Annotated in this window: 757 protein-coding genes, 1 tRNA gene, 1 other RNA gene and 42 pseudogenes (1 of these 801 only partly in view); 373 read left to right on the top strand and 428 right to left on the bottom strand. The window is 70.8% G+C overall.

The genetic code is table 11. The features are described from left to right. On the top strand, positions 1 to 402 hold the 3' portion of the coding sequence (locus ACIBK3_RS14545; RefSeq protein ID WP_399365375.1) for a CoA transferase subunit B. It extends 273 nt beyond the left edge of the window; the window shows 402 of its 675 coding nt (coding positions 274-675); its start codon lies beyond the left edge, outside the window; its stop codon occupies positions 400 to 402. A gap of 1186 nt (positions 403 to 1588) precedes the next feature. Here ACIBK3_RS14545 and ACIBK3_RS14540 read toward each other — a convergent pair. Both ACIBK3_RS14540 and ACIBK3_RS14535 read right to left on the bottom strand, forming a co-directional pair. After that, positions 1589 to 1800 (bottom strand): annotated as a pseudogene (locus tag ACIBK3_RS14540) (sugar ABC transporter ATP-binding protein); the annotation flags it as partial. Positions 1801 to 2092: 292 nt separating this feature from the next. Next, positions 2093 to 2220, bottom strand: a pseudogene (locus tag ACIBK3_RS14535) (sugar kinase); the annotation flags it as partial. Between the two features lie 735 nt (positions 2221 to 2955). On the opposite strand from ACIBK3_RS14535, the gene ACIBK3_RS14530 reads away from it, so the two are divergent. The 7 genes from ACIBK3_RS14530 (at position 2956) to ACIBK3_RS14500 (ending at position 8656) form a co-directional block, all read left to right on the top strand. Then, the gene (locus ACIBK3_RS14530) at positions 2956 to 4023 is read left to right on the top strand and encodes a Rieske 2Fe-2S domain-containing protein (RefSeq protein ID WP_399365373.1); all 1068 of its coding nucleotides are present in this window, start codon (positions 2956 to 2958) and stop codon (positions 4021 to 4023) included. Then, positions 4020 to 4190 carry a hypothetical protein gene (locus tag ACIBK3_RS14525; RefSeq protein ID WP_399365371.1) on the top strand — a complete coding sequence of 57 codons (171 nt, stop codon included), beginning with the start codon at positions 4020 to 4022 and terminating at the stop codon, positions 4188 to 4190. The genes ACIBK3_RS14530 and ACIBK3_RS14525 overlap by 4 nt, the downstream gene beginning before the upstream one ends. Next, complete coding sequence (locus ACIBK3_RS14520; protein WP_399365369.1) at positions 4187 to 5122, top strand: PDR/VanB family oxidoreductase; 936 nt, start codon at positions 4187 to 4189, stop codon at positions 5120 to 5122. The genes ACIBK3_RS14525 and ACIBK3_RS14520 overlap by 4 nt, the downstream gene beginning before the upstream one ends. A 192-nt stretch (positions 5123 to 5314) precedes the next feature. Then, a complete protein-coding gene (locus tag ACIBK3_RS14515; RefSeq protein WP_399365367.1) occupies positions 5315 to 6286 on the top strand; it encodes an ABC transporter substrate-binding protein in 972 nt (323 codons plus the stop codon). Beyond that, positions 6283 to 7056 (top strand): ABC transporter permease, encoded by a 774-nt coding sequence (locus tag ACIBK3_RS14510; protein WP_399365365.1) that lies wholly within the window; start codon positions 6283 to 6285, stop codon positions 7054 to 7056. Before ACIBK3_RS14515 ends, ACIBK3_RS14510 begins: the two co-directional genes overlap by 4 nt. Then, positions 7053 to 7832 carry an ABC transporter permease gene (locus ACIBK3_RS14505; protein WP_399365363.1) on the top strand — a complete coding sequence of 260 codons (780 nt, stop codon included), beginning with the start codon at positions 7053 to 7055 and terminating at the stop codon, positions 7830 to 7832. Before ACIBK3_RS14510 ends, ACIBK3_RS14505 begins: the two co-directional genes overlap by 4 nt. 20 nt (positions 7833 to 7852) lie before the next feature. Beyond that, complete coding sequence (locus ACIBK3_RS14500; protein WP_399365361.1) at positions 7853 to 8656, top strand: ABC transporter ATP-binding protein; 804 nt, start codon at positions 7853 to 7855, stop codon at positions 8654 to 8656. Positions 8657 to 8689: 33 nt separating this feature from the next. Here the strand turns inward: ACIBK3_RS14500 and ACIBK3_RS14495 are convergent, their stop codons facing one another. From ACIBK3_RS14495 to ACIBK3_RS14465, 7 genes are all read right to left on the bottom strand, one after another. Continuing rightward, positions 8690 to 9382, bottom strand: a complete 693-nt coding sequence (locus ACIBK3_RS14495) for a GntR family transcriptional regulator (protein ID WP_399365359.1) — start codon at positions 9380 to 9382, stop codon at positions 8690 to 8692. A 117-nt stretch (positions 9383 to 9499) separates the two neighbouring features. After that, positions 9500 to 10501: a proline racemase family protein gene (locus ACIBK3_RS14490; RefSeq protein ID WP_399365357.1), complete on the bottom strand. Its 1002-nt coding sequence runs from the start codon at positions 10499 to 10501 to the stop codon at positions 9500 to 9502. 86 nt (positions 10502 to 10587) lie between these two features. Next, positions 10588 to 11484, bottom strand: a complete 897-nt coding sequence (locus ACIBK3_RS14485; protein WP_399365605.1) for a dihydrodipicolinate synthase family protein — start codon at positions 11482 to 11484, stop codon at positions 10588 to 10590. A gap of 58 nt (positions 11485 to 11542) precedes the next feature. Then, positions 11543 to 12952, bottom strand: coding sequence for an FAD-dependent oxidoreductase (locus ACIBK3_RS14480; RefSeq protein ID WP_399365355.1), 1410 nt, complete (start codon positions 12950 to 12952; stop codon positions 11543 to 11545). Further along, a complete protein-coding gene (locus ACIBK3_RS14475) occupies positions 12945 to 13247 on the bottom strand; it encodes a (2Fe-2S)-binding protein (protein WP_399365353.1) in 303 nt (100 codons plus the stop codon). The genes ACIBK3_RS14480 and ACIBK3_RS14475 overlap by 8 nt, the downstream gene beginning before the upstream one ends. Further along, positions 13244 to 14395 carry an NAD(P)/FAD-dependent oxidoreductase gene (locus tag ACIBK3_RS14470; RefSeq protein ID WP_399365351.1) on the bottom strand — a complete coding sequence of 384 codons (1152 nt, stop codon included), beginning with the start codon at positions 14393 to 14395 and terminating at the stop codon, positions 13244 to 13246. The genes ACIBK3_RS14475 and ACIBK3_RS14470 overlap by 4 nt, the downstream gene beginning before the upstream one ends. 162 nt (positions 14396 to 14557) lie before the next feature. Beyond that, on the bottom strand, positions 14558 to 15229 hold the full coding sequence (locus tag ACIBK3_RS14465; protein ID WP_399365349.1) for a hypothetical protein: 672 nt from the start codon (positions 15227 to 15229) through the stop codon (positions 14558 to 14560). 238 nt (positions 15230 to 15467) lie between these two features. On the opposite strand from ACIBK3_RS14465, the gene ACIBK3_RS14460 reads away from it, so the two are divergent. Together ACIBK3_RS14460 and ACIBK3_RS14455 are read left to right on the top strand one after the other, a co-directional pair. Next, entirely contained in the window at positions 15468 to 16118 is a 651-nt protein-coding gene (locus tag ACIBK3_RS14460; protein ID WP_399365347.1) for a helix-turn-helix domain-containing protein, read from the top strand. A gap of 32 nt (positions 16119 to 16150) precedes the next feature. Further along, on the top strand, positions 16151 to 16690 hold the full coding sequence (locus ACIBK3_RS14455; protein WP_399365603.1) for a toxin-antitoxin system, toxin component: 540 nt from the start codon (positions 16151 to 16153) through the stop codon (positions 16688 to 16690). A 59-nt stretch (positions 16691 to 16749) separates the two neighbouring features. On the opposite strand, the gene ACIBK3_RS14450 is transcribed toward ACIBK3_RS14455, so the two are convergent. Continuing rightward, positions 16750 to 17787 (bottom strand): alpha/beta fold hydrolase, encoded by a 1038-nt coding sequence (locus ACIBK3_RS14450; RefSeq protein WP_399365345.1) that lies wholly within the window; start codon positions 17785 to 17787, stop codon positions 16750 to 16752. 212 nt (positions 17788 to 17999) lie between these two features. Here ACIBK3_RS14450 and ACIBK3_RS14445 point away from each other — a divergent pair, with 212 nt between their 5' ends. Continuing rightward, on the top strand, positions 18000 to 18239 hold the full coding sequence (locus ACIBK3_RS14445) for a hypothetical protein (protein ID WP_399365343.1): 240 nt from the start codon (positions 18000 to 18002) through the stop codon (positions 18237 to 18239). 34 nt (positions 18240 to 18273) lie between these two features. On the opposite strand, the gene ACIBK3_RS14440 is transcribed toward ACIBK3_RS14445, so the two are convergent. Together ACIBK3_RS14440 and ACIBK3_RS14435 are read right to left on the bottom strand one after the other, a co-directional pair. After that, positions 18274 to 18954 carry a 4'-phosphopantetheinyl transferase gene (locus ACIBK3_RS14440; protein WP_399365342.1) on the bottom strand — a complete coding sequence of 227 codons (681 nt, stop codon included), beginning with the start codon at positions 18952 to 18954 and terminating at the stop codon, positions 18274 to 18276. Beyond that, the gene (locus ACIBK3_RS14435) at positions 18951 to 19811 is read right to left on the bottom strand and encodes a metallophosphoesterase family protein (protein WP_399365340.1); all 861 of its coding nucleotides are present in this window, start codon (positions 19809 to 19811) and stop codon (positions 18951 to 18953) included. The genes ACIBK3_RS14440 and ACIBK3_RS14435 overlap by 4 nt, the downstream gene beginning before the upstream one ends. Positions 19812 to 20161: 350 nt before the next feature. Between ACIBK3_RS14435 and ACIBK3_RS14430 the strand changes: the two genes are divergently transcribed. After that, positions 20162 to 21289, top strand: coding sequence for an ATP-grasp domain-containing protein (locus ACIBK3_RS14430; RefSeq protein ID WP_399365338.1), 1128 nt, complete (start codon positions 20162 to 20164; stop codon positions 21287 to 21289). A 107-nt stretch (positions 21290 to 21396) separates the two neighbouring features. Here ACIBK3_RS14430 and ACIBK3_RS14425 read toward each other — a convergent pair whose 3' ends face one another. The 5 genes from ACIBK3_RS14425 to ACIBK3_RS14405 all read right to left on the bottom strand — a co-directional run bounded on the left by ACIBK3_RS14425 (position 21397) and on the right by ACIBK3_RS14405 (position 28558). Beyond that, positions 21397 to 21930, bottom strand: coding sequence for a cupin domain-containing protein (locus ACIBK3_RS14425; protein WP_399365336.1), 534 nt, complete (start codon positions 21928 to 21930; stop codon positions 21397 to 21399). A gap of 136 nt (positions 21931 to 22066) precedes the next feature. Further along, positions 22067 to 23317 (bottom strand): alpha-L-fucosidase, encoded by a 1251-nt coding sequence (locus ACIBK3_RS14420; protein WP_399365334.1) that lies wholly within the window; start codon positions 23315 to 23317, stop codon positions 22067 to 22069. A 3-nt stretch (positions 23318 to 23320) separates the two neighbouring features. Continuing rightward, the gene (locus tag ACIBK3_RS14415; protein ID WP_399365332.1) at positions 23321 to 26368 is read right to left on the bottom strand and encodes an alpha-mannosidase; all 3048 of its coding nucleotides are present in this window, start codon (positions 26366 to 26368) and stop codon (positions 23321 to 23323) included. Between the two features lie 70 nt (positions 26369 to 26438). Further along, positions 26439 to 27776 (bottom strand): 6-phospho-beta-glucosidase, encoded by a 1338-nt coding sequence (locus tag ACIBK3_RS14410; protein WP_399365330.1) that lies wholly within the window; start codon positions 27774 to 27776, stop codon positions 26439 to 26441. Next, entirely contained in the window at positions 27773 to 28558 is a 786-nt protein-coding gene (locus tag ACIBK3_RS14405; RefSeq protein ID WP_399365328.1) for a DeoR/GlpR family DNA-binding transcription regulator, read from the bottom strand. Before ACIBK3_RS14405 ends, ACIBK3_RS14410 begins: the two co-directional genes overlap by 4 nt. Before the next feature lie 127 nt (positions 28559 to 28685). Between ACIBK3_RS14405 and ACIBK3_RS14400 the strand changes: the two genes are divergently transcribed. The 7 genes from ACIBK3_RS14400 (at position 28686) to ACIBK3_RS14370 (ending at position 39428) form a co-directional block, all read left to right on the top strand. Next, complete coding sequence (locus tag ACIBK3_RS14400) at positions 28686 to 29705, top strand: carbohydrate kinase family protein (protein WP_399365326.1); 1020 nt, start codon at positions 28686 to 28688, stop codon at positions 29703 to 29705. 95 nt (positions 29706 to 29800) lie between these two features. Then, complete coding sequence (locus tag ACIBK3_RS14395; RefSeq protein ID WP_399365324.1) at positions 29801 to 31087, top strand: ABC transporter substrate-binding protein; 1287 nt, start codon at positions 29801 to 29803, stop codon at positions 31085 to 31087. Beyond that, the gene (locus ACIBK3_RS14390) at positions 31087 to 32049 is read left to right on the top strand and encodes a carbohydrate ABC transporter permease (protein WP_399365322.1); all 963 of its coding nucleotides are present in this window, start codon (positions 31087 to 31089) and stop codon (positions 32047 to 32049) included. Before ACIBK3_RS14395 ends, ACIBK3_RS14390 begins: the two co-directional genes overlap by 1 nt. Before the next feature lie 15 nt (positions 32050 to 32064). Continuing rightward, positions 32065 to 32928, top strand: coding sequence for a carbohydrate ABC transporter permease (locus ACIBK3_RS14385; protein ID WP_399365320.1), 864 nt, complete (start codon positions 32065 to 32067; stop codon positions 32926 to 32928). After that, entirely contained in the window at positions 32928 to 35849 is a 2922-nt protein-coding gene (locus ACIBK3_RS14380) for a glycoside hydrolase family 2 TIM barrel-domain containing protein (RefSeq protein WP_399365318.1), read from the top strand. The genes ACIBK3_RS14385 and ACIBK3_RS14380 overlap by 1 nt, the downstream gene beginning before the upstream one ends. Before the next feature lie 52 nt (positions 35850 to 35901). Further along, the gene (locus ACIBK3_RS14375) at positions 35902 to 37728 is read left to right on the top strand and encodes a LamG-like jellyroll fold domain-containing protein (RefSeq protein WP_399365317.1); all 1827 of its coding nucleotides are present in this window, start codon (positions 35902 to 35904) and stop codon (positions 37726 to 37728) included. A gap of 29 nt (positions 37729 to 37757) precedes the next feature. Then, on the top strand, positions 37758 to 39428 hold the full coding sequence (locus ACIBK3_RS14370) for a PHP domain-containing protein (RefSeq protein ID WP_399365315.1): 1671 nt from the start codon (positions 37758 to 37760) through the stop codon (positions 39426 to 39428). Between the two features lie 28 nt (positions 39429 to 39456). Here the strand turns inward: ACIBK3_RS14370 and ACIBK3_RS14365 are convergent, their stop codons facing one another. Genes ACIBK3_RS14365 through ACIBK3_RS14350 form a run of 4 tightly spaced genes read right to left on the bottom strand, consistent with a single transcriptional unit; the run spans position 39457 to position 43270 of the window. Then, positions 39457 to 39912 carry a MaoC family dehydratase gene (locus ACIBK3_RS14365; RefSeq protein ID WP_399365313.1) on the bottom strand — a complete coding sequence of 152 codons (456 nt, stop codon included), beginning with the start codon at positions 39910 to 39912 and terminating at the stop codon, positions 39457 to 39459. A 37-nt stretch (positions 39913 to 39949) separates the two neighbouring features. Beyond that, positions 39950 to 41455: a long-chain fatty acid--CoA ligase gene (locus ACIBK3_RS14360; RefSeq protein WP_399365311.1), complete on the bottom strand. Its 1506-nt coding sequence runs from the start codon at positions 41453 to 41455 to the stop codon at positions 39950 to 39952. A gap of 10 nt (positions 41456 to 41465) precedes the next feature. Beyond that, complete coding sequence (locus ACIBK3_RS14355; protein ID WP_399365309.1) at positions 41466 to 42350, bottom strand: amidohydrolase family protein; 885 nt, start codon at positions 42348 to 42350, stop codon at positions 41466 to 41468. Between the two features lie 2 nt (positions 42351 to 42352). Next, positions 42353 to 43270: an SDR family NAD(P)-dependent oxidoreductase gene (locus ACIBK3_RS14350; protein ID WP_399365307.1), complete on the bottom strand. Its 918-nt coding sequence runs from the start codon at positions 43268 to 43270 to the stop codon at positions 42353 to 42355. Between the two features lie 295 nt (positions 43271 to 43565). Here ACIBK3_RS14350 and ACIBK3_RS14345 point away from each other — a divergent pair, with 295 nt between their 5' ends. The 3 genes from ACIBK3_RS14345 (at position 43566) to ACIBK3_RS14335 (ending at position 46619) form a co-directional block, all read left to right on the top strand. Further along, entirely contained in the window at positions 43566 to 43991 is a 426-nt protein-coding gene (locus ACIBK3_RS14345) for a MarR family winged helix-turn-helix transcriptional regulator (RefSeq protein WP_399365305.1), read from the top strand. 10 nt (positions 43992 to 44001) lie between these two features. Next, a complete protein-coding gene (locus ACIBK3_RS14340) occupies positions 44002 to 44826 on the top strand; it encodes an IclR family transcriptional regulator (RefSeq protein WP_399365601.1) in 825 nt (274 codons plus the stop codon). A gap of 392 nt (positions 44827 to 45218) precedes the next feature. Beyond that, positions 45219 to 46619 carry a glycoside hydrolase family 16 protein gene (locus ACIBK3_RS14335; RefSeq protein WP_399365303.1) on the top strand — a complete coding sequence of 467 codons (1401 nt, stop codon included), beginning with the start codon at positions 45219 to 45221 and terminating at the stop codon, positions 46617 to 46619. A 61-nt stretch (positions 46620 to 46680) separates the two neighbouring features. On the opposite strand, the gene ACIBK3_RS14330 is transcribed toward ACIBK3_RS14335, so the two are convergent. After that, positions 46681 to 47586, bottom strand: coding sequence for a helix-turn-helix domain-containing protein (locus ACIBK3_RS14330; RefSeq protein ID WP_399365301.1), 906 nt, complete (start codon positions 47584 to 47586; stop codon positions 46681 to 46683). 155 nt (positions 47587 to 47741) lie between these two features. Between ACIBK3_RS14330 and tkt the strand changes: the two genes are divergently transcribed. Genes tkt through ACIBK3_RS14295 form a run of 7 tightly spaced genes read left to right on the top strand, consistent with a single transcriptional unit; the run spans position 47742 to position 56644 of the window. Next, entirely contained in the window at positions 47742 to 49817 is a 2076-nt protein-coding gene (gene tkt / locus ACIBK3_RS14325; RefSeq protein WP_399365299.1) for a transketolase, read from the top strand. Between the two features lie 19 nt (positions 49818 to 49836). Then, entirely contained in the window at positions 49837 to 50982 is a 1146-nt protein-coding gene (tal, locus tag ACIBK3_RS14320; protein ID WP_399365297.1) for a transaldolase, read from the top strand. After that, positions 50979 to 52586: a glucose-6-phosphate dehydrogenase gene (zwf, locus tag ACIBK3_RS14315; RefSeq protein WP_399365295.1), complete on the top strand. Its 1608-nt coding sequence runs from the start codon at positions 50979 to 50981 to the stop codon at positions 52584 to 52586. Before tal ends, zwf begins: the two co-directional genes overlap by 4 nt. Continuing rightward, on the top strand, positions 52583 to 53518 hold the full coding sequence (gene opcA, locus ACIBK3_RS14310) for a glucose-6-phosphate dehydrogenase assembly protein OpcA (protein ID WP_399365293.1): 936 nt from the start codon (positions 52583 to 52585) through the stop codon (positions 53516 to 53518). Before zwf ends, opcA begins: the two co-directional genes overlap by 4 nt. Then, positions 53511 to 55166 carry a glucose-6-phosphate isomerase gene (gene pgi / locus ACIBK3_RS14305; RefSeq protein ID WP_399365291.1) on the top strand — a complete coding sequence of 552 codons (1656 nt, stop codon included), beginning with the start codon at positions 53511 to 53513 and terminating at the stop codon, positions 55164 to 55166. Before opcA ends, pgi begins: the two co-directional genes overlap by 8 nt. Position 55167: 1 nt before the next feature. Continuing rightward, the gene (gene gnd / locus ACIBK3_RS14300; RefSeq protein ID WP_399365289.1) at positions 55168 to 56049 is read left to right on the top strand and encodes a phosphogluconate dehydrogenase (NAD(+)-dependent, decarboxylating); all 882 of its coding nucleotides are present in this window, start codon (positions 55168 to 55170) and stop codon (positions 56047 to 56049) included. A 7-nt stretch (positions 56050 to 56056) separates the two neighbouring features. Further along, positions 56057 to 56644: a histidine phosphatase family protein gene (locus tag ACIBK3_RS14295; protein WP_399365287.1), complete on the top strand. Its 588-nt coding sequence runs from the start codon at positions 56057 to 56059 to the stop codon at positions 56642 to 56644. A 121-nt stretch (positions 56645 to 56765) separates the two neighbouring features. Here the strand turns inward: ACIBK3_RS14295 and ACIBK3_RS14290 are convergent, their stop codons facing one another. Together ACIBK3_RS14290 and ACIBK3_RS14285 are read right to left on the bottom strand one after the other, a co-directional pair. Further along, on the bottom strand, positions 56766 to 58571 hold the full coding sequence (locus ACIBK3_RS14290) for a bifunctional sugar phosphate isomerase/epimerase/4-hydroxyphenylpyruvate dioxygenase family protein (protein WP_399365285.1): 1806 nt from the start codon (positions 58569 to 58571) through the stop codon (positions 56766 to 56768). A 49-nt stretch (positions 58572 to 58620) separates the two neighbouring features. Continuing rightward, a complete protein-coding gene (locus tag ACIBK3_RS14285; protein ID WP_399365283.1) occupies positions 58621 to 59517 on the bottom strand; it encodes a shikimate dehydrogenase in 897 nt (298 codons plus the stop codon). 156 nt (positions 59518 to 59673) lie between these two features. Here ACIBK3_RS14285 and ACIBK3_RS14280 point away from each other — a divergent pair, with 156 nt between their 5' ends. Then, on the top strand, positions 59674 to 60339 hold the full coding sequence (locus ACIBK3_RS14280; RefSeq protein WP_399365281.1) for a TetR/AcrR family transcriptional regulator: 666 nt from the start codon (positions 59674 to 59676) through the stop codon (positions 60337 to 60339). A gap of 227 nt (positions 60340 to 60566) precedes the next feature. Then, positions 60567 to 61907, top strand: coding sequence for an MFS transporter (locus tag ACIBK3_RS14275; protein ID WP_399365279.1), 1341 nt, complete (start codon positions 60567 to 60569; stop codon positions 61905 to 61907). A 74-nt stretch (positions 61908 to 61981) separates the two neighbouring features. On the opposite strand, the gene ACIBK3_RS14270 is transcribed toward ACIBK3_RS14275, so the two are convergent. Next, a complete protein-coding gene (locus tag ACIBK3_RS14270; RefSeq protein WP_399365277.1) occupies positions 61982 to 62419 on the bottom strand; it encodes a VOC family protein in 438 nt (145 codons plus the stop codon). Positions 62420 to 62539: 120 nt separating this feature from the next. Then, entirely contained in the window at positions 62540 to 63127 is a 588-nt protein-coding gene (locus ACIBK3_RS14265; RefSeq protein ID WP_399365275.1) for a TetR/AcrR family transcriptional regulator, read from the bottom strand. A gap of 86 nt (positions 63128 to 63213) precedes the next feature. Between ACIBK3_RS14265 and ACIBK3_RS14260 the strand changes: the two are divergent. Then, positions 63214 to 64119: pseudogene (locus ACIBK3_RS14260) on the top strand (NAD(P)-dependent oxidoreductase); the annotation flags it as partial. A gap of 23 nt (positions 64120 to 64142) precedes the next feature. On the opposite strand, the gene ACIBK3_RS14255 reads toward ACIBK3_RS14260, so the two are convergent. Further along, complete coding sequence (locus ACIBK3_RS14255) at positions 64143 to 64610, bottom strand: PPOX class F420-dependent oxidoreductase (protein ID WP_399365274.1); 468 nt, start codon at positions 64608 to 64610, stop codon at positions 64143 to 64145. A gap of 73 nt (positions 64611 to 64683) precedes the next feature. On the opposite strand from ACIBK3_RS14255, the gene ACIBK3_RS14250 reads away from it, so the two are divergent. The 3 genes from ACIBK3_RS14250 to ACIBK3_RS14240 all read left to right on the top strand — a co-directional run bounded on the left by ACIBK3_RS14250 (position 64684) and on the right by ACIBK3_RS14240 (position 68033). Further along, complete coding sequence (locus tag ACIBK3_RS14250; protein ID WP_399365272.1) at positions 64684 to 65259, top strand: TetR/AcrR family transcriptional regulator; 576 nt, start codon at positions 64684 to 64686, stop codon at positions 65257 to 65259. A 6-nt stretch (positions 65260 to 65265) separates the two neighbouring features. Beyond that, positions 65266 to 66738, top strand: coding sequence for an MFS transporter (locus tag ACIBK3_RS14245; protein WP_399365270.1), 1473 nt, complete (start codon positions 65266 to 65268; stop codon positions 66736 to 66738). A gap of 65 nt (positions 66739 to 66803) precedes the next feature. Beyond that, entirely contained in the window at positions 66804 to 68033 is a 1230-nt protein-coding gene (locus ACIBK3_RS14240) for a serine hydrolase domain-containing protein (RefSeq protein WP_399365268.1), read from the top strand. Positions 68034 to 68207: 174 nt separating this feature from the next. On the opposite strand, the gene ACIBK3_RS14235 is transcribed toward ACIBK3_RS14240, so the two are convergent. Further along, positions 68208 to 69278: an ornithine cyclodeaminase family protein gene (locus ACIBK3_RS14235; RefSeq protein WP_399365266.1), complete on the bottom strand. Its 1071-nt coding sequence runs from the start codon at positions 69276 to 69278 to the stop codon at positions 68208 to 68210. A gap of 171 nt (positions 69279 to 69449) precedes the next feature. Continuing rightward, positions 69450 to 70109, bottom strand: a complete 660-nt coding sequence (gene ribA, locus ACIBK3_RS14230; protein WP_030662623.1) for a GTP cyclohydrolase II — start codon at positions 70107 to 70109, stop codon at positions 69450 to 69452. A gap of 38 nt (positions 70110 to 70147) precedes the next feature. Between ribA and ACIBK3_RS14225 the strand changes: the two genes are divergently transcribed. Beyond that, positions 70148 to 70936, top strand: coding sequence for a creatininase family protein (locus tag ACIBK3_RS14225; RefSeq protein WP_399365264.1), 789 nt, complete (start codon positions 70148 to 70150; stop codon positions 70934 to 70936). Between the two features lie 191 nt (positions 70937 to 71127). On the opposite strand, the pseudogene ACIBK3_RS14220 reads toward ACIBK3_RS14225, so the two are convergent. The 5 genes and pseudogenes from ACIBK3_RS14220 to ACIBK3_RS14200 all read right to left on the bottom strand — a co-directional run. Then, positions 71128 to 71874, bottom strand: a pseudogene (locus tag ACIBK3_RS14220) (lysylphosphatidylglycerol synthase transmembrane domain-containing protein); the annotation flags it as partial. A 557-nt stretch (positions 71875 to 72431) separates the two neighbouring features. Beyond that, the gene (locus ACIBK3_RS14215; RefSeq protein ID WP_399365262.1) at positions 72432 to 73421 is read right to left on the bottom strand and encodes a class I SAM-dependent methyltransferase; all 990 of its coding nucleotides are present in this window, start codon (positions 73419 to 73421) and stop codon (positions 72432 to 72434) included. After that, positions 73418 to 74587, bottom strand: coding sequence for a glycosyltransferase family 4 protein (locus tag ACIBK3_RS14210; protein ID WP_399365600.1), 1170 nt, complete (start codon positions 74585 to 74587; stop codon positions 73418 to 73420). The genes ACIBK3_RS14215 and ACIBK3_RS14210 overlap by 4 nt, the downstream gene beginning before the upstream one ends. An 11-nt stretch (positions 74588 to 74598) precedes the next feature. Next, entirely contained in the window at positions 74599 to 74997 is a 399-nt protein-coding gene (locus tag ACIBK3_RS14205) for a 6-carboxytetrahydropterin synthase (RefSeq protein WP_030662610.1), read from the bottom strand. 116 nt (positions 74998 to 75113) lie between these two features. Beyond that, positions 75114 to 76103, bottom strand: coding sequence for a zinc-binding alcohol dehydrogenase (locus ACIBK3_RS14200; RefSeq protein WP_399365260.1), 990 nt, complete (start codon positions 76101 to 76103; stop codon positions 75114 to 75116). 108 nt (positions 76104 to 76211) lie between these two features. Here ACIBK3_RS14200 and ACIBK3_RS14195 point away from each other — a divergent pair, with 108 nt between their 5' ends. After that, positions 76212 to 77069, top strand: coding sequence for a CDP-alcohol phosphatidyltransferase family protein (locus ACIBK3_RS14195; RefSeq protein WP_399365598.1), 858 nt, complete (start codon positions 76212 to 76214; stop codon positions 77067 to 77069). 87 nt (positions 77070 to 77156) lie between these two features. On the opposite strand, the gene ACIBK3_RS14190 is transcribed toward ACIBK3_RS14195, so the two are convergent. From ACIBK3_RS14190 to ACIBK3_RS14170, 5 genes are read right to left on the bottom strand one after another with little or no spacing between them, the layout of a single operon-like run. Beyond that, a complete protein-coding gene (locus ACIBK3_RS14190) occupies positions 77157 to 77603 on the bottom strand; it encodes a GNAT family N-acetyltransferase (protein WP_399365258.1) in 447 nt (148 codons plus the stop codon). A gap of 10 nt (positions 77604 to 77613) precedes the next feature. Beyond that, positions 77614 to 78843 carry an MDR family MFS transporter gene (locus tag ACIBK3_RS14185; RefSeq protein WP_399365256.1) on the bottom strand — a complete coding sequence of 410 codons (1230 nt, stop codon included), beginning with the start codon at positions 78841 to 78843 and terminating at the stop codon, positions 77614 to 77616. Then, on the bottom strand, positions 78840 to 80633 hold the full coding sequence (locus ACIBK3_RS14180; RefSeq protein WP_399365254.1) for an ABC transporter permease subunit: 1794 nt from the start codon (positions 80631 to 80633) through the stop codon (positions 78840 to 78842). Before ACIBK3_RS14180 ends, ACIBK3_RS14185 begins: the two co-directional genes overlap by 4 nt. Before the next feature lie 15 nt (positions 80634 to 80648). After that, positions 80649 to 82139, bottom strand: a complete 1491-nt coding sequence (locus tag ACIBK3_RS14175; protein ID WP_399365596.1) for an ABC transporter substrate-binding protein — start codon at positions 82137 to 82139, stop codon at positions 80649 to 80651. A gap of 8 nt (positions 82140 to 82147) precedes the next feature. Next, entirely contained in the window at positions 82148 to 82684 is a 537-nt protein-coding gene (locus tag ACIBK3_RS14170; RefSeq protein ID WP_399365252.1) for a GNAT family N-acetyltransferase, read from the bottom strand. Between the two features lie 130 nt (positions 82685 to 82814). Between ACIBK3_RS14170 and ACIBK3_RS14165 the strand changes: the two are divergent. Continuing rightward, positions 82815 to 83473 (top strand): annotated as a pseudogene (locus ACIBK3_RS14165) (ATP-binding protein); the annotation flags it as partial. Positions 83474 to 83475: 2 nt separating this feature from the next. On the opposite strand, the pseudogene ACIBK3_RS14160 reads toward ACIBK3_RS14165, so the two are convergent. Together ACIBK3_RS14160 and ACIBK3_RS14155 are read right to left on the bottom strand one after the other, a co-directional pair. Further along, positions 83476 to 83856 (bottom strand): annotated as a pseudogene (locus ACIBK3_RS14160) (transposase); the annotation flags it as partial. A 22-nt stretch (positions 83857 to 83878) separates the two neighbouring features. Continuing rightward, entirely contained in the window at positions 83879 to 84466 is a 588-nt protein-coding gene (locus ACIBK3_RS14155) for an NADPH-dependent FMN reductase (RefSeq protein ID WP_399365250.1), read from the bottom strand. An 87-nt stretch (positions 84467 to 84553) separates the two neighbouring features. Here ACIBK3_RS14155 and ACIBK3_RS14150 point away from each other — a divergent pair, with 87 nt between their 5' ends. Both ACIBK3_RS14150 and ACIBK3_RS14145 read left to right on the top strand, forming a co-directional pair. After that, entirely contained in the window at positions 84554 to 85042 is a 489-nt protein-coding gene (locus tag ACIBK3_RS14150) for a MarR family winged helix-turn-helix transcriptional regulator (protein ID WP_399365248.1), read from the top strand. A 105-nt stretch (positions 85043 to 85147) separates the two neighbouring features. Then, positions 85148 to 85882, top strand: a complete 735-nt coding sequence (locus ACIBK3_RS14145) for a hypothetical protein (protein WP_399365246.1) — start codon at positions 85148 to 85150, stop codon at positions 85880 to 85882. A 44-nt stretch (positions 85883 to 85926) separates the two neighbouring features. Here the strand turns inward: ACIBK3_RS14145 and fusA are convergent, their stop codons facing one another. The 3 genes from fusA to ACIBK3_RS14130 form a co-directional block, all read right to left on the bottom strand. Continuing rightward, positions 85927 to 87996, bottom strand: a complete 2070-nt coding sequence (gene fusA, locus ACIBK3_RS14140) for an elongation factor G (RefSeq protein WP_399365244.1) — start codon at positions 87994 to 87996, stop codon at positions 85927 to 85929. 377 nt (positions 87997 to 88373) lie between these two features. Further along, positions 88374 to 88982: an AAA family ATPase gene (locus tag ACIBK3_RS14135; protein WP_399365242.1), complete on the bottom strand. Its 609-nt coding sequence runs from the start codon at positions 88980 to 88982 to the stop codon at positions 88374 to 88376. Positions 88983 to 89284: 302 nt separating this feature from the next. Next, positions 89285 to 89821, bottom strand: a complete 537-nt coding sequence (locus ACIBK3_RS14130; protein WP_399365240.1) for a TetR/AcrR family transcriptional regulator — start codon at positions 89819 to 89821, stop codon at positions 89285 to 89287. A 215-nt stretch (positions 89822 to 90036) separates the two neighbouring features. Between ACIBK3_RS14130 and ACIBK3_RS14125 the strand changes: the two genes are divergently transcribed. The 4 genes from ACIBK3_RS14125 (at position 90037) to ACIBK3_RS14110 (ending at position 93682) form a co-directional block, all read left to right on the top strand. Continuing rightward, positions 90037 to 90792, top strand: coding sequence for an MBL fold metallo-hydrolase (locus ACIBK3_RS14125; RefSeq protein WP_399365238.1), 756 nt, complete (start codon positions 90037 to 90039; stop codon positions 90790 to 90792). A 664-nt stretch (positions 90793 to 91456) separates the two neighbouring features. Further along, positions 91457 to 92155, top strand: coding sequence for an SDR family oxidoreductase (locus ACIBK3_RS14120; RefSeq protein ID WP_399365236.1), 699 nt, complete (start codon positions 91457 to 91459; stop codon positions 92153 to 92155). Positions 92156 to 92251: 96 nt separating this feature from the next. Further along, positions 92252 to 92767 carry a transposase gene (locus tag ACIBK3_RS14115; RefSeq protein WP_399365234.1) on the top strand — a complete coding sequence of 172 codons (516 nt, stop codon included), beginning with the start codon at positions 92252 to 92254 and terminating at the stop codon, positions 92765 to 92767. 219 nt (positions 92768 to 92986) lie between these two features. Then, positions 92987 to 93682 carry a SpdA protein gene (locus ACIBK3_RS14110; RefSeq protein ID WP_399365232.1) on the top strand — a complete coding sequence of 232 codons (696 nt, stop codon included), beginning with the start codon at positions 92987 to 92989 and terminating at the stop codon, positions 93680 to 93682. Between the two features lie 195 nt (positions 93683 to 93877). Here the strand turns inward: ACIBK3_RS14110 and ACIBK3_RS14105 are convergent, their stop codons facing one another. The 9 genes from ACIBK3_RS14105 to ACIBK3_RS14065 all read right to left on the bottom strand — a co-directional run bounded on the left by ACIBK3_RS14105 (position 93878) and on the right by ACIBK3_RS14065 (position 100177). Then, positions 93878 to 94717 carry a class III extradiol dioxygenase subunit beta gene (locus ACIBK3_RS14105; RefSeq protein ID WP_399365594.1) on the bottom strand — a complete coding sequence of 280 codons (840 nt, stop codon included), beginning with the start codon at positions 94715 to 94717 and terminating at the stop codon, positions 93878 to 93880. A gap of 1 nt (position 94718) precedes the next feature. After that, complete coding sequence (gene ligA, locus ACIBK3_RS14100; protein WP_399365230.1) at positions 94719 to 95075, bottom strand: protocatechuate 4,5-dioxygenase subunit alpha; 357 nt, start codon at positions 95073 to 95075, stop codon at positions 94719 to 94721. Between the two features lie 32 nt (positions 95076 to 95107). Beyond that, positions 95108 to 95851 carry an SDR family oxidoreductase gene (locus ACIBK3_RS14095; RefSeq protein ID WP_319767684.1) on the bottom strand — a complete coding sequence of 248 codons (744 nt, stop codon included), beginning with the start codon at positions 95849 to 95851 and terminating at the stop codon, positions 95108 to 95110. Continuing rightward, on the bottom strand, positions 95848 to 96129 hold the full coding sequence (locus tag ACIBK3_RS14090) for a muconolactone Delta-isomerase family protein (RefSeq protein ID WP_399365228.1): 282 nt from the start codon (positions 96127 to 96129) through the stop codon (positions 95848 to 95850). Before ACIBK3_RS14090 ends, ACIBK3_RS14095 begins: the two co-directional genes overlap by 4 nt. Before the next feature lie 18 nt (positions 96130 to 96147). Further along, the gene (locus ACIBK3_RS14085; protein ID WP_399365226.1) at positions 96148 to 96864 is read right to left on the bottom strand and encodes an alpha/beta hydrolase; all 717 of its coding nucleotides are present in this window, start codon (positions 96862 to 96864) and stop codon (positions 96148 to 96150) included. Next, positions 96861 to 97904: a Rieske 2Fe-2S domain-containing protein gene (locus tag ACIBK3_RS14080; RefSeq protein ID WP_399365224.1), complete on the bottom strand. Its 1044-nt coding sequence runs from the start codon at positions 97902 to 97904 to the stop codon at positions 96861 to 96863. The genes ACIBK3_RS14085 and ACIBK3_RS14080 overlap by 4 nt, the downstream gene beginning before the upstream one ends. A gap of 28 nt (positions 97905 to 97932) precedes the next feature. Next, positions 97933 to 98979, bottom strand: a complete 1047-nt coding sequence (locus tag ACIBK3_RS14075) for a PDR/VanB family oxidoreductase (RefSeq protein ID WP_399365222.1) — start codon at positions 98977 to 98979, stop codon at positions 97933 to 97935. Positions 98980 to 99047: 68 nt separating this feature from the next. Continuing rightward, positions 99048 to 99431: a hypothetical protein gene (locus tag ACIBK3_RS14070; protein WP_399365220.1), complete on the bottom strand. Its 384-nt coding sequence runs from the start codon at positions 99429 to 99431 to the stop codon at positions 99048 to 99050. Continuing rightward, positions 99428 to 100177 (bottom strand): PIG-L deacetylase family protein, encoded by a 750-nt coding sequence (locus tag ACIBK3_RS14065; protein ID WP_399365218.1) that lies wholly within the window; start codon positions 100175 to 100177, stop codon positions 99428 to 99430. The genes ACIBK3_RS14070 and ACIBK3_RS14065 overlap by 4 nt, the downstream gene beginning before the upstream one ends. Positions 100178 to 100379: 202 nt before the next feature. Here ACIBK3_RS14065 and ACIBK3_RS14060 point away from each other — a divergent pair, with 202 nt between their 5' ends. Further along, the gene (locus ACIBK3_RS14060) at positions 100380 to 101063 is read left to right on the top strand and encodes a 4-carboxy-4-hydroxy-2-oxoadipate aldolase/oxaloacetate decarboxylase (RefSeq protein WP_399365216.1); all 684 of its coding nucleotides are present in this window, start codon (positions 100380 to 100382) and stop codon (positions 101061 to 101063) included. 48 nt (positions 101064 to 101111) lie between these two features. Beyond that, on the top strand, positions 101112 to 101765 hold the full coding sequence (locus ACIBK3_RS14055; protein WP_399365214.1) for a GntR family transcriptional regulator: 654 nt from the start codon (positions 101112 to 101114) through the stop codon (positions 101763 to 101765). Between the two features lie 71 nt (positions 101766 to 101836). Here ACIBK3_RS14055 and ACIBK3_RS14050 read toward each other — a convergent pair whose 3' ends face one another. Beyond that, positions 101837 to 103477 carry an AMP-binding protein gene (locus ACIBK3_RS14050; protein ID WP_399365212.1) on the bottom strand — a complete coding sequence of 547 codons (1641 nt, stop codon included), beginning with the start codon at positions 103475 to 103477 and terminating at the stop codon, positions 101837 to 101839. Between the two features lie 363 nt (positions 103478 to 103840). Here ACIBK3_RS14050 and ACIBK3_RS14045 point away from each other — a divergent pair, with 363 nt between their 5' ends. From ACIBK3_RS14045 to ACIBK3_RS14035, 3 genes are all read left to right on the top strand, one after another. Next, positions 103841 to 105493, top strand: coding sequence for a histidine kinase (locus ACIBK3_RS14045; RefSeq protein ID WP_399365210.1), 1653 nt, complete (start codon positions 103841 to 103843; stop codon positions 105491 to 105493). Then, positions 105481 to 106128, top strand: a complete 648-nt coding sequence (locus tag ACIBK3_RS14040; RefSeq protein ID WP_399365592.1) for a response regulator — start codon at positions 105481 to 105483, stop codon at positions 106126 to 106128. The genes ACIBK3_RS14045 and ACIBK3_RS14040 overlap by 13 nt, the downstream gene beginning before the upstream one ends. A 462-nt stretch (positions 106129 to 106590) precedes the next feature. Next, entirely contained in the window at positions 106591 to 107862 is a 1272-nt protein-coding gene (locus tag ACIBK3_RS14035) for an MFS transporter (protein ID WP_399365208.1), read from the top strand. A 147-nt stretch (positions 107863 to 108009) separates the two neighbouring features. Here ACIBK3_RS14035 and ACIBK3_RS14030 read toward each other — a convergent pair whose 3' ends face one another. Further along, on the bottom strand, positions 108010 to 108975 hold the full coding sequence (locus ACIBK3_RS14030; RefSeq protein ID WP_399365207.1) for a LysR family transcriptional regulator: 966 nt from the start codon (positions 108973 to 108975) through the stop codon (positions 108010 to 108012). A 122-nt stretch (positions 108976 to 109097) separates the two neighbouring features. On the opposite strand from ACIBK3_RS14030, the gene ACIBK3_RS14025 reads away from it, so the two are divergent. From ACIBK3_RS14025 to ACIBK3_RS13985, 9 genes are all read left to right on the top strand, one after another. After that, positions 109098 to 110078 carry a fumarylacetoacetate hydrolase family protein gene (locus ACIBK3_RS14025; protein WP_399365205.1) on the top strand — a complete coding sequence of 327 codons (981 nt, stop codon included), beginning with the start codon at positions 109098 to 109100 and terminating at the stop codon, positions 110076 to 110078. Further along, complete coding sequence (locus ACIBK3_RS14020) at positions 110075 to 111046, top strand: cyclase family protein (RefSeq protein WP_399365203.1); 972 nt, start codon at positions 110075 to 110077, stop codon at positions 111044 to 111046. Before ACIBK3_RS14025 ends, ACIBK3_RS14020 begins: the two co-directional genes overlap by 4 nt. Positions 111047 to 111213: 167 nt before the next feature. After that, entirely contained in the window at positions 111214 to 112377 is a 1164-nt protein-coding gene (locus ACIBK3_RS14015) for an FAD-dependent oxidoreductase (protein WP_399365201.1), read from the top strand. Continuing rightward, positions 112374 to 113399, top strand: a complete 1026-nt coding sequence (locus tag ACIBK3_RS14010) for an amidohydrolase family protein (RefSeq protein ID WP_399365199.1) — start codon at positions 112374 to 112376, stop codon at positions 113397 to 113399. The genes ACIBK3_RS14015 and ACIBK3_RS14010 overlap by 4 nt, the downstream gene beginning before the upstream one ends. 12 nt (positions 113400 to 113411) lie before the next feature. After that, positions 113412 to 114350: a VOC family protein gene (locus ACIBK3_RS14005; protein WP_399365197.1), complete on the top strand. Its 939-nt coding sequence runs from the start codon at positions 113412 to 113414 to the stop codon at positions 114348 to 114350. Between the two features lie 163 nt (positions 114351 to 114513). Then, a complete protein-coding gene (locus ACIBK3_RS14000) occupies positions 114514 to 115485 on the top strand; it encodes a fumarylacetoacetate hydrolase family protein (RefSeq protein WP_399365195.1) in 972 nt (323 codons plus the stop codon). Then, complete coding sequence (locus tag ACIBK3_RS13995) at positions 115482 to 116231, top strand: SDR family NAD(P)-dependent oxidoreductase (RefSeq protein WP_399365193.1); 750 nt, start codon at positions 115482 to 115484, stop codon at positions 116229 to 116231. Before ACIBK3_RS14000 ends, ACIBK3_RS13995 begins: the two co-directional genes overlap by 4 nt. A 28-nt stretch (positions 116232 to 116259) precedes the next feature. Then, positions 116260 to 117042 carry a CoA transferase subunit A gene (locus tag ACIBK3_RS13990; protein ID WP_399365191.1) on the top strand — a complete coding sequence of 261 codons (783 nt, stop codon included), beginning with the start codon at positions 116260 to 116262 and terminating at the stop codon, positions 117040 to 117042. Continuing rightward, positions 117039 to 117698: a CoA transferase subunit B gene (locus tag ACIBK3_RS13985; protein ID WP_399365189.1), complete on the top strand. Its 660-nt coding sequence runs from the start codon at positions 117039 to 117041 to the stop codon at positions 117696 to 117698. The genes ACIBK3_RS13990 and ACIBK3_RS13985 overlap by 4 nt, the downstream gene beginning before the upstream one ends. A gap of 172 nt (positions 117699 to 117870) precedes the next feature. Here ACIBK3_RS13985 and ACIBK3_RS13980 read toward each other — a convergent pair whose 3' ends face one another. The 8 genes from ACIBK3_RS13980 to sucC all read right to left on the bottom strand — a co-directional run bounded on the left by ACIBK3_RS13980 (position 117871) and on the right by sucC (position 125399). Next, positions 117871 to 118287 (bottom strand): roadblock/LC7 domain-containing protein, encoded by a 417-nt coding sequence (locus ACIBK3_RS13980; protein ID WP_399365187.1) that lies wholly within the window; start codon positions 118285 to 118287, stop codon positions 117871 to 117873. Then, positions 118284 to 120194 carry a nitrate- and nitrite sensing domain-containing protein gene (locus ACIBK3_RS13975; protein WP_399365590.1) on the bottom strand — a complete coding sequence of 637 codons (1911 nt, stop codon included), beginning with the start codon at positions 120192 to 120194 and terminating at the stop codon, positions 118284 to 118286. The genes ACIBK3_RS13980 and ACIBK3_RS13975 overlap by 4 nt, the downstream gene beginning before the upstream one ends. A 666-nt stretch (positions 120195 to 120860) precedes the next feature. After that, positions 120861 to 120998, bottom strand: coding sequence for a hypothetical protein (locus tag ACIBK3_RS13970; protein WP_399365185.1), 138 nt, complete (start codon positions 120996 to 120998; stop codon positions 120861 to 120863). A gap of 19 nt (positions 120999 to 121017) precedes the next feature. Next, a tRNA-Leu gene (locus ACIBK3_RS13965) sits at positions 121018 to 121102 on the bottom strand. Positions 121103 to 121242: 140 nt separating this feature from the next. Beyond that, positions 121243 to 121386: a hypothetical protein gene (locus tag ACIBK3_RS13960; protein WP_399365183.1), complete on the bottom strand. Its 144-nt coding sequence runs from the start codon at positions 121384 to 121386 to the stop codon at positions 121243 to 121245. Between the two features lie 283 nt (positions 121387 to 121669). Next, complete coding sequence (locus ACIBK3_RS13955) at positions 121670 to 123229, bottom strand: aldehyde dehydrogenase family protein (RefSeq protein ID WP_399365181.1); 1560 nt, start codon at positions 123227 to 123229, stop codon at positions 121670 to 121672. Between the two features lie 113 nt (positions 123230 to 123342). After that, positions 123343 to 124254 (bottom strand): succinate--CoA ligase subunit alpha, encoded by a 912-nt coding sequence (gene sucD, locus ACIBK3_RS13950; RefSeq protein ID WP_399365179.1) that lies wholly within the window; start codon positions 124252 to 124254, stop codon positions 123343 to 123345. Between the two features lie 14 nt (positions 124255 to 124268). Next, positions 124269 to 125399 (bottom strand): ADP-forming succinate--CoA ligase subunit beta, encoded by a 1131-nt coding sequence (gene sucC, locus ACIBK3_RS13945; RefSeq protein ID WP_399365588.1) that lies wholly within the window; start codon positions 125397 to 125399, stop codon positions 124269 to 124271. Between the two features lie 176 nt (positions 125400 to 125575). On the opposite strand from sucC, the gene ACIBK3_RS13940 reads away from it, so the two are divergent. From ACIBK3_RS13940 to ACIBK3_RS13920, 5 genes are all read left to right on the top strand, one after another. Beyond that, positions 125576 to 127258 (top strand): thiamine pyrophosphate-binding protein, encoded by a 1683-nt coding sequence (locus ACIBK3_RS13940; RefSeq protein WP_399365177.1) that lies wholly within the window; start codon positions 125576 to 125578, stop codon positions 127256 to 127258. Positions 127259 to 127268: 10 nt separating this feature from the next. Beyond that, positions 127269 to 128510, top strand: a complete 1242-nt coding sequence (gene frc / locus ACIBK3_RS13935) for a formyl-CoA transferase (RefSeq protein ID WP_399365175.1) — start codon at positions 127269 to 127271, stop codon at positions 128508 to 128510. Between the two features lie 4 nt (positions 128511 to 128514). After that, positions 128515 to 130710: an acetate--CoA ligase family protein gene (locus ACIBK3_RS13930; RefSeq protein WP_399365586.1), complete on the top strand. Its 2196-nt coding sequence runs from the start codon at positions 128515 to 128517 to the stop codon at positions 130708 to 130710. Positions 130711 to 130833: 123 nt separating this feature from the next. After that, positions 130834 to 132225: an OFA family MFS transporter gene (locus ACIBK3_RS13925; protein WP_399365173.1), complete on the top strand. Its 1392-nt coding sequence runs from the start codon at positions 130834 to 130836 to the stop codon at positions 132223 to 132225. 1 nt (position 132226) lies between these two features. After that, complete coding sequence (locus tag ACIBK3_RS13920) at positions 132227 to 133618, top strand: OFA family MFS transporter (protein WP_399365171.1); 1392 nt, start codon at positions 132227 to 132229, stop codon at positions 133616 to 133618. 70 nt (positions 133619 to 133688) lie between these two features. Here ACIBK3_RS13920 and ACIBK3_RS13915 read toward each other — a convergent pair whose 3' ends face one another. The 20 genes from ACIBK3_RS13915 to ACIBK3_RS13820 form a co-directional block, all read right to left on the bottom strand. Beyond that, the gene (locus tag ACIBK3_RS13915; RefSeq protein ID WP_399365169.1) at positions 133689 to 134729 is read right to left on the bottom strand and encodes a sugar phosphate isomerase/epimerase family protein; all 1041 of its coding nucleotides are present in this window, start codon (positions 134727 to 134729) and stop codon (positions 133689 to 133691) included. 104 nt (positions 134730 to 134833) lie between these two features. Continuing rightward, complete coding sequence (locus ACIBK3_RS13910; RefSeq protein ID WP_399365167.1) at positions 134834 to 136228, bottom strand: nucleotide pyrophosphatase/phosphodiesterase family protein; 1395 nt, start codon at positions 136226 to 136228, stop codon at positions 134834 to 134836. After that, positions 136225 to 137394: a metabolite traffic protein EboE gene (eboE, locus tag ACIBK3_RS13905; protein WP_399365165.1), complete on the bottom strand. Its 1170-nt coding sequence runs from the start codon at positions 137392 to 137394 to the stop codon at positions 136225 to 136227. Before eboE ends, ACIBK3_RS13910 begins: the two co-directional genes overlap by 4 nt. Before the next feature lie 3 nt (positions 137395 to 137397). Continuing rightward, complete coding sequence (locus tag ACIBK3_RS13900) at positions 137398 to 138246, bottom strand: TatD family hydrolase (RefSeq protein WP_399365163.1); 849 nt, start codon at positions 138244 to 138246, stop codon at positions 137398 to 137400. Continuing rightward, positions 138246 to 138959 carry an EboA domain-containing protein gene (locus ACIBK3_RS13895; RefSeq protein ID WP_399365161.1) on the bottom strand — a complete coding sequence of 238 codons (714 nt, stop codon included), beginning with the start codon at positions 138957 to 138959 and terminating at the stop codon, positions 138246 to 138248. Before ACIBK3_RS13895 ends, ACIBK3_RS13900 begins: the two co-directional genes overlap by 1 nt. Then, complete coding sequence (locus tag ACIBK3_RS13890; RefSeq protein WP_399365584.1) at positions 138956 to 139879, bottom strand: sugar phosphate isomerase/epimerase family protein; 924 nt, start codon at positions 139877 to 139879, stop codon at positions 138956 to 138958. Before ACIBK3_RS13890 ends, ACIBK3_RS13895 begins: the two co-directional genes overlap by 4 nt. 44 nt (positions 139880 to 139923) lie before the next feature. Further along, positions 139924 to 140859, bottom strand: coding sequence for an SCO3242 family prenyltransferase (locus ACIBK3_RS13885; protein WP_399365159.1), 936 nt, complete (start codon positions 140857 to 140859; stop codon positions 139924 to 139926). Continuing rightward, entirely contained in the window at positions 140856 to 142010 is a 1155-nt protein-coding gene (locus ACIBK3_RS13880) for an inositol-3-phosphate synthase (protein ID WP_399365157.1), read from the bottom strand. Before ACIBK3_RS13880 ends, ACIBK3_RS13885 begins: the two co-directional genes overlap by 4 nt. A 201-nt stretch (positions 142011 to 142211) precedes the next feature. After that, complete coding sequence (locus ACIBK3_RS13875; RefSeq protein ID WP_399365155.1) at positions 142212 to 143579, bottom strand: ThuA domain-containing protein; 1368 nt, start codon at positions 143577 to 143579, stop codon at positions 142212 to 142214. 15 nt (positions 143580 to 143594) lie between these two features. Continuing rightward, a complete protein-coding gene (locus tag ACIBK3_RS13870) occupies positions 143595 to 146147 on the bottom strand; it encodes a PQQ-dependent sugar dehydrogenase (protein ID WP_399365153.1) in 2553 nt (850 codons plus the stop codon). 108 nt (positions 146148 to 146255) lie between these two features. Continuing rightward, positions 146256 to 147260, bottom strand: a complete 1005-nt coding sequence (locus tag ACIBK3_RS13865; RefSeq protein WP_399365151.1) for a sugar phosphate isomerase/epimerase family protein — start codon at positions 147258 to 147260, stop codon at positions 146256 to 146258. Positions 147261 to 147274: 14 nt separating this feature from the next. Then, positions 147275 to 148423, bottom strand: a complete 1149-nt coding sequence (locus tag ACIBK3_RS13860; protein WP_399365582.1) for a Gfo/Idh/MocA family protein — start codon at positions 148421 to 148423, stop codon at positions 147275 to 147277. Positions 148424 to 148730: 307 nt separating this feature from the next. Further along, the gene (locus ACIBK3_RS13855) at positions 148731 to 149777 is read right to left on the bottom strand and encodes a substrate-binding domain-containing protein (RefSeq protein WP_399365149.1); all 1047 of its coding nucleotides are present in this window, start codon (positions 149775 to 149777) and stop codon (positions 148731 to 148733) included. 17 nt (positions 149778 to 149794) lie between these two features. Further along, complete coding sequence (locus tag ACIBK3_RS13850) at positions 149795 to 150814, bottom strand: ABC transporter permease (RefSeq protein WP_399365147.1); 1020 nt, start codon at positions 150812 to 150814, stop codon at positions 149795 to 149797. Continuing rightward, complete coding sequence (locus tag ACIBK3_RS13845; protein ID WP_399365145.1) at positions 150811 to 152328, bottom strand: sugar ABC transporter ATP-binding protein; 1518 nt, start codon at positions 152326 to 152328, stop codon at positions 150811 to 150813. Before ACIBK3_RS13845 ends, ACIBK3_RS13850 begins: the two co-directional genes overlap by 4 nt. A 134-nt stretch (positions 152329 to 152462) precedes the next feature. Continuing rightward, a complete protein-coding gene (locus ACIBK3_RS13840; RefSeq protein WP_399365143.1) occupies positions 152463 to 153644 on the bottom strand; it encodes an ROK family protein in 1182 nt (393 codons plus the stop codon). 491 nt (positions 153645 to 154135) lie between these two features. Beyond that, positions 154136 to 154813 carry a GntR family transcriptional regulator gene (locus ACIBK3_RS13835; RefSeq protein WP_399365141.1) on the bottom strand — a complete coding sequence of 226 codons (678 nt, stop codon included), beginning with the start codon at positions 154811 to 154813 and terminating at the stop codon, positions 154136 to 154138. Between the two features lie 162 nt (positions 154814 to 154975). Then, positions 154976 to 155923, bottom strand: a complete 948-nt coding sequence (locus ACIBK3_RS13830; protein ID WP_399365139.1) for a beta-ketoacyl-ACP synthase III — start codon at positions 155921 to 155923, stop codon at positions 154976 to 154978. A 246-nt stretch (positions 155924 to 156169) separates the two neighbouring features. Continuing rightward, the gene (locus ACIBK3_RS13825; protein ID WP_399365137.1) at positions 156170 to 156304 is read right to left on the bottom strand and encodes a hypothetical protein; all 135 of its coding nucleotides are present in this window, start codon (positions 156302 to 156304) and stop codon (positions 156170 to 156172) included. Next, on the bottom strand, positions 156273 to 157607 hold the full coding sequence (locus ACIBK3_RS13820) for an OFA family MFS transporter (RefSeq protein ID WP_399365135.1): 1335 nt from the start codon (positions 157605 to 157607) through the stop codon (positions 156273 to 156275). Before ACIBK3_RS13820 ends, ACIBK3_RS13825 begins: the two co-directional genes overlap by 32 nt. Positions 157608 to 157849: 242 nt before the next feature. Between ACIBK3_RS13820 and ACIBK3_RS13815 the strand changes: the two genes are divergently transcribed. From ACIBK3_RS13815 to fdhD, 5 genes are all read left to right on the top strand, one after another. Further along, entirely contained in the window at positions 157850 to 158821 is a 972-nt protein-coding gene (locus tag ACIBK3_RS13815) for a 2-dehydropantoate 2-reductase (RefSeq protein ID WP_399365133.1), read from the top strand. A gap of 99 nt (positions 158822 to 158920) precedes the next feature. After that, on the top strand, positions 158921 to 160846 hold the full coding sequence (locus ACIBK3_RS13810) for a molybdopterin oxidoreductase family protein (RefSeq protein ID WP_399365131.1): 1926 nt from the start codon (positions 158921 to 158923) through the stop codon (positions 160844 to 160846). A gap of 34 nt (positions 160847 to 160880) precedes the next feature. After that, complete coding sequence (locus tag ACIBK3_RS13805) at positions 160881 to 162713, top strand: NAD(P)H-dependent oxidoreductase subunit E (protein ID WP_399365129.1); 1833 nt, start codon at positions 160881 to 160883, stop codon at positions 162711 to 162713. A 28-nt stretch (positions 162714 to 162741) separates the two neighbouring features. After that, on the top strand, positions 162742 to 163602 hold the full coding sequence (locus ACIBK3_RS13800; RefSeq protein ID WP_399365127.1) for a 2Fe-2S iron-sulfur cluster-binding protein: 861 nt from the start codon (positions 162742 to 162744) through the stop codon (positions 163600 to 163602). Between the two features lie 7 nt (positions 163603 to 163609). Then, complete coding sequence (gene fdhD / locus ACIBK3_RS13795; protein WP_399365125.1) at positions 163610 to 164458, top strand: formate dehydrogenase accessory sulfurtransferase FdhD; 849 nt, start codon at positions 163610 to 163612, stop codon at positions 164456 to 164458. Positions 164459 to 164605: 147 nt separating this feature from the next. Here fdhD and ACIBK3_RS13790 read toward each other — a convergent pair whose 3' ends face one another. Together ACIBK3_RS13790 and ACIBK3_RS13785 are read right to left on the bottom strand one after the other, a co-directional pair. Then, positions 164606 to 165145 (bottom strand): isochorismatase family protein, encoded by a 540-nt coding sequence (locus ACIBK3_RS13790; protein WP_399365123.1) that lies wholly within the window; start codon positions 165143 to 165145, stop codon positions 164606 to 164608. A 19-nt stretch (positions 165146 to 165164) separates the two neighbouring features. Next, a complete protein-coding gene (locus ACIBK3_RS13785) occupies positions 165165 to 165602 on the bottom strand; it encodes a MarR family winged helix-turn-helix transcriptional regulator (RefSeq protein WP_399365121.1) in 438 nt (145 codons plus the stop codon). Positions 165603 to 165733: 131 nt separating this feature from the next. On the opposite strand from ACIBK3_RS13785, the gene ACIBK3_RS13780 reads away from it, so the two are divergent. The 3 genes from ACIBK3_RS13780 (at position 165734) to ACIBK3_RS13770 (ending at position 169852) form a co-directional block, all read left to right on the top strand. After that, positions 165734 to 166651, top strand: coding sequence for a zinc-binding alcohol dehydrogenase family protein (locus ACIBK3_RS13780; protein WP_399365119.1), 918 nt, complete (start codon positions 165734 to 165736; stop codon positions 166649 to 166651). 85 nt (positions 166652 to 166736) lie between these two features. Further along, positions 166737 to 168611 (top strand): exo-alpha-sialidase, encoded by a 1875-nt coding sequence (locus tag ACIBK3_RS13775; protein ID WP_399365117.1) that lies wholly within the window; start codon positions 166737 to 166739, stop codon positions 168609 to 168611. Between the two features lie 11 nt (positions 168612 to 168622). After that, complete coding sequence (locus tag ACIBK3_RS13770; RefSeq protein ID WP_399365115.1) at positions 168623 to 169852, top strand: DUF4185 domain-containing protein; 1230 nt, start codon at positions 168623 to 168625, stop codon at positions 169850 to 169852. Here ACIBK3_RS13770 and ACIBK3_RS13765 read toward each other — a convergent pair. Further along, positions 169788 to 170810, bottom strand: coding sequence for a bile acid:sodium symporter family protein (locus ACIBK3_RS13765; RefSeq protein WP_399365580.1), 1023 nt, complete (start codon positions 170808 to 170810; stop codon positions 169788 to 169790). The two genes, ACIBK3_RS13770 and ACIBK3_RS13765, sit on opposite strands and share 65 nt — an antisense overlap. Before the next feature lie 204 nt (positions 170811 to 171014). On the opposite strand from ACIBK3_RS13765, the gene ACIBK3_RS13760 reads away from it, so the two are divergent. Next, entirely contained in the window at positions 171015 to 171878 is an 864-nt protein-coding gene (locus ACIBK3_RS13760) for a LysR substrate-binding domain-containing protein (RefSeq protein ID WP_399365113.1), read from the top strand. Positions 171879 to 172205: 327 nt separating this feature from the next. Then, positions 172206 to 174032, top strand: a complete 1827-nt coding sequence (locus tag ACIBK3_RS13755; RefSeq protein ID WP_399365111.1) for an AMP-dependent synthetase/ligase — start codon at positions 172206 to 172208, stop codon at positions 174030 to 174032. A 6-nt stretch (positions 174033 to 174038) separates the two neighbouring features. On the opposite strand, the gene ACIBK3_RS13750 is transcribed toward ACIBK3_RS13755, so the two are convergent. From ACIBK3_RS13750 to ACIBK3_RS13730, 5 genes are read right to left on the bottom strand one after another with little or no spacing between them, the layout of a single operon-like run. Continuing rightward, positions 174039 to 175688 carry a PQQ-dependent sugar dehydrogenase gene (locus tag ACIBK3_RS13750; RefSeq protein WP_399365109.1) on the bottom strand — a complete coding sequence of 550 codons (1650 nt, stop codon included), beginning with the start codon at positions 175686 to 175688 and terminating at the stop codon, positions 174039 to 174041. A 10-nt stretch (positions 175689 to 175698) separates the two neighbouring features. Beyond that, on the bottom strand, positions 175699 to 177975 hold the full coding sequence (locus ACIBK3_RS13745) for an alpha-galactosidase (protein ID WP_399365107.1): 2277 nt from the start codon (positions 177973 to 177975) through the stop codon (positions 175699 to 175701). Continuing rightward, positions 177972 to 179837, bottom strand: a complete 1866-nt coding sequence (locus ACIBK3_RS13740; RefSeq protein WP_399365105.1) for a discoidin domain-containing protein — start codon at positions 179835 to 179837, stop codon at positions 177972 to 177974. Before ACIBK3_RS13740 ends, ACIBK3_RS13745 begins: the two co-directional genes overlap by 4 nt. A gap of 11 nt (positions 179838 to 179848) precedes the next feature. Next, entirely contained in the window at positions 179849 to 180658 is an 810-nt protein-coding gene (locus tag ACIBK3_RS13735; protein ID WP_399365103.1) for a heparin lyase I family protein, read from the bottom strand. 4 nt (positions 180659 to 180662) lie between these two features. Then, positions 180663 to 181862 carry a glycoside hydrolase family 105 protein gene (locus tag ACIBK3_RS13730; protein ID WP_399365101.1) on the bottom strand — a complete coding sequence of 400 codons (1200 nt, stop codon included), beginning with the start codon at positions 181860 to 181862 and terminating at the stop codon, positions 180663 to 180665. Positions 181863 to 182343: 481 nt separating this feature from the next. Here ACIBK3_RS13730 and ACIBK3_RS13725 point away from each other — a divergent pair, with 481 nt between their 5' ends. Together ACIBK3_RS13725 and ACIBK3_RS13720 are read left to right on the top strand one after the other, a co-directional pair. Beyond that, positions 182344 to 183180 carry an aldo/keto reductase gene (locus ACIBK3_RS13725; protein WP_399365099.1) on the top strand — a complete coding sequence of 279 codons (837 nt, stop codon included), beginning with the start codon at positions 182344 to 182346 and terminating at the stop codon, positions 183178 to 183180. A gap of 219 nt (positions 183181 to 183399) precedes the next feature. Continuing rightward, a complete protein-coding gene (locus ACIBK3_RS13720) occupies positions 183400 to 184095 on the top strand; it encodes a glycoside hydrolase family 75 protein (RefSeq protein ID WP_399365097.1) in 696 nt (231 codons plus the stop codon). Positions 184096 to 184108: 13 nt separating this feature from the next. On the opposite strand, the gene ACIBK3_RS13715 is transcribed toward ACIBK3_RS13720, so the two are convergent. From ACIBK3_RS13715 to ACIBK3_RS13695, 5 genes and pseudogenes are all read right to left on the bottom strand, one after another. After that, positions 184109 to 184819: an SDR family oxidoreductase gene (locus ACIBK3_RS13715; protein WP_399365095.1), complete on the bottom strand. Its 711-nt coding sequence runs from the start codon at positions 184817 to 184819 to the stop codon at positions 184109 to 184111. A gap of 140 nt (positions 184820 to 184959) precedes the next feature. Next, entirely contained in the window at positions 184960 to 185865 is a 906-nt protein-coding gene (locus ACIBK3_RS13710) for a class I SAM-dependent methyltransferase (protein ID WP_399365093.1), read from the bottom strand. A gap of 112 nt (positions 185866 to 185977) precedes the next feature. Next, complete coding sequence (locus tag ACIBK3_RS13705) at positions 185978 to 186157, bottom strand: hypothetical protein (RefSeq protein WP_399365091.1); 180 nt, start codon at positions 186155 to 186157, stop codon at positions 185978 to 185980. 20 nt (positions 186158 to 186177) lie between these two features. Beyond that, positions 186178 to 187902, bottom strand: coding sequence for a glycoside hydrolase family 6 protein (locus tag ACIBK3_RS13700; protein ID WP_399365089.1), 1725 nt, complete (start codon positions 187900 to 187902; stop codon positions 186178 to 186180). A gap of 184 nt (positions 187903 to 188086) precedes the next feature. Then, a pseudogene (locus ACIBK3_RS13695) lies at positions 188087 to 188768 on the bottom strand (cellulose binding domain-containing protein); the annotation flags it as partial. Between the two features lie 251 nt (positions 188769 to 189019). On the opposite strand from ACIBK3_RS13695, the gene ACIBK3_RS13690 reads away from it, so the two are divergent. Both ACIBK3_RS13690 and ACIBK3_RS13685 read left to right on the top strand, forming a co-directional pair. After that, positions 189020 to 191938 carry a glycoside hydrolase family 48 protein gene (locus ACIBK3_RS13690; protein WP_399365087.1) on the top strand — a complete coding sequence of 973 codons (2919 nt, stop codon included), beginning with the start codon at positions 189020 to 189022 and terminating at the stop codon, positions 191936 to 191938. Positions 191939 to 192195: 257 nt separating this feature from the next. Then, positions 192196 to 194859: a cellulose binding domain-containing protein gene (locus tag ACIBK3_RS13685; protein WP_399365085.1), complete on the top strand. Its 2664-nt coding sequence runs from the start codon at positions 192196 to 192198 to the stop codon at positions 194857 to 194859. 50 nt (positions 194860 to 194909) lie between these two features. Here the strand turns inward: ACIBK3_RS13685 and ACIBK3_RS13680 are convergent, their stop codons facing one another. From ACIBK3_RS13680 to ACIBK3_RS13670, 3 genes are all read right to left on the bottom strand, one after another. Continuing rightward, complete coding sequence (locus tag ACIBK3_RS13680) at positions 194910 to 196853, bottom strand: rhamnogalacturonan lyase (protein ID WP_399365083.1); 1944 nt, start codon at positions 196851 to 196853, stop codon at positions 194910 to 194912. Between the two features lie 125 nt (positions 196854 to 196978). After that, positions 196979 to 197731, bottom strand: coding sequence for a class I SAM-dependent methyltransferase (locus ACIBK3_RS13675; RefSeq protein WP_399365081.1), 753 nt, complete (start codon positions 197729 to 197731; stop codon positions 196979 to 196981). 99 nt (positions 197732 to 197830) lie between these two features. Beyond that, positions 197831 to 198136, bottom strand: coding sequence for a 4a-hydroxytetrahydrobiopterin dehydratase (locus tag ACIBK3_RS13670; RefSeq protein WP_399365079.1), 306 nt, complete (start codon positions 198134 to 198136; stop codon positions 197831 to 197833). A 187-nt stretch (positions 198137 to 198323) separates the two neighbouring features. Here ACIBK3_RS13670 and ACIBK3_RS13665 point away from each other — a divergent pair, with 187 nt between their 5' ends. From ACIBK3_RS13665 to ACIBK3_RS13655, 3 genes are all read left to right on the top strand, one after another. Beyond that, positions 198324 to 199163: a helix-turn-helix domain-containing protein gene (locus ACIBK3_RS13665; protein ID WP_399365077.1), complete on the top strand. Its 840-nt coding sequence runs from the start codon at positions 198324 to 198326 to the stop codon at positions 199161 to 199163. Positions 199164 to 199335: 172 nt separating this feature from the next. Next, positions 199336 to 200199 carry a helix-turn-helix domain-containing protein gene (locus tag ACIBK3_RS13660; protein WP_399365075.1) on the top strand — a complete coding sequence of 288 codons (864 nt, stop codon included), beginning with the start codon at positions 199336 to 199338 and terminating at the stop codon, positions 200197 to 200199. 131 nt (positions 200200 to 200330) lie between these two features. Next, positions 200331 to 200792, top strand: coding sequence for a nitrate reductase molybdenum cofactor assembly chaperone (locus tag ACIBK3_RS13655; protein ID WP_399365073.1), 462 nt, complete (start codon positions 200331 to 200333; stop codon positions 200790 to 200792). A gap of 29 nt (positions 200793 to 200821) precedes the next feature. Here ACIBK3_RS13655 and dnaK (ACIBK3_RS13650) read toward each other — a convergent pair whose 3' ends face one another. From dnaK (ACIBK3_RS13650) to ACIBK3_RS13625, 6 genes are all read right to left on the bottom strand, one after another. Next, on the bottom strand, positions 200822 to 202699 hold the full coding sequence (gene dnaK / locus ACIBK3_RS13650) for a molecular chaperone DnaK (protein WP_399365071.1): 1878 nt from the start codon (positions 202697 to 202699) through the stop codon (positions 200822 to 200824). 118 nt (positions 202700 to 202817) lie between these two features. Continuing rightward, the gene (locus ACIBK3_RS13645) at positions 202818 to 203576 is read right to left on the bottom strand and encodes a glycerophosphodiester phosphodiesterase family protein (protein WP_399365070.1); all 759 of its coding nucleotides are present in this window, start codon (positions 203574 to 203576) and stop codon (positions 202818 to 202820) included. Between the two features lie 7 nt (positions 203577 to 203583). Further along, positions 203584 to 204972, bottom strand: coding sequence for a hypothetical protein (locus ACIBK3_RS13640; RefSeq protein WP_399365068.1), 1389 nt, complete (start codon positions 204970 to 204972; stop codon positions 203584 to 203586). 123 nt (positions 204973 to 205095) lie between these two features. Next, a complete protein-coding gene (locus ACIBK3_RS13635; RefSeq protein WP_399365066.1) occupies positions 205096 to 205524 on the bottom strand; it encodes an OsmC family peroxiredoxin in 429 nt (142 codons plus the stop codon). Between the two features lie 275 nt (positions 205525 to 205799). Further along, positions 205800 to 207992, bottom strand: coding sequence for a phage holin family protein (locus ACIBK3_RS13630; protein WP_399365064.1), 2193 nt, complete (start codon positions 207990 to 207992; stop codon positions 205800 to 205802). 128 nt (positions 207993 to 208120) lie between these two features. Then, positions 208121 to 208552, bottom strand: coding sequence for a hypothetical protein (locus ACIBK3_RS13625; protein WP_399365063.1), 432 nt, complete (start codon positions 208550 to 208552; stop codon positions 208121 to 208123). An 84-nt stretch (positions 208553 to 208636) separates the two neighbouring features. Between ACIBK3_RS13625 and ACIBK3_RS13620 the strand changes: the two genes are divergently transcribed. Further along, positions 208637 to 209410: an MBL fold metallo-hydrolase gene (locus ACIBK3_RS13620; RefSeq protein ID WP_399365061.1), complete on the top strand. Its 774-nt coding sequence runs from the start codon at positions 208637 to 208639 to the stop codon at positions 209408 to 209410. After that, a complete protein-coding gene (locus ACIBK3_RS13615) occupies positions 209407 to 210027 on the top strand; it encodes a DedA family protein (protein ID WP_399365059.1) in 621 nt (206 codons plus the stop codon). The genes ACIBK3_RS13620 and ACIBK3_RS13615 overlap by 4 nt, the downstream gene beginning before the upstream one ends. Positions 210028 to 210108: 81 nt before the next feature. Here the strand turns inward: ACIBK3_RS13615 and ACIBK3_RS13610 are convergent, their stop codons facing one another. The 4 genes from ACIBK3_RS13610 to ACIBK3_RS13595 all read right to left on the bottom strand — a co-directional run bounded on the left by ACIBK3_RS13610 (position 210109) and on the right by ACIBK3_RS13595 (position 215191). Beyond that, positions 210109 to 211185 carry an MBL fold metallo-hydrolase gene (locus tag ACIBK3_RS13610; RefSeq protein WP_399365057.1) on the bottom strand — a complete coding sequence of 359 codons (1077 nt, stop codon included), beginning with the start codon at positions 211183 to 211185 and terminating at the stop codon, positions 210109 to 210111. After that, the gene (locus ACIBK3_RS13605) at positions 211182 to 212465 is read right to left on the bottom strand and encodes an aminotransferase class I/II-fold pyridoxal phosphate-dependent enzyme (RefSeq protein ID WP_399365056.1); all 1284 of its coding nucleotides are present in this window, start codon (positions 212463 to 212465) and stop codon (positions 211182 to 211184) included. Before ACIBK3_RS13605 ends, ACIBK3_RS13610 begins: the two co-directional genes overlap by 4 nt. A 170-nt stretch (positions 212466 to 212635) precedes the next feature. Further along, positions 212636 to 213658: a hypothetical protein gene (locus ACIBK3_RS13600; RefSeq protein ID WP_399365054.1), complete on the bottom strand. Its 1023-nt coding sequence runs from the start codon at positions 213656 to 213658 to the stop codon at positions 212636 to 212638. 738 nt (positions 213659 to 214396) lie between these two features. Beyond that, positions 214397 to 215191 (bottom strand): RNA polymerase sigma factor SigF, encoded by a 795-nt coding sequence (locus ACIBK3_RS13595; RefSeq protein ID WP_399365052.1) that lies wholly within the window; start codon positions 215189 to 215191, stop codon positions 214397 to 214399. 243 nt (positions 215192 to 215434) lie between these two features. Here ACIBK3_RS13595 and ACIBK3_RS13590 point away from each other — a divergent pair, with 243 nt between their 5' ends. Then, entirely contained in the window at positions 215435 to 217231 is a 1797-nt protein-coding gene (locus tag ACIBK3_RS13590) for a thiamine pyrophosphate-requiring protein (protein WP_399365050.1), read from the top strand. 660 nt (positions 217232 to 217891) lie between these two features. On the opposite strand, the gene ACIBK3_RS13585 is transcribed toward ACIBK3_RS13590, so the two are convergent. The 6 genes from ACIBK3_RS13585 to ACIBK3_RS13560 form a co-directional block, all read right to left on the bottom strand. After that, on the bottom strand, positions 217892 to 218086 hold the full coding sequence (locus ACIBK3_RS13585; protein ID WP_399365048.1) for a hypothetical protein: 195 nt from the start codon (positions 218084 to 218086) through the stop codon (positions 217892 to 217894). Further along, complete coding sequence (locus ACIBK3_RS13580) at positions 218083 to 218877, bottom strand: hypothetical protein (protein WP_399365046.1); 795 nt, start codon at positions 218875 to 218877, stop codon at positions 218083 to 218085. The genes ACIBK3_RS13585 and ACIBK3_RS13580 overlap by 4 nt, the downstream gene beginning before the upstream one ends. Further along, positions 218874 to 220940, bottom strand: coding sequence for a hypothetical protein (locus tag ACIBK3_RS13575; RefSeq protein ID WP_399365045.1), 2067 nt, complete (start codon positions 220938 to 220940; stop codon positions 218874 to 218876). Before ACIBK3_RS13575 ends, ACIBK3_RS13580 begins: the two co-directional genes overlap by 4 nt. Next, positions 220940 to 221725 (bottom strand): hypothetical protein, encoded by a 786-nt coding sequence (locus ACIBK3_RS13570; RefSeq protein ID WP_399365043.1) that lies wholly within the window; start codon positions 221723 to 221725, stop codon positions 220940 to 220942. The genes ACIBK3_RS13575 and ACIBK3_RS13570 overlap by 1 nt, the downstream gene beginning before the upstream one ends. Positions 221726 to 221835: 110 nt before the next feature. Continuing rightward, positions 221836 to 222543, bottom strand: a complete 708-nt coding sequence (locus ACIBK3_RS13565; RefSeq protein WP_399365578.1) for a Crp/Fnr family transcriptional regulator — start codon at positions 222541 to 222543, stop codon at positions 221836 to 221838. Between the two features lie 23 nt (positions 222544 to 222566). Then, positions 222567 to 223061 carry a Pycsar system effector family protein gene (locus ACIBK3_RS13560; protein WP_399365041.1) on the bottom strand — a complete coding sequence of 165 codons (495 nt, stop codon included), beginning with the start codon at positions 223059 to 223061 and terminating at the stop codon, positions 222567 to 222569. Positions 223062 to 224240: 1179 nt separating this feature from the next. On the opposite strand from ACIBK3_RS13560, the gene ACIBK3_RS13555 reads away from it, so the two are divergent. From ACIBK3_RS13555 to ACIBK3_RS13545, 3 genes are all read left to right on the top strand, one after another. Beyond that, a complete protein-coding gene (locus ACIBK3_RS13555) occupies positions 224241 to 224939 on the top strand; it encodes an alpha/beta hydrolase (protein WP_399365039.1) in 699 nt (232 codons plus the stop codon). Between the two features lie 410 nt (positions 224940 to 225349). After that, positions 225350 to 226462, top strand: coding sequence for an IS110 family transposase (locus ACIBK3_RS13550; protein ID WP_399365037.1), 1113 nt, complete (start codon positions 225350 to 225352; stop codon positions 226460 to 226462). A gap of 61 nt (positions 226463 to 226523) precedes the next feature. Beyond that, positions 226524 to 226703, top strand: coding sequence for an integrase core domain-containing protein (locus tag ACIBK3_RS13545; RefSeq protein WP_399365576.1), 180 nt, complete (start codon positions 226524 to 226526; stop codon positions 226701 to 226703). A gap of 62 nt (positions 226704 to 226765) precedes the next feature. Here the strand turns inward: ACIBK3_RS13545 and ACIBK3_RS13540 are convergent, their stop codons facing one another. From ACIBK3_RS13540 to ACIBK3_RS13530, 3 genes are all read right to left on the bottom strand, one after another. After that, complete coding sequence (locus ACIBK3_RS13540) at positions 226766 to 227380, bottom strand: cysteine hydrolase family protein (protein WP_399365036.1); 615 nt, start codon at positions 227378 to 227380, stop codon at positions 226766 to 226768. A gap of 64 nt (positions 227381 to 227444) precedes the next feature. Then, complete coding sequence (locus tag ACIBK3_RS13535; protein WP_399365034.1) at positions 227445 to 228521, bottom strand: LLM class flavin-dependent oxidoreductase; 1077 nt, start codon at positions 228519 to 228521, stop codon at positions 227445 to 227447. Then, a complete protein-coding gene (locus tag ACIBK3_RS13530; RefSeq protein WP_399365033.1) occupies positions 228521 to 230221 on the bottom strand; it encodes an acetolactate synthase catalytic subunit in 1701 nt (566 codons plus the stop codon). Before ACIBK3_RS13530 ends, ACIBK3_RS13535 begins: the two co-directional genes overlap by 1 nt. A 120-nt stretch (positions 230222 to 230341) precedes the next feature. Here ACIBK3_RS13530 and ACIBK3_RS13525 point away from each other — a divergent pair, with 120 nt between their 5' ends. The 6 genes and pseudogenes from ACIBK3_RS13525 to ACIBK3_RS13500 all read left to right on the top strand — a co-directional run bounded on the left by ACIBK3_RS13525 (position 230342) and on the right by ACIBK3_RS13500 (position 235236). Further along, entirely contained in the window at positions 230342 to 230608 is a 267-nt protein-coding gene (locus ACIBK3_RS13525) for a LysR family transcriptional regulator (RefSeq protein ID WP_399365031.1), read from the top strand. Then, positions 230605 to 231065 (top strand): annotated as a pseudogene (locus tag ACIBK3_RS13520) (LysR substrate-binding domain-containing protein). The gene ACIBK3_RS13525 and the pseudogene ACIBK3_RS13520 overlap by 4 nt, the downstream one beginning before the upstream one ends. Positions 231066 to 231174: 109 nt before the next feature. Continuing rightward, positions 231175 to 232143, top strand: coding sequence for an NAD-dependent epimerase/dehydratase family protein (locus ACIBK3_RS13515; RefSeq protein ID WP_399365029.1), 969 nt, complete (start codon positions 231175 to 231177; stop codon positions 232141 to 232143). Then, positions 232140 to 232940: an alpha/beta fold hydrolase gene (locus ACIBK3_RS13510; protein WP_399365027.1), complete on the top strand. Its 801-nt coding sequence runs from the start codon at positions 232140 to 232142 to the stop codon at positions 232938 to 232940. Before ACIBK3_RS13515 ends, ACIBK3_RS13510 begins: the two co-directional genes overlap by 4 nt. Further along, positions 232928 to 234346 (top strand): aldehyde dehydrogenase (NADP(+)), encoded by a 1419-nt coding sequence (locus ACIBK3_RS13505; protein WP_399365025.1) that lies wholly within the window; start codon positions 232928 to 232930, stop codon positions 234344 to 234346. The genes ACIBK3_RS13510 and ACIBK3_RS13505 overlap by 13 nt, the downstream gene beginning before the upstream one ends. Beyond that, the gene (locus tag ACIBK3_RS13500; RefSeq protein ID WP_399365023.1) at positions 234343 to 235236 is read left to right on the top strand and encodes a 3-carboxyethylcatechol 2,3-dioxygenase; all 894 of its coding nucleotides are present in this window, start codon (positions 234343 to 234345) and stop codon (positions 235234 to 235236) included. The genes ACIBK3_RS13505 and ACIBK3_RS13500 overlap by 4 nt, the downstream gene beginning before the upstream one ends. 73 nt (positions 235237 to 235309) lie before the next feature. Here ACIBK3_RS13500 and ACIBK3_RS13495 read toward each other — a convergent pair whose 3' ends face one another. The 4 genes from ACIBK3_RS13495 to mhpD form a co-directional block, all read right to left on the bottom strand. Next, positions 235310 to 235666 (bottom strand): hypothetical protein, encoded by a 357-nt coding sequence (locus ACIBK3_RS13495; protein ID WP_399365021.1) that lies wholly within the window; start codon positions 235664 to 235666, stop codon positions 235310 to 235312. 121 nt (positions 235667 to 235787) lie between these two features. Beyond that, positions 235788 to 236804: a 4-hydroxy-2-oxovalerate aldolase gene (gene dmpG, locus ACIBK3_RS13490; RefSeq protein ID WP_399365020.1), complete on the bottom strand. Its 1017-nt coding sequence runs from the start codon at positions 236802 to 236804 to the stop codon at positions 235788 to 235790. After that, complete coding sequence (locus ACIBK3_RS13485; RefSeq protein WP_399365018.1) at positions 236801 to 237799, bottom strand: acetaldehyde dehydrogenase (acetylating); 999 nt, start codon at positions 237797 to 237799, stop codon at positions 236801 to 236803. Before ACIBK3_RS13485 ends, dmpG begins: the two co-directional genes overlap by 4 nt. After that, positions 237796 to 238632 carry a 2-keto-4-pentenoate hydratase gene (gene mhpD / locus ACIBK3_RS13480; protein WP_399365016.1) on the bottom strand — a complete coding sequence of 279 codons (837 nt, stop codon included), beginning with the start codon at positions 238630 to 238632 and terminating at the stop codon, positions 237796 to 237798. Before mhpD ends, ACIBK3_RS13485 begins: the two co-directional genes overlap by 4 nt. Before the next feature lie 102 nt (positions 238633 to 238734). Here mhpD and ACIBK3_RS13475 point away from each other — a divergent pair, with 102 nt between their 5' ends. The 4 genes from ACIBK3_RS13475 (at position 238735) to ACIBK3_RS13460 (ending at position 243239) form a co-directional block, all read left to right on the top strand. Next, positions 238735 to 239460, top strand: a complete 726-nt coding sequence (locus tag ACIBK3_RS13475; RefSeq protein WP_399365574.1) for an IclR family transcriptional regulator — start codon at positions 238735 to 238737, stop codon at positions 239458 to 239460. 161 nt (positions 239461 to 239621) lie between these two features. Then, the gene (locus ACIBK3_RS13470; protein ID WP_399365014.1) at positions 239622 to 241403 is read left to right on the top strand and encodes an FAD-dependent oxidoreductase; all 1782 of its coding nucleotides are present in this window, start codon (positions 239622 to 239624) and stop codon (positions 241401 to 241403) included. After that, positions 241400 to 242281 (top strand): alpha/beta fold hydrolase, encoded by an 882-nt coding sequence (locus ACIBK3_RS13465; protein ID WP_399365012.1) that lies wholly within the window; start codon positions 241400 to 241402, stop codon positions 242279 to 242281. The genes ACIBK3_RS13470 and ACIBK3_RS13465 overlap by 4 nt, the downstream gene beginning before the upstream one ends. 13 nt (positions 242282 to 242294) lie before the next feature. Then, on the top strand, positions 242295 to 243239 hold the full coding sequence (locus ACIBK3_RS13460; protein WP_399365009.1) for a 3-carboxyethylcatechol 2,3-dioxygenase: 945 nt from the start codon (positions 242295 to 242297) through the stop codon (positions 243237 to 243239). A gap of 86 nt (positions 243240 to 243325) precedes the next feature. Here ACIBK3_RS13460 and ACIBK3_RS13455 read toward each other — a convergent pair whose 3' ends face one another. Further along, on the bottom strand, positions 243326 to 244075 hold the full coding sequence (locus ACIBK3_RS13455) for a GntR family transcriptional regulator (protein WP_399365007.1): 750 nt from the start codon (positions 244073 to 244075) through the stop codon (positions 243326 to 243328). Between the two features lie 241 nt (positions 244076 to 244316). Here ACIBK3_RS13455 and ACIBK3_RS13450 point away from each other — a divergent pair, with 241 nt between their 5' ends. Further along, positions 244317 to 244928: a cysteine hydrolase family protein gene (locus ACIBK3_RS13450; protein ID WP_399365004.1), complete on the top strand. Its 612-nt coding sequence runs from the start codon at positions 244317 to 244319 to the stop codon at positions 244926 to 244928. A gap of 65 nt (positions 244929 to 244993) precedes the next feature. Beyond that, positions 244994 to 246100, top strand: coding sequence for an alcohol dehydrogenase catalytic domain-containing protein (locus tag ACIBK3_RS13445; protein ID WP_399365002.1), 1107 nt, complete (start codon positions 244994 to 244996; stop codon positions 246098 to 246100). A 254-nt stretch (positions 246101 to 246354) separates the two neighbouring features. Here ACIBK3_RS13445 and ACIBK3_RS13440 read toward each other — a convergent pair. The 3 genes and pseudogenes from ACIBK3_RS13440 to ACIBK3_RS13430 all read right to left on the bottom strand — a co-directional run. Next, positions 246355 to 246543, bottom strand: a pseudogene (locus ACIBK3_RS13440) (hypothetical protein); the annotation flags it as partial. Positions 246544 to 246709: 166 nt separating this feature from the next. Further along, a pseudogene (locus ACIBK3_RS13435) lies at positions 246710 to 246901 on the bottom strand (NAD-dependent epimerase/dehydratase family protein); the annotation flags it as partial. A 114-nt stretch (positions 246902 to 247015) separates the two neighbouring features. Further along, positions 247016 to 247927 (bottom strand): LysR family transcriptional regulator, encoded by a 912-nt coding sequence (locus ACIBK3_RS13430; RefSeq protein ID WP_399364999.1) that lies wholly within the window; start codon positions 247925 to 247927, stop codon positions 247016 to 247018. Positions 247928 to 248044: 117 nt separating this feature from the next. On the opposite strand from ACIBK3_RS13430, the pseudogene ACIBK3_RS13425 reads away from it, so the two are divergent. Together ACIBK3_RS13425 and ACIBK3_RS13420 are read left to right on the top strand one after the other, a co-directional pair. Beyond that, positions 248045 to 248371, top strand: a pseudogene (locus tag ACIBK3_RS13425) (hypothetical protein); the annotation flags it as partial. 477 nt (positions 248372 to 248848) lie between these two features. Beyond that, a pseudogene (locus ACIBK3_RS13420) lies at positions 248849 to 249157 on the top strand (transposase); the annotation flags it as partial. Between the two features lie 9 nt (positions 249158 to 249166). Here the strand turns inward: ACIBK3_RS13420 and ACIBK3_RS13415 are convergent. From ACIBK3_RS13415 to ACIBK3_RS13405, 3 genes and pseudogenes are all read right to left on the bottom strand, one after another. After that, a pseudogene (locus ACIBK3_RS13415) lies at positions 249167 to 249360 on the bottom strand (hypothetical protein); the annotation flags it as partial. A 22-nt stretch (positions 249361 to 249382) separates the two neighbouring features. Beyond that, positions 249383 to 250117: a TetR/AcrR family transcriptional regulator gene (locus ACIBK3_RS13410; protein ID WP_399364997.1), complete on the bottom strand. Its 735-nt coding sequence runs from the start codon at positions 250115 to 250117 to the stop codon at positions 249383 to 249385. A 25-nt stretch (positions 250118 to 250142) separates the two neighbouring features. After that, positions 250143 to 251348 carry a serine hydrolase domain-containing protein gene (locus ACIBK3_RS13405; RefSeq protein ID WP_399364995.1) on the bottom strand — a complete coding sequence of 402 codons (1206 nt, stop codon included), beginning with the start codon at positions 251346 to 251348 and terminating at the stop codon, positions 250143 to 250145. A 283-nt stretch (positions 251349 to 251631) separates the two neighbouring features. Here ACIBK3_RS13405 and ACIBK3_RS13400 point away from each other — a divergent pair, with 283 nt between their 5' ends. The 3 genes from ACIBK3_RS13400 to ACIBK3_RS13390 all read left to right on the top strand — a co-directional run bounded on the left by ACIBK3_RS13400 (position 251632) and on the right by ACIBK3_RS13390 (position 256408). Next, entirely contained in the window at positions 251632 to 252459 is an 828-nt protein-coding gene (locus ACIBK3_RS13400; protein ID WP_399364993.1) for an SDR family NAD(P)-dependent oxidoreductase, read from the top strand. Positions 252460 to 252869: 410 nt separating this feature from the next. Continuing rightward, positions 252870 to 254114, top strand: a complete 1245-nt coding sequence (locus ACIBK3_RS13395; RefSeq protein ID WP_399364991.1) for an MFS transporter — start codon at positions 252870 to 252872, stop codon at positions 254112 to 254114. Positions 254115 to 254530: 416 nt separating this feature from the next. Next, the gene (locus tag ACIBK3_RS13390) at positions 254531 to 256408 is read left to right on the top strand and encodes a CocE/NonD family hydrolase (protein WP_399364989.1); all 1878 of its coding nucleotides are present in this window, start codon (positions 254531 to 254533) and stop codon (positions 256406 to 256408) included. Here ACIBK3_RS13390 and ACIBK3_RS13385 read toward each other — a convergent pair. From ACIBK3_RS13385 to ACIBK3_RS13370, 4 genes and pseudogenes are all read right to left on the bottom strand, one after another. Beyond that, a complete protein-coding gene (locus tag ACIBK3_RS13385) occupies positions 256353 to 256970 on the bottom strand; it encodes a helix-turn-helix transcriptional regulator (protein WP_399364987.1) in 618 nt (205 codons plus the stop codon). The genes ACIBK3_RS13390 and ACIBK3_RS13385 overlap by 56 nt on opposite strands. 184 nt (positions 256971 to 257154) lie before the next feature. Continuing rightward, a pseudogene (locus ACIBK3_RS13380) lies at positions 257155 to 257202 on the bottom strand (hypothetical protein); the annotation flags it as partial. Between the two features lie 176 nt (positions 257203 to 257378). Then, entirely contained in the window at positions 257379 to 257642 is a 264-nt protein-coding gene (locus ACIBK3_RS13375; RefSeq protein ID WP_399364985.1) for a hypothetical protein, read from the bottom strand. A 75-nt stretch (positions 257643 to 257717) separates the two neighbouring features. Next, entirely contained in the window at positions 257718 to 258410 is a 693-nt protein-coding gene (locus ACIBK3_RS13370; RefSeq protein WP_399364983.1) for a TetR/AcrR family transcriptional regulator, read from the bottom strand. Positions 258411 to 258483: 73 nt separating this feature from the next. On the opposite strand from ACIBK3_RS13370, the gene ACIBK3_RS13365 reads away from it, so the two are divergent. Next, a complete protein-coding gene (locus ACIBK3_RS13365) occupies positions 258484 to 259473 on the top strand; it encodes an SMP-30/gluconolactonase/LRE family protein (RefSeq protein WP_399364980.1) in 990 nt (329 codons plus the stop codon). Between the two features lie 629 nt (positions 259474 to 260102). Here the strand turns inward: ACIBK3_RS13365 and ACIBK3_RS13360 are convergent. Together ACIBK3_RS13360 and ACIBK3_RS13355 are read right to left on the bottom strand one after the other, a co-directional pair. After that, a complete protein-coding gene (locus tag ACIBK3_RS13360) occupies positions 260103 to 260453 on the bottom strand; it encodes a DUF2637 domain-containing protein (protein WP_399364978.1) in 351 nt (116 codons plus the stop codon). Between the two features lie 342 nt (positions 260454 to 260795). After that, positions 260796 to 261128 (bottom strand): type II toxin-antitoxin system PemK/MazF family toxin, encoded by a 333-nt coding sequence (locus ACIBK3_RS13355; protein ID WP_399364975.1) that lies wholly within the window; start codon positions 261126 to 261128, stop codon positions 260796 to 260798. A gap of 210 nt (positions 261129 to 261338) precedes the next feature. Between ACIBK3_RS13355 and ACIBK3_RS13350 the strand changes: the two are divergent. After that, positions 261339 to 262565: pseudogene (locus tag ACIBK3_RS13350) on the top strand (IS701 family transposase); the annotation flags it as partial. Here ACIBK3_RS13350 and rnpB read toward each other — a convergent pair. The 5 genes from rnpB to ACIBK3_RS13325 form a co-directional block, all read right to left on the bottom strand. Continuing rightward, an RNA gene (rnpB, locus tag ACIBK3_RS13345) (RNase P RNA component class A) lies at positions 262560 to 262931 on the bottom strand. The pseudogene ACIBK3_RS13350 and the gene rnpB overlap by 6 nt on opposite strands. A gap of 51 nt (positions 262932 to 262982) precedes the next feature. Further along, positions 262983 to 263405, bottom strand: coding sequence for a hypothetical protein (locus ACIBK3_RS13340; RefSeq protein WP_399364972.1), 423 nt, complete (start codon positions 263403 to 263405; stop codon positions 262983 to 262985). A gap of 164 nt (positions 263406 to 263569) precedes the next feature. Further along, positions 263570 to 264619, bottom strand: a complete 1050-nt coding sequence (locus ACIBK3_RS13335) for a zinc-ribbon domain-containing protein (protein WP_399364970.1) — start codon at positions 264617 to 264619, stop codon at positions 263570 to 263572. A gap of 450 nt (positions 264620 to 265069) precedes the next feature. Then, complete coding sequence (locus tag ACIBK3_RS13330) at positions 265070 to 267757, bottom strand: RICIN domain-containing protein (protein WP_399364968.1); 2688 nt, start codon at positions 267755 to 267757, stop codon at positions 265070 to 265072. 41 nt (positions 267758 to 267798) lie between these two features. Continuing rightward, positions 267799 to 268413, bottom strand: a complete 615-nt coding sequence (locus ACIBK3_RS13325; RefSeq protein ID WP_399364966.1) for a transposase family protein — start codon at positions 268411 to 268413, stop codon at positions 267799 to 267801. Between the two features lie 618 nt (positions 268414 to 269031). Between ACIBK3_RS13325 and ACIBK3_RS13320 the strand changes: the two genes are divergently transcribed. Genes ACIBK3_RS13320 through ACIBK3_RS13300 form a run of 5 tightly spaced genes read left to right on the top strand, consistent with a single transcriptional unit; the run spans position 269032 to position 273210 of the window. Next, positions 269032 to 269415 (top strand): DUF2795 domain-containing protein, encoded by a 384-nt coding sequence (locus ACIBK3_RS13320; protein ID WP_399364964.1) that lies wholly within the window; start codon positions 269032 to 269034, stop codon positions 269413 to 269415. Beyond that, positions 269412 to 269864 carry a CBS domain-containing protein gene (locus tag ACIBK3_RS13315; RefSeq protein ID WP_399364963.1) on the top strand — a complete coding sequence of 151 codons (453 nt, stop codon included), beginning with the start codon at positions 269412 to 269414 and terminating at the stop codon, positions 269862 to 269864. The genes ACIBK3_RS13320 and ACIBK3_RS13315 overlap by 4 nt, the downstream gene beginning before the upstream one ends. 2 nt (positions 269865 to 269866) lie before the next feature. Continuing rightward, positions 269867 to 270562: a diguanylate cyclase gene (locus tag ACIBK3_RS13310; protein ID WP_399365572.1), complete on the top strand. Its 696-nt coding sequence runs from the start codon at positions 269867 to 269869 to the stop codon at positions 270560 to 270562. A gap of 6 nt (positions 270563 to 270568) precedes the next feature. Next, the gene (locus ACIBK3_RS13305) at positions 270569 to 271111 is read left to right on the top strand and encodes a type 1 glutamine amidotransferase domain-containing protein (RefSeq protein ID WP_399364961.1); all 543 of its coding nucleotides are present in this window, start codon (positions 270569 to 270571) and stop codon (positions 271109 to 271111) included. Next, entirely contained in the window at positions 271111 to 273210 is a 2100-nt protein-coding gene (locus ACIBK3_RS13300; protein WP_399364959.1) for a catalase, read from the top strand. The genes ACIBK3_RS13305 and ACIBK3_RS13300 overlap by 1 nt, the downstream gene beginning before the upstream one ends. 28 nt (positions 273211 to 273238) lie before the next feature. On the opposite strand, the gene ACIBK3_RS13295 is transcribed toward ACIBK3_RS13300, so the two are convergent. Then, positions 273239 to 273517 carry a DUF6158 family protein gene (locus tag ACIBK3_RS13295; RefSeq protein WP_399364957.1) on the bottom strand — a complete coding sequence of 93 codons (279 nt, stop codon included), beginning with the start codon at positions 273515 to 273517 and terminating at the stop codon, positions 273239 to 273241. A gap of 57 nt (positions 273518 to 273574) precedes the next feature. Here ACIBK3_RS13295 and ACIBK3_RS13290 point away from each other — a divergent pair, with 57 nt between their 5' ends. Further along, positions 273575 to 274690 (top strand): Vms1/Ankzf1 family peptidyl-tRNA hydrolase, encoded by a 1116-nt coding sequence (locus ACIBK3_RS13290; protein WP_399364955.1) that lies wholly within the window; start codon positions 273575 to 273577, stop codon positions 274688 to 274690. Between the two features lie 34 nt (positions 274691 to 274724). Here the strand turns inward: ACIBK3_RS13290 and ACIBK3_RS13285 are convergent, their stop codons facing one another. After that, positions 274725 to 276344: an ABC-F family ATP-binding cassette domain-containing protein gene (locus tag ACIBK3_RS13285; RefSeq protein ID WP_399364953.1), complete on the bottom strand. Its 1620-nt coding sequence runs from the start codon at positions 276342 to 276344 to the stop codon at positions 274725 to 274727. Between the two features lie 119 nt (positions 276345 to 276463). On the opposite strand from ACIBK3_RS13285, the gene ACIBK3_RS13280 reads away from it, so the two are divergent. From ACIBK3_RS13280 to ACIBK3_RS13270, 3 genes are all read left to right on the top strand, one after another. Next, positions 276464 to 277993, top strand: a complete 1530-nt coding sequence (locus ACIBK3_RS13280) for a bifunctional phosphatase PAP2/diacylglycerol kinase family protein (protein WP_399364951.1) — start codon at positions 276464 to 276466, stop codon at positions 277991 to 277993. Positions 277994 to 278116: 123 nt separating this feature from the next. Further along, on the top strand, positions 278117 to 278932 hold the full coding sequence (locus ACIBK3_RS13275) for a class I SAM-dependent methyltransferase (RefSeq protein ID WP_399364949.1): 816 nt from the start codon (positions 278117 to 278119) through the stop codon (positions 278930 to 278932). 48 nt (positions 278933 to 278980) lie between these two features. Beyond that, the gene (locus ACIBK3_RS13270; RefSeq protein WP_399364946.1) at positions 278981 to 279151 is read left to right on the top strand and encodes a hydrophobic protein; all 171 of its coding nucleotides are present in this window, start codon (positions 278981 to 278983) and stop codon (positions 279149 to 279151) included. A 66-nt stretch (positions 279152 to 279217) separates the two neighbouring features. Here the strand turns inward: ACIBK3_RS13270 and ACIBK3_RS13265 are convergent, their stop codons facing one another. The 13 genes from ACIBK3_RS13265 to ACIBK3_RS13205 all read right to left on the bottom strand — a co-directional run bounded on the left by ACIBK3_RS13265 (position 279218) and on the right by ACIBK3_RS13205 (position 289172). Next, a complete protein-coding gene (locus tag ACIBK3_RS13265) occupies positions 279218 to 279502 on the bottom strand; it encodes a gas vesicle protein K (protein ID WP_030662213.1) in 285 nt (94 codons plus the stop codon). Positions 279503 to 279526: 24 nt separating this feature from the next. Continuing rightward, complete coding sequence (locus ACIBK3_RS13260; protein ID WP_030662210.1) at positions 279527 to 279709, bottom strand: gas vesicle protein; 183 nt, start codon at positions 279707 to 279709, stop codon at positions 279527 to 279529. Next, positions 279706 to 280476 carry a GvpL/GvpF family gas vesicle protein gene (locus ACIBK3_RS13255; protein ID WP_399364943.1) on the bottom strand — a complete coding sequence of 257 codons (771 nt, stop codon included), beginning with the start codon at positions 280474 to 280476 and terminating at the stop codon, positions 279706 to 279708. Before ACIBK3_RS13255 ends, ACIBK3_RS13260 begins: the two co-directional genes overlap by 4 nt. Then, positions 280473 to 280808 (bottom strand): gas vesicle protein, encoded by a 336-nt coding sequence (locus tag ACIBK3_RS13250; protein WP_030662204.1) that lies wholly within the window; start codon positions 280806 to 280808, stop codon positions 280473 to 280475. Before ACIBK3_RS13250 ends, ACIBK3_RS13255 begins: the two co-directional genes overlap by 4 nt. Continuing rightward, complete coding sequence (locus tag ACIBK3_RS13245; protein ID WP_399364940.1) at positions 280805 to 281983, bottom strand: SRPBCC family protein; 1179 nt, start codon at positions 281981 to 281983, stop codon at positions 280805 to 280807. Before ACIBK3_RS13245 ends, ACIBK3_RS13250 begins: the two co-directional genes overlap by 4 nt. Beyond that, positions 281983 to 282648: a DNA primase gene (locus ACIBK3_RS13240; RefSeq protein WP_399364938.1), complete on the bottom strand. Its 666-nt coding sequence runs from the start codon at positions 282646 to 282648 to the stop codon at positions 281983 to 281985. The genes ACIBK3_RS13245 and ACIBK3_RS13240 overlap by 1 nt, the downstream gene beginning before the upstream one ends. Further along, positions 282645 to 282908, bottom strand: coding sequence for a gas vesicle protein GvpG (locus ACIBK3_RS13235; RefSeq protein ID WP_030662192.1), 264 nt, complete (start codon positions 282906 to 282908; stop codon positions 282645 to 282647). Before ACIBK3_RS13235 ends, ACIBK3_RS13240 begins: the two co-directional genes overlap by 4 nt. Positions 282909 to 282915: 7 nt before the next feature. After that, positions 282916 to 283716, bottom strand: coding sequence for a GvpL/GvpF family gas vesicle protein (locus tag ACIBK3_RS13230; protein ID WP_399364936.1), 801 nt, complete (start codon positions 283714 to 283716; stop codon positions 282916 to 282918). Continuing rightward, the gene (locus ACIBK3_RS13225) at positions 283713 to 284138 is read right to left on the bottom strand and encodes a gas vesicle structural protein GvpA (RefSeq protein ID WP_399364935.1); all 426 of its coding nucleotides are present in this window, start codon (positions 284136 to 284138) and stop codon (positions 283713 to 283715) included. Before ACIBK3_RS13225 ends, ACIBK3_RS13230 begins: the two co-directional genes overlap by 4 nt. 56 nt (positions 284139 to 284194) lie before the next feature. Then, on the bottom strand, positions 284195 to 284560 hold the full coding sequence (locus ACIBK3_RS13220) for a gas vesicle protein (protein ID WP_399364933.1): 366 nt from the start codon (positions 284558 to 284560) through the stop codon (positions 284195 to 284197). A 45-nt stretch (positions 284561 to 284605) separates the two neighbouring features. Then, positions 284606 to 285520: a non-homologous end-joining DNA ligase gene (gene ligD / locus ACIBK3_RS13215; RefSeq protein WP_399365570.1), complete on the bottom strand. Its 915-nt coding sequence runs from the start codon at positions 285518 to 285520 to the stop codon at positions 284606 to 284608. A gap of 125 nt (positions 285521 to 285645) precedes the next feature. Further along, positions 285646 to 287514: a transketolase gene (locus tag ACIBK3_RS13210; RefSeq protein WP_399364931.1), complete on the bottom strand. Its 1869-nt coding sequence runs from the start codon at positions 287512 to 287514 to the stop codon at positions 285646 to 285648. Continuing rightward, entirely contained in the window at positions 287511 to 289172 is a 1662-nt protein-coding gene (locus ACIBK3_RS13205) for an FAD-dependent oxidoreductase (RefSeq protein ID WP_399364929.1), read from the bottom strand. The genes ACIBK3_RS13210 and ACIBK3_RS13205 overlap by 4 nt, the downstream gene beginning before the upstream one ends. A 162-nt stretch (positions 289173 to 289334) precedes the next feature. Between ACIBK3_RS13205 and ACIBK3_RS13200 the strand changes: the two genes are divergently transcribed. Further along, entirely contained in the window at positions 289335 to 290297 is a 963-nt protein-coding gene (locus ACIBK3_RS13200; RefSeq protein ID WP_399364927.1) for an LLM class F420-dependent oxidoreductase, read from the top strand. A 16-nt stretch (positions 290298 to 290313) separates the two neighbouring features. Beyond that, positions 290314 to 291405, top strand: coding sequence for an enolase C-terminal domain-like protein (locus tag ACIBK3_RS13195; protein ID WP_399364926.1), 1092 nt, complete (start codon positions 290314 to 290316; stop codon positions 291403 to 291405). 128 nt (positions 291406 to 291533) lie between these two features. On the opposite strand, the gene ACIBK3_RS13190 is transcribed toward ACIBK3_RS13195, so the two are convergent. Together ACIBK3_RS13190 and ACIBK3_RS13185 are read right to left on the bottom strand one after the other, a co-directional pair. Continuing rightward, positions 291534 to 292607, bottom strand: a complete 1074-nt coding sequence (locus ACIBK3_RS13190; protein ID WP_399364924.1) for an SDR family oxidoreductase — start codon at positions 292605 to 292607, stop codon at positions 291534 to 291536. Between the two features lie 6 nt (positions 292608 to 292613). Next, positions 292614 to 293078 carry a phage holin family protein gene (locus tag ACIBK3_RS13185; protein WP_399364922.1) on the bottom strand — a complete coding sequence of 155 codons (465 nt, stop codon included), beginning with the start codon at positions 293076 to 293078 and terminating at the stop codon, positions 292614 to 292616. 135 nt (positions 293079 to 293213) lie between these two features. Between ACIBK3_RS13185 and ACIBK3_RS13180 the strand changes: the two genes are divergently transcribed. Continuing rightward, the gene (locus ACIBK3_RS13180) at positions 293214 to 293564 is read left to right on the top strand and encodes a VOC family protein (RefSeq protein ID WP_399364920.1); all 351 of its coding nucleotides are present in this window, start codon (positions 293214 to 293216) and stop codon (positions 293562 to 293564) included. Positions 293565 to 293600: 36 nt separating this feature from the next. Here the strand turns inward: ACIBK3_RS13180 and ACIBK3_RS13175 are convergent, their stop codons facing one another. From ACIBK3_RS13175 to ACIBK3_RS13135, 9 genes are all read right to left on the bottom strand, one after another. Next, complete coding sequence (locus ACIBK3_RS13175; protein ID WP_399364918.1) at positions 293601 to 294167, bottom strand: GNAT family N-acetyltransferase; 567 nt, start codon at positions 294165 to 294167, stop codon at positions 293601 to 293603. Between the two features lie 167 nt (positions 294168 to 294334). Further along, positions 294335 to 295258, bottom strand: a complete 924-nt coding sequence (locus ACIBK3_RS13170; RefSeq protein ID WP_399364916.1) for an LD-carboxypeptidase — start codon at positions 295256 to 295258, stop codon at positions 294335 to 294337. Continuing rightward, the gene (locus tag ACIBK3_RS13165) at positions 295255 to 297207 is read right to left on the bottom strand and encodes a prolyl oligopeptidase family serine peptidase (protein ID WP_399364914.1); all 1953 of its coding nucleotides are present in this window, start codon (positions 297205 to 297207) and stop codon (positions 295255 to 295257) included. Before ACIBK3_RS13165 ends, ACIBK3_RS13170 begins: the two co-directional genes overlap by 4 nt. Before the next feature lie 17 nt (positions 297208 to 297224). Beyond that, complete coding sequence (locus ACIBK3_RS13160) at positions 297225 to 298529, bottom strand: M20/M25/M40 family metallo-hydrolase (RefSeq protein WP_399364912.1); 1305 nt, start codon at positions 298527 to 298529, stop codon at positions 297225 to 297227. Continuing rightward, entirely contained in the window at positions 298522 to 299355 is an 834-nt protein-coding gene (locus ACIBK3_RS13155; protein WP_399364911.1) for a M55 family metallopeptidase, read from the bottom strand. The genes ACIBK3_RS13160 and ACIBK3_RS13155 overlap by 8 nt, the downstream gene beginning before the upstream one ends. Positions 299356 to 299432: 77 nt before the next feature. After that, on the bottom strand, positions 299433 to 300158 hold the full coding sequence (locus ACIBK3_RS13150) for a class I SAM-dependent methyltransferase (protein ID WP_399364909.1): 726 nt from the start codon (positions 300156 to 300158) through the stop codon (positions 299433 to 299435). Positions 300159 to 300462: 304 nt separating this feature from the next. Beyond that, positions 300463 to 302979, bottom strand: a complete 2517-nt coding sequence (locus ACIBK3_RS13145; RefSeq protein ID WP_399364907.1) for a SpoIIE family protein phosphatase — start codon at positions 302977 to 302979, stop codon at positions 300463 to 300465. Positions 302980 to 303163: 184 nt separating this feature from the next. Continuing rightward, the gene (locus ACIBK3_RS13140; protein WP_399364905.1) at positions 303164 to 305608 is read right to left on the bottom strand and encodes an MFS transporter; all 2445 of its coding nucleotides are present in this window, start codon (positions 305606 to 305608) and stop codon (positions 303164 to 303166) included. A gap of 152 nt (positions 305609 to 305760) precedes the next feature. After that, complete coding sequence (locus ACIBK3_RS13135; RefSeq protein ID WP_399364903.1) at positions 305761 to 306204, bottom strand: SRPBCC family protein; 444 nt, start codon at positions 306202 to 306204, stop codon at positions 305761 to 305763. A gap of 189 nt (positions 306205 to 306393) precedes the next feature. Here ACIBK3_RS13135 and ACIBK3_RS13130 point away from each other — a divergent pair, with 189 nt between their 5' ends. From ACIBK3_RS13130 to ACIBK3_RS13120, 3 genes and pseudogenes are all read left to right on the top strand, one after another. Continuing rightward, positions 306394 to 307446, top strand: coding sequence for an Rv2578c family radical SAM protein (locus ACIBK3_RS13130; protein WP_399364901.1), 1053 nt, complete (start codon positions 306394 to 306396; stop codon positions 307444 to 307446). A gap of 133 nt (positions 307447 to 307579) precedes the next feature. Beyond that, the gene (locus tag ACIBK3_RS13125; RefSeq protein ID WP_399364899.1) at positions 307580 to 309160 is read left to right on the top strand and encodes an alpha/beta hydrolase; all 1581 of its coding nucleotides are present in this window, start codon (positions 307580 to 307582) and stop codon (positions 309158 to 309160) included. A gap of 140 nt (positions 309161 to 309300) precedes the next feature. Then, a pseudogene (locus ACIBK3_RS13120) lies at positions 309301 to 309462 on the top strand (GNAT family N-acetyltransferase); the annotation flags it as partial. 4 nt (positions 309463 to 309466) lie between these two features. On the opposite strand, the gene ACIBK3_RS13115 reads toward ACIBK3_RS13120, so the two are convergent. Continuing rightward, positions 309467 to 310042 (bottom strand): adenylosuccinate lyase, encoded by a 576-nt coding sequence (locus tag ACIBK3_RS13115; protein WP_399364897.1) that lies wholly within the window; start codon positions 310040 to 310042, stop codon positions 309467 to 309469. Positions 310043 to 310435: 393 nt separating this feature from the next. Here ACIBK3_RS13115 and ACIBK3_RS13110 point away from each other — a divergent pair, with 393 nt between their 5' ends. From ACIBK3_RS13110 to pssA, 9 genes are all read left to right on the top strand, one after another. Beyond that, positions 310436 to 312241 (top strand): 3-hydroxyacyl-CoA dehydrogenase family protein, encoded by a 1806-nt coding sequence (locus ACIBK3_RS13110; protein WP_399364896.1) that lies wholly within the window; start codon positions 310436 to 310438, stop codon positions 312239 to 312241. A gap of 160 nt (positions 312242 to 312401) precedes the next feature. Then, positions 312402 to 313211 (top strand): TetR family transcriptional regulator, encoded by an 810-nt coding sequence (locus ACIBK3_RS13105; RefSeq protein ID WP_399365568.1) that lies wholly within the window; start codon positions 312402 to 312404, stop codon positions 313209 to 313211. A 438-nt stretch (positions 313212 to 313649) separates the two neighbouring features. Continuing rightward, positions 313650 to 314993, top strand: a complete 1344-nt coding sequence (gene ccrA, locus ACIBK3_RS13100; protein ID WP_399364894.1) for a crotonyl-CoA carboxylase/reductase — start codon at positions 313650 to 313652, stop codon at positions 314991 to 314993. 18 nt (positions 314994 to 315011) lie between these two features. Next, complete coding sequence (locus tag ACIBK3_RS13095) at positions 315012 to 317039, top strand: protein meaA (RefSeq protein WP_399364892.1); 2028 nt, start codon at positions 315012 to 315014, stop codon at positions 317037 to 317039. Beyond that, positions 317036 to 318001: an HpcH/HpaI aldolase/citrate lyase family protein gene (locus tag ACIBK3_RS13090; RefSeq protein WP_399364890.1), complete on the top strand. Its 966-nt coding sequence runs from the start codon at positions 317036 to 317038 to the stop codon at positions 317999 to 318001. Before ACIBK3_RS13095 ends, ACIBK3_RS13090 begins: the two co-directional genes overlap by 4 nt. Before the next feature lie 16 nt (positions 318002 to 318017). Continuing rightward, positions 318018 to 318530, top strand: coding sequence for a MaoC family dehydratase (locus tag ACIBK3_RS13085; protein WP_399365566.1), 513 nt, complete (start codon positions 318018 to 318020; stop codon positions 318528 to 318530). Between the two features lie 2 nt (positions 318531 to 318532). Beyond that, positions 318533 to 319738, top strand: a complete 1206-nt coding sequence (locus tag ACIBK3_RS13080; protein ID WP_399364889.1) for an acyl-CoA dehydrogenase family protein — start codon at positions 318533 to 318535, stop codon at positions 319736 to 319738. Positions 319739 to 319909: 171 nt separating this feature from the next. Beyond that, the gene (locus ACIBK3_RS13075; RefSeq protein WP_399364887.1) at positions 319910 to 320566 is read left to right on the top strand and encodes a phosphatidylserine decarboxylase; all 657 of its coding nucleotides are present in this window, start codon (positions 319910 to 319912) and stop codon (positions 320564 to 320566) included. A gap of 22 nt (positions 320567 to 320588) precedes the next feature. Then, complete coding sequence (pssA, locus tag ACIBK3_RS13070) at positions 320589 to 321407, top strand: CDP-diacylglycerol--serine O-phosphatidyltransferase (RefSeq protein WP_399365564.1); 819 nt, start codon at positions 320589 to 320591, stop codon at positions 321405 to 321407. A gap of 298 nt (positions 321408 to 321705) precedes the next feature. On the opposite strand, the gene ACIBK3_RS13065 is transcribed toward pssA, so the two are convergent. Next, positions 321706 to 322824, bottom strand: coding sequence for a glycerate kinase (locus tag ACIBK3_RS13065; protein ID WP_399364885.1), 1119 nt, complete (start codon positions 322822 to 322824; stop codon positions 321706 to 321708). A 214-nt stretch (positions 322825 to 323038) separates the two neighbouring features. Here ACIBK3_RS13065 and ACIBK3_RS13060 point away from each other — a divergent pair, with 214 nt between their 5' ends. The 4 genes from ACIBK3_RS13060 (at position 323039) to ACIBK3_RS13045 (ending at position 325836) form a co-directional block, all read left to right on the top strand. Then, positions 323039 to 324112, top strand: a complete 1074-nt coding sequence (locus tag ACIBK3_RS13060) for an ADP-ribosylglycohydrolase family protein (protein WP_399364883.1) — start codon at positions 323039 to 323041, stop codon at positions 324110 to 324112. Positions 324113 to 324160: 48 nt separating this feature from the next. Continuing rightward, positions 324161 to 324655, top strand: a complete 495-nt coding sequence (locus ACIBK3_RS13055; protein ID WP_399364882.1) for an NUDIX domain-containing protein — start codon at positions 324161 to 324163, stop codon at positions 324653 to 324655. A gap of 654 nt (positions 324656 to 325309) precedes the next feature. Then, positions 325310 to 325582: a type II toxin-antitoxin system Phd/YefM family antitoxin gene (locus ACIBK3_RS13050; protein WP_399364880.1), complete on the top strand. Its 273-nt coding sequence runs from the start codon at positions 325310 to 325312 to the stop codon at positions 325580 to 325582. Continuing rightward, entirely contained in the window at positions 325579 to 325836 is a 258-nt protein-coding gene (locus ACIBK3_RS13045; RefSeq protein WP_399364878.1) for a Txe/YoeB family addiction module toxin, read from the top strand. Before ACIBK3_RS13050 ends, ACIBK3_RS13045 begins: the two co-directional genes overlap by 4 nt. Before the next feature lie 35 nt (positions 325837 to 325871). On the opposite strand, the gene ACIBK3_RS13040 is transcribed toward ACIBK3_RS13045, so the two are convergent. Together ACIBK3_RS13040 and ACIBK3_RS13035 are read right to left on the bottom strand one after the other, a co-directional pair. Continuing rightward, entirely contained in the window at positions 325872 to 326045 is a 174-nt protein-coding gene (locus tag ACIBK3_RS13040; RefSeq protein WP_399364876.1) for a hypothetical protein, read from the bottom strand. 51 nt (positions 326046 to 326096) lie between these two features. After that, positions 326097 to 326287: pseudogene (locus ACIBK3_RS13035) on the bottom strand (helix-turn-helix domain-containing protein); the annotation flags it as partial. Between the two features lie 309 nt (positions 326288 to 326596). Between ACIBK3_RS13035 and ACIBK3_RS13030 the strand changes: the two are divergent. Continuing rightward, positions 326597 to 328066: a heme peroxidase family protein gene (locus ACIBK3_RS13030; RefSeq protein ID WP_399364874.1), complete on the top strand. Its 1470-nt coding sequence runs from the start codon at positions 326597 to 326599 to the stop codon at positions 328064 to 328066. Between the two features lie 101 nt (positions 328067 to 328167). On the opposite strand, the gene ACIBK3_RS13025 is transcribed toward ACIBK3_RS13030, so the two are convergent. The 3 genes from ACIBK3_RS13025 to ACIBK3_RS13015 all read right to left on the bottom strand — a co-directional run bounded on the left by ACIBK3_RS13025 (position 328168) and on the right by ACIBK3_RS13015 (position 334296). Continuing rightward, on the bottom strand, positions 328168 to 328650 hold the full coding sequence (locus ACIBK3_RS13025; RefSeq protein WP_399364872.1) for a methylated-DNA--[protein]-cysteine S-methyltransferase: 483 nt from the start codon (positions 328648 to 328650) through the stop codon (positions 328168 to 328170). 9 nt (positions 328651 to 328659) lie between these two features. Next, a complete protein-coding gene (locus ACIBK3_RS13020) occupies positions 328660 to 330144 on the bottom strand; it encodes an AlkA N-terminal domain-containing protein (RefSeq protein WP_399364870.1) in 1485 nt (494 codons plus the stop codon). 249 nt (positions 330145 to 330393) lie between these two features. After that, positions 330394 to 334296: a glycoside hydrolase family 2 TIM barrel-domain containing protein gene (locus tag ACIBK3_RS13015; RefSeq protein WP_399364868.1), complete on the bottom strand. Its 3903-nt coding sequence runs from the start codon at positions 334294 to 334296 to the stop codon at positions 330394 to 330396. A 292-nt stretch (positions 334297 to 334588) separates the two neighbouring features. Between ACIBK3_RS13015 and ACIBK3_RS13010 the strand changes: the two genes are divergently transcribed. Further along, complete coding sequence (locus tag ACIBK3_RS13010; protein ID WP_399364866.1) at positions 334589 to 335302, top strand: LuxR C-terminal-related transcriptional regulator; 714 nt, start codon at positions 334589 to 334591, stop codon at positions 335300 to 335302. A gap of 92 nt (positions 335303 to 335394) precedes the next feature. On the opposite strand, the gene ACIBK3_RS13005 is transcribed toward ACIBK3_RS13010, so the two are convergent. From ACIBK3_RS13005 to ACIBK3_RS12985, 5 genes and pseudogenes are all read right to left on the bottom strand, one after another. Continuing rightward, positions 335395 to 335904 carry an O-acetyl-ADP-ribose deacetylase gene (locus tag ACIBK3_RS13005; RefSeq protein WP_399364864.1) on the bottom strand — a complete coding sequence of 170 codons (510 nt, stop codon included), beginning with the start codon at positions 335902 to 335904 and terminating at the stop codon, positions 335395 to 335397. Beyond that, positions 335901 to 337310 (bottom strand): phytoene desaturase family protein, encoded by a 1410-nt coding sequence (locus ACIBK3_RS13000; RefSeq protein WP_399364862.1) that lies wholly within the window; start codon positions 337308 to 337310, stop codon positions 335901 to 335903. Before ACIBK3_RS13000 ends, ACIBK3_RS13005 begins: the two co-directional genes overlap by 4 nt. A 188-nt stretch (positions 337311 to 337498) precedes the next feature. Next, positions 337499 to 338377 (bottom strand): inositol monophosphatase family protein, encoded by an 879-nt coding sequence (locus ACIBK3_RS12995; protein WP_399364860.1) that lies wholly within the window; start codon positions 338375 to 338377, stop codon positions 337499 to 337501. A 128-nt stretch (positions 338378 to 338505) separates the two neighbouring features. After that, entirely contained in the window at positions 338506 to 340371 is a 1866-nt protein-coding gene (locus tag ACIBK3_RS12990) for a gamma-glutamyltransferase family protein (protein ID WP_399364858.1), read from the bottom strand. A 130-nt stretch (positions 340372 to 340501) separates the two neighbouring features. After that, positions 340502 to 341045 (bottom strand): annotated as a pseudogene (locus tag ACIBK3_RS12985) (Uma2 family endonuclease). An 815-nt stretch (positions 341046 to 341860) separates the two neighbouring features. Between ACIBK3_RS12985 and ACIBK3_RS12980 the strand changes: the two are divergent. From ACIBK3_RS12980 to ACIBK3_RS12970, 3 genes are all read left to right on the top strand, one after another. Further along, positions 341861 to 343120, top strand: a complete 1260-nt coding sequence (locus tag ACIBK3_RS12980) for a nucleotide sugar dehydrogenase (protein WP_399364856.1) — start codon at positions 341861 to 341863, stop codon at positions 343118 to 343120. 260 nt (positions 343121 to 343380) lie between these two features. After that, positions 343381 to 343554: a hypothetical protein gene (locus tag ACIBK3_RS12975; protein WP_158726974.1), complete on the top strand. Its 174-nt coding sequence runs from the start codon at positions 343381 to 343383 to the stop codon at positions 343552 to 343554. Continuing rightward, positions 343551 to 344870 (top strand): glycosyltransferase, encoded by a 1320-nt coding sequence (locus ACIBK3_RS12970; protein WP_399364854.1) that lies wholly within the window; start codon positions 343551 to 343553, stop codon positions 344868 to 344870. Before ACIBK3_RS12975 ends, ACIBK3_RS12970 begins: the two co-directional genes overlap by 4 nt. A gap of 148 nt (positions 344871 to 345018) precedes the next feature. On the opposite strand, the gene ACIBK3_RS12965 is transcribed toward ACIBK3_RS12970, so the two are convergent. Then, on the bottom strand, positions 345019 to 345843 hold the full coding sequence (locus ACIBK3_RS12965) for a class I SAM-dependent methyltransferase (RefSeq protein WP_399364852.1): 825 nt from the start codon (positions 345841 to 345843) through the stop codon (positions 345019 to 345021). A 63-nt stretch (positions 345844 to 345906) separates the two neighbouring features. On the opposite strand from ACIBK3_RS12965, the pseudogene ACIBK3_RS12960 reads away from it, so the two are divergent. After that, positions 345907 to 346122 (top strand): annotated as a pseudogene (locus ACIBK3_RS12960) (DNA-binding protein); the annotation flags it as partial. A 148-nt stretch (positions 346123 to 346270) separates the two neighbouring features. Continuing rightward, positions 346271 to 346945 (top strand): hypothetical protein, encoded by a 675-nt coding sequence (locus ACIBK3_RS12955; protein ID WP_399364850.1) that lies wholly within the window; start codon positions 346271 to 346273, stop codon positions 346943 to 346945. Between the two features lie 26 nt (positions 346946 to 346971). Here the strand turns inward: ACIBK3_RS12955 and ACIBK3_RS12950 are convergent, their stop codons facing one another. The 9 genes and pseudogenes from ACIBK3_RS12950 to ACIBK3_RS12910 form a co-directional block, all read right to left on the bottom strand. Beyond that, positions 346972 to 348513 carry an NCS1 family nucleobase:cation symporter-1 gene (locus ACIBK3_RS12950; RefSeq protein ID WP_399364848.1) on the bottom strand — a complete coding sequence of 514 codons (1542 nt, stop codon included), beginning with the start codon at positions 348511 to 348513 and terminating at the stop codon, positions 346972 to 346974. Between the two features lie 124 nt (positions 348514 to 348637). Further along, positions 348638 to 349657: a TIGR03842 family LLM class F420-dependent oxidoreductase gene (locus ACIBK3_RS12945; protein WP_399364846.1), complete on the bottom strand. Its 1020-nt coding sequence runs from the start codon at positions 349655 to 349657 to the stop codon at positions 348638 to 348640. Positions 349658 to 349668: 11 nt separating this feature from the next. Beyond that, on the bottom strand, positions 349669 to 351072 hold the full coding sequence (gene hydA / locus ACIBK3_RS12940; protein WP_030662038.1) for a dihydropyrimidinase: 1404 nt from the start codon (positions 351070 to 351072) through the stop codon (positions 349669 to 349671). Between the two features lie 100 nt (positions 351073 to 351172). Next, positions 351173 to 352015: a nitrilase-related carbon-nitrogen hydrolase gene (locus tag ACIBK3_RS12935; protein WP_399364844.1), complete on the bottom strand. Its 843-nt coding sequence runs from the start codon at positions 352013 to 352015 to the stop codon at positions 351173 to 351175. A 179-nt stretch (positions 352016 to 352194) separates the two neighbouring features. Continuing rightward, the gene (locus ACIBK3_RS12930) at positions 352195 to 353772 is read right to left on the bottom strand and encodes a PucR family transcriptional regulator (RefSeq protein ID WP_399364842.1); all 1578 of its coding nucleotides are present in this window, start codon (positions 353770 to 353772) and stop codon (positions 352195 to 352197) included. Positions 353773 to 353824: 52 nt separating this feature from the next. Continuing rightward, complete coding sequence (locus ACIBK3_RS12925) at positions 353825 to 355111, bottom strand: aspartate aminotransferase family protein (RefSeq protein WP_399364840.1); 1287 nt, start codon at positions 355109 to 355111, stop codon at positions 353825 to 353827. Then, complete coding sequence (locus ACIBK3_RS12920) at positions 355108 to 355950, bottom strand: nitrilase-related carbon-nitrogen hydrolase (protein WP_399364838.1); 843 nt, start codon at positions 355948 to 355950, stop codon at positions 355108 to 355110. Before ACIBK3_RS12920 ends, ACIBK3_RS12925 begins: the two co-directional genes overlap by 4 nt. Before the next feature lie 195 nt (positions 355951 to 356145). Beyond that, complete coding sequence (locus ACIBK3_RS12915) at positions 356146 to 358356, bottom strand: hypothetical protein (RefSeq protein ID WP_399364836.1); 2211 nt, start codon at positions 358354 to 358356, stop codon at positions 356146 to 356148. A 174-nt stretch (positions 358357 to 358530) separates the two neighbouring features. Then, a pseudogene (locus ACIBK3_RS12910) lies at positions 358531 to 358683 on the bottom strand (XRE family transcriptional regulator); the annotation flags it as partial. Between the two features lie 267 nt (positions 358684 to 358950). Between ACIBK3_RS12910 and ACIBK3_RS12905 the strand changes: the two are divergent. Then, positions 358951 to 361494, top strand: a complete 2544-nt coding sequence (locus ACIBK3_RS12905) for an ATP-dependent Clp protease ATP-binding subunit (RefSeq protein WP_399364834.1) — start codon at positions 358951 to 358953, stop codon at positions 361492 to 361494. Between the two features lie 16 nt (positions 361495 to 361510). Here the strand turns inward: ACIBK3_RS12905 and ggt are convergent, their stop codons facing one another. Continuing rightward, positions 361511 to 363319 carry a gamma-glutamyltransferase gene (gene ggt, locus ACIBK3_RS12900; RefSeq protein WP_399364832.1) on the bottom strand — a complete coding sequence of 603 codons (1809 nt, stop codon included), beginning with the start codon at positions 363317 to 363319 and terminating at the stop codon, positions 361511 to 361513. A gap of 119 nt (positions 363320 to 363438) precedes the next feature. Here ggt and ACIBK3_RS12895 point away from each other — a divergent pair, with 119 nt between their 5' ends. Then, a complete protein-coding gene (locus tag ACIBK3_RS12895) occupies positions 363439 to 364197 on the top strand; it encodes a hypothetical protein (protein WP_399364830.1) in 759 nt (252 codons plus the stop codon). A 116-nt stretch (positions 364198 to 364313) separates the two neighbouring features. Then, entirely contained in the window at positions 364314 to 365885 is a 1572-nt protein-coding gene (locus tag ACIBK3_RS12890; protein WP_399364828.1) for an alpha/beta fold hydrolase, read from the top strand. Positions 365886 to 366437: 552 nt separating this feature from the next. Here the strand turns inward: ACIBK3_RS12890 and ACIBK3_RS12885 are convergent. The 7 genes from ACIBK3_RS12885 to ACIBK3_RS12855 all read right to left on the bottom strand — a co-directional run bounded on the left by ACIBK3_RS12885 (position 366438) and on the right by ACIBK3_RS12855 (position 372985). Next, positions 366438 to 366845: a DUF6278 family protein gene (locus tag ACIBK3_RS12885; protein ID WP_399364826.1), complete on the bottom strand. Its 408-nt coding sequence runs from the start codon at positions 366843 to 366845 to the stop codon at positions 366438 to 366440. Between the two features lie 122 nt (positions 366846 to 366967). Then, positions 366968 to 367747, bottom strand: coding sequence for an exodeoxyribonuclease III (locus ACIBK3_RS12880; protein WP_399364824.1), 780 nt, complete (start codon positions 367745 to 367747; stop codon positions 366968 to 366970). 221 nt (positions 367748 to 367968) lie between these two features. Further along, the gene (locus tag ACIBK3_RS12875) at positions 367969 to 368604 is read right to left on the bottom strand and encodes an MBL fold metallo-hydrolase (RefSeq protein ID WP_399364822.1); all 636 of its coding nucleotides are present in this window, start codon (positions 368602 to 368604) and stop codon (positions 367969 to 367971) included. 32 nt (positions 368605 to 368636) lie between these two features. Further along, positions 368637 to 369938: a 4-carboxymuconolactone decarboxylase gene (gene pcaC / locus ACIBK3_RS12870; RefSeq protein ID WP_399364820.1), complete on the bottom strand. Its 1302-nt coding sequence runs from the start codon at positions 369936 to 369938 to the stop codon at positions 368637 to 368639. A gap of 574 nt (positions 369939 to 370512) precedes the next feature. Further along, positions 370513 to 371100, bottom strand: a complete 588-nt coding sequence (locus ACIBK3_RS12865; protein ID WP_399364818.1) for a hypothetical protein — start codon at positions 371098 to 371100, stop codon at positions 370513 to 370515. Continuing rightward, positions 371094 to 371942, bottom strand: coding sequence for a hypothetical protein (locus ACIBK3_RS12860; protein WP_399364816.1), 849 nt, complete (start codon positions 371940 to 371942; stop codon positions 371094 to 371096). The genes ACIBK3_RS12865 and ACIBK3_RS12860 overlap by 7 nt, the downstream gene beginning before the upstream one ends. Before the next feature lie 638 nt (positions 371943 to 372580). Further along, on the bottom strand, positions 372581 to 372985 hold the full coding sequence (locus ACIBK3_RS12855) for an ArsR/SmtB family transcription factor (protein ID WP_399364814.1): 405 nt from the start codon (positions 372983 to 372985) through the stop codon (positions 372581 to 372583). 108 nt (positions 372986 to 373093) lie between these two features. Here ACIBK3_RS12855 and ACIBK3_RS12850 point away from each other — a divergent pair, with 108 nt between their 5' ends. Beyond that, positions 373094 to 375076, top strand: a complete 1983-nt coding sequence (locus tag ACIBK3_RS12850; protein ID WP_399364812.1) for a heavy metal translocating P-type ATPase — start codon at positions 373094 to 373096, stop codon at positions 375074 to 375076. Positions 375077 to 375098: 22 nt separating this feature from the next. Then, positions 375099 to 375488, top strand: a pseudogene (locus tag ACIBK3_RS12845) ((2Fe-2S) ferredoxin domain-containing protein); the annotation flags it as partial. A 34-nt stretch (positions 375489 to 375522) separates the two neighbouring features. On the opposite strand, the gene ACIBK3_RS12840 reads toward ACIBK3_RS12845, so the two are convergent. Continuing rightward, positions 375523 to 375897, bottom strand: a complete 375-nt coding sequence (locus tag ACIBK3_RS12840) for a hypothetical protein (protein ID WP_399364810.1) — start codon at positions 375895 to 375897, stop codon at positions 375523 to 375525. Positions 375898 to 376061: 164 nt separating this feature from the next. Between ACIBK3_RS12840 and ACIBK3_RS12835 the strand changes: the two genes are divergently transcribed. The 3 genes from ACIBK3_RS12835 to ACIBK3_RS12825 all read left to right on the top strand — a co-directional run bounded on the left by ACIBK3_RS12835 (position 376062) and on the right by ACIBK3_RS12825 (position 377845). Further along, positions 376062 to 377027: an ATP-binding protein gene (locus tag ACIBK3_RS12835; protein ID WP_399364808.1), complete on the top strand. Its 966-nt coding sequence runs from the start codon at positions 376062 to 376064 to the stop codon at positions 377025 to 377027. A 39-nt stretch (positions 377028 to 377066) separates the two neighbouring features. Further along, the gene (locus ACIBK3_RS12830) at positions 377067 to 377459 is read left to right on the top strand and encodes an SCO5389 family protein (RefSeq protein WP_399364806.1); all 393 of its coding nucleotides are present in this window, start codon (positions 377067 to 377069) and stop codon (positions 377457 to 377459) included. Positions 377460 to 377659: 200 nt separating this feature from the next. Then, the gene (locus ACIBK3_RS12825; protein WP_399365562.1) at positions 377660 to 377845 is read left to right on the top strand and encodes a bL28 family ribosomal protein; all 186 of its coding nucleotides are present in this window, start codon (positions 377660 to 377662) and stop codon (positions 377843 to 377845) included. 4 nt (positions 377846 to 377849) lie between these two features. Here the strand turns inward: ACIBK3_RS12825 and ACIBK3_RS12820 are convergent, their stop codons facing one another. From ACIBK3_RS12820 to ACIBK3_RS12810, 3 genes are all read right to left on the bottom strand, one after another. After that, a complete protein-coding gene (locus ACIBK3_RS12820; RefSeq protein WP_399364804.1) occupies positions 377850 to 378578 on the bottom strand; it encodes a TIGR03943 family putative permease subunit in 729 nt (242 codons plus the stop codon). Further along, on the bottom strand, positions 378575 to 379594 hold the full coding sequence (locus ACIBK3_RS12815) for a permease (RefSeq protein ID WP_399364803.1): 1020 nt from the start codon (positions 379592 to 379594) through the stop codon (positions 378575 to 378577). The genes ACIBK3_RS12820 and ACIBK3_RS12815 overlap by 4 nt, the downstream gene beginning before the upstream one ends. A gap of 263 nt (positions 379595 to 379857) precedes the next feature. Then, positions 379858 to 381927 (bottom strand): putative Ig domain-containing protein, encoded by a 2070-nt coding sequence (locus ACIBK3_RS12810; protein ID WP_399364801.1) that lies wholly within the window; start codon positions 381925 to 381927, stop codon positions 379858 to 379860. A gap of 543 nt (positions 381928 to 382470) precedes the next feature. Here ACIBK3_RS12810 and ACIBK3_RS12805 point away from each other — a divergent pair. After that, positions 382471 to 384057 carry a YibE/F family protein gene (locus ACIBK3_RS12805; RefSeq protein ID WP_399364799.1) on the top strand — a complete coding sequence of 529 codons (1587 nt, stop codon included), beginning with the start codon at positions 382471 to 382473 and terminating at the stop codon, positions 384055 to 384057. Positions 384058 to 384468: 411 nt separating this feature from the next. Here the strand turns inward: ACIBK3_RS12805 and ACIBK3_RS12800 are convergent, their stop codons facing one another. Next, the gene (locus ACIBK3_RS12800; protein WP_399364798.1) at positions 384469 to 384684 is read right to left on the bottom strand and encodes a hypothetical protein; all 216 of its coding nucleotides are present in this window, start codon (positions 384682 to 384684) and stop codon (positions 384469 to 384471) included. A 558-nt stretch (positions 384685 to 385242) separates the two neighbouring features. Here ACIBK3_RS12800 and ACIBK3_RS12795 point away from each other — a divergent pair. Then, positions 385243 to 386265, top strand: a complete 1023-nt coding sequence (locus tag ACIBK3_RS12795; protein ID WP_399364796.1) for a DNA-directed RNA polymerase subunit alpha — start codon at positions 385243 to 385245, stop codon at positions 386263 to 386265. Between the two features lie 242 nt (positions 386266 to 386507). Further along, the gene (locus ACIBK3_RS12790) at positions 386508 to 388193 is read left to right on the top strand and encodes a ribonuclease J (protein ID WP_399364795.1); all 1686 of its coding nucleotides are present in this window, start codon (positions 386508 to 386510) and stop codon (positions 388191 to 388193) included. A gap of 287 nt (positions 388194 to 388480) precedes the next feature. Here ACIBK3_RS12790 and ACIBK3_RS12785 read toward each other — a convergent pair. Both ACIBK3_RS12785 and ACIBK3_RS12780 read right to left on the bottom strand, forming a co-directional pair. Next, positions 388481 to 389263: pseudogene (locus tag ACIBK3_RS12785) on the bottom strand (DUF418 domain-containing protein); the annotation flags it as partial. A 29-nt stretch (positions 389264 to 389292) separates the two neighbouring features. Further along, entirely contained in the window at positions 389293 to 390090 is a 798-nt protein-coding gene (locus tag ACIBK3_RS12780; protein WP_399364793.1) for a FadR/GntR family transcriptional regulator, read from the bottom strand. Between the two features lie 374 nt (positions 390091 to 390464). Here ACIBK3_RS12780 and ACIBK3_RS12775 point away from each other — a divergent pair, with 374 nt between their 5' ends. The 9 genes from ACIBK3_RS12775 to ACIBK3_RS12735 all read left to right on the top strand — a co-directional run bounded on the left by ACIBK3_RS12775 (position 390465) and on the right by ACIBK3_RS12735 (position 403720). Beyond that, positions 390465 to 391829, top strand: a complete 1365-nt coding sequence (locus ACIBK3_RS12775; RefSeq protein WP_399364791.1) for an ABC transporter substrate-binding protein — start codon at positions 390465 to 390467, stop codon at positions 391827 to 391829. Beyond that, positions 391826 to 392740, top strand: coding sequence for a carbohydrate ABC transporter permease (locus tag ACIBK3_RS12770; protein WP_399364789.1), 915 nt, complete (start codon positions 391826 to 391828; stop codon positions 392738 to 392740). The genes ACIBK3_RS12775 and ACIBK3_RS12770 overlap by 4 nt, the downstream gene beginning before the upstream one ends. Before the next feature lie 124 nt (positions 392741 to 392864). Further along, positions 392865 to 393707, top strand: coding sequence for a carbohydrate ABC transporter permease (locus ACIBK3_RS12765; protein WP_399365560.1), 843 nt, complete (start codon positions 392865 to 392867; stop codon positions 393705 to 393707). A gap of 100 nt (positions 393708 to 393807) precedes the next feature. Then, complete coding sequence (locus ACIBK3_RS12760) at positions 393808 to 395823, top strand: hypothetical protein (protein ID WP_399364787.1); 2016 nt, start codon at positions 393808 to 393810, stop codon at positions 395821 to 395823. After that, entirely contained in the window at positions 395820 to 396167 is a 348-nt protein-coding gene (locus tag ACIBK3_RS12755) for an L-rhamnose mutarotase (protein ID WP_399364786.1), read from the top strand. Before ACIBK3_RS12760 ends, ACIBK3_RS12755 begins: the two co-directional genes overlap by 4 nt. Positions 396168 to 396205: 38 nt before the next feature. After that, positions 396206 to 397084, top strand: a complete 879-nt coding sequence (locus ACIBK3_RS12750; RefSeq protein WP_399364784.1) for an amidohydrolase family protein — start codon at positions 396206 to 396208, stop codon at positions 397082 to 397084. 42 nt (positions 397085 to 397126) lie between these two features. Then, on the top strand, positions 397127 to 398155 hold the full coding sequence (locus ACIBK3_RS12745) for an aldo/keto reductase (protein WP_399364782.1): 1029 nt from the start codon (positions 397127 to 397129) through the stop codon (positions 398153 to 398155). Positions 398156 to 398351: 196 nt separating this feature from the next. After that, entirely contained in the window at positions 398352 to 401465 is a 3114-nt protein-coding gene (locus tag ACIBK3_RS12740; protein ID WP_399364780.1) for an RICIN domain-containing protein, read from the top strand. Between the two features lie 203 nt (positions 401466 to 401668). Next, entirely contained in the window at positions 401669 to 403720 is a 2052-nt protein-coding gene (locus tag ACIBK3_RS12735) for a family 43 glycosylhydrolase (RefSeq protein ID WP_399364779.1), read from the top strand. Positions 403721 to 403962: 242 nt separating this feature from the next. Here the strand turns inward: ACIBK3_RS12735 and ACIBK3_RS12730 are convergent, their stop codons facing one another. From ACIBK3_RS12730 to ACIBK3_RS12710, 5 genes are all read right to left on the bottom strand, one after another. Beyond that, positions 403963 to 406251, bottom strand: a complete 2289-nt coding sequence (locus tag ACIBK3_RS12730; RefSeq protein WP_399364777.1) for an SWIM zinc finger family protein — start codon at positions 406249 to 406251, stop codon at positions 403963 to 403965. 473 nt (positions 406252 to 406724) lie between these two features. After that, positions 406725 to 409592: an SNF2-related protein gene (locus tag ACIBK3_RS12725; protein ID WP_399364775.1), complete on the bottom strand. Its 2868-nt coding sequence runs from the start codon at positions 409590 to 409592 to the stop codon at positions 406725 to 406727. 97 nt (positions 409593 to 409689) lie between these two features. Continuing rightward, positions 409690 to 410274, bottom strand: a complete 585-nt coding sequence (locus ACIBK3_RS12720; protein ID WP_399364773.1) for a sugar kinase — start codon at positions 410272 to 410274, stop codon at positions 409690 to 409692. After that, positions 410271 to 411419, bottom strand: coding sequence for an ROK family glucokinase (locus ACIBK3_RS12715; protein WP_399364771.1), 1149 nt, complete (start codon positions 411417 to 411419; stop codon positions 410271 to 410273). The genes ACIBK3_RS12720 and ACIBK3_RS12715 overlap by 4 nt, the downstream gene beginning before the upstream one ends. Before the next feature lie 164 nt (positions 411420 to 411583). Further along, complete coding sequence (locus ACIBK3_RS12710) at positions 411584 to 412321, bottom strand: GntR family transcriptional regulator (protein WP_399365558.1); 738 nt, start codon at positions 412319 to 412321, stop codon at positions 411584 to 411586. Between the two features lie 130 nt (positions 412322 to 412451). Here ACIBK3_RS12710 and ACIBK3_RS12705 point away from each other — a divergent pair, with 130 nt between their 5' ends. Next, entirely contained in the window at positions 412452 to 413474 is a 1023-nt protein-coding gene (locus tag ACIBK3_RS12705) for a Gfo/Idh/MocA family oxidoreductase (RefSeq protein WP_399364769.1), read from the top strand. 36 nt (positions 413475 to 413510) lie between these two features. On the opposite strand, the gene ACIBK3_RS12700 is transcribed toward ACIBK3_RS12705, so the two are convergent. The 3 genes from ACIBK3_RS12700 to ACIBK3_RS12690 all read right to left on the bottom strand — a co-directional run bounded on the left by ACIBK3_RS12700 (position 413511) and on the right by ACIBK3_RS12690 (position 416850). Beyond that, positions 413511 to 414695: a cytochrome P450 gene (locus ACIBK3_RS12700; protein ID WP_399364767.1), complete on the bottom strand. Its 1185-nt coding sequence runs from the start codon at positions 414693 to 414695 to the stop codon at positions 413511 to 413513. 41 nt (positions 414696 to 414736) lie between these two features. After that, complete coding sequence (locus ACIBK3_RS12695; protein ID WP_399364765.1) at positions 414737 to 415426, bottom strand: response regulator; 690 nt, start codon at positions 415424 to 415426, stop codon at positions 414737 to 414739. 164 nt (positions 415427 to 415590) lie between these two features. Beyond that, positions 415591 to 416850, bottom strand: a complete 1260-nt coding sequence (locus ACIBK3_RS12690) for a sensor histidine kinase (protein WP_399364763.1) — start codon at positions 416848 to 416850, stop codon at positions 415591 to 415593. Between the two features lie 170 nt (positions 416851 to 417020). On the opposite strand from ACIBK3_RS12690, the gene ACIBK3_RS12685 reads away from it, so the two are divergent. Further along, entirely contained in the window at positions 417021 to 417221 is a 201-nt protein-coding gene (locus ACIBK3_RS12685; RefSeq protein WP_399364762.1) for a hypothetical protein, read from the top strand. A 107-nt stretch (positions 417222 to 417328) separates the two neighbouring features. On the opposite strand, the gene ACIBK3_RS12680 is transcribed toward ACIBK3_RS12685, so the two are convergent. Further along, a complete protein-coding gene (locus ACIBK3_RS12680; protein WP_399365556.1) occupies positions 417329 to 417778 on the bottom strand; it encodes a DUF5709 domain-containing protein in 450 nt (149 codons plus the stop codon). 278 nt (positions 417779 to 418056) lie between these two features. On the opposite strand from ACIBK3_RS12680, the gene ACIBK3_RS12675 reads away from it, so the two are divergent. Then, positions 418057 to 418824: an SDR family oxidoreductase gene (locus tag ACIBK3_RS12675; RefSeq protein ID WP_399364760.1), complete on the top strand. Its 768-nt coding sequence runs from the start codon at positions 418057 to 418059 to the stop codon at positions 418822 to 418824. Between the two features lie 80 nt (positions 418825 to 418904). Here ACIBK3_RS12675 and alc read toward each other — a convergent pair whose 3' ends face one another. Continuing rightward, on the bottom strand, positions 418905 to 420074 hold the full coding sequence (alc, locus tag ACIBK3_RS12670) for an allantoicase (RefSeq protein WP_399364758.1): 1170 nt from the start codon (positions 420072 to 420074) through the stop codon (positions 418905 to 418907). A 47-nt stretch (positions 420075 to 420121) separates the two neighbouring features. Continuing rightward, complete coding sequence (gene allB / locus ACIBK3_RS12665; protein ID WP_399364756.1) at positions 420122 to 421459, bottom strand: allantoinase AllB; 1338 nt, start codon at positions 421457 to 421459, stop codon at positions 420122 to 420124. Between the two features lie 250 nt (positions 421460 to 421709). Here allB and ACIBK3_RS12660 point away from each other — a divergent pair, with 250 nt between their 5' ends. Further along, entirely contained in the window at positions 421710 to 422504 is a 795-nt protein-coding gene (locus ACIBK3_RS12660; RefSeq protein WP_399364754.1) for an IclR family transcriptional regulator, read from the top strand. A 28-nt stretch (positions 422505 to 422532) separates the two neighbouring features. On the opposite strand, the gene ACIBK3_RS12655 is transcribed toward ACIBK3_RS12660, so the two are convergent. Then, positions 422533 to 422967 (bottom strand): DUF2809 domain-containing protein, encoded by a 435-nt coding sequence (locus ACIBK3_RS12655; protein WP_399364753.1) that lies wholly within the window; start codon positions 422965 to 422967, stop codon positions 422533 to 422535. Positions 422968 to 423281: 314 nt separating this feature from the next. Here ACIBK3_RS12655 and ACIBK3_RS12650 point away from each other — a divergent pair, with 314 nt between their 5' ends. After that, positions 423282 to 424313, top strand: a complete 1032-nt coding sequence (locus tag ACIBK3_RS12650) for a hypothetical protein (RefSeq protein WP_399364751.1) — start codon at positions 423282 to 423284, stop codon at positions 424311 to 424313. 108 nt (positions 424314 to 424421) lie between these two features. Here the strand turns inward: ACIBK3_RS12650 and ACIBK3_RS12645 are convergent, their stop codons facing one another. Continuing rightward, on the bottom strand, positions 424422 to 424739 hold the full coding sequence (locus ACIBK3_RS12645; protein WP_399364749.1) for a DUF5955 family protein: 318 nt from the start codon (positions 424737 to 424739) through the stop codon (positions 424422 to 424424). Between the two features lie 215 nt (positions 424740 to 424954). On the opposite strand from ACIBK3_RS12645, the gene ACIBK3_RS12640 reads away from it, so the two are divergent. Together ACIBK3_RS12640 and aceB are read left to right on the top strand one after the other, a co-directional pair. After that, the gene (locus ACIBK3_RS12640; RefSeq protein ID WP_399364748.1) at positions 424955 to 425566 is read left to right on the top strand and encodes an NTP transferase domain-containing protein; all 612 of its coding nucleotides are present in this window, start codon (positions 424955 to 424957) and stop codon (positions 425564 to 425566) included. A gap of 214 nt (positions 425567 to 425780) precedes the next feature. After that, entirely contained in the window at positions 425781 to 427415 is a 1635-nt protein-coding gene (gene aceB, locus ACIBK3_RS12635) for a malate synthase A (RefSeq protein ID WP_399364746.1), read from the top strand. A 4-nt stretch (positions 427416 to 427419) separates the two neighbouring features. Here aceB and ACIBK3_RS12630 read toward each other — a convergent pair whose 3' ends face one another. Genes ACIBK3_RS12630 through ACIBK3_RS12620 form a run of 3 tightly spaced genes read right to left on the bottom strand, consistent with a single transcriptional unit; the run spans position 427420 to position 430278 of the window. After that, positions 427420 to 427731, bottom strand: a complete 312-nt coding sequence (locus ACIBK3_RS12630) for a SelT/SelW/SelH family protein (RefSeq protein ID WP_399364744.1) — start codon at positions 427729 to 427731, stop codon at positions 427420 to 427422. Then, the gene (locus ACIBK3_RS12625) at positions 427728 to 428642 is read right to left on the bottom strand and encodes a HipA family kinase (protein WP_399364742.1); all 915 of its coding nucleotides are present in this window, start codon (positions 428640 to 428642) and stop codon (positions 427728 to 427730) included. The genes ACIBK3_RS12630 and ACIBK3_RS12625 overlap by 4 nt, the downstream gene beginning before the upstream one ends. Before the next feature lie 19 nt (positions 428643 to 428661). Next, the gene (locus tag ACIBK3_RS12620) at positions 428662 to 430278 is read right to left on the bottom strand and encodes an IucA/IucC family protein (RefSeq protein WP_399364740.1); all 1617 of its coding nucleotides are present in this window, start codon (positions 430276 to 430278) and stop codon (positions 428662 to 428664) included. A gap of 92 nt (positions 430279 to 430370) precedes the next feature. Here ACIBK3_RS12620 and ACIBK3_RS12615 point away from each other — a divergent pair, with 92 nt between their 5' ends. From ACIBK3_RS12615 to ACIBK3_RS12605, 3 genes are all read left to right on the top strand, one after another. After that, complete coding sequence (locus ACIBK3_RS12615) at positions 430371 to 431870, top strand: IucA/IucC family protein (protein WP_399364739.1); 1500 nt, start codon at positions 430371 to 430373, stop codon at positions 431868 to 431870. An 89-nt stretch (positions 431871 to 431959) separates the two neighbouring features. Continuing rightward, on the top strand, positions 431960 to 433255 hold the full coding sequence (locus tag ACIBK3_RS12610) for a VWA domain-containing protein (protein WP_399364738.1): 1296 nt from the start codon (positions 431960 to 431962) through the stop codon (positions 433253 to 433255). Next, positions 433255 to 434106 carry a hypothetical protein gene (locus ACIBK3_RS12605; RefSeq protein ID WP_399364736.1) on the top strand — a complete coding sequence of 284 codons (852 nt, stop codon included), beginning with the start codon at positions 433255 to 433257 and terminating at the stop codon, positions 434104 to 434106. Before ACIBK3_RS12610 ends, ACIBK3_RS12605 begins: the two co-directional genes overlap by 1 nt. A 163-nt stretch (positions 434107 to 434269) precedes the next feature. Here the strand turns inward: ACIBK3_RS12605 and ACIBK3_RS12600 are convergent, their stop codons facing one another. Continuing rightward, entirely contained in the window at positions 434270 to 434896 is a 627-nt protein-coding gene (locus tag ACIBK3_RS12600; protein WP_399364734.1) for a winged helix-turn-helix transcriptional regulator, read from the bottom strand. Positions 434897 to 434982: 86 nt separating this feature from the next. Here ACIBK3_RS12600 and ACIBK3_RS12595 point away from each other — a divergent pair, with 86 nt between their 5' ends. The 4 genes from ACIBK3_RS12595 to ACIBK3_RS12580 are packed head-to-tail and all read left to right on the top strand — an operon-like array spanning position 434983 to position 437991. Next, the gene (locus tag ACIBK3_RS12595; RefSeq protein WP_399364733.1) at positions 434983 to 436191 is read left to right on the top strand and encodes a pyridoxal phosphate-dependent aminotransferase; all 1209 of its coding nucleotides are present in this window, start codon (positions 434983 to 434985) and stop codon (positions 436189 to 436191) included. A gap of 21 nt (positions 436192 to 436212) precedes the next feature. After that, positions 436213 to 436812 (top strand): histidine phosphatase family protein, encoded by a 600-nt coding sequence (locus tag ACIBK3_RS12590; protein ID WP_399364731.1) that lies wholly within the window; start codon positions 436213 to 436215, stop codon positions 436810 to 436812. Between the two features lie 50 nt (positions 436813 to 436862). Continuing rightward, on the top strand, positions 436863 to 437516 hold the full coding sequence (locus tag ACIBK3_RS12585; protein WP_399364729.1) for a hypothetical protein: 654 nt from the start codon (positions 436863 to 436865) through the stop codon (positions 437514 to 437516). Between the two features lie 52 nt (positions 437517 to 437568). Further along, positions 437569 to 437991 carry an acyl-CoA thioesterase gene (locus ACIBK3_RS12580; RefSeq protein WP_399364727.1) on the top strand — a complete coding sequence of 141 codons (423 nt, stop codon included), beginning with the start codon at positions 437569 to 437571 and terminating at the stop codon, positions 437989 to 437991. A gap of 145 nt (positions 437992 to 438136) precedes the next feature. Here ACIBK3_RS12580 and ACIBK3_RS12575 read toward each other — a convergent pair whose 3' ends face one another. Further along, positions 438137 to 438991, bottom strand: a complete 855-nt coding sequence (locus tag ACIBK3_RS12575; RefSeq protein WP_399364725.1) for an NAD(P)H-binding protein — start codon at positions 438989 to 438991, stop codon at positions 438137 to 438139. A 96-nt stretch (positions 438992 to 439087) separates the two neighbouring features. Here ACIBK3_RS12575 and ACIBK3_RS12570 point away from each other — a divergent pair, with 96 nt between their 5' ends. Further along, on the top strand, positions 439088 to 439885 hold the full coding sequence (locus tag ACIBK3_RS12570) for a helix-turn-helix domain-containing protein (protein WP_399364723.1): 798 nt from the start codon (positions 439088 to 439090) through the stop codon (positions 439883 to 439885). 69 nt (positions 439886 to 439954) lie between these two features. Here the strand turns inward: ACIBK3_RS12570 and ACIBK3_RS12565 are convergent, their stop codons facing one another. The 13 genes from ACIBK3_RS12565 to ACIBK3_RS12505 all read right to left on the bottom strand — a co-directional run bounded on the left by ACIBK3_RS12565 (position 439955) and on the right by ACIBK3_RS12505 (position 452233). Further along, complete coding sequence (locus ACIBK3_RS12565) at positions 439955 to 441331, bottom strand: 8-oxoguanine deaminase (protein ID WP_399364721.1); 1377 nt, start codon at positions 441329 to 441331, stop codon at positions 439955 to 439957. A 108-nt stretch (positions 441332 to 441439) separates the two neighbouring features. Further along, positions 441440 to 442369: a factor-independent urate hydroxylase gene (gene pucL, locus ACIBK3_RS12560; RefSeq protein WP_399364720.1), complete on the bottom strand. Its 930-nt coding sequence runs from the start codon at positions 442367 to 442369 to the stop codon at positions 441440 to 441442. Positions 442370 to 442375: 6 nt separating this feature from the next. Continuing rightward, a complete protein-coding gene (locus ACIBK3_RS12555; RefSeq protein WP_399364718.1) occupies positions 442376 to 442825 on the bottom strand; it encodes a hydroxyisourate hydrolase in 450 nt (149 codons plus the stop codon). Between the two features lie 2 nt (positions 442826 to 442827). Next, positions 442828 to 443340, bottom strand: coding sequence for a 2-oxo-4-hydroxy-4-carboxy-5-ureidoimidazoline decarboxylase (gene uraD / locus ACIBK3_RS12550; protein ID WP_399364716.1), 513 nt, complete (start codon positions 443338 to 443340; stop codon positions 442828 to 442830). Between the two features lie 124 nt (positions 443341 to 443464). Further along, positions 443465 to 443830: a helix-turn-helix domain-containing protein gene (locus tag ACIBK3_RS12545; protein WP_399364714.1), complete on the bottom strand. Its 366-nt coding sequence runs from the start codon at positions 443828 to 443830 to the stop codon at positions 443465 to 443467. Continuing rightward, complete coding sequence (locus ACIBK3_RS12540; RefSeq protein WP_399364712.1) at positions 443827 to 444093, bottom strand: hypothetical protein; 267 nt, start codon at positions 444091 to 444093, stop codon at positions 443827 to 443829. The genes ACIBK3_RS12545 and ACIBK3_RS12540 overlap by 4 nt, the downstream gene beginning before the upstream one ends. 226 nt (positions 444094 to 444319) lie before the next feature. Beyond that, entirely contained in the window at positions 444320 to 445021 is a 702-nt protein-coding gene (locus tag ACIBK3_RS12535; RefSeq protein ID WP_399364710.1) for a response regulator, read from the bottom strand. Continuing rightward, entirely contained in the window at positions 445018 to 446916 is a 1899-nt protein-coding gene (locus ACIBK3_RS12530; protein WP_399364709.1) for a PAS domain S-box protein, read from the bottom strand. The genes ACIBK3_RS12535 and ACIBK3_RS12530 overlap by 4 nt, the downstream gene beginning before the upstream one ends. Next, a complete protein-coding gene (locus tag ACIBK3_RS12525; protein ID WP_399364707.1) occupies positions 446913 to 447350 on the bottom strand; it encodes a hypothetical protein in 438 nt (145 codons plus the stop codon). The genes ACIBK3_RS12530 and ACIBK3_RS12525 overlap by 4 nt, the downstream gene beginning before the upstream one ends. 65 nt (positions 447351 to 447415) lie before the next feature. Continuing rightward, positions 447416 to 448879 carry a hypothetical protein gene (locus ACIBK3_RS12520; protein WP_399364705.1) on the bottom strand — a complete coding sequence of 488 codons (1464 nt, stop codon included), beginning with the start codon at positions 448877 to 448879 and terminating at the stop codon, positions 447416 to 447418. Positions 448880 to 448903: 24 nt separating this feature from the next. Next, positions 448904 to 450577, bottom strand: a complete 1674-nt coding sequence (locus tag ACIBK3_RS12515; RefSeq protein ID WP_399364703.1) for an ArnT family glycosyltransferase — start codon at positions 450575 to 450577, stop codon at positions 448904 to 448906. Continuing rightward, entirely contained in the window at positions 450567 to 451862 is a 1296-nt protein-coding gene (locus ACIBK3_RS12510; RefSeq protein ID WP_399364701.1) for a glycosyltransferase, read from the bottom strand. Before ACIBK3_RS12510 ends, ACIBK3_RS12515 begins: the two co-directional genes overlap by 11 nt. Continuing rightward, positions 451859 to 452233: a GtrA family protein gene (locus ACIBK3_RS12505; protein WP_399364699.1), complete on the bottom strand. Its 375-nt coding sequence runs from the start codon at positions 452231 to 452233 to the stop codon at positions 451859 to 451861. Before ACIBK3_RS12505 ends, ACIBK3_RS12510 begins: the two co-directional genes overlap by 4 nt. Positions 452234 to 452701: 468 nt before the next feature. On the opposite strand from ACIBK3_RS12505, the gene ACIBK3_RS12500 reads away from it, so the two are divergent. The 3 genes from ACIBK3_RS12500 to ACIBK3_RS12490 all read left to right on the top strand — a co-directional run bounded on the left by ACIBK3_RS12500 (position 452702) and on the right by ACIBK3_RS12490 (position 456181). Further along, on the top strand, positions 452702 to 453889 hold the full coding sequence (locus ACIBK3_RS12500) for a S8 family serine peptidase (RefSeq protein ID WP_399364697.1): 1188 nt from the start codon (positions 452702 to 452704) through the stop codon (positions 453887 to 453889). A 688-nt stretch (positions 453890 to 454577) separates the two neighbouring features. Beyond that, positions 454578 to 454919 (top strand): response regulator transcription factor, encoded by a 342-nt coding sequence (locus ACIBK3_RS12495; protein WP_399364694.1) that lies wholly within the window; start codon positions 454578 to 454580, stop codon positions 454917 to 454919. Between the two features lie 8 nt (positions 454920 to 454927). Continuing rightward, positions 454928 to 456181: a glycoside hydrolase family 5 protein gene (locus ACIBK3_RS12490; RefSeq protein ID WP_399364693.1), complete on the top strand. Its 1254-nt coding sequence runs from the start codon at positions 454928 to 454930 to the stop codon at positions 456179 to 456181. Between the two features lie 155 nt (positions 456182 to 456336). Here ACIBK3_RS12490 and ACIBK3_RS12485 read toward each other — a convergent pair whose 3' ends face one another. The 5 genes from ACIBK3_RS12485 to ACIBK3_RS12465 all read right to left on the bottom strand — a co-directional run bounded on the left by ACIBK3_RS12485 (position 456337) and on the right by ACIBK3_RS12465 (position 461010). Continuing rightward, positions 456337 to 458601 (bottom strand): GAF domain-containing protein, encoded by a 2265-nt coding sequence (locus ACIBK3_RS12485; protein ID WP_399364691.1) that lies wholly within the window; start codon positions 458599 to 458601, stop codon positions 456337 to 456339. Beyond that, positions 458598 to 459278: a response regulator gene (locus ACIBK3_RS12480; protein ID WP_399364689.1), complete on the bottom strand. Its 681-nt coding sequence runs from the start codon at positions 459276 to 459278 to the stop codon at positions 458598 to 458600. Before ACIBK3_RS12480 ends, ACIBK3_RS12485 begins: the two co-directional genes overlap by 4 nt. Before the next feature lie 462 nt (positions 459279 to 459740). Further along, positions 459741 to 460046 (bottom strand): anti-sigma factor family protein, encoded by a 306-nt coding sequence (locus ACIBK3_RS12475; RefSeq protein ID WP_399364687.1) that lies wholly within the window; start codon positions 460044 to 460046, stop codon positions 459741 to 459743. Then, the gene (locus ACIBK3_RS12470) at positions 460043 to 460597 is read right to left on the bottom strand and encodes an RNA polymerase sigma factor (protein WP_399364685.1); all 555 of its coding nucleotides are present in this window, start codon (positions 460595 to 460597) and stop codon (positions 460043 to 460045) included. Before ACIBK3_RS12470 ends, ACIBK3_RS12475 begins: the two co-directional genes overlap by 4 nt. Before the next feature lie 110 nt (positions 460598 to 460707). Next, entirely contained in the window at positions 460708 to 461010 is a 303-nt protein-coding gene (locus ACIBK3_RS12465) for an anti-sigma factor family protein (RefSeq protein WP_399364683.1), read from the bottom strand. A gap of 339 nt (positions 461011 to 461349) precedes the next feature. On the opposite strand from ACIBK3_RS12465, the gene ACIBK3_RS12460 reads away from it, so the two are divergent. The 5 genes from ACIBK3_RS12460 to ACIBK3_RS12440 all read left to right on the top strand — a co-directional run bounded on the left by ACIBK3_RS12460 (position 461350) and on the right by ACIBK3_RS12440 (position 465475). Continuing rightward, a complete protein-coding gene (locus ACIBK3_RS12460) occupies positions 461350 to 462177 on the top strand; it encodes a ZIP family metal transporter (protein ID WP_399364681.1) in 828 nt (275 codons plus the stop codon). A 241-nt stretch (positions 462178 to 462418) separates the two neighbouring features. Beyond that, on the top strand, positions 462419 to 463267 hold the full coding sequence (locus ACIBK3_RS12455) for a TIM barrel protein (protein ID WP_399364679.1): 849 nt from the start codon (positions 462419 to 462421) through the stop codon (positions 463265 to 463267). A 30-nt stretch (positions 463268 to 463297) separates the two neighbouring features. Further along, complete coding sequence (locus tag ACIBK3_RS12450; RefSeq protein ID WP_399364678.1) at positions 463298 to 464188, top strand: 2-hydroxy-3-oxopropionate reductase; 891 nt, start codon at positions 463298 to 463300, stop codon at positions 464186 to 464188. Between the two features lie 283 nt (positions 464189 to 464471). Further along, positions 464472 to 464738: a hypothetical protein gene (locus ACIBK3_RS12445; protein WP_399364676.1), complete on the top strand. Its 267-nt coding sequence runs from the start codon at positions 464472 to 464474 to the stop codon at positions 464736 to 464738. A 107-nt stretch (positions 464739 to 464845) separates the two neighbouring features. Next, the gene (locus tag ACIBK3_RS12440; RefSeq protein WP_399364674.1) at positions 464846 to 465475 is read left to right on the top strand and encodes a TIGR04222 domain-containing membrane protein; all 630 of its coding nucleotides are present in this window, start codon (positions 464846 to 464848) and stop codon (positions 465473 to 465475) included. A 127-nt stretch (positions 465476 to 465602) separates the two neighbouring features. On the opposite strand, the gene gcl is transcribed toward ACIBK3_RS12440, so the two are convergent. Beyond that, on the bottom strand, positions 465603 to 467387 hold the full coding sequence (gene gcl / locus ACIBK3_RS12435; protein ID WP_399364672.1) for a glyoxylate carboligase: 1785 nt from the start codon (positions 467385 to 467387) through the stop codon (positions 465603 to 465605). A 156-nt stretch (positions 467388 to 467543) separates the two neighbouring features. Here gcl and ACIBK3_RS12430 point away from each other — a divergent pair, with 156 nt between their 5' ends. Further along, a complete protein-coding gene (locus tag ACIBK3_RS12430; RefSeq protein WP_399364670.1) occupies positions 467544 to 468290 on the top strand; it encodes a hypothetical protein in 747 nt (248 codons plus the stop codon). 50 nt (positions 468291 to 468340) lie between these two features. Further along, complete coding sequence (locus ACIBK3_RS12425; RefSeq protein ID WP_399364668.1) at positions 468341 to 468844, top strand: GNAT family N-acetyltransferase; 504 nt, start codon at positions 468341 to 468343, stop codon at positions 468842 to 468844. On the opposite strand, the gene ACIBK3_RS12420 is transcribed toward ACIBK3_RS12425, so the two are convergent. Further along, positions 468841 to 470463 carry an AMP-binding protein gene (locus ACIBK3_RS12420; RefSeq protein ID WP_399364666.1) on the bottom strand — a complete coding sequence of 541 codons (1623 nt, stop codon included), beginning with the start codon at positions 470461 to 470463 and terminating at the stop codon, positions 468841 to 468843. The two genes, ACIBK3_RS12425 and ACIBK3_RS12420, sit on opposite strands and share 4 nt — an antisense overlap. Then, complete coding sequence (locus ACIBK3_RS12415; RefSeq protein ID WP_399364664.1) at positions 470460 to 472130, bottom strand: AMP-binding protein; 1671 nt, start codon at positions 472128 to 472130, stop codon at positions 470460 to 470462. The genes ACIBK3_RS12420 and ACIBK3_RS12415 overlap by 4 nt, the downstream gene beginning before the upstream one ends. A gap of 175 nt (positions 472131 to 472305) precedes the next feature. Here ACIBK3_RS12415 and ACIBK3_RS12410 point away from each other — a divergent pair, with 175 nt between their 5' ends. From ACIBK3_RS12410 to ACIBK3_RS12400, 3 genes are all read left to right on the top strand, one after another. Further along, positions 472306 to 473169, top strand: a complete 864-nt coding sequence (locus ACIBK3_RS12410; RefSeq protein WP_399365554.1) for a LuxR C-terminal-related transcriptional regulator — start codon at positions 472306 to 472308, stop codon at positions 473167 to 473169. 165 nt (positions 473170 to 473334) lie between these two features. Further along, complete coding sequence (locus ACIBK3_RS12405; RefSeq protein WP_399364662.1) at positions 473335 to 476145, top strand: AAA family ATPase; 2811 nt, start codon at positions 473335 to 473337, stop codon at positions 476143 to 476145. A 273-nt stretch (positions 476146 to 476418) separates the two neighbouring features. Then, a complete protein-coding gene (locus tag ACIBK3_RS12400) occupies positions 476419 to 477210 on the top strand; it encodes a S1 family peptidase (RefSeq protein WP_399364660.1) in 792 nt (263 codons plus the stop codon). Positions 477211 to 477391: 181 nt separating this feature from the next. On the opposite strand, the pseudogene ACIBK3_RS12395 reads toward ACIBK3_RS12400, so the two are convergent. The 3 genes and pseudogenes from ACIBK3_RS12395 to ACIBK3_RS12385 all read right to left on the bottom strand — a co-directional run. Then, a pseudogene (locus tag ACIBK3_RS12395) lies at positions 477392 to 477804 on the bottom strand (LysR family transcriptional regulator); the annotation flags it as partial. A gap of 245 nt (positions 477805 to 478049) precedes the next feature. Next, the gene (locus tag ACIBK3_RS12390) at positions 478050 to 479609 is read right to left on the bottom strand and encodes an alpha-L-arabinofuranosidase B (RefSeq protein WP_399364659.1); all 1560 of its coding nucleotides are present in this window, start codon (positions 479607 to 479609) and stop codon (positions 478050 to 478052) included. Between the two features lie 84 nt (positions 479610 to 479693). Continuing rightward, complete coding sequence (locus ACIBK3_RS12385) at positions 479694 to 481250, bottom strand: alpha-L-arabinofuranosidase B (RefSeq protein ID WP_399364657.1); 1557 nt, start codon at positions 481248 to 481250, stop codon at positions 479694 to 479696. Positions 481251 to 481862: 612 nt separating this feature from the next. Between ACIBK3_RS12385 and ACIBK3_RS12380 the strand changes: the two genes are divergently transcribed. Further along, positions 481863 to 483647: an RICIN domain-containing protein gene (locus ACIBK3_RS12380; RefSeq protein WP_399364655.1), complete on the top strand. Its 1785-nt coding sequence runs from the start codon at positions 481863 to 481865 to the stop codon at positions 483645 to 483647. Between the two features lie 53 nt (positions 483648 to 483700). Here ACIBK3_RS12380 and ACIBK3_RS12375 read toward each other — a convergent pair whose 3' ends face one another. The 3 genes from ACIBK3_RS12375 to ACIBK3_RS12365 all read right to left on the bottom strand — a co-directional run bounded on the left by ACIBK3_RS12375 (position 483701) and on the right by ACIBK3_RS12365 (position 485739). After that, positions 483701 to 483997 (bottom strand): hypothetical protein, encoded by a 297-nt coding sequence (locus tag ACIBK3_RS12375; protein ID WP_399364653.1) that lies wholly within the window; start codon positions 483995 to 483997, stop codon positions 483701 to 483703. Between the two features lie 73 nt (positions 483998 to 484070). Further along, positions 484071 to 484889 carry an SAM-dependent methyltransferase gene (locus tag ACIBK3_RS12370; protein WP_399364651.1) on the bottom strand — a complete coding sequence of 273 codons (819 nt, stop codon included), beginning with the start codon at positions 484887 to 484889 and terminating at the stop codon, positions 484071 to 484073. A gap of 253 nt (positions 484890 to 485142) precedes the next feature. Beyond that, positions 485143 to 485739: an HAD-IIIA family hydrolase gene (locus ACIBK3_RS12365; protein ID WP_399364649.1), complete on the bottom strand. Its 597-nt coding sequence runs from the start codon at positions 485737 to 485739 to the stop codon at positions 485143 to 485145. Between the two features lie 251 nt (positions 485740 to 485990). On the opposite strand from ACIBK3_RS12365, the gene ACIBK3_RS12360 reads away from it, so the two are divergent. Continuing rightward, entirely contained in the window at positions 485991 to 486431 is a 441-nt protein-coding gene (locus ACIBK3_RS12360) for an SRPBCC family protein (protein ID WP_399364647.1), read from the top strand. A gap of 50 nt (positions 486432 to 486481) precedes the next feature. Here the strand turns inward: ACIBK3_RS12360 and ACIBK3_RS12355 are convergent, their stop codons facing one another. From ACIBK3_RS12355 to ACIBK3_RS12340, 4 genes are all read right to left on the bottom strand, one after another. Then, positions 486482 to 487636: an XdhC family protein gene (locus ACIBK3_RS12355; RefSeq protein ID WP_399364645.1), complete on the bottom strand. Its 1155-nt coding sequence runs from the start codon at positions 487634 to 487636 to the stop codon at positions 486482 to 486484. Positions 487637 to 487726: 90 nt separating this feature from the next. After that, on the bottom strand, positions 487727 to 490174 hold the full coding sequence (locus ACIBK3_RS12350; RefSeq protein WP_399364643.1) for a xanthine dehydrogenase family protein molybdopterin-binding subunit: 2448 nt from the start codon (positions 490172 to 490174) through the stop codon (positions 487727 to 487729). A gap of 2 nt (positions 490175 to 490176) precedes the next feature. Then, positions 490177 to 490749, bottom strand: coding sequence for a (2Fe-2S)-binding protein (locus tag ACIBK3_RS12345; protein ID WP_399364641.1), 573 nt, complete (start codon positions 490747 to 490749; stop codon positions 490177 to 490179). Beyond that, positions 490749 to 491648, bottom strand: coding sequence for an FAD binding domain-containing protein (locus ACIBK3_RS12340; RefSeq protein ID WP_399364640.1), 900 nt, complete (start codon positions 491646 to 491648; stop codon positions 490749 to 490751). The genes ACIBK3_RS12345 and ACIBK3_RS12340 overlap by 1 nt, the downstream gene beginning before the upstream one ends. A gap of 366 nt (positions 491649 to 492014) precedes the next feature. On the opposite strand from ACIBK3_RS12340, the gene ACIBK3_RS12335 reads away from it, so the two are divergent. Both ACIBK3_RS12335 and ACIBK3_RS12330 read left to right on the top strand, forming a co-directional pair. Further along, complete coding sequence (locus ACIBK3_RS12335) at positions 492015 to 493688, top strand: PucR family transcriptional regulator (RefSeq protein WP_399364638.1); 1674 nt, start codon at positions 492015 to 492017, stop codon at positions 493686 to 493688. A 127-nt stretch (positions 493689 to 493815) separates the two neighbouring features. Further along, positions 493816 to 494598, top strand: a complete 783-nt coding sequence (locus ACIBK3_RS12330; RefSeq protein WP_399364636.1) for a hypothetical protein — start codon at positions 493816 to 493818, stop codon at positions 494596 to 494598. Between the two features lie 39 nt (positions 494599 to 494637). Here the strand turns inward: ACIBK3_RS12330 and ACIBK3_RS12325 are convergent, their stop codons facing one another. Further along, on the bottom strand, positions 494638 to 495438 hold the full coding sequence (locus ACIBK3_RS12325) for a GntR family transcriptional regulator (protein ID WP_399364634.1): 801 nt from the start codon (positions 495436 to 495438) through the stop codon (positions 494638 to 494640). A gap of 168 nt (positions 495439 to 495606) precedes the next feature. Between ACIBK3_RS12325 and ACIBK3_RS12320 the strand changes: the two genes are divergently transcribed. Both ACIBK3_RS12320 and ACIBK3_RS12315 read left to right on the top strand, forming a co-directional pair. Further along, positions 495607 to 496452 carry a (2Fe-2S)-binding protein gene (locus ACIBK3_RS12320; protein WP_399364632.1) on the top strand — a complete coding sequence of 282 codons (846 nt, stop codon included), beginning with the start codon at positions 495607 to 495609 and terminating at the stop codon, positions 496450 to 496452. 303 nt (positions 496453 to 496755) lie between these two features. After that, positions 496756 to 497802 carry a DUF2637 domain-containing protein gene (locus tag ACIBK3_RS12315; protein WP_399364631.1) on the top strand — a complete coding sequence of 349 codons (1047 nt, stop codon included), beginning with the start codon at positions 496756 to 496758 and terminating at the stop codon, positions 497800 to 497802. 110 nt (positions 497803 to 497912) lie between these two features. On the opposite strand, the gene ACIBK3_RS12310 is transcribed toward ACIBK3_RS12315, so the two are convergent. The 3 genes and pseudogenes from ACIBK3_RS12310 to ACIBK3_RS12300 all read right to left on the bottom strand — a co-directional run bounded on the left by ACIBK3_RS12310 (position 497913) and on the right by ACIBK3_RS12300 (position 501170). Then, complete coding sequence (locus ACIBK3_RS12310; RefSeq protein WP_399364629.1) at positions 497913 to 498374, bottom strand: ATP-binding protein; 462 nt, start codon at positions 498372 to 498374, stop codon at positions 497913 to 497915. Positions 498375 to 498661: 287 nt separating this feature from the next. Continuing rightward, a pseudogene (locus tag ACIBK3_RS12305) lies at positions 498662 to 499127 on the bottom strand (thiamine pyrophosphate-dependent enzyme); the annotation flags it as partial. A gap of 63 nt (positions 499128 to 499190) precedes the next feature. Then, a complete protein-coding gene (locus tag ACIBK3_RS12300; RefSeq protein WP_399364627.1) occupies positions 499191 to 501170 on the bottom strand; it encodes a protein phosphatase 2C domain-containing protein in 1980 nt (659 codons plus the stop codon). Positions 501171 to 501381: 211 nt separating this feature from the next. On the opposite strand from ACIBK3_RS12300, the gene ACIBK3_RS12295 reads away from it, so the two are divergent. Further along, on the top strand, positions 501382 to 501864 hold the full coding sequence (locus ACIBK3_RS12295) for a DUF456 domain-containing protein (protein WP_399364625.1): 483 nt from the start codon (positions 501382 to 501384) through the stop codon (positions 501862 to 501864). Positions 501865 to 501955: 91 nt separating this feature from the next. Further along, the gene (locus ACIBK3_RS12290; RefSeq protein WP_399364623.1) at positions 501956 to 502333 is read left to right on the top strand and encodes a PPOX class F420-dependent oxidoreductase; all 378 of its coding nucleotides are present in this window, start codon (positions 501956 to 501958) and stop codon (positions 502331 to 502333) included. Positions 502334 to 502348: 15 nt separating this feature from the next. On the opposite strand, the gene ACIBK3_RS12285 is transcribed toward ACIBK3_RS12290, so the two are convergent. From ACIBK3_RS12285 to ACIBK3_RS12265, 5 genes are all read right to left on the bottom strand, one after another. Continuing rightward, the gene (locus ACIBK3_RS12285; RefSeq protein WP_399364621.1) at positions 502349 to 502840 is read right to left on the bottom strand and encodes a methylated-DNA--[protein]-cysteine S-methyltransferase; all 492 of its coding nucleotides are present in this window, start codon (positions 502838 to 502840) and stop codon (positions 502349 to 502351) included. A 2-nt stretch (positions 502841 to 502842) separates the two neighbouring features. Next, positions 502843 to 504240: a DNA-3-methyladenine glycosylase 2 family protein gene (locus tag ACIBK3_RS12280; protein ID WP_399365552.1), complete on the bottom strand. Its 1398-nt coding sequence runs from the start codon at positions 504238 to 504240 to the stop codon at positions 502843 to 502845. Positions 504241 to 504312: 72 nt separating this feature from the next. Next, positions 504313 to 505413, bottom strand: a complete 1101-nt coding sequence (gene rsgA, locus ACIBK3_RS12275) for a ribosome small subunit-dependent GTPase A (RefSeq protein WP_399364620.1) — start codon at positions 505411 to 505413, stop codon at positions 504313 to 504315. 420 nt (positions 505414 to 505833) lie between these two features. Further along, positions 505834 to 507312 (bottom strand): cellulose binding domain-containing protein, encoded by a 1479-nt coding sequence (locus tag ACIBK3_RS12270; protein WP_399364618.1) that lies wholly within the window; start codon positions 507310 to 507312, stop codon positions 505834 to 505836. Positions 507313 to 507627: 315 nt separating this feature from the next. Then, positions 507628 to 508947 (bottom strand): radical SAM protein, encoded by a 1320-nt coding sequence (locus ACIBK3_RS12265; protein WP_399364616.1) that lies wholly within the window; start codon positions 508945 to 508947, stop codon positions 507628 to 507630. Between the two features lie 260 nt (positions 508948 to 509207). On the opposite strand from ACIBK3_RS12265, the gene ACIBK3_RS12260 reads away from it, so the two are divergent. From ACIBK3_RS12260 to ACIBK3_RS12215, 10 genes are all read left to right on the top strand, one after another. After that, positions 509208 to 510461, top strand: a complete 1254-nt coding sequence (locus ACIBK3_RS12260; protein WP_399364614.1) for an FAD-binding protein — start codon at positions 509208 to 509210, stop codon at positions 510459 to 510461. 114 nt (positions 510462 to 510575) lie between these two features. Then, entirely contained in the window at positions 510576 to 511820 is a 1245-nt protein-coding gene (locus tag ACIBK3_RS12255) for an ROK family transcriptional regulator (RefSeq protein ID WP_399364612.1), read from the top strand. 485 nt (positions 511821 to 512305) lie between these two features. Then, complete coding sequence (locus tag ACIBK3_RS12250) at positions 512306 to 513568, top strand: ABC transporter substrate-binding protein (protein WP_399364610.1); 1263 nt, start codon at positions 512306 to 512308, stop codon at positions 513566 to 513568. Between the two features lie 22 nt (positions 513569 to 513590). Further along, on the top strand, positions 513591 to 514559 hold the full coding sequence (locus ACIBK3_RS12245; protein WP_399364608.1) for a carbohydrate ABC transporter permease: 969 nt from the start codon (positions 513591 to 513593) through the stop codon (positions 514557 to 514559). Further along, entirely contained in the window at positions 514556 to 515422 is an 867-nt protein-coding gene (locus ACIBK3_RS12240; protein WP_399364606.1) for a carbohydrate ABC transporter permease, read from the top strand. Before ACIBK3_RS12245 ends, ACIBK3_RS12240 begins: the two co-directional genes overlap by 4 nt. Before the next feature lie 12 nt (positions 515423 to 515434). Next, positions 515435 to 518329 (top strand): glycoside hydrolase family 2 TIM barrel-domain containing protein, encoded by a 2895-nt coding sequence (locus ACIBK3_RS12235; protein WP_399364604.1) that lies wholly within the window; start codon positions 515435 to 515437, stop codon positions 518327 to 518329. A gap of 215 nt (positions 518330 to 518544) precedes the next feature. Continuing rightward, positions 518545 to 519540, top strand: coding sequence for an ATP-binding cassette domain-containing protein (locus ACIBK3_RS12230; protein ID WP_399364602.1), 996 nt, complete (start codon positions 518545 to 518547; stop codon positions 519538 to 519540). After that, positions 519540 to 520343 (top strand): ABC transporter permease, encoded by an 804-nt coding sequence (locus ACIBK3_RS12225; RefSeq protein WP_399364600.1) that lies wholly within the window; start codon positions 519540 to 519542, stop codon positions 520341 to 520343. Before ACIBK3_RS12230 ends, ACIBK3_RS12225 begins: the two co-directional genes overlap by 1 nt. 5 nt (positions 520344 to 520348) lie before the next feature. Beyond that, positions 520349 to 521149, top strand: coding sequence for an ABC transporter permease (locus tag ACIBK3_RS12220; protein ID WP_399365550.1), 801 nt, complete (start codon positions 520349 to 520351; stop codon positions 521147 to 521149). Beyond that, the gene (locus ACIBK3_RS12215; RefSeq protein WP_399364598.1) at positions 521146 to 521277 is read left to right on the top strand and encodes a hypothetical protein; all 132 of its coding nucleotides are present in this window, start codon (positions 521146 to 521148) and stop codon (positions 521275 to 521277) included. The genes ACIBK3_RS12220 and ACIBK3_RS12215 overlap by 4 nt, the downstream gene beginning before the upstream one ends. Here ACIBK3_RS12215 and ACIBK3_RS12210 read toward each other — a convergent pair. Both ACIBK3_RS12210 and ACIBK3_RS12205 read right to left on the bottom strand, forming a co-directional pair. Further along, a pseudogene (locus ACIBK3_RS12210) lies at positions 521246 to 521464 on the bottom strand (MFS transporter); the annotation flags it as partial. The gene ACIBK3_RS12215 and the pseudogene ACIBK3_RS12210 sit on opposite strands and share 32 nt — an antisense overlap. 37 nt (positions 521465 to 521501) lie before the next feature. Beyond that, positions 521502 to 522701, bottom strand: a complete 1200-nt coding sequence (locus ACIBK3_RS12205) for an RNA-guided endonuclease InsQ/TnpB family protein (protein WP_399365548.1) — start codon at positions 522699 to 522701, stop codon at positions 521502 to 521504. A gap of 50 nt (positions 522702 to 522751) precedes the next feature. On the opposite strand from ACIBK3_RS12205, the gene tnpA reads away from it, so the two are divergent. Continuing rightward, on the top strand, positions 522752 to 523180 hold the full coding sequence (gene tnpA / locus ACIBK3_RS12200) for an IS200/IS605 family transposase (RefSeq protein WP_399364596.1): 429 nt from the start codon (positions 522752 to 522754) through the stop codon (positions 523178 to 523180). A gap of 104 nt (positions 523181 to 523284) precedes the next feature. After that, positions 523285 to 523670: pseudogene (locus ACIBK3_RS12195) on the top strand (M4 family metallopeptidase); the annotation flags it as partial. A gap of 96 nt (positions 523671 to 523766) precedes the next feature. Here ACIBK3_RS12195 and ACIBK3_RS12190 read toward each other — a convergent pair. Both ACIBK3_RS12190 and ACIBK3_RS12185 read right to left on the bottom strand, forming a co-directional pair. Next, entirely contained in the window at positions 523767 to 524285 is a 519-nt protein-coding gene (locus tag ACIBK3_RS12190) for a hypothetical protein (protein WP_399364594.1), read from the bottom strand. Then, positions 524282 to 525997 (bottom strand): PHP domain-containing protein, encoded by a 1716-nt coding sequence (locus tag ACIBK3_RS12185; RefSeq protein WP_399364592.1) that lies wholly within the window; start codon positions 525995 to 525997, stop codon positions 524282 to 524284. The genes ACIBK3_RS12190 and ACIBK3_RS12185 overlap by 4 nt, the downstream gene beginning before the upstream one ends. Before the next feature lie 226 nt (positions 525998 to 526223). Here ACIBK3_RS12185 and ACIBK3_RS12180 point away from each other — a divergent pair, with 226 nt between their 5' ends. Next, a complete protein-coding gene (locus ACIBK3_RS12180) occupies positions 526224 to 527546 on the top strand; it encodes a jacalin-like lectin (protein ID WP_399364590.1) in 1323 nt (440 codons plus the stop codon). 157 nt (positions 527547 to 527703) lie between these two features. Here the strand turns inward: ACIBK3_RS12180 and ACIBK3_RS12175 are convergent, their stop codons facing one another. Both ACIBK3_RS12175 and ACIBK3_RS12170 read right to left on the bottom strand, forming a co-directional pair. Continuing rightward, positions 527704 to 529500 carry an alpha-L-fucosidase gene (locus ACIBK3_RS12175; protein WP_399364588.1) on the bottom strand — a complete coding sequence of 599 codons (1797 nt, stop codon included), beginning with the start codon at positions 529498 to 529500 and terminating at the stop codon, positions 527704 to 527706. 90 nt (positions 529501 to 529590) lie between these two features. After that, positions 529591 to 531030, bottom strand: a complete 1440-nt coding sequence (locus ACIBK3_RS12170; protein ID WP_399364586.1) for an RICIN domain-containing protein — start codon at positions 531028 to 531030, stop codon at positions 529591 to 529593. A gap of 400 nt (positions 531031 to 531430) precedes the next feature. On the opposite strand from ACIBK3_RS12170, the gene ACIBK3_RS12165 reads away from it, so the two are divergent. The 3 genes from ACIBK3_RS12165 to ACIBK3_RS12155 all read left to right on the top strand — a co-directional run bounded on the left by ACIBK3_RS12165 (position 531431) and on the right by ACIBK3_RS12155 (position 535019). Further along, positions 531431 to 533767, top strand: coding sequence for an alpha-L-fucosidase (locus tag ACIBK3_RS12165; protein ID WP_399364584.1), 2337 nt, complete (start codon positions 531431 to 531433; stop codon positions 533765 to 533767). Positions 533768 to 533989: 222 nt separating this feature from the next. Then, positions 533990 to 534601, top strand: a complete 612-nt coding sequence (locus tag ACIBK3_RS12160; RefSeq protein ID WP_399364583.1) for a TetR/AcrR family transcriptional regulator — start codon at positions 533990 to 533992, stop codon at positions 534599 to 534601. A 43-nt stretch (positions 534602 to 534644) separates the two neighbouring features. Further along, complete coding sequence (locus ACIBK3_RS12155) at positions 534645 to 535019, top strand: VOC family protein (RefSeq protein ID WP_399364581.1); 375 nt, start codon at positions 534645 to 534647, stop codon at positions 535017 to 535019. A gap of 87 nt (positions 535020 to 535106) precedes the next feature. Here ACIBK3_RS12155 and ACIBK3_RS12150 read toward each other — a convergent pair whose 3' ends face one another. Next, a complete protein-coding gene (locus ACIBK3_RS12150) occupies positions 535107 to 536150 on the bottom strand; it encodes a rhamnogalacturonan acetylesterase (RefSeq protein ID WP_399364579.1) in 1044 nt (347 codons plus the stop codon). A 205-nt stretch (positions 536151 to 536355) separates the two neighbouring features. On the opposite strand from ACIBK3_RS12150, the gene ACIBK3_RS12145 reads away from it, so the two are divergent. After that, positions 536356 to 538035 carry a rhamnogalacturonan lyase B N-terminal domain-containing protein gene (locus ACIBK3_RS12145; RefSeq protein ID WP_399364577.1) on the top strand — a complete coding sequence of 560 codons (1680 nt, stop codon included), beginning with the start codon at positions 536356 to 536358 and terminating at the stop codon, positions 538033 to 538035. A gap of 12 nt (positions 538036 to 538047) precedes the next feature. Here the strand turns inward: ACIBK3_RS12145 and ACIBK3_RS12140 are convergent, their stop codons facing one another. Together ACIBK3_RS12140 and ACIBK3_RS12135 are read right to left on the bottom strand one after the other, a co-directional pair. Next, on the bottom strand, positions 538048 to 539460 hold the full coding sequence (locus tag ACIBK3_RS12140) for an RICIN domain-containing protein (protein ID WP_399364576.1): 1413 nt from the start codon (positions 539458 to 539460) through the stop codon (positions 538048 to 538050). Position 539461: 1 nt separating this feature from the next. Beyond that, positions 539462 to 540550, bottom strand: a complete 1089-nt coding sequence (locus ACIBK3_RS12135; protein ID WP_399364574.1) for a family 43 glycosylhydrolase — start codon at positions 540548 to 540550, stop codon at positions 539462 to 539464. A gap of 178 nt (positions 540551 to 540728) precedes the next feature. Between ACIBK3_RS12135 and ACIBK3_RS12130 the strand changes: the two genes are divergently transcribed. The 3 genes from ACIBK3_RS12130 (at position 540729) to ACIBK3_RS12120 (ending at position 545075) form a co-directional block, all read left to right on the top strand. Then, entirely contained in the window at positions 540729 to 542825 is a 2097-nt protein-coding gene (locus ACIBK3_RS12130) for an autotransporter (protein WP_399364572.1), read from the top strand. A gap of 86 nt (positions 542826 to 542911) precedes the next feature. Continuing rightward, on the top strand, positions 542912 to 543841 hold the full coding sequence (mmuM, locus tag ACIBK3_RS12125; RefSeq protein WP_399364570.1) for a homocysteine S-methyltransferase: 930 nt from the start codon (positions 542912 to 542914) through the stop codon (positions 543839 to 543841). 175 nt (positions 543842 to 544016) lie between these two features. Further along, the gene (locus tag ACIBK3_RS12120) at positions 544017 to 545075 is read left to right on the top strand and encodes a LacI family DNA-binding transcriptional regulator (RefSeq protein WP_399364568.1); all 1059 of its coding nucleotides are present in this window, start codon (positions 544017 to 544019) and stop codon (positions 545073 to 545075) included. Positions 545076 to 545133: 58 nt separating this feature from the next. Here the strand turns inward: ACIBK3_RS12120 and ACIBK3_RS12115 are convergent, their stop codons facing one another. The 7 genes from ACIBK3_RS12115 to ACIBK3_RS12085 all read right to left on the bottom strand — a co-directional run bounded on the left by ACIBK3_RS12115 (position 545134) and on the right by ACIBK3_RS12085 (position 556395). Beyond that, positions 545134 to 546801: a carboxylesterase/lipase family protein gene (locus ACIBK3_RS12115; protein ID WP_399364566.1), complete on the bottom strand. Its 1668-nt coding sequence runs from the start codon at positions 546799 to 546801 to the stop codon at positions 545134 to 545136. A gap of 167 nt (positions 546802 to 546968) precedes the next feature. Next, a complete protein-coding gene (locus tag ACIBK3_RS12110) occupies positions 546969 to 548219 on the bottom strand; it encodes an alginate lyase family protein (RefSeq protein ID WP_399364564.1) in 1251 nt (416 codons plus the stop codon). A gap of 37 nt (positions 548220 to 548256) precedes the next feature. After that, a complete protein-coding gene (locus ACIBK3_RS12105; protein ID WP_399364562.1) occupies positions 548257 to 551589 on the bottom strand; it encodes an alginate lyase family protein in 3333 nt (1110 codons plus the stop codon). Continuing rightward, entirely contained in the window at positions 551586 to 553112 is a 1527-nt protein-coding gene (locus ACIBK3_RS12100; RefSeq protein ID WP_399364561.1) for a glycosyl hydrolase family 28 protein, read from the bottom strand. Before ACIBK3_RS12100 ends, ACIBK3_RS12105 begins: the two co-directional genes overlap by 4 nt. A 33-nt stretch (positions 553113 to 553145) precedes the next feature. Further along, positions 553146 to 553979 (bottom strand): carbohydrate ABC transporter permease, encoded by an 834-nt coding sequence (locus tag ACIBK3_RS12095; protein WP_399365546.1) that lies wholly within the window; start codon positions 553977 to 553979, stop codon positions 553146 to 553148. Between the two features lie 68 nt (positions 553980 to 554047). After that, entirely contained in the window at positions 554048 to 555049 is a 1002-nt protein-coding gene (locus ACIBK3_RS12090; protein ID WP_399364559.1) for a carbohydrate ABC transporter permease, read from the bottom strand. Further along, positions 555046 to 556395 (bottom strand): extracellular solute-binding protein, encoded by a 1350-nt coding sequence (locus ACIBK3_RS12085; RefSeq protein WP_399364557.1) that lies wholly within the window; start codon positions 556393 to 556395, stop codon positions 555046 to 555048. The genes ACIBK3_RS12090 and ACIBK3_RS12085 overlap by 4 nt, the downstream gene beginning before the upstream one ends. Positions 556396 to 556853: 458 nt before the next feature. Between ACIBK3_RS12085 and ACIBK3_RS12080 the strand changes: the two genes are divergently transcribed. From ACIBK3_RS12080 to ACIBK3_RS12050, 7 genes are all read left to right on the top strand, one after another. Further along, positions 556854 to 557867 carry a hydroxyacid dehydrogenase gene (locus tag ACIBK3_RS12080; protein WP_399364555.1) on the top strand — a complete coding sequence of 338 codons (1014 nt, stop codon included), beginning with the start codon at positions 556854 to 556856 and terminating at the stop codon, positions 557865 to 557867. A gap of 163 nt (positions 557868 to 558030) precedes the next feature. Beyond that, a complete protein-coding gene (locus ACIBK3_RS12075) occupies positions 558031 to 559116 on the top strand; it encodes a LacI family DNA-binding transcriptional regulator (RefSeq protein ID WP_399364553.1) in 1086 nt (361 codons plus the stop codon). A 248-nt stretch (positions 559117 to 559364) separates the two neighbouring features. Then, complete coding sequence (locus tag ACIBK3_RS12070) at positions 559365 to 560699, top strand: ABC transporter substrate-binding protein (RefSeq protein WP_399364551.1); 1335 nt, start codon at positions 559365 to 559367, stop codon at positions 560697 to 560699. 11 nt (positions 560700 to 560710) lie between these two features. Then, a complete protein-coding gene (locus ACIBK3_RS12065) occupies positions 560711 to 561595 on the top strand; it encodes a carbohydrate ABC transporter permease (protein ID WP_399364550.1) in 885 nt (294 codons plus the stop codon). A gap of 5 nt (positions 561596 to 561600) precedes the next feature. After that, positions 561601 to 562506, top strand: coding sequence for a carbohydrate ABC transporter permease (locus ACIBK3_RS12060; protein WP_399365544.1), 906 nt, complete (start codon positions 561601 to 561603; stop codon positions 562504 to 562506). A gap of 48 nt (positions 562507 to 562554) precedes the next feature. Continuing rightward, positions 562555 to 564264: a family 43 glycosylhydrolase gene (locus ACIBK3_RS12055; protein ID WP_399364548.1), complete on the top strand. Its 1710-nt coding sequence runs from the start codon at positions 562555 to 562557 to the stop codon at positions 564262 to 564264. 164 nt (positions 564265 to 564428) lie between these two features. Then, the gene (locus ACIBK3_RS12050) at positions 564429 to 565496 is read left to right on the top strand and encodes a LacI family DNA-binding transcriptional regulator (protein ID WP_399364546.1); all 1068 of its coding nucleotides are present in this window, start codon (positions 564429 to 564431) and stop codon (positions 565494 to 565496) included. A 494-nt stretch (positions 565497 to 565990) separates the two neighbouring features. Here ACIBK3_RS12050 and ACIBK3_RS12045 read toward each other — a convergent pair whose 3' ends face one another. Then, positions 565991 to 566533, bottom strand: a complete 543-nt coding sequence (locus tag ACIBK3_RS12045; RefSeq protein WP_175331384.1) for a helix-turn-helix domain-containing protein — start codon at positions 566531 to 566533, stop codon at positions 565991 to 565993. Between the two features lie 84 nt (positions 566534 to 566617). On the opposite strand from ACIBK3_RS12045, the gene ACIBK3_RS12040 reads away from it, so the two are divergent. Next, complete coding sequence (locus tag ACIBK3_RS12040) at positions 566618 to 567475, top strand: class I SAM-dependent methyltransferase (protein ID WP_399364544.1); 858 nt, start codon at positions 566618 to 566620, stop codon at positions 567473 to 567475. Between the two features lie 419 nt (positions 567476 to 567894). Here the strand turns inward: ACIBK3_RS12040 and ACIBK3_RS12035 are convergent, their stop codons facing one another. Continuing rightward, on the bottom strand, positions 567895 to 568800 hold the full coding sequence (locus tag ACIBK3_RS12035; RefSeq protein ID WP_399364542.1) for a LysR family transcriptional regulator: 906 nt from the start codon (positions 568798 to 568800) through the stop codon (positions 567895 to 567897). Positions 568801 to 568938: 138 nt separating this feature from the next. On the opposite strand from ACIBK3_RS12035, the gene ACIBK3_RS12030 reads away from it, so the two are divergent. Next, complete coding sequence (locus tag ACIBK3_RS12030) at positions 568939 to 569757, top strand: 3'(2'),5'-bisphosphate nucleotidase CysQ (protein ID WP_399364540.1); 819 nt, start codon at positions 568939 to 568941, stop codon at positions 569755 to 569757. Positions 569758 to 569798: 41 nt separating this feature from the next. After that, positions 569799 to 570395: an NADPH-dependent F420 reductase gene (locus ACIBK3_RS12025; RefSeq protein ID WP_399364538.1), complete on the top strand. Its 597-nt coding sequence runs from the start codon at positions 569799 to 569801 to the stop codon at positions 570393 to 570395. Between the two features lie 217 nt (positions 570396 to 570612). Here ACIBK3_RS12025 and ACIBK3_RS12020 read toward each other — a convergent pair whose 3' ends face one another. The 3 genes from ACIBK3_RS12020 to ACIBK3_RS12010 form a co-directional block, all read right to left on the bottom strand. Then, positions 570613 to 570888: a transposase family protein gene (locus tag ACIBK3_RS12020; RefSeq protein WP_399364536.1), complete on the bottom strand. Its 276-nt coding sequence runs from the start codon at positions 570886 to 570888 to the stop codon at positions 570613 to 570615. 226 nt (positions 570889 to 571114) lie between these two features. Next, entirely contained in the window at positions 571115 to 571780 is a 666-nt protein-coding gene (locus tag ACIBK3_RS12015; protein WP_399364534.1) for a DUF4304 domain-containing protein, read from the bottom strand. 304 nt (positions 571781 to 572084) lie between these two features. Continuing rightward, on the bottom strand, positions 572085 to 572744 hold the full coding sequence (locus tag ACIBK3_RS12010; RefSeq protein WP_399364532.1) for a hypothetical protein: 660 nt from the start codon (positions 572742 to 572744) through the stop codon (positions 572085 to 572087). Positions 572745 to 572915: 171 nt separating this feature from the next. Between ACIBK3_RS12010 and ACIBK3_RS12005 the strand changes: the two are divergent. Continuing rightward, a pseudogene (locus tag ACIBK3_RS12005) lies at positions 572916 to 573104 on the top strand (dehydrogenase); the annotation flags it as partial. Positions 573105 to 573182: 78 nt separating this feature from the next. Here ACIBK3_RS12005 and ACIBK3_RS12000 read toward each other — a convergent pair. Together ACIBK3_RS12000 and ACIBK3_RS11995 are read right to left on the bottom strand one after the other, a co-directional pair. Continuing rightward, positions 573183 to 573836 (bottom strand): ThuA domain-containing protein, encoded by a 654-nt coding sequence (locus tag ACIBK3_RS12000; protein ID WP_399364530.1) that lies wholly within the window; start codon positions 573834 to 573836, stop codon positions 573183 to 573185. Between the two features lie 53 nt (positions 573837 to 573889). Further along, positions 573890 to 574156: a helix-turn-helix transcriptional regulator gene (locus tag ACIBK3_RS11995; RefSeq protein ID WP_399364528.1), complete on the bottom strand. Its 267-nt coding sequence runs from the start codon at positions 574154 to 574156 to the stop codon at positions 573890 to 573892. A gap of 95 nt (positions 574157 to 574251) precedes the next feature. On the opposite strand from ACIBK3_RS11995, the gene map reads away from it, so the two are divergent. The 3 genes from map (at position 574252) to ACIBK3_RS11980 (ending at position 579804) form a co-directional block, all read left to right on the top strand. Then, positions 574252 to 575070: a type I methionyl aminopeptidase gene (gene map / locus ACIBK3_RS11990; RefSeq protein WP_399364526.1), complete on the top strand. Its 819-nt coding sequence runs from the start codon at positions 574252 to 574254 to the stop codon at positions 575068 to 575070. Between the two features lie 566 nt (positions 575071 to 575636). Beyond that, complete coding sequence (locus tag ACIBK3_RS11985; protein ID WP_399364524.1) at positions 575637 to 579443, top strand: hypothetical protein; 3807 nt, start codon at positions 575637 to 575639, stop codon at positions 579441 to 579443. After that, positions 579433 to 579804, top strand: a complete 372-nt coding sequence (locus ACIBK3_RS11980) for a hypothetical protein (RefSeq protein WP_399364523.1) — start codon at positions 579433 to 579435, stop codon at positions 579802 to 579804. Before ACIBK3_RS11985 ends, ACIBK3_RS11980 begins: the two co-directional genes overlap by 11 nt. 35 nt (positions 579805 to 579839) lie before the next feature. On the opposite strand, the gene ACIBK3_RS11975 is transcribed toward ACIBK3_RS11980, so the two are convergent. Both ACIBK3_RS11975 and ACIBK3_RS11970 read right to left on the bottom strand, forming a co-directional pair. Continuing rightward, complete coding sequence (locus ACIBK3_RS11975; RefSeq protein ID WP_399364521.1) at positions 579840 to 581051, bottom strand: RNA-guided endonuclease InsQ/TnpB family protein; 1212 nt, start codon at positions 581049 to 581051, stop codon at positions 579840 to 579842. A gap of 577 nt (positions 581052 to 581628) precedes the next feature. Next, a complete protein-coding gene (locus ACIBK3_RS11970) occupies positions 581629 to 582060 on the bottom strand; it encodes an ATP-binding protein (protein ID WP_399364519.1) in 432 nt (143 codons plus the stop codon). Positions 582061 to 582172: 112 nt separating this feature from the next. On the opposite strand from ACIBK3_RS11970, the gene ACIBK3_RS11965 reads away from it, so the two are divergent. The 3 genes and pseudogenes from ACIBK3_RS11965 (at position 582173) to ACIBK3_RS11955 (ending at position 583493) form a co-directional block, all read left to right on the top strand. Then, the gene (locus tag ACIBK3_RS11965) at positions 582173 to 583000 is read left to right on the top strand and encodes a Scr1 family TA system antitoxin-like transcriptional regulator (protein ID WP_399364517.1); all 828 of its coding nucleotides are present in this window, start codon (positions 582173 to 582175) and stop codon (positions 582998 to 583000) included. After that, positions 582997 to 583185, top strand: a complete 189-nt coding sequence (locus tag ACIBK3_RS11960; RefSeq protein WP_399364515.1) for a DUF397 domain-containing protein — start codon at positions 582997 to 582999, stop codon at positions 583183 to 583185. Before ACIBK3_RS11965 ends, ACIBK3_RS11960 begins: the two co-directional genes overlap by 4 nt. A gap of 60 nt (positions 583186 to 583245) precedes the next feature. Continuing rightward, a pseudogene (locus tag ACIBK3_RS11955) lies at positions 583246 to 583493 on the top strand (hypothetical protein). Between the two features lie 131 nt (positions 583494 to 583624). Here ACIBK3_RS11955 and ACIBK3_RS11950 read toward each other — a convergent pair. Continuing rightward, positions 583625 to 584329, bottom strand: a complete 705-nt coding sequence (locus tag ACIBK3_RS11950; RefSeq protein WP_399364513.1) for a hypothetical protein — start codon at positions 584327 to 584329, stop codon at positions 583625 to 583627. 61 nt (positions 584330 to 584390) lie between these two features. Between ACIBK3_RS11950 and ACIBK3_RS11945 the strand changes: the two genes are divergently transcribed. Next, positions 584391 to 584516, top strand: coding sequence for a hypothetical protein (locus tag ACIBK3_RS11945; RefSeq protein WP_399364511.1), 126 nt, complete (start codon positions 584391 to 584393; stop codon positions 584514 to 584516). Here the strand turns inward: ACIBK3_RS11945 and ACIBK3_RS11940 are convergent. The 3 genes and pseudogenes from ACIBK3_RS11940 to ACIBK3_RS11930 form a co-directional block, all read right to left on the bottom strand. Beyond that, positions 584496 to 584642, bottom strand: a pseudogene (locus ACIBK3_RS11940) (AraC family transcriptional regulator); the annotation flags it as partial. The gene ACIBK3_RS11945 and the pseudogene ACIBK3_RS11940 sit on opposite strands and share 21 nt — an antisense overlap. Before the next feature lie 21 nt (positions 584643 to 584663). Beyond that, positions 584664 to 585110 carry a hypothetical protein gene (locus tag ACIBK3_RS11935; RefSeq protein WP_399364509.1) on the bottom strand — a complete coding sequence of 149 codons (447 nt, stop codon included), beginning with the start codon at positions 585108 to 585110 and terminating at the stop codon, positions 584664 to 584666. A 153-nt stretch (positions 585111 to 585263) separates the two neighbouring features. Then, positions 585264 to 586412 (bottom strand): YihY/virulence factor BrkB family protein, encoded by a 1149-nt coding sequence (locus tag ACIBK3_RS11930; protein ID WP_399364507.1) that lies wholly within the window; start codon positions 586410 to 586412, stop codon positions 585264 to 585266. A 145-nt stretch (positions 586413 to 586557) separates the two neighbouring features. On the opposite strand from ACIBK3_RS11930, the gene ACIBK3_RS11925 reads away from it, so the two are divergent. The 22 genes from ACIBK3_RS11925 (at position 586558) to ACIBK3_RS11820 (ending at position 612884) form a co-directional block, all read left to right on the top strand. Then, positions 586558 to 588192: an acyl-CoA dehydrogenase family protein gene (locus ACIBK3_RS11925; protein ID WP_399364505.1), complete on the top strand. Its 1635-nt coding sequence runs from the start codon at positions 586558 to 586560 to the stop codon at positions 588190 to 588192. A 318-nt stretch (positions 588193 to 588510) separates the two neighbouring features. Then, on the top strand, positions 588511 to 589797 hold the full coding sequence (locus ACIBK3_RS11920; RefSeq protein ID WP_399364503.1) for a GAF domain-containing protein: 1287 nt from the start codon (positions 588511 to 588513) through the stop codon (positions 589795 to 589797). A 235-nt stretch (positions 589798 to 590032) separates the two neighbouring features. Then, complete coding sequence (locus ACIBK3_RS11915) at positions 590033 to 591325, top strand: hypothetical protein (protein WP_399364501.1); 1293 nt, start codon at positions 590033 to 590035, stop codon at positions 591323 to 591325. 142 nt (positions 591326 to 591467) lie between these two features. Beyond that, on the top strand, positions 591468 to 592040 hold the full coding sequence (locus ACIBK3_RS11910) for a GNAT family N-acetyltransferase (protein ID WP_399364499.1): 573 nt from the start codon (positions 591468 to 591470) through the stop codon (positions 592038 to 592040). A 137-nt stretch (positions 592041 to 592177) separates the two neighbouring features. Next, entirely contained in the window at positions 592178 to 592261 is an 84-nt protein-coding gene (locus ACIBK3_RS11905) for a putative leader peptide (RefSeq protein ID WP_309486338.1), read from the top strand. 180 nt (positions 592262 to 592441) lie between these two features. Then, positions 592442 to 594139, top strand: a complete 1698-nt coding sequence (locus tag ACIBK3_RS11900) for a nitrite/sulfite reductase (protein ID WP_399364496.1) — start codon at positions 592442 to 592444, stop codon at positions 594137 to 594139. After that, on the top strand, positions 594136 to 594324 hold the full coding sequence (locus tag ACIBK3_RS11895) for a hypothetical protein (RefSeq protein WP_399364494.1): 189 nt from the start codon (positions 594136 to 594138) through the stop codon (positions 594322 to 594324). Before ACIBK3_RS11900 ends, ACIBK3_RS11895 begins: the two co-directional genes overlap by 4 nt. Beyond that, the gene (locus ACIBK3_RS11890) at positions 594321 to 595040 is read left to right on the top strand and encodes a phosphoadenylyl-sulfate reductase (RefSeq protein ID WP_399364492.1); all 720 of its coding nucleotides are present in this window, start codon (positions 594321 to 594323) and stop codon (positions 595038 to 595040) included. Before ACIBK3_RS11895 ends, ACIBK3_RS11890 begins: the two co-directional genes overlap by 4 nt. Beyond that, complete coding sequence (gene cysC, locus ACIBK3_RS11885) at positions 595037 to 595621, top strand: adenylyl-sulfate kinase (protein ID WP_399364490.1); 585 nt, start codon at positions 595037 to 595039, stop codon at positions 595619 to 595621. Before ACIBK3_RS11890 ends, cysC begins: the two co-directional genes overlap by 4 nt. Further along, on the top strand, positions 595618 to 596556 hold the full coding sequence (cysD, locus tag ACIBK3_RS11880) for a sulfate adenylyltransferase subunit CysD (protein ID WP_399364489.1): 939 nt from the start codon (positions 595618 to 595620) through the stop codon (positions 596554 to 596556). The genes cysC and cysD overlap by 4 nt, the downstream gene beginning before the upstream one ends. A 2-nt stretch (positions 596557 to 596558) precedes the next feature. Further along, positions 596559 to 597914, top strand: coding sequence for a sulfate adenylyltransferase subunit 1 (locus ACIBK3_RS11875; protein ID WP_399364487.1), 1356 nt, complete (start codon positions 596559 to 596561; stop codon positions 597912 to 597914). Between the two features lie 222 nt (positions 597915 to 598136). Then, positions 598137 to 599240: an aliphatic sulfonate ABC transporter substrate-binding protein gene (locus ACIBK3_RS11870; RefSeq protein WP_399364485.1), complete on the top strand. Its 1104-nt coding sequence runs from the start codon at positions 598137 to 598139 to the stop codon at positions 599238 to 599240. A gap of 36 nt (positions 599241 to 599276) precedes the next feature. Next, positions 599277 to 600062, top strand: a complete 786-nt coding sequence (locus ACIBK3_RS11865) for an ABC transporter ATP-binding protein (RefSeq protein WP_399364483.1) — start codon at positions 599277 to 599279, stop codon at positions 600060 to 600062. Next, complete coding sequence (locus ACIBK3_RS11860; RefSeq protein WP_399364481.1) at positions 600049 to 600927, top strand: ABC transporter permease; 879 nt, start codon at positions 600049 to 600051, stop codon at positions 600925 to 600927. The genes ACIBK3_RS11865 and ACIBK3_RS11860 overlap by 14 nt, the downstream gene beginning before the upstream one ends. 4 nt (positions 600928 to 600931) lie before the next feature. Further along, positions 600932 to 601666 (top strand): sirohydrochlorin chelatase, encoded by a 735-nt coding sequence (locus ACIBK3_RS11855; RefSeq protein ID WP_399364479.1) that lies wholly within the window; start codon positions 600932 to 600934, stop codon positions 601664 to 601666. Between the two features lie 112 nt (positions 601667 to 601778). Next, positions 601779 to 603986 carry a hypothetical protein gene (locus ACIBK3_RS11850; protein ID WP_399364477.1) on the top strand — a complete coding sequence of 736 codons (2208 nt, stop codon included), beginning with the start codon at positions 601779 to 601781 and terminating at the stop codon, positions 603984 to 603986. A 3-nt stretch (positions 603987 to 603989) separates the two neighbouring features. After that, positions 603990 to 605246 (top strand): hypothetical protein, encoded by a 1257-nt coding sequence (locus ACIBK3_RS11845; RefSeq protein WP_399364475.1) that lies wholly within the window; start codon positions 603990 to 603992, stop codon positions 605244 to 605246. Next, entirely contained in the window at positions 605243 to 608161 is a 2919-nt protein-coding gene (locus tag ACIBK3_RS11840; protein WP_399364473.1) for a GTPase-associated protein 1-related protein, read from the top strand. The genes ACIBK3_RS11845 and ACIBK3_RS11840 overlap by 4 nt, the downstream gene beginning before the upstream one ends. Then, positions 608158 to 609828, top strand: a complete 1671-nt coding sequence (locus ACIBK3_RS11835; protein ID WP_399364471.1) for a hypothetical protein — start codon at positions 608158 to 608160, stop codon at positions 609826 to 609828. The genes ACIBK3_RS11840 and ACIBK3_RS11835 overlap by 4 nt, the downstream gene beginning before the upstream one ends. 168 nt (positions 609829 to 609996) lie before the next feature. After that, positions 609997 to 610659 (top strand): tellurium resistance protein, encoded by a 663-nt coding sequence (locus tag ACIBK3_RS11830; RefSeq protein ID WP_399365542.1) that lies wholly within the window; start codon positions 609997 to 609999, stop codon positions 610657 to 610659. After that, entirely contained in the window at positions 610653 to 611546 is an 894-nt protein-coding gene (locus ACIBK3_RS11825; protein ID WP_399364469.1) for a protein phosphatase 2C domain-containing protein, read from the top strand. The genes ACIBK3_RS11830 and ACIBK3_RS11825 overlap by 7 nt, the downstream gene beginning before the upstream one ends. Further along, on the top strand, positions 611547 to 612884 hold the full coding sequence (locus tag ACIBK3_RS11820) for a protein kinase (RefSeq protein WP_399364467.1): 1338 nt from the start codon (positions 611547 to 611549) through the stop codon (positions 612882 to 612884). It begins immediately after the preceding gene. 225 nt (positions 612885 to 613109) lie between these two features. On the opposite strand, the gene ACIBK3_RS11815 is transcribed toward ACIBK3_RS11820, so the two are convergent. Further along, positions 613110 to 614060: an alpha/beta hydrolase family protein gene (locus ACIBK3_RS11815; RefSeq protein WP_399364465.1), complete on the bottom strand. Its 951-nt coding sequence runs from the start codon at positions 614058 to 614060 to the stop codon at positions 613110 to 613112. Between the two features lie 174 nt (positions 614061 to 614234). On the opposite strand from ACIBK3_RS11815, the gene ACIBK3_RS11810 reads away from it, so the two are divergent. Continuing rightward, a complete protein-coding gene (locus ACIBK3_RS11810) occupies positions 614235 to 614843 on the top strand; it encodes a TetR/AcrR family transcriptional regulator (protein ID WP_399364464.1) in 609 nt (202 codons plus the stop codon). Between the two features lie 148 nt (positions 614844 to 614991). On the opposite strand, the gene ACIBK3_RS11805 is transcribed toward ACIBK3_RS11810, so the two are convergent. From ACIBK3_RS11805 to ACIBK3_RS11790, 4 genes are all read right to left on the bottom strand, one after another. Then, positions 614992 to 615357, bottom strand: coding sequence for a hypothetical protein (locus tag ACIBK3_RS11805; protein WP_399364462.1), 366 nt, complete (start codon positions 615355 to 615357; stop codon positions 614992 to 614994). A 134-nt stretch (positions 615358 to 615491) separates the two neighbouring features. Then, positions 615492 to 615815, bottom strand: a complete 324-nt coding sequence (locus ACIBK3_RS11800; RefSeq protein WP_399364460.1) for a hypothetical protein — start codon at positions 615813 to 615815, stop codon at positions 615492 to 615494. 26 nt (positions 615816 to 615841) lie between these two features. After that, positions 615842 to 617326, bottom strand: coding sequence for a hypothetical protein (locus tag ACIBK3_RS11795; protein ID WP_399364458.1), 1485 nt, complete (start codon positions 617324 to 617326; stop codon positions 615842 to 615844). Between the two features lie 223 nt (positions 617327 to 617549). Next, complete coding sequence (locus tag ACIBK3_RS11790; protein WP_399364456.1) at positions 617550 to 618098, bottom strand: DUF1697 domain-containing protein; 549 nt, start codon at positions 618096 to 618098, stop codon at positions 617550 to 617552. A 247-nt stretch (positions 618099 to 618345) separates the two neighbouring features. Here ACIBK3_RS11790 and ACIBK3_RS11785 point away from each other — a divergent pair, with 247 nt between their 5' ends. After that, positions 618346 to 620601: an MMPL family transporter gene (locus ACIBK3_RS11785; RefSeq protein WP_399364454.1), complete on the top strand. Its 2256-nt coding sequence runs from the start codon at positions 618346 to 618348 to the stop codon at positions 620599 to 620601. A gap of 95 nt (positions 620602 to 620696) precedes the next feature. On the opposite strand, the pseudogene mgt reads toward ACIBK3_RS11785, so the two are convergent. The 4 genes and pseudogenes from mgt to ACIBK3_RS11765 all read right to left on the bottom strand — a co-directional run bounded on the left by mgt (position 620697) and on the right by ACIBK3_RS11765 (position 624779). Beyond that, positions 620697 to 621933, bottom strand: a pseudogene (gene mgt, locus ACIBK3_RS11780) (macrolide-inactivating glycosyltransferase). A 34-nt stretch (positions 621934 to 621967) separates the two neighbouring features. Beyond that, positions 621968 to 622549, bottom strand: a complete 582-nt coding sequence (locus ACIBK3_RS11775; RefSeq protein WP_399364452.1) for a hypothetical protein — start codon at positions 622547 to 622549, stop codon at positions 621968 to 621970. Then, positions 622546 to 624048 carry a sensor histidine kinase gene (locus ACIBK3_RS11770; protein WP_399365540.1) on the bottom strand — a complete coding sequence of 501 codons (1503 nt, stop codon included), beginning with the start codon at positions 624046 to 624048 and terminating at the stop codon, positions 622546 to 622548. Before ACIBK3_RS11770 ends, ACIBK3_RS11775 begins: the two co-directional genes overlap by 4 nt. Positions 624049 to 624086: 38 nt before the next feature. Further along, positions 624087 to 624779: a response regulator transcription factor gene (locus ACIBK3_RS11765; RefSeq protein ID WP_399364450.1), complete on the bottom strand. Its 693-nt coding sequence runs from the start codon at positions 624777 to 624779 to the stop codon at positions 624087 to 624089. Positions 624780 to 624919: 140 nt separating this feature from the next. Between ACIBK3_RS11765 and ACIBK3_RS11760 the strand changes: the two genes are divergently transcribed. After that, positions 624920 to 625843 carry a DUF3152 domain-containing protein gene (locus ACIBK3_RS11760; RefSeq protein WP_399364448.1) on the top strand — a complete coding sequence of 308 codons (924 nt, stop codon included), beginning with the start codon at positions 624920 to 624922 and terminating at the stop codon, positions 625841 to 625843. A 36-nt stretch (positions 625844 to 625879) separates the two neighbouring features. Here the strand turns inward: ACIBK3_RS11760 and ACIBK3_RS11755 are convergent, their stop codons facing one another. From ACIBK3_RS11755 to ACIBK3_RS11745, 3 genes are read right to left on the bottom strand one after another with little or no spacing between them, the layout of a single operon-like run. Next, complete coding sequence (locus ACIBK3_RS11755; protein ID WP_399364446.1) at positions 625880 to 627163, bottom strand: ABC transporter substrate-binding protein; 1284 nt, start codon at positions 627161 to 627163, stop codon at positions 625880 to 625882. Then, on the bottom strand, positions 627163 to 627996 hold the full coding sequence (locus ACIBK3_RS11750) for a carbohydrate ABC transporter permease (RefSeq protein ID WP_399364444.1): 834 nt from the start codon (positions 627994 to 627996) through the stop codon (positions 627163 to 627165). The genes ACIBK3_RS11755 and ACIBK3_RS11750 overlap by 1 nt, the downstream gene beginning before the upstream one ends. Further along, complete coding sequence (locus ACIBK3_RS11745; RefSeq protein WP_399364442.1) at positions 627993 to 628928, bottom strand: carbohydrate ABC transporter permease; 936 nt, start codon at positions 628926 to 628928, stop codon at positions 627993 to 627995. Before ACIBK3_RS11745 ends, ACIBK3_RS11750 begins: the two co-directional genes overlap by 4 nt. 255 nt (positions 628929 to 629183) lie before the next feature. On the opposite strand from ACIBK3_RS11745, the gene ACIBK3_RS11740 reads away from it, so the two are divergent. Next, entirely contained in the window at positions 629184 to 630065 is an 882-nt protein-coding gene (locus tag ACIBK3_RS11740) for a phosphotransferase enzyme family protein (RefSeq protein WP_399364440.1), read from the top strand. Positions 630066 to 630080: 15 nt separating this feature from the next. On the opposite strand, the gene ACIBK3_RS11735 is transcribed toward ACIBK3_RS11740, so the two are convergent. Next, entirely contained in the window at positions 630081 to 631007 is a 927-nt protein-coding gene (locus ACIBK3_RS11735; protein WP_399364439.1) for a LysR family transcriptional regulator, read from the bottom strand. A gap of 94 nt (positions 631008 to 631101) precedes the next feature. Between ACIBK3_RS11735 and ACIBK3_RS11730 the strand changes: the two genes are divergently transcribed. Continuing rightward, complete coding sequence (locus tag ACIBK3_RS11730; RefSeq protein WP_399364437.1) at positions 631102 to 632112, top strand: DMT family transporter; 1011 nt, start codon at positions 631102 to 631104, stop codon at positions 632110 to 632112. Positions 632113 to 632313: 201 nt separating this feature from the next. On the opposite strand, the gene ACIBK3_RS11725 is transcribed toward ACIBK3_RS11730, so the two are convergent. The 4 genes from ACIBK3_RS11725 to ACIBK3_RS11710 all read right to left on the bottom strand — a co-directional run bounded on the left by ACIBK3_RS11725 (position 632314) and on the right by ACIBK3_RS11710 (position 636710). Continuing rightward, positions 632314 to 633036 (bottom strand): 3'-5' exonuclease, encoded by a 723-nt coding sequence (locus tag ACIBK3_RS11725; RefSeq protein WP_399364435.1) that lies wholly within the window; start codon positions 633034 to 633036, stop codon positions 632314 to 632316. Positions 633037 to 633154: 118 nt separating this feature from the next. Beyond that, on the bottom strand, positions 633155 to 634393 hold the full coding sequence (locus ACIBK3_RS11720; RefSeq protein WP_399365538.1) for an SAV2148 family HEPN domain-containing protein: 1239 nt from the start codon (positions 634391 to 634393) through the stop codon (positions 633155 to 633157). A gap of 102 nt (positions 634394 to 634495) precedes the next feature. Then, complete coding sequence (locus ACIBK3_RS11715) at positions 634496 to 635833, bottom strand: copper amine oxidase (protein WP_399364433.1); 1338 nt, start codon at positions 635831 to 635833, stop codon at positions 634496 to 634498. Between the two features lie 55 nt (positions 635834 to 635888). Beyond that, positions 635889 to 636710 (bottom strand): Tat pathway signal sequence domain protein, encoded by an 822-nt coding sequence (locus ACIBK3_RS11710; protein WP_399364431.1) that lies wholly within the window; start codon positions 636708 to 636710, stop codon positions 635889 to 635891. Positions 636711 to 636906: 196 nt separating this feature from the next. Between ACIBK3_RS11710 and glgX the strand changes: the two genes are divergently transcribed. Further along, a complete protein-coding gene (gene glgX, locus ACIBK3_RS11705) occupies positions 636907 to 639024 on the top strand; it encodes a glycogen debranching protein GlgX (RefSeq protein ID WP_399364429.1) in 2118 nt (705 codons plus the stop codon). 215 nt (positions 639025 to 639239) lie between these two features. Further along, positions 639240 to 641588, top strand: a complete 2349-nt coding sequence (gene treY / locus ACIBK3_RS11700; RefSeq protein WP_399364427.1) for a malto-oligosyltrehalose synthase — start codon at positions 639240 to 639242, stop codon at positions 641586 to 641588. A 303-nt stretch (positions 641589 to 641891) separates the two neighbouring features. Here treY and ACIBK3_RS11695 read toward each other — a convergent pair whose 3' ends face one another. The 3 genes from ACIBK3_RS11695 to ACIBK3_RS11685 form a co-directional block, all read right to left on the bottom strand. Further along, positions 641892 to 642311 carry an SSI family serine proteinase inhibitor gene (locus ACIBK3_RS11695; RefSeq protein ID WP_399364426.1) on the bottom strand — a complete coding sequence of 140 codons (420 nt, stop codon included), beginning with the start codon at positions 642309 to 642311 and terminating at the stop codon, positions 641892 to 641894. Continuing rightward, complete coding sequence (locus ACIBK3_RS11690; protein WP_399364424.1) at positions 642308 to 643672, bottom strand: M14 family zinc carboxypeptidase; 1365 nt, start codon at positions 643670 to 643672, stop codon at positions 642308 to 642310. Before ACIBK3_RS11690 ends, ACIBK3_RS11695 begins: the two co-directional genes overlap by 4 nt. A 138-nt stretch (positions 643673 to 643810) precedes the next feature. Further along, a complete protein-coding gene (locus tag ACIBK3_RS11685; RefSeq protein WP_399364422.1) occupies positions 643811 to 644362 on the bottom strand; it encodes an FHA domain-containing protein in 552 nt (183 codons plus the stop codon). Positions 644363 to 644536: 174 nt separating this feature from the next. Between ACIBK3_RS11685 and treZ the strand changes: the two genes are divergently transcribed. Further along, on the top strand, positions 644537 to 646282 hold the full coding sequence (gene treZ, locus ACIBK3_RS11680) for a malto-oligosyltrehalose trehalohydrolase (protein ID WP_399364420.1): 1746 nt from the start codon (positions 644537 to 644539) through the stop codon (positions 646280 to 646282). 391 nt (positions 646283 to 646673) lie between these two features. On the opposite strand, the gene ACIBK3_RS11675 is transcribed toward treZ, so the two are convergent. Continuing rightward, positions 646674 to 647261, bottom strand: coding sequence for a TetR/AcrR family transcriptional regulator (locus ACIBK3_RS11675; protein WP_399364418.1), 588 nt, complete (start codon positions 647259 to 647261; stop codon positions 646674 to 646676). A gap of 111 nt (positions 647262 to 647372) precedes the next feature. Here ACIBK3_RS11675 and ACIBK3_RS11670 point away from each other — a divergent pair. Both ACIBK3_RS11670 and ACIBK3_RS11665 read left to right on the top strand, forming a co-directional pair. After that, positions 647373 to 647561 (top strand): annotated as a pseudogene (locus tag ACIBK3_RS11670) (NADP-dependent oxidoreductase); the annotation flags it as partial. Continuing rightward, a complete protein-coding gene (locus tag ACIBK3_RS11665; protein WP_399365536.1) occupies positions 647516 to 647716 on the top strand; it encodes a zinc-binding dehydrogenase in 201 nt (66 codons plus the stop codon). The pseudogene ACIBK3_RS11670 and the gene ACIBK3_RS11665, both read left to right, overlap by 46 nt. A 201-nt stretch (positions 647717 to 647917) precedes the next feature. On the opposite strand, the gene ACIBK3_RS11660 is transcribed toward ACIBK3_RS11665, so the two are convergent. From ACIBK3_RS11660 to ACIBK3_RS11605, 12 genes are all read right to left on the bottom strand, one after another. Further along, positions 647918 to 648874: an aminoglycoside phosphotransferase family protein gene (locus ACIBK3_RS11660; protein WP_399364416.1), complete on the bottom strand. Its 957-nt coding sequence runs from the start codon at positions 648872 to 648874 to the stop codon at positions 647918 to 647920. Between the two features lie 45 nt (positions 648875 to 648919). Further along, complete coding sequence (locus tag ACIBK3_RS11655) at positions 648920 to 650047, bottom strand: aminopeptidase P family protein (RefSeq protein ID WP_399364414.1); 1128 nt, start codon at positions 650045 to 650047, stop codon at positions 648920 to 648922. 206 nt (positions 650048 to 650253) lie between these two features. Beyond that, entirely contained in the window at positions 650254 to 650850 is a 597-nt protein-coding gene (locus ACIBK3_RS11650; RefSeq protein WP_399364412.1) for a PDZ domain-containing protein, read from the bottom strand. A gap of 390 nt (positions 650851 to 651240) precedes the next feature. Then, on the bottom strand, positions 651241 to 653400 hold the full coding sequence (gene cyc2 / locus ACIBK3_RS11645; protein ID WP_399364411.1) for a germacradienol/geosmin synthase Cyc2: 2160 nt from the start codon (positions 653398 to 653400) through the stop codon (positions 651241 to 651243). 115 nt (positions 653401 to 653515) lie between these two features. Further along, positions 653516 to 654271 (bottom strand): ABC transporter ATP-binding protein, encoded by a 756-nt coding sequence (locus ACIBK3_RS11640; protein WP_399364409.1) that lies wholly within the window; start codon positions 654269 to 654271, stop codon positions 653516 to 653518. A gap of 6 nt (positions 654272 to 654277) precedes the next feature. Next, positions 654278 to 655894 (bottom strand): benzoylformate decarboxylase, encoded by a 1617-nt coding sequence (gene mdlC / locus ACIBK3_RS11635; protein WP_399364406.1) that lies wholly within the window; start codon positions 655892 to 655894, stop codon positions 654278 to 654280. Between the two features lie 67 nt (positions 655895 to 655961). Continuing rightward, positions 655962 to 656975: an ABC transporter permease gene (locus tag ACIBK3_RS11630; RefSeq protein ID WP_399364404.1), complete on the bottom strand. Its 1014-nt coding sequence runs from the start codon at positions 656973 to 656975 to the stop codon at positions 655962 to 655964. Further along, complete coding sequence (locus tag ACIBK3_RS11625; protein ID WP_399364402.1) at positions 656972 to 657790, bottom strand: ABC transporter permease; 819 nt, start codon at positions 657788 to 657790, stop codon at positions 656972 to 656974. Before ACIBK3_RS11625 ends, ACIBK3_RS11630 begins: the two co-directional genes overlap by 4 nt. A gap of 43 nt (positions 657791 to 657833) precedes the next feature. Next, complete coding sequence (locus ACIBK3_RS11620) at positions 657834 to 658811, bottom strand: ABC transporter substrate-binding protein (protein WP_399364400.1); 978 nt, start codon at positions 658809 to 658811, stop codon at positions 657834 to 657836. A gap of 83 nt (positions 658812 to 658894) precedes the next feature. Further along, positions 658895 to 660112, bottom strand: a complete 1218-nt coding sequence (locus ACIBK3_RS11615) for a damage-control phosphatase ARMT1 family protein (protein ID WP_399364398.1) — start codon at positions 660110 to 660112, stop codon at positions 658895 to 658897. A gap of 120 nt (positions 660113 to 660232) precedes the next feature. Further along, positions 660233 to 660880, bottom strand: a complete 648-nt coding sequence (locus tag ACIBK3_RS11610; RefSeq protein WP_399364396.1) for a ScbR family autoregulator-binding transcription factor — start codon at positions 660878 to 660880, stop codon at positions 660233 to 660235. Positions 660881 to 661045: 165 nt separating this feature from the next. Beyond that, positions 661046 to 661366: a hypothetical protein gene (locus ACIBK3_RS11605; RefSeq protein WP_399364394.1), complete on the bottom strand. Its 321-nt coding sequence runs from the start codon at positions 661364 to 661366 to the stop codon at positions 661046 to 661048. Between the two features lie 239 nt (positions 661367 to 661605). Here ACIBK3_RS11605 and ACIBK3_RS11600 point away from each other — a divergent pair, with 239 nt between their 5' ends. Both ACIBK3_RS11600 and ACIBK3_RS11595 read left to right on the top strand, forming a co-directional pair. Beyond that, on the top strand, positions 661606 to 662247 hold the full coding sequence (locus tag ACIBK3_RS11600; RefSeq protein WP_399364392.1) for a ScbR family autoregulator-binding transcription factor: 642 nt from the start codon (positions 661606 to 661608) through the stop codon (positions 662245 to 662247). Between the two features lie 400 nt (positions 662248 to 662647). Next, the gene (locus ACIBK3_RS11595; RefSeq protein WP_399364390.1) at positions 662648 to 663637 is read left to right on the top strand and encodes a lytic polysaccharide monooxygenase; all 990 of its coding nucleotides are present in this window, start codon (positions 662648 to 662650) and stop codon (positions 663635 to 663637) included. Positions 663638 to 663699: 62 nt separating this feature from the next. On the opposite strand, the gene ACIBK3_RS11590 is transcribed toward ACIBK3_RS11595, so the two are convergent. Then, a complete protein-coding gene (locus tag ACIBK3_RS11590) occupies positions 663700 to 664353 on the bottom strand; it encodes a Tat pathway signal sequence domain protein (RefSeq protein ID WP_399364388.1) in 654 nt (217 codons plus the stop codon). Positions 664354 to 665036: 683 nt separating this feature from the next. Between ACIBK3_RS11590 and ACIBK3_RS11585 the strand changes: the two genes are divergently transcribed. Both ACIBK3_RS11585 and ACIBK3_RS11580 read left to right on the top strand, forming a co-directional pair. Next, entirely contained in the window at positions 665037 to 665729 is a 693-nt protein-coding gene (locus tag ACIBK3_RS11585) for a DUF6230 family protein (protein ID WP_399364386.1), read from the top strand. Continuing rightward, a complete protein-coding gene (locus ACIBK3_RS11580; protein ID WP_399364384.1) occupies positions 665729 to 666283 on the top strand; it encodes a DUF6114 domain-containing protein in 555 nt (184 codons plus the stop codon). The genes ACIBK3_RS11585 and ACIBK3_RS11580 overlap by 1 nt, the downstream gene beginning before the upstream one ends. 126 nt (positions 666284 to 666409) lie before the next feature. Here ACIBK3_RS11580 and tatA read toward each other — a convergent pair whose 3' ends face one another. Continuing rightward, positions 666410 to 666685, bottom strand: coding sequence for a Sec-independent protein translocase subunit TatA (tatA, locus tag ACIBK3_RS11575; protein WP_399364382.1), 276 nt, complete (start codon positions 666683 to 666685; stop codon positions 666410 to 666412). A gap of 95 nt (positions 666686 to 666780) precedes the next feature. On the opposite strand from tatA, the gene ACIBK3_RS11570 reads away from it, so the two are divergent. Continuing rightward, positions 666781 to 668316, top strand: a complete 1536-nt coding sequence (locus ACIBK3_RS11570) for an LCP family protein (protein WP_399364380.1) — start codon at positions 666781 to 666783, stop codon at positions 668314 to 668316. Here ACIBK3_RS11570 and ACIBK3_RS11565 read toward each other — a convergent pair. Beyond that, positions 668307 to 671060 carry an HAD-IC family P-type ATPase gene (locus ACIBK3_RS11565; protein ID WP_399364378.1) on the bottom strand — a complete coding sequence of 918 codons (2754 nt, stop codon included), beginning with the start codon at positions 671058 to 671060 and terminating at the stop codon, positions 668307 to 668309. The genes ACIBK3_RS11570 and ACIBK3_RS11565 overlap by 10 nt on opposite strands. Positions 671061 to 671073: 13 nt before the next feature. After that, positions 671074 to 671418: a metalloregulator ArsR/SmtB family transcription factor gene (locus ACIBK3_RS11560; protein ID WP_030681461.1), complete on the bottom strand. Its 345-nt coding sequence runs from the start codon at positions 671416 to 671418 to the stop codon at positions 671074 to 671076. 144 nt (positions 671419 to 671562) lie between these two features. Here ACIBK3_RS11560 and ACIBK3_RS11555 point away from each other — a divergent pair, with 144 nt between their 5' ends. From ACIBK3_RS11555 to ACIBK3_RS11530, 6 genes are all read left to right on the top strand, one after another. Further along, positions 671563 to 672360, top strand: a complete 798-nt coding sequence (locus ACIBK3_RS11555; protein ID WP_399364375.1) for an SAM-dependent methyltransferase — start codon at positions 671563 to 671565, stop codon at positions 672358 to 672360. A 239-nt stretch (positions 672361 to 672599) separates the two neighbouring features. Further along, the gene (locus ACIBK3_RS11550) at positions 672600 to 673619 is read left to right on the top strand and encodes a sugar ABC transporter substrate-binding protein (protein WP_399364374.1); all 1020 of its coding nucleotides are present in this window, start codon (positions 672600 to 672602) and stop codon (positions 673617 to 673619) included. A gap of 165 nt (positions 673620 to 673784) precedes the next feature. Then, on the top strand, positions 673785 to 676304 hold the full coding sequence (locus ACIBK3_RS11545) for a nitrate- and nitrite sensing domain-containing protein (RefSeq protein WP_399364372.1): 2520 nt from the start codon (positions 673785 to 673787) through the stop codon (positions 676302 to 676304). Between the two features lie 11 nt (positions 676305 to 676315). Then, positions 676316 to 676747, top strand: coding sequence for a roadblock/LC7 domain-containing protein (locus ACIBK3_RS11540; RefSeq protein WP_399364370.1), 432 nt, complete (start codon positions 676316 to 676318; stop codon positions 676745 to 676747). Between the two features lies 1 nt (position 676748). Beyond that, positions 676749 to 677108: a DUF742 domain-containing protein gene (locus ACIBK3_RS11535; RefSeq protein ID WP_399364369.1), complete on the top strand. Its 360-nt coding sequence runs from the start codon at positions 676749 to 676751 to the stop codon at positions 677106 to 677108. Further along, positions 677095 to 677706: a GTP-binding protein gene (locus ACIBK3_RS11530; protein WP_399364367.1), complete on the top strand. Its 612-nt coding sequence runs from the start codon at positions 677095 to 677097 to the stop codon at positions 677704 to 677706. Before ACIBK3_RS11535 ends, ACIBK3_RS11530 begins: the two co-directional genes overlap by 14 nt. Here the strand turns inward: ACIBK3_RS11530 and ACIBK3_RS11525 are convergent. Continuing rightward, positions 677687 to 679189, bottom strand: a complete 1503-nt coding sequence (locus ACIBK3_RS11525) for a M81 family metallopeptidase (RefSeq protein ID WP_399364365.1) — start codon at positions 679187 to 679189, stop codon at positions 677687 to 677689. The genes ACIBK3_RS11530 and ACIBK3_RS11525 overlap by 20 nt on opposite strands. Positions 679190 to 679291: 102 nt before the next feature. Continuing rightward, entirely contained in the window at positions 679292 to 680485 is a 1194-nt protein-coding gene (locus tag ACIBK3_RS11520) for an ROK family protein (RefSeq protein WP_399364363.1), read from the bottom strand. Between the two features lie 189 nt (positions 680486 to 680674). Between ACIBK3_RS11520 and ACIBK3_RS11515 the strand changes: the two genes are divergently transcribed. Genes ACIBK3_RS11515 through ACIBK3_RS11495 form a run of 5 tightly spaced genes read left to right on the top strand, consistent with a single transcriptional unit; the run spans position 680675 to position 686972 of the window. Then, positions 680675 to 682414: a peptide ABC transporter substrate-binding protein gene (locus ACIBK3_RS11515; RefSeq protein ID WP_399364361.1), complete on the top strand. Its 1740-nt coding sequence runs from the start codon at positions 680675 to 680677 to the stop codon at positions 682412 to 682414. Between the two features lie 10 nt (positions 682415 to 682424). After that, complete coding sequence (locus tag ACIBK3_RS11510; RefSeq protein WP_399364359.1) at positions 682425 to 683384, top strand: ABC transporter permease; 960 nt, start codon at positions 682425 to 682427, stop codon at positions 683382 to 683384. Next, positions 683381 to 684262 carry an ABC transporter permease gene (locus tag ACIBK3_RS11505; protein ID WP_399364357.1) on the top strand — a complete coding sequence of 294 codons (882 nt, stop codon included), beginning with the start codon at positions 683381 to 683383 and terminating at the stop codon, positions 684260 to 684262. Before ACIBK3_RS11510 ends, ACIBK3_RS11505 begins: the two co-directional genes overlap by 4 nt. Beyond that, positions 684259 to 686049, top strand: a complete 1791-nt coding sequence (locus ACIBK3_RS11500; protein ID WP_399364355.1) for a dipeptide ABC transporter ATP-binding protein — start codon at positions 684259 to 684261, stop codon at positions 686047 to 686049. The genes ACIBK3_RS11505 and ACIBK3_RS11500 overlap by 4 nt, the downstream gene beginning before the upstream one ends. Further along, positions 686046 to 686972 carry an ROK family protein gene (locus ACIBK3_RS11495; RefSeq protein ID WP_399364353.1) on the top strand — a complete coding sequence of 309 codons (927 nt, stop codon included), beginning with the start codon at positions 686046 to 686048 and terminating at the stop codon, positions 686970 to 686972. The genes ACIBK3_RS11500 and ACIBK3_RS11495 overlap by 4 nt, the downstream gene beginning before the upstream one ends. Positions 686973 to 687062: 90 nt before the next feature. On the opposite strand, the gene ACIBK3_RS11490 is transcribed toward ACIBK3_RS11495, so the two are convergent. Then, complete coding sequence (locus ACIBK3_RS11490) at positions 687063 to 688556, bottom strand: aromatic amino acid ammonia-lyase (RefSeq protein WP_399364351.1); 1494 nt, start codon at positions 688554 to 688556, stop codon at positions 687063 to 687065. Positions 688557 to 688566: 10 nt separating this feature from the next. Then, positions 688567 to 689526 (bottom strand): ABC transporter substrate-binding protein, encoded by a 960-nt coding sequence (locus ACIBK3_RS11485; protein ID WP_399364349.1) that lies wholly within the window; start codon positions 689524 to 689526, stop codon positions 688567 to 688569. A 417-nt stretch (positions 689527 to 689943) separates the two neighbouring features. On the opposite strand from ACIBK3_RS11485, the gene ACIBK3_RS11480 reads away from it, so the two are divergent. The 4 genes from ACIBK3_RS11480 to ACIBK3_RS11465 are packed head-to-tail and all read left to right on the top strand — an operon-like array spanning position 689944 to position 694473. Then, the gene (locus ACIBK3_RS11480) at positions 689944 to 692967 is read left to right on the top strand and encodes an ATP-binding protein (protein WP_399364347.1); all 3024 of its coding nucleotides are present in this window, start codon (positions 689944 to 689946) and stop codon (positions 692965 to 692967) included. Continuing rightward, positions 692964 to 693440 (top strand): roadblock/LC7 domain-containing protein, encoded by a 477-nt coding sequence (locus tag ACIBK3_RS11475; protein ID WP_399364345.1) that lies wholly within the window; start codon positions 692964 to 692966, stop codon positions 693438 to 693440. The genes ACIBK3_RS11480 and ACIBK3_RS11475 overlap by 4 nt, the downstream gene beginning before the upstream one ends. Positions 693441 to 693476: 36 nt before the next feature. Further along, on the top strand, positions 693477 to 693887 hold the full coding sequence (locus ACIBK3_RS11470) for a DUF742 domain-containing protein (RefSeq protein WP_399364343.1): 411 nt from the start codon (positions 693477 to 693479) through the stop codon (positions 693885 to 693887). Beyond that, positions 693874 to 694473 (top strand): GTP-binding protein, encoded by a 600-nt coding sequence (locus ACIBK3_RS11465; RefSeq protein WP_399364341.1) that lies wholly within the window; start codon positions 693874 to 693876, stop codon positions 694471 to 694473. The genes ACIBK3_RS11470 and ACIBK3_RS11465 overlap by 14 nt, the downstream gene beginning before the upstream one ends. A 61-nt stretch (positions 694474 to 694534) precedes the next feature. Here ACIBK3_RS11465 and ACIBK3_RS11460 read toward each other — a convergent pair whose 3' ends face one another. The 9 genes and pseudogenes from ACIBK3_RS11460 to ACIBK3_RS11420 form a co-directional block, all read right to left on the bottom strand. After that, entirely contained in the window at positions 694535 to 695203 is a 669-nt protein-coding gene (locus ACIBK3_RS11460; protein ID WP_399364339.1) for an ABC transporter permease, read from the bottom strand. Further along, a complete protein-coding gene (locus tag ACIBK3_RS11455; protein WP_399364337.1) occupies positions 695200 to 695916 on the bottom strand; it encodes an ABC transporter permease in 717 nt (238 codons plus the stop codon). Before ACIBK3_RS11455 ends, ACIBK3_RS11460 begins: the two co-directional genes overlap by 4 nt. Further along, complete coding sequence (locus ACIBK3_RS11450; protein WP_399364335.1) at positions 695913 to 697070, bottom strand: ABC transporter ATP-binding protein; 1158 nt, start codon at positions 697068 to 697070, stop codon at positions 695913 to 695915. The genes ACIBK3_RS11455 and ACIBK3_RS11450 overlap by 4 nt, the downstream gene beginning before the upstream one ends. Positions 697071 to 697656: 586 nt before the next feature. Beyond that, positions 697657 to 697892: pseudogene (locus ACIBK3_RS11445) on the bottom strand (transposase); the annotation flags it as partial. Between the two features lie 53 nt (positions 697893 to 697945). Beyond that, positions 697946 to 698461: a DinB family protein gene (locus ACIBK3_RS11440; protein ID WP_399364333.1), complete on the bottom strand. Its 516-nt coding sequence runs from the start codon at positions 698459 to 698461 to the stop codon at positions 697946 to 697948. Between the two features lie 630 nt (positions 698462 to 699091). Next, positions 699092 to 699415, bottom strand: a complete 324-nt coding sequence (locus ACIBK3_RS11435; RefSeq protein WP_399364331.1) for a helix-turn-helix domain-containing protein — start codon at positions 699413 to 699415, stop codon at positions 699092 to 699094. Next, positions 699415 to 699783, bottom strand: a pseudogene (locus ACIBK3_RS11430) (type II toxin-antitoxin system RelE/ParE family toxin). Before ACIBK3_RS11430 ends, ACIBK3_RS11435 begins: the two are co-directional and overlap by 1 nt. 375 nt (positions 699784 to 700158) lie before the next feature. Then, entirely contained in the window at positions 700159 to 700893 is a 735-nt protein-coding gene (locus ACIBK3_RS11425) for an FAD:protein FMN transferase (RefSeq protein ID WP_399364329.1), read from the bottom strand. A gap of 5 nt (positions 700894 to 700898) precedes the next feature. Further along, a complete protein-coding gene (locus ACIBK3_RS11420) occupies positions 700899 to 701132 on the bottom strand; it encodes an FMN-binding protein (protein WP_399364327.1) in 234 nt (77 codons plus the stop codon). Here ACIBK3_RS11420 and ACIBK3_RS11415 point away from each other — a divergent pair. Next, positions 701125 to 701271, top strand: coding sequence for a hypothetical protein (locus ACIBK3_RS11415; RefSeq protein ID WP_399364325.1), 147 nt, complete (start codon positions 701125 to 701127; stop codon positions 701269 to 701271). The genes ACIBK3_RS11420 and ACIBK3_RS11415 overlap by 8 nt on opposite strands. 108 nt (positions 701272 to 701379) lie before the next feature. Here ACIBK3_RS11415 and ACIBK3_RS11410 read toward each other — a convergent pair whose 3' ends face one another. Further along, entirely contained in the window at positions 701380 to 702717 is a 1338-nt protein-coding gene (locus ACIBK3_RS11410; protein WP_399364323.1) for a ferric reductase-like transmembrane domain-containing protein, read from the bottom strand. A gap of 103 nt (positions 702718 to 702820) precedes the next feature. On the opposite strand from ACIBK3_RS11410, the gene ACIBK3_RS11405 reads away from it, so the two are divergent. The 3 genes from ACIBK3_RS11405 to ACIBK3_RS11395 are packed head-to-tail and all read left to right on the top strand — an operon-like array spanning position 702821 to position 706106. Then, positions 702821 to 703588: a response regulator transcription factor gene (locus ACIBK3_RS11405; RefSeq protein ID WP_399364321.1), complete on the top strand. Its 768-nt coding sequence runs from the start codon at positions 702821 to 702823 to the stop codon at positions 703586 to 703588. Then, positions 703585 to 705042: a sensor histidine kinase gene (locus ACIBK3_RS11400; RefSeq protein WP_399364319.1), complete on the top strand. Its 1458-nt coding sequence runs from the start codon at positions 703585 to 703587 to the stop codon at positions 705040 to 705042. The genes ACIBK3_RS11405 and ACIBK3_RS11400 overlap by 4 nt, the downstream gene beginning before the upstream one ends. 53 nt (positions 705043 to 705095) lie before the next feature. Beyond that, positions 705096 to 706106: an NAD-dependent epimerase/dehydratase family protein gene (locus ACIBK3_RS11395; protein WP_399364317.1), complete on the top strand. Its 1011-nt coding sequence runs from the start codon at positions 705096 to 705098 to the stop codon at positions 706104 to 706106. A gap of 204 nt (positions 706107 to 706310) precedes the next feature. Here the strand turns inward: ACIBK3_RS11395 and ACIBK3_RS11390 are convergent, their stop codons facing one another. Continuing rightward, positions 706311 to 707423 carry a sensor histidine kinase gene (locus tag ACIBK3_RS11390; protein WP_399364315.1) on the bottom strand — a complete coding sequence of 371 codons (1113 nt, stop codon included), beginning with the start codon at positions 707421 to 707423 and terminating at the stop codon, positions 706311 to 706313. A 2-nt stretch (positions 707424 to 707425) separates the two neighbouring features. Next, positions 707426 to 708130 carry a response regulator transcription factor gene (locus ACIBK3_RS11385; RefSeq protein WP_399364313.1) on the bottom strand — a complete coding sequence of 235 codons (705 nt, stop codon included), beginning with the start codon at positions 708128 to 708130 and terminating at the stop codon, positions 707426 to 707428. Positions 708131 to 708233: 103 nt separating this feature from the next. Here ACIBK3_RS11385 and ACIBK3_RS11380 point away from each other — a divergent pair, with 103 nt between their 5' ends. The 3 genes from ACIBK3_RS11380 to ACIBK3_RS11370 are packed head-to-tail and all read left to right on the top strand — an operon-like array spanning position 708234 to position 710364. Then, positions 708234 to 708959, top strand: coding sequence for a glycosyltransferase family 2 protein (locus tag ACIBK3_RS11380; RefSeq protein WP_399364311.1), 726 nt, complete (start codon positions 708234 to 708236; stop codon positions 708957 to 708959). Continuing rightward, positions 708956 to 709567, top strand: a complete 612-nt coding sequence (locus ACIBK3_RS11375; RefSeq protein WP_399364309.1) for a DUF2064 domain-containing protein — start codon at positions 708956 to 708958, stop codon at positions 709565 to 709567. Before ACIBK3_RS11380 ends, ACIBK3_RS11375 begins: the two co-directional genes overlap by 4 nt. Continuing rightward, positions 709564 to 710364, top strand: a complete 801-nt coding sequence (locus tag ACIBK3_RS11370; RefSeq protein WP_399364306.1) for a methyltransferase domain-containing protein — start codon at positions 709564 to 709566, stop codon at positions 710362 to 710364. Before ACIBK3_RS11375 ends, ACIBK3_RS11370 begins: the two co-directional genes overlap by 4 nt. 313 nt (positions 710365 to 710677) lie before the next feature. Here the strand turns inward: ACIBK3_RS11370 and ACIBK3_RS11365 are convergent, their stop codons facing one another. Next, positions 710678 to 711931 carry a molybdopterin-dependent oxidoreductase gene (locus ACIBK3_RS11365; RefSeq protein WP_399364304.1) on the bottom strand — a complete coding sequence of 418 codons (1254 nt, stop codon included), beginning with the start codon at positions 711929 to 711931 and terminating at the stop codon, positions 710678 to 710680. A gap of 113 nt (positions 711932 to 712044) precedes the next feature. Here ACIBK3_RS11365 and ACIBK3_RS11360 point away from each other — a divergent pair, with 113 nt between their 5' ends. Continuing rightward, on the top strand, positions 712045 to 713391 hold the full coding sequence (locus ACIBK3_RS11360) for a hypothetical protein (RefSeq protein WP_399364302.1): 1347 nt from the start codon (positions 712045 to 712047) through the stop codon (positions 713389 to 713391). A gap of 156 nt (positions 713392 to 713547) precedes the next feature. Here ACIBK3_RS11360 and ACIBK3_RS11355 read toward each other — a convergent pair whose 3' ends face one another. Beyond that, positions 713548 to 714312 (bottom strand): sugar isomerase domain-containing protein, encoded by a 765-nt coding sequence (locus ACIBK3_RS11355; protein WP_399364300.1) that lies wholly within the window; start codon positions 714310 to 714312, stop codon positions 713548 to 713550. A 119-nt stretch (positions 714313 to 714431) separates the two neighbouring features. On the opposite strand from ACIBK3_RS11355, the gene ACIBK3_RS11350 reads away from it, so the two are divergent. The 6 genes from ACIBK3_RS11350 to ACIBK3_RS11325 all read left to right on the top strand — a co-directional run bounded on the left by ACIBK3_RS11350 (position 714432) and on the right by ACIBK3_RS11325 (position 723745). Further along, positions 714432 to 715316, top strand: a complete 885-nt coding sequence (locus ACIBK3_RS11350; protein WP_399364298.1) for a MurR/RpiR family transcriptional regulator — start codon at positions 714432 to 714434, stop codon at positions 715314 to 715316. 111 nt (positions 715317 to 715427) lie between these two features. Then, a complete protein-coding gene (locus ACIBK3_RS11345; protein WP_399364296.1) occupies positions 715428 to 719657 on the top strand; it encodes an NEW3 domain-containing protein in 4230 nt (1409 codons plus the stop codon). Next, positions 719654 to 720289, top strand: coding sequence for a peptidyl-prolyl cis-trans isomerase (locus ACIBK3_RS11340; RefSeq protein ID WP_399364294.1), 636 nt, complete (start codon positions 719654 to 719656; stop codon positions 720287 to 720289). Before ACIBK3_RS11345 ends, ACIBK3_RS11340 begins: the two co-directional genes overlap by 4 nt. A gap of 173 nt (positions 720290 to 720462) precedes the next feature. Further along, on the top strand, positions 720463 to 721833 hold the full coding sequence (locus ACIBK3_RS11335) for an extracellular solute-binding protein (RefSeq protein WP_399364292.1): 1371 nt from the start codon (positions 720463 to 720465) through the stop codon (positions 721831 to 721833). Then, complete coding sequence (locus ACIBK3_RS11330) at positions 721833 to 722870, top strand: carbohydrate ABC transporter permease (protein WP_399364290.1); 1038 nt, start codon at positions 721833 to 721835, stop codon at positions 722868 to 722870. Before ACIBK3_RS11335 ends, ACIBK3_RS11330 begins: the two co-directional genes overlap by 1 nt. Further along, the gene (locus ACIBK3_RS11325) at positions 722867 to 723745 is read left to right on the top strand and encodes a carbohydrate ABC transporter permease (protein ID WP_399364288.1); all 879 of its coding nucleotides are present in this window, start codon (positions 722867 to 722869) and stop codon (positions 723743 to 723745) included. Before ACIBK3_RS11330 ends, ACIBK3_RS11325 begins: the two co-directional genes overlap by 4 nt. Here ACIBK3_RS11325 and ACIBK3_RS11320 read toward each other — a convergent pair. Together ACIBK3_RS11320 and ACIBK3_RS11315 are read right to left on the bottom strand one after the other, a co-directional pair. Continuing rightward, entirely contained in the window at positions 723709 to 726018 is a 2310-nt protein-coding gene (locus ACIBK3_RS11320; protein ID WP_399365534.1) for a glycoside hydrolase family 3 N-terminal domain-containing protein, read from the bottom strand. The genes ACIBK3_RS11325 and ACIBK3_RS11320 overlap by 37 nt on opposite strands. A 136-nt stretch (positions 726019 to 726154) precedes the next feature. Then, on the bottom strand, positions 726155 to 727165 hold the full coding sequence (locus tag ACIBK3_RS11315; RefSeq protein WP_399364286.1) for an N-acetylglucosamine kinase: 1011 nt from the start codon (positions 727163 to 727165) through the stop codon (positions 726155 to 726157). Positions 727166 to 727173: 8 nt separating this feature from the next. On the opposite strand from ACIBK3_RS11315, the gene ACIBK3_RS11310 reads away from it, so the two are divergent. Next, positions 727174 to 728454, top strand: coding sequence for a glycosyl hydrolase (locus tag ACIBK3_RS11310; RefSeq protein WP_399364284.1), 1281 nt, complete (start codon positions 727174 to 727176; stop codon positions 728452 to 728454). Positions 728455 to 728559: 105 nt separating this feature from the next. Here ACIBK3_RS11310 and ACIBK3_RS11305 read toward each other — a convergent pair whose 3' ends face one another. Continuing rightward, positions 728560 to 730041, bottom strand: coding sequence for a glycoside hydrolase family 3 N-terminal domain-containing protein (locus tag ACIBK3_RS11305; protein WP_399365532.1), 1482 nt, complete (start codon positions 730039 to 730041; stop codon positions 728560 to 728562). A gap of 150 nt (positions 730042 to 730191) precedes the next feature. Here ACIBK3_RS11305 and ACIBK3_RS11300 point away from each other — a divergent pair, with 150 nt between their 5' ends. Genes ACIBK3_RS11300 through ACIBK3_RS11290 form a run of 3 tightly spaced genes read left to right on the top strand, consistent with a single transcriptional unit; the run spans position 730192 to position 734995 of the window. Then, positions 730192 to 732507 (top strand): tetratricopeptide repeat protein, encoded by a 2316-nt coding sequence (locus tag ACIBK3_RS11300; protein WP_399364282.1) that lies wholly within the window; start codon positions 730192 to 730194, stop codon positions 732505 to 732507. Next, positions 732504 to 733718: a hypothetical protein gene (locus ACIBK3_RS11295; protein ID WP_399364280.1), complete on the top strand. Its 1215-nt coding sequence runs from the start codon at positions 732504 to 732506 to the stop codon at positions 733716 to 733718. Before ACIBK3_RS11300 ends, ACIBK3_RS11295 begins: the two co-directional genes overlap by 4 nt. Next, complete coding sequence (locus ACIBK3_RS11290) at positions 733715 to 734995, top strand: ABC transporter substrate-binding protein (protein ID WP_399364278.1); 1281 nt, start codon at positions 733715 to 733717, stop codon at positions 734993 to 734995. The genes ACIBK3_RS11295 and ACIBK3_RS11290 overlap by 4 nt, the downstream gene beginning before the upstream one ends. 74 nt (positions 734996 to 735069) lie before the next feature. Here ACIBK3_RS11290 and msrB read toward each other — a convergent pair whose 3' ends face one another. From msrB to ACIBK3_RS11270, 4 genes are all read right to left on the bottom strand, one after another. Beyond that, positions 735070 to 735477, bottom strand: coding sequence for a peptide-methionine (R)-S-oxide reductase MsrB (msrB, locus tag ACIBK3_RS11285; RefSeq protein ID WP_399364276.1), 408 nt, complete (start codon positions 735475 to 735477; stop codon positions 735070 to 735072). A 14-nt stretch (positions 735478 to 735491) separates the two neighbouring features. After that, positions 735492 to 736886: a UDP-N-acetylmuramate--L-alanine ligase gene (murC, locus tag ACIBK3_RS11280; protein ID WP_399364274.1), complete on the bottom strand. Its 1395-nt coding sequence runs from the start codon at positions 736884 to 736886 to the stop codon at positions 735492 to 735494. 252 nt (positions 736887 to 737138) lie between these two features. Then, the gene (locus ACIBK3_RS11275) at positions 737139 to 737612 is read right to left on the bottom strand and encodes an indole-3-glycerol phosphate synthase (protein WP_399364272.1); all 474 of its coding nucleotides are present in this window, start codon (positions 737610 to 737612) and stop codon (positions 737139 to 737141) included. A 290-nt stretch (positions 737613 to 737902) separates the two neighbouring features. Further along, positions 737903 to 738748 (bottom strand): pyrimidine reductase family protein, encoded by an 846-nt coding sequence (locus tag ACIBK3_RS11270; protein ID WP_399364270.1) that lies wholly within the window; start codon positions 738746 to 738748, stop codon positions 737903 to 737905. Here ACIBK3_RS11270 and zapE point away from each other — a divergent pair. The 10 genes from zapE to ACIBK3_RS11220 all read left to right on the top strand — a co-directional run bounded on the left by zapE (position 738747) and on the right by ACIBK3_RS11220 (position 748777). Beyond that, positions 738747 to 739931 carry a cell division protein ZapE gene (gene zapE / locus ACIBK3_RS11265; protein WP_399364268.1) on the top strand — a complete coding sequence of 395 codons (1185 nt, stop codon included), beginning with the start codon at positions 738747 to 738749 and terminating at the stop codon, positions 739929 to 739931. The genes ACIBK3_RS11270 and zapE overlap by 2 nt on opposite strands. Before the next feature lie 251 nt (positions 739932 to 740182). Further along, complete coding sequence (locus ACIBK3_RS11260) at positions 740183 to 740575, top strand: hypothetical protein (RefSeq protein ID WP_399364266.1); 393 nt, start codon at positions 740183 to 740185, stop codon at positions 740573 to 740575. Positions 740576 to 740649: 74 nt separating this feature from the next. Then, on the top strand, positions 740650 to 741228 hold the full coding sequence (locus ACIBK3_RS11255; protein ID WP_399364264.1) for a carbonic anhydrase: 579 nt from the start codon (positions 740650 to 740652) through the stop codon (positions 741226 to 741228). Between the two features lie 8 nt (positions 741229 to 741236). After that, a complete protein-coding gene (locus ACIBK3_RS11250) occupies positions 741237 to 742745 on the top strand; it encodes a SulP family inorganic anion transporter (protein WP_399364261.1) in 1509 nt (502 codons plus the stop codon). Between the two features lie 103 nt (positions 742746 to 742848). Further along, complete coding sequence (locus ACIBK3_RS11245) at positions 742849 to 743625, top strand: slipin family protein (RefSeq protein ID WP_399364259.1); 777 nt, start codon at positions 742849 to 742851, stop codon at positions 743623 to 743625. Between the two features lie 92 nt (positions 743626 to 743717). Continuing rightward, positions 743718 to 745121: a PhoX family protein gene (locus tag ACIBK3_RS11240; protein WP_399364257.1), complete on the top strand. Its 1404-nt coding sequence runs from the start codon at positions 743718 to 743720 to the stop codon at positions 745119 to 745121. A 20-nt stretch (positions 745122 to 745141) separates the two neighbouring features. Next, on the top strand, positions 745142 to 746032 hold the full coding sequence (locus ACIBK3_RS11235) for a PPK2 family polyphosphate kinase (RefSeq protein ID WP_399364255.1): 891 nt from the start codon (positions 745142 to 745144) through the stop codon (positions 746030 to 746032). 29 nt (positions 746033 to 746061) lie between these two features. Beyond that, positions 746062 to 747576 carry an FAD-dependent oxidoreductase gene (locus ACIBK3_RS11230; RefSeq protein WP_399364253.1) on the top strand — a complete coding sequence of 505 codons (1515 nt, stop codon included), beginning with the start codon at positions 746062 to 746064 and terminating at the stop codon, positions 747574 to 747576. Positions 747577 to 747726: 150 nt separating this feature from the next. Further along, positions 747727 to 748578 (top strand): polysaccharide deacetylase family protein, encoded by an 852-nt coding sequence (locus tag ACIBK3_RS11225; RefSeq protein ID WP_399364252.1) that lies wholly within the window; start codon positions 747727 to 747729, stop codon positions 748576 to 748578. Positions 748579 to 748597: 19 nt separating this feature from the next. Then, positions 748598 to 748777: a hypothetical protein gene (locus ACIBK3_RS11220; protein ID WP_399364250.1), complete on the top strand. Its 180-nt coding sequence runs from the start codon at positions 748598 to 748600 to the stop codon at positions 748775 to 748777. Between the two features lie 9 nt (positions 748778 to 748786). Here the strand turns inward: ACIBK3_RS11220 and ACIBK3_RS11215 are convergent, their stop codons facing one another. Both ACIBK3_RS11215 and ACIBK3_RS11210 read right to left on the bottom strand, forming a co-directional pair. After that, positions 748787 to 749458 carry an ABC transporter gene (locus tag ACIBK3_RS11215; protein ID WP_399364248.1) on the bottom strand — a complete coding sequence of 224 codons (672 nt, stop codon included), beginning with the start codon at positions 749456 to 749458 and terminating at the stop codon, positions 748787 to 748789. Beyond that, positions 749455 to 750327, bottom strand: coding sequence for an ATP-binding cassette domain-containing protein (locus ACIBK3_RS11210; protein WP_399364246.1), 873 nt, complete (start codon positions 750325 to 750327; stop codon positions 749455 to 749457). The genes ACIBK3_RS11215 and ACIBK3_RS11210 overlap by 4 nt, the downstream gene beginning before the upstream one ends. Before the next feature lie 80 nt (positions 750328 to 750407). Here ACIBK3_RS11210 and ACIBK3_RS11205 point away from each other — a divergent pair, with 80 nt between their 5' ends. The 5 genes from ACIBK3_RS11205 to ACIBK3_RS11185 all read left to right on the top strand — a co-directional run bounded on the left by ACIBK3_RS11205 (position 750408) and on the right by ACIBK3_RS11185 (position 756609). Next, positions 750408 to 751103: an aminoacyl-tRNA hydrolase gene (locus tag ACIBK3_RS11205; RefSeq protein ID WP_399364244.1), complete on the top strand. Its 696-nt coding sequence runs from the start codon at positions 750408 to 750410 to the stop codon at positions 751101 to 751103. 376 nt (positions 751104 to 751479) lie between these two features. After that, positions 751480 to 752814 (top strand): DUF692 domain-containing protein, encoded by a 1335-nt coding sequence (locus ACIBK3_RS11200; RefSeq protein ID WP_399364242.1) that lies wholly within the window; start codon positions 751480 to 751482, stop codon positions 752812 to 752814. 305 nt (positions 752815 to 753119) lie between these two features. Continuing rightward, entirely contained in the window at positions 753120 to 753908 is a 789-nt protein-coding gene (locus ACIBK3_RS11195) for a DUF4142 domain-containing protein (RefSeq protein ID WP_399364240.1), read from the top strand. Between the two features lie 95 nt (positions 753909 to 754003). Further along, positions 754004 to 754810, top strand: coding sequence for a TIGR04222 domain-containing membrane protein (locus ACIBK3_RS11190; RefSeq protein ID WP_399364237.1), 807 nt, complete (start codon positions 754004 to 754006; stop codon positions 754808 to 754810). Positions 754811 to 754995: 185 nt separating this feature from the next. After that, a complete protein-coding gene (locus ACIBK3_RS11185) occupies positions 754996 to 756609 on the top strand; it encodes an alpha/beta hydrolase (protein ID WP_399364235.1) in 1614 nt (537 codons plus the stop codon). Here the strand turns inward: ACIBK3_RS11185 and hemQ are convergent, their stop codons facing one another. Further along, positions 756610 to 757347 carry a hydrogen peroxide-dependent heme synthase gene (gene hemQ, locus ACIBK3_RS11180; RefSeq protein ID WP_399364234.1) on the bottom strand — a complete coding sequence of 246 codons (738 nt, stop codon included), beginning with the start codon at positions 757345 to 757347 and terminating at the stop codon, positions 756610 to 756612. Between the two features lie 5 nt (positions 757348 to 757352). Further along, on the bottom strand, positions 757353 to 758822 hold the full coding sequence (hemG, locus tag ACIBK3_RS11175) for a protoporphyrinogen oxidase (protein ID WP_399364231.1): 1470 nt from the start codon (positions 758820 to 758822) through the stop codon (positions 757353 to 757355). Between the two features lie 171 nt (positions 758823 to 758993). Here hemG and ACIBK3_RS11170 point away from each other — a divergent pair, with 171 nt between their 5' ends. Both ACIBK3_RS11170 and ACIBK3_RS11165 read left to right on the top strand, forming a co-directional pair. Further along, complete coding sequence (locus tag ACIBK3_RS11170) at positions 758994 to 759989, top strand: DUF4349 domain-containing protein (RefSeq protein WP_399364229.1); 996 nt, start codon at positions 758994 to 758996, stop codon at positions 759987 to 759989. A 55-nt stretch (positions 759990 to 760044) separates the two neighbouring features. Continuing rightward, positions 760045 to 761463: an FAD-dependent oxidoreductase gene (locus tag ACIBK3_RS11165; RefSeq protein ID WP_399364227.1), complete on the top strand. Its 1419-nt coding sequence runs from the start codon at positions 760045 to 760047 to the stop codon at positions 761461 to 761463. 33 nt (positions 761464 to 761496) lie between these two features. Here ACIBK3_RS11165 and ACIBK3_RS11160 read toward each other — a convergent pair whose 3' ends face one another. Further along, on the bottom strand, positions 761497 to 761829 hold the full coding sequence (locus ACIBK3_RS11160; protein ID WP_030942193.1) for a hypothetical protein: 333 nt from the start codon (positions 761827 to 761829) through the stop codon (positions 761497 to 761499). A gap of 125 nt (positions 761830 to 761954) precedes the next feature. On the opposite strand from ACIBK3_RS11160, the gene ACIBK3_RS11155 reads away from it, so the two are divergent. Further along, positions 761955 to 762779 (top strand): rhomboid family intramembrane serine protease, encoded by an 825-nt coding sequence (locus ACIBK3_RS11155; RefSeq protein ID WP_399364225.1) that lies wholly within the window; start codon positions 761955 to 761957, stop codon positions 762777 to 762779. 1 nt (position 762780) lies between these two features. Here ACIBK3_RS11155 and hemE read toward each other — a convergent pair whose 3' ends face one another. Further along, on the bottom strand, positions 762781 to 763872 hold the full coding sequence (gene hemE, locus ACIBK3_RS11150; RefSeq protein WP_399364223.1) for a uroporphyrinogen decarboxylase: 1092 nt from the start codon (positions 763870 to 763872) through the stop codon (positions 762781 to 762783). A 108-nt stretch (positions 763873 to 763980) separates the two neighbouring features. On the opposite strand from hemE, the gene ACIBK3_RS11145 reads away from it, so the two are divergent. The 3 genes from ACIBK3_RS11145 to ACIBK3_RS11135 all read left to right on the top strand — a co-directional run bounded on the left by ACIBK3_RS11145 (position 763981) and on the right by ACIBK3_RS11135 (position 767034). Continuing rightward, positions 763981 to 764658, top strand: coding sequence for a DUF3000 domain-containing protein (locus tag ACIBK3_RS11145; RefSeq protein WP_399364222.1), 678 nt, complete (start codon positions 763981 to 763983; stop codon positions 764656 to 764658). 240 nt (positions 764659 to 764898) lie between these two features. Then, positions 764899 to 765561, top strand: a complete 663-nt coding sequence (locus ACIBK3_RS11140) for a response regulator transcription factor (RefSeq protein ID WP_030663340.1) — start codon at positions 764899 to 764901, stop codon at positions 765559 to 765561. A gap of 168 nt (positions 765562 to 765729) precedes the next feature. Continuing rightward, the gene (locus ACIBK3_RS11135; RefSeq protein ID WP_399364219.1) at positions 765730 to 767034 is read left to right on the top strand and encodes an HRDC domain-containing protein; all 1305 of its coding nucleotides are present in this window, start codon (positions 765730 to 765732) and stop codon (positions 767032 to 767034) included. A 24-nt stretch (positions 767035 to 767058) separates the two neighbouring features. On the opposite strand, the pseudogene ACIBK3_RS11130 reads toward ACIBK3_RS11135, so the two are convergent. Then, positions 767059 to 767235 (bottom strand): annotated as a pseudogene (locus ACIBK3_RS11130) (carbohydrate ABC transporter permease); the annotation flags it as partial. 99 nt (positions 767236 to 767334) lie between these two features. On the opposite strand from ACIBK3_RS11130, the pseudogene ACIBK3_RS11125 reads away from it, so the two are divergent. The 5 genes and pseudogenes from ACIBK3_RS11125 to ACIBK3_RS11105 form a co-directional block, all read left to right on the top strand. Continuing rightward, positions 767335 to 767577: pseudogene (locus ACIBK3_RS11125) on the top strand (substrate-binding domain-containing protein); the annotation flags it as partial. 117 nt (positions 767578 to 767694) lie between these two features. Next, positions 767695 to 768912 (top strand): thiolase family protein, encoded by a 1218-nt coding sequence (locus tag ACIBK3_RS11120; RefSeq protein WP_399364217.1) that lies wholly within the window; start codon positions 767695 to 767697, stop codon positions 768910 to 768912. Beyond that, positions 768909 to 771038 carry a 3-hydroxyacyl-CoA dehydrogenase NAD-binding domain-containing protein gene (locus ACIBK3_RS11115; RefSeq protein ID WP_399364215.1) on the top strand — a complete coding sequence of 710 codons (2130 nt, stop codon included), beginning with the start codon at positions 768909 to 768911 and terminating at the stop codon, positions 771036 to 771038. Before ACIBK3_RS11120 ends, ACIBK3_RS11115 begins: the two co-directional genes overlap by 4 nt. A 173-nt stretch (positions 771039 to 771211) precedes the next feature. Further along, positions 771212 to 772648 carry a cellulose binding domain-containing protein gene (locus tag ACIBK3_RS11110; protein ID WP_399364213.1) on the top strand — a complete coding sequence of 479 codons (1437 nt, stop codon included), beginning with the start codon at positions 771212 to 771214 and terminating at the stop codon, positions 772646 to 772648. Then, positions 772645 to 774108 (top strand): polysaccharide deacetylase family protein, encoded by a 1464-nt coding sequence (locus ACIBK3_RS11105; RefSeq protein ID WP_399364211.1) that lies wholly within the window; start codon positions 772645 to 772647, stop codon positions 774106 to 774108. The genes ACIBK3_RS11110 and ACIBK3_RS11105 overlap by 4 nt, the downstream gene beginning before the upstream one ends. 60 nt (positions 774109 to 774168) lie before the next feature. On the opposite strand, the gene ACIBK3_RS11100 is transcribed toward ACIBK3_RS11105, so the two are convergent. From ACIBK3_RS11100 to ACIBK3_RS11090, 3 genes are all read right to left on the bottom strand, one after another. Continuing rightward, positions 774169 to 775911, bottom strand: coding sequence for a glycosyltransferase (locus ACIBK3_RS11100; protein WP_399364209.1), 1743 nt, complete (start codon positions 775909 to 775911; stop codon positions 774169 to 774171). Beyond that, the gene (locus tag ACIBK3_RS11095) at positions 775908 to 777179 is read right to left on the bottom strand and encodes a nucleotide sugar dehydrogenase (RefSeq protein ID WP_399364207.1); all 1272 of its coding nucleotides are present in this window, start codon (positions 777177 to 777179) and stop codon (positions 775908 to 775910) included. Before ACIBK3_RS11095 ends, ACIBK3_RS11100 begins: the two co-directional genes overlap by 4 nt. A gap of 223 nt (positions 777180 to 777402) precedes the next feature. Beyond that, positions 777403 to 778419, bottom strand: coding sequence for a hypothetical protein (locus tag ACIBK3_RS11090; RefSeq protein WP_399364205.1), 1017 nt, complete (start codon positions 778417 to 778419; stop codon positions 777403 to 777405). 258 nt (positions 778420 to 778677) lie between these two features. Here ACIBK3_RS11090 and ACIBK3_RS11085 point away from each other — a divergent pair, with 258 nt between their 5' ends. Then, on the top strand, positions 778678 to 779568 hold the full coding sequence (locus ACIBK3_RS11085) for an NAD(P)-dependent oxidoreductase (protein ID WP_399364203.1): 891 nt from the start codon (positions 778678 to 778680) through the stop codon (positions 779566 to 779568). A gap of 46 nt (positions 779569 to 779614) precedes the next feature. Further along, entirely contained in the window at positions 779615 to 779989 is a 375-nt protein-coding gene (locus ACIBK3_RS11080; RefSeq protein ID WP_399364201.1) for an NTP pyrophosphohydrolase, read from the top strand. Positions 779990 to 780116: 127 nt separating this feature from the next. On the opposite strand, the gene ACIBK3_RS11075 is transcribed toward ACIBK3_RS11080, so the two are convergent. Next, complete coding sequence (locus ACIBK3_RS11075) at positions 780117 to 780689, bottom strand: hypothetical protein (RefSeq protein ID WP_399364199.1); 573 nt, start codon at positions 780687 to 780689, stop codon at positions 780117 to 780119. A 13-nt stretch (positions 780690 to 780702) separates the two neighbouring features. Then, positions 780703 to 782868: a DUF3289 family protein gene (locus tag ACIBK3_RS11070; protein ID WP_399364198.1), complete on the bottom strand. Its 2166-nt coding sequence runs from the start codon at positions 782866 to 782868 to the stop codon at positions 780703 to 780705. A gap of 163 nt (positions 782869 to 783031) precedes the next feature. Here ACIBK3_RS11070 and ACIBK3_RS11065 point away from each other — a divergent pair, with 163 nt between their 5' ends. Beyond that, complete coding sequence (locus tag ACIBK3_RS11065; protein ID WP_399364196.1) at positions 783032 to 783454, top strand: hypothetical protein; 423 nt, start codon at positions 783032 to 783034, stop codon at positions 783452 to 783454. A gap of 339 nt (positions 783455 to 783793) precedes the next feature. Here ACIBK3_RS11065 and ACIBK3_RS11060 read toward each other — a convergent pair whose 3' ends face one another. The 12 genes from ACIBK3_RS11060 to ngcE form a co-directional block, all read right to left on the bottom strand. Next, positions 783794 to 784816: an ABC transporter permease gene (locus tag ACIBK3_RS11060; protein ID WP_399364194.1), complete on the bottom strand. Its 1023-nt coding sequence runs from the start codon at positions 784814 to 784816 to the stop codon at positions 783794 to 783796. Continuing rightward, entirely contained in the window at positions 784813 to 785757 is a 945-nt protein-coding gene (locus tag ACIBK3_RS11055; protein ID WP_399364192.1) for an ABC transporter ATP-binding protein, read from the bottom strand. The genes ACIBK3_RS11060 and ACIBK3_RS11055 overlap by 4 nt, the downstream gene beginning before the upstream one ends. Then, positions 785754 to 786212 (bottom strand): GntR family transcriptional regulator, encoded by a 459-nt coding sequence (locus ACIBK3_RS11050; RefSeq protein WP_399364190.1) that lies wholly within the window; start codon positions 786210 to 786212, stop codon positions 785754 to 785756. Before ACIBK3_RS11050 ends, ACIBK3_RS11055 begins: the two co-directional genes overlap by 4 nt. Before the next feature lie 280 nt (positions 786213 to 786492). Next, positions 786493 to 788010 carry an amino acid permease gene (locus ACIBK3_RS11045; RefSeq protein WP_399364188.1) on the bottom strand — a complete coding sequence of 506 codons (1518 nt, stop codon included), beginning with the start codon at positions 788008 to 788010 and terminating at the stop codon, positions 786493 to 786495. Between the two features lie 187 nt (positions 788011 to 788197). Further along, complete coding sequence (gene dxs / locus ACIBK3_RS11040) at positions 788198 to 790162, bottom strand: 1-deoxy-D-xylulose-5-phosphate synthase (RefSeq protein ID WP_399364186.1); 1965 nt, start codon at positions 790160 to 790162, stop codon at positions 788198 to 788200. Between the two features lie 188 nt (positions 790163 to 790350). Beyond that, positions 790351 to 791643, bottom strand: a complete 1293-nt coding sequence (locus tag ACIBK3_RS11035; protein ID WP_399364184.1) for a sugar ABC transporter permease — start codon at positions 791641 to 791643, stop codon at positions 790351 to 790353. Further along, the gene (locus tag ACIBK3_RS11030) at positions 791640 to 792440 is read right to left on the bottom strand and encodes an ATP-binding cassette domain-containing protein (protein WP_399364182.1); all 801 of its coding nucleotides are present in this window, start codon (positions 792438 to 792440) and stop codon (positions 791640 to 791642) included. Before ACIBK3_RS11030 ends, ACIBK3_RS11035 begins: the two co-directional genes overlap by 4 nt. Positions 792441 to 792641: 201 nt before the next feature. After that, the gene (locus ACIBK3_RS11025; protein ID WP_399365530.1) at positions 792642 to 793742 is read right to left on the bottom strand and encodes a substrate-binding domain-containing protein; all 1101 of its coding nucleotides are present in this window, start codon (positions 793740 to 793742) and stop codon (positions 792642 to 792644) included. A 133-nt stretch (positions 793743 to 793875) separates the two neighbouring features. Continuing rightward, a complete protein-coding gene (locus ACIBK3_RS11020) occupies positions 793876 to 795075 on the bottom strand; it encodes an ROK family protein (RefSeq protein WP_399364180.1) in 1200 nt (399 codons plus the stop codon). A 183-nt stretch (positions 795076 to 795258) separates the two neighbouring features. Next, positions 795259 to 796182 carry a carbohydrate ABC transporter permease gene (locus ACIBK3_RS11015; RefSeq protein ID WP_399364178.1) on the bottom strand — a complete coding sequence of 308 codons (924 nt, stop codon included), beginning with the start codon at positions 796180 to 796182 and terminating at the stop codon, positions 795259 to 795261. Between the two features lie 2 nt (positions 796183 to 796184). Next, positions 796185 to 797111, bottom strand: coding sequence for a carbohydrate ABC transporter permease (locus ACIBK3_RS11010; protein ID WP_399364176.1), 927 nt, complete (start codon positions 797109 to 797111; stop codon positions 796185 to 796187). Positions 797112 to 797127: 16 nt separating this feature from the next. Continuing rightward, positions 797128 to 798582, bottom strand: a complete 1455-nt coding sequence (ngcE, locus tag ACIBK3_RS11005) for an N-acetylglucosamine/diacetylchitobiose ABC transporter substrate-binding protein (RefSeq protein WP_399364174.1) — start codon at positions 798580 to 798582, stop codon at positions 797128 to 797130. Positions 798583 to 798933: 351 nt separating this feature from the next. Between ngcE and ACIBK3_RS11000 the strand changes: the two genes are divergently transcribed. Continuing rightward, positions 798934 to 802767 carry a GH92 family glycosyl hydrolase gene (locus tag ACIBK3_RS11000; RefSeq protein ID WP_399364172.1) on the top strand — a complete coding sequence of 1278 codons (3834 nt, stop codon included), beginning with the start codon at positions 798934 to 798936 and terminating at the stop codon, positions 802765 to 802767. A gap of 382 nt (positions 802768 to 803149) precedes the next feature. Here the strand turns inward: ACIBK3_RS11000 and ACIBK3_RS10995 are convergent, their stop codons facing one another. The 3 genes and pseudogenes from ACIBK3_RS10995 to ACIBK3_RS10985 form a co-directional block, all read right to left on the bottom strand. After that, positions 803150 to 804661 (bottom strand): xylan 1,4-beta-xylosidase, encoded by a 1512-nt coding sequence (locus ACIBK3_RS10995; RefSeq protein ID WP_399364170.1) that lies wholly within the window; start codon positions 804659 to 804661, stop codon positions 803150 to 803152. Further along, positions 804658 to 804876 (bottom strand): annotated as a pseudogene (locus tag ACIBK3_RS10990) (hypothetical protein); the annotation flags it as partial. The pseudogene ACIBK3_RS10990 and the gene ACIBK3_RS10995, both read right to left, overlap by 4 nt. Before the next feature lie 3 nt (positions 804877 to 804879). Next, a pseudogene (locus tag ACIBK3_RS10985) lies at positions 804880 to 805190 on the bottom strand (sugar ABC transporter permease); the annotation flags it as partial. A gap of 677 nt (positions 805191 to 805867) precedes the next feature. On the opposite strand from ACIBK3_RS10985, the pseudogene ACIBK3_RS10980 reads away from it, so the two are divergent. Further along, positions 805868 to 805999 (top strand): annotated as a pseudogene (locus tag ACIBK3_RS10980) (acetylxylan esterase); the annotation flags it as partial. 59 nt (positions 806000 to 806058) lie between these two features. On the opposite strand, the gene ACIBK3_RS10975 reads toward ACIBK3_RS10980, so the two are convergent. Together ACIBK3_RS10975 and ACIBK3_RS10970 are read right to left on the bottom strand one after the other, a co-directional pair. Further along, the gene (locus ACIBK3_RS10975) at positions 806059 to 807153 is read right to left on the bottom strand and encodes a lytic polysaccharide monooxygenase (RefSeq protein WP_399364168.1); all 1095 of its coding nucleotides are present in this window, start codon (positions 807151 to 807153) and stop codon (positions 806059 to 806061) included. A gap of 106 nt (positions 807154 to 807259) precedes the next feature. Beyond that, positions 807260 to 808189 (bottom strand): hypothetical protein, encoded by a 930-nt coding sequence (locus ACIBK3_RS10970; RefSeq protein WP_399364166.1) that lies wholly within the window; start codon positions 808187 to 808189, stop codon positions 807260 to 807262. A gap of 118 nt (positions 808190 to 808307) precedes the next feature. Between ACIBK3_RS10970 and ACIBK3_RS10965 the strand changes: the two genes are divergently transcribed. Continuing rightward, complete coding sequence (locus ACIBK3_RS10965; RefSeq protein ID WP_399364164.1) at positions 808308 to 811982, top strand: S8 family serine peptidase; 3675 nt, start codon at positions 808308 to 808310, stop codon at positions 811980 to 811982. A 128-nt stretch (positions 811983 to 812110) separates the two neighbouring features. Continuing rightward, positions 812111 to 813112: a response regulator transcription factor gene (locus tag ACIBK3_RS10960; RefSeq protein WP_399364162.1), complete on the top strand. Its 1002-nt coding sequence runs from the start codon at positions 812111 to 812113 to the stop codon at positions 813110 to 813112. A 58-nt stretch (positions 813113 to 813170) separates the two neighbouring features. Here ACIBK3_RS10960 and acnA read toward each other — a convergent pair whose 3' ends face one another. Both acnA and ACIBK3_RS10950 read right to left on the bottom strand, forming a co-directional pair. After that, complete coding sequence (gene acnA / locus ACIBK3_RS10955) at positions 813171 to 815888, bottom strand: aconitate hydratase AcnA (RefSeq protein ID WP_399364160.1); 2718 nt, start codon at positions 815886 to 815888, stop codon at positions 813171 to 813173. Positions 815889 to 816137: 249 nt separating this feature from the next. Beyond that, on the bottom strand, positions 816138 to 817028 hold the full coding sequence (locus ACIBK3_RS10950; RefSeq protein ID WP_399364158.1) for an aminoglycoside phosphotransferase family protein: 891 nt from the start codon (positions 817026 to 817028) through the stop codon (positions 816138 to 816140). Positions 817029 to 817542: 514 nt separating this feature from the next. On the opposite strand from ACIBK3_RS10950, the gene ACIBK3_RS10945 reads away from it, so the two are divergent. Beyond that, complete coding sequence (locus tag ACIBK3_RS10945; protein WP_399364156.1) at positions 817543 to 817740, top strand: DUF4236 domain-containing protein; 198 nt, start codon at positions 817543 to 817545, stop codon at positions 817738 to 817740. 64 nt (positions 817741 to 817804) lie between these two features. Next, positions 817805 to 819334, top strand: coding sequence for a helix-turn-helix domain-containing protein (locus tag ACIBK3_RS10940; protein ID WP_399364154.1), 1530 nt, complete (start codon positions 817805 to 817807; stop codon positions 819332 to 819334). A 51-nt stretch (positions 819335 to 819385) separates the two neighbouring features. Here ACIBK3_RS10940 and ACIBK3_RS10935 read toward each other — a convergent pair whose 3' ends face one another. After that, the gene (locus ACIBK3_RS10935; protein WP_399364152.1) at positions 819386 to 820009 is read right to left on the bottom strand and encodes a hypothetical protein; all 624 of its coding nucleotides are present in this window, start codon (positions 820007 to 820009) and stop codon (positions 819386 to 819388) included. A 200-nt stretch (positions 820010 to 820209) separates the two neighbouring features. On the opposite strand from ACIBK3_RS10935, the gene ACIBK3_RS10930 reads away from it, so the two are divergent. The 6 genes from ACIBK3_RS10930 (at position 820210) to ACIBK3_RS10905 (ending at position 825072) form a co-directional block, all read left to right on the top strand. Then, positions 820210 to 821661: an amidase gene (locus tag ACIBK3_RS10930; RefSeq protein WP_399364150.1), complete on the top strand. Its 1452-nt coding sequence runs from the start codon at positions 820210 to 820212 to the stop codon at positions 821659 to 821661. A 381-nt stretch (positions 821662 to 822042) separates the two neighbouring features. Then, positions 822043 to 822576 (top strand): TerD family protein, encoded by a 534-nt coding sequence (locus tag ACIBK3_RS10925; protein ID WP_399364148.1) that lies wholly within the window; start codon positions 822043 to 822045, stop codon positions 822574 to 822576. Between the two features lie 17 nt (positions 822577 to 822593). Next, entirely contained in the window at positions 822594 to 823046 is a 453-nt protein-coding gene (locus ACIBK3_RS10920) for a flavodoxin family protein (protein WP_399364146.1), read from the top strand. 191 nt (positions 823047 to 823237) lie between these two features. Then, positions 823238 to 823432 carry a DUF5999 family protein gene (locus ACIBK3_RS10915; protein ID WP_030945334.1) on the top strand — a complete coding sequence of 65 codons (195 nt, stop codon included), beginning with the start codon at positions 823238 to 823240 and terminating at the stop codon, positions 823430 to 823432. A 131-nt stretch (positions 823433 to 823563) separates the two neighbouring features. Beyond that, on the top strand, positions 823564 to 824415 hold the full coding sequence (locus ACIBK3_RS10910; protein ID WP_399364144.1) for a PaaX family transcriptional regulator C-terminal domain-containing protein: 852 nt from the start codon (positions 823564 to 823566) through the stop codon (positions 824413 to 824415). 204 nt (positions 824416 to 824619) lie between these two features. Continuing rightward, positions 824620 to 825072, top strand: a complete 453-nt coding sequence (locus ACIBK3_RS10905) for an ATP-binding protein (RefSeq protein ID WP_399364143.1) — start codon at positions 824620 to 824622, stop codon at positions 825070 to 825072. 88 nt (positions 825073 to 825160) lie between these two features. On the opposite strand, the gene argF is transcribed toward ACIBK3_RS10905, so the two are convergent. From argF to ACIBK3_RS10820, 17 genes are all read right to left on the bottom strand, one after another. Next, on the bottom strand, positions 825161 to 826168 hold the full coding sequence (gene argF / locus ACIBK3_RS10900) for an ornithine carbamoyltransferase (protein ID WP_399364141.1): 1008 nt from the start codon (positions 826166 to 826168) through the stop codon (positions 825161 to 825163). 101 nt (positions 826169 to 826269) lie between these two features. Continuing rightward, a complete protein-coding gene (locus ACIBK3_RS10895; protein ID WP_399364139.1) occupies positions 826270 to 827493 on the bottom strand; it encodes an arginine deiminase in 1224 nt (407 codons plus the stop codon). Between the two features lie 121 nt (positions 827494 to 827614). After that, the gene (locus ACIBK3_RS10890; protein WP_399364137.1) at positions 827615 to 828754 is read right to left on the bottom strand and encodes a caspase family protein; all 1140 of its coding nucleotides are present in this window, start codon (positions 828752 to 828754) and stop codon (positions 827615 to 827617) included. After that, complete coding sequence (locus ACIBK3_RS10885) at positions 828751 to 829935, bottom strand: hypothetical protein (protein ID WP_399364135.1); 1185 nt, start codon at positions 829933 to 829935, stop codon at positions 828751 to 828753. The genes ACIBK3_RS10890 and ACIBK3_RS10885 overlap by 4 nt, the downstream gene beginning before the upstream one ends. 230 nt (positions 829936 to 830165) lie before the next feature. Further along, complete coding sequence (locus ACIBK3_RS10880; protein ID WP_399364133.1) at positions 830166 to 831863, bottom strand: HEXXH motif domain-containing protein; 1698 nt, start codon at positions 831861 to 831863, stop codon at positions 830166 to 830168. Between the two features lie 71 nt (positions 831864 to 831934). Next, complete coding sequence (locus tag ACIBK3_RS10875; protein ID WP_399364132.1) at positions 831935 to 832378, bottom strand: hypothetical protein; 444 nt, start codon at positions 832376 to 832378, stop codon at positions 831935 to 831937. Positions 832379 to 832406: 28 nt separating this feature from the next. After that, on the bottom strand, positions 832407 to 836654 hold the full coding sequence (fxsT, locus tag ACIBK3_RS10870) for an FxSxx-COOH system tetratricopeptide repeat protein (RefSeq protein WP_399364129.1): 4248 nt from the start codon (positions 836652 to 836654) through the stop codon (positions 832407 to 832409). Beyond that, positions 836654 to 837712 carry an AAA family ATPase gene (locus tag ACIBK3_RS10865; RefSeq protein ID WP_399364127.1) on the bottom strand — a complete coding sequence of 353 codons (1059 nt, stop codon included), beginning with the start codon at positions 837710 to 837712 and terminating at the stop codon, positions 836654 to 836656. Before ACIBK3_RS10865 ends, fxsT begins: the two co-directional genes overlap by 1 nt. Next, the gene (locus ACIBK3_RS10860; protein ID WP_399364125.1) at positions 837709 to 839295 is read right to left on the bottom strand and encodes a hypothetical protein; all 1587 of its coding nucleotides are present in this window, start codon (positions 839293 to 839295) and stop codon (positions 837709 to 837711) included. Before ACIBK3_RS10860 ends, ACIBK3_RS10865 begins: the two co-directional genes overlap by 4 nt. 130 nt (positions 839296 to 839425) lie before the next feature. Next, complete coding sequence (locus ACIBK3_RS10855; RefSeq protein WP_399364123.1) at positions 839426 to 841993, bottom strand: polynucleotide kinase-phosphatase; 2568 nt, start codon at positions 841991 to 841993, stop codon at positions 839426 to 839428. Continuing rightward, positions 841990 to 843474 (bottom strand): 3' terminal RNA ribose 2'-O-methyltransferase Hen1, encoded by a 1485-nt coding sequence (locus ACIBK3_RS10850; RefSeq protein WP_399364121.1) that lies wholly within the window; start codon positions 843472 to 843474, stop codon positions 841990 to 841992. Before ACIBK3_RS10850 ends, ACIBK3_RS10855 begins: the two co-directional genes overlap by 4 nt. A gap of 136 nt (positions 843475 to 843610) precedes the next feature. Further along, entirely contained in the window at positions 843611 to 844498 is an 888-nt protein-coding gene (locus ACIBK3_RS10845; protein ID WP_399364119.1) for a DUF4232 domain-containing protein, read from the bottom strand. 68 nt (positions 844499 to 844566) lie between these two features. Continuing rightward, a complete protein-coding gene (locus ACIBK3_RS10840) occupies positions 844567 to 845487 on the bottom strand; it encodes an LLM class F420-dependent oxidoreductase (protein WP_399364117.1) in 921 nt (306 codons plus the stop codon). 281 nt (positions 845488 to 845768) lie between these two features. Next, a complete protein-coding gene (locus ACIBK3_RS10835; protein ID WP_399364115.1) occupies positions 845769 to 846227 on the bottom strand; it encodes a DUF6099 family protein in 459 nt (152 codons plus the stop codon). A gap of 205 nt (positions 846228 to 846432) precedes the next feature. Continuing rightward, positions 846433 to 846759, bottom strand: a complete 327-nt coding sequence (locus ACIBK3_RS10830; protein WP_399364113.1) for a nucleotide pyrophosphohydrolase — start codon at positions 846757 to 846759, stop codon at positions 846433 to 846435. Next, the gene (locus ACIBK3_RS10825; RefSeq protein ID WP_399364111.1) at positions 846756 to 847943 is read right to left on the bottom strand and encodes an AAA family ATPase; all 1188 of its coding nucleotides are present in this window, start codon (positions 847941 to 847943) and stop codon (positions 846756 to 846758) included. Before ACIBK3_RS10825 ends, ACIBK3_RS10830 begins: the two co-directional genes overlap by 4 nt. A gap of 184 nt (positions 847944 to 848127) precedes the next feature. Beyond that, positions 848128 to 848523 (bottom strand): cell division protein SepF, encoded by a 396-nt coding sequence (locus ACIBK3_RS10820; protein ID WP_399364109.1) that lies wholly within the window; start codon positions 848521 to 848523, stop codon positions 848128 to 848130. A gap of 297 nt (positions 848524 to 848820) precedes the next feature. Here ACIBK3_RS10820 and ACIBK3_RS10815 point away from each other — a divergent pair, with 297 nt between their 5' ends. Both ACIBK3_RS10815 and ACIBK3_RS10810 read left to right on the top strand, forming a co-directional pair. Beyond that, positions 848821 to 852903, top strand: a complete 4083-nt coding sequence (locus ACIBK3_RS10815) for a molybdopterin-dependent oxidoreductase (RefSeq protein ID WP_399364107.1) — start codon at positions 848821 to 848823, stop codon at positions 852901 to 852903. A 219-nt stretch (positions 852904 to 853122) separates the two neighbouring features. Then, entirely contained in the window at positions 853123 to 854796 is a 1674-nt protein-coding gene (locus tag ACIBK3_RS10810; RefSeq protein ID WP_399365528.1) for a hypothetical protein, read from the top strand. On the opposite strand, the gene ACIBK3_RS10805 is transcribed toward ACIBK3_RS10810, so the two are convergent. Next, positions 854777 to 855292 carry a YceI family protein gene (locus ACIBK3_RS10805; protein WP_399364105.1) on the bottom strand — a complete coding sequence of 172 codons (516 nt, stop codon included), beginning with the start codon at positions 855290 to 855292 and terminating at the stop codon, positions 854777 to 854779. The genes ACIBK3_RS10810 and ACIBK3_RS10805 overlap by 20 nt on opposite strands. 110 nt (positions 855293 to 855402) lie before the next feature. Here ACIBK3_RS10805 and ACIBK3_RS10800 point away from each other — a divergent pair, with 110 nt between their 5' ends. Continuing rightward, positions 855403 to 855855, top strand: coding sequence for a MarR family winged helix-turn-helix transcriptional regulator (locus ACIBK3_RS10800; protein WP_399364103.1), 453 nt, complete (start codon positions 855403 to 855405; stop codon positions 855853 to 855855). A 162-nt stretch (positions 855856 to 856017) separates the two neighbouring features. Continuing rightward, positions 856018 to 859209, top strand: coding sequence for an FAD-binding and (Fe-S)-binding domain-containing protein (locus ACIBK3_RS10795; protein ID WP_399364101.1), 3192 nt, complete (start codon positions 856018 to 856020; stop codon positions 859207 to 859209). Between the two features lie 76 nt (positions 859210 to 859285). Here ACIBK3_RS10795 and ACIBK3_RS10790 read toward each other — a convergent pair whose 3' ends face one another. The 6 genes from ACIBK3_RS10790 to ACIBK3_RS10765 all read right to left on the bottom strand — a co-directional run bounded on the left by ACIBK3_RS10790 (position 859286) and on the right by ACIBK3_RS10765 (position 863603). Continuing rightward, on the bottom strand, positions 859286 to 859900 hold the full coding sequence (locus ACIBK3_RS10790; RefSeq protein ID WP_399364099.1) for a sigma-70 family RNA polymerase sigma factor: 615 nt from the start codon (positions 859898 to 859900) through the stop codon (positions 859286 to 859288). 159 nt (positions 859901 to 860059) lie between these two features. Then, positions 860060 to 860686: a hypothetical protein gene (locus ACIBK3_RS10785; RefSeq protein ID WP_399364097.1), complete on the bottom strand. Its 627-nt coding sequence runs from the start codon at positions 860684 to 860686 to the stop codon at positions 860060 to 860062. 59 nt (positions 860687 to 860745) lie between these two features. Further along, positions 860746 to 861504: a YcnI family protein gene (locus ACIBK3_RS10780; RefSeq protein WP_399365526.1), complete on the bottom strand. Its 759-nt coding sequence runs from the start codon at positions 861502 to 861504 to the stop codon at positions 860746 to 860748. Positions 861505 to 861577: 73 nt separating this feature from the next. After that, positions 861578 to 862309 carry a hypothetical protein gene (locus ACIBK3_RS10775; RefSeq protein ID WP_399364095.1) on the bottom strand — a complete coding sequence of 244 codons (732 nt, stop codon included), beginning with the start codon at positions 862307 to 862309 and terminating at the stop codon, positions 861578 to 861580. 80 nt (positions 862310 to 862389) lie between these two features. Beyond that, positions 862390 to 863112: a DUF6766 family protein gene (locus ACIBK3_RS10770; RefSeq protein WP_399364093.1), complete on the bottom strand. Its 723-nt coding sequence runs from the start codon at positions 863110 to 863112 to the stop codon at positions 862390 to 862392. A gap of 83 nt (positions 863113 to 863195) precedes the next feature. Next, positions 863196 to 863603, bottom strand: coding sequence for a hypothetical protein (locus ACIBK3_RS10765; protein ID WP_399364091.1), 408 nt, complete (start codon positions 863601 to 863603; stop codon positions 863196 to 863198). A gap of 242 nt (positions 863604 to 863845) precedes the next feature. Here ACIBK3_RS10765 and ACIBK3_RS10760 point away from each other — a divergent pair, with 242 nt between their 5' ends. Then, a complete protein-coding gene (locus tag ACIBK3_RS10760; RefSeq protein ID WP_399364089.1) occupies positions 863846 to 864283 on the top strand; it encodes a Fur family transcriptional regulator in 438 nt (145 codons plus the stop codon). Positions 864284 to 864318: 35 nt separating this feature from the next. Beyond that, entirely contained in the window at positions 864319 to 866535 is a 2217-nt protein-coding gene (gene katG, locus ACIBK3_RS10755; protein ID WP_399364087.1) for a catalase/peroxidase HPI, read from the top strand. A gap of 240 nt (positions 866536 to 866775) precedes the next feature. Here katG and ACIBK3_RS10750 read toward each other — a convergent pair whose 3' ends face one another. Further along, positions 866776 to 867609: an alpha/beta fold hydrolase gene (locus tag ACIBK3_RS10750; protein WP_399364085.1), complete on the bottom strand. Its 834-nt coding sequence runs from the start codon at positions 867607 to 867609 to the stop codon at positions 866776 to 866778. A gap of 196 nt (positions 867610 to 867805) precedes the next feature. Beyond that, positions 867806 to 867982 (bottom strand): hypothetical protein, encoded by a 177-nt coding sequence (locus tag ACIBK3_RS10745; protein ID WP_399364083.1) that lies wholly within the window; start codon positions 867980 to 867982, stop codon positions 867806 to 867808. Between the two features lie 228 nt (positions 867983 to 868210). On the opposite strand from ACIBK3_RS10745, the gene ACIBK3_RS10740 reads away from it, so the two are divergent. The 3 genes from ACIBK3_RS10740 to grpE all read left to right on the top strand — a co-directional run bounded on the left by ACIBK3_RS10740 (position 868211) and on the right by grpE (position 871048). Continuing rightward, positions 868211 to 868561, top strand: coding sequence for a J domain-containing protein (locus ACIBK3_RS10740; RefSeq protein WP_399364081.1), 351 nt, complete (start codon positions 868211 to 868213; stop codon positions 868559 to 868561). Positions 868562 to 868659: 98 nt separating this feature from the next. Then, positions 868660 to 870537 (top strand): molecular chaperone DnaK, encoded by a 1878-nt coding sequence (gene dnaK, locus ACIBK3_RS10735; RefSeq protein ID WP_399364079.1) that lies wholly within the window; start codon positions 868660 to 868662, stop codon positions 870535 to 870537. 1 nt (position 870538) lies between these two features. Further along, on the top strand, positions 870539 to 871048 hold the full coding sequence (gene grpE / locus ACIBK3_RS10730; RefSeq protein WP_399364077.1) for a nucleotide exchange factor GrpE: 510 nt from the start codon (positions 870539 to 870541) through the stop codon (positions 871046 to 871048). A 124-nt stretch (positions 871049 to 871172) separates the two neighbouring features. Here grpE and ACIBK3_RS10725 read toward each other — a convergent pair whose 3' ends face one another. The 4 genes from ACIBK3_RS10725 to ACIBK3_RS10710 form a co-directional block, all read right to left on the bottom strand. Continuing rightward, the gene (locus ACIBK3_RS10725; protein ID WP_399364074.1) at positions 871173 to 872921 is read right to left on the bottom strand and encodes a hypothetical protein; all 1749 of its coding nucleotides are present in this window, start codon (positions 872919 to 872921) and stop codon (positions 871173 to 871175) included. A gap of 178 nt (positions 872922 to 873099) precedes the next feature. After that, positions 873100 to 874188, bottom strand: a complete 1089-nt coding sequence (locus ACIBK3_RS10720; RefSeq protein ID WP_399364072.1) for an ABC transporter substrate-binding protein — start codon at positions 874186 to 874188, stop codon at positions 873100 to 873102. Between the two features lie 91 nt (positions 874189 to 874279). Beyond that, on the bottom strand, positions 874280 to 875161 hold the full coding sequence (locus ACIBK3_RS10715) for an ABC transporter permease (RefSeq protein WP_399364070.1): 882 nt from the start codon (positions 875159 to 875161) through the stop codon (positions 874280 to 874282). Further along, positions 875158 to 876018 (bottom strand): ABC transporter ATP-binding protein, encoded by an 861-nt coding sequence (locus tag ACIBK3_RS10710; RefSeq protein WP_399364068.1) that lies wholly within the window; start codon positions 876016 to 876018, stop codon positions 875158 to 875160. The genes ACIBK3_RS10715 and ACIBK3_RS10710 overlap by 4 nt, the downstream gene beginning before the upstream one ends. 313 nt (positions 876019 to 876331) lie before the next feature. On the opposite strand from ACIBK3_RS10710, the gene ACIBK3_RS10705 reads away from it, so the two are divergent. The 3 genes from ACIBK3_RS10705 (at position 876332) to ACIBK3_RS10695 (ending at position 880482) form a co-directional block, all read left to right on the top strand. Beyond that, positions 876332 to 878254 carry an ATP-binding protein gene (locus tag ACIBK3_RS10705; protein ID WP_399364066.1) on the top strand — a complete coding sequence of 641 codons (1923 nt, stop codon included), beginning with the start codon at positions 876332 to 876334 and terminating at the stop codon, positions 878252 to 878254. Next, positions 878251 to 878940: a response regulator gene (locus ACIBK3_RS10700; RefSeq protein ID WP_399364064.1), complete on the top strand. Its 690-nt coding sequence runs from the start codon at positions 878251 to 878253 to the stop codon at positions 878938 to 878940. Before ACIBK3_RS10705 ends, ACIBK3_RS10700 begins: the two co-directional genes overlap by 4 nt. A 300-nt stretch (positions 878941 to 879240) precedes the next feature. Then, positions 879241 to 880482 carry a PP2C family protein-serine/threonine phosphatase gene (locus tag ACIBK3_RS10695; protein WP_399364062.1) on the top strand — a complete coding sequence of 414 codons (1242 nt, stop codon included), beginning with the start codon at positions 879241 to 879243 and terminating at the stop codon, positions 880480 to 880482. A gap of 228 nt (positions 880483 to 880710) precedes the next feature. Here ACIBK3_RS10695 and ACIBK3_RS10690 read toward each other — a convergent pair whose 3' ends face one another. Both ACIBK3_RS10690 and ACIBK3_RS10685 read right to left on the bottom strand, forming a co-directional pair. After that, complete coding sequence (locus tag ACIBK3_RS10690; RefSeq protein ID WP_399364060.1) at positions 880711 to 882693, bottom strand: amino acid transporter; 1983 nt, start codon at positions 882691 to 882693, stop codon at positions 880711 to 880713. 272 nt (positions 882694 to 882965) lie between these two features. After that, positions 882966 to 884342 (bottom strand): FAD-binding oxidoreductase, encoded by a 1377-nt coding sequence (locus tag ACIBK3_RS10685; RefSeq protein WP_399364058.1) that lies wholly within the window; start codon positions 884340 to 884342, stop codon positions 882966 to 882968. A gap of 263 nt (positions 884343 to 884605) precedes the next feature. On the opposite strand from ACIBK3_RS10685, the gene ACIBK3_RS10680 reads away from it, so the two are divergent. After that, positions 884606 to 884749 carry a zinc-binding dehydrogenase gene (locus ACIBK3_RS10680; RefSeq protein WP_399365524.1) on the top strand — a complete coding sequence of 48 codons (144 nt, stop codon included), beginning with the start codon at positions 884606 to 884608 and terminating at the stop codon, positions 884747 to 884749. Here the strand turns inward: ACIBK3_RS10680 and ACIBK3_RS10675 are convergent. Next, a complete protein-coding gene (locus ACIBK3_RS10675) occupies positions 884739 to 885707 on the bottom strand; it encodes an antibiotic biosynthesis monooxygenase (protein WP_399364056.1) in 969 nt (322 codons plus the stop codon). The two genes, ACIBK3_RS10680 and ACIBK3_RS10675, sit on opposite strands and share 11 nt — an antisense overlap. A 128-nt stretch (positions 885708 to 885835) precedes the next feature. Between ACIBK3_RS10675 and ACIBK3_RS10670 the strand changes: the two genes are divergently transcribed. Then, a complete protein-coding gene (locus ACIBK3_RS10670; RefSeq protein ID WP_399364054.1) occupies positions 885836 to 886402 on the top strand; it encodes a nucleoside deaminase in 567 nt (188 codons plus the stop codon). 82 nt (positions 886403 to 886484) lie between these two features. Here the strand turns inward: ACIBK3_RS10670 and ACIBK3_RS10665 are convergent, their stop codons facing one another. The 8 genes from ACIBK3_RS10665 to ACIBK3_RS10630 all read right to left on the bottom strand — a co-directional run bounded on the left by ACIBK3_RS10665 (position 886485) and on the right by ACIBK3_RS10630 (position 897034). Next, positions 886485 to 887525 carry a LacI family DNA-binding transcriptional regulator gene (locus tag ACIBK3_RS10665; RefSeq protein ID WP_399364052.1) on the bottom strand — a complete coding sequence of 347 codons (1041 nt, stop codon included), beginning with the start codon at positions 887523 to 887525 and terminating at the stop codon, positions 886485 to 886487. Positions 887526 to 887619: 94 nt separating this feature from the next. After that, on the bottom strand, positions 887620 to 889671 hold the full coding sequence (locus tag ACIBK3_RS10660; protein WP_399364050.1) for an alpha-L-fucosidase: 2052 nt from the start codon (positions 889669 to 889671) through the stop codon (positions 887620 to 887622). Positions 889672 to 889695: 24 nt separating this feature from the next. After that, entirely contained in the window at positions 889696 to 891270 is a 1575-nt protein-coding gene (locus ACIBK3_RS10655) for a GxGYxYP domain-containing protein (RefSeq protein WP_399364049.1), read from the bottom strand. Further along, positions 891267 to 892331, bottom strand: a complete 1065-nt coding sequence (locus ACIBK3_RS10650) for an ABC transporter ATP-binding protein (protein ID WP_399364047.1) — start codon at positions 892329 to 892331, stop codon at positions 891267 to 891269. Before ACIBK3_RS10650 ends, ACIBK3_RS10655 begins: the two co-directional genes overlap by 4 nt. Continuing rightward, a complete protein-coding gene (locus ACIBK3_RS10645; protein WP_399364045.1) occupies positions 892315 to 893394 on the bottom strand; it encodes an ABC transporter ATP-binding protein in 1080 nt (359 codons plus the stop codon). Before ACIBK3_RS10645 ends, ACIBK3_RS10650 begins: the two co-directional genes overlap by 17 nt. Next, positions 893384 to 894292, bottom strand: a complete 909-nt coding sequence (locus tag ACIBK3_RS10640) for an ABC transporter permease (protein WP_399364043.1) — start codon at positions 894290 to 894292, stop codon at positions 893384 to 893386. Before ACIBK3_RS10640 ends, ACIBK3_RS10645 begins: the two co-directional genes overlap by 11 nt. 7 nt (positions 894293 to 894299) lie before the next feature. Continuing rightward, positions 894300 to 895382 (bottom strand): ABC transporter permease, encoded by a 1083-nt coding sequence (locus ACIBK3_RS10635; protein WP_399364041.1) that lies wholly within the window; start codon positions 895380 to 895382, stop codon positions 894300 to 894302. A gap of 11 nt (positions 895383 to 895393) precedes the next feature. After that, positions 895394 to 897034, bottom strand: a complete 1641-nt coding sequence (locus ACIBK3_RS10630) for an ABC transporter substrate-binding protein (protein WP_399364039.1) — start codon at positions 897032 to 897034, stop codon at positions 895394 to 895396. A 391-nt stretch (positions 897035 to 897425) separates the two neighbouring features. Here ACIBK3_RS10630 and ACIBK3_RS10625 point away from each other — a divergent pair, with 391 nt between their 5' ends. The 7 genes and pseudogenes from ACIBK3_RS10625 (at position 897426) to ACIBK3_RS10595 (ending at position 908740) form a co-directional block, all read left to right on the top strand. Beyond that, positions 897426 to 900488 (top strand): alpha-mannosidase, encoded by a 3063-nt coding sequence (locus tag ACIBK3_RS10625; RefSeq protein ID WP_399364037.1) that lies wholly within the window; start codon positions 897426 to 897428, stop codon positions 900486 to 900488. A gap of 376 nt (positions 900489 to 900864) precedes the next feature. Further along, a complete protein-coding gene (locus ACIBK3_RS10620) occupies positions 900865 to 903843 on the top strand; it encodes a glycoside hydrolase family 2 TIM barrel-domain containing protein (protein ID WP_399364035.1) in 2979 nt (992 codons plus the stop codon). Between the two features lie 103 nt (positions 903844 to 903946). Further along, positions 903947 to 904213, top strand: a pseudogene (locus ACIBK3_RS10615) (hypothetical protein); the annotation flags it as partial. A gap of 35 nt (positions 904214 to 904248) precedes the next feature. After that, positions 904249 to 904504, top strand: a pseudogene (locus ACIBK3_RS10610) (nucleotidyl transferase AbiEii/AbiGii toxin family protein); the annotation flags it as partial. A 545-nt stretch (positions 904505 to 905049) separates the two neighbouring features. After that, positions 905050 to 907002, top strand: a complete 1953-nt coding sequence (locus ACIBK3_RS10605; protein WP_399364034.1) for an alpha-L-fucosidase — start codon at positions 905050 to 905052, stop codon at positions 907000 to 907002. A 254-nt stretch (positions 907003 to 907256) separates the two neighbouring features. Further along, complete coding sequence (locus ACIBK3_RS10600) at positions 907257 to 908405, top strand: ricin-type beta-trefoil lectin domain protein (RefSeq protein WP_399365522.1); 1149 nt, start codon at positions 907257 to 907259, stop codon at positions 908403 to 908405. Continuing rightward, entirely contained in the window at positions 908402 to 908740 is a 339-nt protein-coding gene (locus ACIBK3_RS10595) for a hypothetical protein (RefSeq protein WP_399364032.1), read from the top strand. The genes ACIBK3_RS10600 and ACIBK3_RS10595 overlap by 4 nt, the downstream gene beginning before the upstream one ends. A 118-nt stretch (positions 908741 to 908858) precedes the next feature. Here the strand turns inward: ACIBK3_RS10595 and ACIBK3_RS10590 are convergent, their stop codons facing one another. Then, entirely contained in the window at positions 908859 to 910277 is a 1419-nt protein-coding gene (locus ACIBK3_RS10590; protein ID WP_399364030.1) for an ATP-binding protein, read from the bottom strand. Between the two features lie 417 nt (positions 910278 to 910694). On the opposite strand from ACIBK3_RS10590, the gene ACIBK3_RS10585 reads away from it, so the two are divergent. The 4 genes and pseudogenes from ACIBK3_RS10585 to ACIBK3_RS10570 all read left to right on the top strand — a co-directional run. Beyond that, a complete protein-coding gene (locus tag ACIBK3_RS10585; RefSeq protein ID WP_399364028.1) occupies positions 910695 to 911822 on the top strand; it encodes a cellulose binding domain-containing protein in 1128 nt (375 codons plus the stop codon). A gap of 317 nt (positions 911823 to 912139) precedes the next feature. Further along, positions 912140 to 913327 (top strand): cellulose binding domain-containing protein, encoded by a 1188-nt coding sequence (locus ACIBK3_RS10580; RefSeq protein WP_399364026.1) that lies wholly within the window; start codon positions 912140 to 912142, stop codon positions 913325 to 913327. Between the two features lie 403 nt (positions 913328 to 913730). Next, positions 913731 to 915209 carry an endo-1,4-beta-xylanase gene (locus tag ACIBK3_RS10575; RefSeq protein ID WP_399364024.1) on the top strand — a complete coding sequence of 493 codons (1479 nt, stop codon included), beginning with the start codon at positions 913731 to 913733 and terminating at the stop codon, positions 915207 to 915209. Between the two features lie 667 nt (positions 915210 to 915876). Next, a pseudogene (locus ACIBK3_RS10570) lies at positions 915877 to 916563 on the top strand (lytic polysaccharide monooxygenase); the annotation flags it as partial. A 234-nt stretch (positions 916564 to 916797) separates the two neighbouring features. On the opposite strand, the gene ACIBK3_RS10565 reads toward ACIBK3_RS10570, so the two are convergent. Beyond that, positions 916798 to 917190 (bottom strand): hypothetical protein, encoded by a 393-nt coding sequence (locus ACIBK3_RS10565; RefSeq protein WP_399364022.1) that lies wholly within the window; start codon positions 917188 to 917190, stop codon positions 916798 to 916800. Between the two features lie 135 nt (positions 917191 to 917325). On the opposite strand from ACIBK3_RS10565, the gene ACIBK3_RS10560 reads away from it, so the two are divergent. The 3 genes and pseudogenes from ACIBK3_RS10560 (at position 917326) to ACIBK3_RS10550 (ending at position 921666) form a co-directional block, all read left to right on the top strand. After that, a complete protein-coding gene (locus tag ACIBK3_RS10560) occupies positions 917326 to 918198 on the top strand; it encodes an endo alpha-1,4 polygalactosaminidase (RefSeq protein WP_399364020.1) in 873 nt (290 codons plus the stop codon). Positions 918199 to 918428: 230 nt separating this feature from the next. Beyond that, complete coding sequence (locus ACIBK3_RS10555; RefSeq protein WP_399364018.1) at positions 918429 to 919586, top strand: cellulose-binding domain-containing protein; 1158 nt, start codon at positions 918429 to 918431, stop codon at positions 919584 to 919586. A gap of 1021 nt (positions 919587 to 920607) precedes the next feature. After that, positions 920608 to 921666 (top strand): annotated as a pseudogene (locus tag ACIBK3_RS10550) (IS5 family transposase). Here ACIBK3_RS10550 and ACIBK3_RS10545 read toward each other — a convergent pair. Further along, positions 921650 to 922417, bottom strand: a complete 768-nt coding sequence (locus tag ACIBK3_RS10545; protein WP_399364016.1) for an alpha/beta hydrolase — start codon at positions 922415 to 922417, stop codon at positions 921650 to 921652. The pseudogene ACIBK3_RS10550 and the gene ACIBK3_RS10545 overlap by 17 nt on opposite strands. Positions 922418 to 922746: the final 329 nt, after the last annotated feature.

Genomic DNA, 922746 nt, shown 5'->3' with positions numbered 1-922746 from the left:
GACTCGGCCATGTCCTTCGGCATGATCCGCGGCGGTCACATCGACACCGCGGTGCTGGGCGCCATGCAGGTGTCGGAACGCGGTGACCTGGCCAACTGGATGATCCCCGGAAAGATGGTCAAGGGCATGGGCGGGGCGATGGACCTGGTCCACGGCGCCCGCCGGGTCATCGTCCTGATGGAGCACACCGCCAAGGACGGCAGCCCGAAGATCCTCACCGAGTGCACCCTGCCGCTCACCGGCGAACGGTGCGTCCACCGCGTCATCACCGACCTCGGCGTCCTCGACGTCACACCCGACGGCCTCGCCGTCGTCGAGACCGCACCCGGCATCACCCTCGACGAGATCACCGCGAAGACGGCCGCGCCCCTGCGGACCGACTCCGTCACCGCTGCCTGCTGAACGCGGTCGTCCACGACCCCGCTCGCAGGTTCGGGCAGCGGCCCGTCACCACTGCCCGAACGCGGCCGACCCGCTAGGTCTCGGGCATGCCCGCAACCGCGGTCCGCTCCCGCCCGAACCGCTTGAGCGAAACCGGCACCGATCGGTTTGGCTGCGGCTTTCCTCACGCCGGATGAGATCTTCGGGGCAGCGTTGTCTGCTGACTACACCGTGCGACAGTTGCAGCGTGTTCCCGTGGAGGTAGTTCTGCGCTTCTGTGGGACCTGGTGTTCAGCGAGCCGGTCCGTAGCCGTGTTCTCAACCCGCTCAATTGGCGACTGTCACCGGCGACCTGTGGATGGTCACCACCTCCGGCCCACCGGCACGGGCGGCTCTGGTGCACGCGGATGGCTCGTCCGGAGGCTCCGCATCGATGCTCCTCGACAGCGGGTCGTTCCCGCGATCTCGTGAGCTGCCGACGCCGCAAGCAACGTCACCTATCCCGGCCCGGGCACGGCTCGCTGGAGGACGCGCCATCGGTGTTCAGGTTCAACCAGAGCAGGCTGGCACGGAGACACCTCGTACATGTACTTACGAGCACATCAGAATCCGAGATGTCTGCTCCAGATCGGCCCTGGACTGCACTTAACACCCAGAATGCCCGGATTTGCCGCACAGGCTGCAGACAGAAACGACAATACCCACAGCCCGAATTCGACCCGGATTCGACCCCGAGGGTTTGTTCAATCAGCAAACATGGCATCTGACCTGCGGAAATGTGGAGCGGCAGACGAGTCGGGCTGTACGCCGGGTTCTGTTCGAGATGGAGAAGACCCGCGTTCGGTATCCGTCAACTATCCGGGCGCTACACATCGGGCGGAACACAACCTGGCCGCTTCGCGTCACGCGTGTCGCGCTCGGGTAGGCGGCACGAACGGACGCTGCTGGGGCGTAGCCCTCCCCCTCGACCAGAACGCGCCGCTGCCGGGTTGCACGCCCTGTAGATCACTTCCGGATCTCAGACCGAAGCCGGTAGTCGACGATCCTGGAGAAACCACGACCTCAACGGAATAGAGAGTGAGATCCAGGGGTCTGGTCACTGTGTGGCATAGTCCGTGAACTTCGAGCCCCAGTGCGCCGCGAAGTGGTATGGCCCGGGGAGATGTATTCGACGATACCCCCGATCATCAGCGTGACGACATCGCCCGTCAGGGTCGAGCGCGGCGGACTGTTCGACCACCACGATGAGCCGTGCATCGTGGCAGAGTCCCGCGCTCTGGACACGATCTACTGCTGAGCCGCCGACAATTCGCCCACGAACCGTACCGGGGGGAATACCGGGTTCCCAAGTTGCTCGACTGGTGACGTTGTTGACACTTGGGCGGTCTTTCCGCGTACGACGAAAGACCAGGCCGACGGCGTGGTTGCCGCCCTCGCGGATCAGATCCAGCGCGATGTCGTCACTGGCGCCCATCAGGATGCCATACGCCTTGTACCGCGAGGTGAATTCCGTCGACCAGCCCTGCTCGGCCGCCTCCCCCCCCTGAAGCGGGCTTCCAAGCTGCCCGTTCGCCGCGGGCGCACGGGCGTCTGCCACCCCGCGCGGCAGTGCCGACCTGACACAGAAGATGTGCCCCCAACTGCCCAGCCATGAGCAGGACTTACATGCGCGCCACTCAAGGGGCCTCGCGGACCATGAACTCGTCGAGGTACCAAGATTTTCCAGTTCGGTGTTGGTGATGGCGAGCCAACCGAGGCTGTGCTGATGTCGACGCCGAGGCCTCGCAGTTCCGGGGTGTACCGGATGTTACGAGAGTGCCGGCTGCCGCGCGAGGCGGCGGGCCTCTGCCACATGGCCCGACCACCGCGCGGCTCCTGGACGGCCCCTGAAACGCTCGGCAGGTCGGTCTCGGCCAGGAACCAGCAAGCTCAGGCAGTCACGCATCAGCCGTCCCGTCTGAAGACATTTCCGCAGGACATGATCGCACCACCAGCAGCGAAGAATCCGCTTGTGGGCCCCCCGCCGCTGACGTCCGACCACCGCCACTCAGTGCCTCTTCAGCGGCTCATCGGCCCGACTGCTCGCCGCGCCACCCTCATCCGCAAGGCGAACCAGCACGCGACCTCACACCACCCTGACCAGCGGCAACACGCTCGACAACCTAAAAGGGTGCGGATTCGACCCGGATTCGACCCGAGGGCCCCAGAACCCAAAACGAACAGTAGTTGACCTGCAGTGATGCTGATTCTTGCCGCTGTACCGAGCATCCACCGACAGAGGAGTCCAACAATTGAAACTAAGTAGACATTTTTGGGCGATTAACGCCGCGTAGTGAGTAGTCGCACTCGCCGTCGCCGCCTACGCCTCCCCCGAGCACGAACCGATTGACCGCACCACGCGGCCCTCCACTCTGGCGACTAGGGACTGACAGAACAGGGCTGTGACCAGCCTCTTTACAGAAGTTCTTCCGCCTGACAGAAGCCGTCTTGCCGAGCCGATGCAAGCCTCACGACCCTGTTTCTAACCACGGCTCGCGGGGTGATGGAGCCCCGCCGACAGGGACGGGAACTGCCATGCCGCACATCACCGCTTTCGCCAAGAACCAGTGGTACGTCGCCGCCTACAGCCACGAGGTCGGCCGCGAGGCACTGCTCGGACGGACGATTCTCGGTGAGCCGCTCGTGTTCTACCGGACCGAGGAGGACGGCACGCCCGTCGTCCTCCACGACCGCTGTGTGCACCGCCGCTATCCGCTCTCCGAGAGCCGGCTCGACGGCGACCGGATCGTGTGCGGGTACCACGGGTTCACCTACGACACGACCGGCACCTGCGTGTACGTGCCGGGGCAGAAGCGCATACCGCGCACCGCCCGCGTCACCTCGTACCCGGTGGTCGAGCAGGACTCCCTGGTGTGGGTGTGGATCGGTGACCCGACCCTCGCGGACCCGCAGACCATCCCGCGCGCCCGGCACCTGGACTCCCCCGGCTGGACGACCGTCCGCGGCATGGAGCCGATCGACGCCGACTACGGCCTCCTCGTCGACAACCTCCTCGACCTCTCCCACGAGACATATCTGCACGGCGGGTACATCGGCACTCCCGAGGTCGCCGAGACGCCGATCACCACCGAGGTGGACGAGGGCGCCGGGATCGTCCGGGTGAGCCGGCACATGGACGACGCGGCCTGCCCGCCGTTCTACGCCAAGTCCACCGGTATCGAGGGCCGGATCACCCGCTGGCAGGACATCGAGTACCACGCGCCCTGCCTGTATCTGCTGCACAGCCGCATCGCGCCGGTCGGGGTGCTGCCCGAGGCCGACGGCAGCGACCCGAACGGGTTCCACACCGAGATCACGTACGCCATCACGCCGTCCGCCGACGGCAAGGTGTACGACTTCTGGATGGTCTCGCGGGACTGGGCGACCGAGGACGCCGAGGTCACCGAGTTCCTGCGGGGCAACAACCACACGGTCGTCATGCAGGACGTCGACGCGCTCAACCTGCTGCAGAAGACGCTAGACACCGAGCGGACCGGCTACCAGGAGCTGAGCATCAACATCGACACCGGCGGCCTGGCCGCCCGCCGTATCCTCGCCCGGCTGGTCGAGGAGGGCGACAAGCCCATGGAGAAGGTCCAGTGACGAGCCCGACCGGAGAGATCTACCGCATCGACTGGCTGCCGGGCACCGACGTGCTGCACGGCACCTGTCACTGCGGTGCCGAGCACCGCTCCCAGGACCCGGTCGAGATGTGGGAGTGGATGCTCGGCCACCCGGAAGGCCATCAGCCGCGAGGAAGCGACTCATGACTGTCTACGAATCCGAACTCGTCGTCGAGGAGCGGGAGTTCGCCGCGGATGGCGTGCTCGCCCTGACCCTGCGGCATCCGCTGGGCGAGGAGCTGCCGGTCTGGGAGCCGGGCGCCCATGTCGACGTGGTCCTCGGGCCGGACCTGGAGCGGCAGTACTCGTTGTGCGGGGATCCGGCGGACCGGACGGCCTGGCGGATCGCGGTGCTGCGCGAGCCGGACGGGCGCGGCGGATCGGCGTACGTGCATGAGCGGTTGGGGCAGGGCGACAAGGTGCGGGTGCGCGGTCCGCGCAACCACTTCGCGCTGCGGCCCGCGCCGCGCTACCGGTTCGTCGCGGGCGGCATCGGCATCACGCCCATCCTGCCGATGCTGGCCGCGGCCGAGGCGGCGGGCGCCGAGTGGAGCCTGCTGTACGGCGGTCGGACCCGTCAGTCCATGGCGTTCACCGAGGAGTTGAGGGGGTACGGCGACCGCGTCACGATCGCCCCCCAGGACGAGACCGGACTGCTGGACCTCGCCTCGGTGCTGGACGGCCTGCCCGAGGGCACCCTCGTCTACTGCTGCGGCCCCGGGCCGCTGCTGGACGCGGTGGAGGCACGCTGCCCTGCCGGGGCGCTGCACGTCGAGCGGTTCGAGCCGAAGGTCCAGGAGGTGGGCGGCAACACCGAGTTCGAGGTCGAGCTGGCCCGCAGCGGTCGTACGCTCACCGTGCCCGCGGACGTGTCGGTGCTGGACGCCGTACGGGGCGCCGGCGTGGAGGTGCTGTTCTCCTGCACGGAGGGGACCTGCGGCACCTGCGAGACGGACGTGCTGGAGGGCGACCCGGATCACAGGGACTCGGTCCTCTCGGACGAGGAACGGGAGGCCGGCGAGACCATGCTCATCTGTGTGTCCCGTTGCCGGGGGAAGCGGCTGGTGCTGGACCTGTGACCCGAGGCCGGCACCACGCCCTGCCCTCCTCCTCGCCTTCCCCCTCACCCCCCTGACTGTCAACCCCGTTGCCTGTCAGGCCCGTTGACCGTGACGGATGGCTGCCTCCACGTTCCCCCGCACACCGGCTGACCACTACTGTGCGGGGTGCGCACAACCTGTCGGAACACCGTTGTCTGCACAGGAGGAGCCATGCGTCGTCTTTTAGCCGGTCTCACGGCCGGTGCCATTCTTCTCGCCACGGCGGCCTGTGGCTCGTCCGACGACTCCGGTACGTCGGGCAAGGCCGCCTCGTCCGACGGCACCACCACGGTCAAGCTGGGACTCATCCCCATCGTGGACGTGGCGCCCGTCTATCTCGGCCAGAAGAAGGGCTTCTACGAAAAGCACGGACTGAAGCTGACCATCTCGACCGCGCAGGGCGGCGCGGCGATCGTGCCGGGTGTCGTGAGTGGTCAGTTCCAGTTCGGGTTCAGCAACGTGACCTCGTTGATGGTGGCCCAGTCCAACAACGTGCCCGTCAAGGCCGTCGTCAACGGCATCGCCTCGACCGGCGTACGGGGCAAGGACTTCAACGCCCTCATGGTGAAGAAGGGCAGTGCCATCAAGTCGCCCAAGGACCTTGAGGGCAAGAAGGTCGCCATCAACACGCTCAAGAACATCAATGAGACCGCCGTGCGCGCGGCGGTGCGCAATGCCGGCGGCGACCCCGACGGGGTGAGGTTCGTGGAGCTCGCCTTCGACCAGATGCCCGCGGCCCTCGACCAGGGGCAGGTCGACGCGGTGAGCGTGGTCGAGCCGGCGCAGGCCACCGTCAAGAGCCAGGGCGGCGTGGAGATCGCCTCGCCTTTGATCGACATCGCCCCGGACCTCACCGTCGCCATGTACTTCACCTCGCTCCCGTACGAGCAGCGGAACCCGGACGTGGTGAAGAAGTTCCGGGAGGCCACCGCGGAGTCCCTCGCGTACGCCGACGCCCACCCGGACGAGGTCCGCGCCATCGTCACGTCGTACACGAAGATCCCGGCCGCGGTGCTGGAGCGGGTGACGCTGCCGAAGTGGCCGGCCGAGGCCAACCGCGCCTCCATCGAGGCGCTGCGGAAGCTGGGCCAGGAGGACGGCCTCTTCAAGACGGAGCCCGACCTGGACAAGCTGCTGCCGTGAGGGGCGCGAACCTCGCACTCGGTGCGGCCGGGCTCGCGGTCTTCCTCGCCCTGGGCGAGGCGGTGCCGCGGCTCGGCCTGGTCAAGGAGGCGTACTTCCCGCCCACCAGCGAGATCGCCGACGCCTTGGCCGGTGAACTCGCCGACTCGGCTTTCTGGACGGCGCTCGGCGACACGCTCACCGGCTGGGCGGTGGGCCTGGCGGTGGCGGCCTGCGCGGGGATCGTCGTGGGGGTGGTCGTCTCCGTCGTGCCGTATCTGCGGGAGGCGACCGCCTCGACGATCGAGTTCCTGCGCCCGATCCCCTCGGTCGCGCTGATCCCGCTGGCGGTCCTGCTGTACGGCAACGAACTGCGCTCGGTGCTCCTGCTGGTGGTGTACGCCTCGTTCTGGCAGGTGCTGATCCAGACGCTGTACGGCGTCCGGGACGTCGACCCGGTCGCCGAGGAGACGGCACGGTCGTACGGTCTGGGCACCTGGGCCCGGGTCCGGTACGTGCTGTGGCCGACGGCGCTGCCGTACGTCATGACGGGCCTGAGGCTGGCGGCGGCCGTCGCCCTCATCCTCACCGTCACCGCCGAACTCGTCATCGGCTCCCCGGGGCTGGGCGCCAGGATCGCGGTCGCGCAGAACTCGCAGGCCGTGCCGGACATGTACGCGTTGATCGTCGTGACCGGACTGCTGGGCCTGTTGATCAATGTGGGCGCGAGGTCGGTCGAGCGGCGGGCGCTGGCCTGGCACCAGTCGGTGCGCGGGGAGGTGACGGTGTGAGGGGCTTTCTGCTGCGGCTGGTGTTCGTGGTCGGGTTGCCCGTCGTCCTGCTCGCCGTGTGGTGGCTGGCCTCCGACGACAGCACCGACGTGTACTGGCCGCCCCTGCGCACGATCCTGAAGACCTTCCCGGACGTCTGGACGGCGGAGCGGCTGCGCACGGACGCCCTGCCCAGCGTGCTGAGACTGGCGGCCGGTTACGCCACCGCGGCCGTGGTGGGCGTGGCCCTCGGCACGGTGATCGGTTCCTACCGGCGGGTGCGGGCGGTGTGCGAGCCGGTCATGGAGTTCCTGCGGGCGGTGCCGCCTCCCGTGCTGATCCCGGTCATCATGCTGTTCGCGGGCATCGGCGACACGATGAAGGTGGCCGTGATCGCGAGCGGCTGCGTGTGGCCGGTCCTGCTCAACACCGTCGAGGGCGTACGGGCGGTGGACTCCGTCATGGCGGAGACAGCCCGGTCGTACGGCATCACGGGCGCCGCACGCCTCAGGCACGTGGTGCTGCGCTCGGCCGGCCCGCAGATCTTCGCGGGGCTGCGCCAGGCGCTGTCCATTGGCATCATCCTCATGGTCATCAGCGAGATGTTCGCGGCCAGCAGCGGCCTCGGCTTCACCGTCGTGCAGTTCCAGCGCGGTTTCGCGATCCCCGACATGTGGACCGGGATCCTCGTGCTGGGCCTGCTGGGCTTTCTGCTGTCGGTGCTGTTCCAGCTGGTCGAGCGGCGAGTGCTCGGCTGGTACCACGGTCTGCGCGCCTCCACCCGGCGGTCCCGGTGACGTCCGAGAAAGGGCAGGGCATGCTCGACGTACGCGGCCTGAAGAAGGTCTACGAGGGCTCCGGACGGCGGGTGGAGGCGGTCCGCGACCTCACCTTCACCGTCGGCGCGGGCGAACTCGTCTGTCTCGTCGGCCCGTCGGGCTGCGGCAAGACGACCCTGCTGAAGTGCGTGGGCGGGCTGCTCGCGCCGACGGCGGGCGAAGTCCTTCTGGAGGGGCGGCAGGTGACCGGACCGCCGCCCGGGACGGCCTTCGTCTTCCAGGAGTACGGCCGCAGCCTGTTCCCGTGGATGCGGGTTCGCGAGAACGTCGAACTCCCGCTGAAGCAGAAGGACTTGAGCAAGGCCCGGCGCCGGGAGCTGGTGACGGACGCGCTGCGGTCGGTGGGCCTCGCGGACGCGGCCGGGGCCTACCCCTGGCAGCTGTCCGGGGGCATGCAGCAGCGGGTGGCCATCGCCCGGGCACTGGCGTACGAGCCCCGGGTGCTGCTGATGGACGAGCCGTTCGCGGCGGTGGACGCCCAGACCCGGGCCGACCTGGAGGACCTGGTAAGGCGGCTGTGGCGGGAGCGCGGGATCACGATCCTGTTCGTCACCCACGACATCGACGAAGCCGTCTACCTCGGGGAGCGGGTGGTCGTGCTGTCCGCCTCCCCCACCGTCGTGCGGGAACAGCTCAAGGTCGATCTGCCGGACGAGCGGGACCAGTTGCACACGCGCGTTGCCCCGCGCTTCGCCGAACTGCGGACCCATGTGTACGAACAGATCCAGGCGGCGAAGCGCGGAAGCGGGATGACCGAGTCGGACGCGCCTTGGCCGCTGTGAGCCGGGCGGCGGAACCGGCCGGCGCCGTACGGGCTACTTGGCGGCCCACAGACTCCGTACGTGTCCGAGGTGGCGGGTCATCACCTCATGGACCGCGTCGCCGTCCCGGGCCGTCAGCGCGTCGAGGAGTTCGAGGTGCTCCTCGGCGGAGGACAGCAGACGGCCCGCCTCCAGGAGGGCGGTGAGCCCGTAGAGGCGGGAGCGCTTACGGAGGTCGCCGACGACCTCCACGAGGTGCGCGTTGCCGGCGAGGGCGAGCAGTCCGAGGTGGAAGCGGGTGTCGGCCTCGACGTACGCGATGAGGTCGCCGGCCACCGCGGCCCGCACGATCTCCCGGGCGGCCGGGCGCAGCGCCTCCAGCGAGAGGGGGTCGGCGGTCTTGGCCAGGTCGACCACCGTGGGGATCTCGATGAGGGCGCGGATGTGGGTGTACTCGTCGAGCTGCTTCTCGGAGACGGCGGTGACCCGGAAGCCCTTGTTGGGGACCGTGTCGACCAGGCCCTCCTTGACGAGGTCCAGCATGGCCTCGCGCACCGGCGTCGCCGAGACGCCGAAGCGGGCGGCGAGCGTCGGCGCGGAGTAGACCTCCCCCGGGCGCAGTTCGCCGGCGATCAGCGCGGCCCGCAGGGCGTCGGCGACCCGCTCCCGGTAGCTGCTCTTCTTGCCGCCCAGCGAGGGCAGGGCCGGGGCAACCGCGGCGGGGGCGCTGGTGTGCTGGGCGGCCATGGGACGTCTCCTAGCTGTGCAATGTCATGCGGTACCCGTCTGGTGCGGTACCCGTCCGGGGCGGTCCCGTCATCGTGCGGTCCCGTCATCGTGCGGTCCCGTCATTATGGTCGGCGCCTACAGGACGAATCCCGCCGGGAACGGGTCGGTCGGATCGAGCAGGTACTGGGCGGTGCCGGTGATCCAGGCACGGCCGGTGAAGCTGGGCAGGACGGCGGGGCGGCCGGCCACCTCGGTGGTGCCGAGGAGACGGCCGGTGAAGTGCGTGCCGATGAAGGACTCGTTCACGAACTCGGTGTGCAGGGGCAGTTCACCGCGGGCGTGCAGTTGTGCCATGCGCGCGCTGGTCCCGGTGCCGCAGGGCGAGCGGTCGAACCAGCCGGGGTGGATCGCCATGGCGTGCCGTGAGTGGCGGGCGGTGGAGCCGGGGGCGAGCAGGTGGACGTGGTGGCAGCCGCGGATGGTGGGGTCCTCGGGGTGGACGGGCTCCTCCTCGGCGTTGATCGCCTCCATGAGGGACAGACCGGCGTTCAGGATGTCGTCCTTGCGGGCGCGGTCGAACGGCAGCCCGAACTGCTCCAGCGGCAGGATCGCGTAGAAGTTGCCGCCGTAGGCCATGTCATAGGTCACCGTCCGCCCGTCGGCCAGTGCGATCTTGCGGTCCAGGGCGACGGAGAAGGACGGGACGTTGGCGAGGGTGACGGCCGTCGCGGCGCCGTTCTCCACCGCGACCTCGGCGACCACCACCCCGGCGGGGGTGTCGAGCCGGATCGTGGTGACCGGCTCGACGACCTCGACCATCCCGGTCTCCACCAGCACGGTCGCCACCCCGATGGTGCCGTGCCCGCACATCGGCAGATAGCCGGAGACCTCGATGTAGACGACACCCCAGTCGCAGTCGGGACGGGCGGGCGGCTGGAGGAGGGCACCGCTCATCGCCGAGTGACCGCGCGGCTCGTTCATCAGGAGCTGCTTGATGTCGTCGCGGTGCTCACGGAAGTACAGGCGCCGCTCGTTCATGGTCGCGCCGGGGATCGTGCCGATGCCGCCGGTGATCACCCGGGTGGGCATGCCCTCGGTGTGCGAGTCGACGGCGTGCAGGACGAGCTTGCTGCGCATGACGCTCCTGGTGATTCGATACGGGGGGACACTGGAAGCCGGGTGCAGTGGTGCCGGGTGCCGTCGTGCCGTGGTGTCCCGAAGGTCTACCCGAGTCCGGCGGCGAGGGCCCTCTCGGTCGCGGCCCGGACGACCGCCTCCTGCTCCGGCAGCAGCGGGACGCGCGGCGGGCGCACCGGTCCGCCGTAGCGCCCCACCAGGTCCATGGACATCTTGATGGCCTGCACGAACTCGACCTGGGAGTCCCAGCGCAGGAGGGGGTGCAGTTGCTCGTACAGCTTCTTGGCCGTGGCCAGGTCGCCGTCGACGGCAGCGCGGTACAGCGCGACGCTCGCGGCGGGCAGCGCGTTCGGGTAGCCGGCCACCCAGCCCTTGGCACCCGCGACGGCGAGCTCCAGCAGGACGTCGTCGGCGCCGATCAACAGGTCCAGTTCCGGGGCGAGTTCGGAAAGCCGGTAGGCGCGGCGGACGTCGCCGGAGAACTCCTTGACCGCGTGGACGAAGCCCTCGCCGTGCAGCGTGGCGAGCAGCTCCGGCACGAGGTCGACCTTGGTGTCGACGGGGTTGTTGTACGCGACGATCGGAACGCCCGCCTTCGCCACCTCCGCGTAGTGGGCGAGGACGGACCGCTCGTCGGCACGGTAGGCGTTGGGCGGCAGCAGCATCACTGACCGGCAGCCCGCGTCGCGTGCCTGCTCGGCCCAGCGGCGGGCCTCGGCGGAGCCGTAGGCGGCGACGCCGGGCATCACCCGCGCGCCGCCGACGGCGGCCACGGCCGTCTCGACGACCCTGGCCCGCTCCTCGGGGGTGAGCACCTGGTATTCGCCGAGCGAGCCGTTCGGCACGACGCCGTCGCAGCCGTTGTCGACCAGCCAGGCGCAGTGCTCGGCGTACCTGTCGTAGTCGACGGAGAGGTCCTCGCGCAGCGGAAGCGCGGTGGCGACGAGTACGCCGCGCCAGGGGCGGATCTCGGTGGCGGTCATCTCGGATCCCATCTCAATAGGGTGTGACGTTTCACTGACCGGCAAAAGGTGTGGGCCGTCAGTCGTCCTCGGACTCCCCGGCGTGCGCCAGCACTCCCAGCGGTACCGGCCGGGCGAACGGCCGCCGGGACGGTGTGAGCTCGCACCCGGCGAGCCCGGCGACCGCGGGCCCGCACATCCGCCCCTGGCACCAGCCCATCCCGGCCCGGGTTAGCAGCTTCACGGTCCGCGGGTCGCCGGCGCCCAGTTCCGTCACGGCCGCCCGGATCGCGCCGCCGGTGACCTCCTCGCAGCGGCAGACGACGGTGTCGTCGGTGACCTGCTCGGCCCAGTGGGCGGGCGGTGCGTACACGCTGTCCAGCGCGGCGGAGAACTCCCGCAGCCGGGTACGGGCCTGCGCGGCCGCCGCCCACGCGCGCGGGTCGGGTGCGGTGCCGTGCAGGCGGGCCGCGGCACAGTGGCCGGCGATGTGTCCCTCGGCGAGGGACAGGGCCGCGCCGCCGATGCCGGTGGTCTCACCGGCGGCCCAGACGCCGGGGACGTCGGTGCGCTGTTCGTCGTCGACGTGGACGTGCGGCCCGTCGAGGCGGCAGCCGAGGGTCTCGGCGAGGTCGGTGTGCGGGAGCATGCCGTGGCCGACGGCGAGGGTGTCGCAGGGGATACGGCGCTCGGTGCCGGGCTCGACCCTCCCCGTGGCGTCGAGCGCGGCGACCGTCACGGCCTCCAGCCGGTCGGTGCCGTGCGCCTCGACGACGGTGTGGTGGACCAGAGTGCGCACCCGGTGCCGGAGCAGCCGGGCCGCGTACCGGGCGCCTTCGGCGAGCTTGCCGGGCTGCGCCGACAGTGCGCGGGACCGCCGTACGAACTCCTTCGGGTCGGCGGACTCGACGAGCGCGGCCACCTCGACGCCGGCCGCGGCGAGCCCGGTCGCCACCGGCAGCAGCAGCGGCCCGGTCCCGGCGACCACCGCCATACGGCCGGACACCGCGAGGGCGCCCTTCAGCATGGCCTGGGCGCCGCCCGCGGTGACGACGCCGGGGAGGGTCCAGCCGGGGAAGGGCAGGACCTTCTCGTAGCCGCCGGTCGCGAGGAGCACCGCGTCGGCGGGCACCTCGACGGGCTCCTCCTGCTCGGGCCCGAGGAGGGCGTGCACGGTGAGGCGCCGGGCGTCCTGCGCCGGCCCGCGCTCGACGAGCCAGACGTGATGGTCAGTCAGATGTCTTACGCTGCCTGCCCGTACGTGGGTCCGCAGGCCGTCCCGCAAGTGCTCCCAGGTACGCCACTCGTGGTGCAGGGCCTGCGGGCGGGCGGCGCGCAGTTCGGCGGCGGGCTGCCGGTAGAACTGCCCGCCCGCCTCCGCCGCCGAGTCCAGGAGCGTGACGCGTACCCCGAGGGCCGCCGCGGCGAGGGTCGCGGCGAGTCCCGCCGGGCCGGCGCCGATCACCGCGAGATGCGGTCGCTCAGTCATCGTGTCCGGTCCCCTCCTGTGTGCGGATCGCGTCACCCGGGTGCAAGGGCACCAGGCAGGCGCGCTGGTTGGGACGGTCGTTGACGGTCACCAGGCAGTCGAAGCAGACGCCGATCCCGCAGAAGATCCCGCGCGGACGGCCTGCGCCCCGGGTGGTGCGCCAGGAGGTGATCCCTGCCGTCCAGAGCGCGGCGGCGACGGTCTGACCAGGCAGCGCCTCGATCTCACGGCCGTCCAGTGTGACCGTGAAGGCGGGGCCCGGCCGGGCCTGCGCCAGGTCGAGGGGAGTGTTCACGCGGCCTCCTCGGTGAAGCGGTCCGGGCGGAACGGGGCCAGGTCCAGGTCGGGGGTCTTCGCGGTCAGGGCCTGGGCGATGAGATGCCCGGTGCCGGTGGCGAGTCCGATGCCCGCACCCTCGTGGCCGCAGGCGTGGTGGAGGCCGGGGACGCGCGGGTCGGGCCCGATGGCGGGCAGGTGGTCGGGCATGTACGGGCGGAAGCCGAGGTAGGCGCGCATGGCGTGGACCTCGGCGAGGAAGGGGAACAGCCGGGTGGCCCCGGCCGCCAGGGCTCTGACGGCGGGCAACGAGAACGTCCGGTCGAAGCCCACGCGTTCGCGGCTCGCGCCGATCAGGACCGGCCCGGCCGCCGTGCCCTCGACGACCGGCGAGGTCTGCAGCGCGGCCGAGTCGCTGGCCACGTCGGCCACGTAGTCGGCGGCGTACACCTTGTGGCGGACCATGCGCGGGAGCGGTTCGGTGACCAGGACGAAGCCGCGGCGCGGGAGAACGGGCAGCCAGGTGCCGGCGAGGGCGGCCAGTTCGCCGCCCCAGGTGCCCGCCGCGTTGACCACCGCCGGGGCGAGGAGGTCGCCCCCGTCGGTGCGCACTCCGCGCACCGCTCCGGCCGGCGTGCGCAGGACGTCGGTCACGGTCCGGCCGGTGAGCAGGCGGGCGCCGGAGGCGCGGACGAGGTGGGCGGCGGCCAGGGCGGGCATCACCTGGCTGTCCTGCGGGTAGTGGACGGCGCCCGGCAGGCCGGGGGCGAGATGGGGTTCGAGGGCGTACAGCGTGTCGCCGGCGACCGGTTCGGCGACGACTCCGGCGGCGCGCTGTCCGGCGGCGAACCTCTCCAGCGCGGCGAGTGCGCCGGGCGAGGAGGCCACGACGACTCCGCCCTTGGCCTCGTACTCGACGAACGTACCGAATTCGTGGGCGAGTTCGTCCCACAGGCGGCCGGACAGAAGGGCGAGGTCCAGTTCGGGCCCGGGCTCCTTGTCGGAGACGAGGAGGTTGCCCTCACCGGCGCCGGTCGTGCCGCCGGCCACCGGGCCGCGGTCCACCACAACGACGTCCAGACCCGCGCGCGCCGCGTACAGGGCGCAGGCCGCGCCCACCATTCCGGCCCCTACGACCACGACATCGCAGGTCAGTGACTTGGTCACGGCAGTACTATGTCACATGTCGCTGTGTCAGGGAATGCTCCCGCGGCCGTGCGCCACGGGGGGCGTTGGCGGGACGCGACCGCAAGTCGAAGGCAAACCGTGGGTCAACGGGAAAGGGAGCTGACAAGGCGCCGTCGGCGACCTGAACGCCGACGGTGCCTGTCAGGCCTCGGGGACGGGCACCACGCTGAGGTGGCCCGCCGTTCGGCGGGGACGTACCGTCCTGCGCGCCGCGGGTGCCGGACGGCGCACGGGGCGCAGGACCAGCGTCAGCCGGGTGTAGCCCAGGTCCCTCAGGGTCCGGGGGGTCTCTTCGACGATCCGGCAGTCGGTGGCGCCCCAGCGCGGGTCGGGGTGCACCAGCGGGCGGACCGCGCCGTCGTGCTCGACGGCCCGCTCGCCCACCGCGCGGATCCAGTGCGGCAGGCCCTGCCGGTAGGCGGCCTCCATGAGCGGGTCCTGGGCGATGTCCCGGCGGATGGCCTGCAGGCCGTGGTCCTGGCCGTGCCGCTCCACGGCGGCGGCGAAGTGCGCCAGGGTCGGCAGGCACCAGCGCGACTCGTGCTCGGCGAGGACCGTGCTCGCGTCCGGGTGGAACAGCACGAACCTGAGGAGGTTGTCGCCCGGCATGGCCGTCGGGTGAGGGCCCACACCCCGGAAAAGTGACGCGAAAGCGGTGTTCGCGAGCACGACGTCCCAGCGGTGGTCGAGGACGACGGACGGGAAGCTGACGGCTTCCAGAAGGGCTGCGTAGTCCTGGAGATAGGCCTGGGCCTCGGGACTTTCGGGGACGGGTCGTGGTACGGGCCGCTGCCCACCTGCCTGATATGCCATCGGGAGGTCACCCCTCTTGCCTATGCGGCCTTCACGCGGCGCCCTTGATCCTGCTTCCCCGACGCGAGCGGTGTCAACTATCGTGGCATTTCGTGCCGGTTGACGGCTGAAATAGGCCACAGTTGTGGCGAGACCTGGATGTGAGTTCGAACAACGGGCTACTCTCCGGGAAGTTCACGGCAACCGCTTGTGAGAAGCCTGTGAGAAGCCAGTGAGAGAAGACGTAGGAGATCTGTCGGTGTCGGTTGGCTTCGAGGATCCCGGCGACGCGGCGTCGGCTGTGCTGTCCGCCGTCGTCGCCCGCGTCGTCGCACTGGCCGACCGGCTCGGCGTACCGCACGCGGAGGTCTTCCACACCGCCGGTCTGTCCGTCGCCTCCGGTGTTCCCGAGCCCGTGGTCAAGGCCCTGCTGAGCGGCCGGCCCGCCGGGGAGCCCGATGTACAGGCGCGGTTCCTGCAGCGCCTGGACCTGCTGCGGCGCACGCGGCTCAAGCCGAACGGGCGCCGGTACACCCAGCAGGAGATCGCCGACGGCGCGGGCATGTCCCGGCAGCAGGCCGGAGCGCTGATCAACGGCGACCGGCGGCCCACGATGGAGCACTGCGACGCCCTCCAGCGCTTCTTCCGGGTGCACGCCGGGTTCCTGACGGCCGAGGATCCCGAGGCGCTCGCGGGTGCCCTCCAGCGCACCGAGCAGGAGTTGCTGCAGAAGCTCGCCGAACGCGAGGCGGCCGCGGCGCTCGACGACCCGCTGGAGCGGCTGCTGCAGGACCACGGCGTCCGCGGGATCGCCTGGCGGGCCGCGCAGCTGCCCACCGACCAGCACCGTGACAAGGTCGCGGAGTGGCTGGACATGCTCCTGGAGAGCGTCAAGCGGCCCGAGTCCTGATCCGGGGGAGAACTGTGGGCATCGGCAGGGAAATGCGCCGCCTGTGCGGCGAGTTGGTGGAAGAGCTGTCCCTTCCCGCACCGGCGCGGCCCGCCGACCTGTACGGCGCGCTGTGCGACGGGATGAGCAGACGCCGCGGCCGCCCGGTCCTGTACCGTACGGCCGCCTTCCCGCCCGGCACCGCCAGCGGACTGTGGCTCGACATGGCCGACCAGGACCTCGTCGTGATCGAGGAACGTACCGCTCCCGACCACCAGTTGGTGATCCTCGGCCACGAACTGTGGCACATGAAGGCCGGCCACCGCGGCCATCACGTCGAGGGCGCCGCGGTCGCGGCCCGGTTGCTGCACGACGAGCACGACGAGGCAGACCTGAGCGCGACCGTCCTCCAGGTCGCCGCCCGCAGCCGTTTCGACCGCGCCGACGAGCAGGAGGCCGAGAGCTTCGGCCTGCTGCTGGCGAGCAAGTGCCGTACGTGGCTGTCGGGTTCGTCGTCGCGAGGACCGGTGCCCCGCGATCATCTGGCCGGCCGGATCGAGGCTTCGCTCGGCTATCTGGGGCCGCAGGGCTGAGTTCATCGCGGCTTCCGACGCCGTAACGCATTGCGGTGCCGAGCCCACCGCGGTGCGCGTCAGGTCGCGCTGCGTTCGCTCGCCTCGCGCAGGTCGCGGTCCCGCGCGCGGTTGTGGGCGCTGTCCGGGCGGCCCGCGGCGGGACGCCCCTCGCACAGCAGGTCGCGCCAGTGCTCGCGGCTCCAGTCGGCGGGGTCGGTGGTGGCGGTGAACTCCTCGACGAGGGCCACGAACCGGGCCGGGTCGTTGTGGAACGGGAAGTGACCGGCGCCCTCGAAGATCTCCAGTCGGCTGCCCGGCATCGCCTCGTGCGCACCGAACGCGTGCCGCACCGGCACCACGCTGTCCCGGTCGCCCCACAGCAGCATGGTCGGCATGCCCTCGGTGAGGTAGCAGCGGTCGAGCATGGTCACGACCTGTCCGCGCCAGTCGACGACCGCGCGCAGGGTACGGATGAAGGCGTTGCGGGAGGTCTCGTCGGGCAGCGCGTCGACGAGCGTGAGCAACTCCGGGGCGTCCTGGCCGAGGTCGGTGTCGAGGAGCCTCATCAGCCGTACCGCCAGGCCGACCTGGAGCCGCATACCGGGCAGCCGCAGGGTGGACAGCATCAGATGGGCGCCGGGCAGCGAGACCAGCCGCAGCACGGGGTTGACCTCACGGCCCACGCCGCCCGCGCTGACCAGGATGAGCCGCTCGGTGCGCTCGGGGAACTGGTAGGCGAACTGCATGGCCACTCCCCCGCCCAGCGAGTGGCCGACCAGGGTCGCGGACTCGATGCCGAGGGTGGTGAGCAGGTCGCGCACCCCGTTGGCGTAGGCGGCCACCGAGTAGTCGGCGCGGGGTTTGTCGGAGGCGCCGTGGCCGAGGAGGTCGGGGGCGATGACGGTGTGGGTGCGGGCGAGGTCGGGAATCAGTTCGGCCCAGGTCGCGGAGGAGTCCCCGATGCCGTGGATGAGGACGAGCGGCGGGCCCTGGCCGGCCATCCGGAAGGCGCGGCGGTAGCCGTGCACGACGCGGTGCTGGAGCTGGAGTTCCGCCTCTCCCACGGAGCGCAGCCGCACGGTGCGCGCCGGGCGCCGTCGCGGGGCGTCGGCCATGTGCCCCCCTCCTGTTCCGTCGGCCGCGAGGGGTCGGCCGAAAACCCTTCTCCCCAGCGTAGAGCGGCATTTCCCCGGGGGATTTCGGCGAGGTTTCACCTCCGCTAAGGGGGCGCGCCGACGTGCGGTGGGACGCGGCGGGACCGGATTGTCAGTGGTGGGCGGCAAGCTGGATGGGCAACGCACGACCACGACCCGGGGAGAGCCGCCCGATGCCCACCGCCGTACTGACCGACCGCGAGCGCACCGCCGTCCAGGCCTATCTGAGGCTGCTGCACACGGTGCGGGCCGCGTTCGACGTGGCGTCCGGTCCGCCGGACGCCGGCCGACCACCTGTCGTACCGCCCGCCGTACTCGCCGAGGCCGAACAGGCCCTGGCCGAGGCGGGACTGACGGGCAACGAGGAGGCGTTCTTCCGGCTGCTTGCCACCTGGTGCCCACCGGAGCCGTAACGGCCGCGCGGCATGGGCCGTGCCGTGCCGTACGTCAGTCGTGCGGCACGGTGACGGACGTCGCCACCAGTCCGCTCCCGGTGGTCCAGCGGCCGTCGAAGTGCCCGAGCCGACGGGAGCCGACCAATGGTCCGGGCACGAGGAGTTCGGCACGGAAGGAGCCCTGCGGCTTCTCCGCGTCGTCCACGCGGATGTCGATGTCGGCCTCGGAGAAGTCCAGCCACTGCGCGGTCAGGGGGAACCACGCCTTGTAGACGGACTCCTTGGCGCTGAACAGGAGCCGGTCCCAGTGGGTTCCGGGTCGGACATCGGCGAGCCGGAGCAGGCGCGCGCGTTCCGCGGGCAGCGACACCGCGTTCAGGACGCCCTCCGGGAGCGGCCCGTCGGGTTCGGCGTCGATGCCGAGGGAGGCCAGGTCGGTGGCGCGGACCAGGGCGGCGGCGCAGTATCCGTCGCAGTGGGTCATGCTGCCGGTCAGTCCCGCGGGCCACCGCGGGGCGCCGCGCTCCCCGGGCAGGATGGGCTGTGGCGGCACGCCGAGCTTCTCCATGGCCCGGCGGGCGCAGGAGCGGACGGCGGTGAACTCACGGCGGCGCTTGGAGACCGCCCGCGCCACGACGGCCTCTTCCTCGGGGTACAGGCCCGTGGTCCCGGGCTCGTCGTGGCCGTACGCCTCCACGGTCACCACGGAGGCCGGCAGCAGTTCCTCGATCACCGCGCCCCGGCCTCCTGGGGCAGGATGCGGCGCAGCCGCCCCGGCGGCTCGGTGCGTTTGCTCCACTCCCGGGGGTAGCCCACCGACACCTCCTCGAAGCGGACGCCCTCGTGCCAGGTGGTGCGCGGGATGTGCAGATGGCCGTAGACCATGGTCTCGACGCGGAACCTGCGGTGCCAGTCGGCGGTGAGCCGGGTGCCGCACCACATGGCGAACTCGGGGTACCACAGGACGTCCGTGGGATGCCGGTCCAGCGGGTAGTGGTTGACGAGGACCGCGGGCAGGTGGTCGGGCAGCGCGGTGAGCCGGCGCTCGGTCTCGGCCACCCGGGCCCGGCACCAGGCCTCGCGGGACGGGTAGGGGTCGGGGTGCAGCAGGAACTCGTCGTTGCAGACGATGCCCGTGCCGTGCGCGTACTCCAGCCCCTCCTCCTTGGTGGCGCAGCCGGCCGGCAGGAAGGAGTAGTCGTACAGCAGGAACAGGGGGGCCACCGCGACCGGGCCGCCCAACCCGTTCCAGATCGGGTAGGGGTCCTCGGGTGTGGTCACGCCGAGGTCCCTGCACAGGTCGACGAGGTGTTCGTAGCGGGCGAGGCCACGCAGGGTGACGGTGTCGTTCGGGTGGGTCCACAGTTCGTGGTTGCCCGGGACCCAGATGACCTTGTGGAAGCGGCCCGCGAGCGTCTTGAGGGCCCAGTGGATGTCGGCCACGGTCTCCGCGACGTCACCGGCCACCAGCAGCCAGTCGTCGTCCGTCTCCGGCCGCATCCGTTCGACCAGCGCGCGGTTCTCCTCGTAGCCGATGTGCAGGTCGCTGATGGCCAGCAGCCGCCCGGCACCGCCGGCCGTCGATGTCACCTGTCGCCCCCTCCGTACTCACGAACGCCATCACGAGAACATACCCGCGGCCCCGAGGACAAGGGCATATCCCGTCGGCCGGTCTTCGCCACGTCGCCCGTCGCGCCCCGCGCCGGGAGGGTGCGGACCACCGCGGAAACCGGGTCCGCGTGATCGTGGAATCAGCGTCCACATGATCGGGGAATCCGTAACACGCACGTTGCACGCGAGGCCCTTGGGAAGCCGTATGATCGCCCCAACACCACCGCCATGACGTCCCTTCGCACGGGGGCGGTTCGGTGTACCTCCCACCACCCTGCCCGGGCACGGGCCTGCTTCGCCCTGCCCGCGAACCTTGAAAGGCGGCCTGCATGGTCTCTCGCGTACGCGTCTGGCTCAACCGCACGTACGCGGAGAACGTGTTCTTCATGGATCAGCTGCGGAGAAATCCCAGCGACCGCGCCGTCGAGATCCATGCGACACACGGTGACGCCGACTCCCCCGTACTGGCCGCCGCGGACACCGCCGACCTGGAGCCGGAGGGCCTGTCCCCGGCCGCGTACGTCGAATACGCGTTGGACCAGTGCGTACGACGCGGAATCGACGTGTTCGTGCCCCGGCTGCACCAGGCGGCGATCGTGGCGCACCGCGCCGACTTCGAGGCGGCCGGTACGGCACTCCTGGCGCCGCCGCCGGAGGCCGTGGCCGTCTTCCACGACAAGGTGATCGCCTACGAGGCCGTCCAGGCGATCGGGACTCCCGTACCGCCGTGGTGGCGGGTGCGGTCGGCGGACGAACTCGTCGCCGCTGTCGAGGAGTTGGAGGCGGACGGACACAAGGCGTGCTTCAAGCCGGCGTCCGGCGCGGGCGGGGTGGGCTTCCGTGTGATCACGCGGTCCCCCTTCTCGCTCATGCAGCTCAACGGCTTCCCGAGTCCGTACGTCCCGCTCGACCTGGTGCTCGAAGCGCTGAAGCAGGCCGAGGAGGCGGTGGACTGGCTGGTCATGCCGCGCCTGGAGCAGCCGGAGGTGTCGGTGGACTGTCTCACCGGCCCCGACAACCGGATCCGTATGGCCATCGGCCGCACCAAGAACGGCCGGCGCCGCGGGTTCACGCTCTCCGCGCAGTGGCTGGAGCCGGCGCGGCGGATCGCGGAGGGCTTCGGACTGCACTACCTGTCCAACATCCAGTTCCGGATGTTCGGTGACACGCCGGTCCTGATGGACGTCAACACGCGTCCGGCGGGCGGGCTGCACCAGCTGTCGCTGTGCGGGGTCAACGCACCTTGGGCGGCTGTACAGTTGGCGCTCGGCGAGGATCCCGGCGAGGTGACTCCGCCGTTCCTGGGACAGGACTACACGGTGGTGTCGGGTCCTCGGCAGCTGCGGGCGGTGTCGCTGCCGTCCCAGCCGGCGCCTCCGGCGGTGGAGCGGGCACATGTGGACGCGGCTCCGGTTGCCCCGATGAGGACAGAGGCGGCGACCGTTCTGCCGCTTTAGGTCGTCGGCCGACTGCCGGCTTTCTGTGGTGGCGCGCGCCCACGCGGCGGACCGCGTATTTGGCACAGCCCGCCCCCACGCCCCGCGCCCCGGCACGGCCCACACCCTCAGCCCCGTGCCGCGAGTGCCTCGCGCCACACCGGACTGTCGACATAGTGGTTGTCGAACCGCTCCGAGGAGTCCTTGATCTCCTGCGGATCTGCCTCGCCGCGCATCACCCGGCCGAGCAGCCGCAGGTAGTCGAAGCGGCCCGCGCCCGGGGTGAAGACGAACAGGACGTCTGCCGTCCTGCCGGGCGCGGCGGCGAAGGCGTGCGGGGTGTGCGGCGGCACGACGAGGAAGTCGCCCGCCTCCAGAACGGCGATCTCCTCCCCCACCAGCACCTGAAGCGCTCCGTCGATCACGAAGAACATCTCGGACGCCCTGGTGTGCAGATGGGCGGGCGCGCCGGCCGCGCCCTCGGCGAACGTCGACCGGTAGCCGGTGAGCCGCCCGCCGGTGTGCTCGGAGTCCGCGAGGAGCGTCATCACACTGCTGGGGTCGCGGGTCGTCTCGGCGTCGGCGGCGCGGGTGAGGACCGGGGCGAAGTCCGTGGTGAGGTCCGTGGTCTGCTCGGTCTCGTTCTTCTTCGTCGTCGTCATGACTACGACCCTAGGGAGCGGATCGACCGGTGGCAGGGGGCATTCCCGGGTCGGAATCATGGGTCAATTCATCCGACCCGGTGCCCCTGCCTCACCCGTTTCCCGAGCGGAGTCGGCAGCCCTCGCGTGAGGAACCTCAGAACCGTCCCGATCCCCGGTACAGCTCCAGCTCCCCGTCCAGTTCGACCGCGAGCACGGTGGCGTGGGGGTCGAGGTCCCCCTCGGCGGGCGGGTCGATCCACAGCACGCCGACGGCCTCGTGCAGTCCGCCGACGACCCGGTGGGCGAGTTCGGTGCCGGTGCCCAGGACGGTGACCCTGCTGACCGGGGTGACCAGCCCGCGGACGCCGATCTCGGCGCGCGGGATGTCGTACAGGGTCAGGTAGAGGGTGCGGCGGTCGGCGGAGAGGGTGCTGGGCCCGTAGTGGTGCCCGGCCGGGAGGCCGCGCACCGTTCCGTAGACCGCTTCGGAGTGCTTGCGGATCCACTCCCCCAGGCCTTCGAGGCGCTCGACCTGCGGCTCGGGGATGGTGCCGTCCTCCATCGGGCCGACGTCGAGCAGCAGGTTGCCGCCCCCGCCGATGGTCTCGGTGAAGTAGCGGATCAGCTGGCTGAGCGACTTGTGGTTGTGGTCGTGGTGCTGGTACCCCCACGAGTCGTTGATCGTCAGGCACAACTCCCAGGGCCCGTCGGGCGGTTCGATGGGGGCGCCCTGTTCCGGGGTGGCGTAGTCGCCCTCGCTGAGCATGCGGGCGTTGAAGACGACGTCGGGCGAGTAGGAGCGGATGAGCGCGGCCAGTTCGGGGATGCGCCACTGCTCCTCGCTGCGGTCCCACTCGCCGTCGAACCACATCAGGTCGGGCCGGAAGCGGGAGGCGAGTTCGCGGATCTGGCCGTCGCGGTAGGCGATGAACCGCTCCCAGGCCTGAAGGTCCTCGAACTCGGCCGCGACCTCGGAGTAGCGGTTGTCCTCCTGCTCCGGCGGGCGGCCCGGCTTGCGGGTGGAGGCGTAGTCGGGGTGGTTCCAGTCGGAGTGGGAGTAGTAGAGGCCGACCTTGAGCCCCTTCTCGCGCAGGGCGTCGGTGTACGGGCCGATGTAGTCGCGGCCGAGGTTGAGGTCGCCGTACTCGGTGTCCCACAGGGCGACGCCGTCATGGTGACGGCTGGTGAGGACGGCGTACTTGGCGCCGGCCCGGGCGAACAGGTCCGCCCAGGCCTTCGGGTCGTACTTGGCGCCGGTGAAGCGGTCCAGCTGGGACATGTACCGGTCGTGGGGGACGATGTCGTCGTAGAACGACCAGGACTCCTGGACGCCGTCGACGGCGTAGATGCCCCAGTGGATGAAGATCCCCAACTTGGCGTCGGTGAACCAGGGTTGCATGGGCACGGGTCAGCTCACCTCGGCGCGCCGCAGACGCAGGGTCAGGACCTGGAAGGGGCGCAGCGACACCGCGACCCCGCCGTCCACCTCGGCCTCTTCGAGCGGTCGCTCCAGCAGGTCGGTGATCTGGGCGCCGGCCAGCGGGAAGCCGGTGCGCAGGACGCCCTGGGCACGGCCGCCGCGGGACTCGTAGAGCCGTACGACCACGTCGCCGGACTCGTCGTCGGCGAGCTTGACGGCCTCGACGGTGACGCCGTCGCCGTCCACGGAGACGACCGGCCCGGGCGCGCCGGCCGCGTCCGTGACCCGCAGGGGCAGGTTCAGGGCGTAGCCCTCGGCGACCGCGTCCTCGATGCTCGCGCCGGGCAGCAGCGAGTAGGTGAAGTGGTGCTTGCCCTGGTCGGCCTCGGGGTCGGGGATGCGCGGAGCGCGGACCAGGCTGAGGGCGACCGTGGTGGTGGTACCGCCGTCCTCGCGGACCGTGCGGGTGACGTCGTGGCCGTAGGTCGAGTCGTTGATGACCGCGACGCCGTAGCCGGGTTCGGCGATGTGGACCCAGCGGTGGCCGGAGACCTCGAAGCGGGCCGCCTCCCAGCTGGTGTTGGTGTGGGTGGGGCGCTGGATGTGGCCGAACTGGATCTCCGCGGAGGAGTGCGCGGCCCGGACGTCCACCGGGAAGCCGGCCTTGAGGATCTTCTCGGCCTCGTGCCAGTCGATCTCGGTCTCGAAGTCGATCCGGGGGCTGCCGGCACGCAGGGTGATGGTCTGCGTGAGGGTGGAGCCCTTGCCGAAGGAGCGGGTGACGCGGATCGCGCCGACCAGGGGGTCCTCCTCGACGACGGTCACCGACTCCGTTTCCAGCAGGTCCGTGTAGCGGTTGCGGTAGTGCTTGTCGATGTCCCAGGCGTCCCAGTAGTTCGGGAGGTCGGTGTGCAGGCGCAGCAGGTTGCCCTTGCCGGCGAGGACTTCGCGGTTCGCGCGCAGGTCGAGCACGGACGCCAGCGTGCCGTCCTCGGCCACCTCCACCCGGACCAGGCCGTTGTCGAGGACCCGTCCCCCGGCCTTCACCGGCTGCGGGGGCTGCGCGTCGGTCAGGGGCGCGCTGCCGCTCGCGGGGACCTCGACGTACGCGGGTGCGCCGTCGGTCGTACGGACCACCTCGGCGCGGTCGTAGGGGCTGGTGTTGAACACCCGGGTGCCGCCGGCGCCCAGCGCCGCGACCGCCTCGGCCGTCAGCGCCTCCAACTCCTGGGCGACGCGGGCGTATTCGGCCTCCGCCTCGCGGTGCACCCAGGCGATCGAGGACCCGGGGAGGATGTCGTGGAACTGGTGGAGGAGAACCGTCTTCCACAGGCGGTCGAGCTTCTCGTACGGGTAGGCGTAGCCCGGCGCGTGCAGGGCGGCCGTCGTCGCCCACAACTCCGTCTCGCGCAGCTTGTGTTCGCTGCGGCGGTTGCCCTGCTTGGTGCGGGCCTGGGAGGTGTAGGTGGCGCGGTGCAGCTCCAGGTAGAGCTCGCCGTTCCACACGGGGGCGTCCGGGTATTCCTCGCGGGCGGTCTTGAAGAAGTCGTCGGGGTGTTCCACGACGACCTTCGGCGAGCCCTCCAGGTCGGCGAGCCTGCGCGCCCGTTCCATGATCTCCCGGGTGGGGCCGCCGCCGCCGTCGCCCCAGCCGAAGGGGGCGAGGGAGCGCTTGCCGCCGCCCTTCTCCGAGTAGTTGCGGACGGCGCGGTCCATCTCCTCGCCGCTGAAGCGGGCGTTGTAGGTGTCGACGGGCGGGAAGTGCGTGAAGACGCGGGTGCCGTCGATGCCCTCCCACCAGAAGGTGTGGTGGGGGAACTTGTTGGTCTGGTTCCAGGAGATCTTCTGGGTGAGGAACCACTCGTTGCCGGCGAGCTTGGCGAGCTGCGGGTAGGCGGCGGTGTAGCCGAAGGAGTCCGGCAGCCAGACGCCCTTGGTCTCGACGCCGAAGTGCTCGATGAAGAACCGCTTGCCGTGGATGAGCTGGCGGGCCATGGCCTCGCCGCCGGGCAGGTTGCCGTCGGCCTCGACCCACATGCCGCCGACCGGCGCCCACTGGCCCTTCTTCACGGCGTCCTGGATGCGTGCCCAGACGTGGGGGTAGTTGTCGCGCACCCACTCGTACTGCTGGGCCTGGGAGCAGGCGAAGATGAAGTCGTCGTACTCGTCGGCCAGCGACGTGACGTTGGAGAAGGTGCGGGACGTCTTGCGCTTGGTCTCGCGGATCGGCCACAGCCAGGCGGAGTCGATGTGGGCGTGGCCGACGCCGGAGACCGTGTGGGCGCTGGCATGGGCCGGCTTGGCCAGGACGGGGGCGAGCACCGCGCGGACGGCGGGGGCGCTGCCGGAGACGTCGTCCAGGTCGAGGGCGTCCATGGCCCGGTCGAGGGCGTGCAGGATCTCGTGGCGGCGCGGCTCGTGCTCGCCGAGGTGGACCATGAGTTCGCGCAGCACCTGGAGGTCGAGGTCGAGGTGCCAGACCTCCTCGTCGAGGATCGCGAGGTCGGCACGCTGGAAGGTGTACAGCGGCTTGTCGCCGGCGGTGAGGACGTCGCCGAGGCTGGTCGGGGCCGAGAAGTTGTTCGCGAGGATGTCGGGGTTGGAGGCGGCCTCGACGAGGTAGTCGATCTGCTCGCCGCCCGTTGCCGGGTTGGCGATCGGGACGTACTGGTTGAGCGGGTTGACCGCCTTCAGGGGCCGTCCGTCGGGCAGATGCACCAGCGCCTCGGCCTGGTTGCCCGGCCAGTCGCCCACGAAGCCGAGGTCGATGACGGCCTCGACGCGCTTTCCGGCCCACTCGGCGGGCACCTGGCCGCGCATCCGGAACCAGGTGGTGCCCCAGGGCGGGCCCCAGGGGGTGTCCATGGCGAAGGGCTCGTACCGCGCGGTGGCGGCCTCCTCGAACGAGACCGGCTCGCCCGGCGCGTGCCAGGCCTCGACCTCGAAGGGAACGGTGGCCGCGTAGATCGCGGGCTGGATGCGCTGGGTGTGGACGCGCTCGACGCGCTCCTCGATCCGGCGGCGTTCGTCGTGCATGGGGATCTCCAGGAAACCGGGAAGCCAGGGCGGGGTGGCCCGAAGGCCGGGAAGCGCTTACTAGCGGGGCTTACTTAAGGTACGCGAGGCCCGGGTGGACGTCGGTGTAGCCCTCGACCAGCCTGCGGGCCACGTTGACCGAGTCGACCAGCGGGTGCAGCGCGAACGCCTTCACCGCCGTCGTACGGGAGCCCGACTCGGCGGCGGCCAGCACCTCGCGCTCGACCGCCTTGACGGAGCAGACCAGACCGGTGGCGTGGTCGGGCAGCGGGGCGACGGCGACCGGGTGGGCGCCGTTGGCGTCGACCAGGCAGGGCACCTCGATGACGGCGTCCGCGTCGAGCACCGAGAGGGTGCCCTGGTTGCGGACGTTGAGGATCAGGGTGGTGCGCTCGTCGCGGGCGATGGCCCGCATCAGGGCGAGGGCCACCTTCTCGTAGCCGCCGGAGAGGTCGTCGGCGTCGCGCTCGCCGGCGCCGGCGGTCTCCCGGTTCTCGGACATGTAGGTGGCCTCGCGTTCGGCGCGGGTACGGTCCCAGGCGGTCAGGGCGGCCGCGTCGGGGCGCTTCATCTCTTCGTAGAAGCGGGCCTGCTGGTCGGCCAGGAAGGCGCCGCGGGTCTTCTCGGCCTGCTGGTAGGAGCGGACCGTCTCCCGGTTGAAGTAGTAGTAGTGCAGGTACTCGTTCGGGATCGCGCCGAGGGACCGGAGCCAGTCGACGCCGAAGAGCTTGCCCTCCTCGAAGGAGCCGAGCAGGTCCGGGTCGGCGAGCAGGCGGGGCAGCTCGTCGCGGCCGGCGACCCTGAGGCCGCGGACCCAGCCGAGGTGGTTGAGGCCGACGTAGTCGATCCACGCCTCGCCCGGGTTCGCGCCGAGCACCCGGGCGATCCGGCGGCCGAGGCCGACCGGCGAGTCGCAGATACCGATGACGCGGTCGCCGAGATGGCGGGACATGGCCTCGGTGACCAGCCCTGCCGGGTTGGTGAAGTTGATGACCCAGGCGTCGGGGGCCAGGCGGGCCACCCGCCGGGCGATGTCGACGGCGACCGGCACCGTCCGCAGGCCGTAGGCGATGCCGCCCGCGCCGACCGTCTCCTGGCCCAGCACACCCTCCGCCAGTGCCACCCGCTCGTCCTCGGCCCGGCCCTCCAGACCGCCGACGCGGATCGCGGAGAAGACGAAGTCGGCACCGCGCAGGGCCTCGTCCAGGTCGGTGGTGGCGCTCACCTCGGGCGCGTCGGGCACCTTGGCGGCCTGCTCGGCGAGCACCCGGGTCACCGCGGACAGCCGCTCGGGGTCCAGGTCGTGCAGCACGACATGCGTGACGCGGCCCTCCGCGCGGTCCCCGAGGAGCGCCCCGTACACCAGCGGCACCCGGAATCCTCCGCCGCCCAGAATCGTCAGCTTCACGCCGCGCCCGCCTTTCCTTGATCTCCTGCTGTGCCCGCCAGCACCACGTCGACGCCCGCCTCCTCGAAGGAGGCCCGCGTGGCCTGGTTCACCGGCGCGTCGGTCACCACCGCGTCCAGGTCCTCGGGACCGCAGACCTTCGCCATGCCCGTACCGGGGAACTTCGCCGAGTCGGCGAGCAGGACGACCTTGTCACTGGCGTTGATCATGGCCCGTTTCACCGGGACCTCGACGACGGTCGTGTCCATCACCTGCCCACCGGGGCGCACTCCACTGGTGCCGAGGAAGAGCCAGTCGGCGTGCAGCTGGCGCAGGTTGTCCTCGGTGAGGAAGCCGACCAGGGAGCGGTACTCGCGGCGGACCATGCCGCCGAGCAGCACCAGCTCGATGCCCTCGTCGTCGGCGAGTTCCTCGTAGACCACCAGGTTGCTGGTGATCACGGTGAGGCGGCGGCCGTGCAGCTGCCGGGCCAGGCGGTAGGCGGTGGTGCCGATGTCGAGCAGGACCGACTGGCCGTCGGAGACCATGGCGGCGGCGTGCGCGGCTATGGCGTCCTTCTCGGCCACGCGCACCTCGGCGACCTCTTCGAAGGGCTGGTCGCCCTCCTCCGCGACCGCACCGCCGTGCACACGGGTGAGCAGCCCGTCCTCCTCCAGCTTGACGAGGTCACGCCGGATGGTGGCGGGGCTCACGTTGAGCTGCTCGGAGAGGTCGGTCACAGCCGCCGGGCCGCCCGAGCGCAGGGCCCTCAGGATGAGTTGGTGTCGTCGTTCTGCCAGCACGACGTGAACAGTACTCGTCATTGTCAGTCATTTCCATGCTCAGTTCTGCACAGGTATTGACCAATGTCGTCGAGCAGCGCACGATTCCGGCATCGAAAGTGAAGACTTTTGACGAAAGGATGCCCGCGTGGACGACGACCGGCCCGAGGTCCTGCTGACCGGGCTGCTCTTCTACGACCTCGTCCTCACGGGTCTGGGCGGGCCGCCGACGCCGGGCGAGGAGATCTGGACGGCCGGCATGGGCTGCGGCCCCGGCGGCATCGCCAACCTGGCGGTCGCGGCCGCCCGCTTCGGCCTGCGCACCTCCCTCGCCACCGTCTTCGGCGACGACTTCTACGGCGCCTACTGCCAGGAGATCCTCGCCGGACAGGAGGGCGTCGACCTCACGCTCTCCCGCGTCGCGGACGACTGGCACACCCCGGTCACCGTCGCCCTCGCACACGGGCAGGACCGCGCCCTGGTCACCCACGGCCAGGAGCCGCCGTACTCGCAGGACGCCCTGATGGGCGATCCGCCCGAGGCGCGCACGGCCCTCGTGCACCTGGAGGCGGAGCCGCGCGCCTGGCTGGCCAAGGCGGCGGCGAACGGCACGCAGATCTACGCCGACGTCGGCTGGGACCCCACCCAGGAGTGGTCCCGCGACCTCCTGGACCAGCTCGCCCTGTGCCACGCCTTCCTGCCCAACGAGACCGAGGCGATGGCGTACACCCGCACAGACAGCGCGGTCGCGGCCCTCGGCACGCTCTCCGAACTGGTGCCGGTGGCCGTGGTGACGCGGGGCAGCGACGGCGCGGTCGCCGTCGACCAGACCACGGGCGAGTACGCCGACGTACCCGCCCTGGACATCGACGTCCTCGACGCCACCGGCGCCGGGGACGTCTTCGGCGCGAGCTTCGTCGCGGCCTCGCTCGCCGGCTGGCCGCTTCAGGAGCGGCTGCGGTTCGCGGTCCTGGCCGCCGGTCTGTCCGTCCAGCACCACGGCGGCGCCCTCGCGGCCCCCGGCTGGTACGGCGTCGACCGCTGGTGGCACTCCCTGACGGACCCCGACCTGAAGCGGACGTACGGGTTCCTGGCGGAACGGCTGCCGTCGGACCCCGGACCTCCGGTGCGGTACGCCCCCGTCACCCCGCCCGCACCGCGGCACTGACCTCGTCCTCCAGCGAAATCCCCAGCCAAAACCCCCACGACATCCCCCACGGACGTCTGCGACGTCATGAACAGATCCGAAAGGCGGTGGGAGCTGTGCGGCTCTCACGAAGGGGCCTGCTGCGCGCGGGGCTGGCCGGTACGGCCGCCACGGCGCTCGGCGGCCTGGCGGCCGGCTGTGCCGTTCCGACCGGCTCGACCGGCCGGAACATGGTCCTGTGGTACTGGGACGGCGGCCTCGGCGACACGGTGATCGGCAAGGCCAGGGCCCGGTACAACAGCACGGTCGACCTCAAGGCCGTCAAGATCGGCGGCTACTACCGGTCCAAGCTGATCACCACGATGGCCGGCCGCGCCCACGTCCCCGACATCGCGGGCCTCAAGGGCGAGGACATGGCGTCCTACCTGCCCAACGCGGACCAGTTCGTGGACCTGCGGACGCTGGGCGCGGACAAGTACAAGAGCCAGTACCTGCCGTGGAAGTGGCAGCAGGGCATCGCCGACGACGGCACGATGATCGGCTTCCCGATCGACTGCGGTCCGGTCGCGCACTTCTATCAGTACGAGGTCTTCCGCAAGGCAGGACTGCCGTACGAGCCCGCCGACGTCTCCCGCGAGCTGGACACCTGGGAGAAGTTCTTCGCGGCGGGCGAGCGGCTCCGGAAGCGGATACCGGGAACCTCCCTGCTGACCGACGTCAGCAGCGTCTTCGAGAACGTGGTCCAGCAGGGCAGCAGGCGGTACGTCGACAAGGACCGCAACTTCATCGGCGACCAGGAGCATGTGCGGGCCGCCTGGGCGCTCGCCGTGGAGGCCAAGCGGCGCGGGATCGTCTCCAACCTGGTCACCGGCACCCCGGACCAGATCTCGGCGGTGGATTCGGGCAAGCTGCCCAGCCAGCTGGGGGCTTCCTGGGCGACGTACGACATCAAGAACGGAAACCCGAAGACCAAGGGCAAATGGCGGATCGCCGACATGCCGGTGCGGCCCTCCAACAACGGCGGCTCCTTCCTGTCGATCACCAAGGCGTGCCGCGAGCCCGAGCGGGCCTTCGAGATCATCGCGTGGATGCTCGACGCGGCCAACCAGGCCTCGGGCTACGTGGACGCGGGCCTGTTCCCCTCCACCCCCGCCTCGTACGGCCTGAAGCAGCTGCGCGAGCCCGACCCCTTCTTCGGCGGCCAGGTGACGACGGACGTCTTCGGGCCGGCCGCGCAGAAGATCGTCGTCGCCTACAACAGCCCGTACGACGTGGCGCTGGGGCAGCCCATCAAGGACGAGATCAAGAACGTCGGCGTCCTCGGCAAGGACCCGAAGAAGGCCTGGAGTGACGCCATGGGCAAGTGCCGGCGGATCGCGAAGCACCTGGGGGTGAGCTACTGATGGCCACCGCCCCCGCAGTCGAGAAGCCCCCCGTGATCGTCGCGGACACGCCCGTCGCCGGGCCGAAGAAGGGATTCCGCAAGCACTGGCACCTGTATGCCGCGATCTCCCCGTTCTATCTGCTGTTCCTCGCGTTCGGGCTGATCCCCGTCGGCTTCTCGCTCTACCTCTCCTTCCACCGCTGGGACGGCCTCGGCTCGATGGAGTGGGCGGGCCTGTCGCAGTACCGGTACCTGGTGAGCGACAGCGACTTCTGGAGCTCGATCGGCAACACCATCATCATCTGGGCGCTGGCCACCTTCCCGATGATCTTCCTGGCGATGGTCACCGCCGTGATGCTCAACTCGGCGGTCCGCTTCAAGAACGTCTACCGCTTCGCCTACTTCCTGCCGAACGTCACCTCGGTGGTGGCGATCGCGATCGTCTTCGGCTCGGTGTTCTCCACCAACTTCGGCCTGGTGAACGCCCTGTTGCGGGCCGTCGGCCTGGACCAGGTGGCCTGGCTGAACACACCGTGGGGCATCAAGGTCGCCATCGCGACGCTGATGACCTGGCAGTGGGTCGGCTACAACGCGATCATCTTCCTCGCGGGACTGCAGACCATCCCGGGCGAGCTGTACGAGGCAGCGCGCATGGACGGCGCCGGCCCCCTGCAGACCTTCTTCCGGATCACGCTGCCGATGCTGCGGCCGACCCTGCTGTTCGTGCTCGTGGTGTCCACGGTCACCGGTCTGCAGAGCTTCACCGAGGCGCAGGTCCTGCTGCAGAACACCTCGAACGACTCGACGTTCTCCGGCGGTCCGGACCACGCGGGCCGGACGATGGTCCTCTACTTCTTCCAGCAGACCTTCGACAACAACGACTTCGGCTACGGCGCCGCCGTGGCGTGGGGCATCTTCCTCGTCGTCGTCATCTTCTCGATCATCAACTGGCGCCTGGTGCAGCGCCGGGACGAAGACTAGGGAGGCCGGCACACCATGGCATCCGTCCAGGACACCAAAAGCTCCAAGGGCATCCAGGGAGTCCGGCGCCGGGGCATCGCGCTGCACGCGGTCCTCGTCATCGGGCTGCTGCTGTCGGCCTTCCCGTTCTACTGGGCCATCATCATGTCGACGCACACGTCGACCGAGATCTTCTCCTACCCGCCGAAGCTGCTGCCCGGCTCGCACTTCCCGCAGAACCTGCGCAGCCTCTTCGACAACATCGACTTCTTCGGCTCGATGTTCAACTCGCTGCTGGTGGCGTGTGCGGTGACCTTCCTGGTCCTGCTCTTCGACTCGCTGGCCGCGTTCGTGTTCGCCAAGTTCGAGTTCCCGGGCCGCAGGGCGCTGTTCGTCGTACTGATGGCGATCTTCATGGTGCCGACGCAGATGGCGATCATCCCGCAGTTCGTGATCATGGCGAAGATCGGCTGGATCGGCTCGATGACGGCGCTGATCGTGCCGGCCGCGGCCAACGCGTTCGGCATCTTCTGGATGCGCCAGTACATGCAGAGCGCGATCCACGACGAACTGCTGGACGCCTCGAAGATCGACGGGGCGAGCTTCCTGCGCCAGTACTGGCACGTGGCGCTTCCCGTGGTCCGCCCGGGCCTCGCCTTCCTCGGCATCTTCACCTTCATGGCCCAGTGGAACGACTACGCCTGGCCCCTGATCGCCCTGACCAACCCCGACAACGTCACCCTCCAGGTCGCGCTGTCCCAGCTCAACGGCGTCCACGGCACCACCGACTACGGCATGGTGATGACCGGCGCGCTGCTCGCGCTGATCCCGCTGCTGATCGTGTTCGCGATCGGCGCCAAGCAGATCATCGGCGACCTCGGCAAGGGGGCCATCCGCTGATGGACCCTCTCCTGGCACTGAGCCCGTGGCAAGCACCCGAGGTGACCGCCTGGGGGCGACTGCCGATGAACTCCGTCGACCGCCGCGCCGGGGCACGGAAGCTGGACGGCGACTGGCGCTTCCAGCTGCTCCCGGCGCCCGACGCGCCGCTCGCGGACGTCTGGTCGTCGTCGTACGTCCCCGGTGTCTGGACGCTGCAGGGCACCGACGACCTGCCGCAGTACACCAACGTCCGCATGCCGTTCGCCGAGTTCCCGCCCGCCTCGCCCGCGGCCAACCCGACCGGCGTGTACGAGCGCGAGGTGGACGTGCCCGCCGAGTGGGCCGGGCGGCGGATCGTGCTCCAGGTCGGGGCCGCCGAGAGCGTGCTGCTGGTGCATGTGGACGGGCGGCCCGTCGGCATCTCCAAGGACTCCCATCTGGCCGCCGAGTTCGACCTGAGCGAGGTGGTGAACCCGGGCGGGCGGGCCGTCGTACGGCTGACCGTGGTGAAGTGGTCGGACGCCTCGCACATCGAGGACCAGGACCAGTGGTGGCACGGCGGCATCACGCGGTCGGTGCTGCTGTACGCCACGGATCCGCTGCACCTCGCCGACGTCACCGTGCGGGCCGGGCGGTACGGCGATCTGCGGGTGGACTGCCGGGTGCGGGACGCGGGCGGTGCGCTGCCGGAGGGCTGGTACGTCAGCGGCGAGCTGGACGGCCATCTCCTCACCCAGGACACGGAGTTCGACCGGGCCAACGCCGAGGACGACCGGGTCTCCGACTTCCTCGGCGAGGCACGGCTGCTGACCACCGTCGCGGACGTACGCGCCTGGAACGCGGAGACGCCCGAGCTGTACGACCTCACGGTGCGCTTGCACCGCGCGGACGGCACGGTCGCCGACGCCTCGCACCACCGGGTCGGCTTCCGGGACGTCGAGATCGTGGGCCGGGACCTGCTGGTCAACGGCGAGCGGGTGTTCATCCGCGGCGTCAACCGGCACGACTTCCACCCGCTGACCGGACGCACGGTGTCGTACGACGACCTGCGCGCGGACCTCGTCCTCCTCAAGCGCTTCGGCTTCAACGCGATCCGCACCTCCCACTACCCGAACGACCCGGCGCTGTACGACCTGGCCGACGAACTCGGCTTCTACGTCGTCGACGAGGCGGACATCGAGTCCCACGACCACGCCCACGAGATCGCCGACGACCCGCGCTATCTGAACGCCTTCGTCGACCGGGTCGCGCGGATGGTGCTGCGGGACAAGAACCACCCCTCGATCATCATCTGGTCGCTGGGCAACGAGTCCGACTACGGCGCCAACCACGACGCGGCGGCGGGCTGGGTGCGCCGGCACGACCCGACCCGGCCCCTCCAGTACGAGGGGGCGGCCAAGCTCGACTGGGCGGCGACCGACGACGCCTCCGACATCGCCTGTCCCATGTACGCGCCCATCGAGGACTGCGTGGCCCACGCCCTGTCGGGCCGGCAGACCAGGCCGCTCATCCAGTGCGAGTACTCCCACGCCATGGGCAACAGCAACGGCACGCTGGCCGACCACTGGGCCGCCATCGAGTCCACCCCGGGTCTTCAGGGCGGCTTCATCTGGGAGTTCTGGGACCACGGCATCCTTCAGCACGTGAACGACGGAAGACCGGTCGGGCGAGGGGGCGCCGGGCTCTACGACAACGGTGTCGCCGCACCCGGCCACCGCTGGGCGTACGGCGGCGACTTCGGCGAGACCCTCCACGACGGCGCCTTCATCGCCGACGGCGTGGTCTTCCCCGACCGCACGCCCAAGCCGGTGATGTCCGAGCACCGGGAGATCGCGGCACCCGTGCGCCTGGAGTGCTTCCGGCACGAGGGCATCGTCATCGGCAACCACCAGCACTTCCGCGGCCTGGACTGGCTGTCCGCCCAGTGGCGGCTGTCGCTGGCCGACGGCGGCACGCTCACCGCGCCCGCCGAACTGCCCGATCTGCGTCCCGGTGAGTCGGCGGCGGTGCCGCTGCCGTTCGAACTGCCCGAGGACGGCGGTGAGGCGTGGCTGACGCTGCGGGTGACGACGGCCGGCGACGAGCCGTGGGCGCCGCGCGGCACGTTGGTGTGCATGCCGCAGGTACGGCTGCGGGCGGCCGCTCCTCGGACTCCTCCCCCGCCTGTGCGGAATCGTTTCGTCGAGGTCGACGGTGACGGCCTGCTCGTCCACCCCCTGCTCACCTCGGCGCCCACGCTGTCGCTGTGGCGGGCCCCCACCGACAACGACGAACTCGGCGGCATGGCGGTGAACTGGCGGGGCTGGGGCCTCGACACGCTGGTGCGCAAGGTCGTCGACGTACGCCGGACGGACGGCCGCCTCACCGTGTCCGCGGAGTACGCCACGGCGGCCGGTGTCGTCCGGCACACACAGGTGCTCACCGCGGTCGAGGGCGGCATCCATGTCGAGGAGTCCGCCGAGTTGCCGGACGCGCTCACCGATGTGGCGCGGGTCGGCTCCGTGTTCGAGACGGTGCCGGGGCTCGACCTGATGGAGTGGTACGGGCAGGGCCCCTGGGAGTCGTATCCGGACCGCGCCTTCGGGGCGCCGGTCGGTCACCACTCCGTACCCGTGGACGAGCTGTTCACCCCCTATCTGCGTCCGCAGGAGAGCGGCGGCCGGCACGGAGTGCGGCGCTTCACCCTTTCGGCACCGGACGCCACCGGCCTGACGGTGGCGCTCGACGAGCCGCGCCAGGTCTCGGTGACCCGCTACCGCGCCGAGGACCTCACCTCAGTGGCCCACCACGACGAACTCGTTCCACGGTCCGGCTGCGTCGTCCACCTCGACGCCGCCCACCGGGGCCTGGGCACCGCCTCATGCGGCCCGGACACCTCACCCTCCTACCTCATCACACCGGGCACGCATCGCTGGAGCTGGACCCTGCGCGCCCTCTGAAACCCCCCGCACCTCCTCTGTCACCACCCTTACGCAGTGTTACGGAGCACACGTGTGCGTTTCGCATGAGCAGGATCAGGGCGAGGCCCCGCAGGCCGGTGCCGGAAGACGCGGCTTCCTCCGGGCTACCGCGCTGCTGGGCGCCGCCGCCGCGGCGGGGATCGCCTTGCCGTCCGTGGCGGAGGCCACGGACAGCGGCTGGCAGCCCGACCCCGACAGCCGCCGCTTCACGCTCGCCGTCATGCCCGACACGCAGTACCTCTTCGACGGTCCGAGCATCGACAAGACGCCGTTCGAGGCGTCCCTGCGGTACCTCCTGGAGCACGGGCAGGACGAGAACATCGTCTTCCTGTCCCACCTCGGCGACCTCACGGAGAACGGCGCGGCGGCCGAAGTCACCGCGATCAGCGAGGCGTTCGAACTTCTGGACCAGCGCGGCGTCGGCTACAGCGTCCTGGCCGGCAACCACGACGTGAGGTCGTCGACCGACGACCAGCGGGGCTCGACGCCGTACCTGAAGGCCTTCGGGCCGCAGCGGTTCCAGGGCAAGCCGACGTTCGGCGGCGCCTCCCCGGACGGCTACAACAGCTTCCACCTCTTCAAGGCGGCCGGCCGGGAGTGGATGGTGCTCGCGCTGGACTGGCGGCTGTCGGCGAAGGGGTACGCCTGGGCCGAGGACGTCCTGGCCAAGCACCCGAAGACGCCGGTCGTCCTCACCACGCACGAGCTGGTCGTCGAGGACGACAGCCTGTCGGCGTACGGACAGCAGCTGTGGGACCAGCTGATCGAAGACCACGACCAGATCTTCCTCACCCTCAACGGGCACTACTGGCCGGCCGGCCGGGCCACGCGCAAGAACGTGGCGGGCAACGACGTCCACCTGCATCTGACGAACTACCAGAACCGGTACTTCGGCGGCGCCGCGATGATCCGCCTCTACCACTTCGACCTGGACCGGAACGTCATCGACGTGGAGACGGTCTCCCCCTGGATCCTCGGCCGGGCCTCGGAGGGGCTCAACGAGCTGGAGCGGCAGGAGATGGAACTGAGCGGCGACGCCGACCGGTTCTCCGTCGACATCGACTTCGCGGACCGCTTCTCCGGTTTCGCCCCGGTGCCCCCGCGCCCGGCCCGCCCCGTCTCCCAGATGCTGGTCCCGGGCACGGTCGCGTACTGGCGCTTCGAGGCGCCCGTGTCCGGCACCGTCCGTGACCTGTCCGGCCGCGGCAACGACCTCACCCTGGTGTCGGTGGGCGGCAACCGCACGCTGGACTGGTCGGCGGACCACCACCCCGACCAGCCCGGCCACGGCAGCCTGGAGTTCCAGGGCTACAAGTCCCCGCTGAAGGGCGCCTACCTGCGAACGGTCGACGCGGCGCCCCTCAACTCGGCGACCTTCAAGGCCGGTTACACCATCGAGGCCTTCTACCGCCTCCCCGCCGACTGGGACCCCTCCCACAACGCCTGGTCCGGGCTCGTCAGCCGCACCGGCACCGGCGGCGCCGCCGGCAAGACCGCCGACGATCCCGACGAGCCGCTGGCCACGCTCTCCCTGTCGGACGGCCCCGGCCCGCAGTGGGCGGTCCGCCCGCTCAACCAGCAGGGCATCGCGACGAACTGGGGCGACGAGACGGCCCGGGAGGTGTGGTGGCACCTCGCCGTCGTCAACGACGGCTCGCACACCACGATGTACGTCCAGGGCTGCCCCGTCGCCCGCAATCCCCACGCCACCGCCGTCGGCATCACCTCCGTCGGACTGCCGTGGCTGCTGGGCGGTTACGAGTACGGCGGGAAGATCGACCAGATCCTCTACGGACGGCTCGGTGATGTCCGCATCGTCGGACGGGCGCTGCCCGTCACCTCGTTCATGAACCACTGAATTCACCGAATCCGTAGAGGACAGACACCATGACCGTGCAGCAACTTCCCTCCTGGGCCGACCCGTCCGTCTCCCCCGCCGACCTCGACGCCCAGGGCGTCTCCCGACGCGGGCTCCTGCGCCGCGCGGGCCTGTTCGGCGCCGCCTTCGCCCTCGGGTCGGCGGCGACCCCCGCGCTCGCCGCCGGCCAGCCGGCCTTCGGCGGCGACGATCCCCGCCTCGCCTACCTCGTCGGCGACCACCACATCCACTCCGTCTACAGCCACGACGCGAAGTACACGTTCTCCCAACTGGCCACCGCGGCCGCCAAGTACGGCCTCGACTGGATGGTCTTCAACGAGCACTCCAACTTCGGGCACGCCTCCTACGGGGCGAAGCTGGAGCACCAGGAGATCCTCAAGGCCCGAGCGGAGAACCCGCGCCAGCTGATCTTCCAGGGCCTGGAGTGGTACATCCCGGCCGCCGAGCACTGCACGGTGTTCGCGGCGCCGGGACCGAACGAGGTCGACGTGCTCACGCAGTTCGAGCTCGCCTACGACGGCAAGCTGCTCGGCTACACCGACGGCGCGGCCGACAACCCGAACACGGCCCGCAACGAGGCCCACGCCGTGAAGGCCATCAAGTGGCTTGCCGACCAACGCCGTTCGGGCTACGTCGACGACGTGCTGGTCCTCGCCAACCACCCGCTGCGGCTGGGCATCGACTCACCGCACGAGATGCGCAACTGGCGGGACGCGGCGCCCGAGATCATGATCGGGATGGAGGGGGCGCCCGGCGCACAGGGCGGGGGCATCCCCGGCTGGGAGGGACCCACCTCACAGCGCGGCGAGTACACCAACAAGCCGTCCGTGAACTCCTGGCCCGGCTACCCGGAGAACGCGTACGTCCTGTACGGCGGCTTCGACTGGATGACGGCGACCGTCGGCGGCATGTGGGACGCGATGCTCGCCGAGGGCAAGCTGTTCACCATCACCACCAACTCGGACGTGCACCGCGTCGTCTTCGACACCTGGAAGAACGGCGACTGGCTGCCCGGGCAGAACTTCGACAACACCGGCCACATCCCCGACCCGGTGAACACCGACACCCCTCAGCCCGGCGGTGATTTCTGGCCGGGTCAGTTCAGCCGCACCCACGTGGGCGTGACCCGCTACGGCTACCGCTCGGTGATGGCGGGCCTGCGCGCGGGCCGGGTCTGGCTGGACCACGGGCATCTGCTCGACGGGCTCGACGTACGCCTCAAGCGGGACGTCGACCACGGACCGGGCGTCACCCTGGGCGGCCGGCTGCACGTCCGCAAGGGCGAGAAACTCACGCTGAACGTCACCGTGACGACCACCTCCCGACCCAACACACAGGGGATCCTGCCCGAGTTGGCCCATGTCGACGTGATCCGTGGCGCGGTGCGCGGTCCGGCGGCCGATCGTGACGAGTGGCGGGCGCCCGACACCCGGGTCGTGAGCACGACGGACGTGTCCGGCCGCAAGGGGACGTACACCCTGCGCATCCCGCTGACCGCCGGGGACGAGTCCTTCTATGTCCGGTTGCGCGGCAGCGACGGGAAGCGCAACGGCACGGGCTACCTCGGCGCCTCCGTCGACCCGCACGGGCCGATTCCCCACGTGCCCGGGGACGGGGACCCGTGGGCCGACACGTGGTTCTACTCCAACCCCGTCTTCGTCGACGTGGCCGGAGCCTGAGGCAGCGTCAGGCCCCGGCGGCAGCGGACTACACGTAGAACCGGGACAGGCTCTGCAGCACTGCCGCGGGCTTGGCGCCGCCCTCGATCTCGATCGTCCCGTCCACGACGATCTGCACGCCGCCCTTCACCTCCTCGACCTCGGCCAGCTTCCCGACCAGCCGGATGCGGGAGCCGACCTTGACCGGGGAGGGGAAGCGCACCTTGTTCAGGCCGTAGTTGACCTTCGTCGTGACGCCCTGGACGTCCAGCAGCTCGGTGAACAAGGGGATGAAGAGGGAGAGGGTGAGGTAGCCGTGGGCGATCGGGGCGCCGAAGGGGCCCTCCTTCGCGCGCTCCGGGTCCACGTGGATCCACTGGTGGTCGCCCGTGGCGTCGGCGAAGGTGTCGATCCGCTCCTGAGTGACGTCGATCCACTCGCTGGTGCCGAGGTCGCTGCCGGCGAGCTTCTTCAGTTCGTCGAGGCCGTTGACGGTGATGCCCATGTGGCTTTCCTTAGCTATGAGTTGAACGCGTTGGACGTCAGGAGTCGGTTCCGAAGCGCTTGCGCACCCGGGCCTTGAGGAGCTTCCCCGAGGCGGTGCGCGGGAGTTCGTCCGCGAGGACGACCGACTTCGGGATCTTGTACTTGGCGAGCCGCCCGGCCAGCGCGGCCAGGACCTCGTCGGGATCCAGCGAGGCGCCCTCGCGCGGTACGACGACCGCGCGCGGCACCTCGCCCCACTTGTCGTCGGGCACGCCGATGACCGCGCACTCGACGATGTCCGGGTGGGCGAGGAGCAGGTCCTCGATCTCGGCGGGGTAGATGTTCTCCCCGCCGGAGATGATCATGTCCTTGATGCGGTCGACGATGAAGACATAGCCGTCCTCGTCGATGCGGGCCGCGTCTCCGCTGCGGAACCAGCCGTCGGCGAAGGCGGCGGCCGTCTCCTCGGGCAGGCCCCAGTAGCCGGGCATGACATGCGGTCCGCGCACCACGACCTCGCCGGTCTCGCCGACGGCGGCCGGAGCGAGGTCGGGCCGCACGACCCGTACGTCGCTGAAGAAGTGCTGCACCCCGGCCGAGCCCGCCTTGCTCACGGCGTGCTCGGCGTCCAGGAAGAGCGTGCCGGGGGACGCTTCCGTCATGCCGTAGCCCTGGAGGAAGGTCAGGCCGCGCTCCTGGTAGGCGGCGATCAGCGGGGTCGACACCGGGGAGCCGCCGCAGGTGAGGATGCGCAGGGAGGACAGGTCGGCGCCCTGCCAGCGCGGATGGCGGGCGATCTGGTCGAACATGGTCGGCACCCCGAACATGAAGGTGATCCGGTGCCGTTCGATCAGGTCGAAGGTGGCCGCCGGGTCGAAGGCCTCGACCAGTACGCAGGTGCCGCCCTTCAGCAGCACCGGCAGGGTGAGCATGTTCAGGCCGGCCGTGTGGAACAACGGGGCGGAGACCAGGGCGCGTTCGTCGGCGATCAGGTCGGTGTCGACGAGGACGTTGATGGCGTTCCAGGTGAGGTTGCCGTGGGTGAGCATCGCGCCCTTGGGGCGGCCGGTGGTGCCCGAGGTGTACATGATGATGCAGGTGTCGTCGGGCACCACCGGCTCGTCGACGGGGTCGGCGCCGGCCTCGGCGAGCGCCTCCTCGTACTCGGCGCCGACCTCGACGTAGGCGCGTACGTCCGTGGTGCCGGGCAGTCCGGCGACCAGGCCCTGGAACGAGGGGCCGTAGACGAGGGCCCTGGCTCCGGAGTCGGCGAGCTGGTAGGCGATCTCCGGGCCGGCCAGGCGGGTGTTGAGGGGGACGAAGACCGCGCCGAGGGTGCCCGCCGCGAACAGGGTCTCCAGGTAGGAGGGGTGGTTGGGGCCGAGGTAGGCGATCCGGTCGCCGCGCCGGACGCCCCGGGCGCGCAGGGCGTGCGCGAGGCGGGTGGTGCGGTCGTACAGCTCGGCGTACGTGCGGCTGGTGTCGCCGTGGATCAGGGCGGTGCGGTGCGGGGTCTTGCGGGCCCGGCGTGCGGGCCACGACCCCAGTCCCTCGTTGCGCATGTCCGGCCCCTTACGGCTTCGTCAGCCCGAGCAGGCGGGCGGCGTTCTCCTTGAGGATCTTCGGCTTGACCTCGTCCTTGATCGACAGCTTCGCGAAGTCCGCGAGCCAGCGGTCGGGGGTGAGGACGGGGAAGTCGGAGCCGAAGAGGACCTTGTCCTTGAGGAGCGTGTTGGCGTACTGCACCAGCTGCGGCGGGAAGTACTTCGGCGACCAGCCGGACAGGTCGATGTGGACGCCCGGCTTGTGCGTGGCGACGGCGAGGGCCTCGTCCTGCCAGGGGAAGGACGGGTGCGCCAGGATGATCTTCAGGTGCGGGAAGTCGGCCGCCACGTCGTCCACGTGCAGCGGGTTGGAGTACTTCAGCCGGATCCCGCCCCCGCCGGGCACGCCGGCGCCGATGCCGGTCTGGCCGGTGTGGAAGAGGGCGATGGTGCCTGTCTCCTCGATCACCTCGTAGAGGTCGTACGCCACGGCGCGGTCGTTGGGGAAGAAACCCTGGATGCTGGGGTGGAACTTGAAGCCCTTCACCCCGTACTCCTCGACCAGGCGCCGGGCCTGCTTCACGCCCGCCTTACCCCTGAACGGGTCGATGGACGCGAAGGGGATGAGGACGTCCGCGTTGGCGGCCGCCGCCTCGGCGACCTCCTCGTTGGGGACGGGGGCCGTTCCGGTCGCGGACTCGGCGTCCACCGTGAAGATCACGGCGGCCATCTTCCGCTCGCGGTAGTAGGCCGCGGTCTCCTCAAGGGTCGGCTTCCGCTTGCCCTCGACCTTGAAGTAGGCGGAGGAGGCGTCGTGCAGGTCGTCGTCCAGGGAGGAGTGGCCCTTGGAGGACACCTCCGCGTGGGTGTGGACGTCGATCGCGACGAGATCCTCGACGTTGAGGGTCGTCATGGTCAGGCCTCCGGAAACTTGGGCGCCGGGATGCCGACCGTCTGGAGCTCCGCGCCGACCGACGTGGGGAAGGCGTCGGCCAGGGTCTCGGGGGTCCAGCCGCCGTCGGCGTAGGCCGCGCTGATCTCCTGCGGATGCGACCAGAGTGCCACTTTGTCGCCGCCGATGCCGATGGCCTGCCCGGTGATGCCCCGGGCGGCCTCGGAGGCGAGGAAGGGGACCAGGGCCGCGCAGTCCTCGGGGGTGCCGAAGCCCTCGCCCTTGCGCAGGAAGTCCGGCAGGGGCTCGCCGTTCTTCATGGCCTCGACGTACGGGGCGAAGGCGGGGATGGTCTCGGTCATCGCGGTAGCGGCCACCGGCACGATCGCGTTGACCGTGATGTTCGCGCGGCCCAGCTCCATCGACCAGGTGCGGGCCATGGCGGCGATGCCGGCCTTGGCGGCGGCGTAGTTCGTCTGGCCGAAGTTGCCGCGCTGCCCGGCGGGTGAGCCGACCAGGATCAGGCTGCCGCCCTCGCCCTGCTCGCGCATGCGGACGGCGGCGGCGCGGGCACAGGTGAAGGTGCCCTTGAGGTGGGTGGTGATCACCGCGTCGAAGTCGTCGTCGGTCATCTTCCACAGCACCTTGTCGCGCAGGATGCCCGCGTTGGTGACCAGGACGTCCAGCCGCCCGAACTCCTCGACAGCGCGGTTGACCAGCCGGTCCGCGGCCTCGGCCGTGCCGACCGGGACCACCTCGGCGACGGCCTTGCCGCCCGCCGCGGTGATGGACTTCACGGCCTGCTCGGCCACGGCCTCGTCGATGTCGTTGACGACCACGAAGGCGCCGTGGGCGGCGAGGGCGTGCGCGTAGGCGAGGCCGAGGCCCCGGCCGCTGCCGGTGACGACGGCGGCCTTGCCGGTGAGATCGATGCTGGGCACGGGCGGGTCCCTTCACAAACTGACAAGAACTGACAATTGACAAGTACAGGCACAAACTGACGCGAACTTGCACAAGTGACGCGGCTGCGGGAGCACAGCTTGCTCCGAGATCGAAGCTAAGAGCAATAATTGTTGACGTCAATAGTTGTTGCCGACCCGTCGGTGCGCCAGACTGGAAGCAGCACGCACCACCGCCCCGCCCGGGGCCCCGAACAGGGAGACCGTCATCGCCCGCCAGCCGCACCCGACGCCCGCTGCCGCGGGCCCCGCTCCGATCGACGCGTACGAGCCGTGGATGCGCGGACTGCACGCGGACACCGGCTACCTCCTGTACCGGCTGGGCCTGCGCTCCGGACAGCTGTTCAACGCCTTCCTCCAGGAGTCCGGCCTGCGCCTGCGCCACTACGCGCTGCTGCGCTTCCTCGCCACGGCGGACGGCGCCCTGCAGCGCGAGCTCAGCACCTCCCTCGGATACGACCCGAGCGCGATCGTGGGCCTGGTCGACGACCTGGAGAAGCTGGGCTTCGCCGAGCGCCGCCCGTCCCCCGACGACCGGCGCAGCCGCATCGTCGTGCTCACCGCGGACGGCCGTACCTTCCTGCGCGACACCGACGAGGCGGGACTGCGCGTGACGAACGAGCTGCTCCAGCCCCTCGACCCCGCCGAGCGCGATGTGCTCCACTCGCTGTTGCAGAGAGTCGCCGAGACGGGGCTGGGGTGAGGCCATGCCGATGACCACCGACGCCGGTCTGCCGCAGGCCGTGCGGTCCGCGCCCGACCGACTGCTGTCCGTCCTCGCCGCGTTCGACCACGACCACCCCGCGCTGTGCCTCACGGACATCAGCCGCCGGGCCGGGCTGAGCCTGACCACCACGCACCGGCTCGTGGGCGCCCTGACCGAGTGGGGCGCGCTGGAACGCGACGAGTCGGGCGTCTACCACGTCGGGCTGCGTCTGTGGGAGGTCGCGGCGCTCGCGCCCCGCGGGCTCGCGCTGCGGCAGGCCGCGCTGCCGTACCTGGAGGACCTGTACGAAGCCACGCACGAGAACGTGCAGTTGGCGGTGCGCGACGGCTCGGAGGTCGTCTACATCGAGTGGATCTCGGGGCGTTCGGCGGTCGGCGTGCACATCCGGGTCGGCGCCCGCTGGCCGCTGCACGTCACCGGCGTCGGTCTCGTGCTCCTGGCGTACGGCGACGCGGAACTCCAGCAGGAGTACTGCGCGGGCCCGCTCGCCTCCTTCACCCCGTACACCCTCACCGACGCCGGGCAGTTGCGCCGGGTGCTGGCCGAAGTGCGGCGCTCCGGCGTGGCGGTGAGTGACCGTCAGGTGACCGAGGACGCCCTGTCGGTGGCCGCGCCGGTGCGCGGGCCGGACGGTGACCTGGTCGCGGCCGTGTCCGTGGTGGTGCCCGAGGCCGGAGCCCAGGTCCCGGTGCTGATCCCGGCGGTGCGGCTCGCGGCGCGCGGGATCTCGCGGGCGCTGGGATGGCAGCCGGAGGGCAGCCGGGCCGGGAGCGGGTCCCGGCGGGCCGGGGGACATCCCTCGCACCGGTGAGGGCAGCACACCTAGGGCCTGTCGTTTGGATCAGGCCGGCTGTGAGGTGCGGTGCGTTTCGGCCTACCCGAGCGGGGCCTGGTGCGTGCAGCTGCAAGGCGGAGGAGGGAGTCGACGCGGAGCGTCGGCGAGTGACGACAACGCGGCAGATGTGCGTGCCAGGCCCCGCGACGCCGGGATGATCCAAACGACGGGCCCTAGGCGCGCGGGGCGGTTCCGGCGGTTCTGGTTGAACTCACCTGCGGGGTAAGCACTTTCTCTGCTTCAACTCTTGACGACCGGGGTGACGAGGAGCACATTGGCCGCGCTGAGAGCGCTCTCAAGACGTCGGAGCAAGGCTCTCGAAGGCACCCCCGCACCCGCAGGCACCCCGTACCCCGAGAGGCACCCCCATGAGTGACACCTCCGGCACACCCCACAGACGGCGACGCCCGCTGCGGCGGGCGCTCGTCGCCGTCGTCAGCACCCTCGGCCTCGCGGCGGCGGCCGCCACCGTCGCCTCCCCCTCCGCGAGCGCCTCCGCCCCCACACCCCCGGCGGGCTGGACGCAGGTCTTCCTCGACGACTTCAACGGCTCGGCGGGCACCGGCGTCAACGCCTCCGACTGGCAGTACTCCACCGGGACTTCGTATCCGGGCGGGCCCGCCAACTGGGGTACCGGCGAGGTCGAGACGATGACCAACAGCACGAGCAACGTCTCGCTCGACGGCAACGGCAACCTCCGCATCACCCCGCTGCGCGACGCGGCCGGCCGCTGGACCTCGGGCCGTATCGAGACCAACCGCACCGACTTCCAGCCCCCGTCCGGCGGCAAGCTGCGCGTCGAGGCCCGCCTGCAGATGCCGAACGTCACGGGCACCGCCGCCGAGGGCTACTGGCCCGCGTTCTGGATGCTGGGCGCACCTTACCGGGGCAACTACCAGAACTGGCCGGGCGTCGGCGAGCTGGACATCATGGAGAACGTCCAGGGACGCGACACCGTGTGGGCGACGATGCACTGCGGCACCAGTCCGGGCGGCCCGTGCAACGAGACGACGGGCATCGGCAACTCCACGGCCTGCCCCGGGAACACCTGCCAGTCCGCCTTCCACACCTACACGATGGAGTGGGACCGCTCGGCGAGCCCGGAGGCGATCCGTTTCTACGTCGACGGCGTCAACTACCACACCGTCACGGCGAATCAGGTGGACGCGGCCACCTGGTCGAACGCCACGAACCACGGTTTCTTCATCATCCTGAACGTCGCGATGGGCGGCGCGTTCCCGGACGCGTTCGGCGGCGGCCTGGACGCGGACACCCGCTCGGGTGTGCCGATGACCGTCGACTACGTCCAGGTGCTGTCGTCCGGTGGGGGCGGTACCACTCCCCCGCCGTCCGGCAACCGTGACGCCTACGGCACCGTCCAGGCCGAGTCCTACGACAACCAGTCCGGCACGACCACCGAGACCACCTCCGACACCGGCGGCGGTCAGAACATCGGCTCCTTGTCGAACGGCGACTGGGCCCTCTACAAGGGCGTCGACTTCGGGTCCACGGCGGCCAGGCAGTTCTCCGCCCGGGTGGCGAGCGGCGCGGCGGCCGGTGTCAGCGGACTGGTCGAGGTCCGCCTGGACAGCCGTACCGCCACCCCGGTCGGCAGCTTCTCGATCGCCGGCACGGGCGGCTGGCAGTCCTGGAGAACGGTCCCGGCCAACATCACCTCGGTGACCGGAACCCACGACGTGTACCTCACCTTCACGAGCGGCCAGCCGGCGGACTTCGTGAACGTGAACTGGTTCACCTTCGGTCACTGACCCTCGGCACGGGAATGGGGCTCCACGCGCGCGTGGAGCCCCATTCCCGTGCCGAGGGCGCTCAGCGCAGCTCCGCCCGGAACCCCGCCGGCGTCATCTCCGTGTGCTGCTGGAAGAACTTGGAGAAGTTCGCCGCGTCCGGGAAGCCCACCGCCGCGCCGATCCGGCCGATGGGCATGTCCGTGTGGGCCAGGAGGCGCTTGGCCTCCAGGATGACGCGTTTGTCGATGAAGCCCTTGGGCGTCTCGCCGGTGGCGGCGCGGACCGCGCGGACGAGGGTGCGGCGGGAGTAGCCGAGGGCGTCGGCGTAGGCGCTGACGCTGTGGTTGGTGGCGAAGCCCTTCTCGACCGCGTCCCGGAAGAGGGTGAAGGTGGTGTCCGACTGCCGCCGGGCGGCTTCCGCGGAGCTGGCCGCCAGATGCGCCAGGCGGATCAGGAACGCCGAGAGCGAGTGCCGCAGGACCGCCGTGTGCAGGCTCAGCGGGAGCGTCGCCGTGTCCTCGTACTCGCGCTGGAGTTGGGCGAGGGCCGAGCGGAGGCCGGCGAGCCGGGGTTCGTCGGGACGCAGCAGGGGCGGCAGGTCGTAGCGGTACAGGCCGGTGGCCTCGACCGTCGAGCGGGGCAGGAAGCCGGGTTGCATGGTCAGCACGGTTCCGCGGTACTCGCTCGTACGCGAGAAGCGGTGGACCTGCCCCGGGCGGATCCACAGCAGGTCGCCGGCCGTCGCCTCGTACTCGGCGAAGTCGATCATGTGCGGTACGGGGCCGTCGTCGAAGAGCATCACGACGTGGAAGTCGATGCGGTGGACGCGGTGCAGGGGCGCGTCGGCGTGCCAGGTGCGGCCGGTTCCCATGGGGCCGACCTGCATGCCGACGCCGCCGACGCTCAGCTCGACCGGGAAGGGGAACGTTCTGATCGCGTCAATGCCGCCGTCACCGTCTCCGGCTTGGATGGTTCTGTCCACCATGTCCTTCTCGTGCCGCCTCGATCGCCCGCCCGGTGTCCCACTTTCACCACAGGCTGACACACCGCGACCTTCCCCCGTAAAAGTCAGACTTTTAAGTTTGAACACGTCAGACCAGAAGACCAGCCACCACCGCTCCGATCGAGGATTTCTTGAAGATGAGCACGCACACACCGGACAGCTTCGAATGGACCGAACTCGACCGGCGTGCCGTCGACACCGCCCGCCTTCTGGCGGCGGATGCCGTACAGCGGGTGGGCAACGGCCACCCCGGCACCGCGATGAGCCTGGCCCCGGCCGCGTACACGATCTTTCAGAAGGTGATGCGCCACGACCCGGCCGACCCGGAGTGGACCGGCCGTGACCGCTTCGTGCTCTCCCCCGGGCACACCTCGCTCACCCTCTACACGCAGCTGTACCTCTCCGGGTACGAGCTGGAGCTCGACGACCTGAAGGCCTTCAGGACCCATGGTTCGAAGACGCCCGGGCATCCCGAGTACGGCCACACGGCCGGTGTCGAGACGACGACCGGGCCGCTCGGCCAGGGCGTCGCCAACGCGGTGGGCATGGCGATGGCCGCCCGCTACGAGCGCGGTCTGTTCGACCCGGAGGCCCCCGAGGGCGCCTCCCCCTTCGACCACACCATCTGGGGCATCGTCTCCGACGGCGACCTGGAGGAGGGGATCTCCGCCGAGGCGTCCTCGCTGGCCGGCCACCAGAAGCTCGGCAACCTCGTCTTCGTCTACGACGACAACCACATCTCCATCGAGGGCGACACCGCGACCGCGTTCTCCGAGGACGTGCTGAAGCGGTACGAGGCGTACGGCTGGCACGTGCAGCGGATCGAGCCCGGCGAGGACGGCGACATCGACGTCCACGCCCTGTACGCGGCGCTGAAGGCCGCGCAGGCCGAGACCGGGCGGCCGTCGATCATCGCGATGCGCACGATCATCGCCTGGCCGGCGCCGAACGCCAAGAACACCGAGGCCGCGCACGGCTCCGCGCTCGGCGCGGACGAGGTCGCCGCCACCAAGCGCGTCCTCGGCTTCGACCCCGAGAAGAGCTTCGAGGTCGCCGACGAGGTCCTCGCCCACACCCGCCAGGCCCTGGACCGGGGTGCCGAGGCGCACGCGGCCTGGGACAAGCAGATCGACAAGTGGCGCGGTGCCCAGCCGGAGCGGGCGAAGCTGTTCGACCGGATCGTCGCCGGTCAGCTGCCCGAGGGCTGGGAGGAGAAGGTCCCGGTCTTCGAGGAGGGCAAGGCGGTCGCCACCCGTGCCGCCTCCGGCAAGGTGCTGCAGGCGCTCGGCGCGATCGTCCCCGAGCTGTGGGGCGGCTCCGCCGACCTGGCCGGCTCGAACAACACCACCATCGACAAGACGAGTTCGTTCCTGCCGAAGGGCAACCCGCTGCCGGAGGCCGACCCTTACGGCCGCACCATCCACTTCGGCATCCGCGAGCACTCCATGGCCGCGGAGATGAACGGCATCGCCCTGCACGGCAACACCCGCGTCTACGGCGGCACCTTCCTGGTGTTCTCCGACTACATGCGCAACGCCGTCCGCCTGTCCGCGCTGATGCAGCTGCCCGTGACGTACGTCTGGACGCACGACTCCATCGGTCTCGGCGAGGACGGCCCGACCCACCAGCCCGTCGAGCACCTGGCCTCGCTGCGCGCCATCCCGGGCCTGAACATCGTCCGTCCGGCCGACGCCAACGAGACCGCGATCGCCTGGGCCGAGATCCTCAAGCGGCACGCCACCGACCCGGCTCCGCACGGCCTCGCCCTCACCCGCCAGGGCGTGCCGACGTACGCGCCCAACCCGGATGCGGCCAAGGGCGGTTACGTCCTGGAGGACTCCTCGACCGAGGTCCCGGACGTCGTCCTCATCGCCACCGGCTCCGAGGTGCAGCTCGCCGTCGCCGCCCGTCAGGCGCTGGAGGCCGAGGGAGTCGGTACCCGCGTGGTGTCGATGCCGTCCGTGGAGTGGTTCGAGCAGCAGTCGCGGGAGTACCGCGAGAGCGTCCTTCCGCCGGCCGTGAAGGCCCGCGTCGCGGTCGAGGCCGGGATCGGTCTGACGTGGTACCGGTTCGTGGGTGACGCGGGACGCATCGTCTCCCTCGAACACTTCGGCGCCTCCGCCGACGCGAAGGTCCTGTTCGCCGAGTTCGGCTTCACCCCCGAGAACGTCGCCGCCGCGGCCCGGGAATCCCTGGCCGCCGCCCGCGGTTGATCCGATCGCCCGAAAGAAGATGATCACAGTGTCCGAAGCAACCGCGACCGCGGGAGCACTCAAGCGCCTGTCCGACGAGGGCGTCTCCATCTGGCTGGACGACCTGTCACGCAGCCGGATCGAGTCCGGCAACCTCGCCGAACTCGTCGCGACGAAGCACGTGGTGGGTGTCACCACCAACCCGTCCATCTTCCAGGCCGCCATCGGCTCGGGAGAGGGTTACGAGGAGCAGCTCACCGACCTCGCCGTGCGAGGCGTCACGGTCGACGAGGCCGTCCGCATGATGACCACCGCCGATGTCCGCGCCGCCGCCGACATCCTGCGGCCCGTGTACGACGCGACCGGCGGCCGGGACGGCCGGGTCTCCATCGAGGTCGACCCGCGCCTCGCCCACGACACGGCGGCGACGATCGCCGAGGCGAAGCAGCTGTCCTGGCTGGTCGACCGTCCCAACGTCATGATCAAGATCCCGGCGACGAAGGCCGGCCTCCCGGCGATCACCGAGGTCATCGGCCTCGGCATCAGCGTCAACGTCACCCTGATCTTCTCCCTGGAGCGCTACGGCGAGGTCATGGACGCCTACCTCGCGGGCCTGGAGAAGGCGCGGAAGGCGGGGCTGGACCTCTCGCGGATCCACTCCGTGGCCTCCTTCTTCGTCTCCCGCGTCGACTCCGAGATCGACAAGCGGCTGACGCTGCTCGGCACGGACGAGGCCCTCGCCCTGAAGGGGAAGGCGGCCCTCGCCAACGCGCGGCTCGCCTACGAGGCGTACGAGAGCGTCTTCGCCGGTGAGCGCTGGACGGCCCTCGCCGGTACCCGGGCCACCAAGCAGCGTCCGCTGTGGGCCTCCACCGGCGTGAAGGACCCGGCGTACAAGGACACGCTGTACGTCGACGAGCTGGTCGCGCCCGGCACGGTCAACACGATGCCGGAGGCCACGCTGAACGCCGCCGCCGACCACGGCGACATCACCGGCGACACCGTGACCGGCGGCTACGCACAGGCCCGCGCCGACCTCGCGGCCGTGGAGCGGCTCGGGATCTCCTACGACGAGGTCGTCCAGCAGCTGGAGGACGAGGGCGTCGCCAAGTTCGAGGCGGCCTGGCAGGACCTGCTGAACACCGTGACGAAGTCCCTGAACAGCAAGGGGGTTGACGGGGAATGAGCAAGAAGCGCTCCGAGACGACCACCGAGGGGACCTCGGCAGAACCCGCGGCGGAGGTGACCGTCCCCGTCCTCCCGGCGGCCGACTGGTCCAACCCCCTGCGCCACCCCCAGGACCGCCGGCTCCCCCGGATCGCCGGCCCGTCGGGTCTGGTCATCTTCGGCGTCACCGGCGACCTGTCCCGCAAGAAGCTGATGCCGGCCGTCTACGACCTCGCCAACCGCGGTCTGCTGCCGCCGGGCTTCTCGCTCCTCGGGTTCGCCCGCCGGGACTGGGAGGACCAGGACTTCGCGCAGGTCGTGCACGACGCGGTCCGTGAGTACGCGCGCACCGAGTTCCGCGAGGAGGTCTGGCAGCAGCTCGCCGAGGGCATGCGGTTCATCCCCGGCGACTTCGACGACGACACCGCGTTCAAGCAACTGCGGTCCGCTGTCGATGAGCTGGACGCGTCGCGCGGTACGAGCGGCAACTACGCGTTCTATCTCTCCGTACCGCCGAAGTTCTTCCCGAAGGTCGTCCAGCAGCTGAAGAAGCACGGGCTCGCCAGCGCCCCGGAGGGGTCCTGGCGGCGCGCGGTGATCGAGAAGCCCTTCGGGCGGGACCTGGCCAGCGCCCGTGAGCTGAACGCGCTCGTGCACGACGTGTTCGAGCCGGACCAGGTGTTCCGCATCGACCACTACCTCGGCAAGGAGACCGTCCAGAACATCCTGGCGCTCCGCTTCGCCAACCAGATGTACGAGCCGATCTGGAACCGGTCGTACGTCGACCACGTACAGATCACCATGGCCGAGGACATCGGCATCGGCGGCCGGGCCGGCTACTACGACGGCATCGGCGCCGCCCGTGACGTCATCCAGAACCACCTGCTCCAGCTCATGGCCCTCACCGCCATGGAGGAGCCGATCGCCTTCGACGCCGAGTCGCTGCTCACCGAGAAGCTCAAGGTGCTCAAGTCGGTGCGGCTGCCGGAGAGCATCGGCGAGCACACCGTGCTGGCGCAGTACGCGGAGGGCTGGCAGGGCGGCGCGAAGGTGCCCGGGTACCTCCAGGAGGAGGGCATCGACCCGCAGTCCAAGACGGACACGTACGCGGCCATCAAGCTGGAGGTGGACAACCGCCGCTGGGCGGGCATCCCCTTCTACCTGCGCACCGGCAAGCGGCTGGGCCGCCGGGTCACCGAGATCGCGGTGGTCTTCAAGCGGGCCCCGCACTCCCCCTTCGACTCCACCGCCACCGAGGAGCTCGGCCAGAACGCGATCGTCATCCGGGTCCAGCCGGACGAGGGCATGACGGTCCGTTTCGGCTCCAAGGTGCCGGGCACGTCGATGGAGATCCGGGACGTGTCGATGGACTTCGCCTACGGCGAGTCGTTCACGGAGTCCAGCCCGGAGGCGTACGAGCGCCTCATCCTGGACGTCCTCCTCGGCGACGCCAACCTGTTCCCCCGCCACCAGGAAGTGGAAGAGTCCTGGAAGATCCTCGACCCGATCGAGGAGTACTGGGCGAACCACGGCAGGCCGGCGCAGTACGCGTCGGGCACCTGGGGACCCGAGGAAGCCGACGAGATGCTCGCACGAGACGGACGGAGCTGGCGCAGGCCATGAAGATCGACCTGACCGACACCACGGCAAGCAAGATCAACAAGGCGCTGGTGCAGGGTCGCCGCGCCATCGGCACACCGGCCGTGGGCATGGTCCTGACGATGGTGATCGTCACGGACGAGGAGAACGCCTACGACGCGATCAAGGCGGCCGAGGAGGCCTCGCACGAGCACCCCTCGCGCACCCTGGTCGTCATCAAGCGGCTGGCCCGCACCCCGCGTGACCGTACCCAGTCCCGCCTCGACGCCGAGGTACGGGTGGGCGCCGACGCCGGCACCGGCGAGACGGTGATCCTGCGGACCTACGGCGAGGTGTCCGACCACGCCGACTCCGTCGTCCTGCCGCTGCTGCTGCCGGACGCCCCGGTCGTCGTGTGGTGGCCGGTGGACGCCCCGGAGAACCCGGCCAAGGACCCGCTGGGCGCGCTGGCCCAGCGCCGGATCACCGACCTGTACGCCGTCGGGAACCCCCTCCAGGTGCTGGAGACCCGGGTCCGCTCCTACGCGCCCGGCGACACCGACCTCGCCTGGACCCGGCTGACCCCGTGGCGCTCGATGCTGGCCGCCGCCCTGGACCAGGCACGGGTGAAGGTGACCTCGGCGGCGGTGGAGGCCGAGGAGGAGAACCCGGCCGCCGAACTGCTGGCCCGCTGGCTGGAGGCCCGCCTCGGCGTCACCGTCGACCGGATCGTCACCGCGGGACCGGTGGTCACGGCCGTGCGTCTGGGCACCGCGAACGGCGAGATCGTCATCGACCGCCCCGAGGGCCCGCTGGCCACGCTGTCCCTGCCGGGCCAGCCCTCGCGCACCCTCGCGCTGAAGGTCCGCACCACCTCCGAACTCATCGCCGAGGAGCTGCGGCGCCTCGACGCGGACGAGATGTACGCCGTCGCCCTGCAGGGCGAGGGCACCAAGGAGATCCCCGCTCATGTCTGACTCCGTTTCCGATTCCCCCAAGCTCACCCGCAGGCCTCAGTGGGCCGCCCTGGAGGACCACCGCGCCGAGTGGCACGCGCATCTGCGTGACCTGTTCGCGGCGGACCCCGGGCGTGCGGAACGGTATGTCGTACGCGTCGGAGACCTGCGTATCGACTACTCGAAGAACCTGGTCACCGACGAGACGCTGGCGCTGCTGCAGGAACTGGCCACCGCCACCGACGTGTTCGGGCTGCGGGACGCCATGTTCCGCGGCGAGAAGATCAACATCACCGAGGACCGGGCCGTCCTGCACACCGCGCTGCGTGCCCCCGCGAACGCGGTGATCGAGGTCGACGGCGAGAACGTCGTCCCCAGGGTCCACGCGGTCCTCGACCAGATGAGCGACTTCGCCCGGCGGGTGCGCTCCGGCGAGTGGACCGGCCACACCGGCAAGCGGATCCGCAACGTCGTCAACATCGGCATCGGCGGCTCCGACCTGGGCCCGGCGATGGCCTACGAGGCGCTGCGGGCGTACACCGACCGCTCGCTGACCTTCCGGTTCGTGTCCAACGTGGACGGCGCCGACCTGCACGAGGCCGTGCGTGACCTGGACCCGGCGGAGACCCTGTTCATCGTCGCGTCCAAGACGTTCACCACGATCGAGACGATCACCAACGCCACCTCGGCGCGCACCTGGCTCCTCAAGGGGCTCAGCGACGAGAAGGCGGTCGCCCGGCACTTCGTCGCGCTGTCGACGAACGCCGAGAAGGTCACCGAGTTCGGTATCGACCCGGACAACATGTTCCAGTTCTGGGACTGGGTCGGCGGGCGCTACTCCTACGACTCGGCGATCGGCCTGTCCCTGATGATCGCCATCGGCCCGGACCGCTTCCGGGAGATGCTCGACGGTTTCCGGATCGTCGACGAGCACTTCCGCAACGCGCCCGCCGAGGCCAACGCCCCGCTGCTGCTGGGCCTGTTGGGCGTCTGGTACGGCAACTTCTTCGACGCGCAGTCGCACGCCGTGCTGCCGTACAGCCACTACCTGTCCAAGTTCACCGCGTACCTGCAGCAGCTGGACATGGAGTCCAACGGCAAGTCGGTGGACCGTGACGGCCACCCGGTGCAGTGGCAGACCGGGCCGGTGGTGTGGGGTACGCCTGGCACCAACGGGCAGCACGCCTACTACCAGTTGATCCACCAGGGCACCAAGCTCATCCCGGCCGACCTGATCGGCTTCGCCCGTCCCATTGACGAGCTGAGCGACGAACTCAAGGCGCAGCACGACCTGTTGATGGCCAACCTGTTCGCGCAGGGGCAGGCGCTGGCCTTCGGCAAGACCGCCGACGAGGTGCGCGCGGAGGGCGTGGCCGAGGAGCAGGTCCCGCACCGCACGTTCAAGGGCAACCACCCGACGACCACGATCCTGGCGAAGGACCTCACCCCCTCGGTCCTCGGCCAGCTGATCGCCCTCTACGAGCACAAGGTGTTCGTGCAGGGCGCGATCTGGAACATCGACTCCTTCGACCAGTGGGGCGTGGAACTCGGCAAGGTCCTCGCCAAGCGCGTGGAACCCGCCCTCACCGAGGGCGCGGACGTTCCCGGTCTCGACTCCTCCACCGCCGCTCTCGTGGCCACGTATCGTGAACTGAAGGAAGTGCACTGACATGCAGCTCGGTCTCATCGGCCTCGGCAAGATGGGCGGCAACATGCGGGAGCGGATCCGCCTCGCCGGCCACACCGTCATCGGCTACGACCGCAACCCCGAACTCTCCGACGTGAGCAGCCTGGCCGAACTGGTCGACAAGCTGGCAGCGCCGCGCACGGTCTGGGTGATGGTCCCGGCGGGCGCCCCCACCCAGTCCGTCGTCGACGAACTCGGCGGCCTCCTCTCCGCCGGCGACACCGTGGTCGACGGCGGCAACTCCCGCTGGACCGACGACGAGAAGCACGCCGAGGAGCTCGGTGCCAAGGGCATCGGCTTCGTCGACGCGGGCGTCTCCGGCGGTGTGTGGGGACTGAAGAACGGCTACGCCCTGATGGTCGGCGGCGAGAAGGAGCACGTCGACCGGCTCCAGCCGATCTTCGACGCGCTCAAGCCCGAGGGCCACTACGGCTACGTCCACGCCGGCAAGGTCGGCGCCGGGCACTTCTCCAAGATGGTCCACAACGGCATCGAGTACGCCATGATGCAGGCGTACGCCGAGGGCTGGGAGCTGCTGGAGAAGGTCCACTCCGTGACCGACGTACGCGAGGTCTTCCGCTCCTGGCAGGAGGGCACGGTCATCCGCTCCTGGCTGCTCGACCTGGCCGTCAACGCCCTGGACGACGACGAGCACCTGGAGAAGCTGCGCGGCTTCGCCCAGGACTCCGGCGAGGGCCGCTGGACCGTCGAGGCCGCCATCGACAACGCGGTGCCGCTGCCCGCGATCACCGCCTCTCTCTTCGCGCGGTTCGCGTCCCGCCAGGACGACTCCCCGCAGATGAAGATGGTCGCGGCGCTGCGCAACCAGTTCGGCGGCCACGCCGTCGAGTCGGCGAAGGAGTAGTCCGGCCGTGGGGGACCTCCTTCTGGTCCGCCACGGTGAGACGGAGTGGAGCGTGTCGGGCCAGCACACCAGCTGGACCGACCTGCCCCTCACCCAGCACGGCGAGGAACAGGCCAAGTCCCTCGCTCCGCTCCTCTCCTCGCGGACCTTCGCCCTCGCGCTGGCCAGCCCGCTGAACCGCGCGATACGCACCGCCGAACTGGCGGGCATCAACGGGGTCGTACCGGACCCCGACCTGCAAGAGTGGGACTACGGCGGCTACGAGGGCGTCACCACCGTCGACATCCACCGCACCCGCCCCGACTGGTACCTGTGGACCGACGGCGTGCCGCCCGGCCCACAGGGCCACCCCGGAGAGTCGCCCGAGCAGGTGGGGCAGCGCGCCGACCGGCTGCTCGCCCGTGTGGACTCCGCCCTGCCGGACGGCGACGTGATCCTGGTGGCCCACGGCCACTTCCTGCGGGTGCTGACGGCACGCCGGCTGGGGCTGCCTCCGGCCGACGGACGGCTGTTCCAGCTCGCGACCGGAACGGTCAGCCGGCTTTCGACGGAGCACGACCGGCCGGTCATCGCGGAGTGGAACACCCGGCCGTAGCACAGCCGGAGTGACAGATGCCGGCCCGAGTGCGTACTCGGGCCGGTTTCTTGTCGGTTGACAAGCCCCGTCAGCCGACCGGTGCCTGGCCACGACGGTCTTCGCCGGCGTGCCCGGACGGTCAGCCGCCGGCGAGCCGCTTGACCGCGTGCTGGGCCGCCAGCCGCACCGGGGCGTTCGAGGCGCCGTAGCCCCGGTAGCCGCCGTCGCGCTGGACCAGTTCGAAGAAGACCTGGCCGACGGTGTGGGTGTAGCAATGGCGGAAGGTGCCGTGCGCGTCCCGGTCGTAGAGGATGCCGAGTGCGCGGTACGTCTCCAGCTCGCCGTCGGCCAACTCGTACCGGGCGGCGAGGTCGTCGTAGTAGTTGGCCGGTATCGGCAGCAGCCGGCCGCCGGCCGCGAGGAAGCGGCGGGCCGCGGTGACCACGTCGCCGGTGGCGAGCGCGATGTGCTGGGCGTGGACCGTGTCGTCGGTGGGTGCCGCGCCGACCGAGAGGGCGATGCGCACGCTGCCGTCGGCGGTGGTGACGGCGCGGCTGCGCAGCAGACCGTACGGGTCGGCGACATCGACGCTCTCCTGGGCCTTCAGGCCGAGCACACTGCGGTGGAAGAGGGCTGCCTCGTCGAAGTGATGCCAGGGCTGGGTGAGGGCGAGGTGGTCGATGCCGGACACGTCCCCGGCGGCGGACGGAACCTCGACGTCCTCGAAGTCGGCCCGCCAGTCGGGGAGTCCGGGGCGGTTCGTGGCGCAGAAGAACAGTTCCGTGCCGTCGGGGGCGGCGACCGCGTCGAGCAGGGAGTCCTCGGGGGCGCGGCGGCGTGGCAGGACGGGGGCGAGCAGGGCCTCGGCGCGGCGGGCGGCGGCGGCCGGGTCCGGTGACTCCAGGCCGATGGCGGCGAGGTGGGTACCGTCCCGGCGTACGGCCGTCCCGGTGTTGACCAGGACGCGGGCCGCGCCCTGCTGCCACAGGTCAACGGGCTTGCTGCGGTGCCGTGCGGTGCGGGCGAAGCCCAGGGCGCCGAGCAGGGTGGAGAGGGGGTCGGCGTCCGGGGTGACGAGTTCGGCGAACGCGATGCCCCTGGGGACGACCGGCGCGGGCGGTGCGGCGGCACCCACCGCCTCCTGGAGGACCAGCAGGGAGCGGCGGGCGTCGACGGCGGTGGGCCCGGCCTCGGCCTGCCGGAAGACGTCGTTGAAGATCTCCAGGGAGAGCGGACCGTCGTATCCGGTGCGCAGCACATGGCCGAGGAGCGCGGCCACGTCGAAGCCGCCCTGGCCGGGGAAGCAGCGGTAATGGCGGCTCCACTGCAGGACGTCCATCGCGAGCAACGGGGCGTCGGCGAGCTGGAGGAAGAAGATCTTCCCGCCGGGGATGGCCTCGATGCCTTTGAGGTCCTCGGGGTCGGAGCTTCGGGACAGGATGTGGAAGCTGTCCAGGCAGGTCCCGAGCGCGGGGTGGCCGGCCGTCTCGACGATGTGCCAGGCGTGGTCGTACGTGCTGACGTGCCGTCCCCAGGCGAGCGCCTCGTAGGCGACCCGGATGCCGAAGTCCTGGGCCAGGTCGGCCAGTTCGCTGAGCTGCTCGGCGGCGAGGGCGTCGTCGTCGACTGCGTACGGGGAGACGCTGGAGCAGACGAGGACGGTGTCGGCGCCGAGCCGGCCCATCAGCTCGAACTTGTGCCGGGCGCGCCGCAGGTTGCGGGTGAACCCGTCCGGCGGCACGGCCTCGATGTCGCGCATCGGCTGGTAGAGGTCGACGGTGAGGCCGAGGTCGGCGCAGCGGGCCCGGATCTCCTCGGGGGTGAGGGGACTGGCGAGCAGGTCGTTCTCGAAGATCTCGACGCCGTCGAAGCCGGCCCGGGAGGCGGCCGTCAGCTTCTCGGTGAGGGATCCGCTGAGGGAGACGGTGGCGATGGACGTACGCACATCTGTACCTCTGTTTCTCTGAAGGTCCCTGGTTCGTGGACTCCGTGGGCTATTGACGGGCTCCCACGGCCCCGGACAGCTCGGCGAAGTCGGCCAGCATCGCCGCGCTGTCGGGTTCCCGGCCGGTGAACAGCCGGAACGCGTCCGCGGCCTGGAAGACGGCCATGCCGCCGCCGTCGAGGGTGGCGCAGCCGAGCTCGCGGGCGGTGCGCAGCAGGTCCGTCTCCAGCGGGCGGTAGACCACCTCGGCGATCCACAGCCCGGGGCTCAGCAGGTCGGCCGGGAGGGGCAGGCCGGGGTGGGCGGCCATGCCGGTCGGGGTGGCGTGCACCAGGCCGCCGAGGCCGTCGGCCTGCGCGAGCAGCTCCGCGAGCCGGTCGGGGGTGGCAGGGGCGGCGCGGCCGTCGCCGAAGTGCCGGTTCAGCGAGTCGGCGAGAGCGGCGGCCCGCTCGGGCAGCGGGTCGACGACGGTGACCCGTTCGGCGCCGAGGGTGAGCGTGGCGTGCGCGACGGCCGCGCCCGCGCCGCCGGCCCCCAGCTGTACGACCCTCTCCAGCGGTACGTCGGGCAGGCCGCGCGCGAAGGAGGCGGCGAAACCGGTCACGTCGGTGTTGTGGCCGACGGCCCGGCCGCCTCGTTCGAAGACGACGGTGTTGACCGCGCCGAGGGCCTCGGCCTGCGGGGCGAGCTCGTCGAGGTGCCGGATGACGTGCTGCTTGCACGGATGCGTGATGTTGAGCCCGTCGAAGCCCAGGTCACGGGCGGTCCGCAACAGATCGCCGACGGCCTCGGGCCGGACGCCGAGGGTGTCGATGTCGAGGAGCCGGTACAGATAGCGCAGCCCCTGACGGTCGGCCTCCCGCTCGTGCAGCGCCGGGCTGAGCGAGGGGCCGATGCCGGAACCGATCAGTCCGACGAGATACGAGTCCTTGTCCTGGGACGGCACCGAGGTCCTCCTGAGCGGCTCACTAATGTACGGACTAGTACGTTAGCTATATCAGCGCGCAGAGGCCACGGGAAGCCCTCGGCGGGGAATCCCGGACCTGCGCGACGGCCCGCCTCATACAATCTCCGGCACTGGCCCCTTGCCCGAAGGAACCCGATGACCAGCGTCGAAGAACCGGCACGACCGAACGGGCGGATCCGTGACGCCGCCCGCACCCAGGCCGAGATCCTCGACGTGGCCACGCAGGAGTTCGCCCGGGCCGGCTTCGACGGGGCCCGGGTGGACGAGATCGCCGCCCGCACCCGCACCACGAAGCGGATGATCTACTACTACTTCGGCGGCAAGGAGCAGTTGTTCACGGCCGTCCTGGAGCGGGCGTACGCCGTGATCCGCGAGGCCGAGCAGCAGCTCGACGTGGAGCATCTGGACCCGGTCGCGGCCATCCGGCGGCTGGCCGAGGTCACCTTCGACCACCACGAGCGGCATCCGGACTTCATCCGCCTGGTCAGCATCGAGAACATCCACGGGGCGGAGCACATCGCGGCCTCGGAGAAGCTGGGCAAGATCGGCTCACCCGCGCTCGACGTGATCGGCCGGATCCTGGCCTCGGGGCAGGAGTCGGGGCTGTTCACGGCCGATGTGGACGCGGTCGACCTGCACGCGATGATCAGCTCTTTCTGCTTCTTCCGGGTCGCCAACCGGCATACGTTCGGCGCCCTGTTCGGCCGTGACCTGGTCGATCCCGCGCAGCGCGAGCACTACCGCGCGATGCTCGGCGACATGGTGATCGCGTATCTGACGGCGGAGCGCGCGGCGGACTGAGACGCGCTCCGGAGGAACGGGCTCCTTCGGCACGACCCCTTGACACCCGAGAAACGTCGGCGCAACATCCCACCCACCGCCACTAACTACCCAGTGGGTTAATTAGCCGCGAACCGGCCTGCCTCCCCTCCGCTCTCCCTTCCCCCCCGCGCTCTCTCCTGTCCGCTCCCCCTCCGCCCTCCCTCCGCTCACTCCCCTACGGTGGAGTCCTCCCGAAGGAGCACGCCGTGCCCGTCCCCGCCACACCTGTCGGCCAGCCGAGAAAAGCCGCCCTGGCGGCCTGGATCGGCAGCGCCCTGGAGTACTACGACTTCTTCATCTACGGCAGCGCCGCGGCGCTGATCTTCCCCGACGTCTTCTTCGACGAGTCCGACCCGGCCACCGCGACCCTGCTCTCGCTGGCCACGTTCGGCGTGGCGTACGCGGCCCGGCCGGTGGGCGCGCTCTTCCTCGGGCACTTCGGCGACAAGCTCGGCCGCAAGAAGATCATGGTCTTCACGCTGATCCTGATGGGCCTGTCGACGTTCCTCATCGGCTGTCTGCCCACCCGCGGCCAGGTCGGCACGCTCGCCCCGGTCCTGCTGGTGCTGTGCCGGGTGCTGCAGGGCATCTCGGCGGCCGGCGAACAGGCCAGCGCCAACTCCATGACGCTGGAGCACGCGCCGCCGAGCCGGCGCGGCTTCTTCACCAGCTTCACCCTCAGCGGCACGCAGGGCGGGCAGCTGCTCGCCACCCTCGTCTTCATCCCCGTCGCCGCGCTGCCCGACGACCAGCTGCTGTCCTGGGGCTGGCGGGTGCCGTTCTGGATGAGCGTCGCGGTCGCCGTGGCCGGCTTCGTCATCCGCCGCCGCCTGGAGGAGACCCCGGCCTTCACGCGGCAGGCCGCCTCGGAGGGAGTCGTCCGGCTGCCCCTGATGATCCTCATGCGCGAGCACTGGGCGGACGTCCTGCGGGTGATCGCGGGCGCCCTCGTCGCCTCGGTCAGCACGATCTTCACGGTGTGGGCGCTGTCGTACGCCACCAGCGACTCGGTCGGCATGTCCCGGTCCTCGATGCTTTGGGTGGGCGCCCTGGCCAACGTGGTCGCGCTCGCCGCGATCCCCCTGTGGGCCACGCTGTCGGACCGCATCGGCCGCCGCCCGGTGTACCTGATCGGCGCGGCCGGCAGCGCCGTGGCGATGTTCGCCTACCTCTGGGCGATCTCCACCGGCAACTACGCCCTGACCCTCGTCCTGGGCATCGTGGCCTTCGGCGTCGTCTACAGCGCCGCGAACGGTGTGTGGCCGTCCTTCTACGGCGAGATGTTCACGACCCGGGTCCGGCTGTCCGGCATGGCCATCGGCACCCAGATCGGCTTCGCCGTGGCCGGCTTCGCGGTGACCTTCGCGGCGCAGATCGCGGGCCCCGACGGCGACGACTGGTCGGCGGTCGCGCTGTTCACGGCGGCCCTGTGCGTGCCGCCGGTGATCGCGGTGCTCTCGGCCCGGGAGACCCACAAGGTGCCGACGGAACGGCTCGGCGAGCACGGCTCCCGTGCGGCGGCCCAGCCGGAGACGGTGTCGGCCTGAGCGCTGTCCCGCGCGTGCCCCGGGCTGCCACGACGGCGCCCGGGGCACAGACGGGAAGGCCGCGCCCCTGCCGATCAGGAACGGGACGCCGCCGCCACGCAGAACTCGTTGCCCTCCGGGTCGGCCATCACGACGTGGTGCCCGTCGACCTCCTCCAGGACGGCACCGCCCGCCTTCACCAGCCGCCCGGACTCCGCTCTGATCCGCGCCCACCGCTCCTCGGGACTGCCGTGGCCCGGTACGCGGATGTCGATGTGCAGGCGGTTCTTGGCCGTCTTGGGCTCGGGAACCTTCAGGATGGACAGGCGGGGGCCGACGCCGTCGGGATCGCAGAGCCAGGCACCGTCGTCCACCGAGTCGTCCTCCGGCAGAGCCAAACTGGCGAACCACTCCTCGCGGGTCCGGAAGGGAGCCGGTGGCGGTTCGTCGACGTATCCCAGGGCGGTCTTCCAGAAGGCGGCGAGGAGCCGCGCGTCCGCGCCGTCGAGGGTGAGATCGATTCGGGCAGCCATGTCAGGACCGTACTGGACACCACTGACAATCCAGTCGTCATGGAGTCCTCATGGCGGCCTCATCGAGTCCTGGGCCTGGGATTCAGGGTCTGCGGACCGCCCCCCTTCCGCCCCCTCCGCCTACGTCGCCGCCGCATCCAGCAGCGGCCCCAGCTCCCGTGTCACGGCCGTCAAGGCCCGCACATCCCGCTCGGCACGGGCGATCAGGATCGCTCCCTCCAGTGCGCTGATCATCAGCGTGGCGAGGGGTTCCGCGCGGTCGGACGGGACGCCCATGTCGGTGAGGGCCCGGGCGACCGGTCCGGTCCATGTGGCGAAGGCGGCGGCCGCGGCCTCGCGGGTGGAGGCGACGGACTCGGCGCAGTCGACGGTCGCCGCGGCGACCGGGCAGCCCGCGGCGAAACCCTCCGCGCCGTACTCGTCGGTCCACTGCCGCACCATCGCCGCGAACAGCCCGCTGGGCGTGGGCGTCGCAAGCCCCGCCAGGAAGCGGGCGACGCGCTTGCCGGCGTAGCGGCCCGCCCAGTCGACGGCCTCGTTGACGAGCTGTTCCTTGCCGCCGGGGAAGTAGTGCTGGAGGGAGCCCCGGGGCGCCCCGGCGCTCGCGGCGACGTCCCGCATGCCCGTCGCGGTGACGCCGTCGCGGCGGATGAGCTGGGCTGCGCTGAAGACCATCCGCTCGCGCGGCCCGTGGGTGGACTCCGCCATCCTCTACCTCCTCGCACCGACCTGCACCACCACCCTATGACAACTGTCATAACGCACACTACTATGACCGCTGTCATAAGCAGCGCCCCACCTCGGACAGGCGGTACGCCGTGCGGCACGTCGGCTTCATCGGACTCGGTGTCATGGGACAGCCCATGGCACTGCGACTGGCCCGTTCCGGCACACCCCTGACGGTGTGGAACCGCACGCCCACCCGCTCCGAGCCGCTGCGCGCGGCCGGTGCCGAGGTGGTGGACGGACCCGCCGAGGTGTTCGCGCGGACGGACGTCGTCCTCCTCATGCTGGCCGACGGCCGCGCCGTCGACACCGTCCTGGGCCGCGGGACCCCGGACTTCGCCGAGCGGGTCTGCGGACGCGTCATCGTCCACATGGGCACGACCTCACCCGAGTACTCACAGGCCCTGGAGTCCGACATCCGTGCGGCGGGCGGACGCTACGTCGAGGCACCCGTCTCCGGCTCCCGACTACCGGCGCAGAACGGTCAGCTGGTGGGGATGCTGGCCGGAGCGCAGGACGCGGTGACGGTCGTACGCCCGCTGCTCGCACCCGTGTGCCGGGAGACGTTCATCTGCGGACCCGCGCCGAACGCCCTGCTCATGAAGTTGTCAGTGAACCTCTTCCTGATCACGCAGGTCACCGGCCTCACCGAGGCGTTCCACTTCGCCGAAGGACAGGGCCTGGACCGACGGCTGTTCCTGGACGTCCTGGACGCGGGCCCGATGGCCAGCGCCGTCTCCCGGATGAAGGCTCCCAAGCTGCTGGACCGCGACTTCACGGTGCAGGCCGCCGCCCACGACGTACTGAAGAACAACCGGCTGATCGCCGAGGCCGCCCGCAGGACCGGCCTCGCCTCACCACTGCTCGACGTGTGCCACGCGCTGTTCGAGGAGACCGTGGCGTCGGGGCACGGCGGCGAGGACATGGCGGCGGTCCTGCGGGCGATCGAGGCACGCACCGGGAACGGGTCCTAGGTCCGAACGCAGTCGTTCAGGGCTCAGTCGGCACCCTTGGGAATTCCGTACGCCCTGTCCACCCTCAGCCGCAGCACCAGCCGTCGGTCGCGGATCATGGCGGCCCGGTAGTCGTCCCAGTCCGGGTGCTCGCCCTGCACGTCACGGTAGAGCCGGACGAGTTCCTCCACGGTCTCGTCGTACGGCTCCTTCGCCACGGGCGAGAGGTCGGCCGTACCCTCGGCGACCGTGTACGCCCACCGGTCGGCGGTGGTCACGTGGTACGAGGCGCGCGGGTCACGGCGCAGATTGCGGGTCTTGGCGCGGTCGTCGGTGAGGGAGACCCGGATGATCCGCTCATCCGGGTAGTAGGCGTGACTGACGTTCGACAGCTGGGGCCGGCCGTCGCGCTTGAGGGTGACCAGCACCCCGCCGTGGCCCTGGGAGAGCAGCTGGAGCAGTGCGTCCTGCGTCGCGTCATGCGTCGGATCCTGAGTCGCGTCCTGAGTCATGCCTGGATCAACCTGCGTGAGGACCGGGCACATTCCCGTAGACAGTGTCTACGGACGGTGGTAGACACTGTCTATGCATCTGGACGAAACCGAGCCCGGGCTGCGCGGCCGCCTGGTCGACGTCGGCGTGGAGCTGGTCAGCCAGGAGGGCGCCCAGGCGCTCACCCTGCGGGAGATCGCGCGGCGGGCGGGCGTCTCGCACGGGGCACCGCGCCGCTACTTCCCCACCCATCTGGAGCTGCTGTCGGCCATCGCCCGCCGCGGCTTCGACGCCCTCGCGGCCCGGGTGGCGGAGACGATCGGCGACGGTACGACGAGCCCGCGCACGCAGCTGGCGGCGCTGGCGCGCTGCTACCTGGAGTTCGCGCTGGACAACCGCGGCATGTACGAGCTGATGTTCCGTCATGATCTGCTGGAGAGCGGTCATCTGGGGCTACGGGACACCAGCCTGCCGCTGTTCGGGCGCCTGGTGGAACTGGTCGGCCGGGTGCGTCCGGACGCCGAAGCCCGGTTGGCCGCCGGGGCGTTGTGGGCGAACCTGCACGGCGTCGCCCAGCTGTGGGGCTGGGGCAGCCTCCCCCTCGCCACCGGCACGGACGACTTCGTACCGTTGCTGCGGTCCGCTCTGGACGCGCATCTCGGTCCGTAGGGCCGTATGACCGGACACCGGCGTCTCACCCTCGCGAGCAGTGTGGTCGGCGCCGTGATCGTCGCGATGGACGGCACGGTCCTCACCGTCGCACAGCCGACCCTGCAACGCGATCTGGGCGCGTCCTTCGCCCAGGTCCAGTGGACCAGCACCGGTTACCTCATCGCAATGGCAAGCCTGTTGGTGTTCGCGGGGCGGCTCGGCGACCGATACGGACACCGGCGGCTCTTCGCCGTCGGGATGCTCGGCTTCGGTGTCACCTCGGCGGGCATCGGAGTGGCGCCCGGGACCGGCTGGGTGATCGGACTGCGGGTCGTCCAGGGAGTGTTCGGGGCGCTGTCGCAGCCCGCCACCCTGGGGATGCTGCGTGCCGCGTTCCCGCCCGACCGCCTGCGGGGACCGATCGCGGTGCGCACGGCCGCGATCGGGGTGGCGGCCGCCGTGGGGCCCTTGGTGGGCGGCGCGCTGGTGGCCGGCCCAGGCTGGCGGGCCGTGTTCTTCCTCCACGTGATCCCCGCCGTGGTGTTCGGCGCGCTCGCCCTGGTGATGCCAGGGCGGGGGCGGAAGCAGGCAGGGGCGGAACAGATCGTCCCCAGCCCCGCCCCGCTTGACCTGCAGCAGACCGTCCCCCGCCCAACCCCCCTCGACCTGCCCGGCGCCCTGTTGCTCGCGGTGACCCTGGCGGGCCTCGTCCATGTCCTCGCCGGCCTCGCCGGCCTCGCCGTCACCGCCACGCTTCCGAGCCCCGGCTGGACGACTCTGGGCGAGATCGGGCTGGTGATCGGCGCGGGTGTCGGCTTCGTCCGGCACGAGCGGCGGACGCGGAGCCCGCTGATTCCGCCGGACATCGTCGGCTCGACGGCCGTCGGAACGGCGCTCGGCATCCTGGCCGCCGCCTCGGCTGCCCTGTCGGGCACGCTGTTCGTCTCCACGTACCTCCTGCAGTACACGATCGGTCTCGACTCGTTCCACAGTGCCCTGCGCAGCCTGCCGTTGGCGGTCCTGATGGTGCTCGCCGCGCCCACGTGTGCCGTACTGCTGCGGCGGGCCGGCGCCCGTCGGACGAGCGTGGCGGCGATGCTCGTCCTCGCCCTCGGGATCCTGCTGCTCGCCCGGGCCTCGGGCACGTTCGCGCTGTGCGCCGGCTTCGGGCTGCTGGGGGCCGGGTTCGGCACGGTGATGGTGGCGGCGACCCATGTCGTCGTACGGCACAGCGCGGTCGAGGCGGCCGGGTTGGCGGGCGGCCTCCAGCAGACGGCGATGAACGTCGGGCCGACGCTCGGCGTGGCGGCCGCGACCGTGCTCATGGGGCCGGACGGCGGGCGGCAGCTGCCGCTCACCGTCCTCGCCGGCGTGGCTCTGGCCGGCGCGGTGGCGGCCGGCGCGCTGCCGGGCCGTTCCGCCGGGGCGCTCGACGATCGACGTGACGACGATCATGGTGTCACGGGGGTCCGCTCATCTGTTCCTGCGCGACGATGATGTCTGAGGTCCTCCCGGCGGGGTATGCCGGACCGCACCTCGACGAACGGCGACGGAGGAGAACGATGGCACAGCTGCGGCAAGAGGTGGACCCGGGTGAGGTCGGGCTGGACGCGAAGGCACTGGACCGCCTGGACCAGCACGTCGCCCACTACGTGGACGAGGGCCGCCTGCCCGGTTACCTGGTGTCCGTCGCCCGCGGCGGACGCGTCGCCCACCTCACCACCCACGGGTCGCGCGACATCGCCGCCGGACTGCCCGTCGAGGCCGACACACTGTGGCGGATCTACTCCATGACCAAGCCGGTCACCGCGGTCGCCGCGCTCCTCCTGGTGGAGGAGGGCCGGCTGTCGCTGGACGACCCGGTCGAACGGCACATCCCGTCCTTCGCCGAGCCCCGGGTGTACGTCAGCGGCTCCGGCGCCGACATGGTGACCCGCCCGGCCGACGGTCCGATACGGGTACGGCACCTGATGACCCACACCTCGGGCCTGACCTTCGCCTTCTACCACACCCACCCCGTCGACGCCCTCTACCGTCAGGCCGGGCTGGAGTCGTCGGTGGTGCCGGGTACCACCCTGGCGGAGACGGTCGAGGTGTACGCGGGCCTGCCGCTGCAGTTCGAGCCTGGCACGCAGTGGAACTACTCGGTCGCTTCCAACGTACTGGGCCGGATCATCGAGCTGGTGTCCGGGCAGCCCCTCGACGCGTTCTTCGCCGAGCGGATCTTCGGCCCGCTCGGAATGACCGACGCCGGGTTCCAGGTGAGCCCCGAACAGGCGGGCAGGCTCGCCGAGTTGTACGGCGACGCCGACGGCGGCGGTATCGAGCCGATCCCCGGTCTTCCGCTGCGCGGACGGCCCCGCTTCCTGTCCGGCAGCGGCGGGATGGTGGCCTCCGCGCACGACGTCCACCGCTTCATGGAGCTGCTGCGCCGCCGCGGCGAACTCGACGGCGTCCGTCTGCTCGCCCCTGAGACGGTGGACCTGATGGCCTCCAACCACCTCCCGGGCGGCGCCGACCTGCGGACCGTCGGCAGCAAGCCGGCGCACGACGAACCCGGCAACGACGGCGTCGGCTTCGGCCTCGGCGTCTCGGTGGTGATCGACCCGTCCCGCACCCTGGCCCCGTCGGGCCTCGGCACGTTCGGCTGGAGCGGTGTGGCGACGACGACGTTCTGGGTCGACCCGAGCCGCGACCTGACCGTGCAGTTCATGACGCAACTGCGGCCGAAGAGCTCTCTCTCGCTCTTCCCGGACCTCAAGCGTCTGGTGCACGAGGCGGTCACCGATTAGGGAGCAGCCGGCATCGACCGGCTGTGCGCGGTCCACCCGTTCGCTTCGGTCACCGAACACCGAACTGGGCTTCCGCCCCGGCCTACCGATCCACGCCGGGAGTGAAGTGGACACCACACCGGGCGGGTTCGCCCAGCTACTCGTCGGAGCGCCGCGCGTTCTCGGCGGCCCGGTTCAGGCCGGCGCGCCGGGTCGCCGGCGCTCCCCCTCGCCCGTCCCGACGGACCTCGCCGCCTCGACGACGGCCCAGGCGGCGGCCGCGTCCTGGATGCCGAGGCCGACACTGTTGTAGTACACGATGTCCCCGGGGCCGTCGCGGGCGGTGCGCCGGCCGGTGAGCACGCCGCCCAGCGGGATCAGGTCCTCGGGGGTCAGCAGGCCCTCTCGCAGGGCCTCCACGACCGGCCCGGCGTGCTCGGCCGCGGTCGCCGGGTCGTCGACCACGACGGCCCCGCGCTCCAGAGCCCGCCGTACGGCCTCCGCGTCCACCTCGCGGCGCGAGGGCTCGAACGAGCCCACGCTGACGACCGTGCACCCAGGTGCCAGCCACGCCCCGCGCACCACCGGCGTGGTGCTGAGCGTGCAGGCCGCGACCAGGGACGCCCCGGTCACGGCCGCCTCGGCGGTGCCGGCCGGCTCGACCGGTAGGTCCAGTTCGACGGCGAGCGTCTCGGCGGCGCGGGCGCGATGCTCCGGGGTCGGACTCCACAGCCGTACGGACTTCAGCTCCCGCACCCGGGCGATCGCCCTGGTGTGGGCGAGGGCCTGGGTGCCCGAGCCGAGGACGGCCAGGTCGGCGGCGTCCGGGACGGCCAGCGCGTCGACGGCGACGGCGCTCGCCGCGGCCGTGCGCAGGGTGGTCACGGCCGTGCCGTCCAGCACCGCGGCGAGGCGGCCGGTGACCGGGTCGAGCACGGTGATCACGGCGTGCACGGTCGGCAGTCCGGCCGCCGCGTTGCCCGGGTTGACGCTGCCGAACTTGGCGACCGCCCCGGAGTCCGCGGACAGCCGGGAGACGTACGAGAAGACGACACTGTCGTCGAAGCGGCTCGGGTGCATGATCTTGCCGGGCAGGTCGGCGGTGCCGTCGCCCAGTGCGGTGAACGCGGCCCGCTGCGACCGGATGGCCGTGTCGGGGTCCAGCAGTCCGGCGACCCGTTCGGCGGCGAGAAAGAGGACGGGGAAGGGCTCGGGGGAGGACTCGGGAGAGAGCTCGGGCGAGTCGGAGGGGATGTCGTCGCTCACTGCGTGGTCCCTTCGTCGCCGTCCCGCGTGTCCCGCTCCCTCATGCTCCCCTTCGGGACCGGGGTCCGCACGTCCCCGGCGGCGCGGGGAGGAGGGGCGAGGGCGGACGAGAAAGGGACAGTGCGGCGGCCGGTGCCGGGAGGAGGCGTGCCGGCCGCCGCGGGCCCCTGGTCAGGAGGAGCTGACGACCGCGTCCAGGTGGGGCAAGTGGTGGTCCAGCCGCTCCCGCTTGGTGCGCAGATACGTGATGTTGTTCTCGCACGGCGGTATCAGCAGCGGCACCGTCTCGGCGACCTGGATGCCGTGCCGCAGCAACGCCTCACGCTTGCGCGGGTTGTTGGACATCAGACGGACCGAGTTCACGCCCAGGTCGTGCAGGATCTCGGCGGCGACCCCGTAGTCGCGGGCGTCAACCGGCAGACCGAGCGCCAGGTTCGCCTCCACCGTGTCCAGGCCCTCCGCCTGCAGCGCCATCGCGCGCAGCTTGCCGAGCAGGCCGATGCCCCGGCCTTCATGCCCTCTGAGGTAGACCACGACGCCGCTGCCCTCGGCGACGACCGCGCGCAGCGCGGAGGCGAGCTGGTCGCCGCACTCGCAGTGCTGGGAGCCGAAGGCGTCACCGGTCAGGCACTCGGAATGCAGCCGGGTCAGGACGTCGTCCGTGCCGATCTCGCCGTAGACCAGGGCCACTTGTTCGTCACCGCGATCGTGATCGAGGTAGCCGACCGCCTGGAATTTCCCGTACACGGTGGGCAGCGGGGCATTCACGACGCGTTCCACACCCGTGCGCTGCGGTGACTTCTTGCCGAGCACGCCAATTTTTTCTGTCATGATCTGGTTCCTAAGCAGAGACGAAAGGCCATGGAAAGATGAGTGGTTCGGGAATACGGTCAGCGGCGTACGGTCTGGTGCCGGCGGACACTACCGAAGACGTACGCACGCGAGGCGCGGGCGTCTCAACCCAGGTGGCCGTCCTTCCCGTCGGAAGCTTCGAACAGCACGGCCCGTACCTTCCGCTGGCGACCGACACGCTCGTCGCCTGCGCCATCGCCCGGGAGATCGCCACCGCGTACCCGGTGCACCTCCTTCCGCCGGTGACCATCGCCTGCTCGCACGAGCACGCGGCCTGGCCGGGAACCGTCAGCATCTCCTCCGTGACCCTTCACGCGGTGGTACGGGACATCGCGGCCTCACTGCGCCGCTCGGGCGTGGAAGCCCTGGTACTGGTCAACGGGCACGGCGGGAACTACGTCCTGGGCAATGTCGTCCAGGAGTCCTCCGCACGCGGTGAGCGGATGGCGCTCTTCCCGGCCCCCGAGGACTGGGAGACGGCCCGGGTACGGGCCGGTGTGGCGACCTCGCTGCTGACCGACATGCACGCGGGAGAAATCGAGACCTCCATCCTTCTGCACGCCCATCCCGAAATGGTCCGGCCCGGTTACGAGTCGGCCGATTTCGTCGCGGACGACCGCCGTCATCTGCTCACCGTCGGAATGTCCGCCTATACCGATTCGGGCGTCATCGGCCGTCCTTCCCTGGGGTCCGCGGAAAAGGGGAAGGAACTGCTGGCGGGCTTCGCCGATTCCTTCGGGACGTATTTCTCGATGCTCACGTCCCCGGACGGCCCCACGGGCACCGCGGGAGCGGTGCGCGGGTAGTCACCGTCCGGTGCACGGTGCGGTGTCGGGTCCGCTACGACCGTCCCGGCCGCCGGGGCGCTCACGGCGGTCCCGGCGTCGTCGTCCGCGCCGCGCAGGCCGGTGTACCAGCGGGCGGCCAGGACGAGGGCGCCCGGCAGCGCGGCCACGAAGCTGAGCACCCCGTACACCACGGCGACCGCGAGACCACTGCTCGCGCCGAGGCCGGCCGCGCCGAACGCCCAGGCCGTGACGCCCTCACGGGGCCCGAATCCGCCGATGTTCAGCGGCAGTCCCATGGCGAGCAGGGCGAGCACCGCGAGGGGCAGCAGCGTGGCGACGGAGGCGGCGGATCCGGCGACCCGGGCGGCGAGCACGAACATCCCGATGTGCCCGGCCAGGACGACGGCGGACGAGACGGCCACGCCCGGCCCGTTGCGGCGGGACAGGAGTCCCTCGCGGGCCTCGGCGAGGGCCGCGCGCAGGGCGCGTCCCCGGCGGGAAGGGGCGGCCCGGTTCATGCGCAGGGCGAGGACGACCGCGAGGGAGCCCAGTACCGCGAGGCCGAGCAGCGGGGCGACGTGCCGGGCGTCGGCCGCCACGGGCGAGGGCATCGTCAGCAGCACGGCCGCGCCGACGACGGCCAGCACGGCCTGTCCGGCGGCCCGTTCGAGAACCACCGCGCGGACCCCGCGGCCCAGGTCACCCGAGCTCTTCCCGTGCCGGACGGCCCGGTGGACGTCGCCGAGGACACCGCCGGGCAGGGCCGCGTTCAGGAACAGCGCGCGGTAGTAGTCGGCCAGGGCCGGGACGAGGGGCAGCCGGATACCGAGACCCCGGGCCACGAGCGCCCAACGCCAGGCGCTGAACACGGTGGTGAGCAGCCCGACCAAGAGGGCCACCAGCAGCGTCGGCGTGTCGATCCGCCGCAGTCCGTCCAGGAACACGCCCGTGCCCATGCGCCACAGCAGGACGGCGAGGATGACGACACCGGCGACGGTGCCGAAGTGGGTGCGCACGGCCCGGGAGTTGAGAAGGGCCCGCCCGCCACGCAGGGCGGTGCGCCAACGGGGCGTGTCCTGGCCGGCGTCGGGCCGGGCCCGGCTCACGATCACACCGATCCGGGCCGCCGAGACAGCGGGGCCAGGGCGCACCGCGGCTGGGACACCGACGGCGGCGAGCAACTCGGCCCGGGCTTGCAGGGCTTCGGCCCGGGCGGCGAACGCCGTGTTCCGGGCGGAGAGCGTGTCGGTGGCGAGCGGAAAGACCTCGACCGTGTTCGCGCGCCGCGACCGCGACGCGGCGACCTGCCGCTCACCCGCCGTCGCGTCGCGCCGGCCCTCGCGCTCGTCCTCGCCCGGCGAGACGTTCCGCGCACCCGGCTCGATGGCCGTCCCGCGCGTCGGGGCGTCTCCCCGCGGGGCTTCGGCCGCGCTCCCGCCCGCCCGGACGCCTTCCTCCGGGCACGCGACGTTCCCGCCGTCCGCCGTTCCGGTCGCCCTCACCGTCTCCACGCTCATGACGCTGTGCCGGTCGGGCGGGACAGGGCCAACAGGTCGCTGTGGTGGACGACGACGCGCAGCTCGCCGGCCGCGCAGGCCTCCAGGCGCTCGCGGAGGTAGCGTTCCGCGCGGGGAGCCAGGTCCGGTCGTTCCTCGACGGCCGCGCCGACCCAGCCGCGCAGCCACTGCGCCGTCAGCGCGGACTCGGCGGGGCCGAGCCGCCAGGGGCTCGGGTACAGCCGTACCGTGGCGCCGCGGTCGGAGAAGGCCTCGCAGGCCGCGGTGACCGCGTCCGGCCCGAGCAGGCCGCCGCGGCGCTGGTGGGCGTTGAACGCCTCGGCGATCTCCGCGTCCATCGGGTCGGACGGGGTGAGGTCGACGCGGCCGGCGACCGAGAGGGTCAGCAGGGCCGGGCAGCCGGCGCCGGTGCAGGCGTCGGCGAAGGTGTCGATCTCCTCGCGGGTGAGGACGTCGAGCAGGGCGGAGGCGGTGACCAGGGACGCCCCGGCGAGGACGTCCCGGGTGAGCCGGCCGACGTCGCCGCGGCGGGTCTCGACGGTGACCCGGCTGCCGTCGGCGGCGGAGCGCGGGGAGGCGACGGCGGCGAAGTGCAGGAGGTAGGGGTCGCGGTCGTGCAGGATCCAGTGCTGGGCGCCGTCCAGGCGGGGGGCCAGCCAGCGGCCCATGGAGCCCGTGCCGCAGCCCAGGTCATGGATGACGAGCCCGGCCTTCCCCGGCAGGTTGGCGAGCCGGATTCGCAGCGGATCGAGCAGGTCGTGCGCCCGCGCGGCGGCGTCGGCGCCCTCCCGCAGCTCCAGCCACTCGGGCGCGTACCGCGGCGGTTCGTCGGATCCGGCACCGGCGTCCCGCAGTCGCACGGTGGGCCGCTCTCCGGGGCGCAGGGTGGGCCCGGCTCCGGCGATGACCGCTTCGGTCACTTCGGCCTCCCTGAGCCCGGGCTGTGCGGGAATCCCCGCCTGCTTGGTCATCGCCGTCTCCGTCATGCCGCCCTCCTGGGTTCGTTCGGCAGTCGGCCCAGTACTGCGGCCAGGCTGCGGGCCGTGGTCGCCCAGCCGTCGAGCGCGACCCGTCGGCCTCTCGCGGCGGCCTTCAGACGACGTCGTACGTCCGCCTCGCCGAACCAGCCGCGCAGTTCGGCGGCGAGGGCGGCGGGATCCTCCGGCGGGACGAGGATGCCGGGCACGCCCCCGTCGGGCGCCCGGCCGACCGCCTCCGCGATGCCGCCGACGTCCGTGGCCAGCACCGGGATGCCGCGGGCGAGGGCCTCGGTGACCGCCATGCCGTACGTCTCGGCGTAGGAGGCGAGGACCATGAGGTCGGCCGAGGCGTAGCTGGCGTCGAGTGCGGCGCCGGCCTGCGGACCCGCCAGACGCAGCCGGTCCTGGAGGCCGTACTGCCTGATCAGGTCCCGCAGTCCGGCGACGTACTCGGGGTCGTTCCCGAGGCCGCCGACGCAGACGCAGCTCCACGGCAGGTCGGTCACCGTCGCGAGGGCCTCCACCAGCCGGTGCTGGCCCTTGCGCGGGGTCACCGCGGCCACGCACAGCAGCCGGGAGACGCCGTCGGTCCCGGAGGCGAGAGGGGCGATGTCGGCGCCGGGGGCGGCGACATGGACCCGGTCGGGGGCGAGGCCGTGGTGGGAGACGAGCCGGCGTACGGCCCAGTCGCTGGTGGCGATGACGGCGGGGACGGCCCGCAGCACCGCCCGCTCCTTGGCGTCCAGGTCGGCCGCCACCACCGGGTCCAGTCCGGTCTCGTCGCCGAGCGGGAGGTGGACGAGGACGGCGAGGCGCAGCCGTTCCGCCTCCGGGAGGATGATCTCCGGGACCCCGCAGGCGACCAGCCCGTCCAGCAGGACGACCGTGCCGTCGGGAAACTCCCGCAGGACACGGGCGAGTTCACCGCGGGCGGCGGCGTCCGGGCGGGGCCAGCCGCCGTTCACGGCGTGCTGGTGGACCTGCCAGCCGAAGCCGGGCAGGTCCAGACAGATGCGCCGGTCGTAGGCGTTGCCGCCGCTGGGTGCGGTCGGGTCGTCGATGCCGCCCGGCAGGACGAAGTGCACGGAGCGCAGCGACATCGGGATGATCTCCGCGTTCTTCAGGGCGGTGTGCTGCACGGGCACGTAGCTGAGCCCGGTGGTCCGCTCCATCGTCGTGTCGGTCACAGCGCACGCTCGTAACTCGCCCAGGCGACATGCGACTCGTGCAGGGTGACGGTGAGGCCCGCGAGCCCCTTGGCGCCCTCGCCGAGGGCGCCCTTGTGGACGCGTTCGGCGAGCCGGTCGGCGATGACCTTGGCCAGGAACTCCGTGGAGGTGTTGATTCCGGCGAAGTCGGGCTCGTTGTCGAGGTTGCGGTAGTTCAGCTCGCTGACTACGGCACCGAGTTCCTGGGTGGCCAGTCCGATGTCGACGACGATGTTGTCGTCGTCCAGCTGTTCGCGCCGGAACGTGGCGTCCACGAGGAACGTCGCTCCGTGCAGGCGCTGCGCGGGGCCGAAGACCTCGCCGCGGAAGCTGTGGGCGATCATGATGTGATCGCGGACGGTGATGCTGAACAACGGACGACCCTCCAGGTGCGGCGCGTCTGGTTCCCCCGCTGATTCCCTGCCGGGGATGCCGTGTAGTACGGCTCCTTGTCTCCCCTTGTTCAGCCGACTCTCACTCTTTTCTCAGGTCAGGCGCTCGTGCCCGGATCCGGGTACCGGATGCGGTGGCAGAGCGCCTCGATCCGGCCCGCGGTGAGTCCCGGCAGCACCTCGGGCAACTCCTCGAACGCGGACTCACCGGTGACGAGGGCGTCGAGGGCGGCGTCGGTGAGCAGGTCGAGGGCGAGGGCGAGCCGGTCGGCGTACGTCCGGTTCGAGCGGCGCGGGGAGACGGTGCCGACCTGGCTGCTGCGGATGACCAGGCGTCGGGAGTGGAAGGCCTCGCCGAGCGGGAGGGAGACCTGCCGGTCGCCGTACCAGCTCAGTTCGAGGACGGTGCCCTCGGCCCGCAGCAGTTCCAGCGAACGGGCGAGGCCCTGTTCGGAGGCGCTGGCGTGGACGACGAGGTCGCAGTCGCCGAGCGCGTCCTCGGGTGCGGCGAAGTCGATGCCGAGGGCCTCGGCGGTCTTGGCGCGGGCCGGATCGGCGTCGACCAGCTGGACCCGTACCCCCGGGAAACGGGCCAGCAGCGCGGCGACCGAGCTGCCGACCATCCCACCGCCGACCACCGCGATCCGGTCGCCGACCAGGGGCGCCGCGTCCCACAGGGCGTTCACGGCGGTCTCGACCGTGCCGGCGAGGACGGCCCGTTCGGCGGGCACGGCGCTCGGTACGACCGTCACGGCGTCCACAGGGACGACGTAGCGCGTCTGGTGCGGATAGAGGCAGAAGACGGTCCGCCCGACCAGGTGCCCAGGACCCTCCTCCACCACTCCCACATTGAGGTAGCCGTACTTCACCGGCCCTGGGAAGTCCCCTTCTTGGAAGGGCGCCCGCATGGCCGCATACTGGCTCTCCGGCACCCCGCCCCGGAACACGAGGGTCTCCGTACCCCTGCTGACTCCGGAGTACAGCGAGCGGACGAGGACCTCCCCGTCGGCGGGGTCGGGCAGGGTCAGGTCGCGTATCTCGCCGTGACCCGGGGAGCTGATCCAGAACGCGCGTGCGGTGCGGTTCATCGGCGTCCTCCTGAACGTTCGGGAAGCTGTTCACGTACCGAGGTGTGCACAGGTCGCGCACAGTACGCGGCCTTGATCGACTCTGTCACCTGGCCGGAGGAATGTGCGGTGGCCCTGAACAACACGTACGAAGCAAGGCTGGTCCAGCAGGAGACCGCGGTGGGAGCGGGCCTGCAGATCCTGTTGCTGGCCCTGCTCGGTACCGGGATCGGCATGGGGCCTGCGGGCTGGCTCACCGGCCTCGCCTTCGCCGTCGCCACCTGGGCGGTGCTCTCCCGGGCCCTGCACCGCTCCCGGCCGCGCTCCTTCGGCCCGGCCAACCGGGTCACCCTGGGCCGGGCGACTCTGGTCGGCGTGGTGACGGCCCTGGTCGCGGACTCCTTCGAGAGCTCCCCGCCGGTGACGCTCTTCGTCGGTCTGACGGCGGTGGCGCTGATCCTCGACGGGGTCGACGGCAAGGTCGCCCGCGCGACGGGCACCTCGACCCCGCTGGGCGCCCGCTTCGACATGGAGGTCGACGCGTTCCTGATCCTGGTACTGAGCGTGTACGTGTCGATGTCCCTGGGCCCCTGGGTCCTGCTGATCGGCGCGATGCGCTACGCCTTCGTCGCCGCGGCCTGCGTCCTGCCCTGGCTCAACGCCCCGCTCCCGCCGAGCACGGCGCGCAAGACGGTCGCCGCGCTCCAGGGCGTCCTGCTCCTGCTGGCCGCCTCCGGTCTCCTGCCGCACCCGGCGACCTTCGGCGTCGTCGCCCTGGCCCTCGCCCTGCTGGTCTGGTCGTTCGGCCGGGACGTCCTGTGGCTGTGGCGGACCCACCGGGCCGAGGACGCGGTGGCGGCGGAGATGCTGGAGCTCGTGCCGGGGCCGGAGCGGGAGCTGGTGGTGTCCGAGCCGGAGCCGGTGGCGTCCGAGTGGGAGACGGAGCCGGTGGCGTCCGAGTGGGAGCGGGAGCCGGTCGCGTCCTGAAAGCTCGCGTCGACCGGCGCCTTCGCCGTACTCACCGGCCGACTCCCGCCCGCGCGGACCGGGTCACCGCCCGTTCGGCCGCACCGGTCAGCCGTGCAGCGGTACCCGGTACACCGTCGACTCCCGCTGCCGGAGGCCGAGCCGCTCGTACAGCCGGTTCGCCGCCGCCCGGGCCGGGCGTGAGGTGAGGTCGACGGTCCGGGCGCCCGCCTCCCGGGCCAGCCGCAGCGCCTCCCGGGTGAGCAGCCCTGCGACTCCGTGGCCGCGCGCCGCGTGATCGACGACGACGTCCTCGATACGGGCCCGCAGTCCGCTCGGCACCGGATACATCACCAGCGTCAGGGTGCCGACGATCGCGTCGGCCGAACGGGCGACCAGCACGGTGTTCGCCTCGCATCCCAGGACGCGGGCGAGCGCGGCGATATCGAGGGGCGTGGTCGTCGAAGACAGCTGCGGCAGCATCCGGCGGAAGGCGTCGACCAGCTCCTGGTCCGCTTCCCGGGCGATCTCCACCCGGACGTCCTGGGTCTCCATGCCGTGGACCCTACCGCCGCGGCAGCAGTCCGATCGCCGCAGCGGGTACGGCCGCGAGCACCAGCCACGGCACCGCCGCGGGCAGCCCGCTGTCGAGCAGCAGCCCGGTCGCCGAGCTGCCGGCCAGGACGATCAGGCCGGAGACCGAGGACAGGGCCCCGGTGTAGAGGCCGAGCCGGCCGTCCTCGGCGAGGTCGGGGACCCAGGCGCGGGCGACGGGGGCGACGAGCATCTGGCCGAGGGTGAGCAGCACGACGAAGCCCACCGCGGGCAACAGCGCCGCCGTACCGGTCCAGCCGGCGGGCCGGGCCGCCGCCACGACGGCGAACGCGGCGGCGACCAGCAGCAGACCGGCCACCATGGACCGGCGCGGCGTGAACCGTGTCCCCGCCCAGCGGGTGACGGGCAGCTGGGCGGTCACCACCAGCAGCGAGGAGAGCGCGAACAGCCAGGCCAGCGGCGCCTGTGAGCCCGCCGCGCGCTCCACCTCGGCGGGCAGGGCGAGGTAGAACTGGTTGTAGGCGAGCAGACAGGCGCCGTATCCGGAGCACAGCGCCAGGAAGCGCCGGTTGCGCAGCAACGGCCCCATGCCACCCCGGACCTGGACGCGGGGCCGCCCGGGAATGTGCTGCGGCAGCAGCCAGGCGTGCCCGGCGAGGACGAGGACGAAGATCCCGGCTCCGGCCAGGCACACCGTGCGGAAGTCGACGGACAGCAGCAGCGCGCCGAGCAGGGGGCCGACGAACGCCCCGGCCTGTCCGGCGACCGTGAACAGGGCGAGGACCCGGGTACGTGGCCCGCCGCCCGCTTCTTCGTGAGCCACCGCCTGCCGGGCGACCTCGGACTCCACGGCCGGTGAGAACAGTGCGGCCGCGAACCCGATCAGCAGCACGGCACCGATGACCGTCCAGGTCTGTGCGGCGAACCCTAGCCAGCCGAACCCGGCGATCCTGAGCACGCACCCGGCGAGGACGACCGGCCGGATCCCGTACCGGTCGGCGAGTACCCCGCCCACCACGAACAGCCCCTGCTGACTGAACGTCCGCAGCCCCAGCACCAGCCCGACCAGCCAGCCCGCCATGCCCACGGCCCGCCCCAGGTGTTCCGACAGGAAGGGCAGCACGGCGAAGAAGCCGGTGTTGAAGGCGAGTTGGGTGAGGATCAGCAGCCGCAGCAGGGGCGAGAGACGGGCGCGCCGCCTGGACGACGGCTTGCGCGGCTCGGTCCACAGCGCCGTCATCCTGTTCCCACCAACTCCCTTGCGACTGACGGTTCTTCGGGGGCGACGGCCTGAGGCGTGCGGGGTCCGGTGCCCTCGCGTCGCCGCCGCGCTCCGCCCGCGGCTCCCGCCGCGCTCACCGCGAGCGCGCCGAGCAGGGCGAGGACGGCGGCGGGGGCGAGGACGGCCCAGGGGGCGCGTTCGGCGTAGGGCTGGTTCTCGGCGAGGAGCAGGCCCCACTCCGGGGAGGGCGGCTGCGCGCCGAGGCCGAGGAAGGCGAGCGAGGCCAGGGCGAGCGCGATACCGGGCAGGCGCAGCAAGGCGTGCCGGACGACGGGCGGCAGGACGGCGGGCAGCAGGTCGTGGCGCAGCAGGTACCAGCGGTCCGCGCCGAGACCCCGGGTGGCCGTCACATGGAGGGCGGCGCGCTCCTGGCGCAGCAGCGCGGAGGTGTGGGCGGCCAGGGGTGCCCAGGCCACGGCGCCCACGGCGAGCGCGGGCGTGGCGGGTCCGCTGCCGGCGACGGCCGTCACAAGCAGGGCGAGGAGGACGGGCGGTACGGCGTTGAGCGTGTCGACGAGGGGTCCCGACAGGCGGGGCAGCAGTCCGAGCAGGACACCGGTGAACAGGGTGGCGGCGCCGATCACGAGGGCGAGCAGCAGGGTGTCGAGGGCGCCGTGGGCGACCCGTGCGAGGACGTCCCGGCCGAGCGCGTCGGTGCCGAACGGGTGGGATCCGGAAGGGCGTTGGAGGCGTTCGCCGGTGTCGAGGGCGAGCGGGTCGCGGGGCAGGCCGAACGCGACGACGGCGATCAGCAGTCCGCCCTGGACGAGGGGCAGGACTCCGCGGGCCGGTGGCGTGGGCCGGTGGAGGGAGGGCAGCGCGCCGTCACGCAGGGCCGGGCCGACGAGCCACCGGGTCGCGAGGGCGGCGAGGGCGGCCGTGACCGCCGCCAGCAGGACCACGGCCAGCGTGCCGGCCTGGAGCACGGGCAGGTCCTGGGCGAGGGCGGCCTGGAGGGTGGTGCGGCCGAGCCCGGGGATGTCGAAGATCTGCTCCACCGCGACGGCCCCGCCGGTCAGGCCGACCACGAACATGCCGAGGTTGGGGAGCAGTCCGGGCAGGCAGCGCCGTACCGCCTGACGGGCGATGCGCCGGCCCGGCAGGCCGCGGGCGGCGGCGGCCAGGGCCCAGGGCTCGGCGAAGGCGCCCGGCAGCAGGTCGTCGAGGAGCCGCCCGATGACGGCGCCGGCGGGCAGACCGAGGGCGAGCGCGGGCAGCACGGTCCACTGCGGCCCGTACCAGCCGAGGGCCGGCAGCCAGCCCCACTGCACGCCGACGACGGTGGCGAGCACGGACGCGGTGAGGAACTCGGGCAGCGCGGCGAGCACCGCCGAACCGCCGCCGCCCGCGCGGCGGCCGCCGAGGCGCCGGTGCGCGCCGAGCCACAGCGTGCGGGCGCACACCAGTGCGGCGGTGACGGCGGCGACCGTGAGGGCCACCGCCATCAGCAGCAGGGACGCGCCGAGGGCCTGGAGCACCGCGGGGGCGACCTCGGTGCCGGAGAGCCACGACCGTCCGGCGTCCCCGCGCCACAGCCCGCCGAGCCACTGCCCGAGCAGCGCGAACGGTCCCATTTCCAAGCCGAGTTGGGCGCGTACGTCGGCCAGTACCCCGGGAGTGGGGTCACGGTCGGCCGAGCGGGCCTTGAGGACGGTCAGCGCCGGGTCGGTCCGGGTCAGCCAGGGCAGCAGGCCGATGCCGCACACCAGGGCCGCCGCGAGCACGGCGCGCCACACCAGGGCGCTCACGTGTCGTCGCACCGGTCAGCGCCGGGTGCCGGTGCCGACGAGGGTGCGCTCGTACGGGTCGAGGAGCACGTTGCTGACCGAGGTGCCGACGCCGGTGATGACGCGCTGGTGGACCAGCGGGACCACGGCGTCGGTGCCGAGGATCGCGGCCTCGGCGGCCAGGGCCGCGTCCTGCCGCTCCCCGGTGTCGGCGATGGCCTCGGCCTTCCTGACGGCCCGGTCGACGTTCTGGTCGCAGAGCTGGGCGATGTTGAAGGCGCCGTCGCAGGTGTGGTCGCCGGCGAGGACCGCGAGGGGGTCGCCGGTGTCGACGAGGGTGTTGCGGGCGAGGACGACGGCGTCGAACCTCCCCTTGAGCGCGTCGCTCTCCAGCCGCGCGTACTCGCGCACCTCCAGCGTGACCCGGAACCCGGCCTTCTCCAGCTGCTGCTTCAACACCTGCGCCGCTTCCGGGAGTTCGGGCCGGTTGTCGTAGGTGGCGAGGGTGATCCGCGCGCCGGCCGGGTCGCCGGCCTTCGCCCTGCGCGGCTGCTGCCGCCTGCCCTCGGCCCAGGTGACGGCGGGTCCGTAGATGCCGGCGCCGGGGTCGGCGTGTCCTTCGTAGACGCCCTGGGCGAGGGCGGAGGTGTCGACGGCCCGGCGGGCGGCGGCACGCAACTCCGGGTCCTTGAAGGGGCCCGACGCGGCGTTGAGCAGCAGGCTGGTGGTGCGGGTGGTGGCCGTCGCCTTGCGGGTGGCCTCGTCGAGGGTGGCGGCCTGCGCGACGGGTACGGCTTCGGCGATGTCGGCCTCGCCGGTGCGCAGGGCGCTCGCGCGGGCGGTGCCGTCGGCGATGAAGCGGACGTCGACGCCGGATGCCTGGGCGCGACCGCCCCAGTAGTCGTCGTAGCGGTCGAGTGTGGCGGACGCGGTTCCGCCGGCCTTCGTCAGTTCGAAGGGGCCGGTGGCGGTGCCGGCCGGGTCGACGCGGTCCTTGCCGTCGTAGGCCTTGGCGGAGAGGACGGCGAGGCTCGGGCTGGACAGGCGCAGGGGCAGGACGGGGTCGGGGGCGCCGGTGGTGATCCGTACGCCGGTGCCGCCGTCGGCCTTGGCGGTGAGCGTGACGCCGGACAGGGCGGCCGGCGCGGGCCTCGCCTCGGTGGCGTGGGTCAGGGCGGCGGCGACCGCGGCCGGGGTGACGTCCGAGCCGTCCTGGAAGGTGGCCTCGCGCAGGGTGAACAGCCAGGTGCGGTCGTTCTCGCGGCGCCAGGAGCGGGCGAGCGCCGGGGTGGCGGCGCCGTTGGCGTCCAGCACGGTCAGGCCCTCGGTGACCCCGAGGCGGCTGAGGATGGTGGCGTCGGCGCCGTACGGCGAGAGGTTCTCGGCGGGCGGGAAGGCGAGGGCGACCCGCAGCCGGGAGCCGTGGCCGGCGTCGCCGGAGGAGTCGTCTCCGCCGCCTTCGGAGGCGAAGCACGCGGTGAGGAGGGGGGCGAGGAGCAGGGATCCGAGGAGGTGACGGCGTCGCATCGGGTCGGTCACCGTCCGATCGGTATCTCGAAGTGGACGGTCCCGTTGTCGCCGCCGGGCTCCCCGCGCTCGTCGTGCACGACCTTGCCGAGCGAGCGCCAGAAGGCCTCGGCGCCCGGTACGGCCGGGTCGGTGTGCAGATAGACGGACCGGTAGCCGCCGGCCGCGTCCGCGAAGGCGAGCAACTCGTCGACCAGCCGCCGGGCGAGGCCGCGCCTGCGGTGCTCGGGGCGGACGTACACCCGGCGCAGCTGGGCGGTCTCGCCGGAGGGGAAGCGCTCGGCGACGGCGCGCGGGTTCGGCGGGTGGAGGGGGCCGCGGGAGTCGAGGGCGCCGGTGGCCACGACGCTCCGGTCGTCCGGGTCGAGGGCGACGAGGAGGGTGTGGCGGGCCGGGGCGAGGTAGGCGGCTGCTGGATCGATGATGTCGGCGTGCCAACGGGGCACGTAGCCGGTGCCGAAGTCGCGGTAGACGGTGTCGAGCATCACCGCTCGCACTCCTTCGAGGTCGTCGGGGCCTGCCGTCCTGATGCTGTAGTCACGCACTTGCCAATCATATGCAATAAGCCATGGAGGTGATCAACGGGCAGCGACCGCCGGGCGACTTGACACCCCGCCGCCGGCCACCCCCAGAAACCTAACCACATGATATTCATTTTCAAAAGGAACGGCGGTGGTGCGGATCGCGTTCGTCGGCAAGGGCGGCAGCGGCAAGACCACCCTGGCGGCGCTCTTCTCCCGGCATCTGGCGGGCTCCGGCGCGCCGGTCCTCGCCGTCGACGGCGACATCGACCAGCACCTGGCCGAAGCACTCGGCCACCACGACGGCCCGTGGCACGCCCCTCCCCTGGGCACCCACGTCGACGACCTCAAGGACTACCTGCGCGGCACCAACACGCGCACCCCCTCCCGGGAGGCGATGATCAAAACAACGCCTCCCGGCCGGGGTTCACGCCTCCTGCGCCTGCTCGACGACGAACTCCACGCACGCCACGTCCGGCGCGTGGACGGCGTAGGCCTCATGGTCACGGGCGAGTTCGACGAGAGCGACCTGGGCGTGGCCTGTCACCACTCCAAGCTCGCCGGCGTGGAGCTCTACCTCAACCACCTGGTGGACGGCCCCGGCGAGTACGTCGTCGTCGACATGACAGCCGGCGCGGACGCGTTCGCCTCGGGCCTGTTCACCCGCTTCGACATCACCTTCCCGGTCGCGGAACCGACCCGCAAGGGCGTCTCGGTCTACCGCCAGTAACGGGACCACGCCCAGGAGTTCGGCATCCGGATCGCCGTCGTCGGCAAAAGGTGACCGGCGAGGACGACCTCCTCTTCCTCAAAGTTGACCTTGCCGGGGTGAGGACGACAGCCAGGGGCAGGCCCCGGCCGTCGCAGGCGAGATGGACTTTGGTGGTCAGCCCGCCGCGGGAGCGGCCCAGCGCCCGGTCGGCCGCCGAGCGTGCCGGACCTTCCAGCCCGCTGTTCGCGCCCGCCCCCTTTTTCGGACGCCGGCCGCGTGTTGGTGGGATCGGCTGATGGACCGTCTGCCATGGCCCATGATGTTCCGGCAGGTCACGCCAGGGAGCGCCTGTTCGCAACCGCCACAACGCGCCGTTGATCACCTGCCGGTGGTCGCGCCACGGACGGCCGGGTCCGTCGGTAGCCGGCAGTAGGGGCTTCAGCGCCTCCCATGCGGTGTCCGTCAGCTCGCCGCGTCCGTTCACGTGATCGACCACGAACTGGGCCTCATGCAGGCGTGGCTGTCCGCGCCTTGGCCTGGCGCACCCCGCGCAGCGCGCCGGACCAGGCGATCACCTGGTCGAGCATGCCGCCCACGGCTGTGTCGAGACCCTGCTGGGGGACGAAGGCGCCGGTGTGGAACGAGGGGTGTGTCGCGATGGTGGGCTGGGCGCGAACCGTGGCCACCTGGAGTTCGGCGAGGACGAGTCGCAGCGCCTCGGCGGCCCGGGCCCCGGCGACCCAGCCGCCGTAGCTGATGATCCCGGCAGCCTTGTCGTTCCACTCCCGGTAGACGTAGTCCAGGGCGTTCTTCAGGGCTCCGGGGTAGGAGCGGTTGTACTCGGGGACGAGGAACACGTAGCCATCGAAGCTGTCGATGAGTGCGCCCCAGGCGCGGGTGTGGTCGTGCTGGTACTGCTGGAGGTTCGGGTTGCCGGGCTCGTCGAGGTTGCCGAGGTTGTGGTCGGCGAGGTCGATGAGTTGGTAGTCGGCGCCACCGTGGGCGCGGGCGGCCTCCAGTGCCCAGGCGGCGATCTGGTCGCCGCGGCGTCCGGGGCGGGTGCTTCCGAGGATGAGGGCGATGCGCAGCGTCATGGTCTTCCTTCCGGCAGAGTTGATGCGTCAACTCTAGATCGGGCAGAGTTGAAGTGACAACTCTGCTGGTCGCGGTATCCTCGACGGATGACGGAGACTCGATCGCTGGAACCCGAGGAGTGGGAGTTCTGGGATGCCTGGATGCGCGCGCAGCGTCTGCTCACCAGGGAGCTGGAGCGTGGTCTGCAGCGTGACTGCGACATCTCGAAGGCCGAGTTCAGCGTGCTGGTGACGCTGTGGCGGGCCGGCGGCGGCGAGATGCGTGTCGGCGAGCTCTCCGAGTCGCTCGACTGGGACAAGAGCCGCGTCTCACACCAGCTGACTCGCATGGAAAAACGCGGCTTCGTCAAACGCACTCAGTACGGGGCCGATGGTCGCCGCGCGGGGATCGGGCTGACCGCCGAGGGTCGCCGCGCCGCCCAGAGTGCCGTCCTCGTGCATGGCGGCAACATCCGCCGCCACTTCCTCGACTCACTGACCCCCGGGCAGACATCAGTCATTCGGGCATGGAGCGAGCAAACAGTCAATCGCCTCGAGCCGCACCGCAGCGAGGCTGCCGGCGGCGGCGCGTCCTAGCCGCGTCCCACACCGCCCGCACAGACGCCGCCGATACGGCCCTGGGCATTGCCAGACAGGTCCTGACCCGAGAAGTGCTTGCTGGCTGTCGGACCTCATGGCCTCATGAGCGAAACGGTGGATGTGTGGGCGGCCGCGGCCGAGTTCGACCGGAGCACCGTCTGCGAGGACCAGACCGCGGCCGAGGGTGACCGCAAGCGGGTGGTGGACCTCCTGTTCCCCCTGGAAAAGTGGCCCACCCTGCCGCTGGAGCACTACGCCCTGGGGCTGAACCCGTCCGGGGCGACCATGACGTACTGCCGATTCATGGAGTTCGGCACTCCGCACCTCGGCAGCATCAAGGGCGGCAGCGCCGCGAAGCACATCATGTACCGCCACAACTCCGGCGAGTGGCGGCTCGCCGCTCCCCTGCGCGGGATGGAACCCCAAAACGCGTGGGAACTGCTTCGGGCCCAGTTCCTCCAGGCCTTCACCGCCGTGGCAGCGGGCGACTTCGAAGCGGTGGACGACCTCGAAGTCCTGCGATTCGGATCCGCGCTGGTGACCAAGTCGCTCGCCACCTACTTCCCCGAACACTTCCTCCCCGTCTATTCCGCCGATCACCTGCGAAAGTTCCTCGCCCTCCTGGGCGGCACGTCGGGTGCCGACTCGCCGACCTGGCGCAGCAACCGCCGGGTCCTGCGGATCGACGGCCCCCGGCGTGGTCTGGGCACGATCCACGTCCTGGGCATCGACACCGAGGCGCCTCCCCACGAGGAGGCGGCTCGGCTTCGCACGGCGCTGAGCTGGCCGGCAGGTGACCAGCGCGGGTCGGGATACGGACACCCGGGTACCGGCTGAGGGCGGCCCCGCCCGCGTACGGGTGGAGCCGCCCCCCCAACCGGCTACCGCGCCGACGTCACACTCGTCGGCGCCGGGGTGTAGCCGGTCGGGCGGGCCGTGAAGGTGCCGCGGCCCTGGGTTCGGCTGCGCAACCGGGTGGCGTAGCCGAAGAGTTCGGCCAGCGGCACGGTGGCCGTGACGACCGCCGCGCCCGCCCGCGTGACCGAGCCGGAGACGCGGCCACGACGTGCGGCCAGGTCGCCGAGGACGGTACCGACGGCGTCCTCGGGCACGGTGACCGTGACCTCGACGACCGGTTCCAGCAGGGTCATCGCCGAGGCGCGCAGGGCTTGTCGGAGGCCGAAGCGGCCCGCGGTGCGGAACGCCGTGTCCGAGGAGTCCTTCACATGGGTCGCCCCGTCGGTCAGGGTGACCCGCAGCCCGGTCACCGGATGGCCGCCGAGCGGTCCCTCGGCGAGGGCGTCCCGGCAGCCGGCCTCGACCGCGCGCACGTACTCCTGCGGTACGCGCCCGCCGACGACGGTGGACCGGAACTCGAAGCCGGTTCCGGACTCCGGCGACTCCGAAGGCTCCAGCGGCTCCACGTCCAGGACGACATGCGCGAACTGCCCTGCCCCGCCGTCCTGTTTGACGTGCCGGTAGACCAGGCCGGACACGCCCCGGGTGACCGTCTCCCGGTAGGACACGGTCGGACGGCCGACCGTGACCTCCAGCCCGTGGTCGCGCCGGACCTTCTCCACCGCCACCTCCAGATGCAGTTCACCCATGCCGGACAGCACCGTCTGCCCGGTCTCGGGGTCGGTGCGGACCACCAGCGACGGGTCCTCCTCGACCAGTCGCGCGAGGGCTGTGGCCAGCCGGTCGGTCTCGGCCGACCTGCGGGCCTCGACCGCCACCGAGACCACCGGGTCCGCCACGGTCGGCGGTTCCAGGACGAGCGGGGCGTCCGGCGCGCACAGCGTCGAGCCGGCCCGGGCGGACTTCAGCCCGACCACGGCGACGATGTCCCCGGCGAGCGCCCGGTCCAGCTGGGCGTGCCGGTCCGCCCGCACGCGCAGGATCCGCCCGATGCGCTCGGTACGGCGTGTGCCCGCGTCCATCACCGTGTCCCCCTTTCCGATCGTTCCCGAGTACACCCGCAGGTAGGTCAGCCGTCCCGTCGCGGTGGCGTGCACCTTGAACACCAGCGCCGCGAACGGGGCGTACGGGTCGGCGGCCCGTTCCTGCTCGGTGCCGCCGTACGTACCCCGTACGGCGGGCACGTCGAGCGGGGACGGCAGGTAGGCCACGACCGCGTCGAGCAGCGGCTCGACACCGCGGTTGCGGTAGGCCGAGCCGCACAGGACGACCACGCCGTCGCCGCTGTGCGTGAGGTCGCGCAGCGCGGAGGCGAGCGTCGGCGCGGAGAGCGTCTCCTGGTCGCAGAACTCCTCCAGCGCGGCCGGGTGCCGTTCGGCCACGGCCTCCTCCAGCAGTCGGCGCCGTCGGAGCGCTTCCTCGCGCAGGGCTTCCGGTACGGGGCCCTCCTGGACCGTCTCATCGCCGTCGGCCCAGGTCAGCGCCCGCATGCTGAGCAGGTCGACGACGCCGGTGAAGGCGTCCTCGCTGCCGATGGGGAGTTGCACGACCAGCGGGGCCGGGTGCAGGCGGTCCCGGATCGACTCGACGGCCGTGTCGAGGTCGGCGCCGGCCCGGTCCAGCTTGTTGACGAACGCGATCCTCGGCACGCCGTACCGATCCGCCTGCCGCCACACCGACTCGCTCTGCGGCTCGACGCCCGCGACGGCGTCGAACACCGCGACCGCGCCGTCGAGGACGCGCAGCGAACGCTCCACCTCGTCGGCGAAGTCCACGTGTCCCGGGGTGTCGATCAGGTTGATCCGGTGGCCGTCCCAGGCACAGCTCACGGCCGCGGCGAAGATCGTGATGCCGCGGTCGCGTTCCTGCGGGTCGAAGTCGGTGACGGTCGTCCCGTCGTGGACCTCGCCGCGCCGGTGGGTGGTGCCGGTGGCGTACAGGATCCGCTCGGTGACGGTGGTCTTGCCGGCGTCGACGTGGGCGAGGATGCCGAGGTTGCGGACGGTGGTGAGGGCGTTGGGGTTGGTGCGCACGGCCCAGGGCCTTTCGGACGAGATGTGACGGGACGGCGCGATTCCCGCGAGCCATCTGAGGACACCTCAACAGGTAGACCTGGTAAGGGTGTTGGGCGTGCGGATCAGAAGGTCGTCACGGGCATCCGGTACCGGCCGCGCAGCGGGCACCGGACGGGCGGAGACACGAGGATCACCTCACGGAGCGACCGGGGAACGACAACAGCGGTGCGGTAGCACACGGCCGGTCTCCCCTCACTGGTCTGCTTCGTCAGCACACACGCGGCCCGGCCCTGTGCGGTGGGCGGCGCGTGATCCGTGGTGAGTGTAGAGCGCTGGGGTGAGAGGGAGCACGGGATTTTCTCCGCGCACTGGATTCGCCTCTCCAGAGCCTGGCGTCATCCGCGCGCCGTGGCCGCCAGGACCGCGTCCGCCAGCTCCGCGACCGACCGTCCGTCGCCCGCGTCGATGCGGTGCAGGCCCAGGCGGTCGACGGACTGGGTCATGAGGCTCTGGTAACGCTCCGTGCGGGCAAGGAACTTGTCCATCAGATGCCGTTCCTCCGCCGTCGCCGTCGCGTAGTGGCCGGACCTGTGCACACGCTCGCGTACGACGGCCAGGTCGGCGGTGAGCCAGACGGCCGCCGTCCGTGGGACGGCCAACTCGGCGACGCGGGAGGGCCACAGCGCGGATCCCTCCAGGACCAGGCCCGCTCCGGAACCGGTCCCGGCGGCGTGGAGAGTGATCAGGTCCTCGATGCGGGGCCACAGTCGCTCGTAGTGATCGAGGACCGACTCGATCAGTTCGTCGACGTCGAGGGACCGGTAGTGCTCGGCGACATGCGACGGCACCTCCCGCTCCGGCGTCCGCCAGGGCCGGCCGGGATGCCGGGCCAGCAGGTCCGTCGGCCGGTACGCGAACCCGAGCCGTTCCGCCACCGCCCGGGCGACGGTCGACTTGCCGACATTCGACGTCCCGCCGATCAGCACCACCCGCACGTCGTCCACACCCACGACCCTACTGATACCTCAGGCATTCAGGCCCTGGAGTCCGTCGTAGGCGGCCATCACCAGGTCCATCCCCCGGGTGTCGCTCTCCGGTTCGCGCATCTGGTTCGTCACGTACGCCACCGCCATCCGGTTCCCGGCGCGGGCTCAGGTCAGGCGTCGGACCGGGGAGAGCGGGGCCGGACAGGGAACCGAACCCGCCCACATTCCACTTCCACGGGCCCACTCACGTGGCAGACGACATTGTCGACGCTATGGCCGACGGCATCATCGCGATCTTCAATAAGCAGGTGTGAGGGCTCTCAGCCGAGCTGTGCGGCGACTAGGGCGAGTGGTTCGCTGCTTCGTCGTGCGCGGGCCAGGATGACGGCTCCTTCAGCGGCGATCACCAGCAGGGCGGCGCGTTGTGCGGCCTCGGCGGGCGCTACTCCGACCTGTTCGAGCCGGGCGGCCAGCGCCTCGCCCGTGGCGTTGAAGGCGGCCTCGGCCCGGTCGAGGATCGCGGGGTCGTGTCCGCCGGTCGTGACCCCGGCCGTCGTGCAGCCGGCGCGGAAGTCCGTGCCTTCGACCACTCTGCGCCAGATGTCGATGTAGCCGGAGACCACGTCCTCCGGGGTCCGCGCGTCGATCGCGTCGATCTGTTCCTGCATCCACTGCAGGGAGTGGTCGACGGCGAGTTCGATCAGCTCGGCGCGGCCGCGGGGGAAGTGATGGTAGACGGAGCCGCGCGGTGCCCCGGTACGTGCGAGCACCTCGCGGGTCGACATGCCCTCAAGTCCTCGCTCGGCGATCAGGAACCATGCCGCCTTGATCATTGCTTCACGCACGCCCTCTGACATGCAGGCCATTCTTTCTCATCGTGTACGGGCTCTGGACCGCCACCTCACTATGCTATGTTACATAGCATAATCGGGATGGTGGAAGCCTCCCCACACATTCGGAGGTATTCACCATGAGCTCAGACGCCCTCACTGTTGACGTGTACGTCGCGCCGATGCGTCCTTTCGCAGGTGCCCCCGCGCAGGGTCCGGGGGACGACCCGATGTGGTCGCCCATGAGCAGCACTCTGATCGCCGGCGCCGAGGAAGCCGTCCTCGTCGACACGCTCATCACCCTCGACCAGGTCGACGCGCTCGCCGAGTGGGTGCGCGGCTTCGGCAAGCGCGTCACCGGCGTCTACATCACCCACGGCCACCAGGACCACTGGGTCGGCCTTGCCCGCATCCAGGAGCACTTCCCCGAGGCCCGCGGCATCGCCACCCCCGAGGTGGTCGAACGCGCCCGGTTCGAGGCCACCGATCCGGGGCTGTCCGCCTACTGGAAGGGCATTTTCCCTGGCGAACTGCCGCAGACCGCGGTACTGCCGGAGCCTTTGAACGGCGACCAGTTCGAGCTGGAGGGCCAGGTGCTGCGGGCAGTCTCCGTGGGCCAGGGCGACACCGAGTTCTCCACTGTCCTGCACGTGCCGTCGGCCGCCGCGGTGGTCGGGGGCGACGTCGTCTACAACGGCGTACACATGATGACCGGGGAGACCGACGAGAAGAGCCGCGAGGCGTGGATCGCCAGCCTGGATGCCGTCGCCGCCCTGAACCCGAAGATCGTCGTCGCGGGACACAAGAGCGTCGGCGCACCCGACCTGCCCGAGAGCATCGGCGCGAGCCAGCAGTACCTGCGCGACTTCAGCCGCATCGTCAACGAGCAAGGCAGCGTCGAGGATGTCGTCAACGCGATGCTCAAGCTCCACGGCGACCGCGACAACCCCCGCGCCCTGTGGCACTCCGCCCGCACCGCCGTCGCCAAGCGAGGCTGAGCCGACTCGGGCATCGCGTTCTCCGGGGCAGCGCTTTACGCGTGTAGCTCGAACCCCTGCTCAGAAAGCGCCCGGCACCGTGCGTTGATCACGCCGGCACCGGGCACTGCGTTACCGACCCGCTGCCGAGGACGTCGCTGTGCCGGGCGCCGACCGCTACCGCCTGGCCTCAGCTGAACAGGCTGTCCAACCGGTCTGCGACCTGGCTGGTCCACGGCAGCTTCTGAGCTTCGTGGCAGGCACTGCTGACAGCGCCAGGCGTGACGAAAAAGATCGAGGGTCGCACAGCGCGCGCTGTGCGGCCCTCATGCGTGCCGACGACGGGCGTGCACGGCGCGGGGTTCAAAACCTCCTTGGCACCTGTAAAAGCCCAGGTTGCAGGACCCACGCAGCGTGCCCACTGCGTGCCCATTGCGTGCCCGGACGACTTCGGGGCCGTTCGCAGGGGTTGTCGCCGTGCCGGCGTCGTCGATCCCGTAGCAGCCCTGTAGTATTACGAACGTAATCCAAACCTGGGCGTGCTCGCCCATACGGCGCACCCTTCCCACGCCGCCCGCGACAAGGGCCTGAACCGCCTGCGGTACGGCCGACATCGCGCACCGGCGCCTTGTCGCGGCGTGGTCGCTTCGGGCAGGGAGCCCTCCTACTTCACCAGGAACTCTTCATGGACCTTTCCGCCAGCACCGTCCTCGTCACCGGAGCCAACCGGGGCCTCGGCCGAGCCCTCGCCGCCGAACTGCTCGCCCGTGGCGCCACCGTCTACGCCGGTGCCCGCAACCCCGCCCAGGTCGACCTGCCCGGCGCCAAGCCGATCGCGCTCGACATCACCGACCCGGCCTCCGTCGCGGCCGCCGCCCAGGCCACCGGGGACGTGACCGTCCTGATCAACAACGCCGGCTCGGCCACCGGCACCGACCTGCTCACAGGCGACCTGGACAACATCCGCCTGGAGCTGGACACCCACTACTACGGCACCCTGTCGGTGGTCCGCGCCTTCGCACCCCAGATCACGGCCAACGGCGGCGGCGCCATCCTGAACATCCTGTCCGTCCTGTCCTGGGTCAGCTTCCCGGAACACGGCGCCTACTGCGCGGCCAAGTCCGCCCAGTGGTCCCTCACCAACGCCCTGCGCCTGCAGCTTGCCGACCAGGGCATTCGAGTGGCCGGCCTGCACGTCGGCTACATGGACACCGACATGGTCCGCACCGTCGAGGCGCCCAAGTCCGACCCCGCCGACATCGCCAGGATCGCGGTCGACGGCATCGCCGCCGGCGCCTACGAGATCCTCGCGGACGACCCCGCCCGCCAGGCCCAGCCTGCACTGTCCGGAGGCGTCTCGGCGCTCTATCCGCAGCTCCACTGAACGCCCACGCCGGCCCGGAAACCCTCACCGGGCCGGCGGATGGCGACGCCCGGTGTCCCACTCCCGCGCCCTCGCGTCATCGAGATGAGGGCAGCGGTGGCACAGGACGGCGACGAGCGCTCAGCCGTCGTCACCTGCGCCGGCCCGCAGCGCAGGCCACATTGCCCGACACGTGGCAGTCGGCCCGGTGCCGGGGCGGACCTGGTCGCCGACCTGGTCACCATCCCGGGCATCGGAGTGCGGACCGCCCAGACGCTGCTGGCCGAGCTCTGCCCGGACATGACCGTCTTCCCCACCGCCGACCATCTCGTCTCGCGGGCGAAGTTCGCGCCACGGACCGTGCAGTCCGGCGGCAAGAACACATCCGACCCCACCGTGGCGTGGCAGTACCGGCTTCCCGCCAGGCGCCGCACGGGTATCTCGAGCGTCAGCAACGCCGCCGCTTCCTGCCGCCGCAGTCCCGACGAAGGGACAAGGTCGACGAACGAAGTGTTTCGGTCCTCCAGACGCCCCGCCCACCCCGGTTCCGGCGTCCCCTCCCGGCCGAACCCCCGCAGCCCGACGTCCGACCACAGCCGCCAGGTGCAGGCCACGGCTGACGTACGACCATGAAACGCAAACGGCGCCGACCGAAAGCCGGCCGGCACCAGGGTGCGTACTGCGTGTGTCCGAGGGGGGACTTGACCCGAAACCCCAACCGGTCGTCCTGCGTGCGGACCTGGAGATTCACGCGGTACAGCACGCTGGCCGAGGGCGGTGCGAGCCTGCTGCATCGGATGGTGCGCCGTGACGGCGGCCACGACAAGGACGCGCCCCGGAGCTCATCGGACCGTGCTGCTGGAGCAGGGCCGAACCTTGCGCGCGGTGACGGTGACCATGGCCACCGTCGTCGGCCTGACCTTCCTCTTCGGCTTCGGCAACGTGTGGACCCTGGCATTGCGCCTCGGTGTACCGGCCTGGGTGGCACCTTTGGTGGCCCCGGCGGTCGACCTGTCGGTACTCGGCCTGCTCCTGGGCATCCGCTACCTCGCCCTGCATGGTGCAACATCTGAGCAGTTGCGCCCTGCCCGGCGACTGTTGATTTTCTCCAGTGTGATGACCCTGGCTCTGAACGTCACCGAGCCGCTGCTTGCGGGCCAGTTCGGCAGGGCCGCATTTGACGCGGTGGGACCACTGCTTCTTATTGGCTGGGCGGAGGTCGGGCCTGGTCTACTGCAGGCTGTCGGCGGTATCCCGGGCCGGGACGAACACCCGACGGAGACCACGGCCGGACCGCACGCCGACGGTTCGACGGAGGATGCAGACGCGGGGAGGCGGCCTGCGCTCGACGACCTCCTGGAGCGTGCCCGGCAGGAGGACGCCGATCACTGGGAACTGCACCGGCGGCCGATCTCCGCCGAGACGCTGCGCAAGCGGCTGCGCATCGGTGCCGCCAGATCCAGGATGATCGTCGCCGCGATCCGCGGTGACAGGCGCGATCGACCGGCCATCGAGGCCGGACGCCGCCGGGCGGCAGCGATGAGGTGATGCCCCCATGCAGAAGCAGTGCACACCGGAAGGGGAACGCCACAGGTCGGCCTGGCCTCACCCATGGTCGCGGTGGCTGCCTCGCGTTGAACACAGAACATGCCGGGACAGCGCGGTTATAGCTCTACGCACCCCGCTGCGCACGGGGACGCCATCGGTGTGCGGGGCCGCTTCACAGGTACGGCGGCAATCGGATCAGGCGCTCAGGTTCTCGAACAGGACCATCCCGGCCGCGGTGTTCGACGCGGGCACATGGTACGTCTCGTGCACGCGGCGGATCCGCGGGCCCAGGGCGCCGCGCATGATGAGCCACATGATGAGTTCGATGCCCTCGGAGCCGGCCTCGCGGATGTAGTCCTCGCGGGTCAGAGTGGCCAGCTTCTCCGGGTCGTGCTCGATCGCGTCGAGGAACATCCGGTCGAAGTCCTGGTTGATCAGTCCCGCGCGGGCGCCCGCGAGCTGGTGGGACATGCCGCCGGTGCCGAAGACCGCGACCTTGAGGTCCTCGGGGTAGGCGCGGATCGCCTCGCCCAGCGCTCGGCCGAGGGCCAGGCACCTCGCGGCGGTCGGCTGCGGGTACTGGATGACGTTGACGAGGAGGGGGACGACCGTGCATGGCCAGCGTGCCCCGGGGTCGGGGCAGTACACCGACAGGGGCACCGTCAGGCCGTGGTCGACGTCGAGCTCCTGGTAGACGGTGAGGTCGAAGGAAGCGTCGATCAGACTTTCGACGAGGTGGTCGGAGAACTCCGGGGCGCCGTGGACGGTCGGCACGGGGCGGCTGCCCCAGCCTTCGTCGGCCACCTGGTACGACGGGGCCGAGCCGATCGCGAAGGTCGGCGTGACGCTCAGATCCAGGGCGTTCGCGTGGTCGTTGTAGACGACGACCGCGACATCCGGGGTGTGCCGGGCCATCCACTCGCGCGCCGGCGCATATCCGTCGAACAGCGGCTTCCAGTACGGGTCCTGTGTCTTGCTGTGGTCCATGGCCGCACCGATGGACGGTACGTGCGAGGTGGCCAGTCCCCACATCACCTCAGCCAAAGCTCCGCCCTCCCGCTTTCAGCGCTTCCGCGAACTCCTCGGTGGTCATGCCGGTGAAGACCCCGCCGAGGTACTGCATGGACTTCTGGTCGACCATGGCGAGTTTGAAGACGTAGAAGATGGAGCCGCCCAGCTCCATCATCCGATTCCAGTCCCGCTCCAGAAGCGCGTCCCGCTGCTCGGCCGTCAGGCCGTACGTCTCGCAGTACGCGGCCTCGTCGGCCTTGAACCTCGCCCGGTTCTCGGCGTACTTGAGGGACCCGCAGAGCTGGTTCAGTGCCCGTCCGCGGCGGTGCTCGGCGGCGTCGAAGACGTAGGTGCCGGGGACCTGGGGTGTGCTGCTGGACATGCCGTTCCTCTCCTCTCCCGTGGGGTTGCCGGTCAGTGCAGGAGTCCGCCGCCGTCGCAGACGAGCGTCTGGCCGGTGACCATGACCGCGTCCGGTGAGGCGAGGAAGGAGACGAGCCCGGCGAAGTGCTCCGGGGTGACGTACTCCTTGATCGCCTGTCGGCTCATGGTCTCGGCGAAGACCTCGTCGCCGGAGTGCGCCCGGGTGCCCGGGGTGGCCACCTGAGCGGGCGCCACCGCGTTCACCGTGATCCGGTGCTCGCCCAGTTCCCGTGCCATCACCCGGGTCATCCCGATGAGCGCGCCTTTGCCGGCCACGTAGGCGATCTGCCCCGGTGCCCCGGTGAAGAAGGTCCGGGACGCGACATTGATGACCCGCCCGCGGTGCGGGCTGGTGCGCAGCCACGGCACGCACGCCTGCACCATGAGCAGCGGACCGACGGCGTTGACGGCGAAGAAGCGGTGCAGTTCTTCGGGGGACGCCTCCAGCAGCGGCGCACGGCCGGACAGCAGGCCGGCGTTGTTGACCAGTACGTCGATACCGCCCCCGCCGTACGCCTCGTTGATCTCCTCCACGGCTCGACGGGTCGCGGCTCGGTCACTGACGTCGCAGCGCCACGGCCGCACACCGGCCATGCCACCGGTGCCGTCCGGTTCGGCGATGTCGAGTGCGGCGACCGTGAATCCGTCCGCGGCCAGTCTGCGGGCGATGGCCCGTCCCAGGCCGCCGGCGGCGCCTGTGACGATCGCGACCCGAGGGCTGTCCCGGCCGGTCATGGTGCCTTCTCCTGCGGATGGGTGGCCAGCGCCTCCACGGTGATGTCCATCCACTTCCACATCGGCAGGGAGACCAGCGCGTCGTGCAGCTCCGCCGGATCGGCGGCCTCGTACAGGCCGATCGTGGCGTTGCGGCCCGGAACCCGCCACAGCCGCTTGAGGACGCCTGCCTCCCGCAGTTCCATGGCCCGTTCGCGCTCGCCATTGCGCAGGGCCTCGCGGACGTCGTCGGGGGTGTCCGGGGGCAGGGTGTTCTCGGTTCGGACGAGGAATTCCATGGAACGTCCCTTCACTGGTCAGGTTGCCGCGATCTCCAGGAACACTTCGGCAAGTCGATCCGGAGCCGTGACCATCGCCTCGTGTCCGGTGGCGATCTCGTGGACCGGCCAGCCGCGGGCCGCGGCTCGCTCGGCGTGCGGGGTGAACACCCGCATCCAGTCGGTGCACTCGACGAAGACACCGGGGACCTGGTCCGCCTTGCCGGTGAGCCGCAACGGCTCGGTGTACGTCAGCCACGGGTGTGGGGTCAGCCGCGGGCCGAGCCAGTCGAGGTCCGCCTGTTCCGTGACGCCGAGGACACTCAGCGAGCGCACCGGGACGAGCCAGCCGAAGCCGGGTCCGGACACGGACTCCCGGTAGTGCCCGGCGATGCGGTCGGGCAGCAGGTCGATCGCCGCGTCCCCGTCGTCGCCGACGAAGGCGTCGAGGTGGACCCGTTTCGCCAGCCGGTCCGGGATCCGGTCCGCGACGCCGGTGACGACCTGGCCGGCGTAACTGTGCCCGACGAGCACGACGTTGTGCAGGTCATGGGCTTCGATCAGCGCCGCGATGTCCTGGATGTGCGTGGTGAGTCCGACCTGGGGAGTGAGGAGATGGGCGCGATCGCTCACCCCGGTCAGCGTGGGGGCGTACGCCTCGTGCCCAGCCGCGCGCAACAGCGGTGCCACGCGCTGCCATACCCAGCCACCGTGCCAGGCTCCGTGGAGCAGTACGAAGACGCGGCGGCCGCTCATGCGGACGCCCGGGGCCGCGTGCCGCCACCCTGCTGTTCACGAGCGAGCATCTTCACCACCGCGCGACGCCCGCGTAGTGCGGCGAGGTCGGACTTGATGCTGGACTCGGCGGTGCCGCCCGGATCGGTGGCGTACATGACCTCCTGCGCCTCAAGGGCGTCGACGTCCTCCTGCATCACCGCGAGCTGCTGCTCGTGCTGGAACTTCGTGAGCTCCTCGTCGTCGATGAGGTAGTCGCGGCCCAGCGCGTAGAAGTCGTGCGTCTCGTTGCCGCGTCCCGGCGTCATCCCGTACAGCACCTTCATGTGGAAGCCCTGCGGTTCCTCGGTGCCGGTGGCAGCGACGCGGATGTTGAGGACGAAGATGCCCGGCGGGTAGAAGTCGCCGTCCTGCCAGCGGTCCACCGAAGAGGTCAGTCCGCAGGATTTCCGGTAGAACGGCGGCGCCTCAATGCCGATCATGTGACGGCTGAAGCTGACCCGGTCGCCGTCCACGGTCACGTCGATGGGGGTCGCGGCGACGGCGGCGTTGCCGATGCTCGTCGGGTGCAGGAACGTCTCGTGGGTGAGGTCGAGCAGGTTCTCCAGCAGCAACTGGTGCCGGGCCTTCAGCGGGACCACACCGTGGACATGGGTCCAGTTCGGGTCGGTGAGCCAGGAGGTGTCGGGCAGCAGGCTCTCGTCGGCCAGTCCCGGATCACCGGGCCAGATCCAGATCGCGCCGTCCCGCTCGACCAGCGGGAACCGGCGCAGTGCCGCCTTGGGCCGGTCGGCCTGCTCGGCGACCCCGACGCACACGCCCTGACCGTCGAAGCGATAGCCGTGGTAGTCACACTGGAGGACGCCCTCGTCGTCGAGGTGGCCCAGGGACAGCGGGTACTTGCGGTGGGGGCAGCGGTCTTCGACGGCGGTGACGGTGCCGTCGGGAAACCGGTAGAAGCAGACCGGGAGGTCCGTGATCCAGCGCTGCTCGAGAGTCCGGCCGATCTCGTCGGACCACGCTCCCAGGTACCAGCCGTTGCGTACGTGCTGTGTCACCATGGCGGGTCTTTCCCTTTCATAGGTCCAGTCAGAGATCCAGGACGAGGCGTCCGCTCCGCGCGCGGGAGACGCAGATGAGCATCGTGTCGTTCGCGGCCCGTTCGTCTTCGGTGAGCAGTGAGTCGCGGTGGTCGACCTCGCCCTCCAGGACGGCGGTCTCGCACGAGCCGCAGATGCCCTCCTCACAGGAGGACATGACCGGGACACCCGCTTGCTCCACGGCCTTGAGGACCGACAGCTCCGGAGGCACGGTCAGCGTCACCCCGGACGCCCGCAGCTCCACCTCGAACGGCTGCCGCCCGGCCGCACTCCCGGTGGGGGACTGCCCGTCGGCCGCGGCGAACCGCTCGACGTTCAGCGTCCCGGCCGGCCACGTGGCGCAGTACGCCTCGACCGCGTCGATGAGGCCCGCGGGGCCGCAGCAGTACACCAGGTTGGGCGGGTCGGGATCGCCGAGGAAGGAGGCGAGGTCGAGCAGCCCGTGCTCGTCCTGCGGGCGCACGGTCACGCGGTCGCCGTAGCGCTCCAGTTCGGGCAGGAACGCCATGGACGTGCGGGTGCGGCCGCCGTAGAGCAGGGACCACTCGGCTCCGGCAGCCTCGGCCTCGGCAATCATCGGGAGCAGCGGGGTGATGCCGATGCCGCCGCCGACGAACAGGTACTTCGGTGTGGTGTGCAGGGGGAAGTTGTTGCGGGGACCGCGCACCCTGAGTTCGCTGCCCTCGTGGACGTTGTCGTGGATCCACTGGGAACCGCCGCGCCCGTCGGGCTCCCGCAGCACCGCGATGCGCCAGCGGGCCGTGTCCTTGGCCGGGCCGCACAGCGAGTACTGGCGGGTGACACCCGTGGGCAGGACGACGTCGATGTGCGCTCCCGGCTGCCAGGACGGCAGCGGTCCGTCGTCACCGAAGCGCGGTGCGAGCTCCAGTGACACGACACCGTCCGCCACCGTCTGGCGGGTCAGTACGGTGACGGTGCCCTCGAACCCGCCGCCGCGCCGCGCCGCGACGGGTGCTCCGGCTCCGGTGGTAGCGAGGGTGCGCGTGCCCGGGGCGGCGGCTGATGGGCTTGTCACGTTGGTCATCTCCTCGGCGCGGTCGGTCGGGGACCACTTCGGCCGCGGACCGGCGGCCGTAACTGACGCTAGCCACCGGGAACGCGCAGGTCATCGCTCGAATGACCGGACCGGGGCGGCGTATGGTCGTGGCACGGACTACGTCGTCCGTCGCGCGTGCCGGCATCCCGTCCGGGCCGTGGTGCCTGGTCGAGGTGGATCCGCACCTGGCGGTCCTCGCTCCAGAGGGCTTCCACCACGGCGTGCAGCCGCTGGGCGTCGACGCGCCACATCGGTGCGCCGTAGCGGTCGTCGCGCGTGATGCCGTCCTCGGGGACGCCGGCGGCCAGCAGGCTCCGGTGATCGGGCGTCCGGGCGGTCTCGTCCGCGTAGTCCACGTAGAGGGACGTGTCGCGGAACGGAACCCAGATGTGCGTGGTGCCGCGGGCACCGGTCCCGTGCGGCGCCGTCATGCCAGCACGCCGGTCGTCTGCGGATAGAGGCGTACGTACGCCTCGGCCATGGTCCCGTGCGAGAGGCCGAGGTTGGGCCCGGCGTTGCGCTTCAGTTGCACGCCGCGCCGCTTGGCGAGGTCGGTGTAGTAGTCCCACATGTGCTGCTGTGCGGCCAGGCACTCCATCGCCTTGCGCTTCTTGTCGAAGACCGAGCTGATGTCCAGCAGGACGTTCGGCTTGAAGTCGCACTGCTCGGGTTGGTGCGGCTCGAAGAAGAACACCGGGGGAGCGCCGAGCGGTTCGCCGGGCGCGTCGTAGCCGGCCGCCTGGGCGAGCACGCGTGCCTGGAGCGCCATGCGGGCGGCGGCCGGGTGGTCGCCGTTGTAGGGGTCGGTGAGGGTGTGGGTGAGGACGACGGCGGGGTTCACCTCCCGGTACACGCGCACGATGCGGTCCACCAACTCCGGGGTCTCCAGCAGCGGGTAGTCCCCGGCGTCCAGGAACTCGATCTCCGCGCCCAGCGCCGCCGCCGCGTTCGAGGCCTCCGTGCGGCGGAGCTCCTTGATCTCGTCGAGGCGCAGGCCGTCCCGCCAGGCCCGGGCGGACTCGCCGCGCTCGCCGAAGCTCAGGCACAGCACCTTCGCACGCTGACCGCGCTCGGCGGCCACGGCGATGGCGCCGCCGGCCCGCCAGACGAAGTCGCCGGCGTGTGCGCTGACGACCAGCAGCGCACCTTCGGGCGGAGTGGGGGTGGCGAGGGTCATGAGGATTCCTTGGGATCGAGGGGGAGGGACGCATCGACCGGGGCCACGCAACTCCGTTGCCGCGGCGCGGTTTTCACAGAAGGAGTGCGGGACGAAAGCGGTCGAAACTGCGGATGTAACCATATCGTCGATTTAATTGTTGACAATAGTGCTGACACCAGTAATTCTCCTGGTAACAGCCCTGGAACAGCCCGGAGTAGACATGCCGAACCGCCTTGTGGTCGTCAGGAACATCGCCCGGCCCGCCGCCGACGTCGTCGCCCGGCTCGCGCAGGCGGGGGTGTCCACCGTCCACGAGGCCATCGGCCGCCGTGGCTTCGCGGGAACCGGTCTGCGGCCGAACCAGCAGAACGTGCGCATAGCCGGCCCGGTGGTGACGGTCAGCTCCCACCCGGGGGACAACCTGATGATCCACGCGGCCGTCGAGGTCTGCCGACCCGGCGACATCCTCGTGGTGACGACCACATCGCCGTCCACGGACGGCATGTTCGGCGAACTGCTGGCGACCTCTCTCGCCGCCCGCGGCGTCATCGGCCTGATCACGGCGGCAGGTGTGCGCGACACCGCCGAGCTGCGGGAGATGGGCTTCCACGTCTGGGCCCGGGCGGTGTCCGCCCAGGGCACGGTGAAGGCGTCCCCGGGCTCGGTCAACGTGCCCGTGACGCTCGGCGGAGTGTCCGTCCGCCCCGGCGACGTCGTCGTCGCCGACGACGACGGCGTGGTCGTCGTGCCCCTGGAGGAGGCGGAGGAGGCGGCGGAGCTCGCCGAGAAGCGGATCGCCAGGGAGGCCGCCACCCGGGAGGTCCTGCGTTCCGGGACGCTGGGCGTCGACTACTACGGACTGCGCGCCAGGCTCGCCGAACTGGGCGTCACCTATCAGGACTGACCGCACCTCTTCTCGCCCTGAACCTGTGGTGGATGGTGACTGCACACCGTGAGCACTTCTGCTGGACCCGACGTCACCGGTGCGATCCGGGCCGCGCTGCTGCGCGGTGACTACGTGCCGCGACAACGCCTGATCGAGGCGGATCTCTGCGAACAATTCGGCGCCAGCCGCTCCGGGGTGCGGTCGGCGCTCCAGCAGCTGGCGGCGGAAGGGCTGGTCGAGATGCAGCGCAACCGCGGCGCGCGCGTCCGGGAGATCACCTTCGCCGAGGCGGTCGAGGTGACGGAGGTACGCATGGTTCTGGAGGGTCTGATCGCCGCTCGTGCGGCGGAGCGGGTCAGCGCCGTGCAGGCCGAGGAGCTGCGTGGGATCGGCGCGGACATGGCACAGGCGGTCGCCGACGGCGAACTGATGGCGTACAGCGACCTCAACGCCCGTCTCCACCGTCGTGTGCGCGACATCGCCGGCCACGAGACCGCCAACCAGGTCGTCGAGCGGCTGCGGGCCCAGATGGTCCGGCACCAGTTCATGCTCTCCCTGGTGCCGGGGCGGGCTCGCCTGTCGCTGCCCCAGCACCAGCGGATCATCGCGGCGATCGTCGCCGGGGACCCGGTGGAGGCCGAAGCGGCCATGCGGGACCACGTGGCCAGTGTGGTGGAGGCGCTGCGGGCGCTCGAAGCATGCCGGAACCGAGTGAGCTGAGGCACGATGAGGCGGCAGTACACGGTGTGCCCTGCCGGTGTCCCCCTCAAGCGCTCCTCCCGACTCGGCTGTCACGTTCCGTCGCCCGCGCCGGCCTCCTGTGCCGTCTTCCTGGCCCAGGCGACTTCCAGCTTCCCGGTGGGGGTGCGTGGCAGGGAGTCCGTCAGGACGACGGAGCGCGGCACCTTGTAGCCGGCGAGGCCGCGCCGGACCCAGCCGCGCAGTTCCTCGCCGGTGACCGTCGCGCCGGGCGGGACCGCCACGACGGCTGCCACCCGTTCTCCCCAGGTCTCGTCGGGGACTCCGACGACGACGCAGTCCTTCACGGCGGGGTGCGAGAGCAGGACGTTCTCGACCTCCTGCGGATGCACCTTCTCCCCGCCGGTGTTGATCACGCCCGAGCCGCGACCGAGGAACCGGATCGCGCCGTCGGCCTCGATCGTGGCGAGATCGCCGGGGATCGAGTACCGCGCCCCGTCGATGGTGCGGAACGTCGTCGTGCTCTTCGCGGTGTCCTTGTAGTAGCCGAGCGGCATGGGGCCGCAGTAGGCGAGGTTCCCCACCTCGTCACTGCCGGGTTCGACGAACCGGTCATCGGGGCTGACCACTCGTGTCGCGGGCACGGGGAAGAAGCGGGCGGGCAGGTCCCGTACCGACGAGGTGATCGCGAAGGCGAAGGGACCGCCCTCGCTGGACGCGATGGCGTCGATGACGGTGACGTCGGCACGCTCGTGCAGCGCCCTCTTGAGTGAGTCGCTGAGCGCGGTGCCGGAGCTGAGGATCCTGCGCACGGAGCGCAGGTCGTGCGGCGTCCCGATCTCTTCCGCGTGCACGAGTTCGTCGACGAGTGGCCGGCACACGGCGTTGCCCGCGACGATGACCGTCTCGACCCGCTGCTCGGCGACAGTGCTCCAGATGTGCTCCGGATCGAGGCCGCCCTGACGCGCGGTGACCGCCCGGCCGCCTGCCATCAGGGCGCCCATGGTGTTGAACAGTCCGGTGGCGTGGATGAGCGGCACGACGGGCATGGTGGTCGGGGCGCGGCCTTCGCCGTGCGCCTTGACCGCGACGCCCACGGCCTCGTCGAGCGTCGTGGGGAGCTCGGTGACACCGAGCGGATGGAAGATCGGGACCACCAGGGAGTGCAGCAGATCGCTCTGCCGCCACATCACGCCCTTGGGCTTGCCCGTGGTTCCGCCGGTGAACATGAAGAGCCGGTCAGAGCCGGGCCGCGGCTGCGGCTCGCGCGGTGCGTGCGCCGCCAGCAGCGCGTCCAGCTCGGGCACGGAAGGCCCGGCCGGGCTGTCGGCCGGCGGATCGCCCACCCGGACGAGCAGCTTCAGCGTGCGTACGTGCCCGGCGGCGTGGGTGACCCGGTCTGCCAGGGCGCCGCTGAAGACGACCGCGGCCGCGTCGGCGTCGGTGAGGAGTTCGGAGAGTTCCTCACCGGTGTAGCGGTAGTTGGCGTTCACCGGCACGGCGCCGAGCTTGAAGGCGGCGAAGACCGTCTCCAGGTAGGCGGCGCCGTTGAACAGGTAGCAGGCCACGGTGTCGCCTTCGCGTACCCCGGCCGCTCCCAGCGCGACGGCCAGCCGTGACGCGCGCTCGTCGAACTCCCGGTAGGTGGTGTCACGTCCGGGCTCGCTGACGGCGACGGCATCGGGCAGAGCCCGGGAGACCGCCTCCCAGATCGTGCCGATGGACACGTCCATACCTCAGACCTCCTCGTCCTCGGGGCATGGGCAGACCGCGACGGCCGGGCACACGGGCCGGGGAGCACCGTGGATGTCTCGGAGGAGTAGCGGTCCACGGGACGCTCCTTCCTCACGGTAGGCGGGACGCGCGTCCGAGGAACGCGCGCAATGACTCGACCGGCTCGGCGCTTCGACCGGGTGATGAATGGGTCGAATGACGTAGGCCCCCGTCCGATCCGCCGGGCTACGATGCTGGGACCGACCGCGGGCACCTCCCGTCCGCTCACCAGCCGACGCGTTCTCCCGGCGCGTCGTGTTTCCGGCACCCGCGACCGCAGGGTCCGTTGCCTGTCGATCATGACGATGATGAGGAGATCGGTCGTGTCCGCATCGCCGCTCGTGGGCTGGGACGACGTCGCCGCCGTCGCGCCGGAGGGCCTGGCGGTCCTGGACCGCGTGGGCCGGTTCGTCCGCCTGAACCCGGCGGGGGCCGCGATGTGCGGTGCACGCGAGGAGTCCGACCTGCTGGGTACGCCGTCTCCGTTCGCGCTCGCGGAGGGGGACGGCACATGCCGGACAGGGCTGCTGGAGGAGCGGTCGGACGAGCGGGTGGCGCACTGGGTGCCCGCCTCCGGAGCCCGGCGCGAGTTCGCCTACCGGGCCCGCGGCCTGCCGGACGACCCGAAGTTCACGGTCGTGTCGTTCCGCGACGTGACCGCCGCATGGCACCGGCAGCGCCGGATCGCGGCGATCGCCCAGACGTCGATCGCTCTGGCTTCGGAGGGCTCGCTCGGCTCGACCCTGGACGCCGTGGCACGCCAGATCGTCCAGACAGACGGCCTGGCCGGCGTGCAGATCCTCATCCTGGACGGCACCGGCCGGGAACTGCGGCTGATGGGCTCGGCGGGGCTGCGGCACTGGGACGCGTTCCTCGACCGTCTGCTGGAGTGCCGCGACCGGGGCGCCCGGCTGTGCATGGTGGACACGCTGCGGGAGCGCAAACCGATCGTCGTCCCTCACCGGTGGGCCCAGATTCGTGCGGATCCTGCCTGGGAGCCGCTGCACGCCTACCTCGGCGAGCTCAACTGGGACTCCTTCGTCAGCGTTCCGTTGATGGCACGCGGCCGGCCCGAAGGCGTGCTCAACGCCTACTTCGCGCCCGGGCAGGAGATCGGCGGCCGGACCCTGGAGTTTCTGGCCGCCATGGCGGAGCAGGCCGCGCTCGCCGTCGACTACGCCACGCTGCTGCAGCGCGAGCGTGAGGGGGCCCGCAGGAACGAGCGTCAGCGCCTCGCCCGCGACCTGCACGACTCGATCGTCCAGCAGGTGTTCTCCATCGGCATGCAGGCCAACGCCGCGGGAGTACTGGGGGCGCGCGGCGGGCCGCTTCCGGCGGAGGCCGTCCGGAGGTTCGCGGACGAGGTCGGGGCCCTGTCGCAGACCGTCCTCGCCGACCTCAGGGCGATGGTGCACGAACTCCGTCCGTCCTCCTCCACCCGGCTCGGCCTGGAGGACGCGGTGACCGCGCTCGTCAAGAGCACCGAGAACCGAACGGGCCTCGGCATCCGGCTGCTGTGCGGAGTGGACCTGGACGCGGTCGAGCCGGATTTGGCCGAGGACATGTACCGGATCGTCGCGGAGGCCATCCACAACGTGGTCAAGCACGCGGAGGCCACCACTGTCACCATCCGCCTCGGCGTTCGCGACCACACCCTGACCGCGAGCGTCCGTGACGATGGTCGCGGGCTCGCGGAATCCGGTGGGCGCTCGGCCGCGCCGGAGGGGGAGGGCGACCGGACGCCCGGCACGGTCTGGGACCACGGCTACGGACTGACGACCATGCGGGAAAGGGCGGAGCGATGGGGCGGCACCATGAGGATCAGATCCGGGAAGAGCGGTACGGCCGTACGGGTCGTCATACCCCTCCCCGTACGGGTGCCGGAGCTGCGGCCCACGGATCCGGAGGACCCTCGGAGCACCCTGGCGGCGGTGCCGCTCCCCGAGACACCGGACCCCGCCCGATCCGGGTCCTGATCGTCGACGACCACGCCGTCGTACGCCGCGGAATCCGCGCCTATCTCGAGGTCCTGGACGACATGGAGGTCGCCGCGGAGGCCGCCGACGGGCAGGAGGCGCTCACCAGGCTGGACGCGATGGCTGCGCACCTCGAACTGCCGGACGTGGTGCTGATCGACCTGCTCATGCCCAGGATGGACGGAGCGACGGCCATCGGGGCGATCAAGCAGCGCCACCCCGACGTCCGGGTCGTGGTGCTCACCAGCTTCGGCGAGATGGAACGCGTCCACGCCGCGCTCGCGCAGGGAGCTGCCGGATACCTGCTGAAGGACGCCGAAGCGGGCGAGGTGGTCGCCGCCATCCGCGCCGCCGCCCGGGGCGAGGTCTTCCTCGACCCCGCAGTCGCCAGGGGACTCACCCAGGAGATCATCTCACCGCCGACCGGGCTCGCCGCTCTCACCAGCCGGGAACGCGACGTCCTCGTCCTCGTCGCCGAGGGCTGGTCCAACCAGCAGATCGCCGACGAACTGGTGATCAGCGAGCGCACCGCCCGCACCCACGTCAGCAACGTACTGCGCAAACTCCGCCTCACCTCCCGCACGCAGGCCGCCCTGTTCGCCGTACGGCAAGGGCTGGTCCCACCGCGCGGCTGACCGCAGCGCCACGGGCAGCTGGAACCTCCTCAAGACTGACGACGGGTTCTACAGACTGCAGTCGGCCAAGAACACCAGCCTGTACCTGACCGACGCATCCGACGGGGCGCCGCTCACCGTCCAGAGACGCAGTCGGGGACGGCTCGCAGGAGTGGGAACTCGCCGAGTGGACCGGGCCACCACTGAACGTGGAAATTTGGCGTGAGGTGGGCGGATTCACCTGCCCACCCCGCCTCTCCACCGCATCGTGGGGGAAAAAGCCCATCCAGGCCGTGGATGGGCCGGATACGGGATTCGGATCGCGCGGAGGGTGGCGGTGCGGCCCCCGGCGGCACATAGTCGTCGCTACCCGCACGCCGCTGTCCGGACCAGCCGCCGACGTGCGGTCGTCCCCGACATGCCGTGCGCCGTCGGCGCCCAAGAAGGCATGCCCGCACTCGTACGCCGTCCCCTGGAGTCGCCATGCCCGGTTCCGTGTCCCCGACCCCGTCCTCCGCCGCGGTCGACGACGGTGCTCCGTCACCCGTCGCCGTCTCGGACCGGGCGCATCTGCTGCGCCTGACCTTGCTGATGGTGGGCAGCTGTCTGCCGATCCTGGGGGCGGTGCTGATCGCCCCGGTGCTGCCGAGGATGCAGGACCACTTCGCCTCGACGCCGGGGGCGAAGGCGTTGGTGCCCCTCGCATTGACCGTTCCGGCGCTGTCGCTGGCGCTGCTGGCCCCGTTCGCCGGGGTGATCGTGGACCGGCTCGGCCGCAAGCGCCTGCTGATCGTGGCGACCGTCCTGTACGCCATGTTCGGAACGGCGCCGCTCTGGCTGGACTCGCTGGGCGCGATCATCGCCAGCCGTGCCCTGGTCGGTGTCGCCGAGGCCGCCATCATGACCTGCTGCACCACCCTGATCGGCGACTACTACAGCGGTCAGCAGCGGGTGAAGTACCTGGCGCTGCAGGCCGTGTGCACCTCCGCGTCGGCCACCGCCTTCTTCCTGGTCGGCGGCGCCGTCGGCGCGGCGGGCTGGCGCGTGCCCTTCTGGATCTACGCCGTGAGCCTGGTGATCGCCCCGCTGATGGCCGCCGCTCTGCCCAACCCGGCGGCCCGCGCGGCCACCCACGAGGCCCCGGCCGTGGCCATCACCGGTCGTCCGTTCCCCTGGCGGCCGCTGGCGGGGATCTGCGCCCTCACCTTCTTCGGAGCGATGGTCTTCTACACGGTCCCGGTGGAGATGGCGTACCTGCTCGACGACCTCGGTGTGGAGGACCCCGGCGTCATCGGTCTGGCCACGGCGATCGCGAGTGCCGCCACCGTGGCCGGAGCGCTCGTGTTCGCCCGGCTGAAGCGCTCCCCGGACGCGACGCTGCCCGCGGTCTTCGCGGTCTGTGGCGCCGGTTTCGGGGTGATGTTCCTCGCCGGCAGCGCCCCCCTGCTGGTCGTCGGGGCGGTGGTCAACTGCCTGGGCACGGGCATGCTGCTGCCCGCCCTCCTCACCAGTGCCATGTCCCGCCTGGCGTTCGAGGACCGCGGCCGCGGTACGGGGCTGTGGACGTCGGCCTTCTTCGGCGGTGCGTTCGTCTGCCCGTTGCTGCTGCTCGCCCTGGAGTCGGCGGTCGGCGGTCTCGCGGGTGCGGTGGGCCTGCTCGGTGCGGCTGCCGCGGTTGTCGCGGCGGGACTGTGGGGTGCCCTGCGCCGCGCGGAAGCCGCGCATCCCCGGCCGCTGCCGAAGCAGCCGGCCTGAGGCCGCGGAGCCGGCGGGCCGGGGCACCGACAACAATGGCCCGGCCGCCGTCCCGCATCGCATACCGGCCTCGCCGTCGTACCGGACGCACCGGGGCGGCGGCGAGGCCCACATGCGCCGAACACCTGGCGGGTTTCCGGGCCGGAATCAGAGCAGGCCCGGAGCCCGCCCTGCACCCTGTACGACGGACACGCCGTCGTCGGGGCCGTGGCCCTCCAGCGTCGCGCCCACCTCCGTCGCCTTCTGCCGCAGCCAGATGTGGCCCGCGTCCTGGGTGTGCACCGGGTGCCACCACATCGCCTCCTGCACCGGCACGGCCTCGAACGGGCAGGGCAGGACCCGCACGGCGGCGGAGCGGACCGCCTTGCCGGCCAGGCGCTCCTGGATCATCGCGATCCGGCGGGTGCCCTCGACCATGTGGGGCAGCAACTGGAAGGTCTGCACGGACACCTCCACCCTGGGGCTGATGCCGAGCATGCCGAGCTGGCGGGCGGCCGGGGCGTCGTAGGGGCGCTGGTAGACGGCCCAGGGCAGGCGGGCCAGTTGGTCGAGGGTGAGTTCGCCGGCGATCTCGGGGTGGTCGTCGGCGACCATGCACAGCCAGCGGTCCTGGTGGAGGTCGACGTAGGGAAAGCCGTCGATGACGCCGTGCGGCATCAGCAGTCCGTCGACGGTGCTCAGCAGGGCGGCGGTGTTCTCCTCGACGGAGGGCGCCGGGTGCTGGAAGGTGAGCCGGACACCGGGTGCCTCCTGGTGCAGGACGCGGGCGAGCGCGGCGCCGAACACAGCCGCGCCGTAGTCGGCGGCGAGCAGGGTGAACTCCCGGGTCTCCACGGCCGGGTCGAAGTCGGCCTGGCTGGAGAAGACGCGCTCCAGCAGGTCGCACGCGGTGGCGCTGCGGTCCCGCAGGGCCACACCGAGCGGTGTCAGCTCGTAGCTGTTGCCCGTGCGGGCGAGCAGTTCGTCGTCGAAGTGGCGGCGCAGCCGGGACAGCGCCGCGCTCATCGCGGGCTGGCTCAGTCCGACGCGCTCGCCGGCCCGGGTGACGTTGCGCTCCTCCAGCAGCGCGCGCAGGGCGAGCACCAGGTTGAGGTCGAGTCGGGACAGGTTCACCGGGCACCGCCTATGCGAGTGAGAGTCATCCACGGCATGGATGGGACACATCCACAGGATTGATTTCCGCGATTCTCCGATGGGGGTCACAGTAGACCGCAACCCAGCAGGGAGGAAATTTGATGGCAACGCTCGCGCAACCTGCCGGCCCGTTCGCGCTCGGCACGTTCTCCGCTCCGGACGGGGTGCCGTTCCCCGGTCTCCTGGCCAGGGACCGCGTGCTCGACCTGGGCGGAGCCCTGGACTGGGCACCCTCCGGACTGCGAGCCGTACTGGAACGGTGGGAGGAGACCCTCCCCGTCCTGCACTCCCTGGCGGACGACGACACGCTCGACTGGCGGCCGCTGGACGGCCTGCGTGTGCACGCCCCCCTGGAGCCCTGTCAGATCTTCCAGTCCGGTGCCAACTACCGCCAGCACGTGATCGACCTCGAGGTCGCCCACCGCTCCTCCGACGACCCGCGCACCGTCGAGGAGGCCCGCGCCGAGATCGCCGCGATCATGGACCGCCGGGCCGCCGAGGACCTGCCGTACGTGTTCATCGGCCTGCCCAGCACCATCACGGGCCCGTACGACGACGTTGCACTCCCCTCCTGGGCGAAGAAGCCGGACTGGGAGCTGGAGTTGGCGGCCGTCATCGCCAGGCCCGCCTATCGGGTCTCCGTCGAGGAGGCCCTGGAGTACGTCGCCGGCTACACGATCGCCAACGACCTCACCGACCGCGCCACCGTCTTCCGCCGGGACATGCCCGCCATCGGCACCGACTGGCTGCGCTGCAAGAACGCCCCCGGCTTCACCCCGCTCGGGCCCTGGATCGTGCCCGCCGAGTCCATCGCCGACCCGGGTGACCTGCGGGTCACGCTGAAGCTGAACGGTGAGACCATGCAGGACGAGTCCACCAAGGACATGCTCTTCGGCGTCGCGCGGCTGGTGTCGTACATCTCCCAGACCTCCCGTCTCCTGCCCGGAGACCTGGTGCTGACCGGCAGCCCGGCCGGCAACGGCATCCACTGGGGGCGGCTGCTGCGCGACGGCGACGTCATGGAGGGTTCGATCACCGGTCTGGGTGTGCAGCGCACCCGCTGCGTGGAGGAGAAGTCGTGAGCCTGGACCGCCACGACCCGGAGGGCGCGATCGCGGAGGCCGCCAAGGCCTGCTCCAACTGGGGGCGCTGGGGTGAGGACGACGTGCTCGGCACGCTGAACTTCCTCGACGAGGCCAAGCGGCGCGAAGGCGCGGCGCTGGTGCGCCGGGGCGTGAGCTTCTCCCTCTCGCAGCGGTTCGACATGAACGGCCCGCAGAAGGGCTGGCGCCGGCGGACCAACCCGGTGCACACCATGCTCGACACCGGCACCGACGCCGCCCTCGGCAATCAGGGCTTCCCACACGGTATCGGCGGCGCGGACGACGTGATCGCGATGCCGCTGCAGTGCTCCACCCAGTGGGACGGCCTCGGGCACATCTTCGACCACGGCAAGGCGTGGAACGGACGCGACGCCGAGAAGGTCGTCACCTCCGCCGGCGACCTGGTCACCGGGATCGAGCACATGGCCCCGTACGTGGCCGGTCGCGGCGTCCTGCTGGACGTGGCCCGGGCCATCGGCGACGACGACGGCGAACCGGAGCTGCCCGACGGTTTCGCGATCAACGAGGAGCACCTGACCGCGACCGCCGAGGCCCACGGCGTGAGCGTCGGCCGCGGCGACATCGTGCTCGTCCGCACCGGGCGCCTCGCCCGCGCCCGGCGTGACGGCTGGGGCGACTACGCGGGCGGCCCCGCGCCCGGCCTGTCGTTCACCACCGCCGGCTGGCTGCACCGCAGCGAGATCGCCGCGATCGCCACCGACACCTGGGGCTTCGAGGTCCGGCCGAACGAGTTCGAGAACGCCTTCCAGCCGCTGCACCAGGTCGTCATCCCCAACATGGGCCTGCTGATCGGCGAGATGTGGGACCTCGACACCCTCGCCGCGGACTGCGCCGACGACGGCGTGTACGAGTTCTGGCTCACCGCCGCTCCCCTCCCCATCACCGGCGCCGTCGGCTCCCCCGTGAACCCCGTCGCCGTCAAGTAGCCCGAGCGGCCCGCTCAGCCCTCGGCCGCCGGACGCGTCCCTCCCCGGACAGCGACGGCGCATCCGGTCCGTCCCTCGCACCATCCCCGGCCCGCTTTCCCAGCAGGCGACAGCCGCACCCCCGCCGCCCGAAGCCGCGCGGCCCAACCCCGGGAGGTATCCCCGACATGGCTGACAGCTTCCCCCTCCCCCAGCCTCCGGCTGGGGGCGACCCCATCGTCCTGGTCATCGGCGGAGGCACCTCCGGAAACGCCCTGACCGTCCTGCTGCGCCGGGCCGGGATCGCCGTCGACCTCGTCGAGGCGAGCCCCGACTGGAAGGCCTCCGCCGGCTCCGGAATCACCCTTCAGGGCAACGCGCTGCGCGTGCTGCGCGAGGTGGGAGTCCTCGAAGGGATCGAGAAGGACGGATACGCCGCCGACGGCCTCGCGGTCCTCGCCCCCGACGGCACCGTGCTGCACGCCCACGAGGAACTCCGCACCGGCGGCGACGACCTGCCCTCTCACATCGGTATGCAGCGCCCCAGGCTCCAGCAGCTCCTCATCGACCAGGTGCGCGCCTCGGGCGCCGATGTCCGCCTGGGCACCACGGCCACAGCCTTCCAGCAGGACGGCGAGGGCGTGGACGTGACCTTCTCGGACGGCACGAGCCGGCGGTACGACCTGGTGGTCGGCGCCGACGGGCTGCACTCCGCCACCCGCTCCATGATCGGCATCACCGACGAGCCCCAGCCCACCGGCATGGGCATCTGGCGTGCCCCCGCGCCCCGCCCGGCCGGTGTCCGCCGCACCGAGATGATCTACGGCGGACGCTGTTTCATCGCCGGGTACTGCCCGACCAGCGAGGACACGGTCTACACGTACCTCGTCGAACCGGCCCGCGACCGGGCCTCGCTGGACCCGGACGCGTTCGCCGACGAGATGCGGGCGCTCAGCGAGGGCTACGGCGGCGTGTGGGAGGAGCTCCGCGCCGCGTTCACCGACCCGAAGGCCGTCAACTACACGTGGTTCGACCGGCTTCTGGTGGAGGGCCCGTGGCACCGCGGCCGGGTCGTGCTCCTCGGGGACGCCGCCCACGCCTGCCCGCCCACCTTCGCCCAGGGCGCCGCGATGTCCCTGGAAGACGCCCAGGTCCTCGCCGACCTGCTGACCGGCCGGGACTCCTGGGACGACCAGCTCCTCACCGACTACCACGCCCGACGGCTGCCCCGTGTACGCATGGTCGTCGACGCCTCCGTCCAGCTCGCCCAGTGGCTGCTCGACGGGGTGCGCGACGCGGACGTGCCCGGGCTGATGCACCGCACCCTGAGCGCGCTGAAGGAGCTCCCGTGACCCGGCCCCCGTCGACTCCGACGATCGACGTCCACGCCCATCTGCTGCTCCCGGAGGTCGAGGAGGCCGTCGCCGGTCACACCGGCCTCGCCGAGGCCCGCGATCTCGACGCCCGCCGCAACGGGCCGGCGGCCCTCGCCGTGAACGGTCCCATGGTGGGCGCGCGAGTGCCGAGGCTGACGGACGTGGCCGCGCGCCTGGCGGCCATGGACGCGGCCGGCGTGGACGTGCAGCTGGTGAGCCCCTCTCCGTCCCACTACCACTACTGGGCCGAGCCCCAACTGGCCGAGCGGGTATGCCGGCTGGCCAACGAGGGCACCGCCGCGCACTGCGCCAAGGCCCCCGACCGGCTGCACGGCCTCGGGCTGATCCCGCTCCAGCACCCCCACCTCGCGGTCCCTTTGCTCGACCACGCCCTGGACGAGGGACTGAAGGGCGTGGAGCTCTCCTCGCACGCGCCGGGGCCGGGTGGGACACGGGCGGTGGAACTCTCCGACCCGCGGCTCGCGCCCTTCTGGGCGCGCGCGGAGGAGACCGGCGCCCTGGTCTTCCTGCACCCGTTCGGCTGCACGCTCGACGAGCGTCTTGACCAGTGGTACCTGTCCAACACGGTCGGCCAGCCCACCGAGAACGCGGTCGCCCTCTCGCACCTGATCTTCTCCGGGGTCCTGGACCGCCATCCGGACCTGAAGGTGATCGCGGCGCACGGCGGCGGCTACCTCCCCACCCACATCGGCCGCTCCGACCACGCCTGGAGGGCCCGCCCCGACGCCCGGGACTGCGCCCGTGAGCCGAGCGGCTACCTGAAGCAGCTCTACTTCGACTCCCTTGTCCACGACCCGCACGTACTGCGGGAGCTGGTCCGCGCCGCCGGGCCGGACCGGGTCCTGCTCGGCTCCGACTACCCCTTCGACATGGGCACCGAGGACCCGCTGGGCGCGCTGCGCGCCGCGGACCTGCCCGACGCCGACTTCCACGCCGTGCGCGGCGGAAACGCCGCCGCCCTGCTCAACCTCGCCTGAGGAGGAACCCCCATGAGCAACCGCCTGCTCACCCATCTCCGGCACGTCGACCTCGCCGTGCCCGACTACGACAAGCAGCTCGACTTCTACGCCGGCGTCTGGGGCCTGACCAAGGTCGCCGAGGAATCCGGGATCTCCTTCCTCGCCGCCGAGGGCAGCCCCGAGCAGTACGTCGTACGGCTGCGCGAGGCCGACGAGAAGCGCCTCGACCTGGTCTCGTACGGGGCGGGCAGCCCGGCCGACGTGGACACCCTGGCCGGGCAACTCCTCTCCCAGGGCGTGCAGTTGGTGTCCCAGCCGGGCAAGCTCGACACCCCGGGCGGCGGTTACGGCTTCCGCTTCTTCGACGTCGACGGCCGCACCATCGAGGTCTCCGCCGACGTGGAGGCGCGGCAGCACCGCCGCGTCGAGGAGAAGGAGTCGATCCCGGTCCGCCTGTCGCACGTGGTGCTCAACTCCCCGGACCTGAACAGGACCCGTGAGTGGTACGAGCGCCACCTCGGCTTCCGTCTCTCCGACACACTGGGCTCGCCGCACATGGGCGAGGTCATGCACTTCATGCGGATCAGCAACCAGCACCACTCGATGGCCATCGCCAAGGGCCCGCACACCTCGCTGCACCACGTCTCCTTCGAGATGCGCGGCCTGGACGAGTACATGCGCGGCTCCGGCCGCGTGATGCGGGCTGGGTTCCGCAAGCTCTGGGGCCCGGGCCGGCACATGGCGGGCGACAACACCTTCACGTACTTCCTCGACCCGCACGGCAACACCGTCGAGTACACCACCGAGCTGGAGGAGCTGGACGAGGACACCTGGCACCCCCACGTCTACGACTTCTCGGAGCCCGAGGTCACCGACCAGTGGGGCACCGCGAACCCGATGAACGAACTCATCGTCAAGGAGTCGTTCAACGACGTCGACCGCGGCGTGTTCGTCGCCCCGCCGGTCTGACCGTCCGGCGTCCGACCGTCCGGCGACTTCTGACCGTCCGACCGGCAAGGTCCCCAAGTCACCGGGGCGCGGCGATCCCCTGTCAGCCCCGACTGCCCGCCGTGCCCCGGGCTCCCCGTGCCCTCCCGCCCCACGCCATCGCCCATGCCGACAGGACCCTCCCATGCGCTTCGCCACGTACGAACACCGCGACCAACACCATGTGGCCGTCGTCGACGAGGACGGCACGCTCCGCCCCCTGCCCGGTATCCACTCCCTGACCGGACTGCTCACCGAGGGGGGCGGCCTGCCGCAACTGCTCGAGACGGGCACCAGGACGCTCGACGCCCCGGCCGGTCCCCATGTCTCCGAGGTGCGGCTGCTGCCGCCGCTCCAGCCGCCCACCGTGCGGGACTTCGTCACCTTCGAGGAGCACGTCGAGGGCGTACGGCGGTCCGTGGACGGGGCCGCGGGGGTACCGGAGCGGTGGTACGCGGCGCCGACGTTCTACTTCACCAACCCCTACGCGGTGTACGGCCCGCACGACGACATCCCCGTGCCCCCGGGATCGAGCGTCCTCGACTTCGAGCTGGAGGTCGCCGCCGTGATCGGCAAGGAGGGCCGCGACCTCACCCCCGAGCAGGCCCGCGACCACATCGTCGGCTACACCGTCTTCAACGACTGGACGGCCCGCGATCTGCAGTCCGCCGAGATGAGGGTCGGCCTCGGCCCCTGCAAGGGCAAGGACACCGCCACCACGCTGGGTCCCTGCCTGGTCACCGCCGACGAGCTGGAGAAGTACCGGGACGCGGACGGCTTCCTGCGTCTGGCGCTGACGGCGGAGATCAACGGGGAGGTCGTGGGCAAGGACCTGCTGTCCAACATGAGCTGGACCTTCGAGGAGCTGGTCGCCTACGCCTCGCGAGGTACGGTCGTCCGCCCCGGCGACGTCCTCGGTTCCGGGACCTGCGGCAACGGCGGCTGCCTCGCCGAACTGTGGGGCGTACGAGGCAGGCAGGACCCGCCGCCGCTGAAGCCCGGCGACACGGTCACGCTCACCGTCGAGGGCATCGGCACGGTCTCCAACACCGTGGTCGCAGGCGCCGCTCCCGTCCCGGTTCCGACCGCCCGCCGCCGCAGCCGGGAGCGGCCGTGACCGACGTGAACCCCAAGCGTCTTCTCGGCAAGGTCGTGGTCGTCACCGGCGCGGCCCGCGGTCAGGGCGCCGCGGAGGCCGAGGCACTGACCCGCGAGGGCGCCCGGGTGATCGCCACCGACGTCACTGAGGCACCCGGCTGCCGCCGCCTCGACGTCAGCAGCGAGGAGGACTGGGCCCAACTCGCCGACGAACTGCGGGAGTCGTACGGGCAGGTGCACGGCCTGGTCAACAACGCGGGCGTCACCTGGCGCGCCCGGATCGACGAGGTACGGCCCGAGGACATGGCCCGGGTCCACGCGGTCAACGTCACCGGGCCGCTTCTGGGCATCCAGCACCTGGTGCCGTTGATGCGCCGGGGATCGTCGATCGTGAACGTCGGTTCGTCGGCGGCGCTGACCGCCCACTATCCCGTCGCGTACACCGCGAGCAAGTGGGCGCTGCGCGGCCTGTCGAGGACCGCCGCCATGGAACTGGGTCCCCGTGGCATCCGCGTGAACATCATCCACCCGGGCTTCATCGAGACGGACATGACCGCCTCCGCGGCGCCCGCGTTCCGCGAGGCGAACGTCCGCGGGACACCGCTCGGCCGCACCGGAACCGTCGGCGAGATCACCCCGCTCGTCACCTTCCTCCTCTCCGACGAGGCGTCCTTCATCACCGGGGCCGAGATCCCGGTCGACGGCGGCCTCACCGCGCACGGCGGCGCGAAGTCCATCTCCGACGCCCTGCGCACGGACAGCTGACCCCGCGGAACAGAAAGGCCCTCTTCTCATGGACAAGGTCTGGGCGAGCGCCGCGGAGGCGGTCGCCGACATACCCCAAGGCGCGTCCCTGGCCGTCGGCGGCTTCGGCCTCAGCGGCATCCCCGACGTGCTCATCCAGGCCCTCCACGCCCAGGGCGCCACGGGTCTGACGGTCGTGTCGAACAACTGCGGCGTGGACGGGCACGGATTGGGCGTCCTGCTGGCCGACGGCAGGATCACCCGTGTCACGGGCAGTTACGTGGGCGAGAACAAGGAGTTCGCCCGTCAGTACCTGTCGGGCGAGCTGGAGGTGGAGCTGGTGCCGCAGGGCACGCTGGCCGAGCGGCTGCGCGCCGGAGGGGCGGGCATCCCTGCCTTCTACACCCCGGCCGGCGTAGGCACCCAGGTGGCGCGCGGCGGACTGCCGTGGCGCTACGCGGCCGACGGCCGCGTAGCCGTGGCCTCACCGCCCAAGGAGACGCGCGACTTCGCCGACCGCCGTTACGTCCTGGAGCACGGCATCACCACCGACTTCGCCCTCGTACGGGCCTGGCGCGGCGACCGCCACGGAAACCTGGTCTTCCGTAAATCCGCCGCCAACTTCAACCCACTGGCTGCGATGGCCGGCCGCATCACCGTCGCCGAAGTGGAGGAACTCGTCGTGCCGGGAGCGCTGAGCCCGGACGAGATCCACCTGCCGGGCATCTTCGTCCAGCGGATCGTGGCCCTCACTCCGGCCCAGGCCGCCGACAAGCACATCGAACGCCTTTCCATGTCCACGTCTTCGACACGAGGGACCGTCCGCGCATGAGCACCACCCTTGGTACGAAACCGGGCTGGACCCGCGATCAGATGGCCGCCCGCGCCGCCGCCGAACTCACCGACGGCTCCTACGTCAACCTCGGCATAGGCCTGCCCACCCTCATCCCCGGTCACCTCCCCCCGGACGTCCATGTGGTCCTGCACTCCGAGAACGGCATCCTGGGCACGGGCCCGTACCCGGCCGAGGACGAGGTCGACCCCGATCTGATCAACGCGGGCAAGGAGACCGTCACCGTGCTGCCGGGAGCCTCCTTCTTCGACTCGGCCCTGTCCTTCGGCATGATCCGCGGCGGCCACATCGACATCGCCGTGCTCGGCGCCATGCAGGTCTCCGCCGCTGGCGACCTGGCCAACTGGATGATCCCCGGCAAGATGATCAAGGGCATGGGCGGCGCGATGGACCTGATCCACGGCGCCCGGCGGGTCGTCGTCCTGATGGAACACACCGCCAAGGACGGCAGCCCGAAGATCGTCAAGGAGTGCGCCCTTCCGCTCACCGGCGAACGGTGCGTCCACCGCGTCATCACCGACCTCGGCGTCCTCGACGTCACAGCCGGGGGCCTTGCGCTGGTGGAGTGCGGGCCGGGTGTGACCGCCGAGTACATCGCGGCCCGCACAGAAGCGCCTCTGATCCGGAAGCCGTGAACCAAGGACACACAACGTCGGGCGGGCAGGGACCGTGGTCGCGGCCCCCCCCCCCCCCCCCCCCCCCCCCCCCCCCCCCCCCCCCCCCCCCCCCCCCCCCAACAACCCCCCCCCCGGGGGGGGGGGGGGCCGCCCCGCCCCCCCCCCCCCCCCCCGACGTTGTGTGTCCTGTTCAGCGCACGAACGGAGACGGTTGGGGTCGGCCGATGAGTTGCGGGGTCATGAGTGCGCCGGCGCGGTCGGCGAGGACGGCCATCTCGTAGCCGACGAGGCCGATGTCGCAGCCCTCCTCGGCGAGGACGCCGAGGCAGGAGCCGTCACGCATGTGGTTGACCATCATGAACCCGTCCAGCATTTCGATCATGACGAGCTTCATCCCGCGGAAGCCGTATGTGTCGGCGGCGTTCTGCGTGAGGGACACGATGCCGGACACCACGGCGGACGGGTGGTCGGCGAGATCACGGCTGAGTCCGTCGGAGGCCGCGATGAGGAGGCCGTCGGAGGAGACGGCGACCGCGTGGGTGACGCCGTCGGCGGTGCGGGCGAAGTCGGAGATGAGCCAGGCGAAGTTCTGGTGCGCGGAGGTCACGGGGTTCGGGATCCTATCTGGCTTCGGCGCGCGCGACGCCCGCCCGGAAGCCGTTGAGCATGGAGGAGACGTGCGCCCGTCGGTCGGGCGGCGGGGCTTCGTCGGGGGCGAGGATCTTGGCGGGCAGGGTGACGAGCGAGGACACGCCCCCCGCCGGGCGTCTCGGAGAGCAGGACCTCGACGCCGAGGCGGGTGGCGAGACGGCCGACGACGTAGTGGCCGAGGTAGCGGGTGGGCGCGACGAGGAACGCCTCCCTCCCCGCGATGCGGGCGTTGGCGCGGGCGAAGTCCTCGGGGGACATGCCGACACCGTGGTCGACGACGGCGATGCGGTAGTCGTTGCCGTCCGCCCAGCCGTGGACGTCCACGGACTGCTCCGGCGGGGAGAAGGTGAGGGCGTTCTCGACGAGCTCGGCCAGCAAGTGGGAGAGCTCGGCGACGGCCCGGCCGCTGATCCGGCGGGGCTCGACCTCGGCGATGGCGACCCGTCGGTACTGCTCGACCTCGCCGAGGGCGGACTGCACCAGTTCGAGGCTGGTGGCGGTCACGCTGCTGATCTGAGGGCTGCGTTCGTCGACGGGGACGAGGAGGCTCTCCGCGTTGCGGCGCATACGGGTCGCGAGGTGGTCGAGTTCGAAGAGCTCGGCGAGCGCCTCGGGGTCGAGTTCCTGCTGTTCGAGGGCTGTGATGAGGCCCAGCTGACGGCGGACGAGCCCCTGGTTGCGGCGGCCGAGGCTCGCCAGGGACTCGGCGGTATTGCGGCGCAGCACGGCCTGCTCGGCGGCCAGGCCGGCGGCGGTGCGCTCGACGTTGTGCAGGGCGGCGACGACTCGGGAGATCTCCTGTGCGCTACTGGGTGGCCGTCCGCCGCCTTCGGGCTGGACGAGTTCGCCGGACTGGATACGGGCCATGGTCTCGGGCAGGCGGCGCCGGGCGACGTCGTCGGCCTCACGGGCGAGTGCGTCGAGGGGCCTGGTGATGGAGCGGCCGGCGAGTACAGCGGCCACGATGAGGGCGGCGATCGTCAGCAGGCCGAAGGCGAGGTAGCCGGTCAGGGCGGCGGCGGCATCGTCGCTGAGGGCTTTGGCGCGGGCCTGGGCGTCGGCGTCGACCCTGCGCTGTGCGTCGTACACGGTGCGGTCGGCGCGGTTCATGTTGCTGGTGAACCCCGTGGGGTCGGCGTCGATCTTCGACCCGTCGGCAGCCTTGAGGGCCGCGTTCTCGGCGATGTCGAGGCGCTTGGTCACCGGCGAGGAGAACATCTTCATGACGGCATCGCGCTGGGCGGGAGTGGCGAGCCTGAAGAAGCGGTCCATGGCGGAGATACGGGTCGCCCGCGCCTCCACGAAGTCCAGGTAGCTCGTTCCCCGGAACGAGCCCGCGGCGAGAACGCCGCTGAGCAGGCTGCCTTCCTGACTGCCGGCCTCCTTCGCCTCGGCGAGGGCCTCCAGAGCGGCAAGGTCGTCCCGCAACTGCCGGTCGCCGCGCGCGGCCTTGTCCTCGGTGGGGTCCGCGGCGTTGAGCGCGCTGATGACGCCCATGTAGTACGCGTAGGTCTCCTTCCGGTCGGCAGAGCCCGAATCCACGGACGCACGGATCGAGGCCAGCCGGTTCAAGCGGCTCATCGCCCCCGCCACGACCGGCTCGTCCCGAAGCTCACGGCGGGACGCGTCGACCCGCCCGCGGCTGCCGGTGACCTGCGGGCGGTAGCTCCTGTCGCCGGCGACCAGGCCGTTGGTGTACGTGCGCTCCACCTGCAAACGGTGCACCAGGCCCTGGACGCGCAGGGTCACATCGATCCGCGACCTGGTGTCATGGGCGTCCCGGTACGCCTGGAGCTGCTTGGTGACGGCTGTGGCGAGCGGTCGAGCAGGACGTGGCGGTCGAGCAGTCGGCCGCGCCGACATTCGCTTCGGCGCCGTTCTGCGGTCGGACACGAGACCCGGCTGCGCTGGAATCAGCCCGACGCCTGGATCTGGTCCACCGACACCGCCCACAAGCCGCTGATCGACACCGAGACCTTCGAGCATGCCCAGGCCCTGCTGGCAGCCAAGGGCGCCGGTCACACGACGCGCGAGCGGCAACGCACCAGCCACCCGTACGTCCTGCGCGGGCTGCTGCACCGCGGGATCTGCGGGCGACGCATGCAGGGCCAGCGCAGCCGCGACGTCCTGTACTACCGCTGCCGCTTCCCCAACGAATACGCGCTCGCCAACAAGGTCTCCCACCCGCGCAACGTCTACCTCGCGGAGCGGGACCTGATCCCCTCGCTCGATACCTGGCTTGCACGAGCCTTCGCCCCGCACCGGCTCCACGACACCATCACTCGCATGCACGCGGCCCAGCCAGACCCCACCCCCGCGCCGGAGGCCGAGGACGCCCTGCACGTGATCGCCGAATGCGACGCCAAGATCGCCCGCTACCGCGAAGCCCTGGAAGCGGCCACCGACCCGGAACTCATCGCCCAGTGGACCGCCGAGGCCCAGGCCCGCCGTGCCCAGGCCCTCGCCCAGACCCGCAGGCCCACCAGCGAGCACCACCTCAGCAAGGAGGACATCCACGCGATGATCACATCACTCGGCAACATCCGCGACGTGCTCGCCGACGCCGAACCAGAAGACAAGGCCGACGTCTACCAGAACCTGGGCCTCCACCTCACCTACGACCCCACAAAACAGCTTGTGCGGGCCGAGGCTCAGCTCGACCCGCACAAGTTGGGGATACGGTCAGTGTCCGAGGGGGGACTTGAACCCCCACGCCCGTTAAAGGGCACTAGCACCTCAAGCTAGCGCGTCTGCCATTCCGCCACCCGGACGAGGTGTCCGTCGCCTGGACGGGGGTGTTCCCCGCGGCGACATGGACAACAATACCAAGCTTTCGGAGTGCCTTTCACCTGCGTTTCCGTGCCGGCGGCAGCGCCTGCGCGCGACCGGGCCGACGCCTCGGGCCGGCCGGTCACGGGTGGGCGCCGGCGCCGTCCGTGAAGTCGGCCGCCGCGGCCCGTACCTTGCGCTGCTGCTCGCGGGAGAAGTCGACGAGCATCTGGAAGGCGGCGCGCTCGATCAGGGGGCGGCCCTCCAGGGCCTCGTTGAGCCGCATCAGCGACAGGATGAATAACCGAATGATGCCGGTTGAATACGGGGCGAACCGCGGCTCGGCCTTCGTCGCGGCCGCCGTCCCGGCGGACGACGCGCAGGTCCACCCCTTCCTGAGGGTGACGGTCGGCGGGACCGCGGTGCCGGTCCCGCCGACCGATTCACTGGGGCCCGCCTTCGACGCCGGATCTACGCGGTCATTCCGTGACGCGCGCGGCCGGCGCGTCGGTGCGGCCCACGGTTCGCCGGGTGATGCCGAGGGGGTGAGGGGATCGCCCGGCCGCCGGTCAGGGCATGAGGTGGTAGTCCGGGAAGTTCCCGGGCAGCCGCTCCTGTGCCGGGCCCCGCGTCACGGCACGCACCAGCAGCTCACCGCCGACGAACGCGCCCCGCCAGGACGCCCCGAATCCGCCGAACAGTTCGTCGCGGTCGCCCCGCGAGCGCGGCTTGCCGTGGCCGACCTTGAACGCGCGGATCTGCGGGGCTAGCCGGTCGAAGGTCGCCCGGTCGTCCGTGGACAGCGTGGCCACCAGCGCGCCGTTGGACGCGTTCATCGCGGCCAGCAGCTCCGCCTCCGTGTCGACCAGGACGATGGTGTCGACCGGGCCGAAGGGTTCCGCGTGGTGCAGCGGGGAGGACGGCGGCGGGTTCAGGAGCGTGACCGGCTGGACGTACGCCGAGGTGTCCTGGCCGGGCAGGAAACGGGCGTCGGCCGGCTTGCCCCGGTGCAGCGGGACGGCGCCGCGCTCGACGGCCTCGGCGACCTGGTCACACAGTTCCTTGGCCTTGGTCGCGTTGATCAACGGTCCGAAGTCCAGCTCCGGATACGGGTCGTCGCGCTTCTCGACGGCGAGCGGGTGGCCGACGCGCAGGGTGCGGACCGCCGGAAGGTACGCGGCGAGGAACTCGTCGAACAGGTGCCGTTGGACGACGAAGCGCGGGTACGCCGTGCACCGCTGCTTGCCGTAGTCGAAGAGCTTGGGCACGACCGCGGTGAGCGCGTCCCAGTCCGTGTGGTTCCAGATGCCCCAGGTGTTGAGTCCTTCCTGTTCGAGTACATGCCGCTTGCCGAGGTCGGCGACGGCCGTGGCCACCGCGGCGCCGGTGTCGCGGCCGCCGACGAAGGAGACGCAGCCGATCTCGGGCGCCCGCACCAGCGCATGGGACAGCTCGCCGCCGCTGCCGCTGACCAGGGTGACGGGGACCCCCTCGCGGGCGGCGAGCGCGCAGGCCAGGGTCAGACAGGCGACACCGCCGTCGGTCGGGGTCTTGGCGATGACCGCGTTGCCTGCCAGTGCCTGTACCAGCACTGCGTGAACGAGCACGCTCATCGGGTAGTTCCAGCTGGCGATGTTGGACACCGGACCGTCCAGCGGGGCCCGGCCCTCCAGCATGGGGTCGATGCCGTCGACGTACCAGCGCACCCCGTCGACGGCTCGGTCGACGTCCGCCTGCGCGAGCCGCCAGGGCTTGCCGATCTCCCACACCAGCAGCAGCGCGAGCAGTTCGCGGTGGGCGGTGAGGGCGTCGAGGGTGGCGGCGACGCGGGCGCGGCGCTCGTCGAGAGGGATGTGGCGCCAGGCGCGGTGCTGGTCGAGCGAGGCGCGGACGGCCTGCTGGGCGGTGTCCCGGTCCAGACGCGGTGGGCCGGCGACGGGGCCGCCGTCGACGGGGCTGGTGGCGGGCAGTGCCCTGCCGTCGGCTCGCCAGGCGGCGCCCCAGAGGTTGAGGACACGGTCGTCGCGGAACGCCTCGGGCGCGACAGCGAGACAGCGCTGCCAGGCGTCGGTCCAGGATGTGCCTGATTTGAGGGTGAGGGTGGGCGTGGAGATGAGGGTGGTTGCCATACGGGGTTCTCCGCTCTCGGTGCACAGTCGGGGGCGGTGGTTACCTGGCTGGGGTGGACGCCGGCGAAGGATCGCCGCTCCGGAAAGTTACCGCATGTCACCTATGAGTGAGGTCACGCACCCAGCCGGGCCAGCACCAGGCGGGCCGTCTCGGTGGGCGTGCCGCCGACCTGGACGCCGACCGCCTCCAGCGCCTCCTTCTTGGCCTGCGCGGTGCCGGCCGAGCCGGACACGATCGCGCCCGCGTGCCCCATCGTCTTGCCCTCGGGGGCGGTGAAGCCGGCGATGTAGCCGACGACGGGCTTGGTGACGTGCTCGCGGATGTATGCGGCCGCCCGCTCCTCCGCGTCGCCGCCGATCTCCCCGATGAGGACGATGATCTCGGTGTCGGGGTCGTCCTGGAAGGCGGCGAGGCAGTCGATGTGGGTGGTGCCGACGACGGGGTCGCCGCCGATTCCCACACAGGTGGAAAAGCCGATGTCGCGGAGTTCGTACATGAGTTGGTAGGTGAGCGTGCCGGACTTGGACACCAGTCCGATGCGGCCCGGTTCGGCGATGTCCGCGGGGATGATGCCCGCGTTGGACTCGCCGGGGGTGATCAGGCCCGGGCAGTTGGGGCCGATGATCCGGGTGCCTCTCTGCCTCGCGTACGCCGTGAAGGCGACGGAGTCGTGGACCGGGATGCCCTCGGTGATGACGACGGCGAGGCCGATACCGGCGTCGGCGGCCTCGATGACGGCCGCCTTGGCGAACGCGGGCGGCACGAAGACGACGGTGACGTCGGCGCCGGTGGCCCGCATACCGTCGGCGACCGAGCCGAAGACCGGCACGGCGCCGGGGACACCTCCCGGGCCGTTCAGGCACTGGGGGACGTCGAAGTCGACGGTACGGCCCGCCTTGCGCGGGTTGACTCCGCCGACGACGTTCGTGCCGGCCGCGAGCATGCGGCGGGTGTGTTTCATGCCCTCGCCGCCGGTCATGCCCTGGACGAGGACCTTGCTCTCTTTGGTCAGGTAGATGGCCATGTCGTCCCGTCTTCTCAGGCTGTGGTGGCGAGTTGGGCGGCACGGCGGGCGGCGCCGTCCATGGTGGTGGCCTGCTGGACCAGCGGGTGCGCGCGTTCTTCGAGGATGGCGCGGCCTCGTACGGCGTTGTTGCCGTCGAGGCGTACGACGAGCGGTTTGGTCAACTGCACGCTTTCCAGGGCCCGCACGATGCCGTCGGCGACCGCGTCGCAGGCGGTGATGCCGCCGAAGACGTTGACGAGGACGGACTTCACGGCCGGGTCGGAGAGGATGACCGACAGCCCGTCGGCCATGATCTGGGCCGACGCCCCGCCGCCGATGTCGAGGAAGTTGGCGGGGCGGGCTCCGCATCCGGCGACCACGTCGAGCGTCGACATGACCAGTCCGGCGCCGTTTCCGATGATGCCGACCTCGCCGTCGAGTTTGACGTAGTTGAGGCCCTTCGCGGCGGCCGCGGCCTCCAGCGGATCCTCGTGCGCGGGGTCGCCGTCGCCCCAACGTGCCTGCCGGAATCGGGCGTTGTCGTCGAGCGTGACCTTGCCGTCGAGGGCGAGGATCTGTCCCTGCCGGGTGCGCACGAGTGGGTTGACCTCGACGAGGACGGCGTCCTCGCGGACCAGTACCTCCCACAGCCGTACGAGGACGTCGACGGTCTGCGGCGGCAGCCCGGCCGCCTCGGCGATCTCGGCGGCCTTCGCCGAGGTGACGCCCTCGGCCGGGTCGACGGGGACACGGGCGACGGCCTCCGGACGGCCGGCGGCGACCTCCTCGATCTCCATGCCGCCCTCCGCGGAGGCGATGGCGAGGAAGCGGCCGGCGGCGCGGTCGAGGACATAGGAGACGTAGAACTCGGTCTCGATGTCCACGGGTTGGGCGAGCATGACCGTGCCGACCCTGTGGCCCTTGATGTCCATGCCGAGGATCTGCCGTGCCGTGAGTTCGGCGGCGGCCGGGTCGGCGGCGAGTCGGACGCCGCCCGCCTTGCCCCGGCCGCCGGTCTTCACCTGGGCTTTCACCACGACCCGGCCGCCCAGCCCGCGGGCGATCTCGCGCGCTTTCTTGGGCGAGTCGGTGACCTCGGCCCTCGGTACCAGGATGCCGTGTTCCTCGAAGAGTTCCCTTGCCTGATGTTCGTACAGGTCCATCTCGGCTCCCGTCTGGAAGGTCATCGCGAGGCCGAACTCCGATGACCGAAAGTGCCGCACGCCCCCTGGACACCACCCACCGGATGCGGGATAACAAGCTTCATACAGTATTCGTCGACTGTATGCAATGTACCGCGAGAGCCTTCCAACCCCCTACGAAGGGACAGGACTTCGCCATGCCCGACGACACCCAGGACGTCATTTCCGGTGGTCATCTCGTTGCCAAGGCGCTGAAGGCCGAGGGGGTCGACCGCATCTACACCCTGTGCGGCGGCCACATCATCGACATCTACGACGGCTGCGTCGACGAGGGCATAGAAGTCGTCGACGTCCGGCACGAGCAGGTCGCCGCCCACGCCGCCGACGGCTACGCACGCATCACCGGCAAGCCCGGTTGCGCGGTCGTCACCGCGGGTCCTGGCACCACCGACGCCGTCACCGGTGTCGCCAACGCCTTCCGCGCGGAGTCCCCGATGCTGCTGATCGGCGGCCAGGGGGCGCTCAGTCAGCACAAGATGGGGTCCCTGCAGGACCTGCCGCACGTCGACATGATGGCCCCGATCACCAAGTTCGCGGCGGCCGTGCCGGACACGGCCCGCGCGGCGGACATGGTGTCCATGGCGTTCCGCGAGTGCTACCACGGCTCGCCCGGCCCCTCCTTCCTGGAGATCCCGCGCGACGTCCTCGACGCGAAGGTCCCGGTGGCCAAGGCGCGCGTACCGAAGGCCGGCGCCTACCGCGCCTCCACCCGCTCGGCCGGCGACCCCGAGGCCATCGAGAAACTCGCCGACCTGCTGGTGCACGCGGAGAAGCCGGCCATCCTGCTGGGCAGCCAGGTGTGGACGACCCGGGGCACCGAGGCGGCCATCGATCTCGTCCGCACCCTCAACATCCCCGCCTACATGAACGGCGCGGGCCGCGGCACGCTGCCGCCCGGCGACCCGCACCACTTCCAGCTGTCGCGCCGGTACGCCTTCTCCAACGCCGACGTCATCGTGATCGTCGGTACGCCCTTCGACTTCCGCATGGGCTACGGCAAGCGACTCTCCCCGGACGCGACCGTCGTGCAGATCGATCTCGACTACCGCACGGTCGGCAAGAACCGCGACATCGACCTCGGGATCGTCGGCGACGCCGGGCTCGTGCTCAAGTCCGTGGCGGAGGCCGCCTCGGGACGCGTCAACGGCGGGGCGTCCCGGCGCAAGGAGTGGCTCGACGAGCTGCGGGCCGCCGAGCAGACCGCCATCGAGAAGCGGCTGCCCAGCCTGAAGTCCGACGCCTCACCGATCCACCCGTACCGCCTGGTCAGCGAGATCAACGACTTCCTCACCGAGGACTCGGTCTACATCGGTGACGGCGGCGACATCGTCACCTTCTCCGGGCAGGTCGTGCAGCCCAAGTCCCCCGGGCACTGGATGGACCCGGGCCCGCTCGGCACCCTCGGCGTCGGCGTCCCCTTCGTGCTCGCGGCCAAGCAGGCACGGCCCGACAAGGAGGTGGTGGCCCTCTTCGGCGACGGCGCCTTCTCCCTCACCGGCTGGGACTTCGAGACCCTCGTCCGCTACGGCCTCCCCTTCGTCGGCATCGTCGGCAACAACTCCTCCATGAACCAGATCCGCTACGGCCAGGCCCAGAAGTACGGCCAGGAACGCGAGCGGATCGGCAACACCCTCGGCGACGTCCACTACGACAAGTTCGCCCAGATGCTGGGCGGTTACGGCGAGGAGGTCCGCGACCCCGCCGACATCGGCCCCGCGCTGCGCCGGGCCCGCGAGTCGGGCAAGCCCTCGCTGATCAACGTCTGGGTCGACCCGGACGCGTACGCCCCCGGAACCATGAACCAGACGATGTACAAGTGAGGTGCCCCCCATGACCGGTACGTCCACCAAGGCGCTTGAAGGCATCCGTGTCCTGGACATGACGCACGTCCAGTCCGGACCCTCAGCGACACAGCTCCTCGCCTGGCTCGGCGCGGACGTCGTCAAGCTGGAGGCGCCGACCGGTGACATCACGCGCAAGCAGTTGCGTGACCTCCCGGACGTCGACTCCCTCTACTTCACGATGCTCAACTGCAACAAGCGGAGCATCACCCTCAACACCAAGACCGAACGCGGCAAGGAGATCCTCACCGAACTGATCCGGCGCTCCGACGTCATGGTCGAGAACTTCGGGCCGGGCGCGGTCGACCGCATGGGCTTCACCTGGGACCGCATCCAGGAGATCAATCCGCGGATCGTCTATGCCTCCATCAAGGGGTTCGGGGACGGCCCGTACACCGACTTCAAGGCGTACGAGGTCGTCGCTCAGGCCATGGGCGGGTCGATGGCGACCACCGGTTTCGAGGACGGGCCACCGCTGGCGACGGGGGCCCAGATCGGGGACTCGGGCACGGGCATCCACGCCGTGGCGGGGATTCTCGCGGCGCTGTACCAGCGGGAGAACACCGGGCGCGGTCAGCGGGTCAATGTGGCCATGCAGCACGCTGTGCTCAACCTCTGCCGGGTGAAGCTGCGCGACCAGCAGCGCCTGGCACACGGCCCGCTCGCTGAATATCCCAACGACGACTTCGGCGACGAGGTTCCCAGGTCCGGAAACGCGTCCGGCGGCGGCCAGCCCGGCTGGGCGGTCAAGTGCGCGCCGGGCGGCCCCAACGACTACGTGTACGTCATCGTGCAGCCGGTCGGCTGGCAGCCCATCAGCGAGCTCATCGGCCGGCCCGAACTGGCCCAGGACCCCGAGTGGGCCACCCCCGAGGCCCGGCTGCCGAAGCTCAACAAGATGTTCCAGCTGATCGAGGAGTGGTCCTCGACCCTGCCCAAGTGGGAGGTGCTGGAGAAACTCAACGCCCACAACATCCCGTGCGGTCCGATCCTGTCCACCAAGGAGATCATCGAGGACCGCTCGCTGGTCGCCAACGAGATGGTCGTCACCGTGCCGCACCCCGAGCGCGGCGAGTTCACGACCGTGGGCAGCCCGCTCAAGCTCTCCGACTCCCCCGTGGAGGTGACCAGTTCACCCCTGCTGGGCGAGCACAACGAAGAGGTGTACGTCGGCGAGCTCGGTCTCGGCGACGAGGAGCTGCGCCTGCTCAAGTCGAACGGAGTGATCTGACGTGATGGCCGAAGACCGCGCCCTGAGGGTGCGCGCGCTGCTCGACTCCGTGCGGGCCGAGGGACGCGCCGCGCTGACCGCGCCCGAGGGCAAGGTGATCGCAGACGCGTACGGGATCGCCGTACCCGGTGAGGAGCTGGCGACCGACGTCGACGAGGCGGTGGCGTTCGCGGCGCGCTTCGGCGGGCCGGTCGTGATGAAGATCGTCTCCCCGGACATCCTGCACAAGACGGACGCCGGCGGGGTGATCGTCGGCGTCGAGGGTGCGGCGGACGTGAAGGCCGCGTTCCACACCATCATCGACAACGCGCGCGCGTACGACGCGGATGCCCGCATCAAGGGCGTACAGGTGCAGGAGTTGCTGCCGAAGGGTCAGGAGGTCATCGTCGGCGCGGTGACGGACCCGACGTTCGGGAAGGTCGTCGCGTTCGGGCTGGGCGGGGTGCTGGTCGAGGTCCTCAAGGACGTCACCTTCCGGCTCGCGCCGGTGGACGCCGACGAGGCGCTGTCCATGCTGGACTCGATCCGGGCGGCGGAGATCCTGCGCGGGGTGCGCGGCGGGCCGGCCGTGGACCGGTGGGCGGTCGCCGAGCAGATCCGGCGGGTGTCCCAACTGGTCGCGGACTTCCCGGAGATCGCGGAGGTGGACCTCAACCCGGTGATCGCGACACCACAGGGCGCGGTCGCCGCGGACATCCGGGTCATCCTCGCCGAGTCCCAGCCGCCACCGCGCCGGCAGTACACGCGGGACGAGATCCTCACCTCCATGCGCCGCCTGATGCAGCCCCGTTCGGTCGCGGTGATCGGCGCCTCCAACGAGCAGGGCAAGATCGGCAACTCGGTGATGCGCAACCTCGTCGACGGTGGTTTCGCCGGGGAGATCCATCCGGTGAACCCCAAGGCCGATGACATTCTGGGCCGCAAGGCGTACAAGAGTGTCACGGACGTTCCCGGTGAGGTGGATGTGGCGGTCTTCGCGATCCCCGCCAAGTTCGTGGCCGCGGCCCTGGAGGAGGTGGGACGCAAGAAGATCCCGAACGCCGTACTGATCCCCTCCGGGTTCGCGGAGACCGGTGAACACGCCCTCCAGGCCGAGATCGTGGCGATCGCCGAACGGTACGGCATCCGGCTGCTGGGGCCGAACATCTACGGCTACTACTCGACGTGGCAGGACCTGTGCGCCACGTTCTGCACGCCGTACGACGTCAAGGGCGGCGTCGCGCTGACCTCCCAGTCCGGTGGCATCGGGATGGCCATCCTGGGCTTCGCGCGGACCACCAAGACGGGCGTGTCGGCGATCGTCGGCCTCGGCAACAAGTCGGACCTGGACGAGGACGACCTGCTGACCTGGTTCGGCGAGGACCCGAACACCCAGTGCATCGCGATGCACCTGGAGGACCTCAAGGACGGCCGCGCCTTCGTGCGGGCCGCGCGGGCGACCGTACCGAAGAAGCCGGTCGTCGTCCTCAAGGCGGGCCGTACGGCGGCGGGGGCGAAGGCCGCCGGGTCGCACACCGGGGCGCTGGCGGGCGACGACGCCGTGTACGACGACATCCTGAGGCAGGCCGGTGTCATCCGGGCGCCGGGTCTGAACGACATGCTGGAGTACGCGCGCGGGTTGCCCGTTCTGCCCGCTCCCCAGGGCGACAACATCGTCATCATCACGGGCGCCGGGGGCAGCGGCGTCCTGCTCTCGGACGCCGTCACCGACAACGGGCTGTCCCTCATGGAGATCCCGCCGGACCTGGACGAGGCGTTCCGGAAGTTCATCCCGCCCTTCGGGGCCGCGGGCAACCCGGTGGACATCACCGGGGGCGAGCCGCCGTCGACGTACGAGGCGACGATCCGCCTGGGCCTTGAGGACCCGCGCATCCACGCGCTCGTCCTCGGCTACTGGCACACCATCGTCACTCCCCCGATGGTCTTCGCGGAGCTCACCGCGCGCGTGGTGGCCGAGTTCCGGGAGCGTGGCATCGAGAAGCCCGTGGTGGCCTCGCTCGCGGGCGACGTCGAGGTCGAGGAGGCCTGCCAGTACCTGTACGAGCGCGGAGTCGTGGCGTACCCGTACACGACGGAGAAGCCGGTGGCCGTGCTGGGTGCGAAGTATCGGTGGGCGCGGGCGGCAGAAAGGCTGGGGGCCGAAGGCCCTCCGGTAGGGCGGTGGCGGGAGACGGGCGGGATGTTGGGAGGCGGTTCATGACGTAGGTGGACGCGGGGTCGGCCGGCGGTGCGCGTCGGCCGGCCCCGGGACCCGTGCGCACACGAAAGGCATTGGACAGGGGGCGCTGGCCAGAGCTTTCGACGCAAGGGGTGCGACACACACATGACAACCACCGACCTCTCGACATCCGTTCCCCACAGGGAGGTGACGGACCGCAACGGCCGCGTGTACCGGCTCGGAGAGACCGACCGGGACATCATGGGACGGCCACGATGGACCATGGTGCTCTTCCCGTGGATGGGCATGCTGGGCATCAGCTCCTCGGAGTACGCGTTCACCTCCGCCGAGGACACCCTGCACGAGGCCCATCTGTGGAGCAGTGGGCACATCTTCTGGCTGATGGGCGTCTGGGTGTTCTTCCAGGCGGCCGTGGCCTTCCCGGCCGGGCAGCTGCGCGAGAGCGGCAAGCTGCCCGCGCGGTACGCGATGATGCTCGGCGCGCTGGGCACGATCCTGGGGTATCTCTCGCTCGCGTTCGCGCCGAACGTGGTCGTCGCCTACCTCGGTTTCGGCATGTGCAGCGGCATCGGTGCCGGACTCGTCTACGCGACCTGCGTGAACATGGTCGGCAAGTGGTATCCGGAGCGCAAGGGCGGCAAGACCGGCATGGTCAACGGCGGCTTCGCCTACGGCTCGGTGCCCTTCGTGTTCCTGTTCACCTCGTACATGGACCTGAGCAACTACGAGAACGTCCTGGTGACGGTGGGCCTGATCTGCTGCGCCGTGGTGGCGTTCGCGGGGTGGTTCTTCAAGGACCCGCCGAAGAACTGGTGGCCCGCAAACGTCGACCCGCTCAGGCTCACCGACGACCCGAAGATCCGGCGCGCGCTGGAGAAGAACCCTCCGGCGGTCAAGCAGTACACGCCCAAGGAGGCGGCCCGTACGCCCGTCCTGTGGATGATGTGGTTCTGTCTGCTGTGCACGGCGGGGATCAATATCTTCGGCATCGCGTTCCAGGTGCCGTTCGGCAAGGACATGGGCTTCGCCGGCGGCATCGTGGCCACGGCGATGTCCCTGAAGGCCATCGTCAACGGCACCGGACGCGGCGTGATCGGCTGGATCTCCGACAAGTTCGGCCGCCGCCACACACTGATCATCGTGTGCCTGGTGCTGGGGACCGCGCAGTTCGGCGTGCTGATCTCCGGCCAGATGGGCAGCATGCCGTTCTTCCTGTTCTGCTCCATGGTCTCCGGCTTCGGCGGCGGCGCGATCTTCCCGCTGTTCGCGGCCATGACGGCGGACTACTTCGGCGAGAACAACAACGCCTCCAACTACGGCATGGTCTACAGCTCGAAGCTGATCTCGGGGCTCGTGGGCTCCGGCGTCGGCTCCATCGTGGTCGGCGCCTGGGACTACGAGGGCGCGTTCGCCCTGGCCGGCTCCATCGGCCTGGCCTCCGCCGTCCTGGCCCTCTTCCTGAAGGCCCCCGGCAGGCCCCAGCCCCGTCGCCGCATCGTCCCCAATCCGCACCCGCTCGGCGAGGAAATGGCGTGATATGACGGCAGATCCCTACGCAACGAACAGCAGGTCGGCCCACCCCGACGCCGCGCACCGTCCCTACCGTGAAGTGACCGACGCGCGCGGCCGCGTCTACCGCGTCGGCGAGACCGACCGGGACATCCTCGGTCACTCCCGCAAGCTCATGGTGTACCTGCCCTGGATCGCCATGATGGCCATCAGCGTCTTCGAGTACGCGTACGGCTCGGCGGAGGACACCCTCTCCCACGCCCACGGCTGGACGCAGAGCAACACCTTCTGGATCCTCAGCGTCTGGGTGTTCTTCCAGGCCGGTATCGCGTTCCCGGCGGGCTGGCTGCGCGAGAAGGGCATCCTGACAGCCCGCAAAGCGATGTACATCGGCTCTTTCCTGTGCGTCGTCGGGTTCCTCGCCCTGTCACACATGGGCGACGTGTGGCTCGCGATCCTCGGGTTCGGCGTCATCGGCGGCATCGGCGCCGGCCTGGTCTACGCGACCTGCATCAACATGGTCGGCAAGTGGTTCCCCGAGCGGCGGGGCGCCCGGACCGGCTTCGTCAACGGAGGATTCGCGTACGGGTCGCTGCCGTTCATCTTCGTCTTCAACTACGGCTTCGACACCGCGAACTACCACCGCGTGCTGGACCTCATCGGCTGCTACGTCGTGATCGTCGTCTTCGGCTGCGCCTTCTTCTTCAAGGACCCGCCGAAGAACTGGTGGCCTGCCGACGTGGACCCGCTGACGTTCTCCGGCGACGTGAAGAACGCCACGAGCCTCGCCAAGAACCCTCCCGCGGTACGGCAGTACACGCCGAAGGAAGCCATCAGGACGGGCATGCTGCCGCTGATGTGGCTGTCCATCGTGCTGACCGCCGGCGTGTCGATCTTCGGGATCTCCTTCCAGGTCGACTTCGCCAAGGACATCGGGTTCGGCCCGCTGGTCGCCGCCTCCTCGATGGGTGTCATGGCGGTCATCAACGGCGTCGGGCGCGGTGTGGTGGGCTGGCTGTCCGACAGGTGGGGGCGCAAGTCCACCCTGGTGTTCGTGATCGTCGTTCTGGGGCTGGCCCAGTTCGGCGTGATCTGGGCCGGGGACGTGCGGAGCGAGTGGCTGTTCCTGTTCTTCGCGTTCCTCTCCGGCTTCGGCGGCGGCGCCTTCTATCCGCTGTTCGCGGCGCTGACGCCGGACTACTTCGGGGAGAACTACAACGCCACCAACTACGGGCTGGTGTACAGCGGCAAACTGATCAGCGGTCTGTTCGGCGGCGGTCTCGGCTCCATGGTGGTCGCCGCCTGGGGCTACAACGGCGCGTACGCGCTGGCCGGCGGTGTGTCGCTGGTGGCGGCGGCGATCGCGCTGCTGCTGCGCCAGCCCGGGCGGACGTCCCAGGTGACCCCGACCGCGGGCTGATCCGCCGGGTATGCGAGGAGGCCCTCCCCACCGGTGGGGAGGGCCTCCTCGCGTGTCCGGCGGCGAGGTGTCAGCACTTCTCCCGCAGCGAGTGCAGATGGGCACTCGAACGACGGGCGAAGGTGAAGGACTCGGTCGGGTTGTCGTGCTCGGCCTGCCAGTGGTGGGCCGGCCGTTCCCCGCGCAGCCGGGTCACGGCGGAGATGAACCGCTGGTAGTCGATGTCACCGTCGCCGACATCGGTCATGCGGTAGCCGTACGTGTTGGCGGGGTCGCTCACCCCGTCCTTGACGTGGAAGAGCGGGTAACGGTGGGGCTGCCTGAGGACGTAGTCCAGCGGCTCGAAGGGCGCGGGCGTGCCGTCGGGCCGCTTGGAGAAGCGGAACTGGCCCGAGTACGCCCAGAAGATGTCCATCTCCAGGTAGACGAGGTCGGGGTCGGTCTCGGCGAGCAGCACGTCGTAGAGCCGGACCTTGGGGTTGTCGGTGGCGAAGGAGAACTCCTCCGAGTGGTTGTGCTGGTAGAACTTCATGCCGCGTGCCTTCGCCGCGGCGCCGTAGGTGTTGAACTCCTCGGCCGCCCGCTTCCACGCGTCGACCGTGGAGCCGTAGCGGAACGGGCCGGAGGCGGTGCCGATGTGCTTGAGGCCGAGGGCCTGCGCGTCGTCGAGGACCTTGGTGAGGTTCTGGGCGAACGTGTAGGCGTTCGGGTCGTCGGCGTAGTAGCCGACGTGGCTGCCGATCGGGTTGAGGCCGTGGTCGCGTGCCAGCCGCTTGAGCTGCGCGAGCGTGATCGGACCCGCCGAGCCCTGGGTGTAGCCGGCGAACTCGACCTCGTCGTACCCGTACTTCTCCAGTTCGGCGAAGACGGGCGCGAAGCCCAGCGTGGAGACCTTGTCCCGCAGGCTGTAGAGCTGGATGCCGAGCCGGCCGGGAGGCAGGACGGGGCGGCCGCGGCCCGCGGCGGCGGCCGAGGTGTCGGTGGCGGCGGTCGCGGGAGTGGCTGCCGCGCCCAGCAGGGCGGCGGCGGTGGCGCCCGCGGCGACGCCGAGCATGCCTCGTCTGGTGAGGCGGTGGGTGAGTTCGGGATCGGTCGGGGACATGCGGCTCATGTCTGGAACTCCCATGTGTCGGAGGGCGTTGTCAGTGGTGAGTGCTTCACTGGTGACCAGTCAGAACAGGGCTGACGGGTCTGAACAGGTCAGGTCTGAACGGGTCAGGCCAGACCGGCCAGTCGGAGCAGGAGTGCTTTCACATCGGTGGCCGCGACGCGGTCGCCGACAGCGCGGGGGGTGGAGCAGATGAGGAGCGGACCGTCGTCGTCGCTCGCGGGAAGGCGGCCGTGGCTGCCTCGAATAGGTGAGGGATCCAGGGGCACGACCGCCATGCGGTAGCGCAGCCCGAGTTTCTTGCGGGCCAGCGCCGTCGCCGCCTTGACCTTCACATAGGGGTCGAGCGGATCCATGAAGAGTTCGACCGGGTCGTAGCCGGGTTTGCGGTGGATCTCGACGAGTTGCGCGAAGTCGGGCGCGTGGGCGTCGTCGAGCCAGTAGTAGTACGTGAACCAGGCGTCCGGTTCCGCGACGGCGACCAGTTCGCCCGAGCGCGGATGGTCCAGGTGGTGGTCCTTCTTGCCCTCGTCGTCGAGGAGTCGCTCGATGCCGGGCAGTCCGTCGAGGGCGGCCCGGGTGGCGTCGAGGTCCTCGGGCCGGCGGACGTAGACGTGGGCGATCTGGTGGTCGGCGACCGCGAAGGCGCGGGAGGCCATCGGGTCGAGGTACTCCATGCCGTCCTGCGTGTGCACCTCCAGCAGTCCGGCACGGCGCAGGGCGCGGTTGATGTCGACGGGACGGTCCGCGCGGGTGATGCCGTACTCGGACAGCGCGACGACGGTGCGGCCCTCGGCGCGGGCGTCGTCCAGCAGCGGGGCGAGGGCGACGTCCAGGTCGGCGGCAGCCTTCAGGGAGCGCGGGTCGTCGGGGCCGTAGCGCTGCAGGTCGTAGTCGAGATGGGGGAGGTAGCAGAGCGTCAGGTCGGGGTGCCGGGTGTGTGTGATGTGCCGGGTCGCGTCGATGATCCATTGGCTGGAGACCAGGTCCGCGCCGGGTCCCCAGAAGTGGAAGAGGGGGAAGGTGCCGAGTTTCTCGGTGAGTTCGTCGTGCAGATCGGCGGGCCGCGTGTAGCAGTCGGGCTCTTTGCGGCCGTCGGCGTAGTAGACCGGACGGGGGGTGACGGTGATGTCGGTGTCGGCGCCCATGGCGTACCACCAGCAGATGTTGGCGACGGTGTAGCCGGGGTGGGCGCGGCGGGCGGCGTCCCAGAGCTTGTCCCCGGCCACCAGACCGTTGTGCTGCCGCCACAGGAGTACGTCGCCGAGTTCGCGGAAGTACCAGCCGTTGCCGACGATGCCGTGCTCCGACGGGTGGGTGCCGGTGAGGAAGGTGGACTGGGCGGCGCAGGTGACAGCTGGCAGCACGGTGCCGAGGGCGGCGCGGGAGCCGGACTGGCCGAGTGCCTTGAGGTGGGGCATGTGATCGAGGAGACGGGGGGTGAGGCCTACGACATCCAGGACGAGAAGAGGAGTGGGCCGTGCTTCGGCCGGGTGGTTCACGGCAGCTCCTTCAGGCCGAGGTCGGTCAACAGGTCGCGGGCGAGGGCGAGTTCGGCGGCGATGCCGTCGGCGAGCTGGGTCCGGCCGCGGGGCCTGAGCTCGGGCGGGAGCGCCTGCCAGGTGTAGGTCTCGACCTCCAGATGGCGGGTGAGCGGGTGCGGGCCGCCGACGAGCCGGGTCAGTGCGGCCTTGAGGACGGGGAGCGTGGAGGTGAGGGGTGCGGCGGGGGCCGCGTGCAGGGGGACGTGGAAGTGGGCACGCCAGGGTCCCGCGTCGGGCAGGGTGTCGCCGGCGAGGGCCTCGCCGAGGTCGTCGGTGCCGCGCAGTCCGGCGGCGGCCGTAGTGCGGGTCTGGTGCAGGAAGCGGGGTTCGTCGAAGGCGGCGAGGGCCTCGCGGACCTCGGGGAGGTGCGGGTGTTCGGCGTGCAGGGCGGCCGAGAGCTGGGACTTGACGACGGGGATGCCGGCGGCGGTGAGCGCGTCGACGGCGGTGTGCGGGTCTTCGAAGGAGGTGGCGAGGTGACAGGTGTCGACGCAGACGCCGATCCGGTCGTGCGCGATCGCTGTCAGCGGGGCGATGGCGTCGTGCGTGGTCTCGACGACGCAGCCGGGTTCCGGCTCCAGACCGAGCCGGATGGAGCGGCCGGTGAGTTCCTCCAGGGCGTCGAGGCGTTCGGCGAGAGCGGTCAGGGCGTCGCGGGCCTGTTCGGCGCGTTGCTCGTCATAGGCGGTGCGCCAGGCGAGCGGAAGGGTGGAGATGCTGCCCTCGGTGACGTCGTCGGGCAGGAGTCCGGCGAGGACTCGGGCCAGCGACGTGGTGTGGTCGAGGCGTTCGGGGTCGGCCCAGTCGGGTGTGTACACCCGGTACTTGACCTCTTCGGCGCCGAAGCCCTGATAGGGGAAGCCGTTGAGGGTGACGACCTCGAGGCCGCGCCGGTCGAGTTCGGTGCGCAGTCCGCGCAAGGCGGACGGGTCGCTGACGAGGGCGTGCGCGGCGTCCTTGGCGAGCCACAGCCCGATGCCGAGTCGGTCGCGGCCCAGGCGGCGGCGCACGGGTTCGCAGTGGTCGCGGAGTTGCGCGAGGACGCCTTCGAGGGTTTCGGCGGGGTGGACGTTGGTGCAGTAGGCGAGGTGGACGACGCTGCCGTCGGGATGCCTGAAGCGCATGGCTCACTCCCCGCCGCGCAGCACGGAGTTGCCCTCGTGGGTGGCGGGGGTGTCCGTGAGGTCCAGGACCAGACGGCCGCTGAGTCCGTAGAAGTCGACGGGGTTGCGCCACAGCACGCGGTCCACGTCGTCGTCGGTGAAGCCGTGCGCGAGCATCGCGTCGGCGACTTTGCGGGTCTTGAGGGGATCGCTTCTGCCCCAGTCGGCGGCGGAGTTCACGAGCACCTTCTCGGGGCCGTACTCCTGGAGGATCGTGACCATCCGTTCCTCGTCCATCTTGGTGTCCGGATACACGGAGAAGCCCAGCCAGCAGCCGCTGTCCTTGGCCTCCTTGACGGTGGTCTCGTTGAGGTGGTCGACCAGGACCCGCTCGGGCGGCAGGGCGGACTCCGCGACGACGTCCAGGGTGCGGCGCAGGCCGGCGAGTTTGTCGCGGTGCGGGGTGTGGACGAGGGCGGGCAGGGCGTGGTCCGCGGCGAGTTGGAGCTGTGCGGCCAGGGCGGTGTCCTCGGCCGGCGTCATCGAGTCGTAGCCGATCTCGCCGACGGCCACCACCTGGTCCTTGACGAGATACCGGGGAAGTTCGTCGAGGACGGGCACACAGCGCGGGTCGTTCGCCTCCTTGGGGTTGAGGGCGATCGTGCAGTGGTGGGCGATGCCGTACTGGGCGGCACGGAAGGGCTCCCAGCCCAGGAGGGAGTCGAAGTAGTCGAGGAAGGAGGCGGGAGATGTGCGGGGCTGGCCGAGCCAGAAGGACGGCTCGACGACGGCGAGGACGCCGGCGGCGCGCATCGCCTCGTAGTCGTCGGTGGTGCGGGACGTCATGTGGATGTGGGGGTCGAAGAGGCGCATCAGGACTCCTTGCCGTCGAAGCCGCGGATGCCGGGGTCGGCGGGCGGCGTGGGCGTGGGGCCGGTCAGGGTCAGGACGCGGTGCAGGTCGTCGGGCACGGCACGGCCCGCGGCGGTGCGTTCGGCTGCGTAGTCGCCGAGCATCCGGGCGAGTTCCGTGTCGCCGTGGGCGCGGCGTTCCAGGTCCGCCACCTCGTCCACGGGCACACCGGTGAACAGGCACTTCAGGACGGCGTGCCGCCAGGCGTGGGCCGGCAGGTGCCGGGCGGTGTAGGGGCCGACGGCGGCCGCCAGGAGACGGGTGTCGTTGGTGCGCAGGGCGTCCTCGACGAGTGGGAGGGCTTCGGGGCCGGACACGAGGTGGGGCAGGGCGTACAGGACGGCGCGGCGTTCGGCGGCGGTGCCCTGGACATAGACGCGGGTCAGGGCGTCCGCGTCGGCGCGGGCCGCGTGCAGGATGAGGACGCGGACGGCGTCGGCGTGCTCCGGGCCGCAGCGCCGTCCGGCCTCGGCGAGCCGCAGCTCCCATACGGAGACGGGGCCGTGGGTGCCGGGGTGGGTGGCGGCCTCGTCGAGGGCCTGGTCCAGCCAGGCGCGGGCGGCTTCGGAGAGGTCGGCGGCAAGCCGGCGGTGCAGGTCGGACGGCGCGACGCGGGCGAGGGTGGTGCCCTGGGTGCCGTCCGGGTACGCCGGGTGGGCGTGCGCGTGGGTCATGGGGTGCTCCCTTGTGAGGGCGCCGCTGCGTGACGGAGGAACGGGAGGGAGAGTTCGGCGAAGTGGGGGCCCGCGTGGGAGTGGCGGGGCAGTTCGACGACGGTCAGGCCCTGGTAGCCGGTGGCGGCGAGGGCGGCGAGTACGGGCGGGAAGTCGATCTCCCCGTCCCCGAACGGGAGGTGCTCATGGACACCGCGGCGCATGTCCTCGATCTGGACGTGGCGCAGCCAGGGAGCGGCGGCGCGTACGCAGTCGGCGGGCGGCAGCGGCTCCAGACACTGGCAGTGACCGATGTCGAGGGTCAGGCCGAGGGGCTCCGGGTCGCCGAGGGTACGGCGCAGCCGGTGGAAGTCCGCGAGGGTGGCGAGGAGGTGACCGGGTTCGGGTTCGACGGCCAGCGGGACGCCGGCGGTGGTGGCGGCCTCCAGGACGGGGGTGAGTGTCTCGGCGAGGCGCTTCCACGCGGTGTCCTCGTCGGTGCCGGCCGGGGTGATCCCGCTGAAGCAGTGGACGGCGTGGGCACCGAGGTCGGCGGCGACCTGGACGGCGCGGACCAGCAGGCCGGCGCGTCGGGCGCGGTCGTCGGGGTCGGGGTCCAGCAGGGAGGGGCCGTGCTTACGGCGCGGGTCGAGCACATAGCGGGCGCCCGTCTCGACGGTGACTGCCAGTCCGAGCGCGTCCAGCCGGTGCGCGAGGCGCCGGGTGCGCACGGCGAGGTCCGGGGCGAGCGGGTCGAGGTGCATGTGGTCGAGGGTCAGTCCGACCCCGTCGTAGCCGAGGTCGGCGAGCAGGTCGAGGGCGTCGTCGAGCCGGAGGTCGGCGAGGCCGTTGGTTCCGTAGCCGAAGCGGAGAGGGGCGGAGCTTGGGGTGGGGGCGTCGGGGGTGGGTTCGGGGTGGCGGGCTTGGGGTTCCGGGGTCATGTTGCGCTGGGGTTCAGGGGTCATGCGACGCTGGGGTTCCGGGGTCATGTGACGCTCACCTTCCTCGCGAACCTCGCGGCGAGCGGGGCCAGGGCCGCGGTGAGCAGCGCGGTGACGGTCGCGCCGGAGCGGGCGGAGAGAGCGGACTGGAGCGGGATCATCGCGCGGATGCCGCCGCCGACGGCTCGTTGGGTGAGCGGAGGTGACGGGTTGAGGACCGCGTGGAAGTAGGGGCGGGCGACCGTCGCGGCGTAGGTGGCGGGGAGTGCTGCCCGCAGGGCACCGGCGACGGTGAGTGCGGGAGTGGCCGGCCTGGGCGCGCCAGGCCCGGTGGTGGGCCGGTGGGTCAGGAGACGTGTCAGGACGGTGGTGGTGGCCAGCGCCGCGAGGGGAGCCAGGGGTGAGCCACCATGGGTTTCCCGACGCGACACGGTGGTGACGGCGAGAGTGTGCGCGCCCAGCAGGACAGCCGAGGGAAGGGCTTGGCGGACGCGGTGTGCGGCCGCCCCGCCGGTGGCCGCCGCCGCGCCGAGGAGCAGGTCAAGGCCGCGGGCCGTCGCCATGGCGAAAGGGCCGGCCGGGGTGTGCTTCAGGCTGAGGTCGTATGCCCAGACGGTCGCTGCCAGCGGGACCGCGACGGCGAGGGCGGGGCGGCCGGCGCCCGCCGCCAGGGCCAGACCGACGCCCGTGAAGGCGCAGGCCGCCGTGAGGGCCGCGGTGGGGCGGATGCGGCCGGACGGGAGGGGGCGGTGCGGGCGCTCCACGGCGTCCTCGGCCCGGTCGGCCCAGTCGTTGAGGGCCATGCCGGCCTCGTACAGGCACAGGGACGAGCCGATGGCGAGGAGGGTGCGGGGGCGAGCGCTCGCGCCGGTCGCGGCGGCGCCGGCGAGAGCGTCACCGGGGACGGTGAACAGGGCCGGGAGGCGCAGTAGTTCGGCCCAGGCCTGCCCTTGCGCGGACCTCGCCCCGGACCCGCTCACCGGTCCCCTTCCGTGCGCTCGACCGCCCCTTGGACAGCGCCCCGCAACCGTTCCGCGAACCCCACCAGTGCCGCGTACTGCTCCCCCAGTGCCGCGGGCCCTTCGCCGACCGGGTCCTTGAAGTAGAAGCCCAGTTCGGACAGGGGGCCGGTCAGGCCGCGTTCGTGGGCGCGGGCCGTCAGGCGGGCCAGGTCGAGGATCAGGGGTGCGGCGAGGGCCGAGTCGCAGCCCTGCCAGGTGGTCTGGAGGATCATGCGGGCGCCGAGGAAGCCGTCGAAGGCGATGTGGTCCCAGGCGGTCTTCCAGTCGCCGAGTACGGGGACGTCGTCGATGTGCACCTCGCCCTCGGGGACCGTGCCGAGGGTGTCGGCCAGCACCCTTTCCTTGCCGGCGTTCTTCGCCGCCGCGGCGTCCGGGTCGGCGAGGGCGGCGCCGTCTCCGCCGCCCAGCAGGTTCGTGCCGGACCAGGCCCGCACGGCGAGCGCCCGCTGCGCGAACATCGGGCCCAGTACGGAGCGCAGCAGGGTCTGGCCGGTCTTGCCGTCGCGCCCCGCGTACGGCAGCCCGCTCACCGTGGCCGGGGCCGCCAGTGCCGGGTGGTGCAGACCCGTCGAAGGGGTGAAGTTGACGTACGGGCAGCCCGCGCGCAAGGCCGCAGCCGCGTACAGCGAACTGGGCGGCAGGGCCGTGCCGGTGGCCGCGGGTTCGGTGGAGGCGACGTTCACCACCACGGCCCGGGCCAGCCCGTGGCGTCGTACGAAGTCCTGGATGTCCGCGGCGAACGCGGTGATGAGTTCTTCCTCGTCGCGCGCGTCGCCGGGGAGGGGGCCGCCCGGCCGGATCTCCCGGTCGGCGGCGGCGAGTTCGGCCTCGACCGCCGTCGGGAGGCCGGGTGGCAGGACGCCGCCCGCCGCGAGGGCCTCGGCGCGTTTGGGCAGGGGGCAGTCCACCGTGTCGTGGCCGCCGAAGACCAACGACGCCAGGGCCGGCAGGCCGCTGTCGGCGAACGCGGGGGTCTCTGTGACCAGGCCGGTGGGCGGGTGCAGCCCCGCGGTCAGCGCGGCGCAGCCGGCGACGACGGTGGTGGCGACGGAGCCTCGGGCGCCGATCAGCCAGACACCGACACGCGGTGCGGAAACGGACGCGGACATGGGCAGCCTCCTTCTCGAACACGACGGCCGAAGCACGACGGCCGAAGCACGACGTACGAAGCACGACGGCCGAAGCACGACGGCCGGAGCAGGACGTACGGAGCACGACGGCCGGAGCACGACGGCCGGAGCACGACGTACGCACCCCCGAGGGGGAAGATGACGGCGGGCGGAGGTCCGGCGTCCTCCGCCCGCCGTCGCTCAGTCGCCCTGCGAAGCCGTGCGTGCCGGGGACTTCGCGGGCAGTTCCTTGATCCGGATGTCGCGGAACGCCACCTGGTCGTCGGCTCCGTGGTTCTGGATGCCGAGGTGTCCGTCAGCCAGGCTGCGGGCCGGATCGGTGTTGGTGAAATCGTTGATCTTCACGCCGTTGAGCCAGACGCGGAGGCGTTCGCCCTCCACCCGGATCTCGTACGTGTTCCACTCCCCCGGCGGATTCAGCGCGCGGTCGCGCCTGGCCAGGTCGGCGGACTGGAAGCCGTAGACGGACCCGGTCGTCTTCTCCGGGACGTCGGTGGCGTCGATCTGGATCTCGTAGCCGTTGTTCACGGCCGACCACGGGTCGTCGGAGGGCGGGAAGCCCACGAAGACGCCGGAGTTGTCGTCTCCCGAGGCGCCGGCCATTTTCCAGTCGAGCTTCAGGGAGTACGCCCCGAAGCCCTGCTCGGCGTACCAGAGCATCCCCATCCCGCCCGACGACGTGAGCGTGCCGTCGGCGTCCAGGGTGAAGGAGCCCGGGCCGGCCTGCTTCCAGCCGGAGAGGGAAGCCTGGCCGCCGTCGAAGAGCGGGCGGTAGCCGGTCTCCGGCCGGCAGTCGGCCTGGGCCTCGCCGGTGGCGTACCGGATTCCGCCCAACAGGTGCCGGAGGAACGCCGGTTCGGCGTAGGACTCCTTGGTGTGGCCGACGCCCGTGTAGAAGGCGCGGCCGCCCTGGTAGGTCTGGCACCAGGCGATCGGATGGTCTCCGTTCATGGTGCCGCCCGTGTACGACGACTCGTCGAGGGAGGCGAGCACGTGGGCGCGGTCCCGTGGGTTGGAGCGGTAGTTGTACCACTCGTCGGTGCGTTCCCAGGCCCCCGGGAGCCCCGAGGTCGCAGGATGGGCGCGGTCCTCGACGGTCACCGTCGCGGGCTGGATCGCCGGGTGCGACTGGAAGTAGGCGCCGGCGAGGCCGCCGTAGAACTCCCAGTCGTACTCGGTGTCGGCGGCCGCGTGGACGCCGACGTATCCGCCGCCCTGGTGGATGTAGCTCTCGAAGGCGCGCTGCTGGGCGGGGTCGAGGACGTCTCCCGTCGTCGAGAGGAAGACGACCGCGTCGTACCGCCGCAGGTTCCTCGTCGTGAACGCGCCCGCGTCCTCGGTGGCGTCGACCCTGAAGCCGGCTGTCTCGCCCAGTTCCCTGACCGCCGCGATGCCTTCTGGGATCGAGTCGTGCCGGAAGCCGGCCGTCTTGGAGAAGACCAGCACCCGGGAACTGGCGTCCGGTTGGGAGGCCGCGGGTCCTGACACGCAGCCCAGGAGCAGGGCCGCGCCCACAACCGCCGTACTCACACGTCCGGTTGAGCGCATGAGGATCACCTCCTCTCAGCTCGTGGTGAAGACGAAGTCGTCGACGTCGTACAGGGCTCCGGTGCCGCTGCCCTTGAAGACCAGGAACAGCGTGGTGGTTCCTCTGGGGGCGCGGGACAGGTTGGCGGTGACGTCCTGGAAGGTGTCCCAGCCGCCGGTCACCGGGACGGTCGCCTTGCCCAGCAGGGTGCCCCGCGCGGACCCGGCGCGGATCTCCAGCGTGCCGCCCGTGCCGCCCGAGGAGACGCGTGCGGTGATCTGCTTGGCGTTGCTCAGGACGTACGGCGTGAAGGAGATCCAGTCGCCGTTGTTGATGTCACCGACCGTGTTGCCGCCGTGCGCGGTGTCCTTGGCGATGACCGAGACGCCCGAGGAGTCACCGAAGTGCTCGGCCTGGCGGTGCCGGGGCTGGACCACGCTCTCGTCGTGCGTGGTGAGCGGGGCCTGGCCGCCGCCTCCGCCGTCGGTGTACTCGGCGTTGACGACACCGAAGATGTTGGCGTCGTCGTCGTGGCCGCCGTCGGCGCTGGTCTGCAGGGTGCCGGTGCAGCCGTCGGCCGAGGTGATGGGGTGGCCGTGGCTGTCGTGGCCGAGGACGAAGGTGACCTTGACCTTGGCGCAGTCGATGGTGCCGTCCTCCGGGTCGGTGACCTTCACCTTGAACGGGATCGCGTCGCCGAAGCTGAACAGCTGGCCGTCCTTGGGGAGTTCGAGGGTGACCTTGGGCGCGGTGTTGCCGACCACGATCTGTACGCTCGCGCTGCCGGTGCGTCCGGACGGGTCCTTGGCGGTCAGGGTCGCCGTGTAGGTGCCGTTCTTCCGGTACGTGTGCGTCGGGTTCGCCGCCGTCGAGGTGCCGCCGTCACCGAAGTCCCAGCTGTAGGTGAGGGCGTCGCCGTCCTGGTCGGCCGTGCCGGCGGAGGAGAAGCTCACCTTCAGTGGTGCCTGGCCCGAGGTGCGGCTCGCCGCGGCCTGGGCGACCGGGGAGTGGCCGTCGGTGGCGTTCTCGATGCGGTACAGGGCGGAGTTCTCGTCGCCGCCGAACCAGGAGACCCCGTAGTCGAGGACGTACAGCGCGCCGTCCGGGCCGAAGGCCATGTCCATGATCTGGGTGCCGGTCCACGGGACGTCGTTGATCGACTGCACGGTGCCGTTGTCGTCGCTGGTGATCCGTTTGATCCAGCGGCGGCCGAACTCTCCGGCGAAGAAGTCGCCGTCGTAGGCCTCGGGGAACTTCACGGGCGAGTCGAGCGCGGGGTCGTAGTGGTAGACCGGGCCGCCCATCGGGGACTCGGAACCGGTGCCGAACTCGGGCAAGGAACCGTCGTCGTAGGGGATCCAGGCGGGCTGGGCCGGCGGGAGGTCGGTCAGGCCGGTGTTGTGCGGCGAGGTGTTCTTCGGGGCGGCGCAGTCGAAGGCGGCACCCGAGGTGCCGGTGGCGAAGTCGTAGTCGACGTAGGCGTCGTTGGCGCCGGTGCAGTACGGCCAGCCGAAGTTGCCGGGGCCGGTGACACGTGCGAACTCGACCTGGCCGGCCGGTCCGCGGGCCGGGTCGGCGGCGCCGGCGTCGGGGCCGTAGTCGCCGACGTAGAGGATGCCGGTCTTCTTGTCGACGCTGAAGCGGAACGGGTTGCGGAAGCCCATCGCGTAGATCTCGGGCCGCGTCTTGTCCGTGCCGGGCGCGAAGAGGTTGCCGTCCGGGACGGAGTACGAGCCGTCGGCGTTCACCTTGATGCGCAGGATCTTGCCGCGCAGGTCGTTGGTGTTGCCGGCCGAACGCTGGGCGTCGAAGGCGGGGTTGCGGTTCGCCCGTTCGTCGATGGGCGTGAAGCCGTCCGACTGGAAGGGGTTGGTGTCGTCGCCCGTCGACAGGTACAGGTTGCCCGCCGCGTCGAAGTCGATGTCGCCGCCGACATGGCAGCACAGGCCGCGGGAGGCCGGGATGTCGAGGATCTGCTTCTCGCTGGCCTTGTCGAGGGTGCCGTCGGTGTTCAGCACGAACCGGGAGAGCCGGTTGACCCCGTCGAAGGGAGCGAAGTCGGCGGCGGTGCCGGTCTCGGGGGCGTCGCCCGCCGGGGTGTTCAGCGGGGGCGCGTAGTACAGGTAGACGAAGCGGTTCTGGGTGAAGTTCGGGTCGACGCCGACGCCCTGCAGGCCCTCCTCGTCGTGGGAGTAGACGTCGAGCTTGCCGGCCAGGCGGGTGGTGCCAGCCGCGTCGGTGAGACGGAGCTCGCCGTCGCGCGAGGTGTGCAGGACCGAGCGGTCCGGGAGGACTGCGAGCGACATGGGCTCGCCCATCTCCGGTTCGCCCTTGGCGAGGGTGACCTGCTGGAAGTCCTCGGCCGCGGCGGCAGCTCCCGCCGGAGCGGCTTCCGCGCCGGCGACGGCTGCGCCGGCCTGCGGTGCGGTGAGGGTGAGGGACGCGCCGGCCAGCAGGGCCCCGGTGAGCAGGGCGGCTGCCTTGCGGAAGGCCCCTGTCCCACCGAAGCGCGATGCCTTGCGGAAGGGCGGGCGTCGTCTGCGGATCTCGTTTCTGACGGTACTGGTGGTGCGGTCGTTCCCGTGCACGGGTGCCTCCAGAAAGGGGCCGGTTGTACATGCGGGTGCGGGTACGCCGGGATGCGCCGTCATCCCGGAAGTGACGGAAGAACTCGCTGCGGTGACAACGGAGTCGGGTTACTCGTTGCCGCCGAACGCCGCGTCGAAGGAGGCCGACGGCGGCTCGAAGTCGTACGCCTTGAGCCGGGTGAGGGCCTCGGGGGCGCCCTGGAGCCGGTCCATGCCGGCGTCCTCCCACTCCACGGAAATGGGGCCCTGGTAGTCGATGGACCGCAGCATCCGGAAGACGTCCTCCCAGGGGACGTCACCGTGACCGGCCGACACGAAGTCCCAGCCCCGGCGCGGATCGCCCCACGGCAGGTGGGAGCCGAGGCGGCCGTTGCGGCCGTCGAGCCGCTTGCGGGCCTCCTTGCAGTCGACGTGGTAGATCCGGTCACGGAAGTCCCACAGGAAGCCGACCGGGTCGAGGTCCTGCCACACGAAGTGGGAGGGATCGAAGTTGAGGCCGAAGGCGGACCGGTGGTCGACCGCCGCCAGAGCGCGCTGGGTTGTCCAGTAGTCGTAGGCGATCTCGCTCGGGTGGACCTCGTGGGCGAACCGCACGCCCTCGGCGTCGAAGACGTCGAGGATCGGGTTCCAGCGCTCGGCGAAGTCCTCGTAGCCACGGTCGATCATCGACTCGGGGGCGGGCGGGAACATGGCGACCAGGTGCCAGATCGCGGAGCCGGTGAAGCCGATGACGGTGTCGACGCCGAAGGCGGCCGCGGCCCTCGCGGTGTCGGCGATCTCGGCGGCGGCCCGCTGCCGTACGCCCTCCGCGTCGCCGTCGCCCCAGATGCGGGACGGCAGGATCGCCTGGTGGCGTTCGTCGATGATGGCGTCGCAGACCGCCTGGCCCACCAGGTGGTTGGAGATCGCCCAGCACTTCAGGCCGTACTTGTCGAGGAGCTGATGGCGGGAGTCGAGGTACGACGGGTCGGCGAGGGCCTTGTCGACCTCGAAGTGGTCGCCCCAGCAGGCGAGTTCGAGCCCGTCGTAGCCGAAGTCGCGGGCGAGGCGGCAGACCTCTTCGAGCGGGAGGTCCGCCCACTGACCGGTGAACAGTGTGAACCTGCGCGGCATGTCCGTGTGCCTCCTCAGACCGCGATGGGTGTGTAGACGGAGTTCTTCTCGGCGCTCTCCTCCACGGCCGCCAGCACGCGCTGCACCTGCAGCCCGTCGGCGAAGGAGGGTTCGGGGCGGCGGCCCTCGTCGATGGCGTGGACCAGGTCGCGGGCCTGGTGGACGAAGGTGTGCTCGTAGCCGAGCCCGTGGCCCGGCGGCCACCAGGCCTCCAGGTAGGGGTGCTCGGGTTCGGTGACCAGGATGCGTCGGAAGCCGGCGTGCGCTCCGGGTTCCGTGCCGTCGTGGTAGGCGAGTTCGTTGAGACGCTCCAGGTCGAAGGCCAACGAGCCGCGTGAGCCGTTGAGTTCGATGCGCAGGGCGTTCTTGCGGCCGGTGGCGTAGCGGGTCGCCTCGAAGGAGGCGAGGGCGCCGGAGGTGAACCGGCCGGTGAAGACGGCGGCGTCGTCCACGGTGACCTGTCCGGTGCCGTTCGCCGACACGGCGGACAGGCCGCTGGTCGGTCCGCCGGGCAGCGGACGTTCCCGTACGAAGGTCTCGGTGAGCGCGGACACCCCGGCGAGCCGCTCGCCCGCCAGGTACTGCGCCAGGTCGACGATGTGGGCGCCCAGGTCGCCGAGCGAACCGGAGCCCGCCAGTTCCTTCTTCAGCCGCCAGGTCAGCGGGAACTCCGGGTCCACCAGCCAGTCCTGGAGGTACGCCACCCGCACGTGCCGCAGGGCGCCGAGGCGGCCGTCGGCGACCATGGAGCGGGCCAGCGCGGTGGCGGGAACGCGCCGGTAGTTGAAGCCGACCATCGCCAACTGGCCGTTCCGGTAGGCCGCTTCGGCCGCCGCGGTCATCGTCTCGGCCTCCGCGACGGTGTTGGCGAGGGGCTTCTCACACAGCACGTGCTTGCCGGCGGCGAGGGCGGCCAGGGCGATCTCGGCGTGGCTGTCGCCCGGGGTGCAGATGTCGACGAGGTCGACGTCGTCCCGTTCGATCAGCGCCCGCCAGTCGGTCTCGGTGCTCGCCCACCCGTGCCGGTCGGCCGCCGCCCGCACGGCGGTCGCGCTCCGCCCGCAGATCACGGACATGACCGGGTCGCGGGGCAGGTCGAAGACGCGGCCCGCGGTGCGCCAGCCCTGGGAGTGGGCGGCGCCCATGAAGGCGTAACCGATCATGCCGACACGCAGCGGCGGTTTCCGGGCCGCCCGCCCGCCGGGCTGCGCGGCCTCGGCGGGCTCCGGCGGGGCCGCCTCGGCCGACTCCCGGCTCGGGGCCTCGGCCGACCCCTGGTGCCCTGCCTCGGCCGGCTCCGGCCGCTGTGCGTCCGCCCCTTCTGACTGCTGCGACTGTGCCATACGCGATGTCCTCCTCGTCGTGGCGCGGTGGGGGGTGCGGCCCGGTCCGTCGAGGAACCGGGCGCCTTGGGCGGGACGCCTCCGCTCCCGGACCGTCGAGAGACCGGGCGCCTTCGGCGGAAACGCCCTACTTGAAGCCGGTGGACATGTACTGGTCGACGTTGTCCTTGTCCACCACGGCCGAGTAGAGCGTGATGGACGCGGGGATCTCGTACTCGGCGAGGCCGCTGACGCCCTTGGCCTGGCCGAGGGCGCGGGCGAGGTCGATCGCGGAGGCGGCCATGGTCGGCGGGTAGAGGACGGTCGCCTTCAGGACGCCGTTGTCCTGCTTGATGGCCTGGAAGGCGGAGAGCGCACCGGCCCCGCCGACCATCAGGAAGTCGTCGCGTCCGGCCTGGTCGATGGCGCGCAGCGCGCCCACGCCCTGGTCGTCGTCGTGGTTCCACAGTGCGTCGAACTTCGACTGCGCCTGCAGAAGTTGGGCCATCTTGGCCTGTCCCGACTCGACGGTGAAGTCGGCGGCCTGGCGGGCCACCTTCTTGATGTTGGGGTAGTTCTTCAGCGCGTCGTCGAAGCCCTGGGTGCGCTGCTTGGTCAGCTCCAGGTTGTCCAGGCCGGCCAGTTCGATGACCCGGGCGTTCGACTTCCCCTTGAGCTTCTCGCCGATGTAGTGGCCGGCGCTGAGGCCCATGCCGTAGTTGTCGCCGCCGATCCAGCAGCGGTACGCCTGCGGGGTGTTGAAGACCCGGTCCAGGTTGACGACGGGGATGCCCGCGCGCATCGCCTTGAGGCCGACCTGGGTGAGGGCCTTGCCGTCGGCGGGCAGGACGACCAGGACGTCGACCTTCTTGTTGATGAGGGTCTCGATCTGCCCTATCTGCTGGGCGGTGTCGTTGGAGCCCTCGGTGATCTCCAGGGTGACGTCGGAGTACTTCTTGGCCCGCTTCTCCGCGTTGTCGTTGATGGCGTTGAGCCAGCCGTGGTCGGCCTGCGGACCGGCGAAACCGATGGTGACCTGCTTGCCGGGCTTGTCGTCGGCCGCCGGCCGGTCGTTCGCGGCGGGCTCGTCGTCCTTCGTCTCATTGCTGGTGCAACCGGTGACGAGGGCACCGGCGGACACGGCGGCGGCCCCGAAGAGCAGTCCTCTGCGGCTCGTGAAAGGCATGTCTGGCATGGCGGTGAACCCTTTCCTCAGGTCGTGCTCGCGGTACGGCGCTGGACCAGCACGGCGGCGACGATGATCGCGCCCTTGGCGATCTGCTGGACGTCGCTCTGCAGGTTGTTCAGGGCGAAGATGTTGGTGATCGTGGTGAAGATCAGGACGCCGAGCACCGAGCCGGTGATGGTGCCGCGCCCCCCGCTGAGCAGGGTGCCGCCGATGATCGCGGCCGCGATGGCGTCGAGCTCGTAGAGGTTGCCGTTGGTGTTCTGACCGGAACCGGACAGGATGATCAGCAGGAAGGCGGCGATGCCGCAGCACAGCCCCGACAGCAGGTAGAGGTACAGGCGCTGCCGCCGGACGTCGATGCCGGCGAGCCGGGCCGCCTCCGCGTTGCCGCCGACGGCGACCGTGCGGCGCCCGAAGGTGGTCCGGTTCAGCACCAGCCAGCCGATGATCGTCACGATCGCGAACACGATGACCAGCGGCGGGACACCGAGCACGTAGGAGTCGCGTTCGCCGAGGTCGAGGATGCTGCCGACGCTGACGATCTGCGTCCTGCCGTCCGTGATCTGCAGGGCCAGGCCCCGGGCGGAGGCCAGCATGGCGAGGGTGGCGATGAACGGGACCATCCCGCCGTACGCGATCAGCAGTCCGTTGACCAGGCCGCAGCCGACGCCGACGAGCACCGCTGTGAAGAGGATGCCCGCGAAGCCGTACTCCTGCGTGGCGACCGTGGTCGCCCACACCGAGGAGAGCGCGACGATCGCGCCGACCGACAGGTCGATGCCGCCGGAGGTGATGACGAAGGTCATGCCGACGGTGACGACACCGATCACCGAGGCCTGGGTGAGGACGAGTTGGAGGTTGCGAGTGTCGAGGAACTCGTCGGGCTTGGTGACGCCGCCGATGACGATCAGCGCGGCGAGCACACCGAGCAGGGAGAGGGTGCGCACGTCGGCGCGGAACACCAGGGAACGCCAGGCCGGGGCCTCGTTCGTCGACGGCACCTTGTCGGCGCTGTCCCTGGGCGGGGAAACATGCTGCGTCATGACGCCGGGCTTCCTTCCATGACCAGGTCGAGTACGCGGTGTTCGTCCAGCTCAGGAGCGGGCGCCGCGTGGACGACGCGGCCCTCCCGCAGTACCAGGACACGGTCGGCGAGGCCGAGCACCTCGGGGACCTCGCTGGAGACCAGCAGTACGGCGAGGCCCTCGTCCGCCAGCCGGCGCACGACCGCGTACAGCTCGGCGCGGGCGCCGACGTCGACACCGCGGGTGGGTTCGTCGAGCAGCAGCACCCGGCAGCCGCGCAGCAGCCAGCGGGCCAGCACGGCCTTCTGCTGGTTGCCGCCGGACAGGGTGCGCACCGGGACGTCCGGGTTGTCGGGCCGCAGCGACAGCTCGCGGGTGGCGGCCCGGGCGGCCCCGTGCTCGGCACCCCGGTCGATCCAACCGGCGCGCGAGAAACGGGACATGGAGGAGACGGAGACGTTGCGGGTGACCGACTCCAGCATCAGCAGCGCCTGTGCCTTGCGCTCCTCGGGGGCGAGTCCCAGTCCGGCGCGGACGGCGGCGCGGACGCTGCCGGGCCGCAGGGCGCGGCCGTCGACCAGGACCCGGCCGGCGGTGGGTTTGCGGGCGCCGTAGATCGTCTCCAGGATCTCCGAGCGGCCCGAGCCGACGAGTCCGGCCAGACCGACGATCTCCCCGGGGCGGACGCGCAGGTCGAGCGGTGCGAACTCGCCCTCCCTGGCGAGCCCTTCGACCTCCAGCACCGGGTCTGCCTCGGGAACGGCGGCGGGCCGCTGCGGGAAGACGTACTCGACGTTGCGCCCGGTCATCAGCGCGACGACCTCACGGGTCGGCGTCGACTTGGCGGGCAGCCCGACGGCGACGGCCCGCCCGTCCTTGAGCACGGTCACCCGGTCGCCGATCCGGCGGATCTCCTCCAGCCGGTGCGAGATGTAGACCACGGCGACTCCGTCGGCGGTGAGGTCACCGACGATCCGGAACAGGTTGTCGACCTCGTCCGGGTCGAGGGCGGCGGACGGTTCGTCCATCACGATGAGCCGTACGTCGTGCGAGAGCGCCCGCGCCATGGACACGATCTGCTGCTGGGCGGCCGACAACTGGCCCACCAGACAGGCGGGATCGATCTCCGAGTGCCCAAGGCGTTTGAGGAGAGCGGCTGTCGAGGCTCGGGCCGCCTTTCCCCGTACGACGAAACCGGCCGCCGTCGGTTCATGGCCGAGGTGGACGTTCTCGGCCACGGACAGGTGCTCCACCAGGTCGAGTTCCTGGTAGATGGTGGCGATGCCGAGGCGCATGGCGGCGATCGGTGAGCGAAGCGTGACGTCCTCGCCGCGCCAGCGGATGGTGCCGGTGTCGGGCTGGTGAGCGCCGGCCAGGACCTTGATGAGCGTGGACTTCCCGGCCCCGTTCTGGCCGAGCAGGCAGTGCACCTCACCGGCCTGGACGTCGAGGTCGACGCCGTCGAGGGCCCGGACTCCGGGGAACGACTTGGTGATGCCGGACATGCTGAGCAGCGATGGTTCTGATGCCATGTGTGGTTCCCCTCGGCTGGCGTGCGGGCCGGTTCAGGGCAGGGCGGAGTTTCAGGGCAAGGCAGGGCACGGCAAAGCAATGCGCTGTTACTTACAGGGCCGGACGAAGTCGGCGGCTACGCGGGTGAGTACGGCTACGCGGGTGAGAACAGGTGGTCGCTGATGAGGCGGGCCGCGCCGATGACTCCGGCGGTGGGGCCCAACTCACCCAGCACGATGGGCAGGTTGCCAGTCGCCAGCGGCAGTGACTGGCGGTACACCTGGGTGCGGATCGCGGCGAGCAGGGTGTGGCCGAGGCCGGTCACCCCGCCGCCGATCACCACCAGGCCGGGGTTGAAGAAGCTGACCAGGCCGGCGATGACCTGGCCGACGCGGTCGCCGCCCTCCCGGATGAGGTCGAGCGCGGTGGCGTCGCCCGCGGCGGCCGCGGCGGCGACGTCGACGGCGGTGAGGCCGCCGTTCGCCTCCAGCCGGGCCGCGAGCTCCACCGAACGGCCCTGCTGGGCCGCCTCCGTGGCGTCCCGGGCCAGGGCCGCCCCGCTGAAGTGGGCTTCCAGGCAGCCCCGGTTGCCGCAGGCGCACGGGCGTCCGTCGGGCACGGCCTGGATGTGCCCGATGTCGCCCGCGCTGCCCGTCGTCCCGCGGTGGACGTCCCCGCCGGCGACGATGCCGCAGCCGATACCGGTACCGATCTTGACGCAGAGGAAGTCACCCACGGAGCGTGCGACGCCCGCGTGCATCTCCCCCATCGCCATCAGGTTCACGTCGTTGTCGACCATGACCGGGCAGCCGAGTTCCTGGCTGAGCGCCTCCCGTACGGGGAAGCCGTCCCAGCCCGGCATGATCGGCGGAGCCACCGGTATGCCCTCGGGGAAGCGGACCGGTCCCGGGACGCCGATGCCGGCGCCGTCGAAACCCTCCGCGAGCCCCGAGGCCCTCAACTTCGCGGCCATGGACAGGACTTGCTCGAAGACCGCGACCGGGCCCTCGCGGACGTCCATGGGCTGGTTGAGATGACCGAGGATCTCCAGTTCGGCGTTGGTGACGGCGACGTCGACCGAGGTCGCGCCGATGTCCACGCCGAGGAACCTGAGCCCCGGGGCCAGCCGGATGTTGTGGGAGCGGCGGCCGCCGCGCGAGGCGGCGAGTCCGTCGGCCACGACCAGCCCGGTCTCGAGCAACCGGTCCACTTCGACGGCCAGCTTGGACCGCGAGAGGTCGACCTGATCGCCCAGCTGTGCACGGGAGTTGGGGCCTGAGTCGCGCAGCAGCTTCAGCAGCCGGGCCTGGTGGGCGTTCGCGGGTCGTGCCGTCATGCGTCTCACGAGCCCCTCACCGCCTCAATCGGCTGCCTGCTGTCGTGCTTTCGAGGGGAACGTAGCAGTGGCCGCCGAACCTGGGAAGAAGTCGTGCATGGATTGCTGCAATCTTTCTCCACTGACAGGACAAAGCTGCTTGCGCCGGAGGAGGCGGGCGACCGCGACGAGCGCGGCACGGCGCCGGGGGGCGGCCGGTCGGCGTACGGGCCCTGTTCCTGATGCCGGGCCACGGCGGGCAGCGGCAGGTCCTGGCGGACGCGCGGGCCGCTGGTGTGGAGCGGGCCGTCCGGCCGGTCGGCGGGCACGGGCGACACGGGCAGCGCGCCTCTGCGTCGACGCCACCCTGGACGAGTCACGGGTGCTGCCGACGGTTCAGGAGGTCACGGGCCGGCCGCCCCGCACGTTGGCCGAGTGGGCCCGGGCGCACGCGAGCACGTTCGATCAAGGGCCCCTCGGTCGGCCTACGGCTCAGGGCGCACCGGGTCGGACTACGACCGCTGGCGTGCGTGATAGGAGCGGCGCGTGTGCTCGGTGTGCTCGCGCATCAGTTCGGTCGCGCGCTGCTCGTCCCGCTCGGCGATCGCGGCGATCAGCTCCCGGTGTTCGACCCAGGACTGGTTGCCGCGCTGCCGGGCGACCGGGGTGTAGTACCAGCGCACCCGGCGGTCCACCTGCGCGGCGAGTTCCGCGAGGACCGCGTTGCCGGCCAGCTCCATGATCTTCGCGTGGAAGCGGGCGTTCATGGCGACCGCGCCGTCCACGTCGTCCGCGGTGACGGCCTTCTCGCCCTCCGCGCACAGTTCCTCCAGCACGGCGATCTGCGCACTGCCCGCGTTCGCCGCGGCGAGCCGCGCGGCCTCCGCCTCCAGCAGGGTGCGTACGGTGAGGAGTTGGTCGGCCTCCGCCTCGGTCGGCTCGTGCACGAACGCGCCCTGGGCGGGCCGCAGATCCACCCAGCCCTCGGTGTTCAGCCGCTGCAACGCCTCACGCACCGGCTGTCGTGAGACGCCGAGATGTCCGGCGAGTTCGCTCTCGACGAGGTGCTGGCCGGGCTGCAGGGCACGGGTGGTGATCAGTTCGAGCAGGGCTTCGTAGACACGATCACGCAGCGGGCCGGGTCGTTCGAGCTTGGGCACTGCTCCCTGCGGCAGTCCTGTCGACAGCATCGCGGTCCCCCTCCTCGGCGGGCCGTGCAGCACAGGCGTGAAGCCGGTGTCACCGGGCACCCGGTAGCGCCAGTATCGATTGTCTTTCGTCTACAGTCTACGGTGCGCGAAAGCCAGACCGGCGGGGAGTCGCCCTCGTCACATCGGGCGGTGCCGGCCCGCTCAGGGGCAGCGGACGACCTGCCCGGCGTACGACAGGTTCCCGCCGAACCCGAACAGCAGTACCGGGTCCCCCTTGGCGATCGCGCCCTGCTCCACCAGCTTGGAGAAGGCCAGCGGAATGCTCGCGGCGGAGGTGTTGCCGGACTCGGTGACGTCGCGCGCGACCACGGCGTTCACCGCGCCGATCTTCTGAGCGAGGGGTTCGATGATCCGCAGGTTCGCCTGGTGCAGCACGACCGCGGCGAGGTCGGCGGGGTCGAGTCCCGCCCGCTCGCAGGCCCGCCGGGCGATGGGCGGCAGCTGGGTCGTGGCCCAGCGGTACACGCTCTGCCCCTCCTGCGCGAACCGCGCGGGCTGCCCCTCGATGCGCACGGCGTGCCCCATCTCGGGCACCGAACCCCACAGCACGGGCCCGATCCCGGGCGTCTCCCCCGTCGTCACCCCCTCCACCACGGCGGCCCCCGCCCCGTCGCCGACGAGCACACAGGTCGTGCGGTCGGTCCAGTCGGTCACGTCGGACATCTTGTCGGCCCCGATGACCAGCGCCCGGGTCGCCGCACCGGCCCGCACGGTGTGGTCGGCGGTGGCCAGCGCGTGGGTGAACCCGGCGCAGACGACGTTGACGTCCATCGCGGCGGGCGAGGGGATGCCGAGCCGGGCGGCGACCCGCGCGGCCATGTTCGGGGAACGGTCGACGGCGGTCGAGGTGGCCACCAGTACCAGGTCGATGTCGGCGGGGGTGAGGCCGGCCGCGGCCAGCGCCTTGGCGGCGGCGTGCGCGGCGAGTTCGTCGACGGGTTCGTCGGGGCCGGCGATGCGCCGCGTACGGATGCCCACCCGGGACCTGATCCACTCGTCGCTGGTGTCGACCAGGCCCGCCAGGTCCTCGTTGGTGAGCACCTTGGCGGGCTGGTAGTGGCCGACGGCGGCGATGCGTGTGCCGTTCATGGGCGAATCCCCCTCGTTGAGCTTCAGGTAGCGGGATTCACCAGTCTGATCAGTGACTCGCGGGTACGACGGCAAGTGATGCCACAGGAAACGGGCGCCCGGGTTGTCAGCTTCCGTCATGCCTCCGGGCACCCGGACACGTCATGCCTCCGGGCACCCGGACACTTCATGCCTCCGGGCGCCCGAATACTTTCGTGCCTTCGGGCGCCCGGGCACTTCCGAACGATTACCCGGTGAACAGAACAGTCACCCGGTGAACAGCTGAGTCGCCTTCTGTACGAGTTCGTAGACGCCGTAGGCGAGCGGCGCGCCCACCCACAGCCAGGCGAAGGCGATCAGCCCCCGCCGGTCAGGCGGACTCTGGCTGCTGTTGCTGGACATCGACGGCCTCCTCCCTCGGAGCGGGGATGTGATGACGGACGTGGACGGGCCGGACGAGTTCGTTGGCGACGAAACCGACGACGAGCAGCCCGATCATGATGACGAAGGACAGACCGTACAGCGACGCGCCGCTCTTGCCCGCCTCCTCCTGCCGGTCGGCGATCCAGTTGACGATCAGCGGCCCGAGGACACCCGCCGTGGACCAGGCGGTGAGCAGCCGGCCGTGGATCGCGCCGACCTGGTAGGCCCCGAAGAGGTCCTTCAGATAGGCGGGGATGGTGGCGAACCCGCCGCCGTAGAAGGACAGGATCACCAGGGCGCAGAGGATGAACAGCGGCTTGGACGAGTCGCCGAACAGGGCGATCAGCGCGTACATCACCGCGCCGACGCCCAGGTAGACACGGTAGATGTTCTTGCGGCCGATCAGGTCGGAGGTGGACGACCAGCCGATGCGGCCGGCCATGTTGGCCGCCGACAGCAGGGCGACGAAGCCGGCCGCGGCCGACACCGACACCGGGGTCGAGGTGTCCGCGAAGAAGTCCTTGATCATCGGGGCGGCCTTCTCCAGGATGCCGATGCCCGCGGTGACGTTCATGCAGAGCACGATCCACAGACACCAGAACTGCGGAGTGCGCACGGCGTTGCGGGCGGAGACCTGTGGGCCCGCCAGCACGCTCGGGGCGCTCTCGACCGGCTTCTCGGTGCGCGGTACCCGGATCAGCAGGACGCCCAGGGTCATGAAGACCGCGTACGTCAGCCCGTGGACGAGGAACGCGAGCGCGATGCCCGAGTTGTCGCTGCCGAACGACTGAAGCATCTGCGCCGACCACGGCGAGGCGATGAGCGCTCCGCCGCCGAAGCCCATGATGGCGATGCCGGTGGCCATGCCGGGCCGGTCCGGGAACCACTTGATCAGGGTGGAGACGGGTGAGATGTAGCCGATGCCGAGGCCTATCCCGCCGACGAAGCCGTAGCCGAGGACGATCAGCCAGTACTGCTCGGTGGCCGCGCCCAGCGCGGAGAGCAGGAAGCCGGAGGAGAAGCAGATCAGCGCCACGGTCATCGCCCAGCGCGGTCCGTTGCGTTCCACCAGTGTGCCGCCGAACGCGGCCGACAGGCCGAGCATGACGATGCCGAGCTGGAAGGGCAACGCGCTCTGGGTGCCGCTGAGGCCGAGGGCCGATTCGAGAGGCGGTTTGAACACGCTCCAGGCGTAGGCCTGGCCGATGGAGAGGTGGACCGAGAGTGCGGCGGGCGGAACCAGCCAGCGGCTCCACCCGGGGGGTGCGACTGGGGGACTCATGATCCCGAACGTTAGGAAATCCGAGGGTAGTTGAAAAGGCGGCACGACGACCGCACGCGATGAACGGTATCCAGTACGCGCCGAACGGTCAGACCGGCCGGTTTTCCGCACCCCTTCCGCTGCGCGTGATGCCCTCGGTCCTGCGCGAACCCTTGCTGGCCCATCTTCCATACTGTAGACAATATTTCGTCGACAGAGTTCGGCAGTTCCTCGGTACCCTCGACCGAACGGAGCTCCCTCGTATGAAAGTCGCAGTACTCGGTGCCGGAGCCATCGGCGCCTATGTCGGTGCCGCGCTCCACCGTGCGGGCGCCGACGTGCACCTCGTCGCCCGTGGACCGCATCTGGCGGCCATGAGGCAGCACGGCGTCCGCGTGCTCAGCCCGCGCGGCGACTTCACCGCCCGTGCCCACGCCACCGACGACCCGGCCGAGATCGGCCCGGTCGACTTCGTCCTCCTCGGCCTGAAGGCCCACTCGTACGCGGCGTGCGGGCCGCTGATCGAGCCCCTTCTCGACGACTCCACGGCGGTGATCGCCGCCCAGAACGGCATTCCCTGGTGGTACTTCCACCGGCACGGCGGCCCCTACGACGGCCACCGCGTCGAGAGCGTGGACCCCGGCGGCGCGGTCAGTGCGGTGCTCGCCCCCCAGCGGGCCATCGGCTGTGTCGTCTACGCGGCGACCGAGCTCGAAGGTCCTGGTGTCGTACGGCACTTGGAAGGCACCCGGTTCTCCGTCGGCGAGCCCGACCGGAGCATCTCCGCGCGCTGTGCGGCCTTCAGCGAGGCCATGCGGGCCGGCGGACTGAAGTGCCCGGTCGAGCCGGATCTGCGCAACGACATCTGGCTCAAGCTGCTCGGCAACATCTCCTTCAACCCGATCAGCGCGCTGGCCCGCGCCACCATGCGGCAGATGTGCCTGCACGGCGGTACCCGCAAGGTCATCGAGATCATGATGGCCGAGACGCTCGCCGTCGCCGAGGCCCTGGGCTGCGAGGTCGGCGTCTCCATCGAGCGCCGGCTCGCGGGCGCCGAACGGGTCGGCGACCACCGCACCTCGACGCTCCAGGACCTGGAGCGCGGCAAGCCGCTGGAACTCGACGTGCTGCTCGCGGCCGTCGTCGAGCTGGCGGAGATCACCGGCGTCCCGGTGCCCACCCTGCGCACCGTGCACGCCATCTCGGACCTGCTCGCGCTGAGGAGCGCCGCATGAAGAGCGCCCACATGAGAGGCGCCCGTATGAGGAGTGCCGTATGAGGAGCCCCTGCAAATGGAGCTCCCGTTCGAAGAGCCCCCGCGTGAGGAGCGTCGTATGAGGAAACGCGACCGGACCCCGAAGACCTACACCCGGCTCACCCACCCCCTGGTGCGCGATTCCCGCGACGAGCCGTTCCGGCAGGCCACCTGGGACGAGGCGCTGGACCGTGCCGCCCGGGGCCTGCGGGCGGCGCGCGGCGCGTTCGGGATGTTCTCCTGCGCGCGCGCCACCAACGAGATGAACTACGTGGCGCAGAAGTTCGCCCGGGTCGTGATGGGCACCAACAACGTCGACTCCTGCAACCGGACGTGTCACGCCCCGAGCGTCGCCGGTCTGTCCGCCGCCTTCGGATCGGGCGGCGGGACCTCGTCGTACGAGGAGATCGAGCATACGGACGTCATCGTGATGTGGGGCTCCAACGCCCGTTTCGCGCACCCGATCTTCTTCCAGCACGTGCTGAAGGGGATCCACAACGGCGCCCGTATGTATGCCGTCGATCCGCGGCGGACGTCCACCGCCGAGTGGGCGGAGAGCTGGCTGGGGCTGAACGTCGGCACGGACATCCCGATGGCGCACGCGATCGGCCGCGAGATCATCCACGCGGGCCTGGCGAACGAGGCGTTCATCGAGCGGGCGACCAGCGACTTCGAGGAGTACCGAAAGCTCGTCGAGCCGTGGACGCTGTCGCTCGCGGAGAAGGTGACGGGCGTACCGGCCGCCGCCATGAGGGAGTTGGCGCACGCCTACGCCCGCGCCGAGCGCGCCCAGCTGTGCTGGACCCTCGGCATCACCGAGCACCACAACGGCACCGACAACGTACGGGCGTTGATCAACCTGTCGCTGCTGACCGGTCACGTGGGCCGCTACGGCTCCGGGCTGCAGCCCCTGCGCGGGCAGAACAACGTGCAGGGCGGCGGCGACATGGGCGCGATCCCCAACCGGCTGCCCGGGTTCCAGGACATCCTCGACCCCGGCTCCCGCCGGAAGTTCGAGTCGGCGTGGGACACGGTCATCCAGCCGCACTACGGGATGAACCTGACGGAGATGTTCGAGGCGATGGAGGAGGGCACGCTCAAAGCGGTCTACTGCGTCGGCGAGAACCCGGCCCAGTCGGAGGCCGACAGCGAGCAGGCCGTACGCCGCATGAAGCAGCTGGACTTCCTGGTCGTGCAGGACATCTTCCTCACGAGGACGGCGGAGTTGGCGGACGTCGTGCTGCCCGCGACCGCGGGCTGGGCGGAGACGGACGGCACCACGACCAACAGTGAGCGCCGGGTCCAGCGGGTCCGGCGGGCGGTCACACCGCCCGGTGAGGCGCGCGAGGACATCGACATCATCTGCGAGCTGGCCGCGCGGCTGGGCCACGACTGGAAGTACGCCGACTCGGAGGCCGTCTGGAACGAGCTGCGTTCGGTCTCGCCGGACCACTACGGGATGACGTACGACCGTCTGGAGGAGCACCAGGGCATCCAGTGGCCCTGCCCCGACCCCGACCGGCTCGAACCGACGTATCTGCACGGCCGGTTGTGGGAGAAGGACCCGGAGAAACGGGGCCGGCCGGCGCCGTTCGGCCTCGTGCAGCACGACCCGCCGGTCGACCTCACGGACGAGGAGTACCCGATCCGGCTCACCACCGGCCGACGGCTCGACTCGTACAACACCGGGGTGCAGAGCGGGAGTTTCGCCTCCCCGCTGCGACGCGGCGAGTTCGTCGAGCTGTGCCCGGAGGACGCCGAGCGGTACGGGGTCGTCCTCGGCGAGGAGGTGCGGGTCAGCTCGCGGCGCGGCTCGGTACGGGCGCCCGTGTGGGTGGACACCGCCCTGCGGCCCGGGCTGGCCTTCATGACCATGCACTTTCCCGACGAGGTGGACACCAACCAGCTGACGATCGAGGCGAACTGCCCGATCGCGGGAACGGCGGAGTTCAAGGCGTCGGCGATCCGGATCGAGAAGCTGCCGATCACGACGACCGTCGGTTGACCCGAGTTGTTCCGCTCAAGAGTGAGGTGACCTGGTGGATCTGCGCTTCGGTGACAGCAAGCCGACGGACGACGAACGGGCGGCGGTCGACGCCCTGCTGGGCCCGCCCGAGTCCTCCTGGGAGGGGGCCGCCCGCGACGAGATGAGGGCCGCCGACCTGAGGTGGGCGCGCGGCGGCCGCGCGGCCCGGGACCGCCGCGACCTGCTGCTGCCGGGGCTGCACGCGATCAACGACCGGATCGGCTGGATCAGCGAGGGCGCCCTGGACTACCTGTGCCGGCGGCTGACGGTGCCGCCGGCCGAGGCGTACGGGGTGGCCACCTTCTACGCGATGTTCTCCGTCAAGCCCCGGCCCGCGACCGTGCTCCACGTCTGCACGGACCTCGCGTGCGCGGCCGCCGGGGCGTCAGAGCTGTGCGCCGGGATCGAGGCGCGGCTGGGCCCGGGCAGCGGGGTGTCGGTGGAGCGCGGCCCCTGCCTCGGTCTGTGCGAACGGGCTCCGGCCGCGCTCGCGGTCAAGTCCGGCGATCCGGTGCGTACGGCGGTCTCGGCGCCGGCGACGGTGGAGGCGGCCGTCCTCGCGGCGAGCGCGCCCGACTCGGCACCTGAGGAACCGCCGGCCGCGATGGCGGTGCCGCAGGCGGGCGATCCGTCGCTGACGCTGCTGCGCCGCGTCGGCCTCGTGGATCCGAGGTCGCTCGACGACTACCGCGCCCACGGCGGCTACACCGCCCTGCGCCGCGCCTTCGAGCTGGGTCCGGCCGGAGTCATCCGCGAGGTGACCGACTCCGGCCTGGTCGGACGGGGCGGCGCCGCCTTCCCCACCGGCCGCAAATGGCAGGCGACGGCGTCCCAGCCCGACCGTCCGCACTACCTGGTGTGCAACGCGGACGAATCCGAGCCCGGCACCTTCAAGGACCGCGTGATCATGGAGGGCGACCCGTACGCGCTGGTCGAGGCCATGACCATCGCGGCGTACGCGACCGGCGCCCACCAGGGCCACCTCTACCTGCGCGGGGAGTATCCGCGGGCGATCCGCCGCATGCGGCACGCCCTTGACCAGGCCCGTGCCCGCGGTCTGCTCGGCGACGACATCCTCGGCCAGGGCTACGCCTTCGACATCGAGATCCGGCGGGGCGCGGGCGCCTACATCTGCGGCGAGGAGACGGCACTCTTCAACTCCATCGAGGGCTACCGGGGCGAGCCCCGCTCCAAGCCGCCCTTCCCCGTGGAGAAGGGCCTGTTCGGCAAGCCGACTGTCGAGAACAACGTCGAGACGCTGGTCAACGTCCTGCCGATCCTGACCATGGGCGCCCCGGCGTACGCGGCGATCGGCACTCAGCGTTCCACCGGGCCCAAGCTGTTCTGCGTGTCGGGCAGTGTGGAGCGGCCCGGGATCTACGAGCTGCCGTTCGGGGCGACACTGGGCGAGCTGCTGGAGCTCGCGGGCGTGCGCGAGGGGCTGCGGGCGGTGCTGCTCGGCGGGGCGGCCGGCGGCTTCGTACGGCCGGACGAGACGGACATCCCGCTCACCTTCGAAGGCACCCGTCAGGCGGGCACCACACTCGGATCCGGGGTCGTGATGGCCTTCGACGACACGGTTCCGCTCCCCCGGCTGCTGCTGCGGATCGCCGAGTTCTTCCGGGACGAGTCCTGTGGGCAGTGCGTGCCGTGCCGGGTCGGGACCGTACGGCAGGAGGAGGCGCTGACCCGGATCGTGCAGCGCACCGGGGTGGCCGCGTCCGACGACATCGCCCTGCTCAGGGAGGTCGGCCGCGCGATGCGGGACGCCTCCATCTGCGGTCTGGGGCAGACCGCGTGGAACGCCGTGGAATCCGCCATCGACCGTCTGGGGGCGTACGAATGACCGCTCATCGTCGCACAGGAGCCGCCGTATGACCGTGACACCGCTGGGGATTCCCCGCCGGCTGCTGGAGTTCACGATCGACGGCGAGGAGGCCAGGGTCCCCGAGGGCTCGACGATCCTGGACGCGTGCCGGGCGGCCGGGAAGGACATCCCGACCCTCTGCCAGGGCGACACCCTCACGCCGAAGAACGCCTGCCGGGTCTGTGTCGTCGAGGTCGAGGGGTCCCGCACCCTCGTCCCGGCCTGCTCCCGCACGGCGGAGCCCGGCATGGAAGTGCGTACCGACACGGAGCGCACCCGGCACAGCCGCAAGATCGTCCTGGAGCTGCTCGCCTCCTCGGTCGACTTGTCGACCACCCCGCGGGCGGCCGAGTGGATCAAGGAGTACGAGGCCGAGCCGGACCGTTTCGGCCCGGACGCGGCCCGCCTGAACGAGGAACCGAAGATCGACAACGACCTGTACGTGCGCGACTACGACAAGTGCATCCTCTGCTACAAGTGCGTGGACGCCTGCGGCGACCAGTGGCAGAACACCTTCGCGATCTCGGTCGCCGGACGCGGCTTCGACGCCCGGATCGCGGTCGAGCACGACGCGCCCCTGACCGACTCGGCGTGCGTGTACTGCGGAAACTGCATCGAGGTCTGCCCCACCGGGGCCCTGTCCTTCAAGTCGGAGTTCGACATGCGGGCGGCCGGTACGTGGGACGAGTCGGCGCAGACGGAGACGACCACGGTCTGCGCGTACTGCGGAGTGGGCTGCAACCTGACGCTGCACGTGCAGGACAATGAGATCGTGAAGGTCACCTCGCCGCACGACAACCCGGTGACCCACGGCAATCTCTGCATCAAGGGCCGTTTCGGCTACCAGCACGTACAGAACCGGGGCTGATCAGGACATGGGACGAGTCACGGAACGACGCAAGGTGATCCGGATCCGGGACGGGGTGGTCTCCAGCCGCCCGGACACGCTCGTCGCCGAGGAACCACTGGAGATCAGGCTCAACGGCAAGGCGCTCGCCATCACGATGCGCACGCCGGGCGACGACTTCGCGCTCGCCGCCGGCTTCCTGGTGAGCGAGGGGGTGCTGGCCGCCGCGTCCGACCTGCTCAACATCGTCTACTGCGCGGGCGCGACGGTGGACGGGTCGAACACGTACAACGTGGTGGACGTGCGGACCACGCCGGGCGTGACGATGCCCGACTTCACGCTGGAGCGGAACGTCTACACCACCTCGTCCTGCGGCCTGTGCGGCAAGGCGAGCCTCGACGCCGTGCGGACGACGGCCCGCTGGCCCATCTCCGACACTCCCCCGGTCCGGGTGGACCCCGAGCTGCTCGCGAGCCTGCCCGACCGGCTGCGTGCGGCCCAGCGGGTCTTCGACCGGACCGGGGGCCTGCACGCGGCGGCCCTGTTCACCGAGGAGGGGGAGCTGGTCGACATACGGGAGGACGTGGGCCGGCACAACGCGGTCGACAAGCTGGTCGGCCGCGCCCTGCAGAACGGGGACCTGCCGCTGTCCCGCACGATCCTGCTGGTGTCCGGCCGGGCCTCCTTCGAGCTGGCCCAGAAGGCCGTGATGGCGGGCATCCCGGTGCTGTCGGCCGTCTCCGCGCCCTCCTCCCTGGCGGTGGACCTGGCCGCGGAGACGGGGCTGACCCTGGTGGGCTTCCTGCGGGGCGCCTCCATGAACGTGTACGCGGGCGAGGACCGCATCGCTCTGCGGGCCGCGGCCTCCCAGGGCTGACCGGTTTCCCCGCGACACGGCGGCGGGGCCCCGACCGGCGGGGAGCGCCCCCTGCGCCGCAGGGGCCCCGCCTCAGCCCGCCGTCCGCCGCTCCGCGACCTCGGCGGTGAGGGGTGAGGTTGAGGGGCGGGACGCCGGCATGAGCGCTCAGACGAAGCGCACCCCGGCCGCCGTCACCACCGTGCCCAGCCGAGGGAAGTCCAGTCGCACCGACGCGTCGTGCTCAGCGGCGGTGAGCGCGGTCATGGCGTCCTCGACGAACACCAGGTCGTAGCCGAGGTCGCCGGCCGCGCGGGCGGTGGACTCCACGCCGAGGTTGGTGGCGATGCCACCGAACACCAGGGTGGTGACGCCGAGTTGCCGCAGGCGCTCGTCCAGGCCGGTGCCCTGGAAGGCGCCGATGGTCCGCTTGACGATCTCCAGGTCACCGTCACGGGCCAGGCCCGCCACCAGACCGCTGCCGGGCGGCTGCTCGGCGGCACCGGGGCGCTCGACGCGCACGAGGACGACGGGCGCGCCGACCGAGCGGAACGCGACCGCCAACTCCTCGGCGACGGCCAGGACTTCGGTGCCCTTCCGGGGTTCCAGGGGGAGGGCGAGGGTGCGCTCCATGAGGTCGACGAGCACGAGGGCGGTGCGCGCGGGATCGAGCGCCGGGCCGGAATCGGCGGTGCGGGGTGCCGTCATGACGGAACGTTATCCCCCGTCAGCCCTCCGTACCGGAAATCCGGATCAACAGGCCCATGAACTGGTCGCGTTCGGCCGGTGACAGAGGGGCGAGCAGGTCGTCGTTGGCCTCGCGGGCCACCTTCTCGCAGCGCTTCAGCAGACGTGCGCCCTCGCCGGTGAGGGAGACCGCGTTCTTGCGCCGGTCCTTGGGATCGGGCGCGCGCACGACGAGGCCGGCCGACTGGAGGTCGTTGAGGATGCCGACGACGTCCTTGGGGTCGAGCCGGACGCTGCGGCCGAGGTCGGCCTGGGCGACGGGGGCGAGGTCACGGACGGCGGAGAGCACGACGTGATGCCACATCTTCATGCCCTCCGCGGCGAGCGCCTCGGCCACCAGGGCGCGCCCGCGGGCTGCCGCCCGGCCGAGCAGCCAGCTGGGCAGGGAACGGATGGCGGGGAGGGGTGCGTCGGCCATGCCTCGATCCTAGCGAATATTTGTTGGGGATCCCTATGATCTCGACTATCATTGGCCACTCCAACGTTGGGGACCCCAATGTCTTTCCCCTGTTGTGGTGAACCCGTTCAAGACCTCAGGAGGTGCGCTCCGTGCGCCGTGTCCGCTACGACTCCCCCGGCGGCCCCCTGTTCCTGGAGGAGGCCCCGCTCCCCGCACCCGGTCCCGGTGAACTCCTCGTGCGCTGCGAGGCCGTCGGTGTCACGCTCCCCGTCGTCCGCAAGGTCACCGAGGCCGCCGAGCCGGTCCCGCTCGGCGGCGAGATCGCCGGTGAGGTGGTGGCCGTGGGGCCCGAGGTCACCCGCTTCCAGGTCGGCGACCGCGTGACGGGCCTGTGCTTCGGCCACGGCTACGCCGACTACGCGCCCCTCCACGAGGCCATGGCCTCCCCCGTCCCCGCGGGGGCCTCGGCCGCCGACGCGGTGGCGCTGGTCCGCAGCGGCCTGGTCGCGCTCGGCGCCCTCCACGCCGCGCGGCCGGAGCCGGGTGAGAGCGCCCTGGTCACGGCCGCGGCGAGCGGGGTCGGCCAGTTGGCGGTGCGGCTCGCGCGGGCGCGCGGCGCGGCCCGGGTGGTGGGCGCGGTCTCCGACCCGGCGAAGGCCGGTTTCGTGCGCTCCCTCGGCGCCGACGCGGTGGTGGTCTACGGCGACGAGGACTGGGGAGAGCCGGTGGACTACGTCCTCGACGCGGTCGGCGGCGACCTGCTCACCCCGGCCGTCGCCGCGCTCGCCCCCGGCGGCCGGCTCGTGGCGTACAGCTCGGGCGGCGGGACCGTCCGGGCGTACGACCTCCTCGTGGGCGCCAAGTCCGTCATCGGGTTCCAGATGGCGCGGGTCGCCCGCGAGGAGCCGCAGCGGTACGAGGGGTGGCGCCGGGAGCTGTGGCGGATGTTCGCGCGCGGCACCCTCCGGCCGGCGGTGCACGGGACGTTCGCGCTGGAGGACGCGGCACGGGCGCACGAGGTGATCGCCTCGCGCCGCAACCTCGGGAAGGTACTGCTGCGCCCGTGACGCGCCCACCGCTCCCGGTCACGTGGCTGACGGATCGTCAGACCTACGATCTTGTGGTGTCCGGACCGGAAAGGGCAGGAGCCCCATGTCGGCATGGCATCACGCACGTCTGAGACCCACCCTGGCAGCGGCCGTCACCGCGACGGCACTGGCGCTGGCCGTCTCCCCCACTCCCGTACACGCCCGATCCGACTCCCGCGCGCCGGAGTTCGAGCAGCGGGTCCTCTTCACACCTTCCCAGGACCCCGGCTACGCCTGCTTCCGCATCCCGGCGATGGTGCGGACCGTCGACGGGACCCTGCTGGCCTTCGCCGAGGGCCGGGTCGTCAACTGCGGTGACGCGGCCGACATCGACATCGTCCTCAAGCGCTCCACGGACGGCGGCCGCACCTGGAGCCCGCTCCAGGTGGTCAACGACGGCGGCGGCGACACCCACGGCAACCCCAGCCCGGTCGTCGACCGGGCCACCGGTCGCGTCCTGCTCGCCGAGACCTACAACACCGGCCGCCCCGACGCCGAGAACTGTTCCGTGCCCTGCGACCGCTCCCCGCGTCTGCAGTACAGCGACGACGACGGACTGACCTGGTCGGCGCCGCGCGACCTGAGCGCCGAGACCCGGCCCGCGCGGTGGAACTCCTGGTACGCCACCGGCCCCGTGCACGGCGTCCAGCTCACGCACGGCCCGCACGCCGGGCGGCTGGTGGTCGGCGTCAACTCCGAGACGTGGGACGGCAGCCGGGTCACCGCCAACCACGCGGCCCTGGTCGTCAGCGACGACGGCGGCGACCACTGGAAGGTCGGCGCCACCGACTCCTGGCCGGTCCCCGCGGACGGTGCGTTCCGGCAGAAGCCGTCCGAGCTGACCCTCACCGAACGCGCCGACGGCTCGCTGCTGGTCAGCGGCCGGGAACAGGACGGCACCGGCCTCGGCCACCGCACCCAGGCCGTCAGCCTGGACGGCGGCGGCACCTTCGCCGCCCCCTTCGCCGCCCTCCCCGACCTGTACGCGCCCCAGGTCCAGTGCGCGACGCTCCCCTTCCGCGGACGCGTCCTGCTGTCCTGCCCGGCCGATCCCGACCGCCGCCGGACCATGATGATCCGCTCCTCCTACGACGGCGGCGCCACCTGGGACAGCGTCGACCGGGGCGCGGTCGTGACCGCCGACTGGTCCGGCTACTCCGACCTGGCCCCGGTCGACGAGGACACCGTGGGCCTGCTGTACGAGGGCGGGACCGTCGACGCCCACGACGAGATCCGGTTCGCCCGCTTCACCGACGACTGGCTCGGGCCGCGTCGCACCGCGGATCCCACCACCGCCGACCTGGCCCCGGGCGGGCTGCCCGCGGCGGTGCTCGGCGGGGCGAGAAAGACGGACGGCGCCCTCGGCGGCGCCCTCGGGTTCGACGGCGCCGACGACGCCGTACGCCTGCCGTACCGCAGTCAACTCCCCCTCGGGACGAAGGACTTCACCGTGTCCCTGTGGTTCCGGTACACCGCCCCCTGCGGGGAGCAGCCGCTGCTGTGGATGGGCGGGGTGGGCAACTACCAGCCGCAGGTCACGCTGCGCGCGGATCCCGCGGGCCACCGGCTGCGGGGCCAGATCACCGTGCGGGACGGCGCCAGGACCGTACGCGCCGCCGATGTGAGCGGCACCGCCGCCCACAACGACGGCACCTGGCACCGCGTGGCCCTGCGGCGGGGCGGTAACCGGCTGACCCTGTTCGTCGACGGGACCGCGGTCGGCGGCACCGCGGACGTGACCGGTTCCGTCAGCCGCAACTCGCCGTTCGGGGTGCACATCGGGCAGCGGATGGACAGCCGGGCCTTCTTCACCGGGGCCATCGACGACGTCCGGGTCTGGGACCGGGCCCTCACCGACGCGGAACTCGCCGCCCGGACCGCGCCCGTGACCGACCTGGTCCTCTGGCTCCCCATGGACCGGGTGAGCGACAGCCGCTAACGTCCCGGAGGGTGCCCGAGGACACACGAGCACGACAGCGCACGGGAACCGGGGTCGGACTGCTGCTGGCCCTGGTTCTCGCGGCCGTGCTGCTCACCGCGCTCCCGGACGACGACGGCCGCCGCCACGCCGACGCCTGCCGAGCGCACACCGTCGGCTCCTGGTCGGCCGACGACCGCCTCACCGCCGAGTTCGCCCGCTACGGCGACGACGCCACCCGCGGCGACGACTGGACCGGCGGCGACGGCACCCACTCGGTGCGGCTCCCGGACGGCCGGCTGCTGTGGCTGTTCTCCGACACCTACCTGGGCCAGGTGCACGGCCCGCCGAACCCCGTCGGCGAGTCCTTCGCCTGGCGGGACGGCAGCGCGCCCCTGGTGCGCAACTCGGCGGTCGTGATGCGCGACGGCCGCCTGGAGAGCACGCTCCCCGCGCCCCTCTTCCCCGACCCCGGCCCGAACCAGTGGCGCTGGCCGGTCGCGGCCCGGGTCGAGCCCCGCTCCCCCGGCTCCTCGGAGCGGGTGCTGCGGGTGCTGTTGTGGGTGCGGACCGCGGGCGCGGCGCCGTGGGTGTACGGCGTGCCCACCGCCACCGAGGTCGCCACGCTCGCCCTGCCCGACCTGCGCGTGGAGTCCGTGACCGAGGTGCTCGACCAGCGGCTCGTCCGGGACCCGTCCCGGCGGGTGCTGTACGGCACGACGCTGGTCGAACGGGGCGGCTGGACGTACGTCTTCGGCGGCGACGACGGGCAGGCCGCGTCCCGGCCCGCCTCGCACGCGTATCTGGCGCGGGTCCCCGAGGGCGGGCTCGGGGACCCAGCCGCCTGGGAGTACTGGGACGGCTCCGGCTGGGCGGTGCGCGCCCGCCCGGCGGCGGTGCTCGGGGACGGGCGGCGCACCGGGGTGGGCAGCGCGTTCTCGGTGGTGCGCCGGGGCGGGACGTACGTCCTGTTCACGATGGCCGCGGGGACGCGCGGACTGACCACGGTGACGTCGTACTGGGCCTGCTCCCCCACCGGGCCCTGGCACGGCCCGGCGAAGGACTTCACACCGACGTTGCCGGCCGGTCAGGTCGCCGCGTACAACCCGCAGATCCACACCGCGCTGGGCGACGGCGGGCGGCTGGTGCTCAGCTACGACGTCAACTGGCTGGAGCCGACAGCGGCCGCCGCGCAGCTCAACCGGAACGTGTCGCTGTACCGACCGCGGTTCGTGACGCTGCGGCTGAAGCCGACGGCGTGACCTCCTCGGCCTCCGCGGGCACGTCGTGCGAGCGGCGCTTGGCGATCACCGCGCACACCATCAGCTGCATCTGGTGGAAGAGCATCAGCGGCAGCACGGCCAGCGAGGCGTGCGCGCCGAACAGGACGCTCGCCATGGGCAGCCCGGAGGCGAGGGACTTCTTCGAGCCGGCGAACTGGATCGCGATCCGGTCCGCCCGGCCGAAGCGCAGCGCCTTGCCGCCGTACCAGGTCAGGGTGAGCATCACGGCGAGCAGCACGGCCTCGACGACCAGCAGCCCGCCCAGTCGGACGGGACTGACCTGGTGCCAGATGCCCTGGACCATGCCCTCACTGAACGCCGTGTAGACGACGAGGAGGATCGACCCGCGGTCGACCAGCCCGAGCACCTTCTTGTGCCGGGTGATGAAACCTCCGATCCAACGGCGCAGCACCTGCCCGGCGAGGAACGGCACCAGCAGCTGGAGCACGATCTTCAGGAGCGAGTCGGCCGAGAACCCTCCGCCGCCGCTGCCGAGCAGGGCGGCGGCCAGCAGCGGGGTGACGAGGATGCCGACCAGGGAGGAGAAGGAGCCCGCGCAGATCGCGGCGGGCACGTTGCCGCGGGCCATCGAGGTGAACGCGATCGAGGACTGGACGGTCGACGGCACCAGGGTGAGGAAGAGCAGGCCCTGGTAGAGCGGGTGGGTCAGGAACACCGGCACGAGCCCTCGGGCCGCCAGGCCCAGCAGCGGGAAGACGACGAACGTGCAGGCCAGCACCGTGACGTGGAGGCGCCAGTGCCTGAGTCCGTCCAGGGCCTCACGGGTGGACAGCCGGGCGCCGTACAGGAAGAACAGGAAGGCGATCGCGGCCGTCGAGGCGCCGGAGGCCACGTCGGCGCCCGTGCCGCGTGCGGGGAGCAGGGCCGCGAGGCCCACCGTCGCGAGCAACAGCAGGATGTAGGGGTCGATCGGCATCCAGCTCGGCCGGCGCAGGCGTTTCACGGTGCTCCACTTGCTGATTGTCGTGTGCGCGTACAGGTGCACGGCCAGGCCCACGGGGCCTGCCTGGCGTGCGGTCGGGGTCCGGAAGGCCCCCTTCCATCGTCCTCCTCCGACCCTTGATCGGGAATCCGGCATACCGTTCTGACTGTCATCACGTTCCGCGATAGCGTGGCAGGCGTGTACGACCCTTCCCAGCTGCGTACGTTCCTGGCGGTGGCACAGACGCTGAGCTTCACGCAGGCCGCACGGCGCCTCGGTCTGCGCCAGTCCACCGTCAGCCAGCATGTGCGGCGGCTGGAGGACGCCGCCGGGCGGCAGCTGTTCAGCCGGGACACCCACTCCGTGGAGCTCACCGAGGACGGCGAGGCGATGCTGGGTTTCGCGCGCCGGATCCTGGAGGTGCACGAGCAGGCGACGGCGTTCTTCACGGGCACGCGGGTGCGCGGCCGGCTGCGGTTCGGCGCCTCGGAGGACTTCGTGCTGACCCGGCTGCCGGAGATCCTGGAGGCCTTCCGCTACGACCATCCCGAGGTCGACCTGGAGCTGACGGTCGAGCTGTCGGGCACCCTGCACGAGCAGCTGGCGGCCGGGAAGCTGGACCTGGTGCTGGCGAAGCGGCGCCCCGAGGATCCGCGCGGCCGGCTGGTGTGGCGCGACGAGCTGGCGTGGATCGGTGCGGAGCGGCTGCGGCTGGACGCGGAGCGCCCGGTGCCGCTGATCGTCTACCCGCCGCCGGGCATCACCCGGGCGCTCGCCCTGGAGGCCCTGGAACGGCAGGGACGGCCCTGGCGCATCGCCTGCACCAGCGGCAGCCTCAACGGCCTGATCGCGGCGGCCCGAGCCGGCCTCGGCGTGATGGCCCACTCCCGCGGCCTGATCCCGCCCGGCCTGGTCCGCGTCCCCGACCGCGCCGGCCTGCCGGAACTCGGCCGGGTCGACTTCGTCCTGGTCCACGGCCACCGCCGCACACCCGCCGAGGGCGCCGCCGACGCGCTGGCGGCGGCGATCCTGGCGGGCGGGGACCGACTGCACCGACGCTGAGGCGAAAGTGACAGATCCGACCGTTCGGACGCTGACCAAGGAGGGGGTCGTGCGCTGACGTACGGGCCGGCCCGTCGGCCCTGCGCAAAGGCCGTCAACCGGGCAAAGGGGCGTCGTGGCGTCGTACAGATTCGGTGGAGATTACGGGACCGAAACTTACTCAACCGTCAGCTTTCTGTCCGACCCTTCCCCATGTGAGCGCATTTCACGTCACTGACCTGTACACACCTGAGCACTGCTCGTGTTCGGCCCCCCTCCCGCACGGTTCCCGGGTGAGGTAGCTTTCACGGCGCTGTGGGGAGCGCCACCAGAAGCGGGGAGCGGGGTTTGCGCGAGTTCACCAACCCTCCGTTGGCGTTGGCACCGCCGGTGGGCGGTCTGGCCGATGTCGTTTTTCAGCATGCCCAGGAGGACCCGCTGCACATCGCGCTCGGCCGCAAGGACGACGACGGCCGGTGGCGGGACGTGACCGCCGCCGAGTTCCGGGACGAGGTCCTCGCCCTCGCCAAGGGTCTGCTGGCTCAGGGCATCCGCTTCGGCGACCGGGTCGCGATCATGTCCCGGACCCGCTACGAGTGGACGCTGTTCGACTTCGCGCTGTGGACCATCGGCGCCCAGGTGGTGCCGGTGTACCCCACCTCCTCGGCCGAGCAGTGCTTCTGGATGCTCTACGACGCCGAGTGCACGGCTGCGGTGGTGGAGCACGAGGACCACGCGATGACCATCGCGACCGTCATCGACCGGCTGCCGCAGCTGCGCCAGCTGTGGCAGCTGGACTCGGGCGCCGTGCGGGAGCTGTACGACGCCGGCGCCCACATCGACGACGAGGTGGTGCACCGGCACCGGCAGGCGGTCACTCCCGACTCGGTCGCGACGATCATCTACACCTCCGGCACCACCGGCCGCCCCAAGGGCTGTGTCATCTCGCACGGCAATTTCATGTACGAGGCGGACACGATGATCAAGCGCTGGGAGCCGGTGTTCCACTCGAAGAAGGGCGACGAGGCGGCGACCTTGCTGTTCCTGCCGCTCGCGCACGTCTTCGGACGGATGGTGGAGGTCGCCACGATCCGCGGCAAGGTGAAGTTCGGCCACCAGCCGCAGATGAGCGCGGCCGCCCTGATGCCCGACCTGGCCGCGTTCAAGCCGACGTTCTTCCTCGGGGTGCCGTACATCTTCGAGAAGGTCTTCAACGCCTCCCGCCGCAAGGCCGAGAAGGAGGGCAAGGCCGGGCCGTTCGGGAAGTCCGTCGAGGTCGCCGTGAAGTACGCGGAGGCCACGGAGGCCAAGGCCTGGGGCATCGGGCCGGGCCCGTCGGCGGGTCTGCGCATGCAGCACCAGCTCTTCGACAAGCTCGTCTACTCCAAGATGCGGGCGGCGATGGGCGGCCGTATCCGGCACGCGATGACCGGCGGCTCGGGCATGGACCGGCGCCTCGGGCTGTTCTTCGCGGGCGCGGGCGTGCACATCTACGAGGGGTACGGGCTCACCGAGACCACCGCCGCCGCCACCGCCAACCCGCCGGAGCGCACCCGCTTCGGCACCGTCGGGCAGCCCATCCCCGGCATGACCGTGCACATCGCGGACGACGGCGAGATCTGGCTGCGCGGCGACAACGTCTTCCAGGGCTATCTCAACAACCCCAAGGCCACCGACGAGGCCCTGCACGACGGCTGGCTGGCCACGGGCGACCTGGGCGCCCTCGACGAGGACGGCTACCTCACCATCACCGGCCGCAAGAAGGAGATCCTGGTGACCTCCGGCGGCAAGAGCGTGTCGCCCGGTGCGCTGGAGGAACGCGTCCGCGACCACCCGCTGGTCGCCCAGTGCATCCTCGTCGGCAACGACCGGCCGTACATCGCCGCCCTGGTCACCCTGGACCAGGAGGCCGTCGAACACTGGCTGACGATGCGCAACAAGCCGCAGATGCCGGCGGCCCAGCTGGTGCGGGACGCCGACCTGGAGACCGAGGTGCGACGGGCCGTGGTGGCCGCCAACACCCTGGTCTCGCAGGCCGAGTCGATCCGCACCTTCCGTATCCTGGCCCAGCCCTTCACCGAGGAGCACGGCCTGCTGACCCCGTCGCTCAAGCTCAAGCGCAAGGCCATCGAGAACGCGTACGCGGGCGAGGTCGAGGCGCTGTACCGGGCCTAGCATTCGCTAACTGATACCGACCCGGAAGATCTTGTCCGAGCCGTCCGCCTCGCCTCCGTTGTTGTCGCAGTTGGTGGTCGACAGCCACAGCTGGTCGGCGCCCGGCACTTTGGTGACCGTGCGCAGCCGGCCGTAGGTGCCGACGTAGTACGCCGTCGGGGTGCCGACGCTCTCCTTGTCGCCGTTGATCGGGATCCGCCACAGGCGTTCGCCGCGCAGGGACGCCATGTAGACGACGTTGCGGACGATGGCGATGCCGCTGGGCGAGGCCTCGGAGACGCTCCAGGTCGCCTTCGGGTTGGTCATCCCGGCGACGCTGCAGGAGCCCTCGCAGGTGGGCCAGCCGTAGTTGGCGCCCGGCTTGATCAGGTTCAGTTCGTCCTTGGAGCTGTTGCCGAACTCCGCCTCCCACAACCGGCCGTTGCGGTCGAAGGCGAGGCCCTGCGGGTTGCGGTGACCGAGGGAGTACACGTAGGTCCCGAAGGGGTTGCCGGGGGCCGGTTTCCCGTCCGTCGTCATGCGCAGGATCTTGCCGTTGAGGGAGTTCTTGTCCTGGGCGAGGTCGGGTGTCTGGGCCTCGCCGGTGGAGACGTAGAGGTAGCCGTCGGGGCCGAAGGCGAGACGGCCGCCGTTGTGGTAGCGGTTCTTCTTGATGCCCTGGAGCAGGACGGTGTAGTCGCTCAGGGAGCTTCCGTCGTACGTCATACGGACCACGCGGTTGCCCTCGGACGCGGTGTGCATGAAGTAGACGTAGTGGTTGCTCGCCCACTTGGGGTCGACGGCGACGCCGAGGAGCCCGCCCTCGCCGTTCGTGGTGACGGCGTTGGGGACAGTCCCCACCTGCGTCCTCGCCCCGGCCTTCGTGACCTTCCAGACGCGGAAGTCGTCCCGCTCGGTGACCAGGGCGGACTGTCCGTCGGGCAGCCAGAAGATGCCCCACGGGATCGTCCAGCCCGTGGACAGGGTGGAGACGGACGACGGGACGCCGCCGTCGGTGGCGCACGCCTTCGTGGTGACGTTCACCGTGTTGCTCTGCGCGGACACGTTGCCCGCCGCGTCGCGGGCGACGACGTTCAGGGCGTACGGGCTGTCGCAGGCGAGCCCGGTCAGGGTGGTCGACGTACCGCTGGTGACCGTCTTGTAGACCGTGGTGTCACTGCGCACGTCGTACGCCACGACCGCCCGGTCGTCCGTCGAGGCGCCCCACTTCAGGTCGACGCTGTTCGACGTGACGCCGGCCGCGGACAGGGTGCCGGGCTTCTTCGGTGGTGTGGTGTCGGAGCTCGGCTTGGTCGTGCAGTCGACGACCGGGCTCGCGGAGGACGTGTTGCCGGCCGCGTCCCGGGCGATGACGGTGAGGTTGTACGTCGTGCCGGGTGCGAGGCCGGTCAGCGCTTTGGAAGTCGAACTCCCCGGCGCCTCACCGATCTTGTTGCCGTGCTCGTAGAGGTCGTACGCCGTGACGCCCACGTTGTCCGTGGCGGCACCCCAGGCCAGGGTCAGGCCGTTCTCGCCGATGTCCGGGCAACTGGGCCGGCCGGGGCGGGTCGGGGGCTGGGTGTCGGCCGCCGCGGCGACGCTGCCCCCGGTGAGGCCGACGAGTGGGAGGGCGAGGGCCAGGGAGAGGCCCCACGCCAGTGTTCTGGTGGGTTTCATGGTTGTCCCCTCAGCCCGTGTACCGGGTGAAGACCTTGAGGTAGTCGTACGGCTGCTGCGTCACGCCGCTGCAGGAGTCGCCGTCGGTGCCCGAGCCGCAGGGGCGGTCGCGGTTGACGGACCAGTAGGTGAGGCGCCCGATGTGGTGCTGCTGGGCGTAGGCGAGCATGGTCTGGAAGTCGGCGACGCGGACGCGTTCGCCGGAGTCGTCGGTTTTGCCGTTCATCGACGACAGCCCGATATGGGCGTACGCGGTGGCGTCGCTGTAGCCGTACGCCGACTTGACCCGTGCCTTGAGGCCCTCCATGGCCTGCGTGGTGAGGGTTCCCATGTTCGTGGCGCCGCCGCCGAAGTCGAACGGCATGATGCACCAGACGTCGTTCGCCAGACCGGAGTTCGCGGCCCGCTTGATCATGTCGACGCCGGTGGAGTCGGGACCGCTGGTGGTGGTACCGAAGGTGATGACGGTCTTCAGGCCGGGGTTGTTCGCCTTCACCGTCTTCAGCGCGTCGACCACGCGCTGCCGCACCGTGGCGTTCGACCACTCGGTGTTCTCGATGTCGATGTCGAGGGCCTTCAGCCGGTACGCGTCGATCACCTTCTGGTAGGCGCCCGCGAGCGCCGAGGCGCTGGAGCACTTCTCGCCGAGCTTGTTCCCGCTCCAGCCGCCGACGGAGACCATGACGTCACCGCCGGCGGATCTGATCGCGTCGATCCTCGACTGGTCGGTCCCGCCGGTCAGCGGGCGCGAGCCGTCCCACTTCGGGTTGCAGCCGCCGTCGGAGAGGATGAACGCGAGCGTGAACCACTTGACGCCCGTCGCCGACATCACCGAGGTGGGGTTCGGCGGGTTGCCCCAGCCGAGGTACTCGTAGGGGGCGACGGCCATGCCCGGTGAAGCGGCCGCAACCTTGAGGGAGTTGGCGGGCTTCACACGGATCAGCCGGGTCTCGCCGGGCCGCAGGGTCGCGCTGTACGAGTCGGCGATCACGCCCTTGTGGGAGCCGGACCACAGGTCGGTGACGTCGCCGGAGCCGGTGAAGCCCACCTGGGACCAGTCCACGGAGACCGTCGTGCTGCCGGACGTGCCGTTGTTGAACAGGGCCACCACGTACTGGCCGTCCTTCTCCTTCTTGCTCCAGACCTGCTGGACACCGCTGTTCACGATCCGCTTGGCGGCGACGCCGTCCTGGTCGACTCCGATCAGCCGGTCGTTCGTCAGCATCGCCTTGTCGACCGGGTCGAGGTCGGTCAGGTCGGTGCCGAGCAGCAGCGGTGAGGCGGCCATCGCCCAGAGGGTGAAGTGGGAGCGGCGCTGGTCGGCGGTGAGGCCCACCCGGTCGCCGTTGCCGATCTCCAGGGAGTCGAGGTCGTTCCAGCCGCCGGGACCCGCGTGCGGCTGCCAGGAGGCCGCCGAGCTGAAGCGGGAGGAGACGTGCGACCAGTCGGTGAGCGGATAGCCGCTTCCGTTGGAGCCGGGGCCGCAGTAGCACTCCACATCGCCCTGGGTGCGCCAGCTGTTCGCCAGCTTCTTCCAGGTGGCGGCGTCCGCGATCGGAAGGTTGTTGGACAGCGCGAAGTTGATGGGCCGTCCGGAGGCACGCAGCGCCTTGTCCCAGGCCTGGACGTCGGGGATGTCCTGGCTGCCCACCCCGTCGATCTTCAGGTAGTCGACTCCCCAGGAGGCGAACTGCCGCGCCCAGGAGTTCACGAACTCCTGCGCGCCCGGCTTCCCGTAGTCGATGTAGTACATGTTCTTGCAGTTGTAGTTCTTCTCCGTCTTCGAGGTGTCCGCGATGTCCTTGGCGTGGTACGAGGTCCCCTCGATCGGCGTGTTCTTGGTGACCGCGTTCTTGGCGATGCCCGGCGTCACGTAGAAGCCGAACTTCAGGCCCTTGGAGTGGATGTAGTCGGCCAGCGCCTTGATGCCGGACGGGAACTTGGCGGTGTCGACCGCCCAGCGGCCGTAGGAGTCGACGACGAAGCCGTTGTCGTCGCACTTCTGCCAGAAGTCGTCGAGGTTGATGTGGACGAAGCCGTGGCTCTTGAGACCGCTGGAGACGAGCGCGTCGGCCTGGGCCTTGATCTTCGCCTCGGTCGGCGAGCGGCGGACGAAGCTCCAGCTGCTCCAGCCCATCGCGGGCCGGACCGACTGGCCGTTGTCGGAGGCGGCGGCCGGCCGGGCGGCGGCCAGCAGCGGTATGACCGAGGCGATCAGCAGCCCGACCACGGCCACGACGAGCGATCTGACGCGGGTGAGGTGAGTGACTGGGGTGATGCCTGTCATGACTGTCCCCTCTTCGCGGGAGTCGCGTACGAGGTCCCGACCCACGCCTCGTCGATCCGCAGCCGCTGGTAACGGGTCGTGTCGGTGGAGGCGGCCCAGGTGGAGTCGACCTCGAGACGGACGTAGCGGGCGCTCGCGGCGGTGAGGTCGATGCCCTGGATGCCGCGGCGGCTCGGCAGTTGACCGGTCTTCACCGGGCTGCCCCAGGTCGAGCCGTCGGCGCTCAGGTACACCTTGTAGTCCTTGATCCGCGCCGACTGCTCGGTGTCGGAGCGGGCGTAGGCGACGGAGTCCTCGCGCTGGTTGAGCCCGAGGTACTGGACCTTCTTCGCCGATCCCAGGTCGAAGGTCAGGTCGACGGGCAGCGTCTTGTTGCTGTCCCAGTAGGTGCGGTAGTCGCCGTCACCGGCGGCCGAACCCGGGTGCCCGCCTGCCGAGGCGCTCGCGCTCACCTTGACGCCGGAGAGGATTCCCTGGCGGCCGGCGGCCGTGACCTTGAACACCGTGTCGTACGGATCCCAGTTCCCGAGGCCGGTGAGGGTGAGCACGCCGCCCGACTGCGACCACGAAACAGCGGCTCCGGTACGGAGGTTGGTCACCGACGCGATGCGGTAGCCGTTGTCGCGGACGCGCAGCGTGCCGGTGCTCGGCGGGGTCAGGACGTGGATGTACTGGCGGTTGGGGTCGGTCTTGGCGATCGTGGTCACGCCGTGCGCGCCGTCGTTCCAGAAGCCCGGCTTGAGGCCGCCGTACATGTAGCCGCCGCCCTCGGTGCCGTGCAGGGACTCCCAGATGGGAGCGAGGTAGGAGTTCGCGAAGGTGTTGAAGGCGGCCTGGTTCGCCGGGAACTTGCCGTTGACCTGGGCGGTCTCGGCCATCAGCGCCTTCACGGACGAGCCGGCGTTGGTGACGAGCCGGCCGAGGGTGAGCATCTTGTCGACCGACGGGTCGGAGCCGTCGTACCACCAGGCGCCGGTGGAGGGCAGCTTGAAGTCGGCTTCGGTGAGGCGGGGTTGGGCCGTGTAGACCGCCTGCGGGTAGTCGTACGCCGGCGTCATCCCCGTCTTCTGCTCATTGCTGATCATGTCCATGATCGGCGTGTCTTCGTTGTTGTTGCTCAGCGTGTAGTTCGGGCGCTTCTGGTAGATCTGCGCGTAGAGGTTGTTGCTCTCCCAGTACGCGTTGTCGTTGTCGATCCAGAAGCCGCCGAGGTCGGGGTAGCGGTCCATGACCTCGAAGAAGTTGTCGTAGCTGAACTGCCCGAAGCCGTCCCGGGTGGTCAGGTCGACGTTCTTGCCCTTGTAGGCCGAGTACGCGGCCGAGTCGAGCCACTCATGTCCGCCCTCGGCGTGCCACTGGGGGTCGTCGGTCATGTAGAGAATGACCTTCAGGCCCTTGGCCTTCGCGGCGGTGATCAGTTCGCCGAGGAAGTCCCGCTTGGTGGAGCAGGAGCCGGGGATCTTCGACGGCCAGGCGCGGGCGTAGCCCAGGCGGCTGTGGAAGGAGGCGAGGACCAGGTACTGGGTGTGCAGTTTCTGGGCCTCCTTCACCCAGTAGTCGGGACTCCAGCCGCCGTTCGTGACGTCCTTCTCCCAGGCGGCGCAGTCGGTGTGGGCGGGAGCGGTGCGCAGACCCCAGTGCAGGAAGAGGCCGCCGACGGAATTGCGCAGGAAGTTCTGGCGGGGGTTTTCCAGGTCGAGGGGCTTCGCGGAGGTGGCGGCATCGCGCAGGTCGAGGGCGGCGGCGCGCGGAGCGCTCCGCGGGGCCGCGAGGGCGGCGGGGTGGGTGAGTCCGAGGACCGCGGCGAGGACGAAGAGGACGATCACCGCGGCTCGGCGCCGTGGAACGGTGGGGGGTTTCATGGGGGCGCTCCTCACGCGAGCTGGTAGCCGCGGAGATCGGTGAGCAGGAGGTAGGTGTCCTGCAGGGACCCGGAGGTGTCGCCGAGGGAGCGGTAGATGCCCCACTTCGGCCGCACGCGGTCGGCGAGGAAGGTGTCGACGCCGCTCTTCGACGCGTCGATGACGGTCGAGCCGCCGCTCTTGAGGATCCAGCGGACCGAGCCCGCCGAGCCGTTGCCCACCTTGATCTGGAAGTCGACGTCGGTCCATTTGTCGTGCAGGGGGTCCAGGTCGGTGCGGCCGATGAGGATGTCGTCGATGGCGAGCTTCAGCTCGATGGTCTGCTTGCCGTTCACCCGGCGCAGCGACTGCACGACGATCGGGGAGGTGCCGCTGCCCGGCTGCTTCATCTGCATGATGTGCGTGAAGGTGGTGGTCGCCTTCAGCGAGCTGGGGATGTACATGGAGTACGTGACCCGCCAGGTCTGGCCCTGGGTCCACTTGAGGTAGTTGCTGCCGCTGCCGTTGCGCAGCCCGGTGACCTCCTGCCGCTGACGGTCGGTGGACGTGTCGCGGTCGACCATGTGCATGTTGAAGCGCCAGTTGTTGCCGGTGGCGTAGATGTGGGGCGCTCCCGAGGGGTGTGAGTCCGCCCGGTCGTCCTCGATCGTCTCGAAGGCGCCGAGTCCGTCACCGCTCGCGGACGGGGCCCACTTCTGCTGCCAGGAAGCGGCGTGCGCGGTACCCGCGGCGGGCAGACCCACGGCCGCTCCGGCGGCACCGGCGAGCGCGGCGCCGAGCAGCGTCCTTCTGGATGCGTTCGCCCTTTTGGGTGTGCTCATGACACTAATCACCTCGCAGTTGTTCGTTCATGATCAGGAAGGCGCCCAGGCCGTGGAAGTCGTCGGTGGCCCGGGTGCGGGCGACGTAGTACGCGTAGTCGCCGACGTTCGTGCCGACGGAGATGTCGGCGAGGTTCGTACGACCGTCCGCGCCGACCGACAGCTTCGCCAGGACACCCTGGTAGCCGCGCCGGGCGACGGCCCTGTAGTGCGGGTCGAGATAGCCCCGTTGGGCGCCGCGCGAGAGGGCGTAGGTGAACATGCTGGAGCAGGAGGTCTCGGTCCAGTTGTCGCTGCGGCCGCCCTTGTCGATGACCTGGAACCAGCGCCCGGTCGCCGGGTCCTGGTACTTCTCCAGGCCGGCCGCCAACTTGCGGAAGATTTTGAGGAGTTGAGAGCGGCGGGGGTGGTTTGCGGGGATCGCGTCCAGCACGTTGGTGATCGCCATGGAGTACCAGCCGACCGCACGGCACCAGTGCTCGGGCGCCAGCCCGGTCTGCGGGTCCGCCCAGCTGACGCTTTTCGACTCGTCGTAGGCGTGCCTGAGCAGCCCGTTCGCGACCTGCAGATGGCTGCCGTAGACGGAGAGCTGCCTGGCCGCCTCGTCGTCGGCGTACGCGCTGTCGCCGAACTCCTTGCCGTACTCGACGAGGAACGGGTTCACCATGTAGACGCCGTCAGCCCAGAGTTGGTGGGCGCGGCTGGCGGTGTCCGCGTGCCAGAAGCCGCCGTCGGCGGTGCGCGGGTAGGTGTTCAGGCGGTCGCGGATCTTCTGCGCCGCCTTGCGGTAGCGGTCCTGGCCCGTCTCGTGGTGCAGGATCACCAGCAGTCGGCCGGCCTGCATGCTGTCCAGGCTGTTGAAGGACTGGTCCATGGCGCCGTCGCTCGTCACGAAGCGGTCGACGTAGTCCTTGATGTAGGTGAGGTAGCGGGCCTCGTGCGTGCGCCGGTAGGTGAGGTACTGGCCGTAGAGGTAGAGGCCGACCGGGTAGGACCAGCTGCCGATGGTGCTCGGGGTGTAGCGGGCCGTGGTGGAGTCGACGAGGGCCACGGACCAGTCGGGGGCGGCGGCCGGGCGGTTCGCGGTCCGCGCGCTCGCGGCCACGGCTGTGGTCGGGTTCGGGACGGCCGCCGGCAGAGCGGACAGGGTGACGGCGGCCAGGGCGATGGTCGTCAGCGCCGCGGACAGGGGTCGGCGTGTCATATGCCTCCCTTTCGAAGGACTTTCGAAGGGCTTACATCCGATGTCTGGCGAACGGGAGCCTCCGTCCAGGCGGTCGGCGTCATGGTGTCGTCCATGGAGGCGTACCTGCTTCCCGAAAGGCGGAGGGAGGGGAAAGCCCAGGACAGCATGGAGAGGGCCGGCGTTCACATGGGTGTACAACGTTCAGCAACTCGTTCGACAGCGCCATACAGAGTTGCGGCACAAGGCGGCGCGGTCAATGGTCCGGACCGAAGAGGTCGGATGCGTTTCCGGCCAATCTCCGGCCGTCGATCCCCAGTCACCCTCCGACCGCGCCCGGCTCGGGCTCCGGCCGCCATCCGGCCGATCCCGTCCTCCCGGCACTGACTCACCAGTCAGTTCCGGCGGATTGCGACGGATTCCGCGGTCAGGAATGCATCACGGCGCGTGATCGTTGACGATGGGAGTGCCATCTGACGACAACCGTAAGGATCAAGAGCTCGTGAGCAGCAAGGTCCCCCCGATCATCCTCAACAACGGCGTCGAGATGCCCCAGCTGGGTTTCGGCGTCTGGCAGGTGCCGGACGACGAGGCGGAGCGGGCGGTCGCCACCGCGTTGGAGACCGGGTACCGCAGCATCGACACAGCGGCGATCTACGGCAATGAAGAGGGCACCGGCAAGGCCATCGCCGCCTCCGGCGTCCCCCGCGAGGACATCTTCGTCACCACCAAGCTCTGGAACAGCGACCAGGGGTACGACGCCACCCTGCGCGCCTTCGACGCGTCGCTGGAGAAGCTCGGCCTGGACTACGTGGACCTGTACCTGATCCACTGGCCCACCCCGTCGCGGGACCTGTACGTCGACACCTACAAGGCGTTCGAGAAGCTGAACGCCGACGGCCGGGCCCGGGCGATCGGTGTGTCCAACTTCGAGCCGGAGCACCTTCGGCGCCTCGTCGCCGGGACGTCGGTCATCCCGGCAGTCGACCAGATCGAGCTGCACCCGCACCTGCAGCAGCGTGAGGCCCGTGAGTACCACGCCGAGCAGGGCATCGCCACCGAGGCCTGGTCCCCGCTCGGCCAGGGCAAGGGCCTCCTGGAGGTCCCGGCGATCGTGGCCATCGCGCAGAAGCACGGCCGCACCCCGGCCCAGGTCGTGCTGCGCTGGCACATTCAGCTCGGCAACGTGGTGATCCCCAAGTCCGTGACACCGTCCCGGATCAAGGAGAACATCGAGGTCTTCGACTTCAGTCTGGACACCGAGGACCTCGCGGCGATCAGCGCCCTGAACGAGGACCGGCGTCTGGGCCCGGACCCGTCGACGTTCAACATGGCCTGACCGTTTCCTGGTTCTCGCCTCCGGCGCGCCCCGCACCGCTCTTCCGCGGTGTCCGGGGCGCGCCGCGTGTCGTACGGGCCGCTCCTGGATGACCGGGCAACCGGGTCGGGTTGAGGGTTGTCAGCGCGTCCCACGCCTACAGGGTTGACGCGGCCATGCCGAGGGGGCACCTTGGTTCCGCCAGGTAAGGAAACTTTCCTAACAGAAGGGTCCCCCACAGTGCGTACGCGAACACTGACCCTCTCCGTGGCCTGCTCGGTCGCCCTGCTCACCGCCGGCGTACTCCCCGCGACGGCCACCGGCGCCACCTCACCGACATCCGTCCAGGAGGGCACGGTCAGCGCGGCGAACCTGCTCGCGAAGGTGACGAGCTGCTCGCAGATCTCCAGCGGCAAGTACAAGACCGACGACGAGACATCCGCCACGATCCCCGTGTGCGGCAAGAACGGCGCGGTGTTCTGGAAGGCCGACATGGACGTCGACTGCGACGGCCAGCGCACCTCGAACTGCAACGAGAACACCGACCCCTGGTACCAGGACGACACGGCGTTCCACCAGTCCAACGGCAAGCCGCTCAAGGCCGACTCGCTGCCGTATGTCGTCGTGCCCAGCTCCAGCAGCATCTGGAACTACTCCGGCGCCGGCATCAAGGGCGGCGGCGTGGTCGCCGTCATCTACAACAACAAGGTCGAGTACGCCGTCGTCGGCGACACGGGTCCCACGAAGATCATCGGCGAGGCCTCGTACGCGACCGCCAAGGCCCTCGGCATCGACCCGGACCCGGAGACCGGCGGCGCGGAGTCCGGGGTGACCTACATCCTGTTCAAGAACTCCCAGGTGTCCCCGATCGAGAGCCACAGCGCGGCGGTCACCCTCGGCGACCGCCTGGCGCAGCAGTTCCTGAGCAACAACTGATGCGCGTTCAAGGCTAGTTGGGCTGCCCGATCGGTCGTACGACGACGGTGTTGACGTCGACGCCGGCGGGCTGCCCGAGGGCCCACACGATCGAGTCGGCGATCTGGCCGGCGGTGAGCAGATGGCCGGGCGGCAGACTGCCGTAGCTGTCCCAGAACGGCGTCTCCACCCGGCCCGGCGCGATCAGCGTCACGCCCACCCCGAACTCGGTCACCTCCCGGCGGGTGTTCTCGGCGAGACCGGTCACCGCGTACTTCGTCGCCCCGTAGATGTTGCCGGGCGTGGGTACGAACCCGGCGACGCTGCCGACCAGCACGATCCGGCCCCGGGTCTCCTTCAGCGCGTCGATCGAGGCGCGGATGAGCAGCGCGGGGCCGAGCACGTTGGTCAGCACCATCTCGGTCCAGCCGGACGGATCACCCGTGGCGACCGAGTCATGGGTGGCGAACCCGGCGTTGGCGACGACCGTGTCCAGCCGGCCGAACTCCTTGAGCGTACGGTCGACCGCCGAGCGCACGTCGGCGTAGTCGGCCGTGTTTCCGGCGAACGTCACCAGGCCGTCCGGGTCACCGAGTTCCTCGGCGAAGCCGCGCAGCCGGGCCTCGCTGCGGCCGGTGACGGCCACCCGCTGCCCGGCGTCGAGCAGCCGCCGGGCGACCGCGGCGCCGATGCCGCTGCCGCCGCCGGTGATGAGCGCGACCGGAGAGTCGTGAGAGTCGGTCATGGGTCCCCCCGTGCTTCCTGTGCTTCCCGCACCTGTGCTTCCCGTGAGTCCTCGATTTCCTCGACGGGTGCTGGAAGTCCATCAGTTGGAGCGCTCTCGAAGTCAAGGGGGTCGAGGAAGCCGGGCGCCGGCGGTGGGCGTCAGCCCTTACGCTCCGCCGTGTGCACCGTGTGCGCCGCCAGGACGAAGACATCCCGCCGCCGGTGCACGCTCGCCGGGTCCGCGGGGTCGAGCAGCCGGTCGAGGGTGGCACGGTCGGTGGCGTCGAGCTGGTCGCCGAAGCCGTCGCGCATGCGGGACAGGACGGCGGCGACATGGGCGCGGGCCCGGTCCGTGGTGGGGGCGGGCAGGTCGAGCAGGAAGCTGCGCGTGCCGGTGTGCCGCAGGCCCGCGGCGGCCATCAGTGCCGGCCAGTCCTCGGTCTCGGCGACGGCGCCGGGCAGGTCGGCGCGCATCCGCGCGAACCACTCCTCCTCCAGCGCGTCCAGCCGGGCCTGCAGCCCGGGCCGGCCGATGCCGAAGTCACGGGGCAGGAAGCGGGCGGGCAAGCCGCCCTCCAGGATCGCGAGGGTGCCGCCGGGTGCGAGCCGCGCGGCGAAGGCGGCGAGGGCGGCCCGCTGGTCGCCGAGGTGGTGCAGACTGCGGCTGGCCCACAGCAGGTCGGGCGGATAGTCCAACTCGTCCAGCACACCGGGTAGTTCACCGGCGAGAGTGCCGAAGCGGTCGGCGACGCCGAGCCTCGCGGCCCGGGCGCGGGCCCGCTCCAGCAGCGGCTCGGTGCCGTCCACGGCGACGACCCGGGCGCCGGGGAAGGCGTCGGCGAACAGACAGGAGACGACACCGGGTCCGCTGCCCGCGTCCACGATCAGCCCGGGCGCCGTCTGTTTGTGCCCGAGCCAGGCCAGGGCCCGCTCGTACAGGGGCGTGAACAGCTCCGCCTGGGACTCCAGCATCGGGGCCATCTCGTTCCAGTCGATGTCGACGTGGTCGTGGTGGTGACCATGAGAGTGGCCCTGAGGATGATCTTCGTGGTGGTCGTGCGTCATGGGGGTCAGCCTCTCCTCGCGATGCGGCCAGCGTGCACCGACGCACCGCGAGCGGGCCAGCGTTGTTGCCGCGACGGCAACGAACCGACGGCACAGAGACCGGGAGAACACATCAGGTGCGCGGCGGTCCAGCCGAACCACGGCACCCGGCCCGCTTCCAGGCCCAGCCGCCGCTGTACCCGGCGGTGCCGTACGAGGTGGAGCGGTCGGACGCGGCCTCCTCGGCCTGCTCGGCCGTGGAGTACGCGATCCGCCGGGGTCCGGCCCGCGAGGGGTGGCCCCGGCGGATCACGTCAGGAGACGGTCAGCCGGTCAGAGCGCCGGGTAGGCGTTCTTCATCAGCTCCTGGAACTGGGCCGAGAACCAACGCCCGGAGATCGGGGCGTTCGGCAGGGCGCCGGACAGGTTGTTGCCGTTGCGCGGGTTGCCCGTGTAGGTCGGGTCGCACATCCGGTCGAAGCCCTTGCCCTCGTCGTTCGGGATGGCGCTGCTGGAGCCGTCGGACTCGCCCGGGGGCTTCATCCAGACGTACGCGTCGATCCCGGCGGCGGGGCTGGCCTGCGGGCGTTCGCCGAGGCCGGCGCCGGACTGGTTGCACCAGTTGCCGGTGTTGAGGCGGCGGTCGTAGCGGCCGCCGTCGACGTACGTGTTGACGTCCGTCATCGCGCCCGGTCCGGCGGGTCGTGCGGTGCCGCCCCAGCCGTTGCGGGAGGTGTCGATCAGCATGCCGATGCCGGAGTCGAAGCCGATCGAGACCAGCTGATTGCGGAAGGCCTGGGCGTAGGACAGCTCGTCGACGTACCGATTCCAGTCCACCCACTTGGACTCGCGGACCGACTTGCCGGCGACCGTGTCGTTGATGGTGAAGTTGTTCTCCTTCAAGGCGCTGTAGTTGGCCGTGTTGGTGATGAAGCCGTGGACGTCGTTGACGGTGGCGCCCTCGGAGGTCGCCGCCTCCTTCATGATCGCGGCGCTGGGGGCGAAGTTGTCGTCCCAGCCGAGCCAGCCGTGGTGCCCGGCGTCGATGTAGTTGTAGACGTTGGGCACGTCACCCAGCTTGTTCAGGGCGTAGCCGACGCCCTTCTGGTAGTTGCCGTTGGCCTTCATCACGTCGCACTGCGGGGTGGCGGTGGGCCGGCTGCCGGTGTTGGTGACGAGGTTGGGCAGCGAGTCGATCTCGATGGTGGTGACGATCCGCAGCGAGGCGTACTTGGCGTCGGCGAGGATCGCCTTGATCGGGTCGATGTACTGCGTCTTGTACTTGTCGATCTCCGTCGGGCCGAGCTCGCCGTTGGAGGCGAGGGCGGAGCAGTCGCGTCCCGGCAGGTCGTAGATGACGAGCTGGACGACGAGTTCGCCGGAGCCCTTCTGCTTCAGGGCCTCGTCGAGGTGGTCGCGCAGGCCCATGCCGCCGTTCACGCCGTTGATGGCGGCGATCCGGTCCAGCCAGACGCCGGTGGGCTGGTCGGCGATCCGGCTGCCGCCCGGCTCGGCGGCGGCGTGCGCGGACCACTCCGGGTTCACGTACACCTTGGCGCCGCTGTAGGGGTTGTCGACCCGGGTGGTGCCTCCGGGGTCCGTCGGATCCGTGGGGTCGGTGGGGTCGGTGGGGCCGCCGCCGTCGACGTTGCAGGTCACGCCGTCGAGGGTGAAGGCGGCCGGGATCGCGTTGGTACCGCTGTAGGTGCCCTGGAAGCCGAAGCTGACCGAACCGCCGGTGGCCAGCGACCCGTTGTAGCTCTCGTTGGCCGCGGTGACGGCGGCACCGCTCTGGCTGACCTTGGCGTTCCAGCCGCTGGTGACCTTCTGGTTGCCGGCGTACGACCACTTCACCGACCAACTCGACTTGGCCGCACTGTTGTTGGTGAGGGTGACGTTGGCGGTGAAGCCAGTGTCCCACTGGTTCTGCACCTTGTAGTCGACGGTGCAGGGGGCGGCGGCTGTGCCGAGGTCGCGGGGTACGACGGCGAACGCCGTCCCGGAGGCCCCGGCGACCAGCGCCAGGGCGGCGAGCATCGCGGTTCTGGTACGACTCATGAGTGGGGGTTCCTTCTCCGTTGCGGGTGACTCGACTGCGGATGGACTCGGCTGTGGACGGACTCGGTTGCGGGGACGGACTCGGTTGCGGGGACGGACTCGGTTGCGGATGGAGTCAGGCGGTGGACGACTCAGGGGTGGATCGACTCGGGGGTAGATTCACTCGCGGTGGATTCACTCGGGGCCACGCCTGGGTGACCGTGGAGGCGGCGCGGTCCGGGTAGGGCTCGTCGAACAGGTCGAAGGCGACAATCGCGTCGCCCTTGAAGGTGTTCGCCACCGAGGTCCAGAAGGACGGGGCATACCGCATTCGGGCATCGGCTTCCGGCAGCCGGCGTGCACGTCGGAGCAACCGGCCGAGTTACCGGTGTACCGGCCGTAGGACCAGTGCGGTTCGAGCGGCGGCGTCATGCTGTGCGCGTTCACCTTCGCCACCAGGTCGTCGGCCCGGCGTCGGTGTCGCAGGTGCTTCCGTTGAGCGTGAAGGACTCCGGTACGGCGGTGCTGCCCGACACGGAGGCGATGAACCCGGCGCTGACACTCGCGCCGGTGCCCAGCTGCCCGTTGCAGCTCTCGTCGGCGGCGGTGACCGGCGTACCGGACGGGGACCACTTGGCGTTCCGGCCCTGACTGATCTGCCGGCCGTTCGCGAGCTCGAAGGTGAGGCTCCGACTGCTCACGGCAGCCGTGTTGTTCGTGACCTTCACGGCCCTCTGGAAGCCGGCGTCCCACTGGCCGGTGACGGAGTACTCCACCGTGCGGGCGGGTGCGGCCCCGGACACCGCGACTGCCGTAACCGTCATGGACCCGACAAGTGCGTGCGGGTCCGCGACGGCTGAAAGTACTGAACGCGGGGGGTGTCGCATGAGCGACTCCTTGCAGATCAGGCGCGCCCTGCCGGACGCGTCGACTGATGGAACCGCTCCCACTGGTGCCAAGGAAGGTAGCGCCAAGTGACGGCAAAGAACAGAGGAGTCACTGACTTTCCCTCAACACGTTCCGTCGAATCTTTTCGACTCTTCAAGCACCTTGACCCCTCTCACCCCCGTCCCCACTATGGGAGCGCTCCCACTGGTTCAAGCCTTGACTTCTCCGAGCCGCAAGGAGGAACCAGCACATGCCCCCCAGAACAAGACGCCGGGCCGCTCGGCGCATGTGGACCGCCGCTCTGGCGGCCCTCGCGCTGCCGCTCGCGATGCTCAGTACGGGTTCAACTCCTGCTCAGGCGGCGCCACTTCAGTGCAGCGTCGACTACAAGACGAACGACTGGGGATCGGGTTTCACCGCGGATCTGACAATCACCAACCGCGGCACGGACGCCGTCAACGGCTGGACCCTGGCCTACAGCTACACCGGCAACCAGAAGCTCTCCGGCACCGGCTGGAACGGCACCTGGTCCCAGTCCGGCCAGGCGATCACGGTGAAGAACGCCTCGCACAACGCCACGATCGCCGTCGGCGCGGCCGTCTCGACCGGCGCGCAGTTCGCGTACAGCGGCACCAACGCCGCCCCGACGAACTTCTCGGTCAACGGCACCAGTTGCACGGGCGCGCACCAGCCGCCGATCGCCGTGCTGACCAGCCCCGCCGCCGGCGCGGTCTACACACAGGGTGACGCGGTCCCGCTCGCGGCGACCGCCGCTGCCGCGGACAACGCGACCATCAGCAAGGTGGAGTTCTACGACAACACCACCCTGCTCGGCGCGGACACGACCGCGCCCTACTCGCTCTCCGCCTCCAGCTTGACCGTGGGCAGTCATTCGCTGCTGGCGAAGGCGTACGACAGCCTGGGCGCCTCCGCGGAGTCCACGCCGGTCGGCATCACGGTCGCCTCGGGTCCCGCCGTGGTGGCCTCGACCAACCAGCTGGCCGTGCAGCAGGGCAAGACGGCGACGTACGACGTGAAGCTGTCGACGCAGCCGTCCGCCGACGTGACCGTCACGACGGCCCGCACCGGCGGCAACTCGGGTCTGTCGGTCACCGGCGGGGCCTCGCTCACCTTCACACCGTCGAACTGGAGCACCGCGCAGAAGGTCACCGTCACGGCGGACTCCTCCGGGACCGGCGCGGCGACCTTCGAGTCGACGGCTCCCGGTCACGGCAAGGCCTCGGTGACGGTCACCCAGATCGCCGCGTCGAAGCAGTACGACGCCCGGTTCCTGGACCTGTACGGCAAGATCACCAACCCGGCCAGCGGTTACTTCTCCCCCGAGGGCATTCCCTACCACTCGGTCGAGACGCTGATCGTCGAGGCGCCGGACCAGGGCCACGAGACCACGTCGGAGGCGTACAGCTACCTCCTGTGGCTGCAGGCCATGTACGGGAAGGTCACCGGTGACTGGTCGAAGTTCAACGGTGCCTGGGAGATCATGGAGAAGTACATGATCCCCACGCACACCGACCAGCCGACCAACTCCTTCTACAACGCCTCGAAGCCGGCGACGTACGCACCCGAGCTGGACACCCCGAACGAGTATCCGGCGAAGCTCGACTCGTCGGTCTCGGTCGGCTCCGACCCGATCGCCGGTGAGCTGAAGAGCGCGTACGGCACGGACGACATCTACGGCATGCACTGGCTGCAGGACGTCGACAACGTCTACGGCTACGGCAACTCTCCCGGCAAGTGCGAGGCGGGCCCGACGGACACCGGACCGTCGTACATCAACACCTTCCAGCGCGGCGCGCAGGAGTCGGTGTGGGAGACGGTGCCGCAGCCGACCTGCGACGCCTTCAAGTACGGCGGCAAGAACGGCTACCTGGACCTGTTCACCGGTGACTCGTCCTACGCCAAGCAGTGGAAGTTCACCAACGCCCCCGACGCCGACGCGCGTGCCGTGCAGGCCGCGTACTGGGCGGACGTCTGGGCCAAGGAGCAGGGCAAGGGCGGTGACGTCTCCGCGACCGTCGGCAAGGCCGCGAAGATGGGCGACTACCTGCGCTACGCGATGTACGACAAGTACTTCAAGAAGATCGGCAACTGTGTCGGACCGTCGGCCTGCCCGGCCGGCACCGGCAAGGACGCCTCGATGTACCTGCTGTCCTGGTACTACGCCTGGGGCGGCGCGACCGACACCTCGGCGGGCTGGGCCTGGCGCATCGGCTCCAGCCACGCGCACGGCGGCTACCAGAACCCGCTGGCCGCCTACGCGCTCAGCTCCTCCGCCGACCTGAAGCCCAAGTCGGCCACCGGGCAGTCGGACTGGGCCAAGTCGCTCGACCGGCAGCTGGAGTTCTACCGCTGGCTGCAGTCCGACGAGGGCGCCATCGCGGGCGGCGCGACCAACAGCTGGGCGGGCCGGTACGCGACGCCGCCGGCCGGGAAGTCGACGTTCTACGGCATGTACTACGACCAGCAGCCCGTCTACCACGACCCGCCGTCCAACCAGTGGTTCGGCTTCCAGGCCTGGTCGATGGAGCGGGTGGCCGAGTACTACCAGCAGACCGGTGACGCGGACGCCAAGGCCGTCCTCGACAAGTGGGTCGACTGGGCGCTGTCCAAGACCACGATCAACCCGGACGGCACCTACCGGATCCCGGCGACACTCGAGTGGTCGGGCCAGCCCGACACCTGGAACGCGTCGAGTCCCGGCGCCAACAGCGGACTTCACGTCACCGTCGCCGACTACACCAACGACGTCGGTGTGGCCGCCGCGTACGCCAAGACCCTGACGTACTACGCGGACCGCTCCGGCGACACCCAGGCGGCGAGCACGGCGAAGGCCCTCCTCGACGGCATGTGGAACAACTACCAGGACGCCCTCGGCGTCGCCGTCCCGGAGACCCGCGCCGACTACAACCGCTTCGACGACGCGGTCTACGTCCCGTCCGGCTGGACCGGGACGATGCCGAACGGCGACGCGATCAACTCCTCGTCCACCTTCGAGTCCATCCGTTCCTTCTACAAGAACGACCCGGCCTGGTCGAAGATCGAGGCCTACCTGACGGGCGGTGCAGCGCCCTCCTTCACGTACCACCGGTTCTGGGCCCAGGCGGACATCGCCCTGGCCATGGGCTCGTACGCGGAGCTCCTCGAATAGTCCCCGCCGGGCGCTCCGCGGGTTGGGCGGTTGTTCGGCTGCGGGTCCGTTGTGGCTGGTCGCGCAGTTCCCCGCGCCCCTTTCGGGGCGCGGTTGGCCCACCGTTCTTCCGCGGAACCGCCTGAAGGCTCCGCGTGCGTGGTCCCGTCACCTGACGACGGGCCATCCGGCCGGGCGGTCCCCACCCGCACTGGGGGCCGCCCGGCCCTCGCATGTTCCCCCCATGAAAGGCCCTCCCGAAAGGAAGGTCCCCCACCGTGCGAAGAACCCGCATCCTGACGGCGGTGCTGGCCCTGGCTGCCGGCCTGCTCGCGGGCAGCCCGGCCGCCCTGGCCGCCGCCCCCGCGAAAGCGGCGATCGCCGCCGACACGTACACCTGGAAGAACGCGCGTATCGACGGCGGCGGTTTCGTCCCCGGCATCGTCTTCAACCGGACCGAGAAGAACCTGGCGTACGCCCGCACCGACATCGGCGGCGCCTACCGCTGGCAGGAGTCGTCGAAGACCTGGACGCCGCTGCTGGACTCGGTCGGCTGGGACGACTGGGGGCACACGGGCGTGGTCAGCCTGGCCTCCGACTCCGTCGACCCGAACAAGGTGTACGCCGCCGTCGGCACGTACACCAACAGCTGGGACCCGGGCAACGGTGCGGTCATGCGCTCCACCGACCGTGGCGCGAGCTGGCGGAAGACCGCGCTGCCCTTCAAGTTGGGCGGGAACATGCCCGGCCGGGGCATGGGCGAGCGGCTGGCGATCGATCCGAACAGGAACAGCGTGCTGTATCTGGGCGCGCCGAGCGGCAAGGGTCTGTGGCGGTCGACGGACTCGGGCGTCACCTGGTCGCAGGTGACCAACTTCCCCAACCTCGGCAACTACCAACAGGATCCGAGCGACACCAGCGGCTACGCCAGTGACAACCAGGGCATCGTGTGGGTCACCTTCGACGAGTCGACGGGCACGTCGGGGGCCGCCACGAAGACGATCTACGTCGGGGTCGCCGACAAGGACAACGCGGTGTACCGGTCGACGGACGCGGGCGCGACGTGGACACGGCTCGCCGGGCAGCCGACGGGCTACCTCGCGCACAAGGGAGTCCTGGACGCGAAGAACGGCTACCTCTACCTCGCGTACAGCGACAAGGGCGGGCCGTACGACGGCGGCAAGGGGCAGCTGTGGCGGTACGCGACCGCGACCGGCACCTGGACGAACATCAGCCCGGTGGCCGAGGCCGACACCTACTACGGCTTCAGCGGGCTGACGGTGGACCGGCAGAAGCCGGGCACGGTCATGGCCACCGCCTACAGCTCCTGGTGGCCGGACACCCAGATCTTCCGCTCCACGGACAGCGGCGGCACGTGGACGAAGGCGTGGGACTACACGTCGTACCCCACCCGCGCCGACCGCTACACGATGGACGTCTCGTCCTCGCCATGGCTGACCTGGGGCGCGAACCCCTCGCCGCCCGAGGAGACGCCCAAACTCGGCTGGATGACCGAGGCGTTGGAGATCGACCCGTTCAACTCGGACCGCATGATGTACGGGACGGGCGCGACGGTGTACGGAACCGAGAACCTCACCGACTGGGACGCCGGGAACAAGTTCACCATCAAGCCGATGGTGCGGGGGCTGGAGGAGACGGCCGTCAACGACCTGGCCTCTCCCCCGTCGGGCGCCCCGCTGCTCAGCGCGCTCGGTGACATCGGCGGCTTCCGGCACACGGATCTCGCCAAGGTCCCGTCGATGATGTTCACCTCGCCGAACTTCACCACGACCACCAGCCTGGACTTCGCCGAGACCGGCCCGAACACGGTCGTGCGCGTCGGCGACCTCGACTCGGGCCCGCACATCGCGTTCTCCACGGACAACGGCGCCAACTGGTTCGCCGGGGCGGACCCTTCGGGCGTGAGCGGTGGCGGCACGGTCGCGGCGGCGGCCGACGGCAGCCGGTTCGTGTGGAGCCCGGCGGGCACCGGCGTGCGGTACGCGACCGGCTTCGGCACCTCCTGGGCGGCCTCGAGCGGCATCCCGGCGGGCGCGATCGTCGAATCCGACCGGGTCGACCCGAAGACCTTCTACGGCTTCAAGTCCGGGAAGTTCTATGTCAGTTCGGACGGCGGAGCGACCTTCACGGCGTCCTCGGCGACCGGACTGCCCAGCGGCGACATCGTGCGCTTCAAGGCAGTGCCCGGCACCAAGGGAGATGTGTGGCTGGCGGGCGGGGCGAGCGACGGGGCGTACGGACTGTGGCACTCCACCGACGGCGGCGCCTCCTTCACGAAGCTCTCGGGCGTCGACCAGGCCGACACCATCGGCTTCGGCAAGGCGGCGCCGGGAGCGTCGTACCAGACGCTGTACACCAGCGCGAAGATCGGCGGTGTGCGCGGCATCTTCCGCTCCACCGACAAGGGCGCGAGCTGGACCCGCATCAACGACGACGCCCACCAGTGGGGTTGGACGGGCGGGGCGATCACCGGCGACCCGCGGGTGTACGGCCGGGTGTACGTGTCGACGAACGGGCGCGGAGTCGTCTACGGCGACAGCTCCGATGCCCAGAACCCCACGGACCCCGGCCCTGGACCCGGCCCGGACCCCACACCGACCGGCGCCTGCACGGTGACGTACAAGATCACCAACCAGTGGTCCGGCGGCTTCCAGGCCGACGTGCAGCTCACCAACAGCGGATCGAGCCCCTGGAACGGCTGGTCACTGGGCTGGTCCTTCGCCGACGGCCAGAAGCTCACGCAGTCCTGGAACGCCGAGGCGGCGCAGTCCGGTACGGCGGTGACGGCGAAGAACGTCGGCTGGAACGGGACCGTGGCGGCGGGCTCCTCGGTGGGCTTCGGCTTCACCGGGAGCTGGTCGGGCACCAACACGAAACCGACCGCGTTCAAGCTCGGTGATCAGAACTGCACGGTCGGCTGAGGCCATGAGACGCCCCCGTCCGGACGCGGGTCCGGACGGGGGCGTCGTGATCACGGGGTGTAGACCGCCGGCCGTGGTGCCGTCGCCATCCCGTCGCCGATGAAGAAGCTGGGGTGCGGCGGCTGGTTGTACGCGGTGTTCTGCCAGGCCAGTGCCGTGCGGTACATCGTGTCGTGCAGCAGGGTCGTGATCTTCGTGCTCGTCTCGTCCGGTGTCGAGTAGATCCGCAGGGCCGTGTTGTCCGACGTCGGCCAGACGGCCTCCTCGCGCCAGTCGCCGAGGATGTCCCCGGAGAGGGACGGCGTCGCCTTGGTGCTGTTGTTGGAGTGGACGCCGGAGCCGGTCACCAGGCGGGTGTCGCCCGAGGTGCCGTACTTGTCGATGTGGGTGCCGTCGAGGAGTTCGCGGACGGTGTCGCCGTCCCACCAGGACAGGAAGTTGGTCGAACCGGGCTTGCGGGTCGCGACCACCGTGCCCTTGGGGCCGCGGATGCCGCTCTCCGACGACGACCAGGACTCGGCGCCCGCGCTGCCCGACCAGATGTCCCCGGAGACGCCCCGGCCGTTGTCGCCGTTGGCGGGCGTGGACCAGATGATCTGGCCGGTCCTCGCGTCGGCCATCCAGGACGACGGCTTCGAGCTGTCCTCGTCGACCTTGAACTCCTCCAGGCCCGCGCGGGACGGGTCGAGGTCGCCGACGTGCATCGCGTCGCCGTGACCGTTCCTGGTGGTCCACAGGCCGGAGCCGTTGTCGTCCACGGCCGTCGAGCCGTACACGATCTCGTCCCTGCCGTCACCGTCGACGTCCGCGACCGACAGCTGGTGGTTGCCCTGACTGTCGTAGCCCTTGCCGCTGTTGGTGGAGGAGGTGGTGTCGAAGGTCCAGCGGCGGGTGAAGGCACCGCCGCGCCAGTCCCAGGCGGCGATCACCGTGCGCGTGTAGTAGCCGCGCGCCATGATGAGCGACGGGCGGGAGCCGTCCAGGTACGCCGTCCCCGCGAGGAAACGGTCGACACGGTTGCCGTACGAGTCGCCCCAGGAGGACACCGTGCCGCGAGCCGGGACGTAGTCGACGCTCTGCATGGCCTTGCCGGTCCGGCCGTTGAACATGGTCAGGAACTCGGGGCCGGACAGCACGTAACCACTGGAGTTGCGGTGGTCGGCCGACGAGCTGCCGATGACGGCGCCGGTGCCGTCCTTCGTGCCGTCCGCGGTCTTCATGGCGACCTCGGCCTTGCCGTCACCGTCGTAGTCGTACGCCTGGAACTGCGTGTAATGGGCGCCCGAGCGGATGTTGCGGCCCAGGTCGATACGCCACAGCCGGGTGCCGTCGAGCTTGATCCCGTCGACGAAGGTGTTGCCGGTGTAGCCGGACTGGGAGTTGTCCTTGGCGTTGGTGGGCTGCCACTTGAGGACGAAGTCGAGCGCGCCGTCCCCGTCGAGGTCCGCGACGGAGGCGTCGTTGGCCTCGTAGGTGTAGGCGACACCGTCGGGGGTGGTGCCGCCGGCGGGCGGGGTGATGGGCACGTCCTTGTAGCCGGTGCGCAGTTGGACGGCGTGCACGGAGTCGGCCTGTTCCACGCCGCCGACGACCGCGCGGACCGTGTAGTCGGCCTGGGCGGGGGCGCCGGAGTGGAAGTAGTTCGTGGAGCCGGTGATCGGCGTGGGGTTGACCTTCGTGCCGGCCCGGTAGACGTTGAAGGAGACGTCGTTCGGGTCGGTGCCGAGCCAGCGCCAGCTGACCAGGTTGCCGGCGTCGGTGTGCACGCTGGCGACTCCGCGGTCCAGCTTCTCGACCTGGCGGGCGGTGGCGGCCATGGGGGCCCCTCCCGCGCGAGTCAGTTCGAGCGTGGGGGAGGTGTCGGGGCTGGTGAGGGTGGTGAGCCCGGCGCCGACGAGGGCCGCGACGGCGGTCACCGCGGACAGGAGCGCGCGGCGTCTGCGGTGGGTGCGCGCGTGCGGCTCGGGATGCGGGTGCGGGTGCGGGTGCTGCACGGGGGCGAACCTCCTGGGGGACGGACGGATTCCGTTCCCTGTCAGTCGCCGCCGCGTGAGCCCGGGTTGCCGTGTCTCTCGGCCAATTCGGCGACCGGGCGGGCGATATGCAGCCACCCGCTCGGCTACGGACTTTCCTCGCGCTTCCTGAACGCCGGCACCGTGAATACGGGGTCGGGGCGTGGGCGGTCCTGGTCCGGGAGCCGCGCCAGGCGGGCGGCGAACCGTTCGGCGAGGGGGTCGCCGGGCGGCAGCCGGGTGAACCAGCCGCGCCGCAGGTCCGCGATCGTGCCGCGGGGGCTGCGGCCCTGCCCGTGTCCGGGGAAGCGGGCTCGCCCGGCCGGGGCCAGGCCCCGCGCGGCGGCGTACGAGGTGACGGCCCCGGCGGCGTCCTGGGCGGGCCGGCGCGGGCGTGGGGCGAGGACCGCGTCGATGTCACTGCCGACGTCGTGCGCGGCGGCCTTGTCGACCGTGGTGACGTAGACGCCGCCGGGCCGCAGCAGCCGCGCGCACTCGGCGACGACCGCGCGGACGTCGTCCCCCGTCTCCAGCAGGTGCAGCAACCACACACTGGTGACGGCGTCGAAGCTCCGGTCCGGGAACGGCAGCCTGCGGCCGTCCGCCAGGACGATCGCCCCGGGCAGCCGTACGGCGGCCGTCCGGGCCATGCCGTACGTCAGGTCCGAGCCCGTCACCCGCAGGCCCGGGCGGGCCGCGGCGAGCCGCCGGGTCACGATCCCGGTGCCGCAGGCCACGTCGAGGAGCCGGTTCGCGCGATCGGGGATCAGGCCCAGCAGGGCGCCTGCGGCCGCGGCGGCCCTGGGCTCACCGCCGCGGCTGACGTCGTAGGCGTCGGCCTCTTTGTCGTAGTCAAGCACCGTCGTAGTCAAGCACCGTCGGGTCAGCACCACCGTGGTCAGGCACCGTCGTAGTCAAGCACCGCCGTGGTCAGGCACCGCCGTAGGCCGGCATTCGTGTCAACCGGCTCCGTGAGCGGGGGCGAGCTCCGCCACCTTGCGCGCCAGCTCGAAGTCCTTCTCCGTCACGGCGCCGCCCGCGCTGTGCGTGTGCACGCTCAGTGACACGGTGTTGTAGCCGAGGGTGAGGTCGGAGTGGTGGTCGAGCTCGTCCTGGACCCGGGCGATGTGGACGACCATCGCCGCCGCGGCGGCATGCGTGCCGAGCCGGTACGACCGGGTGAGGCGGTCACCGTCGAGCGACCAGCCCGGCAGCTCGGCCAGCCGGTCCTCGATCTCCTTCTGCGACAGCGGTGCCACGGGCATGGCTCGCTCCTTCCTGGATACGGGACGCTGGTTGCCGGATGTCTCTCCAGCCTGCCACAGGTGGGCCGCTCCGGTCCTGGTCAGACGGGTTCCCTATGATCAGTCGGCGAGACACGGCCATTCGTGTCACTGGCGGTCACCGGCGGACCGTGTCGCGGTGGACCGTTCCTCGACTACGGTCGTCCGTATGACCATCGCCGCCTCCGGGAAAGCCGCGCCCGCCGTCATCCCCGCCGACCGGGGCGTGGGCCCGCTGCTGCGGGCCTGGCGGGAGCAACGGCGGGTCAGCCAGCTGGAGTTGGCGTTGCGGGCGGACTCCTCGGCACGGCACATCAGTTTCATCGAGACGGGCCGGTCCAAGCCGAGCGAGGAGATGGTGCTCAGGCTGGCCGAGCACCTGGACGTGCCCGTGCGGGAGCGCAACGCGCTGCTGCTGGCGGCCGGCTACGCACCCCGCTACCCGGAGACCCCGCTGGACGATCCCGCGCTGGACGCCCTGCGCGAGGGGCTGGAGCGGCTGATCCAGGGCTACGAGCCCTACCCGGCGCTGGTGGTCGACGCGCTGTACAACGTCGTCGCGGCCAACCGGGGCATCCTGGCGCTCCTGGACGGCATCCCGGAGTTCCTGCTCACTCAGCCGCTCAACGCCATGCGGCTGACCCTGCACCCGCAGGGGCTGGCGCCGCGCATCCGCAACCTGCCCGAGTGGCGCGGGCATCTGCTCGCACAGATGGAACGGCAGATCGCCCTGCACCGCTCGCAGCAGTTGCGGACCCTGTACGAGGAGGTCGCGGCGTATCCGGTGCCGCGGACGGGGGCGGCGGACCAGCCGGAGGAAGCGGCACAGCCGGTCCCGTACTTCGCGTTGCCGATGCGGATCGAGCACGAGGGCCGGACGCTGTCCTTCGTCTCCTCCATCTCCACCTTCAACACCCCGATGGACGTGACCGTCGCCGAGCTGGCCATCGAGACCCTGGTCCCGGCCGACCCGGCGACGGTCAAGTACCTTCAGTCCCTGCTTCCCTGAGGGGATCACCCACTCGCGAACCGGACAACAGGGGTCGATCACCCATGAGGTGAGGGAAAAGCGGGGTAGTCGAAGTAGTGAAGCTGTGACAACGAAGCCGCTGTGACCGCTGAGACTTATACCGGAACATGACACACTGCATCCGGGCTTCGACGCGTAGGGGAGGCGTGGCGTGAGCGAGCGGCGTCCCGCGCCCACCGTGGGTCAGGTGGTGCTGGGCAGGCGGCTGCAGGAGCTGCGGGAGGCGGCCGGCCTCAAACGCGAGGAGGCCGCGCAGGTACTGCGGGTGGCCCCCGCGACGGTACGTCGGATGGAGATGGCCGACGTCGCACTGAAGATCCCGTACGTGCAGGTGCTGCTGGAGACGTACGGCGTCCCGGAGCACGAGGCGGCCTCGTTCGTCGCGCTGGCCGAGGAGGCGAACCAGCCGGGCTGGTGGCAGCGGTTCCACGACGTGCTGCCGGACTGGTTCAGCATGTACGTGAGCCTGGAGGGCGCCGCCCGGATCATCCGCTCCTACGAGCCGCACTTCGTGCCCGGCCTGCTGCAGACCGAGGATTACGCGCGCGCCGTGCTGGAGGCCGGGACGGTCGGGCAGACGGTGCCGGCGGCCATCGAGCGGCATGTGTCGCTGCGGATGGCCCGGCAGCGGCTGCTGGACCGGCCGGACCCGCCCCACCTGTGGGTGATCATGGACGAGACGGTACTGCGGCGGCCGGTGAGCATCCGCGGCGAGGTCATGCGCGACCAGCTGGACCAGCTCCTCCGGTTCGCCGAGCGCGACCGGGTCACGCTCCAGATCGCCGAGTTCGAGGACGGCCCGCACCCGGGGACGTACGCGCCCTTCTCCCTCTTCCGCTTCGGTGAGCCGGAACTGCCCGACCTGGTCTTCACCGAGTACCTCACCGGCGCCCTCTATCTCGACTCCCGCAAGGAGGTCGCCACGCATCTGGAGGTCCTGGACCACATGTCGGCGCGGGCGGCCTCGGCGGAGCGCACCAAGAAGCTGCTGCGGGAGCGGCGGGACGACTTCTGAGGGACACCGCCGCACCCGCTGACCCGTACGGGCCCCGTCAGCGGGTGCGCTCCCCCGCCCCGCCGTAGGTTCGAAGAAGCAGCCACGGGCAGGCAAGAAGGCGCGCGTGACGACGTCAAGGAGGAGGCCCGATGCCCTCGGACGCGGTGCTGTACCAGGGGGCGGCGCTCTGCCTGACGTACCCCGGCGACGACTTCCACGCCCGCCTCCCGCTGCTGCGCGAAGCGGCCCCGCAGCTGCGGGAGTTCACCGACCACGCGGCGGTGACTCCCCCGGACGAACTGGCCGCGCATTACGTGCGGGTCTTCGATGCCGGGAACGAGCCGCACAGCCTGTACCTGAGCCGGTCCCGGGGCGGCTCGCTGGTCCGCTTCGAGGAGGTGTACCGCGAGCACGGGCTGGAGTTCGCCGGCGAGGAGCAGCCCGACTTCCTGCCCGCGGTACTGGAGTGCGCGGCCCGCACCGGCGACACGGACCTGCTCACCGAGCACCGTGCCGGCCTGGAGTCGCTCCGCACCCGCCTCACCGAGTTCGGCACGCCGTACGCCACGGTCCTGGACGCCGTGTGCGCCGCACTGCCGAAGTCCCGCTGAAGCCGGGCCTGCTCCCGCTGAAGCCGGGCCTAGGCCGCGCCGCCGGCGCCCCCGCTCTTGTGGTCCTTCTCGTCGTCGACGATCTCCGCGTCGACCACGCCCTCCTCGTCCTGCGGTGAGCCGTGCCGGTCGGAGGTGTCCTCCGGCGGAGTCTGCTGGGCCTGGGCGTACATGGCCTGGCCCATCTTCTGGCTGACGGAGGCGAGTTTCTCGACGCCCGTGCGCAGGGCGTTCGTCTCGGCGTTCTGCTCCAGGAGCTGCTTGACCTCCGCGACCGCCGACTCCACCTCGCCCTTGGTCTCGGCCGGGATCCTCTCCTCGTTCTCACGGAGGAACTTGTCGGTCTGATACACGAGTTGTTCGGCCTGGTTGCGGGTCTCCGCGGCCTCCCGGCGCCGGCGGTCCTCCTCGGCGTACTGCTCGGCCTCGCGCATCATGCGGTCGATGTCGTCCTTGGGCAGTGCGGAGCCGCCGGTGACGGTCATCTTCTGTTCCCGGCCGGTCGCGAGGTCCTTCGCCGAGACGTGCATGATCCCGTTCGCGTCGATGTCGAAGGCGACCTCGATCTGCGGCACCCCGCGGGGCGCGGGCGGCAGACCGGTGAGGTCGAAGACGCCGAGCTTCTTGTTGTACGCGGCGATCTCCCGTTCGCCCTGGTAGACCTGGATGCCGACCGAGGGCTGGTTGTCGGCGGCGGTGGTGAAGATCTCCGACCGGCGGGTGGGGATCGTGGTGTTGCGTTCGATGAGCTTGGTCATGATGCCGCCCTTGGTCTCGATGCCCAGGGACAGCGGGGTGACGTCGAGCAGCAGCACGTCCTTCACGTCGCCGCGGATGACGCCGGCCTGGAGCGCGGCGCCGACGGCGACGACCTCGTCCGGGTTGACGCCCTTGTGCGGGTCCTTGCCGGTGAGTTCCTTGACCAGCTCGGTCACCGCGGGCATCCGGGTCGAGCCGCCGACGAGGATGACGTGGTCGATCGCGGCGAGCTTGATGCCGGCGTCCTTGACCGCCTGGTGGAAGGGGGTCCTGCAGCGGTCGAGGAGGTCGGCGGTGAGCTCCTGGAACTGGGCGCGGGTCAGCTTCTCGTCGAGGTGGAGGGGGCCCTCGGCGGAGGCGGTGATGTAGGGCAGGTTGATGGTCGTCTCGGAGGAACTGGACAGCTCGATCTTGGCCTTCTCGGCGCCCTCACGCAGCCGCTGCAGGGCCATCTTGTCGCCCGCGAGGTCGATGCCGTACTGCCCCTTGAACGTCTTCACCAGGTGCTCGACGATCCGCTGGTCCCAGTCGTCGCCGCCGAGGTGGGTGTCGCCGTTGGTGGCCTTGACCTCGATGACGCCGTCGCCGATGTCCAGCAGCGACACGTCGAAGGTGCCGCCGCCCAGGTCGAAGACGAGCACCGTCTGCTCCTCGCCCCGGTCGAGGCCGTAGGCGAGGGCGGCGGCGGTCGGCTCGTTGATGATCCTGAGGACGTTCAGACCGGCGATCTCGCCGGCCTCCTTGGTGGCCTGCCGCTGGGTGTCGTCGAAGTACGCCGGTACGGTGATCACGGCGTCCGTGACGTCCTCGCCGAGGTAGGACTCCGCGTCCCGCTTCAGCTTCTGCAGCACCCGCGCGGACAGCTCCTGCGCCCGGTAGCGGGTGCCGTCGATCGTGCCCTGGTCCGGGAACCGCCAGCCCGGGTCGCCCATGTACCGCTTGACCGAGCGGGCGGTGCGCTCCACGTTCGTCACCGCCTGCCGCTTGGCGACCTCGCCGACGAGCACCTCGCCGTTCTTGGCGAAGGCCACGACCGACGGGGTGGTCCGGGCCCCCTCCGCGTTGGCGACGACGGTGGGCTCACCGCCCTCCAGCACGGCCACCACCGAGTTCGTGGTCCCGAGATCTATACCGACCGCACGTGCCATCGCTGTCCCCTTCCGGCCGCCAGGAAGCCTCACGCCAGGAGCCTCGCCACTCCAGCACAAAACTTGAGTGCGTTCTTGTCAATGGGTGGCTCCCTGTCACGGGACGGATGCCCCGGTCTCATGGGGACGGGTACCCCGCCGGGCGCTCGTCGTGCCGTCCGCCGCGCAGCGCGAGGGCGCGGCGGGGGCGGTCGGTGACCAGGACGTCGACGCGCGGATCGGCGAGGAAGGTGCGCAGCGGCAGGTCCTCGTTGACCGTCCACACCATGGTGAACAGTCCGTGCCGGGCCGCCTCGCGCAGCACGCCGGCCCGAGCCAGCCGGTGGTGGACGGCGACTCCGGAGGCGCCGCAGGCCCGGACCCGCCGTATCGGAAGCAGCTCGCTCAGCCGGGTGGCCGCCAGCCGGGCGGGGGCGATCTCCCGGCGGTCCCGGCCCAGGGAGAGCAGGGTGCGCGCCCGGGGGAAGGCCCGGGCGATGGCGGCGACGGAACGGTCCTCCAGGGTGGTGGCGACAAAGCCGTCGGCGCCGAGCAGGGCGGTGGCCCGGTCGATCACCGCGCGCTCGTACCCCACTTCCTTCAGGTCCAGGTGCCCGACCAGCTTCCCGGCGATCAGGGACATGACGTCCTCGACGGCCGGGACGGCGTATCCGGCGCGCGCGCTGAGCTCGGCGTGGGTGAGCGTCGACAAGGGCGGGCCTGCGGGTGCGACGCGGGCGTCGTGGTAGACGACGAGAACGCCGTCGGACGTACGGCGGATGTCGAACTCGGCGTACTCGGCACCGGAGCGGACCGCGTCCTCGTACGCCTCCCAGGTGGCGGCGCCGGCGAGTTCGGAGCCGCCCCGGTGCGCGGACACGGCGGGTCGTCGCGGCATCGGCGGGTCAGCTCCCGGACGGGGATCGGGGCGCGGGCACCGGTGCGGGCCGGCCGTCGGGCGGGGACAGGAGGGAGCCGGAGCGTCTGCCGACCCGGCGCAGCAGGACGTATCCGATCACGACGAGGATCACGAAGGGAAACCAGGCCAGCGCGTACGCCGTGCCGTAGGTGCCGAGGTCGAGGATGGAGCGGTCGTCGTGGACGTTGGTGCCGTTGACCCCGAAGAACGCCAGCAGCAGGGTCGGCGGCAGCGCGATCAGGGTGGCGGCGGCGACCAGCGCGGAGACCGTCCGGTCGCGGCGGTCGTCGCGTTCGGCGAGTTCGGCGTCCAGGGCGGCGGAGCGGGCGCTGATGACGGAGGTCAGGCGCTCGACCATGCGCGCGGAGTTCTCCAGGCTGTCGCGGATGCCGAGGGTGTCGCGCAGGGAGGACTGGAAGGCCTCCATGAGCATCTCCGGGATCAGCAGGCTGTCGACGTACGCCTCGACGCCGAAGGCCAGGTCCAGCTGGAGTTCGTTCACCCCGGCCGACAGGCGCGAGATGAGGGAGCGGACCTCGTACGGGGAGTCCGTCATCGGGGCCAGCTCGTTGGCGCGCATCGTGTCGAAGGCGGCCAGGCGGGTGCGCTGGAGGACGGCGAGGGCGGAGATCATGCCGACGGCGACCAGGACGAGGCCGTTCTCGACGTGCGGGGCCCAGCCGGCCTGGACGGAGACGCCACGGCCGTGTGTGGAGAGGGTGACGCCGTGGTTCCTGAGGTTGGGCGGCAGGGCGTCCTCGGCATCGGGTGTGCGGTGCGCCGGCATCCGGCCTCGGTAGACGATCGCGTTGAGCAGGGTGTGCCTGTGGGCGGCGCCGGTGAGGTCGGCGGACAGCAGGTCGTGCAGCAACCGCCCCCCGGGGAAGACGAGTTGGTGGACGTTCTGGCCGTAGGCGAGCGGCGTCGGCAGGGCAAGACGTTCGTTGACCGCGTCCAGCAGCGGCCGGTCGCCGAGCAGGAGGCCGCGTCGCTCGAAGCAGGTGTCGGCGAGCCAGCCGGCGAGGGCGTCCTGCGGGGTGTCGGCGGCGAACTCGCAGTCGACGACGAGGGTGATGTCGCCGCGCGGGGTGGCGAGGACCAGGAGGTCCGCCGAGGCGAGGGCGAGGCCGTGGTCGCCGTGCGACGGTCGCAGGTCCTCGGGCGCCAGGGGCATGGCCAGCACCGGCACGGGCAGCACGGCCTGACTGGTCCTCAGGTGGGGTGCGAAGCGGCCGAAGTCGAGCCGGTCGACGAGTGCGTCGGAGGTGGCGGGACGCGGGCGGGCCCGGCCGTCGAGGCTGAACAGCAGGACCGTACGGGTCAGTTCACGGGTCGCGGAGTCGAGTGCCGTCGTCGCGCTGGATGTTCCCGCCACCGTTCCCGTCCTTCCGCCGCCGTTCAGCTATGTACCCGGGCCGGTGCCCGCGAACCGGCCCGGCGCACGCGCAGGCCGCCCCGGCGAGGGGCGGCCTGGCGGGCGTCGTGTCCCGCAGGGAGCTCAGGCGAGCTTCGCGGACAGCGTGATCGGTACAGCCTTCAGTGCCTGGCTGACGGGGCAGTTGGCCTTGGCCTCCTCGGCGGCGGCGACGAAGGCCTCCTCCTCGATGCCCGGCACGGTGCCCTCGACGGTGAGGTGGATGCCGGTGATGCCCTCTCCCGGCTGGAAGGTGACGTCGGCGGAGGCGACGAGCTTGGTGGGCGGGGTGCCGGCCCCGGCGAGGGCGTGCGAGAACGCCATGGAGAAGCAGCTGGAGTGAGCGGCCGCGATCAGCTCCTCGGGGCTGGTCTTGCCGTTCGCTTCCTGGCTACGGGAGGCCCAGGTCACCGGCTGTGCGTCGATGGCGCCGGAGGTGTCGAAGGTGACGACGCCGTTGCCCTCGAGCAGGTTGCCTTCCCAGACGGTGTGAGCGGAGCGCGTGGTGGCCACGGTCATTCCTTTCGTACGGTCATACGGTCCCGGTTGACGGGTCAGGGCACTATCCGATCACACTCGGGCTCAGCTCATGCGGAAGACCTGCCCCCAGCGGGCTGAGCGGCAGGCGGGCGCCCCGCGTGATCAGGGAGGCGTGCTCGCCGCGCACCCGCAGGAGTTCGCACCAGCCGTCGGTGATCACATGCGAGGGGCGGGCGTACGTCCGTACCGGCTCCGGACGCGGCAGGAACTCGTCGCACCGGCGGGCGCACGCCGCGGGAGGCGTGGGTTCAGGCGGCGCGTCGTTCCTGGCGGGCCGCGAGCGGGACCTGGGGGCCGTCCGTCTCGCGCAGCCAGCGGCGCAGGACCCGGTGGATGTGTTCCGCACCGGTGAGCTCCGCACCGTCCTCGACGGGCGCGGACAGGCCGAGCGGTGACAGCAGGAAGGGGCGGCCCTGGGCGCCGCCGAGACCGCCGTGCGAGCCGATCTGCTCCTCGAACGCGAGGACTTCGCCCTCGGCCGGGTCGTACCAGGAGTTGACCATGATGTCGGCGGTGTGCGGGAAGGAGTGGGTGCGCCGGACCGCGTCGGCGGCGCCGGCCCCGAAGTCCGTGAGCGGGCCCGGGTTCTCGTCGAGCGCGTCGAGGGGTATCTCCGTGCCGAACGGGCCGAGGACGACCCCGTCGTGCGCCTCGCTGCGGACCAGCAGGAAGCCGATGCCGGGGTGGTTGGCGAGGGTCGTCAGCAGGGCGGGGTGGCGGGCGTCGATCTCCTCCTTGGTCATCCGGTGCGGCACGTCCGGGAAGGAGACCAGGCCCAGGTTGCCGGAGGCCAGCACGACCGGCTCCGCCCGGCGGGAGGGCCGGTACTGCTCGCGGCCCTCCTCCACGGGCCGGCGCAGCGCGGCGCGTACCGCCGCGCGGGCCTCGGCACCGCTGTGGGTGCGCCGTGCCCGGCGCGGCACGGGCAGGCCGCAGCCGGCCCGCACCAGGTCGCCGAGGGTGAGGCCGTAGCGGGTGCGGAAGGTCTCGCCGGGGCTCTGCCCGTGATCGGAGAGCACCACGATCCGATACGGCCGCGGGGCGTGCTCGACGACCGTCTCGATCAGCGCGAGGGACCGGTCGAGACGTTCGAGGACCTTCTCGGCGTCCCGGCTCATCGGCCCGGAGTGGTGCGCCACTTCGTCGTACGCGACGAGGTCGGCGTAGACGGCGGTGCGCCCGGCGAGCATGTCGCCCATCACCGCGGCGACGACGACATCGCGTTCGACGACGGTCGCGAAGGCGCGGACGAACGGGTACAGGCCGCCGCGCCCCACCCGGGGGCGGACCTTGCAGAAGCGGGTCCGGGTGGACTGGCCCATCTCGCGGCCGACCTCGGCGACGAAGGACATGGCGGTGCGCACGGCGTTGGCCGGGTCGGAGAAGTAGGCGAAGTAGCCCGCTCTGGAGCGGGTCTCGCGGCTGCGGCGGCGGGCGGCTATGGACAGCACCAGGGCCTGTTCGTCGGCGCCGCCGGAGAACAGGTTGCCGCGGCTGGCGCCGTCCAGGGTGAGCAGTCCGCCGTCGCCGGTGGCCCGGACGGCACGGCGCTGGAGTTCGGCGGCGCTGGTGGGGCGGTTGCAGACCATGACCTCCTGGCGGTCCTTCTCGTACCAGCGGAAGGCCGGGATGTCGTGGTTGCTGCCGTGCAGGATGCCGAGCTGGCTGGCCCCGGTCTGACTGGACCAGTCGGTGCGCCAGGGGCTGAGCCGGTGGGTGGCCTTGCGGCCGGCGGCGCGGCCGCCGGCCGCGCTCCCATCACCGTTCTCGCTGCCGTTCTCACAGCCGCCCTCACTGCCGCTCTCGCAGCCTTTCTCACAGCCGCTCTCGCTGTCGTTCTCACTGACGCCGAGCCAGCGGGCGACCGTGGGCATCAGGCCCTTGCCGACCGCGTCGAGCAGCACATCGTGGCCGACGCCGTCGAGTTGCATGAACACGATGCCGGGACTGGCGGGGCAGGCCGGGGCAAAACGGCGGCGGCGGTCGGAAAGGCGGTACAGGCGGCGCCGGTAGGCGTCGTCGTCACGGACGGCCAGCGCGGCGCCCGTCGCGGAGGCCACCGCGGACATCACGGCGGCCACCACGACCGCGGTCTCCGGAGCGGCGTCGCCCTGCTCGGTGGGGTTCAGCCGCAACGCGAGCAGCAGCAGCCCGCCGTTGAGGAAGAACACCAGCAGCCCGAGCACGAGCGCCGGCACGAGCAGCAGCAGCCGTACGAGAAGGGGCCACACCAGGGCCGACAGGAGACCGAAGGCGCCGGCGCCGAACGCCGCGGTGACAGCGATCCGGGTGGCGCTGTCGCCGTCGGCGGACTGCAGCCTGAAGTCCGGCAGGATGCCCGCCAGCACAAGCATCGTCAGGGTGGAGACGCCCCACACCGCGACGCTCCGCCCGATCTGACTGACGACCCGCCGCCAACGCCCTGCACGCACGCCCCGCACACCTCACGTCCCGGCCCGTCGTCGATGCGGGCCTGGGCCAAGCCTGTCATACGCGTTTTCCGCCGGGATGCCGGTGACGGCCCGTCCGCGACCGCCCCCTGCGGCGTACCGGACCGCCGGCGGAGCACTCAGCGCCCGTCGTACCCGGCCGTCGGCATCGACAGCCGCCGGTGCACCCGCGCCTTCATCTGGGCGTCGTACGACGGCTCCGCGTGGCCGACCGTCTCCACCCGCACCCCGCGCCGGGCGCACTCGGCGGTGAACTCCTCCACCGACGACAGCGCGCTGCGCAGCACCCGCAGGCTCGGCGCGACGAACAGGTCACGGCCGGGCCGCACGCCCTCCCACAGGACGCCGTGGTCGGGGCGCAGCGCACATCCAAGGAGTTCCCGGGTGACGACGTAGCCCCGCTCCGCGGCCCAGCGGGCGCACATCGCGTGCTGGCTGCGGGAGTCCACCAGGAAAGGGTCGTCGTCGAGCTCCTCCAGAGGCGTCAGGCTCGCGATCGCCGTGACGCGGAGCGGTCCGGGCGTGCCGAGGGCACCGCGCACCTGTCCCATGAAGTCCCCCCTCACCTCCGGGTTTCGCCGCCGACCCTACTCCTGCCCGTAGGCTTCGGGGAGTCGCGCGAAGGAGGCAAAGAGGTGCCGGTCGAGATCACCTGGTGGGGTCATGCGACCTGCGCGGTCGAGGACTCGAACGTCCGAGTGCTCACCGATCCTCTGTTCGCCCGCCGGCTGGCGCATCTGCGGCGCCGCCAGGGCGCTCTGCCGCCGCCCGGAGCCCGGCGGGCCGACGTGGCGCTGGTCTCCCATCTGCACTCCGACCATCTGCACGTGCCCTCGCTGGCGCGGCTGCCGCCGGGCACGCGCCTGCTCGTGCCCCGGGGCGCACCACGGGCGGTACCGGGGCTGCGCCGGCTCACCCACCTCGACGTGAGCGAGGTGGCGCCCGGCGACGAGACCCGCGTCGGCGACCTGTCGATACGGGTCGTGCCCGCCCTGCACGACGGACGGCGGCTGCCGATCGGTCCGCACCGCTCCCCCGCGCTCGGGTACGTCGTCGAGGGCGAGGCCCGTACCTACTTCGCCGGGGACACCGGCCTGTTCGACGAGATGGCGAAGGAGGTCGGGCCGGTTGAGGTGGCCCTGCTGCCGGTCGGCGGCTGGGGACCGTACCTCGGCGAGGGCCACCTGGACGCGGGGCGGGCTGCTCAGGCGCTGGCCCGGCTCGCGCCCCTCAGCGCGGTGCCGGTGCACTACGGCACGTACTGGCCGATCGGCATGGACGCCGTGCGCCCGCACGAATTCCACGCGCCCGGCGACGAGTTCGTGCGCCTCGCGGCCGAACGCGCACCGCGGGTGGCGGTGCACCGGCTCGCGCACGGGGAGAGCGTGCGGCTGGAGGTCGCCCGGTGAGCTGGCTCGCCGCCGCCTCGGCGGGCGTGACGCCGGAGTCCACCCAGCAGGCGATCGGGTATCCGACGCTGTTCGTGCTGGTGCTGCTCGGGGCGCTGGTGCCGGTGGTGCCGACCGGCGCGCTGGTGAGTTCGGCCGCCGTGGTGGCCTTCCACCAGGCGGCGCCGTTCGCGCTGGCGCTGGTGTTCGTGACGGCCTCGACGGCCGCGTTCCTCGGTGACATGGCCCTGTACTGGCTGGGGCGGCGCGGCATGAAGTCGAAGAACGGTTCGCGCTGGCTGGAGGCGATACGTTCCCGCGCCCCCGAGGACCGGCTCGGGCAGGCCCAGGCCAAGCTCGCCGGCCACGGGGTGGCGGTGCTGGTGCTGTCCCGGCTGGTGCCGGCCGGCCGGATCCCGGTGATGCTGGCCTGTCTGATGGCGAAGTGGCCGATGCGGAGGTTCGCCCGGGGCAACCTGCCGGCGTGTCTGGCCTGGGCGGTGACGTACCAGCTGATCGGGATTCTCGGGGGGTCGCTCTTCAAGGAGCCCTGGGAGGGTGTGGTGGCGGCGGTGGGGCTGACCGTAGTGATCAGTGCGGCCCCGAGCGTGTGGAGGAGAGTGCGCTCCGCGGGGTGATGCCGCGGAGATCCGTCAGAAGGCTCTGCGGGAGCCCTGCGTGAGCCCTGCGTGAGGCCCTGCGTGAGCCCTACGTGAGCCCTACGTGAGGCCCTGTGCGTGCCGCAGTACTCGTGAGCCTCCCACCGGCAGGTCCCACAGGTTGTCCCGGTCCAGGCCCGCCTTCTCCCAGGCCGCCCGCACCCGGGTGAGCGGCTCCAGCACCGGCTCCGCGGACAGCACGAAGGTGGCCCAGTGCATGGGCGCCATCCGCCGGGCCCCGAGATCCTGGGCGGCGCGGACCGCCTCCTCCGGGTCGCAGTGGACGTCGCTGAGCCACCAGCGGGGGTCGTAGGCGCCGATGGGCAGCAGAGCGAGGTCGATGCCGGGGTAGCGCTGTCCGATACGGGCGAACCAGTGGCCGTATCCCGTGTCGCCCGCGAAGTAGACACGCCGGCCGTCCGGGGCGGTGAGGACCCAGCCGCCCCACAGGGTGCGGCAGGTGTCGACGAGGCTTCGCTTGGACCAGTGGTGGGCGGGGACGAAGTCGAAGCGGACACCGTCCAGTTCGACCGCCTCCCACCAGTCCAGCTCCGTGACGCCGGTGAACCGGCGGCGGCGGAACCAGCGGCCGAGCCCGGCGGGCACGAACACCGGGGTGTCGCGCGGGAGTCGGCGCAGCGTGGGCGCGTCCAGGTGGTCGTAGTGGTTGTGGCTGATGACGACGGCGTCGACGCGCGGCAGGGCGCCCCAGGCGATGCCGACCGGGGTGATGCGGGCCGGGGTGCCGAGGATGCGGCGGGACCAGACCGGGTCGGTGAGGACGGTCAGCCCGCCGATCCGCACCACCCAACTGGCGTGCCCAGCCCAGGAGACGGCGACCGTGCGGGCGTCGACCCGGGGCAGTGGGGCCGGCGCGAAGGGCAGCCGGGGGATGTCGGCGAGGCCCTCCCGGCCGGGGCGGATGGCGCCCTCGCGGGCGAAGCGGGCCATGGCCTTGAGGCCGGGCAGCGGGGCGGTGAGACGGTCGTGGAAGGTCCGCGGCCACACCCGGCGCTCACCGATGGGGCGCGGCGCGGCCGGCGGTTCGAAGGGAGTCGGGGTCGGCGGAGCGCCGGCTTCCCGGGAGGGTGTGCTCGCGGTCGACTCGGGCTGCTGCGTCTCTGACTGCTGCGTCATCGAGGAGGCTCCCATCGCTGAGCGTCGTCGCGGAGATCGTCGAAGACCGATCCCAGAAGGAGCAACGCGCGTTGCACCTGTGGCAGTTCCAACGGCGCGGGTGAATCGAGGCATTCCGCCCGCTCGTCCCGCGTGCCCCCGCCCAGCAGCGGGCCGGTGGACAGCCGCACCCGCAGCGCCCCGAGGTCGTCGCCGAAGCGGTGGCCGCCCGGGGCGGGCATGCCGAGCCGGGCGGCGAGGAAGTCCTCCAGTTCCTGCGCGTCGCGCACGCCCTGCGCGCCGAGCGCGGGCCCGAGGGGGCCGAGGTCGACGTAGAGGTGGCGGCCTGCCTGCGGGGGCCGGGCGACGGCGCCCGCGGCGGTGACGGCGGTGTGCGCGGCGGCGGCCACGCGCGCGTGCAGCCGTACGGCGGCCCTCTGGCGGGCGATGACCGGCTCCGGCTCCTCGAGGGCGTACCCGGCCGTCGCGGCGACGGGTGCGGCGACCCGGGCGCCGAGCGCGGTGAGGACGTCGAGCACGCGCGCGTGCAGGCCGTCCCCGTCGGCCACGCGCGCGTGCGGTCCGCCCCCGTCGGCCTCGCCCACCGGGAAGCGGGCGACGGCGGCCGGCCAGCCGGTCGGCAGCAGGGCACCGGCCAGGTCGCTGACGACGGTGACCTTGTCGGGGAACATCTCGGCGGGGCTGAGCAGCACCGTGCCGTGCGGGTCGTGCAGTGTGTCGCGCCAGGTCTCGTCACTGACCAGGTGCAGACCCTCTCCGACGGCGGCCTCGACCGTCTCGTGCAGCAGTTCGGGCGCGGCCACGGTGGCGGTGGGGTCGTCGGCGACGGACAGCACGAGCAGCCGCGGGTCACCGCCCTCGGCACGCACCCGGCGCACGGTCTCCAGCAAGGCGTACGGGTCCGGGACGCCGCCGGACTCGACCGGTGCCGGCACATGGAAGACGGGTCTCCCCAACAGCCGTGCGTACGGCGCCCACCAGGCGGCGCAGGGCCGCGGCACCAGGACGTCCCCGCCGAGCGCGGCGGTCAGCGCCAGCAGCAGGGCGGGGGCGCCGGGGGCGGCCACCACCCGGTCGGGCTCGGTGGGCAGACCCCGCCGGTCCCAGTAACCGCAGGCGGCTTCCAGCAGGGCGGTCCCGCCGCCGACCGGTTCGCTCTGCGCGCGGCCGGCCGCGGCGGCAAGTACGGCGGACAGTTCGGGCAGCACGGGCAGTCCGTCCTCGGGAAGCGGCGGCCCGAAGCGGACGGGGCCGTGGCCTTCCGGGTCCGTCCGCGGCATCCGTACCTCCGTGTGCGGTCTCGTGCGGTGCGGGTCGTGCCCTCGGGCTCTGAGTACCCAGCGAGGCGGGGCGCCATGAGCGCCGATGCGGGTTGCGCGGATCACACGATGACGGTCGGGCGAGGGGGCGAACGGGCGTCCGGTGTGGACAGTGGCGGCGCCGCTCGGGGTCAGTCGTGCGCCGCGGGCTCCCTGCGGCGCACGCGGTGGACGGCCGCGCCGAGCGCGCCGGCGATCAGCAGGCCGCCGGCGACCAGGGCGGGCACGGAGTCACTGAAGGCGCCGCCCTCGCCGGCCCGGACCCCGTGCTGGACGACCCCGCCGTCACAGGAGCCGGCGTGCGGCTCGCCGCAGGGGTGAGTGGTGGCGCAGGAGCCGCCGTACGACGAGTCGGTGCAGGGTTCCGTGGTGGCACAGGAACCGCCGTACGACGACTCGGTGCACGGTTCGGCGCTTCCCGGGTTCACGGTGAACGTGCCGCTCCACGGCTTGCCCTGCCCGCCGGACGCCGGCGGACAACTCCCGTCCACGGTCCAGTCAGGGTCCTGCCCGTAGGTGTCTTGGCCGTCCCCTCCGTCGACGGCGCCCCCGCCGCCCTGGCCGTCCCCGCCGCCCGCACTGCCCTGCCCACCCATGCCGTCCCCACCGACCACGGCATCCCCGCCGCCCTGGCCACCCACACCGCTCGCGCCGTCCCCGCCACCCCCACTGCCCTGCCCACCCACGCCGTCCCCACCGACCACGGCATCCCCGCCGCCCTGGCCACCCACACCGCTCGCGCCGTCCCCGCCGCCCCCGCCGTTCTCGCCGTCCTGAGAAGTCCCGGAAGTCCCGGAAGTCCCGGAGGAACCGGAGGAACCGGAGGCCGCGGAGGCCGCGGAGGTCGCGGCGATACGGGCGGTGCCGGTGTAGGCCGGGCCCGCGGCCCCGTCGTTGCCGGAGACCAGCTTCAGCTGGGCGCTGCCCGGGTCGAAGGCCTGCGAGGTGGCGGTGATCGACTCGGGCGGGGCACCGCCGGTCGGATCGCAGGAGACGGACACGGTGACGCTGCCGCCCGGGGACGCGGCACTCGGGGTGACCTCCACGGCCGGCTCCGTCTCGGCGGTCGGTTCCGCGGAGACGGCCGGCCCGGCGAGGCCCATGACGGCACCGGCCAGGACGGCGGCGGACAAGGTACGTGCGCTGCGGCGCATGGGGTGGACTCCTTCGGCCGACTGCGGGGACACGGGGGTCGTGCCCCCGCAGCCATCACAGCCCTCCCACCGGCGCGCCGCGCGCGGCCGGACACCATTCGCGGGAACACCGACGGCCGAGCGGGTGACACGCACCGCGCCGACGGCTACGGGCGCCGGCATACGTCCACGCCGTCCCCGGCGGCCCGGTTCCGCGCGCCGCGGCAGACGTACGCAGCGGACCGGCCTACGCCCGGTCGGCACACGTGCGCAGCGGACCGGCCCACGCCCGGACACACAGCGGCGCGGATACGTGCCGGCCGCGCGGGCCGCGGTGTGCGGCGCGCTCCGGGTCGCACCGGCGGCCACCCGGGTGGCCCGCGCAGCCTCATGGCCCGCGCAGCCTCATGGCCCGCGCGACCCCATGGCCCATGCGGACCCGGCCGCCGCCCGCCTCATCCGCACTGGACCGAGCGGGGACACCGTGGACCACGCGAGACCGACCGCCCCGAGCCGGCGCGTCCGACCGGGCCCGGCTCCACACGGCCCGCCTCCGAGGCGGGTCCGCCGGTACCGAACGCGACGCCACCCGCTGCGCTGCGTACCGAACGCGACCCGCTGCGGAGCCCGCCGAACGCCACCTGCTGCGGAGCCCACCGAACGCCACCCACCGGTCCGTGCCGCGTACCGACACGGGTGCACCGCGCGAACGGTCACCGACGGACCGGCAGCGGACGATGAAACCGCGCCCGCCGCGATCTACGCGGCGTCCCGGAGCACCTGCTCCCGCACCCGACCACAGCACCGGCTGATCAGCCGGGACACATGCATCTGTGAGATCCCCAGCTGCTCCGCGATCCGGCTCTGCGTCATGTCCCCGAAGAACCGCATGTAGAGAATCGCCCGCTCGCGCTCCGGCAGGGCGGCGAGCCGGGACCGCACGGACTCCCGGTCCACCACCGTGTCCAGCGCCGGATCGGGTGAGCCGAGCGCGTCGCTGAGGGAGTAGCCGTCCTCGCTGCCGGGCATCTCCGCGTCCAGGGACAGCGCGGTGAAGCTCTCCAGGGCCTCCAGGCCGACGAGGACGTCCTCCTCGCTCAGCCCCGCGTGCTCGGCGATCTCCGCGACCGTGGGCCGGCGCCCGGAGATGGTCTGGGACAGGTCCTGGCCGGCGAATCGGACGCGATTGCGCAGGTCCTGGACCCGGCGCGGCACATGGAGGGTCCACATGTGGTCGCGGAAGTGCCGCTTGATCTCGCCGGTGATGGTCGGTACGGCATAGCTCTCGAACGCGTTGGCGCGCTCGGGGTCGTAGCGGTCGACGGCCTTCACCAGGCCGAGGGCCGCGACCTGGCGCAGGTCCTCGGCACTCTCGCCGCGGTTGCGGAACCGTCCGGCGAGCCGGTCGGCCATGGGCAGCCAGGCCTCGACGATCTGTCCGCGGAGGGCGTCGCGCTGCTCGCCCGGGGGGAGTTCGGCGAGCCTGCGGAAGGCTTCCGCGGTGTCGGGGGCGTCGTCGTGCGGGTGGTGCTTCGCGCTCACTTGAGTGGGCATATGCGTCACAACTCTCTTGGTTGTGCTCTGGGGTGGACGGTCACCGTGGAAGCGCGTCTGCGGCAGTGGCAGGCGCGTCCGGGCGGCGAAAGGGGCCGCTCCCACGGACGTGCCTCCGGTCCGAAGCACTGGGGTGCGCCTGCCCGCGACCCCCGGCCACAAACACCGGGAAGGTTTTCCGGGGGCGCGCGGGGTGACTCGTAGGACTGCTGCGTGTGTCACCTAGGTCCGGGAGGTCCGTACATGAGCACCAAGGTCTCCGACCACGTCCTGGAGCGGTTGCGCGAGTGGGGTGTGGAGCACGTCTTCGGCTACCCCGGCGACGGCATCAACGGCCTCCTCGCCGCCTGGGGGCGGGCCGACAACCAGCCCCGTTTCATCCAGTCGCGGCACGAGGAGATGTCCGCGTTCGAGGCGGTCGGTTACGCCAAGTTCAGCGGCCGTCTCGGAGTGTGCACGGCGACTTCGGGGCCCGGCGCGATCCACCTGCTGAACGGGCTGTACGACGCGAAGCTGGACCATGTTCCGGTGCTGGCGATCGTCGGCCAGACGCACCGCACCGCGATGGGCGGCTCGTATCAGCAGGAAGTCGACCTGCATACGCTGTACAAGGACGTCGCCTCCGACTTCGTGGAGACGGTGACGGTCCCCGAGCAGCTGCCGAACGTGCTGGACCGGGCGATCCGTACCGCGTACGCGCGGCGCTGTCCGACCGCGGTCATCATTCCCGGCGATGTGCAGGAGCTGGACTACTCGGCGCCCACGCACGAGTTCAAGATGGTGCCCTCCAGCCTGGACCGCAGTGCCTGGACGGCGGTTCCGTCCGAGGACTCCCTGCGCCGGGCCGCCGAGATCCTGAACGCAGGCGACAAGGTCGCGATCCTGGTCGGCCAGGGCGCGGCCGGCGCGCGGACCGAGGTGGAGCGGGTGGCCGAGATGCTCGGCGCGGGCGTGGCCAAGGCGCTGCTCGGCAAGGATGTCCTCAGCGACGAACTCCCGTACGTCACCGGCTCGATCGGCCTGCTCGGCACCCGTCCGTCGTACGAGCTGATGCGGGACTGCGACACCCTGCTGACCATCGGGTCCTCGTTCCCGTACACCCAGTTCCTGCCGGAGTTCGGCAAGGCGCGGGGGGTGCAGATCGACATCGATCCGCACATGGTCGGGATGCGGTATCCGTACGAGGTGAATCTCGTCGGCGACGCGAAGGCGACGCTTCAGCGGCTGATCCCGATGCTGGACGCCGACCGGGGCGAGCGCGACTGGTACGGGACCGTGTGCGACAACGTGACGCGCTGGCGCGAGGTGATGGAGCGGCGGGCCCAGCAGTCGGCCGACCCGATCAACCCGGAGTACGTGGCGCACGCGCTCGATCCACTGCTGCCGGCCGACGCGATCGTCTCCTCCGACTCGGGGTCGACGGCGAACTGGTACGCGCGGCACCTGACGATGCGGCCGGGCATGCGCGGCTCGCTGTCCGGGACGCTCGCGACGATGGGCTGCGGTGTGCCGTACGCGATCGGCGCGAAGTTCGCCCACCCGGACCGGCCGGCGATCGCGCTGGTCGGCGACGGGGCGATGCAGATGAACGGGATGGCGGAGCTGATCACGGCGGCGAAGTACCGCGACCTGTGGGAGGACCCGCGACTGATCGTCGCCGTCTGGAACAACCAGGACCTCAACCAGGTCACCTGGGAGATGCGGGCCATGGAGGGCGCCCCGTCGTTCCTGCCGTCGCAGCAGCTGCCGGACGTGCAGTACGCGGCGTTCGCCCGCTCGCTGGGGCTGACCGGGATCCGTGTGGAGAAGCCGGAGGACGTCGAGGCGGGCTGGCGGGCCGGCCTGGAGGCGGACGGCCCCGCGGTGATCGAGTTCCTCACCGACCCGGCCGTGCCGCCGATCCCCCCGCACGCCACCTGGGAGCAGATGGAGGCCACAGCCGCCTCGATCCTCAAGGGCGACGCGGACCGCGGGTCCGTGGTCAGGCAGGGCTTCAAGGCGAAGGTGCAGGAGTTCCTGCCGGGCCGGGAGAAGAAGTAGCAGGCGAGGTGTTGAACCGCAGCGAGTAGTTCAGTTACGCACGAAACAGTTCAGTGGGTAGTTCAGTAGCGCACTGAACTGTTCAGTGCCGTCTGTGGATTCTGTTCCGTCGCATCGAACCTGGTCTGCCGCACCGATCTGCGCACCGAGGCGGTGCGAGGGCCCGGGGCAGGTTCCAATGAGGTGGTGTCCCATCTTGGGGCGGCTGTTGCCTCGGTTTGTCCTATCAGCGGACATCGCCCCTGGTGGGGCGCATAAACTCAACATCACGCCCCCACCAGCTTCCGATGAGATGGCCGTGCCCATGCGAAAAGGTGCGGAGATCTCACTCCCCGCCTGTCAGTAGTGATCGCCATCACGAGGATATGACCAACCCGAAACTGCGGCACTCCCTCTACCTCGACGGGCACCCGCCCGACCGACTCGCCGAAGAGCAGCACGCATCCGGTACGCGCAGCGACTCCACAGGCCTCTTAACAGAGCACACGAGTTGCGGTCTATATCACTTCTCGGGAATGTCGTGACCACACCAGCGCGGAGTGTCAACGTTGATGGCTTGGAGTAGCCGCTTGCGCGACTCCGTCCGCACGAGCGCGGCATCCGCAGGCCATCCGGCCTGAGGTTGCCCCGGCGGTGAGGCACCCTCCTGCCATGGACTCGCTACTGCGCTTCGTCGGGTGTGTCCTCGGCGAGGTGCCCGTGATGCCGATAAACCATTTCGTCGGGATGGCGTGTCACTCGTGCCAGCCGCCAGGCCGCGTCGTAGGATATGCGGCCGCGTTCTTGAGCACGAAGCCGCAGGGCCAGGAGGCTGGTTACCGGGTCGAGCAGCCAGCGCAGGGCGGTTAGCTTCATCGGGCCGTGCCCGCCTCAGTGACGGGGGGCGGCTCTCTCCCGTCACTGACACTCACGGGCGAATCAGCGGCCGGTGGCTCGCCCGGCGTCAGCCAGGCGGGCGCGTCGTTCCATCCCATCTGGTCCAGGACGGTGCGGACGGTGGTTGTGAAGCGTGCGTGTTGTCCTGGGTTGTCGCCCAGTTTCTCCCAGACGTACAGGAGGGTGTGGGCCATGCGTTCGGCCTTGGACTGGATGTCGTCGGCCGCGCCGACGAGGGGGAGGATCTTCTCCTTGAAGAGGTCCCAGTCGAGGGATTCCAGGTCATCCAGGTGGCGGTCGAGCCACCAGATACGCGTGGCGTCCGGGCTGTCGAAGACCGCGTGTCTGAACCGTTCTCGGCGTTCGTATTCCTGCGCGAGCTGGAGTGTCACCTCGCGTAAGGCGTCTTGGTATCTCTGGGCCCGGTTACCGTCTTGCTCGGTGAGCAGCAGGGTGATGTGTGCCTTCAGCCAGAGGCCTGGTGTGTCCTTGGGTGTGTGCCAGTGCGCCGCGGCGAGTGTGAGACTTTCTTGTGCGGTGGTGAGCTGTTCGGGCATGTGGTTCTGGGTGATGCCGCGGCCGAGTTCGTCCAGGGCGAGTCGTGCGGCGGCTCGGGCGGTGGCTGTGCCGTCGGCCTTGATGTTGGCGTGTGCCCGGTAGGTGAGCGTGCCGCGGGCGCAGAAGCGGATGCCGGGCAGGCGTGTGGGCCACTGGGCCCGGATCCGACTGCGTCGGCGGCTCCACCACGGGCCGGGTCCGTCGGTCGTCAAGGGGTCGATGCCTCCTTGGACGCCTGGTAGCGGTTGGCGGCCAGCACCAGAACCTCGCGCCAGAAGGGGAGGATGGCCGCTTCTTCCGTCACCATGAGCCGGTCAAGACCGGGGCGGAGGCTGGGTGGGGCGAAGATGTCTGCAAGGACGTTCACCACGGCTTCCCGGCGGTCGGGGTCCTCTTGGAATCGCTCATGCCATCGCGACAGTTGCGTGACGACCGCGTCCACGGCGTCGTCGGTGGACAGCAGTTTCTGCCACGCGTGGATGACGCGCAGCCGGGCTTCGGTCTCGTGTGTGTTGTTCAGGATCAGGTCTGTTCCCTCGTCGCTGGAGACGAGGGCGAGGAAGGATCCGAGAGTCTGGCGGCGCAGGGTCTCGTCGGCGGGCCGGCTTTCGGCATCGGTGAGCCATTGGTCGACGGCCTTGCGCACATCGTCCGGTCGTTGCAGCGCGAGTTCCTGGAAGGCATGAATGACGGTTGCGGAGCCGAACGTCTTGTGGCCTGCTGCTTTGCCCAGCCGTGTCAGTGCAAGGGCCGGCTGTTGGATTCCCCAGGCGTCTGCGCAGATCTCGATGACGAGGTCGACTTTGTCATCCGAAGGGTTCTTGGCGTCCATCCACTGGCGCAGGCGGTCCCTGACGTAGCGGCCGAACTCGGCGTCCCCGACTGCCTTGGTGAGGGCTTCCACGGCCAGGACCCTCCGGGGGCCCTTGAGGTCGCTCGCCAGCCCGTCGAGGATGGCTCGGTCGTGGCGGTGCGCCGCCAGTTTCCACAGTGCAGTGGTGATCAGCCGGGCATCTTCTTCCGGGACGGTCCGGTCGGCGGCGATGCCGATGGCCCACCTGCGCAGGAGTTCATGCTGGGTGGGGAATTCGTCCCACAGGTGACGCAGGATGGCGGCGGGCAGGCCTTCTTTCTGCGTGTCGTGAAAGGCCCGGTCTCCGTCGCGAGTGATCTCCGCGGCGTCCAGTCGGCTCGATGTGGTGGCATCGGTCAGAACATTGACAGGGTTGCGTTCGAGACCGAGTCGGGTCAGGAGGTCATCGGCTGCCTTGATGACGGAGCTGCGTTGTCCTCCGTGCAACAGCGCGCCGGCCCACACCGTGACCCGGGTGGACAGCAGCTGCGCGTCGCCCCCCGTCGCCCGATTCCTGCTGAGGAGTTTCTCGACTTCCCTGTGCCAGTCGCCGAACTCGTCGACGATCGCCTGGATCTGCTCCGGGCCGGATGCCTGGAGCAGACGGTCGGCCAGGCGCCACGCGGCGCGCGCGGACGGATTGGCCTTCCAGATGCCAGCGAACTCCGTCCTCTCCAACCAGGTGACACGATCGCCGCGGTAGTGCGCCCGGAATTCCGCTGTGACGAGGGCCCGTGCGTCGGGTGACTCCAGCCGCACGGTGAAGGGCAGCGTTGGTTCGGCCCAGTGGCCGTACCAGTCGGCGGGCGTGGCCAGGATGACGAGGAAGGAGTTGTTCTTGCGCAGTTCCGCCCCATGGCTGACCAGGTCGGTGCCCAGCCGCTCGCCAGGTTGCTCCGCGAGGTCGGAGAGATCGAGGATGCATCCCATCCCCGCCTCTTTCGGCAGCGGGCGGACCGAGGGCTTGGACCATTCCGGGTCGAGGTCGAAGAGGGCTGGCGGTGGGCTGGTCACGGTACGCAGCAGGCGTATGGCAGCCGTGCGTCGGCCGGTGCCCTGGGCTGCGCAGAGCACGATGACTCCGTATTCGTCCAGCAGTTTGGAAGCGGCCTCCCACTGGTCAGTGTTGCGCGGCGGTACGAACCGGCCGTCCCGGCTGGCCTTGTAGTCGGCGTCGCTCTCGGTGATGGGGACGGGGATCGCCTGATCACCGTTCAGGTGCAGGTTGTAGGCCTGGATGCCGTGCTCGCCGGAGTGATTGAAGCTCACGGAGCTGGACTGCGGCTGGCCGTTCGGCTCGCTGCCCTCTGGCGGTGGAGGGGAGCCTGCGGGCACGTTCGGCTCGACGGGCTCCGCCGACGGTGGCTCCGCCGACGGCGTGGTCTCCGTGTCTTCTCGCTGGCCCTGCTCGTTGTCGATCATCACTGCCCCCGCCCGGCGCCGAAGTGGTTGTAGGCCTGGATGCCGTGCTCGCCCGTGTGACTGAAGCTCACCGTGCCCGGGGCCGTGGAAGCCGGCTGAGGGAATGCTCCGGGCGAAGGGGCCGGCTGCTCAGTAGCCGTATCCATGGTGTCGAGGGGTTCGAAGATGTCCGGGTCCGCGAGCCGCCAGTCGAAGCCGGGGATGTGGACATAGGCTGGCTGCTGGAACTTCTTCACCTTCACCAGGTGCTGCATGAACTGGTCGGGCAGGACGTCGCCGTTGACGCAGCCGCTTTCGAAAACGTCCTCGTAGACGCGTTGCGAAATGATCACCGCGGTGTTGGTGATCTCCGGGTTCGCACGGTTCAGCAGGGTGCGCAGCGCGTCGTCGTCCAAGAGCCGGTGAGTGTGCACCATCGGTACGCCCAGCCCGGTGTGCGGCAGCGGGCCGACGTGGATGCTGACCCTGAGCTGCAGGGGCGTACTGGCGGGGGTATCCGTGCGGCGGCGGGCCAGAGCCTGCCTCAGGGCACCGGGGAAGCAGCCCACCAGCGCGGGCAACACCTCGGGGTCCATGCCGGCGACGTAGCTGTCTCCGGCATGCTGTCCGAACACCCGCAGCTGCCACTGAGCGCTCACGTTGCTGGCGCTGAGCGCCTCGGACAGCAACGGCAGGATGTCGGCGTTCACTTGCTGCATGCCCTTGCTGTCCAGCGCACTGAAGTTGCGGGCGTCCACCGCCAGAACGGCCCGGTAGGGCCACAACGGTTCCCACGACGGCAACATGTGCCGCTCCTCTCGTCGGGTGCTCTGCCGCGAAATCGCGGCGAACACGACCTTCGTGGAGCAGCAGGGACGAGATGGTCCAGGACTGGACGGTACGGGCGTGCGCTGAGTCACACGCTGGGTGCGTCGCCCTGGCAGCCGATGCCGTCCGGAAGCCGCTTCTCGTCCCGGGCGGCTGCCCTGAGGTGGGCGACATCGTTGATGACCAGGTTCCGGCGGCCGAGTGTGAGGACCCCGGCCGCCTGAAGCTGACTGAGAGCGTCAAGTGCTGATGAGCGGCTCATGGACGCCATGGTGGCCAGCTCAGTGCGGGCCATGCCCAACTCGACGACCAGGCCGTCGCCGCCGTGCGGGTGGCCGATTTCGTCTGCGAGGTGACTGACGATTCGGGCCATGCGCGCCACGCGTGGCAGGTGCGCGAGGTCCGCCCGCAGGCGTTCGTGGCTGTTGAGCCGTTCTACCGTCAGCTGGTACACCACCGTCTCCAGGCGATGGCGCTCTATGTAACCGCGGAAGGCATGGGCCGGCAGAACAAACCCTGTACACGGACGGACCGCGGCCACGGTGGCCGAGCGTGGGCGCCCGAGTAAGGCGCCCATTTCCCCGAGCACTTCGCCTGGTCCGCGCAACGTCAGTGTCAGTTCGTCCCCGCACTCATTGACCTGCGTCACCTTCACCAGGCCGTCGACCAACGCGATGACGGAGTCCGGCGACTCCCCTTCTCGCAGCAGCACGGATCCACGCCTGAACGTTCTCCGGCGCCCGCGTTCCACAAGGTCGCGCCATACCTCGGCGGATACCAGGGAGCAGAAGTTCATCAGCGTCCTGCCTTCCTGGTATGTCATCCGACTATGGTCGCGAGAGCGAAGGCGGCGCAGCCCGCAACTGCCAGCGTGAGCGACCACTGCACACGGCGGTGCTTGGTCCAGGCGATCTCGCTCATCACCACCAATTGCCGGGACAGCGGTGGCAACGGATCTTTGTTCCGGAGGACTTCTTCGAGCGCCGCCGGTTCCAAGTGCCGAACATGCCCGAAGTACAGGAAGTCGTCGTCACGTTCAGGCCCGCGCCGCTCCTTTCGGAGGTTCGGCGAGATGGCCCAGGCGGCACAGCTGGCGCCGAACACCATGAGTAAGACGCCGCACCAAAGCAACAACCGCGATGTGCCCGAGTCGAGGTCACCCGCGGACCGTCGAGAACTCGCAAGCAGTCCTAAGACAGCCAAGGCCGTGGATTGCATGGTCAGTGCGAACGAGGCCTTCGAATCAGCCTTGGCTGTCAAATCCGCAACAGCCGCCTGAATCCGCCACGCAGTCTCCGTCGGCTCGACCGTCATCGGCCCTCCCCCTTTGTGTCAGGCAGGGCATCGACCTGCCAGCCCGGGCAGAAGCATGGGCAGCGCAGCTGTCCCGAAAACCTCACTTGGGGCAGTTTGGCTAAGAACGGACTCCCCGAGTGCGCAGCAGGAGATGGCGTCCCGCGGAGTGATATAGCCGATCAAAGCAGCGGAATCCGCAGTCGGAGACGGTGGCTTGCCGCGGACGGATGCCTCAGCAGGGCGCGAAGAAACCGTTCCAAGTCATTTACAACGCCGAGGACCGCGACCACGACGAGGCGGCGGTCAAGACGTTCACCCAGCTCTACCGGGCGAAGTTCCCGAAGGCACTACCTACTCCACGGCACTACAGCGGGCCGTCTCTTCCAAGACCAACCCCTGCAAGGTCTGCCATCCCGAGGAGCGCCAGCGCGGGGGCACGATCCCGCCCTCGCCGACGAGGCAGTGGTTCTTCGCATTGACGTGCCCGACATCGGGAGTGATCGGCGCATTGGGGGAGGAAGGCCTCCTGTTACGGACGTGATGCTGGCGGGAAGCGCTCGCGTGACCGGTCTCGGCCGTCAGGGCGCGCGGTTGAGAGGCCTTGTAGCGATGACGGTTAATCCCTGGCCGCGTACCGCCGCGTGCGGCTGATTCCGACCGTGATGCGAAGGCGCGAGCATGCCCACCGAGCTTCCTGAGTCTGGTTCCCTCCACCGGATCCAGCGAGCCCTCAGCCGCGAGACGCGGCCGGCGTCCTGCCTTCACGCATGCGCAAAGCGAGAAGTCCGCGCAGACGCCATCACGGCGCTAACCCTCGTCTCTGCGGGAGGCCGGCCCTCCCCTCGTCGGCCAGGCGGCGGCCGCGCTGACCGACGTACCGCTGACCGCGCTGGCTCTGATGCGTGCCACCAGCTCCGAGACTCCTCCGCGCCAGGCTGACGCGGCGGTGTCGCCCGCCGACCGAGACCAGAACACTCGACCCGACCCCATAGGACCTGGTGGCGGCATGCGGCCATCACTTCCCGGCCCAGAGCGCGAGTTCGATTCTCGCCACCCGCTCCAGATTCTTCGCCCGACTGCCCACCCGCCACACGGCGGGGCGGGCGGCAGAAGTTGCCGCCACCTGCGGGTTCCTACGCGTCGCCCGGGATCCGAGGGTGGCACTCGTTCCCAGTCCCTTTCCCGGAGGAGAGAACCATGACCGACCAGACTGCAACGGAAATCTTCTGCTCCACGACCACCCGGCTGCCTTTCGATGCGGAACTGGCACCAGTCGCGGAGGCGTTGATGGCCACTCTCCCGCACTTGTCCGATGAAACCCTCGCGACGGCCCGGCAGACCGTGGCCGACGGAGTTCCCGGCATGGAGCCGGTGGACCTGACGGCGGGCGGCCGGGTCAGGGTGGAAGAACGCCAGGTCCCGGGGCCGGAAGCCGCGCCGGACATCACGCTGCTGATCCTCAGCCCGGCCGAGGACCGCGGTCCCAAGGGGGGCATCCTCTACATTCACGGCGGCGGGATGGTCACAGGGCACCGTCGCACGGGCGTGGACAGGCTCCTCCCATTCGTGATGGAGGGCAGTGCGGTCGTGGTGTCGGTCCAGTACCGCCTGGCCCCGGAACACCCCGACCCCGCACCCGTCGAGGACTGCTACGCCGGACTGGTGTGGACGGCCAAGAACGCCGCGGAACTCGGCATCAACCCCGAGCGTCTCCTCGTCGCCGGTACCAGCGCTGGCGGCGTTCTCGCAGCCGGCGTCGCGCTGCTCGCCCGCGACCGGGTCTTCCCCAGGCTGAGCCACCAGGTACTGATCTGCCCCATGCTCGACGACCACTTCCAGACACACAGCAGTCGCATGATGGACGGTGGGGGAACCTGGATGTGGGCCGGACGATAAAGGCTGCGCCCGAGGGTCGCAACGGCTTCTACGCGTCGATCGCTGTGATGTAGGGGGCGGCGTAGGCGACGGGGGTGTTCAACGAGCGATCCGGCCCGGAGCAGACCACTCGTCACATCGTGGCCGCCACGCACTCCCTCGCGCCGCCTGCTCGGCTACGCGACGGGCGAGCGTCGTGCTTCGGCTGTGAGGATGGTCAGGTGCCGCTTCGGGTGGTGGCCTGACCCGTGCTTCGACTGGCGTTGTTGCCTTGGCGTTGATCTGTCGGCCGCTGCCTGGAGCGGCATTCGCTGCCGCCGGGCAGGGGACGTGTCCCGATAGGGGCCTTCGCGACAGGCACCGTCACAGTCTTGACCGCCCCGGCCCGGCGACGGCCACCAGCACCCGAGGCAATCAGGAGACAGGCGACCTTGCCCAGCATCATGCAGCCCACGGCCCCATGTCACGTCCCGGCGGAAGCCGAGGAGGACATCCTGCTCGGTGTGGACACCCACAAGGACATCCACGCCGCAGCCGTCATCACCACGCTCGGCGCCGCTCTGGACGGTCGCAGCTTCCCGGCGACCGCGGAGGGATATCGTCAACTTGTCTCTTGGGCACGCTCGTTCGGCATGCTGCGGCGAGCCGGGGTCGAGTGCACCGGATCCTACGGAGCTGCCCTCACGCGGCACCTGCGGGTCGAAGGCATTGAGGTAATCGAGGTCAACCAGCCCGACAAGGCCGCCCGACGGCGCCACGGCAAGACCGATGCCATCGATGCCGAAGCCGCCGCCCACGCCGTATTGTCCGGTCGCGCCACTGCCACAGCCAAGACGAGCGACGGACCAGTGGAGATGCTGCGGCTGTTCAAGCTGGCGAAGGGGTCCGCGACCAAGTCCAGGACTCAGGCCATCAACCAGCTCAAGAGCGTCCTGGTCTGCGCCGATGCCGAACTTCGCGAGTCGCTGGCCGGGCTGAGCAACCCGAAGCTGTTCAAGCGATGCGCCGAGCTGGAGGACTCGGGGCTCTCCGGGCCGGCAGGGGCCGCACGTCACACCTTGAGACTGCTGGCCCGCCGCGTCCAAAACCTGACCGCGGAGATCAACGACCTCAACACGCGGATAACCGAAGCGATCAAAGCGAGTGCTCCTGGCCTGCTCGACGTCCACGGCGTCGGCCCGGACGGCGCAGCAGCCCTGCTTATCGCAGCAGGTGACAACCCCGAACGCCTCGACAGTGAGGCGTCTTTCGCCGCCCTGTGCGGCACCAGCCCGGTCGAGGCATCCTCCGGCAAGACCCAGCGCCGCAGACTGAACCGAGGTGGCGACCGGCAGGCAAACGCCGCCCTCTTCCGGATCGTCCTCAGCCGCCTGCGCTGGGAGGGCCGTTCCCAGGACTATCTGCGGCGACGCCTCGCGGAGGGCAAGACGAAGCGCGAGATCATCCGCTGCCTCAAGCGGTACGTTGCACGAGAGATCTACCGACTCATCGCCCCCGCAAACACCGCTGCAGACGACACGGGACCAGCCCGAGGCGCCGCTTGACATCCATAGGGGCATCAACGCCGCCGCAGAGAGCTTCAACTCGACCATCTAGGTCGAGTACATCCACCGAAACCGGTTCGCCACCCGCACCGAGGCCCGCGTCAAGATCGCAACATGGATCGTCGACTTCTACAACACACGACGGCGCCACAGCGCGACAGGCGGCCTGCCGCCCGCCGAGTTCGAACAAATCATCAACGAGGCGCGCAACAACTACGACCAGGACGACCTGGCCGCATAACGGAGGCCTCTACGAAACCAGGGGATTGACATGGATCTACTGGTCGTCATCTCGATGTCCTCTCAGACCGTGGCCGGCGTGCCGACCGCGGTGAGCAGTTCGTCGGCGGTGGCGATCTCAGCCAGAAGCCCGAGCGACTCCAAGGAGGCGCTGTGAGCTGCCTCGGAGCCTGCTGAGCAGCCGTCGGAGACGACAATCGTCCGGTAGCCGAGGTCGGAGGCAGCTCGCGCGGTCCCCTCCACAGAGAGGTTTGTGGCGACCCCCGCGATGATGACCGTGTCGATGCCGGCTCCTCGCAGGAGTACGTCCAGGGAACTGGCGTGAAACCCGGTGACCCGCTGGTGGGTGACGATCGTTTCCCCGGCTCGGGGGGCGACCTCACTCACGATCTCGGCCGCGGAGGTCCCGTCCACGAGGCAATTGTTTTGCGCGGTCATCGCCAGCAGCGGCGAGTTGGGGACCATGTCGGAGAAGTCGGGCCGGAAGGCGACCCGCGTGTAGACGACCTTGACGCCGCCGGCTCGCGCAGCGTCCAGTAGCCGACTGATGGTCCCCAGCACTCCGGTGCGCTGGATTTCGGCCTGGAAGAACGGGGCCAGGGCTCCGGCCGGACCCACGACGTCACCTTGAAGGTGCACGGCGATCACGGCACTGCGTGCCGGGTCGATGGGATTCATGGCGCTTCTCTTCCCTCTGAGGTGATGCTTGGAGTTGCCGGGCGGATCCGAGACGGGGGTTGTTTCAGCCGTGGGCGAGGATCGACGAGCCGATGTCGGCGATGTCGCGGTCGGCGGTGAAGGGGTTGGAGAGCATGACCCCGACCATGTCGACGCCGGAGTCCCTCATGAGCTGGTGCTGCTGCTGAAGCTCTTCAGGGGAGCCGCACAGGCACCAGTAGTCGACGAGCTCCTTGGTGATGATGGGTCGGTGAACCGGATCGAGACCGCGTAGGTACTTCGCCCACACGTCGAGGTAGTGGGGAGCGTCCTGCACGGTGGGGTCACCGAGGTAGGCCATCGCGGCGTTGGTCGATGCCTCCACGATCGGCTGCCCGAGCTGGTCGACGTGCTCTGCCATGAATCCCGAGTTCACGATGCAGGAGCTGATCGGCCCGGAGCCGAAGCCCTTGTCGACCCCGTCCTCCCAGGTCTCGCCGGGCCGCAGCTGGTAGAACCACGTGTTGCTGACGAGCTTCACTGAGCCGGGCTCGCGGCCGGCGGCCGCGACGGCCTTGTCGAGTGCCTGGCGGACGACCTGGATCATGTCCGGATTGGGTCCGAGGCAGTAGGTGATGGCATCGGCGTGCTTGGCGGCGATCGCCATGCCCTTCGGGCCCCCTACTGCCATCCAGATCTCGGGCCGGTTGTCGAGGTCGTACCAGAGGCCCTCCTTGTCGAGGAACTCGACTTCGCGCTCCTGGCCCCGCCACTTCTGTGTCACCCGCTGCCCATCGAGCAGGCCCTTGATGACACTGAACGCGTCATCGAGCTCGCGCATCGTCGAAGGTTTCGCACCCATCGACCTCAGCGCGTTGTTGGCGGTGCCCATCGCCATGAAGACCCGGCCGGGTGCGAGAGCGTTCAGCGTCGCGATGGAGTTGGCCGTCACCGGAGGAATCCGGGTCAAGGGGTTGGTGACCCAAGTCCCCAGCTTGATCGTGCTGGTGTCACGTGAGGCGAGTGCGAGGTACTGGTACGGGTCGCTGAACAGGAGCGGTCCTTCGCCGACCCCGAAGTGGCTCGCGCCGACGTCCTCAGCCTGCTTGACCCAGTCGACCGAGTCGATCTTGGCGCAGCTGCCGATGCAGAAGTCCACCATCACTCCACCTTTCCGTCCCACGATGTGATAGGCGGACGCGCATCGGGGTCACACCGGACCTCGATGAGCCATGTCCGCCCGCTGTCCAGCGCCTTCTTGAGCGCTGGTCCGAGTTCTGAGGGCGCCTCGACGCGGATCGCGTCGGCGCCGCAGGCCCGAGCGACTGCGGCGTGGTCGACCGGCGCGAAGTCGACCGCGGACGTGTGCTCGCCGAACTGGACGAGCTCTACGTGCTTCTGGAAGCCGAGGATGCCGTTGTCGAGCACGACGACGACCACGGGCAGGTCCTCACGAACGGAGCTCTCGAGCTCGGACCAGACATGGCCGAAGCCGCCGTCGCCGACAAGCGCGACGACCACGGAGTCGGGGTCCGCGGCGCGGGCTCCCAGGGCCAGCGGGAGCCCCCAGCCCAAGCCGGCCAGTCCACGAGGAGCAAGGAAGCGCTGTCCCACGCGCCGCGAGCGCATGTAGTTGCCCATCCAGATCGTCGAGTAGCTGGCGTCGGCGGTCACGATGGCTCGGCGGTTGGCGACGGCGGCGTCGATCTCGGCCGCCACCCGCTCTGGGCGGATCGGCTGCCTGTCGCCCGTCACGAGGTCGGCAACCGCTTCGGTGAAGCGGATTCTGGCTTCTGCGATGACCTCCGCCACCGCGTCGCGCGCCTCGTGGCGCTTGGTGAGGTCCATGCCTTCGAGAGCGTTGAGGATTGCCTCGAGGTTCAGGCGGGCATCACCAGCCACTCGGAGGTCCGCCTCGTAGTTGCGGCCCATCTCGGCGCTGTCGATGTCGAGGTGGATGACGGTTGCGTCACTCGGGAAGGCCTGCCACGCGTCGGTGCCGTTCTCATTCGTGCGCGAGCCGACGAAGATCACCACGTCGCTGGCCTTGACCCAGTCACGGAGGTGGTGGGTGGCAGAGTGCTTGCCCATGTAGTTCGACACGACGCCCAAGGACAGGGGGTGACGCTCGTCGACGGCCCCCTTGCCCATTGTGGTCGTGGCCACGGCGACAGACGCCATCTCCTGAAGTGAGGCCACGGCGTCGGCAGCACCGGAGAGATGTACGCCGCCGCCGGCGATGAGCAGCGGCTGCTCTGCGCGGGCGATGAGCTCCGCAGCACGGTGGATCTCGGCGGCCCCGACCTGCGTCCGGTCGAGCGGGAAGCTGCCGTGGGACGCGCGCCGAACGGAGGTGGAGGGAGCTGCCATCATCAGCACGTCTCGCGGGAGCAGCAGGACGACCGGTCCTGGCCTGCCAGAGCACGCGGTGGTGATGGCCATGTCGAGGTAGTCGTCGATGCGTGCGGGGTCGTCGAGCGACCCGATCCACTTCGCGACCGAGCTGAACAATCCCCGGTGGTCGAACTCCTGGAACGCGTTGCGGTCTCGATTGGCCAAGGGCACGTCCTGAACGAGCGCCAGCAGAGGCACCGAGACCTTCAGGGCCTCCGCCATCGGCGGGACGAGCAACGTCGCGGCCGGACCGTTCTGCGCTGCCACGACGCCGATCCGCCCGGAGACGCGCGCGTAGCCGTCGGCCATCGTGCCGCCGGCATTCTCTGTGCGGTACGTGATCTGGCGGATCCCCACCTTCGGGGTGGCCAGGAAGAGTGCCGACGGCAGACTCTGCCCGAAGATGTCAGTGACCCCGTGGCGCGCCAACCCTTCGGCCAAGGCATCGGCGACGGTGCGTTGCGTCATCGTGTCCTCCACGTTTCGACGAGCCACGGTGGGCCGCCGGGCACCAGCGTGGAACCGCGACACGGGGTCGGTCCAATAGTGATCTGTGCAGCGCTGAGAACCGTTGCTTATCATCTCCCAGTGGACCTTCGGAGACTCAGCTACTTCGTGGTTCTGGCAGAGGAACTCAACTGTCGACCCGCTGCCGAGCGGTTACACATCGCCCAGCCCGGCCTCTCTCAGCAGATCAAGGTCCTGGAGAAGGAGCTGGGTGCGACTCTCTTCGAGCGCAGCACCAACCCCAGCGCCGAGCTCGCGATCGAGAGCGCCTGGACGGCCAAGAACACTGAAATGCTCCGCGCCGCGAGGTCGATGCAGCGTTCATACGGCTCCCTCTCGCCGGCATGACCGGGATCGAGATCCTCTCCTTGGGCCGAACCGAGCTGGTTGTCGCCTTACCCGCCGATCACGACCTGGCCAGGAAACGCGCCCTGCGGTTCTCTGACCTCGAGGGCGTCGACATCGTCTCCTGGCCCCGGGAACAGGCCGAGGGCTACTTCGAGTACGTGCAATCCACGGTCTGGGCGACAATCGACTTGTCGTGGTGGCATCTGAGCCCGATCCGGAGCACCTGATCGCCGCCGTCGCAGCCGGCGTGGGTGTGTGCGTACTCGACGCCGAGCGAGCCAGCAGACTGCGTCCTCGCGGGGTCGCGATTCGGCGGTTCACGCGACCGTCGCTGACAGCCGAGTTCGGCCTCGCCTGGAGCGCCGGCAGACGATCTGGACTACTCGACGCCTTCATTCGGCACTGTGCTCCCATCAGCGACGCGTATCGCAGGTCGTCCTCGGCCGAGCATCAATAAGCGCTCCTTCTCGGCTTGTCGCATCGTCCTATTGGACGAGACCCACGAATGCGGCGTTACCTGACTGTCATCCACCGCGACGGAAAGGCTCAACATGCGAACGCTGGTCATGGGAGGCACTCGCTTCCTCGGGGTCGAGCTCGTCAACGAGCTGCTGAGGGCCGGCCACGACGTCGTCGCCTTCCACCGCGGTAGTCGGCAGCCCGAGTGGATCGCTCCCGTCGAGCAGGTCATCGGCGATCGGAACGTGCAACAGGACCGCGCCCTACTCGCCGAGCTCGACATCGACGTCGCCGTCGACCTGTCGGCTTACACAGCCGACCAGACCCGGTCGATGCTCGAGACGCTGCCGAGGGTGCCTCACTACGTACACGTCTCGACCCTCAACGTCTATCAGCCATCCCCGATCCTGCCGTGGCCCGAAGACCTCCCCTACGGGCCGCATCCCCTGTGGGGCTCCTACGCCGTGGAGAAGATCGGCTGCGAGCTGGCGCTGCGAGAGCTTCGTCCCGCTCCGCTGAGCACCGTCTCGATCCGTTTCCCGCTGGTACTGGGACCCGGCAACTTCATTCCACGCGAGGAGTTCGTCCTCAACCGACTCCTCGACAATGAACTGATCCTGCTCTCTGGCGACGGTCAGGCAGTACACCAGTACGTCTGGCTCAAGCACGCAGCCACCGCGTTGGCCCGCGCCGCCGAGCTCGTCGCCGAAGGATTCCAGCCCTACAACGTCGCCTCTCGCCGCTGCAACACCTCGCTCGAGGGTTTTGTCGACGTGTGCGCGGAGGTCTCCGGCACCACTCCGCGCGTACGCACCGTGGGTGGCGGCGCCACCGGCGAGGACCTCCCCGTGTTCAACGGCGTGGACTGCGTGTTCCCTTTCAGCAACGAGAACACCATCGGTGACATCTCCGCCGCGGACGCTGCCGGCCTGATCGAGCCGTTCCTGCCACTCCACGACATGATCGACGCCGCGCTGCAGCACCTGCTCAACGAACCCGGCCGTCGCACGTGGAGCCGGACCGAAGCAGAGCAGCGCGTCTTGGCGCGGCTGGCGGTCACCGAGGGATCGAGATGAGCGAAGTCTTGACTGACTCACTGCCGCAGAGCAGCGTCCTGGACATCGGGGATGGGCCGGCAGTTCTTCTCCTGCACGGCACAGCCCCCGGCACGACCGCTGACGCCAACTTCAACCGCATGATTCCGGCGCTCGGCGGCCATCGCATTCTCGCGCCCGACCTCATCGGCTTCGGCGACAGCGCCAAGCCGGTTGAACTGACGTACGGCCCGCGGCTGTGGATGCGGCAGGCCTGGCAGATCCTCGACGAACGAGAGCTCGACCAGGTGGTCGTCGTGGGCAACTCCATGGGTGCGCGTGTGGCATTGAGCATGGCGCTGGAACAGCCTGACCGTATCGCCGGGCTTGTCCTTCTCAGCACTCGGCTGCGCCCGTCGCAGTCGCACGCACAGCGCCTCCTTCTGGAGTACGTGGCCAGCCCAGAGGCGATGGAACAGCTGTTGCGCGAGTGCTTCGTGACCGATCAGGACATCGTCACGCCCGCGCTCGTCAGGGAACGGTACGAAGTCAGCGCCCGGCCTGGAGCGCACGAGGCGATGCAAAGCGTCTTTGCGGGACTCGCAGCCGCAGGGCCGGGCCACACCGACGAAGAGCTTGAGAGCATCTCTGTCCCCACACTCATTCTTCATGGTCGGGAAGACCGTGTGGTGCCCGCCGAGAACAGCGTTCTGCTTGCCCAGCACATGCCGCGCGCAGACCTGCATCTTCTGTCTCGGACCGGACATTGGCTACAGATCGAGCGCGCTGGCCTCGTCAACGCCCTCATCAACCGGTTCCTCACCGAGTGCACCCCGTGAGCGCCTCGGTTCTCGCTCCGAAGGACGTCCTCGCCGCAGCCGCGGGTGCTGCGCGTCCCGTCGCACGAGCCAGACACACGATGCGCGCCGCGTGGCTCCACGCCATCGCCGCCGCGCTCGACGCCCACTCAGGTGACCTCATCCCTGTGGCCATGCGCGAGACACACCTGCCCGAAGGACGGCTCATTGGCGAGCTCGCCCGCACGACGTTCCAGCTCAGGCTCTTGGCCGACCGCCTGGCCGCCGGAGCCCTGAGCGACAATCAAGTCGACCATGCCGACCCTGACTGGCCAATCGGCCCCCGACCCGATCTGCGACGAACGCACGTACCTCTCGGACCGGTTCTAGTCTTCGCTGCCAGCAACTTTCCCTTCGCCTTCAGCGTGGCCGGAGGAGACACCGCGAGTGCCCTCGCGGCGGGCTGCCCGGTCGTTCTCAAGGCACATCCGGGCCATCCGGACCTTTCCCGGGCCACCGCGGACCTCGTCCTCTCCGCACTGACCGACAGCGGAGCGCCGGGCGAAACCTTCGGTCTGATCGAGGGTCACCAGGCAGGTGCCGAAGCCGTCGGCAGTCCGATCATCAAGGGCGTGGCCTTCACTGGCTCGACAGCCGGCGGACGAGCCTTGTTCGACCTTGCCATGGGACGACCAGAGCCGATCCCCTTCTACGGTGAGCTCGGGAGTACCAACCCGGTCGTCGTCACACCACGGGGCTGGGCGAACCGACCCGACGCGATCACGACAGGCTTCGCAGGGTCGGTGATGCTCGGAGCTGGGCAGTTCTGCACGAAGCCCGGCTTGATCTTCGTCCCTCACGTCGATGAGTTCCTTATGCGTCTGCCGAACCTCGTCGCGGGGCCGCTGCTGAATGACCACATCACGGCAGGATTCCTGCGCAGCGTCAAGGAGCTCGCTGCCCTGGCTGAGACTGCTCGCGGAGCGGTCCTGGCCGACGAGGTGTCGCCAGTGCTGTTCAGAACCGGCACCTCCACCGTTCGAGAGCATCCCGAGATCCTCGACCTTGAAGCGTTCGGTCCAGCGTCCGTCCTCATCGAGTACGAGGACCTGGCCGACGTCCTGAGCCTCGTCGACTTGTTCCCCGGTCAGCTCACTGCGACCGTCCAGGGCTCCGAGGACGCCGACCCAGGCGAGATCGAACTCGTGGCTCGGCTCGCAGAGCACGCCGGACGCGTTCTTTGGAACGACTGGCCAACCGGAGTCGCCGTCACTGACGCCCAGCAGCACGGCGGCCCCTACCCGGCCAGCACCGCGCCTCTCAGTACCTCCGTCGGCACTGCCTCTGTCGCCCGCTTCCTCCGACCCGTCGCCTTCCAAGGTGTCCCTTCCGCCGCACTCCCCTCGGAGCTTCGCGATACCCCAAACCAGGAGAACACGCCGTCATGAACATTGCAGGCCCCCAGATCGCCGCCGTAGCGCTCTCGCACAGCCCCCAGATGGCTCAGGACACCGAACACGTCCAGGGTGCCGAATTCCGGGCCGGATTCACCGAGCTGGCCAAAGCTGTCCAGACATACGACCCGACGTTGATCGTGTACTTCGGGCCCGATCACATGCGGGCGCTCGCAGGCATCGCCCCCTGCTTCACCGTCGTCGAGTCGGCTACCGGTTACGGAGACTGGGGAACTCCGCAGGAGGACTACGACGTTCCCCACGATCTCGCTCTCGCCATGGGTGAGTACCTCGCGGCCGCCGGTATCGACATCGCCATGGCTCCAGACCTTCGACTGGACCACGGCTTCGGCCAGTCGACGTTCGATCTCTTCGGCTCGCTCTCAGCCGTACCCATGATCCCCGTCATCATCAACTGCGTGGACCGCCCGCTGTCGACAGCGAAGCGAACCGCGGCACTCGGAGCGGCGGTCGGCGCGTTCCTCCGAAGCCAGATCGCGGCCAACGAGCGCGTCTTGGTCATCGGCTCAGGCGGGATCTCCCACGCTCCACCCTCTTTGATCCCCGGAGCCCGCGACCTGACCGAGGCCGACCGCCAAAAGCTCATCACCGACAACCTCGCAAAGGCAGCGGAGGCCATCAACCCCGCGTGGGACGAGAAGTTCCTTGCGCTGCTGGCCGGCGACCAGTGGGAAGAGCTGGCCGACCTCACGGCCGACGACCTCGCTCCGGCCGGCACAGGTGGCGCAGAGGTCCGCACCTGGATCGCCTGCGCCTTCGCTGGGGCCGAGCCACTCCCGACACTCGTGTACCAACCGGTGACCGAGTGGATCACCGGCATGGGGATTTCGGCGAGTACCACCTTGACCGGACTGGCACGTTGACCACCGCGCCATCGGCCTGAACATCACGCAGGCCGTCGCGCTGGGCGACTACGACACCCCGGCCGGCCCGCTGTCAGTGGAGCGTGACATCGCCCGGATCATCACTGAGGGCGTACTCGCCGCCGGAGTGGACGTGGCCCTGTCGGAGCGGATGTACGTCGACCCCGGATTTGCCCAGCCTCTTCAGCTCCTGTTCGGTGGGCTGGACAGAGGCTGTTCCCCTGAGCCCGGTCAGCCGCGTCCGCCCGCTCGGCGAAGCGGTAGGCCGTGCGGTTCCGGCCGACGCCAGGGTGTTGTGCGTGACCGACATGGCCGAGCGGGGGCTCATGGCCGCCTGGATCCGCTGGGCTGCGCGGGCGGGGTGCGCGAGGCCCGGGCCGGCCGCCGTCGGCCGGCCCAGTACGGTCACGTACTTCCGCAAGGTGTTCATCCCGCTCACCCGGCTGCGCCGCGACTCGTGCCGCTACCGCGCTTTCGCCACCGTCTCAGGCAACGCACGCCCCCTTCCTCAACCGGCCGTGCGCCTGCAGGCGTTGGACCGGACCGTCACGTCAGGCTGATGACGCTCGCGACGCGAGATCGAGAGCGATGTCGGTGATCATGTCCTCCTGGCCGCCGACCATCTTGCGGTGTCCGACCTCGACGAGGATCGCGCGGGTGTCGATGCCGTAGCGCTCGGAGGCCTTTTCGGCATGGCGCAGGAAGCTTGAGTAGACGCCCGCGTAGCCGAGCGTCAGGGTCTCGCGGTCGACCCGTACCTCGCGGTCCTGCAGCGGTCGTACGAGATCGTCGGCGGCGTCCATGAGGGGGAACAGGTCGCAGCCGTGCTCCCAGCCCATGAGGTCGGCGACCGCGACGAACGCCTCCAGCGGACAGTTGCCGGCGCCCGCGCCCTGTCCGGCGAGTGAGGCGTCGACGCGGGTGACGCCGTTCTCGACGGCGACGACCGTGTTGGCGACACCGAGGGCGAGGTTGTGGTGGGCGTGGATGCCCAACTCGGTGGCCGGGGACAGGACTTCGCGGTAGCTACGAAAGCGGTCGCGGATGCCGTCCATCGTCAGGCGGCCGCCGGAGTCGGTGACGTATATGCAGTGTGCGCCGTAGGACTCCATCAGCTTGGCCTGGCGGGCGAGTTCAGCGGGCTCGGCCATGTGGGACATCATCAGGAACCCGGCGACGTCCATGTCCAGTTCCCGTGCGGCGGCGATGTGTTGGGCGGCGATGTCGGCCTCGGTGCAGTGGGTGGCGATACGCACGGAGCGGATGCCCAGGGAGTGCGCCTGCTTGAGGTCGTGGATGGTGGCGATGCCGGGCAGCAGGAGGGTGGTGGGCACGGCGTGGTGGGTGGCGTCGGTGACGGCCTCGATCCACTCCCAGTCGGTGTGGGCGCCGACGCCGTAGTTGATGCTGGAGCCGGCCAGCCCGTCGCCGTGTGCGATCTCGATCGCGGCCACGCCTGCCGCGTCCAGCGCTGCCGCGATGGTGCGTGCCTGCTCGACGGTGTAGCGGTGGCGGACGGCGTGCATCCCGTCCCGCAGGGTCACGTCCTGGATGTACAGACGGGTCATCGGGCTGCCACCTCCGTGGTGATGGGGGTCCCCCCGCTCGAGCGAAGCCGAGAGTGGGGGAGGGCGGCCATGCGCTCCGCGGTACGCAGCGCGGCCGAGGTCATGATGTCGAGGTTTCCGGCGTAGGCCGGGAGGTAGTGGGCGGCGCCCTCGACCTCCAGGAAGACCGAGACCTTGAGGGCCTCGTCGGCGCCGGGGGCCGCGAGGGCGTGCAGCGGGTCGTCGGCCGGCACCCGCTCGAACTGCACCTTCTGCTTCAGCCGGTAGCCGGGTACGTACGTCCGCACGCGGGCGACCATGTCCTCCACCGAAGCGGTCACTGCCGCCTCGTCGCAGTCGCCGACCAGACAGTAGACGGTGTCCCGCATGATCAGCGGTGGCTCGGCCGGGTTGAGAACGATGATCGCTTTGCCCGTCCTCGCGCCGCCGACCTTCTCGATGGCCGAGGACGTGGTCTCGGTGAACTCGTCGATGTTCGCCCGGGTGCCGGGGCCTGCGGAGCGGGAGGCGATGGAGGCGACGATCTCGCCGTAGTGGACCGGAGTGACCGCGTTGACGGCGGCGACGATCGGGATGGTGGCCTGGCCGCCGCAGGTCACCATGTTGACGTTGGAGGCGTCCACGTGGTCACCGCCGTTGACCGGTGGGACGACGTACGGCCCCAGCGCGGCGGGAGTGAGGTCGACGACCGTCTTTCCGTGCTCGCGCAGGACCTGGTCGTGACGACGGTGGGCGCCCGCGGAGGTGGCGTCGAAGACGATGCTCACATCCTGGAACTCGTCCATGGCGACCAGGCCATCGATGCCCTCGTGCGTGGTGGCGACCTTGAGGCGACGTGCCCGCGCAAGACCGTCGGAAGCCGGGTCGATGCCAACCATGGCGGCGATCTCCAGGCTCTCCGACAGCCGCAGAACCTTGATCATGAGGTCAGTGCCGATGTTCCCCGAGCCGATGACGGCTACCTTGGTACGGGGCGAGGGTGTCGTGGTGGTCACTGCTGCTCTGCCTTCCGGTCGGGTGCGGGGGCGGCGAAGTCGACACGTACTGAGCCGAGTCCGGAGATCACCGTTTCGTAGCGGTTGCCGGGGAGGACGGCGACCATGGGGCCGAGAGCGCCGGTCAGTACTACATCGCCGGCGCGCAGCGGGTCGCCCATCGCGGCCAGCGTCGATGCGAGCCACACGGCTGCGTTCAGGGGGCTGCCGAGGCAGTCGGCGCCGCTGCCGTGGGAGACCTCCTCACCGTCGCGGGTGAGCGTCATGCGCACGGTGCGAAGATCGACCGAGGTCAGTGGCACCGGAGTGCCGCCGATGACGAACAGGCCGGAGGAGGCGTTGTCGGCGACCGTGTCGACCAGGCTGATGTCCCAGTTCGCGATCCGGCTGTCGACGATCTCCAGGGCGGGCAGGGCGAAGTCCACAGCGCGCAGCACATCGGTGAGCGTCGTCTCGGGGTGCGGCAGGTCCGAGGCCAGGACGAGTGCGACCTCTGCCTCGATTTTGGGCTGGAGCAGCCGCCCGTGTGGCACGGTCCCGCCGTCGGGTACCGCCATATCGGATAGAAGGGCGCCGAAGTCGGGCTCGTCGACTCCCAGCTGGTGTTGAACGGCCGGTGAGGTCAGGCCGATCTTGCGGCCGACGAGACGGCGGCCCTGAGCGAGCCTGCGCTCGACGTTGATGCGCTGTACGGCGTAGGCGGTGCTGAGGTCACCGGTGGGCAGCTGGTCGCGTACTGCCGGACACGGTGTGCCGGACTGCTCTGCTTCCCAGAGGGCGTCGGCCGTTTTGCGTGTCTCCGGGGAGGGCGCGTCGGGGGAATGGGGCGGCATGGGCAACCTCCGGGAGTGCGGGTTAAACCAATCCCTGGATAGACGACACACGGCAGATGCGGCAAAGTTTGTTCCATGTCACGGCACAGTGTGAACGGCACCATGCTGGAGAAGGCCATTCTTCTGCTGGAGTGCTTCAAGCCCAGTGGCGGGCCGTTCCGTCTCACGGAACTTGCGGAGCGCGCGGGCCTCGCCAAGAGCACCACGTTCAGGCTGGTGGGCTCTCTGTTGGATCTCGGCCTGCTCGAGCGCAGCGAGGAGGGGTATCACCTCGGGGGAAAGCTCTTCGAGCTGGGATCGCTCGTGCCGCGCCGCCGTGACCTGCGCGAGGCGGCCCTTCCGTTTCTCCAGGATCTGTTCGAGGCGACGCGCGCCACCGTGCATCTCGGGGTGCGCGAGGGGCACGAGGTTGTCTACGTCGAACGGATTCACGGTCACGAATCCCTTGCCCTCCCTTCGCGTATCGGCGGCAGCCTGCCTTTGACCTGTACGGGCGTGGGCAAGGCTCTGCTGGCCTTCTCGCCGGCGGAACTCGCCGACGAGGTGCTCGCGGGCCCGTTGCCCCGGCTGACCCGCTATTCGGTGACCGACCCCGCCAGACTTCGCACCGCGCTTGAGCAGGTCCAGGTGTCGGGCCTCGCCTATGAGGAGCAGGAGGCCGCCGAGGGGGTCGGCTGCATTGCGGCCCCGGTGTTCGGGACGGGCGGCAAGGCCGTCGCAGCGTTGTCCGTGGCAGTACCCCGGGCAAGCTTCCACCCGGCGCGACTGGCTCCGGCGGTGCGCACCGCCGCGCTCGGCCTGTCCCGGACGCTGCGAAGCGGAGTCTGAGTCAGGCTCCGAAGACAGGGGGTTGTGCTGGCAGGAAACCCGCCCTAGCGTTACTGGCATGCTAGTACGCCAGTTGTTGTTCAACTGGACCGGCGGAATCCGCCCCGCCGACGTCCCGCGGCCGCTGCGGGCATTGGCGCCTCTATTCATCGAGGGACGAGATGAGCGACAACGAAGTCTTTGATGCCGACGTTCTGGTCGTCGGCGCCGGACCCATGGGCGCGACCACAGCTCTGGCGCTCGCCACCTACGGCGTGCGCGTGGCGATGGTGTCGCGCTGGACGTGGGTCGCGAACACCCCCCGTGCCCACATCACCAACCAGCGCGCGCTGGAGGTGCTGCGAGACCTCGGGGTGGAGGAGGAAGTCCTCCGGGTGGCTACACCGTGGGACCAGATGGGCGACATGCTCTTCGCCACCAGCCTCGCCGGGGAGGAGATCGCCCGGCTGCGGGCCTGGGGCACCGGTGACACGCGCAGGGGTGACTACCTCAGTGGCAGTCCGTGCCCCCTGGTCGACGTTGTTCAGCCCTTGCTGGAACCGGTGCTGGTACAGAACGCGGCCGCCCGCGGAACCGACCTCCGCTTCAACACGGAGTACCTGGGGCACGAGCAGGACGGCCAGGGCGTCACCACGCGGTTGCAGGACAGGGTCACCGGTCGCGAGTACACGTTCAGGACGCGCTATCTGGTGGGCGCCGACGGAGCTCGCTCGCAGATCGCCGAAGAGGCGGAGCTGCCTTTCGAGGGACGCATGGCCCGCGCCGGTACGGTCTACGTCCAGTTCGACGCGGACCTGAGCCGGTATGTGGAGCACCGGCCGAGCACCCTGCACTGGATCGCGTCCCCGGCTGCCGAGTTCGGTGAGATCGGCATGGCGGTCCTGCGAGCGGTCCGCCCGTGGGACCAGTGGATCGCCGGCTGGGGCTTCGACATGGCCGAGGGTGAGCCCGAACACTCGCCGGAAGAGCTCCTCCACCGGGTCCGCATCCTGATCGGAGACCCGGACATCGACCTGACCATCCGGTCCGTGTCCACCTGGTACGTCAATCAGCAGCACGCCCTGCGCTACTCGCGGGGGCGTGTCTTCTGTGGAGGCGACGCCGTTCACCGGCACCCGCCGAGCAGCGGCCTGGGGTCGAACACCTCCATCCAGGACGCGTTCAACCTCGCCTGGAAGCTCGCCTACGTCGTCCAGGGGCACGCCGCGCCGAACCTGCTGGAGTCCTACTCGCCCGAGCGGGCTCCCGTGGGCAAGCAGGTCGTGGCCCGCGCCAACCAGTCCCGGCTCGACTACCGGCCGATTCAGGAGTGCTTCAAGGACCCGGGCGCGGAGGACCCCTTCGCCGCCGGAATGCGGCGCCTGAAGGACCCGGGGCCCGAAGGGGAACGGGTACGCGAGGCGCTCTACCAGGCCCTGGAGCTGAAGCAGACCGAGTTCAGTGCCCAGGGAACGGAGCTGAACCAGCGCTACGAGTCGTCCGCGGTGGTCCCGGAACCCGACGCCGCCCCGGAGGAGTGGAAGCGGGACCGGGGCCTGTACCTGCAGGCCACCACCCGTCCCGGTGCCAAGATCCCGCACGCCTGGCTGGTGGGCAGGGACGGCAGGCGCCTGTCGACCTTGGACGTCACGGGCAAGGGCAAGTTCAGTCTGGTCACCGGAATCGCGGGACAAGCCTGGTCCGCGGCCACCGACGAACTGGACGTCCCGTATCTGCGCACGGTCGTTGTCGGGAAGCCCGGCAGCGCCGACCCGTACGGCGAGTGGCGCGGTGTCCGCGAGCTCCCCGAAGGGGGCGCACTGCTCGTGCGCCCCGACGGATATGTCGCCTGGCGGCACAGCGAGCCGGTGAATAACACCGGGGACGCCCGGAAGCTCCTTGAGCAGGCACTGCACGCGGTGCTCGGCTGGGAGACGACCGCAATCGAGGAAGCGAACCGATGACCCACGAAACGTACACGAGCGTCTGGTCGGACCTCGCCCAGGTCGAGTTCAGCCAGGGGTTCCTCCAGGCAGGCCCGTACCGCACGCGCTACCTGCACGCGGGCGACGACTCCAAGCCCGTCCTGCTGATGCTGCACGGCATCACCGGGCACGCCGAAGCCTACGTGCGGAACCTGGCCGCACACGCCGAGTACTTCTCCGTCTGGGCCATCGACTTCATCGGGCACGGCTACTCCGCCAAGCCCGACCACCCGCTGGAGATCAGGCACTACATCGAGCAGGTCAACGCCGTCCTCGACACTCTCGGCGCGGAGAAGGCGTACTTGTCGGGGGAGTCGCTCGGCGGCTGGGTCACGGCGGCGTTCGCCCGAAGGCAGCCGGAACGGGTGGAGCGCGTCGTGCTCAACACCATGGGTGGCACCATGGCCAACCCGGCGGTGATGGAGCGGCTGTACACCCTGTCGATGGAGGCCGCGAAGGACCCCTCCTGGGAGCGCGTACAGGCTCGTCTTGAGTGGCTGATGGCGGACCCGTCGATGGTCACCGACGACCTCATCAGGACTCGGCAGGCCATCTTCCAGCAGCCGGACTGGATCAAGGCGTGTGAAGCGAACATGGCGCTGCAGAACCTGGAGATCCGCAAGCGGAACATGCTCTCCGACGACGACCTGCGCGCGATCCAGGCTGACGCCCTGGTGTTGTGGACGACGAAGGATCCCTCCGGTCCGGTCGACGAAGGCCGCCGCATCGCCGGCCTGATTCCCCACGGGCGCCTGGCGGTGATGGAGAACTGCGGCCACTGGCCCCAGTACGAGGATGCAGACACCTTCAACCGCATCCACCTCGATTTCCTTCTCGACCGCGACCAAGCAGACTGAGAGGTACCGGAACATGCCTCTCGCACTGACCTGCATGTCGCACAGTCCGCTGCTGGAGTTCATGCAGCCCCCTGAGGACGTGGCGAAGGAAGTGGACGCCGCCTTCGCCTCGGCCCGGGGGTTCGTGAAGGACTTCGATCCGGAACTCGTGGTGGTCTTCGGGCCGGATCACTACAACGGTTTCTTCTACGAGCTCATGCCGCCCTACTGCATCGGGCTCCAGGCCCGAGGCATCGGTGACTTCGGCACGGTGGAGGGACCGCTGAACGTCCCGCGGGAGACGGCCCACGGACTGGCGCAGGCAGCCTTGAACGCCGGCGTCGACCTCGCGGTCTCCCTCCGCATGGAAGTCGACCACGGGATCGTCCAGCCGCTGGAGATCCTTTTCGGTGCGCTCGACAGCGTCCCGGTGGTGCCCGTCTTCCTCAACAGCGTCGCGCCGCCCTTCACTCCCATGGAGCGTGTGCGCGCCCTGGGGCAGGCGCTGGGCACCCGGCTGGCACAGAGCGACCAGCGGATACTTCTCGTCGGGTCCGGCGGGCTGTCCCACGATCCGCCGGTGCCCAGGCTCGCCGACGCGACGCCTCAGGCGGAGCAGCGGCTCATCTCCAACCGCAACCCCACCGCGCAGATGAGAGCGGCCCGCCAGCAGCGGATCATCGACGCGGCAGCGAGTTTCGCCGCTGGCGACACAGAACTCCAGGACCTGAACCCCGAGTGGGACAATGCGTTTCTCGACCACCTGGCCGCCGCCGACTTCGATGCGATCGACGCCTACAGCAATGACGACATCGTCGCCCAGGGCGGCAACTCGGCCCAGGAAATCCGCTCGTGGATCGCCGCCTATGCGGCACTGTCGGCCGCGGGCCCCTACCAGATGACGTCGCGCTACTACCGGCCGATCAAGGAGTACATCGCCGGTTTCTCGGTGACGACAGCTCTTCCCACCCGCGCGTGAACCGAGCCGCATGACACAGGCCTCTGCCGACACCATGTGCGGCAGGGGCCTGTAAGTGCGGCTTGTGGTACGCGCAGAAGATGCTGTCAGAGCTGCGCCGGGCGCATGATCGCCAGTGTGCCGAGGATGTGCCGTTCCATCTCTCTGCGAGCGGTGTCGGCGTTGTGGTCCCACAATGCCTTCCGGATGCTCTCGTGGTCGTCGTGGCGGGCGTCGAGCGCGGCGTGCAGAGGATGATCAACACCGGAAGTGTTGATCAGGAAGTCGCTGAGATCCCACATACGATGACTGACCTCGGCAACCACGGCGGAACCCGCGAGCGTGTGGATATGCGCGTGGTACTCGCGGTTGAGGGCGCGGTAGTGGTGGGAACGCGCCGCGGGATCCGTTTCGGAAGTGAGGTGCCCGATGCGCGCAGAAATGGCGTCGAGCCCGCGCAGCCCGGCCTCGGTGCACCGCGTTGCCGCGAGACCGGCGATGGTGCCTTCCATGCTTGCGAACAGGGCGAAGAAGTCCTGGACTTCCTGCAGTTCGTAGCGCGCAACCTCGCAGCCGACCTGCGGGATGATCGTCACCAGTCCATCCGCGGACAGCAGGCGCAGCGCCTCCATGACGGGCTGTTTACTCACACCCAGATCGGCACCCAGCTCGACGGCGGAAAGTCGCTGTCCCGGGCGGTACCCGCCCTCCAGTAGCCGCTCCTTGATCTGCTCGTACGCCAGCGATCCCAGGCGCATCGGAGCGCGGCCACGGGCACCCCGGGGAGCGAACTGCGCTCCGGAAGCGCCCTCCGACCTGCGGTGACCGCGTTGCGGTGCGGTTTCCTCCCGTGCCATCAGATGCCCCCGTGCCGATGTTGCGAATTGGTGTGTCCAGGGTATTGCCCGCCGGTGTCACCGAAGCTACTTTTCGTTCTAGAAGGCTAGCATGCCAGTCGTGGCGGGAGTCTGCCGTCCGGATGCGTGCGGGGTGCCCGTCGTCGGACCCCGCGCGGCCGACCAACTCACAGCGACTTCGAATCAGGCCCCATTCGCTTCGTGAACCCAGCCGCCGCCCAACAGTTCTCCGGAGGTCGCCATGACCGAGCTCGACCCTTCCCGCACTGCCGTGATCAACGTCCACTGGCAGCGGGACATCGTGAAGGCCGACGGGGCCTTCGGCCCGTTCTTCGCGGAACCCGTCGAACGGCGCGGTGTCATCGCCAGCGCCGACCGGCTCAACCGCGCGGCCCGTGCCGCCGGCGCCACGATCGTCTACACCCGGGTGGCGTTCCGGCCCGGCTACCCCGACCTGTTCGCCAACTGCCAGCTCCTCGCCCTCGTCGCCGAGCACCAGGCACTCGAAGACGGCACCGAAGGCGCCGCGATCGTCAAGGAACTCACACCCGAAGCCGGCGACCTGGTGATCACCCATTCTCGCGTCACCGGATTCCACGGCACCGAACTCGACGTCCTGCTGCGTGGCAAGGGCATCGACACCGTGCTCTTCACCGGCGTCGCCACGAACGTCTCCGTGGAAGGCACCGCACGCGAAGCCGTCAACCACGGCTACCGGGCCGTGCTGGTCTCCGACGCGTGCTCCGCAGCCTCTGACGAGGCCCACCAGGCCACACTCGACTCCTTCGCACTGCTCGGCGAGGTGAGCACCACCGACGCCCTGGTGGCGGCCTTGAAGGCGCGCACGCCGTAGCCCCGCCAACCGCCCGGTCGTCCGACCACACCCCAGCGAACCCCACCTCTCAGGAGACATCCGCCATGAACACGATGCTCACCGCCCGGCTGCACGAGATCGGCGCCCCTATGCAGCTCGACCGGCTGCCCGTTCCCGAGCCGCGGCCGACCGATGTCCTCGTCCAAGTCAAGGCATGCAACGTTGTACCGAACCTGGGCAACGTGCTCACCACGTACGCCGAGTGGTTTCCTTACCTGCCGCTGCCGAAGCTCCCGGCGGTCTTCGGCCTCGACTCCGCGGGCGTGGTCGCCCAGGTCGGCAGCCTGGTCACCGATGTCAAAGTAGGCGACCGGGTCTACGTCAACCCCGGCCTGTCCTGCGGAGCCTGCCGGGCCTGCCGCCGAGGCGAGGAGCCCAACTGCGACAACTACACCTTCATGGGCTACTTCTCCTTCGGCACCGACGGCCAGGACCGTTTCGATGCCTACCCCTACGGCGGGTTGTCCGAATATCTCACGGCGCCGCAGCGTAACCTCGTCAAGCTGCCCGGCAGCGTCACCTTCGAGCAGGGAGCCCGCTTCGGCTACCTGGGTACCGCCTACTCGGCGCTGCGCAAGGCAGGTACCGGACCGGGCCGCACCGTGCTCATCGACGGCATCTCCGGAACCCTGGGGCTGGGTGCCTGTCTCATCGCTCTCGGCCTCGGCGCCGGCCGCATCCTGGGCACCGGGCGCAACGCCGACCTACTGCAAGACGTCAAGGCCCTCGCACCCGACCGCATCGACGTCCACGCCGCCGGCACCGGATCGTTGCCCGACTGGGTACGCGAACGTACGGACGGCGAAGGCGCCGACATTCTGATCGACAGCCTTGGGCCCGGGAGCCCCGAGGAGACTTTCGTCGAGGCGCTCTCCTCCCTGGGCCGTGGCGGGGTCGCGGTGAACATCGGCGGCATGATGGGGCGGCCGGCCCTCGACCTGTTCTCGATGATGTGCTCGCAGATCAGCGTCATCGGCAGCCTCTGGTTCTCCACCGGGGAAGCCCAGGACATGGCCGACATGGCCGGCAGCGGAGTGCTCGACCTCTCCGTCTTCGAACACCATGCCTTCCCGCTCGAGAAGATCAACAGCGCCCTCGCTGACCTGCCGTCCCGGCACGGCGGATTCACGAACTTCGTCTGCACGCCCTGACAAGGTTGTTCGTCGGGGCGCGCCGACCTCCGCGAGACACAGTCGATCCCGTTGAAGACCGGCAGGGCCTCGCCGGTGGCGCCGCCACCCACCCGGCGGATCCGCGCGGTGGTGCCGGAGACCTCGGCGCACACCTGGACGAACCCTTCGAGCGAGGTCACACAGCGCCGCGAGGCGGTGTTGAAGGCGTGGAATCCCCTGCCCGGCAGATCCACGGCCCGAGCCAGTGCCTGTGCCGCATGCCGGATCCACACGTACTGGTGCACGGCCTGACCGTCACCGGGCAGCAGGATCAGCTCGTCGTCGAGCAGCCGGTTGAGGAAGAACTCCTCACGGGCCAGGAAGTTTCCCGGCCCGAGGACGAGCGGCAGGCGAACGGCCACTGTGGTCAGCGGCTCGGGCCGGTGCTGCCGGAGGGCCGGCTCGCAGCCGATCTTCTCCATCGCGTATGGCCCCCACAGCGGGTGTGGTCCATAGGGCGTGCCCCTCGGGCCAGGGCAGCAGCGGCTGCGGCCGGTAGACGTTCACTGTGGAGCAGTGCACGAGCCTCGGGGCGGCGGGGAGGGCGTCCAGCAGAAGCTCGGTCTGCGCACGGGTGTAGGCGGAGAGATCCACCACCGCGTCGAACTCCGGATCAGCGACCTGGGCCAGGTCCTCCGGGACGTTGCGGTCGCCGATGACCTGTTCGACAGGACCCCGCCAGGCGGGCTTTCTGCTCCCGCGATGGAAGGCGACGACAGTGTGCCCTTGATCGAGCAGGGCGTTGACGACCTCGACTCCGAGGAACCGAGTACCTCCCATCACCGGCGTACGCACTGTGTGCACCTTCCCGTAGCGGCTGACGGGATCCAGCGAACAGCCGCAGTGGAGTCCGCGTCCAATACCGAGGTCGTTCCACTTGAGGACTGAAGCTTCTCAAGTGTCGGTGTCGTGGTCGGGTGAGGTGTCACGGGCGTTCCGGCAGTGCGTGAGGAACGCGTCGAGCAGGGGCGGAACCCGGCCCGGGTTCCAAGCCAGGCCGAACTCTGCGATCAGCGTGGGACGGACGAACCGGCGCAGTACGACTCCCCTGGGCCGCAGCTTGCGGGCGCGCTGCATATCGAGCACACACACCCCGACGCCGGCTGCGACGGCCGCGAGCAGGTGCTCGGGGTCGGGTTCGGACGCCGAGACAGTGGGTGGCTCCTCGCCCCACACCGTGGACTGGACGTGATCGAAGTAGCCGGGGGCCTGGTCTCGGGGCCAGCTCACGACATCGGTCCCGCGCAGATCGGCGAAGCGCAGGGTGCGGCGGCGCGCCAACGGATGCGCGGACGGAAGCGCGGCGACGAGTTCGGTGCTGCCCAGGGGGAGCACCCGCAGATCTGTGGCGTCGACGACGGGAAGCCGGACAAACGCGGCGTCGGCCTCGGCGGAGCGGAGCATCGCGACGTTCCGAGTGGTCCAGGCGATCTCCACGGCGATTTCGGCCCCGGGGTGCGAGAGCCGGAATCCTCTCACCAGATCGTCGGGGAGGCCATCGGCCAGGGAACGGCTGTGCACGATCCGCAGCAGCCCCGTCTGACCCTGCGCGGTGGCGCGGACGCGATTGTCGATCCTCTCGATTTCGTGCAGGAGGGGAACGCTCTCTTCGAACAGGATCCGGCCCGCGTCGGTCAGCGCCACACCCGCCGTACTGCGTTCGAACAGGGTGGCTCCCAGCTCGCGCTCCAGGACGCGGATCTGTTGAGAGAGGCCGGGCTGGGCGATGTGGAGCCGTTCTGCCGCACGACGGAAGTGCAGTTCTTCGGCCAGTACCACGAAGTACCCGAGTCTGCGCAGATCCACCGGATCACAATAACCGTTGCTTCTCAGCCCTGCACAGAGCTGTGTCGGACGCCGCGCGGGCGCTGGACCGACGATTTCGTCGAGGCCGGAAACCCCCGCGGATGAGGGAGAGTCCAGATGACAGAGCGCACGGTGGCCGACGCCCTCGCTGAGGGACTGCGACGGCACGGAGTCACGACCGTGTTCGGGCAGAGCCGCCACGGGAACCGCGCTTCTGGCGGTTGCGCGCTTGGTCGATTCACTCAGCGCCGACGAGGACAGAGACGACATCCCTCGCAGCATTCCACACCCTCTGATAACCCGAGATCACCAGTACTCGTGCAAGCGCTGGGCCGGTCGTCGAAGGTGGCCGTCACAAAGTACGCCTGGTCGGGCCGGGAGCGGCTTGGGCTGCTGCGCGTCCGGGATGACGTGATCGTTTTGCATGCGATGCACTGGCCCGCCGAAATCCGCGACCCGTCATCGCTGCTCCCGCCTCCGACAGAAGTGTCCGAGAGCGAAATCGACGGCTCCCTCGCCCTGATGGAGACGATGAGCCGCGATCGCGTCGATCGCCTCCGTCACGTGGGCCACCACGTCGGCCAGCAGCGCTGCGTCCGGGCGGCAGCCTCGACCGCCGAATCAACACACGGCTCATCGCCAGCCCCGGCGCCTCCGGACTCCACCCGGCCCAATGCAGAAGCAAGACCACCGACGCGCACCATGCCCCGCTCTGCCAGCACCGACTGGACTCCTTCGACCCGCCGGGTGTCGAACTCCCGGCCGAGCTGGAACGGCTCCAGCCCGAACTTCTCGCTCTCCTGGAAGACACCACCAATCCGAACCGAAGCCTGGGCCGGCTGTCGGACCTACGTCGCCTGTCAGCGATCATCCGCGCGACCTGGCCCCACAGCCGACGCGGCGATCTTCGTGTGGGTCGAACCCTTACGCGGATGGCGTCGCGTTCAGGCACTGTCCCAGCGGACCCGGATCGACTGGGCCGGCCAGGCCAAGCAGCTCCTGAGCGTGGACTACCCCGACGCCGAGACCGTGGTGCTGGTGATGGACAACCTCAACACTCACAATGTCGCCTCACTGTACGAGGCGTTCGAACCGGAAGAGGCCTTCGCCCTGGCTCAACGCCTCGAGATCCACCACACGCCCAAACATGGGTCATGGCTCAACATCGCCGAGATCGAACTCGCCGCACTGACCAGGCAACGCCTCGACCGCCGGATCGGCGACCTCGAGACGCCGCTCCAGATCGTCGCCCGGCGTCACGTAGCCCTCGGGCCACGCCCGGTCCGGCACCAGGGCCGCCGCCGCAGCCGGATGCGCCCCTGCGCCTGCCCGGTGACCCCCCTCGCGCGTTCACACGGCGAAGTCGAGGTCGATGGCGGCCACGTCTCCCAAGTCGGCAGGGACTCCGCCAGCGCTTGCGTGGTCTCGCCGATTGCTCTGTTGCCCGACGAGGCGTCAGTGCTCCGTGTCTTCGCTTCCTTCTCCGCGAGCGCGCTGCGCGCGGAGCTCGACGGCGTCGAGGAGCAGGCCGAGCGCGGTCTCGAACTGGTCCTCTTCGTCGATTTCCGCGAGATAGGGGGCAACCTGTGCAAGGTTCGGGTACCGCTGTGGCGAGGCCGTCAGGTACTCGCGGCGCCAGGCCAGCCGGTCACCTTCCCGAGCGCCCTTGTCCAGCACGTTGAAGGAAGCCTCGAAGGCACTGGCGGCGAGTGCCATTTCGGTCAGGGCCCGGTAGTACGAGGCCGCTTCGCGCCCCTGGAGGCCGGCCTCGAGCAGGGCGCCGATGACCACGTCGGCGCCCTGGAACTCCGGCTCGCGCCGCGAGGTGCGGGCCGCGACCAGGACGGCCACACCCGGGTGCTGCAGGCATGCGGCACGGATCCGTCGGGCGAGCGACGCGAGGGTCTCGCGCCAGCTTTCCGACGGTGCGAAGTCGTGCAGGGCATCGCTGACCAGCCGGGCGGCCAGGCCGAGCAGCAGGTCGTCCTTGCCGCGGAAGTGCCGCAGGACGGCCGTGTGGTCGGCGCCCAGATCAGCGCCCAGCCGACGGAAGGTGAGCGCCTGCGGTCCGTCCGCCTCGATCACGGCCATCGCGGTGTCCAGGATCAGATCCGGGGTGAGAAAGGACGCCGGACGCTGCTTCCGCCGGGCGGGAGTGGCTCCTGCCGAGTCGGTCTTCGCGCGTGTCATGGCCGCCATCTTATCGACGACGTTGTCAACGGTGGTCCTCCCGCAGATGGTCGGCCACCGCCCGCAGTGCCGTGACGGACTCCGCGTCACGCGAGGAATCGTCCGCCGTCGGCCACGCGCTGGTCTTGACGATCACCACGTCGGCGTCCGGGTCCACATACAGGTACTGGCCGTGGATCCCCACCGCGGTGAACGGACGTCGCTCGCCACCGAGTGTCCACCACTGGTTGCTGTACCCGTAATACGGGTACCCACTGGGGCCCAGCGCGCCGACCTCCAGGTGCGGCACCCCGCGACCCCGGCAGCGCGCCACCCATTCCTCGGGCACGATGCGCTGCCCGTCCAGCTCTCCGCCACGGGACATCAGCAGTCCCAGCCGGGCCATGTCGCGGGCGGTGGCATTGAGCGAGCCGCCGCCGATCGCGGTACGCGGCTGCCTGCGGGTGAGCCAGTAGTACGCGTCGTGCTCGGCACCGATGCGGCTCCAGAGGCGCTCCGTGGCGTACTGCGCGAGGGAGCGGCCGGTGGCGGACTCCAGCACCCATCCCAGGACCTGGGTGTCGATCGTCGAGTAGCTGAACTGTGTGCCGGCCTCGGCCGAACGCTCGGCCGAGGACACGACCTCGTGCAGCGAGCCGCCCCCTGTGGCGGCCTTGGTGAACCGGCTGATCAGACTGTCCCGAACGGTGTGGTCCTCCACCAGGTCACCCACTCCGCTGCTCATGTCGAGCAGATGCTCGATGGTCACGCCGTCGAAGGCGGAGCCCTCCAGCCCCCTGCAGTACGCCGTCACCGGCTCGGTCACATCCTTGATCGCTCCCTCGTCGAGGGCGATCCCGATCAGCATCGACGTCACCGATTTGGTCATCGAGAACATCTGGAACCGTACGTCGTCCCCGGCGAAGTACCCCGGGTACGACTCGTGGACGATCTCGCCGCCATGCAGTACGACGAAGGAGGTGGTGTTCGTCCGAGTGTGCAGTTCGGCAAGGCTCCGCTCCCGCCCCTCGAAGCCGTAGGTCACTTCCAGAGGGCGCGGTCGCCGGGGCAGGGGGAACACATCTCCGCCGCGGCGGACGTCCTCGGTGGGCATGAGGAGATCCATGTGAGTGAACGTCCACTCATTGACCGGGCGGCGGGTCATCACCTCGTCCTGGTGGCGCCACAGCCACACCGCCGCGGCGCCCGCCGCAGCGGCTCCCAGCAGCCACCCACCCGCTTCGATGCGCATTACTGAGCCCCTTCATCGCATGGACATGCCGAGCTTCGGCGCCCTCACTCTGGCTTGCCGGTCCAACGGTGTCAACAGTGGTGCCCAATATGGTGTCAATATTGGTGTCACCAACGTTGACATACTTTGGACGAGTGCTCATGATGACGACGGGGTCGTTGAACCCCCTCTCCGGCACTCCACGAAGGACAGCGCATGACAGCCATCAAGAAGAGCTGTGCTGCAGGCCCGCCCCGGACGGACGCACGGTGAAAGCGCTCGCGGATCACAGGAACGGTGACCGATGAACGGCACTGAACTGCCCACCGCGCGCCGCCTGCTCGGGAAGCTGCCCTTCGTCGACCCGGGCCGGCCCCCGCTACCCGCGACAACCGCGTTCCTGACCGGTGCCAGCTCCGGCATCGGCAAGGCGCTGGCAGCCGAGCTGTGCGCCCGCGGCCACGACGTGTACCTCACCGCGCGCACAATCGAGGTCCTGGAAGAACTGCGGGCACAGCTCACCGCCGCGTTCCCGCAGCGTTCGGTGACCGTGGCCGCCCTCGACGTGACCGATCACGAGGCCGTGGCGCGGACGATCGACGACGCGGCCCGGCGATTCGGCGGACTCGGAATGGTCATCGCCAACGCGGGGGCCGACGACTGGGGCAACATCGGGGAGGGCCGCTTCGAGGCGCACCGCGCGGTGGTCGACGTCAATCTGCTGGGTGCGATGGCGACCATCGACGCGGCCGTCGCACACTTCCGCAGCCAGGGCGGCGGGCAGGTGGTGGGCGTCACATCCGTCGTGGCCGCGGCGGGCCTGCCAGGCGGGGCGCCGTACTGCGCCTCCAAGGCAGGGCTCACGAGGTACCTTCAGTCGCTCCGAGGCGAGCTGTGGAACAGCGGCATCACCGTGACCACGGTCGCCCCCGGCTACATCGACACCCCGATCAACGAAGCCCTGGGCGACAAACGACCATTCCTCATCGACACCCGCACGGGCGCCCGCAAGATCATGGACCGCATCGAGTCCGGCGCCGTCCACGCGACAGTGCCCCGAGTGCCCTGGACCGTCGTCGAATACCTGCTGGCGCGGCTCCCGACCCGTCTGCTGCGGAAGCTCCATACCTGACCGCCCAGGCCCGGGGACCACTGACGCGCCGGTGCCGAGCCGCCATCACCCGGAGACCGTCGGGCCGGGCCAAGCCTTCGGCGCACACCACACACCCCGGTGCCGCCCAGCACCTGCCCGCTCCCGAGCCCCCGGCCGGTTCCCTCACCTGCCGCAGCGCCCGCCAGATCGCTCCGCACGCCCTGGGCAGTACGTCGAAGACGTCTGGGCCGGCTGACCGCCAGCCGCCGGACTGCGCCCCCAAACGCGTCCGGGTCGAGTCTGCCCTCTCTGCCCGGAGGCTCCCTTCGCCGCTCCAGTACCGGACACGGCACCCGACCGCCTACCAGTTCTGAGGTTTCTGCGATGCTCCTCTTCCCTCCCGCTCCCGCGCCCGCCTGCCAGGCGGCCCTCCGTGCAAGGGGCATTCAGTGAAAACGAACAGCGGCCCCGCGCTGACGTTCACCGTCGCCGCTGCCCTGATCGCCGGAGTCACGCTCGGCAGCAGCGGCAGTAACGTGATGCCCGTCTTCGTGGACGACTTCGCCGACCGCTTCGACCTGTCCAGCACCAGCGCCGGACTCGTCGCCGCCAGCCAGCTGACAGCGGTCGCGATCACCACCCTCCTGCTCACCAACCGCGCCGCCCGCCCCGGACGCGTCCGGATGGCCCGCAGCGGACTGGTCCTGGCCGCCGCGGGGTTCATCGGCGCCGCCATCGCCTTCGACATCCTGACGCTGATCGTGGCCGGCCTGCTGCTCGGCGCCGGACTCGGAGCCGTCTACGCCGCCTCCACCGCCGCCCTGCCCGGCGCCGGCGACGACGCCGACAAGACCTCCTCGATCGTCATCACCGGCGCGCTGTTCGCCAGTGCCCTGCTGATCCTCGCCGTCCCGGCCGTCAACGAGTCCGCAGGCGGGGGAACCGGCTTCTTCCTGTTGGCCGTGTGCTGCCTGCCTGGCTGGTTCCTGGTGGGCCACCTCCCCGACGGCCCGGGCTCTGCGAGGAGTCCTTCCGCGACCGCCCCCGACGCAGCCTCCCGGTCGGCCCGTCCCTCAGCCGTGCTGCTGGTCGGCGCGGGCCTCCTGATGGCCGTCACGCAGGGAGTCTGGTCCTATGCCTCCGTCCTGGGGCGCGGCCACACCGGCATGTCTGCCTCCGTGGTCTCCGCCGTCCTGGCCATCTCCAGCGTCGTCGCACTCGCCGGAGCCGTAGCCGGACCGATCGCCGTGAAGCGTTTCGGCCGCCTGCGCTCGATGACCGGGTTCGTCGTCGTCGAAGCGTTCAGCACGGGGCTCCTCATCGTCACCCACAGCCCCACCCTGTTCATCGCCACCGCCGTCATCTGGCAGACGTGCTGGCTGGCCGTCCTGGTACAGATACTCGCCGCCGCCTCGGTCATCGACTCCACCGGACGGTGGGTGGCCGCCCTCAGCGGCGCCGGAGCACTCGGTGGAGGCATCGGCCCGCTGGCCGTCGGCGCGATCATGGACAACATGGGCGTCGGCGTCCTGAGCATCCTCCTCACCGCCGGAACACTCATCGCAGCACTCCCCCTCCTCAAGATGACCGCGTCCAGCGACGCGGCGGCAGACCCCGCATCCGTTACACCCCACCCGCAGGCCACGCCCGTCGCGAGGACGACCACCGAGAAACCAGCCTCCCCAGCGGAATGAAACACCCGCCCCCGGTGTGTCGGCGATCCAGCGCCTCGATGCGCCGGGCCGCAAGGCAGAGGTCGGCGCCGCGCGCCGCGAGCTCGAGCGCCAGCGCCAGCGCCAGCGCCGGCGCACGGCCGATACCCGAGCTTGCACCCGTTAGATACGCCGTACGCGCAGGAACGGACCCACGAGGTTGGGGCAGGGCCCCGAGGAAGAGCTTCATGCCGGAACGACTCACGACAGCACGCCCGACAGCGTTGTCCTGCGCGACGCACGGCCACGCCGGGCGGATCGACTTCGACATCGCCGGGCCGGCTTGCGCATCTGCGCGTCCTGAGCGCCGCGTGCCGGTTCGTCCTGTTCCAGGTCAAGGAGGGTTCGGGTTGTCAACTATGTTGACAGCATAGTTGACCCGCCGTACTGTCCGGCCCATGTTGCAGACATCTGCGGGCCGCGTGGCCCGAGCTGTGATGGTCCTCGTCGCTACCGCGTCGCTGCTCGTGGGCGCGTCGGCGGCGGCGCAAGCCAGCCCTTGGGCCAAGCGGACGTGGGGCTACCTCACGACCCCCGACGGGGTGCAGCTGCGCTACAGCGTCCTGCTGCCGCAGGCGACCGGCCGGTTCCCGGTCGCCCTGAAGTACGACGGCTACGACGCCGGAACGATCGGCGGCGCCGCCTACCAGGCCGGTGACAGCTGGGAGTCGAGCGCGCTCGATTCGCGGCTGCTGGCCGCCGGGTACGCGGTCGTGGGTGTCTCCATGCGAGGCACCGGGTGCTCCTCTGGAACGTTCGGCGTGTTCAGCCCTTCCTGGGGCAGCGATGGGGCGCTGGCCGTCCAGTGGGCCGCCGCGCAGCCATGGTCGACCGGACGCGTGGGCATGTACGGCTGGTCGTGGACCGGCATCTCCCAGCTGTTCACCGCAAGCCAGCGGCCGCCGGCGCTGGCCGCGCTGGCGCCCGGCATGGTCGTCACCGATCCGCTGCGCGACGTCGGCGCCCCGGGCGGCGTCATCAACGGCGAGTTCCCCACCCTGTGGTGGGGCACGATCATGGACACCTGGACGCTCGACAGCCGCAACGCGGCCGGCGACGGCGATCCGACGTGCGCCGCCAACGTCGCCTCGAATCTGGCGACCGGCCAGGCGTCGTCGCCGACGACCGCCTACGGTCATCCGTTTTACGATTCCTACTGGGCCGAGCGAGACCTCCGCAGCCAGACAGCGAAGATCACCGCTCCCGTCCTGTCGGTCGAGGACTGGCAGGACGAGGAGGTCGGCCCACGCGGCGGCTACTACCAGGATCTGCTGAACCCCGACACCACCTGGTACATCGGCAGCAACGGCCAGCACGACCTGTACGCGAGCACGTCGGTGCAGAACCAGCTGGTCCCGTTCCTCGACCACTTCGTCAAGGGCGTCAACAACGGCTTCGAGCAGACGCCGCACGTCCGGCTCTGGATGGAGACGACGGCTCCGGGGGCACCGCTGCCCAGCGAGGACGAGCTCGCGCAGGCGACACCGTCCTGGACCCTCACGGCGCCAAAACTCCCCGTCCCCGTCCGGCCGACGACGCTGTACCTCAACGCCGACAGGACGCTCACCGGTGCCCGCGGCGCCGACGGCACGCTGACCTACCCGCCTGCACCGGGGCCGTCGGTCAACAACGGAGCGCTCGGCTCCGCGGTCACCGGCGGCAACGCCGGCCCGGCGGGCGAGGAGACCTGGAGCAGCGCGCCGCCCACCGGCGTCTCGTTCACCACCGCCGCGCTCAACAAGACGGTGACGCTGGCGGGTTCGGCGTCACTGGATGTGTGGCTGTCGTCGACGACACCGGACACCGCCCTGCAGGCGACGGTCACCGAGGTCCGCCCGGATGGCGAGGAGGCCTACGTGCAGCGCGGCTGGCTGCAGGTCTCCGACCGGGCGATCGATCCGAGCCTGTCCACCCCGTTGCGACCCGTCCATCCGCAGACGCTGGCCGCGGTGCAGCCACTGCAGCCCGGCGTCCCGGTCCAGGCGCGGCTCGAGATCGAGAAGTTCACCCATACCTTCCGGCGCGGCTCCGCGCTGCGCATCTGGATCGACGCGCCGAGCGGGACCGGCATCTGGAACTTCCCGGCCACCAACGCGGGGCTGAACACGATCTACAGCGACGCCGGCCATCCCTCGTCGCTCACCGTCGGGCTGCTGTCGACGCGCCCCGCGCCCGTAGGGCTTCCCGCGTGCGGCACCGTGATCGCCGAGCCATGCCGCGCTACGACGGTGACGATCCCGGACACCCCACCCGTCGACTGGCCCGACCTCGGCTGACACCGCGCGCGGCTCCCTCCTCGCTCAGGGCCGTGGGGGGACGGGCTCTGTGGCCGTCCTGGGCGTACGCCGCGGCAGCGATCCGGATCAAACGTTCCCCCGACGGTGCCCTTACGGCCGTCCTGCGGTAGGTGGCGGGGCTGGTCCCGTAGCGGGACTTGAACGCCCGGGAGAAGTGGGAAGCGTCCTTGAACCCGGCGCGCAGCGCGATGCTGCTGATGCTCTGAGCGTCGTATCCGGCCCCCGACAGCATCGCGCGGGCGCAGTCGAGCCTCTGGGCGTAGAGCCATGCGCGCGGTGTGGTGTCGGCTTCGCGGAACAGCTCGTGCAGATAACGCAGTGAAAAGCCCAGGTCGAGCTCCAGTACGCGCAGCCGGCCCTCGGGAACCTCGGTGAGCTCGACGAGTACCCCGTAGTCGGCGGTGGACAGGCCCGACTCAGCCTGCATCTCGCGGCCCAGTCGGCCGAGGAGCCTGTCCTGCAGTCGCACGAAGCTGCGCCAGGCGTGTTGTTCCGCGTCGGTGAGCCCTGCGACCACTCCGGCCCGTGCGGCGAGTGACACCGGCGGAGGCGGCCGCCCCACCCGTTCCCGGACCGTAGTAGCGGTGCTTGAACCACTCCCCGAGCGGCAGGTACTGGCCGGTGCTGTTCTTGGTGAGGAGATTGGCTTCGTTGCGGCGCAGGCCGTCGGCGCCGGCCGTGCCGTCCACGAGGATCTCTCCCTCGTCCCGGTCCGTGAGGCCCGCGATGGCACGAAGAAGTGTTGTCTTGCCGGAGCCGCTGGGGCCGAGCACGGTCAGGAACTCGTTGTCGTCGATGGTCAGGTCGACTTCGGACAGGGCGTGGACCGTACCGCCCTCACGCCCCGCGAACTTCTTGCTGACGCCTCGCGATCACGCTTGCTCCTCGGAGGGGTTCTGGGAGGCGGCCCACGGGGCGGCCTTGCGTTCGGCCCAGCGGGCGGCGGCGATCAGCAGCAGGGCCTGACGAGGACGATCACGATCGTCGCGTAGAGCCTGGGAGCCTCGAAGCGGCTGCGGTATTCGAGGATTAGACCGCCGAAACCGACCGAGACCACGAGGAGTTCGACGATCACCATGCCGGTGCCCCCCTCCCCAGGCCGAGCCGGACGCCGGTCATGATCCGCGTCGTCGTTGAGGGCCGTTGCCCGGTAACCCCGGTGGTCGCGCCATTCCCGCACAGCACGGTTGGCGGAGCCGTCGCGGTGGTCCACCTACCGGTGCCTGAGCGGTGGCAGCCCCAGGGGACGGGCCGTTGTCGGCCGCATACGAACCAGCATGACCTGCCGTCACCGCCGATCTGGTGTCGTCGCCCGTGGCTGGGCCAGCAACTGTTGACGCAGTGATTCGGTCAGCCACTGCTGGTACTGGTCGTCGGTCCAGCCGCGTCCGACCGTGGCGCGGAAATAGAGCTCGACGCTGCTCAGGAGCATCGCGCGGTCGACGGCATCCTGCCGGGTGAGCCCGGGGGCGAGGAGGCCGGCCTCCACGAGGGCGTCGACGACGGGGCCGAGCCACACCTGGTTGCTGCGATCGCCCTCTTCTCGGAGGTCGCGGACGCCGGGGTCGCCGCCGGCGTCGACGGCGGCGCCGAGGACGTCTCGGCCACTGCTGAAGAGAAGGCGGTGCCAGGCGGCGTACAGGTCGAGTTTCCGTCGCGGATCGGGTTCGGCGCCGATGCGGGCGCGCCACTGTTCGCCGTCGGCCTCAGCTTCGAGCCGGCTGACCAGTTCCTTGATGATCTCGGCCTTGTTGCAGAACACGGCGTAGACCGTGGGGGCGGCGACCCCGGCGTGCTTGGCGATGACCGTGACCGTCGTGCCGGCGAAGCCGCGTTCCCTGAACAGGGTGCGGGCGGCGTCGATGATCCGGGTGCGGGTCTCGGCCGCGCGTTCGTCGCGCAGCGTGGAGCGGTAGCGGCGCCGCTCAGGTGTTCCGGACACGGTCGCCTGCTCTTCCTGTCGTTCCTCGGCTCCACTCATGTTGACACTCTAGCCGATAGTGTGGACTATATTGAATGTAGTCGCGTAAATCGATTTCGAAGGAATCCAGATCATGAGACTGTCCTCTGTCCTGTCCGCCGGCCTGGTCGCGGCGGTGCTGACGGCCGCCCCGATCGCCTACGCCGCCGAGCCGTCAGCCCCTGTGGCCCAGACCGCGCACGCGATGCACACCACGGCCCCGGCGCAGTGGCCCTCGACTCTGCAGATGCCGAAGGGCGTGCGCCCCGAAGGCATCGTGATCAAGGGCTCGACGGCCTACGTCACGTCCTTCGTGGACGGCACCATCTACCACTTCGACCTGAGGACCGGAGAGCGGCGCGTGTTCGTTCCGGCCACCGGGGTCGGATCGATCGGCATCCTGCTGGACCACCACGGCCGTCTGTTCGTCGCCGACGGCTATGGCGGGAGCGTCCGCGTGATCGATTCCCGCAGCGGCAAGTTGCTGGCCCGCTACCAGTTGGCCCCCAAGGGCTCCTACACCGCCGTCAACGACTTCACCGTCCTCGACGGGGCCGTCTACGTCACCGACTCCTTCGCCCCCAACCTGTACAAGATCCCTCTGGGTAAGCACGGTCAGCTGCCCCGGCAGAGCCAGGTCAGGACCATCCCCCTCGAAGGGATGCCCTATGGGGGGGAGGGCAACTACGGATGGAACGCCAACGGCATCACCCCCACCCCCGACGGCAAGGCACTCCTGGTCGTCGACACCAACTCCAACACGCTGTTCCGGGTGGACCGGGCCACCGGCCACGCCACGCCGGTGGACCTCGGTGACGTGGACATGGCCTGGGGCGACGGCATGCGCCTGGAGGGCCGCACCCTCTACGTCGTACGCAACACGCCCAACAAGCTCACCGTCCTGCGGCTCAACAAGTCCGGCACGGCCGGCCGGCTCACGGCAGAGGTGAGCGACCCCCGGTTCGACACCCCCACCACCCTCGCCCGCCACGGCGACACGCTCTATCTGACCAACGCCCACTTCTTCTCCACCGACCCCGCGAACACCGAGTACGCGATCACGGCGATCCCGGACCCGGCCTGACACTCATGACAGCCGGGACATCAGTTGCGCGGTGCAGCTGCCCCCGAGGACACCTGTCCCACGGGTTCTCGCGCCTGGATCGGCTGTCAGTCAGGCGAGCACCTCGTCGGTGACGACGGGCTCGACTCCCGACAGGGCTCTCGGCTTCGAACGTGTCAGCGGGAGATGAGGATCTTGTCGAACCGCTGGAACGGGGGTGGTCGGTGAGGACCGCGCGGAACCGCCCGAGGTCGGAGGCCGATTCCGCAACTGCGGGGCCCGTGCCGGAGTGGATGCTGGTCGCGCCGATGAGCGGGGCGGCACCCCGGAGGGAAGCCAAGGCTCTGGGAAGTCCGGCGAGGTGGTCCTCTTGGGCGACCGTGCATTGGGCAGGCACTTGTAGTCCCCCGTCAGGTGGGTGCCGCCCGCGCCGGCCCCGTACTGATCGACCCCACCGAGACAGAACTTCTCGGTGGGGTCGATCAGTACGGGGCCGGTATCGGAAACAGCCGCATGAGAACGTCCAGGGACTCGTCCCGACACAGACGCTGGGTGACGACCGCTTCACACAGGCGGTCCCTAACGCTCAGCAGTGAGCTTGACCGCGTCCCCTGTGCTACTCCATCGTCAGGCGCGGAGGGCGCGCAGTATCACGGTCCTTGACTCGCACGAAACCTGCGTCGAGGTCCGGTCGCTGCGGCCAGTACCGGCTGCCACGGCAATGCCGGTGCCGCCGCTGTATTCGCGCGCGAAACCGCGATTCCCAGCAGGAAAGCCGACCACACTGCGCCCCGGGCCCGGCGTGTGCGGACCCCGGAGGGCTTCAGCAGGCCGACCGTGGCAAGGAGCAAGAGGCCGTCCACGGACAGCGGCCACAGTGAGGCACTCGCTGCCTCCGACCCGCCTTGCAGTGCGAATTGCCGCTGGTGAACGTACGAGGCATTCGCGGCGACCCCGGCAACAGCAAGTGCGCACAGAGGCCGAATCCACGGTGATTTCACTCATCGAACCCACCGCCCGGCACCGTACCCCAGTGCACAACGCGTGCACACTTGCGCGGGAACTCTCGGGAACTCGCGGTTATAAATGGGATGCGCCGAGACACGGCAAAAGGACCCCACCAGGCCATAGGACCAGGTCAGAGCCTGCTGGCAGACGAGTCGAGCTGTACGCCGGATTTTGTCACCCGGTCGCCTCGCGGCAGCCGGGGAGACGGCCATCCGCCTAGTACTCCAGCCGTAGATCGTGATCTTGTGAGTGGGGGCGCCGCTGATATGGCGCGGCCACCATTGACCATCTCGACGAGACCGGCCGCGCCATCGGCGGCGTCCATCCCTCTCTGCCTACTTGAGTCCACCGAGACGAAGGGCTTCCTCGATCTCGCTGAGCTTCGCGGACGGCAGGACGCCCGCCTGCCCGATCAGGTCTTCCCTGGCCAGGGTGACCAGCCAAGTGCAAGGGATGAAGTCGGGACGTGGAAGTGCGACTCTCAGGACGCCTTCGAGAGGCAGTCCTTCGGGGGCACCTACTGCCACCTCAACGGCCACGCCGCTGAGATCGGTGCCCGCGGGAGCGACGACCTGCATCGCCAAGAAACCGGACGTCTCTTCTCCCGACAGCAGTACGACTGCCTGCTGCTCGTTGAAATCTGCCCACCAGACTTCGCCACGTCGCATATGTCCTCCTGATACGGGACGGCGCGCCTGCGTCGCCCCTTCGACCGCCGCCTACTCCAGGCACAGATCGTAATGTTGGCTGGTCAGGGCCGACGATAAGACGGCTGCGGCCACCGTTGATCATCGTGAGTTGTGTGGACTGACGAAGAGACGGTGGCCGCAGGTCACAGCATAGAACCCGCCCGTTGGCGGGACGCGTTCGAGGGTCTGATGGGCCGGATCGCGGGGCGCTTCGCGCGGGTCGAACCCCGGCGCAGGGCGGCGCGGTTGGTGCTCGGTCTATTGGCCGACCTGCCACGCAAGAACTGCTGGACAATCGCGGAGTGGGCCGGCGAGACCACTCCGGACGGTATGCAGCACCTGTTGGGCCGGGCCAAGTGGGATGCCGATGCGGTACGCGATGACGTACGGGAGTATGTGGTGGAGCATCTGCACGACGACCGGGCGGTACTGGTGGTCGACGAGACCGGGGACGTGAAGAAGGGCACCAACACGGTCGGGGTGCAGCGCCAGTACACCGGCACCGCCGGCAGGATTGAGAACTCCCAAGTCGCTGTCTATCTGGTCTACGCAGGTCAGCGCGGCCACGCCGCCGTGGACCGGGAACTCTACGTTCCGCGCTCCTGGACCTTGGACCCCGACCGCTGCCGGGCTGCGGGCCTGGACGAGGACGCCGTCTTCGCGACCAAGCCGGAGCTGGCCACTCGTATGGTCGCCCGGTTCCTGGACGCCGGCCATCAGGCTGCCTGGGTGGCGGGGGACGAGGTCTACGGCGGCAACCCGAAGCTGCGAACCGCACTGGAGGAACGCGGCACCGGCTACGTCCTCGCGGTGGCCTGCTCGCACGAAGTCACCACCGGTGCGGGGAAGTTCCGTGCGGACATCTTGTCCAAGAAGGTGCCCAAGCGGGCCTGGCAGAAGCTATCGGCAGGGGCCGGGGCCAAGGGGCACCGCTTCTACAACTGGGCAGTCATCGACCTCGCCGACCCCCGCCCCGGGAGTCGTCAGCTGCTGATCCGCCGTAACCGCAGCACCGGTGAACTCGCCTACTACCGCTGCTACTCGCCCGCGTCCGTGCCGTTGGCCGTGCTGGTCAGAGTCGCTGGATCAAGATGGCGGGTGGAGGAGTTCTTCCAATCCGGAAAGGGCCTGGCCGCACTCGACGAGCACCAGGTTCGCCGCTATACCTCCTGGTCCCGCTGGGTCACCCTCGCCATGCTCGCTCACGCCTTCCTCGCCGTCGTCCGCGCCGACGAACACGCCCGCCATCCCGCCCCGGACAAGCTGATCCCGCTCACCTGCAATGAGATCCAGCGACTGTTCACGACGCTGATCGTCCGGCCCGTGCACGATGCAGCCCACCGGCTCCGCTGGTCCGCCTGGCGCCGCCGCCACCAGGCCCGAGCCCAGGCCAGCCATTACCGCCGACAAGCCGCGAATCAGACATGAAGATCACGATCTACGGCTGGAGTACTAGGACCGGCGTTGCCACCGGCCTCGTGCGGTCTACCCGCGGACTCGGGCCGGCAGCCCTCGAACGTCCGCGCAGAGCGCTTTTTATGGCGCTCCTTTTGACCTTGCTCCGGGTGGGGTTTACCTGGCCGCCTGAGTCACCTCAGGCGCTGGTGGTCTCTTACACCACCGTTTCACCCTTACCGAGGATCAAGATCCCCGGCGGCTTGTTTTCTGTGGCACTGTCCCCCGGGTCACCCCGGGTGGCCGTTAGCCACCGCCCTGTCCTGTGGAGTCCGGACGTTCCTCGGGAAGCCCCTGGGGGCTCCACGCGGCCGTCCGCCTGGCTCGTCTGCCGTATCGACCACGGTAGCCGGCCATGCGCGGATCCCGGTTCTTCGCTCAGCGACCGCTGAGCGGATCCGGTGACTCCTTGGACTGCGGCCCAGCTGCCAGCTGCATGGTGGAGTAGTCGAGCCAAAGCTCTCCGGTCACCCTGCCTCTCGCGCTCAACCGACGTCCTGCGAGCCTCGCCCACTCGCGAACGTGCGCCTCATCCAGCAGCCCGTCCGGGCCGAGCAGGTCGTCGCGCCCGGCTTGATCGAGCCGGTAGGAAGCGGTCACCCGGTCCGGAACTCGTCCGCTGCCGCCGATGGCTGTCCCCCGTCGCCGCGCCCAGGAGGCATCAGCAGCGGCCTGGTGCCGGGCCGTGCCACCGTTGGAGTACGCGTCCAGGCCCGGCACGGCCCCGGGGAAGCGCGCCGAGAGGGCCGAGGCCACTGCGCTGGCCTGCTGGTGGGCCGTGGCCCGTTCAGGTACCGACACGACCAGAGCGTGGGGTGCCAACATCTGCGGCAGATCACCACTTCTCACGTGAATGAGCAGGTCCAGGAGCCCCGCTTCAACCAGCACGCGGCTCTTGTCTTTCTCGTACTGGCGGCGGTCTCGCTGTCTGGCCGAGTGGTGGAATGCGCCGTCGTATTCGAGGCCTACACGGATCCCGTGAGGCATATGGAAGACGGCGTCGACCTCGACGTCCTTGTAGCGCCAGTGGGCCGGCTTGTGCTCGGGGGAACGGTGAGACGATGCGAGGCGAAGTCGGGCACACCGGTCGGCAGCCGAGGGTCCGGGCTCTCCGGAGGTACGAGGTCAATGAGTCCGGCGAGTTCAGCAACCAGCCGGACCTGCTTCTTCGATATCCCAGAAGTCGAGCACTTGCCGCAGCCGGTTCCCTGGACACGGTTGAGGACGGTGGCTTCCCAGCCGTGGCCGTGACGGCATCGCCAAGGCAAGGTCACGTATGTACCCACGCTGTCCGCTTCGGCAACATGCTTGCGCGAAATGTTGTGCTGGCTCGTAGGCAGCCGACGCGGGTCAAGCCCCGGAGCATCCAACTCGTCCGCGATTTCCGGGAACCAGGTGAACAGCGAGTTCGTGTCGTCGATCACGTACCCCGCACACACCCGACAGCCGTCCCCCTGAATTGCTCGCTCTTTGACCACCGCCTCAAAACGGTGCTCAACTGGGTGCCACACTCCGGTACTTGGATCGACCGCCCATGTCCGGCAGATCCACGGCACCCTCTCGTGTGAAGCGTGAGTGATGTCGCTCGCCAGCGTCTGTCCACGGTACTGAGCAGCCAGCGTCGGAAGGTCCGCGAGCCGGATCAAGCGCCGGCATTCGGGACACCCCGCACCCTTCTGAATGCGGTCCTTAGGCCAGGCCGGCCACGGCTCATGACCGAAGCCAAGAGGGCATTGCCACAGGTAGGGACTGACCTCGCCACTCTTCTGTTCCATTGCCGAGACGTTCACAGAGAGGATGACGTTGTCTCGGTGCCACTGCGCCGCGACCTCCGAGATGTCCGCGACGGTGGTTTCCCCCCGGCCACTGGTACGACTGCCCCATCGGTCCTTGACCGTGGCCCTGTGCCGATTCCAGTAAGCGGTGACTTCGGCCCGCCGGGCCCGGGCCGCTGCGAGTTCCTTCTTGATCAGTTCACGGCGGGCCCCGTTGAAGTCGTCCCAGACGGACCGCATCAGCCGAAGCATCCGTAACCGGTCCTCGCGCCCACCGCTCCCGGGATCGAGTCTCGCCGGCTGAGGTGGCCAAGCGGCGAGTACTGCCACGTCACGCCCGGACGCGTCTGAACCTTGAGATGCGACTCCTACCAGGAACTTGAAACCACCGTGATGCCATCGCGCGTCGCGTACGGCAGCGGGTCCTCGGCGTCACTCTCCCCGGGACCCCGAGCGTCGTCACCGTTCCGGCGGCCGGCCGCCCGTATCAGCGGCCTTCGGTTCACCGCCATGATGGCCGTCACCGCACGCGGCGGATCTCCCCGCGCGGGGCCGGGGGCCTTCATCCGGGCCGGAGCCGGGTGACGGACGACGCCGTGGTGTCCCCTGTGTGCGCCCCTGGGGTGGCCGCAGGCCCCGGATGTGCCGCCACGGGGAGGTGGCGGCACATCCTGCAGGCGGGCCGCCGGCTCAGGCCGGTGTCAGTTGCCATTGCTGGTTGGTGCCATTGTTGGCGGTCCACTGCACGACTTGGGCGCCGTCGCTGGTCGACTGACCGTACACGTCGGCGGCCAGGCTGCTGGCGCGGCTGACGATGGTGTAGTAGCCGTCGCCGGTGGGCCGGAGGTACCACTGCTGGTTCGTGCCGCCGTTGGCGGACCACTGCTGCAGTTGCAGTCCGGCCGTGGTGGAGGAGGCGTTGACGTCGAGCATTTTGCCGCTCGCGGTGTAGCGCAGGGTGTAGGCGCCGTCCTGGGCGGAACCGAGGGTCCAGGTCGCGTTCCCGGTTTGCTGGATGGCCTTGGCGCCGTCGGCCGTGGAGTTGCCGGTGATGGCGAGCGGTTTGCCGCTGTTGCGGTTGACGATGCGGTACGTGCCCGGCGCGGGACCGGTGCTCCCGCCGCCGCTCAACGTGAAGTACTCGACCGCGTCGCTGAACACGCTCGTCCCGGCTTTGCTGGTGGACAGGACGAGGTAGACCCGTGAGCCGCTGGACGGCGCGGTGAACGACACGGTCTGCGTCGCCTTCGAGCCGAGCGGGACGCTGAGGGTGGTGTTCCCGGAGGCGATCACCGGGCCGGTGGCGCTGTCGAGGCGGGCGCTCCAGGCGAAGCCCACGGCGGTGCCGGTGAAGTCGTCGTTGAACACCGAGATCGTACGGTTCACGGTGCTGTTGGCGGCGTATCCGGGGACCGCTTGCGGGAGCGGGAAGGTGCCGTTGGAGTCCGACACACCGGAGGCCGACCAGTAGGGCAGGTCGATCGCGGCGACCGGGTTGAACGCGGCCTGCACCCGCTGGAACTGCGGATTGCTCCACGGGTCGGAGAGGTTGTCGGCGCCGTAGACGGGATGGCCGCCCTCTTCGGGGGTGAAGTCGGTGGTGCGGACGCCGGGTATGACGCCCGCCCAGGCGGACAGCAGGGTGTAGGGGCGCAAGTCGCTGGCGTCCTTGCCGCGCTTGGCCACCATCGTGGTGGCGAACCACTCGAAGCCCTGCTTGGTGTTGCACGCCGGCCAGATGTACTCGCCCTCGCCGTCGGGCCGGCCGGGCACCGACACGACCTTCTCGCCGTAGGCGCCGAAACCGTCCAAGTAGTGCCCGAAGACATCGAAGTTGGCGTACGTCATGGTGGGGTAGGGGTTGGCCGGAGCGCCGACCCACGCGTCGACGCTGACCGGCCGGGTGCCGTCGTTGCCGTTCATCGCCGCGTACAGGTCCTTCTCGAACTGCTCCGAGTCCATACCGCTGCTGCCGGGCTCGTTGCTCTGGCTCCAGCGGATGATCGCCGGGTGGTTGCGGTCGCGCAGGGTCAGCGCGCGGGCGTGGTCGACCATGTTGTCGTGCCCGGCGACGAAGTCCTGAAGGCTGTTGGAGCCGCGGATGCCGGTCTCGTCGATGATCATCAGGCCCATCTCGTCGGCCACGTCGAGCATGTAGGGGCTGGCCGGCTCCTGATGAATGCGGACCACGTTGTAGTTGAGCCGCTGGTAGTTGTCGACCGCCTGCGGCCAGCCGCCGTTGCCCGAAGAGGGCGCGAGGAAGCCGGGCAGGGTGTCGTAGGCGTCGCCCTTGCCGCCGTTGTTGATGCGGTCGAAGTCCGCGCCCTGGAGGTTGTCGCCGCGGAAGTTCACCCGCACGCCGTTGAGGTAGTAGTACTCGCCGTTCTGGCTGCTCTCCCGGAATCCGAAGCGGTAGGTCGCGTCGCTGGTGCGGCCGTCGTCGGTCGCCGCGTGGACCGTCAGGCGGTGCAGTTGGGCGCGATACCCCTGCCGGTAGGGGACGTTGGGCCACCAGTACGAGGAGGAGCCCAGGTTCCACGCCACCGGCCCGACCGTCACCTTGACGGTCGAGTGGGCGGCCACGGTCACCGTGCTGCTCGGCAGCGCCGGGTAGTTGAACGACGTGGCGTTGTCCGATGCGAGCGAACCGGTCAGCGTCACTGTCCGCGCGACGCCGGAGGTGTTGGTCACCGACGCGTCGTAGGTGAGGGTCTGATTGGCCACGGACGTACGGACGAACGTGTCGCTGACGTACACCGCCGGATACACGCGCAGGAACGCCGAACGGAAGATGCCCTGCGGTACGGCCTCGGCCCAGTCGGCCGCGTCGGGCACCAGATACCTGCCGTTCGCGGGGTTCTTCAGGGCGCCCCTGCCCTTCACGTCGACCGTGATGGTGTGCGTGGTACCCGGTGCCGCGTACGCGCTGATGTCGAAGTTCGACGGTGTGAAGGCGGTGGTCCTGGTCGCCACCGTCCGCCCGTCGACCGACAGGGTCGCCTGGTGGTTCACCGCGCCGAACTCGATTAACGTCGACTGCGGCTGCCCGGAGTCCGGCACGGTGATGGTGCGGGAGTACACCGCCTCGTTCACATCGGTGAAGCCCTGCTTGTACCAGCCGCCGCCCGGCACGGTGATCGACGTCGCCGACCGGCCCGCCGGGGTGAAGCCCCACGTGCCGGCCAGATCGACCGAGGCGATCGCGGCGTTGCCCGCGGTGACGCCATCGGTGCCGGAGGCCGGCGAGGCAACGGCCGCCGTAGGTCGAGGGGCCGCCGCGGCCGGCTGCGTTCCCACTGCGCCGGTCAGCAGCGCCACGGCGGCCACGCACCACAACGCCGGGCGTCGGCGGCGCGGCGGCCGATGGTGTTGTCGCATCACACATCCCTCTTTCGCTGGGGACGGGGAACGGGAGACGGTCAGGCGGCCCGCACACCCGTCACCGCGCGGGCCGGCCGGATCGGCCGGAAGGGATCAGTGCACCGGTGACGGCAGCAAGGCCACGCCGCGTCCGGCCCCGGCCGACGGGTCCGATCGTCATGTGGGGATCCCCTCTGCTGATCACCGCGGTGCCACTGGTGGGAGCGCTCCCACACCATAGTGCCCAGCGGGGCATCCGTGAATGCCCCCGTCGCACCCTGTTGCCGAAGCCCAGGAGCGGACCCCGCTCCCGCTCCCGCGCGTGGCCGGTGCTGTTGGAGGGTCCTGCCGTCGAGGGCGGCCAGGAGGCGGGTGAGGGTGGCCTTTGACGGGGCGCGGCGACGTCCGGGCAGGTGGCGGCGGATGCCGAGTTCTTCCAGTACCCCGTTGCTGGCGCGCTGTCCCCACTCGGTGATTTCGGTGATGGTCCGGGCGCCGGAGACGACTGCGCAGGCGCAGATCAGCAGCAGGCCGAGCACTGGATACCACCGTCCGCGACGCGAACGCGGGTCGGGTACGCGCTGGAGGTGGGCGCGCAGGCGACCGGTGTCGTGCTGGTGGGGGGCCAGTTTCGCCAGGACGGCAGGAATCGGGAAAGATGGAGCGGCAGGCACGGGACCTCAATGTGATCAGCTGGCGTAGACACCCTGATGATCACCGGTCTCGTGCCTGTGCTGTTGCCGCGTCAACTCCCGCTCAACGCGGACGATCCACCCAATCCCGGAACTTGAAACCGCCCTGGCCGTGGGCGGCCCGGCGCGATCACGGTCTGCGCACTGAACTGTTCCGCGCGAGGGTCGCTACTTCCTTCCATGCAGAGAAGAGTTCAGTGCCCAGGTCAGGGCCACGGGGACTGAACTCTTTCCTTTCGTCCGACACGAGGTGATCGAAGAGGTCACCGCAGAAGTAGCACGAGCAACGGGAGCAACTGCTGACGTGCCGGGAGACCGGGGGGACGGGGCGGCGGCCGGTTCCGGTCGGCCGGGCCCCTCCCCCGGGTCTCCCGGGTCTCCCGGCAGCAGCAGTTCCTCGTACCGGCCCAGCGCCAGCACCACGCCGAGCATGAGGAACGGAATGATCACAGCGAGCACCGCCATGGCTGTCCTTCTGCAGGAATGAGCTTCCGCGCGGGGGGCCCGGATCGGGTCTCCCGCCATTGGGGGTGCAAACCCCGTGTCGGTCTCCGGCCCTCGGGTACGCGGTGCCCATCCCGAAGGATCTGGAGGGAGAACATGCAGCGAGGCAGTGACCGGCTGAGCCGCCATCGCGACGACGAGATGAAGCACGAACTGCAGGGTCTGCTGCGGTCCGGGCACCCCACCCGGACGGAGGAGTGGCACGACCCCGAGCCGACCGCCGACGACGACCCCGAGATCGCGGGCGGGCCGGTGACACCGGGCCAGGCCGGGGCGTCGCTGGAGGCGGTCCGGCTGGAGCTGGCCAGGCTCCTGGGCCGCAGCTCGTTCCCCGCGAGCGCCGGGGACCTGGTGCGTGCCCTGCGCCGCAAGAACGCCCCCGACGCCCTGGTCGAGGCCGTGGAAGGGCAGCCGCGCGGCCAGCGCTACGCCAACGTCCAGGAACTCGCGCGGGCACTGACCCGGAGGGAGGGCCCGTGACGGCCGACTTCGTGAAGGACGTGATGACACCCGGTGTGGTCGCCGTCCGCCCGGACGCCTCGCTCGTCGAGGCGGCGCAGCTGATGCGCGCGCAGGACATCGGCGACGTCCTGGTGGCCGACGGGCAGCACGTGGTCGGAGTGCTCACCGACCGGGACATCACGGTGCGGGCCGTCGCCGACGGCACCGACCCGCTGACCGTGAGCGCCCAGGCCGTGTGCACCCCGGACCCGGTGATGGTGGCCCCCGACGACCCGGTGTCGGCGGCGGTCGCCCTGATGCGGGCGCACGCCGTACGGCGGCTCCCGGTCGTGGAGGACGGACTGCCGGTCGGCATGGTCAGTCTCGGCGACGTCGCCGAGGCCGAGGACCCGGACTCGACGCTCGCCGACATCAGCCGGGCCGAGCCGGACCGGGAGCGGGGCGGCGACGGGCTGGACGTCCTGTGAGCCTGGGCCGCGACCAGGCCACCGAGGTCGCCGCCACCGGCAGCACCGTGGACGTCGGCGACGTCACCACGCGCTATCTGCTGTACGGGCTGCTGCCGGGCTGGTTCGTGCCCGGTCTCGCCGACTGGGTGATGCACCGGCGCACCCGCATCGAGGACACGGCGGGGACCAAGGAGTCCCTCATCCACTCGCTGATGATGGCCGAGGTGGGCCTCCCGATCGCGCTGACCCTGCGCTACGAGGTCAACCCGCTGCTCCTGTCGGTGCAGTTGGGCGGTGCCGCGGTGCACGAGGCGACCGCGCTGTGGGACGTCCGGACGGCGGTCCGCAGCGACCGTGAGGTCAAGCCCCTCGAGCAGCACATCCACAGCTTTCTGGAGTCGCTGCCGTTCGGCGCGCTGGCCTCGCTGATGTGCCTGCACGCCGACCAGGTCAGGTCCCTGCTGCGGGGCGGCGGGGACGACCCGGACGCCTGGCGGCTGGTACCGCGCCGGCGGCCGCTGTCGCCCGGCTATCTCGCGGGCATCGGCGTCGCGATCGGCGCGTGTGTGCTCCTGCCGTACGGCGAGGAGCTGCTGCGCTGCCGGCGCGCGGCGAAGGCACGGAAGAAAGGCGCGCGAGGCGACGGGGCCCGTCGGCCCGGGCTACGCGGCAGGAGGCCCGCGCGCATCAAGAAGCTTTCCATGAAAGGTAGTTGAACCACCATGCGCATCGCGTTTCTGACGGCACCCGAGGGCGTCGAGCAGGTCGAGCTCACCGATCCGTGGCAGGCGGCGAAGAACGCGGGCCACGATCCCGTGCTGGTGTCGACGCAGTCGGGTGAGATCCAGGCCTTCAACCACCTCGACAAGGCGGACACGTTCCCCGTGGACGAGGTGGTGGGCGAGACCTCTGCCGACTCCTTCGGCGCGCTCGTCCTGCCGGGCGGCGTGGCCAACCCGGACTTCCTGCGGATGGACGAGAAGGCCGTCTCTTTCACCCGGACCTTCTTCCAGCAGGGCCGTCCGGTCGCCGCGATCTGCCACGCCCCCTGGACTCTCGTCGAGGCGGACGTCGTCCGCGGGCGGGTGCTGACCTCGTGGCCGAGCCTGCAGACCGACATCCGCAACGCGGGCGGCACCTGGGTGGACGAGCAGGTCAAGATCTGCGACCACGGCAACAACAAGCTGGTCACCAGCCGCAAGCCCGACGATCTCAAGGCGTTCTGCGAAGCGTTCCTGGACGTGTTCGCCCAGGAGGCCGCCTGATGGACCCGGCCGACCGAAAACAGCAGCAGCGCGAGAGGTTCCACGCGGACGACCCCGCCGCCGGACCGCTCACCACCGACCAGGGTGTGGAGGTCGATCACACCGACGACTCGCTGACCGTGGGTGAGCGCGGGCCGACCCTGATGGAGGACTTCCACTTCCGGGAGAAGCTCACCCACTTCGACCATGAGCGGATCCCGGAGCGGGTGGTGCACGCGCGGGGCGCGGGCGCCTACGGCTACTTCGAACCGTACGAGTCGTGCGCGGAGTTCACCCGGGCGGCCTTCCTGCGGGACCCGTCGGTGCGGACCCCGGTGTTCGTGCGGTTCTCGACCGTGCAGGGCCCGAAGGGCTCGGCGGACACCGTGCGCGACGTGCGCGGGTTCGCGACCAAGTTCTACACCTCGGAGGGCAATTACGACCTGGTCGGCAACAACTTCCCGGTCTTCTTCATCCAGGACGGCATCAAGTTCCCCGACTTCGTGCACGCGCTGAAGCCGGAGCCGCACAACGACATGCCCACGGGCGCCTCCGCGCACGACACTCTGTGGGACTTCGTGTCGCTCCAGCCGGAGACCCTGCACGCGATCATGTGGCTGATGTCGGACCGGGCGATCCCCCGCAGCTACCGCATGATGCAGGGCTTCGGCGTGCACACCTTCCGGTTCGTCAACGCCGAGGGACGCGGCACCTTCGTGAAGTTCCACTGGAAGCCGCGGCTCGGGGTGCACTCGCTGGTGTGGGACGAGGCCCAGGAGTGCCAGGGCCGCAACCCCGACTTCAACCGGGGTGACCTGTGGGACGCGATCGAGGCCGGCGAGTATCCGGAGTGGGAGCTGGGCGTCCAACTCGTGCCGGAGGAGGACGAGTTCGCCTTCGACTTCGACCTGCTCGACGCCACGAAGATCATCCCGGAGGAGCAGGTGCCGGTGCGGCCGATCGGCCGGATGGTCCTGAACCGCAACCCGGAGAACTTCTTCGCGGAGACCGAGCAGGTCGCCTTCCACACCGCCAACGTCGTCCCCGGGATCGACTTCACCAACGATCCGCTGCTCCAGGCCCGCAACTTCTCCTACCTGGACACGCAGTTGACCCGGCTGGGCGGCCCCAACTTCGCCCAGCTGCCGGTGAACCGTCCGGTGGCGCCGGTGCGGACCAACCAGCGCGACGGCCACCACCAGAGCGCGATCCACCGGGGCACGAACTACTTCCCGAACTCGCTCGGCGGCGGCTGCCCGGCCCACGCCGGTGCCGGCCAGAACGCGTTCACGCACTACGCGGAACGGGTGGACGGGCACAAGATCCGGCGGCGCAGCCCGAGCTTCCAGGACCACTACAGCCAGGCCGCCCTGTTCTGGAACAGCATGGCCGACTGGGAGAGGCAACACATCGTCGACGCCTTCCGGTTCGAGCTCGGCAAGGTCGACGCGCTGGCGGTCCGCTCCCGCACGGTCGAGCAACTGGCCAAGGTCGACGGGGAGCTGGCGGCGCAGGTGGCGGCCGGTATCGGGGTGCCCGAGCCGGCCGAGAGGGCCACGGCCGCCAAGGGGGCCTCTCCCGCCCTCAGTCTGGAGTCGCTGCGCGGTGCGGGGTCGATCCGCACCCGGCAGATCGCGGTCCTGGTCACCGACGGCATCGATCCCGAGCAGGTGGCGTCCGTGCGCGAGGTGCTGGCCGCCGAGGGCGCGACCGTGGAGGCGCTCGCGGCGACGGACGGCACGGTGCAGGGCTCCGACGGCGAGCGATACACGGTCGACCGCGCGCTGCCGACCGTGGCCTCGGTGCTGTACGACGCCGTCCTGCTGCCCGGCGGACCGGTGGGCACCCCGCCGACGACCGCCGACCCGGACGCGATGCGCTTCGTGCGGGACGCCTACCGGCACGGCAAGCCGGTCGGCGCGCTCGGCTCGGGCGTCGGGATCCTGTCGGCGCTGGAGCCGGAGGGGCTGCGCCTGTCCACGGAGTTCCACCGCGTGGTCACCGACCGGGGCGTGGTGACGGAGACCTCGCCGGGCGCCGCGAGCGAGGAGTTCACCCGCGCGTTCGTGGAGGCGATCGCCGCACACCGGCACTGGAACCGGCCCCCGGTGCGCCGCTGAGAAAGAGTCCCGGACGGATCGGGAACGTTCAGGAGCGGGGAGTCGCCGACTCCCCGCTTCCGCGTTCCCGCGCCCCTTCGCGGGTACGGCCCGCGGCGACCGGGCGGCGCGGGTTGCGGCGCAGGAACTCGCCCTCCAACTGCGCCATGCGCTCGTTGTGGGCCCGCAAGGCGTCGTTCGACCCGTGCAGCAGGGTGTCGTGCCGGGTGCGGTGGATGGTCTCCAGCTCCTTCATGAGCTGCTGGTCGTCCAGCCGGCCGGCGTCGACTCCGGTGATGGTGAGGTCCCGCTCGTCGTGTTCGTTCATGTCCCCCGGGTACCCGCCCCGCACGCACTACCCCCAAGCGACATCCGGGAGGGAACCATGGATCTCGCCTTTCTCCAGCCACTCTACGAACATCCCGGTCCCTGGGCCTCGGTGTACGTCGACACCTCCCGTCATACGGAGGACACGGCCCACGAACGGCATCTGGCGGCCGTGGCGCTGTCGCGGGAGCTGTCCCGGCAGGGCGCGGACGAGGACACGTGCCGGGCTGTACGGGAGGCGCTGGAGGGCCTGCGGCGCTCCCCCGAACCCCACGGGCGGGCCCTGTTCGCGCGGGCCGGAGAGGTGGCGCTGGATCCGCCGCTGGCCGTGGCGCCGGACGGCAACCGCGCGTACTGGGCGCCGCTGCCGCACACCGCTCCCCTGCTGGAGCTGGCCGGCGAGGACCCGGTCTGTGTCGTGGCGTACGTGGACCGCAAGGGCGCGGACTTCGAGCTGCGCGGCGCGCTCGGCCGTCAGGACGCCGGCACGGTCACCGGCCGCCAGTACCCCGTACACCGTACGAGCTCGGTCGACTGGTCGGAGAAGCACTTCCAGCTGCGGGTGGAGAACACCTGGGAGCACAACGCGGCCGAGATCGCGGACGCGCTCGCCGTCTGCCAGGAGGAGACCCGCGCCGACCTGCTGGTCCTGGTGGGTGACGACCGGGAGCGGCGGTCCGTGCACGACCGGCTGCCCAAGCGGCTGGAGGATCTCGTCGTCGAGGCCCCGCACGGCGCCGGCAGCAGGCTGCTCGACGAGGACGTGGAGCAGGCCCGCGCCACGCACGTACGGCAGCGCGCGGAGCGCGAGCTGGAGCGGTTCCTGGCCGCCCGGGAGCCCGGCGACGACGGGCGCGCCGCCGCGGTCGAGGGCGTGCCCGCGCTGGTCGAGGCGGCGCGTGAGCACCGTATCGACGAGTTGCTGATCCGGCCGGACGGCCCCGACGCGCACCGGGAGGTGTGGATCGGCGAGGACCCGGACCAGCTGGCCGTGCGCCGGACGGATCTGAAGATCCTCGGCGAGCAGCACTCGTGGCCGGCCCGTGCGGACGACGCGCTGATCCGGTCGGCGGTCGCGACGGGCGCCCCGGCGATCTCGGTGACCGCGGCCCCGGCGGCCGAGGAGACGGAGGTGCCGGTGGGCGGCCTGGGCGCGCTGTTGCGCTGGAAGTGACCGTGTGCGAGGGCCGGGCCCGGTGACCTGAGGGTTACCGGGCCCTTTCCACGCGTCGCTCGTCCCACACCGGCTCGGCGCTCTCACGGACCCGGCCGTCGCTGCCGAAGACCAGGTAGCGGTCGAAGGAGCGGGCGAACCAGCGGTCGTGGGTGACCGCGAGGACCGTGCCGTCGAAGGCTTCCAGGCCATCCTGGAGGGCTTCGGCGGACTCCAGGTCGAGGTTGTCGGTCGGCTCGTCGAGCAGCAGGGCGGTGACGCCCTGGAGCTCCAGCAGGAGGATCTGGAAGCGGGCCTGCTGGCCGCCGGAGAGCCGGTCGAAGGTCTGCTCGGCCTGGGCTGTCAGCTCGTAGCGGCGCAGCCGGGACATGGCGGCGCCGCGGTCCTGGGCGTGCTCCTTCCACAGGATGTCCAGGAGAGTGCGGCCCTGCAGTTCGGGGTGCGCGTGCGTCTGCGCGAAGTGCCCGGGCACCACACGTGCCCCGAGCTTCCACTCCCCTGTGTGGGCCACGTCCTCGCCGGCCAGCAGCCGCAGGAAGTGCGACTTGCCGGAGCCGTTGGAGCCGAGGACGGCGACCCGCTCGCCGTAGAAGACCTCCAGGTCGAAGGGCTTCATCAGACCGGTGAGTTCGAGTCCCGCACAGGTGACGGCCCGTACGCCGGTCCGGCCGCCCTTCAGGCGCATCCTGATGTCCTGCTCGCGCGGCGGTTCCGGCGGCGGGCCCGCTTCCTCGAACTTGCGCAGCCGGGTCTGGGCGGCCTGGTAGCGGGAGGCCAGCTCGTGGCTGATGGAGGCCGCCTGGCGGAGGTTCAGGACCAGCTTCTTCAGCTGGGCGTGCTTCTCGTCCCAGCGGCGGCGCAGTTCCTCGAAACGGGCGAAGCGTTCGCGCCGGGCCTCGTGGTAGGTGGCGAAGCCGCCGCCGTGCACCCAGGCGTCGGCGCCCGCGGGACTCGGCTCGACGGAGACGATCTTCTCGGCGGCGCGGGCGAGGAGTTCGCGGTCGTGGGAGACGAACAGGACCGTCTTGCGGGTCTCCCCCAGCCGCTCCTCCAGCCAGCGTTTGCCGGGCACGTCGAGGTAGTTGTCGGGCTCGTCGAGGAGCAGCACCTCGTCGGTGCCGCGCAGCAGCGCCTCCAGCACCAGCCGCTTCTGCTCGCCGCCGGACAGGGTGCGCACCTGACGGAACTGCGCCTTCTCGTACGGCACACCGAGCGCGGCCATGGTGCACATGTCCCACAGCGTCTCCGCCTCGTATCCGCGCACCTCGGCCCAGTCGGAGAGCGCCTGGGCGTACTGCAGCTGGGCGGCCTCGTCGTCGACGGTCATGATGGCGTGCTCGGCCTTGTCGACGGCCCGCGCGGCCTCCTGGATCCGGGGCGGTGCGACCGACACGAGCAGGTCCCGTACGGTCGTCTCGTCCCGTACGGATCCCACGAACTGGCGCATCACGCCGAGGCCGCCGCTGACGGTGACGGTCCCGCCGTGCGGTTTCAGCTCGCCGGAGATCAGCCGCAGCAGCGTCGTCTTGCCCGCGCCGTTGGGTCCGACGAGGGCCACGACGGCCCCTTCGCCCACCCGGAACGACACATCGCCGAGCAGCGCCCTCCCGTCGGGGAGGTAGTACTCGAGGTGTGCTGCTTCCAGGTGTCCCATGACGAGCCAGTCTGGGGTCCGGCAGCCTCCCTGACAAACCGGTTTCCCCGACCGCCCGCCCCGGTGGGCCCCGCGCGCGTGCGTACAGGATCCGCCCGGGCGGGGGTAGACGCATGGGCATGAGCCCAGACGTCGACCTCACCGTCCCCAAGCCCGGACACCATGTCCTGCGGGAGCGCCTGCTGGCCCTCGACTGCAAGGTGTTCGAGTTCGCCGCCGCGAGCCACTGGCCCGGTGCCGAACGCGTCCTGCCGGGGCTGAGCCGGAGCGCGAACCACGGGGTGCTGTGGTTCGCGACGGCGGCCGCGATGGCCGCGAGCCGCACCCCGCGGGCCCGCCGGGCGGCCGCGCGCGGGCTGGCCTCGCTGAGCCTGGCCTCCGTGACCATCAACACGCTCGGCAAGCGTTCGGTACGTCGGCCGCGGCCCGTGCTGGACCCGGTGCCGCTGGTGCGGCAGCTGAAGCGGCAGCCGATCACCACCTCGTTCCCGTCCGGCCACTCCGCGTCGGCGGCCGCGTTCGCCGTCGGGGTCGCCCTGGAGTCGCCGTCCTGGGGCGCGGCGGTGGCCCCGGTCGCCTTCTCGGTGGCCGCGTCCCGCGTCTACACCGGTGTCCACTTCCCGAGCGACGTGCTGGCGGGCGCGGCCCTGGGCGCGGGTGCCGCGTTCGCCGTGCGGGCTCTGGTGCCGCCCCGGGCCCAGGCCCTACCGCCGGCCCGGCCGCGTGCCGAGGTGCCCGCGCTGCCGGACGGGGCGGGCCTGGTCATGGTCGCGAACACCGGCTCCGGCAGCGCCGACCGGGTCCGCGCGCTGCGCGACAGCCTGCCCGCGGCCGAGGTCGTCGAGTGCGACCCGGCCGATGTACCGGCCGAGTTGGAGAAGGCCGCGGCCCGGGCCCGGGTGCTCGGGGTGTGCGGCGGCGACGGCACCGTCAACGCCGCCGCCCGGATTGCCCTGCGCCACGGCCTGCCCCTCGCGGTGCTTCCCGGCGGCACGCTCAACCACTTCGCCTACGACCTCGGTGTGGAGGGAGTCCGCGATCTGAGCCGGGCCGTCCAGCGGGGCGAGGGCGTACGGGTGGACGTGGGCCGCTTCACCGGCGGCGGGCAGGAAGGCATCTTCCTCAACACCTTCAGCCTGGGCGTGTACCCCGAACTGGTGCGTGAGCGGGAGCGCTGGTCGTCCCGGATCGGCGGCTGGCCCGCGGGAGTGCTGGCCGCGCTGCGGGTGGTGCGCGCCGACCGGCACCCACTGGAGGTCCAGGTCCGCGGCCGGGCAACGCCGCTGTGGCTGCTGTTCGTCGGCAACGGCACCTACCATCGGATGGGCCTCACACCCGGCCGCCGGCTCGACCTGGCCGGCGGGCAACTGGACGTACGGGTCGTGCACGGCGGCCGCCACCCCGCCGTACGGCTGCTCGCCGCCGCCCTCGCCGGACCGCTGCCCCTGCCCCACTCCCGGCTTCGCCCGAGCGAGGGGCACCCCCACCCCGCCCACACCGCCGTCCAGGTCGGCCGGCTCCGGCTGGCGGGCGTGGCGCCGGGCACGTTGCTCGCGTACGACGGCGAACTCACCGAGGTGGACGGCGAGGTGAGGGTGGAGAAGCTGCCGGAGGCGCTCACCGTCTACCGTCCGCCGATCGGCGGCTGATCACCCGTCAGTCCGTATGGCAAGACACCTGGTCTCATCATTCGGCATGCGAGCGTACGGTGAGTCGTGTCGCCGGCGGGGCGCGGGGTCCCGGTGAGCCGGCCTGCCGAGAGGGGATCAGCCATGCCCAGGGCACGGGAGACCGCCGTCTACACGCACGGGCACCACGAGTCGGTGCTGCGCTCGCACACCTGGCGTACCGCCGCCAACTCCGCGGCCTACCTGCTCGGCTCGCTCAAGCCCCACATGAAGATCCTGGACATCGGGTGCGGTCCGGGCACGATCACCGCCGACCTGGCCGCGCTGGTCCCCGACGGACACGTCACCGGCGTCGACCACGCCCCGGGGATCCTGGACCAGGCCCGGGCCACGGCCGCCGAGCGAGGCCTGACCAACGTGGACTTCGCGGTCGCGGACGTGCACGCGCTGGACTTCCCGGACGACACCTTCTGCGTGGTCCACGCCCACCAGGTGCTCCAGCACGTCGGCGACCCGGTACAGGCGCTGCGCGAGATGAGACGGGTGACAAAGCCGACCGGGTTCATCGCCGTCCGCGACTCGGACTACGCGGCGATGACCTGGTACCCGGCGTCCGAGGGGATGGACGACTGGCTGGACCTGTACCGCCGGGTGGCCCGCGCCAACGGCGGCGAGCCGGACGCCGGACGCCGGCTGAAGTCCTGGGCGCTCCAGGCGGGCCTGACGGACGTCACGGCGACCTCCAGCACCTGGACCTTCGCCACCGCCGAGGAGCGGGCCTGGTGGAGCGGCCTGTGGGCGGACCGCACGGTGGCCTCCGCCTACGCGGAGCGCGCCGTCGGGGGCGGCCACGCGAGCGCCGGGCGACTGCGGGAGGTGTCAGCCGCCTGGCGGCAGTGGGGCGCGTGCGACGACGGCTGGTTCTGTGTCCTGCACGGAGAGATTCTGTGCCGAAAGTAAGTCTGAATCCCTGATTTCGGGAAACCCTGAATGCAGGAGGTTCATACTATGGTTCCGATCCTGCTCGTACTGCTGCTGGTGCTGATTCTTTTCGGTGCCGGTTTCGCAGTGAAAGTGCTCTGGTGGATTGCACTGGCCGTTCTGGTGCTATGGCTTCTGGGCTTCCTGATGCGGGGTTCTACCGCTGGCGGAGGCAGGGGGCGCTGGTACAGGTGGTGAATCGACTCCGGGGATCATCCGAATGATTACCGATGATCCCCGGAGTCCATGATCCGTTCCCCGGCTTCATTCCCGGGGAAGGAGAGGTCCGAGCGGCCCGAGGTCCAGATTCAGGTCCTCGGGCCGCAGTCCGTAGCGCTCACGCAGCTCGGTCATGCGGTCGTCGAGCAGCATCAGGGTGAGCCCGATACGCTCCTCCTGCTCCTCGTCGAGGTCACCGGCGTCGAACCGGCGCAGCGCCTGGCGCTCCATCAGCTGACGCAGCAGTTCCACCACCGTCAGCACGAGTTTGACCAGGTCCCGCTCGACGGTGTCGGGCTCGAGGTCCAGCCGGTTGCGTCGCTCGGTCACGTCAGCCTCCCCACCGGTGTCACGTCAGTCTCCGAACGGGGACGGCACTTGCGCGTTCACGGAACTGATCAGGGCGTTCAGATCGATCCGGACGAGGTCGACGTCCGCGATACGCAACGTGATGTCCCCGGTGATGACGACCCCGCCGGCCAGCAGCCGGTCGAGGAGGTCCACCAGGGCGACCTCACGACGCTCGATCACCGTCACCGGTTCTCCTCCTCGCCCGCGAAGGAATAAGCGGCCCAAGGGCCGGTGAGTTCCACACGCATTCCTGGGACGTCGTCCTTCGTACGGTCCACAAGTTCCACGAATTCCTCGGATTCCGAGCGCGTTACGAGATAGGCCGCGTTGAGCACATTCCGACCGGACACACCCGAGAGCGTCGGGTTCTGCGGCGCGTGCAGCCGGGAATCCTCGGCGAACCCGGAAAGCGTTTCGTGCAGCCTGGTCGCGAAATCCTCGGCCCGCTGCCACATGTCCTCGTTCGAGCGAACCCGCATACGCCGCTGGCGCAGATAGTCCCGGCCGGACGCGGCCTTTTCCGGCGGGGCCTCACTGTCCGTGCTGTCCGCGGGCTCCGCGCCGGCGTACACCTTGACGCCCCACTCCACCCGGCCCCGCAGCCGGTCCAGGGTGCGCCGGAAGGCGTCCTCACGCTCCTCGATCATCACGCGGACCCCGCTGTCGTCGCGGAAGACGGTGCCGAGCCGCAACGGCAGCGGGGTGGTGACGACGGTGAGCGCGTCGATCACGCCCTGGTGGGCGCGGGCGGTCGCGGTCAGCCAGTCCAGGTCCTCCAGATGCCCGCGGAGCGGCTCTTCGGCGAAGTCCCGCTCGGGCACATGGCTGACCACGGCGACCAGACCGTGGTGGTGCAGCAGTCGGGGCGGATCACCGGCCACCCCCGTCAACTGCGCCTGCAGGGGCGTACCGAAGGGGTGACAGACGGCGTAGACGTACCGCAGTCCGGTCATGAACGCTCCTCCTCGGCACGGGCGGGTTCGAGCTGTTCGAGGCGTGCCAGGCGCTCCCGCAGCTCGGCGTTCTCCCGGGAGAGTTCGTCGCGCCGGGCCTTGGTGGACAGCGCCGGGTCGTCCTCCCACCAGTCGATACCCATCTCCTTCGCCTTGTCCACCGAGGCCACGATCAGCCGCAGCTTGATCGTGAGGAGCTCGATGTCGAGCAGGTTGATGCGGATGTCACCGGCGATCACGATGCCCTTGTCGAGCACGCGCTCCAGGATGTCCGCGAGGTTGGCGCCGCTGCCCTGGCCGTAGGGGTCGGGCAGCCGACTCGGCGTGGTCATCGACGGCTCCCGCGCCCGGCTTCGGCGTACTCGTCCTCGTCCTGAGCCGCCTCGGCCTCCGGTTCCTCCGCCTCCTCGTCGTACTCGTCCTCGGCGTACTCGTCCTCGGCGTACTCGTCGTCGGCGCCGTTGCCTTCTTCTTCCTCGTCCTCCTCGGCGGGCTCGTCCTCGGCGGACGGACCCTCCTCCTCGTCCTCGGCCTCAGCGTCGTAGGCCTCCTCGTCCTCGTTCTCGTCCTCCTTCGCGGAGTCCTCGGCGGAGTCCTCGGTGGAATCCTCGGCGCGCTCCTCCTCTTCCTCGGCCATCGCCTCGTCGTGGTCGCGGACGACCTCGCCGTCGCGGATCTCGCCGCGCCAGCTGTCCTCGGCCTCGCCCTTGAGGGTGATGAAGCGGACGTAGTTCTTCAGGTCGAGCCGGAGCCGACGGCCCTGGGCACGCCAGATGTTGCCGGTCTTCTCGAAGAAGCCGCTGGGGTAGTACTCGACGACCACGATGACGCGGGTCAGGTTCTCGCCGAGCTCGTGGAAGGAGACGACGCCCTTCGTGGTGCCCTTGGCGCCCTCCGAGGTCCAGGAGATCCGGTCGTCCGGCACCTGCTCGGTGGTCTTCGCCTTCCAGCTGCGGTTGGACCAGAAGATCTTCATCTGCCAGTCGGAGGTCGTGTCGTCGGCGCGGCTCGCGCTCTTGACCCCCTTCGCGAAGGTGCTGAAGTCCTGGTACTGGGTCCACTGGTCGTAGGCCGTGCGCAGCGGCACGCCGACGTCGATGTGCTCGATGATGACCGTGGGCTTCTGGCCGGACCCCTTGCCCTTGCCCTTGCCCTTGCCGCCGCCGAGGTTCTTCACGGCGCCGACCACGCTGTCCTTGGCGCGGGTGGCGCCGACCTCCAGCGCGCTGCGCACGGGCCCCTTGCCCTCGGCGAGCTTGCGGCCGCCGTCGAGGGCGAGCTTGGCGAAGCCGGGGCTGTTGCCCTCGGCGATGTCGTTCAGCTTGACCGTGGTCTCGCCGAGCTTGCGGCCGGCGCCCACCAGCAGGCGCTGGGCCTGGGCCGAGAGGTACTCCTGCACCTCATCCTTGAGCCGGTCCGCCGCCTCGCTTCTGGCCACGTCGGTGAGCGGGTTGTTCTTCGTCGCCTTGTCGGCGGCCCCCCGTGCGGATTCGCGTGTCTCGGTCATCACTCACCGCCTCCCTTCGGGTGCCGGTCACCGGCTCCGCGAGCCGCGGCGGTCTTCTTGCCGGCCGGCCTCTTGCCCGCCGTCTTCTTGGCGGGGGCCTTCCTGTCGGACGTGGACTTCTTCGCGGGCGCCCTCCTGGCCGGGGCCTTCTTCGCCTGCTTCCGCGGTGGCTCGGGCTCCTCGTCGTTCTCATCGGCCTCCGCGGCCTCGGGCTCCTCCTGCGACTCCTCGTCCTCCGCGCCCTCGTAGTCGTCGGAGTCACCGGAGTGGTCGGACTTCTTCCGGGAGTCCTTGGCCCGCTTGTCGTCCTCGGAGTCCTCGGAGGACTCCGCGCCGGCGCCCGGCACCACGCCCGCGAGCTGGTCGCGGACCTGGGCGGTACGGCCGTGCAGACGGTCGGAGAGGGCGTCGAGCTGTCGCTCGACCATGGCGCCGGAGGCGGCCTTGCCGACCCCGCGCAGGTCCTCGCGCAGCTGGTCCCCGATCTCCTTGAACTGGGGGTTGTTCTTCAGCTGCCCGGACACCAGGTCGGCGACGCCCTTCGGGCTCAGGTTCATCTTCTTGCCCGCCACGAGACTGCCGACGGCGACCGCCAGTTTCATCTTCCTGGTACGTCCGAGGACGTATCCGGCCCCTATCGCGAGGCCCATTCCCATTCGGTTCATCGTGCCGTCCCGTCGCCTGTACCCGCGCCACCGCGCAGGCCGATCTCCAGTCGGTCGAGGAGTTCGTCCTCCTGCCGGTCGAACTCCTCCTCGTCGATCTCACCCGCCTCCAACCGTTCCTCCAGCCGGGCGAGTTCGGCCCTGACCGCGGACGGGTCGTAGTAGAGGCGTTCCGCCTCTCTCAACACCTGTCTGATCACCCAGCCGCTGCCGCGCACCGGGGCGAACGGCAGCAGGAGGACCTCTCCGATGAGTCCCACGGCGACCTCATTCCTCCGCGCCGGCTGGACCGGCCGTGGATTCCTCCGCGCGGCCGGGGTCCGCAGTGGTGCCCGCGGGCTTGTCGTCGCCGGGTTCGACGAAGCTGTACGGCGGCAGCGGGCCGTTCACGCGCAGGTCGAGGTGCGGATTGCTGGTGCGGACCTGTTCCACCGCGTTCAGGAACTCGGCCGCCTTGTCACGCTCCACCAGGAAGGACACGTTGGCGATCCAGCCGGTGGACTCGGGGCCCACACTGACCGCGTCGCCGACGGACTCCAGGGCCTGCCGCACCACGGTTGCGTCCTCGGCCTCGCGGGCCTTGACGGCCGCGACGACCATCTCGCCGAGTTTCAGCCGCTGCTCGTACGTTCCGCCGCCCGCCTGCCGGTTGGCCTCGGTCATGGCGCGGATCTCCGAGTTCTCGGACATCACGCGGTGCAGGACGGCCTCTTCGTCGTGGGTGGCCTTGACGTTGTACTCGACCTTGCCGTCGAGGGTGCGCAGCCGCTCCAGGTAGTGGTCGGCGCGCTCGGTGAGCACTCCGGTGACGGTGTCGTCGTCGGGAGCCACGCTGCCGAACCGCATGGGCAGGACACACCCGTTGGCACCGGCCTCGCTCAGGACGCTCTGGTGGGCGAGGAGGTCCTTGCGCTTGGGCCGCAGTCCCTCGGGCGCGTCGCTGACGACGGCCGCCAGCTCGCCTGCCTTCAGGATGCGCACAGGACGCGGCGGGTCGCCGACACCCCCCATGCCCTCGGGCAGCGAAGGCTGGGACGCGGCGGTGATGCCGTAGACATAGGTGCTCACTCCTCTTCCTCCTTCCTGCGCGATGCCGTCGACTTGCGCGGACGCGGCCGGGACTCGGTCTGCCCCTCCTCGCGTGCCTGCTTGAAGGCGCCGGATATGGTGTCGGCGGCGCCGGACAGCGCACCCTTGGACTTGCCGCGGGCGCCGGACTCGGTCATCTCGCCGACCAGGTCGGGCAGGCCGGGATCCTTGCGCGGCCCGGCCTCCAGGTCGAGGCGGTTGCACGCCTCGGCGAAGCGCAGGTAGGTGTCGACGCTGGCCACGACGACCCGGACGTCGATCTTCAGGATTTCGATGCCGACCAGTGAGACCCGTACGAACGCGTCGATGACGAGACCCCTGTCTAGGACGAGTTCCAGAACGTCATAGAGGCCACTGCTGCCGCCTCCGCCGCCGCTCTGCTGGGCCGGGACAACGGTCATGTCGACCGCGCCTCCTTGTCTGTGAATGGGTGCGGGTGTGTGGACGGGTGGGCGGCCTAGCGGCCACCCCTGTGCGCGTCGGCCCGCCCGCGTTCGTAACGGCGGACGCGCCGGTAGCCGGTGAGCTGTCCGTCGGGGTCGAGCTCGACCTGGTAGCTCGCCATCAGGCTCATCGTGTCGGGCACGCGAGCGAGCTCGAGGACCTCGACCTCGAGCGACCAGCCGTCCTCGGTCTGCTCGAAGGACGACACGTTCTCGGCGGACATGCCGGTCAGCTCCCCGAGCTGGGTGCGCGCGTGCCGCAGCACCTCCATGGGGCTGGGCCGGCGCTCCTGCGCAGTGTTGTTGTCTGTGTCCCTGTCTTCCCCTTTGGGGGAGTTCCGTGAATTCTGTGACTCTGATGGGTTCTTTGTGTTCGACATGGCCACCTCTTTCTCCGGGTGGCCGCTCGTTCCTTGGCCAAACCTTCAGGAGGGCATCAACGCGTCGAGCCGGCGGCGGGCCGGTCCCAGTGAGCGCCCCTTCGCCAGCACATCGCCCCACGGGTCGGTGCGGGCCTGGTCGACGGCGTCGGCGATGGTCCACCGGCGGGCGTCGAGGCCGGGATCGTCCAGCTGGGCCCAGGCGAGAGGGGTGGCCACGGGGGCGCCCGGTTTGGCGCGGACCGTGTAGGGGGCGACCGCGGTCTGGGCGTAGGCGTTGCGCCCTGTGTCCAGGTAGAGGCGGTCGCCGCGGTCCTTCTTGCGGGCGGCTGTGGTGAGCCGGTCGGGGTGCCTGGCGGCGAGCGTGTCGGCGACGTCCCGTGCGAAGGCGCGGGCCTCGTCGAAGTCGTGGTGGCCGTTGAGGGGCACCACCAGGTGCAGGCCGCGCGAGCCGGTGGTCATCAGCGCCGAGGGCAGTCTCAGCTCGTCGAGCAGTTCCCCCAGCAGCCGGGCCGCCTCCCGCACCGCGGCGAAGCCGTCCCCGGAGTCGCCGGCCGGGTCGAGGTCGAAGACCAGCCGGTCGGGCCGCTGGACGCTGCCCACGCGGGACAGCCAGCGGTGCAGGGTGACGGCGGCCTGGTCGGCGAGGTACAGGAGCGTGGCGGTGTCGTCGCACACGGGGTGGCAGACGGTGCCGCCCTCCTTGGTGACCTCGATGCGGGTGATCCACTCCGGGTAGTTGTCGGGGGTGTTCTTCTGCATGAACCGGGGGCCGTCGACGCCGTCGGGGTGCCGCTCCAGCATCAGCGGGCGGCCACGCAGGTGGGGCAGCATGAAGGGGGCGACGGAACGGTAGTAGTCGACCAGGTCGCCCTTGGTGTACTCGCGCGCGCCGCCGTCCCCGGGGAAGAGCACCTTGTCCTGCCGGTGCACCTCCACCGTGTGCCGGCCGGCGCGCACGGTCCGCACGCCGTCCCGGGGGCCGCCACGTGCGGTACCGCCGCGCGTGCCGCTTCCTGCCGTACCGCCGTGCGTGCCGCCTCGTGTACCGGTGCGCGTGCCGCCCGCCGCGCCGTCGTCGCCGCTCACCGCACGATCGCCTCCCCCACCAGGAGCCGGCCGGCCGCCGCGATCGACTCGGCGTCGATGCCGGCGGCGTGCAACTGCTCGTCCGGCGAGGCCGAGCCCGGCATCGTACGGACGGCGAGGCGCACCAGACGCGGTACGGGCCGCCCGTCGGCGAACGCGTCCAGGACGGCGTCGCCGAGGCCGCCCTCCGCTCGGTGGTCCTCGACGGTCACCAGGCAGCCGGTGTCCTCGGCGGCCTGGCGCAGGGTGGGCGCGTCGACGGGCTTGACCGAGTACAGGTCGATCACCCGGGCCCGGATGCCGTCCGCCGCCAGCGTGTCGGCGGCGGCCAGCGCCTGAGGCACGGTCACGCCGGCCGCGACGATCGTCATGCGGTCCTGGTCGGAGGAGCGCAGCACCTTGCTGCCGCCGATCGGGAACTCCTCGTCGGGCCCGTAGATCACCGGGCTCTCGCCGCGCGAGGTGCGCAGATAGCGGATGCCCTCCAGGCCGGCCATCGCGGTGACGAGGTGCGCGGTCTGGTTGGCGTCGCACGGGTACAGCACGGTCGAGCCGTGGATCGCCCGCATCATCGCCAGGTCCTCCAGTCCCATCTGGCTGGGCCCGTCCTGCCCGATCGCCACGCCCGCGTGCGAGCCGACCAGGTTGATGCCGGAACCGCTGATCGACGCCATGCGGATGAAATCGTGGGCGCGGGTGAGGAACGCCGCGAAGGTGGAGGCGTACGGAACCCATCCGCGCGCGGCGAGTCCGACGGCGGCGGCGACCATCTGCTGCTCGGCGATGTAGCACTCGAAGTAGCGGTCGGGGTGCTCCTTGGCGAAGAGCTCGGCGCGCGTGGAGTCGCCGACCTCGCCGTCGAGGGCGACCACGTCCCCGCGTCCGGAGCCGAGCGCGGCGAGGGCCTGCCCGAAGGCGTCGCGGGTGGCGACACCCTTGCCGCCCTGGGCGGCGCCGCCCTTCTCGAAGCGCGGCAGTTCGAGATGTCCGGCGGGCACGGCGTGCAGCATGCGGGCCGCGGGCGGCTCGTGGACCTCGACGAGGATGTTCCGGTGGGCACCGCCGAGTTCCTCGATCGCGTCGTCGGCGTTCTTCAGCGGCTTGCCGTGCAGTCCCTCACGGTCCTCGACGTCGCTGACGCCCTTGCCCTTGAGGGTGCGGGCGAGGATCGCGGTGGGCTGGCCCTTGGTGGAGATCGCCTCGCCGTACGCCCGGTCGACGGCGTCCACGTCGTGGCCGTCCACCTCGACGGTGTGCCAGCCGAAGGCCTGGAAGCGGCGGGCGTAGGCGTCGAGGTCGTGGCCGTGCCGGGTCGGACCACGCTGGCCGAGCCGGTTGACGTCGACGATCACGGTGAGGTTGTCGAGGTGCTCGTGTCCGGCGTGCTCGGCGGCCTCCCACACGGATCCCTCGGCCATCTCGCTGTCGCCGCACAGCACCCACACGCGGTATCCGGTGCGGTCCAGCCGCTTCCCGGACAGCGCGATACCGACGCCGACGGGCAGGCCCTGCCCGAGCGAGCCGGTGGCCGTCTCGACCCACGGCAACTGCCGGGGCGTCGGATGTCCTTCGAGGCGGCTGCCCAGCTTGCGGAAGGTCAGCAGTTCCTCGTCGTCGATGCCACCGGCCGCCTTGAAGACGGCGTACATGAGCGGCGAGGCGTGGCCCTTGGACAGCACGAAGCGGTCGTTGGCGGGGTGGGCGGGGCGGTCGAAGTCGTAGCGGAGGTGGTTGGCGAGGAGTACGGCCATCAGGTCCGCGGCGGACATCGACGACGTCGGGTGCCCGGAACCCGCGGCGGCCGAGGCGCGCACACTGTCGACGCGCAACTGCTGGCCGAGTTCTACGAGTTCACCGGTGTTCATGAGTCTCCTTCGGCGGGGGTGACGTCGGTCCGCTTGACGGGGCCGGGAGCCTTGTCGGGCTCACCGCTTGGCTGGTTCTTGGCGGGCTCACCGCCGGGCTGGTTCTTGGCGGCCTCACCGCCGGGCTGGCTCTTCGCGGCCTCGGGGACCGGTTGGTTCTTCGCGGGCTCACCGCCCGGCCGGCTCTTCGCGGCCTCGGGGCCCGGCTGGTCCGCGGCCTCGGTACGGGGCTCCCCGGAGCCCTCCGGTTCCGTGTCGGCCGGGGTGGCCGCTCCGGGCCCCGAGCGGGCCGCCTCCGCTTTCCGCCGCTCCTCCTGACTGCGGTGGTCCTGCTGACCCCGGGCCCCGTCCGGTCCCCCCGGCACCCGGGCCAGCTCCGGTGACGCCGTGTCCAGCGGTACCGACCAGGACCGTACGAGGCCCAACTGGACGGCCTGGCGCGGGAGTACGGAGTCCAGCAGCCAGTCCGCGGCGACCCGGACCCGGTTGCCGGGCAGCGCCGCGAGGTGGTAGCCGCGGGTGACCGCACCGGCGGCCAGGCCGGACAGGGGGATGCCGAGCGGGTTGGCGGCGGCCTTCGCACCGCCCAGGTCGACCACGAACCCGAGGTCCTTGTGCCGGTAGGGGCGCCGTTCGCCGACGCCCAGCGAGGCGGCGACGTTGCGGGCCGCGACCTTGCCGTGCCGCCACGCGTGCTGCGCGGTCATCGGCGTGTACGACCCAGGGTTGTTCAGATCCGGTACGGCGGCCGCGTCCCCGCACGCGAACACCTCGGGGTGGCCCGGGAGCTGGAGATACGGGTCGACGATCAGACGCCCGCGCTCCAGCGGCTGCCCGGTGCTCTCCACCAGCGGATCGGGCCGTACGCCGACGCACCACACCAGGGTCCGAGTCGACACGAACTCGCCGTCGGTGAGCAGCACCCCGTTCGGCGTGGCCTCCTTCACGGAGGTCCCCATGCGCACCTCCACGCCCCGCTCCCGCAGGGTGCGGTCGGCGGTGCGGGACAGGTGCTCGTCCAGTTCCGGCAGGACACGCGGCGCGACGTCGAGGAGCAGCCAGCGGGGCCGTATGCCCTCCCTGAGGGGGTGCCTTCGCACCTGCGCGTCGGTGTACAGCTGCCCCTGCGCGGCGACCTCGGTGCCGGTGTAGCCGGCGCCGACCACCACGAAGGTGGTGCGCGCGGCACAGCTCTCCGGGTCGTCGGCCGAGGCGGCGAGCTCGACCTGCCGGGTGACGTGGTCACGCAGGTACAGCGCCTCGGGCAGGCCGCGGAAGCCGTGTGCGTGTTCGGCGACCCCGGGAATCGGCAGCAGCTTGTTCACGCTGCCGACGGCGAGCACGAGCCGGTCGTACGGCAACGTGCCCTTGCCGCCCTCGGGGTCGGTGTACCGCACGGTCCGCCCGTCCAGGTCGACGCCGTCGGCCTCGCCGAGCATCAGGCGGACGTGCGGCAGCGTGCCCGAGAGCGAGACGGTGACCCGGCGCGGCTCCAGGATCCCGGCCGCGACCTGGGGCAGCAGGGGCAGATACAGGAAGTAGTCGGTGGGGTTCAGCAGGGTGATGTCGGCCTTGCCGCGGGACATCCGGGACAGTTCTCGGGCCGTCCGGTATCCGGCGAAGCCGGCACCGACGATCACAATGCGGGGTCGACTCACGGTTCGCCTCCGGGGCTGTCGCGTACCTCGGCAGCCTTCCGCGTCCCCCTGGTCAGGGCACCCAAACGTACGCCCGGTCGCCGCGCCCTCCCGGTTTCCGCCACCCGCGCCGGGTACTCGGCACGGCGAACCACCCGTCCACCTCGTGGAGGCACATCCCCCATGCCCGAGTACGGCTATTTCCTCTCGTGCGAGCAGTACGGTCCCGCGGAGCTCATCGAGCAGGCGCGAATGGCCGAGCAGGCCGGATTCACGGCCCTGTGGATCTCCGACCACTACCACCCCTGGAACGACGCGCAGGGCCAGAGCCCGTTCGTCTGGTCGGTGATCGGCGCCCTCTCCGAGGCGGTGTCCCTGCCGATCGAGACGGCGGTGACCTGCCCGACGGTACGGATCCATCCGGCGGTGGTGGCACAGGCCGCGGCGACCAGCGCCGTGATGACGAACGGCCGCTTCCGGCTGGGCGTCGGCACCGGCGAAGCCCTCAACGAGCACATCCTCGGCGACCCCTGGCCGCCCGCGCACGTGCGGCTGGAGATGCTGGAGGAGTCGCTCCAGGTCATGCGGCGGCTGTTCACCGGCGAGGAGGTCAACCACCACGGCACGCACTACACGGTGGAGAACGCCCGCCTGTACACCGTCCCGGACGAGCCCGTCCCGATAGACATCTCCGGATTCGGCCCCGCGGCGACCCAGCTCGCCTCCCGGGTGGCCGACGGCTACATCACCATCCAGCCGGACGCGGCGATGGTGGAGCAGTACCGCAAGGGCGGGGGCGGCGGAAAGCTGGTGAGCGGCGGCACGAAGGTCTGCTACGGCACCGACAAGGAAGAGGCCGTACAGACCGTGCACCGTCTGTGGGCGAACGAGCAACTGCCCGGCGAGCTGGGCCAGGTGCTGCCCTCCCCCAAGCACTTCGAGCAGGCGCAGACCCTGGTCACCGAGGACATGGTCCGCCAGAACCGGGTGTGCGGCGACGACGTGGACGAGCATGTGGCCGAGCTGAAACAGTTCGCCGACGCCGGCTTCGACATGGTCTACGTCAACCAGATCGGCCCCGACCTGCGCGGCTTCTTCGACTTCTACCGTACGAAGGTGCTGCCGCAACTCCAGCAGGCCGGCTGAGGGCCGGGAGCAGGCGATGAAGCTCCACCGACCGGTCGTGTCCGTGTACACCGTGCCCACCGACGCCCCCGAGGCCGACGGCACGCTGTCCTGGGACTCCACGACCATGGTGATCGCCGAGGTGAGCGCGGGCGACGCGACCGGCACGGGCTGGACCTACGGCCCGGCGGCGGTCGGCGACTTCCTGCACGAGCAGCTCGGCCCGCTGGTCGAGGGCCGGAGCGCCCTGGACATCCCCGCGCTGCACGACGCGATGTGCCGCTCGGTCCGCAACGCGGGCCGCCCCGGCATCGCGGCCTCGGCGATCTCGGCCCTCGACATCGCCCTGTGGGACCTCAAGGCCCGGCTGCTCGAACTCCCCCTGGCCCGTCTGCTGGGCGTCGCCCACGAGACCGTGCCGGTGTACGGCAGCGGCGGCTTCACGACGTACCACGACACGCATCTGGCGGCGCAGCTCAACGGCTGGGTGCACGGGCAGCACATCCCCCGCGTCAAGATCAAGATCGGGGAGGGCTGGGGGCGCGCGGTCACCCGCGACCTGGCCCGGGTCCGCGCGGCCCGCCATGTCATCGGCGCGGACGCGGAGTTGTACGTCGACGCCAACGGGGCCTACACCCGCAAACAGGCGGTCCGGGTCGGACACGCGCTCGCCGAGCACGGCGTCGGCTGGTTCGAGGAGCCGGTGTCCTCGGACGACCTGACCGGGCTGCGGCTGGTGCGGGACGCCGTGGTGTGCGACGTGACGGCCGGGGAGTACGGGTACGACCTCCCGTACTTCGCCCGCATGATCGCGGCCGGCGCGGTCGACTGCCTCCAGATCGACGCGACGCGCTGCGGCGGCCTCACCGAGTTCCTGCGCGCGGCCGCCCTGGCTCAGGCCCACGGCCTGGAGGTCTCCGCCCACTGCGCCCCGCACGCCCACGCCGCCGCGGCCGCGTCCCTGCCCAACATCCGCCACCTGGAGTGGTTCCACGACCACGTCCGCATCGAGGACATGTTCTTCGACGGCGCGCTGGATCCGACGGGCGGTCAGGTCCGCCCCGTCTGCGGCATCGGCCACGGGCTGACGCTGCGGACGGAGGAGGTGGAGCAGTACCGGGTGACCTGAGGCGTGCCCGACCGGCTCGGCCGGCTCGGGGGGGGGCTCAAGCCCGGTCTCGGCAGTCCGGTCTCGGCCGGCTCGGGGTGACCGACCGGCTCGGCCGGCTCGGGGGCCCAGGTCTGGTCTCGGCCGGCTCAGGTCCGGCCGCGTCGGCGCATCCCGGCGGTCACCGCGGCGCCCAGTCCGCCGGCCGCCACCAGCCCCGCTCCCATGCGCCCCCGGTTCCGGGACACCCAGTCCTGCGGGCTGTCCGGCACGGCCTCGTCGTCGAAGCGGCCGTGCGCCCCGAAGTCCCGCCCGTGCGGACCGTCGGCCGGGGCCCAGAGATTGCCGGGACCGCCGGGACCCGCCTGCTTCCCGTCGCCGCGCCGGTCCTGCTGCGACTCGAACGCGGTCCGGGCGAGGTAACGGTCGAGGAAGCCCGGCACGACCGCGTTGGCGATCAGCGTGGCCACCGTCGATCCGCCGACCCAGTACTCGCGCCGCCGCCCGTGGAAGGCCGCGTGCACGATCGCACGGGCCGCCACCTCGGGCTGGTAGACGGGCGCGACCGGCCTGGGACGCCCCGGCATCCGGTTCAGCACCCAGTCGAACTGGGGGGTGTTGAGCCCCGGCATCTGGACCATCGTCGTACGCACCTTGCTGCGCTCGTGCAGCAGTTCGCAGCGCAGGGACTCGTTGAAGCCCTGGATCGCGTGCTTGGCCCCGCAGTACGCCGACTGCAGCGGAATCCCGCGGTAGGCGAGCGCCGAGCCGACCTGCACGATCGTGCCCCGGTCGCGCGGCAGCATGTGCCGCAGCGCGGCCCGGGTGCCGAACACATAGCCGAGGTACGTCACTTCGGTCACCCGCCGGAACTCGTCCGGGGTGATCTCCGTGAACGGGGCGAAGACCCCGCTGAAGGCGTTGTTGACCCAGACGTCGATGGGCCCGAACGCGTCAGCGACCTTCTGGGCCGCGTCCTCGACCGCCTTGGCGTCGGCCATGTCCACGGTGACGACGAGGGCCTCGCCACCGGCGCGCTGCACCTCGTCCGCCGCGGCGGCCAGGCCCTCGCGGCCCCGGGCCAGCAGGGCGACCCTGGCACCCCGGGCGGCGAAGGCCACCGCCGCGGCCCGGCCCACGCCGCCGCTGGCGCCGGTCACCACGACGGTCGGGCCGTGCTTCGAGGGGACCTTCGAGAGGGGGCCCTTACGGAACGCTCGCACCGCGCATCACGCCCGGTGGTGCGGCTCGGGGTCAGTGCGCGTGTCGGGCGGGGCGCTCGGCATCGGCGGGACGGGCCCGTTGCCGAGGCCGCCGGCCGGGCCGACGGGCGCGGTGCCGCCGTGGGCGCGGTCCCGGTCCGCGGCCAGGTCCGCCGCGCGGCCGGGCGTCGGCCGGGACGCGGTGGGATGGGCGGCGCCGCGCAGCGCATAGGCCACGGCGCCCAGGATCACCGCGGTGATGAGCGCGGCGGCCCAGTCGGGCAGCCCGATGGCGAGTGCCAGCCCCACGGCGAGCGCGACGGCCGCGCCCGCGTACAGGGCGGCGGCGCCCGACGCGGCGTACAGCATGGCCGTACGGCGTTGCTTGCGCGTCTGCTCACGCAGTTCGTCGCGGATGGTCTCCCGCGCGACCTGCGCCAGCTCGTCGACCAGGTGCTTGTCGAGATGCTCCAGGTGATCCAAGCGGTCCATGACCGCCGGGTACCCGACCCGACCGGCGCGTAACGCTCGGGCCACGGGCTCCCGGCCCGGCGATCGAGCGGGGGACGCCGTGCGGATCGCGTGAAACGATCTCACTCTCCGCGCCGCTCCAACTAGGCTCGTGGCATGGACATTCTGGGAGCCACGCTGCGCGTCTGCGTCGACGACCTGGAGACCGCGGTCCCCTTCTACGAGCGCCTCGCGGGCGGCCCGGCCCTCCGCTTCGAGCGCGGCGGCGTCCAGGTCGCCGCGGTCGGCTGCTTCCTGCTGATGAGCGGACCCGAGGCCGAGCTGGACGTGCTGCGCAAGGTCGCCGCGACGATCGCCGTCAGGGACGTCGAGGAAGCCAACCGGGTCCTCACGGAACTCGGCGCCCGCGTCATCGCCGGCCCGGTCGCCACCCCGGCGGGCCGCAACCTGATCGCGATGCACCCGGACGGGGTGGTGTACGAGTACGTGGACCGGGGCGGCGCATGACGGCCGGGATGCCGCGGCACTTCTCGGTCAGCTCGATCAGCCCGGAGCCCGCGTCTCGGCGGTGATCGCCCAGCGCTCGTGGTCGCGCCAGGCGCCGTCGATGAAGATCATGGCCGGGGAGAAGCCCTCCAGCCGGAACCCGCAGGCACGGGCGAGCGCGATGGACGCGGCGTTGCCGGGCTGCACGTTGATCTCCAGCCGGTGCAGCCGCATCGGTCCGAACGCGTACCGGACCACGAGGTCGAGCCCCTCGCGCATCAGTCCGCGCCCGGCGGCGTGCGCGAAGGCGCCGTAGCCGAGCGCCCCGCACTGGAAGCCGCCCCGGACGATGTTGTTGATGTTGATGTAGCCGGCGAGGGCCCCGTCCGCGCCGTTCTCCGGCGCCTTCTCGCAGACCAGGAACCCGGCCTTGCTCGGGTCCTCGATCAGCCGCCCCGCGTACGCGGCGTAGGCACCGGCGCTGTCCGGCGGAAACAGCCACGGCTGGTGCAGTTGCTTGCTCTCCCGCGCGCGGGCGGTGAACTCGGCACCGTCCTCGTAGGTGAAGTGGCGTATGCCCGCGCGAGGGCCTTCGGCGAGGTAGCGGGAAGCGTGGTGAGGCACTCCACCACCCTACGGCTGCCTCCCCCGCCACCGGCAGGTCCAACGGCCCGCGCCCCCTCGGCTCGCTCGTCGCGGTCACGGGCGAACGCCGCTCAGCGCAACGCCACTCAGTGCGACGCCGGTCAACGCGACGCCGGTCAGCGCGGCGCCGGTCAGCGCGGCGCCGGTCAGCGCAACGCCGGCTCGTCCAGCGTCAACGTGCCCGTGCCGGCGTCGAGTTCGGCCGCCACACCGAAGGGGATCGTCAACGCCCCTTCGCAGTGCCCGAATCCGAACTCCTCCACGACCGGTACTCCGAGCCCGCCGAGACGGTCCGCCAGCAGCGCCCGAAGGCCCTCGTACGCCTCGCACTGCTCCCACGACCCGAGCAGCACCCCGCGCACCCCGTCCAGCCAGCCCGCGCGCAGGAGCTGGGTGAGGTAGCGGTCCAGGCGGTACGTCTCCTCGCCCACGTCCTCCAGGCACAGCAGTCCGCCGCGCGCGCCGGGACGGGCGTGCGGGGTGCCGAGTTCGGCGGCGAGCAGGCACAGACAGCCGCCGAGGGTGACGCCCCTGGCCCGCCCGGGGACGAGAGCCGTGCCGCCGGAGGTGATCGTGCGGACCGTCTCCGGGGCGAACAGGGTGGACTTGAGGTGTTGCTGGGCGCGGGCGTTCTTGACGAAGTCGATGCCGACCGCCATCGGCCCGTGCAGGGTGGCGAGGCCCAGGCGGGTGGCGAACGCCTCGTGCAGGGCGGTGATGTCGCTGAAACCGACGAACACCTTCGGCCCCGCCGCCCGCATCGCCTCCCAGTCGAGCAGGTCGACCATGCGCTGCACCCCGTATCCGCCCCGCGCGCACAGCACGGCGTCCACGGACCGGTCGCACCAGGCGTGCTGCAGATCGGCGGCCCGGTCGGCGTCCGTGCCCGCCAGGTAGCCGAACTCGGTGTGCCGGTCCAGCACATGGGGTGCCACGACCGGGTCGAGGTCCCAGCCGCGCAGTACGTCGAGCCCGGCCTGCAGCCGCTCCTCGGGGACGGGTCCACTGGGTGCGACGACGGCCACGCGGGCGCCGGCAGCGAGCCGTGACGGCCGCTGGAGTTCCTTCACTTGGCGAGCTCCAATGGGGGGATGCCGGGCGGGTCGATGCCGAAGGTCTGGGCGTAGAGGGAGAGTTCGGACTCCAGCACCCGGATCGTGGTCTCCGCCCGCCGGAACCCGTGCCCCTCCCCCTCGAACGCGATGTACGCGTGCGGCACCCCGCGGCCCGTCATCCGGGCGAGGAACCGTTCGCACTGGGCGGGCGGGCAGATCACGTCGTCCAGGCCCTGGAGCAGCAGGAAGGGCGCGGTGATCCGGTCGGCGTGCTCGCTGGGCGACCGCTGCGCGTACCGGCCGGGCACCTCGGCGTACGGACCGATCAGGGTCTCCAGGTACCGCGACTCGAAGTCGTGGGTCTCCCCCGCGCCCCAGCCGGCCAGGTCGAGGACCGGATAGAGGATGGTGCCGCAGGCGTAGACGTCGGTGGCGACGAGGGAGGAGGCCGCGGTCCAGCCGCCCGCGCTGCCGCCCCGGATCGCCAGCCGGTCGCGGTCGGCGGTGCCCTCGTCGGCGAGTGCCGTGGCGACGGCCGCGCAGTCCTCGACGTCCACCACGCCCCACTGCTCCCGCAGCAGGTTGCGGTACTCCCGGCCGTACCCGGCGGAACCGCCGTAGTTGACCTCGACGACCCCGATGCCCCGCGAGGTGAAGTAGGCGATCTCCAGGTCGAGGACGAGCGGCGCCCGCCCGGTGGGGCCGCCGTGCGCCCAGACCACGTACGGCGGCAGCTCGTCGTCGGGCGCGGTGCAGCCGGGGTGGTGCGGCGGGTAGATGTGGGCGTGGATCTCGCGTCCGGCAGGCCCGGTGAAGGTGCGGATCTGCGGCTCGGGGTAGTAGGCGGGGTCCACGGCGTCGTCGTGCGCGGCGCCGATCACCCGCGCCCGGCCGGTCCGGGCGTCCAGCTCGATCACCTCGTACGCGCTGCGCGGACTGGCCCCGACGCCGACGACCCGTTCGCCGTGCACCGCGAGACTGGGCGCGCACTCGGTCCAGGGCCCGGCCGCGTCGACCAGTTCACCGGTCTCCGGGTCGAGGATGCCGAGGGTGGCGGCGCCGCGGCCGTGGACGACGGCGATCAGACCGCTGTCCAGCGGGGCGAACCAGCGGCACCCGAGCTTCCACAGGGGCCCGCCGAACTCCTCCTCGCGCGGGCAGAGGGGCTCCCCGTCGCGGTACAGGTTCCACCAGCCGGTGCGGTCGCTCGCGTACAGGAGCCGGCCGTCCGCGGACCAGTCCACCTGGGCGATGGACTCCTCCGGCCCGCCGGCCGTCCTGCGCGCCCGGCCGAGGGTGCCGTCCTCTCCCACCTCGGCGACAAGCAGTTCCGTGCCGTCCCACGGCATCCGGGGGTGGTCCCAGGCGAGCCAGGCGGCCCGCCGCCCGTCGGGCGAGAGCCGGGGGCCGGTGACGAACCGGTGCCGGTCGTCGGTGAGTTCGCGTACGCCGTCCCGGTCCCCGGCGGCCGACCCGTCGAGCGGCACGGCGGCCAGGACACGCCGTACGTCGTCGGGGCCGTCGCCGGTGAACTCCTCGAGTACGCACCACACTTCACCGCGTTCGAGGCGCAGCTGCGGGTCGGCCCAGCGCAGTCCGCCGCCCACCGGGGAGACGGGGGTGAGCGGGAACGGTTCGCCGCCCGGACGGCAGCGGTACAGGCGCTGGTCGGCGAAGTGCACGAAGACGACGAGGGGTTCGCCGTCGACGACCGCGCCCGCCCAGGGCTGTCCGCCGTACTCGATGACCCGGCTGCGTACGTTCCACGGGGCGGGCAGCAGCGACTCCTCCACACCGTCGGCGCGCCGCCGCACCAGCGTGCGCCGCCCGCCCTCGGTGGGCCGGGGCTCGGTCCACCAGGCCTCGTCGCCGACGAAGCCCACGTACTCGGGGTGCCCGTCGTGCGCGGCGGCGAGCGCCGCGTCGATGGGCGAGGGCCAGGAACCGTAGGCCAGCGTCCGCACTTCGTCCCCCTGTGTGCCTAGGCCGTGCGCAGAAAGCGGTCGAGGACACGGACACCGAAGTGGAGCGCCTCGACGGGCACCCGTTCGTCGACGCCGTGGAACAGAGCCGCGTAGTCGTAGTCCACCGGGAGCTTCAGCGGGGTGAAGCCGTAGCCGGTGATGCCGAGCCGCGAGAACTGCTTGGCGTCGGTGCCGCCGGGCATGCAGTACGGCACCACGTGGCCCTCGGGCGCGAACTCCTCGACGGCGGCCCGCATCCTCGCGTACGTCGGCGAGTCGAGCGGAGACTGGAGAGCCACCTCCCGGTGCTGGAACTCCCACTCCACATGGGGTCCGGTGAGCCGGTCGAGGGTCGCGCGGAACTCGTCCTCGGCGCCGGGGAGGTAGCGCCCGTCGACGTACGCCACCGCCTCCCCCGGAATAACGTTGATCTTGTAGCCGGCGTCCAGCATGGTCGGGTTGGCGCTGTTGCGGACCGTGGCCTCGACGAGCTTCGCGGCCGGGCCGAGCTTGTCCAGCAGCGCGTCCACGTCCGACAGGTCCGTCTCGATGCCGTGCAGCGCGGCGAGTTCGATGAGCGCGGCGCGCACGGTCGGGGTCAGCCGGAGCGGCCACTCGTGCGCGCCGATCCGGGCGATCGCCGAGGCGAGCCGGATGACGGCGTTCTCCCGGTTCACCTTGGAGCCGTGTCCGGCGCGTCCGCGGGCGGTGAGCTTCAGCCAGCCTGTGCCGCGTTCACCGGCCGCGATCGGGTACAGCTCCCGCCCGCTCCCGTCGTGGAAGGTGAACGCCCCCGACTCGCTGACGCCCTCCGTGCAGCCCTCGAACAGGTAGGGGTGCTGGTCGGCGAGGAATCCGGAGCCGTCCTCGGCACTGGCCTCCTCGTCGGCGGTGAACGCGACGACGATGTCCCGCCGGGGCCGCACGCCCTCCCGGGCCCAGGCGCGCACGACGGCGAGGATCATCGCGTCCATGTTCTTCATGTCGACCGCGCCCCTCCCCCATACGACGCCGTCGCGGATCTCCCCCGAGAAAGGGTGCACGCTCCAGTCCCGGGCCTCGGCGGGCACCACGTCCAGGTGACCGTGGAGGAGCAGGGCGTTCGCCGACGGGTCGGTGCCCTCGATGCGGGCCACGACGTTCGTACGGCCCTGGGTGCGTTCGAGGAGCGTGGGTTCCAGACCCGTCTCGGCGAGCCGTGCCGCCGCGTACTCGGCGGCTGGGCGTTCCTGGCAGTCGCCGCCACCGCGATTGGTGGTGTCGATGCGGATGAGGTCCGAGGTGAACTCGACGACCTCGTCCAGGGCCTGCTGGTCAGCCATACTGCTCCTCCACGGCGGCCGAGACGATCGTGGTCACCGCCTTGAAGCTGCGGATCCCCTCGTACATGGTGTCACTCGTGTACGCCACCTTGCGTTCACCGATCCGGGCCACGCCCGGCACGACGGTCGCGGCCATCGCCAGGTGCTCGGCGTCGAATTCCAGCGCGATGGTGAACGGCCCACCCAGCACCGGTTCCTGACGGATCGCCAGGGATGCGGCCGCCTTGGCCGCGGCCCGGATCTCGGCGGCGGTCCTGGCCGGGGTACGGCACACGGCCGCGTACCGCGAGACATGGTCCTTGACCGCGACCTTCAGCGCCTCGGGGGCATAGCCGAGCGCGTCCTCGCAGGCCACGTCGTCGCCGGTGACAAGGACGACGGGCACCCCGTACTCGGCGACGACGTGCGCGTTGAGCAGGCCCTCGCTCGCCCGTACGCCGTTCAGCCAGACCCCGGTGACGGAGTTGGCGAGGTAGGTGTGGGCGAGGACGCCCTCCATGCCGGCGCCCGCGTGGTAGCCGACGAAGGCGACGGCGTCCACGTCGCCGTGCTGGACGCCCTCCACCATGGACAGCGCCTTGTGCCGGCCGGTGAGCATCTGGGCCCGCTCGTCGAGCCGCTCCAGGAGCAGGTTGCGCATGGTCCAGTGGGCCTCGTTGACGAGGACGTCGTCGGCACCCCCGTCGAAGAACCCCCGCACGGCGGCGTCGACGTCCGAGGTGAACATCGACCGGCACCGCTCCCACTGCGGGGTCCCCGGCAGCACGTCGGCCGGCCAGGTCACCCCGGTGGCGCCCTCCATGTCGGCGCTGATCAGGATCTTCATGCAGCGTCACGTTACGCGTCGCGGGAGGAACCGGCCAGGAAGCCATGAGTTCCCCCTGGCCCCGCCCGCCGCCGGACTCACCCGGTACGTCCGGCCACCAGCCACGTCGACGGCAGTTCGATCCGGGTACCGTCGGCCCGGTACTCCGTGGTGGTGAGCGGGAGTGCACCGCTCGCCAGGACGGTCAGCCCGGCCGCGTCCAGGTACCCGGGGATCGCGTCGTCGGCGACCTCGCCGGGGGCGATGCCGTGCCGGAAGACGGGCGCCAGCTTGGGCGGGGGTCCCCCGGGGCTCTGGGCCAGGCCCAGCAGGACGGGTTTGGCGTCCTCGGACAGCTCTACCAGGAAGGCCCGGCCGCGCTCTCCGACGAGTGCGGCGATCCCGTCCACCAGCTGCTGCCTGTCCTCGGGGGCGGCCTGGTGCAGGACGCCCCGCATGTAGACGTTGGCGTCGCCGAGTTCCGCGTGCAGGATCTCCGCCGCGCCCTTCGCCGCGGCGTCCAGCAGCCGGTACGTCGCCTGTCCCGCCGGGTCGGCGTGCCGGGCGTGGTCCAGTGCGGCGGCGGAGATGTCGGCGCCGACGACGTGCGGGAAGCGGTCGGCGAGGAAACGGGTCTGGGTGCCGTTACCGCAGCCCAGGTCCACCATCGGCAGGCCGTGGTCGGTCAGGTGGGGTTCGAAGAGGGCCAGATGGGCTCCGGCGGTCAGCACCGGCTCCGCGTCCCAGAACACGGCCCCCTGTTCGCCGGGAGCCTCACGCCAGAAGCCCTCCCAGGCCTCCCGGTACCGACTCGTCACGCTCATGACCAACTCCCCAGGGTACGAAGGCCGCCCGCCGCGAGTGACGGGCCCGTACGGTGTATCGCGCCCTGTTCACGCTCACAAGCGCGCGGCGCATTCCTTCACGGCTCGTTCGAGCGGAGCACGCCGGAGCGCGCTCCGTGTGGCCTGCGCGCTGTTCGCGCCGTGTGAGCCCGGGGCCCGGGTGACTCAGCTCCGGAGCTGACTCAGCCACGCGAGTACCTCAGCCCCGCCCTGTGCCGCAGCGTCGCGCGTGCCCCATCGCCGCGCGTGTGTCACCACCGCGTGCCTCACCACCACGCCTGCCTCAACGCCGCGGCAGCGTCATTTCGAACCAGACGGTCTTGCCGGCCTTGGTCCGGCTGGTGCCCCACTCGCGTGCGAGGGTGCTGACCACCCGCAGACCGCGCCCGATCTCGTCGCCGGGACCGGTGTTCAGCAGGGTCGGCAGGTCGTGGTCGTCGTCGTCCACTTCGCACAGCAGGGTGTCGCCGCGCACCAGACGCAGATCGACGGGCCGGCTGCGGGAGTGCCGTACGGCGTTGGTGACGAGCTCGCTGACCAGCAGCTCGGTGGGATCGGCCAACCTGGCGAGGCCCCACTCGTGGAGCTGCTCGCGCACCACCGCGCGGGCCCGCCCGACCTCGGCCGGGTCCAGGCGCAGCCGCCACTCGGCGACGTCGTCGGGTTCGATGCCGTTGAGCCGGGCCATCAGCAGGGCCACGTCGTCCTTGCGGCCACCGCGCGTGTTGAGGGCCCGGATGATGGTGTCGCAGGCATCGTCCATGGAGGCGGCCGGATGCGCCGCCGACTCGCACAGGGTGGCGAGTCCCACGCCTATGTCCTCGCCGCGCACCTCGACCAGCCCGTCCGTGCACATCACGAGCCGGTCGCCGGGCTCCACGCGTACGCGTACCGTCTCGAAGGGCACTGAGCCGACGCCGATGGGCGCGCCCGTGGGCAGGTCGAGCAGGTCGCTGGAGCCGTTCTGGGCCCGTACCAGGACGGGCGGGATGTGCCCGGCGTTGGCGAGGTGGAGTTCGCTCGCGATCGGGTCGTAGACGGCGTACAGGCAGGTCGCGAGGTAGGTGTCGCCGAGGCGCTGGGCGAGGTCGTCGAGGTTGCGCAGCAGCTGTGCGGGCGGCAGGTCGAGGGCGGCCATGGTCTGTACGGCCGTACGCAACTGGCCCATCATGGCGGCCGAGTTGAGTCCGTGGCCCATGACGTCGCCGACGACGAGGGCGGTGCGGGCGCCGGGCAGTTTCACGGCGTCGAACCAGTCACCGCCGACCCGGCCCAGCAGCGTGCCGGGCAGATAGCGGGTGGCGATGTCGCAGCCCGCCATGCGCGGCGGGATGTGCGGCAGCATGCTGTCCTGGAGGGTCTCGGCGACGCTCTCCTGGTAGGTGTACATGCGCGCGTTGTCGAGCACGAGGCCCGCGCGGGCGGCGAGTTCGGCTCCGGTCACCCGGTCCATGTCGTTGAACTCGACACGCTCCGGGTGGCGCAGCAGGATCATGAACCCGAGGACCACATCGCGCGCCTTGAGCGGCACGATCAACATGGACCGGTTGTTGATGAGGGGCCTGATGTCCCGCTTCTCGAACTGCGAGGCGATGGCGTGGCCCATCTGCTCGCTGATGCGGGGCACGAGGACGGGTTCGCCGCTGGTCATGCACTGGAAGAACGGGGTGTTCGCGGGGAACGGCATGGCCTCGCCGACCGGTACGACGTCGTCCCAGCGGCCGGGTTCGTCGGTGTGCTCGACGGCGACGCGGTGCCACAGGGTGGTGGTGTCCGGCACGCCCTCCGGGAAGCCCTCGCCGGCGACGACCTGCTCGCGCAGATAGGTGCCGGCGACGTCGGTGAAGCGGGGCACGACCGCCTTGCTGACCTCGACGATGGTCCGGGACAGGTCGAGGGAGGTGCCGATGCGTCCGCTGACCTCGTTGAGGAACTCCAGGCGTTCGCGCACGGCCGCGTACTCAAGGTCCTCGGCGTCCTCGGCGTCCTCCGCCTCGTCGGCGAGGTCCGGCGGCAGCGGCTCGCCGGCCGCGACGGCATGCGCCGCCCGTTCCCGGCGGGCCTTGCGCTCGGCGCGCCGGGCCACGCCCCAGTCGGGAGTCACGGGCACCCGGTCGTTCTGGCTGAACTCCAGGACCGGGTAGCCCAGTTCGAGGACCTGCGCGACGATGCGGGCGCTTTCCCCGACGCTCATGCTGGGCAGGATCTCGGGGAGCCGCCGGGCGAGTTCGTCGGCGCCCGGGAAGTCGGTGTGCAGGGCGAAGGCGGGCGCGATCCGTTCGACGGTCAGGTCCTCGGCGGGATCGTGCCGCCGGAGCCCGTCCGCGTCCGCCGCGAGGACGAGCAGCCGCTCCGGTCCGGGACCGACCAACGGGTAGGCCCACCACAGGACATCGACCCTCCCCGGCCCGTCGGGTGGCAGGATCCCCCGCTCGCCGCGTCCGCTGCCGGACACGGTGAGCCGGGCGCGGCCCGCGGCCGGGTAGGACAGCCTCCCGTCGAGGGACGACTCCAGGTCGGGGCCGAGACCGTCGTAGTCCGCGTACGGCCCGTAGGCCGCGGACTCGTCCTCCTCGGGCAGCGCTCCGGAGACGGGCAGCAGATCGACCGCCGGCCGGCCGATCGCCTCCTCCTTGGTGACGGCGAACAGCCGTCGGGCGCCGATGCTCCAGTGGGACACCAGTCCGTCACGGTCCACCACGACCACGGCCAGCGCGATGCGCCCGGCCGCGGCCGGTTCCGCCGTGCCGTGCCCGGCTCCAGGGCCCGGAGGCGTGTCCCTGTCGGTGCCACGGTCCATGGTGCAGGCCCTCTTTCCCCACGGCTCCGCGAGAATCTGTGCTGCCGTCACCACCGTACGGCGTCGGCCGGTCACGATGGGCGCCGATCCGGGAATCAACCGCGCCCTCTCACACCGGCGCACGCCCCCGCGCCCCGCGCTGAGCAGGGACGATGAACACCGGAGCGGAGTGAGTGACGGGTTTTCAGTCCTCGTGCCCCAGCTGGAGATCCCGTTCCGTGCGCCCGCCGCCCGCCACCTGGAGCACGGTGGCGACCGGCGGGTAACCCGAGGCGATGACGGTGTACTCGCCGGCGGACAGGTCGACGAACCGGAAGGCTCCGTCCGGACCGGTGGTGACGGTGTCCACGACGTTGCCCGCCGCGTCCAGCAAGGTCACGCGCGCGTCCTCGACGGGCCTCCCCCACCCTTCGGGCGGGAGGACCCCTCTCTCGCTTCGCTCGCCGGCCGCCCGCACCGTGCCGCGCAGCACGGCTCCGCCGGCGAGTTCGACGTCCTGGCGGGTCTCCCGGGACGCCTGCACGCTGACGGGGAGCGCGGCCGGGCGGAAGGCGGGCGCGCTGGCGGCGAGGGTGTACTCGCCGGCCACCAGCTCGGTGATGACATAGCCGCCCTCGCGTCCGCTGCGGGTGCTGGCGACGACCTCGCCGTGCACGTTGGTGAGGGTCACGGTGGCCTCGCGCACGGGCGTGCCGTCCGCGGTCAGCACGGTTCCGGCGAGGCGGCCCGCGCCGCCGAGGACGACGTCGAGTTCGACGGGCCGCTCGCCGACGGTCACCGAGACCGCCTGCGGCTGGTGGCCGCCCGCGGCGGCGATCAGGACGTACGAGCCCGGGCCCGGCGTGGACAGCGCGTACCGTCCGTCCTCACCGCTGGCGCCGCGCCCGATCTGCTGCCCGGTGACGTCGATCAGGGTGAGCGCCGCGCGGGGCACGGCGGTGCCGTCGGGGTGCTGCACCGTGCCGCACACGGGGACACCGGCGGAGTACGCCGAACGGGCTTGCGGAATGGAGGTGGTCCCCTGCGCGGTCGCCGGGTCGGTGGCGGGGGTGCGGTGGGACGCTGCACTGCTCAACAGGGGGGTCTCCTTGAGGAAGAAGGCGATCAGCAGGCCGAGGACGAGCACCGGCACCAAGTACAGGAAGATGCGGGGCATGGCGTCGGCGTAGGCCCGGATGTAGCCGTCGCGCAGCGCCGGGGGCAGCGCGTGGACGAGTTGCGGGGTGATGGACTGCGGGTCGGGCAGCGGGGCGCCCGCGCGCGCGGGCAGGCGTTCGCGCAGGGAGTCGGTGAGCCGGTCGGCGAACAGGGTTCCGAAGATCGCCGCGCCGACGCTGCCGCCGATCTGCCGGAAGTAGTTGTTGGCGCTGGTGGCGGTGCCGAGGTCGGCGGGGTCGACGGAGTTCTGCACGGCGAGGACCAGCACCGGCATCACCATGCCGATGCCGGCGCCGAGGACGGCCATCCAGATGCTGTAGTGCAGCCGGGGCGTGTCGACGTCCAGGCGGGACAGCAGCCCCATGCCGAGCACGGAGAGCGCGGCGCCGAGGATCGGGAGGATCCGGTAGCGCCCGGTGCGGGTGATGAGCTGCCCCGAGATGATCGAGGTGCCGACGATGCCGCCCATCATGGGGAGCATCAGCAGTCCGGACTCGGTGGCGGAGGCTCCGTCGACCATCTGCAGGAAGGTCGGCAGATAGCTGGCGGCGCCGAACAGGGCGACGCCGATCACGAGGCCCACGAGACCGGTGACGTTGAAGACGGAGTTCCTGAACAGCCGTAGCGGGATGAGGGGTTCGGCCGCGAAATACTCGGCGACGAGGAACAGGACGGCGGCCGCCACCGCTCCGGCGCCGAGGCCGAGGATGACCCGGGAGTCCCAGGGGTACTCGGTGCCGCCCCAACTGGTCAGCAGCACCAGGCAGGTGGAGGCGGCGGCCAGCAGCAGCATGCCGAGAAGGTCGAGCCGCGCCTTCGCCGCCGGTCCGGGCAGCTTCAGGACGACGGTGACCACGGCGAGGGTGACCAGTCCGAAGGGCACGTTGACGTAGAAGCACCAGCGCCAGGAGAGGTGGTCGGTGAAGTAGCCGCCCAGCAGGGGCCCGGCGACGGAGGCGAGGCCGAAGGCGGCGCCGATCAGGCCCATGAAGCGGCCGCGCTCCCGGGCGGGCACGATGTCCGCGATGATCGTCTGCACGCCGATCATGAGGCCGCCCGCGCCGACACCCTGGACCGCGCGGCAGGCGATCAGCTGGTCCATGGTCCCGGCCCGGCCGGCGAGCGCGGATCCGACGACGAAGACGACGATCGCGAACTGGAAGACGCCCTTGCGGCCGTACAGGTCGCCGAGCTTGCCGTAGACCGGCAGTCCGACGGTGGCGGTGAGGAGGTAGGCGGTGATCGCCCAGGACATCCTGTCCAGGCCGTGCAGCTCGCCGACGATCTTCGGCAGCGCGGTGGCGACGATCATCTGCTCCAGCGCGGCCAGCAGCAGCGCGAGCATCAGCCCGAAGAAGACCAGTCTCACCCGGCGCGGGCTCAGTGCGGGCGGGGCGGCCGGTGCCCGGGGCGGGTCTTCGGGCAGGGGTGCCGTGACCGGTTCGTCCGGCACCAGAGTCGTCCCGCCCACGAACCGCTCCCCTCGTCGCGCCTGTCGCACAATTCCCGCGATAAGCGACAACAGCGAACAAGCGCGACGAGTTACGGCGTACCGTCGGTCCCGGTGGAGATCCACCCGAACCGGTGAGAGGTCAACACCCCGTCATCGATGGCTGGTTGGGTCTACCGCTCGACCTCGGCGGCCAGCTTGTCGAGCACGGCGTCGTAGATCCGGCCGAGCCCCTTGGGCGCGAACGTCTTCTCGAAGAAGCCGCCGATGCCGCCGGCGCCCTGCCAGGTGGTGGTGACGACGACCCGGGACCTGCCCTCCCCGGCCGGGGTGACCCGCCAGGTGGTGACCATCGAGGAGTTGCGGTCCTTCTCGACGAGTTCGCCGTCGGTGGGCTCGCTGACCTCCAGGAGGCAGTCGCGCACGCGCTTGCTGGTGGCCTGGAGCTTCCAGTGGACGAGGGTGCCCTCGCCGTCGCCGCCCTCGCGCACCTCGTATTCGCTGTACTGCTCGGGCAGCAGTTTCCCGCGCGTGCCGGTGTAGTCGGCGAGGGCGTCGAACACCTTCTCCGCGTCCGCCGCGACGATCCGCTCCGTAGTGGCCTCGACCTGCGCCATTGACGTCCTCCAGGACCTTGGGTTCTCGGGGTTTTTCAGGGTTTCTCAGGGCTTCTCGGGGTGAGGGCAAGCCAACCACCCCGGTCCGGGGGCGCCCAAATCGGGGGCACGGAAGCGATCGGAAACAGCCCTTGCACGATCATGCGAACAGGTGTTCTATTCTGGGAGCAGTGCTACCGAGGAGGCCTCATGCGCTGGGAGAACCTCACCGACTCCGGTGACCACAGCAGGGCCGACGCCGCGTTGTTCGGCGCCGACGCGGTGACCACCCGTACCTTCGACACCCCCGAGTTCCGCGGGATCACCTTCCACGAGGTGCGGGCCCGCTCGATCATCAACCGGGTTCCGGCGGTCTCCCGCATGTCCTTCCAGTGGACGGTCAACCCGTATCGGGGCTGCTCACACGCGTGCGTGTACTGCTTCGCCCGCAAGACCCACAGCTATCTGGACCTCGACACCGGCCTCGGCTTCGACTCGCAGATCGTGGTCAAGACGAACGCGCCGGAGTTGCTGCGCCGCCAGCTCGGCTCGCACCGCTGGCAGGGCGAGCACATCGCGATGGGCACCAACGTCGACTGCTACCAGCGCGCCGAGGGCCGCTACCGCCTGATGCCGGGCATCATCGGCGCCCTGCGCGACCACGCCAACCCGTTCTCGATCCTGACGAAGGGCACGCTGATCCTGCGCGACCTCGATCTGCTGACCCAGGCGGCCGAGGTGACGGACGTGGGAATCTCGGTCTCGGTCGGCTTCACCGACCCCGAGCTGTGGCGCACCGTGGAGCCGGGCACGCCCGCACCGGAGCGGCGCCTGGACGTCGTACGGAGCCTGGGCGAGCGCGGGATCGACTGCGGGGTGCTGATGGCGCCGGTGATCCCGTTCCTGAGCGACAGCCCGGACCGACTCCGGGAGACCGTACGGGCGATCGCGGCCTCCGGGGCGACCTCGGTCACCCCGCTGGTGCTGCATCTGCGCCCCGGCGCCCGCGAGTGGTTCATGGCCTGGCTGGAGCGCGAACACCCGTATCTGGTGCGCCGGTACGAGCGGCTGTACGCGGACGGCTCCTACGCCCCGAAGTGGTACCAGCGCCGGATCACCCGTCAGGTCCACGAGTTGGCCGAGGAGTACGGCATCGGCCCCACGCGCGCGGGGATGCCGCGCCGGACCCGGGAACCCGAACCGGTTCAGCCGGCACCGGCCGCGCCCGACCTGCCCGAACCCACCCAGCTTTCGCTGATCTGAAGCATCCGAGCGCATCCCACGACCCAACCGGGTCAAGTTTCAGCTGAACGCGTTCCTCCAGGTGCGCTTGCCGGGACGATGCCGCGGGGACCGTGACCCTCGCGGTCCCGAACCTCCGTCCTGGGAAGACTCCATGAGAAAACGCGCAGCCGTGCTCGGCGGCGTGGCCGTCGTCGTGGCCGGAACCTTGAGCGCCGTCCCCGCCGACGCGAGCACCTCGCCCCCCGCACCGCCCGCTCACGCCGCGAACCCCACCTGGGAGAAGTGCGGCACCACCGACTATCCGACACTCCAGTGCGCGTCCCTCAAGGTGCCGCTCGACCACGCGAACCCGCACGGGAAGCCGGTCACGCTCGCTCTGTCGCGCGTCCCGCACACCGCGAAGAACTACCAGGGCCCGCTGCTCGTCAACCCCGGCGGCCCCGGCGCCGGCGGTCTGGCGCTGGCCGGCTTCATCGCCTCCGCACTGCCCAAGGAGGTCGCGGCACAGTACGACATCGTCGGCTTCGACCCGCGCGGAGTGGGCGCGAGCGAGCCCGCCCTGGACTGCGAGCCCGGCCACTTCGCCCCGGTGCGCGCCGACTCGCTGCCGACCACGCGCGCGCTCGAGAAGGCCGGCCTGTCCCACGCCAAGGCCTTCGCCGCCGCCTGCGGCAAGAAGTACCCGCGCGTGCTGCCGTACATCGACACGATCAGCACCGCGCAGGACATGGACGCGATCCGCGAGGCGCTCGGCGCGAAGAGGATCAACTACTTCGGCTACTCGTACGGCACTTACCTCGGCGCCGTCTACGCCAGGATCCACCCGGACCGGGTCCGGCGCCTGGTCCTGGACTCGATCGTCGATCCCACCGGCGTCTGGTACGACGACAACCTGGCCCAGGACCACGCCTTCAACGACCGTCACCGCGCCCTGATGGCCTGGATCGCCAAGCACGACTCGACGTACAGGCTCGGCACCGATCCGGAGAGGATCGAGGCCGCGTGGTACGCGATGCGGGCGGCCCTGGCCAGGAAGCCGGCCGACGGCAAGGTGGGCGCCTACGAGCTGGAGGACACCTTCATCCCGGGCGGCTACTACAACGGCTACTGGCCCTACCTGGCGGAGGCGTTCGCGGCGTACGTCAACGACAAGAACGCCGACCCGCTGGTCAAGGCGTACCAGAACTTCGCCGCCATGGACGCCTCGGGGGACAACAGCTACAGCGTCTACACCGCGGTGCAGTGCCGTGACACCCCCTGGCCGCGCGACTGGCACCAGTGGCGGGAGGACACCTGGGCGGTGTACGAGAAGACTCCGTTCATGGCCTGGAACAACTCCTGGTACAACGCACCGTGCGCGTTCTGGCCGACCGGCACGCTGGAGCCGGTGAACATCGCCAACAACAAGCTGCCGCCGACGCTGCTCTTCCAGGCGACCGACGACGCGGCCACACCGTACGAGGGTGGTGTCACGGTCCACCGGATGATCGCCCGTTCCAGCCTCGTGGTCGAGCAGGGCGGCGGAAACCACGGCATCACCCTCAACGGGAACACCTGCCTGGACAAGCACCTGGCGTCGTACCTCGCCGACGGCACGGTGCCGCGCGGCCACGGCGAGGCCGACGCGGTCTGCGAGGCGCTGCCCGACCCCGAGCCGCTGAGCACGGCCAAGGCGGCGTCCCCGGCGGCCGACGGTGCCACCCTGCACCGACTGCTCGGCTTCCGCCGCTGACGCCTGTACCGAGCCGAGGTCCCGTCGGGGTTGTCAGATCCATGATGGTCCGTCCCGAATTCCTGCTGGAAATCGAGGCGTTGGCGGTGGTGGCCGGGTGACGGCCGCACGGGTGCGGGAGATGACCCTCGCCGACACGCGCCGCCGCCGGTCACCGGCGCATGCCGCTCCGGGTCCTGAAGCAGCACACCCGCGCCCGCCGCTTCTACGAGCGGGCCGCCTTCCGGGCGGACGGCGCCGAGGAGCCCTTCGAGGTCGACGGGGTGCCGGTGCCCGAGGTGCGGTACGCGAAGGAACTGTGAGGCCTCACCGCTGCCGGGGAATCCGCGCCAGCGCGTGCACCGCCGCCTCGGCGAGCGTCGGGTGGGCGAGTGCCTCGTTGAGGACCGGTCCGGCCCGGGTGTCGCCGAGCGTGCCGAGACCCTCCACGCAGGCGAGCGCCACCCGCCGGTACGGGTCGTGCGGGCGCAGCCGGCGCCGCAGGGTGGTGATCAGCGCCGGTACCGCCTCGGGGGCGCGCAACTCCACCAGGAGCCGGACCGGGTGCAGGGCGTAGGCCACGCGCAGTTCGTTGGTGGCGAGGGCGGCGGCCGCGCGGGCGGTGCGGGGATCGCCCAGGCGGGCCAGGGCATGGGCGGCGGAGGCGCAGCGCGGCGGGTCACGGTGGTTGAGGAGCAGCACGAGGGATTCGAAGGCCCGCCGGTCGCCCGCCGAACCCAGCCGGAACGCGGCCAGTTCCCTGGCCCACAGCGGCTGTCCCGGCTCGGTGAGCACACCGGCCAGTTCGTCGAGATCCTCGGTCGCCACGAGACGGTCGAACACGGCCGACGCCCCTGCCTCCTGCCGTAAGCGTTCCGTGAGTGATCGCAACTCTTCGTCCATGGACCCGAGATTAGGCGTGTCGCCACGCGGCCGGGACCTACATCACAAACCTGGGGGCTGGCGCGCTCGTTACTCACGAGTTAAGCTCATACGAGCGAGTCACCCACTCGTAGATCTGCTGGTGGTGGCCTGGTGACGCAGCCACCGCGAGAGAGCAGTCGGTTCGGTACATCGCGTACCCGAATGACGACTCGGCCCCGGGACAGGGCCGGTCGGTTCCGCCGGTTCCGGGCGTGTGCACGCCCGGCAGCACGGCACCGGGCGTGTGCGCCAGTCAGCCCGGCAACACCCGCACTCCTTCCGCACCCGGTGCGTGCGTCGGTCCGGCCAGGCCGCTTCCGCCGCCGCACCGGGCGCGCTCCCAGTCGTCACCCTCATTCCTGGAGTCCCGCGATGGCCACTCCCCTGTCCGACATCCCCGCATCCCCTCTCAAGACCGTCGCCGTCGTCGGCCTCGGCACCATGGGCACCGGCATCGCCGAGGTCCTGGCCAAGGCCGGCCGCGAGGTCGTCGGCATCGACATCAGCGGGGCGGCGGCCGCCAAGGCCGTCGCCGCGCTGGAGACCGCGACCGCCCGCGCCGTGGAGCGGGGCCGGCTGACCGAGAAGGAGCGCGCCGACGCCCTCGCTCGGGTCCGTACCTCCACCGATCTGCGGGCCGCGGCCGACGCCGACCTGGTCATCGAGGTGGCTCCGGAGTCGTACGAGATCAAGCACCAGATCTTCCGCGAGCTGGACGGGATCGTGGGCCCCGGGACGATCCTCGCGACCGGCACCAACGCCCTCTCGGTGACCCGCCTGGCCGCCGACTCGGCGCGGCCCGAGCGCGTGCTCGGCCTGCACTTCTTCAACCCGGCGCCGGCGATGAAGCTGGTCGAGGTCGTCTCGTCCGTGCTGACCGCGCCGCAGGCCGTCGCCGCGGTCACCGACCTCGCCGTGGAGCTCGGCAAGGAACCCGTCGCGGTCGGCGACCGGCCCGGGTTCGTCGCCGACGGGCTGCTGTTCGGCTACCTCAACCAGGCCGCCGCGATGTACGAGGCGAAGTACGCCTCCCGCGAGGACATCGACGCCGCGATGCGGCTCGGCTGCGGGCTGCCGATGGGGCCGCTGGCCCTGCTCGACCTGATCGGCGTCGACACCGCGCGTACGGTCCTGGAGGCCATGTACGCCGAGTCCCGCGACCGGCTGCACGCCCCCGCCCCGATCCTCAAGCAGCTCAGCGAGGCGGGCCTGACGGGCCGCAAGTCGGGCCGCGGCTTCTACACCTACGAGGCTCCCGGCAGCGCGACGATCGTGCCGGACGCCCTGACGCCCCTGTCGGGCAGCCTCGACGTCCCCGCCCGGCCGGTCCGGACCGTCGGTGTCGCCGGCTCCGGCACCATGGCGTCAGGGATCGCCGAGGTGTTCGCCAAGGCCGGGTACGAGGTCGTCCTCGCCGCCCGCAGCGAGGAGAAGGCCCAGGCCGCGAAGGCCCGTATCGGCAAGTCTCTTTCACGTTCTGTCGACAAGGGCCGGCTGACCGCCCAGGCTGCCGCGCAGACCCTGGACCGGATCACCGCGGCGGGCTCCTACGAGGCGTTCGCCGACGTCGACCTGGCCGTCGAGGCGGTCGCCGAGGACCTGGAGATCAAGCAGCAGCTGTTCGCGACGCTGGACAAGGTCTGCAGGCCGGGCGCGATACTCGCCACCACGACCTCCTCGCTGCCGGTCGTCGCGTGCGCCCGGGCCACCTCGCGTCCCCAGGACGTGATCGGGATGCACTTCTTCAACCCGGCACCGGCGATGAAACTGGTCGAGGTCGTCCGTACGGTGCTGACGGCCGACGACGTGCACGCGACGGTGCGCGAGGTCTGCGTCAAGATCAAGAAGCATGCGGTCGACTGCGGGGACCGTGCGGGCTTCATCGTGAACGCGCTGCTGTTCCCGTACCTCAACAACGCGATCAAGATGGTGCAGGAACACTATGCGTCTCTTGACGACATCGACGCGGCGATGAGGCTGGGCGGCGGCTACCCGATGGGCCCCTTCGAGCTCCTGGACGTCGTCGGGCTCGATGTCTCCCTGGCCATCGAGAGGGTTCTGCACCGCGAGTTCCGCGACCCGGGCCTGGCCCCGGCCCCGCTCCTGGAGCACCTGGTGGCCGCGGGCTGCCTCGGCCGCAAGACGGGCCGCGGCTTCCGCGAATATGCCCGCCGCTGAGCGGCCGGGCGACTGGTCCACGACGGAGGCGGACTGGGGCGGGCTGCTCGGTGCCGGCAGCTCTCCCCCGCACTCCGGGCCCGGTTCTCCCCCGCCCGCCCCGGGCGGGGGAAGCCCTGGACATGCGCATCACGCTGCGCACATGCAGTACGTTCAGGTCATGCCCCAGCCCGCCAAGTCCGCACGTACACCAGCCACGCCCGACGCGCCGGAAAGTGCCGCAGGCTCTCGCGCCGCCGCCCAGCGACTCAAGATGCGCCGCGAGCTGGCGGCCGCAGCGATGGAGCTGTTCGCGACCAAAGGGTACGAGGCGACCACGGTCGACGAGATCGCCGCCGCGGCCGGGGTGGCCCGCCGCACCTTCTTCCGCCACTTCCGCTCCAAGGAAGAGGCGATCTTCCCGGACCACGACGACACGTTGATCCGGGCCGAGGCCGTCCTCAACGCCGCCCCCGCGCACGAGCACCCGCTCGACACGGTGTGCCGCGGCATCAAGGAGGTCATGCGGATGTACGCGGCCCGCCCGGAGATCTCGGTCGCCCGCTACAAGCTCACGCGCGAGGTGCCCACCCTGCGCGAGGCGGAGATCGCCTCGGTGGCCCGCTACGAGCGCCTCTTCACCCGCTATCTGCTCGGCCACTTCGACGAGCACGCGCACGACGACGACGCCAACGACGACCCGCTGATGGCGGAGGTCGCCGCGTCCGCCGTGGTCACCGCCCACAACCACGTCCTGCGGCGCTGGCTGCGGGCCGACGGCCAGGGCGACGTCGAGGCGCAGCTGGACCATGCCTTCGCGATCGTGCGCAGGACCATCGGGTCGGGCATCGGAGCCGGCCGCACCGCGTCGCACCGGCCGACCTCGGCGGCGGTCTCCACGCACGGCGAGGTACTGGTGGCGGTCGCCCGCACGGACGCCCCGCTCGACCAGGTCATGCGGACCATCGAAGAGGCACTCAGGGACCGCTGAGACTCCCTCACCCATGTGACGACGGCCACTCCCTCGGGGTGGCCGTTTCGGCATGTCAGAGCCCCTTTTTTCGGGGCCTTTCACGGACCTTTCAGGCACCTTTCCGTGTCCGTTCGATCGATCATCGCTCATTTGTTACGTAAAGATTTCACCTGAGAGCAAATTCTGGCACTCCGTGCCTTGCGAGGTGGCACGCGGTGTCATACGTTGAAGAGGTCCGGGCGGCCGGCGTGCAGAGACCTTTCGTACGCCGGCTGTCCCCGCAAGTCCCTCAGGGCCTGCGCGCCCGGGCGCCTGCGTCACAGGCAACCTCCCGCGCCACAAAGCGCTGCCGAACAGCACCATCCGCCGAACCGACGGCACGTTCCCACCCTCAGCAGCAACCGACGTAACCCTCAGCACCCCTCCCTCAGGGTGCGCATCGCCGGAGGCAACACCGTGACCGTTAAGGACATCCTGGACGCGATCCAGTCGCCGGACTCCACGTCCGCCGACTTCGCCGCTCTGCCGCTCCCCGACTCGTACCGTGCGATCACCGTGCACAAGGACGAGACGGAGATGTTCGCGGGCATGCAGACCCGCGAGAAGGACCCCCGCAAGTCGATCCACCTCGACGACGTGCCGGTGCCGGAGCTCGGCCCGGGCGAGGCCCTGGTGGCCGTGATGGCCTCCTCGGTCAACTACAACTCGGTGTGGACCTCGATCTTCGAGCCCCTGTCGACGTTCGGCTTCCTGGAGCGCTACGGCAAGCTCTCGGAGCTCACCAAGCGCCACGACCTGCCGTACCACATCATCGGCTCCGACCTCGCGGGCGTGGTGCTGCGCACCGGCCCCGGCGTCAACGCCTGGAGGCCCGGTGACGAGGTCGTCGCGCACTGCCTGTCCGTGGAGCTGGAGTCTTCGGACGGCCACAACGACACGATGCTCGACCCCGAGCAGCGCATCTGGGGCTTCGAGACCAACTTCGGCGGCCTCGCCGAGATCGCACTCGTCAAGTCCAACCAGCTGATGCCCAAGCCCGACCACCTGAGCTGGGAGGAGGCCGCCGCACCCGGCCTGGTCAACTCCACCGCGTACCGGCAGCTGGTCTCCCGCAACGGTGCCGGCATGAAGCAGGGCGACAACGTCCTGATCTGGGGCGCGAGCGGCGGACTCGGCTCGTACGCCACGCAGTTCGCGCTGGCCGGCGGCGCCAACCCCATCTGCGTCGTGTCCTCGCCGCAGAAGGCGGAGATCTGCCGGTCCATGGGCGCGGAGGCGATCATCGACCGCACCGCCGAGGACTACAAGTTCTGGAAGGACGCGCACAACCAGGACCCCAGGGAGTGGAAGCGCTTCGGCAAGCGCATCCGCGAGCTCACCGGCGGCGAGGACGTGGACATCGTCTTCGAGCACCCCGGCCGTGAGACCTTCGGCGCGTCCGTGTACGTCACCCGCAAGGGCGGCACGATCGTCACCTGTGCCTCGACCTCGGGCTACAACCACGAGTATGACAACCGCTACCTGTGGATGTCCCTGAAGCGGATCATCGGCTCCCACTTCGCCAACTACCGCGAGGCCTGGGAGGCCAACAGGCTCGTCGCCAAGGGCAAGATCCACCCGACGCTCTCCAGGGTGTACTCCCTGGAGGACACCGGGCAGGCCGCCTACGACGTGCACCGCAACCTCCACCAGGGCAAGGTCGGCGTGCTGTGCCTGGCCCCCGAGGAGGGCCTGGGCGTGCGCGACGCGGAGAAGCGCGCGAAGCACGTCGATGCCATCAACCGCTTCCGGAACATCTGAAAACTGCGGAGGCCACAGATGACTGAGCGTCAGAAGGACCGGCCGTGGCTCATGCGCACGTATGCCGGTCACTCCACGGCAGAGGCGTCCAACGAGTTGTACCGGCGCAACATCGCCAAGGGCCAGACCGGTCTGTCGGTCGCGTTCGACCTGCCGACGCAGACCGGCTACGACTCCGACCACGTCCTCGCCCGCGGCGAGGTGGGCCGGGTCGGCGTTCCGGTCGCGCACCTCGGTGACATGCGCCGGCTGTTCCAGGACATCCCCCTGGAGCAGACGAACACCTCGATGACGATCAACGCCACCGCCATGTGGCTGCTGGCGCTCTACCAGGTCGTCGCCGAGGAGCAGGGCGCGGACATCACCCAGCTCCAGGGCACGACGCAGAACGACATCGTCAAGGAGTACCTGTCCCGGGGCACCCATGTGTTCCCGCCGGTGCCCTCGCTCCGGCTGACGACGGACATGATCGCGTACACGGTCTCCCACATGCCGAAGTGGAACCCGATCAACATCTGCAGCTACCACCTGCAGGAGGCGGGCGCCACGCCGGTCCAGGAGATCGCGTACGCGATGTCGACGGCGATCGCGGTGCTGGACGCGGTGCGGGACAGCGGCCAGGTGCCGCAGGAGCGCATGGGCGACGTCGTCGGCCGTATCTCCTTCTTCGTGAACGCGGGCGTCCGCTTCGTCGAGGAGATGTGCAAGATGCGCGCCTTCGGCCGCATCTGGGACAAGGTCACCCGCGAGCGGTACGGCATCGAGGACCCCAAGCACCGTCGCTTCCGCTACGGCGTCCAGGTCAACTCCCTCGGCCTGACCGAGGCCCAGCCGGAGAACAACGTCCAGCGGATCGTGCTGGAGATGCTGGCCGTGACCCTCTCCAAGGACGCACGCGCGCGCGCCGTGCAACTGCCCGCCTGGAACGAGGCCCTCGGCCTGCCCCGCCCCTGGGACCAGCAGTGGTCGCTGCGCATGCAGCAGGTGCTGGCGTACGAGAGCGACCTGCTGGAGTACGCCGACCTCTTCGAGGGCTCGAAGGTCGTCGAGGCCAAGGTCGGCGAACTGGTCGAGGAGTCGCTCAAGGAGATCGAGCGCATCCAGGAGATGGGCGGCGCGATGGCCGCCGTCGAGTCGGGCTATCTCAAGTCGCAGCTCGTCGCCTCGCACGCCGAGCGCCGCGCCCGTATCGAGTCCGGTCAAGAGAAGATCGTGGGCGTCAACATCTTCGAGACCACCGAGCCCAATCCGCTCACCGCCGATCTCGACACAGCCATCCAGACGGTCGATCCAGCCGTCGAGGCCCGGGTGATCGCCTCGCTGCAGCACTGGCGCGACACCCGCTACCAGCCGCCCTTCAACCACCCGCGTCCCTGCAAGGCGCTGGAGAAGCTGAAGGAGGCCGCCAAGGGCACCGACAACCTCATGGAGGCCACCCTGGAGTGCGCCCGCGCGGGCGTCACGACCGGCGAGTGGGCGGGGGCGCTGCGCGAGGTGTTCGGCGAGTTCCGGGCGCCGACGGGCGTGTCGTCCGCGCCGGTGGCCGTCGCCGCCGCGGCGGGCTCGGCACTGGCCGGCGTGCGCCGCAAGGTGGACCTCACCGCTGCCGACCTCGGTGTCGGCAAGCTCCGCTTCCTGGTCGGCAAGCCCGGCCTGGACGGCCACTCCAACGGCGCGGAGCAGATCGCCGTGCGGGCCCGCGACGCCGGCTTCGAGGTGGTCTACCAGGGCATCCGGCTCACCCCGGAGCAGATCGTGGACGCGGCGCTCGCGGAGGACGTGCACGCGGTCGGCCTGTCGATCCTCTCCGGCTCGCACGCCCAACTGGTGCCGGACGTGCTGGAACGGCTCAGTGTGGCCGGTGCCACAGATATACCGGTGATCGCAGGTGGCATCATCCCGAACGGGGACGCCGAAAAGCTCCGGGCAGCCGGAGTCGCCGCGGTCTTCACCCCGAAGGACTTCGACATCACCGGAATCATCGGCCGCATCGTCGACGAGATCCGGAAAGCGAACAAGCTCGACCCCCTGGAGGTCCCCGCATGACAACGCCCGTCAACCGTCTGCGTCCGCGGCGCTCCTGCCTCGCGGTCCCGGGGAGCAACCCCCGCTTCCTGGAGAAGGCGCAGGGCCTCCCCGCCGACCAGGTCTTCCTGGACCTGGAGGACGCGTGCGCGCCGCTCGCGAAGCCGGAGGCGCGGCACACCATCGTCAAGTTCCTCAATGAGGGTGACTGGACGGGCAAGACCAGGGTCGTGCGCGTCAACGACTGGACGACCGAGTGGACGTACCGGGATGTCGTCACGGTCGTCGAGGGCGCCGGCCCCAACCTCGACTGCATCATGCTGCCGAAGGTCCAGGACGCGCAGCAGATCGTCGCGCTCGACCTGCTGCTGACGCAGATCGAGAAGACGATGGGCTTCGAGGTCGGCAAGATCGGCATCGAGGCGCAGATCGAGAACGCGCAGGGCCTCAACAACGTCAACGAGATCGCGCAGGCGTCGCAGCGCGTCGAGACGATCATCTTCGGCCCGGCCGACTTCATGGCGTCGATCAACATGAAGTCGCTGGTCGTGGGCGAGCAGCCGCCCGGCTACCCGGCGGACGCCTACCACTACATCCTGATGAAGATCCTGATGGCCGCCCGCGCCAACAACCTCCAGGCGATCGACGGCCCCTACCTGCAGATCCGCAACATCGACGGCTACCGCGAGGTCGCCCAGCGCGCCGCGGCTCTCGGCTTCGACGGCAAGTGGGTGCTGCACCCGGGCCAGGTCGAGGCGTCCAACGAGATCTTCTCGCCCTCCCAGGAGGACTACGACCACGCCGAGCTGATCCTGGACGCGTACGACTACTACACCTCCGAGGCGGGCGGCAAGAAGGGCTCGGCGATGCTCGGCGACGAGATGATCGACGAGGCCAGCCGCAAGATGGCCCTGGTCATCGCGGGCAAGGGGCGCGCGGCGGGCATGCAGCGCACGGGCAAGTTCGAGATCCCCGCCAACTAGAGGAGCCGTGAGCGCGATGCAGTTCGGACGTACGTACGAGGAGTTCGAGGTCGGGGCGACGTACAAGCACTGGCCGGGCAAGACGGTCACGGAGTACGACGACCACCTGTTCTGTCTCCTCACCATGAACCACCACCCGCTCCACATGGACAGCAACTATGCGGAGAAGTCGACGGACTTCGGCAAGAACGTCGTCGTCGGGAACTACATCTACTCGCTCCTGCTCGGCATGTCCGTGCCGGACATCTCCGGCAAGGCGATCGCCAACCTGGAGATCGAGTCGCTCAAGCACGTGGCGCCGACCTTCCACGGCGACACGCTCTACGGCCAGACGACCGTCCTCGACAAGTGGCCGTCGAAGTCGAAGGACGACCGCGGCATCGTCTACGTCGAGACCAAGGGCTACAAGCAGGACGGCACGCTGGTCTGCGTGTTCCGCCGCAAGGTGATGGTGCCGACCGAGACGTACATCAAGGAGCGCGGCGGCGAACAGCCCGGCCGGCCCGAGCTCAGGGAGCAGGAGAAGTAGCCATGGCGCGACTCGCCCAGACCGCCGGTCTGACCGACATCCAGCAGGAGATCCTCTCCACGGTCCGCGACTTCGTGGACAAGGAGATCATCCCGGTCGCGACCGGCCTCGAGCACCGCGACGAGTACCCGCAGCAGATCGTCGACGGCCTCAAGGAGCTCGGCCTGTTCGGCCTGATGATCCCCGAGGAGTACGGCGGTCTGGGCGAGTCGCTCCTGACGTACGCACTCTGTGTCGAGGAGATCGCCCGCGGCTGGATGTCGGTGTCCGGCATCATCAACACGCACTTCATCGTGGCGTACATGCTCAAGCAGCACGGCACCCAGGAGCAGAAGGACCACTTCCTGCCGAAGATGGCGGCCGGCGACATCCGCGGCGCCTTCTCGATGTCGGAACCGGGCCTGGGCTCGGACGTCTCGGCGATCACGTCGAAGGCGGTCAGGGACGGCGACGAGTACGTCCTGAACGGCCAGAAGATGTGGCTGACGAACGGCGGTACGTCGTCCCTGGTCGCCGTACTCGTCCGAAGTGACGAAGGACACCCCGAGGGCACCGCGCCCCACAAGTCGATGACCACCTTCCTGGTCGAGAAGGAGCCCGGTTTCGGAGAGGTCCGTCCCGGACTCACCATCCCCGGGAAGATCGACAAGATGGGCTACAAGGGTGTCGACACCACCGAGATGATCATGGATGGCCTGCGCATTCCGGCCGATCGGGTGCTCGGCGGGGCCACCGGCCGAGGTTTTTACCAAATGATGGACGGCGTGGAGGTCGGCCGCGTCAACGTGGCTGCGCGTGGCTGCGGCGTCGCCCAGCGTGCGTTCGAGCTGGGTGTCTCGTACGCCCAGCAGCGCCACACCTTCGGCAAGCAGATCGCCCAGCACCAGGCCATCCAGTTCAAACTGGCGGAGATGGCCACCAAGGTCGAGGCCGCGCATGCGATGATGGTGAACGCGGCACGCAAAAAGGACTCCGGCGAGCGAAACGACCTTGAGGCAGGGATGGCGAAGTACCTCGCCTCCGAGTACTGCAAGGAGGTCGTGGAGGACGCCTTCCGGATCCACGGCGGCTACGGCTTCTCCAAGGAGTACGAGATCGAGCGCCTCTACCGTGAGGCTCCGATGCTGCTGATCGGTGAAGGTACCGCCGAGATCCAGAAAATGATCATCGGTCGCAGGCTGCTCGAAGAGTATCGACTCCAAGGCTAGATGTCCGGATTCGGGGTGTTTTGTTCGAGAAGAAGATCACACCCCGTCAGGACTCATCAGCCGCCGACTCGGCTTCCTGGCTTGCCCAGTTGCGGCCCGCGACCGGTACGATCCCGGGAAAGCCGCCGTCCCCCTCACGCAGCGCGGCATCATCCGCTACGAAGGTCATCCATGCCCCACAGCCAAACCTCTGCACCTCGCGACAGCCTGGCAGGCGTACGCCTGGCGCGCGGAGCATCGCCGTGGCTCCTCCCGACCGTCGCCACCGCAGCCCTCAGCCTGGTACGCGCGCGCAGGTCCGGCGCCGCCAAGGCCGTCGCCGTGCCCGCCACCGCGCTCGCGGCGGGCATGCTGTGGTTCTTCCGCGACCCCGAGCGCGAGATCACCCGGGGCCGGGTCATCTCGCCGGCCGACGGTGTGGTGCAGAGCATCATGCCGTGGAAGGACGGGCGCACCCGCGTCGCGATCTTCATGAGCCCGCTCAACGTCCACGTCAACCGCGCGCCGCTGTCCGGCACGGTGGCGTCCGTGGAGCACATCCCCGGTGGGTTCGTGCCGGCGTTCAACAAGGAGAGCGAGAACAACGAGCGCGTAGTCTGGCATTTCGACACCGAACTCGGTGACATCGAGATGATCCAGATCGCCGGCGCGGTCGCCCGCCGCATCGTCCCCTACGTCCCGCAGGGGACGAAGGTCGAGCAGGGTGACCGGATCGGTCTGATCCGCTTCGGCTCGCGTGTCGACATCTATCTGCCGGAGGGCGTCGAGGTGGCGGTCGAGGTCGGTCAGAAGACCGTGGCTGGGGTGACTCGCATTGACCGTGATTGATCCGGAGACCCAGGCGGGCTGGGTGCCCGCGGCCGACGAGGTGGACGACGAGGAGGAGATGCCCCTCTCTCTCCGCCTCTCGATAGCGGACACCCTCACACTCGGCAACGCCACGTGCGGCTTCATGGCGGTGTACTTCACCACCACCGGCATCCTGATCCCGCATCTCACCGACAGCCAGGAATCCGGCATGGCCCGCAACAGCGCGGCCACGGCGGTCATCCTGATGCTGTGCGCGGCCGTCTTCGACCTGTTCGACGGCCTGGTGGCGAGGAAGCTGCGCTCCTCCCCCATGGGTGCGGAGCTGGACAACCTCTCGGACCTGGTCAGCTTCGGTCTGGCCCCGGCGTACTTCGTCCTCGTCTACGGAATGGTGGCGGACGACGCGTCCCAGCGGGTGGCCGCGGTCGGGGCGATCGTGGTGCTGTTGGCGGTGGTGCTGCGGCTTGCGCGGTTCTCGTGCGTCACGGTGAAGGACGGCACCTTCCAGGGCATGCCGTCGCCCTTCGGGGCGCTCACCGTGGTCTCGATCGTGCTTCTCGAACTGCCGTTCGTCGCGACGCTGCTGGCGATTCTCGGTACGGCGTGGCTGATGGTGAGCCGGGTGGAGTACCCGAAGCCGCGGGGACGCCTCGCGGTGGCGATGCTGTCGTGGATCGTGCTGTCGATGGGGCTGCTGGCGGCGTGGGCGTTCGACGCGCCCGGCGGACAGCTGCTGCTGCAGACGGGGTGTGCGCTGCAGCTGGTCATGGGCGCGGTGATTCCGCTGTTCGCGACGGCTCGACGGGTGAACAACTTCCGTGACCACCGGCGCGAGGCTCGGGCGGCGCAGGTTCCGTAACGAGCGAGGCGATGGTTTCTGGGCCCCGGACCGAATACGGTCCGGGGCCCTTCGCTGTGCCGGCTCCCGGCGTCGCTCCGGACACTGCCGGGGGCTCCGCCCCGGACCCGCGGCCCGACGCCCACCCCCCGACCGGAACCGGCTCGGCCGGGCGGTTCCGGGCTGGGGCCGGCTGGTCGAGTGGTGCGAGGCGGGGCGGTGTGGTGGGTCTCCGCCTGTCGAGTCGGCGGGTGAGCGGATCGGCGTACGCCCCAGGGCCAGGGGGCGCCGCCGCTCGAACGGCAGGGGCTGTGCGAGCTCAGGTCAGGAAGTCGCGGGCGATCTGTTGCGCCACTCGTTCCAGGATCGGACCGGCGTCCGCGATGCACTTCGCCACGTCGGGCTCGGCGTCGGTGAGGGGGTAGGCGCGGCGGATTCCGGCGCTGCCCAGGGCGGCCGGGCGCAGGGCCAGGCGGCCGCAGACCGCGATGACCTCCTTGCCCGCCGCGCGGGCCGCCGCCGCGACGCCGACGGGGGCCTTGCCGTGCAGGGTCTGCTCGTCCAGGGAGCCCTCGCCGGTGATCACCAGGGTGGCATGCTCCAGCGCGGGCGCGAAGCCGAGGACGTCGAGCATGACCTCGATACCGGGGCGGAAGCGGGCGCCGATGAGGAGAGCGCCGTAGCCGATGCCGCCGGCCGCGCCGGCGCCCGGGCAGGCGGCGTGCTCGGCTGCCTTCGGGCCGATCGCCCGCTCCAGGACCTTCGCGTAGTGGGCGAGCGCCGCGTCCAGCGTCGCCACGTCGTCGGGCGAGGCGCCCTTCTGCGGGCCGTAGACGGCCGCCGCGCCCTTCGGGCCGGTCAGCGGATTGTCGACGTCGCTCGCGAGGATGAACTCGACCGACGCCAGGCGTGGGTCCACGGCCGACAGATCGGCCGACGCCAGGGCGGCGAGGCCCTCGCCGCCCGGTGTCACCGGCTCCCCGCCCGCGTCCACGAACCGCGCGCCCAGCGCGGAGAGCATTCCGGCGCCGCCGTCCGTGGTGGCGCTGCCGCCGACCCCGAACACGATCGTGCGCGCGCCCGCGTCCAGCGCGGCCCGCAGCAGTTCGCCGGAGCCGTACGTGGAGGCCGTGAGGGGAGCGAAGACGCCCGCGGGCAGCCGCTGCAGCCCGCTGGCCTCCGCCATCTCCACGACCGCCGTGCCGCCGCGCAGCGCGAACGCGGCCGTCACCTCGTGGCCGAGCGGCCCCGCGACCTTGACCTCATGCCGTTGGAAACCGGCCGCGACCGCCGCGTCCACCGTTCCGTCGCCGCCGTCGGCCACCGGCAGCGCCTCGACCGCGAGGTCGGGCAGTACGGTGCGCAGTCCCGCCGTGACCCGCTCGGCGACCTGCACGGCCGTCAGCGAGCCCTTGAACTTGTCCGCGGCGATGAGCACCCTGTGGGCACCCCTCACTCCAGCGTCCGCCACCTTGACATCCCCTTGCTCTCCGGGCCCGACGCACGTCAGGGCCAGTCGCGCCGCTGCGACCTTAACCGGAGGACGCACCTGCCGTCATGCTCCGGCCGGCCCCCGGACGGAGTCCGGGAACGCCCTGTGCGCCTGGCGCGAACCCCGCGCGGACGCCCCCTGAATCCGGTAGACCGGAGCTATGACCCCTGTGGGCACTGAGCCAGAGCTCGCCGACCGCGTCCTCGGGGGCTGGCTCGGCCGGATCGCGGGCAACATGCTCGGCAAGCCGGTCGAGCAGGGCGACCTGTGGACGCGGGACCGCATCGACCGCTATCTCCGGCAGGCCGCCGCCCTGCCGCTCACCGACTATCTGCCCGAGCCGGTCGGCGAGGACACCGGCCTGGAGCTGCGCCCCGAGTGGCGCCAGTGCGTGCGCGGCCGGATCCACGGCAGCTGCCGTGACGACGACGTCGACTACGCCATCCTCGGCCTCGACCTCCTGGAGACCCACGGCTTCGGCTTCAGCACCGAGCAGGTCGGCGACCTGTGGCTGTTGCGGCTGCCGTATCTGCAGACGTTCACGGCGGAGCGGGCCGCGTACCGCAACCTCGCCAACGGGCTGAAGCCGCCGCTGACGGCGACGTACGAGAACCCGTACCAGGAGTGGATCGGGGCGCTGATCCGCGCCGACATCTACGGCTGGACCTGCCCGGGCGCACCGGCCCGCGCCGCCGCGCTCGCCCGCCGGGACGCGGTGCTGTCCCACACCGGCAACGGAGTGTACGGCGCGATGTGGGCGGCGGCGCTGATCGCGGCGGCGTTCACGGCCGGGACGGTACGGCAGGCGGTGGACCAGGCGCTCGCGGTCGTACCGGCGGGCAGTCGCCTCGCCCGTACCGTACGGCGGGTCGTCTCGCTCCACGACACCCGGATGCCCTGGGAGGACACGCTCACCACGGTCGCCGAGGAGACCGCCGGGCTCGGCTGGATCCACACCATCCCCAACGCGGCCGTGCTGACCGCCGGGCTGCTGTACGGCGACGGCGACTTCACCCGCACCATCACGCTCACCGTGCGCGGCGGCCTGGACACCGACTCCAACGGCGCGACCGCGGGCTCGGTGGCCGGCGTGCTGACCGGCGCGGACGCCATCCCCGAGCAGTGGAAGGACCCGTTGGAGGACACGGTGCGCAGCGCGGTGTTCGGCTTCGACGGCGCGCGGATCAGCGAACTCGCCGAGAGGACGCTGCGGTTGGCACAGACGGCGCCGTAGCCGGCCGAGCCGCCGGAGAAGCCGGTCGGTGCTGGTTACCCTTCCTGGATGACCACGACTCAAGACTTCGCCGCCTACATCGCGGGACTCCCCCGTATCATCGCCGGGGCCGCCGCACTCTTCCGGGATGCCGAGGGGCGGGTGCTGCTCGTCGAGCCGAACTACCGTGAGGGGTGGACACTTCCGGGCGGCACGATCGAGTCGGACGACGGCGAGACCCCGCGTCAGGGCGCGCGCCGGGAGACGGCGGAGGAGATCGGCCTGGACCGCGAACTGGGCCGACTGCTCGCGGTGGACTGGGTGCACGGGGCGGGACGTCCGCCGCTGGTGGCGTACCTGTACGACGGCGGGGTGCTCGGCGAGGACGAACTCAAGGCGATCCGCCTCCAGGAGGAGGAACTCCTGTCCTGGCGGCTGGTACCGCGCGAGGAACTGGCCGAGTACCTGCCGGGTGCCCTGGGACGCCGCGTCCTGACCGCGCTGGACGTGCTGGCGGATGGCCCGGGGACGGCGGAGCTGGAGAACGGGCACCGGGTGGGCTGACGCGAACATCTTGAGCGGACGCGGACACCTTTGGGTGACGGCGACGCCCTGCCCCGCACGGGGTTCGCAGGGGGCGCCGCCGATCACGACGGACGGCTGGTCATCGCCCAGCGCCGAGCCGACGCCGTACGACGAACGGGCGGACGGGCGGACGGGCGGACGGGCGGACGGGCGGACGGGCGGACGGGCGGACGGGCGGACGAGATGATCCGCGAGCCGATCGGGCGGCGTTGCCGAAGGTGCTGCGGGAGATCGGCGGCTGGACAAGAATCTGTGTCATAACCTCCGCGATACGCCATGTGACGATCGATTCCGCCGACGCCCACCGCCTGGCCGCCTTCTGGTCCGAGGTCCTGGGCCAGCCCGTTTTCGTGCGGAATGCCTGCTGTCTGTCCGACCGACCGACCGACGACAGCGAAGCCGACCGACCACAGCGAAGGCGGGCCGCTGCCCACCCGGGCCGGAGCGTCCGGCCGCCGGGCAGGCGCTTACTCCCCTTTGCGCTGTATACCGACTTCATACCGATCGATCAACCGGCGGCCTTCGCATCCTGCCCAGCGGAATCAGATCGGGAGCGCCGAAGACGTCTCGCTCCACGACTCGTACGACAATGCCGTACCGTTTCCCAGTACCACCAGGAGAGGGGTGCCGCAGATGACCATAAGCGCCAGCGAGGCCCGCAAGGATCTCTTCCCGCTCATCAAGCGCGTCAACGACGACCACACCCCCGTGCGTATCAGCTCCAAGAACGGCGACGCGGTGCTGATGTCCGCCGCGGACTACGACTCCTGGCAGGAGACCGTCTACCTGTTGCGCTCTCCCGCCAACGCGCGCAGCCTCATGGAAGCCATCGCACGGGACCGGTCCGGTGAGGCCGTGATCACCAGGAGCATGGCCGATTTGGAAGAGCTGGCGGGTGACGGGTGAGAAGGGTCCACTTCGACCCGGCCGGATGGGAGGACTTCCTGTTCTGGCTCAGCTCGGACCGCGCCATGGCCCGCAGGATCACGCGGCTGATCGCCGAGATCCAGCGCACCCCCTTCACCGGCATCGGCAAGCCGGAGCCCCTGAAGGGCGATCTGTCCGGCTACTGGTCACGCCGGATCGACGACGAGCACCGGCTCGTCTACCGGGTGGACGAGAAGGAAGTCAAGATCCTCAAGGCCCGCTACCACTACTGAGGCCACCGGTCCCCGCGGCGACATGCGCCGTCACGTCATCGGCCCGACCGGTATGCGTCCAGGAGTTGCCGGCCCGCCACCGTGAGCGGGTGCTCGGGGCCCAAGCCGCGTTCCCGCCGTGCGACGACGTCGGTCATCAGCTCGATCGCCTCCTCCACATGACCGAGCGCGACCCGGATCCGGGAGAACAGCTGCCGGGCTGCGAGCACGATCGGGTACTCCGAAGTGAGTCGCCGTACTCATCGTCGTAGGCGGTCGCGCGCCGGATACTGAGCCCGAGCCACCTCCTGCTTGCTCGCGCACAACACCCACCCGCGTCCAACACTTCGTCCGCCCGGTCGAGGAACTGCGGCGGTGGAATACGTCTACCCTGCTCGAACGACGCGATCGTCGAGGCCGAGTACCCGGTCAGCGACCCGAGACTCGCGCGGTCCGTTCCTGTCCGCTCCCGGGCAGCCATCGTGGCGCCCGGCAGACATGACCGAAGTCTTACGTGGGCACTGCAAGGCCGAAAGCACGGACTGACCGGCCGGGTGACATGGCGTCGGGCCCCCTTGGATGATGATCTTCCGAGAGTGAGCCTTGCATGAAAGTTCGGCATTCGACTCTGCGGTTGCGCTACGCGCGTTGCACCCTGGAAGGGACAGGAGTGCCGCCGTTGACCCGAGGAGCCCAAGGGAGACCCGCCGAGCCCGGCGACCCTGACGGCGACGGTCCGGATGTGCGCTCACGGGGGATCAACACACAGGGGGAACGACACATGTCCGCATCTCACGGCATGCCATCACGCGGCCTCAACAACGCCGAAACCAGCGGAAGCTTCGGGCGAATGTTCCCGCAGCTGCCGCCGCGCCGGGCCACCGGTCTGGAGACCGCGCTGCGATTCGGCGCACCCGGCGGTCTGATGGACGGCGGGGACACCACCGACAGCCAACTCGACCCGGAACTCCCGGCGGGGTTCACGTACTTCGGACAGTTCGTCGACCACGACCTGACGCTGGACGTCATGTCGCGCTTCGGCGAGCGCACCGACCCCTCCGCCGCCACCGACTTCCGTACGCCACGACTCGACCTGGACAGCCTGTACGGTGCCGGACCGGTCGTCAGTCGCCACCTGTACGACGGCTCGCCCGAGGGCAGGCTGGCGCTGACGCCGAGCGGTGTGGACCTGGCCCGGACCCCGGCCGGAGTCCCCTTCATCGGCGACCCGCGCAACGACGAGAACCTGATCCTCAGCCAGTTCCACGTGGCCATGATCAAATTCCACAACCAGGTCACCACCAAGCTCATCGCGGGAGACATCACGGACGCCTTCGGGCAGCCACTCCCGCCCAGGCCGGAGAACGAGCCGCCGACACAGCAACCCGGCGTCCCGCTGGACCAGCTGCTCGACGTGGAGAACTACTACGACACCGTCTTCGCCGGGGCCCGTCGACTGGTCCAGTGGCACTACCAGTGGATCATCGTCCACGAGTACCTGCCGCTGATCGCCGACGCGAAGATCGCGCGGGACGTCGAGGAGAACGGCCCGCGGTTCTTCAAGCCCGGCGGCCAGCCGTTCATCCCGGTGGAGTTCGCGGTCGCGGCCTTCCGCTTCGGCCACCCGACGGTCCGCACCAGCTACCGCGTCAACGAGGACTTCGCCGCGCCGATCTTCCCGGACGACCCGAACGCTCCCGCCAATCCGCGCATGGACCTGCGCGGCGGGATGACCGTCCTGCCCGAGCACGCCGTCGACTGGCGGTTCTTCTTCGACGTGTCCCGCACGAGCGAACCGCAGACCGCCAAGCGAATCGAGGCCACACTCAACACCCAGCTGCTGAACCTCCCGGTCAGCGCGGTACCCGGCGCCCGCCAAGGGGCGTTGGCCCAGCCGGTGGCCTCGCTCGCCGTCCGCAACCTGCTGCGCAGCGAGACCCTCGGCCTGCCGTCCGGTCAGGACGTGGCCCGCGCCATCGGCGAGATCCCGCTGACGGACGAGGAACTGGGCACCACGGGCCCGGTCTACCTCTGGTACTACGTCCTCAAGGAGGCGGAGGTCCTCAACCGCGGCCGCAACCTCGGCCCGGTCGGCAGCCGTATCGTCGCCGAGGTCCTCATCGGTCTGCTGGACGCCGACCCGTCGTCGTACCGCTCGGTGTTCCCGCGCTGGAGGCCCACGCTGGCGGAGACGCCGGGGCGGTTCGAGATCGCGGATCTGCTGTATGTGGCGGGAGCTGTCGGCAGCTGACGGACGAACAGGTCCGCCCGATCCCGGGAGCGGGTTCCCAAGCGCGGCACGGCGGAGCGCGCCGGCGGTCCTGGGCGGTCCGCCCAGGACCGCCGGGGCGGCTAGAACAGCGCCGTTCCGCTCTCGAAGTCCAGCAGGCGCTGCTTGCGGTCCAGGCCGCCGCCGTATCCGGTGAGGCTGCCGTTCGCGCCGACCACTCGGTGGCAGGGCACGATGATGCCGACCGGGTTCCGGCCGTTGGCGAGGCCCACCGCGCGGGAGGCGGTGGGGCTGCCGAGGGCGTCGGCCAGTTGGCCGTACGTGCGGGTCTCGCCGTACGGGATCTTCCGGAGCTGGTCCCAGACTCCGCGCTGGAACGGGGTTCCGTGCAACCGGACTTCGAGGGTGAAGTCCTTCAACTCACCTGCGAAATAGGCCTCCAGCTGCTCCTCGGCCGCCGCGAAGGGGCTTTCGGCGCGGGTTCCGAACGTGTCCTCCGGCGGGCGGTGGCGCTGGTCGGTCATGTAGAGGCCGCACAGGACGCCGTCGTCGGCGACGAGGGTCAGGGGGCCGTAGGGGCTGTCGATCACGGTGTGCTGTTTCACTGGAAATCCTTACACGGGAAGGAAGTTGATCGGGTGGCTGTCGGTCGCCCACAGGTACTGGACCGCGTACGCCCGCCAGGGCCGCCAGGGCGCCGCGCGGGCCGTGAGCGCGGCCGGGGTCGAGGGCAGGCCCAGCTCCTGGGCGGCGCGGCGAATGCCGAGGTCGGTCGGGAGGAAGGCGTCGGGGTCGCCGAGGGCGCGCATCGCGATGACGTCGGCCGTCCAGGGGCCGAAGCCCGGAAGCGCGAGGAGTTGGGCGCGGGTCCGCGTCCAGTCGCCCTCCACGCCCAGGTTGAGGGTGCCGTCGGCGAGTTGGCCCACCAGCGTGGTGAAGGTGGTGCGGCGGGTGCGGGGCATGGCGAGTGAGGCGGGGTCGAGGGCGGCGAGCGCCTCGGGGGTCGGGAAGAGGTGGGTGAGGCCGCCCTCGGGGTCGTCCACCGGGTCGCCGTACGCGGTGACCAGGCGGGCCGCGTGGGTGCGGGCCGCCGCCGTGGAGACCTGCTGGCCGAGGACCGCGCGCATCGCGAACTCCGCCTCGTCCACCGTGCGCGGGACGCGTCGGCCGGGGGCCTTGTCGACCAGCGGGGCGAGGACCGGGTCGGTGCGCAGTTGGTCGTCGACCGCGACCGGGTCGGCGTCCAGGTCGAGCATCCGGCGGCAGCGGCTGATGGCGACGGTCAGGTCACGCGGGTCGCTGAGGGTGAGGCGGCAGGCGATGTGGTCCGGCCGCGGGGTGAGCGCGACGATGCCGTGGCCGTACGGCAGCCGGAGCGTGCGCCGGTAGGCGCCGTCCCGCCACTCCTCCACACCCGGCACCGCCGTCGCCACGAGGTGGCCGAAGAGGTTGTCCGGGTTGAGGGGGGCGCGGAAGGGCAGGCGCAGGGCCAGCGCCCCCGAGGCGGCCGGGGCGGCGTTGTTCTTCGGGAGGCGGGTGCGCAGTTCGCTCGGGGAGAGGGCGAAGACCTCGCGCACGGTGTCGTTGAAGGTGCGGATCGAGGAGAAGCCGGCGGCGAAGGCGATCTCCGCCATCGGCAGCGGGGTCGTCTCGATGAGCAGGCGCGCGGTCTGGGCGCGCTGGGCGCGGGCGAGGGCGAGCGGACCCGCGCCCAGTTCGGCGAGCAGCTGGCGTTCGACCTGCCGGGGGCTGTAACCGAGCCGGGCGGCGAGTCCGGGGACGCCCTCGCGGTCGACCACGCCGTCGGCGATCAGCCGCATCGCGCGGGCCACCAGGTCGGCGCGCTGGTTCCACTCCGGGGAGCCCGGACTGGTGTCGGGGCGGCAGCGCTTGCAGGCCCGGAAGCCGGCCTGCTGGCAGGCCGCCGCGCTCGGGTGGAAGGTCATGTTCTCGGGCTTGGGCGGTACGACCGGGCAGCTGGGCCGGCAGTAGATGCGGGTGGTCAGGACGGCGGTGAAGAACCAGCCGTCGAAGCGCGCGTCCTTCGACTGGACGGCGCGTACGCAGCGCTCGGTGTCGGTGTGCATCCCCATCTGCATGGTTCCAGCATCGGGCACCGACCGGGCCGGGGCTGGCGAGAATCCGACATCAAGCTGGCCTGTCCTGCGCCGGGCCGGATCGGAGCTGCTCGACCAGGCCGTGTCCCACGTGGAGCACCTGAGGATGGGGCTGAGCGACACGTCGGAGTGACTGACGGGCGGGGGTGTCGAGGGACCCGGACCCATTATCGTCCGCCGAGAGGCGCGGGCCGGGACACCTTGCCGTCGGTGTCCCGGCCCGCGCCGTCGTCACTCCGTGGCCGTCGGCCGCCGCGAGGCCACCGTCGCCGCGTCGACGTCCCGCAGCGGACGCAGCCGGTAGGTGTAGGCGTAGTCACGGTCGGCGAAGAGCTTGTACTCGTCGTGCGTGTGCGCGCCCCAGCTGTTGTCGCCGCCGACGCCCATCTGCCGGTGGTTGACGCGCAGGACGACCTCGTCGCGCGGCGTGAGCTGGTAGTCGTGGCGCGCCCCGACCGACAGGTCCTCAGGGGTGAAACGGGAGGCGTTGACCTCGATGAGCGGCTCCCCGCTGACCAGCAGTCCGACGCCGTCGCGGCCGGTCAGCGCGGCCCAGCGGACGTCGGTCTTGTTGCCGTTCTCCTGCGGGCGCAGATAGGAGGTCCACTGGTCGGCGACGGTGCCGGAGTACAGGCCGACGTCGGTGCCGTTGTTGCGGTCCCACATGTTCTCCTCGGGACCGCGGCCGTAGTAGTGCAGGCGGTCCAGGCGCTTGGGCAGGAACAGCAGGGTGCCGACCTCGGGGATGTACGGCAGTGACGTCGCCCCGGGGTGCAGGGTGTTGTCGACCTTGATCTCGCCGTTGCCGAAGACCGTGTACGTGGTGCTGTACGTCGACTCGACGGTCGTCGGCAGCGTGCCGCTGACCTTGATCTCGACGGCCTTGTCACGCAGGGCGCGGACACTGACGTCGGTGACCTCGCGCCGGGAACCCGCGTCGCGCCAGGTCTGGTTGCGGGTGTGCTGGCCGTTGCCCCGGTCGTTGTCGGTGGGCGCCCGCCAGAAGTTCGGGACGGGCCCCGAGGTGATGAGCCGGACGCCTGAGGCCTCGTACGACGTGATGGTGCCGCTGCTCTTGTCGACGGTGACGGAGAATCCCCGGCCCCGGACGGTGACGGCCTTGTCGGTGTCCTCATGGCGCAGCGCCGGGACGCTCTCCAGGGGTACGGGTGTCACGGCCGGGCTGCTCGCGGCGACGGGGAGTTGCTGCTTGGCTGTCTCGAAGCCGGCCCTGGCCCACTTCGTGGGCTCCTTGGTGGTGAAGGACAGGTGCAGGAAGTACTCCGTGCCGGGTGCCGGGTTCGCCGGCAGCCGTACCGGGACCGTGATGTCCTTGCTGGTCAGCGGTGCGACATCGAGCTGGTCGCGGCTCAGCTTGCCGCTCTGGACGACCTTGCCGTCGGCGGTGAGCCACCAACGTCCGTCGAACTCACGGAGGTTGGTGAACAGGTACTCGTTGGTGAGGGTGACCCGGCCCGAGATGACGGTGTCACCGGACGCGGGCGCCGCGTTGATCGCCTGATAGATCTGCTTGACCTCGGCGGCCTTGCCGGTGTGGCCGCGGTCGGCGGTGACGATGCCGTTGCCGCAGAACGGCCCGTCGTTGGGGTTGTCGCCCCAATCGCCGCCGTAGGCGAGGAACGTCCGGTCGCGGGGCCGCTTCTCGGTGAGGTCCACGGTGCCGGCGTCGAACCAGAACCGCACCCCGTCGTCACCGGGACCACGGCCGTCGGAGGCCAGCTCGGTCGCGGTCAGGGGCCGGGCGTACACGCGTGCCCGCCGGACGGTGCCGCTGAACTCGCGGGTCGGGTTGTCGACGTCGGTGGCCAGGGCCAGGGGCGCGGTGTTGACGGCGGGGCGCCGGGTGGTGGTCCGGGTGGCCCGTACCGCACCGTCCACGTGGAGGGTGAGCGTGCCGGCCTGCGCGTCGAAGACGCCGGCGATGTGGTGCTCACGGCCGGTCCAGTCCTCCGGCAGCGCCCAGCTGGCGGTGACCCACTGGCCGTCGCCGTGGATGAAGAACTCCAGGGTCCGGTCGGACTGCTTGAGGGCGTACTGGGTGTCGCCCTTGGCGAGGATCGGCTGGTGGCCGCCGGTGACGTGCGGGGTGACCCAGGCCTCCAGCGTGAGCGAGCCGGTGAGGTCGAGACGCTCGTCGCGGGGGAAGACGGTGCCGCCGAAGACACCCTTGTCGCGGGCGAAGGTGCCGCTGGGGGCGATGACCTCGCCGGTCAGGGCGGCGGGCCCGGACTCGGTGAGCAGCTTGCGCGTCGGGGTCGGCCAGCTCAGGGCCTGGTCGACGAAGTCCCAGATCCAGCCGCCCTGCAGCACGTCGTGGCGGCGGACGACGTCCCAGTACTTCTTGAAGTTGCCGTTGGAGTTCCCCATCGCGTGGGAGTACTCGATCATCACGTACGGCCGGGTGTCACCGGTGTCCTTCGCCCGGGCCTCGACCCGGGAGGGGCTGTCGTACATCTCGGAGCGGATGTCGCTGATCCCCGGGCGGTCGTCGCCCTCGTACTGGATGACGCGGGTGGAGTCGTAGGAGCGGATCCAGTCGTGCATGGCGGTGAACGTGCTGCCGCCGCCCGCCTCGTTGCCCAGCGACCAGATGACGACCGAGGCGTGGTTCTTGTCGCGGTGGACCATGCTCTGGGCGCGGGCCACGCACGCCGCGGTCCAGTCGGCGTGGTCGCCGGGGTACTGGTCCCGGATGCCGTGCGTCTCGAGGTTGGTCTCGTCCACGAGGTACAGGCCGTACTCGTCGGCGAGTTCGAGCCACAGCGGGTTGTTGGGGTAGTGCGAGGTGCGGACGCTGTTGATGTTCAGCCGCTTGATGATGCCGATGTCCTCGACCAGTTCCGCGCGGGTGAGCGCCGAGCCGCGGGTGGGGTGCATCTCGTGCCGGTTGGTGCCCCGGAAGGAGACCGGCTTGCCGTTGATGCGCATCAGCCCGTCCTTGAGCGCGAACTCGCGCAGGCCGACCCGGTGCGAGAGGGTCTCGATCACCTTGCCGGCCGGGTCGCGCAGCCGGAGCACGGCGGTGTAGAGGTTCGGGTGCTCGGCCGACCACAGGCGCGGCGCGGGCACCGACTTCGCGGCCTGTACGGTCGTCTCGTCGCCGGCGCCGAGCTCGACCGTCTGCTGCAACGGGCGGGACCAGACGGGGTGTCCGCCGTCGTCGTAGAGCTGTGTCTCCACGGAGTACCGGCCGCCGCCGGTGCCGCCGTAGTCCCGGACGCTCGCGGTGACCGACAGTTCGGCGGCCGAGTAGCCGTCGCTGAGCGGAGTGTCCAGCTTGAAGTCGCGCAGGTGCACGGCGGGCGTGGAGTAGAGGTAGACCGAGCGGAAGATGCCGCTCAGCCGGATCATGTCCTGGTCCTCCAGCCAGTCGCCGTCTGAGTGGCGGTAGACCTCGACGGCGATCTGGTTGGTGCCCGGCTTCAGGTGCCGGGTGATGTCGTACTCGGCGGGGTCGTAGGAGTCCTCGTGGTAGCCGACCAACTCCCCGTTGATCCACACGTAGTGGGCGGACTTCACGCCCTCGAAGTGCAGGAAGGTGCGCCGCCCGGACCAGTCGCGCGGGACGGTGAAGGTGCGCCGGTACTGGCCGACGGGGTTGTGGCGGGTGGGCGCGGCCGGCGGCTGCGCCTCCTCGCCGAGGCCGTTGGGGCCCCACCACGGGTAGGTGATGTTGACGTAGATCGGCGAGTCGTAGCCGTGCGTCTGCCAGGCGGAGGGGACCGGGATGGTGTCCCAGGCGGCGTCGTCCAGGTCGGTGCGGTGGAAGTCGACGTCCCGGTCGTCGGGGCGGTCGGCATGGGCGAACTTCCAGGTGCCGTCGAGGCTGAGGCGGTACGGCGAGCGGGTGCGGTCGGCGGCCAGGGCCTGTCTGACGTCCTGGTACGGCATGAGGGTGGTGTGCGCGGGCTCGGAGCCCAGCCGGAAGACGTCGATGTGACCGTTCCACTCCGGCGAGCCGTCCGCCGCCGCGCGCCGGCCGGCCGCCTGCGCGAGAGAGGGGGACGCGGACAGGGCGAGCGCCCCTATGACGGCGGCGCCCCCTTCCAGAAGACGGCGGCGACTGACGAGCGGCCGGTCGGTGTCAGGCACGTGCGGGTGCGGGTGCGGCATGTGGGGCCTTCCTCGGTTCGACAGTGGGGTGCGGACTGAGGGGTGCGTGAGCGTGCGTTAGTTGACGGTGCGTGAGTTGACGGTGCGTGGGAAGAAAGGTGCGTCAGCCAGGGAACCCTAGAACTCGCACACAATCGAAGCAATGATCCTGTCGGACTTTGTTCGGTCCTGTTGGGCGACTTTCACGCGCACGTGACGCAGGCCACAACCAAAACGGTGCCGTTTCGATAACGCCGGGGCTAGTCTGATGACATCAAAGTGAACGAAACAGTTTCGTTCAGGAGGGAGGAGCATGATCACCGTACTCGTCGTCCACCAGCAGTCTCTGCAGCGGCTCGGCCTGCGCATGCTCCTGGCGGCCCGACCCGGTCTGACCGTCGTCGGGGAAACAGCCACCGAAGCCGAAGCTATTCCCCTGACCGACCGGCTCCGACCGGATGTGGTCCTCATGGACGGCCGCGGTCTCGGCACCGGCGGCATCGAGACGGTACGCCGTCTCGCCCGGTCCTCTCGCGTGCTCCTGCTGAGCACCACCGGCCACGACACCCACGCCTCCGCCGCCCTGCGCGCCGGGGCCGGCGGATTCATCAACCCGGACGTCACTCCCGACCAATTGACCGCGGCCATCCACACGGTCGCCGTCGGAGACGCGGTCATCTCCTCCGACCTGACCCGTGAGCTCATCGACGTCGTCCGCAGACAGCGCCCCGTCCCGGTGAACGCTCCGGCGCCCCGGCTCGAAGCCCTCACCGAGCGCGAACGGGACGTGCTCACGGCGGTCGCCTCGGGATGCTCCAACGCCGAGATCGCCGAACAGCTCTCCATCGCCCCGACGACCGTCAAGTCGCACGTCAGCCACATCCTGACCAAGATCGGCGCCCGCACCCGCGTCCAGGCGGTGATCTTCGCCTACGAGACCGGACTGCTGCATCCGACCATGGCACCGCATCCGACGATGACACCCCGCCCGTCGCCGTCGTACCGGGTCATGTCCGACGCGGCGTAAGGCGCACAAGAACGGCTCGTCGGTGTGAAGCACCCAAGAGCGGCTCGTCGGCGTGAGGCGCGCAAGAGCGGCTCGACGTCCCGCCTGACCCGTCAGCCCACCCGCTCCGCGAAGGCTTCGTACGCCCGCTCGTCGAAGAGTACGAACCGGACCTCCTCGACCGCCGTGTCCGTGGCCCGCACCGTCTCCACGGCGATGCGGGCGGCGTCCCCCAGCGGCCAGCCGTAGATGCCGGCGGAGACGGCCGGGAACGCGACCGTACGGGCGCCCAACTCGTCGGCGACGCGCAGCGATTGCCGGTAACAGGAGGCCAGCGACTCCGACCGGTCCTCCTCCTCGCTGTAGCGCGGGCCCACGGTGTGGATCACCCAGCGCGCGTCCAGCTCTCCCGCGGTCGTCGCCACCGCCTGACCGGTGGGCAGGCCCTTGCCGTAGTGGCCGGCGCGGAGCCGGCGGCAGTCCGCCAGGATCGCGGGGCCGCCGCGCCGGTGGATGGCGCCGTCCACGCCGCCTCCGCCGAGCAGGGAGGAGTTGGCCGCGTTGACGATGGCGTCGGCGCTCTGCCGGGTGATGTCGCCCTGGACGAGGGTGATCGTGGTCATGTCCGGCGCAGCCTCCGCCACACGGCCTTGGCCGCGTTGTGCCCCGACATGCCGTGCACTCCGGGTCCGGGCGGCGTGGCCGACGAGCAGATGAAGACGGCCGGGTGCGGCGTGCCGTAAGGGAACAAGGAGAGCTTGGGGCGCAGCAGGGTCTGGAGTCCCGAGACCGCGCCGGTGGCGATGTCGCCGCCGATGTAGTTGGCGTTGCGGGCGGCGATTTCGGGTGGTCCGGCGGTCGCGCGGGCCAGGACCAGGTCACGGAAGCCCGGGGCGAAACGCTCCAGTTGGCGTTCGACGGCGTCGGTCAGGTCGCCGGTCCAGCCGCTGGGGACATGGCCGTACGCCCAGAAGACGTGCTTGCCGGCCGGGGCCCGGGTGGGGTCGACGACGCTGGGCTGCACGGTTATCAGGAACGGTTTCCCGGGTGCCCGGCCCTCGCGGGAGGCGGCGCGCAGGGCGGTGCCGATCTCGGTGCTGTCGGCGCCGATCTGCACGGTGGTGGCCCGGTGCGCCTCGGGCGCGGTCCAGGGCACCGGGCCGTCCAGGGCGTAGTCGATCTTGAAGACGCCGGGGCCGTACCGGAAGTTCGCGTAGTGGCTGCCGAAGCCGGCGATGCGGGCCAGGGCGGTGGGCGAGGTGTCGAAGACGTAGGCGCGGGCGGGCGGCAGATCGTCGAGGCGCTTGACCTCGTAGTCGGTGTGGACGGTGCCGCCGAGATCCTTGAGGTAGGCGGCGAGCGCGTCGGAGACGGACTGGGAGCCGCCACGGGCCACGGGCCAGCCGCGGGCGTGCGCCGCGAGGGCGAAGACCAGGGCGATGCCGCCGGTGGCGAAACCGCCGAGCGGGGCCATGACATGCGCCACGAGCCCGGCGAGCAGGGTCTTCGCCCGCTCGTCGCGGAAGCGTCGCATCAGCCAGGTCGAGGGGGGCAGACCTGCGAGGCCGAAGCGGGCGAGGGTGACCGGGTCGCGGGGCAGCGCGGTCAGGGGCAGGGACATGAAGTCCCGGACGAGGGTGTCCCAGCGGGGCAGGAAGGGCTCGACCAGCCTGCGGTACGGGCCCGCGTCCCGCGGTCCGAACGAGGCGGCCGTCTCACCGACCGACCGGGCCAGGACGGCGGCGGTGCCATCGGTGAAGGGATGCGCCATGGGCAGGTCGGCGTGCAGCCACTCCAGGCCGTACCGCTCCAGGGGCATCGCGCGGAACGCGGGAGAGTTGATGCCGAGCGGATGGGCCGCCGAACACGGGTCGTGCCAGAAGCCGGGGAGGGTGAGCTCCTCGGTGCGGGCCCCTCCGCCGATGGTGTCGCGGGCCTCGAAGACGGCCACGGAGAACCCGCGCCGGGCCAGCTCCACGGCAGCGGTCAGCCCGTTCGGCCCCGCACCCACCACGACCACATCGAGCATCGACGGCACCTTCGGACTCCTTCGTCAGCCGATGGCCTGTAAGGATCAGGATATGACGGAGTACTGACAGGGGCCGGGCGGGGCGTCGCCAAGGGTGGAGGCTTCGGCTACGGTCACCGGCTACGGCGGCCGAGGGCTGTCGCGGCTCCCTGGCCTCCGGGGACTACCGCACCCCTGGCCTTCGAGGGCTACTGCGCCCGCAGCAGCTCCATCACCCGGCGGGCCGTGGCCGCGTCCCGTGCCGCGGTGAACGGGAGCGCATTGTTTCCGGTGATCCGGAACGGCTCGCCCGCGCGGGTCAGGTGGGCGCCGCCCGCCTCCTCCACCAGGAGCAGGCCGGCCGCGTGGTCCCAGGCCGCTTCCCAGGAGAACGCGGTGGCGTCCGACTCGCCCCGGGCGACGGCCAGGTACTCCAGACCGGCCGAACCGCACGCGCGCGGGGCGACGCCGTCGGTCCACAGGCCCCGCAGGGCCTGCTTCTGTTCCTCGGTCGTGTAGTCCGGGTGCGAGGTGGCCACACGAAGCTCACGGTCCGGCTCCGGGGTGCCCGCCACCAGCCGCTCGCCGTCGAGGAAGGCGCCCTGTCCGCGCACCGCCGTGGCCATCTGGTCACGGGCGGGGGCGTACGTCCACGAGGCGAGGAGGACTCCGCGCAAGGCCAGCGCCACCAGCGTGCAGAAGCCCGGCTCGCCGTGCACGAACTGCCGTGTCCCGTCCACCGGGTCGACGATCCAGACCGGGGCGTCGGCCTGTATCGCCTCGTACGACACCGGATTCGCGTGCACCGCCTCCTCGCCGACCACGACCGAGCCGGGCAGCAGGGCGCCGAGCACCTCGGTGAGATACAGCTCGGCATTGCGGTCGGCGTCCGTCACCAGGTCATGCGGGCCGGCCTTCTGATCGATCTCGTGGGCGGCGAGCCGGCGGAAGCGCGGCATGATCTCGGCGGCGGCCGCCCTGCGGACGGCCTCCTCCACGTCGGCCGAGTGGCGGGCGAGAAACTCGTCGATGGCTTCCCTGTCTTCTTTGCCGTTGATGTCTTCTTTATCTTTGATGTCTTCGATCACGATTCCATGAGAGCACGCGCCACTGACACCCCCCGCCCGGCCGGTGCACAGCGGGTGGAATCACCATGAACACCGGGGCCCGGCGCCGCGCGCGAGGCCGGCGTCGGGTTCAGCGGCCGGCACCGGGTTCAGCGGCCGACCGCGTACCCCTGCATGCCCCGCGGGTTGGCCGCCGCCGACAGGATGCCGGTCTCCGGGTCCCGGGCGACCGCGCACAGTCGGCCCTCCGACCAGGGATCACCCACGGTCACGTCGTGCCCACGCCGCCGCAGCTCCTCGACGACCCGGGCGTCCGTGCGGGACTCCACCGTGACGCTGCCCGGACGCGTGCCGCGGGGGTAGAAGGAGCCGGGGAAGCTGTCGTTGTGCCAGTTCGGGGCGTCGATGGCGCCCTGGAGGTCGAGTCCGCCGCGGGCCCGGGCGCGCAGTGCGACCGCGAGGAAGAAGTGCAGCTGCCACTGGTCCTGCTGGTCCCCGCCGGGCGTCCCGAACGCCATCACCGGCACGCCGTCGCGCAACGCGATCGAGGGCGTGAGGGTGGTGCGGGGGCGGCAGCCCGGGGTGAGGGAGTTCGGCAGCCCCTCCTCCAGCCAGGTCATCTGCAGCCGGGTCCCGAGCGGGAAGCCCAGCTCGGGCACGACGGGGTTGGACTGCAGCCAGCCGCCGCTGGGCGTGGCCGCGACCATGTTGCCCCAGCGGTCGACGACGTCGAGGTGGCAGGTGTCGCCCCGGGTGAGTCCGTCGGCGTCCACCTCGGGCTCCCCCGGGACCGGGGACGTCGGGTGCTTGGCGACGGTGGGCTCGCCGGCGCCGGGCACGTCATGGACCGCGACCGTCGGTTCACCGGCCCCCAGCGGGTCGAACCCGGGTTTGTCGCCGATCACCAGGCCCGCGTGGCCGCACAGGCGCGGCGTACGCCCTCCAGGGCTGCCGGGCCGCAGTTCGTACGAGGCCTTCTCCCCCACCAGCTCCCGCCGCCCCGCGTTGTACTCCTGCGACAGCAGTTCCGCGAGCGGCACCTCGGCCGCGTCCCCGTACCAGGCCTCCCGGTCGGCCATGGCGAGCTTGCAGCCCTCGATCAGCAGGTGGACGTAGTCCGCGGAGCCGTAGCGGGGCAGCTCGGGCGGGAGCAGGGCGAGCTGCTGGAGGAGAACCGGGCCCTGGCTCCACGGGCCGGCCTTGCACACGGTCCAGCCGTTCCAGTCGTACGTCGCCGGCGCCTCGTAGGTCGCGGACCAGCCGGCGAGGTCGGCGGCCGTGAGCGTGCCGGTGTGCCGTGCGCCGCTGGTGTCCATGGTGGGCCGCCACGCCTGCCGCACCAGGGCCTCGGCGACGAACCCGGTGCGCCACACATCCCGCGCCGCCTCGATCTGCGCCTCGCGGTCTCCCGCCCCGGCGGTCTCGGCGAGCAGTCGCTTCCAGGTGGCGGCGAGGGCGGGGTTGCGGAAGAGCTCGCCCGGCCGGGGCGCCCTGCCTCCCGGCAGGTACACGTCCGCCGAGGACGTCCACTCCGTCTCGAACAGCTCCCGCACGGTCTCGACGGTCGCCCCGACGTTCTCCACGGGCGCGTGCCCGTGTTCGGCGTACCCGATGGCGTACCCGAGGACGTCGGCGAGGGACTTGGTGCCGTGGTCCCGCAGCAGGAGCATCCAGGCGTCGAAGGCGCCGGGCACGGCGGCCGCGAGCGGTCCGGTGCCGGGGACGAGGTCCAGGCCGAGCCCCCGGTAGTGCGCGACCGTCGCCCCGGCCGGCGCGACGCCCTGCCCACACAGCACCCGCACCTCCCCGCCCGCCGGCGCGAGCAGGATCGGCACCTCACCGGCGGGCCCGTTGAGATGCGGCTCGACCACATGCAGCACGAACGCCCCCGCGACGGCGGCGTCGTAGGCGTTACCCCCGTCCTCCAGCACGGCCATCGCCGACTGCGAGGCCAGCCAGTGCGTGGACGACACCATGCCGAAGGTGCCCTGGAGGGTCGGTCGGGTGGTGAACACGGGTGGCTCCTCACTGCGCGGCGGCGGGTCTCGTGATCGTACGCAGTCACGATCAGGCGGAGGATGGCCGCGGCTCCAGGGAAGCCGCCTGCCCACGGCGGCAAAGAGGAGTCAGAACTACCGACAGAAGTCAGAACTCCGAGGTGTCGAGCTCCAGACTGAACGGATCCGGCAGTGATACGGGCGTCCCGAACGGCACCGGGCCCTTGGCCTCGGTGTAGCCGAGTTGCCCGGGAGCGGCGTACAGCGTGCAGGACCTAAGCTGACGATCGATGAGCAGATAAAGCGGAGCCCCATACTCCGCGTAGCGCTTCCGTCTGACCACGCGGTCGGTGTCCCCGTTGCTCTCCGAGGTGATCTCGACGATCAGCAGCGTCTGGTCGCGCAGCAGCGCGCCCGCTCCTTTGGCGACCTCGCTCGGTACGACGGCCAGGTCCGGCACGTACCAGTTGCTCGTCCCCGGCAGGTCCAGGTTTCCGGAGGCGGCCCGACAGCCCAGCCTGCGCAGGACAGGTCCGAGTTGCTCTCGGATCAGGTCGGCGACGTTCTCATGATCCCCCAGGACGGCACGATCGGCTGGATGACCCCCTCGACGCACCTTGGATGTGCTGGATCGCGTACTTGAGTGCGGTTTCGGGGTCGGCCACGGCGTACGTATGCGGCTGAGCGCTCATTGCTTCTCCGTCGGACATCGTGCCTGCAGCAGGACCACCGTCCCCGGTCTACCGCAATCCGTCACGCCCCCAGAGCCGTCCGGCGGCAGGATCACCAGGACCGGTGATCTCCGCCGCGTGCCGTCACCCGCTCCGACTCATGGGAGGACACCACCGGTTGGGTGGCCCGAAGGGGTGGTACATGGGGCGCACACCCAGAGCGCGCTGTCTTTCGAAACGCAACCACTCGTCATGTCGCAGAACAGCAACGAGCCTTCCGTTTCCAGATCTGTTGTTGAATCCTTTATCATGCACAGTAGGGGGAAGTTGTGAAGGCTTTCCACATCTCGGCACAGCCATCTCGGTCGATGGGTCGTCCTACAGACAGGCCACGAACGGAGCCGTCCACGCCGACTCCGACCCGAACCGAGACGCCGCAAAGTCCCTGTTGAGTCCAGTGTTTGACGTCGCCGCCGACTGCAGACATGAATGGCGCGAGCGATTCAAATGTTTCGAATGAGTAAAGGGACTTCCGCTTCCGGGCGGCTTGTTGAACTCTGGATGTCCACACATGAGGGGGATTTGTGAAGATCGTTGCGCGTGTCTCGCGCATGTTCAGGCAGGGGGCCTGGACCGGTCGTTGAGCCGACGATGACTCAACTGGGGCGTCACTGCAACCCAACTGGGGGGTCGCAGCAAAGGCCGTCCCACCCAGCACATCACGCAGTACCCGACGCCGCGGCCGCCTGCTTCAGGACCAGGTGGCCGCAAATCAGGGGCGCCGATCTTTTCGGCCCGCGCATGGCCGCGGGCCGACTGAAGCTGAGGAAACCACCATGCACGTCTGTGTTCTCGGGCAGGGATATGTCGGCCTGCCCCTGGCCTTACGGGCCGCCGAGGCCGGCCACACCGTGACCGGATACGAGCCCGACGGGCAGCGCTGCGCCCAACTGGCCGCGGGATCCTCCTACATCGAGGACATCGAATCCACGCGTCTGCAGGACCTGCTGCGCTCGGGGGCGTACCGGCCGACGGACGACCCGGAGGAGCTCAAGGGCTTCGACGTCGCCGTCATCACCGTGCCCACACCACTCACCGACCGCACGCCGGACCTGAGTTGCGTGCGCGATGCCGCCCGTGAGCTGGCCGTGCGGCTGGAACCGGGGGTGACCGTGGTGCTGGAGTCCACCACGCACCCCGGCACCACCCGAGACGTCCTCATACCACTGCTGGAGACGGGGTCAGGGCTGACAGCAGGACGGGACTTCCATGTCGGGTTCAGCCCCGAGCGCATCGATCCCGGTAACACCGTGTGGCGGCTGGAGAACACGCCCAAGATCGTCGCCGGGCTCACCGAGGCGTGCCTGCATCAGGTGAAGGCCTTTTACGACACGGTCACCGACGCCACCGTGCCGGCCTCAGGACTGGAGGAAGCCGAGCTGGCCAAGGTGTTCGAGAACACCTACCGGCACGTCAACATCGCGCTGGTCAACGAGCTGTCCCGGATGGCCCACACACTGGGCGTCGACGTGTGGCACACCCTGGAGCTGGCCGCGACCAAGCCCTTCGGATTCACCAAGTTCCTGCCCGGGCCGGGCGTCGGCGGGCACTGCCTGCCCATCGACCCTGTCTACCTCAGCCATCACGTCAAGACGCAGCACGGGCAGACCTTCCGGCTCATCGAGCTGGCACAGGACATCAACGACAGCCAGCCCGACTACGTGGTGCGCCGTCTGCAGGACGCACTCAGCCGCCGCTTCCGCCGAAGCGTCCACGGTGCTCGTATCCTCGCCCTGGGCACCGCCTACAAGCCGGGGACTGCGGACGCCCGTCAATCGCCGGCCGTCCAAGTCATCGACCGCCTGCGCGACATGGGCGCGGACATCACTGTCGTAGACCCCTATCTGCCGGACGGCGGATCACGAGAGATTCCCTTCGCCGCTGCGGAGAACGACGCGAGCCTCGCCGATTTCGATGCGGTGGTCCTGCTGACCGCGCACGCCGAGTTCGATCTCGCCCGGGTCGCCGCCGAGGCCGCCTACGTCCTCGACACCCGTGGCGTCATGGCGACAGCTCCGCACGTCGAGCGGCTCTAGGGAGCAGAGGGTCAACAGCCGCGCTGCCGTGTACACGCGGCAGGCTATCGGCTTCCCGGCAGGCAACTCCTGCCATTGCCGGGAAATCGCAGGGGGTACGCCCCCGGGCCGAAATCAGGAGTCCGTGAGTCGGCTGACGTCCACGGGAGCATGCAACGTCACGGAGTCCGCCGACGAGGCAGCCGTGCGCTGAACATACCCGGTGCACTACCGACCCGCGACAACGCCGGGTGTCTGTGACGCCCGAGAAAGAGGACAACATGTACGGACAAAATGGTGTGGGTGCCGCGATCGGCACGGCCACCGGGGGAGCCGCGCTGGCCGCTACGGGCGGCACCGCTCTGGGGTGGATCGTACTGGCGGCCATGCTCTTCGTGATCAGTGGCGTGGCGGTCTTCCGCCTGGCCACCCGCGGCAAGCGGGTGACCGCTTGAGCACTTCACCACGGATCCGCTTGACCGTGGTGACCAGCGTGGTGGTGGCGGCTCTGGCCGCCGCCACCGTGGTGGTGCACCTTCAGTCGAAGAGCCCGATCCTGACTGCCTACTGGTGGCTCGGCATGGCGGTGATCGTGCTCTGCCTGGTCTCGTTCCTGAAAGGCAGGTCCTTCACCCACCTGCCCGTGGCTACTGGCCGGACGGTAGCCATCATCCCCGCCTTCGAGGAACCCACGGAAAACCTGCACCGCACGGTGCGGTCACTGCTGGCCCAGACACACCGGGTCGACGAGATCCATGTGATCGACGACGGCTCCACGCAGCACCCCGTTCAGTCCTTCGAGCACCCTCGGGTCCACTGGCACCGGCAGGAGAACAAGGGCAAGCGCGGAGCGCAGGTCACGGTACTGCGCCACCTCCAGTCGCAGGGCAAACGCTTCGACTTCGTCCTCACCATCGACTCGGACGGCGAGCCCTTCCCGGATGCGCTGGAGCAGCAGCTGCGGGCCATGAGCAATCCGAAGATCCAGGCCACCACCGGGATGATCTACATCCGCAATTTCGAGGAGACCTGGGTCTCCCGGGCCGCCGACATCGACATCGGCACCTCGTGCGTGATGATGCGCTCCTCGCGCTCCATGCTCGGAGCGCTGGAGACCACCTCGGGCGCACTGGCCCTCTACCGGGCCGAGCTGCTCTACGACCACTTGGACGCCTACGAGGTGGAATGCGGCACGGGCGACGATCGCTGGCTTGCGCTGCGGGCCCTCATGCGCGGTGAGGTCGTGGCCGTCAACGAGGCCGGCGTGATCACAGACATGCCGACCACGCTCAAGAAGACCTACCGTCAGCGCCTGCGCTGGGCCCGGTCGTGGTGGTGGATGCTGCCGTTCGTCTATGCCCGGCTTTCCCTCAAACAGCTCATATCGCCGACCTTCGGCCTCCTCCAGCTCGTCATCACCCCCGTGATGCTGGTCTGGACTCTCGTGATGACGCTGATGACCTTGGGCGGCCGGTACGACAACCCCGGCGTAGCCCTTGTCTACCTCGGTGTATACCTCGTGGTCCGGTACGGCCAGTCAGGTCTGTACGTCCTCATGCGGCCAGACATGACCACACGCCAGCGGTGGCGCTCGTGGCTCGTCGGAACCCCGACGGCCGTGTTCATGAACATCGTGCTCCTGTGCCCCACTCGTTACTGGGCACTGTTCAAACTCCGCGACAACGCGTGGCAGTCCCGCGGACTGACCGCCAAGACGGCACTACCGAAGGGTCGCCACCGCGCCGAGGCCACAGACCTGACGAACGCGTGAGTGCCACCCGGTAAGGCTCCTTCCCTCGCAGTCCGGGACCTTGCTTTGAAGGCCTCCATGCCGAAGCCCCCTGGAGGGCGGGTCGGGTGGTGAACACGGGCGGCTCCTCACTGCGCGGCGGCGGTCCGGTGATCGTACGCAGCCGCGGTTACCGTCTGCCCGCGGTGAGCAGGTGGCCGCTGGCTCCGAGGAGGGTCGGGTCGGACTCGATGTGCCGGCTCGCCGCCAGCACGGCCTCGCGGCGGTCCGGGTCGTCCAGCCAGACCTCGACGCCGCCCATGAGCCAGGCGACGCCCTCGACGCCGTACTGGCCCTCGACGGTGAGACCCGCGTCGGTGAACTCCGTGGGCACCTCGTCCGGTCGGGCGAAATAGGCGACGGTGAAGAAGCCGTCGTCGTGGAAGGGGTGCCTGCCGTCCACCAGGACGGCGTCGGTGCGTTCGCGGTGCAGGGGGATGAAGTAGCGCTCCTCGCGCAGCAGGTCGTGCAGTTGCGCGAATCGGTTGATGGTGGCCGCGACCACCAGCCCGCCCGGGCGGACCACGCGGTGCGCCTCGGCCAACGCCCGTAGGCGATCGGCCCGTTCGGGCAGGTGGTACAGCGGGCCGAGCATCAGGACCACGTCGTACGCGCGGTCGTCGGCCGGCAGCGAGCGGGCGTCGCCGGACCGGGCCGTCACTCCGGGCAGCCGGGAGGCCTGCTCGACGTGGAGCGGTACGGGATCGACGAGTTCGACCTGGTATCCGTCCCGCACGAGCCACTCCGCGTGCACTCCGCTGCCGCCGCCGACGTCCAGTACGCGTGCGGGGGCCGCGGGCAGTAAGCGCCGCAGCACGTCCTGGGTACGCCAGAACTCCAGGCGCCCGGCGGGCGCGCCGCCGTCTCTGAGGCGGGCGTCCTCCGTGCCCTGGGCGTAGTAGGCGAGGATCTCCTCGGGGACCGCGGGATGTTGCCGCCGTGTCGTGTCGGTCATCGACTCAGGGTGCTGACCGCCGCTCACCGCGCGCAACGGGATATTCACCCGCGGCTCAGTTGTCGCGTGCCGTCGCCGGCCCCGGCTCACAGGCTTGCCGGCACGCGTCTCGCGAGGCCGGCGGCCCTCGCGCCGTACCGGATCACGGACGAGCACGTGGCGGCCTGGCGGCGGCCGGAGCACACCGACCACTGTCTGGTGCACCTCGTTGCCAACGGGGCGTTCACGGCCGTGGACCGTATCGAGTCGGCGCTCAACCGCCCCATCACACGGACATAAGCGGACACTTGGCGCATCGGTGGTGGGACCCAGTCACCACGCCGCCACGGAGCGAGTTGGCACTTCCGCCCCACAAGGACTCGTGTGACACTGGCGTCCCGTCCGCAGTGCGGACCCGCTCCGCACCGTCCCCCACGAAAAGTGCGCCGTGCGTTCCAGCTCTCTTCCCTTGCCGCTCGCCCTCACCGCGCGGCTGTCGCCCGTCATCGTGCTCGCCGCGGCGGGCTGGGCCCTGTCGTCCGGTCCGTTCGCCGCGGCACCGGCCGCCGAGCACAAGGACGAGCAGAAGACCGCGACCCAGTCCGCCTCCGCCCCCTCGACGTCGGCGGCCTCCAAGACGTACGCCGCCGCACCGGCGCCGTGCACGAGCGTGGCGAAGAAGACGATCACGTCGCTGGTGCCGGGCGCCAGGACGGCAGGCAAGGAGATCGCGTCCACGGACGCGAAGGTGCGCCGCACCTGCTCCTGGAACGCGCTCAAGGGATACGACTACCGCTGGCTGGACGTGTCCTACGAGGTCACGGAGTCGGACGAGGCGGCGCGGCAGTCGTACCAGGAGACGGTGACGGAGAAGAGCGGCGGCGGGGACGTGCCCGGGGTCGGCGACTCGGGCTACTCGGTCGTGAACCTCACGACTCAGGACAAGCAGCAGACCCGCGAGGGCGTGGTGCTGGTCCGGGTGTCCAACGTGCTGGTGACCGTCACGTACAACGGCAGCGACTTCGAGACCAAGAAGGCACCCAGTACTGATGTGATCAACAAGGGTGCCATCAAGGCCGCCAAGGAGGCGGTGGCGGTGCTGGAGGACGGCCGGAAGAGCTGACCGTCCTCCCAGTCCCCGGGGCCGGATCAAGCGTCGAGACGGTCCCGTCCGCGCGCCAGCATCAGCACCAGGTAGAGCACCATCGACGTGCCCAGGCCGACCGCCCAGCCGTAGTCGGCCAGTGGCTCCAGGGCCGGGACGGGCCGTCCGTCGATCAGCGGCTTGAAGCTGGCGCCGCCGATGGCGAGGACACCGCCGGCCACGAAGGCCACGACAGCCCGCCAGTTCCAGCCGCCCTCGTACCAGTAGCGGCCGCCCGTGCGGTACAGGTCCGTCAGGTCGAGCTTGCCGCGGCGCAGGATCCAGTAGTCGGCGATGAGGATGCCGGCGACCGTGCCGAGCAGGCCGCCGACCAGGCCGAGCCAGGTGAAGATGTAGCCCTGCGGGTCGGAGTACAGCTTCCACGGGAAGATCAGCACGCCGAGGACACAGGTGACGAGCGCGCCGGCCCGGAAACTGATCTTCCGGGGCGCGATGTTGGAGAAGTCGAAGGCCGGCGAGACCAGGTTGGCCGCGATGTTCACGGACAGGGTCGCCACCAGCACGGTGACCAGCGCGTACAGCAGGCCCACGACGTTGTCCGTCTTGGCGGCGAGCTGTACCGGGTCCCAGATCGCCTGGCCGTACACGGCCTGCGAACCGGAGGTCACCATCACCGACAGGAACGCGAACAGTGTCATGGTGGTCGGCAGACCGAGCGCCTGCCCCCACGTCTGCGCCTTCTGGCTCTTGCCGTAGCGGGTGAAGTCGGGGATGTTCAGCGACAGCGTGGACCAGAAGCCGATCATGCCCATGAGGGACGGCCAGAACAGCTTCCAGAAGTGGCCGCCCCAGCCGAGCTTGGAGGGCTGGTCGAGCAGCGGACCGAACCCGCCCGCCTTGTTGCTCATCCAGACCAGCATCACCAGCGCGCCGACGAGCACGAAGGGCGCCGCCCAGTTCTCGAACCGGCGGATCGTCTCCATGCCCCGGTAGATGATCGCGACCTGGAGCACCCAGAACAGCGCGAACGACAGCCACATGGTCCAGGCGTAGCCGCCGATGTGCGAGGCGTTCGCCCAGCTGTCGCCGATGAGCTTCCCGGCGAGGAAGTAGATCGCCTCGCCGCCGATCCAGGTCTGGATGCCGAACCAGCCGCACGCCACCAACGCCCGTACGACGGCGGGCAGGTTGGCGCCGCGCACCCCGAAGGAGGCGCGGGCGAAGACCGGGAAGGGGATGCCGTACTTGGGTCCGGCGTGCCCGGTGAGCAGCATCGGAACCAGCACGATCACATTGGCCAGGGCGATGGTGAACACCGCCTGCTTCCAGTCCATGCCGACGGCGATCAGACCGGAGGCCAGGGTCCAGGAGGCCGTGTTGTGAGCCATGCCGACCCACAGCGCGGAGAAGTTGTACGTGGTCCAGGTGCGCTTGTGCACCGGAACCGGCAGCAGGTCCTCGTTGGCGTAGGAGCCGCTCGGGGCGGAGGCGCCCGGGGCGGAGGCGCCCGGGGCGAGCTCCACCCGGCCGTCGGGGAGGGTGACTTGCATGGACGGCGATATGGCCGTGGGAGCGGTGTCGGTCATGGGCAGGCCAATCAAACGAGGGGCGGATCCGGAAAGGCCGTGCGGGCTCCGGCACCCCTCCCCCGAGACGCGAGGGAGGGGAGAACAGGAGTGGGGGGATGGGGAGTTGGGAGGAGTTACGGGGTCAGCCGTTGAGGGCCGGGATCACCGTCGACCCGTACGCGTCGATGGTGGCTTCCTGCGCGTCGTGCATGTCGTAGACGGCGAACTGGTCGACGCCGAGTTCGCGCAGCGCGTTCAGTTTCTCGATGTGCTTCTCGACCGGTCCGATGAGGCAGAACCGGTCGACGATCTCGTCAGGAACGAACTGGGTGTCCGGGTTGTCGGCGCGCCCGTGGTGGGAGTAGTCGTACCCCTCGCGCGCCTTGATGTAGTCGGTGAGTTCGTCGGGTACGGCGGCGGAGTGCTCACCGTACTTGGAGACCAGGTCGGCCACGTGGTTGCCCACCATCCCGCCGAACCAGCGGCACTGCTCGCGCGCGTGTGCGAGCGCCTCGGGTGAGTCGTCCTCGGTGACGTACGCGGGGGCGGCGACGCAGATCTTGACCTCGGACGGGTCACGTCCGGCGGCGACGGCAGCGTCCTTGACGGCCTTGACCATGTACTCGGTCAGGTAGAGGTCGGCGAGCTGGAGGATGAACCCGTCGGCCTCCTCGCCGGTCATCTTCAGCGCCTTGGGCCCGTACGCGGCCATCCATACGGGGAGTTCGGCGCCCGGCTTGATCCACGGGAACCTGATCACCGTACCGCCGAGGTCGGCCTCGTCACCGCGGCCGAGGGCCCGGATGACCTTCATGGCCTCGCTGATGCGGGCCAGCGTGTTGGGCTTGCGGCCCGCCACCCGCATCGCGGAGTCGCCGCGGCCGATGCCGCAGACCGTGCGGTTGCCGAACATGTCGTTGAGGGTGGCGAAGGTGGAGGCGGTGACCTCCCAGGTGCGGGTGCCCGGGTTGGTGACCATCGGGCCGACCTTCAACTTCGAGGTGCTCGACAGGATCTGACTGTAGATCACGAACGGCTCCTGCCACAGCACGGCGGAGTCGAAGGTCCAGCCATAGGTGAAGCCGTTGTGCTCGGCCCGCTGCATCAGGCTGATGACCTTCGAGGCCGGCGGGTCGGTCTGCAGGACGAGTCCGAAGTCCATCTGCGCCACTCCTAGTTGAGGTACTGACAGGTGGACCGAGGGGTGTACGTGCCGTGTCCGGCGTGCCCGGTGTACTCCCGCTCGGTGATGACGAGTTCGCCGCGCGAGAGGACCGTCTCGACGCGGCCGGTGACGTGCTTGCCCTCGTACGCCGAGTAGTCGACGTTCATGTGGTGCGTGTCGACGGACATGACCTGCTCGGCGTGCGGGTCGTAGATGACGATGTCGGCGTCGGCGCCCGGCGCGATGGTCCCCTTCTTCGGGTACATGCCGAACATCCGGGCCGGGGCGGCGCAGGCGATCTCGATCCAGCGGCGGCGCGAGATGTGCCCGTCGACGACGGCCTGGTGGAGCAGGTCCATGCGGTTCTCGACGCCCGGAAGGCCGTTGGGGATCTTCGAGAAGTCGCCGCGGCCGAGCTCCTTCTGGCCCACGAAGCAGAAGGGGCAGTGGTCGGTGGAGACGACCTGGAGGTCGTTGGTGCGCAGGCCCTGCCACAGCTTGGCCTGGTGCTCCTTGGGTCGCAGGGGCGTGCTGCACACGTACTTGGAGCCCTCGAAGTCCGGCTCGGCGAGGTTGTCCGTCGACAGGAACAGGTACTGCGGGCAGGTCTCGCCGAAGACGTTGAGCCCCTCGTCGCGCGCCCTGGCCAGCTCTGCGACCGCCTCCATCGCCGAGACGTGGACGACGTACAGCGGGGCGCCCGCGACCTGCGCGAGCTTGATGGCGCGGTGGGTGGCCTCGGCCTCGAGGAGCGCCTTGCGGACCTCCCCGTGGTAGCGGGGGTCGGTCTCGCCGCGGGCCAGCGCCTGTTCGACGAGGACGTCGATCGCGATGCCGTTCTCCGCGTGCATCATGATCAGGCCGCCGTTGTCGGCGGAACGCTGCATGGCGCGCAGGATCTGGCCGTCGTCGCTGTAGAAGACGCCGGGGTAGGCCATGAACTGCTTGAAGGAGGTCACGCCCTCCTCGACCAGCAGGTCCATCTCCTTCAGCGTCTCCTGGTGCACGTCGGAGACGATCATGTGGAAGCCGTAGTCGATCGCGCAGTTGCCCTCGGCCTTGGCGTGCCAGGCGTCCAGGCCCTCGCGCAGGCTGTGGCCGACGCTCTGCACGGCGAAGTCGACGATCGTGGTCGTGCCGCCCCAGGCGGCCGCCCGGGTGCCGGTCTCGAAGGTGTCGGAGGCGAAGGTGCCGCCGAAGGGCAGTTCCATGTGGGTGTGGGCGTCGACACCGCCCGGGATGACGTACTTCCCGGTGGCGTCGATGGTGCGCTCGGCCGTCCAGGCCTCGGCGGCCGGGGTGCCGGAGGCGGCGAGGGCGGCGACGCGGCCGTCCTCGATCAGGACGTCGGCGTGGATCTCGTCGGACGCGGTGATGACGAGGCCACCGCGGATGACGGTACGGCTGCTCATGGCTCCCTCTCCTGCCGTGGTCAACACTGGTGTGGTGCGAGTCGGTCGGTGCCGCCGGTCCGGCCCCCGTGGGCCGGACCGGCGGACGTCCGGGCAGGCCCTACGGAGCGGTCAGTGGGCCGTACGCCTCCGGGCGGCGGTCCCGGAAGAACTGCCAGCGGTCGCGGACCTCGCGCAGCTTGGCCAGGTCGAGGTCGCGGACGACCAGTTCGGTCTCCTTGTCGCTCGCCACCTCGCCGACGAACTGGGCTTCCGGGTCCACGAAGTACGAGGTCCCGTAGAAGTCGTTGTCGCCCAACTCCTCCACACCCACCCGGTTGATGGCGCCGACGAAGTACTCGTTGGCGACGGCCGCCGCCGGCTGCTCCAGCTGCCACAGGTAGCCGGACAGGCCGCGGGAGGTGGCCGACGGGTTGAAGACGATCTCGGCGCCCGCAAGGCCCAGCGCCCGCCAGCCCTCCGGGAAGTGCCGGTCGTAGCAGATGTAGACGCCGATCTTGCCCACGGCGGTGTCGAAGACCGGCCAGCCCAGGTTGCCGGGGCGGAAGTAGAACTTCTCCCAGAAGCCGGGGACCTGCGGGATGTGGTGCTTGCGGTACTTGCCGAGGTACGAGCCGTCCGCGTCGATCACCGCGGCCGTGTTGTAGAGGACGCCGGGCTGCTCCTCCTCGTACATCGGCAGGATCAGTACGAGGCCCAACTCCTCGGCCAGAGCCTGGAAGCGCCGGACGATCGGGCCCTCGGGGATCTGCTCGGCGTACTCGTAGAACGCCTTGTCCTGGACCTGGCAGAAGTAGGGCCCGTAGAACAGTTCCTGGAAGCACAGGACCTGTGCGCCCTGCGCGGCCGCGTCGCGGGCCGCCTGCTCGTGCACCTGGATCATCGACTCCTTGTCGCCGGTCCAGGCGGTCTGGAAGAGGGCGGCTCGGATCACTGTGCTCATCGGGACCTCCGGTCACTCGGTGTGCGAGGAGCCTAAGAAGCCCAGGGGTCCGGTTTGAGTTGCACGGTGTCACGTCTGCGGGCGTCGGGCGTGCCACGGTGTCACCCTGTCGTGGGCCCATGTTTCACCGCCGTTTTCCCAGGTCTTCGTGTGTTTCTCAGCTGTTTCGCAGCCTGCTGTCAGCCCTGCTGCGCGTCGTGCGCGAGGAGCGCGATGTGTACCGAGGCGGCCTGCTCGAAGTCGTCGAGGTCGACGCCGAGCCGGGTCTGTATCGCCTCCAGGCGGCGGTACAGCGCCGGACGGGAGACGTGGTGGAGCTGGGCGGTACGGGACTTGTTGCGGCCGGTGGCGAGATAGGTGCGCAGGACGGCGAGCAGGTCCTCGCCCGCCGCGCACAGCAGCCCGTCCAGCTCCCGCTCCGCGAACGACTGGACGTGCGGGTCGTCCCGCAGCAGCCGGACCAGACCGCGCAGATGGACGTCCTTGAGGCGGACCACGTCCGGCAGGACCAGGACGGCCGCGGAGTCCGCGACGGCGTCGGCGACGTGCTGGGCCTCGCGCAGGCCGGCGGGGACGTCGTCCCAGGCGGTGCGCGCGTCGGCGGCGGCGATCACCGTCCGGCCGGACTCCGAGCGCACCCGGGCCGCGAAGTTCGCCGTGAGCACCGAGGCGTCCTGGTCCCGGGCCAGGCTCAGCAGGACGGCGGTGGCGCCGTCGGCGAGTTCGGCGACGATCCCGGGCAGCCCCAGCATCCGCAGCACCCGGTCGAGACCGGCCGGATCGCCGTCGCGGACGACCAGCGGCACGAAGGTGCGCCGGTTGACCGGCAGTCCGGCCGCGCGGGCCCTCGGCAGCAGCTGCCGGGCCGGTACGACCCCGCTGACCAGGTCGGTCAGCAGGCTCTGGGCGGACTGTTCCTCCCAGGTGTGCGCGGAGGTGCCGCCGAGCATGCGGTGCAGGACGAGGGACTCGGCGGCCCGGTCGGCGAGCAGCCGCCCGGTGGCGGTGTCGCCGCGGTAGCCGCACAGCACGATCCGGCCCCAGCGTTCCCCGCGCCCGCCGAGTTCGGCGCGGATCCAGCCGTCGCCCTCGCTGCCGCCGGCCTGCCGGGCGATGCGCTCCCAGTCCCGCAGCACGTCGTCCACGGCCGACCGCTCCCCCGCCGTGGCGAGGACGCGGTGGGCGAGGTTGGTGACGACGACGGGGCAGCCGCTGTGCTGGGCGACCTCGTCCAGCAGAGGCTGCAGGGGGGCGCCCGCGGTGATGAGCCCGGTGAGCGCGGTCCGTACGGCCTCCGAGAGGCTGACGGCGGCGAACTTGCTCCGCACCAGCCGGGCCTGCACCTCCTCGGTCAACTCGGCGAAGGGGAAGGGCCGGTGGAGGACGACCATGGGCAGCCCGCACCGCTCGGCGGCCCGGCGCATCACGTCCGGCGGCGCGGGGAAGGCCCGTCCGAGGCCCAGGACGACGGCGGCGGCCTCCGCCCGGTGCAGGGACTGGACGTACTCGGCCTGTGCGCCCTCGTCGCCCGCGAGCAGTACGCCGGTGGTGAGGACCATCTCGCCGCCGCTGAGCATCACGCCCACGTCGGCGGCCTCGGCGACATGCACCCAGCGCACCAGCCGGTCGAGCTGGCCGGCGCCGGCCACCACCTCGGGTTCCCCGGCGAGGACCCGTTCCAGCGTGAGAACCTGCCGCACCGACAGGGTCGGCTCCACGGGTTCGGCGGTACCCCAGGTCTCCAAGGTGGTGGTCATGGCGGTGCTTCCCTTGTTCAGGACCTCGTTCAGGCCCTTGTTCAGGATGGTGCTACTGGATGCTCCTCAGAGCGTCTTCGAGGATCGCGGCGCCCTCCTCGGCCTCCGCGAGGGTCAGGGACAGCGGCGGTGCCACCCGCAGGGCGCTGGTGTTGTGCCCGCCGCCCTTGCCGATGAGCAGACCGCCCGCGCGGGCCGCCTCCAGAACGGCGGCCGCGGCCTGCGGATCGGCCTGGTCGGTCCCGGGCCTGACCAGTTCGATGCCCAGCATCAGTCCGCGCCCGCGCACCTCCCGTACGCCCGGAATCCGCCCCCCGGCCGCTCGCAGCCGTTCGAGGAGCAGACCGCCGACGCGCCGGGCGTTGCCCTGGAGGTCGTGTTCCAGGAGGTACGTCAGGTTGGCGAGGCCGGCCGCCATGGTGATCTGGGTGCCGCCGAAGGTCGAGATGCTGTTGCTGTCGAGGCAGTTCATGATCTCGGCGCGGGCCACCACGCCGCCGATGGACATGCCGTTGCCGATGCCCTTGGCGAAGGTGAGGATGTCGGGCGGGCCGCTTCGGCCGTGGGCCTGCCAGCCCCAGAAGTGGTCGCCGGTGCGGCCCCAGCCGGTCTGCACCTCGTCGGCGATCCACAGGATGCCGTGCTCGTGCAGCACCTCGCGGAAGGCCGCGTACAGGCCGTCCGGCGGCGAGGTGAAGCCGCCGACGCCCTGGATCGGCTCGGCGATCAGGGCGGCGGGCGGGCGGGTGTGGCCCAGCAGGTCGTTCAGATCGTCGACGCAGGCGGCGATGAAGGCCTCGTCGCCGAGCGAGGCGTACGGACCGCGCGTGCGCACGCCTCCGTGGACGTACAGCGTCTGCAGCGGTGACAGCGAGGTAGGCGACCAGCCGCGGTTGCCGGTGATGCCGACCGCACTGAAGGACCGGCCGTGGTAACTGTTGCGCATGGCCAGGATCGTGTTGCTGCGACGGTACGTCGTCGCCAGCAGCAGGGCCGTGTCGTTGGCCTCGGTGCCGGAGGTGGTGAAGAAGACGCGGGCGTCCGGGATGCCGCTCAACTCGGCCACCCGCTCGGCGAGTTCGACCATCGGGCGGTTGAGGTACAGCGTGGACGAGTGGATGATCCGCCCGGCCTGCTCGCTGACCGCCTTGGTGACCTCGGGCAGGGCGTGCGCGGTCATGGTGGTGAGGATGCCGCCGAAGAAGTCGAGGTACTTGTTGCCCTCGGCGTCCCAGACGTACCGGCCCTCGCCGTGGGTGATCTCCAGCGGGTCCTCGTAGTAGAGGGCGAGCCAGTCGGGCAGGACGGAACGGTGGCGGCCCAGCAGGTCCTTGGTCACGGCCGCACCAGCCCTTCGTAGGCGTCGGGGCGGCGGTCGCGGTAGAACGCCCACTGCTGCCGTACCTCTTCGATCAGGTCGAAGTCGAGGTCACGGACGACCAGTTCCTCCTCCTTGTCGCTGGCGGTCTCACCCACGAACTGCCCGCGGGGGTCGACGAAGTAGCTCGTCCCGTAGAAGTCGTTGTCGCCGTACTCCTCGACGCCCACCCGGTTGATCGCGGCGACGAAGTACTCGTTGGCGACGGCGGCGGCGGGCTGTTCGAGCCGCCAGAGGTAGTTGGAGAGGCCGCGGTGGGTGGCGGACGGGTTGTAGACGAGCTGGGCGCCGTTCAGACCGAGCTGCCGCCAGCCCTCCGGGAAGTGCCGGTCGTAGCAGATGTAGACGCCGACCTTGCCGACGGCGGTGTCGAAGACGGGCCAGCCGATGTTGCCCGGCTTGAAGTAGAACTTCTCCCAGAAGCCCTTGACCTGCGGGATGTGGTGCTTGCGGTACTTGCCGAGGAAGGTGCCGTCCGCGTCGATCACGGCCGCGGTGTTGTAGTAGAAGCCGGACTGCTCGACCTCGAAGACCGGGACGACGATCACCATGCCGGTCTCGCGCGCGAGCTCCTGCATACGACGCGTGGTCGGCCCGTCCGGCACCGGCTCGGCCCAGCGGTAGTGCTCCGGATCCTGGACCTGACAGAAGTAGGGGGCGTTGAACACTTCCTGGAAGCCGATGACCTTGGCCCCCTGGCGGGCCGCCTCACGGGCGTGCTCCTCGTGTTTCGCCACCATGGACTCGGTGTCGCCGGTCCAGGTGGCCTGGACCAGGGCGGCGCGTACGACGTTGGCCATGAGCTGCTCCTTCGACGGGACGTCAGAGCCTCTACGCCCGTAGACGCAGGTCGTAGAGGCACGAACGTAAGCCTCTGGGAGGGGCTTGCCAAGACCATCGTCGTTAACCCGCTGAGTCGATCACGTTTCACACTCCTGTGGGTCAGTCGCCGGCCCGGCGAGCGGAGTGCCGCAGGGGCTGGGCGGTGGAGGTGCTCAGGCGCTGAATCCGGCGACGCGCAGGGCGTGCACCAGGTCCCAGTGGCGCTCGTCCGAGACCTGCTGGGCGGCCTCCACCAGGAGCGGGACGAGCGTCTGCGGGTCGGGTCCGGCGCTGCGGGCGGCCTCCTCCGGGGTCCGGACGCGGACGTAGGCGTCGAGGAGCGCCCGCACCTCGCGGCGACGGCCCTCGGTCGCCAGCGCCAGCACGGCCTGTCCGATCTCGGCGGCCGGCCGTGCGACGCCCTGCCGCAGGATCTGCTCGCCGTCGGTGCCCCGCCCGGCCTCGACCAGCGCGTCGGCGGCGGCGACGAGCCGGTCGGCGGGCAGTGAGGCGGCCTCCCAGAGCAGGGTCGCCCAGTCGGCGCCCAGCCCGGCGCGCTGCATCTCCACGGCGAGCAGCGGGTAGCGGGCGGCGGGCCAGTACGCGAGCTCGGCGAGCAGCGCGTGCGCCTCGCCGCTGCGGCCCTCACCGCGCAGCCGCACGAGCCGCTCCACGGTCCGGACCGTCTCCCGCCGGTCCTCCCCGTCCAGCGGCTCGCCCTGCGGCTGAGGCCGCGCCTCTCCCCGCGCGGCCCCGGCGAACCGGGCCCCGCGCGGTGTACGGCCGCCGGGCGCGGGCGCCGCGGGCAGATCCGGTACGGCGGTGGGCGGTACGGCCGTCGGTGGTACGACGACGGGTGCGGCCGCCCCCTCAGCCATCCCGGCGAAGCGGGCACTGCCCCGGCGACGCTTGCGCTGCTTGGGGACGGGGGCCGGCTGGGGGGCGGGGGTCTCTTGCTGCGGGGCGGGGGCGGACTGGTGACGGGTGGGGCGGAGGCGGGGGTCGTGGGCGGAGGGCTCTGCGCGATGGCCGCCGGGGGCGTCGGGGGCGGGGCGGGAGGGGTCTGCCGGTGCGGTCGGGCCTGCGGCGGTTCGGCGTGGCCTGTCGCGGTCGTCCGACATCCGGGCGGCGGTCTCCTCCGCCGCCTCCCGCCAGTTGTTCGCTGCGTCGGCGGGCCGCGCGTCGTGGTCGCGCTGGCGCGGCATGTTCGGGAAACCGCCGCCCTGCCCGGCGCGCGCGTCCTGCCGCTCACCGTACGAGGTGTGCCCGCTCGGCTGCTCGCCGTACGCGCCCGGCCTGCCACCCTGCGTACCGCCCGAACCGTCCCCGCCCGGCTGCTCGCCGTACGCGCCCGGCCTGCCGCCTTGCATACCGCCCGAGCCGTGGCCGCCCGGCTGCTCGCCGTACGAGGCCCGTTCGCCGTACGAGGCCCGCTCGTCGTACGAGGGGGGCCCGTCACCGTCCGTACCGCCCGAACCGTGGCCGTCGGCGCCCTGCCCGTCCGACGGGGCGCCGTACGCTTCACGGCCGTACGACCGGGCCCCGGAGCCGTGTCCGTCCGCCTGGCCGCCGTACGCACCGTCCTCGGCCCACCCCTCGCCACGGGCCCCAGGGGTGTCATGGCTGGTCGGTCGCGCACCGCCGGGGTCGTGCCCGGCCGGTCCCGGGCCGCCCCCGCCCCGGCCGTCATCACGTGGCACACCGTGCGAAGCGCCCCCCGCACCCCGCCCGTCCGTCCGCGCGCCGTCCGTCCGCGCGCCGTCCGTCCTCGCGCCGTCCGTACTCGGGTCCTGTCCCCGGGATTCCTCCCGTACCCGGAACACGGCGCCCTCCCCGGCGGCCCCCCGCCGGATCGCCTGTGCCTGCTCGTGCGTGGTGCGTCGCTCGAAGTCCGTCATGCGGGAGCGGAGTTCGGCGCAGCGGCGGGTCGCGCGGGCGTGGTCGTCGCGGGCCCAGGCGAGGTCGAGGCGGAGGGCGTCGGCCTCCTCCTGGGTGGTGGCCAAGGCCAGCAACCGGCCCAGCTCCGCCTGGCGTTCGACGGCGTAGCGCTGCTCGCGGAGCATGACGTCGAAGCGGTCACCGAGGGCGTCCCGGCCGCCGGGACGGGCGTCGTACGCGATGAGCGCGGCGGCGTGCAGGGCCCGGGCGCGTTCCGTCTCGGCGCCGGCGGCCTGAGGGCCGTATCCGGTCGCGAGGTCCTGGAGGAGGGCCTCCACGACGTCCCAGGGCGGCATCTCGCGGCCGTCGAGGCAGGCTTGCATGCCGTCGGGGTCGCGCTGCCAGAACACGCCGCACCAGCCGCCGCCCTGGTCGAGGCGCGCCAGCAGGCCATCCAGATAGTTCGCGAACTCCCGTACTTCTGTGGGGAGTTGATCCACAGTCATCGCCCAACTCCCGCCAGACCGGAGCACTCCGGTCCGTAGGCAACACCAGTCGTGTTACAGGAAAGCTACGGAAAGTTTTCCGGGACAGTGCGGGGCCCTCATTGCGCGATCTTGACCCTTGCGCGCCGACCGCCGGAGTGGAGATCTACGAGGCTTCTGCGGGACCCCCTCCGCCCCCGCCGGCACCCACCGTCCCGCCGGCTCGTCCATCGGCAGACCGAGCGCGCGGGCAGGCGCGGCCACCGTGACGAAGGCGGGCGTCGGGGCGCGGCCGGTCTCTGTCGTGCGGCGGGTCGCGGCGCAGATGCCGGCGCTCGCCGCGACCTCGCCCTTCCCGGGCTACCGCCCCTCGTTCGCACCCACGCCGTTCCCCCGCGGACCTGCGCGCCTCGGTGAACGGCGACCTGCTGAAGGTGCCCTCTCCCCCCGATCGTGCGAAGGTGTTCTACGAACGCGCGCCCAGGTGTGTACCGGCTCCCGCCCGGGTTACCCGGCTCCGGCACGTCGATCAGCGAGGGCGTCCCGGCCCTCCTCCCGTCCTCGAACGGACTCGGACCGGGGGGATCCCCATGGGGACGCCGGATGGGAACGCCAATGACCAGCGGCTTCACCGGACCGGAGGGCTACGACCCCTTCGGTGAGTTCCTCGCCCGTTTCTTCGGCGGACAGCGCCCCGGTCCGCGCCAGATCGACATCGGGCGGCTGCTCAGTCAGCCGGCCCGCCAGCTGGTGCGAGGCGCCGCGCAGTACGCCGCCGAGCACGGCAGCCGGGACCTGGACACCCAGCATCTGCTGCGGGCGGCGCTGTCCGCCGAGCCGACCAGGACGCTGCTCAGCCGGGCCGGCGCGGACCCGGACTCGCTCGCCTCGGAGATCGACGAGCGCTCCGGCCCGGTCAAGCACCAGCCGGGAGAGGCCCCGCCGCCGACCTCGCTGTCCCTGACCCCGGCCGCCAAGCGCGCCCTGCTGGACGCCCACGACCTGGCCCGGACGCGCGGAGCCGGCTACATCGGCCCCGAGCACGTGCTCAGCGCGCTCGCCGCGAACCCCGACTCGGCCGCCGGCCACATCCTCAACTCGACGCACTTCGCCCCCTCGGGCCTTCCACCGGAGACCGCCCCGGACAGCGGGCAGGCTCGCGGCGAACGGCCGCGCACCGCCGACACGCCCACCCTGGACAAGTACGGCCGCGACCTCACCGACCTGGCGCGGCAGGGCCGTATCGACCCGGTCATCGGGCGGGAGGAGGAGATCGAGCAGACCATCGAGGTGCTCTCCCGGCGCGGCAAGAACAACCCTGTGCTCATCGGTGACGCGGGCGTCGGCAAGACCGCCATCGTGGAGGGGCTCGCGCAGCGGATCGTCGACGGGGACGTACCCGACGTGCTCATCGGGCGGCGCGTGTTCGCGCTGGATCTGACGGGCGTGGTCGCGGGCACCCGCTACCGGGGCGACTTCGAGGAGCGGCTGAACACCATCGTGGGTGAGATCCGCGCCCACTCCGAGCAACTGATCGTCTTCATCGACGAGTTGCACACCGTCGTCGGCGCCGGGGGCGGCGGCGAGGGCGGGTCGATGGACGCCGGCAACATCCTCAAGCCGGCCCTGGCCCGCGGCGAGCTGCATATCGTGGGCGCGACCACGCTGGAGGAGTTCCGCCGGATCGAGAAGGACGCGGCGCTGGCCCGCCGTTTCCAGCCGATCCTGGTGCCCGAGCCCACCCCCGCGGACGCGATCGAGATCCTGCGCGGCCTGAGCGACCGCTACGAGGCCCACCACCAGGTCCGCTACGCCGACGAGGCCCTGGTGGCCGCCGTGGAGCTCTCGGACCGCTATCTCACCGAACGCCGCCTGCCGGACAAGGCGATCGACCTGATCGACCAGGCGGGCGCCCGGGTACGGCTGCGGGCGCGGACCAAGGGCACGGACGTACGGGCCCTGGAGCGGGAGGTCGAGCAGCTGGTCCGGGACAAGGACCAGGCGGTCGCGGACGAGCAGTACGAACAGGCCATGCAACTGCGCGACCGCATCGGTGAGTTGAAGCAACGGATCGCCGCGGCCGGCGGTGACGACGAGGTGGACGAGGGCCAGCACCTGGAGGTGACGGCGGAGGCCATCGCCGAAGTCGTGTCCCGGCTGACCGGTATCCCGGTCAGCAGCCTCACCGAGGAGGAGAAGGACCGGCTGCTCGGCCTGGAGACGCATCTGCACGAGCGGGTCGTCGGCCAGGACGAGGCGGTCCGCGTGGTCGCCGACGCCGTGCTGCGCTCCCGCGCCGGGCTCGCCAGCCCGGACCGGCCCATCGGCAGTTTCCTGTTCCTCGGGCCCACCGGTGTCGGCAAGACCGAGCTGGCGCGCGCGCTCGCCGAGGCCCTGTTCGGCAGCGAGGAGCGGATGGTCCGCCTGGACATGAGCGAGTACCAGGAGCGGCACACCGTCAGCCGCCTGGTCGGCGCCCCGCCCGGGTACGTCGGCCACGAGGAGGCCGGCCAGCTCACCGAGGTCGTCCGCCGGCACCCGTACTCGCTGCTGCTGCTCGACGAGGTGGAGAAGGCGCACCCGGACGTCTTCAACATCCTGCTCCAGGTCCTCGACGACGGGCGGCTGACCGACTCCCAGGGCCGCACGGTCGACTTCACCAACACCGTCATCGTGATGACCAGCAACCTCGGTTCCGAGGCGATCACCCGGCGCGGCGCCGGCATCGGCTTCGGGGCGGGCGGCGCGGACGCGGACGAGGAGGCGCGGCGCGAGCAGATCCTGCGGCCGCTGCGGGAACACTTCCGGCCCGAGTTCCTCAACCGTATCGACGAGATCGTCGTCTTCCGGCAGCTCACCACGGACCAACTGCGGGAGATCACCGACCTGTTGCTGGAGAAGACCCGTCGGCTGCTGCACGCGCAGGGCATCACGGTCGACTTCACCGGCCCGGCCGTCGACTGGCTCGCCGAGCGCGGCTACCAGCCGGAGTACGGCGCCCGCCCGCTGCGCCGCACCATCCAGCGGGAGGTCGACAACCAGCTCTCCCGGCTGCTGCTGGACGGCCGGATCGTCGAGGGCGGCCGGGTGACGGTGGACGTGGCGGACGGGCAGCTCGCCTTCCGTACGGAAGACCTGCCGCCCGCCCCCGAGTTGTGACCCCTGACGACGTCCGCTACTTCGCGGGGTCCACCACCATCGCCGAGCCGCCACCGCGCCGTACCTTTTCGGCGGCGGCCAGCCACTTCCCGTTCGGCAGCCGCTGCACGCCCGTCGCCGCCCCGATCTCGGGGTTCAGCTTGAAGGAGTGCCCGATGGCTTCGAGCTTTCCCCGCAACGCGCTGTCGTAGAGCGCGGGTTCGAGCTCGGTCTGGGCCGCGTTGCGCTGGCTGGCGCGCGGCGCGGCGATCGCGTCGACCAGCGGCAGCCCGCGGTCGAGGAACTCGGTCAGCGTCTGCAGCACGGTCGTGATGATGGTCGCGCCGCCGGGCGAACCGAGCGCCACCACCGGTTTGTTGTGCCCGTCCAGCACGATCGTCGGCGAGATCGACGACCGCGGCCGCTTGCCCGGGCCCGGCAGGTTCGGGTCGTGGACGGCCGGGTTGGCCGGGGTGAAGGAGAAGTCCGTCAGCTCGTTGTTGAGGATGAACCCGCGCCCGGGGACGGTGATACCGCTGCCGCCGGTCTGCTCGATGGTGAGCGTGTAGGAGACGACGTTCCCCCACTTGTCGGCCACCGTCAGATGCGTGGTGTTCTCACCCTCGTAGGTCGTCGGCGCCGCCGTACCGCCCGTCGGGCAGGCCGCCGGGTGGCGCGGGTCGCCGGGCGCCACCGGGCTGGTGAGCACGGCGTCGTCCTTGATGAGGCACGCCCGCGAGTCGGCGTACTTCTGCGAGAGCAGTTCGTTCGTCGGTACGTCCTCGAAGGCCGGGTCGCCGACCCAGCGCCCCCGGTCCGCGAAGGCGATCCGGCTCGCCTCGATGAAATGGTGCAGGTACTGGACCTCGCTCGCCTTCTTGAGGTCCGTGTTCTGAAGGATGTTGAGGGCCTCGCCGACCGTGGTGCCGCCGGAGGAGGAGGGCGCGATGGAGTAGACGCCCAGTCCGCGGTACGACGTCTTCGTGGGCTCCTGGAGCTTGGCGCGGTATACCGCGAGGTCCTTCTCCTCCAGGCCGCCCGGGCGGGCCTTCCAGCCGGAACCCGGGTCCACCGGCGGGTGGTTCACGGTGTCCACGATGTCGTCGCCGAGGTCGCCGCGGTAGATCGCGCCGACGCCCTTGCGGCCCAACTCCGCGTAGGTGCGGGCCAGATCGGGGTTCTTGAAGGTCGAGCCGACCACCGGGAGCCGCCCGCCCGGCAGGAACAGCTTCGCGGTGTCGGGGAAGTAGCGGAACCGGGTCTCGTTGGAGGCGGTCTGCGAGCGGAAGGTGTCGTCGACGACGAACCCGTCGCGGGCGATGCGCTCGGCGGGCTTGAGGACGGTGCCGAGCCCTCTGCTGCCCCACGTGTCCAGCGCCGTCTGCCAGGTGGCGGGCGTGCCCGGGGTGCCGACGCTCAGGCCGCTGCTGACGGCGTCCGCGAAGGCCAGCGGCTTGCCGTTCTCCGTGAAGAGGTCGGAGTCGGCGCTCAGCGGGGCCGTCTCGCGTCCGTCGATCGTGTGCACGGAACGGGACTTGGCGTCGTAGTAGACGAAGTAGCCGCCTCCGCCGATGCCGGCGGAGTAGGGCTCGGTGACGCCGAGCGCGGCGGCGGTGGCGACGGCCGCGTCGACGGCGTTGCCGCCCTTCTTGAGGACCTCGATGCCGGCGGCCGAGGCGTCCGCGTCGACACTGGAGACGGCACCTCCGTAGCCGACGGCCACGGGGACCTTCGCGGGTGCGCCGGCGGGGCCGCTCTGCGCGGCGGGTGGCGCGGCCGCCCCCACCGACACCACGGCGGCCGAGACCGCCAGGACCGACAGTTTCCGTGCGACAGGGCGACGCATCCCAACCTCCAGCCAGAGACCGTTCTCGCAGCTTAATCGATCGCCATGGCCCCGTCAGGGCGGCGCACGAGGCGACCTCGAACATAGGTTTGAACGTTCGCCCGCTAGCATGCGCGCCCATGAATGACGACCTGCGCAACCTCGTCCTGGGCGTGGTGGCCGCCGGCATCAGTGCCACGCTCGGCTGGCTGGCCCGGACCTACCTGTGGAAGCGGAAGCTCCGCCGCAAACAGGCCTTCTTCGGGCTCCCGGACAACTCCGAGTCGCTACTGGTGGTCAACCGCGGCGCGGCCGGCCCGGACCTGACGGTCATGCGCTACGACGTGTTCGCACTCCTCGAACTCGCCGCACTGATCAAGGACTGCAACGCCAACGCCCAGGTCGTCCCGCACGACGCCGCACGGCAGGGCTTCGGCGAGCGCACCGAGTTCTGCGTCGGCGGCCCGGCGTCGAACCGCCGCATGGCCGCGCACCTGTCCTCCCTGCTGCCCGGTGTCCGGGTGAACGTGGACGCCGAGCCGAGCCCGGACCGCGGCGCCTTCCAGATCGGCTCCGAGCGTTACCGCGTGGAGGTGGGCCGGGCCGAGTACGCGCTCCTCGCCCGGCTCACCGTCGACCAGAGCAACGGCACGCGTCCCGTCTTCCTCTTCTGCGGTCAGACCGCGATCACCAACCAGGCCGCGACCCGCTACCTCGCCCGCCACCACGAGCGGCTGTCCCGCAAGCACGGCGACACCTCCTTCGTCCTGCTGCTGAAAGTGGTCAACTCCGGGGCGTACGGACCGGATGTCGTCGAGCTGGTCGCGGACGTGACGCGGGACGCGAAGACACCCCTCCCGGCGCCCGCCGCTCCACGCAACTCCCACCGCGCCACCTGAGATCCAGCAGTTTTCAACAATCGTTACTCGCACGTAACTTACCGACGGGTTACTTCCGGTAAGGCGCCGAGGTTACCGTCGGGTCACTTTGCACTTGCACGAGTGAGGAGTGGCCCGTGGGACACACACGCAAGGCACTGCGCACGACCGCCGTGGGTGCCGTCTCGGCGACCCTGATCGCCGGCAGCGCTCTCGGGTTCGCCCCCACCGCCCAGGCGGCGCCCGGCGTCCGCTTCGTCGACATCGCCGGGGAGGGCGGCACCGTTCTCAAGGCGAACGTCGTCCTGCCGGCCGACGCCGACGCCGACGGCGCCCGTCGCTACCCGCTGCTCGTCCTGCCGACGAGTTGGGGCCTGCCTCAGGTGGAGTACCTCGCGCAGGCACGGCAGCTCGCCGACTCCGGGTATGTCGTGGTGAGTTACAACGTGCGCGGCTTCTGGCAGTCGGGCGGGGAAATAGAGGTCGCCGGCCCGCCCGACACGGCCGACGCGTCCAAGGTCATCGACTGGGCACTCGCCCACACCCCCGCCGACGCCCGCAAGGTCGGCATGGCCGGCGTCTCGTACGGGGCCGGCATCAGCCTGCTCGCCGCCGCACACGACCGGCGGATCAGAGCGGTCGCCTCCCTCAGCGGCTGGGCGGACCTGGTCGGCTCGATCTACTCCGGCCGTACGCAGCACGCCCAGGCGGCGGCGATACTCGACGGTGCGAGCCTGGTCACCGGACGTCAGAGCGCGGAGACCCGGCAGGTCTTCGACGACTTCTACGCCGCCAACCTGGCCAAGGAGCCGGACCTCGTCGCCTGGGGGAAGAAACGTTCCGCTGCGACCTACGTCGACCAGCTCAACCAGAACGGCACGGCGCTCATGCTCGCCAACGCCTGGGGCGACACGGTCTTCTCGCCCAACCAGTACGCCGACTTCTACGAGAGGCTGACCGGCCCGAAGCGACTGGAGCTGCGCCCCGGCGACCACGCCACCGCTGAGATCACCGGCCTGTTCGGGCTGCCCAACGACGTGTGGACCGACACCGAGCGCTGGTTCGACCACTACCTCAAAGGCACGGACAACGGCATCGACCGCGAGCAGCCGGTGCGGATCAAGTCCCGTTCCACAGGCGGCTACGAGGGCTATCCGGACTGGAAGTCGGTGGGTGCGACCCGGAAGAAGCTCGCTCTCGCCGGCACGAGAACGATCCACACGAACGTCGACTCGGGCGCCGACGGCGGCGTGGTCTTCCTGTCCAGCATCCTCGACCAGGTCGCCCAGCTGCCCCCGATCGCCTCCATCCCGCTGCTCCCGCGCCGCTGGGCGGCCGTATGGCAGTCGGAGAAGTACGCGAGCGCCCAACAGGTACGCGGCACCGCGAAGTTGCACACCACCCTCACTCCGACCGAGGAGAGCGGCACCCTCGTCGCGTACCTCTACGACGTGGGGCCGCTCGGCCTCGGCAAGCTGGTCAGCAACGCGCCGTACACCTTCCACGGGCGAACGCCCGGCAAGCCGTTCGACGTCGACCTGGAGCTGTTCTCCACGGCCTACGACGTCCCGGCCGGCCACCGGCTGGCCCTGGTGACCGACACGGTCGACCCGCTCTACATGGAGCACAACCCGTCCGGCGCTCGGCTGACCTTCTCCTCGCCGGCGAACGACCCGTCGTACGTGTCGATCCCGCTGCGCGAGCAGTGATCTCCGGCCTGCGCCGGCCGGGTATGGGCTCTGTGACTGCTGCCCCCTACGACCCGGGGGCCATGGGGGGACCCCCACCCGGCAGCAGCATCCCTGGGTCGGCCGGGGCGACCTCCGTGGCCTCGGCCATCACCACGGGGAGGAACGGCACATCGTAGTCGAGGTCCGGCGCGATGAGCCTGCCGGTGCGACAGGGGGGCACGGACGGTCAGTTCGACGGTGCCGAGAAAGCAGTCGCCGAGACGGGAGCACGGGCGACGGCAACACTCTCCCCGCGCCTGAAGGGCCTGGCAGGCACCCCCGGCCGCCACCCGTCGCGGACCTTGACCCGGGCCTGCGAGACGTTCTGCAGGACATGCATCTCCCCGTAGTACTTGTCACGTCACGCAGTTCGATCAACGGATCGACGGCCATGCCCAGCCCTGCCCACTCTCAGCTGTGTCATAGGTGCCGCAACTTATCGGGGCAAGATCATAGTTGAAGGACGACACGCACTTTTCGGGCATTAGCCGTATTTACGTCGAAGAGTGGGCCGAAGAGTGGGCCGAAGGCTCACGCTTCGGCGACCTCGCCATACAGCTGGGAGAGCTCGGGCACCCCGCTCGAAGCCCACTCGTGACCGGAGGCGACGACGTCGAACTCGCGGCCGGAGGCGAGCCGGATCACGGGCTGGCCGTCCGGCCTGAGATCCCAGGCGGCACCCGGCACGGTCCGCACGACCACCGTGCCGAGGTACAGCCCCGCGTCGTTCCCGAGCCAGGGCAGGACCTCCTCGTCGTCCCGCCAGCGCGGCACCAGCTGGTCCAGCGCCTCCAACGAGGCCGCGGTGTCGTCGAGTCGGACGCCCTCCCGGGAGGCCTGGGAACGCAGCAGCTCACACTCGGAGAGGAGTTCGGCGATGCCCTCGGGGTCGGGGGCGCCGGGCTTGTCGTGCCGGTGGCCCAGAAAAGGGATCTTCATACCCCCAGCGTGTCATTCACCCTGCCGTACGCACCACAGGCGCGCGGGCCGCCGGTTCCGGTCGGCTTCACGACGGCTTCACGACGGCTTCGCGCATGGCTCGTTGACCTGTCTCCGGCGTCTTACACGTCGAGGTCGACCACGACCGGGGCGTGGTCCGAGGCACCCTTGCCCTTGCGCTCCTCGCGGTCGACGTAGGCGTCCTTGACGACCTTGGCGAACGGCTCGTTGCCGTACACCAGGTCGATACGCATACCGCGGTTCTTGGGGAAGCAGAGCTGGCGGTAGTCCCAGTACGTGAAGGGGTGCTCATACTTCAGGGGCCGCGGGACCACGTCGGACAGGCCCGCCTCGCGCAGGGAGGCGAGGGCGGCGCGCTCGGCGGGGGTGACGTGGGTGGAGCCCTCGAAGGCGGACCTGTCATAGACGTCGTCGTCCGTCGGCGCCACGTTGTAGTCGCCCATCACCGCGAAGGGGCGGCTGCCCGCCGCGTCGCCCGCGACGGCCGCCTTCAGGGCCTCGAACCACTGCAGCTTGTAGGCGTAGTGCGGGTGGTCCACCTCGCGGCCGTTCGGCACGTACACCGACCAGACCCGGACCGGACCGCAGGTCGCGGAGAGGGCGCGGGGCTCGGGGGCGCCGTCGTAGCCGGGGTCGCCGGGCAGGCCCTTGACCACGTCCTCGACGCCGACTCGCGATATCACCGCCACGCCGTTCCACCGACCGGTGGCGTGCACCGCCGCCTCGTAGCCCAGCTCGCGCAGCTCGTCGAACGGGAACTGGGCCTCGGCGACCTTGGCCTCCTGGAGGCAGAGCACATCGGTGCCGCTGCTCTCCAGCCAGGCCAGGAGCCTCGGCAGGCGGGCGGTGATCGAGTTCACGTTCCAGGTCGCGATACGCATGCCTCACAACCTACCGGGCGGGTCTGACAGTGAGGACGCGCGTGGTACCGCTCGGGGCCGAGGACCGGAGGGGTCGGAGGGGTCGGAGGGGTCGGAGGGATCGGGGGGCCTGGAGAGGTCTGGAGGGGGCTCAAGGGGTCTTGGACGGTCCGGACGGGTCTCAAGGGTTCTTGGGACGGTCCGGACGGGTCTCAAGGGTTCTCGGAGGGTCTGGAGGGTCGTTACACCTCGGCCGACTCCCCCGCTGTCAGCCGCAGGTGGTCCGTGCCGCCCAGGGCGCCGATCTGACGGTCGTAGACCGGGCGGGCGAGGTCGGCGAGGAGGGCGTCGTGGACGTCGTAGGCGCGCTGTGGCTTGACCTCGCGGACGTAGTCGATGACCTCGGAGATCTTGCTCCAGGGGGCCATCACCGGGAGCATCAGCGTCTCCACGGCGTGGTCGGGGACGGTGAGCGCGTCGCCGGGGTGGAAGATCTTGCCGTTGTCGACGAGGTAGCCGACGTTGGTGATCCGCGGGATGTCCGGGTGGATGACAGCGTGCAGCTCGCCGTGCACCTGGACGTCGAAGCCGGCGGCGGTGAAGGTGTCGCCGTGGCCGACGGTGTGGACGCGGCCGGGGAAGGCGGCGGAGATCTGCTCGGCGACCGACGCGAGGGTCCAGATCCCGGCGGCCGGGTTGGCCTCCATGGCGGCCCGCAGCCGGCCCTCGTCGAAGTGGTCGGGGTGCTCGTGTGTGACGAGGATCGCGTCCGCGCCGAGGGCGGCGTCCTCCTCGCTGAATCCGCCGGGGTCGAGGACGAGCGTCCGCCCGTCCTTCTCGAGGCGGACGCAGGAGTGCGACTTCTTCGTGAGCTTCATGACGTCCATCCTGCCTCCGCCCCGCGCGGGGCTCACTCGGTGGGGGTCGTCTCCTCGCGGATGACCTGCTGGGCCACCTTGAACGCGCTGTTCGCCGCCGGTACCCCGCAGTAGACGGCCGCGTGCAGCAGCACTTCCTTGATCTCGGCCGGGGTGAGGCCGTTGCGCAGGGCGGCGCGGGTGTGGAAGGCGAGCTCGTCGAGGTGGCCGCCCGCGACCAGGGCGGTGAGCGTGATGCAGCTGCGGGTGCGTCGGTCGAGGCCCGGCCGGTCCCAGATCTCGCCCCAGGCGTAGCGGGTGATGAATTCCTGGAAGTCCCCGGAGAACTCGTCGGCCTGTCCCAGCGCCCGGTCGACGTGCGCGTCGCCGAGCACTTCGCGGCGCACCTTGATGCCGGCGTCGTAGGGGTCCGGGCGGCCCATGGTCTGCGGCTCCACGGCGGCCGGGGCGATCTCGGCGATCGGCTGCGCGGGCTGCGGCGGCGCGGCGGCCAGGACCGGCTTGACCGGGGCCGCCTGGATCGCGGTCATGCCGGTGGTGGAGTCGAAGCCGGGCTGCCAGGCGGTGGAGAAGTGTCTGACCAGCAGGTCGGTGACGGCGCCGGGCTGCTCGACCGGCACCAGGTGCGAGGCACCGGGCACGACGGCGAGCCGGGCGTCGGGGATGCCCGCGACCAGGGTGCGGGCCTCGGCGGGACCGGTGACCTGGTCGTCCGAGCCGACCAGGACGAGCGTCGGGACGCCGACCCGGGCCAGCTCGCCCCGTACGTCGAACGAGGCCAGCGCCTCGCAGGCGGCGATGTAGCAGCCGGGGTCGGTGGTGCGCACCATCTGCACGGCCCACTCGGTGATCGCGGGCTGCGCGGCGGCGAACCCGCCGGTGAACCAGCGGTCCGGGGACGTACGGGCGATGGGGTCGAGCCCGTTCGTACGGACGATCACCCCGCGCTGCCGGAACTCGTCGGCCGTGCCGAAGCGCGGCGAGGCGGCGATCAGCGCGAGCGAGGCCAGCCGCTCGGGGTGGCGCAGGGCCAGCTCGATCCCGACCGCGCCACCGAGCGCGCAGCCCGCGTAGCCGAAGCGCTGCACACCGAGGCCGTCGAGGGTGGCGAGCAGCCGGACGGTGAGATCGCGCACGGCACCCGCCGGGTACGCGGGCGCGCCGCCGTGCCCGGGCAGGTCGAACCGGAAGACACGCCACTGTTTCGCCAGCTCGGGGACCTGCCGGTCCCACATGTGCCAGGTGGTACCCAGTGAGGGACCCAGGATCAGGACAGGTGCGTCTTCTGGCCCGTCAAAGCGGTATTGCAGGGTGTTCGGTGGTGTCTCACTCACGCCCCAGACCCTCTCACGTATCACGAAATCTCACACGGCCGGGTGAACCCGACGGCTCCCCAGTGCACCCTCCTGGCTCGCGCGCTCTCCCAGTCCCCGCGCCGCACCCCTTCCTTCTTCGGCACAGCTTCCAGGCGGTCCGGATTACAGCAAAGCGTGTAGTGCCATCCCCGAGGATCGGCATGACACAGCTGGAAGCCTTCCGGAATCTCCCCAACCAGCGGCCTGAACGCCACTCGGTGGAAAAGCTGCGTCTTTCCCTCACAGGAGACGTGTCCGTCGTTCGGTCGATACGCCGCCCGACTCACGCTTGCCCCTGCGCCTCGACACCCTGAAGGCCATCCCACGTTGTGGCGCCTGCGCGGAGATCCTCTACGTCCGCTTCGCCTACCACTTCTTGGCGGCCTTCACATTCGTGTGCCGGGCCCGCCGCGCGAGGATGTGATCCGGCACGCCGTGGTTGGCCAGGTACGTGCGGCACGACGAACGAGCGTCATGACGACGGACTCGGCGGAGACCGAGGATCAAGGTCCGAACACCGCCGGAGAAACCGGCCGCGGGGTCCCCGCCCAGGTCAAGGGGCGCCAGATGGCGACGGCGCCAACATGGCGCACATATTGTCCTCATGGCACCGCACGAAGAACGCCGACCACTCGGCCGGCAGTCGCGATGTCCCCCGGGCGAAGACGGCCACCGTGTCGCCGCGCTCGTAGGTCAGCCCGCCCTGGTCCACGACGGGAGAAGTCTCCAGCAGACGGGCGAGCGATGCTGGGTCGAACCCGTACTCGTCACGCCACATGGTGACGATGTCGGCCGATGTGCACCCGGTGCACTCCTCAGTGAGGAAGTGCGTTGGACGGCCGCCGCCGAGCAGGCGGGCCAGCGCGGTGAAGTCGCCTGCGCAGGCGGCCCGATGTACCGGATCGATCACCTTGCGCCACGCGGCGGCGGACCGTCGGCCGCCCACCCCGGTGAGGTTCGGCGGCGAGCAGCGCGCCGCGCCGGCCGAATCGTGCGCCTGCGGCACACCCGACCGCCGGGCAGGCGTTCCCTCGTCGTCGTGCCACAGCAGCCACGCCGATGTCCCGGCGACCGCCAGGAGAAGCAGGAGCGCCACCAGCCACCGCATGCGCCCTCGGCCCTGGTTCCGACCGGTCAGCACGACCCCTCCAGTGCGCGGCCCGGTTTGGCCGGCGCCGAGGCAGCGATACGGCCGAGGGAGTAGTCGGCGCGCATGGCGTAGACACTGCGATAGTGCGGCGTTCCTCCCGCGGGTGTCGGGACGAGCGCGCTCACCTGGAAAGGCTTCCCGTGGTCGTCGATCACGGCCTTCTTCTTCTGGCTGCCGAGCATGTACGTGGCCTCGAGCCGGAACGCCACGTAGTGCTGCCGCGTGACAGCCCGGACAAGGAGCACCTGCTGCTCGTTGTCCTGAAGGGTGATGGTGCGCTGGGCGAAGAACGGCGGGCCGAGCCCCTCCTGCGGGTTCCCGCCACCGTCCGTGCCGGCGTCGTTGCCGAACTTCATGTCGTGCGCGACGGGAAAGGGGCGGTCCATGTCGAACAGCATGTTCATCGTGGGCGCGCCGCCCTGCGACGGCGCGCACAGGAGACTGCCCGACAGCGGGGCCGATCGCGCCACGATCAGCGGGCGGATGTCCTCGATGGCGATCTGCTGGTTACGGTGACCGGTCAGCGTCACCCGCACGGTGAGGGTTTCCAGGTTGACCGCCCCGATCGACCGCAGCAGCCCGGTGAAAGCCGCGGTGGTGGCCGAATTCCGACGCGCCAGCATCCGCACCTGCGCGGCGCTCGGCCGGAACTCCTCCTGTGTGACCGCGCTCCTGCCCTCGTCATCAAGGCGTACGGCGTCGATCCCGACGGAGAAGTCCGGTCCCGACCTCAAACGATCTTTGGTCGACAGGGGGTTGAGGAGCTGTCCCGGCAACGCGAGGAGCACACCCGTGAGCAGCGTCCCGAGGACCCCCAGGACAATGGTCCCCACCCACATCCTGGACGACCTCACCGATCTGGCGAGAGCGGGCAGTTCTGTTGGCCGAGGCCCCCTCCGCACCCGCGGGAAGGCCGTGCGTATCCTCAAGCGTCTCCTCACTGCCACGCCGGCCATCGTAACGATCCAACACGCCTCACCAGGCTCGACCGCACATCAAGGTCACGGACCAAGTCGGCGTGCGTGAACTGTCCGCGGGCGGAAGGTAGTCCACGAACTTGTCGACGCCCTGGGGGTGAGCCAGCCGCTGGTCTCCCAGCACCTGAGGGTGCTGCGCAACTCGCGCATCGCGACCGCCAACCGTCAGGCGCGCGAGATCCAGTGCGGCCTCCGGACGACCACATCGCCCACATCGTCCTGGACGCCATCCGGCACGCACAGGAGTAGCCCGGCGCCGCCGTCACGCGGCAGCGCCGACCGCTTCCTGGGGCGGACTCGGTCAATGGCGCCCGGGGGTCGAGGACTTCGCCTCGTACACCCTCAGCAGTTTTCCGGCCGCCGCCTACGACAAGCTGCCCACCGCCCACCAAGACGTGCTCCACGGCCTGGCCGCCCAGCAGCTGCCGCAGGTCAACGACTACCGGCTCGGCATTGTTCGGCTGCCCTGGCACCGGCCACGGCTCACCCGGACGTCAGATCCTCCGGACGGCCACTGTTTCACGTTCCGCCTCCGCGTCGGTCCCGGCGGTGTCGCTCAGGCCCAGGCGGAGATGCTCGACGTGATAGAGGGCCTGGTCGAGGAGTTCGGCCACGTGGTTGTCGTAGAGGGAGTAGACCACGGAGCGGCCTTGCCGGGTGCCGACGACCAGGCCGAGGTTGCGCAGCAGGCGCAGCTGGTGGGAGCAGGCCGACTGCTCCATGCCGACCTCGGCGGCCAGTTCGGTCGCGGGCAGCGGACCCTCGCGCAGCCGGGCCAGGATGAGCAGCCGGGACGGGGTCGCCAGCGCCTGCAAGGTGGTGGCGACCTTGGCGGCGTTGGCCGCGTCCAGGCGTGCGCGCGGGACGCTTCCGGCAGGCGGTGCGGCTCCATGACCCATGCGCCAAGGATACGGCAGGATCCCATGAACGCATGAATCGGTCTTCATTTGTTCCTGTTACGGTGGTGGGGTCGGACCGCGCCCTCATCCGTGAAGGAACCCCTGTCGATGTCTGCCACCCTCACCCGACCGGCCCCACCCGGCGGCGCCGCCCGCGAGACGGTCGCGCCCCGGCGGCGCACCCGGATCTTCGCGCTGCCCGAGGCCCGGTGGGCGGCCGCCGCCCTGGCGCTGTTCCTTGTCGCACTGCCGCTGTACCTGCTGGGCACGTCGGCCTGGTCGTGGGGTTTGCTGTTCGCGGCCGTCTACGTCACCGGGGGCTGGGAGCCCGGCTGGGCAGGGCTTCAGGCGCTCAAGGACAAGACCCTGGACGTGGACCTGCTGATGGTGGTCGCGGCCCTGGGTGCGGCGGCGATCGGGCAGGTGCTCGACGGGGCGTTGCTGATCGTCATCTTCGCCACCTCCGGTGCGCTGGAGGCGATCGCCACCGCCCGCACCGCCGACTCGGTGCGCGGCCTGCTGGACCTCGCCCCCGCCACCGCCACCCGCGTCAGGGGCGACGGCAGCGAGGAGAGCGTGCCCACCGAGCAACTGCGCATCGGTGACACGATCCTGGTGCGGCCCGGCGAGCGGATCGGCGCCGACGGCCGGGTCCTGGACGGGGCCGGCGAGGTCGACCAGGCCACCATCACCGGGGAGCCGCTGCCGGTGGCCAAGCAGGAGGGCGACGAAGTCTTCGCCGGCACGCTGAACGGCACCGGCGCCCTGCGGGTGGCGGTCGAGCGCGACCCGTCCGACTCGGTGATCGCGCGCATCGTGGCCATGGTCGAGGAAGCCTCCGAGACGAAGGCCCCCACCCAGCTGTTCATCGAGAAGATCGAGCAGCGGTACTCGATCGGCATGGTCGCGGCGACGGTCGCGCTGTTCGCCGTGCCGCTGCTCTTCGGCGCCGAGCTGCAGTCGACGCTGCTGCGGGCGATGACCTTCATGATCGTCGCCTCCCCGTGCGCGGTGGTGCTGGCCACCATGCCGCCGCTGCTGTCCGCGATCGCCAACGCCGGGCGGCACGGCGTACTGGTGAAGTCCGCCGTGGTCATGGAGCGGCTCGGGCAGGTGGACGCCGTAGCGCTGGACAAGACCGGCACCCTGACCGAGGGCACCCCACGTGTGACCGACATCCGCCCCCTGCCCGGATCCAGCCTGGACGAGAACACCCTGCTCCAGCTCGCGGCGGCGGCCGAGCACCCCAGCGAGCACCCACTGGCCCGCGCCATCGTCGACGCCGCCCGCACCCGCCGCCTCACGATCCCGCTCGCGGAGGACTTCGCCTCCGCCCCCGGCACCGGCGTGACCGCCACCGTCCAGGGCCGCACCGTGGCGGTCGGCAGCCCCGCCCGGCTACTGGACGGCAGTGACCACCCGGCCGCTTCGGCGGCCTCCGACCTGGAGGAGGACGGCCGCACCGCGGTGCTCGTGCTGGCCGACGGCACCCCGGTCGGCGTGCTCGGCATCGCCGACCGGCTGCGCGCGGAGGCCGCGGGCACCACCGCCGCGCTGGCTGAACTGACCGGCACCGTGCCAGTGCTGGTCACCGGTGACAACGCGCGCGCCGCCACCCGGCTCGCCAGGGAGGTGGGCATCACCGACGTGCGGGCGGGCCTGCTGCCGCAGGACAAGGTCGCCGCCGTCCAGGAGCTGGAGCGGTCCGGGCGGAAGGTGCTGGTGGTCGGCGACGGCGTCAACGACGCGCCCGCGCTGGCCGCCGCCCACACCGGCATCGCCATGGGCGGCGCCGGGTCCGACCTGGCCCTGGAGACCGCCGACGCCGTCGTGGTGCGCGACGAACTCGCGACCATCCCCACCGTCGTCGCGCTCTCCCGCCGCGCCCGCCGCCTGGTCCTGCAGAACCTCGCGATCGCCGGCGTGTTCATCACCGGCCTGGTCGTCTGGGACCTGGCCGGCGACCTGCCGCTTCCGCTGGGCGTCGCCGGACACGAGGGTTCCACCGTCATCGTCGGCCTCAACGGCCTGCGCCTGCTGGCCGACGGCGCCTGGCGCCGCGCCCGCGCCGACATCCGAATCAGCCAGTGAGCCGCCGGACCCATCGCAAGGCCGCCCCCGCCACCACGGGGCGGCCCGCTGCACGGTCACCGTCTGCCGCGGCTGCTGCTGCGGAACGGCGAGGATCCCCGGCGTCGACCACGCAGCTCAGCTCGCCGGCCTGCGGCAGGCGCTCGCCGGCACCGCACAGGTGCGGGTGACCGGCCGTCTGGACGCCTGCGAGCACGCCAACGTCATCGTCGTCCAGCCCTCCGCCGCCGGCCGGGCCGTCGGCGGGCGCCCGGTGTGGCTCGGCTTGGTCGACGACCCCGACGCCACCGACGACATCGCCGCCTGGATCACCGCCGGCGGCCCCGGGCTCGCGGACCCGCCAGGCGTGCTCGACCTGTATGCCTTCACCCCTTCACGTCGCGCCCGCCAGGCCGTCGACGGCGGGCCGTGACCACCGCTCGCGGGATGCGTGGGGACCTGACCCGTCAGTTCAGGTGCGCGTTCTGCGGGGCGGGCGCCGCGCGCAGCCTGCCGGGTAGGGTTCCGTCCTCCGGCATCCCGGCCCGCAGCCACGATCCGACCGCTTCGGCGTCGTCTGCCGTGACGAGCGGACCCAGCCGTACGACGGTCCCGGAGGGCTCGCGGTCCGCCGCACACGGTTGCACGGCGGCGTACAACCCACGCGGGTGACGGCAGTGCAGGACCTTCCGCAGACAGCCGGTGGGGACCATGACCCCGTGGCGGCAGCCCCGGACCGCCCGGCGCGGACCATCCATCACCTGCTCGGTGGCGGGATCGCAGGAAGCACGGACGACGAGGGTGAAAGGGCGGCCCCGAGGGCCGTATGCGGCATTACTCATGCCTCGGCTTCCTCCGCACGGTTGACGAGAGAGTTCCTCTGCTTGCGCCGGATGGCCCAACGCGCTGCGTTGACCAGCTCGTTGGGACGCGAGTGATTTGACACAGTCCCGCCGCACCACCAGCCTATGCTCATGACATCCATTTCCAATAGGAGTCGCTAGCGATGCGCGTTGCCTTCGTCGGCAAGGGCGGCAGCGGTAAGACCACCCTGTCGGCCCTCTTCTCCCGTCACCTGGCCCGCTCGGGCGCGCCGGTCGTCGCGATCGACGGCGACATCAACCAGCACCTGGCGTACGCGCTGGGCCTCGGCGAGGACGAGATCTTCGCCGCGCCGCCGCTCAGCGCACGCACCGGCGAGATCAAGGACTGGCTGCGGGGCACCAACCCGCGGATCCCGTCCCGTGACGCCATGGTCAAGACGACCCCGCCCGGCCGCGGGTCCCGCCTGCTGCGGCTGCTGGGCGACGACGAGATCCACTCCCGTCATGTGCAGGAGGTCGGCGGTGTGTCGGTGATGGTGACCGGCGCCTTCGACGAGAGCGACCTCGGCGTGGCCTGCTACCACTCCAAGCTCGGCGCCGTCGAGCTCTACCTCAACCATCTGGTCGACTACCCCGGCGAGTACGTCGTCGTCGACATGACCGCCGGCGCCGACGCTTTCGCCTCCGGCCTGTTCACCCGCTTCGACATGACCTTCCTGGTGGTCGAGCCGACGCGCAAGAGCGTCTCGGTCTACCGCCAGTACCGCGACCACGCCGCCGAGTTCGGCATCCCCGTCGCCGTGGTCGGCAACAAGGTCACCGGCGAGGACGATCTCGAGTTCCTCAGGAGCCACGTCGGCGACGACCTGCTCGCCCATTGCGAGCAGTCCACCTTCGTCCGCGCCCAGGAGCAGGGACGCGACGAGGGCGAGCTGGAGGCACACAACACACGCGCCCTCGACCGGCTGCGCGCAGCCGTGGACGCCCGCCCCAAGGACTGGGCCACCTTCCAGAAGCACGCCGTGGAGTTCCACCTGCGCAACGCCGCCGCCTGGGCCAACGAGGCCACCGGCGAGGACCTGGCCGCCCAGGTCGACCCTGACTTCCGGCATGGGCCGACCGCCCTCGCCGCCCTCGTCCGATCCTGACCCCCGCCCGTACGGAACCACAGAACAGGACAATCCTTCATGTCACTCGACGTCTCCCCGCGGTTGCTCGCCGAAGCCGAAAGCGGTGACGTACGGGAGGAGGACTTCGTGGAAACGGTCCGCACCTCCCTGCCGTACGCCTACCACCTCATCGCCCGTCTCGTCGGTGAACTGCGCTCCGGCACTGCGGAGTTCGCGGACAACCAGACCCCGCCGCCCTCCGAGAAGGAGCGCGGACAGCTGCTGCGGGCGCTGTCCAGCGACGCCATCCGGGGCAGCCTGGAGCGGCACTTCGGCGTCGCCCTGGCCTTCCAGAACTGCCACCGCGTCGCCGTCTTCCCCCCGGAGGCACAGGGCGGTGAGACCCACACCCGCTTCACCTCGCTGCGCGCCCAGATCCTCAACCAGTCACCGGAGTTCCGCGACTGCTGAACTCGGGGCTCTCGTGCTGCCCGGCGGGCACGGCACCACGCCAACGCGCCGGGCAGCCGGGCGGCCCGCCCGCGTCACGCCTGCCGCGTCGGCACGTTCCGGGCGCTGCCGGCCGGTGACCGGGTGGAGCTGAGCGTCGCTTCGTTCACCTCCCGAGCGATCCATGACAGCGGGCGCTCGCTGAAGGGTCGTACGGTCCGCTGACCGGCTTCGGTCATCACATCTCCCTCTCCCACCGGCGCAGCAAGCGCCGCTTCGACCCCACCATCCAGCGCAAGCGCTACTGGCTGCCGAGCGAAGGCCGCCACGTCCGGCTCACTCCGACGGTCGGTTTCGTCCGCGGGACGGATGTGGATGTGGTGCGGGCCGGCAGGTGGACCCATTAAGGGACTAGGAAGGCACGAGGGGAAGGTCGTCGGTGTAGGCGTTGACCGGCGGCGGGATGCGGCGGACGGTGCGGACGTCGAGGGCGGCAGCCGCGGACTTCGTGCCGAGCGTGCCGCTGGGGTGCCAGGTACCGGTCACCGCCAGCCAGGTGTTGGCGGGCGGCGCCGTGGTTCCGTACGCGCGGACCTTGACGGGACGTGCATCGGCCGCGCAACACGTGAAGATGATCCGGGTCAGATCCCAGGCGCCACCCTGTCCGGCCGGCGTGACGAAGCCGGTCAACTGGACGGTACGGCCCTTGATGGCCGTTTCGCGGTCCTGCTGGACCCGGGTGGTGAAGTCCGTGAGGGTCATGGGTAGCGGCGAGGTGGCGGGCAGCGAATCGAACTTCTTCTGCTTCTTGACCACCGTGCCGTTGGAACGTGCCGCGGTGTACGCGCCGAGGGCCGGTGGGGCGTAGAAGACGAGACTGAGAGCGGGGAGGAACAGCAGCCACGCGATGCGGGGTGCCGTGTTGTGGTGGTGGCCGTGAGCATGGCCGCGGTGTTCGTCTCGGCCTTGGTCCATGGCCACGCCCGCCAGGGCGAGCAGCAACAGCAGCACCCCGGAGACGAGCAGCAGGGGGCGCAGCCCCTCCTTGACATAGCGCAGGTAGAGGCCGGTGAACAGGGTGGAGTGCAGCAGACCGACACCCATCACGGCCAGCAGCACGGCCTGTGCATGGCGTTTCACAACAGGGCGCCTCCGATCAGGGCAGTGGCGGCCACCGCCACGACGGTGGTGATGGAGGAGAAACGCCAGGCGAAGGCCCGGCCGAAGGTGCCCGCCTGCAGGGCGATCAGTTTCAGGTCGACCATGGGGCCGACCACCATGAACGCCAGCCGGGCGGTCGGCGAGAAGCCGGTGAGGGAGGCGGCGACGAAGGCGTCGGCCTCCGAGCAGACGGCGAGTACGACGGCGAGGGCGGCCAGGAAGAGCACCGACAGCCAGGCCGAACCGGAGAAGGTGTCGAGGACGGAGCGCGGTACGGCCACATTGAAGGTCGCCGCTGCCATCGCGCCGAGTACGAGAAAGCCCCCGGCATGCAAGAAGTCGTGCTGGAAGCCGAGACGGAACTCCCTCCACCGGCTGCCGCCGGGCTGATGCCCGGTGTGCGGTGCCGTGGCTCGCAGCCATTGCTCCTTGCCCAGCCAGAGCCAGAGCCAGCCCATCACCGCGGCGGTGGCCAGTGAGGCGAGCAGCCGGGCCCCGACCATGGCCGGGTTGCCCGGAAAGGCCACCGCCGTCGCGGTCAGTACCACGGGGTTGATCGCGGGCGCCGAGAGAAGGAAGGCGAAGGCCGCTGCCGGAGTCACTCCACGTCGGATGAGGCTGCTCGCGACGGGCACGGAGGCGCACTCGCAGCCCGGCAGGACCGCTCCGGCCACACCTGCCACCGGTACGGCCAGGGCGGGACGCCGAGGCAGCACCTTGGTGAACAGGGCGGCCGGCACGAATGCGTTGATCGCACCGGACAGGGCGGTGCCCAGCAGCAGGAAGGGCAACGCCTGCACGGTGATGGCCAGGCAGACGGTGCGCCACGCGGCGACGGCCGGCCGCTCCGGCCACGAGGCGCCGGCGAGGGCGAACACCGCCGCCAATCCGATGGCCGCCAGGACACCGACCACCAGCGGCCAGAGCAGTGCCCTGCGTCGTGGTGTCCCGGACGACGGAGTCCCTTCGACGGACGGGATGACCGCGCTAGCCATTTCATCCGTTTTCATACCTTTACCCCGAATGTCGATTTCGTCGGCAAAGGTAAGCACTGAATACGGGCATGGGCGGGCGTACACGCCGTCACATGGCGATGCCTTGAACGAAGACATGAACCATTTGGTGATCCCTGCTCCGCCGCGCGCCCAGCCGCGAACGCGTCATCCGAGACCGCCGGCGGTGGGACACCGGGTGGGTGACGGGTGTCCCGCACGCGGACGGTTACCGCGTGCGGGATCGGGTGCTCCCCTCGGGTGGGTCAGCTGGTCGTCAGGGCGGTGTCATCCACGACGAAGCTGGTCTGGAGAGAGGAGTCCTCCACTCCGTTGAACTTCACGGTGACCGTCTTGCCCGCGAACGAGGACAGGTCGAAACTCTTCTGCGCGTACCCGGAGGCGGCGTTGAGATTCGAGTACGTGGCCAGGGTGGTCGAACCCGCGGTCACCGTCAGCTTGTCGTACGCGGTGCTGCGGGTGGTCTCGGCGGTGTCTATGTGCAGGTAGAAGGTGAAGGTCGCCTTGCAGCCGGCCGGGACGGTCACCGACTGGGACAGCGTGTCGGTGTGCGAGGAGCCGTAGCCGTCCAGCCACGCCTTGTACGAGCCGCTGTGCGCGGCCTCGCCGCTGTCGGTCGTGATGACCCCGCTGATCGCACTCCAGCCGGTACTGCCCGACTCGAAGCCCGGGTTGGCCAGCAGCTGGGAGGAGGAGCAGCCGCCGCCACCGGAGCCGACGGTCCAGGAGAAGGAGGTCGAGCCGGAGGCGCCGGTGGAGTCCTTCGCGGTGACCGTGACCTGGTAGGTACCCGCGGTGGACGCCGTACCGGAGATCAGGCCGGTCGAGCTGTTGATGGACAGCCCGGGCGGCAGTCCGCTCGCGCTGTAGGTGAGGGCCGCGCCCGCGCTGTCACTCGCCGATATCCGCAAGCTGACCGAGCCGCCGGTGGTCGTGGACTGGCTGCCGGGGTTGGTGACGGTCACCGTGTTTCCGCTGCTCGTGCCCGAGGTGAAGGCGGTGATGCCGTTGGGGGTGCCCCAGCCGGTCGGGCCGTCGTAGCCGGTGGTCGCGGTGCAGAAGTACGACGGGGAGCAGGAGCCGTTGCTGCCGCTGGTGACGTCGTTCAGGTTGGAGGTGTGGGAGTAGGGGTACTTCGCCGGGTAATCGCTGGAGCCCGGGGTGCCCGCGAGGGCGTAGACGCCGGCGACGATCGGGGCGGAGGCGCTGGTGCCGCCGTAGACCGCCCAGCCGGAGCCGCCGTAGGTGTCGTAGACCGCGACGCCGGTGGCCGGGTCGGCGACGGCGGAGACGTCGGCCTCCATGCGCTTGGAGCAGCCGGTGTCGGTCTGCCAGCTCGGCTTCGCGTCGTACGCGGAGCAGCCGGAGCCGGTGCCCTCGGTGGAGCTGGTCTTCCAGACGGACTCGCTCCAGCCGCGGGAGTTGGAGGCGGTGGTCAGCGCGGTGCCGCCGACCGCCGTCACGTACTGGGAGGTTGCCGGGTACTCGGCGCCGTAGGCGGAGTCACCGGAGGAGACGGTGATGGCGACGCCCGGGTGCTTGAAGTACGAGGTGTCCTCGCCGGTCTGGGAGGAGGACTCGCCGCCGCCCCAGCTGTTGGAGACGAACTTGGCGCCGAGCGAGACGGCCTCGTTCTCGGCGATGCCGAGGTCGGTGTCGTTCGCGGAGTTGGCCTCGACCAGGATGATGGTGCAGTTCGGGCAGACCGCGCTGACCATGTCGACGTCCAGCGCCTCCTCGCCGGCCCAGCCGGTGTCGTCGGAGGGCAGCGAGGTGGTCGAACCGGTCTGGCTGACCTGCTTGAAGCAGCCGTTGGCCTTGGTGCAGGCGGACAAGCCGTAGGTGGAGCGGTAAGTGGCGAGGTCCGACTCGGCGTTGGGGTCGTTGAAGGCGTCGACCACGGCGACCGTCAGGCCGCTGCCGCCGGTGGTGGGCAGGTTGTAGGCGCTGTGCAGGTTGGCCGGGGAGAGGCCGGAGGGGGCCGCGGCGGCGAGCGCCGAGGCGAGGCGCTGCTTGATGTCGGTGCGGCGCTGGGCGAAGCAGGACGCGTGGCCCGGCTCGGCGGTGGCGCACAGGTGGGTAGTGGGTACCTTCTGACCGGCCTTGCCGGTGGCGTGGAAGGTCTGGCGCGCGGGGTCGGTCAGCGCCTTGTTGTTCTGCGTGACCTTGGTGGTGTGCGGGTGGGCCGCGGCGGCCTGGGCGCCGGCCGTCGGTGCCATGACGAGTCCGGCGAGGGTGAGGGTGAGGGCCGGGAAGGAGACGGCGAGGAGTCTTCGCAGACTCCGTCTCCGCTTGCTCAGACGTGACTGACGCATGGGGTTCTGCCTCCGTTGACGTGGGGATGCGCACTGGATTGGCAGGCCCGTGACGCGCGTAGCGGCGGCGAAACCGCGCAGTCATGAGCATGACATTCTGACCCGGCATGCCCGCATGAGCGAGACATGACAGGGTGCGAGAGGAACGTAAATCCGAGGCGGGCGGACCGGCAGTGCCGCAGGGAATTCTTTGCTCCGCCATAGGATGAGATTGGACACTTCATTGGAGGTGACTGGGGCGGGCTTGGCGCAGATCTGGGGAAGACCGAAATCGGACAAGTACCGAGACTGAAGCCGGACCAGTCCCGGAGGCTGACCCCGCAGCGTCTCGATGACCTCTTCCGCGGTGGCTCATTCCGCCGACCGTCCTGAACGCCCCTCGCGGCCGTACAGCCATCACACGTGTTCTGTTCACCGAGCAAGGCCCCGATGGTTTCGCGGAGAGCAGGCTGAGACCACGACCCAGCCGTTCCCGTACTCTTCCGGAGAGTCGCCGCGCAGGCCCGACTCCCGAGGGGGCAGGACAACCGCGAAGGAGACGGGATGGGAGCCGCTGACCGGCGGGATGCCCGAGAATGGAACGGCGTCGGCGACCGGCCCCAAGCCTGGGACGGTCGCGCAAGGGAGTACGGCCACAACCACCCGTACGGGGATCTTCCCGAGTCGGCACCTCACCCCGGCTACGGACCCGATGCCGGCGCGGGCCACATCCCCTCTCCGGCCAGGGGCCACGGGCACACCGCCATGATGGGTAATGAACGCCCCACCGACACCGGCACCGGGCATGACCCCGGTCACGGATCCGGAGCGGGCGCCGGCGGTCACGGGCATGCACACAGCCATGGGCCTGCCGCGCCGGTCTCCCGGCATCTGCGCAAGGTCATCGCCGCGATCCTGATCCCCTTCACCGCCGCCGTCATAGTGGGGCTCTTGGTGCTCTGGCCCGGCGGCGCCCCGCCCCACAAGCGCACCGGCGTCGGCTTCGACCGCCAGACGCAGCAGGCCACGGTCACCAAAGTCGTCGAGGTGAGCTGCAAGTCAGTCAACGCCTCCGGGGAGGCCCCGACCGGCGACACCTCCACCGCCGAGGGCACCACTGCCCAGCAGGAGGCAGGCGGCACCTGCAAGAAGGCGACGATCCGGGTGGACACCGGCAAGGACGAGGGCCGTACGTTCACCGAGATCGTGCAGCCCGATCAGTCGCGGCAGCTGCACCAGGGCGAGAAGGTCGTGGCCGCCTACGAGCCCTCCGCGCCCAAGGACCTGCAGTACTCGGTCGCCGACGTGAACCGCCGATTCCCGATGGGCCTGCTGGCCGGCATCTTCGCGCTCGCCGTCGTGGTCGTGGGGAGGCTGCGCGGCGTGATGGCGCTGGCCGCCCTGGCCATCAGTTTCATGGTGCTGAACTTCTTCGTGCTGCCGGCGATCCTGCAGGGCTCGAACCCGCTGCTCGTAGCCGTGATCGGGTCGAGCGCCATCATGCTGATCGCCCTGTACATGTGCCACGGACTGTCGGCGCGCACATCCGTGGCGGTGCTCGGCACCCTGGTCTCACTGCTGCTGATCGGCATCCTCGGCTCGCAGTTCATCGGCTGGGCCGCCCTCACCGGCAACACCGACGACAGCACGGGTCTGATCCACGGGCTCTATCCGTCGATCGACATGAGCGGTCTCCTGCTCGCCGGCGTCATCATCGGCTCCCTCGGCGTCCTCGACGACGTCACGGTGACCCAGACATCGGCGGTCTGGGAGCTGCACGAAGCCAACCCGTCGATGGGCTGGCGCGGGCTGTACCGCGCGGGCATACGGATCGGGCGCGACCACATCGCGTCCGTCGTCAACACGCTCGTCCTCGCCTACGCCGGCGCCGCACTGCCCCTGCTGCTGCTCTTCTCCATCGCACAGAGCAGCGTGGGCGCCGTCGCCAACAGCGAACTGGTCGCCGAAGAGATCGTCCGCACACTGGTCGGCTCGATCGGACTGGTCGCCTCGGTACCGGTCACCACGGCCCTGGCGGCTCTGGTGGTCTCGGCGGACCGGCCCGGCCCGCGGACGGAAACGGCTGCGGCAGGCACGGTGGCGGCCGGCGGAGCGGCGGCCGGCCGGGGCAGGCGTCGGCGCAAGCGTTGAGGGGAGTCCTGCCGCGAGGGCCCGCGATCGATTCCGCACTCGTGGGTGGCCACCCCCTCGCCGGGATGCTGCACCCCCGACGCGTCCGAACCCGCTGAACCTTCCGCTGATGCCGACCGCGCCGCTGGTCCTCCTGGCTGCGTACTCCACGTCGTACGCTCCTGAAGCGCGCGGGGCTGGTCCGGCAGCGGCCCACTGACCACGAGGCCGGGCAGGCAGCCGATGACCGCACCGGCCTGGCCCACGACCACCTCGCCGAGCCGGCCGTAACCACCGGCCGGCACCGCCACCGTGGCAGCCGGCAGCAGCCACGCCGGGCCGCTGCCTCACCTGTCGTACCCGGCCGCCTCGTGGGCTGCTCGTACCAGGGCCACACCGTGTGCCCCTGTCACGCCGGGAGCGTGCCATCGGTCAGGCGATGACTACGCCGTCCAGCTTGCCGGCCTTCGCCTCCTCCACCAGGGAGCCGAACTGGTCGACGCTCATCTGGACGCGCTGGCCGAAGTCGTCGGTGAGCAGAACGCGGCGCTCCGCAGGAGCGCTCGGGTCGACGAACAGCTGCGGGCAACCGCAATCGCAGTTTCCGCAGAAGGTCGCCAGCGGTTCCAGACCGTTGATGTCACTCATGGCGCACTCTGCCTTTCGGGGAAGTCTCACGGCCGGAGGCGTGTCGACCACCTGGGGCCCGGTACTGCCCTGGACATACCCCCGGGCGCACGGCACCACCCGCCCACGTCAGGGGCGGCCGGAGCGCGGTCCTGAGACACCACGCGCCGGTTCACCCCCCGATGCTCCCGCTTCTACGTGCTTCAGGGGAACCAGGCATGTCACGTCGACGACTACCTGAGGGGGCGTCATGCGCTCCTTGGACGAGGCGCAGTGCTGATGCTGCTGGGGAGGCAGGACGGGAGTTGTGGGAGGCGCCCCGCTTCATGCGCTCGCCGTATGGCTGGATCGATGCTGTGGCTGGATCGATGCCGAGGTGCGGCACCCGGAGGATTGAGAGACGCACGGGAGAGGGAGTCGGCCTGTTTTCCTGTTCCCAGGGGGCCCGAAGCCTCCTTGCTGAGTTGGGAGACGGGCGGCTCGGCCTCGCCGGAGAGCGCATCGCCCGTACCGCCCCGTACCCTTCGTAGTGTCTACGGCGTCACATAGTGGGCGCAAAACCACTGGAGGCAACACCCCGTGCTGATTGCTCAGCGTCCGTCCCTGACCGAAGAGGTAGTCGACGAGTTCCGCTCCCGGTTCGTGATCGAGCCGCTGGAGCCGGGCTTCGGTTACACCCTCGGCAACTCGCTCCGCCGTACCCTTCTGTCGTCGATCCCCGGTGCGGCTGTCACCAGCATCCGCATCGACGGTGTCCTGCATGAGTTCACCACCGTGCCCGGTGTCAAGGAGGACGTCACCGACCTGATCCTCAACATCAAGCAGCTGGTCGTGAGCAGTGAGCAGGACGAGCCGGTCGTGATGTACCTGCGCAAGCAGGGCCCGGGTCTGGTCACCGCCGCCGACATCGCGCCCCCGGCCGGTGTCGAGGTGCACAACCCCGACCTCGTCCTCGCCACGCTCAACGGCAAGGGCAAGCTGGAGATGGAACTGACGGTCGAGCGCGGCCGTGGTTACGTCTCCGCCGTGCAGAACAAGCAGATCGGCCAGGAGATCGGCCGTATCCCGGTCGACTCCATCTACTCGCCGGTGCTGAAGGTCACGTACAAGGTCGAGGCGACCCGTGTCGAGCAGCGCACCGACTTCGACAAGCTGATCGTCGATGTGGAGACCAAGCAGGCGATGCGTCCGCGTGACGCGATGGCGTCGGCCGGCAAGACGCTGGTCGAGCTGTTCGGTCTGGCGCGCGAGCTCAACATCGACGCCGAGGGCATCGACATGGGCCCGTCCCCCACGGACGCCGCCCTCGCCGCCGATCTCGCCCTGCCGATCGAAGAGCTCGAGCTCACCGTCCGCTCGTACAACTGTCTCAAGCGCGAGGGCGTCCACTCCGTGGGCGAGCTCCTGGCGCGGTCCGAGGCCGACCTCATGGACATCCGTAACTTCGGTGCGAAGTCCATCGACGAGGTCAAGGCGAAGCTGGCCGGCCTGGGCCTGGGCCTCAAGGACAGCCCGCCCGGATTCGACCCGACCGCCGTTGCCGACACCTTCGGCGCGAGCAACGACGCGGACGCCGGTTTCGTGGAGACCGAGCAGTACTGAACGCTGTGCTGCGCCGGGGCAGGGAACATCCACACTGTTCCCTGCCCGCCGGGCGGTCCCGGCCGGGCGCGCGCCCGCCCGCCACCCTCGATTCCTCAGTGGCCGTGCGGGCACGCCCGGGCCGTCCGACGGCCTGATCCGATCGTCCCGGGGTACCCGCCGCGGATACCCACGCTCCGTCGGAAGGAAGAGATCGGACAGGCAATGGATCACTCGTCCCGCTCTCCGGGTAACGTCAAGGTATGAGTCATCCGCACCCTGAACTAAAAGCCGCCCCGCCCCTTCCCGCCGGAGGGTTGCGGGTCGTCGCCCTGGGCGGCCTGGGTGAGATCGGCCGCAACATGACCGTCTTCGAGCACGCGGGCAAACTGCTCATCGTCGACTGCGGCGTGCTGTTCCCCGAGGAGACCCAGCCCGGCGTGGACGTGATCCTGCCGGACTTCACCTCGATCCGGGACCGGCTGGACGACATCGTGGCCGTGGTGCTCACCCACGGCCACGAGGACCACATCGGCGGCGTGCCGTACCTGCTGCGCGAGCGGTCCGACATTCCCGTCGTCGGCTCCAAGCTGACGCTGGCGTTCCTGGAGGCCAAGCTCAAGGAACACGGCATCCGGCCGCGCACGGTGCGGGTACGGGAGGGCGACCGGCGCGGTTTCGGGCCCTTCGACTGCGAGTTCGTGGCGGTCAACCACTCCATCCCGGACGGCCTCGCGGTCGCGATCCGCACCGGCGCCGGGATGGTGCTGCACACCGGCGACTTCAAGATGGACCAGTTCCCTCTCGACGACCGCATCACCGATCTGCGCGCCTTCGCCCGCCTCGGCGAGGAGGGCGTGGACCTGTTCCTCACCGACTCCACCAACGCCGAGGTCCCCGGCTTCACCACCTCCGAGCGTGAGCTGAACCCGGCGATCGAGCAGGTGATCCGCACCGCGCCGCGCCGGGTCATCGTCTCCAGCTTCGCCAGCCATGTGCACCGCATCCAGCAGGTCCTCGACGCCGCCCACCAGCACGGCCGCAAGGTCGCCTTCGTAGGCCGGTCGATGGTCCGCAACATGGGCATCGCCCGTGACCTGGGCTATCTGAAGGTTCCGTCCGGTCTGGTCGTGAGTACGAAGGAGCTGGAGAAGCTCCCGGACCACAAGATCACTCTGGTCTGTACCGGCTCCCAGGGCGAACCGATGGCCGCGCTGTCACGGATGGCCAACCGCGACCACATGATCCGCGTCGGCAAGGGCGACACCGTCCTGCTCGCCAGCTCCCTCATCCCCGGCAACGAGAACGCCATCTACCGGGTGATCAACGGACTCACCCGGTGGGGCGCCCACGTGGTCCACAAGGGCAACGCCAAGGTGCACGTCTCCGGGCACGCCAGCGCCGGCGAACTCGTCTACTGCTACAACATCGTCAAACCCCGCAACGTCATGCCCGTGCACGGCGAATGGCGCCACCTGCGGGCCAACGGCGACCTCGCCATCCGTACCGGCGTCGACCCCGACCGCGTCGTCATCGCCGAGGACGGCGTCGTCGTCGACCTCGTCGACGGACGCGCGTCCATCACCGGCAAGGTCCCCGCAGGCAACGTCTACGTGGACGGCATGGAAGTCGGCGGCGCCACCGAAGCGTCCCTCAAGGACCGCCTCACCCTCGCCGCCGAAGGCGTGGTCACGGTGGTGGCGATCGTCGACGCGGACACCGGCGCCCTCGCCGAGGCCCCCGACTTCCTGGCCCGCGGCTTCGTCCACGACGACACCACCTTCGAGCCGGTCATCCCCGTCATCGAGAAGACCCTGGCCACCGCGGCCGAGGAAGGCGTCGGGGACGCGCACCAACTCGAACAACTCCTCGCCCGCGCCGTGGCGAACTGGGCGTTCCGCACCCACCGCCGCAAGCCCCTCATCATCCCCGTCATCATCGACGCCTGAGCCACAGCCCGGCGGCACACCCGCGGTTCCGGTCGCGGCCCCGCGAGCATCGACGTCGACGCAGCTCAGCTCGATGCGGCCGAACACATACGGGGCAACGGGGGTTGCCGTCACTGGTTCTGGTGGTGGGCGGAACCAGCCTGCAGGTGGGGCCGGCGGCCCTCGGCGCACCTTTCGGTGACGCGTCGGGCTCACGGGTGGAAGCGTGCAAGGACCGAGGCACTTGCCGGATCCGTGAGCGGTCCAGGCCGGGACGGGACGTGGAGGCGAGCCACCCCGTCCTGGCCTCATCGGACGTGCTTCGCCGGCTTGGTGGCGGCGTTGAGCAGATACTCCAGGGGCCCGCGGCGGAAGAAGCGGGACCAGATCACGGCGAACACGGTCGCCCCGAGGATGTACATGAGCAGCGGCGCCCAGGACTGCTGGGTACCGGTCGCGCCGGACCCGGACAGCACGGACTGTGCGACGAAGTGGCCCACGTAGGCCGTCAGGGACATGGTGCCCACGGCGATGACCGGTTTGGCCAGGCGGCGCAGTCGCGGCAGGCGGTCCATCGCCACCGTCGCGCCCACGATCACGAGGATCGCGACTCCCACGCTGCCGATGATGTCGAACGTGGTGCCGCTGTGCGGCCCGGCCGTCAAGAGCAACGATGCCGACTGCGGGTCGAACAACCCGCTGTCGAGGGCCATCGACCCGGAGCCGCCGGACGAGGGTCCGGCTTCCGCCGTGCTCCTCAGCGCGCCCTTTCCGGCCGACAGCGAGGACATGCCGTACGCGGCAACGGTGAGGGCGGCGCCGAGCGCGGCCAGGCGCCGCTGGACAGTGGCGGAGGACAGGTCGAGGGGGGCCGGCGCCATACCGGCGATCACGAACGGCATCCACGTGATCGCCGGGTAGAAGCCGGTGAGCAGCAGATCGAGCACTCCCACGTCGCTGAGCCGGTGGAGCGGGTCGTAGGCGTTGATGCTCTGCTGGACCGGCTGGGTCAGCAGCGAGTTGAGGGCGAACGCCGGCTGTGGTGTGACGAGGGCGAGGGCGGCCGCGGTGATCGCGAGCGTCCTGGCCCGAGGAACAGAGGCCGCTTTCGCAACAGGACCTAGCCGAACAGGCGCCGCTGGATCTCGCGCCGGTAGTCCTCCAGGGTTCTGTCGAGGTGTGCCGCGGTGGCCTGCGCCGCCTCCTGGGGGCGGCCGTCACGGATGGCCCGGTAGATCGCCTCGTGTTCCTCGACGGCGGCCCCGGTGTTCTCGCCGAGCGTGTCATGGATACCGATCGCGCTGGACTGGCGCTGCAGACGTCGTGCGTCCCGTACGGCGCTGACGAGGAAGGTGTTGTGCGAGGCCGCGGACACCGCCTCATGGAAGTCGTCGTCAGCCTGATTGAACACGTCGACCTGGCCATGGACGAACCCGTGCCGGCACTGCTCCATGGCCACCTCGATGGTGCGCAGTTCCGAAGGCGTGGCGCGGGTGGCCGCCAGACTGCTGGCGGACATTTCCTGGACCCTGCGGAACTCGAACAGCATCAGCACGTGGTCGATGTCGACGGGACGGAAGAAACCTCCCCAACGGCTGGTGATGAGCATGCCCTCGTCGTCCGCGACGAACAGGCCCCTCCCCTTGTGGGCCCGCACGCGGCCCAGTGCCGAAAGGATCTTCACGGCTTCCCGCACCACCGCCCTGCTGGTGCTCAGCATCTGGGCCAGGTCGATCTCCGTGGGCAGCCGGTCACCCGCCACCAGCCGCTCCTCGGCGATGTATTCGAGGATCCGCTCCGCCACGATTTCGTACCCGGGACGGTAGTCACGCCGCTCTTCCGAGCCGTGCACTGCCGCGGGCGCAGCGGGAAGGACCTGAGCCGGCGAGGCCGCTTCGATCGCTGGCGTGTCGTTCATCTGTGCTGCCTCCCGGGTGACTGCGGCGAGCGCGACTGATCGCTGTGGAGCCAACACCATCGTAGCTTAGAGGAACTATAAGTCGTACTCATTTTGACCAAGATCTACGACCTTGACTCTGGGATCTCAAGCACACAAAGGACATTTATCGGTCATAACCGTGCACGGCTACCGCGTCATCGCCTCAAACCCGTCAAAGCAACGCCGTACGCACTCTTGACGAACCCCTCGATAAGGCGGCTAATTTCTTCCACGTCGGTAGCAGCGCAGTCGCCTTAAGTGTTCGACGCTCGCCCGGGACGGCCCAGCGTCAGCCCATTCAAGTGCCACCCCTCGACCTGCTCGGGGCACCTGCAAACTCAGTGGAGTCACTCATGACCGTCAACAAGCCTTCGTCCAGCCCGAAGAGAGCGCTCGGCAAGAAGCGTGCGGCGTCGCTGGCCGGGTGCGCGGCCACCGTGTTGCTGACCGTGACGGCCTGTGGCGGCGGCAGCACCGCCGGTACGACCACCAAGGACGGCTTCGCTCAGGCGCCGCAGAAGGACGGCGCGTTGACCGTCTGGGTGGACGCGACCCGTATGGACGCCGCGAAGCTGTACCAGCAGCAGCACCCCGAGGTGAAGCTGAACATCGTCAGCTACGACGGCGACGCCAACGGCTCGAACTACCTCCAGACCAAGGTCCAGCTGTTCAACCGCACCGGCAAGGGCTGGCCGGACGTCGTCTTCAGCTCCCAGAACAACGAGGCCTCCTGGGCCGTCGACGCGGGCTTCGCCGCTCCGCTCAACAAGGGCCTGATCCCGGACGCGACCCTCGGCGGGTTCGCCAAGGGTGCCAACGACGTCTGCACGGTCAACGGGACCCTCTACTGTCTGCGCAACGACCTCTCCCAAGCAGTGCTCTGGTACAACGCTCCGCTGCTGAAGAAGTTCGGCTACCAGGTTCCGACGACCTGGGAGGAGTACCAGAAGGTCGGCGAGAAGGTGGCCAAGGAGCACCCGGGTTATCTCGTGGGCGACGCCGGCGACTCCTTCACCCCCGAGATATACCTGTGGGCGAGCAAGTGCGGCGCCAACCACATCACCGGGCCCAAGTCCGTCTCGGTGAACACCACCAGCGAGGCCTGCACCAAGATGGCCAAGCTCCTCGACGTACTGATCAAGAACAAGTCCATGTCCATCAGCGGCGTCTTCAGCACCGACTTCGGCAAGAACCAGGCCGACAAGGTCCTGCTCATGCCCGGCCCGGCCTGGTACGGCGGCGCGGTCTTCAAGGACACCCTCAAGGTCCCCGCCAAGCAGATCGCGGCGGCTCCCATCCCGCAGTGGCAGGGGGACAGCGCGCCGTCCACCGGCAATGTCGGCGGCGGCACCTGGCTGCTGTCGAAGCACTCCACCCACCTCAAGGCGGCCGCCGACTTCCTGACGTGGGTCACCACCGACAACGCCTACCAGGGCGAGAAGGCGCCCGGCTTCCCGGCCTACGCGCCGGTGGCCGAGGCCTGGCTGAAGGGACAGGACACTTCCGGCTACTTCGCCAGCGACCTGAGCGCCCTCAAGGACGCCTCCTCCCAGGTCTGGCCGGAGTGGGGCTCGGGCCAGTTCAGCCAGGAGGCGATCTGGGCGGCCACCGTCAAGCCCGGCCTGACCCAGGGCAAGTCCATCGTCTCGATGCTGCCGGCCTGGCAGGACTCCATCGTCAAGTACGCCGAGTCCAACGGATACAAGGTCGCGCAGTGACCCTGAGCCCCTCTGCGGCCGCCTCTGCCCACCGGCGCCGTCGCGGCGCCGCACGGCAGAGCCGGGCCGGCGTCGCCTTCGTAGCCGCCTACGTGCTCCTCCTCATCGCGTTCGGCATCCTGCCGACCGGATACGCCGTCTACTTCGCCTTCACCGACGCCGGGGGCACGTTCACCGGCTTCAGCAACTTCGTCACCACGGCGCAGGACTTCCGCTTCATGGACGCCGTGGGCCATGTGGCGCTGTACCTCCTGTTCTGGCTGGTCTCGCTGGTGGTGTTCGTGGTGAGCCTGGCGCTGCTGCTGCACCGTCTCGCCTCTGGCACCATCAGCCAGTCCCTGCGCTTCTTCTTCTACATCCCCGGAGCGCTCGCCGGCGCCGCGAGTGTGCTGGTGTGGCTGTTCATGCTCGACCCGACGGTGAGCCCGGTCAGTTCGCTGCTGGGCTTGCTGGGGTTCCACACCTTCGGCGAGGTGATCGCCCCCGGCAACCTGCCCCTTCTGTTCACGGTCATCGCGTTCTGGACCGGCGCGGGCGGCTGGATCGTCGTCATCTACGGCGCGCTCAACAACATCCCCAAGGACGTCATGGAAGCCGCGCACATCGACGGCGCGGGCGCCTGGCAGACCGCCTGGCGCGTGCAGATCCCCATGCTCCGCAAGTGGATCGTGTACATGGTGATCCTGGCCTTCGCGGGCGGCGCCCAGCTCTTCGTGGAGCCGCAGCTGCTCTCCCTCGCCAGTGTGGGCGTCGCCGGACGCGACTACTCGCTCAACCAGCTGACGTACGACTTCGCCTTCCAGATGAACAACATCAACGGCGCCGCCGCGGTCTCGGTGGAGCTCCTGGTCGTCAGTGTGTCGGCCGCCGCCGTCTTCGTCGCACGGTCGGGGTTCTTCGATGCCGACTAAGACCCCTGCCGGCCCAGCCGCCACCACACCACGCAAGGAACGGGGACCAAGCGCCATGAGCCGAGCGCACCACCAGGCCCCTGGGCGGCGGCGCCCACGCCCCCCGCGTCGCCTCGTGCCTCGCCTGCTGACCGGCTCCGTACTGCTCGTCTTCCTGGTGTTCTTCGTGCTGCCGGTGCTGTGGCTCGTCCTCGCGGCGACCAAGACCGACCAGCAACTCGTCCATGACAACCCGCTGTCGTTCGGCTCCTGGCACGCCTTCAAGGCCAACTGGGACGGCCTCACCGCGTTCCAGGACAACGCCGTCCTGCAATGGCTGGGCAACTCCACGTCGTACGCGGTGATCTCACTGGTCATCACCCTCTGCGTGGCCGTACCGGCGGGGTACGCCCTGGCCATGACCGAGTTCCGCGGCCGGCACACCCTGCTCGTCTCGACGCTGGTCGTGATGCTCATGCCGACCGCCACACTGGTGGTGCCGTTGTTCCTGGAGATCAACGCGGTGCACCTGATCGGCACGATGTGGTCGATCATCCTGCCGTACTCGTTCTACCCGTTCGGCGTGTACCTGACGTACATCTACTTCACCACCGCCGTACCGAGGGACCTGCTGGCGGCGGCACGGATGGACGGCTGCTCGGAGTTCGGGGTCTTCTGGCACATCGCGCTGCCGCTGGCGACCCCGGTCATCGCGCTCGTGGGCTTCTTCAGCTTCGTCGCCAACTGGACCAACTACTTCCTGCCGTACGTCATGCTCCCCGAGAGCGACCAGATGCCGGTCCAGGTGGGTGTCGGAAGCCTGCTCAGCAACGTGCCGTCCTTCAATCCGGCGGTCGGCACCCTCGCGATCGAGCGGCCGCAACTGGCGCTGGCCACGCTGCTGGCCATCACACCGGTGCTGGTCGTCTTCCTGTTCGCCCAGCGCTTCCTGGTCAGCGGGATGCTCGCCGGCGCCACCAAGGAGTAGGCCCCGACCAGCGGCTCCACCGATGACGCCCGAGCCGGCGTCGTCCGCCCGGCCGTCGTCCCCGGCGCGCACCCCGCCACCCCGAACGGAGATCCATCCCATGCCCTTCAGCTCTTCCGGCCCCGCGGCCGGTGAGAACGCCCCGGCCTCCGGGCAGCCGACCCCGCCACCCGAGATCGAGGCGGGGGTGCCGCTGCTCGAACCACCCGGCTGGGCCGTGTCCCAGCGGGCCCTGTTCGACCTCCTCGACCACGCCTGGCGCCGTTTCGCCCGCGACTTCACGGGCCCGGACGGACGGCTGAACTACTCCGGCCGGCTGACCACCCGCGACGGTGTGGACGACTTCTACGAGGTGTTCTTCAACTGGCCCCAGCTGTATCTCCTCGGCGGCGCCGACGACCTGCTGCCCGCCAGTGAGAAACACTGGGAGGGCGTGACCCGGCAGCTCACCGAACTGAACATGCTGCGCGAGGAGTTCGAGCGCGGCTACGACTGGTTCCACCAGGGCGAGAGTCTGCTCCTGCTCTACTTCCTCAGCATGGCCGCCCCCGACCGCTGGTCCGAACGCGCCCTGCGCTTCGCCGAGTTGTACGTCGACCCGGCCAAGGGAAACTACGACCCCGAGCACCGCGTCATCACCCGCCCGCACAACGGCAGCGACCCCGACCGCACGGGCCTGTTCGACGGTGACGTCTATCCCTGGCTGCAGAAGGAAGCACAGACGTACGGCTTCCCGCTCGACTGGATCCCCGAGGCCGACGGCGGTCCCCACCCGCTCTCCGCGGATCCGCGTCTGGGCGCGCAGATGCGGGACCGGATGGGCGTCGGCGACACCGCGGTCAACCTCGCGGCGGCCGGACTGGTCCTCAACGCCTGGATCCTGTCCGGCGAGGACCGCTACCGCGACTGGATCGTCGAGTACGTCGGCGCGTGGCGGGAGCGTACCGAGGCCAACGGCGGCATCGTCCCGGACAACGCCGGCCCGGACGGCGTCGTCGGCAGCCTGCTGGAGGGCCGCTGGTACGGCGGCCACTACGGCTGGTCCTGGCCGCACGGCTGGCACAGCGTGGGCCACGCGGCCTGTGTGGCGGCGCTGGCGGCGGCCACCGTCACCGGGGACGACGACTACCTCTCCATGGTCGCGACCTCACTCGACACCCTCATCGGCCTCAGCAAGGTGATGCCCCACACCGAAGCGGACTCCAGCCTCCCCTCCAAGTGGGTGGCCGAGCTCGGCCCCGACATCCACACACCCACCCCGCACCTGCCGTTCCGCCACAACGACTCGGGCTGGTTCGACCACAACCCGGCCACCGCGCCCGTCCCGGTGGCCCTGTGGCACCACACGGCCTCCGACACCGACCGGGCCCGCCTGGAGCAGCTGCGTGAGGCCGACGGCATCGACTGGCGCACCGTCCGGCCGTTCCGGGCCAAGGAGGAGTCCGGGCACGAGAAGGCGTGGTTCGCCTTCCTCGCCGGCGACGACCCCGGCTACCCGGAACGCATCCTCGCCACCGCCCAGGCCCAGGTCCGCCACCGGCTGCGTCGCGTCGACCGCTACCGCGACCTGGACGTGCCCGAGGCCGACATCCACGTGTGGCAGCAGTCCAACCCCGTGGTCACCGAAGCCCTCGTCCAGTTGACCTGGGGCGGCCCCCAGGTGCTCTACAACGGCGGCCTTCAGCAGGCCCGGCTGCGCTACCACGACGCCGAGGCCCGCCGCGCCGGCCTGCCGCCCGACGTGGCCGCACTGGTCACCTCCATCGACCCGGAAGCGACCACCGTCGAACTCGTCAACCTCTCCCCCGAGTCCACGCGCACGGTGATCGTGCAGGCCGGCGCCTTCGCCGAGCACACCATCACCAGCGTCCGCCACACCACCTGCCAGGACGACACCTGGATCGGTGACCTGTACGACTACGGCCACACCGAGCCGACCGTCACCGAGGTGGAGACGGCATGCGACAGCCCCTTCCTGGCGGTACGGCTGCCCGCGTCCACCCGCATCCGGCTCGTCCTGCGGCTGCGGCTGCGCACCAACGCCCCCAGCTACCGCACCCCGTTCGACACCCGGGACGACGAGCTCTCCCCGGGCACGGAGGAGAACACGGCATGAAACGCATCGCCCAGACGATCCGACTCAGGCCCGAACACCGGCAGGAGTACCTCGCACTCCATTCCGCCGTCTGGCCCGGGGTCGAAGCGGCTCTGCACCGGGCACAGATCCGCAACTACGGCATCTTCCTCCACGGTGACGTGCTGTTCGCCTACTTCGAGTACCACGGCGACGACTTCGAGGCCGACATGGCCGCCCTCGAAGCCGACCCCGAAACCCAGGAATGGTGGAAACTCACCGACCCCTGCCAGGAACCCTGGCCCGACCGGGGTGACTCCCGCCAGTGGACGGAACTGACCGAGATCTGGCACCTCGACCCGCCCGGCGAAGACGTCACCGTCTGACGCGGCCCGCTCCGGACCGAACCGACTTGGAACCCGCCATGACCTCCGGCCCCGTCCTCATCGACGCCCACCACCATCTGTGGGACCTCGACCGGCGTCCGCAACACTGGCTCGACGACCCCGCCCTGGCGACGATCCGCCGTACCTTCACCCCCGACGACCTGCGTACCACCGCCACCCAGCCCATCGCCGGCCGCCACCTGCACGGCACGGTGGCCGTGCAGTGCGTGCCGGACGTGCCCGAGACCGAGGACCTGCTCGCGCTCGCGGAGCGGGAGCCGCTGATCGATGCGGTGGTCGGCTGGGCAGACCTGACGTCGCCGGCGATCGGCGAGGTGCTGGACCGACTGCTCGCCGGACGGGGCGGCGCGTATCTGCGCTCCCTGCGCCATCTCGTCCAGGGCGAGACGGATCCGGGCTGGCTGCAACGCCCAGACGTTGAACGGGGTCTGGCGGCGGTCCGGGACCGCGGGCTCTGCTACGACGTGCTCGTCCGCAGCCACCAGCTCGACCAGGCGATCCGGCTGGCCGAGGGGTTCCCGGACCTGCCCCAGGTCCTCGACCACGCCGGCAAACCGTCGATCGCCGACGGAGAACTGGCCGACTGGGAACGCCAGTTGCGCACGCTGGCCGGACACCCGCACGTGGTCTGCAAGGTGTCGGGGCTGATCACCGAGGCGGACCACGAGAGGTGGACCGTCGACGACATCCGCCCGGTGTGGGACATCCTGCTCACCGCATTCGGCCCGGACCGGCTGATGTTCGGCTCCGACTGGCCGGTCGCCAACCTCGCCGGCGGCTGGAACCGCTGGGCCGCCACCGTGGACGAACTGCTCACCGACTGTGCCGAGAACGAGATCCACGCGCTCCTCGCCGGCACCGCGACCGCCTTCTACCGCCTTCCCACCCGCGGTTGACCGTCGGCGCTCGTGCTCAAGGGACCCTGCGAGGAGGACGTCATGCGACGCCGGACCATCCACAACACCTCCGTCGAACTCACCGAACTCGGATTCGGCGCTTCGGTGATCGGCAACCTTTACCGGACCACCTCGGCGGCCGACGCGACGGCCGCCGTCGACGCGGCCTGGGACGCGGGCATCCGGTACTTCGACACCGCACCGCACTACGGCCTCGGCCTCTCCGAACAGCGCCTCGGGGCGGCACTGCGGCAGCGCCCCCGGGACGAGTACGTCGTCTCCTCCAAGGTCGGCCGAATCCTCGTCCCCAACGAACGTCCACAGGGCGTCGACAGTGAAGGCTTCGTCGTACCGGACAACCTGCGCCGACAGTGGGACTTCAGCCGCGACGGCGTGCTCCGTTCCATCGAGGACACGCTGGAGCGAACCGGCCTGGACCGGCTCGACATCATCTACCTGCACGACCCCGACGACCACTGGCGGCAGGCCGCCGAGGAGGCCATGCCCGCCCTGGCGGACCTGCGCGACCAAGGGGTTGTCGGGGCCATCGGCGCCGGCATGAACCAGTCGGCCATGCTCGCCCGCTTCCTGCGGGAGACCGCCGCCGACGTGGTCATGCTCGCCGGGCGCTACACCCTCCTCGACCAGTCCGCGCTGGACGACGTCCTGCCCGCCGCACAGGAACACGGCAAGAGCGTCGTCGCAGTCGGCGTCTTCAACTCCGGCTTGCTCTCTAGTGAGTGGCCCACCGAAGGCATGAAGTACGACTACCAGGACGCCCCATCGGAACGGGTCGCCCGCGCACGGGCGATCGCAGAGGTCTGCAAGGGGCACGGCACCAGCCTCCCCGCCGCCGCCATCGCCTTCCCGACCACCCACCCCAGCACCGTCAACGTCACGCTCGGCATGCGCGATCGCGCACAAGTGACGCAGAACGTGGAACTCCAGCGAAGCGCCGTACCCCGGGCGCTCTGGGACGACCTCCGGTGCCAAGGGCTGATCAGGCCCGACGTCCTCACCACGGTATCCAGGGCACGGCCGACCGCCCGCCCGATGCCGCTGATCGACTAGGGCGACCACCATGAGCCAGCCACCGTGGACGAACGAAGTCGCCCCCGATCCGCGGGGTTGTGCCGCTCACGCTCCTGTGCCCTCGGGACGCTCAAGGGCCGGGCGATGAAGATCCGCGTCAACCGCACTGACAACACCCCCGGAGCCGCCGCATGAAAGCCTTCCCGACCGTCCGAACCAGCAGGAGGGGCAGACGATGAAGCCCGTCACCTCCACCGTCCGCAAGTTGTCAGCAGTGCTTGCGATGGCTCTCCCCGCGGTGCTGCTGACATCCCTCACGACGTCGGCCCCGGCCTCGGCCGCGACCCAGGCGACCTACTACGTCGCCCCCGGCGGCAACGACGCCAACGCCGGGACGATCACCGCGCCGTTCAAGACCCTCCAGCACGCACGGGACGTCGTGCGCACGGTCAACAGCAACATGACCGGAGACATCAACGTCTTTCTCCGCGGCGGCAACTACCCGGTGAGCAGCACCATCGACTTCACGCCGGCCGACTCGGGAACGAACGGCCACCATGTCGTGTACGCCGCCTACCAGGGCGAGAAGCCGGTGCTGAACGGGGGCGTTCAGGTGACCGGCTGGACACAGCAGAGCGGGAACATCTGGAAGGCCCCGCTGAACCGCGACAACAAGCTCCGCGCGCTCTACGTCAACGGCAAGCGCGCCCAGATGGCCTCGAAGACGATCGCCTCTGCCGGATGCTACGGGACCTACACCGTCACGGCCGGCCAGGCTCCCTGGGCCTGGGAGTCGGGTTCGGAGTGCGACGGAGCCAAGTACAGCCTGTCCGATCTGCCCGCCGTCGCCGCCAACCAGGACGACGTCGAAATCAAGTATGCGACGACCTGGACCACGGCCATCGTGGGAGTCCGCCAGATCACCACGAGCTCGGACGGCGCCAATCGCGTGGCCCTGTTCCAGCAGCCGGGTGCGGCCATCGCCCAGGGACCGCCGAACGGCAACTTCGCCGCCGGCGGCGGCACCCCCACCTTCATGAACGCGTACGAGTTCCTGGACCAGCCCGGCGAGTTCTATTTCAACAAGACGAACCACACGCTGTACTACTACAAGTCCGGCTCCGAGGACATGACGTCGGCGCAGGTCTTCGCGCCGAACAACGTGTCCACCCTCATCAAGGTCGCCGGCACGTCCACGACCGACCACGCGCGGAACATCACGTTCTCCGGGCTCACGGTCGAGCACTCCGACTGGAACCTGGTCAATGTGGCGGGCTCCGTCTTCCGGCAGGGCCAGCAGGGCAACGCCAGCTCGACCGTGTACGCGCAGAAGAACTTCCACGCGTACACCTACCGCAACGTCGACCTGCCGCCGGGGATCATCCAGATCGAGAACGCCGACGGGATCAGCCTCCAGCGCAACACGGTGCAGCACACCGGCGCCGACGGAATCAACATGGTCAATGACGTGACGGACTCGCAGTTGACCGGCAACGTCACGAATGACATAGCCGGATCCGCCATCACCGTCGGGCACCCCCAGCACGTGTACATCGGGGACTACACCTCGACCAACAACGAGAAGTACCCGGTGAATGTCGAGGGAGTCTGCAAGAACATCTCGATCACGGACAACTACCTCTACGACAGCGCGGTGCTGTTCCAGGGGTCCAGCGCCGTGTCGGCGTACTTCACCGATTCCCTGTCCGTGCGGCACAACCGGATCGAGAAGTCCCCGTGGGCGGGCATCACCCTGGGCTGGGGATGGTGGAACTTCGACGGTTCGGCGAACTCGATCCGGCCGGGTGTGCCGACCACCACGGCGAAGAACAACACCATCAGCCACAACCAGATCGTCGACACGATGCAGGTCCTCGGCGACTCCGCTCCCATCTACGATCTGGGCAGCCAGCCGGGAACCGAGATCAGCAACAACTATATCCAGGGCGTTCCGGCCGGCCACAAGTACGGACTCCACCCCGATGAAGGCTCCGCCTACATCAACTTCCACGACAACGTGCTCGACCTTGACCCGAATGTCGCCTTCGCCATCAACTCCGGCACGTGGGGCAAGCAGCACGACCTGAGCATCACCAACACCTACGGCACCGTCAACAAGATCAACGACAAGACCGTCCCGAACAGCACCATCGAGGACGTGCGCGCGTACGCGGACAACGTGTGGCCGTCCCAGGCGTACGCCATCGCCGTGAACTCCGGTCTGGAGGACGCCTACAAGGACCTCGTCCCCCAGAGCAGCCTGGGCCTGCAGGACTACGCCCTGCCCGCGAGCACGTTCACCGGCAAGGGCGTGTCGTCCATCCCCGTCCGCAGCATCGGTGACGCGACCAGGACTCTCTGGCTGGCTCCCTCCGGTACGACGACGTTCGCCGTCGGCCCCACCATGACGAAGGCAGCCGGAACCGCGACGACCATCAGTGTCCCGCCGACGGCCGGCGACTACCGCCTCTACGTCGTGGACGCCCAGGGGAACGCGTCCGCCGCGTCGAAGTCGCTCGTGCGGCAGCGATGGGCCTACGTCGACGACAAGAGCTCCGGCATTACCTACAGCTCCCCTTGGTCGAACTGGAACGACTCGCAGGACTTCAACGGGTCGGAGAGTTTCACGAGCGCGGCGGGCGGCTACGTCCAGTACTCGTTCACCGGATCAGGCATTCGGTACGTCAGCATGAAGCAACCGAACATGGGCAAGGTCGACGTCTACATCGACGGCAGCCTCGCGCAGTCGGGCATCGACGCCTACGCCTCGACGGTGACGAAGCAGGCGGTGCTGTTCGAGAAGACGGATCTCGCCGCCGGCCCGCACACGATCAAGGTCGTGTGCACAGGAACAAAGAACGCGTCCTCGTCCAACGCCATCTGTGCACTGGACGCCTTCGCAGGCATCTCCTTCCCCGCCACCAACGCGTTCTACAAGCTCCTGGACAAGAACAGCGGCATGGCGATCGACATCTCAGGTGGATCCAGCTCCGACGGAGCGAGCGCCATCCAGTGGAACGACAGCGGCGCCCAGAATCAGCACTGGCGGTTCGTTGCGGTGGGTGATGGCAGTTTCAAGATCATCAACCAGAACAGCGGCAAACTGCTGGACGTCTACCAAGCGTCCACCGCGGACGGCGCGACCGCCGTCCAGTGGACCGACAAGAACGGTGCGAACCAGCACTGGACGCTGGTCGCCGCCGGAAACGGCTACTACAAGATCAAGAATGTGAACAGCGGCAAGCTGCTCACGGTGTCCGGCGCGTCGACGACAGCAGGCGCTCAGCTCGTGCAGACGACGGACGCGAACGCCGGCAGCCAGCTGTGGCAGGCGGTGAACGTGGACTGATTCCTTCCGCGCCACGGGCCGTACACCCCGCTCAGCCGCCTCGGTGTGCTGCTGCAGGTGGCGACCCAGCAAGGAGGCGAAGGACCTGAGGGACGGTGTCGGCGAAACGCGGGCCGGCACCGTCCCTCGCGAACCTCCACCACGGCGTACTCGCGTCGAAAGAACGCCCATACATGAGATGACTCCTGCCCGAGGACGGAATCGTGGACATCACCAGACGACAACTCGGCCGCTTCGCCGCGGTCGGCACCGGGGCGCTCCTGCTGCCGGGCCTGCTGCCACCGAGCAGGGCGGCGGCAGCCACCCCTCCGGCCGGCACGTGGGGCGACCAGGGCGACGGCACCTACGTCAATCCCGTCCTCCCGGGCGACTTCAGCGACTGGGACTGCATCCGGGTCGGCGACGACTACTACGGCATCACCAGCACGTTCGGGTACTCGCCCGGCGTGGCCGTCCTGCACTCGAAGGACCTGGTCAACTGGCGGACGCTCGGCGGCGCGGTCGACGATCTCACCCGCATCGGGCCGGAGCTGAACTGGGACCGGATGAACCGCTACGGCCGCGGCGTGTGGGCCGGGGCCATCCGTTACCACGCGGGGCGGTACTGGGTGTACTTCAACACGCCCGACGAAGGCTTCTTCATGACGTCGGCCCCGTCGCCGAGCGGACCCTGGGACCCGCTGACGGCGGTGTGGCGGACCACCGGCTGGGACGACCCGTGCCCGTTCTGGGACGACGACGGCCAGGGCTACCTGGTCACCACGCACTACTCGGACAGCTACAAGGTGAACCTGTTCAAGCTGTCCGAGGACGGCAAGTCGCTGGTCGGTTCGCCCACTGTCATCCACCAGTCGCCGGGCAGCGAGGCCAACAAGCTGTACAAGATCAACGGTCTCTACTACCACCTGTTCAGCGAGGTGAAGTCCGAGGGCCGGGTGCTCATGATGAACCGCGGCACCAGCCTCTACGGCCCGTTCGAGACCCGGCAGCTGGAGCACGTCAACGCCTCGGTGGACCGCGAGCCCAATCAGGGCGGCCTGGTGCAGGCCCCGGACGGCAAGTGGTACTTCGTGACCCATCACGGCCACGGCGACTGGGAGGGGCGCGTGCTGTCCCTGCTGCCGGTGACCTGGGTGGACGGCTGGCCGATCCTGGGATCGGTGGGCGCGGACGGCATCGGCAACATGGTGTGGACGGGCCAGGTGCCCGCCGGCGGCACCCCCGGTCTGCCGGTCGACGCACTGCCCTCCGTGGTGACCAGCGACCTGTTCACCGACACCCGCCTCAAGCCGCAGTGGGAGTGGTACTACCAGCCGCGCGCGGACCGGTGGTCGTTGACCGAACGCCCCGGCTACCTGCGATTGAAGGCGTTCGCACCGCTGGCGGCCGACAACCTGACCAAGGTCGGCAATACCCTCACCCAACGGGTGCTGCGCACGGCGGGCAGCACGACGGTGACCGTCCGCCTCGAACTGGCCGGCCTCGACGACGGCCAGCACGCCGGGCTGTGGCACTACGCGGCAACCTACGCCGGTTTGGGTGTCCGGCGCTCCGGGACCACCACCACGCTCGCGAACAACGTCGGCGGCACCCTCACCGACGGTCCGGTGATCACCCAGAACGCCGTGTGGCTGCGCACCTCCTGGGACGTCAACGGAGTCAGCCAGTTCTCCTACAGCCTCGACGGGAACGCGTTCACCTCGTTCGGTGGCACCTACCAGCTCACCTGGGGCGGTTACCGCGGCGACCGGGTCGGCCTCTACACCTACAACCCGAACGGCACCGGCTACGTCGACGTCGACTCGGTGCAGTACACCCTCGCACCCGCCAGGGCATACAAGTGCGTCAGCGTGCGCAGCGGCAAGGTCGCCGACGTCTCCGGTGCGTCGAACGCGGACGGTGCCGCCGTGATCCAGTGGTCCTACGCCGGCGGATCGAACCAGCAGTGGGCCTTCCAGTCGACAGCGGACGGCTACCACACCATCATGTGCGTCCGCAGCGGCAAGGTCCTCGACGTGGCAGGCTCCTCGACGGCCGACGGCGCGCGGATCGTGCAGTCGATCCCCGACGGCCGGACAAGCCAGCAGTGGCAGTTGCGCCCGCAGACCGGTGGTGTGTTCACCGTGGTCAACCGAAACAGCGGCAAGGTGCTCGACGTCAGCGGAGGCAGTACCGCCGACGGTGTCACGCTGATCCAGTACCACGACGTCGGCAGCACCAACCAGCGGTGGACCTTCGGCCGCGTCACCGGCTAGCGTCGCGCGTTCATGAGCGCGCCACCGCGCCGCCCCGGGGCTTCGTCAGCCTGTTCCTGAGGACGTGAGGAACCTGTTGGGCTGCCGCACCAGCAGATTTCTCACCTCAGGAGGAGAGCAGCCGCTCGAAGGCACCACTCATGGTGCCGAGCTCTGCCGCCTCGGCCATCGCCGCCACATAGCGGTCGGGGCGGATCACGGCCACGGTGCCGGGAGCGCCCCGATGACCTCAGAGTCCGCTGTCAGAGTTCGCCCGGTGCGCCCAGGCCCGTCAGGGCGCCGACCGGATCCAGGTCGGGGGTGCCGCGGGGCCACCAGTTGTCGTGGCCGGGCTCGGACTCGTAGGCGTACCAGAGGCCGTCGCGGCCGAGGCGGAGCTGGACGTGACCGCGGGGGTGGGTGAGGTGATTGTGCCAGGGGCGGAAGGCGGGGAGGTCGGCGGCGAGAAGGAGGGGGCGGGCACGGTCGAAGCGGCCGGCCGGCGGGTCCCAGGGCTCTTCGAGGACGCTCAGTCCCTCCGGGCCGCCCTGGCGCCAGGCGGCGACCGCACGCGCCAGGTCGGCCGGGGTGCGGCCGGTGGCGGAGGCGAGCGAGGCGTAGAGGGCACGGGTGCCCGCGGTGAGACCGGAACCGGGGCGGGCGGCGGCGAGTCGTACCGCGTCCTGCCACAGGGTCAGTTCGCCGACCGGGTCGCGGCCGGTGGCCAGCAGGGCATGGGCGCGGGCCGCCGCGTCGGTCGCCAGCTGGTCCAGGGCGAAGGGGTCCGGACCGCCCGCGGTCGCGGGGTACGCCGGGGGCGGCTCGGGATGCGGCGGCACCGGCAACGGTGATGGCAGAGGCGGGAGTTGGCGTGGTTTGAGGACGTCCGTGGCCCGTACGCCGGGCAGGGGTGCCGGGCCCCGCTCCTGGGCGGCGCGGGCCGCGCGGGCGGCGCTGAGCCGGGACAGGGCGTCGAGCAGCTCGCGTTCACCGCGGCCGCGCAGCAGGAGCAGGACGAAGGGGTCGGCGTCCAGCAGGCGCGCGGTCTGGTAACAGAGAGCGGCGGCGTGCTTGCAGGGGTGACCGGAGTCGGGGCAACTGCACCGGGGTTCGAGGTCACCCGGGCCCGGCAGCAGCGGCACTCCGGACTCGGCCAGCGTGTGGGGCATCTCCTTGTCGAGCAACGCCGCGATGTCGGCGGGCCGTTCGGCCGCGCGGTGCAGGAAGCGGTCCCAGTCGGCTTCGTCGAGTGTGCGCAGCCGGACCTGGACGCGGTACGGCCGGGGGCGGCTCCCCTGCACATAGGCGAGCACGAGCCCCGGCGTCACGGTGATGGCGTCCACATGCCCCTGCTCCGCATACCCACGCCCTCGCACCAGCCGCTTGGCATCCAACGCACCCTCCTCCAACGCGGCGACCCACGCGTTCCCCCACCAGGTCTCGGCGAACCCGCCGCCCTCGGAGGCCCGCGGCGGGAAGGCGGGGAAGGTGCGCCGGAGTTCGTTGTCGCGTGCGGGGGCGGCCATGGTACGGGGGTGGCGGGGCGGGGCGGGGGCGGTGGTGGATGTGACGGCCGGAGCCGGGGGTGGGGGTGGAGACGGGCGTGGAGGGTCGGTGCGGCGCGAGGGCGGGAGCGGGAGCAAGGCGTCGGTAGCGGGCGCAGGAGAGAGCGAGGGCGAGGGCGAGGGGGAGGGGGAGGGGGAGATGCCCGGCTCGGCGGGAGTCGGAGTTGAGACCGGGGAGCCGGGGCCGACCGACGCCGGACGCGGAGGCGAGGAAGCAGCACCCGTCGACGTCTGACGCGGGGCCGGGGAGCCGGGGCCCGCCGGAGCCGGACGCGGAGGCGAGGAAGCATCACCCGTCGACGCCTGACGCGGAGCCGGGGAGCCGGGGCCCGCCGGAGCCACACCCGGAGGCGAGGCGGAGTTTGTCGCGGCGGCGCCGGTGTCCTCGGGGGTCGTGGCAGGGGGCGGCGTTTCCGTGAGGGGATCCTCGTGTCGCTCACCGCGGTCGTCGCCGGCGTCCGCGTCCGGGGTGGTCGCTGCTTCAGGCATCCGGAAGGCGTCGGCGAGCAGCGCCCGCACGTCACGCGCCCGGGGCCCGGCGGCGTCCGGTCCGGCCGCGCCGGTGCGATCCCGGCCCGTCGCCGAGGTTCTCCCGGCCCGACGAGGCGCCTCACCTCGGCCTGCGACACCGCCCTCGGGGGCGGAGGTGGCGCCGTGAGCCTGCCGGGCCTCGCTGCGCGCCGTACGCAACGCCTCGCGCACGACATCCGCGGGGCGCGCGTCCCGTCGCCGGGTTCTTTGGTCTTCGCCTTCGGGAGCCGAGCGGTGGGGCCTCACCGCACCCTCTCTACGGTCCCTCACCTCGTCGACGGCGTCCTTCACCCCGGGATGCACCGCCCCGGGACCTGCCTCGGCGACGGTTCCCTCCGGGCCGGGCCGCTTCTTCGGGTCCACCTCCGCACCCGCACCGCGCCGCGCGGCACGGGCCTGCCGCAGAGCCTGGCGCGCGGCGTCACCGGGTCGGGCTTCGGTGGCCGCAGGCTTCACGGGTTCCCGGAGCTCCGGGAGTTCCGCGGAGCCCTCAGGCCTCGAGGAGCCCTCATGTTTCGCTGATTCCTCGTGTATCGCTGATCCCTCGTAGTTCACGGATCCCTCGTGTTCCGCAAACCCCTCGTATCCCGCAGATCCTTCTTGCGCCACGGATTCCTCATGCTCCACGGAACTCCCATGCGCCGCGGTTCCCACATGCTCCGCAGTCCCCACATGCTCCGCAGTCCCCACATGCTCCGCGGCCCCCTGAAGTTCCGCACCCCTCTCAGCCCCCGCCCCCCTCCCCCACGCCAATGCCCGGTTCCCCGCCCTGCTTTCCCCAGCCACTGTCGCTTCCTCAGCCACCGTCGCTTCCTCGGCGACCGTCGCTTCCTCAGCCATCGCTCCGGCCTCGGCCACGTGCGGCTCGCTGCCGGCTTTCTTCCGCGCCTCCCGCAGGGCCCGGCGCGCCTCGTCGGCGGGGCGGGCCGTCACGTCGGCCTCCGAAGGGACACCAGGTCGGACAGTTCGCGGTCCGTCAGTTCCGTGAGGGCCGACTCGCCGGAGCCGAGGATCGCGTCGGCGAGGGCCCGCTTGGATTCCAGCATCTCGGCGATACGGTCCTCCACCGTGCCCTCGGTGATCAGGCGGTGGACCTGAACGGGCTGGGTCTGGCCGATGCGGTAGGCGCGGTCGGTGGCCTGTTCCTCGACGGCCGGGTTCCACCAGCGGTCGAAGTGGACGACGTGTCCCGCGCGGGTGAGGTTCAGGCCCGTGCCGGCCGCCTTGAGCGACAGCACCAGGACCGGGGTCGCACCGTCCTGGAAGCGGTCCACCATCCGTTCCCGCTCCGGTACCGGCGTGCCGCCGTGCAGGAGGTCCACCGGGACCGCGCGGGCGGCCAGATGGGAGGTGATCAGGCGGGCCATCCCGACGTACTGCGTGAAGACGAGCGCGGAGCCGTCCTCGGACAGCACGGTGTCCAGCAGTTCGTCGAGGAGGAGGAGCTTCCCGGAGCGGGCGGCCAGGCCGTCGCCGGCCATTGCCGGGACCGCCTCCTTCAGATACAGGGCGGGGTGGTCGCAGATCTGCTTCAGCGCACCCAGCAGCTTCAGCACGAGGCCCCGGCGGCCGATGCCCTCCGCGGTCTCGATGGCCAGCATCGACTCGCGCACCACCGCCTCGTACAGCGCGGTCTGTTCGCGGGTGAGCGGGACCGGGTGGTCCGTCTCCGTCTTGGGCGGGAGTTCGGGGACGATGCCGGGGTCGGACTTCTTGCGGCGCAGGAGGAAGGGGCGCACGAGGCGGGCGAGCCGGACGACCGCCTCCTCGTCCTCGCCGTTCTCCACCGCGCGCGCGTGCCGGGCGCGGAAGGACTTCAGGGGGCCGAGAAGGCCGGGGGTCGTCCAGTCCAGCAGTGCCCACAGCTCGGAGAGGTTGTTCTCGACCGGGGTGCCGGTCAGGGCCACGCGCGCGGGGGACGGAATCGTGCGCAGGGCTTTCGCGGTCGCCGAGTACGGGTTCTTGACGTGCTGCGCCTCGTCGGCGACGACCATGCCCCAGTGCTCTTCGGCCAGCTGTGATGCCGTCGACCGCATGGTGCCGTACGTCGTGAGGACGAAGCCGCCGTCGAGGTCGTCCAGGGTGCGGTCCGGGCCGTGGAAGCGGCGGACGGGGACTCCGGGTGCGAACCGGGTGATCTCCCGCTGCCAGTTGCCGAGCAGGGAGGCCGGGCAGATCACCAGGGTCGGCTCCCGGCGGGCCCGGCGCAGGTGCAGGGCGATGACGGTGATCGTCTTGCCGAGGCCCATGTCGTCGGCGAGGCAGCCGCCGAGGCCGAGGGTGGTCATGAGGTCCAGCCAGGCCAGGCCCCGGAGTTGGTAGTCGCGCAGGGTGGCGCGCAGGCCGGGTGGCGGCTCGGCGGGCCTCACTCCGGCCGTCAGACGGTCGCGGAGGGCGGCCAGCGCGCCGACCGGTACCGCCTCGACGGTCTCGCCGTCGACGTCCGCGGTGCCGGTGAGGGCGACGGAGAGCGCGTCGACCGGGTCGAGAAGGCCCAGTTCGCGCTTGCGGGCCTTGCGGACGAGGGCCGGGTCGACCAGCACCCACTGGTCCCGGAGGCGGACGACGGGACGGTGGGCTTCGGCGAGCGCGTCCATCTCGGCCTCGCTGAGCGGGTCCCCGCCGAGCGCCAACTGCCAGCGGAACTGGAGGAGTTCCTCGCTGTCGAAGAAGCCGGTGCCGTCGGTCGCCGAGCCCGGCGCGGGCCGGACCACCGCGGCCGCGCTGAGGTCCTGCGCGAGGTCCCGGGGCCAGTGCACGGCGACCCCGGCCGCCGCGAGCCGGTTCGCCGCCACACCAAGGAGGTCGCCCAACTCCTCGTCGGACAAGGCCAGTACGTCGGGCGCGTCCTGCTCGGAGAGCCGGTCGAGCGGTGGCCAGACGCGGGCCGCGCGCCGCACCGCGAGCGCGGCGTCCACGCGCGCGCGGGGCCCGAAGGCCGCGTCCGCCTCGCCGGCCCACAGTGCTGCCGCGTCCGTCAGGAGAGTGGGGTCGGCGAGGCTGTGCACCTGGACGATGGCCGCGCCGGCGCGGCGGGCCTCCTCCCCCGAGTCGTCGAAGAGGTCGTGCGCGGACAGGTCGAGACGCAGCGAGATCCGCACGCCCGCGTCCATCCCGGCGGCGACCTCCGCGGCCCAGTCCTGGGCGGCGGGCAGGCGCTGGGGCTCGCGGGCGGCGAAGGGCCTGCCGGAGGCGTACGGCGCCGCGGGAGTGCGAGGCAGGGTGTCCGCGACCGCGTCCAGGAACGAGCGCATCAGCGCTTCCGGTTCGGGCAGGCGGATCGGGCCCGGGCCGGACAGCGGGACCGCGTGTCCCTCGTACGGCAGGGCGGCGGCGACCGCGCGCAGGTGGGCGATGTCGCCCGGGTCGAGGGGGCCGGCCCGCCAGGCGTCGTCGCCGGTGACCGTCAGACCGGGGAGCAGGCGGCCGCGGGCGGTGAGCCGCAGGGCGTGCAGCGCGGCCGCGCCCCAGCAGGCGGTGGCCGGGTGGGCAGCGGGGTCACGCCGGGCGCGGACGAGCAGCGGCAGGGCCTCGCCTACGGACAGCGACAGCGCCGGGGTGGTCCTGCGGCGCACTCCGGCACCGTGCCGTCGTACGACGGTGATCTCGGAGGGGGCGGCGGGCAGCTCGCCGTCCGCCGGATCCCAGAAGGCGACGCGGCCTTCGCGGGGCAGGGGCGCGGGCAGGAAGACGGCGGCGAGCCGGAGAGGCACGGTCGGCCCCTCATGCCCGGCCACCGATGCCGTGCCGGGCACGGTCTCCTCCGCCCGCCCGGCCACCGATGCCGTGTCGCTCATACGTCCTGTCACCTCCCGCCCACGTGTCGGATCATTCGTCTTCGACTCTACGGGCGGGGTCTGACAATCGGCTCCGGCGACCGGCCGGAGCCCCTCCTCACGGAACCGCGCGCGCGACGACGTACACCATGGGGGACGCCGGGTTGGACAGGTTGACGACGACGTCCTGGGTGGGGGCCGGGTTCTTCTGCTTGTGGACGAGGCCGGAATACGGGCCGGGGATCTTGAAGGCCCAGCCGGTGATGTGCTGGTCGCGGGTGCTGATGGTGATGTCGTCCTGCTTGAGCTCGCCCCGGTTGACGCCCATACCGGTGAGGAAGGCGTCCAGGCCCGCGCTCGAGGTGCGGAACTGGACGTACAGGCGGCTGGTCTTCCAGTTGTTGGTCTCGTAGTACGCGATCCGGTCCGCCGGGTGCGGGACCGGGATCTGGTACAGCCGGCGCTGGACCTTGGAGGGCCAGCCCGCGGTGAGGCCGGTCGCCGAGTACTTCTCCTCCTTGACCTTGCCGCTGTCGCGGCTCTGGTTGGCGGAGATCACCAGATAGCCGGCCGGGACGCCGATCAGGAGGACGATGATGCTCAGGGTCAGCGCCCTGCGGCGGATCATGTGCCGGCGGTCCTCGGGCGGCCGTGCCGACCTGACCGGGGACGACGCGGGCCGGTGAGGAAGCGAAGAGATCACGCGGACCCCTGGGACGTACGGCGGGCCTCCACGTACCGCTCGTACCGCTCGTGCCGCTCCACCCGGCGGCGGTTGGCGCGCCGGAAGCGGCGGGCGACCAGCCGGGCGAGGTCGGCCGCGCCGACCATGCCCGCCTCGGGGCCGAGCTGGGCGCGGGCGATACGGGCCTCGGGGCGGTAGCCGCGACCGGTGAGCTGCCGCTTGAACGCGTCCCGCGCGGGGCCGATCAGCAGGTCGTCGGCGGCCGAGACGCCGCCGCCGATCACGAAGCAGGACGGGTCGAGCGCGGCGGCCAGGTTGGCGATGCCGACGCCGAGCCACTGCCCGATGTCCTGGAGCAGTTCGATGCACATGGCGTCGCCCTCACGGGCCAGCTCGGTGATCATCGGGCCGGTGATGTCGGCGATGCTGCCCTTCACGTGCTCGATGATGCCGTACGCCACCGGGGAATCGGCCGCGGCCAGTTCGCGGGCCTCTCTGACCAGCGCGTTTCCGGAGCTGTACTGCTCCCAGCAGCCACGGTTGCCGCACGGGCAGCGGTGGCCGCCGGGCACGACCTGCATGTGGCCGAACTCCCCCGCGACGCCGTACTTGCCGCGCTTGACCTGGCCGTCCTCGAGGATCGCGCCGCCGATGCCGGTACCGAGCGTGATCATGACGAGGTGGTCCTCGCCGCGGCCGGCGCCGAAGCGCCATTCCGCCCAGGCGGCGGTGTTGGCGTCGTTGTCGACGAGCACGGGGACCGCGAGACGGCCGGCGATACGGTCGCGCAAGGGCTCGTTGCGCCAGGACAGGTGAGGTGCGAAGAGCACCCGGTTGCGGTCGGCGTCGACCCAGCCGGCCGCGCCGATGCCGACGGCGTGCACGTCGTGCCGGTCGGACAGGTCCAGGACCAGCTCGCAGATGGTGTCCTCGACGACCTTGGGGCTCTTGGACTTGTCCGGGGTCTCCGTGCGGAGCATCTCCAGGATGTTGCCGTCGGCGTCGACGACGCCCGCCATCACCTTCGTGCCGCCGATGTCGATACCGACGGTCGGCACACGGGGCGCGGTCAGGTGCGAGCGGCGCTCCCGCGTACCGACCGTGCGGAGAGCTGTGGCGCGGCGGGAGCCGATGGGGGCGCTGAAGTTGCCGTAGGTGCTCATCGGGCCCGATTCTGCCGCACACTCACGCTGGGTGCGGCATGGGGGCGCAATGGGCCGGTTCCTGTGGATGTCCGAGCGCGGGGGTGCGGGCCGGGCGCCGGGCCGGTGGGGGACCCCCAGACACCGGTCGCCTTGTCCGGACATTGCGACGAACCCGGGGCACCTCAGGGCCGGACGAGCAGCTGGAACTCGAACGAGTAGCGGCTCGGCCGGTAGGTGTGGTCGCCGAACTCGACCGCCCGGCCGGTGTCGTCGAAGGTGGTGCGCTGCATGGTGAGCAGCGGGGCGCCCGCCTCCTCCGCGAGCCGCTCGGCCTCGACCGCGGTGGCCGCGCGGGCGCCGATGGACTGGCGGGCACTGTGCAGGGTGATGCCGGCGGAGCGCATCATGCGGTAGAGGCCGGTAGCCTCCAGCTGCCCGGTGTCGAGCTCGAGCAGGCCGGGCGGCAGGTAGTTGCACAGGTACGCCATCGGCTCCCCGTGAGCCAGGCGCAGCCGCTCCACGCGGTGCACGTCGCTGTCCTCGGGCACGCCGAGGGCGGCCGCGATCTCGGCGGGCGCCGGAACGAGCGTGTTGACGAGGACCTTCGTCGCGGGGCGCTGGCCGGCCGCCTCCAGGTCGTCGAAGAGGCTGCTGAGCTCCAGCGGCCGCTTGACCTGGCTGTGCACGACCTGGGTCCCGACGCCCCGGCGGCGCACCAGAAGGCCCTTGTCGACGAGCGACTGGATGGCCTGGCGCACGGTCGGCCGGGACAGACCGAGCCGTCCGGCGAGCTCGATCTCGTTGCCGAGCAGGCTGCCGGGGGTGAGCGCACCGTGCTCGATCGCGGCCTCCAGCTGCTGGGACAGCTGGAAGTACAACGGCACGGGGCTGCTGCGGTCCACACGGAGATCGAGCGTCACGGTCGGGTCCACTTCTGGTTTCGGCACGGGGCCGAGCGTAGCTCCGTGCGCTGTTGACGGGAAGTCGTGTAGTTCGGTTGTCCGGACATGCCGATTGACATCGTGGCGACTCCGCACGCAGTTTGTTTCCATGCGCATCGGAGTCATCGGTACAGGCCGCATCGGGGCCATTCACGCCAACACGCTCAGCCGGCACCGGGAGGTCGGCTCCCTGATCCTCACGGACGCCGACCCGGCGCGGGCCCAGGATCTCGCGCACCGGCTGGGCGAGACGGCGGCGCCGGGGGTGGACGAGATCTTCCACTGGGGCGTGGACGCCGTGGTGATCACGACGACGACATCGGCGCACGCCGAACTGATCGGTCGGGCAGCGCGCTCGGGGCTTCCGGTGTTCTGCGAGAAGCCGATCGCCGTCGACCTGGCGGGCACCTTAGAGGCGATCGGTGAGGTCGAGGCGGCCGGAACGATCCTGCAGATGGGGTTCCAGCGCCGCTTCGACACGGGCTACGCGGGGGCGCGTGACGCGGTGCGCTCGGGGCGGCTCGGACGGCTGCACACCGTTCGGGCGCTGACCTCCGACCAGGCGCCGCCGGCGGCCGCGTACCTGCTGGTGTCGGGCGGGCTCTACCGGGACACGCTGGTCCATGACTTCGACATCCTGCGCTGGGTGACCGGGCGCGAGGTCGTCGACGTGTGCGCCGCCGGGTCCGACGCGGGCGGGGCGATGTTCCGGGAGGCGGGCGACGTCGACACGGGTGCGGCGCTGCTCACCCTGGACGACGGCACACTCGCCACGGCCACGGCGACGCGGCTGAACGGGGCCGGGTACGACGTCCGCATGGAGCTGGCCGGGGAGCTGGACCAGATCGTGGTGGGCCTGGACGACCGTACGCCGATCGCGTCCACCGAGCCGACGGGGCCGCCGGCCGCGGACAAGCCGTGGACGGGGTTCCTGGAGCGGTTCGGGCCCGCCTACGAGGCCGAGCTGCGCGCGTTCGTGGACGTCGTACGAGGTGAGCTGGCCAATCCCTGCGACGGGCGGGAGGCCTTGCAGGCGCTGCGGATCGCCGAGGCGTGTGAGCTGTCGCGGCGGGAGCGCAGGACCGTCGGGCTGGCGGAGATCCAGGGCGGCGTGTGGCCGTTGGTGGGCTGAGCGCGAGCCTGCCGGACGACCGCTCATCACCGGGCCCTACCAGCGCACCGGCAGGTTGCGCAGCCCGCGTATGAGCATCCCCGGGAGCCAGTCGCCGGGCGGGCCGTCGAGGGCGAGGCCGGGGGCGCGCTCCAGGAGGGAGCGGATCGCCGTACCGGCTTCGACGCGGGCCAGCGGGGCGCCGAGGCAGTAGTGGATGCCGTGGCCGAAGGCGAGGTGGCCGCGGGTGTCCCGGTGGATGTCGAAGCGGTCCGGGGCCGGGTAGCGGGAGTCGTCACGGTCGGCGGCGGTGAGGCCGATCATCACCGGGTCGCCCCTGTTGATGGTGGCGCCCCCGATCTCCAGAGGCTCGGCGGCGAACCGGAATGTCGCGTTCTCCACCGGGCCCTCATGGCGAAGGGTCTCCTCCACCGCGGCGTCGACGAGGCTCATGTCGGCGCGCAGGGCGGCGAGTTGGTCGGGGTGGGTGAGCAGGGCATGGACGCCGGTGGTGATGAGGTTGACGGTCGTCTCGTGGCCGGCGATCAGCAGGATGAAGGCCATGCCGCGCAGTTCCGGCACGGAGAGTCGGTCGCCGTCCTCGGCGGTGGTGCGGATGAGGTCGCCCAGGAGGTCGCCGCTCGGGCCCGCGCACCGCTTGTCCTCGATCAGCTCGGTGAGGTACTCGCCGAGCCGCACGACGGCGCCGTAGGAGTTCTCCGCGCTCGTGGGCGCGACCACTTCCGTCGAGAGCTTCCGGAACTCCGTGCGGTCCATCTCGGGTACGCCGAGGAGTTCGCAGATCACGGTGATCGGCAGCGGGTACGAGAACGACTCCACGAGGTCGGCGCGGCCGTGCGGCAGCATCGCGTCGAGGAGGTCGTCGGTGATCTCCTGGATTCTGGGCCGCAGTTCCTCCACCCGGCGCATGGTGAAGGCGCGGGAGACGAGCTTGCGCAGCCGGGTGTGCTCGGGCGGGTCGGCGCTCAGCAGGTGTCTGCCGATCAGCTCCTCGTCCTGGAACGTCACCCCGATCCGCCGGCCGTCCTTGGCCAGCCGGGGGTCGGCCAGCGCGGCCCGCGCCTCCTCGTACCCGACGACGAGCCAGGCCCAGTACCCGTCGTCGGAGCCGGGCGGTCGCACCCGGTGGACGGGGCCGAGACCGCGCAACTCGGCGTACACGGGATGCGGGTCGGAGCGGAACGCGTCTCCGTACGTCCCGAGGTCGATCACCTCTGCCATCTCATTCCCCCCTTCGTCCGGACAACGGTCGGCGGCATCCGCTAGTGCCCGTCCGCCTCAGTTTCTTCAGGTTCTTCCAGAAGTCCCGCGTCGTACGCCAACAAAGCGATCTGGACCCGGTTGTTGAGGTCCAGCTTGGCCAGGATGCGGGAGACGTGGGTCTTGACCGTGGCCACGCTCATGAACAGCGTGGCGGCGATCTCGGCGTTCGCCAGGCCCCGGCCGACCGCGACGGCGACCTCCCGTTCACGGTCGTTGAGAGCGGTGATGCGCTCCCGCGCGCGCGTGCGGCGCGTGTCGGCGGCGTTGCCCGCCGCGTGATCCATCAACTGACGGGTCACGGTGGGCGACAGGACCGGGTCACCCGCCGCGACCCGGCGCACCGCGGCGAGGATCTCGGCGGGCGGAGTGTCCTTGAGGACGAAACCGGCGGCACCCGCACGCAGGGCCCGCAGCACCTGCTCGTCGGCGTGGAAGGTGGTCAGGACCACGACCTGCGGGGCCTTCGACCGGCCGCGCAGCCGCTCGGTGGCGGTCAGGCCGTCCACCGACGGCATCCGGATGTCCATCAGGACGACGTCCGGCCGGGTGCGGTCGACGAGAGCCTCGACCTCGCCGCCGTCCGCCGCCTCACCGACGATCTCGATGTCCTCGGCACCGCCCATCATCAGGGACAGGCCGGCTCTGACCAGCGGGTCGTCGTCGACGAGCAGCAGTCTGATCGCAGTCATGGGCCTACGTAATCACGGTTGAGGCGTACGGGATCACGGTCGCGCGGTGCGGAGTCGGCGGGGTGGCGCGGGAGTTGACGGGTGTCGGCGCTCAGGCCCATGGCCGCCGGGCCCGTGGTGCTCAGCCCGACGGCAGCCAGGTCCGTAGTGCTCAGCCCGGATGCTCAGCCCCATGGCAGCCAGGCCCGTAGTCCGAATCCGCCGTCCGGCTCGGGACCGTGCTCCAGCCGGCCCCCGGTCAGGGTCGCGCGTTCGGTCAGGCCGATCAGGCCCTGGCCGGAGCCGGGGACATGAGGGACCTCGCCTTCGGGCGGCGGGTTGCGTACCGACACGGTGAGGCCCTCGCCCGGGGCGCCGCTGACGGACACCGTGACCTCCGTGCCGGGGGCGTGTTTGCGGGCGTTGGTCAGGCCCTCCTGGGCGATGCGGTAGGCGGTGCGGCCGACCGAGGCGGGGACCGTTTCCGGGTCGGTGACCCGGCTGTCGAGGATGACCTTCATGCCGGCCTCGCGGGACTCGGCGACCAGCACGTCCAGCGCGCCCAGCGTCGGCTGCGGGCGGCCCGCGTCGTCGCTCTCGCCGGCCCGCAGCACGCCGATGATCTCCCGCAGGTCCTGCAGGGCCTCGTGCGCGCTCTCCCGGATGACTCCGGCCGCCCGGGCGACCTCCTCGCGGGGTGCGTCCGGCCGGAACTCCAGGGCTCCCGCGTGCACGCTCAGCAGCGTCAGCCGGTGCGCGAGTACGTCGTGCATCTCCCGGGCGATGGCCTCGCGGGCGAGCCGCTGCGCCTGCTCCGCGCGCAGCAGCGCCTCCGTCTCGGCACGCCGGGCGCGGTCGCGCAGGCTCAGCATCAGCTGCCGCTTGGCGCGCACGAGCATGCCCCAGCCGACCACCGCCGCGGTCAGCGTCCCGAACAGGGCGACCGCGACGGCGTACGGCAGGTCGGGGTCGGGACGCAGCCTGAAGTAGACCGGGATCAGCGCGATGGTGATGCCGCCCACCCAGGCGACGTACCGGAAGGGGCGGTGCACGGCGAGCGTGAACAGGGCGATCAGGCACGCGCCGCCCGCGGTGTCCGAGAGCACGCCGACCGGGATCGTCGCCACGGCCAGTCCGACCGGCCGGCGGCGGCGCAGCCACACCGCGGCGCAGGCGAGGGCGCCGATCAACTGGTCCAGGACGGCGAGGTCGTGCGGAACGTGCGGATTGTCGGTCACCGCGTCGGCACCGACGAGACCCACGATCACGGCCAGGAAGAAGCAGGAGAAGTCGACGATCCAGTCCCGCCCGGTGCGGCGGGGCCGCCGTCCGGGCCGGCCGGCGTCGGGGTCGAACTCCGCCAGCAGGGCCGACGGCAGCAGCCACCGCCGCCCCGCGAGGCTCTGCGGCACGGCCACGTTCTCGTCACCACTCACGGTCGACAAATCTACGCAGCGAGGGCCCCGGCACGCCCCTGCGCGCACGCGATCGGCGACCAAAGTCGCGGCGCCGGAGACTTTCGGCGCGCCCGCCCGGGCGGAAGCGAGGCTTCCGTCGGACGTGCGCCGCCCCGCGGCCGATGTCCGTGGGGGGTCCGCGGGGCGACTGTCCTGCCATGAAGCAGTTTCTGGAGCTCCTCGGTTTCCTCGCACTGGTGCAGGGTGCGATGGGTCTGCTGCACGAGTTCACCGACTGGCACATCGGTCTCGTACAGCGGATCGGCTTTCTCGACGGCTACGAGATCTACGCGAGCGTCGCACTGGTCGTGCTGGGCCTCGCCCTGTTCGCCGCCGCTGAGAGCCGGAGATCCGGCTGAGCTCGGGCCCGCCTGCGGCCGTGATCCCTCGACTCGGCAGTCGCAGGCAGCGATCACTTGCCGTGCGCCCGTCGCCGCGCCGCCCGCGGCCCTCGGTCGTCGTCGCGTCAGCGGATCCCCGGCTCCGGAATCACGTGGATGGCCGCCTCCTCGGCGGATGCCCCGGCGCCGTCCAGCCCCATGTCGGAGGCGATCAGCTCGGATTCGGTGGTTTCGTGGCTGCCCTCGTCGGGCGCGACGAGTCGTCCGGCCCGCTCGTCGCCGACCTCGTCGTCGATGAGCTCGCCGTCGGTGTCCCAGGTGTCCCCGAGGCCGTCTCCGTCCGGGACGGCGGTGTCCGGTATCTCCTCGGAGAGGCGCTCGTCGAGAGTCTCCCCTCGCTGCCGCTCCGCCGCCGTGACGCCGGTGTGCTGTACACCCCAGGGCTTCTCCGGGGGTGAGTAGCCTTCGTCCAGGGCCTCCTCGCCGGTGCGGTAGTCCAGGGTGTCGGACGCGTCCAGCAGCCCGGCGTCGTCCTGCACCTCCGAACCGTCCGGCTGGTAGACGTCGTCACCCATCGCTTCGTCGGTCAATTGCCCTCCCTTGGTGTTCGGTTCGGTCCCGGCAGTGACGGGTGACAAGTCTTGCGGCACTGTCCTGGCACGGTCGCTCCCCCAGGGGTGATTGTGCGCTCCTGGACAAGGAGAGACGCGAATTCGGCGATGGGGGCGGGCCGGCCGGCCCGTCAGCCTTCGGGGAGTTCGAACCGGCCGACGGCGCCCGCAGCTCATCGGTGGCTGACGTCGGTGTCCGTTCGCCGCCAGCGCCTCGGGAGCGGGGTCGCTGAGATGGGTCCATGACTTCTCAAGGAACGCGGAACGCTTCTCAAGGAACCCTGGACGGCAAGGTGGCGCTGGTCACCGGCGGCAGTCGCGGCATCGGCGCGGCGACGGCCGTGCGGCTGGCCCGGGAGGGCGCGGATGTGGCCCTGACGTACGTGAACGACAAGGCGGCGGCCGAGGACGTCGTAAGGACCGTCGAGACGCTGGGGCGTCGAGCGGTGGCCCTACGGGCGGATTCCGCGGACGCACGGGAGGCGGCGGGGGCGGTCGCGCGTACGGCGGAGGCGTTCGGGGGGCGCCTGGACGTGCTGGTGAACAACGTCGGGATCGGGCTGCTCGGACCGCTGGAGAGCCTGTCGGTCGGTGATGTGGACCGGGTGCTCGCGGTGAACGTGCGCGGGGTGTTCCTGGCCTCCCAGGCGGCTGCGGGCCGGATGGGGGCGGGGGGCCGGATCATCACCGTCGGCACGTGTATGACGCAGCGGGTGCCGGGGCCCGGAGGGACGCTCTACGCGATGAGCAAGTCGGCGCTGGTCGGGCTGACGAAGGCGCTGGCGAGGGAGTTGGGGGCGCGGGGGATCACCGCGAACATCGTGCATCCCGGGCCCACCGACACGGACATGAATCCGGCGGACGGGCCGTACGCGGAGGGGCAGGCGACGATGACGGCGTTGGGGCGGTTCGGGACGGCGGAGGAGGTGGCGGGGATGATCGTCCATCTGGCAGGGTCGGAGTATGTGACGGGGAGTGAGTTCTCCGTGGACGGGGGACATGCGGCGTGATGCGGTCCTGGGGTGTGCACCCCCGCCGCCCCCGGCCCTTCTGAAGCTGCCCTGACGGCGTTCGAGGAGTGCGTCCCCACTCAGCCGCCCAGTTCCTGGTGGCGGTCCGACAGGTCCGACGCGCCCGCCTGAGTCAGGGAGCCGAACAGGCGGAGGCGGGAGATTCCGCCGTCCGGATAGATGTCCACGCGCGCGTGGGTGGCGACGGCCGGGGCCGGGAGGATGAAGCGGTGGTCGGTGTCGGGCTGGAGGCGGGTGCGGGGGAGGATCTCCGTCCAGCCGCCGGTCCCGCCGTCACCCTCAGCCCCGCCGGTCCCGCCGTCATCTCCAGTCCCGCCTGCCCCGCCGTCCCTCACCGAGACCGACGCCCAGCCCGCGCTGTTGCCCTTGAGGTACGCGGTGTCGATTTCGAGGGCACGGATCCGGGACTGGGCGACCAGGCGGTAACGGATCCAGTCGTGGCCCTGGTCGCGGCGGCGGCGCGTCTCCCAGCCGTCGTCCATCTTGCGGGAGCGGCCGGGCTGGATGGTGTTGGTGGCCGGCGAGTAGAAGAGGTTCGACGCGTCCTCGACCTGGCCGCCGTTCTCCAGGGCGACCACGTCGAAGGTGCCGAGGACCTCCAGCCACTGCGGGTCGGGTACCACCTCGCCGTACACCCGCAGGCGCGCGATGCCGCCGTCGGGGTGCTGGTTGACGCGCAGGTGCGTGACGCGCTGTTCGACGGACACCGGGAAGCCGTTCGCGGCGTGGCCGCCGACCTGGGTGCGCGGGACCAGCGTCGTCCACTCGACGTTGTCGCCCAGCAGTTCCTCCGGTGACGGGGAGCCCGGCATCGACGTGCCCTCGATCGACACGGCCTGCGGGTAGTTGCCGCGGAAGTGGGCCGTGTCCACGACGATTCCCCGGATCACGCCCGGCGCCCCGAGGCGGACCAGCGCCCAGTCGTGGTCCTCGGCCGTCGGCCAGGGATGGTCGCCGGAGGCGCCCCGGCGGCGCCGCGTCTCCCAGCCGTCCATGATCTTGCCCTTGTGCCCGAAGTGCTCAGGGTCGAACTCGGCGGGTCCGGGCAGCAGCAGGTTCTCGCGCTGGGCGAAGAACTCGTCGTTGGCGGCGATGACTCCGGCGCCGAGCTGCCGGCCGGCGAGGTCGACGTACTGGGTGAAGGGGAAGTCGGCGGTGCGGTAGTCCGCGTACGGGTCACCGCCTCCGTAGGGACTCGCGTCGCCGGTGAAGTTCAACATCGCCGTCACAGTGATCAGGTGCCTTTCGGAGGTCGGTCGCCGCGGGTACGGGTGGATCAGGCGGTGCGCGTGAGGAGCCGGCCTTTCGGCTCGGTGAACTCACCGCCCGCGGCGATCCGTTCGCCGCGCAGCCAGGTGGACTTCACCACGCCGTACAGGGTCTTGCCGGCGTACGCCGTGACCCGGTTGCGGTGCTGGAGGGCCGCCGGATCGACGGTGAACGTCTCGTCGGGGGCGAGCACCGCGAAGTCGGCGTCGCGGCCCGCCTCGATGGCGCCCTTCTGGCCGAGGCCCACGAGAGCCGCCGTACGGGCGGACATCCACTCGACCACGTCCTCCAGGCCGTGACCGCGCCGGCGCGCCTGTGTCCACACCGCTGACAGGCTCAGCTGCAGGCCGGAGATGCCGCCCCACGCCGTGGCGAAGTCGTCCGTCTTCAGGTCCGCGGTCGACGGGGAGTGATCCGTGACCACGCAGTCGATCGTGCCGTCCGCCAGGGCCTGCCACAGCAGGTCCTGGTTGGCCGACTCCCGGATGGGCGGGCAGCACTTGAACTCGCTGGCGCCGTCGGGGACTTCCTCGGCGGTGAGGGTGAGGTAGTGCGGGCAGGTCTCGACCGTGACGCGGACGCCCTCCGCCTTGGCGGCGGCGATCAGCGGCAGCGCGTCGGACGAGGAGAGGTGAAGGACGTGCACGCGCGCGTGCAGGCGTTTCGCCTGGGCGATGAGCTGGGCGATCGCCGTGTCCTCCGCGTCGCGCGGGCGGGAGGCCAGGAAGTCGGCGTACTTGGGGCCGCTGTGCCGCGGGGCCGCGTCGAGGTGACGCGGGTCCTCGGCGTGCACGATCAACAGGCCGCCGAAGGACGCGATCTCCGCGAGGGACTGGCCGAGTCGGTCCTGGTCGAGGTGCGGGAACTCGTCCACGCCGGAGGGCGACAGGAACGCCTTGAAGCCGAAGACGCCGGCCTCGTGCAGCGGGCGCAGGTCCTTGACGTTGTCGGGCAGGGCGCCGCCCCAGAAGCCGACGTCGATGTGCGCCTTGTCGGCGGCGACCTCCTTCTTCGTACGGAGGTTGTCGACCGTCGTCGTGGGCGGCAGGGAGTTGAGCGGCATGTCGACGAGGGTGGTGATGCCGCCGGCGGCCGCGGCACGGGTGGCGGTCCAGAAGCCCTCCCACTCGGTGCGGCCGGGATCGTTGACGTGCACGTGTGTGTCGACGAGGCCGGGCAGGAGGACGTCGTCGCCGAGGTCCTCCAGGCGCGCTGCGGACGGTACGTCGGCGTCGTACGGCAGTACGGCAGTGATCGTTCCCCCGGAGACCGCGACCGAGGCCGCGCGCGTCCCCTCCGGAGTGATGACGCGTGTGGAGCGCAGCACCAGTTCTACGTCGGACACCCGGGGCCCCTCTCTGCCGCCGTTAACTTCCGCGAAACGGAATTCAACGTTCTGTTGAAGGAGTCTTCACTCCCGCTCCCTCGCCGTCAAGGGCACACTGCTCCAAGGCGGCCCACACGCCCCTGCCCTGGACGTTTCCACAAAGCGGAATTAAACTTCCGACAACCAGAACGTAGCCATGCAGCAGCAGGGAGTCAACCGACTGCCGGGTAGGCTTCTGCCTTCCCGCCCGTGCCGAAAGGAACGCGCCGTGCCGACGTCCAGCGCCAGCACCACCGACTCCGCCAAGTCCGCCACCGGCGGGGTCCAGTCCCTCGAGCGTGCTTTCGATCTCCTCGAGCGGATGGCCGACGCGGGCGGCGAGGTCGGCCTGAGCGAACTCTCCGCGAGCAGCGGGCTGCCGCTGCCCACCATCCACCGCCTCATGCGCACCCTCGTGGCCTGCGGTTACGTCCGCCAGCAGGCCAACCGCCGGTACGCGCTCGGCCCGCGGCTGATCCGCCTCGGCGAGTCGTCCGCCCGTCTTCTCGGCACCTGGGCCCGCCCCCATCTCGCCCGTCTGGTCGAGGAGACCGGCGAGACGGCGAACATGGCGCTGCTGGACGGCGACGAGATCGTGTACGTCGCCCAGGTGCCGTCCAAGCACTCGATGCGCATGTTCACCGAGGTCGGCCGCCGCGTCCTGCCGCACTCCACGGGCGTCGGCAAGGCCCTGCTCGCGAACGTCCCGGACGACGAGGTGCGCGCCCTCCTCTCCCGCACCGGCATGCCCGCGGCGACGGAGAAGACGATCACCACGCCCGAGGGCTTCCTGGCCGCCCTGGAGGACGTACGCAGGACCGGCTACGCCATCGACGACAACGAGCAGGAGATCGGCGTCCGCTGCCTCGCGGTCTCCGTCCCCGACTCCCCCACCGCGGCGGCCATCTCGATCTCGGGTCCGGCGGGCCGGGTGACGGAGGCGGCGACGGAGAAGATCGTGCCGGTTCTGCAGCAGGTGGCGACGGAACTGTCCCGGGCACTGGCGACCCAGAACCCGGCGTGACGCGGTGACGGCCTCACAGGCGCCCGCATCAACTGGGCCCTGTGGGCCGACGTGCCGGGTAGGGGCCCACCGCGGTGTGGACGAGCCAGCCCGCCGCCGCACCGACCGCGTACCAGAACAGGTCGGGTGCGTTGAAGGTGGAACCGAGCACGAGGCGGGTGACCTCGCTGCGCTGGGACAGCTCCGCCGGCACCTCGCTGAGCTGTAGGAACTCGATCCCCCAACTGACGGCCAGTGCGCTTCCGGCGGCCGTCAGGGGCGTCACTCGCGGCGCCACCAGAACGACAAGGGCGAGAAGCAGGACGGTGTACAGCGCGTCTCCGCCGTACTTGGCCAGGCTTCCCTCGGCCACTGCCCTGAGCCCCAGCCCCGCGCCGACGGTCACCGCTGCGGCCACGGCCGCCGCACGACGGATACGCGCCGGTTCGACGGCGCGGTCATTGGTTCCGGGGATGAGGCGCACAGGGGCATACTGCCGGACGTCCGATGCTCGCGGCGGAGCAGACCGCAGACCGCAGACCGCAGACCGCAGACCGCAGACCGCACAGGAACGTCCGGACGTCCCCCGTTGGTTCGGTGTGGGTGCGGGTGACAGCGAGGCTGTCGGTGATGGCCGCGCGGACCCAGGGCCGGTGATCTCTGCTGCCTTACGCAGTACGAGTGAATAAGCCGATTGCTCAGTTGGGGGCAGGTGGCGAGTCCTCTACGGTCTCTGAATGGATCCCAGGGCTGCGGGAAAGGCCCTGCGGGCGGGGGACCGGGGGAAAGGCGCACCTGATGACGGGGTTGGGGAAGTCGCCGGGCGTGCTCACGGTCCCGGCGGACCGCCGCCGTCGGACCGGGGCGTGGGCCTGGGGTGCGGTGGGCGTGGCCTGTCTCGTGGGAACGGCGCTGACTTTCAGCGGGCCGTGGGTGGCCGGGAACGCGGCGGCGCGGATGGTGGCTTCCGGGCCGTCCACCGGTTGCTGGGGGTTGGCGGCCTCACTGCTGCTCCGCGCGTGCGGGGCGAGCGGACGGGTGCGGACGCGTCTGCTGCTGTTGGGGGGTTCGGCGGTAGCCGGGGGTCTTTACCGGGGGACGGTCAACCTGCTGTCGGTTCACCCCCCGGGTTCGGGACGGGACGAGCGATCGCTGCTCGGTTCGGTGCTGGTCACCGGAGTGACGCTGGCGGTCGGCCTGGCGATGGCCGGTCTGGTGGTCGCGGCCGACGCCGGCAATGGCCGGCATGTGTTGCTGCGACGCGTGCTTGACGGGGTCGTCACAGCCGGGGCCGTGTTCATGACGGGATGGGTACTGCTGCGGGGGGCCAGTGACGGCTGGCGACTGGGGACGGGGATGGTCGGTGTCCTGTGGACCGCGGAGGTCGTGTTCCTCAGTTTTCTGTTCGCACTGCGCCGTCTCGTACGGAGTGAGCAGAGAATCACCTTGTGGGTGGGGATCGTCGGGCTGTCCCTCGTAGTGATCGGCGACACCCTGCGACTGTGGACGGTCGGCCCGCACGGCCCTGAGGCGATGTCCTCTCAGCTGGTCGACACCTGCACTACCGCGGGCCTGCTGGTGGTCGCTGTCGGCCCTTGGCTGTCCGGCGGAGCGAGCGTCCTGGGCACTGCTCAGCCGACGTTGCGGTGGGGGATAGACGGTGCGGCGGCGTTCATTCCCCTGACGGTCTGCACGGTCACGGCGCTGGGATATGTGTTGGCTCCTCCCGGCCGTGACCCGGTGCCGCTGCTGGTCGGTGGGACGGCGCTGCTGAGCCTCTGGGCACGCCAGACGTTCCTGCCGAGCGAGAACACCGGACACGACGACTGAGTCCTCGTGCGGCCGGCCTCCCTGCCGCGGCTGCTTTGCCGGTCCGCCCAACACCCCGCCCGGAGCGGGCCGCGGAGGGCTTCTGACCTCGCGGCGGCTCCCGGGCTCCTAGCCCCGCCCCCGCGGGGACTCCTGCCCCCGCCCGCGCGGCGGTTCCCCGAACCGATCCACCGCGTCGCGCACCTCCGACAGGCCCCGCGCCAGCGCGCTGACGGAGCCGATCGCCCCGGCGATCAGCAGCAGCGAACGGCGCAGGCGCGAGATCTCGGGCGTCCCGCCGTTCGCCATCGCGGCCAGCGCGGCGAGTTCGTCCTCCGCGACGGCGCGGTCGGGAAACTCGGCGGGATGCGCGGCGAGTTCGCGGCGCAGCCGGGACACCGCGGCCCGCAGCCCCGCCACTCTGCTGTCCTCTTCGCTGCCCGTCACCGACCTCGGCCCCAAGCTCCGCAACACAGCTCTCCCCCTCGCACCGCTGTTGTGCGCCCGCACACCCTCACCCCTTCGGGCGCTCCCCTGAGCGCTGGTGAGCGCCGGGGACGCGGGTCAGTAAACGCCACCCGATGGCGGGCGCGCCACCACAAGGACGGAAATTCAGCCCTTCGAAACCCGGCACCCGTCCGGGAGTCAGGTATGCAGGACGCATGACGGACAACGAACGGGAGAACGAACAGCGCACGGCCGGGCTGCTTCTCGCGGCCGGCGGCGGCCGGCGGCTCGGCGGACGTCCCAAGGCCCTGCTGCCGCACCGGGGGCGACCCCTGGTCGAGTACGCGGTCGGCGTCCTGCGCGCGGCCGGCTGCACCCGCGTCCACGTGGTCCTCGGAGCCGCCGCCGGCGCCGTACGGGAACAGGCGCGGCTCGGTGACTGTGTGCTCGTGGAGAATCCCGACTGGGCCGACGGCATGGGCTCGTCGCTGCGGGCCGGGCTCGACTCGCTCGCCGGGACGGGGGCGCGGGCCGCGCTGGTCTCGCTCGTCGACCAGCCCGGTATCGGGGCGGAGGCGGTGGCCCGGGTGCTCGCCGCCGGGCAGGACGAGATGTCGCTGGTCTCGGCCGCCTACGACGGTGTGCGAGGGCATCCCGTGCTGCTCGGCGCCGCGCACTGGGCGGGCATCGCCGCGACTGCGACCGGCGATCGGGGGGCACGCGCCTATCTGAAGGCGCACGAGGAGGACATCACGCTCGTCGAGTGCGGGGACGTGGCGCGGCCGTACGACATCGACACCGTGGCGGACCTGGCGCACCTTCAGTGAGTGCGGGCGCACCGAGCGCCCCCGTTGGCTCGACGCGGAGATTCTCGACATCAACAAACCATTGAAGTTCCACGATGAGGAAACTAGTATCCACTTTCAGCCGCACGCGGGGTCGTTCCCCGAATGCCGGCGCTCGGGAGCCGTCCTGAGTGCCTCCGCCCCACCCGGGTCGACCGGCACCCGGTGCCAAGCTCGCTGAAGGAAGTGACCGCTCATGTCCGCACCAGCGCCGTCCCCGCTGGCCATCGTCGACGCCGAGCCCCTGCCGCGGCAGGAGGAGGTTCTCACCGAGGCGGCCCTCGCCTTCGTGGCCGAGCTGCACCGCCGGTTCACGCCCCGGCGCGACGAGCTCCTCGCCCGCCGTACCGAGCGCCGTGCCGAGATCGCCCGCACCTCCACGCTCGACTTCCTCCCGGAGACGGCCGCGATCCGCGCCGACGACTCCTGGAAGGTGGCCACCTGTCCCCCGGCCCTGAACGACCGCCGGGTCGAGATCACCGGCCCCACCGACCGCAAGATGACCATCAACGCCCTCAACTCGGGCGCCAGGGTCTGGCTCGCCGACTTCGAGGACGCCTCGGCACCGACCTGGGAGAACGTGGTCCTCGGCCAGGTCAACCTGATGGACGCCTACACCCGCGCCATCGACTTCACGGACCCGGCGAGCGGCAAGTCGTACGCCCTGCGCCCGGACGAGGAGCTGGCGACAGTCGTCATGCGCCCCCGCGGCTGGCACCTGAACGAGCGGCACCTCGTCGCCGCCGACGGTACTCAGGTCCCCGGCGCCCTGGTCGATTTCGGCCTGTACTTCTTCCACAACGCCCAGCGGCTGCTCGACCTCGGCAAGGGTCCGTACTTCTACCTCCCGAAGACGGAGTCGCACCTGGAGGCCCGCCTCTGGAACGACGTGTTCGTCTTCGCACAGGACTACACCGGCATCCCGCAGGGCACCATCCGCGCCACCGTCCTCATCGAGACGATCACGGCGGCCTACGAGATGGAGGAGATCCTCTACGAACTCCGCGACCACGCCTCCGGGTTGAACGCGGGCCGCTGGGACTACCTGTTCTCCATCGTCAAGAACTTCCGTGACGGCGGGCCGAAGTTCGTGCTGCCGGACCGCAACGCGGTGACGATGACGGCCCCGTTCATGCGCGCGTACACCGAACTCCTCGTCCGCACCTGCCACAAGCGGGGCGCGCACGCGATCGGCGGTATGGCCGCGTTCATCCCCTCGCGGCGGGACGCCGAGGTGAACAAGGTCGCCTTCGAGAAGGTGCGCGCGGACAAGGACCGCGAGGCGAACGACGGCTTCGACGGCTCCTGGGTCGCCCACCCCGACCTGGTGCCGATCGCCATGGAGTCCTTCGACAAGGTCCTCGGCGACAGGCCGAACCAGAAGGACCGCCTCCGCGAGGACGTCGACGTCGAGGCGGCCGACCTCATCGCCGTCGACTCGCTGGAGGCCAGGCCGACGTACGACGGTCTCGTCAACGCCGTGCAGGTGGGCATCCGGTACATCGAGGCCTGGCTGCGGGGCATGGGCGCGGTCGCCATCTTCAACCTGATGGAGGACGCGGCCACCGCCGAGATCTCCCGCTCGCAGATCTGGCAGTGGATCAACGCGGGCGTCGAGTTCGAGCACGACGGGAAGACGGTGCGCGCCACCGCGGAGCTGGCCCGCGAGATCGCCGCCGAGGAACTGCGGAACATCCGCGCGGAACTCGGCGAGGAGGCCTTCGCGGCCGGTCACTGGCAGCAGGCCCACGACCTGCTCCTGGAGGTCTCCCTCGACCAGGACTACGCGGACTTCCTCACGCTGCCGGCGTACGAGCGGCTGAGGGGCTGACGGCTCACCCGGAACGGTCCGCGTGGCCCAGGGACTTCTCCGGGGCCACGCGGTCCCGTACGGCCTGCTTCACGGCCGTCGGCTCCGGGAAGCCCTGCTCGCGGCGGTCCCAGACGACCTCGTCGTTCACGCGGACGACGAAGACACCGCCCTTGCCGGGCTTCAGGGCCAGTTCCGTCAGCTCGGTCTCGAAGGTCGTCAGCAGTTCCTGGGCCAGCCAGGCGGCGCGCGGCAGCCAGCGGCACTGGGTGCAGTACTCGATCTCGACCCGCTGAACCTCCGGCTCGACCCGCTGAACATCCGGCTGAGCTGTCATCCGAGGTGCACCGACCAATCCTGTTCCGCGTCCGGCTTGCCGTGCAGGTCGGGGACCCGCTTGAGCCAGGCCGGCCGTCCTTGCTGGGTGCGCGCCGCCCGGAGGGCCTCCTCGGCGGCGAGTTCCTCCCGCGTGGGGAAGTTCGTGGGGAGCCAGGCGGCGGAGGCCCGTACGCGCGCGTGGAGGTAGTCCACGTACGCCGCGCGGACGTCGTCCGGGGTCGCGAAGCCCTCCTCGGCCGCCAGCCACGCGTCCGGCACCTCGGCCGTGATGGCCCGCAGCAGCTCCCGTGTGACCTTGGGCGCCAGCTCGGCGTCGGCGGCCCGTACGTCGGGCGCGTAGTGGCCGAGGGCGTGGTGGCGGAAGTCGTACGCCTTCTCCGGGTCGGAGGCGTCCCAGCGGTGGTGGAAGACGAGGGCGGCACCGTGGTCGATCAGCCACAGGCGCGGGGGCGCGACGCCGAGGGTCGGCCAGACCATCAGGTTGGAGCTGTGGACCGTACGGTCGACGTTGACGGTCAGGGCGTCGAGCCAGACGATCCGGCCCGCCTCCAGCGGATCGACCGGGAAGGTCCTGGCGACCTCGGGCGTGAAGTCCCCGGCGCCCGGCAGGTAGTCCATACCGAGGTTGAGGCCCGCGCTCGCGCCGTGCAGCTCCCGCACCTCCTGGTGGGGCTCTCCGTCGGCGATCGCCGGGTCGAAGTGCACCAGGACCAGTTCGGGGAAGCGCAGCCCCAAGGCGCGGGCCAGCTCACCCACGATCACCTCGGCGACCAGCGCCTTCCTGCCCTGCGCGGAGCCGGTGAACTTGACGACGTACGTGCCCAGGTCGTCGGCCTCGACGACTCCGGGTACGGAGCCACCGGACCGCAGCGGGGTCACGTATCGAACGGCAGTCACATCGCGCAGCACCCGGCCAGAGTAGTTCAGATCATGTACCGGCCAGCGGGTTGGGCAGAGGCAGGTAGCGGGCGTCCGCGCCGTCCGCGCCGGTCCAGCGCAGCAGCAGGTTCGTCTTGCCGGGCAGGGTGGGCGCGGTGAGCAGGGCGGCGATCTCGGGGAGGTCGTGCCGGGACAGTTCGCGGCGGACGGCGGGCCAGGGGTCGAGGCCCGGCCGGCGTTCGGCGAGGGCCGCGGCGACCTCGGCGAGGTGGTTGACGACCAGGCAGTACACCAGCCGCTCCCAGCCGGCCGCGCGGGACACCTCCGGCAGCAGCTTGACGCCCTCGGCGTCCCGGAACAGCGCCTGCACGGGCGTCCCGTCGGCGTCGACGGCCACCAGCGTGTTCTGCAGATGCGCTTCGAGTACGACACCGTGGTCGGCGAAGGCCGCCAGTGCGGGCGGCACCACCTGGGCCAGATACGCCTCCCACCAGGCCGCCGGGTCCTTCGCCCCGTCGAGCGGGCTGCCGTCGAAGCCCTCGACCAGTCCGGCGGCGAGCAGCGGGGTCGCACCGGGCCGCAGATGGGCGCGCAGTCCGTCGCGGACGAGGACGGCGAGCTCCTCGAAGGCGAAGTCGGCGGTGCGGTAGCCGGTGTCGCTCAGCCAGGCCGCCGGGCCCTCGATCGCGGCGAAGGCGGCACGGACCGCCGAGTCCGTGCGGCGCAGTTTCAGCAGGTCGTGCCGCCACAGCCGGCGGATGTCGTTGGTGATGCGGACATCGAGGCTGAACTTCAGGAAGAGGTCGCGGTCGGGGCAGGATCCGGACGCGCACTCGGGGACGTACAGCGTGCGGATCGCCGCCGTCGGCCAGGTCTCGAAGCCGGTCGTGCCCAGTCGGATCAGGCGGCCGTCGGCGAACGCCTGCCCGAGGTCGACCAGGTCGAGCTGCCAGGGGTGGGCGGGCAGCAGCCGGTAGCCGGGCGGGGCCTCGCCCAGGGTGTCGAGCGCCGAGGTGTCGCCCTCCTCGACGACCGTGTCCTCCCGCAGCCCGAGCAGGACCAGCGGGAAACGGGCGTGCGCCTCGGGGGCGTAGGGCAGCCAGCCGGCGACGGGGCCGCCGCCGCGGGCCTTGGGCGCCGGGTGGTGGGGGTGGCCGGTGAGGAGGGACTGCTCGGAGCGCGGATACGGGTCCTCGGGCGGCGTGGCACGCGCGCGGGCGGTGAGCAGCGCGGCGACCGCGTCCCGGCTGTCGATCATCTCGGCGGGCAGGTCGGGATTGGACAGCCCGGTGTGCCGGACCAGTTCCTCGGCGACGAGCTTGACCAGTTCGGGGTGGCCGACGCGCCGCCAGCCGCCGTCCCACCGGACCTCGGGCTCGGCGGGCCGCCGTTCCCCTCGCACCCGCAGCAGCCTGCCGCCGGGCAGCCGGTACACCCGGCGTCCGGCGTCGTCGCCGTCACCGTCACCGTCACCGTCGCCAGGTTGCGGGAGCGGCTCGGCCACCTCCCTCAGCAGGCAGTTCAGGAGGGGCGCCGCCGCGTAGGCGTCGGCGCGGGCCTCGACGTCGTCGCGCGGCACGGCGTGGATGGCGGCGGGCTGCGCGTCGCCGGCGTCGGGCGGGGGCACATCGGAGGCGGGCGGGGGGTAGGGATCCACGCGTTCCACTCGTTCTCTGCGTTCCGTTCGGGCGGAGACGATCAGTATGTCTGTCGACACCACCCGTCGTGACATCCGATGCGTACCCGAGGAGCCCGACCGTGCACCGTCCCCCCACCGCCGAGGCCGAGGTCGCCGGCGAGCTGGCCGCCGTACGCCCCGGCCTCGTGCCCCGGTACGCGGCCGAGCTGCCCGGTGCCCGCGCGGCCGTGCTGACCCGGCTGTGGCGGGCGCTCGCCCACGAGCCGCTGCCCTGGGTCATCTCCCGCACGGCCGGCCCGGACGGGCTCACCCTGCGCCTGGCGGACGGCCGCCGGCTGCACGGCCCGCGCCCGGACCCGTACGCCACCGCCGCGTACGTCACGGAGGTACGGCTCGACGAGACGGCGTACGACCATCCGGCGCCGCTGATGGCCGGCCTCGGTGTACCGCACGGGACGGACTTCGCCGCCGAGCTCGATCACAGTGTCGCCTCGCTGGCGCTGTCGCGGGCCGGGGCGCCGGCGCACTCGGCGCAGTGGCCGGAGCGGGAATGGGAGTGGGAGCAGCGGGTGGTCGACGGGCATCCGTTCCATCCCGGCTGCCGTTCCCGGCCCGGCTTCTCGGTGGCCGAGCAGCTCGCCTACGGGCCCGAACACGGGCCGGTGGTGCGGCTGGGGCTGCTGCCGGTGCCGGTCGGCGAGTGCCTGGTGACGGGCGCCTGGCCGGACGAACTGCGGGACGGGGAACGGCTGTTGGTGCCGGTGCATCCCTGGCAGGCGGAGCATGTGCTGAAGCGGACGTGCGAGACGGGGCTCGACGCACACCCGCTGATGTCCTTGCGCACCCTCGCCCAGCCCGGCGGGCCCCACATCAAGACCGCGCTCAGCGCCCGGCTGACGTCGTCGGTGCGGGACATCTCCGGGTACTCGATCGCGCTGTCCGCGACCCTGTCGGCGTTCGCGCGGACACTGGCCGGCCGCCTGGACGGCCTGCTGCACGTGACCCGCACCCTCGGCGCGGCCACCGCCGGCTCACCTGACCTGGCGGCAGTGTCGAGGGAATCCCCGCAGGCCTGCGTGACACCGGGCAGCGGTGAGCGGGTGGTGCCGGTGGCCGCGCTCGCCACCACCGCTCTGCCGGACTCCCCCGCCTGGCTGGCCGACCTCGCGCGGCTCGCCCTCACCGTCGGCCTGCGGCTGCTGGACCTGGGCGTGGCGCTGGAGGCGCACGGGCAGAACCTGCTGGTCGTCCTGTCCGCGTCCGGCGCCCCGCTGCGGCTGGTCTACCGGGACCTCGCGGACATCCGGGTGAGCCCGGCCCGGCTGGCCCGGCACGGCATCCCGGTGCCCGAGCTGACCGGCCGGATCGTCACCGACGACGAAACAGCCCTGCGGCGCAAGCTGTTCGGGTCGCTGGTCGCGGGCGCCCTCGCCGGTACGGCGGGTTCGGCGGCGGCGCTGCGGGGGGCGCTGGAGACGGCCGTACCGGATCTGCCGCGCACGCCCGACCTCGTGGCACTCCTCGAACAGCCGCTGCCCACGAAGGCGTTGACGTTGATGCGACTGTCGCCGGGGACACCCGGGGACCAGTGGACCGAGCTGCCCAACCCCCTGCTCTGAGCGGCCGTCCGGGAGCCTTTGAGCGGCCGTCCGGGAGCCTTTGAGCGGCCGTTTTGGAGCCTGGTACCGCTGATCAATAAGATCCGCCGATGATCACAAGTAAACGGCTGACGGCGGGAGTCTGCGCCCTGCTCGCCGCCCTGACGGCCGGGATCGCCTTCCCGACCGCGGCGGTCGCCGGTGAACCCACCGGCGAGAGGGCGCCCAAGGTCGACCTCGTCGTCGATGTGAGCGGTTCCATGCGGACCCGGGACATGGACGGCGGCACCCGGATGGCCGCCGCGAAGCAGGCCTTCAACGAGGTGCTGGACGCGACCCCCGAGGAGGTCCAGCTCGGTATCCGCACCCTCGGCGCCGACTACCCCGGCGACGACCGGAAGACGGGCTGCAAGGACACCGCGCAGCTCTACCCGGTCGGCCCGCTGGACCGTACCGAGGCGAAGACGGCGGTGGCGACCCTCTCCCCCACCGGCTGGACACCGATCGGCCCGGCGCTGCTGAAGGCGGCCGACGACCTCGACAGCGGCGACGGCGGCGCCGGCTCGAAGCGGATCGTGCTGATCAGCGACGGGGAGGACACCTGCGCCCCGCTCGACCCGTGCGAGGTGGCCCGCGAGATCGCCGCCAAGGGCATCGGGCTGACCATCGACACCCTCGGCCTGGTCCCCAACGCCAAGATGCGGCAGCAGCTCAGCTGTATCGCGGAGGCGACCGGCGGGACGTACACCTCGGTGGAGCACACCGACGAACTCACCGACCGCGTCAACCAGTTGGTGGACCGGGCGGCCGACCCGGTGGTGACGCCGGTGGCCACGGCAGGCGCGACGGAGTGCGCCAAGGCGCCCACCCTGAAGTCGGGGCTGTACACGGACCGCGAGGAGTTCGGGCAGCAGCGCTGGTATCGCGTGGAGGTGCCGGCGGGCCGGGAACTGCGCGCATCGGTGAGCGTGGCGGCGGACCGGGCCGTCGGCCCCTCCTACGGGGCGCTGCTGCGGGCCGTCACCGTGCACGGCCGCGAGATCGTGCGCGGGGAGACCGCGGGCAACGGGCGCACGGACGTCCTCTCCACCGGGCTGCGCTACCCGAAGCCCGAACGGGACGACGACGACAGCGACGGCGACGGCGACAAACCGGCCGCCGAGATCGTCTGCCTCCAGGTCACCAACTCCTTCACGCCGGCCTCCGGGGTGAAGACCACGCCCGGTCTGCCGCTGGAGCTGACCGTGGACGTGGTCGACGGTCCGTCCAACGCCGGCGACGTGGCCTCCTTCGGCCTCGGACGCGGCTGGTGGCTGCTCGGCGCGCTGATCCTCACCGGCTTCCTCGCCGGTCTCGTCTGGGGCTGGCTGTCGCGCTGGCGGCTCGCGGTCTGGAGGACCAACTGATGCGAATCCACCCGATTCCCAGCCGACTGAAGCCGATCACACGCGTCTTGAGCGCCTCCTTGCTGATGCTCGGTCTGGCCGCGACTCCGGCGGTCGCCGACTCCTCGCCGTCGCCGAGCGCGTCCGGCGACGGTGCGGCACCCGCCGCGGCGGGCACGTCGTTCCGTACGGCGACCGAGATCGAGCAGGGGCAGACGGCCACGGCGAACGGCTCGGCGGGCGACTACCTGTACTGGTCGTTCCCGGCGGACGCCGGACAGCGCCCCACCGTGAAGGCGACGGTGAAGCTGCCCGGGACACACGCCGCCGAGACCTGGCAGGTCGACGTGTACGACGGTCTGCGCCGGCGCCAGTCCTGCCAGTACGGCGCGCAGACCCGCACCGCCGCCGCGGGCGCCGCCTCCGTGGAGCTGACCTGCGTCCTGCGCACGGTCCGCGCCTGGTCGGAGCAGTGGGCCAACGACCCGCTGCCCGGCACGTACTACGTCCGGCTGACGGTCGTCGGCCTCACCACGGGCGACCTGGGCCTCCCGGTCGACACGGAACTGCGGGTCGACTCCAAGAACATCGGCGGTGCGGCGGCGGTGGACGGTTCACTGGCCGAGCCGCTGGTGCCGGGGATCGCGGTCAGGTCGGAAGCATCGGAGGCGAAAGGGTCCGAGTCGGGCGATTCGTCGGACTCCGCCGTGCTGTCCAGCATCGAGCCGGACGACGGCTGGTCATCCGGCTGGTGGTCCGACCGGTGGGTGTGGACCGCGGTCGGCGGGGTGCTGGCCGCGCTCGCGGGCATCGGCGGGTACGCCCTGACACGGGGGTCGGGGCGGCCGTCGCGGGTGCCGCCGGGGACCTGACGGGGCGTCAAGGGCCCGCCGCACTACAGGGGTGCGGCGGGCCTTCGCCTTTCAGTCCACCCGTAGGTCCCTGTGCGGACCCGCAGGACCCGCACGACCCGCAGGACCCGCACGACCCGCAGGACCCGCAGGACCCGCAGGACCCGCAGGACCCGTAAGGCTGTCAGCTCTCCCGCAGGGCCTTCGCCAGCGTCCCGTCACCTGTCACCTCGATACGCCCCGCCCGCACCGCGTCGGCCACGCTCATCTCCCCCCGCCCGACCTCCAGACAGGTGCCGGTGTCCATCACCAGCCGGGCGTCGGGCTCCCCCGGGGCGGGCCCGTCGCCGTACACGGGCCCCTCCTCGGAGCCGACGTACAGATGGAAGTCGCCTTCCTCCAGCCGCACTTCGACGAGTGCCTCGCCTTCCAGCGACCGCAGCAGCGGCAGCGCGAACCAGTGCGCCCGTACGGCGTCGGTGGGCCGTCGCTCGCCCAGCTCGGCCTGCCCCCACTGGCCCAGCGCCTGGAGCACGGGCAGCAACTCCCGTCCCCGGGGGGTGAGTTCGTAGACGTAGGCGGCCCCCGGCGGCGGCAGCCGGCGTCGCGATGTCAGCCCGTCGCGCTCCATGTCCTTCAGCCGGGAGGCGAGGACGTCGGTGCTCACGCCGGGCAGGTCGGCGTGCAGGTCGGTGTAGCGACGCGGACCGGCGAGCAGCTCACGGACGATCAGCAGGGTCCAGCGGTCGCCGACGACGTCGAGCGCCCGGGCGGCGGAACAGTACTGGTCGTAGCTTCGGCGAGGTGACATGCGACGCAGTCTAGACAAGTTGTTGGACTTTCCAAGCGGGTACTTGGTAAAACCAAGCAACACCACAACCGGAGGGGCGTAAGCGCATGGAGTTCCGGCAGTCGAACAAGCTGAGCGAGGTCTGCTACGAGATCCGCGGCCCGGTGATCGAGCACGCCAACGCGCTGGAGGAGGCGGGCCACAGCGTGCTGCGCCTGAACACCGGCAACCCGGCACTGTTCGGCTTCGAGGCGCCGGAGGAGATCCTCCAGGACATGATCCGCATGCTGCCCCAGGCGCACGGCTACACCGACTCGCGCGGCATCCTCTCGGCCCGTCGGGCCGTCGCCCAGCGCTACCAGACGCTGGGCCTGGAGGTGGACGTGGACGACGTCTTCCTCGGCAACGGCGTCTCCGAACTCGTCTCGATGGCCGTCCAGGCACTCGTCGAGGACGGCGACGAAATCCTCATCCCCGCCCCGGACTTCCCGCTCTGGACGGCGGTGACGACCCTCGCCGGCGGCAAAGCGGTCCACTACCTCTGCGACGAACAGGCCGACTGGTACCCGGACCTGGACGACATGGCGTCGAAGATCACCGAACGCACCAAGGCCGTCGTCATCATCAACCCCAACAATCCCACCGGTGCGGTCTACCCGAAGGAGATCATCGAGGGCATCCTCGACCTCGCCCGCCGGCACGGCCTGATGGTCTTCGCCGACGAGATCTACGACCAGATCCTGTACGACGACGCCGCGCACCACTCGGCCGCCGCCCTCGCCCCCGACCTGGTGGTCCTGACCTTCTGCGGCCTGTCGAAGACGTACCGGGTGGCCGGCTTCCGCTCGGGCTGGCTGGTGATCACCGGCCCGAAGCAGCACGCGAAGAACTACCTGGAGGGCCTGACCATGCTGGCCTCCATGCGGCTGTGTCCCAACGCGCCCGCCCAGTACGCCATCCAGGCCGCGCTCGGCGGCCGTCAGTCCATCCGCGAGCTCACCGCGCCCGGCGGACGCCTGCACGACCAGCGCACCGTGGCCTGGGAGAAGCTCAACGAGATCCCGGGCGTGTCGTGCGTGAAGCCCAAGGGCGCGCTGTACGCGTTCCCGCGCCTCGACCCCAAGGTCCACAAGATCCACGACGACGAGAGGTTCGTCCTGGACCTGCTCCTGCGGGAGAAGATCCAGGTCGTCCAGGGCACGGGCTTCAACTGGCCGACCCCCGACCACTTCCGCATCCTCACTCTCCCCCACGCGGAGGACCTGGAGGCCGCGATCGGACGGATCGGGCGGTTCCTGAGCGGGTACCGGCAGTAGCGGCCTCCTAGGCTGGGACTCATGGGTGACCTCTTCCTCGTCCGGCACGGTGAGACCGAGTGGTCACGGTCGGGCCGCCACACGGGCCGGACGGACGTCCCGCTGACCGAGCACGGCCGCGCCGAGGCGCGGCGCCTGGTGCCGCTGATCCGCTCGCACCGGATCGGGGCCGCGTTCGTCAGCCCCTCGCAGCGGGCGCGGGAGACGGCGGAGCTGATCGGGCTGCGGGAGGTCCGGGTCGACGCGGATCTGCGGGAGTGGGACTACGGCGGGTACGAGGGCGTCACGACCGTCGACATCCAGCGGACCCGGCCGGGGTGGTTCCTGTTCACGGACGGGGTGGCGCCGGGGCCGCCGGAGCATCCCGGGGAGACGCCGGAACAGGTCGGGGAACGGGCCGACCGGGTGCTGGCCGAGGTGGACATCGCGATCGCCGCCACGGAGGGGTCTGTGATCCTGGTGGCGCACGGGCACTTCCTGCGCGTCCTCACGGCCAGGCGCCTCGGGCTGCCGCCCTCGCACGGGGCGCTGTTCCAGCTGGCGACGGGGACGGTGTGCCGGCTCGGCACGGAGCACGGGCGGCCGGTGATCGCGGGGTGGAATGTCAGACCTCCGTCGTAACCTCGGGCATGGGTGGGACCGGTGAGCCGACGCCCAGGGAGGAGCACGCCGTGACACGACCGCCGACCGCCGCGCAACGGCGTGTCATCGACGCCGCCGATCCCGTCACCGGGCGACTGAGGGGTACGCAGGCGCAGCTCGCGGCGCTGGTCAAGCGGGGGCTCGCCTTCCGGCACCCGCGCCCGCCGCACGACCACTTCCTGACCCCGGCCGGGCACCGGATACGCGAGGCGCCCCCACAGGCCCCCGCGCCCGCCCCCGCTGTCGCACCGCCCCCTGCACCCGGCGTCTTCACCGCCCGCATCGGAGGCGAGGAGGATGCCCCCGAGGGCGGCGCCCCGCCGGCCGGGCCGTCCCGGACCCGCGAGGTGCACAGCGCCTGGCAGGGACTGCTGGAGTTGCGCCGGATGACCGACCCGCACGGCGCGACGGACCGGCCCTGCGGCTGGGAACGCACGCATCTCGTCCAGGCCGCCGCCCTCGCCCTGGAGGCCGCCGGACACCCGCCGGCCGGGCGGGACGGCACAGACGGTTACCGGGTGCGCGCCACCCCACAGCCCGAGGCCGTCGCCGTGCACGCGCCGGACACCGAGCTGCTGCGGGCCTGCGCGGCCACACTGGAGCAGGCGGGCTGGCAGGCCGGCGAGCACACGGAGCCGCGGACGAGGGCCCGTTATCTGCTGGCGTCCCCGCGCCGGACGTAATGAGCGTGCCAAGATCGTTCGATCAGAACGTCCACGACGACAAGGGGAAGCTGTGACCGAGCCGTTTGCCGTCCCGGTGACCGTCCGTGGGTACGAGACGGACGTGCAGGGACATCTCAACCAGAGCGTCTACCTCAACTACGCGGAACACGCCCGCTGGTCACTGCTGAAGGCTGCCGGCATCAGCCAGTCCGCCCTCATCGGCCGGGGAGTGGGCCCGGTGGCCCTGGAGACCACCCTCCGCTACCGGCGAGAGCTCGTGGCCGGCGACGAGGTCGAGGTGACCTGCGCGTTCGCCTGGGGCGGGGGCAAGACGTTCCGCATGGAACAGACGATCCGCAAGACCGACGGCACGGTCGCGGCCGAGATCACGGCGGTCGGCGGACTGATGGACCTCAAGGAGCGGAGGCTGGTGGCGGAGCCGTGGGAGTACTTCAAGGAACTGGCGGCGGATCCGGGGTTGTTCGGACTCTAGGGCGGCCGGCATGCGGCGGATGCCCTTGATGCCGCGCTCCGACTCGGTGCAGGGAACCGGGGCCGTGCGCGGCCGCGGCGAGGATCTGCGACGCCGGGCGTCCCGCAGCGGCGGCGGGGCCCTCTCCCGCCGCCGCGTGCGTCCGTCAGGCTCCGGTGAACACGCTCCGGTGGTCCTCGACCCACTCCCGGTACGTTCGCGCCGGCCGCCCCAGCGCCTCCCGTACATCGTCCGTGACCAGGGAGTTGCCGCCCTCGCGGGCGAACAGCAGGCCGCCCAGGACGCTCTCCGCGGCCGCCTCGTCCATTCCCGAGGCCGCCAGCTGGGCGCGGATCTGATCCGGCGAGAGGTCTGAGGTCTCCACCGGGTGTCCCACGACGGCGGCGACCGCGGCGGCCTGGTCGGGGACGGTGATCGCCTCCGGCCCGGTCAGGGTGTACGTCCGCCCGGAGTGCCGGGAGTCGGTCAGCGCCGCGACGGCCGTCTCGGACACGTCGCGGGGATCGACGACCCCTTGCCGGCCGTCCCCGGTCATGTTGGGCACGGGGCGGCGCGCGCGGACCGCCTCCGCCCAGCCGAGGGTGTTCGACGCGAAGGACGAGGGACGCAGGACCGTCCACTCGGACCCGCCGGCCCGCAGGGCTTCCTCCCCCGGAAGATGCCAGGTGCCGAAGGGGCCGTAGGCGGGGTCGCCGGTGCCGACGGAGGAGAGCTTCACGATCCGGCCGACGCCCGCCGCCCGCGCCGCCGCGACCAGCCGGGCGTCCCGCCCGCCGTCGGCCGGTCCCAGTACGGCCACCAGGAACACGGCCGTCGCCCCGGCCAGCGCCGCTTGCACTGACCCCGCGTCGAGGAAGTCCCCGCGCACCACCTCCACGCCCTCCGGCACCTGCGCCTTCGCCGGGTCCCGGGTCATGGCCCGCACCTTCTCGCCGCGCCCCGCCAGCTGTCGTACGACTTCGCTTCCGATGGTGCCCGTAGCACCGGTGACCAGGATCATGGCCTCTACGCTGGCGGGCGGGCGCCCCCGGCCGCTAGGAAATTCCGGCACGGTTGCGGCGCCCGCGGGAGCGGGACGCGCGCCTACCGTAGGAGGGTGACGAATGCCCACGCCGAGCGCGCCCTGACCGTCCCCGCCGCCCTGCGTGGCTGGATCACCGGCATCGAGTCGGCGGGCGCCGGGGAGGAACTGCCGGCATCGTTCGCCCAGGTGCCGGACACGGCGACGAAGTTGGTGGTGCGGGTCGAGGCGGGCGGCCGTCGCGACGCGCTGGTCATCGGTCCGCGCACCCGTGCCTCGTACTACGCGGACGCGGACCGGCGGGTGGTGTCCTGCGTCCAGGTGAGCCTGCGTCCGGGCACGGTACGTCCCTTGCTCGGCACCGCGGCGGTCGACCTAGTGGGGCGGGCCGCGCCGCTGGGCGCGTTGCCGGCCGGGACGGCACACCAGCTCTCCCGGGAACTGGTCGAGTTGCCGCCGGAGGAGATGCTCGCGTACGTGACCGACCTGCTTCCCGACCCGTCGGCCGCCGACCGCTCGCGCACCCGGTTGTTGTGGGCCGCCGTGGACGCCCTGTCGACGCGGTCGGGTCACGCCCCCGGCCAGGTCAAGGAGGTCGCCCGCGAACTCGCCGTCAGCGAGCGGCAGTTGCGCAACCTGTTCGCGGAGGGTGTGGGCCTGTCCCCCAAGCACTACGCCCGCATCGACCGCGTACGCCATGTCCTGAACGAGGCGCCCCGGGCCGACTGGGCCGAACTGGCCGCCGCCACCGGCTACTACGACCAGTCCCACATGACGGCCGACTTCCGCACCCTGATGGGTGTCCCGCCCCGGTCCTACTTCACCGGCCGGCTCCCGGAAGCCCAGCCCTGCCAGGCGTTCCGCCGGGCGTGACGCCCGGCGTCCGGTGCGGAGCGGTGGCCGGTCGGGAACCTTCTCTGTGGACACGAGATCTTCAACTGGTCAGCTGCTCTGAGCGGCGATCCGCGCCAGTCGCTGTGCTTCCTGGCGGGTGGAGCGGGCGATCTCGTCCTCGTCGGCGGTCAGCAGCCGGCTGTTCTCGACGATCTGGCGTCCGTTCACGAAGGACGCCGTGACCGGGGCCGCCGCTCCGAAGACCAGCGCGGTCACCGGGTCGGCGATGGAGGCGTGGGCGAGGGTGTCCAGCTTCCAGAGCACCAGATCGGCGAGCTTGCCGGGCTCCAGGGAGCCGATCTCCGCGCTGCGGCCCAGGACTTGGGCGCCACCGTAGGTCCCGAGGCGCAGGGCCTGGCGGGCGTTCAGGGCGGCCTCGCGATGAGCGCCGAGGCGGTTGACGAGGAGCGCGTTGCGCAGCTCGGTGTGGAGTTCGCCGGACTCGTTGGAGGCGGTGCCGTCGACGCCGAGGCCGACGGGGACGCCGGCCGCGAGCATGTCCGGGACCCGTGCGATACCGGCGGCCAGGCGGGCGTTGGACGACGGGCAGTGGGCGACGCCCGTCTTCGTCCGGGCGAAGGCGTCGATGTCGGAGTCGTTCATGTGGACGCAGTGCGCCATCCACACGTCCTCGCCGAGCCAGCCGGTGGACTCGAAGTAGTCGGTCGGGCCCATGCCGAACAGTTCCTTGCAGAACTGTTCCTCCTCGACCGTCTCCGAGCCGTGGGTGTGCAGCCGTACGCCGAGGCGGCGGGCCAACTCGGCGCCCTCACGCATGAGTTCGGTGGAGACGGAGAAGGGCGAGCAGGGGGCGACGGCGACCTGGGTCATCGCGTCGAAGGAGGCGTCGTGGTGCTCCTTGACGGTCTCCTCGGTGGCGGCGAGGGCACCCTGAAGGGTCTCCACGGCGAAGTCCGGCGGCAGCCCGCCGTCCTTCTGGCTGCGGTCCATGGAGCCGCGGGCGAGGGTGAAGCGGACGCCCATCTCGCGGGCGGCGCCGACGATCGCGCCGGACAGGTCGCCGGAGCCCTTCGGGAAGACGTAGTGGTGGTCCATGGCGGTGGTGACACCGCCGCGGGCCATCATCGCGAGCGAGCCCTGGGCGGCCGCGCGGACCATCTGCTCGTCGATGCGCGCCCAGGTCGGGTACAGCTCGACCAGCCAGTTGAACAGGTTGTGGTCGGTGGCCAGGCCCCGGGTGATCCACTGGTAGAAGTGGTGGTGGGTGTTGACCAGGCCGGGGGTCGCGAGGTGCCCGGTGGCGTCGATACGGCGTACGACGTTCTCCAGGCCCTCGGGGGCCCTGCCGTCGCCGACCGACTCGATGCGGTGATCGGCGATGACGACGTGTCCGGAGGCGTACTCGGTGTCGTCGGCGTCCACGGTCGCGATCGAACAGTTCTCGATGACGATGCGCTGTGCCATCGTTCGTCCTCTGCTTTCGATGAGCTCGATGAGTTCGATGAGCTCAATGTGTTCGATGTGGTCGATGTGGTCGATGTGGTCGATGTCCGCGTCCGCGTCCGCGTCCGGTCAGAGGTTGGTGAGGTCCGGCGGGATCCGCGCCTCGCGGCCGTCCCGGAGGACGGTGGCCTCGATCAGGCCGTAGGGACGGTCGGCGGCGAGGTACACCGCGCCGTCGGCGGTGTCGTTCTTCAGGCCGAACGGTTCGAGGTCGACGAGGAAGTGGTGCTTGTTCGGCAGCGAGAAGCGGACCTCGTCGAGTTCGCCGCGGTGGTCGATGACGCGGGTGCCCATCGCGTACAGCGTCTGCTGCAGCGAGAGCGAGTAGGTCTCGGCGAAGGCCTGGAGCAGGTGCCGCTTGGTCTGCGCGTAGGACTCCTCCCAGTCCGGCATCGGCTCGGCGTCGTCGCTCCAGCCGAACCGCCAGCGGGCGGAGACCTCGGTGGCCAGGATCCGGTCGTGGGCCTCCTTCAGCGTCGTGTACTTGTCCTTGGCGTAGCCCCAGAACTCCGAGTCCGTCGAGTTCATCACGACGAGGTCCTTGAGCCCGGAGACGACCTCCCAGGTCGCGCCGTCGTACGTGATCTGCGTCAGCCGCGTCTCCTGACCCTGCCGCACGAACGAGTGCGCGCCCTTCCCGGAGTGCTCGATCCGCTCCCAGGCGTACTCCTCGATACGGATCCGGGCCCGGTGGATCGGCTCCTGACTCGTCACGAAGTGCCGGGCGAGGTGGATGCCGAACTGCTCGGCGGACTCGATGCCGTGCTCCTTGGCGAACGCGTACACCGTGTTCTTGGTGGTGTCGGTCGGCAGCACGTTCGTGTTCGAGCCGGAGTAGTGGACCTCCTCCATGTCGCCGCTCAGCGACACGGACACGTTCAGGTCCTTGATGTGGTGGGTGGCGCCGTCCCGCGTGATCTTGACGACTCGGTTCTCGGCCTTGCCGTACTGGTTCTGTCCCAGGATCACGGGGCGGGCAGGGCGGGAATTGTCTGCCATCTCTAGCTAGCTCCCTCGGTATACGGAGTAGCCGAACGGGCTGAGCAGCAGCGGTACGTGGTAGTGCTCGCCCGGTACGACGGCGAACGTGATCGCCACCTCCGGGAAGAACACCGGGCCGCTGTCCCGATTCGCGGGGGCGTCCTGCTGCGTATCGGCTTGCTTCTGCTTCTGCTTCTGCTTCGGACTCTCGGAACGCTCGGAACGCTCGGAACTCTCCGAACGCTCGAAATACGTCTCGACCGCGAAGTCGAGCCGTGCATGGGTCGTCCCCTCCGGCAGTGCCGGCAGGTCCTTGCACCGGCCGTCCGCGTCGGTCACGGATCCGCCGAGCGTCCGCCAGTCCGCTTCCCTGCCGCTGCGGGCCAGGAGCTGGACGGCGACGCCCGCGGCGGGGTGGCCGACGGAGGTGTCCAGGATGTGTGTGGTCACGGAGGCGGTGGTGCCGGTGGTCATTCTCAGGCGTCCTCTTCGACGAGTCGGGCCAGGCGGATACGGTTGATCTTGCCCAGCTCGGTGCGGACGATCTCCCGCTCCCGCTCCGGCGAGTTCCCGATCCGCTCCCTGACCGCGTCGCGCATCTGCTCTCCGGTCAGGCCGGTGGCGCAGATCAGGAATACGTGCCCGAATCTGTCCTCGTAGACCATGCTCATGTACCGCATCTCCGCCCTGACCTTCTCGGCCGCGCCGGACATTCCGCTCTGTTCGCGCGCCGAGGTCGGGTCGCCGGGCGTGGGGCGGCCGATCGGCGGGTGCCCGGCCATCGCCTGAGCGAGGTCCTCGGCGGTCAGCTCGGCCATCGCGGCGTCGCTGACGGCGTAGAGCTCGTCGGCGGAGGTGCAGGGGCGGGCGGCGAGCAGCCGGTTCGCCCAGGTGGTGGAGGCGCACACCTCGTGGAGCGCGGCGAGGGCCGCGTGTTCCTCCAGGGCGTTGAACCGGGCCAGGCCCGGGGGCGTGGAAGTCGACGTCACGGGAGCCTCCGTGGCCGCGAACGGCCGTCGTACGGATCGGGCTGCCGCCAGCTAACGCCCTCCGGGAGATGCCGTCAACAGTTTGTTGAAAATTCCGGGTTACGAAAGCCCGCCCGCTCCGCGATCAGCCCTTCTCGCGGTTCAGGTAGTTGTAGACCGTGAAGCGGCTCACCCCGAGCGCGCTCGCCACGGTCTCCACGCCGTGCCGTACGGAGAAGGCGCCGCGCGCCTCGAGTATCCGTACGACCTCCTGCTTGGCCTTGCGGTCCAGATCGGCCAGGGGTTTGCCCTTCTTGCGCTCCATGGCCGCCAGGATGTGATCGAGGGAGTCGGCGAGCTGCGGCAGCCGTACAGCGACCGCCTCCGACCCCTCCCAGGAGAGCACGACGTCGTCGGGGCCGGCCTCGTCCGGCGGGAGCATCTCACCGCCCATCGCGTCGACCAGCGGCTTCACGGCCGTGATGAAGGGCTCGTCCCCGGTACCGGTCACTTCCCGCCCTCTCCGGTCACGCCCTCGCCGATCACATTCAGCTGCAGGGAGATCCGGGTGGCGCCGGACTCCAGGGTCCGGCGCAGCAGGGCGTCCACCGCGGCGAGTACGGCGTCGGCACCGCCTTCGGCCGTGTTGCCGAACGGGCCGACGTCCACCGCGTCCATGTCGGCCGCCTCGATCACCTCGCGGGCCACCAGCGCGTGCGCGGGTGCCTGGTCCAGGTCGAAGGGCTCGGTCGTGAACTCCACTCTCAATCGCACTATGCCCCCATGGCATCGGCTCTGACCTGCACGTCTCCCAGCCTTCCGGCTGAGGGGGCACATCTTCGGGGCACAGAGATGACTGCGGACGTTCAGAGTCGTCGCCGCGTTGGTATGCCCCAGTCGCTCCGACACGACCTTAACGGACTCCCCCGCGGCGATCAGCACAGATGCGTGGACATGTGCGGTAGGGCAAGGGGCCCGGCGGCCTGGGGGACGTCCGCCGTCAGGAGCCGTCCGTCTCCGCCGCCGGGTCGGGCGGCGCCGGGTGGAAACCCCATTCGGCGGCCTTGGCGACCGCCTCCAGCTGGGAGCGCGCCTGAAGTTTCTCCAGGATTCCGCGAACGTGGGTGCGTACGGTTGCGTAACTGATGGTGAGGCGGTCGGCGATGGCCCGGTTGTCCAGGCCCTGGGACATGAGGACAAGGATCTCCTCTTCCCGGGCGGTGAGGCTCTGAAGCCGTTCCGCCTGCTGGGCGGAGAGGCGGGTGCTCTCGCGGTGGCGGGCGAGGACCTCCATGAGGGTGCGGGCGGGAATGAGGGTCTCGCCCGCGTCCGCGGCGCGGATCGCCGCGGCGATCTCGTCGCCTCCGGCCGACTTGAGCAGGTACCCGCTCGCGCCCGCCTCGACCGCGGCCAGCAGGGCGGCATCGCTCGTGTCGGCGCTGAGGAAGACGACCACGACGTCGGGGTCCTCCTGCCGGATGCGGGCCGCGGCCTCGGCGCCGGTGCCGTCGGGCAGCCGGTAGTCGATGAGTGCCACCTTCGGGGACAGTTCGACCGTCATCGGGACGGCTTCGGAGACCGAGTCGGCCCAGCCGACCACGGTCAGGTCGTCGTACTCGTCCAGCAGGGCCCACAGTCCTTCGGCGACAGCGCGGTGGTCCTCGACGAGCAGCACCTTGATGAGGTCGGAGTCGCTCTTCATGTCCCGGCGTCTTTCGATGCGGACGCGGCACCGTCGTCCTCCGTCCCGGTGTCCGTGAGCGGCACCCAGAACTCGACAGTGGTGCCGGCGCCCGGCGCGCTCTCCACGCGGCTCCAGCCTCCGGCGATCTGCGCGCGTTCGTGGATGAGGGTGAGGCCCAGGTGGCCCGGGCGGGACTCCACTTCCAGGGGGTCGTAACCCACTCCGTCGTCGACGATCCGCATCAGACAGCCGTCGTCCACGCCCAGCAGCTGCACACGGACCATTTTGGCCCGGGCGTGCTTGCGCACGTTGATCAGGACTTCCTGCGCGGTCCGGTAGACGACCACCATGGTCTCGACGGGGAGGGCCTTCTCCAGATGGTTCTCGAACTTGTAGGACGTTCCCGTCTCGGCGTGCATGCGGTCGAGGAAGGTCTGCAGGGCGGTGGCCAGGCTGCCGTGCTCGAGGCTGGAGGGCCGCAGGTCGAAGATGAGCTGGCGCAGGCGGCTGAGCGAGAGTTTGAGGGTCTCGTCCAGCTTGTCCATGACGTGTACGTCCTGGGGGTCCGTCAATCGTCTGCGAAGCTGCTGCAGGCGCAGCCCCGCGGCGGTGATGACCTGAATGGTGTCGTCGTGGATGTCGGCGGCGATGCGCCTACGCTCCTCCTCCTGGGCGTGGATGAGGTGGCTGAGCAGCGCCTGCCGGTCGCGGTCGGTTCCCTCCAGAAGTTCCAGGCTGCGTTCCAGGACGAACTGGGCGCGCTGGACCTCGGTGATGTCGCGGACCGTCAGGACGGCGAACGCGCCCTCGGAGGTCGGGAGCGGGCTGACGCTCACGTCGGCCGGGAACTGCTTGGTGTCCTGACGCCGGCCGACCAGCTCCACGCTGTGGCCGACCGGTTCCTGCCGCGGGTCGGCCCAGTCCCGCATCGAGACGGTCAGCGGCTGGTCGGGCAGCAGTGTCTCGACACGCATGCCGAGCAGCTGCTCCCGGCTGTAGCCGAACAGTGTCTCGGCGCGCGGGCTGGCCTGACGGATGCGGTCCTCGGCATCCACGATCATCATGGCGTCCGGGGAGGACTCGACGTACTGGCGCAGCCGGTCACCGGACGCGCCCGCCTCGCTCAGGTCCGTCACGTAGACCACGTACCGTGAACGGCCGCCCCGCAGCCGGCCGCCGCCGACCCTGGCGGGGAACTCCGAGCCGTCCCGGCGCAGGGCCGGTGTCGTCGGCGCGGGGGCGACCTGCTGACCGATCGCCGTTTCGACGCCGGGCAGCTCGGGCAGCAGGTCGCCGAGCCGCTTGCCGCGCAGTTCGGCGGTGCTGTAGCCGAACATCCGCCTGGCCTGGGCGTTGGCGAGTTCGACACGGTCCTGTGCCTCCGTGACGAGCACCCCGCAGGGGGCCCGTTCGAGCACGTCCAGGCACGCTTTCTCCTCGATCCGCACGGTCGGGCCTCCCGCGCCCGGCAGCGGAGCCCTCATGGCTCGCCGCAGCGGTTCCAGGCAGGCCTCGGCGAGTTCGGCCGCCATGCTGAACTGGCCACGAGCGGCACGGGTGATCGCTTCCAGGATCTCCTCCGCCGGCGCGCCCTTGACGAGATAGCCGACGGCGCCGGCAGCGAGCACGTCCGTCACCGTCTCGCGGTCGGCGTACGCGGACAGGGCCAGGATCCGTGTCTCGGGCGCGCGTTCGCGGAGGGTGCGCACGGTGCTGGGGGCGTCGCCGTGGGGCATCTGCACGTCCAGGACCAGGACCCGGGGCTGGACCTGGCTCGCCACGGACACGGTCTGCGCGTGGTCGACGGCGAGGCCCACCAGCTCGAAGGCGGGGTGCGACTCGACCAGGTCGGCGAGCGCGCCGCGGACCTCGGCGTCGTTGTCGGCCACCATGACGGGGATGCGGTGGTTCATGGCTGTCCGCTCCGTCCGAGCACGGCGTTCGGCAGGTGGCGGGTGGCGAGCTGGTCGCGTCGGCACACTCCCAGGGACGGCATGACGGCCGCGACCGGGGCGATCAGGATGTCGTAGTGGCCCCCGATCCGGTCGCAGACGGCGATCGCCATCACCGCGTCCCACACCGCGGCCCAGAACGCCCAGTCGTGCCGGTGATGGTTCTGCGCGGTGTCCAGGGCCGCCCGGCGGGCCACCGAGGCGGCCACGAGGATACGGTAACGCTCCTCGTCGGTGGTGGTGCGCCGGACCTCCGCCCATGCCTCGGCGCGGGTCTGGCTGGAGGTCTGCCGCCACAGGCCGGCCACCCGGTCGATCTCCTGCGGCGACAGGTCCTCGATATGGGTGAGGAACTGCAGGACCCGTCGGCTGTTGGGCCCGAAGACGACGCTCATGGTGTTCTCCTCACGCGGTCTGTCGCTCAGTGGCTGCGGACCGCTCGTCCGTTCCGGCGCCCGGCCTACTGTCCTTGGCCCTGCTGTCCTTGACCCTGCTGTCCTTGCCCCTGCTGTCCCTGCTTCTGACTGGAGTTGACGGCGGCCTTCGCGGTGCCTCCGCTCTTGCTGCCGACGAGTTTGAAGCTCACGCCTCCCTCGTCCGCCTTGGTGATCTGGTAGGAGCCGACGGCCTCGGCCGCGCCCTTCTCGTCGACCTGGAAGGTGGTGATCTTCTTCCCGTCGCCGTTCGGGCCGCCTGTGTACAGAGTGACCGTCTCCCGCGGGGCGAACCCGGTGACGTAGAAGCTCACCGCCGTACCGGCCTTGCCTGTGTACGTGCTCGGCTCGGCGGCCGGCGTGTACGGCATCACCTGGAAGCCGGAGCGGACCACTGCCCGTGTCCGGTCGCCGATCGCCGTGACGCTCTGCGCGCCCCGCAGGCCGAACGGCACGTCGAAGGCCACCGATCCGACGTTGCCGTTCGCGTCGGCGTTGGCGGTGAAGGCCGGGATACCACTGGCGCTGTTGATGTAGAAGAGGACGCGCTCGCCGGGGGCGAACCCGCCGGCGGACACGGTGATCTTCCGCCCGGATTTCAGGGCGTACGGTGACGACTTGAGCGTGGGATACAGGTCCAGCACCTGGAACGGGGCGGTGGCCGTGGTCTTGCTCTTCTCGCCGACCAGGATCAGTGTGCCGACGCCGGTCGGGGCGATACCGACCTTGACGTCCGCGCGGCCGATGCCTCCGGAACCGTCGGCGGTCAGGACGGCGTCGGGAGTGCCGCCGACGCGTCCCCAGTAGACCTTGATCCGCTCCCCGGCACCGAAGCCCCGTACGTTCAGGGACACCGAGTCCCCGGGCTTGCCCACCTGCTTGCTGATCTTCACGGAGCCGACCACACCGCCCGCGACGAGCTGGGCCTGTGCCACGTTGTCCGCGTCGCGCTGCTGCGCGACCACTGTGGCGCCCCTGCCGACGCTCTCGGGCACGGTGATCTGTGTGCTGAGCGACCCTGTCCTGTCGGCTTTCGCCGAAGCGAGGCTCTGGCCCTGGCTCTGCTTCCCCGATGTCTTCAGCAGCAGGTCCACGGTGGATTTGGCGTCGAAGCCGGCGCCCTCGACCCTGGCCTTGCCGCCGGGGGTGACCAGGCCGGGGTTGACCACGATGATCGGCCCGGCCTGCCGCGGTACCTTCTGGCCGCCCAGTTCGACTGTTTTCGGCTTACGAGTGGGTGTCCTGACCTCTGAGGGCGCGTTCTTCTGCCCGGACTTGCCGCCGGTGGTGTTGAGCGCGCCGCCGAAGCCTCCGCTCTTCGCTATGACCTGAACGAGCGAGCCCACGACCACCAGGGCTATGGCGATCAGCAGGACCTTCTTCCAGGTGAACCGCCCCTTCTTGCCCCCGGTTCCCTCGGTGTCTCCCGGGGGCGGCTGCTCGGCCTTCTCGGCCATGTCCCTGCCCCTGTCCTCGGGGTTCTCAGGCATGTCGGTCACCTCCTCGGCCCGGCACTAACCGACCCGGTAGATCTGCAGCTTGATGTCGCCCTGACTGGTCTCCCAGACCTTCGTCGAGTTCTTCAGCGCGGTCAGGATCCAGTTCTCACGGCCGTCGCCGTTGTTTCCGTCGATGGACTGCCGCATCTTGTTGGACATGATGATGTAGTCGACGTTCTGCCACTTCTTGGCGAAGAGCTTGTCGCGCACGTCGGGGTCGGACGATGCGTTCCAGTGGGAATGCGCGAACGGGTAGAAGGGGCGCACGTCGTGGAGGTCGCTCCACAGGTCGTCGTCCATGATGATCCGCGCGTTCGACGGGACGTTCTTCCGTATCCAGGCGATCTGTTGCTCCTGCATGCGGGTCAGGTTCAGCTTCGGCTGGTACTGGTCCGCGATCGCCACGTGCCCCTCGTCGTTGACCGTCAGGAGGTAGCCGGTGGCCGGCAGGAGCAGCAGGAGGGCACCGGCGACGGCGGGCAGCGCGATCCGCAGCCGGGGGCCCAGCTTCGCGAGCAGCCGGGCCGTCACCATGCCGGTGGTCATCGCGAACAGGGGGATCATGGGGGTGACGTAGAAGTCCAGCAGCACACTGCCGCGCACCAGGTAGAAGGCGTAGGCGAGGCCGAGCGTGCCGATGACCAGGAAGCCGAGGTTCCGTTGCCGGTCCCTGAAGCCCCAGTACAGGCTGGCCGACATGGTGAGCAGGCCGGCGAGCAGGAACAGCCCGTCCCGGGGGATCCAGCTGCCGTAGAGGAGCCCGCCCGGGCTGAGCAGGGACCCTTGGCTGCGGTGGAGCTGCCACCACAGGGTGTACAGCAGCGACACGTGGTCGGCCGGCGGCTTTTTCAGGTCGAAGTCGAGGCCGGTGGGCACGAGTTCGTTCTTCAGCAGCGCGTACAGGACATAGGTGCCCACCGCGATGGCCACCGCGAGCGGCCACAACGACGTGGCGAACCGGCGCTGGGTGGAACCCCTGACCCTGCGGTACAGGAGGTACAACAGGCTGGGGATGAAGAAGATCGCGTTCTCCTTGGTGATCAGTGCGATCCCCAGCACGGCCCCGGCGCCCAGCGCGTGCCGGATCCGCAGGTCGCGGCAGAGCAGCAGGTACAGGCTCAGCAGCACCCAGAACATCATGAGGTTGTCCAGCAGGACCTGCCGCTGGTAGTAGATGGCGAGTGGCGAGACGTTGAAGAAGAAGGCGGCCACGGAGGCGGCGAGCACGCTGCCGGACAGTCGCCGGACGATCTCGAAGAGCAGGACCACGCTGACGAGATGCACCAGCAGCATCAGGAACCGGCCGGTGTTGATCGCGTTGCCGAACGTCTCGAACTGGTTCGGCAGCGGGAAGGCCCAGCCGGCGAGCTGGATCCACCCGCCGGGCGCGTGGTCGTAGTCGTAGGTGTACGGCGACAGCCGCGTCTGTCTCACCAGCGACCACGCCCGCTGCATGTAGATGCCCTCGTCGGTGAGGTACAGCGGGTACTGGAACAGGTGCCAGCCGTGTGCGGCGAGCCCGGTGAGCACGGCGGCGCCGAGGGCGATCCGTCCGCCGTTTCCCAGTCGAGGGAACCTGCCCGCGGTGATGTCCGGCTGCTGGTTCCGCCCGGGCGCGGGGGATCGTCCGGTCTTCGCGGGATCCCCGTCCTGGATCACGACCAGTTGCGGCCTCGTCTCATGCGGCATGGGAGTTCGCCTCTGACGTCTCGGTCCGGTGGGCGCCGACGTGCTGGGTCTTCTCCCAGTTGTGCTGACCGGTCAGCTGACGCCGCATGGCGCGTACCGCGGCGTAGGCGAGCACGAGCTGGTACGGGTACCAGGCGACGGCCATTTTCAGTACGGCCTTCGGGCTGGCCTCCAGGCCGTGGGCGTCGGTGAACTCGTACAGACCGACCGCCTGGGTCACGAAGTGGGCCATGAGCATCAGCACGGGCAGCCAGGAGACGAGTGCGACCAGCACCGGCACCCGCAGGAAGAACATCATGCCGAGGGAGAAGAGGAGGTAGAAGCCGAGGAGCGCCTGCCCGTGCGGGAAGGCCAGCACGTAGAAGGCGAGCCAGCGCTGCTTGCGGGTGGGCATCTGCTTCCAGGTGCCCTTGCTCAGGGTCTGCATGAACCCCTGGCTCCAGCGAGTTCGCTGCCGGATGAAGTGCCCGAGGGTCGGTGGCGTCTCCTCCTTGGTCACGTAGCGGTCGTCGTAGATCACCCGCACCCGCTTCCCCGCGGCGGAGACCCTCAGCCCCAGGTCCGCGTCCTCGGTGAGGTTGTGGTCGTCCCAGCCGCCGAGGCGCACCAGCAACTCCCGTTCGAAGAACACGGTGTTGCCGCCGAGCGGGATGGATCCCCAACGCGCGTGGTAGTGCAGGCGGCTCTTGAACCAGAAGAAGTACTCCAGGACGTTCAGGGCGGAGTACCAGGTGGACTGATAGTTCATCAGCTGCACGCCGGCCTGGACCACTTCGACCTCGTCCTCGATCATCACGGTGTTGACCAGGCCGAAGATCGCGGGATGGATGTCGTCCTCCGCGTCGAAGATGGTCACCACGTCGTGACTGGTCTCCGGCAGGGCGGCGTTGAGGCCGTGCGGCTTGTTGACGGGCTTGTCGTCGAAGACGACGACCTCCACGTTGCGCATGCCCTCGCGGTCGAGTTCTTCGATCTTCTCCTCGGCCTTGGCGATCGTGCCGGTGTCGTCCGCCGAGCAGATCACGAAGACCTCCAGCAGATCCGCCGGATAGTCGGCGCGCACCACCCGGTCGATGGTGGTCTGGATGACGTCCTCCTCGTGCCGGGCCGGCAGCAGCACGCTGAAGGACAGCCGCGGCGCCAGGAACTCCTCGGGCCCCCTGGTCCTCCCCTCGGCGTCCGGCTGGTCCCAGGTGTAGAGCATCAGGTACAGGACGTGGGCCGACTGCACGGTGAGCAGGACGGAGACCAGGATCAGTCCGGCGTACAGAAGGAAGTTCATCATCGGCTGCTCCCTTGGGTCCCGCCCCACACCCAGACCGCGCTGGAGGCGTAATTGACCGCGAGGGCGGCGCCGATGGCCAGGAGATTCGCCGGCAACAGGTCGACTCCGCCGCGCACCAGGGCCCACAGGACCAGCACGTTGACCGCGAGCCCGGCGAGCATCGACACGTTGAACTTCCCGAGCCGCCGCACCGACAGGTCACGTGTCCCGAAGGTCCACCGGCTGTTGAACACGTAGTTGTGGACGACGGCGAGTTCGACGGCCACGGCGGAGGCGGCGACGAGCGGCACCCCCAGCAGACGGTGAAGGACGTACAGAGCTGCCGTGTTCACGACCGTTCCCGCACCGCCGACCAGCGCGAAGCGCAGCATGCGACGCGCCGCACGTCCTCTCACCCGGCCGGCCGATGCCGCGGAAGCGGACGGAACCCGGGGGATTTCTGCCTCTGGTCGCGGCTCGTCGGTGTGCACGGATGCCGTCCGGAAGTGGTGCATCGCGGCTCCTCCAAGCGAGAGAGCGTCCCTTCCGCTCCGCGCGGCGGGACCTCGTGCACACCAGCCTGCGCTCAAAGGCAGACACGGACATCACGTGAACGGGGGAGTGATGGCCCCCCTTTCCGGGGGTCTTTCCGCACCCCCGTTTGGGGGAGGGCCGCCGAGAAGCACCGAAAAACGCGGCCGGCGGGACTCGACCGGCCCTCGCTCTCCCCCGAAGAGGGGAGTGCCCTCTCCCCCATCGGCGGGTGCTACGCCCCGCACCGGCCGTGGACGCTCAAGAGGTCGGGCGCCTCGCCAGGGACGTCCCGCGTCGCATACAGCCTCAGGGTAAGGGGCGTCACGATGGCAGGTCACACAGCTTCGGGTGCAGTACGTGCCGGGCGTGCCCTGGTCGGCACCGCCGCACTGACCCTCACGGTCTTCACATCGCTCACCGCCGCTCCGGCCGGATCGGGCACCGGCGGGGCCCCTGCGGACTCCGGCTCGCTGCGCGGATCCGAGTGGGCGCTGACCGCACTCAAGGCCGAGCAGGCCTGGAAGACCAGCAAAGGCCGTGGCGTGACGGTCGCGGTGATAGGCACCGGTGTCGACGCCTCGCATCCCGACCTCAAGGGCCGCGTCCTCAAGGGCGCGGACGTCGGCGACGGCTCGACCGTCGACGGCCGGCGCGACCAGGGCGCCGCACAGGTCCAGGGCACTCATCAGGCGGGCATCATCGCCGGCACCGGCCGCAACTACCGCGGCGACGGCCTGCACGGACTCGCTCCGCAGGCGCACATCCTGCCCTTCCGGGTCTTCCGCAACGACAAGGCCCTGACCGCGGCCACCGCGAGGGCCATCATGAACGCCGCCCGCCAGGGCGCCCAGGTCATCGACGTGACCGTCTCCTCCCCCCAGCCGAGCGACGACCTGAGGACAGCGGTCGAGTACGCGGCCCAGCAGGGGGCCCTGGTCGTGGCCGGCGCGGGCGACACCGGGCGGACCGGGAACGAGGCGAGCTATCCGGCTGCCTTTCCGCAGGTCCTGTCGGTGGCCGCGACCGACAAAAAGGGCAGTGTCTGGCCCGGCTCCCACCACGGCAAGGACGTGGACCTGGCCGCGCCAGGTGTGGACATCCTGACCACCGCGCGCAACGACGGATACTGGACCGGCTCCGGCACCGGGTACGCGGCCGGCTGGGTGGCGGCCTCGGCCGCGCTGCTGCGCGCCGAACACCCGAAGTGGACGGTCAGCCAGGTCACTCGGGAACTGACCCGAACGGCCACCCACCACAAATCGGCCGCCTGGGATCCCCGCTACGGCTTCGGCATCGTCGCCTCCGCGGCAGCACTGGCGGACCACCGCTCCCCGCCCGCCGCGAGCGGGAAGCCGGCCAACCAGGCGGTGGCCGCCTCGGACCGCACCGCCTACCACTCCTCCGACACCGGACCGACGATGGTGGTCGCGGCGGTGATGGGAGCACTCATCGTGCTGGCCGTCCCCGCATGGTTCCTGATCCGACGCAGCGTCACCCCGTCGGACGACGACTGACGGGGGTCCGGCCGAACGATCCGTCCCCGAGCGCGCGCCCCGGAAACGACTTCCGGGGCGCGCGCTCGCGTCGACACGGCGGAGCCGCCTGACAACGTTGTCTCCCCTCTCGGGCGACGGCCTCCGCGGTAGCCGCCACCGCGACCGACGCGACCGGCGCACCGTTGTTCTGCGGGAGGGCCGGCACCTGGCCCCGGGCGGCCGCCTCAGCCGCGACCCAAGCCCCGTTGTTCTGCGGAGGGCCGACACCTCACCCCGGCCGGCCGCCTCAGCCACCGGCCACAGCGGCGCCGGTTCACGGCGCTGCCCTACGCGCGCCGGGTCCGCGTCGCGACGCCCGGCCTGGGTCCCCTACGACGCGCGGGTCATCCGGGACGAGATCGCCTACGGCCGCTCCGTACTCCGCGACCTGGACTCCTCGCGCCCGGCAGGGTGATCGGCACCAGCCGACGGGCGGTACACCCGCCTGCCCGCCCGATGAGGCGGGTCCGCGCGCCCGCACCGTCAACAGCGCCACATAAGGAATATAAGTAACCAAACGGCCGAATTCGGACTACCTCAATTGAGGTAGTCCGAATTCGGCCGTTTGGTGTGTATGGAATTCGGTCGCTCGTACGGCGATTCGATCTCGGCTCCTTTTCTAATCTCTTGGGCATGGCAGGAAAAACCCCGAAGGAGTCCGCCGCCCATGAAAAAAGTCCTCATTGTGGAGCCTCACCCTCAGGTGCGAGCGGCTCTGGCCGATCTCGTGGAGGACGAGCCCGGATGTGAACTCGTGGGCGCCGTGGCCACCGCAACTGAGGCAATGTCGCTCGTCAGCGACGTGAGCCCGGACGTGGTGCTGGTCGACGCGGACACGCCGGACCGGCGGTCCCACCAGCTCGGCGAACTCTTTCCGCTGGCTTTGCTTGCCCTTCTCACAGCAGTGAACGAACCGCCGAGAAAGTGCCCGGAATCGTCGGCGAAAACACCTCACGTCTGCATTCTCAAGACCGCCGCACCCGAATTCCTCAGGAGTATCAGCGCATGAATTCCCCCATGGAAAACCACACCGAACCCACGACGTCCGTTCCCGAAAAGAAGCGTGGTCTCAGCCGGCGCCGACTGGTGCTCGGTGCCGCGGGGGCAGCTGTCGCGATCGCAGCGGTCGGCGGTGCCGTCACCGCGCTCTCGGTGAATTCGGCCGACGCCTCCGACAAGAGCGGCGTCGCGCACGGCCCGCTCCACACCGACGGGGGTGACATCGTGGACGGGAAGGGCAAGAAGGTGGTCCTGACCGGCGTCAACTGGTTCGGTTCCGAGACCGGCACGTTCGCCCCGCACGGCCTGTGGAAGCGCAACCTCGACTCCATGGTCGATCAGATGGCCGAGACCGGGTTCAACACGCTCCGGCTGCCGTACTCCAACGAGCTGTTCGACGCGGGCAGCAAGCCGAACGGCATCGACTTCAAGAAGAACCCCCAGCTCAAGGGCCTCAACGGTCTCCAGATCATGGACAAGGTCGTCGAGAGCGCCACCAAGCACGGGATGATGGTCATCCTGGACCAGCACCGACCGGACCAGTACGGGCAGAGCGAGCTCTGGCACACCGAAAAGGTCTCCGAGAGCAAGTGGCTGTCCGACTGGAAGATGCTGGCCGCACGCTACAAGGACAACGACAAGGTCATCGGCGCCGACCTGCACAACGAGCCGCGCGGCCAGGCCACCTGGGGCGACGGCAATCCCCAGACCGACTGGAAGATGGCCGCCGAGAAGGCCGGCAACACCATCCACTCGGTCAACAAGAACTGGCTGATCTTCGTCGAGGGCAACGACAACTACAAGAACGAGTCGACCTGGTGGGGCGGCGAGCTGCGGGGCGCCAAGGAGCACCCGGTCAAGCTCAAGGAAGCCGACAAGGTCGTGTACTCCCCCCACGACTACGGCCCCGGCGTCTACAACCAGAACTGGTTCATGGACAAGAGCTTCCCCAACAACATGCCCGCCTTCTGGGACAAGCACTGGGGCTACCTGAAGAAGAACAACACCGCCCCGGTAATGCTCGGTGAGTTCGGCGGCAAGAAGAGTGCGGGCAACAGCACCGAGGCCGTCTGGCAGAAGAGCCTGATGACGTACTTGAAGAAGAACGGCATGAGCTACACCTACTGGTGCTGGAACCCCGACTCCGGCGACACCGGCGGCGTCCTCAAGAACGACTGGACGACCGTGGACCCGGGCAAGAAGGCCCTGGTCTCCATGTACCAGGCCCCGCTGGCGCAGGCCGAGAAGGACGCCGGCAAGGCATCGCAGTGACCCTCAGGGGTCTGTGAGCGCTGAGAGGTCGCGGACGCTGTCCGCGGCCTCTCAGCCGTCCGCGGCGGCTTCCGCCCGGCCGGTCGCCCAGGCCGCGTCGACCAGCCGCGTCGACCAGCCCTGACCGGCGCGGGACGGTCACCGTCCGTCAGCGGTCACGCGGCGCCCGTGCCGTCCGGTGTCGGCCGCGCCGGGACTGTGGCCCGGATCCGGGTGCCCCGGCCAGGGCGGCTGTCGACCACCAGGGTGCCGCCCGCCTCCCGCGCCCGCTCCCGCATGGAGTGCAGGCCCAGGTGGCCGGGGAATGAGCTGCCGGTGTCGAAGCCGGCGCCGTCGTCCGTGACCACGAGGGTGACGGTCTCGGGAGTGGCGCACAGCCGGAGCAGGACATGCCGCGCCGCCGCGTGCTTGATGACGTTGTGGAGCGCTTCCTGGGCGATCCGGTACAGCGCGTGCTTGACCTCCGGTGCCGCGTCCGGCTCTGCCGAGAGCCTGGCCTCGGCCACGAGGCCGTGCCGGACGCGCAGCTGGCCCAGGTAGCGGGTCAGCGCGGCGACCAGCCCCTCCGTCTGCAGTGAGTCGGGGCTGAGCCGGCAGAGGATCGACCGGACCTCGTCCAGTCCCGCGTCGGCGAGCCGCAGCACAGAGGCGATCGGCCCCCGTGCCCCCGTGCTCTCGCGGCCCAGGAGTTCCCGGGCGGTGCACGCGTTCAGGGCGATGCCGTACAGGGTCGGGCCAAGGGAGTCGTGCAGCTCGCGCGCCAGGCGCCGCCGCTCCTCACGCGCCGCCTGCTCCCGGGCCACGCCCCACAGCCGCTGCGCCTCCACGGCGGCGGCGGCCCTGACGGTGAGGGCCTGAAGCGCCCCGAGGTCCTCGGCACCGGGCTGCCACCCGCGGGGGAAACGGCAGCACAGCGCGCCGACCGCCTCCGCACGGCACAACAGCGGCAGGGCAACCAGCACGTCCCCGGAAGGCGGGGGCGGTGGCTTGCGGGGACGTGCGACTTCCGGGACGGACTCCGGGTCCCGCTCGACGGCCCTGTCCTTGCTGGCGCCGTCGTCCTTGCGTCTCCCGTTGTCCTTGCTCGTCCCCTCGTCTTTGCTACCGCTCTCCTCCTCCCTCGCCTCGTCGTCCTTGCTCCCCCCGTCGTCCTCGCCCCTCCCCTCGTCCGTGCTACCTCCGTCGTCCCTGCGCGCCCCCTCGTCCGTGCTCCCCCCCTCGTTCTCGTCCTCCCCGCCCCCCCTGATCACCGGCGCCGCTGTCGTGATCGCCTCCATCGCCGCTTTCGCGGGACGGTCGACGGAACGCTCCGCCGGGTCGCAGGACAGCGGCCCGGCACCGCCGTGGCCGCCTGCCCGACGCAGACCCACCCCCGGTTCCAGCAGGTAGACCTCGCAGCACACGCCGCCGGTACGGGTGACCGCCTCGGCGGCCACGGAGTTCAATGCCTGCCGCACGGCGTCCTGCCCGATCGCGGAACGACCGTCGAGCCGGTCCAGATCCTCGTCGGCGCGAGCCTGCTCGACGGCCAGCCCGACCGGCCCGGTGAAGGGCTCCACGAACCGCAGGTCCTCGGGCTTGAAGCGGCGCCCGCCCCGCCGGTTCGCCACCTCCAGCAGCCCGACCACCCGCCCGCGGACCGTCAACGGCACGCCCATGACCGATTCCAGCCCGGCGCCGCGCAGCGCCGTACGCAGTTTCGACGGCTCGTGGTCGGTATCGGAGACGATCCGCGGGTATCCGGCTCGGACCACCTCGTTCGCCAGCTCCGACTCCCCCGGCATCAGCAGGCCCCGTGCGGCCGAGGCCCCGACGCCGTCCACGGCACACACAGTGAGTGTGTCGCCCCAGTCCGGTGCCAGCACCCGGACCCCTTCGGCGCCGACGGACTGTCGCACTCGGCGCGCGGCCAGCGCCAGCACGTGGGGGCCGGGGCGGCCCTCGACCACGCTCGCGGTGACCTCGGCGACCGCCCGCTGCCACCGTTCGTACCGCCAGCGTGCGCTCAGATCGCGGATGACGACGCAGTAGCCCGTCAGGCGAGCGTGCGCGTCCCGGGTCGCCGTGATCGCGGTCTCGGCCCACAGACGCGCTCCGTCCGAGCGGACCCGCCAGGCGCATTCCCGGTGCGTGCCGAGGCCTGCGGCCTCGTCCAGCGCTCGGGCCGCCGCGCCCGACGCCACGTCCTCGGGCGGGTAGATGAGCGAGACGTGCCGCCCGACGAGGTCGGCCGGGCCGTGACCGTGCAGCAGGGTGGCACCCGCGCCGACGCTCCGCACCAGCCCCTGGGAATCCAGCAGGAGGAGCGCCTCCGCGACGGCTTCTCGCCGCGGAGGCCGACCGGTGTCACCGGAACCGGTCTCGGCGCCTGGCGTCCTTGGTGACGCTTGCGGGAGCGCGGGGGAAGGCAGGTCGGTCACGCCGACCACCGGTACTCGTCGGTCGTGACGAGGCCGGAAGCGAGTTCACCGGATGGCAGCAGCCCCAGTCGCAGGGCGTGCGCGACCGCCTGCGTCCGGCTGTGCACCCCGAGCTTGTCGAAGATATGGCTGACGTACGTCTTCACGGTCTGTTGCCCGATCCGCAGCTCGCGGGCGATCTCCTTGTTCGCCTTGCCGCGGGCGAGCATGGCCAGGACCTCCGACTCGCGCTCGGTGAGGCGCTCCGGCCGGGTTTCGCCCGCGGCCTGGTCCACCAGCCGGGCGACCGCGCCGCTGGAGACGTACGTCCGTCCGGCCGCCGCGGCCTTCACCGCGTGCCGCAGTTCGTCGGCCTCCGCGTTCTTCAGCAGGAAGCCCGTGGCGCCCGCCCGGATCGCCGCCATCACCGCGGCCCCGTCGAGCGCGCCGGTCAGCGCCACGACCCTGACCTCGGGGAGTTCCCGGCGGATCCGCTCGGTGGCCTCGATGCCGTCCATCACGGGCATCATCAGGTCCATCAGCACCACATCCGGGCTCAGCTCCCGGGCCAGCCGTACGGCCTCCCGGCCATTGGTCGTCTCACCGGCCACCGCGATGTCACCGTCAAGGCTCAGGAAGTCACGCAGGCCTTGTCGGACCACCGCGTGGTCCTCCGCGATCAGAACATGAACTGCCACTGGTGATCTCCGTTGTCGAGCACCGGCCCGCGGCGCCACCACGGCCTTCCCGCAGCAGGCACCCCGAGGCCGACGCGATCGGCATCGCCCCAGGCGTTCATTCCGCCGACGTCAGGTCCATAGGGAACACTTCGGGGCATTCACGTCGTATCGGGAACCCGCGGCGGCCCGCGCTCATTCCATATCCCCCGCGCTCATTCCATATCCTGGGATGGAAAACCCGGCTCGAGTCACCCGGAATTCCCTTTGCGCCACTTATGTTCCGAGCCGTCGCCCCTTCCGATCACCACGACGCCGGCCTGCTGCGGCAGGCGTTCGGTGTCCTGCACCGACACCGGTGTGCTGCAGCCGGCTCGGTGTGCCGCAGCCGACGCCGGTGTGCCGCGGCATCCGTCCCGCACAGGGTCTCGTGCGGACCGGGAGCGCCGCATGCGGTCGTTGCCGGCACCCACGCCGCTTGGCTCAGGTTCCGCCGAGACGGGCCGCCTCGTCGTCCGCCTCCGCCGGTTTGGCAGTGAGCAGAGTGGCAGCGAAGGCGCGCAGGCGGGCCGTGGCGGTCTCGTCCGGTACCTCCTGACGGGCCAGCGAGTTCTTGATCTCCCGGTAGACGGTGATCTCGAGACCGCAGCGGCGGCAGTCCTCCCCATGGGCGGCCACCCGCCGGGCGGTGACCTCGTCGGTCTCGCCGTCCAGGCACGCCTGGAGCACCCGTGCCACATCCCTGCAGGTCATCCGGCGGTGTGCCACACCGCCCCGGCGCCCGATCACATTCGGCTCCTCTTCGGTTTCGGCGCGAGTCCGGCCGCCGCCAGCTGGGTCCTTATCCACTTGCGGGCCCGGTGCAGTCGGCTCATGACGGTCCCCTCCGGCACCTCCAGCACTGCCGCGGCCTCGGCGTAGCTGAGCCCGCCGATGTCCACGAGACGCACGACCCGCTGGTGCTTGTCCGGCAGGGCGGCCAGCGCGGCGCGGACCACCTCGTCGAAGTCATCGTCGACCACCGCCTCCTCCGGCGAGGCCACCGTGCCGGCCGCGGTCAGCCGGTCCAGGTCGGTGTCCGGGTCGTCGAGAAGGTAGGGCCTGCGACGGCGGTGCCGGTTGATCTCGGCGCGCCGCATGATGGTCAACAGCCAGGCCCGAGGATGCTCGCCGTCGAACCGGTCGATCCCCTTGTAAGCGCGCAGCAGCGTGTCCTGCACCAGGTCCTCGGCGTCGGCGGGCTGCGCGGTCAGCGTCATCGCCACTCTCAACAGCACCTCCACCTCGGGCAGCACGAACTCCGCGAACGCCTTGTCACGCACCTCCGACGGCTGCGCCATTGTGTCTCCCAGGGGCTGGAAACCCTCCGGACCAATCGGAGCATTCCGTGCAATGTCCCGCATCTCGACCGGGGTCTCCCGCGCATGACATCAGACTGTGCGCGGAGCGCTCACCCACCAGCGATGCGGTCACGCCCGTCGGCCGGGCCGGTGTGCGGCAGGGACTCGCCGAAGCAGCGCAGCCGCGCGGCCGCCCGGCCGTCGGGCTGCTCCTGCCGGGCCAGGGAGTTCTTTATCCCGCGGTAGAGGTCGGCCTCCAGTCCGCAGTCGCGGCACTGGTCCAGGTGAGTGACGACCCGACGGGCGGTGACCTCATCCATCTCCCCGTCCAGACAGGCCTGCAGGACACCGATCACCTCGGCGCAGCCCATCCCGCGCTGTGCCGCGCCCCGCTGTATCGGCCAGACCTGCATCGCCCACCTCGCCTCAGCCCCTCGGACCGGCCGCCGGGACCGGAAACGCGTCCCTCGCACGGCGCGCGACGGATCTCCCCGCTGCCGGCGCGCACGCCCCGGGCACCGAAACCCCTCGCAGGAGGGAAACCCGGCGACCGCACTCCGGCATTCCGTTGTGCCAGGCAGACACCGTGCGCTCATCGGCGCGGACCACGGATCAGCTACCCGTTCGTCAAGGTTCCCCAAAGCACCGCACACGAGGCACTTAGGCAAGGCTCACCTATTTTAGGGTGGGGGTGCCCCAGGCCGCCGCCCCCACCCGGCCGCACCCAGAACGCTCTCCTCCGGAGATTCCCCATGTCCAGCGCGAACACAGCCCTGCTCGGCGCCATCGCGGGCTTCACCATCTACCTCGGCCTTCCGCTCGGCCGCCTGCGCAAGCCGACGCCCCGCCTGAAGGCCGGGTTGAACGCCATCGCCATCGGCATCCTCGTCTTCCTGGTGTGGGACGTCCTGACGCACGCCTGGGAACCGGTCGACGCGGCGCTGAGCGACCACCACTGGGCAACGGTCGCCTCCGGCGGACTCGTCCTCGCCGCCGGGCTCACCGCCGGACTCGCCGGACTGGTGTACTACGACGCCTGGATCGCCCGCCGCCGGACCGCCGCCGAACGTCCCATCGGCCCGGGAGCCGCCGCGACGGCGGAGCTGGCGGCCAGGACCGGCAGCCACGCGGCCTCGCTCGCCCTGATGATCGCGACCGGCATCGGCCTGCACAACTTCGCCGAGGGCCTGGCCATCGGCAACTCCGCCGCCAAGGGCGAACTCTCCCTCGCCCTGCTCCTCATCGTCGGCTTCGGCCTGCACAACGCCACCGAGGGCTTCGGCATCGTCGCCCCGCTCGCCGCCGAGGGCGAACGCCCCTCGTGGACCACGCTCTTCTGGCTCGGCCTGATAGGCGGCGGACCCACGTTTCTCGGCACCCTCGTAGGCCAGCACCTCGTCAACGACACCCTCTCCATCGCCTTCCTGGGGCTGGCCGCCGGGTCCATCCTCTACGTCGTCATCGAACTGCTCGCCGTGGCGCGCAAGACCAGCCTCAAGACGCTCACCACCTGGGGCATCCTCCTCGGCCTGCTCCTCGGCTTCGCCACGGACGCCGTGGTCACCGCAGCCGGAGCCTGAACCTCCTCGCGCCCCCTCCGGCGGGTGAACATCCTCATCTCCGCGCCTTCGTGGGCCCCGACGCATTGCGGGAGTCGGTACGGCGAACCCGGCGGTCGCGCTGGATGCCGTCGTGGCCGAGCCCCTTGACAAGCACAGACAGCCGACGGCAACCTTCCAATAGACAGAAAGTTATTTCCGCAATACGGAAAAATACTAAGTCCTACGGACCCACCCGGCACGGAAGGGAGCGCGGCATCCGATGGGATTCGCAGATCAACGGTTGAACGTCAACCTGTCGATCCTGTTCACGGAACTCCCGCTCCTGGAGCGCCCCGCGGCCGCCGCCGCGGCCGGCTTCACCGCGGTCGAGCTGTGGTGGCCCTGGGTCGACTCCCCCACCCCCGAGCGCGCCGAGCTCGACGCCCTGAAGCAGGCGATCGAGGAAGCGGGCGTACGGCTCACGGGCCTCAACTTCTACGCCGGCCAACTCCCCGGCCCCGACCGGGGCGCCCTGTCGATCCCGGGCGAGGAGTCGGAGAAGTTCCGGGCCAACATCGACGTGGCCGCCGACTTCGCCCACTCCTTGGGCTGCACGGCACTCAACGCGCTGTACGGCAACCGCGTCGACGGCGTGGACCCTGCGGAGCAGGACGCTCTCGCGCTGGAGAACCTGGCCCTCGCGGCCCGGGCCGCCGACCGGATCGGTGCCGTCCTGCTCGTCGAGACCCTCAACAAGCCGGAGTCCCCGCGCTATCCGCTGGTGTCCGCCCCGGCCGGTGTCGGCGTCGTCGACAAGGTCAACGCGACCACGGGACTCGGCAACGCGCGGTTCCTGATGGACCTCTACCACCTGTCCATGAACGGTGAGGACCTGCCGTCGGCGATCGAGCGGTACGCGGCGAAGACCGGCCACGTCCAGATCGCCGACAACCCCGGACGCGGCGCCCCGGGCACCGGCTCGCTCCCGCTGGAGGAACTCCTCGACCAGCTGAGGAAGGCCGGTTACGAGGGCTGGGTGGGCCTGGAGTACAAGCCGGGCGACCGTCCGAGCGCGCAGGCCTTCGAATGGCTGCCCCGCGAAGCCCGCGCCGCCCGCGCCACCGGCTGACCACCACCCCGTACCGAGAGGCACTGCATCATGAGCAACCTCCCCAAGATCGCCTGGATAGGCCTCGGCATCATGGGCTCCCCGATGTCCGAGAACCTGATCAAGGCGGGTTACGACGTCACCGGCCACACCCTGGAGCAGGACAAGCTCGACCGCCTGGCCGCCGCCGGGGGCAGGGCCGCCGGTTCGATCGCCGAGGCGGTCCGGGACGCCGACGTCGTCATCACGATGGTGCCCGCCTCCCCTCAGGTGGAGGCCATCGCGTACGGCCCCGACGGCATTCTGGAGAACGCGCGCTCCGGCGCCCTGCTGATCGACATGTCCTCGATCACCCCGCAGACCTCGGTCGACCTGGCGAAGGCGGCGGCGGCGAAGGGCATCCGCGTTCTCGACGCGCCCGTGTCGGGAGGCGAGGCCGGCGCGGTCGAGGCCGTGCTGTCGATCATGGTCGGCGGTGAGCAGGCCGACTTCGACGAGGCCGAGCCGGTCTTCGGGGCACTGGGCAGGACCGTCGTGCTGTGCGGTCCGCACGGCTCGGGCCAGACCGTGAAGGCCGCCAACCAGCTGATCGTCGCCGTGAACCTCCAGGCGTGCGCCGAGGCCGTGGTCTTTCTGGAGAAGTCGGGCGTGGACCTGAAGGCGGCGCTCGACGTCCTCGACGGCGGCCTCGCGGGATCGACCGTCCTGACCCGCAAGAAGGCCAACTTCCTGAGCCGCGACTTCAAGCCCGGTTTCCGCATCGACCTCCACCACAAGGACATGGGCATCGTCACCGACGCCGCCCGCACGGTCGGGGCCGCGCTGCCCGTCGGCGCCGTGGTCGCCCAGCTGGTCGCGAGCCTGCGTGCCCAGGGCGACGGCGGACTGGACCACTCGGCCCTGCTGCGGACCGTGGAGCGCCTGTCCGGCGCCCACGTCTGACCGCCCCTTCCCCGAGCTCCGGGCGGCGTCGGCGCTGACATCGGTCCTGTCGCGCCCAGGCGCCGGCGCCGCCCGGAATCCGGACGGCCGCGGCGGCGTGCGAGCCAGTGCGGTGGGGAAGAGCCCGTGCTCCCTTCTCGGCTTGACGGAAGGCCGTCGACGGGCCTGCCGCGGCCGCCGCGGTCCCGACATCGCCCCCCTTCTGCGGGCGCCCCGGGCCGGGAACGGGCACAGGGGGGTGCACCGGGGTGCGGATCCGTCCCCTCCGCAGGACGCTGAAGGCATGGCACCAGCACACCCGGCACAGCACCCGGACCCGCGGCACCCCCACCACCCCCACGTCGTGGTCCACCCGCCGGCCCTGGACGGCTCCCGGCGCGTCACCGCGGACGACGAGAGCCTCGGGGTCGCCTCCCACCTGGACGATGTCGTCGAGCTTCTGCGGCTCGCCGACCTCGACCAGGTCGAGGTCGAGGAGAGCGACATCGTCGAATGGCAGGGTGGCGGTCCCGACGACTGGCCGGGGCTGTCCGAGCACCACGAGCGGTGAGCCGCGTACGACAGCGGTCGTACGCCGGCTACGGAACCCTCAAATCAAGCTCTGAACCCGCGCCCGAGGGCTTCAACTGCCCCCGGGAGCGGGCACATTCTCGTCACGTGGAGCCCGTCGGCACGGGGGCGGCGGGCCCCACGACGGGGGGTGCCATGGGCAGCGGTACGACGGTCCGGCTGGAGCCGTACGAGGTCGCACTGCTGCGGGGCGGTCCCCGCGCCGCCGTCACGGTCGCCGTGCTGGCCCTGTATCTACGGGGCGCCGCCGAAGCCGGCCGACCGGGCACGGTACGGGTCTCGGGGGAGCCCGTGGGCGCGGGGCAGGCCCTGCCACCGCTCGCCGAGGCGGTGCTCGCCGAACTGCGACAGCCCGTGGGCGTACGGGAGTTGGCGGGGCGGCCGAGTGTGCGGCGAGCGGTGGCCGACATGCGGCGTGGGCTGGTGGCCGCCGGTCTGCTGCGTTCGCGTCCGTCGCGTCCGTCGCGTCGGACCCGTGCGGGGCGGCGCGGGCTCGACGCCCTTCAGGCCGGGCATCCCCTCCCTCGCGACCGGAAGGGCCTGTCGACGGAGGAAGTTCTGATGGCGGTGACCCTGCACGGCGATCCGGCCCTGCGCCTGCTGGCGGGACGCTTCGCCCTGCGGTCCGGGCTGACCGCCCGCGTGAAGGTGGCGGACAAGGGGCTCCTGCGGCACGCCCCACGCTCGGAGTACTCCTGCGGCGGCGTCTCGGACTGAATACACGCGCAGGGCGGACCTGGGCCGGCGGCTGGACGTCGTCGACGCGGCGGGCCGCCGGACCGCGCGCGGCGAGGCCGCCCCGGTGACCGCGGCCGGTCACCGGGGCGGGCAGACGCCCGGCGCCTCAGATCTTCAGCTTCTTGATCGACGTCGGTGCGTGCCCCGGCTCCGTCGCCACCTCCTCGAACTCGACGACGTCGCTGATGTCGTTGGTCTTCGACATCGCGATGTCGGTGACCCGCTCCAGGATCGCCTCGACGACCACCGGCACCCGGTACCGGGCGGCGAGCTTCTTCGCCTGCTCGAACGCCGCGCCCAGTTCGTTCGGATCGGTCACCCGGATCGCCTTGCAGCCCAGCCCCTCGACGACCTTGACGTGGTCGACGCCGTAGCCGCCCAGCTCGGGCGAGTTGATGTTCTCGAACTCCAGGTTGACCTGGAAGTCGATGTCGAACGCCTGCTGTGCCTGGCGGATCAGGCCCAGGTAGGCGTTGTTCACCAGGACGTGGACGTACGGGATCCTGTGCTGCGCCCCGACCGCCAGCTCCTCGATCATGAACTGGAAGTCGTAGTCGCCGGAGAGGGCGACGACGGACGCCTCCGGGTCTGCCTTGGCGACTCCGAGCGCGGCCGGGATGGTCCAGCCGAGCGGGCCCGCCTGGCCGCAGTTGATCCAGTGCCGCGGCCTGAAGACGTGCAGCATCTGGGCGCCGGCGATCTGCGAGAGGCCGATCGTGGAGACGTACCGGGTTTCCGGGCCGAAGGCCTTGTTCATCTCCTCGTAGACGCGCTGCGGCTTGATGGGGATGTCGTCGAAATGCGTACGGCGTTGCAGCCTGGCCTTCTTCTCCTGCGCGGCGGCGGCCCAGGAGGAGCGGTCGGGGAGCTCACCCGCCGCCTTCGACTCCCCTGCCACCTCGACGAAGAGCTCCAGCGCGGCCCTGGCGTCGGAGGCGATGCCGTAGTCCGGGGGGAAGATCCTGCCGATCTGGGTGGGCTCGATGTCGACGTGGACGAACGTCCTGCCCTCCGTGTAGACGTCCAGCCTGCCGGTGTGGCGGTTGGCCCAGCGGTTGCCGATGCCGAGGACGAAGTCGGACTCCAGGAAGGTCGCGTTGCCGTAGCGGTGCGAGGTCTGCAGGCCGACCATGCCGGCGTTCAGCTCGTGGTCGTCGGGCAGCACGCCCCAGCCCATGAGCGTGGGGACGACCGGGATGCCGGTCAACTCGGCGAATTCGACGAGGAGTTCGGCCGCGTCCGCGTTGATGACACCACCGCCGGCCACGATCAGCGGACGCTCGGACGCGTTCAGCATCCCGACCGCCTTCTCGATCTGGGCGCGGGTCGCGGCGGGCTTGTACGGCGGGAGCGGCTCGTACACGTCCGGGTCGAACTCGATCTCGGTGAGCTGGACGTCGATCGGCAGGTCGATGAGGACCGGGCCCGGCCGGCCGGAGCGCATGAGCTGGAAGGCCTGCTGGAAGACGCCCGGAACCTGGGCGGCTTCGAGCACGGTGACCGCCATCTTCGTCACCGGCCCGGCGATCGAGGCGATGTCGACGGCCTGGAAGTCCTCCTTGTGGATCACGGCGGTCGGGGCCTGGCCCGTGATGCACAGGATCGGGACGGAGTCGCCGGTCGCGGAGTACAGGCCGGTGATCATGTCGGTGCCGGCGGGGCCGGAGGTGCCGACGCAGACGCCGATGCCGCCCGGTCGGGTGCGGGTGTAGCCCTCGGCCATGTGCGAGGCGCCCTCGACATGCCGGGCGAGGGTGTGATGGATGCCGCCGGAAGCCTTCAGGGCCGCGTAGAACGGGTTGATCGCCGCGCCCGGGACACCGAACGCGTCGGTGACTCCCTCGCGTTTGAGGATCTCAACTGCCGCGCGGGCAGCGGTCATTCGAGCCATCGAGTACTCCTGCTCCGACTGTCGGACGGCACTCCCCTCGCGCCCCGCGGTGAGCACTTCCGTATTATGGAAAACAAATTCTACTATCTGGAATTAATGTAAGTGGGTGGGTGAAGGCCGTCAAGAGACGGACAAGCGGGGGTCCGCTGGAGGACGATGTGGGCCATGTCCGAGAGCGTCCCGGTGCGCTGCCCGGCCTGTCGGCGCGGGCATCGCTACGCGGCACCGTCGTATCCCTGCGTGTGCGGCGCCCCCGTCAGCCCGCCCCTCGACCGGCGGGGCAAGGCCACCGCCGTCACCCACACCACGTGGGAAGAACAGTGGGTCACCGTCCACTGCTCCTCCTGCGGCCACGGCGCCCAGTGGCCGCACCCGGAACTGGGCTGCCCGTGCGGGACGATGCTGCGGATCGCGGTGACCGGCGAGTCCACAACGGCGCGAGCGACCTCCCCCGGGGACATGCCGGCCGGCGGGACAGCCACCGGCCCGACGCCTTCCGAGCTCCCTCCCACCCCGGCCCCCCGACGCGCCTTCCAGCCGGTGGCCATCCGTACCGCCCGCGACGCCGTCACGGCCGCCGCGCTCTACTTGCGGTGGCTCGGCTACCGGGACATCCGCCGTGCGGACCAGCGGCCGCCGTCCGGTATCGGTATCGCCGCGCGGGGGCTGCTGGCGCAGGTGGATCCGACCGTGCGGCCGGCCTCCGTGCGGGACGTGGAGTGTCTGTGGCTGACGGCCATGACGGATTCCTCGCGCTGCGTCTACTTCTCCCTCGCCGGATACGCGGACGAGGCCCGGACACGCGCCGACGGTCTGCGCGTCCCGCTGTTCGTGCTGGACCCCACCGGAGTTCCGCATCCGGTCAACAGTCCCGCCGCCGAGCTCGACGCCCCGGGGGCCTGAACCCCGGTATATCGCTCGCGCGGTGCCTCGGCGTGCCCGAGACTCGACGGATGCGCATCCGTTCCGCCGCCGCCGGAGAGCTCCCGCTGCTCCAGGACATCGAGCGCGCCGCCGGCGCCCCCTTCCGCGAACTGGGCATGGCTCAGATCGCGGAGGACGAGCCGCCCGCCTCGCAGGTGCTGGAGCGGTACCTGAGGGCGGGGCATCTGTGGGTGGCGGCCGACGACGAGGACCGTCCCGTCGCCTATCTGATGGGCGAGCCGGTGGACGGTGCCTTCCATGTGGAGCAGGTGTCGGTGCATCCCGGGGCCTCCCGCCGGGGTGTGGGCCGCGCCCTTCTCGCGTACGTCGCCGACCGCGCACGCGAGGAGGGCCTGACCGGTCTCACCCTCACCACCTTCACGCAGGTGCCGTGGAACGCGCCCTACTACACACGCCTCGGCTTCCGCGTCCTCGACGAGGCCCGGCTCACGCCCGGACTACGGGAGATCCGCACCCACGAGGCGAGCGTCGGCCTCGACCGGTGGCCGAGGGTCTGCATGCGCCGCGGCTAGCCGGCGTGCGCCCCGCCGTCCCCGTACGTCTGCCCGGCGTACCGCTCCCGCAACTCCACCTTCCGTACCTTCCCGGACACCGTCATCGGGAAGGAGTCGAGGACCTGGAGCCGGCTGGGGATCTTGTAGTGCGCCAACTTCCCCTCGCAGAATGCCCGTAGCTCGTCCAGGGTGAGCGGGTCCGCCGCCTCGCGTGGGATGACACAGGCGAGCACCTCCTCGCCGTACCGTTCGTGCGGTACGCCGACCACCTGGACGTCCGCGATCTTCGGATGGGCGTAGAGGAACTCCTCGATCTCGCGCGGGTAGATGTTCTCCCCACCCCGGATGATCATGTCCTTGATGCGGCCGACGATCTCGACGTACCCGTCCTCGCGCATCACGGCGAGGTCGCCGGTGTGCATCCAGCGGCCCTGGTCGACGGCCTCGGCGGTCTTCTCGGGCTCGTTCCAGTAGCCGAGCATCACGCTGTAGCCGCGGGTGCACAACTCGCCCGCGGTGCCGCGCGGTGGGGTGACTCCGGTGGCCGGGTCGACGACCTTGACCTCGAGGTGCGGCAGGACGCGGCCGACGGTGGCGGTGCGGTGTTCCAGGTCGTCGTCCCGCCGGGTCTGCAGGGACACCGGGGAGGTCTCGGTCATGCCGTAGCAGATGGCGACCTCCGCCATGTGCATCTCGGCGACCACTCGCTTCATCACCTCCACCGGACAGGGCGAGCCCGCCATGATGCCGGTTCGCAGGCAGGACAGGTCGTACGTGGCGAAGTCGGGGAGGTTCAGCTCCGCGATGAACATGGTCGGGACGCCGTACAGGGACGTGCACCGCTCCTGCTGGACCGCGCGCAGGGTGGCCGCCGGGTCGAAGGACGGGGCCGGGATGACGACGCAGGCGCCGTGCGAGGTGGCGGCCAGGTTCCCCATCACCATGCCGAAGCAGTGGTAGAAGGGCACCGGGACGCAGATCCGGTCCTGCTCGGTGTAGGCGATCAACTCGCCCACGAAGTAACCGTTGTTGAGGATGTTGTGGTGGGACAGCGTGGCGCCCTTGGGGAAGCCCGTCGTGCCCGAGGTGTACTGGATGTTGATCGGGTCGTCGCAGGACAGGTCCTCGTAGCGGGGGTCGGGGGTCGCGCGGCTGAGCAGCGCGTCCCAGCTCGGGTCGCCGATGAACACGACCTCACGCAACTGGGGGCATCTCCCGCGCACTTCCTGGACCATGGCCCGGTAGTCGCTGCTCTTGTGGCCGGCGGAGGCGACCAACAAGGAGATCCCGGCCTGCTTGAGGACGTACTCGACCTCGTGGGTGCGGTACGCCGGGTTGATGTTGACCATGATCGCGCCGACGCGGGCGGTGGCGTACTGGACGAGCACCCACTCGGGGCAGTTGACCGCCCAGAGCCCCACCCGGTCGCCCTTGGCGATTCCGGCGGCCAGCAGCGCGGACGCCAACTCCTCGATGTCGGCGGCGAACCGGGCGTAGGTCCAGCGCCGCCCGGACGGCACGTCGACGAGTGCCTCGCGCTCCGGCCAGGCCGCGACGGCGCGGTCCAGGTTGGCGCCGATGGTGTCGCCGAGCAGGACCGTGCCACTCGTCCCGTGGCTGTACGACAGTTCGCTCACCGGAAGTCCTCCTCGCGGTACTCGGCATCCGAACCCGCGGCCGTGGCCTCGCGCAGTTCGATGCGGCGGATCTTGCCGGAGACGGTCTTCGGCAGGGGTGCGAACTCCAGGCGGCGGATGCGCTTGTACGGGGCGAGGACCTCGCGGGAGTGCTCGAACAGCACCTTCGCGGTGTCGGCGCCGGGCTCCCAGCCCTCCGCCAGCACCACATACGCCTTCGGGACGGCGAGCCGCAGCTCGTCCGGCGCCGGCACGACGGCCGCCTCCGCCACCGCCTCGTGCTCCAGCAGCGCGCTCTCCAGCTCGAACGGGCTGATCTTGTAGTCGGAGGCCTTGAAGACGTCGTCGGCGCGGCCGACGTAGGTGATGTAGCCGTCGGCGTCCCGGGAGCCGATGTCCCCGGTGCGGTAGTAGCCGCCGGCCATCGCCTCCGCCGTACGGTCGGGGTCGCCGTGGTAGCCGGTCATCAGGCCGACCGGCTTCGTCGAGAGGTCGAGGGAGATCTCGCCCTCCGCCGCACCGGGCGCCCCCGACACCGGGTCGAGGAGCTCCACCCGGTAGCCGGGGCTCGGCCGGCCCATCGAGCCCGTCTTGAGAGGCTGGCCGGGGCTGTTGGAGACCTGGACGGCGGTCTCGGTCTGCCCGAAGCCGTCGCGGATCGTCACGCCCCAGGCGCGGCGGACCTGGTCGATGACCTCCGGGTTCAGTGGTTCGCCGGCCGCGACCGCCTCGCGCGGCGGGGTGCGCAGCTGGGTCAGGTCGGCCTGGATGAGCATCCGCCACACGGTCGGCGGGGCGCAGAACGTGGTGACGCCGGCGCGGTCCATCTCCGCCATCAGGCGGGCCGGGTCGAAGCGCGTGTAGTTGTACAGGAAGACGGTCGCCTCCGCGTTCCACGGCGCGAACAGGTTCGACCAGGCGTGCTTGGCCCAGCCCGGCGAGGAGATGTTCATGTGTACGTCACCGGGCTCGATGCCGATCCAGTACATGGTCGCCAGGTGCCCGATCGGGTACGAGGCGTGGGTGTGCTCGACGAGCTTGGGGCGGGCCGTCGTACCGGAGGTGAAGTAGAGCATCAGCGGGTCGTCGGCCAGGGTGGGCCCGTCGGGGAGGAACGCGGCGGAGGCGTTCTGGGCGTCCTCGTACGGCTGCCAGCCCTGCGGTACGCCGCCGACGGCGGTGCGCGTGTAGTCGCCGGGCACCTCGTCGAACTTGCCGGCGTCCTCGGCCCGGACCAGCACGTGCCGCACCTGCCCGCGCTCGACCCGGTCGCGCAGGTCGGCCGGGCCGAGCAGCGGGGTCGCCGGGATGACGACGGCCCGCAGCTTCATGGCGGCCAGGGCCGTCTCCCACAGCTCGACCTGGTTGCCGAGCATGACGAGGATCCGGTCCTCGGCGCCGACCCCGCGCTCCCGCAGCAGGTTGGCGACCTTGTCGGACCGCTCGGACATCTCGGCGAAGGTGAGCCGGACCTCGGAGCCGTCCTCCTCGACGATGTGCAGCGCGGTCCGGTCGTTGCCGGCCGCGATCTGGTCGAACCAGTCGAGCGCCCAGTTGAAGTGCCGGGGGCGGGGCCAGTCGAAACCCTCGTACGCCGTGGCGTAGTCCTCGCGGTGTTCCAGCAGGAAGTCCCGCGCGCTGCGGAAGAGCTCCGTCGCGGTCGTCATCTGTCCTCCTCGGTACCGGCACCATTGCCGGGCGGCTCTCTGCCATCGTGTAATCCGTGATGCAGGTCTCACTACCCCCGAACAGGGGTGTGTGCCGCGGTGAAGGGGCGAGGACGTGGCAACAGAGGTGTCCCGGTCGGTGCCGGGGTCGGTGCCAGGGCCGGGGTCGTTGTCGATGCCGGGGTCGGTGCCGGCGTCGCAGTCGGTGGAGATCCGCGGTGCGCTGGCGCGGCTGCGGCGCGCGACCGGGCTTCCGGTCGCGTTCGGCGGCCTGGTGGAGCCGGGCCGGCGCCGGATACGCATCAGCGAACTGAACGGCACGGCCACGGCCGCGCTCAGCTCCCTCGCCGTGACCTCCGGCAACGGCCTCGGCGGCAGGGCGGTGGCCCTGGGCCGCCCGTGCGCGGTGGCGGACTACTCCTCCTCGCGGCAGATCAGCCACGAGTACGACACCGCCGTCGCCGCGGAGGGACTGCGCGCGGTGCTGGCGGTGCCCGTCGTCGTACGGCGCCGGGTGCGCGGCGTGCTCTACGGCGCCCTGCGCGACGCCCGGCCGCTGGGAGACCGCACGCTCATCGCGGCGATGGACGCGGCGCGGGACGTGGAGCAGGCGCTGGTCGTCGCGGACGAGGCGCGGGAGCTCATGGCGGCGGCACGCGCGCGGCCGCCCCGGCCCGCAGCGGACGGTTCCGGGTGGGAACAGGTACGGGAGGCGCACGCGGCTCTGCGGGCGCTGGCCCCGCGGATCACGGACCCCGCGCTGCGGGCGGAGCTGCTGGCCGCGTGCGGACTGCTGACGCCGGGGAGCACACCCCTGGAGGGGACGAGCGCTCCGTCGGAGGGGGTGAGCCTGGCGCCCCGTGAGGTCGACGTGCTGGCGTGTGTCGCCGCCGGGGCGACGAACGCGGTGGCCGCGGAACACCTGGGGGTGACCGCCGAGACGGTCAAGGGGTATCTCCGGTCGGCGATGCGGAAGCTGGGTGCGCGGACCCGCGGGGAGGCGGTCGTCGCCGCACGTCGGGCGGGGTGGCTGCCCTAGCGGCGGCCCGGCGGGGACACCCGGAAGAGGGCGCCCGTTATTCGTGTCCGGGTACGCTGAATTTCTCTCAACCATCACGTTGTTATTTCCCTCACCACCGCGCCCCGCCGAATTCCAAAGACCGTTGCCTAATATTGGCCAGGACACGACACACGGAGGGGAGCGGTGACCGTGCGACGGGACATCAAGGAGCCTGCCCGGAGCCGCCCCGACCTGCTGATCGGCAGGGAGGAGCCGCTCATCTCGGCGCGTGAGCAGCTCGTCCGCGGCGGCAGCGTGCTGCTCCACGGCCCGGCCGGAATAGGAAAGTCGACCGTGCTGCGGACTTTGGCCGCCGAATACACCGGCGCGGCCGGCACCGTCCTGCGCTGCTCCGCCACCGAGTCCGAATCCCATCTGCCCTTCCTGGCCCTGGCCGACCTCCTCGGCCTGGTCGTCGACGAGGTGTCCGGCCGGCTGCCCGCCGCCCAACGCACCGCCCTGGAGTCGGCAATCACCGGCCGCGGTGAGTCCACCCTCCAGCGCGACGGACTGGCCCTGCGCCTGGCCGTGCTGTCCGCGCTGCGCGCACTGGCCGCCAAGGGCCCCGTACTGGTCGTCGCGGACGATCTGCAGTGGCTGGATCCGGCCAGCGCGGAACTCCTCGGCTTCGCCGCCCGGCGCCTCGGTGACACGCCCGTCCAGCTGCTGTGCGCGGTGCGCACGGACGGACAGGAGTACGACCGTCATCTACGCGCGTTGCCCCCGGACAGTCTCGCGGTCCGGCTCGGCCCGCTCTCCCGTGCCCAGGTGTCCGAGCTCCTCACCCATCGCGGCTACACCGGTCTGCCCCGCTCCACCGTCCGGGACATCCACCGCACCAGCGGCGGCAACCCCCTGTTCGCGCTGGAACTGGGCCGGGCGCTCGCCGAGAACCCGAACCCTCCCCGCCCCGGCGAGCCGCTGCACGTGCCCACCTCGCTGCGGGCCCTGGTGCTCAGCCGCCTGGACATGCTGCCGGTCGAGGCCCGCCGCACCCTCCTGGTGGCCAGTGCCGGAGCGCGTCCCACGCTGGCGCTGCTGCACGCGGCCGGCCGGGACAACGCCGAGGCGGAGACCGCGCAGGCGGCGGCCCTCGGGCTGCTGGCGACGGAGCCGGAGGGGCCCGCCCTGCGGTTCGCCCATCCGCTGATCTCCGCCGCGCTGTACGCGGAGGCACCGGCGCAGGAGCGGCGGGCCGTGCACGCCGCGCTGTCCACGGCCGCTTCCGATCCCATCGAGCGGGCCCGGCACCTCGCGCTGGCGACCACCGGCACCGACCCGGAGGTGGCGGCCAGGCTCGCCGAGGCCGCCACCCAGGCCCGGGACCGCGGGGCGCCCTCGGTGGCCGCCTCGCTCGGACTGCTCGCCGCCCGGCACACCCCCGCCGACACCGTGCCGGGACCGGACGAGCGGCGGCTGCAGGCCGCCGAGGACGCGATCACCGCCGGTGAGGTGGACCTCGCCAGGGACATCGCGCGGGAGGTGCTGACCCGGGTGACCGTGCCCGCGGACCGGGTGCGGGCCTGGATGGTGGTGATCGAGTCCGCCGGGCAGGCCCTCGGCGACGTCGACGCCGTGTTCCCGCAGGCGCTCGCCGACGCCGGCGAGGACCCCCGGCTGCTCGCCCTGGTCCACTACCAGCTGGCCTGGCGGGGCCTGGTCGTCCAGGGCGACTTCGCGGAGGGCCGGGAGCAGGCCGCGCACGCCGCGGAGCTGGCGGCGCGGGCCGGTGACCGGCGCACCGAGCTGCTGGCCCTCGCCTTCCAGGCCCAGACCGAGACCCTGATGGGCCATCCGGACGCCCCCGCCACCATCGACCGGGCGCTGAGGGAGCCCCAGGACCCGCTGGTGGCCTGCCATCACAACGGGCCGGGTCTGACCCGGTTCCGCTGGCTGCTCATGGGCGACCAGCTGACCGAGGCCCGCTCCACCGTGACCGCGCTGCTGCGCGAGGTGCGCCGCCGCGGCATGGTCGAGAGCGAGGTGCACTTCCTGCGGCTGCTCGCCGAGACCGAGCTGCGCTCCGGGCACTGCGGCCGGGCCCTCGACCTGGCCCGGGAGAGCCTGCGACTGGCCCGTGACTCCGGCATCGGAGAGGTGGCCTCCGCGCTGCTCACCTCCTTCGCGGAGGCGGCCGGCGGGGACGTCGACCGGGCCCTGGCGCTGGCCCGGGAGGCCGCGGACCACGCCGAGGTGGACGGGGACCAGATGTACGTCTCACGCGCCCTGGCCGCCCTCGGGCACGCCCAGCTGGTGGCCGGGGACGCGCCGGGCGCGGTCGGGTCGCTGCGCCGGGTGCGGGAGCTGGAGCTCGGGCTCGGCATCACCGACCCGGCACGCGGACGCTGGCACGGCGATCTCGCCGAGGCCCTGGTGCGCACCGGTGAGATCGCCGAGGCGCAGGACCTCATCACGGTGACCAGGAAGCACGCGCTGCGCCTGGGCCGCGAGTGCGTGCTCGCCGTACTGGACCGGGCGGAGGCGCTGGTGCGCGCGGCGCGTGGTGAACACGAGGCAGCGCTGAGACAGTTGACGTCGGCTCAGGACCGGCTGGCCAAGCTGGGCTACGGCCTGGAGGAGGCGCGCGCCGCGTTCGCGCTGGCCTCACTGCGCACGCGGACGCCGGGACCGACGTCGTACGACGAGGCGGCGCGGCTGTTCCGGCGCTGCCGGGCGCTGCCGTGGCTGCGGCAGGTGGAGGCGGCCGCGGTGCCGCCGCCGGCGGAGCCGGTCGTCGCCCCCTCGCCCGCGCTCGACGCGCTGGACGGGCTGGCCTCGATGGAGCGTCAGGTAGCCGCGCTGGTCATGGAGGGCGCGACCAACCGGGAGATAGCCGGACGGCTGTTCATCAGCGTCAAGACGGTGGAGGCGACCCTGACCCGGGTCTACCGCAAGCTCGGGATCCGATCGCGGGTCGACATCGTCAGACTGGCGGCGGGCCGTCGTACCAGCTGATCCCGCGCCAGGAGCCGATCCGCTCGTACGAGCCGCCCCTGAAGATTTCCGGGATGTTACACCATCCCAGGCGGGGTTTGACGTCATACGACCGAGGGTTTTCCCTGCCCAACTCCCTTAGGGGGTTCCCTCATTGGGAAGGGGAACCCCGGGTTCTAGCGTAAGGGGCGTGCCGCTCGCCCGGTCACCCGGGGGTCGGTCCCGAGACCCCCGGTGCACACCCCCACACCCGACCCGTGCGACCCCCCACCGGCAACCCCCACGAGGAGAACCATGTTCGGGTTCAACCGCGCCAGGAAGACCGCATCCGCCGTGGCCGCCACCGCTGCCGCCGCCGCGACCGCGCTGATCGGCGCCCCGGCCGCCGTCGCCGCCCCCCAGCCCATCGTCGGCGGTACCACGACCACGACGACCGCCTACCCGTTCATGATGCAGATCACGGACGCCTCGCAGAACCAGTTCTGCGGCGGCACCCTGGTATCCGCGACCAAGGTCGTCACCGCGGCCCACTGTATGGTCGGCGAGTCCACCAGCAGCGTCAGAGTCGTCGGCGGCCGCACGTACCTCAACGGCACCAACGGCACGGTCAGCCGGGTCAGCAAGATCTGGATCAACCCGAGTTACACCGACGCCACCAACGGCGACGACGTGGCCGTACTGACGCTGTCGACGTCGATGCCGTACACCAAGGCGTCGTACGTCTCCTCGTCCCAGACGAGCGTGTACGCGGCCGGCACCACCGCCCGCATCATCGGCTGGGGCACCACCTCCTCGAACGGCAGCTCCTCCAACCAGCTGCGCACCGCGACCGTGCCGATCGTCTCCGACAGCAGTTGCGCGAGCTCCTACGGCTCCGAATACGTCAAGAGCGACATGGTCTGCGCCGGATACACCTCCGGCGGCACCGACACCTGCCAGGGCGACAGCGGCGGTCCCCTGCTCATCGGGGGCGTCCTGGCAGGGATCACTTCCTGGGGCGAGGGCTGTGCCCAGGCCGGTTACCCGGGTGTCTACACCCGGCTGACCACCTTCTCCAGCCTGGTGACCGCACAGGTCAACTCGTGACCGGGAAGACTTCCTGAGCACCCCTCAGGTGAGAGACCAGGGGGCGTTGCGGGCCTCCACGAGCGGCCCGCAACGCCCCCTGTCCATGGTCGAGGCAGGTCGGCGCCCAGGGCCCGCAGACGTACGGGTCGGCTGACCGTCGGCTCCCGCCCCTGGACGGGGACGGCCGACGGGCTGCTCCGGCCGGCACCACCAGCACAAAACGCTGCCGTCCCAGCGCATGGGAGACGACCTCCTTGTCGGAGACCGGACCGGCGGACGCCAGGAGCCCCAACTCCACGGCACCCGTGCGCACCATGTCGATCACCTCACGCGAGGTGAACGCCGCCTTGATGGCCACGCGGACGCCGGGATACCGGTGGCTGAAGCACTCACCAAGGTCGTCAGCGGCTCCACCGCCTGCGACGGCATCGACGCCACATCCAGGCGCCCCTCACGCAGCTCATGCACCGCCGCGACACTCGCCCGCGCCGTCTCCAGACTCCGTACGGCCTGCGACAGCGACGGCTGCGACACGTACAGAGCCGAGGCCGCACGGTTGAACCCCCCACGATCGACAATCGCGAGGAAGTACTCCAGCTGCCGAATGTCCATACGCGCCTCTGCCCCTCAAGAAATCAACCGACGACTCGATCGGTCCCGACCATGGTCGCCTGAAGGATCGCCTCGACGAAGCAGGGACCGCCCGATGCACTGGCCGTAATCGTCACGAAAGCGCGGTCACAGGCGACTGAGGCACGCGATAGCCGGCTGAGGCGCCCAAGCGAGCCCGGCCTCCCTGCGATTCCGCAAGGCTGCCGTGCTCGCTGCTGGAGGCGCTCGGAGAGTCCGGTCCCTCGTCAGCTCCAGGGAGAAGCGGTGAGCCAACTGGTGTCCTCGGCCCAGAACGCCGTGGAGTCCCAGGCGTTGGACCCGCCATTGCCGGCTATGTAGCCCGTGTAGGCGTAGTGGCGGATGTACTTCGTCGGGTAGTTGACGGACTGGAAGGAGAGGCCGACCCCGCTGTTGCCATAAGTGGGGCAGAAGGTGGCGTCCTGCGCGAACAGGCTGCTGCCGTCGTCGGCGTCCAGGTAGAGCTGGAAGCCGGCGTGGCGCAGGAAGCGGCCGGGTGCATTGGCGGACTCGAAGGTCAGGCACGAGGTGTTGGCCCGGCCGGCGCGGACGATCCAGGTGGCGTCACCCTTGTCGGTGGCCGAGCTGGAGGAGTTGATGGCGGAGATGACGACCTTGTTGTCGGCGTCGTTGTGGCGCAGGTAGTCGGAGGTGCAGCACGCGGTGGTGGCCTGCAGGGAGATCCGGGAGCCGGGGGTGGGAGCGTTGGTCGCGGCGGTGCTGTAGCCGACGGCGGTGATGTTGGCCTGTACGGCGTTCTCGGTGGCGTCCGAGGGGTAGCCCGAGGTCATGACCCCCTCATAGAAGGTGCCTGCGGAGGAAGCGCTGTTGTCGCCGCCGATGCCGAGGATGATGGCGCCTTGCTTGTGCATCGGGTTGTAGCCGGAATCGTTGGGGCGTACGCCGCTGTAGTAGGTGGACAGGCTGCCCGACTGGGCGTTGCCGCCGCGGATGGCCCACTGGTTCGGCCCGCCCTTGATGATGGCGGTCACGAACCGGTTGTTGATGCTCGGGTCGCCCGCGTTGAGGCCGCGGTTGACGCCGGAGAACAGGCCGTTCTCCAGGTCGGCCATGATCCAGGGGCCGTTGCCGCTGCCAGAGCCCCAGTCCTTGTTGTTGCCGAAGTAGATGGCCTCCATGGTGCCGTTGCCGTCGTCGTTGCCGGTCGTCTCGGCGTTGCCGTAGTCGAAGCAGCAGCCGCCGTTGAAGTGCGTGCCGTCGAAGATCGCGTACATCCCCTCCGGCTGGTCGCCGGTCGCGATGCCCGAGGTGTGGTTGTTCCGGTAGCCGGTGCCGGGGGCCACGTAGACGCCGTACGCCTTGTGGCCGGCGACCGTGACCGGCGCGGCGACGGCGTTGGCCAGGTTGTCGGCCCCACCCGCGGCCGGCCCGGGCCAGTAGCCCCCGGGTGCCTGGGTGAGGTTGTTGCCCTTGCCGGACTGGTCGTAGATGACGGTGATGACGCAGCTGGTGTTGGCGCAGAAGGAATCCTGCGCGGCGGCGTCGGCGTACCCGCCGGCGCTCAGCACGCCGATGTCCTTGGTCGTGTTGTCGGAGGCGCGCCTGACCTGGTACAGCGGGCCGCTGTACGCCGCGTACAGGGCGCGGGTCGTGCCGTGCGCCGCGACGCACGGCGTACCGCCCGCCGCGTAGATGTCGCAAGGCCCCTGGGTGGCGGCCTGCGAGGTGGTGGCCGTGCCAGTGAGCAGGCCGGCGGCGAGCGCGGCGGTGGCACCGGCCGCGAGGAGCGCGCGTCTGACGCGGCGCATCCACGGTCGTTTGATCATGAAGAACTCCTTCATAGGGTGGAGTGTGATGTGAGTCCGGTGCTGATGAGCCGTCTTCGGCACCGGACTCGGGGCGGGTGCTCGTCAGCTCCAGGGGGCGGTGGTGAGCCAGCTGGTGTCCTCGCGCCACAGTGAGGTGGCGTCCCAGGCGTTGGTACCGCCGTTGCTGGCGATGTAGGCGGTGAAGGCGTAGTGGCGGATGTACTTGGCCGGGTAGTTGAGGGACTGCAGGGAGTAACCGGTGCCGCTGTTTCCTGGCTGCGGGCAGAACGTGGCGTCGGCGGCGAACTGGGTGGTCCCGTCGTTGGGGTTGAGGTAGAGCTGGAACCCGGAGTGCCTGAGGTACTTGCCGGATGCGTTGGCCGACTCGAAGGAGACGCAGTTGCTGTTGGCCAGGCCGGGCCTGACGATCCAGGTGGCGTCGCCCTTGTCGGTGGCGGAACTGCCGGAGCTCACCGGCGCGATCACGACCTTGTCGTCGCTCGCGTTGTGCTGCAGGTAGTCGGTGGTGCAGCAGGAGGTGGTGGCCTTCAGCGAGAGCCTCGCGCCCCGGGTGAAGGGGGTGGTGGTGCCGGTGACATAGCCGGCCGCGGCGATGTTGGCCTGGACCGCGGCGTCGGTGGCGTCGGAGGGGTAGCCCTGGACCATGGCGCCCTCGTAGAAGGTCCCCGCGCTGTCGTTGTTGTTGGTCTGGCAGCAGTCGCCGCCGCTGCCGAGGATGATGGCGCCCTGCTTGTGCATCGGGTTGTATCCGCTGGGCAGTGCGCCGCTGTAGAGCTGGGTCAGGCTCCCGGACTGGGCACCTGCGCCCTTGAGGGCCATCTGGGTGGTGCCGTTGTTCTTGAGCATCGCGGTGACGAAGTGGCTGGTCTCGGCGACCTGGCCGGGGTTCCACGTCGTGCTGCCGCCGGAGAACAGACCGTTCTCCAGGTCCGCCTGCACCCACGGTCCGGTTCCGCTGCAGCCGCCGAACCAGCACGAGGTGCTGAAGTTGATCGCGTCCATGGCACCGTTGCCGTCGGCGTGGTGGTCGGTCTCGCTGTTGCCGTAGTCGAAGCAGCAGCCGTTGTTGGCGTGGGCGCCGCTGGTGACCATGTACTCGCCCTCCGGCGAGCTGCCGGTCGGCACACCCGAGCCGCCGGCGAAGTAGCTGTTGCCGGGGTTGATGTACAGCGCGTACGCCTTCTGGCCGCCTACGGTCAGCGTCTCGGTGTTCGCGGTGGCGGCCGTGTCGGCGCCGCCGGTCCCGCCGGGCCCCTGGTAGACCAAGGTGTTGCCGCTGCGGCCCGTCTGGTCGTAGACGCGGGTGATGGTGCACGTGGTGCCCGCGCAGAACGAGTCCTGCGCCGCGGCGTTGGCGACGCCTCCGGCGGACAGTACCCCGATGTTCTGCGACGCGCTGTCCGACAGCCGCTGCACCTGGTAGAGCGGGCCGTTGTAGGAGGCGAACAGCGCGCGGGTGGTGCTGTGCGCCGCGACGCACGGCGTACCGCCCGCCGCGTAGATGTCGCAGGGCCCTTGTGCGGCGGCCTGCGAGGCGCCGCTGAAGGCGACAAGGCCGGCGAGGGCGAGCGCCACCGCGGCCAAGGAGACAACCAGCCCCCGGCGCAGTCGGCGGAAAGTGTGCAGCGCAGGCACCATGAACTCCCTTGTTCATTGATACGGGACAGCAAGCGGCGCCCTGAGCAACCGAGTTGGGGGTGAGCTGACGGGGGACTGACGGCGGGCGGACGCGTCCGGGCGAGCGGATCCGCCGACCGGCCCGCCCGCGATTGTTAGCGCTAACAATTCGGGGAGAACCAACTGCGACTCGGCCGTTCGGATCAAGCCAATACTGTCGACGAACTCCGGATGGGCGTCAAGATGGCGAACCGATTCGTTTCAAGAGGGCGGACACGACGGACCCCAGCCGCAAGCGGCAGCGCAATCCCCCCGCGCCGGTCCTGTTTCCCGGCTCCGTGCGGTTCTTGCCCAAAGCCTTGACACTCGCTCAACCCTGCTTCTAGCTTCCCGGTGCTCGAACCGATTCGACTCGTCCGCCCGTACCCCTCTCACGATCCGTCATCCCTCGCCGGCTCCGGCCCCTGGCACTCAGGGCCCGCGCGGACGGATTCAGGACAGTGAGCGAGCACGCCCGGACCGCGATCCTGGAGACCCTCGATGCTCCTCCCCCACCTCCTCCGACCGGCCGCCCCCACCGGCAGACCGCGAACGGCACGGCCTCCCCGAGGCCGCACGACCACCGCGCTCGCCGTGCTCCTTGCCTCACTCGGCGCCACCGCCCTGCCCGGCACCGCGGCGCACGCGGCCGACACCAGCGTCACGGTGGACTTCGCGACAGCCGGCGGGGCCCCCGCCCACCGCGCCTCGGGCATGATCTACGGGATGACCCCCGACGGCTCGCTGCCGCAGGACCACTTCTTCAAGGACATCAAGTGGCACTTCATGCGGGCCGGCGGCGCGCAGCTCAACAGCGGCGGCTACGCCACCAGCCTCGCCGACTACCGGACCCGCTGGAACTCGACTTTGGCCCAGTACAAGCGGACCGTCGCCCTCGGCGGCACCTTCGAGCTGCTCCCGCACGACCTGTGGGGTGCGGACGGAACGACCACGCAGGGCTGGCCCGGCGACAACGGTGACTGGACGCAGTTCGACAACTTCGTCACCCAGCTCATCAACGACGTCAAGGCCAACAACATGACGGTCCAGTGGGACCTGTGGAACGAACCCGACGGCAGCGGCTTCTGGGGCGCGTCGCAGACGCAGTACCTGCAGATGTGGTCGCGCTTCCACGCACGCGTGCGGGCCGCGTTCCCCGGCCAGCTGATCGTCGGCCCCAGCATCGCGGGCCAGCCGAACTCCTCCAACAACTGGTGGACCACGTACCTGAACTACGTCAAGGCCAACAACGTCGCCCCGGACATCTACAGCTGGCACGACGAGCCCGGTGACCCGGTCACCGATGCCGGCCGTGCCAACTCGACGATCTCCGCGGCCGGCCTGACGAACACCCGGCCGTACGAGATCAACGAGTACGCGACCCTGTCCATGCAGTCGCCGGGCGGCGGCGCCTGGTTCATCGGCCGCCTGGAGCGGGCCGGCGCCGACGGCCTGCGCGGCAACTGGGCGTCGGGCACCAACCTGCACGACTACGAGGCCAACCTGCTCACCAAGAACAGCGCCGGCCAGTACCTGCCGCGCGGCGAGTGGTTCATGTACCGCTACTACGGCTCCCAGACCGGCAACATCGTCAACCTCGTCCAGGGCACGGGCACCGACGGCCTGGCCACCAAGGACAACACCGCCAAGAACGCCAAGGTCCTGCTCGGCAGCAACGGCAACACCGGTACGGTCACCGTCAACCTGACCGGCCTGAACACCACGTCGGTGGTGGAGAGCGGCAAGGTGCGCGCGGTCGTCCAGCGTGTCCCGTACAACAACGGCGCCGCCGTCGCCGGACCGACGACGATCTCCGACACCACTCTGACGGTCAGCAACAACGCGGCCTCGGTCTCCCTCCCGTGGACGAACGCCAAGGACGGCTACACGGTCACCCTGCTCCCGCCCTCCAACGCCACCGTCGCCACCGTGGCCGTGAGCGAGAACAGCGGCCAGTGCCTGGACGACACCAACCTCAGCACCGCCAACGGCACGCAGTACCAGCAGTACTACTGCGAGGGCGGCTACCAGCAGATGCTCGACCTCAAGCCGGTCAGCGGCAAGACCAGCACGTACACCGTCGTCAACGAGCTCAGCGGCAAGTGCCTCGACGTCTCCGGCGCCTCCACCGCCGACGGAGCCGCAGTCATCCAGTACACCTGCAACGGCGCCACCAACCAGATGTTCACCCTGAGGCCCGTCACAGCCCTCGGCAACAGCCAGGACTACCAACTCACCGCCGTCCACAGCGGCAAGTGTGTCGACGTCAGCAACGTCTCCACCTCCGCCGGCGCCCTCATCCACCAGTGGACCTGCGATCCGGCGAGCGCCCTCAGCACCAAGAAGAACCAGATCTGGCGACTCCAGGGCATCGGCTGACCGGAGAGGCTTCGCCCGGCATGGCCTCGCCGACTGAAAGGGCCTGGGCCCGCTCAGTCGGTGGCATGGGTACGGGGTCCGCGCCCACCCCCGTCGATGACGAGACTCAGTAGTGCGGTGACCGCGCTGACCACCGCCAGCCGTACGCTCCACTCCCCCAGGAAGCCCTGCCCTGCGTCGGCGAGTCCGCGCAGGCCGAGAAGAGCGGTGCTGAGCGGACAGGTGACCGAACAGGCGATCAGCACCACCCAGAACGGCGGCTCAGTGGATATCGACAAGGCCGAGGAGACGCAGACCACGACGATGCTGAGAGCGATGATGAGCATGGTGAAGGTCATGAGCACCAGCATTCCGGTGACCGTACGACCAGGCATCAGCCGTCGGCAGGAAGGCCATCTCTAACTGGAGGTAGAGACCGCCGCGTCAGAGCTTGCGGCCCACCCCGCAATAGGCGTCCACCGCGGTGCGGACGGCTTCACCGGATTCGGGGCGCCACTCGGTCACCTGGACGACGCCCGGCTCCACCAGGTCGAGGCCGTCGAAGAACCCGGCGATCTCCTCGACGCCGCGCACGTAGTACGGCACGGCGCCGCTCTTGTTGTACGCCTCGGACGCGGCGATCATCCCCGGACTGGTGGAGGTGCTGTCGCTGATCACCAGGTGGCTGCCCGAGGGAAGGCCGTCCATGAGACGGCGGACCAGTTCGCGCGCCCGGTCGTACTCGGCGACGTGGCCGAGGGTGTTGAGGATCATCAGGGCGACCGGCCGGGAGAAGTCGAGGGTGGCCGCGGCGGCCTCCAGGACGGACTCGGGCTCGTACAGGTCGGCGTCCAGGTAGGCGGTCCTGCCTTCCTTGGTGCTGGTCAGCAGGGCGTTGGCGTGGGCCAGCACGATGGGGTCGTTGTCGACGTACACGATGCGCGCGTCCGGGGCGACGCGCTGGGCCACCTCGTGGGTGTTGTCGGCGGTCGGCAGGCCCGTGCCGATGTCCAGGAACTGCCGGATGCCCTGTTCGCCGGCCAGGTACCGCACGGCACGCCCCAGGAAGTGCCGGCTGGTCAGCGCCACGTCGACGAGGCCGGGGAAGATCTCCTTGATCTGGTCCCCGATCTTCTGGTCCACCTCGTAGTGGTCCTTGCCGCCGACGAAGTAGTTCCAGAAGCGGGCCGAGTGCGGCTTGGAGGTGTCGATCCGGGCCGATAACTCGGCTCGAGCGGTGGCATCGGGGCGGGTGTCCGACATGGCGGGTCCTCCTGTGGTCCGGCGTTGGTGATCAGGCACCAACGTAGGCGAACCCGCCCTGCCCGATGCCGAGTTCGAGCGAGATGATCATCACGCAGGGTGGAGTTTTGGCCAACCCTTCACGTGCCTTCCCAAGCCGCCTTCCCAAGCCGCCTCCCCAAGCCGCCTCCCCAACCTGCCTCTCCACCCTGTCTCTCCACCCTCCTCCCTCAAGTCACCCCGATCACCCGGCAGGACGGCTCCGGCGAGGGGGTCACCGCGGCCCCTCCCCGGAGCCGGAGTCGAACGCGGCCTCGATGGGCCGCTCGTCGGCCAGGACCCGCCCCAGCGGCGGACCGGTCAGGATCGCGCGTACGGCGGTCAGCACGTCCGGCGCCACATGGTCCGCGTGCGCCGTCTCGGCCGGCCGGGTCCGGTCGGAGGGTACGAGGATGCCGTGGCCGCCCGCCCGGCGCGCGGCCTCGGCATGCGCGCCCCGGTCGCCGATGACCACACAGTCCGCCGGGCCCGTGCACACCCGTCCGACCGCCCAGAGGATCAGGCCCGGTTCGGGGGCGCGGCAGTGGCAGCCGTCGTCCGGGCCGTGCGGGCACACGCCGTGGACGTCGAACGGGCCGAGCAGGTCGTCGACCCGCCGGTCCACGCGGCGTACGTCGGCGTCGGTGATCAGGCCGCCGGCCACACCGGGCTGATGGGTGACGAAGCCGGTGCTGATGCCGTGCCGTCGCAGCAGACCGACCGCCTCACGGGCGCCGGCGACGGGGCGCACCCGGTCGGGGTCGGCGTTGTGCGGGACGTCCTCGACGAGGGTGCCGTCCCGTTCGAACAGCACGGCCTTGACGCGGCTCACGGCGCCACCTCCTCACTCGCGGTGCTCGTGGTCACTTGCGTCGAGTCGGGTAACCGATCGGCGATCGCGCATGCGCCGGGGGGACGAGCAAGGGATCGGCGGACCGGCCGGACCGGCGGGCCGGAACACCACGGTCCGGCAGGGAGCCGGTTCGCCCCGCGTACGCCCCCGGGCCCATACCCGGCTGGGCCAAGGGGGTGAGCCGTATACGAACACCCCGCTGAGCAGGCCCGATTGCCTACGATCGTCCCGTGGTCACCTTCCTGCTCGAACGCACGGCACCGCTCCCCCTCGACGAGGCGTGGCGCCGCCTCACGGACTGGCCCCGCCACGGCACGGTGGTTCCCCTGACCCGGGTCACCGTGCTCACGCCCCCGCCGACCCGCGAGGGCACGGTCTTCGTGGCGCGCTCGGGAATCGGCCCGCTCGCCTTCGACGACCGGATGGAGGTCACGGTCTGGCGCCCTCCGACGGACGACGAGCCGGGTTTCGTCCGCCTGGTCAAGCGGGGACGGGTGATCAGGGGCTGGGCCGAGATCGAGGTGCGGCCGGGACCGGGAGGGCGGGCACGGGTGGTCTGGCGGGAGGAGCTGGACGTACGCCTGCTCCCCGGTGTCTTCGACGGAGCGCTCGCGGGCACCTCCCGCCGGGTGTTCGGACGGGCGGTGAACCGCCTTCTCCGACGGCCGTGAGGGTGGTCGTACCGCTGGTACGTGCGGTACCCGCGGGCGCGGGCTCCCGCTCAGGCCACCGACCCGATCCGCCCCGCCGGTCGCGACGCCGTGGCGTCGTGGTGGATCGGGGTGTGGGCGCCCGTCAGGGACACCCCGCTCCCGCCGCGCCGGTCGGCGACGATCTCGGAGGCGATGGACAGAGCCGTCTCCTCCGGCGTACGCGCCCCCAGGTCCAGCCCGATCGGGGACCGCAGCCGGGCCAGCTCCACCTCCGTCACGCCGGCTTCCCGCAGCCGCTCGTTGCGGTCCAGGTGGGTGCGGCGGGAGCCCATCGCGCCGACGTAGGCCACCGGGAGCCGTAGCGCGAGCTTCAGCAGGGGTACGTCGAACTTGGCGTCGTGGGTCAGGACACACAGGACGGTACGGGCGTCGACCTCGGTGCGCTCCAGGTACCGGTGGGGCCACTCGACGACGATCTCGTCGGCCTCGGGGAAGCGGGCCCGGGTGGCGAAGACGGGGCGGGCGTCGCACAGCGTCACGCGGTAGCCGAGGAACGTGCCGATCCGCACGAGCGCCGACGCGAAGTCGATCGCGCCGAAGACGATCATGCGGGGCGGGGGCACGGAGGACTCCACGAGCACCGTGAGCGGGGAACCGCAGCGGGAGCCCTGTTCGCCGATCTCCAGGGTGCCGGTGCGGCCCGCGTCCAGGAAGGCGGCGGCCTCCGCGGCGACCGTGCGGTCCAGTTCGGGACGGTCGCCGAAGCCGCCGTCGTACGAGCCGTCGGAGTGGACCAGCAGCGCACGGCCCACGAGGTCGGCGGGACCGGTGACGATCCGGGCCACGGCCGCCGTCCGGTGGCTCACGGCGGCCTCCAGCGCCGCCGCGACCACCGGGCGGACCCGGTCGCCCACCCGGACCGGGGTGACGAGGATGTCGATGACGCCGCCGCAGGTCAGACCGACGGCGAAGGCGTCCTCGTCGCTGTAGCCGAAGTGCTCCAGGACCGACTGCCCATCCTGCAGGGCCTGTTGGCACAGGTCGTAGACCGCGCCCTCCACACAGCCGCCGGAGACCGAGCCGATCGCCGTGCCGTCGGCGTCCACGGCGAGGGCGGCGCCGGGCCGGCGGGGCGCGCTGCCGCCGACGGCCACCACGGTGGCCACGGCGAAGTCACGTCCCTGCCCGACCCACCGGTGCAGTTCTTCGGCGATGTCCAGCATCTGTCTCGGTCTCCTTGGCGGCAGAGGTGGTGGGCGGGTTCCCGAAGAGGCGGTCGGCGCACGCCCGTCCAGCTTGGGGAACTCACTGGTTCAGCCCCGAGGGTCACGCGTGGTGCCGGTGAGGTGTTCCGGACGTACCGGCGTACGGTTCAGCTCCAGCCCCGTCGCGTTCCGGATGGCCGCCAGGACCGCCGGGGTCGACGACAGGGTGGGTGCCTCGCCGACGCCACGCAGGCCGTACGGGGCGTGGTCGTCGGCCAGTTCGAGCACGTCGACGGGGATGGTCGGCGTGTCGAGGATGGTGGGGATCAGGTAGTCCGTGAAGGAGGGGTTCTTCACCTTGGCGGTCTTCGGGTCGACGATGATCTCCTCCATGACCGCCATGCCCAGGCCCTGGATCGTGCCGCCCTGGATCTGGCCGATGACGGACAGCGGGTTGAGCGCCTTGCCGACGTCCTGGGCGCAGGCCAGCTCGATGACCTTCACCAGGCCGAGTTCGGTGTCGACCTCGACGACCGCGCGGTGCGCGGCGAAGGAGTACTGGACGTGGCCGAAGCCCTGGCCGGTGCGCAGGTCGAAGGCCTCGGTCGGGCGGTGCCGCCACTCGGCCTCCACCTCGACGGCCTCGTCCTCGAGGACGTCCACCAGGTCGGCGAGCACTTCACCCGCGTCGGTGACGACCTTGCCGCCCTCCAGGAGCAGTTCGGCGGTGGCCCAGGCCGGGTGGTAGGAGCCGAACTTGCGCCGCCCCAGCTCGAGGACCTTCTCGCGGACGATCTCGCAGGAGTTCTTGACGGCGCCGCCGGTGACGTACGTCTGCCGCGACGCGGACGTCGAACCGGCGCTGCCCACCTGTGTGTCGGCCGGGTGGATGGTCACCTGCGTGACGCCCAGCTCGCTGCGGGCGATCTGCGCGTGGACGGTGACGCCGCCCTGGCCGACCTCGGCCATCGCGGTGTGCACGGTGGCGACGGGCTCACCGCCGACCGCCTCCATGCGCACGCGGGCGGTCGAGTAGTCGTCGAAGCCCTCGGAGAAGCCGACGTTCTTGATGCCGACCGCGTAGCCGACACCGCGTACGACGCCTTCGCCGTGCGTGGTGTTGGACAGCCCGCCGGGCAGCTGGCGTACGTCCGCGCCCTCGCTGCTCTCCCACTGACGCTCGGGAGGCATCGGCATCGCCTTGACGCGGCGCAGGAGTTCCGCGACCGGCGCCGGGGAGTCGACCGGCTGTCCGGTCGGCATGAGGGTCCCCTGCTCCATCGCGTTGAGCTGCCGGAACTCCACCGGGTCCATGCCCAGTTCCTTCGCCAGCTTGTCCATCTGTGCCTCGTAGGCGAAACACGCCTGGACCGCCCCGAAGCCGCGCATCGCGCCGCAGGGCGGGTTGTTGGTGTAGAGGGCGATGGCCTCGATGTCGACGTCGTCGACGACGTACGGGCCGACGGAGAGCGACGCGGCGTTGCCGACCACCGCCGGGGAGGCGGAGGCGTACGCGCCGCCGTCGAGGACGATCCGGGCCTTGATGTGGGTGAGCGTGCCGTCCTTGGTGGCCCCGTGCTCGTAGGTGAGCTTGGCGGGGTGGCGGTGGACGTGGCCGAAGAAGGACTCGAAACGGTTGTAGACGATCTTGACGGGCTTCCCGGTGCGCAGCGCCAGCAGGCAGGCGTGGATCTGCATCGACAGGTCCTCGCGGCCGCCGAACGCGCCGCCGACGCCGGACAGCGTCATCCGCACCTTGCGCTCGGGCAGGCCGAGGACGGGCGCGATCTGGCGCAGGTCGGAGTGGAGCCACTGGGTGGCGATGTAGAGGTGGACGCCGCCGTCCTCGTCGGGCACGGCGAGCCCGGACTCGGGGCCGAGGAAGGCCTGGTCCTGCATGCCGAAGGTGTACTCGCCCCGGACGACGACGTCGGCGTGCCGGGCCGCCTCGTCCGCGTCTCCGCGGATGATCGGCTGGCGGTGGACGACGTTCGGGTGCGGGACGTGGCTGAAGTGGTGGTCGTCGCGGTTCTCGTGGATGAGGATCGCGTCGGGCGCGGTCGCGGAGGCCTCGTCGGTGATGACCGGCAGTTCGCGGTAGTCGACCTTGATCTTTGCGGCGGCTCGGCGGGCTGTCTCCGGGTGGTCGGCGGCGACGACGGCGACGGGCTCGCCGTGGTGACGGACCTTGCCGTGCGCGAGGACCGGGGTGTCCCGGATCTCCAGGCCGTAGTTCCGCACGTCGGTCGGCAGGTCGTCGTACGTCATGACGGCGTGGACGCCGGGCAGGGCGAGGGCCTCGCTCGTGTCGATCGAGACGATCTCGGCGTGCGCGACCGTGGAGCGCAGGATCTGGCCCCAGAGCATGTCCTCGTGCCACATGTCGGACGAGTACGCGAACTCGCCGGTGACCTTGAGGGTGCCGTCGGGGCGGAGCGTGGACTCGCCGATGCCGCCCTTGGTCTGCGAGCCCTGGGTGATCTTGGTGGGAGTGCCGAGGGGGGCGCCGATGGGGGCACCTCCCGCTCGGGCGAAGCCGGGAGTGGGGGAGGGCATGCTCAGACCGCCTCTGACTGCCGGGCGGCCGCCAGGCGGACCGCGTCCATGATCTTCTCGTAGCCGGTGCAGCGGCACAGGTTGCCCGAGAGCGCCTCGCGGATGTCCGCGTCGGTCGGGTTCGGGTTGCGCTCCAGCATCTCGTCGGCCGCTACCAGCAGCCCCGGCGTGCAGAAGCCGCACTGGACGGCACCGGCGTCGATGAACGCCTGTTGGACCGGGGAGAGTGCGGTGCCTTCGCCGGTGTGGGAGTCCTGGCCCTTGGCCGCCCACTGCTTCGCCTCGTCGAGAGACGTACCGCAGGCGCCCGTACCGCAGGACCGCTGTTTCGCGTACTCCGCGAGCCCCTCGACGGTGACGACCTCGCGGCCCTCCACCTGACCGGCGGCGACCAGACAGGAACACACCGGTACGCCGTCGAGGCGGACCGTGCACGACCCGCACTCGCCCTGCTCGCAGGCGTTCTTCGAACCGGGGAGCCCGAGCCGCTCGCGCAGCACGTACAGCAGGGACTCGCCCTCCCACACGTCGTCGGCTTCCTGCGGGCGTCCGTTGACCGTGAAACTGACGCGCATTACGCGACACTCCCCTTCTGATGTGCGGTGCCGTCAGTGCCGCGGTACGACTCCCAGGTCCAGGTCAGGGTGCGGCGGGCCATGACACCGACCGCGTGGCGGCGGTAGCTCGCCGTGCCCCGGACGTCGTCGATCGGGTTGCAGGCCGCGGCGCACAGGTCCGCGAACTGCTTGGCGACCGACGGGGTGATGATCTTTCCGTTGTCCCAGAAGCCGCCCTCTTCGAGCGCCGCGTTCAGGAACTCCTCCGCGGTCTTCGCCCGGACGGGGGTGGGTGCGGCGGAGCCGATGCCGGTGCGGACCGTGCGGGACGACGGGTGCAGCGCGAGCCCGAAGGCGCACACCGCGATGACCATGGCGTTGCGGGTGCCGACCTTGGAGAACTGCTGGGGGCCGTCGGCCTTCTTGATGTGGACGGCCCGGATGAGCTCGTCGGCGGCGAGCGCGTTGCGCTTCACGCCGGTGTAGAAGGCGTCGATCGGGATCAGCCGCGAGCCCCGCACCGACTCCACCTCGACCTCCGCGCCGGCCGCGAGCAGGGCGGGGTGGGCGTCGCCGGCCGGGGACGCGGTGCCGAGGTTGCCGCCGACGCCGCCGCGGTTGCGGATCTGCGGGGAGGCGACCGTGTGCGAGGCGAGGGCCAGACCGGGCAGCTCGGCGCGCAGATGCTCCATGATCTCCGAGTACGGGACGGAGGCACCGAGCCGGACGCTCTCCTCGCCGACCTCCCACTCGTAGAGGTCGGTGACGCGGTTCAGGTCGAGCAGGTACTCGGGCCGGCGGTGGTCGAAGTTGATCTCGACCATCACATCGGTGCCGCCCGCGATCGGCACGGCGGTGGGATGCTCGGCCTTCGCGGCGAGCGCCTCCCGCCAGCTGGCGGGGCGAAGGAAGTCCATGACCGGCTCTCTTCTTCGTCTGGTGAGTCGTACGGATCGAGCCAATCCGTGTGCGGCGGCCCCGGCTCGTTCATGTGCTGTTGACGCGCGGTGAAGCCAGTACACAGCGGTGTGCGCCGACCGGGTCAGTCACGGAAACCATGAAGGAGTTGGCTGGCCAGGGCGGTCATCTTGTAGATTCGTATGAACGGAGGTCGTCGGTAACCTCCTGGTTTTCCCGGGGAAACGCCCCACACGACCCGCGTGACCTGGGACACAGCCACGGAGACGGAGAGCGGCGCCGGCCGCGCCACGGGACCGTCCCCCACCACTACAGACCCTCAGACTTCATCGTAGATTTCGAGACAGAGAACGGCGGCGACGAGAATGCGGCTGCGCGCACTGCTGGACACCGACGCGCTGGGCCTGCGGCTGCTCGGCGGCGGGGACGAGCTGGATCGCGGCGTGCGGGGTGTGATGACCACCGACCTCCGGGACCCGAGCCGCTACCTCTCCGGCGGGGAACTGGTGCTCACGGGTCTGGCCTGGCGCCGCGACGCGGCCGACTCCGAGCCGTTCGTACGGATCCTGGTGCAGGCCGGGGTGGCCGCGCTCGCCGCCGGCGAGGCCGAGCTCGGCACCGTCCCCGACGACCTGGTCGTCGCCTGCGCCCGCCACCGGCTTCCCCTCTTCGCCGTGCACGAGTCGGTGGCGTTCGCGACGATCACCGAGCACGTCGTACGGCAGGTCTCCGGCGAGCGCGCCGGAGACCTCGCGGCCGTGGTCGACCGGCACCGCCGGATGATGACCTCCGGTCCGGCGGGCGGCGGCCCGGACGTGGTCCTGGATCTGCTGGGCTCGGACCTGGACCTGCGGGCCTGGGTGCTGTCCCCCACCGGCCGGCTGGTCGCGGGCCCGAAGGCCGGGGGCCCGGGGCTGCCCGCCGAGGTGTGCGCGAAGCTCGCGGCCGAGCACCTGGCGGCGGTCCGCGCGGGCCGGCGCGGACCGCACCGCGTCCTGCTCGGCGCCACCACGTACTCGCTCTTCGCGGTCCGCGGCGGCGGTCGCTCCCCGCAGGCCTCCGGGGACGTCCGCGAGACGGTCCTGTCGGACTGGCTGCTGGCCGTCGACGCGGACGCCGGGGACTGGCCGGAGGAACGCATCGACCTGCTGCACGGCGTCACCCAGCTGATCGCCGTGGAACGCGACCGCCGGGACGCGGCCCGTACGGTCCGCCGCCGGCTGGCCCAGGAGGTCCTGGAACTGGTGCAGACGGGAGCCGCCCCCGCCGAGATCGCGGCGCGCCTGCGGGTGGCCGCTCCCGTACTGCTGCCCGGCCTGGGCGCCGCCCCGCACTGGCAGGTGGTCGTGGCCCGCGTCGAGTGGGAGGGCGGGGAACCGGCCGGGGGTCCGGTGGCCCAGTTGCTCCTGGAGGAGATCCTGGTCGACCCGCTCGCCGCCGGCCCCGAGCCCCTGGACCGCGTCGCCGTGGCCGACACCGGCGACGAGGCGGTCGCGCTGGTCCCCCTGCCGGCGGTCTCCGCGGAGCACGACGGCTCGGAGTCCGGCATCCTCGCCGACGCCCTCCTCGGATCCGTACGGGACCCGTTGTCGGCCGGTCTCGACGACGACGGCCGCCTCACCCTGGGTGTCAGCGCGTCCGTCCACTCGGCGGAGGGCCTGCGCGGCGCCCTGGAGGAGGCCCGGCACGCCCGCCGGGTGGCCGCCGCCCGCCCGGGCCGGGTCTGCGCGGCCGGCCACCAGGAACTGGCCTCCCACGTGCTGCTGCTCCCCTTCGTCCCCGACGACGTCCGCCGCGCCTTCACGGCCCGTCTCCTGGACCCGCTGCGCGACTACGACCGCCGCCATCGCGCCGAGCTGATCCCCACCCTGGAGGCCTTCCTCGACTGCGACGGCTCCTGGACCCGCTGCGCGACCCGCCTCCACCTGCACGTCAACACGCTGCGCTACCGCGTCGGCCGGATCGAGCAGTTGACGAGTCGTGACCTGTCCCGCCTCGAGGACAAGCTGGACTTCTTCCTGGCCCTGCGCATGAGCTGAGACCTCCGGTGCCCGGGAGTCCCACGACTTTGTGAAATCCTTCACCCACCCCCTTGGCCGGGCCGGTGCATTCGTGCTGAGATGCGGCCACCACTCAAAGCTCGATGGCGTGCTCGGGGAGGACAACGTGGCGGATACCGCCATGTCTGGTTACGGAACGACCGCCGGTGACGATCCAGTCCAGACCGCGGTATGGCGGCTGCGCTCGCGAGCCTGCTGGGCCGACGCGGCCGCGCTGCTCGAACCGGTCACCGCTCCGGCCGCGCTGCAGCGGGCGTCGTTGCTGGTGGAGCGGTGTCTGTACACCGAGGCGGGCTGGGAGGAGGCCGAGGACGCGCTGCGCACGGCCGAGGCACTGGCGCACGGCGACGACGAGCGGGGTGCGGCCGCTTGTGAACGCGGGCACCTTGCGTACACGGCCACCCTGCACGGCGTACGCGACCGGGCCGACGAGGCGCGGGCCGCGTTGGGCCGGGCCGCGGCGCTGATCGCTCCGGGGGCGCCGCGGCGGGCGCTGCTCGACTTCCGCCGGGGCCTGGTGGCGGAGAACCTGACCCGCTCCCCGCAGGCGGCGCGGGCCGCGTACCGCCGGGCCCACGCGGGCGCCACGGCCCACTCCGACCCGCTGCTGCTCTCCTTCACCTGGCGCCACCTCGCCGGACTCGCCCTGCGGGACGGGGAGTTGGCGGAGGCCCGGCACGGCTTCACCGAATCCCTGCGGATCCGCGAGGAGTTGGGCTACCTGGTCGGTACGGCACCTGCGCTGGCGTCCCTGGCGGACGCGGAGGTGGAACCGGAGGCGTCCCGGCTCCGGGAGGAGGCCCGCCGGTTGTTCCGGCTGCTGGGCGGCGTACCGACGTGGCTGTCCCACCAGTTGGCCCCGCCGGCGGCGGGGGCGGCCTCGGCGTAGGGGCCTCGGCCCGGCGCCCGAACCTGGGCGGGTGGGGGGTCACGCCGCCCCGGTGAAGTGCTCCCCCACCAGCGACCGCACCACTTCCAGGTCCCGCGCGATCAGCGCGTCCAGCAGCGCCGCGTGCTCCGCCGCGTCCGCCACCAGGTCGGCCCGTCCCCGGGCCCCGGTGCCGCCGGCCAGCGGCCACTGGGAGCGGCGGTGCAGGTCCTCGGCGATCTGCACCAGCTGCTCGTTGCCCGCGAGCGTCAGCAGCGCCCGGTGGAAGGCCCGGTCGGACTCGGCGTACGTGGCCCGGCAGCCGGAGGACGCCGCCCGGACCGTCGCCTCGGCGAGGGGCCGCAGTTCGGCCCACCGCTCCGCCGGCACCGTACGGGCCAGCCGCAGCATCACCGGTACCTCGATCAGCGCCCGTACCTCCGCCAGCTCCGCCAGCTCCCGCGCCCCGCGCTCCAGCACCCGGAAACCGCGGTTCGGCACGACCTCGACCGCGCCCTCCGCCGCGAGCTGCTGCATCGCCTCCCGTACGGGCGTGGCCGAGACCCCGAACCGCTCGCCGAGCGCGGGCGCCGAGTAGACCTCGCCGGGCCGCAGCTCCCCCGCCACCAGCGCGGTGCGCAGAGCGTCCAGGATCTGTCCGCGTACGGAGGACCGCTGGACCGCCGACCGGGTCCGGTGCGGTGTCGGCTCGCTGTGGGTGTGCTCCCCGCGTACGGCGCCGGACGCGGCGTACCGCTCCCGGTCCACGTCGGCGGCCCTGGCCTGTGGAGGCACCCGTACCGCGCCGGCCGGGCGATCGGGGATCCCTGTCTGCGCGGAGCCCTGCGCGCCCTGCTCCACGGGTCCTCCTCCGGATGTTTCGGTACTTGGGGTCATTACGGCTGGTTGTTACTCGTCCGTCAAGCACCTTAGGCGCAGAAGCCGCCGGTTCACATCTCACCCAGCGTGGGTAAGGTTAGGCTTACCTTCAAGTTGCCCCGCATGTCGTCGTGGATCGGTGGTTCCGGTATGCCAGTGACGTCCTCGGCCCTCACGGCCGCGTACGCCCGTCTGACCGAGGCCTTCCCGCACCTCACCGTCGCCGAGCCGGCCGTCGCCGACCGCCTCCCCGACGACCGCGGCTGGATCACCGCCGCCTCGCTCGCCGAGGGCGGCCCGAGCCTGGACGCCTTCCTCGCCTGGGACGACGCCCAGGTACGACGCGACCACGGCCGCCCCGCCCGTCCGGACGTGACGGCGAGCTTCGGCCTGCACCGCTACGCCTGGCCCGCCTGCCTCCTGTTCACGGCCCCCTGGTTCCTCCTGCGCCGCGTCCCCCGCTACCCGGTGACCCACGTCGCGTACGACCGCACCGAGGGCCCCATGGCCTTCGCCGTACGCCCCGGCCCCTTCGCCTGCCTTCCGGACGACCCGGCGGCGACGCACCCCGACGCCCGCGTGGTCCCGGACGAGGAGGCCCTGCGCGCCGAGGTCCGCCACGCGATCGCCGAGCACATGGAACCCGTCCTCGGCGCCTTCGGCCCGCGCATGCGCCGCCGTGGCCGCGCCCTGTGGGGCATGGTGACCGACGAGATCGTCGAGGGCCTCTGGTACGTCGCCGAGCTGCTCGGCCCGCCCGAGCAGCGGCGGGCGGAGCGCGAACTGGAGCTGCTCCTGCCCGGATCGACCACGCCCTACGTCGGCTCGGCCGCTTTCCGCCGGCTGACCGGACCGAACGGCGAGCCGCTGCCCACCCGGGACCGGGCGAGCTGCTGCATGTTCTACACGCTGGAGCCCGAGGGCGCCTGTGTCACCTGCCCGCGCACCTGTGACGCGGACCGGGTCGCCAAGCTCACGGCGGTCGCCGCCAGTTGAGACCCCCCTCGGCGAAACCCCCGCGGCCGCGTCCCGTAGGATCGCCGACGTACCGGAGGTCCCCCGGTTACAGGCACTTCACAATTTCCTCACGGGCCGCGGGAACTTTCCGTGGAACCACCCGTACCGGTAGTCTTATTCGAACTCAACTCTCGCTCCTCAAGCGGCAGTTCGAGCAGAAAGCTGCCCAGGCACCCCCCTTGCACTTCCTTGGCGGCCTCTTGCCCCGAAAACGCCTGAGGGTTGTTGGGATTGGGCCACTATGGCGGGCGTTACGCCCTATCCCAATGCAAGGGACCCCAGATGAGACTTACCGACATATCGCTGAACTGGCTGCTTCCGGGCGCCGTACTGCTCCTGGGCCTGCTGGCGGCGGTGGCGGTGCTCGCGCGCGGAAAGCGCTCCTCCGGGGAGAACGCGAGCGCGGACGATTCGTGGGAGCGCAGCGAGGAGCGCCGCAGGCGCAAGGAAGCCATATACGGCACCGCCTCCTACATCCTGCTGTTCTGCTGTGCGGCGGTGGCCGCCGCCCTCTCCTTCCACGGCCTGGTCGGCTTCGGCCAAGAGAACCTCGGCCTCTCCGACGGCTGGGAGTACCTGGTGCCGTTCGGCCTGGACGGCGCGGCGATGTTCTGCTCCGTCCTCGCGGTACGCGAGGCCAGCCACGGCGACGCGGCACTCGGCTCCCGGATACTCGTATGGACGTTCGCCAGCGCCGCGGCCTGGTTCAACTGGGTGCACGCGCCCAGGGGCATCGACCACGCGGGCGCCCCGCAGTTCTTCGCCGGCATGTCGATGTCCGCGGCCGTGCTGTTCGACCGCGCGCTGAAGCAGACCCGCCGGGCCGCCCTGCGCGAGCAGGGTCTGGTGCCGCGTCCGCTGCCGCAGATCCGCATGGTCCGCTGGATGCGGGCGCCCCGCGAGACGTACAAGGCGTGGTCGCTGATGCTCCTGGAGGGCGTGCGCAGCCTGGACGAGGCGGTCGACGAGGTCCGCGAGGACAAGAGTCAGAAGGAGGCGGCCCGACTGCGCCGCCGCGACAAGGAGCGGGTCGAGCGGGCGCAGCTCAAGGCGATCAGCCGCGGCCACCGCGGGTTCGTCAGCCGGGGCCGCGAGTTGGAGTCCAAGGCCACCGCCACCCTGGAGCGCGCCTCGGACCAGGCCACCGCGGAGCCTGCCATATCGACGTCGGAGCAGTTGCCCGTGCGCGCGCGTCCCTCCTTGCAGCCCGTCCGCAGCGGCCTTGACACCCCCTCCGTCGACCTCACCGCGGAGGACGACACCATGGCGCTGCCGCGCCTCGACTCCCTGGAGCGCAAGCTCAAGGATCTGGAGCAGCAGTTCGGCTAGGAGGCATTCGGGCCCGTAGACAGTCGGGCCGGGTGGCTCGGGCTACCCGGCCGTGCCAGGCACAGGGAAGGGGCGTGACCTCACCGGTCACGCCCCTTCCCTGTTTCCGTTCAGGCCGGGCCCGCGTCCAGCTCGAACCACACCGCCTTCCCCACGCCGTGCAGCCGCACGCCCCAGGCGTCGGCGAGGGACTGCACCAGGACCAGACCCCTGCCGTGGGTACCGTGCGTACCGTCCTCGGCGTTCACCGCGCGCAGCCTGGGCCTGCGGGCCACGAAGTCCCGTACCTCCACCCTCAGTCCGCGGGGTCCGACGGTCGCCGTCAGGACCGCGTCGCGGTCGGTGTGGACGAGCGCGTTGGTGACGAGTTCGCTGGTCAGCAATTCCGCGACCTCCGCCCGTTCGGGCCTGCCCCAGTGGCGCAACAGTTCCCGCAGCGCCTTGCGCGCCTCGGGCACCGCCACCAGGTCCGCCCGTCCGAGTCTGCGGCTGAGCTGCGGCTTCCGCACCTCGTCCCGGTCGTTGCCGGCCTTGTCCTCCACTGTCTCAGCCGAGAAGGCCCCGATCGCCATGGGACCGCCTCCTCGTGCCTGCCTCTTCATGTCCCCCGCCCGCGTGCCGATGTCGGTTTCCCTCCTGCTCGAACACGTTCACGGGGATCCATTCCCCTTGGCTCACCGGGCAGTCCTGTCGAATGGTCAATGACCTTGTGTTCGGCCACGGGTGGGGCGGTACCGGCCGCGTGGCAAGGGCGAGGCGTCGGCAAACTGGCCGGAACCCGCCGGTGCCTCGCCCGCAGTCGGATGCCTTTCCCTTCCCGGCTGCAGCCGGGGACATCCACGCGAGATCAGACGGTTTGTCAGATGCGTGGAACGTTCCAGCAGGTTGGAGCGGGCCATCTGGAGCATGCGGCCGACGCCGCCGTCCAGGACGATCTTGGAGGCCGACAGGGCGAAGCCGGTCACCATCTCGGCGCTGATCTTCGGCGGGATGGACAGCGCGTTGGGGTCGGTGACGATGTCGACGAGGGCGGGTCCCCGGTGCTTGAAGGCGTCCTTGAGCGCGCCCGCGAGGTCCTTGGGCTTCTCGACCCGCACTCCGTGGGCACCGCAGGCGCGGGCGACGGCCGCGAAGTCGGGGTTCTTGTTCGTGGTGCCGTACGACGGGAGGCCGGCGACCAGCATCTCCAACTCGACCATGCCGAGGGAGGAGTTGTTGAACAGTACGACCTTCACCGGCAGGTCGTACTGGACGAGGGTGAGGAAGTCGCCCATCAGCATGGAGAATCCGCCGTCCCCGGACATCGAGACGACCTGCCGGTTCTGGTGCTCTCATGCCCCTTCGGTCTCCGGAGATCCCCTTGGTCCATGAATTCACAGCGCGGCCCGTCACGCCTCCCAAACAGCGGCGGCCGTACGGTCGTCCGCGTATCCCTTGACCCTTACTTGGGTGTCGGCGAGGAAGGCGGCGAGGCCGGGCGGGGTGGGGCCGGACCACCGGCCGGTCAGGTACCGGCAGAGTTCCGGTTCGCCGCGCAACGGATCGGCGAGGCCACCGCTGCACATCAGGAGCGTGTCCCCCGGGCGGGCGATGGAAGCACGGAAGCGGAAGGGGTCCCGGGGCGGTTCGGGGGCCGGTTCGTACGGGCTCGGGGGTGTCGGGATGCCCAGGTCCATGGTGAGACGGTCGCCCTCGGGTGTCTCGGACGGCAGCGAGCCGAAACCGACGACCGGTGCGCCGGTGACGTCCTGTACCCGCGGTTCGATGTCCTGCCATTCCCCGTCGCGCAGCCGGAACAGTCCGCCGGCGCCGACCCCGAAGAAGACGCGGGTACGGCACTCGGGGTCGGCGGGCAGGAGCAGACAGCGCAGGGTGGCGGCGTACTCCTCCGGGTCGATGCCCTGTTCGGCGGCGCCGGCGCGGAGTTTGCCGAGGCTGCGGTCGGTGAGGCGGTGCAGGCCCGACTTCAGGTCGCCGCGCCGGCCGGCCCTGATGTCCTCGGCGAGCCGGGCGTGGCTGCGGCCCACGGCCCGGCCGATCCAGTGGCAGGCCTCGGCCGCGGCGCGGTGTGCGCGGGATGTGGCGCGGGCGCCGGTCGCCATGGCGACGAGGACCAGTGCGTGGTCGCCGGTGCCGAAGCGGGCGGTGAGCAGCGAGTCGCGGCGCGGCTCCCCCCGGAACCGGGCGGAGTCCCCGCGCACGGAGGCCGCGCGCAGTGTGCAGGCCCCGTACCGGGCCCCGTCCAGCACGGTGTCCGCCACCAACTCGTCGAGCCCGTCCGGGTCGGCCGTGGGCAGCGCGGTGGGCTCGGCCTCGTAGGTGGGCGGTCCTGACCCGACGTATCCGGCGGGCTCGGGCGGGAGGAGGGGGAGTTCGACGCGGGTTCCCTGCGCGGCGGGGGCCGGGCCGGGGGTGGGGAGCTGATCCTGGACGGGGTCGGTGGTGGCGCCGAGGGAGGGGGTGGTCGGGGTCCGGGGCTCGCCTCGGAGGGCACCGACCGCGGTGCTTGTGGCGGCGGTCGGGGGGGTGGCGTCGGGGGCGGGGGCGGTCCCTGTGTCGGGGTCGGTGTCGGTGTCGGTGTCCGTGTCCCTCCCGTCGGTCGGGGCGGGGCCGGTACTCGTGCGGTCGGCGGGCGGGGTCGCAGGAGGCGGTGGTGCGAACGGAGGCGGGGGCGGAGGGAGAGCGTCCCGGGGGGTGCGCGAGGCCCGGGTCTGCGCCGAGCTGGGGCCTCCGGTCATCTGGGGCGGGGCGTCCTGGGGATCCCGCTCGGCGAATCCCGGCGGCTTCGGTCCGGGCGGGAAGGCCGCGGGGCCCTGGGCCAGGTCGGACGACGGCTCCCAGGGCGCGGGCCACGGCGCTGATCCCGTGCGGTACGGGCCATCGACGGTATCCGCGGAGCCGGCGACATCCGAGCCCGGCGGGAAACCGCGCCTCTCCCCGACACCGGGACGCGGCGGCGGCCCCGCGGCCTCCCCGGCACCGGACCCGGGCTTGGCATCGCCGCCCTCCGGAACACCGGAACCGGGCCCACCACCAGAACCACCCTCCGGAGCACCCGAACGCAACCCACCACCCGAGCCGCCCTCCGGAGCACCCGAACGCGGCCCACCACCCGAGCCGCCCTCCTGATCACCGGAACGCGGCGCCGGAATCGCACCTTCCACGTCCGGCGCCTCCCCCAGCTCGCCCGGCTCCCGCGCCTCCCGCCCTGAAGGGAACCGCCTCTCCACCGTCCTCGCGGCCGAGGCGAAGCGGTCGTCCAGGGAGTCGGGTGCGGAAGTGGGGCCCGTGTCCTCGGTGGAGTCGTCGTACAGCTGCCCCCACCAGTCGTCCTCGGGCCCCGTGGGCTTTCCCCCCTGCTGGCTCATGCCCCTAATTGTCCACCGCGGGGGCCGGATGAAAACGGTGCATCCGGAAAATCCCCCGCACACCCCGCGCCGACCCACGTGTCGTGTGAGCCGCCGACCGGTCGTGCAGAACAAGCCGCGTACCGGCGCCCGCCGGACAGAAGCCCGTCTGAAGGGTCCCCGTGAGCCTGTGTGGCCTGCGCCTTCGGCGGTCCTCCGGCACCCTGGACAGATGGGAGTGGTTGACCTCCTGCTGGTCGGCCTCGTCATGCTGCTCGGGCTGAGCGGCGTGCTCGTTCCCGGGGTGCCGGGGTCGTGGCTGGTGTGGGCCGCGGTCGTGTGGTGGGCGCTGAAGGATCCGCGACCGCTCGCCTGGGCCGTCCTGGTCGGTGCCACGACCGCGCTGTTGCTCTGCCAGGTGGTGCGCTGGGCGCTGCCGCCGCGTCGGCTGCGCGCGAGCGGCGCCACCTCGCGCATGGCGGTGTACGCCGGGGTCGGGGCGCTTCTGGGTTTCTTCCTGGTCCCCGTACTGGGCGCGATCCCGGGCTTCATGGGCGGCGTCTACCTCCGCGAACGTCTGCGGCTCGGCCCGCACGGCGAGGCGCGGGCGGCGCTGCGGACGGTGATGCGTTCGGGCGGCTCCAGCGTGCTCGCGGAGCTGTTCACCTGTCTGCTGATCACGGGGGCGTGGCTGGGCGCGGTGCTGTGGGGATGAGCCGTCGGCCAACGATCGTAGGGCGACGGGCGGCGGGCGTAGGGCGAGGATCCGATGCGCTCGACGTGGTGGGCGTGCTTGGCTGGCTGCCATGACCGCATTCACGGACGCCGAACGCGCGTATCTGAAGTCGCAGCGGCTGGGGCGGCTGGCCACCGTCGACGAGCACGGCCAGCCGCAGGCGAACCCGGTCGGCTTCTATCCGCAGGACGACGGCACCATCCTCATCGGCGGCTACTCGATGGGCCGCACCAAGAAGTGGCGCAACCTCCGGAAGAACCCGAAGGTCGCCCTGGTCGTCGACGACATCGTCAGTGTCAAGCCGTGGAGGGTGCGCGGCATCGACATCCGCGGCGAGGCCGAACTCCTCGTGGGACCGCATGACTTGGGCCCGCACTTCAGCGAGGAGGTGATCCGCGTCCACCCGCGGCGGATCCACAGCTGGGGCATCGAGGAAGACGCCGGGTAAACACCGGCAGGACGCCTAGAGCACGCCTTCAAGGGTCAGCAGCGTCGTCTTGCGCTCCAGTCCGCCCGCGTACCCCGTGAGGGAGCCGTCGGAGCCGATCACCCGGTGGCAGGGGCGCAGGATCAGCAGCGGATTGGCGCCGATCGCCCCGCCGACGGCCCGTACGGCGGCCCGGGGCGCGCCGATCCGCGCGGCGATCTCGCCGTACGTCGTGGTGGCCCCGTAGGGCAGGGTTTCGAGGGCGGTCCAGACCCGCTTGCGGAACTCACTGCCCGCGGAGCTCAACTCCAGCCGGAACTCCTTGAGTTCCCCGGCGAAGTAGGCGGCGAGCTGTTCCTCGGCGCTCCGGAAGAGGTCCGGGGTGTGCCGCCAACCGTCCTGCACGGTACGGCCGTTCCGCTGGCCCGGAACGGACAGCGAGGACAGCGCTCCGGTCGGGTCGGCGGTCAGCAGGAGCGGCCCGAGCGGGCTGTCCAGGGTGGTGTAGTGCGTCTCGGTGGTGGTCATGATTACTCCAACTCCCCTGCTGCGCGCAGGTGTTGCAGGGCGTAGGAGCGCCAGGGGCGCCAGCTGTCGGGGATGTCGAGCTCCGGCGGCGCGACGTCGGGGTCGCCGAGTGCGCGGGTGCGGACGGCCGCGACCGTACGGGCGTCCAGTCCGGGCACGGCGAGCAGTTCGGCCTGTGCGTCGTCCCGGTCGGCGCCCGGGTCCAGTCGTACGGCACCGTCGGCGAGGGCGGCGGTGAGCGCGCCCAGCGGGCCGTCCGGCTCGGCTCCGGCGAGGACGGCGGGCTCGGGGAAGAGATGGGTGAGGCTGCCGCAGGGCGCGTCGAGTGCCTTGCCGTACCTCGTCACCAGCCGTTCCGCCGCGGCCCGCCCCACCAGGGCCCGCACCGCGTACTCCTCCGGATCGGCGGCCCCCGGTGATCGCAGGCCCGGTCGGGCGGCGACCAGCGGAGCGAGCCGTGCGTCGGCGCCGAGCCGTTCGTCGACGGCGTACGGATCGGCGTCGAGGTCGAACAGCCGCCGCAGCCGTTGGACGGCGGTGTTCAGGTCGCGCGGGTCGGTGAGGTGCAGCCGGGCCTCCAGCCAGCCGCCCGGATGTGCGCCGGACGCGGGCCGGGCCGCCCCGGCCCGCTCGTCGACGGCGACGATGCCGGTGCCGTGCGGAAGCCGCAGGGTACGGCGGTACGTGCGCCGTCCGCGCGCCCCGCTCACCTCCTCCACGCCGGCCACGGCCTCGGCCTCCAGCAGGTCGAACACCGCTGAGGCCTGGTAGGGCCCGCGGTGGGCGAGCCTGAGCGGGATCCCGGCGGTCGGCGTGGCCGTACGCCGGGCGGTCCGCCCACCGCGCGGGGCGGCTGCCCGCAACTCGCTCGGGGTGGCGGCGTACACCTCCCGCATGGTGTCGTTGAACTGCCGCACGCTGGCGAACCCCGACGCGAACGCGATCTGGGTGATCGGCAGGTCGGTGGTCTGCACCAGGACGCGCGCGGTGTGCGCCCGCTGGGCCCGGGCGAGAGCGACCGGCCCGGCGCCGAGCTCGGCGGTGAGCTGCCGCTGCACCTGCCGGGCGCTGTACCCGAGCCGCGCGGCGAGCCCGGCGACGCCTTCCCGGTCGACGACTCCGTCGCCGATCAGACGCATCGCCCGGCCCACCACGTCCGCCCGGACGTTCCAGTCGGCGGAGCCGGGCACGGCGTCCGGCCGGCACCGCCGGCAGGCCCGGAATCCCGAGCCCTGCGCGGCGGCGGCCGTCGCGAAGAACCGGACGTTGTGCCGCTTCGGCGTCACCGCCGGGCAGCTGGGCCGGCAGTAGATCCCGGTCGTCGCGACGGCGAAGAAGAACTCCCCGTCGAACCGCCCGTCCCGGCTCCGCACCGCTTCGTACCTGGTGTCTTCGTCCATCACGTCATCAAGTGTCGACGGTGCGGACGGGCGGGGCCAGCGGAAATCGGACGTGGAGCTGCGCCCGGCTTCCTACGCCCAGCGCCCGCGCTTGGCGTCCATCGCCGCCTTCCCCTCCGCCCCCTTCCGCTTCCAGTCCCGGCGGATCTCCGCCCGCAGCCGGGCGTCGGTCTTCGCCACGATCCGCTGGTTCTCCCGGATGAGCTTGCGGTAGCTCTCCAGTCGCCGGTGGGGCAGCTCCCCGGAGTCGATCGCGGCGAGCACCGCGCACCCCGGCTCGCGCTCGTGCGCGCAGTCGTGGAACCGGCACCGCCGGCCCAGCTCCTCGATCTCGGAGAAGACCTGTCCGACCCCGCTCTCGGCGTCCCACAGACCCACGCCCCGCAGCCCCGGCGTGTCGATCAGGACCCCGCCGCCGGGCATGGCGAGGAGGTTGCGGGTGGTGGTCGTGTGCCGGCCCTTGCCGTCCGCGTCCCGGGTGGCCTGGACATCCATCACCTCCGCGCCGAGCAGGGCGTTCGCGAGGGTCGACTTGCCCGCGCCGGACTGACCGAGCAGCACGGACGTACCGCCGCCGACGACCGCGCGGAGGACGTCGAGCCCGTCCCCGCCCACGGCGCTGACCGGCAGCACGGGCACGCCGGGCGCGGTGGTCTCCACGTCCTGGACGAGGTGTGCGAGGGTCGCCGCGTCCGGCACCAGGTCGGCCTTGGTCAGCACGACCACGGGCTGTGCCCCGGACTCCCAGGCCAGCGCGAGGAAGCGTTCGACGCGACCGAGGTCGAGTTCGACGGCCAGCGAAACGGCGACGATCGCGTGGTCGACGTTGGCCGCGAGGATCTGTCCCTCGGACCGTTTGGAGGAGGTGGAGCGCACGAAGGCGGTACGGCGCGGCAGATACGTGCGTACGTAGCGCGGGTTGCCGCCGGGTTCGACGGCGACCCAGTCGCCGGTGCACACGACCCGCATCGGGTCGTGCGGGGTGACGAACGCGGTGTCCGCCCGCACGACGCCGGCGGCGGTCATCACGTCGCACTGCCCGCGGTCGACCCGGATCACTCGTCCGGGCAGGAGTCCTTCGGGCGCGTAGGGAGCGAACTGGTCCGCCCACGCCTGGTCCCAGCCGTAGGGAGCGAGCGCGGAATGAGCGGTGAAAAGCGAGGTGGAAGACAAGGGTGACCCTTCACAGGGGTGACCCCGGCATGCGCGTGCGTGACGCGCGGAGTTGAGGAATCGTCAGCCGGTGGCCACGGAGGTGGACTTGATGAACTCCTGGATGCGGGCAGCGCCCATCTCGACGACAGCCATCGGTCACACCTCCCGAAACGAACAACGTCACCCGCGGCGACTCCCGGTCACCGCTCGAACAGCACCGACCCTAGAGGTCCGCGAACCGGGACGCCATCGATTTTCGGCACACGGTTCGCCGGGGCCGGGCGCTACGGGATCTGGTCCACCTCCGGGCAGCGAGGCGTGTCGGCGGATCGGCCGGCCGACTGGATCGCCGAAGAGCAGAACGCCCGCCGGTTCGGTCTTCCCGGCGGGCGTCGCCCCTCACAGTCCGGACGCGGCGGCCTGCCGGCTCACCGCGTGTCACTTCGCGCAGCTGTGCCCGTTCAGCCTGAAGTCGTACGCCGGGGAGTTCTTGCCCTGCCAGGACGCGAGGAAGCCGAAGTCGAGGGAGCCGTCCGCGGGGACCTTCCTGTTGTAGTCGGCGGCGGTGGCGGTGACGTGGGAGCCGTCCTGGACGAAGCTCGCGTCCCACATCTGGCCGACCCGCTGGCCGTCGCGGAAGGACCAGGCGACCCGCCAGGAGTCGAGGGCCTGTTCGGTGGTGACGGTGACGGTGGCCTGGAAGCCGTCGGGCCACTGGTTGACCAGGTCGTACGTGACGCGGCAGGTCGGGGCCGGGGACTCCTTCTCGTCGGAGCCGCCGCCCGGGGCGGTGGAGGAGGCCGTGCCCTGGGGTGTGGTGCGGGGATTCGTGACTTCCGGCGCCTCGGACGTGGCCGTCGCCGCGGTGTCCGACGGCTTCGGGGAGCTGGTGGAGCGGGCGATGGTGGACGGCGGGAAGGAGGGGCCGGGGCCGGCCACCGGCTGGCGGTCGGCGTCGCCGGGCGGCCCGGCGCCGTTGTCGGTACCGCCCGGCATCATCGACACGGCGAGTGCCAGCAGGGACACCAGGACGGCTGCTACGAGGAGGCCGTTGCGCACGACGCGTGCCTTGTGCGCGCCGGGGGCCGGGGGCGTGTCGCTGTCGGCCGTGCCAGGACGCCCGGCGCCCAGGCGTACCTCGGCGGCCCGGCGGCGGCGCTCCAGGTAGGCGAGGCCGCCCCAGCCGATCACCCCGCCGGCCAGTGCCCCGGGCAGTCCGCCGCCGTGCAGCCGCAGACAGGCGGCGGCCTCCGCGCACCCCACGCACCGCGCGAGGTGCCGGGAGAGGTCCTTCGGGGTGTCGGCGGCGGGCGAGCGGGTGACCGCGTCGAGCAGCCGGGCGTAGCTGCGGCACTGCGCGTCCATCGGTGTGTCGAGGTGGGCGCGGTGGCAGCGGTCCCGGAACAGGCCCCGCACCTGCGCGAGTTCGTCGCCGACGACGGTCGGGTCGAGGCCGAGCCGGCGGGCCACGACGGACAGCGGCAGCGCCTCCACCTCGGCGAGCCACAGCAGGGCCGCGTCCGGTTCCTGCAGGTCACGCAGGCCGCGCAGGGCGAGCGGGCGACTGAGCGGGGGGCCGGTGTAGCGGGCGGCCTTGTCGGAGTTGAGCCACAGCCGCAGTTCGGGGTCGAGCTTGTGGCCCTCGCCCTGGATCTCCCAGGCCGCCGCCGTGTTGCGTACGGCGGTCAGCAGCAGGGGGATCCTGGGCAGGCGGGCCGGGCGGCGGCCGGCGCCGCGGGCGGGGGCGGACTCCGCCTCACGGGCCTCTCGCATGCCGAGGGAGAAGGCCTCCGTGGCCAGTTGGGTGGCCGCGGTGGAGCCGGACGTGCACAGGTCGGCGTAGGAGAGCACGGCATCCCAGCACTCGGAGAGCAGCGCTGCCTCGGCGGCGTCCTGGGGAGTCGGCAGGTCGGGCATGGGTCTCCTGCAGTCACATGTGAGGTCAACTCGCCGTAGTGGCAAAGAAGTTGGGGGGAACCTCACGGCAGGAGGCGAGCTTTTCACGCCACCCACACAACTGACAAGCGCCCTGTTCAGATGTCATGACAGACAGTACGCCCCACCACGGCCCGCCCCACAGCTCCGGCCTGTTCCGGCTTGTTCCGGCCTGTAGTACGGACGCGGACCGCCGAACGACTCATCCCCACGGCACTGATCCGTACCGGCACTGGTCCGTACCGGCACCCACCCCTACCGGCACCCCCCTACCGGCACCCCCCTACCGGCACCCATCTATACCGTCGCGGATTCCTCCGCGGGAAGACTGTCCATGAACGAACTGACGGAGAAGACCGCGCGACCCGGTCCGGGCGGGCCGTAGCCGGGGGGCGAGGACAGGCCGAAGTCGTCCATGGTGGCGCGGTAGGCCTCAAGCAGCCGGATGTGGTACTCCAGCGGCGCGCCCTGCGGGTTGGCCTTGCCGAGCGGGGTGGTCGGCTCGGGGCACCAGGTGGTGAAGCGGGGCGTGATGCCGTGCGACATGAAGAAGCGCAGGCCCTCGGTGGTGGACGCGATGGCCTCGTCGACGGTGGTGAAGCCGAAGGGCTCGGCCATCTCCACGCCCGCCACGAAGTTGGGGATGACGTTGCGGGCGCCGAAGACGTCCGCGGAGTCGAGGATCCGCTTGTGCCACTCGTCGCGGCCGACGTAGCGCTCCTTGCCCGGGCAGTACAGCTCGAACAGCCGGCGGTCCCACACCTCGAAGTTGGGGTGGTAGATCTGCACGCCGTAGTCCTTGAACCGCTGTACGTCGTCCTTGGGCAGCGCCTGGGCGACGACCTTGCCGATCCAGCGGCCCGGGAAGCGCTCCTCGATGGCCTTGGCGTAATGGCCGTAGAAGTCGGCCTCGTCGCGCCCGGCGACCGTCTTGGTGATCGCGCCGCCGGTCAGCGTGTAGGCGGTGGAGGCCTTCGCGGTGTCGTACCGGTCGATGATCTCCAGGGCTTCGAGGACCTCCTCGACGTCCTTCACGCCCGTGTAGGGACGGCCCGCCGCCTTGTGCTGGCGCCAGTTGTGGTTGATGTCGCAGTACTGGCACTCCTCCTTGGCGCCGAAGTACTGGCAGACCCGGAAGACGGTGAGGTAGATCAGGTAGCCCCACTGGATGGTCGGGGCGACCTCCATCACGGACTTCCCGCTGGCGAGGGTGTGCCGGTAGTACTCGGGCATGGGCGGCACACCGACGTCGGAGATCCGCCTGCCGTCGAGGTAGAGGCCGAGCACGCCGTCCTCGTCGGCGGCGACCCGGTACGGCGAGGCCGGGTTCACGCGCACGGAGACGACGGTCCGCCTCAGGTCGTACGGCCCACCGGTCAGGATGATCTCCTCCGGCGGGCGCCTGAGCGCGGCCTCGCCGAGCTCGGGCAGGGTGCCGTGGTCGAAGGAGAAGATGAAGTACGACTTCGGCTTCACCTCGCCGCCCTCGTTGTCACTGAGCGCCGACGGGTCGAAGGCCACTCCGCCCCGGAGCAGATCCTCCTTGAAGACGGCTTCCCGCGGAACGTGCGGGAACCGCTCCATCAGATCCTCGACCAGCGCGGTACGGCTGCCCATCCCGTGTCTCCTTCCGGTGCGGACGTACGACTCCTCACGGTATGCCTTCGCCTCCGCACGAGCCGTGCCGGGGCCCTCGCGTTGAGCGGTCTGCCCTGTTACGCGGCTTTCGCCGGGGCCGGAGGTCCGCACCTCCGCCTCCCGCTCCAGCTGATCAGCACCGCCCGTGGGCGTCGGACCAGCGGCCGAGGTACGTTCCACCAGTGAATCCCTGGCTCTTGAGGCGCCGGGGTCTCGATACTCCAGGGAGGGGCGGCGGGATGACCGGGGCTGTCACCAATTGGGCCGGCAACATCACCTACACGGCCAAGGAGCTGCAGCGCCCGCATTCGCTCGACGCGCTGAGCGCCCTCGTCGCCGACAGCGCGAAGGTGCGGGTGCTGGGCAGCGGGCACTCCTTCAACGAGATCGCCGAGCCGGGCCCCGAGGGCGTCCTGCTCTCGCTGGCCGCGCTGCCGGCCGAGGTGGACGTCGACGCGGCGGCCCGTACCGTCCGGGTCGGCGGCGGGGTCCGGTACGCGGAACTGGCCCGCCGGGTGCACGGGCGCGGGTTCGCGCTGCCCAACATGGCGTCCCTGCCGCACATCTCGGTGGCCGGGTCGGTGGCGACCGGCACCCACGGTTCGGGGGTGGGCAACGGTTCGCTCGCGTCGGCCGTGCGCGAGGTGGAGATGGTCACGGCGGACGGCTCGACGGTCGTCGTCGGGCGGGGGGAGGAGCGGTTCGGCGGCGCGGTCACCTCGCTCGGTGCCCTCGGGGTGGTCACCGCGCTCACTCTCGACCTGGAGCCCGCCTTCGACGTCGAGCAGCATGTGTTCACCGAGCTCCCTCTGGAAGGGCTGGGCGCCGAGACGCTGGAGACGGTGATGGCGAGCGCGTACAGCGTCAGCCTGTTCACCGACTGGCGGGAGCCGGGCTTCCGGCAGGTGTGGCTCAAGCGGCGTACCGACCAGCCGCTGCGCGACTTCCCCTGGGCCGCGCCCGCCACCGAGAAGATGCACCCGGTGCCGGGGATGCCCGCGGTCAACGGCACCGAGCAGCTCGGGGTGCCGGGGCCGTGGCACGAGCGGCTGCCGCATTTCAAGGCGGAGTTCACCCCGAGCAGCGGTGCCGAGCTGCAGTCGGAGTACCTGCTGCCGAGGCGGTACGCGCTGGACGCCGTGCACGCACTGAACTCGATCCGTGCGACGATCGCCCCCGTCCTGCAGATCTGCGAGGTGCGGACCGTCGCACCCGACGAGCAGTGGCTGAGCCCGGCGTACGGGCGGGACACGGTGGCGCTGCACTTCACCTGGGTCCCGGACACGGCGGCGGTGCTGCCGGTGGTACGGCGGCTGGAGGAGGCGCTGGACGCCTTCGACGCGCGGCCGCACTGGGGGAAGGTGTTCACCGTCCCGGCGGCGGTGGTCCGCGGCCGGTACCCGCGGCTGGACGACTTCGCGGCGCTGGCGCGTGACCTGGACCCGGGGGCGAAATTCGCCAACGAGTTCGTGCGGGACGTCCTGGGCGGCTGACTTTATAAAGCCCCTTTCCTAACCCCTTGTCGAAAGTCGTGAAGTGCCCATAGCCTGGCGCCGCGCCGGTGCCGATGTCGTCCCGGCACGAGCCGAAGGGATGGGGCAGACCCGGTGAAGCGCACCTCACGTGACATCCGCACGGCGAACCGCTACGAGGTGCTCCGCCAGCTCATCGCCGCGTCGCCCACCTCCCGGCAGGAGCTGGCGGCAGCCACCGGTCTGAGCCTCGCGACGGTCGCCACGCTCGTCGGCGAGCTGCTCGACCTCCGGATGATCACGGAGGTCGGGTTCGAGGACTCGGCCGGCGGCCGCCCCCGCGGCCTGGTCGCCGTCAACGCCTCGGGCGGCGCGCTGATCGGCGTCGACATCGCCGAGACGTACGTCCATGTCGAGCTGTTCGACCTGGCGCTGAACGTGCTGGCCCGTGCCGACGAGGACGTGCGCCCCGGCGAGAGCCGCCCCGAGCAGGTGGTCGGCCATGTCGCGACCGCCGTCGGCTCGGTGGTCGCGCAGGCCGGGATCGAGGGCGCCCGGGTGCTCGGCGTCGGGGTGAGCGTGCCGGGGCAGGTGGACCGGGCCACCGGCATCTCGGAGTACGCGCCCAACTGGGACTGGCACGACGTGCCCCTGCTCGACCTGCTCACCGAGCACATCGCCTACCCACTTCACCTGGACAATCCGCTGCGTGCCTGCGCGGTGGCGGAGCTGTGGTTCGGGGCCGTGCGCGGGCGCGGGAACGCCGTGGTGGTCAACCTCGGGACCGGGGTCGGCGCCGGGCTCGTCCTGGGCGGCGGGCTGCACCGGGGTGTGAGCAACAGCGCCGGCGAGTGGGGCCACACCACGCTCGTCCTGGACGGCAGGCTGTGCCACTGCGGCAACCACGGCTGCGTGGAGACGTACGTCGGCGCGCCCGGCATCATGCTGAACCTGCGGGAGCTCAGTCCCGGCAGCGCCCTGCTGCACCCGGAGGACCAGACGGCCACCGTCGACGCGCTGGCCCGCGGGGTCGCGGCCCGTGATCCGGTGGCCGTGAAGGTGGTCCGCGACACCGCCCGCTACCTCGGCGCCGGCATCGCCGATCTGATCAACCTGTTCAACCCCGAAGTGGTCGTCCTCAGCAGCTGGGTCGCGGCCACGCTCGGCGAGCCCCTGGTGGCCGAGGTGCGCGAGGCCGTCGCCCGGCACGCGCTGCCCCGCCCGCTGGCCGCCACCGAGATCGTCCTCTCCCCCATCCCCACCGACCCGGTGTGCCTGGGCGCCGCGACCTTCGCGCTCGAAGGCGCCCTCCAGTCGGTGAGCCAGCGCAGCCCCAAGCGCACGGTCCGCGCGAAGGGCCGTATCGCACCGTCCGCGTGACGCCGGCGCCACCGCGCTGCCCGGCGACGCACCGTCCGTGTGACACGCACGGCGCCACGGCGGCCCCCGGCGAGGCGCCGTCCCGGTGACGCATGCGCGGCCATGGCCCCGGCGACGCGCCCTCGTCGTGGTGAGCGGTCCATGGTTGTCCCGGCGACGAGCCTCGTCGCGGGGCGCGCGCCACCGCGGCCCCCGCGACCGCCCCTGCCGGGAAGCGCACACCACCGCAGCCGTCGGCGCCCCCTCGCCGCCACGCGCACAGGACCGCAGCCCCGGCGGCCATATGCCGTGTCCCCCGCCGTCACGCGGCGTGTTCCCAGCGATCACGTCCGGCATCCCGAACGCCGCACAACGCTTCGAGCAGACTTCGTCCAACCCCTTGCCGAAGCCTTAGCCGAAGGTTAACGTCCGGCTCCGCACCTCTCTTTTCAGCCACCTCGTGCTGAGCGACTGAGCCGCAGCCGAACTCGAGACAAGGACGTCACATGTCGGCATTGAGCAGCAGCAACTGGGACCGCCGGAACGTTCTGCGGGCCGCCCTTGGTCTGACCGCCGCGGGCGGGCTGGCCGCCTGCGGCAGCAACACCGGGCGGAGCAGCGGTGGTTCGGGCTCCGGCCTGGTCCAGTACTTCCACGCGTACGGCGAGGCGGGGACGGAGCAGGCCATCAAGCGGTACGCGAAGGCGTATTCCAAGGCCAATGTGACCACCAACTGGATCACCGGCAACAACTTCGAGGCCAAGCTGTTCTCGTCCCTGCTCACCAAGCAGGCGCCCGACGTCTTCGAGTTCCACCCGCAGCTGCAGATGGTCAAGAGCGGTCAGGTGGCAGACCTGAGCGACCTGATCAACCCGGTCAAGGACGACTTCAACCCGGCCGACATCAAGTCGCACACGGTCGACGGCAAGATCTACGGGATCCGGATGATCGACGACCCGCAGTTCTTCTACTACCGCAAGTCGATGCTGGAGAAGGCCAAGGTCGACGTACCCACCACCCTCGACGAGCTGCTCGAGGCCGCCGCCAAGCTCACCACCGGCAAGGTCAAGGGCGTCTTCCTCGGAAACGACTTCACGGCGATCCAGAACGCCGTGATCTTCTCGGCCGGTGCCAACACCCTCGACGAGAAGAATCAGATCGCCTACCACACGGACGGGGTTGTCCAGGGCCTCAAGCAGCTCCGTCAGCTGTTCACCAGCGGCAACGTGCTCCTCGACGCCCCGACCGACTTCTGGGACCCGTCCTCGCTCGACCAGGGCCTGTGTGCCATCCAGTGGGGCGGCATGTGGTCCATGCCGGTCATGCAGAAAGCGCTCGGCGACGACCTGGGCATCTTCCCGTTCCCGGCGATCGGGTCCAGTGGCAAGCAGTCGGTCTACAACGGCGGCTGGTCGATGTTCGTGAACGCCAAGGGCAAGAACGTCGACGCGGCCAAGGAGTACGTCAAGTGGCTGTGGATCGACCAGAAGCAGTACCAGGAGGACTGGGCGCTGTCCTACGGCTTCCACATCCCGCCGCGCACGTCGATAGCCAACGACGCCACCAAGCTCAAGTCGGGCCTGCCCGCCGAGGCCGTCAAGCTCTTCACCGACTTCGGTCACTTCGACAACATCGCCTACGACCAGACCATGCAGACCGCGTTCGCCGACGTGATCGCGTCCTCCGTCCGCAAGAACGGAAACCCGGAGGCCGCGCTCGACGCCTGCGACAAGAAGGTCAACGTCGAGCTGAAGAAGCTGTTCGGATAGGCGGCGGACGGACCACGACATCATGTCTGCCACCACGACGCGCGGTGTCGCCCAGCCCGCCCCGGTCAAGGCCTCCCAGGCCCGGCCGCGGCGGGGCCTGCGGGGCAACGCCACCCTCAACTTCTGGCTCTTCACCGGGCCGTTCCTCATCGGCCTGGTGATCTTCGTCTTCGTCCCCATCGGATGGAGCATCTGGCTCAGCTTCTTCGACGCCCGCTACACCGTCACGCCGAGCCATTTCATCGGCTTCGACAACTACAAGCAGATCCTCACCAACAGCAACTTCCCCGACTCGCTGCTGACGTTCACCGCGTTCGCCGCGTTCATCGTGCCCACCACCTGGGCGCTGTCGCTGGGCCTCGCGCTGCTGGTGAACCGGCTGCGGTTCATGCGGGCGTTCTTCCGGTCGGTGTTCTTCCTGCCGACCGCCGTCTCCTACGTCGCCGCCTCGCTGGTCTGGAAGATGTCCATCTTCAGCGGGGTCCGCTTCGGCCTGGCGAACACCGTCTTCGGCTGGTTCGGCGTCGACAACATCGCCTATCTCGCCGACCCCAGTCCGCCCTGGTACTGGGTGGTCATCGTGTCCTTGCGGCTGTGGCTGCAGGCCGGCTTCTACATGATCCTGTTCCTGGCGGCGCTGCAGAACATCCCGGGCGAGCTGTACGAGGCCGCCGCCATCGACGGCGCCAAGCCGGGCTGGCAGACCTTCCGGTACATCACGCTGCCGCAGCTGCGGGCCACCTCCACCGCGGTGGTCCTGCTGCTGCTCGTCGCCGCGTACCAGGCGTTCGACGAGTTCTACAACATCATCTCGACCAAGGCGACCTGGGCCCAGACGCCGCTCATGGAGCTCTACAAGGCGGCCCTCGGAACGAGCCAGGACTACGGCGCCGGCAGCGCGGGCGCGGTCATCCTGTCGCTGCTGATCTGCCTGGTCACCCTGGCCCAGGGCAAGATCATGGGCTTCGGAAGGGGGGAGGAGTCCAAGTGACCACCACCGCACCGCAGGTGGGCAAGGAGCGCGCCAAGCGCGGGGGCGTCCTCGGCAACACGGGACTGTATGTCGCCGTCAGCGTGGCCGCCCTGCTCTTCCTGCTGCCCTTCTACCTGATCGTCCGCAACTCCCTGTCCACGGACCCGGAGATCACGGGCGAGAACTGGAAGATCCTCCCCTCCTTCCAGTGGGGCAACGTCTCCGAGCTCTTCGACGACCAGACGGTCCAGTTCGGCCGCTCCCTGTGGAACTCGACGCTCGTCGCCGTCCTGATGACCGTCGGCACGCTCCTGGTGTGCTCCCTCGCCGGTTACGGCCTGGCCCGCATCCCCTACAAGCACGCCAACAAGGTCTTCTACGCGGTCCTGGCCACCCTGATGGTGCCGACGGCCGTGACCTTCGTGCCGAGCTTCGTGCTGGTTTCGTCCCTCGGCTGGGTGGACACGTACCGGGGTCTGATCATTCCGGGCCTGTTCAGTGGTTTCACCTGCTTCCTGTTCCGGCAGTACTTCTTGGGGTTCCCGAAGGAGCTGGAGGAGGCGGCACGCGTGGACGGGCTCGGTTACTGGGGCGCGTACTGGCGGATCGTCGTACCCAACTCGCTGAACTTCTTCGCGGCGATCGCCACGATCACCTTCATCAGCGGCTGGAACGCCTTCCTGTGGCCGCTGGTCATCGGCCAGGACCCGAGTTCGTGGACCGTGCAGGTGGCGCTGTCCTCCTTCATGACCAACCAGACCGTCAACTTCCATCTGATTTTCATGGCCACGGCCATTTCCATCCTGCCCCTGGTGTTCGTGTTCCTCTTCCTCCAGCGCTGGCTGGTGCAGGGGATCGCGCAGACGGGCATCAAGGGCTGAGCAAGGAGACCGATGTCTTTCCGCACCACCCCCGCCGTCGACTACGTCGAGGACGTCTCACCGGGCAGCGGGGCCCTTGCGCCCCGCGCCTGGTACGCGTCCTCGGACGCGAAGTCGCTGTCCCTGAACGGCAGCTGGCGCTTCAGGCTGTCGGCGACCGCGGACGCCGAGGACGACTCGTTCGCCGAAGAGGGGTACGACGCCGGGGACTGGGGCGAGGTCACGGTCCCCGGGCACTGGGTGCTCCAGGGCGACGGCGCCTTCGGTGCCCCGATCTACACCAACCACCTCTACCCCTTCCCGGTGGACCCGCCGCACGTGCCGACCCAGAACCCGACCGGCGACCATCTGCGGGTCTTCGACCTGCCGTCCGACTGGCCGGCGGACGGCGGGGTGGTGCTCCGCTTCGACGGGGTGGAGTCCTGCGCGCGGGTGTGGCTGAACGGCACGGACATCGGTGAGTTCAAGGGCTCGCGGCTGCCGCACGAGTTCGCGGTCGGCCATCTGCTGAGGCCGGACCGGAACGTGCTCGCGGTCCGCGTGCACCAGTGGTCGGCGGGCTCCTACCTGGAGGACCAGGACCAGTGGTGGCTGCCCGGCATCTTCCGTGACGTCACCCTGCTGCACCGCCCGGCGGGCAGCGTGCTCGACTTCTTCGTGCACGCCTCCTACGACCACACCAACGGCGAGGGCACCCTGCGCGTCGACTCCGACGTCGACGGCCGGGTGCTCGTGCCCGCCCTGGACGTCGACGTCGCGACCGGCGAGCCGGTGACGGTCGGGGTGCTGCCGTGGACGGCGGAGACGCCGAAGCTGTACGACGGTGAGCTGGTCACGGAGGGCGAGCGCGTCCCCCTGCGCATCGGTTTCCGCACGGTCGCCCTGGAGAACGGCCTGATCAAGGTGAACGGCGAGCCGGTCCTCTTCAAGGGCGTCAACCGGCACGAGTGGCATCCTACGATGGGCCGCGCGCTCGACCTGGAGACCATGCGCGAGGACGTGCTGCTGATGAAGCGGCACAACATCAACGCGGTGCGCACCTCCCACTACCCGCCGCACCCGGCCTTCCTCGACCTGTGCGACGAGTTGGGCCTGTGGGTCATCGACGAGTGCGACCTGGAGACCCACGGCTTCGTGGAGCAGGACTGGCGCGACAACCCCGTCGACGACGACCGATGGACCCCGGCCCTGCTGGACCGCGCCGCCCGCATGGTCGAGCGGGACAAGAACCATCCCTCGGTCGTCTTCTGGTCCCTGGGCAACGAGGCCGGCACCGGCCGCGGTCTGACCGCGATGGCCGAGTGGATCCACGACCGGGACTCCTCGCGGCTCGTGCACTACGAGGGCGACTGGAACTGCCGGGACACCGACGTGTACTCGCGGATGTACGCCTTCCACGACGAGGTCGAGAAGATCGGCCGGCGCCTGGACGGCGGCACCGGGAAGCGGCGCGAACTCCCCTTCATCCAGTGCGAGTACGCGCACGCCATGGGCAACGGCCCCGGCGGACTCGCCGACTACCAGCAGTTGTTCGAGAAGTACGACCGGCTCCAGGGCGGCTTCGTCTGGGAGTGGATCGACCACGGCATCACGCACCCCGGGTTGGGCTACGCCTACGGCGGTGACTTCGGCGAGGAGCTGCACGACGGCAACTTCGTCTGCGACGGGCTGCTGTTCCCCGACCGGCGGCCCTCCCCCGGCCTCGTCGAGTACAAGAAGGTCCTCGAACCGGTCCGCTTCGAGAGCGACGGCACCAACAGCACTGTCGGCATCGTACGCGTGACCAACCGGCACGACTTCGCCGACTTGTCCGCGCTGGCCTTCGAGTGGTCGTACCAGGTGGACGGCGAGACGATCGAGGCGGGCGCCCTGAACGTCCCGCCGCTGGCTCCCGGTGAGTCCGCCGACGTGAAGCTGCCGGAGCCGCCCGCGCAGGCGCGCGGCGCCGAGTCCGGGTGGACGGTCCGGGCGCTGCTCGCGGCCGACACCGCGTGGGCGGCGAAGGACCATGTGGTCGCCTGGGGCCAGTTCCCGGTGGCGGCGCGCCCTCTGCCGTCCGTCCCGCCCACCGGCCGGCCCGTGTCCGGCGAAGGTGTGATCACGCTCGGCCCGGCCACGTTCGACGCCCGGACCGGTGCGGTGACGACCATCGGCGGGGTCCTGGTCGAGGGCCTGAAGCTGGACGTGTGGCGGGCGCCCACCGACAACGACGACGGTGCCGAGTGGCAGACCGACACCCGCTACGGCGTGCTCTGGCGCAACCTGGGCCTGCACCGCATGCACCACCGCCTGGACGCGGTGGAGGTGGGCGAGGACGCGCTGACGGTACGGACCCGGGTGGCGCCCGCGGCCCGCGAGGTGGGCCTGAGCACGGTCTACCGCTGGACCTCGGACGGCGACCGGCTGCGGCTTACCGTGTCCGTGGGTCCGGAGGGCGACTGGAACCTGCCGCTGCCCCGGCTCGGGATCCGCTTCCAACTGGCCGAGGCGGACCGGGTGAAGTGGTACGGCGGCGGTCCCGGCGAGGCCTACCCCGACACCAAGTGCGCCTCCATGGTGAGCCGTTGGGAGTCCTCGGTCGACGAGCTGCAGACGCCGTACGTGCGCCCGCAGGAGAACGGCGCCCGGGCCGACGTCCGCTGGGTGGAGCTGGGCGGGCTGCGGATCGAGGGCGACCCGGAGTTCTGGTTCAGTGCCCGGCGCTGGACGACCGAGCAGCTGGACGCGGCGACCCACCTCACCGACCTCACGCCCGGGGAGACGGTGTGGGTCAACCTCGACCACGGCCAGCACGGCATCGGCTCGCAGTCCTGCGGCCCGGGCCCGCTGCCGCGGTACCACCTGCGGGTCGAGCCGGCCGAGTTCTCGTTCGTGTTCTCGGCGAACCGAGGGAAAGCGGCGATCTGAGCGATCTCGGCGTGTCGGTGTCTCGGCGTCTTTGTGTCTCGGCGTCTCGGCGTCTCGGCGTCTCGGCGTCTCGGCGATCGAACAGTCCAACTCGTTGATCAATTAATCCATTGACTGATTGATCGACATTCTGCAACCGTCGTGAGGTGTCAGCGGCCGGTCGGCACTCCTGCCGACCGGCCGCTGCGCGTGTACGACAAAGGGAGTGATGTCGATTGAGTGCCAGCATCGAGGTCCGCGGCCTGTCCCGGACCTTCCACACCACCGTCCGCCGCCCCGGATTCACGGGCACGCTCCGCTCCCTGGTCAACCCCGAACGGGTGGCCAAACACGCCGTCTCCGACATCACCTTCGACGTCTCCCCCGGCGAACTCCTCGCCCTGCTCGGCCCGAACGGCGCGGGCAAGTCCACCACCATCAAGATGCTCACCGGCATCCTCACGCCCACCTCCGGCGAGGCACGGGTCGCGGGCGTGGTGCCGTACCTGGAGCGGGAGCGCAACGCCCGCAACATCGGCGCGGTGTTCGGGCAGCGCACCCAGCTGTGGTGGGACCTGCCGGTGCGCGAGTCGTTCTCGATCCTCAGGGACATCTACGAGGTGCCGAAGGCCGAACACGCCGCCCGCCTCAAGGAGTTCGACGACATCCTCGACCTCTCCTCCTTCTGGGACACCCGGGTCCGCCACCTCTCGCTGGGCCAGCGTGTGCGCTGCGACCTCGCGGCGGCCCTGCTGCACGATCCGCCGGTGGTCTTCCTCGACGAGCCGACCATCGGCATGGACGTGGTGGTCAAGGAGCAGGTGCGGGAGTTTCTGAGGCACCAGGTCGAGCAGCGCGGCCGTACGGTCCTGCTCACCACGCACGACATGACCGAGGTCGAGCGGCTGGCCGAACGGGTCGTGCTGATCAACCACGGCCGTCTGGTCCTGGACGGCAGCCTCGACGAGATCCGCCGTAAGTTCGGCTCGACCTGGCAGGTGCGGGCGACCCTCGCCGACGCGCACACCGACGTCGTACCGCCGCCGGGCATCGCGGTGCTGCGGCAGGACGGGCCGCAGGTCGTGTTCGGCCCCGACGGACCGGACGCCCCCACCGTCAACCAGGCACTGAAGGCGGTCATCGAGCGGTTCGAGGTGACGGGCATCGCCATCGACGAGGCCGACCTCGAGGACGTGATGCGGGCCGCCTACGTCCAGGCGGGGGTGGCCTGATGGCCGTTCTCCACGCCTGGCGGGCCGCCCGCGTCACCCCGCTCGGCGAACTGCACACCCCGCCCCGGATGACCGCGGTCCTGCTCCGGCTGACCGTGCAGGTGGTGCTGGTGGCGTCCCTGTGGGCGGGCCTGTACGCGCACACCGGCACCACCGCCGGACTCACCCGCGACCAGGCGGTCACCTACGCCGTGCTGGCCGTACTCGCCTCCCGCCTGCGGGAGTTGGACCAGTACGCGGGCCGGGACAGCGTCATCCAGCACATGCACTACGGCACGATCGTCTACTGGTACCTGCGCCCGCTGCCGCCCCAGCGCTACTACGCTCTGCGGGCTCTCGGGGAGCAGTTGTACGGGTTCGCGTGGGCGCTGGGCGGATACGCGGTCTGTCTCGCCGCCGGTGTGGTCGAGCCGCCCGGGTCGGCCGCTGTGGCGGGGGTGTTCGCGCTGAGCCTGCTGCTCGGTCAGTGGGTCCTGTACTACATCATGCTCGTCACCGACCAGTGGTGCTTCTGGGCCCTGCGCAACAACGCGGCGGTGATGATCCTGATCTTCGCGCAGAACCTGCTGTCGGGGGTCTACGCGCCGCTGTGGTTCTTCCCCGACTGGTTCGTGACCCTGAGCACGTTCATGCCCTTCCAGGCGACGCTGAGCGTGCCGCTGTCCCTCTACATCGGCCGCATCCCGCTGTCGGACGCGGCCGGCCAGCTGGCGATCCAGGCTGCCTGGGTCGTGATCCTCGCCCTGGTCACCCGGTTCCTGTGGCACCGCGCCGCCCGTCGTGTCATATCCCAAGGAGGCTGATGCCTATGCATGCCGTCCGGATCGTGTGGCGCGTCACGCGTCTCAACTTCCGTGCCCAGCTGGAGTACCGCTCCGAGTTCCTGCTCATGGTCGCGATCGGCGCGATCTGGCAGGTGTCGGTCATCGTGTTCGCGACCGTCCTGCTGACCCGGTTCACCGGGATGGGCGGCTGGGACAGCTCCGAGGTCCTGCTCATCCCGGCGACACGGATGCTCGCGCACGGGCTGATGGTGCTGTTCCTCGGGCGGATGTTCGGCATCGGCCGGGACATCCAGGAAGGGCGCATCGACGTCTATCTCACCCGCCCCATGCCGGTGCACCGCCAGGTCCAGCTCGCCTACTTCCCCACCAACGCCATCGGTGACCTGACGGTCGCGGCGGGCCTGATGGCGGGCGCGCTCAGCCGCAGCCACCTCGACTGGACGGCGGTCCGGATCTCCTACCTGATCGCCGCGATCATCGGCGGCATGCTCCTGGAGGCGGCCCTCTTCACGGCGCTGGCCAGTGCCTCCCTGCGCTTCCCGGCCGCCGAATACTGGGCCCGCTGGCTGGAGGAACTCCTCGGCACGTTCGGCAGCTACCCGCTCAACGTGCTGCCGAAGGCGGTCGGCGGCTTCCTCACCTACGCCCTCCCGCTCGCGTTCGTCGCCTACTTCCCGGCGGCCGTCCTCACCGGGCACGGCCACGACACCGGCGTCCCGTACTGGCTGGCGGCGGCATCCCCGCTGCTGGGCGTGCTGGTGTACCTGGCGTCCCGGCTGCTGTGGCGGCGGAGTCTCTCCCACTATGCCGGGGTGAACGCTTGACCACCGCCACCGCCACCGCCACCGCCACCGCCACCGCCACCGCCACCGCCACGTGGATGGTGCATGGGGGCGGAACCCGGGGCCGGGACGGGCAGGTCAGCCCGCGCCCGACCGTCGTATCGGGGTGAACAGCGCGGCCACCGCGATCAGCACGCAGCAGGCGCCCGCGACCAGGCCGACCGGGGCCGTGCCCTGGTGTTCGGCGGCCCAGGTCAGGACGGCCGCGCCGAGGGGGGCCGCGGCGTAGTGGAGCGTCCAGAAGGCGGAGGTGACCCGGCCGAGGAGTGGCTCCGGGGTGACTTCCTGGCGCAGGGACGTGACTCCTCCCCCTCATAAATGAGGGGGCTTCTCGCTATGCCAGTGTGGCTTCGCGACGGACCAGCCCGGCCCGTAGGACATTGACAGCGCCCACCGTGTCCGCGTGCGCGTTGTGGCCGCAGGCGACGCAGTGGAACTTCTCCTGTGCGGGCCGGTTCTCCTTGGCGGTGTGCCCGCATTCGGGGCACCGTCGGGAGGTGTTGCGGGGGTCCACGGCCATCACTTCCCGTCCGGCGCACTCTGCCTTGGCGGTGAGGATCTGGAGGAACACCCCCCATCCGGCATCGTTGATCGATCGGTTCAGCCCGGCCTTCGCGGCGGCCCCGTTGGGCAGGAAGCTGCCCGGCTGGTCGGGGTCCGGTTTCGGGGCCGGGGTCTTGCTCATGTTGCGGATCTTGAGGTCTTCGTGCGCGATGAAGTCGTGTTTGCGTACGAGGTCAAGCGCGGTCTTGTGCGCGTGGTCCAGGCGCTGTCGGCGAACCTTGCGGTGAAGCCGGGCCGCCTTCTCCTCGGCCTTGTGACGGCGCTTCGAGCCGCGCTTGCAGCGGCTGAGCGCTTGCTGTGCGGCTTCGAGCTTTGCGGCGGCTCTCCGGCCGTGTCGGGGGTTGGGTACGAAGCCACCGTTTGAGTCGGCAAGGAAGTTGGCTATGCCCATGTCGATGCCGACTACGCTGCCCGTCGCGGGAAGAGGCTCAGGGGCAGTGTGCTCGGCGGTCAGGATGACGTACCAGCGCTTGCCTTCGCGCTTCACCGAGACCGTTTTGACCTTGCCCACCACGGGCCGGTGCTGGTGCACCTTGACGTGCCCGACGCCCTGAAAACGGACACGGGTCACGGGGTCGTGCGGCGTGGAGTCCCACCGGCAGCCGTCCCTGTCCTTCGGGAACTCCACCGTGTCGAACCGCTTTCCCGGCCGGAAACGTGGATAGCCCGGCTTGTCTCCGGCCTTGATACGGCGGAAGAACGCGGCAAACGCCTTGTCCAGCCGGCGAAGCGTCGCCTGCTGCGACGAGAACGACCAACGGCCCTGACGCTCCGGATCGAACGCCCGGATGTCCTTGAGCTGCGCGGACTGCTGCCCGTAACGGATCGTCGTCTTCGAGACGTGCCGGTAGGCGTCACGGCGCTCCTGGAGCGCGGCGTTGTAGAGGGAGCAGTGATCACGCAGCATCTCGGCGAGTGCGCCTTGCTGGCCCACGGTGGGCCGCATAAGGAACTTGTACGCACGGATCATCCGGCCCACCCCCTTTCCGGTCAGCTCGGAGATCGTACTACGCTTGGTGTATGTCACCACGCTGGATCCCAAATCCCGATAGGCGCACGGGACGGCACGTCTCCTACAACCTCCATGCTCATTTGGTGTTCGTCACCAAGTACCGGCGAGACGTCTTCGATGACGCCATGCTGAAGCGGTGCGAAGAGATCATGCGGGAGGTGTGCGGCAAGTTCGAGGTGGAGCTACGGGAGTTCAACGGCGAAGCCGATCACGTACACCTGCTCGTGCACTACCCGCCGAAAGTCGCCCTGTCGAAGCTGATCAACAGCCTCAAGGGCGTCAGCTCCCGATACCTGCGGGCCGAGTACACCGGCCGGATCAACCGCATCGGGATGGGGTCGGTGTTCTGGTCCCGCTCCTACTTCGCGGGTTCCTGCGGTGGTGCACCGCTGACCGTCATCCGGCAGTACATCGAGGGCCAGAAGCGGCCCGTCTGACCCTCACCACGGAGGCGGAGCGCACTCCGGCGCTGCGCGCCTCCGGGCCGAGGATGCGTTTCCCTCCCCGGCTGAAGCCGGGGATACCCACGCAAGATCAACGGATGGACGAGCCGTCGAAGGACGCCGGCCCCTTCGGCATCTCCCAGGACTGGTGGTCGCCCGAGACCGCCTCGCTCGACGTGCACTTCTCCTCCGGCGTGGCGAACCACTTCTTCTACCTGCTCTCCGAGGGCAGCGGCAGCCGGACCGTCAACGGCGTCGCCTACGAGGCCCGACTTACGACGGTCTCCCCGCCGCCGACATCGGGCTGCACAACGCCACCAACGCCTGGTACCGGGCGTTGACCATGTACATGACGTCCAGCACGGACCACGTCAACGCCCGCCAGGCGACCCTGCAGGCCGCCGACGACACCTGGAAGCTCCACGTCCAGGACGTGTACGCGGCCGACGTCGGCACCATCGACAGCTGGAAGCTGACGTTCTGAGTCGGTTCCTCAGCTACGGATCTTGTCCGTTCCGCCCCGCCCGGTGTCGCACCGGGCGGGGCGGAACGTCGTCTCCCCATCGGCCGTCTGTTCGCTTCAGTGATCAGCGCAGCACGGAGTCGGGTCGGGAACCTCGAAGGGGACGAGCGTGCCGCCCACGGCGGGCATGGCGGTGAGGACGAGCGCGCCGTCGTCGTCCTGCCACTGGGGTCGAACGTGATCACGGGTCACCAGGCGGGTGCCGGAGGCAGGTTGGCCCGCGGTGCCCAGGACCGTGACCCGTTCGATCGCGGAGCGTGCGAGCAGCTCCGCGATCGTCAGGGTGCCGGTGAGGGCGGTGACCCCCGGGTAGATCACCGCACGGCCGCACGCGTCGGGGACGCCCGGCGACACGTCGTACTCAAGAGCCGTGAGCCGATCCAGGGCGGTGCGCAGGAGCGGCTCCGACGGCAGGGTGAACGACAGGGCGACCCGCGGGCGGTCTCCTCGCACCAGGTGCGTGCAGCCGAACACCCCGTCGGGGAGGTCGAGTTCGGCCGCCAGCGTGTGCAGCAGATGGTCGGCCGCACGCAGGTCCCGGACCCCGGTGTCCACCGTGAGGGCGTACGACGTCACGAGGGCAGGACCCACACTGGGTTGCTGTAGAACCACAGGTCACGCCATGGGTCGGCGTCGCCGACGACGTCGATCGCGGGACCCGCCGGGTCGACGGCCGCGCCCCTCGCGCCGACGGCGGACCGGTTGCCGTCGGTGCCGCGCAGCCGGACGTACAACGGCCGGTCCACGCGGCCGAGTCGGTAGGTGAGGCGGACCGTACCGCTCGCCTTGTTCACGTCGTACGACCGCACGACCTTGGCCGTCGGCGCGGTGAAGGTGTCCTTGTCGGCGACCGGGCCGGTCACATCACCCTGGATGACGTCGACGCGGGCCAGCTTCGGCAGGAAGCCGGCCCAGTTGGGGTCGCCGGCCATGGCGATGTCGACCGTCAGCGTGACGTTCGTGCCCTTCCTGACGTGCAGGGCGCCGCCGAGCGTGGCCCAGCGGCTCGCGCCGGAGACCCTGACGTCGAGGCCGCCGAGGAGCTGACCGTGGTCCACCCAGACGCGGCCCGCGCGGATGCCGTCCATGACGGCGGCGTAGGAGAAGCCGTCAGCGCCGACGTGGGTACGGCTGTACTGGCCGGGCCAGTAGTCGCCCTGGGTGATGTCGATCTGCCCGCCGTAGACCGGGTCCGGATAGCGGCCGTCGGCGTTGAAGTCGCCACCGGGGCCGCGCACGGCGGTGTCGGCGTACACCTGGTGGGAGTCGGAGTTGGCGGTGATCCACCAGGGCTTGCCCTCGGCGAGGAGGCTGTCCCACAGGCCGCCGACGGTGGCGGTCATCCAGTCGAAGCCGCCCCAGGTGCGGTAGCTCTCCAGCGGGTAGCCCGCGAAGGAGTTGGCGCTCGGGTTGTTGTCGTAGATGCCGCGGGCGCGGGCCATGCCGAGCGGGGCGGGCAGGCCGGCGGCCTGGTGGCCCGGCGCGCCCTCGAAGCCGACGGCGATCTGGTGCCCCGGGTCGGTGGCGTCGCGCCAGGCGCGGATCTCGTGCGGGGAGTCGACACCGCGCCGTGCCGGGTGGTTGGCCAGCATCAGTGCGTCCTTGACCTTGCGGCGGCGCACCTGTTCGCCGAGGAAGGCCAGACCCGCGACGGCGAGGGCCTCGTTGGCGGGCGTGGAGTCGGAGGCGTTCTTCACGCTGCCGTCGTAGTCGGTCTCGAACTGCTTGAGGACCGAGACCTCGTTCTTGCCGGGGTGCACGAAGACGGTGCCGTGCTCGGCGCCGGGGATGTTCCACTCCAGGCCCTGGAAGACGAGGGTGTCCTCGTACGCGGACCGGGCCTCCTTGATGTCCGGGTTGACCTTGTCCACGCCGATCCTGGCGTGCGTGGCGCTTCCGTGGTCGGTGATGACCAGCCAGTCCATGCCGTGCCGGGCGCCCTGGCGGACCTGGTCGACGATCCGGTACTTGCCGTCGCTGCTGTACTGGGTGTGGATGTGGTGGTCGCCGGCCAGCCACAGGAAGCCGTTCCTGCGGCGGCTGCCCGTCGCGGCGTACGCGGGAGCGGTCGCCCCGGCCGCGCCGGACACCACGCTGCCCGCGGCCAGGCCCGCGCCGAGGAGGCCCGCGCGGCGCAGCAGGGAGCGGCGGGACCGCTGTTCGGGAGTCAGGGCCTCATCGGGGACGGAGGTGTCGAAGGCAGCGGGGAGAGGGGCGCCGACCTCATGCTCCTGCCCGTGGTCGTGCCCGTGCTCATGTCCGTGATGATGGTGATGCCCGTGCCCCATACCGCGCCTCCCGGTTGCCGCCCTCTTCGCGGCACCGCTGCGCCGCGTGTGGAGGATCGAGGCGGAACATGAACGCCGTACGACCGGCGGGTGAGCGGCGGCCGACCCTGGAACGGCGGATCACCTCGTCCCTCACTGTTTCCCCAACTGCCCTTGCCGGTCACACTGGTTGACACCGAACCTGAGCAGCGTTCATCTTCCCCACCCCCTACGGAGACCCCCCACCATGAGAAGACTCCTCGGCACCCTCGCGGCGGCCGCCCTGGCCCTCACCGGCCTGACGGCCACCGTCGGCGCGACCCCCGCGGCAGCCGCCGCCACCGGCTCCTTCAACGTCCTGACGTACAACGTCGCGGGCCTGCCCGAGGGCCTGAGCTCGGGCCACCCGGCGACGAACACCCCGCTGATCTCCCCGCGCCTGGCGGGCTACGACATCGTCAACGTCCAGGAGGACTTCAACTACCACGCGGCGCTGTACGCCGGGGACAACCACCCCTACCGCACCGCGACGAGTGGCGGTGTGCCCTTCGGTGACGGCATCAACACCCTCTCGGACCACCCCTTCGAGGACTTCGAGCGGGTGAAGTGGAACGACTGCACCGGCACCAACTGCCTGACACCGAAGGGGTTCTCACTCGCCCGGGTGCGGCTGGCCGAGGGCGTCTTCGTGGACCTCTACAACGTGCACACCAACGCCGACGACACGGCCGACGCGCTGGCCGCCCGCCGCGCCAACATCGAGCAGCTGTCGGACTTCATCCAGACGAACTCCGCCGGCAACGCGGTGATCGTGATGGGCGACACCAACACGCGCTACACCCGCTCCGGCGACAACATCCGCACCCTGGCCGACGAGAACGGCCTGACCGACGCCTGGGTGAAGCTGGTGAAGGGCGGCACCCGGCCGGCGCAGGGCGCGGACGCGCTGCTGTGCCCGACGACGGCGCCCACCGACGACTGCGAGGTGGTGGACAAGGTCCTCTACCGAGGCAACAAGCTCCTGACCCTGAACGCCACCCGTTACAGCAACGAGTGGGCGTCCTTCCTGGACTCCGCCGGCGGCAACCTGTCGGACCACTTCCCGCACACCGTGGACTTCTCCTACACCCTCAACTCCACCCTGAAGTCGAGCGACTTCGTCGGCGGCCCGCACGGCACGGCGTTCAACGACGCGGACGACCTGCCCGCGTCCCCCTCCCCCCGCACCCTGACCCTGCGCGGCGCCTCCCGCCTCGACGCGCTCGCCCTCACGCTCGACACGGGCACGACCCTGTCCCACGGCGGCACGGGCGGCACCGCGGCCTCCCTCACCCTCGCCTCCGGCGAGCACCTCACCTCCGTGAAGCTGACCCAGGGCCAGAAGGACGGCCGCACCCGGCTCTTCTCGGCATCCTTCACCACGGACAAGGGCCGCACCCTGGCCTCCGGAACACCGACCACGGACACGAGGACGTTCACAGCGCCCTCGGGCTGGCAGATCACCGGCTTCACGGGCCGCTCGGGCGACGAGCTGGACAAACTCGGCGTGCTGTACGCGCCGATCAGCTGACCCGGGCCCGCGGGGAGGTCGGCCCAGACGTTGTTGTGCGTCTGGGCCACCCGCACCAGCGGCGGCTACGAGCCAGGACGCCCGCCGGTTCGACCAGGGTCCGGGCGAGTGCCGGCCGGTCCCCGCGGGAACGGAGCGCCGCCAGTGCGCCGACAGGTCAGCCGATTCTGGTCATCGTCCACCGCTGCGGTGACCCGCCGTTCCAGCTCCACTGGATCATCTTGCTGCCCTCGGTGGTGACGTTGCCGTTGTCGAGGACCATTCCGCTGCGACGGTTGGTGAGCCGGTATTCCCCGTTGCCCAGCGCCGCGATGGCCCACTGCTGCGGGGTGCCGCCGTTCTGGGTCCACTGGATGACCGTGCTGCCTTCGGTGGTGACGTTGCCGTTGTCCAGTGCTTTGTTGCTGCGCACGCACACCAACCGGTAGTAGCCGTGTCCGAGGTGGGTGACGGTCCACTGCTGCGGGGTGCCGCCGTTCTGGGTCCACTGGATGACGCGATTGCCCTCGGTGGTGACGTTCTCGTTGTCCAGGGCCTTGCCGCCGCGGGTGCAGACCAGCCGGTAGACGCCGTCGGCCACGACCGCCGGCGTGCCGCTGACCTCGACGCAGACCACCGACACGTCGGCGTTGGGAGCGCCGGTCGGCACGGTGACGTTGATGGTGCCCGACGCGACGCTGTACGGGAGCGACGTCGAGGGGGCGTTCAGCAGGTACACGCGGCTGATGCTGTTGTGGATCTCCGGTATCCGCAGCACACCGTCGGTGGGCCAGGAGAAGACATGGGCGAAGAGCTTGCCGCTCTTCGCGGTGACCTTGCCCCAGGACGGTTCGGCGGCGAAGGGGCTGCCGCTGGTGCCGTAGATGCTGTCCCCGTAGGTGGACATCCACGTGGCGAAGCCGTTCAGGACGTTCGCGGTTCCGGAAGTGACCGTGCCGTCGCCCTTGGGGCCGATGTTGAGCAGGTAGTTGCCGTCCCGCGAGACGACCGTGACGAATTCTCGGAGGAGTTCCTGGACGGACCGGTAGGAGTTCTCCCGGGACGCGTTGTAGCCCCAGGCGCCGTTCATGGTGACGCAGGTCTCCCAGGGCCGGTCGAGCGGTGCGGAGGGCACCTTCTCCTCCGGGCACTGGAAGTCGCCGAGCCCGAGGTCGCGCTTGACCCGTTCGTTGACGATGAGGCTCGGCTTGCGGCTGATCAGCCAGTCGTAGAGGTCCTGGCCGTCCGATTTGATCCACCAGTCGTCGAGCGTGGGGGTGGCCGGGTTGCCGCACCAGTCGCCGTCGAACCACAGGACGGCCGGGTCGTAGCGGTTCAGGAGTTCCGTGAGCTGCGCCTTCATGTCGGCGATGTAGGCGGTGCGAGCGGACTGCGAGGCCATCGTGGAGAAGACGGTGCTGTGGTTGGCGGTCTGGGAAGGATGGTTCCAGTCCATGATCGAGTAGTACAGCCCGAATTTGAGGCCGCGGTTCTCGCACTCCGTCTTGAGTGACGCGAGGAGATCGGGCTGGTAGCCGCTGTAGTCGCGCAGGTTGTACTGCTTGGCACCGGTGGTGTCGGTGAAGCTCGCCACGTCCGAGTTCCACATCGCGTAGCCCTCGTGGTGCTTGGCGGTGATCACCAGATACTTCATTCCGGCGTTCTTGGCCAACTCGGCGATGGTGGCGGCGCTGAAGCGCGACGGATTGAAGGGCGCGCTGACCTGTGTCTGGTAGTTCGCCTTGTTCCAGTTCTCCGAGTAGAAGGCCCATTCGCCGTGGCCGAGGTAGGCGTAGGAACCGAAGTGGATGAACATCCCGAACCTGGCCTGGTACCACCAGTCCATCTTCGACGGCACGGTGAACGCGTTCGCGGTCGAGGGCCACAGGACCTGCGGCAGCCCGAACGCCATGGTCCCTCCGGCGAGGACGGCGGCCTTGACGAGGGAGCGTCTGCTGAGCGGGGTGGCGGACAAGTGCGGCTCCTTGGGGTGTCGGTCGGAGAACTGGGTCAGCGTCACGAGCGGACGCGGCGGGCCCGTCGGTCCGCCGGGCAGGGGCCGTGGTCAGACGGCGGTGCGCTGGAACTGCTGGTTCGTCCCGGTACCGCAGGTCCACTGGATGAGGCGGGCGCCGTTGGCGGTGGAGGCGTTGGCCACGTCCAGGCACTTGCCGCTGTGTCGTGCGACGAGGCGGTAGTAGCCGTTGCTCTGGTCCTGGAACAGCCACTGCTGGTTGGTGCCGGTGGTGCAGTGGTACTGGTTCACGTAGGCACCGTCCGCGGTGGAGGCGTTGGCCACGTCGAGGCACTTGCCGCTGTGCTGGGCGAGGATCTGGACGTAGCCGTTGCCGGCGTCCCGCAGCCGCCACTGCTGGTTGAGGCCGCCGGTGCACGTGTACTGCAGCGCGACCGCGCTGTCGGCGGCCGAGTTGTCGGAGATGTCGAGGCACTTGCCGCTGTGCCGGGCCGTGAGGGTGTAGTAGGGACCGCCGCCCACGCCACTGATCGTGCCGGCGGCGGTGTCGATGGCGACCTGCGGGAACCAGGGCAGGTCCATGGTGGTGTTGGTGGGGAAGGTCAGCGGCAGCCAGATGTACTGGGAGTCGTTGACGGTGCCGCCCATGGAGTTGCCCCAGCGGTCGCCCATGTACAGGTACGAGGTGCTCGAGGTGCCCTGGACCGGCAGCACGAAGGTGGTCTGGGAGCCGTAGGCGGTGGCATCGCCGACGTCGGTCATGGTGGTCCAGGGGCCGGTGATGCTGGTGGCGGTGGCGTACTTCTGCTGGTTGGGGTTCCAGCCGCTGTTGCCGGAGGTCAGCATGAAGTAGACGCCCTTGCGCTTGAACAATGCCGGTGCCTCGCGGTACGTGCCGGGCCAGGGGTTGGCGGCCAGGCTGTCGTAGCCGGTGTAGTCGGCGGTCAGCTTGAAGATCTGCAGATCGGCGTTGCCGGCCGCGGAGGTGATCTGGTACGCGGTGCCGTCGTCGTCCTTGAACAGGGTCATGTCCCGGGACGTGGTGCCCGTCGGCGGGCGGAAGCTGCCCTGGTAGGTGTAGGCGCCGTCGACGGTGTCGGAGGTGGCGACGGCGGCACGTGCCTGCGTGTAGTCGGTGCCGTTCTCCTTGTGCATCCACATGACGAACTTGCCGGTGGAGCTGTTGTAGATGACCTTGGGGCGCTCGATGTTGGCTGTGGCGAGCTCGGTGGCGCTGGACTGAGTCAGGACGTTCCGCCTGAACTCCCAGGTCTTCAGGTCGGTCGAGCGGTAGGCGGAGACAGCCTTGAAGGTGTTGTCGGCGTTGCGGTTCTCGCCGAACCAGTAGTAGTACGCGCCGACCTTGATCACCCCGCCGCCGTGGGCGTGGACCACGGCTCCCGTGGTGTCGGTGAACTGGGCGGCGTTGGTCACGGTGACCGACGCGGCCAGTGCGGGCGAGCCGACGAGAAGCAGTGCGAACACGCTCAAGCAGGCGGTCAGCACACAAGCGAGGGTGCGTCTGAGCATCGGAGGTCCTTCGGATCCACTCCCACCCTCAAGCAGGTTGGGATTTGGGGGATTGTGTGCGGCTCCGTTGGAGGACGGTAGGTGCGGGGTGGGGTTCCGTCAACAGTTTCGGGCGTATCCACACCCAAGTGAGCCGAAGCCCATGGACCTCCGATGTATTGGACCCTTGAGTGCACCGGCTCGTTCGAATCCTCGTGCTATAGCGGCAATTTTCGCTGCGCTACTAGACACAGCGGGATCGTGCACTCTTAATACATCCAATGTCACCTCGGCGGAGCCCACGCCTCCGTGCGGCTCCCCTGCGCTCCGCCGGCGACGGACAAGCCAACCGATCTGTTCGTTCCGGATGCCGAGCCGCAGCACCGTTCGTGTTGTCCTGAGCGCAGTCAGGAGACCCCCCTTGTCAGAACCGATCAACCGCCGAAGAGTGCTCGCGGGCATCGCGGCCATGACGGTCGCCGCCGCCATCACGCCGACCCTGGCCACTCCCGCGTACGCCGCCGCGAACCAGCCCCTTCCGCTCCCCCCGCTGCGCATCCCGAAGACCGACCAAGGTGTCGAACAGCAGCCTGACGACAAGGTCCAGTGGCTTCAGGAGGCCAAGCTGGGCATGTTCATCCACTGGGGCGTCTACTCGGGCCCGGCCAAGGGCGAGTGGTACATGCACAACGCCCCCGTCACCCCGGAGAACTACAAGAAGTACGTCACCGACGCGACCAGCGAGCAGTTCACCGCGGACGCCTACGACCCCGCCGCCTGGGCCCAGTTGGCCAAGGACTTCGGGGCCAGGTACACGGTGCTGACCACCCGCCACCACGACGGCTTCGCGCTGTGGCCGCTGAACCACCCGGGCAGTTGGAACTCCGGCCAGACCCCGCTCAGCCACGACTTCGTCAGCGACTACGTGACGGCCGTCCGCGCCGCCGGGCTCAAGGTCGGCCTGTACTACTCGCCGATCAACTGGCGCTATCCCGGCTACTACGACGTCTATGGCACCAACTGCGCGACCAACCCGTGGGGTTACACCACCGACTCCGCGCACAAGGAGAACGCGCGGATCATGAAGACCGAGGTGTACGAGTCCATCAAGGAACTCGTCACCCAGTACGGCACCATCGACGACCTGTGGTGGGACGGCGGCTGGCTGGCGGAGCAGGGCGGCGACGCCGATGCCGCGTTCTTCTGGGAGCCGGGCCAGTACCGCGACACCGCCAACGCCTGGCCGGTGGACTCCACCTACGGCGAGACCGACAGCAGCGGCAAGCCGCTCGGCCTGATGGGCATGGTGCGCAAGCACCAGCCCGACATCGTCGCCACCTCACGCTCCGGCTGGGCGGGTGACTACGCCAGCGAGGAGGGCGGCTCGGTCCCCACCGGCGCCATCCGCACCGGCAAGGTCACCGAGAAGGCATTCACCGTCTGCGGCACCTGGGGCTACAACTCCACTGCCACCGTGATGAGTTACAGCACGGCCATGAACATCCTGGTCAACTCCTGGGTTCGCGACATGACCTGCATCGTCAACGTCGGCCCGGACCGGCACGGGACCGTGCCCTCCGCCCAGGCGAGCCTGCTGCGCCAGATCGGCACCTTCATGACGGCCTGCGGAGCATCCGTCTACGGAACGCGCGGCGGTCCGTGGCAGCCGGTGGACGGCAGCCACGGCTACACGTACAAGGGCAACACCTTCTACATCCACCTGCTGCCCGGCTACAGCGGAACCTCCTTCACCACCCCCGCCATCGGCGACGCGAGCGTCACCCGGGTGTACGACGTCGCCGCCGGCACCGACCTGTCCTACACCACCGCCTCGGACGGCACGGTCACGATCACCGGCATCAACCGCACCCGCTACGCACAGGACAGTGTGGTCGCCGTCACCCTGGACCGCTCAGTGGCACCAGGCGACATCGCCGTGGGTATGACCGCCACCGCCAGCAGCCAGGAGACCTCCAAGGGCAACACCGCGGCGAAGGCCGTCGACGGTTCCACCGCCACCCGCTGGTGCGCCAACAACGGCAACACCGGGCACTGGCTGAAGGTGGACCTGGGCTCGGCCAGGTCCCTCACCGGCACCCGGATCGTCTGGGAACTGGACGGCAAGAACTACCAGTACAAGATCGAGGGCTCTGCCGACAACAGCACCTGGACCACTCTTGCCGACCTCACCGCCACCGCCGGCACCAGCCAGGTACAGGTCGCGCTCTTCAGCGCCCGCGCGCGCTACGTGCGGGTGACGGTCACCGGGCTCCCCTCCGGAGCGTGGGCATCCATCCGCAACCTGGAGGTGTACAACCGGCCCTTCACCGCGGACCTGGGCACCTTCAAGGTGGTCAACCGCAAGAGCGGCAAGGTGCTGGACGTCAGCGGCGCCTCCACCGCCGACGGCGGCGCCATCATCCAGTGGCCGTGGACCGGCGGCACCAACCAGCAGTGGAAGCTGCTGCCGAACACCGACGGCTCCTACCGGCTGTCCAACGTCAAGAGCGGCAAGATGCTGGACAGCCCGGGCGGTTCCACCCAGGGCACGACCCTCGACCAGTGGACCGACACCAGCAGCGACAACCAGTGGTGGAAACTGGCCCCCTCCTCGACCGGCGGCTACTACACGCTGGTGAACGTCCACAACGGCTGGTACGCCGACGTCAAGGACGCTTCCACCGCGGACGGTGCCAAGGTCATCCAATGGACTGCCACGGGCGCGACCAACCAGGACTGGCAGATCGTCGCTCTCTGACCGTGTCGGGCCGGGGCCGGGGCCGTGCCCCGGCCCGACACCTCTCCCGTCGGCCCCATTCCTTCACCCCCTCGTGGTGTCGCTGAGGCCGGCGGCGCGGGCCGCGCCGGCGCCTGCCGCTCCTGGACAGAGACGGCAGCCGTAGCCCGCGTTCGTTCCACTCCGAATCCTCACCCCACTAGGATCTGCCCTGAACACCCTAGGTTTCCGGCCGGAGGACCCATGGCCCGCGCAGGCATCACCGCCGACCGTCTCGTCGCGGCCGCCGCCGAACTCTCCGACGACGTCGGCTTCGAGAACGTCACCCTGTCCGCGCTGGCCCGCCACTTCGGCGTGAAGGACGCGAGCCTGTACTCGCACGTGAAGAACCTGCAGGACCTGCGCACCCGCCTCGCACTGCTCGCGGGCGGCGAGCTGATCGACCGGATCGCCACGGCGGTCGCGGGCCGCGCCGGCAAGGACGCGCTGGCCGCGTTCGCCGGCGCCTACCGGGAGTACGCCCTTCAGCACCCGGGACGTTACGCCGCCACCCAGATCCGTATCGACCAGGATCTGATCGCCGACTCCCCTGCCCTGCGCCGTACCGCCGAGATCACCTATGGCATGCTCCGCGCCTACGGTCTGGAGGAACCCGACCTCACCGACGCCGTACGCCTGTTGCGCAGCACCTTCCACGGCTACTGCGCCCTGGAGTCGAGCGGCGCCTTCGGCGCGCCCCGCGCCGTCCAGGCCTCCTGGGACAGGACGATCGACGCCCTGCACGTGCTCCTCGAACACTGGCCCCGCGGTCAGAGCGCGAGCGACGACGCAGCTGCTGAACTGCTGACCTACTGACCTGTACGGACCGCATCCGTCCACCGACCGTCCCGGAGGTGCCGTGCCCGCGCAGATGAAGTTGTCCGCGATCACCCTCGACTGCCCCGACCCGCTGGCTCTGGCGGAGTTCTACCAGCAGGCCACGGGCCTCGAACTCCACCCGAAGTCGGATGCCGAGTTCGCCGGTCTCAACGGTGAGAACGGACTCCTCCTCGGCTTCCAACAGGTCGACGGCTACCGGGCTCCGAGCTGGCCCGACCAGATCGTTCCCCAGCAGCTGCACATCTGCTTCAAGATCGACGAGGACCTGGACGAGGCCGAGGCCCGGCTGCTGGAACTGGGGGCGGGCAAGCCGGATCACCAGCCCCATGACGCCGCCAGGGCGCGGGTCCTCACCGATCCGGACGGGCATCCCTTCTGCCTGGTCAGGAAATGACCTGGAGCACCCCGGGCTTCTCCGGCTCCCCGACTCCCCGACGGCAAACCTGAGGCGCCCCGGTTCCGGTCGGGACGCCTCAGGCGTTCAGTTCGCCCGTACCAGGCCCTTCGGCACCAGGTGCTGGGCGAGGAGTTCGTCGCGGACCAGGCTCGCGTAGACCGTGGCCCCATGGACGGACGTGTGGGTGTTGTCCCGTTTCTCGTTGTACAGATACAGCGCCTTGGAGCCCTCGACGCCCAGGGACTCCACGACCGCCTTCGTCTTCGCCGTGAGGTCGACCAGCGGGACGTCCTCGGCGGCGGCGACCGAGCGGATCACCTCGGGATGGTTCACGCCGAGGCCGTTGACCAGGAGGGCGGTGCCGTTGTTCAGCGTGCCGTCGGTGTTGAACCAGCGGCGCACGATCGGGGTGACCAGGACGGGCACGCCGCCCTTGTCCCGGACGCCCGCCACCAACGTCTCCAGGTTCGTCCGGTAGGTCGCCTCGTCGGTTGTCTTGTCGTTGTGGGCGAGTTGGATCAGGACCAGGTCACCGCGGTGGATCCGCGGCTGAACGGTGGCCCACAGTTGGGGGTTCCCCAGATACGACACCGTACTCTCGCCGGAATCCGCGTAGTTGGCGACGGACAGGCCCATGCGGAAGTACTGCGGCAACTGCTGGCCCCAGCCGGTGTAAGGGTCGGCGGCCTGGTCGCAGACCGTGGAGTCGCCGACCAGGAAGATCTGGCGGGGGTGCCGGGCGGGGGTCACGCGGATACCGGCGAGGGCCGGCGCCGAGCCGCCGAGTGCGAGGTCGAGGCCGGGGGTGCCCTCGGGGCCGGTCGGCTCGCCCTCGGGGGTGCGGACGTTCACGGTGAAGGCGCGGGCGGCCCGCTCCCCCGCCGGAACCGATGTCTCAGGCAGCAGTGCGCGCCGGGTCTCGCCGCTGACGCTGGTGCTCGACCCGGTGTCGCCACCGAGGAGGACCTGAACGTCGTACGTGCCGGGCGGGACGTCGAAGTGGCAGGCGGTGGCGGTGCAGTTCTCGATCCCCAGGGGGCGCTGACCGGCGTGCGCCTGAGCGGGTACGGCGATCGCGCCGGCGCTCAGGGTCAGCGCCGCCAGTACGGCGAGGTTGAAACGTCTCATACGGCTCCTCCGACGGTCCCGCGACGGGGCGACAAGGCCTGGCGGCTGGACCGTACCGCTCTCGGCAAGCGCTTTCTAGACCTTGAACCGATTTCACAAGATTGCCAACTTCTCGCGAACGAAAGCCCTTTCGCGAAATCGATTCAACTGTCACTCTGCCAACCATCACCCGCACTCCCCACCTCCCGAAGGAGGCTCCCCCCACATGTCCGGATCCGCGAACAGACCGGTCCGCCGCCGTACCTTCGTGCTCTCCGCCGCGGCCGCCACCGGTTCGGCCGCCCTCGCCGGACCGCTCGCCCAGAGCGCGTCCGCCGCGGCCTTCGGTTACTCCGACGACGGCTCGAACTACGTCGTCGACACCGGCGCCAACCTCGTCTTCAAGGTCAGCAAGGCCAACGGCGACCTGACCTCGCTGGTCTACCGGGGCGTGGAATACCAGGGCTACGGCGGTATGAACTCGCACATCGAGTCCGGCCTCGGCACCTCCACCGTCAGCGTCAAGCAGTCCGGTTCGACGATCCTGATCTCGGTCGCGTACGGCACGCTGAAGCACTACTACGCGGCCCGGAGCGGCGAGAACAACATCTATCTGTGGACCAACAAGGCCGACACGTCGGTCAGCGCCACCCGCTACATCGTGCGCGTCAAGAAGGGCCTGTTCCTCAACGACGAGCCCGATTCCTACACGTACACGAACAGCACCATCGAGGCCTCGGACGTGTTCGCGAAGTCCGACGGCCAGACCCGCTCGAAGCACTACTCGAAGCGGCGGGTGATGGACTACGACTACATCGGCTGGGCGACCGGCAGCGTCGGTCTGTGGATCGTGCGCAGCAACCACGAGAAGGCCTCCGGCGGCCCCTTCTACCGCTCTCTCCTGCGCCACCAGAGCGCGGACGGCGGCGGCCTGTACGAGATCCTGCACTACGGCCAGAACCAGACCGAGGACCAGCGCTTCGGCCTCCAGGGGCCGTACGTCATCGCCTTCACTGACGGCGGCGCTCCCTCCTCCTCGCTGTATCCGGGCACTCTGACCACCTCCTGGGCGGACTCGCTCGGCATCTCCGGGTACGTCGGCGCGAGCGGCCGGGGCCGGGTGGCGGGCGTCGGCATCACGGGCCGGAACACGGCCTACCCGTACACGGTCGGGCTCGCCAACTCCGCTGCTCAGTACTGGGGTTCGGCGCGGGCGTCCGACGGCTGGTTCTCCATCGCGGGCGTGCTGCCGGGGACGTACACCCTCACCGTCTTCAAGGGCGAACTGGCCGTCCACACCACCTCCGTGACGGTCACCGCGGGTGGCACCACCACCCTCAACTCGATCGCGATCCCGTCGTCGAACGACCCGGGCAACGCGAGCGCGATCTGGCGGATCGGCGACTGGAACGGCACGCCGAGCGGCTTCAAGAACGCCGACCTGATGACGTACGCGCACCCGTCGGACGTCCGGGCCGCCGCCTGGACCGGCAATGTGGTGATCGGCAGCGGCAGCGAGACCTCGGCCTTCCCCTGCTACCTCTGGAAGGACGTCAACAGCGGTCTGCTCGTGTACTTCAAGCTGACCGCCGCCCAGGCCGCCGCCGCGCACACCCTGCGCATCGGCGTGACGACGGCCTACGCCAACGGCCGTCCCCAGGTCACCGTCAACGACACCTGGACGTCGGCCATCCCCTCCCCGCCCACGCAGCCGAACACCCGGTCGCTGACCAACGGGTCCTACCGGGGGAACAACCACACGTTCACCTACAGCGTTCCGGCGAGTGCCTGGCTCACGGACACCAGTCAGTACAACGTGCTGAAGATCAACGTGGTGAGCGGTTCGGGGACGACCGGCTTCCTCAGCGCCGGGACGGCGATCGACGCGATCGACCTGCTGCCCTGACCTGGAGGGTCCTCATGTTCCGCGCGTCCACTGCTGGTTGGTCGCTCCGTTGCAGGTGTACGTGATGATCGCGGCGGAGTTGGCGGTGGACGCGCCGTTCACGTCCAGGCACTCCCCGCTCGCGCGGGACTTGATGTTCACGTAGGAGCCGGTGGTGGTCACCGACCACTGCTGGCTCGTGGACGAGGTGTTGCAGTTCTCCTGGGTGACCGTGCTCGCGTTCTCCTGCACGCACAGGGAGCTGTTCCTGACCAGCAGCTGGTAGTAGCCGCTGCCGACGGACTTGAACCAGTACCTCTGGTTGGTGCCGCCGTTGCAGTCGTACTGCTTGATCTGCGCGCCTTGCCAGAGCGACTGACTTGTCACGTCCGCGCACCTCGACGAGTGCCGGGCGATCAGTGTGTTGTACGTGGCACTCGTCCCGCTGACCGTGCCGGCGGCCGTGTCGACGGTGACCTCCGGCGACCACGACATGGACATCGAGGTGGAGCTCGGGAAGGTCAGCGGCAGCCACACGTACCGCGAGTCGTTGACCGTCCCGCCGAAGGAGTTGCCCCAGCGGTCGCCCAGGTAGAGGTAGGAGGTGCCCGAACTGCCCTGCACGGGAAGGACGTACGCGGTCTGGGAGCCGTACGCCGTCGAGTCGCCCACGTTGGTCATCGCCGACCAGGGACCGGCGAGGGAGGTGGCGGTCGCGTACTGCTGCTGGTTGGGGCTCCAGCCGGTGGCTCCCGACGTGAGCATGAAGTAGACGTTGCCCCGCTTGAACAGCGCCGGGGCCTCACGGTGGCCGCCGGGCCAGGGATTGGCGACCAGGCTCGCGATGCCGGTGTAGTCGGCGGTGAGCTTGTAGATCTGCAGGTCGTAGTTGTCGCGGGCGGCGGAGGCCATGTAGCCGGTGCCGTCGGTGTCCACGAAGACCGTGATGTCACGGGACATGTGCTGGCCGAGCGGGCGGAAGCTGCCCTTCCAGGTGTAGGTGCCGTCGACGGTGCTCGACACGGCGACGGCGGCGCGGGCCTCGCTGTAGTCGGTGCCGTTCTCCTTGTGCATCCACATCACGAACGTGCCGGTGGCGGCGTTGTACATGACCTTCGGCCGCTCGATGTTGGCGGTGGCCAGCTCGGAGGAGCTCGACTGGGTCAGGACGTGGTTCCTGAACTCCCAGTTCTTCAGGTCGGTGGAGCGGTAGGCGTCCACGTACCGGAAGGTGTTGTCGGCGTTGCGGTTCTCGCCGAACCAGTAGTAGTAGCTGCCGACCTTGATGACTCCGCCGCCGTGGGCGTGCACGGGGTTGCCCGACGGGTCGGTGAACTGGGTGCCGTTGGTGATCGTCTGGGGTGCGGCCTGCGCCGGTCCGGCGGTGGCCAGGGCGCCGAGCAGTGCCAGGCAGAGGGCGAGCAGAGCAGCGTGGGCACGTCTCATGTCAGGCACTCTCCTTGACGGTCGCCGCGGCCGTGTCCGCCACGGGGATGCCGAAGTCCGGGGTGCCGTCGCGCTTCCAGCCCAGTTTCTGGACGCGGGTGTGGCGGTTGGGGTCGTTCAGCGGGTCGCCCACGATCTCCTTGTACTGGCGGGCGTGGTAGACGAGGACGTCGCTGCGGCCGTCCTCGGCGACCGTGAAGCAGTTGTGGCCGGGCCCGTACTGCTTGGTGGTGTCGTTGCTGGTGAAGACGGGCGTCGGGGACTTGGTCCAGCTCGCCGGGTCCATCAGGTCGCTGTCGGCGTCGGCGGTCAGCAGGCCCATGCAGTAGTGCCAGTCGGTGGCGCTGGCGGAGTACGACATGAACAGGCGGCCGTTGCGGGCGATGACCGAGGGGCCCTCGTTGACCTTGTAGCCGATGGTCTCCCAGTCGTACTCGGGTGTGGACAGACGGATTTGAGGGCCCGTCAGGGTCCACGGGTTCGCCATCTTCGACAGCCACAGGGCGGTGTTGTTGCCCATGTCGGGCTCGTGCTGGGCCCAGGCGAGGTAGCGGGTGCCGCGGTGGGTGAAGGTGGTGGCGTCGAGGGAGAAGGTCTCCCAGGCCGTCTTGATCTGGCCGCGCTCGGTCCAGGTGCCCTTGAAGGGGTCGCTGTGCGCGTTCTCCAGGACCCAGATCCGGATGTCCCAGACACTCTCGGCGGGCGCGGAGGCGAAGTAGATGTACCACTTTCCGCCGATGCGGTGGATCTCCGGCGCCCAGATGTGGGCACCCATCGGGCCGGTGGCGTGCTTGGTCCAGATGACGGACTCGGCGGCGGTCGCGAGGCCGTTCAGGGTGCGGGAGCGGCGCAGGATGATGCGGTCGTACTCGGGGACGGTGGCCGTGAAGTAGTAGAAGCCGTCGGCGTGCCGGTGGATGTGCGGGTCGGCGCGGTTGCGGACGAGCGGGTTCACGTAGGGGGCTGCCTTCTGGCTCGGGGCGGCGTGGGCGATGCCCGGCGAGACCGCCGCCAGGGCGCCCGCGGCCAGGGCTCCCTTCAGCAGCAGTCGGCGGTGGGGGTCTTCGGGCAGGTCGTTGTCGCGGCTCATACGGCTGCCTCTCGCGGGGGGGAACGAGATATCTGTCGTCCGGGATGTCGAACGTCATCTGTCATTACGAACGCCGAAAAGGTAAGGGTGTGTTACACGAAGGTCAACGGGTCCGACGAGACAAACAAAGGCCGGTGTTTTTCTGTTATCGGCCGGCAGGTCCGTCCGTCTCCGATCCGTGCGCAGCCATACCCACAAGACAGCAGCGGCCGTCGGCGCCCTCGCGGCGGCGGCCTGGATGCTCGCCGCTCCGCCGGCCTCGGCCGCCGGCGCCCGCGACGTCACCGCCGACGTACTGGCCGACCGGGACGTGACGCTCACCGGCGACACGGTCGTCACCGTGCCGCCGGGGACGACGACGTACGACGGCGTCTTCCGCGGCGAGGGCACCCTGACCGTGCGCGGCGGCGGCACGTTGGTGCTGACCCGCGACAGCGACTTCACGCTGCCGAAGTCCCGGCAGCGGCAACGCGTGTCGATACCGGGCGGCAACCACCCCTACGTCACCACGTCCGACCCGGACCCGCCCGCGATCACGGTCGAGCGGGGCGCCACCCTGCAGTACGGCAACGGCGGTACGGCCGGCCTGATCGGCCACTTCCCGTACAACACCCCCGCCTTCCGGCTCAACCAGGACAACATCCGGGTCGACGGCACCCTGCGGCTGTCCCTGACGAGCGCCTACAACCTCGGCACCATCAGCGGCTCCGGACTGCTCACCCAGCCCAGGTTCCTCTGGGGCACCTGGGACCTGTCGGGCACCCATCCCTTCTCCGGAGCGATCGACAACGGGACGCAGCTCAACGCCGGCCGGCCCGAGTACGCGACCTCGCTGCCGAACGTGCGCAAGGTCCTCAACCAGGGCACCTGGACCGTGGACACCCCGCTGGGCCGGACGGTCACCATGGGCATGGACTTCTACCAGCGCGAGTACGGCAGTGACATCAACGTCCAGTCCAGGCCGGGCAGCAAGGTGATCCTGACCGGCCAGTACAGCTGGTCGGACCGGGGCGGCGACAGCGATCCCTCGCTCAGCGACCCCGCGCTCAACTGGACCCCCGCCCGCAAGAACGTCAACAAGCGCGGCACCAACATCAAGGGCGCGAACGTCCAGTGGGGCGACGGCACCACCCACCGGATCTTCATGCCGGGCACCGCCGACACCGTCTACATCAACCTGCTCGCCGCCCGCTCCCGTTCGAAGCTCACCTTCGACTACGACGGCCCGGTCACCCTGGGCGCCCCCATCGGCGGCGGTGTGTTCCACGACACGCTGTCCGCGCCCGGCGCCGGCGACATCGTGATCGCCGGAACACGCGGCAACGACGTGACCTTCGCGGCGCGGCAGTACTACGACGGCTCGACGACCGTGGAGAAGGGCGCCGTGCTGCGCCTGGGGTCGGCACAGGGCGACGGCTCGCTGCTGACGGGCACCGCGCGGCGGCGGGTGGTGAACAACGGCGCGCTCGTCGTGACCAACGCCCGGAGGGCGATCTCCCTGGCGTACGTGAGCGGGAGCGGTGCGTTCACGCAGTCCGGAGCGGCGACCACGACACTGACGGGCGGCGCGGTGACGTACACCGGGACCACGACGGTCACGAAGGGCACACTCGCGTTGCGGCAGGGCGCGACTCTCATGCGCAGCAAGGCGATTCGGCTCACCTCTTCCGGTGCGCGGCTCGACGCCGGGGCGGCCGGGCTGCGGGTGGCGACCACACTGAGCGGCAAAGGCACGGTGAAGGGGGCCGTGACGAACGAGGGGGTCGTCGCGAGCGGGATCACCGTCGCCGGGGACTACACGCAGCGGGCCAAGGGTGAACTGGTCTTGGGTGACCGGCCGTTGAAGGTGGCGGGAGCGGTGCGGCTGGGCGGAGAGCTGGACCTGGCGGCAGCCGGGACCGATCCCCCGCATGAGATCACGGTGCTCGATCACAGGGGGAGCGCGCGGACGACCGGCGCGTTCAAGGGGCTCAAGGAGGGGACGAAGGTCAAGCTCGCCGACACGACCTACCGGATCAGCTACAAGGGCGGTGACGGGAACGACGTGGTACTCGGCGCCGTGGCCGCACGGCCGACGCCCAGTGGCCGCGCGCACACCGCGTCCGGGAGCGCCGGTCCGGTCGCCGAGCCGCGTACCGCGAGCGCGGAGAGCAACGGACTGAGCTGGTGGCCGTACGTGCTTGCCTTGGGGCTGCTCCTCGGGATGGTGATTCCGGCGACGATGCGCAGGAAGGGCGGCCGGCGGCGGGGCGGGCGGCACTCGTCCCGGGGATGACGGACGTCGTGTTCCACATGTTGGGCAATCCGTTCATGTACTGGACACGTCCGGCCGCGTCACGGCCCGTCGGCTAGCGTCGTGGCATGACCAGCGACACGCCTTCTGCCTCCCTGTCCGCAGCCCTCGCCGCCGGGACGGTCGTCCTCGACGGTGGTATGTCGAACCAGCTCGAGGCAGCCGGGCACGATCTGAGCGACGAGCTGTGGTCGGCGCGGCTGCTCGCCGAGCAGCCCGAGGCGATCGTCGAGGCGCACCTCGCGTACTTCCTGGCGGGCGCGGACGTGGCGATCACCTCCAGCTACCAGGCGACCTTCGAGGGCTTCGCCCAGCGGGGGATCGAGCGCGAGCGGGCGGCCGGACTCCTGCGGCTGAGCGTGGAGTCGGCGCGCGAGGCGGCGGGGCGGGCGCGGGCGAAGGGCGTCACCCGGCCGCTGTGGGTGGCGGCCTCGGTCGGGCCGTACGGCGCGATGCTCGCGGACGGTTCCGAGTACCGGGGACGCTATGGGCTGAGCGTGGCCGAGCTGGAGGCCTGGCACCGGCCCCGCATGGAGGTGCTGGCCGCCGCGGGTCCGGACGTCCTCGCGCTGGAGACCGTCCCGGATGCCGACGAGGCCGAGGCCCTGCTGCGGGCCGTGCGCGGACTCGGGGTGCCGGCCTGGCTGTCGTACTCCGTCGCGGACGACCGAACCCGCGCCGGACAGCCGCTGGAGGAGGCGTTCGCCCTGGCCGCCGACGCGGACGAGGTGATCGCGGTCGGCGTCAACTGCTGCGTCCCGGAGGACGTGGACGGCGCGGTGGAGACCGCCGCCCGGGTCACCGGCAAGCCGGTCGTCGCCTACCCCAACAGCGGCGAGACCTGGGACGCCGAGGCCCGCGCCTGGGCCGGCCGCTCCACGTTCGCCGCCGAGGAGGTGCGCGGCTGGCGGGAGTCCGGCGCCCGGCTGATCGGGGGGTGCTGCCGGGTGGGGCCGGAGGCGATCGCCTCGTTGGCGCGGACGCTGACGGGGGCGTAGACGGCGTACCGCCCCGCGGCCACGCCGCGGACGCCGGGCGCTCGACGTTCGCACTCCTCCTGCCGACGCGCCCTCCCCCCTGCTAGCCTCCCCGTCGGGAACCGGTTTCCATCCATGTTGCCGCTGTTCCCGAGGGGTGGGCGACGACGCCCGGGGAGAGGGACGAGGGGGACGGATGACCAGGAAGAGCGAGGACGCGGGCGGGCGGAGCACCATCCGGGACGTGGCGGCTCGCGCGGGGGTGTCCGCGTCGACCGTGTCGCGGGTGCTGGGCGGGGAGTACCCGGTGAGCTCGGCGACCCGCACCCGGGTGATGCGCGCCGTACAGGACCTGGACTACGTGGCCGACGCGCGCGCCAAGGCGGTCGCCGGCGTCGGCACGCCCACGCTGGCGTTCGTGCTGGAGGACATCACCGGCCCGTCCTTCGCGCTGATGGCGCACGGCGTGGAGCGTGAGGCGACCCGGCTCGGGCATCTGTGTCTGGTGTGCAGCACGGAGGGCGACGCCGAGCACGAACTGGAGTTCGTCGAGATGATGCGGGCCCAGCGGGCCAGGGCCGTGATCCTGGTCGGCGGAGCCGCGGACACCGCCGAGTACCGCGAGCGCACCCGCCGGATGGCCGACTCGCTGGCGTCGGCGGGCTCCCGGCTGGTGCTGTGCGGCCGTCCGACGCTCGGCCCCGGGGCGCCGGTGACCGTCATCGAGTACGACAACGAGGGCGGGGCGTTCGCCCTGGTCGCGCACGTTCTCGCCCAGGGCCACCGGCGTGTGCTGTTCCTCGGCGGCAAGGCGGACCACACCACCGCGCAGGGCCGTGAGCGCGGCTTTCTGGCCGCCCACCGCGCCCGCGGGCTCGAACCCGAACCGGCGCTGCTGCTGCACGGCGACTTCACGCGCGACTCCGGTCACCGTCTGATGCGCGGGGCGCTGAAGGACGGTCTGGACTTCACGGCCGTCGTCGCCGCCACCGACATGGTCGCCGCCGGCGCGCTGACCGCCCTGCATGAGGCGGGCCTGGAGGTGCCGGGCGACGTCTCACTCGCCGGCTACGACGACATCCCCTTCGCCCGCGACCTGCACCCGGCCCTGACGACCGTCCACGTCCCCTACGAGGAACTGGGCCGCCTCGCCGTGCGCACCGCCCTGGGCCGCACCGCCGAGACCCCGGACGAGCATCTGCTGCTGGGCACGCATGTCGTGGTGCGGGACTCGGTGGCGGCAACCGGTTCCTAGGGCGTGTGCCGCTCTGACCCCTTCGCGGCCGCTCCTCCCCCGGCCGGTGACGCCCCGCTCAGGACCTCCGCACCGACCCCGGGAGCCGCAGCCTCCGTACCACCGACCGCAGCTCCGCGCTCCGGGCCGCCGCCGCGCCACGCGCCACCGCGCCACGCGCCGCCGTGCTCCGCGCGACCGCGGCGCGCACCGGCGTCATCCTCGGAGGCAGGAACTCCTCCTCACCGGCGTCCAGCGCCGCCGCGGCCGCTCGGGCCTTCGCGTCCGCCGTCCACACGGCGAACTCCCGGTCGCGCGGGCCGTACGCGGTGTGCGGCTCCCCGTCGCCGAAGATCCGCACCGGGTGCGAGTCGTCCCAGTTCTGCCAGCCGGGGTCGCCGTCGGTGGCGAACCGCACCCACGCCCCGTGCATGGCGTCGGCCAGGTCCTGCGGGGCGCCCCGTCCGGCCAGCTTGGCGGATTCGGGGACCTCCCCGGTGTCGAAGACGAAGCCCAGCTCCAGGGCGTGGCAGGAGCCGAGGCCGGGCAGCAGGGAGGGCCAGGCGAACTCGTAGACGTAACTGCTGCCCGGCCGGGCGTCGGCGAGGCGGTGCAGCGGTCGGCGCAGCAGGTGGTCGGTGACCATCTGGCCGACGATCTCGGCGGTGCCGGCCTCGGGGTGCAGGGCCCGGTAGCCGCGGGGCACCTCGTGGCCGCAGTGGCAGCGGGCCATGGCGCCGGCCAGCGCGACGGCGCCGAGCCGGTCGAGTCGCTCCAGCAGTCCGCCCGGGACCAGCCACAGCCGGTACTCGTCGCGGGTCCAGCCCATCATCAGGTCGATGCCCCGGGCGGCGTCGCCGTCGACGAGGGCCTCCAGCGGGTCGCGGGGCACGAGGTCGCCGTCGACGACGATCCCGAAGGCGGGGCCGCCCAGCACCGGGCTGCTGAGTCTGCCCACCTCGGCCTGGGTGCGCAGCAGCAGGTCGCGGTCCACCTCGGCGAAGGCGGCGGCGGTGGCGGGGATCTTCAGCCGGGTCGCCATCCGGCGCACCATCCGCCGTACCTTGTCACGGTCGCTCGCCTCGGGCGGCCCGCTCTGCAGCACGGCCCGCCGGAACAGGCCCTGGGCCTGCGGGGCGGCCAGCAGGGCGCCGGTGCTGATCGCCCCGGCGGACTGGCCGGCCAGGGTCACCCGGTCGGGGTCGCCACCGAAGGCCGCGACCGCCTCGCGCACCCAGCGCAGGGCGGCGAGCTGGTCGCGCAGGCCGGGGTTGGCGGGGGCGTCCGGGAAGAGGCCGTAGCCCTCGACGCCGAGCCGGTAGTTCACGGAGACGAGGACGACGCCGTCGCGGGCGAAACTGTGGCCGTCGTACACGGGCACGGCCGAGGAGCCCCTGGTCAGGGCGCCGCCGTGCAGCCACACCAGCACCGGGAGCCGGGCGTCTGGGCCCGGCTCAGGTGTCCACACGTTCAGGTTGAGGCAGTCGTCGCCCGGTACCACCGGGTCGGACAGGTACTGCGCGAAGGCGTCCGAGTACGGCGGTTTCGGCGACGTGGGCCCGAAGGCGCCCGCGTCGCGCACGCCGTCCCAGGGCTCGGGTGGCTCCGGCGGCAGGAACCGCCGGGGCCCGAAGGGCGGGGCCGCGTAGGGAATGCCCCGGAACACCGCGACACCGTGCTCGTAGCGGCCGCGTACGGCCCCGTACGGCGTCCTGACCACTGGTTCCGCCTGGTCCGCTGCCGTCATCCGCCCACCAGCCTCCCGTGCCGCGCTCATGCACCGTGAACATCAGAGCATCACAGGACGCCCCGGTATTCCCGCGCACGAGCGCGGTCTTTGGGCTGTTTGACGTACATCGGCCACGCGGCGCTCCCCGGCTGCTCGGCGCACGCCGCCTCTGTGGTGTGCCTCGACTACTTGGCGTACATCAGCGTGCCGAAGCCCAGCTGGTCGTAGCCGCCGCTGGTGGAGCCGTAGTCACCTCCCCCGCCCTCGGGGGCCACCGAGAAGCACATCTGGGAGATGTATTTGTCGTCCAGGTAGAGGCGCCGGTTGTAGTGGTAGTGGAGCATCGCCCACACCGGGCGGACCTGGCCGCGGGACCCGGAGCCGAGCACCGTCTGCGACTGCTGGGCGCAGCTCTGGCCGGTGCCCCAGGTGTAGGTGGTGAAGGGCACGTCGTCGCCGAGGTTGTACTTGGCGACGTACTGGGCGCCCTTCATGAAGCGGCGGCCGTCGTACGAGTACAGGTCGTCGCCCTGGTTCCAGGCCATCTCGCAGATCGCGCCCATCTGGCCCATGCCCATGACGGTGTGGCCCTGGTCGCGGCCGGACTCCTGCCACTGGCCGAGGTCGTAGCCGTCGACGTTCGGGTAGAGGAAGGGCACGGCGTGCTGGATGGAGCCGTTGCCGGCGCCGTTCTTGAAGTAGCTGACGGCCTGGTCGTACTTGGCGGAGTCCTCGTTGAGGATGCCGATGGCCAGGACGGACGCCATGTTGCACAGGTCCCAGTTCGCCCAGTAGTTGGTGATGCAGGCGTCGTTGTGGTTGGTCAGGAAGCTGTTGTTGAGCGGGTAGAAGACGTTCTCCATCATCTCCTGGAAGGCCGCGAGGTCGAAGCCCGAGTAGCCGCGCATGAGTTCGGCGGCGTTGGCGAACTGCCAGCCGTAGATGCCGGCGGCGAGGAACCGGTCGGCGTTGCCCTGGACGGACGTGAGCGTGTGCGCCCAGGCGTTGAGGATGCGCACGGCGCAGTCCGCGTTGGCGGTGGTGCCGCCGACCTGCCAGCGCAGGGCGTTCTGGTAGGCGGCGGCGATGTCGTTGTAGAGGATGCCGTAGTTCTCCGGGGTGCCCGAGCCGCGGTAGACCGTGGCCTGCGGGTTGGCTGTCCAGGTGGACTCGGAGTGGGAGTTGGCGGTCAGCTTGTTCCAGCCGGACAGCCAGGGGTCGTCGCCCGCGGCGACCCTGACCTTGGCGCGGTTGATGTCGCCGGCGTTGTGCAGCATGCCGGGGTGGGTGAAGGCGGCGGGCGCCGCGTCAGCGGTGGCGGCGGCGAAGGTGGTGCCCAGGGCGAGTGCGGCGGTGAGACCGCCGGCGGTCCGGAGCAGACCGCGGCGGCTCAACTCGGCCTGCTGGGAGTGCTGGTGGGGGGATGTGCGGCTCATGGTGGTGCGTCTCCAATCCGTGGGGGGATCAGTGGGATCAGTCCGGTGTGATGCTCACCTCGTCGAACTCGGTGGTGGCGAGGGCCAGGGGGTTGCGGGAGCAGACCACGAGGCCCACGTGGTAGGCGGCGTCACCGAACCCGGGGATCTGCCCGGAGGCAAGGGAGGTCCAGGTGGCGCCGTCGTCGGTGGAGACGGCCGCGGCGAAGGCGGTCCCGGTGCGCTTCAGCCGCAGCAGCAGGGGCAGGGGGACGGTGGTGGTGCCCGAGAAGGCGGAGGCTCCGGCCACGGTGGGCCGCAGCATGAGCTGCGCGGTCGTCCCGCCGGTGACGATCACGCCCGCGGCCTGGTCGAACGGTGACAGCGACTTGGCCATCAGCAGTCCCACCCGGTCGGCGGTGGCCCCGGTACGGGAGACCAGCCGGGCGGTGACCGTGCGGTCCCCGGTGACGGGTTGTCGTACGAACTGCCCTGTCATGCCTTGGTTGTTGACGGTGAGGTCGGTCCCGGCGCCCCGCACCACGAAGGTCCCGTCCTGGTGGGCGGTGCTGCCGGGGGTACGGATGGCGACCACGCCGAGCGTGCCGTGGGCGCGGTCGTCGAGGATCACGTCGCCGAGGTCGCCGTAGGTCCAGGGGGCGGGCGGGGGTGTGCCGACCGTGAGGGTGAGCGTGCCGGTGGCGTCACCGGCGGCGTTGCCCGCGATCGTCGTCACCGTGAACTCGCCGGTTTGGGTGGGGGTTCCGGAGATCAGACCGGTGCGCTTGTCGACACGGAGTCCGTCGGGCAGCCCTCGCGCGGCGAACCGGATCGGCTCGTGCGAGGCCCGCAGCAGGTGCCCGAAGGTGACGCCCTGGTTGGCGAACGCCACCGTGGCAGAGGTGAGTTGGGGAAGGGACGGGGTCGGCATGGTCGCCGACGCGGGCCGCGAGAGCGGGCCGCGTCCGGCGGTGTTGGCCTTCGCGACGGCGTAGTGGTACGTCGTCCCGGGCGTGCCGGTGGCGTCCGCGTACCGGATGCGGGTGCCGGACCCGACGGGGCCGACGCCGGTCGCGAGGGTCACGTACGGGCCGTCGGCGTCGGTGGCGCGCAGCACCTTGTAGCGGGCGGAGAGGTCGGGGTCGGTCCAGGCCAGCTCGACGGCGTCGGCGCCGCCGGCCGCGCTCAGGTCACCGGTGGTGCGGGCGGGTTTCGGCACGGACCACACCTCGCCGGACGCCGACGTCACGCTGACGTTGTCGAAGGCGCCGGTGCCGGTCTCGGCGTAGGTCTCGTCGACGCCGAGGCAGGAGGTGAGGGCCAGGCAGGCGTACGCGGTGTGCCCCAACTCAACCTCGGTGGAGCCCACTTCGGTCCAGCGGATGCCGTCCGGCGAGATGGCGCCGGTGCAGCCGCGGCCCTTGCGGGTCACCCGCACCCAGTAGGGGGCGCGCAGCCGGTAGCCGTCGCCGGCGCCCTCGACGTACGGCGCCTGAAGCGGGGTGGCCGACTCGGGCAGGGTGCCGAGGCCGGCGATGGGGAAGGCGGCGGACGTGGTGATCGCCTGCTGCTGGGACGGCGGCACGGGCGTGCTGCCGGTCGCGGAGACACCGGCCCCCGCCGATGGCCGTACCGTCCACACCCCGCTCCAGGTGTGCAGCGGCAGCCCCTGGATGAGCATGGCGGCGTACGCCGCCTCCGCGTCGAGGGAGGCCCTCAGAGCCACGCCGATCTTGGAGTACTGCGAGCTGAGCGGCCACACGATCCGCGCGGTGACCGTGCCGTCGCCGGGCAGCGGCAGCTGGACCAGGCGGTAGGTGTCGGCGGTGCCGGACGCCTCCAGCACGAACCGCTCACCGTCGAAGACGGCGGAGCCGGGGATCCTCACCTCCCCGAGGTCCTGGGTGGACCAGGGCTCGGGCAGACCGGCGGTGGCGGCGGCCACTTCCGAATCTCCGCTGCCGCCCAGGGAGTTGGCGGCGGAGACCGTGTAGTAGTACGTCCGCCCCGCGCGCGCCCCGCCGTCCTTGTACGCCGGCTCGTCGACTCCGGTGACGATCTCCTCGTACGGCCCCTCGGGCTTGTCGGCCCTGCGGACGGTGTAGGTGCTCGCCCACACGGACGGCAGCCAGCTCACGGTGACGGAGGTGCCGTCCCCGATCGCCGTGACGCCCGTCGGCGCCGTCGGCACGGTCGGCGCCGGGGCCTCGGTGCCGGCGTAGGTGAAGGTACCCCAGCTGGGGAGGTCGTCGTTGCTGCCCTCGACGACCCGGGCGCCGCCGGTGCCGCGGAAGACGGCCGCCTTGGTGGACGGGGTGTCGAGGCCTCGGACCCCGGCGTAGTGGGCGTACGCCATCTCGTAGATCGGGGGCATGGCGCCACGGCCGGTCGCGGAGACGGTCTGCTTGATGTACTTGCCGGTGCGGTCGAGGTCGGGGACGAACGGGACGTCGCCGCCGAGGTTGTAGCGGGCGGCGTACTCGAAGTTCGCGAGGACGCGGTTCTCGTCGAAGCCCCACAGGTCGACGCCCTGGTTCCAGGCGACCTGGGCGATGTCGCCGGTCAGGCCGACCGCGAGCTGTTCGTGGCCCTGGTCGCGGCCGGACTCCTGGCCCTGGCCGGCGTCGGTGACGACGCGGTGGGCGATGCTGCCGTTGCCGGCTCCGGCGGCGGCGAAGCGCAGGGCGTCCTCGAAGAGGGTGCGCTCCTCGCAGAACACGCCGATGGCCAGGATCGTCTGAAGGGCCGTCAGATCCCAGTTGCCGTTGGCGTAGAGCATGTAGCCGGACACGGCGGGATACCAGACGTCCAGGAAGGACCGTTCGCAGCGGGCGATGTCGGTGGCCGTCCAGCCGTCGTAGCCGGTGTGCCGGAGCAGTTCGGCCGCGTTGACGAACTTGAAGGCCTGCAGCCCGGCGCCGAGCGGGCCGTCCGCGCCCGTGATCACCGTCAGGGAGGACGACCAGACGTTGAGGATGTCCCTCGCCTTGTCCGCGTACGCCCGCTCACCCGTCACGCACCACATCAGGGCGTTCTGGTAGGCGGCGGCCGAGTCGGCGACGGCCTGGTTCTGGAAGTTGGTGGGGCCGCGTCCCCAGGAGGTGATCTGGCCGGTGTTCTGGACGGTGTACGTCGACTTGGAGCGCGCATGGGCGGCGAGGGCCAGGTAGCCGTCGTAGACGGGGGATGCCTTGGCGGCGACGGCGGCCCGCATACGGGCCAGGTCGGCGGCGCTGTGCAGCAGGCCGGGGTGGGTGAACGCGCGCAGGCCGGTGTTCTGTGCGGCGGCCCGGGCGGCGGTGGGCGCGAGCAGTCCGCTCGCGCCCGCCGCCAGCAGCAGGGCCGCCGTGCCGCCGAGGAAACCCCGGCGGGTCGGGGCAGGGATCGTCATGACGCGGCTGCCGCCTCGGCCTCGGCGGTCGTGAGGAACTTCAGGTTCGTCACGTGCTCGTTGTAGAACCACTGGATCGCGTCGGTGGTGTAGTACCAGGTCGGCTTCCTCATCGAGTCGGCGACGACCAGCCCGTTGATGACCAGGTTCTCGAAGGTGACGTTCTTGATGGCGTGCTCGGCGTCGTAGCCGAGGAACAGCGAGGGGTTGGCGTGCGTGCCCGTGTAGCTGAGGTTCTTGACGTAGACGTCCTCGATGCCGCGGCCGACCGAGGTGTTGTACTTCGGGTTGAACATCACCTTCATGTAGATGACCTGGCCCCAGCGGAAGTCCTCGATCCGTACGTCCTCGATGCTGACGTTCTTGATCAGGTTGGAGTCGCCGGGGTTGAGGGCGATGCAGCCCTGGTAGTTCATCTGGGGCTCGCGGTGGTCGAGGACGTCGATGTTCTTGATGACGAGGTTCTCGAGCGTCTCGGGGGCGTCGGTGTTGCCGTGCGTGCCGACGTTGATCGGGTGGGCTACGTCGGCCCACAGGGTGCAGTTCTGGATGGTGATGTCGCGGGTGTCGCCGTAGTAGTCCCAGCGGTGGCAGTAGATGGCGAAGCAGTCGTCGGAGTTGCGCATGAAGCAGCCGTCGAAGACGATCCCGGTCGAGGAGAAGACGTCGAAGCCGTCGCCGTTGCCCTTGGAGCTGAACGACCGCGCCTTCTTGACGTGGACGTTCTCGCTCATGCCGAACGTGCCCGCGTAGCCGTTCGGGTTCATGATGATGACGTCCTCGACCCGGATGTTCTTGCTGCCCTCGCAGAGGATTCCGCCCGGACCGGCGTTGAGCATGCCGCGGCCGGTGAGGGCGGCCTTCTCCACGTTCTTGAAGAACACCTGCGCCTTCAGAACGGCGCCGCCCGCCAGGTACACGGTCTTGCCACTGGGGACCGTGAGGACGTTCCCGGTGACGGTGTGGGTGCCGGGGCCGAAGTAGATGACGTCGGGGTCGTCGGCGGCCGGCGGGTTCGGGTCGATGTGGTTGGTGATGACGTGCAGACAGTCGAAGATCTCGTCGTTGATCTGCACGACGACGTCACGCGGCTCGTCGAGGTTGAACCGCAGGGTGTCGCCGAGGAGTTCGGGCTTGATGCCCAGCGCGTCCGGGCGTACCCGGGCCTTGGTGGTGCCGCCCTTGAGGTAGGTGACCTCGATCTCGGCGGAGCCCTGGAAGTCGAAGTACACCATCGAGGTGTTGAGGACCTTGCCGGACCCGGTGGTGGGGTTGATCTCCTCCAGCTGGGGCCGCCAGATGTCCAGGGTCTGCCAGTCGCCGTCGGGGACGGTCCGGACTCTCACCTTGAAGCTGGTGTTCGTCGGCATGTCGGCCGGCCGGGGGTAGGTGACCAGCTTCGGCGCGGAGGTGGCGTCGTCCGCGTGGGCCGCCGTGGCCGACAGCGAGCCCGACAGTCCGGCGGCGAGCACGGTGGCGCCGGCCGCCTGAAGGGCCGTACGGCGGGACAGGGGCGTGTTCATGCGTTACTCCTTGCAACAGGTCGGTGCGGGGGATTACTTGAGGCCCGTCGTCGACATCCCGGCGACGAAACCGCGCTGGGCGATGAGGAAGATCAGCAGGATCGGCACGACGTACATCACGGAGGCCGCGGCCTGGAGGTTGGCGACGGGCGTGCCGGCGGTGGTGACGTACGTCGACATCACAGCGACGGCGAGCGTCGACTTGTCTGTGGACAGGAGGAGTTGGGGCGCGATGTAATCACCCCAGCTCCAGGTGAAGGCGATCACGAAGCTCGCGGACAGCACCGGCCAGGACTGCGGCAGGAAGATCCGCCAGAAGATGGTGGCGTAGCCGCAGCCGTCGACGATCGCGGCCTCCTCCAGCTCGCGCGGCAGCCCGGCGAAGAACTGGCGGAAGAGGAAGACGAGATACGGGGCGGCGGACAGGCCCCACAGCACCCACGGCCAGTAGGTGTCGACCATCCCGAGCTTGGCGAAGATCAGGTACGTCGGCAGCAGGGTGATCAGCTGGGGCAGCATCATCGACCCGAGCAGGACGCCGAACAGTGTCTTCTTGCCGGGCGCCTCCAGGCGGGCGAAGCCGAAGCCGACCCAGGCGGAGCTGAGGGTGACGAGGGTGGCGTAAACGGTCGCGATGATCAGCGAGTTGCGGGCGTAGCCGAGGAAGTCGATGAGGTTGAAGGCGTCGGCGAAGTTGTGCCACTGGAAGTGGTCGGGCAGCCAGTGCACGGGCGAGGCGGCCAGTTCGGCCGGGGTCTTCAGGCCGGTGAGGACCAGCCAGCCGAAGGGACCGACGAACAGGCCGGTGAGCGCGACCAGAACGGTGTAGAGGACGAGGCGGTTCACCCGTATCCGCACCCGGGGCACGGAGTGGGCGGTCCCGCTGGTGGTGGACCCCGCGGACCCAGAAGACGCTGCGGGCAGGCTGGTGGCGGTCACTTCTTCGCCTCCGGGTCGACGTTGTAGAACACCACGCCGGACGTGAACCTGAAGATGAGTCCGGTCACGATGAGGATCAGCACGAAGAGCACCCACAGGAGTGCGGAGGCGTAGCCGTAGCGGCCGAGCGCGAAGTACTGCCCGAACACATGCATCATGTAGAGGTAGTTGGACTGCGGCAGCGCGGTGACGCCCGCCGTCGTGCCGTCGGGTGTCAGCAGCAGCGGCATGATGGTCTGCACCGAGGCGATCACTCCGGTCACCGTCTGGAAGAGCAGCACCGGCGACAGCAGCGGCACGGTGATGCTGCGGAAGGTCCGCCAGGCGCTCGCCCCGTCGATGCGGGCGGCCTCGTGGAGTTCGCGGGGCACGTCCTGGAGCCCGGCCAGCGAAATGATCATGATGTTTCCGGCGGCCCACAGCACGCTCATCAGGAGCACATACCGGGCGTAGGGGTCGGCGAGCCAGCCCAGCGCGTCGACGCCGAACAGGGTCAGGACACCGTTGGCGGCACCGGAGTTCTGGTCGAAGAGCGCCTTGAAGGCGAGGCCCACACCCACCGGGGGCACCACGGCCGGCAGATAGAGCAGGGTGCGGAACAGTCCGCGTGCCCTGATCGGGCGGTTGACCAGCACGGCGAGCCCGAGCCCGGCGATGATGGACAGCGGCACCGAGGTCACCGCGAACAGGCCGGTGCGGCCCAGGGAGTCCCAGGTCCGGGAGTCGGTGAGCAACTCGCTGTAGTTGCCGAGACCGACGTAGCGCCAGTTGGGCGAGATGCCGTCGTAGGTGGTGAAGCTCAGCCACAGCGCGTACGCCATCGGGACGACGGTCAGCAGCAGGAAGCCGGTGATCCAGGGCGAGGTGAACAGGTAGAACGCCCGGTGCCTGCGCGCGGTCATGGAGGTCCGCGGCCGGTCCGAGGCCCGCGCCCGCCCGGCCCTCCCGGCCGCGCCGGGCGGCCGTTTCGCGACGGAGGAGATCTGATCGACCGTCATCCCACCTGCTCCTTACCGCGCTTGAGCTGCTCGTTGATGGCCGAGTTCAGGCGTCCGGCCAGGGTGTCGACGGACATCCGGCCGTTCATCGCGGCCGGGGCGATCTCGTTGAAGAGGGCGTAGAGCGAGTCCGCGGTGGCGTACGGGGTGAAGGCGATCACCGAGAAGTGCTTCAGCTCGGCGTTCTGCACCTCCAGCTCCCGTTTCTGGTAGTCCGCCTGCGCCGGCATCAGCGGCCGCAGCGACTTCAGGGTGGGGATGCCCCAGCCGCCGGACGCGCGGCCCTTGGCGGGCCCCTCGCCGAAGAACCACTCGAAGACCCGCCAGGCGGCGTCCTTGTGGTGTGCCTTCCTCGGCATCCAGAAGCCGGTGCCGGCCTGGCAGGGGCTGACCCGCGGGCCGCCCTGGAAGACGGGGGCCGGGGCGAGGCGGGAGACCGGCGCCAGCTTCTTGTCGGCGTTGATCAGACCGCCGAGCCAGTAGCCGCTGCCCGACATGGCCATGCGGTTTGCCTGGTAGGTGGGCCCGTCCCAGGCGTTGGGGTCGGGCTGGACGATGCTGGGCCCGACCTTGGTGCGGCCGTACTCGATGTACCAGTCCAGTGCCTTGCGGGCCTCGGGGGTGGTGAAGTCGATGCGGGAGAAGTCGTCGTTGAAGAGGCTTCCGCCGGCGGCCGCCGTCAGACTCGCCAGGAGATTGGGGGTGAGCACTCCGTTGTAACTGCCGCCGAACACCGTGGTCTGACCGTTCTTGCGGCGCGTGAGCCGCTTGGCGGTTTCGAGCCACTCCTCGAACGTGACCGGCTCCAGCTCCGGCGGGTAGTCGACGCCCGCCTGGTCGAAGAGGGCGGTGTTGTACCAGAACATGGAGTCCTGGGAGAAGTCCTTCGCCATGCCGTAGCGCGGGCCCTTGCCCTGGGTGCGGCCGTCGTAGCGCCACAGGTCGTTGACCGGGTCCAGGTCGTCGAGCTTCAGCACCGAACTCCTGGCGAAGTACGGGTCCAGGTTCTCCATCACGTCCCGCGCCGCGAAGTACGGCGCGTCCACGGCACCGACACCGCGCACCAGGTCGGGCGGGGTCCCGTTGGTCATCATCCCGATCAGCTTGGTGAGGTCGTACCGCACCGTGACGATCTTGACGCCGATGTCCTTCTGGGCCTGCCGGATCAGATCCGGGGAGATGTCGTCGGGCTTGGCCATCACCGTGACCGTCTCGCCCCGGCCGCTGACCCCGGTGGACACCTGGAGGGCACAGCCGCTGAGCGCCGCCGCGCCGGTGGCGGCACCGGCCGCCGAGAGGGAGAGAAACCGGCGGCGGCTCAGGGGAGCACCGTCTTCGGGGCGCATGAACGCACCACCTCCTGCTCTGTCGGCAACCGGTTGCTGCGCGTTGGGGAGGAGCTTCTTCCTGTCCGGAAACGGCGTCAATACCCTTGACGAACTTTCGAAAAGACCCGGTAACCTCGGCGTCACGGGCCGAAGGAGCACGGTCGGCCCGCGCCGGAACGGTCTGATCAGCATGCGCGGCCGGACCAGGGGACCGCGTTTTCACGGGCCGTTTCTCGGGAACCGGTTGTCCCACTCGGGAGCCATCAGAAACGGCCAGTAAGCGATTTCACCATGTCAGGCCGCCCAGGGGCCGGCCGAGGCCGCCCCGCATCCCTGCGCGGCCTCCTCTCACCCCCGCCGGCCTCCACCGTCCCGTCGATTGACCGACCGTCTCCGCCAGATCTACGGTGAGACACCGATAGAAGGCGCTTTCAGAAAATGTTTCCAGCCACTGTGTCGAGAGTGTCAGGAGAGACATGCCCAGCCCGCAGCCACCCAGAGCCGTGTTCGCGATGGATCCGGTGCACCTGCCCCTGCTCTTCCCTCCGCCGCTCATGACCCGGCTGACCAGGGCGGCCGAGCTCGATCCCGCCCTGGTCGTACAGGACTTCACCGATCCGGCCGCGGCAGACGCCCTGGCCCGGGCCGAGGTGCTGATCACCGGCTGGGGCTGTCCGCGCCTCGACGCCGCGGTCCTCGCCACGGCACCCCGGCTGCGGACCGTCCTGCACGCCGCCGGCTCGGTCCGCTCCCTGGTCGGGGAGGCGCTGTGGGAACGCGGGATCACCGTCTCCAGTGCGGTCACCGGCAACGCCCTGCCGGTCGCGGAGTACACCCTCGCGATGATCCTGCTCGCCGGCAAGGACACCTTCACCCACCGCGAGCGCTTTCGCGCCACCCACGCCTATCCGCCCCCCGCCGAGACGGCGGCCACGGGCAACGTCGGCCGGCGCGTCGGCGTCATCGGCGCCTCCCGGGTGGGCCGCCGACTCCTGCAGCTGCTCCGGCCGTTCGACTTCACGGTGCTGCTGCACGACCCGTACGTCAGTCCCGCCGAGGCCGCCGCCCTGGGCGCCGAGCTCCTGCCGCTGGACGACCTGCTCCGGCACAGCGACATCGTGAGCCTGCACGCCCCGGACATCCCCGAGACCTACCGCATGCTCGACGCCGGCCGGCTCGCCCTGGTCCGGGACGGCGGGGTCCTGATCAACACCTCCCGGGGCGCCCTCGTCGACCCCGAGGCGCTCACCGACGAGCTGGTCTCCGGCCGGCTGCACGCGATCCTCGACGTCACCGAGCCCGAGCCGCTGCCCGCCGGCTCCCCCCTCTACCGGCTGCCCAACGTCTTCCTCACCCCGCACATCGCCGGCTCCCTCGGCAACGAACTGGAACGCCTCGGCCGGATCGTCGTCGAGGAACTGGAACGCCTGGTCGCGGGGACGCCGCCGGAGCACGAGGTACGTCACTCGGACCTGGCCCGGGTCGCGTGAGTCCCGGGCCGACCGGCCGCGGCGCATGCCGGAAACAATGGGATACGGTTTCCGCACGGACGCCGGAACGGGGGTCGTCCCACCGCCCCGGGCACGCTGTGCGGGGCGCCCCGGAGCCCGGACCGCCCGGCGGAACAGGCGCAACGGTGAAGGAGCCGCAACGGTGAGTCAGCGCAAGGTGGCGGGGGACGCCGGACGGGCCACCATCCGCGACGTGGCGGAGCAGGCGGGCGTCTCGGTCGCGAGCGTGTCGCGCGTCCTGTCGGGCAACTACCCCGTCTCGGAGGAACTGCGCCGACGGGTGATGAAAGTGGTCCGGGACCTGGACTACGTCACCAACGCGCACGCCCGCTCCCTCGCCGGGGGCGGTACGCCGACGGTCGCGATCCTCATGGACAACATCACCGGCGCCGCGTTCGCCCACGTCGCCAAGGGTGTCGAGGGCGCCGCCACGCTGCGCGGCTGGCTCTCGCTGGTCGGCACCACCGGGAACGATCCGGAGCGCGAACTCGCCCTGATCAACCTGATGCGCCAGCAGGGGGTCGCCGCGGTGGTCCTGCTCGGCGGCGCCTACGACCAGGACGAGTACCAGCTGCGCATGGCCCGCTTCGCCCGTTCCCTGGACGCGGCCGGCTCCCGGCTGGTCCTGGTCGGCAGGCCGTCCCTGGAGGGTGACGTACCGGCGACGACGGTCGACTACGACAACGAGGGCGGCGCCTACGCGATGGCGAGCCATCTGCTGTCGGCCGGTCACCGCCAGGTCCTCGTCCTGCCCGGCCACGCCGGACTCAGCACCGCCCAGGGCCGGTTGAGGGGTGCGCGACGCGCCTTCGAGGCGTACGGGGTGCCGTTCGACCCGGGCATGGTGCGCCACGGCCCGTACGACGACCAGCACGGCTACCGGGCCGTCGAGGAGGCCCTGCGCGACGGGCCGCCCTTCACCGCGGTGCTCGCCGGGACGGACGTGGTCGCCGCGGGCGCGATGCAGGCGCTGCGCGCGGCCGGCCTCAGGGTGCCCGAGGACGTCTCGATCGTCGGCTACGACGACATCCCGCTGGCCTCCCAACTCACCCCCCAACTCACCACGGTGCACGTGCCGTACGAGGAGATGGGCCGGGTCGCCCTCCGGGCGGTCGCCGACCTGCGCGAGGGCGGCGGGGGCCGCCGCAAGGGCATCGACGGCGACCACCTGGTGCTGGGCACCCATGTCGTCGTACGGAACTCGGTGCGGCCGCCCGCGCGGCCGTGATCAAGTTTCGTAAACGTTTTCTCTCGACTACCAGCGAGTTTCGCCGCTTTAGGCAATAAATTCCGGCACACCCCTTGCTCCCGGCGGACCTGTCGGCCTACCTTCACGGCAACCGCTTACTACAGCTTCCGCTTGGCCGGTTCCCCACAACCGCGAGCTGACGGTCGTCCCGCCGCCGTTTCTGGCCAGCGCCCCGAGTCGCCGTCCTCTTGTTCTGAGAACGCCCAATCCCGAAGGATCACGGTCAGATGAACTTCACCAGCTCCCGGAGAAGGTTCACCCAGGCAGCCGTCGTCGGCCTCACGCTGACAGGTCTGCTCTCCGCCTGCGGCGGGTCGGACTCAGGAGGCGACGCAAAGTCGTCCGGTCCCGTCACCCTCCCCTTCTGGGGCTGGGCCAACGGCCAGGAGGCCGTCGTCAAGGCGTTCAACGCCGCCCACAAGGACGTCCAGCTGAAGTACACCAAGGTCACCGACCAGCTGACCATGCAGAAGCAGCTGACGAACGCGGTGAAGGCCGGCAACGCGCCCTGCCTGGTGCAGAACACGGCCGAGTACGTCACGAGCTGGGTCTCGCAGGGCGCGCTCGCCGACATCACCCAGTACGTCGGGTCGGACAAGGACAAGTTCAACGCCGGTTCGTGGGCGAGCGCCGAGGTGCAGGGGAAGATGTACGGCGTCCCGACCAGCTCCGCGCCGAACTTCACGATCTACCGCACCGACATCTTCCAGAAGTACGGCCTCAAGGCCCCGACGACCTGGGACGAGTTCATCGCCGCGGGCAAGGAGCTGAAGAAGCACGGCGTCAAGATCACCAACTACGCCGGCGAGGACCCGAGCACCCTGGAGGTGCTGGCCATGCAGGCCGGGGCGCACTGGTACGCCATCGACGGCAACTCCTGGAAGGTGGACTTCCAGGACGAGGGCACGCTGAAGGCCGCGAAGGTGATCCAGGAGATCATCGACAACGACCTCAACTCCAAGCTGTCCTTCGCCGACTACGCGGCCGTGCAGCGCAACTACGACAACGGCGGCACCGCGACCCGGCAGATCTCCACCTGGCAGATGGCGGGCATGGTGCAGAACTTCACCAAGTCCTTCGGGAAGTGGGCCCTTTCGCCGTGGCCGACGTTCACCGGCGAGGCCGCCAAGACCCCGGCGGGCACCAACCTCACCGGCAGCGTGACCCTGGTGACCAAGGGCTGCGCGCACCAGGAGCAGGCCGCCGAGGCCGCGTTGTGGATGTCCACGAACCCCGGCGCGGTCAAGACGATGGCAAGCCCGGAGACCGGCAACGGCGTGATGCCGGCGCTCAAGGACAGCGACACGTACGTCGGTGACGCGATCTCCGAGAAGCTGCTCGGCCCGAACTACGAGCCCGCCCAGAAGACCGTCACCGACAGCCTGAACACGGTGACCACCGACTGGATCTACGGCCCGGACTGGACCGCGATGTTCACCGAGATGCAGAACGGCTGGGCGAAGGTGGTCAACAAGGAGGAGAAGGTCACCGACCTGCTGGCGCACATGCAGCAGTGGACGGTCGACGACCTGAAGTCCCGCGGTATCAGCGTCAAGGGCTGAGGCGTTCCACGATGATTCGCTCCCTGCGCTGGAAGGGCGCCGCCTTCACGGTGCCCTTCCAGCTCGGCTTCGTCTTCCTGTACCTGCTCCCCATCGGCTACGCCGTCTACCAGTCGCTGTTCCGCGTGCAGCAGTCCGGGCTCGGTCTCGGCGGCTCCACGGAACGCTTCTCCGGCCTCGACAACTACCGACAGGGCCTGAGCGATACGGCGTTCATGGGCTCTGTCCTGCGGGTGGTGGTCTTCGCCTGCGTCCAGATCCCGGTGATGCTGCTGATCAGCCTGGTGCTGGCGTTGCTCCTCGACGCGCTGACCTCGAAGGTGGCGAGCCGGTTCCGGATCCTGCTGCTGGTGCCGTACATGATCCCCGGCGTCGTCGCCGCCCTCGTGTGGATCAACCTCTACAGCCCCGATGTGGGCCCGCTCACCCCGCTGGGCGACGCGTTCGGGTTCGCCTGGAACTTCTTCGCGCCCTCGATGGTGTGGCCGGCCATTGGCAACCTGCTGACCTGGCACGGCATCGGCTACAACATGGTGATCATCTACTCGGCGCTCCAGGGCGTGCCGCGCGAGCTCTTCGAGGCCGCACGCCTTGACGGCGCCTCCGAGCGGCGCATCGCCCTGAGCGTCAAGATCCCGTACGTCCGTGGGGCGTTGGTGCTGACCGGCATGCTGTCGATCATCCAGATGTTGCAGCTCTTCAACGAGCCCGCGCTGTTCCGCAACGTCACCCCGCAGACGGTCAGCGACAGCTTCACGCCGATCATGATCATCTACAACCAGGCGTTCAACGCCGGCAACTACCACTACGCCGCCGCCCTGTCGGTGCTGCTCGCCCTGATCCTCGGCATCGCCTCCTTCCTCTTCTACCGGCTCACCTCGAAGGAGGCGGACTGATGCTGATGACCGACAACGGCACCGAGTCGCCGACGCGTCCGGTCCGGCGCCTGACCCACCCGGACCCCGCCTCACGCGGTCGCGGCGGCCAGCGCTTCCTCCTGGTCGGGCTGGTCATGGCCAGCGTCTACAGCCTGTTCCCGGTGTGGTGGCTGATCGTCGCCGCCACCAAGGACCGCACGGGGCTGTACCAGTCGAACGGCCTGTGGTTCTCCGGCTGGCACCTGTGGGACAACCTGCATCAGCTGTTCACGTACGACGGCGGCATCTTCCTGCGCTGGACAGCCAACTCGTTCCTGTACGCGGGGGTCGGCTCCCTCGGCGGCACCCTGCTCGCCCTGGCCACCGGCTACGGTCTGGCCCGCTTCGACTTCCCCGGCCGCAACCTCGTCTTCGCGTGCGTGGTCGGCTCGTTCCTCATCCCGATCGCCCTGCTCACCCTCCCCCTCTATCTGCTGTTCTCGGAGATCGGCCTGGTGGACACGCCCTGGGCGATGCTGATCCCCTGCCTGATCAACCCCTTCAGCGTGTACCTCGCCAAGGTGTACACCGAGTCGACGATTCCCTTCGAACTCCTCGAGGCGGCCCGTATCGACGGCGCCGGGGAGCTGAGGATCTTCTTCAGCATCGTCCTGCGGATGATGACGACCGGCGGCGCCACGGTCTTCCTGCTGGCCTTCGTCAACACCTGGAACGCCTTCTTCCTCCCGCTGACCGTGCTGCGCGGCGAGGAGAACTGGACGCTGAACCTGGGCCTGTACAACTGGTCCGGCAAGCGCCTGGAGTCCGGCGTCGACCTGACGAGCCTCGTCCTGACGGGGGCGCTGTTGTCCATCGTGCCGATGGCGATCATGATGGTGGCGATGCGTCGCTACTGGCGCTCGGGCGTGACCCTGGGGGCCCTCAAGTGAGCCTGACACCAGGAGGCTTGGCGTGAGCGCGTTGTGGGGAGCCCTGACGTGACGGTGCTGCACAATCCCGTCATCCGCGGCTTCGCCCCGGACCCCTCACTGGTCCGGGCCGGCGACTGGTACTACGTGGCGACCAGTTCCTTCGAGTGGTTCCCGACGATCCCGATCCACCGCTCCCGGGACCTCGCGCACTGGGAGTACGCGGGCCACGTGCGGGGCGCGGCCCCCGGCGACTCGCTCGCCGGCGTCCCCGACTCGGGCGGCATCTGGGCCCCCTCGCTGAGCTGGGACGGGGAGCGCTTCTGGGTGGTCTACTCGATCGTCCGCTCGGTCGGCACGCCGTACTTCGACACGGACACCTATGTCGCCACGGCCACGGAGCCGGGCGGCAGGTGGACGGCACCGCGCCGGGTGGCGAGCCACGGCTTCGACCCCGCGCTCTTCCACGAGGACGGCAGGCTGTGGCTGCTGAACCTCCAGAACGACCACCGCCCGGACGGCCGCCGCTTCGCCGGCATCGTCCTGACGGAGCTGGATCGCACGTCGCTGGCCCGCGTCGGTGACACGCGTCTGCTGCTCCAGCACGACCGGCTCGTCGAGGGACCGAAGCTGATCCGCCGGGAGGGCTGGTACCACCTGGTCCTGGCGGAGGGCGGCACGGGATTCGAGCACGGGGTACGGGTGGCACGCGCTCGTGAGCTCACGGGCCCGTACGAACTCGACGACCGCACCTTGCTCACGTCCCGGGACGATCCGACGCTGCCGCTGCAGAAAGCGGGGCACGGTGAGTTGGTCGAAACCCCGGGCGGGGAATGGGTGTTGAGCCATCTCACGGCCCGCCCTCTCCACACGCCCGGCGGTCCGCGCTGCCCGCTCGGCCGCGAGACGGCGATCCAGGCGGTGACGTGGGACGCGGAGGGCTGGCCCAGGATGCGACACGGGGGTGCGCATCCTGCGGCCGAGGTCCAGGTCGAGGCCCAGGCCGAGGTCGAGGCCCAGGCCGAGGTCGAGGTCGAGGCCCAGGCCGAAATCCAGGCCGAGGCCGAGGCCGACGTGCCGGCGGATCCGTTGCGGGCGGAGACCCGACGCACGGATGACAACGACCCGTTGGGCTGGCCATGGAGCACCCTGCGCGGGTACCCGGATCCGTCCTGGGCGGACGCCACGACCCGCCCAGGACGGATCCGGCTGCGCGGCCGGCACGGTCCCGAGTCACGCTGGGCGCACAGTCTGCTGGCCCAGCGGATCACCGAGCACCGGGCGGAGGCGGAGGTCACGGTCGAGGCCCACCCCAGCACCTTCACGCAGGCCGCCGGGTTGGTGCTCTGGTACAACACGGAGGCGTATCTCGCCCTCGACCTGACCTGGGCGGAGCCGGAGGGTGAGGAGCAGCGCGGGCAGCAGTGGCGGGGCGGCGGCCGTACGGTGCTCGGCCTGGTGGAGCGCGAGGAGTCCGGCACCCGGCGGGTGGCCGTCGTCGACGTCGACGCGACGGGGCCGCTGACGCTCGGGGTGACGGTCGAGGGGGCAAAGGCGCGCTTCTGGTACGTCGACGTCGTCCGGAGCGAGACGACGCGTACACCGGTCGGGCCCCCCTTGGACTTCACCAAGCTGTCCGACGACTACGGATCCAAGCTGCGCTTCACCGGGTCGATGGCCGGCATCCACGCCGTGGACCTCGTCGACGGGGCGTTCACGGCCGACTTCACCGGGTTCCGGCTCACCTGCGGTGAGCCGCCGCCGTACCCGTCGCCGTAGCCGCCCCTGGCGTTCGAAGTTTCGAAAGTTCAAGACCACCAGGACCTGGGAAGTCCGGCCTCTTCCCGACTTCACGCAATGAACCTAGGGTAGGAAGCGCTTACTATTTCGGCGCTGGTCGAAACTTTTCATGGCCCTCGGGCGGGCCGGAGAGGTGGTTCCCGATGGTCCGTACGGGGAGTGCGAGCGTGGCCGCCGGGCCGACCCTTGCGGTCGTGGCCCGCGAGGCCGGGGTGTCCGTGCCGACCGCCTCGAAGGTGGTCAACGGCCGCGAGGACGTGGCACCGGAGACCCGACGCCGGGTCACGGAGGCCTTGGACCGGCTCGGTTACGTCCGCAGACCCCGCTTCGACGCGGTGAAGTCCTCGGGCCTGGTCGACCTGGTCGTGCACTCGCTGGACACCTCCTGGTCGGGGGCGGTGCTGCACGGAGTGGAGGCGGCGGCCCACGACGCGGGGCTGGAGGTGGTGGTGTCGGCCGGCCTCACCCGGACCCGGGGCAGCGCCCCCGAGCGGGGGTGGCTGGACAAGCTCGTCGCCCGTGGCTCCTCGGGCGTGCTGTTCAACCTGGCCGAGCTGACGGAGTCGCAGTACGCCTGGCTGGACCAGCACCGCGTTCCGTACGTGCTGATCGACCCGGTGCTGGAGCCTCCGGCGGGCGTGGTGTCGGTGGGCGCGGCGAACTGGCAGGGCGGGGTGACGGCGACGGAACATCTGCTGGCGCTGGGCCATGAGCGGATCGCCGTCATCGCCGGTCACCAGCACAAGATGTGCAGCAGCGGGCGGGTGGCGGGCTACCGTTCGGCGCTCGCGTCGGCCGGCGTCCGGTACCGCCCCGAGTACGTCCGCCACGCCGGCTTCGACGAGAGCCTCGCTCGCCGCCGCATGCTGGAACTCCTCGACCTGCCCGAGCCGCCCACGGCCGTCTTCGTCTGCTCGGACCGCATGGCCCTGGGCGTCTACGAGGCCCTGTCCGAGCGGGAGTTGCGGGTACCGGACGACATGAGCGTCGTAGGCTTCGACGACCTCCCGGAGGCCCGCTGGCTCACCCCGCAGCTCACCACGGTGCGCCAGCCGCTGTCGGAGATGGCGGCGACGGCGCTGCGGCTGCTGGTACGCATGATGGACGGCGACCGTCCGGAGAGCACGCGGACGGAACTGTCGACGCGGTTGGTGGTGCGGGCGAGTACGACGGCGGGGCGACAGGAAACCCGGCTCCGTCCCCGCAGGTGAATTGAGGGTCCAGGTGGCGAGACCGGGCGCGAGGGAGCGGTCGGCGGCCCATGAACCGACGGTCACCTGCTTGTTGACGTCGTCGCTGTCCACGTTGAGGGTCACGCCATCGATGTGATGTAGGACCGATCACAACCTCAAGATCGGAGGCTGTAGTACCAGGGCCCTGTCCCTCTTCGGGAAAGCTGCGCTCCTCAGGAGAAGGAGCGTATCGGGCCGTATTCGTGTGTCCGTGTCGAGTCGGCGGTCGTGGGGTGGAGCGCAGGCCGGGGCCTGCTGGTCGAAGACCGTCCGCAAGACTGGGCCGGATGGCGCTCCCGCCACGGCCCGAATCGACCCCAGGCGTTCCAAGTCACGACCCGCATACATGTCAGGACTGAAGACCCGTGACGGCCCGGCTTGAAGACGTGGCGCCCGTGCGGCTGTTTCGGTGGTCGCGGGATGAGCGCCGAACCCCCGCTACTTGGCGTCCCGGGCGTTGGCGGTCGCGATGGTCACGGGCTCGCGTGGAGGTGGTTGCGTTCGCCGTTGTGGTCGAGGATGCACAGGACCTCGGCGGGCCCGCGGTCGGCGCGCAGGGTGTGGGGGGTCATGGTGGAGAAGGAGGCGGCCTGTCCGGCCTCGACGCGAATGACGCGTTCGCCGAGGTAGAGGACGACCGTGCCGGACAGCACGGTGAACCAGTCCCGGCCCGGGTGGACTCCGAGGTCGTCCGGCGCGACGGCGCCCGCCGGGTCGGTGATGCGCATCTTGGCGACGGTCAGGCCCTGGGGGCCGTTGTCGCCGCTGAGGAGCCAGGTGGTCAGGCCCCGGTCCTCGTCGCGGTCGGGACGGATGACGACGTCGGAGTCGTCAGGGGATTCGACGAGCTGGTCGAGGGACTTGCCCAGGGCGCTCGCGATGGCGGTGAGCTGGTCAAGACTGATGCGGCGGTGCCCGGTCTCGATCCGGCTGAGCTGGGACGGGCTGATGTCAGCGCGTTCGGCGAGGTTGTCCAGTGACCAGCCGCGTGCTTTGCGCAGGGACCGGATCCGCATCCTGACGACGGAGTCGAGAGTCGATTCTTGCTTCACCGGCAAGAGTGTATGACCCGCTGGCAATGATCGTCATACCGTCGGCGCATGAGCACACACCACACCACGCACCGTCATATCGGGCACGAGCGTGCGAGCGGCTTCGACGTCGCGATGGCGGAGTTGCTGGAGCTGGACGCCGAGGTCCTCAAGCCGTACCTCACGGAGCTGACCGACTGGATCGTGAATCTCGCCGACTCCGTCCCGGCGCGGATCATGGATGTGGGCAGTGGTCCCGGCACCGGCAGTCTCGCGCTCGCCGACCGGTTCCCCGCCGCGTCGGTGACGGCGGCGGACATCTCGCCCCAGATGCTGCACCGGCTGCAGAAGCAGGCAGCCACGCACGGCGTCGCAGGACGTATCCGCACGCTGGAGGCGAACCTGGACGAGCCATGGCCCCTGTCCGGCAAAGGGGAGCCGTACGACCTGATGTGGGCCGCTGCCTTCCTGCACCACCTGAGCGATCCGGCCCGGACGCTGGCTCAGGCGTACGGGCAGCTGCGGCCGGGCGGTCTGCTCGCGGTCAGCGAGATGGACTTCTTTCCGCGCTTCCTGCCCGAGGACGCCGGCGTCGGCCGCCCTGGGCTGGAGGCACGGCTGCACGCCGTGACGAACACCGAGCCGCCGCACGAATGGGACCGGACGCTCATGGACGCCGGCTTCACCGTGGACGCGCGCCGCCCCTTCGAAATCCGCCTCACCGCCTCCCAGGCCGGTCCGGCGTTGGGCCGCTACGCGCAGGTCTGTCTGACCAAGCTGCGCTTCCACGCCGACGACGCGCTGGAAGCGGGTGACCTGGCCGCCCTCGACGCCCTCTTGGAGGAGACCCACCCGCTCGGCATCGTGCGCCGCGGTGACCTGAGCGTCCGCACGACACGCACCACCTGGATCGCCCGCCGCCCCTAGGGCCTGTTGCGAAAGTGGCCTCTGCCGCGCGACGCCCGGCACGCACTCTCGCCGCACCGCCCGAAAGCCCGAGTACGCCCAGTACGAGGGCTTCCGGGCGGCACGCCGAGAGCACGCACCGGACGCCGCGCGGCCGCCCTCCGGGCGACGAGGCCACTTTCGCAACAGGCCCTAGGCCGGCCGGCCTCCGCCGTGCGCCCGTTCTCTTCTCTTTCTCTCCTGCCTCGTTTCTGGAGTACGTCGTGAGCACCGCACCCGTTGCGGCCACTGAGCCCGGAGTCGCGCCACCGCGTCGCGGGCGCGCCCTGGCCAGTGCTGGGCCTCGCCCAGCTGATGGTGGTCCTGGACACCACCATCGTGAACATCGCACTGCCCTCCGCGCAGACCGCCGTATGGGCGAAGCGGCCGGACGGCGCCGACTACGACGCTCCGCACATGTCCAGCACGGTTCGCGCCAGCCCGCGCAGCCAGGCGTGGGCGTGGTCGGTGTCGTAGCGCTGATGCCACGACAGGTATATCGGTGCCGATGGCAGTTCGAGCGGGAGGGGGAGCGCGACCAGGCCGAGGTCGGCGACCGCGGACCGCGTGGTGGCTTCGGGGACGCTGATCAGGAGATCGGAGCCGCGCGCGAACTCCAACGCGGCCGCTTCCGTGGGCGCGGTCGCCACCACGCGGCGGGTGAGGCCGAGCCGCGCGAGGGCGTCGTCGACGGCATTGCTGAGGTTTCCACGTCGCGAGACGGTCACGTGCTCAGCGGCGGCGTACCGCTTTGCGGTGACGGACCTGACGCGGGTGAGGGGGTGCCCCTGCCTCACGACGATGACGAGGCGGGTCTCGCCCACGTTCTCGGCACGGATGTCCGGTGCGCTCGGGCGGTTGGCGTTCGCCTCCAGGTCGACCTCGCCGCGCCGCAACTCGGGGGTGTCGATGCTCGATTCCGCGACGAAGCGCAAGCGCACCCCCGGGGCCTGTTCGCGGACGGCCGCGAGCAGTGCGGGGCCGCTCAAGGCGACCAGGGAATCGTGCCAGCGGAGTGTGAAAGTGCGCTCCAGCGTTGCCAGATCGAGTTCACGGCTCGGAGCCAGCACCCCGTGGACCTGGTGCAGCAGCTCGTGCACCTGTTCCCGGACGGCGATCGCATACGGCGTCGGGGTCATCGTGCGACCGGTGCGCACCAGGATCTGATCCCCGGTCGTGCGCCGGATTCGGCCCAGACTCCGGCTCATCGCGGGGGCGGTGACATGTAGGCGCGCCGCCGCCCCGGCCACACTTCCCTCCTCCAGCAGCGCGTCGAGCGCGGTGAGCAGGTTCAAATCCAATTGCATGTGAGTAATCCTAGCCGTGCTTAACATGCATTTGAAGTTAATTACGGGGCTCTATACCTTCGAGAGCAGAGCGCAAGACGGAACGCACAGCTCGATCCGACCGGCCTCAACACCCCTTCCTCACACGGGAGTACCGCCATGTCCGAAACGCTTCAGACCACTGACGTCACCGCCTCCGACGCCGACCTGCTCGCTCAGACCGCGATCGCCGTAGGAGCGGCTGGTTCGGCGCTGCGCGAGCGCTTCGGCGAGGCGGTCCGCTACCAGACCCGCGAGGAGCTGATGCGCGCGCTCGCCGCCAACGACGACACGGCCCTCGACATCCTGCGCCCCCGCCTAACGCGTCTGCGCCCGGACGCGGGCTGGGTGGAGGACGAGCTGGACGGCGGGGCGCTGCCGTCCGGCGAGTGGTGGGTCGTGGATCCGGCCGAAGGCAACGTCAACCACCTGCACGCCCTGCCGGATTGGGCGGTGACCGCCACTCTCGTGCGGGACAACCAGCCGGTGCTCACCGTGGTCCACCTGCCGTTGACCGGCGAGACCTACACCGCGCTCGCCGGTGCGGGCGCCCACCTCGACGGCCGGCCGCTGCGCGTCTCCCGGACCGCGGACCTCGGCCTGGGCATCGTGGCCACCAGCCAGGCCCGGCCGGACGAGGACGAGAAGGTCGTGCGGCGCGTCGGCTCCTCGATCAGCGCGATGCTCTTCGACGCGCTCGTCGTCCGCACCTCCGTGCCCGCGACCCTGCACCTGACGAACGTGGCCGCAGGCCGGATCGACGCCTTCTGGCAGTTCGCCGGCGCCCGCGCGGACCTGCTGCCCGGGGCGCTGCTCGTCACCGAGGCCGGCGGACAGATCTCCGACGCCGAGGGCCGCCCCTGGACCCCGCAGAGCGAGAGCTTCCTGGCCGCCGCGCCCGGCGTCCACGCCGAGGCCGTCGCCACGCTCTCACGCTGACCGCGCACCACAACCTGCACGCACGGAAGGACCAGATCATCATGACCACGATCGCAGTACTCGGAAACGGCCGCGTCGGCGGCAACCTGGCCACAGCCCTCATCCGGGCAGGGCATGAGGTGACCGTGGCGGACCGCGCGCCGGGCGCCGCCGCCGACGCTGCCCGGACGGCCCGGATCGTCATCAACGCCACCCCGGGCGCCGGCTCGCTGGACCGGCTCGTCGCCCTGCGCGAGGAACTGCGCGACAAGATTCTCGTCGACGTCTCCAACGCCACCGTCGACGGTCCGGACGGACTGCCCGCCGACCTGATCTACCCCGGCTCAAGCCTCGCCGAGCAACTCCAGGCAGCGCTCCCCGAAACGCGCGTCGTCAAGACACTCAACACCATGCTCTTCCCGGTGATGACCGCGCCGGCCACGCTCACCCAGGCGCCCGATGCCTTCCTCTCCGGCGAGGATCCGCAGGCCAAGCAGACCGCCCGTGAACTGCTCATCGACCTCGGCTGGCGCAAGGAGTGGATCACTGATCTCGGCGGGATCCAGACCGCCCGCGCCACGGAGGCCGCGATACTGTTCGTACCGCACGTGATTCGGTCCAGCGGATTCGCGCCCTTCGCCATCTCGATCGCCCGCTGACCCGCACACAGTGCACCGCCCCCGGCGGGCCCACATCCAGAACGGATACGACGGCGCAGCCAGGGCCAGCGATTCAGCGCCGGACGGCGCCCCGTGGCCACCCTTCCCGGGGCCGTCGGCCTCGCACCGAGGAATCAGCCCATCTCACGGCGGACGCGCTTGCGGAGCTGGTCGCGAATCTGCCCGCCGATACCCGCGGCGGCCTCCGGCACCGGCCTCACACTCGCCGATCCAAGTGCGCGTGCGTGTGCATGGCGCTGGCGCCGGACGGCATCACGCTGGGCGTCGCCGTCGATCCGGCCAAGAGTCGGCGGACCGTCGTTTCCGCAGGCAGGCGCCGCTGCGGTAACAGGGGATCGGGACGTGCTCCGACCGTGGTGAGCACCTGCGGCGGAACGTCGGCGATCCACTCGCCGACCGCCAGCAGCGACCTAGCGCCGGCCAGAACCGCGCACGCAGTGAGCGCGAGTACGACACTCAACGTGTGGCGCACTCCGCGAGGATCACGCGGGTCGGGTACCTCCGCCAGCCGCTCCAGCAGGCCGGGCACCTCATCGCATACGACCTCAGGATGACCGCGCAGTTGGTCAAGAGCGCGTGGGATCGGCGATGGTGCGTCGGCAGGCACGGTCTTCCGTTCGGATCACGGGGCGTAGAGAACTCCATGATCTTGGAAGCCCCTGCCTGTCACGTTCCCGGGTCACCGCTGAGCTGGCAGATCACCACGAACCGGACGCCCTGCGACTACGCCGAAGCCCTGACTGAAGACCGCGTCTCATATAAGCCCACCGGTTGAAGAGTTCAATGAACGGATCGTCTTCGCCCATCCTGGAGAGCAGCTCCTGAACCCTCTCGCGATCATATTCGTCAACCATGAGCAGCAACTCCGACTGGAGCGCCCCGCGACGACGAATCGACGGTGTTTCCGGCGACTCAATCGCCGCGAGAAGGTTCTCTCGGACGAGCAGTTGGCGGATCCTTGGAACCTCGGCCACCAGTGCTTCGACAAGCACCTCCCCCACCTCGGCGCGGTTCCTGTCGCCAAAGGCCCATCTCGTACGGAAGACACCCGACGAAGCAGGGGCATGAGCCGCCGAATCCGGCGGCATCAAAGAGTAGGACGCCAGGGCTCCCGACTCCTTGGCCTCGGGAACTCCGGCAACCATGTGCTGCCGGTTCAGGAACTGCCAATGAGGCTCCGGAACGAATGAACACCGGGCATGAAAAACCACCGCATGAGGATCAATGCGAACGGGCGTGAAGTGGATAAAGGCAACATCTCCAGAGTCACCGTCGAGTCTGTATACCTGCCCCTTCCTTCTGAAGCCAAGGGGCTTCAGCTTGGGCGTTACAAACTCTTTCAGAAAGTCGGACAGTTCCTTCATGGCCACCACCAGTTGAGGGCGGACGTGTGGGACTCGCCGGTCTTGGCGGCGCGGGCGCGGACCTGGCGCTTGAAGTTCCAACGGGCTGTCATCGCGGCTTCCACGCCTTGAGCGACGGCTCCCCAGCAACCTCGCCCGAGGCGATCGGGCTCCGTCAACTCCTTCAAGACGTCCGGCGCACCGTCGAACGGCCGGCTGCTGGGGAGAACCATCTCAGCTCAGGAGCAGCGGCTCGATCCGTGCTCGCTGCATCTCAGTCACCGGGGCACCCGCACCGTCGACCAGGTGAGCCGAACCTGACCGCTCAGCCGATATTGAGGTCGAGGTCCGTCACGTACCAGGCTTTACCGATCTTGGTGGACTGCACCTTGACGTCCAGCTGTCCGGACTTCACCCCGGTGGAGCGGGAAAGGATGATCTTGTCGAGTCTCTGTCCGTCGACGGTGATCTTGTCGGCGGGGACCACTGCCTTGCCGCCGGTGGCCGGAACCCGGGCGACTTCGACCTTCGGGTCGTCCGTGGGCGGCTCGGGCGTGAACGACTTGCGGAACTGCCCGATGTTCTTCTCGATCTGCTGCGCCTGAGGCGTGTCGCCGTCACACGTCGCCTCCGTGCCCGCTCGCGCGGGCGACGAACCGGTGGCCGCCTCCCCCATCAGCAGGCAAGCGTCCTTCGGCTCGCCCTTGACCACCGCGGTGACCCACGCGGCCACGGCCCCCTCGGCCGTGGACTGGTCGGCGGCCGAGGCCTGCGACGGCGCCGAGGCATCCTCCGGCTTCTCCTGCGCCGACGTTTCGGCGTCGGGCGCGGGCGAGCTGCTCGCGGCCGTCCCCTTGTCCGCGGTGGAGTCCGAACTGTCCGAGCAGCCTGTGAGGCCTATGACCGCCGACAGCGCGCCCCCGGCGATCCAGCCGATGGTCCTGTTTCTGTGACTCAGTAACACCGTTCCCAAAACCCTTCCCATGCATCCGTACACCTTGACGACACCTCGAAGCGCCGCTTGTCGAAGTGCTGTTGCGACAAGAGACGGAAGTGGCGGCAGAACGGTTCTGGGATCGGGCCCGCGACTGATGGAAGGCAAGAGGGTCACAGCCGGGTGGCCGTGCGGATCAGCCCGGCAAAAGAAGCTGCGCGCCGCCGGGGTACCGGTACGAACATCCTGATCAACGCCGCCTGCCCGGGCCTGGTCGCGGCCGACTTCACCGGCTTCCAAGGGCCCCGCACTCCTGAGCAGGGCGCGGCCACCGCGATCCGGCTCGCCACGCTGCCCGACGGCGGCCCGACCGGTTCGTTCTTCGAGGACGGCGGCGTAGTCCCCTGGTGACCTCGACCAGAATCGGACTACCGCGTCTCCCACGGCATTCCGTACGTCATGTCGCTGTGGCGCTCCGCGCCAACTGACTCAGGACAGGGCGAGCCCCGCCGCCCACTGGATCCCGCCCAGCAGGTGGGCCCGGAAGGCGGGGTCCTCGTAAGCCTCGGAGGCGTGGCCGAGGGACGTGTAGAAGACGCGGCCCTCGCCCTGTTCACGGCACCAGACCAGCGGGTGGTCGGCGCCCATGCCTCCGCCCTCGTACGACGACTCGTCGGCGCTTGCCAACACCCGTACCGCGCCTCGCGGGTTGGTGCGGAAGTCGTACCACTCGTCGGTGAAGTGCCAGACGGCGGGCAGGTGTCGGGTGGCCGGATGGCCACGGTCCTCGACGATCACCTTGCCTGGCTGGTACGCGGGGTGCCGGGCGAACCGGGCGCCCAGCAACTCGCCGTAGTACGGCCACTCGTACTCCGTGCAGGCCGCCGCGTGCACCCCGACGAATCCGCCGCCCGACTCCGCATACGCCGCCAGCCGCTCCCGCCCGGCCGGGGTGAGCACCTCGCCGCTGGTGGAGAGGAAGACCACCGCCGCGTAGCCGTCGAGTGGCGCTTCGAGAGCCGCCGGGTCCTCCGCCGCGTCCACCTCGAAGGCGCCGAGGGTGCGTACGGCGGTGATGGCGGCCGGGATCGAGTCGTGCCGGTAGGCGGTGGTGCGGGTGTGGACGAGGAGCCGAGGGGTCATGACACGACCACGACTCTGAGGACTCCCCGCCGGTGATCGTCACGCACCGTTTGCTAGGAGGCCTTGCTCAGGGCGGGGTCGGTGCGCCAGACGCTGGCGAGTTCGGACAGTGGTACGCCAAGTACCTCGCTGAGCCGGACGATGGTGCCGAACGCGGGGGTCGGCAACCGGCCGGTCTCGATCTTGCGGAGGGTCTCCGGCGAGATCTCCGCCGCCAAGGCCACGTCGACGGGACTGCGTCCGGCCCGGGCGGAGCGCAACGCGGCCCCGAGGCGTCGGCCCGCCTCGATCTGTTCGGGGGCGAGCGGATGGCGAACCATGGCCACATGCTAGAGCCACGGGTATCCGGCGGCAACCACCCCACCCCTGGTATAAATATACCTGTCGGCCGCCCCGGGGAATCGAGGATCTCGCAGTGATCGAGCACAAATCTCCCGCAGACATCGAACGTATGCATGTCACTGGACAGTTCGTCGGCCAGGTGCTGGCTGAGCTCGCCGACCTCGCCGCGGTAGGGGTCAATCTGCTGGACCTTGAGCATCACGCTCGCCGCCGGATCAAGGAGCGCGGCGCCGAGTCCTGCTACTGGGACTACGAGCCCTCGTTCGGCAAGGGCCCGTTCCGTAACGTGGTGTGCCTCTCGGTCAACGATGCCGTGCTGCACGGATTGCCGCACAGCTACAAGCTGCGCGACGGGGACCTCCTGACCATGGACATGGCGGTGACCATCGACGGCTGGGCCGCGGACTCGGCCTACTCCGTCGTCGTCGGCACCCCGGCCGAGGAGGACCTGCGGCTGATCGAGGCCACCGAGGTCGCCCTGGAAGCCGCGATCAAGGTGGCCCAGCCGGGCAACAGGCTCGGGGACATCTCGGCGACCATCGGCGCGGTGGCCGCCGAGTACGGCTACCCGGTCAACCTGGAGTTCGGCGGTCACGGTATCGGCCGCACGATGCACGAGGACCTGCACATCCCCAACGACGGTCGTCCTGGCCGCGGTTGGAAGCTGCGTCCCGGCCTGACGATCGCCATCGAGCCCTGGTTCGCGGCCGGCACCAACAAGATCGTCCATGACCCGGACGGCTGGACGATCCGCTCGGCCGACGGCTCGCGCACCGCCCATTCCGAGCACACGGTCGCCATCACCGAGACCGGCCCGCTCGTGCTCACCCGGCGCCCGCAGAGCAATGAGGGACGGGAAGTCCAGCGGGACTCATCGGCGACCGGACGCTGACGCTTCATCCCTCACGCAGGCTTCGTCCCCCACGCAGGGCCTGCACGGGGGACGGGGGTGGTGGGCGGAGTACCGGCGGCTACTCTCGCCTCTCCATCGATCTTGCTCGAAGGGGAGCAGGATGTGCGGAATGCCGTCGTGACACCCGAGGGTGACCGGATCCGCTGGGCGGAGCTGCCGGGGCAGGAGCCCTCCCGCGCCCACGTGCCTGGTCCGGGTGCCGGCGTGCCCGCCTGCTCTTCCGAGGTCGCGGTCCACCCCGTGCCGGTTGCCTCGTCAGGCAATCACAGCCGCTGACGCGTCGGGGAACAGCAACCCGACAAAGCTCTTTCGCAAGCGCTTTCGATGTGCCAGGATCTTCGCGTCCAAGGGGGAAGAGGCCGATAGTCCGCGTCTGACCAGCGCGTATGCCATCGCCTGTCCAATCAGATTTTTCGTGCTTCGTGCGGTGCCGCCATGCCCGCAGCCGCCGACCCGTGCACCGGGCCGGTCACGGCTGCCTGCCCGACGACGCCCTGCCCGCCCGCTTCCTCCCGGGACGTCCGTCCGACGCGAGAGGGAGCGAAGTGATCAGACAGACACGATTACGGCGTCACCGGCGGCCTGCCCGCCGCAGAACCCTGGCCGGTACCGCGCTGGTCGCGGCGGTCTCCGTGCTCACCGGCCTGACGTACGCCGTCCCGGCCCAGGCCGCCGACCCGCTGCCGGACAACGGCAAGGGAGCGCGGATCACCTTCGGCCAGGGCGCCCGCGCCGACCGCTGCGAGGCCGGGTACGCCTTGCACATCGGCGGCTCGGCGCTCAAGTCCGCCACGGCCAAGGCCCTGAACGGCGGCGACGCCGAACTGGCGGCCGCCCTGTTCCGCAAGGACAACATCTATCCGAGCCTGCTCGACGACGCGCTGCGCGCCGACCGCCAGAGCGCCGTCACCTATGTGCAGGCCTCCGCGGACCGCAAGCAGCGGTGGGAGGCGTCCAACCGGCCCTTCGCCATGAGCGCCACCGGCAGCACCGGAATGTCGCTGCATGCCCCGGAGTTCGACGCGGACATCGTGGCCTTCACCCTCGGCCCCCAGGAACGGCTGTACGACACGTTCGGCCGGGACGGCCGCAGCGCGCCGAGCGCGGCCGCGCTGGACAGTGCGCGCAAGCTCGCGGCTTCCCTCAAGGGAAAGACACCGGCCGGCGACGACCAGCTCGCCGACTTCATGCTGTACTCCGGCAACGTCCAACCGCCCGGCAACTCGACCACCTCCAGCGACGTCGCCCGCTATCTGCGTCAGGGCGGCTTCCCGCAGCAGGCGCCGGTCGAGGGCTCGCCCGAGTACCGGACGGAGGTGGAGTCCCTCAAGATCGCCTGGGCCGGATGCGACAGCTGGAACCCCGACGACCCGCGCCGGGTCCTGGCCCCGGTGACCGCGACCGCCTACGCGGAGTGGGAGCAGGAGTACGCCGCCCAGGCCAAACCGCGAGCCGACATCATGGCCGCCGAGGCGACCGCCGCCGACCAGGCGCACAAGGCCACCGAGGCGATGATCGAATCGATCGGCCAGGCCTGGCTCGCCGAACAGATCCTCATCTGGCAGAAGTTCTGGGCCGGGCAGCCCGCCGACGACCCGCTTCGGCCCGCCAAGGCGCTGTTCACCCAGGCGGCGAGCGATCTGACAGCCGCACGCAACAAGGCAGCGGCCCAACTGACCCTCGCCAACGCTGCGGCGACCGCCGCCAAGTCGGCCGCCGACAAGGCCGCCGCCGCCCAGACCAGCGCGTACGCGATCGCGGACGCGGCGAAGACCCCGCGCGGCCGCGGCCTGCTGTACGCGCAGCAGTCGGTGCAGGTCGTCAAGGCCTCCGCCGCCGGAGCCCAGGCCGCCGCGAAGGCCACCCAGACCGCGGTCAACGCGGCCAAGGCGACCGTCGCGGACAGCAAGGCACAGCTGGCGCTGTCCCAGACGCAGGCCCACGCGATCAACACCGAGTTCCGCCGGGCGGCCGCCGAGGAGGCCGCTGCCCAGGCGAAGGCGGCGGCCGACGCGGCCGACGCGCAGGCCAAGGAGGCGGCGGCCAACGCCACCAGGGCGCGCACCGCCCAGACCACCGCCGAGAACGCCGAGAGGACGGCGCAGGCCGGCGCGGCGACGGCGAAGGCGGCCCGCGCAACGGCCGAGGCAGCCGGCGACACCGCTCGGGCCGAGCACGCCAACGCCACCCGCGAACGCGCCAAGGCCGAGGCCGCCGAGACCCGTGCCAAGCAGGACCAGGCCACGGCGTCCCAGGCCCGGGCCGCCGCCGACACGGCCGGCAGCACCGCAGGGGCCCGCTATGCCGACGCGATCGAGGCCGAGCAACGGGCGTACCAGGCCAAGGACGAGGCCAAGGAGGCCGCCCGCGTCAAGCAGGCCACGCTCTCCCGCGCCGCGGCGCTGGAGGCTGCCGCAGCGGCGGCCGAGGGCACCGCCGCCGCGCAGGAGACGCGGGCCGCCGCCACCGAGGCACGGGCCGCAGCGAACACGGCGACCGCCGCGGCGGCAAGCGCCCAACAGGAGGCCGACACCGCGACCACGGCGGCCGTCGCTGCCCGAGCCGCCTCCATCAGGGCCGACGCGGCGGCATACCGGGCGCAGGCCGCGGCCGACACCGCCCAGGCCGCGTACCGTACGACGCACGCGGCCGCCGTCACCGCGCACGCAGCGGCGGCCACGGCGATCAAGGCCGCCGCCGACGCCCAGAAGAACGCCGAGAACGCCGAGGTCGAGGCCAAGAAGGCCGCCGCGGCAGCCGTGACCGCGCGCACCGAGGCCACCGCCGCCCGCAGCGAGGCCGACAAGACCGCCTCCTGGGCCGCCATAACGGCGGGCCAGGCCTACGCCGCCGCCGAGGCGGCCACCGCCGCCCGCGACTCGGCGGCGGAGGTCATCAAGCCGGCCAACGACGCCATCAACATCGGCACCCCCTACAAGGAGACGGACTCCTCCGCGGCGTTCGCCGTCCTGGTCGGCCAGACCTCGATGACCCTGGCCGAGCAGCAGGCCGCCGCCGCGAAGGCCAAGTCCGACGACGCGGCGAAGGCCGCGGCCACCGCGAAGGCGCTCGCCGACAAGGCGGCAGCGGACGCCAAGGCCGCTGCCAAGGCGGCGGCCGCCGCTGCCGCCGACGCCGCCCGAGCCGCCGCCTCGGTAGCCGCGGCGCGGGCCTCCGCCGCAGCGGCGGCGAAGTCCGCCGAGGCGGCCAAGAAGGCCGATGCCAACGCGCAGGCGTACGACCTGCAGGCCGGTGCCGACGCCTCCGCCGCGCAGTCCGCGGCGTACAGCGCCAAGGCGGAGGCCACTGCAGCCGACAGTGAGGCCACCGAGGCCGAACGCGACGCTGCGGGCGCGCGAGCCGCCGCCACGGCCGCCGAGAACGACGCCGCGAGCGCCCGCGACACCGCGACCCAGGCCGAGCAGGACGCCACCGGCGCCGAAGCAGCCGCCAAGGACGCGGACGGCGCGGCCAAGGAGGCGGACAAGGCCGCCGACGACGCCGAGGAGGAGGTCCGCAAGCTGATCGAGGCGCAGCGCGCCGCCACCGCTGCCGACGGCCCGGACACCGGTCCCCAGCTGTCGGCGAGCGACGAGGAACTCCTGCGCAAGGAGTGCGGCCAGAGCTGCGTGGACGACTACCGCGCCGCGAAGGCCCTCGCCTCCATGGACGTCATCGACTGGATCAAGCAGAACGGTTCCAGCATTCTGCTGGAGTTCATCGGGGTCGAGGACGCCAAGCGCTGCTTCGGGTCCGGGGACATCGAGAGCTGCCTGTGGACCGCCGTCAACGCCGGCAGCATCGTCGTGGGCGTCGGCAAGTTCCCGGCCCTCGGCAAGGCCATCATCAAGGTGAGCAGCGGCATCGGGAAGTTCCTCGACGACGCGGTCCAGGCCAAGCACACCCTGGACCGGCTGCGGAAGCTGCTGGAGACCCTGCGCAAGGGCAAGGCCCCGGCGCAGTGCTTGCTCAGCCTCGCCGACGACGTTCTGGGCTTCGCTCCGGCCTCCGCCGCCCGTGGCAAGTCCCTGGCGGCAGCGGCTGCCGCGAAGTTCTGCATGAAGTCCGCCATCGGGAAGGACAAGAGGCTCAGCGATCTGGCTGAGCTGTCGACCAGGAACCAGAAGGTCCAGGCCGATCTCGACGGCCTGTTCAGGAAGTTGATGGAAGGCAATCTGACTCCTGGCATAGGAAGCGGCTCACTTCCCAACGGCATCAGCTACGCCCGCACCAAGGACGGCGCGCGGCTGTTCTTCCGGAAACTGGGCGACACGATAGAAATCGTCGGCAAGTCTGACAAGAAGTACGAACCTAAGGTCATCGCAAGGCTGAAGGAGCTGTATGGATCTTGAGATCGACGAGCCGTTCTGGACCGTGCGCAGACCCGAACTCACCTTTACTTTCACGGTGGGGGACGGCCAGGAGCCCGGGACACTCGACGACGGGGACGTGCTCATCGTCGGACGGGACGGCGAACGGTGGTGCGCCAACATCATGACGCAGGGCAGGATCCAGGCGATCATGGACCGCTGGCGCCGCACCGGCGAGAGCCTGGACGGAGCCTATTTCTGGGTACAGGGCCTCCTCATCGTCCGCGAACCGGGCGTGGAGTCCATGGTGCGGGCCGTCGAGGACCTGTTCGACGCCTACGGCGACCTGAACGGCATCCTGCCCCAACTGGGTCCCGCCGACGAGGAGGACGACGACCTTTGAATCCTCCCCTCCCTGAAGGGAAGGGGATTCCTGGCTCAGGCAGCCTCCTGGAGCAGCGCTCCAGGAGGTCTTCCGCCATCATCACCAGCCGGGTTGAGACCAGCCCGGACGAGCATGACGCGTGCGGAGTTCTTGTCCCGCGGGGACACGGCTCCGCACGCGGTGCAGGTGTAGGTGCGCTCACCCAGCGGCGGGCGATGCTTGGCTCTCGCATCGCAGTGCGCGCAGTCCATCGTGGTGTGCGCGGGGTGGACCAGGCGGATGACCCGCCCGTGCTTGCGGCCCATCTCGATCAGAGCGGCCTTGGTGGCGCCGATGGCGGCGTCAGCGGCCTTGCGGGCCATGGTGGTCTTGGCCAGGAACTTCGGGCGGAAGTCCTCGACCGCGATGGCGTCGTGGTCGCGGACCACCTTCTTGGCCCACTTACGGCCGGTGTCCTCCCGCTGCCTGGCGACTTTCTTGTGCGCCTTCGCCCGCAGGTGTTTCGCCTCGCGGTAGCCCTTCGACGCCGGTTGTCCCTTCTTCGGTTTGCGGCGGGCAATCATCCGGTCGTACCGGGTCAGCTTGGCCTGGGCCTTGTTGCCGTGCTCGGCGTGCGGCAGGTCGTGTGCGTCGGACGTGGTGGTCGCAGTCTCCTTCACACCCCAGTCGACACCGAGCACGCGACCGGTCTCCGGCAGCGGCTGGAGTTGGGCGGGGACGACGAACGAGGCGTACCAGTGCCCGAGGCTGTCCTGGTACAGGCGCACCGAGGACGGCTCGGACGGCAGTTCCCGCGACCACACCACCGTCACGACGATGCCGCCCGCCAGGTGCAGCCGGCCGTCCTTCAACCGGAACCCGTTCTTGGTGTAGTTGAGGGTCGGCAGTGCCTCGCGTTTGGATTTCCACTTCGGCATCCCGGCCCGGCGTGCCATGGGCAGGCGCTCACGGATGTCCTTGTGTGCCTTGGCGCGGGAGCGGCCGAAGTCGCGGATGGTCTGCCGCTGGCAGACCGATGAGCCCTCACGCAGCCATGGCGTGCGGGCGCGGGCTTCGGTCAGCATCCTGTCGAGCTGAGCCGGGCCGCACGTGGGCTTCCGACCGGTCGCCTTGTTGTGCAGGTGTACGGCCCTGGACTTGGCGACGCATTCGTTCCACACCCAGCGGCACCGGTCCCACTCCGCCGCCAGGGCGGTGCGGGCGGTGGACGACACGCGCAGCCGGTAGGTGTACCGAGCATGCCCTGCCTCCGCAACCGCCGCCACCTCGCCCCCGCCCTCACGGACTCCGGCCGGAACACTGTGTCCGTCCCGAACCCTCCGAAGGACCGTACGTACGACAGCCGCACAAACACGCCCCGATCCCCCAGCCACCACCCCGACCAGCGAACACTGGCACACGCGTTCGCATCACCTCGGCAATACCGACAGCAGTACGGGCGCTCCGCGCCCTGAACCGGACGCGGCGACGCTCCGCGACGCGACACCCGGATGCGATTCCACCCCGGCGTGAACGCCGGAGCCTCCCCGCAAGAAACAGGTGGACGGTGTTTCGCCCTGGGGGCGAAATCCCGCTTCCGGCCCTGCTCCGCAGGAGTCCGATTCCTCCCCGGCCCGAAGGCCGAGGCATCCTCGGAGGAACCCGGTGAACCGTCGCCCGCCCGCCCCGCCCAGGGGCGGGCGGGCATTCTCAGATCACCTTCGACCGCACCCCGCACCCCGCGTCGCCGCGCACGGTACCGGCCGTCATCGTCGCCTACGAGACAGGGCTGGTCAGCGCCGGCGCACACGAGGCCGCCCAGCAGTCCGCCGAGCTGACGTAGACCGAAACGGTGACTTGGAATCAGCAGCCGGAACACGCGCGTTCCGGCGTCAGCACGAACTCGCACCACACGGTCTTCCCCGGCTCCCGCTCCCCCACCCCCCACTTGTCCGCCAGCTCCGAGACCAGCAGCAGCCCGCGCCCGCCCTCGTCCGACGCCTTCCCTTGCGGTACGGCCGGTAGGCCTCCCCCGCTGTCGTGCACCTCGACCCGCACCCCGGCGTCGTACGGCAACGGCAGCAGCCGGAGCAGAAAGCCGCGGCCGGGCGGGACGCCGTGGACCAGGGCGTTGGTGGCGAGTTCGCTGACGCACAGCACGATGTCGTACGACCGTTGCCCCGCGCCCCAGTCGGAGAGTGCCTCGCGGGTGAACGCGCGGGCTGCCGGGACGGACTGACGCTCACGCCGGTAGAAACGCTCACGTGGGGACGGGGGGTGAGTTTCGCTGTTCACAGGACGAGAGTCACGCTTCGTGTTCATGATGTGACAGTGTGCGCACTCGTACAGCTGAGTTGTACGCGTGCGCGGCAGTGAATGTACGTGCGCGGGTGGGGAGTTGGACCGCATGAGCACCACGACTCGACGGTCACGCAGGAACGCCTCGGCGATGAGGATGGTGGGCGCACTGCTCGCCCTGTTCCGCGAGGCCGCCGGATACACACAGAAGACGCTGGGCGAGCGGTTCGTCGTCGGCGAGCAGCAGATCGCGTCGATCGAGCAGGGCAGACGGCCACTGAAGCCGGACCTCGCCGAGCAGCTGGACGAACTCCTCGACACCAAGGGGGCGTTGGCGACCGCGTTGAGCAGGATGCCGGAGGTGGACCTGGTTCCGTTGTGGGCGGAGGAGTATCTGGATCGGGAGCGGGAGGCGATCGCGGTCTCTTGGTACGAGAGCTTGCTGGTTCCTGGTCTTCTCCAGACCGAGGGTTACGCGCGGGCGGTCTTCCGCAATCGCGTGCCGCTCTACGACGAGGACGAGATCGAGCAGTTGGTGGCGGCGCGCATCGAGCGGCGGGAGATCCTCCACCGGAAGGTGCCTCCGATGATGAGCTTCATGATCTGGGAGGCGGCCCTGCGGGACGAGTTGGGCGGGAGGGACGTATACGTCGAGCAGGTGAGGCACCTGCGGGAGTACGCCGAACTGCCCGGACTCACCGTCCAGATCCTGCCGCTCGGCCGCACCTCGCACGCAGGCCTCGAAGGCCCGTTCATCCTGCTGGAGACCCCTGAGCACCAGCGGCTGGCATACAGCGAAACCCAGCGGGGCAGCACGCTGATCGCCGATCCCGATGAGGTGGGGATCCTGACTCAGAAGTATGCGATGCTGCGAACGCAGGCCCTCAACACCGAGGACACGAGAGACCTGCTGGACCGTCTTCTGGGAGAGCGATGAGCAGCACCGCACTTGAGTGGTTCAAGTCGAGCTACAGCAGCGGCGAGGGCGGCGCCTGCGTCGAGGTCGCCCTCCAGCCCTCGGCCATCCACATCCGCGACTCCAAGACCCCCGCCAGCCCGCACCTCACCGTCACCCCCGCCACCTGGACCGCCTTTTTGAAGCTGGCCGACGGGAACGTCTAGGTCCACCGCGAGTCCGATTCGTTCAAGACTCCCCGTCGCGGCGCTGCCTACCGTGGCCGTATGACTCCACGATTCGTCTCGATCGGGGGGGTGGTCTCCGACGTGGCCGCCTCGATGGCCTTCTACCGCCGGCTCGGCTTCGGGTTCGCTGAGGGAGCCGAGAAGGAACCGCACGTCGAGGCCGCCCTGCCGGGTACCAGGGTCCGCGCAAGCCGTGGGACGCCGTGTGGGGGCAGCGGTACGCGAGCCTGCTCGACCCGGACGGCAACGGCGTCGACCTGTTCGCGTCGCTGCCCGGGTTTGCCTGAGCCACCGCGGGGAGATCGAAGACGGCACGTGCGCGTATTCGACCGTGACGACGTGACGCGGAGTCCATCGACTCGCTGCTGCGGAGCCCTTGCTGACCGCGCAGGGTGCGGCCCCGCCGCCCGGCTCGACGTCAGTCCGTACTGTCTGCCGCGGGCGGCGTGACCCGTGGCCCCGTCGTCTGGGCTTGTTCGGCGGCTCTGCGGCGCAGTCCGTTCTCGATGCGCTCGCGCCACAGCCGCATCGGCCCGGGCAGCGCGGGGCCCGGGAGGGGCGTGGAGTCGAGGGGGAGGTCTCCGTGGCCGCGCCCTGCCGCCTGATTGTCCTCGTAACGGGTCAGGAGCTCCGTGAAGGCCGGCGTTTCACGGCGGAGCTGTTCGGCCCACTCGGGCGTCAGAAGCGCGGAGTTGACGGTCAATGCGCCGTCGTCGCGGAGGAAGACCAACAGCAGGTGACCGTCCGACGACCAGTAGTAACGGTACTTGGCGCGAAGCTCCGCGACCTGTTCCGCGTTCCACTGCGCGAACCGCGTGTGGGACAGACCCTCTGCTTCGTAATGTGCCACCCACCGCTCGTGAAGTGCTATGTCCTGCTCGTGCCGGATCCACCTGCGTACCCGCACGGCTTCGCTGTACTCATCGAGGGTGAGTGGGACCCCGAACTCCCAAAGCCTGGGCAGCGCGTCCAACTGTTCGGCTTGCCTGAGGTAGTCCGCCCGCTCTTGCTCGTTCTCCCGCAGGCGAGCGGCCTCCGCATCGTGCCTCAGGCCGCTGATGGTCCTTTCCTGGTCGAACTGCCAACACCCGTTCCAGTCGAGATCCTCGGTGTCCTTGAGCACGTTCGCCTCCTGTCGGCCCCGCCGTGACTGGGCCGCGATCTCTCAGGGGCCGCCCCCGTGGGTGCCCGTCCGTATCCGCATGCTCCTCGCGCCGGACGGCTCGCGCCAGTGGGCCGGCCCGGGGTTCGGAAACCCGGACGGCAACAGCGCCGATCTGTGGGAGCCGCTACCCGGGGCGGTCGAGTAGCCGGCCGAGCGGCATCCCGGCCAACTCCCTTACGTCCCTTGCCAGATGGGCCTGGTCCGCGACACCGGACCGGGCCGCCGTCTCCGCGAAGGGGACACCGGTGCGGGCCGGCGCGAGGGCGCGTTTTCCGCCACGGAGGGCGGACCCTCACAATTCCAATTCCGCGCGCAATGAGCGGAATGTCTCCGGATACCGCTCAATCAACGATACGACCTCCGCCCGCGTCGCCGGAAGGCTGTAAAAGTAGGCACGGCGAATCATTTCCTTCCCCTCCATGAACTGTTCCACAATTCCGAAGTACAGCGAACTTTCGAGGTACGAGTCGTCACCGAGCACGAGGCCCTCGACGTACTCGAAGCACGCACGGATCGCGGCCTCGTCCATCGGTGACGGGGAGTCCTCGCGCAGCAGGGGCAGCAGAACCGGCCTGGTGAACGCCTGCAGGAAGAACTCGAGCATGTCGTCGACCCTTCCCTCCAGCCAGGCGCCGTAGCTCTCGGGATCGGAGGCGGCCAGGTCGTCGAGCACGGTGCGGGCGTTCGGAACGACGCGCAGGAACTCTTCGACCACACGGTCAGGACTGATCGGGATCACGTTTGTCAGGCCTGTCTTGAAGATGTCGGCGACTCCGAAAGGGCGCCGGTGACGTCGCGGGTTTCGGCGACAGCGACGACGTAGCGCCTCTGCTGGAGATCCACAGTCGCCGTGGTCGACGAACTCGAGCGCCCTGGCCCCGATCACCTCGGTCTAGGAATCCTCCGGCTTGTGCGGGGGGTGGGTGCTCTTGACGTGGGTGCGCAGGCGGGAGGTGACGTCCTCCGGGGGCAGGAAGCGTGACCATCGTTCCGGGAACTCGGAGGGCATGTCGGGGTCGTCGGGGTCGCCCTGGTCGGTGTCGCGGACCGCGGTGGCGCGGGCGACGTACTGGGCGACCTGGGCCTCGCGCAGCCGTTCGTTGGCGGCGCGGGCGGCGGCCGTCGCGGCGGCCGGCCAGACGCGGTCGATGGCGGCGTTGACCGCGGCCCCGACGAGGACGGCGAACGCGGACACGCCGATCCACAGGAGGACGGCGACGGGCGCGGCGAGGGAGCCGTAGATCGTGGGGCCCTCGACCGTGCTGGTGAGGTAGATCCGCAGCAGGAAACTGCCGAGGACCCACATGGCGAGGGCGACCAGGGCGCCGGGCACGTCCTCGATCCACGGGGAGCGGACCGGGACCGACACGTGGTAGAGCGTGGTCAGGAAGACGATGGACAGGACGATGACCACGGGCCAGTACAGGACCTGGACGACAGTCGTCGACCACGGGACGATGTTCACCACCGCGTCCGGACCGGCCACCATCAGCGGCAGCGCGATCGAGCCGATCAGCAGGGCCACGATGAACAGCAGGAACGCCATGATGCGGGTCTTGACGATGCCCCGGACGCCGTCGAGGCCGTACATGACGGTGATGGTGTCTATGAAGACGTTCACCGCGCGGGAGCCCGACCACAGGGCGAACAGGAATCCGATGGAGATGACGTCGGGCCGGCCGCCCTTCATCACGTCGTGCAGGATCGGCTGGGCGATCTGGGTGACACCCTTGTCGGACAGGACCGTGCGCGAGGCCTCCAGGAGGTTGTTCTCCAGGCTCGCGATGGTGTCGGCCCCGGTCCAGTCGTCGACGTAGCCGAGCAGCCCGATCATGCTGAGCAGCAGCGGCGGCACGGACAGCAGCGTGAAGAACGCGGCCTCGGCAGCGAGTCCCAGGATCCGGTACTCCATGCAGGAGTTGACGGTGTCCTTGAGCAACAGCCAGGCGGTCCGGCGCTTGGAGACGTTCCGATAGAGCGCACGCGCCCGGTGGAGACGGCCGGAGGGGGGCCGCTGGGGGGATTCACTCGCTGGCTGCACGACCTAACGGTATCCGCCGTACGGCGCTCCACTCATCCCGCGGGGCTCCGGCCCGTCCGCCGTCGTGCCGCCGTTGTCATGCGCGCATTCATGCCGACTGTCACGTCGGGGTGGTGACCGTCGCCATCACGGGTAGGTTCGCAGCATGGCAGGCAGCACCCACACCGTGACCAACCAGCCTCCGCCCCTGGTGGGATACGACGTCTTCACCGCCGACCGGGCCCTGACGGCGGCGGTGGAGCGGCACACCGACCCCGAGCTGTTCGACGAGGTGCACGGCGAGCTGGCGGCGCTCGGCCGGGCCTCCGGTTCGGCGCAGCTGCACGAGTGGGGGACGCAGGCGAACGAGAACCCGCCGAGACTGCGCACCCACGACCGCTACGGGCACCGTCTCGACGAGGTCGAGTTCCATCCCTCCTGGCACCGGCTGCTCGGCAAGGGCGTCGCCGCGGGCCTGACCGCGGCCTGGTCCCGGCCCGCCGGCCACGTCCGGCGGGCGGCCGCGTTCCTGGTGTGGACCCAGGTCGACGCGGGCAACCTGTGCCCTCTGTCGATGACCCACGCCGCGGTGCCCGCCCTGCGCACCGATCCCGCGCTCGCCGCGGCGTGGGAGCCCCGGCTGACGTCCATGATCTACGACCGCGAGCTGCGGCCGGCCCGTCTGAAGGCCGGGGCGCTGTTCGGGATGGGCATGACGGAGAAGCAGGGCGGCAGCGACGTACGCGCCAACGCGACCGCCGCCACCCCGCTCGCCGAGGCCGGCACGTACGAGCTGACCGGGCACAAGTGGTTCTGCTCGGCGCCGATGTCGGACGGTTTCCTGGTGCTGGCGCAGGCCCCGGAGGGACTCACCTGCTTTCTGGTGCCGCGGGTGCTGGAGGACGGCTCCCGCAACGTCTTCATGATCCAGCGCCTCAAGGACAAGCTGGGCAACCGGTCGAACGCGTCCAGCGAGGTCGAGTTCGACGGGACCTGGGCCCGCCGGGTCGGCGAGGAGGGGCGCGGGGTGCGCACCATCATCGAGATGGTGGCGGCGACCCGGCTGGACTGTGTCCTCGGTTCGGCGGGGCTGATGCGACAGGCCGTCGCCCAGGCGGTGCACCACTGCACGTACCGCGAGGCCTTCGGCGGCCCGCTCGCCGACAAGGCGCTGATGCGTAACGTGCTGGCCGACCTCGCGCTGGAGTCGGAGGCGGCGACCACCCTCGCGCTGCGGCTCGCGGCGGCCTACGACGACGGCAGCGAGCACGAGCGGGCGCTGCTCAGGATCGCGGTGCCGGCCGCCAAGTACTGGGTGACCAAGCGGTGTCCGCCGGTGGCGGTGGAGGCCGCCGAGTGCCTGGGCGGCAACGGGTACGTCGAGGAGTCGGGCATGCCCCGGCTGGTGCGCGAGTCGCCGCTGAACTCGATCTGGGAGGGCGCGGGCAACGTCCAGGCGCTGGACGTGGTGCGGGCGTTGCAGCGGGAGCCGCAGGCCCTGAACGCCTATCTCCTGGAGGTCGGCAAGGCCCGCGGCGCCGACCACCGCCTGGACGCGGCGGTCAAGGACCTGCTGACCGAACTCGGCGACCTGGACGGCGTGGAGGGGCGGGCGCGGCGACTGGCCGAGCGGCTGGCGCTGGTGCTGCAGGGCTCGCTGCTGGTGCGGTACGCGCCGCCGGAGGTCGCCGACGCGTTCTGCGGGGCCCGCCTGGGCGGCGACGGCGGAGCGGCCTTCGGGACGCTGCCGAGCAGCCTGGACCTGGCGTCGGTGGTGGAGCGGGCGCGTCCTGAGGTGTGAGCCCTGCGTGCCTTACACGTGCGTGGGCTCATAGTGCGGGGGTGGTGCTGCGCCGACACGGCACCACCCCCGACGCTGGCCCGTTCAGGCCGGTGACGCCGCTTGTGGCGGCGTCGCTCAAGTCTCGATCCGCGGAGGGCCGACCACCAGGGTTGCAGAGGGTTGCAACTTGTTGGCGTCTGTGTGCGGAGTGTGTCCTACTGTCCCGGACAGGCGGCACTATGAGACGGACAGCCAAGACGGACAGTCAAGAACGACCGGTCGGCCGTGGCCGAAAGACGACGTCCACCGGTTGTTCCGAGCCCTCCGGGAGGACCAGTGGCACTCTCGCCGACGGACGTGACGCAGCTCGCCGCCGTGGACTCGGCGCGTGCCGCGCGGGTACTCAGCGAGGTCCGCTCGGCCCGGCTCTCCGGGCAGCGGGCGCCGGTCGCGCCGCGCCCGGTGATCGAGCAGTCCTGGGGGCGGATGCTGCGCGGCGGGGTCGATCCCGAGCACGGTTCCCGGTCGGGGCTGCTGTCGCGCGAGGAGGTGCAGCGGCGCCGGGAGACGACGGCCCTGCGCCATGTCCTGCCGGTGCTGCGGGAGGGGCTGGTGTCGGTCGCGGACGTCGCCCACCACATCATGGCGGTCGCCGACGAGGAGGGCCGGGTGCTGTGGCGTGAGGGCAGTGCGCCGGTGCTGCGCAGAGCCGACGGGCTCGGCTTCGAACTCGGCGCGGACTGGCGGGAGGAGGTCGTCGGCACCAACGGCGTCGGCACCGCGGCCGTGGTCCGGCGGCCGGTGCAGGTCTTCGCCTCCGAGCACTTCGTCCGCGCGCACGCCACCTGGACCTGCGCCGGCGCCCCGATCACCGATCCGCGGGACGGCAGGCTGCTCGGCGTGGTGGACGTGAGCGGCCCGCTGGAGACGATGCACCCGGCCACGCTCGCCTGGGTGGACTCGGTGGCCAAGCTCGCCGAGTCGAGGCTGCGCGAACTGCATGTCGCCGCACTGGAACGGCTGCGTGCGGTGGCCGCCCCGGTACTGGCCGGGCTGGGCGGCAGGGCCGTGGTGGTGGACCGGGACGGCTGGACGGCCGCGGTGACCGGGATGCCGTACACGAACCGGATACCGCTGCCCAAGTCGCCCTCCGCGGGCCGCCGGTGGCTGCCCTCGCTCGGGCTGTGCGCCCTGGAGCCGCTGGCGGGCGGCTGGCTGGTCCGCGTCGCGGAGGAGCCGGTGCCGGGCGGCACCACCCGGATCGTGCTGGATCTGACCCAGCCGCGCCGCTGGTCGGTGACCGTGTCGGGCGGTGCGGGCTCCTGGAGTCACGAACTGACGCCCCGGCACGCCGAGTTGCTGTACCTGCTGGCCCGGCACCGCACCGGACGCAGTGCGGCGGGCCTGGCCGAGGAGGTGTTCGGGGACCCGGCCCGTACGGTGACCGTGCGCGCCGAGATGTCCCGGATCCGCCGCTACCTCGGAGGGCTGCTGGAGCACCGGCCCTACCGTTTCGGCGAGGACACCGAGGTCGAGGTGCTTCTCCCGGCCGAAACGGTCGACCTGTTGCCCCACTCGACCGCTCCGGCGGTGCGCGCCGCCCGGGCGGCCGAGATGGCCTGAGTCGTCGGGCCGTCGCGATGGCCCGGTCACCGGACGGCCGAGATCGCCTGAGCCACCGGGACGATGTGAACCATCGACACAATCGAACATCCCCGGGGTGCGTCTTTCGCATAATTGCAGGGTCTTCGTCCCCCGCGGTGTCCGACTGCCGTAGCATCCCTCTACGGGCCACCCCACCTGCTCCTCGGTCAACGTACAGATCATCAGGCGCAGTTGGCTCGCCTGGGGAGGATGCATGAAACAACGCGGCAGACATCGTCGGCGCAAGCGGGGCAGGGCGCTGCGCGCCTTTCTGGCCGCGACCGCTCTCGCCCTGACCGGCGCGGCCACCATGATCAGCGCCTCGCAGGCCACGGTCGACGGCAGCCCCGGGGCCCTCAAGCCGCTCTCCGCGGCCTCCGACACCGCGGCGCTGCGACTCCAGGAGCAGCGGGTACCGCAGCGCAGCCTCGACCGGCTCGCCTCGGGGATGGGCCGGCCGGTCGGCGTCGACGCCGTGCTGAGCGGCGCCGACCACACCCTGCGCACCGCCTCCTCCTGCGCGGCCGACGAGCGCGGGGCGCTGCCCGTGGAGCCCGCCGCCACCCGTGCCTACTGCTGGAACGCCGCCGACGCCCGCTCGTGGCGGCCCGGTGCGGTCACGACCTCCGGGGACGCCGACGACGACGGTGTCTGGGGCAGCAACCGCGTGATCCTCTCCGGCTGGACCCAGGACAGCGACGCCTCCGGCCGCCCGCTCGCCAAGGTCGCGTTCGTCGACGCCGACGACCTGGGCCGGCTCAGCTACACCTGGGTGCTCCTGGTCGTTCCGGTCGACGGCGGCCGCGACTACCGGGCGCTCTCCTCACGGCTGTCCGGCATGGTCTGGTACGAGGACAAGCTGCTGGTCACCGCCGACGACAACGGGCGCGACGCGCTGTACGTGTACGACATGAACCGCGTCCAGCGCACCACCGTGGAGGCGTCCACGGTCGGCCGGGTGCGCGGCGGCTGGTCGGCGCACGGCTACCGGTACGTACTGCCGGCCGTCGGGTCCTACCGGCTGACCGGCGCGGACGGCGCCGCCCCGGCGAGCCTCTCCCTGGACCGCACCACGACACCCGACAGCCTGGTCGCGAGCGCGCGGCCCAGCACCGGCGGCCACCGGCCCGCCCGTCTGTGGCGCTACTCCTTCGCCACGGCCCCGACACCGTCGCCCCGGTCCGGCCTGCTGGCCACCGACGCCGCCGGGTACGCCGACCCGACCGAGGCGTACGAGACCGACGGGGCCGACATCAGGGGCGTGCTGTCGTACCACTCCGACTGGTACGTGACCCGCGCCGGCTCGGGCGACGGGCACGGCACGCTGTGGCGACAGACCGCCGACGGCGCCCGGGCGAGCCGGTGCGGGGCCGAGGACCGGCGCAACTGCTGGAGCCCGGACACAGCGTCCCTGTCCTACTGGGAGGAGAGCGGCGAGGTGTGGACCCAGTCGGAGCGGATGCTCTTCGCGCTGCCGCTGGCGTCGATCGACAGGGCGCTCAGGTAGCGGGACGGCACCCGTACGGTCACCGGGCCGATCGGGGCCCGGGCCGGTCTGAACGCGGGCCGGTCAGCACCCGGGCCGGTCAGCACCCAGGCCGGTCGGGCCGGATCGACAGACCGCTCGGCCTCGTGATTCCCTGGCCGCCATGACCAACATCCCCGTGACCACCTGGTCGCTGGAGCAGACCGCCCCGACCGACCTCCTGCCGGCCGCCGCGCCGGAGGGGGACGTGCGGATCGTGCGCGCCGAGGTCCCCTCCCCCGAGTTCAGCCGCTTCCTGTACGCCTCGGTCGGCGCGGACGTCCGCTGGATCGACCGGCTGGGCTGGACGTACGCACGGTGGCAGGAGTACCTGGACCGGCCGGGCGTGGAGACGTGGGTGGCGTACGACCGGGGAACGCCCGCGGGGTACGTGGAGCTGGAGGCCCAGGACGACGGGGTCGTGGAGATCGCCTACTTCGGGCTGCTCCCGGCCTTCCGAGGGCGGCGGATCGGCGGGCACCTGCTGTCGTACGGCGCCGCCCGTGCCTGGGATCTCGCGGACCGGCGGCCCGGTCTGCCGCAGACCAAGCGGGTCTGGCTGCATACATGCAGCCTGGACGGAGAGCACGCGATGGACAACTATCTGCGCCGGGGCTTCAAGCTGTTCGACACCCAGGTCGAGGAGAAGCCCCAGGTCGCGGCCCCGGGCCCGTGGCCCGGCGCCCACTCGGTCTGACCTGCTGCGATCCGCGTGGCCGCGACCGCGTCCGGGTCGTGTGACGGAAGCCACGCTCATCCCAACATTCGGGACGAACCTGTCCGCATGACGGACAAAGCTGGACTGTGTCCAGATCGCCATGACACGCTTCCGTCATGTCTGGAACTGGAATTGCCTTGGTGAGTCGGCGGCACGTCGACCTCGGCCGCATGTCCAGCGCCATCTGTCCGGCGAGCTGAGAGCCCCGGCACCGCCCGGCACATCCTCCTTTGAGTCTCATCCCGCGCAATGACGCGCATATCACCCATGCGCCCGCATGCGCAGGTCAGAGCCTCCCTCCCGCCACCCGACCGCCGCCCCTCATCGACGACGCTGCGCGCCGACCCCTACCCATCGCTGTCCCGAAGGACGTATTCACCATGGCCGCCACCCCGCAGAACCCTGCCGCCGCGACTCCCCGCCGCAAGGTGAGCCGTCACCGCGGTGAGGGTCAGTGGGCCGCGGGGCACTACACCCCGCTCAACGGCAACGAGCAGTTCAAGAAGGACGACGACGGTCTCAATGTGCGGACACGCATTGAGACGATCTACTCCAAGCGCGGCTTCGACTCGATCGACCCCAACGACCTGCGCGGCCGGATGCGCTGGTGGGGCCTGTACACCCAGCGCAAGCCCGGGATCGACGGTGGCAAGACCGCGATCCTGGAGCCGGAGGAGCTGGACGACAAGTACTTCATGCTGCGCGTCCGGATCGACGGCGGCCGGCTGACCACCCGGCAGCTGAAGGTCATCGGCGAGATCTCGCAGGAGTTCGCGCGCGGCAGCGCCGACGTCACCGACCGGCAGAACATCCAGCTGCACTGGATCCGGATCGAGGACGTGCCGGAGATCTGGAACCGCCTGGAGGCGGTCGGCCTGTCCACCACCGAAGCCTGCGGTGACACCCCGCGTGTCATCATCGGCTCCCCGGTCGCGGGTATCGCCGAGGACGAGATCATCGACGGCTCTTCCGCCATCGAGGAGATCCACCGCCGATTCATCGGCAGCAAGGAATTCTCCAACCTGCCCCGCAAGTTCAAGACGGCGATCTCGGGGTCCCCACTCCTGGACGTCGCCCACGAGATCAACGACGTGGCGTTCGTCGGTGTCGAGCACCCCGAGCACGGCCCCGGCTTCGACCTGTGGGTGGGCGGCGGGCTGTCGACCAACCCGAAGATCGGCGTGCGGCTCGGCGCCTGGGTCCCGCTGGAGGAGGTGCCGGACGTCTGGGCGGGCGTGATCGGCATCTTCCGCGACTACGGCTACCGGCGCCTGCGTACGAGGGCTCGTCTGAAGTTCCTGGTCGCCGACTGGGGTCCGGAGAAGTTCCGCCAGGTGCTGCAGGACGAGTACCTCAAGCGCGAGCTGGTCGACGGACCGGCCCCCGCGCAGCCCGTGCAGCGCTGGCGCGACCACGTCGGCGTGCACCGGCAGAAGGACGGCCGGTTCTACGTCGGGTTCGCCCCCCGGGTGGGCCGCGTGGACGGCGCGACGCTGACGAAGATCGCCGAGCTCGCCGAGGCGCACGGCTCCGGCCGGGTGCGGACCACCGTCGAGCAGAAGATGATCGTCCTCGATGTCGAGGAGACGCAGGTCGAGTCGCTGGTCGAGGCGCTTCAGGCGCTGGACCTGACGGCGAAGCCGTCCCCGTTCCGGCGCGGCACCATGGCCTGCACCGGCATCGAGTACTGCAAGCTCGCCATCGTCGAGACCAAGCAGCGCGGCTCCTCGCTGATCGACGAGCTGGAGCGCCGGATCCCGGAGTTCGACGAGCCGATCACCATCAACATCAATGGCTGCCCGAACGCCTGCGCGCGTATCCAGGTGGCGGACATCGGTCTCAAGGGTCAGCTCGTCCTGAACGACAAGGGCGAGCAGGTCGAGGGCTACCAGGTGCACCTCGGCGGCGCGCTCGGTCTGGAGGCCGGGTTCGGCCGCAAGGTGCGCGGCCTGAAGGTGACGGCCGAGGAGCTGCCGGACTACGTCGAGCGGGTGCTCAAGCGGTTCCAGGCCGAGCGTGAGGACGGCGAGCGGTTCGCGGTGTGGGCCGCGCGCGCCGACGAGGAGGCCCTGTCGTGAGCGAGCGGGCCGCCCCTTTCTACTGCCCCTACTGCGGCGACGAGGACCTGCGCCCGAGCGAAGCCTCGGAAGGCACCCACGGCGCCTGGGAATGCGCGGCATGCAACCGCGCATTCCAGCTGAAGTTCCTCGGGCTGCTGGCCCGGGGTGTTCAGCGAGCCGACGACGGAGGGGACCGGATATGACCACGGTTCAGCAAGAGCGCACCGCCGAGGAGTTGAAGGCGCTCGCCGAGCAGGCGGGCCGTGACCTGGAGGACGCCACCGCCCTGGAGATCCTCCAGTGGGCGGTCGACACCTTCGGGGACCGCTTCTGCGTGACCTCCTCGATGGAGGACGCGGTGGTGGCCCATCTGGCGTCCAGGGCGAGGAAGGGCGCGGGCCAAGTCGACGTGGTCTTCCTCGACACCGGCTACCACTTCCCCGAGACCATCGGCACCCGCGACGCGGTGGAGGCCGTGATGGACGTCAACGTCATCACGCTGTCGCCGACGCGGACGGTCGCCGAGCAGGACGCCGAGTTCGGCCCGAAGCTGCACGACCGCGACCCCGACCTGTGCTGCAAGATGCGCAAGGTCCAGCCGCTCGAAGAGGGCCTGACGAACTACCTGGCCTGGGCGACCGGCCTGCGCCGCGACGAGTCCCCGACCCGGGCGAACACCCCGGTCGTCGGCTGGGACGAGAAGCGCCAGAAGGTCAAGATCTCCCCGATCGCCCGCTGGACCCAGGACGACGTGGACGCGTACGTCGCCGAGCACGGCGTCCTCACCAACCCGCTCCTGATGGACGGCTACGGCTCCGTCGGCTGCGCCCCCTGCACCCGCCGCCTGCTCGAGGGCGAGGACGCGCGGGCCGGCCGCTGGGCGGGCCGCTCCAAGACCGAGTGCGGGCTGCACGGATGACCGCCACCGAGACTCAACAGACCCACCAGAACCAGGAGAACCACGTGACGACCGGAGCCACCGTCTGGCTCACGGGTCTGCCGAGTGCCGGCAAGACCACCATCGCGTACGAGCTGGCCGGCCGGCTCCGCGCGGAGGGCCACCTCGTCGAGGTGCTCGACGGCGACGAGATCCGCGAGTTCATCTCGGCGGGCCTCGGATTCAGCCGCGAGGACCGGCACACCAACGTGCAGCGCATCGGCTTCCTCGCCGAACTGCTCGCCCGTAACGGCGTCAAGACGCTGGTCCCGGTGATCGCGCCGTACGCCGACAGCCGCGAGGCCGTCCGCAAGCGCCACCAGGAAGGCGGGACGGCGTACCTCGAGGTGCATGTGGCGACCCCGGTCGAGGTGTGCAGCGAGCGGGACGTCAAGGGTCTGTACGCCAAGCAGGCGGCGGGCGAACTGACCGGGCTCACCGGGGTCGACGACCCGTACGAGGAGCCCGAGACGCCCGACCTTCGCATCGAGTCGCAGCACCAGAGCGTCCAGGAGTCCGCGGCCGCGCTGCACGCGCTGCTCACCGAGAGGGGACTGGCATGACGACGACCGTAGCCACGGCCGAGGAGGGCACGGCGACGCCGTACGCCCTCTCGCACCTGGACGCGCTGGAGTCCGAGGCCGTCCACATCTTCCGTGAGGTGGCGGGCGAGTTCGAGCGGCCGGTGATCCTGTTCTCCGGCGGCAAGGACTCCATCGTCATGCTGCATCTGGCGCTGAAGGCGTTCGCGCCGGCGACCGTCCCCTTCTCGCTGCTGCACGTGGACACCGGGCACAACTTCCCCGAGGTGCTGGAGTACCGGGACCGCACGGTCGAGCAGCACGGGCTGCGGCTGCATGTCGCCTCCGTGCAGGACTACATCGACCGCGGTGTGCTCAAGGAGCGTCCGGACGGCACCCGCAACCCGCTGCAGACGCTGCCGCTGACCGAGAAGATCCAGGCGGAGAAGTTCGACGCCGTCTTCGGCGGCGGACGCCGGGACGAGGAGAAGGCCCGGGCCAAGGAGCGGGTGTTCTCGCTGCGGGACGAGTTCTCCCAGTGGGACCCGCGCCGCCAGCGGCCCGAGCTGTGGAACCTGTACAACGGCCGGCACGCGCCCGGCGAGCACGTCCGCGTCTTCCCGCTGTCCAACTGGACCGAGCTGGACGTGTGGCAGTACATCGCCCGCGAGGGCATCGAGCTGCCGCAGATCTACTTCGCCCACGAGCGCGAGGTGTTCGCGCGCGCCGGGATGTGGCTGACCGCCGGCGAGTGGGGCGGGCCCAAGGACGGCGAGAGCGTCGAGAAGCGGCTGGTGCGCTACCGCACCGTCGGCGACATGTCCTGCACCGGCGCCGTCGACTCCGACGCGACCACCCTGGAAGCCGTGATCGCCGAGATCGCCGCCTCCCGGCTGACCGAGCGCGGCGCCACGCGCGCCGACGACAAGATGTCCGAGGCCGCGATGGAAGACCGCAAGCGCGAGGGGTACTTCTAACCATGACCGCCACCACCGAACCCGCCGAGCCGCTGTCGGTCGAGCAGCTGTCCGAGACCACCCTGCTGCGGTTCGCCACCGCCGGGTCCGTCGACGACGGCAAGTCCACCCTCGTCGGCCGGCTGCTGCACGACTCCAAGTCGATCCTCACCGACCAGCTGGAGGCAGTGGAGCGCGCCTCGGCCGGCCGCGGCCAGGGCGCCCCGGACCTGGCGCTGCTGACGGACGGCCTCAGGGCCGAGCGGGAGCAGGGCATCACCATCGACGTGGCGTACCGCTACTTCGCCACGCCCCGGCGCCGGTTCATCCTCGCCGACACGCCCGGCCATGTGCAGTACACCCGCAACATGGTGACGGGTGCCTCCACGGCCGAGCTGACGGTGATCCTGGTCGACGCCCGCAACGGCGTCGTCGAGCAGACCCGCCGGCACGCCGCGATCGCCGCGCTGCTGCGGGTGCCGCACGTGGTGCTCGCCGTGAACAAGATGGACCTCGTCGAGTACCGGGAGTCCGTGTTCGCCGCCATCGCCGAGGAGTTCACGGCGTACGCGACCGAACTGGGCGTCCCCGAGGTCACCGCGATCCCGATCTCGGCGCTCGCCGGTGACAACGTGGTGGAGCCGTCCGCGAACATGGACTGGTACGGCGGGCCGACGTTCCTGGAGCACCTGGAGTCCGTGCCGGTCGCCCACGACCTCAGCCACTGCCACGCCCGGCTGCCCGTGCAGTACGTGATCCGGCCGCAGACCGCCGAGCACCCCGACTACCGGGGCTACGCCGGCCAGATCGCCGCCGGTTCGTTCCGGGTCGGCGAGTCGGTCACCGTCCTGCCGTCCGGCCGGGCCACCCGGATCTCCGGCATCGACCTCCTCGGCGAGCCGGTGGATGTGGCCTGGACGACCCAGTCGGTCACCCTCCTGCTGGAGGACGACATCGACATCTCGCGCGGCGACCTGATCGTGCCCAGCAAGGACGCGCCGCCGACCACCCAGGACATCGAGGCGACCGTCTGCCATGTCGCCGACGCGCCGCTGACCGTCGGCCACCGGGTGCTGCTCAAGCACGGCACCCGCACGGTGAAGGCGATCGTCAAGGACATCCCGTCCCGGCTCACGCTCGACGACCTGTCCCTGCACCCGCATCCGGGGCAGCTCGTCGCCAACGACATCGGCCGGGTGAAGATCCGCACCGCGGAACCCCTGCCGGTCGACTCGTACGCCGACTCGCGGCGCACCGGCTCGTTCATCCTGATCGACCCGAACGACGGCACCACGCTCACCGCCGGCATGGTCGGCGAGTCGTTCGCCTCCCCGGAGCCGGTCAAGGACGAGTCGGACGACGACGGATGGGACTTCTGACATGAACTCCCCCGACATCTACTCCACGTTCGCGAAGGAGGGCGGCCGCGTCGGCAGCGGCGCCCTCGGCAGCGGGCAGGGCGGAGTCGCGCGATGTGCGCGCTGACGTACGCGCACCGCTTGCGCGCCCCGTCCCCCCACCGCCGTAGACGCAGACCTGCCGACCTCCCGGCCACGACCTGAGAGACCGTGACCGCCGGGCCTCCGAGAGGAACACCTCCCGTGCCTGCTACATCCGCTCTTCGCCGCAGTCTCGCGGTCATCGCCGCCCTCCCGCTGCTCACCCTCGCCGCCTGCGGTTACGGCTCCCAGGCGAAGGACGACGGCACCGCCAAGGTCGCCGCCGGGGCCAAGAAGATCGAAGGGCTCGACTCCGTCAAGATCGGCTACTTCGGCAACCTGACCCACGGCACCGCGCTCGTCGGGGTGGACAAGGGCTTCTTCCAGAAGGAGCTCGGGGCCACCAAGGCCTCGTACGCGACCTTCAACGCCGGACCTTCCGAGATCGAGGCGCTCAACTCCAAGTCGATCGACATCGGCTGGATCGGCCCCTCCCCGTCGATCAACGGCTACGTCAAGTCGGGCGGCAAGAGCCTGAAGATCATCGGCGGTTCGGCCTCCGGCGGTGTGAAGCTGGTCGTCGACCCGGACAAGATCAAGTCCCTGAAGGACGTCAAGGGCAAGAAGATCGCCACCCCGCAGCTCGGCAACACGCAGGACGTGGCGTTCCTCAACTGGATCGCCGACCAGGGCTGGAAGGTCGACGCACAGAGCGGCAAGGGTGACGTCACCGTCGTCCGCACCGACAACAAGATCACGCCGGACGCCTACAAGGCCGGTTCCATCGACGGCGCCTGGGTGCCGGAGCCGACCGCGTCGAAACTGGTCGCCGAGGGCGGCAAGGTACTGCTCGACGAGGCGTCGCTGTGGCCGGACAAGAAGTTCGTGATCACGAACATCATCGTGCGGCAGGACTTCCTCAAGGAGCACCCGAAGGCGGTCGAGGCCGTCCTGAAGGCGTCGGTGGAAGCCAACAAGTGGATCAACGCCAATCCGGACGCGGCGAAGGCGGCGGCGAACAAGCAGCTCGAGGCGGACTCCGGCAAGGCGCTCAAGCCCGAGGTCCTGGACCCGGCCTGGAAGTCCATCCAGTTCACCAACGACCCGCTGGCCGCCACGCTCAACACGGAGGCGGAGCACGCGGTCAAGGCCGGTCTGCTGAAGAAGCCCGACCTGAACGGGATCTACGACCTGACGATCCTCAACAAGGTCCTCAAGGCCGACGGCGAGTCCCCGGTCGACGCCGCCGGTCTCGGCACCAGCTGACCCCGGTCCCCGAAGAGTTCCCAGGAGGTGACGACCATGGCCACGACCACGACGCTCGCCAAGGCCGACGAGTCCGTCGAGTACGCCGCACGCCTCGACCACGTCTCGAAGTCCTTCGCGGGACCGGGTGGACAGCAGCTCGTCCTGGACGACATCAGCATCGATGTCGCGCCGGGCGAGTTCGTCACCCTCCTGGGGGCCTCGGGCTGCGGCAAGTCCACACTGCTGAACCTGGTGGCCGGGCTCGACGGCCCGACCGCCGGGTCCATCACGACCGACGGCCGCCCCGCCCTGATGTTCCAGGAGCATGCCCTCTTCCCATGGCTGACCGCGGGCAAGAACATCGAACTCGCCCTGAAGCTCAGGGGAGTCGCCAAGCCCGAGCGGCGCGACAAGGCCGAGGAGCTACTCGAACTGGTCCGCCTGAAGGGCGCGTACGGCAAGCGCGTCCACGAACTGTCGGGCGGTATGCGCCAGCGCGTGGCTTTGGCCCGCGCGCTGGGGCAGGAGAGCAATCTGCTGCTGATGGACGAGCCGTTCGCGGCCCTCGACGCCATCACGCGGGACGTGCTGCACGACGAGATCACCCGGATCTGGACGGAGACCGGCATCTCCGTCCTGTTCGTGACGCACAACGTCCGCGAGGCGGTACGGCTCGCGCAGCGCGTGATCCTGCTGTCCTCCCGTCCCGGCCGGATCGCGCGCGAGTGGACGGTCGACATCCCGCAGCCGCGCCGCATCGAGGACGCGCCCGTGGCCGAACTGGCCCGTGAGATCACCGAAGAACTGCGTGGGGAGATCCGCCGTCATGGCCAGCACTGACACGACACCGGCCCAGGACGCCGGGAGCGTAGAGGCGGGCCTCGACGCACTGGAGACCCGGGCGACCGGCCGCCCGACCCTCCGGCAGACCCTCGTCAACAAGATCCTGCCGCCGGTCATCGCGCTCGCGGTGGTCCTCGCGGTCTGGGCGCTCCTCTACCCGGTCGTCGACGACCCGTCCAAGCTGCCGTCGCCGGCCGCCGTGGGCTCCACGTTCAAGGAGGCCTGGCTCCAGGGCGATCTGCTCGGCTACATCTGGACCAGCGTCTCGCGCGGTCTGCTGGGCTTCTTCTTCGCCCTGCTCATCGGCACCCCGCTGGGCCTGATCGTGGCCCGGGTGAAGTTCATCCGCGCGGCCATCGGCCCGATCCTGTCGGGCCTGCAGTCGCTGCCGTCGGTGGCGTGGGTGCCGCCGGCCGTGATCTGGCTGGGTCTGAACAACTCCATGATGTACGCCGTGATCCTGCTCGGCGCGGTGCCCTCGATCGCCAACGGTCTGGTGTCCGGCGTCGACCAGGTGCCGCCGCTGTTCCTGCGGGCCGGCCGCACGATGGGTGCGACGGGCATCAAGGGCATCTGGCACATCACGCTGCCTGCCGCGCTGCCCGGCTATGTGGCGGGCCTCAAGCAGGGCTGGGCGTTCTCCTGGCGCTCGCTGATGGCCGCGGAGATCATCGCCCAGTTCCCCGACCTGGGCGTGGGCCTCGGCCAGCTGCTGGAGAACGGCCGCACCAACAGCGACATGGCCATGGTGTTCGAGGCGATCCTGCTCATCCTGTTCGTCGGCATCGCGATCGACCTGCTGATCTTCAGCCCGCTGGAGCGGTGGGTGCTGCGCAGCCGCGGTCTGCTGGTGAAGAGCTGAGTCCATGAAGCCCGTTCTCCTGGTCATCGCCCACGGCAGCCGCGACCCGCGGCATGCCGCGACGGTGCACGCTCTCGTCCGCCGGGTGCGCTCGCTGCGCCCGGACGTACGGGTGGAGACGGGCTTCCTGGACTTCAACGTCCCCTCCGTGCAGGGGGTGTTGGAGTCCCTGGCGGCGGAGGGCGTCCGTGACGTCGTAGCGCTGCCGTTGCTGTTGACGCGAGCGTTCCATGCGAAGGCGGACATCCCCGCGGTGCTGCGGGACGCGCCGCCGCGGCTGCGGATCCGGCAGGCGGAGGTGCTCGGCCCTTCCCCGCTGCTGCTCACCGCCCTCGAACGGCGGTTGTACGAGGCGGGGCTGACGCCCGCCGACAAGTCCTCGACCGGGGTCGTGCTGGCCTCGGCGGGGTCCACCGACCCGGAGGCGATCGCAGTGATCGCAGAAATCGCGCGGGAGTGGCGGCACACCGGTTGGTGCGCCGTGCGGCCTGCGTTCGCCTCCGCATCCCTTCCCCGCACCGAGGACGCGGTACGGGAACTGAGGGCGCTGGGCTGCTCCCGGGTCGCGGTCGCGCCGTACGTCCTGGCTCCCGGCTTCCTGCCGGACCGCATCGCGCGGGGCGCGGCCGACGCGGACGTCCTGGCCGGCGTGCTGGGGCCGGCGCCGGAGGTGGCGCGGGTGCTGCTGCGGCGGTACGAGGCGGCCCGGATGCCGTCCCTGGCCGCGATCGGCGCCTGACATCCCGCGCTCGTTACCGGTCCGGCCTGCTCGGATTCCGAAAAGTCCCCTCCTGACGTCCTGAGATCTGCTGTCATGGGCCCTCGCAACGCATTCGGGGGAGAGCGGCAACGTGGCGGGTCGGGAGTTCGGGCATCACCTGGGGCTGCCACAGGCGCTCAGCGGACTGCCGCTGACCCCGCTCGTCCCCGCGTACGCCGAGCTGGCCGCCGCCCAGCACACGGCCGGACTGCGCCACCTCGGCGACGCCCTCACCCCGCCCGGCGGCGGGTTACGCGTCCTCGACGGCGTGTACGTGCCGTCCCGGCCGCGCGGAGTGCGACGGGTGGACGGCGCCCTGCTGGACGACCTCGCCCGTACGGCGACCGCGACCGCCGACTTCGCGCGACGGCTGGCCGCACTGCACCGCGGTGACCCGCAGGCGCTGCGCAGAGTCCTGCTGTACCAGCTGATCGGCCTGCTCCAGGACCGCCCCGAGACGGAACGCCCCCGCGTCGCCCTCGAGTTGGGGGTGCACGCCGACGAGGCAGCCGCTCTCGTGGCGGCGGCCCGGCAGCGGCCCGCCCTCACCCCGCTCCAGCGCGACGCCGCCGAGTCCGTCGCCGACGCCTGGGCCGGGCACCGGCTGCACCGGACGCGCACCCTGCTGGAGCGGCTCCCGACGGGCGGCGGTGACCCGGCACTGGAGTCGCTGCGGACGGCCCTCGCCGCGCGGTCGGCGGCGGTGGACGCGGCCCTGCGCTCGGCCCGCCGTGCCGAGGACCGCGGGGACCCCGAGGCGGCGAGTGCGACCTACCTGCGCGCCCTGCGGACGGCCGCGGACGACCGGCGGGCGCTGGGCGGCCTGGTCCGCGTGCACCGGCCCCAGCCCGGCACCCCGCCTCCTCTGCGCGCTGAACTCGCTGCGGAACATGTCGAGTTGGCCTGGGATCCGCAGGGGGCCTCGGACGACGGCTGGCGGCTGCTGTGTCTGTACCGCAGCGAGCGGGGAGCGCCGAGGGTGCGCGAGGTGTCCGCGCGGGGTGGTGCAGCCCGGGACACGGGGGCCGCGCTCGGCACGACGGTCCGCTATGCCGCCCTGCCGGTGCGGGAGGGGCGTGTGGACGGGCCGCCGCTCGTGTCGCACCGGGTGCTGGTCGCCCCTGAGGTGACCGAGGTGGCGCTGACGGACGGGCCCGAGCGCGTCGGCTGTTCCTGGCGGCGACCGCCGGGTGCGGTGGAGGTGACGGTGGAGCACACCGGGCCGTCCGCCGGCGCCGCCCGGCCGCCGCACCCCGACGCCGACGGGTTCACCGCGACCGGCCTGCCGACGGGTTCGCACACCTTCCGGATCGTGTGCCGCTACCGGGCTCCCGGCGGGGAGCTGGTCTCCTCGCCGGGCATCCGGGTCACCCGGACCGTGCACCCGTGGCCCGAGCCGGTGCGCACCCTCACCGCACATCCCGAGGACGGGGCCGTACGCTTCGCCTGGACCGGCGCCCGGGACGCGGACATCCGCCTGGTGGAGTGGCCCGGCGAGGCCCCGGACCCCGGCACCGAGCTGCGCACCGCCGATCTGCCGCCCGGGCTGCCCTGGCCCGAGAAGGACGGCGCGCTGTGCCCGCCGCCCGGTGCGTACGCGCGGGTCGCCTCCGTCGCCGTCCTCGGTGAACGCGCGCTGGCCGGTCCCGTTGTCGACGTCGAGGCACTGGGGCACGTGCGGCAACTGGCCGCGCAGCGGCTGCCGGACGGACAGGTACTGGTCGGCCTGGACTGGCCGGACGGCTGCACCCATCTCGCCGTCGGCTGGCAGCCGCTCGATCCGGCCGCCGCCGAGGGCGGGACGCGGATCGTCACCGCGCACGCCTACCGGCGCGGCGGACTCCGGCTGCCCGTCGGTCCCTCAGGCGTCCGCATCCGCGCCACGGCCGCACCCCGAAGCCCCGACGCCGTCGCCGTACCGGCCCCGGACGCGGAGGTGCTGCTGCCGCCGGACGCGGCCGTCGGCTATCAACTGGTACGCCCGCCGCGCCGGTTGTTCGGCCGGGGCCGGACGAGACTGCGAGTCACACTGTCCGCTCCCGCGGGCACCGGCCGCGTGGACGCCCCCGAGTTCGTGTGCGTAGCCCGCAGCGGCACCCTGCGCCCCCGCGACGCGACCGACGGCACCACCCTGCTGCGCGTCCCCGGCAGCGACCTGGCCCGGCTCGGCACCGTCGAGGTGGAGCTGCCGGCGGCGCCCTGCCCGGCGCCGTACGCGCTGCGCGGCTTCCTCCTGGGCGAGCACGCGGCCCTGGTACGACTCGAAGAACCGTCCCCCGCGAGCCTGGTGGTGCGCTGAGCCATGACGACCGTCATCTGCCCCTACTGCTTCGACCGCGCCCCGGCCGCCAAGCTGCCGTACCGCTGTCTGATGAGCCCCAGCGGAGTCCGCGGCGGGGCGCCCTGCGGACCCGAACGCGACGACATCTGGGCCGCCTTCATGGGCCCCGGCGTGCCCCCGGCGGCCCGGATGCGCGGTCCCGTCTTCAGCCCCGCGCGGGGCGTGGCCGCGCTCGCGTCCGGGCTGCGCGGCGGCTCGGGCGGCAGCAGCGTGCCGTGCCCGGGCTGCGGGGTCTCCACCACGGTCCGGGTATGCCGGTCCTGCCACAACGACCTGCCCAGCGACTACTGCGACCAGGACAGCCGCATCATCGCGCTGGTCGGCCCGAAGGCCTCCGGCAAGAGCACCTACGTCTCCGTCCTCGTCAACGAGTTGAACCAGCGCGTCGGCCAGGCCTACGGGGCCTCGCTGGCGGCGATGGGGCAGAGCACCCAGCAGCGGGACAAGGAGATGGCCGAGGACCTCTACGAGCGGCTGCGGCTGCCGGACGCCACCCGCCCGGCCGCCCTCGGCTTCAACGACCCGCTCCTGTACCGGCTCAGCGTGCCCCGGCGCGGCCGGCTGTCCGGCGGCACCCGGCACACCACGCTGGTGTTCTTCGACGCGGCCGGCGAGGACCTCGCGGGGGCCGAGGCCATGGACCGCTACACCCGCTACCTCAGCGCGGCCGACGGGATCGTCCTGCTCGTGGACCCGCTGCAACTGGGCTCCGTACGCGACCGGTTGCCGGTCCACGACGGCCCGCCGCTGCCCACGGTGGAGACCCCGCCGCAGCAGATCGCCGCCGACCTCGCGGTCCAGCTGCGTGCCCACGGCAAGGGCGGCTCCAGCGGCCGGGTGTCCACGCCGATCGCGGTCGCCGTCACCAAGACGGACATGCTGCGGTCGCTGCTCGATCCGCACTCCTTGCTGCTGCGCAACGCCCCGCACACGGACGGCGCCTTCGACGCGGACGAGCGGCTCGCCGTCCACGAGGAGATCCGGTCCCTGATGGCGGAGTGGGACTCCGGCGCGCTGGTCCGCCAACTGGAGCTGGACTTCGCCCGGTTGTCGCTGTTCGGCCTCTCGGCGCTCGGGGCGCCGCCGCCCTCCGACGCCCCCGCCGACGTACCCAAGTCGGGTCCGCAGCCGGTGCGGGTGGAGGATCCGCTGCTGTGGCTGCTCGCCCACCGGGGTCTGCTGCCGGTCCGCACCACCGGGAAGGGACGAGTCAAGTGACCCTCGCCCAGCTGCACTACACCTCGGCCCCGCCCGGCCCCGACGGCTCGGGCTTCCGCTTCACCGCGGTCAGCGCGGGCCTCCCGCAGGGCCTGCTGCGGGAGGTCGAGCAGCTCATCGGCTACGAGCCGCCGCGCGACTTCCCCGCCCGGCCCGACGCCGAACAGCTCAAGGCCTTCCCCAAGGCCTTCAGCTTCAGCGAACTCGCCGACGGGGGACGGCTGCTGAGCCGCAGCGTCTACACCGGCGCCGACTACAGCGGCCGGTGGGGCAACTTCCACGCGCACGCCCTCCATCTCCCGTCCGGCACCCGGCTGCCGGACGGCGCGCTGCCCATCACCGCCTGGGAATCGCCGCGCTGGGCCGACACCACTCCCCCGGGCGGCCGGCCCGGACCCGTCGACCGCGTCGAACCGTCCGGTCTGCTGCGCACGGACGGCCTGGTCGCGTTCGCGAGGTCCCGGGCGGAGTGGCTCGCCCCGTTCTTCGCCGATCTGCGGGCGCTCACCGCGCAGTCCGACGCCGGGCAGATCGTGCTCGTGGAGCAGGACAGCGCCGATGTCGCCCAGTGGATCGCCCTGGCCTGCTCGGTGCTGCCACGCGAACAGGCGCACCGGCTGACCTTCACGACGTACACGCGCCGTCCGCAGCAGGCCCGGCAGCAGATCGTCGGGGCGCTGCCGTCCTCGGAGCCGGTCGCCCACGACCACCGCTACCGGGTCCACGACTGCACCGGGCACCCGCCGGCCGAGCCGGTCGCGGACCCCTGGGCCGAGCTGTGCGCCCGGATCTGGTGCGCCGGACGCCCTGAACTGTTCCGCGACGCTGACGCCGACGACGGCCTCGGCCGTCTCGCCGTGGCCGCGCTCACCGCGGGCATCCCGCTGCGTACGGACGCCCGCACCGCCGCGGCCCGTTGGAGTGCCGACCACGCCCACACCTTGCCCGACACGACGGTGACTGCGGTGGTGGAGGGCCTGTGCGCGGGAGGCATCGCGGCCGTACGGCGGAAGGCCGCCGTGGCGGACGTACGGGACGAGTCCGCCGTAGCGGATGGCCGGCGGGAGTCCGCCGTACGGGACGGACAGCGGCAGTCCGCCGTACGGAGCCCGGAGCCGTCGGGGGCGCACCGCTCCGCGTCGCAGTGGGCGGCCCCGACGCACCCGGCTGCCGTACCTCACCCGGGATCCGCCGCTGCCGCCGGCGCCACCGCACCGGCCGATGGCACCGCCGTCGTTCCCGCTGCCGGGGTCGCGCCCGTCGACGAGGAACTCACCGCCATGACCGCCCTGTTGGCCCGGATCGACGGGCAGGTCCCCACCGCCGTGTCCGCTCCGCTCGCGGCGCGGGTGCTGGCCTCGGCCGTGCTCGGCCGGGGCCCCGTGCCCGCGCTGGGGGCCGCGTCGTTCACCGCGCGGGCCCGCGCCGACCTGGCCCGCGAGCTCAACCCCGCGGTGCGCGCCGGCATCGCCGACATACGGGAACCGGCCGCCGGGCGCCCCCTCGCCCTGCTGCACGTGGCAGACCTGCTCGACCTCGACTGCCAGGACCTGCTCCCGGACCTCGCCGGGCGGCTCGCCAGAGCTCTGGTGGAGGAAGGCCCGGCCCAGGCCGCCGGTTCGCCCTGCCCGCCCGCCCTGCTCGACGCCGTGCACGGTCATCCGGCGCTGCGTATCGCGCTGTTCGCCGCCCTGGACGCCCTCGCCGCCGCCGACCCGGCGACCGTCGCCCGGATGCTGTCCGGGTCGGGGCTGCCGGTCGAGTCGGGGCCGAACTCCCCGCATCTGCGGATGTGCGTCGCCGCTTCCGAGGGGGGCCGGACGGCCCGGACGGACGGCACGGGCGACCGGCTCGCGCACTTCCACCACGTCCTGCGCGCCGCCGGGCTCTCGCCGCTCGCCGACACGGCCGTGCTGCGCACCGCGCTCGACCTGGTGTGGGCCGGGGAGCTGCCGACCGGGCAGGAGGCGAGCCTGCTGCTGAACCAGCTGGGCTCCGACACTCACCGCGCGGCCGGCACCCGGGACCTGCTGATCGATGCCGCCCTCGCCGCGCCCGCCGACGACCCCGGCGTCCCCGTCCTCGCCGCCGACCTGCTGCGCTGCTTCGGCACCGAGCTACGGCACGGGCAGCGCGCGGCCCTGCTGCTGCTCGAGTTCGCGGGCCTGCTGGGCACCGAGGGCGAGGGCGAGCGGTGGGTCGACCGGGTGCTGGCGCTGCGGGACTCGGCGGGTGAGGCGGTCCCGGACCCGGTGACGGAGCGGATCTTCGGCGCCCTGGCCCGCCGGATGCTGCTGTCGCGCGGGCCGGCTCCGGAGGACGAGCTGTACTCGCTGGCCAGGTCGGGAGAGCCGGACCTGCTCGCGGCGTACGAGCGGGCGGGGCGTTCGGACCGGGTGGGCGACCGGCTGCGGACCGTCCCGTCGTATGTCGCCGCCCGCTTCTGCGACTGGAGCGCGTTCGCCGGGACCAGCCCGGACTGGGACGCGACCCGGACGACGCTGCTGACGAAGGTGCTGCGGCCGATCGTGCGGGCCCTGCCCGCCGAGGACCAGGCCGAGATCGAGGCGGCGCTGGGCCGCGCGGGACGGGGCAAGCTCGACGCGTTCCGCGCCTGGAACCGCCCGGGTGCGCTCGGGCGGCTCGCGGGGCGGCTGTCCGGGCGCACCCGTCGCAGCGATCCGACCGCCGCCTGGCACGGCGACGTGCAACCGCCCACCGGACGGCACGGCGACGCGGCACCGCCGGCCGGATGGCACGGCGACGTGCAACCGCCCACCGGACGGCACGGCGACGCGGCACCGCCGGCCGGATGGCACGGCGACACGGAACGGCCCGGACGGCACGGCGACGCGGCACCGCCGACCGGATGGCACGGCGATGTCGAACCGCCGGCCGGGGGAGGCCACCGATGACGGGGATGACCGACGTGACGGATGTGACCGCGACGACGCCGGTCCTCTTCCTGGTCGCCTGGACCGCGCTGGTCACCGCCGCGGTCTGTTTCGGCCGGGCGCTGTGGCAGTTCCTGGCCGGCGGCGTACGGGCCGTCTGGCGCGGCCTCGGTCCCTGGCAGACGGGCACCGGTGACCAGCGGATCCCGCTCGTCGGCCCGGGCGAGCCCGCCCATCCGGGCTACTGGTGGCGGCAGATGCGGGTGGACGCGTGGACGGCCTCGGGCTACGGGATGCGGGTGATCTGGACGGCGTTCTCCGACCCGTGGGTCGACCGGATCTCCCAGAACCTGCTGCACGGACGGCGCCCCCGGGGCAAACGCGGCGCGACCCCGGCCACCCGGTTCCTCCTGGTGGTGCTCGTGGCGCCCGGCACCGTCGCGGGCGCGCTGGTGGGCGCCGTACTCGCCACGGTCCTGCTCGCCGCGGTGCTGGCGGTGTTCGCGCTGCTGCTCGCCCTGGTGTGGCTGGGCTGCGCGGCGGCCGTGCCCCTGCTGCGCGGTGCGGAGAGCGGCTGGGCGCTGGCCCGGGGCGTCCGCGTCAAGTGTCCCTACCCCGGCTGCTACCGGCCCGTCCCGCTGGCCGTGCACCGGTGCCCGAACTGCCGTGCGCAGCACGGCTCGCTGCGGCCCGGGCGGTACGGCGTCCTGTGGCACGCCTGCGCGTGCGGGCACCGCCTGCCGACCACCCGCCTCGCCGGCCGGGGAGGGCTCACCGCCCTGTGTCCGCACTGCGACCGGCACCTGCCCGCGACCGTCGGCAGCACCCGGGTCGTGCACGCGCCGCTGGTCGGCGGCACCTCCTCCGGCAAGACGATGCTGATGGCGGCGATGGTGGAGGGGCTGCACGCCTGGGCCCGCCGCGGCGACCTCCAGGTCGCCTACGCCTCCGACGACGACCGCCGCGACGCGAACGATCTCCGCCAGGAGCTCAACAGCACGGGCTGGGCGCACGCGACGACCGGCGGGCAGCCGCGCGCCCTGATGCTGACCGTCACCCGCGGCCGGCGGCGCCGGCTGCTGTACCTGTACGACCCGATGGGCGAGTCCGTGAGCGAAGCCGACCGGGTGCGGGCCCAGCAGTACCTCGCCCACGCCGACGGCGTGGTCCTCGTCGCCGACGTCCTGGCCGACCCGAAGGTACGTGGCCGGCTCGGCGCCGAGGACACCGCCCGGGCCGGGGCCGCCCGCCCCTCGGCCCAGGGGCCGTGGGACACGTACCAGCGGCTGACCGGCGAGCTGGCGGCCCTGACCGGCCGACGCGGACGGCTGTCCGCGGCCACGGTCGTCACCAAGCGGGACGTCCTCGACCAGCTGGTCTCGCTGCCGGTGCCCGGCGCGCGGATCGACACCTGGCTGGAGGAGATCGGCCTGGGCTCACTGGTGCGGGCCCTGGGCCACGACTTCCGGGCGGCCCGCTACTGGGCCGTCAGCGCGCACGCCGCCACCGGGACCGGCCCGTTGGAGAGCGAGCAGCGCCGCGCGGCCGAACCGGTGCTGTGGCTGCTCGCCGCCTCGGGGCTCGGGACGGGCGCGCTGCTCGGTCCGGACGGCGGCGGCATCGGCAAGCAGCGCAGGCGCGGGCTGCGCCCGGGCACGGAACACGAGAAGAGGTACACCCCGGCATGACCCAGGTGACCCCACCCGTCGGACGCGGACGACGCATGGCGGCGGGCCTGTTCGTCGCCGCCCTGGTCCTGACGGCGGCCGCCGCGGCCTACGCGGTACGGCTGCTGCTGCCCTGAACCCACCCCTTACCGGAAAGGACACCGAGTGAGCGACATTCCCGGCGGGCCCATGGCCAACCGGCCGGTTCACTTCATCTGGCTGCTCGACTGCTCGTACTCGATGCAGGGCGACAAGATCGCCCGGCTCAACTACGCGATCAGGGAAGCGATTCCCGAGATGCAGTCGGTGGCGCACGACAATCCGGCGGCCCAGCTGCTGCTGCGCACCGTCACCTTCTCCACCACGGCCCGCTGGCACCACCAGACGCCGGTCCCGGTCGACGACTTCACCTGGCAGGACGTCCAGGTGGACGGCATGACCAACCTCGGCGAGGCACTGCACCTGGTCTCACGGGAGCTGCTGAGCCCGCCGATGCCGCAGCGCGCGCTCAAGCCGGTGCTGGCGCTGGTGTCGGACGGGGTTCCCACCGACGACTGGAAGGCGGGCCTGAAGGCGATCGACGCGACGCCGTGGGGCCGCAAGGCGGTACGGGTCGCCATCGCCATCGGCGGCGACGCGGACCGCGGCGTGCTGCAGGAGTTCCTCGGCAACCCCGAGCTCCAGCCGCTCGACGCCAACAGCCCCAAGCAGCTGGCCGCGGCCATCCGGTGGGCGTCCACGGCGGCGGTGAAGGCGGCCTCGCAGCCCGTGGCGGGCCCGGCGGAGACGGCGGCGAAACAGCCGTACGCGCCGCCGGTCCTTCCCGACGACGATGACGACGACGTGTGGTGACGCTCGGAGTGCGGCGTTGGGAGACCCTCGGCCACAGCGTCCAGGGAGTCGGCAAACAACGCAACCAGGACTGGTACGCCTGTGAGGGGGCCGGCTCCGACGACGACCCGCTGGTTCTGGCGGTGGCCGACGGGCACGGCTCGGCCGTCCACTCGCGCAGCCAGCTCGGCGCCCGGTTCGCCGTGGACCGTTTCATGAGCCTCGCGGCCGGCTTCGGCCGGGCGGCCCGCGACAGCCATGAACCGGGGCGGCTGTCCCGGCTGATGACCTACGCCCGGGACGACTTCCCGCGCGCTCTCGTGCACGACTGGCGGGAGGAGGCGCTCGGCCACTGGGACCGGCACCGCCCGGTGGCGGACGACGGCGCGCCGGAGCCTTCGGACGCCGGGAAACTGCTGCTGTACGGCAGCACGCTGATCGGTGCCGTGCTCACGCCGTGGCTGTTCGTGGCCTGGCAGCTCGGCGACGGGGACCTGGCCGTGGTCGAGCACGACGGCACGCTGCGCCGCCCGCTGGCCCCAGCCGAGGAGGACCTGGGCGACGAGACGGAGTCCCTGTGCGGCCGGGAGGCCTGGCGGGCGATGCGGATGCACTGGGCGCCGCTGTTCGACGAGGCGCGCACCCCGCGCCTGGTGGTGCTGTCGACGGACGGGCTGTCGAAGAGCTTCGCGTCGGCCGACGGCTACCCCCAGTTCGTGGCCGGCCTGGACGGCCGGCTGACCGCGGAGGGCAGCGAGGAGGTACGGGCCGTGCTGCCCGAGTGGCTGCGGCAGGCCTCGCGGTACTCCGGGGACGACACGACCCTGACGGCCGCGTCGCGCCCCGCGGAGATCCTGCCCGCACCAGTGGCGGAGCAGGCGGAATCGGAACGGAAGACGGAGACGTAGATGAGCGGCATGCTCGACAGCGGGACACGCCTGACCGCGGAGAACGGCGACGAGGTCGAGGTCGTCGACATGCTGGGCGCGGGCGGCCAGGGCGAGGTGTACCGGGTCCGGACGCCGAGCGGCGACAGGGCCCTCAAGTGGTACTACCCGACCTGCGCGACGCCGGAGCAGGAGGGGATCGTACGGGATCTCGTGTCGCGGGACTTCGACGACGACCGGTTCCTGTGGCCCGAGGCGTACGTTCCCGTGCACCGCGGTTCGTTCGGGTACCTGATGGGGCTGCGCCCGGACCGGTTCAAGGGCCTGCCGGCGTTGTTCCGGCGCCAACTGCGCACCAGTACCCGGGCGTTGCTGACGGCCTGTCTGTACACGGTGGAGGCCTACCAGGCGCTGCACTCACGCGGGATCGCCTACCGGGACATCTCCTGGGGCAACATCTTCTTCGACCCGGGCACCGGTGACGTCCTGGTGTGCGACAACGACAACGCGGTGGTGGAGGGGGAGGCCAGCGGCATCTCGGGGACGATGGAGTTCATGGCCCCGGAACTGGTGCGCGGCGACCCGGGCGCCCGCCCGGGCACCCAGTCCGACCTGCACTCCCTCGCCGTCCTGCTGTTCATGTTCCTGATGAACCATCACCCGCTCAAGGGCAGACGCGAGTTGGGGATCCACTGCCTCGACGAGGCGGCCGAGCGCAAGCTGTACGGCAGGAGCCCGCTGTTCGCCTTCGACCCGGCCGACGACTCCAACGCGCCCGATCCGATGGAGCACACGACCGTGCTGGCCACCTGGGACGCGGCGGCCGGAACGCTGCAGGAGCTGTTCCGCCGCGGCTTCACCGTCGGCCTGAAGGACCCGGCGGCCCGGGTACGCGAGTCGGAGTGGCGGGACGCGCTGCGCGCGGTGCTCGACTCGGTCGTGGAGTGCGCCTCCTGCGGACGGCAGAACATGACGGAACCGGGCGAGAACCCGCCGCCCCGCGCCTGCTGGGGCTGCGGTACCGGGCTGGTGCTGCCGCCCCGGCTGACGGTGACCACACCACCGCCGCGCGCCGAACGCCACATCCGGCTGGGCCGGGCGGCCCGGGTGCAGGCCCACCATCTCCTCCCGGAACCGACCCGGCACGACTGCTCCGAGGCCACCATGGTCGCCGAACTGGTCGAACACCCCTCCAAGCCGGGCCGATTCGGTATCGCCAACCGCTCGAAGGAACGCTGGACGGGCACCCGCTCCGACGGCACCCCCCAGCAGATCGACCCCGGCCAGACGGTCCCACTGCGCTCGGGCCTGGAACTGGACCTGGGGGGCGGGGTCCGGGCGGTGGTGCGGGCACGGTGAGGTGAGGGCGGGGGCTGGTGGGGGGTGGCTGTCGGCGAGCGGCTGGTGACGGGCGGCCGGCTGGGCCGGAGTGAGTCATCGGCCCACCCTCGCGGCAGGGCGACCTCGACTGCGGGCAGCGGCTCATCGAGGAGTCTGAGCACCGGCGGCTCGCCGCCGCCATGGCCGCCCTGGCCGCCGTGCGACGGCACCGACCGCCCGATGCAGGACGTGCTCGCGGACGGCCTACTTGGCTTCGACTCGTCCGACCGGGTCGGGGGCGGACGTAAGGGCCTCGCGTGCGGTCTGCCAGGCGTTGTCGCCGGGGTGGAGCCGGCTGCGGAGGTAGGCGGAGGTGAGGCGGCCGACGGCGGCGACCCGTTCGGGGCTCTCGTCCGTGGTCTCGGCGACGTCGTATCCGGGGATTCCGCCGAGTGCGTGCCCCGCGCCGAACAGGGTGAGCAGGTCCTTGGGGCCCGGGGCGAGGGTGTAGGGGTCGGCGTGCCAGTCAGGCCCCATGTCCGTGAAGTGCCGGGAGTCGTCCTCGTCGCCGGCGACGACCAGCGCGGGTGTGGTCATCGTGGAGAAGTCGATGGTCCGGAAGACCGGCAGCATGTCGGCCATGGGCCCGTTGACGACGTCGCCCCTGCCGGGCGCGGCCAGCAGCACGCCTGCCTTGATCCGGGGTTCGAGCAGGCTCACCTCCTCGCCGTCGTCCGTGACGAGGGCGCCGAGCAGGAGGCTGGAGGTGAAGCCCCCGAAGGAATGTCCGGCAACGGCGACCTTGGTGTGGTCGATCCGCCCGGCGAGCAGCGGTACGGCCTTCTCGATCTCGTCGAGCCGGTCGAGGATGTGACTCATGTCCTCCGAGCGCGAGCGCCAGAAGAAGGGGGCTCCGGGGGCGTCGGCGACATGGTGGCTCAGTGTCCTCGAGGTGAGGTGCGTGGGCTGGATGACGACGAAGCCGTGGGCCGCCCAGAAGTTGACGAGCGGCGCGTAGCCGTTCAGCGAGGAAAGGTTGTTCGAGGGGCCTTGGCCGTGGGAGAGCAGGATGACCGGAAGGTCCGTGCCGGTCTCGGGCGCGGAGACCCGTACCTGGAGGTCCACGGGACGTCCGGGTATGGACAGCACCACCGGGCTGTAGGACAAGACCGGGGCCGGCGAGGCGAGGGTGTCGGCGGTGGTGGATGTGGTCATGATGCGCGGTTTCCTTTTCTGCGGGCCTTGTCGGCCACCGGTCCGGTCCGGAGGCGGTAGGACAAGGGAGTAGGGGCGCTCCCCTTTTCGGCTAACCTGAAGTGGAGCGTCGCACCACTTAATATCCGGAACGACGCTCCGCTTTGTCAAGCGGTGCCAGGAAGGAAGAGCGTGATGCCCAGCGAGAGCCCCACGGGGAAGGTGCCGACCCGGAGCAAGCGGACCGACGCGCTGCGCAATCAGCAGACCGTGCTCTCCGCCGCCGCCGAGGTGTTCGTCACCTCCGGCGTCGACGCGCCGATTCGCCAGATCGCCGCACGGGCGGGCGTCGGGATGGCCACGATCTACCGCCACTTCCCGACCCGGGCGGACCTCGTCACCGCCGTCTACCGCCATCAGATCGAGGCATGCGTCGAGGCCGGACCGAAGCTGCTGGCCAGTTCGGAATCCCCGTTCGACGCACTGCGTCAGTGGATCGACCTCTTCGTCGACTTTCTGGCCACCAAGCACGGACTCGCCGACGCCCTGCAGTCCGACAGCGACCGCTTCGCCACGCTGCACGCCTACCTCGTCGACCGCCTGGAGCCCGTGAGCGCCCAACTCCTCGACGCCGCGGTCGAGGCGGGCGACATCCGGCCCGGCATCCAGCCCTACGAACTGATGCGCGGCATCGGCAACCTCTGCATCGGGCGCGACGACGACCCCCGCTACGACCCCCGCCGCCTGATCGAACTGCTCCTCCAGGGGCTGCGGCGACCTCGACCGGCCGCCCTGACCACCTGAGCGCCCTGCTCGGTCCGGTCCACCGGCTCGGTGTGAGGCGAGCGCCGCCGCACCGCCGCGTCCAGTTGCCAGATCATCCAGCCGTACCCAATGGAATGATCCCCAGGGTCCCGACTGAGACCGAGGACCGGGCAGCCACCTAGGTCGATCAGGCCGGCCAGTAGTGGGTGGTTCCATCCGGCCGGTCGAAGCGGTGGAAGTCGGTGTGGGGGTCGACGGCGACCATCAGACCCTTGCCGGGCCCTTCCTGGGTCCAGGTCCGGGGCCGTTCGGCGACCGCTTCGGCCTCGGCCAAGGGGAGGTCGAGCCAGCCGCGCGGGCCGCTTCCGCTGGGGTGCTGCGGGATGCGGTCACCGCCGAACTGCGCATGGACGGTGTCTTCGTACTTGCTCCAGTAGGTGACGTCCGCCAGGCCGTCGGTGGACCGGCCGTCCAAGCCGACGAAGCCGTCCAGCGCCCGAGCGTCGCCGAGGACCATGCCGCATCGGTCGACCGGCAGATCGCCGAGCCGCACCGGTTCACCGTCATCGGGGCCGGTCCGGGGAAAGCCCAGGTCGACCTCCAGGACGGCGATGGTCGGCCCCCCGACGAAGGGTGATGCCGCGCGAGGCGCTGCCGCGGGAGGACAGGGCCGTCACCGGCCGGAGGTCACATCCCCAGCGCCCGGGCCAGTTCCTGGGCCAGGGCGAAGCCGCCGCTGCCGGCCGCGACGCCGACGCTGATGGTCTCCAGGGCGGCGCGGATACGGCCTCGGTCGGCGGTGCGTCCTTCCTGGCCTGCCTGTGCCAGCTCGCCCTGGATGACCTGGGCCGGGGCGACGAGCGAGGGGTTCTCGCCGCGCAGCCGCTCGACGAGCTGGTCGGCCACCCGCAGCACGGTGGCCGCGTCCGTCCCGTTGTTGATCTCGATACGGCCGTTGTCGCCGAAGTTGGCCGGCCCCTCGATGTTCCCGTGGATGTTGAACGTGCTCATGTCCTGGCTCCTGTCCCGTGCCCGGCTCAGGGATTGGGCGCTTGTCCGCCCTGCCCCGAACCTCCGTGTCCCTGCTGCCCGTTGACGTTGATCTGCCCGTTGTTGCCGAAGTTGCTGGGGCCCGTGATGTCCCCTGAGATGTTGTAGGTCTGGGTGCTGATGATCTGCTGGGCCTTGTCGAAGGAACCGGTGTCGACGTTGTGGTCCCGCAGGAACTGCTCGGTCGCGACGAGGACGCCCTGCTGGAGGCGGAACAGGAAGTCCTGCGCGTCGATGCGTTCGGGGTAGCCGGCCTGGTTCCAGTCGCTGATGTCGGAGCGCAGGCTGCTTCGGGCACCGCAGTCGACGAGCAGGTGCTGGTCCCTGATGTCCCGGCGCAGGCGCGTCAGTTCCCGCTCGGTGGTGCGGCGCCGCCTGCGCCGCTCACGACGGCGGCCCACGGCGCCGCGCAGTTCGGGCCAGGTGTGGGAGGTGGCGTACGAGACCAGGCTCCACCAACGGTCGAAGCGGGCCACCGGCAGCCGGTCCACCCGGTAGAACCGGCCGCTCAGCGGTGGGATCGCGTAGGCCGCGACCTCCCAGGTGAGGCTGGGCGGGTTCAGGATCGCCCGCAGGTACATGGAGACGATGAGCCGTCCGCCCTCACCCACCCGCTCCAGGCACAGATGGGTCCGCATGCCCGCGCCGGGGCTGAGCAGGCCGGCCTGGACGAACTGCTTGGGGATCTGGGCGCGTGGCCGCGCGGTGCGGTCGGGCAGCAGATCGGGCAGCATGTGGGCGTTGCTGCCGAGGACGTAGAGCCGGTTTCTGGCCCGCAGCCCTTCGAGTCCGGAGACGCCCTCCATCCGGCGTGCCACATAGGTGTGCAGGTCGACGGCGTCGAAGGGGCGCAGGGGGAGCTTGCCGCCGCCCGGCGCGTCGGCGGGCCTGCTGACGTCGATGGGCTGCCAGACCACTTCCTTGATCTTTCTGCCGCTGCCGACGAACGGGGTGGTGCGGGCGGCCGCGTCGGCGTACGGCAGGACGTTGGCCCGCTTGAGTTCGTGCAGCCAGGCTTCCGTCTCCGGTTCGACCGCGGGGGCCAGCCGGTCGACCTTGTCGGGGTTGCGGAACACCTCCTGGGCGGCCTCGCGGGCCTGGGCCTCGGTGTGGTGGACCAGCCACCAGGAGGCCGCGAGCACGGCGAGGGGGCCGTAGACACCGATCAGGGCGACCGACCCGAGTCCGCCGATCAGCCCCCACCCGGCGACCAGCAGCGAGGCCACAAGGGCCGCGCCGAGCCAGGCCAGTTGGCCGTCCAGGGTCTCGCGGCGCCGCACGGCCGCGCGGGCGTGCCGGGCCAGCGCCACGAAGTTGACGCCGAGGGTCAGTCCGACCGCCTCCAGCCGGTCCCCGGTGAGTTCCCGGTCGACCGTGCGGGCGAAGTCCTCGTCGAGGTGGACCGACGCGCACAGCCGTCGGGTCACCCCGTCCTTGCGGTACTGCGGCAATGACGGTAACGCTCTGCCCACGACGGTGGCCTGCCCTTCCCCCGGATCTCGCGCGCTTCACCCTAGGGACAAACAGGGCCACTTGTCCCGGACTCCGGAACAAACGAGACGCCGACCGCCGGCGTACGGGAGGTCATCCCTCGCCAGGCGTGAACGGTGTCCCCTGTTGACATCCTCCCCCTCTCACAAGAGGGGGGAATGCCGCAACTCGCCCTGGACGGCGGCCTCCACCGCCGGATCGCGGTCAGCCACCGGTCATCTCCACCAGCTTGACGACGGTGTTCCAGTTGCGGCTGGTGGCGATCACGCCCTTGTTCAGCCGGGGCTTGGAGAGGTGCTCGGCCAGCTTGGAGCGGCCGAGGCCGTTCGGGGCGTAGAGGTACAGCGCGCGGTCGCCGAGCCGGAACTCCTCCGGGAGGTAGGCGGCCCGGTCGATCTCCGCGAAGCGTTCCTCATCGACGGGGGCGGAGAAGTAGGTGACGTGAAGCTGCTTGGCCTCCAGCTCGGCGGCCGGGAAGGGACAGGCGTCGGCAACGGCCTTGAGATAGGCGTGGTCGCGCACGATCACGTCGACGAGGAAGCCGAACCGTTTCTCGATCGCTCCCGTGAGTTCGGCCGCCAGGGAGTCCTCGTCCCCGTACTCACTGGCGAAGGTGGCCTGGCCGCTCTGGAGGTAGGTGCGTACGTCGCCGTAGCCGAGGCCCTCCATCAGGGCCCGCAGGTCGGCCATCGGGACTTTTCTGCTGCCGCCCACGTTGATCCCGCGCAGCAGCGCCGCGTACGTCGTCGTCATCCGCACACCATAAGGCGGCGGTGGGGCCCCATGGGGCGGGAACGGCAGCCCTGTCCGGTGCTGCGGAACCCAGGTAGATGTAAGGGGCCGCTGTCCTACCCAGTGGGGAGACACGGGCGCCGGGGGGATGATTCCGGCCGTCGTGACGTCATCGAGCAGCACGAGGAGATGGTCTTATCCGGCCCATACCTTCGAAGTGAAAGGTGGCGGCAGGGGGCCGGCACCGCTCACGAGGGGGCAGCCCGTCATGGGAAACGGAGATACGCGGGTGCGGGGCCTGGCCGCGCGGGCCGGCGGCTGGAGTGCTCGGCACCGATGGGCTGCCGTCGGCATCTGGGTGCTGTTCGTCGTCCTGGCGATGGGCCTCGGGTCGGCAGCGGGCCGGGTCGACGTCAAGGAGAGCGACCAGCTGAAGGGTGAGACACACACCGCCGCCAAGATCGTCGAGGACGCCGGGATCGACGAACCGGCCAGTGAGACCGTGCTGATCCAGGCCAGGGACGGCGGCGTCAAGGCCACGGACGCCGAGTTCCGCGCCGCCGTCACCGCGGTCATCGACGCCGTCGAGAAGACCGGCGAGGTCACGGGCATCACCTCGCCGTACGACACCAAGACCATCTCGAAGGACGGCACCGGCGCGCTGGTGCAGTTCGACATGCGCGGCGACTCGGACACCGCGGGAGAGCGGGTCGAGCCGGTGCTCAAGGCCGTCGAGGGGGTGCAGAAGGAGCACGGGTCGCTGCGGATCGAGGAGATCGGCGGCGCCAGCATGATGAAGACGTTCGATGACGCGTTCGGGGACGACTTCCAGAAGGCCGAGTACTCGGCGGTGCCGGTCGCGCTCGGCATTCTGCTCATCGCCTTCGGCGCGTTGGTGGCGGCGCTGCTGCCGGTACTGCTGGCCGTCACCGCGATCATGGCGACGATGGGCCTGATGGGCATCGTCAGCCACGTGATGCCGATGAGCGACACCGCCAACTCCGTGATGCTGCTGGTGGGTCTGGCCGTCGGTGTCGACTACTGCCTGTTCTATCTGCGCAGGGAGCGCGAGGAGCGCGAGGCCGGCCGGGACGCGCAGACGGCCCTCAGGGTCGCCGCCGCGACCAGTGGCCGCGCGATCATCGTCTCCGGTGTCACGGTGTGCGTGGCGATGGCGGGCATGCTGTTCACCGGGCTCGCCGAGTTCGAGGCGATGGGCCTGGCCTCGCTGATGGTCGTGGCGGTCGCCATGGTCGGTTCGGTGACGGTGCTGCCGGCGCTGCTGTCGCTGTTGGGCGAGCGGGTCGAGAAGGGCCGTATCCCCTTCCTGCGCCGCCGTCGCCGTGCCGGTGGCAACGGCGAGAGCCGGTTCTGGACGGCCGTCGTGAAGGGCGTGCTCGCCAAGCCCGTCGTCTCCGTGGTGGTCGCGGCGGGTGCGCTGCTCGCCATCGCGGCGCCGGCGGTCGGCATGAAGACGCAGAACCTCACCCTGGACCAGGAGTTCGGCGACTCGCTGCCCATCGTGCAGACGTACAACCGGGTCAACGAGGCCTTCCCGGGCGGTTCCGAGCCGGCCGAGGTGATCGTCAAGGCGGCCGACATCAACGCCCCCGAGGTGAAGAACGCGCTCGCCGCCTTCAAGGAGGAGGCGGTGGCCTCCGGTGCCTCGCGCGGCCCGGTCGAGATCAAACTGCACGACGCGCAGAACATCGCCTATGTGTACGTCCCGCTGGTCGGCGGCTCCGACCTCGACAAGGCGGGGGCGAGCCTGGACAAGCTGCGCGACGAGGTGCGTCCGGCCACGCTCGGCAAGGTCGACGGCATCGAGGCGCCGATCACCGGGCAGGTCGCCGGGTCGAAGGACTTCAACGACCAGCTGGCCGGAGCGGTCATCCCGGTCTTCGCGTTCGTCGTGGTCTTCGCCTTCGGGCTGATGCTGCTGTCCTTCCGCTCGCTGACCGTCGCGATCACCTCGATCGTGCTGAACCTGCTGTCGGTGGGCGCCGCCTACGGCATCCTGGTGGCCGTCTTCCAGCACGGCTGGGGCGCGTCGCTGGTGGGCGCCGAGGGCGTCGGCGCCATCATCACCTGGCTGCCGCTGTTCCTCTTCGTGATCCTGTTCGGCCTGTCGATGGACTACCACGTGTTCGTGGTCTCCCGGATCCGCGAGGCACGCCTGCGCGGCCGGACGACCGCCGAGGCCATCCAGCACGGGGTGGTCACCACCGCCGGTGTCGTGACCAGTGCCGCGGTCATCATGGTCGCCGTGTTCGCGATCTTCGGCACGCTGTCCATGCAGTCCATGAAGCAGATGGGCGTCGGCCTTGCGGCCGCGGTGCTCATCGACGCGACGATCATCCGGGGCGTGCTGCTGCCCGCGGTGATGGCGCTGCTGGGCGAGCGCAACTGGTACCTGCCGAAGTGGCTGCACCGGCTGCCCGACCTCACCCACGACGAGGCACCCGAGGCGGCGACCGCACCGCCGGCCCCACGGCACAACGAAGGTGAGCGGCTGGGGGTCTGAGCCACCCGCACCACTGAACCACCCAAGACTGAGGGCCCGTTGGTCACAGGGGAGCCAGCGGGCCCTCTGCCGTGCGTTACCGGCCCGGCGGTCCGTCAGGGAAGTTCGGCCTCGATGAGGTCGGCCGCGCGCTCGGTGCCGCCCTCGGCGGCCATCTCCGTCTGGAGATTCTTCAGCAGCCGGGCGACCTCGGGGTCGTCGACCAGGGCGAGGGCGGCTTCCCGCAGCGCCTCGGCGGTCGCCTCCTCGGTCGGGATGTGCCGTGCGACTCCGAGCGACTGGAGCACGTCCGCGTTGCCGAACTGGTCCACGGCCTGCGGTACGGCGATCATCGGCGTGGCCGTTGCCAGCCCCTCCTGGCTGCCGCCCGCCCCGGCATGCGTGACGAACAGGTCGGCCTGCCTGAGGATCGCCAGCTGCGGTACCCAGGACCGCACTTCGACAGTGCCGGGTACGTCGCCCAGCCCGGCGGGGTCGACGTGCCGGCCGATCTGCAGCACCAGGTGCCAGCCGGGCAGCTCCCCGAACGCCTTGACGCACTCACGGTAGAAGTCCGGCAGGTCGGTGAAGGCCGACCCCAGCGAGACCAGGACGACTTTCTCCGCGGCGGCGGGCCGCTGCCAGTCGCCCTCGGCCGCCCGGGCGCCCTGGCAGGCGCCGACGAAGGAGTACACGCTCTCGTCGACCCGGTCGGCGTTCGGCTGCAACGCCCTCGGGATCAGCACCAGGGACCGGCCGGGGTGGCCGGCGAACGAATCCGGGTGCTCGGTGATCCCGCTCTCCTCCAGCCAGGCGTGGAAGCGGGCGTAGTAGGCCTGACCGCGCTCGGTCTTCCTCGGCTCCGCCCACAGCGGTTCGGCCACCTCCTCCTCGTAGCCGTCCCACGCGACGAGGTTCGGGGACAGGGAGATCGCGGGCACGCCCCAGCGGTGGGCGAGGACGCGGGCGGGATAGGAGGTGATGTCGTGCAGCACGAGGTCGGGTTCGTCGCCCTCGTACGCCTCGATGAGCTGCGGCAGCGCCTGGATCGCGTCCGCCAGGAAGGGCTCCACGTTGTCCAGGAGGGTGGTGCCCCAGGCCGCCGGGTCGTCGTCGGGGCCGGGCAGCGTGGAGTGCCACGGCTTCACCTCGGCACCCGTCTCGGCGACCTTCTCGGCGAACACGGGTGGAATCGCGTACGTGACCCGGTGTCCGCGTGCCACCAGCTCACGGATCACTTCGAGGCTGGGGTTCACGTGGCCGTGGGCGGCGACGGAGAACATGGCGATGTGCGCGGGGCGACTGGTCATGAGATCGACCGTAGGCGAGACGATACGTCTCGTGCAATCTCATTTCGTGGGCGGACGGAGAACTTCAGATGGATCACCTAGAGATCGGGACACCGCGCGCCGGTTCCCTCCACGCGCCGGCCGCCCGGGCCCGTGACGGTCACCGGCGCCGGCTGCGCCTTGGGGTCGGCGACTCTCTGTGCCGCGACGGCCGTGCAGATGAGCTGGGCCGTGGCGAGGTCGGGCAACTCCACCTCCACGGTCCGCATTTCGATGGAGACGCGGTCGTCCCGCATGGTCACCTTCACGAGGTCCGACGGACGGGCGGACTCCTGGGGGGCCTGCATGAAGCTGCCCGGGGGAAGGGCGGTCGGGGACGGTACGTCGGACGGCGCCGGCGCGCCCGGCAGCGGCAGCAGCGTGGTGACGCCCTTGACCCGCTCCGCCTCGCTCGGCCCCTGGAGCAACTCCTGCACGGCCGACTCGACGTCGACCGGCGCGGCGACCGGGCGGGGGACGCCGATCAGGGCGTCGCCCTTCACCAGGTAGATCCGGATCGTCGGCACCACCCCACGGGCGGGACCGCCCGCCTCCACCACTCCGGTCGCGGGGACACCGCAGGAGGTGAGCACGCACAGAGCCGGGAGGAACAGCAGCACGGATCGGCGTACGGCTCTCACGTTCCGCTCCTCCCAGGTGACTCGTCGCTCCTCAGCGGGAGTTCTACGGTGAATACGGCACCGCCCTCCGGACGGTTCGCCGCGCGGACGGTGCCGCCGTGCACCCGGACGTTCTCCGCGGTGATGGCGAGGCCCAGGCCGCTGCCCTCGGTACGGGTGCGGGCGGCGTCCGACTTGTAGAACCGCTCGAAGACATGGGGCAGCACGCTGTCGGGGATGCCGGGGCCGCTGTCCAGCACCTCGATGACCGCGAGCCGCTCGGCGCCTTCGAAGGACCGGTCCCCCCGATGGACTTCGTACAGGCGGACCCGGACCGGCCGCCCGCCGTGCCGCAGGGCGTTGCCGACCAGGTTGGCGACGACGACGTCGAGGCGGCGCGGGTCGACGCGGCCGCGCAGGGCGTCGGGCGGCGGCAGGTCGACGTCCACCAGGTCGGTCCAGGCACGGGCGGAGAGGGTGCGCCGCAGTGACTCGGCGAGGTCGATCTCGTCCAGGTGCAGCACGGCCGCGCCCGCGTCGAAACGGGAGATCTCCATCAGGTCGTCCACCAGCCGGGCCAGCTTCACGGTCTCCTCGCTGATCAGCCGGACCGCGGTGGCGGTGTCCGGGTCGAGGTGGCCGGCGTCCTCGTCCAGGACGTCGGTGACCGCCGACATGGCGGCCAGCGGGGTGCGCAGTTCGTGCGAGACGTCGGCGGCGAACCGGCGGGCCCGGGCCTCCATGCCGCGCAGCTCGGCGACCGATTCCTCCAGCGCGGCGGCCGTCTCGTTGAACGTGTGGGAGAGGTCGGCCAGTTCGTCGGATCCCTGGACGGCGAGCCGGGTGTCCAACCGCCCCTCGGCGATGCTGCGGGTGGCGCTGCGCAGTGCCCGCACCGGCCGCAGCACTCCGCGCGCGGCGAGCAGCGCCAGCAGCACGGCCAGTGCCAGGGCGGGCACGGTGGCCCGCTGAACGGCGGCGACCAGGGCGTCGACGTACGCCGCTTCCCTGGTCTGCGGCACCGTCAGGAAGACCTGGATACCGGAGGGAAGGACCGCGTAGTCCGCGGCGGACAGGGCGTAGGCGACCGACATACCGACGACGAGTGAGGTGTGGTCCCCACTGGTCACTCGCTGGAAGACGGTGGCCGAGCTGGTGTCCACGGCCCGGCGCAGGTCTGGCGTCACCTCCTCGAACGGGTCGTCGGGGTCGGAGGTGGCGCTCAGGCCGCCGTAGACGACCAGCACCCGCCAGGTCCCGGCGGGTTCGGCCTCGGCGACGTCGGCCGCCAACCGCCGCAGTCCGGCCTCGTCCGGCGGGAAGCCGATGTCCGGGGCGAGCCGGTCGACCTGGGTGCGCAGCACCTTGATGACGGTGTCCTGGCTCTGCTGGAGCACGCTCGTGCGGGCCTCGCGGAAGGTCAGGGCGCCGGTGGAGGCGGCGGCGAGAGCGGCGACGAGGGCGAAGGCCACGACCAACCGCATGCGCAGGCCGCGTAGTTGGGGGACGCCGACCCGCATCTTCGACGCACCGCGCACCGTGCCCGGCACCGAGCCCCTCACCGTGCCGCGAAACGGTAGCCGAAGCCGCGCACCGTCTGGATGTAGCGGGGTTCGCGCGACGGCTCGCCCATCTTGGTGCGCAGCCGCTTGACGCAGGCGTCCACCAGGCGGGCGTCCCCGTGGTAGCTGTGCTCCCAGACCGCCTCCAGGAGCTGCTGCCGGCTGAACACCTGGCCCGGCGAGGCGGACAGGATCAGCAGCAGCCGCAGTTCGGACGGGGCGAGCGCGACCGGCGCCCCCTGCCAGGCGACCGCGAGCCCGGCCCGGTCGATGGACAGGTCCCCGTAGGTGTCGATCCTCGGTATGCCGCCCTCGCCGGGCGCCTGGGCCGCCCGGCGCAGCACGGCCCGGATCCGCGCCTCCAGCACCCTGGCCTGCACGGGCTTGACCACATAGTCGTCGGCCCCCGCCTCCAGGCCTACGACGATGTCCTCGTCGTCGCCGCGAGCGGTCGCCATGATGATCGGCAGGGTCTGGTCCTGGGCGCGCATCCCGCGGCACACGTCCAGGCCGGTCATGCCCGGCAGCATCAGGTCCAGCACCACGACGTCCGGCCGGAAGGACCGCAGCCGCTCCAGCCCGTCCTCGCCCGTCTCGGCGGCGGCGACCTCGTGGCCCAGGCGGCGCAGCGCGAGGGCGACTCCCTCCCGCACGGCACGGTCGTCTTCGATCAGCAGAACGCGTGGCATGCGCTCAGTATCCGTACGCCCGGCGGCCACTCGGGACATTGTTACCGGATGATCATATGAGTTCATGGAGCATGGACCGTTACCGTCCTGTTACCGTTCGGGCCAGATCCGATCACATGACGATCACAACCTGAACAACCATGACCGCGCACAAGACACCTTCCTCTCGTGATCGTCGTCGTCGGGACGGCGCCGCCCATGCCGCCGCACGCGGGCGAAAGGGGCCGCTGTGGGGAGGACTGGCCGCGGTGACCGTGCTGGGCGCCGCCGGTTTCGCGGCCGTGGGCTGGACGTCTCCGGGGACGGGCGGAACCCCCTCCGACGCCCGCGCCGGGGCCACGCAGTCCGCGGAGTCGGGGGCATCGGGGGTGTCGGGGGATTCCGGTTCCGCGCCCACCGGTCCGACGCACAGAGCCAAGCCCTCGCCGCCCCAGCAGTCCCACAGCTCCTCCCCCAAGCCGTCCGGCAAGTCCTCGGGGAAGACCACGCGGCCCGACATCCCGCTCACCGGACCGGGCACGTTCACCACCGCGTCCGGCGGCAGCGGCACGGTGGGCAAGGGAACGGCCCTGCGCTACCGGGTCGAGGTCGAGGTCGGCCTCGACCTGTCCGCCGCGGATGTCGCCAAGCAGGTGGAGCGCATCCTGGCGGACCGGCGCGGCTGGACGGCGGACGGCAAGTCCGCGTTCCGGCGGGTGTCGAGCGGCACGACCGACTTCGTCGTCCGGGTCGCCACGCCCGGGACCGTGGACAAGATCTGCGGGCAGCACGGGCTGGACACCCACGGCGACTACAACTGCAGCGTCTCGCAGAACGTGATGGTCAACCTCAAGCGCTGGCTGCTGGCAACCCCCGTCTACGCCAAGGACGTCACGGGCTACCGCGCGCTGATCATCAACCACGAGGTCGGCCACTTCCTCGGCCACGGCCACGCCGACTGCCCCGGCCCGGGCGAACCGGCCCCCGCGATGATGCAGCAGATCAAGGGCATGCACGGGTGCGCGCCCAATGTCTGGCCGTACGACGAGCAGGGACGGTACGTCACCGGTCCGGCCGTTCCCTGACCTGAGCTGACGTGGCGGCCTGGCCGCCCCTCGCCCTCAGCGCTGATAGCGGGCCAGCACCAGGTTCCCGTCCGCCTCCAGCCGTTCCCGCAGTTCCCCGAGGCCGATCGCCCCGCTGTAGTACTCCTGGAACGCGGGTGTGGCGACCTTGTCCTTCCACTCGGGGTAGCCGCGCACGGACTGCGCGGGTGCCGGGCGCAGGTGGGCGGCGAGGGCGGTGCCGGTGGCCCAGCCGTCCTTCGCGGTGTGCAGGGCGGGGTCCTTCAGCGCCTTGGTACCGGTGGGCAGCATCCAGTCGCCCAGGGCGAGGCGGACCATGTTCCGCGGCCGCAGCAGGAAGTCGATGAACTGGGCGGCCTCCTTCTTGTGCGGGCTGTCCTCGGCGACCGACAGGGTCTGCGGGCTGACGCCCTGCGTCAGCCCGTCCGCGCCGGCCGGGGCGGGCAGCACCTGCCACGCGAAGCCCTTCGGCGCCTGCTGGGTGATCTGCTGACGGTAGGAGAAGCCGAGCGGGACCATCGCGTACCGGCCCCCGAAGAAGCCGGGCAGGGTGTCCGAGCCGCCGCTGCCGAGGGTGGTGGGCGAGGCGCTGCGGTCGGTGGTGGCCTGGTCGTGGATGGTGCGCGGCACGGTCTGGTCCGCCGCCTCGAACCGGATTTCCACCTTGCCGTCCGCGCCCCGGTGGAAGAGCTGTCCGCCCGCCGACAACGACAGGTTGAGGCTCGCGGAGACGGGTTCCTTGAGCGGCCAGGCGACGCCGTACTTCCCGTCGCCACTGAGCTGTCGGGTGATCCGCCGGAACTCCGGCCAGCTCCACGGCTGTTCGGGGGTGGGGATCCGTACGCCCGCGTCCTTCAGCCACTTCGCGTTGGCGATGAGCACGCGCGGCTCCTGGAGGAAGGGGACGCCGTAGATCCCGTCGCCGAAGGTCGCCGTGTCCCAGCTGCGCCGCGGGATGTCCGACGTGAGCCGGGCGGGCAGCAGGCCGGTCAGATCGGCGAGGTAGCCGCCGTACGCGAAGTCCGCGAGGTCGTCCGAGGCGTCGTGGATGATGTCGGGGGCCTCACCGCCCTCGAAGGAGGTGAGCAGCTGGTCGTGGACGCTGTCCCAGCTTCCCTGCACATATTCGACCTTGACGTCCGGGTGGGTCGCGTTCCACTCCTTCACCAGTTCCTGGTTGGCCTCGACGGACTCCTGCTGCCAGGCGAGGGACTGGAAGCGGAGCGTGATCCGGCCGGTGCCGGAGCCACCGCCGTCGCCGGTGCAGCCCGCGAGCAGCAGCAGGACCAGTGCGAGGATCCCGGCGGTCCTGAGACGCATCAGCCCCTCACCGCCCCGGCCGCGATGCCGCCCGTGATCCGGCGTTGGATGATCGCGAAGACGACCAGGGAGGGCAGGGTGGCGAGGAAGGCCGCGGCAGCCAGCGGGCCGAGGTCGGCGACGCCCTCCGCGCCGATGAAGTGGGTGAGGACGACCGGCAGGGTCTGCTTCTCGGGGGTCTTCAACAGGACCAGCGCGAAGAAGAACTCGTTCCACGCGGTGATGAACGCGAACAGGGCCGTCGCCACGATCCCCGGCGCGAGCAGCGGCGCCGTCACCGATAACAGGGTCCGCACCCGCCCGGCCCCGTCCACCGCCGCCGCCTCCTCCAACTCGGCCGGCACGGCACGGACGTATCCGACGAGCATCCACAGCGCGAACGGCAGTGCCCACACGACGTACACCATCACCAGCCCCGCCAGGGAGTCGATCAGCCGCAGGTTCTTCAGCACCAGGAACAGCGGGATGATCACCAGCACCAGGGGGAACGCCTGGCTGACGACCACCCAGCCGGTGGCGGCCTTCGCGAGGCGGGTGCGGTGGCGGGCCATGACGTAGGCCAGCGGGGTCGCGATCAGTACGGCGATCAGCGCGGCGCCGAGCGCGGCGAGCAGCGAGTTGCCCGCGGCGCGCAGCAGCGGCTGTTCGTCGAAGGCCTGCCGGAAGTTGTCGAGGGTGGGGTCGCGCGGGATCCAGGTCGGGTGCAGACGGCCCAGTTCCCGCGGGGACTTGAAGGCGGTGGAGAGCAGCCAGAGGAAGGGGAAGGCGAGGAAGACGAGATACGCGAGCAGGGCGGCGTACTGGCCCACCCGGCCGCCGGTGCTGGTCCTCATGTCTCGTCCCCTCCCCTGAGCCGCCCCACCAGGAAGAGGGCCAGCAGCACCGAGATCACCGCGACCATCACGCAGCCCATCGCCGCCGCGTAACCGAACTGGCCGTAGCGGAAGGCCTCTTCGTAGGCGAAGAGCATGGGCAGACGGGTACGGCCGCCGGGCCCGCCGCTGGTCAGGACGTACACCAGGGCGAACGAATTGAAATTCCAGATGAAGTTGAGGGCGGTGACGGCGAGCGCGACGGGGCGCAGGGCGGGCCAGGTGACGGTACGGAAGCGCCCCCAGGCACCGGCGCCGTCCATGGCCGCGGCCTCGTGGAGTTCGCGCGGGGTGTTCTGAAGGCCGGCGAGCAGGGCGACCGTCGTCTGCGGCATGCCCGCCCAGACACCGACGACGATCACCGCGGGCAGGGCGGTCCCGAGGCCGCTGAGCCAGTCCCGGCCGTCGCCGAGGCCGAGGTCGTGCAGGGTCTCGTTCAGGACACCCGCGTCCGGGGTGTAGACGAGCCGCCACATGACGCCGACGACCACCTCGGGCATGGCCCACGGGATGATCGCCAGGGCGCGCGCCAGCCAGCGCAGGCGTAACTCCTGGCTGAGAAGGAGCGCGAGGCCGAGGGCGAGCAGGAACTGCGGGACGGTCACCCCGACCGCCCACACCAGACCGATCCGGAACGACTCCCAGAACAGCGTGTCGTGCAGCAGGTCCCGGAAGTTGAGCCCGCCGATCCACTGGGTGGCTTCGGTCCGGCCCGACTGGGAATCGGTGAAGGCCAGCAGGATCCCGTAGAGCAGCGGCCCCACGCTCAGCACCAGGATCGGGATCAGCGCGGGCAGCACCAGGAACCAGGCCCCGCGATCGGCGGGCCGCCGGCGCCCCTCGGCACGCGGCGCGCCCGGTGCCGACCGCCTCGTCGCGGTCACCAAGGTCACGTCATCGGCTCCTTTGCCACGTCGGCGGCTCCTTCGCACGGCTCGTGACGTTCGGGCCCGACGGGCCTTGGCCATGGTCGTGAAGCCGCTGTACGCCGTCAAGACACCGCGCACGCCTTCCCGACCTGTACGAATGCGAGACTGACCGGCGGATGGCGGGAACCTGACACCGTCCGGGTGGGCTGCCCGGCACGGCACGACGTGGCATCAAGCGCGACGCGGGACGTACGAGGTACGACGACACGGAGGCGGACGATGGACGAGGCACGGGCGCGGGACGTACTGGCCGTGGCGGGAGTCCTGCCCGGCCCGGCGCGGGACGCGCGGCTGCTCGCGCTCGGCGAGAACGCGGTGTTCGCCGCCGGTGACCTGGTCGTCAAGGTGGGCCGGGACGCCGAACTCCTCGACCGGGCGCGCCGCGAACTGGCCGTCGCGCTATGGCTCGCCGAGTCCGGCGTACCCGCGGTCCGGGCGGCCGGCCCCGAGCCGCTGCTGGTCGAGGGCCACCCGGTGACCGTGTGGCACCGCCTGCCCGACCCGGTACGCCCCGCCGAACCCCGCGATCTGGCCGAACTCCTCCGGTTGCTCCACGCTCTGCCCTCGCCCTCCCCCTCCCACGCCTCCTCCTTCGACCTGCCGCCCCGCGATCTGCTGTCCGGAGTGGAACGCTGGCTGCGCCTCGCGGGCGACGCGATCGACCCGGCCGACGCGGCCTACCTCCGCGAGCGCCGCGACGGCTTCGCGACGGCCGCCGCCGCACTGACCCCGCACCTGCCGCCCGGCCCCATCCACGGCGACGCCCTCCCCCGCAACGTGCACATCGGCCCGGACGGCCCGGTCCTGATCGACCTGGAGACCGTCTCAGCCGACCTGCGCGAGCACGACCTGGTCGTCATGGCCCTCTCCCACGACCGCTACGGCCTGCCCGCCGCTGCCTACGACTCCTTCACCGAGGCGTACGGCTGGGACGTACGCGAGTGGCCGGGCTGCTCGGTCCTCCGGGGTGCCCGGGAGACCGCGAGCTGTGCGTGGGTGGCCCAGCACGCCCCGACCAACCCGAAGGCCCTGGCCGAGTTCCGACGCCGGGTGGCGTCGCTGCGGGACGGGGACGAGACGGTGCGGTGGTATCCGTTCTGAGCGGGCGCGGGCCGGTCATGCGTCGGGCGAGACGTCCTGGTCGTCCCTGGCCCGGATGGCCCGTGCCGCCCGGCGCAGCTCCGTGAGGACCGTGCGGACTGCCCTGCGGGCCGTGCGCTCCGGGCGGTGCAGGGCGTCGATGTGGCGGTGGGCCTGGACGCCGGCGAGGGGTCTGAGGACCAGCGCGGGGTGCCGGCGCACGGTCCAGCGCGGCATCAGGGCGATTCCGCCGCCGGCGGCCACGGCCTCCGCGGCGACCGCGAAGTCGTTGATGCGGTGCGCCAGATGGAGCCGGCTGCCCGCCGCCGCACCGATCGCCTCGATGGTCGCCATCACCGGAAAGCCGTCGTGGACGGTGATCCACGGCTCGCCGGCGACGTCGGCCGGTGTCAACCGCCGTTTGGCCGCCAATGGATGGTCGGCGGGGAGCGCCACGTCCAGCGGCTCGCGCAGCAGCCTCGTCGCGGTCACCGTGCGCGACCACGACGGGGCGTGGTCGAGGCGGTGGGCGAGCACGAGGTCGTACTCCCGGGTCAGCCGCGGGAAGTCGTCCTGCGCGACGTCCTCGTCGGCGAGCGCGAGTGCCGGGTGCCCGGGTCCGGCGAGGGCCCGCAGCAGCAGCGGGAAGAACGCCGCGGCCGCGCTGTGGAACGCCGCCACCGACACCTCGCCGTCGGGCGATTCCACGAACTCCTCCACCGCGTGCCGGGCGCGCGCCAGCGCCGTCTCCACCTCGACCGCCGCCCCCGCCAGCGCCTGCCCGGCGTCGGTGAGCACCAGCCGGCGGCCGTCGCGCTCGGTCAGCGGCACGGGGATCGAACGCTGGAGCAACCGCAGCTGCTGGGAGATCGCCGACGGTGTCACCAGCAGCGCCTCGGCGACCGCGGTGACACTGCCCAGTTCGCCCAGCTCCCGCAGGATCCGCAACTGCCGTTCGTCCACCCCCTCAGTCTAGGAGCACTCTGTAGCAAAACTAAGAGATCGCTTAAGTAAGTGGCCCTGGGCTTCAGAGAGTGTCTCGGTGCATCGTGAGCACATGTCCAACACCCGCCGTACCGACGCGGTACTCCTCCTGGTCGCCCTCGTGTGGGGCTCGAGCTATCTGTCCGCCCAGACCGCCACCGCCGCTCTCCCCGTCCTGCTGGTCCTGCTCGCGCGGTACGCCCTGTCCGCGCTCGCCTGTCTCGGTCTCGTCGCCGCCCGCGCCGGGAACCGGCACGGCTCCCGGCGCTGGACCCGCGACGAGTTGCGGGCGGGGGTGCCGCTCGGGGTCACCCAGGCCGCCGTCCTGGTCGTGGAGACGTACGGCGTCGCCCACACCACCGCCGCCAACGCGGGGCTCATCATCAGCCTGACCATCGTCCTCATCCCGTTCCTCGACCGCACCGGTCACCCGGGCGGGCTGCCTCCGGCCTTCTACGCCGCCGCCGGCGTGTGCGTCCTCGCCGTGGGACTGCTGATGTCCGGCAACGGCTTCCACGCGCCCCGCCTCGGCGACCTGCTCATGCTCGGCGCGGCCGTCGTCCGGGCCGGGCACATGGCCCTCATCGGGCGGCTCACCGCGGGCCGCGCGATCCGCCCCCTGCACCTGACCACCGTGCAGACCCTCGTCGGCTCGGTTCTGTTCCTGATACCGACCGCGCACCAACTCCCCACCCTGGTCCGCGCCGACGCCGCGACCTGGACGCAACTGCTCTATCTCGCCCTGTTCTGCAGTGTCTTCGCCTTCCTCGCGCAGACCTGGGCGGTGCAGCGCACCTCCGCGAGCCGCGCCGGACTGCTGCTGGGCACGGAGCCGATCTGGGCCGCGGCGGTGGGCATCGCCCTCGGCGGCGAACACCTCACGTTGTTCACCGGCCTCGGCGCCGCCCTGATGCTCGCCGGGACTTACTGGGGACAGGCCGTGGAGCGCAATCACCGCACCCAACACGCCCACCGCGCCGCCACCCACCGGGCAACCGACGTCCGACCCACCCAGGACGCCCAGGACACGCGGGACGCGCAGGAGAACCCCACATGCCCTGCCACGACGCCTACCAGCGCCTGATCTCCCTGCCCGACATCCCGTCCTCCTTCGCCTGCGGCCTCATCGATCACGCCCCCGAGGGCACCACCGACGCCGTCTGAGCGCTGCGCGGCCACCCGGTGTCCGACGCCGCGAAGCGCGTCGTGCTGCGGGTCAAGGTCGACCGCCGCACCACACGGCGCGTCCTCGCGGTCGTCCCCGGGGACCGCCGGCCACGTCGGTTCACACCCGCTCGTCGGCCAGTTCCCGGAAGGGCCACGCGCCGTCCACCACCGCGGCCGTGTCGCCCTTGCGGCGCAGGAAACTCTGGAAGTCCGCCGCCCACTCGGCGTACCACTCGATCTGGCGGCGGTGCAGTTCCGCCGGGCCGAGGGCCGCGACCTTGGGGTGACGGTCGGCTATCGCGCAGGCCAGCCGGGCGGCGGCGAGGGCGTCGGCCGAGGCGTCGTGGGCGGTGTCGAGCACGACGCCGTACTCCTCGCAGACCGCTTCGAGGTTGCGCTTGCCGCGGCGGTAGCGGTCGGCCCAGCGGTCGATGGTGTAGGGGTCGACGACCGGGGCGGGGTCGATGCCGCCGAGGCGGTCGCGCAGGGACGGCAGGCGGTGGCGGCGCAGTTCGGCGGAGAGCAGGGTGAGGTCGAAGGCGGCGTTGTAGGCGACGACCGGCACACCCGTCCTCCAGTACGTCACCAGGACGTCCGCGATGGCCTCCGCGACCTGGTCGGCGGGCCTGCCGTCGGAGATCGCGCGCTCGTTGCTGATGCCGTGCACCGCAACCGCGTCCGCGGGGATCTCCACGCCGGGATCCGCCAGCCACTCCCGGCGGCCCACGGGCTGTCCGGCCCTGACCTCGATCACGGCGCCCGTGACGATGCGCGCCTCGCGCGGATCGGTTCCGGTCGTCTCCAGGTCGAAGCCGATCAGCAGCTCCCGGTGCCAGCCCATGGGTGGTCCCCCTTCTTGGTGGTGCTTTCCCCCAGTGGTCTCCACGATCCCATGCACCACTGACAATCAGAGGACGGCATTCCGCTTACGCCGCTCCCGTAGCGGCCTTGAGGAACTTTCAGGACACCGGTCGCGAATCCGCCCAAGCCGTCTCGAACTCTTCGCGGTACGTCGGGAAGAGACCGCTCTCGTCGACCTGTCCCGACTTGACCAGTTTGCTTCCGCCGCGCAGCACCAGCACCGGTGCCTCCATCCCCCGCGAGCGCCGCAGATAGGACTGCACCACGGCGATGCCGTCCGTGCCGTCGCCGTCGACGAGGTAGGCGGTGAAGCGGGGAGTGTCGTCGTAGACCTGGATCTCGAAGGCTCCGGGGTCGCGCAGCTTGGAGCGGACCCGGCGCATGTGCAGGATGTTCATCTCGACGGCCCGGCTCAACTCGCCGCGTTTCATGCCGAGTTCGCGCTCCCGGCGCTTGACGGCGCTGGAGGCCGGGTTCAGGAACAGCAGCCGTACCCGGCAGCCGGACTCGGCCAGCCGCACCAGGCGGCGCCCGGAGAAGTTCTGCACGAGCAGGTTGAGGCCGATGCCGACGGCGTCCAGGCGGCGGGCCTCGCCGAAGATGTCCTCGGCGGGGAACTGGCGCATGAGCCGCACCCGGTCGGAGTGCACGGCGACCACGTCCGCGTACCGGTCGCCGACCAGGTCCTCGACCGCGTCCACCGGCAGCCGGCGCGCGGAGGGCACGTCGCCGCCGGTGCCGAGCATCTCCAGCAGCCGGGCGGAGGCCCGCTCGGCCTGGTTCAGGACGGCCTCGGACAGGGCCCGGTTGCGGGAGACGACGTTCCGGGTGACCTCCAGCTCGTCCAGAGCGAGTTCGACGTCCCGGCGGTCGTCGAGGTACGGCTCGAAGCACGGCCAGTGCTGCACCATCAGCTCGCGCAGCTGCGGCAGGGTCAGGAAGCTGAGGACGTTGTCGTCGGCCGGGTCGAGCAAGTAGCCCTTGCGGCGGCTGACTTCGCGGACCGCGACCGCGCGCTGGACCCACTCCTGACCGGCCGGTCCGGCCGCGGCGACCACCCAGTCGTCGCCGTGCACGGGTTCGTAGATGGGACGCAGAACAGCGGCCACGACAGCGCGCAGCCGCTGCTCGACGAGGTTCAGCCAGATGTAGGCCCGGCCCGCCCGCTGGGCGCGGACGCGCACCTCGCGCCAGGCGTCGGCGTCCCAGTCCAGCTCCGGTCCGATGGCGCCCGCGTCCATCGGTCTGGCCAGGGACACCGTGCCGGGCGGGACGTCTGCGGAGTTCCCCTCGTGACCCTCGTCACCAGGGGGCAACTCCAGCCCTCCCGAGCCCACCCGCGCACCGCCTTCCGCTCCCCCGAGCTTCACCCCACCCAACGATCAAGGAAGGGTACTCCGGGAGCGGTCAACGGTGCAGCCGGATGGACAGGTCGTTTCTCAACCGCGCGGCTCCCAGTGACCGTTCTGCCAGCCGAGCTCGGCGGGAGTGAGCGGATTCATGGCCGTCACGTCCCGCGGGGCGATGGAGAAGCCCTGCCAGTGGACCGGCATGGGCTGCTGGTCCTCGTCCCGGGCGATGTGGTGGAAGCCCACGTTCATCCAGACCACCGGGTGAGTGATGGTCTGGCCGTTGACCCACTTGTCGACGGACTTGCCGCCGCAGCTGCCAGGGTTGTTGCTGGCGAACAGCTCGCAGTTGTTGTACTGGGTGAAGTACAGGTCGTGCTTGGTGAAGCTGCGGCCCGGGTACTTGGTGCTGGTGCCGGGGACGATCTCGTACGAGCGGGCGTGCCCGTCCTTGTTCTTGCCGGTCGCGCTGACCACACGCCACCAGCGATAGGTCTTGGCGTCCGCCGCGAGTTCCTTGGTGACCTTGGTGCGGGTGGTCTTCGTGGTCGGGGCCTGCTGGCCCCGGGCGGGCGCGGTGACGGCCGAGTCGTACTGCTCGACGCCGTTCTTGGAGGAGCCGTCGAGGCCGAAGTCGAGCCGCCAGAAGACGTTGTGGCTGTGGCTGGTGGCGGAGGCCTTGGCGCCCTTGCCGATGGGCCAGCCGCGGCCGTCGCCGGCGTCGTAGTCCTCGTAGGAGAGGCTGCCGGTCGCGCCGACGTTCATGTGGACCGTGCCGTCGTCCTGGAAGCGCCACTCGGTGATGTACTCGTACCAGCCGACCTGGTTGACCGTGTAGATCAGCAGGTCCTTGCCCTGGGCCTGGTAGACCTTGTTGGCCGCGTCGCCCTGCATGCGGTAGGCGTGGCCGCGGGAGCGGGTGGTGGTGCACAGGCCCTTGACGTTCGGGTTGTCCGAGGTCCACACGTCCGGCACCTTGACGGTGTGGATGGTGCCGCCGGGGCACTCGCCGGGCGCCAGGTTCATCAGGCTCTGGGCGAAGTTCTGGCCGGTGAGGTCGTCGTACTCGGCCTTCCCGTCGTCGTACGGGACGTGGATCTGGCCGAGCCGGGCGCTGCTCAGGACCTTGATCGGGGCGGCCTCGCCCTTGGGCTGGTAGGAGATGTTCTCCAGGACGAGCCCGGCCTTGCTGTCGTAGCGCCAGCACATCCGCCACGTGGTGCCGCCGGCGAGCTGCTGCTCGATGCGGTACGCGGCACTGCAGTCGGCGGCGGCCGCGGGGGCGGCCTTCGGCTGGGCGGCGGCCGGTCCGGCGCCGGTCGTCGCGCCGGCGGCCAGTGCCGCCACGGACAGACCGATGGCCGCCCGCGTACGGGCGCGGCTCATTCTCCGCGGCCGGAGGTCGCTGATGGAACGCTTTTCGCGCATGAAGAAATGACTCCCTCGCAGGAGGTGCGGGTTCGGAAGACGGACGGAATGCGGCTCAGAGCTGCAGCTTGGCGACCTTGCGGGTGCTCAGGTCGATCACCAGGGACCGGGCGTCGATCCACGGCCCGTTCTTGACCTTCGGGAACAACCGCACGCACCGGTGCTCGCCGCACTTGTCGAGTACGGCGGGCTGGGCGCCCGGAGCGGCCCGGTAGATTCCGCCGGACACCAGCAATTGGTCCGGGGAGGTGAGCTCCTTGCCGGTGGCGTCCTTGTAGTCCGCCTTGAGGCCCGCGCCCAGCGGGTCGGCGATCAGGAGGGTCACCGCCTCGGCACTCTCGGCCCGGCTCGGCGGCGGCTGGACGCCGTGCTGGGTGCCGGTCCGCACGACCTTGCCGCTGTCCAGGTCGACGGTCCTGGTGACGAGGGTGTCGTCCCGGTAGTCGTAGAACGTCACCTCGGCGCGCCGGGGGGCGTCCGGGTCGTCGACCTCGGCGGCCTCCGGATCGGCGAGGTCGACGGTCAGAGTCTGCGGACCGCGGTCGCCCTCGACGTCCTCGCTGGTGTCGAGCAGCTGCCGGTTCACGGCGATCTTCTCGACCCGCTCGATCTCGTCGTCGGTCAGCGGGTCACGGCCCTTGCCCTTCTTGCCCTCGGCCGGGGCCTGCTCCACCACACCGGGCGCGACGGAGGCGCCCTGGCCTTGGTCTTGGCCCTGCCCGGACTGCTGTGCCACCCGGCCGGCCACCGGGCCTCCCGTTTCGTCGGCCCCCGCCGTCCCCGGCAGGGTGATCCCGACCATCACGGCGGTTCCCGCTACCGCGATGGCCGCACCGGCCACCACCTTGCCCAGATGGCGGTGCACTATGTTGCGCACATCTTCCCCCTACTCCCCAAGAACCCCAGGAGTACGTGTTTGCCCCACTGGTTTCGCCCCACGGCATGGTCTTTGATCACCGTGGGCACTGGTCGCACGGTAAGAGGGACGTAAGTCATAGGTGGTTCCCTCACTTTTGGGGAGACTCAAGACCAAGGCGCCCCGGCGGCCCCCCTCAGCTGAAAGAGTCGTATCCATGCAGGTCTGGCCTGGAGAGGCGTATCCACTCGGTGCCACGTACGACGGCGCCGGCACGAACTTCGCGGTCTACACCGAGGCCGCGGACCGAGTAGAGCTGTGTCTGCTGCACGACGACGGCTCGGAGACGGCGGTGGAACTGCGTGAGAGCGACGCGTTCGTACGGCACGCGTATCTGCCCGGCGTCATGCCGGGACAGCGCTACGGCTTCCGTGCGCACGGACCGTACGCACCCGAACGCGGTCTGCGCTGCAACTCCGCGAAGCTGCTGCTCGACCCGTACGCGAAGGCGATCAGTGGATCGATCGGCTGGGGCGAGGAGGTGTACGGCTACCACTTCGGCGCCCCCGACAAGCGCAACGATCTCGACTCGGCGCCGCACACGATGACGTCGGTCGTGGTCAACCCGTACTTCGACTGGGGCGACGACCGGCTGCCGCGCATCGACTACCACCAGACGGTGATCTACGAGGCCCATGTCAAGGGCCTGACCATGCGGCACCCGGGGCTGCCGGAGGAGTTGCGCGGGACGTACGCCGCCCTCGCCCATCCGGCGATCATCGAACACCTGACCGAGCTGGGCGTCACGGCGCTGGAGCTGATGCCGGTCCACCAGTTCGTGAACGACCACCGCCTGGTCGACATGGGGCTGAACAACTACTGGGGCTACAACACGATCGGCTTCTTCTCGCCGCACAACGCGTACGCGTCCTGGGGCGACCGGGGCCAGCAGGTCCTGGAGTTCAAGTCGGCGGTGCGGGCGCTGCACGAGGCGGGCATCGAGGTCATCCTGGACGTCGTCTACAACCACACCGCCGAGGGCAACCACCTGGGCCCGACGCTGTCCTTCAGGGGCCTCGACAACCCGCAGTACTACCGGCTGACGGACGACCCGCGCTACTACATGGACACCACGGGCACCGGGAACTCGCTGCTGATGCGTTCCCCGCACGTGCTCCAGCTGATCATGGACTCGCTGCGGTACTGGGTCACCGAGATGCATGTCGACGGGTTCCGTTTCGACCTCGCGGCCACCCTGGCGCGGCAGTTCCACGAGGTGGACCGGCTGTCGTCGTTCTTCGACCTGGTGCAGCAGGACCCGGTGGTGTCCCAGGTCAAGCTGATCGCCGAGCCGTGGGACGTGGGTGAGGGCGGCTACCAGGTGGGCAACTTCCCGCCGCTGTGGACCGAGTGGAACGGCAAGTACCGCGACACCGTGCGGGACCTGTGGCGGGGCGAGTCACGCACGCTGGCGGAGTTCGCGTCCCGGCTCACCGGTTCGTCCGATCTGTACCAGGACGACGGGCGGCGTCCTCTGGCCTCCATCAACTTCGTGACCTGCCACGACGGTTTCACCCTGCACGACCTCGTCTCGTACAACGACAAGCACAACGAGGCCAACGGCGAGGACAACCGGGACGGCGAGAGCCACAACCGGTCCTGGAACTGCGGGGTCGAGGGCGAGACCGACGACCCGGCGGTGCTGGAACTGCGGACCCGGCAGATGCGGAACTTCATCGCCACCCTGATGCTGTCCCAGGGCGTGCCGATGATCAGCCACGGCGACGAGGTCGCGCGCACCCAGCACGGCAACAACAACGCCTATTGCCAGGACAGTGAGCTGGCCTGGGTGGAGTGGCCGGGCACCGAGGGGCCCGCCCGTGAACTGCTGGACTTCACGCGCGCGATGGTGGGGCTGCGCAAGGACCATCCGGTGTTCCGGCGCCGGCGCTTCTTCCACGGCCGGCCCGTTGAGGGCTCCCACGGTGAGCTGTCGGACATCGCCTGGTTCACCCCGGAGGGCAAGGAGATGACCCAGCGGGACTGGGACTCGTCGCAGGCGTCGGCGCTCGCGGTGTTCCTCAACGGCAACGCGATCTCCGAGCCGGGCCCGCGCGGAGAGCGCATCACCGACGACTCGTTCCTGCTCATGTTCAACGCCTCCCCCAAGGCGCTGGACTTCGTCGTGCCCGTCGACCACGGCCGGCAGTGGGAGGTGGTCGTCGACACCGCCCGCACGGACGGCGTGCCACCGGGCACCGGCACGAAGATCCAGGCAGGGGACCGGCTGACCCTGAAGGACCGGAGCATGACGGTGTTGCAGCGGCCCCTCTAGAAGGGCGGCGGCCGGCTCACCGCCCCCGCGCGCGTGCCATGCGCTTTCACGGCACGCGCGCGTGGGCGGTGGTGGGGGTGGGTGGCTGGGGTCGGTGGTCCTCACTCGGACGGCCGACGCGGGCGGGACCGGTGCGGGGCCGATGACACGAAAGGCCGCGTTACGGGTACGGGAGCGATGACACGAAAGGCCGCGTTACGGGTACGTAGGTTTGCATGACACCTGAGCGATCTGTCCCGGCGGTGCCCACAGCCACCTACCGGCTGCAACTGCAGCCCGAGTTCCCGTTCGGGGCGGCCGAGGCGGTCGTGCCGTACCTGGCCTCGCTCGGCGTCTCGCACCTGCACCTGTCCCCCGTCCTGGAGGCGGTCCCCGGCTCCGCACACGGCTACGACGTCGTGGACCACGCACGCGTGCGCGAGGAACTCGGCGGCGAGCAGGGGCTGCGGGCGCTGTCCCGCACCGCGCGCGAGCACGGGCTCGGTCTGGTCCTGGACATCGTGCCCAACCACATGGCGATGGCCCCGCGCCACAACCGTGCCCTGTGGGAGGTGCTGCGGGAGGGCCCGAAGTCGCCGTACGCGCGCTGGTTCGACATCGACTGGGAGGCACAGGGCGGCCAGGTGCTGCTGCCGGTGCTCGGGCATCCTCTCGGCACGGAGATCGGGCAGTTGGAGGTCGACGGCAACCTGCTGCGCTACTACGACCATGTGTTCCCGTTGCGCGAGGGCACCGAGGAGCTGCCGGTGCCGCAGCTCCTGGACGCCCAGTGGTACCGCCCGGTGTGGTGGCGGCTGGCCCGCACCGAGCTCAACTACCGGCGTTTCTTCAGCATCTCGGAACTCATCGGGGTGCGCGTCGAGGACCCGGAGGTGTTCGAGGCGACGCATGCCAAGATCCTCCAGCTGCTGCACGAGGGCGTGGTCGACGGGCTGCGCGTCGACCACCCCGACGGCCTCAGTGACCCCGACGGCTACCTGCGGCGGCTGAACGAGGCCACCGGCGGCCGCTGGACGGTCGTGGAGAAGATCCTGGCCGACGGGGAGCATCTGCCCGCCTCCTGGCCGGTGGCGGGCACCACCGGCTACGACGCCCTGCGGCACATCGACGGCCTGTTCGTGGATCCGGCGGGCGCCGGGGAACTCCTCGGCCAGTACCGGCGGTTCGCGGCCCCGCAGACGGACCGGGGCGGCGACTGGGCGGCGACGGTACGGCGGGCGGCGTACAAGGTGCTCACACACGAGCTGGCCGCCGAGGTGGACCGGCTGACCCGGGTGGCGAGCCGCCTGTGCGCCACCTCCCCGGAGCCCGCGCTGCGCGACCGTGCCCCCTGGGCGCTGCGCACCGCGCTCCAGGAGCTCCTGGTCCGCCTGGAGGTGTACCGGCCGTACGCCTCCGGGGACGCGTCCCGGGTCGTCACCGAGGAGGCCGCGGCCGAGGCCAGGGCGGCGTTCGTGGTGCCGGAGGAGGCGGGGGCCGTCGACGTCGTACGGGATCTGGTGCTGGGGCGGTACGGCGACGGACCCGGGCAGGTCGAGTTCCGGACGCGGTTCGCTCAGACGTCGTCGGCGCTGCGGGCCAAGTCCGTGGAGGACACGGCGTTCTACCGCTATGTGCCGCTGCTGTCGGCGACCGAGGTGGGCGGCGACCCGGGCAGCCCGGCCGTGTCCCCGGACGACTTCCACGCCTACTGCGCGCGCGTACAGCGCGACTGGCCGGTGAGCGGGACCGTCGTCTCCACCCACGACACCAAGCGCAGCGCGGACGTACGGGCGGCCCTCGCGGTGCTCACCGAGTGCCCGCAGCGGTGGGCGGACGTGCTGGCCGAGGTGACCCGCACCGGGGAGGGCGTACCGGACGCACAGCTGGCGTGGGCGGCCTGGCAGACCGTGTTCGGGCTGGGGCCCGCCGAGCCGGAGCGCGTCCAGGAGGCGCTGCTGAAGCATGTGCGCGAGGCGGGGCTGTACACGAGTTGGACCGAGCAGGAGCCGCCGTACGAGGAGGCGGTGGCGGCGTTCGTCGCCGCCGGGCCGTGCGGGGCGCCGGGCGGGCCCGTGACCGCCTTCCGGAGCGCGCTGGAACCCCACATCCGGGCGAACGTGCTGGGGACGGCCCTGGTCCAGCTGACGATGCCGGGGGTGCCGGACGTCTACCAGGGCACGGAGAGCGAGTACCGGGCGCTGGTCGATCCGGACAACCGGCGGCCCGCGCGGTTCCCGCCGGAGGATCCCGGGGACAAGGGCGCGGTGACACGGGCGGCGCTGCGGCTGCGCGCGCGCCGGCCGGAGGCCTTCGGTGACGCGGCGACGTACACGCCCCTGGCCGCCGAGGGGGCGGCGGCGGGACACTGTGCGGCGTTCGTGCGCTCCGGGGAGGTGCTCACGGCGGTGACCCGGCTGTCGCTGCGGCTGACGGAGGCGGGAGGCTGGCGGGACACACTGCTGCCGCTGCCGCCAGGCCGGTGGGCCGACGTGCTCGACCCCGAGCGGGAGTTCACGGGGCACACGCGCGTGGCGGAGCTTTTCGACCGGCTCCCCGTGGCTCTGCTGGAGCGGGTCGGGTGAGGGGGCGCGGGCGACCGCGCCGGCCTGCACGGTCCACGGGCTGCCGGTACACGCCTCCGGCGCCGGCGCCGCGCACACGCGCCAGGGGGCGCACACGGACGCAGGGTTCTCCCCGCCGGGCGTGCGTGCCGCTCGCGATCGGACGTCCGCTTCCGCCCCTCGGCTCCACCCGCCTGGCCGCCACGCGCACACGCCTGCCCTTCATCGCCACGCGCGCGTGGCGCTCGCGAACGACCGCCCCGCGCACGTGCCGGCCCCGCTCACCCGCCTGCGCGCGCGTGCCGCGTGGCGGCGCCGTGCGGGTCAGTCGTCCAGGGCGAAGACGGAACCGGTCCGGGCGCGCATCACACAGGCGTTCGTGAAGGTCTCCGTGTAGCCGACCGGGCGGCCGTGCCACTGTCCGCGCGCCTCGGCGGTCACCGGGGCGTGGACCATCGTGCAGTAGGTGTCCGTGGCCGGGAGGGCGCTGATGTCGCCGGCGACCGTCTCCAGTTCCGCGCAGGCCTCGGCGGCGTGCTGGTGGCCCAGGGGCGGGTCGCACAGCAGCAGGGCGCTTCGGGTGCCGCTGGAACGGGCGTCGCCCGTGGTGACGGTCACGAAGAGCCAGTCGCCCTGGTCGGCCGCCTGGTCAGCGGCCTGCGCGGGGGACACGAGGGCGAGAAGAAGGGCGGCCGCGGCCGGCAGGGCGCCACGGAACGCTTTCGCTGTGGTGGTGTGCGTCATTCCCGATGCATCGGCACGGCTGCCTGGGAACCCCACCCCGGCTCACCCGAACGGGAGCACCCGGGCGCGTACCGCGCGGCGAGTTCGAACGCGGCCAGCACCACCCGCGACTGGTACTCCACCTGCCGGGGGACGGGGACCCAACGTGCCCCGCAGCCGTCGCGGTAGTCGGCGCACCACTCGTCGATCAACCGGTCCAGGTCGGGCAGCGCCCCGGCCGGATCGGCCCCTGCGCGGGTCACGAGCTGGTGCAGCAGCCCCGCAGTCCGCAGGGCCAGCCGCCGCCCGGCGATGCGCAGGGCGGCCAGGTGGGCGGCGCTGAGGGGCGGCAGCGGGCGGACGCCGTCGGGGACGTCGGGGTCCCACGCGTCGGCGAGGCCGGGGCAGACCATGAGGTAGTCCTCGACCGGGGCGAGCAGGCGGGCCGCGTCCGGGGTGGCCGAGACCTGCGGGCGGATGCGCGCGAGGAGCACTTCGAGGAGCCGCGCGTCGCCCCGCAGGGCGTGACTCACGGTCCGCAGCGCCCCGTCCCCGTCCGCGGGCACGCCGGCGTCCTCCACGGCCGCCACGCCCCACATGGGCGCCTCGACGACGGCGGTCACCGTGCCGTGCCGGTGCGGGTGGTACCAGGTCGACTCGACGGCCGCCTCGGTGATGGCGGCGGCCAGGTCGCCGGGGCTCGGTGGCGGTATCCGGTAGACGGCGGGCCCCAGGCGCGGCCAGTACAGGGTGTCGTACGGACCGAGTTCGCGCGGTATGCCGAGCCGGTCCGCGGCGTGCGCGACCCGCTGGGCGAGGCCGGGCAGGTCGCGGGTGAGCTCGACGAAGCCACCGCCGACGTCGACACCGTGCAGCGAGCACTGGAAGAAGGGCCGCAGCTCGTCCTGGAGGTCGAGCAGGGCGCGCGTCTCCGGCAGTACGGCGGCGGCCGCGCCGTCGGGCAGCCACTCGGGCTGTTCCAGGAAGCCGGGCCGGAAGAAGTTCCGGAAGTACCGGTCGAGGGTGTACGGGCCCCGCAGCCAGCCCTCGTTGCGGCGCAGGCCGTCGGGGTCGAGGCACAGCAGCAGGTTCCAGGTCGCGTCGGCGCCCGTGGTGAGCGTCGGGTCGGCCAGGGCCCGCTCGGCCAGCCGCAGGACGGTGGCGCCGCCCACGGGTTCGTTGGCGTGCGGGCCGGCGACGACGAGGGCCTGACGGCTGCCGTGGCCGACGCACAGCAGCCACAGGGGCGTGCCCGCGCGCGAGGTGCCCACCCGGCGGAGTCGGGCGTCCTCGGGATGTCGGGCGACCAGCGCGGCCGCCCGGGCGCCGAGTTCGTCGACGGTCGGGTAACGGAGGAGGGGCGGCAGGGCACACCTCCACAATGCGGTGCCGTCGGATCACCTGATGTGCACGGTGTACGCACAGTCAGTCACGAGTTGACGGGTTCGTCAACACCAAGAAGGCCAACGCGACTTGAGTCAGCACATCAGGTAAAGCACAGGCCAGGGCTGAGGTTCGGCTCAGTCGGCGGCCAGCCGGAACGCCATCCGGCCGAAGCCGACCTGGTCGCCCTCCCGGACCACCGCCGCGCCGATGACCCGTCGTCCGTTGACCGTCGTGCCGTTGGTGGAGCCGAGGTCCCGCAGCACCCACATACCGCCCTGCCGCCTGAGTTCGGCGTGCACCCGGGAGACCGTCTCGTGGGCCAGCCGGAGGCCGTTGGCGGGGTCGCGGCCGATCCGCAGCGGGTGGCCTTCGCCCGGATGCGGCAGCAGCAGCTTGGGGAGCCGCTCGGCCTGCCAAGCCCTGCGCAGTCGTACGGTGAAGCCGGAGACCGCCTCGACGGCGCCGAACACCAGACGGGAGACCCGTCTGTCCCGGGGCAGGTCGGCGGTGAGCGCGGCGAGTTCGTCCGAACGGCGGGCGGCGAGCGCCAGTTCCATGCGGTGGATGAACGTGTCGTGCGAGAGACGGCCCATGGCGACGCCGTCACGCAGTGCCTTCAGCGCCTTGTCGCGCTCCGCGTCGGACAGTCGCGCGGGGTACGTGTTGAACTCGAAGGACGACGTCACGCTCGTGATTGTCGGGCAGTGAACGCCGGGTGTCCAGAAAACCGGAGAACGCCCGGCACGCGCGCGTGGCGGACGACACCTGCCGCAAAGGGGAGGATTCACCGGCGTATTGATCGCGTTTGAAGCACCATGGACGGGGCTACATCACGGTGAGCAGACGAAGGGGAACCGTCCGTGCAGTTCGAGGTGTGGGCACCGCAGGCCGCTCGTGTGACGCTCCATTGCGAGGAGGCCACGCGCGCGTTGGAGCGCGATCCGCAGCGCCCGGGCTGGTGGCGGGGCGAGGCGGAGGCGCGGGACGGTACACGGTACGGCTACGCGCTGGACGACGGCCCCGTGCTGCCGGATCCGCGCTCGCGCCGGCAGCCGGACGGCCCTGACGGGCTCAGCGCGGTCGTCGACCACGAGCGCTACGCGTGGCGCGCCGAGTGGTCCGGGCGTCCGCTGCCCGGGGCGGTGCTGTACGAGCTGCATGTGGGCACGTACACGCGCGAGGGCACGCTTGACGCGGCGGCCGAGCGGCTCGGGCATCTGGTGGAACTGGGCGTCTCGCACGTCGAGTTGATGCCGCTGTGCCCCTTCCCGGGCCGGCACGGCTGGGGGTACGAGGGCGTCTCGCTGTGGGCGGTGCACGAGCCGTACGGCGGCCCCGAGGCGCTGAAACGCTTCGTCGACCGGGCGCATGAGCTCGGCCTGGGCGTGGTCCTGGACGTGGTGCACAACCACCTGGGGCCCTCGGGCAATTACCTCCCCCGGTTCGGGCCGTACTTCACGGACACCCACCACACGCCCTGGGGTTCCGCGGTGAACCTGGACGCACCCGGCTCCGACGAGGTGCGCGCGTTCCTGCTGGGCAGCGCGCTGGCCTGGCTGCGGGACTACCGGATCGACGGGCTGCGGCTGGACGCGGTGCACGCGCTGGCGGACACGCGCGCGTACACCTTCCTTGAGGAGCTGTCGACGGAGGTGGACTCCCTGGCCGCCGAAGTGGGCCGGCCGCTGTTCCTGGTCGCCGAGTCGGATCTGAACGACCCGCGGCTGGTCACCGCGCGCGCGGAGGGCGGCCTCGGTCTGCACGCGCAGTGGAACGACGACTTCCACCACGCCCTGCACACCGCGCTGACCGGCGAGGACCAGGGCTACTACGCCGACTTCGGACGCAACCCCCTGAAGTCGGTCGCCAAGACGCTCACGGGCGGCTACTTCCACGACGGCACGTACTCGAGCTTCCGGGGCCGGCACCACGGGCGCCCGCTGGACCGTTCGCGCGTGGCGGGGCACCGGCTCCTCGGCTACAGCCAGACCCACGACCAGGTCGGCAACCGCGCCCAGGGCGACCGTCTGTCGGCGGCCCTCTCCCCCGGCCTGCTGGCCTGCGCGGCCGCGCTGGTCCTCACGGCGCCCTTCACGCCGATGCTGTTCATGGGCGAGGAGTGGGCGGCGGGCACGCCGTGGCAGTTCTTCACCGACCACACCGATCCCGAGCTCGCCGAGGCCGTACGGCGGGGCAGGCGGCGGGAGTTCGCCGCGCACGGGTGGGCCGAGGAGGACGTCCCCGACCCGCAGGACCCGGCGACCCGCGACCGCTCCTGCCTCGACTGGTCCGAGCCGGAACGCGAGCCCCACGCACGCGTGCTGGCCTGGTACCGCAGGCTCATCGAGCTGCGCCACGAACAGGCCGACCTCACCGACCCGGATCTCGCCGACACCAAGGTGGCCTACGACGAGCACGAGCGCTGGCTGGCCTTCCGGCGCGGAGACGTCCGCGTGGCCGTGAACCTGGCCAAGGAGCCGGCCGCGATTCCGCTGGGGCCCCGCGAGGCGCGCGTCCTGGCCGCCTGGGAGCCGGTCGAGCCGCCGGGCGCGGGCGGGGTCCTGCACCTGCCCGGTGAGTCCTGCGTAGTGCTGCTACAGGGATGAGCGGCGGCGGGGTCCGGCCGGGAATGTGACCCCCGGGACTCGGCCCGCGTAAGCGTTTACGCACGCGCTTACGCCTCGCGCGGGCCCAATGACCTGGGCGGCTCCGGGCGGCCTCGCTCCCAGGCTTCTGCCGGACCGGCTGACGTACCGGCGCACTCGCCGGTCGAACAGCGCTGACCTCCACCTGCTGATCGCCCAAGGAGGCCCTGACCCACGAGCCCGATGCGCTCTGCCTTCGCCGAGGCGTTCGCGCTCGACGGGACGATCCGCTCCCGGGGAGCGTGCGGCTCGATGCCGGCGCACTTGACCGCCTTGGGTAACTCGGCGTCAAGGGCCGTCCCTTGCCCAGCGCGCGCCCGAGTTCGCCGGTCCGCGTGCGCGACGATTTCAGCTACGGCCCGGGGGGCGGCGTTCCCCCGGTGTCGGTGCTCGCCGGCTTCGTCAGGATCGCGCTCGCGACGACGTCGAAGAGGTGGTCGGCGCGTGGGGCGAGCGAGGGTTGGTCGCCGAGCCATGCGAGCGCGGCAATCAGCGCGAACAGATCGGTGCCGTCGATGTCGGTCCGGGCCGCGCCCGCGGCCTGGGCGCGGGTGAGGAGCCGCGCACCGGCCGCGCGAAGGGTGACGCACGAAGCGTGCAGTGCGGACTCGGTGTCCTCGATGGCGGCTGCCATCAGCACGGTCACTCCGCGGTACTCGGTCGTCCACCCGACGCAGTCACGCAGCCACGTGACGAGAGCGTCTTCGGGTGAGTTCGATGTCTCGAGTTCGGCTGCCTGTGCCGTGAGTTCGTCGAAGCTCGTGTGCAGCAGGGCCTCGAGCAGCGCCTCGCGCGTCGGGAAGTGACGCAGCAGCGTCGCGAGCCCGACGTCGGCCCTGCGCGCGATGTCACGCAGGGACACGTCGACGCCCTGCTCGGTGATGGCGGTGCCCGCTACTGCGAGCAGGTGGTCGCGGTTCTTCCTGGCGTCGGCCCGCATCTGCCCCTCTTGACTGTCCGGATCGGTGGTCCATATATTCGGATCAGTGGTCCACTTATGTGGAGCGCCGATCCGAATAAGCCTATCCCGCGGCGCGGGCAGGAGAGAACGATGCCGACCTACACGATGAGGGCGGTCCGGCTCCATGAGCACGGCGGCCCTGAAGTTCTGCGTTACGACGAGGTGCCGATTCCCGAGCCGGGCCCGGGTGAGGTGCTCGTCCGCGTGCACGCGGTCGGCGTCAATCCTCCGGACTGGTACCTGCGCGGCGGGCTGACCCGCGTGCCCGGGTCGGATCGAACGGCGCGCAGCTCGTCGAACTGGGACGCCTGCTCGACGCGGGCACGGTCCGCGTCGCGATCGACAGCACGTTTCCGCTCGCGGACGCCCGGGCGGCGCACGAACGCGCCGCCCGCGGACACATCCAGGGCAAGATCGTACTCACGGTCGCCTAGAAGCGATTCGTCCCACCGACACCTCCGGCGCTCGTCCGCCGGGCACCGGCGGCGATCGAGACACCGCTGAGGAAACCCCGGGGCGCGTCCGGCGACGACGGCCGCGATCCTCGCAGCCGTGACCGCGCGGTGCCGTCCGGTCGGCTCGGATCGTCACAGGAGATCACCGGCCCCAAGGCCGCCGGCGAATCCCCCCTCCTCCTAGGGCTCCGCCTCGTCCCGCTCATCGTCGTCCCGCAGCTCCGTGACCCTCTCCAGCAGGATCGCCTCCCAGGCGCGGCGCAGTCGGGTGCGCAGCAGCGGGAGAGGCGTGGCGTCGCGGGTGTCGAGGCGGGCCGCGAGGCGGATGACCGTGTCGCAGCGGGCGAGCCAGAGGCCGCGCAGGCACGGGCGGGCGCCGTAGCCGGCGAGGGTGGCGGCGCGGACGGCGGCCGGGGAGCCGACGGCGAGGGCGAGGCCCGCGATGTCCTCGGCGGGGTCGCCGACGACCGTGTCGGCCCAGCCGAGGACACCGCGCACCCGGCCGTCGGCGCTGACCACGAGGTGAGCGCCCCGGAGGTCGTGGTGGACGAGGACCGCGGAACCGGGTTGCGCGGCGAGCTGGACCGCGGCCGTCGGCGCGAGCTGCTGCAGGCGTACCGGGTCGAACTCGTCGGCCGCGGCGAGGCGTTCCGCGGCCCGCCCGGCCGCCCGGCGCAGGGCCTCCAGGGAGCGCGGCGCGGTGCGCGGCACCCCGAGCGTCTCGGCCTGCCGGACCGGCACCTCGCGCAGGCCGGTGAGCAGACCGGCCAGGTCGGCCTCCCCGACGGCGGACACGTCGTGCTCCTCCCCCGACCCGCCGGCCACCCTGGTGTCCAGGGTGTAGGTCAGCCCGGCGGCCCACTCGCCGTGCGCCACGCTCGTCGGTACCGCGACCGGCAGGTGGGGGCGCACCAGGTCCCGCAGCCGCAGTTCACGGCGCTGCCGGACGGCTGCCTCCCGGTCGGGGGCCAGACGCAGGACGTGGCGGGCGCCGACCCACCAGGCGAAGTGCTCGCCGCTCCCGGTGACCGGCCGGACCTCGGGCCCGGCGTCGTCCGCGCCGGCCCCGCTGTCCTTGAGCAGGGAACGGACCAGTTGGCGGACGGTGTCCGCGGTGGGTGTCGGTGCCTGGGTCATGGTCGCGCCGTTGTCGGTCGGGGACGTGGGGGCTCCTGCTGCTCGTCACTCCACTATGACCATCTCCCGGCCGGTGGTGTTGAGGCGGCGCCCGCCCTCCTCGGTCACGGTGACGATGTCCTCGATGCGTACCCCGAAACGGCCCGGCAGATAGACACCGGGTTCCACGGAGAAGCACATGCCCGGTACGAGGGGCTGCTCCTCACCCTCGATCATGTACGGCGGCTCGTGTGTGGTGACGCCGATGCCGTGCCCGGTGCGGTGGATGAAGTACTCGCCGTACCCGGCGTCGGCGATGACCGCGCGGGCGGCCCGGTCGACGTCCTGGCAGGCCACGCCGGGCCGTACCGCGCGAAAGCCCGCCTCCTGGGCCTCGCGGACGAGATCGTGGACCCGGCGTTCCTCGTCGGTGGGTTCGCCGACGTGGACCGTGCGGGAGGTGTCGGATCCGTAGCCGGCCCTGAGGCCGCCGAAGTCGAGGACGACCATGTCGCCGTGCTCGACGACGCGGTCGCCGACCTCGTGGTGCGGGTTGGCGCCGTTCGGGCCGGAGGCGACGATGGTGAAGTCGACCTGCTCGTGTCCGTGTTCGCGCAGCAGGCGACCGAGGTCGGCGGCGATCTCGGACTCCCCGCGGCCGGCGAAGGGAACGTTCCGGATCTCCTCGAACGCGGCGTCCGCGGCCGCTCCCGCCGCCGCCAGCAGTTCCAGTTCCGCCGCGTCCTTGACGGCGCGCAGCATCGGCAGGGCCTCCGTGAGGGAGGCGTACGAGGTGCCGGGCAGCGTCTTCTGCAGTCCCAGCAGATGCATGGCCCAGGCGTTGTCGCTGACGCCGAAGCGGCCGTTCCGGTCGAGGAGCGGGGCGGTGGTCGCGTAGGGGTCCTTGCCGTCGGTCCAGTCGCGCAGGGTCAGCGCGGGCGCGCCGGTGGCCTGGGCGGCGTCCGGGGCCTCCAGGGTGGGGACGACCAGGACGGGGTCCTGTCCGGGGACCAGGACCAGCAGGGTGAGACGTTCGGTCACCGCGGTGGGCGCGTAGCCGGTGAGCCACACCAGGTCCGGCCCCGGCGCCACCAGGAGCCCGGCGAGCCCCGCGCCGGCGGCCGCCCGCGCGGCGCGCTCCATACGGGCCCGGTAGTCGTCGGCGGTGAAGGGGGCGCGCGTGCTGCCGGTCATCCGGGCCTCCCTGGGCGGTGAGCGGACTCTCAAGGGACTACGGGAGCATCCTGCCCGGACAGCGGGGGCGACGCGAGCCGGTTGTCCTGTCTTTTGTTCTCCCTCGTCCGGTCGGCCGGACGGATGCGCGTAGCGCGATCTTCGAATCCACTGCTCGGATCACGGCATCCCGTCGGCGACGACGGCTGGCCGGCCGGTTCCGGTGGTCATGTGACGACGCCGGGAACTGCCGTCAACTGCTGGTAGCCGCCACTCTTGTGACGTACCGTCAAGACCACTTCCCGGCTGGGGCGGGCCTCCCTCACGGCATGGGCCAGGTCGGCGGCCGAGTCGACGCGGGTCCGGCCGAACGCGAGGACCACGTCCCCCCGGACCAGACCGGCGGAGTAGCCCGGACCCGGCACGTGCACGCCGACGACCAGGGCGCCGGCCTTCCTCGCGTCCATGGCCTCCAGGCCGAGGGTCGCGCCGCCGAGCACCGGCGAAGGGCTCTCGGAAGCGGGCGGCTCGGTGTGGCCCGGGTGCGCCGGGGCGGACGGGCCTGCCTGGGCCGCCGACGCGGCCGGTCCGGCCTGGCGCCGCAGTTCGGCGAGTCTGCTCATGCCGATGACCGTGGCGCCGACCGTGCCCAGGCCGATCCCGGACAGGACCAGGACCGTCCCGACGGACAGGGCGAACGCCAGGGCCCGCAGCCGTCGGCCGCGCCGCCGTGCGGCGTGCGGACGTCGGGCGGGGCCTGGCCTGCTGCCGCCACCGGGGTCCCGGCCGGGCATCGGCTTGGGACGCAACGCAGTCTGTTCCATGGATCGCCTCCGGCTGAAGCTCTACCCGGGGCGACGTCACGCGACGAGCCACGAACGAGTGAGACTGACCGGCGGTCGGGACGGCAGCCCATGAACGTCCGGCCGCTCGCCGCGTCCGGCGGCGGCTCACGCCCGCACCCGGCCCTCCGGGCGCCGGCGCGAAAGGGGAGGACCACCCGCGTGGGCGCTGTGTCAGCCCGCGTGTCCCTCCCCGTGCACGATTGCGCCCCGCTGTGGTCCACCTTCCGCGCGCCTTCGTGGTCGTCCTTCCGCGCGCCGTCGTGGCACTCGGGAAGAAGGAGGATCGGGGTGCCGGTGTCACCGACGGCCGGTTTCCTGAATGTCCCGTTCCGGCGAGAAGGTTCGGAAACGGCGGAAGGGTACGAGAGGTCAGCCGACGAGGGGCAGTGCCGGTGGCCTTTCCGGGAGGAAGCCGTGGGCGCGGCGGGCCAGGTAGTCGGCCTTGTAGCGGTCGACCTCGCGGTGCCAGTTCAGGATGCCCGCCATCCAGTTCCGCAGGTCGGTCACGTAGGACCGCATGACCTCGCGGGCCTTGTCGGAGAGGCCGAAGTCGTCGTACACGATGGGCAGTTCGTGCTCGGACACGTGCTCGAACTGCTGCATGCGCTGGGTCATCAGGTCGTGGACGACGCCGAGCGCGGTCGGGTAGTCGATGCCGAAGAAGTTCTGCACGACGAGGATCGCGTTGTGGATCTCGCCCTCGTACTCGATCTCCTTCTGGTAGGAGAAGACGTCGTTGAGCAGGCAGGCGTAGTCGACGGCGGCGTTCTCCAGCGAGCGGACCGGGCCGCTGCGGTAGACCTCCGGGGGGACGGCGGGGCCGTGGCCCATGCGGCACAGGCTCAGGGTGAGGTCGGCGCCGAAGGTGGAGCGGCGCATCTCCAGATAGTCGACGGGGTCGGGGATGCGGTTCTGGAGCTGGTTGGACAGTTCCCACACCCAGCTCTCCGTCATGACGTCGACGGCGTTTTTCAGGGTGCGTCGTTGGCCGGGCGTCATGTCGGCGGCCGTACGCCTCCACAGGTCGAGGAGTCCGCGCTCCATGCCGTTGGCCGGGACGACGGTCTCCTCGCCGTCGACGGGCATGCAGTCCGACAGTCGCCGAGTCGTCAGGCGGGCGGCGGCGAGGTCGCGGCGGTGGCCGAAGACCAGCGGGTAGTAGTCGTCGCCGTAGGTGCCCCAGGCGAGCCACTGGGAGCTGAGGTCGAGGGCCTCGGGGGTGGCGTCCGGGTCGAGGCCCGCCGCGCACAGCGGGAGGTCGTAGGCGGCGAGCTTGTCCTCGTCCCAGACGCCCTCCTCGAGGATGCCCATGCGGTGGGCCCACTCGGTGAGCCGGGGCCGGGCCTCGGCCAGGTGCGGGCTGAGTTCGACCTGGAAGGGCATGTGGAAGTCGGGCAGCAGGGACGGGCCCACCTTCTGGTACGGCACGTGCGTGTAGGCGCGCAGCCGCTCGGCGCCGGCCGAGGCGAGCAGCGCGCCGACGTCGAAGGCGGCGGTGCCGGGCCCGGTCAGGCCCTGCCAGGGCTTGGTGGGCCGGGCCCGCGCGTTCATGTACCGGCTGGAGCGCAGGTGCCACTCGTGGCCGCCGGACTGCCAGTCCTGCAACCCCTGGGTGTACCTGGCGACGGCGGTCACCTCGTCCGGTGTGAGGCCGTTCTCCAGGGTGAGGGCGGGCACTTCGGTGAACGCGGTGTGCTCGAACTGGTGGAGGCGGGAGGTGAGGACGTCGTTGACGGTGTCCGCGGCCTCCTGGGTGGTGCAGCCGAAGAAGGTCTCCAGGACGAGCACGCCGTTGCTGAGTTCACCCTCGTCCTCGACCTCCCGCTGGTAGGAGAACAGGTCGTTGCGCAGGTGGACGGCGTCCGAGAAGGTTTCCATCAGCACCCGCAGGGGCCTGGAGCCGGCGACGGAGGCGGGCACTTCGGCGGTGGCGTACTCCACCAGCCCGGCCGACCAGGGGGCGCCGCCCACCTTGCGGCGCATCTCGATGTACTCGACCGGGTTGGCGATCCGGCCCTCGTTGATGTTGGACAACTCCCACAGGGACTCGTTGAGGAGGTGCTCGGTGGCGACGGCGAAGCGGCGGCGCCAGCCGGCGGACATCGACGGCACCGTGCGCGTCCACAGGTCGGCGAGGCCCGCCTCGACCGGGTTCTGCGGCTCGGGCATCGGCGTCGACAGGTCCATGGGCATGAACAGCGGCAGCCGGTCCAGGTAGGCCTTGCCGCCGGCGCGGTCCTGGGTGCGCTTGAAGATCTCCAGGAAGTGGTCGTCGAAGAAGAAGACCCACACGTACCAGTCGGTGATGAGCGAGAGGGCGGGGCCGTCGCAGTCGGGGTGTGTGCAGGCGCAGAGCAGGCCGTAGTCATGCGCGTCGAGGTCGGACTGCTCCCAGATCCCGGACCCCTCCAGCATGCCCATCTCGCGTGCCCACGCGGTCGAGTGGGCGCGGGCCTCGTCGACATGCGGGTTCAGCCGCGCGGGGTACGGCATGTAGAAGTGCGGGAGTTCGAAGGGCTGCTGCGTCATGGCCGGGCCCTACCCAGGGCCCTTCGGGGGCATCCGCGAGCCCGGACATGATCACACCATCGCGTGAACCCGGGGCGGATCCGGGAGTTCTCACCGGCCCCGGGGCGTTCTCGCGTCAGGTGACCCGCGTACGGACCGCCCGCCCCACCTCGGCACGCAGCGCCACGAACTGGGGCAGGCTCCTGGTGGTGATCTGGTCGCGTTCGCCGGGGAGTTCGACCGGGAGGTCCAGGACCAGCTTGGAGCCGGGGCCCGGGGAGAGGGCGACGACGCGGTCGCCGACGTAGACGCTCTCGTCGATGTCGTGGGTGACGAAGACGATGGTCGTGGCGTCGGTGCGGTGGACCTCCAGGAGGAGGTCTTCGAGGTCCTCGCGGGTCTGGGCGTCCAGGGATCCGAAGGGCTCGTCCATGAGGAGGAGGGTGGGGCGGCAGACCAGGGCGCGGGCGATGGCGACGCGTTGCTGCATACCTCCGGAGAGCTGCCAGGGATGACGGCGGCCGGCTCCGGCGAGCCCCACCCGGTCGAGGATGCGGTCGGCCTGGGCGCGTCGCGCGGCCCGGCCCAGGCCCCGGCGGCGCAGCGGAAGGGCGACGTTGTCCCGGACCGTGAGCCAGGGGAACAGGGAGCGGCCGTAGTCCTGGAAGACGACGGCGAGCCGGTCGGGGACGCCCGTGACCGGGGTGCCGGCGATGGTGATCGTGCCTTCGCGCGCGGGCAGCAGTCCGGCGATGGTGCGCAGCAAGGTGGACTTGCCGCAGCCCGACGGGCCCACGACGCACAGCAGTTGGCCGTCCGGGACGGAGAGGGTGATGTCGTGCAGGACCTGATGGTCGCCGTAGTGCTGGCCCACTGCGGAGAGGTGGAGCACGGTCCGTCACCTGGCCCAGGGGTCGTAGAGCGCGCCCTCGGTGGCCGCGACGCGCAGGTGCAGGAGGTGGGGGCCGGTGTCGTCGCCCGCCTCCGAGAGCGCCCGGTCGAGGGCCGCGGGCAGTGCCTCGGGGCGTTCCTCGTACGACGCCTCGCAGCCGAAGGACTCGGCGAGAGCGGCGAAGTCGACGCCGCCGATCTCCGTACCGGGAACGGGTGCGATGCCGATACGGCGGCCGAGGGCGCGGACGGCCCCGTAGCCGCCGTTGTCCAGGACGACGTAGGTGACGGGGGCATGGTGGCGGGCGGCGGTCCACAGGGCCTGGATCGAGTACAGCGCGGAGCCGTCGCCGAGCACGCACACCACCCGGCGCCGGCCGGCGAGCGCACGGCCGACCGCGAGGGGCAGCCCCCAGCCCAGCGCGCCACTGCCCGTGGTGAGGAAACCGCCGGACAGGTCGACGGGCACGCGCGCGTGCAGCGCGTCCCGGTGGCTGGGCGCTTCCTCGACGAGAACGCGGTCCCGGGGCAGCCGGGCCCGCAGCAGGTCGAAGACCAGCTCGGCGGTGATGTGCGGGGAAGGCCGCGCGGGTTCGGGGGCCGGGCGGGGCGGGGGCGGGTCCCGGTCCGTCTCCCGGAGGAGGGCCGTGAGCTGGGTGAGGGCCGGTTCGAGGGTGGTGACCAGGCTCGTACCGGTGGGCAGCCAGGCCGCCTGGGCCGGGTCGCAGTCCAGGTGGACGAGCTCGGTGCCCTCGGGCAACGGCGGACTGTCGTCGGCCACGTGGTAGGTGAACAGCGGTGCGCCCAGCGCCACCACCACGTCGTACGGGGCCAGGCGGGCCGCCAACTGGCCTGCGACCGGCGGCAGGAAGCCCTGGAAGAGGGGGTGCGACTCGGGGAAGCCGGAACGCCCGGACAGGGGACTGATCCAGACCGCCGACCTCATGCGTTCGGCCAGCGCGCGGGCCTTGGGCAAGGCCTGTTCGTCGTCCACTCCCGGGCCGACGACCAGGGCGGGCCGCGCGCAGGTGTCCAGGCGGGCGGCGAGCGCGGTGAGCGCCGCCGGGTCCGCCGTGAAGGAGGCGTGCACGGTGCGGGGCGGGACGGGATCGGCCGGCTGGTCCCAGTCGTCCTCGGGGACGGAGACGAAGACCGGACCGCGCGGGTGGGTCATCGCGATCCGGTGCGCCTCGGCGAGCACCGCGGGGACGTCGGCGGCGCGGTCCGGCTGGCGGCTGAACTTGACGTACGGGCGCGGGAACCGGGCGGGTTCGTCGGCGCCGAGGAACGGCCGCAACTGGAGGAGCGAGCGTGCCTGCTGGCCCGCGACGATCACCAGGGGGACACGGTCACGGAAGGCGTTGAAGACGGCACCCAGGGCGTGGCCCACGCCGCCGGCCGAGTGCAGGCTGACGAAAGCGGCGCGCCGGGTGCCCAAGGCGTGTCCGGCAGCCATGGCGACGGCCGTGGACTCCTGGAGGCCGAGCACATAGGTGAAGTCGTCGGGCCAGTCGCGGAACATGCGCAGTTCCGTGGAACCCGGGTTGCCGAAGACAGTGGTCATGCCGGAGTCGCGGAGCAGGGCGAGGACGGCGTCGAGGACGGTTCCCTCAGTGCGGCTCATAGGACTCACGCGGTTCGTGACGTTCGTAGGGTTCGTAGGGTTCGTACGGCTCATGTGGGCCTCCGGCTCATGTGGGCCTCCCCCTGCCGAGCAACAGCCTCTCGACTGTCAGCAGGCCGGTGTTGAGCAGGTAGCCGAGGACGCCGAGCAGGACCAGCACCGACCATACGGTGAGCAGGTCGGAGCGGGTCTGCGCCTCGGTGAGGGTGAAGCCGATGCCGTTCGCGGTGCCCGGCAGCAGTTCCGAGAACACCATGAGGATGAGCGAGAGCGACAGGCTCAGTCTCAGGCCCGCGAAGACGCGCGGCAGCGCGGAGGGCAGGACCAGGAACCACAGCCGTTCGGCGCTGTTCAGCCGCAGCACGGCGGCGACGTCGAGCCGCAGCGGGTCGGTGTTGCGTACGCCCGCCGCCGTGTTGATCAGTACGGGCCAGACGGCGCTGAAGGCGATCGAGGCGATCTGCATCGGCGTACCGAAGGAGAAGACGACGACGAAGACGGGGACCAGCGCGGGCGGTGGCACGGCCCGCGCGAACTGCAGTACGGGATTGCAGAGGGCGTACGCCCACCGGGAACGGCCCACCGCGACGCCCAGCGCGACACCGGCGCCGGCGGCGAGCACGAATCCCGCGGCCAGCCGGCCGAGGCTGGCCAGCACGTCGTCCACGGCGGCCGGGGTGAGGAAAGCGTGCCGCGGGGGCCCGGAGAACCACAGGTCGCGGGCATGACGCACGATCCGACCGGGCGGCGGGACGTACACGCTGCCGCGCGCACGAGCGGCCCACTCCCAGACCCCGACGGCGACGACGAGGACGAGCCAGCGCAGGAGAGCGGGGTGCGCGGCGACCCCGCGACGGGGTGGGGAGGCGGGGGTGTCCTGTGAGGGGGCCTGAGGCGCGGGGGCCGGGGGCGTGGTGGGGCGGAGTGCGGGGGCCGCGGGCGAGACGGCCGGGGATCCGGAGGTCCCGTGGGCCGCGGGCCCTGGTGCGGGTGCGGGGTCTGCGGGCGCACCGGCCCGGTCCCCTTCCGACGCCCTCCCGCCGCCCCGCGCCCCCGATTCCGGCCCCGGCCCCCCGCTCATCCGCGCACCCCTCCCCCGCCGGCGCCCGCTCCCGCGCCCGCACTCGCTCCCCTTCCCCCGCCCGCGCCCCGATGTTCAGGTGTCCATGGGAACAACCGGCGTTCGGCGTACACCAGTACGCCGTTGCCGATGAGCCCCAGTGCCCCCGCCCACACCACCCCGGCCAGCACATCCCGTGTGCCGTCGGTGGCCAGGCCGGCCTGGGCGATGAAGATGCCCAGGCCCTCTCCGAAGCCGGAGAGGATTTCCGTGGCGACGGCGAGGATGAGGGCGACCGCCGCGGAGATGCGGATGCCGGCGGCGATGAAGGGGGCCGTGCCGGGGAGTTGTACGCGGAGCAGGACCGCGAGGCGCCCGAAGCCGAAGGCGCGGAGGGTGTCCTTGGCGAGGGGGTCGGTCTCGCCGATGCCGTAGACGGTGTTGAAGAGGATGGGCCACACGGACGCGTAGGTGATCAGCGCGACCTCGGTCCCGGTGCCGGAGCCGAGCAGCAGGGACACCAGCGGGATCAGGGCGACGGACGGCAGCGGGCGCAGGAACTCCACGATCACGCGGGCGGCGGCGTCGACGACCGGTACGCCCCCGAGCAGCAGTCCGAGTGGTACGGCGATCACGCAGGCGAGGCCGAGGCCCAGCGCCCAAGCCCGCAGGGTGACGAGGACGCCGTCGAGGAAGGCCGCGTCGCCCGCCAGCCCGACGGCGCGCGCGAGGACTTCGGACGCGGGCGGGAGGTAGCTGCGGCGGACGATCCCGGCCCTGCTCACCGCCTCGCACACGCCGAACGCGAGCAGGACGCCGAGCGTTCCGAGTCCCACGTCCCGGACCGCCGCCCTCACGTCCCGCACCGCTGCCGCCTTCTCACTTCACCAGCAGCGTCGCCGGGTCGATCGGCTTCTTCAGCATGCCGTGCTTCTCCATGAGGTCGGTCAGGCGCCTCAGCTGCCGGGCGTCCACGGTCGCCGGGTAGACGGGCAGGTCGATCGACGCGGCCTGGTCCTTGGTCACCTTGGTGTACGACGGCAACACCTCGCGTACGACCGAAGGGTCCCCGGCGGCGATCTTCACGGCGGCCCTGAGGGCCCGCTGGAACGCGGCCAGCGGTTCGGCGTGCTTCTCGGCGTACCGCCGGGTGGTGATGTATCCGCTGAGGGGGATGGATTCGACCGGCGCCGACGCCCCGTCCACGAGGACCCTGGCCCCCAACTCGTCCTGGATGGCGCTGTCGTAGGGCTCGACCGCGTGGACGGCGTCGACCTGGCCCTTCTCCAGGGCGGCGCCCATCTGCGGGAAGGGGATCTGCCGGTAGACGGGACGGCCCGCTCCGCGATTCTCCAGGATCTCGTCGAAGGTCAGCGACTGGACGTTGTTGAGGACGTTGACCGCGAGCTTGCGGCCCTTGAGGTGGGCGACGCTCTTGATGTCGGAGTCCTTCGGCACCAGCACGTCCATCATGCGCGGCGCCGCCCGGATCGCTTCGGCCACGACCCGGATGTCGAGAGTGCCCTGCTCCTGCGCCTGGAGGTAGGTGACGTAGTTGGCGCTCGCGACCATGTCGATCTGCCCCTTCGCCAGCGCCGGCAGCGCCTGGAGGCTCTGCTGGACCTGCTGGACACGGACGTCGAGGCCCTCCTTCTCGAACAGGCCCCGGTCCCGGGCGATGTAGAGCATGGCGGCGTCGCTCAGCGGCAGCGCGGCCACGGTGACGGTCGTCCGCCCGCCGCCCGGGGCCGCCAAGTCCCCGTCGTCGTCACCGCAGGCCGACAGGGCCAGCGTGAGTGCGAGTGCGGCGGCGGCCGCCGCCTTTCCTCTTCCCGAGATCCATGGGCGTAACGCCATGTGCGGCATCATGACGAGCTTTTGACATGATCACCACATCAAAGTCGGCCGAACTGGCGCCCTTTGGAAAAACACGAAACAACCTAGGACCTGACCTGGATCAGCGCATGCGTGCCGCCGGTGCGCCAGCGCTGCCCCTCGGCGGCGACCAGCGCGGCCTCCGTGTCCGCGTCCAGGCCGGTGATCACCTCGGACTTCAGGGTGCGCAGGGCGGCGACCGGGCCCGGGAAGTGGGCGGTGACCTCGGCGAAGGGTGTGGTCGGGGGCCAGCGACGATCGCCCACCAGACGGCGGTAGTTGAGGTCGCCCTTCATGATGGTCAGGTCGGCCGAGGCGAGTTCGTCGCGAAGATCGTCGGGCATGTCCGCGTACGGCAGCGGGGCACAGGAGAAGGGGTGCGCGCGCACCGTGAGGCGGCCGTCGGCCATCGCGGCCCACAGCCGGTGCCCGTACGCGGCGGCCTCGCCCGACGCCCGCGTGAGCCTGCGCACCGCGTCGACCACGTCGGCGGTGGTGGCGTCGGAGACGTAGTACGGGTACGGCTTCACCTGCAGAACGGCCCGCTCGATCCGTCCGTGCGCGAGGAGGTGGGCGATGAGCAGCAGGTCGGGGATGAGTTCGCGGCCGGCGTTGTCGGCGATCAGGCAGAGGACGCCGGTCCCGGTGCCGCCGAGCAGCGTCCAGAGGGTGTCGCTGTCGTCGGCGACCAGGCCGGGGACGGCGGCCCGGTCCTCGGCTTCGGCGTCCGAGAGGCGAAACCCGAGGTCTGCCCGGTTGCCCCACAGGGAGCCGTGCAGCAGGGCCGTGGCCTGTTCCTCCACCGGGCGGCCGGTGAGCTCGTCGAGGGCGGCCAGCTCCTCGTCCGTCTCCCGGGCGTCGAGTTCGGCGAGCTTGGAGGGACGGAACGGGTCGATGCCCTGCCAGGGGCCGGGGCCGAAGTAGCCGACGGCGTCCAGGAGCCGGCGGTAGAAGTGGCTCTCGGACCACAGCCACGGCACGTCGAACCAGGAACGGCCGGTGTACGCGTCCATCCCCCACGCCGACCAGCGGCCCATGTCGTGCGCGTCGGCCGGGAGCGGCTCGATGACGCCCTTGGTACAGCTCGCGAGGAGCGCGTCGAGGGCTTCGTGCTGCTCGGGGCCGTACGGGAAGGACTCCCGCACCTGCCGGACGATCGCGGGGTGCCGCTCGGCGAGCACGCTGTACGGGAACGAGCCGGGTTCGTCGCTGAGGATCACGGGCGCGAGCGGAACGGGCCGAACGGGCTGAGCGGGCTGAACGGGCGGCGGGTTGTCGGGCATGCGCCTCACGGTAGCGCGCGGGTCCCGGCGCCCAGCGCTCCGTGACACTCGCGCTCGCCGGACGCGTCACACGGAACCGAGCTCCCGCCGCCGGCCGACCGGGGGCTCGCCGTCCCGTCGTCAGACCGCCCTGATCTCCTGCTCCAACTGCGTGACCAGCGTCAGATACCGCGCTCGGCGGGGTACCGGGACCATGCCTCGGATCATCAGGTGCCACATCTCGGCCAGTCGGCGTGGCTGGCGGGCCACGGGTTCGAGGGAGCGGCTGACGACCCGGGTGCCGACGAAGAAGCAGACGAGGGAGTGGGCGACGGCGTCGATGTCGGTGTCCGGGTGGAGGTCGGACTCCTTGACGGCGCCGAGGAGTTTACGGGAGGAGAGCTCCAGCCACTCCGTGAAGGGATGCCGAAGCGGCGGGCGCACCTCCACTCCCCCGGTGGCCAGGCGCAGGCCGGCCCGGGGAACGGGATCATCGACGGACATCCGCGCTATGCCGAAGGTGATGCGCACCAACGCCTCGAGCGAGGAGTAGCCCCGGCCGTCCGCGTCTCTCGCCAGCCGGCGCGAGGCACGGGACTGCAGCTCCATGATCGCGTGGGCCAGGTCGTCCTTGGCGGCGAAGTGGAAGTAGAGGGCGCCCTTGGTGACTTGGGCGTGCTCGACGATGTCGCTCAGGCTGGTGGACTCGTAACCGTGCCGGTCGAACAGGTCGGCGGCGGCCTTGATGATCGTCGAGCGGGTCTGCTCGGCGCGTAACTGCCTCGGCATTGACGGGACTCCTGCGGGAAAGAACGGGTCATGCCGTTTTTTTCTGCTCGCCGTACACGATAACTCACCTTCCCCGGGTACCGACATGCAGACGAAGACCAGCGAACCTCCATGGCTGCCGACGACTTGTACTCGCTACCGGATCCGTCCGCGCGGCCACGTCCCTTACGGGTTCGGCCAGTTCGGCGTACCGGTGAAGGCGATGCGCAACGAGTCCGGCGAACCAGTTCCGCCGGTGTACGCCCGGACGGCCCGGCGGACGGCTTCCAGCAACATGCCGGGTACCGCCATCGAGAGGTGATCAAAGAAAACAGGATGTGCGGTATCTAATGGCGGCTGCCAGGGGTTCGGCCCGGCCGCCGGGGCGAGGACCACGTCCTCGAGCAGCACACGGCCGACGGTGGCGGGCAGCGCACGGCCGACGGTGGCGGCGGGCAGCGCGATCGCCGCGCGGTGCACCAGTGGCCGGGGAGCGGTCGCCGTCATGGCCCGGGGTCCGGCCACGTTGCCGCGGTTGACTCAGGCCGCTCACGCGGTCCTCGAAGGGCCATGTACAGACAGCTGAGGTGTCCACTCCGGTGAGCGTCAGAGGTACGAGCCGAAGGTTCGTTTTCCATGAGATCAGTCGGCGGCCCCTATGATCGGGGCGATCGGGCACCCGGGGTGAAGCACCGGGGTCGAACGGCCCCGGGGAACAGCCGACACGGCGCATTGGAGGGGCTCTCATGGCACAACAGGAGCGCGCCATCAGGACGCGCAGAGCGATCCTGGAAGCGGCGGGCGCGGTCTTCGACGAGCACGGCTACGCCTCCACCACCATCTCCATGGTGCTGGAGCGGGCAGATGTCACCAAGGGCGCCCTCTACTTCCACTTCCCCTCCAAGGAGTCCCTGGCCCAGGCGGTGCTGGACGAGCAGGTGCCGTTCGGCGCGGTCCCGGAACAGCCCTGCAAGCTGCAGGAGATCATCGACATGACGTTCGTGGTGGCGCAGCGGCTGCGGACCGACTCACTGCTGCGGGGCAGCGTGCGGCTGACGGTGGACCAGGCGACGCCCCCCGGGGTCGACCACTCCGGACCGTTCCTGCAGTGGGCGGAGCGGCTCACCGTGCTCATGGAACAGGCGCGGGGCCAGGGCGAGTTGCTGTCCACCGTGCGGCCTCGGGACACCGTGGAGCTGCTGGTGGGGGGCTTCGCCGGCATTCAGTTGATGTCCCGGGCGCTGACCGACCGGACGGACCTCGCGCACCGGATCTCCGTCCTGTGGTCCCACATCCTGCCCAGCATCGCGGTGCCGGGTCTGCTGCTCGGCCTGGACAGCAGGGCCGACCGCGGTCTGCGGGTCCTGTCCGCGGTCCCCGTACCGTGATCCTCGCGACCGGGGCCATCGGCACCGTCGGGCGGCCGGTGGCCGGTGACCGGTGACCGGTGACCAGTGACCGAGCGCCTGTCCGGTACCGGCCGGGCCCGTCCGCTCGTCCGCGCTCCGCACCGCGCCCCGTCCCGGGCCCCGGAAACCACACGCCGGTCGGGGAATTCGACGCTCCCGGCAGCCTGCGCGCGGCACTCACGGGCGTACGGTCCGCGCTGCCCGGCCGCGGGACCCCCTTAACGGACCCCCGCTCGGCCGGGGGGGGGAGCCGTGAAGGGCCCCTTGTTCGGCAGGGGGATCCGTGAACGGGCCCCGCTGTTTTCCCGTACTGGACGAGAGCAGACCGTGGACCCCACGGAAGCCAGGCCGTTCCGTTCCGCCCGAGGAGACGTTCCGGATGCCCCGGACCACCGCACACCGCACCGCCGCTCTGGCGGTCTCCGTCATGAGCTCCCTCCTGCTGGGCGTGTGGGCGGCGGTACCCGCCGCGGCACACGGCGCCCCCACGGATCCGGCCAGCCGGGTCTACGGCTGCTCCCCCGACGGCGACCAGAACGGCACCGCCGCCTGCCGCGCGGCCGTCGCGGCGAACGGGGCGCCGTTCACAGCCTGGGACAACCTGCGCGTCGCGAACGTGAACGGGCGGGACCGGCAGACCATCCCGGACGGAGAGCTGTGCAGCGGCGGCCTGCCCGCCTACAAGGGCCTCGACCTCCCCCGCGCCGACTGGCCGTCCACGCGGATGACGCCGGGCGCGGCGCTGACCATGCGGTACGTCTCCACGATCCCGCACACCGGCACCTTCCGGCTCTATCTCACCAAGCCCGGCTACGACCCGGCGAAGCCGCTGACCTGGTCCGACCTTCCGGAGAAGCCGTTCGCGGAGGTGACGGACCCGGCGCTGACGGACGGGGCGTACCGGATCAGCGCGACCCTGCCGTCCGACCGGACGGGACGGCACGTGCTGTACACGATCTGGCAGAACAGCAGCACGCCGGACACGTACTACTCGTGCTCGGACGTGGTGTTCCCGGCGGCGAAGAGTGGCGGGGCCGGGGCCCAGGGGACCGGTCCGGCCGCGGGCGGCGGCACGGGCGCGGGCAACACCGGTACGTCGTCCGGTCAGACCGGTCAGAACCCTGAGAACAGTCAGACCGGTCAGCGTGCGAACCCCGCCGAGGAGAGCCCGGCGCCGGCCGGATCCGCACCGAACGCCGTCCCGTCCGGCAGCCCCGCCGAGGCCGGCGCCGCCGCCGAAAGCACCCCGGTGGCCTCCGCAGCCGACCCGGACTCCGACCCCTCCGCGCCGACCGTGGCGGGCGGCGCCGCCGCGGTGCTGCTGCTCACCGGGGGCGCCGCCCTGGCGCTGCGCATGCGCCGACGCTGAAGGCCGGGCGCGAGGGCGCCGGTTGACCGTCCGTCCGACCGACCGTCGGACGGTCTGGCCGGCTAGTTGACGAAGACCGGCGCTCCGCCGTCCGTCACCGGGGCGTACTTCGCGGTGAAGTAGCCGTTGGCGAAGCACAGGGACGAGCCGGACGTCTTGGTGAACTGCTGGTTGGTGAAGGTGATGCTGTTGTCGGCGTTGTCGGCCTTTCCGGTCAGGGCGGGCGTCTGGTAGACGCAGTTGATGCTGCCGAGCAGGGTGCGCAGTACGACCGTGGTCTGGACGGCGGAACCGCCGGGCGCCGTGACCGTGACGGTGCCGTCGGAGCTCACGGCGGTCGTGTACGGCAGGTTGTTGACCGTGATGCTGGTGACGCCGAGCACTCCGACGACGTTGGCGCTGCAACTGCCGCTGGCGAAGGTGTGCGCGCCCAGCGACTCACCGGCCGTGCCGGGCGCGGCCGGGTTGTCGGTGACGGTGGCGGTGAACTGCGAGGACGTGCAGGAGATGCCGCTGGTCCCGGTCGCGCTGGAGTAGAGGGTCGCGGTGGTGCCGGTGGCCAGCGGCGCGGTGAGAACGTCGCCGACGGCGACGGGCGTGCCGCCGAGACCGCCGGTGGTCAGGACCGGGGTGTCGGCCGCCGACGCGGGGGCGATCGCCGGGAGGGTGAGGGCGGCGACGGCTCCGGTGAGGGCGAGGAGGGTTCGAGTACGCATGCGGGTGCCTCGTTTCTGTGGTGGGGGGCGGGTGTTCCGCGTTTCGGTGTCCGCCGTCGCCGGCCCATGACGCCTTCTCCGTACGTGACGGACCGGCGACGACGGCCGACCGGTGACCGGCCGGAGCTCCACCGGTGGCCGGCCGGGACCCCATGGGGGAGGGCCTCCGGCCGGACCGGACGGGAGGGCGGCCCCGGAACGGCCTCTGGGGGGAAGCGACCGCGCGGGTGCCGTGAAGGGGCGAACTCGGGCGGTGACACGCCCGTACTGGACCCCGTAGTGGACAAAGCGTCCGGGAAGCGGCTGGATCCGGCGCCACGGATCAGGGAAGCCAGGGAGAGTTCTAGACCTGCGCGCCTGTCAACGTCAAGGTGTCGTACGGCAGTTGGCAGTGCGACGGGGGACTTTCTGACGCGTGACGCGCGGTGAACGTACGCCCGGGGATCCGGCACGGCGACCGGACCACAGGCGACACACAATCAACACTCTTTTCGCACAACTTGCTTGACCCTCGAATGTAACCACCGGTAACTTCCTCGACGCCTACCGATGCGTAAACCAGTAAGCCCTTGCATCCACCGGGAGGTGCGAGGGGGCGTGCGCACCGTTCGATGTCCGCGCCAGGACACCGTGCCACTGAATCTGAAGCCCAACCGCATCACTCATGCCCATGGGAGCAGCACATGGCCTCGTCCTCGGACGTCACCTCGTCCGCCGGCAACACACCCGAGAACCCGGAAAGCGGTTCCACCACCGACCTGTCCGACACCCCCGCCGACCCGGTGAGACGCGGACGGGTACGGGCGCGCCGGGCCGCGATCATGGCGGTGCCGGCCGTCGCGGTCGCCGCGGGACTCGCGATCCTGACCGCCGAGGGAGCGCTGGGCGTGCAGTTCGCCATCTCCGGCATGCCCTTCACGGTCACCGCCACCGAACTCAAGGGCACCGGATTCGAGCAGTTCGGCGGCCTCGACAAGATGGCCAAGGACAGCCCGAACGCGGGCGACACCGGCGGTGAGGTGCTGGTCGTCACCTCCGTCATCAAGAACGCCACCCTCGCCGATCTCTGCCAGAGCGTGGACCTGGGCGGCATCAACCTGGTCATCAAGGCTGGCAGCGGCCAGGAGAAGGTCCAGGCGAGCGACCTGACCACCGACTCGACCGAACTGTCGGGCGACGCCGACTTCAACAACATCGAGATCGGCAACGACGCCAGCACCCTCGACAAGGGCGGCGTGCATGGCCCGATCGGCGTGTTCAGCCAGCAGTCGGACGGCGTGCGGATCGCCAAGCTGCGGCAGACCAACTACGCGACCACCGCGGGGACGTTCAAGCTGCCCGGCCTGAAGCTCGGCTTCAGCGAAAAGGCCTGCTGATGCCGGGGCGGCCGGGCCTGGGCCCGCGGTCCGGTTTCCAGCGCTGGCGGGCTCGGCGTCCGTTCTGGGGCGGGCTGCTGCTCACGCTGGGCGGGGCGGAGGTTCTGCTCACCGAGAAGGTCTCACTCAAGGTCGTCATGCACATCGGCGTGCAGGGCCTGGCCGGCTTCCTCCTGCCCGGTCTGATGGTGCTGCTCGGGCTGCTGACGATCTTCAACCCCGCCCAGCGCCTCTTCTACTCGATCACCGGCGTCCTGCTGTCCCTGGGTACCTGGGTCACCTCGAACCTGGGCGGCTTCTTCGTCGGCCTGCTGCTGGGCATGGTGGGCAGCTGCCTCGCCTTCGGCTGGCTGCCCGACCAGGAGCCGCGGGTGAGGCGACGGCAGCGGCGGAAGGCGGCACGAGAAGCGGGAGAAGCGCGAGAAGTGCGAGAGGTGCGCGGCACGGCGCGGACCGCGGAGACGCCGCGACTCGATCAGGAGACCCCTCCTCGGGAAGGGACGCTTCGCGAGGAGACGCAGACCGGTCAGCCGCAGGCCGTGGAACCCGCCTGACCCCCGGCCCGCCTATGGCCTCCGGGCCCGCCGGACCTCCGGGCCTGACCTCCGGGCCCGCGGAGTGCCGGCCCACTGACCCCGGCCCGGCCGCCCGGTGAGCGAATCGGGCGGACCGGGCCGGTCTCATCGCGCTGCAGCGGGCGGCTCCCCATGGGTGGCGCCCGACGTCGCGCCGGTTGCCGCGTCCGCCACCGCGCCGCCTCCCGCACCCGAGGTCACGCCACCCTCCACGTCCGTCGTCGCGTTCTCGTCCTTCAACGCCTTCGCCTCGCTCTTGAGGATGCGCATCGACCTGCCGAGGGACCGGGCCGTGTCCGGCAGTTTCTTCGAGCCGAACAGCACGATGAGCACGATCGCCACGATCAGCAGGTGCCACGGTTCCAGTCCGTTGCGGAGCATGGCAGCCCCCTCACTTTCCCTTGCCTAATGGTTGCTACATTGCGCAACTGTACAACCCACAGGTGAGAACAACGGGTGAGAGCAAGAGGGCGTCGATGACCGTGACCAGCCATCGCCGAGCAGCACCGCCGCGAAAGGGGCCCGCCGGGCAGCGGGAGCGCGGGCGTGGGCGCCGACGCGGCCGTCGGACCCGGCTCGCGCTCACGGTCCTGCTGGCCCTGCTGGTGCTCGTCGCGTCGGGGGCGACCTGGCTGTATCTGCGGCTGAACGGCAACATCTCCACGTTCGACGCGGGCGGCCTGTCCGACGACCGGCCCCGCGCCGGCACGTCCAAGGGCGAGAACGTGCTGGTCATCGGCTCCGACGCACGCACCGACGGCAACGCGGCGCTGGGCGGCGGCAACAAGGACGACATAGGCCGCTCGGACACGACGTTCCTGCTGCACATATACGCCGACCACCGGCACGCGCTGGCCGTCTCCATACCCCGCGACACCCTGGTCACCATCCCCTCGTGCAAGTTGCCCGACGGCACCTGGACGAGGGAGCAGACCGACACCATGTTCAACGCGGCCTACTCGCTCGGCCAGACGGCCGAGGGCAACCCCGCCTGCACCCAGAACACGGTCGAGCAGCTCACGGGGCTGCGGGTCGACCACACCGTCGTCGTCGACTTCAAGGGCTTCGCCCGGCTGACGGAGGTGGTGGGCGGGGTCAAGGTGTGCCTGCCCCAGGACGTGTACGAGAACGATCTCGACCCGCACCGCACGACCCCGGGCAGGCTGCTGTTCAAGAAGGGCGAGCAGACCGTCGCCGGGCAGCGGGCGCTGGACTACGTCCGCATCCGGCACGGCATCGGCGACGGTTCCGACATAGGCCGTATCAAGCGCCAGCAGGCCTTTGTGGCCAGCCTGTTGAAGGAGGTGAAGAGCAGGGGCCTGACCGTGACCAAGCTGCTGCCTCTCGCCGACGCGGCCACCAGCTCGCTGACCGTCGACCCCGGCCTCGGCTCCGCCGACAAGCTCATCTCCTTCGCGATGTCGCTGAAGGACATCGACCTGCACAACACCAAGTTCGTCACGCTGCCCTGGCGGTACGAGGGTTCACGGGTGGCGATCGTCCAGCCGGACGCCGACGCGCTGTTCGCGGCGCTCCGGGCGGACCGGACGATCGACGGTCGGAACGCGGGCGCCAAGGCGCGCAGGAGCCCGAGTGCCGCCCCCTCCTCCGCCTCCTCCCCCTCCCCCGCGCCCGTCTCCGGTGCCGGCATCGACGTCACGGTCTACAACGGCACCACCGTCACCGGCCTGGCCGCGCGGGCCGCCGCCGCGCTGACCGCCGACGGCTTCACGGTCATCGGTACGGCGACGGCGTCCGCCCAGGACCACACCACGACGCTGATCGAGTACGGCCCCGGGTTCGCGTCCCAGGCACACACCGTCGCCCGCGCCTTCCCGGGGGCGGGGATCGAGCCCGTGACCCGCTCCGGCATCAGCGTCGTCCTCGGCCGGTCGTACGCCGACTCGCCGGGCGCCGGCCCCTCGCCGGCCCCGGCGGCCGTGCCCTCGGAGGTCGCCGACGGTGCCCGGTCGGCGGACGACGACCCCTGCTCGGACCTGAGCTACGGCTGATCCCGGTCGAGCCGGGCCCGGGCGGCGCGCAGCGCGAGGGCGTACAGGCCGAGGACGGCGGCGAGCAGCAGGTACCAGGCCGGCGGCAGGGCGGTCATGCCGAGCGAGGCGCCCAGCGGGCTCGGCGGCAGCAGCAGTCCGGCCACGGCGAGCAGGGCCGCCGCCCACCCGACCGGGCTCCGGCCGCGCCCCTCGGCCAGGCCCCGCCCGGTGCGCAGGAGCAGCATCACCAGGGCCTGGGTGAGCAGGTTCTCGGTGAACCAGGCGGAGTGGAACACCGTACGGTCGTCCAGCGCGTCGGGTCCCCGCAGGGCGAGCGCGAGGACGGCGAAGGTGGCGAGGTCGGCGACCGCGTTCAGCGTGCCGAAGCCGGTGATGAACCGCAGGAAGGCGCGTGGCCGCAGCACGGCGGGGCGACGCAGCGCCGCAGCGCCGGGACGGTCGTGGGCGAAGGCGAGCTGCGCCGTGTCGAAGCACAGGTTCTGGACGAGGACCTGGGCCGGGAGCATCGGCAGGAAGGGCAGCAGCAGCCCGGCGGCGAGCATCGCGAGGACGTTGCCGAGGTTGGAGGAGAGCGTGACGCGCAGATACGAGGCGATGTTGGCGCTGCTGTGCCGCCCGGCGGTGACCGCGTGCCCGATCGCCGCGAGCCCTTTGTCGGCCAGCACGACGTCGGCGGCCTCCCGGGCCGCGTCCACGGCCCCCCGGGGCGCGATCCCGACGTCCGCGGCACGCAGTGCGGGCACGTCGTTGACGCCGTCCCCGAGAAACCCGACGGTGTGCCCGGCGGCCCGCAACCCGGCGACGAAACGGGCCTTGTCGGCGGGGGTGCAGCGGGCGACGACGGTGATACGACCGCCCACCCCACCGGAACCGGACTCCTCCGCCCCACGCTCCCCCGCGACCCGCACCGCCCCGACATCCAGCCGCAGATCCCGGCCGGCGCCGGCCGCGGCAGCCGCACGGCCGCCGACGACAACGCCAGTACGACCGCCCGCGCCGCCGACACCGGACTCCTCCGCCTCCCGCTCCCCCGCGACCCGCACCTCCCCCACGTCCAGTCCCAGGTCCCGGCAGGCGCGGGTCGCTGTGGCGGGGTGGTCGCCGGTGAGGACCGTGAGCGTGATGCCGAGGTCGGTGAGGCGGCGCAGGGACTCGGGGGCGGTCGGGGCGAGGGCGTCCCGGAAGGTGACGAAGCCGCGGAAGGTCAGGCCGCGTTCGTCGGCGGCCGGGTAGGCGTGGACGCGGGCCGGGCGGTCGGCCGTGGCCACGGCCAGCAGCCGCAGCCCGGCCCCCGCCTGGTGTGCGGCCAGTGCGCGCAGCCGGTCCCGCTCGGCGGGGTCGAGCGCACAGCGTTCCAGTACGTCGTCCACGGCGCCCTTGACGACGAGCGTGTGCGTGCCGAGGCGGCCCTGGACGACCGCGCCGGCCAGCCGGCGCTGCGGGTCGAAGGGCACGGCGGCCACGCCGTCCTCCTCCTCGCCGACCGGGCCGGCCGCGTCCAGCAGGGCCTCGTCGAGGGCGTCCGGGGCGGGCAGTTCGGCCAGCTGGAGGGTCCACCAGGCGTTGACGGCGGCCCAGCGCAGCACGTCGGGGTCGTCCCGGCCGACCGGGTCGAGGGACCTGTCGACGACCGGCCGGTCCTGGGTGAGGGTGCCGGTCTTGTCGACGCACAGCACGTCGACCGCGCCCAGGTCGTGCAGCGCGGGCAGCCGTTTGACGATCACGCCGTGGGTGCGGGCGAGGAGCGAGGCCCCGCGCGCCAGGCAGGTCGTGACGATCACCGGCAGCATCTCGGGGGTGAGCCCGACGGCCACCGCCACGGCGAACGGCAGCGTCTCCAGGCCCCGGCCGCGCAGGGCCGCGTTGGCCATCAGGACGAGCGGCGGGGTCAGCAGCATGAACCGGATCAGTACCCGGGAGATGCCGAGCACGGACCGGTCGAAGGCGCTCGCCGACCGCCGCTCCACCGCCCCGCCGTGCGCGGCGGCCAGCCGGGTCCGCGCTCCCGTGGCGAGGACGACGGCGGTGGCACTGCCGGCGACGACCCCGCTGCCCTGGAAGCACAGGTGCGGCGCCGCGAAGGGCCCGCCGCCGTCGTCGTCGTTGCTGTTGTCGTCGTCGTCGCCCGAGGATTCGTGCCCGACGGGTCCGTCCCGCAGGGGTCCGCTCCTCGGAGGTCCGTCACTCGCGGCCTTCGCCACCGGTGCGGACTCCCCGGTCAGTGCCGCCTGGTGCACGGTCAGCCCCCGGGCCCGCAGCAGTCGTACGTCCGCGGGGACCAGGTCACCCGGACCGAGCCGCACCACATCGCCCGGGACCAGTTCGGCGACCGGTGTCTCCCGCGCCGAGGGACCGGACGAGTTGTCCGTCCCGCGGCGCAGGACCGTCGCCGTACCGGAGACCAGGGCGCGCAGCGCGGCCATGGAGCGGTCGGCGCGGTGCTCCCCGCTCGCCCGCAGCATGCAGCTGACCCCGACCAGCGCGAGGATCACCGCGGCGGTGCCCCAGGAGGCGACGGCCGCCGAGACCAGACCGAGGCAGAGCAGCACGGCGGTGAACGGGTCGCGCCCGCTGCGCAGGAACCGGCGGGGCCAGGAGGTCGTACGGAGTCCGGGGAGCGTGTTCTCGCCGAACTCGACGAGCCGGTTCTGGGCCTCGGCGTCGGTCAGCCCGCGCGGGCCGGTGTCCAGTCGTCGCAGCGCCTGCAGGGAGGTGCCCCCGGCGGCGGGCTCGGAGAGCATGGAGGCGGCCTGGTCACAGGCCGCGCAGGCGGCGGGCCGGGGCGGCGCGGTCGGAGAGCCGGCCGACCATGAGCCGTACCACGTCGACGACGTCCGGGTCGTCGACGAAGTACACCTGGCGGCGGCCCTCGCGGCGGGAGCGGACCAGGCCGGCCAGCTTCAGCTTGGTCAGGTGCTGGCTGACCGCGGGCAGCGCACCGCCGACCCGCTCCGCGAGCCCGCTCACATCGCTCTCACCCTGGGCGAGCGCCCACACGATGTGCAGCCGGGCGGGCGAGGCGAGCAGCCCGAAGGCCGCGGCCGCCTGCGTGAGCACGTCGTCGGAGGGGTCGTCGAAGCCGTGGCCGGCCGCCGTCATGGTTACCCGTCCTCCTGTCCGCCGGTCCCTGGGCGAGAAGTCGCGCACGCCGCGTCCCTGGGAAAGCCGTGGGGCCGGTCCAGTGTAGGTGGCCGGAAACGCCCGCCGGGATTAGCGGCGACGTGCCCATGGGAGGGGAGGGGCATGGAGCGAGACATCGACACCACGAGCGCGCACTCCGCGCGGATCTACGACTACATCATCGGCGGCAAGGACCACTGTCCGGCGGACCGCGAGGCGGGCGACGCCATGTGCCGGGAGTGGCCCGCGCTGCCCGTCCACATGCGGGCCAACCGGGACTTCATGCACCGCGCGGTGCGCCATCTGGCCGCGGAGGCGGGGATACGCCAGTTCCTCGACATCGGCACCGGCATCCCGACGTCCCCCAACATCCACGAGATCGCCCAGGCGGTGGCCCCGGAGTCCCGGGTGGTGTACGTCGACAACGACCCGCTCGTCCTCGCCCTCTCGCAGGAGTTGCTGAACAGCTCGCCGCAGGGGCGCACGGCGTACATCGAAGCGGACATGCGCGACCCGGCGGGCATCCTGGACGCCCCGGAGCTACGGGCGACGCTCGATCCGACGCGGCCGGTCGCCCTGACCGTGATCGCGATCGTGCACTTCATGATGGACGAGGACGACGCCGTCGGCATCGTGCGCCGGCTCCTCGACCCGCTGCCGTCCGGCAGCTACCTGGCTATGTCCATCGGTACGGCCGAGTTCGCGCCGGACGAGGTGGGCCGGGTGGCCCGCGAGTACGCGGCCCGGGGCATGCCGATGCGGTTGCGCACCTTCACCGAGGCCGAGGAGTTCTTCACGGGACTGGAACTCGTCGAGCCGGGCATCGTCCAGGTCCACAAGTGGCATCCGGACGGCACGGGCACCGAGGTGGTTCGGGACGAGGACATCGCGATGTACGGGGCGGTGGCGCGCAAGCCGTGATGCGGGGAGGGGTGGCTGTCAGCGGTAAGGGACTGGCGGGGGCGGGTTGCCACCGCCGCCGGAAAGATCATCACAATGCGGCACCGACAACTCAGCGCGAGCAGCCGATCACTTGACTACCGGCGGTCACACACGGTTGGCTCCAAGCCAATGAAGGTTCAACCGGTCGGCGCACCGTCCGCGCTTGGACCGCACGTTCGCGTTCCGCTTGCTCGGCCGCACAGCGAGGTGCCCGCTCCATGAACACTCCTCCTCCACCTCAGGCCTCCTCCGGACACGTCCGCGCCGCCGCCCTGACCGCCGCGCTCTGCCTGCTCCTCGCCGGCTGCTCCGGATCCGGCGACGCCCGGCTCGACGCGGGCTCGGACGCCGACGCGGCGGGGAGCGCGGCCACCGGCCGGATCAGGGTCGCCCTGATCACCCACGGCGGACAGGGGGACGCCTTCTGGGACCAAGTGCGGCAGGGAGCCCGCGCGGCGGCCGCCAAGGACGGTGTCGCGCTGAGGTACGCGAACGACTCCGACCCGGCCAAGCAGGCCCAGCTGGTGCGGGACGCGATCGGTGACAAGGTCGACGGCATCGCGGTGACGCTGGCCAAGCCGCAGGCGATGAAAGCCCCGGTCGCCGAGGCGAAGGCAGCCGGCATCCCCGTGGTCGGTCTCAACTCCGGTATCGACGCCTGGCGTTCGCAGGGGCTGCTGGAGTACGTCGGCCAGGACGAGAGCCTCGCGGGACGGGCCGTCGGCGACAAACTGGACGCCCTCAAGGCCAGGCACGCCCTGTGCGTGATCCACGAACGGGGCAACGTCGCCCTGGAGGCGCGCTGCGCCGGCGTGAAGAAGACGTTCGCCGGGCAGACCGAGATGCTCTACGTCGAGGGCACCGACCTGAACGGCGTGGACGCCGCCGTCACGGCCCAGCTGCAGCAGGACCCCACGATCGACGAAGTCGTGACGCTGGGCGCCCAGTTCGCCGTCACCGCGGTCAAGGCGGTGAAGGCGGCGGGCAGCAAGGCCAAGGTGGCCACCTTCGACCTCGACAAGGACATGGTCAAGGCCGTCCGGGACGGGGAGGTGCAGTTCGCGGTGGACCAGCAGCCGTATCTGCAGGGTTACCTCGCCGTGGACGCGCTGTGGCTGTACCGGACCAACGGCAACTTCAGCGGCGGCGGGGTGGCTCCCGTGCTCACCGGGCCCGCGTTCGTCACGAAGACGAACGTCGCCGCGGTCGCCCGGTTCGCCGCCGCCGGAACCCGCTGACCGGCCGGCCGCCGACGCCGGACCTCCACCCCCGACCGACTCGACCGCCCCGACCGACCCGACCGCCCCGCCCCGACCGCTCCGAGCCGCTCGCCCCGCTTGTTCCCTCTCCCGCTCCCCCGCTCCCCCGCTCCCCCGCTCCCCGCTGATCGCCCAAGGAAGACCATGGCTAGACGGACAGGTTCCCGGCGCCGCCTCGGCTCCATACGGCTCTCCCTCATCCTCCTGGCCCTGGTGCCGAGCGTCACCCTCGCCGCCCTGTGGGGTGTCACGACGACGCAGATGTTCTCGGAGGGCCTCCGGCTGCGCTCGCAGACGGAGCTGAGCCGGTCGACCGGCGCCATGGGCACCGAGGCCACACTCGCGCTCCAGCGGGAACGCGGGCTGTCAGCCGCCTGGCTGGCCGGGCGGCACGGCTCCCGGGCCGCCCTGGACCAGGCACGCCGGGAGACGGACAAGGCGGTCGCGAAGCTCGTCGGCCGGTCCGAGGCGATCCAGAAGGCCCCCGCCCGCGTGGCCGACCGGATGTACTCGGTCGTCGGGTCGGTCGGCAGCCTGGAGTACTACCGCGGCCAGGTGGACGACCCCACCGACATCACCGCCGAGCAGGCACTGGACCAGTACACCTCGATCATCGACGACCAGATCCACGCCTTCCAGGAGCTCTCCCAGGTCGACGACGGCGACCTCACCTCGCAGGCCGGTCCGCTGGTCGCCCTGGAGCACGCGGCGGAGCTGGTCTCCCAGGAGGACGCCCGGCTCACCCTCGCCTGGCCATCCGGGTATCTCGACCAGAAGGCGTGGACGGACTTCGGCCACATGGTCAGCACCCGGCGCTGGATCGTGCAGGACCAGATCGTGCCCGCACTGCGCGGCAGCACCAAGACACAGACCGAGCGGATCCTGCAGAGCCCCCAGTGGCAGACCGTGCAGAGCATCGAGGACCGGGTGCTCGCCGCCCAGGCGTCCGGCGACACCCGCCGGGTCGCCCTGCCCGGGGCACAACAGCAGTGGGCCGCCGCGCTGAAGACGGTCTCCGACCGGTACGGCGACCTGATCCGCCAGCAGACCTCCGGGCTGCTCGGCCGCAGCGCCGACAAGGCCGACCGGCTGCTGCTGACGGCCGCCTCACTGAGCGCCGGCGGACTCGTGGCGCTGCTGCTGTGCGTGGGCATGTCCTGGCGGATCACCCGTTCCCTGTCCCGGCGGCTGCGCGGCCTGCGGGAGGCCACCCTGGGACTGGCCGAGGAGCGGCTGCCGGACGTGGTACGGCGGCTGGAGCGGGGCGAGAAGGTCGACGTGGACCTGGCGGCGCCCCCGCTGGACTACGGCTTCGACGAACTCGGCCAGGTCGCCCAGGCGTTCAACACCGCCCAGCGTACGGCCGTGGTGACCACCGTGGAACTGGCCGACACCCGGCGCGGTTTCCAGAAGGTGATCCTCGGTATCGCCCGGCAGAGCCAGAACCTGGTGAACCTCCAGCTCAGCCAGCTCGACGCGCTGGAGCGCGAGCACCAGGACCCCGACGTCCTCAAGGGTCTGTACGAACTGGACTCCACGGCCAGCCAGTTGCGCCGCTACGAGGAGAACCTCGTCATCATCAGCGGTGGGCAGCCGCGGCGCAGCTGGACCGAACCCGTCGCGCTGATCGACATCCTGCGCAGCGCGATCGGCGAGGTCGCCCAGTACCAGCGGGTGGAGGTGCACACCGACGAGGAGGTGTACCTGGCACCGCCCGCGGTGGCGGACGTGATCCATCTGCTGGCCGAACTGATCGACAACGCCACCGCCTACTCCCCCGCGCCGAGTGCCGTCGGGGTGCGGACCGCGATGGTGGCCAAGGGTCTGGCCGTCGAGGTCGAGGACCGGGGGCTCGGCCTGTCCGAGGAGGACTACGCCTCGCTCAACGCCCAGTTGGCCGACCCGCCGCAGTTCGACGTGGTGGCGCTCGCCGACGACCTGCGGCTCGGCATGTTCGTGATCTCCCGGCTCGCGCGGCGGCACGGCATCGCGGTCACCCTGCGCTCCTCGCCGTACGGCGGCACCACGGCGATCGTGCTGATCCCGCACGAGGTGGTGGTGCCGGAGGCGGCGGCCATGACGTCCCCGAAGGACACGGCCTCCGGGGCGGCACCGGAGTCGGGGAAGGACCCGGAGTCGGGGAAGGAGTCGGATTCCGTCGAGGACCCGGAGCACTCGCTCACCCTCCACGCCCACCGGCTCGCGCCCGCCCCCCGGACACCCGCCACCGCCGCCCCCGCTCCCACCCCTCGCTCCGACGGCCTCACCCCGCTGCCCCGCCGGGTCCCGCAGACCAGCCTGGTCGCCGAGCTCCGCGAGGAGGCACCGGCCGTCGAGCAGGACGCCGACGACTTCACCGCCGAGCACGCGGCCTCCTCGCTCGCCGGCTTCCAGGCCGGCACCCTCCGGGCCCGGGACGAGGACGAACCGGCCCCGGACAGTGACGGACCGGCCCCGTACGACGACAAGGACGCGTCGGACACACCGGCCCCGTACGACGACAAAGACACGACGGACACACCGACGCCGTACGACGACAAGGACTCCCCGGCACCGCACGACAACGACACCCTGCCCCCGTACGGCAAGGAGGACTCAGCCCCGCAGGACGCCTTCCCCTCTGACCCAGCCGTCATCCCGACTCCGCACGCCGACCGCTCATGAAGGACACCGCCATGACACGCCCCACCCCCGCCACGGACACTCAGCTGGACCAGTTGCTCACCGGTCTCGTGGACCGGGTCGCCGACGTGAACCACGCCGTGGTGCTCTCCGAGGACGGACTGGTCGTCAGCCGGTCCACCGGTTTCATACGGGACGACGCCGAACGGCTGGCCGCGACCGCCTCCGGGCTGATGAGCCTCAGCAAGGGCGTCAGCATGGACTTCAGGGGCGGTCCGGTGCGCCAGGCACTCATCGAGATGGCCAACAGCTTCCTGATCCTGACCTCCGCCGGACCCGGCGCCCACCTGGTCGTGCTGACCGGGCCGGGCGCCGACGTGGGTGTGGTGGCGTATCAGATGAACATGCTCGTGAAGAAGATCGGCGAGCACCTGAGCGCGGCACCGAGGGCCCATGTGGGGCCGACGGCCGCCACCGGCGAGTGAGGTGAACGGAAGCGACGCGGCGGGCCGGCTGGTACGGCCCTTCGCCCTGACCGGTGGCCGGACCCGGCCGAGCCGCGCCGACTTCACCCTCATCACGACGGTGACGGCGGTGGATCCGCCACCGGAGCGGGCCCCGCGCCCGCAGCCCGAGCAGACGCGGATCCTGCGCCGGTGCGCACGGCCGGTGGCGGTGGCGGAACTGGCCGCGCTGCTGGACCTTCCGGTGAGCGTGATCGTCATCATGCTCTGCGATCTGCTGGAGGCCGGTCTGATCACCGCCCGTCCGCCGCATCCCGTCTCGCCCCGCGCCCCGCACATGGACCTGCTGCAGAAAGTGAGGGATGGTCTTGACCGGCTCTGACGCCGCCGCCCCGGCGGCACCCGACACCGTCAAGATCCTGATCGCCGGGGGTTTCGGCGTCGGCAAGACCACCATGGTCGGGTCGGTCAGCGAGATCGCCCCGCTGCGCACCGAGGAGTCGTTGACCTCCGCGGGCCTTGGCATCGACGACCTGGAGGGCATCGAGGAGAAACGTGCCACCACCGTGGCCCTGGACTTCGGCCGGATCACCATCAGCGACGACCTGGTGCTCTACCTCTTCGGCACGCCCGGGCAGCAGCGGTTCTGGTTCATGTGGAACGACCTGGCCGTCGGCGCGCTGGGCGCGGTGGTGCTGATCGACGTCCGCAGGCCGGAGTCGAGTTTCGCCGCCGTCGACTTCTTCGAGCGGCGGGGCGTCCCGTTCGTCGTGGGCGTCAACGGCTTCCACGGACGGCATCCGTACCCGCCGGAGGACGTCCGGGACGCGCTGGCACTGCCGGAGCACGTCCCGGTGCTGCTGTGCGACGCCCGGGACCGCCGCTCCTGCCGGGACGTGCTGATCGCCCTGATGGACCGGGTGATCGCGGAGGCGGACGAGGGCGACAGCTCGGATCAGCTCACTCGTCCGGTCCCGTGAGCGGCTCGGCCGAGGGTGCGACGATCCGGGCGGTGAGGTCCGGGTCGGGCATCGCCGGGTCGAAGGGGAACAGGGGCCTGCGGACGCGGCGGTGGCCGAGACGGGTCAGGTCCTGGTCGACGCCGCCGGGGGTGAGCGCCATCTTCCAGTCGGCGGCCATGGCGAACAGCTCGGGTTCCAGGTAGCCGATCTTGACGATGACGAGGTCGGCCGCCCGGGGGTCCAACTCCAGGTCGGTGAAGTCGTGTTCGTGGTGGTACGGCTTGCGCAGCCGGGTGAGGACCACGTGCACGCCGCCCACCCGCAGCACCACCTCGACCTCGGCGTCCCGGTCGCCGTGCCGGATCGCGTGGACGACTCCGGTGAGGGTGAGCGGGCCCGCGTGCCGGTCGTCGACCTCGGCGCCCGCGGTGACGGTGACGGTCGCACCCACTCCGGCTCGTACGGCGGTCTCGACGGCGGCCGGTCCCGGCAGGGAGGCGTAGAGGACGACGGGACCGGACGGGTCCTTGAACTCCGGCCGGTCCAGGACCTGCCGCAGGCCCCAGGTGACGTCTCCGGCGCCGCCCGCGGTCGGGTTGTCGCCGGTGTCGCTGATGAAGTACGGGCGGGCCGGGGAGGCCAGCGCCGCGTCCAGGCACTCGTCGAGGGTGCCGGTGGGCGCGACGAACCGGAAGTCGTGGCGGGCCTCCCAGAAGCCGCGGGCCAGCCGCTCGGCGCCCGCGGACACGGCGTCCGGGTCGGGGCCGGTGACGACGACCGCCGCCCGGTTGCGCGGTTCGTCCGCCCAGGCGTACCCGACCCAGATCGCCGCGTCCGTCACGCCGTCGGCGGCCTCCACCTCCTCGACGGCCGCGTACACGCTCTTCGCCGGTTCGATCCGGGTGGAGGTCTGCTCGCCGGCCAGCAGCACCGGCACCGGGACCCAGGCCTTCACCGGGCGCGGGGCGCCGCTCACCAGGAGGTCGACGAGGTTGCGGGCGGCCCGTTCCTTGGTCTCCATGGCGTCCTCGTGCGGGGCCATGCGGTAACAGGTGATCAGGTCGCTCTGGTGGACGAGTTCGCGGGAGACGTTGCCGTGCAGGTCCATGGAGGTCGACACCAGGACGTCCGGGCCGACCACGTCGCGGATACGGTGCAGGAGTTCGGCCTCCGCGTCGTCCAGGTCCTCGACGGTCATCGCGCCGTGGATGTCGTACCAGAGGCCGTCGAGCGGCCCCGACTCGCTGAGTCTGTTGAGGAGTTCGGCGGCGAGTTCGGCGTACGCGGGTCCCGTCACCGTGCCGCCGGGCAGTGCCTTGCCGACGAGGGCGCCCCGCCAGTCGGCGGCGGCCCGCAGGGGCTGCCCCGGGGCGAGGAACGGGTAGCGCGTGAGGACGTCGGCCCCGCGCCGCGGGTGGAATGCGGGGGCCTCGGTGCGGGCCGGGGAGAAGGTCGAGGACTCGATGCCGAGTCCGGCGATCGCGATGACGGGGCGGGACATGGTTCCTCCGGGACTCGACGAACTCGACGGCACTTGACGGGACTCAGCGAACTTGGCGGGGCTTGACGTAACTCAGCGCGACTCGGCGAGATTCAGCGGGACTCAGGACGGATGGCCGGTGACCGCGCGCAGCGCCTGGGCCAGCGCGCGCTGCAGGGCGAACTGGCCCGCGCCGACCAGACCCGCGTCGGCGCCGAGGACGGCCCGTTCGATGACCAGGTGCTCGGTGACCAGGGGATGGCAGCCCTCGTACAGCTGGCTGCGGACTGCGGCGACGAACGGTTCCAGCGTGGAGAGGATGCCGCCGAGGTACACCGCGTCGGGGTTGAAGAAGTTGACGTTCGCGGCGAGCACCCGGCCGAGGTAGCGGCCGGCCTCGCGGACCGCGCGGGTCGCCTCGGGGTCGGCGTCGGAGGCGAGCCGCACGACGTCCTCGGTGGACGTCACGGCCCGGCCCCGCTCGCGCAGGATACGGACGAGGGCGGCGCCGGAGGCCACGGTCTCCAGGCAGCCCGTGTTGCCGCAGGAACAGGGCGTGTCCTGGGCGGCCTCGACGCGGGCGTGGGTGATCTCGCCGGCGGCGCCGGTGCCGCCCCGGTAGAGCCGGCCGTCGGCGATGACGCCGGCGCCGATCCCGGAGCCGGCCTTCACCATGATCGACTGGCGTTGCCCGGCGGGCCGGACGCTGTGTTCGCCGACGGCCATGCAGTTGGCGTCGTTCTCGATGGCCACCGGTGCCCTGAACCGCTCCTCCAGCCAGTCCCGTACGGGGAACCTGTTCCAGCCGGGCATCCGGGCCGGCAGCGTCACCAGGCCGGAGTCGACGTCGACCGGTCCGGGCAGGCACAGGCCGACGCCCCGCAGCAGCTGTCGGCCGTGCCGTTCGACGAGTCCCTCCAGGGTGCCGACCAGTCCGGGCAGCGCGGCCTCGGGTCCGTCGGCGGTGGGGAACGACACGGTGGAGACGTCGGTGAGCCCGCCGCCCGGGCGCACGACTCCCACGTGGGCGTGTTTGCCGCCGATGTCGGCCGCCACGGCGTATCCGTCGCTGCCGCCGAGCCGCAGCACCTTGCGCGGGCGCCCGCCGGTGGAGGACAGCGTGCCCTCCTCCGCGACCAGTCCGTGGGCCAGCAACTGGCCGACCGCGAACGAGACGGTCGACGGGGCCGCGCCGAGCAGCGCGGCCAGTTCCGTACGGGTCGTCGCCTGCCCGGAGGCGAGGAGTTCCAGGACCGACTCGGTCAGCGAGGAGAGGCCGGACGCGTTCTTCCGGCGCGGCGGGCTTTTTTCAGGCATGGAGGACGTTACTTCCGTCTTCGGCGGTGGAGGCCCCGAGCGTAGGCCAGTTGAGGCCCCTCCCGGCTTTTTTCAGAACGGCAGTAACAGGCTTTTTACAGCGGCACGTCTGTTTCTTCGTACCCGCGGAGCGTTCACTGGCTGCGCCCCCCGCTTCTGCCGCTGCCGAGTTGCTGCCCGAGGAGAACCATGTCCCCTGCCCGCACGAGATTCGCCGGCGCCGCCCTCGGCGCGGGCACGCTGCTGCTCACCGCGTGTTCCGGGACGAGCGGCACGTCGTCGGCGTCGCACGACTCGATCAACTACGCGCTGCCCGCGAACTTCACGCCGAACTGGATCCTGCCGATCGGTACGGCGGCCCACCTGAACACCAACAACATCTCCATCGCGAACACGTTGTGGGAGCCGTTGATCGCCTACGACGGCTCGACCGGGAAGATCGCCTGGAACAAGGCGGGTTCGGTCGCCACGGCCGCCGACTTCGCCGCCGACAACAAGAGCGTCCGGATCACGCTGGGCGACCGGCACTGGAGCGACGGCAAGCCGATCACCTCGCGTGACGTCGAGTTCTGGTACGACCTCATCAAGGCCAACAAGGCCCAGTGGGCGGGCTACAACCCGGGCAAGGCACCGGACAACTGGACGTCCTTCAAGGCCGAGGACGACCGCCACTTCACCATCACGTTCGACAAGGCGTACAACCCCCAGTGGATGCTGGCGAACGAACTGAACTCCATCACGCCGCTGCCCCAGCACGTCTGGGACAAGGGCGGGGACCCCAAGCAGGTGTGGACGTTCCTCAACAACGCCGCGAAGAACATCGCCGGTTACCAGAAGGACGCCCTCTGGAAGACCATCAGCGGCCCCTACGCCGTCAAGTCCTTCTCGACCTCCGGCAAGGTGGTGCTCACCGCCAACAAGAAGTACGACGGCGGTGAGAAGCCGGGCATCCCGACGGTGAACCTGCTGCCGTTCACCACGGCGGACGCCGAGAAGAACGCACTGCGCTCCGGCAGTGTCGACTACGGCTACATCGAGGCGACCGACCTCGACCAGAAGGACAGCTTCACCGGGCAGGGCTACACCGTGAAGCCGTGGTCGGGCTGGGCCATCACCTACATGCCGTACAACTTCAACAACCCGGCGATGGGCGCGGTGTTCAAGCAGCTGTACGCCCGGCAGGCCATCCAGCACTCCATCGACCAGGCCAGTCTGGCGAAGGTCGTCCTCAACGGGACGGCGGTGCCCGGCTACGGGCCGATCCCGCAGGGGCAGGCCTCGGACTTCCTGTCGCCCGTGCAGAAGGACAACCCGTATCCGTTCTCGACCTCCACGGCACAGAAGCTGCTGACCGACCACGGCTGGAGTGAGCAGGGCGGGGTCATGACGTGCACGGAACCCGCGAAGTGCGGTGAAGGCGTCGCCAAGGGCACCAAGTTCGAGATGCAGGTGCTCTCGCAGTCCGGGTCGACGGTCACCGACAACATGATGAGCGCGATCCAGTCGGCGTTCGCCAAGACCGGCATCAAGTTCTCCATCAAGACCGCGCCGGTCAACTCCGTGCTGTCGCAGACCCCGCAGTGCACGTCCGGTCAGTCGATCTGCAAGTGGCAGCTGTCCTTCTTCGGTACGGCGGGCAGCTGGTACTTCAACGCCTTCCCGACCGGTGACTCGCTGTTCCAGTCGAAGGGCGGCTCGAACTTCGGCAACTACTCCAACCCGGAGGTGGACAAGCTCATCTCCGCGTCCACGACGTCGAGTTCGAACCAGGCGATCCAGGACTACAGCGCGGCCCTCGCCAAGGACCTGCCGGTGATCTGGCTGCCGGAGCCCGTCTACCAGATCTCGGTCATGAAGAACGGTCTCGGCGGCTTCTCCCAGGACTCCCTCGCCAACTTCCACCCGGCACAGTGGAAGTGGACGAGCTGAGGCCTCGGACATGGACACGCTTCTCTACCTGACCCGGCGGGTCCTCCAGGCCCTGGCCGTGATCCTGATCGTGACGATCGTCGTGTTCTGCCTGTTGCACGCGCTGCCCGGGGGTCCCGCGCGCGGGATACTCGGCCCGCAGGCGACGGCCGGGCAGATCGCCGCGTTCAACCACGAACAGGGCCTGGACCGGCCGCTGCCCGTGCAGTACGCCTACTACCTGGGCACCCTCGTCCACGGTGACCTCGGAACGTCGTACACCCTCAACGAGGCCGTCTCCCGGCTGATCGAGCAACGCCTGCCGAAGACTCTGGTGCTGACGATCCTGTCCGCGCTGGCCGGGCTCCTGCTGGCGATCCCGCTCGGCATGTGGCAGGCGGTGCGCCGCAACAAGCCGGCCGACTACGTCATCACCACGCTGAGCTTCGTCGCGTACTCCACGCCCGTGTACTTCCTGGGCCTGATCCTGGTGCTGCTGTTCACCCAGACGCTGCGCTGGTTCCCCTCCCAGGCACCGCAAGGGGACACGCTGGCCCAGGTGTTCGCGAACCCGGCGGCGCTGGTGCTGCCGGTGGTCACGGGGGCCGCGTCGATGATCGCCGTGTTCAGCCGGTACATGCGGGCGGCGACCCTGGAGAACCTGTCCGAGGACTACGTCCGCACCGCGCGGGCCGGCGGCGCACGGCAGGGCGCGATTCTCTTCCGGCACGTCTTCCGCAACTCCCTCACTCCGGTCGTGGCGATGCTCGGCTACTACGTGCCCGTCCTCTTCGGCGGCGCGCTCGTCGTCGAACAGCTCTTCAACTACCCGGGGATGGGGCTGCTGTTCTGGTCCGCCGCGCAGTCCTCCGACTATCCGGTGCTGCTCGGCTGCGTCCTCGTCATCTCCGTCGCGACGGTCGTGGGCACGCTGCTCGCGGACGTCGTGCAGCGGATCGTCGATCCCCGAGTGAAGGCGGGCCGAGCGTGAGCGCCGTACTGCACACGACCGTCGTCGCGGAACCGGTCGCGGGCTACCGCCTGTCCCTGCGCAGGTTCGCCCGCAACAGGCTCGCCGTGGCGGGACTCGCGGTGGTCGTCCTGTTCCTGCTGTTCTGCTTCGTCGGTCCGCTGCTGTACTCCACCGACCAGACCCACACCGACCTCACCCAGGTCAACCTCGCACCGGGCGCTGCGCATCTGCTCGGCACCGACGCCGTCGGGCACGACGAGCTCGGGCGGCTGATGTACGGCGGGAAGATCTCGCTGCTGGTGGGGCTGGCTTCCGGGCTGCTCGCCACCGTCATCGGCACGCTGTGGGGCGCCGTCGCGGGGTACGCGGGCGGCTGGGTGGACGCGGTGATGATGCGGGTCGTGGACGCCGGGATCGCGATCCCCGCGCTGTTCATCCTGCTGGTGGTCTCCGCGATCACCTCGCCGGGCGCCCTCGGTCTGATCGTGATCCTCGGCCTGGTGTCCTGGCTGGTCCCCTCGCGGCTGGTCCGGGCGGAGACGCTCACGCTGAAGAACCGTGACTACGTGCTGACGCTGCGCGCGACCGGCGGTACGCACGGCCGGGCGATCCTGAGGCACATCCTGCCCAACTCGGTGTCGACGATCGTCGTCGCGGCCACCTTCCAGGTCGCCGACGCGATCCTGCTCGTCGCGTACGTGTCGTATCTCGGCCTCGGTGTCCAGCCGCCGTCGACGGACTGGGGCGGCATGCTGTCGGCCGGTCTGACGGCCGCGTACTCCGGGCGCTGGTGGCTGATCGTTCCGCCCGGTCTCGCGATCATCCTCGTCGTGTGCGCGTTCAACGCGATCGGCGACGGGCTGCGCGACGCCTTCGACGTGAGGGGACGCGCATGAACATCCTCGGCATCGAGGACCTCTCGGTCACCTTCACGACGGACACGGGCGATGTGCCCGCCGTCGGCGGGGTGTCGCTGCACGTCCGGCCCGGGGAGACCCTCGCCCTGGTCGGCGAGTCCGGGTCCGGCAAGTCGACGGTGGCGCTCGCCGCGATGGGACTGCTGCCGGGCAACGCGCGGGTGTCGGGGCGGGTGACCGTCGACGGTACCCAGATCGTCGGAGCCGGTGAGGCGGAACTGGCGCGGCTGCGCGGCCGTACCGCGTCGATGGTCTTCCAGGAGCCGGCCAGCGCGCTGGACCCGCTGACGCGGATCGGCAGGCAGATCGCGGAAGTGATCCGCAACCACCGGCCCGCCTCGCGCGCGGAGGCCTCCCGGGAGGCGGTGGAACTCCTGCGCAAGGTCGGCATCCCCGAGCCGGAACGGCGGGCGTCCGCGTTCCCGTTCCAGCTGTCGGGCGGGCAGCGGCAGCGGGTCGTCATCGCCATGGCGATCGCCAACTCGCCGAGCCTGCTGATCGCGGACGAGCCGACCACCGCGCTCGACGTCACCGTCCAGGCCGAGATCCTCGACCTGCTACGGGGGTTGGCGGCCGACTCGGGCACGGGCGTCCTGCTCGTCACGCACAACATGGGTGTGGTCGCCGACTTCGCCGACCGGGTGGCCGTGATGCTGCGGGGCGAGGTGGTGGAGACCGGGTCGGTGGAGGAGGTCCTGCTGCGCCCGACGCACGAGTACACGCAGCGGCTGCTGGCGGCGGTACCGCGGCTGAAGGTGGGCGGGGAGGGGGCTGTGCCGGCCGGCGAGGATGACCCTGCCCCGGCCGACGGGGAGGGCGCCACCCAGACCGACGCGGAGCGGGCCACCCCGGTCGGCGGGAAGCAGGCCACCCCAGCCGGCACGGAACGAGCCACCCAGGTGGCCGGGAGGGGTTCGGTTCCGGTTGCCGGTGACGAGAGGGCGGCCCCTCCCGTGGTCCGACTCCGGGACGTGGCCGTGCACTTCGGCCGGGGCCCGCGTGCCGTACGCGCCCTCGACGGGGTGTCGCTCGACGTCCGGCCCGGCGAAACCGTCGGGCTGGTCGGCGAGTCCGGGTCGGGCAAGTCGACGGCGGCCAGGGTCGCCCTCGGGCTCGTCCCGCCGGGCTCCGGCACGGTGTCCCTGTTCGGGAGTGATCTCGGGCGGACCCGGGGCCGGGCGCGCCGGGCGCTGCTCTCCGGGGTGGGCGTGGTGCTCCAGGATCCGGTGGCCTCGCTGGACGCGCGCATGAGTGTGGCGGAGTGCGTGGCCGAGCCGTTGCGGACGCACCGGCGGGGCATGCCGGCGGCCGAACGGCGGGAGCGGGTCGCCGACGCGCTCGAACTCGTACGGCTGCCGAGGGAGTTGGCGAGGCGGGGGCCGCGTGAGCTGTCCGGTGGGCAGCGGCAGCGGGTGAGTCTCGCCCGGGCGCTGGTGCTGCGGCCGCGGCTGCTGGTGGCGGACGAGCCGACGAGCGCGCTCGACGTGAGTGTGCAGCGGACGGTTCTGGAGGTGATCGCCGAGTTGCGGCGCGAGTTGGGGTTCGCCTGCCTGTTCGTGTCGCACGACCTGGCCGTGGTGCAGGAGTTCGCCCAGCGGGTCGTCGTGATGCGCGCGGGCCGAGTGGAGGAACAGGGGCCGACCATGTCCACCCTGCTGCACCCGGAGACGGAGTACACACGCCGGCTCATCGCCGCCGTACCGGTACCGGACCCGGTGCTGCAACGGCGTCGGCGGGCGGCGGACCGGGCGGGGGCCACCGCGTGACGCACACGGTCGCCGGTGTCGACATCGGGGGGACCACGACCCATGTGGCGTTGTGCGAGGAGGACTTGACCGTCGTCGACCGGCTGGAGGTGCCGACCCCGGCGGCCGAGGGCGGCACGGCGATGGTCGGGGCCGCCCTGGACGCCGTACGCCTGCTGCTGGAACGGGCGTCGGGCGTACGGCTGCTCGGGGTCGGGGTCGGCGCGGCCGGGGTGGTGGACGCGCGGGCCGGGCGGGTCCTGGTGGCCAGCGACTCCTTCCGCGGCTGGGCCGGGTTCGCGGTGACGGCCGCGGTCGAGGAGGCACTGGGCGTGCCCGCGTTCCTGGACAACGACGTCAACGCGTTCCTGCGCGGCGAGACGGCGGCCGGCGCGGTCGCCGGCGAGCCGCATGTGCTCGGAATGACGCTGGGCACGGGGGTGGGCGGGGCGCTGTGGCTGGACGGGGCGCTGTACGACGGACCGCACGGCGCGGCGGGTGAGATCGGGCATGTGCCGGGCTTCGGCGGGCTGCCGTGCACCTGCGGCGGCCGGGGACACCTGGAGACGCTGGCGTCGGGGCGGGCGATCGAGGCCCGTTACGGGGAGCGCACCGGCCGTTCGCTGAGCGCGCGGGAGGTGGCGGGGGCGGCGGGCGCGGACGATCCGGAGGCGCTCGCCGTGTACGAGGGTGCGGGCGCCGCGGTGGCCCGGGCGCTGCTGATGACGGCGGGCCTGCTGGATGTCACGACCTTCGTCGTCGGCGGCGGCGTCAGCCGGTCCTGGTCACTCCTCGAACCGGCGATCCGGCGAACGCTCACCACCGAACCCCCCGTCAGCGGGCACCCGGTGCGGGTACTGCCCGCGCTGCTCGGCCAGGACGCGGTGGCGATCGGCGCGGCGGCACGGGCCCGGGCCGAACTCGGCACGGGGGTCCACCACTGAACCGCCTACCGCCGGGGTTCAGGGTCCACCACTGAACCGGCTACCGCCGTGGTTCTCGGCACCGGCCGAGACGACGGGAGCGCGCTCCGCCTACAACTCCGCCAGCGCCGGCAGCAGTTCCGTCGCCGCCGTCACGTCTCCCGCCAGCGGACGGTCCTCGGTGCCGGAGGGCAGGGCGGCGGCGGCCAGGGTGAAGGGGGCGAGGTTCGGGGGCGCGGCGAGCATGCGCACGGCCCGTACGGCGGTGACGAGTTCGCAGGCCAGGACCGTGCCGTAGGCCGCCGTCGCGCGCAGGGTCTGGCGGGCCGCCTGGGAGGCGAAGCTGGCCGCCTCCTCCAGGCCCTGGGACACGACCGCGTGACCGGCAGAGGCGGGAGTGGCGCATGAGCGGAGGTCGGCGAGGGCCGAGTTGGCGGTGTACTCCAGGATCATCGTGCCCGAGCTGCTCGCCGGGCCCGCCGTGAGGTACGGGGGCAGGCCGGTGAGGTCGGAGCGGCCGAGCGCGGCCAGGCGGGCGACGGAGAGCTGCGCGGTCTGCAGTACGGCCAGGTTGAGACCGTCCAGGGCGAGGCCGAGGGGCGCGGCGTAGAAGCCGCCGTGGTGGTAGGCGGCCGTGCCGTCGGGGGCCATCAGCGGGTTCTCCGACGGGCAGTTGATCTCGACCTCGACGATCCGCCGGAGCGCGTCGGCGGCGTCCAGGGCACAGCCGTGCGCCTGCGGGAAGGCACGGAAGCCGAACGGGTCCTGGATCCGGCGGGGTGCCGGCGGTACGCGGTCCAGGAGCCGCCGTATCTCCGCCGCGGCCCTGGCCGGACCGGGGTAGGGGCGCAAGGCGTGCACGGGGGCGGCGTAGGCCTCCGGTGAGCCGGAGACCGCGACCAGGGACAGGGCCGTCACGGCGTGCGAGGCCCGCAGCAGGACGTCGAGGCCGTGGCAGGCGAGGGCGGCCTGGCCGAGGGTGAGGGCGTTGCTGCTGAGGAGGGCGAGTGTGTCGCCGGGCTCCGGTGTGACGGGGGTCGGCAGACCCTGCCCGAGGTCTCCGAGCCAGGGGGACTCGCCGATCAGGGTGAGACCGGTCTGGGCCAGGGCGGTCAGGTCGGCGGTGCCGAGGCCGCCGTACTCGTTGACCGCGGGGTGCACACCGAGCCGCAGTGCCGCGACGAGCGCGTCGACGAAGGCGGGCTGGATGCCGGAGCCGCCGGCGAGGAGCTGGTTGGCGCGGACCGCGAGCATCGCCCGTACCTGGCGGGCCGGCAGCAGCGCTCCGGCGCCGCCGGCGTGGCTGCGCAGCAGCCGCAGGCCGTGCCGGCGCTCGTCGTCCGTGGTGACCGGCACCGACCGGTGGGCGCCGACGCCGGTGCCGCGCCCGTAGAGGCGCCCGGTGGCGGCGAGGCGCCGGCCGGTGTGCCACGACCGCTCCGCCCGGACGCGGGCCTCGGCCGGCAGGACAGGGACGACGGCGTCGGCGGCGCCGTCCGCGAGGCGTACGAGGGTGCCGACGTCGAGCGTGGTGCCGTCGAGGACGGCGCGGGTGCCCCCCGCCGGTGAGGGCACCCGCGCCGGTCCGTCAGCCGTCGCGTCCAAGGTGCGGACGTCAGCTCAGGCCGGCCGACTTCAGCCAGGCCTTGGCGACGTCGAGCGGGTCCTTGTTCTCGAGCTGCACCTTGGAGTCCATGTCCAGCAGCGACTTCGTGTCCAGCTTGGCCGAGACCTCGTTGAGGGCGGCGACGCCCTCCTGGGAGAGGCCGGACTTGTACACCAGCGGGGTCACGTTCGCGAAGCCGAAGAGGTTCTTCGGGTCCTGGAGGACGACGAACTTCTCCTTGACGATGGTCGGGTCCGTCGTGAAGATGTCCGCGGCCTGCACGGTGTTCTTCGTCAGCGCCGCCTGGGTCAGCGGGCCGCCCGCGTCCAGCGCCTTGAAGGACTTGAACTTCAGGCCGTACTCCGACTGAAGACCCACCAGGCCCTGCTGCCGGGTCTGGAACTCCGGCGAACCGCCGATGGTCAGCTTCGGGGCGATGGCCTTGAGGTCCGCGAGCGTGGACTGCCCGGTCAGGTTGTACTGCTTCGCGGTCTCGACGTTGAGGCTGACGGAGTCCTTGTCCTCGGCGGGCGCCGACTCCAGCAGCGTCAGCTTCGGGTCGAGCTTGGCCTTCGCGGTGGCGTTCACGGCCGCCGCCGACTTCTGCTCCGCCTTCGGGTCCAGGTAGGCGAGCAGCGAGCCGTTGTACTCCGGAAGTACCGTCACAGAGCCGTTCTTCAGCAGGCCGTAGGTGGTCTCCCGGCTGCCGATGTTCGGCTTGTAGGAGACCTCGATGCCCTTGGCCTTCAGGGCCTCGCCGTAGATGTCGGCGATCAGGATGCTCTCGGGGAAGTTGTTGGAGCCGACGACGACCGTGCCGCCCTTCGCGGTGTTCTCGGCGAGCGGGTCGGACTTGTCGTCGGAGGAGGAGGAACATCCCGCCAGCAGGGCAGTGGCGGCGGCGAGCGCGAGGGCGGCCACGCCGGTTCGTCTCCTGAGGGGCCTGCTGTGTGCGGCGTAGGAAGTCACGATTTCCGTTCCGGACTCTGGGGGTTGCTCGGAAGCTCTTGCGCTGATCCAATCCAGCGGGTTCTTGGTCAGTCAAGAGCAGCCTGGTCACCGATTGGCCTCAATACCTGATCGGTCGTGAAGGGAAGGCGGACAGGATCGCCACCGAACCCGCCCACCGTGGACGAGTCGTGATGGATTCTTGACGCAGGGGGGCACGATCGGGCGATGGACGAGGCTGTAGTCTCGCGGAAGTTGGCGCCGGTCACAGTGGCGTGCGGGGGCCGCATCGGTGTTGTCTAGTGTCTCTGGTCCCAAATTTCTGGTCCTATGTCTCTGGTCCTATGTCTCTAGTCCCACACCACACCGCCCCGCATCGATCAGAAGCGGTCACGTGTAGTTCTTCGCGCGCCGTAAGACACCCACGAAGGAGGCCAGGTGTCCACGACCGAGGTGGGCGCAGCTGCCCAGCCGGCACCGCCGTCGGCCCGGGGTGACGCATCCGCCGTACGGGGCGTACGGCGACTACGGGCGTTCGCGGACCGCTGGACGTTCCGCCGCAAACTCAACGTCCTGGTCGGTGTGCCGCTGGCCGTGGTGGCCGTGCTGCTCGCCTATCTGATCGCCGACCAGGTGGGCCAGGCCCGGGACGCGGACTCCGCCGCCCAGTTGGTCCGGGACAGCGCGCAGGTCGCGGAGCTGGTCGACCGGGTGGAGACCGAGCACCAGCAGGCCATCCTGCTGTCCGTACGGCACGAGGCCGCGTCCGCGGGGGCCCGCCCCTCCTCCGGCGACTACCGCAAGGCGCAGGCCGCGGTCGACCTGCAGGCCGCGAAAGTACGCGACGCCTTCGGCGACCGGCTGCCGGACACCGAGGCGCAGGCACTGCGGGAGATCAACGGCCTGTCGAGTCTGCGCGCCACCATCGAGCAGGGCTATCTGCCCGCCGACAACATCGACCCGGCCTACACCAACGCCTCCGAGGGCCTCATCGACGGCCTCGGCCTGGACCACAACGAGGCCCTCGCCGGCACCTTCACCGGCAACCTGCTCGACTCCCTGCTGCGCGCCGACGCCGCCCACAGCGCCTTCGAGACGGCCGTCTTCTCCGCGCGCACCGGTGACAGCAACGCCCAGATCGAGTTCATCGGCGCGGTCGGCTTCGAGAACGAGTACAACCAGCAGGCCGACCGCTTCGCCCGGTTCGCGACCGAGGCCCAGGCGGACGAGCTGGGCGGGATCGAACACAACAGCGCGCAGGCCACCATCGGCCGGCACTACGCCGAGCTCCAGATCGACCCGGGCAACCTGCAGGCCTCGACGCCCACGCAGATCCGCGAGGCCTTCACCGAGGCGCTCGGCTCCTACCCCGACTACCGGCTCCAGTCGGAGACCCGGCTGCGGATCACCGCGTCCCTCATCGGCCAGATCGCCGACCGCGCCGAGGCCGCCTCCAGCGAGGCCGCCTGGCGCGCGGGACTGCTGCTGGGTCTGGCGCTGTTCGGCTTCGCCGTGTGGATCGCCTTCGCGGTCGTCGTACGGCGCTCCGTGGTGCGCCCGGTGCAGGCGCTGACCGGTGCCGCACGGCAGGTCGCCGACGTCGCCGGGCGTGAGCTCGCCCGGGTCGCCGACGACGACGCCGAGGACACCGCGCCGCCGCGGCTGCGCGAGGTGCCGGTGACCGCCGAGGACGAGATCGGCGACCTCGCCGAGGCCTTCAACCACGTCCAGACCACCGCCGCCGCGCTGCTGGAGCGGCAGGTGCTCAGCCGGCGCAACGTCGCCGAGATGTTCGGCAACGTGGGCCGCCGGGTCAGCAACCTCACCACGCGGCAGCTCGCGCTGATCGACGCGGTGGAACGGGGCGAGACCGACCCCGCGCTGCTGGAACGGCTGTACTCCATCGACCACATCGCGGTCCGGCTGCGCCGCAACGCGGACAGCCTGATGCTGCTCGCCGGCATCCGCGAGACGGTCCTCGACTCCGGACCGCTCGCGCTCACCAACGTCGTACGGGCCGCGCTGGGCCAGATCGAGGGCTTCCAGCGAGTGCACCTGCGGGCCGCGACCGAGGTCATGGTCGAGCCCGACATCATCGGCGACCTCACGCTGATGGTGGCCGAACTGGTCGAGAACGCCGTGTCGTTCTCGCCCGTCGGCAGCCCCGTCGAGGTGACGGTCAGCGACAGCGCGGAGGGTGCGCTGGTCGTGGTCGCCGACCACGGGCTCGGGATGAGCGCGGAACGGCTCGCCGAGGAGAACGCCCGCCTGATCCGCCGCGAACGCCTCGACGTCGTCCCGACGAAGGTCCTCGGCCTGTTCGTGGTCGGCACGCTGGCCCGCCGCTGGGAGGTGGGCGTCACGTTGTCCCGCACCCCGGGGGGCGGCGTCACGGCCGAGGTCATCATCCCGTCCTCCTTGCTGCTGACGATGAGCCCGGTGACGGTGGCCGCGTCGGGAGCTTCGGCGAAGAGGGAGGCGGTGGGCTCCGGGGACTCGGACACCGGGCTCACGGGGAGCGGCGCGGGCTCGGCCACGGTTTCGGGCGCGGGTGCGGCAGCCGGGTCAGGCTCGGGTACGGCGTCTCTCCCGGGCTCGCCCCTCGGTGCGGGTACCGGCTCAGGTGTCGGCTCCGGCTCAGGTGTCGGCTCCGGTGTCGATGCCGGCTCTGCCGCCGGCTCGGTCTCATACACGAGTTCCTACGCGGAGTCGCTCCCGTACACGGCGGAAGCCGGAGGCTCGACGCCGGCCTCGACCGGCCACCCGAGCGCGGCCGACGCACGGCCCGCCGGCACATCCCACGACGGCCCGGCCCCGCTCCCCCGCAGAGTGCCCCAGCGCGACAACGGGCCGACCGGCGCGTCGTCCCCCGGCTCGGCCCACGGCTCCGCCACCCCCGGCGCCCCGGCCGCAGCGGCCGGCTCCGGCCCGCTCGCCCCGGCCACGCCCGGCCCGGACATCACCGCGGCCGCCTCCGGCACGTCCGCCACCCCGGGCGGCGAACCGTCCCGCACCGACCACGCCGACGGCTCCGACGCCCCCTTCATCCCCCGTGCCCGCGGCGGTGAGACGGCATCCGTACCGTCGGCCGTCGCCGAAGGGCCGGTGCCCGCGGGCCCGTTCCCGGGTGGTGACGGAGCGCGCCCCCTGCGTCGCCGCGTCCGGGGAGCGACCCTGCGTACGACGTTCGGGGCCGACTCCGATCAGCAGGTCGCGCGCCGGTCCGCGCCCCGGCCCGCCGACGCGGACGCCGTACGGGCCGCGCTCGACGAGTTCGAGGCGGCCGTGGAGCGCGCCCACCGCGACAGCGAGGCCGAGGACACGGGCACGCACCGGACCCTTCCCGACGAGGACACCGTCACCACCCCGCCCCCCGTGCCCCGCGCCGGCGGACCCGCACCCGACCCCCCGCACCAGCACCACCACCAGCACCACCACTCCCCGGAAGGAGCGGAGCAGTGAGCACGTCGACAGGTGACACTCCGGCCCGAGGCAACACGCCGGCCGAACTGCAGGCCGCGGCAGCCGACTTCACCTGGCTGTTGAATCGTTTCGCCACCGAGACGGCGGGCGTCGTCGACGCCATCGCCGTCTCCTCCGACGGGCTGCTCATCGCCGTGTCCGAGCTGCGCGAGCACGCCGACTCCGAGCGGCTCGCGGCGATCGTCTCCGGCATCACCAGCCTGGCCGCCGGGGCCTCCGGCAACTACGGCCTGGGCGGCCTCAACAAGGTCATCATCGATCTGGAGGGCGGCCATGTGCTGGTCTCGGCGATCGGCAGCGGCGCCGTTCTCGGCGTGGTCACCGACAAGGAGGCCAAGCTCGGCAACATCGCGTACGAGATGACGCTGTTCGCCAACCGGGCCGGTGCCGCGCTCAGCCCGCAGCTCGTGCTCGAACTGAAGAACAGCGTCGGCGTCGCTTCGAAGCGCTGACCGGGCGCCGCCCGGCCGAGGAGAAAGACACAACCCATGGCGGAAACACCCCCGGGTCCGGACCCGGCCGGCCCCGTTCCCGCCGTACGGCCGTTCCTGGTCACCGCCGGCCGGGTGGCACCCAGCGCGAACGGCCGGACGATGCCCGTCGAGACCCAGGTGGTGGCCACCGCCGAGGGACTCGAGGTGCTCGACCGGCTCTCCTTCGAACAGCACGACATCGTCGCCGCCTGCCGGCAGCCGCAGTCCATCGCGGAGATCGCGGCCCGGCTGCGGCTGCACCTCAACGTGGTCCGCATCCTCGCGGAGGACCTGCGCGCGGCGGGGCAGCTGACGGTGCACGTGCCCGACACCGGCGTCATTCGCGACGCGTCCGTCCTGCGAAGGGTTATCGATGGCCTGCGGGCCATCCCCGACTCCCGAGGGGTTCCCCGTGACACCGACTGAACCGGCCATCCGCCCCGCGGCCGCGCAGGCCGCCGTAAGACCACCCCTGCCGGTCAAGATGGTGATCGCGGGCGGCTTCGGCGTGGGCAAGACCACCGCCGTGGGTTCGATCTCCGAGATCGAGCCGCTGACCACCGAGGCCGCGATCACCGAGGTCGCGGCGGGCGTGGACGACCTCAGCCACACCCCCCGCAAGACCACGACCACGGTCGCCATGGACTTCGGCTGCATCACCATCGACCCGACCCTGAAGCTGTACCTGTTCGGCACGCCCGGGCAGGAGCGGTTCGGGTTCATGTGGGACGACCTCGTCGAGGGCGCGCTCGGCGGTCTCGTCATCGTGGACACCCGCCGCCTCGACGACTGCTACGCCGCCGTCGACTACTTCGAGCACAAGCAGATCCCGTTCGCGGTGGCCGTCAACGCCTTCGACGGCAGGGTGGAGCACACCCTGGAGGAGGTCCGCTGGGCGCTCGACGTCAACGACCGTGTCCCACTGGTGGTGTTCGACGCCCGCGAGCGCGGCTCGGTGCGCGACGCCCTGCTCGTCGTACTGGAACAGGCACTGGCCCGTACCGAGGGCTGAGAGACGGCAAACGGGCCCGGGACGGTGTGTCCCGGGCCCGCGTGCGTGCGCGTGCGGGAGATCAGCCGCTGCGGCGTACTCCAGGCGACACCACGAACCGGTTCAGCGCCCAGAACAGTCCGAGCGTCACCAGTGCCATCGCGGCGACCAGGGTGGCGCCGCCGACGACCTTCTCGTAGTTGCGCTGGTAGAGACCGTCGACGATGTACCGGCCGAGGCCGCCGAGGGAGACGTACGCGGCGATGGTGGCCGTCGAGACGATCTGGATGGCCGCCGAGCGCAGGCCGCTGAGGATCAGCGGGAGGGCGACGGGCAGCTCCACCTGGAACAGGATGCGGGACTCGTGCATGCCCATGCCGCGGGCCGCGTCCACCGGGGACGGGTCGACGGAACGCATCGCCTCGTAGGTGGTGACCAGGATCGGCGGGATGGCGAGAACGACCAGCGGGATCATCACCGGCAGCAGGCCGAGGCCGAGGATGACGAACATCAGCACCAGCAGACCGAAGCTGGGCAGGGCGCGGGCGGCGGTGGCGATGGACGCCAGCGCGTTGCCGCCGCGGCCGGTGTGCCCGGTCAGCAGGCCGACGGGGAGGCCGATCGCGGCGGCGATGGCGAGCGCGAGGACGGAGTAGCCGACGTGCTCGCCCAGCCGGGTGGGGATGCCGTCGTAGCCCTTCCAGTGGGCGCCGTCGCTGAAGAACGCGTTGATGAAGTGCAGGACGTTCACTTGACCGCATCCTCCAGGGCGAGTGTGGCCGGTTCGGGCCGGGCCACGGCCGCCTTCGGTTTCCTCCGGCGGGAGCCGCTCGGCATCCACGGCGTCAGCAGCACCCGCAGGCCCACCAGCAGGGCATCCAGGACGATCGCCAGGACGGCCGTGGTGACCACGGAGTTCACGGCGAGTTCGGACCGGTGGTAGAACATCGCGTCGGCGAGCAGGTTGCCGAGCGCGCCCTGGTTGCCGATGAGAGTGCCGACGCTGACGAGGCTGACGCTGGAGACGACCGCGATACGCAGTCCCGCGATGATGGCGGGCACCGCGATCGGCAGCTGCACCTGGACGTAGCGGCGTACGGGCCCGAAGCCCATGGCGGTGGCGGCGGCCAGGGTCTCCTGCGGCACCGACCGCACACCGTCCACGATCGCCGGGACCAGCACCACCAGGCTGTAGACGCCCAGCGGGATCATCACGGTGAGCTCGGTCTGGCCGGTGTAGTCGATGAGGACGACGAAGAAGGCCAGCGAGGGGATGGCGTACAGCACGGTCGTCACCCACAGCACGGGCGGGTACAGCCAGCGGAACCGCACGCACAGCTGGGCCAGCGGCAGCGCGCACACCAGCCCGAACAGGACCGGCAGCAGGGCCTCGCGCAGATGCAGGCCGATCAGGCCGAGCCAGCTGTGCTGGAGGTCGCTGGGGATGTCGAAGAAGCCGCTCATCCGACGGCCTTGGTGACCTGGGTGGCGCGGGCGGCCTGCTCGGCCTCGCGTCCTTCGGCGTGGGCGCCGCGGATCGCCTCGGCGATGGTCTGCTGGGAGACCACCCCGGCGGCCCGGCCCTCGGCGTCCACGGCGACCGCCCAGCCGGTGGGCGAGAGCACCGCGCAGTCCAGGGCGGCCCGCAGCGAGTCGGTCCCGGCGACGAACGGCCGCCCGTGGGAGAGGAGTTGCTCCGCCCTGATGTCCCCGGCGGTCAGCCGGTCCGGCTCGCCCCAGCCGAGGGGCCTGCCCTCCAGATCCGTCACCAGGAGGTAGGGGGCCGCGGACGTGTCACGGGTGGCGATCTGCTCGGCGGTCGAGTCGACCGCGACGATCGGCGCGGTCTGCAGCTCCAGACCGGCGGAGGGGAAGAAGGACAGCCGCCGGATGCCGCGGTCCGCGCCGAGGAAGTCCTCGACGAACTCGTCCGCGGGATGCGACAGCAGCTCGGCGGGCGGCGCGAACTGGGCGAGCTTGCCGCCGGTACGCATCACGGCGACCATCGTGCCGATCTTGACGGCCTCGTCGATGTCGTGCGTGACGAAGACGATCGTCTTGCCCAACTCGTCCTGAATGCGCAGGAGTTCATCCTGCAGACCCTTGCGGACGACGGGGTCGACGGCGGAGAACGGCTCGTCCATGAGCAGCACCGGCGGATCGGCGGCCAGGGCGCGTGCCACACCGACGCGCTGCTGCTGGCCGCCGGAGAGCTGGTACGGGTACCGCTTGGCGAGCGTGGCGTCGAGCCCCACCCGCTCCATCAGTTCCGTGGCCCGGGCCCGCGCCTTCTCCTTGCCCCAGCCCAGCATGCGGGGCACGGTGGCGATGTTGTCGACGATCGTGCGGTGCTGGAAGAGACCGGCGTTCTGGATGACGTACCCCATGGACCGGCGCAGCGTGTTCACGGGCTGCTGCGTGATGTCCTTGCCGTCGAGGAGGATGGTCCCCTCGCTCGGCTCGACCATCCGGTTGATCATGCGCAGGGTCGTCGTCTTCCCGCAGCCCGAGGGCCCGACGAGGACGGTGATCGAGCGGTCGGGAATCTCCAACGAGAGCCGGTCGACCGCCACCGTGCCGTCCGGGTACCGCTTGGTGACTGAATCTATCCGTATCAAAGCGCCGAATACCCTCCGGGTCTGGCGGGAATTGCCCGCTCTCGGCCAGTCGTGCGAGCCGCTGGGGGGAGAGTCTAGACGGCTTGTGTTGCGGTGGATCGAAGGGCTTGGCGGCCCGCAGCGGCTGCCGCCTGCCCCGCTGGTCATGACGCGCCGTCGCGCGGGCCACGGTGGTCGTCGACCAGCACTTTCTAAAACTGACGATCACCATTGACACCTGGGTCTCTGATCACTACGGAGATCTCCATGTCGAAGTCCACGTCCACCACCCCGCCGTTTGACCGTGAGACCAAGCGGCACCTGGCGGTCATACGCCACGTCGAGAGGCACCCAAGCACAGCCCCAACGCTACGCACGTCGAAGTGGTCGGGAAGATCATTTATCTGCCTCAGACCTACCACTTCGGCCGCGAGAAGAGCGCCGTGTACCTCAAGCGGTACCACGACGTCACCATCAGCAGATCAGGAGTGTGGCGCATCCTGAACCGCCCGGACATGGGCTGCCTGCCGGCTTCACAGCGCTACAAGCGCCACGACCGCCGGTGGAATCGGTACGAGAAGCAACTGCCCGGCCACCGGGTGCAGATCGACGTGGAATCCACGCTCACCATGGACCAGTCGATGCGGCCTTCCGCGTCGGCGTCGGCCGGGACGGACGCGAAGAGCTTGTCCCACGTGCCGTCCGCCGACCAGCGTCTGTGCCGTTCGTACACGGTCTTCCAGTTCCCAAAGCGCATAGGCAGATCCCGCCGCGCTCCCCGGACTTCGGCAGATGCGGTTTCAGCCGGGTCCACTCCTCGTTCGTAAGATCTCCCCGCAGCATGAACACGCCAACGAACGGATCTCCCGGAAGTCACATGATCCGCCGGACAGCCCCTAGGCGCCGGTCCGCCCGTCGACGAGCTCACGCACGACGTCGAGGTGGCCGTTATGGCGGGACGTCTCCTCAATGAGGTGGAGGATCACCCACCGGAGGTCGACGTGGCGGCCGTCGCTGATGGGACGCTTGGCCGTCGAGTCCAGGTCGTGTTCGGACACCAGGCGACGGTAGTGGGCGCTCTGCGCCTCGTACTCGGCGAGAAGCTGAGGCAACGGAATGTCGACTGCTGTCCGCATCTCAGGGTCGGGATCATCGTCGGTCGCCTCGGTGAGCGGCCCCGCGAGCTCCTCGCCCAGAAACATCACATGGAACCAGTAGTACTCGACCCAACGCAGATGGCTGATCAACCCGCACAACGTCATCAGCGGCGAACTCGGGAGCGGGGCCTTGCAGGCGTCTTCGGCGGACACGCCCGCACACTTGGCGCGCGCGGTATCACGGGCGTAATCGAGGAAGGTAACCAGCTGCGCACGCTCGTCCCACGCAGGAGGCGTGTCGGTTCGTTGAGTCATCGCCAGGAGTTTCCCGCAGCTCGGAACGAGTGTCGACCCAATTGATCGGAAGTACCGTCAAGTGCCGCAGTACCGACCGTGCTCGAGGAGAGCCTGGCAAGATCCGCCGGACAGGCCCTAGTCGCATTGGAGGCTCTTCACAGATGAGGTTCAGTGATGGGTCTCGCGCAGCGCATCCAGGTCTGGGGCCGGGAAGCCGCAGGTCACCGACACAGTGCCCCCCACTCTCCTCAAACTCACCGCATAGGACCCCTAGGGCGGGTGTCGCAGGTCCGAATCCTGCCGGGGGCACGGAGAAGCACCTGGTGAGAGCCTTTCCGGGCGACGGGAGGGCCTTCGCGCGAGCGGCACAGGGCCAGGGTGGGCCAGACCTACGCCTGGCTACCTTCCCGGCAGTACCGCCTCACTGCTCGGCATCCAGCACTTCGAGTGCGGACGGTACGTCGTCGCAGCACGGTCCATTCCGTCGCTCCTTCTCCTGATCTGTCATCGAACCCAGCAGGAAGCGCTCCACCAAGGCTGAAGCCGGTGGTCGAACACAGCCGGGTCAGCGGCGCAACCTCGCTCACCGGTTCGCTGAGCGCACTGACTCAGGTCGACAACGTCCTCGGCGGACCGCGGGGCTCGGTTTCAAGCGGCGTGCGGGGTGAAGGTGACGCGGGAGTCACCCTCGTCGATGGCCAGGTTCAGGGTGCCGTCCAGAGCCTTGGCCAGGCGTCGTAGCAGCGGGAGAGTGGGCACGGTGTCGCCACCCTCCATCCGGGACACCTGAGGCTGCGTCATCCCGGCCCGCTCGGCCAGTTCGGCCTGGGACAGACCGAGCTCGATCCGACGGTCGTAGACCGCCTGGCCAAGGTCGCCAGCCAGCCGTGCGTCGACGTACTCCTGGTCGTATTCCACCGCCTCACCCACAAGCCGCCGTGCCCGGCGCGTCCTCCACGTGCTGTGATTCATCAACTCTCCTTGCGCCGATCGTAGGTGTGCTCGGCCCGGCCGTGCTCGGCCTCGCAGACCTTCTGGGCCTGATGCGCGCGCTCGACTTCCGCCGCCTCACGCATCCTCGTCTTACGGAACACCGTCAACAGGACGATCCGCTGCCCGGGAGCGAGCCAGTACGGGATGCGCACGGCCTCGCCGTCCAGCTCGAAGCGCAGCTCACGCAGCTTGCCGCCCAAGTGACGCGAGTACGGCTCACCAAGCGTCGTCGGCTCGTCCAAGAGACGGTCCGTCTTGTCCTCCACGCGCCGGTAGAGGCGGAACGGAAGTTACTCCAGCCAATCCCGCACCTCGGGTTCGATCTCGATCTCCCACCGCTCCGTCATGCAATCAACGGTATATACCTCAAATTACACAGCGCAAGCCTTCACAGGCTTCCGCGGGTGCGCCTCCGCCCTGGCCGCGCCGCGCGCCCGCGGCTTGGGGCAAGATGTGGCTCCCTGCGGTTGACCCGGAACGGATTTAGCACACATGAGGCTGGGAAACCCTGAGACCAGACAAGCACCACGAGGCATGTTCCCCAGGTCAAGCGCGGTAACGGCGGCATTTCCCCAGGTCCGTCTTGAGGAACGCCCTGCCCGATGGCAGGGGCGTTGCTCGTCGACCTCGCGTCGGCGGCCGTCCCGGCGGCATCATCGGCCTGCGGACGTCCCTCGGAACGTCCCGGCCGTCATGCGGACGTACCTCGGAACACCCGGCCATCATGCGGCAGCCATGCCCTCCCCCGCGACGGGGAAGCCCGCCGTGCGCAGCACCCGGCGCCCGGCGTCCACCGCGAACACCTCGCAGCCCTCCAGCCCGGCCGCCCACTCGACGCCCTCCGTGCCCATCGCGAAGGCGGCCGTGGCCACCGCGTCCGCCTCCGTGAGGGTCGGGGCGACGACGGTCAGGCTGAGCAGTCCGGTCGCCGGGCGACCCGTGCGGCCGTCGATGATGTGGTCGCCCCGCTCGTAGCGGGCGGAGGTGGCGACCGCGCCGTCGGTCAACTCCAGCACGGTGCACAGCCGGTCGGCGTGGTCGGGATGCCGTACGCCCACGCGCCAGGGACCGCCGGCGGCGACCACGTCACCCCCGGCGTTGAGGCAGAAGCGCCGCGCTCCGGCCGCCGCCAGCAGCTCCGCCGCCCGCTGCACCGACCAGCCCTTGACCACCGCGCAGGGGTCGAGGCCGCGGCCGGGCAGCCGTGCGTCGAAGGCGCCGCCGGTGGCGGTGCGGTAGTGCTCGCACAGGCCGAGGATCTCGGTGAGGTCCTCGCCGATGTCCGACAGCTCGCCCCGGTCCAGGCGGGACACCTCGCTGTCCGGCTTGAACGGGCTGAACCGGACGTCGGCCTCGTTCAGCCACGCGAAGACCGCGTCGGCGGCCGACTCGGGGACGCTCTCGTCGTCGATCCGCAGCGAGACCGGGAAGCCCATGACCTGTTCGACGCGGCGCATGACGGTCAGCCCTTCGCGTCGATCGCGGCCTGGAGGGACTCCTTGTAGCCGTCGGTGGTGATCGTCGCGCCGGACACGGTGTCGATGTCCGCGCTCTGGGCCTGAAGGGTCTCCGCTATCAGCTGCGGTACGGCCGCCGTGGTCTGCGGGTGGTTCGGCTGCTGGAGCATCCGCACCGAGCTGATCTCGTCGCCCGCGAAGGTCACCTCCACCTGGACCGGGCCCTTCTCCGTGTTCACCGTCGAACCCGCGACGACGGTGGAAGAGGAGGAGGTTCCCGAAGAACCTGGAGAAGGGGCCGACGAGGACGATGACGGCCTGGAGGGCGCCGCGGGGGTGGCGACCTGGACGGTGGACGTGGCGGCCGACGGTTCGTAGAGCCACACGGGGACCAGGCCCGCGATGCTCAGCACGACGACAGGTATCGCTCGTTTCACGTGTGTACGTCTTTTCTCTCGTGTTCTCTCGTGTTCTCTCTCGTGTCCCTCAACCCGCCAGGCTGAAGCGTTCGAAGTGGGTCTGCGCCTTGGGCACGTTCAGCTCGCGCAGGCTGCCGAGCACCGCGTTCATCATGGGCGGCGGTCCGCACAGGAAGACGTCCCGGTCGGCGATGTCCGGTACCAGGCGCGCCAGTTCGGCCGGGGCCAGCCGGTCGGGGACGGGCGGCCCGGTCACCAGGTGCAGTTCGGCGCCCTTGGCGAGCGCGAGGTCCCGCAGCTCGTCGTAGAGGACCGCGTCCCGGTCGGTGGCGACGCGGTAGATGACGACGGCGTGGCCGTGCAGTTCCTCCAGCAGGGCGCGGATGGGTGTGACGCCGACGCCGCCGGCGATGAGCACGGACTCCGGGCGGGTGCGGTGCAGCGCGGTGAAGGCGCCGTAGGGGCCCTCGGCGAAGACGCGGGTGCCGACCTTCACGTGCCGCAGGGCGGCGCTGCCGTCGCCGGCCGCCTTGGCGGTGAGGCGCAGGGTGCGGCCGTCGGGCGCGGCGGACAGGGAGAAGGGATTGGCCTGCCACCAGCGGTCGGGGGTGAGGAAGCGCCACAGGAAGAACTGGCCGGCCCGGGCGGGCATCCGGTGGAGGTCGCGACCGCTCATGTAGACCGAGACGACGTTGTCGGCCTCGGGGACGACGGCGGTGACGCGCAGCTGGTGGCGCCAGTTCCGCCACAGCGGCAGGACCAGCCGGCCCGCCGCCACCGAGGCGAGGGCGACGCCCCACACCGCGTACCAGTACGTCGTGGCGGCGGACGACGAGGTGAACGTCGTACCGGCCGCGACCTGGTGGGTGAAGGCCAGGACCACGGCGACGTAGGTGTACAGGTGGATGAAGTGCCAGGTCTCGTACGCCAGCCGGCGCCGGGCGTAGCGGGCCGAGACGGCGCCGACGACGAGGATGATGCCGAGCGCGACGACCGCGCGCAGCACACCCTCGACGGTCTCGGCGAGGTCGATGACCTGGTTGACGGGGTCCAGGGCGGACGACTGGGCGTAGCCGAAGGCGATGAAGACGGCGTGGGTGAGCAGCGTGCACAGGATGCCGAAGCCGGTCCAGCGGTGCCAGGAGGTCAGCCGGTCCATGCCGATGCGGCGGTCGAGCCAGGGCAGGCGGGCCACGAGGATCAGCTGGAAGGCCATCAGGAGCGCGCCGTACAGACCGGCGAGCCGGCCGAGCACGATGAGGGTGTTCGAGGCGAATCCGGCCTGGGCGAAGAAGAAGGTCACCACGGCCGCGTTGGCGGCCAGCACGGCGTACAGGCCGGTGCGGGCCACCACCCTGGGTCGTATCGCCGTGGGGGGCGCGGGGGGCGATTGGACGGTCGTCACGGACAGAGCTCCTTGATCCGGGTCCGGGGTGTCGAGCTTCTTCTGCGAGCTTCTCCGGCGGCAGCTGTCGAATTGCTGTCGTACAACTTTCAAGTGGTTATCGATGTGCCCGGGACAGGGAACCCGCTCTGGCTTCGGCTCTCGCGTGCCGCACTATGAACGGGTGGAAAAAGTACGACTCCTCGTCGTGGACGACGACCCGCCGATCGCCGACCTCGTCGCGACGGTCGCCCGCTACGAGGGCTGGGACGCGGTCACCGCGAACTCCGGTGAGGAGGCGCTGAGCCGCGCCGCAGACTTCCATCCGGACATCGTGGTGCTCGACCTGATGCTGCCCGACATCGACGGCTTCGGCGTGCTGGACCGGCTGCGGCGGTCCGGGACGATGGTGCCGGTGGTGTTCCTCACCGCCCGGGACGCCGTCGCCGACCGGGTGGCCGGGCTGACCCGGGGCGGGGACGACTACCTGGTCAAGCCGTTCGCGGTGGAGGAGCTGATGGCCCGGCTGCGGACCGTGCTGCGGCGCAGCGCCGGGCCCGGCTTCCAGCGGTCCGTCCTGCGGGTGGCGGACCTGACGATGGACGAGGACACGCGTGAGGTGCGGCGCGGCGAGCGGCTGCTGACGCTCACGCCGACCGAGTACGAGGTGCTGCGCTACCTGATGCGCAAGTCGCCGACCGTGCTGACCAAGGCGCAGATCCTGGACCATGTGTGGGAGTACGGCTTCGGCGGCCGGTCCAACGTCGTGGAGCTGGTCGTCAGCCGGCTGCGGCGCAAGCTCGACGAGCCCGACGAGGCCGCAGTCGGCGGGGTGTCGCTGATCCACACCGTGCGGGGCTTCGGCTACGCGCTGCGGCCGGCCGCGGAGTGAGCGGGGCCCTTCGGCGGCTGCGCCACACGTACCGCAGGCTGCGCCTGGGCACCCGGCTGGCGCTGGGCCTCGGCGCGCTGTCGCTGGTGGTGTTCGCCGTGGTGGGCTGGTCGCTGACGACCTACATGCGCGACTACCTGGAGAACCAGCTCGGCTACCAGCTGAAGGTCGTCCAGACCGTGCAGGCCAAGGAGGCCGAGGCCAACGGCACGGTGGAGCAGAAGCCGTACTGGGGCTGGTTCAGCGCGGTGTACGACGTGTCGGGCACCTCGGTGAAGCTGCGGCAGCCCGCCGACATCCCGCACGACACCCGCCCGCTCACCGCTCTCGCCGAGACCATGGCGCACTCCGACAAGGAGCTCATGCGCACGGTGACGATCGACGGGGAGGGTGTCTACCGGATCCGGGCCTGCCAGGTCGAGCCCGGAGTGGTCCTGGTCAGTGCCGCGCCCATGGCCGAGATCGAGGACACCATCGACCAGCTGGTCGCGGTGCAGGCGATCGCGTTCGGTGTGGCGCTGCTGGCGCTCGTGGTGTTCGGCCGGAAGATGCTGCGGCGCGGCCTGCGGCCCCTCAGCGACATGGCGCACACCGCTCACGGCATCACCTCGCACGACCTCACCGAGTCGGCGGCCCGGCTGCCGCTGCGCGCCGACGGCCGGGACGGCGGTCCGGAGGTGGAGGAGCTGCGCTCGGCGTTCAACACGATGCTGGAGCACATCGACGACGCTCTCGCGGTCCGCGCGGCGGCCGAGCAGCGGTTGCGCCGCTTCGTCGCGGACGCCTCGCACGAGCTGCGCACGCCCCTGATGTCCGTACGGGGCTACGCGGACCTCTTCCAGTACGCCGCCGCGAACGCCCCCGAGGAACGCGACAGGCACCTGGCCCGGCTGCGCGCCGAGGCGGCCCGGATGGGCGTCCTGCTGGACGACCTGCTGCTGCTCGCCCGCCTGGACGCGGCCGAGGTGGAGACCCCGCTGCGGCCGGTGGAGGCGGACCTGGTGGAGCTGGTCGAGCAGGCGGCCGACGCGTTCCGCGCCGGCCACCCGGACCACCCGCTGACGCTCATGCCGGGCCCCGGTGAGCTGAAGCTGCGCCTGGACCCGCAGCGCATCCGCCAGGTGCTGGACAACCTGCTGACCAACGCGGCCGTGCACACGCCGGCCGGTACGGCGGTGTCCGTCGGGGTCTCGGTCGCCGACGGACGCGCGCTGGTCCGGATCGCGGACGCGGGCCCCGGTATCCCATCCGACGACCGCGAACGGGTCTTCGACCGGTTCTACCGCGTCGACAAGGCCCGCAGCCGGGACCGGGGCGGCAGCGGCCTCGGCCTCGCGGTCGCCGGCTCCCTGGTCCGCGCGCACGGCGGCACGATCGAACTGGCCGACGAGCCCGGCGCGACGGTCTTCACGGTGACGCTCCCGCTGAGCCCGGCGAGTCTTACGAAGCCGTGACGTGCCGGGCGCGGCCCACTCGTCCGGGCCGCTGAGCGCCCTAGCGTGGCGGCATGCGTGTACTGGTCACCGGCGGTGCCGGATTCATCGGGTCCCATGTCGTCGAGGCTCTGGAGGCCGACGGGCACGAAGGCGTCGTGTACGACGTCCGCGCCGACCCGCCCTCGGACGTACGGGACCCCGCCGCGGTCCGCCGCGCGTTGCGGGGCGTGGACGCGGTGTGCCACCAGGCGGCGATGGTCGGCCTCGGCGCCGGCTTCGCGGACGCGGCGGAGTACGTCTCCCGCAACGACCTCGGTACGGCCGTCCTGCTCACCGCGATGGCCGACGCGGGCGTACGACGGCTGGTGCTGGCCGGGTCGATGGTCGTGTACGGCGAGGGCCGCTACGACTGCCCGCGGCACGGAGTGGTCCGCCCCGGCCCGCGTGCCGTGGCCGACCTCGACGCCGGACGCTACGAGCCGACCTGCCCGCGGTGCGGGGCGCAGCTGTCCCCCGGGCTGGTCGCCGAGGACGCCCCGGTCGACCCGCGCAACGTCTACGCCACGACGAAGCTGGCCCAGGAACACCTGGCGGCGGCGTGGGCACGGGCCACGGGCGGCTCGGCGGTGTCGCTGCGCTACCACAACGTGTACGGCCCGGGCATGCCCCGCGACACCCCGTACGCCGGCGTCGCCTCCTTCTTCCGCTCGTCCCTGGCCCGCGGCGAGGCCCCCCGCGTCTACGAGGACGGCCGCCAGCGCCGCGACTTCGTCCACGTGCGGGACGTGGCCGCGGCCAACCTGACGGCGCTGGTGGCCCCGGCCCGCGAAGGCACGCTCACCGCCTACAACACCGGCAGCGGCGAACCCCACACGGTCGGCGAGATGGCCCGGGCCCTGGCCGGCGCGCACGGCGGCCCGGAGCCGGTCGTCACCGGGGAGTACCGCCTGGGCGACGTACGCCACATCACAGCCGACTCGGCCCGGCTGCGGGCGGAACTGGGGTGGAAGGCGCGGGTGGGGTTCGCGGAGGGGATGCGGGAGTTCGCGCGGGCGGGCTTGCGGGGAGCCCAGCCCGCCTGAGACCGGTGGTGCTGCCCGCCTTCATCGAAGCGGCGGTGGGCGGCACCACCTCGAACCGGCAGCCGCCGGGGATGTCGCGCACCGTGGTCCGCCCTGCGAGGCCGAGGCCCGCGCCGGCAGGTGCGGAGCGGGCGGGCGGGCGGGCGGGCGGGCGCACCCTGCCACAGGAGTTCGCGCGAGCGGGACCGTGCGGCGAGCGACCCCTCACGCCCCCGCCGTCGGCAACGTCACCTCGAAGCGGCATCCGCCGGGGATGTTCCGTACCGTGGCCCGGCCCTGGTGGGCCTCGACGATGCCGCGGACGATGGCGAGGCCGAGGCCCGCTCCGGCGGGTGGGGTGCGGGCGTGGGTGCCTCGCCAACCGGTGTCGAAGACGCGGGGGAGGTCCTCCTCGGGGATGCCGCCGCAGCCGTCGGTGACGGACAGGACGACGCCGTCGGGGCGGCGCTCGGCGGCGATCGCGACCGTGCCGTCGGCGGGGGTGCGACGGATGGCGTTCACCAGGAGGTTGCCCAGGACCCGGCTCATCTCCTTGCCGTCCACCTCGACCGGAACCGGCTCGACCCGGTCCCCGACCAGGCGTACGCCGTGCTCGCGCGCCAGCGGGTCGGCGCCCGCGAGCGCGTCGCCGACCAGGTCGTACAGGGAGATTCGGCTCGGGCTCAGCGACAGTGTCCCCGCGTGGATGCGGGAGAGTTCGAAGAGGTCGCCGACCATGCCGTTGAGGCGTTCGACCTCGGTGCGGATCTGCCGGAGGTAGCGGGCGGGGTCGGCGGCGACACCGTCCTCGAGCGCCTCGGACATCGCGCGCAGGCCGGCGAGCGGGGTGCGCAGGTCGTGCGAGATCCAGGCGACGAGTTCGCGCCGGGAGGTCTCCAGGGCACGTTCGCGTTCCCGGGACTCGGCGAGTTTGGCGCTGGTGGCCTCCAACGCACGGCTGAGCGCGGCGAGTTCGGCGGTGGCCGGGCCGTCGGGTGAGGTGAAGTCGCCGCCGTCGCCGAAGGAGCGGGCGGCGAGCGTGAGGGCCCGGCTGCGGGCCACGACCCAGCGGCCCAGCAGCAACGCGGCGGCGAGGGAGACCACGGCGGCCATGGCGACGACCGTCGTGACGACCTTCAGGTCGTGCGCGGACAGGAACATCGCCTGGGCGACCGCCAGGGTGCCCGCGAGCATCGCGGTCACGGCGACCACGGCGACCACGGCGAGGTGGGTGATGACCGATCGGCGCCGGATGAGCAGCAGCACGCCCGCGCCGAGCACCCCGGCCGCGGCGGCGCCGAGGAAGGCGAAGAGGGCGATGAGGAGGTTGGCACTCATGGTCACGCCCCGCCTTCGAAGCGGTAGCCCACGCCCCACACGGTCTGGATGAGTCGCGGGCGCGCCGGGTCGTCCTCGACCTTGCCCCGTAGCCGCCGCACATGGACCGTCACGGTCGACAGGTCGCCGAAGTCCCAGCCCCACACCTCGCGCATCAGGTCCTCGCGGCTGAACACCCGGCCGGGGTGACGCAGGAAGAAGGCGAGGAGGTCGAACTCGCGGATGGTGAGGGCGAGTTCGGTGCCGTCCTTCGCGGCGCGGCGGGAGGCGGGGTCCAGGGTGAGCCCGGCCGCGCGGAGGGTGCCTGAGGGCTGCGAGGGACGCGTGCGGCGCAGGACCGACTCGACGCGCAGGACGAGTTCGCGGGGGCTGAACGGCTTGGTGACGTAGTCGTCGGCGCCGACCTCCAGGCCCAGGATGCGGTCGTCCTCGTCGCCGCGCGCGGTGAGCATGATGACCGGGACCGGCCCGCGGCCACGCATTCGGCGGCACACCTCCAGGCCGTCCATGCCGGGCAGCATGAGGTCGAGGACGACGAGGTCCGGCCAGTGCGCGTCTGCCCGGGCGAGCGCGTCGGGCCCGTCCCCGGCGCGGTCCACGACGTATCCGGCCCGGTCGAGGTACCCGGTGACGACCTCGGCGACGGTCGGGTCGTCGTCCACGACGAGGACCCGCGCTCCGGCCTGTGTGTACGGCTGCTGCTCCATGCCGCCAGCCTCGCACCGTACGCGCGTCGACGCGGCTCCCGGTTCCCGACGTCCGCGTTTCGTAAGGAGCTGGAGTCCGTTATATCCGTTTCACGCTCGTAGGGTGAGAGCCGTGACGACCTCTTCCGATCCCGTCCCGGCCCCCGTGTCCGTGGACGTCGTACTCCCCTGCCTCGACGAGGCCGAGGCGCTGCCCCGGGTGCTGGAGCGGGTACCGCCCGGCTGGCGCGCGCTGGTGGTGGACAACGGCTCCACGGACGGTTCCGCCCGTATCGCCCGAGCCCTCGGCGCGACCGTCGTACGCGAGGAGCGGCGCGGATTCGGCGCCGCCTGCCACGCCGGCCTGACCGCCGCAACGGCCGACATCGTCTGCTTCTGCGACTGCGACGCCTCTCTCGATCCGGCGGACCTGCTGCCGTTCGTACGGGAGATCGTGGCCGGCGAGGCGGACCTCGTGCTCGGCCGGCGCCGCCCGCAGACCCGCGGGGCCTGGCCCGTCCACGCCCGCGCGGGCAACCTCGCTCTGACCCGGCTGCTCCGCCGCCGCACCGGACTTCGGCTGCACGACCTCGGCCCGCTGCGGGCCGCCCGGCGCGAGCCGCTGCTCGCGCTCGGTCTCACGGACCGCCGCAGCGGCTATCCGCTCCAGATGGTGGTGCGCGCCGCCGACGCGGGCTGGCGGATCGCCGAGCACGACGTGCCGTACCGCCCGCGCACCGGCGTCTCCAAGGTGACCGGCACCTGGCGCGGCACCTGGCAGGCGGTGCGCGACATGAGCCGGGTACTGGCCGAGACCGGTCCGGCCGCCGGGCAGGGGGTGCGTGCGTGACCACGCTGCTCGTGATCGCCAAAGAGCCCCGGCCGGGCCGGGTGAAGACCCGGCTGACCCCGCCGTTCACGCCGCACGAGGCGGCGGCTCTCGCCGAGGCGTCCCTCGCGGACACGCTGGACGCGGTGGCTCGGACGCCCGCCGGGCGCCGGGTCCTGGTCCTGGAGGGCGAGCCCGGCCCCTGGCTGCCGCCCGGTTTCGACGTCGTACCGCAGTGCGCGGGCGGCCTCGACGAACGGCTGGCCGCGGCCTTCGCGGGCTGCGCGGGGCCGGCCCTTCTCATCGGCATGGACACCCCCCAGGTCACCCCGGAGCTGCTCCAGGTGGACTTCGCCGACTGCGACGCGTACTTCGGCTCCGCCGAGGACGGCGGCTTCTGGGCGCTGGGCCTGGCCGCACCGGACCCGGCCCTGCTGCGGGGCGTGCCGATGTCGACGTCGCACACGGGCGCAGCCCAGCGTGCGCGGCTCGCGGGGCTGCGGGTGCGGGACCTGCCGCGGCTGCGGGACGTGGACACGGCGTACGACGCGGAGGTGGTCGCCCGCTCCGCGCCGGGCGGCCGGTTCGCCGCCGAGCTGGCCAGGCTCAGCCCGGCCGGGGCCCGATGAGCACGGTACGGATCGGGCGGCAGCGGACCCCCCTCGCCGACGGCGGCGCGCCCGTCGGCGAGAGGGAACCCTGGTCGGCCGACCCCTACGCGGACGCCCTGCGCTCCGGCCGCGGGCCTCTCTTCCTGCGCCGCTCCGACGGCTGGCTGCTTCCGCTGGACGTGGAGCGCTGGTGCGCGGAAGCCGACGCGGCCGACCTGGAGGTGCTGCGGCGCTGCGAGGGCGCGGTGCTCGACGTCGGCTGCGGACCGGGCCGGCTGGTGGCGGCCCTGGGGGCGCGGGGGCGGCGGGTGCTCGGCATCGACGTGAGCGAGGCTGCCGTGGCGCGGACCGGGGAGCTGGGCGGTCCCGCGCTGCGGCGCTCGGTCTTCGAGCCGCTGCCCGGCGAGGGACGGTGGGGCACCGCGCTGCTGATCGACGGCAACGTCGGCATCGGCGGGGACCCGCGCACGCTCCTCGCCCGCATGTCCCAACTCCTTTGCGGTGGCGGCCTGTTGATCGCCGAGACGGTTCCCGGCCTTGACCTCGACGAGCGGGTCCTGGTCCATGTGACCGACGCGCGCGGCGCCACGGGCAACCCGTTCCCCTGGGCGCGGCTCGGCACGCCGGCCCTGCTGCGGCTGGCGCGCCGCGCGGGCTGGCGTGCCGTCGATCAGTGGGCGGTCGGCGGGCGTTCCTTCGTCTCCCTGCGCAGCCGCAGCACGAACAGCACGGCGGAACCGCCGAACAGCGCGGCCGTCAGCAGCAGCCAGCGGGTCAGGAAGCCGTCCGGCGACAGACCGGTGGCCGAGGCGTAACGCCCGGCCACCTGGCCGCTGATCAGCGGGAACCACACCAGCAGGAGCAGCAGGGACAGGGCGGCGGGCACCCGGACGTACGCGACACGGTCCCGGTGCCGGCCGGCCCCCCTCACCAGAACGCGGTCGAGCGCGGCGTACACCGGCAGCAGCACCAGGTCGTGCAGGAGCGCCGCCCCCACGAACCACAGCGCGACCCCGAACCAGTCCTCGGCGAACAGCCGGATGCCGGCGTAGGCGGCGAGGGCGAACGAACAGGCCAGCAGCAGGAGTTGGAGCGGACTTCCGACCGGGAGGAGCCTGGGCCGCTGCATCACAGTTCTCCGAACGTCATCCGGGCCACCCACTTGGTGTTGAGCACGCCGGGAGCCGCGGGCACGATGACCCGCGCCGGGTGGCCGTGGTCGGGGGTCAGGTCCTCGCCGTTGACGTACAGGGCGAGCAGGGAGCGCGGGTCGGCGACCTGGTTGGCGCGCAGGGCGGCCCGCCGGAAGGCGCCGTGGCGTTGCAGCGACTCGACGAGGACGTCGGGCGGGTCGTCGTACCCGACGAGGGCGGCCAGGTCCCGCAGCCGCACCCCGCGCCACCACTGGTCGGAGGTCGACCAGCCCTCGACGCAGGCGATGGGCAAGGCCGAACTGTGCAGGGGGAGTTGAAGGAGTTCGGCGCGGCTGAGCCGGACGGTTCCGGTACGGCCGGCGACGACCAGCCGCCACGCCTCCTCGCTCGTCTCGGCCGCGTGGATTCCCGCGTAGGCGGCCGTCTTGTTGATCTGGAAGCCGCCTGGCCCGGTGGCGGGTTCGGCGCCGCCGTGGGGTGCGAGGAGGGCGGTCCGGCGCAGTGGGTCGAAGCTCTGCCCGGCCGTGGTGACGAGGAGCAGGAGCGAACCGCCGCCGACGAGCCCGAGGGCGCCGCGGCGGGACACGGTGGGTGCGGCGGGGTCCGGGGACACCAACTCGCCGTGCTCGGCGCGCAGTTGACGCGCATTACGTACGGCTGCCGGTGTCTTCAGCACGGCGTGCGCGACGAAGGCGGCGAAGAACACCCAGGCGCCGTAGAAGTGCAAAGGGTAGAAGGAGCCGGGGAAGACGTAGTCCAGCTGGACGTTGAGCACACCGGTCACGAACTCGAACAGCGCGCCGCCGACCAGGAGCAGCAGCGAGACCCGCTCCAGCGCGTGGGCGAGCGAGCGTGCGGGCGGCAGCGTGAACAGCTTCGGCACCACCGACCACAGCTTGGCCAGCAGGACCGGGATCAGCGTGATCCCGAGGGTGACGTGGACGCCCTGGGTGAGCCGGTACAGCCAGTGCGGATCGGTCGGCCAGGAGAAGAGGTAGAAGCCGAGGAGTCCCTTGTCGGGGGTCTTGTCGTTCACCGGCGACAGGTCCGGGTTGTAGGCGGCGTACGACAGCAGCCCGGTCAGGAACAGCACGGTGATCCCGCCGAGCAGGACGAGTCCGAGCACCGAGGTGAGCCAGGGGCCGCGCAACGGGCTGCGCCAGAACGCGGGCGAGAACGGGGTGCGCGGCAAGGGGCGCGAACGCGCCGGGGAGTCAGGGCGGGCCATGCCCCGACGGTAGGCCCGTGCCACCCCCTCAGCGGGCTCGCGAACCATGACGAAACTCTGACGTCCGCGCCTGTCAGCCGTCCGGAGGAGACCCGGCGGCCTAGCGTTCCGGCGTGACCCGCGATCTGAGACATGACCTGTACCGCGATCTGAGACACGACCTCTACGCGGCCCTCGCCGCCACGCTGCTCGTCGTCACCGCCGTTCTGGTCGGAAGCGCGATCCAGCACCGCGACGGCAGCCTCCGCGTCGGCTGGCCGCCCTTGCTGGCGGTCTGGGATCCCCATGTCGGCCCCGGCACCCCTGCCGCGCTCGCCGTCGCGGCCGCAGTGGTCGCGTACGGTCCCGCCCTGGCTGTCCGGTTGCCCTGGCGTGCGCTGCTCCTCACCACCTGGGCGGCCGGCCTGGCCTGGACGTGGTCCCTCGCCCTGGTCGACGGCTGGCAACGGGGCGTCGCCGCACGGCTGACCACCCGGAACGAGTACCTCCAGGTGATCGACCGCTTCCACGACATCCCGGCCACGCTGGCGGACTTCACCCACCACATCCTGCTCGAGACACCCGGCAACTGGCCCGCCCATGTCGCCGGCCATCCCCCGGCGGCCACCGTCACCTTCGTCCTCCTGGACCGGGTCGGACTGGGCGGCGGGGGCTGGGCCGGCACCTGGTGCATCACCGTCGGCACGACGGCGGCCGTGGCGGTCCTGGTGGCCGTGCGGACCCTCGCCGACGAGTCACTGGCCCGCCGTGCCGCCCCGTTCCTGGTGCTGGGCCCGGCGGCCGTGTGGGTGGGCACCTCCGCGGACGGCTACTTCACGGCGGTCGCGGCCTGGGCGGTCGCCTTCCTGGCCCTGGCGGTGACGGGCCACCGCCCCGCCTGGACGGGCCTCGCCTCGGGTCTCCTGTTCGGCCTGACCGTCTACCTCTCGTACGGCCTGACGCTCTTCGTCGTCATCGCCGGCGCCGTCCTCCTCCTGGGCCGCCACCGGGTCCGCCCCCTCCCCTTCGTGCTGGCCGGATTCCTGGTCGTCCCGGTGGCGTTCACGGCGGCCGGCTTCGACTGGTGGGAGGCGTACCGGCTGTTGGTCCGCCGCTACTACCAGGGAGCGGGCGGGGTCCGGCCGTACGGCTACTGGGTGTGGGCGAACCTGGCGTGCACGGTGCTGATCGTGGGCCCCGCGACGGTGGCGGGCCTCAGACGCACGGCGACGACGCCGCGCGCCGGCAGACGCCTGGGCCGCCCCGAGGTCCGCCTCGCCCTCCTCGTCCTCGCCGCTCTCCTCGCCCTCCTCGCCGCCGACCTCTCCGGCATGAGCAAGGCCGAGACGGAACGCATCTGGCTCCCGTTCGCGATGTGGCTGCTGCCGGCGTGCGCGTGGCTGAGGGGGGCGCGGGGGTGGCTGGCGGCGCAGGGGGTGCTGGCGCTGCTGATCAACCATCTGCTGATGACTTGGTGGTGACGGACCGTCAACCAGGCGCTTGTCGCTGACGCGGAAGTGACGGTGCGTCAACCAGGCCATTGTCGCTGAGCGGCAGTGACGGTCCGCCAACCAGCCGGTCCGTCAACCAGCCCCCCGACAGCGAGGCCCAGGGCCTGCCGGCGACCCGGAAGCGGCTCAGCTCGCCGGGCGTCGAATACGCCCCGCGTACTTCTTCTCCAGCTCCAGGTTGCCCTCGAAGCCGCCGGGGACGTTGGCCGAGACATACACGGGAGGCCGTTCCCCGGTGGCGAGGAGCTGGCCGGATGCCTCGGCGACCGTCATCTGGACGAGCATCACGCCGGTGAGGGTGGACAGGGCGCACACCGCGCCGCCGCCGGGGAGTTCGAGGAGGGCGTCGCCGCGCGGGGCCGCGTTGTCGAGGACGACGTCGGCGAGGTCGGCGAGCTTCCTGCCGCTCACGTGGCCGGCGGGGACGGCCCGGGTGTGGGTGAGGGAGGTGATGGCGAGCAGGCGGTGACCCCGTTCCTTCACCCGCAGGGCCATCTCGACGATCACGCTGTTGACGCCGGAGTTGGAGATGACGACGAAGAGGTCCTGGGGGTGCGGGTCGGCGAGGTCGTAGAGCCGTTCCGCCACACCCGCCCGGCGTTCGAGGAGCGGGTCGTCGAGGACGCTCGGGTCGTCGCCGCCGTACAGGACGAGGTCGGCGATGCTCAGCCGGTTGGTGGGGACCAGGCCGCCCGCCCGGCCGGCGAGTTCGAGGACGATCGCCTGGGAGTGACCGGTGCCGAAGGCGTGGACGACGCCGTCCGCGCGGACGCAGTCGGCGATCAGTTCGGCGGCGCGGGCCACGTCCTCGCGGGCGGATTCGGTGAGGTGCTGGAGGACGGCCAGGCTCTCGTGCGCGAACCCCTGGGCGCTGACGGACTCGTCGGACACGCGACACTCCCCTTCTGATGGATTGAACCACCCTATACATCTCCAACGGTGAATCAACCAATCACGAGCGGTCCTGGTATTCAATCCGACCCTTGACCGGTGGCTGATACATTCTTCACATGCCCTCGACGGACGTCACCACCCTGATCCGTACCGAGCTGCCCCGGCTGGCGGGCTCGCTGCGGAAGGTCGGCGAGCTGATCCTGGAGGATCCGGCCGCCGTCACCCACTGCTCGGCCGCCGAGCTCGGCCGCCGCACCGGCACCTCCCAGGCGACGGTGACCCGCTTCTGCCGCGCCATCGGCCTCGACTCCTACCAGCACCTGCTGATCGAGCTGGCCCAGGAGCGCGGACGCGGAGAGGCCACCGACTGGGGCACCGCGGAGATCGGGCCGGACATCTCGCCCGACGACAGCCTCGAACGGGTCGTGCAGGTCGTCGGCACCGCGGATCTGCGGGCCATCCAGCAGACCATCGACCGGATCGACCTCGACGCCACCGAGCGGGCGGCCCAGGCCCTGGCCCGCGCCCGGCGCATCGACGTGTACGGGGTCGGCGGCAGCGGCGCGGTGACCCAGGAGACGGAGACGCGGCTGTTCCGCATCGGCTGCTCGGTCCGCGGCTGGACCGAGGTGCACGCGGCGGCCACCTCCGCGGCCCTGCTCACCCCGGCGGACGTGGCCATCGGCATCTCCCACTCCGGGGCGACCCGGGAGACCCTCGAACCGTTCGAGATGGCCAAGGAGCGCGGCGCCACCACCATCGCCCTCACCACGGACCCGCGCTCACCCCTCGCCCGGGCCGCCGACATCCGGCTCATCCCGTCCTCCGCGGAGACCAGCTTCCGCGCCGAGGCGATCAGCAGCCGGCACTCGGTCCTGATGCTCGTCGACTGCCTGTACGTCCGGGTCGCCCAGCTCACGTACCAGCGCGCGAGCGCCTCGCTTGCGCTGACCGACCACATCACCCCGCAGCACGCGGTGAAGGGCCGGCGCGCACGCTGAGTCCGGGCCGATCATGCATGGATGAACCACCGGGGAAACCAACCTATGGTTGTTTGAACCATCCCCTCGGTGCCACGATGGGGCTCAGCCGAGCATCCTCGTAGGAGCCTCATGCGCGTGTCCCGTGTCGACTCGACCGAGCTCTTCGCCGGAACCACCGAGCAACCGCGCCAGGTGGTGGCCGTCGAGCTGAGCCACACCCCCGGCCGGACCGTCCGCCTCACCGTCGAGGGCTCCGGCGTGCACGGCACCCTGGAAGCGACGGTGGCCGAGGACGGCACCCTGCGCGCCGAGATACCGGTGACCGCCGATCTGCCCGTCGGCGAGCGGCGCGAGATCACGGTCACCGCCGCCGACGGGGACCAACTGGCCCGCCACACCGGCGAGTTCACCGCCGCCGAGCCCGGCTGGACCATGTTCATGGTCAGCCACTTCCACTACGACCCCGTCTGGTGGAACACCCAGGCCGCCTACACCGAGACCTGGGACGTCGTCGACGACCCGGCCGCCACCGGCCTGCCCGCCCGCCCCTTCGGCTACCGCGGCGACTCCGGCATGAGCCTGGTGCGGGCCCACACCGATCTGGCCCGGCGCGACCCCGAGTACACCTTCGTGCTCGCCGAGGTCGACTACCTCAAGCCCTACTGGGACGCCTTCCCGGAGGAACGCGCCTTCCTGCGGGAACTGATCCGCACCGGACGCGTCGAGGTCATGGGCGGCACGTACAACGAGCCGAACACCAACCTCACCGGCGCCGAGGCGACCGTACGCAACGCGCTGTACGGCGACGGGTTCCAGCGCGGGATCATGGGGGCGTCCCCGCAGACCGCCTGGCAACTGGACGCGTTCGGGCACGATCCGCAGTTCCCCGCCCTGATGGCGGACGCGGGGGTCACCTCCAGTTCGTGGGCGCGTGGCCCGTACCACCAGTGGGGGCCGACGATGTCCGTGTTCGGGGAGGAGCCGAGGGACCCCGGGCGGATGCAGTTCCCGGCCGAGTTCGAGTGGATCGCCCCCTCGGGGCGCGGGCTGCTGACCGCTTACATGGTCAACCACTACGCCGCCGGCTGGGTGATCGACAGCGCCCCCGCACTGCCGGAGGCGGAGGCCGCCGCCCTCAAGCTGTTCAAGGGGCTGAAGAAGGTCGCGCTCACCCGGAACGTGCTGCTGCCGGTCGGCGGGGACTACGCGCCGCCGTGCCGCTGGGTGATGGACATCCACCGCGACTGGAACGAGCGGTACGTGTGGCCGCGGTTCGTCAGCGCGGTCCCCCGGGACTTCTTCGCCGCCGTCCGCGCGCAGCTCGACGAGGAGGGTCGCCGGGCCTCGCCGCAGACCCGGGACATGAACCCGGTCTACACCGGCAAGGACGTCTCCTACATCGACACCAAGCAGGCCCAGCGGTACGGCGAGGCCCTGCTCGCCGACGCGGAGGCCTGGGCGACGCTCGCCTCGCTGGTCACCGGCCACCCCTATCCCGACGCGGCCCTCGACAAGGCCTGGCGGCAACTCGTCTACGGCGCCCACCACGACGCCGTCACCGGCTCCGAGTCCGACCAGGTCTACATCGACCTGATGACCGGCTGGCGGGAGCTGTACGACCTCGCGGAGACCGTGCACGACGACGCCACCCGCGCCCTCGCCGACCGGGTCGCCCCGGGCAGCGGTCCCGACCTCGTCGTCTTCAACTCCGCGACCTGGCGGCGACGGGACGTGCTTGACGTCGAGGACCCCGGGCTGGTCCCCCTGGACGACTCCTTCCGGCCGCTGCCCGCCGTCCGCGAGGACGACGGCCGGCTCCGGGTCGTCGTCCCGGACGTCCCGGGCATGGGCCTCAAGGCGCTCCCGCTCGCGGCCGGTTCGGTACCGGAGTGGAAGCCCGGCGAGGGCACGGCCATCCGCAACGAGTTCTACGAGGTGACGGTCGACCCCGCACGCGGCGGCGCCGTCAGCGGCCTGCGCGCCCTCACCGAAGGGGACGGCGGCCGGGAGCTGCTGCGCCCCGGCGACATCGGCAACGAACTCGTCGTCCAGGAGGAGTACCCGAGTCATCCGCGCTTCGGCGAGGGCCCCTGGCACCTCACGCCGACCGGCACGACCGCCGCCCGCAGCCGGGACGTGAGAGCCGAGGTCGAGGTCGAGCACTCCCCCGCCGGATCCCGGATCACCGTCCGCGCCGACCTCGGGCTCTTCCGGTACACCCAGCGGCTGACCCTGTGGACGGGCGTCGACCGCCTCGACCTCACCACCACCCTCGACGGCTACGACGGCGCCGACCGGCTGATCCGGGTCCGCTGGCCGTCCGACGTGCGGGGCGGGCTGCCGGTGCACGAGGTGGCGGACGCGGTCATCGGGCGCGGGTTCGGGTTCGTGGAGGTGGACAGCGAGCGGTTCCCGTGGACGCTGGACAATCCGGCCAACACCTGGTTCGCGCTGGGCTGCACGGCCCGGGTCGCGGTCCAGGACGACTCCGGCGCGCTCCTCGGGCACCGGGCCGTCGGGGTCGCGGAGCTGGTGTACGCCGACTGGGACACGGCCGGTGAGCTGGGCACCCCGCTCGCTGCGGCCCTCGTCCGCGCCGGGGTCACCGCGACCTCGACCATCGCGGGCGGCCCCCGCTACGGCGACCTGGAGGTCGACTCCAACCTGCCCGACATCCGGATCGCCGTCGGCGGCCCCGAGCGCAACCCCGTGGTCGCCGAGGCCCTCGGCTGGGACCCGGCCGCCGGGCGGGAACTGCGACGGCAACTGGCCGAGCGTCAGGTGGCGGCCGTGTGGGTGGCGCCACGGGCCTCGCTGCGGGAGGAATGGGTGCCGGGCGCCGATCTGCGGGACCTGGAACGGCTGCCGCTGCTGGTGGTCGCGGGTGCCCCGGACGACGCGAAGGCGGTCGACGCGATCGTCGCCGACCTGGACGACTTCACCGTCGCGGCCACCGCGGCGGGCGGCGGCGAGGCGCTGCCGCCCGGCGACGCCTGGGACGGACGCGGCTTCGCCGTCCTCAACCGGGGCACACCCGGCTGTGTGGTCACCGCCTCCGGCGACCTCTACATGTCCCTGATGCGCTCCTGCACCGGCTGGCCCTCCGGCATCTGGATCGACCCGCCCCGCCGCACCGCCCCCGACGGCTCCGCCTTCCAGCTCCAGCGCTGGTCCCACACCTTCGAGTACGCGGTCGTGGCCGGCGAGGGCGACTGGCGGGAGCTCCGACTGCCCGCGCGGGGGCACGAGTTCAACCATCCGCTCACCGCCCGGCTGCGGGAGGCGGACGCCGTCGCGCGGTTGCCGCGGAGTGTGTCCCTGCTGACGCTGGAGCCGGCCCGCGAGGTCCTCCTGGACGCCTTCAAGCCGGCCGGCTCCCCGCTCGCCCGGGGCAGCGTGGCCCCCGTCAGGCCGGGGCGCGGGGTCGTCGTACGGATGCACGAGGTGAACGGGCGGCCGGTGCGGGCACGCGTACAGGGGCCGTCGGGCTGGACGGACGGCGCCCGGGCGGACGTACTGGAGCGGCCCGGGGAACCGCTGACGCCGGACGGGGCGGGCGAGCTGGACGTCGGCCTGACCGGGTTCGAGGTGGCGACGGTCCTGGCCACGCCCACGGCGGACGCCGAACCCTCCCCCGGCCCCGCCGTCGCCTCCATCGAGCCCGCCCAGCCCGTCCACACCCGCTACTGGCTGCACAACTCCGGGCCCGCTCCGCGCGGCAACATGCCCGTGGCCGTATACGTTTCGCCCCCCGTGCTGACCGCCTCGGGCCCCGTCACCGCGACCGTGCGGGTGAGTTCCGAGCTGACCGGCGCGTCCGCGCGGGGCGCGGTGGCCTTCGAGGTGCCGCCCGGCTGGTCCGCCGAGCCGGCCGAACTGCCGTGCGCGCTGGGCCCCGGCGGGTTCACCCTGGCCGAGGTCACGGTGACCCCGCCGCCGGACGCGGAGCCCGGCCGGCACTGGCTGGCGGCCCGGCTGTCGTACGGCGGGCAGACGTACGAGGACGTCGTGGCGCTGGACGTGCCCGACGGGCACAAAGGGCCGACGCTGGTGGCCCGGCTGGGGGTCGAGCGGGTCACCGTACGGCGGGGCGAGCGGGCGCGGGTCCCGGTGCGCGTGCGCAACGCCACCCGGGGACCGGTGAGCGGGCAGTTGTGGGCCGTGTCGGCGTGGGGCACCTGGGCGGGGGTCGGGCCCGGCTGCCAGGGGTTCAGGGTGGCCGGCGGGCAGGAGCTGGAGTGCGCGATCGAGGTGGACGGTTCGGCGGTGCCACCGGGGGCGTACTGGCTGATGGCGAAGGCCGCCTGGCACGGGTCGGTCGCCTATACGGAGGCGGTCGTCCTGGAGGTGACGCCTTGAACTCCCCATCGGAGCACGCAGCCCTGGTGGACGGTCAGGCGGTCGGGAGGGAACGGGTGGACGCGCTGCTGAAGGCCGTTCCGGCCCGCGACGGTCAGACCCGTCCCGAGGCCCTCGCCCGGGCCGAACGGCAGCGGCGGCGCTGGGCGACCCAGGTCGTGGTCACCGACGAACTCGCCCGCCGGGCCTGCGCGGACCGGGGGCTCACACCGCCGGCCGAGGTGGCGCCGAGCCTGGTGCTCGCGGTGGCCGAGACGGACGTCGCCGACCTGGGCAGCATCGTCGCGGCGGCGCTCGCGCACTCCCCGGCCGCCCGGGTGCTGCTGTCCGAGCTGGAGGCCGAGCAGCTCGTGCCCGAGGCGGCCGTACGGGACTACTACGACCGCAACCGGGACCGCTTCCTCACCCGGGTGGCACTGCGACGCGGCGTCGATCCCTTCGGCACGGCGGCGGACGCGGACTTCGTGCCGTACGAGGAGGCACGCGAGCAGGTCGCGCGGGAGCTGCGGCGGGCGGCGGGGCGGCGGGCCTTCTTCGACTGGTTGGACCAGGCCCGCACCGGCGTGGTCTACGCGCACGGACACGAGCACCCGGGCGATCCCTCGCACCCGGATCACGAGCACCGGCACTGAACCTTCCAATGAGCCGCCCTGATCAGGGCGTTGATCGCGGACGGAACCGAAAAGCAACACGGCAACCCATTGACCCCCGATGAATTCTGGTCCACCTTTTCATCAATCGGAGTCGAAGTTGGTTATTTGAACCAACCACATCCTGGCTGACCGGTCGCTGGAGGGCACACGACATGCGCGCAAGAAGACTCACCCGGACCCTGACCTGTTTCGCGGTCCTGTCCCTGACCGCCGCGGGCTGCGGCCTCTCCGGGGGCTCCGGCGGCGACGGCGCCACCGCCGGCGGCTGCAAGGTCGACCAGGGCAACGTGGGGTCCGGGAAGCTCACCGGCGACGTCAAGGGCGACATCACCTTCCAGACCACCAACCTGAAGAAGGACTTCGGCGGTTACTTCAACGGTGTCATCTCGGCCTTCGAGAAGGCGCACCCCGGCACCAAGGTCAAGTGGATCGACGACCCGGGCGACGCCACGTTCACCCAGCGCCTGGTCGCGGACGCGCAGGGCTGCACGCTCCCGGACGTGGTCAACATCAACGTCAACACGGCGATCGCGCTCACCAAGAACGGCTACCTGCTCGACCTGGACAAGAAGGCCCCGGACGCGGGCAAACCGTTCGTCCCCGCGCTGTGGAAGTCGAGCATGTACACGGACGCCGGCGGCGCCCAGGTGCACAGCGTGCTGCCCTGGTACTCCGGCGGCATCGTGCAGACCTTCAACAACGATCTGCTGAAGGAGGCGGGCCTGGACCCGGCAAAGCCCGCGACCACCGTCCTCGGTCTGTTCGACGACGCCGAGAAGGTGGCCAAGGCCTCGAACGGGAAGTACTACGCCTTCCTCGCCAACCCGCAACTGCGCATCCCGGCCGACTGGCAGCAGATGGGCATCAGGATCCTCTCCGCGGACGGCAAGAAGTTCACCTTCGCCGACGACCCGAAGACCACGCGGTGGGTCGAGGCCATGACGAAGCTCTACCAGGCCGGGGCGATGCCCCGGGACTCCCTCTCCTCCACCCAGGACCCGGCCAACGTCTACGGCCAGGGCAAGCTGGTCTACGGCCCCACCAACCCCAACTTCCTGCGCTTCATCCAGCAGAACAACCCGACCGTCTACAAGAAGACCGGCGTGGCCCGCTTCATGCCGGACGCCCTCGGCCACAGCGTCGGCGCCCCGCAGTACATGGGTGTCGCCTCGACCAGCAAGAACGCGGTCACCGCGCTGTCCTTCGCGCAGTTCCTGACCAACGCCGAGAACCAGCTGGAGTGGGCGAAGGACCCGAACGTCGTCATCTTCCCCTCCACCACGGCCTCCCTGAACGACCCGTTCTTCCAGTCGGTCAAGGGCAGCGACCCGTTCGCTCAGGCCCGCAAGATCGTGGCCAGTGACCGCAAGACCGCCACGGCCGACGAGATCGCCCTCACCCCGGGCGAGCTGAACGCCATCTCGGCCCAGATCCAGTTGGCGATGCAGGGCAAGAAGAGCGCCGAGGACGCCCTCAAGGAGGCGCAGTCCAAGTCCAACGAGCTGATCAAGCAGGGCAGCTGATGGCTCAGCACACCCTCGACCAGGCGCCCGTCCCCCCTCCCCTGGGGGCGGGCGCCCCCCGCCCCGGTGCTTCGCCGGCCCGTCGAACGCCGGGGCTCCTGCGCCGCGTCCTCCGCTCCGTGGTCCCTGGCCCGACCGCGGACGCGGGGGGCGCGGCGCTCTACCGCCGGTGGTGGCTGCCCTGGCTGTGGATGGCCCCGGCGATCGTCGGTACGACGGTCTTCGGGGTCTTCCCCTTCCTCAACACGCTCCTGGTGTCCTTCACCGACGCCAAGCCGCTCGGCGGCACCTACAAGCTGGTGGGGCTCGACAACTACACCCGGATGTTCGGCGACTCGGACTTCTGGGTGGCGACCCGCAACAGCGTGCTGTACGCGGTCATCGTGGTCCCGCTGATGGTGCTGCTGCCGCTGCTGCTGGCGGTGCTGGTGGAGAAGAACCTCCCGGGCATCGGCTTCTTCCGCTCCGCCTTCTACACGCCGGTCCTCGCCTCCAGCGTGGTCGTCGGCCTGAGCTGGCAGTGGCTGCTGAGCGACCAGGGACTGGTCAACACCTGGCTGGAGAAGGCCCACATCGTCCGGGAGGCCGTCCCGTTCCTGTCCGACTCGTGGCTGATCCTGCTGTCGGCGATGGGCCTGACGATCTGGAAGGGCCTCGGCTGGTACATGATCTTCTACCTGGCCGCGCTGGGGAACGTCCCGAAGGAACTCCACGAGGCGGCGGCCGTCGACGGCGCCGGCGCGGCCCGCCGGTTCTGGCACATCACCGTGCCCGGCGTCCGCCAGTCGATGATGCTGGTCGGCACCCTCACCGGCATCGGCTCGCTGCGGGTGTTCACCGAGATCTACATGCTCGGCGGCTCCACCGGCGGACCCGGCGGCGCCGACCGCACGCTCCCCTTCTACATCCGGGACGTCGGCCTCGACCCGCTCACCGGCAACGCCGGTTACGGCGCCGCGGTCAGCGTCGCCCTGTTCGCCCTGACCCTGGGCCTCACGCTGCTCGCCCAGCGCCTGACCAAGGAGGACGAGTCATGACCACGGCCGTCGACAAACCCCGGCGCCTCCTGCCGCGCTGGCGGGACTACGGCCGCCCCCGCGAACTCGTCCTGCGCTACCTGCTGTTGGTGTTCGTCCTGTTCATCACCGTCGGCCCGCTGGTGTGGCAGGTGCTGTCGTCGCTGAAGGGGCCCACCGAGGACGTCTTCGGCGCGGGCACCTCGCTGCTCCCGCACCACCCGACCCTGCGCGCCTACCGGCAGGTCTTCGACCAGGTCCCGGTATGGACGTACATCAGGAACAGCCTCTTCGTCGCCGTCATCTCCATCGCCAGCCAGCTCGTCTTCTCCACGATGGCCGGGTACATGCTCTCCAAGCCCGGCTGGAAGGGCCGGCGGCTGGTCTGGGTCGTGCTGATGGCGTCCATGATGTTCCCCTTCGAGTCGATCATGGTGTCGCTGTTCCTCAGCATCCGGGACATGGGCCTGGTCGACAACCTGCTCGGCGTGTGGCTGCCCGGCTTCGTCGCCGCGATCAACGTCCTCATCATGCGGGCCGCGTTCCTCGCCGTGCCGCGCGAGATCGAGGACGCGGCGATGCTGGACGGGGCGGGCGAGTGGAAACGGTTCCGGTATCTGTACCTGCCCTCCGCCTACGGCGCCGTCCTGGTCGTCACCATCAACACCTTCATCAGCGCCTGGGACGACTTCCTCTGGCCGCTGATCGTGCTGCGCACGGAGGGCCACTTCACGCTGACGCTGGGACTGTCCCGGCTCCAGACGTCGTCGTTCGGCTACGACCAGCGGCTGGTGATGGCGGGTTCGGTGATCTCCGTGATCCCGGTGCTGGTGCTGTTCGTGATCACGCAGCGGTGGTTCTACCGGGGCGTGTCCTCGGGGGCCGTCAAGCTCTGAGAGCCAGTGACACCGGCTCTGAGGTCCAGCACGACGGGTACGGCGGTGAGCGCGGCCCCGGCCGACTCGGCGACCCGGATCTCCACGGTGGCGGACCCGGCGAGCTGGTCGGCGTCGAGGGACAGGGTGAGGGTCCGGCGCTCGCCCGGCGTGAGGTCGACACCCTCGAACGCGCACAGTTCGAGGGTGCGCGGCCAGACGGACGTGATCAGGCGTCTCAGATAGACCTGCACGACCGTACGCCCGGCCCGGTCCCCGGTGTTGGTGACGTCGACCTCGACGGTGTGGCCCGATCCGGCGGTGTGTCCTGATTCGGGGATTTCCGCGGACAGTCGTGGCGTGCCGTACGTGAAGCTCGTGTACGACAGCCCGTGCCCGAAGGGGTGGAGCGGCTCGGCGCTCTCATCGACGTAGCCGCCGTACTCGATGTCCTTGTGGTTGTAGTGGACGGGGAGCTGGGCCACCGAGCGCGGTACGGACACCGGGAGCCGGCCGGTCGGCTCCGCGAGTCCGAGCAGTACCTCGGCGATCGCCTCGCCGCCCCACGGGCCCGGATACCAGGCGGTGAGCAGGGCGCCCGCGGTGTCGGGGACGACATGCGGGCGGCCCTGGACGAGGACGACCACGGTGGGCGTGCCCGTCGCGACGACGGCCTCCAGCAGGGCGTACTGCGCGGTGCCGAACCGTAGTCCGGCCAGATCGACCCCCTCGCCGCAGGTCATCTCGGACACGGCGGCCCGTGCCGCCCCGTTCGCCGCGAAGTCGGTGTCGGGGGTGCGCGCGCTGCTGCCGCCCAGCACCAGCACGGCCACGTCCGAGGCGGCGGCCGCGGCGACCGCCTCGGGGATACGGGAGAGGTCGTCGCCGGTGAGGGCGCAGCCGTGGGCGTGGCGGATGTCGACGCCGGGCGCGGCGAGTCGGCGCAGCCCGTCGAGGACGCTGGTGCCGGTGCCGGGGGGCTGCGGGGCGGTGTAGTCGCCCGACTGGTGTGCGGTGGTGGCGGATTGGGGCCCGAGTACGGCGATACGGGAGACGCCCGGCGCGATGGGCAGGACACCGGCGTCGTTGCGGAGGAGGGTGACGGCGGCGCGGGCGAGGGTCGTGCTCACGCGCCTGCCGTGGGCCGGGAAGCCGGCTGTGGCGCCTTGCTGTTCGAAGAGCCCCAGCCGGAACTTCAGGCGCAGCACACGGCTGACCGCGCTGTCGAGGGTCTCCTCACTCACGAGCCCCCGCTCGACCGCTGTCTCCAGGTGCGTGAACCCCTCGTCCCAAAGGCTCAGGTCCACACCGGAGTTGAGGGCGAGGGCGCCCGCGGAGGTCTTGTCGCCGGTGATCCGGGCCAGCCGGTCCACGGCCAGTCCGTCGGCCATGACCAGCCCGTCGAAGCCCCAGCGCTCCCGCAACAGGCCGGTGAGCAGGGCCCGGTTGCCGGAGCAGGGCATCCCGTCGACCTCGTTGTACGCGGCCATGACGGCGGCGGCTCCGGCGCGGACGCCGGCGCGGGCGGCGGGGAGGTGGATCTCGTGGAGTTCGCGGAGTCCGAGCTCGGCCTCGGCGGAGTTGCGGCCGCCGACGGTGGCGCCCTGTCCGGCGAAGTGCTTGAGAACGACCGGGGCCTTGTCGGCGGCGAACCGGTCGCCCGAGCCCTGCATCCCCCTCACCAGTGCTTCGGTGAGGCGGGCCGCGAGGTACGGGTCCTCGCCGAAGCACTCCTCGGTGCGGCCCCAGCGCGGGTCCCGGGCGATGTCCAGGGCCGAGACCAGGGCGACATGGCCGCCCCGGGCACGCAGCTCGGCGGCGGCGTGCGCGGCGGCCTCCTCGTACAGCCCGGGGTCCCAGGTGGCGCCGACGGCCAGGTTCACGGGCAGGACCGTGCCGTCGAGGGCCATGTGGCCGTGCGGCACCTCCTCGACGAACAGGGCAGGGATGCCGAGCCGGCTGCTCTCGACGACATGCCGCTGCACCAGGTCGGCGAGGGCGGCCCCGTCCTGCGCGCCGGGCCCCTCGCCATGGGCGACCCCGGACCAGGCGTCCGCGCGCTGGAGCCCGTACAGGGCGCCGAGTCCGGCGAAGCGCTCGGTCTCGGAGTACAGGGCGTCGGTCAGCTCGAAACCCCGGGAGGTGCGACGGTAGGCGTCCCAGCCGTACATCCGCTGGTTGAGCTGGCCGACCTTCTCACGCAACGTCATCCGGGAGAGCAGGTCACGGACACGGGCGTCCAGGGGGGCGGTGGGGTCGCGGTAGAGGGCGGCAGGACGGCGGCGCGGCTGCATGTCGCTCACCGGGCGCCGCCGTCCCGAGCAAACCGGACCAGACCCACGACACCCAGGAAGCCGCGGACGACCGGGCCGACGACCGAGCGGAAGGACCGGAGGCGGGCCGCACGACGGCGGCGCGGCTGCATGTCGCTCACCGGGCGCCGCCGTCCCGAGAGAGCCGGGCCAGAGCGACCGCACCCCGGGAACCGTCGGCAACCCAGTCGAGGGTCGTGCCGAGGGCCCGGAGCCGGGCCGTGAGGCGGGCGGTGAGGGGGCCGCCGGGGCCGAGGAGGCCGCCGGTGGCGACGATGCGTTCGCCGGGGACCGGCCGCAACGCCCGGACGGTGTCGGCCAGTCGGCCCGCCGCCTCGTCCAGGATGGCGGCCGCCACGGCGTCCTTCTCCGCCGCCGCCTCGGCCACCAGGGGAGCGAACCGGGCGAGCCGGATCGGGGTGTCGGCCATGACGGCGGGGAGCAGGTGTCTGCGGTAGGCCTCGCGGTGTGAGGGGGGCCAGGCGCCGTCGGTGTCGTGCGGCAGGGCCTCGGCCGGCAGGCCCAGGGCCCGCCCGACCGCGCCCGCCAGCGCCGTCGCCGGTCCCCGCCCGTCCGCCATCCGCAGACCGGCCCGGACCGCGGACCGGCCGATCCAGAACCCGCTGCCCTCGTCGCCGAGCAGCCAGCCGTCGCCGTCCACGGTGGCCGTGCCGCGCCGGCCGGTGATGCGCATCGCGACCGCGCCGGTGCCGGCCACCAGGGCGAGTCCGTCGGACGGGGTGCCGGGCGCGGCGGCGAAGGCGGCCTCGATGTCGCTGCAGACGGCGACCGGCCCGGGCGGGACGCCCAGCCGGGCCAGGGCCGCGGTGAGGGCGGACCGGGCGTTGACGTGTCCGGGGTCGTCCGGGGACGCGGCGGTGGCGCCCGCGAAACCACCGGCCACGGCCACCACGTTCCCGTGGGCCCCTTCCGGCAGCGCCCGCGCGATGGCCTCGGCCAGGTGCTCGGTGAGCCGCGGCACCGGCACGGTCAGGGCGTTGCCGGGACCTGAGGCACCCTCGCCGAACAGAGGACCGCCGTCGTCCGCGGCGGCGGCGAGGACGGCGCGGGTACGCGTGCCGCCGGCGTCGAGACCGATGACCAGATCCTGGTTCAAATCATTGCTCATTACTGACTATGGTGGTTGATACATTCGCGCAGGACAAGTGGGGGCGCAGGCCCGGACCCGAGGAGGATCCCATCCGTACACTCCGCTTCGGCGTCAACTACACGCCCCGCCGCGGCTGGTTCCACGCCTGGCACGACTTCGACCCGGCGCACGCGCGCGAGGATCTGGAGCAGATAGCCGGGCTCGGCCTCGACCACGTCCGGGTCTTCCACCTCTGGCCGCTCCTCCAGCCCAACCGCACGTTCGTCCGCCCCGCCGCCGTGGACCAGCTGGCGCAGCTCGTCGACCTGGCCGGCGAGGCCGGTCTCGACGTCCTCGTGGACGGCGTGCAGGGGCATCTGTCGAGCTTCGACTTCTACCCGGAGTGGACCCGCAGCTGGCACCACCGCAACGTGTTCACGGATCCGGAGGCGATCGCGGCGCAGGCCGAGCTGCTGCGCACCCTCGGGCACGCCCTGGCCGGCCGGCCGAACCTCCTCGGCCTCCAGCTGGGCAACGAGCTCAACAACATGGTCGAGCACAACCCGGTGACGGCGGCGGAGGTCGACCGCTACCTCGACACCCTGCTGGCCGCCGCCCGCGAGGGCCTGCGCCCGGACCACCTCGCCACCCATTCCGCGTACGACGCCGCCTGGTACGGCGACGACCACCCCTTCACCCCCCAGGCCTCGGCACGCAAGGGCGATCTGACCACCGTCCACCCGTGGGTGTTCTCCGGCGACTGCGCCCGCCGCTACGGCCCCCGCTCCCCTCAGGTACTGCACCTCGCCGAGTACGGCACGGAGCTGGCCGTCGCGTACGCCGATGACCCGGCCCGGCCGGTCTGGGTCCAGGAGACCGGCGCGCCCGAGCCGCACATCCCGGCCTCCGACGCACCCGCCTTCGCACGGGCGACCGTACGCAACGCGGCCGAGTGCACGGCCCTGTGGGGAGTGACCTGGTGGTGCTCCCACGACGTGGACCGCGCGCTGGCCGACTACCCGGAACTTGAGTACACGCTGGGCCTGTTCGACTCGGCGGGTCGCGCCAAGCCGATCGCCGACGCCCTCGCCGCCGCCGTCGCCGACCTGCGAGCCCAACCGCCCGCTCCCCTGCCGCGCGAAACCGCCCTGGTCCTGGACTGCACCCCGGCCACCCGTTCCGTGTCCGGTCCGGGCGGTGCGTTCTTCGAGGAGTGGATGCGGCGGCGCACGGAGGGCGCCCGTCCGGCGGTGGTCCTGGCCGAACGGGCGGACGACCCGGAGTACCTGTCGGCGCGCGGGATCAAGGAGCTCGTACGACTGCCCTGAGGTCCTGGGCGGTCCTAGCAGCCTCGGCACACCACCGGCAGGCAGGCACAGCGGAGTACCGGCCCGCCGCGGGCGCGGCAAAGCCCCCGCCCGCAAGCGCAGCGCTCAGGCGCCGGTCAGGACCTCGGCCACCGCCCGCAGGTTCACCCGGCCCCGTCCGTACGAGCACAGGGTGTCGCCTTCCGGCAGCCCGGTGGCCACACGTACCGCGTCCGGCCGCCGGGCCAGCAGGGTGTCCCGCAGGTGCCGCTGCCAGGGGTACAGACCGGCGTCGCAGGTGGCGAGGATCAGCGGGGCCCCTGCCGCGAGGCGCACGATCCCGTCCACGAGGGAGGCCGGGTCCGCGGCCTCGCCGGTGACCGTCGTCCCGGTGGCCGTCGGGTCGACGGCGCGCAGCTCGCTCAGGAGGTCCTCGCCGCCCCAGTTGAGCGCCGGGTGCGGCGGCGGGAACAGGTCGACCACGTGGGCGCCCCGCACCGGCCCGCCCGTCCCCTGGCCGCGGACGGCCCGGCGTGCGGCCTCCAGCCCGGCCCCCGCGTCCCAGGGGGCGACGGCGCGGGCGGGGGCCGCGTACCGCGCGGCGAGCCGCCGCACCCGATCCGCGGCCTCCATGACGCGCTCTTCGGGCAGCAGCCGGGAGCGCAGCGCGCCGACCACCGCGTCCCGGCAGGACAGGGTGACTTCCAGATCCGGTACGGCGACGATGACCTGGTCCGCTCCGGCGGCGAGCGCGATCCGCGCCCCGGCCTCCTCGCCGTACCGGTCGGCTATCGCCTTCATCTCCAGGGCGTCGCTGACCAGCACCCCGTCGAAGCCGAGGTCGAGCCGGAGCAGGTCGCCCAGGATGCGGCGGCTGAGGGTGGCCGGCCGGTTGGCGTCGAGCGCCGGGAACACGACATGGGCGCTCATCAGCATCGGCACGCCCGCGGCGACGGCGGCCCGGAAGGGCGCGAGGTCGAGTTCCTCGTAGGGGCGCGGGTCGACGGACAGTTCGTGGTGGCTGTCGGTGAGGGTGCCGCCGTGCCCGGGGAAGTGCTTGGCGCAGGAGGCGATGCCACGGGCCTCGGTCGCCGCGATCCAGGCGCGGACGTGGCGGGCGACCAGTTCGGGATCGGTGCCGAAGGCGCGGGTGCGCACGATCGGGTTGTCCGGCTGGTGCTGGACGTCGGCGACGGGGGCGTAGGAGGCGGTGATGCCCAGGCCGGCCAGATGCCCGGCGAGCGCGTCGGCGCAGCGGGCGGTCAGCACGGTGTCGTCGACGACGCCGAGGGCGTAGGAGCCGGGGACGTCCGGTGCGCCCGCGCCGACCAGGTGGCCGATGCCGCCGCCCTCGTTGTCGATGCCCACCAGCAGGTCGGGGCGCAGGGACCGCAGGGTGTCGGTGAGCCGGCGCACCTGCTCGGCGTCCCGGACGTTCCGGGTGAACAGGATGACACCGCCCAGGCCCCGGTCGACCAGTCGCTTCAGGGTGTCCGGAACCTGAGAGGTGCCCTCGAACCCGGCGACCAGACAGCGGTGCGCGGCCTCGTCGAGGTCGACGGGAAGAGCGGCGCTGAAGGTCTGCTCGAAGTGGGTCACCTCGGACATCTTCTGGCTCGACCAGCCGAAAGTCAACAGTCTGACGATTCATCGATTCAGAGGGACGAGAGGGGCCACCGGGCGACCCGGCCGTGGGCACATCACCTCCCCATGCGGCAGCGGGCGCATTCCGGGCCCGCGCGTCTATTCTGAGGAGGCATGGAGGGGGCTTCGGGCACGGGCGCGTCGGGGGAACTGCCGGATTCCGACGCGTCGTTCGGGACGTTCGTCGTCGCGCCGCCCTATCTGCGGGCCGCACAGGTACGCCTCCCGGAGGAGAGTCCCGATCCGGGCCTGCTGCCCACGATCACACTGCTGGAGCGCGCGGCGTCGCGCGGCGCCGATCCGGACGGGCTGCCGCTGCCGCCGGACGAGCTCCTGGCCGGGCAGTACCGGCTGCTCCGCCCGCTCGGCCACGGCTGGATGGGCGAGGTCTACCTGGCGCTGGACACCAACGTCGACGACCGCGAGGTCGCCATCAAGATCCTCCACCCGGACCAGGCGGCGGCCGCCGCGGGCGCCCTGGTCCGGGAGCGGCGGGCCCTGGTCGACCTGAGCCACGACGACATCATCCGCGTCTTCAACTACGGCCGTCACCCCGAGGTCGGCGACTTCCTCGTGCTGCAGTACGTCGACGGCCTCACCCTGGAGGAGGTGCGGTCCCGGGCCCAGGTGAACCCGGACGAGTTCGGCGGCAGCCGCTTCCACGAGTTCGTGCTCGCCTACGGGGTGCGCATCCTCGCCGCCCTCGGGTACCTGGACCGGCTCGGCAAGGTCTACGGCGACCTGAAACCGGACAACGTCATGCACGACGGCACCACGACGAAGATCGTCGACGTGGGCAGCGTCCGCGCGGCCGGCCTCCCCGGCCCCACCACGGAGGGGTTCCGCGCCCCGACCGTCGGCCCGCACGGCGAGTCCACCCGCCGCGACGACCTGTTCAGCCTCGGCGAGACCCTGCGCCGCCTGAGCGGTCTCGGCCAGTCACCGAAGGATCTGGCGGACCTGGGTTCCCTGGACCGGCTCGACCACCCGGCCGGCCGACCGGCCGGGACCGGCGAGCTCCCGGATCCCCCGCGTATGACGGCACCGCCGCCGCAGGGCCTCGGCCTCCTCTCGCTGGCCCGCGTCCTGCGCCGCGCGACCCGCGCGAAGGGCGCCGAGCGCTTCGCCACCGCACGTGAGATGGAAGAGCAACTGCGTGGCGTCTTCCGGGAGTTGCGTTCCCTGCGCACCGGTGCGGAGACGTTCGAGCCGTCGCCGCTGTTCCTGCAGTCGCCGTACGCCCTCGACGGCGGACTCGGCTCCGCCCCGCCCCTGACCCGCTGGACCGCGCCGGACGCCCCGGCGGCCCACGCACCGCCGTCGCCCGCCGAGGTCGCGCAACGGCTGCCCGTCCCCCGGCCCGACCCGCACGACGCCCGGCACACCGAGGTGAGCCGGCTCGCCGACGCCGCTCCGGAGGCGCTGCTCCAGCACACCGCGGAATGGCCGGAGACCCCCGAGGTCCATCTGCTGCGCTGCCGCGTCCGGTTGCGGGTGCCCGGCGGCCGGACCGAGGGCGCGGAACAGGAGCTGAGAGCCGCCGAGGCGCTGATCGGCCCCCGGCGCGCCCCGTACGACTGGCGGCTCGACTGGCACCGCGGGCTGCTCGCGCTCGGCCGCGGCCAGGCCGACACGGCACGGCGGCACTTCGACCGGGTGTACGCGGCGATCCCGGGCGAGTACGCGCCCAAGCTCGCCCTCGGCTACTGCGCCGAACACCTGGGCCGCTGGCAGGAGGCGCTCACCTTCTACGAGGCGGTCCGGCTGCGCAACCCGTCCCTGGGCAGCGCCGCGTTCGGCGCGGTGCGGGCCCGCCTCGCCCTGGGCGGCGAGAGCGCGCGGGACGACGCCGTACGGGCCCTGGACGCCGTGCCGCAGCACTCGCGGCACCGAACGGCCGCTCGTACGGCCGCAGTTCGGGTCGGGGTCGAGCATGTGCGGATGGCCGGGCGGCCCGAGGAGGCGGCGGAGCGGCTGCGTGAGGTGCTGGAGCGGCTGGCCCGGCTCTTCCACGCGCACGGGCTGACGGACGAGGAGGCCAGGGTCCGGATGACGGCGGAGGTGTGGGAGGCCGTACGGGGCGCGCTCGCGCGGGGTGTCCTGGACGCGCCGGGCCTGGCCGCGCTGGCCGCGGGTGCGGGCAGGCGGGTCGGTCTGCCGTCCGACGAACCGGGCCTGCGCCGGGACCTGTCCGGCCGCTACGTCGCCCTCGCCCACCAGGCCGCCCGGTCCGCCGCCCCCGAGGCCCCCGAGGCCCCCGAGGACACAACCGTCGCCGAGATCCTGCTCGACCGCGCCTACGAGGTACGCCCGCTCGCCTTCCGACACCGCAGGGACAGCCCATGGCTCGGAACGAGAATCACCGCCTGGCTCCGGACGATCGCCCACACACCGGCGCCGGGCAGCGGCGCCGGGCCGGTCCGCGAGTGAGCCGGCCCGGCCCGGCGCGGCCGGCCGAGGCCCGTACGCCGCCCGCCTTACGTCTGCCGCGCCGGGCACGGGCGCTCGGCGCGGTCGCCGTCGAACTCGCCCGCCGCCTCCGGCGGTACGCGTGGCCGACCGCGGGCGGCACCCCCAACCGGGTTTTCCTGCGGGACCGGCTGGTCGCGCTGCCGCTGCTCGCCGTAGTCGGGTTCGGCGCGTTCGGCTGGGCCTACGCCCAGGTCCGGGACGACTCGGCGCACGTACGGGACCGGCTGGCGCCCGCGCTGGTCGGGCTCGCGGACGCCCGGGCCTCGCTGTTCATCGCGCAGGGCGAGGCCGAGGAGAACCTGGCCGACGGCCGGGCGGCGGAGATCGGCGGGCTCAGCGAGCGCTACCGGACCCGGGTCGCGCGGGCCACGCAGAGCCTGAACCAGGTCACCCGCAGCGGAGCGCTGACCGTGGCCGAGGAACAGGAACTGCGGGTGGTGTCCGCGCTGGTCGTGGACTACACGGGCTGGATCGGCCGGGCCCAGGGGCACGTCACCGACCCGGTGCTGCGGGAGGCCGAGCTGACGTACGCGCGCAGCATGCTCTGCTCGGCCCGCATCGCCGCACCCAGGAGCGGCGCCCCTTACCCGTCGTGCCCGCCCACCACCGGATATGGGGCGACCGCGATCGTGGACCGGGTCTCCGCCCTGGAACGGCGGCTGCGGGAACGGCTCGCGGACCGGGCGGGCTGGGGCTCGGGCGTGCTCGCCGCGGCCGTGATCTCCGGGCTCGCCCTGACCCTGTTCGCCGCCGGCCTCGTACGGACCGTGGTCTTCCTGCACCGCCGCTTCCGGATCCGGCTCAGCCTCCCGCTGGCGGCGGCCGCCGTGCCGCTGCTCGCCGTACCGCTGCTCACCGCCGACGCGCTGCTCGCGCAGCAGGCACAGCGAGCGGCCCTCCCCCTGGCGGACACGCTCGCCGGGGGAACCTCGCCCGAGGCGGAGACGGTCGCCGAGGAACACCCCTTCGGCGCGCCCGTCCCCCAGGCCGTCGAGGTGCTGGCCGACCGGATCGACGACTTGCTGGCCGACGGACGGCTCGGATTCCTGGACGGCACGGCTCCGTTCGTCCTCCCGGCGGGTCTGGTCGCCGCCGGTCTGACCGGCGGCACCCTGCACAGCTACCGCCGCGAGTACCTCGTGGTGACCCGCCGGGGAGCCGCCGTATGAGACGCGTCCCGCGCCGCATGCTGCGCGCCCTGCTCACCGGGGCCTTTCTACTCGCCCTCGTTCCCGGCTGCGGCACGTCCGTCCCCGCTCCCCTCGTCGTCCTGGGCCCGTGGACCGGTGCGGAGGGCGAGGCCTTCGAACGGGCCCTGGAGCAGCTCGACGACGGGACGGGACGGACGTACACCTACGAGGGCACCCGCTCGCTGCGCGAGACGCTCGTCTCACAGCTGGAGGCCGACGACCCGCCGGACGTGGCGATCCTCAACAGCATCGGCGAGCTCACCGAGTACGCCCGCCGTGACCAGCTCAGACCCCTCGCCGAGGAGACGGCCGAGCGCGCGTACCCGCCGTGGGCGCCGACCCTGCTCGTGGACGGCAGGCGCCGTACGTACTGGGTGCCGCTGAAGGTCGACCTGAAGAGCCTGGTGTGGAGCAGGAAGGACGCCTCGGACGCCGACCCCACCTGGTGTGTGGGCCTCGCCTCGCAGGCCACCTCGGGCTGGCCCGGCACCGACTGGATCGAGGACATCCTGCTCCACCAGGCCGGTCCCGCGGTGTACACGGAGTGGGCCACGAGCCGGCTCAGCTGGCGCGACCCGGCCGTCCGCCGCGCCTGGACCACCTGGGCCCACCTGCTCGGCAAGCGCTCCCCCGCCTCGATCGAACGCTCCCTCACCACCTCGTACGAGGGCACCACCGGCCCCGACGGCCCCCGCGGACTGCTCGACTCCCCCGGATTCCCCTGCACGCACGAGCACCAGAGCGCCTTCATCCGGTACGTGTACGCGGGCGCCGACATCGGTGTGCAGCCCTCCGCCCGCTTCCTGGGCGGGCCGGCCGCGTACCGCGGCGCCTACGAGGTGTCCGGCGACATGGCCGCCGTCTTCAGCGACGACCCGGCCGCGCAGAAACTGGTGGAGCGGCTGTCGAACCCGGACGGGCGGGCCCGCTGGCGGGCGGAGGCCGACCCGGCGGTGCGCCCGCTGTTCCCGAGCAGCACGGGACCCACGCCCGCCAACCCCACCGAGCGCACGATCGACACCCTGCTCACCTCGGGCGCCCGCACCCTCTGCTTCGACGCCTCGGACGTCATGCCGCCCGAAATCCGGGACGCCTTCCACCGCGCGGTCCTCGAGTTCTTCCGGGACCCCGCCGAGCCGCATCTCGACTCGCTGCTGCGGCAGTTGGAGACGGTACGCGCCCAGGCGACCGAGGAGCCGCCCACCGACCGCTCGTTCCGCCCGCCGGAGGACCTGTGCGCGAGCCCGGGAGGGTGAGGGACAGGCTCGCTGTCCCTCAGTCCTCGTTCGGTCCTCGATCAGTCCTGGACCAGTCCTGGACCAGTCCTCGATCAGTCCTCGTTCGGCGTCAGCCGCAGCGAGATGCTGTTGATGCAGTACCGCTGGTCCGTGGGCGTCGGATACCCCTCACCCTCGAACACGTGCCCGAGGTGGGAGCCGCACCGCGCGCACCGCACCTCGGTGCGCACCATCCCGTGGGAGCGGTCGGCGATCAGCTCCACCGCGTCGCTGTCCTTCGGGTCGTAGAAGGACGGCCAGCCGCAGTGGGACTCGAACTTGGTGGTGGAGGTGAACAGTTCGGCGCCGCAGGCGCGACAGGAGTAGACGCCCGTCGTCTTGGTGTCCGTGTACTCACCGGTGAAGGCCGGCTCCGTCGCCGCCTGGCGCAGCACGGCGTACTCGGACGGGGTCAGTTCCGCGCGCCACTGCTCGTCCGGCTTGTCGACGTCGTACGACATGATGGCCAACCCCTTTACTTCTGTGCGAGACGGTCCAGAATCCGCGGGCCCAGGTCCGTCACGTCACCCGCGCCCATGGTGAGAACGAGATCACCGGCCTTCGCCATTCCCGCGACCACCGCCGGCACCTCGCCCTGGTCGTGGACGGGCGTCACGTCCGCGCCCGCGGCCCGCGCGGCCTCGATGATCAGCTCGCTGGTGACGCCCGGGACGGGGTCCTCGCGCGCCGGATAGATGTCGAGGACGACCGAGGCGTCCGCCAGGGCCAGGGACTGGCCCATCTCCTTGCCCAGTTCCTGGGTGCGGGAGAACAGGTGGGGCTGGAAGACGACCAGGATCCGGGCGTCGCCCGCCGCCGCGCGCATCGCCTCCAGGTCGGCCGTCATCTCGGTCGGGTGGTGGGCGTACGAGTCGATGACCTGCACCCCCGCCTCCTCGCCCTTCAGCTGGAGGCGGCGCTTCACCCCGGTGTACGCGGCCAGCGCCGGGGCCAGCTCGGCTGCCGGGACCCCCAGTGCCACGCCGGCCACGAGCGCGGCCACCGCGTTGTGCGCGTAGTGGCGGCCGGGGACGGAGACGGCGAAGGTGAGCTCCTCGCCGTCCAGGAGGACGCTGACCTCGCTCTTCAGCCCCTGGGCCACCACGGACAGGATCCGTACGTCCGCGTCCTGCGACTCGCCGTACGTCACCACGCGCACGCCGCTCGCCGCGACCCGGCGGGTCAGCTCCCGCGCGCCCGCCTGGTCGGCGGCGACCACCAGCGTCCCGCCTTCGACGATCCGGCCGGCGAACGTCTCGAAGGACTCGTAGATCTCGTCCATCGAGGCGTAGTTGGCGTGGTGGTCGAGCTCGACGTTGAGGACGATCGCGACCTCGGGGGCGTACTTGTGGAAGCTGCGGTCCGATTCGTCCGCCTCGGCGACGAAGATCTCCCCCTCGCCGTGCAGGGCGTTGGAGCCGGGCGCGTCCAGGTCGCCGCCGATCGCGTACGACGGCTTCAGGCCCAGCTCGGTCAGCGACACGGCCAGCATCGAGGTGGTCGTCGTCTTGCCGTGGGTGCCGGCGACCGCGATCGGCCGCAGGCCGTCCATCAGCCGGGCGAGGGCGTCCGACCGGTGGACTACCGGGATGCCCAGCTCGGCGGCGCGCGCCAGTTCCGGATTGTCGGCACGGATCGCCGACGAGACGACGACACAGGTCGCGTCGTCGGCGAGGTGCTCCGCCGCGTGCCCGATGTGCACGGTCGCGCCGAGCGCGCGCAGGGCCTCGGCGGTCGCGGACTCCTTGGCGTCACTGCCGGCCACCTTCGCACCGCGCTGCGCGAGGATCTTCGCGATCCCCGACATCCCGGCCCCGCCGATGCCGATGAAGTGCGGTCGGTCCATGGCGGGGGGAAGGCCGGGTGCCATGCGTTGTCTCCCAAGATGCAGTACGACGGTGAGCGCCCCCAGCCTATTCCGTACGGCAGCGGGCGTTCACAAGGGACGCCAGGGACTGCGCCACTCAGGGGCGCGGCCTGTATCCATGCGCGGCTCCGCCGCTGTCCATGTGCGGCTCCGCCGCGATGGGGGTCCCCCCGGGTTCGAGCGAAGCCGAGAACTTGGGGGAGCGACCAGCCACACACGAGCCCCGGCCGCCGCCGACCGGCACGTCCCGCGACGCTACGCCTTGCTGTGGGAGAACAGCTTCAGCACCGGCACCCCCACCTTGTGCCGCGCCCGGGACGCCCAGTCCCGGTGGAAGAACTCCTCCACGTAGTGGGGGTCCGTCAGCACGATCACCTCGTCCGCCCCGACCTCCTCCACCAGCGACTTCAGCGCGTCCAGCGGGTGATCCTCGATCAGCCGGCCCTCCGCCTCGCTGCCGGAGGCCCGCAGCGCCCGGAGCGACACGTCGAGCGCCTGCTCCGCGGGCCCTCTCGCCTCCTGGCCCTGAGGCGTCTCGCCCTCCCGTGCCGCCTCGTCGATCTCGCCGAGGGCGACGTCGTCGATGGCGCGCAGCAGGCGGTCCGCCTGGTCGCCGCGCGGTTGCAGCAGCACATGGAAGGCGACCTGCTCGTCCCCGTGCAAAGTGGTGACGAACTCCACGTCGGCGGACGTCAGGGCCTTCTCGATCATCAAAACGCTTGTGAACACCAGGCGCCCCTTCTCCTTCGAAGACCTGGCGGACCGCGCCAGGCTCTGCGGAAACCATCCTGCCCCGTGATCGCACGGGTACTGCCGGAATCAGTGTGCCCGTCGGAAGATAATCGGAACGGGAGATTCCACCGATGTCGGCGCCAACGATGTCGATCCGGCCTGTTTCCGGACGAGTCTCACCAAGTCGTACCCGTATCCGGACGGGCGGTACGGCCGGAGCGGCTCAGGTCCGCCGGTACCGGCTGACGTACGGGCCCAGGTCCGCCGGTACCGGCCGACGTACCGGCTCAGGACCGCCGGTACCGGCTGAAGAGGAAGCCCTCCTCCTCCAGCAGCGAGACCAGGGCGTAGCGCTGCGGCACCGCGACCGACGGTCCGCCCGCGATGCGCTGCGCGTCACCGGCGGTGAGCAGCGGGGAGACCGTCAGACAGAGCTCGTCGAGCACCCCGGCGGCCACCAGCTGGCCGAGCAGCCGCGGGCCGCCCTCGGTGAGCAGCCGGGTGTGACCGAGCTCGACCAGGGCCTGTACGGCACGGGCGGGCTCGACGCCGACGCCGTCACCGGCGACCACGACGCGGGCGCCCGCCTTCTCGGCCGTCGCGACCCGGTCGGGAGCCGCCGCGGCGCCCGTGAGGATCAGGGTGGGGACCAGCGGCGAGGTGAACAGCGGGAGCGAGAAGTCCAGGTCCAGGCTGGCGGTGACCACCGCTATCGCGGGCACGGGCCCCTGGCCCGCGGCCTCGCGCATCCCCGCGAACTCGGCACGCTCGCGCGCCGGGCGGTATCCCTCCTGCCGTACCGTTTCCGCACCGACGACCACCACGTCGGCGAGGGCCCGCAGCGTGCCGAAGATCCGCATGTCGGCCGCGCTGGAGATGGGGTGCGAGCGGCCGTCGTGCTGGCCGGCCCCGTCGAGCGTGGACACCATGTTGGCCCGCAACCAGGCCACGGGCCCCCCGGATCCGGGCTCGGGGCCGAGTTCGGGGTAGGCGTAGGCGTGGGCCAGCTCGGCGAGGGACCAGTCGCGGTCGCCGGGACCGTGTGGTTCCCCACTCGCCACCGCCGCGTCCTCGAAGGTGCCGTCGGCGGCCTTGGCTGCTGTCTCGTCGGTCACAGGGAACAGGCGTCGCATGCCCAGCAGTCTGGCACGACCCTTAGCATGGGTAACTGTGCCTGCCTCCACCGCCGCGTCCGGATCCGGCCCCATAGCCGGGGTCACCCCGCTGTCCCTGTGCGCCCGTGAGCCGCATGTCCCCGCGGACCGGCTGGTCGCCGAGATGGTGCCGCCGCCGCGGTTCGACTCGGTGCGGTTCGACACCTACATCCCGGACCCGAACCAGCCCAGCCAGACGGAGGCAGTGCGCGTCCTGGAGGGCTTCGCGGCCGGACTCGGCGGCGCGCACGCCACCGGCGCCGGCCGGCGGGGCGGCGGCTTCCTCGGCTTCGGCAAGGCGAAGAACAAGGCTCCCAAGCCGTCCAGGTCAGCCAAGGGCGCCAAGACCTCCGCCGCTCCCCGCGGCGTCTATCTCGACGGCGGATACGGCGTCGGCAAGACCCATCTGCTGGCCTCTCTCTGGCACGCCACTCCGGCCGAGCCCGAGCTCAAGGCGTTCGGCACGTTCGTCGAGCTCACCAACCTCGTCGGCGCCCTCGGTTTCCAGAAGACCGTGCAGACCCTGTCCGGCCACCGCCTGCTGTGCATCGACGAGTTCGAGCTGGACGACCCCGGCGACACCGTCCTCGTCTCGACGCTGCTCGGCAAGCTCGTGGACGCGGGGGTCGCGCTCGCCGCCACCTCCAACACGCTGCCGGGCAAGCTCGGCGAGGGCCGCTTCGCGGCGGCCGACTTCCTGCGCGAGATTCAGGGCCTGTCCGCCCACTTCCGCGCCCTGCGCATCGACGGCGAGGACTACCGTCACCGCGGCCTGCCCGAGGCCCCGGCGCCGTTCAGCGAGGAGCAGGTCACCAAGGCCGCGCACGCCACCCCGGGCGCCTCACTGGACGCCTTCCCGCAGCTGCTGGAGCACCTCGCCCGCGTCCACCCCAGCCGCTACGGCGCGCTCACCGACGACCTGCGGGCGGTCTGCCTCACCGACGTCCGGGCCGTGCCCGACCAGTCGACGGCCCTCAGGCTCGTCGTCCTCGCGGACCGGCTCTACGACCGTGAAGTCCCGGTCCTCGCCTCCGGACTGCCCTTCGACCGGCTGTTCAGCGAGGAGATGCTGAACGGCGGCTACCGCAAGAAGTACTTCCGGGCGATCTCCCGTCTCACCGCCCTCGCCCGGGACGCCAAGGGGCTCGTCGACCCGGCCTGACGGCTCTTCAGCCGGTCTCCACCCGGTCCCCTACCCCGCCTCTGCACCCCGCCTCTACCCGGGCAGTTGACCTCGATCAAGAGCCGGTTCGCGCCACGAACCCGCACGCTTCAGCCTCTCTTCAGCTGGAAACGTTAAGTTAACCCTGCAAACAACTTTGCAGGGCTAATGTGTTTCTTGACCATCCGTTGACCAGCGTTTGGTCTGGACTAGAGACGGACCGAAGGCGCGAGGCACCTGGAGGGAGGCGCATGTTCCGAGGTACGACGGTACGGACCGCGTTGGCTCTCCTCACCGCCGTCCTTCTCGCCCTTCAGTTCTTCGCACCCGCCGCGTCCTTCGCAACCGCGCACACGGCCCGTCAAGCAGAGGCCAAAGCACAGCCCGGAATCAAACCCTCAGGTAAGTCGCTGCGCGACAAGACCGTCACGCACCACCACTGCGATCCCGCGGGAGACCCGACCGGTCCCCTGCGCACCCGCGACCGCCACCGCGCCGCCGACCTCACCCCTGAGCGGGCCGATCACGCGGGCCGGACCCAGGCTCCGGCCGACGCAGCCACCCAGGTGCCGGCCGGTGCGTTCCAGCAGTCAAGACCCCCGACGGCCCACTCACCGGCCGCGCTCCAGGTCTTCCGCTGCTGACAGCAGAGCAGTTCCCCCACCTCTGTCATGTACGTCCGACGCGCCGTCGTGGCGCGCCAGGAGGAGTCACCGCTATGCAGCCCCTCATCGACAACGCCCGTACGTTCGGACAGCGCCCTGAGGAGTTCGCCAAACTGGCCGAAGGCCAGTCCCCGCAGGTCCTGTTCATCACCTGCTCGGATTCCCGCGTCGTCCCGGCCCTCATCACGGGCGCCCGCCCGGGCGAGCTCTTCGAGCTGCGCACCGCGGGCAACATCGTCCCCCCGTACGCCTCCGAGCACCCCACCAGCGAGGCGGCCACCATCGAGTACGCCGTGGAGGTGCTGGGCGTCCGCGACATCGTGGTCTGCGGACACTCGCACTGCGGTGCCGTCGGCGCCCTGGTCCGCGGCGACGACCTGACCGCCGTACCGGCCGTGCGCGACTGGCTCACCCACGCCACCCCGTGCCCCACGGGCACGGCCGAGGACCCGACCGTGGCCGACGGCGTGCAGAACCACGTCCTGGCGCAGGTGCTGCGCCTGCGCTCGTACCCCTTCATCGACAAGAAGCTCGCGGAGGACGAACTCACCCTGCACGCCTGGTACTACGAGGTGCACACCGGGTCGGTGCTGACCCACGACGTGCCCTCCGACACCTTCCGAGCACTGTGAGGGCCGCCATGGAGAACCGAATAAAGTTCCCTCATCTCAAGCAGGACTTCGCCGCGTCCCTCGTCGTCTTCCTGGTCGCCCTGCCGCTGTGCGTGGGCGTGGCCGTCGCCTCCGGGGTTCCGGCGGAGCTCGGCCTGGTCACCGGCATCGTCGGCGGTATCGTCACCGGCCTCATGCGGGGCAGCAGCCTCCAGGTGTCCGGACCGGCCGCCGGCCTGACCGTGCTCGTCTTCGAGGCGGTGAACGAGTTCGGACTGCCGGCGCTCGGTGTGATCGTGCTGGCCGCCGGACTGCTCCAGCTCGCCATGGGCGCCCTGAAGCTGGGGCGCTGGTTCCGGGCGATATCCGTGTCGGTCGTCGAGGGCATGCTGGCCGGTATCGGACTCGTGATCATCGCCGGCCAGCTGTACTCGGCGGCGGGTCTGAAGGCCCCCGCCTCCGGCCTCGACAAGATCCTGGGCCTGCCCGGGGCCGCCGTCGACGCCCTCGGCAGCACCGAGGCGCTCGCCTCGCTCGCCATCGGCGCGGGCACCATCGCGGTGATGGTCGGCTGGAAGCGGCTGCCCAAGCAGGTGCAGACGGTGCCGGGCGCGCTCGCCGCAGTCGTCCTGGCCACGGTGGTCACGCTGGCGTTCGGCCTGCCGGTCGCCACCGTCGAGGTGAACGGGCTGCTGGACTCCATCCAGCCGCCGGGCATGGACGCCTTCGGGGAGCTGGCCGACCCGGCCATCTTCGGAACGATCCTCGCCTTCACCCTGATCGCCTCCGCCGAGAGCCTGTTCAGCGCCGCCGCGGTGGACCGGCTGCACGACGGTCCGCGCACCGAGTACGACAAGGAGCTCATGGCCCAGGGCGCGGGCAACGCGGTGTGCGGCGCGCTCGGCGCGCTGCCGATGACCGCGGTCATCGTGCGCAGCTCCGCCAACGTGGCGGCGGGCGCCAAGACCAAGGCGTCCCGGGTGCTGCACGGTGTGTGGCTGCTGCTGTTCGCGGCGCTGCTGCCGTCGACGCTGGCGCTCATCCCGCTGCCGGCGCTGGCCGGCATCCTGGTCCACGCGGGCTGGAAGCTGATCCCCTTCCGCGAGATCATCGCGCTGTGGCGGGAGCATCGCGGTGAGGCGCTGATCCTGGTGATCACGGCCGTGTCCATCGTCGCGGTGAACATGTTCGAGGGTGTGCTGATCGGTCTGGCCCTGTCCGTGGTCAAGACGGCCTGGGAGGCCTCGCACCTCAAGCTGGAGATCATCGACAAGGGCGCCGGCCCCGTCCAGGCGTACCTGTCGGGCAACGCGACCTTCCTGAGGCTGCCGAAGATCCTCGACAGCCTGGAGGCGCTGCCCCAGGACCGCCCGGTCGAGCTGGACCTGTCCGGGCTGCACCACCTGGACCACGCCTGCCGTACGGCCCTGGAGAACTGGGCCGAGCGGCACAGCGCGGTCGGCACGGAGCCGGTCCGGGTCACCGAACCGGTCCGGGTCACCGAACCCGAGCCGGTGAAGGCCACCACGGCTCTGTAAGCGCGCCGGTGCCTGGTCCGGCGGCCGAGCGTGGCCCCGGACCAGGCACCGGGCATATCGTTGCAGGAGCAGACTTAGCGGACCTCTCGACGAGGAGGCCGGGATGCTCCAGGAGCTGGTGACGGCGGCCGTGGCAGTCGGTTCCGCCGGGCTCGTGTACGTGGCCTCGGCGGCACGGGTCGTCAAGCAGTACGAGCGCGGGGTGGTCTTCCGGCTCGGGCGGCTCGCCGGTGACGTACGGCCGCCGGGGTTCACGATGGTGGTCCCTTTCGTGGACCGGCTGCACAAGGTGAACATGCAGATCGTCACGATGCCGGTGCCGGCCCAGGAGGGCATCACCCGCGACAACGTGACCGTGCGGGTGGACGCCGTCGTGTACTTCAAGGTGGTCGACGCGGCGCACGCGCTGGTGCGGGTCGAGGACTACAAGTTCGCGGTCTCCCAGATGGCCCAGACCTCACTGCGTTCGATCATCGGCAAGAGCGATCTCGACGACCTCCTCTCCGACCGCGAGAAGCTCAACCAGGGCCTGGAACTGATGATCGACAGCCCGGCGGTCGGCTGGGGTGTGCAGATCGACCGCGTCGAGATCAAGGACGTGTCGCTGCCGGACACGATGAAGCGGTCCATGGCCCGGCAGGCCGAGGCGGACCGCGAGCGGCGGGCCCGGATCATCAACGCGGACGCCGAGTACCAGGCCTCGAAGAAGCTCGCCGAGGCCGCGCAGCAGATGGAGGACACGCCCGCGGCGCTCCAGTTGCGGCTGCTGCAGACCATCGTGGCGGTCGCCGCCGAGAAGAACTCGACGCTGGTCCTGCCGTTCCCGGTGGAGCTGTTGCGCTTCCTGGAGCGGGCGCAGGAGCGCCCCGTCGAGCAGTGACACGCTTCCTCGCGTGGTTCCCGGAGTCCGGCCCAGGTGATAGACACAGCGGCGTCACAGTTCCTGTCCGCCAGCAGGAAGGCTGCTTCGCCATGTCCGCAACACGACGTGAAGTCTTGGCCCGGTCCGGTGCCCTGGGGGTGGGGATCGCCTTCACGGGAGCCCTCTCCGAACTCTTCGCCGGCACCGCCGCCTCACAGAACCTCGGCCACACCGGCTACGGCCCCCTGGTCCCCGACCCGAACGGCCTGCTCGACCTGCCGAAAGGCTTCCGCTACCGGGTCCTGTCCCGCGAGGGCGACCAGCTCCGCTCCGGCGAGGGCAAGGTCCCCTCGAACCACGACGGAATGGCTGCCTTCGCCGGGCGTTCTCCGGGCAGACACGGCCGTGTCCACCTCGTCCGCAACCACGAGAACCGCAACACCGCCAGGCTCCCCGTCCCGACGATCGAGGGCCTCACCTACGACCCCGCGGGCAAGGGCGGCTGTACGGCCCTCACGCTGGACTCCCGGAACAACGTCCTGTCGGAACGGGTCGCCATCGCCGGTACGGCCGTCAACTGCGCGGGTGGGCCCACACCCTGGGGCACCTGGCTGACCTGCGAGGAGACCGAGGACAAGGCCGGCACCAACGGCTACACCAAGGACCACGGCTTCATCTTCGAGGTCGATCCCACCGACCCTCACCGCTCCGGCGCCGTACCGCTGACGGCGATGGGCCGCTTCCAGCACGAGGCGATCGCCGTCGACCCCGTGCGCGGCGTCGTCTACGAGACCGAGGACGCCTTCCTCAAGCCCTTCGGTCTCTTCTACCGCTTTCTTCCCGACAGGCCGCTGGGCGGCCTGGGTTCCCTGCGTGCGGGCGGCCGCCTCCAGGCGATGCGGGTGCCCGGCGTACCCGACCTCTCCTCGATCCAGGAGACGGGTGCCCGTTTCGACGGCATCGAGTGGGTGGACGTACCGGACCCGCTCGCCGCCCGGACCCCCGTCCGCCTCCAGGACTTCGGCCCGAAGGGCATCACGCACGCGCAGAAGCTCGAGGGCTGCTACTGGGGCGGGAAGAGCGTCTACTTCGTGTCGTCGTTCGCGCGCGGCGCGGACGGTTCGGCGGCCGACCACTACGGCCAGATCTGGCGCTACGACCCCTCGGCCCGCCGCCTGACCCTGGTGATCGTCTTCGGCCCGGACACCGACGTCCAGCTCCCCGGCGAGTCCCCGGACAACATCTGCCTCGCCCCCAGCGGCGGCCTGATGGTCTGCGAGGACGGCAACGGCGCCCAGCACGTCTTCGGCGTGACCCGGCGCGGCGAGGTGTACGCGATGGCGCGGGGCCGCCAGGCGATTACACCAGCCGCTACCGCGGCGGGCGGGACCCCCGAGAAACCGGAGTGGGGCGAGTTCGCCGGAGTGACCTTCTCGCCGGACGGCGAGACGATGTACGTCAACTGCTACACACCCGGGACGACGTTCGCGGTGACGGGGCCGTGGCGTAGGTAACGGGCCGGAAGGGGTGCCCTGTGCCCGACAAGGACGACCGACGGAAGTCCCGGAAGTCCCCGAAGAGCAGGAAGGCCGATCTTCGGGAGCTGCTGCGCGTGCCGCACGGCGAGGCGGTCGATCTGTCCTCCTACGACACCGGCTCCGTCCCTGCCGGCCCCAGGGACAAGGCCGAGGGCCGGTCGGTCACCGCCCGCATCGGCGAGCACCTCGCCGACCTGCAGGAACGCCTGTTCGCGGCGAGCACGGCGGGGGACCGGCGCCGGGTGCTGCTGGTGTTGCAGGGCATGGACACCAGCGGCAAGGGCGGCACGATCAAGCACGTCATCGGCTTCTGCAACCCGTCCGGCTGCCGGGTCCGGGCGTTCCAGGCACCCACCGCCGAGGAGCGGGCGCACCACTTCCTGTGGCGCGTCGAGCAGTCCCTGCCGCACCCCGGCGAGCTGGGCATCTTCGACCGCTCGCACTACGAGGACGTCCTGGTGGCCCGGGTCCGCGAGCTGGCCCCACGCGACGAGATCGAGCGTCGCTACGACGAGATCAACCGCTTCGAGAAGGCCCTCACCGACGACGGCACGAGGCTGATCAAGTGCTTCCTGCACATCTCGTACGAGGAACAGCGCCGGCGTCTGCTCAAGCGCCTGGACCGCCCGGACAAGCACTGGAAGTTCAACCCGTCCGACATCGACGACCGCGCGCTGTGGCCGGCGTTCCAGGAGGCGTACGAGATCGCGCTGGAGCGCTGCTCGACGCCGTACGCCCCCTGGTACGTGATCCCGTCGGACCACAAGTGGTTCCGGAACTGGACGGTGGGCCGGCTCCTCCTGGAGCATCTGAGGGCGCTCGACCCGCAGTATCCGAAGGCCGACTTCGACATCGACGAGTGCCGGACGCGACTGCGCGCGCGGTGAACCGGCCCGATGGGGGTACTCGGCCTCGCATGACCGAGAACCCCCACGTCAGCGGCTCGTACTGGATCGAGACCGCGCCCGGTCCTGACCGGTCCGCACTCCTGGCCGACCTCACGGTGGACGTCGCCGTCATCGGCGGCGGGATCGCCGGGCTGAGCACGGCCTGGGAGCTGGCGCGGGCGGGGCGCCGGGTGGCGGTGCTGGAGGCCGACCGGGTCGCGGCCGGCGTCACCGGGCACACCACCGCCAAGCTCACCGCGCTGCACACCCTGATCTACGACAAGCTGCGCCGCACCCGCGGTTCCGAGGGAGCCCGGTTGTACGCCCGCTCGCAGAGCGAGGCGATAGAGCGGGCCGCCGAGATCGCGGGCGAGCTGGGCATCGACTGCGACTGGGAGCGCCGCAGCGCGTACACGTACGCCTGTGACGCGGGCCGGGTGGAGGAGCTGCGGGCGGAGGCACGGGCCGCGCGGGAGGCGGGGCTGGAGGCGTCGTTCGTGACGGAGACCGGGCTGCCGTTCCCGGTGGCGGGCGCGGTGAGGGTGACGGGGCAGGCGCAGTTCCATCCGCGCAAGTACCTGCTGGCCCTCGCCGACGACCTGGTCCGGCAGGGCGCGCACGTGCACGAGCACACGACGGTCGTCGGTCTGGAGGAGGGCGAGCCGTGCCGGCTGACCACCGACACGGGGGCGACGGTGACCGCCCGGGACGTCGTGGTCGCCACCCACTACCCCGTCTTCGACCGGGCCCTGCTGTTCACCCGGCTCCATCCGCGCCGTGAGCTGGTCGTCGCCGGGACGATGGGCGCCGACCGGGATCCGGAGGGCATGTACATCACCCCGGACGAGGGCACGCGCTCGGTCCGTACGGCACCGCACGGCGAGGACCGCCTCCTGGTCGTCACCGGGGAGCACTTCACGCCCGGCACCGCCGACACCCGGGCCCGCTTCCAGCACCTGGCCGACTGGGCCGCCGAGCACTTCCCGGACGTCACCCTCACCCATGCCTGGGCCACCCAGGACAACGACCCCACGGACACCGTCCCGCTGGTCGGCCCGCTGCACCCGGGCGCGCACCACACGTACGTCGCCACCGGCTTCGGCGGCTGGGGCATGAGCGGCGGGGTCATGGCGGGCCGGCTGCTCACCGCGCTGATCACCGGCGAGAGGTGCGCGTGGAGCGAGCTGTACGACCCGCGCCGGCTGCGCTCGACCATGCGCGAGGCCCCGTCGTTCCTCAAGACCCAGGCCGACGTCGCCCGCCACTTCGTCGGCGACCGGCTGCGGCCCTCGCCGCCGGTCGAGTCGCTGCCGCCCGGCGAGGGCGCGGTCGTGCGCACCGAGAGCGGCCGGCTCGCGGTGTACCGGGACGAGGCCGGCCATCTGCACGCCCTCTCCGCGCGCTGCACCCATCTGGGCTGCCTGGTCGCCTTCAACGCCGCCGAACGGGCCTGGGAGTGCCCCTGCCACGGGTCCCGCTTCGACACGGACGGCAAGGTGATCCAGGGGCCGGCGATCCGGCCGCTGGAGCAGCGGGACATCTGACGCGGCGGGACATCTGACGCGCGGGACGTCTGACACCCGGGACTCTGACACCCGGGGCTCTGACGCGCGGGACACCTGACCGGGTGACATCTGGGTGACATCCCCGCCGCGTCGGCGCCGATGGGAAGCCGATCATCATACCTTCGTACGGTGATCAGTCCTGTTCGCCGTGTCACCCTCGCCTGCCTCCTGGGCGCGGCCCTCGCCTCCCTCACCGGCTGCGGCACCGCCCTGGCGCCTTCGGCCGCCCCCGTCGTCCCCTCGGCACCCACCGCGATCGCGTCCCGGCCGCCCACGCTCGCTCCCGGGCCCACCGGTCTGACCCCCGTCTTCAAGCACGGCCCCCGGACACACGGCAGGACCGTCGCGCTGACCTTCGACGCCGACATGACCGCCGACGAGGGACCGCGGGCGGCACGGGGCGAACGGTTCGACAACCCGCGGCTCATCGCGGCCCTGCGGGCACTGAAGGTACCGGCGACCGTGTTCATGACGGGCCGGTGGGCCGAGCAGTACCCGGTGCAGGCCCGGACCATCGGACGCGACCCGCTCTTCGAGATCGCCAACCACTCCTACAGCCACTACGCCTTCACCGGCGACTGCTACGGCCTGCCCACCATCTCCCAGGACCGGATGCGCGCAGAGGTCGAACGGACGTACGCCGCCTTCCGCAGGGCAGGCGTCCCTGACCCGATGCCGTACTTCCGCTTCCCCGGCGGCTGCTACGACCGGCTGGCCCTCAGGGCCCTCACCCCGACCGGCGTGACCGCCGTGCAGTGGGACGTGGTGAGCGGGGACGCCTTCGCGACGGACGCGGGCGCCGTGGCCCGGCAGGTGCTGGAGGGGGTGCGGCCGGGGTCGGTGGTCGTCATGCACTGCACGACGAGTGCCGCGCCGGCGACCGAGCGGGCGGTCCGGACCGTGGTGCCGGAACTGCGCAGGCGCGGCTTCCGGTTCGTGAAGGTGTCCGAGCTGATCGGGGACGCGGGCGGACGGGGATGACCGGCCTACGCTGGGACGCGTGAGCGAGGACGACTACTGCCTGATCGACGCCGCCAGGCCGCCCGAGGCAGAGGGGCCGCCGTACGCCGACTGCGTCTTGTGCCGGAAGCCGACGGAGTACCCGGAGTCGCACAAGGGGATCACGCTGTGCCCGGTCTGCGAGTGGCAGGAAGCGCAGCGAACGGCCTGTTCGGGGTGACCGGGGCTCTCAGGGCGACCTGCGGGAGGTGAGCGCGCAGGCCGTCGCGGTGGCGGCGGCCGCGAGCAGGGCCGCGCCGGCGAACGGCAGCAGGGGGAGGTCGACGGTGCCGGAGCGGGAGCCGGTGACCAGGCCGCTGACCGCCGCCTGGGCCGGGGATCCCGACACCACCAGCGCGAGCAGGGCCGCGAGCAGCAGTGCGGGGACCGCCCGGCCGGTCGAGCGCAGCAGCGGCCAGGTGGTGAGCGCGCCGACGGCCGTGCCGAGCAGGGCGCAGGCCAGCGCGGCCAGCAGTCCGGCCGCGCCCGCCGGGAGCGGGGGGACGCGGGTCTGGTGGTCGGAGCTCGCGGGATCGCTGATCCACGTCACGACGACGGTCGCGAGGGTGCCGAGTGCCGCCGAGGCACCCCATGCCACCAGCAGCCGGGCGAGATGGGCCCGCCCGGGCCCCACCGCCGCGGCCACACAGTGGCCGGCCGCCGGCGGCTCGCCCGTGACACAGATCCGCACCAGCCAGGCGGCGACGGGCAGCAACGCGGCTGCCGTGTAGCCGAGCGAGTCGAGCACCGGCTGGCCGCCCTGCACACCGATGCCCAGGAAGGCGGCGTACAGGATGAACGGCGGCAGCCAGCGCTGGGAGCGGGCGAGCAGGGCGGCCTGGTAGCGGAGGAGAGCGGTCACCTGTCGCCTTCCTGGTCGTGGGGGATGTGCGGGGCGTCGGTACGGGTCACGCTCAGCACGTGCCATGGCGGGCGGGCCGTGAGCAGGGCGCGGAGCAGGACGTCCGAGTGGGAGGCGGGGACGGTGAGGCGGTAGGTGCCGGGGGTCAGCGCCTCCGCCCGGGTGTGGGGGACGGTCGGCAGTGGCCCGTCGGGCGGCCCCTGCGCTTCGACGACGACATGCGGGCCGGCCGGTGAAGTCACCTGTTCCGTACGGCGGTTGAGCGTGCCGTCGGTCACGCGGTACGTCGCGTCGGGGGCGCCCGCCAGGCGGCTCGGGTCGTGGTCGACGAACACGACGGCCCCACCGGCGGCGGTGCGTTCGGCGACGGCCCGCTCCAGTTCGGCCCGGGCCTCGGTGTCCAGCCCCGTCCAGGCCTCGTCGAGGAGGAGCAGCTCGGGTTCGGCGAGGAGCGCCTGTGCCACGGCGACCTTCTGGCTGCTGCCCTTGGAGAGTTGCGTCATCGGGGTGCGGGCGCAGGGGGCCGCGCCGAAGCGGATGAGCCAGTCGTCCGCGGCGCGGGTGGCCGCCGCCCGGGTGAGGCCGTGCACGGTGCCGAGGTGGGTGAGGTAGCCGACGGGGGTGAAAGGGAGGGCCGGCGGGAAGCGCTCGGGGACGTAGGCGGTGCGGGGGCGCCCGCTCACGCGGCCCTCTGTCGGAGCCTCTGTGCGGGCGAGGAGGCGGAGGAGGGTGGATTTGCCGGTGCCGTTTTCTCCTTCCACGCGGACGAGTTCGCCCGGGGTGATCGTCAGGTCGATGCCGCGTAGGACCCAGGGGCCGCAGAAGGTGTACCGGCGGCCCACGTTGTCCAGTCGGAGAGCGCGCTGCATGGGGACATCATGGCGTGGGGCCATGCCGCACCGCGCTGCCGAGTTGGCAGACTGGGCGTGTGAGCGAAGAGTCGACGTCTGTGAGTGACAGCCCTTTCCGGTCCGAGCCCAGCGCGCGCGATCACGCGCCGCAGTTCGTGTTGCCCCTGGTCGTACGCATAGAGCGGGGCGATCCCCCAGCTCGGACCGACGCCCTGGAGACCGCTGCCCGGGCTGTGCTGGTGATGCTCGGTGACCCGCGGTCGGCCGGGGACGGTGAGTGGGCTCAGGCGATGCGGGACTGGCAGGACGCACGGATCCGCAAGGTGGTGCGGCGGGCTCGGGGCGCCGAGTGGCGGCGGGCCGAGGCGTTGGCCGGAATCACGGTGACCGGTAAGTCGGCGCAGGTGCGGGTGTTTCCGCCCGTGCCCTTGGACGGCTGGCCCAAGGACCTGGCGCGGCTCCAGGTGTCCGGTACCGACCTCGACGATCCGGAACCGCCGGTGGCCGCGGACCCGTCGGCGCCCGTGCTGTGGCTGAACCCGGACCTGGACATGTCGGCCGGGAAGGCCATGGCGCAGGCCGGTCACGGGGCCCAACTCGCCTGGTGGGAACTGTCGGACGAGGAACGGGCCGACTGGCGCGACGCGGGCTTCCCGCTCGCCGTGCGGACCGCCGACCCCGGCCGCTGGGGTGAACTGACCAGGAGCGGACTGCCGTTGGTGCGCGATGCCGGCTTCACCGAGATCGCGCCCGGCTCCTGCACGGTGGTCGCCGACCATCCCGCGCTGCGGTGACCCGGCTGGACGGCGGGGCCGAACGGGCCGGCCGCACCCGGCCGTCAGCGCCGCGCCGCGTCGGGCCGTCGGCGCCTTCTCGGCCGACGCTCTGACCGTCTCGCCGAAACGGGGTGAGCGGGAGTTCCCCCGCCCGCCCTGCCGGGCGGGAGCCTCGCCGGGCGGGCGGCACTCGCCTTCGCGCCCACTTGTCCGGCTCCGGAACGGGGTCGGTGGCCGTCTGAACGCCGTGGCCGTCCCGCCCGTACCTCCTGGCGCCCGCTGTGTCCGGGCCCGAACCTCAAATGTTGCTCTGAACGCGTCCACCGGGCGATTCAGGTTCGCCGGCCGGGGCCATACCCACGTCACGCCGTGTGGCTGTGTGAAGGAGGGGACCATGGAGCGACTGGGGACCGGCATGGGGTGGCGGCCGGAGATCGCGGAGGCCGTGGAGCGCATGCCGGGCGTCGACTGGGTCGAGGTCGTGGCGGAGAACGTCTGCCCGGGACACCTCCCGGAATCGCTGCGCCGGCTGCGCGAACGCGGGGTCACCGTGGTTCCGCACGGCGTCGCCCTCGGCCTCGGCGGCGCGGACCGCCCCGACAAGGGCCGGCTGACCGCCCTCGCCGAGCGCGCGGAGGCGTTGAGCTCGCCGCTGGTCACCGAGCACATCGCGTTCGTCCGGGCGGGCGGCCCGCTGACCGCATCCCCGCGACTGGAGGCGGGCCATCTGCTGCCCGTGCCGCGCACCCGCGACGCCCTCGACGTGCTGTGCGAGAACGTCCGCATCGCGCAGGCCGCGCTGCCGGTGCCGCTCGCCGTGGAGAACATCGCCGCGCTGATCTCCTGGCCCGGCGAGGAGATGACCGAGGGGCAGTTCCTGTACGACCTGGCCGACCGGACCGGAGTGCGTCTGCTCATCGACGTGGCGAACCTGCACACCAACCACGTCAACCGCGGCGAGGACCCCGCCGAGGCACTCGCCGACCTCCCGCTGGAGGCCATCGCCTACGTCCATGTCGCGGGCGGCTTCGAGCGCGACGGCGTCTGGCACGACAGCCACGCCCACCCGGTCCCCCGCCCGGTCCTCGACATCCTGACCGACCTCGCATCCCGGGTCTCCCCGCCGGGAGTTCTGCTGGAACGCGACGAGAACTTCCCCGAACCGTCCGACCTGGAAGGCGAGTTGGAGGCCATCAGGGAGGCAGTGGAGAAGGGCGGCGCGAGGACTGCGACAGCCTCGGCAACCCCGTCGGCCGAGGCCCGGCCGACTCCAGTCCCGGACTCGGCTCCGGCTCCCACCCCGCCCCACGACCTCACCCGCCAGCACCTCGCCCTCACCCAGACCGCCCTGCTGTCCGCGCTGGTCGCCGGTACCCCCGTGCCCGAAGGGTTCGACCGGGTGCGGGTGGGTGTGCAGGCCCGTGCCCTCGCCGGGAAGCGGGCGGACGTCGTGGCCAAGGTCGCCCCGGACCTGCCGGTGATCCTCGGGACCGCCTACCGTCCCGCCTTCGTCGCCTACGCCCACCGCCACCCGATGCCGGACGGTTACCGCCGGGACGCGCTGAACTTCGCCGAGCAGGTTCTCCTCGCCGGGCACCTGGTGGAGGACGCGGCGGCGCGGCGGCAGCTGCGGGAGTGGTGGCTGGAGCGCTCCGGTCCGGCCCCGCGGTCCCAGCACCCCACGGTGAGGCTGGCCCGCGCCACCCGCCGGGTCCTGCTACGCCGCTGAGCCCGCCGCCTGCGGCCACCTGCGCACGCGACGTACGCCGGGCCACCTCCCCTGGCTAAGCGCAAGCCCCCACACCGTCCACCCCCAGGTGTGCTGCGGTTAACACCCCGGCCCCCCGACCTGGCCTCCACGCCCACTTTTCTCGCCTTCACCCTGATATGTCCCACACCCCCTCTCCCCCATTCACCCCGTTTCGACTCAAATGGAACCCTTCCTCTTCGTACGGCAGTTGGCGTAGACCCCGCAGTAACATGCCAATCCCGCACCTGAACCCACTAGCGTGCGGTGCCGCAACAGGAGGCACCATGCGACCGCGACCCCCCGTCAATGGCAGAGGCATCTTCACCGGCACCGGAATCATCATCATCGGTCTGCTGGCGACCCTCCTGGCATTGATCTTTCCGATCTGGTCGTACGCCGACCGGTCCGGCACGGGAGTGGACGTACTGAACGCCCAGACCGTGTCGACGAGGTACGGGCCGCTGTCCAGTCTCGACCAGGACTTCGTCACGAAGGTCCGGCTGGCCGGACTGTGGGAGCTGCCCGCAGGTCAGCAGGCGCAGTTGAAGGGGACGACACCGGCCGTACGGACGGCGGGGCAGCACCTCGTCGAGGGGCACACCTTCCTGGACGAACGGGTGCGTGACGTGGCCGCCGAGCTCGGCCTGGAGCTGCCCAACGAGCCGAACGACCAGCAGAAGCAGTGGCTCGCCACGCTGAACGCGGCCCAAGGAGTCGATTACGACCGGCAGTTCGCCAACATCCTGCGGCTGGCGCACGGCCGGGTGTTCTCCGTCGTCGCCCAGGTGCGGGCGAGCACCCGCAACTCCCTCGTCCGCGCCCTCGCCGACGACGCCAACACGACCGTGCTGGACCACATCAAGGTCCTGGAGGCCACGGGGTACGTCGACTTCGACGCGCTGGCCCGGGACATGGCCGCCGGCAGCACTCCCCCGCTCACCAACTCCCCGGCGCCGCCCGGCCCGACGACCGACCCGAGCCCGGCGATCCCGGTGACGCCCTCGCCGCTCCCCAGCTATTCACTCCCGCCGCCCGCGTCCAGTCCGCCCCCGCAGGCACCTGAGACCTCCTGACCCGACACACCGGAACGTCACATACCGACAACACTCCGTCCGGGTTGTGGGCCAGGCGTGGCGTCGCACGGCCTCGATCGCATAGAAAAATGCGTATGTTATGGGTCCTCCTCCTGCTGCTGGCCTGGGTCGTCGCCGGAACGGCGTGTACACGGCTGTGCCTGGCCGCCGTGCGCGCGGCGTCCGCGGACGGCACGGACGCGGACGACACGGACGCGGACGACACGATCGCGGAGCGCGCGCACGATCTGACGCTCTACGAGGCCGCCTTCCTGTCCGGCGGCCCCCGCAGGGTCGCCGATCTGACCCTGGTCTCCATGGCCCGGCAGCGTCGGCTGCTGCTCGCGCACACCGGCTGGGCGACCGTGGTCGACCCGCGTGGGCGGGACGAGATGGAGCGGTCGGTGATAGGAGCCATCGGTCCGGAGGGACAGTCGCGGATCGCCCCGGTGCGGGCCGCCGCGGCCACCGCGGACGCCGTGCACGGCATCGCCGACCGGCTGGTCAGCGCGGGGCTCGCGGTTCCCGACGGAACCCGGGCGGGGGTCGCCGCCGGAATCCGCCAGGTGCGGCTCGCCGCGCCGGCCGTCGTGGCGTTGGGCGCGACCGCGCTGCTGACGCCCGCTCAGTCGGAGATGCCGCGCGGCCTGGTGGCCCTCTGGTTCGGGCTGCCCCTCGCGCTCACCCTGAGCTGTCTCGCCCTCGCGCGGATCGAGGTCCACCCGTACTCGCGCTGGGCCTCCCCGGCCGGTCAACGGCTGCTCGGCGCCCTGACCCGGCACGGCGGCGGGGACGACCGTACGGATCTCACCTCCGTCGCCGTGCACGGTGTCCGCGCGATCGGCGAACCGGACCTGCGCGCGGCCTTCGCCCACCGTGAGCCGCAGCACTGGCGCGCTTAGGAGTCCTTGCACTACGCCCCGCCGGGGTAGCGCGGCCCGGCGCGGCACCTCGCCGCAGGCAGCGGGTTCCGCTCCGGGGGGCGTACGGGGGCATTGGGGCCGACACCGGCCGGGCGGTGCTTGCCTTCCCCCACAGCCGAACGAAACATCCCTTTTGTTGCTGCCGTGCACCGAAGGGATACGCGATGAAAGCCCCCGCCCTCTACTCGGCCGCCGGGTCCTTGCTTCTGGCCACGCTCGTCGCCGCCCCAGCAGACGGCGCCGCGGCGGTCCCGGGCGCGGCCGAACTGCGCGGCACCGCGGTGGCCGCCGCGCGGGCCCGGGCGGCAGGCATCGACTTCGGCACCTGCCCCGCCGAGGAGAACCTGCAGAGCACTGTCCGGTGCGGCACGGTGTCCGTCCCGCTCGACTACGCCCGTCCCGACGGCCGGCAGATCAGACTGACCGTCAGCCGGGTGCGGGCCACCCAGAAGGACCCGTCCAACAGCAAGCACCGGTTGCCCCGGCAGGGCGCCCTGGTCTTCAACCCGGGCGGGCCGGGCGGCTCCGGGATGTACTTCCCGATGGTCGGCGTGCTCCCCGAATGGAAGCGGCTGGCGGCGGCATACGACCTCGTCGGCTACGCCCCGCGCGGGGTGGGCCGCTCGGCGCCCCTGTCCTGCCAGGACCCCAGGACGTTCTTCCGGGCGCCCTCGCAGGCACCGACGTACCCATCGGAGTCGTACAAGAAGGAACGCGTCGCACAGGCGAAGGCGTACGCACGCGGCTGTGCGACGCGGGCGGGCGACACGCTGCGGCACTACACCTCGCTCAACAACGCCCGTGACCTGGACGTCCTGCGCGCCGCGCTCGGCGAGCAGAAGCTGACCTTCCTGGGCGCGTCGTACGGCACCTACTTCGGGGCGCTGTACGCCGCCCTCTTCCCCTCGCACGTGCGGCGGATGGTGTTCGACGCGGCGGTGAACCCGGACCCGGAGCAGGTCTGGTACCGCGCCAACCTCGACCAGTCGGTCGCGTTCGAGGACCGTTGGCTGGACTTCCGGGCGTGGGTCGCGCGCCACGACGACGTGTACGGGCTGGGCGACACGCCGGAGGAGGTGCTCGCCGGTTACCAGAAGGCGGCGGCGCGGCTCGCGGCGCGTCCGGCGGGCGGGACGGTGGGTCCCGGGCAGTTGCAGCGGACGTTCCTGACGGCCGGGTACTACGACGACGACTGGCCGCAGCGCGCGCAGGCGCTGTCGGCGTATCTGAAGGGCGACCCGAAGCCGCTGATCGAGCAGGCCGCGCCGCGTCCGGAGGCGGCGGTCGAGGCGGAGAACGCCCAGGCGGTCTACACGGCCGTGGAGTGCAACGACGCGCCCTGGCCGACTCAGTGGGAGGTGTGGGACCGGGACAACACCCGGCTGGCGCGGGTGGCGCCCTTCGAGACCTGGGACAACGCGTGGACGAACCTGCCGTGTGCGTACTGGCCCGTGCCGCGTCAGCAGCCCCTCGATGTGCGCACCGGTCCCGGTGAGCTGCCTGCCACGCTCATCCTGGCCGCCGAGCGGGATGCCGCCGCGCCCTATCAGGGGGCCCTGGAACTGCGGCGGCGGCTGACGGGCTCGGTGCTGGTGACGGAACGGGATGCCGGTACGCACGGCATCGCGGGCGGCCCCAACCCCTGCGTCAACGGACACCTCGACGCGTATCTGCTTCAGGGCCGGCTGCCGGGACGGCGTGCCGCGTGCGCGCCGCACCCGGAGCCCGGGCCGGCGGCCGGGTCCCGGAAGGCGCCGGCCGTCGAGCCCGCACGCTGATCAGGCGAGTCCCGCGACCAGTTCGGCGACGGACTTGCGGCGCCCGGTGTAGAAGGGGACCTCCTCGCGGACGTGCATCCGGGCCTCCGAGGCGCGCAGGTGGCGCATGAGGTCGACGATGCGGTACAGCTCGTCGGCCTCGAAGGCAAGGATCCACTCGTAGTCGCCGAGGGAGAACGAGGCGACCGTGTTCGCGCGTACGTCCGGGTAGCCGCGGGCCATCTTGCCGTGGTCGGCGAGCATGCGGCGGCGGTCCTCGTCGGGCAGTAGGTACCAGTCGTAGGAGCGCACGAAGGGGTAGACGCTGACGTAGTCGCGGGGCGTCTCGTCGGCGAGGAACGCCGGGACGTGCGAGCGGTTGAACTCGGCGGGGCGGTGCAGCGCCATGTTCGACCACACCGGCGTGAGGGCGCGGCCCAGCCTGGTGCGGCGGAAGAGGTTGTACGCCTCCTGGAGCTGGTCGCTGGTCTCCGCGTGCCACCAGATCATCAGGTCGGCGTCGGCGCGCAGACCGGAGACGTCATAGGTGCCGCGGATCGTCACGTCCTTGGCGGCGAGCTGGTCGAACAGCTCCTGGACCTCGTCGGCGTAACCCGCGCGCGCGGCGTCTTCGGGGAGCACGTCCTTCAGCTTGAAGACGGACCACAGGGTGTAGCGGATGACCTCGTTGAGGTCCTTGGCCAGCTTGCCCTTGTTCGGGATCCGGGCGGCCTCGGGGGTAGGGGCGTCGTCACTCATGGTCCTTATTCTCCTGCTCCGCCGTGCAGACTCTGCACCGGGTCGGCCGTGAGTTCCCGCACCGCGCTCAGGTCGCCGCCGAGCTGGTCCACCGCCGCGTACGCGCTCGCGACGCACGCCGGGATGCCGACGCCGTCGTACTGGGCGCCGCAGACCGCCAGGCCCGGCAGCTTGCCGACGTGCTCGCGGATGCGGGCCACGCGCGCGTGGTGGCCGACGGGGTACTGGGGCAGGCCGTCGGTCCAGCGGGTGACGCGGGTCTCCAGGGGGGTGGCGTCGAGGCCGGTGGCCTGACGGAGGTCGTGCCGCGAGACCTCGACGAGTCCGGTGTCGTCGCGCTGGAGGATCTCCGTCTCGCCGTGGCGTCCGACGGAGGTGCGCAGGACGAGCAGGTCAGGGTTCTCGTCGGCGATCCAGCCCCACTTCTGGGACGCGAACGTCGACGCCTTGATGGTGCGTCCGTCGACCGGCGGGACGAGGAAACCGCTGCCCTCGGGGAGCGTGACGTCGGCGCGGCGGTAGGCGAGCGTGACCAGGGCCATGGAGGCGTACTCGATGGCGGTGAGCTCGGCGGCGGCCTCGGGGGACTCGGTGCGCAGGAGCGCCGCGGCGGCCGGAGCGGGGACGGCCACGACGACCGCGTCGGCCCGCAGGACCCGGTCACCGGCGACCACCCGCCACCCGGCGGACGGCTCACGGCGCAGCTCCGTCACCGCCGCCCCGGTCAGGATCTCGCCCCCGTGCTCCCGCACCGACCGAGCCACCGCGAGCGGGAGGCTGCCCACCCCGCCCTCGATGCCCATGAACACCGGCCCGGTCTGCTGGTTGGCCGCAGCCTTCGCCTGGATCTCCCGCACCGCCTGTGTCAGGGAGTCGTGCGTCAGCGCGGCCCGGTAGAGCTGCGGGACCGCCGAGCGCATCGAGATGCGGTACGCGTCGCCCGCGTACACCCCGCCCAGCAGCGGCTCGACGAGGCGGTCGACGACCTCGCGGCCGACCCGCGCCGCCACGTACTCCCCGACCGCCACGTCGTCGCCGACCTCGGTGCGGGGCAGGTCGGCGTCGCGTTCGATACGGGCGAGGCCCTCCTCGGACAGCACGCCGGCCAGGGCGGCGGCGGTGCCGGGGACGCCCATCACATGGCCCTTCGGCATGGGGCGCAGGGCGCCGCGGGTCCACAGGGAGGCGGTCGCGGTGGCGGGCGGCTGGAGCCGGCCGGTCAGGCCGACCTCGCGGGCGAGGGCGACGGCCTCGGGACGGCGGGCGAGCATCGACTCGGCACCGAAGTCGACGCGCGCGCCCGCGATCTCGCCGGACAGCAGCTTGCCGCCGACGCGGTCGGAGGCCTCCACCACGGTCACGCCCACCCCGCGTCGCAGCAGCCGGTGCGCTGCGGCCAGCCCCGCGATGCCGGCTCCGACGACCACGACCCGATCCGAGGCGGGCCTCGCCCGTCCTGCACCCGTTGCGCTCATGGCCCCACCTTCTCAGACCGCGCTGACACTCCCGCCGAAGCCCCGGTGTCCTTCGCGAGTCCTGACCGTGACCGCATCGGGACCGCGGCACCCCAACGTTTCGTCCCGGTCCGACGTCGAAGGAGCGTCAGTCGCAAGTCGTCAGTCGTCACGACCCTCGGGGGTACCCATATGCGCGCACGACGTTCCGTACGACCCGTCCAGGCCCTGGCCGGTCTTCTGCTGGCCGCGGCCCTCGCGCTGACCGGGTGCAGCGGCGCCAGTGACTCCGGTGGCAGCGCTACGGCCGACAAGGCCGCCGCGGGGAGCGACGCGAAGGGGGTCGCGCCGGGCGGTGCGGCGGAAGGTGCCGGCGGCCGGGGGGCCGGCGGTGCCGAGGCGGCCGCGCCGCCCAAGGTCACCGCGAGCCGCATCATCCGCACCGCGTCCCTGACCGTGCAGGTCGAGGACGTGCCGAAGGCCCTGGACCTGGCCCGCTCCACCACCGAGAACGCGGGCGGCTACGTCGGCGACGAGTCCACCACCCGGGATCAGGAAGGCCGCGAGCGCACCCGGGTCGTGCTGCGGGTGCCCGTCGACCGGTACGACGCGGTCCTGGCCGACCTCCAGGGCGCGGGCAAGCTCATCGAACGCACGGCGAAGGCGCAGGACGTCACCGACCAGGTCGTCGACGTGGACAGCCGCATCACGTCGCAGCGTGCCAGCGTGGCCCGGGTGCGGGAGCTGATGGACCGGGCGGCCAAGCTCAGCGACGTGGTGACGCTGGAGGGCGAGCTGAGCCGGCGCGAGTCCGACCTGGAGGCGCTGCTGGCCCAGCAGGCGTCCCTGAAGGACCGCACCAGCCTCGCCACCATCACCCTGTCCCTGGCCGGGACACCGGTGAAGAAGGCGGCGAAGGAGGCCGACGACCCCGGTTTCGTGGACGCGCTGGCGGGCGGCTGGGACGCCTTCGTGACGATGCTGCGCTGGCTCGCCGTGGCCATCGGGGCGGTGCTCCCGTTCGGGGCGGTGGCCGCGCTGATCGTGCTGGTGTGGCTGCGGATCGTCCGGCCCCGCCTGCCGCGCCGGCCGGCCCCCGCGCCCGCGGCGACCGCCCTGGGCCCGCTGCCGACGGCCCGCCCCGCCCCCGAGCCCACCCGCCCGCAGGAGGGCGGCGACCGGAACTGAGCCGCTCCCAAGCGAGCGGCGGGACTGAAATGCCGTGCCCCCGTAGCGTGTTCGCATGAGCATGAGCCGTACGGAGCGTGAGCCGGAGCGTGGGTCGCAGCGTGAGCGGGAGCGTCTGGTCGTGATCGGCGCCGACGCCGCGGGCATGTCCGCGGCGTCCCAGGCACGCCGCCTCAAGGGCCCCGACGAGCTGGAGATCGTGGCGTTCGACCGGGGCCACTTCACCTCCTACTCGGCGTGCGGCATCCCGTATTGGGTCGGCGGTGACGTCGCCGAGCGGGACCAGCTGATCGCCCGTACGCCCGAGGAGCACCGGGCCCGTGACATCGATCTGCGCATGCGCACCGAGGTCACGGAGATCGACGTGCGCGGCGGGCGGGTACGCGCGCGTGACGTGGACTCCGGGGCCGAGTCCTGGACGTCGTACGACAAACTGGTCATCGCCACCGGCGCCCGCCCGATCCAGCCGGACCTGCCCGGGATCGACGCGCCCGGCGTCCACGGGGTGCAGACCCTCGACGACGGCCAGGCCCTCCTCGACACGCTGGCACGCACGCGTGGCCGCCGCGCGGTCGTCGTCGGGGCCGGCTACATCGGCGTCGAGATGGCCGAGGCGCTCATCAACCGCGGCTACGAGGTGACGGTCGTCAACCGGGGCAAGGAGCCCATGTCCACGCTCGACCCGGACATGGGCCGGCTGGTGCACGAGGCGATGGAGGGCCTGGGCATCACCATGGTCGACGACGCCGAGGTCACCAAGGTGCTCACGGGCGACGACGGCCGGGTGCGGGCGGTGGCCACTCAGGACGCCGAGTACCCGGCGGACGTGGTCGTGCTCGGCATCGGCGTACGTCCCGAGACAGCGCTCGCGCGGGCCGCGGGGCTGCCGCTCGGCGCCCACGGCGGGCTGCTGACCGACCTGGCGATGCGGGTGCGCGGCCACGAGAACATCTGGGCCGGCGGCGACTGCGTGGAGGTCCTCGACCTGGTCTCCGGCCAGGAACGCCACATCCCCCTGGGAACGCACGCCAACAAGCACGGCCAGATCATGGGCACGAACATCGGCGGCGGCTACGCCACGTTCCCGGGCGTGGTCGGCACGGCGGTCAGCAAGGTGTGCGATCTGGAGATCGCGCGCACGGGTCTGCGCGAGAGGGACGCGCGGCGGGTTGGCCTGCGGTTCGTGGCGGTCACCGTGGAGTCCACGAGCCGCGCCGGCTATTACCCCGGCGCCTCCCCCATGACCGTGAAAATGCTCGCCGAGCGCCGCACGGGACGGCTGCTCGGCGTGCAGATCGTGGGCAGGGAGGGCGCGGCCAAGCGGGTCGACATCGCCGCGGTGGCCCTCACGGCCGGCATGACGGTGGAACAGATGACAGCGCTGGATCTGGGCTACGCGCCTCCGTTTTCCCCCGTGTGGGACCCGGTGCTGGTAGCCGCGCGAAAGGCCGCGGCAAAGGTGCGTGCCTTCTGAGAGGGCTGCGGGGCAACGAACCCGGGCACCCGGCTACGCCGTCCCGTTGATCCTCTCGATGGCCTGCCGAGCCTGGTCCGCCGGAGGCCGCGGCGGCAGCGAGGACACCGACGCACTGCTCGTCATGGGCGTCGGCGCCGCCGCCGGCTGCTCCCCCGCCGGCCTCGCGTGCGCGGCGGACCGCGTGGAGCGCAGCCGGTTGCTCACCGCCTCGTCCAGCGTCACCGGCCGCTGCATCTGCGCGGCCATCCGCCCGGCCTCCTGGCCCAGCCGGGCCACGTCCTCCCAGGGCAGTCGCACCACCAGGGAGATTTCCGCTTCCCCGTCGGGCAGGGCGTGCATCGCAGGAGTAACTCGGTCGTTCATCGCCTGTTCCTCACGTCGTCCCCGCGACGCACCTTCCCCGTGCCGCGGGCGGTTGAGGAGACATACGCACGCGCGGACCGGGGCGTTCACCGATTCGCCGCCCGCATCGGGGGCAGTACTTTCCTGTGGTCATCCCCGTCCATGACGTGAACCCGGTGCGCCGCACCCCCGTGGTGACGTACGCGCTGATCGCCGCCAATGTCCTCGTGTTCCTGTTCACGCCCGGCCTGGCCGGCTCCGTGGCCGGGGACAGCAGTCTGTCCCAGTTGTGCCACCTGCAGGCGTTCCTGGACCACTACGCCGCCGTTCCGCAGGAGTTGATCCACCATCAGATGCCCCGGCTGGTCCCGACGGGCGACGTCGGCGTGGGCGCCCGGGGCGCGGGCTGTGTGGTCGGACCGCCGGGCTACGACAAGTCCCCACCGCTGTCCGTGTTCACCGCGATGTTCCTGCACGGCGGCTGGCTGCATCTGCTGGGCAACATGCTGTTCCTGCTGATCTTCGGCAACAACATCGAGGACCGCATGGGGCACGTGCGGTTCGCGCTCTTCTACGTCGTCTGCGGCTACGCGGCCTCGTACGGCTTCGCGCTGCTCAACGCCGACTCCGCCGACCCGCTGATCGGTGCGTCGGGGGCGATCGCGGGTGTCCTGGGCGCCTATCTGGTGCTGTATCCGAAGGCCAGGGTCTGGGTGCTGGTCCCGTTCCTGGTCTTCCTGCCGCTGAGGCTGCCGGCCTGGCTGGTGCTGGGCTTCTGGTTCGGGCTCCAGGCGGTGTACTCGTCCGGCGAGGGTGTCTCCGCCGCCGGCACGGTGGCGTACGCGGCGCACGTCGTCGGCTTCCTCGCGGGGATGCTGCTGGCCTGGCCCCTCAAGCCGGGCACGCCACCGCCCCCGGAGCCGCGCGGCCTGGTGTTCGGCAGGCGGGCGAGGCCCCGGCACACGTGGTGAGTCAGCGGGCGGTCTGCGTGTGGACGTACTCGGTGAGGCGGGTCAGTGCGTCCGGGTCGGTGGACGGCATGACGCCGTGGCCGAGGTTGAAGACGTGGCCCTCCAGGCCGGACGCCGTGTCGAGAACCTCGCGGGTCTTGGCCTCGACGGCCTCCGGACCGGCGAACAGGACCGTCGGGTCCAGGTTGCCCTGGAGCGCCTTGCCGGGGCCGACACGGCGGGCGGCCTCGTCGAGCGGGACGCGCCAGTCGACGCCGACGACGTCCGCGCCGGCCTCGCCCATCAGGCCGAGCAACTCGCCGGTGCCGACACCGAAGTGGATGCGCGGGACACCGTAGCCCTCGACCGCGCGGAAGACCTTCGCGGAGGCGGGCAGCACCGAGCGGCGGTAGTCGGCCGGGGAGAGCGCGCCGGCCCAGGAGTCGAAGAGCTGGACGGCGCTGGCGCCCGCCTCGATCTGGACCCTCAGGAAGGCGGCCGTGATCTCCGCGAGGCGATCGAGCAGGTCGGCCCACAGCTCGGGGTCGCCGTACATCATCGCCTTGGCGTTCTCGTACGTGCGGGACGGACCGCCCTCGACGAGGTAGCTCGCGAGGGTGAACGGGGCGCCGGCGAAACCGATGAGGGGGGTGGAGCCGAGCTCGGCGGTCAGCAGGCCGATGGCCTCGGTGACGTAGGAGACGTCCTCGGGGGTGAGGTCCCGGAGCTGGGCGAGGTCCGCGCGGGTGCGGATCGGGTGCTCGACGACCGGGCCGACGCCGGGCTTGATGTCGAGGTCCACGCCGATGGCCTTGAGCGGGACGACGATGTCACTGAAGTAGATCGCCGCGTCCACGCCGTGCCGGCGCACCGGCTGCAGGGTGATCTCGGTGACGAGCTCGGGCCGCATGCAGGACTCGAGCATGGGAATGCCCTCGCGAACCTTGCGGTACTCCGGCAGCGAGCGCCCGGCCTGTCGCATGAACCACACCGGCGTGTGCGGCACGGGCTCACGCCGGCAGGCCTTCAGGAAGGCGGAATCCTTGACTGCGTCGGACCGGGCGGCCGGCGGCTGCGTCGACCGCGGGCTCGCGGGGCTCTCGTTGGCACTCACGCGGCAAGTCTCGCACGACCCCGGAGCCGGCCCCGACGGCAGCCCCGACGCCCGGCAACTGGGTGTCTCTCCCTGCACGAAGCGCCCGTTCCCCTTAATCTTCCCCGCATGGCTGCGGCTAAGGGACGACTGTCGGACGGCGCTGGCGGAATGGACGAGGCGAAGGACACCGAGGAGGGCGAAGGGCATGCGAACACGGCGGCTCCGCTGCCCTTCCAGGCGGCCGTGGAGGCGCTGAGAGCCGCGCGGCTGCGGCCGCAGGTCGAGGTGGAGCCGACCCGGGCACCGCAGCGCCTCGCCCCGCACGCGTACGCGCTGGAGGCCGCGGTCGTCGACGGTGACCAGGACCTCGCCGACGGGCGGCTGGTGCTGCTGCACGACCCGGACGGGCACGACGCCTGGCGGGGCACCTTCCGGCTGGTGACGCTGGTGCGTGCGGAGCTGGAGCCGGAGATGGCCGCCGATCCGCTGCTGCCCGAGGTCTGCTGGTCCTGGCTCACCGGGGCGCTCTCCGCGCGCGGGCTGGCGTTCGGCGAGCCGAGCGGCACGGTCACGCGGGCCGGCTCCCACTACTTCGGCGGGCTGTCCGAACGCCCGGCGGCCTCGCAGATCGAGATCCGGGCCTCCTGGACGCCCCGGGAGGGCCTGGGCGGGGTGCCGGACACCGCGGCGCATCTGGCCGCCTGGTGCGATCTGCTGGCGCAGGTCGCGGGTCTGCCGCCGGCCGCGCCGGGTGACGCGTCGGTGGTCACGCTGCCGCAGCGCCGGGGGCCGCAGTCACGCTGAGTCCTGCAGTCCTCCCCGACAGGGACCGGTCGGCGGCTTTTTGGCCATCACTTTGTCGATACGGCCACTTTCGGCCGCGTATCGACGCAGAGCGAAACCGTTCGATCTTCGAGTGATCGACCGCGTGTCCGAATTGCACGGATTGTTACTCACTAGATCGTGATCATTCTCTAAAGGCGAACGGGTTTGGTGCCGAAGACGACTGTGACCCGCCCCCGTCCCCCACCCCCAGGAGGCCTGGTGTCCGTTCTCCTCGAGCAGCCCGCAAGCCTGGTCGCCTACCGCCCGAACAAGCCGACCGCCATGGTGGTCGTGGCCGACCCGCGCGTCCGCTCCACCGTCACCCGCCACCTGTGGGCGCTCGGTGTGCGCGACGTCATCGAGGCCTCGTCCGTCGCGGAGGCTCGTCCCCGCATCGGCAACCCCCGCGACATCTGCGTCGCCGAAGTCCACCTGCCCGACGGCTCCGGCCTCACCCTCCTGTCCGAGACCCGTGCCGCGGGCTGGCCCAACGGCCTGGCCCTGTCCGCCGCCGACGACATCGGTGCCGTACGCAACGCGCTGGCCGGCGGAGTCAAGGGCTACGTCGTCACCGGCACCCGCACCAACCTCGGGCTCCCCACCCGACCCGGCGCCGCCCCCATCGGCGCCGCCGCCGCCCGTATGCACCGCCGCCCCCCGGGTGCCCCGAGCCACCCGGGCGGCTACCGAGAGCTGTCCGGCCGTGAGGTCGAGGTGCTGAGACTCGTCGCCGAGGGCCAGTCGAACAAGGCGATCGGCGTCTCGATGGGCCTGTCCGCCCTGACCGTCAAGAGCCACCTCGCCCGCATCGCCCGCAAGCTCGGCACCGGCGACCGTGCCGGAATGGTCGCGGTGGCCCTGCGCACCGGCATCATCCACTGACCCGCACCCTTCACGGACGTGAACCGGACCGGCCGCCGGTCCTCGTCCGCGTATCCCACCCGTCGTGAACCGGAACTTTCACCGAGCTGACTGGTTTACGACCCCCAGGCGCCCGCCGACGGAACGTTCCGTCGGCGGGCGCTGTCCATACATGGATACCCTTGACAGGTGACCGACGCCCAAGACACCGCAGCAGACGTTTCACTGCGAACCACCGGAGGCGCCCCTCCGGACGACGGCGGATCTTCTGTGACGGGGGCGCCTGACTCCGAGCCCGGCCCTGATCCGATCCCTTTGCTGGAGCCCCGCGAGGGCATTCCACCGGTGATCGCCGACGAGGACGCCCTCGCGGAGGTGATCGCCGCCTTCGCCGCCGGCTCCGGCCCTGTGGCCGTCGACGCCGAGCGCGCGTCCGGCTACCGCTACGGCCAGCGTGCGTATCTGGTCCAGCTGCGCCGCGAGGGCGCGGGGACCGCACTGATCGACCCCGTGGCCTGTCCCGACCTCTCGGGCCTCGGTGAGGCCCTGTCGGGCGTCGAGTGGGTGCTGCACGCCGCCACCCAGGACCTGCCCTGTCTGCGCGAGATAGGCATGGTGCCGACGCGGTTGTTCGACACCGAGCTGGCCGGACGGCTCGCCGGGTTCCCGCGGGTCGGCCTCGGCGCGATGGTCGAGGGCGTACTGGGCTTCGTCCTGGAGAAGGGCCACTCGGCCGTCGACTGGTCCACCCGCCCGCTGCCCGAGCCCTGGCTGCGCTACGCGGCCCTCGACGTGGAGCTGCTCGTCGACCTGCGGGACGCGCTGGAGAAGGAGCTGGACCGGCAGGGCAAGCTGGAGTGGGCCCAGCAGGAGTTCGACGCGATCGCCTCGGCGCCGCCGCCGGAGCCCCGCAAGGACCCCTGGCGGCGCACCTCCGGCATGCACAAGGTGCGCCGGCGCCGGCAGCTCGCGGTGGTGCGCGAGCTGTGGCAGACGCGGGACCGGATCGCCCAGCGACGGGATGTGTCGCCCGGCAAGGTGCTGTCCGACGCGGCCATCGTGGAGGCCGCGCTCTCCGTTCCGGCCAATGTGCACGCGCTGGCGGCTTTGAACGGCTTCGGCCACCGGATGGGGCGCCGGCAGCTGGAGCAGTGGCAGGCAGCCGTGGAACGGGCGAAGGCGCTGGCCGACGCCCAGCTGCCGCAGCCGGGGCAGCCGGTGACGGGACCGCCGCCGCCGCGGGCCTGGGCCGACAAGGACCCGGCCGCCGCGGCCCGGCTGACGGCGGCACGGGCGGCGGTTTCGGCACTGGCCGAGCAGCTGAACATGCCGCAGGAGAACCTGGTCTCGCCCGACACGGTGCGGCGGGTCTGCTGGGAGCCGCCCAACGTTGTCACCGCGGAGTCCGTCGGGGCCGCGTTGGCGGGGTACGGGGCTCGGCCCTGGCAGGTGGAGCAGGTGACGCCTGTTCTGGTGGCCGCGCTGTCCGCCTAGCCGTCGCGACGTGCTGGGGGCCGCTCACCTGGTCGCCCCCCGCATGAACCCGTTGTAGATGAACCGCTGCAGGCTCAGGAAGACGATCAGTGTCGGCAGGATCACCAGGACCGCTCCTGCCGAGATCGTCTCCCAGTGGGCCGCGCAGGTGCCCTTGAAGCGGAAAAGGGACGTCGAAATCACGCCAAGATCCTCTGACGGCCGCCCTGGAACGCGGACAGGTGGTTGTGGAAGTGAACGGGTCGTCGGGGAGCGAGAGGACTCCGCCGCCGTCCGCCATCTCCGTGTCGGTCTTGAGGGACGGTGGCCGCCGAGATGGGGCTGGGCGTGCCCGCCGATGTCTCCCTGCTGGCCTGGGACGACTCCCAGCTGTGCCGGCTCACGCATCCGACGCTCTCCGCGATGAGCCATGACGTGCACGGATTCGGGGCGGACGCGGCCCGGACACTGTTCGGGCTGATCACGGGGGACGGACCCGGGTCACATCCGGTACCCACTCCCGTGCTGACTCCACGTGGCTCGACGGCTCCGCCGAAGGTGTGACCTTCGCCGCTTGGAGCAGCAGGACTGGGCAGCTACGTTACCCACAAGTAGCATGGATCCTGAGCGCGCGCTCAGCGCATCGCAGCAGTGCCGTCCCGCATCTGGAGGAGAGCCATCGTGCCTCGTACCGTCAGGGACGTCGTCTTCGTCGACGGCGTCCGTACCCCGTTCGGCAAGGCGGGCCCGAAGGGCATCTACCACGAGACCCGCGCCGACGACCTCGTCGTGAAGGCGATCCGGGAGCTGCTGCGCCGCAACCCCGGTCTCGACCCGAAGCAGATCGACGAGGTCGCCATCGCCGCGACCACGCAGATCGGCGACCAGGGCCTGACGCTGGGCCGTACGGCCGGCATCCTCGCCGGTCTCCCCCAGTCGGTCCCCGGCTACTCCATCGACCGCATGTGCGCGGGCGCCCTGACCGCCGTGACCACCACGGCCGGCTCCATCGCCTTCGGCGCGTACGACGCCGTCATCGCCGGTGGCGTGGAGCACATGGGCCGCCACCCGATGGGCGAGGGCGTGGACCCGAACCCGCGGTTCGTCTCCGAGAAGCTGGTCGACGAGTCCGCCCTGTTCATGGGCATGACCGCGGAGAACCTGCACGACCGGTACCCGCACATCACCAAGCAGCGCGCCGACGAGTACGCCGTGCGCTCGCAGGAGAAGGCCGCCAAGGCGTACGCCAACGGCAAGATCCAGGCCGACCTGGTCCCGATCTCCGTACGTCGCACGAACCCGGAGGCCGGTGAGACGGGCTGGGGCCTGGTCACCGCCGACGAGCCGATGCGCCCGGGCACCACCCTGGAGAACCTCGCCGGTCTGAAGACCCCGTTCCGTGTCCACGGCCGGGTCACCGCCGGTAACGCGGCCGGTCTGAACGACGGCGCCACCGCCTCGATCATCGCGTCCGAGGACTTCGCCCGCGAGCACGGCCTGCCGGTGAAGATGCGCCTGGTCTCCTACGCCTTCGCGGGCGTCGAGCCGGAGGTCATGGGCTACGGCCCGATCCCGGCCACCGAGAAGGCGCTCGCCAAGGCGGGCCTGTCGATCGAGGACATCAACCTCTTCGAGATCAACGAGGCCTTCGCCGTCCAGGTGCTGGCCTTCCTCGACCACTACGGCATCGCGGACGACGACGAGCGCGTCAACCAGTACGGCGGCGCGATCGCGTTCGGTCACCCGCTGGCCTCCTCCGGCGTCCGTCTGATGACGCAGCTGGCCCGCCAGTTCGAGGAGCAGCCGAACGTCCGCTACGGCCTGACCACGATGTGCGTCGGCTTCGGCATGGGCGCCACCGTCATCTGGGAGAACCCGCACTTCGAGGGGGACAAGTGAGCACCACCACCGAGCTGTTGAAGGGTGCGTCCGACCTCTTCCCCGACGAGGTCGTCACCCAGGCACACGTACGCCACCTGGACCTGCCGTTCGGCGCCGGGCGCTTCGCCCTGATCACGCTGGACAACGGCCTCGACCACACCAAGCCGACCACCTTCGGCCCGGCCTCGCTGGCGAACCTCAACACCGCCATCGACCAGGTCGAGAAGGAGGCCTCGGCCGGCGAGATCGTCGGTGTCGGTGTCACGGGCAAGCCGTTCATCTTCGCGGTCGGCGCCGACCTCAAGGGCGTCGAACTGCTGAAGGAGCACAAGGACGCGCTCGCCATCGGCAAGGGCGGCCACGAGGTCTTCAAGCGTCTCGCGGGCATCGCGGTCCCGACCTTCGCTTACTACAACGGCGCGGCGATGGGCGGTGGCGTCGAGGTCGGTCTGCACTGCCAGTACCGCACGGTGTCGAAGGCGATCGCGGCCTTCTCGCTGCCCGAGGTCTTCCTCGGTCTGGTCCCGGGCTGGGGCGGCTGCACGCTGCTGCCGAACCTGACCGGCGCCGACAAGGCCGTCTCGGTCATCATCGAGAACTCGCTCAACCAGAACAAGCAGCTCAAGGGCGAGCAGGTCTACGAGCTCGGTATCGCCGACGCCATCTTCGAGGGCGCCGACTTCCTGGAGCAGTCGCTGCTGTGGACGGCCGCCGTCCTCAAGGGCGAGATCGTCATCGACCGCCCGGTGATCGACCGCGGTGAGGCCTGGGACCAGGCCGTCGCCAAGGGCCGCTTCATCGCGGACAGCAAGGTGCACGGCGCCGCCCCGGCCGCCTACCGCGCCCTCGACATCATCGCCGCCGCCAAGAACGGCGACCTCCAGCAGGGCTACGACGCCGAGGACAAGGCGCTCGCCGACCTGATCATGGGCGGTGAACTGCGCGCCGGCATCTACGCGTTCAACCTGGTGCAGAAGCGCGGCAAGCGTCCGGCCGGCGCGCCCGACAAGAACCTCGCGCGTCCGGTCACCAAGGTGGGCGTCGTGGGCGCGGGCCTGATGGCCTCGCAGCTCGCGCTGCTGTTCCTGCGCCGTCTGGAGGTGCCGGTCGTGCTGACCGACATCGACCAGGAGCGCGTCGACAAGGGTGTGGGCTACGTCCACGCCGAGATCGACAAGCTGCTCGGCAAGGGCCGGATCAACCAGGACAAGGCCAACCGCCTCAAGGCGCTGGTGACTGGTGTGCTGGACAAGGCCGAGGGTTTCGCGGACGCGGACTTCATCATCGAGGCCGTGTTCGAGGAGATCGGCGTCAAGCAGCAGGTGTTCGCGGAGGTCGAGGCGGTCGCCCCGGCGCACGCGATCCTCGCCACCAACACCTCGTCCCTGTCGGTCTCCGAGATGGCGTCGAAGCTGAAGAACCCCGAGCGGGTCGTCGGCTTCCACTTCTTCAACCCGGTCGCCGTGCTGCCGCTCCTCGAGATCGTCCGCGGTGAGCAGACCGACGACGCCTCGCTGGCCACGGCGTTCGCCGTCGCCAAGAAGCTGAAGAAGACCGCGGTGCTGGTGAAGGACGCCCCGGCGTTCGTCGTCAACCGCATCCTCACCCGCTTCATGGGCGAGATCCAGAACGTCATCGACGAGGGCACCCCGGTCGAGGTCGCCGAGAAGGCCGTCGAGCCGCTCGGTCTGCCGATGTCCCCGCTGGTCCTCCTGGAGCTGGTCGGTCCTGCGATCGGCCTGCACGTCTCCGAGACCCTCAACCGGGCCTTCCCGGACCGCTTCACGGTCTCCGAGAACCTCGCGGCCGTCGTCAAGGCGGGCAAGCGCGGCTTCTACGTCTACGACAGCGGCAAGCCCGAACTGGACCCGGAGGTCGCCGCGCTGCTGAAGCAGGGCGACACCGTGCTGACCGAGGAGCAGGTCCGCGAGCGGGTCCTGGACGCGGTGGCGCAGGAGATCGGGCTGATGCTCGACGAAGGCATCGTCGCCGAGGCCCAGGACATCGACCTCTGCCTGATCACCGGTGCGGGCTGGCCCTTCCACCTGGGCGGCATCACGCCGTACCTGGACCGCGAGGGTGTCTCCGAGCGCGTGAACGGCAAGAAGTTCCTGGCTCCGGGCGTGGCGAGCGTCCCGGCATAACGCGATACCCCTGAGGGGGGTGGGGCGCAGGGTAAGGAATCCTTGCGTTCCGCCCCCCTTGCGCATGCCGCGACGGATAGGATCCTCACACAATCCGACCACTTGTTTACATGGCAATGACGGCTGCGCTCATGGTCGTTCAACCGTCCGGTGCCATGCGAAGGAGTTTCACCGTGGCGACCACCCGCCGCCGCCCACCCCGACGACGGGTCTGGCCCAAGATCAGGCTGCTCCTCCTGATCTGTGTGGTCGCCGCAGGTGCCACCGCCCTGTATCCCGTGTGGAAGGCGGCCAACCCGGATCCGCCGGAGCTCACCGTCCGGTACCGCACCGACACCCCGGCCACCGCCGCGGCGGCCAAGCCGTCGCTCGAGGTCTTCAACGACTCGAAGAAGCCGCTCCCGCTCACCGATCTGACGCTGCGGTACTACTTCACCGCCGACGGGGCCTCCGCGTACGCCTACAACTGCGTCCAGGCCTCGGTCGGTTGCTCGAACATCGCGGGGACGGTCACCGCGCTCGACGATCCCACCGAGGACGCCGACCACTATCTGGAGCTGCGGTTCACCGAGGACGCGGGCACCCTGGAGCCGGGCGCCAACAGCAAGGGCATCGACGTCCAGCTGTTCCGCGCCGACCACAAGAAGCTGAGGCAGTCCGACGACCGCTCCTTCGACGCCGAGAAGACCACCTACAAGGAGTCGAAGAAGGTCACCGCTTACAAGCGGGGCGTCCTCGCCTGGGGTGACGAGCCGAACGGCGGGGAGAAGAAGGGGGCGTCGGCCAAGGCGTCCGCCGCGCCCGCGCCGCTGCCGGCCGCCCCGGCCGGGGTGCTGTTCGACGACTTCGACTACGTCGGCGCCAAGGACCCCGCCCTGTTCAAGCACGGCTGGCTGGTCCGCAGCAGCAAGGGCGGCCCGGGCATCGACGACACCTGGTCGGCCGACGGGGTCACCTTCCCCGCCGAGAAGGACGCCCTGGACGGCGGCCAGGTGCTGAACCTGCGCGCCGCCACCGACGGCACCAAGGCCGGCACCACGCAGGCCAGTCTCGGCACCGCGAGCCGCGAGTTCCGCGACGGCACCTACGCCGCCCGGATCCACTTCAGCGACGACCCGGCCGAGGGCAAGGGCGGCGACCACGTCAACCAGACCTTCTACACCATCGGCGGCAGCGGAAAGACGTACAGCGAACTCGACAACGAGTACATGCCGAACGGCGGCTGGGGCCGGCTCGGGCCGAAGCTGGACACGGTGACCTGGTACGACCACGAGAAGAACGACCGGGTCTACACCACCACCAACAAGAGCCTGGCCGGCTGGCACACCGTGATGATCACGGTCGAGGACGACGTGGTCACCTACCGCGTGGACGGCAGGAAACTCTTCTCCAGCAGCGGCAAGTACGCCCCGCGCGCGGGCATGTCGATCAACTTCAACCACTGGTTCGTCGACCTGCCGTTCAAGGGCGACCGCTCCTGGGACATGAAGGTCGACTGGCTGTACTACAACGCCAAGGACGTCCTGTCGGCCAAGGACGTCGACGCGGCCGTCAAGGAATACAGCGACAGCGGCATGAACTACTTCGACACCGTTCAGGAGTCTCGTTGAGCAAGGAGCATTCCCGTATCTCGGCCCGTTCCCTGAGCCGGCGCGCCGCGCTGCTCATGGGCGGCACGGGAGGTGTCGCCCTCGCGGGCGGCGGCGGTGCGTGGCTGGGCGCCCAGGCGGCGCAGCCCACGGCCGCCACAGCCGCCGGAGCGGCCATCGGAGGCCTGACCACACCCCCGCCCTACGCCCCGTCGGGGCGCCGCCCCAAGTACCGGCGGGCCACCTGGTCCCAGCAGTTCCAGGCCTCCCACGGCTGGACTCCGGCGGGCGGGGGCACCGCGTCGGCCGAGGCGAACGACACGTCCGCGTTCGTGCGGGGGACGCAGTCGGTACGGGTCACCACCAACGGCACCGGCAAGCAGTCGTACGTCCGCAAGACCGGTATGGCGGCGCAGAACCTGACCGGCAAGATGATCAGGCTCGTCTTCCGGGTCGAGGACGTCACCAACCTGTCCAAGATCGTCTTCTATCTGGGCAGCGGCTCCTTCGCGAACTACTTCTCCTGGACCCTGCACGCCCATGCGACGACGTCCACCAACTACGTGCAGTCCGGGGAGTGGGTGACCGTCCACCTGCAGTGGGCCGACGTCACCGGCGCGGCCGGCACGTACTCCGTCTCCGCCGCCGGCGCCCCGTCCACCAAGACCGGCTTCACCGACATGTCGTTCGCGGTGTACGACAACGCGGGCGGGCCGGTGACCTACCGGCTGCAGGCCGTCGAGCTGATACCGGACACCGCCTCGGTCTTCCCCAAGGGCGTCGTCTCCATCACCTTCGACGACTCCCACAAGTCGATCCACGACCTGGCCCGCCCGGTGATGGACCAGTTCGGCTACTCGGGCACGGTCTACAACATCGCCGACGCGATCGGCACCGGCACCTTCCTGACGGTCGACCAGATGCGCTCGATGCAGGACTTCTCGGGCTGGGAGATGGGCGGGCACTCCTACGCGACCGCCACCCACACCGCCAGCTATCCCAAGCTCACCGCTGAACAGGCCGACGAGGACTTCCGGAAACTGCGCGAGTGGCTGGTGGGCAACGGCTTCACCAGTGAGCATTTCGCCTATCCGCACGGGTCGTTCGAGAAGACGACGGACGGCGTTCCGGTGGACCGGATCGCGAGCCGGCACTTCACCACGGCCCGGTCGATCATCTCCGAGACGATCGAGTCCTTCGCACCGGCCATGCCCTACCGTCTCAAGGCGCTGACGGGCATCAACGACGGCACGGGCATCGGCGGCACGGCCCTGTCGCGGGTGACCGACGCGGGCGGCAAGCTCGACCGCTGCGCGAACAACGGTGACTGGCTCATCCTGTGCCTCCACAGGATCGTCGAGGGCGCCCCGGCGAGCAGTACGGAGATCGGCAAGGCCGGCCTCACCACGCTGATGCAGGCGATCAAGGACCGGGGCATCCCGGTGCTCACGGTCGAGGAGGCCATGGCCTCGTACACGTGAGGCCTCGGCGACGACGAGGGGGGCGGCCACATGGCCGCCCCCTCTTCTGCTCGCTCGGACCTACCAGCCCTGTCCGTTGCCCTGGCCGTTGACCTGGCCGTTGCCCTGCTGCCAGGACGGGTCCGGGTAACCGCCCTGCTGGTGCTGGGGGTTGTAGCCCTGCTGGTACGGATCGGGATGGCCGCCGCCCTGCCACTGCTGCGGTCCGGCCGGGGCCGACGTGCCCCAGGACACCTGCTGCTGCGGTACGTGCGCGTGCTGCTCGTCGTAGCCGGGCAGCGGCTGCGGCTGGGTGGGGATGGGGCCGGAGGGCCGGGGCCGGGTGCGCAGGGCCACGCCTTCGAGGCGCATCAACTGGAGCGTCTCGGTGACCTTCTTGTCCGAGTACGGGTCCTCTTCCTCGAAGATCTCCGTCACATCGGCCTCGTGGTCGCCGGCCACGGACACCTCGACGCCGCCCTGCCGGGTGCCCCAACTGCCCTTGTGCAGGGTGAACAGGGCGTAGAAGCGGAGCGGGGTGAGGAGGGTCAGCTGGATCACACCGTAGATCGGGGCGAGCAGGAACATGCCGAACCGTTTGACGAAGCCCATGCCGCGGCGCGGAAAGTCGAGGTAGCGCACGTTGCGGAGGTACCCCATGAGCACCATGAAGACCAGGTAGTCGCCGATGTGGTTGACGAACCGGTCGGGGTGCAGGATCGGCGTGATGACCATCGAGTAGAACATCGCCGAGCCGAACACCAGCCACAGCGCCAGTTCCATGCACGTCAGCCAGAACGCCGGGCGGTACTTCTTCTGGTGGCGGAAGGCCCACAGGGACTCGCGGAAGAAGGACTTGTTCCAGCGGACCTGCTGGCGCAGGAAGTGCGGCAGCTTCTCGGGAACGGCCGTGTACCCGACGGCGGTCTCCTGGAAGACGACCTGGCCTTCCATCAGGCAGTAGTTGGTCATACGGCGGTCGTCGCCGAAGACGGCCGGCTTGCCAAGGAACTGCTGGTTGAGGAAGTCCGGGAGGTACTTGCGCACCAGGGTGCCGCGGTAGGCGGACAGGGCGCCGCAGCAGCACAGGACCGACTTCAGGCGGGAGTAGGCGGCCCGTTCGAACAGGAACGAGTTGCCGTAGCGCAGGTCCTGGAGGCGGGTGAAGATGTTGCTGTCGTGGTTGAGCGCCAGCACCATGCCGGTGGAGGCCATGATCTTCTCGTCGGCCAGCGGCAGCAGCAGTTCGCGGACGGTGTCCCGGGACAGCACGGTGTCCGAGTCGACGCACAGGAAGATGTCCGAGTACGGGGCGGCCTCGAAGCCCAGCGCCAGGGCCTCGCGCTTGCCCTTGTTCTCGGGCTGCACGCTGACCGTGTACTTGACGCCCTTCGCCTCGAACTCGCGGCGCATCTTCTTCGCCGTCCTGATGCCGGAGTCGTTGGCACTGGCGTCGTCGATGATGTGGATCTCGTTGGGCAGGCGGCTCTGCGCGAGGAGGCTGCGCATGCCCTGCTCGAACATCACCGGGTCCTCGTTGTAGATCGGGATGACCGCGGTGACCCAGGCGTTCTCCAGGTACTCCAGCTCCTCCCGCCCCGCCTTGGCCGGACGGTAGAAGAGGGCGCCGAACATCTTCAGGGCCAGCAGCGTCATGGCGCCCAGCGAGTACAGGTGCAGGGAGCCCGCGTCGAGCCGGGTGGCGATCAGCGCGGCGAGGCCGAGGAAGACGAAGTACGAGACCTTGAGGTGCCGGCGCTTGCGGTGCCCTCGATGGTCGTCGGCGTCGACGGCACCGGGTATGTACGTATCGTCGGAAGTCACAGCTTGACCACCCGCGGGTGGTCAGCGGACTTGCCCCGGGTGTCGAAGAGCGCACGGGCGCGGTCGGCGAGCAGGCCCAGGTCGATCTCGCGGTGCGGCTGGAGCAGGATCGTGAGGTCGGCGGTCTCGGCCTCGGCGAGGTAGTCGTCCGTCCGCTCGACGCTCGCGCCGCCGGCCTTCCAGTCCTCGACCCGCGGGTCGAAGTAGACGAGTTCGGCGCCGCGCGCGAGCAGGTTCTCCGCGACGGCGAGCGCCGGGCTCTCGCGCTGGTCGGAGATGTCCGGCTTGTAGGTCACACCGAGCAGCAGCACACGGGAGCCGCGGACGGCCTTGCCCTGGTCGTTGAGCAGGTCGGCGGCCCGGTTGACCACGTGCACGGGCATGCGCTGGTTGATCTCCTGCGCGAGCTCCACGAACCGGAACGGGATGCCGAGCGAACGCACCTTGTACGAAAGGTAGTTGGGGTCGATGGGGATGCAGTGTCCGCCGACGCCCGGGCCCGGGTGGAAGGGCGCGAAGCCGAACGGCTTGGTGGAGGCGCAGCGGATCGCGTCCCACAGGTCGACGCCGATCTCACGGCAGAACATCGACATCTCGTTGACCAGCGCGATGTTGACGTGCCGGTAGGTGTTCTCCAGCAGCTTCGCCATCTCTGCCTCGCGGGTGCCCTTGGCCTCCACGACCCGGCTCACGAAACGCTCGTAGAGGGCACGGGCGGCCTTGGTGCAGTCGGCGGTGATGCCGCCGACGACCTTCGGGGTGTTCTCCAGGCCGAAGGAGGCGTTGCCCGGGTCGATGCGCTCCGGGGAGAAGGCCAGGTGGAAGTCGGTGCCGACGCGCAGCCCCCCGGCCTCCAGGCGGGGGCGGACGACCTCGTCGGTGGTGCCCGGGTACGTCGTCGACTCCAGCACCACGAGGGTGCCGGGGTGCAGGTGGGCCGCGATGTCGTCCACGGCGGCGTGCACCGCGCCGAGGTCGGGGGCGCCGTGCTCGGTGAGCGGGGTGGGGACGCAGACGACGACCGCGGCGGCGTCCGCGATGACCTCGGCCCCGTCGACCGCCCGGAAGCCCTGGCCGAGCATCGTGCCGACTTCGGCGTCCGTGATGTCGTCCACGTGGGAACGACCGGAGTTCAGTCCGTCGACCACCCGTCGGCTGCGATCGAGACCCACCACCCTCAAGCCTGCCGCGGCGGCTGAACGGGCCAGCGGCAGCCCCACGTAACCGAGTCCCACAACGACAAGATCCACCGTGGAGGATCTGCTCACGACAACATTCCCAACCCCGTTTTTACCGGCCTGGCGGCCGGGTCCCCGGTGCTACGTCGGTCTCCCGATAATTCGAACAAACGAAGGGAGGCTAGCAAGCGTCTTCACTCTTCAACCACAGCTTCTTAACGTGCCCCTCGTCACGCGCGCATCCATACAACCCTCTGTGAGTTTCATGTGTCTTCGACCCCTGGCGCGTCGCGCGTCACGGGCTGAGGGTCCGTCAGGCCTGTTGCCAGGCCCGCAATGCGAGGCCCGGCTCGTTCTTGCGGCGGCTGATCAGCAACTGACCGCTCGTCGGGGACACAGTGGCCGCGACCACCTCTTCTTCCTCGTCGAGGGCCAGCGACACCTCGGCGTCCACGGGGAGTTGGGGTCCCGACTCGGTCCACCAGGCGCCCGCCGACTCCTGCTCGGTGGGGTACGCGGCGAAGGCGACCCGGCCGCTCGCGGACCGCTGGGCGAGCAACGTGCAGTCGTGGCCGTCGAGTTCACAGCGCACCGCGGACACCGGGCCGGGACCGGCACAGGCGAGCAGGGTGACCGGCTTGTTTCCGGGGCGCCAGGCGCACAGGTCGCCGGAGGTGTCGGTGTAGAAAAGCGTGGTGCGCTCGGGGGAGGTGGCGAGGGCGCGCAGGGTGCCGGGGCGGACCGGAGCGTCGATCTTCTCCTCCAGGACCGGGGTGGCGCCCGCCTCCTCCTGCCGCCAGTGCAGGATCCCGCCGGGTGCGGCGGCGTACAGCTCGACGCGTCCGGACTCCCCCGTCACGGCCGCCAACTCCTCCTGTACGTCAGTTCCCTTCAGGTCGCGCCAGGGGCCCCAGCCGCCCTTCTCCTTCTGGGCGAGCATGCTCACCCCGCCGCCCGTGTTGCGGACGAAGACATGGGCCCGGCCCTGCGCGTCGACCGCGACGGCGGGCGTACCGGTGCGGTCGCCGGTCTTGTCGGGGTGGCCGATCGGGGCCCAGTCGAGGGCGGCGAGCCTGGGCCGGAAGTGGGTGGAGTGCACCAGACCGGACTGGCCGGGCCTGGTGGGCCGCCAGGCGACCAGATGGGCGTAGCCGTCGGTACCCTGCCCGACCGCGAGCACGGGGTGCAGCTTCTGGCCGCCGCCCACCCGGCGGGGAGCCTGCCACGGGCCGCCGGGGCCGCGCTCGGCCCGGCACAGGACGGCGTCGCCCACGGGCAGATACACACTGAGCCGGCCGTCGCGGCCACGAAGAAGCCAGTCGCCGTTCACCGTTTCACTTTAAGCGGAGGCGAAGAGTCAGCGCGTTCCAGGCCCCTGACCGGCGGTCCGGTGCGCGACGACCGGCACGCAGGGCCGGGCCGCCCCAGGGGACTACGGCCGCCACGCCAGGCCGGGCCCGGCCGCCCCGGGGGCGAGGAACGCCGTCGAACGGGCAGGCTGGTCCCTGCGGACACGGACACGTACGAGGTCCGTGCGACACCATGCGAGAGCAGTGCGAGAACAGTGCGAGGACAGGAAGTCGACGTCATGACCGACAAGCTCACCGTAAGCGTCCTGGGCACCGGGATCATGGGGGCCGCGATGGCCCGCAACCTGGCCCGTGCCGGACACACCGTCCGGGCCTGGAACCGCACCCGCGCCAAGGCCGAACCGCTCGCCGCCGACGGCGTAGCGGTCGCCGGCACCCCCGCCGAGGCCGTCCGGGGCGCCGACGTCGTCCTGACCATCCTGTACGACGGCCCCGCCGCCCTCGACGTGATGCGCGAGGCCGCCGACGCGCTGCGTCCGGGGATCGCCTGGATGCAGTCGACGACCGCGGGCATCGAGGCGATCGGCGACCTGGCCGACTTCGCCCGCGAGCGGGGACTGGTCTTCTTCGACGCGCCGGTGCTGGGCACCCGTCAGCCCGCCGAGGCCGGCCAACTGCTCGTGCTGGCCGCCGGGCCCGTCGAGAGCCGCCAGGCGGTGGCTCCCGTCCTGGACGCGGTGGGCTCCCGCACGGTGTGGACCGGCGAGGACGGCGCCGCCGGCAGCGCCACCCGCCTGAAGCTGGTGGCCAACAGCTGGGTCCTCGCCGCCACCGCCGCGGTCGGTGAGGTGCTGGCGCTCTCCCGGTCCCTCGGCGTGGACCCCCAGCACTTCTTCGACGCCATCGCCGGCGGCCCGCTCGACATGGGCTACCTGCGCGCCAAGTCCGCCCTCGTCCTCGAAGAGCGGCTGACTCCCGCCCAGTTCGCGGTGTCCACCGCCGCGAAGGACGCCCGGCTGATCGTCCAGGCCGGCGAACAGCACGGCGTCCGCCTCGACGTCGCCACCGCCACCGCAACCCGCCTGGAACGCGCCGCCGCCCAGGGCCACGCCGACGATGACATGGTCGCCGCGTACTTCGCCAGCTTCGAGGAGGGGCGGGAGGGGTGAGGTGATGCAGGGGGGCCGAGGACGCCGCCCGTGGGACCCTGGCCGTATGGACGACAACGCTCCCCTTCTGGTGATCGTGGACGCCGCGAATGTCGTCGGGTCGGTGCCCGACGGATGGTGGCGGGATCGGCGGGGGGCCGCGGAGCGGTTGCGGGACCGGCTTGCGGTGGACGGGGTGCCGGGGCGCTCCGGACCGGTGGAGATCGTGCTCGTGGTCGAGGGCGCGGCGCGTGGTGTGGAGCCGGTACCGGGCGTACGGGTGGAGGCCGCGCCCGGCAGCGGGGACGATCACATGGTCGAGCTGGTGGCGCGGGCGGGTGAGCGACCGGTGCTGGTGGTCACGGCAGACCGTGAACTTCGGCGCAGGGTCGGTGAGTTGGGGGCGGAGGTGGCGGGGCCGCGCACGGTCAGGCCGACCTGACCGCCGTACCGCCACCACCGCCTGCTGTGGGAGGGGCAGTATGCGAACCCCCCTTTACTGAGTGGGGGCCTCCTCTCGTGCCTGCTGCTTCCCTGCTGCCTCCCGGCGAAGCGTTCTGCGAGCCCTCCTACGGGAACTGCTTCTCCTCGCGGCCGATGTCGTCGATCGGGCCGAGGATCGTCCAGCCCGGCCCGAGGGGGCGGGTGGAGCGGAAGCCGTGGGCGTCCGCGTACTCCTCGGCCTCCTCCGCGGTGTCCTCGGGGGCGCGCATGATCGTGTAGCGCGGGGGGTCCTCGTGGTAGAAGCGGTAGAACGTGCGGCCCTCGTCCTTGGACTGGTAGAGGATCACGCCGACGCCCCAGAGGGCGTCGTACACCTTCTGATCGCGCGGGGGCGTCGTCGTGCACGTGTCGGAGGGGCGGCCGGGCTCGCGGACGCAGGTCCGGTACCCGCTCCAGTCGATGCGTTCGGCGCGGGGGTGTTCCGCGATCAGTTTCCGCATCCGGGCGTCGGCCCGGGCGAAGGCGTCCTCGCGGCGGTCGTACTCCTGCTGCAGCCGGTTGAAGCGCTGCTCGTCCAAGCCGCTGCCGAAGTGGGCCTCCAGGCCCGCGAGGACGGCGACCCGCCAGGCCAGGTACCCGGCCGTCACGACGAGCAGCGTGACGACCAGGACCCGGCCCGGCGAGCGCCTGTGGGGCATCAGGTCGGCGAGGTCAGAACGTGCCGCTGATGGGGATCTCGATGTCCGCCTGCGCGATCGGCGGGGGGTACTTCCCGTCGAACCGGTCATAGTGCTGGAGCGTAAACCAGTCGATGAAGCCGTACTCCGTGATCTCGTCGTCCGGGTCGAGACCGAAGTGGTCGTAGGAGTGGAAGACGAGCTTGCCGGAGAAAGAGTTGCCCTCGACCTTGTAGTCCTTCAGCGCGATCGTGTGGCCGTGGAACTGGTGGATCGCGATGGAGAGGGCGCGCTGGTTGGCGTCCCAGAGCGAGAAGTCGTACACCGGGAACTTCACGTCCTGGCGGAGGAACTCCTGGAAGAGGAAGTTCTTGGAGAGGTCCTCCTGGACCTTGAGCTGATCGGTGCGGCCCTGGTTGTCGATGAGGGACTGCTTGATGATCTGGCTGGCCTTGTCGGTGTACGTCTTCTCCTGCGGTGAGGCGCCGACAGCGCGGGAGAGGGCCGTGCCGGAGCCGCGGTAGAGGTAGCGGCCGGGGTCGAAGTTGTCCTCGACGGTGACCGTGCCCGCGCTCTGGCCGTCGCGGCCGTAGCGGAAGGCGTCGCGGAGGTCGTCGACGGACTGGGCGTAGTCGGCGTCGGCGCCGAGCTTGCCGAAGTTCATGATGTCGTTGAACTCGGCCCACATCCAGGACTCGGGCGTGATGCGGGCGACCCAGAAGTCCCAGCCGAGGTCGGTGAGTTCGTCGAAGTTGTAGTCGTTGAAGGTGAGGTCGTCGGCGACGCGCGGGTCGGCAGGGACGGGCGGGTGCTGGGGGTCGGGGGCCTTGCGGCGGCCCTCGCGGAAGGACGACTGGTGGATCAGCATGTCGGTCGGGGGCGGGTCACCCGGGTCTCCGCCGTCGCCGGCGCCGTCGGAGAGGATTCGCTTGCCAGGGGCCCTGGGGCCTGCCTTGTCGAAGGCGTCGCTGTCGAGGACGACGTACTTGGCGGAGCCGTCGGCCGTGGCGGTGGCCGTGATCGTGCTGCCGCTGCGCTGCTGGCCCGACTGCTTGACGAGGTGGCGGGCCTTCTCGTCGTAGCGGTAGAGGGCCGGTGCGGTGCCCTCCGTACGGTCGGGGTCGAGGCGGAAGGTGAGCCTTGCGGCGCCGTCCGCGGGGGCGGAGACCTGGAAGCCGTTGCCGAGGTAGCCCGGAGTGGACTCCGGGAACTCCCGCTGCTTGGCAGGGAGCCTGGTGACCTGGAAGCCGCCGACCTGCTCGGCGCGCAGGCCCTTGAGCGTGGCCTCGGCGGCGGTGGCGCCGCCGTCCGCGCGGCGGGTCACGTCGAAGGAGGAGTTCTTGGCGCGGGGGGAGGCATTGAGCCTCGTCTCCTCGCCGTCCTGGACGCCGTCGCCGTCGGTATCGGCCTTGGTGGGCTCCGTGCCGAGCTTCAGCTCGCGGGCGTCCGCGAGGCCGTCCTGGTCGGTGTCGGCGCGGGTGGGCGTGGTGCGGAGCTTGAGCTCGCGGGCGGCCGTGAGGCCGTCCTTGTCGGGGTCCTCGGCGCCGTCCTTGATGCCGTCGCCGTCGGTGTCGGCCTTGAGCGGGGAGCTGAAGCGGTAGCCGAGCTCGGCGAAGTCGGAGAGGCCGTCGCCGTCGGTGTCCTCGGACTTGGGGTCGAGCTTGGCGCGCACCTCCAGGTCGTCGGGGAGGCGGTCGCCGTCGGTGTCCTCCGTCGGCGAGATGCCGTGCTCGGCGAAGGACGCCCAGGTCGGGGTATCGGCCTTGGCGCCGGGCTCGGCGCGGTACCAGACGGTCTCGGTCCTGCCCGGCTGGAGGGTGTTCGTGGGGCCGACGCCCTGGAGCGTCGTGCGCGCGTCCTGGGGGGCGGCGAGCTTCGCGGCGGAGGTGTCCGTGATGCGGTCAGAGAGCTCGAAGGTCAGCGACCATTTGGAGACGGGGTGATCGGAGACGTTCTCGAGCTGGAGCCGGGCGACGTACGAGCCCTCCGTCGCTCTGCCGCGGAGGGCGGCCGGGACCTGGCTCCACGCCGCGTCGCCGGGGGTGACCTGGCGGTAGGAGACGTCGACCGTGTTGTCGCGGTAGAGCGTCGCCCCGTCGGTGGCCGCGCCGTCGCCGGGGATTCCCGCGGCGGCGGGCACGGCCGTGCCGAGGAGAAGGAGTAAGGCCGCGCCGAGGGGCACGGCGGCGCTTCTGTTCATGGGGCCTCCCACGTCTGGAGACATGCCTGTTGTCTCGAAGCTGCCGTTGTGTCACGGCAGTTCGGAATCGAACGGGGAAGCTAGCAGACGTGGGGGATGGTTCCCAAGGTGCGGTGGAGGCGAAATTGAGACGTTTGGGAGATTGGTAAGCCCTGCTCCGCTTGTGTTCCTGCTCTGCCTGGGCAACAGCCTGGCGACCAAGGAGGAGCTCGCGGCCAACGGCGGCTACGTGCTCTTCCCGAGCAATCCGACCTTCGAGTCCTACAACGTGGTCCTCTCCGGCGGCGTGGTCACGCGGGCCGCGGTGGTCAGCGTCGTCATCACCCTGGTCGGCACGGCGCTCAGCCTGCTCTGCACGGTGGCCCTGGCGTACGGGCTCTCGCGGCCGGGCACGGTGGCGGGCAAGCCGCTGCTGATGATCGTCCTCGGGACCTTCCTCTTCACCCCCGGCATCATCCCCAACTACCCACCGCCGCAGCTTCATAGGTGCGGCAGGGGCCGCAGGTCTGACGGTGGCCGCCGGCTCCGCGCTGATCGCGGCTGGCTGCACAAGCTGCCGAACGGCACCTTCACCGCGCGGCCGTGACCTGTGCCACGTTGCCGTAACTGGCCCGGCCCCCGGCGCAAGTTGGTGAAGTATGCCTACAAAACCTGCCCCGGCCGGGGGCCACAGCGAACTTGTCCACCAGTGCCGACTGCCGCTGTCCACGCAGACGTTGCGGTACCTGACGTCGTTGCTGTCCGCCCACCTGAAGAAGATCCGCTCCCTTGGCGCAAGCTCCCGACCGGGCGGATCACGGTGATCGCTCTGGCCGCTCGACACCGACGCCGATCCGGCGATCATCACGGGCTACAAGAAACCCAAGGGCAAGGATGAACACACCTCAGTGGGAGATCCGGTTCTACTAGGCGCCTGGTCGGATGGTCAGACGAGGCGCTTGCGACCCCAGAGGATGACGAATGCCGCGCCGCCGGCGGCCAGGGCCAGCAGGATCGAGGCACCGAGCCACTGCATGGAGGACATCTGGGACATCGGGATGTAGTCCACCGACCAGCCGACGACCTGCGCCTTCTCCAGGCAGACGTTCATGGCCTTCTCCGTCCCCTGGTTGCAGCTGCCCCAGCCGATGGTGTCGCCCGCGGCCGTGAGGTAGGACTGGTCCACGAGGTGGGCGCTGTCGGGCAGGTTCGGAAAGACGTTCTCCCCCGTGACACCGTTGTGGGTGGTGACCGTGAGGACATTCCCGAGGGACATCCGGAAATGCGACCACACCAGCCGCAGGGCGACGGCGAAGCCCAGGGTGACGACCATGGACAGCAGGGTCCGGCGCAGCAGCATGCCGATCGCCACGCCACCGACGAGGGTGAGCAGGGAGAGTGCCCCGGGCATGGGTCCGCTGCTGTCGAAGCCGGCATCATCGTACCAACTCAGGGCGTACGACGATGACTTGACCGGTGACCACCACCAGGTGAACGCGGCGGAGACCGCCGTGGTGCACACCACGACCACGAGTGCGGTCACACCGAGCTTGGTGGTGATCCAGCGGACGCGGCTGACGGACTGTGCGCTGACGAGCTTGGCGGTGCCGCTCTCCAGGTCGCCGGCGAGCAGGGGCGCACCGAGGAAGACACCGATCAGGATGGGCACGAGCTGGAGCAGCTGAGCGGTCGAGTTGAGGGGTGCATGGTCGAACTTGTTCTCCCAGCCGTCCTTCAGGTGGGGATAGTCGTACCCCTGGAGGTACGTGATCATCTGCTGGCGCTGGTAGACCATCACCGCGACGGCGATGGCGGCGGCGGCCAGGAGGGTCCAGTAGGCGGCGCGATGCTGACGCCAGACGAGCCAGTTCATGCCGCCGAGCCGAAGGCCGCGGCCACGGCCGGCTTCGCCGCGGGCGGAGTCGGAGGAGGTGCTGCCGGTGGTGCCGGTGTTGGTCATCGTGCTCATGCCGCCACCGCCTGCGGGGCGACGTAGGAACTGGGACCGATCAGCGGCGGGGCTTCGGGCGAGCGCAGGTAGGCGAGCAGGAGTTCCTCCAGGTTCGGGGTGCTCGCCTGCCAGGGGCCGTCGAGCGGCCCGTCGGGCCGCACCAGTGAGGTGAACTGCCGTCCACTGATACGGGTTTCGACCAGGGTGTGGTACGCCAGCTCCGGGGGTGTCCGCCCGTCGGAGTGGGCCCCGGTCAGCACGGCGTGGGCGGTGCGGAGTTCGTCCACCTCACCGGCCAGACGAAGGCCGCCGTCCGCGATGACCAGCAGGTGGTCGCAGATGTTCTCCAGCTCGGCGAGCATGTGGGTGGACATCAGAACGGTGGTGCCGCATTCGGCGGCCTCGGCCAGCAGGGTGCCCATCAACTCGTGGCGCACCAGCGGGTCGAGGTCCGACATCGGCTCGTCGAGGAGCAGCAGGTCGGGACGCTTGCCGAAGGCGACGGCGAAGGCCACCCGGGTGCGCTGGCCGCCGGAGAGCGTGCCGATCTTCGCGTCGAGGGGCACATTGCCCGCCCGGACGATGTTCTCGGCGGCCTGCTGGTCCCAGCCGGGGTTCAGTTCGCGGCCCATGCGCAGGGTCTCGGCGACGGTGAAGCGCCGGAACAGGGGCTTCTCCTGGGCGAGGAACGCGGTACGCCGGGTGGCCTCCGCGGATTCCGGGGCCGCGCCGAACACGCGCAGGGTGCCGGTGGTCGGCTCCAGCAGGTTGGCGGCGATGGCCATCAGCGTGGTCTTGCCGGCCCCGTTGGGGCCCACCAGACCGCAGATCCGCCCGGCGGGCAGCCGGAAGGAGCAGTCCTGCAGCGCCCAGCCCCGGCGGTACTTCCGGCCGACGCCGAGGGCCTCTATCGCGGACGTGTCCGCGGAGCCCCCGTGGCCCGTCTCGTAGCTCATCATGCGTGTCCCCTTGTTCCCATGGTTCCTGTTGTCGCTGCTGTTCCTGTTGTGCGCGCGCGGTCGGCGGCAGGCCCGGTCCCGGCGTACCGCTCCTCCATCACCGACGCGACCAGAGCGGTCACGTCGTCCTGCTCAAGGCCCGCCTCGCGGGCCCGGTCCATCCAGTCCTCCAGCTCACCGCGCAGCGGCGAATCAGCCCCCGCCTGCGGACGAGCCAGCGACTGACGTACGAAGGTCCCCACTCCCGGCCGCGCTTCGACCAGGCCCTCCCGCTCCAGTTCGCGGTACGCCTTGAGCGTGGTGTTGGGGTTGACCGCGGAGGTCTGGGCAACCGCCTTGGCCGTGGGCAACTGGTCCCCGGGTACGAGTACGCCCAGCCGCAGGGCCTGCTTGGTCTGCTGAACGATCTGCTGATAGGCGGCGACCCCGCTCCGCCTGTCGATGCGGAACTCCACCCCTTCACCACCATTTCACTAGTCGACTAGTGGAATCATGATGGGGTGTTGATCGCGAATCTGTCAAAGCCCATAGGCCGGGGCGCCGGTGGTTCGGCGGAAATGATCGAAGCCTCTCGCAGGGGCCGCGAGACGAGTTCGGCCTTCGTCCGGGTCCATGGGACCGGACGAAGGCCGACACTGACAGGGCAGGGTTTCAGCAGGCCCCTGCTTACGCGAACCGACGTACCGTCGCGGCGAGTTGACCGCGCCAGTAGTGGGCGGCGTACGGCGGGGACAGCTACCCCGCGTCGCCGTTCGGCGGCTGCGCGGCGGCCGTGGCCGCTTCGCGCCGGCCGAGCAGGCTGTGGCCGCGCCCGTAGAGGAAGTAGACGCCGAAGCCGATCACCATCCAGATGCCGAAGCGGATCCAGGTCTCGGCGGGCAGGTTCAGCATCAGCCAGAGTGAGGCGCACACCGACAGGATGGGCAGGAACGGCATCCACGGTGTGTGGAAGGAGCGGGGCAGGTCGGGCCGGGTCCGGCGGAGGATGATCACGCCGACAGCGACGACCACGAAGGCGAACAGCGTGCCGATGTTCACCAGTTCCGCCAGTTCGCTGAGGCTGGTGAAGCCGGCCAGGATCGCGATGACGACGCCGAGCAGGATGGTCGGCCGGTACGGGGTCCTGAACCGCGGGTGGACGTGCGAGAAGAAGGTGGGCAGGAGCCCGTCCCGGCTCATCGCGAAGAACACCCGGGTCTGGCCGAGGAGAAGGATCATGCAGACCGTCGTCAGGCCGACGGCGGCGCCGAAGCTGATGAAGCCCGCGAACCAGGGACGCCCGGTGGCCTTGAACGCGTCGGCGAGCGGGGCGTCCACGGACAGCTTGGTGTAGTGCTCCATACCGGTCACGACGATCGACACCGCGACGTACAGGACGGTGCAGATGAACAGCGAGCCGAGGATGCCGCGCGGCATGTCCCGCTGCGGGTTCCTGGTCTCCTCGGCCGCCGTGGCCACGACGTCGAAGCCGATGAAGGCGAAGAACACGACGGAGGCGGCCGTGAAGATGCCCATCACGCCGAAGTTGGAGGGCGCCCAGCCGAACATCAGCTGGATCAGCGGGGCCTTGAGACCCTCACCGGCCGGGACCTCCTGCGCCTTCGGGATGAACGGGTGGTAGTTGTCGCCGCTGACGAGGAAGGCGCCCGCGACGATCACGGTCAGGACGACGGTCACCTTGATGGCGACCACCACGGCGGTGACCCGCGCGGAGAGCTTCGTGCCGACCACGAGAATGGCGGTGAGCACCAGGACGAGGGCGGCGGCGAGGATGTCGAAGCCGAACCCGTCCGCGCCCTCTCTTCCGCTGAGCGAGGCCGGCAGGTGCCAGCCCACGTTGTCCAGGAGTGAGGCGATGTACCCGGACCAGCCGACGGCGACCACCGCGGTGCCGAGCGCGAACTCCAGGACCAGGTCCCAGCCGATGATCCAGGCGGGCAGTTCACCGAGGGAGGCGTACGAGAAGGTGTACGCGGAGCCGGCCACCGGGACGGTGGAGGCGAACTCGGCGTAGCAGAGCGCGGCGAGCGCGCAGACGACACCGGCCACGACGAAGGCCAGTGCGACGGCGGGGCCGGCGTTGTTCTTGGCCACCGTGCCGGTCAGGACGAAGATGCCGGTGCCGATGATGACGCCGACGCCGAAGACGGTCAGATCCAGCGCGGACAAGGATTTCTTGAGCGCGTGATCGGGCTCCTCGGTATCGAGGATGGACTGCTCGACCTTCTTCGTCCGGAAGAGGGTGCTGCTCACGGGTACCTCCCACGCTGTGTCGTCCTCGACATGATCGAGAGGGGGCGATGGGGGTCCCCCCCGGTCGAGCGAAGCCGAGATTGGGGGACCGTATGCCCCGGAGCGGGCGGATTCACGCGAACGGGCCGGTAAGACCACTGTGAGGAGCGGTCCCACCGGCCCGTTCGGCGGGTCGGTCGCGGGTGCGTCAGTCGCGGGCCGACTCCACCGAGTCGACCTCGGCCGCCGTGCTGCCGATGGGGGTCCTTCCGCTCGAGCGAAGCCGGGCGTGGGGGAGGCCGTCCAGCTTGGAGACCAGGCCGGTGACCTGACGGGCGATGTCCGGCGCCGTGAGCCCGATCTCGGCCATCACCTCGGCACGGGAGGCGTGGTCGAGGAAGCGCGGCGGGATGCCGAAGTCGCGCAGCGGAACGTCCACGCCCGCGTCCCGCAGGGCCTGCGCGATCGCCGAGCCGACGCCGCCGACCCGAGAGTTGTCCTCGACGGTGACGACCACGCGGTGCCGTTCCGCGAGGGGGGCCATGGCCTCGTCGACGGGCTTGACCCAGCGCGGGTCCACGACGGTGGTGGAGATGCCCTGCCTGTCGAGCAGGCCCGCGATCTCCAGGCACATCGGCGCGAGGGAGCCCACGGAGACGAGGAGCACGTCGGGGGTGTCGGTGCCCGGCTCGCGCAGGACGTCCATGCCGCCCACGCGTCCCACCGCGGCGACGGCGGGGCCGACGGCGCCCTTGGAGAAGCGGACCACGGTCGGCGCGTCGTCCACGGCGACGGCCTCCCGCAGCTGCGCGCGGACCTGGTCGGCGTCGCGCGGGGCGGCCAGCCTCAGGCCCGGGACGACCTGGAGGATCGACATGTCCCACATGCCGTTGTGGGAGGCGCCGTCGGTGCCGGTGATGCCGGCCCGGTCCAGTACGAACGTCACACCGCACTTGTGGAGGGCGACATCCATGAGGACCTGGTCGAAGGCCCGGTTGAGGAAGGTGGCGTACACCGCGAACACCGGATGCAGACCGCCCGTGGCCAGGCCCGCCGCGGAGACGGCGCCGTGCTGCTCGGCGATGCCGACGTCGTAGATGCGGTCCGGGAAGGCGTCCGCGAACTTCTTCAGGCCGACGGGCTGCAGCATCGCCGCGGTGATGGCGACGATGTCCTCGCGCTCCTTGCCGAGCTCGACCATCTCGTCGCCGAAGACGGAGGTCCAGTCGGCGCCCGAGGCCTTGATCGGCAGGCCGGTGTCCGGGTGGATGGGGCCGATGCCGTGGAAGCGGTCGGCCTCGTCCTGGAGGGCGGGCTGGTAGCCGCGGCCCTTCTCGGTGAGGCAGTGCACGATGACCGGACCGCCGAAGCGCTTCGCGCGGGCCAGCGCGGACTCCAGGGCCTCGATGTCGTGGCCGTCGATCGGACCGACGTACTTCAGGCCCAGGTCCTCGAACATGCCCTGCGGCGCGATGAAGTCCTTGAAGCCCTTCTTGGCGCCGTGCAGGGTCTCGTACAGCGGCCTGCCGACGACGGGGGTCCGCTCCAGTACTTCCTTCGTGCGGGCGAGGAACCGCTCGTAGCCGTCGGTGGTCCGCAGCGTCGCGAGGTGGTTGGCGAGGCCGCCGATGGTCGGCGCGTACGACCGCTCGTTGTCGTTGACGACGATGACCAGCGGACGGTCCTTGGCGTCGGCGATGTTGTTGAGGGCCTCCCAGGCCATGCCGCCGGTGAGGGCGCCGTCACCGATCACGGCGACCACGTGGTCGTCGCGGTCGAGGACCTGGTTGGCCTTGGCGATGCCGTCGGCCCAGCCAAGGACCGTGGAGGCGTGGCTGTTCTCGATGACGTCGTGCTCGGACTCGGCCTGCGCGGGGTAGCCGGACAGCCCGCCCTTCATCTTCAGCCGGGTGAAGTCCTGACGGCCGGTGAGGAGCTTGTGCACGTAGGACTGGTGTCCGGTGTCCCAGAGCACCTTGTCCTTGGGTGAGTGGAACACCCGGTGCAGGGCGATGGTGAGCTCGACCACGCCCAGGTTGGGGCCGAGGTGGCCGCCGGTCTTGGAGACGGCTGCGACGAGGAAGCTGCGGATCTCCTCGGCCAGCTGGTCCAGCTCCTCCAGGCTGAGCCGGTCCAGATCGCGCGGTCCCCTGATGCGGGTCAGCAGCGGCACCCGTGCCTCCTTGCAGTAGAGCTGATCGAGCTGTTGCCGGGCGTGTCGAGTCTAATGTTCCGCCTTTGTGCCCGAAGCCCGGGCACTGCGTCATTGGTCACGCGATCGGCTGTACCCAGGATGTGCCGTCCCTACGACACGACTGTGCCCGGCACCTGAAAGGCGCCGGGCACAGAGACTGGCGGCAACTACGCGCGACCCGCGGTCTTCTGGGTCTTGCGGGTGATCGAGTCGATGACCACCGTCGTCAGCAGCACCGCCGCCGTGATCATGTACTTCACCGGCTCGGCGATGGACTCCAGCTGCAGCCCGTACTGGATCGACACGATCACCAGCACACCGAGGAGCGCGTTCCACGTCCGGCCGCGTCCGCCGAACAGCGACGTACCGCCGATCACCGCCGCGGCGATCGCGTTCATCAGCAGGTCACCCGCGCCGGCGCTCTGGTTGGCCGACGCGATCTTCGAGGCCAGGAACAGACCGCCGACGGCGGCGAAACCACCGGAGATCGCGAACACCGAGACCCGGACCGCCGTGACGTTGATACCCGCACGCCGGGACGCCTCGACACTGCCGCCGAGCGCGAAGATCTTGCGACCGTACGCGGTGCGCCGCAGCAGGAAGTCGGTCCCGATCAGGAACACCAGGAAGATCACCGTGGCCAGCGGCAGGCCCTTGTACTGGTTGTACATGTAGGCCGCGGCGAAGGCGACGACGGCCAGCAGCACGGTCCGCAGGACCGTGTCGCTGAGCGGCCGGGACGGGACGCCCGCGGCCTCCCGGCGCCGGTTGCCGAGGAACGAGGTGAGGAAGAACACCGCCACCACGACCGCGGCCAGCCCGTACGCGGCGGCCACGTCCGCGAAGAAGTACGTGGTCAGCTTGCCGATCAGCCCGTCGCTGTCGAGGTTGATCGTGCCGTTCTCGCCCAGGATCTTGAGCATGAAGCCCAGCCAGAACAGCAGACCGGCCAGGGTCACGGCGAAGGCGGGGGCGCCGAGCACCGCGAAGAAGAAGCCGTGCGCCGCGCCGATGGCCGCGCCCGCGGCGACGGCGATGAGCACCGCCGCCCACTCGGGCCAGCCCTGGTTGACCGCGAGGACGGCCGCGATGGCGCTGGCCGCGCCACTGACCGAACCGACGGACAGGTCGATCTCGCCGAGCAGCAGCACGAAGACGATGCCGACGGAGATCATGCCCGTGCCGACCATCGTGACGGTGATGTCGCTGAGGTTCTGCGCGGACAGGAAGTTGGAGTTCAGGCTCTGGAAGACGACGCAGATGACGATCAGGCCGATGACGACCGGGATCGAGCCGAGCTCGCCGGTCTTCATCTTGCGCCTGAACTCACCCAGGTAGCCCGTCAGTCCCTGCTCGCGGACGAGCAGTCGGGGGTCGACGGCGGTCACCGCGGCGGCGGCGGCCTCGGTGTTCTGGACGCCGGTGCCGTCCTTGGTCGCGGAGGTCTTGTCGATGCTCACTTGGAAACCTCCCCCTTCGTGCTGGTCGTGCGCGCGGCACGGCGGGTCACGGCGTTCTCGGTGGCGCCGGTGATGGCGGAGATGATCTCCTCCTGCGAGGTCGTCTTGACCTCGAAGACGCCGTTGTTGCGGCCCAGGCGCAGGACGGCGACCTTGTCGGCCACGGCCTTGACGTCGGCCATGTTGTGGCTGATGAGGATCACCGCGTGGCCGCGCTCGCGCAGCCGCTCGACGAGGTCGAGGACCTGCGCGGTCTGCTCGACACCGAGGGCGGCGGTGGGCTCGTCCAGGATGACCAGCTTGGGCTCGCCGAGCATGGAGCGGGCGATGGCCACGGTCTGGCGCTGGCCGCCGGAGAGCGAGGCGATCGGGATCCGGACGCTGGGGATACGGATGGACAGCGTGCGCAGCAGTTCCTGCGAGCGCCGTTCCATCTCGACCTCGTCGAGCACGCCCCACTTCCTCAGCTCGCGGCCGAGGAAGAGGTTGCCGACGACGTCGATGTTGTCGCACAGCGCGAGGTCCTGGTAGACGGTCGCGATGCCCAGGGCCTGGGCGTCGTGCGGCCGGTTGATCTGGACGGACCTGCCGTCCCATTCGATGACACCCTCATCGATGGGGTGCACGCCGGCGATCGTCTTCACCAGCGTGGACTTTCCGGCGCCGTTGTCGCCCACCAGGGCGACCACTTCACCGGCGTGGACCTCAAGCTCTACGTCGGTGAGCGCCTGAACGGCACCGAACCGCTTGGAGACCCCGCGCAACGCCAGCACGGGCGTAGCGGACACGTGAACCATCTCCTTCGCCGCCTGACCCGGCGGGAGGTTGTGCAGAAAGAAGTCTGGGATGTTCCGTCCGGCGCCCCGCGGCGAGCTTGCGGGGCTGTGTGATGCGCGGGGCGCCGGAGGAGCCTGGGAAGCAGTCATGTCCCGTACGGGAGAGTCCCGGTGCGGGAATCCATGGTCGGATTCCCGCACGCGGACGGGACATGAGGCTGCTTACTTGAGACCGATCTGGTCGCAGGCGGCCTTGTACTTGGCCGTGCAGATCTCGGCGGCGGTGTAGAAGCCTTCCTTGATGACCGTGTCGTTGATGTTGTCCTTGGTCAGCGAGACGACCGGGACCAGGACGGACGGGACGTCCTTGACGCTGTCGCTGGAGACCTTGTCCTTGGCGACGGAGTCCAGGCTCTCACCCTTGGCCAGCTTGACGGCCATCTCGCCGGCGACGGACGCCTCGGTCGGGTAGGACTTGAACACGCTCATGTACTGGTCGCCGGTGAGGATCCGCTGGACGGCGGCGAGTTCGGCGTCCTGGCCCGTGACGGGAAGCTTGAGGTTGGCGGCCGCGAGGGCGGTGATGATACCGCCGGCCATGCCGTCGTTCGCGGAGTAGACGCCCGCGATGTTCTTGCCGCCGAGCGCGGAGATCGCCGCCTCCATCTCGGAGTTGGCGTTGTCCGGCGACCACTCCTTGGTGTCGTACTCCTTGGCGACGGTGACCTTGCCGTCGAGGACGGAGTGGGCGCCCTTCTTGAACTGGGCGGCGTTCGGGTCGGTCACCGAACCGTTGACCATGACGATCTTGGTGGACTTGGTGGCCTTGCTGCCCAGGGCCTTCAGCAGGGCGTTGGCCTGGGTCTTGCCGACCTCCTCGTTGTCGAACGAGGTGTAGGCGCTGATCGGGCCCTCGGCGAGGCGGTCGTAGGCGACGACCTTGATGCCCTGGTCCACGGCCTTCTGGACCGAGTTCTTGATGGCCTTGGCGTCGACCGCGTCCACGATGAGCACGTCCACCTTGTTGGTGATCATCGTGTCGACCTGCTGCGACTGCAGGCTCGCGTCCTGCCGCGCGTTGTTGTACAGGAACTGGGCCTTGTTGTTCGTGAGCTCCTTGATCTTCTTCTCGATCAGGGGCTTGTCGAACTTCTCGTACCGCGCGGTCTTGTTCTCCGGAAGGAGCAGGCCGACCTTGATGTTGTCGCCCTTGGCGGCGGAGCCGGAGGAGTCGGCCTTGTCGCCGGACTCCTTGGCACTGCCACAAGCGGCAAGCGAAACGGCCATCGCACCCGCGGCAACAGCAACAGCGGCACGACGCATACGCGTGTTCACTTCAGAAACCTCCCTGACGAGGCCGCGTCGTTGCGGCCGAGGTGGCTGGAAGTCAACTCGGCCACACGTGCGACGTCAAGAAGTAAATCCTTAACGGGTTGGCAACGGTGCCATCCGTTCTCTAAGTGAAGGCGGGCGCCGACGCCGGCAGCGTGCCGTCCAAAAGGGTCGAATCGCCCATCTCGCTGAGCGCGAGAGCGAGCGCGCCCAGCACCTCCGCACGGCCGCCGAGAGCCCCGGGGAGCAGGGTGAGCCGGCGGGCCGCACTGGGGATGGCGTAGCGGCCGACGGACTCCCTGATCGGTCCGAGCACCAGCTCACCCGCCTCGGCGAGATCGCCGCCCAGGACCACGCGGCTCGGGTTCAGCAGGTTGCAGAGATTGGCGACCCCGCTGCCGATGTGACGGCCGACGTCGGCGATCACCCGGCGGCAACCGGGGTCCCCGTCCCGCGCCAGCCGTACGACGCCTTCCATGGTCAGATCCGTGCCGTGGCTGGACTGGAGCAGCGGCAGCACATAGCGCGCCGCCGCGAAGGTCTCCAGGCAGCCCCGGTTGCCGCAGCGGCACACGGGACCGGATTCATCGAGTGTGATGTGTCCGATCTCTCCCGCGGTGCCACCCGGTCCCCGGTAGATCTTCCCGTTGATGACCAGCCCCGCGCCGACACCGCTCGCGACCTTGATGTACGCCAGGTCGCGCACCCCCCGGCCGCTGCCCCAGACCAGCTCGCCGAGGGCGCCGAGGTTGGCGTCGTTGTCCACGTGCACGGGTACGCCGAGCCGCCCGTGCAGCTCCTCGGCGGGCCGGGTGCCGGTCCAGCCGGGCAGGATGGCGGTCGAGCCCAGGGTGCCGGACTCCACGTCGATCGGGCCGGGGACGCCGAGGCCCACCCCGGCGATCTTGGCGCGGTCCACCCCGGTGGCCTCGATCAACCGGCTGACCAGCTGTTCCGCCCGGTCGAAGCCCTGAGTCGAGGAGGCGTCCACGTCGAGCGGCTCGGCCTCCTCGGCCAGCACCTGGTGGGCCAGGTTGCCGACCGCCACGCGCAGATGGGTGTGCCCGAAGTCGACACCGATCACGATGCCGGCGTCCCCGCTCAGGGAGACGCTGCGGGCCCTGCGACCACCGGCCGAGGTGGGCGTGACCTCGACCGTTCCGCCGTCCTTGAGTTCGCGCACGATGTTGGAGACGGTCGCCGCGGACAGGCCCGTCGTCCGCGCGATCTCCGCCTGCGTGAGCGACCCGGCCAGCCGCACGGCCCGTACGACCCGCTCGAGGTTGGCTCGGTGCAGCGACGACTGCGACCCCGGAGTCTCCACGACGACCTCCTGCGCACGGGGCCGCTTCGATGAGACCCCGTATATGTCCAACTAGTGAACTCTAAGCTGAGCCGTTCGGGTCGCCTCCCGTCAAGAGGTTGAACCGCATCCGGGTTCTTGGACATGACCGCGGACGCCGCCCCCGGGAGTGGGGAGCGGCGTTCGCGCGGTGTGGCCGGGCCGTTACTTCAGCGCGCCCGCCGTGAGACCCTGCACCACCTGCCGCTGGAAGATGATGTACGCCGCGAGCACCGGCAGCATCGCCATCACCAGGCCGGCGAAGAGCCCGGACCAGTCGCCCTTGTAGCCCTGGCTGGCCGCGAGCTGGACCAGGCCCTGGGTCAGGACGCGCTTGTCCGGGTCGGTGTTGAGCACCGTCGGCAACATGTACTGGTTCCACTGTCCCAGGAAGTTGAAGATCCCCACACTGATCAGGCCGGGCTTGGCCATCGGCAGCATGATCTGGAAGAACGTCCGGGTGTGCGAGGCCCCGTCCACGAACGCCGCCTCCGCGACGGAGGTCGGCAGGGTGCGGAAGAACGCGGTCAGGAAGAACACCGTGAAGGGCAGCGAGTAGGCGATGTAGACCAGGATCAGCCCGTGGATGGTGTTCAGCAGGCCCATGTTGTTCACGACGTAGAACAGCGGGACCAGCGCCAGCATGATCGGGAAACTCATGCCGCCGACGAACAGGTAGTAGATGAACCGGTTGCCCGGGAAGTCGAAGCGGGCCAGCACATAGGCCGCCATGGACCCGAGCACCAGCGTCCCGACGAGCGAGCCGCCCACCACCAGGATGGTGTTCAGGAAGTAGTCGCTCATGTTGGCGTCGGTCCAGGCCCGCGCCCAGTTGTCGAAGTGCAGCTTGTCCGGCAGTGACCAGGGCGAACTGAAGATGGAGTTGTCGTCCTTGAAGGACGTCATCACCGCCCACAGCAGCGGCATGACGACCAGGATCGCCCAGATGACCAGGACCCCGTGCGAGAAGACGTTGAGGGTGGTGCCCTCCTTCTTCTCCTTCGGGGGCGGGCCGACCGGGGAGTCGACCTTGGCGACGGGCACATCGGGCTCGGCCGGTACGGGGGCGGGGGACTCGGTCGTCTTCATCGTCAGTACTCCAGCCGCTCGCGCCGTCCGAGCCGCATCACGAGGCCGGCGAATGCCAGCGTGACGACGAGCAGGGCGACGCCGATGGTGGTGGCGTAGGCGGCCTGCCCGTCACGGAACGCCTTCTGGTACACGTACAGGACCATGACGGTGGTCGAGTAGTCGGGGCCGCCCGGACCGGTCGTCATGATCTGTACGACCGCGAACGACTCGGCGCCCAGGGCGAGGATGCCCATGTAGACCCAGCCGGACTGCACGGTGTCCCACAGCAGCGGCAGGGTGATCCGGAAGAACGTGGTGGCCCGGCCGGCCCCGTCGAGCAGCGCGGCCTCGTACAGGTCCGCCGGGATGGAGGCCATGCCGGCGGAGAACAGGACCACGAAGAACCCGACCGTGGACCACACCAGCACCGCCATCACGCACCACAGGGCCAGGCTCGGGTCTCCCAGCCACAGCGGCTGGACGCTGTCGAGCCCGATCCCGCGCAGCAGCGAGTTGATGGCGCCGCTGTCCGGGTTGTACGCGAAAGCGAACAGCAGAGCGACGATCGCGATCGAGAGCACCTGCGGGAAGAAGTAGACGATCTTGTAGAAGGAAGAGCCCCGGACGCCGGAAATGACCGGGCCGCCCTTCCTTCTGCGTCCGCCCACATTGATCATGAAAGCGAAGAACAGGGCCAGAGAGATCGTCACCAGCGGCAGCACGAGCGCGAACATCAAGCTGTGCTGCAAGGACTTCCAGAAGATCTCGTCGTCCAGCATCCTCCGGTAATTGTCCAGGCCGACCATCTTGAATTCGGGGCTCAGGCCGGTCCAGTCCGTGAACGAGTAGTAGATGGACTGGATGAACGGCCATACCACGAAGAGCGCGTACAGTCCCAGGGGCAGCGCCAGAAACCCCACGATGAACCGGTACTTGCCGTGCTGCATCGCTTCTCCGGTCCGTTTACTGGTGCTTGTAGTGCTTGATCGAGGTGTCCTTGGCGGTTTCGTCCGCGTAGGCCTGGATCTTCTTGATGGCCTCGGCCGGAGTGAGGCGGCCGGCCATCATCTCGCCGAGGCCGGAGACCCCGATCTTCTCCTTCTGGAGCTGCACGTACCAGTCCTGCATCCGCGGGTTCAGTACGTTGCTGCCGGCCTTCTCCAGCGCCGCGACGCCGGACTTGAGGCCCGGAGTGAGGGTGATGCCCTCGGTGCCGCCGTTGAACGCGGTCAGCGACTTGACCTTGCTGGTGAAGTTCTTCGAGGACGCCTCGCTGAGCATGATGCGCAGCTGCTCCATGCCGCCCTCGGCGTTCTTCGCCTTGGCCGGGACGATGAAGGGCTCGCCGCCGGAGGCCCAGATGGTACCGAAGGGCATCTTGTCGGAGGAGTCGATGCCGGTGGGCGCGGAGACCGCCAGGTCGAAGTCCTTCGGGATGACGTTCGCCGACTCGTTCTCCACCCAGGAGCCGTTCGGGATGAACAGCGCCTTGCCCTTGGCCCAGGCGGTCTGCGACTGGATGTGGTCCAGGCCGGGGGTGCCCTTGAGGATGTAGCCCTTCTTGTAGAGCTCGTAGTAGGCCTCGAAACACGCCTTGACCGCGGGGTGCTTCCAGGCGTTCGGCTCCAGGTTGTCGATGGCGTCGAGGACCTCGGCACCGCCGACCTTGCCGATCATCGGGTAGAGCGAGAAGGGGATGTAGTACGGGTACTTGCCCGCGTACGTCCAGCCCGCCATGCCCTTCTTCTTGGCCTTCTCGCACACCGCGAGCATCTGGTCCCAGGTCTCGGGATAGGTGGCGTCGAGGGAGTCCAGCGCCTTCTGCGAGTACCAGACGCCGTACACCGTGTAGGCGTAGTACATGATCCAGACCGGGTCGCCGTCGAGCTGGCCCATCTCCACGATGCCGGGGCGCAGCGTGTCGCGGACCTTCTTCTTCGGGTCGTCGTAGGACGGCGCGTCCAGCAGCGGGGTGAGGTCGGTGAGCTGCTTCTTTCCGGCCAGGACGCCCATGTCCATCTGCTCGGCGCCGGAGTTGTCGATCAGGTCCGGCGGGGTGCCCTGGTTGAAGCGGGGCTGGAGGGTGGACTGGATCTTCTGGGTGGCGGAGAACTTCACCGTGACCTTGGGGAAGTCCTTCTCGTAGATCTTCACGGCGTCCTGGGCGTACTCCTTGCCGAAGCCGCCGTCGAACAGGACGAACTCCATCCCCGCGGTCTCGTTCACGCCGAGCGGGTTCTTGGCGGTCTTCTTGCCCGCCTTGGCCTTGTCCCCGCTGTCGTCGCCGCCACCGCTGGCGCACGCCGACAGGAAGCTCATCGTGGGGACGGAGATCAGGCCCAGTGCCGCGGACCGCTTGATCAGATCACGGCGGCCGACGCCACCGGTGCCGTTGTTCTCGGCGGAAGTGGATCCCATGCTCAAGTCCTCGCCTTCTCCAGGACTCAGGCGGTGTACCGGATCCTCCCGGGCACCGCGGTCAGGTCAAGCAGGGTGGTGCTGGAAGTGCGCATCGTGTGAATTGCCGACAGGTATAGTCCACTTCTTGCCAGCGGAGCAAGATCGAATGCAAGGTTGGCCATCGGTCTTTTCCGAAGTGAGACCTCGCGGAAATATGAGCGGCCTGTGGGCCTCATGCCGGAAAAATCCCTGACATAGGCCCCGAATGCCGCACCAACACCCTTGACAGCACTGCCCACTTGAGTCACTACTGATGTTTGCGCACAGTTTCTGACAACGTTGTCCGCAGCGCAGGAGGGGTGCTCGCGTATGCAGCAGCACAGGGTTCGGCTGAGACGGGGTTCAACGGGGAGACGGGGTTCGGCGGTCGCGTTGACGGCCGCCTTCGCATTGGCGGTGGGCTCACAGGGCGCGGCGGTCGCCCTCCCCCAGGCGCCCGCCGCCGCGGACCGGGAGTTCACGTCCTCCTTCGAGGCGGACGATCCGGCACCCGACTGGCTCAACACCGTCGACACGGCACCGGACGGCACCAAGCGGGCCTCGGGCGTCGACGGCGGCTACAGCACCGGCATTCCCGGCAACGTCACCGACCACGTCACGGACGTCCGGGTGAGCGGCGAGAACACCGGCGGCGGCGAGGTGAAGAAGAACCTCGTCGACAGCGAGCCGAGCACCAAGTGGCTGACCTTCGAATCGACGGGCTGGGCCGAGTTCGACCTGGACAAGCCGGTCAAGGTGGTCCGGTACGCGCTCACCTCGGCGAACGACGTCCCCGAGCGTGACCCCGCGGACTGGATCCTCAAGGGCTCCACCGACGGCAAGGACTGGAAGACCCTCGACACCCGCTCGGGCGAATCCTTCGCCGAGCGGTTCCAGACGAAGGCGTACGACATCCCGCAGGCGGCCGCCGCCGAGTACCAGCACTTCCGGCTGGAGATCACGAAGAACCACGGCGCCGACGGGATCCTGCAGCTCGCCGACGTCCAGTTCTCCACGGGCGGCAGCGACGCCCCCGTCCCGCAGGACATGCTCTCGCTGGTCGACCGCGGCCCGAGCGGATCGCCCACCGCCATGGCGGGCGCCGGATTCACCGGAAAGAAGGCCCTGCGGTACGCCGGACGGCACACCGTCGACGGGCGGGCGTACTCGTACAACAAGATCTTCGACGTGAACGTGGCGGTCGGCCGGGACACCGAGCTGGCGTACCGGATCTTCCCGTCGATGGCGGACGGCGACCGGGACTACGACGCGACGAACGTGTCGGTGGACCTGGCGTTCACGGACGGCACGTATCTGAGCCACCTCGGGGCGACGGACCAGCACGGGTTCGGACTGTCGCCGCAGGGGCAGGGCGCCGCCAAGGTCCTCTACGTCAACCAGTGGAACAACGTGGTCTCGCAGATCGGGTCGGTCGCGGCCGGCAGGACCGTCGACCGGATCCTGGTGGCGTACGACTCCCCCAAGGGCCCGGCGAAGTTCCGGGGCTGGCTGGACGACGTGAGGATCGGGCGGGCCGCGCCGGAGAAGCCGAAGGCCCATCTGTCCGACTACGCGCTGACCACCCGGGGCACCAACTCCAGCGGCGGCTTCTCGCGCGGCAACAATTTCCCCGCGACCGCGGTCCCGCACGGGTTCAACTTCTGGACGCCGGTGACGAACGCGTCCTCGCTGAGCTGGCTGTACGACTACGCGCGGGCCAACAACGCGGACAACCTGCCGACCATCCAGGCGTTCAGCGCAAGCCACGAACCGAGCCCGTGGATGGGCGACCGGCAGACCTTCCAGGTGATGCCGTCGGCGGCCTCCGGGACGCCGGACACCGGGCGGGAGGCGCGGGAGCTGGCCTTCCGGCACGAGAACGAGACCGCGCGGCCGTACTACTACGGGGTGCGGTTCGAGAACGGGCTGAAGGCCGAGATGGCGCCGACCGACCACGCGGCGTCACTCCGCTTCACCTACCCGGGCGACGACACCAGCGTCCTCTTCGACAACGTCACCGAGCAGGCCGGGCTGACCCTCGACAAGGAGAACGGGATCGTCACCGGCTACTCCGACGTCAAGTCCGGCCAGTCGACCGGTGCCACCCGGCTCTTCGTGTACGGCGTGTTCGACAAGCCGGTGAGCGGTGGGGACTCCAAGGGGGTCAAGGGCTACCTGCGCTTCGACGCCGGCTCCGACCGGACCGTCACCCTGCGCCTGGCGACCTCGCTCATCAGCCTCGACCAGGCCAAGGACAACCTGCGCCAGGAGATCCCGGACGGCACCTCCTTCGAGAAGGTGAAGTCGCGCGCCCAGCAGCAGTGGGACAGGATCCTCGGCAAGGTCGAGGTGGAGGGCGCGACCCCGGACCAGCTGACCACGCTGTACTCCAGCCTGTACCGGCTGTACCTGTACCCCAACTCCGGCTTCGAGAAGGTCGGTTCGAAGGACCAGTACGCCTCCCCGTTCTCGCCGATGCCGGGCCCGGACACCCCGACGCACACCGGCGCGAAGATCGTGGACGGCAAGGTGTACGTCAACAACGGCTTCTGGGACACCTACCGGACCACCTGGCCCGCGTACTCCCTCCTGACGCCCTCTCAGGCGGGCGAGATGGTCGACGGGTTCGTGCAGCAGTACAAGGACGGCGGCTGGACCTCACGCTGGTCCTCCCCCGGATACGCGGACCTGATGACCGGCACCTCGTCGGACGTCGCCTTCGCGGACGCGTACGTCAAGGGCGTCGACTTCGACGCGGAGTCGGCGTACGACGCGGCCCTGAAGAACGCGACCGTCGTGCCCCCGTCCTCCGGCGTGGGCCGCAAGGGCATGACGACCTCGCCCTTCCTCGGCTACACGAGCACCGACACGCACGAGGGCCTGTCGTGGGCCCTGGAGGGCTACCTCAACGACTACGGCATCGCGAAGATGGGCCAGGCCCTCTACAAGAAGACCGGCGACAAGCGCTACCAGGAGGAGTCCGCGTACTTCCTCAACCGGGCCCAGGACTATGTGAACTTGTTCGACCCTGAGGCCGGTTTCTTCCAGGGCCGGGACGCCAAGGGCGACTGGCGGGTCGAGTCCTCGAAATACGATCCGCGTGTATGGGGCTACGACTACACCGAGACCAACGGCTGGGGTTACGCCTTCACCGCCCCGCAGGACAGCCGGGGCCTCGCCAACCTGTACGGCGGCCGCGGCGGACTCGCCGACAAGCTCGACGAGTACTTCGCCACGCCGGAGACCGCCTCGCCGGACCTCATCGGCTCCTACACCGGTGTCATCCACGAGATGACCGAGGCGCGGGACGTCCGGATGGGCATGTACGGCCACTCCAACCAGGTCGCCCACCACGTCAACTACATGTACGACGCGGCCGGGCAGCCCTGGAAAGCCCAGAAGAACGTGCGCGAGGTGCTGTCCCGGCTCTACACCGGCAGCGAGATCGGGCAGGGCTACCACGGCGACGAGGACAACGGCGAGCAGTCGGCCTGGTTCCTGTTCTCCGCGCTGGGCTTCTACCCGCTGGTGATGGGCAGCGGCGAATACGCCGTCGGCTCCCCGCTGTTCACCAAGGCGACGGTCCATCTGGAGAACGGCCGCGATCTGGTCGTCAGGGCGCCGAGGAACAGCGCGAAGAACGTGTACGTGCAGGGCCTGAAGGTCAACGGCCATGTGTGGACGTCGACTTCGCTCCCCCACTCGCTGCTGGCGAAGGGCGGGGTCCTGGACTTCGCCATGGGGTCGAAGCCGTCGTCGTGGGGCACGGGGAAGAACGCCGCCCCCGTGTCGATCACCCAGGACGACCAGGTGCCGAGCCCGCGCGCGGACGTGCTGAAGGGCGAGGGTGCCCTGTTCGACAACACGTCGGCGACGGACGCGAGTGTGGCGTCCCCTGTGGACCTGCCGGTCTCCGGACGGGTCAAGGCGGTGCAGTACACGCTGACCTCGTCGGCGGACCGGACGAAGGCACCGACCGGCTGGACGCTCCAGGGCTCGGCCGACGGGACCACATGGAAGACGCTGGACGAACGCTCCGGGCAGACCTTCGCGTGGGACAGGCAGACCCGTGCGTTCTCGGTGCGGACGCCGGGTACCTACGAGAAGTACCGTCTGGTCGTCGACGGCGAGGCGGTGGTGTCGGAGGTCGAACTGCTCGGCTGAGCAGCCGAGTCGGGAACCGGGAACCGAGATTCGAGAGGAGACCGAGAACCGGAGGTTCCAGAAACCAGTGGGGGTTGGCAACTGCTCCCAGGGGAGTGCCCCAGGGCGGCGACACGCATCCTGTGCGTGGTCCGATCCTATGAGGCCCCCGCGGCCGGGGAACGGTCTCGTGCCGCTTCCCGGCCCGTCCTGCCCGAGGGGGTCGACCCGGCCTGGCTGCCCGCGGCGGCCTTCCGGCCGCTCGGCAGTCGGCGGACCCTGATCCGCGGATCGGGTCCGCTGGTGGAGACGGTGCGGGGAAGTGGCCGAGGTCCGCGCACTGGATCAGGGCGGCGGCGCGGGACAGGGCGCCACTCGCCGAAGGCGGCGGCCTGGGGCCTGCTCACGGGGTGTCCTGCCTTCCGAGGAGGCGGCCCTCGTCCCACCACGGCGGGGCTTCGTCCGCCACCGGAGTGACCTCGACGAGGGTGATCTCGTGCCGGGCGAGCGTCAGGTCCAGGTCCGCCCGGCCGTCCTCGACGGGCAGCCGCAGGTGCCGGCGGGCCGGCTCGGCGGCCTCGTGCAGGACGTCGAGCTGATACGGCCGGGGCGAACGCGGGCTGCCCATGCGCTGCCAGGCGGTACGGGCGTTGCCGTGCTCCTCGTCCACGGTGGACCGGCGTACGAACGCCTCAGCGCCGCCCACCGGGATCGACAGGCGCAGGCGGTGCCGCTCGGGTCCGGGCGTTTCGCCGCTCGCGTCGACCGGCGCCCAGGCCAGGACGGTCACCCGGCCGTCGGGATGCCGGGTGACCAGGTGGTCGTCGCCGCGGGCGAGCAGGTCGGGGCCCATCCGGGCCATGAACGCGTACAGGTGGTATGTCGGTTTCTTCACCTGGCGGTGGGTGAGCAGGCCGAAGCCGCCGTGGAAGAGGGCGGTCGGGATGCCGGCCTCCTCGAAGACGTCGCTGAACGTCCAGTAGGAGAAGGAGTCGGCGTGATCACCCCCGGCTGCCAGCACCGGTGCCAGGTAGGCGGCGTGGAACGCGGTGTCGTGGACCGGGTTGTCCGGGCAGTACGACGAGTTGAACTCGGTGATGTGGACGGGCAGTCCGGCCAGCCGGGTGCCCTTGAGGCGGTCGCGGGGCGCGGCGAACTGGTCGAGCAGGTCCGTCGCCGGGGCCAGTGTCTGGTGGGAGCCGAAGGGCACGTGCTGGGCGGGGCCGGAGGTGTAGGCGTGCTTGGACACGAAGTCGACGGGGACCTCGTGGTCCTCGGTGAACTGGGCGAACCGTTCCAGCCAGTCGTCCGCACCGGGGGTCAGGGCCGGGCCGCCGACCCGCAGTTCCGGGTCGACCTCCTTCACGGCGTGCGCGGTCACCTCGTAGAGGCGGTGGTACGCCTGTTCGTCCGCGTTCTGCCAGAAGTCGGACAGGTTGGGCTCGTTCCACACCTCGATCGGCCAGGTGCGCACCTCGTCGAGGCCGTAGCGGTCGACGAGGTGGGCGAGCGTGGCGCGGACCAGGCCGGCCCATTCCCGGTGCGAGCGGGGCGGGGTGACGTTGCCCCGCCACCAGAACACCGTCTGGTCGCCGGACGCCAACTCCTCCGGCATGAAGCCGAGTTCGAGGAAGGGGCGGATGCCGAGCTCCAGATACGCGTCGACGACCTGGTCGACGTACGTGAAGGAGTGCCGGACGTGACGGGCGCCCTGCCACTCGTACGGCCGGTGGATGCCCATGCCGTCGCTGAGCAGCCCGTGTCCGCGGATGTACCGGAAGCCGATCTCGCGCTGGAGGAGCTTCAGCGAGTCCTGGTAGTCGCGGCGCAGGGCGAGGTCGAGGCGGCCGGTGCCGACGCAGTGGCGCCAGGCCTCGGGGAAGGGGCCGCTCGGCTCGGCGGGGACGCGGATCATACGTGCTCCTTCTTGTAGCGCTCGTACGCCTTGTTGTGCATGTCGACGAACTGCTGCATGTTCTTCGCCTTCAACTCCGAGACACAGGCGCCCTACAACTCCGAGATATAGGCGCCCTATTCGGATGTCGGGCGCTTGCCGAGGACGAACTTGAGGGTGTTCTGGGTGACGTGGTCGCGCAGCGGGGTCTCCCAGAGGGACGCCTGCTCCTGTTCCACAAAGACCTGCCAGAAGGTGGGATCACCGAGGAACATGCGCACATGGCGCAGCCCCACCCGCTGCTCGCCGAAGAGGGAACCGCCCGGTTCGAAGCGACGGAAGGCGATCACGTTGCCGATCGTCGGCAGATAGCGGAAGACCAGGAAGAACAGCAGCGGCAGGATCGCCAGCGAGTACAACTGCCAGTCGCGGCGCAGGGCCCGCCTCCAGGGGGTGCGGGCGGGCGTCCGCGGGCGGCGGCGGGGTGCGGCTCTGGCCGGTGGGGGGCCTGGGTGCCCGGCGGTGGGGCCGTTGTGATGGACGTGCTCATGCTCGGGCCTCCCGTGGCAGGGGACGCGGAACCGAAACTTTCGAGCGCTTACCGGCAACTTCGCGGCAACTTAGAGCCACGCAGAAAGCGCTGTCAATGGGTGGTGCGCCACCCTTGTGACGTGGGTAGAACCCGGTGGCCGCCACCCTCCCTCGAACCATCGCAAGTTTCTGGACGCACACCGACTCCTGCGAGGTGCCGCCATGCCCGCGTTCGACCTACCCGTCAGCTCCCGCTTGCGCACCGCCCAGGAAGCCGAATCGTGCGCCCGCCCTTGCCGGGACCGCACAGCGAGATCACCGGCCGCCAGCGACCCCAGGAGCACGCCGACCTCGGTGAGGACCGCCCTATCCGCCTCGCTCACCCGCAGCCGGTCCCGGATCGCCACCCCGGACGGGCCGGGCACCACGAACGACGCCGCCACTGCAACCCGCCCACCCCATCACCCCCCGCCCGGCCGAAGATCCCTGCCACGGCGGTCAACGAGCAGCCCCAGCAAAGGTCACCCATTCGACCCAAGAACTCCCGTTCCCTCCCGACAGCGAAGGCCCACAACACACCCCCAGGGCGAAGGGCACCCTCCCGAACCAACCGCATCCAGCCGCCGCACGGTGCCCCGGGCGCTCACTCACGCTCACCAGAAATCACTCCTGCTCAGTACATCGGCATCAGTTCCCGACCCGCGCAAGGAGATCCACGCCTATCCGTACAACGGCCACGAGGGCGGGGACGCCGTGCACGTCCACCGCCAACTGGACTGGCTGGCGGATGTGTTGGGCGCACCGGAGGTGGCCCCAGGGCCGGCCTGAACACGTACGGATCCGCCGCCCTGAGCACCACCCCCCGGAACGAGGAGCAGCCGAGTCGGTCAGCCGACCCGGCAGGGAAGTGTCGTCGCCGTGTCACCGCCGTCGCCGGAGACGACGTAGCCGAACGTCGTACTCGCCCCCGGAGCCAGTGAGCCGTTCCAGTCGGCGTTGTGCACCATCACGTCCTGTCCGGAGTAGGTGGCGTTGCCGCTCCACACGCTCTCGGCCTTCTGACCGCCGGGCAGCGTCCAGTTGACCATCCAGCCCAGCATCGGGACCTCGCCGGAGTTGGTGACGGTCACCTCGGACTGGTAGCCGCCGTTCCAACTGCCCGTGGTCTTGCGGGTGGCGGTGCAGGTGCCCGGTACCGGATCGGTCGGGTTGCCCGGGTCGTGGATGCCGGTGACCTCGCCGTTGCCGCCGTCGAAGACGACGTCGGAGCAGGAGTAGAAGGTCTCCGCACTGTCCGAGCGCTGCCAGACCATGTAGATGATGTGCCGCCCGGACTTGTTCGCCGGGAGCTGTCCGGTCCAGGAGTAGTTGGCCTCGACGGTGCCCGGGCTGCCGTTGAGGGGCGGGTGGTCGACGCTGAGGAAGGGCTGCGACTCCATGTCGTCCCAGGTGAGCGTCTTCTTGGGGTCGAAGCCGTCCTTGGTGACGTACACGTAGAACCAACCAGGGTGCGCCGCCCAGGCGTTGTAGGAGAAGTCGACCGTCGCACCCGAGGTGAGATGGGTGACCGGCCAGTCGTCGCGAGCCGCGTTGAAGCCCGTGAAGTTGGTGTTGCCGCCGCTGCACAGCTGGCCGTCCGGTACGAAGCCCCGGGTGCGGCCGGCGCCGTCCGAACGCAGCACGGAGAACCAGTTGTAGAACGGCGTGGTGCCGCTGACCTGCTGGGCGTTCCTGCAGGCGGGGTTGACCGGCTTGATCTCGCCGGTGTCGGTCAGTCCGTCCTGCCAGCACAGGAAGGTGCGGCTGGCGGGCTTCATCGGGGTGCCGTGCGCCTGCGCCTCACCTCCGGCCGTGACGACCAGGCTGAACGCCGGGATCGTGGCCAGCAGGGAGACCAGGACGAGGAAGAGGGCACGGGTGCGGGTGCGGCGTACTGATGGGCGTGGTGGATCCGAAGGCGTTTCCGTTCTTGTCGTGATCATGTCAGATCAGTCCGTTCCTCGAGGTACGGGCCGCGTGAAGGGGTGTGTGCGGATGGGTGCTACGGAAGCGGGGGGTGGGGGCGGCCTCGGAGCGGGTTCCGGTCCGCTACGTGGGAGCGCTCCCACCCCACCTTCGGGCAAGGTAGCGCCGCAGGGCCCAGTTGTAAACGCCTGGCGCACAAGGGGCGTTCGCGCCTGCAGGCGACGCTCGGACGATGCGGGACACTCGGACGGCGGACGGCGGACGGCGGACGGCGTTCAGACGGTGTAGTGGAAACGCACCCTGCTCCCGATCCACACCGTCCGTGTCGTGTCCAGCAGGCGTCCGTCGTCCAGTCGGGCCACCGACCACACCACGAACAGCGGGTGTCGACCTGCCGGACGGTCTGGCCGGTGGTTCGCAGGGCGTCGGCCAGACGGTCGAACCGCGGCCGGCCGTGGGCGCGCCCATGAGCTGGAGGGTGAGGTGCGGCTCGGGGCCGATGAAGTAGTCGACGTGCCCGCTCTCCTCCAGGGGTACGTTACGGGCTGCCAGTTCGCAGGCCTCGATCAGCTTCAGGACCCAGAAGTCGGCGCCGCTGCGCACCTCCGGAAGGGACAGCACCGACACGGCGGCCGGCGCGGTCCCGGGCAGCACGCCCAGTTGCACGTCGACGGTCGCGCGGACGCGGTCCAGGCTCTGTGCGAGCGCCCGGTTGAAGGGCGAGGTGTCGACTCCGCATACGGCGGCCACCCCTTGGGCGAGCATGACGTGTCCGGCACAGGGGACGAGTTCCTCCACCCGCAGGGTGGGCACCAGTTGGACCTCGTCGGCGCTGTCCGCCAGCGGTGAGCCGGCCTGTGAGGTGACGGCGACGGTCCTCAGTCCGGCGGTACGGGCCATGCGCAGGGCCCCGACGGTGGCACCGGAGGTGCCGGAGTGCGAGATGCCCACCAGGGTGTCGCAGGCGGCGGGCAGGCTGTCGCTCCAGGTGACATCGCCCGCCGACAGGGCACGGTGGCCGAAGCCGGCAAGTCCCGTGGCCGAAGGGGGCATTGGCACTCCCCGGCCACAGGATTTCCTTGAGTCGCTCTCCACGCAGCGCTCACTCTGATCACTGGCTTCCGCCCACCAGGCCGGAAGCGTCGTCAGCGTTCAGGGGAGGACGCCACCCATGCGAAGACTCCAGGCCCTCTGGGCCGTGGCGGGAGCGGCAGGACTGCTCACGGGCGCGATCACGCCCGCGGTGGCCGGTTCCGGATCAACGGTCGCCGTGCCGGACGCCACGCCCGCGCCACATGGCGCCACGACCGGTTCCACGAACACGCAGACCGTCACTCTCATCACCGGCGACACCGTGTCGTTCAGCGTCGGCCCGGACGGCAAGTACGCCGTCGACGTCCAGCGCGGCAAGGGCCGGGAGGCCGCCACCTTCGTGTCGAGCGAGAAGGACGGCGAGGTCAGTGTCCTGCCGGCGGACGCGATCCCGCTGCTGAAGGCGGGCCGCCTCGACCCGGCCCTGTTCAACGTCACCCAGCTGGTGAAGCAGGGGTACGCGGACGCGAGGACCGGTGCCACCCCGGTGATCGCGACGTACACGAAGGGCAGCGCGATCCCCGACGGCGCGCGCCGGACGCTCACGCTGCCCACGATCGACGGCGCCGCGCTGAGCGCGCGGAAGTCGACCGCCTTCTGGGCGGACGTCGCCCCCGCACTCGGCACCGCACCCACGGCGAAGGCCGCGCGGCAGCTCGGCGAGGGCATCGACAAGATCTGGCTCGACGGCAAGGTCACGGCGTCCCTCGACGTGAGCGTGCCGCAGATCGGCGCGCCCGAGGTGTGGCAGTCGGGGTACGACGGCAAGGGCGTCAAGGTCGCCGTCCTGGACACGGGCGTGGACGCCGGTCACCCGGATCTCGCGGGGAGGATCGGTCAGACGCGGAGCTTCGTGCCCGACGAGGCGGTGCAGGACGGTCACGGCCACGGCACCCATGTGGCGTCCACGATCGTCGGCTCGGGCGCGGCCTCCGACGGCAAGCGCAAGGGCGTGGCGCCGGGCGCGGAACTGCTGGTCGGCAAGGTGCTGAACAACGCGGGCAAGGGCCAGGACTCCTGGATCATCGCGGGCATGGAGTGGGCGGCGCGCTCCGGCGCGAAGATCGTGTCGATGTCGCTGGGCGGCACCGCGTCGGGCCCCTCGGACGTGCTGAGTGAGACGGTCGACGAGCTGTCCGCGTCCACCGGCACCCTCTTCGTGATCGCGGCGGGCAACTCCGGCCCGTCCGAGCAGACCGTCGGCACCCCGGGCATCGCCGACTCGGCGCTGACGGTGGGCGCCGTGGACAAGTCCGACAAGCTGGCGTCGTTCTCGAGCCGGGGCCCGCGCATCGGCGACTTCGCGGTCAAGCCGGAGATCACCGCACCGGGCGCGGCCATCACCGCGGCCCGCGCGGCCGGCACCACCATGGGCACGCCGGTCGACGACTACTACACGACGTCGAGCGGTACGTCGATGGCGACCCCGCATGTCGCGGGCGCCGCGGCGCTGGTCGCGCAGGCCCATCCGGACTGGACGGGACAGCAGCTCAAGCAGGCGCTCGCGACCACCGCGAAGACGAACACCGTCAACTCCGTGTTCGAGCAGGGCGACGGCCGGGTCGATGCCGTGCGGGCTGTCCGTCAGGGCGTCTTCGCGACGCCGGCGCTGAGCTTCGGCACGTTCGAGGAGAGCGACACCGAGGCCGACAGCAAGGACATCACCTACACCAACACCACTGACACAGCGGTGAAGTTGAAGGTCTCCTCGTCGCTCCCCGACGCCGCCCCGAACGCGGACACCGTGACCGTCCCGGCGAAGGGCACCGCCACCGTCGCGGTCACCGTCGACCCGGCCGAGGAGGCGACGGGCCGGTACACGGGCCACATCACCGCGAGCGCCGACGGCGTCCAGGTCACCACCGCCGTCGGTTTCGAGAAGCTGGCGAAGACCTACGACCTGAAGCTGTCGCTGGTGGGCAGGGACGGCAAGCCGTCCACCTCGGCGTCGATCTTCACGCTGCAGGAACTGAACGGCGCCTACGAGACCTACGGGTACCTCGGCAGCGGCTACACCTTCAAGGTGCCTGCCGGTACGTACTCCACGGCGTCCTGGATCTCGCAGCGGGACGCGGCCGGACTGGAGGTCGGCACATCGGTCGTCGGCGATCCGCAGATCAAGGTCGACAAGGACACCGAGGTCGTCCTCGACGCCCGCACGGCGGTCGAGATCAAGCCGAAGACCAAGGAGGACTCGGAGTTCCAGGGCTTCAGCACCACCTGGCACCGAGAGGGTCCGGGCAGCAACTGGGGCCTGACCTACAGCCAGGGCTGGTGGACCGACCACGTCTACGTGGCGCCCACCGAGAAGGTCACCGAGGGCACGTTCGAGTTCTCCTCGAAGTTCCGTCTGTACGCGAAGGAGCTGACGGCGAGCGTCACCAGCCCCGAGAAGTACGCGCTTCCCCTCGACTACGCGCAGACGTCCAGCGGTTTCCCGGTGAAGTTCAGCGGTGCCCGCACGGTCCGGGCGGTGGACGCGGGCAGCGGCAGCGCGGCCGACTTCGACGGTCTCGACGTCAAGGGCAAGGTGGCGGTCGTCCGGGTGGCCGCCGGTGAGACGGCGGACGAGGCACTGGCCAACGCGACCGCGGCCGGGGCCGGTTACGTCCTCGCCTACCACGAGACGCCCGGGTACTGGATCTCCTGGGTGAAGAGCGCGACCATCCCGCTGATGACCGCCACCGGCGAGGACGGCGCGAGGCTCGGGGCCCTGCTGAAGAGCGGGAAGAAGGTCAGGCTGAAGCTGGAGGGCACCGCGGTCAGCCCGTACGTGTACAACGTGATGTTCCCGCAGACGGGCGCCGTCTCGGACCGGCAGACCTACACCCTGAACAGCTCCAACACGGTGAAGCAGACGGTTCGCTACCACGGGGCCAAGGCCGACCAGGTCGGCAAGGACGCGGTGTACACGTTCCGTCCCGGGCAGAAGACCGACATCGCCACCACCAACAATGTGCGGCTCGGCACACAGCGCACCGAGTACTACAACGTCTCCGACAACCGGATCTGGCACGCCGTCTATCCCGACACGAAGGCGAACCGGCCGCAGTGGGATTCCCTGCAGACCTTCGACAAGGCGGGCAGGCTGGCCGCCGAGGACTGGCTGCGCCCGGTCGTCCGTCCGGCGACCGTCGAGCAGTACGCCCTCTCCCAGCGCACCGGCGACAAACTCACCTTCGGTGTCCCGGAGTTGAGCGACTCCACGCCGGGTCACTACGGGTCGGTGGACAACCTCCAGGACACCGCGAAGGGCACGCTGTACGCGGACGGACAACTGGTCGGCGACACCGCGCTCGGCGGAATCGGCACCTTCGACGTCCCGGCGGCGAAGGCCTCGTACCGCCTGGTGCTCGACGCCCGGCGCACGGCCGACTGGGCCGCGTACTCCACCGGCACCCACACCGAATGGTCCTTCGCCTCGGCGCACACGGACCAGCGGACGGCGCTGCCGCTGCTCTCGGTCGACTACGACGTGGACGGGCTCGACCTCCTGGGCCGCGCTGAGGCCAAGCACACGTCGGAGATCGGACTCTCCGTCCGCGACCAGTCGGGCGGCGTCACGGCCGGTGACCTGAAGGCCTGGGTCTCCTACGACGACGGCACGTCCTGGAAGGAGATGAAGGTGAAACGGGGCGAGCTCGAACTCAGGCACCCGAAGGGCGCCACGTCCGTGTCGCTGCGGGTGCGGGCCGCCGACCGGAACGGCAACGCGGTCGACCAGACCGTGCTGCGGGCGTTCGGCCTGAAGTGACCGGCCCGAAGTGACCGGCCGGAAGTGACCGGCCGGAAGTGACCGGCCGGAAGGTGACCGGCTGGAAGTGAACGACGACCCAGGCCGGGACAAACGGCCTTAACAAAGATCGCCTACCGTGCCGGGCCATGGCGAACACGGCATACGACACGGCAGACCAGACCCCTGCCGCGAGCCCCTGGGCCGCGGTGGGGGTCTCCGCCTTCGACGAGTTGGTGTACCGGGCGATCCTGCACCAGCCCGACGCCGGCCCGGCCGGCTGGGCGCTCCTGACCGGCGCCTCCCCGGCCCGGGTGCGCGAGTCCTGCGACCGGTTGCTCGGGGTCGGGTTGCTCCAGCCGCCGGATTCCATGGGGGGATTACGCGCGATCGATCCGAGAGTGGCGGTCCGCGGACTGATCAGGCGGCGCGAGACGGTGTCCGAACTGCTCGCCGCCACCGCCGAGGAGATGGCTACCGCGTACGAGGCCGGGCTGCTGCGTGAGGAGCCGTCGCGGCTGATCGAGGTCGCTTCCGGCGAGGGCGCCATCGCCGCCCGCCTCGAGGAGATGTATGCACGCGCCGAACGGGAGGTGTGCCTCTTCGACACGCCTCCGTATCTCGCACCACCCGTCCGGCAGTTGGATCTCCAGGCCGATCTGCTCCGCCGCGGGATCGTCTCCCGCGGGATCTACGCGGCGCCCGCCCTGGAAGACCCGAAGGTCCTCTCCCGCACCTGGGACATGGTCGAACTCGGCGAGCAGGCCCGGGTGTTGCCGTCCGTGCCGGTCAAGCTGCTGGTGGTCGACGGGTGTCGGGCGATGCTCCCGCTTACCTCATCCGCGGCGGGCGGCTACTGCGCCGTCGTGGTGTGGCACTCGGCGGTGACCGAAGCCCTGCAGAAGCTTTTCGAGATGGCCTGGCAGCAGGCGACACCGCTGGGCCGGCCGGCCGGCGACAGTGAACTCATCGAGGGCGAACGGGCGTTGATCAGGCTGCTGGCGGCCGGGATGAAGGACGAGGCGGTGGCCCGCCATCTGGGGGTGAGCCTGCGGACCCTGCGGCGGCGGGTGAGTGAGCTGCAGGAGCGGCTGGGGGCGGCGAGCAGGTTCCAGCTGGGGGTGCGGGCCGCGCAGCGAGGCTGGCTCTGAAGCGCGAAGGGCCGCACTCCCGGACGGGGAGTGCGGCCCGACTGCCGTACCGAACCGCTTACTTGCGGATCAGGCTGCGCAGCACGTACTGCATGATGCCGCCGTTGCGGTAGTAGTCGGCCTCACCGGGGGTGTCGATGCGGACGACCGCGTCGAACTCGACGCCCGTGTCGGTGGTGACCTTGACCGTGCGCGGCGTGGTGCCGTTGTTGAGCTCCTCGACGCCGGTGAAGGAGAAGGTCTCCTCGCCGGTCAGGCCGAGGGAGGCGGCGGACTGGCCCTCCGGGTACTGCAGCGGGAGCACGCCCATGCCGATGAGGTTGGAGCGGTGGATGCGCTCGTACGACTCGGCGATGACGGCCTTGACGCCGAGGAGCGCGGTGCCCTTGGCGGCCCAGTCGCGGGACGAGCCGGAGCCGTACTCCTTGCCGGCCAGGACGACCAGCGGGATGCCCTGCTCGATGTAGTGGCGCGAGGCGTCGTAGATGAACGACACCGGGGCGCCCTCGACGGTGAAGTCGCGGGTGTAGCCGCCCTCGGTCCCCGGCGCGATCTGGTTGCGCAGGCGGATGTTGGCGAACGTGCCGCGGATCATGACCTCGTGGTTGCCGCGGCGGGAGCCGTAGGAGTTGAAGTCACGACGCTCCACACCGTGCTCGGTGAGGTACTTGCCGGCCGGGGTGTCGGCCTTGATGGCGCCGGCGGGCGAGATGTGGTCCGTGGTCACCGAGTCGCCCAGCTTGGCCAGGACCCGGGCGCCCGTGATGTCGGAGACCGGGGTGGTCTCCATCGTCATGCCCTCGAAGTACGGGGGCTTGCGGACGTACGTCGACTCGGTGTCCCACTCGAAGGTGTTGCCGGTCGGGATCGGCAGCGCCTGCCACTGGGCGTCGCCCGCGAAGACGTCCTGGTAGGACTTGTTGAACATGTCCTCGCCGATGGCGTTGGCCACGACGTCGTTGACCTCGGCCTCGGAGGGCCAGATGTCCTTCAGGAAGACCGGGTTGCCGTCCTGGTCGGCGCCCAGGGCCTCGCGGGTGATGTCCACCTTCATGGAGCCCGCGAGGGCGTACGCGACGACCAGCGGCGGGGACGCCAGGTAGTTCATCTTGACGTCGGGGTTGATCCGGCCCTCGAAGTTCCGGTTGCCGGACAGGACCGCGGTGACCGCGAGGTCGTGGTCGTTGACGGCCTTGGAGACCTCCTCCGGCAGCGGGCCGGAGTTGCCGATGCAGGTGGTGCAGCCGTAGCCGACGAGGTTGAAGCCGACCTTGTCGAGGTAGGGGGTGAGTCCCGCCTTGTCGAAGTAGTCGGTGACGACCTTGGAGCCCGGGGCGAGAGTGGTCTTGACCCACGGCTTGCGGGTCAGGCCCTTCTCCACGGCCTTCTTCGCGACGAGCGCGGCGGCGACCATGACGTACGGGTTCGAGGTGTTGGTGCAGGAGGTGATGGCCGCGACCGTCACCGCGCCGTGGTCGATCTCGTACGTCGAACCGTCGGGGGCGGTCACGGTGACCGGGTTGGACGGGGCGCCGTTCGGGGCGACGGCCGGGGCGTCGGAGGCCGGGAAGGACTCCTGGCCGGCCTCGTCCACGTCGTCGACGTAGTTGCGGACGTCCTGCTTGAACTGCTCGGCGGCGTTCGCGAGGACGATGCGGTCCTGCGGGCGCTTCGGGCCGGCGATGGACGGGACGACCGTCGACAGGTCCAGCTCGAGCTTCTCGGAGAAGTCCGGCTCGGCCTTCGGGTCCAGCCACAGGCCCTGCTGCTTGGCGTACGCCTCGACGAGCGCGAGCTGCTGCTCGGAGCGGCCGGTGAGCTTCAGGTACTTGATGGTCTCGTCGTCGATCGGGAAGATCGCGGCGGTGGAGCCGAACTCCGGCGACATGTTGCCGATGGTGGCGCGGTTCGCGAGGGAGGTGGCGGCGACGCCCTCACCGTAGAACTCGACGAACTTGCCGACCACGCCGTGCTTGCGCAGCATCTCGGTGATGGTCAGCACGAGGTCCGTCGCGGTGGTGCCGGGAGTGAGCTCGCCGGTGAGCTTGAAGCCGACGACGCGCGGGATGAGCATCGAGACCGGCTGGCCGAGCATCGCGGCCTCGGCCTCGATACCGCCGACGCCCCAGCCCAGCACACCGAGGCCGTTGACCATCGTGGTGTGCGAGTCGGTGCCGACGAGGGTGTCGGGGTAGGCCTGGCCACCCCGGACCATGACGGTGCGGGCCAGGTGCTCGATGTTCACCTGGTGGACGATGCCGGTGCCGGGCGGGACGACCTTGAAGTCGTCGAAGGCGGTCTGGCCCCAGCGCAGGAACTGGTAGCGCTCGCGGTTGCGGCCGTACTCCAGCTCGACGTTCTGCGCGAAGGCCTCGTTGGTGCCGAACTTGTCGGCGATGACGGAGTGGTCGATGACCAGCTCGGCCGGGGAGAGCGGGTTGACCTTCGCCGGGTCGCCGCCGAGCTCCTTGACGGCCTCACGCATGGTGGCGAGGTCGACGACGCAGGGCACGCCGGTGAAGTCCTGCATGATCACGCGGGCCGGCGTGAACTGGATCTCCTGCGACGGCTGGGCCTGCGAGTCCCAGCTGCCGAGGGCGCGGATGTGGTCGGCGGTGATGTTGGCGCCGTCCTCGGTACGGAGCAGGTTCTCCAGGAGAACCTTGAGGCTGTACGGCAGGCGGGCCGAGCCCTCCACCTTGTCCAGCCGGAAGATCTCGTACGTCTCGTCGCCCACCTGCAGCGCGCTGCGGGCGTCGAAGCTGTTCGCCGACACGACAGTCTCCTTCATTTTTGTGCGCTTACCACCGCATCCTGCCGCCACGCCCCCTGGGCCGTTCCGTTAAGGTAAGGCTAAGTTAGGTACGCCTTACTGGAGTGGCGACTGCGGTACGCCTCGGCAGATATCTCGATGTCGAGATAACTCTAGTACATGGGCGCGGAATGGTCATGCCCGGCCCCGTGACAGACCGCTGTCGGGGGCGGCAAGCGATCGTCTCTGTCACGGCCTACGATCGGGGCGACATCACTTCGTCGACTCCAGAATGCGGTCGAGCGTCCGGCGCCCCATCCTGCTCATCGTCGGATTGCTCTCGACGTAGTACCAGACAAGACCCATCGCCTGTTCGAAGGCCCATGCCTTGCCGCGCTCCCACTCCAGATCGTCGCAGGCCAGTGTCCGCCGGAGCACTTCCCGTGGGCCCGGTCGCAACAGGTGCCAGGCGCTGACCAGATCCAGCGCGGGGTCGGCCGGGCCGAAGCCGCCGGTGTCGAGTACGCCGCTGAGCCGGTCTCCCGTGACCAGTACGTTGCCGGGAATCAGGTCACCATGGCTCATCACATCGGCAGCCGTGCGCGGCAACTCCCGGAAGTGGCTCCACAATTGGCGCAGCCGGGGCACGTCGAGCAGCCCCTTGCTCTCCTCGAAGCACTCCGCCATCCAGTCGTCGTGGTGAGCGAGAACGCCGCCACGGTTGTCTCCGTTGAAACGCCGCCCCCGCGTGTCGGCGTCCCGCAGGGCTGCGATGAAGGCCGCGAGGTCCTCGGCGAAAGCGTCCGACCCACTCGGGTCGGCATCGAAGGCAACCGTTCCCGGCAGCCATGTCTGGACCGACCACGGCATGGGGTAGCCCGCTCCGGGCTTTCCCAGGGCGACGGGTTCCGGAACGGGGAACCGAGACACCTGCGCCAGCTCCGCGCTCGCCCGGGCTTCCCGTTCCAGAACCGTCAGCGCCTCCGCGGCATCCGTCAGCCGCAGCGGGAAACGCGCGGAGAGGTCGTCCCCGATGCGGAAGATGGCGTGGACCGTCCCGGTCGACGACAGGCGTTGGATCGCCTTGCCGCTCCACTGAGGGAACTGTTCTTGGATCAAGGTCGCAACGATGTCGGTGGTCACGTCCACTTGGTCATCGTGCATGCTCAATCTCGCAGGCCCCTTCCACTGGTCCAGTTCGAAACGACGGACGCGATCGAGATCAACTGAGACGACAGCCAGTATTCAGAGGCCAGGTTCCAGATCAACTGGGTTTTTTTCGGCCACCCAGGTGTCTCAACCGTTCCGGTCGCCCCGTCACAGCCGCCGCTTCGGACCAGATCACTTGGGACGGAACACGAGAGGCACCACCGAGAGTGATCGTTGGCCATCGAAACCTAGTCGCTCATGGACCCTGCAGGCCTGTGACCTGCGGCATGCCCCGCGTTCAACGTTCGGAGGACGCTGCGCCTCACCCCTCGCCGCCGCCAACGCGACGAGACCGAGTGACCGGCACCGCCGGTGCTTCGACGAGAATCTCTCAGCCTTCCCCGCGGTGGATCACCCGCGCGAAACCGTTACGTGCACGTGGATCACCCGCCCGAAACCCGTTCCGTGCCCGCGAGGGCCATGCCCACGCGTCTTCCGGGTATCCGGTACGGAACGAAAGGGGGCGGGAATGCCGCTTACGTTCCGCAAGAGTTTCCGGATCCTTCCGGGAGTGCGCCTGAACATCAACAAGCGCTCCTGGTCCATCACGACCGGTGGCCACAACGGCCCGCGCCACACGCACAGCAGCACGGGACGCCGGACGACATCGATGGATCTGCCCGGACCGTTCGGCTGGCGTCGCACGCACAACGCGCGGAGGGGGTGACGGTCCATCACCCGAATGCCCCCCTCAAGAGGCGGCATCTCATATCTGAGATAACCTCAACCTCATGGCAGACGACTACCTCGTACGTATCGGCAAGCTCATCCGTGACGCCCGTCAGCACCGGGGCTGGACACAGTCGCAGCTCGCCGAGGCGCTCGGCACCAGCCAGAGCGCCGTCAATCGCATCGAACGCGGCAACCAGAACATCAGCCTTGAGATGATCGCTCGCATCGGCGAGGCGCTGGACAGCGAAATCGTCTCTCTGGGCTACGCGGGCCCGATGCACCTGCGGGTGGTCGGCGGCCGCCGGCTCTCCGGCGCCATCGACGTGAAGACCAGCAAGAACGCGTGTGTGGCACTGCTGTGCGCCTCCCTGCTCAACCGGGGGCGCACGGTGCTGCGCCGGGTGGCCCGCATCGAGGAGGTGTACCGCCTGCTGGAGGTGCTCAACTCCATCGGCGTCCGCACCCGTTGGATCAACGACGGCGTCGACCTGGAACTGGTGCCGCCGACCGAGCTGGACATGGCGGCGATCGACGCCGAGGCCGCCGTACGGACGCGGTCCATCATCATGTTCTTCGGCCCGCTGCTGCACCGCATGGACCACTTCAAGCTGCCGTACGCCGGCGGCTGCGACCTCGGGACCCGGACCATCGAGCCGCACATGATCGCGCTGCGCCGGTTCGGGCTGGACATCGCCGCGACGGAGGGCCAGTACCACGCGCGGGTCGACCGCTCCGTGCGCCCCGAGCGCCCGATCGTGCTGACCGAGCGCGGCGACACCGTGACGGAGAACGCGCTGCTCGCCGCCGCCCGGCACGACGGCGTCACCGTCATCCGCAACGCCTCCTCCAACTACATGGTCCAGGACCTCTGCTTCTTCCTGGAGGCCCTGGGCGTCAGGGTGGAGGGCATCGGCACCACCACGCTCACCGTGCACGGCACGCCCACCATCGACGTGGACGTCGACTACTCCCCCTCCGAGGACCCGGTGGAGGCGATGAGCCTGCTGGCCGCCGCGGTGGTCACGGAATCCGAACTGACGGTGCGCCGGGTGCCGATCGAGTTCCTGGAGATCGAGCTCGCGGTCCTGGAGGAGATGGGCCTCGACCACGACCGTACGCCCGAGTACTGGGCGGACAACGGCCGTACCCGCCTGGTGGACCTCACCGTCCGGCCCTCCAAGCTGGAGGCGCCGATCGACAAGATCCACCCGATGCCGTTCCCGGGCCTGAACATCGACAACGTCCCCTTCTTCGCGGCCATCGCGGCCGTGGCGTCGGGCAAGACGCTGATCCACGACTGGGTCTACGACAACCGGGCGATCTACCTGACGGACCTGAACCGGCTCGGCGGCCGCCTGCAGCTCCTCGACCCGCACCGCGTCCTGGTCGAGGGCCCGACCCGCTGGCGCGCCGCCGAGATGATGTGCCCGCCCGCCCTGCGCCCCGCCGTGGTCGTCCTGCTGGCGATGATGTCGGCCGAGGGCACGTCGGTGCTGCGCAACGTGTACGTCATCAACCGCGGCTACGAGGATCTGGCGGAGCGGCTCAACTCGATCGGGGCGCAGATCGAGACGTTCCGGGACATCTGAGAAGGCCTGGGAAAACACCCTCCAGCGACCTCCCGCAGTACCAAGAATCATCTACTCCGCTGAGACCAGGAAGTAGTTGATGACCACGTCGATGCCGAAGGCCGTCCCCGCGGGTAGCGTGCCGTCCCTCACAGACCCCATCGCGTTCAGGCGGCGGCCCACGATCTCTCGTGCGGCGTCGGCGAGGTCAGTGGCGCTGCGCCGGCGCAAGGAACGGGCTATCTCCGGCCCGTACTTGACCACTGGTGTGAGCTGGACGGGCGCGCTCGCCGGATGGGTCAGCAGCAGGAGGGCGAAGATTCGCGTCCGGCTACCGCCGGCGGCACGAGCCTTGTCCAGATCATCAGCTATGTTTCGCAGGTACTTTTCGACCGTTTGCTGGCCCTCCTGTGCGAAGTCAAAGGTGTAGGCGGCCTTCGTCTCCACAAGGGCCAGTGCTTCATGGCTGCTTTCGTCGAGGATCGCGAGATCCGCGCGTGCGCGGTCCCCGTTGGGACTCCACTCGCGGGCAGTGACGCAGCCAGGCAGGTCAGTGTGCAGGACCCACGCCATGCGGTCACGGACCGGGTGCTCTGGTTTCGATGTGAGAGCAAGGTAGGCAAGCTCGTTGGGGGTGAAGGACTCGCCTGCCCTGTGGAGCGCCCGCGTGAGGAGCTGGGCGGTGATTTCGACCATCCAAGCAGTGTCGCAACATGAGGGCGCGACCATGCCCGGCAGGCGCTGAGGTCGGCGGCGGTCCTCGCCATTGAGGCATGCTCCGGTGCTGAAAGTGGACTGGCACCACGCCGTGACCCCGTCAGGCGAGTGTCGCGGACTTTTCCGTTGCGGGAAGGGGAATTTTATGGCCTCTGTGGCGGGCCGTTAGTGTCGGATTCATGGATTGGAATTTTCGGTCGGCCGGGGAGTTGGCGGCCGCGTTACGCGCTGGTGAGGTGTCCTCGGTGGAATTGACTGAGGCGGCGATCGCTGCGATCGAGCGGGATGAGGGGGTGATCAACGCGATCTGTGTGTCTGACTTCGATCGTGCCCGGGCGGCCGCGCGTCATGCCGACCAGGAATTCCGCCGGGGTGAGGATCGGCCGCTTCTGGGTATTCCGGTGACAGTCAAGGAGTCTTACAACATGGCCGGAATGCCCACGACGTGGGGCATGCCGGAGTTCCGGGACTTCGTACCGGCCGAGGACGCGGTACAGGTGTCGCGGCTCAAAGCCGCCGGCGCGGTGGTGCTCGGTAAGACCAATGTGCCGTTGGGGCTACAGGACATCCAGAGCTTCAACGACATCTACGGCACCACCAACAACCCGTGGGATCACGGTCGCACCTCGGGCGGATCCTCCGGTGGATCGGCGGCGGCCCTGGCGTCCGGTTTCGGCGCGCTGTCCATCGGCTCCGACCTCGCCGGTTCGCTGCGCACCCCCGCGCATTTCTGCGGTGTCTACGCGCACAAGCCGACACTCGGCCTGGCCGCGAACCGCGGTATGGTCCCGCCGTCCGAGCCGGCATTGCCGGTCGAACTCGACCTCGCCGTCGTCGGTCCGATGGCGCGCGCCGCCCGCGACCTCACGCTCCTGCTCGACGTCATGGCCGGACCGGACCCACTGACGTTCGGCGTGGCGCACCACGTCACGCTGCCGCCCGCGCGCCACGAGCGGCTCCGCGACTTCCGGGTCCTGGTCCTCGACGAGCATCCGCTCATTCCGACCGGGTCCGCAGTGCGCGCGGGCGTGAACCGGGTGGCCGACGCGCTGGTCGACGGCGGCGCCCGCGTCGAACGGCACAGTCCGCTGCTGCCCGATCTGACCGAAGCCGCGACGCTCTACACGCAGTTGCTGTTTTCGGGCTCCGTTGCGCGTTTTCCCGTGGAGGCGTACGAGCAGCTGCGGACCCGCGCCGCCGGACTGAGCGCACACGACCGGAGTCTCGACGCGGCGCGGCTGCGCGGCATGGTGTGCAGCCACCGCGACTGGATCGAGGTGAACAACCGTCGCGAGCTCCACCGCCACGGCTGGCGGCAGCTGTTCGGCGAGTTCGATGCCGTGGTGTGTCCGATCACGCCGACTCCCGCGTTCCCGCACGACCACAACCCTGACCTGTTGGAACGTCGGCTCGACATCGACGGCGTCGAGTACGCGTACTTCGACCAGCTCGTCTGGGCCGGTCTGGCCACCATGTGCGGCCTGCCCGCCACCGCGATACCCGCGGGTCGGTCCTCAGAGGGTCTGCCCGTGGGAGTGCAGCTCATAGGTCCGCTGTTCGAGGACCGCACCACACTGCGGCTGGCCGAACTGCTCGAACAGCGGATCGGCGGCTTCCAGGCACCGGAGTAACGCGTCGTACCGGGTACCCGTCGAGGACGAGGTACGGCGGCCGTCGCGGCCAGTGTCGGCGGCGCGACGGATTCATCGCGGGGACAGTGCTCCCCGCCGACGGCGGCACCCAATGCGTCCGAACAACCAACCGTCTCCTCTGGCGCGGCGTCTCAACGTCGCGCCAGAGCCGTTCCAGAAAGCCACATGCCGACGGGCGTGGCGCAATCCGTCGGCGATCCGTCGAGCCCCGCCACCGCTCCCGCACGTCAGAGCCACTCCAGGAACTCACCGGCCCGCCGAAGAAACCAGCCGCGCAAGGCTTCAACGACATCCCCGGGAGCCATACTTGCCATGCGGGGTCAACCCCGTGGTGGCTCGACAGGGAGAGGCAGCGATCCGGTGAGCAGCGGCAGCCAAGGAGTGGTGAAGGCCGAGGTGCGGCTCAAGTGGGACCCGAGTCCCTGGGATCAGCCGCCTCATCATCTCGACATCATCGCCACGACCTACTCGGCGGACGCCCCCTACGGGCGTCCGGTGTACGTCGTCCACTTCGACAGCCGCTCACCGGACGGCACCATCAACATGAGCCGGCACAGCCAGACCGGTCAGGGCCTCGGCTACGTCGAGGCGATGACCCTGGAACTCGATCGCCTCGCGCCCTCCTTCGCACGGGTGGTCGTGGGCGTGGCGATCCACCAGAACAGCGGGCCGAAAACCTTCGGTGACCTGTCGAACGCGGGAGTTCTGGTGGTCGAGGGGTACCGGGAGCTGTTGAAGGACGACTTCGCTCAGCTGGCCGGATCCACCGCCACGACGGTCGCGGAGTTCACCCGGGACGCCTCCGGAGCGTGGGAGTTCCACGAGTTCGTCCGAGGGTTCGACAGTGACCCCGTGCTCTTCACCGCGGAGATGGGCAGCACCACACCGCACTGATCGGGCAGCATGGCCCTGTGGCTACCTTGCTGATCGTGCATCACACGCCCTCGCCGAACTGCCAGGCGATGTTCGAGGCCCTGGTCGCCGGGGCGACGGCGCCGGAGATCGAGGGGGTGCGGGTCGTGCGGCGGGCCGCGCTGGCCGCGACGGCGTCCGACGTGCTGGACGCCGACGGGTACCTGCTGGGTACGCCGGCCAACCTCGGCTACATGTCCGGCGCCCTGAAGCACTTCTTCGACCAGGTCTACTACCCGTGCCTCGACGAGACGCGGGGCCGGCCCTTCGGCTACTACGTGCACGGCGGCAACGACGTGACCGGAGCGGTGCGGGGCATCGAGGCGATCACGACGGGGCTGGGCTGGCGACGGGCGGCCGAGGCGGTGACCGTGACGGGCGAGCCCGGCAAGGCGGACACCGAGGCCTGCTGGGAACTCGGTGCCACGGTCGCCGCGGGGTTGACGGGGTGACGGGGGAAAGAAGGAAGGGAGAAGGCGGGAAGCGGGGCTCGCGTCCGCGTCGAGCGTCCGGGAACGGTCCGGGAGTTGTCCGCGTGTTGTCACGCTTCTCGTCGGGCCATTCCGATGAGTTCGTCTCGGGAGGATGGTCTACCCGTACGGAAGGTTCTTCCTACCGTGAGTCACCGACGTGGAGGTGCGCCATGTGTACCCACCAGCCTTCGTGCCCCGCAGCGGACAGCCGTGCTCCGCACGTGGTCGCCGCCCACCCCGAGCAGGGCTGGAACCTGCTCTGCAACGGCGCGATCGTCTTCGACGACACCGGTGAACTGCTGCCCGACGGCCGGGTCGTCGCGCCGCACCGGGCACCCGTCGAGCGGCTGACGATCGCCGCCTGATCGCAGTCCGATCGCCGCAGACGCTCAATGCAGCACCGCGACGCCGTCGAGTTCCGCCTCGACGTGTCCCGCTTCACCAGCGATTCAAGCTGCGCACCGGTGGTGACCAGCGGTGATGCCGACGATCTAAGATGATCAACGTGTCCGACCAGCATGCACCACGGTCCCTCATCGTCACGCTCTACGGCGCCTACGGCCGTTTCGTGCCCGGCCCGGTCCCGGTCGCCGAGCTGATCCGGCTGCTGGCCGCGGTCGGTGTGGACGCCCCCTCCGTACGCTCGTCGGTGTCCCGGCTCAAACGGCGCGGACTGCTCGTGCCGGCCCGTACCGCCGAGGGCGCGGCCGGGTACGAACTGTCGCCGGACGCCCGCCAGTTGCTCGACGACGGCGACCGGCGCGTCTACCACCCACCGCCCGAGGAGGACGAGGGCTGGGTGCTCGCCGTGTTCTCCGTGCCGGAGCCGGAGCGGCAGAAACGGCACGTGCTGCGCTCCCGGCTGGCGGGCCTCGGCTTCGGCACCGCGGCGCCGGGAGTGTGGCTGGCCCCGGCGCGGCTGTACGAGGAGGCCCGGCACACCCTGCGGCGGCTGCGGCTCGATCCGTACGTCGACTTCTTCCGCGGCGAGCACCTGGGCTTCGCGCCGACCGCGGAGGCCGTCGCCCGCTGGTGGGACCTGGCGGCGATCGCCAAGGAGCACGAGGCGTTCCTCGACCGGCACGCGCCCGTGCTGCAGGACTGGGAGCGGCGGACGGACACCCCGCCCGAGGAGGCCTACCGCGACTACCTCCTCGCCCTGGACTCCTGGCGCCGTCTCCCCTACGCCGATCCCGGCCTGCCCGCCCCGCTGCTGCCCGGCGACTGGCCGGGCACCCGGTCGGCCGAGGTGTTCCGGGGCCTGCACGAGCGGCTGCGCGACGCGGGGGCCGCGTTCGTGGGGGGTGTGATGCGTGGCCCCATCGTGGCCGTGACGAACGCACGATAGAGCCGCCCGGATGTGACCCGGCCCGGTCACATCCGTCACGGCTCGTCGACAGACCGGCAACGGCGGGAGCAGGCGCGCGAGGCAAGCCGTCGCCATGGGTATGCCGCCCGGCAACGGGGCCGACGGTCCCGTACGGTGCCCGTCGAAGATCTCTTCGGGGCGGCGCCGTACCATGCATAAGGTTGAAAGCAGGACAGCCTGCTCATGAACGGAACCGCCTTGCACGAACGCCCCCCAGCCTCCGCCTCGTGGCGCATCGCGCTGCCGCACTCCGCCGCGGCCGTGCCTGTGGCCCGCGCCCTGGTGCGTGCCGCGCTGGCGGAGCTGGAACACGGGGCCGACAGCGACACCGCGGAGCTGCTGACGGCGGAGCTGGTGGCGAACGCGGTGGAGCACACCGTCGGGGACGCGCCGATAGAGCTGGTGGTGGAGCTGCTGCCGACCGGCTGCCAGGTCGAGGTGCACGACCCGGACCCGGCGCCGCCCGGCGGCCTCACCCTCCCGGTGGACATCGAGCCCGACCCCTGGCAGGAGCACGGGCGCGGTCTGCTGCTGATCCGCGCGCTCAGCTCGTCCTGCGGCCACCGCCCCACCGAGTCCGGCAAGGCGGTGTGGTTCACCCTGCCGACCGTGCCGGCTCAGCGGCGTCCGGTGTGACCTCGTGACACACGGCGGGACACAGGACGAGACACAGGCCGAGACACAAGAAGGGGCGCGAGACGTCAGTGCGTGACCCGCGACCTCGTCAGGCGAGGGTGGCGACCAGGACGGCCTTGATGGTGTGCAGCCGGTTCTCCGCCTCGTCGAACACCACCGAGTGGGAGGACTCGAAGACCTCGTCGGTCACTTCCAGGGAGTCGAGGCCGTAGGTCTCGTGTATCTCCTGGCCGACCTTCGTCCCCAGGTCGTGGAAGGCGGGCAGGCAGTGCAGGAACTTCACGTCCGGGTTGCCGGTGGCGCGCAGGACGTCCATGGTCACGGCGTACGGGGAGAGGGCGGCGATCCGCTCCTCCCAGACCTCCTTGGGCTCACCCATGGAGACCCAGACGTCGGTGGCGACGAAGTCGGCACCGAGGACTCCTTCCTCGACCTTCTCGGTGAGGGTGATGCGGGCGCCGCTGGTCTCGGAGAGCTTGAGGGCGCGGGCGATGATCTCCTCGGCGGGCCAGTACGCCTGGGGTGCGACGATCCGGACGTTCATGCCGAGCAGCGCGCCGGTGATCAGGTAGGAGTTGCCCATGTTGAAGCGGGCGTCGCCGAGATAGGCGAAGGCGATCTCGCTGACCGGCTTGCTCGTGTGCTCGGTCATGGTGAGCACGTCGGCCAGCATCTGGGTGGGGTGCCAGTCGTCGGTGAGCCCGTTGTAGACGGGCACGCCGGCGTACGCAGCGAGTTCCTCCACCTTCTGCTGGCTGTCCCCGCGGTACTCGATGCCGTCGTACATCCGGCCCAGCACGCGCGCGGTGTCCTTCACGGACTCCTTGTGGCCGATCTGTGAGCCCGACGGGTCCAGGTACGTCGTCGAGGCGCCCTGGTCGGCGGCGGCGACCTCGAACGCGCAGCGGGTGCGGGTCGAGGTCTTCTCGAAGATCAGCGCGATGTTCTTGCCCCGCAGGTACCGCGTCTCGGTCCCGGCCTTCCTGGCGGCCTTCAGCTCGGCGGCCAGCTCGATCAGGCCGAGGAACTCGCGCTCGGTGAAGTCGAGCTCCTTGAGGAAGTGGCGGCCGGCGAGGGCGGTCGGGACTGTCGCCATGGGGGCGTCTCCAGAGGTGCAGGGACAGGAACCTTCGGAAGTCTATACGACATTCAGAATTTTTATACAGGCATCGCGCGCCCGTACACCTCCACGGCCGGCTATACGGCACCCCGTTCGACCGGGCAGCTCATGCAGCGCGGCCCGCCTCTCCCCCGCCCCAGCTCGCTGCCCGGGATCTCGATCACCTCGATGCCCCGCTTGCGCAGGTGGGTGTTGGTGGTGACGTTGCGCTCGTAGGCGACGACGACTCCCGGCTCGACGGCCAGTACGTTGCAGCCGTCGTCCCACTGCTCGCGCTCGGCCGCGTGCACGTCCTGGGTGGCGGTGAGGACCCGGATCTCGCTCAGCCCGAGGGCGGCGGCGATCGCGCGGTGCATGTGCTCCGGCGGGTGGTCGGTGACCTTGAGCTCCTTGTCGCCGACGCCCGGTTCGATGGTGTACGAGCGGAGCATGCCGAGCCCCGCGTACTGGGTGAAGGTGTCGCCGTCGACCATCGTCATCACGGTGTCGAGGTGCATGAAGGCGCGGCGCTTGGGCATGTCGAGGGCCACGATGGTCTGCGCGGAGCCGGCGTCGAACAGCTTGTGCGCGAGCATCTCGACGGCCTGGGGCGTGGTGCGCTCGCTCATGCCGATGAGGACCGCGCCGTTGCCGATGACGAGGACGTCACCGCCCTCGATGGTGGACGGGTAGTCGGCCTGTCCCTGGGACCAGACGTGGAACGTTTCCTCGCGGAACAGCGGGTGATGCCGGTAGATCGCCTCGAAGTGCACGGTCTCGCGCTGCCGGGCGGGCCAGCGCATGGCGTTGACGCAGACGCCGTCGTAGATCCAGGCGGAGGTGTCCCGGGTGAAGAGGTGGTTGGGCAGGGGCGCCAGGAGGAAGTCGTCGAGCTCCATGACGTGGAAGCGCACGGAGGTCGGCTCGGGGTGCGCCTCCAGGAACTCCCTCTTGGTCATCCCCCCGACCAGGGACTCGGCCAGCTCGGCCGCGGGCAGGTTCTCGAAGGCGGCACGGAGGTGGTCGGTGGCGAGCACCCCGTACTCCTTCTCGTCGAAGACCCGGTCCAGGACGAGCGAGCGTGCCGCCGGGATCTCCAGGGCCTCGGTCAGCAGATCGCCGAAAAGGTGGACGGCGACCCCGCGGTCACGCAGCACATCGGCGAACCCGTCGTGCTCGGCCCGCGCCCGCCGCACCCACAGCACGTCGTCGAAGAGCAACGTGTCCTTGTTGCTCGGGGTGAGCCTTTTGAGCTCAAGATCCGGCCGGTGCAGGATGACGCGGCGCAGCGGGCCGGCCTCGGAGTCGACGTGGAATCCCATGCCTCCATCCTGACCACTGGGGGGCGGTTTCACCCCTCGCTCGTGACGACCTGGCTCGGCCCGGCCATCGGAGCGCGGCAGCGGGCCGAGACGCCGGCCGGAGCGTGATCGCGCGACCCGGTCAGCCCCGCCCGCGCGCGGACTCCCCAGCCGCCCGCAGTTCCCTCAGGGCGTCGGACAGCGCACTCGCGCGCCCGGGATCGTCGTCGACGGACACCACGGCGTCGTACAGGTCCCACAACGCCTCGGGATGGTGTCGGACGAGCACGTTCAGAATGTTGGTGGCGTCCGTACGGGCCTTGCTGTGACGCGACATCGTCCCTGTGAGGCGAGGACCCAACGCGGCGACCACCGTCTGGCGTTCGGCGGGGTCGGCCATCAGCGGATAGGCGAGCAGGGCGTCCACCGCCCGGACGAGCGGCCGCAGGGAACGCCTTTCCTGGGGCGGCTCGGCGACCAGCACCTCGGTCCGTTCGGGGCTCTGCAGGCGAATCTCGGGGTACTGCAGGGTTCGCCCCGCCTCCCTCAGGGTCAGGATGCGGGCCCGCACAGCCGGAAACAGTTCCTCCGGATCGGGTGGGGCGGGCAGTACGGCGGCACGGCCGGTCAGCAGATCGAGCAGCACCTCGGAGAACAACCCGGTGGCGCGGACCGGATCGTTGGCGGCGGCCCGGCCTCGGCCCGCGGCACGCAGCACGGTCTGCTGGTGCGCGAGGGTGCGCTGCCCGACGGGCAGGGCGTCGGGCGGGAGCGGCTCCCGGAAGGCGAGGGCCTCCTCGAAGGTCTCACAGGCATCGACGATCCACAGCTGCCGGGGCAGACCGGGCACGGCGTCACCGGAGTACCGGGCGAGCGCGGAGTCCAAGTCGATACCCACCTTGTCGTCGGTGGTGGCGTCCGCGCAGAACAGCCGCAGGTGACCGGAGCGGTCGAGCACTCCGTGTCCGCCCCACCACACCCACAGGACCTCGCCACGGGCCGACGCGAGTTCCCGGACCAGGACACGGCGCAGCGTGGCGTGATCGGCGGGTCGGTAGGGCACGTCGGGCTGATACGGCGCCAAGGGAGCCAGGTGGAGGTGGAGCTGCGCGTCCGGCACCCCGGCGGCCTGGAGCAGCCGACGGAAGCGTACGGCGTCCCGGGCCGGTCCGGGCAGGTCCCAGCCGGAACCCGCGTCATAGGCCTCGATCCCGACGACGAGTGCGTGTACGCGGGCCGGGTCCACGGGAGGCGGCCCGGCATCCGCTCGGCGGCCGGTCACGGCAGGCGGTCCACGATGTGCCGGTACACCTCGGGATGCGTCCAGTACGCGCTGTGCGCGGCGGGGAAGGGCTGGCGACTGTCGACGGCGATGTCCGTGACACGCCCGGGAAACAGTTCCGCGCCCGAGTAGGCGAGCAGGTCGCGGGGGTCGTACAGGTTCAGCCAGTCGGGAACGTGCGGGGGCAGCGGCGCGGGGTGTTCAAGACAGGGCAGGGAGCCCGACTCGTACAGGAAGGGGCCCTGGGAGCCGACGGTCACCAACAACCGGACCTGGGGCAGCGGCGTGGCGATCAACGTGTCCAGGGCGATGATGCCGCCGAGGCTGTGGGCGACGATCACGACGGGCGGCTCCAGGCCGGCGACGAGCAGCCGCAGGTCGGCGCGGACCGGCTCACCGCGGCTGAGATAGCGCAGGATGTCGCCGGCGGCGGGGTGGGCAGCCTGCGTCAGGGCCCGTCGTCGGCGTACCGCGGCACCGGAGACGGCCGATCCCGCGGCCCTCAGCAACAGGGAGCGCACTGAGCGTTCCACGCCCTGGGGCGCTGCGCCGAGGAGCTGGGCGAGCCGCTCGGTGACGGCGTCACGGACGTCGCCGACCGGCAGGAACGGGACGTCGGCGGCGAGGCCGTCCGCGATGACGCGGGCAGTCAGAGAGCGGGCGGCGAGGGCCGCGAGGTCGTCGGGATCCAGGGCGTCGGCCGCGGGGCCGAGCACCGGATGGGCGGCCAGATCGACGGCTGCGCGCGCCAGGCCCGGGCCCAGTTCGGCGGCGGGTACATCCCCCTGGGCGGCTAGCGCGGCAAGCTGCGCCTGGAGTTTCTGCTGTGGCGGTACGGACCCTGGCGGAAGCTCCGCGGCGGCGGGTTTCACACCGGCGGCGAGGGCGAGCTCGGCGTACGGGTCGGTGTACAGCGCGCCCCATGCGGCGGCCACCACGTCGGCCGGATCGACGGTGTCCGGTCCGGCCGGTGGCCCCGCCGGACCGCGGCTGGTGCCCCGCGCCGGAGGCAGACTCGCCCCGCCGGCGGCGAGGGTGGCACCGTGCGCTCCTCCCCAGTAGAACGGCACGATCCGCAGTCCGTCGCGCAGTGCGGCCAGTTCCGCCGCGAACCGCCCTGCCAGCGCGGAGAAGCCCGGCTCGCGCACTCCTGTCCCGTGGATGAAGACGACCGCCGTCATGTGTCCCCCCGTGACACTGCCGCAGCGCTGTGCACGGCATCCGAAGGACGCCGACTCACCAGTCTCCGTGGGCAGTTGCGTTCACGCAATGGGTGAGTCGCGGTGCGTCCGTCGTCCATGTCGTGAGTGCCTCGGCCGTACGGGAGCGGGAATGCCGTTGCGCCGAAACGCGTCGGCCTCCGCCCGCGGCCCGACCCGCGCGGGTCGAGCGCGCGGCCGGCGGTGCGGTTCTACACGGGTCGGGGCTGGAGCAGTTCGGGGCGGGCCAGCATGCGGCGGCTGTCGCGGCCGGGAGAGAGGGCCGATCGGGCCACGATCCAGCCGGCGAGGACATGGGGGTCGGCGGGGTCGGCGGACAGCGCGTCGGCGTACAGGTCGAGTGCGGTGGCCGCGTCGCCGACCGCCAGGTACTCGTCGGCGGTGCGCGGGACGGCGGGGCGTTCGGCGAACGCGTGGGTGCGAACGTCAGGCCAACTGGTGCGATCGGCGCGGAGCACGAGAACGCGGGACGTCGACGCCGCACCCTCTCCGTGGGCATCCGGTGGCCCGGCATTGCGCAGCCGCCACTCCGTACGGTGCAGCGCGGCCGCCGTACGGGCCCGGAACAGGGCCGCCGGGTCGACAGGTTCGCGCAGCCAGTCGTCCAGTGTGCGGGCGAGCCCCGCCGCGAGCGCACGGCCCTGCGCGGTGAGCCGTCCGCTCGTCTGCAGGGTGCGTACGACCAGCCGGCTCTGCACGCGACGCAGCGCGAAGTGATAGGCGGCGGTCTCGGCGTGCTCCGGCTCGGACAGCCGGTCGCGCCAGAATCCGGCGACACCGGTGAAGGCGTAGGCCCCGTGCAGGAGGCCGGTGAGATGGCGCGGGTCGGCCCGCCAGGGGGCGTAGTACCGCTCGGCGCGATCGTCGTCGAGGAGGGGGAAGAGGTGGAGGAGGGCGGCAAGCTTGCTGTGCTGGAACTCGTGGACGAGCGTTTCGGCGAGGGAGACAGCGGAAGCGGGGCGGGCGATGAGCATGGCGGCGTAGGAATCCCCGCTCGTGGCGGAGACCCGTACGTCGGGTGAAGGCGGTGGGTCGACGCTCGTACGTCCCCAGGGCACCACGGCCCGGATGGCGGAGGGGTCGAGCCGGCCGGGGCCCGGTTCGCGGCCCGGCCCGGTGAGCAGTGCGGCGGCCTCGTCGAACATGTCCTGCCACACGGCGGCTTCATCGCCGTCGAGCCGGGCGGGAGTCACGGGCTCGCCGAGATCACGGTACGGATCGAGGTCGTCGAGTGGGATGGCGACCGTGCCCTCGGGAGCATGGTGGGTGAGGGTGCGCAACGGAATCCATCGGGGCCCCTCCTCCACCTGGGCGGTCTCCTCGTGCACGGACACCGTGTCGGGCCGGCAGGTGAGGGTGATCGCGGAGGTGGCGAGAGCCTGGGAACGCGACGCAGGCACTGTCAGGGTCAGTTCGCCGCCGCTCGTCCTGGCTCTGCCGGAGACGGGCTCGGTCCCGGGGTCCGTCAGGCGGGCCGTTCCCAGACCGGGAAGGTGCAGCGCGCCGTCGACCAGCGGGACGACGAGGTCGGCCTCCGTGCGCGCGAGGAGTGCCGCCGTGATCGCCAGTGCTCCCAGCCGGCCCGTCTCCGCCCAGAGGGGCGGGCCTTGCGCGGTGCCGTGCAGCTGGCGCAGGACATGCGCCAGCCAGCCGCCGACCTGCGGGACGAGAAGCAGCCGGTCGACTGCCTCCGGGTCCTGTCCGGCCGCGGAGACGAGGGTGCGCCACAGGTCCGCGGGCGGTGAGAGCGGTGCGGGGAGGGAGTCGAGGTGCGCGTGGAGCGTCCGCAGAAGCAGGAGTCTGCGTGCCCTCTCGCCACGCTCGAGGAAGGCAAGAGCCTCGGGCGAACCGCCGCCGGTGGCCAGTTCCGCAAAAAGGTGGCCGGGCATGCGAAGTGGAGGATGGGGCTGCTCGGGACTCATTCCCGGAGACCTCCGTAGGGGTGCGAAGGGCGACGCCGTTACTCCGCCCTGCCTCCTGGCTCGCCGCCGCCCCGCATGCTGCCGCGCGGGCGCAGCACCTCGTCCAGGAGCCGGTCGGCACGGCTGAGCGGGGCCACCGAGTCGAGGGCGGAGACAGCCACATGAGCCAGATCCAGCAGGTCGGATTCCCAGCACGGGACACCCGCCCCGGGAGTCTGCTCACGGGCGGCTGATGGAGCTCCGGACGGCTGGATCTGCGGCCGGTGCAAGATGCTTCCCCTCTTCGTACTACGTCGCGGTACCGGGTACCGGTACGCGTGGCCGAAACCGGCGACCGCCAGATCATCCCACACGACGGCCGCGGGATTTCGTCCGTCGGGCGTATACGCCAGTGCGCCGGACTCCAGGGCGGTTCGGGTCGTACACGCGCGCGGCAGCACCGCCCGCTCGACGTCGAACTTCACTCGGATGGCCGGATTCATCGTACTGAGTCGGTCCCGCTGTCCGGCCCTACAGCGGCATCGGTGACAGGTCGCATTCGATGCGACGGCGCTGCCGGGCCGCGAGGAGCCAGGGATGCAACGAACGGACGACACGGGTGAACCCGTCCACCGCTGTTCGCTGCAACTCGTCGGCCTCGGCACCGCGGCCCAGCCCTCTGAGGTCCAGAGCCAGATTCGCGGTGCAGGCCAAGGTCAGCGGGTGGTGCTCGCCGACGGCCTCGGCCAGCTTCGGCAGGCCGGCCTCGTCGATCTCACACGCGCGCTCGAAGTCCAGCCGGGCGTAGACGGTGTTGGCCCGGCCGAGCTCCACGGTGAGTGTCGTCACGTGGTGGGATCCCACCGTCTCGGCCAGCAGACGGGCGGCATCGTCCTCCAGTTCGCGGGCGGCGTCCAGGGCTCCGAACGCGCGCAGGGTCGCGGCCGTGTTGGCCTTGGACAGCAAGGTGAACGCATGCCTCTCGCCGAGCAGACGCGCATATCGCTGTGTGGTCTCCTCGGCAAGCCGACGCGAGCGGTCCAGGTCGCCGGCGAGGCGCAGGTCGACGGAGAGGTTGATCGCCGTCGCGAGCGAATCGACGTCGTCGGGCCCGTAGCGGACGACGAAGCGTCGCAGTGTCTCCTCGCTGAGCCTGGCCCCTTCGGCGAGCGCCCCGTCGCGGCGTCGGCAGACGGCGAGGTTGCGGGCGATGCGCAGGGTGAGCGGGTTGTCCTCACCGAGCGCGGCACGAGCCCTGCGGTAGACGTCCTCCTGGAAGTCCCGGGAGCCCGGGTAGTCACCGCTCTCGCGCATGTCGGTGGAGAGCGCGTTGAGCGTGTTGAGCGTGAAGAAGTTGGCGGGGCCGAAGAGTTGCTCCCGCATCCGCGCGTTCTCCTGGTCCAACGGCATCGCCTCCCGGAACTGACCGCACAGCCGCAGGTCGACGGCCAGACTGTGCGTGGCCCACAGGGTCGTCGGGTCGTCCGCGCCGAACCGCGAGCGGGCCAGCTCCGTCGCCTCCCGGCCCAGGTCGCGGGCCTCCTCGAACCTGCCTCCGTAGCGCCGGGCGTCGGCCATGGCGCAGAGCGAGTCGACGAGGTCCTCCGGGGCGACGTCGATGCGGCGTGACACCGCCAGGGCCTGCTCCGTCAGCGGTATGGACTCGGCCACCTGCCCGACGACGCGCAGCAGGAACGCGAAGATCTTCGTGATGCGGATGACGTGGATGTCCTCCTCACCGGAGGCCGCGAGCCAGGCGGTCCAGGCCTGCCGGGCCAGGTCCACCGCTGTCTGGTAGTCGCCCCAGTAATAGAGGAACAGCGCGGTGTCGTGGATGAGTTCCCGCACCCAGGTGTCCGTGCTGGTCACCGCCTGGGAGGTGAGCAGGTGGGGCAGCAGAGCCTGGTACTCCCGCCACTCCAGGGACGAGGCGTAGTTGCCGGGTTTGGCGGCCGACAGCAACTGGTGGGCGGCGTCCCGCATGCGCTCCCGCTCTTGGGGCGGCAGCTTGGCGAGGAGCACGGTCTGCAGCATCCGGTGCATCTGCACGGTGTCCGACCGCGGGTCCACCTTGATCAGGGAGAACTGGCTGAGGTCACGGATGGCCCGGTTCAGTTTGATCGACTCGCGCAGCAGGGGGTCGATCTCGGGCGTGAGGGTGACCCCCCGGCTGCCCCGGAGCATGGAACGCGGGATCGGTTCCGGCGCCATGTTGGCGCAGACGTCGAGGAGTTGACGGGCCCCGGGATTGCTCTCCTGAAGGTGTTCCAGTGAGATGTCCCAGGCGGCAGCGACGGAAACCGGGTAGTCGGGGGCGGGGTCGAGTTCCAGGATCTCCGGGCTGCGGCGGCCGAGCAGGTCGAGGTACTCGTCGACCAGCATGCCGGTGACCGCACGCCAGGCTCCCGCCTGCTCGACGGCGAGCGGCAGGTCACCGAGAGCCTCGGCGAGCCGGTCGGCGTCCTCCACCGTCAGATCCGGCGAGCGCTTCTGGAGCAGTTCGACGGACTCCGCCCGCTCGAAGACGTCCACCGGCAGCGGGGTCGCCACCCGTTCCCAGGCGCGGTTGCGGGAGGTGACGATGACCTTCCCGGGCCCGTTGGCGGGAAAGTACCGGCGCACCGCGTCGACGTCCTCCGCGTTGTCGAAGACGAGCAGCCAATTGCCGTGCGGCACCCCCGTGCGCAACGCCTCCAGGGCGGCGGGTACGGCCATGTTCGCGGCGATGTCCTGTCCCGCGGGCGTGATGCCGAGCTGAGCGGCCAGGGTGGCCAGCGAGGACAGGATGAGACTCTCCCGCTCGGCGGAGACCCAGCAGATGACCTCGTAGTCGTACATATGGGTGTAGATGTACTCGAGGGCCAACTGGGACTTGCCGACGCCGCCCATGCCGTGCAGCGCGTGCGGCAGCACGGCCGCGGTGTCCTGGGCCCCCAACTGCTCCTCGACTGCTCTCAGGAGTGCCTGCCGGCCGACGAACGACGTGTTCCTCAGGGGAACGTTCACCAGTAGGGCCGGCGATCCCGTCACCTTGCTCTCCATGCCCGGCGATGCCTCCACGCGTTCCCTGGTCCGGTCGGAACGTCCTGCGTGTTCCGCTTCAAGTGGTGTGCCGTACGTGGGCGGGGAGCCCACCGGCTCGGCCGACGCGCTCTGCGGCGCCGGTGTGACGTCGGCGTCCGCCTCGATCCGCCGGGCGCGCTCGGCATAGGGCCCGGACAACGCCCGCATGACGGCCAGTTCCGTACGCCGCCACTCCACGTCGCCGGGGTCGGGCAGCGTGGTGCCGGTCGGATCGTGCAGGGCGGCGCGCAGCGCGACACCGCGCTCGCCCGCGGCGGGCAGGGCGCCCACCACGGCGACGGTGCGCGCGAGCTGGGATCGAGTGGTGGTGGCCAGCAGTGCCTCGCGTACTCCGTCGGCGAACTCCGGGTGCCCCCCGCCGCGGTCCCAGTCGATGAGTCCGCCCATCAGGATCTCGGCGAGGTGGTCGGGTCCGGTTTCCGGCATGGTGCGTCGTCGCAGCTGGTCCACGAGATCGAACTCGAGTGGCACAACGGCCAGTTGGGTGGCGAGCCGGCGTGCCTTCGGGGTGGCGAGGGTGAGGAAGAGGCGTACGGCGGGGAGGGCGGCCGTCCTCACCCGGGGGGCGCGCAGTCCCGGCGCGGGAGCGCCCTGGGCGAGGGCACCCGTCACGGCGACAGGCAGATCACGGCGCACGCCGCGCTCCCCTACGACCAGGTCGGCCCAGGCGGCGAGGGAATCCGGCTTCAGGGACAGCACGGGTACGGGAACGGAGCGTCCACCGGTGTCGGGCAGCGGCCGCAAGGGGTCGGACCCTACGACCGGTTCCCGGTGACGCAGACGGGTGTTGGACGCGCCGAAGCCACCTGCCTCCAGGGCGGCCTGGTACGGGTGGAGCGAGGAACGACGGCGCAGGTGTGGGGGCAGCAGGTGGACGATGGCCGTGGGCCCCGCCCGGCCCAGGCGCTCGAGCAACTGGTCGGCGGCGGACCCGGCCCAGCCGTGTCCCAGGCCGTCCGTGATCACGAGGAAGACGCGGTCCGCCCGCCCGTTGAGGATCTCTCCCGGGTCGACCGGTGTCCGTCCCGCCCCCCATCGCAGCGACGGCTTCCCGGCCCGGGGAACGACCAGTTTGACCGTACGTACGGCCCGGAAGGCACCGCTGTGTTCGGCCGCCGCGTGCAGACCCGCGGTCTCCCGGCCCCAGATCGCCATGGTCGGGGCGTCGTCGACGAGGAGAACCAGGTCGAACGCGGTGGCGTCCGCCGGACGGAACCACGGCATCCACAGCTCGTCGGACACGCCCCGCTCCGCCGTGGCTTCTTCGTCGAGCTGCACGGCGTCGTGGGACGGCACCTGGCGTGCCAACCGGTGCAGGGCGCGCGCCAGTTGTGCGGACGGGACACCGCCCGGTGCCGGTTCGCCCGGCCGCTGCCGTGGCAGAACGGGTCGCCCCAGCTGCATTCTGCCGGTGCCCTCAGGGTCCGGGAGGGGCAGGGGGGCACCGTCGGCGGCGGCCTGGCCGCCGTCCGGCCCCGGCTCGGGCGGCCGCCCGACGGGGGACGCCGGGGCGTCGGTGGCCGGCACCCGGGTATCCGCCCTCTCGGTGCGGGGCGTGGGCGCGCGGCCGGCCCGGATCCAGTGCGCGCTCAGCCAGACGGCGTCTGCCAGCTCCTGCCAACGCGGAGCGGACTCCGGCGAGTCGGCATGTCCGCTCTCAGGTCCGGGTGCGCGCTCCCTCGGAGAACCGTCCATCAGCGCCCCTTGGCGAGGTCGCGCAGCAGCATCTCCATGAGCTTGCGTCCCCGCTCGTCGTTCCGGAAGACTCCCGCGGTGGTCATCTGAACGGCGTTGAGCAGTTGGTCCAGTGAGTGCGTCCCGCCGGCCTCCACCCGGGTGGCGAAGAGGTCGACCAGATCGTCCGCGCCCGGCGGGCAGGTCCCGAGGTGACTCGCCACGATGGCGAGCAGCTGCTGCCGGGTGGGCACGGGCATCTCGAGAGGAAGGCAACGCCTGCGGAAGGCGGCCGGGAACTCCCGCTCCCCGTTGCTGGTGATGACCACGACCGGGAACTCCCGGCACTCCACCCGCCCTTGCCGTACTTCGGCGTACCGGTCCGGATCGCTGGTGTGCACCCGCGCGACGTCCTGGGCGTCCCGCACCAGTTCCGGGATGTCGTAGCTGCCGTTCTCCATGACGTGCAGCAGGTCGTTGGGCAGGTCGATGTCGCTCTTGTCGAGTTCGTCGATGAGCAGGACGCGCGGGCGGTCGTGCGGTAACAGCGCGGTGCCCAGCGAGCCCAAGGTGATGTAGTCGCCCAGGTAGGGAGGCCGCGGCCGCTCCGCACCGGATTCCGGGGTCTCCTCCGTGCCGGTCGTCAGGCCTGCTCGCCAGGCGCCGATGGCCTGGGCCCGGCCCAGGGCGTCGTGTTCGTACAGGCCGTCGCGCAGCTTGGTGCGGCTGACGATGTTCCACTCGAGGACGCGTCCGAGGCCCAGCTCACGGGCGAGCAGATAGGCGAGGGTGGACTTGCCCACCCCGGGTGCCCCGGTGACGAGCAGCGGGCGCCGCAGCAGCAAGGCGGCGTTGACTGCGTCGATGCTGTCGCCGTCCAGGTGCGGAACGATGTCGACGTGGCCAAGCCGACGCAGCGCGGCCTCGTCGTCGTCGGGCGGCGCGGGCTGCGCGGGGCCGCCTCGGAAGCGGCGCCACGGAGGCGGCGGCGGCAGCCGGGGCGGCGGTCCGCTCGGTGCGGCTCCCGTGGCGTGGAAGAAGCGCCAGCCGTGTTCGCTCACCGGGTCCGGCCCGCTCATACGGGAGTCTCCTCACTGTCGATCGTGCTCATGCTGTGGGGATGGACGACGTGGTGCTCCTGCTCGATGTCGTAGTCCGCGGCGGGCTGCATGTCCACGAGCCGGTGCGGATCGTCCCAGAAGAACGCGATGTGCCGGCCCAGCAGCAGCGGTCCTTCGGGATGGAGCTGAGCGGTTCGCCTGAGCCGATGGATCGCGACGGGGAGCTGGGCGGGTGTGCGTACGGCGGCGAACACGGCCGTGACCACTTCCCGTCGTTCCGCCATGAACTCCCCTCTGCGGTCCCACACGGCAAGACCGATGCCTTCGGCGATGGCTGCCTTCAGCGCCTCCGTCGCCGGCCCCCCGTCAGGTGCGTCGAGCACCGTGGCCGTGCGGCTGGGCCTGGCCGCCAGGGCTGCCTGCCATTCACCCGGACCGCGCGGGTCGGCGGCCCTCCAACCGTGGACCTCGATCCCACGGCCCTGCAGCGTGTTCCACCGCTCGAGCCATTGGGCCCGGACCAGAGCGTCGTCGCTGCGCATGCGCTCCAGGCTGCGCAGGTGCACCCCGTATTTCAGCCCCAACGGCAGCGGTCTGCCGTCCCCCGACCTGAACGTCATCCCCGCCACATCGTGGTTGATCAGGTCGTAGGGGAGGACGAACTCGACGTAGGGCGGCGCGGACTCGGTGTCCGCGGGGGTCGTCTCGTGCGCGGCGGGCGAAAGCCGGACGACCTGCCGCAGAGCGCGCTCGACGGCAGTGCCCAGGCTGCCGAGGCTGGTCGTCTCGGGTTCGCCCGGCTGAGGGTGCCAGCGGCCGGGAACGGTGTTCAGCCATGGCCGGACGATGACGTCACTGGTGCCGTCGCGAGCCGGTTCGACGGCTACGACCAGACATCGCGGGATCGTCGGGTCCGCGGCGGTGGCGACCCGTTCCCCACGCCGCTGTTCGAGCATGGGGAGCAGTCCCGCGCGCCGCGCCCAGTCCTGCCCCCAGGACGACAGCGCGGACCGGCGATCCGGGATCCGGGTCAGCCGGGCGGCATGGTCCATGAGCAGGACCGCGGGCGGAAGTCCGTCCGGCTGGACGTTCAGTTCGCCTGCGTAGGCGAAGAGCTGGGCGACGGTGAGTCCCGTCGGGAGATCGAAGTGCAACTCACCCGCCAGGCTGTCGCGCAGGTCGCTCGCGGACAGGCTCCCCGCCACGGTTTCCAGGAGGGCGAGTGCGGACGTCATGTCCTGCTCGGTCAGCGGTCCCCCGGTCAACGGGCCGGTGCCCACCGCCACGCCGACCGGCGCGAGCAGTTGTTCGATCTCGGCCGCCGCGGCGGACCCTTCGAAGACCCGCACGACATCGGCCAGCACGCGTTCCCCTTCGGGTACGCGGAGTGCCGTCCGCACCAGGATGACGACGTCCTCGCGCTGCTTCACTCCCCGCACGTCGACGGAGACGTTCAGCTGCTCGGACAGGACGCCGGCGAAATACTGGCGCCCGGCCTGGTCCTCGAGGCAGCCCAACCCGCACAGCGCCTCGGTCAGGCGGAACAGCAGGTCTCTTGCCGACGCACGCCCGAACTCACCTGATTCCGCCGCTGTCTCCACCGACCTTCCCCCATGGGGCGGCATTCTGGACCGACCAGCGAAGCTAGCACGTCACATCGCGGTGAACCAGATCGCCGCGCGGCGGCGGCCACGGGAGCGGGTGGGCGACGGCGTACCGTCGCCCACCGCCTCACAACCGCGGGTCCACCGGCTCCGACTCCAGCGCCAGCACCCCGAACACCGCCTCGTGGACCCGCCACAGCGGTTCCCCCTCGGCGAGCCGGTCGAGGGCCTCCAGACCGAGCGCGTACTCGCGGATCGCCAGGGAGCGCTTGTGGTTCAGGAAACGGCCTTTCAGGCGGGTGAGGTTGTCGGGGCGGGTGTACTCCGGACCATAGATGATCCGGAGGTACTCCCGGCCGCGGCACTTGATGCCGGGCTGCACCAGACGCCCCTGGTCACTGCGGACCACCGCGCCGACCGGCTTGACGACCATGCCCTCGCCGCCGCGTCCGGTCATCTCCAGCCACCAGTCGACGCCCGCCCGCACCGACTCCGGGTCACCGGTGTCGACGTACAGGCGGCGGGTCGTCTGCAGCAGACCGCTCGCGTCGTGCTCCACCAGGCGGTCGATGCAGGCGAGTTGCTCGTCGTGCGGCAGGGCGGCGAGGCTGCGGCCCTGGACGGCGAGGATCTGGAACGGCGCCAGGCGTACGCCGTCCAGGCCGTCGGTGCTCCAGCAGTAGCGGCGGTAGGCGTCGGTGAACGCCGAGGCCGCGTCGGCTCGTTCGCGCTGGCGGCCCAGCAGGTCCGAGACGTCCACGCCACGCGCCGCCGCGCCCTCCAGGGCGGCCAGCGCGCCCGGGAACACGGCGCCGGAGGCGGCGCCCACGGCCGCGTACTGGCTGCGCAGCAGGCCCTGCGCCTTCAGCGACCACGGCATCAGCTCGGCGTCCAGGAGCAGCCAGTCGCCCGCGCCGGAGGCGCTGTTGGACCCAGCGAGGTCGGTCCACAGGCCGGCCTCGTCGATCGCCGACCGGAGACGGCCCAGGATCTCCTCCGTCACCGACTCGTCGTCGAAGAAGGGGCGGCCGGTGCGGGTGTAGAGGGACCCCGTGGGGCCTGCCCCAACGCCGAACCGCTTCCGCGCCGTCTCCGCGTCCCGGCACACCAGGGCCACCGCCCGCGAGCCCATGTGCTTCTCCTCGCACACGACCCGCGCGACGCCGTCCTCCTGGTACTGCGCGAACGCCTCGGCCGGGTGCTCCAGATAGCCCTCGATGTGCGAGGTGGCGGTCGGTGCCATGGTCGGCGGGAGGTACGGCAGCAGCCTTGGGTCCACCGCGAAGCGGCTCATGACCTCCAGGGCCGCCGCCGCGTTCTCCTCGCGGATCGCGACGCGCCCCTGGTACCGGGTCTCCACGGCCCGGCGGCCGTGCACGTCCGCGAGGTCCAGCGGGCGTCCGTCCTGTCCGCCGGGCGCCTGAGACCGCAGCGGCCGGGCCGGCTCGTACCAGACCCGCTGAGCCGGTACGTCGACCAGCTCGCGCTCCGGCCAGCGCAGCGCGGTGAGCTTGCCGCCGAAGACGGCACCGGTGTCCAGGCAGATCGTGTTGTTGAGCCAGGTGGCCTCCGGGACCGGGGTGTGGCCGTAGACCACGGCGGCCCGGCCGCGGTAGTCCTCCGCCCACGGGTAGCGCACCGGCAGCCCGAACTCGTCGGTCTCGCCGGTGGTGTCGCCGTACAGCGCGTGCGAGCGGACCCGGCCGGAGGTACGGCCGTGGTACTTCTCCGGCAGCCCGGCGTGGCAGACCACCAGCCTGCCGCCGTCGAGCACGTAGTGACTGACGAGCCCGTCGATGAACTCCCGTACCCGCGTGCGGAACTCCTCGCTCTCGCCCTCCATCTGCTCGATGGTCTCGGCCAGGCCGTGGGTGTGCTGGACCTTGCGGCCGCGCAGGTGACGGCCGTACTTGTTCTCGTGGTTGCCGGGGACGCACAGGGCGTTGCCCGATCCGACCATCGACATGACCCGGCGCAGGACTCCGGGGCTGTCCGGGCCGCGGTCGACGAGGTCGCCGACGAAGACCGCGGTACGGCCCTCCGGGTGGACGCCGTCGACGTAGCCCAACTTGCCGAGCAGTGCCTCCAGTTCCAGGGCACAGCCGTGGATGTCGCCGACGATGTCGAAGGGGCCGGTGAGGTGGGTCAGGTCGTTGAAGCGCTTCTCGGTGACGACGGTGGCGTTGTCGATGTCCTCGACACCCCGCAGGACGTGCACCTTGCGGAAGCCCTCGCGCTCCAGGTGCCTGAGCGATCGCCTGAGTTCGCGGATGTGCCGCTGGACGACCCGGCGCGGCATGTCGGCGCGGTCCCGGCGGGCGGCGTTGCGCTCGGCGCACACCTCCTCCGGCACGTCGAGCACGACGGCGATGGGCAGTACGTCGTACTGCCGGGCCAGGTCGATCAGCTGCCGCCGGGCGTCCGACTGCACGCTGGTCGCGTCCACGACGGTACGGCGGCCGGCGGCCAGGCGCTTGCCGGCGATGTAGTGCAGGACGTCGAAGGCGTCCCGGGTCGCGCTCTGGTCGTTCTCGTCGTCGGAGACCAGGCCGCGGCAGAAGTCGGAGGAGATCACCTCGGTGGGCTTGAAGTGCCGCCGGGCGAAGGTCGACTTGCCGGAACCGGACGCGCCGATCAGTACGACGAGGGAGAGGTCGGTGACGGGCAGGGCCCGTCCCTTCTGAGTGGTCGTCATGCCGCCGTCGCCTCCTTCTCGTTGCCGGTCTTGGTCGCTTCGCCGCTCATGTCGAAAACGGCCATCTGGGTGGGCGGGCCCACCTCCGGGTCGTCGGGTCCGACGGGGACGAACCGCACACCGTACCCGTGCCGCACGGCGACCGCCTCGGCCCAGGTGCGGAACTGAGCGCGCGTCCACTCGAACCGGTGGTCGCCGTGCCGGACATGGCCGGCCGGGAGGGAATCCCAGCGGACGTTGTACTCGACGTTCGGGGTGGTCACCAGGACCGTGCGCGGACGGGCCGCGCCGAACACGGCGTACTCCAGGGCGGGCAGCCGGGGCAGGTCGAGGTGCTCGATGACCTCGCTCAGCACGGCGGCGTCGTACCCCTTGAGCCGGTTGTCGGTGTAGGCCAGCGAGCCCTGGAAGAGCTGGACACGTGAGGCCTGCCGCTCCCCCATGCGGTCGAGTTTCAGCCGCCGGGAGGCGATGGTGAGGGCCCGCATCGACACGTCGACGCCGACGATCTCGGTGAACCGCGGGTCCTTGAGCAGCGCCTGCACCAACTGGCCCTGCCCGCACCCGAGATCGAGCACCCGGGTGGCGCCGGACGCGCCGAGCGCGGCGAGGATCGCCTCCCGGCGCTGCACGGCGAGCGGGGTCGGCTTCTCCTCGGCCTCGCTCTCCGCCTCGACCGCGTTGTCTATCTCCTCGACCTCGCTGTCGTCGGCCTCGGCCAGCCGCACCAGCTCCAGCCGCTCCATCGCCTCCCGGGTCAGCGACCAGCGGCGGGACAGATAGCGGCTGGTGATCAGCTTCTGCTCCGGGTGCGCGGGCAGCCAGCCCTCACCGGCGCGCAGCAACTTGTCGACCTCGTCGGACGACACCCAGTAGTGCTTGGCGTCGTCGAGCACGGGCAGCAGGACGTACAGGTGACGCAGCGCCTCGGCGAGGGTCAGGTTCTCGGACTCCAGTACGAGACGCACGTACCGCGAGTCGCCCCACTCCGGGAACTCGCCGTCCAGGGCCACCGGTTGCACGGTCGCCGTCCAGCCGAGCGGCTCGAAGAGACGCCGTACGAGTTCCGGGCCGCCCCGGGCCGGAAGCGCGGGCACCTCGATGCGCAACGGCCTGGTCTGCCCGGGGAGTTCGGGCCTGGCGTTGCACTGGCCCCGCATCGCGCTGGAGAACACGCCGCTCAGCGCCACGGCGAGCAGCGAGGAGGCCGCGTACGGGCGGTCGTTGACGTACTGCGCGAGGGCCGCGTTCGGGGCGCCGCCGCGTCCCTTGCCCTTGCCTCGCCGGACCAGTGCCACCGCATCGACCTCCAGGAGCAGCGCCGCCGTGCAGCGCTCGGCGTCGGCCTCGGGGTAGAGGACGTGCGCCTGGCCGTAGGAGGTGCTGAACGCCTGCGCTTTCTCGGGATGCTTGTGCAGCAGGTAGCCGAGATCGGTGGCGGGGCGTTGTGGGGTGCCGGTGGTACTGATCGTCAGGAACATGTGGGAGGCCTCTCCGGCCGGTGGATGAGACAAGGGTGTCGTACGCGCGCGAGCCCCCAGGAACGGTGATCCAGGGGGCCCGGCGGAACGACGGTCATACGATCCCACACCCCGGCCGACCGGCGCTTTCGTTTATTCAGGGTGTGCTCCAGGGGCCGACACCCAGCTTGCCCGTGGTGCCGAGGTCGAGGTGGGGCGTGACCATGACCGGGGCGGCGCCGGACTTGGGCCGGACCCGGACATAGGGGGCGTCGACGGGAGTGCCGGCCTCGGTGGTGTTGCGCCACACCATGCCGGCCCGCGCCCGTTCGCCGGGCTTCAGGGTCAGCGGGCGGGGCGGGTCGTCGACATCGGCCGGTGCGGAGGTGATGCCGCCGCTGCCGTGGACGATCCTGACACCGTCGACCGGCGCGCGGTCCTCGTCGAGGACGGTCAGCCGCGGATAGCCCTCGACCCGGTAGGCGCCGGTTGTGCAGTTCTCCAGCCACAGCCCGACGACCCGCAGCCCCATGGCCGCGTCCCCCTCGTCGGCGAAGACGCGGACCCCGGACGGCGGGCACTCCCCCGGCGCGGCGGGGGCTTCGCCGGCGGGAACGGCGGTGACCTCGGAGACCTTGATCCGCGTCAGGTCGTAGCCGCCCATCGCGGGCGGCATGTCGACGGTCCGCCGGACGGTACGGCCGGGTCCGACGTCCCGCACGGTCTGCCGGGTGTTGTCCATGACCGCACCGGCGTCCGTCGTGAAGTCGAACACGATGGTGTACGTGAGTGCTTCGGTGCCGTCGTTGGTGACCTCGTAGGCGGCGGAGATCGCGGACGGGCCGCCCGGGGAGGGAGTGGTCAGGCCGGTGATCCGCACGCCGTGCGGGCCGGGGTCGGAGCCGGGGCTCCGCGGGGACGCGCCGGTCGCGTCACCCCGCGCGTCGCTTCCGCCGCTCGGTGAACCGGCGCGTTCGGATCCGCATCCGGTCAGCAGCAGGGATGCGACGAGGACGGGAAGGACGAGGGGGGCGGCTGTGCGCATCGGGCCACCCCACCAGCATCCGGATCAGATCACCTGTGGCGGAGGCCACAGTTCCGGCCACAGGCCTGTCACAGCTGAGCCTGCACCTGGGACGAGATCAGCTCCAGGTGGTCCAGGTCGGAGAGGTCGAGGATCTGGAGGTAGAACCGCTCGGCACCGAGTTCGGCGTAGCGGCCGATCTTCTCGACGACCTCGGCCGGGGTGCCGGCCAGGCCGTTGCTCTTGAGCTCGTCGACCTCACGGCCGATCGCGGCGGCGCGGCGGGCGACCTCCTGGTCGTCCTTGCCGACGCAGGCGACCAGGGCGTTGGAGTAGGTGATCTCGTCGGCCTGGCGGCCGGCCTCCTCGGCGGCGGCCCGGACCCGGCCGAACTGGCGCTCGCAGTCCTCGAACGAGCCGAAGGGCATGTTGAACTCGTCGGCGTAGCGGGCGGCCAGCCGCGGCGTACGGGTGGCGCCGTGGCCGCCGATGAGCACGGGGATCTTGGGCTGCGCGGGCTTGGGCAGCGCGGGCGACTCCTTGAGGTCGTAGTAGGTGCCGTGGAAGTCGAAGGTCTCGCCGAGCTTCGTCGCCCACAGGCCGGTGACGATCGCCAGCTGCTCCTCCAGGCGGGCGAACTTCTCCTTCGGGAAGGGGATGCCGTACGCCGTGTGCTCCTCCTCGTACCAGCCGGCACCCAGGCCCAGTTCGACGCGCCCACCGGACATCTGGTCGACCTGCGCGACCTGGATGGCGAGCACGCCGGGCAGCCGGAACGTTCCGGCGGTCATCAGCGTGCCGAGCCGGATGCGCTTGGTCTCGCGGGCCAGGCCGGCGAGGGTGATCCAGGCGTCCGTGGGGCCGGGGAGGCCGTCCGCGTCGCCCATCTTGAGGTAGTGGTCGGAGCGGAAGAACGCGTCGAAGCCGAGGTCTTCGGTGGCCTTGGCGACGGTGAGGAGAGTGTCGTAGCCGGCGCCCTGCTGGGGCTCGGTGAAGATGCGGAGATCCATGCCCCCATCCTGCATGCCGGGGCGACCGGCGGGCGCGGCGGTCCCCCCGGTTGCCGCCGTCCCCGGTCGGGTGGCAACGCGTCAGCGCCGGGTGCGGGGTGGGCCTCGCCGGTGCCGGGGTGCCCGCGGCTGGACGGCGTGAGCTGACCCCCAGCGGGGCGGGATGCCCGCAGCTGGGCGGCGTGGCCGGCCGGTGTCCGGCGGAATGGCTGGGCGGCGTTGACGACCGCGGCCTGACGGAGTGGCCGGGGGCGTCGGCTGCCGCTGTTCGTGGGGGCTCCTTACGCCGGTAACGCCTCGTCCCGGTCCGTCAGCCTGCGGAGCATCTCCGTCACTCTGTCTCTCGATTCGTCCGCCGCGTCGATCGCTTCCATGCACTGCCAGTACGTGGCCTCGTCGTCCGCGGCGGAGGCGAGGCCGACCAGGGCTATGCCCACCTCGCCGAGGAGGCCGCCGAGGCAGGTGAGGGCCTGGCGGGCGTCGCCGAGGTCGGTGAGCTGGGCTGCCAGCAGGGCCTCGGTGTCGATGTCCGGTCGGTCCAGGACCCCGCATCCTCTGCCCGCCAGTTCGGTCAACCCCAGTGCCTCGCCCCGTAGTTCGGGCGGTCCGGAGACCGCCAGCCGGCTTCCTATGGCCTGGGCCAGGGCCTGCGCCTGCCACACCTCCGCCATGATCTGAGGCGCGCCACCGCTGCCCGCCAGGGCGCGCCTGCTCGTCACGATGAGCCGCACAGCGTCCATGCGCTGCCCCCGTCTGTCCGACGTGCCCTTGACACGTCCACCCGAACTCCCTTGTTCACTACCCAGAGTGAGGTCGGTTGAGACGAAAAGCCAGAGGAAGGCTGAAATCTTCGGACAATGAGGTAGCTTCGGATGGATTTTTGATTACGTTGAGTGAAAATGGAGTTGGCCGCTCCGCACCGCTCCCTGAAGAGCTCCCGTGCGGCTACGGCGCCGGGAACCTCCGCTCGTTCCGGTCGATCTTCGCCTCCAGCGCCGCCAGCGGGTCGATGCCGAGCACCTCGCACAGCTGGAGCAGATACGCGAGTACGTCGGCGACCTCGTCCGTGACGCGGTGCGCGGTGGCGGGGTCGTCCATGACGCTTGCCGACTCCTCGGGCGTCAACCACTGGAAGATCTCGACCAGTTCGGAGGCCTCCACACTCAGCGCGGCGACGAGGTTCTTGGGCGTGTGGTACGGCTGCCAGTCGCGTGCCGCCGCGAACTCGGCCAGTCTGCGCTGCAGTTTCGCCACGTCGAGAGGTTCTGTCACGGCTTCAGGTGTACCACCGTGACGCCGTCCTCCCCGGCCGCCCACGACGCGTCGCTCACCGCGCCGACCAGGCGGATGTGGCCGCGGCCGCACATGCGGGCGGCGAGCCGCAGCAGTTCGGTGCGCTGGCCGGGGTCCAAGGCCCGGTCGAGGTTGTCGGCGAGGACGGTGAGTGCCTGCAGGGCCGCGGGCACCTCACCGGCCGGGTCGACCTCCAGGACCCCGGGCCCGGTGAACAGCACCAGTGCCAGGGCGAGGTATCTCAACTCCCCGTCGCCCAGCCTGCCGCAGTCCGTACGGGTGCCGTCGCCCCGGTCGAGAAATGCCCGCACCGCCCGGTCGGTGAGCGGTTCGGCGAGCACGTCGGCGACGGGGCCGGCGCATCCGGTGCGTACCGCGGCGACGAACTGCGTGTGCCGTTTCGCGCACTCGGCCTGGGTGCGCCACAGCACGTCGGCGAGGTTGTCGCAGCCGGAGAGCAGCCGCCCCGAGCCGGCCGGGACGGGGGCGCGCATCCGGTCGGGCAGTGGATCGCAGGCGAAGACGGAGCGCAGGGCGACCACCATCTGCTCGGCGGCGGCCAGCACCCGGCGCTGTCCGTCCGTCTTGCCCGCCACGCGCAGCGGGAGCAGGGCGGTGCCGAGCCGGTCGTCGGGCAGCGCGGCGCGGGTGACCGGCGTCTGCCCTCCGGTGTGCCACGCGGCCTCCACCTGGCGGCGGTTCGGGTCGCGCAGGGCGGTCCGCAGCAGGACCAGTCCGCCGACCGACAGCCGCTCCCCCGCGATGCGCAGGCTGGGCTCGGCCTGGACGGCGACGTCGAGCCGGACGGGGTCCTGGGGACCGTCGGCAGTACAGCCGATGCGGAAGCCGCGCCGGCCCTGGGCGTCGGGCCGGGCCCGGTCGGGCACCCAGGCGAGCGGGTCGGGGAACACCTCCCCGAGGGGCGTGCCGCCACCGAGCCGGGCGAGCGCCTCGTAGGCCCGCAGCGCGCTGGTCTTGCCGCAGCCGCTGGGCCCGGCGAAGAGGGTGAGGGGGCCGAGGGGGAAGTCGGCCCGGCGGTGCCCCGCGAAGGCGGACAGCCGCAGCTCGGTGAGGCGCGGCCGGTCCGGACGGTCCTCGGCGGTGCCGGGAGGTGGGGCCGGGGAGGACGAGGGACGCCGGGGCGGCGCGGAGGGCACGGTCATATCCGGACGCTATGGCTCCGTCGGCCGGGCGAACCGTTCCGTCACGGCGCCCTTCCTACGATCGAGCGATCAGCCCCGTGGCCCGGCCCCCCGGCGGTACCACTCAGGCCACACAGGCCACTCACCGCTCAGGTCACGGCCCCACTCAGCCCCTCACACCGCGCGCGGCCCTCGCCGAGCTCCCTCACACCCCAGGAACCCCAGCCCCCTCCATCAGCCCCGTCACTTCTGTCCCGGCCGGTGTGAGCAGGAACACGTTCCGGTCGACGCGGTGCATTCCGCTCGCAAGGCCGAAGACGACGCCCGTGCTGAAGTCGAGGATGCGCTTGGCGACCTCGGTCTCCGCGGCAGTGAGGTCGAGCAGGACGGGGACGCCCGCCATCAGCGTCTCGGCGACCTCGCGGGCGTCCGCGAACACGGTGACGCGCAGGACGACGAAGCGGCGCCGCAGCTCGGTCTCGGCCTCCGGCATGGACCGGTGGCCGACCGAGGACGGCCAGGCGTCCCGGCCTCGCAGCGGTACGACCTGGGCGAGCCCCTCCCACTGTTCGTCGGTGACATCGTGGCTGTTCACCGGCATGCTCCGTCCTTGGCTCGCACTGCTGTCTGCATCGGGCAATTCTTACGCATGGTCACCCGTTCGGCCCAACGCGACACGCTCCGCGATGTCGATGCGCCGCCGCACACCGACGCACCTCGCAGCCGAAGCACTTCGACGCACTTCACCCCGGCGCACCTCGACCCGGCGCGCCTCACACCGACGCACCTCACATCGACGCACCTCACACCGACAGCGGGACGGCTGTGCAGTGGGCGTAACCCCTCGTGATCAAGCCGTGTCACATCGGCGTAACGGGCAATTCGTACGGTCGATGGCATGACGACGACCCCCCACGCGCAGCCGACGCAACAGGTGCGGACCGTCTGCTCCTACTGCGGTGTGGGCTGCGGCATGGTGCTCGACGTCGGGATGGGCCCTGACGGCCGGCGTACGGTCCTGAAGGCGTCCGGCGACAAGGCGCACCCGGCGAACGCGGGCCGGCTGTGCACGAAGGGCGCGACCACGGCCGAGATGCTCGCCGCGCCGGGGCGGCTGACCAGCGCGCTGGTGCGGGACGACCGGGGCGACGAGCCGGTCCCGGTGCCGGTGGCCGACGCCATCGCCGACACGGCACGCCGGCTGCGCGCGGTCATCGACGAGCACGGGCCGGACGCGGTCGCCTTCTACGTGTCCGGGCAGATGAGCCTGGAGGCGCAGTACCTGGCGAACAAGCTGGCCAAGGGGTTCGTACGGACCAACCAGATCGAGTCCAACTCACGGCTGTGCATGGCGAGTGCCGGTGCCGGATACAAGCTGTCGCTGGGTGCCGACGGGCCGCCCGGGTCGTACGAGGACTTCGACCGGGCGGATGTCTTCCTGGTCATCGGGTCCAACATGGCCGACTGCCATCCGATCCTGTACCTGCGGATGATGGAGCGGGTCAAGGCGGGGGCCAAGCTGATCGTCGTCGATCCGCGGCGCACCGCGACCGCCGCGAAGGCCGACCTTTTTCTGCAGGTCAGGCCGGGAACCGACCTCGCCCTCCTGAACGGGCTGCTGCGTCTGCTGGTCGAGAACGGGCACACCGACCCCGAGTTCGTCGCCGCGCACACCGAGGGCTGGGAGGCGATGGAGGAGTTCCTCGCCGACTACGCGCCCGAAGCCGTCGCCCAGATCACCGGGCTCCGCGAGGACGACCTGCGGGAGGCGGCCCGGCTGATCGGCGAGGCGGGTGAGTGGATGAGCTGCTGGACGATGGGGCTCAACCAGTCCACGCACGGCACCTGGAACACCAACGCCCTGGTGAACCTGCATCTCGCGACCGGTGCCATCTGCCGTCCGGGCAGTGGGCCGTTCTCTCTCACCGGCCAGCCGAACGCCATGGGCGGGCGCGAGATGGGGTACATGGGGCCGGGGCTGCCGGGACAGCGGTCGGTACTCGTCGACGAGGAGCGGGCGTTCGCCGAGGACGTGTGGGAGCTGGAGCCGGGGACCCTGCGGAGGGACGGCGTCGGCAAGGGCACCGTCGAGATGTTCCAGAAGATGGCCGACGGGGAGATCAAGGCCTGCTGGATCATCTGCACCAACCCGGTCGCCTCGGTCGCCAACCGCCGTACCGTCATCGAGGGCCTGGAGGCCGCCGAGTTCGTCGTCACCCAGGACGTGTTCGGGGACACCGAGACCAACGCGTACGCCGACGTCGTCCTGCCCGGCGCGATGTGGACCGAGGCGGAGGGCGTCTTCGTCAACAGCGAGCGCGGCCTCACCCTGACCCGGGCCGTGTCCGACCCGCCCGGCGAGGCGATGGCGGACTGGCGGATCATCGCGGCCGTCGCACGGGAGATGGGGTACGAGAAGGGGTTCTCGTACGACAGTGCCGAGGACGTCTTCGAGGAGATCCGGCGCTTCTGGAATCCCGTCACGGGGTGGGACCTGCGCGGGGTGACGTACGAACGGCTGCGGTCGACGCCCGTGCAGTGGCCGGCCGCCGCGGAGGACGGGCCCGACCGCAACCCGATCCGGTACGTGTCCGGTGACGGCGGGCCGCGGTTCCCCACCGCGAGCGGGCGGGCCGTCTTTCACGCGCGACCGCATCTGCCCGCGGCCGAGATGCCGGACGACGACTATCCGTTCGTCCTGAACACCGGGCGGGTGCAGCACCAGTGGCACACGCTGACGAAGACCGGGAAGGTCGCCAAGCTCAACAAGCTGAACTCCGGGCCGTTCGTGGAGTTGCATCCCGAGGACGCGCGGGAGGCGGGGATCGTGGACGGCGACCGGGTCGAGGTCGCCTCGCGGCGCGGGCGCGCCGTGCTGCCCGCGGTGGTGACGGATCGGGTGCGGCCGGGGGCCTGTTTCGCGCCGTTCCACTGGAACGATCTGTTCGGGGAGTATCTGAGCGTCAACGCGGTGACGAGCGACGCGGTGGATCCGGTGTCCTTCCAGCCGGAGTTCAAGGTGTGCGCGGTGTCGTTGACGAGGGTCGCGGCACCGGCCGCGCCGCCCGCCGAGGTCGTCGTCCCCACCGCCGTCACCCCGGGCGCCGACCCCTTCGGGATCGCTCCGGCCCCGCCGCCCGTGCTCACGTCTCAGGAACGGCTCTATCTCACCGGCTTCCTCGCGGGCATCAGCTCCGGTGCCCCCGGTGTCCCGGTGCTCCCGCCGGACGCGCCCTTCAGCCCGGAGCACCGGCTGTGGGTGGACGGTGTCCTCGCCGGCATGTACTCACGCACGGCCGCCGAGCCCAGTACCCGGCCCGGCCGCGAGGTCGTCGTCCTGTGGGCCTCGCAGACCGGGAACGCCGAGGAGTTCGCGGGTGCCGTCGCCGACCGGCTGTCCGCCGGAGGGCACCGGGCGCGGCTCGTCGGAATGGACGAGACCGAGCCGGGCGCGCTCCCGTCAGGCGCCGACCTGCTCGTGATCACCAGCACCTTCGGCGACGGTGACGCGCCCGACAACGGCTCCGGATTCTGGGAGACGCTGGCCGGGCAGCAGGCCCCGCGTCTGGACGGCGTCCGCTATGCCGTGCTGGCCTTCGGCGACTCGTCGTACGACGACTTCTGCGGGCACGGACGCCGGCTCGACGCGCGGCTGGACGAACTGGGCGCGGTGCGACTCGCGCCGCGCATCGACTGCGAACCCGACTACGAGTCGTCGGCCGGTACCTGGCTGGACCAGGTGCTCACCGCGCTGGGCACCTCGACGGAGACGACCGGGACATCCGAGGGGTCCGGGACTGCCGGGGCTGCCGGGAGGGCCGGGACTGCCGAGGAGGCCCCGGCCGCGAAGCCCGCCCGGTCCGCCAAGCCCGCGGCCACCCCCGCCCGGCTCGTCGGCAACCGGCTGCTCAGCGGGGCGGGCGCGGGCAAGGAGGTCCGGCGGTTCACCTTCGACACCAGGGGCACCGGACTGACGTACGAGGCGGGGGACGCGCTCGGAGTGCGGCCGGTCAACTCGCGTGCCCTGGTGGAGGAGTGGCTGGCGGTGACCGGCGTGGACGGGGCAACGCCCGTATCACTGGAGGGAGTTGGCGAGCTGCCTTTCGCCGAGGCCCTGCACCGGCGGCTCGACATCACGCGGATCACTCCCGCCCTGCTGCGCTTCGTGGCCGAACGGATCCGTGACGGCCGGGAGTTGCGCAGGCTGCTGCGGCCCGACAACAAGGACGGGCTGGCGCAGTGGAGCTGGGGACGGCAGGCGGTGGACGTGCTCGCGGAGCATCCGGTGCGGGCGGACGCGCAGGACTGGGCGGACGTCCTCAAGAACCTGCAGCCACGCCTGTACTCCATATCGTCCAGCCCGCTGACCGACCCGCACCTCGTCTCGCTCACGGTGTCCGTGGTGCGCTACGAGAACCTGTACGGCCGTCCCCGCGGCGGTGTCTGCTCGCCCTTCCTCGCGGACGCCGAGGCGGACACCGAGGTGCCGGTCTTCGTGCAGCGCTCACCGCACTTCCGGCCGCCCGCCGACGCGTCGACGCCGATGGTGATGATCGGCCCGGGGACCGGGGTCGCGCCGTTCGTCGGCTTCCTCCAGGAGCGGCGCGCGCTCGGGCACCGGGCGCCCAACTGGCTGTTCTTCGGCGAACAGCACCGCGCCACCGACTTCTACTACGAGGAGGAGCTCAACGGGCTCCTCGACGAGGGCTGCCTCACCCGCCTGGACACGGCCTTCTCCCGCGACCAGCGCAACAAGGTGTACGTACAGGACCGGATGCGCGAGCACGGCCCCGAACTGTGGCGCTGGCTCCAGGACGGCGCCCACTTCTACGTCTGCGGTGACGCCTCCCGGATGGCCAAGGACGTCGACCGGGCCCTGCGGGACATCGCGGTCGCGCACGGCGGGCTGGAGGAGACCGAGGCGTCGGCGTGGGTGAAGCAACTGGCGGCGGCGAAGAGGTACGTACGGGACGTGTACTGAGGGCGTCCCGGCGGCTGTGGACATCCCCTGACGGACCCTGACGGACCCTGACGGACCCCTGACGGACGCTGACGATCCTCGCGCCGGTGATCCTTACTGCCCTCACACCGGAATCTTCACCTCCGAGCGCACCCCGCTCACCTGGGACGATTAGCGTCCGGTGTCGTGCTCCTGGCAGATACACAGCTGTCGGCACCCGGCCGGCGGACACAGTCGGCGGTGTCCGCCGCCCCGGCAGAACCTCCCGCGCAGTGGCATCGCGTGCTGACGCTGCTCGCCGACATCAGTCTCTTCATCGGGACGCGGGCGGTGTGGGCGCAGGCGGCGAGCCACCGGCTGCCCGTGGCCGCGGTCATCTCCGTGTGCTACGCCTCGATCCTGGTGTGCGGGGTGCTGGCACTGGTGGTGCGCCGGGAACGGTCGCTGGCGCGCCTTGACCTGTGCGTCCTGGTGACCGCCGTGACGCTCGTCCTGTGCACCTGGGTGATGAACCACCACGGTTCCGACGAGGCCCTCCTCACCGCCCAGGCCGCCCGGGAGCTGGCCGCCGGCCACACCGTCTACGGTCAGCCGTGGCCCTGGCTCTTCGGCCACGGCGTCGCGGTCACCCCGACCGTGACGGGCGGCTACGACTACACGTACGGCTATCCCCCGCTGGCCCCGCTGCTGACCGCGGCCGTGCTGTGGCTGGGCCCGGGCGACATCCCGGCGACGGCGGTGGCCACGGGCGCGCTGGTCGTCGGCGCGGTGGTGCTGTGGCGGCTGCTGCCGGGGCCGTCGCGGTCGGCGGCGACCATGGTGTGCCTGGGTTTCGGCATACTGCCCGCCTACGGCAGGCTCGGCTATCCGGCGATCCTGGCCCTCGCCCTGCTGGTGCCGGTGGTGGTGCGCTGGCCGCGGATCGGGCGGGGCGGGCGGCTGGGGCCGGCCGGGGTGGCGCAGGCGGCCTGTCTGGGCGCGGCCTGCGCGGCGCAGCAACTGCCGTGGTTCCTGGCGCCGTTCCTGCTGGCCGGGATCTACGCCGTGCGGCGGGGGGAGCTGGGTGCGCGGGCCGCGGCGCTGGTGGTGCTGCGGATCGTCGGGGTCGCCGTCACCGTCTGGTTGTTGATCAACACGTACTTCGTCGTGAGCGAGCCGGGTGACTGGCTCACGGGGATCGCGCTGCCGCTGACGCAGGGGGCGGTACTGCACGGGCAGGGCCTGGTGGACGTCTCGCTGTACCTGACGAACGGCAGCGACCGGCTCGACTGGTACTCCCACGCGAGCCTGCTGCTGCTCGGGGGGCTGCTGGCGGTGTTCGTGCTGGGGGTGCGTCGGCTGGGGCCCGCGGCGACCGTGCTGCCGTGGCTCGCCTTCTTCCTGGCGACCCGTTCGCAGGACGGCTACTACCTGATGATGACCCCGCTGTGGCTGGCGGCGGCGGTCACCGCTCCGGCCTCGGAGTTCGCCGGCGCGTGGCAGCCCCGGCCGCGCCTGCTGTCCGGTCCCGGCCGGCGTCCGGCGCGGATCACGGCGTCCGTCGTGATGCTGTGCCCCGCCCTGGTGAGCGCCGCGCTGGCGGTGACGGGGACGCCGCCGCTGCGGATGCGGGTGGCCGCGGTGCACCGGGCCTCGGCGACCACCCTGTCCCGGCTGACCCTCCGGGTCGCCAACACCGACGACGGCGCTCTCACGCCCCACTTCACCCTCACCGCGGGCCAGGGCATGGACCCGTACTGGACGGTCGTACGCGGTCCGGCCGTCCTGCCGGGGCATACGGCGGCGACGTACGAACTCCGGCCGCCCGCGGGGACGTACCGCCTGCCGCGGCCGGGGGCGCGGATCCGGCTGCGGGTGTTCACGGCCTCGCCGCAGACGCTGTCGAGCACCTACATCAGGCTGCCGTCCGCGTGAACTTGAGGCTGGCGGCGATCGTGGTCAGGCCGCGGATCATGCCCATCTGGTTCCAGCCCAGGCCGAACTGGGAGCGGACCACGGTGAATTCGGCGTCCAGGGTGAGCGCGTCGGCCTCCGAGGAGACCAGGCGGGCGGTCAGGGACAGCGGCCTGCTGATGCCGCGGGCGGTGAGCTGACCGACGACCTGGACCGTCCGGTCGTCGCGGAGCTCGGCGCTGCGGACCGCGAAGGTGATCGTGGGGTGGTTCTCGACGTCGAAGAAGTCGGCGGACCGCAGGTGCTTGTCGCGCTTGGCGTGCTTGGTGTCCAGGGAGGCGGCGTCGAAGGTGAGGGTGCCGACGGCCGATCCGTCGGGCCGTACCTCGCCCTGCCCGGAGACCTCGGTGAAGGTGCCCTTCACGGTGACCAGGCCCCACATGGTCTTGTGCCGCAGGGCGACGGTGGAGGCGGTGCGGTCGAGCTGCCAGGTGCCGGTTTCGACGGTGGTGGTCATGATTGCTTGCTCCTGTCGTACAAATTTGGATGACAGCAACCTACTCACTTATTCAAACTTGGACAACCGCTAGAATCGAATCCATGGCCGATCTGCCCGAATGTCCCTCCATGTCAGGCGACGGACTCCTGCCGACCGAGTTGCGGGCCTGGATGGTGCTGCTCGCCGCGACCGGAGCCGTCGAGCAGCAGGTGCGCGCGGTGGTGAAGGAGCGGCTCGACGTCTCGCACGACGAGTTCCTGGTCCTGTGCCTGCTGGCCGAAGTGCCTCAGGGCCTGCGCATGACACGGATCGCCGAACACCTGGGCCGTCCCAAGACCCGCCTCACCTACCAGATCGCCTGCCTCCAGCACGCCGGTCTCGTCACCCGCAAGTCGGTGTGCGGCGACAAGCGGGGCGTCGAGGTCGTGCTCACCGACAAGGCCCGGCGCCTGCTGACGGAGGTCTCCGAGCCGGTGTCCGAGAGAGTCGTCCAGGCCCTCGGCCGGATCATGGGCCCCACCCAGCGCGAGGCGATGCGCGCGCTGCTGCCCGATTTCGTGGAGCCGTCCGACGCCGAGTAGCCGAACTGCGGGCCGTCGGATCACCGGAGGGGGGAGTCGAACGGGGGGCGCTCGGACGGCGCCGGATCGGGTGCCGTGTGGTCGGGGCCGCCGTGGGGTACCCGGTCGCCCCGTGCCCCGGCACGGGCGCCGCTGCTGCGCCGACAGCGAAGGAGGGCTCCCATGGGCGCGCTGGATCTGCCCGACCCCGTCACCGGGCGACCGGCCGCACCGCCGGTCGACGCGGGTGCGCTGGAGGCCTCGCTGCGAGAACGGGTGGACGGCGAGGTCCGCTTCGACGCCGGCAGCCGGGCCGCCTACGCGACGGACGCCTCCAACTTCCGGCAGACCCCGATCGGCGTGGTCGTCCCGCACACCCCCGAGGCCGCCGCCGAGGCGGTGGCCGTGGCCCGCGAGCACGGCGCGCCCGTGCTGTCCCGGGGCGGCGGCACCAGCCTCGCCGGGCAGTGCACCAACGCCGGCGTGGTGATCGACTGGTCCAAGTACTGCGACCGGCTGGAGTCGGTGGACACCGACGCCCGCACCTGTGTCGTACAGCCCGGTATCGTGCTGGACGCGCTGAACCGGCAGCTCGCGCCGACCGGGCTGCGCTACGGACCGGAGCCCGCCACCCACGCCAACTGCACCATCGGCGGCATGATCGGCAACAACTCCTGCGGGGCCACCGCGCAGGCCCACGGCAAGGTCGTCGACAACATCGCCCGCCTGGAGGTGCTGCTCTACGACGGCACCCGCTTCTGGTGCGGCGAGACCAGCGACGAGGAGTACGCCGAGATCGAGCGGCAGGGCGACCTCAAGGCGACCGTCTACCGGCAATTGCGCGCCCTGCGCGACACCTACGCCGACGAGATCCGCCACCGCTTCCCGGACATCCCGCGCCGGGTGTCCGGCTACAACCTCGACTCCCTGCTGCCGGAGCACCGCTTCGACGTGGCCGGACTGCTCGTCGGCAGTGAGTCCACGCTCGTCACCGTCCTGCGGGCGGAGCTGGAACTGGTGCCCGTGGTGAAGGAACGCACGCTGGTGGTGCTGGGGTTCCCCGACATCGACACGGCCGCCGACGCGGTGCCCGCGGTCCTGCCGTACGAGCCGATCGCGCTGGAGGGCGTCGACGCCAGGCTGGTCCGGGACGAACAGATCAAGCATCTCAACCCGAAGGCTCTCGGCGAACTCCCCGAAGGCAACGCCTACTTGATGGTGCAGTTCGGCGCGAACACCCTCGAGGAGGCGGACGAGCGCGCACACCGGATGCTGGACGCGCTGCACGAGTCGGAGCACGACGCCGAGGTCGCCTTCCTGGACGACCCGCGGCGCGAGGACGAGCTGTGGCAGGTCCGCGAGGCCGGCCTCGGCGCCACCGCGCACATCCCCGGCCGGCCCGACACCTTCGAGGGCTGGGAGGACTCCGCGGTCCCGCCCGACCGGCTCGGCGACTACCTGCGCCGACTGCGCGGCCTGTACGAGGAGTTCGGCTACCTCAGCGACACCGGGCCCAGCCTCTACGGCCACTTCGGCCAGGGCTGCGTGCACACCCGGATCCCCTTCGACCTGTACTCCGCCGACGGGGTGGCCGCCTACCGGCGGTTCATGGAAAGCGCGGCCGACCTGGTCGCCGAGTTCGGCGGGTCGTTCTCCGGTGAGCACGGGGACGGACAGAGCCGGGGCGAGCTGCTGCCGCGGATGTTCGGGGAGCGGCTGGTGGAGGCGTTCGGGCGGCTCAAGGCCGTCTTCGACCCGCTGGACCGGATGAACCCGGGCAAGGTCGTGGCGCCGTACCGCCTCGACGAGAACCTGCGACTGGGCGCCGACTGGGCGCCGTACGACCCCCGCGATCTGCACTTCCGCTTCCCGGACGACGGCGGGTCCTTCGCCCAGGCCGCCAACCGGTGCGTGGGCGTGGGGAAATGCCGCCAGCACACCAACCAGGGCGGCGCGGTGATGTGTCCGTCGTACCAGGTGACCATGGAGGAGGAGCACTCCACCCGCGGGCGGGCCCGGCTGCTGTTCGAGATGCTCGACGGACACGGGGACAGCGCCATCCGGGACGGCTGGCGGTCGGAGGCGGTGCGGGACGCGCTCGACCTGTGCCTGGCGTGCAAGGGCTGCAAGAAGGACTGCCCGGCCGACGTCGACATGGCCACGTACAAGGCGGAGTTCCTCTCCCACCACTACGAGGGCCGCCCGTGGCGCAGGCCCCGCGCCCACCTGTCCATGGGCTGGCTGCCCGCCCTCGCCCAGGCGGTCGGCCGCGCCCGGCTCGGCCCGGTCGTCAACACGCTCACGCACACACCGCCGCTGTCGAAGGCGGCCGTGGCGCTGGCGGGGGTGGAGGACCGGGAGGTGCCGCTGTTCGCCGGTCGGACGCTGCAGCAGTGGTTCGCGCGGCGGCACGAGCGGTACGGCGACGGGGCGGGCACCGGGTCCGGTGACGCAGGCCGGGGATCCGTCCGGGGCACCGTCATGTTGTGGCCGGACACCTTCACCAACCACTTCCATCCGCACGTCGGGCAGGCGGCCGTACGGCTGTTGGAGGACGCGGGCTGGCGGGTGGTCCTGCCCGACGAGCCGCTGTGCTGCGGGCTGACGTGGATCTCGACGGGCCAACTACAGGTCGCCGAGAGGGTGTTGGCCCGGACGGTACGTCATCTCGCCGGTCACGTACGGGCGGGCGGTCTGGTGGTCGGCCTCGAGCCCAGCTGCACGGCCGTGTTCCGGTCGGACGCGGCCGAGTTGTTCCCCGGCGACCATGACGTACGCAGGCTCCGCGACCAGACGGTGACCCTCGCCGAGCTGCTCACCGAGCACTCCCCCGGCTACGAACCCCCGCACGTGCCGGACCGCTCCGCGCGCGCGGTGGCGCAGGTGCACTGCCACCAGCACGCGGTGCTGGACTGGTCGGCGGACGAACAGCTGCTGCACCGCGCCGGGGTCGATGTGGAGCGACTGGAGTCCGGCTGCTGCGGACTCGCCGGCAACTTCGGCTTCGAGCGGGGACACCTGGACGTCAGCCGGGCGAGCGCGGAACGGGTACTGCTGCCCCGGCTGCGTCAGGAGGCGCCGGAGACGGTGGTCCTGGCGGACGGGTTCAGCTGCCGCACCCAGATCCACGAGTTCGACAGCGGCGGCCACGAGGCGGTGCACGTGGCCGAACTGCTGGCCTCGGCGCTGCCCTCCGAACCCCACGCCGATACCCCGGGCAGCGCGTACGGCGTCGCCCCCGGCGCCCGCCCCACCCCGCCGGGCCGCCCGGCCAAGGCCCTCGCCCTGGCGGGAACGGGGCTCGCGGGGCTCGCTGGGCTGGCGGCGCTCGGCGCTGCGGCGGGGGTGGTGGTGCGGGCGCGGTCGCGGAGCTGACGGTGGGGGGCGGTCGTGAGGCCGACCCGGGGGCGGTGGTGAGGCCGACGGCGGCGGCGAGCGGGGGGTGGCCGGTTCAGGCCGCGAGGGCCGGGGGTTCCTCCGAGGCGGCCAGGAGGTCCATCAGGGCCGAGCGTGCCCGGGCCACCCGGGAGCGGACCGTACCGATCGGACAGTCGCTCAGTGCCGCCGCCTCCGCGTACGGCAGGCCGTGCAGTTGGGTGAGGACGAAGGCCTCCCGGCGCTTCTCGGGCAGGGTGGCCAGCAGGTCGAGGAGAGCGACACCGTCGTCGAAGCCGGGCAGCCCCCGGGGTTGGGCCCGCTCCACCGCCGACTGCCAGTCCGGCGCGTCGCAGTGCCGGGGCTGGGCGGCGGCGTACCGGTAGCCGTCGGCCACCGCGCGGCGGGCTATCGCGAGGAGCCAGACGCGGGCCGAGGAACGGCCCTCGAACAGGTGCAGGCTGCCGAGCGCCCGTACGAACGTGTCCTGTGCCAGGTCGTCCACGGCCTGCGGATCGGCGCCGAGATGCGCGATGTAGCGCAGGACGTCACGGTGCAGGGCGCGGACGAAGTGCTCGACGGCGGCCGGGTCACCGGTACGGGCGGCCAGCGCCCAGGCGGTCGCCGACGCGTCGGACGAGTTCGCGGTGTCGTCGTCGTACGGAGGTGCGGTCGCGGCAGAAGTGATCACCAGGTGTCCTTCGCGGTCATCCGGGGTCCGGGCCGCCCTGACGCACTCAGGCGCGGCGGTCCGGTAGGTAGGGGGATCAGCCGTACGGCGCCTGTGGGGGCGTGGGTACGGCCGAGACCCGAGGCGCGCGCAAGGGCTGCCTCGGGACACGGGCTGTCGTCAGACGACGGCCGTCCCCGCGGGAGGACCGCGAGAGGTGATCGCGTGGACGAGAAGGAGAAGCCGCGGCGCCCGGTCCGAACGGGGGCGCCGGCCCGAAGGACGCGGGCGGTCGGGGGTGACGGGCAGGGCGAGGAGCAGACGCAGCGGGGTGGCCAGCCGGCCGGCCACCGCCCGCAGGATGCGGAACGCGGCGCGCTCTCCGCACGCCAGCCACAGGCCGCACAGCAGCGCGGCGAGCAGGTGGGCGGCGAGCATGCCGAAGGACGACGAGCCGCCGCCCGTCGAGTCCCCCATGCCCTGCATGTGGTTCATGGGGCCGGCGCCCATGTGGCCCGGTCCCATGGAGCTCATGGGCGGGGCAGCCTCGGTCACTGACTGCGTGAGGGAGAACGAGAAGTGCAGGGCCGTCTGCGCGGCGACCACGACGGACACGATCAGCGGGAGTCCGCGTTCACGTCCGGCCAGACTCCAGCCGGCCACGCCGGTCGCGGCGAATCCGGCGGCCAGGACTCCGGCGGGTACCTGGCAGCCGGACATCAGGACGTGGCCCAGGGCGGCGAGCAGCACACAGACGGCCGCGAACACCGCGGCCCGCACTGTGCGAGAACACCACCCAGCCGTCATGGAGCCTCATCCTCGCATCCGCCGGCGCCCGGCGAAACGGGCGGCCGGTTCGGACGGTTCTACGCCGACCGCTCCCGCCCGCGCCGCACGGCGAACGCCGCTGCCACCAGGCCCAGGACGCCGACGACCAGCCCGGCGATCCCGAGACCCCGGGCGGTCGAGTCGCTCACCGAAGCCGAAGCCGAAGCCGAAGTGGCCGTGGAGGCGGTCGAGTTGGCGGAGTCAGCCGAGTTGGCCGACTTGGCCGTCAGCTTGACCACCGGCGCCGGGTTCTCCGGCTCGGCATCGCCCCGCCCAGCCGTCTCGATCCAGCGGACGACCTTCTTGTCGGAGTACGTCTGCAGAGCCTTGAAGGTCAACGCGTCGGTGTCGTCCGGGAGTTGACCGAAGGCCACGTCGAAGTCCTCGTACTGGCCGGGGCTGATCCTCCCGCCGGTCCAGGTGATCTCGGAGACGGCGTCGGTGATGGTGCCGTCGTCCGTCTTGACCGGTGTCTTCAGCTTGGTGTTCGTCACCTTGGCGGTCCAGCCGTCGCGCGGGGAGACCAGGACGCCGAGGAGGGGGTGGTCGGTGGGCAGGAAGAGCCGCACCTCAGTGGTGGACGCGGAGTCGTCCTCGTCGGGAACGCGGAAGGACAGGACACCGTCGGTGGCGCCCTTGGCGTAGGTCTCGGGGTGGACGGTGACGTGCGCCGAGGCGACGCCCGCGGCGGTCATGACGCCGACGGCGGCGAGGGCGGTGACAAGACCGGCGCGGCGCAGCGCGGCGCGGACGCCGGGCCGGGAGAAGGGCGGGGCTGAGGACTTGGCGGAAGTCATGGCGGAGGACTCGGCGGAGGACATGGCTGGGTGGATCTCCGTACTGAAGAAAGGCAGAGGAAAGGGTTCGGGATCAGACGGCGTACGCAGTCATGGCCGGCGGACCGCGCCGCTGCACCGCGTGGCGCAGCAGGGTCGGGCGGAGGGTGCGCGGGCCGGCGGCGGCCGGGCGCGCGCGACGGGGGACGGCCGGCATGTACCGCGCTGCCCGCCGTACCCGCCACCAGGCGGCGAGGCCGGGCACCAGCGTGGCGGCCCGGCGCAGCAGCGAGAACAGCGCGGCCTCGCCGCGCCGCAGCCACCAGGTCAGCAGGACGGCGGCCGACACGTGGGCGGCGGTCGCGTGCGGGGTGAGGGCGTGCGCGGCCATGTGGTGCGAGGCGATGGCGTGCGCGCGCATGGTGTGTGAGGCCATAGCGTGCGCGCCCATGGTGTGCGAGACCGTGGTGTGGGAGTGAACCACGTGCGGGCCGCGCACACCGTGCACGGCTGCGCCGGCACGCGTGCCGCGCCTCGCCGGGGCGCCCTGGCCGGGAACCGCCGTCGCGGCCCGGGGCCGGACGATGCCGAAAGCCAGGTGCAGCGCGCCCTGCGCGACGAGCGTGGCACCGCCGATGGCGAGGAGAGACCACTCCCGCCCGCCGAGCAGCCAGGCGCCCGCGAAGACCGGGACGAAGCCCGCCGCCTGGACCCACACGGGCGGCGCCATACCGGTGGCCAGCGCGTGTCCCCCGGCGGCCAGCAGAACGCACAGCACCGCGAACACCGTCGCGCGCAGTCCACGTACCGCAGGGGAGGCCTTCATGCCGCCTGATCCTGCCACGCCGCGACCTCGCGGTCGGGTGGGAACGGTGAGAACTCCGAGAAGGGCGGGAACGGTCCCTTTCAGTCCCCTTCGACGCCAGTGGCCTCATGGGCCGCCCCGACCGGCTTCGACTCCGGGGAGCCGCGTTGCCGCAGGTAGATCGACAGCACCGCCATCGAGGCGACGGCCAGGAGCTCGGACTGCCAGTTCTGCAGGGTGCGGTCCCAGAAGTCGGCGGCGCCCAGGTACCGGGCCCAGCTCATCGGGGCCTGAAGCTGCCGCAGTCGCTGTCCGTTGTAGGCGGCCACACCGGTGATCGACTGCACCAGCCACGACAGCACGAAGATCGTCCCCATGACCAGCAGCAGGGAGTGCGAGTACACCGCGCTCCGCCATCCCCCGGCCGCGGCCCACTTCGGCGAGCGCTTCCCGGCGTACGGCCCGACCCGCTGGTCCTTGTCGGACTCGGTGCCGGACCTGCTCGGCATCTTGGACTCGGGGGAACCGCGCTGCACCAGCCAGACGGTCACGCCGACGTAGAGGAAGAACTGGAGGTACTCCGACTGCCAGTTCTCGGCCACGTCGACGGCGAAGTCGGACGTGGTCACGTACTCGGCGAGACCGACCGGCTGGAGCTGGTCGGTGACGAGCTGGTTGTTGAAGTCGGCGTGTCCGGCGATCGCCTGTCCGACGAGGGTGAGCAGGAACGCGACGGTGAAGAACAGCCCGAGGCCGTTGTCATGTACGAAGCCCCGCAGGCCACCGTGTCCGGAGGCCGTGCTCGGGGAGGAGCCGTCGGTCAACGCCGCATCAGTCCCACGGCGGTCAGATACGCGAGGCCGACGGCGATGAGCAGGACGATCACGGTGAACATCACTCTCATGACTCACCCACCCTTGATCATGCACCGGTACGGCTGCTGCGGCCGCTCGCTGCATCCGGCGGCCACGACCTTCCAGCCGGCGGGAAAACGGGAGAGGAACAGTGTGTCCCGCGCGAGCACCGCCCGCGCCTGATGGCCGTAGACGTCCACCAGCCGCACGGCACCGCCGCGGGTCAGCGACTCCTCGCCGAGCGCCTTCGGGCAGGGGCTGCCGGCCGACTGTTCCACCTCGTCCGCCGTTCCCGGCGCGAGGGCCGCGCACATGCGGTCGTACGCGCGGTCGCCGAGCGCCTGCTCGAAGGCGGTCGCCGCGTCCCGTACCTCGTCGCGCCGCTCGGACACCGTGTCGCATGCGCCGAGGGTGACAGCGAGGAGGACGGCGAGGGCCGTGCCGTACGTTCGTCCGGCCATCCGCCCACCTCCTCACCTCCTGATCGACTCACCGGCGACCGTCACCCGACCGGCCACCGGCAGTAGACAGCAGCGCGCGGCCCGCGGACGGCTTCCACGCCCGCGTTTCCCCCGCCCGGCCGCACCCGCCCGGTCGCACCCGCCGAGGCTGCGGACCTCGGAGGTGACATCCAGGGATGACCCAAGAATTGGAACCAATCCATTTCTTGAACCGTTCGTGTTTATGAGGGTAGGTTGGCCTCATGACTTCACCCCGGAGACCCATCACCGCTGATGAGCTGCGCGGTGCAGGCCTGCGGGTGACGGCCGCCCGCGTCGCGCTGCTCGAGACCGTCCGGGGCGGCGACCACCTCGGGGTCGAGGCGATCGCCTCCGGAGTGCGCGACCGTGTGGGCCACATCTCCCTGCAAGCCGTGTACGAGGCCCTCCACGCCCTCACCGCGGCAGGTCTCATACGCCGCATCGAACCGGCCGGCAGCCCGGCCCGGTTCGAGGGCCGCGTAGGGGACAACCACCACCACGTCGTGTGCCGGTCCTGCGGAGTCGTCGCCGACGTCGACTGCGAGGTCGGCGAGGCTCCCTGTCTGAGCGCGTCCGTGGACCACGGTTTCACCATCGACGAGGCCGAGGTCACTTACTGGGGCCTGTGCCCCTCCTGTTCCACCGCCCGTAGTTCCTGAGCACCGAGATCCAGTTTGTTCGGAAGGAATCCCTCATGACCGAGAACCACGACGCGATCGTCACCGATCCGAAGCCGGAAGGGACGGGCGGCTGCCCGGTCGCGCACGACCGCGCGCTGCACCCGACCCAGGGCGGCGGAAACCGCCAGTGGTGGCCGGAGCGGCTCAACCTGAAGATCCTTGCGAAGAACCCGGCCGTGGCCAACCCCCTCGACGAGGACTTCGACTACGCCGAGGCGTTCAAGGCCCTCGACCTGGCGGCCGTGAAGCGGGACATCGCCGAGGTGCTCACCACCTCGCAGGACTGGTGGCCCGCCGACTTCGGCAACTACGGTCCGCTGATGATCCGGATGGCCTGGCACAGCGCCGGCACCTACCGGATCAGCGACGGCCGCGGCGGTGCCGGCGCCGGCCAGCAGCGCTTCGCCCCGTTGAACAGCTGGCCGGACAACGCCAACCTCGACAAGGCCCGCCGTCTGCTGTGGCCGGTGAAGAAGAAGTACGGCCAGAGCATCTCCTGGGCCGACCTGCTGATCCTCACCGGCAACGTGGCCCTGGAGACGATGGGCTTCGAGACCTTCGGCTTCGGCGGCGGCCGCGCGGATGTCTGGGAGGCCGAGGAGGACGTCTACTGGGGCCCCGAGACCACCTGGCTCGACGACCAGCGCTACACCGGCGACCGCGAGTTGGAGAACCCGCTCGGCGCCGTCCAGATGGGCCTGATCTACGTCAACCCGGAGGGCCCCAACGGCAACCCGGACCCGATCGCCTCGGCCCGTGACATCCGTGAGACGTTCCGCCGGATGGCGATGAACGACGAGGAGACGGTCGCCCTGATCGCGGGCGGTCACACCTTCGGCAAGACGCACGGCGCGGGCCCCGCGGACCACGTCGGCGACGACCCCGAGGCCGCCTCCCTCGAGGACCAGGGCCTCGGCTGGAAGAGCACCTACGGCACCGGCAAGGGCGGCGACGCCATCACGTCCGGTCTGGAGGTCACCTGGACCAGCACGCCGACCCAGTGGAGCAACGGGTTCTTCAAGAACCTCTTCGAGTACGAGTGGGAGCTGACCGAGAGCCCGGCCGGCGCCAAGCAGTGGGTCGCCAAGGACGCCGAGGCGATCATCCCCGACGCGCACGACTCGTCGAAGAAGAAGCTCCCGACGATGCTCACCACCGACCTGGCGCTGCGCTTCGACCCGGTCTACGAGCAGATCTCGCGCCGGTTCTACGAGAACCCGGACCAGTTCGCGGACGCCTTCGCCCGCGCCTGGTACAAGCTGACCCACCGTGACATGGGCCCGAAGTCGCTGTACCTCGGCCCGGAGGTCCCGGAGGAGACCCTGCTGTGGCAGGACCCGCTGCCCGAGGCCGAGGGCGAGGTCATCGACGCCGAGGACATCGCGAGCCTCAAGACCAAGCTCCTCGAGTCGGGGCTGTCCGTCTCGCAGCTGGTGTCCACCGCGTGGGCGTCGGCCTCGTCCTTCCGCGTCAGCGACAAGCGCGGCGGCGCCAACGGTGCCCGTATCCGCCTGGAGCCGCAGCGCGGCTGGGAGGCCAACGACCCCGACCAGCTGGCCACCGTGCTGCGCACCCTCGAAGGGATCCAGCAGGAGTTCAACTCCGGTGCCAAGAAGGTCTCGCTGGCCGACCTGATCGTCCTCGGTGGCGCCGCCGCCGTGGAGAAGGCCGCCAAGGAGGCCGGCTTCGCCGTCCAGGTCCCCTTCACGCCGGGCCGTGTCGACGCCACGCAGGAGCAGACGGACGTCGAGTCGTTCGCCGCGCTCGAGCCGACCGCCGACGGGTTCCGCAACTACCAGGGCAAGGGCAACCGCCTGCCGGCCGAGTACCTGCTGCTCGACAAGGCGAACCTGCTGGACCTGAGCGCCCCCGAGATGACGGTCCTCGTCGGTGGCCTGCGCGTCCTCGGCGCCAACCACCAGCAGTCGCAGCTCGGCGTCCTCACCTCGACGCCCGGGTCGCTGACCAACGACTTCTTCGTCAACCTGCTCGACATGGGTACGACGTGGAAGTCGACGTCGGAGGACCAGACCACGTTCGAGGGCCGCGACGCCGCGACGGGCGAGCTCAAGTGGGCCGGTACCCGCGCCGACCTCGTCTTCGGCTCGAACTCCGAGCTGCGCGCGCTCGCCGAGGTCTACGCGAGCGACGACGCGAAGGAGAAGTTCGTGAAGGACTTCGTCTCCGCCTGGGACAAGGTCATGAACCTGGACCGGTTCGACCTGATCTGATCACCGAGCCACGCAGCCCCCTGGTTACGTGGTCAGTGGTCGCGTAGTCAGCGGTCACCTGGCCAGTGGTCAGTCAGTGGTCACGCGGTACGACGTCCGGGCCGGTCCTCGTGGACCGGCCCGGACGTCGTCGTCGGCACCGTGCTCGTGCCTTCCGTCACGGCGCCAGTGCCACCCGCTGCCAGACACTTCGCACCCGGCCCGGAACGTGCTGATTCGGCCAACCCCGGCCGACAACCGTTACTTGTCCAGGAAGTCGAGGAGGGCCTTGTTGACCTCCTCGGGATGGGTCCAGGCGATGTTGTGCGGTCCGCCCTCGACCGTCACGAAGGTCAGGTCCTTGATGAGCTCCGGCAGCCGCTTCGCGGTGTTCTCGTACGGAAGGATCCGGTCCGCGTCGCCGTGCACGAGAAGCGTCGGCACGTCGATGTTCGGCAGGTCCGCACGGAAGTCCGTCAGCCAGCTGTCGACACACGCGTACGCCGCCCACGCCGACGCCGCCACCGCCACGTTGAAGCTGTTCTGCCACGCCTGGTCGCTGATCCGCGTCCCCGCGTACGTGTCGACGTTGTAGAAGTTGTCCAGGAAGTCCTTGAAGTACGCCGGCCGGTCCGCGAGCACCGCCTTCTTGATCCCGTCGAACACCGACGCGTCCACACCCTCCGGGTTGTCGTCGGTCTTCAGCAGGAACGGCGGGATGGCCCCCATCAGCACCGCCTTGCTCACCCGCTGGGAACCGTACGTCCCCAGATACCGCGTGACCTCGCCCGTGCCCATCGAGAAACCGACCAGCACCACGTCGCGCACGTCGAGGTGGTCCAGCAGCGCCTTCAGGTCCGCCGCGAACGTGTCGTAGTCGTAGCCCACCGTCGGCTGACTCGACCGGCCGAACCCGCGGCGGTCGTACGTGATGACCCGGTAGCCCGCTTCCAGCAACACCCGCTCCTGCTTCTCCCACGAGTGGCCGTTCAGCGGGTAGCCGTGGATCAGCACGACAGGACGACCGCTGCCGTGGTCCTCGTAGTAGATCTCGATGGAGCTGCTGTTCTCCTGGCCCACGGTGACGAACGACATGCCACACCACCCCTTTCCTGAGGTACGCGCCCACTCGGCCCTTCCGGCCTGTGATTCAGCCTCGCACCGGGTCCGGCGGCCTGCATCACATGGGCGTGCGAGGTCGTCCGAAGACACTCGCCGGCGGACACGTCGGGAGGAACGACGCGGGACCGACTCCCCCCGACGTGCACGTGTGCGTCCGCCGCGGGCCGTCTCAAGCGTCGCGCCCGGAGGGCGCCGTCAGCATCCGGGCGTGCGCTGCCCGGAGCCGGTCGTAGGCGTCCACGTCGGTCCACAGGTCACGCGGACCAGGGCGGCCCGCGCACCAGGCCCAGATGCCGGCCGCGACACATGCGACCAGCGGGATGAGCAACCACATCAGTGCGGCCATGCTTGCTCTCCTTTCCGATCGGGCAGATGAATCGGGCAGATGAATCCGGCATGTGAAACGGGCAGGTGATCAGCCGGACCCAACACCTCCTGAGCCCGGATGACCGCCTTCGTTCATCGATATACCTCGCCCGCTCAGACTTGACAAGAAGGCGCTCAAGTTTTATCCCTTTCAGTAGGCAAGGCGGACCGAATCCGCAGCTCGCGGCGGGTGAGGAGGTGGCCCGGAGTGCAGCGTCGACACGGTGCGACGGCGGCGGACCTGTACGCGCTGCTGGGGGTGAAGCCCTCGGCTACGGCCGAGGTGATCACCTCGGCCTTCCGTGCCCGGGTGCGGGAACTGCGTCCGGACACCCGCGTCGACACGGTCACCGCGGAGCGGTTCGGGCGGCTGCGGGCCGCGTACGACACCCTCCGCGACCCCGGGCTGCGCGCCGCCTACGACCGCGAGCGCGCGGCGCCTCCCCCGGCTCCGGTCCGGCCGGTGCGCCGCGTCACGGAGGTCCGGGTGGCCGGCAGGGTGCCGCCGCCCGAACCGCCGCTGCGGGCGGGACCGGTCCGGTGGGAGCGGTCCAGGTAGTTGCCAGCAGTGCCCGGATGCTCAGCAGTTCCCAGAACTCAGCCGGTGATTCCCCCTGGTTCCGGTGGTTCCCGGCACCCGTGAGGAGGGAGAACCAGATGGCTCGCTCAGTCGGTATCGACCTCGGCACGACGAACTCGGTGGTCTCGGTCCTCGAGGGCGGCGAGCCCGGCGTCATCACGAACACGGAGGGCGCGAGGACCACCCCGTCGGTCGTGGCCTTCGCCAAGAACGGTGAAGTGCTCGTCGGCGAGGTCGCGAAACGGCAGGCCGTGACGAACGTCGAGCGCACCGCCCGGTCCGTGAAGCGCCACATCGGGGACCACGGCTGGCGGTTCCCGGAGAGCGGAAGCATCGACGGCAAGCGGTACACCGCACAGGAGATCTCCGCGCGCGTGCTGCAGAAGCTGAAGCGGGACGCGGAGGCGTACCTGGGCGAGGACGTCACCGACGCGGTGATCACCGTACCGGCGTACTTCGACGACACCCAGCGGCAGGCGACCAAGGAGGCCGGCGAGATCGCGGGGCTGAACGTCCTCAGGATCATCAACGAGCCGACGGCCGCGGCGCTGGCGTACGGGCTGGACAAGGAGAACGACCAGACGGTGCTGGTCTTCGACCTCGGCGGCGGCACCTTCGACGTGTCCCTGCTGGAGATGGGCGAAGGCGTCATCGAGGTGAAGGCCACCAACGGCGACACGCACCTCGGCGGCGACGACTGGGACCAGCGGATCGTCGACCACCTGGTCACGCAGTTCAAGAACGGTTACGGAGTGGACCTCGGCAAGGACAAGATGGCCGTTCAGCGGCTGCGGGAGGCCGCGGAGAAGGCGAAGACCGAGCTGTCCAGCTCCTCCGAGACGACCATCAACCTGCCCTACGTCACGGCGTCCGCCGAGGGTCCGCTGCACCTGGACGAGAAGCTGACCCGCGCCCAGTTCCAGCAGCTGACCGCGGATCTGCTGGAGCGCTGCAAGGGGCCGTTCCACCGGGCGGTCGAGGACGCCGGGATCGAGGTGTCGGACATCGACCACGTGGTCCTGGTGGGCGGCTCGACACGCATGCCGGCCGTGACCGAACTGGTGAAGGAGCTGACCGGCAAGGACCCGCACAAGGGCGTCAACCCGGACGAGGTCGTGGCCGTCGGCGCGGCCCTGCAGGCCGGTGTCCTCAAGGGCGAGGTCAAGGACGTGCTGCTGCTCGACGTGACCCCGCTGTCCCTCGGTATCGAGACCAAGGGCGGCATCATGACCAAGCTGATCGAGCGCAACACCACGATCCCGGCGAAGCGTTCGGAGATCTTCACCACCGCCGAGGACAACCAGCCCTCCGTGACCATCCAGGTCTACCAGGGGGAACGCGAGATCGCGGCGTACAACAAGAAGCTCGGCATGTTCGAGCTGACCGGCATCGCGCCCGCGCCTCGGGGGGTTCCGCAGATCGAGGTGTCCTTCGACATCGACGCCAACGGGATCATGCACGTGACCGCGAAGGACCTCGGCACGGGCAAGGAACAGAAGATGACCGTCACCGGCGGCTCGGCCCTGCCGAAGGACGACATCGACCGCATGGTCCGCGAGGCAGAGCAGCACGCCGAGGAGGACCGCAGGCGGCGCGAGGCGGCGGAGGCCCGCAACCAGGCCGAACAGCTCGTCCACCAGACCGAGAAGATCATCGAGGACAACCAGGACAGGATCCCCGCTCAGGCGAGGAACGAGACGGAGACGGCGCTGGCCGATCTTAAGACGCGGCTGAAGGACGAGAACGCGGACACGGCGTCGCTCCGGCAGGCCACGGACCGTGCGGCGCAGGCGGCCCAGAAGATCGGCACGGCACTGTACGAACAGTCGCGCACCGAGACCGCGGGCACCTCCCAGGCGTCCGGGCCCTCCGGCGGCTCGGACGGGTCGGACGGGTCCGGTGAAGAGGTCGTGGACGCCGAGATCGTCGACGACGACAAGCCGGAGGCGGGCTGACATGGAAAAGGGCCGACCGCACACGGAGGACACCGAGTTGCAGAGCCTGCTGGAGGAGCGCACGGCGGATCTCCAGCGGGTGAAGGCCGAGTACGACAACTACCGCAAGCGGGTACGGCGGGACCGGCTGGCCGTACGCGAGATCGCGGTGGCCAACGTACTTTCCGCACTGCTGCCGGTACTGGACGCCGTCGACCGCGCGTACGAGCACGAGCCCATGACGCCGGGTCTCAAGGACATCATCGGCACCCTGGAGACCCAGCTCGCCGGGCTCGGGATGCAGGCGTTCGGCCAGGAGGGAGAGGTCTTCGACCCCACCCGGCACGAAGCCCTGACCCACCACCCCGACACCACGGCCCGTCACCTGACCTGCACCAAGGTGCTGCGCACCGGATACCGGCTCGGTGACCGAATGCTGCGTCCGGCCCACGTGGAAGTCACCGGCCCGCCTGCCTCCGACGGGCAGCCGGGGGAACCGACCCGGCCCGAAGACGATCAGGAGCCGGCCTGAAACACGCGGGCCAGGAGAGCGGCGCCGGGACCGCGCGGCGGGGCGAGCGCACGCGGCAGGCCACCCGTCGGTACGCGGCACGCCGTGGGCAGCCGGCCCCCTGACCGACGCGAGCGGCCCGCCGTCAGTCCGGGTCGGTGGCGTTGCCCAGGGAAGCCGTGGTGATCGTCATGGGGGTGCCCGTGACGGCGATGAGGTACATGTGCTGCGCCGGACTGGTGGGCAGGGCACGACGGCCGCCCTGTGGCCGTACGACGTACACGGCCGTGCTGTGCGGGGCGACGGTGGTGGGCCCCGCGGTGATGGTCCACCAGTTGGAGGCGCTGTGGCCGACGCGGCTGGCGAAGTGCGGGGTGAGGGCGGTGTCGGTGGTGTTGACCGCGCGTACCGTGACGGAGGTGATCACGGGGCGGGCTCGGCCGGTGACGTGGGCGGTGAGGGTCATGTCGAGCGGAGGCGGACTGGCGGCGGCGATGCCGGCGCACAGCAGGGCCGGTGTGAGGAGCGCCGCGACGACGGCGGTCCTGGTGAGGCGGCCGGTGAGGCGGGGAATGCGGGGTTCCCACGCGGAGGCGAAGGATGAGGCGGGGACCGTCGCGGCGGCGGCCAGCCACAGCGGGGTCATCATCAGGTAGTAGCCGTCCTGGGAACGCGTCGCGAGGAAGAACGCCAGCCAGGGCAGCACGGTCAGGGCCGGTCCCAGGCGGCGGACGAAGAGCAGGGTGGCGGTGAGCAGGCCCGCGAGAAGGAGCAAGCTCGCGTACGAGTAGTAGTCGAGGCGGCTGCTGCCGTCGGTGAAGTAGTAGGAGATGCCCATGAGGCCCTGGCCGTGCAGGATCGCCTTCTGAGTGAGAGGCAGCAGCAGCCCCTCCCACCAGGTGGAGAAGCTCTGGGCGGCGAAGTAGGCGTTGATGGCTGCCCACGTCAGGGCCGCGATGCCGGTGAAGCGGGCGAGTAAGGCGGTCGCCGGCCGGGCCCCGAGTTCGCCGCGCCGCACGGCGTACAGGCCGATCAGCAGGAAGGGCAGCAGGAACCAGGCCAGTTGCTGGGCGGCGCAGGCGGCGCCCAGGCACACCGCTCGCAGCACCCCGTTGCGCCCGAGACGCCCGTCCGCGCCGGTGGCGGGCCAGCGGACCACCACCGGGACGAGGAGGGCCAGGGCCACGATGGCGGGGTAGCCGGAGCGGGCGTAGGTCGGGAGAAACCCGAAGCCGAGGCACACGGCGGTGGCCGCCGACCGCCAGGGCACCGGGAGCAGCAGCCACAGCGCCACCGAGCCGGCGATCAGCGCGCCGGTGGTGACCACGGTGGCGGCCGCCGTCGAGTGCAGTACGGCGTGGACCGGCGCGGCGAGCAGAGCGGTCAGCGGAGGATAGCCGTACGTCAGGTCCGCTCCGCCGGACATCGTCTTGGTCAGGCCGGACTTCGGAGTGCCGAAGAGCCAGGGCCAGGGCTGTCCGTACACCGGGCGGCCGTGCAGGATCTCGCTGGCGGCCTGCGCGGTGAGCACACCCTCGTCGGTGCCGGCGTGGTCCAGCCAGTAACCGCAGACCACCAGGGCCACCGCGAGGACGAGGACCGCGGCGTCCACCCGGACCAGCGCCCGCCTGCTGCGCACGGACAGTGCGAGCACCCCGCACACGAGGATTCCCGCGTAGCAGACGGAGATGACCCCGGCGACGGGCGGGTGGATGAGCATCGCCTTGGTCCAGGTCGCGCGGGTGCCGATGAACAGGCTGATCGTGGCGATCAGCGTCATGCCCCGGTGCCACTGCTGCGGGGTGTCACCGCTGTCGGTCGTCCGCTGCCGGGTGATCGCGGACGGAGGCGCGTCGCGCTGCCGCACTCTGGTGTCGACAGTTTGGGTGCTCATGTCCACCTTCTCCACTCTGGTTACTACAACATGGAGAGCGGAGATGTGCGCGCTGGGTTCATCAGGGGAAGGCAAAAGCGTCACAAGAAGGTGGTCCGGTGTTCAGGATCCCGCCACTGCCGTCCGCTAAGGGGCGCCCGGGTGGCTGTCACCCGGGCGCCCCGTACCTGATGAAAGCTCAGCCGTTCGGGCCCGCCGGGGTGGTGGTCGTCTTGAAGCCCTCGGTCTTGTTGGCCTCGATGACGAAGTCGTTGGTGAACGTCTTGGCGAGGTTCACCGACGAGGTCGCGTGGCCGACCAGTTCCTCGGTCGCCAGTACGGTCTTCGGGCCGCCGGCCGGCATGAGGCCGTCCGGGAGGAACTGGCCCTTGTCCTCGGTCAGCGCCTTGATGTAGTCGGCCTTGGTCACCAACTGGTTCGACACGTACGAGGTGGGCAGCTTGTTCGCGATGTCGGCCGCGCTGTGGGTGTTGATCCAGTGCATGGTGGCCACGAGCGCGTCGACGACCTTCTGCACCGCCTCCTTGTGCGAGTCCACCCAGTCGGTACGGGCGATGACGCTCGCGGCCGGCCAGGCGCCGCCCATCGCGGCCTTGGCACCCGTGGTGGTGGCCAGGTCGATCGCTGAGGTGCCGACACCCTTCTTCTGGATCGCGGCGACCGTCGGCTGCGTCGTCATGACGCAGGCGGCCTTGCCGTTCTGCAGCGCGGCGACGGCGGTGGAGCCCGCGCCGACCCCGATCCGGCTGAAGTCCTTGGTCCTGATGTTCTTCTTGGCGGCCAGGAACTGGGTGAGGGTGTCGGTGCCCGAGCCCAGGTCGGTGACGCCGAGCGTCTTGCCCTTGAAGTCGGCGGCCGAATGGACGCCGCTCTTCGCCGTACACATCTCCCGCTCGCCCGGCGCACCGGAGAGCTGGACGACGTCCTCGACCGCCTTCCCCTTCACCTGGAAGTCGATCGTGTGGTTGTACCAGGCGCCCGCCATGTCCACCTGTCCCGAGGCCATCGCGTCCTCGGCGCCGACACCGCCGTCCGTCTCGGTGCTCAGCTCGACGTTGACGCCGTACTTCTTGTAGAAGCCGAGCTGCTGGGCGAGCTGGTACGGCAGGTAGATCTGCTTGTCGAGGCCGCCGGCCATGAGCTTGACGGTCGGCGTGCCGCCCGAACCGCCGGTCGCGGCGGAGGAGTTGCCGGAACAGGCGCTGACAGCGCCGAGAGCGAGAACGGTGAGGACGGACGCGGCGACGGCGGCGGGTCGTCTGGACATGGCTGACCACGGTTCCTTTGCTGAGGGTTCTGAGGTGAGGTGAGGAGAGGGGGAAGGAGAGAAGTGCGGCGGGCTCAGAGGGCGTTCGGGCTCAGAGGGCGTTCGAGGCCTCGGACGGCGCCGGCGGGCGCCAGGACAGCAGCCGGTGCTCCAGCTTGCCGATCAGCCACTCGGCGCCGAGCACGATGACCGAGATGACGAGCATCGTCGCGAACACGCCGTTGGGGTCGAAGTTGTTCTGCGCGGTCTTGATGACCAGGCCGAGACCGCTCTGCGCGCCGAGCACCTCGCCGACCAGCGCGCCGACGATGGCGAATCCGAAGGCACTGTGCAGACTGGCGATGATCCAGGTGAGCGCGGACGGCACGATGACGTGCCGGATGATCTGCGGCTGCGAGGCGCCGAGCACCTTGGCGTTGGCGAGGATGTTGCGGTCGACCTCACGGACGCCCTGGAAGGCGTTGAAGAAGACGATGAAGAACACCAGCACCGCGGCGAGCAGGATCTTCGGCAGTACGCCGATGCCGAAGGCGACGATGAAGATGGAGCCGAGGACGATCCGCGGGATGGCGTTGACCATCTTGATGTAGGGGCCGAGCACGTCGGCGAGGAAGCGGCTCTGGCCGAGCGCGACGCCGAAGACCACTCCGGTGACGGCCCCGAGGGCGAAGCCGGCGAGGGCCTCCTGGATCGTGGTCCACACGTTGGAGTAGAAGGACCCGAACTCGGTGCCGTGCCGGAAGAGGTCGACCAGCCTTCTGGCGATGCCGGAGGGCTGCCCGAAGAAGAACGGGTCGACGATCCCCCAGGTGGTGAACGCCTGCCAGCCGCCGATGACGAAGGCCGCGAGGCCGACGCGGCCGGCCCACACCAGAGCGGTGCGCCGCCGGGCGGCGCGTCTGGCGGCGGCCGTGGCCGAGGCGTGTGCGCTGTCCTTGGCCGGGGCGGCGGAAAGGGCGGACGTCGTGCTCATGCCGTACCTCCTGCGGTGCGTGCGTAGGCGCGCTCCACCTCCTCGCGCAGGGTTTCCCAGATCTGGTGCTGAAGTTCGATGAAGCGGGGCTGGAAGCGGATCTCCTGGACCGCGCCGCGCGGGCGTGGCAGGTCTATGTCGAAGACCGCCTTGACCGAGCCGGGGCTGGACGTCATGACGACGACCCGGTCGGCGAGCGCCACTGCCTCGTCGAGGTCGTGGGTGATGAAGATGACCGACGGACGGATCTGCTCCCACAGGCCGAGCAGCTCGGTCGACATAATCGCCTTGGTCTGCACGTCCAGCGCGCCGAACGGCTCGTCCATGATCAGGATCTTGGGTTCGTTGATCAGTGCCGCGGCCATCGCCACCCGCTTGCGCATACCGCCGGAGAGCTGGTGCGGGTAGCGGTCCTCGAACCCCGTCAGGCCCACCCTGCGCAGCCAGTCGCGCGCCGAGGCCTGCGCCCGCTGTTTGGGGACGCCACGGAAGACCGGGCCCATCAGCACGTTGCCGAGGACGGACTTCCAGGGCAGCAGCGCGTCGGTCTGGAACATGAAACTGACGCCGTCGGCGACGCCGTCCACCTCCCGGCCGCCGACCCTGACCGAGCCCTCGCTGGGCCGGTCGAGCCCCGACACCATGCTCAGCGTCGTCGACTTGCCGCAGCCGGTCGGGCCCACCACCGCACAGAACTGGCCCGGCTCCACGGTGAACGAGACATCCCGCAGTGCCGTGAACACCTCACCCGCGGGCGTCAGAAACCGTTTGGTGAGCCCTGATATCTCGACTCGCGCACTGTCCCGGCCGATTTCCTCGACGACGGGAGCCGTGGCGCCATCGTTTCGCAAAACCATCTGAAGCCGTCTCCTTTCTTGCCTCGGTGTCTCCGGAGTTCGCTGGAGGTCCCCGGGGTTCATCGGAGTCCTCGGAGGCCCTCAGAGGTCCTCGGAGGTTCTCGGAGGCCGAGGAAGGCAGACGCTAGAGGCCGCCCGGTGTTACGTCGCCGTTTCAGGCGTATCTCGCGTTAGCCGTGTTTACCGGGGTTCTGCGCGTTCTGCTCAGCACGTCGGGGGGTGGGCAGAATGTCCGTGGTGGGACACAATCACGCCACCACGGGTACGGCGCAGGGGCCGGGCCCGGCAGCACGACAAGGGCGAAGCACCTGTGATGCCCATCCGTACCCGGACCGGTCGCGGCGGGAAGGGGAGGCTCTCCGCGCGGATCCTGGCCAACCAGCTGGTCATCCTGGCCCTCACCGGGGTCATCGGCTTCGTGCTGTTCGTGTTCGCCCAGCGGGCCGAGATCGACCGTGCCTACGAGCAGCGGGCACTGGCCATCGCGCAGACCACGGCCGCCGAGCCGCAGATCCGGCGGGCCGTGGCATACGGCGGTGGCGGCGACGTCGTACAGACCGTCGCCGAACGGATCCGCAAGGCGTCGGGGGCGTCCTACGTGGTCGTGATCGACCTGCACGGCATCCGCCACTCGCACCCCGACCCGGCGCTCATCGGCGAACCGGTGGGCGATCCGATCCCGGTGCTGGACGGCCACTCCCACGTGGGCTCCGACCAGGGCGCGACCGGACGGTCCGCCAACGGCAAGGCTCCGCTGAGAGGGCCCACCGGCACGCTGGTCGGCGAGGTGTCGGCCGGTATCCCCGAACACGATGTGCTCGGGGAACTGTGGCGGGAGCTGCCCACCTTCGCCCTGTACAGCGCGATCGCGGTCGCGCTCGGCTCGGCGGCGGCGTTCCTGCTGGCCAGGCGGCTGAAGCGGTCGACCTTCGGGCTGGAACTGGAGGAGATCGCCGGGCTGCTCCAGGACCGGGAGGCGATGCTGCACGGCATCCGGGAAGGGGTGATCGCCTTCGCCCCCGACGGCCGGATCACCGTGGTCAACGACGAGGCCCGCACCCTGCTCGGCCTCGGCACGGCCCTCGGCAGCAGGCTCGACGAGATACTGCCCGACGGGCGGCTGCGCCGCGCCCTGGACGGCACTCTGCCCGGCACCGACCTCAGCGTCCTGACCGACGAGCACTGCCTGGTGGTCAACCGGATGCCGGTGACGCTGCACGGCCGCGAACTGGGCGCGGTGGTCACCGTACGCGACCGTACGGAGCTGATCGGGCTGCTGCGGGAACTGGACTCGGTGCGGGGGCTGACCGACGCCCTGCGCGCCCAGCAGCACGAGTTCACCAACCGCATGCACACCGTGGCCGGGTTGCTGGACATCGGCGACCACGACGCCGCCTACGAGTACGCCGTCGAGTCGGCCGGCGCCGACCAGGCGCTGACCGAGTCGGTACGCGAACGGATCGGCAACGCGCTGCTCGTGGGGCTGATCGTCGCCAAGACCACGGTGGCCGCGGAACGCGGGGTACGGATGGTGCTCAGCGACGACTCCGCGCTCGGCGAGGACCCGCCGCATCTGCGCCGGCTGCTGACCATCGTCGGCAACCTGCTGGACAACGCGATCGACGCGGCGGCGGGCGGACCACTCCCGGCCGACGGGCCACAACAGCCCCCGGTCAGCTGCCCGCTGCCGGGCGACGGACCGCTGCCGGCCGGTGGACCGCTGCCGGCTGGTGGACTACCCGAGGACGGCGGACCACTCTGGGCCGACAGACCACTGCCGGTCGGCGGGCAACTCCCGGTCGGCGGACAACCCAAGGACGGCGGACTGCCCCAGGCCGGCGGACAACCCCAGGCCGGCGGACCACTCCCGGCCGGCGAACCGCCTCAGGTCGGCGAATCGCTGCCCGTCGGCGGTCGCGAGGTGCGGCTTTCGCTGGTCGAGGCTGTCGACCAGGTGTTCGTGCGGGTCGCGGACAGCGGCCCGGGGATACCGCGGGGCGCCGCCGAGTCGATCTTCGAGGACGGCTGGTCGACCCGGCCCGACCGCGGCACCGCCCGGCGCGGGCTGGGACTCGCCCTCGTGCACCGGCTGGCGCAGCGGCACGGCGGGACCGTCACGGTCAGCGAGGGGCCGGGCGCGGTCTTCACCGTCGTACTCCCGCTTCCGGACGCCACCCCCGTGCCGCGCGACGCGCAGTTCACGACGGCCTCGGCGACAGGAGGCGACCGCGGATGATCCGGACCCTGGTGGTGGAGGACGACTTCCGTGTCAGCCACATCCACTGCGACTACGCGTCCCGCGTCGAGGGCTTCGAGGTGGTCGGCCGGGCGGCGACCGTGGCCGAGACACTGCAGGCGGTACGCGCCCTCCACCCCGACCTGCTGCTGCTCGACGTCTTCCTGCCGGACGGCAGCGGACTGGACGTGCTGCGGCAGCTCAGCGGAGACGAGGGCGGCGCCCGCCCCGACGCGATCGTGATCACCGCCGACCGGGACATCACCTCGGTACGGACCGCGATGAAGCTCGGCGCCGTGGGCTACCTGGTCAAGCCGTTCGGCTCCGCCGACCTGGCCGAGCGGCTCACCGCGTACCGCGAACTCCAGCATCGCGTGGACGCCCTCGGCCTGGCCCGGCGAACCGACCAGGCCGACGTGGACGCCCTGTTCAGCGCCGCCCGGCCACCGGCGGTTCCCCGGGTCCCGGCCAAGGGTCACTCCGCGCCGACCCTCGCCCTCCTGCACCAGGTCCTGCGCACCGCCCACGACGCCCTGTCCGCGGCCCAGGCCGCCGAACTCACCGGCGTCTCCCGCGCCACGGCCCAGCGGTACCTCTCGTACCTGGTACGGGAGGGCATGGTCCGGCTAGAACTCCGCTACGGGGCCACCGGCCGCCCCGAACACCGCTACCGGATCGTCCGGTGAGCCGGCGGCGAAGGGTTCGCCCTCGCACGGTGCGGCCAGCCGTACCACAGCCGCGTGACCACCCGGTTCGCCACCGCGTCCCGCGTTCAGTGAGCGCCGCGGGCGGTCAGGATGCCTTCAGACAGCGGTCGGGCCTCTCTGCGCTGTTCGGAGGATTCGCCGGGAGGGCGGGCTGTGGTGACCGGCGGGTCCAGGAGCGGGGGGTGAAGATCGGGTGCTGTGAACGTTTCTGGGGCGAGACACCGCGGAAGCTCACGAAGGCGATCGACAGTCGGCCGGTCAGGCCAGTGGGGAGTGGCTGTGACCGAGGGTGAACGGCACCATGACGAGGTTTTGCCGGACCGGTCGGAGGGTTTCGGTGAGCGGCTGCTGGGGGTGCTGCTGGACCGGGCACATGAGATGCCGCCGGCGTTGATCGCTCCGCTGATCGCCGAAGAGGTGGCGAGGGTCGGCGGACGCGAGGTCTCGGTCCTCCTGCAGGACTACGCGCAGGAAGTACTGGTGCCGCTGCCGGGGACCGGACTGCATGTCGGTGAACCCGAGGTGATCGGTGACTCCCCGGCCGGCGTGGCTTTCCTGCGGATGGTCCCGGTCGAGGTTCCCCAGGCCGACGGCGTTCGCATGTACCTGCCGTTGCTGGACGGCAGCGACGAGGTGGGGGTCATGGCGCTGACCCTGGACACCGTCGATGACGACGACCGGCGCCTGCTGCGCAGACTCGCCGGCCTGGTCGCCGACATGCTGGTCACCAAGCACGCCTATACCGACCGCTTCTTCCAGGCCCGGCGTCGCGAACCGATGAGCGTGGCCGCGGAGATCCAGTGGTCCCTGCTGCCGCCGCTGACCATGTCCGTGCCGCAGGTCACGGTGAGCGGAATCCTCGAACCCGCGTACGACATCGCCGGCGACAGTTTCGACTACGCCCTCAACGACGACGTCCTGCACGCGGCCGTGATCGACGCGATGGGCCACGGCCTGGACGCCGCCGCGATGGCGACCATCGCCGTCGGTGTCTACCGGCACGCCAGACGCGGCGGTATCGGCCTCGCCGAGAAGTACACCTTCATGGATCAGGCCATCTCCGAGCAGTTCGGGCCGGACCACTTCGTCACCGCGCAGATGATGGACCTGAACATCGTCACCGGCCACCTGAAGTGGGTCAATGCCGGCCACCCCGCCCCCCTGCTGATCCGCGACCGCCGAGTCGCCCGGTCGCTGGAAAGCCGGACCACCCTGCCCGTCGGCTTCGGCGGTGCCCCTCCTCAGGTCAGCGAATACACACTCCAGCCCGGCGACCGGGTGCTGTGCTACACCGACGGCCTGATCGAGGAACGCGACGCCGACGGAGAACCGTTCGGCGAAGAGCGGCTCATCCGCTGCGTCAACCGCGTCGAACACACCCGAGCGGGGGTACGCGCGGACGGGCTCCGGCTCTCCCGCGCCCTCAAGCGGGAACGCGGCGGCCGCACCAGCGATGACGCGACCTTGTTCCTCATCGAGTGGCGCGGGGGCACCACCGACCACCTCGCCGTCGTGGAGTAGATCCAGGCCACGTACCGGCGGACGGCGAACTGCACCACCAGAGCGGCCACGAGGGCGATGCGGCCGAGACCGACAGCGGGGATCGGGCCGAGCACATGTGCCAGGAAGGCGACACCGTCACGCCCACCACGCGTCTGCCTTCGACGGTCTGTACGAGCACCACCGCCGCGCCGCCTGGTCAGGGCGGGACTCCGCGCGACCGTTCACCCCGCGGCGGAGTCCGCCGGGTCAGCCGCCGACGTGGATGCCGGGGCGGCGGGCGGGGTCCGGTTCGTTGCTGCGGATGATCTCGCGGGTGACCGGAGCGGTGTCTCCGCGGCCGAGCAGGAAGTAGCGGAACATGTGCATCAGGGGGCTGCCCTCGGCCCACGCGAAGTAGCAGTGCGGCTGGACACCCGTCGCGTTGCGCAGGGCGAGCAGGATCGCGGCGATGGCGTTCGGGGCGGCCGGGGCCTCGGCGCGCAGGATCCGGTATCCGTCGACCTCGACGCCGCGTACGGTGAGGGTTTCGCTGAAGTCGGACGGGTCGATCACGTCGATTTCCACGAACAGCACGTCGGCCGGACCCGGCACCGGATTGCTGCCGCGCTGCTCGCGTTCCTTGGCCAGGTACTCGGCGCCGTCGCCGGCCTCACGGCGGTTGGCGATGATGTTGATGGCGTTGTCGTGGGCGAGGGTGTCGGTGATGAACCGGCGGGCGGCCGGGTCGAAGACGATGCGGTCGGCGCGCAGTTCGGTGGTGCGTGAGACCCGGGAGATCAGTGACACGGCGACGATGCCGGCGATGAACATGCCGGAGATCGAGATGCCGTCCGGCTTGTCGACGATGTTGGCCACCAGGGCGTAGAACAGAACCGCGGTGAGCAGCGCGAAGCCTGTGGCGGTCGCACGTCGGCGACGGCGTACGACCGAGACGGTGACGGCGAAGGCGCCGGAGACCATCATGGCCAGGATGCCGGTGGCGTAGGCGCCGGCCTGGGCGTCGACGTCGGCGTCGAAGGCGAGGGTGATGAGGACACAGAGGACGGTGTAGACGATCACCACGGGGCGTACCGCGCGTCCCCACTCCGGGGCCATGCCGTAGTCGGGCAGGTACCGCGGGACGATGTTGACCAGTCCCGCCATCGCGGACGCGCCCGCGAACCAGAGGATCAGGATGGTGCTGACGTCGTAGACGGTGCCGAACGCCTCACCGACGTTCTCGTGGGCCAGCCAGGCCAGGGCACGGCCGTTGGCACCGCCACCGGGCTCGAACTCCTTGTGCGGGATGAGGACGGTGGTCACGAAGCTTGCGGACAGCAGGTAGACGCTCATGATGAGGGCGGCGGTGGTCAGCAGCCTGCGGGTGTTGCGGATCCGCGAGCGCAGCCGCTGCTCGGGATCGGCACCTTCCGCGGACACCAGGGGCATCATGCTCACCCCGGTCTCGAAACCGGACAGCCCCAGCACCAGCAGCGGAAAGGCCACTAGCGCCGGCTCCACCAGATCGCCGAATCCGCCCCCACCCTCACCGAGCGCGCTCGTCCACGCCGACCACGCCCCCGGCGTGGTGAACACGTCCACCAGTCCCACGGCGATGACCACCGCGTTGAGCACCAGGAAGACCGCCACCAACGGGATGGCCACGCTGACCGCTTCGCTGAACCCGAGCAGGAACACGCCTCCGAGCACCAGCAGCAACGCCACCGTGATGGCGACCTCGTGACCGTGCAGGGCTTGGGGCAGGTAGGGGTTCTCCACCATGTGGACGGAGGCGTCCGCCGCGGACAGCGTGATCGTGATGATCCACGACGTGGCCACGAAACCGAGCAGGACCAGCACGAACAGCTTGCCCCACCAGAACGGCAGCAGATCCTCCAGCATCGCCACCGACCCGGCACCGTGCGGGCTCTCCCGGGCCACCCGCCGATACATCGGCAGCATCCCCACCAGCGTCAGCGCCACGATCAGCAACGTCGCCAACGGCGACACCGCCCCGGCCGCGAGTGCCGCGATCGCCGGCACGTACGCCAGGCTGGAGAAGTAGTCCACGCCCGTCAGGCACATCACCTTCCACCAGGCGTGCGGCTCGGTATGCCCCTCACCCGCCGCCGGCCCGACCGGCTGCACCCGGTGGCGCAGCAACCAGCGTGCCAGGCTGCCGCTCGGCTGCGCCCGGACGGCGGGACTGTCCACCACTTCCGGCACGGTCGGTTCGTTCGCGTCCCTCATAACCCCCAACAGCCCTTCTACCCGCCCAGCGCACCGGCCACAGCAGTCACCGCACTCACGGCACCGCAACGACCACCGAGTATGCGGACCTCTCAGCAACACCGACCCACCGGGGGGTCAGATACCGTCTCCGCGTTTCGCGTCGTCGCCGGGCAGCCGGGCGTCGCCTCGCGCCCGGACGCCGAGCAGGATGTCGGCGTCCGGGCGCCACGGGCCCGCGGCCACGCAGAGAAACCTTTTCGCCCGCATCCTCGGCCACCCAGGGAGTGGCACTACAGCGCGGCCTCCTCCGGTGACAGGTAGGAGGAGAAGACGCCGTCCGGGTCGTACCGCGTCCTCAGGCTCCGCAGGCGCTGCCAGTCGCCCGCGGTGAAGGAGCGGCGGGCACGGGACGATGCCGCTGTGAGGTCGGCCTCGGCGATGTAGTGCCCCGTTCCGAGGGGTTCCACCCGGTGCATCGCTTCCCGCAGCCAGCCGATGTTGGCGGCGTCCTGGCGGGGGTCGTCCCAGACGGCGTAGGGAACGACATAGCTCTCCCCGAGCGCCGAGAAGGCCATGTCCGGCGGCGGCCGGCCTGCCGGGGAGAACGGTGCAAGAACCATCGACCTGTTCGAAGGAGCCGAGTCGACGACATCCGCGAGCTCGCTGAGCAGCGTGGGGAAGCCGGTGTCCGACCACAGGGTGTCCGCCGCGTAGCGGAGTCGCGCAGGCCACAGGGCAGCGGAGGAGTCGTACAGGGCCTCGAACGTCGTCGGCTCGTCCTGTCGGCGGGAGAGGGAGCGTCGACGCAGGGGACAGTGGCGCAGCGGCAGGAGGAATTCGCCGGCTTCCTGTCGCGACGCGGCGAAGGCGGTGCCGGTGACGGTCACCACTTTGGGGCCCGGCCGGGGACCGGCGTCCGCCGTGCCGAGTGAGAAGCTGAACTCGACGTTCGGGGAGAGCCCTGCGGCCAGCTCGGTGGCCCAGTGCGTCACCTCGGCGACGTACGCGAGGGGGAAGGTCCACCTGGTGCTCGCGATCGTGCCAGGGTGCGGATACAGCCTGAGGCGGAAAGCGGTGGCCGCGGCGAAGAAACCGGGACCCGCTCCCCTGGCCGCCCAGAACAGGTCCCTGTTCTGGCTCTCGCTGCAGGTCACCTGCTCCCCGTCCGCGGTCACGGCCTCTATCTCCTCGACACTGGCGCACGCCGGCCCGCGGGCACCGGAATTCCAGCCGAGTCCTCCGCTGAGAAGGTATCCGCCGACGGCGACGGACCCGCAGTGGCCCGTGGGGAAAGCGAGGCCGTGGCGGCCGAGTTCCGAGGTGAGCTGCCCGCCCGTGACGCCGGGCTGAACCGTTGCCGTCGCGGAGTCGGGGTCGACGGCGCAGCCGCGGAGCCCGGACAGGTCGATGAGCATGCCCCCGTCGCGCAGGGGCGACCCGCACCAGCTGTGTCCTCCCGACCGTACGGCGACCTGGAGGCGCTGGGACAGGGCCAGGCGCACCGCTTGTACGACATCACCGGCCGACGCCGCGCGAACGATGACGTCGGGAAACCGCGCCGGTGTGAGCGTGTTCCACACGGCGGCCCTGCGGATGTCTTCGTAACCGGCGTCGTTGCGCCGGACCGACCGCCCCCCGAGACCGCGAATCTGCGTGTAGCGGCTCATCCGGCACTCCTTGCCCCGGCCACCCGCGGTGCGCTGCATGCCCTCGCGCAGACGAGTTGCGGACAGACGAGTTGCGGGGACCGCCCTTGTACACGACCCTGAAAGCACGTCGTTGTTCAGTGGTGAGTCAAGGTGATTTGAGCCTTTGAAGCCTACCGCGCAGCCCGTGGAGAAACGACTCGTGGCGGGCAGGGATGGGCCACGGACACCACTCCGGAACCGGGACCGAATGAGGCCGTGGTGCGTACGACCACCGCGATGGTCTGGAGCGCATTCTTGAGCTGACGGACGGACAGGGTGTGGATGCGGCCATCGAGGCGCTGGGCACACCAGGTACCTGGGAGGCGACGTTCCACGTCACCAAGCCCGGCGGCCACATCTCCTATGTCGGACGCTTCAGACGGTGAGAGCGAAAACCGCGAGGAGCGCCGCGTAACACACCATCACGACGGCCGCACCCACCAGGTCGGTGCGGCGCGAACGCGGTCGGTCCGGTGCCAGCCAGAAGGCCAGGGAGCGGTTGACGACCAGCGGCATCAGAAGCCAGGTCAGAATCGCAACACTCAGCACGTTCGAGATGAAAAGGCCGAGGTATCCGGCCACGCCGACATGCATGAGGGCGCGCCCTACGGTGAGGTTGAGCACCATGACGGTGGGATAGAGCGCGAGAAGGACGGACATGGCCTGTTTCCAATTGGGCGGGACACCCGCCTGCTCCCCTTCGCCGAAGCGGAACCATCCGCTGAAGGCCGACGCGATCTCGCGCACGTCGTAGTCCGCGAAGTACTCGCGCCCCTCCTCCAGCAGTTTCCTGCGGACATCCGACTGCAACCACTGGTCGAGGTGTTCGCGGGTATTGAACCGGAACACAACGACCCAGCGGTCCTGGATACCCTCGACGGGCGCGAAGAGTTCGGAGCCCATGAAGCCCGGGGACTTCTGCTGGGCCCTCAGGACCTTGTCCTGCCAACGCTCGAAGTCCTGCTCGCGACCTGGCCGCACCGCGTGGGAGACGACGGCCGTCACGGCTTCCTGGGCCGGTCGCCCTCCGCGCAGAACCTCCTGGGAGGGCTCCTCCTCGAACAAGTCGCGGCCATCATCGACGAGTTCACGGCGCGTGGCCGACCCGAGCCAGGCGCTCAACCGGTCGACATCCGAGAAGCGGAACACCACGACCCACTGGTTGTCCTCGGCGGAGTCGGGCGGGTACAGCTCCGTTCCCTCAAAGCCGTCGAAGGCCCTTACGGCCCGGTTCACCTGTTCTTGCCAGCGTTTGTAGTCGTCCTCGCGGCCCGGGACGACTTTCTGCGAGGTCACAACGGTCGCTCCGGCCGCACCACGGCCGCGGTTTGCGCTGGCGCTCATACGGAGTAGCGTAGACACAAAGGTACTTATAAGACAAATTGGTCATTACGCACACAAGCTTACGAAATCCCTTTGCATCCCTTTGCAATCGATCGGAATGCCCGAACCGGTGCGCAGTGGAGGTCCCTATGGGTCACAAGGAGTTCCTGACGGAAGCGGTACGGCTGGCCACGGAGTCGGTGGAGCACGGTTGGGGCGGCCCGTTCGGTGCCGTGCTCAGCCGGGACGGTGAGATCGTCGCTCGTGGCCAGAACCGGGTCCTCCTGACCGGCGACCCGACCGCGCATGCCGAGATCGAGACCATCCGCAAGGCGTCCCAGCTCCTCAACCCGGAGGCGCCCACCATCTCGGAAGAGCACCAGAACGAGGGGACCCTGGAATACGTGCCGCGCCCCGAAGGCTCGCCCGACGTGGTCCCGGAGCGGGCCCGGATGCTCCAGGGCTGTTCGATGTACATAAGTGGCGCACCGTGTCCCATGTGCATGAGCGCCATCTACTGGTCGCGCATCGACAACGTCTACTTCAGCTGCGACCTGGACGCCACGCGGAAGATCGGCTTCGATGACGTCTTCCAGTACGAGGACTTCAAGAAGCCGCTGGACCAGCGCCGGATCCACATCGAGCAGATCCACCCGGAGCTGGGCGCGAACGCGTACGAAACCTGGGAGAGGAAGCCGGACCGGCACGCCTACTGAACTGAAGGTTGGTCAGGCCGCCTTTGCGACTGGCTCAAGAATCGCCACAGCTCTTACGGCGCCCGCCCGGACCGGCCGGGGATCAGGTCGAGGCGCGGACGCTGAGTTCCGGTACCACCCAGGCGCCCTCCCCGGCGGCGGGCTCCTTCCCTTTCAGCATTTGCGTGACCTGCTCGACCGCGAGCCGCCCGACCTGCCGTTTGTCGATGCACAGGGTGGTCAGGGGCGGCTCGACCAATTCCCCGAGGGTCAGTCCGTCGAAGCCCAGGACGGCGATGTCGTCCGGCACCCGAAGGCCGCGGCGTCGCGCCTCCCGCATGGCGCCGATCGCGATCAGGTCGTTGAAGCCGACGACGGCGCTCAGGTCCGGATGCCGGTCCAGAAGGAGCGCGATGCCGTGCTCGCCGCCCGCCACGCTCTGGCCATCGGCGGGTGCGATCCAGTCCTCGTCGACCGGCAGTCCGTGGGCCCGCACCTCGGCCAGGAAGTGTTCGCCACGGAGGCTGTGCGTCCCCGGCAGCGCGCTGTCCAGCATCCCGATCCGGCGGTGTCCGCGTCCCATCAGGTGGCGGACTCCCTCCCGGACGCCGGCCTCGAAGTCGATGCCCACCGACCCGAACCGGGTCTCGTCCGGGGCCCGTTCCAGGAGCACGATCGGCAGCCCGGACGCGTAGCGGGCGAGCACGTCGTCGGCGCTGTCGCAGTAGCCCACGATCGCGTCGGCCTGCCGGGACAGCAGGTCGAGCGCCTCGCGTTCCTCCTCGGGGACGTTGCGGGACTCGCAGACCGTCACGTTCCAGCCCTGCGGTTTGGCCACCTCCAGCATGCCGGCGGCGACCTCCGGGAAGTACGGGTTGGCCAGGTCGGAAACGATGAGCCCGACGGTCACCGACCCCGGCCGCCGCAGGCCCCTGGCGTGCCGGCTGGGTCGGTATTCGAGGGTCCGAACCGCCGCGAGCACCCGCTCCTTCGTCGCGGGATCGATCTCGCCCTTGTCGTTGATCGCGCGAGATACGGTCTGCCGGGACACTCCGGCCAGATTCGCCACGTCCACAATCGTGGCCCGGCCCGCTCGGGTCGGAGCGTGAGCGGCATGTCGCTGCTCCTTGCCCGGTACCACCATCAACCGTCCTCACTCCCGCATCGACCGGCCCGCGCGCTGCCGCCACAAACCACTTCCAGGGGGGTTCTGCCTGGGCCGAGAACTGTAACCGGCCTCATCCGACCGCCACGGCGAAGATGTGCACCCCTGCCTCCTCGGGGTTGTTCCCCTCCCCGTACCGGGGAAGCGTGATCGACTCGAGCGTCCTGCCGGGGTCGAGCGGCGCCGCGCACCAGCCGATCCGGGCGGGCCGGTCGACACGCCCGGTGGGCCGGTTGTGGTATGGCGTCGACACCACCGTCTGCGCGGCGGCCGGATAGTCCCCCTCCCCCAGGGTGTCGAGGGCGAACAGCGGGATCTCCTGCTGGGTGCCGTCGGTGTAGGTCACCAGGCCCGGTCCGAAGCTGCGGTCGGCGGTTCCGGCGAGCAGGAACCCGATCCGGTCTCCTGAGCCCGTGATCCTGATGGTCTGCCCGTCGGCCCGTACGTTGTCCGGCTCCCCCGGGGCGACGTCGGGCCACCGGAACTCCATCCCCCCGTGTGCGACGTGCCCGCCGGGCACGATTCCGGCCGCGGCCAGCGCCTGGGCGGACAGGCTCATGCCGGTGCCGTCGAGGTCGCCGAGGGCGGGTGCGTCGTCGCTGCTGATCCCCGTGTTGTCACGGGCGGCGGCGAAGGAGCCGTGGATGACAGGCTCGGGCACCGTCGGATCGAGGTGGAGGGACAGGCTCAGCCGCGGGGTGGCCCGCGAAGTGAGGACACGCACCCGCACCTGGTCCACCGTCACGGGGTGTGGCACGGACACCAGACGCCGGTGCCCCACCGTCGTGCCGGTCGCGACCTGCGTCCACGCTCCCCCCAGCGGCACGTCGAGGGCGAAGCACTCCACATGTTGGCCGTGGGCGATGTCCTCGCTCAGGCCGACGACGTTGAACGTCGTCGGCTGCGGGAGCCGGACGACCATGTGCCCGAGCGGGTCCGCGTCGGCCGCCGCCCCCGCGGCGAGGTCATCGCCGTAGACGTCGCGCAGGACGCGGCCGAGTTCGGCGAGCCGCTCCACGTCCGGGCCGGCGAGCAGACCGCGCCGGTCCGGCGGCACGTTGAGCAGCAGTACCGCGTTGCGGCCCACCGAGTGCCGGTACAGGTCCATCAGCCGCGGCAGCGACTTGACGGCGGTGTCCTGGGAGGAGTGGTGGAACCAGCCCGGCCGGATGGAGACGTCGACCTCCGCGGGGTACCAGGCGAGGTGACCGGCCTGCCGCATGGGCCCGGGACCGGCGAGATCATGCTCCTCCTCGGCGACCGCGGTGGTCTGCGCGAACTCGGACGGCGCGCCGCTCATCGGGACGACGCTCCACTCGCTGTAGCGGGCGTAGCCGCTCTCGTTGCCGACCCACCGGACGTCGGGCCCGCCGACCGCGCAGGTGGCGTCGGGGGCCAGCGCGCGGACCATGGAGAACCACGCGTCGTGCTCGTAGTGCTGCGCGGTGGCGGTCGGGTCGGCGCCGTCCAGCCACACCTCGTTCACGGGGCCGTACTCGGTGAGCAGTTCGTACAGCTGGTTCAGGTAGTAGCGGTTGTAGTCGTCCACCACGTACGTGAACGACGGCAGTTCACCGGACTCGACGCGGGCCGCCCGGTCGTCGCCCGGCTCAAGGGTGGGGATGACGGACTTCACGGCGGGGCTGCCGTTGCCGTAGCAGCCGCCGGGGGCGCGGGACTGGTGCAGGTCGGCGGGCGAGAGGTAGAAGCCGAGACCGAGGCCGTGTTCGCGGGCGGCCTCGGCCAGTTCGCGTACGACATCGCCGTGGCCGCCGCGCCAGGGCGTGGCGGTCAGGGAGTGGCGGGTGTAGCGGCTGGGCCATAGGACGAAGCCGTCGTGGTGCTTGGCGGTGAAGATGACCGACCTGAACCCGGCGTCCGCGAGGCTGCGGGCCCACTGCCCGCAGTCGAGTTCCGCCGGGTCGAACAGGGAAAGGTCGTCCGTGCCCGTACCGCACTCCAGGCCGGTGAAGGTGTTGATGCCGAAGTGGAGGAACGCGACGAGTTCCTGCCGCTGCCAGGCGACCTGGCGGGCCGCGGGTCTGACCAGCGACGCCTTGCGGCGCCGGTCGTCGTCGCTGTCGTCCGGGCCTACGGTGACCCGGAGGGCGGGTTCGGAGGTCATGTGATTCCCTGTTTCCCTGGGTGCTCAGACGGCGTGGTTGTCGTTGACGAGACGGACGAGGGTGCGGGGGGTGACGACCTCGACCTGGGGCCCGAGTCCCTTGACAACTGTCTGCACGTCGGTCAGGGACTTGGTCCAGCAGTGCACCAGGACCAGCGTGTAGCCGTCGGCTGAGGTCGGGTCGGCGGGGCGCTTGTTGATGTCGTCGATGAGCTCGGGTTCCTCGGTCTGGCCGCCCCACAGGACGTTCCGCTGCGCGATCACGGGCTTGCCGTTCACCCACCGGATCCCGCCCTTCGCGCCCGGGCCGAAGTAGAACAGGGCGTCGATGTTGGGCTGCCGCAGATAGGGCTCCCACAGGTCGGACCGCTTGAAGACCGGCTGGTCGTCGAGGATCTCGCAGATCCGCAAGTTCCCCTTGCCCATGTACTCGTTGAGGGTGACGGCCTGGGCCTCGAGGGCGTCGGCGGGCATCTCGCTCGGATAGGTGTATCCGCGGCCGCTGGGGCCGGCGATGAAGTTGTCCCAGACCGGGCCGGCGGAGGCGTTCTCGTAGTACCAGCGCAGCGGGCCGGGGGCCAGGTCGACCAGGGAGGGACTGATGCCGTAGCCCACGTTGAAGCTGCCGCGCACGGGGTTGGTGAAGTACTCGTGCAGTCCCCACAGGTTCCAGGCCACGTTGTCGCCGTCGCTGATGACGAAGGTGACGTAGTGCTTGGCGGCGGTCGTCGGCGCGGGTTCCGGCTGCTGCGTCAGGCCGTCGGTGCTGTGGATGCCGCTCAGCACGGAGAGGTTGGGGGCCAGGTCGGTGGGGATGGAGGCGACGCCCTCCTCGGAGGCCTGCTGGATCATCGCGGTCTCGTCGTTGCCGTACCCCATGAGGGTGGCCTGCGGCTGCAGGGTGCCGAGGACACCGGCGCGCCACTTGGTCACGCCGTCGTAGAAGGTGAACGAGTCGGTGAGGGTGATGTAGTCGCGCAGGTGGTAGTAGACGGTGGGGTTCAGTTCCGCCGCGATGTGGTCGGCGAAGAGCGACTGGTAGGTGCTGTACGCCCAGTGCTCGTCCTTGTTCGAGACGTCGAGCAGCAGGCGGGTGACACCGAGGGCCTGGACGGCGCTCTCCTGCGTAGCGTCGACGATGAGGGCGTTCAGCGGGCCGCCCAGTGACGAGGCCACGTTGACCGACGCCGGGTTGGCCGTCATGTCGTAGCGGATGTAGCCGCGTACAAGGCGCCGGAAGCGGGTCAGCAGTTGCTGCCAGGTGGGGCGGTCGTCGTTCAGTGTGATCCCGTAGGTGGTGTGGAGGAAGTTCTTCCAGACCGCGCCCGGGCCGCCCTCGTCGATGAAGATTCCCTCGGCGGAGGTCTTGGCGACCAGGCCCTGGAGCGAGGCCACCAGCACCCGGTCCGGGTTGGAGGTGAGGTTGGCGGACGGGATCACGTCGAGCGAGCGCAGGGCGGTGCCTCTGGGCAGGAGGATTCCGGTCGGGGCGGGGGCGGTCTGCGCCGCCGCAGCGCCGGCCGTGGCGGGCATGGCGGCAGCGGCGGACGCGGCGAGGACTGATGTGGTGAAGGTTCTGCGACTGATACCGCTGCTCATGTGGACGCTCCTGGTGGGTACAGCCAGCAGTGCACCCACTGGCCGGTGGCATGTTCGGTACGGGCGGGGAACGACGTGCGGCACTCGTCGGTCGCCAGGGGACAGCGCGGGTGGAAGCGGCATCCCTGCGGCGGAGCGGCGAGGTTCGGCGGTTCGCCGCTGTCCTCGACGTCGGCGAAGACCGAGGCGGCGCCGGCCTTCACGGTGCGGGCCGGGTCGGGTGAGGCGCCGAGCAGCAGCCGGGTGTACGGGTGCTGGGGATTCTGGATGATCTGTTCCGTCGGACCGCCCTCGACCATCTGGCCCGCGTACATCACGTGGATCTCCTCCGCCAGGTAGCGGGCGCTGGCGATGTCGTGGGTGATGTAGAGCAGGGCCAGGTCCTCCTCCTCGCGGAGCCTGGCCAGCAGGTTGAGGATGTCCAGCCGCATCGACACGTCGAGCATGGAGATCGGTTCGTCGCCGAGGATGACCTTGGGGCCGACCGCCAGTGCCCGGGCGATCGCGACTCGCTGCCGCTGGCCGCCGGACAGTTCGTGGGGCAGCTTGCCCATGAAGTCCTTCGTCGGGGTCAGGCTGACCCGCTCCAGGAGTTCGAGCATCCGCTCCTCGATGTCGTCCCTGCCCGCCCGGCCGTGAATGCGCAGGGCGCGCTTGAGGTTGTGCCGGACGGAGTGCATGGAGTTGAGCGAGGCGAACGGGTCCTGGAACACCATCTGGACCTCGGAGTAGTACTCCCTGGAGGCCCGGCCGCGGCCCGGAAGGACCCTTTCACCGCGCAGCCGGATCTCGCCGGACGTCGGCGTGTACACCAGGGCGAACAGCCGGGCCAGAGTGGTCTTGCCGCTGCCGCTCTCGCCGACCAGGGCGACGATCCTCCCCCGCCGCAACTGCAGAGAGGCGTGCTCCAGCGCCTTGACGGTCGTCGCACGGCCGAGGCCGCCGCGGACCGTGAAGTGCATGGTCACATCGACCGCCTCCAGCACGGGCGGTTCCCCGGCGGACGCGGGTTCCGGGGTTTCCGCCCGTGCCTGCACGCCGCCGTCAGTGTCCGACAACATCGTCAGCCTCCTCTCGCACACCCTGCGGCCCCCGGCTCCCGGCCCGCTCCCCCGCCCCGTGCAGCAGGCACGCCACCGACTGCCCGTCCACCGGACGCAGGTCCGGCACCGTGCCGTCGCACGCCTCCAACCGTCGCGGGCACCGCGGATGGAACGCGCAGCCGGGCGGAGGTTCCCGCAGGTCCGGCGGCGAACCGGGAATGCCGCTGAGCCGGCGCACCGGTTCACGCAGCGGCGGGAACGATGCCCGCAGCCCCTCGGTGTAGGGGTGTTTGGGGTGGTGGTAGATGTCGAAGGCGCTTCCGATCTCGACGATGCGGCCCCCGTACATGATGGCGATGCGGTCGGCGAGCTCGACGAGCAGCGACAGGTCGTGGGTCACGAAGACCACAGCGAAGCCGAGCTGGGCGCGCAGCCGCAGGACCTTCGCGAGGATCTGACGCTGCATCACCACGTCCACGGCCGTGGTCGGCTCGTCCATGACGACGAGGTCGGCGCCGCAGGCGAGGGCGAGCGCGATGGTGGCGCGCTGGCGGGTGCCGCCGGACAGCTCATGGGGGTAGCGGCCGGCCTGGAGCGGGGTCAGTCCGACGAGGGCGAGCAGTTCCTCGGTGCGTTTCCGGGCGTCCTGCCGGCTCATGGTCCTGTCGTGTTCGCTCAGGACGTCACGGAACTGCGCGCCCAGTCGCATCACGGGGTTCAGGGCGTTCATGGCGCTCTGCAGGACGATGGCCATGTCGCGCCAGCGCAGTCCCCGCAGCTCCCGCTCGGTGAGGCCGACCAGGTCTACGGGCGCCCGCCCGCCGCCGGGACGGAAGAGGATCTCGCCGGCGGTGGTCACGGCGGGCGGCCTCTCCAGCCGCGTCAGGGCGGTGATCAGGGTGGATTTGCCCGACCCCGATTCGCCCGCTACGCCGAGGATCTCACCGCGCCTGACGGTGAAGGACACGTCGTCGCAGGCTCGCACGGAGCCCTGCTGCGCCACGTACTCGACGGTCAGGCCGCGGACGTCCAGCAGGACCTCGCGGTCGTCCGGCCTGGTCTCGCTGCCGTCAGCGGGCATGGGACACCCCCTTCGTCCGGCGTGCCTCCTGGGCGCGCTTGATCAGAGCCCGGCTGGCGCCCCGCAGGCGCGGGTTGGAGATCTCGTCGACACCGAAGTTGATCAGGGCGACGGAGGCGCCCAGCATGGCGATGCACAGGCCCGGTGGGGCGAACCACCACCACATGCCGCTGATGAGGGCGTTGCCCTGCTGCGAATCGCTGATCATGATTCCCCAGCTGATGGTGGAGGGGTCGGAGACCCCGAGGAACGCCAGTCCGGATTCCGCCAGCACCCCACCGACGAAGCCGCCGAGGAACATGGCGGAGATCCAGCCGATCAGGTGCGGCAGGACCTCGACCATCGCGAGCCGCCACCGGCTCTCACCGAGCATCCGCATCGCCAGGACGAACTCCCGGCTGCGCAGGCTCATGGCCTGGGCCCGCAGTGCCCGGGTGCCGCCGGCCCAGCCGAACAGGCCGATGATGATGCCGATCACCACTGGTCCGCCGCCGTGTGTGTATCCGCTGATCACGAAGATCAGAGCGAAGCCGGGCATGGTGAGGAAGACGTTGGTCAGCCCGGTGAGGGCGGAGTCGACGACGCCGCCGGCCAGTCCGGCGGTCACCCCGACGATCACGGCGATGGACGTGCTGAGAACCGAGGCGACCAGGCCTGCCAGCATCGACTCACGGGCGCCGGAGATCAGTTGCGCCATGACGTCCTGCCCGCTCGCGGTGGTACCGAGCAGGTGTTGCGCACTCGGCGGAGAGCTGATCGCGTTCAGGTCCAGCGCGGTGGGACTCTGGTGCAGCAGGTGCTGCGTGATCCACGGTCCGAACACGGCGAGCAGGCAGAACATGGCGAAGACGGTCACGCCTAGGCGCACCTTCCAGCCGGCCAGCAGTCTCTTGACCATGTGTGTGTCACCTCGTTTCCCTGGTCCGGGGATCCAGCAGGACGTAGACGGAGTCCGCGACGAAGTTGGCAAGCAGGACGGCGAGGGTGATGAGCAGGAAGACGGCCTGCATGGTCGGGTAGTCGCGGGCGGACACCGCTTCGAACAGCAGGAATCCCATGCCGGGGTACGAGAACACGATCTCGGTGAGCAGGGCGCCGCCGACCAGGCCGCCGATCGCGAGGGCGAAGTTGGTGATGCTGGGGAGCATGGCGTTGCGCGCCGCGTAGCCCAGCATGACCTTCCAGCCGGGCAGGCCCTTGGCCCGGGCCAGCAGCACGTAGTCCTCGCTGAGCGTGGTGACCATCATGTTGCGCTGGCCGAATACCCAGCCGCCGAACGAGGAGAAGACGATGGTGGCGACCGGAAGCAGGCCGTAGCGCAGCGTGCTCGCCAGGAACGGCAGGTTGAGGCCGGGCAGGGTGTCCACCGAGTAGCCGCCGGACACGGGAGCCCAGCCGAGCTGGACGGCGAAGACCCACACGGCGAGCAGCGCGACCCAGAAGTACGGGACGACGCCGACCACCGTCGACAGCGGGGTCACCACGGTGTCGAACCTACCCCCGGGCCGCCAGCCGACGACGATGCCGAGGCCCACGCCGATGACGAAGGCGAGCACCGTCGAACTGCCCACCAGCACGAGGGTCCAGGGCAGAGCCGCCCTGACCACGTCGATCACCGGAACCGGGTACTTGCTGACGGACAGTCCCAGGTCACCGTGGGCGAGTTGCCCGAGGTATCCCAGGTACTGGGAGAACAGGGGCTTGTTCGGGTTGCCGAAGAGCAGCTGGATGGAGTGGACGGTCGCGGGGGGCGGTATCTGCCCGTTCCGCTGGGTCATCGCCTGGATGATCGCCTGCGCCGGGTTACCCGGCATGAGCCGGGGGATGAAGAAGTTCAGCGTGACGGCGACCCAGGTGACGAAGAGGTAGAAGCCGAGCCGGCTGCCGAGCCAGGTCCACCTGGTGCGGCGCCGGGCCGGGCGCGCGGCCTCCCCGGCCCCGCCCTGCTGGGCGAGACCGGTCTCGGAGGCGATCAGGGGGGTGGTCATGAGGGTCTCCCTCAGCCCTTGGCTGCCGTGAGGTGCATCAGCGTCGTGATGAGCTCGGTGCCGGAGCCGGTGTCGGCGAGGTAGTCGGGCTCGGCCGCCGGCGGCCAGCCGGTCCAGTGAGCCGCGTTGGCCGCTCCCGCGGCGCCGGAGGAGAAGAGCGGGATGGTCGGGACCTGGTCCACGAAGATCGCCTGGGCCTGCATGCCCAGCTTCTTCAGCTTGTTCTGGTCCTCGGTGCCGGCCATCCGGGCCAGGATGCTGTCGTACGCGGAGTTGCGGAACCGGACGCTGTTGTTGCTCGCCTCCGTGCCGATGGGCACGGCCAGATTGCCGTTGAGCTGGTTCAGGGCGGTGTAGATGCCCTCGCCGCTGGACAGCCAGGTGGCCGCGAGGTCGTACTGGCCCTTGGCGATCTCGTCCCCGGTGTTCGCGCCGCCACGGAGCTTGACGTCGATCCCGAGCGTCTGCTTGACCTGCTGGACGACGAGTTGGGCGATGGTCATGATGAAGGGCGTGTCGCTGGGCGCGACGAACGTGACCGGCAGCGCCTTGCCGTCCTTCGTCAACTGGCCGCTCTGGACGGTGTAGCCGCCTGCCTGCAGGGACGCCTTGGCGGCGGCGACATCCTGCTTGCGGGGTGCGAGGTACTTGGGGTCGATCCAGTCCTGGTAGGTCTTGGTCGACAGCCCGGTGGGGCTGGCGGGCGGCTCCACGATCGGCAGTTTGCTGGACGCGAGTTTCGTGATCGCCTCGTTGTCGACGGCGTCGGCGAAGGCGCGGCGTACGTTCACGTCGTTGAAGGGCGCCTTGGCGTTGTTGAGCATCACCGACACCACCGAGCCGTCCCACGCCATGATGAAGTGGTGGTTCTTGGGGTCGGCGGCGACGTAGCTCTTCGCGTCGATGTCGCAGGTGCAGAAGTCGATGCTGTTGTTCTGCAGTTGCGTTTGGATGTTGGCGCTGGTGGCGGCGATGTACTTGAGGTTCGCCATGGCCGGCTTGCCGCCCCAGTAGTCGGTGCGGGCGGCCATGGTGACGGCCTGCGGGGAGAAGGCCTTCACGGTGAAGGGGCCGGTGCCTACGGGTGTCTTGTCCACGTAGGTGAGCGGGTTGCGGTTCCCCCACAGCTTCTGCTCGATGATGTTGATGTTCTTGAGGTCGCCGAGCTGCTGGTAGGCCGCGGACTTCCAGGTGACCGCGACCGCGTCGGAGCCCGCCGCCTTGACGGCCGAGTACGTGGCGCCGCCCAGCTTGGGGTTCTTCAGCAGCAGGTTGAGGCTGTACACCACGTCGTCAGCAGTGAGCGGGTTGCCGTCGGAGAACTTCACCCCGGGCCGGATGGTGAGGACGGCGGTACGGCCGCCGTCCGACCAGGTCCATGACTTCGCGAGCCAGGGGATGAGCACGCCGCCCTTCGCGCGGTTGGACGCGACCAGTGGCTCGTAGACGATGTTGAGGCCGGGCCCGGTGTCGGACTGGCTGAACGGGTTGAAGTTGTTGGTGAAGGTCGGCGCACTGTTGGGCGCCTCGACGTTGATGGTGCCGGTGGTCGCCGAGGCCTGCTTCGCAGTGCCTGCTGAGCAGGCAGCGAGCGACAGAGCCAGCCCGACCGCGATGGCACAGGGCGCCGCCCGCCCCAGCCGCTTTCTCATGGTGGGTGTTCCTTCCACAGACGTGCTTGGTTGTCGGCGCGCTCGTCGTGTCGCGCGTGTGGCCTCAGCGATAGGGGCCGACCAGAGGAGAAACATCGGAGCTCTTGGCGCACAGCACTCTGTGGGGGACGCACGCCGGTAACGATCCCGGGATCGTTCACGGGCTCTGTTGCGAACCGACTATGAGCGGGCGCCAGTCGGTTGTCAACACTTCCGCAGAGACCTTTCCTTCCAACTGGGTTCTCTACGTCGAGGGATGGCGGAAAGCGCCGTCACTCCCGTGCGGGCCACCCCGCAAGGGTCAACCGGAGTCATCCATTGACACTCGTCCAGCAGTGGTGTCAGCCTCAAGAGATCCGATGAATTGGTGCCAGTGCAGGGAGCATCAGTCATGCATGACGACAGGGCCCTGATCGAGACCAGGCTCGCGAAGGCACTGACGGAACGGATCGCCCCAAGGGTCCATCCGGTCTCGGTGCCGCTGGAGTTGCAGGCGTGGAGCGCGCCGGGCGAACCGGTGCCGGTGGCCGAGGGACTGGCCGCACCGTATGAGCCCGTGAAGGTGGGCCAGGCCTGGGGCCGCCCGTGGGGCACCGTCTGGTTCCGGGTCCGCGGCACCGTGCCCGAGGAGTGGGCCGGGCGGACGGTGGAGGCCGTCCTGGACCTCGGGTTCACCGGCGCGGGCCCCGGTTTCCAGGCGGAGGCGCTCGTCCACCGGCCGGACGGGACCGCCGTGAAGTCCCTCAACCCCCGCACCCAGTGGGTGCGCATCGCCGACAGAGCCGAGGGCGGCGAGGAGGTCCTGCTGCACCTGGAGGCCTCCTCCAACCCGGAGATCGACGGTCCCGTCAGCCGGATGGGCGACTGGGACACCGCGGGCGACGAGCCGGTCTACCGGCTGCGCCGGATGGACCTGGCCGTGTTCGACACCGAGGTCTGGGAACTGGTCCAGGACTTCGAGGTGTTGCAGCAGCTGATGCTGCAGCTGTCGACGGACGACCCGCGCCGCTGGGAGATCCTGCGCACCCTGGAACGCGCCGTGGACGTCCTGGACTTCCGGGGTGACGTGAACGACGCCGCGTCCGAGGCCCGCGCGGTGCTCGCCGGCGCGCTGGCCAGGCCCGCGCACGCCTCGGCGCACCGGATCAGCGCGGTCGGGCACGCGCACATCGACTCGGCGTGGCTGTGGCCGCTGCGTGAGACGGTCCGGAAGGTCGCCCGTACAACGTCCAACGTCACCGACCTCATGGACCGGCATCCCGGGTTCGTCTTCGCGATGTCCCAGGCCCAGCAGCTGGCCTGGATCAAGGAGCACCGACCGGAGGTGTACGCGCGGGTCAAGGAGAAGGCGGCGGCCGGGCAGTTCGTGCCGGTCGGCGGCATGTGGGTGGAGGCCGACACCAACATGCCGGGCGGCGAGGCCATGGTCCGCCAGTTCACGCACGGCAAGCGGTTCTTCCTGGAGGAGTTCGGCATCGAGACGGACGAGGTGTGGCTGCCCGACTCGTTCGGCTACTCGGCGGCGCTGCCGCAGCTGGTGCTGCTCTCGCGGTCCACCTACTTCCTGACGCAGAAGATCTCCTGGAGCCAGTTCAACAAGTTTCCCCATCACACGTTCTGGTGGGAGGGCATCGACGGAACCCGGGTGTTCACCCACTTTCCGCCGGTCGACACCTACAACGCGTCGTTCACCGGCGAGGAGATGGCGCACGCCGTGCGGAACTTCCGGGACAAGGGCTCCGCGACCCGGTCGCTCGTGCCTTTCGGCTGGGGCGACGGCGGCGGCGGGCCCACCCGCGAGATGCTCGCCCGCGCCGAGCGCCTGGCCGACCTCGAGGGCGCGCCGCGGGTCGCGATCGAACCGCCGTCGGCGTTCTTCGCCAAGGCGCTGGCGGACTACCCGAACGCGCCGGTGTGGCTCGGCGAGTTGTACCTGGAGCTGCACCGGGGCACCTACACGTCCGTCGCGACGACCAAGCAGGGCAACCGGCGCAGCGAGCACCTGCTGCGCGAGGCCGAGTTGTGGTCGGCGACGGCCGCCGTCAGGTCCGGGTTCGCGTACCCGTACGAGCGGCTCGACCGGCTGTGGAAGACCGTGCTGCTGCACCAGTTCCACGACATCCTCCCCGGGTCGGGGATCGCCTGGGTCAACCGGGAGGCGCGCGCCACCTACCGCGACGTCATGGCGGAGTTGGAGACGGTCATCGGCGAGGCGCTGCGGGCGCTGGCCGGCGACTCCTCGGCGGGCGGCACCATGATCTTCAATGCTGCTCCGCACGGCCGTGACGGTGTGCCCGGCCTGGGCGCCGCTCCCTCCTGCGCGCGCTCGGGAGCGGCGCCGGTCAGCGCCACGGCCCGCGACGGCGGCCATGTCCTGGACAACGGTCTGGTGCGCGTGGTCATCGACGGCCGGGGGCTGGTGACGTCCGCGCGGGACGCCGCCACGGGACGGGAGGCCATCGCCCCCGGCGGCTACGGCAACCTGCTGCAGCTCCACCCCGATCTGCCGAACAACGGGGACGCCTGGGACGTCGACCACTACTACCGGCACACCGTCACCGACCTGACGGAGGCCGAGGAGGTGACGCTCGCCGAGACCGGATCCGCCGCGGCGAGCGTGCGGGTGGTACGCCGCTTCCGCGACTCGCGGGTGGAGCAGACCCTGCGGCTCGCCGCCGGTTCGCCGCGCCTGGACATCACCACCACCGTCGACTGGCGCGAGTCACGGACGATCCTCAAGGCCGCGGTCGCGCTCGACGTCCACACCGACCGGTCCGCCGCCGAGACGCAGTTCGGGCATGTGTACCGCCCGGCCCACACCAACACCTCGTGGGACGCGGCGAAGTTCGAGATCTGCGCGCACCGCTGGATCCACGTCGGCGAACCCCGCTACGGGGTCGCCGTCGTCAACGACTCGACGTACGGGCACGACGTGACCCGGTCGCGGCGCGACGAGGCCGGCGGGGACGGCGGCATCACGACCGTCGTCCGGCTGTCGCTGCTGCGCGCGCCCACCTTCCCGGATCCCGACCCCGACCGGGGCGAGCACCGGTTCGGCTACGCGCTCGTCCCCGGGGCGACGGTCGGCGACGCCGTCCGCGAGGGGTACCGCGTCAACCTGCCGGAGCGGACGGTGCCCGGCGACGCGGAGGTCCCGCCGCTGGTGACGGTCGCGGGCGAGGATGCCGACGCGGTCGTCGTCGAGGCCGTGAAGCTGGCCGACGACGGTTCCGGCGACGTGGTCGTCCGGCTGTATGAGGCGCACGGCACACGCGCCGGGGCCGTACTCGTACCGGGGTTCGCGGCCGGCCGGGTGACCGAGACCGACCTGCTGGAACGGCCGTGGGGCGACGCACCACCGCGGGCGGCGGTGACCGCCGTGCGCGGCGACGGCACGGTCGAACTGGCGCTGCGCCCCTTCCAGATCGTCACGCTCCGGCTCGCCCGCGCCTGAGCGCTCCGCCGGCAGTCCGGTACGCCACCTGCGGGTGCGCCGTGGCTGGTCGCTCGCCCAAGTACTCGGTTCGCTCGAGCAAGGGCCCCGCCCTAGGGCCTGTTGCGAAAGTGGCCTCGTCGCCCGGAGGGCGGCCGCGCGGCGTCCGGTGCGTGCTCTGGGGGTCCCCCCGGCCGAAGGCTGGGGGAGTGCCGCCCGGAAGCCCTCGTACTGGGCGTACTCGGGCTTTCGGGCGGTGCGGCGAGAGTGCGTGCCGGGCGTCGCGCGGCAGAGGCCACTTTCGCAACAGGCCCTGGCCGCACCGGCCGAAAGCCCAAGCAGGCGCACGTATCGCAGGCCCGCGTATGGCAGGCCCACCTCGCATCGGAGACGCACTATGCCCCCTTCCCCCGCCCTCCCGCCGCGCCTGTGGGACGCCCCCGAGATCACCGGGTGGCGGCGGCTGCCCCTGCACGCGGTCTCCCGCCGGGACCAGGGCGACCGCATCGGCCTCGACGGCAGCTGGCGGTTCCAGTTGCTTCCGGGCCCCGAGTGCGGGCTTGCCGACCGCTGGTCACGGGTCGAGGTGCCGGGGTGCTGGACGGTCCAGGACTTCGACGACGTGCATGGCGTGGGCGATCTGCCGCACTACACGAACATCCCGATGCCGTGGCCCGAGCCGCCGCCCCACTTGCCGGCCGTCAACCCGACCGGGGTGTACGAGCGCGAGGTCGACATCCCGGCCGGGTGGGTCGGCCGGCGGATCGTGTTGCATGTGGGCGCCGCGGAGAGCGTGCTGATCGCCGAGGTGAACGGGGAGCCGGTCGGGGCGGGCAAGGACGCGCATCTGGCGAGCGAGTTCGACGTGAGCGGCGCGGTCCGCGCCGGGGAGTCCAACACCGTGCGGCTGACGGTCGTGAAGTGGTCCGACGCCAGCTACGTCGAGGACCAGGACCAGTGGTGGCACGGCGGCATCACCCGGTCGGTGTTCCTGTACGCCACCGACCCGCTGTATCTGGCCGACGTCCGGGTGACCGCGGGCCTGGAGGCGGGCAGCGCGGGGCGGCTGCGCGTGGACGCCGACGTACGGTACACCGGCGGCGTCCTCCCGGAGGGCTGGCACATCTCCGGATCCCTGGAGGGCCGTGAGGAACCGCTCGTCACGGAGCCCGCCGGACAGCACCGGGCCGCCGGCTGGCAGGGCGTTGCCACGCTGACAGCGACCGTCCCCGACGTCCGTGCCTGGTCGGCCGAGACACCTGACCTGTACGCCCTGACGGTCCGGCTCCACCGCCCCGACGGCACGGTCGCCGACGAGGCCCGCTGCCGCACCGGCTTCCGCACCGTCGAGGTCCGGGGCCGGGATCTGCTGATCAACGGCGAGCGGGTGTTCATCAGGGGCGTCAACCGGCACGACTTCCACCCGCTCACCGGCCGGGTCGTCTCCGAGGACGACATGCGCGCCGACCTGGTGATCATGAAGCGGTTCGGTTTCAACGCCGTCCGTACCTCCCACTACCCGGGCGACCCGGCGCTGCTCGACCTCGCCGACGAACTCGGCCTGTACGTCGTCGACGAGGCCGACATAGAAAGCCACGGCCACTACGACGAGATCGCCCACGAACCCGGCTACCGCGCCGCCTTCGTCGAACGGGTGGCGCGGATGGTGACCCGCGACAAGAACCACCCCTCCGTCATCGTCTGGTCGCTGGGCAACGAGAGCGGCTACGGCCCGAATCACGACGCCGCCGCGGGCTGGCTGCGCCGATACGACAGGACACGCCCGCTGCAGTACGAGGGGGCGATCCACACCGGCTGGTCGCAGACCTGGACGGCCACCGACATCGTCTGCCCCATGTACTCGGCCATCGACACGATCATCGAACACACCACGTCCGGCGAGCAGACCAAACCGCTGATCCTTTCCGAGTACTCGCATGCCATGGGCAACAGCAACGGCTCACTCGCCGACTACTGGGCCGCCTTCGAGTCGACCCCCGGTCTCCAGGGCGGCTTCATGTGGGAGTTCTGGGACCACGGCATCCTGCAGCGGCTCTCCGACGGCCGCCCGGCCGGGCCGGGGACCGTCGGCGGGTACACGGCCGGGGTCGCCGCGCCCGGCCACCGCTGGGCGTACGGCGGCGACTTCGGCGACACGCCCAACGACGGTGCCTTCTGCGCGGACGGGCTGGTGCTGCCGGACCGCACCCCCAAGCCCGGCATGGACGAGCACAGGGAACTCGCCGCGCCTGTGCGGCTGCGGCTGCCGGACTACGGGGCCCGTGAGGTCCTGGTCCGCAATCACCAGCACTTCCGCGACCTGTCCTGGCTGACCGGTGAGTGGCGGCTGGAGACGCCCGGCTCCGCCGTCGTCCTCGCCCCGGCGGATCTTCCGCCCCTCGGCCCGGGCGAGAGCACGGCGGTCCCGGTCCCGCCGGACCTGCTCGCCCGGATGCCGGAGACGGGCGAGGTCTGGCTGACGCTGTCGGTACGCACCGCTGACGACGAGGCCTGGGCGCCGCGCGGCACCGAGCTGTGCGCCCCGCAGGTGCGGCTGCGCTGTGAGACCCGCGGCCTCCTCGCCCGCGCCGGGGCGCGGGAGCCGGACATGGCCCCGGTGTGCGTCGACGACCAGGGGTTCGTCGTCCATCCGCGGCTCGCCGCCCCGCCCGTGCTCAGCCTGTGGCGCGCACCGACCGACAACGACCGGCTCGGCGAGCCCGCCGACCGCTGGGCGGAGCAGGGCCTTGCGACCGCCGCCCGTTCGCTGACGAACATCAAGCGGGACGGCGAACGCGTGGTGGTCCGCGCGGAGTACGCCACGGCGGCCGGCGTCGTCGTCCACGAGCAGGCTCTCACCGCGCTGGCCGGAGGGGTGCTCCTGGTGGAGGAGATGGCGGTGGTCCCCGAAGGCCTGGACGACCTGCCGCGGGTCGGGACGGTGTTCACCGCCGCCGAAGGGCTGGACCAGGCCGAATGGTTCGGCCACGGCCCGGGCGAGACGTACCCGGACCGGTACGCGGGCGGCCCGGTCGGCCGGTACGGCGCACCGGTGCGGGAGCTGTTCACCCCGTACCTCCGGCCTCAGGAGAGCGGCGGCAGACACGGCGTGCGGTGGTTCTCGCTGCACGATGCCGGCGTCGGGCTGATCGTCCACCTGGACGAGCCCCGGCAGGTGAGCCTGACCCGCTTCACCGCCGCCGACCTGGCCGTCGCGGAACACCACGACGAGCTCACCGCCCGTCCGTGCGTGACCGTCCATCTGGACGCCGCCCACCGGGGAGTCGGCACCGCCTCGTGCGGCCCGGACACCCTCCCGGCGTACCGGGTCGGGCCTGGCACCCACCGCTGGTCGTGGACGCTGAACGCCATGTGAACGGCCGGCCCTCGACGTCCGCCGGCGCGCGGTGTGCGAACCACCGAAGGCGGGCGGACTCTCTGCCCCGCCTCTCGAAAGCCCTACAGATGCTTGCCGCCATACGCCGCCGGAGTCGCTGGGCAAGCTGCGCGGGCCGACCCAAGGTGTCGTGGATCTGCCGCTGCACCTGGCCTGGTCCGGGATGACCTCATACGACCTGGGCAAGCCGCGCCAGCGCATGGGCCTGTACCGCACCGTCCTGTACGAGGGCCTGCACGACGACCTGCCCCGGTACCTCAACCGGGACCTGCTCCCCCAGCTGTGGCCGGTGCTGCGCACCCTCGTCGGTCGTACCGTGCGCGCTGTATGGGAGGACGCCTTCCCTTAGCTCGCCTCACGCACCCGGGCAGCCGCGTGACGGACATGCCGGAGCTGCACACGCGGCTCCTGGCGGATGTAATCGCGCTCGGTTCCCCGTATCCACTGGTTCTCCACCGGTGGATACGCCGTGCGGGCGCACCGCCTTGTGAACCGCCCCAGCCAGGACCTTGACGTCGCCACCGAGAACCCGGCGCCCATGGCCGACATCGCTGCCACGCTCCGCGCCGGCCTGGAAGCCCGCGGCTGGAAGGTGCACACGCCGGAGGCCGCCCCGCTGTCCGCCCGCTTCACCGTGTCCGGCGCAAGTCGTCGATGCCCTGTGCGCGGTCGGCGGCGGAACGCCCGCTCCTGCCGAGGCGCGGGATCTCGGTGGCACGGCCGGGGTCGGCCTCCGCAGAGCCCAGCCATCCTCTTCACTTGACCTGTCAAGGCAGGCACATCCAATGAATCGAGTCACTCTACGCGGCACTCGAACGCGTCTGTCAGCTGCGATATCGGGCTGATCTGGCAACTTCCGTCGAGGCCCTAGACAGATCGCCGACTGGTGCCTGTTAATACATCCAATGTCGCTCCGCTGAACACGCGTAGTGTTCAAGCCTGTCATGGCAGCGTGTGCTGTCCTGCGAACTGCCAGGAGAGGACCTTGTCAGAGCCGATCACCCGCCGACGGGGCGCTCGTCGGCATGGCGGTCACTCACTGCGGGCTTCGCCGTCGCGTCCGGGGCCCGGTATCGAACGGAAGACCTGCTGCCCAGCGCGCCGTAACGCTTGTGCCGGGCGCCTCACTCAAGGGGTTCAGTTCACCTGGCGGGCCAGCCCGCACATCGATCACGGGAGTGGGCCATGTCCCCATCAAGGATGACTCGCCGTACGTTTCTCGGTGCGGCGGGTGCGGCGACCGCCGCGACCGCCCTGCCGATCGTCCCCGGCTACTCCGGCCTTCTGCCGCAGGCGTCCGCGGCGACCCCCCAGACCAATCTCAGCAACTTGGTGAACATGCGGTTCGGCATGTTCAACCACTTCAGCCTGGGCACATTCACCAACGAGGAGTGGGCCGCCCCCAACCAGAACCCCGCACTGTTCGCCCCCACGGCCGTCGACTGTGCCCAGTGGGCCGCCGCCGCGGCGGCGGCGAAGATGAGCTACGGCATCCTGACGACCAAGCACCATGACGGCTTCGCCCTGTGGCCGAGCGCCTACGGCACCCAGAACGTCGCGAACAGCTCCTACAAGCAGGACGTGGTGAAGGCGTACTGCGACGCCTTCCGGGCGAAGGGGCTCAGGGTCGGGTTCTACTACTCGATCTGGGACCGCACCTACGGCGTCGAGGCGTGGGAGAGCCGGCACAAGGTGTCCGGGCTCGAGATCACGGACGCCATCCAGCCCGGCGACATGACGTTCATACTCGGTCAGATCACCGAACTGCTCACCAACTACGGCACCATCGACATGTTCGTCACCGACGGCTACGCATGGCAGATGGGCCAGCAGGCCGTCTCCTACCAGCGCATCCGCGAGCACGTGAAGTCCCTCCAGCCGGACATCGTCATGATCGACCACGGCGCACTGTCCGTGCCGTTCCTCGGCGACGCGATCTACTTCGAGGAGCCGCTGGGCGTCTCGGCGCCGACCGGCAACACCTACGCCGCCACGCAGGGACAGACGATCAGCAACGGGTGGTTCTGGCATCCGTCCACGCCCACCGAGGGCCTGATGAGCAAGGACTCGATCCTGTCCCACCTGGCGGATCTGGAGCCCAAGTACACCTCGTTCATCCTCAACTGCCCTCCCAACCGCAACGGCAGGCTGGACACCAACATCGTCAATCGGCTCGCCGAAGTCGGGGCGGCCTGGAGCCCCGACAGCTCCAGGCCCCCACTGCCCACGCAAGTCCTGCGCGCCGAGCACCCCGTGACACCCGTCAGCGCCTACGCGACCGCGTTCCGTGCGGGTGAGGGCCCGCTCAACGTCATCGACGGGCTGAGTGACAAGGGCTACGAGACCTGCTGGTCGACCTGGGGGCTGTCCACGGCCCTGCCCCACTCGATCACGATCGATCTGGGCGGGGTGTGGAGCAACGTCTCCACCCTGGAGTACCTGCCCAAACAGTGGAACCGCAACAACTCGACCGACGGCGACATCACCTCGTACACCATCTCCACCAGCACCGACGGCACGAACTTCACCCAGGTCGCCACCGGCAGCTGGGCCGGCGACCGCGCCACCAAGGTGGCCGAATGGCCCGCCCGGAACGTGGGCTTCGTACGGATCCGGGCCAACGCGGCCACCGGCGGCTACGCCAACATGGGCGGCGTGAGGATCGGCGGCCGGACGGCCAAACCGGCACTGCTGTCCACCACGCTGCCCGGCGACGGCACCGTCTACCGGCTGGTCGCCCGGCACAGCGGCAAGGTCGCCGACGTGGAGGGCTGGGCCACCGCGAACAACAGCAACGTGCATCAGTGGCCCTGGCTCAACCGGACGAACCAGAAGTGGATCTTCACCAACACCGGCGACGGCTACTACAAGATCAAAGGTGTGGGCAGCGGCAAGCTCATGGAGGTCGCGGGTCTCTCCCGCGCCGACGGCGGCAACGTCGGCATCTGGTCGGACGCCAGTGCCCCCCAGCAGCACTGGGCCGTCACACCCACCGGTGACGGCTACTACTTCCTCATCAACCGCTACAGCGGGCTCTGCCTCGCCGTCGACGAGGGCAGCACCGCCGACGGAGCCAACATCGAGCAGCAGCCGTACGCGTCGCGGACCGAGCAACAGTGGCAGATCATCCCCTCCTGATCCTGCCCTCCGGCCCGCGCCTCCTCGGCCTGTTGCGAGGGGTCTCCTGGGCCGCCAACGGGGCCGCGCCGGTCCAGTAGACCTGCGGAAGCCGGCTCAACCAGCAGTTCACGCTGCGGAGCGTCACCTCCTGAGCGCCCCAGCCCCCTCGACCCGCACGTCTCCACGAAGAAGACGCGCACGTCCACACCCAGCAACGAAGGGCCGCGCATGCACACCTCCCGAAGACTCGCCGCCAAACTCACGGCCACGGCATCCGCCACCTGGACGTCCAGAGCGGCTCCGTGAACGCGGGTGCCCCGATCATCCAGTGGCCCTGCACCGGCGCCAGCAACCAGAACTGGACCTTCAACGGTTCGGCGATCGTCTCCGCCCGCAGCGGCCTGTGCCTGGACGTCTCCGACAACTCCACCGCGGAGGACCACGCGATCATCCAGTGGACCTGCAAGAACACGACCAACCAGCAGTGGAGCCTGACCGAGCGCCCGCGCTCGGCGACCTGGGGCCCGGCCATGGTCAGCGGCGGCCAGACCTTCAACGCGCAGGCCATCCGGATGGTCATCCACAACAACACCTCCGGCGCGGGGCTGCGCATCCGGCTGTCCAACCTGCGCAGCACGACCGCCCTCTCGGTCGGTGCCGTCACGGTGGCGGTCCAGTCCAGCGGCGCCACCGCGGTCGCGGGCACCACACACACCGTCACCTTCGGCCGTTCGGCCACGCCGACCATCCCCGCGGGGCAGGAACTGACCAGCGACGTCATCCCGATGCCGGTCGTCGCGGAGCAGAACCTGCTGGTGAGCGTCTACCTCCCGGGCACCACCGGCGCCTCCACCTACCACAACGACGCCCACCAGACCTCGTACCTGTCCGCCGCGGGCACCGGCAACCACGCCGCCGAGGAGGCCGCGACGAACTTCACCGCCACCACGGCCCGCTGGTTCTACGTCGCCGGACTCGACGTCGTGTCACCCACGGCCAAGGGAACCGTCGTGGCCATCGGCGACTCCATCACCGACGGCTCCAGCGCCACCGACAACGCCAACCAGCGCTGGCTCGACTACCTCGCCCGAAGGCTGCAGGCCGAGTCCGGCGGTCAGCGCCTCGGCGTGGCCGATGCGGGCATCGGCGGCAACCGCGTGGTCACCGACAGCCCGTCCGCGCAGCAGGGCATCGCGGCCGTCACCCGGTTCTCCCACGACGTCCTGACCCAGCCGGGCGTGAAGGACGTCATCCTGCTGGAGGGCATCAACGACATCAACACCACCACCGCCACCACCTTGCCGAGGAACCCGCAATCTCCCTCAGCGTCATCAACGGACCGGCCGGACCGCTCTACAACGTCTCCATGGGCGGCGCCGATCGCACACACCTCTTTCGGATCTTGGGCCTGCCCTGGATGATCGCGAAGCTCTATGCCAGCATCCCGCCCCGCCGGTTCTACGTCGCTTCCGTCATCGACACCGCCAAGGGCATGACCGGGGTCGGGCGCATCGGGCGCGGCTGGCACACCCTGCTCGAGCGCGGCCTCCTCCACGGCCGCATCCACTACGAAGGCGCCTTCGCCGCGCTCGACCTCGACCACGCCCCCGCGCCGTGGCTGCTCGGCGACGCCGCCCTCGCCAGCGCCTACAACATGGCCTACGAGCGCGTGTACCCCGGCGCGTTGACCGAACTGGGCATCCCCGCCACCGCCTTGACCGGCCGCAAAGCCTGGGAGCAGTGGCTGTACGGCTGACGACCACCAACAACGCGGCATGGGCTATCGGCGTACGCCTGTGACTGGTCGCGATAGTGGGCACCGGCGGAGCCTGCCGGACAGGCACAACTTCCTCACCGCGCCCGCAGTCCACCACTCACAGCGGCCAGGCGGTCAGCAAATCGCCGGGGCCATAGGCGGCATCCAGGCCCGGACAGTCGACGCCGCTGCGCGAGACCACCACGACCGGAACGGGTTCGCCGGTGAGGGCGGCCCGGTGCCGATGGAGAGCTGCCAGGTCGTGCCGGTCGAAGGGTGACTGCTCCAGCCACTTGATGGAGCCCACGAAGAGCAACTCCTTGGCAATGGGGGCGCGGTCCGCACCGACGACATCGATCTCGACGTCGTTGGTACGCGTCCAGTAGCCGCCCACTGCGGGGGCCGCAGGCAGCCTGTCGTCCGGCAGTACTCGCGCCAGGGCCTCGCGGACCAGGGGCTCGACGGCCCGGCCGCGCCAGCTGGTCCAGTTCTCCCGGATACGTGCCAAGGTCAGATCGCCCCGCCCCCGCTCGATCTCCTCCATGGACGGGCCGAGCAGGTGCAGCCAAAACCGCAGGTAGGGATCTGTCACCCGGTAGCGGCGATCCTTCGACGGACGCAGCGATACGGGCAGCTCCGCAGCGACGATCCGCTTGTCCGTAAGCAGCTCCAGCGCTCGCTGCAGGGGCGTGGCTCCTATCCCGCCGGCTGCACGGGCGATGTTGGTGAAGGTCCGCTCGCCACTGCCGATGGCCGCCAGCACCCTACGCGCCTGAGCCTGCGGAGGGAATTCGGCAGCCAGCGAGCGTTCGGCCGACACCAGCAGGGCCGAGACCGGGTCACTCAGCGCCTCGCCGAGGAAGTCCCACAGCCCTGCGTCCCGCTGCCACTCCGCGCAGATCAGCGGCAGCCCGCCGGTGACCAGCGTGGCGTCGAAGGCTTCCGCCGGGTCCAGCCCGAGCATCCTGCCCACCTCGGCGGGGTTCAGCGGCCCCAGCACCATCTCCCGGCCGCGCTGATGGAAAGGGCGTCCATAGCCGTTCAGAGCCTCCATCATCGACAGATCGGAGCCGATGAGGACCAGCAGCACCGGCTTGGTCTCCAGCCCCCGGTCCCAGGCCCGTTGCAGCATCCCCTCAAAGGCGCCCTCTACGTCCATCAGATACGGCACCTCGTCGATGACCAGCACGCTCGCCCGGTCAGCGGGCAGCGCCGCAGCCAGCACATCGAACGCGGCGTCCCAGCTCTCCGGCCGCGCGGCGGCCACCAGCCCCGCCAGCGGCAGCGTCGATGCTTGGGCGTCCCGGGCCAACCGTGCCAGATCATCCCTGGGGGACGCACCGGTCGCCGCGTAGAACAAGAACGGGGCTCCGGAGCGCTCCGCAAACCGCTCGACCAGTCGCGACTTGCCCACCCGTCGCCGCCCACGCAACATCACGCACCGACCGGGCCGCTCCCCGCCAACCGCTGCCGCCACTTTCTGCAGCTCCCGCTCCAATGTCGCCAGCTCCTGCCGACGACCTACAAAGTCCACCATGCCCGCCGACCTCCACGCATGACACTAACGACAACGTTACTAACGTAGAGGTTAGTAAGTATCCTCGCCAGCGCCAGCCGTCGCTCACGAGCGCGGGCCATGGACCTGCGTTCCGAGGACGACACCGAGCGCCGTTGACGCGGACCGAGCGCGGCGGGCATCGGCGCAGCCGCGGCGGTCCGCCGCGCCGCACAAAGCCCGGGAGCGCTCCTTGGATTCGGCGGCCATCGGTTCGGTGCGGGCGCCTGTCAGCTCGGGAGCTGATCCTTCGAAGGAAATTCAGCGGGATCGCGTCCCGCAATCTTGTCAGGGCCATGCCCCTCCCCTACAGTCCCTCCGAAACGGAGGCCATGGGAGCGCTCCCATACGGGAGAAGCGTTCCCCTGATCGCCCCCCACTCCTCCGAAAGGGACTCGCATGCGAACGTCACGGCACCCTGTCCACCGCACAGCACGCAGTCTGTTAGGCATACTTCTCGCTTCGCTCGCCACCCTGGCGGCGCTGCTGAGCACCGCCCCGGCGGCCCAGGCCGACACCACGCTCTGTGAACCGCTCGGGACGACCACGATCCAGGGCCGCTACGTCGTCCAGAACAACCGCTGGGGCAGCAGCACGACCCAGTGCATCACCGCCACCGACTCCGGTTTCAAGATCACACAGGCCGACGGCTCGGTTCCCACGAACGGCGCCCCGAAGTCCTACCCCTCCGTCTTCAACGGCTGTCACTACACCAACTGCTCCCCGGGCACCGGTCTCCCGGCGCGGCTCAGCGGCATATCCAGCGCGCCGACCGGCATCTCCTACAGCTACGTGAACGACGCGGTGTACGACGCCGCGTACGACATCTGGCTCGACCCCACGGCCCGCACCGACGGCGTCAACCGGACCGAAATCATGATCTGGTTCAACAAGGTGGGTCCCGTTCAGCCCGTCGGCTCGCAGGGCGGTACGACCACCGTCGCCGGGCGCCAGTGGCAGGCATGGTCCGGCAACAACGGCTCCAACGACGTCCTGACCTTCGTCGCGCCGTCGGCGATCTCCAGTTGGAGCTTCGACGTCATGGATTTCGTCCGCCAGGCCGTCTCACGGGGGCTGGCCCAGAACGACTGGTACCTGACCAGCATTCAGGCCGGCTTCGAACCCTGGCAGAACGGCACCGGCCTCGCCGTGACCGCGTTCTCCTCCGCGATCAACACCGGCGGTGCTCCCGGTGGCTCCGGAGGTTCCACGGCTTGCGCCGTGGCGTACGGGACGAACGTCTGGCAGGGCGGCTTCACCGCCGACGTCACCGTCACCAACACCGGTTCCTCTTCGATCAACGGCTGGAAACTGGCGTTCACACTGCCGGCCGGGCAGCAGATCACCAGCGCCTGGAACGCCGACCTCGCCAGGTCGTCCGGCGCCGTCACCGCAAGCAGTGTCGCCTATGACGCGCAGATCCCGGCCGGCGGCAAGGTCTCCTTCGGCTTCCAGGGAACGTACGGCGGCAATTTCGCCAAACCCACAGCCTTCAGCCTCAACGGGACCGCCTGCACCACCGCATGACACACCTTGTGCGGCAGCGCATGCCAGGTGTGGAGGCCCAACTCCCGCAGGGCGCGCACCTCACGTCACGGCGTGCCGGGCCGACCGGCAGCGCACCCCCACCTCGTCCGGCCTCGTCGCGGACGCCGCCCAGGGCATGACCGAGCCGCACCGCGCGCACCGCCGAGCAGCACACCTCCCGCTGACGAAGAAGACGGATCCCTCCCATGCAGCTTCTTTCGACCCCCCGTTCCCCCGCCCGAAGGCGCACCGCCACGTTGCTGGCAGTGCTCTGCTGCGCCGCGTTACCCGTCCTGGGCGCGGCGACCCGGCCCCCTGTGGCGAATGCCGCCGCCACGGAGGTCCTGGGCAACGCGACGCACTTCGACGGGCTCGGCAGCCCCTACGGCGGCTGCGGTCTGCCGCAGAGCGAACTGGACAGCCAGGACTTCGTGGCGCTCAACGTGTTCAACACACCCGGCGATTACTCGAACGCCTACCCCCGCCCGGTGCCGGACTCGACCGCATCGGTCAAGGGTGTCTTCGACAACGGCCGCAACTGCGGCCGCTGGGTCAAGGTCACCATGGGCGACTACTGCACCGGCACCAACGACGGCGCCCCGGGCCGGCCCTTCTGCCGCAACGGCTCCTGGGTGGCCGACAAGTACAACGGGGCCACCCTGACGATGCTCGTCGCGGACAGCTGCGCCGACTCCAACGCCTGGTGCCGTGACGACCCCAACCACCTCGATCTGGCAACCGGTTCACTCAACCGCTTCCAAATCGGCAGCACCGAAGTGGGGACGATGTACCCGGACCACTGGAACAACCGTCACGTCTCCTGGAGCTTCGTCCCAGCCCCGGACTACAGCGGCGACATCCGTATCGGCTTCCTCAAGGGAGCTCAGCGGTACTGGCCCGCCATCGCCGTCTCCCACCTGCCGAGCGGCATCCACGGCGTCCAGTACCTGGCGAACGGCGCCTGGACCGACGCCGGAATGAACAGCGACATGGGGCAGTCGTACGTCATCGGCGCGACGGCCCCCGGCCAAAGCAGCTTCACCATACGCATCCGCGACGCCGCCGACGCCTGGCTGGGCGGCGGCCGTACGTACTCGTTCTCCCTGCCGTCGGGCTGCGCAGGAGGCTGCTCACAGGACTACACCACCGTCGCCTACACCACCGACAGCTCTGGAGAGACACCGCCGCCCACTCCCCCGCCGAGCGCCGCCTGCACGGCGGAATGGAAGCTGACCAGCTCATGGCAGGGCGGCTACCAGGCCGACGTCACGGTCACCGACACCGGGTCCGAGCCGGTCACCGCCTGGTCGGTGCACCACACCCTGCCGGGCGGTGTGACCGTGGCGAACCGCTGGAACGCGGTGGTGGATCCGTCCCGCCCCGCCATCACCGTTCACAACACCTCCTACAACGGCTCCCTGGCGCCGGGCGCGTCGACTACCTGGGGGATGACGCTCAACGGCGACGACCGAAACCTCGGGACCCTCTCCTGCACCGCGTCCTGACCGCAGGAGCGCCCAGGCGTCAGGACCCAGCGCTCTCCCGCCTGGTGGAGGTGGTGCATGAGGTGACGGCCTGGGTCGTTCGCGCAGCGGCTTCACCAGCAAGCTCCCCCTGAGCGCCGACGTCCGCTGTCGCCCGGCGCCGTGGGTGGCTCGCCCTTCACCGGCCTCCTGAGTTTCCGAAAGTATCCCGAAACTTTCCACCGTCTATTGACGGTCCGTTCGGGATCCGAGTTACCTAGCTTTCAGCAGCACGTCCCCGAGAGCCGTCGCCGGACGGCTGCCGCGGCCGCTCCCGCTCGTCGAATCGGCGGCCGTCCGCGCCGTCCTCCACTCGTGCCCATGACCCGCCGAGCAGCATTGCGGGGCGCGGCGGCCTGCCCGTAACGACCACTGGAGGTCGAACATGCCTCACGGCAGAAACCTGACCGCATTACGCCATGCCTGGGCTGCCGCGGCCGCCGCGGCACTGGCGGTCGCGGTCGGCGCGCTGATCGCGCTCACCCCCGCACCTGCCATGGCGGCAGGCAGCACGTTGAAGGCCGCGGCGGAGGCGGACGGCCGGTACTTCGGCACCGCACTGACCGACGGCGATCTCGGCATCAGCGGCGAGGTGGCGGTCGCCGGGGCACAGTTCGACATGGTGACTCCGGGCAACGAGATGAAGTGGGACACCACCGAGCCGTCCAACGGGTCCTACAACTTCGGGCCCGGCGACCAGATCGTGCAGTTCGCCCAGGCGCACGGCATGCGGGTCCGCGGTCACAACCTGGTCTGGCAGAACCAGCTGCCCTCCTGGGTCTCCAACCTGCCGTTGAACCAGGTGAAGTCCGCCATGGAGGCGCACATCACCACGGAGGCCAGCCACTACGCGGGCAAGGTCTACGCCTGGGATGTGGTCAACGAACCCTTCAACGAGGACGGCTCCTTCGTCCAGGATGTGTTCTACCGGGCCATGGGTTCCGGCTACTTCGCCGACGCGCTGCGCACCGCGCACGCCGCCGACCCGGCCGCGAAGCTGTACATCAACGACTACAACATCGAGGGTGTGAACGCGAAGAGCAACGCGTTGTACAACCTCGCCCAGTCCCTGCTCGCCCAGGGAGTGCCGCTCGGCGGCATCGGCTTCGAAAGCCACTTCATCCTCGGTCAGGTGCCTTCGGACCTGCAGGCCAACATGCAGCGGTTCGCAAACCTGGGCCTGGACGTGGCCGTGACCGAACTGGACGACCGCATCCATCTCCCCGCCACCAGCAGCAACCTGCAGCAGCAGGCCACCGACTTCAGCACCGTGGTCCGGGACTGTCTGGCCGTCTCCCGCTGCGTGGGCGTGAGCCAGTGGGGCGTGGACGACGGGCACTCCTGGATCCCCGGCACCTTCCCCGGCTACGGCGCCGCCACCCTGTATGACGGCAACTACCAGCCCAAGCCCGCCTACTACTCGGCTCTCTCCGCCCTCGGCGGCTCCAGCACCGGCGGCGGCACCGGCACCAGCGGCGAGCTGCACGCGGTGGGGGCCGGCAAGTGCCTGGACGTCCCCAACACATCCACCACGGCGGGCACCCAGCTGCAGATCTACAGCTGCTGGGGCGGATCCAACCAGGTCTGGACGCACACCTCCACCAACCAGTTGACCGTCTACAGCGGCAACAGCCAGATGTGCCTGGACGCCTACAACAACCAGACAGCGCCCGGGACCAAGGTGGACATCTGGCCGTGCACCGGCGGGGCGAACCAGCAGTGGAAGCTCAACGCGAACGGCACCGTCACCGGCGTGCAGTCCGGGCTCTGTCTGGACGTCACCGGCGCCTCCACCGCCGACAGCGCGTCGGTCGAACTGTGGACCTGCAACGGGCAGACCAACCAGCAATGGACCCTGGGCTGATTCGGCCCTTGACGTGAGTGGACGTGCTGCCCCCCGTCGAACCGCGCAGTTCGACGGGGGGCAGCACGTCGCAGGGGCTTGGGGACGATGGTGACGGCACGGTGGTCAGGGGCCGGCTCACGAAGGGGCAGGACTCTCCGCCGACCGGTTCGCAGCGATGCCCCGCAGATGACCACGGGCCGCCGCCGACGGCCGCGGGGGCCGGCCGGGTGGCGGTAGCGGTAGCCCTCGGGCGGTGAGTTGGCGGACGTCCCCCAGGAGAGGCCGCCGCCCGGCCGGAGACGGAGGCGTCGGGGCTCGTGTCCCGAGGGCGGCCGGGACGGGACAGAGTCCCGCCACACGTGCGTCTGAGCCGACCGTCCGGGTGGCCACCCCGGAGGGTGTTTACGGCACAACCAGTTAGCGCTATACCAGAGGATGGGAGCGCTCCCAGCGCACAGCTCCGGTCGCCCACCAGACCGCTGTGCGCCGACGACGAGAGCCTGCCACGCACGGTCGCACCACCCGCGGACGGGCCGCTTCCGGTCCTGCCGGATGTCACCGGTCCGATGTCCGACCGGTGCCTGACCGGCGCTTGCCCGGTGCCTGTCGTCCCCGCCGCGGTCGGATGACCCCAGAGGAGACCCCCCACATGAGGATTCCACGCACCAGTCGGCGCAGGTCGCCGATGCCCGCCCCTCGCTTACTCGGCCTGCTGGGAGCGGCGCTGCTCGCTCTCGTCCTGAGCTCGCTGCCGTCCCCCGCATCGGCCCACGGCGTCGCCATGATGCCGGGCTCGCGCACCTACCTGTGTTACAAGGACCTGGTCGCCCACAGCAGCACCCAGATGCCGGCCAACCCGGCCTGCGCCGACGCGGTCAAGGCGACCGGCACCACGCCGCTGTACAACTGGTTCGCCGTCCTGGAGTCCAACGGCGGCGGGCGGACCAAGGGCTTCATCCCGGACGGGGAGATCTGCAGCGGCGGCCACACCGGTCCGTTCAACTTCTCCTCGTACAACGCGGCCCGCACCGACTGGCCCAAGACGCACCTGACCGCGGGCTCGACCATCCAGGTGCAGTACAGCAACTGGGCGGCCCACCCGGGCACGTTCAACGTCTACATCACCAACGACGGCTGGTCCCCGACCAAGCTCCTGGCCTGGGACGACCTCACGCTCATCAAGTCCGTCACCAACCCGCCGCAGTCCGGCAGTGCCGGCTCGGACGGAGGCAACTACCACTGGGACCTCACACTGCCGAGCGGCAAGACTGGTCAGCATGAGCTGTTCATCCACTGGATCCGCTCGGACAGCCAGGAGAACTTCTACTCCTGCTCCGACATCGTCTTCGACGGCGGCAACGGCGAGGTGACGTACTGATCGTGGCATGACGAGCCGTTCCGGACCCGCCGGGCACCACCCGGCGGGTTGTCGCCCCGCCGCGCGGCCCCGGTCATCCGGTTCGGCCAGACGGAGGTCTGGCAGTACCACGGTTCGCCCGCGGCCCTGTGCGCCCAGGTGGGCGTGGACACCTACTCGACAGCCATCCGCCGGTGGGGAGCCGATCCGGCAGACAGCGCCCACCACCGTCGGATACTCCACCTCGCTTCACGCGCTCGCTGCGGCTGCGGCTGCGGCTACGGCTACGGCTGCGGCGAGCCATGCCCGGTGTGCCGCGATCTCGGCCGTGTACTCCTGCCCCACGACGTCGGCCATCGGCACCAGTGTGAGCGCACTGGAGCGGCTGCGCTGCTCGCGCGTCAGCGACTCGGCGGTGCCGGCGCGGGCATAGCGGCGTACGGTCTCGCGGTCCAGCCCGAGCCGCGCGCTGATCGCGTCGATGGTCGGTTCATCGCCGGAGCGGCCATCGTCCTGCCTGAGCGAACCCTCGGCCGACAGGTGAACAGCAAGACACCGGGTCGGTGCGAACCGGGCATCCGAGGTCCGTGGGCCGCGTGACCGGGCGCCTTGACTCGGGCCGCCGTCGGACGCTTTGATCATGCGCGTGCCGGGCCGTTGCCCCGGTACGTCACGGGTGCGCCCAGCCGGTAGCGGGCACGGTCCAAGTCCCGCCCGAGTCGTCCGGATCGCGGCAGCGTCCGAGGCGGGGCAGTACTCGCGATGGATGGAGCGGACATGTCCGTCATGCATGTGGCCCGTGTCGGGGCGGCCGCCGCTGTGGTGGCCCTGCTGGCGGTCGCCGGCTGCGGCACCAAGGCCGACACGGAGGACCCTTCGGACGCGACCCCGGGACACAGCCCGTCGGAGGCGTCCGCCTCGCGGAAGCCGGCTCCCACCGCGGTCGGGCTCCCACCACCGCACGCCGGCTTCGACTACCAGATCGGGGGTGCCTATCCACCGCCGCGCGGAGTCCGCGTCGTCAGCCGTGACCGTACGGCGTCCCCCGCGCCGGGCCTCTACAACATCTGTTACGTCAACGCCTTCCAGGCCCAGCCCGGCGATGAGAAGACATGGCCCGCCGATCTGCTCCTGCGGGACAACAACGGCGAGGTGGTCATCGACCAGGACTGGAACGAGGCCCTGCTCGACATCGGTACGGCGGTCAAGCGCGACCGGGTGGCGAAGCGGATCAACCAGTGGATCGACGGCTGCGCCGCCAAGGGCTTCGACGCGGTCGAGCCGGACAACTACGACAGCTACACCCGCTCCGACAACCTGCTGAGCGCGCAGGACGCCACCGCCTTCATCACCCTCCTGTCGGCCCACGCGCACGCCCGCCATCTGGCCATCGGCCAGAAGAACACCCTTGATCTGGCCGGGCAGCGCAAGCGGACCGGCCTCGACTTCGCGGTGACGGAGGAGTGCGGGCAGTACGACGAGTGCGACGCGTACGCGAAGGCCTTCGACAACCACGTCGTCGACGTCGAGTACACGGACAGCGGCCTGCGCGAAGCCCTCGCGGGCTACGGCGACCGGCTGAGCATCGTGCGCCGGGACCGGGACGTGTCCACGCCGGACGACCCGGGCTATGTGCGCACGACCAACTGACGCGAGCTGCGCGCACGGGTGCCCCTGCTGGAGACGGCCCGCGGCCCGCGCGAGGCATGCGACATAGCGCAAGCCGCCCCGCGCACCGCCTACTTGGGCGCTCTCACCGCACCCGGCGGCGACGTGGAACTCAGCTGGGATGTTCAGCAGGCGCAGAGGTGCGGCGGCATTGACAGCGCAGGTCGCCACTCCCATAGTGGGAGCGCTCCCACCCTCCTAGGAGAGCTGTCATGATCATGGCTTTACTGCGCGTGTGCCGGCGCCGCCTGCCGCTCTGGGCTTTGGTGATGACCGTGGTGGCGGTGGCCGTTCCCGCCGTCGCAGCGCGCGCGCAGGGCGGGGCGGCGGGCTGCGCGGTCACCTACACCACCAACGAGTGGACCGGCGGCTTCACCGCCCAGATCCACGTCACCAATCTCGGCGCCGCCCTGAACAGCTGGCGACTGGAGTGGACGTACGGCGGCGACCAGCAGGTCACGTCCGCCTGGAACGCGCAGGTCGCCCAGTCCGGCAGCGCGGTGACCGCCGCGAACGTCGCGTACAACGCCGTGCTCGGCGCCGGCGCGTCCGCGGACTTCGGACTCCAGGGCACCTGGCGCACCGCCGACCCGGCTCCCGCCGCCTTTGCCCTCAACGGCACGCCGTGCGGCGGAACCGCGACCCCCACGCCGCCGACGCCCCCGACAGACCCGGCGCCGGCCGGATGTGCCGGGGCGACGATCTGCTCCGACTTCGAGGACCAGACCGGTACCGAGCCCTCGGGCGCCTGGCAGACCACGGCACCCGACTGCCAGGGCGCGGGGAAGGTCAGCGTCGACCCGTCCGTCGCCTACAGCGGCACCAGGTCACTGCGCGTCGACGGCGGTGCCGGCTACTGCAACCACGTCTTCGCCGCCTCCACCCGCGACCTGTCCTCCGTCGGGCCCGTGGTGTACGTGCGCATGCGGGTCCGGCACACCACCGCCCTGCCCACCAACCACGTCACCTTCGTGTCCATGCCGGACGCCTCGCAGGGCGGCAAGGCGCTGCGCGTCGGCGGGCAGAACGGCGCGCTGCAGTGGAACCGCGAGAGCGACGACGCGACGCTGCCGGAACAGAGCCCGGCGGGGGTCGCGCTCAGCACACCACTGCCGACCGGCCGGTGGCTGTGCCTGCGATTCCAGATCGACACCACCGCCCAGTCCATGCGTACGTGGATCGACGACGGGGAGGTCGCCGGACTGCACGTGGACGGGGTGCCGACCCAGAACGTCGACGGGCAGTGGCTCGCCCGTACGACCCCTCCCCGCCCCACCGGCCTGCGCCTGGGGTGGGAAAGTTACGGCACCGGAGACGACACTCTCTGGTTCGACGACGTGGCCCTGGGCTCCTCGCCGATCGGCTGCTGACCCCCGCGTAGGCCTCCCTCGATCCTGTGGGTGCCGAAAAAGTCGTCCGCACTGGTCAGTGGCATGGGTGTCCCACGGCGGGTTCCCCACGACGGCGTCGAAGCCGCCTGCCCAGCCTGTGGTAGCGGGTCCTGCATCGACGTATTGATCAGGCTCGGTTCTTCGTCGGCGGGACTCAGAACCAGCTCGATGCAAAGAAGCGGGCTGGCTCACGCACGATCGATCAGCTCGACGTGTTGCTGACGTTGCTCGCTCACCCCGAGCGCGTCACGGAGGCCGGCCCGAGCCGCCCCGTCTTCAATCGGATGAACCTCTCCTTGGCAGTCATGGAGGCCGCCAAGACTTTCCACACCCGGTGGCGCGGCCTCCTCGGTCTCGACTACCACCCCGAGGCGTCGAGGGCGCACTGGACCCGGATCAAGGCGCTCACCCGGCGCCTGGCCGAGGGATGGGACGACGAGTACGACGACCTAAAACCGGTCGCCGAGCTTCGCTACTACCCGCAGGCGCGCATGGGCCGCTATGCGCAAGCGGAAAAGGCCCTTACCGCTGCACTGCAGAACTGCGTAGATGTTCCCTCACTGGCCAGACTGGCGTGCTGCCAAACACTCCTCGGTGTCACGTATCTGAACACGGGCCGTTACCTGGAGGCCGAGCGAGCCATCGCCTCCGCCCGCCGAGGTATGAGAGCCACGGATCGCTTGTGCAGTTGGCCAACTGCGACTCACTCTGCGCATTCGCCCAGGCATCGCAAACGTCCAATCCTCAAAACTGTGAAACATTCCTCAAGTTGCTGCTGCCCGCACTACTAGTGCTGGACGCCGTGCGCTTCCAGTTCCCAGCTGCTTCGGCTCGAGCCGCTTGGTCACAAATGATCACCTCCGGCTTTGACGCTGCATTCGAGGTGGCAGCCGAACTTGGGGATGCCCAACTGATCAGTGAACTAGGGCCTGTCTGGAGTCGTGATCAATGCGGTCTGTTTTCGGGCCCGAGGGTCGCGCCGAGCTGGTAGAACGCTGCGGTGACGCGACGTGAACTGAGCGATGGCGAGTGGGAACTGATAGAGCCGTTTCTGCCGATAGGGCGGTACGGCCCCTTCCCGCAGCGCCTGCGAGAGCAGTTCGAGGGCGTCATCAGGCGGTTCCGCACTGGCAGCCAATGGCGAGAGGTGCGAGAGGAGTTCGGGGCTTGGCAGACGGTCTACGGCCGCTTCACCCAGTGGCGCGACGTCGGCATGTTCGCGGCGCTGATGGAGGGGATGATCGCCGAGGCCGCGCGGCGCGGCCAGGCCGACATGTCTCTGGTCAGCGTGGACTCCACGGTGGCCCGCGCCCATCACGACGCGGCTGGGATGGTGGTGGAACCGGAGGTCCTGGCGGCCCTGGAAGAGGCCGCGGCGCGGGAAAAGGGGCCACGGAAACCGGGCAAACCGCCCCGGCGACCGTCGACTCGCCGACCTTTGAGTCCGAGCGGGCCGAGCGCCGACGGCTGCGTCGGCGCCGCCGGGCCCGGCTCAAGGCGGCGGCGCTGGGCCGCTCGCGCGGTGGGCTGACCAGCAAGGTCCACCTCGCGGCAGACCGGCGATGCCGCCCGCTGGCGTTCGTGCTCACGCCTGGGCAGGCCGCCGACAGCCCCCCGGTTCGTCGCGGTATTGGAGAAGGTCAAGGTGCGCGGGCCGGTGGGCCGTCCGCGCGCCCGACCGGACGCGGTAGCTGCCGATAAGGCGTACTCCTCGCGGGCGAACCGCGCCTACCTGCGCAGACGCGGGATCAAGGCGGTCATCCCGGAGAAGGCCGATCAGGCTGCGAATCGCAAGAAGCGAGGCAGGGACGGCGGTCGACCGGTGTCACATGACGCTGAGCAGTACAAGGAGCGCAACACGGTGGAACGCTGCATCAACAAGATTCGGGCATGGCGGGGCCTGGCCACGCGCTACGACAAGACGCCCGCGAGCTACATGGCGGGGCTCCGACTACGCGGATCCATCATCTGGATACGCAGCCTCACCCCGGGGCCGCGGTCGCGGCGCCCGGCTGGCAAGCCGGACGCCGCGACCGCGCAGGTCAGGCCGGCGAGGTGATCGGCCGGCCGAAGTGCCGGGCGAAGAACCGGACCGCGCTGTCGGCCTCGAACCGGGGCAGCTCCTTGTGCTTGCCCGAGTTCACGTGCAACGACTTCTCCTTTGAAGCGAAGGCGTCGAACAGCGCGAGACCCTCCTCGCGCGAGATGTGCTCGTCGTCCCACTGCAGGTCGAACTCGATCGGGATGGTGATCTGCTTCGCCTTCTCGGCCAGGACATCGGGCCAGTGCTGGCCGAAGACTGCGGCGGTGATCCTGGGCTCGTTCGCAACGAACGGTATGCCGATCGCGGTGCCCATGTTGATGCCCCAGAAGCCGACCGGCCCGTCGGTGCCGATCTCCGGGAGTTCCTGGAGGGCGTCCAGGGTCGCCTGATACTCAGGCACGGCGAGCTCCGCCAGGTGTGCGTTGTAGCGCACGACGATCGGGCCTTCCGGCTCGCCCGCCGCCCGCGCCCGGAACAGCTCGGCGATCTCCGCCTCGTCGTGCGTCGTGCGCGGCCGGTCGCCGTGACCGGGCGCGTCGATGACGGCGACGTGCAAGCCACAGCCGGTCACGAGGAGACGGGCGCGGCCGGACATCGCCGGATGCTTCTTGTGGTTGCCGCCGCCGTGGGCCATCAGGACCAGGGGTGCGCGATCAGCTGCGCCGGAAACCGGCGACCAGAGAACGCCGGGGACGCCGCCCACGATGAAGTCGCGTTCGACCATGCCGTTCGACGACGACTCGGCGGTGAACTGCAGAGAGTGCATAGGTGTTGCCTTTCGGGAGTGCCTTGTTGTCGAGGCGCTCCCGGCGACACCTACGTCAATCGCCGGCCGTGATGGGAAGGGGGAGCACCCACGTTGATACAGCGTTCATGGGTCTCACCTCCTCGGGCGGTGTCACGGTCGACTGAAAGCTACCAGCCCGATGATCACCCCTCAACCCTTTTCCCCGCCACGTCGATACGACTCCAGACAGGCCCTAGTTGTACTGCCCAGGCAGGTTGGTCGAATCTGTGCGGCGACACGGCCTGATTCTGTGAGATGACGAAGGCCTCCGGTTGTGGAGTGGAGCTGTCGAGGAACCGCTCCGCCAA

It is taken from the genome of Streptomyces sp. NPDC050287, from assembly GCF_044459385.1.
In the GTDB taxonomy this organism is placed as follows: domain Bacteria; phylum Actinomycetota; class Actinomycetes; order Streptomycetales; family Streptomycetaceae; genus Streptomyces.
The sequence above is the reverse complement of the archived record's forward strand: the minus strand, read 5'-3'. Positions and strand labels throughout refer to the sequence as shown.

Coding starts and splice junctions, on each gene's coding strand:
- ACIBK3_RS13785 (WP_399365121.1), bottom strand. CDS start 165,602: ATGGCCGACGCACCCCTCCCCGCCATCCGTTCCCTGCCCAGCTGGCTG.
- ACIBK3_RS11965 (WP_399364517.1), top strand. CDS start 582,173: ATGAGCACCACGACTCGACGGTCACGCAGGAACGCCTCGGCGATGAGG.
- ACIBK3_RS13840 (WP_399365143.1), bottom strand. CDS start 153,644: ATGACGGCACGACCCGCGAACGCCCACCAGGCCCGGCTGCTGAAGCTG.
- ACIBK3_RS10660 (WP_399364050.1), bottom strand. CDS start 889,671: ATGACCTCCGAACCCGCCCTCCGGGTCACCGTAGGCCCGGACGACAGC.
- ACIBK3_RS12500 (WP_399364697.1), top strand. CDS start 452,702: ATGGCAGGTCACACAGCTTCGGGTGCAGTACGTGCCGGGCGTGCCCTG.
- ACIBK3_RS11785 (WP_399364454.1), top strand. CDS start 618,346: ATGGGAAACGGAGATACGCGGGTGCGGGGCCTGGCCGCGCGGGCCGGC.
- ACIBK3_RS12290 (WP_399364623.1), top strand. CDS start 501,956: ATGACCGCATTCACGGACGCCGAACGCGCGTATCTGAAGTCGCAGCGG.
- ACIBK3_RS12100 (WP_399364561.1), bottom strand. CDS start 553,112: ATGAACACGCCCCTGTCCCGCCGTACGGCCCTTCAGGCGGCCGGCGCC.
- ACIBK3_RS11740 (WP_399364440.1), top strand. CDS start 629,184: ATGGACGAGGCACGGGCGCGGGACGTACTGGCCGTGGCGGGAGTCCTG.
- ACIBK3_RS13465 (WP_399365012.1), top strand. CDS start 241,400: ATGACCCACGAAACGTACACGAGCGTCTGGTCGGACCTCGCCCAGGTC.
- ACIBK3_RS12875 (WP_399364822.1), bottom strand. CDS start 368,604: ATGAAGCTCACGAAGAAGTCGCACTCCTGCGTCCGCCTCGAGAAGGAC.
- mhpD (WP_399365016.1), bottom strand. CDS start 238,632: ATGCCGCCCCATTCCCCCGACGCGCCCTCCCCGGAGACACGCAAAACG.
- ACIBK3_RS13390 (WP_399364989.1), top strand. CDS start 254,531: ATGTTGCAGACATCTGCGGGCCGCGTGGCCCGAGCTGTGATGGTCCTC.
- ACIBK3_RS10625 (WP_399364037.1), top strand. CDS start 897,426: ATGCATGACGACAGGGCCCTGATCGAGACCAGGCTCGCGAAGGCACTG.
- ACIBK3_RS10605 (WP_399364034.1), top strand. CDS start 905,050: ATGTCCCCATCAAGGATGACTCGCCGTACGTTTCTCGGTGCGGCGGGT.
- ACIBK3_RS10745 (WP_399364083.1), bottom strand. CDS start 867,982: ATGGCCGCACTGATGTGGTTGCTCATCCCGCTGGTCGCATGTGTCGCG.
- ACIBK3_RS11980 (WP_399364523.1), top strand. CDS start 579,433: ATGGATCTTGAGATCGACGAGCCGTTCTGGACCGTGCGCAGACCCGAA.
- ACIBK3_RS10945 (WP_399364156.1), top strand. CDS start 817,543: ATGCCGCTTACGTTCCGCAAGAGTTTCCGGATCCTTCCGGGAGTGCGC.
- ACIBK3_RS11395 (WP_399364317.1), top strand. CDS start 705,096: ATGCGTGTACTGGTCACCGGCGGTGCCGGATTCATCGGGTCCCATGTC.
- ACIBK3_RS11695 (WP_399364426.1), bottom strand. CDS start 642,311: ATGACGCACACCACCACAGCGAAAGCGTTCCGTGGCGCCCTGCCGGCC.
- cyc2 (WP_399364411.1), bottom strand. CDS start 653,400: ATGACGCAGCAGCCCTTCGAACTCCCGCACTTCTACATGCCGTACCCC.
- ACIBK3_RS10720 (WP_399364072.1), bottom strand. CDS start 874,188: ATGTCCAGACGACCCGCCGCCGTCGCCGCGTCCGTCCTCACCGTTCTC.
- ACIBK3_RS12145 (WP_399364577.1), top strand. CDS start 536,356: ATGTCCGGATCCGCGAACAGACCGGTCCGCCGCCGTACCTTCGTGCTC.
- ACIBK3_RS12810 (WP_399364801.1), bottom strand. CDS start 381,927: ATGCGTCAGTCACGTCTGAGCAAGCGGAGACGGAGTCTGCGAAGACTC.
- ACIBK3_RS11440 (WP_399364333.1), bottom strand. CDS start 698,461: ATGACTCAACGAACCGACACGCCTCCTGCGTGGGACGAGCGTGCGCAG.
- ACIBK3_RS11715 (WP_399364433.1), bottom strand. CDS start 635,833: ATGCGCGAAAAGCGTTCCATCAGCGACCTCCGGCCGCGGAGAATGAGC.
- ACIBK3_RS11330 (WP_399364290.1), top strand. CDS start 721,833: ATGGCTCAGCACACCCTCGACCAGGCGCCCGTCCCCCCTCCCCTGGGG.
- ACIBK3_RS13125 (WP_399364899.1), top strand. CDS start 307,580: ATGAGAAAACGCGCAGCCGTGCTCGGCGGCGTGGCCGTCGTCGTGGCC.
- ACIBK3_RS11335 (WP_399364292.1), top strand. CDS start 720,463: ATGCGCGCAAGAAGACTCACCCGGACCCTGACCTGTTTCGCGGTCCTG.
- ACIBK3_RS11370 (WP_399364306.1), top strand. CDS start 709,564: ATGAGCACGGTACGGATCGGGCGGCAGCGGACCCCCCTCGCCGACGGC.
- ACIBK3_RS13595 (WP_399365052.1), bottom strand. CDS start 215,191: ATGCCCACTCAAGTGAGCGCGAAGCACCACCCGCACGACGACGCCCCC.
- ACIBK3_RS12375 (WP_399364653.1), bottom strand. CDS start 483,997: ATGCTGGTGCTCATGACCTTCACCATGCTCATCATCGCTCTCAGCATC.
- ACIBK3_RS14380 (WP_399365318.1), top strand. CDS start 32,928: ATGGACCCTCTCCTGGCACTGAGCCCGTGGCAAGCACCCGAGGTGACC.
- ACIBK3_RS13540 (WP_399365036.1), bottom strand. CDS start 227,380: ATGAATCCCATCGACCCGGCACGCAGTGCCGTGATCGCCGTGCACCTT.
- ACIBK3_RS11160 (WP_030942193.1), bottom strand. CDS start 761,829: ATGAACGACCGAGTTACTCCTGCGATGCACGCCCTGCCCGACGGGGAA.
- ACIBK3_RS13565 (WP_399365578.1), bottom strand. CDS start 222,543: ATGAACTTCTGCTCCCTGGTATCCGCCGAGGTATGGCGCGACCTTGTG.
- ACIBK3_RS10875 (WP_399364132.1), bottom strand. CDS start 832,378: ATGAATCCGGCCATCCGAGTGAAGTTCGACGTCGAGCGGGCGGTGCTG.
- ACIBK3_RS14345 (WP_399365305.1), top strand. CDS start 43,566: ATGCGCGGACTGCACGCGGACACCGGCTACCTCCTGTACCGGCTGGGC.
- ACIBK3_RS12630 (WP_399364744.1), bottom strand. CDS start 427,731: ATGACAGCTCAGCCGGATGTTCAGCGGGTCGAGCCGGAGGTTCAGCGG.
- ACIBK3_RS14225 (WP_399365264.1), top strand. CDS start 70,148: ATGAGTGGTTCGGGAATACGGTCAGCGGCGTACGGTCTGGTGCCGGCG.
- ACIBK3_RS13930 (WP_399365586.1), top strand. CDS start 128,515: ATGGCCGAAGACCGCGCCCTGAGGGTGCGCGCGCTGCTCGACTCCGTG.
- ACIBK3_RS10590 (WP_399364030.1), bottom strand. CDS start 910,277: ATGGTGGACTTTGTAGGTCGTCGGCAGGAGCTGGCGACATTGGAGCGG.
- ACIBK3_RS11350 (WP_399364298.1), top strand. CDS start 714,432: ATGCCCTCGACGGACGTCACCACCCTGATCCGTACCGAGCTGCCCCGG.
- ACIBK3_RS14050 (WP_399365212.1), bottom strand. CDS start 103,477: ATGGACGTGTCCATCGGCACGATCTGGGAGGCGGTCTCCCGGGCTCTG.
- ACIBK3_RS13985 (WP_399365189.1), top strand. CDS start 117,039: ATGAGCACCACCCTTGGTACGAAACCGGGCTGGACCCGCGATCAGATG.
- ACIBK3_RS11995 (WP_399364528.1), bottom strand. CDS start 574,156: ATGGTTCGCCATCCGCTCGCCCCCGAACAGATCGAGGCGGGCCGACGC.
- ACIBK3_RS14185 (WP_399365256.1), bottom strand. CDS start 78,843: ATGACGGCGCTGTGGACCGAGCCGCGCAAGCCGTCGTCCAGGCGGCGC.
- ACIBK3_RS13880 (WP_399365157.1), bottom strand. CDS start 142,010: ATGTCCGCGTCCGTTTCCGCACCGCGTGTCGGTGTCTGGCTGATCGGC.
- ACIBK3_RS11250 (WP_399364261.1), top strand. CDS start 741,237: ATGGAGAACCGAATAAAGTTCCCTCATCTCAAGCAGGACTTCGCCGCG.
- ACIBK3_RS11660 (WP_399364416.1), bottom strand. CDS start 648,874: ATGACCCAGGCACCGACACCCACCGCGGACACCGTCCGCCAACTGGTC.
- ACIBK3_RS13365 (WP_399364980.1), top strand. CDS start 258,484: ATGAGACTGTCCTCTGTCCTGTCCGCCGGCCTGGTCGCGGCGGTGCTG.
- ACIBK3_RS11905 (WP_309486338.1), top strand. CDS start 592,178: ATGTCTGGAACTGGAATTGCCTTGGTGAGTCGGCGGCACGTCGACCTC.
- ACIBK3_RS13890 (WP_399365584.1), bottom strand. CDS start 139,879: ATGACCCCGGAACCCCAAGCCCGCCACCCCGAACCCACCCCCGACGCC.
- ACIBK3_RS11320 (WP_399365534.1), bottom strand. CDS start 726,018: ATGCAGCCGCGCCGCCGTCCTGCCGCCCTCTACCGCGACCCCACCGCC.
- ACIBK3_RS12090 (WP_399364559.1), bottom strand. CDS start 555,049: ATGACGGTCGATCAGATCTCCTCCGTCGCGAAACGGCCGCCCGGCGCG.
- ACIBK3_RS13775 (WP_399365117.1), top strand. CDS start 166,737: ATGTCGGCATGGCATCACGCACGTCTGAGACCCACCCTGGCAGCGGCC.
- ACIBK3_RS10585 (WP_399364028.1), top strand. CDS start 910,695: ATGCGAACGTCACGGCACCCTGTCCACCGCACAGCACGCAGTCTGTTA.
- ACIBK3_RS11405 (WP_399364321.1), top strand. CDS start 702,821: ATGTGCCCGGGACAGGGAACCCGCTCTGGCTTCGGCTCTCGCGTGCCG.
- ACIBK3_RS10915 (WP_030945334.1), top strand. CDS start 823,238: ATGTGTACCCACCAGCCTTCGTGCCCCGCAGCGGACAGCCGTGCTCCG.
- ACIBK3_RS14155 (WP_399365250.1), bottom strand. CDS start 84,466: ATGACGCTGCGCATCGCCCTCATCCTCGGAAGCACCCGCCCCGGACGC.
- ACIBK3_RS12470 (WP_399364685.1), bottom strand. CDS start 460,597: ATGGCGCAGCCGTCGGAGGTGCGTGACAAGGCGTTCGCGGAGTTCGTG.
- fdhD (WP_399365125.1), top strand. CDS start 163,610: ATGGGACGAGTCACGGAACGACGCAAGGTGATCCGGATCCGGGACGGG.
- ACIBK3_RS13270 (WP_399364946.1), top strand. CDS start 278,981: ATGGTTCCGATCCTGCTCGTACTGCTGCTGGTGCTGATTCTTTTCGGT.
- ACIBK3_RS13750 (WP_399365109.1), bottom strand. CDS start 175,688: ATGAAACCCACCAGAACACTGGCGTGGGGCCTCTCCCTGGCCCTCGCC.
- ACIBK3_RS12840 (WP_399364810.1), bottom strand. CDS start 375,897: ATGAGTAATGCCGCATACGGCCCTCGGGGCCGCCCTTTCACCCTCGTC.
- ACIBK3_RS13850 (WP_399365147.1), bottom strand. CDS start 150,814: ATGACGCAGCATGTTTCCCCGCCCAGGGACAGCGCCGACAAGGTGCCG.
- ACIBK3_RS12930 (WP_399364842.1), bottom strand. CDS start 353,772: ATGACCACCACCTTGGAGACCTGGGGTACCGCCGAACCCGTGGAGCCG.
- ACIBK3_RS13625 (WP_399365063.1), bottom strand. CDS start 208,552: ATGGGACAGGTGCGCGGTGCCCTCGGCACGCCCGGACCGCTCCGCGTC.
- ACIBK3_RS13075 (WP_399364887.1), top strand. CDS start 319,910: ATGCCCCACAGCCAAACCTCTGCACCTCGCGACAGCCTGGCAGGCGTA.
- ACIBK3_RS12010 (WP_399364532.1), bottom strand. CDS start 572,744: ATGGGAAGGGTTTTGGGAACGGTGTTACTGAGTCACAGAAACAGGACC.
- ACIBK3_RS10760 (WP_399364089.1), top strand. CDS start 863,846: ATGACTTCACCCCGGAGACCCATCACCGCTGATGAGCTGCGCGGTGCA.
- ACIBK3_RS10805 (WP_399364105.1), bottom strand. CDS start 855,292: ATGACCACCACCGTCGAAACCGGCACCTGGCAGCTCGACCGCACCGCC.
- ACIBK3_RS12800 (WP_399364798.1), bottom strand. CDS start 384,684: ATGAGTGACATCAACGGTCTGGAACCGCTGGCGACCTTCTGCGGAAAC.
- ACIBK3_RS11750 (WP_399364444.1), bottom strand. CDS start 627,996: ATGAGGACCAGCACCGGCGGCCGGGTGGGCCAGTACGCCGCCCTGCTC.
- ACIBK3_RS13815 (WP_399365133.1), top strand. CDS start 157,850: ATGAAAGTCGCAGTACTCGGTGCCGGAGCCATCGGCGCCTATGTCGGT.
- ACIBK3_RS13400 (WP_399364993.1), top strand. CDS start 251,632: ATGAACGGCACTGAACTGCCCACCGCGCGCCGCCTGCTCGGGAAGCTG.
- ACIBK3_RS10555 (WP_399364018.1), top strand. CDS start 918,429: ATGATCATGGCTTTACTGCGCGTGTGCCGGCGCCGCCTGCCGCTCTGG.
- ACIBK3_RS13080 (WP_399364889.1), top strand. CDS start 318,533: ATGGCGCGACTCGCCCAGACCGCCGGTCTGACCGACATCCAGCAGGAG.
- ACIBK3_RS14005 (WP_399365197.1), top strand. CDS start 113,412: ATGAGCAACCGCCTGCTCACCCATCTCCGGCACGTCGACCTCGCCGTG.
- ACIBK3_RS10820 (WP_399364109.1), bottom strand. CDS start 848,523: ATGCCGGTGAACAGCCACGATGTCACCGACGAACAGTGGGAGGGGCTC.
- ACIBK3_RS11210 (WP_399364246.1), bottom strand. CDS start 750,327: ATGCAGCGCGCTCTCCGACTGGACAACGTGGGCCGCCGGTACACCTTC.
- ACIBK3_RS13575 (WP_399365045.1), bottom strand. CDS start 220,940: ATGATCGACAACGAGCAGGGCCAGCGAGAAGACACGGAGACCACGCCG.
- sucD (WP_399365179.1), bottom strand. CDS start 124,254: ATGGCCATCTACCTGACCAAAGAGAGCAAGGTCCTCGTCCAGGGCATG.
- ACIBK3_RS10675 (WP_399364056.1), bottom strand. CDS start 885,707: ATGAGCGCCAGCGCAAACCGCGGCCGTGGTGCGGCCGGAGCGACCGTT.
- ACIBK3_RS11540 (WP_399364370.1), top strand. CDS start 676,316: ATGACACGCCCCACCCCCGCCACGGACACTCAGCTGGACCAGTTGCTC.
- ACIBK3_RS11925 (WP_399364505.1), top strand. CDS start 586,558: ATGGCAGGCAGCACCCACACCGTGACCAACCAGCCTCCGCCCCTGGTG.
- ACIBK3_RS12725 (WP_399364775.1), bottom strand. CDS start 409,592: ATGAGCGACACGGCATCGGTGGCCGGGCGGGCGGAGGAGACCGTGCCC.
- fxsT (WP_399364129.1), bottom strand. CDS start 836,654: ATGGACGGTTCTCCGAGGGAGCGCGCACCCGGACCTGAGAGCGGACAT.
- ACIBK3_RS10645 (WP_399364045.1), bottom strand. CDS start 893,394: ATGCCCGCTGACGGCAGCGAGACCAGGCCGGACGACCGCGAGGTCCTG.
- ACIBK3_RS13020 (WP_399364870.1), bottom strand. CDS start 330,144: ATGCAGATGGGGATGCACACCGACACCGAGCGCTGCGTACGCGCCGTC.
- ACIBK3_RS13960 (WP_399365183.1), bottom strand. CDS start 121,386: ATGCGGCTCAACGAGGCCCTGGAGGGCCGCCCCCTGATCGAGCGCGCC.
- ACIBK3_RS11650 (WP_399364412.1), bottom strand. CDS start 650,850: ATGGAACAGACTGCGTTGCGTCCCAAGCCGATGCCCGGCCGGGACCCC.
- ACIBK3_RS12140 (WP_399364576.1), bottom strand. CDS start 539,460: ATGAGACGTGCCCACGCTGCTCTGCTCGCCCTCTGCCTGGCACTGCTC.
- ACIBK3_RS12815 (WP_399364803.1), bottom strand. CDS start 379,594: ATGGCTAGCGCGGTCATCCCGTCCGTCGAAGGGACTCCGTCGTCCGGG.
- ACIBK3_RS12035 (WP_399364542.1), bottom strand. CDS start 568,800: ATGCAATTGGATTTGAACCTGCTCACCGCGCTCGACGCGCTGCTGGAG.
- ACIBK3_RS11230 (WP_399364253.1), top strand. CDS start 746,062: ATGACCGAGAACCCCCACGTCAGCGGCTCGTACTGGATCGAGACCGCG.
- ACIBK3_RS11510 (WP_399364359.1), top strand. CDS start 682,425: ATGGACACGCTTCTCTACCTGACCCGGCGGGTCCTCCAGGCCCTGGCC.
- ACIBK3_RS12675 (WP_399364760.1), top strand. CDS start 418,057: ATGACTTCTCAAGGAACGCGGAACGCTTCTCAAGGAACCCTGGACGGC.
- ACIBK3_RS11010 (WP_399364176.1), bottom strand. CDS start 797,111: ATGCAGCACGGCAAGTACCGGTTCATCGTGGGGTTTCTGGCGCTGCCC.
- ACIBK3_RS14130 (WP_399365240.1), bottom strand. CDS start 89,821: ATGTCAGAGGGCGTGCGTGAAGCAATGATCAAGGCGGCATGGTTCCTG.
- ACIBK3_RS11290 (WP_399364278.1), top strand. CDS start 733,715: ATGAGACGCGTCCCGCGCCGCATGCTGCGCGCCCTGCTCACCGGGGCC.
- ACIBK3_RS11865 (WP_399364483.1), top strand. CDS start 599,277: ATGGCCACGACCACGACGCTCGCCAAGGCCGACGAGTCCGTCGAGTAC.
- ACIBK3_RS10785 (WP_399364097.1), bottom strand. CDS start 860,686: ATGACGGCTGGGTGGTGTTCTCGCACAGTGCGGGCCGCGGTGTTCGCG.
- ACIBK3_RS10705 (WP_399364066.1), top strand. CDS start 876,332: ATGCCCATCCGTACCCGGACCGGTCGCGGCGGGAAGGGGAGGCTCTCC.
- ACIBK3_RS13010 (WP_399364866.1), top strand. CDS start 334,589: ATGATCACCGTACTCGTCGTCCACCAGCAGTCTCTGCAGCGGCTCGGC.
- tal (WP_399365297.1), top strand. CDS start 49,837: ATGATCACAGTGTCCGAAGCAACCGCGACCGCGGGAGCACTCAAGCGC.
- ACIBK3_RS13225 (WP_399364935.1), bottom strand. CDS start 284,138: ATGACCGTTGTCCCGGCCCAGCAGAGCGGCGGCGGAGGCGGCAGCAGT.
- ACIBK3_RS13355 (WP_399364975.1), bottom strand. CDS start 261,128: ATGCGACGTGGCGAAGTCTGGTGGGCAGATTTCAACGAGCAGCAGGCA.
- ACIBK3_RS12590 (WP_399364731.1), top strand. CDS start 436,213: ATGGGTGACCTCTTCCTCGTCCGGCACGGTGAGACCGAGTGGTCACGG.
- ACIBK3_RS10690 (WP_399364060.1), bottom strand. CDS start 882,693: ATGAGGGACGCGAACGAACCGACCGTGCCGGAAGTGGTGGACAGTCCC.
- ACIBK3_RS11390 (WP_399364315.1), bottom strand. CDS start 707,423: ATGAGTGCCAACCTCCTCATCGCCCTCTTCGCCTTCCTCGGCGCCGCC.
- ACIBK3_RS11055 (WP_399364192.1), bottom strand. CDS start 785,757: ATGATGAGCTACGAGACGGGCCACGGGGGCTCCGCGGACACGTCCGCG.
- ACIBK3_RS13510 (WP_399365027.1), top strand. CDS start 232,140: ATGAGCGAAGTCTTGACTGACTCACTGCCGCAGAGCAGCGTCCTGGAC.
- ACIBK3_RS13690 (WP_399365087.1), top strand. CDS start 189,020: ATGCCCCCCAGAACAAGACGCCGGGCCGCTCGGCGCATGTGGACCGCC.
- ACIBK3_RS13005 (WP_399364864.1), bottom strand. CDS start 335,904: ATGACCACGATCACCCTCGTCCAGGGCGACATCACCCGGCAGAGCGCC.
- ACIBK3_RS13155 (WP_399364911.1), bottom strand. CDS start 299,355: ATGAAGATCCTGATCAGCGCCGACATGGAGGGCGCCACCGGGGTGACC.
- ACIBK3_RS11820 (WP_399364467.1), top strand. CDS start 611,547: ATGAGCGGCATGCTCGACAGCGGGACACGCCTGACCGCGGAGAACGGC.
- ACIBK3_RS13370 (WP_399364983.1), bottom strand. CDS start 258,410: ATGAGTGGAGCCGAGGAACGACAGGAAGAGCAGGCGACCGTGTCCGGA.
- ACIBK3_RS13700 (WP_399365089.1), bottom strand. CDS start 187,902: ATGAGTCGTACCAGAACCGCGATGCTCGCCGCCCTGGCGCTGGTCGCC.
- ACIBK3_RS10910 (WP_399364144.1), top strand. CDS start 823,564: ATGATCAACGTGTCCGACCAGCATGCACCACGGTCCCTCATCGTCACG.
- ACIBK3_RS12080 (WP_399364555.1), top strand. CDS start 556,854: ATGCCCAGCCCGCAGCCACCCAGAGCCGTGTTCGCGATGGATCCGGTG.
- ACIBK3_RS13900 (WP_399365163.1), bottom strand. CDS start 138,246: ATGCGCCTCTTCGACCCCCACATCCACATGACGTCCCGCACCACCGAC.
- ACIBK3_RS10640 (WP_399364043.1), bottom strand. CDS start 894,292: ATGGTCAAGAGACTGCTGGCCGGCTGGAAGGTGCGCCTAGGCGTGACC.
- ACIBK3_RS11520 (WP_399364363.1), bottom strand. CDS start 680,485: ATGCCTGAAAAAAGCCCGCCGCGCCGGAAGAACGCGTCCGGCCTCTCC.
- ACIBK3_RS11260 (WP_399364266.1), top strand. CDS start 740,183: ATGTTCCGAGGTACGACGGTACGGACCGCGTTGGCTCTCCTCACCGCC.
- ACIBK3_RS12835 (WP_399364808.1), top strand. CDS start 376,062: ATGCGCGTTGCCTTCGTCGGCAAGGGCGGCAGCGGTAAGACCACCCTG.
- ACIBK3_RS12740 (WP_399364780.1), top strand. CDS start 398,352: ATGAAGCCCGTCACCTCCACCGTCCGCAAGTTGTCAGCAGTGCTTGCG.
- ACIBK3_RS11675 (WP_399364418.1), bottom strand. CDS start 647,261: ATGCGGGCCGACGCCAGGAAGAACCGCGACCACCTGCTCGCAGTAGCG.
- ACIBK3_RS10855 (WP_399364123.1), bottom strand. CDS start 841,993: ATGACGACCACTCAGAAGGGACGGGCCCTGCCCGTCACCGACCTCTCC.
- gcl (WP_399364672.1), bottom strand. CDS start 467,387: ATGGCTCGAATGACCGCTGCCCGCGCGGCAGTTGAGATCCTCAAACGC.
- tatA (WP_399364382.1), bottom strand. CDS start 666,685: ATGCTCCGCAACGGACTGGAACCGTGGCACCTGCTGATCGTGGCGATC.
- ACIBK3_RS14415 (WP_399365332.1), bottom strand. CDS start 26,368: ATGCACGACGAACGCCGCCGGATCGAGGAGCGCGTCGAGCGCGTCCAC.
- ACIBK3_RS13585 (WP_399365048.1), bottom strand. CDS start 218,086: ATGAAGCTAACCGCCCTGCGCTGGCTGCTCGACCCGGTAACCAGCCTC.
- ACIBK3_RS13925 (WP_399365173.1), top strand. CDS start 130,834: ATGACAACCACCGACCTCTCGACATCCGTTCCCCACAGGGAGGTGACG.
- ACIBK3_RS12650 (WP_399364751.1), top strand. CDS start 423,282: ATGACGGGGTTGGGGAAGTCGCCGGGCGTGCTCACGGTCCCGGCGGAC.
- ACIBK3_RS13745 (WP_399365107.1), bottom strand. CDS start 177,975: ATGACAGGCATCACCCCAGTCACTCACCTCACCCGCGTCAGATCGCTC.
- ACIBK3_RS11185 (WP_399364235.1), top strand. CDS start 754,996: ATGAAAGCCCCCGCCCTCTACTCGGCCGCCGGGTCCTTGCTTCTGGCC.
- ACIBK3_RS11915 (WP_399364501.1), top strand. CDS start 590,033: ATGAAACAACGCGGCAGACATCGTCGGCGCAAGCGGGGCAGGGCGCTG.
- ACIBK3_RS11810 (WP_399364464.1), top strand. CDS start 614,235: ATGCCCAGCGAGAGCCCCACGGGGAAGGTGCCGACCCGGAGCAAGCGG.
- ACIBK3_RS13605 (WP_399365056.1), bottom strand. CDS start 212,465: ATGCCGCGGACGGACCCGGAAGGCCACGGCCCCGTCCGCTTCGGGCCG.
- ACIBK3_RS11315 (WP_399364286.1), bottom strand. CDS start 727,165: ATGAGCAATGATTTGAACCAGGATCTGGTCATCGGTCTCGACGCCGGC.
- ACIBK3_RS11310 (WP_399364284.1), top strand. CDS start 727,174: ATGGTGGTTGATACATTCGCGCAGGACAAGTGGGGGCGCAGGCCCGGA.
- ACIBK3_RS14120 (WP_399365236.1), top strand. CDS start 91,457: ATGGACCTTTCCGCCAGCACCGTCCTCGTCACCGGAGCCAACCGGGGC.
- ACIBK3_RS12245 (WP_399364608.1), top strand. CDS start 513,591: ATGTCTGCCACCACGACGCGCGGTGTCGCCCAGCCCGCCCCGGTCAAG.
- ACIBK3_RS12530 (WP_399364709.1), bottom strand. CDS start 446,916: ATGAACCACCGCATCCCCGTCATGGTGGCCGACAACGACGCCGAGGTC.
- ACIBK3_RS14330 (WP_399365301.1), bottom strand. CDS start 47,586: ATGGTGGACAGAACCATCCAAGCCGGAGACGGTGACGGCGGCATTGAC.
- ACIBK3_RS12610 (WP_399364738.1), top strand. CDS start 431,960: ATGATCACAAGTAAACGGCTGACGGCGGGAGTCTGCGCCCTGCTCGCC.
- ACIBK3_RS13835 (WP_399365141.1), bottom strand. CDS start 154,813: ATGCTGTCGACAGGACTGCCGCAGGGAGCAGTGCCCAAGCTCGAACGA.
- ACIBK3_RS10630 (WP_399364039.1), bottom strand. CDS start 897,034: ATGAGAAAGCGGCTGGGGCGGGCGGCGCCCTGTGCCATCGCGGTCGGG.
- ACIBK3_RS13470 (WP_399365014.1), top strand. CDS start 239,622: ATGAGCGACAACGAAGTCTTTGATGCCGACGTTCTGGTCGTCGGCGCC.
- ACIBK3_RS12180 (WP_399364590.1), top strand. CDS start 526,224: ATGAGAAGACTCCTCGGCACCCTCGCGGCGGCCGCCCTGGCCCTCACC.
- ACIBK3_RS13670 (WP_399365079.1), bottom strand. CDS start 198,136: ATGCCCGTGGCACCGCTGTCGCAGAAGGAGATCGAGGACCGGCTGGCC.
- ACIBK3_RS10970 (WP_399364166.1), bottom strand. CDS start 808,189: ATGCCCCCTTCGGCCACGGGACTTGCCGGCTTCGGCCACCGTGCCCTG.
- ACIBK3_RS12355 (WP_399364645.1), bottom strand. CDS start 487,636: ATGCTGGACATCGCCGAAGAACTGCACCGGTGGGTCGGGCAGGGACGT.
- ACIBK3_RS11070 (WP_399364198.1), bottom strand. CDS start 782,868: ATGAACAGAAGCGCCGCCGTGCCCCTCGGCGCGGCCTTACTCCTTCTC.
- ACIBK3_RS12390 (WP_399364659.1), bottom strand. CDS start 479,609: ATGATCAAACGACCGTGGATGCGCCGCGTCAGACGCGCGCTCCTCGCG.
- ACIBK3_RS14385 (WP_399365320.1), top strand. CDS start 32,065: ATGGCATCCGTCCAGGACACCAAAAGCTCCAAGGGCATCCAGGGAGTC.
- ACIBK3_RS14355 (WP_399365309.1), bottom strand. CDS start 42,350: ATGACGACCCTCAACGTCGAGGATCTCGTCGCGATCGACGTCCACACC.
- pucL (WP_399364720.1), bottom strand. CDS start 442,369: ATGGCAGACAATTCCCGCCCTGCCCGCCCCGTGATCCTGGGACAGAAC.
- ACIBK3_RS12880 (WP_399364824.1), bottom strand. CDS start 367,747: ATGCGTATCGCGACCTGGAACGTGAACTCGATCACCGCCCGCCTGCCG.
- ACIBK3_RS10710 (WP_399364068.1), bottom strand. CDS start 876,018: ATGGTTTTGCGAAACGATGGCGCCACGGCTCCCGTCGTCGAGGAAATC.
- ACIBK3_RS10865 (WP_399364127.1), bottom strand. CDS start 837,712: ATGAGCGGGCCGGACCCGGTGAGCGAACACGGCTGGCGCTTCTTCCAC.
- ACIBK3_RS11815 (WP_399364465.1), bottom strand. CDS start 614,060: ATGACCACATCCACCACCGCCGACACCCTCGCCTCGCCGGCCCCGGTC.
- ACIBK3_RS13790 (WP_399365123.1), bottom strand. CDS start 165,145: ATGACGGCACCCCGCACCGCCGATTCCGGCCCGGCGCTCGATCCCGCG.
- ACIBK3_RS11590 (WP_399364388.1), bottom strand. CDS start 664,353: ATGCGTACTCGAACCCTCCTCGCCCTCACCGGAGCCGTCGCCGCCCTC.
- ACIBK3_RS11900 (WP_399364496.1), top strand. CDS start 592,442: ATGGCCGCCACCCCGCAGAACCCTGCCGCCGCGACTCCCCGCCGCAAG.
- ACIBK3_RS12070 (WP_399364551.1), top strand. CDS start 559,365: ATGAACTTCACCAGCTCCCGGAGAAGGTTCACCCAGGCAGCCGTCGTC.
- ACIBK3_RS11605 (WP_399364394.1), bottom strand. CDS start 661,366: ATGACGGCGACCGCTCCCCGGCCACTGGTGCACCGCGCGGCGATCGCG.
- ACIBK3_RS11875 (WP_399364487.1), top strand. CDS start 596,559: ATGACCGCCACCACCGAACCCGCCGAGCCGCTGTCGGTCGAGCAGCTG.
- ACIBK3_RS14255 (WP_399365274.1), bottom strand. CDS start 64,610: ATGACTCAGGACGCGACTCAGGATCCGACGCATGACGCGACGCAGGAC.
- ACIBK3_RS10935 (WP_399364152.1), bottom strand. CDS start 820,009: ATGGTCGAAATCACCGCCCAGCTCCTCACGCGGGCGCTCCACAGGGCA.
- ACIBK3_RS12370 (WP_399364651.1), bottom strand. CDS start 484,889: ATGTCGGACACCCGCCCCGATGCCACCGCTCGAGCCGAGTTATCGGCC.
- ACIBK3_RS10965 (WP_399364164.1), top strand. CDS start 808,308: ATGCGAAGACTCCAGGCCCTCTGGGCCGTGGCGGGAGCGGCAGGACTG.
- ACIBK3_RS10895 (WP_399364139.1), bottom strand. CDS start 827,493: ATGGGATTCCACGTCGACTCCGAGGCCGGCCCGCTGCGCCGCGTCATC.
- argF (WP_399364141.1), bottom strand. CDS start 826,168: ATGGCGACAGTCCCGACCGCCCTCGCCGGCCGCCACTTCCTCAAGGAG.
- ACIBK3_RS10850 (WP_399364121.1), bottom strand. CDS start 843,474: ATGTTCCTGACGATCAGTACCACCGGCACCCCACAACGCCCCGCCACC.
- ACIBK3_RS13855 (WP_399365149.1), bottom strand. CDS start 149,777: ATGCCAGACATGCCTTTCACGAGCCGCAGAGGACTGCTCTTCGGGGCC.
- ACIBK3_RS10930 (WP_399364150.1), top strand. CDS start 820,210: ATGGATTGGAATTTTCGGTCGGCCGGGGAGTTGGCGGCCGCGTTACGC.
- ACIBK3_RS14390 (WP_399365322.1), top strand. CDS start 31,087: ATGGCCACCGCCCCCGCAGTCGAGAAGCCCCCCGTGATCGTCGCGGAC.
- ACIBK3_RS10595 (WP_399364032.1), top strand. CDS start 908,402: ATGATCGCGAAGCTCTATGCCAGCATCCCGCCCCGCCGGTTCTACGTC.
- ACIBK3_RS14530 (WP_399365373.1), top strand. CDS start 2,956: ATGCCGCACATCACCGCTTTCGCCAAGAACCAGTGGTACGTCGCCGCC.
- ACIBK3_RS12235 (WP_399364604.1), top strand. CDS start 515,435: ATGTCTTTCCGCACCACCCCCGCCGTCGACTACGTCGAGGACGTCTCA.
- ACIBK3_RS11470 (WP_399364343.1), top strand. CDS start 693,477: ATGGCGGAAACACCCCCGGGTCCGGACCCGGCCGGCCCCGTTCCCGCC.
- ACIBK3_RS13555 (WP_399365039.1), top strand. CDS start 224,241: ATGACCGACCAGACTGCAACGGAAATCTTCTGCTCCACGACCACCCGG.
- ACIBK3_RS13335 (WP_399364970.1), bottom strand. CDS start 264,619: ATGCGGTCCGTCTGGGACGACTTCAACGGGGCCCGCCGTGAACTGATC.
- ACIBK3_RS11000 (WP_399364172.1), top strand. CDS start 798,934: ATGCAGCAGCACAGGGTTCGGCTGAGACGGGGTTCAACGGGGAGACGG.
- ACIBK3_RS13220 (WP_399364933.1), bottom strand. CDS start 284,560: ATGTCGAACACAAAGAACCCATCAGAGTCACAGAATTCACGGAACTCC.
- ACIBK3_RS11730 (WP_399364437.1), top strand. CDS start 631,102: ATGTCCAACACCCGCCGTACCGACGCGGTACTCCTCCTGGTCGCCCTC.
- ACIBK3_RS12980 (WP_399364856.1), top strand. CDS start 341,861: ATGCACGTCTGTGTTCTCGGGCAGGGATATGTCGGCCTGCCCCTGGCC.
- ACIBK3_RS10565 (WP_399364022.1), bottom strand. CDS start 917,190: ATGATCAAAGCGTCCGACGGCGGCCCGAGTCAAGGCGCCCGGTCACGC.
- ACIBK3_RS12640 (WP_399364748.1), top strand. CDS start 424,955: ATGACGGACAACGAACGGGAGAACGAACAGCGCACGGCCGGGCTGCTT.
- ACIBK3_RS11890 (WP_399364492.1), top strand. CDS start 594,321: ATGACCACGGTTCAGCAAGAGCGCACCGCCGAGGAGTTGAAGGCGCTC.
- cysC (WP_399364490.1), top strand. CDS start 595,037: ATGACCGCCACCGAGACTCAACAGACCCACCAGAACCAGGAGAACCAC.
- ACIBK3_RS13460 (WP_399365009.1), top strand. CDS start 242,295: ATGCCTCTCGCACTGACCTGCATGTCGCACAGTCCGCTGCTGGAGTTC.
- ACIBK3_RS14445 (WP_399365343.1), top strand. CDS start 18,000: ATGCCCACCGCCGTACTGACCGACCGCGAGCGCACCGCCGTCCAGGCC.
- ACIBK3_RS11910 (WP_399364499.1), top strand. CDS start 591,468: ATGACCAACATCCCCGTGACCACCTGGTCGCTGGAGCAGACCGCCCCG.
- hemQ (WP_399364234.1), bottom strand. CDS start 757,347: ATGAGTGACGACGCCCCTACCCCCGAGGCCGCCCGGATCCCGAACAAG.
- ACIBK3_RS12170 (WP_399364586.1), bottom strand. CDS start 531,030: ATGCTCAGACGCACCCTCGCTTGTGTGCTGACCGCCTGCTTGAGCGTG.
- ACIBK3_RS13185 (WP_399364922.1), bottom strand. CDS start 293,078: ATGGACCGCTTGGATCACCTGGAGCATCTCGACAAGCACCTGGTCGAC.
- ACIBK3_RS13455 (WP_399365007.1), bottom strand. CDS start 244,075: ATGGCACGGGAGGAAACCGCACCGCAACGCGGTCACCGCAGGTCGGAG.
- ACIBK3_RS13450 (WP_399365004.1), top strand. CDS start 244,317: ATGACCGAGCTCGACCCTTCCCGCACTGCCGTGATCAACGTCCACTGG.
- ACIBK3_RS14125 (WP_399365238.1), top strand. CDS start 90,037: ATGAGCAGCACTCTGATCGCCGGCGCCGAGGAAGCCGTCCTCGTCGAC.
- ACIBK3_RS10650 (WP_399364047.1), bottom strand. CDS start 892,331: ATGTTGTCGGACACTGACGGCGGCGTGCAGGCACGGGCGGAAACCCCG.
- ACIBK3_RS12535 (WP_399364710.1), bottom strand. CDS start 445,021: ATGAAGAGCGACTCCGACCTCATCAAGGTGCTGCTCGTCGAGGACCAC.
- aceB (WP_399364746.1), top strand. CDS start 425,781: ATGTCCGCACCAGCGCCGTCCCCGCTGGCCATCGTCGACGCCGAGCCC.
- ACIBK3_RS14060 (WP_399365216.1), top strand. CDS start 100,380: ATGCCGAACCGCCTTGTGGTCGTCAGGAACATCGCCCGGCCCGCCGCC.
- cysD (WP_399364489.1), top strand. CDS start 595,618: ATGACGACGACCGTAGCCACGGCCGAGGAGGGCACGGCGACGCCGTAC.
- ACIBK3_RS11515 (WP_399364361.1), top strand. CDS start 680,675: ATGTCCCCTGCCCGCACGAGATTCGCCGGCGCCGCCCTCGGCGCGGGC.
- ACIBK3_RS13295 (WP_399364957.1), bottom strand. CDS start 273,517: ATGAACGAACACGACGAGCGGGACCTCACCATCACCGGAGTCGACGCC.
- ACIBK3_RS14490 (WP_399365357.1), bottom strand. CDS start 10,501: ATGCGCAGCAAGCTCGTCCTGCACGCCGTCGACTCGCACACCGAGGGC.
- hemG (WP_399364231.1), bottom strand. CDS start 758,822: ATGAGCGCAACGGGTGCAGGACGGGCGAGGCCCGCCTCGGATCGGGTC.
- ACIBK3_RS10975 (WP_399364168.1), bottom strand. CDS start 807,153: ATGATCACGACAAGAACGGAAACGCCTTCGGATCCACCACGCCCATCA.
- ACIBK3_RS13920 (WP_399365171.1), top strand. CDS start 132,227: ATGACGGCAGATCCCTACGCAACGAACAGCAGGTCGGCCCACCCCGAC.
- ACIBK3_RS12410 (WP_399365554.1), top strand. CDS start 472,306: ATGCCGGGGTCGGTGCCGGCGTCGCAGTCGGTGGAGATCCGCGGTGCG.
- ACIBK3_RS13105 (WP_399365568.1), top strand. CDS start 312,402: ATGCCCCAGCCCGCCAAGTCCGCACGTACACCAGCCACGCCCGACGCG.
- ACIBK3_RS12415 (WP_399364664.1), bottom strand. CDS start 472,130: ATGACGACCGCGACGGAGCTCTTCCGCAGCGCGCGGGACTTCCTGCTG.
- ACIBK3_RS12895 (WP_399364830.1), top strand. CDS start 363,439: ATGAATGACGACCTGCGCAACCTCGTCCTGGGCGTGGTGGCCGCCGGC.
- ACIBK3_RS13300 (WP_399364959.1), top strand. CDS start 271,111: ATGGACCCGGCCGACCGAAAACAGCAGCAGCGCGAGAGGTTCCACGCG.
- ACIBK3_RS11365 (WP_399364304.1), bottom strand. CDS start 711,931: ATGGCCCGCCCTGACTCCCCGGCGCGTTCGCGCCCCTTGCCGCGCACC.
- ACIBK3_RS13180 (WP_399364920.1), top strand. CDS start 293,214: ATGGACATTCTGGGAGCCACGCTGCGCGTCTGCGTCGACGACCTGGAG.
- ACIBK3_RS13665 (WP_399365077.1), top strand. CDS start 198,324: ATGACCATCGCCGCCTCCGGGAAAGCCGCGCCCGCCGTCATCCCCGCC.
- ACIBK3_RS11255 (WP_399364264.1), top strand. CDS start 740,650: ATGCAGCCCCTCATCGACAACGCCCGTACGTTCGGACAGCGCCCTGAG.
- ACIBK3_RS10670 (WP_399364054.1), top strand. CDS start 885,836: ATGGGTCACAAGGAGTTCCTGACGGAAGCGGTACGGCTGGCCACGGAG.
- ribA (WP_030662623.1), bottom strand. CDS start 70,109: ATGACAGAAAAAATTGGCGTGCTCGGCAAGAAGTCACCGCAGCGCACG.
- ACIBK3_RS14190 (WP_399365258.1), bottom strand. CDS start 77,603: ATGGAGACCCAGGACGTCCGGGTGGAGATCGCCCGGGAAGCGGACCAG.
- ACIBK3_RS10825 (WP_399364111.1), bottom strand. CDS start 847,943: ATGACCGTGCCCTCCGCGCCGCCCCGGCGTCCCTCGTCCTCCCCGGCC.
- ACIBK3_RS11025 (WP_399365530.1), bottom strand. CDS start 793,742: ATGCGTCGTGCCGCTGTTGCTGTTGCCGCGGGTGCGATGGCCGTTTCG.
- ACIBK3_RS14145 (WP_399365246.1), top strand. CDS start 85,148: ATGAGCGAAACGGTGGATGTGTGGGCGGCCGCGGCCGAGTTCGACCGG.
- ngcE (WP_399364174.1), bottom strand. CDS start 798,582: ATGGGATCCACTTCCGCCGAGAACAACGGCACCGGTGGCGTCGGCCGC.
- ACIBK3_RS13990 (WP_399365191.1), top strand. CDS start 116,260: ATGGACAAGGTCTGGGCGAGCGCCGCGGAGGCGGTCGCCGACATACCC.
- ACIBK3_RS13820 (WP_399365135.1), bottom strand. CDS start 157,607: ATGAGTCCCCCAGTCGCACCCCCCGGGTGGAGCCGCTGGCTGGTTCCG.
- ACIBK3_RS12465 (WP_399364683.1), bottom strand. CDS start 461,010: ATGCAGGTCTGGCCGATACAGCGGGGCGCGGCACAGCGCGGGATGGGC.
- ACIBK3_RS12015 (WP_399364534.1), bottom strand. CDS start 571,780: ATGAAGGAACTGTCCGACTTTCTGAAAGAGTTTGTAACGCCCAAGCTG.
- ACIBK3_RS12885 (WP_399364826.1), bottom strand. CDS start 366,845: ATGAAGATCCCTTTTCTGGGCCACCGGCACGACAAGCCCGGCGCCCCC.
- ACIBK3_RS10775 (WP_399364095.1), bottom strand. CDS start 862,309: ATGAAGGCCTCCCCTGCGGTACGTGGACTGCGCGCGACGGTGTTCGCG.
- ACIBK3_RS12515 (WP_399364703.1), bottom strand. CDS start 450,577: ATGCCGCATGAGACGAGGCCGCAACTGGTCGTGATCCAGGACGGGGAT.
- ACIBK3_RS12905 (WP_399364834.1), top strand. CDS start 358,951: ATGACCAGCGGCTTCACCGGACCGGAGGGCTACGACCCCTTCGGTGAG.
- ACIBK3_RS11860 (WP_399364481.1), top strand. CDS start 600,049: ATGGCCAGCACTGACACGACACCGGCCCAGGACGCCGGGAGCGTAGAG.
- ACIBK3_RS11145 (WP_399364222.1), top strand. CDS start 763,981: ATGGCTGCGGCTAAGGGACGACTGTCGGACGGCGCTGGCGGAATGGAC.
- ACIBK3_RS14520 (WP_399365369.1), top strand. CDS start 4,187: ATGACTGTCTACGAATCCGAACTCGTCGTCGAGGAGCGGGAGTTCGCC.
- ACIBK3_RS10665 (WP_399364052.1), bottom strand. CDS start 887,525: ATGGTGGTACCGGGCAAGGAGCAGCGACATGCCGCTCACGCTCCGACC.
- ACIBK3_RS13060 (WP_399364883.1), top strand. CDS start 323,039: ATGACCCCTGTGGGCACTGAGCCAGAGCTCGCCGACCGCGTCCTCGGG.
- ACIBK3_RS12805 (WP_399364799.1), top strand. CDS start 382,471: ATGGGAGCCGCTGACCGGCGGGATGCCCGAGAATGGAACGGCGTCGGC.
- ACIBK3_RS12790 (WP_399364795.1), top strand. CDS start 386,508: ATGAGTCATCCGCACCCTGAACTAAAAGCCGCCCCGCCCCTTCCCGCC.
- ACIBK3_RS14270 (WP_399365277.1), bottom strand. CDS start 62,419: ATGGCTGCCCGAATCGATCTCACCCTCGACGGCGCGGACGCGCGGCTC.
- ACIBK3_RS13050 (WP_399364880.1), top strand. CDS start 325,310: ATGACCATAAGCGCCAGCGAGGCCCGCAAGGATCTCTTCCCGCTCATC.
- eboE (WP_399365165.1), bottom strand. CDS start 137,394: ATGCGCTTCAGGCATCCCGACGGCAGCGTCGTCCACCTCGCCTACTGC.
- ACIBK3_RS14215 (WP_399365262.1), bottom strand. CDS start 73,421: ATGACGGAGACGGCGATGACCAAGCAGGCGGGGATTCCCGCACAGCCC.
- ACIBK3_RS13600 (WP_399365054.1), bottom strand. CDS start 213,658: ATGCGCCGCAGCGCACGTACCTTGTCCGCCGCCGTCCTGGCCGGTGCC.
- ACIBK3_RS11615 (WP_399364398.1), bottom strand. CDS start 660,112: ATGCCCGACAACCCGCCGCCCGTTCAGCCCGCTCAGCCCGTTCGGCCC.
- ACIBK3_RS11300 (WP_399364282.1), top strand. CDS start 730,192: ATGGAGGGGGCTTCGGGCACGGGCGCGTCGGGGGAACTGCCGGATTCC.
- ACIBK3_RS12085 (WP_399364557.1), bottom strand. CDS start 556,395: ATGCGCCCCGAAGACGGTGCTCCCCTGAGCCGCCGCCGGTTTCTCTCC.
- ACIBK3_RS12285 (WP_399364621.1), bottom strand. CDS start 502,840: ATGACCACCACCGAGACGCACTACACCACCCTGGACAGCCCGCTCGGG.
- ACIBK3_RS10635 (WP_399364041.1), bottom strand. CDS start 895,382: ATGACCACCCCCCTGATCGCCTCCGAGACCGGTCTCGCCCAGCAGGGC.
- ACIBK3_RS13570 (WP_399365043.1), bottom strand. CDS start 221,725: ATGTTGCCGTCGTGGGAACCGTTGTGGCCCTACCGGGCCGTTCTGGCG.
- ACIBK3_RS10620 (WP_399364035.1), top strand. CDS start 900,865: ATGCCCCCTTCCCCCGCCCTCCCGCCGCGCCTGTGGGACGCCCCCGAG.
- ACIBK3_RS13160 (WP_399364912.1), bottom strand. CDS start 298,529: ATGGCTGACCAGCAGGCCCTGGACGAGGTCGTCGAGTTCACCTCGGAC.
- dmpG (WP_399365020.1), bottom strand. CDS start 236,804: ATGACCCGTCTGTACATCCAGGACGTGACCCTGCGGGACGGGATGCAC.
- ACIBK3_RS12320 (WP_399364632.1), top strand. CDS start 495,607: ATGCCAGTGACGTCCTCGGCCCTCACGGCCGCGTACGCCCGTCTGACC.
- ACIBK3_RS12445 (WP_399364676.1), top strand. CDS start 464,472: ATGGCACCAGCACACCCGGCACAGCACCCGGACCCGCGGCACCCCCAC.
- ACIBK3_RS10795 (WP_399364101.1), top strand. CDS start 856,018: ATGGGCGCGCTGGATCTGCCCGACCCCGTCACCGGGCGACCGGCCGCA.
- ACIBK3_RS13810 (WP_399365131.1), top strand. CDS start 158,921: ATGAGGAAACGCGACCGGACCCCGAAGACCTACACCCGGCTCACCCAC.
- ACIBK3_RS11760 (WP_399364448.1), top strand. CDS start 624,920: ATGACCGCGCACAAGACACCTTCCTCTCGTGATCGTCGTCGTCGGGAC.
- ACIBK3_RS12300 (WP_399364627.1), bottom strand. CDS start 501,170: ATGAGCCAGCAGGGGGGAAAGCCCACGGGGCCCGAGGACGACTGGTGG.
- ACIBK3_RS14425 (WP_399365336.1), bottom strand. CDS start 21,930: ATGACGACGACGAAGAAGAACGAGACCGAGCAGACCACGGACCTCACC.
- mdlC (WP_399364406.1), bottom strand. CDS start 655,894: ATGAGCCGCACTGAGGGAACCGTCCTCGACGCCGTCCTCGCCCTGCTC.
- ACIBK3_RS11170 (WP_399364229.1), top strand. CDS start 758,994: ATGCGCGCACGACGTTCCGTACGACCCGTCCAGGCCCTGGCCGGTCTT.
- ACIBK3_RS12425 (WP_399364668.1), top strand. CDS start 468,341: ATGCGCATCCGTTCCGCCGCCGCCGGAGAGCTCCCGCTGCTCCAGGAC.
- ACIBK3_RS14065 (WP_399365218.1), bottom strand. CDS start 100,177: ATGACCCTCGCCACCCCCACTCCGCCCGAAGGTGCGCTGCTGGTCGTC.
- ACIBK3_RS13305 (WP_399364961.1), top strand. CDS start 270,569: ATGCGCATCGCGTTTCTGACGGCACCCGAGGGCGTCGAGCAGGTCGAG.
- ACIBK3_RS14365 (WP_399365313.1), bottom strand. CDS start 39,912: ATGGGCATCACCGTCAACGGCCTCGACGAACTGAAGAAGCTCGCCGGC.
- gnd (WP_399365289.1), top strand. CDS start 55,168: ATGCAGCTCGGTCTCATCGGCCTCGGCAAGATGGGCGGCAACATGCGG.
- ACIBK3_RS12450 (WP_399364678.1), top strand. CDS start 463,298: ATGAGCAACCTCCCCAAGATCGCCTGGATAGGCCTCGGCATCATGGGC.
- ACIBK3_RS14340 (WP_399365601.1), top strand. CDS start 44,002: ATGACCACCGACGCCGGTCTGCCGCAGGCCGTGCGGTCCGCGCCCGAC.
- ACIBK3_RS14200 (WP_399365260.1), bottom strand. CDS start 76,103: ATGAACCGCACCGCACGCGCGTTCTGGATCAGCTCCCCGGGTCACGGC.
- zwf (WP_399365295.1), top strand. CDS start 50,979: ATGAGCAAGAAGCGCTCCGAGACGACCACCGAGGGGACCTCGGCAGAA.
- ACIBK3_RS13030 (WP_399364874.1), top strand. CDS start 326,597: ATGTCCGCATCTCACGGCATGCCATCACGCGGCCTCAACAACGCCGAA.
- sucC (WP_399365588.1), bottom strand. CDS start 125,399: ATGGACCTGTACGAACATCAGGCAAGGGAACTCTTCGAGGAACACGGC.
- ACIBK3_RS14335 (WP_399365303.1), top strand. CDS start 45,219: ATGAGTGACACCTCCGGCACACCCCACAGACGGCGACGCCCGCTGCGG.
- ACIBK3_RS13150 (WP_399364909.1), bottom strand. CDS start 300,158: ATGAGCGTGACGAGTCGGTACCGGGAGGCCTGGGAGGGCTTCTGGCGT.
- ACIBK3_RS12335 (WP_399364638.1), top strand. CDS start 492,015: ATGCGGCTGCGCGCACTGCTGGACACCGACGCGCTGGGCCTGCGGCTG.
- ACIBK3_RS13330 (WP_399364968.1), bottom strand. CDS start 267,757: ATGCGACAACACCATCGGCCGCCGCGCCGCCGACGCCCGGCGTTGTGG.
- murC (WP_399364274.1), bottom strand. CDS start 736,886: ATGGCACCCGGCCTTCCCCCCGCCATGGACCGACCGCACTTCATCGGC.
- ACIBK3_RS13610 (WP_399365057.1), bottom strand. CDS start 211,185: ATGACGCAGCAGTCAGAGACGCAGCAGCCCGAGTCGACCGCGAGCACA.
- ACIBK3_RS11770 (WP_399365540.1), bottom strand. CDS start 624,048: ATGCGGGTCGGCGTCCCCCAACTACGCGGCCTGCGCATGCGGTTGGTC.
- ACIBK3_RS12855 (WP_399364814.1), bottom strand. CDS start 372,985: ATGGGTCATGGAGCCGCACCGCCTGCCGGAAGCGTCCCGCGCGCACGC.
- ACIBK3_RS10845 (WP_399364119.1), bottom strand. CDS start 844,498: ATGCGCACAGCCGCCCCCCTCGTCCTTCCCGTCCTCGTCGCATCCCTG.
- ACIBK3_RS13535 (WP_399365034.1), bottom strand. CDS start 228,521: ATGGTGGACTTCTGCATCGGCAGCTGCGCCAAGATCGACTCGGTCGAC.
- ACIBK3_RS11030 (WP_399364182.1), bottom strand. CDS start 792,440: ATGGTTCACGTGTCCGCTACGCCCGTGCTGGCGTTGCGCGGGGTCTCC.
- ACIBK3_RS10835 (WP_399364115.1), bottom strand. CDS start 846,227: ATGGACGCTGTGCGGCTCATCGTGACGAGCAGGCGCGCCCTGGCGGGC.
- ACIBK3_RS14240 (WP_399365268.1), top strand. CDS start 66,804: ATGGCACAGCTGCGGCAAGAGGTGGACCCGGGTGAGGTCGGGCTGGAC.
- ACIBK3_RS11790 (WP_399364456.1), bottom strand. CDS start 618,098: ATGACGACGACGTACGCGGCGCTGCTGCGCGGGATCAACGTGGGCGGC.
- ACIBK3_RS10750 (WP_399364085.1), bottom strand. CDS start 867,609: ATGTCGTTCGTCACCGTGGGCCAGGAGAACAGCAGCTCCATCGAGATC.
- ACIBK3_RS13495 (WP_399365021.1), bottom strand. CDS start 235,666: ATGAACACCTTGCGGAAGTACGTGACCGTACTGGGCCGGCCGACGGCG.
- ACIBK3_RS12455 (WP_399364679.1), top strand. CDS start 462,419: ATGGGATTCGCAGATCAACGGTTGAACGTCAACCTGTCGATCCTGTTC.
- ACIBK3_RS12830 (WP_399364806.1), top strand. CDS start 377,067: ATGTCACTCGACGTCTCCCCGCGGTTGCTCGCCGAAGCCGAAAGCGGT.
- ACIBK3_RS14025 (WP_399365205.1), top strand. CDS start 109,098: ATGGCAACGCTCGCGCAACCTGCCGGCCCGTTCGCGCTCGGCACGTTC.
- ACIBK3_RS13735 (WP_399365103.1), bottom strand. CDS start 180,658: ATGAGCACACCCAAAAGGGCGAACGCATCCAGAAGGACGCTGCTCGGC.
- ACIBK3_RS13765 (WP_399365580.1), bottom strand. CDS start 170,810: ATGCCGATCGACCCCTACATCCTGCTGTTGCTCGCGACGGTGGGCCTC.
- ACIBK3_RS10905 (WP_399364143.1), top strand. CDS start 824,620: ATGAACGGAACCGCCTTGCACGAACGCCCCCCAGCCTCCGCCTCGTGG.
- ACIBK3_RS13500 (WP_399365023.1), top strand. CDS start 234,343: ATGAACATTGCAGGCCCCCAGATCGCCGCCGTAGCGCTCTCGCACAGC.
- ACIBK3_RS14000 (WP_399365195.1), top strand. CDS start 114,514: ATGCGCTTCGCCACGTACGAACACCGCGACCAACACCATGTGGCCGTC.
- ACIBK3_RS10940 (WP_399364154.1), top strand. CDS start 817,805: ATGGCAGACGACTACCTCGTACGTATCGGCAAGCTCATCCGTGACGCC.
- ACIBK3_RS12160 (WP_399364583.1), top strand. CDS start 533,990: ATGGCCCGCGCAGGCATCACCGCCGACCGTCTCGTCGCGGCCGCCGCC.
- ACIBK3_RS11585 (WP_399364386.1), top strand. CDS start 665,037: ATGGCCTCGTCCTCGGACGTCACCTCGTCCGCCGGCAACACACCCGAG.
- ACIBK3_RS11725 (WP_399364435.1), bottom strand. CDS start 633,036: ATGGGCTGGCACCGGGAGCTGCTGATCGGCTTCGACCTGGAGACGACC.
- ACIBK3_RS10995 (WP_399364170.1), bottom strand. CDS start 804,661: ATGATCCGCGTCCCCGCCGAGCCGAGCGGCCCCTTCCCCGAGGCCTGG.
- ACIBK3_RS11855 (WP_399364479.1), top strand. CDS start 600,932: ATGAAGCCCGTTCTCCTGGTCATCGCCCACGGCAGCCGCGACCCGCGG.
- ACIBK3_RS12850 (WP_399364812.1), top strand. CDS start 373,094: ATGTCTGCCACCCTCACCCGACCGGCCCCACCCGGCGGCGCCGCCCGC.
- ACIBK3_RS13245 (WP_399364940.1), bottom strand. CDS start 281,983: ATGACCGAGACACGCGAATCCGCACGGGGGGCCGCCGACAAGGCGACG.
- ACIBK3_RS12040 (WP_399364544.1), top strand. CDS start 566,618: ATGAGCACACACCACACCACGCACCGTCATATCGGGCACGAGCGTGCG.
- ACIBK3_RS11550 (WP_399364374.1), top strand. CDS start 672,600: ATGAACACTCCTCCTCCACCTCAGGCCTCCTCCGGACACGTCCGCGCC.
- ACIBK3_RS13830 (WP_399365139.1), bottom strand. CDS start 155,923: ATGAACGGCACACGCATCGCCGCCGTCGGCCACTACCAGCCCGCCAAG.
- ACIBK3_RS12135 (WP_399364574.1), bottom strand. CDS start 540,550: ATGAGCCGCGACAACGACCTGCCCGAAGACCCCCACCGCCGACTGCTG.
- ACIBK3_RS14250 (WP_399365272.1), top strand. CDS start 64,684: ATGCATCTGGACGAAACCGAGCCCGGGCTGCGCGGCCGCCTGGTCGAC.
- ACIBK3_RS12205 (WP_399365548.1), bottom strand. CDS start 522,701: ATGATCCGTGCGTACAAGTTCCTTATGCGGCCCACCGTGGGCCAGCAA.
- ACIBK3_RS11595 (WP_399364390.1), top strand. CDS start 662,648: ATGCCCCGGACCACCGCACACCGCACCGCCGCTCTGGCGGTCTCCGTC.
- ACIBK3_RS13655 (WP_399365073.1), top strand. CDS start 200,331: ATGCCCTCGGACGCGGTGCTGTACCAGGGGGCGGCGCTCTGCCTGACG.
- ACIBK3_RS12065 (WP_399364550.1), top strand. CDS start 560,711: ATGATTCGCTCCCTGCGCTGGAAGGGCGCCGCCTTCACGGTGCCCTTC.
- ACIBK3_RS13710 (WP_399365093.1), bottom strand. CDS start 185,865: ATGACGCACGACCACCACGAAGATCATCCTCAGGGCCACTCTCATGGT.
- ACIBK3_RS10725 (WP_399364074.1), bottom strand. CDS start 872,921: ATGAGCACCCAAACTGTCGACACCAGAGTGCGGCAGCGCGACGCGCCT.
- ACIBK3_RS13530 (WP_399365033.1), bottom strand. CDS start 230,221: ATGACGCAACGCACCGTCGCCGATGCCTTGGCCGAAGGGTTGGCGCGC.
- ACIBK3_RS12280 (WP_399365552.1), bottom strand. CDS start 504,240: ATGGACGAAGACACCAGGTACGAAGCGGTGCGGAGCCGGGACGGGCGG.
- ACIBK3_RS13275 (WP_399364949.1), top strand. CDS start 278,117: ATGCCCAGGGCACGGGAGACCGCCGTCTACACGCACGGGCACCACGAG.
- ACIBK3_RS14245 (WP_399365270.1), top strand. CDS start 65,266: ATGACCGGACACCGGCGTCTCACCCTCGCGAGCAGTGTGGTCGGCGCC.
- ACIBK3_RS11240 (WP_399364257.1), top strand. CDS start 743,718: ATGTCCGCAACACGACGTGAAGTCTTGGCCCGGTCCGGTGCCCTGGGG.
- ACIBK3_RS12115 (WP_399364566.1), bottom strand. CDS start 546,801: ATGACGGCAGCGGACCAGGCGGAACCAGTGGTCAGGACGCCGTACGGG.
- ACIBK3_RS11425 (WP_399364329.1), bottom strand. CDS start 700,893: ATGCGCCGCGTCGAACAGGTCATGGGCTTCCCGGTCTCGCTGCGGATC.
- ACIBK3_RS11080 (WP_399364201.1), top strand. CDS start 779,615: ATGGACGACAACGCTCCCCTTCTGGTGATCGTGGACGCCGCGAATGTC.
- ACIBK3_RS10700 (WP_399364064.1), top strand. CDS start 878,251: ATGATCCGGACCCTGGTGGTGGAGGACGACTTCCGTGTCAGCCACATC.
- ACIBK3_RS12150 (WP_399364579.1), bottom strand. CDS start 536,150: ATGAGACGTTTCAACCTCGCCGTACTGGCGGCGCTGACCCTGAGCGCC.
- msrB (WP_399364276.1), bottom strand. CDS start 735,477: ATGTCGTACGACGTCGACAAGCCGGACGAGCAGTGGCGCGCGGAACTG.
- ACIBK3_RS13085 (WP_399365566.1), top strand. CDS start 318,018: ATGCAGTTCGGACGTACGTACGAGGAGTTCGAGGTCGGGGCGACGTAC.
- ACIBK3_RS14495 (WP_399365359.1), bottom strand. CDS start 9,382: ATGGCCGCCCAGCACACCAGCGCCCCCGCCGCGGTTGCCCCGGCCCTG.
- ACIBK3_RS11835 (WP_399364471.1), top strand. CDS start 608,158: ATGACGGGGATGACCGACGTGACGGATGTGACCGCGACGACGCCGGTC.
- ACIBK3_RS14150 (WP_399365248.1), top strand. CDS start 84,554: ATGACGGAGACTCGATCGCTGGAACCCGAGGAGTGGGAGTTCTGGGAT.
- ACIBK3_RS13590 (WP_399365050.1), top strand. CDS start 215,435: ATGAGCACCAAGGTCTCCGACCACGTCCTGGAGCGGTTGCGCGAGTGG.
- ACIBK3_RS13515 (WP_399365029.1), top strand. CDS start 231,175: ATGGGAGGCACTCGCTTCCTCGGGGTCGAGCTCGTCAACGAGCTGCTG.
- ACIBK3_RS14360 (WP_399365311.1), bottom strand. CDS start 41,455: ATGCGCAACGAGGGACTGGGGTCGTGGCCCGCACGCCGGGCCCGCAAG.
- ACIBK3_RS12345 (WP_399364641.1), bottom strand. CDS start 490,749: ATGCGCGTCAGTTTCACGGTCAACGGACGCCCGCAGGAAGCCGACGAC.
- ACIBK3_RS13955 (WP_399365181.1), bottom strand. CDS start 123,229: ATGGCAACCACCCTCATCTCCACGCCCACCCTCACCCTCAAATCAGGC.
- ACIBK3_RS11075 (WP_399364199.1), bottom strand. CDS start 780,689: ATGCCCCACAGGCGCTCGCCGGGCCGGGTCCTGGTCGTCACGCTGCTC.
- ACIBK3_RS11755 (WP_399364446.1), bottom strand. CDS start 627,163: ATGCGTCTCAGGACCGCCGGGATCCTCGCACTGGTCCTGCTGCTGCTC.
- ACIBK3_RS14500 (WP_399365361.1), top strand. CDS start 7,853: ATGCTCGACGTACGCGGCCTGAAGAAGGTCTACGAGGGCTCCGGACGG.
- ACIBK3_RS12295 (WP_399364625.1), top strand. CDS start 501,382: ATGGGAGTGGTTGACCTCCTGCTGGTCGGCCTCGTCATGCTGCTCGGG.
- ACIBK3_RS14175 (WP_399365596.1), bottom strand. CDS start 82,139: ATGCGACGCCGTCACCTCCTCGGATCCCTGCTCCTCGCCCCCCTCCTC.
- ACIBK3_RS14370 (WP_399365315.1), top strand. CDS start 37,758: ATGACCGTGCAGCAACTTCCCTCCTGGGCCGACCCGTCCGTCTCCCCC.
- ACIBK3_RS12745 (WP_399364782.1), top strand. CDS start 397,127: ATGCGACGCCGGACCATCCACAACACCTCCGTCGAACTCACCGAACTC.
- ACIBK3_RS13475 (WP_399365574.1), top strand. CDS start 238,735: ATGCTGGAGAAGGCCATTCTTCTGCTGGAGTGCTTCAAGCCCAGTGGC.
- ACIBK3_RS14265 (WP_399365275.1), bottom strand. CDS start 63,127: ATGGCGGAGTCCACCCACGGGCCGCGCGAGCGGATGGTCTTCAGCGCA.
- ACIBK3_RS12030 (WP_399364540.1), top strand. CDS start 568,939: ATGTCCGAAACGCTTCAGACCACTGACGTCACCGCCTCCGACGCCGAC.
- ACIBK3_RS12575 (WP_399364725.1), bottom strand. CDS start 438,991: ATGATCCTGGTCACCGGTGCTACGGGCACCATCGGAAGCGAAGTCGTA.
- opcA (WP_399365293.1), top strand. CDS start 52,583: ATGAAGATCGACCTGACCGACACCACGGCAAGCAAGATCAACAAGGCG.
- ACIBK3_RS12000 (WP_399364530.1), bottom strand. CDS start 573,836: ATGACCCCTCGGCTCCTCGTCCACACCCGCACCACCGCCTACCGGCAC.
- ACIBK3_RS10885 (WP_399364135.1), bottom strand. CDS start 829,935: ATGACGGCGGTCGTCTTCATCCACGGGACAGGAGTGCGCGAGCCGGGC.
- ACIBK3_RS10800 (WP_399364103.1), top strand. CDS start 855,403: ATGTCAGGCGACGGACTCCTGCCGACCGAGTTGCGGGCCTGGATGGTG.
- ACIBK3_RS14480 (WP_399365355.1), bottom strand. CDS start 12,952: ATGACTGAGCGACCGCATCTCGCGGTGATCGGCGCCGGCCCGGCGGGA.
- ACIBK3_RS12400 (WP_399364660.1), top strand. CDS start 476,419: ATGTTCGGGTTCAACCGCGCCAGGAAGACCGCATCCGCCGTGGCCGCC.
- ACIBK3_RS12105 (WP_399364562.1), bottom strand. CDS start 551,589: ATGACGATCCCTGCCCCGACCCGCCGGGGTTTCCTCGGCGGCACGGCG.
- hydA (WP_030662038.1), bottom strand. CDS start 351,072: ATGAGCAGCCGTACCGTCATCCGCGGTGGCCTCGTCATCACCGCGTCC.
- ACIBK3_RS14210 (WP_399365600.1), bottom strand. CDS start 74,587: ATGGAGCGGACCACCGGGCTCAGCTACGTGCCCGTGCAGCACACCGCC.
- ACIBK3_RS13320 (WP_399364964.1), top strand. CDS start 269,032: ATGCAGCGAGGCAGTGACCGGCTGAGCCGCCATCGCGACGACGAGATG.
- ACIBK3_RS13090 (WP_399364890.1), top strand. CDS start 317,036: ATGACAACGCCCGTCAACCGTCTGCGTCCGCGGCGCTCCTGCCTCGCG.
- ACIBK3_RS11620 (WP_399364400.1), bottom strand. CDS start 658,811: ATGGCGTTACGCCCATGGATCTCGGGAAGAGGAAAGGCGGCGGCCGCC.
- ACIBK3_RS13110 (WP_399364896.1), top strand. CDS start 310,436: ATGGCCACTCCCCTGTCCGACATCCCCGCATCCCCTCTCAAGACCGTC.
- ACIBK3_RS11085 (WP_399364203.1), top strand. CDS start 778,678: ATGACCGACAAGCTCACCGTAAGCGTCCTGGGCACCGGGATCATGGGG.
- ACIBK3_RS12605 (WP_399364736.1), top strand. CDS start 433,255: ATGCGAATCCACCCGATTCCCAGCCGACTGAAGCCGATCACACGCGTC.
- ACIBK3_RS10560 (WP_399364020.1), top strand. CDS start 917,326: ATGTCCGTCATGCATGTGGCCCGTGTCGGGGCGGCCGCCGCTGTGGTG.
- ACIBK3_RS12755 (WP_399364786.1), top strand. CDS start 395,820: ATGAAACGCATCGCCCAGACGATCCGACTCAGGCCCGAACACCGGCAG.
- mmuM (WP_399364570.1), top strand. CDS start 542,912: ATGACCAGCGACACGCCTTCTGCCTCCCTGTCCGCAGCCCTCGCCGCC.
- ACIBK3_RS14070 (WP_399365220.1), bottom strand. CDS start 99,431: ATGACGGCGCCGCACGGGACCGGTGCCCGCGGCACCACGCACATCTGG.
- ACIBK3_RS12025 (WP_399364538.1), top strand. CDS start 569,799: ATGACCACGATCGCAGTACTCGGAAACGGCCGCGTCGGCGGCAACCTG.
- ACIBK3_RS13645 (WP_399365070.1), bottom strand. CDS start 203,576: ATGCCGCGACGACCCGCCGTGTCCGCGCACCGGGGCGGCTCCGAACTC.
- ACIBK3_RS13560 (WP_399365041.1), bottom strand. CDS start 223,061: ATGACGGTCGAGCCGACGGAGACTGCGTGGCGGATTCAGGCGGCTGTT.
- ACIBK3_RS12430 (WP_399364670.1), top strand. CDS start 467,544: ATGTGGGCCATGTCCGAGAGCGTCCCGGTGCGCTGCCCGGCCTGTCGG.
- ACIBK3_RS10960 (WP_399364162.1), top strand. CDS start 812,111: ATGGCGAACACGGCATACGACACGGCAGACCAGACCCCTGCCGCGAGC.
- ACIBK3_RS13895 (WP_399365161.1), bottom strand. CDS start 138,959: ATGACCCACGCGCACGCCCACCCGGCGTACCCGGACGGCACCCAGGGC.
- ACIBK3_RS11565 (WP_399364378.1), bottom strand. CDS start 671,060: ATGCTCTCCGAGCCCGCCGCCGGGGGCACCTCCCTGCAGGCGCTGCGA.
- ACIBK3_RS13445 (WP_399365002.1), top strand. CDS start 244,994: ATGAACACGATGCTCACCGCCCGGCTGCACGAGATCGGCGCCCCTATG.
- ACIBK3_RS12505 (WP_399364699.1), bottom strand. CDS start 452,233: ATGCTGCGCTTCGCGCTGGTCGGCGGTGCGGGAACGGTCGTGAACACG.
- ACIBK3_RS13015 (WP_399364868.1), bottom strand. CDS start 334,296: ATGCCGCACCCGCACCCGCACGTGCCTGACACCGACCGGCCGCTCGTC.
- ACIBK3_RS12775 (WP_399364791.1), top strand. CDS start 390,465: ATGACCGTCAACAAGCCTTCGTCCAGCCCGAAGAGAGCGCTCGGCAAG.
- ACIBK3_RS11165 (WP_399364227.1), top strand. CDS start 760,045: ATGAGCATGAGCCGTACGGAGCGTGAGCCGGAGCGTGGGTCGCAGCGT.
- ACIBK3_RS12045 (WP_175331384.1), bottom strand. CDS start 566,533: ATGCGGATCCGGTCCCTGCGCAAAGCACGCGGCTGGTCACTGGACAAC.
- ACIBK3_RS10685 (WP_399364058.1), bottom strand. CDS start 884,342: ATGAGCCGCTACACGCAGATTCGCGGTCTCGGGGGGCGGTCGGTCCGG.
- ACIBK3_RS12225 (WP_399364600.1), top strand. CDS start 519,540: ATGGCCGTTCTCCACGCCTGGCGGGCCGCCCGCGTCACCCCGCTCGGC.
- ACIBK3_RS14465 (WP_399365349.1), bottom strand. CDS start 15,229: ATGGCATATCAGGCAGGTGGGCAGCGGCCCGTACCACGACCCGTCCCC.
- ACIBK3_RS13715 (WP_399365095.1), bottom strand. CDS start 184,819: ATGACCGACTCTCACGACTCTCCGGTCGCGCTCATCACCGGCGGCGGC.
- ACIBK3_RS12185 (WP_399364592.1), bottom strand. CDS start 525,997: ATGGGGCACGGGCATCACCATCATCACGGACATGAGCACGGGCACGAC.
- ACIBK3_RS12935 (WP_399364844.1), bottom strand. CDS start 352,015: ATGAGCACAGTGATCCGAGCCGCCCTCTTCCAGACCGCCTGGACCGGC.
- ACIBK3_RS13865 (WP_399365151.1), bottom strand. CDS start 147,260: ATGCCGCGCAGGTTCACACTGTTCACCGGTCAGTGGGCGGACCTCCCG.
- grpE (WP_399364077.1), top strand. CDS start 870,539: ATGGAAAAGGGCCGACCGCACACGGAGGACACCGAGTTGCAGAGCCTG.
- ACIBK3_RS11630 (WP_399364404.1), bottom strand. CDS start 656,975: ATGAGCGGGGGGCCGGGGCCGGAATCGGGGGCGCGGGGCGGCGGGAGG.
- ACIBK3_RS12050 (WP_399364546.1), top strand. CDS start 564,429: ATGGTCCGTACGGGGAGTGCGAGCGTGGCCGCCGGGCCGACCCTTGCG.
- ACIBK3_RS13195 (WP_399364926.1), top strand. CDS start 290,314: ATGAAGCTCCACCGACCGGTCGTGTCCGTGTACACCGTGCCCACCGAC.
- ACIBK3_RS13740 (WP_399365105.1), bottom strand. CDS start 179,837: ATGAAACCCCCCACCGTTCCACGGCGCCGAGCCGCGGTGATCGTCCTC.
- katG (WP_399364087.1), top strand. CDS start 864,319: ATGACCGAGAACCACGACGCGATCGTCACCGATCCGAAGCCGGAAGGG.
- ACIBK3_RS10780 (WP_399365526.1), bottom strand. CDS start 861,504: ATGACTTCCGCCAAGTCCTCAGCCCCGCCCTTCTCCCGGCCCGGCGTC.
- ACIBK3_RS12310 (WP_399364629.1), bottom strand. CDS start 498,374: ATGGCGATCGGGGCCTTCTCGGCTGAGACAGTGGAGGACAAGGCCGGC.
- ACIBK3_RS14455 (WP_399365603.1), top strand. CDS start 16,151: ATGCGCCGCCTGTGCGGCGAGTTGGTGGAAGAGCTGTCCCTTCCCGCA.
- ACIBK3_RS11345 (WP_399364296.1), top strand. CDS start 715,428: ATGCGCGTGTCCCGTGTCGACTCGACCGAGCTCTTCGCCGGAACCACC.
- ACIBK3_RS11845 (WP_399364475.1), top strand. CDS start 603,990: ATGACGACCGTCATCTGCCCCTACTGCTTCGACCGCGCCCCGGCCGCC.
- ACIBK3_RS12965 (WP_399364852.1), bottom strand. CDS start 345,843: ATGACCGACACGACACGGCGGCAACATCCCGCGGTCCCCGAGGAGATC.
- ACIBK3_RS14450 (WP_399365345.1), bottom strand. CDS start 17,787: ATGGCCGACGCCCCGCGACGGCGCCCGGCGCGCACCGTGCGGCTGCGC.
- ACIBK3_RS10880 (WP_399364133.1), bottom strand. CDS start 831,863: ATGCCCGGCCACCTTTTTGCGGAACTGGCCACCGGCGGCGGTTCGCCC.
- ACIBK3_RS11765 (WP_399364450.1), bottom strand. CDS start 624,779: ATGCCACGCGTTCTGCTGATCGAAGACGACCGTGCCGTGCGGGAGGGA.
- ACIBK3_RS13055 (WP_399364882.1), top strand. CDS start 324,161: ATGACCACGACTCAAGACTTCGCCGCCTACATCGCGGGACTCCCCCGT.
- ACIBK3_RS11580 (WP_399364384.1), top strand. CDS start 665,729: ATGCCGGGGCGGCCGGGCCTGGGCCCGCGGTCCGGTTTCCAGCGCTGG.
- ACIBK3_RS12510 (WP_399364701.1), bottom strand. CDS start 451,862: ATGATGAACTTCCTTCTGTACGCCGGACTGATCCTGGTCTCCGTCCTG.
- ACIBK3_RS10765 (WP_399364091.1), bottom strand. CDS start 863,603: ATGGCCGGACGAACGTACGGCACGGCCCTCGCCGTCCTCCTCGCTGTC.
- ACIBK3_RS12695 (WP_399364765.1), bottom strand. CDS start 415,426: ATGACTGCGATCAGACTGCTGCTCGTCGACGACGACCCGCTGGTCAGA.
- ACIBK3_RS10575 (WP_399364024.1), top strand. CDS start 913,731: ATGCCTCACGGCAGAAACCTGACCGCATTACGCCATGCCTGGGCTGCC.
- treY (WP_399364427.1), top strand. CDS start 639,240: ATGACACCTGAGCGATCTGTCCCGGCGGTGCCCACAGCCACCTACCGG.
- ACIBK3_RS12685 (WP_399364762.1), top strand. CDS start 417,021: ATGAAGCAGTTTCTGGAGCTCCTCGGTTTCCTCGCACTGGTGCAGGGT.
- ACIBK3_RS12060 (WP_399365544.1), top strand. CDS start 561,601: ATGACCGACAACGGCACCGAGTCGCCGACGCGTCCGGTCCGGCGCCTG.
- ACIBK3_RS11545 (WP_399364372.1), top strand. CDS start 673,785: ATGGCTAGACGGACAGGTTCCCGGCGCCGCCTCGGCTCCATACGGCTC.
- ACIBK3_RS13135 (WP_399364903.1), bottom strand. CDS start 306,204: ATGGCGCAGGTCGAGGCCACTACGGAGCGGATCGTCGCGGCGGACGCG.
- ACIBK3_RS13200 (WP_399364927.1), top strand. CDS start 289,335: ATGCCCGAGTACGGCTATTTCCTCTCGTGCGAGCAGTACGGTCCCGCG.
- ACIBK3_RS12915 (WP_399364836.1), bottom strand. CDS start 358,356: ATGACTGTGGATCAACTCCCCACAGAAGTACGGGAGTTCGCGAACTAT.
- ACIBK3_RS13730 (WP_399365101.1), bottom strand. CDS start 181,862: ATGACACGCCGACCCCTGTCCGCGGCGCTGACGACCATCGCCCTGGCC.
- frc (WP_399365175.1), top strand. CDS start 127,269: ATGACCGGTACGTCCACCAAGGCGCTTGAAGGCATCCGTGTCCTGGAC.
- ACIBK3_RS13915 (WP_399365169.1), bottom strand. CDS start 134,729: ATGAGCCGCATGTCCCCGACCGATCCCGAACTCACCCACCGCCTCACC.
- ACIBK3_RS14080 (WP_399365224.1), bottom strand. CDS start 97,904: ATGGTGACACAGCACGTACGCAACGGCTGGTACCTGGGAGCGTGGTCC.
- ACIBK3_RS13145 (WP_399364907.1), bottom strand. CDS start 302,979: ATGGACCGTGGCACCGACAGGGACACGCCTCCGGGCCCTGGAGCCGGG.
- tkt (WP_399365299.1), top strand. CDS start 47,742: ATGAGCACGCACACACCGGACAGCTTCGAATGGACCGAACTCGACCGG.
- zapE (WP_399364268.1), top strand. CDS start 738,747: ATGCCCAGCAGTCTGGCACGACCCTTAGCATGGGTAACTGTGCCTGCC.
- ACIBK3_RS13405 (WP_399364995.1), bottom strand. CDS start 251,348: ATGCGCATCGAAGCGGGTGGGTGGCTGCTGGGAGCCGCTGCGGCGGGC.
- ACIBK3_RS13800 (WP_399365127.1), top strand. CDS start 162,742: ATGACCGTGACACCGCTGGGGATTCCCCGCCGGCTGCTGGAGTTCACG.
- ACIBK3_RS14095 (WP_319767684.1), bottom strand. CDS start 95,851: ATGACCGGCCGGGACAGCCCTCGGGTCGCGATCGTCACAGGCGCCGCC.
- dnaK (WP_399364079.1), top strand. CDS start 868,660: ATGGCTCGCTCAGTCGGTATCGACCTCGGCACGACGAACTCGGTGGTC.
- ACIBK3_RS14090 (WP_399365228.1), bottom strand. CDS start 96,129: ATGGAATTCCTCGTCCGAACCGAGAACACCCTGCCCCCGGACACCCCC.
- ACIBK3_RS10715 (WP_399364070.1), bottom strand. CDS start 875,161: ATGAGCACGACGTCCGCCCTTTCCGCCGCCCCGGCCAAGGACAGCGCA.
- ACIBK3_RS11060 (WP_399364194.1), bottom strand. CDS start 784,816: ATGAGCACGATGACCAACACCGGCACCACCGGCAGCACCTCCTCCGAC.
- ACIBK3_RS12340 (WP_399364640.1), bottom strand. CDS start 491,648: ATGGACTTCCTTCGCCCCGCCAGCTGGCGGGAGGCGCTCGCCGCGAAG.
- ACIBK3_RS12595 (WP_399364733.1), top strand. CDS start 434,983: ATGGAGTTCCGGCAGTCGAACAAGCTGAGCGAGGTCTGCTACGAGATC.
- ACIBK3_RS12780 (WP_399364793.1), bottom strand. CDS start 390,090: ATGAACGACACGCCAGCGATCGAAGCGGCCTCGCCGGCTCAGGTCCTT.
- ACIBK3_RS13115 (WP_399364897.1), bottom strand. CDS start 310,042: ATGGACGAAGAGTTGCGATCACTCACGGAACGCTTACGGCAGGAGGCA.
- ACIBK3_RS12315 (WP_399364631.1), top strand. CDS start 496,756: ATGAGACTTACCGACATATCGCTGAACTGGCTGCTTCCGGGCGCCGTA.
- ACIBK3_RS12520 (WP_399364705.1), bottom strand. CDS start 448,879: ATGCCTGAGAACCCCGAGGACAGGGGCAGGGACATGGCCGAGAAGGCC.
- ACIBK3_RS13130 (WP_399364901.1), top strand. CDS start 306,394: ATGCGCTGGGAGAACCTCACCGACTCCGGTGACCACAGCAGGGCCGAC.
- ACIBK3_RS13410 (WP_399364997.1), bottom strand. CDS start 250,117: ATGACACGCGCGAAGACCGACTCGGCAGGAGCCACTCCCGCCCGGCGG.
- ACIBK3_RS12220 (WP_399365550.1), top strand. CDS start 520,349: ATGCATGCCGTCCGGATCGTGTGGCGCGTCACGCGTCTCAACTTCCGT.
- ACIBK3_RS12945 (WP_399364846.1), bottom strand. CDS start 349,657: ATGGACTTCGGACTCGTCCTGCAGACCGACCCGCCGGCCTCGAAGGTC.
- ACIBK3_RS11305 (WP_399365532.1), bottom strand. CDS start 730,041: ATGTCCGAGGTGACCCACTTCGAGCAGACCTTCAGCGCCGCTCTTCCC.
- ACIBK3_RS13860 (WP_399365582.1), bottom strand. CDS start 148,423: ATGATCGGTTACGCCTTCATGGGCGCCGCCCACTCCCAGGGCTGGCGC.
- ACIBK3_RS13285 (WP_399364953.1), bottom strand. CDS start 276,344: ATGGGACACCTGGAAGCAGCACACCTCGAGTACTACCTCCCCGACGGG.
- ACIBK3_RS10950 (WP_399364158.1), bottom strand. CDS start 817,028: ATGCACGATGACCAAGTGGACGTGACCACCGACATCGTTGCGACCTTG.
- ACIBK3_RS13095 (WP_399364892.1), top strand. CDS start 315,012: ATGACTGAGCGTCAGAAGGACCGGCCGTGGCTCATGCGCACGTATGCC.
- ACIBK3_RS12110 (WP_399364564.1), bottom strand. CDS start 548,219: ATGAGCCGCACATCCCCCCACCAGCACTCCCAGCAGGCCGAGTTGAGC.
- ACIBK3_RS11195 (WP_399364240.1), top strand. CDS start 753,120: ATGCGACCGCGACCCCCCGTCAATGGCAGAGGCATCTTCACCGGCACC.
- ACIBK3_RS12270 (WP_399364618.1), bottom strand. CDS start 507,312: ATGCCCGACCTGCCGACTCCCCAGGACGCCGCCGAGGCAGCGCTGCTC.
- ACIBK3_RS11600 (WP_399364392.1), top strand. CDS start 661,606: ATGGCACAACAGGAGCGCGCCATCAGGACGCGCAGAGCGATCCTGGAA.
- ACIBK3_RS12920 (WP_399364838.1), bottom strand. CDS start 355,950: ATGGCCAACGTCGTACGCGCCGCCCTGGTCCAGGCCACCTGGACCGGC.
- dnaK (WP_399365071.1), bottom strand. CDS start 202,699: ATGGCACGTGCGGTCGGTATAGATCTCGGGACCACGAACTCGGTGGTG.
- ACIBK3_RS13210 (WP_399364931.1), bottom strand. CDS start 287,514: ATGAACACCGGTGAACTCGTAGAACTCGGCCAGCAGTTGCGCGTCGAC.
- ACIBK3_RS12250 (WP_399364610.1), top strand. CDS start 512,306: ATGTCGGCATTGAGCAGCAGCAACTGGGACCGCCGGAACGTTCTGCGG.
- ACIBK3_RS14430 (WP_399365338.1), top strand. CDS start 20,162: ATGGTCTCTCGCGTACGCGTCTGGCTCAACCGCACGTACGCGGAGAAC.
- ACIBK3_RS11325 (WP_399364288.1), top strand. CDS start 722,867: ATGACCACGGCCGTCGACAAACCCCGGCGCCTCCTGCCGCGCTGGCGG.
- pgi (WP_399365291.1), top strand. CDS start 53,511: ATGTCTGACTCCGTTTCCGATTCCCCCAAGCTCACCCGCAGGCCTCAG.
- ACIBK3_RS13250 (WP_030662204.1), bottom strand. CDS start 280,808: ATGACCACGCCGAGTCGGCTGCCCGACCCCTACGGCCAGGGCAGCGGC.
- ACIBK3_RS11555 (WP_399364375.1), top strand. CDS start 671,563: ATGGAGCGAGACATCGACACCACGAGCGCGCACTCCGCGCGGATCTAC.
- ACIBK3_RS11960 (WP_399364515.1), top strand. CDS start 582,997: ATGAGCAGCACCGCACTTGAGTGGTTCAAGTCGAGCTACAGCAGCGGC.
- ACIBK3_RS12490 (WP_399364693.1), top strand. CDS start 454,928: ATGGAAAACCACACCGAACCCACGACGTCCGTTCCCGAAAAGAAGCGT.
- ACIBK3_RS11500 (WP_399364355.1), top strand. CDS start 684,259: ATGAACATCCTCGGCATCGAGGACCTCTCGGTCACCTTCACGACGGAC.
- glgX (WP_399364429.1), top strand. CDS start 636,907: ATGCAGGTCTGGCCTGGAGAGGCGTATCCACTCGGTGCCACGTACGAC.
- ACIBK3_RS14015 (WP_399365201.1), top strand. CDS start 111,214: ATGGCTGACAGCTTCCCCCTCCCCCAGCCTCCGGCTGGGGGCGACCCC.
- ACIBK3_RS10840 (WP_399364117.1), bottom strand. CDS start 845,487: ATGGATCTCCGCATCTTCACCGAGCCCCAGCAGGGCGCCGGCTACGAC.
- ACIBK3_RS11570 (WP_399364380.1), top strand. CDS start 666,781: ATGACCGTGACCAGCCATCGCCGAGCAGCACCGCCGCGAAAGGGGCCC.
- ACIBK3_RS11200 (WP_399364242.1), top strand. CDS start 751,480: ATGGAGCGACTGGGGACCGGCATGGGGTGGCGGCCGGAGATCGCGGAG.
- ACIBK3_RS14035 (WP_399365208.1), top strand. CDS start 106,591: ATGCCCGGTTCCGTGTCCCCGACCCCGTCCTCCGCCGCGGTCGACGAC.
- ACIBK3_RS12495 (WP_399364694.1), top strand. CDS start 454,578: ATGAAAAAAGTCCTCATTGTGGAGCCTCACCCTCAGGTGCGAGCGGCT.
- ACIBK3_RS11610 (WP_399364396.1), bottom strand. CDS start 660,880: ATGCCGAGGCAGTTACGCGCCGAGCAGACCCGCTCGACGATCATCAAG.
- ggt (WP_399364832.1), bottom strand. CDS start 363,319: ATGCGTCGCCCTGTCGCACGGAAACTGTCGGTCCTGGCGGTCTCGGCC.
- ACIBK3_RS12525 (WP_399364707.1), bottom strand. CDS start 447,350: ATGAGCGTCGTCTTCGGGCCCAACAGCCGACGGGTCCTGCAGTTCCTC.
- ACIBK3_RS10545 (WP_399364016.1), bottom strand. CDS start 922,417: ATGCACTCTCTGCAGTTCACCGCCGAGTCGTCGTCGAACGGCATGGTC.
- ACIBK3_RS12260 (WP_399364614.1), top strand. CDS start 509,208: ATGACCGGGGCTGTCACCAATTGGGCCGGCAACATCACCTACACGGCC.
- ACIBK3_RS11015 (WP_399364178.1), bottom strand. CDS start 796,182: ATGAAGACGACCGAGTCCCCCGCCCCCGTACCGGCCGAGCCCGATGTG.
- ACIBK3_RS12950 (WP_399364848.1), bottom strand. CDS start 348,513: ATGACCGACACCGCTCCCACGGCCATATCGCCGTCCATGCAAGTCACC.
- ACIBK3_RS11455 (WP_399364337.1), bottom strand. CDS start 695,916: ATGAGCGGCTTCTTCGACATCCCCAGCGACCTCCAGCACAGCTGGCTC.
- ACIBK3_RS11190 (WP_399364237.1), top strand. CDS start 754,004: ATGTTATGGGTCCTCCTCCTGCTGCTGGCCTGGGTCGTCGCCGGAACG.
- ACIBK3_RS11270 (WP_399364270.1), bottom strand. CDS start 738,748: ATGCGACGCCTGTTCCCTGTGACCGACGAGACAGCAGCCAAGGCCGCC.
- ACIBK3_RS12975 (WP_158726974.1), top strand. CDS start 343,381: ATGTACGGACAAAATGGTGTGGGTGCCGCGATCGGCACGGCCACCGGG.
- ACIBK3_RS14485 (WP_399365605.1), bottom strand. CDS start 11,484: ATGACCGCCACCGAGATCCGCCCCTGGCGCGGCGTACTCGTCGCCACC.
- ACIBK3_RS13000 (WP_399364862.1), bottom strand. CDS start 337,310: ATGCTCGATGTGGTCGTGGTGGGTGCGGGGCCGAACGGGCTGACCGCT.
- ACIBK3_RS12705 (WP_399364769.1), top strand. CDS start 412,452: ATGCGCATCGGAGTCATCGGTACAGGCCGCATCGGGGCCATTCACGCC.
- ACIBK3_RS13845 (WP_399365145.1), bottom strand. CDS start 152,328: ATGGCATCAGAACCATCGCTGCTCAGCATGTCCGGCATCACCAAGTCG.
- ACIBK3_RS11560 (WP_030681461.1), bottom strand. CDS start 671,418: ATGACGGCGGCCGGCCACGGCTTCGACGACCCCTCCGACGACGTGCTC.
- ACIBK3_RS13940 (WP_399365177.1), top strand. CDS start 125,576: ATGCCCGACGACACCCAGGACGTCATTTCCGGTGGTCATCTCGTTGCC.
- ACIBK3_RS13975 (WP_399365590.1), bottom strand. CDS start 120,194: ATGTCGGCGCGGCCGACTGCTCGACCGCCACGTCCTGCTCGACCGCTC.
- ACIBK3_RS13875 (WP_399365155.1), bottom strand. CDS start 143,579: ATGCGCTCAACCGGACGTGTGAGTACGGCGGTTGTGGGCGCGGCCCTG.
- ACIBK3_RS11800 (WP_399364460.1), bottom strand. CDS start 615,815: ATGAGCACGTTCAACATCCACGGGAACATCGAGGGGCCGGCCAACTTC.
- ACIBK3_RS12120 (WP_399364568.1), top strand. CDS start 544,017: ATGACCAGGAAGAGCGAGGACGCGGGCGGGCGGAGCACCATCCGGGAC.
- ACIBK3_RS12460 (WP_399364681.1), top strand. CDS start 461,350: ATGTCCAGCGCGAACACAGCCCTGCTCGGCGCCATCGCGGGCTTCACC.
- ligA (WP_399365230.1), bottom strand. CDS start 95,075: ATGTCCAGCAGCACACCCCAGGTCCCCGGCACCTACGTCTTCGACGCC.
- ACIBK3_RS13825 (WP_399365137.1), bottom strand. CDS start 156,304: ATGTCCAGCAACAGCAGCCAGAGTCCGCCTGACCGGCGGGGGCTGATC.
- ACIBK3_RS11435 (WP_399364331.1), bottom strand. CDS start 699,415: ATGAATCACAGCACGTGGAGGACGCGCCGGGCACGGCGGCTTGTGGGT.
- ACIBK3_RS13240 (WP_399364938.1), bottom strand. CDS start 282,648: ATGAACCGAATGGGAATGGGCCTCGCGATAGGGGCCGGATACGTCCTC.
- ACIBK3_RS11655 (WP_399364414.1), bottom strand. CDS start 650,047: ATGACCGGCAGCACGCGCGCCCCCTTCACCGCCGACGACTACCGGGCC.
- ACIBK3_RS12565 (WP_399364721.1), bottom strand. CDS start 441,331: ATGGCACAGCGCATCGTCATCGAGAACTGTTCGATCGCGACCGTGGAC.
- ACIBK3_RS12700 (WP_399364767.1), bottom strand. CDS start 414,695: ATGGCAGAGGTGATCGACCTCGGGACGTACGGAGACGCGTTCCGCTCC.
- ACIBK3_RS12350 (WP_399364643.1), bottom strand. CDS start 490,174: ATGCCCTCCCCCACTCCCGGCTTCGCCCGAGCGGGAGGTGCCCCCATC.
- ACIBK3_RS13255 (WP_399364943.1), bottom strand. CDS start 280,476: ATGACCGGACTGCGGTACGTCTACGCCGTCTGTCACCCCTTCGGTACG.
- ACIBK3_RS12680 (WP_399365556.1), bottom strand. CDS start 417,778: ATGGGTGACGACGTCTACCAGCCGGACGGTTCGGAGGTGCAGGACGAC.
- ACIBK3_RS14280 (WP_399365281.1), top strand. CDS start 59,674: ATGACCAGCGTCGAAGAACCGGCACGACCGAACGGGCGGATCCGTGAC.
- ACIBK3_RS11525 (WP_399364365.1), bottom strand. CDS start 679,189: ATGTCCCGCCCCGTCATCGCGATCGCCGGACTCGGCATCGAGTCCTCG.
- ACIBK3_RS12750 (WP_399364784.1), top strand. CDS start 396,206: ATGACCTCCGGCCCCGTCCTCATCGACGCCCACCACCATCTGTGGGAC.
- ACIBK3_RS12715 (WP_399364771.1), bottom strand. CDS start 411,419: ATGAGCACCTACGGCAACTTCAGCGCCCCCATCGGCTCCCGCCGCGCC.
- ACIBK3_RS11830 (WP_399365542.1), top strand. CDS start 609,997: ATGGCCAACCGGCCGGTTCACTTCATCTGGCTGCTCGACTGCTCGTAC.
- ACIBK3_RS12265 (WP_399364616.1), bottom strand. CDS start 508,947: ATGGGCAGCCGTACCGCGCTGGTCGAGGATCTGATGGAGCGGTTCCCG.
- ACIBK3_RS12600 (WP_399364734.1), bottom strand. CDS start 434,896: ATGTCACCTCGCCGAAGCTACGACCAGTACTGTTCCGCCGCCCGGGCG.
- ACIBK3_RS11245 (WP_399364259.1), top strand. CDS start 742,849: ATGCTCCAGGAGCTGGTGACGGCGGCCGTGGCAGTCGGTTCCGCCGGG.
- ACIBK3_RS10655 (WP_399364049.1), bottom strand. CDS start 891,270: ATGAGCAGCGGTATCAGTCGCAGAACCTTCACCACATCAGTCCTCGCC.
- ACIBK3_RS12385 (WP_399364657.1), bottom strand. CDS start 481,250: ATGGTGCCTGCGCTGCACACTTTCCGCCGACTGCGCCGGGGGCTGGTT.
- ACIBK3_RS13280 (WP_399364951.1), top strand. CDS start 276,464: ATGAGCCCAGACGTCGACCTCACCGTCCCCAAGCCCGGACACCATGTC.
- ACIBK3_RS12760 (WP_399364787.1), top strand. CDS start 393,808: ATGCCCTTCAGCTCTTCCGGCCCCGCGGCCGGTGAGAACGCCCCGGCC.
- ACIBK3_RS13290 (WP_399364955.1), top strand. CDS start 273,575: ATGGATCTCGCCTTTCTCCAGCCACTCTACGAACATCCCGGTCCCTGG.
- ACIBK3_RS11385 (WP_399364313.1), bottom strand. CDS start 708,130: ATGGAGCAGCAGCCGTACACACAGGCCGGAGCGCGGGTCCTCGTCGTG.
- ACIBK3_RS14085 (WP_399365226.1), bottom strand. CDS start 96,864: ATGAGCGGCCGCCGCGTCTTCGTACTGCTCCACGGAGCCTGGCACGGT.
- tnpA (WP_399364596.1), top strand. CDS start 522,752: ATGTCACCACGCTGGATCCCAAATCCCGATAGGCGCACGGGACGGCAC.
- ACIBK3_RS10815 (WP_399364107.1), top strand. CDS start 848,821: ATGACGACGACCCCCCACGCGCAGCCGACGCAACAGGTGCGGACCGTC.
- ACIBK3_RS12555 (WP_399364718.1), bottom strand. CDS start 442,825: ATGACCACCGGCACCACCGCCTCCGTGACCACACACATCCTGGACACC.
- ACIBK3_RS14515 (WP_399365367.1), top strand. CDS start 5,315: ATGCGTCGTCTTTTAGCCGGTCTCACGGCCGGTGCCATTCTTCTCGCC.